General features: G+C 38.6%; 757 protein-coding genes, 2 tRNA genes, 1 other RNA gene, 3 pseudogenes and 3 riboswitches (2 of these 766 cut by a window edge). Of the genes and pseudogenes, 148 read left to right on the plus strand and 615 right to left on the minus strand.

All coding sequences use genetic code 11. From position 1 onward, the window contains the following. The 20 genes and pseudogenes from PQ460_RS12775 to PQ460_RS12860 all read right to left on the minus strand — a co-directional run. Window positions 1-434, minus strand: partial view of a serine hydrolase domain-containing protein gene (locus PQ460_RS12775; RefSeq protein ID WP_274170016.1) — the 5' end (the start) only. It extends 1,636 nt beyond the left edge of the window; only the first 434 of its 2,070 coding nucleotides appear in the window; it begins with the start codon at window positions 432-434; its stop codon lies off the left edge, out of view. Between the two features lie 142 nt (window positions 435-576). Continuing rightward, entirely contained in the window at window positions 577-1,863 is a 1,287-nt protein-coding gene (locus PQ460_RS12780; RefSeq protein WP_274170017.1) for an ATP-binding protein, read from the minus strand. After that, entirely contained in the window at window positions 1,864-2,610 is a 747-nt protein-coding gene (locus PQ460_RS12785; protein ID WP_274170018.1) for a LytR/AlgR family response regulator transcription factor, read from the minus strand. A gap of 3 nt (window positions 2,611-2,613) precedes the next feature. Beyond that, window positions 2,614-3,663: a BtrH N-terminal domain-containing protein gene (locus PQ460_RS12790; protein ID WP_274170019.1), complete on the minus strand. Its 1,050-nt coding sequence runs from the start codon at window positions 3,661-3,663 to the stop codon at window positions 2,614-2,616. Window positions 3,664-3,665: 2 nt separating this feature from the next. Then, window positions 3,666-4,223, minus strand: coding sequence for a hypothetical protein (locus tag PQ460_RS12795; RefSeq protein WP_274170020.1), 558 nt, complete (start codon window positions 4,221-4,223; stop codon window positions 3,666-3,668). A gap of 181 nt (window positions 4,224-4,404) precedes the next feature. Continuing rightward, the gene (locus PQ460_RS12800) at window positions 4,405-4,872 is read right to left on the minus strand and encodes a DinB family protein (RefSeq protein WP_274170021.1); all 468 of its coding nucleotides are present in this window, start codon (window positions 4,870-4,872) and stop codon (window positions 4,405-4,407) included. Window positions 4,873-5,713: 841 nt separating this feature from the next. Further along, entirely contained in the window at window positions 5,714-6,655 is a 942-nt protein-coding gene (locus PQ460_RS12805) for an alpha/beta hydrolase (RefSeq protein ID WP_274170022.1), read from the minus strand. A 175-nt stretch (window positions 6,656-6,830) separates the two neighbouring features. Continuing rightward, complete coding sequence (loaP, locus tag PQ460_RS12810) at window positions 6,831-7,358, minus strand: antiterminator LoaP (protein WP_274170023.1); 528 nt, start codon at window positions 7,356-7,358, stop codon at window positions 6,831-6,833. Between the two features lie 140 nt (window positions 7,359-7,498). Beyond that, window positions 7,499-8,704, minus strand: coding sequence for a cytochrome P450 (locus PQ460_RS12815; protein ID WP_274170024.1), 1,206 nt, complete (start codon window positions 8,702-8,704; stop codon window positions 7,499-7,501). A 47-nt stretch (window positions 8,705-8,751) separates the two neighbouring features. Next, window positions 8,752-9,267 (minus strand): isoprenylcysteine carboxylmethyltransferase family protein, encoded by a 516-nt coding sequence (locus tag PQ460_RS12820; protein WP_273616150.1) that lies wholly within the window; start codon window positions 9,265-9,267, stop codon window positions 8,752-8,754. A 139-nt stretch (window positions 9,268-9,406) separates the two neighbouring features. After that, a complete protein-coding gene (locus PQ460_RS23545; protein ID WP_443147215.1) occupies window positions 9,407-10,693 on the minus strand; it encodes a thioesterase domain-containing protein in 1,287 nt (428 codons plus the stop codon). 99 nt (window positions 10,694-10,792) lie between these two features. Beyond that, window positions 10,793-12,415, minus strand: a pseudogene (locus PQ460_RS23550) (type I polyketide synthase); the annotation flags it as partial. Between the two features lie 213 nt (window positions 12,416-12,628). After that, window positions 12,629-17,386: pseudogene (locus PQ460_RS23555) on the minus strand (SDR family NAD(P)-dependent oxidoreductase); the annotation flags it as partial. Between the two features lie 2 nt (window positions 17,387-17,388). Beyond that, complete coding sequence (locus tag PQ460_RS12830) at window positions 17,389-28,017, minus strand: SDR family NAD(P)-dependent oxidoreductase (RefSeq protein ID WP_274170026.1); 10,629 nt, start codon at window positions 28,015-28,017, stop codon at window positions 17,389-17,391. Between the two features lie 27 nt (window positions 28,018-28,044). Continuing rightward, entirely contained in the window at window positions 28,045-45,408 is a 17,364-nt protein-coding gene (locus PQ460_RS12835; RefSeq protein ID WP_274170027.1) for an SDR family NAD(P)-dependent oxidoreductase, read from the minus strand. Between the two features lie 39 nt (window positions 45,409-45,447). Beyond that, window positions 45,448-51,219: a type I polyketide synthase gene (locus tag PQ460_RS12840; protein WP_274170028.1), complete on the minus strand. Its 5,772-nt coding sequence runs from the start codon at window positions 51,217-51,219 to the stop codon at window positions 45,448-45,450. A 19-nt stretch (window positions 51,220-51,238) separates the two neighbouring features. Next, window positions 51,239-56,386, minus strand: coding sequence for an SDR family NAD(P)-dependent oxidoreductase (locus tag PQ460_RS12845; RefSeq protein WP_274170029.1), 5,148 nt, complete (start codon window positions 56,384-56,386; stop codon window positions 51,239-51,241). 20 nt (window positions 56,387-56,406) lie between these two features. Beyond that, entirely contained in the window at window positions 56,407-57,648 is a 1,242-nt protein-coding gene (locus tag PQ460_RS12850; RefSeq protein WP_274170030.1) for an FAD-dependent oxidoreductase, read from the minus strand. Window positions 57,649-57,682: 34 nt separating this feature from the next. Further along, a complete protein-coding gene (gene fabD, locus PQ460_RS12855; protein ID WP_274170031.1) occupies window positions 57,683-60,943 on the minus strand; it encodes an ACP S-malonyltransferase in 3,261 nt (1,086 codons plus the stop codon). Window positions 60,944-61,398: 455 nt separating this feature from the next. Further along, window positions 61,399-61,638, minus strand: a complete 240-nt coding sequence (locus tag PQ460_RS12860; protein WP_273616142.1) for a YkuS family protein — start codon at window positions 61,636-61,638, stop codon at window positions 61,399-61,401. Window positions 61,639-61,808: 170 nt separating this feature from the next. Here PQ460_RS12860 and PQ460_RS12865 point away from each other — a divergent pair, with 170 nt between their 5' ends. Next, window positions 61,809-62,540, plus strand: coding sequence for a spermidine synthase (locus PQ460_RS12865; protein WP_274170032.1), 732 nt, complete (start codon window positions 61,809-61,811; stop codon window positions 62,538-62,540). Window positions 62,541-62,683: 143 nt separating this feature from the next. On the opposite strand, the gene PQ460_RS12870 is transcribed toward PQ460_RS12865, so the two are convergent. From PQ460_RS12870 to PQ460_RS12885, 4 genes are all read right to left on the minus strand, one after another. Beyond that, window positions 62,684-63,811 carry a 5-methyltetrahydropteroyltriglutamate--homocysteine S-methyltransferase gene (locus PQ460_RS12870; protein WP_274170033.1) on the minus strand — a complete coding sequence of 376 codons (1,128 nt, stop codon included), beginning with the start codon at window positions 63,809-63,811 and terminating at the stop codon, window positions 62,684-62,686. A 23-nt stretch (window positions 63,812-63,834) separates the two neighbouring features. After that, on the minus strand, window positions 63,835-64,767 hold the full coding sequence (locus PQ460_RS12875; protein WP_274170034.1) for a LysR family transcriptional regulator: 933 nt from the start codon (window positions 64,765-64,767) through the stop codon (window positions 63,835-63,837). Between the two features lie 194 nt (window positions 64,768-64,961). Continuing rightward, on the minus strand, window positions 64,962-67,367 hold the full coding sequence (locus PQ460_RS12880; protein ID WP_274170035.1) for a putative bifunctional diguanylate cyclase/phosphodiesterase: 2,406 nt from the start codon (window positions 67,365-67,367) through the stop codon (window positions 64,962-64,964). A gap of 260 nt (window positions 67,368-67,627) precedes the next feature. Then, window positions 67,628-68,362 (minus strand): SDR family oxidoreductase, encoded by a 735-nt coding sequence (locus tag PQ460_RS12885; RefSeq protein ID WP_274170036.1) that lies wholly within the window; start codon window positions 68,360-68,362, stop codon window positions 67,628-67,630. Window positions 68,363-68,498: 136 nt separating this feature from the next. Here PQ460_RS12885 and PQ460_RS12890 point away from each other — a divergent pair, with 136 nt between their 5' ends. Next, complete coding sequence (locus PQ460_RS12890; RefSeq protein ID WP_274170037.1) at window positions 68,499-69,335, plus strand: helix-turn-helix transcriptional regulator; 837 nt, start codon at window positions 68,499-68,501, stop codon at window positions 69,333-69,335. 322 nt (window positions 69,336-69,657) lie between these two features. Here the strand turns inward: PQ460_RS12890 and PQ460_RS12895 are convergent, their stop codons facing one another. Beyond that, a complete protein-coding gene (locus PQ460_RS12895) occupies window positions 69,658-71,196 on the minus strand; it encodes an acetate--CoA ligase (RefSeq protein ID WP_274172935.1) in 1,539 nt (512 codons plus the stop codon). Between the two features lie 212 nt (window positions 71,197-71,408). Between PQ460_RS12895 and PQ460_RS12900 the strand changes: the two genes are divergently transcribed. From PQ460_RS12900 to PQ460_RS12910, 3 genes are all read left to right on the plus strand, one after another. Then, window positions 71,409-71,723 carry an ArsR/SmtB family transcription factor gene (locus PQ460_RS12900; RefSeq protein ID WP_273616134.1) on the plus strand — a complete coding sequence of 105 codons (315 nt, stop codon included), beginning with the start codon at window positions 71,409-71,411 and terminating at the stop codon, window positions 71,721-71,723. A 69-nt stretch (window positions 71,724-71,792) separates the two neighbouring features. Beyond that, window positions 71,793-72,224 carry a DMT family transporter gene (locus tag PQ460_RS12905; RefSeq protein WP_273616133.1) on the plus strand — a complete coding sequence of 144 codons (432 nt, stop codon included), beginning with the start codon at window positions 71,793-71,795 and terminating at the stop codon, window positions 72,222-72,224. 12 nt (window positions 72,225-72,236) lie between these two features. Further along, complete coding sequence (locus PQ460_RS12910; protein WP_273616132.1) at window positions 72,237-72,695, plus strand: DMT family transporter; 459 nt, start codon at window positions 72,237-72,239, stop codon at window positions 72,693-72,695. Window positions 72,696-72,795: 100 nt separating this feature from the next. Here PQ460_RS12910 and PQ460_RS12915 read toward each other — a convergent pair whose 3' ends face one another. The 17 genes from PQ460_RS12915 to PQ460_RS12995 all read right to left on the minus strand — a co-directional run bounded on the left by PQ460_RS12915 (window position 72,796) and on the right by PQ460_RS12995 (window position 97,820). Beyond that, window positions 72,796-75,198 carry a bifunctional diguanylate cyclase/phosphodiesterase gene (locus tag PQ460_RS12915; RefSeq protein ID WP_274170038.1) on the minus strand — a complete coding sequence of 801 codons (2,403 nt, stop codon included), beginning with the start codon at window positions 75,196-75,198 and terminating at the stop codon, window positions 72,796-72,798. A 323-nt stretch (window positions 75,199-75,521) separates the two neighbouring features. Next, window positions 75,522-76,364: a rhamnulose-1-phosphate aldolase gene (rhaD, locus tag PQ460_RS12920; protein ID WP_274170039.1), complete on the minus strand. Its 843-nt coding sequence runs from the start codon at window positions 76,362-76,364 to the stop codon at window positions 75,522-75,524. A 202-nt stretch (window positions 76,365-76,566) separates the two neighbouring features. Further along, a complete protein-coding gene (locus tag PQ460_RS12925; RefSeq protein WP_274170040.1) occupies window positions 76,567-77,202 on the minus strand; it encodes an RraA family protein in 636 nt (211 codons plus the stop codon). Between the two features lie 92 nt (window positions 77,203-77,294). After that, on the minus strand, window positions 77,295-78,110 hold the full coding sequence (locus PQ460_RS12930; RefSeq protein WP_274170041.1) for an IucA/IucC family C-terminal-domain containing protein: 816 nt from the start codon (window positions 78,108-78,110) through the stop codon (window positions 77,295-77,297). Further along, window positions 78,091-78,900, minus strand: a complete 810-nt coding sequence (locus PQ460_RS12935; protein WP_274170042.1) for an ABC transporter ATP-binding protein — start codon at window positions 78,898-78,900, stop codon at window positions 78,091-78,093. Before PQ460_RS12935 ends, PQ460_RS12930 begins: the two co-directional genes overlap by 20 nt. 55 nt (window positions 78,901-78,955) lie before the next feature. Then, window positions 78,956-80,011 carry a FecCD family ABC transporter permease gene (locus tag PQ460_RS12940; protein ID WP_274170043.1) on the minus strand — a complete coding sequence of 352 codons (1,056 nt, stop codon included), beginning with the start codon at window positions 80,009-80,011 and terminating at the stop codon, window positions 78,956-78,958. Beyond that, window positions 80,008-81,018 (minus strand): FecCD family ABC transporter permease, encoded by a 1,011-nt coding sequence (locus tag PQ460_RS12945; RefSeq protein ID WP_273616125.1) that lies wholly within the window; start codon window positions 81,016-81,018, stop codon window positions 80,008-80,010. Before PQ460_RS12945 ends, PQ460_RS12940 begins: the two co-directional genes overlap by 4 nt. Window positions 81,019-81,183: 165 nt before the next feature. Next, entirely contained in the window at window positions 81,184-82,188 is a 1,005-nt protein-coding gene (locus PQ460_RS12950) for an ABC transporter substrate-binding protein (protein ID WP_274170044.1), read from the minus strand. Between the two features lie 114 nt (window positions 82,189-82,302). Then, window positions 82,303-83,919, minus strand: coding sequence for an AraC family transcriptional regulator (locus PQ460_RS12955; RefSeq protein ID WP_274170045.1), 1,617 nt, complete (start codon window positions 83,917-83,919; stop codon window positions 82,303-82,305). Window positions 83,920-84,031: 112 nt separating this feature from the next. Then, entirely contained in the window at window positions 84,032-86,281 is a 2,250-nt protein-coding gene (locus PQ460_RS12960) for an IucA/IucC family protein (protein ID WP_274170046.1), read from the minus strand. Beyond that, the gene (locus PQ460_RS12965) at window positions 86,278-87,570 is read right to left on the minus strand and encodes a type III PLP-dependent enzyme (RefSeq protein WP_274170047.1); all 1,293 of its coding nucleotides are present in this window, start codon (window positions 87,568-87,570) and stop codon (window positions 86,278-86,280) included. Before PQ460_RS12965 ends, PQ460_RS12960 begins: the two co-directional genes overlap by 4 nt. Before the next feature lie 112 nt (window positions 87,571-87,682). Beyond that, on the minus strand, window positions 87,683-88,477 hold the full coding sequence (locus PQ460_RS12970) for an HpcH/HpaI aldolase family protein (RefSeq protein ID WP_274170048.1): 795 nt from the start codon (window positions 88,475-88,477) through the stop codon (window positions 87,683-87,685). Beyond that, window positions 88,471-90,360, minus strand: a complete 1,890-nt coding sequence (locus PQ460_RS12975; protein WP_274170049.1) for an IucA/IucC family protein — start codon at window positions 90,358-90,360, stop codon at window positions 88,471-88,473. Before PQ460_RS12975 ends, PQ460_RS12970 begins: the two co-directional genes overlap by 7 nt. A gap of 85 nt (window positions 90,361-90,445) precedes the next feature. Continuing rightward, window positions 90,446-92,422: an IucA/IucC family protein gene (locus PQ460_RS12980; RefSeq protein ID WP_274170050.1), complete on the minus strand. Its 1,977-nt coding sequence runs from the start codon at window positions 92,420-92,422 to the stop codon at window positions 90,446-90,448. 1 nt (window position 92,423) lies between these two features. After that, window positions 92,424-93,866 carry an MDR family MFS transporter gene (locus tag PQ460_RS12985; protein ID WP_274170051.1) on the minus strand — a complete coding sequence of 481 codons (1,443 nt, stop codon included), beginning with the start codon at window positions 93,864-93,866 and terminating at the stop codon, window positions 92,424-92,426. Beyond that, window positions 93,866-95,242, minus strand: coding sequence for an aspartate aminotransferase family protein (locus PQ460_RS12990; protein WP_443147156.1), 1,377 nt, complete (start codon window positions 95,240-95,242; stop codon window positions 93,866-93,868). Before PQ460_RS12990 ends, PQ460_RS12985 begins: the two co-directional genes overlap by 1 nt. A gap of 190 nt (window positions 95,243-95,432) precedes the next feature. Then, complete coding sequence (locus PQ460_RS12995; RefSeq protein WP_274170052.1) at window positions 95,433-97,820, minus strand: glycoside hydrolase family 31 protein; 2,388 nt, start codon at window positions 97,818-97,820, stop codon at window positions 95,433-95,435. A 188-nt stretch (window positions 97,821-98,008) separates the two neighbouring features. Here PQ460_RS12995 and PQ460_RS13000 point away from each other — a divergent pair, with 188 nt between their 5' ends. Beyond that, complete coding sequence (locus tag PQ460_RS13000; protein ID WP_274170053.1) at window positions 98,009-98,878, plus strand: helix-turn-helix domain-containing protein; 870 nt, start codon at window positions 98,009-98,011, stop codon at window positions 98,876-98,878. Between the two features lie 132 nt (window positions 98,879-99,010). Beyond that, the gene (locus PQ460_RS13005; RefSeq protein ID WP_274170054.1) at window positions 99,011-100,234 is read left to right on the plus strand and encodes a glycoside hydrolase family 16 protein; all 1,224 of its coding nucleotides are present in this window, start codon (window positions 99,011-99,013) and stop codon (window positions 100,232-100,234) included. Between the two features lie 161 nt (window positions 100,235-100,395). Here the strand turns inward: PQ460_RS13005 and PQ460_RS13010 are convergent, their stop codons facing one another. Continuing rightward, window positions 100,396-101,742: an MFS transporter gene (locus tag PQ460_RS13010; RefSeq protein WP_274170055.1), complete on the minus strand. Its 1,347-nt coding sequence runs from the start codon at window positions 101,740-101,742 to the stop codon at window positions 100,396-100,398. Window positions 101,743-101,816: 74 nt separating this feature from the next. Beyond that, window positions 101,817-102,854, minus strand: coding sequence for a quercetin 2,3-dioxygenase (locus PQ460_RS13015; RefSeq protein ID WP_274170056.1), 1,038 nt, complete (start codon window positions 102,852-102,854; stop codon window positions 101,817-101,819). Between the two features lie 164 nt (window positions 102,855-103,018). Between PQ460_RS13015 and PQ460_RS13020 the strand changes: the two genes are divergently transcribed. Further along, window positions 103,019-103,900, plus strand: a complete 882-nt coding sequence (locus PQ460_RS13020; RefSeq protein WP_274170057.1) for an AraC family transcriptional regulator — start codon at window positions 103,019-103,021, stop codon at window positions 103,898-103,900. Between the two features lie 57 nt (window positions 103,901-103,957). Here PQ460_RS13020 and PQ460_RS13025 read toward each other — a convergent pair whose 3' ends face one another. The 7 genes from PQ460_RS13025 to ectB all read right to left on the minus strand — a co-directional run bounded on the left by PQ460_RS13025 (window position 103,958) and on the right by ectB (window position 142,821). Further along, the gene (locus PQ460_RS13025) at window positions 103,958-105,241 is read right to left on the minus strand and encodes an MFS transporter (protein ID WP_274170058.1); all 1,284 of its coding nucleotides are present in this window, start codon (window positions 105,239-105,241) and stop codon (window positions 103,958-103,960) included. Then, window positions 105,225-113,063 carry a non-ribosomal peptide synthetase gene (locus PQ460_RS13030; RefSeq protein WP_274170059.1) on the minus strand — a complete coding sequence of 2,613 codons (7,839 nt, stop codon included), beginning with the start codon at window positions 113,061-113,063 and terminating at the stop codon, window positions 105,225-105,227. Before PQ460_RS13030 ends, PQ460_RS13025 begins: the two co-directional genes overlap by 17 nt. A 32-nt stretch (window positions 113,064-113,095) precedes the next feature. After that, entirely contained in the window at window positions 113,096-119,551 is a 6,456-nt protein-coding gene (locus PQ460_RS13035; RefSeq protein WP_274170060.1) for a non-ribosomal peptide synthetase, read from the minus strand. Between the two features lie 43 nt (window positions 119,552-119,594). Next, complete coding sequence (locus tag PQ460_RS13040) at window positions 119,595-127,367, minus strand: non-ribosomal peptide synthetase (protein WP_274170061.1); 7,773 nt, start codon at window positions 127,365-127,367, stop codon at window positions 119,595-119,597. A gap of 23 nt (window positions 127,368-127,390) precedes the next feature. After that, window positions 127,391-140,182 carry a non-ribosomal peptide synthetase gene (locus PQ460_RS13045; protein WP_274170062.1) on the minus strand — a complete coding sequence of 4,264 codons (12,792 nt, stop codon included), beginning with the start codon at window positions 140,180-140,182 and terminating at the stop codon, window positions 127,391-127,393. After that, window positions 140,179-141,387, minus strand: a complete 1,209-nt coding sequence (fabD, locus tag PQ460_RS13050) for an ACP S-malonyltransferase (RefSeq protein WP_274170063.1) — start codon at window positions 141,385-141,387, stop codon at window positions 140,179-140,181. Before fabD (PQ460_RS13050) ends, PQ460_RS13045 begins: the two co-directional genes overlap by 4 nt. 129 nt (window positions 141,388-141,516) lie before the next feature. Beyond that, window positions 141,517-142,821 carry a diaminobutyrate--2-oxoglutarate transaminase gene (gene ectB, locus PQ460_RS13055; RefSeq protein ID WP_274170064.1) on the minus strand — a complete coding sequence of 435 codons (1,305 nt, stop codon included), beginning with the start codon at window positions 142,819-142,821 and terminating at the stop codon, window positions 141,517-141,519. Between the two features lie 421 nt (window positions 142,822-143,242). Between ectB and PQ460_RS13060 the strand changes: the two genes are divergently transcribed. Then, window positions 143,243-143,482, plus strand: coding sequence for a hypothetical protein (locus tag PQ460_RS13060; protein WP_274170065.1), 240 nt, complete (start codon window positions 143,243-143,245; stop codon window positions 143,480-143,482). A 411-nt stretch (window positions 143,483-143,893) separates the two neighbouring features. Here the strand turns inward: PQ460_RS13060 and PQ460_RS13065 are convergent, their stop codons facing one another. Beyond that, window positions 143,894-144,556 (minus strand): DL-endopeptidase inhibitor IseA family protein, encoded by a 663-nt coding sequence (locus PQ460_RS13065; protein ID WP_274170066.1) that lies wholly within the window; start codon window positions 144,554-144,556, stop codon window positions 143,894-143,896. Between the two features lie 223 nt (window positions 144,557-144,779). Here PQ460_RS13065 and PQ460_RS13070 point away from each other — a divergent pair, with 223 nt between their 5' ends. Continuing rightward, complete coding sequence (locus PQ460_RS13070; RefSeq protein WP_274170067.1) at window positions 144,780-145,970, plus strand: stalk domain-containing protein; 1,191 nt, start codon at window positions 144,780-144,782, stop codon at window positions 145,968-145,970. A gap of 177 nt (window positions 145,971-146,147) precedes the next feature. Here PQ460_RS13070 and PQ460_RS13075 read toward each other — a convergent pair whose 3' ends face one another. The 12 genes from PQ460_RS13075 to PQ460_RS13130 form a co-directional block, all read right to left on the minus strand. Next, entirely contained in the window at window positions 146,148-146,930 is a 783-nt protein-coding gene (locus PQ460_RS13075; RefSeq protein ID WP_274170068.1) for a hypothetical protein, read from the minus strand. A gap of 150 nt (window positions 146,931-147,080) precedes the next feature. Continuing rightward, window positions 147,081-149,042, minus strand: a complete 1,962-nt coding sequence (locus PQ460_RS13080) for an ATP-dependent DNA helicase (RefSeq protein ID WP_274170069.1) — start codon at window positions 149,040-149,042, stop codon at window positions 147,081-147,083. A 271-nt stretch (window positions 149,043-149,313) separates the two neighbouring features. After that, entirely contained in the window at window positions 149,314-150,828 is a 1,515-nt protein-coding gene (locus PQ460_RS13085) for an ABC transporter permease/substrate-binding protein (protein ID WP_273616105.1), read from the minus strand. Beyond that, complete coding sequence (locus PQ460_RS13090) at window positions 150,828-151,625, minus strand: ABC transporter ATP-binding protein (RefSeq protein ID WP_274170070.1); 798 nt, start codon at window positions 151,623-151,625, stop codon at window positions 150,828-150,830. Before PQ460_RS13090 ends, PQ460_RS13085 begins: the two co-directional genes overlap by 1 nt. A 281-nt stretch (window positions 151,626-151,906) precedes the next feature. Further along, window positions 151,907-152,554 carry a general stress protein gene (locus PQ460_RS13095; protein ID WP_274170071.1) on the minus strand — a complete coding sequence of 216 codons (648 nt, stop codon included), beginning with the start codon at window positions 152,552-152,554 and terminating at the stop codon, window positions 151,907-151,909. Between the two features lie 172 nt (window positions 152,555-152,726). Beyond that, window positions 152,727-153,506 (minus strand): general stress protein, encoded by a 780-nt coding sequence (locus PQ460_RS13100; RefSeq protein ID WP_443147157.1) that lies wholly within the window; start codon window positions 153,504-153,506, stop codon window positions 152,727-152,729. 448 nt (window positions 153,507-153,954) lie between these two features. Next, window positions 153,955-155,091, minus strand: a complete 1,137-nt coding sequence (locus tag PQ460_RS13105) for a bifunctional cystathionine gamma-lyase/homocysteine desulfhydrase (RefSeq protein WP_274170073.1) — start codon at window positions 155,089-155,091, stop codon at window positions 153,955-153,957. Between the two features lie 2 nt (window positions 155,092-155,093). Then, complete coding sequence (locus tag PQ460_RS13110; RefSeq protein ID WP_273616102.1) at window positions 155,094-156,017, minus strand: PLP-dependent cysteine synthase family protein; 924 nt, start codon at window positions 156,015-156,017, stop codon at window positions 155,094-155,096. A 324-nt stretch (window positions 156,018-156,341) separates the two neighbouring features. Beyond that, on the minus strand, window positions 156,342-157,070 hold the full coding sequence (gene treR / locus PQ460_RS13115; RefSeq protein WP_274170074.1) for a trehalose operon repressor: 729 nt from the start codon (window positions 157,068-157,070) through the stop codon (window positions 156,342-156,344). 91 nt (window positions 157,071-157,161) lie between these two features. Then, window positions 157,162-159,183, minus strand: coding sequence for a PTS system trehalose-specific EIIBC component (gene treP, locus PQ460_RS13120; protein ID WP_273616100.1), 2,022 nt, complete (start codon window positions 159,181-159,183; stop codon window positions 157,162-157,164). 120 nt (window positions 159,184-159,303) lie between these two features. After that, window positions 159,304-161,070 carry an alpha,alpha-phosphotrehalase gene (gene treC, locus PQ460_RS13125; protein ID WP_274170075.1) on the minus strand — a complete coding sequence of 589 codons (1,767 nt, stop codon included), beginning with the start codon at window positions 161,068-161,070 and terminating at the stop codon, window positions 159,304-159,306. 280 nt (window positions 161,071-161,350) lie between these two features. Next, window positions 161,351-161,872: a general stress protein gene (locus PQ460_RS13130; protein WP_274170076.1), complete on the minus strand. Its 522-nt coding sequence runs from the start codon at window positions 161,870-161,872 to the stop codon at window positions 161,351-161,353. A gap of 471 nt (window positions 161,873-162,343) precedes the next feature. Between PQ460_RS13130 and PQ460_RS13135 the strand changes: the two genes are divergently transcribed. From PQ460_RS13135 to PQ460_RS13145, 3 genes are read left to right on the plus strand one after another with little or no spacing between them, the layout of a single operon-like run. After that, a complete protein-coding gene (locus PQ460_RS13135; protein ID WP_274170077.1) occupies window positions 162,344-163,315 on the plus strand; it encodes an ABC transporter permease in 972 nt (323 codons plus the stop codon). A 43-nt stretch (window positions 163,316-163,358) separates the two neighbouring features. Further along, window positions 163,359-164,270, plus strand: coding sequence for a carbohydrate ABC transporter permease (locus PQ460_RS13140; protein ID WP_273616096.1), 912 nt, complete (start codon window positions 163,359-163,361; stop codon window positions 164,268-164,270). A gap of 45 nt (window positions 164,271-164,315) precedes the next feature. Continuing rightward, a complete protein-coding gene (locus PQ460_RS13145; protein ID WP_274170078.1) occupies window positions 164,316-165,944 on the plus strand; it encodes an extracellular solute-binding protein in 1,629 nt (542 codons plus the stop codon). Between the two features lie 164 nt (window positions 165,945-166,108). Here PQ460_RS13145 and PQ460_RS13150 read toward each other — a convergent pair whose 3' ends face one another. Next, window positions 166,109-168,478 carry an AraC family transcriptional regulator gene (locus PQ460_RS13150; RefSeq protein WP_274170079.1) on the minus strand — a complete coding sequence of 790 codons (2,370 nt, stop codon included), beginning with the start codon at window positions 168,476-168,478 and terminating at the stop codon, window positions 166,109-166,111. Between the two features lie 422 nt (window positions 168,479-168,900). On the opposite strand from PQ460_RS13150, the gene rsgA reads away from it, so the two are divergent. Together rsgA and trhO are read left to right on the plus strand one after the other, a co-directional pair. After that, complete coding sequence (gene rsgA, locus PQ460_RS13155; protein WP_274170080.1) at window positions 168,901-169,968, plus strand: ribosome small subunit-dependent GTPase A; 1,068 nt, start codon at window positions 168,901-168,903, stop codon at window positions 169,966-169,968. 595 nt (window positions 169,969-170,563) lie between these two features. Beyond that, entirely contained in the window at window positions 170,564-171,457 is an 894-nt protein-coding gene (trhO, locus tag PQ460_RS13160; RefSeq protein ID WP_273616092.1) for an oxygen-dependent tRNA uridine(34) hydroxylase TrhO, read from the plus strand. Window positions 171,458-171,534: 77 nt separating this feature from the next. Here trhO and PQ460_RS13165 read toward each other — a convergent pair whose 3' ends face one another. The 15 genes from PQ460_RS13165 to PQ460_RS13235 all read right to left on the minus strand — a co-directional run bounded on the left by PQ460_RS13165 (window position 171,535) and on the right by PQ460_RS13235 (window position 187,394). After that, on the minus strand, window positions 171,535-172,500 hold the full coding sequence (locus PQ460_RS13165) for an ABC transporter ATP-binding protein (protein WP_273616091.1): 966 nt from the start codon (window positions 172,498-172,500) through the stop codon (window positions 171,535-171,537). Then, on the minus strand, window positions 172,493-173,485 hold the full coding sequence (locus PQ460_RS13170) for an ABC transporter ATP-binding protein (RefSeq protein ID WP_274170081.1): 993 nt from the start codon (window positions 173,483-173,485) through the stop codon (window positions 172,493-172,495). Before PQ460_RS13170 ends, PQ460_RS13165 begins: the two co-directional genes overlap by 8 nt. A 10-nt stretch (window positions 173,486-173,495) precedes the next feature. Further along, a complete protein-coding gene (gene opp4C, locus PQ460_RS13175) occupies window positions 173,496-174,422 on the minus strand; it encodes an oligopeptide ABC transporter permease (RefSeq protein ID WP_274170082.1) in 927 nt (308 codons plus the stop codon). An 18-nt stretch (window positions 174,423-174,440) separates the two neighbouring features. Continuing rightward, window positions 174,441-175,394, minus strand: a complete 954-nt coding sequence (locus PQ460_RS13180) for an ABC transporter permease (RefSeq protein ID WP_273616088.1) — start codon at window positions 175,392-175,394, stop codon at window positions 174,441-174,443. A 22-nt stretch (window positions 175,395-175,416) separates the two neighbouring features. Then, window positions 175,417-177,126: an ABC transporter substrate-binding protein gene (locus PQ460_RS13185; protein WP_273616087.1), complete on the minus strand. Its 1,710-nt coding sequence runs from the start codon at window positions 177,124-177,126 to the stop codon at window positions 175,417-175,419. 234 nt (window positions 177,127-177,360) lie between these two features. Then, window positions 177,361-178,314 (minus strand): ArsR/SmtB family transcription factor, encoded by a 954-nt coding sequence (locus tag PQ460_RS13190; protein WP_274170083.1) that lies wholly within the window; start codon window positions 178,312-178,314, stop codon window positions 177,361-177,363. A 199-nt stretch (window positions 178,315-178,513) separates the two neighbouring features. After that, on the minus strand, window positions 178,514-179,683 hold the full coding sequence (locus PQ460_RS13195; RefSeq protein ID WP_274170084.1) for an amidohydrolase: 1,170 nt from the start codon (window positions 179,681-179,683) through the stop codon (window positions 178,514-178,516). A gap of 7 nt (window positions 179,684-179,690) precedes the next feature. Then, window positions 179,691-180,725, minus strand: coding sequence for an LLM class flavin-dependent oxidoreductase (locus PQ460_RS13200; RefSeq protein WP_274170085.1), 1,035 nt, complete (start codon window positions 180,723-180,725; stop codon window positions 179,691-179,693). Between the two features lie 39 nt (window positions 180,726-180,764). After that, on the minus strand, window positions 180,765-181,517 hold the full coding sequence (locus tag PQ460_RS13205) for an amino acid ABC transporter ATP-binding protein (protein ID WP_274170086.1): 753 nt from the start codon (window positions 181,515-181,517) through the stop codon (window positions 180,765-180,767). A 1-nt stretch (window position 181,518) separates the two neighbouring features. After that, window positions 181,519-182,229 (minus strand): amino acid ABC transporter permease, encoded by a 711-nt coding sequence (locus PQ460_RS13210; protein WP_273616082.1) that lies wholly within the window; start codon window positions 182,227-182,229, stop codon window positions 181,519-181,521. Next, window positions 182,226-182,996, minus strand: a complete 771-nt coding sequence (locus PQ460_RS13215) for an amino acid ABC transporter permease (RefSeq protein WP_274170087.1) — start codon at window positions 182,994-182,996, stop codon at window positions 182,226-182,228. Before PQ460_RS13215 ends, PQ460_RS13210 begins: the two co-directional genes overlap by 4 nt. Window positions 182,997-183,031: 35 nt before the next feature. Further along, complete coding sequence (locus PQ460_RS13220; protein ID WP_373461958.1) at window positions 183,032-183,922, minus strand: transporter substrate-binding domain-containing protein; 891 nt, start codon at window positions 183,920-183,922, stop codon at window positions 183,032-183,034. Window positions 183,923-184,518: 596 nt separating this feature from the next. Continuing rightward, window positions 184,519-185,442, minus strand: a complete 924-nt coding sequence (locus PQ460_RS13225) for a LysR family transcriptional regulator (RefSeq protein WP_273616080.1) — start codon at window positions 185,440-185,442, stop codon at window positions 184,519-184,521. Window positions 185,443-185,663: 221 nt separating this feature from the next. Then, complete coding sequence (locus PQ460_RS13230; RefSeq protein WP_443147158.1) at window positions 185,664-186,995, minus strand: LLM class flavin-dependent oxidoreductase; 1,332 nt, start codon at window positions 186,993-186,995, stop codon at window positions 185,664-185,666. Between the two features lie 84 nt (window positions 186,996-187,079). Continuing rightward, window positions 187,080-187,394, minus strand: coding sequence for a glutaredoxin family protein (locus PQ460_RS13235; protein WP_273616078.1), 315 nt, complete (start codon window positions 187,392-187,394; stop codon window positions 187,080-187,082). Window positions 187,395-187,824: 430 nt separating this feature from the next. Between PQ460_RS13235 and PQ460_RS13240 the strand changes: the two genes are divergently transcribed. Continuing rightward, a complete protein-coding gene (locus PQ460_RS13240; RefSeq protein WP_274170089.1) occupies window positions 187,825-189,003 on the plus strand; it encodes a sensor histidine kinase in 1,179 nt (392 codons plus the stop codon). A gap of 22 nt (window positions 189,004-189,025) precedes the next feature. Next, window positions 189,026-189,706, plus strand: a complete 681-nt coding sequence (locus PQ460_RS13245; RefSeq protein WP_273616076.1) for a response regulator — start codon at window positions 189,026-189,028, stop codon at window positions 189,704-189,706. 111 nt (window positions 189,707-189,817) lie between these two features. On the opposite strand, the gene PQ460_RS13250 is transcribed toward PQ460_RS13245, so the two are convergent. From PQ460_RS13250 to PQ460_RS13260, 3 genes are all read right to left on the minus strand, one after another. Then, complete coding sequence (locus tag PQ460_RS13250) at window positions 189,818-190,627, minus strand: carbohydrate ABC transporter permease (RefSeq protein WP_273616075.1); 810 nt, start codon at window positions 190,625-190,627, stop codon at window positions 189,818-189,820. A 40-nt stretch (window positions 190,628-190,667) separates the two neighbouring features. Then, the gene (locus PQ460_RS13255) at window positions 190,668-191,540 is read right to left on the minus strand and encodes a carbohydrate ABC transporter permease (RefSeq protein WP_274170090.1); all 873 of its coding nucleotides are present in this window, start codon (window positions 191,538-191,540) and stop codon (window positions 190,668-190,670) included. 67 nt (window positions 191,541-191,607) lie between these two features. Next, window positions 191,608-192,861, minus strand: a complete 1,254-nt coding sequence (locus PQ460_RS13260; protein WP_274170091.1) for an ABC transporter substrate-binding protein — start codon at window positions 192,859-192,861, stop codon at window positions 191,608-191,610. 211 nt (window positions 192,862-193,072) lie between these two features. Between PQ460_RS13260 and PQ460_RS13265 the strand changes: the two genes are divergently transcribed. Further along, on the plus strand, window positions 193,073-193,945 hold the full coding sequence (locus PQ460_RS13265; RefSeq protein WP_273616072.1) for an AraC family transcriptional regulator: 873 nt from the start codon (window positions 193,073-193,075) through the stop codon (window positions 193,943-193,945). Window positions 193,946-194,094: 149 nt separating this feature from the next. Here the strand turns inward: PQ460_RS13265 and PQ460_RS13270 are convergent, their stop codons facing one another. From PQ460_RS13270 to PQ460_RS13290, 5 genes are all read right to left on the minus strand, one after another. After that, on the minus strand, window positions 194,095-194,373 hold the full coding sequence (locus tag PQ460_RS13270) for an HPr family phosphocarrier protein (protein ID WP_273616071.1): 279 nt from the start codon (window positions 194,371-194,373) through the stop codon (window positions 194,095-194,097). A gap of 202 nt (window positions 194,374-194,575) precedes the next feature. Continuing rightward, window positions 194,576-195,190: a hypothetical protein gene (locus tag PQ460_RS13275; protein ID WP_274170092.1), complete on the minus strand. Its 615-nt coding sequence runs from the start codon at window positions 195,188-195,190 to the stop codon at window positions 194,576-194,578. Between the two features lie 26 nt (window positions 195,191-195,216). After that, a complete protein-coding gene (gene thiD / locus PQ460_RS13280; RefSeq protein ID WP_273616069.1) occupies window positions 195,217-196,026 on the minus strand; it encodes a bifunctional hydroxymethylpyrimidine kinase/phosphomethylpyrimidine kinase in 810 nt (269 codons plus the stop codon). Window positions 196,027-196,146: 120 nt separating this feature from the next. Beyond that, window positions 196,147-196,971 carry a uroporphyrinogen-III synthase gene (locus PQ460_RS13285; protein WP_274170093.1) on the minus strand — a complete coding sequence of 275 codons (825 nt, stop codon included), beginning with the start codon at window positions 196,969-196,971 and terminating at the stop codon, window positions 196,147-196,149. A gap of 135 nt (window positions 196,972-197,106) precedes the next feature. Further along, window positions 197,107-198,411: an MDR family MFS transporter gene (locus tag PQ460_RS13290; protein WP_274170094.1), complete on the minus strand. Its 1,305-nt coding sequence runs from the start codon at window positions 198,409-198,411 to the stop codon at window positions 197,107-197,109. A gap of 124 nt (window positions 198,412-198,535) precedes the next feature. Here PQ460_RS13290 and PQ460_RS13295 point away from each other — a divergent pair, with 124 nt between their 5' ends. Further along, complete coding sequence (locus PQ460_RS13295) at window positions 198,536-200,314, plus strand: ABC transporter substrate-binding protein (protein WP_274170095.1); 1,779 nt, start codon at window positions 198,536-198,538, stop codon at window positions 200,312-200,314. 66 nt (window positions 200,315-200,380) lie between these two features. On the opposite strand, the gene PQ460_RS13300 is transcribed toward PQ460_RS13295, so the two are convergent. The 4 genes from PQ460_RS13300 to PQ460_RS13315 form a co-directional block, all read right to left on the minus strand. Beyond that, window positions 200,381-200,998, minus strand: a complete 618-nt coding sequence (locus PQ460_RS13300; RefSeq protein ID WP_273616065.1) for a flavin reductase family protein — start codon at window positions 200,996-200,998, stop codon at window positions 200,381-200,383. A gap of 150 nt (window positions 200,999-201,148) precedes the next feature. Further along, entirely contained in the window at window positions 201,149-202,600 is a 1,452-nt protein-coding gene (locus PQ460_RS13305; protein ID WP_273616294.1) for a DHA2 family efflux MFS transporter permease subunit, read from the minus strand. Between the two features lie 47 nt (window positions 202,601-202,647). After that, the gene (locus PQ460_RS13310; RefSeq protein WP_273616064.1) at window positions 202,648-203,235 is read right to left on the minus strand and encodes a TetR/AcrR family transcriptional regulator; all 588 of its coding nucleotides are present in this window, start codon (window positions 203,233-203,235) and stop codon (window positions 202,648-202,650) included. A gap of 120 nt (window positions 203,236-203,355) precedes the next feature. Then, window positions 203,356-203,856 carry a mismatch-specific DNA-glycosylase gene (locus tag PQ460_RS13315; RefSeq protein WP_274170096.1) on the minus strand — a complete coding sequence of 167 codons (501 nt, stop codon included), beginning with the start codon at window positions 203,854-203,856 and terminating at the stop codon, window positions 203,356-203,358. A 186-nt stretch (window positions 203,857-204,042) separates the two neighbouring features. On the opposite strand from PQ460_RS13315, the gene PQ460_RS13320 reads away from it, so the two are divergent. Both PQ460_RS13320 and PQ460_RS13325 read left to right on the plus strand, forming a co-directional pair. Further along, a complete protein-coding gene (locus PQ460_RS13320; RefSeq protein ID WP_273616062.1) occupies window positions 204,043-204,504 on the plus strand; it encodes a hypothetical protein in 462 nt (153 codons plus the stop codon). A 143-nt stretch (window positions 204,505-204,647) separates the two neighbouring features. Beyond that, window positions 204,648-205,073, plus strand: a complete 426-nt coding sequence (locus tag PQ460_RS13325; RefSeq protein WP_274170097.1) for a DUF4190 domain-containing protein — start codon at window positions 204,648-204,650, stop codon at window positions 205,071-205,073. Window positions 205,074-205,179: 106 nt separating this feature from the next. Here PQ460_RS13325 and PQ460_RS13330 read toward each other — a convergent pair whose 3' ends face one another. Beyond that, a complete protein-coding gene (locus tag PQ460_RS13330) occupies window positions 205,180-206,046 on the minus strand; it encodes a VOC family protein (RefSeq protein ID WP_274170098.1) in 867 nt (288 codons plus the stop codon). A 225-nt stretch (window positions 206,047-206,271) separates the two neighbouring features. Next, window positions 206,272-207,195 (minus strand): cellulose binding domain-containing protein, encoded by a 924-nt coding sequence (locus PQ460_RS13335; RefSeq protein ID WP_274170099.1) that lies wholly within the window; start codon window positions 207,193-207,195, stop codon window positions 206,272-206,274. 387 nt (window positions 207,196-207,582) lie between these two features. On the opposite strand from PQ460_RS13335, the gene PQ460_RS13340 reads away from it, so the two are divergent. Next, a complete protein-coding gene (locus PQ460_RS13340; protein WP_274170100.1) occupies window positions 207,583-209,229 on the plus strand; it encodes a multicopper oxidase family protein in 1,647 nt (548 codons plus the stop codon). Window positions 209,230-209,591: 362 nt separating this feature from the next. Next, entirely contained in the window at window positions 209,592-212,237 is a 2,646-nt protein-coding gene (gene mprF, locus PQ460_RS13345; protein ID WP_274170101.1) for a bifunctional lysylphosphatidylglycerol flippase/synthetase MprF, read from the plus strand. An 84-nt stretch (window positions 212,238-212,321) separates the two neighbouring features. Here mprF and PQ460_RS13350 read toward each other — a convergent pair whose 3' ends face one another. Then, window positions 212,322-212,873, minus strand: a complete 552-nt coding sequence (locus PQ460_RS13350) for a hypothetical protein (RefSeq protein ID WP_274170102.1) — start codon at window positions 212,871-212,873, stop codon at window positions 212,322-212,324. A 255-nt stretch (window positions 212,874-213,128) separates the two neighbouring features. Continuing rightward, the gene (locus tag PQ460_RS13355; protein WP_274170103.1) at window positions 213,129-213,707 is read right to left on the minus strand and encodes a hypothetical protein; all 579 of its coding nucleotides are present in this window, start codon (window positions 213,705-213,707) and stop codon (window positions 213,129-213,131) included. Between the two features lie 375 nt (window positions 213,708-214,082). Here PQ460_RS13355 and PQ460_RS13360 point away from each other — a divergent pair, with 375 nt between their 5' ends. Beyond that, window positions 214,083-214,427, plus strand: a complete 345-nt coding sequence (locus PQ460_RS13360; protein WP_204824274.1) for a DUF3243 domain-containing protein — start codon at window positions 214,083-214,085, stop codon at window positions 214,425-214,427. A 147-nt stretch (window positions 214,428-214,574) separates the two neighbouring features. On the opposite strand, the gene PQ460_RS13365 is transcribed toward PQ460_RS13360, so the two are convergent. The 6 genes from PQ460_RS13365 to PQ460_RS13390 form a co-directional block, all read right to left on the minus strand. After that, complete coding sequence (locus PQ460_RS13365; protein ID WP_274170104.1) at window positions 214,575-215,183, minus strand: undecaprenyl-diphosphatase; 609 nt, start codon at window positions 215,181-215,183, stop codon at window positions 214,575-214,577. 145 nt (window positions 215,184-215,328) lie between these two features. Beyond that, a complete protein-coding gene (locus PQ460_RS13370) occupies window positions 215,329-216,654 on the minus strand; it encodes an amidohydrolase (protein WP_274170105.1) in 1,326 nt (441 codons plus the stop codon). A 217-nt stretch (window positions 216,655-216,871) separates the two neighbouring features. Next, window positions 216,872-217,510, minus strand: a complete 639-nt coding sequence (locus PQ460_RS13375) for a DUF1906 domain-containing protein (protein WP_274170106.1) — start codon at window positions 217,508-217,510, stop codon at window positions 216,872-216,874. A gap of 212 nt (window positions 217,511-217,722) precedes the next feature. Then, entirely contained in the window at window positions 217,723-218,931 is a 1,209-nt protein-coding gene (locus PQ460_RS13380; RefSeq protein ID WP_274172939.1) for a threonine synthase, read from the minus strand. A 159-nt stretch (window positions 218,932-219,090) separates the two neighbouring features. Further along, a complete protein-coding gene (locus tag PQ460_RS13385; RefSeq protein ID WP_274170107.1) occupies window positions 219,091-220,431 on the minus strand; it encodes a response regulator transcription factor in 1,341 nt (446 codons plus the stop codon). A gap of 214 nt (window positions 220,432-220,645) precedes the next feature. Continuing rightward, entirely contained in the window at window positions 220,646-221,701 is a 1,056-nt protein-coding gene (locus PQ460_RS13390) for an NAD(P)/FAD-dependent oxidoreductase (protein ID WP_274170108.1), read from the minus strand. A 305-nt stretch (window positions 221,702-222,006) separates the two neighbouring features. Here PQ460_RS13390 and PQ460_RS13395 point away from each other — a divergent pair, with 305 nt between their 5' ends. The 3 genes from PQ460_RS13395 to PQ460_RS13405 all read left to right on the plus strand — a co-directional run bounded on the left by PQ460_RS13395 (window position 222,007) and on the right by PQ460_RS13405 (window position 226,808). Further along, complete coding sequence (locus PQ460_RS13395) at window positions 222,007-223,356, plus strand: MFS transporter (RefSeq protein WP_273616049.1); 1,350 nt, start codon at window positions 222,007-222,009, stop codon at window positions 223,354-223,356. A gap of 154 nt (window positions 223,357-223,510) precedes the next feature. Continuing rightward, window positions 223,511-224,959, plus strand: coding sequence for a cardiolipin synthase (gene cls / locus PQ460_RS13400; RefSeq protein ID WP_273616048.1), 1,449 nt, complete (start codon window positions 223,511-223,513; stop codon window positions 224,957-224,959). 454 nt (window positions 224,960-225,413) lie between these two features. Next, a complete protein-coding gene (locus tag PQ460_RS13405) occupies window positions 225,414-226,808 on the plus strand; it encodes a hypothetical protein (protein ID WP_274170109.1) in 1,395 nt (464 codons plus the stop codon). A 525-nt stretch (window positions 226,809-227,333) separates the two neighbouring features. On the opposite strand, the gene PQ460_RS13410 is transcribed toward PQ460_RS13405, so the two are convergent. From PQ460_RS13410 to PQ460_RS13445, 8 genes are all read right to left on the minus strand, one after another. Next, entirely contained in the window at window positions 227,334-228,305 is a 972-nt protein-coding gene (locus tag PQ460_RS13410; protein ID WP_274170110.1) for a D-2-hydroxyacid dehydrogenase family protein, read from the minus strand. A gap of 128 nt (window positions 228,306-228,433) precedes the next feature. Further along, on the minus strand, window positions 228,434-229,819 hold the full coding sequence (locus tag PQ460_RS13415) for an MATE family efflux transporter (RefSeq protein WP_274170111.1): 1,386 nt from the start codon (window positions 229,817-229,819) through the stop codon (window positions 228,434-228,436). Between the two features lie 58 nt (window positions 229,820-229,877). After that, window positions 229,878-230,969, minus strand: coding sequence for a hypothetical protein (locus PQ460_RS13420; RefSeq protein WP_274170112.1), 1,092 nt, complete (start codon window positions 230,967-230,969; stop codon window positions 229,878-229,880). Between the two features lie 14 nt (window positions 230,970-230,983). After that, the gene (locus tag PQ460_RS13425) at window positions 230,984-232,570 is read right to left on the minus strand and encodes a YcaO-like family protein (RefSeq protein ID WP_274170113.1); all 1,587 of its coding nucleotides are present in this window, start codon (window positions 232,568-232,570) and stop codon (window positions 230,984-230,986) included. After that, window positions 232,539-233,618: a hypothetical protein gene (locus tag PQ460_RS13430; protein WP_274170114.1), complete on the minus strand. Its 1,080-nt coding sequence runs from the start codon at window positions 233,616-233,618 to the stop codon at window positions 232,539-232,541. Before PQ460_RS13430 ends, PQ460_RS13425 begins: the two co-directional genes overlap by 32 nt. A 2-nt stretch (window positions 233,619-233,620) precedes the next feature. Further along, window positions 233,621-234,604 (minus strand): hypothetical protein, encoded by a 984-nt coding sequence (locus PQ460_RS13435; protein WP_274170115.1) that lies wholly within the window; start codon window positions 234,602-234,604, stop codon window positions 233,621-233,623. Beyond that, window positions 234,591-237,509 carry a thiopeptide-type bacteriocin biosynthesis protein gene (locus PQ460_RS13440; protein WP_274170116.1) on the minus strand — a complete coding sequence of 973 codons (2,919 nt, stop codon included), beginning with the start codon at window positions 237,507-237,509 and terminating at the stop codon, window positions 234,591-234,593. The genes PQ460_RS13435 and PQ460_RS13440 overlap by 14 nt, the downstream gene beginning before the upstream one ends. A gap of 134 nt (window positions 237,510-237,643) precedes the next feature. Further along, window positions 237,644-237,787: a thiopeptide-type bacteriocin gene (locus PQ460_RS13445; protein ID WP_274170117.1), complete on the minus strand. Its 144-nt coding sequence runs from the start codon at window positions 237,785-237,787 to the stop codon at window positions 237,644-237,646. A gap of 677 nt (window positions 237,788-238,464) precedes the next feature. Between PQ460_RS13445 and thrS the strand changes: the two genes are divergently transcribed. The 4 genes from thrS to PQ460_RS13465 all read left to right on the plus strand — a co-directional run bounded on the left by thrS (window position 238,465) and on the right by PQ460_RS13465 (window position 243,803). Next, complete coding sequence (thrS, locus tag PQ460_RS13450) at window positions 238,465-240,384, plus strand: threonine--tRNA ligase (protein ID WP_274170118.1); 1,920 nt, start codon at window positions 238,465-238,467, stop codon at window positions 240,382-240,384. 250 nt (window positions 240,385-240,634) lie between these two features. Continuing rightward, the gene (locus PQ460_RS13455) at window positions 240,635-240,958 is read left to right on the plus strand and encodes a DUF3219 family protein (protein ID WP_274170119.1); all 324 of its coding nucleotides are present in this window, start codon (window positions 240,635-240,637) and stop codon (window positions 240,956-240,958) included. A gap of 495 nt (window positions 240,959-241,453) precedes the next feature. Further along, window positions 241,454-242,629, plus strand: coding sequence for a family 10 glycosylhydrolase (locus PQ460_RS13460; RefSeq protein ID WP_274170120.1), 1,176 nt, complete (start codon window positions 241,454-241,456; stop codon window positions 242,627-242,629). A 259-nt stretch (window positions 242,630-242,888) separates the two neighbouring features. After that, a complete protein-coding gene (locus PQ460_RS13465) occupies window positions 242,889-243,803 on the plus strand; it encodes a DUF4097 family beta strand repeat-containing protein (protein ID WP_274170121.1) in 915 nt (304 codons plus the stop codon). 65 nt (window positions 243,804-243,868) lie between these two features. On the opposite strand, the gene PQ460_RS13470 is transcribed toward PQ460_RS13465, so the two are convergent. From PQ460_RS13470 to PQ460_RS13495, 7 genes are all read right to left on the minus strand, one after another. Further along, a complete protein-coding gene (locus tag PQ460_RS13470) occupies window positions 243,869-246,211 on the minus strand; it encodes a histidine kinase (protein WP_274170122.1) in 2,343 nt (780 codons plus the stop codon). Next, window positions 246,208-246,783 carry a potassium-transporting ATPase subunit KdpC gene (gene kdpC / locus PQ460_RS13475; protein WP_274170123.1) on the minus strand — a complete coding sequence of 192 codons (576 nt, stop codon included), beginning with the start codon at window positions 246,781-246,783 and terminating at the stop codon, window positions 246,208-246,210. Before kdpC ends, PQ460_RS13470 begins: the two co-directional genes overlap by 4 nt. A gap of 80 nt (window positions 246,784-246,863) precedes the next feature. Next, a complete protein-coding gene (gene kdpB / locus PQ460_RS13480; RefSeq protein WP_273616034.1) occupies window positions 246,864-248,891 on the minus strand; it encodes a potassium-transporting ATPase subunit KdpB in 2,028 nt (675 codons plus the stop codon). A 128-nt stretch (window positions 248,892-249,019) separates the two neighbouring features. Beyond that, entirely contained in the window at window positions 249,020-250,690 is a 1,671-nt protein-coding gene (kdpA, locus tag PQ460_RS13485; protein WP_273616033.1) for a potassium-transporting ATPase subunit KdpA, read from the minus strand. A gap of 19 nt (window positions 250,691-250,709) precedes the next feature. Next, window positions 250,710-250,790, minus strand: coding sequence for a K(+)-transporting ATPase subunit F (gene kdpF / locus PQ460_RS23560; protein WP_083243537.1), 81 nt, complete (start codon window positions 250,788-250,790; stop codon window positions 250,710-250,712). 248 nt (window positions 250,791-251,038) lie between these two features. Beyond that, a riboswitch (cyclic di-AMP (ydaO/yuaA leader) is annotated at window positions 251,039-251,220 on the minus strand. 62 nt (window positions 251,221-251,282) lie between these two features. After that, window positions 251,283-251,487, minus strand: a riboswitch (cyclic di-AMP (ydaO/yuaA leader). Window positions 251,488-252,038: 551 nt separating this feature from the next. After that, window positions 252,039-253,589 carry an SMI1/KNR4 family protein gene (locus tag PQ460_RS13490; protein ID WP_274170124.1) on the minus strand — a complete coding sequence of 517 codons (1,551 nt, stop codon included), beginning with the start codon at window positions 253,587-253,589 and terminating at the stop codon, window positions 252,039-252,041. 208 nt (window positions 253,590-253,797) lie between these two features. Next, entirely contained in the window at window positions 253,798-254,001 is a 204-nt protein-coding gene (locus PQ460_RS13495) for a DUF4177 domain-containing protein (RefSeq protein ID WP_274170125.1), read from the minus strand. A gap of 232 nt (window positions 254,002-254,233) precedes the next feature. Between PQ460_RS13495 and PQ460_RS13500 the strand changes: the two genes are divergently transcribed. Beyond that, complete coding sequence (locus PQ460_RS13500; RefSeq protein WP_274170126.1) at window positions 254,234-254,830, plus strand: histidine phosphatase family protein; 597 nt, start codon at window positions 254,234-254,236, stop codon at window positions 254,828-254,830. A gap of 180 nt (window positions 254,831-255,010) precedes the next feature. On the opposite strand, the gene PQ460_RS13505 is transcribed toward PQ460_RS13500, so the two are convergent. From PQ460_RS13505 to PQ460_RS13520, 4 genes are all read right to left on the minus strand, one after another. Beyond that, a complete protein-coding gene (locus PQ460_RS13505) occupies window positions 255,011-255,922 on the minus strand; it encodes a YwqG family protein (RefSeq protein ID WP_274170127.1) in 912 nt (303 codons plus the stop codon). Between the two features lie 38 nt (window positions 255,923-255,960). Next, window positions 255,961-256,218, minus strand: a complete 258-nt coding sequence (locus tag PQ460_RS13510) for a hypothetical protein (RefSeq protein WP_274170128.1) — start codon at window positions 256,216-256,218, stop codon at window positions 255,961-255,963. Window positions 256,219-256,289: 71 nt separating this feature from the next. Further along, window positions 256,290-256,553 carry a hypothetical protein gene (locus tag PQ460_RS13515; RefSeq protein ID WP_273616026.1) on the minus strand — a complete coding sequence of 88 codons (264 nt, stop codon included), beginning with the start codon at window positions 256,551-256,553 and terminating at the stop codon, window positions 256,290-256,292. A 92-nt stretch (window positions 256,554-256,645) separates the two neighbouring features. Next, a complete protein-coding gene (locus PQ460_RS13520) occupies window positions 256,646-257,506 on the minus strand; it encodes a helix-turn-helix transcriptional regulator (RefSeq protein ID WP_274170129.1) in 861 nt (286 codons plus the stop codon). A gap of 245 nt (window positions 257,507-257,751) precedes the next feature. Between PQ460_RS13520 and fabF (PQ460_RS13525) the strand changes: the two genes are divergently transcribed. Beyond that, a complete protein-coding gene (fabF, locus tag PQ460_RS13525; protein WP_274170130.1) occupies window positions 257,752-258,987 on the plus strand; it encodes a beta-ketoacyl-ACP synthase II in 1,236 nt (411 codons plus the stop codon). Window positions 258,988-259,038: 51 nt separating this feature from the next. Here fabF (PQ460_RS13525) and PQ460_RS13530 read toward each other — a convergent pair whose 3' ends face one another. Next, window positions 259,039-259,521: a P-loop NTPase family protein gene (locus PQ460_RS13530; RefSeq protein ID WP_137225016.1), complete on the minus strand. Its 483-nt coding sequence runs from the start codon at window positions 259,519-259,521 to the stop codon at window positions 259,039-259,041. A 257-nt stretch (window positions 259,522-259,778) separates the two neighbouring features. On the opposite strand from PQ460_RS13530, the gene PQ460_RS13535 reads away from it, so the two are divergent. Together PQ460_RS13535 and clpP are read left to right on the plus strand one after the other, a co-directional pair. Further along, entirely contained in the window at window positions 259,779-260,591 is an 813-nt protein-coding gene (locus PQ460_RS13535; RefSeq protein ID WP_274170131.1) for an RNA polymerase sigma factor, read from the plus strand. Window positions 260,592-260,606: 15 nt separating this feature from the next. Beyond that, complete coding sequence (clpP, locus tag PQ460_RS13540) at window positions 260,607-261,188, plus strand: ATP-dependent Clp endopeptidase proteolytic subunit ClpP (RefSeq protein ID WP_274170132.1); 582 nt, start codon at window positions 260,607-260,609, stop codon at window positions 261,186-261,188. A 78-nt stretch (window positions 261,189-261,266) separates the two neighbouring features. Here clpP and PQ460_RS13545 read toward each other — a convergent pair whose 3' ends face one another. The 3 genes from PQ460_RS13545 to PQ460_RS13555 form a co-directional block, all read right to left on the minus strand. After that, window positions 261,267-261,899 (minus strand): Fic/DOC family protein, encoded by a 633-nt coding sequence (locus tag PQ460_RS13545; RefSeq protein WP_274170133.1) that lies wholly within the window; start codon window positions 261,897-261,899, stop codon window positions 261,267-261,269. Then, on the minus strand, window positions 261,886-262,071 hold the full coding sequence (locus PQ460_RS13550) for a hypothetical protein (protein ID WP_273616019.1): 186 nt from the start codon (window positions 262,069-262,071) through the stop codon (window positions 261,886-261,888). Before PQ460_RS13550 ends, PQ460_RS13545 begins: the two co-directional genes overlap by 14 nt. A gap of 161 nt (window positions 262,072-262,232) precedes the next feature. Beyond that, window positions 262,233-262,574, minus strand: coding sequence for a winged helix-turn-helix transcriptional regulator (locus PQ460_RS13555; RefSeq protein ID WP_274170134.1), 342 nt, complete (start codon window positions 262,572-262,574; stop codon window positions 262,233-262,235). Between the two features lie 106 nt (window positions 262,575-262,680). Here PQ460_RS13555 and PQ460_RS13560 point away from each other — a divergent pair, with 106 nt between their 5' ends. Continuing rightward, complete coding sequence (locus tag PQ460_RS13560) at window positions 262,681-263,595, plus strand: arginase family protein (RefSeq protein ID WP_274170135.1); 915 nt, start codon at window positions 262,681-262,683, stop codon at window positions 263,593-263,595. Window positions 263,596-263,696: 101 nt separating this feature from the next. On the opposite strand, the gene PQ460_RS13565 is transcribed toward PQ460_RS13560, so the two are convergent. Further along, window positions 263,697-263,999: a hypothetical protein gene (locus tag PQ460_RS13565; protein WP_274170136.1), complete on the minus strand. Its 303-nt coding sequence runs from the start codon at window positions 263,997-263,999 to the stop codon at window positions 263,697-263,699. Between the two features lie 335 nt (window positions 264,000-264,334). On the opposite strand from PQ460_RS13565, the gene PQ460_RS13570 reads away from it, so the two are divergent. Continuing rightward, complete coding sequence (locus PQ460_RS13570) at window positions 264,335-264,565, plus strand: helix-turn-helix domain-containing protein (RefSeq protein ID WP_274170137.1); 231 nt, start codon at window positions 264,335-264,337, stop codon at window positions 264,563-264,565. 79 nt (window positions 264,566-264,644) lie between these two features. Here PQ460_RS13570 and PQ460_RS13575 read toward each other — a convergent pair whose 3' ends face one another. From PQ460_RS13575 to PQ460_RS13595, 5 genes are all read right to left on the minus strand, one after another. Beyond that, on the minus strand, window positions 264,645-265,196 hold the full coding sequence (locus PQ460_RS13575) for a hypothetical protein (protein WP_274170138.1): 552 nt from the start codon (window positions 265,194-265,196) through the stop codon (window positions 264,645-264,647). A 103-nt stretch (window positions 265,197-265,299) separates the two neighbouring features. Then, window positions 265,300-265,917 carry an excalibur calcium-binding domain-containing protein gene (locus tag PQ460_RS13580; protein WP_274170139.1) on the minus strand — a complete coding sequence of 206 codons (618 nt, stop codon included), beginning with the start codon at window positions 265,915-265,917 and terminating at the stop codon, window positions 265,300-265,302. Between the two features lie 220 nt (window positions 265,918-266,137). Beyond that, a complete protein-coding gene (locus PQ460_RS13585) occupies window positions 266,138-266,980 on the minus strand; it encodes a sugar ABC transporter permease (RefSeq protein WP_069328176.1) in 843 nt (280 codons plus the stop codon). Further along, window positions 266,977-268,326, minus strand: a complete 1,350-nt coding sequence (locus PQ460_RS13590; protein WP_274170140.1) for a sugar ABC transporter permease — start codon at window positions 268,324-268,326, stop codon at window positions 266,977-266,979. Before PQ460_RS13590 ends, PQ460_RS13585 begins: the two co-directional genes overlap by 4 nt. Window positions 268,327-268,328: 2 nt before the next feature. Further along, the gene (locus tag PQ460_RS13595; RefSeq protein ID WP_273616010.1) at window positions 268,329-269,618 is read right to left on the minus strand and encodes a sugar ABC transporter substrate-binding protein; all 1,290 of its coding nucleotides are present in this window, start codon (window positions 269,616-269,618) and stop codon (window positions 268,329-268,331) included. Window positions 269,619-270,072: 454 nt separating this feature from the next. Here PQ460_RS13595 and PQ460_RS13600 point away from each other — a divergent pair, with 454 nt between their 5' ends. Further along, complete coding sequence (locus tag PQ460_RS13600) at window positions 270,073-271,110, plus strand: LacI family DNA-binding transcriptional regulator (protein ID WP_273616009.1); 1,038 nt, start codon at window positions 270,073-270,075, stop codon at window positions 271,108-271,110. 363 nt (window positions 271,111-271,473) lie between these two features. Further along, window positions 271,474-271,653: a hypothetical protein gene (locus PQ460_RS13605; protein WP_273616008.1), complete on the plus strand. Its 180-nt coding sequence runs from the start codon at window positions 271,474-271,476 to the stop codon at window positions 271,651-271,653. Window positions 271,654-271,770: 117 nt separating this feature from the next. Here PQ460_RS13605 and PQ460_RS13610 read toward each other — a convergent pair whose 3' ends face one another. The 13 genes from PQ460_RS13610 to PQ460_RS13670 form a co-directional block, all read right to left on the minus strand. After that, entirely contained in the window at window positions 271,771-272,688 is a 918-nt protein-coding gene (locus PQ460_RS13610) for a DUF7638 domain-containing protein (protein WP_273616007.1), read from the minus strand. 318 nt (window positions 272,689-273,006) lie between these two features. Beyond that, window positions 273,007-273,603, minus strand: coding sequence for a PepSY domain-containing protein (locus PQ460_RS13615; protein ID WP_274170141.1), 597 nt, complete (start codon window positions 273,601-273,603; stop codon window positions 273,007-273,009). Window positions 273,604-273,741: 138 nt separating this feature from the next. Beyond that, the gene (locus PQ460_RS13620; RefSeq protein WP_274170142.1) at window positions 273,742-274,752 is read right to left on the minus strand and encodes a PepSY domain-containing protein; all 1,011 of its coding nucleotides are present in this window, start codon (window positions 274,750-274,752) and stop codon (window positions 273,742-273,744) included. A 55-nt stretch (window positions 274,753-274,807) separates the two neighbouring features. Then, window positions 274,808-276,268, minus strand: a complete 1,461-nt coding sequence (locus PQ460_RS13625) for a sensor histidine kinase (RefSeq protein ID WP_273616004.1) — start codon at window positions 276,266-276,268, stop codon at window positions 274,808-274,810. 15 nt (window positions 276,269-276,283) lie between these two features. Next, window positions 276,284-276,988: a response regulator transcription factor gene (locus PQ460_RS13630; RefSeq protein WP_273616003.1), complete on the minus strand. Its 705-nt coding sequence runs from the start codon at window positions 276,986-276,988 to the stop codon at window positions 276,284-276,286. A gap of 208 nt (window positions 276,989-277,196) precedes the next feature. Continuing rightward, window positions 277,197-278,183 carry an ABC transporter substrate-binding protein gene (locus PQ460_RS13635; RefSeq protein WP_274170143.1) on the minus strand — a complete coding sequence of 329 codons (987 nt, stop codon included), beginning with the start codon at window positions 278,181-278,183 and terminating at the stop codon, window positions 277,197-277,199. 100 nt (window positions 278,184-278,283) lie between these two features. Next, entirely contained in the window at window positions 278,284-280,098 is a 1,815-nt protein-coding gene (locus PQ460_RS13640) for an AraC family transcriptional regulator (protein ID WP_274170144.1), read from the minus strand. Between the two features lie 139 nt (window positions 280,099-280,237). Continuing rightward, window positions 280,238-280,774 carry a GNAT family N-acetyltransferase gene (locus PQ460_RS13645; RefSeq protein WP_274170145.1) on the minus strand — a complete coding sequence of 179 codons (537 nt, stop codon included), beginning with the start codon at window positions 280,772-280,774 and terminating at the stop codon, window positions 280,238-280,240. An 18-nt stretch (window positions 280,775-280,792) separates the two neighbouring features. Next, window positions 280,793-281,293 (minus strand): GNAT family N-acetyltransferase, encoded by a 501-nt coding sequence (locus PQ460_RS13650; protein WP_274170146.1) that lies wholly within the window; start codon window positions 281,291-281,293, stop codon window positions 280,793-280,795. Between the two features lie 30 nt (window positions 281,294-281,323). Beyond that, the gene (locus tag PQ460_RS13655; protein WP_273615998.1) at window positions 281,324-281,875 is read right to left on the minus strand and encodes a GNAT family N-acetyltransferase; all 552 of its coding nucleotides are present in this window, start codon (window positions 281,873-281,875) and stop codon (window positions 281,324-281,326) included. Between the two features lie 162 nt (window positions 281,876-282,037). Continuing rightward, a complete protein-coding gene (locus PQ460_RS13660) occupies window positions 282,038-282,538 on the minus strand; it encodes a CBS domain-containing protein (RefSeq protein ID WP_274170147.1) in 501 nt (166 codons plus the stop codon). Between the two features lie 112 nt (window positions 282,539-282,650). Then, complete coding sequence (locus PQ460_RS13665) at window positions 282,651-283,880, minus strand: glycoside hydrolase family 43 protein (protein ID WP_274170148.1); 1,230 nt, start codon at window positions 283,878-283,880, stop codon at window positions 282,651-282,653. 215 nt (window positions 283,881-284,095) lie between these two features. Then, on the minus strand, window positions 284,096-284,770 hold the full coding sequence (locus tag PQ460_RS13670) for a phospholipase D-like domain-containing protein (RefSeq protein WP_274170149.1): 675 nt from the start codon (window positions 284,768-284,770) through the stop codon (window positions 284,096-284,098). A gap of 266 nt (window positions 284,771-285,036) precedes the next feature. Between PQ460_RS13670 and PQ460_RS13675 the strand changes: the two genes are divergently transcribed. Continuing rightward, complete coding sequence (locus PQ460_RS13675) at window positions 285,037-285,873, plus strand: sugar phosphate isomerase/epimerase family protein (protein WP_274170150.1); 837 nt, start codon at window positions 285,037-285,039, stop codon at window positions 285,871-285,873. Window positions 285,874-286,046: 173 nt separating this feature from the next. On the opposite strand, the gene PQ460_RS13680 is transcribed toward PQ460_RS13675, so the two are convergent. From PQ460_RS13680 to PQ460_RS13690, 3 genes are all read right to left on the minus strand, one after another. After that, window positions 286,047-287,813 (minus strand): glycoside hydrolase family 43 protein, encoded by a 1,767-nt coding sequence (locus PQ460_RS13680; protein ID WP_274170151.1) that lies wholly within the window; start codon window positions 287,811-287,813, stop codon window positions 286,047-286,049. A 162-nt stretch (window positions 287,814-287,975) separates the two neighbouring features. Continuing rightward, entirely contained in the window at window positions 287,976-288,800 is an 825-nt protein-coding gene (locus tag PQ460_RS13685) for a hypothetical protein (RefSeq protein ID WP_337994011.1), read from the minus strand. 522 nt (window positions 288,801-289,322) lie between these two features. Next, on the minus strand, window positions 289,323-289,745 hold the full coding sequence (locus PQ460_RS13690) for a chemotaxis protein CheW (RefSeq protein ID WP_204824337.1): 423 nt from the start codon (window positions 289,743-289,745) through the stop codon (window positions 289,323-289,325). A gap of 342 nt (window positions 289,746-290,087) precedes the next feature. Between PQ460_RS13690 and PQ460_RS13695 the strand changes: the two genes are divergently transcribed. Both PQ460_RS13695 and PQ460_RS13700 read left to right on the plus strand, forming a co-directional pair. Continuing rightward, complete coding sequence (locus PQ460_RS13695; RefSeq protein WP_273615991.1) at window positions 290,088-291,062, plus strand: glycoside hydrolase family 43 protein; 975 nt, start codon at window positions 290,088-290,090, stop codon at window positions 291,060-291,062. A gap of 99 nt (window positions 291,063-291,161) precedes the next feature. Then, a complete protein-coding gene (locus PQ460_RS13700) occupies window positions 291,162-292,463 on the plus strand; it encodes an MFS transporter (RefSeq protein WP_273615990.1) in 1,302 nt (433 codons plus the stop codon). A 609-nt stretch (window positions 292,464-293,072) separates the two neighbouring features. On the opposite strand, the gene PQ460_RS13705 is transcribed toward PQ460_RS13700, so the two are convergent. The 3 genes from PQ460_RS13705 to PQ460_RS13715 all read right to left on the minus strand — a co-directional run bounded on the left by PQ460_RS13705 (window position 293,073) and on the right by PQ460_RS13715 (window position 298,839). After that, window positions 293,073-295,001 (minus strand): beta-glucoside-specific PTS transporter subunit IIABC, encoded by a 1,929-nt coding sequence (locus PQ460_RS13705; RefSeq protein ID WP_274170153.1) that lies wholly within the window; start codon window positions 294,999-295,001, stop codon window positions 293,073-293,075. Window positions 295,002-295,209: 208 nt separating this feature from the next. Next, complete coding sequence (licT, locus tag PQ460_RS13710; RefSeq protein ID WP_273615988.1) at window positions 295,210-296,064, minus strand: BglG family transcription antiterminator LicT; 855 nt, start codon at window positions 296,062-296,064, stop codon at window positions 295,210-295,212. A 204-nt stretch (window positions 296,065-296,268) separates the two neighbouring features. After that, window positions 296,269-298,839: a glycoside hydrolase family 3 N-terminal domain-containing protein gene (locus tag PQ460_RS13715; protein ID WP_274170154.1), complete on the minus strand. Its 2,571-nt coding sequence runs from the start codon at window positions 298,837-298,839 to the stop codon at window positions 296,269-296,271. Between the two features lie 215 nt (window positions 298,840-299,054). On the opposite strand from PQ460_RS13715, the gene PQ460_RS13720 reads away from it, so the two are divergent. Next, entirely contained in the window at window positions 299,055-300,428 is a 1,374-nt protein-coding gene (locus PQ460_RS13720; protein WP_274170155.1) for a helix-turn-helix domain-containing protein, read from the plus strand. 340 nt (window positions 300,429-300,768) lie between these two features. Here PQ460_RS13720 and PQ460_RS13725 read toward each other — a convergent pair whose 3' ends face one another. Continuing rightward, window positions 300,769-301,356, minus strand: a complete 588-nt coding sequence (locus PQ460_RS13725; protein WP_274170156.1) for a hypothetical protein — start codon at window positions 301,354-301,356, stop codon at window positions 300,769-300,771. 270 nt (window positions 301,357-301,626) lie between these two features. Continuing rightward, entirely contained in the window at window positions 301,627-301,833 is a 207-nt protein-coding gene (locus PQ460_RS13730) for a helix-turn-helix domain-containing protein (RefSeq protein WP_274170157.1), read from the minus strand. 162 nt (window positions 301,834-301,995) lie between these two features. Here PQ460_RS13730 and PQ460_RS13735 point away from each other — a divergent pair, with 162 nt between their 5' ends. After that, window positions 301,996-302,274, plus strand: a complete 279-nt coding sequence (locus tag PQ460_RS13735; protein WP_274170158.1) for a DUF6809 family protein — start codon at window positions 301,996-301,998, stop codon at window positions 302,272-302,274. A 338-nt stretch (window positions 302,275-302,612) separates the two neighbouring features. On the opposite strand, the gene PQ460_RS13740 is transcribed toward PQ460_RS13735, so the two are convergent. The 7 genes from PQ460_RS13740 to PQ460_RS13770 all read right to left on the minus strand — a co-directional run bounded on the left by PQ460_RS13740 (window position 302,613) and on the right by PQ460_RS13770 (window position 311,504). Further along, window positions 302,613-305,057, minus strand: a complete 2,445-nt coding sequence (locus PQ460_RS13740; RefSeq protein ID WP_273615982.1) for a glycogen/starch/alpha-glucan phosphorylase — start codon at window positions 305,055-305,057, stop codon at window positions 302,613-302,615. A 37-nt stretch (window positions 305,058-305,094) separates the two neighbouring features. Beyond that, window positions 305,095-306,198: a glucose-1-phosphate adenylyltransferase subunit GlgD gene (gene glgD, locus PQ460_RS13745; protein WP_274172940.1), complete on the minus strand. Its 1,104-nt coding sequence runs from the start codon at window positions 306,196-306,198 to the stop codon at window positions 305,095-305,097. Between the two features lie 20 nt (window positions 306,199-306,218). Beyond that, entirely contained in the window at window positions 306,219-307,352 is a 1,134-nt protein-coding gene (locus PQ460_RS13750; protein WP_273615981.1) for a glucose-1-phosphate adenylyltransferase, read from the minus strand. A gap of 147 nt (window positions 307,353-307,499) precedes the next feature. Then, window positions 307,500-308,057, minus strand: coding sequence for an imm11 family protein (locus PQ460_RS13755; protein ID WP_273615980.1), 558 nt, complete (start codon window positions 308,055-308,057; stop codon window positions 307,500-307,502). A 312-nt stretch (window positions 308,058-308,369) separates the two neighbouring features. Then, window positions 308,370-309,548 carry an acetoin utilization protein AcuC gene (locus tag PQ460_RS13760; RefSeq protein WP_273615979.1) on the minus strand — a complete coding sequence of 393 codons (1,179 nt, stop codon included), beginning with the start codon at window positions 309,546-309,548 and terminating at the stop codon, window positions 308,370-308,372. Between the two features lie 29 nt (window positions 309,549-309,577). Further along, window positions 309,578-310,210, minus strand: coding sequence for a GNAT family N-acetyltransferase (locus PQ460_RS13765; protein WP_274170159.1), 633 nt, complete (start codon window positions 310,208-310,210; stop codon window positions 309,578-309,580). 196 nt (window positions 310,211-310,406) lie between these two features. Next, window positions 310,407-311,504 carry an acyltransferase family protein gene (locus PQ460_RS13770; protein WP_274170160.1) on the minus strand — a complete coding sequence of 366 codons (1,098 nt, stop codon included), beginning with the start codon at window positions 311,502-311,504 and terminating at the stop codon, window positions 310,407-310,409. Window positions 311,505-311,937: 433 nt separating this feature from the next. Between PQ460_RS13770 and acsA the strand changes: the two genes are divergently transcribed. After that, window positions 311,938-313,662 (plus strand): acetate--CoA ligase, encoded by a 1,725-nt coding sequence (gene acsA, locus PQ460_RS13775; RefSeq protein ID WP_274170161.1) that lies wholly within the window; start codon window positions 311,938-311,940, stop codon window positions 313,660-313,662. Window positions 313,663-313,775: 113 nt separating this feature from the next. Here the strand turns inward: acsA and PQ460_RS13780 are convergent, their stop codons facing one another. The 4 genes from PQ460_RS13780 to PQ460_RS13795 form a co-directional block, all read right to left on the minus strand. Continuing rightward, on the minus strand, window positions 313,776-315,383 hold the full coding sequence (locus tag PQ460_RS13780; protein WP_274170162.1) for an ATP-binding protein: 1,608 nt from the start codon (window positions 315,381-315,383) through the stop codon (window positions 313,776-313,778). 182 nt (window positions 315,384-315,565) lie between these two features. After that, the gene (locus PQ460_RS13785) at window positions 315,566-317,293 is read right to left on the minus strand and encodes a carboxylesterase family protein (RefSeq protein ID WP_274170163.1); all 1,728 of its coding nucleotides are present in this window, start codon (window positions 317,291-317,293) and stop codon (window positions 315,566-315,568) included. 326 nt (window positions 317,294-317,619) lie between these two features. Further along, window positions 317,620-318,780 carry a C40 family peptidase gene (locus PQ460_RS13790; protein WP_274170164.1) on the minus strand — a complete coding sequence of 387 codons (1,161 nt, stop codon included), beginning with the start codon at window positions 318,778-318,780 and terminating at the stop codon, window positions 317,620-317,622. A gap of 157 nt (window positions 318,781-318,937) precedes the next feature. After that, on the minus strand, window positions 318,938-320,542 hold the full coding sequence (locus PQ460_RS13795) for an N-acetylmuramoyl-L-alanine amidase family protein (protein ID WP_274170165.1): 1,605 nt from the start codon (window positions 320,540-320,542) through the stop codon (window positions 318,938-318,940). 579 nt (window positions 320,543-321,121) lie between these two features. Here PQ460_RS13795 and PQ460_RS13800 point away from each other — a divergent pair. Continuing rightward, window positions 321,122-322,165 carry a glycoside hydrolase family 53 protein gene (locus tag PQ460_RS13800; RefSeq protein WP_274170166.1) on the plus strand — a complete coding sequence of 348 codons (1,044 nt, stop codon included), beginning with the start codon at window positions 321,122-321,124 and terminating at the stop codon, window positions 322,163-322,165. 541 nt (window positions 322,166-322,706) lie between these two features. Here PQ460_RS13800 and PQ460_RS13805 read toward each other — a convergent pair. From PQ460_RS13805 to PQ460_RS13850, 10 genes are all read right to left on the minus strand, one after another. Beyond that, window positions 322,707-324,188 (minus strand): glycoside hydrolase family 32 protein, encoded by a 1,482-nt coding sequence (locus tag PQ460_RS13805; RefSeq protein WP_274170167.1) that lies wholly within the window; start codon window positions 324,186-324,188, stop codon window positions 322,707-322,709. Window positions 324,189-324,426: 238 nt separating this feature from the next. Continuing rightward, entirely contained in the window at window positions 324,427-325,404 is a 978-nt protein-coding gene (locus PQ460_RS13810) for a LacI family DNA-binding transcriptional regulator (protein WP_274170168.1), read from the minus strand. 261 nt (window positions 325,405-325,665) lie between these two features. Beyond that, window positions 325,666-327,729: a beta-galactosidase gene (locus PQ460_RS13815; protein WP_274170169.1), complete on the minus strand. Its 2,064-nt coding sequence runs from the start codon at window positions 327,727-327,729 to the stop codon at window positions 325,666-325,668. 434 nt (window positions 327,730-328,163) lie between these two features. Beyond that, window positions 328,164-329,042, minus strand: a complete 879-nt coding sequence (locus PQ460_RS13820; protein WP_204824358.1) for a carbohydrate ABC transporter permease — start codon at window positions 329,040-329,042, stop codon at window positions 328,164-328,166. A 73-nt stretch (window positions 329,043-329,115) separates the two neighbouring features. Next, window positions 329,116-330,006: an ABC transporter permease gene (locus tag PQ460_RS13825; protein ID WP_274170170.1), complete on the minus strand. Its 891-nt coding sequence runs from the start codon at window positions 330,004-330,006 to the stop codon at window positions 329,116-329,118. A gap of 162 nt (window positions 330,007-330,168) precedes the next feature. Continuing rightward, window positions 330,169-331,836: a type 2 periplasmic-binding domain-containing protein gene (locus PQ460_RS13830; protein WP_273615966.1), complete on the minus strand. Its 1,668-nt coding sequence runs from the start codon at window positions 331,834-331,836 to the stop codon at window positions 330,169-330,171. Window positions 331,837-331,984: 148 nt separating this feature from the next. After that, the gene (locus PQ460_RS13835) at window positions 331,985-333,589 is read right to left on the minus strand and encodes a response regulator (RefSeq protein ID WP_273615965.1); all 1,605 of its coding nucleotides are present in this window, start codon (window positions 333,587-333,589) and stop codon (window positions 331,985-331,987) included. A 9-nt stretch (window positions 333,590-333,598) separates the two neighbouring features. Continuing rightward, window positions 333,599-335,347, minus strand: a complete 1,749-nt coding sequence (locus tag PQ460_RS13840) for a sensor histidine kinase (protein WP_274170171.1) — start codon at window positions 335,345-335,347, stop codon at window positions 333,599-333,601. A 9-nt stretch (window positions 335,348-335,356) separates the two neighbouring features. Further along, window positions 335,357-336,085 (minus strand): DUF1361 domain-containing protein, encoded by a 729-nt coding sequence (locus tag PQ460_RS13845; protein ID WP_274170172.1) that lies wholly within the window; start codon window positions 336,083-336,085, stop codon window positions 335,357-335,359. Window positions 336,086-336,087: 2 nt separating this feature from the next. Next, window positions 336,088-337,038, minus strand: a complete 951-nt coding sequence (locus tag PQ460_RS13850) for an ADP-ribosylglycohydrolase family protein (protein ID WP_274170173.1) — start codon at window positions 337,036-337,038, stop codon at window positions 336,088-336,090. A gap of 94 nt (window positions 337,039-337,132) precedes the next feature. Here PQ460_RS13850 and PQ460_RS13855 point away from each other — a divergent pair, with 94 nt between their 5' ends. The 3 genes from PQ460_RS13855 to PQ460_RS13865 all read left to right on the plus strand — a co-directional run bounded on the left by PQ460_RS13855 (window position 337,133) and on the right by PQ460_RS13865 (window position 340,104). After that, complete coding sequence (locus PQ460_RS13855) at window positions 337,133-337,909, plus strand: ABC transporter ATP-binding protein (protein ID WP_273615961.1); 777 nt, start codon at window positions 337,133-337,135, stop codon at window positions 337,907-337,909. A 95-nt stretch (window positions 337,910-338,004) separates the two neighbouring features. Then, window positions 338,005-338,979 carry an aldo/keto reductase gene (locus tag PQ460_RS13860; RefSeq protein WP_273615960.1) on the plus strand — a complete coding sequence of 325 codons (975 nt, stop codon included), beginning with the start codon at window positions 338,005-338,007 and terminating at the stop codon, window positions 338,977-338,979. A 66-nt stretch (window positions 338,980-339,045) separates the two neighbouring features. Further along, window positions 339,046-340,104: a S66 family peptidase gene (locus PQ460_RS13865; RefSeq protein ID WP_274170174.1), complete on the plus strand. Its 1,059-nt coding sequence runs from the start codon at window positions 339,046-339,048 to the stop codon at window positions 340,102-340,104. An 82-nt stretch (window positions 340,105-340,186) separates the two neighbouring features. Here PQ460_RS13865 and PQ460_RS13870 read toward each other — a convergent pair whose 3' ends face one another. Further along, window positions 340,187-341,062, minus strand: coding sequence for an aminoglycoside 6-adenylyltransferase (locus PQ460_RS13870; RefSeq protein ID WP_274170175.1), 876 nt, complete (start codon window positions 341,060-341,062; stop codon window positions 340,187-340,189). 284 nt (window positions 341,063-341,346) lie between these two features. Between PQ460_RS13870 and PQ460_RS13875 the strand changes: the two genes are divergently transcribed. Both PQ460_RS13875 and PQ460_RS13880 read left to right on the plus strand, forming a co-directional pair. Then, window positions 341,347-342,330 (plus strand): FecCD family ABC transporter permease, encoded by a 984-nt coding sequence (locus PQ460_RS13875; protein WP_274170176.1) that lies wholly within the window; start codon window positions 341,347-341,349, stop codon window positions 342,328-342,330. Window positions 342,331-342,449: 119 nt separating this feature from the next. After that, complete coding sequence (locus PQ460_RS13880; protein ID WP_274170177.1) at window positions 342,450-343,769, plus strand: MFS transporter; 1,320 nt, start codon at window positions 342,450-342,452, stop codon at window positions 343,767-343,769. 62 nt (window positions 343,770-343,831) lie between these two features. On the opposite strand, the gene PQ460_RS13885 is transcribed toward PQ460_RS13880, so the two are convergent. From PQ460_RS13885 to PQ460_RS13955, 15 genes are all read right to left on the minus strand, one after another. After that, window positions 343,832-344,254, minus strand: coding sequence for a VanZ family protein (locus PQ460_RS13885; RefSeq protein ID WP_274170178.1), 423 nt, complete (start codon window positions 344,252-344,254; stop codon window positions 343,832-343,834). A 42-nt stretch (window positions 344,255-344,296) separates the two neighbouring features. Beyond that, complete coding sequence (locus PQ460_RS13890; RefSeq protein ID WP_274170179.1) at window positions 344,297-344,809, minus strand: NUDIX domain-containing protein; 513 nt, start codon at window positions 344,807-344,809, stop codon at window positions 344,297-344,299. 48 nt (window positions 344,810-344,857) lie between these two features. Next, entirely contained in the window at window positions 344,858-346,018 is a 1,161-nt protein-coding gene (gene yqeK, locus PQ460_RS13895; protein WP_274170180.1) for a bis(5'-nucleosyl)-tetraphosphatase (symmetrical) YqeK, read from the minus strand. 8 nt (window positions 346,019-346,026) lie between these two features. Beyond that, the gene (locus PQ460_RS13900) at window positions 346,027-347,793 is read right to left on the minus strand and encodes a glycoside hydrolase family 2 protein (protein WP_274170181.1); all 1,767 of its coding nucleotides are present in this window, start codon (window positions 347,791-347,793) and stop codon (window positions 346,027-346,029) included. A 128-nt stretch (window positions 347,794-347,921) separates the two neighbouring features. Beyond that, entirely contained in the window at window positions 347,922-348,776 is an 855-nt protein-coding gene (locus PQ460_RS13905) for an HAD family hydrolase (protein ID WP_274170182.1), read from the minus strand. Between the two features lie 180 nt (window positions 348,777-348,956). After that, the gene (locus PQ460_RS13910) at window positions 348,957-350,651 is read right to left on the minus strand and encodes a M3 family oligoendopeptidase (protein WP_274170183.1); all 1,695 of its coding nucleotides are present in this window, start codon (window positions 350,649-350,651) and stop codon (window positions 348,957-348,959) included. Between the two features lie 121 nt (window positions 350,652-350,772). After that, window positions 350,773-351,774, minus strand: coding sequence for a TRM11 family SAM-dependent methyltransferase (locus PQ460_RS13915; RefSeq protein WP_274170184.1), 1,002 nt, complete (start codon window positions 351,772-351,774; stop codon window positions 350,773-350,775). 66 nt (window positions 351,775-351,840) lie between these two features. Continuing rightward, window positions 351,841-352,611: a LamB/YcsF family protein gene (locus tag PQ460_RS13920; protein WP_274170185.1), complete on the minus strand. Its 771-nt coding sequence runs from the start codon at window positions 352,609-352,611 to the stop codon at window positions 351,841-351,843. A gap of 78 nt (window positions 352,612-352,689) precedes the next feature. Next, a complete protein-coding gene (locus PQ460_RS13925; protein ID WP_274170186.1) occupies window positions 352,690-353,694 on the minus strand; it encodes a 5-oxoprolinase subunit C family protein in 1,005 nt (334 codons plus the stop codon). Continuing rightward, complete coding sequence (gene pxpB / locus PQ460_RS13930; RefSeq protein ID WP_274170187.1) at window positions 353,694-354,512, minus strand: 5-oxoprolinase subunit PxpB; 819 nt, start codon at window positions 354,510-354,512, stop codon at window positions 353,694-353,696. The genes PQ460_RS13925 and pxpB overlap by 1 nt, the downstream gene beginning before the upstream one ends. Before the next feature lie 627 nt (window positions 354,513-355,139). Further along, window positions 355,140-356,603, minus strand: coding sequence for an NAD(P)/FAD-dependent oxidoreductase (locus PQ460_RS13935; protein WP_274170188.1), 1,464 nt, complete (start codon window positions 356,601-356,603; stop codon window positions 355,140-355,142). 63 nt (window positions 356,604-356,666) lie between these two features. Continuing rightward, window positions 356,667-356,766, minus strand: a riboswitch (purine riboswitch). Window positions 356,767-357,123: 357 nt separating this feature from the next. Continuing rightward, on the minus strand, window positions 357,124-360,630 hold the full coding sequence (locus PQ460_RS13940) for a DUF5704 domain-containing protein (protein WP_274170189.1): 3,507 nt from the start codon (window positions 360,628-360,630) through the stop codon (window positions 357,124-357,126). A 17-nt stretch (window positions 360,631-360,647) separates the two neighbouring features. Further along, entirely contained in the window at window positions 360,648-361,850 is a 1,203-nt protein-coding gene (locus PQ460_RS13945; protein ID WP_274170190.1) for an S-layer homology domain-containing protein, read from the minus strand. A gap of 397 nt (window positions 361,851-362,247) precedes the next feature. Then, on the minus strand, window positions 362,248-362,862 hold the full coding sequence (locus PQ460_RS13950; protein WP_274170191.1) for an MSMEG_1061 family FMN-dependent PPOX-type flavoprotein: 615 nt from the start codon (window positions 362,860-362,862) through the stop codon (window positions 362,248-362,250). Window positions 362,863-362,962: 100 nt separating this feature from the next. Then, on the minus strand, window positions 362,963-363,319 hold the full coding sequence (locus PQ460_RS13955; RefSeq protein WP_274170192.1) for a hypothetical protein: 357 nt from the start codon (window positions 363,317-363,319) through the stop codon (window positions 362,963-362,965). 326 nt (window positions 363,320-363,645) lie between these two features. On the opposite strand from PQ460_RS13955, the gene PQ460_RS13960 reads away from it, so the two are divergent. Both PQ460_RS13960 and PQ460_RS13965 read left to right on the plus strand, forming a co-directional pair. Continuing rightward, complete coding sequence (locus PQ460_RS13960) at window positions 363,646-363,987, plus strand: protein YmzB (RefSeq protein WP_204824395.1); 342 nt, start codon at window positions 363,646-363,648, stop codon at window positions 363,985-363,987. Window positions 363,988-364,299: 312 nt separating this feature from the next. Next, window positions 364,300-365,793, plus strand: coding sequence for a glycoside hydrolase family 30 protein (locus PQ460_RS13965; RefSeq protein ID WP_274170193.1), 1,494 nt, complete (start codon window positions 364,300-364,302; stop codon window positions 365,791-365,793). A 153-nt stretch (window positions 365,794-365,946) separates the two neighbouring features. Here the strand turns inward: PQ460_RS13965 and PQ460_RS13970 are convergent, their stop codons facing one another. The 4 genes from PQ460_RS13970 to PQ460_RS13985 form a co-directional block, all read right to left on the minus strand. After that, window positions 365,947-366,426 carry an NUDIX domain-containing protein gene (locus tag PQ460_RS13970; protein WP_274170194.1) on the minus strand — a complete coding sequence of 160 codons (480 nt, stop codon included), beginning with the start codon at window positions 366,424-366,426 and terminating at the stop codon, window positions 365,947-365,949. 188 nt (window positions 366,427-366,614) lie between these two features. Continuing rightward, window positions 366,615-367,466, minus strand: coding sequence for a PPK2 family polyphosphate kinase (locus PQ460_RS13975; protein WP_274170195.1), 852 nt, complete (start codon window positions 367,464-367,466; stop codon window positions 366,615-366,617). Between the two features lie 165 nt (window positions 367,467-367,631). Beyond that, a complete protein-coding gene (locus tag PQ460_RS13980) occupies window positions 367,632-368,495 on the minus strand; it encodes a CHAD domain-containing protein (RefSeq protein ID WP_274170196.1) in 864 nt (287 codons plus the stop codon). Between the two features lie 123 nt (window positions 368,496-368,618). Beyond that, window positions 368,619-369,380, minus strand: a complete 762-nt coding sequence (locus PQ460_RS13985) for a class I SAM-dependent methyltransferase (protein ID WP_274170197.1) — start codon at window positions 369,378-369,380, stop codon at window positions 368,619-368,621. A gap of 69 nt (window positions 369,381-369,449) precedes the next feature. Here PQ460_RS13985 and PQ460_RS13990 point away from each other — a divergent pair, with 69 nt between their 5' ends. Next, window positions 369,450-370,055: a hypothetical protein gene (locus PQ460_RS13990; protein ID WP_274170198.1), complete on the plus strand. Its 606-nt coding sequence runs from the start codon at window positions 369,450-369,452 to the stop codon at window positions 370,053-370,055. Window positions 370,056-370,096: 41 nt separating this feature from the next. Here the strand turns inward: PQ460_RS13990 and PQ460_RS13995 are convergent, their stop codons facing one another. The 4 genes from PQ460_RS13995 to PQ460_RS14010 form a co-directional block, all read right to left on the minus strand. Then, window positions 370,097-370,438 (minus strand): Imm41 family immunity protein, encoded by a 342-nt coding sequence (locus PQ460_RS13995; RefSeq protein WP_274170199.1) that lies wholly within the window; start codon window positions 370,436-370,438, stop codon window positions 370,097-370,099. Window positions 370,439-370,486: 48 nt separating this feature from the next. Continuing rightward, window positions 370,487-370,993 carry a hypothetical protein gene (locus PQ460_RS14000; protein ID WP_274170200.1) on the minus strand — a complete coding sequence of 169 codons (507 nt, stop codon included), beginning with the start codon at window positions 370,991-370,993 and terminating at the stop codon, window positions 370,487-370,489. Window positions 370,994-371,098: 105 nt separating this feature from the next. Then, window positions 371,099-371,362, minus strand: coding sequence for a hypothetical protein (locus PQ460_RS14005; RefSeq protein ID WP_274170201.1), 264 nt, complete (start codon window positions 371,360-371,362; stop codon window positions 371,099-371,101). A 47-nt stretch (window positions 371,363-371,409) separates the two neighbouring features. Further along, window positions 371,410-371,637 carry a hypothetical protein gene (locus PQ460_RS14010; protein ID WP_273615932.1) on the minus strand — a complete coding sequence of 76 codons (228 nt, stop codon included), beginning with the start codon at window positions 371,635-371,637 and terminating at the stop codon, window positions 371,410-371,412. 403 nt (window positions 371,638-372,040) lie between these two features. On the opposite strand from PQ460_RS14010, the gene PQ460_RS14015 reads away from it, so the two are divergent. Next, a complete protein-coding gene (locus tag PQ460_RS14015; protein WP_274170202.1) occupies window positions 372,041-372,373 on the plus strand; it encodes a helix-turn-helix domain-containing protein in 333 nt (110 codons plus the stop codon). A gap of 39 nt (window positions 372,374-372,412) precedes the next feature. On the opposite strand, the gene PQ460_RS14020 is transcribed toward PQ460_RS14015, so the two are convergent. The 5 genes from PQ460_RS14020 to PQ460_RS14040 all read right to left on the minus strand — a co-directional run bounded on the left by PQ460_RS14020 (window position 372,413) and on the right by PQ460_RS14040 (window position 376,589). Next, the gene (locus PQ460_RS14020; RefSeq protein ID WP_274170203.1) at window positions 372,413-373,408 is read right to left on the minus strand and encodes a hypothetical protein; all 996 of its coding nucleotides are present in this window, start codon (window positions 373,406-373,408) and stop codon (window positions 372,413-372,415) included. After that, complete coding sequence (locus tag PQ460_RS14025) at window positions 373,392-374,417, minus strand: AAA family ATPase (RefSeq protein ID WP_274170204.1); 1,026 nt, start codon at window positions 374,415-374,417, stop codon at window positions 373,392-373,394. Before PQ460_RS14025 ends, PQ460_RS14020 begins: the two co-directional genes overlap by 17 nt. A gap of 101 nt (window positions 374,418-374,518) precedes the next feature. Beyond that, window positions 374,519-375,220: a hypothetical protein gene (locus PQ460_RS14030; RefSeq protein WP_274170205.1), complete on the minus strand. Its 702-nt coding sequence runs from the start codon at window positions 375,218-375,220 to the stop codon at window positions 374,519-374,521. 113 nt (window positions 375,221-375,333) lie between these two features. Then, complete coding sequence (locus tag PQ460_RS14035; RefSeq protein WP_274170206.1) at window positions 375,334-375,981, minus strand: EcsC family protein; 648 nt, start codon at window positions 375,979-375,981, stop codon at window positions 375,334-375,336. 305 nt (window positions 375,982-376,286) lie between these two features. Next, entirely contained in the window at window positions 376,287-376,589 is a 303-nt protein-coding gene (locus PQ460_RS14040) for a hypothetical protein (RefSeq protein ID WP_274170207.1), read from the minus strand. 487 nt (window positions 376,590-377,076) lie between these two features. On the opposite strand from PQ460_RS14040, the gene PQ460_RS14045 reads away from it, so the two are divergent. After that, on the plus strand, window positions 377,077-378,252 hold the full coding sequence (locus PQ460_RS14045) for a copper amine oxidase N-terminal domain-containing protein (RefSeq protein ID WP_274170208.1): 1,176 nt from the start codon (window positions 377,077-377,079) through the stop codon (window positions 378,250-378,252). A gap of 161 nt (window positions 378,253-378,413) precedes the next feature. Here the strand turns inward: PQ460_RS14045 and PQ460_RS14050 are convergent, their stop codons facing one another. Then, entirely contained in the window at window positions 378,414-379,079 is a 666-nt protein-coding gene (locus PQ460_RS14050; RefSeq protein WP_274170209.1) for a hypothetical protein, read from the minus strand. Window positions 379,080-379,323: 244 nt separating this feature from the next. On the opposite strand from PQ460_RS14050, the gene PQ460_RS14055 reads away from it, so the two are divergent. After that, window positions 379,324-380,499, plus strand: coding sequence for a stalk domain-containing protein (locus tag PQ460_RS14055; protein ID WP_274170210.1), 1,176 nt, complete (start codon window positions 379,324-379,326; stop codon window positions 380,497-380,499). Window positions 380,500-380,864: 365 nt separating this feature from the next. On the opposite strand, the gene rpsN is transcribed toward PQ460_RS14055, so the two are convergent. Together rpsN and PQ460_RS14065 are read right to left on the minus strand one after the other, a co-directional pair. Beyond that, window positions 380,865-381,134, minus strand: coding sequence for a 30S ribosomal protein S14 (gene rpsN, locus PQ460_RS14060; protein ID WP_273615930.1), 270 nt, complete (start codon window positions 381,132-381,134; stop codon window positions 380,865-380,867). A gap of 176 nt (window positions 381,135-381,310) precedes the next feature. Further along, a complete protein-coding gene (locus PQ460_RS14065) occupies window positions 381,311-382,516 on the minus strand; it encodes a GTP-binding protein (protein WP_443147216.1) in 1,206 nt (401 codons plus the stop codon). 279 nt (window positions 382,517-382,795) lie between these two features. On the opposite strand from PQ460_RS14065, the gene nikA reads away from it, so the two are divergent. The 6 genes from nikA to PQ460_RS14095 all read left to right on the plus strand — a co-directional run bounded on the left by nikA (window position 382,796) and on the right by PQ460_RS14095 (window position 389,053). After that, a complete protein-coding gene (gene nikA, locus PQ460_RS14070; RefSeq protein ID WP_274170212.1) occupies window positions 382,796-384,331 on the plus strand; it encodes a nickel ABC transporter substrate-binding protein in 1,536 nt (511 codons plus the stop codon). 2 nt (window positions 384,332-384,333) lie between these two features. Next, window positions 384,334-385,284, plus strand: coding sequence for a nickel ABC transporter permease (nikB, locus tag PQ460_RS14075; RefSeq protein WP_274170213.1), 951 nt, complete (start codon window positions 384,334-384,336; stop codon window positions 385,282-385,284). Continuing rightward, window positions 385,284-386,135 (plus strand): nickel transporter permease, encoded by an 852-nt coding sequence (gene nikC / locus PQ460_RS14080; RefSeq protein ID WP_274170214.1) that lies wholly within the window; start codon window positions 385,284-385,286, stop codon window positions 386,133-386,135. The genes nikB and nikC overlap by 1 nt, the downstream gene beginning before the upstream one ends. Before the next feature lie 3 nt (window positions 386,136-386,138). Beyond that, complete coding sequence (locus PQ460_RS14085) at window positions 386,139-386,942, plus strand: ABC transporter ATP-binding protein (RefSeq protein ID WP_274170215.1); 804 nt, start codon at window positions 386,139-386,141, stop codon at window positions 386,940-386,942. Beyond that, window positions 386,942-387,730 (plus strand): ABC transporter ATP-binding protein, encoded by a 789-nt coding sequence (locus tag PQ460_RS14090; RefSeq protein ID WP_274170216.1) that lies wholly within the window; start codon window positions 386,942-386,944, stop codon window positions 387,728-387,730. Before PQ460_RS14085 ends, PQ460_RS14090 begins: the two co-directional genes overlap by 1 nt. Before the next feature lie 357 nt (window positions 387,731-388,087). Then, complete coding sequence (locus PQ460_RS14095) at window positions 388,088-389,053, plus strand: LCP family protein (protein WP_274170217.1); 966 nt, start codon at window positions 388,088-388,090, stop codon at window positions 389,051-389,053. Between the two features lie 157 nt (window positions 389,054-389,210). Here PQ460_RS14095 and PQ460_RS14100 read toward each other — a convergent pair whose 3' ends face one another. Further along, complete coding sequence (locus tag PQ460_RS14100; protein WP_274170218.1) at window positions 389,211-389,795, minus strand: TetR/AcrR family transcriptional regulator; 585 nt, start codon at window positions 389,793-389,795, stop codon at window positions 389,211-389,213. A gap of 182 nt (window positions 389,796-389,977) precedes the next feature. Here PQ460_RS14100 and PQ460_RS14105 point away from each other — a divergent pair, with 182 nt between their 5' ends. Further along, a complete protein-coding gene (locus PQ460_RS14105; RefSeq protein ID WP_274170219.1) occupies window positions 389,978-391,180 on the plus strand; it encodes an MFS transporter in 1,203 nt (400 codons plus the stop codon). Between the two features lie 81 nt (window positions 391,181-391,261). Here PQ460_RS14105 and PQ460_RS14110 read toward each other — a convergent pair whose 3' ends face one another. The 11 genes from PQ460_RS14110 to PQ460_RS14160 all read right to left on the minus strand — a co-directional run bounded on the left by PQ460_RS14110 (window position 391,262) and on the right by PQ460_RS14160 (window position 405,132). Further along, a complete protein-coding gene (locus PQ460_RS14110; protein WP_273615920.1) occupies window positions 391,262-392,020 on the minus strand; it encodes an SDR family oxidoreductase in 759 nt (252 codons plus the stop codon). 391 nt (window positions 392,021-392,411) lie between these two features. Beyond that, the gene (locus tag PQ460_RS14115) at window positions 392,412-393,242 is read right to left on the minus strand and encodes a LutC/YkgG family protein (protein ID WP_274170220.1); all 831 of its coding nucleotides are present in this window, start codon (window positions 393,240-393,242) and stop codon (window positions 392,412-392,414) included. After that, entirely contained in the window at window positions 393,232-394,770 is a 1,539-nt protein-coding gene (locus PQ460_RS14120) for a LutB/LldF family L-lactate oxidation iron-sulfur protein (RefSeq protein WP_274170221.1), read from the minus strand. The genes PQ460_RS14115 and PQ460_RS14120 overlap by 11 nt, the downstream gene beginning before the upstream one ends. Beyond that, window positions 394,767-395,495 carry a (Fe-S)-binding protein gene (locus PQ460_RS14125; RefSeq protein WP_274170222.1) on the minus strand — a complete coding sequence of 243 codons (729 nt, stop codon included), beginning with the start codon at window positions 395,493-395,495 and terminating at the stop codon, window positions 394,767-394,769. Before PQ460_RS14125 ends, PQ460_RS14120 begins: the two co-directional genes overlap by 4 nt. A 236-nt stretch (window positions 395,496-395,731) precedes the next feature. Further along, window positions 395,732-396,490 carry a DeoR/GlpR family DNA-binding transcription regulator gene (locus PQ460_RS14130; RefSeq protein WP_273615916.1) on the minus strand — a complete coding sequence of 253 codons (759 nt, stop codon included), beginning with the start codon at window positions 396,488-396,490 and terminating at the stop codon, window positions 395,732-395,734. A 20-nt stretch (window positions 396,491-396,510) separates the two neighbouring features. Next, window positions 396,511-397,986 carry a rhamnulokinase gene (gene rhaB, locus PQ460_RS14135; RefSeq protein ID WP_274170223.1) on the minus strand — a complete coding sequence of 492 codons (1,476 nt, stop codon included), beginning with the start codon at window positions 397,984-397,986 and terminating at the stop codon, window positions 396,511-396,513. After that, complete coding sequence (rhaI, locus tag PQ460_RS14140) at window positions 397,983-399,197, minus strand: L-rhamnose isomerase (RefSeq protein WP_443147159.1); 1,215 nt, start codon at window positions 399,195-399,197, stop codon at window positions 397,983-397,985. The genes rhaB and rhaI overlap by 4 nt, the downstream gene beginning before the upstream one ends. 587 nt (window positions 399,198-399,784) lie before the next feature. Beyond that, window positions 399,785-401,854 carry a bifunctional aldolase/short-chain dehydrogenase gene (locus PQ460_RS14145; protein WP_274170225.1) on the minus strand — a complete coding sequence of 690 codons (2,070 nt, stop codon included), beginning with the start codon at window positions 401,852-401,854 and terminating at the stop codon, window positions 399,785-399,787. Window positions 401,855-402,213: 359 nt separating this feature from the next. Continuing rightward, window positions 402,214-402,936 carry a ThuA domain-containing protein gene (locus PQ460_RS14150; RefSeq protein WP_274170226.1) on the minus strand — a complete coding sequence of 241 codons (723 nt, stop codon included), beginning with the start codon at window positions 402,934-402,936 and terminating at the stop codon, window positions 402,214-402,216. Between the two features lie 39 nt (window positions 402,937-402,975). Then, entirely contained in the window at window positions 402,976-403,920 is a 945-nt protein-coding gene (locus PQ460_RS14155) for an oxidoreductase (RefSeq protein ID WP_274170227.1), read from the minus strand. A gap of 51 nt (window positions 403,921-403,971) precedes the next feature. Next, complete coding sequence (locus PQ460_RS14160; protein ID WP_274170228.1) at window positions 403,972-405,132, minus strand: Gfo/Idh/MocA family protein; 1,161 nt, start codon at window positions 405,130-405,132, stop codon at window positions 403,972-403,974. Window positions 405,133-405,314: 182 nt separating this feature from the next. Between PQ460_RS14160 and PQ460_RS14165 the strand changes: the two genes are divergently transcribed. Next, window positions 405,315-405,476: a hypothetical protein gene (locus PQ460_RS14165; protein WP_274170229.1), complete on the plus strand. Its 162-nt coding sequence runs from the start codon at window positions 405,315-405,317 to the stop codon at window positions 405,474-405,476. A gap of 193 nt (window positions 405,477-405,669) precedes the next feature. On the opposite strand, the gene PQ460_RS14170 is transcribed toward PQ460_RS14165, so the two are convergent. The 4 genes from PQ460_RS14170 to PQ460_RS14185 form a co-directional block, all read right to left on the minus strand. Continuing rightward, window positions 405,670-408,333, minus strand: coding sequence for a cation-translocating P-type ATPase (locus tag PQ460_RS14170; RefSeq protein ID WP_274170230.1), 2,664 nt, complete (start codon window positions 408,331-408,333; stop codon window positions 405,670-405,672). A gap of 254 nt (window positions 408,334-408,587) precedes the next feature. Continuing rightward, a complete protein-coding gene (locus PQ460_RS14175) occupies window positions 408,588-409,637 on the minus strand; it encodes a pectinesterase family protein (RefSeq protein WP_274170231.1) in 1,050 nt (349 codons plus the stop codon). 255 nt (window positions 409,638-409,892) lie between these two features. After that, window positions 409,893-410,048, minus strand: a complete 156-nt coding sequence (locus PQ460_RS14180) for a hypothetical protein (protein ID WP_273615907.1) — start codon at window positions 410,046-410,048, stop codon at window positions 409,893-409,895. A gap of 224 nt (window positions 410,049-410,272) precedes the next feature. Further along, window positions 410,273-411,871, minus strand: a complete 1,599-nt coding sequence (locus tag PQ460_RS14185) for a catalase (protein WP_274172941.1) — start codon at window positions 411,869-411,871, stop codon at window positions 410,273-410,275. 774 nt (window positions 411,872-412,645) lie between these two features. Between PQ460_RS14185 and PQ460_RS14190 the strand changes: the two genes are divergently transcribed. Continuing rightward, window positions 412,646-413,383 (plus strand): AAA family ATPase, encoded by a 738-nt coding sequence (locus tag PQ460_RS14190; protein ID WP_274170232.1) that lies wholly within the window; start codon window positions 412,646-412,648, stop codon window positions 413,381-413,383. A 231-nt stretch (window positions 413,384-413,614) separates the two neighbouring features. Here the strand turns inward: PQ460_RS14190 and PQ460_RS14195 are convergent, their stop codons facing one another. Together PQ460_RS14195 and PQ460_RS14200 are read right to left on the minus strand one after the other, a co-directional pair. Further along, window positions 413,615-414,061, minus strand: a complete 447-nt coding sequence (locus PQ460_RS14195) for a nuclear transport factor 2 family protein (protein WP_274170233.1) — start codon at window positions 414,059-414,061, stop codon at window positions 413,615-413,617. A gap of 18 nt (window positions 414,062-414,079) precedes the next feature. Continuing rightward, the gene (locus PQ460_RS14200) at window positions 414,080-415,294 is read right to left on the minus strand and encodes an MFS transporter (RefSeq protein ID WP_273615903.1); all 1,215 of its coding nucleotides are present in this window, start codon (window positions 415,292-415,294) and stop codon (window positions 414,080-414,082) included. A 445-nt stretch (window positions 415,295-415,739) separates the two neighbouring features. Here PQ460_RS14200 and PQ460_RS14205 point away from each other — a divergent pair, with 445 nt between their 5' ends. Beyond that, window positions 415,740-417,386 carry an esterase/lipase family protein gene (locus PQ460_RS14205; protein ID WP_274170234.1) on the plus strand — a complete coding sequence of 549 codons (1,647 nt, stop codon included), beginning with the start codon at window positions 415,740-415,742 and terminating at the stop codon, window positions 417,384-417,386. A 239-nt stretch (window positions 417,387-417,625) separates the two neighbouring features. On the opposite strand, the gene PQ460_RS14210 is transcribed toward PQ460_RS14205, so the two are convergent. The 20 genes and pseudogenes from PQ460_RS14210 to PQ460_RS14305 all read right to left on the minus strand — a co-directional run bounded on the left by PQ460_RS14210 (window position 417,626) and on the right by PQ460_RS14305 (window position 442,007). Continuing rightward, window positions 417,626-418,435: a histidinol-phosphatase HisJ family protein gene (locus tag PQ460_RS14210; protein WP_274170235.1), complete on the minus strand. Its 810-nt coding sequence runs from the start codon at window positions 418,433-418,435 to the stop codon at window positions 417,626-417,628. Window positions 418,436-418,585: 150 nt separating this feature from the next. Further along, window positions 418,586-419,746 carry an NADH-dependent flavin oxidoreductase gene (locus tag PQ460_RS14215; protein WP_273615900.1) on the minus strand — a complete coding sequence of 387 codons (1,161 nt, stop codon included), beginning with the start codon at window positions 419,744-419,746 and terminating at the stop codon, window positions 418,586-418,588. Window positions 419,747-419,928: 182 nt separating this feature from the next. Beyond that, the gene (locus tag PQ460_RS14220) at window positions 419,929-421,407 is read right to left on the minus strand and encodes an MDR family MFS transporter (RefSeq protein ID WP_274170236.1); all 1,479 of its coding nucleotides are present in this window, start codon (window positions 421,405-421,407) and stop codon (window positions 419,929-419,931) included. Then, complete coding sequence (locus PQ460_RS14225) at window positions 421,382-422,308, minus strand: TetR/AcrR family transcriptional regulator (RefSeq protein ID WP_274170237.1); 927 nt, start codon at window positions 422,306-422,308, stop codon at window positions 421,382-421,384. The genes PQ460_RS14220 and PQ460_RS14225 overlap by 26 nt, the downstream gene beginning before the upstream one ends. A 325-nt stretch (window positions 422,309-422,633) precedes the next feature. Continuing rightward, window positions 422,634-423,641, minus strand: coding sequence for a metal ABC transporter substrate-binding protein (locus PQ460_RS14230; protein ID WP_443147160.1), 1,008 nt, complete (start codon window positions 423,639-423,641; stop codon window positions 422,634-422,636). 66 nt (window positions 423,642-423,707) lie between these two features. Then, complete coding sequence (locus PQ460_RS14235) at window positions 423,708-424,628, minus strand: metal ABC transporter permease (RefSeq protein WP_273615896.1); 921 nt, start codon at window positions 424,626-424,628, stop codon at window positions 423,708-423,710. Beyond that, entirely contained in the window at window positions 424,574-425,278 is a 705-nt protein-coding gene (locus PQ460_RS14240; RefSeq protein WP_273615895.1) for a metal ABC transporter ATP-binding protein, read from the minus strand. Before PQ460_RS14240 ends, PQ460_RS14235 begins: the two co-directional genes overlap by 55 nt. Before the next feature lie 275 nt (window positions 425,279-425,553). Then, window positions 425,554-426,912 (minus strand): alkaline phosphatase, encoded by a 1,359-nt coding sequence (locus PQ460_RS14245; protein WP_273615894.1) that lies wholly within the window; start codon window positions 426,910-426,912, stop codon window positions 425,554-425,556. A gap of 213 nt (window positions 426,913-427,125) precedes the next feature. Further along, window positions 427,126-428,127, minus strand: a complete 1,002-nt coding sequence (locus PQ460_RS14250; RefSeq protein WP_274170239.1) for an aldose 1-epimerase — start codon at window positions 428,125-428,127, stop codon at window positions 427,126-427,128. 165 nt (window positions 428,128-428,292) lie between these two features. Then, a complete protein-coding gene (locus PQ460_RS14255; protein ID WP_204824443.1) occupies window positions 428,293-429,300 on the minus strand; it encodes a Gfo/Idh/MocA family protein in 1,008 nt (335 codons plus the stop codon). A 93-nt stretch (window positions 429,301-429,393) separates the two neighbouring features. Continuing rightward, window positions 429,394-429,756 carry a replication termination protein gene (locus PQ460_RS14260; protein WP_069325894.1) on the minus strand — a complete coding sequence of 121 codons (363 nt, stop codon included), beginning with the start codon at window positions 429,754-429,756 and terminating at the stop codon, window positions 429,394-429,396. Between the two features lie 667 nt (window positions 429,757-430,423). Next, window positions 430,424-433,600, minus strand: coding sequence for a bifunctional cytochrome P450/NADPH--P450 reductase (locus PQ460_RS14265; RefSeq protein ID WP_274170240.1), 3,177 nt, complete (start codon window positions 433,598-433,600; stop codon window positions 430,424-430,426). Window positions 433,601-433,612: 12 nt separating this feature from the next. Next, window positions 433,613-434,191 (minus strand): TetR/AcrR family transcriptional regulator, encoded by a 579-nt coding sequence (locus PQ460_RS14270; protein ID WP_274170241.1) that lies wholly within the window; start codon window positions 434,189-434,191, stop codon window positions 433,613-433,615. Window positions 434,192-434,462: 271 nt separating this feature from the next. Next, on the minus strand, window positions 434,463-435,623 hold the full coding sequence (locus PQ460_RS14275; protein WP_274170242.1) for an acyltransferase: 1,161 nt from the start codon (window positions 435,621-435,623) through the stop codon (window positions 434,463-434,465). 45 nt (window positions 435,624-435,668) lie between these two features. Further along, on the minus strand, window positions 435,669-435,878 hold the full coding sequence (locus PQ460_RS14280; RefSeq protein WP_204824447.1) for a hypothetical protein: 210 nt from the start codon (window positions 435,876-435,878) through the stop codon (window positions 435,669-435,671). Window positions 435,879-436,109: 231 nt separating this feature from the next. Continuing rightward, complete coding sequence (locus tag PQ460_RS14285) at window positions 436,110-436,772, minus strand: general stress protein (RefSeq protein WP_274170243.1); 663 nt, start codon at window positions 436,770-436,772, stop codon at window positions 436,110-436,112. Between the two features lie 146 nt (window positions 436,773-436,918). After that, window positions 436,919-439,464, minus strand: a pseudogene (hrpB, locus tag PQ460_RS23565) (ATP-dependent helicase HrpB). Window positions 439,465-439,653: 189 nt separating this feature from the next. Next, complete coding sequence (locus PQ460_RS14295) at window positions 439,654-440,019, minus strand: DnaJ family domain-containing protein (RefSeq protein WP_274170244.1); 366 nt, start codon at window positions 440,017-440,019, stop codon at window positions 439,654-439,656. A gap of 171 nt (window positions 440,020-440,190) precedes the next feature. Continuing rightward, a complete protein-coding gene (locus PQ460_RS14300) occupies window positions 440,191-440,997 on the minus strand; it encodes an SDR family oxidoreductase (protein ID WP_273616290.1) in 807 nt (268 codons plus the stop codon). A gap of 176 nt (window positions 440,998-441,173) precedes the next feature. Next, window positions 441,174-442,007 carry a hypothetical protein gene (locus tag PQ460_RS14305; protein WP_274170245.1) on the minus strand — a complete coding sequence of 278 codons (834 nt, stop codon included), beginning with the start codon at window positions 442,005-442,007 and terminating at the stop codon, window positions 441,174-441,176. 388 nt (window positions 442,008-442,395) lie between these two features. Between PQ460_RS14305 and PQ460_RS14310 the strand changes: the two genes are divergently transcribed. Continuing rightward, the gene (locus PQ460_RS14310) at window positions 442,396-442,635 is read left to right on the plus strand and encodes a hypothetical protein (RefSeq protein WP_204824451.1); all 240 of its coding nucleotides are present in this window, start codon (window positions 442,396-442,398) and stop codon (window positions 442,633-442,635) included. A 358-nt stretch (window positions 442,636-442,993) separates the two neighbouring features. Beyond that, window positions 442,994-443,347 carry a winged helix-turn-helix transcriptional regulator gene (locus PQ460_RS14315; RefSeq protein WP_204824452.1) on the plus strand — a complete coding sequence of 118 codons (354 nt, stop codon included), beginning with the start codon at window positions 442,994-442,996 and terminating at the stop codon, window positions 443,345-443,347. Window positions 443,348-443,516: 169 nt separating this feature from the next. On the opposite strand, the gene PQ460_RS14320 is transcribed toward PQ460_RS14315, so the two are convergent. The 3 genes from PQ460_RS14320 to PQ460_RS14330 form a co-directional block, all read right to left on the minus strand. Then, window positions 443,517-443,660: a hypothetical protein gene (locus PQ460_RS14320; protein ID WP_273615885.1), complete on the minus strand. Its 144-nt coding sequence runs from the start codon at window positions 443,658-443,660 to the stop codon at window positions 443,517-443,519. A 280-nt stretch (window positions 443,661-443,940) separates the two neighbouring features. Next, window positions 443,941-445,413 (minus strand): aldehyde dehydrogenase family protein, encoded by a 1,473-nt coding sequence (locus tag PQ460_RS14325; protein ID WP_274170246.1) that lies wholly within the window; start codon window positions 445,411-445,413, stop codon window positions 443,941-443,943. A 355-nt stretch (window positions 445,414-445,768) separates the two neighbouring features. Further along, window positions 445,769-446,581: a class I SAM-dependent methyltransferase gene (locus PQ460_RS14330; protein WP_274170247.1), complete on the minus strand. Its 813-nt coding sequence runs from the start codon at window positions 446,579-446,581 to the stop codon at window positions 445,769-445,771. Window positions 446,582-446,730: 149 nt separating this feature from the next. On the opposite strand from PQ460_RS14330, the gene PQ460_RS14335 reads away from it, so the two are divergent. Beyond that, window positions 446,731-447,954 (plus strand): MDR family MFS transporter, encoded by a 1,224-nt coding sequence (locus tag PQ460_RS14335; RefSeq protein WP_274170248.1) that lies wholly within the window; start codon window positions 446,731-446,733, stop codon window positions 447,952-447,954. A 2-nt stretch (window positions 447,955-447,956) separates the two neighbouring features. Here the strand turns inward: PQ460_RS14335 and PQ460_RS14340 are convergent, their stop codons facing one another. From PQ460_RS14340 to PQ460_RS14350, 3 genes are read right to left on the minus strand one after another with little or no spacing between them, the layout of a single operon-like run. Continuing rightward, window positions 447,957-448,325, minus strand: coding sequence for a hypothetical protein (locus tag PQ460_RS14340; protein WP_274170249.1), 369 nt, complete (start codon window positions 448,323-448,325; stop codon window positions 447,957-447,959). Between the two features lie 42 nt (window positions 448,326-448,367). Beyond that, the gene (locus PQ460_RS14345) at window positions 448,368-449,252 is read right to left on the minus strand and encodes an NAD-dependent epimerase/dehydratase family protein (RefSeq protein ID WP_274170250.1); all 885 of its coding nucleotides are present in this window, start codon (window positions 449,250-449,252) and stop codon (window positions 448,368-448,370) included. A gap of 12 nt (window positions 449,253-449,264) precedes the next feature. Then, window positions 449,265-449,861, minus strand: a complete 597-nt coding sequence (locus tag PQ460_RS14350) for a hypothetical protein (protein ID WP_274170251.1) — start codon at window positions 449,859-449,861, stop codon at window positions 449,265-449,267. A gap of 205 nt (window positions 449,862-450,066) precedes the next feature. On the opposite strand from PQ460_RS14350, the gene metE reads away from it, so the two are divergent. Beyond that, complete coding sequence (gene metE / locus PQ460_RS14355) at window positions 450,067-452,367, plus strand: 5-methyltetrahydropteroyltriglutamate--homocysteine S-methyltransferase (RefSeq protein WP_274170252.1); 2,301 nt, start codon at window positions 450,067-450,069, stop codon at window positions 452,365-452,367. An 85-nt stretch (window positions 452,368-452,452) separates the two neighbouring features. On the opposite strand, the gene PQ460_RS14360 is transcribed toward metE, so the two are convergent. The 4 genes from PQ460_RS14360 to PQ460_RS14375 all read right to left on the minus strand — a co-directional run bounded on the left by PQ460_RS14360 (window position 452,453) and on the right by PQ460_RS14375 (window position 454,984). Continuing rightward, entirely contained in the window at window positions 452,453-452,758 is a 306-nt protein-coding gene (locus tag PQ460_RS14360) for an NIPSNAP family protein (protein WP_273615877.1), read from the minus strand. A gap of 15 nt (window positions 452,759-452,773) precedes the next feature. After that, window positions 452,774-453,328 (minus strand): nitroreductase family protein, encoded by a 555-nt coding sequence (locus tag PQ460_RS14365; protein WP_273615876.1) that lies wholly within the window; start codon window positions 453,326-453,328, stop codon window positions 452,774-452,776. 132 nt (window positions 453,329-453,460) lie between these two features. Further along, entirely contained in the window at window positions 453,461-454,117 is a 657-nt protein-coding gene (locus PQ460_RS14370; protein ID WP_274170253.1) for a stalk domain-containing protein, read from the minus strand. A gap of 408 nt (window positions 454,118-454,525) precedes the next feature. Beyond that, the gene (locus PQ460_RS14375; RefSeq protein WP_274170254.1) at window positions 454,526-454,984 is read right to left on the minus strand and encodes a DIP1984 family protein; all 459 of its coding nucleotides are present in this window, start codon (window positions 454,982-454,984) and stop codon (window positions 454,526-454,528) included. Window positions 454,985-455,118: 134 nt separating this feature from the next. On the opposite strand from PQ460_RS14375, the gene PQ460_RS14380 reads away from it, so the two are divergent. Continuing rightward, on the plus strand, window positions 455,119-455,604 hold the full coding sequence (locus PQ460_RS14380; protein WP_274170255.1) for a CYTH domain-containing protein: 486 nt from the start codon (window positions 455,119-455,121) through the stop codon (window positions 455,602-455,604). 109 nt (window positions 455,605-455,713) lie between these two features. On the opposite strand, the gene PQ460_RS14385 is transcribed toward PQ460_RS14380, so the two are convergent. From PQ460_RS14385 to PQ460_RS14410, 6 genes are all read right to left on the minus strand, one after another. Next, window positions 455,714-456,118, minus strand: a complete 405-nt coding sequence (locus PQ460_RS14385) for a hypothetical protein (RefSeq protein ID WP_274170256.1) — start codon at window positions 456,116-456,118, stop codon at window positions 455,714-455,716. Window positions 456,119-456,438: 320 nt separating this feature from the next. Further along, complete coding sequence (locus tag PQ460_RS14390) at window positions 456,439-457,857, minus strand: sugar porter family MFS transporter (protein WP_274170257.1); 1,419 nt, start codon at window positions 457,855-457,857, stop codon at window positions 456,439-456,441. 278 nt (window positions 457,858-458,135) lie between these two features. Next, on the minus strand, window positions 458,136-458,465 hold the full coding sequence (locus PQ460_RS14395; protein WP_274170258.1) for a low molecular weight protein tyrosine phosphatase family protein: 330 nt from the start codon (window positions 458,463-458,465) through the stop codon (window positions 458,136-458,138). A gap of 140 nt (window positions 458,466-458,605) precedes the next feature. Beyond that, complete coding sequence (gene odhB, locus PQ460_RS14400) at window positions 458,606-459,901, minus strand: 2-oxoglutarate dehydrogenase complex dihydrolipoyllysine-residue succinyltransferase (RefSeq protein WP_274170259.1); 1,296 nt, start codon at window positions 459,899-459,901, stop codon at window positions 458,606-458,608. Next, window positions 459,898-462,795 carry a 2-oxoglutarate dehydrogenase E1 component gene (locus tag PQ460_RS14405; RefSeq protein WP_274170260.1) on the minus strand — a complete coding sequence of 966 codons (2,898 nt, stop codon included), beginning with the start codon at window positions 462,793-462,795 and terminating at the stop codon, window positions 459,898-459,900. Before PQ460_RS14405 ends, odhB begins: the two co-directional genes overlap by 4 nt. Window positions 462,796-463,290: 495 nt before the next feature. Continuing rightward, on the minus strand, window positions 463,291-463,740 hold the full coding sequence (locus PQ460_RS14410; RefSeq protein ID WP_274170261.1) for a GNAT family N-acetyltransferase: 450 nt from the start codon (window positions 463,738-463,740) through the stop codon (window positions 463,291-463,293). Window positions 463,741-463,916: 176 nt separating this feature from the next. On the opposite strand from PQ460_RS14410, the gene PQ460_RS14415 reads away from it, so the two are divergent. Further along, a complete protein-coding gene (locus PQ460_RS14415) occupies window positions 463,917-464,864 on the plus strand; it encodes a metallopeptidase domain-containing protein (RefSeq protein WP_274170262.1) in 948 nt (315 codons plus the stop codon). Between the two features lie 170 nt (window positions 464,865-465,034). Here the strand turns inward: PQ460_RS14415 and PQ460_RS14420 are convergent, their stop codons facing one another. The 9 genes from PQ460_RS14420 to PQ460_RS14460 all read right to left on the minus strand — a co-directional run bounded on the left by PQ460_RS14420 (window position 465,035) and on the right by PQ460_RS14460 (window position 475,570). Further along, window positions 465,035-467,443 (minus strand): glycoside hydrolase family 94 protein, encoded by a 2,409-nt coding sequence (locus tag PQ460_RS14420; protein WP_273615866.1) that lies wholly within the window; start codon window positions 467,441-467,443, stop codon window positions 465,035-465,037. A gap of 108 nt (window positions 467,444-467,551) precedes the next feature. Continuing rightward, complete coding sequence (locus tag PQ460_RS14425) at window positions 467,552-468,376, minus strand: carbohydrate ABC transporter permease (protein ID WP_273615865.1); 825 nt, start codon at window positions 468,374-468,376, stop codon at window positions 467,552-467,554. A 51-nt stretch (window positions 468,377-468,427) separates the two neighbouring features. Continuing rightward, window positions 468,428-469,333 carry a carbohydrate ABC transporter permease gene (locus PQ460_RS14430; protein ID WP_274170263.1) on the minus strand — a complete coding sequence of 302 codons (906 nt, stop codon included), beginning with the start codon at window positions 469,331-469,333 and terminating at the stop codon, window positions 468,428-468,430. A 145-nt stretch (window positions 469,334-469,478) separates the two neighbouring features. Next, a complete protein-coding gene (locus tag PQ460_RS14435) occupies window positions 469,479-470,732 on the minus strand; it encodes a sugar ABC transporter substrate-binding protein (RefSeq protein WP_274170264.1) in 1,254 nt (417 codons plus the stop codon). Between the two features lie 118 nt (window positions 470,733-470,850). After that, on the minus strand, window positions 470,851-472,110 hold the full coding sequence (locus PQ460_RS14440; RefSeq protein WP_273615862.1) for a sugar ABC transporter substrate-binding protein: 1,260 nt from the start codon (window positions 472,108-472,110) through the stop codon (window positions 470,851-470,853). Window positions 472,111-472,186: 76 nt separating this feature from the next. Continuing rightward, a complete protein-coding gene (locus PQ460_RS14445) occupies window positions 472,187-473,179 on the minus strand; it encodes a LacI family DNA-binding transcriptional regulator (protein ID WP_273615861.1) in 993 nt (330 codons plus the stop codon). A gap of 336 nt (window positions 473,180-473,515) precedes the next feature. Next, window positions 473,516-473,818, minus strand: coding sequence for a hypothetical protein (locus tag PQ460_RS14450; protein ID WP_274170265.1), 303 nt, complete (start codon window positions 473,816-473,818; stop codon window positions 473,516-473,518). A gap of 138 nt (window positions 473,819-473,956) precedes the next feature. Beyond that, window positions 473,957-474,223: a hypothetical protein gene (locus PQ460_RS14455; protein WP_273615859.1), complete on the minus strand. Its 267-nt coding sequence runs from the start codon at window positions 474,221-474,223 to the stop codon at window positions 473,957-473,959. 267 nt (window positions 474,224-474,490) lie between these two features. Next, complete coding sequence (locus PQ460_RS14460) at window positions 474,491-475,570, minus strand: lactonase family protein (RefSeq protein WP_273615858.1); 1,080 nt, start codon at window positions 475,568-475,570, stop codon at window positions 474,491-474,493. Window positions 475,571-475,775: 205 nt separating this feature from the next. Here PQ460_RS14460 and PQ460_RS14465 point away from each other — a divergent pair, with 205 nt between their 5' ends. After that, window positions 475,776-476,456, plus strand: coding sequence for an S-layer homology domain-containing protein (locus PQ460_RS14465; RefSeq protein ID WP_274170266.1), 681 nt, complete (start codon window positions 475,776-475,778; stop codon window positions 476,454-476,456). A 157-nt stretch (window positions 476,457-476,613) separates the two neighbouring features. On the opposite strand, the gene PQ460_RS14470 is transcribed toward PQ460_RS14465, so the two are convergent. The 10 genes from PQ460_RS14470 to PQ460_RS14515 all read right to left on the minus strand — a co-directional run bounded on the left by PQ460_RS14470 (window position 476,614) and on the right by PQ460_RS14515 (window position 486,927). Beyond that, window positions 476,614-477,165 (minus strand): GNAT family N-acetyltransferase, encoded by a 552-nt coding sequence (locus PQ460_RS14470; protein ID WP_337993925.1) that lies wholly within the window; start codon window positions 477,163-477,165, stop codon window positions 476,614-476,616. Window positions 477,166-477,355: 190 nt separating this feature from the next. After that, complete coding sequence (locus PQ460_RS14475; protein ID WP_273615853.1) at window positions 477,356-479,071, minus strand: ABC transporter ATP-binding protein; 1,716 nt, start codon at window positions 479,069-479,071, stop codon at window positions 477,356-477,358. A gap of 158 nt (window positions 479,072-479,229) precedes the next feature. After that, window positions 479,230-479,943 (minus strand): GntR family transcriptional regulator, encoded by a 714-nt coding sequence (locus PQ460_RS14480; RefSeq protein WP_273615852.1) that lies wholly within the window; start codon window positions 479,941-479,943, stop codon window positions 479,230-479,232. A gap of 61 nt (window positions 479,944-480,004) precedes the next feature. Beyond that, window positions 480,005-481,090: a CehA/McbA family metallohydrolase gene (locus tag PQ460_RS14485; protein ID WP_274170268.1), complete on the minus strand. Its 1,086-nt coding sequence runs from the start codon at window positions 481,088-481,090 to the stop codon at window positions 480,005-480,007. Window positions 481,091-481,094: 4 nt separating this feature from the next. After that, window positions 481,095-481,541, minus strand: a complete 447-nt coding sequence (locus tag PQ460_RS14490) for a hypothetical protein (RefSeq protein WP_274170269.1) — start codon at window positions 481,539-481,541, stop codon at window positions 481,095-481,097. A 41-nt stretch (window positions 481,542-481,582) separates the two neighbouring features. Beyond that, on the minus strand, window positions 481,583-482,935 hold the full coding sequence (locus PQ460_RS14495) for a hypothetical protein (RefSeq protein WP_274170270.1): 1,353 nt from the start codon (window positions 482,933-482,935) through the stop codon (window positions 481,583-481,585). A gap of 5 nt (window positions 482,936-482,940) precedes the next feature. After that, entirely contained in the window at window positions 482,941-483,774 is an 834-nt protein-coding gene (locus tag PQ460_RS14500) for an ABC transporter permease (RefSeq protein ID WP_274170271.1), read from the minus strand. A 2-nt stretch (window positions 483,775-483,776) separates the two neighbouring features. Continuing rightward, the gene (locus PQ460_RS14505; RefSeq protein WP_274170272.1) at window positions 483,777-484,931 is read right to left on the minus strand and encodes an extracellular solute-binding protein; all 1,155 of its coding nucleotides are present in this window, start codon (window positions 484,929-484,931) and stop codon (window positions 483,777-483,779) included. 57 nt (window positions 484,932-484,988) lie between these two features. Beyond that, window positions 484,989-486,041: an ABC transporter ATP-binding protein gene (locus tag PQ460_RS14510; protein WP_274172942.1), complete on the minus strand. Its 1,053-nt coding sequence runs from the start codon at window positions 486,039-486,041 to the stop codon at window positions 484,989-484,991. 61 nt (window positions 486,042-486,102) lie between these two features. Further along, entirely contained in the window at window positions 486,103-486,927 is an 825-nt protein-coding gene (locus PQ460_RS14515) for an ABC transporter permease (RefSeq protein WP_273615846.1), read from the minus strand. Window positions 486,928-487,457: 530 nt separating this feature from the next. Here PQ460_RS14515 and PQ460_RS14520 point away from each other — a divergent pair. After that, a complete protein-coding gene (locus PQ460_RS14520; RefSeq protein ID WP_274170273.1) occupies window positions 487,458-488,402 on the plus strand; it encodes a tyrosine-type recombinase/integrase in 945 nt (314 codons plus the stop codon). Between the two features lie 26 nt (window positions 488,403-488,428). Next, the gene (locus tag PQ460_RS14525) at window positions 488,429-489,502 is read left to right on the plus strand and encodes a D-alanine--D-alanine ligase family protein (RefSeq protein WP_274170274.1); all 1,074 of its coding nucleotides are present in this window, start codon (window positions 488,429-488,431) and stop codon (window positions 489,500-489,502) included. On the opposite strand, the gene PQ460_RS14530 is transcribed toward PQ460_RS14525, so the two are convergent. From PQ460_RS14530 to PQ460_RS14545, 4 genes are all read right to left on the minus strand, one after another. Further along, entirely contained in the window at window positions 489,497-491,170 is a 1,674-nt protein-coding gene (locus PQ460_RS14530) for a hypothetical protein (protein ID WP_274170275.1), read from the minus strand. The two genes, PQ460_RS14525 and PQ460_RS14530, sit on opposite strands and share 6 nt — an antisense overlap. Further along, window positions 491,163-492,788, minus strand: coding sequence for an ATP-binding protein (locus PQ460_RS14535; RefSeq protein WP_274170276.1), 1,626 nt, complete (start codon window positions 492,786-492,788; stop codon window positions 491,163-491,165). Before PQ460_RS14535 ends, PQ460_RS14530 begins: the two co-directional genes overlap by 8 nt. Window positions 492,789-493,011: 223 nt before the next feature. Next, complete coding sequence (locus PQ460_RS14540; protein WP_274170277.1) at window positions 493,012-493,695, minus strand: HAD family hydrolase; 684 nt, start codon at window positions 493,693-493,695, stop codon at window positions 493,012-493,014. A gap of 224 nt (window positions 493,696-493,919) precedes the next feature. Further along, entirely contained in the window at window positions 493,920-494,435 is a 516-nt protein-coding gene (locus PQ460_RS14545; RefSeq protein WP_273615841.1) for a DUF3939 domain-containing protein, read from the minus strand. A gap of 304 nt (window positions 494,436-494,739) precedes the next feature. On the opposite strand from PQ460_RS14545, the gene PQ460_RS14550 reads away from it, so the two are divergent. From PQ460_RS14550 to PQ460_RS14560, 3 genes are all read left to right on the plus strand, one after another. Further along, entirely contained in the window at window positions 494,740-495,723 is a 984-nt protein-coding gene (locus PQ460_RS14550; RefSeq protein WP_274172943.1) for a YpdA family putative bacillithiol disulfide reductase, read from the plus strand. Window positions 495,724-495,837: 114 nt separating this feature from the next. After that, window positions 495,838-496,290, plus strand: a complete 453-nt coding sequence (locus PQ460_RS14555; RefSeq protein ID WP_443147161.1) for a DUF441 domain-containing protein — start codon at window positions 495,838-495,840, stop codon at window positions 496,288-496,290. Window positions 496,291-496,429: 139 nt separating this feature from the next. After that, window positions 496,430-496,936, plus strand: coding sequence for an ADP-heptose synthase (locus PQ460_RS14560; protein WP_204824496.1), 507 nt, complete (start codon window positions 496,430-496,432; stop codon window positions 496,934-496,936). Window positions 496,937-497,051: 115 nt separating this feature from the next. Here the strand turns inward: PQ460_RS14560 and PQ460_RS14565 are convergent, their stop codons facing one another. Next, window positions 497,052-497,351, minus strand: coding sequence for a HesB/YadR/YfhF family protein (locus PQ460_RS14565; protein WP_274170278.1), 300 nt, complete (start codon window positions 497,349-497,351; stop codon window positions 497,052-497,054). 520 nt (window positions 497,352-497,871) lie between these two features. On the opposite strand from PQ460_RS14565, the gene PQ460_RS14570 reads away from it, so the two are divergent. Together PQ460_RS14570 and PQ460_RS14575 are read left to right on the plus strand one after the other, a co-directional pair. Next, a complete protein-coding gene (locus PQ460_RS14570; protein ID WP_273615838.1) occupies window positions 497,872-499,617 on the plus strand; it encodes an ABC transporter ATP-binding protein in 1,746 nt (581 codons plus the stop codon). Between the two features lie 9 nt (window positions 499,618-499,626). Further along, on the plus strand, window positions 499,627-501,762 hold the full coding sequence (locus PQ460_RS14575; RefSeq protein ID WP_274170279.1) for an ABC transporter ATP-binding protein: 2,136 nt from the start codon (window positions 499,627-499,629) through the stop codon (window positions 501,760-501,762). 75 nt (window positions 501,763-501,837) lie between these two features. On the opposite strand, the gene PQ460_RS14580 is transcribed toward PQ460_RS14575, so the two are convergent. Next, window positions 501,838-503,109 (minus strand): methyl-accepting chemotaxis protein, encoded by a 1,272-nt coding sequence (locus tag PQ460_RS14580; RefSeq protein ID WP_274170280.1) that lies wholly within the window; start codon window positions 503,107-503,109, stop codon window positions 501,838-501,840. A gap of 342 nt (window positions 503,110-503,451) precedes the next feature. Here PQ460_RS14580 and PQ460_RS14585 point away from each other — a divergent pair, with 342 nt between their 5' ends. Further along, a complete protein-coding gene (locus PQ460_RS14585) occupies window positions 503,452-504,618 on the plus strand; it encodes an AI-2E family transporter (RefSeq protein ID WP_273615835.1) in 1,167 nt (388 codons plus the stop codon). Between the two features lie 142 nt (window positions 504,619-504,760). Here the strand turns inward: PQ460_RS14585 and PQ460_RS14590 are convergent, their stop codons facing one another. The 4 genes from PQ460_RS14590 to PQ460_RS14605 all read right to left on the minus strand — a co-directional run bounded on the left by PQ460_RS14590 (window position 504,761) and on the right by PQ460_RS14605 (window position 509,541). Further along, the gene (locus PQ460_RS14590) at window positions 504,761-505,690 is read right to left on the minus strand and encodes an S-layer homology domain-containing protein (RefSeq protein WP_274170281.1); all 930 of its coding nucleotides are present in this window, start codon (window positions 505,688-505,690) and stop codon (window positions 504,761-504,763) included. 115 nt (window positions 505,691-505,805) lie between these two features. Further along, entirely contained in the window at window positions 505,806-507,515 is a 1,710-nt protein-coding gene (argS, locus tag PQ460_RS14595; protein ID WP_274170282.1) for an arginine--tRNA ligase, read from the minus strand. Between the two features lie 582 nt (window positions 507,516-508,097). Beyond that, the gene (locus tag PQ460_RS14600) at window positions 508,098-508,436 is read right to left on the minus strand and encodes a four-helix bundle copper-binding protein (protein WP_274172944.1); all 339 of its coding nucleotides are present in this window, start codon (window positions 508,434-508,436) and stop codon (window positions 508,098-508,100) included. A 79-nt stretch (window positions 508,437-508,515) separates the two neighbouring features. Further along, on the minus strand, window positions 508,516-509,541 hold the full coding sequence (locus PQ460_RS14605; RefSeq protein ID WP_274170283.1) for a CobW family GTP-binding protein: 1,026 nt from the start codon (window positions 509,539-509,541) through the stop codon (window positions 508,516-508,518). A gap of 149 nt (window positions 509,542-509,690) precedes the next feature. Between PQ460_RS14605 and PQ460_RS14610 the strand changes: the two genes are divergently transcribed. After that, window positions 509,691-510,203 (plus strand): MogA/MoaB family molybdenum cofactor biosynthesis protein, encoded by a 513-nt coding sequence (locus tag PQ460_RS14610; RefSeq protein ID WP_273615831.1) that lies wholly within the window; start codon window positions 509,691-509,693, stop codon window positions 510,201-510,203. Between the two features lie 199 nt (window positions 510,204-510,402). Here the strand turns inward: PQ460_RS14610 and PQ460_RS14615 are convergent, their stop codons facing one another. From PQ460_RS14615 to yfmF, 23 genes are all read right to left on the minus strand, one after another. Next, a complete protein-coding gene (locus PQ460_RS14615) occupies window positions 510,403-511,401 on the minus strand; it encodes an acrylyl-CoA reductase family protein (RefSeq protein WP_274170284.1) in 999 nt (332 codons plus the stop codon). A gap of 157 nt (window positions 511,402-511,558) precedes the next feature. Continuing rightward, window positions 511,559-513,013, minus strand: a complete 1,455-nt coding sequence (locus tag PQ460_RS14620) for a nicotinate phosphoribosyltransferase (protein WP_274170285.1) — start codon at window positions 513,011-513,013, stop codon at window positions 511,559-511,561. Window positions 513,014-513,104: 91 nt separating this feature from the next. After that, window positions 513,105-513,647: a cysteine hydrolase family protein gene (locus PQ460_RS14625; protein ID WP_274170286.1), complete on the minus strand. Its 543-nt coding sequence runs from the start codon at window positions 513,645-513,647 to the stop codon at window positions 513,105-513,107. A 48-nt stretch (window positions 513,648-513,695) separates the two neighbouring features. Continuing rightward, window positions 513,696-514,469: an NUDIX domain-containing protein gene (locus tag PQ460_RS14630; RefSeq protein WP_204824509.1), complete on the minus strand. Its 774-nt coding sequence runs from the start codon at window positions 514,467-514,469 to the stop codon at window positions 513,696-513,698. A gap of 71 nt (window positions 514,470-514,540) precedes the next feature. Next, complete coding sequence (locus PQ460_RS14635) at window positions 514,541-514,939, minus strand: PaaI family thioesterase (RefSeq protein ID WP_273615827.1); 399 nt, start codon at window positions 514,937-514,939, stop codon at window positions 514,541-514,543. A gap of 30 nt (window positions 514,940-514,969) precedes the next feature. Further along, on the minus strand, window positions 514,970-516,010 hold the full coding sequence (locus tag PQ460_RS14640) for a GNAT family N-acetyltransferase (RefSeq protein WP_274170287.1): 1,041 nt from the start codon (window positions 516,008-516,010) through the stop codon (window positions 514,970-514,972). Between the two features lie 132 nt (window positions 516,011-516,142). Further along, complete coding sequence (locus tag PQ460_RS14645; RefSeq protein WP_204824512.1) at window positions 516,143-516,604, minus strand: YlbF/YmcA family competence regulator; 462 nt, start codon at window positions 516,602-516,604, stop codon at window positions 516,143-516,145. 32 nt (window positions 516,605-516,636) lie between these two features. Then, window positions 516,637-518,187 (minus strand): tRNA (N6-isopentenyl adenosine(37)-C2)-methylthiotransferase MiaB, encoded by a 1,551-nt coding sequence (gene miaB / locus PQ460_RS14650; protein ID WP_274170288.1) that lies wholly within the window; start codon window positions 518,185-518,187, stop codon window positions 516,637-516,639. A 169-nt stretch (window positions 518,188-518,356) separates the two neighbouring features. Then, window positions 518,357-519,094 carry a L,D-transpeptidase family protein gene (locus PQ460_RS14655; RefSeq protein ID WP_274170289.1) on the minus strand — a complete coding sequence of 246 codons (738 nt, stop codon included), beginning with the start codon at window positions 519,092-519,094 and terminating at the stop codon, window positions 518,357-518,359. Window positions 519,095-519,206: 112 nt separating this feature from the next. Next, window positions 519,207-519,779 (minus strand): phosphate propanoyltransferase, encoded by a 573-nt coding sequence (pduL, locus tag PQ460_RS14660; RefSeq protein ID WP_273615823.1) that lies wholly within the window; start codon window positions 519,777-519,779, stop codon window positions 519,207-519,209. A gap of 278 nt (window positions 519,780-520,057) precedes the next feature. After that, window positions 520,058-520,318 (minus strand): stage V sporulation protein S, encoded by a 261-nt coding sequence (locus tag PQ460_RS14665; RefSeq protein ID WP_017813748.1) that lies wholly within the window; start codon window positions 520,316-520,318, stop codon window positions 520,058-520,060. A gap of 156 nt (window positions 520,319-520,474) precedes the next feature. Beyond that, on the minus strand, window positions 520,475-521,269 hold the full coding sequence (locus PQ460_RS14670) for a TIGR00282 family metallophosphoesterase (RefSeq protein ID WP_273616286.1): 795 nt from the start codon (window positions 521,267-521,269) through the stop codon (window positions 520,475-520,477). Between the two features lie 65 nt (window positions 521,270-521,334). Then, a complete protein-coding gene (gene rny, locus PQ460_RS14675; RefSeq protein WP_069327318.1) occupies window positions 521,335-522,876 on the minus strand; it encodes a ribonuclease Y in 1,542 nt (513 codons plus the stop codon). Between the two features lie 366 nt (window positions 522,877-523,242). Next, on the minus strand, window positions 523,243-524,004 hold the full coding sequence (locus PQ460_RS14680) for a regulatory protein RecX (protein ID WP_273615822.1): 762 nt from the start codon (window positions 524,002-524,004) through the stop codon (window positions 523,243-523,245). Window positions 524,005-524,147: 143 nt separating this feature from the next. Further along, window positions 524,148-525,215 carry a recombinase RecA gene (gene recA / locus PQ460_RS14685; protein ID WP_273616285.1) on the minus strand — a complete coding sequence of 356 codons (1,068 nt, stop codon included), beginning with the start codon at window positions 525,213-525,215 and terminating at the stop codon, window positions 524,148-524,150. Window positions 525,216-525,529: 314 nt separating this feature from the next. Further along, the gene (locus PQ460_RS14690) at window positions 525,530-526,804 is read right to left on the minus strand and encodes a competence/damage-inducible protein A (RefSeq protein WP_273615821.1); all 1,275 of its coding nucleotides are present in this window, start codon (window positions 526,802-526,804) and stop codon (window positions 525,530-525,532) included. A 165-nt stretch (window positions 526,805-526,969) separates the two neighbouring features. Further along, a complete protein-coding gene (gene pgsA / locus PQ460_RS14695; RefSeq protein WP_274170290.1) occupies window positions 526,970-527,557 on the minus strand; it encodes a CDP-diacylglycerol--glycerol-3-phosphate 3-phosphatidyltransferase in 588 nt (195 codons plus the stop codon). Between the two features lie 128 nt (window positions 527,558-527,685). Next, window positions 527,686-528,174, minus strand: coding sequence for a YajQ family cyclic di-GMP-binding protein (locus PQ460_RS14700; RefSeq protein WP_204824518.1), 489 nt, complete (start codon window positions 528,172-528,174; stop codon window positions 527,686-527,688). Between the two features lie 126 nt (window positions 528,175-528,300). Next, complete coding sequence (locus tag PQ460_RS14705; protein ID WP_273615819.1) at window positions 528,301-529,365, minus strand: helix-turn-helix domain-containing protein; 1,065 nt, start codon at window positions 529,363-529,365, stop codon at window positions 528,301-528,303. 37 nt (window positions 529,366-529,402) lie between these two features. Further along, window positions 529,403-530,170, minus strand: a complete 768-nt coding sequence (locus tag PQ460_RS14710) for a DUF3388 domain-containing protein (protein ID WP_069327324.1) — start codon at window positions 530,168-530,170, stop codon at window positions 529,403-529,405. Window positions 530,171-530,492: 322 nt separating this feature from the next. Next, window positions 530,493-531,221 carry an elongation factor P 5-aminopentanone reductase gene (gene ymfI / locus PQ460_RS14715; RefSeq protein ID WP_273616284.1) on the minus strand — a complete coding sequence of 243 codons (729 nt, stop codon included), beginning with the start codon at window positions 531,219-531,221 and terminating at the stop codon, window positions 530,493-530,495. A gap of 44 nt (window positions 531,222-531,265) precedes the next feature. Further along, entirely contained in the window at window positions 531,266-532,549 is a 1,284-nt protein-coding gene (gene yfmH, locus PQ460_RS14720; RefSeq protein ID WP_274170291.1) for an EF-P 5-aminopentanol modification-associated protein YfmH, read from the minus strand. Window positions 532,550-532,551: 2 nt separating this feature from the next. Then, on the minus strand, window positions 532,552-533,835 hold the full coding sequence (gene yfmF, locus PQ460_RS14725) for an EF-P 5-aminopentanol modification-associated protein YfmF (protein ID WP_273615817.1): 1,284 nt from the start codon (window positions 533,833-533,835) through the stop codon (window positions 532,552-532,554). A gap of 396 nt (window positions 533,836-534,231) precedes the next feature. Here yfmF and PQ460_RS14730 point away from each other — a divergent pair, with 396 nt between their 5' ends. Continuing rightward, window positions 534,232-535,308 carry a stalk domain-containing protein gene (locus PQ460_RS14730; RefSeq protein WP_204824522.1) on the plus strand — a complete coding sequence of 359 codons (1,077 nt, stop codon included), beginning with the start codon at window positions 534,232-534,234 and terminating at the stop codon, window positions 535,306-535,308. Window positions 535,309-535,461: 153 nt separating this feature from the next. On the opposite strand, the gene PQ460_RS14735 is transcribed toward PQ460_RS14730, so the two are convergent. The 73 genes from PQ460_RS14735 to PQ460_RS15095 form a co-directional block, all read right to left on the minus strand. After that, window positions 535,462-538,263: an FtsK/SpoIIIE family DNA translocase gene (locus PQ460_RS14735; RefSeq protein WP_274170292.1), complete on the minus strand. Its 2,802-nt coding sequence runs from the start codon at window positions 538,261-538,263 to the stop codon at window positions 535,462-535,464. 171 nt (window positions 538,264-538,434) lie between these two features. Further along, window positions 538,435-540,114, minus strand: a complete 1,680-nt coding sequence (locus PQ460_RS14740) for a ribonuclease J (RefSeq protein ID WP_273615815.1) — start codon at window positions 540,112-540,114, stop codon at window positions 538,435-538,437. Window positions 540,115-540,605: 491 nt separating this feature from the next. Continuing rightward, window positions 540,606-541,484, minus strand: a complete 879-nt coding sequence (gene dapA, locus PQ460_RS14745) for a 4-hydroxy-tetrahydrodipicolinate synthase (RefSeq protein WP_274170293.1) — start codon at window positions 541,482-541,484, stop codon at window positions 540,606-540,608. A 51-nt stretch (window positions 541,485-541,535) separates the two neighbouring features. After that, entirely contained in the window at window positions 541,536-542,774 is a 1,239-nt protein-coding gene (dapG, locus tag PQ460_RS14750; RefSeq protein WP_274170294.1) for an aspartate kinase, read from the minus strand. Between the two features lie 18 nt (window positions 542,775-542,792). Further along, on the minus strand, window positions 542,793-543,839 hold the full coding sequence (locus tag PQ460_RS14755) for an aspartate-semialdehyde dehydrogenase (protein WP_273615812.1): 1,047 nt from the start codon (window positions 543,837-543,839) through the stop codon (window positions 542,793-542,795). Between the two features lie 204 nt (window positions 543,840-544,043). Beyond that, window positions 544,044-544,499, minus strand: coding sequence for a dUTP diphosphatase (gene dut, locus PQ460_RS14760; protein ID WP_443147162.1), 456 nt, complete (start codon window positions 544,497-544,499; stop codon window positions 544,044-544,046). Further along, the gene (locus tag PQ460_RS14765) at window positions 544,483-545,736 is read right to left on the minus strand and encodes a M16 family metallopeptidase (RefSeq protein WP_274170296.1); all 1,254 of its coding nucleotides are present in this window, start codon (window positions 545,734-545,736) and stop codon (window positions 544,483-544,485) included. Before PQ460_RS14765 ends, dut begins: the two co-directional genes overlap by 17 nt. Window positions 545,737-545,962: 226 nt before the next feature. Then, window positions 545,963-548,071: a polyribonucleotide nucleotidyltransferase gene (pnp, locus tag PQ460_RS14770; protein ID WP_273615809.1), complete on the minus strand. Its 2,109-nt coding sequence runs from the start codon at window positions 548,069-548,071 to the stop codon at window positions 545,963-545,965. 225 nt (window positions 548,072-548,296) lie between these two features. Continuing rightward, window positions 548,297-548,566 carry a 30S ribosomal protein S15 gene (gene rpsO / locus PQ460_RS14775; protein ID WP_273615808.1) on the minus strand — a complete coding sequence of 90 codons (270 nt, stop codon included), beginning with the start codon at window positions 548,564-548,566 and terminating at the stop codon, window positions 548,297-548,299. 163 nt (window positions 548,567-548,729) lie between these two features. Then, window positions 548,730-549,680, minus strand: a complete 951-nt coding sequence (locus tag PQ460_RS14780; RefSeq protein ID WP_273615807.1) for a bifunctional riboflavin kinase/FAD synthetase — start codon at window positions 549,678-549,680, stop codon at window positions 548,730-548,732. 33 nt (window positions 549,681-549,713) lie between these two features. Further along, entirely contained in the window at window positions 549,714-550,655 is a 942-nt protein-coding gene (gene truB / locus PQ460_RS14785; RefSeq protein WP_274170297.1) for a tRNA pseudouridine(55) synthase TruB, read from the minus strand. Further along, the gene (locus tag PQ460_RS14790; RefSeq protein ID WP_274170298.1) at window positions 550,652-551,629 is read right to left on the minus strand and encodes a DHH family phosphoesterase; all 978 of its coding nucleotides are present in this window, start codon (window positions 551,627-551,629) and stop codon (window positions 550,652-550,654) included. Before PQ460_RS14790 ends, truB begins: the two co-directional genes overlap by 4 nt. Before the next feature lie 57 nt (window positions 551,630-551,686). Continuing rightward, entirely contained in the window at window positions 551,687-552,043 is a 357-nt protein-coding gene (gene rbfA, locus PQ460_RS14795; RefSeq protein ID WP_273615804.1) for a 30S ribosome-binding factor RbfA, read from the minus strand. Between the two features lie 17 nt (window positions 552,044-552,060). Further along, window positions 552,061-554,589 carry a translation initiation factor IF-2 gene (infB, locus tag PQ460_RS14800; protein ID WP_274170299.1) on the minus strand — a complete coding sequence of 843 codons (2,529 nt, stop codon included), beginning with the start codon at window positions 554,587-554,589 and terminating at the stop codon, window positions 552,061-552,063. Further along, complete coding sequence (locus tag PQ460_RS14805; RefSeq protein ID WP_204824537.1) at window positions 554,564-554,905, minus strand: L7Ae/L30e/S12e/Gadd45 family ribosomal protein; 342 nt, start codon at window positions 554,903-554,905, stop codon at window positions 554,564-554,566. Before PQ460_RS14805 ends, infB begins: the two co-directional genes overlap by 26 nt. Continuing rightward, complete coding sequence (gene rnpM / locus PQ460_RS14810; protein ID WP_273616283.1) at window positions 554,898-555,206, minus strand: RNase P modulator RnpM; 309 nt, start codon at window positions 555,204-555,206, stop codon at window positions 554,898-554,900. The genes PQ460_RS14805 and rnpM overlap by 8 nt, the downstream gene beginning before the upstream one ends. 119 nt (window positions 555,207-555,325) lie before the next feature. Beyond that, window positions 555,326-556,423, minus strand: coding sequence for a transcription termination factor NusA (gene nusA / locus PQ460_RS14815; RefSeq protein ID WP_273615802.1), 1,098 nt, complete (start codon window positions 556,421-556,423; stop codon window positions 555,326-555,328). A 34-nt stretch (window positions 556,424-556,457) separates the two neighbouring features. After that, window positions 556,458-556,919 carry a ribosome maturation factor RimP gene (gene rimP / locus PQ460_RS14820; RefSeq protein WP_204824539.1) on the minus strand — a complete coding sequence of 154 codons (462 nt, stop codon included), beginning with the start codon at window positions 556,917-556,919 and terminating at the stop codon, window positions 556,458-556,460. Between the two features lie 309 nt (window positions 556,920-557,228). Next, window positions 557,229-561,548, minus strand: a complete 4,320-nt coding sequence (locus tag PQ460_RS14825; protein WP_273615801.1) for a PolC-type DNA polymerase III — start codon at window positions 561,546-561,548, stop codon at window positions 557,229-557,231. Between the two features lie 204 nt (window positions 561,549-561,752). Then, on the minus strand, window positions 561,753-563,210 hold the full coding sequence (gene proS, locus PQ460_RS14830) for a proline--tRNA ligase (protein WP_273615800.1): 1,458 nt from the start codon (window positions 563,208-563,210) through the stop codon (window positions 561,753-561,755). 273 nt (window positions 563,211-563,483) lie between these two features. Beyond that, window positions 563,484-564,755, minus strand: coding sequence for an RIP metalloprotease RseP (rseP, locus tag PQ460_RS14835; protein ID WP_273615799.1), 1,272 nt, complete (start codon window positions 564,753-564,755; stop codon window positions 563,484-563,486). A gap of 231 nt (window positions 564,756-564,986) precedes the next feature. Further along, window positions 564,987-566,135, minus strand: a complete 1,149-nt coding sequence (locus tag PQ460_RS14840) for a 1-deoxy-D-xylulose-5-phosphate reductoisomerase (RefSeq protein WP_273615798.1) — start codon at window positions 566,133-566,135, stop codon at window positions 564,987-564,989. 48 nt (window positions 566,136-566,183) lie between these two features. After that, window positions 566,184-566,984 (minus strand): phosphatidate cytidylyltransferase, encoded by an 801-nt coding sequence (locus PQ460_RS14845; RefSeq protein WP_273615797.1) that lies wholly within the window; start codon window positions 566,982-566,984, stop codon window positions 566,184-566,186. Between the two features lie 55 nt (window positions 566,985-567,039). Then, window positions 567,040-567,807, minus strand: a complete 768-nt coding sequence (locus tag PQ460_RS14850; protein WP_274170300.1) for an undecaprenyl pyrophosphate synthase — start codon at window positions 567,805-567,807, stop codon at window positions 567,040-567,042. Window positions 567,808-567,873: 66 nt separating this feature from the next. Beyond that, window positions 567,874-568,428 (minus strand): ribosome recycling factor, encoded by a 555-nt coding sequence (frr, locus tag PQ460_RS14855; RefSeq protein WP_274170301.1) that lies wholly within the window; start codon window positions 568,426-568,428, stop codon window positions 567,874-567,876. Further along, on the minus strand, window positions 568,428-569,156 hold the full coding sequence (gene pyrH / locus PQ460_RS14860) for a UMP kinase (protein ID WP_069327350.1): 729 nt from the start codon (window positions 569,154-569,156) through the stop codon (window positions 568,428-568,430). Before pyrH ends, frr begins: the two co-directional genes overlap by 1 nt. A gap of 203 nt (window positions 569,157-569,359) precedes the next feature. Then, entirely contained in the window at window positions 569,360-570,010 is a 651-nt protein-coding gene (tsf, locus tag PQ460_RS14865; protein ID WP_069327351.1) for a translation elongation factor Ts, read from the minus strand. 135 nt (window positions 570,011-570,145) lie between these two features. Next, window positions 570,146-570,841 carry a 30S ribosomal protein S2 gene (rpsB, locus tag PQ460_RS14870; RefSeq protein WP_069327352.1) on the minus strand — a complete coding sequence of 232 codons (696 nt, stop codon included), beginning with the start codon at window positions 570,839-570,841 and terminating at the stop codon, window positions 570,146-570,148. 228 nt (window positions 570,842-571,069) lie between these two features. Then, complete coding sequence (locus PQ460_RS14875) at window positions 571,070-571,699, minus strand: MltG/YceG/YrrL family protein (RefSeq protein ID WP_274170302.1); 630 nt, start codon at window positions 571,697-571,699, stop codon at window positions 571,070-571,072. Further along, the gene (locus PQ460_RS14880; RefSeq protein WP_273615793.1) at window positions 571,696-572,295 is read right to left on the minus strand and encodes a DUF6115 domain-containing protein; all 600 of its coding nucleotides are present in this window, start codon (window positions 572,293-572,295) and stop codon (window positions 571,696-571,698) included. The genes PQ460_RS14875 and PQ460_RS14880 overlap by 4 nt, the downstream gene beginning before the upstream one ends. A 29-nt stretch (window positions 572,296-572,324) precedes the next feature. After that, entirely contained in the window at window positions 572,325-572,636 is a 312-nt protein-coding gene (locus tag PQ460_RS14885; RefSeq protein WP_274170303.1) for a hypothetical protein, read from the minus strand. A gap of 25 nt (window positions 572,637-572,661) precedes the next feature. Then, window positions 572,662-574,068, minus strand: coding sequence for a flagellar assembly protein A (locus PQ460_RS14890; protein WP_273615791.1), 1,407 nt, complete (start codon window positions 574,066-574,068; stop codon window positions 572,662-572,664). Between the two features lie 34 nt (window positions 574,069-574,102). Further along, window positions 574,103-574,891, minus strand: coding sequence for a FliA/WhiG family RNA polymerase sigma factor (locus PQ460_RS14895; protein ID WP_273615790.1), 789 nt, complete (start codon window positions 574,889-574,891; stop codon window positions 574,103-574,105). 15 nt (window positions 574,892-574,906) lie between these two features. Then, complete coding sequence (locus PQ460_RS14900) at window positions 574,907-575,356, minus strand: hypothetical protein (RefSeq protein ID WP_273615789.1); 450 nt, start codon at window positions 575,354-575,356, stop codon at window positions 574,907-574,909. 3 nt (window positions 575,357-575,359) lie between these two features. Then, window positions 575,360-575,857 carry a chemotaxis protein CheD gene (locus PQ460_RS14905; protein WP_273615788.1) on the minus strand — a complete coding sequence of 166 codons (498 nt, stop codon included), beginning with the start codon at window positions 575,855-575,857 and terminating at the stop codon, window positions 575,360-575,362. Next, the gene (locus PQ460_RS14910) at window positions 575,850-576,476 is read right to left on the minus strand and encodes a chemotaxis protein CheC (RefSeq protein WP_273615787.1); all 627 of its coding nucleotides are present in this window, start codon (window positions 576,474-576,476) and stop codon (window positions 575,850-575,852) included. Before PQ460_RS14910 ends, PQ460_RS14905 begins: the two co-directional genes overlap by 8 nt. 4 nt (window positions 576,477-576,480) lie before the next feature. Next, on the minus strand, window positions 576,481-576,942 hold the full coding sequence (locus PQ460_RS14915; RefSeq protein ID WP_204824557.1) for a chemotaxis protein CheW: 462 nt from the start codon (window positions 576,940-576,942) through the stop codon (window positions 576,481-576,483). 27 nt (window positions 576,943-576,969) lie between these two features. Then, the gene (locus PQ460_RS14920) at window positions 576,970-579,072 is read right to left on the minus strand and encodes a chemotaxis protein CheA (protein WP_274170304.1); all 2,103 of its coding nucleotides are present in this window, start codon (window positions 579,070-579,072) and stop codon (window positions 576,970-576,972) included. Between the two features lie 44 nt (window positions 579,073-579,116). Next, window positions 579,117-580,634 carry a protein-glutamate methylesterase/protein-glutamine glutaminase gene (locus PQ460_RS14925; protein ID WP_274170305.1) on the minus strand — a complete coding sequence of 506 codons (1,518 nt, stop codon included), beginning with the start codon at window positions 580,632-580,634 and terminating at the stop codon, window positions 579,117-579,119. Window positions 580,635-580,660: 26 nt separating this feature from the next. Then, window positions 580,661-581,545: a MinD/ParA family protein gene (locus PQ460_RS14930; protein ID WP_273615784.1), complete on the minus strand. Its 885-nt coding sequence runs from the start codon at window positions 581,543-581,545 to the stop codon at window positions 580,661-580,663. Further along, entirely contained in the window at window positions 581,542-582,891 is a 1,350-nt protein-coding gene (flhF, locus tag PQ460_RS14935) for a flagellar biosynthesis GTPase FlhF (RefSeq protein ID WP_274170306.1), read from the minus strand. The genes PQ460_RS14930 and flhF overlap by 4 nt, the downstream gene beginning before the upstream one ends. Beyond that, window positions 582,888-584,873: a flagellar biosynthesis protein FlhA gene (gene flhA / locus PQ460_RS14940; RefSeq protein WP_443147217.1), complete on the minus strand. Its 1,986-nt coding sequence runs from the start codon at window positions 584,871-584,873 to the stop codon at window positions 582,888-582,890. Before flhA ends, flhF begins: the two co-directional genes overlap by 4 nt. A gap of 75 nt (window positions 584,874-584,948) precedes the next feature. After that, window positions 584,949-586,037: a flagellar biosynthesis protein FlhB gene (flhB, locus tag PQ460_RS14945; RefSeq protein ID WP_274170307.1), complete on the minus strand. Its 1,089-nt coding sequence runs from the start codon at window positions 586,035-586,037 to the stop codon at window positions 584,949-584,951. 25 nt (window positions 586,038-586,062) lie between these two features. Beyond that, on the minus strand, window positions 586,063-586,854 hold the full coding sequence (gene fliR, locus PQ460_RS14950) for a flagellar biosynthetic protein FliR (protein ID WP_274170308.1): 792 nt from the start codon (window positions 586,852-586,854) through the stop codon (window positions 586,063-586,065). A gap of 11 nt (window positions 586,855-586,865) precedes the next feature. Continuing rightward, window positions 586,866-587,135, minus strand: coding sequence for a flagellar biosynthesis protein FliQ (gene fliQ, locus PQ460_RS14955; RefSeq protein WP_069327369.1), 270 nt, complete (start codon window positions 587,133-587,135; stop codon window positions 586,866-586,868). Between the two features lie 37 nt (window positions 587,136-587,172). Continuing rightward, on the minus strand, window positions 587,173-587,940 hold the full coding sequence (gene fliP, locus PQ460_RS14960; protein WP_274170309.1) for a flagellar type III secretion system pore protein FliP: 768 nt from the start codon (window positions 587,938-587,940) through the stop codon (window positions 587,173-587,175). Beyond that, window positions 587,937-588,467: a flagellar biosynthetic protein FliO gene (locus PQ460_RS14965; protein WP_273615779.1), complete on the minus strand. Its 531-nt coding sequence runs from the start codon at window positions 588,465-588,467 to the stop codon at window positions 587,937-587,939. Before PQ460_RS14965 ends, fliP begins: the two co-directional genes overlap by 4 nt. A 12-nt stretch (window positions 588,468-588,479) precedes the next feature. Beyond that, on the minus strand, window positions 588,480-588,845 hold the full coding sequence (locus tag PQ460_RS14970; RefSeq protein WP_069327372.1) for a response regulator: 366 nt from the start codon (window positions 588,843-588,845) through the stop codon (window positions 588,480-588,482). Window positions 588,846-588,872: 27 nt separating this feature from the next. Beyond that, window positions 588,873-590,153 (minus strand): flagellar motor switch phosphatase FliY, encoded by a 1,281-nt coding sequence (gene fliY, locus PQ460_RS14975; protein ID WP_274170310.1) that lies wholly within the window; start codon window positions 590,151-590,153, stop codon window positions 588,873-588,875. After that, the gene (fliM, locus tag PQ460_RS14980; protein WP_273615777.1) at window positions 590,143-591,141 is read right to left on the minus strand and encodes a flagellar motor switch protein FliM; all 999 of its coding nucleotides are present in this window, start codon (window positions 591,139-591,141) and stop codon (window positions 590,143-590,145) included. The genes fliY and fliM overlap by 11 nt, the downstream gene beginning before the upstream one ends. 53 nt (window positions 591,142-591,194) lie before the next feature. Continuing rightward, a complete protein-coding gene (locus PQ460_RS14985) occupies window positions 591,195-591,677 on the minus strand; it encodes a flagellar basal body-associated FliL family protein (protein ID WP_204824569.1) in 483 nt (160 codons plus the stop codon). Beyond that, window positions 591,674-591,898: a flagellar FlbD family protein gene (locus PQ460_RS14990; RefSeq protein ID WP_069327376.1), complete on the minus strand. Its 225-nt coding sequence runs from the start codon at window positions 591,896-591,898 to the stop codon at window positions 591,674-591,676. Before PQ460_RS14990 ends, PQ460_RS14985 begins: the two co-directional genes overlap by 4 nt. Window positions 591,899-591,977: 79 nt before the next feature. Continuing rightward, entirely contained in the window at window positions 591,978-592,793 is an 816-nt protein-coding gene (gene flgG / locus PQ460_RS14995; protein ID WP_274170311.1) for a flagellar basal body rod protein FlgG, read from the minus strand. A gap of 93 nt (window positions 592,794-592,886) precedes the next feature. After that, complete coding sequence (locus PQ460_RS15000; protein WP_069327378.1) at window positions 592,887-593,267, minus strand: TIGR02530 family flagellar biosynthesis protein; 381 nt, start codon at window positions 593,265-593,267, stop codon at window positions 592,887-592,889. Further along, a complete protein-coding gene (locus tag PQ460_RS15005) occupies window positions 593,264-593,995 on the minus strand; it encodes a flagellar hook capping FlgD N-terminal domain-containing protein (protein WP_069327379.1) in 732 nt (243 codons plus the stop codon). Before PQ460_RS15005 ends, PQ460_RS15000 begins: the two co-directional genes overlap by 4 nt. 20 nt (window positions 593,996-594,015) lie before the next feature. Then, window positions 594,016-595,473: a flagellar hook-length control protein FliK gene (locus tag PQ460_RS15010; RefSeq protein WP_274170312.1), complete on the minus strand. Its 1,458-nt coding sequence runs from the start codon at window positions 595,471-595,473 to the stop codon at window positions 594,016-594,018. Between the two features lie 100 nt (window positions 595,474-595,573). Continuing rightward, window positions 595,574-596,449 (minus strand): MotE family protein, encoded by an 876-nt coding sequence (locus tag PQ460_RS15015; protein ID WP_274170313.1) that lies wholly within the window; start codon window positions 596,447-596,449, stop codon window positions 595,574-595,576. A 69-nt stretch (window positions 596,450-596,518) separates the two neighbouring features. Further along, complete coding sequence (gene fliJ / locus PQ460_RS15020) at window positions 596,519-596,962, minus strand: flagellar export protein FliJ (RefSeq protein WP_274170314.1); 444 nt, start codon at window positions 596,960-596,962, stop codon at window positions 596,519-596,521. Window positions 596,963-596,968: 6 nt separating this feature from the next. Continuing rightward, window positions 596,969-598,288 carry a flagellar protein export ATPase FliI gene (gene fliI, locus PQ460_RS15025; RefSeq protein WP_273615771.1) on the minus strand — a complete coding sequence of 440 codons (1,320 nt, stop codon included), beginning with the start codon at window positions 598,286-598,288 and terminating at the stop codon, window positions 596,969-596,971. Further along, window positions 598,275-599,132, minus strand: coding sequence for a FliH/SctL family protein (locus PQ460_RS15030; protein WP_273615770.1), 858 nt, complete (start codon window positions 599,130-599,132; stop codon window positions 598,275-598,277). The genes fliI and PQ460_RS15030 overlap by 14 nt, the downstream gene beginning before the upstream one ends. After that, window positions 599,125-600,141 (minus strand): flagellar motor switch protein FliG, encoded by a 1,017-nt coding sequence (fliG, locus tag PQ460_RS15035; protein WP_137222700.1) that lies wholly within the window; start codon window positions 600,139-600,141, stop codon window positions 599,125-599,127. Before fliG ends, PQ460_RS15030 begins: the two co-directional genes overlap by 8 nt. Window positions 600,142-600,152: 11 nt before the next feature. Beyond that, the gene (gene fliF / locus PQ460_RS15040; RefSeq protein ID WP_274170315.1) at window positions 600,153-601,742 is read right to left on the minus strand and encodes a flagellar basal-body MS-ring/collar protein FliF; all 1,590 of its coding nucleotides are present in this window, start codon (window positions 601,740-601,742) and stop codon (window positions 600,153-600,155) included. 45 nt (window positions 601,743-601,787) lie between these two features. Next, a complete protein-coding gene (gene fliE / locus PQ460_RS15045) occupies window positions 601,788-602,096 on the minus strand; it encodes a flagellar hook-basal body complex protein FliE (RefSeq protein WP_069327387.1) in 309 nt (102 codons plus the stop codon). 30 nt (window positions 602,097-602,126) lie between these two features. Then, window positions 602,127-602,579 carry a flagellar basal body rod protein FlgC gene (gene flgC, locus PQ460_RS15050; protein ID WP_069327388.1) on the minus strand — a complete coding sequence of 151 codons (453 nt, stop codon included), beginning with the start codon at window positions 602,577-602,579 and terminating at the stop codon, window positions 602,127-602,129. 3 nt (window positions 602,580-602,582) lie between these two features. Further along, the gene (gene flgB, locus PQ460_RS15055) at window positions 602,583-602,996 is read right to left on the minus strand and encodes a flagellar basal body rod protein FlgB (RefSeq protein WP_274170316.1); all 414 of its coding nucleotides are present in this window, start codon (window positions 602,994-602,996) and stop codon (window positions 602,583-602,585) included. A gap of 838 nt (window positions 602,997-603,834) precedes the next feature. Then, on the minus strand, window positions 603,835-605,235 hold the full coding sequence (hslU, locus tag PQ460_RS15060; protein ID WP_273615767.1) for an ATP-dependent protease ATPase subunit HslU: 1,401 nt from the start codon (window positions 605,233-605,235) through the stop codon (window positions 603,835-603,837). Between the two features lie 128 nt (window positions 605,236-605,363). Further along, entirely contained in the window at window positions 605,364-605,906 is a 543-nt protein-coding gene (gene hslV / locus PQ460_RS15065) for an ATP-dependent protease subunit HslV (protein WP_204824583.1), read from the minus strand. A 35-nt stretch (window positions 605,907-605,941) separates the two neighbouring features. Beyond that, window positions 605,942-607,273 (minus strand): FADH(2)-oxidizing methylenetetrahydrofolate--tRNA-(uracil(54)-C(5))-methyltransferase TrmFO, encoded by a 1,332-nt coding sequence (gene trmFO, locus PQ460_RS15070; protein ID WP_204824584.1) that lies wholly within the window; start codon window positions 607,271-607,273, stop codon window positions 605,942-605,944. A 176-nt stretch (window positions 607,274-607,449) separates the two neighbouring features. Continuing rightward, entirely contained in the window at window positions 607,450-609,555 is a 2,106-nt protein-coding gene (gene topA, locus PQ460_RS15075; protein WP_273615766.1) for a type I DNA topoisomerase, read from the minus strand. 37 nt (window positions 609,556-609,592) lie between these two features. Then, entirely contained in the window at window positions 609,593-610,732 is a 1,140-nt protein-coding gene (gene dprA, locus PQ460_RS15080) for a DNA-processing protein DprA (protein WP_274170317.1), read from the minus strand. A gap of 275 nt (window positions 610,733-611,007) precedes the next feature. Then, complete coding sequence (sucD, locus tag PQ460_RS15085) at window positions 611,008-611,937, minus strand: succinate--CoA ligase subunit alpha (protein ID WP_273615764.1); 930 nt, start codon at window positions 611,935-611,937, stop codon at window positions 611,008-611,010. Between the two features lie 42 nt (window positions 611,938-611,979). Then, window positions 611,980-613,137: an ADP-forming succinate--CoA ligase subunit beta gene (sucC, locus tag PQ460_RS15090; RefSeq protein ID WP_273615763.1), complete on the minus strand. Its 1,158-nt coding sequence runs from the start codon at window positions 613,135-613,137 to the stop codon at window positions 611,980-611,982. A gap of 277 nt (window positions 613,138-613,414) precedes the next feature. Beyond that, the gene (locus PQ460_RS15095; protein WP_273615762.1) at window positions 613,415-613,897 is read right to left on the minus strand and encodes a MarR family winged helix-turn-helix transcriptional regulator; all 483 of its coding nucleotides are present in this window, start codon (window positions 613,895-613,897) and stop codon (window positions 613,415-613,417) included. A 231-nt stretch (window positions 613,898-614,128) separates the two neighbouring features. Here PQ460_RS15095 and PQ460_RS15100 point away from each other — a divergent pair, with 231 nt between their 5' ends. Both PQ460_RS15100 and PQ460_RS15105 read left to right on the plus strand, forming a co-directional pair. Then, on the plus strand, window positions 614,129-614,557 hold the full coding sequence (locus tag PQ460_RS15100) for an organic hydroperoxide resistance protein (protein ID WP_204824589.1): 429 nt from the start codon (window positions 614,129-614,131) through the stop codon (window positions 614,555-614,557). Between the two features lie 386 nt (window positions 614,558-614,943). Then, window positions 614,944-615,582, plus strand: coding sequence for a hypothetical protein (locus PQ460_RS15105; protein ID WP_274170318.1), 639 nt, complete (start codon window positions 614,944-614,946; stop codon window positions 615,580-615,582). A 174-nt stretch (window positions 615,583-615,756) separates the two neighbouring features. Here the strand turns inward: PQ460_RS15105 and PQ460_RS15110 are convergent, their stop codons facing one another. Together PQ460_RS15110 and PQ460_RS15115 are read right to left on the minus strand one after the other, a co-directional pair. Further along, window positions 615,757-615,912 (minus strand): hypothetical protein, encoded by a 156-nt coding sequence (locus tag PQ460_RS15110; RefSeq protein ID WP_274170319.1) that lies wholly within the window; start codon window positions 615,910-615,912, stop codon window positions 615,757-615,759. 19 nt (window positions 615,913-615,931) lie between these two features. Beyond that, complete coding sequence (locus PQ460_RS15115) at window positions 615,932-616,606, minus strand: sulfite oxidase-like oxidoreductase (protein WP_273615759.1); 675 nt, start codon at window positions 616,604-616,606, stop codon at window positions 615,932-615,934. A 736-nt stretch (window positions 616,607-617,342) separates the two neighbouring features. On the opposite strand from PQ460_RS15115, the gene PQ460_RS15120 reads away from it, so the two are divergent. Beyond that, on the plus strand, window positions 617,343-618,590 hold the full coding sequence (locus tag PQ460_RS15120; protein WP_274170320.1) for a replication initiation protein: 1,248 nt from the start codon (window positions 617,343-617,345) through the stop codon (window positions 618,588-618,590). Window positions 618,591-618,674: 84 nt separating this feature from the next. On the opposite strand, the gene PQ460_RS15125 is transcribed toward PQ460_RS15120, so the two are convergent. Then, entirely contained in the window at window positions 618,675-619,748 is a 1,074-nt protein-coding gene (locus PQ460_RS15125; protein ID WP_274170321.1) for a glycosyl hydrolase family 18 protein, read from the minus strand. A gap of 402 nt (window positions 619,749-620,150) precedes the next feature. Further along, window positions 620,151-620,780 carry a TetR/AcrR family transcriptional regulator gene (locus PQ460_RS15130; protein WP_274170322.1) on the minus strand — a complete coding sequence of 210 codons (630 nt, stop codon included), beginning with the start codon at window positions 620,778-620,780 and terminating at the stop codon, window positions 620,151-620,153. Between the two features lie 119 nt (window positions 620,781-620,899). Between PQ460_RS15130 and PQ460_RS15135 the strand changes: the two genes are divergently transcribed. Then, window positions 620,900-622,480, plus strand: coding sequence for an FAD-dependent monooxygenase (locus PQ460_RS15135; protein WP_274170323.1), 1,581 nt, complete (start codon window positions 620,900-620,902; stop codon window positions 622,478-622,480). 99 nt (window positions 622,481-622,579) lie between these two features. On the opposite strand, the gene PQ460_RS15140 is transcribed toward PQ460_RS15135, so the two are convergent. The 28 genes from PQ460_RS15140 to PQ460_RS15275 all read right to left on the minus strand — a co-directional run bounded on the left by PQ460_RS15140 (window position 622,580) and on the right by PQ460_RS15275 (window position 648,742). Further along, on the minus strand, window positions 622,580-624,343 hold the full coding sequence (locus tag PQ460_RS15140) for a YifB family Mg chelatase-like AAA ATPase (RefSeq protein WP_274170324.1): 1,764 nt from the start codon (window positions 624,341-624,343) through the stop codon (window positions 622,580-622,582). A gap of 125 nt (window positions 624,344-624,468) precedes the next feature. Next, window positions 624,469-624,837, minus strand: a complete 369-nt coding sequence (locus PQ460_RS15145) for a YraN family protein (protein WP_274170325.1) — start codon at window positions 624,835-624,837, stop codon at window positions 624,469-624,471. After that, a complete protein-coding gene (locus PQ460_RS15150; RefSeq protein WP_274170326.1) occupies window positions 624,834-625,139 on the minus strand; it encodes an EscU/YscU/HrcU family type III secretion system export apparatus switch protein in 306 nt (101 codons plus the stop codon). The genes PQ460_RS15145 and PQ460_RS15150 overlap by 4 nt, the downstream gene beginning before the upstream one ends. Continuing rightward, entirely contained in the window at window positions 625,136-627,280 is a 2,145-nt protein-coding gene (locus PQ460_RS15155; RefSeq protein WP_274170327.1) for a hypothetical protein, read from the minus strand. Before PQ460_RS15155 ends, PQ460_RS15150 begins: the two co-directional genes overlap by 4 nt. A 322-nt stretch (window positions 627,281-627,602) precedes the next feature. Further along, a complete protein-coding gene (locus PQ460_RS15160; protein WP_274170328.1) occupies window positions 627,603-628,223 on the minus strand; it encodes a ribonuclease HII in 621 nt (206 codons plus the stop codon). Between the two features lie 17 nt (window positions 628,224-628,240). After that, window positions 628,241-629,101 carry a ribosome biogenesis GTPase YlqF gene (ylqF, locus tag PQ460_RS15165; RefSeq protein WP_204824600.1) on the minus strand — a complete coding sequence of 287 codons (861 nt, stop codon included), beginning with the start codon at window positions 629,099-629,101 and terminating at the stop codon, window positions 628,241-628,243. A gap of 52 nt (window positions 629,102-629,153) precedes the next feature. Next, window positions 629,154-629,825, minus strand: coding sequence for a signal peptidase I (lepB, locus tag PQ460_RS15170; protein WP_204824601.1), 672 nt, complete (start codon window positions 629,823-629,825; stop codon window positions 629,154-629,156). Window positions 629,826-630,131: 306 nt separating this feature from the next. Beyond that, window positions 630,132-630,476, minus strand: coding sequence for a 50S ribosomal protein L19 (gene rplS / locus PQ460_RS15175; protein WP_069327410.1), 345 nt, complete (start codon window positions 630,474-630,476; stop codon window positions 630,132-630,134). 197 nt (window positions 630,477-630,673) lie between these two features. Beyond that, window positions 630,674-631,045, minus strand: coding sequence for a hypothetical protein (locus PQ460_RS15180; RefSeq protein ID WP_274170329.1), 372 nt, complete (start codon window positions 631,043-631,045; stop codon window positions 630,674-630,676). Between the two features lie 184 nt (window positions 631,046-631,229). After that, entirely contained in the window at window positions 631,230-631,961 is a 732-nt protein-coding gene (gene trmD / locus PQ460_RS15185) for a tRNA (guanosine(37)-N1)-methyltransferase TrmD (RefSeq protein WP_273616282.1), read from the minus strand. Further along, window positions 631,961-632,482, minus strand: a complete 522-nt coding sequence (gene rimM, locus PQ460_RS15190) for a ribosome maturation factor RimM (protein ID WP_204824604.1) — start codon at window positions 632,480-632,482, stop codon at window positions 631,961-631,963. Before rimM ends, trmD begins: the two co-directional genes overlap by 1 nt. A 110-nt stretch (window positions 632,483-632,592) precedes the next feature. After that, window positions 632,593-632,823 (minus strand): KH domain-containing protein, encoded by a 231-nt coding sequence (locus PQ460_RS15195; RefSeq protein ID WP_069327413.1) that lies wholly within the window; start codon window positions 632,821-632,823, stop codon window positions 632,593-632,595. A 22-nt stretch (window positions 632,824-632,845) separates the two neighbouring features. Then, window positions 632,846-633,118, minus strand: a complete 273-nt coding sequence (gene rpsP, locus PQ460_RS15200) for a 30S ribosomal protein S16 (protein WP_273615747.1) — start codon at window positions 633,116-633,118, stop codon at window positions 632,846-632,848. Between the two features lie 55 nt (window positions 633,119-633,173). Beyond that, entirely contained in the window at window positions 633,174-634,556 is a 1,383-nt protein-coding gene (ffh, locus tag PQ460_RS15205) for a signal recognition particle protein (protein ID WP_273615746.1), read from the minus strand. Between the two features lie 84 nt (window positions 634,557-634,640). After that, window positions 634,641-634,997: a putative DNA-binding protein gene (locus PQ460_RS15210; protein ID WP_273615745.1), complete on the minus strand. Its 357-nt coding sequence runs from the start codon at window positions 634,995-634,997 to the stop codon at window positions 634,641-634,643. Between the two features lie 178 nt (window positions 634,998-635,175). Continuing rightward, window positions 635,176-635,826 carry a PAQR family membrane homeostasis protein TrhA gene (trhA, locus tag PQ460_RS15215; protein ID WP_273615744.1) on the minus strand — a complete coding sequence of 217 codons (651 nt, stop codon included), beginning with the start codon at window positions 635,824-635,826 and terminating at the stop codon, window positions 635,176-635,178. Between the two features lie 225 nt (window positions 635,827-636,051). Continuing rightward, a complete protein-coding gene (gene ftsY / locus PQ460_RS15220) occupies window positions 636,052-637,059 on the minus strand; it encodes a signal recognition particle-docking protein FtsY (protein ID WP_274170330.1) in 1,008 nt (335 codons plus the stop codon). 150 nt (window positions 637,060-637,209) lie between these two features. Next, entirely contained in the window at window positions 637,210-640,779 is a 3,570-nt protein-coding gene (gene smc / locus PQ460_RS15225; protein ID WP_274170331.1) for a chromosome segregation protein SMC, read from the minus strand. A 158-nt stretch (window positions 640,780-640,937) separates the two neighbouring features. Further along, window positions 640,938-641,630: a ribonuclease III gene (rnc, locus tag PQ460_RS15230; protein WP_069327420.1), complete on the minus strand. Its 693-nt coding sequence runs from the start codon at window positions 641,628-641,630 to the stop codon at window positions 640,938-640,940. A gap of 12 nt (window positions 641,631-641,642) precedes the next feature. Continuing rightward, a complete protein-coding gene (gene fabF / locus PQ460_RS15235; RefSeq protein ID WP_274170332.1) occupies window positions 641,643-642,881 on the minus strand; it encodes a beta-ketoacyl-ACP synthase II in 1,239 nt (412 codons plus the stop codon). Window positions 642,882-643,004: 123 nt separating this feature from the next. Continuing rightward, complete coding sequence (gene acpP / locus PQ460_RS15240; RefSeq protein ID WP_069327422.1) at window positions 643,005-643,238, minus strand: acyl carrier protein; 234 nt, start codon at window positions 643,236-643,238, stop codon at window positions 643,005-643,007. Between the two features lie 83 nt (window positions 643,239-643,321). Next, a complete protein-coding gene (fabG, locus tag PQ460_RS15245; RefSeq protein ID WP_204824612.1) occupies window positions 643,322-644,071 on the minus strand; it encodes a 3-oxoacyl-[acyl-carrier-protein] reductase in 750 nt (249 codons plus the stop codon). 55 nt (window positions 644,072-644,126) lie between these two features. Further along, entirely contained in the window at window positions 644,127-645,059 is a 933-nt protein-coding gene (gene fabD, locus PQ460_RS15250; RefSeq protein ID WP_274170333.1) for an ACP S-malonyltransferase, read from the minus strand. Window positions 645,060-645,105: 46 nt separating this feature from the next. Then, window positions 645,106-646,095, minus strand: a complete 990-nt coding sequence (locus PQ460_RS15255; RefSeq protein ID WP_273615739.1) for a beta-ketoacyl-ACP synthase III — start codon at window positions 646,093-646,095, stop codon at window positions 645,106-645,108. An 86-nt stretch (window positions 646,096-646,181) separates the two neighbouring features. Continuing rightward, on the minus strand, window positions 646,182-647,165 hold the full coding sequence (gene plsX, locus PQ460_RS15260) for a phosphate acyltransferase PlsX (RefSeq protein WP_274170334.1): 984 nt from the start codon (window positions 647,163-647,165) through the stop codon (window positions 646,182-646,184). Next, window positions 647,149-647,745: a transcription factor FapR gene (gene fapR, locus PQ460_RS15265; RefSeq protein WP_204824616.1), complete on the minus strand. Its 597-nt coding sequence runs from the start codon at window positions 647,743-647,745 to the stop codon at window positions 647,149-647,151. Before fapR ends, plsX begins: the two co-directional genes overlap by 17 nt. Before the next feature lie 322 nt (window positions 647,746-648,067). After that, the gene (gene rpmF, locus PQ460_RS15270; RefSeq protein ID WP_069327428.1) at window positions 648,068-648,241 is read right to left on the minus strand and encodes a 50S ribosomal protein L32; all 174 of its coding nucleotides are present in this window, start codon (window positions 648,239-648,241) and stop codon (window positions 648,068-648,070) included. 60 nt (window positions 648,242-648,301) lie between these two features. After that, window positions 648,302-648,742, minus strand: coding sequence for a YceD family protein (locus PQ460_RS15275; RefSeq protein WP_273615737.1), 441 nt, complete (start codon window positions 648,740-648,742; stop codon window positions 648,302-648,304). Window positions 648,743-648,963: 221 nt separating this feature from the next. On the opposite strand from PQ460_RS15275, the gene PQ460_RS15280 reads away from it, so the two are divergent. Next, the gene (locus tag PQ460_RS15280; protein ID WP_274170335.1) at window positions 648,964-650,184 is read left to right on the plus strand and encodes a nucleotidyltransferase; all 1,221 of its coding nucleotides are present in this window, start codon (window positions 648,964-648,966) and stop codon (window positions 650,182-650,184) included. 22 nt (window positions 650,185-650,206) lie between these two features. On the opposite strand, the gene PQ460_RS15285 is transcribed toward PQ460_RS15280, so the two are convergent. The 4 genes from PQ460_RS15285 to PQ460_RS15300 all read right to left on the minus strand — a co-directional run bounded on the left by PQ460_RS15285 (window position 650,207) and on the right by PQ460_RS15300 (window position 653,047). Further along, complete coding sequence (locus PQ460_RS15285; RefSeq protein ID WP_274170336.1) at window positions 650,207-651,205, minus strand: YlbL family protein; 999 nt, start codon at window positions 651,203-651,205, stop codon at window positions 650,207-650,209. A 119-nt stretch (window positions 651,206-651,324) separates the two neighbouring features. Beyond that, complete coding sequence (coaD, locus tag PQ460_RS15290; RefSeq protein WP_274170337.1) at window positions 651,325-651,840, minus strand: pantetheine-phosphate adenylyltransferase; 516 nt, start codon at window positions 651,838-651,840, stop codon at window positions 651,325-651,327. Further along, window positions 651,833-652,417 (minus strand): 16S rRNA (guanine(966)-N(2))-methyltransferase RsmD, encoded by a 585-nt coding sequence (rsmD, locus tag PQ460_RS15295; protein ID WP_274170338.1) that lies wholly within the window; start codon window positions 652,415-652,417, stop codon window positions 651,833-651,835. Before rsmD ends, coaD begins: the two co-directional genes overlap by 8 nt. 246 nt (window positions 652,418-652,663) lie before the next feature. Further along, window positions 652,664-653,047, minus strand: a complete 384-nt coding sequence (locus PQ460_RS15300; protein ID WP_273616281.1) for a NucA/NucB deoxyribonuclease domain-containing protein — start codon at window positions 653,045-653,047, stop codon at window positions 652,664-652,666. Window positions 653,048-653,498: 451 nt separating this feature from the next. Here PQ460_RS15300 and PQ460_RS15305 point away from each other — a divergent pair, with 451 nt between their 5' ends. After that, window positions 653,499-653,675, plus strand: a complete 177-nt coding sequence (locus PQ460_RS15305) for a YjfB family protein (RefSeq protein ID WP_274170339.1) — start codon at window positions 653,499-653,501, stop codon at window positions 653,673-653,675. A 143-nt stretch (window positions 653,676-653,818) separates the two neighbouring features. Here the strand turns inward: PQ460_RS15305 and PQ460_RS15310 are convergent, their stop codons facing one another. The 4 genes from PQ460_RS15310 to PQ460_RS15325 form a co-directional block, all read right to left on the minus strand. Continuing rightward, complete coding sequence (locus PQ460_RS15310) at window positions 653,819-654,730, minus strand: SMP-30/gluconolactonase/LRE family protein (protein ID WP_274170340.1); 912 nt, start codon at window positions 654,728-654,730, stop codon at window positions 653,819-653,821. 14 nt (window positions 654,731-654,744) lie between these two features. Beyond that, window positions 654,745-655,407 carry an SGNH/GDSL hydrolase family protein gene (locus PQ460_RS15315; protein ID WP_273615731.1) on the minus strand — a complete coding sequence of 221 codons (663 nt, stop codon included), beginning with the start codon at window positions 655,405-655,407 and terminating at the stop codon, window positions 654,745-654,747. Window positions 655,408-655,461: 54 nt separating this feature from the next. Further along, complete coding sequence (locus tag PQ460_RS15320; protein WP_274170341.1) at window positions 655,462-656,241, minus strand: alpha/beta hydrolase; 780 nt, start codon at window positions 656,239-656,241, stop codon at window positions 655,462-655,464. 187 nt (window positions 656,242-656,428) lie between these two features. Further along, window positions 656,429-657,262: an AraC family transcriptional regulator gene (locus tag PQ460_RS15325; protein ID WP_204825023.1), complete on the minus strand. Its 834-nt coding sequence runs from the start codon at window positions 657,260-657,262 to the stop codon at window positions 656,429-656,431. 111 nt (window positions 657,263-657,373) lie between these two features. Here PQ460_RS15325 and PQ460_RS15330 point away from each other — a divergent pair, with 111 nt between their 5' ends. Continuing rightward, window positions 657,374-659,410, plus strand: coding sequence for a beta-galactosidase (locus tag PQ460_RS15330; protein ID WP_274170342.1), 2,037 nt, complete (start codon window positions 657,374-657,376; stop codon window positions 659,408-659,410). 204 nt (window positions 659,411-659,614) lie between these two features. Here the strand turns inward: PQ460_RS15330 and PQ460_RS15335 are convergent, their stop codons facing one another. The 31 genes from PQ460_RS15335 to rpiA form a co-directional block, all read right to left on the minus strand. Then, window positions 659,615-661,123 (minus strand): UxaA family hydrolase, encoded by a 1,509-nt coding sequence (locus PQ460_RS15335; protein ID WP_274170343.1) that lies wholly within the window; start codon window positions 661,121-661,123, stop codon window positions 659,615-659,617. Next, on the minus strand, window positions 661,120-662,619 hold the full coding sequence (locus PQ460_RS15340; protein ID WP_274170344.1) for a tagaturonate reductase: 1,500 nt from the start codon (window positions 662,617-662,619) through the stop codon (window positions 661,120-661,122). The genes PQ460_RS15335 and PQ460_RS15340 overlap by 4 nt, the downstream gene beginning before the upstream one ends. 351 nt (window positions 662,620-662,970) lie before the next feature. Then, on the minus strand, window positions 662,971-664,020 hold the full coding sequence (locus PQ460_RS15345) for a phosphotransferase (protein ID WP_274170345.1): 1,050 nt from the start codon (window positions 664,018-664,020) through the stop codon (window positions 662,971-662,973). Window positions 664,021-664,524: 504 nt separating this feature from the next. Further along, window positions 664,525-665,049, minus strand: a complete 525-nt coding sequence (locus tag PQ460_RS15350; protein WP_274170346.1) for a (2Fe-2S)-binding protein — start codon at window positions 665,047-665,049, stop codon at window positions 664,525-664,527. Then, entirely contained in the window at window positions 665,046-667,421 is a 2,376-nt protein-coding gene (gene pucD, locus PQ460_RS15355; RefSeq protein WP_274170347.1) for a xanthine dehydrogenase subunit D, read from the minus strand. The genes PQ460_RS15350 and pucD overlap by 4 nt, the downstream gene beginning before the upstream one ends. 6 nt (window positions 667,422-667,427) lie before the next feature. Then, entirely contained in the window at window positions 667,428-668,384 is a 957-nt protein-coding gene (locus PQ460_RS15360; protein WP_274170348.1) for an FAD binding domain-containing protein, read from the minus strand. Window positions 668,385-668,702: 318 nt separating this feature from the next. Further along, a complete protein-coding gene (locus PQ460_RS15365; RefSeq protein WP_274170349.1) occupies window positions 668,703-669,359 on the minus strand; it encodes a nucleotidyltransferase family protein in 657 nt (218 codons plus the stop codon). Next, window positions 669,325-670,356, minus strand: coding sequence for an XdhC family protein (locus tag PQ460_RS15370; RefSeq protein ID WP_273615721.1), 1,032 nt, complete (start codon window positions 670,354-670,356; stop codon window positions 669,325-669,327). Before PQ460_RS15370 ends, PQ460_RS15365 begins: the two co-directional genes overlap by 35 nt. 69 nt (window positions 670,357-670,425) lie before the next feature. Continuing rightward, window positions 670,426-671,748, minus strand: a complete 1,323-nt coding sequence (locus PQ460_RS15375; RefSeq protein ID WP_274170350.1) for a 5'-deoxyadenosine deaminase — start codon at window positions 671,746-671,748, stop codon at window positions 670,426-670,428. A gap of 29 nt (window positions 671,749-671,777) precedes the next feature. Further along, complete coding sequence (gene ggt / locus PQ460_RS15380) at window positions 671,778-673,367, minus strand: gamma-glutamyltransferase (RefSeq protein ID WP_443147163.1); 1,590 nt, start codon at window positions 673,365-673,367, stop codon at window positions 671,778-671,780. Next, complete coding sequence (locus tag PQ460_RS15385; protein ID WP_274170351.1) at window positions 673,364-674,620, minus strand: pyridoxal-phosphate-dependent aminotransferase family protein; 1,257 nt, start codon at window positions 674,618-674,620, stop codon at window positions 673,364-673,366. The genes ggt and PQ460_RS15385 overlap by 4 nt, the downstream gene beginning before the upstream one ends. Next, window positions 674,607-675,881: an allantoate deiminase gene (allC, locus tag PQ460_RS15390; protein WP_274170352.1), complete on the minus strand. Its 1,275-nt coding sequence runs from the start codon at window positions 675,879-675,881 to the stop codon at window positions 674,607-674,609. Before allC ends, PQ460_RS15385 begins: the two co-directional genes overlap by 14 nt. Further along, window positions 675,874-677,265, minus strand: coding sequence for an allantoinase (locus PQ460_RS15395; RefSeq protein ID WP_274170353.1), 1,392 nt, complete (start codon window positions 677,263-677,265; stop codon window positions 675,874-675,876). The genes allC and PQ460_RS15395 overlap by 8 nt, the downstream gene beginning before the upstream one ends. An 81-nt stretch (window positions 677,266-677,346) precedes the next feature. After that, window positions 677,347-677,697, minus strand: a complete 351-nt coding sequence (gene uraH, locus PQ460_RS15400) for a hydroxyisourate hydrolase (RefSeq protein ID WP_274170354.1) — start codon at window positions 677,695-677,697, stop codon at window positions 677,347-677,349. Between the two features lie 57 nt (window positions 677,698-677,754). After that, on the minus strand, window positions 677,755-678,276 hold the full coding sequence (uraD, locus tag PQ460_RS15405; RefSeq protein WP_274170355.1) for a 2-oxo-4-hydroxy-4-carboxy-5-ureidoimidazoline decarboxylase: 522 nt from the start codon (window positions 678,274-678,276) through the stop codon (window positions 677,755-677,757). A gap of 257 nt (window positions 678,277-678,533) precedes the next feature. Then, the gene (locus tag PQ460_RS15410; protein WP_274170356.1) at window positions 678,534-680,126 is read right to left on the minus strand and encodes a PucR family transcriptional regulator; all 1,593 of its coding nucleotides are present in this window, start codon (window positions 680,124-680,126) and stop codon (window positions 678,534-678,536) included. A 241-nt stretch (window positions 680,127-680,367) separates the two neighbouring features. Next, window positions 680,368-680,805: a GNAT family N-acetyltransferase gene (locus PQ460_RS15415; RefSeq protein ID WP_274170357.1), complete on the minus strand. Its 438-nt coding sequence runs from the start codon at window positions 680,803-680,805 to the stop codon at window positions 680,368-680,370. Window positions 680,806-680,901: 96 nt separating this feature from the next. After that, window positions 680,902-681,666 (minus strand): class I SAM-dependent methyltransferase, encoded by a 765-nt coding sequence (locus PQ460_RS15420; protein WP_274170358.1) that lies wholly within the window; start codon window positions 681,664-681,666, stop codon window positions 680,902-680,904. A gap of 134 nt (window positions 681,667-681,800) precedes the next feature. Continuing rightward, window positions 681,801-683,528 (minus strand): ATP-binding protein, encoded by a 1,728-nt coding sequence (locus PQ460_RS15425; protein ID WP_274170359.1) that lies wholly within the window; start codon window positions 683,526-683,528, stop codon window positions 681,801-681,803. A gap of 17 nt (window positions 683,529-683,545) precedes the next feature. Next, the gene (locus tag PQ460_RS15430; protein WP_337993932.1) at window positions 683,546-684,529 is read right to left on the minus strand and encodes a cobalamin B12-binding domain-containing protein; all 984 of its coding nucleotides are present in this window, start codon (window positions 684,527-684,529) and stop codon (window positions 683,546-683,548) included. Further along, on the minus strand, window positions 684,486-684,653 hold the full coding sequence (locus PQ460_RS23490; protein ID WP_337993933.1) for a hypothetical protein: 168 nt from the start codon (window positions 684,651-684,653) through the stop codon (window positions 684,486-684,488). Before PQ460_RS23490 ends, PQ460_RS15430 begins: the two co-directional genes overlap by 44 nt. Window positions 684,654-684,888: 235 nt before the next feature. Further along, window positions 684,889-685,356, minus strand: a complete 468-nt coding sequence (locus PQ460_RS15435) for a hypothetical protein (protein ID WP_274170360.1) — start codon at window positions 685,354-685,356, stop codon at window positions 684,889-684,891. Next, window positions 685,353-687,365: a S9 family peptidase gene (locus PQ460_RS15440; RefSeq protein ID WP_274170361.1), complete on the minus strand. Its 2,013-nt coding sequence runs from the start codon at window positions 687,363-687,365 to the stop codon at window positions 685,353-685,355. The genes PQ460_RS15435 and PQ460_RS15440 overlap by 4 nt, the downstream gene beginning before the upstream one ends. Window positions 687,366-687,432: 67 nt before the next feature. Further along, window positions 687,433-688,296 (minus strand): ABC transporter permease, encoded by an 864-nt coding sequence (locus PQ460_RS15445; protein ID WP_273615707.1) that lies wholly within the window; start codon window positions 688,294-688,296, stop codon window positions 687,433-687,435. A 32-nt stretch (window positions 688,297-688,328) separates the two neighbouring features. Next, complete coding sequence (locus PQ460_RS15450; RefSeq protein WP_273615706.1) at window positions 688,329-689,246, minus strand: ABC transporter permease; 918 nt, start codon at window positions 689,244-689,246, stop codon at window positions 688,329-688,331. 95 nt (window positions 689,247-689,341) lie between these two features. Beyond that, window positions 689,342-690,877, minus strand: a complete 1,536-nt coding sequence (locus tag PQ460_RS15455) for an ABC transporter substrate-binding protein (RefSeq protein ID WP_274170362.1) — start codon at window positions 690,875-690,877, stop codon at window positions 689,342-689,344. A 37-nt stretch (window positions 690,878-690,914) separates the two neighbouring features. Further along, complete coding sequence (locus PQ460_RS15460) at window positions 690,915-692,144, minus strand: M20 metallopeptidase family protein (RefSeq protein ID WP_274170363.1); 1,230 nt, start codon at window positions 692,142-692,144, stop codon at window positions 690,915-690,917. Next, complete coding sequence (locus tag PQ460_RS15465) at window positions 692,144-692,899, minus strand: FadR/GntR family transcriptional regulator (protein ID WP_273615703.1); 756 nt, start codon at window positions 692,897-692,899, stop codon at window positions 692,144-692,146. Before PQ460_RS15465 ends, PQ460_RS15460 begins: the two co-directional genes overlap by 1 nt. A 268-nt stretch (window positions 692,900-693,167) precedes the next feature. After that, entirely contained in the window at window positions 693,168-693,650 is a 483-nt protein-coding gene (locus PQ460_RS15470) for a MarR family winged helix-turn-helix transcriptional regulator (RefSeq protein ID WP_273615702.1), read from the minus strand. 130 nt (window positions 693,651-693,780) lie between these two features. Beyond that, complete coding sequence (locus PQ460_RS15475; protein ID WP_273615701.1) at window positions 693,781-694,407, minus strand: FMN-dependent NADH-azoreductase; 627 nt, start codon at window positions 694,405-694,407, stop codon at window positions 693,781-693,783. A gap of 194 nt (window positions 694,408-694,601) precedes the next feature. Beyond that, entirely contained in the window at window positions 694,602-695,285 is a 684-nt protein-coding gene (gene rpiA, locus PQ460_RS15480) for a ribose-5-phosphate isomerase RpiA (protein ID WP_274170364.1), read from the minus strand. Between the two features lie 177 nt (window positions 695,286-695,462). Here rpiA and PQ460_RS15485 point away from each other — a divergent pair, with 177 nt between their 5' ends. From PQ460_RS15485 to PQ460_RS15500, 4 genes are all read left to right on the plus strand, one after another. Further along, window positions 695,463-695,660: a hypothetical protein gene (locus tag PQ460_RS15485; protein ID WP_273615699.1), complete on the plus strand. Its 198-nt coding sequence runs from the start codon at window positions 695,463-695,465 to the stop codon at window positions 695,658-695,660. 487 nt (window positions 695,661-696,147) lie between these two features. Next, a complete protein-coding gene (locus tag PQ460_RS15490) occupies window positions 696,148-697,905 on the plus strand; it encodes a methyl-accepting chemotaxis protein (RefSeq protein WP_273615698.1) in 1,758 nt (585 codons plus the stop codon). 183 nt (window positions 697,906-698,088) lie between these two features. After that, the gene (locus PQ460_RS15495; RefSeq protein ID WP_274170365.1) at window positions 698,089-701,799 is read left to right on the plus strand and encodes a non-ribosomal peptide synthetase family protein; all 3,711 of its coding nucleotides are present in this window, start codon (window positions 698,089-698,091) and stop codon (window positions 701,797-701,799) included. A 275-nt stretch (window positions 701,800-702,074) separates the two neighbouring features. After that, window positions 702,075-703,283, plus strand: a complete 1,209-nt coding sequence (locus tag PQ460_RS15500) for a S8 family peptidase (RefSeq protein ID WP_274170366.1) — start codon at window positions 702,075-702,077, stop codon at window positions 703,281-703,283. Window positions 703,284-703,587: 304 nt separating this feature from the next. Here PQ460_RS15500 and PQ460_RS15505 read toward each other — a convergent pair whose 3' ends face one another. The 4 genes from PQ460_RS15505 to PQ460_RS15520 all read right to left on the minus strand — a co-directional run bounded on the left by PQ460_RS15505 (window position 703,588) and on the right by PQ460_RS15520 (window position 707,903). Then, window positions 703,588-704,373, minus strand: a complete 786-nt coding sequence (locus PQ460_RS15505) for a hypothetical protein (protein WP_273615695.1) — start codon at window positions 704,371-704,373, stop codon at window positions 703,588-703,590. Window positions 704,374-704,698: 325 nt separating this feature from the next. After that, window positions 704,699-706,087: a class II fumarate hydratase gene (gene fumC / locus PQ460_RS15510; RefSeq protein WP_273615694.1), complete on the minus strand. Its 1,389-nt coding sequence runs from the start codon at window positions 706,085-706,087 to the stop codon at window positions 704,699-704,701. Window positions 706,088-706,196: 109 nt separating this feature from the next. Continuing rightward, entirely contained in the window at window positions 706,197-706,871 is a 675-nt protein-coding gene (locus PQ460_RS15515) for a uracil-DNA glycosylase (RefSeq protein WP_273615693.1), read from the minus strand. A gap of 132 nt (window positions 706,872-707,003) precedes the next feature. Next, window positions 707,004-707,903 carry a methyl-accepting chemotaxis protein gene (locus tag PQ460_RS15520; RefSeq protein ID WP_273615692.1) on the minus strand — a complete coding sequence of 300 codons (900 nt, stop codon included), beginning with the start codon at window positions 707,901-707,903 and terminating at the stop codon, window positions 707,004-707,006. Window positions 707,904-708,392: 489 nt separating this feature from the next. On the opposite strand from PQ460_RS15520, the gene fsa reads away from it, so the two are divergent. The 3 genes from fsa to PQ460_RS15535 all read left to right on the plus strand — a co-directional run bounded on the left by fsa (window position 708,393) and on the right by PQ460_RS15535 (window position 711,092). Then, a complete protein-coding gene (fsa, locus tag PQ460_RS15525) occupies window positions 708,393-709,073 on the plus strand; it encodes a fructose-6-phosphate aldolase (RefSeq protein WP_273615691.1) in 681 nt (226 codons plus the stop codon). A gap of 144 nt (window positions 709,074-709,217) precedes the next feature. Further along, complete coding sequence (locus tag PQ460_RS15530) at window positions 709,218-709,676, plus strand: MarR family winged helix-turn-helix transcriptional regulator (RefSeq protein ID WP_273615685.1); 459 nt, start codon at window positions 709,218-709,220, stop codon at window positions 709,674-709,676. A 33-nt stretch (window positions 709,677-709,709) separates the two neighbouring features. Beyond that, a complete protein-coding gene (locus PQ460_RS15535) occupies window positions 709,710-711,092 on the plus strand; it encodes an MFS transporter (RefSeq protein ID WP_274170367.1) in 1,383 nt (460 codons plus the stop codon). A gap of 185 nt (window positions 711,093-711,277) precedes the next feature. On the opposite strand, the gene yicI is transcribed toward PQ460_RS15535, so the two are convergent. Beyond that, window positions 711,278-713,590, minus strand: coding sequence for an alpha-xylosidase (yicI, locus tag PQ460_RS15540; protein WP_274170368.1), 2,313 nt, complete (start codon window positions 713,588-713,590; stop codon window positions 711,278-711,280). 843 nt (window positions 713,591-714,433) lie between these two features. Between yicI and PQ460_RS15545 the strand changes: the two genes are divergently transcribed. Further along, a complete protein-coding gene (locus tag PQ460_RS15545) occupies window positions 714,434-715,366 on the plus strand; it encodes a helix-turn-helix transcriptional regulator (protein ID WP_274170369.1) in 933 nt (310 codons plus the stop codon). A 134-nt stretch (window positions 715,367-715,500) separates the two neighbouring features. On the opposite strand, the gene helD is transcribed toward PQ460_RS15545, so the two are convergent. The 12 genes from helD to PQ460_RS15605 all read right to left on the minus strand — a co-directional run bounded on the left by helD (window position 715,501) and on the right by PQ460_RS15605 (window position 727,140). Next, on the minus strand, window positions 715,501-717,858 hold the full coding sequence (gene helD / locus PQ460_RS15550; RefSeq protein ID WP_274170370.1) for an RNA polymerase recycling motor HelD: 2,358 nt from the start codon (window positions 717,856-717,858) through the stop codon (window positions 715,501-715,503). A gap of 231 nt (window positions 717,859-718,089) precedes the next feature. Beyond that, window positions 718,090-718,833, minus strand: coding sequence for a type I methionyl aminopeptidase (map, locus tag PQ460_RS15555; protein WP_274170371.1), 744 nt, complete (start codon window positions 718,831-718,833; stop codon window positions 718,090-718,092). 284 nt (window positions 718,834-719,117) lie between these two features. After that, window positions 719,118-719,450: a four-helix bundle copper-binding protein gene (locus PQ460_RS15560; protein WP_274170372.1), complete on the minus strand. Its 333-nt coding sequence runs from the start codon at window positions 719,448-719,450 to the stop codon at window positions 719,118-719,120. Between the two features lie 80 nt (window positions 719,451-719,530). Further along, entirely contained in the window at window positions 719,531-719,971 is a 441-nt protein-coding gene (locus PQ460_RS15565) for a MarR family winged helix-turn-helix transcriptional regulator (protein WP_069326325.1), read from the minus strand. 50 nt (window positions 719,972-720,021) lie between these two features. Then, on the minus strand, window positions 720,022-721,107 hold the full coding sequence (locus tag PQ460_RS15570) for an FUSC family protein (protein WP_273615678.1): 1,086 nt from the start codon (window positions 721,105-721,107) through the stop codon (window positions 720,022-720,024). 96 nt (window positions 721,108-721,203) lie between these two features. Continuing rightward, entirely contained in the window at window positions 721,204-721,740 is a 537-nt protein-coding gene (locus PQ460_RS15575; RefSeq protein WP_273615677.1) for a DUF2062 domain-containing protein, read from the minus strand. 168 nt (window positions 721,741-721,908) lie between these two features. Continuing rightward, complete coding sequence (locus PQ460_RS15580) at window positions 721,909-722,649, minus strand: glycerophosphodiester phosphodiesterase (RefSeq protein ID WP_274170373.1); 741 nt, start codon at window positions 722,647-722,649, stop codon at window positions 721,909-721,911. Window positions 722,650-722,808: 159 nt separating this feature from the next. Beyond that, window positions 722,809-724,245 (minus strand): serine hydrolase domain-containing protein, encoded by a 1,437-nt coding sequence (locus PQ460_RS15585; RefSeq protein ID WP_273615675.1) that lies wholly within the window; start codon window positions 724,243-724,245, stop codon window positions 722,809-722,811. Between the two features lie 207 nt (window positions 724,246-724,452). Continuing rightward, complete coding sequence (locus PQ460_RS15590) at window positions 724,453-725,481, minus strand: ABC transporter substrate-binding protein (protein ID WP_274170374.1); 1,029 nt, start codon at window positions 725,479-725,481, stop codon at window positions 724,453-724,455. Window positions 725,482-725,714: 233 nt separating this feature from the next. Beyond that, window positions 725,715-726,266, minus strand: a complete 552-nt coding sequence (locus tag PQ460_RS15595; RefSeq protein WP_274170375.1) for an alpha/beta hydrolase — start codon at window positions 726,264-726,266, stop codon at window positions 725,715-725,717. A 160-nt stretch (window positions 726,267-726,426) separates the two neighbouring features. After that, complete coding sequence (locus PQ460_RS15600) at window positions 726,427-726,900, minus strand: DinB family protein (protein ID WP_273615672.1); 474 nt, start codon at window positions 726,898-726,900, stop codon at window positions 726,427-726,429. A 33-nt stretch (window positions 726,901-726,933) separates the two neighbouring features. Continuing rightward, window positions 726,934-727,140 carry a hypothetical protein gene (locus tag PQ460_RS15605; protein WP_273615671.1) on the minus strand — a complete coding sequence of 69 codons (207 nt, stop codon included), beginning with the start codon at window positions 727,138-727,140 and terminating at the stop codon, window positions 726,934-726,936. A 279-nt stretch (window positions 727,141-727,419) separates the two neighbouring features. Between PQ460_RS15605 and PQ460_RS15610 the strand changes: the two genes are divergently transcribed. Together PQ460_RS15610 and PQ460_RS15615 are read left to right on the plus strand one after the other, a co-directional pair. Further along, window positions 727,420-727,773 carry a sigma factor-like helix-turn-helix DNA-binding protein gene (locus PQ460_RS15610; RefSeq protein ID WP_273615670.1) on the plus strand — a complete coding sequence of 118 codons (354 nt, stop codon included), beginning with the start codon at window positions 727,420-727,422 and terminating at the stop codon, window positions 727,771-727,773. Next, window positions 727,719-727,934 carry a helix-turn-helix domain-containing protein gene (locus PQ460_RS15615; protein WP_273615669.1) on the plus strand — a complete coding sequence of 72 codons (216 nt, stop codon included), beginning with the start codon at window positions 727,719-727,721 and terminating at the stop codon, window positions 727,932-727,934. The genes PQ460_RS15610 and PQ460_RS15615 overlap by 55 nt, the downstream gene beginning before the upstream one ends. A gap of 173 nt (window positions 727,935-728,107) precedes the next feature. Here the strand turns inward: PQ460_RS15615 and PQ460_RS15620 are convergent, their stop codons facing one another. Continuing rightward, window positions 728,108-728,710: a cupin domain-containing protein gene (locus PQ460_RS15620; protein ID WP_274170376.1), complete on the minus strand. Its 603-nt coding sequence runs from the start codon at window positions 728,708-728,710 to the stop codon at window positions 728,108-728,110. A gap of 163 nt (window positions 728,711-728,873) precedes the next feature. Then, a complete protein-coding gene (locus tag PQ460_RS15625; RefSeq protein WP_273615667.1) occupies window positions 728,874-729,443 on the minus strand; it encodes a DUF1572 family protein in 570 nt (189 codons plus the stop codon). A 386-nt stretch (window positions 729,444-729,829) separates the two neighbouring features. Between PQ460_RS15625 and PQ460_RS15630 the strand changes: the two genes are divergently transcribed. Then, window positions 729,830-730,549, plus strand: coding sequence for a TetR/AcrR family transcriptional regulator (locus PQ460_RS15630; protein ID WP_274170377.1), 720 nt, complete (start codon window positions 729,830-729,832; stop codon window positions 730,547-730,549). Here the strand turns inward: PQ460_RS15630 and PQ460_RS15635 are convergent. Next, window positions 730,544-732,496: a bifunctional 2',3'-cyclic-nucleotide 2'-phosphodiesterase/3'-nucleotidase gene (locus PQ460_RS15635; RefSeq protein WP_274170378.1), complete on the minus strand. Its 1,953-nt coding sequence runs from the start codon at window positions 732,494-732,496 to the stop codon at window positions 730,544-730,546. The two genes, PQ460_RS15630 and PQ460_RS15635, sit on opposite strands and share 6 nt — an antisense overlap. A gap of 352 nt (window positions 732,497-732,848) precedes the next feature. Here PQ460_RS15635 and PQ460_RS15640 point away from each other — a divergent pair, with 352 nt between their 5' ends. The 4 genes from PQ460_RS15640 (at window position 732,849) to phnE (PQ460_RS15655) (ending at window position 736,358) form a co-directional block, all read left to right on the plus strand. Further along, on the plus strand, window positions 732,849-733,796 hold the full coding sequence (locus tag PQ460_RS15640; RefSeq protein WP_443147164.1) for a phosphate/phosphite/phosphonate ABC transporter substrate-binding protein: 948 nt from the start codon (window positions 732,849-732,851) through the stop codon (window positions 733,794-733,796). Window positions 733,797-733,942: 146 nt separating this feature from the next. Beyond that, window positions 733,943-734,782 (plus strand): phosphonate ABC transporter ATP-binding protein, encoded by an 840-nt coding sequence (gene phnC, locus PQ460_RS15645; protein WP_274170379.1) that lies wholly within the window; start codon window positions 733,943-733,945, stop codon window positions 734,780-734,782. A gap of 2 nt (window positions 734,783-734,784) precedes the next feature. Then, window positions 734,785-735,564: a phosphonate ABC transporter, permease protein PhnE gene (gene phnE / locus PQ460_RS15650; RefSeq protein WP_273616278.1), complete on the plus strand. Its 780-nt coding sequence runs from the start codon at window positions 734,785-734,787 to the stop codon at window positions 735,562-735,564. After that, window positions 735,561-736,358: a phosphonate ABC transporter, permease protein PhnE gene (phnE, locus tag PQ460_RS15655; RefSeq protein WP_274170380.1), complete on the plus strand. Its 798-nt coding sequence runs from the start codon at window positions 735,561-735,563 to the stop codon at window positions 736,356-736,358. Before phnE (PQ460_RS15650) ends, phnE (PQ460_RS15655) begins: the two co-directional genes overlap by 4 nt. 91 nt (window positions 736,359-736,449) lie before the next feature. On the opposite strand, the gene PQ460_RS15660 is transcribed toward phnE (PQ460_RS15655), so the two are convergent. The 5 genes from PQ460_RS15660 to PQ460_RS15680 form a co-directional block, all read right to left on the minus strand. Next, window positions 736,450-737,067: a sugar O-acetyltransferase gene (locus PQ460_RS15660; RefSeq protein ID WP_273615661.1), complete on the minus strand. Its 618-nt coding sequence runs from the start codon at window positions 737,065-737,067 to the stop codon at window positions 736,450-736,452. A gap of 127 nt (window positions 737,068-737,194) precedes the next feature. After that, the gene (locus PQ460_RS15665) at window positions 737,195-738,607 is read right to left on the minus strand and encodes a DUF4179 domain-containing protein (RefSeq protein WP_274170381.1); all 1,413 of its coding nucleotides are present in this window, start codon (window positions 738,605-738,607) and stop codon (window positions 737,195-737,197) included. Beyond that, the gene (locus PQ460_RS15670) at window positions 738,594-739,127 is read right to left on the minus strand and encodes a sigma-70 family RNA polymerase sigma factor (protein ID WP_274170382.1); all 534 of its coding nucleotides are present in this window, start codon (window positions 739,125-739,127) and stop codon (window positions 738,594-738,596) included. The genes PQ460_RS15665 and PQ460_RS15670 overlap by 14 nt, the downstream gene beginning before the upstream one ends. A gap of 144 nt (window positions 739,128-739,271) precedes the next feature. Continuing rightward, complete coding sequence (locus PQ460_RS15675; protein WP_274170383.1) at window positions 739,272-740,000, minus strand: class I SAM-dependent methyltransferase; 729 nt, start codon at window positions 739,998-740,000, stop codon at window positions 739,272-739,274. A gap of 122 nt (window positions 740,001-740,122) precedes the next feature. Then, entirely contained in the window at window positions 740,123-740,632 is a 510-nt protein-coding gene (locus PQ460_RS15680) for a hypothetical protein (RefSeq protein ID WP_274170384.1), read from the minus strand. Window positions 740,633-741,096: 464 nt separating this feature from the next. Here PQ460_RS15680 and PQ460_RS15685 point away from each other — a divergent pair, with 464 nt between their 5' ends. Continuing rightward, a complete protein-coding gene (locus PQ460_RS15685) occupies window positions 741,097-741,828 on the plus strand; it encodes a superoxide dismutase family protein (protein ID WP_273615657.1) in 732 nt (243 codons plus the stop codon). 210 nt (window positions 741,829-742,038) lie between these two features. Continuing rightward, complete coding sequence (locus PQ460_RS15690) at window positions 742,039-742,350, plus strand: hypothetical protein (protein WP_274170385.1); 312 nt, start codon at window positions 742,039-742,041, stop codon at window positions 742,348-742,350. 10 nt (window positions 742,351-742,360) lie between these two features. Here PQ460_RS15690 and PQ460_RS15695 read toward each other — a convergent pair whose 3' ends face one another. From PQ460_RS15695 to PQ460_RS15705, 3 genes are all read right to left on the minus strand, one after another. Beyond that, window positions 742,361-742,747, minus strand: coding sequence for a hypothetical protein (locus PQ460_RS15695; RefSeq protein WP_274170386.1), 387 nt, complete (start codon window positions 742,745-742,747; stop codon window positions 742,361-742,363). Window positions 742,748-742,779: 32 nt separating this feature from the next. Then, window positions 742,780-743,334: a hypothetical protein gene (locus tag PQ460_RS15700; protein ID WP_274170387.1), complete on the minus strand. Its 555-nt coding sequence runs from the start codon at window positions 743,332-743,334 to the stop codon at window positions 742,780-742,782. 62 nt (window positions 743,335-743,396) lie between these two features. Next, the gene (locus PQ460_RS15705; RefSeq protein ID WP_274170388.1) at window positions 743,397-743,918 is read right to left on the minus strand and encodes an HPP family protein; all 522 of its coding nucleotides are present in this window, start codon (window positions 743,916-743,918) and stop codon (window positions 743,397-743,399) included. A gap of 115 nt (window positions 743,919-744,033) precedes the next feature. Between PQ460_RS15705 and PQ460_RS15710 the strand changes: the two genes are divergently transcribed. Then, window positions 744,034-744,933: a LysR family transcriptional regulator gene (locus PQ460_RS15710; protein ID WP_274170389.1), complete on the plus strand. Its 900-nt coding sequence runs from the start codon at window positions 744,034-744,036 to the stop codon at window positions 744,931-744,933. Here PQ460_RS15710 and PQ460_RS15715 read toward each other — a convergent pair. The 3 genes from PQ460_RS15715 to PQ460_RS15725 all read right to left on the minus strand — a co-directional run bounded on the left by PQ460_RS15715 (window position 744,928) and on the right by PQ460_RS15725 (window position 746,667). Continuing rightward, the gene (locus PQ460_RS15715; protein ID WP_274170390.1) at window positions 744,928-745,416 is read right to left on the minus strand and encodes a GNAT family N-acetyltransferase; all 489 of its coding nucleotides are present in this window, start codon (window positions 745,414-745,416) and stop codon (window positions 744,928-744,930) included. The genes PQ460_RS15710 and PQ460_RS15715 overlap by 6 nt on opposite strands. 46 nt (window positions 745,417-745,462) lie before the next feature. Next, the gene (locus tag PQ460_RS15720) at window positions 745,463-745,951 is read right to left on the minus strand and encodes a tetratricopeptide repeat protein (RefSeq protein WP_274170391.1); all 489 of its coding nucleotides are present in this window, start codon (window positions 745,949-745,951) and stop codon (window positions 745,463-745,465) included. A gap of 146 nt (window positions 745,952-746,097) precedes the next feature. Beyond that, a complete protein-coding gene (locus tag PQ460_RS15725; protein ID WP_274170392.1) occupies window positions 746,098-746,667 on the minus strand; it encodes a ribonuclease domain-containing protein in 570 nt (189 codons plus the stop codon). A 201-nt stretch (window positions 746,668-746,868) separates the two neighbouring features. On the opposite strand from PQ460_RS15725, the gene PQ460_RS15730 reads away from it, so the two are divergent. Continuing rightward, window positions 746,869-747,141, plus strand: coding sequence for a hypothetical protein (locus PQ460_RS15730; RefSeq protein ID WP_274170393.1), 273 nt, complete (start codon window positions 746,869-746,871; stop codon window positions 747,139-747,141). 42 nt (window positions 747,142-747,183) lie between these two features. Here the strand turns inward: PQ460_RS15730 and PQ460_RS15735 are convergent, their stop codons facing one another. Both PQ460_RS15735 and PQ460_RS15740 read right to left on the minus strand, forming a co-directional pair. Next, a complete protein-coding gene (locus PQ460_RS15735; protein WP_274170394.1) occupies window positions 747,184-747,714 on the minus strand; it encodes a hypothetical protein in 531 nt (176 codons plus the stop codon). A 136-nt stretch (window positions 747,715-747,850) separates the two neighbouring features. Further along, a complete protein-coding gene (locus PQ460_RS15740; protein ID WP_274170395.1) occupies window positions 747,851-748,303 on the minus strand; it encodes a WapI family immunity protein in 453 nt (150 codons plus the stop codon). Between the two features lie 145 nt (window positions 748,304-748,448). On the opposite strand from PQ460_RS15740, the gene PQ460_RS15745 reads away from it, so the two are divergent. Continuing rightward, a complete protein-coding gene (locus PQ460_RS15745; RefSeq protein ID WP_274170396.1) occupies window positions 748,449-748,724 on the plus strand; it encodes a hypothetical protein in 276 nt (91 codons plus the stop codon). 45 nt (window positions 748,725-748,769) lie between these two features. Here PQ460_RS15745 and PQ460_RS15750 read toward each other — a convergent pair whose 3' ends face one another. The 4 genes from PQ460_RS15750 to PQ460_RS15765 form a co-directional block, all read right to left on the minus strand. Then, window positions 748,770-749,633: a hypothetical protein gene (locus PQ460_RS15750; protein WP_274170397.1), complete on the minus strand. Its 864-nt coding sequence runs from the start codon at window positions 749,631-749,633 to the stop codon at window positions 748,770-748,772. A 245-nt stretch (window positions 749,634-749,878) separates the two neighbouring features. Continuing rightward, window positions 749,879-750,721: an imm11 family protein gene (locus PQ460_RS15755; RefSeq protein ID WP_274170398.1), complete on the minus strand. Its 843-nt coding sequence runs from the start codon at window positions 750,719-750,721 to the stop codon at window positions 749,879-749,881. Between the two features lie 68 nt (window positions 750,722-750,789). Next, a complete protein-coding gene (locus PQ460_RS15760) occupies window positions 750,790-752,142 on the minus strand; it encodes a stalk domain-containing protein (RefSeq protein ID WP_274170399.1) in 1,353 nt (450 codons plus the stop codon). A 140-nt stretch (window positions 752,143-752,282) separates the two neighbouring features. After that, a complete protein-coding gene (locus tag PQ460_RS15765) occupies window positions 752,283-752,744 on the minus strand; it encodes a hypothetical protein (protein ID WP_274170400.1) in 462 nt (153 codons plus the stop codon). Window positions 752,745-752,899: 155 nt separating this feature from the next. Between PQ460_RS15765 and PQ460_RS15770 the strand changes: the two genes are divergently transcribed. After that, window positions 752,900-753,850, plus strand: a complete 951-nt coding sequence (locus PQ460_RS15770; RefSeq protein ID WP_274170401.1) for a copper amine oxidase N-terminal domain-containing protein — start codon at window positions 752,900-752,902, stop codon at window positions 753,848-753,850. A gap of 156 nt (window positions 753,851-754,006) precedes the next feature. Here PQ460_RS15770 and PQ460_RS15775 read toward each other — a convergent pair whose 3' ends face one another. The 5 genes from PQ460_RS15775 to PQ460_RS15795 form a co-directional block, all read right to left on the minus strand. Then, on the minus strand, window positions 754,007-754,294 hold the full coding sequence (locus PQ460_RS15775) for a barstar family protein (RefSeq protein ID WP_274170402.1): 288 nt from the start codon (window positions 754,292-754,294) through the stop codon (window positions 754,007-754,009). A 96-nt stretch (window positions 754,295-754,390) separates the two neighbouring features. Beyond that, window positions 754,391-754,831 (minus strand): ribonuclease, encoded by a 441-nt coding sequence (locus PQ460_RS15780; RefSeq protein ID WP_204824707.1) that lies wholly within the window; start codon window positions 754,829-754,831, stop codon window positions 754,391-754,393. Between the two features lie 371 nt (window positions 754,832-755,202). After that, complete coding sequence (locus tag PQ460_RS15785; protein WP_274170403.1) at window positions 755,203-755,523, minus strand: cupin domain-containing protein; 321 nt, start codon at window positions 755,521-755,523, stop codon at window positions 755,203-755,205. Between the two features lie 49 nt (window positions 755,524-755,572). Further along, complete coding sequence (locus PQ460_RS15790) at window positions 755,573-756,775, minus strand: MFS transporter (RefSeq protein WP_274170404.1); 1,203 nt, start codon at window positions 756,773-756,775, stop codon at window positions 755,573-755,575. 291 nt (window positions 756,776-757,066) lie between these two features. Further along, on the minus strand, window positions 757,067-758,185 hold the full coding sequence (locus PQ460_RS15795) for a glycerol dehydrogenase (protein ID WP_274170405.1): 1,119 nt from the start codon (window positions 758,183-758,185) through the stop codon (window positions 757,067-757,069). A gap of 389 nt (window positions 758,186-758,574) precedes the next feature. Here PQ460_RS15795 and PQ460_RS15800 point away from each other — a divergent pair, with 389 nt between their 5' ends. Beyond that, window positions 758,575-759,072, plus strand: coding sequence for a YhjD family protein (locus PQ460_RS15800; RefSeq protein WP_274170406.1), 498 nt, complete (start codon window positions 758,575-758,577; stop codon window positions 759,070-759,072). A gap of 356 nt (window positions 759,073-759,428) precedes the next feature. On the opposite strand, the gene PQ460_RS15805 is transcribed toward PQ460_RS15800, so the two are convergent. The 24 genes from PQ460_RS15805 to PQ460_RS15920 form a co-directional block, all read right to left on the minus strand. After that, entirely contained in the window at window positions 759,429-759,680 is a 252-nt protein-coding gene (locus PQ460_RS15805; protein WP_273615638.1) for a hypothetical protein, read from the minus strand. 135 nt (window positions 759,681-759,815) lie between these two features. Next, window positions 759,816-760,145, minus strand: a complete 330-nt coding sequence (locus PQ460_RS15810) for a hypothetical protein (protein ID WP_069327821.1) — start codon at window positions 760,143-760,145, stop codon at window positions 759,816-759,818. 321 nt (window positions 760,146-760,466) lie between these two features. Further along, window positions 760,467-761,036, minus strand: a complete 570-nt coding sequence (locus PQ460_RS15815; RefSeq protein WP_273615637.1) for a xanthine phosphoribosyltransferase — start codon at window positions 761,034-761,036, stop codon at window positions 760,467-760,469. Between the two features lie 80 nt (window positions 761,037-761,116). Then, window positions 761,117-762,295: a glycosyltransferase family 4 protein gene (locus tag PQ460_RS15820; protein ID WP_273615636.1), complete on the minus strand. Its 1,179-nt coding sequence runs from the start codon at window positions 762,293-762,295 to the stop codon at window positions 761,117-761,119. Between the two features lie 102 nt (window positions 762,296-762,397). Beyond that, the gene (locus PQ460_RS15825) at window positions 762,398-763,210 is read right to left on the minus strand and encodes a Cof-type HAD-IIB family hydrolase (protein ID WP_274170407.1); all 813 of its coding nucleotides are present in this window, start codon (window positions 763,208-763,210) and stop codon (window positions 762,398-762,400) included. Window positions 763,211-763,232: 22 nt separating this feature from the next. Then, window positions 763,233-763,985, minus strand: a complete 753-nt coding sequence (locus PQ460_RS15830) for a pseudouridine synthase (RefSeq protein WP_274170408.1) — start codon at window positions 763,983-763,985, stop codon at window positions 763,233-763,235. Between the two features lie 5 nt (window positions 763,986-763,990). Further along, window positions 763,991-765,646, minus strand: a complete 1,656-nt coding sequence (locus PQ460_RS15835; protein ID WP_274170409.1) for an RsmF rRNA methyltransferase first C-terminal domain-containing protein — start codon at window positions 765,644-765,646, stop codon at window positions 763,991-763,993. Window positions 765,647-765,879: 233 nt separating this feature from the next. Next, complete coding sequence (locus PQ460_RS15840) at window positions 765,880-766,359, minus strand: DUF309 domain-containing protein (protein WP_274170410.1); 480 nt, start codon at window positions 766,357-766,359, stop codon at window positions 765,880-765,882. Next, entirely contained in the window at window positions 766,343-767,167 is an 825-nt protein-coding gene (locus PQ460_RS15845) for a GTP diphosphokinase (protein WP_273615632.1), read from the minus strand. The genes PQ460_RS15840 and PQ460_RS15845 overlap by 17 nt, the downstream gene beginning before the upstream one ends. Before the next feature lie 52 nt (window positions 767,168-767,219). Continuing rightward, window positions 767,220-768,314, minus strand: coding sequence for a quinone-dependent dihydroorotate dehydrogenase (locus PQ460_RS15850; protein ID WP_273615631.1), 1,095 nt, complete (start codon window positions 768,312-768,314; stop codon window positions 767,220-767,222). A gap of 214 nt (window positions 768,315-768,528) precedes the next feature. After that, window positions 768,529-769,950: a L,D-transpeptidase gene (locus PQ460_RS15855; RefSeq protein WP_274170411.1), complete on the minus strand. Its 1,422-nt coding sequence runs from the start codon at window positions 769,948-769,950 to the stop codon at window positions 768,529-768,531. Between the two features lie 237 nt (window positions 769,951-770,187). Then, a complete protein-coding gene (locus tag PQ460_RS15860) occupies window positions 770,188-770,430 on the minus strand; it encodes a ferredoxin (RefSeq protein ID WP_273615629.1) in 243 nt (80 codons plus the stop codon). Window positions 770,431-770,644: 214 nt separating this feature from the next. Continuing rightward, the gene (locus tag PQ460_RS15865) at window positions 770,645-771,877 is read right to left on the minus strand and encodes a DNA polymerase IV (RefSeq protein WP_443147218.1); all 1,233 of its coding nucleotides are present in this window, start codon (window positions 771,875-771,877) and stop codon (window positions 770,645-770,647) included. Between the two features lie 495 nt (window positions 771,878-772,372). Beyond that, window positions 772,373-772,582: an Imm26 family immunity protein gene (locus tag PQ460_RS15870; RefSeq protein WP_274170413.1), complete on the minus strand. Its 210-nt coding sequence runs from the start codon at window positions 772,580-772,582 to the stop codon at window positions 772,373-772,375. Further along, complete coding sequence (locus PQ460_RS15875; protein WP_274170414.1) at window positions 772,575-773,081, minus strand: DUF6756 family protein; 507 nt, start codon at window positions 773,079-773,081, stop codon at window positions 772,575-772,577. The genes PQ460_RS15870 and PQ460_RS15875 overlap by 8 nt, the downstream gene beginning before the upstream one ends. 14 nt (window positions 773,082-773,095) lie before the next feature. Then, complete coding sequence (locus PQ460_RS15880; RefSeq protein ID WP_274170415.1) at window positions 773,096-773,542, minus strand: DUF6386 family protein; 447 nt, start codon at window positions 773,540-773,542, stop codon at window positions 773,096-773,098. Window positions 773,543-773,632: 90 nt separating this feature from the next. After that, entirely contained in the window at window positions 773,633-773,980 is a 348-nt protein-coding gene (locus tag PQ460_RS15885; protein ID WP_274170416.1) for a hypothetical protein, read from the minus strand. Window positions 773,981-773,991: 11 nt separating this feature from the next. Next, the gene (locus PQ460_RS15890; protein ID WP_204824726.1) at window positions 773,992-774,369 is read right to left on the minus strand and encodes a hypothetical protein; all 378 of its coding nucleotides are present in this window, start codon (window positions 774,367-774,369) and stop codon (window positions 773,992-773,994) included. 42 nt (window positions 774,370-774,411) lie between these two features. Next, window positions 774,412-774,789, minus strand: a complete 378-nt coding sequence (locus tag PQ460_RS15895; RefSeq protein ID WP_274170417.1) for a hypothetical protein — start codon at window positions 774,787-774,789, stop codon at window positions 774,412-774,414. A gap of 38 nt (window positions 774,790-774,827) precedes the next feature. After that, entirely contained in the window at window positions 774,828-776,447 is a 1,620-nt protein-coding gene (locus PQ460_RS15900) for a HEAT repeat domain-containing protein (protein WP_274170418.1), read from the minus strand. 158 nt (window positions 776,448-776,605) lie between these two features. Further along, the gene (locus tag PQ460_RS15905; RefSeq protein WP_274170419.1) at window positions 776,606-777,082 is read right to left on the minus strand and encodes a hypothetical protein; all 477 of its coding nucleotides are present in this window, start codon (window positions 777,080-777,082) and stop codon (window positions 776,606-776,608) included. Between the two features lie 13 nt (window positions 777,083-777,095). Beyond that, window positions 777,096-777,638 carry a hypothetical protein gene (locus tag PQ460_RS15910; protein ID WP_274170420.1) on the minus strand — a complete coding sequence of 181 codons (543 nt, stop codon included), beginning with the start codon at window positions 777,636-777,638 and terminating at the stop codon, window positions 777,096-777,098. Continuing rightward, a complete protein-coding gene (locus PQ460_RS15915) occupies window positions 777,635-778,090 on the minus strand; it encodes a hypothetical protein (protein WP_274170421.1) in 456 nt (151 codons plus the stop codon). Before PQ460_RS15915 ends, PQ460_RS15910 begins: the two co-directional genes overlap by 4 nt. An 81-nt stretch (window positions 778,091-778,171) precedes the next feature. Then, window positions 778,172-778,732, minus strand: coding sequence for an Imm50 family immunity protein (locus tag PQ460_RS15920; protein WP_274170422.1), 561 nt, complete (start codon window positions 778,730-778,732; stop codon window positions 778,172-778,174). A 186-nt stretch (window positions 778,733-778,918) separates the two neighbouring features. On the opposite strand from PQ460_RS15920, the gene cimA reads away from it, so the two are divergent. Beyond that, window positions 778,919-780,538 carry a citramalate synthase gene (gene cimA, locus PQ460_RS15925; RefSeq protein WP_274170423.1) on the plus strand — a complete coding sequence of 540 codons (1,620 nt, stop codon included), beginning with the start codon at window positions 778,919-778,921 and terminating at the stop codon, window positions 780,536-780,538. A gap of 294 nt (window positions 780,539-780,832) precedes the next feature. After that, window positions 780,833-781,402 (plus strand): M67 family metallopeptidase, encoded by a 570-nt coding sequence (locus PQ460_RS15930; protein ID WP_274170424.1) that lies wholly within the window; start codon window positions 780,833-780,835, stop codon window positions 781,400-781,402. 26 nt (window positions 781,403-781,428) lie between these two features. Here the strand turns inward: PQ460_RS15930 and PQ460_RS15935 are convergent, their stop codons facing one another. Genes PQ460_RS15935 through PQ460_RS15945 form a run of 3 tightly spaced genes read right to left on the minus strand, consistent with a single transcriptional unit; the run spans window position 781,429 to window position 784,668 of the window. Next, a complete protein-coding gene (locus PQ460_RS15935) occupies window positions 781,429-782,166 on the minus strand; it encodes an exonuclease domain-containing protein (RefSeq protein WP_274170425.1) in 738 nt (245 codons plus the stop codon). Next, a complete protein-coding gene (locus tag PQ460_RS15940) occupies window positions 782,163-783,245 on the minus strand; it encodes a DUF294 nucleotidyltransferase-like domain-containing protein (protein WP_420540647.1) in 1,083 nt (360 codons plus the stop codon). The genes PQ460_RS15935 and PQ460_RS15940 overlap by 4 nt, the downstream gene beginning before the upstream one ends. Window positions 783,246-783,285: 40 nt before the next feature. Further along, window positions 783,286-784,668 carry an ammonium transporter gene (locus PQ460_RS15945; protein ID WP_274170426.1) on the minus strand — a complete coding sequence of 461 codons (1,383 nt, stop codon included), beginning with the start codon at window positions 784,666-784,668 and terminating at the stop codon, window positions 783,286-783,288. Window positions 784,669-785,146: 478 nt separating this feature from the next. Here PQ460_RS15945 and PQ460_RS15950 point away from each other — a divergent pair, with 478 nt between their 5' ends. Then, a complete protein-coding gene (locus PQ460_RS15950; RefSeq protein ID WP_204825033.1) occupies window positions 785,147-785,581 on the plus strand; it encodes a MerR family transcriptional regulator in 435 nt (144 codons plus the stop codon). Window positions 785,582-785,608: 27 nt separating this feature from the next. Continuing rightward, window positions 785,609-786,292, plus strand: a complete 684-nt coding sequence (locus PQ460_RS15955) for a zinc metallopeptidase (RefSeq protein ID WP_273615610.1) — start codon at window positions 785,609-785,611, stop codon at window positions 786,290-786,292. 261 nt (window positions 786,293-786,553) lie between these two features. Here PQ460_RS15955 and PQ460_RS15960 read toward each other — a convergent pair whose 3' ends face one another. Further along, window positions 786,554-787,237, minus strand: a complete 684-nt coding sequence (locus PQ460_RS15960) for a rhomboid family intramembrane serine protease (RefSeq protein WP_274170427.1) — start codon at window positions 787,235-787,237, stop codon at window positions 786,554-786,556. A 121-nt stretch (window positions 787,238-787,358) separates the two neighbouring features. Between PQ460_RS15960 and tpx the strand changes: the two genes are divergently transcribed. Then, window positions 787,359-787,877, plus strand: coding sequence for a thiol peroxidase (gene tpx / locus PQ460_RS15965; protein ID WP_274170428.1), 519 nt, complete (start codon window positions 787,359-787,361; stop codon window positions 787,875-787,877). A 164-nt stretch (window positions 787,878-788,041) separates the two neighbouring features. Here tpx and PQ460_RS15970 read toward each other — a convergent pair whose 3' ends face one another. The 4 genes from PQ460_RS15970 to PQ460_RS15985 form a co-directional block, all read right to left on the minus strand. Further along, entirely contained in the window at window positions 788,042-788,437 is a 396-nt protein-coding gene (locus tag PQ460_RS15970; protein WP_069327075.1) for a DUF1499 domain-containing protein, read from the minus strand. 204 nt (window positions 788,438-788,641) lie between these two features. Beyond that, a non-coding RNA gene (gene ssrS / locus PQ460_RS15975) (6S RNA) lies at window positions 788,642-788,831 on the minus strand. A 122-nt stretch (window positions 788,832-788,953) separates the two neighbouring features. After that, window positions 788,954-789,820: a YesL family protein gene (locus tag PQ460_RS15980; RefSeq protein WP_274170429.1), complete on the minus strand. Its 867-nt coding sequence runs from the start codon at window positions 789,818-789,820 to the stop codon at window positions 788,954-788,956. A gap of 208 nt (window positions 789,821-790,028) precedes the next feature. Next, window positions 790,029-791,612: a degradosome RNA helicase CshA gene (locus tag PQ460_RS15985; RefSeq protein ID WP_273615606.1), complete on the minus strand. Its 1,584-nt coding sequence runs from the start codon at window positions 791,610-791,612 to the stop codon at window positions 790,029-790,031. Between the two features lie 393 nt (window positions 791,613-792,005). Here PQ460_RS15985 and PQ460_RS15990 point away from each other — a divergent pair, with 393 nt between their 5' ends. The 4 genes from PQ460_RS15990 to PQ460_RS16005 all read left to right on the plus strand — a co-directional run bounded on the left by PQ460_RS15990 (window position 792,006) and on the right by PQ460_RS16005 (window position 796,252). Next, window positions 792,006-792,827 (plus strand): YitT family protein, encoded by an 822-nt coding sequence (locus tag PQ460_RS15990; RefSeq protein ID WP_373461949.1) that lies wholly within the window; start codon window positions 792,006-792,008, stop codon window positions 792,825-792,827. Window positions 792,828-793,078: 251 nt separating this feature from the next. Beyond that, a complete protein-coding gene (locus tag PQ460_RS15995) occupies window positions 793,079-793,273 on the plus strand; it encodes a hypothetical protein (protein ID WP_204824744.1) in 195 nt (64 codons plus the stop codon). A 256-nt stretch (window positions 793,274-793,529) separates the two neighbouring features. Next, a complete protein-coding gene (locus tag PQ460_RS16000; RefSeq protein ID WP_273615605.1) occupies window positions 793,530-794,702 on the plus strand; it encodes a putative glycoside hydrolase in 1,173 nt (390 codons plus the stop codon). A 182-nt stretch (window positions 794,703-794,884) separates the two neighbouring features. Continuing rightward, complete coding sequence (locus PQ460_RS16005) at window positions 794,885-796,252, plus strand: MATE family efflux transporter (RefSeq protein WP_274170430.1); 1,368 nt, start codon at window positions 794,885-794,887, stop codon at window positions 796,250-796,252. 90 nt (window positions 796,253-796,342) lie between these two features. On the opposite strand, the gene PQ460_RS16010 is transcribed toward PQ460_RS16005, so the two are convergent. The 4 genes from PQ460_RS16010 to PQ460_RS16025 form a co-directional block, all read right to left on the minus strand. Further along, window positions 796,343-797,224 carry a DUF72 domain-containing protein gene (locus tag PQ460_RS16010; RefSeq protein WP_274170431.1) on the minus strand — a complete coding sequence of 294 codons (882 nt, stop codon included), beginning with the start codon at window positions 797,222-797,224 and terminating at the stop codon, window positions 796,343-796,345. Between the two features lie 28 nt (window positions 797,225-797,252). Continuing rightward, window positions 797,253-797,849, minus strand: coding sequence for a TetR/AcrR family transcriptional regulator (locus tag PQ460_RS16015; RefSeq protein ID WP_273615602.1), 597 nt, complete (start codon window positions 797,847-797,849; stop codon window positions 797,253-797,255). A gap of 280 nt (window positions 797,850-798,129) precedes the next feature. Beyond that, on the minus strand, window positions 798,130-799,101 hold the full coding sequence (pfkA, locus tag PQ460_RS16020; protein WP_069327067.1) for a 6-phosphofructokinase: 972 nt from the start codon (window positions 799,099-799,101) through the stop codon (window positions 798,130-798,132). A 26-nt stretch (window positions 799,102-799,127) separates the two neighbouring features. After that, the gene (locus tag PQ460_RS16025) at window positions 799,128-800,207 is read right to left on the minus strand and encodes a tetraprenyl-beta-curcumene synthase family protein (RefSeq protein WP_273615601.1); all 1,080 of its coding nucleotides are present in this window, start codon (window positions 800,205-800,207) and stop codon (window positions 799,128-799,130) included. Window positions 800,208-800,603: 396 nt separating this feature from the next. On the opposite strand from PQ460_RS16025, the gene PQ460_RS16030 reads away from it, so the two are divergent. After that, window positions 800,604-801,917 (plus strand): multi antimicrobial extrusion protein MatE, encoded by a 1,314-nt coding sequence (locus PQ460_RS16030; RefSeq protein WP_274170432.1) that lies wholly within the window; start codon window positions 800,604-800,606, stop codon window positions 801,915-801,917. Window positions 801,918-802,229: 312 nt separating this feature from the next. Here PQ460_RS16030 and PQ460_RS16035 read toward each other — a convergent pair whose 3' ends face one another. Continuing rightward, complete coding sequence (locus tag PQ460_RS16035; protein WP_069327064.1) at window positions 802,230-802,427, minus strand: cold shock domain-containing protein; 198 nt, start codon at window positions 802,425-802,427, stop codon at window positions 802,230-802,232. A 153-nt stretch (window positions 802,428-802,580) separates the two neighbouring features. Between PQ460_RS16035 and PQ460_RS16040 the strand changes: the two genes are divergently transcribed. The 5 genes from PQ460_RS16040 to PQ460_RS16060 all read left to right on the plus strand — a co-directional run bounded on the left by PQ460_RS16040 (window position 802,581) and on the right by PQ460_RS16060 (window position 806,693). After that, window positions 802,581-802,811, plus strand: coding sequence for a hypothetical protein (locus PQ460_RS16040; protein WP_204824752.1), 231 nt, complete (start codon window positions 802,581-802,583; stop codon window positions 802,809-802,811). A 9-nt stretch (window positions 802,812-802,820) separates the two neighbouring features. Then, window positions 802,821-803,009, plus strand: a complete 189-nt coding sequence (locus PQ460_RS16045) for a hypothetical protein (RefSeq protein WP_069327062.1) — start codon at window positions 802,821-802,823, stop codon at window positions 803,007-803,009. 111 nt (window positions 803,010-803,120) lie between these two features. Then, complete coding sequence (pepF, locus tag PQ460_RS16050; RefSeq protein WP_274170433.1) at window positions 803,121-804,911, plus strand: oligoendopeptidase F; 1,791 nt, start codon at window positions 803,121-803,123, stop codon at window positions 804,909-804,911. A gap of 153 nt (window positions 804,912-805,064) precedes the next feature. Continuing rightward, the gene (locus PQ460_RS16055) at window positions 805,065-805,415 is read left to right on the plus strand and encodes a LapA family protein (protein WP_273615597.1); all 351 of its coding nucleotides are present in this window, start codon (window positions 805,065-805,067) and stop codon (window positions 805,413-805,415) included. Between the two features lie 237 nt (window positions 805,416-805,652). Continuing rightward, window positions 805,653-806,693, plus strand: a complete 1,041-nt coding sequence (locus PQ460_RS16060; RefSeq protein WP_274170434.1) for a M42 family metallopeptidase — start codon at window positions 805,653-805,655, stop codon at window positions 806,691-806,693. A gap of 143 nt (window positions 806,694-806,836) precedes the next feature. Here the strand turns inward: PQ460_RS16060 and PQ460_RS16065 are convergent, their stop codons facing one another. The 9 genes from PQ460_RS16065 to PQ460_RS16105 all read right to left on the minus strand — a co-directional run bounded on the left by PQ460_RS16065 (window position 806,837) and on the right by PQ460_RS16105 (window position 816,450). After that, window positions 806,837-808,777: an ABC-F family ATP-binding cassette domain-containing protein gene (locus PQ460_RS16065; RefSeq protein WP_274170435.1), complete on the minus strand. Its 1,941-nt coding sequence runs from the start codon at window positions 808,775-808,777 to the stop codon at window positions 806,837-806,839. Further along, window positions 808,774-809,397, minus strand: a complete 624-nt coding sequence (locus tag PQ460_RS16070; RefSeq protein WP_274170436.1) for a TetR/AcrR family transcriptional regulator — start codon at window positions 809,395-809,397, stop codon at window positions 808,774-808,776. The genes PQ460_RS16065 and PQ460_RS16070 overlap by 4 nt, the downstream gene beginning before the upstream one ends. A gap of 12 nt (window positions 809,398-809,409) precedes the next feature. After that, entirely contained in the window at window positions 809,410-810,246 is an 837-nt protein-coding gene (locus PQ460_RS16075; RefSeq protein ID WP_274170437.1) for a DUF92 domain-containing protein, read from the minus strand. After that, window positions 810,246-810,869, minus strand: a complete 624-nt coding sequence (locus PQ460_RS16080) for a fumarylacetoacetate hydrolase family protein (protein ID WP_274170438.1) — start codon at window positions 810,867-810,869, stop codon at window positions 810,246-810,248. Before PQ460_RS16080 ends, PQ460_RS16075 begins: the two co-directional genes overlap by 1 nt. A 46-nt stretch (window positions 810,870-810,915) precedes the next feature. After that, window positions 810,916-812,430, minus strand: coding sequence for a CapA family protein (locus PQ460_RS16085; protein WP_274170439.1), 1,515 nt, complete (start codon window positions 812,428-812,430; stop codon window positions 810,916-810,918). Window positions 812,431-812,698: 268 nt separating this feature from the next. Continuing rightward, entirely contained in the window at window positions 812,699-814,132 is a 1,434-nt protein-coding gene (gene hemY, locus PQ460_RS16090) for a protoporphyrinogen oxidase (RefSeq protein WP_274170440.1), read from the minus strand. Next, complete coding sequence (gene hemH / locus PQ460_RS16095; protein ID WP_274170441.1) at window positions 814,132-815,079, minus strand: ferrochelatase; 948 nt, start codon at window positions 815,077-815,079, stop codon at window positions 814,132-814,134. Before hemH ends, hemY begins: the two co-directional genes overlap by 1 nt. 53 nt (window positions 815,080-815,132) lie before the next feature. Next, window positions 815,133-816,191 (minus strand): uroporphyrinogen decarboxylase, encoded by a 1,059-nt coding sequence (gene hemE, locus PQ460_RS16100; RefSeq protein WP_274170442.1) that lies wholly within the window; start codon window positions 816,189-816,191, stop codon window positions 815,133-815,135. Window positions 816,192-816,321: 130 nt separating this feature from the next. Further along, entirely contained in the window at window positions 816,322-816,450 is a 129-nt protein-coding gene (locus PQ460_RS16105; RefSeq protein WP_274170443.1) for a hypothetical protein, read from the minus strand. Between the two features lie 541 nt (window positions 816,451-816,991). On the opposite strand from PQ460_RS16105, the gene PQ460_RS16110 reads away from it, so the two are divergent. Next, on the plus strand, window positions 816,992-818,248 hold the full coding sequence (locus PQ460_RS16110; RefSeq protein WP_274172947.1) for an MFS transporter: 1,257 nt from the start codon (window positions 816,992-816,994) through the stop codon (window positions 818,246-818,248). Between the two features lie 131 nt (window positions 818,249-818,379). On the opposite strand, the gene PQ460_RS16115 is transcribed toward PQ460_RS16110, so the two are convergent. Beyond that, entirely contained in the window at window positions 818,380-819,024 is a 645-nt protein-coding gene (locus PQ460_RS16115) for an O-methyltransferase (RefSeq protein WP_274170444.1), read from the minus strand. Between the two features lie 316 nt (window positions 819,025-819,340). Here PQ460_RS16115 and PQ460_RS16120 point away from each other — a divergent pair, with 316 nt between their 5' ends. Beyond that, a complete protein-coding gene (locus PQ460_RS16120; protein ID WP_204824767.1) occupies window positions 819,341-820,492 on the plus strand; it encodes a THUMP domain-containing class I SAM-dependent RNA methyltransferase in 1,152 nt (383 codons plus the stop codon). A gap of 61 nt (window positions 820,493-820,553) precedes the next feature. Continuing rightward, on the plus strand, window positions 820,554-822,572 hold the full coding sequence (locus tag PQ460_RS16125; RefSeq protein WP_443147165.1) for an LTA synthase family protein: 2,019 nt from the start codon (window positions 820,554-820,556) through the stop codon (window positions 822,570-822,572). Between the two features lie 129 nt (window positions 822,573-822,701). Here PQ460_RS16125 and PQ460_RS16130 read toward each other — a convergent pair whose 3' ends face one another. The 7 genes from PQ460_RS16130 to PQ460_RS16160 form a co-directional block, all read right to left on the minus strand. Continuing rightward, the gene (locus PQ460_RS16130; RefSeq protein WP_204824768.1) at window positions 822,702-822,941 is read right to left on the minus strand and encodes a YuzB family protein; all 240 of its coding nucleotides are present in this window, start codon (window positions 822,939-822,941) and stop codon (window positions 822,702-822,704) included. Window positions 822,942-822,965: 24 nt separating this feature from the next. Continuing rightward, window positions 822,966-823,268 carry a heme biosynthesis protein HemY gene (locus PQ460_RS16135; protein ID WP_069327047.1) on the minus strand — a complete coding sequence of 101 codons (303 nt, stop codon included), beginning with the start codon at window positions 823,266-823,268 and terminating at the stop codon, window positions 822,966-822,968. 306 nt (window positions 823,269-823,574) lie between these two features. Further along, complete coding sequence (locus PQ460_RS16140; protein WP_273615585.1) at window positions 823,575-823,835, minus strand: hypothetical protein; 261 nt, start codon at window positions 823,833-823,835, stop codon at window positions 823,575-823,577. 240 nt (window positions 823,836-824,075) lie between these two features. After that, window positions 824,076-824,714, minus strand: coding sequence for a class D sortase (locus PQ460_RS16145; protein ID WP_274170445.1), 639 nt, complete (start codon window positions 824,712-824,714; stop codon window positions 824,076-824,078). 6 nt (window positions 824,715-824,720) lie between these two features. Continuing rightward, window positions 824,721-826,622, minus strand: coding sequence for a hypothetical protein (locus PQ460_RS16150; protein ID WP_274170446.1), 1,902 nt, complete (start codon window positions 826,620-826,622; stop codon window positions 824,721-824,723). 31 nt (window positions 826,623-826,653) lie between these two features. Continuing rightward, on the minus strand, window positions 826,654-828,024 hold the full coding sequence (locus PQ460_RS16155) for a hypothetical protein (RefSeq protein ID WP_274170447.1): 1,371 nt from the start codon (window positions 828,022-828,024) through the stop codon (window positions 826,654-826,656). Window positions 828,025-828,335: 311 nt separating this feature from the next. After that, window positions 828,336-828,632 carry a hypothetical protein gene (locus PQ460_RS16160; RefSeq protein ID WP_274170448.1) on the minus strand — a complete coding sequence of 99 codons (297 nt, stop codon included), beginning with the start codon at window positions 828,630-828,632 and terminating at the stop codon, window positions 828,336-828,338. A 145-nt stretch (window positions 828,633-828,777) separates the two neighbouring features. On the opposite strand from PQ460_RS16160, the gene PQ460_RS16165 reads away from it, so the two are divergent. The 4 genes from PQ460_RS16165 (at window position 828,778) to mtnK (ending at window position 833,780) form a co-directional block, all read left to right on the plus strand. Further along, window positions 828,778-829,872, plus strand: coding sequence for a sugar ABC transporter substrate-binding protein (locus PQ460_RS16165; RefSeq protein ID WP_273615581.1), 1,095 nt, complete (start codon window positions 828,778-828,780; stop codon window positions 829,870-829,872). A 109-nt stretch (window positions 829,873-829,981) separates the two neighbouring features. Then, on the plus strand, window positions 829,982-831,511 hold the full coding sequence (locus tag PQ460_RS16170) for a sugar ABC transporter ATP-binding protein (protein ID WP_274170449.1): 1,530 nt from the start codon (window positions 829,982-829,984) through the stop codon (window positions 831,509-831,511). Continuing rightward, complete coding sequence (locus PQ460_RS16175; RefSeq protein WP_069327040.1) at window positions 831,508-832,494, plus strand: ABC transporter permease; 987 nt, start codon at window positions 831,508-831,510, stop codon at window positions 832,492-832,494. Before PQ460_RS16170 ends, PQ460_RS16175 begins: the two co-directional genes overlap by 4 nt. 71 nt (window positions 832,495-832,565) lie before the next feature. Beyond that, window positions 832,566-833,780 (plus strand): S-methyl-5-thioribose kinase, encoded by a 1,215-nt coding sequence (mtnK, locus tag PQ460_RS16180; protein WP_274170450.1) that lies wholly within the window; start codon window positions 832,566-832,568, stop codon window positions 833,778-833,780. 178 nt (window positions 833,781-833,958) lie between these two features. Here the strand turns inward: mtnK and racE are convergent, their stop codons facing one another. The 6 genes from racE to PQ460_RS16210 all read right to left on the minus strand — a co-directional run bounded on the left by racE (window position 833,959) and on the right by PQ460_RS16210 (window position 837,684). Continuing rightward, window positions 833,959-834,768, minus strand: coding sequence for a glutamate racemase (racE, locus tag PQ460_RS16185; protein WP_274170451.1), 810 nt, complete (start codon window positions 834,766-834,768; stop codon window positions 833,959-833,961). Window positions 834,769-834,849: 81 nt separating this feature from the next. Then, window positions 834,850-835,164 (minus strand): YtxH domain-containing protein, encoded by a 315-nt coding sequence (locus PQ460_RS16190; protein ID WP_273615577.1) that lies wholly within the window; start codon window positions 835,162-835,164, stop codon window positions 834,850-834,852. Window positions 835,165-835,290: 126 nt separating this feature from the next. Next, on the minus strand, window positions 835,291-835,932 hold the full coding sequence (locus tag PQ460_RS16195; RefSeq protein ID WP_274170452.1) for a helix-turn-helix transcriptional regulator: 642 nt from the start codon (window positions 835,930-835,932) through the stop codon (window positions 835,291-835,293). A gap of 168 nt (window positions 835,933-836,100) precedes the next feature. Further along, the gene (locus PQ460_RS16200) at window positions 836,101-836,574 is read right to left on the minus strand and encodes a DUF86 domain-containing protein (protein WP_274170453.1); all 474 of its coding nucleotides are present in this window, start codon (window positions 836,572-836,574) and stop codon (window positions 836,101-836,103) included. A gap of 15 nt (window positions 836,575-836,589) precedes the next feature. After that, the gene (locus PQ460_RS16205; protein WP_204824780.1) at window positions 836,590-836,877 is read right to left on the minus strand and encodes a Dabb family protein; all 288 of its coding nucleotides are present in this window, start codon (window positions 836,875-836,877) and stop codon (window positions 836,590-836,592) included. 153 nt (window positions 836,878-837,030) lie between these two features. After that, window positions 837,031-837,684 carry a 50S ribosomal protein L25 gene (locus PQ460_RS16210; protein ID WP_274170454.1) on the minus strand — a complete coding sequence of 218 codons (654 nt, stop codon included), beginning with the start codon at window positions 837,682-837,684 and terminating at the stop codon, window positions 837,031-837,033. A gap of 547 nt (window positions 837,685-838,231) precedes the next feature. Between PQ460_RS16210 and PQ460_RS16215 the strand changes: the two genes are divergently transcribed. Continuing rightward, on the plus strand, window positions 838,232-838,834 hold the full coding sequence (locus tag PQ460_RS16215) for a transcriptional regulator (protein WP_069327033.1): 603 nt from the start codon (window positions 838,232-838,234) through the stop codon (window positions 838,832-838,834). 140 nt (window positions 838,835-838,974) lie between these two features. Here the strand turns inward: PQ460_RS16215 and PQ460_RS16220 are convergent, their stop codons facing one another. From PQ460_RS16220 to PQ460_RS16285, 14 genes are all read right to left on the minus strand, one after another. Beyond that, entirely contained in the window at window positions 838,975-839,580 is a 606-nt protein-coding gene (locus PQ460_RS16220) for a hypothetical protein (RefSeq protein ID WP_274170455.1), read from the minus strand. Window positions 839,581-839,636: 56 nt separating this feature from the next. Beyond that, on the minus strand, window positions 839,637-840,731 hold the full coding sequence (locus tag PQ460_RS16225; protein WP_273615572.1) for a GntR family transcriptional regulator: 1,095 nt from the start codon (window positions 840,729-840,731) through the stop codon (window positions 839,637-839,639). 60 nt (window positions 840,732-840,791) lie between these two features. Further along, window positions 840,792-841,955 carry a sn-glycerol-1-phosphate dehydrogenase gene (locus tag PQ460_RS16230; RefSeq protein ID WP_274170456.1) on the minus strand — a complete coding sequence of 388 codons (1,164 nt, stop codon included), beginning with the start codon at window positions 841,953-841,955 and terminating at the stop codon, window positions 840,792-840,794. Window positions 841,956-842,178: 223 nt separating this feature from the next. Further along, entirely contained in the window at window positions 842,179-843,105 is a 927-nt protein-coding gene (locus PQ460_RS16235; protein WP_274170457.1) for a prenyltransferase, read from the minus strand. Window positions 843,106-843,319: 214 nt separating this feature from the next. Further along, window positions 843,320-843,778, minus strand: coding sequence for a PTS sugar transporter subunit IIA (locus tag PQ460_RS16240; RefSeq protein ID WP_274170458.1), 459 nt, complete (start codon window positions 843,776-843,778; stop codon window positions 843,320-843,322). A 129-nt stretch (window positions 843,779-843,907) separates the two neighbouring features. After that, window positions 843,908-845,290 (minus strand): PTS fructose transporter subunit IIC, encoded by a 1,383-nt coding sequence (locus tag PQ460_RS16245; RefSeq protein WP_273615568.1) that lies wholly within the window; start codon window positions 845,288-845,290, stop codon window positions 843,908-843,910. A 105-nt stretch (window positions 845,291-845,395) separates the two neighbouring features. Next, the gene (locus PQ460_RS16250; protein WP_273615567.1) at window positions 845,396-846,160 is read right to left on the minus strand and encodes a DeoR/GlpR family DNA-binding transcription regulator; all 765 of its coding nucleotides are present in this window, start codon (window positions 846,158-846,160) and stop codon (window positions 845,396-845,398) included. Between the two features lie 424 nt (window positions 846,161-846,584). Further along, complete coding sequence (locus tag PQ460_RS16255) at window positions 846,585-848,543, minus strand: PTS fructose transporter subunit IIABC (RefSeq protein ID WP_274170459.1); 1,959 nt, start codon at window positions 848,541-848,543, stop codon at window positions 846,585-846,587. 37 nt (window positions 848,544-848,580) lie between these two features. After that, window positions 848,581-849,492 (minus strand): 1-phosphofructokinase, encoded by a 912-nt coding sequence (gene pfkB / locus PQ460_RS16260; RefSeq protein ID WP_273615565.1) that lies wholly within the window; start codon window positions 849,490-849,492, stop codon window positions 848,581-848,583. Window positions 849,493-849,494: 2 nt separating this feature from the next. After that, complete coding sequence (locus tag PQ460_RS16265; protein ID WP_273615564.1) at window positions 849,495-850,241, minus strand: DeoR/GlpR family DNA-binding transcription regulator; 747 nt, start codon at window positions 850,239-850,241, stop codon at window positions 849,495-849,497. A gap of 367 nt (window positions 850,242-850,608) precedes the next feature. Further along, window positions 850,609-851,568 (minus strand): DUF1861 family protein, encoded by a 960-nt coding sequence (locus PQ460_RS16270; RefSeq protein ID WP_274170460.1) that lies wholly within the window; start codon window positions 851,566-851,568, stop codon window positions 850,609-850,611. 23 nt (window positions 851,569-851,591) lie between these two features. After that, complete coding sequence (locus tag PQ460_RS16275) at window positions 851,592-852,671, minus strand: mannose-1-phosphate guanylyltransferase (RefSeq protein WP_273615562.1); 1,080 nt, start codon at window positions 852,669-852,671, stop codon at window positions 851,592-851,594. Continuing rightward, window positions 852,664-853,773, minus strand: coding sequence for a prenyltransferase/squalene oxidase repeat-containing protein (locus tag PQ460_RS16280; RefSeq protein WP_274170461.1), 1,110 nt, complete (start codon window positions 853,771-853,773; stop codon window positions 852,664-852,666). The genes PQ460_RS16275 and PQ460_RS16280 overlap by 8 nt, the downstream gene beginning before the upstream one ends. A gap of 1 nt (window position 853,774) precedes the next feature. Next, window positions 853,775-854,956: a glycosyltransferase family 4 protein gene (locus tag PQ460_RS16285; RefSeq protein WP_204824797.1), complete on the minus strand. Its 1,182-nt coding sequence runs from the start codon at window positions 854,954-854,956 to the stop codon at window positions 853,775-853,777. A gap of 383 nt (window positions 854,957-855,339) precedes the next feature. Between PQ460_RS16285 and PQ460_RS16290 the strand changes: the two genes are divergently transcribed. Next, window positions 855,340-855,960, plus strand: a complete 621-nt coding sequence (locus tag PQ460_RS16290) for a 50S ribosomal protein L25 (protein WP_273615560.1) — start codon at window positions 855,340-855,342, stop codon at window positions 855,958-855,960. Window positions 855,961-856,098: 138 nt separating this feature from the next. On the opposite strand, the gene PQ460_RS16295 is transcribed toward PQ460_RS16290, so the two are convergent. Both PQ460_RS16295 and PQ460_RS16300 read right to left on the minus strand, forming a co-directional pair. Then, a complete protein-coding gene (locus PQ460_RS16295) occupies window positions 856,099-857,088 on the minus strand; it encodes a D-cysteine desulfhydrase family protein (protein WP_274170462.1) in 990 nt (329 codons plus the stop codon). Window positions 857,089-857,557: 469 nt separating this feature from the next. After that, window positions 857,558-858,211, minus strand: a complete 654-nt coding sequence (locus tag PQ460_RS16300) for a serine/threonine protein kinase (RefSeq protein WP_274170463.1) — start codon at window positions 858,209-858,211, stop codon at window positions 857,558-857,560. 239 nt (window positions 858,212-858,450) lie between these two features. On the opposite strand from PQ460_RS16300, the gene PQ460_RS16305 reads away from it, so the two are divergent. Beyond that, window positions 858,451-858,828: a ribosomal protein L7/L12 gene (locus tag PQ460_RS16305; RefSeq protein WP_274170464.1), complete on the plus strand. Its 378-nt coding sequence runs from the start codon at window positions 858,451-858,453 to the stop codon at window positions 858,826-858,828. Between the two features lie 129 nt (window positions 858,829-858,957). Here PQ460_RS16305 and PQ460_RS16310 read toward each other — a convergent pair whose 3' ends face one another. Further along, window positions 858,958-860,403 carry an FAD/NAD(P)-binding protein gene (locus PQ460_RS16310; RefSeq protein ID WP_274170465.1) on the minus strand — a complete coding sequence of 482 codons (1,446 nt, stop codon included), beginning with the start codon at window positions 860,401-860,403 and terminating at the stop codon, window positions 858,958-858,960. 468 nt (window positions 860,404-860,871) lie between these two features. Continuing rightward, window positions 860,872-862,710 (minus strand): UbiD family decarboxylase, encoded by a 1,839-nt coding sequence (locus tag PQ460_RS16315; protein WP_274170466.1) that lies wholly within the window; start codon window positions 862,708-862,710, stop codon window positions 860,872-860,874. A gap of 308 nt (window positions 862,711-863,018) precedes the next feature. On the opposite strand from PQ460_RS16315, the gene PQ460_RS16320 reads away from it, so the two are divergent. Together PQ460_RS16320 and PQ460_RS16325 are read left to right on the plus strand one after the other, a co-directional pair. Beyond that, window positions 863,019-864,095: a polysaccharide deacetylase family protein gene (locus tag PQ460_RS16320; RefSeq protein ID WP_274170467.1), complete on the plus strand. Its 1,077-nt coding sequence runs from the start codon at window positions 863,019-863,021 to the stop codon at window positions 864,093-864,095. Window positions 864,096-864,317: 222 nt separating this feature from the next. Beyond that, window positions 864,318-865,406: a low temperature requirement protein A gene (locus PQ460_RS16325; protein ID WP_274170468.1), complete on the plus strand. Its 1,089-nt coding sequence runs from the start codon at window positions 864,318-864,320 to the stop codon at window positions 865,404-865,406. A gap of 144 nt (window positions 865,407-865,550) precedes the next feature. Here PQ460_RS16325 and PQ460_RS16330 read toward each other — a convergent pair whose 3' ends face one another. The 8 genes from PQ460_RS16330 to PQ460_RS16365 form a co-directional block, all read right to left on the minus strand. Next, window positions 865,551-866,225, minus strand: coding sequence for a TetR/AcrR family transcriptional regulator (locus PQ460_RS16330; RefSeq protein WP_274170469.1), 675 nt, complete (start codon window positions 866,223-866,225; stop codon window positions 865,551-865,553). Between the two features lie 276 nt (window positions 866,226-866,501). Next, entirely contained in the window at window positions 866,502-867,956 is a 1,455-nt protein-coding gene (locus PQ460_RS16335) for a glycoside hydrolase family 1 protein (protein WP_274170470.1), read from the minus strand. Window positions 867,957-867,991: 35 nt separating this feature from the next. Further along, window positions 867,992-869,893 (minus strand): beta-glucoside-specific PTS transporter subunit IIABC, encoded by a 1,902-nt coding sequence (locus tag PQ460_RS16340; protein WP_274170471.1) that lies wholly within the window; start codon window positions 869,891-869,893, stop codon window positions 867,992-867,994. 421 nt (window positions 869,894-870,314) lie between these two features. After that, window positions 870,315-870,683, minus strand: a complete 369-nt coding sequence (locus tag PQ460_RS16345) for a hypothetical protein (protein ID WP_274170472.1) — start codon at window positions 870,681-870,683, stop codon at window positions 870,315-870,317. Between the two features lie 94 nt (window positions 870,684-870,777). After that, complete coding sequence (locus PQ460_RS16350; RefSeq protein WP_274170473.1) at window positions 870,778-873,594, minus strand: AAA family ATPase; 2,817 nt, start codon at window positions 873,592-873,594, stop codon at window positions 870,778-870,780. Between the two features lie 20 nt (window positions 873,595-873,614). Further along, window positions 873,615-874,136 (minus strand): ABC-three component system middle component 1, encoded by a 522-nt coding sequence (locus tag PQ460_RS16355; RefSeq protein WP_274170474.1) that lies wholly within the window; start codon window positions 874,134-874,136, stop codon window positions 873,615-873,617. A 2-nt stretch (window positions 874,137-874,138) separates the two neighbouring features. Continuing rightward, complete coding sequence (locus PQ460_RS16360) at window positions 874,139-875,662, minus strand: hypothetical protein (protein WP_274170475.1); 1,524 nt, start codon at window positions 875,660-875,662, stop codon at window positions 874,139-874,141. Between the two features lie 190 nt (window positions 875,663-875,852). Then, window positions 875,853-875,925, minus strand: a tRNA-Ala gene (locus PQ460_RS16365). 233 nt (window positions 875,926-876,158) lie between these two features. Here PQ460_RS16365 and PQ460_RS16370 point away from each other — a divergent pair. Both PQ460_RS16370 and PQ460_RS16375 read left to right on the plus strand, forming a co-directional pair. Continuing rightward, window positions 876,159-877,133, plus strand: coding sequence for an ABC transporter substrate-binding protein (locus PQ460_RS16370; protein WP_274170476.1), 975 nt, complete (start codon window positions 876,159-876,161; stop codon window positions 877,131-877,133). 268 nt (window positions 877,134-877,401) lie between these two features. After that, window positions 877,402-877,485, plus strand: a tRNA-Leu gene (locus tag PQ460_RS16375). A gap of 73 nt (window positions 877,486-877,558) precedes the next feature. Here PQ460_RS16375 and PQ460_RS16380 read toward each other — a convergent pair. After that, on the minus strand, window positions 877,559-878,521 hold the full coding sequence (locus PQ460_RS16380) for an aldo/keto reductase (protein WP_274170477.1): 963 nt from the start codon (window positions 878,519-878,521) through the stop codon (window positions 877,559-877,561). Further along, window positions 878,522-878,917, minus strand: coding sequence for a tautomerase family protein (locus PQ460_RS16385; RefSeq protein WP_274170478.1), 396 nt, complete (start codon window positions 878,915-878,917; stop codon window positions 878,522-878,524). 166 nt (window positions 878,918-879,083) lie between these two features. Between PQ460_RS16385 and PQ460_RS16390 the strand changes: the two genes are divergently transcribed. Continuing rightward, on the plus strand, window positions 879,084-879,965 hold the full coding sequence (locus PQ460_RS16390; protein ID WP_274170479.1) for a LysR family transcriptional regulator: 882 nt from the start codon (window positions 879,084-879,086) through the stop codon (window positions 879,963-879,965). Window positions 879,966-880,173: 208 nt separating this feature from the next. Here the strand turns inward: PQ460_RS16390 and nrdR are convergent, their stop codons facing one another. The 16 genes from nrdR to PQ460_RS16470 form a co-directional block, all read right to left on the minus strand. Next, window positions 880,174-880,653 (minus strand): transcriptional regulator NrdR, encoded by a 480-nt coding sequence (nrdR, locus tag PQ460_RS16395; protein WP_204824817.1) that lies wholly within the window; start codon window positions 880,651-880,653, stop codon window positions 880,174-880,176. A 123-nt stretch (window positions 880,654-880,776) separates the two neighbouring features. Then, window positions 880,777-881,340, minus strand: coding sequence for a lytic transglycosylase domain-containing protein (locus PQ460_RS16400; RefSeq protein WP_273615540.1), 564 nt, complete (start codon window positions 881,338-881,340; stop codon window positions 880,777-880,779). Next, window positions 881,337-881,933, minus strand: coding sequence for a dephospho-CoA kinase (gene coaE, locus PQ460_RS16405; RefSeq protein WP_274170480.1), 597 nt, complete (start codon window positions 881,931-881,933; stop codon window positions 881,337-881,339). Before coaE ends, PQ460_RS16400 begins: the two co-directional genes overlap by 4 nt. Before the next feature lie 9 nt (window positions 881,934-881,942). After that, the gene (gene mutM / locus PQ460_RS16410; protein ID WP_273615538.1) at window positions 881,943-882,788 is read right to left on the minus strand and encodes a DNA-formamidopyrimidine glycosylase; all 846 of its coding nucleotides are present in this window, start codon (window positions 882,786-882,788) and stop codon (window positions 881,943-881,945) included. Between the two features lie 545 nt (window positions 882,789-883,333). Then, on the minus strand, window positions 883,334-886,000 hold the full coding sequence (gene polA / locus PQ460_RS16415; protein ID WP_274170481.1) for a DNA polymerase I: 2,667 nt from the start codon (window positions 885,998-886,000) through the stop codon (window positions 883,334-883,336). A gap of 169 nt (window positions 886,001-886,169) precedes the next feature. Next, window positions 886,170-886,829, minus strand: a complete 660-nt coding sequence (gene phoU, locus PQ460_RS16420) for a phosphate signaling complex protein PhoU (RefSeq protein WP_273615536.1) — start codon at window positions 886,827-886,829, stop codon at window positions 886,170-886,172. A 25-nt stretch (window positions 886,830-886,854) separates the two neighbouring features. Next, window positions 886,855-887,610, minus strand: coding sequence for a phosphate ABC transporter ATP-binding protein PstB (gene pstB, locus PQ460_RS16425; protein ID WP_204824823.1), 756 nt, complete (start codon window positions 887,608-887,610; stop codon window positions 886,855-886,857). A 132-nt stretch (window positions 887,611-887,742) separates the two neighbouring features. After that, window positions 887,743-888,930 carry a methyl-accepting chemotaxis protein gene (locus PQ460_RS16430; protein WP_274170482.1) on the minus strand — a complete coding sequence of 396 codons (1,188 nt, stop codon included), beginning with the start codon at window positions 888,928-888,930 and terminating at the stop codon, window positions 887,743-887,745. A 125-nt stretch (window positions 888,931-889,055) separates the two neighbouring features. Next, window positions 889,056-889,787, minus strand: coding sequence for a response regulator transcription factor (locus PQ460_RS16435; RefSeq protein WP_204824825.1), 732 nt, complete (start codon window positions 889,785-889,787; stop codon window positions 889,056-889,058). A gap of 89 nt (window positions 889,788-889,876) precedes the next feature. After that, a complete protein-coding gene (gene pnpS, locus PQ460_RS16440) occupies window positions 889,877-891,694 on the minus strand; it encodes a two-component system histidine kinase PnpS (protein WP_274170483.1) in 1,818 nt (605 codons plus the stop codon). Continuing rightward, window positions 891,691-892,665 (minus strand): bile acid:sodium symporter family protein, encoded by a 975-nt coding sequence (locus PQ460_RS16445; RefSeq protein ID WP_273615533.1) that lies wholly within the window; start codon window positions 892,663-892,665, stop codon window positions 891,691-891,693. The genes pnpS and PQ460_RS16445 overlap by 4 nt, the downstream gene beginning before the upstream one ends. Window positions 892,666-892,904: 239 nt before the next feature. Next, the gene (locus PQ460_RS16450; protein WP_273615532.1) at window positions 892,905-893,765 is read right to left on the minus strand and encodes an SDR family oxidoreductase; all 861 of its coding nucleotides are present in this window, start codon (window positions 893,763-893,765) and stop codon (window positions 892,905-892,907) included. Between the two features lie 326 nt (window positions 893,766-894,091). After that, window positions 894,092-894,517: a hypothetical protein gene (locus PQ460_RS16455; RefSeq protein ID WP_274170484.1), complete on the minus strand. Its 426-nt coding sequence runs from the start codon at window positions 894,515-894,517 to the stop codon at window positions 894,092-894,094. A gap of 225 nt (window positions 894,518-894,742) precedes the next feature. Then, window positions 894,743-895,687 carry a malate dehydrogenase gene (mdh, locus tag PQ460_RS16460; protein ID WP_273615530.1) on the minus strand — a complete coding sequence of 315 codons (945 nt, stop codon included), beginning with the start codon at window positions 895,685-895,687 and terminating at the stop codon, window positions 894,743-894,745. Window positions 895,688-895,699: 12 nt separating this feature from the next. Then, window positions 895,700-896,995: an NADP-dependent isocitrate dehydrogenase gene (gene icd, locus PQ460_RS16465; RefSeq protein WP_273615529.1), complete on the minus strand. Its 1,296-nt coding sequence runs from the start codon at window positions 896,993-896,995 to the stop codon at window positions 895,700-895,702. Between the two features lie 249 nt (window positions 896,996-897,244). Further along, window positions 897,245-898,357 carry a citrate/2-methylcitrate synthase gene (locus PQ460_RS16470; RefSeq protein WP_273615528.1) on the minus strand — a complete coding sequence of 371 codons (1,113 nt, stop codon included), beginning with the start codon at window positions 898,355-898,357 and terminating at the stop codon, window positions 897,245-897,247. 383 nt (window positions 898,358-898,740) lie between these two features. Here PQ460_RS16470 and ytvI point away from each other — a divergent pair, with 383 nt between their 5' ends. Beyond that, window positions 898,741-899,856, plus strand: a complete 1,116-nt coding sequence (gene ytvI, locus PQ460_RS16475; RefSeq protein ID WP_273615527.1) for a sporulation integral membrane protein YtvI — start codon at window positions 898,741-898,743, stop codon at window positions 899,854-899,856. Window positions 899,857-900,076: 220 nt separating this feature from the next. On the opposite strand, the gene PQ460_RS16480 is transcribed toward ytvI, so the two are convergent. The 6 genes from PQ460_RS16480 to PQ460_RS16505 form a co-directional block, all read right to left on the minus strand. Then, window positions 900,077-900,487 (minus strand): FxsA family protein, encoded by a 411-nt coding sequence (locus PQ460_RS16480; RefSeq protein ID WP_373461944.1) that lies wholly within the window; start codon window positions 900,485-900,487, stop codon window positions 900,077-900,079. Between the two features lie 30 nt (window positions 900,488-900,517). Beyond that, a complete protein-coding gene (locus PQ460_RS16485) occupies window positions 900,518-901,036 on the minus strand; it encodes an acyl-CoA thioesterase (protein ID WP_273615526.1) in 519 nt (172 codons plus the stop codon). Between the two features lie 123 nt (window positions 901,037-901,159). Beyond that, entirely contained in the window at window positions 901,160-902,587 is a 1,428-nt protein-coding gene (gene pyk, locus PQ460_RS16490) for a pyruvate kinase (RefSeq protein WP_204824835.1), read from the minus strand. A gap of 159 nt (window positions 902,588-902,746) precedes the next feature. Beyond that, entirely contained in the window at window positions 902,747-903,847 is a 1,101-nt protein-coding gene (locus tag PQ460_RS16495) for an acetyl-CoA carboxylase carboxyltransferase subunit alpha (RefSeq protein ID WP_273615525.1), read from the minus strand. After that, entirely contained in the window at window positions 903,848-904,747 is a 900-nt protein-coding gene (accD, locus tag PQ460_RS16500) for an acetyl-CoA carboxylase, carboxyltransferase subunit beta (RefSeq protein ID WP_273615524.1), read from the minus strand. It abuts the gene before it with no gap. A 233-nt stretch (window positions 904,748-904,980) separates the two neighbouring features. Next, window positions 904,981-908,769, minus strand: a complete 3,789-nt coding sequence (locus tag PQ460_RS16505; RefSeq protein WP_274170485.1) for a DNA polymerase III subunit alpha — start codon at window positions 908,767-908,769, stop codon at window positions 904,981-904,983. A 232-nt stretch (window positions 908,770-909,001) separates the two neighbouring features. On the opposite strand from PQ460_RS16505, the gene PQ460_RS16510 reads away from it, so the two are divergent. Further along, window positions 909,002-910,954, plus strand: coding sequence for a methyl-accepting chemotaxis protein (locus PQ460_RS16510; protein ID WP_274170486.1), 1,953 nt, complete (start codon window positions 909,002-909,004; stop codon window positions 910,952-910,954). A gap of 360 nt (window positions 910,955-911,314) precedes the next feature. On the opposite strand, the gene PQ460_RS16515 is transcribed toward PQ460_RS16510, so the two are convergent. From PQ460_RS16515 to PQ460_RS16540, 6 genes are all read right to left on the minus strand, one after another. Continuing rightward, the gene (locus PQ460_RS16515) at window positions 911,315-912,652 is read right to left on the minus strand and encodes a DRTGG domain-containing protein (protein ID WP_273615521.1); all 1,338 of its coding nucleotides are present in this window, start codon (window positions 912,650-912,652) and stop codon (window positions 911,315-911,317) included. 227 nt (window positions 912,653-912,879) lie between these two features. Then, entirely contained in the window at window positions 912,880-913,227 is a 348-nt protein-coding gene (locus PQ460_RS16520; RefSeq protein ID WP_204824841.1) for a YlbF/YmcA family competence regulator, read from the minus strand. Between the two features lie 132 nt (window positions 913,228-913,359). Further along, window positions 913,360-914,046, minus strand: coding sequence for an HAD family hydrolase (locus PQ460_RS16525; protein WP_274170487.1), 687 nt, complete (start codon window positions 914,044-914,046; stop codon window positions 913,360-913,362). Between the two features lie 96 nt (window positions 914,047-914,142). Continuing rightward, entirely contained in the window at window positions 914,143-915,531 is a 1,389-nt protein-coding gene (locus PQ460_RS16530) for a hemolysin family protein (protein ID WP_274170488.1), read from the minus strand. 63 nt (window positions 915,532-915,594) lie between these two features. Then, entirely contained in the window at window positions 915,595-916,728 is a 1,134-nt protein-coding gene (gene yfkAB, locus PQ460_RS16535) for a radical SAM/CxCxxxxC motif protein YfkAB (protein ID WP_273615518.1), read from the minus strand. A 98-nt stretch (window positions 916,729-916,826) separates the two neighbouring features. After that, window positions 916,827-918,269, minus strand: coding sequence for a bifunctional metallophosphatase/5'-nucleotidase (locus tag PQ460_RS16540; protein ID WP_274170489.1), 1,443 nt, complete (start codon window positions 918,267-918,269; stop codon window positions 916,827-916,829). 92 nt (window positions 918,270-918,361) lie between these two features. Here PQ460_RS16540 and PQ460_RS16545 point away from each other — a divergent pair, with 92 nt between their 5' ends. From PQ460_RS16545 to PQ460_RS16555, 3 genes are all read left to right on the plus strand, one after another. Further along, entirely contained in the window at window positions 918,362-919,111 is a 750-nt protein-coding gene (locus tag PQ460_RS16545) for a molybdenum cofactor biosynthesis protein (protein ID WP_274170490.1), read from the plus strand. An 87-nt stretch (window positions 919,112-919,198) separates the two neighbouring features. After that, entirely contained in the window at window positions 919,199-920,245 is a 1,047-nt protein-coding gene (locus PQ460_RS16550) for an HD-GYP domain-containing protein (RefSeq protein WP_273615515.1), read from the plus strand. A gap of 162 nt (window positions 920,246-920,407) precedes the next feature. Next, window positions 920,408-921,037: a 3'-5' exonuclease gene (locus tag PQ460_RS16555; protein WP_274170491.1), complete on the plus strand. Its 630-nt coding sequence runs from the start codon at window positions 920,408-920,410 to the stop codon at window positions 921,035-921,037. A gap of 68 nt (window positions 921,038-921,105) precedes the next feature. Here the strand turns inward: PQ460_RS16555 and PQ460_RS16560 are convergent, their stop codons facing one another. Both PQ460_RS16560 and sufB read right to left on the minus strand, forming a co-directional pair. After that, window positions 921,106-921,432 carry an MmcQ/YjbR family DNA-binding protein gene (locus PQ460_RS16560; RefSeq protein ID WP_274170492.1) on the minus strand — a complete coding sequence of 109 codons (327 nt, stop codon included), beginning with the start codon at window positions 921,430-921,432 and terminating at the stop codon, window positions 921,106-921,108. A 101-nt stretch (window positions 921,433-921,533) separates the two neighbouring features. Continuing rightward, on the minus strand, window positions 921,534-922,746 hold the 3' portion of the coding sequence (gene sufB, locus PQ460_RS16565; RefSeq protein WP_204824849.1) for a Fe-S cluster assembly protein SufB. The gene runs 185 nt beyond the window's last position; 1,213 of the gene's 1,398 nt are visible here — the last part of the coding sequence; its start codon lies off the right edge, out of view; the stop codon is at window positions 921,534-921,536.

A 922,746-nucleotide genomic window follows, 5' to 3' on the forward strand; every position in this document is an offset into this window, starting at 1 on the left:
CCGTATAATCCTGAAGAATGATTTAGCAAAGTACGAGGTGTGATTTTAGTATAACGCTCGTCTGCCATTTTAAAATCAGGAATATACGTAGTTAACGGTTGATCAATATCTATTTTACCTGCATCCACCAGCATCATCACTGCTGAAGAAACATACATTTTACTGACAGAACCTATTCCAAACATCGTATCCGGTGTGATTTGTTCTTTGGTCGCTTGGTTCTTGATACCTGCATGACCGGATAAAATCACTTTGCCATGATCAACGATAGCATATTGGACAGCACTTGCTCCGTAATCTGTAACGACTGTCGTTGCCCATTGCTTCGCTTTTTCTTCTGGAGATAGATTGGAATGACTTTCCTGTGCAAAAGATGAAGTCATCGGTACAACGGTTAATACAGCAGCTAATAGTAAGCTTCCTATCTTTTTCATTATATAATTCCTCCCTTGAACGTGTTCAAATATAATCACTATCTGCATCTTACATGGAAATAGTCGAATCCTCTTCAAAAAGGGCTGAAACGAAAAAAACAATCCCTCAACGACATGAGAGATTGTTGGTTGTGTACTTTTTTTATTGAAAAGGAAGAATAACCATATTATTAAAAACTTGGTGTTTTCGTTCGATTGTCATATTCCCACCGTATTTGTTACAGATTCGATCAATATTCGTCAGCCCGATTCCATGAAACTCTGGATTGGATTTTTGGCTTTGCACCTGCCCTGCACCTTGTACCATATGATTCAAAATATGAATAGAAAGGTGAGAATCCGTCGATTGGATCTTGATCAATATATAACGATCTTCAGCGATATTGATCTTTTTGGAAGCTTCAAGAGCATTGTCTAACATATTGCCTAGCACTACACAGAGATCATACCGTTCAATCTGGATATGTTGAGAATACAGTTGCAGTTGTGTATCGATCTGAATGCCATTGGCTTGACCGATATTAAGCGCATTGGTCACTAACGCATCTACAACCAGATTGCCTGTATTCACTCGCTGATAAGCATCTTCAACCTTATTTAGCGTCGTATGGATATGTTTTTTAGCTTCATATAACTCATTTTTTTCGATACATTGTTCGATATACAAAAATTGTTGATGGGTATCATGAATAATTCGCTTAATCTGCTTAAAGCTATGAACAGTTTTCTCATAATTCGCATCTTGATAATCCATCTGATCTTGCAATTGTATATTTTCGTGCATCAATTGAAATTTCTCGATCATATTATCTAATATATAAATAATAAACACATTCAAAAAAAGAAAACTAAAAATCGAGATAAAGTAATATACATTCCTTTCACTATACATTGATAGAACATTGACCTGATAAATACTAATCGCCGGGATCGTAAGGAAAAGTAGATAATATCGATAATGCAAAGGAAAACTTCTACGCTTCACAATAAATCGAATAATCAGAATAATCACAAACATGATTAAGCAACTTAGCAGTATGCTTTTGGATAAAATAACATACTCTTCTATAGCCACAGGATTAGAAGTTCCTAGATCTGTAGCATTAAATGGATACAAAATGTACAGTGAAATAAAATTAACTAATGTGAGCAAAACTGCGTACAAAATCGAAAAAACAATCTTCTTCTTTAGTTCAGTCTGGTAAGGAATCGATAATACAAAAATAACGATCAAAGCTAACACTGAAGAAAATACAGAAGATGTATATGAATTTAAATAAAAGAAATCAAGCACACCAAATAAGATCAAATACACCCAATGATTAGAACCGCGGTGTCCTTTGCCAAAAACAGCATTGAAATAAAAATTAATTTGAAATCCCATCACCAGTACAATACAAGCATTCAGCAATAATAGTTGAGTTTCCATCTATTCATACATACCTGTAATCATAAATTTGGTATACACGTCTTTAACTTCTTTTACTTTGGAACGTCCAATCGGTAACTCTACTCCATTAGACATTAGAACCATGCCTCCTGCAAACTTTTTAACATGAAGCAAGTTGATAATAATCGATCGATGAATTTGTAAAAAATGATATTGTTTTAATGCAGTAGCATAGTTAGAAATAATGCCTTTAGTTGTGTGAGTCTGCTGAAGAGTGACAACATGCAGTTTGTTTTTCATCGTTAAACTTTTGACAGCTTCAATCGAAATAATATCGTCGTATTTCAATACAACTTCTTCATAATCCGATTTGATAATCAAAATTCGTTTATCTAACGACTGAAAATACTGACAAACTTTGAGGATCTTTTCTTCAAACGTAGACACAGCAATCGGCTTGAGTAAATACTGAAAAGTTACTACATCAAAGCTTTCGATCATATAATCTGGATAGCTGGTAAGAAACACAATTTGTTCATCCAGATGTTTGAGGTCTCTAATCTTCTGAGCTGTCTGGATTCCGTTAATACCGCCCATTTCTATATCCAAAATCAAAATATGAAAAGGTTGTTGGTTATTCTCATAATAAGAAACTAATGATTCACCAGATTCAAAATAGTCGATCTCAAAATCGATACTGGTTTTCATAGATAATGTTATCAACATATGTTGGACAAGTTTTCTTTGCTGCTGATCATCATCGCAGATCGCCACTCTATACGTCATTCATCAATACTCCATTTCTATCTTTTGATCCTTTTTTTCTATCATCAATTGATTGTATTCGACAAGTTCTTGCTCTAGCTGAAGAATACTTTGTAATTTGCTCCAGATTCGCTCTACCATTTGTTGCCGCTTTTCGCCTTCTACATACTGGCTTTTTAGTGCCATGTTAGAGACTAATTTCCAGCGTTGTGCTACATATTGATACTTTTCGATCAACCGTTTTAACGATAGATCATAAGATATACCTTGCTCTAGAAAATAAGTGAATAAATATCGATTATTGCTCATTCGAGATAGATCTTGATACATCTGCTCTACATATTCATCTGTCAGCACAGTGATATCTGATAAACAGTTATGAATATGATCAATATACCGATCCAGTGCTTGTAATCCAGTATAAGCATTGCTTACAGGTTGTCCGTGATCTGTTGTAATCATATGCAAATACTTACTTTGCATAACGTTCAGATTCATTTGGATTACATCGTGAATATCTTTTTCGGTTACTTCTATAGTTGCTTGAGTACTATCCACCACATTATAGACATAATGAGTTCCTTCTTCAATCATTTCTGTCTGTCTAAGATCAAGCGCATTGATTAATGTCTTTTCATCAATCGTATCTTTGAGATGATAAAATTCATCAATAAATTCAAATCGTTCATCTGCATACCCTACCAATAACAAACAATGAGCAAAGTGATGTAGTTGATACAACGAATTGTATTTCATATCAAAAACATCCAGCCAGACAATAACAGGCTCTCCTTGAATAAGTAGTTGCTTGATATGTTGTACGACTGCTGTTTTATCATTTTTACGATAAATCTGAAGCTTAATTCCATGGATCCATTGTAAATCATTTTCGGTAGCCATATAGATTGGAGATAATCGACCTTGCCCTCCTTCTTTGGGTTCCGTGTAAACGATCCCACATTGTTTCCAGACACTACAAAACTCGGGTACATTTTGATAGGCTAGAATACTGCTCACACATAAGGTAAAACAATCTTCACCGTCTTTAGGTTCAGGTCGTGGCTGCATATTCATGTTTATTCTCCTTTTTGTAATGTTATCGAGAATATATGCATACAAGGATTATCCGGCAATACGATCCTGTTCATATGAAGAGGATGTTCAAATGATAACGTTTGCAACCAGATCGTTGTCTGTTTGCTTGTTAAGAGTGCTCCCTTTTGGGTGTAAATGCCACTACAGCGATACACTACTTGTTCTTGATATTTAGGCATATGATCTGTCCAATTAGTCAAAGCGAGAGATGTCTGCTCTACCAACGTATCATTCAAATAGTATTCAATATCTTCTTCATAAGATCCATTATCCGCCGCACCTAAAATAAACATAGCTGTATAATAGTCGGCTGGAATATCCAATTGTTGATTTTCCAATTCGATATTATTAAAAGTTGATTGAGCATCAGGAAATAAAAATGGAATCTCTTCGATAATTACATCTGTTTGGTTAGGTATTTCATCTCCAGGATAGGACGAACCGAATGTCGTAAAATTGCCGATTCGTTGTTCTAATTCATAACTAAATCCGTTGTTATTGTAATAATTAGCTAAAGGTAATGGATAATACTTTGTCAATCAAATCACCTCTATAATATTTTATTTTATGTAATTATATTCCAATTAATTCGAATATTACGTTATTTTATAGCGATAGTCAATCTTATCGTTATCTCATCATCTAGTTCAATCTAGCACAGCAAAAAAAGGAGTACAGCAACATAGCTATACTCCTTTTTTACTTGGTATATAGGTTTAATTAAGATTGTTTAACAAGGCGAGACATCGCGTTGATCATACCAGAATGTGAACTTTCATGCATAGTGTTCAATTCCAATAGATTGCCAACTGTTTCTGCTTTGGCAAAGTTTTCTTTATTCGCAACAGGTTCATTTGTCTGACCTGCAAACGTTTCACGTAACGATTGTGTTTGTTTTGCAAATACATCAAGTAACTCTTCCCATGCGGGTGCTTCAGTTGTCCAGTCCGCAGGCTTGGTTCCTGGTCCAAAAAAGGTTCTGTACTCCGCAGGTATTTGAGACGCGTGACCAGCGAACCCAAGTACAATTGCATCTGCGATAACAATAACATGTCCCAGTTGCCAGTGAATATTATTATTAAATCCGGTTGGAACAAGGGAACGTTGTTCTGGAGTCAACTCCGCCGTATAGCCAAGAATACTTTTACGTGTTCTTTCAAATAATCCAAATATAAATAAGTCTGACATGTTGATCCTCCTAATAAAATCTAATGTAGTCTTAGTTCGATGCAATCTGAAATAAAATGAACCTTTACAAGTCTAACTTTATTTCATTTTAAATTCAACTTTTCTATATATAAAATCAACAAAAAAGCTACAAATAAACAGTAAATGTAAGCGAAATCAAGCATGTGTGACCTCAGTGATCCAGACTCCATTTTACAGTCCGAAAACAAACTTTACTCCCCTTTAACTTTTGAAAAGATAGGTTTATTATATAGACATCACCAAGAGGTGCTGAACCACATAAGCAACAAACAAGCATCAATCAGGTGATAGTCTCATTTCCGTATTAGTAGTTAAGATCTACAGGAAGGGAGCAGGATTCCGTTGGAAAATGTTAGCGAAGTATACTAGAATCGATAACACGCAAGAAAAGCGTCAGTGAAAACGTTTTTCGTGAGATCGTGGGTATACGGGAAATCATTAGCGACATGAGTATGGATGGAAGCCGGATCGATTTAATGAAGTTCTCCAAAACTTGAAGATTGGAGGAACGGATATCGCTATCTCCTTTACGTAAAGTTTGGAGGTAAGGCGAACAAAGTATTACAGTAATTATCAAATAAGTATAACAATTAGTACAAACGATTATTGAAATGGTGAAGACCTAATAATCGGCAACATGGAAAATATGAAAGTATGTGCCATGTCACGCAGGAGGATTGTTTCAGGAGGAAAAAGTTAATTGTATATTCAAAATAACACGTAAAACCCCACACTCTTGATATTCAAGGATGCGGGGTTTTATGTGTTGTATAGCTGTTTATTTCGGAATAGCTACTGTTGTATCTTTATTTGCTTCTACTCAGCTTAGATTAAAAATGCGTTTTAATGCTTCTGCACCTTGTAGTACGCCTGCTTTGGCTTTATCAATTTGAGGCATACTCATAAATCCATGAATCATACCTTCGTAACACATATATTCTACAGCTACGCCTTGTTCTTGCAACTTTTTGGCATAGGCTGCTCCACCGTCTCGCAACGGATCGTATTCAGCAGTAATAATCATCGCTGGTGGCAAATCGCTCAAGTCTTCATATAATATCGGTGCCGCATATACATGCTGACTTTCTTCTTCTGTATTAAAGTAATGTTTGCGGAACCACTCCATCATATCGGCTGTTAACAAATACCCTTTTTGATTATCACGATACGAATCTGTTTCTTTCTCATTCCCAACAGAAGGATAATATAACAGTTGATATTGAATAGCAGGTACTCCGCCTCTTTGCTTCGCAATAATACAAGCGATAGTAGCTAGATTACCTCCTGCACTATCTCCGCCTACTGCAATCTGCATCGGATCTATCTGAAATTCTGCTGCATGTTCTGTCAGATACACTAATGCATCATAAGCATCCCATACAGCGGTCGGAAATTTGTATTCAGGTGCTAAGCGGTAATCGACAGAAATCACAGTACAACTGGATTCGTGAGCAATCTGGCGACACATCTCATCATGAGAATCCAGACTTCCTACAACCCATCCACCACCATGATAAAAGACAAGCGCCGGACGCGGACCTTCCTCTGCGGTTGGTCGATAGATCCGAATAGCAATATCTCGATCTTTTAAAGGAATCGTTTGATCTTTTATTTCAAAAAGTTCTGTTTTATTTGTCGCAAACGGTAACGTCATCATCTTTTCCATATCACGATAGTCTGATGGAGAAATAGTCTCAAAGGGAGGCATCTGAAATTGATTAATCATATTCAATAATTGTTGAATTTGCGGATCGACAGGCATAATGAATTACATCCTTTCTTTCGCTCTTTATAGTTGACCTATGCTCAAAGATTGATTCCCCAACTACAGCGATAATGAAACCTTTATCCTCGATACTGCAATCTATGTAAAAAAAGCCAGACCACCTTGTAAAGTGATCTGGCTCACATCCAAAAACATTTTCGATATCTTACGATCATGGAGACAATATTTCGATTCCAACATCAATAAGTCGAATATCATTGAGTAATTGCACTTCAATTTTGGCTCTACCTTTACGTTTATCAATTTTACGTATAATCGCTTCTTTTCCCATAAGAGGGCCTGAGATCACCTGAACATTTTCATCCAATACCATAATATCAGAATAACCAATAATATGATTTTGTCCAAACAGTTGAAGTAACCAATTCATTTGATTTTCAGGAATTTTGGTAAAGTACTCTTTCGTATTCGCTGTAGTACAAGAAGAACTACCTACTAAATAGTACACATGAGGCGTTGTTTTGATCGAATGATACACATCTTGAATCATATTCGTTTTTACAAAAATATAACCAGGAAATAATACTTTCACTTCATCTTTGACAATACCTTGACGTTTCTCAGGTATTATCCTTTTGGGTATCATGCATTTGAGTTGCTTGTCGTCATAATGTCGGTCTATGTGCTTTTTAATATAGTCTTCTTTACCGGTTTGGACGAAAAATGTATACCAACTCATAATGCCTCCTCAATAAAATGAATTTTAAATCAGAACATTAATTACATATTAAACCATTTTTATTATACAAAAGTAAATAAAAATAAGAAAGGATTTCATTTCAATTGGTTAGTAGTAATTTTTTATGCAAAAAAAAGAACCTATGTACTTTGTCCAAGTTCCACAGGTAAGTTTTTTAGACTATAAATATTGCTATAGGCAACATCAACTTGATAATTAGGACTTACTTTCATGTTGGGATACTTTTGTATCAGAGCAGTCAACGCTGCTTTTAACTCAATGCGAGCTAATTGAGATCCCAAACAAACATGGATGCCTTTACCGAATGAAAGATGTTTATTATTGCGTCGATTAGCAATAAATAATTCTGCTTGTTCAAAATGATCTTCATCCCGGTTCGCTGATCCGATCCAATTTGCGATATAATCACCGGCTTTTAGTGATTTCCCACCGATCACTGTATCTTGTGATACTTTACGAATTGTACGTTGAACCGGCGCACGATATCGCAATACTTCTTCCACTGTGGTTGGAATAAGTTCTGGTTGTGTATGCAATGTCCCGAACAAATTGTTTTGATTGAGAGAATAAATCGAGTTAGTGATCAGACTGGTTGTAGTTTCATTACCTGCAATCAGCAAAAAGACACAACTACCCATCAATTCTTCAGGAGATAGCCTGTATCCATTTTCTTCTGCTTGAATAAGATCCGAAATAATATCTTGTTCTGGTTGAGCACGCTTGACCTCTATAATATGCTGGAAATAAACGATTAATTGCTTACTGGCTTCTGCTTGAATCTGTCCAATACGCATATATTCTTCAATCGTATTATCTTGCGGAGCTACAGTAAGTGTACTCACCCATGCTCTGAACTTCTCAAGATCTTCTGTAGGAATACCAAGCAATTCTGAAATAATAATCATCGGCAGAGGGAAAGCAAAATCTTGCACGATATCGATATGCTGTTTACCATCAATAGCATTCATCAATTCAGCGATAATTTGATCGATTTTGGGAATCCAGGACATTACAGCTTTTGGTGTAAACGCTCGATTAATTAATGCCCGGTTAAGTGTATGCTTGGGTTGATCGAGTCCCATTAATGAATCTTTGATAATATCTGGCAGTAAAACAGCATTTGAGAAATAATCTTTGTCTTCAGCGACCCTTTTTACATCGTCATACTTAAATACATTCCATACATCTTGTCCTTCATCATAATATACCGGTTCATTTTTTCGCATTTGTTGATACCATGCAAAAGGTTCGTATTTCTCTTCATTAGTTGTAAAACCAGACACTTGAGTTAAGTCAGGAAAATACTCTCTTGTTTTGTTCTCCATTGCAATTCCTCCTAAAATTCTTTTATTTTATACATACTCACTATGTCTTAATACTGTTGGAACGTCTGTTTCATCACTTTCTCTTCTAATGAAATTCGGTTAATCAATGTAATAAGATGCAAAATAAATAAAGGAATAAACACTACCCATGCTTGAGAAATCAGAGCAAAACCAATCAGTTCTGGAATAATATTCATATAGTAATTAGGATGACGTACATGTTTGAATAATGGACTTTCAACAAGTTTGTGATCTTTAGCAATGTACAACTTAAATGTCCAAAAAGGGCTAAGTGTACGAATAACATACATCAGTGTAACCAAAGAGAATAAATACACAAGCAGTCCAACAATCGTAAGCCAGCTAAACTGAACATCATATACAAAAGCATAGACGATACATCCTAAATAGATTAATCCTTGTACAGCAATCAGTAGTTTGCTGTTATTCATGCCGTACTCTACTCCGCCATTGGCTTTAATTTGTTTCTCATTACGTGCAGATATCATTGCAGACGGAACACGAATCATACATAGCAAAATTAAAATAATACCGATCATCATTACAAACATCTCCTCTTATTTTCGTATGGGGTTACTTTCCATGAAGCAAATACAATCAATACATTTAAAAGAAAAATCAACAAATACCCCGGTTCTCTGCATCACCTCCTTTACAGGGTACCGTAGGCTATAGAATCGTTTATAAGGTTGTAGAAGATACTGCATTAGGAATATCATTCGGTGTATAAATAGATTGAATAGCTGTTGTAATCTGTTGAAGCGATGTTGGTTCAGATAACATCACAAAATGATTAGTTGCATCAATATCTACCATCTGAAGATCTGGTAATATTGTTTTCCATGTCTGCCAGTAATCTGTAGGATTTATGCTATTATCGTCTACCAAAATACCGTTCTGATTACGGAAATAATAACTACGAATAGATTGCGGATTCAGTAAAGGTAATGGCTTATACTGATCTAATTCATAAGCTTGTTCTAAGCGATAACAAGTCTCTATAAATTTTTCTTTGGAAGCAGTCGATCCCTTCGAATAAAGCATTTGCCATAGATCCGGATGATCCGCTGTCCATTGAACATGTGAATTATCAGGATAGAAAGAATCAATCATAATGATTGAAGATACTTCTTGCTCCATCGTCTGCAATATCCGAGCAATCTCATACGTTAATACTCCTCCTAATGAATATCCTCCTATATCGTATGGCCCTTCAGGTTGAATATCCCGAATAATACGTGTGTAATAAGCAGCCATAGCATACATACTTTGCAGAGGTGGCTCATCATTAGAATAGCCTTTAGCCTGAATACCATAAAATGGTCGGGTCAGTTGATTGGCTAACTCTATATAAGCTTCAACACCACCTGTACCGCCATGAATCCAAAAAATAGGCTGTCCTACAGTCACTGCATTTAAATGAATTAACTCAGAATAGGCAATAGAATCCGAATGAGTGTTCATATGGCTATGATCAGTAGGCAGAGCAGCTATTAACTCTTCGATCGTATCGCACTCCATAATATCTTCTAACTGAATCGATGGATCAATCTGACTCTGTAATCGTTGTAACATTTGTAAAATAAGAATAGAGTTCATACCATAACGATCTAAAGGTACATCTGCTTGTATAGATGTATCTTTTATTCCTAGCAAGTCAGCCAAAATAGTAGTAATTTGCTTTTGCATAGAGAGAGCAGAATTCACTTCAGCTTTTGGTGGTGCTGACTCTATAGTCAGATGTTCTTCTGCTTCTTTTTGATTTTGTAATGTATCGGTGTGCGTGTCCTGTAACTCAACTTCTCTTACACGAGACGATGATACCTTCACCCAATATTTCTCTTTGGAAAATGGATACGTAGGTAAGCTTAGTCGTCGTGGTTGAGATTCTGCATACCAGGCGCTCCAATTTACATCAAGCCCCTTCGTCCACACGTCAAGCAGTTTATGATACTTGGAGCGTTCCATCCATTTATACACAGCTTCAGACAATTCTTCATCTGCTTTGAACAAAGAAATAAATGATTTGTGCGCTGAAGCATCGCCCTCGTATACATTTTCTACTGGATGTTCAGATGCTACATAAGACTGAAGCTTTTCTTTTAATTCATTGATTGAACTCACTACACATCCGAATCGTATCTCAAATGCTTCTCTTCCCACTTGAAGTGTATAAGCAATATCAGATAGCTGATCGTCTGTATAGTCATTGTGTTGAAGGACTTGTATCCACTGCTGAACCTGTGCTTGCAAGCGTTCTTTGGTCACAGCAGATAATAAGAACACTACAGGATGATGTGAAGGTTCATTTTGATTATGATGTGGAGACATCTCAGGAGTGTATTCTTCAAGTACTACATGAGCATTTGAACCTCCAAAACCAAAAGAACTTATGCCTGCTCGGCGTGGTATCTCCTGTCCATTCTCATCTCTAATCCGTTGCCAATCTTGAGTTGCATTCACAATATAAAAAGGACTGTTTTCCAAATGGATATACGGATTCACAGTTTCGGCATGAAGACTTTTGACTAGCTTTTGATGCTTCATTTGTAATAACACTTTGATGACTCCAGCGATCCCTGCTGCCATTTCCAAATGTCCAATATTGGTTTTGACCGAACCGATGCCACAATAACCGATAGAAGGATCAAGCCCTGTAGATTCTTCACCTGAAGTCTGAAAAGCTGACTTTAACGTGTTGATTTCTATCGGATCGCCTAGAGGTGTTCCTGTGCCATGCGTTTCAATAAAACTAATCGTGTCTGGTGAAATACCGGATCTCGCAAATGCTGTTTTTAACAAAGCGGTCTGTGCTTTGGGATTAGGTGCTGTCAGAGAACCGGCTTTGCCTCCATGATTCTCATAACTACCTCGAATAACGCCATAAATATGATCTCCATCTGCTTCGGCATCTGTTAACTTTTTCAAAAAGATCATGCCTACACCTTCTCCGCGTGCATACCCATCTGCTTGTGCAGAAAATGTTTTGCAACGTCCATCTGAACTAAGCATCCCTGCTTTATTCAGACTAATATGTGCATCGAGTGACAAGATGGTATTGACGCCCCCTGTTACAGCTGTATCGCAATCACCGCTACGGATAGCATTGACCGCTCGGTGAATAGCGACTAATGAACTGGAACACGCTGTCTCAATCGGTTGGCTCGGTCCATGTACATTTAAAAAATGACTCATCCGATTTGGCCCCACTGAAGGTACATTGGCTGTAATCGAGTACGCTTCTACATTTTCATTAGCTTGTGCCATCATCACGTTATAGCCACTGCTACCTGTTCCCACAAATATACCTAACTGTGTACCTGCTAAGCTTGAAGCGGCATATCCAGCATCTTCAATTGATTTCCAGACATACATCATCAATAGCCGTTGCTGTGGATCCATATGCACGGCTTCACGAGGAGAAATACCAAAAAATAAAGGATCAAATTCATCAATCCCTTCGATAAATCCTCCCCATTTGATATTGGTTTTGTAGTTATTTTGATTAGGATCACCAAAGTGCTTTTTCCAGTCCCAGCGATTAGAAGGAATCTCACTAATACAGTCTTTCCCAGATACAAGATTGTCCCAAAATTGATCTATATCTTCTGCTTGCGGGAACCTCGCACTCATGCCGATAATGGCAATAGGTTCTTGATGATCTACAGATGAAGAAGCTGGAACAGACCTGACTGGTTGTTGGTATGAATTTACTTTTGGTTTGGACGATACTTTTGGGTTGGGCGATGTTGATAAGTTAGAGCTATTGGACTTCACTGAACGATGACGCTGTTCTACCCTATCCTTAAAGAAATGCTTTATTTCTGTACTATACTGATCTATCAAAAATGCTGTAATTTGTTGAATCGTGGTTTGTTCGAAAAAGTGAGCTGGTGTTAGATCGGTCTGTAACTGATGATTGAATTGATCAGCTAATTGTGTAAATAAAATCGAATCAAATCCATACTCACTCAACTCCACATCATTCTCTATATCTATCAATTGAACTTTGAGTATTTTGGCAGCCGTAGTCTTTATCCATGTACTCACATGTTCTTCAACTATTGATACAGAATCTGTTGAACTATGCTCTTCAATAGGTTGGTCATGTAAAGAAGATATAGCCACTTCTTCCAAAGGTACTTGTGGTTCAGCAGATATTTGTTGCTCGGTCGCTAAGCTAGAAGGCTCAATGTCTGGAACCCAATATCGATTTGTTCTAAATGGATACGTAGGCGCATGAATAAATTGACCACGTTGATCTTGATATAATACCGTCCAATCGATTTTTGCTCCTTGTGTCCATGCAGTAGCTAGTGTATTCCATTCCTCTTGGGCTACGAGTTGTGATATAAATAGAACACGATCTGCTTGCTCAGCAGGTAGAATCAATGTCTGCTGAGGATGATCGATATTTGTTTGTTGTCTAAAAGCATGTAATTGTTGCTTGAGATCAGCTATATCTACAACGTTAAATGCAACACGTGCTTTCATTTCAGTACGTCCTAATTGAAATGTATATGCCAAGTTGCGCAAGTCTAACGATTCGTCCGCAGTGTGTACAAAATCTAGTAACTTTTGCGCATAGACTTGCAGTCGTTCTTCAGTCTGAGCAGATAAAGGAATAATAATGGCTGGTTGTTGATCATTTATACTGTTTGGCTGCTTCATGAGTGCAGGTACAGGAACATACTCTTCTACGATAAGATGAGCATTACTTCCGTTAGCTCCAAATGAACTGATCCCTGCACGTAATGGAATTTCATTTGCGACGCCACCGTTCGTGATTATAGGTCTCTCCCACACTTTTCCTTGATGTTGTACATAAAAAGACGTTGATCCAAAAGGAATAAGTGGATTCAACGGTTCGGCATGAAGAGAAGGAAAAATTTCTTTGTGTTTCAATTGCAATAATAATTTGGTCAATCCTGCGATCCCTGCGGCAGCTTCTAAATGCCCTATATTGGACTTGAGCGAACCAATAGCGCAAAATTGTTGCTCAGTACTACCTGCTTGACGAAAAGCACGTTCTAACGCTTGTAATTCTATCGGATCTCCTAAAGAAGTTCCTGTACCATGAGTCTCGATGTAGCTTAATGTAGACGGATCGATATGAGCGCTTGCCAGTGCATTTAATATCACTTCTGATTGTGCAACTGGATCAGGAACCGTAGCACCGGATGTTCTTCCTGAATGATTAAGAGCTGAACCTTTGATAACAGCATAAATAGGATAACCTTGCTTTTGAGCTTCAGCTACAGAAGTCATCAGCACTGCACCTACGCCTTCTCCGGGAACATATCCATCGCCATCTTTTCCAAAACTTCTACACTTTCCTTCTGAAGATAAAAATTGTGCTTCTTTCAAAAATACATACTTATGAGGATGAGTTACCAAATTCACTCCACCGGCTACAGCATAATGACATTCGCCACGTTTGATACTTTCACATGCAAGATGAACAGCAGTAAGCGATGATGAACACATACTGTCCAGAGCCATTGAAGGTCCATGAAAATTTAAATGATACGATACCATATTCGCTATAGAAGCTGCATTGGTTCCAAAAGCAGAAGGTTGTCCTTGCTGTGACATCTCTGCACTATACAACTCATAATGATTCCAGAATACCCCTGCAAATACGCCTACACTTCGACTACTGGAAGCTGAATAATCATGTTGATTCCGATGTACAGCAAATCCTGCATCTTCACATGCTTCCCATACCGTCTGTAAAAACAATCGTGCTTGTGGGTCCATTCGTTCGGCTTGATAAGGAGAAATATTAAAAAATAAAGGATCAAAATCATCAATTCGATCTACAAAACTACCGTAACGATAATAATCTTCTACAGCATATGCATTATGATTAGAAGCCCAGCGATGTTCTGGAATCGACGCAATTGAATCTTTTCCTGCTTTTAAATTTTCATATAATTGGTCGATCGTATTGGCATCTGGATAGCGCCCGGCTACACCAATAATAGCGATGTCTGTTAGGTTGTCTGTCTGACTCTCTTTTGTAGGTAGTTCTTGCTTTTGCGAGATTACAGGAGACTGAGCTAGATTTTCCCGCATATGATAACGAATTTGCTCAGATTCACCATATAATACAGTCCATTGAGGTGAATCCGACTTCATAATCAGATCAAGCGTATTCATCCCTACATCTGTTGGTAAAGGAACCATGCCTCCAGACTTATACATAAGTTGGCGATGAGTATCACTGACTTGCATACCACCTTGCTCCCATAATTGCCAGTTGATTGTATACGTGCTTCCAGAGCGTTGTCCTTGTTTTACTTTGATTGCACGTTCTAACACCAGTTGATCTATATATCCATTCGCTACTGCATAATCAGATTGCCCGATATTGCCTACTACAGCAGACAGAGAAGAGAAAACAACAAAAAAATCAAGAGCTTGTTGAGATAGCACTTGATCTAAATAAGTAAATCCTTGAATTTTAGGTTGTAGCGTCTGATGAAGTTCGGTAATTGATTTCTGAATCAATAACTTATCTTGAATCACACCTGCACAGTGGAATACGCCATTAATAGTAGCGTATTCCGCCAGAATCAGATGTACCATTTTTTCGACTTCGTCATGTTTGGTGATATCTGTCTGGATATATATCGCTTCAGATCCCTTAGCGCGCAGTGATTCTAACTGTACAGATACTGAATGGCTTAAAGGAGATCTGCCTGTTAGAACAAGCACTGTATCCGTATGATCTGCAATATGCTTGGCTAACTCATATCCCAGACCGCCCATCCCACCGATAATCAGGTAGACACCGCCATTTCGGAACGAATGCTGAGTAGTAACATTAGAGTCAGCATGTAACAACGTAACTTCTTTTAACGATTTGATATGTCGTTCTAATCTATGCCCTTGATAATGAATACTGGTTGATAGAGCTGTAGAAGCTTGCTGAAATTCCTGATCTAATCGCTGTACAATATGGTCTGCATCCGCTACATCTGCCACATCCAACAAAATAAGTTGACTTTGAATCAAAGGATATTCTTGAGCAATTGTTTTAAACAATCCTTCTAAACCCCAAATCGTTCCCGTAGTATCCTCATTATCCGCAATCACCTGAACGAAAGTCGGCGTGTGTCGATTAGTTTGTACATATTGTTGCATGAATGTAAATACCTGTTCGATCAGAGAAGGTAGATAGTCTATCGTATGCTGCTTATTGTGTTGAAGTGCAACGATATGCTCTATTTGGGAATGAGCTGATAATACTTTTTTCCACTCTGGAGATGGAGTATACAAAATAACGATTCGATCTATAGCATTGCTTACCGTTGGAAGCGATTCTGAGATCGAAGTTTCTTCCCATACAGGTTCATAGATAACTGCTGTACTTTCAACTGGATCTATCGTGTCTGTTAATACTGAACGGTCTGCTAACGATTGGGACTGAGAAAGAGTTTGCAGAAAAGTATCCTGCCAGTGATCATTCAAATACGCGGCTAATGTAGCCACAGTAGAATATTCAAATAACAACGTTGGATATAATTCGATTTGGAGATACTGTTCTAAAAAAGTAACCAATTCCAGTAACTTAATCGAATCTAATCCTAATTCATAAAAACCCGTTTCAAGATCAATATGATTAGGGTCAATCATCAAAATATCTGCTAATTGCAACTGTAAAAATTGTTCTATTTGTTTGAGTGGAGATTCTGATGTATGGCTATCTAGAGTAGTTGCCTTTTCCACTTTGGATGGAATAGTAGCAACAGAACCAGATGATTCGTTCACTAATCCTGTAATTAATTGAGATTCTCGAATTCGTTTGGCAGTAAGATTTTGAAATGATGCAAGAAGACCACCTTCATGATCATAAATGGAAATATCGCGCTTAATAATGTCTGCATCTGCAACAAGGTCTTCTTTGGTTCTTACCGTATGAGTATAAATTTGCTCGGGAAAAGAATCATAAATGGTAAATCGCTCAATCATAAATGGAATATACGGTTTGAATCCTTCCATTGACTTCTCGTTACCCTGTGCATCCCAACGGAACGATGTCCCAGCAAAGGTGGAACCATCTAACAAAGCGACATGGGCATAAAATTTATTCATATATGGAGTAGCTACAGGGCTAATATGCAAATGCATCCATTCATTATCATCTTGTTGATATACAGTGCCGGAATTTTTCATAAAATCATAATGATGAATCTCCGAATCGCGCGCTAACCCATATACTTTATCCATATCCCATTGACTGACTAGCTGTTTATCTAGAAAAGGCATAGATATCTGTGTTCTAGTGCTCTGATCCGTAGCTATAGGATAAAGAGAACACTCCATATTAACCACTTTATCGTTCTCTTTTATATTATCGTTAGCATGGTAAACTTTGCGACTGGATACGACTACATCTGTATAGTGACCATGATTTGTAAAAGATACCCAAATTTCAATATCGAACTGTTCTGACGTGACGATAGGTTGCTTGAATATTACATTATGCAATTCTATAGCTTGAGTTCCTAATGCATGAGAACTGAGACGATAGATCATATCAAGTAGCACCACGCCAGGAAGTGTACAGATTTGATGCACTCTATGATCTTGTACAAAATAATCAGTATGTTTTAGCTTCTGCAAAAAGGTTTCGGTACGAGATGCTATAGCCATCCCTATTCACTCCCTTCGCCAACTTTAATCACATCAAAAAAATCAGATGTTGCTTCTGAAGATATCACTCCGAATGTTGCATACTCTTGGGGTTCTGTAGGCCAGTATCGTTGACGATTAAATCCAACATTAGAATATGATAAAGGCAATTGGCGACGATAAGAAGTAGGAATCCCTTCATTACTTACAAGAATATGAGCATTATTACCGCCTAATCCAAATGCGCTAATACCAGCACGCAATATTCCTTGTGTATGACTCCACTTCTGATGCTGTTGCACAATATAAAATGGTGATTGCTCAAATCGAAATCTTGGATTAGGTACTTCACAGTGAATCGTAGGTGGTAACTCTTCATGCACAAGAGACAGCAATACTTTGATAAAGCTAGCTACTCCTGCTGCACTTAATAAGTGACCGATATTGCTTTTTACACTACCTACTCCGCAAAATTGCTGACGATCTGTTACACCTGAAAAAACGCTGGTTAATGCTTTTAATTCAATCGGATCGCCAATTAATGTACCTGTACCATGAGTCTCTATATAACTAATCGTTGAAGGATCGATATCTGCATTCTGAACTGCTTTGTATACCAATTCTTTCTGCGCTTCTGGATTAGGTGTTGTGATTCCCATCGTATTGCCATCATTATTCAAAGCACTTCCATCAATCACGCCGTAGATACGATCTTGATCTGCAATCGCTTGATCCAGCGGCTTGAGTATCACAACTCCGCATCCTTCTCCCAAGCCTATCCCATCTGCATCTGCACTAAATGTTTTACAGCGTGAATCTGTCGATAATACATTGGCTGATCCTAACGTTTCAAAAGGAACTTCATCTAGCAAAATATCAACACCACCTGCAAAAGCCAATTCACACTCTCCATTTTGAATACTTTGTACAGCAAGATGAATCGCTGTAAGTGAACTAGAACAAGCAGTATCTACAACTAGATTAGGACCTTTCAAATTATAAAAATGTGCTAAATGTGCAGCGATAAAATTTTGCCCTATACCGACAATCGTGTCTTTTGCTGTACGATCGACTTTAGAAGAATAGTTACTGGTACGTGATCCTACAAATACACCTGTTTGTGTATTTGATAATTGCTGTTTGGTATATCCTGCATCTGTAGCCGCTTCGACACTCACTTCTAAAAGTTGTCGTTGTAACGGATCAATCTGCACAGCCAACGATTCACTGATACCAAAATAAGCAGGATCAAATTGTTCGATATGTGGTAAAAAAGCTCCATACCGCACATGAGTTGTCGAATCATACGGAGCGATTCTATTAGATTGTTGATGCTGACGAGAAGATGGTGCTTTTTGAATACTATCTTTGCCTGATTTTAAATTATTCCAAAATTGCAACGGATCATTGGCATCAGGAAAATGGCATCCTATACCAATCACAGCAATCTTCTGCTTCGGCTCTTGTTGTTTCTCAGACATAGGCGTATACACATCCTGAGCCTTTTCAATAATAGATGGTGATGGACTTGCGATTGGCTCTGTAGTGGTATCATTTGTGAATAATGTAACTAATTCCAATGGATACGTGTACACCAATTGTTCTGCTAATTGGTGTATCGTAGGATACTCTAACATCATGGTTGGATCTACAGCAGTTCCTTGTAATGTTCGATCTAATGTTGTAATAATTTGTGCTAATAAAATAGAATCGATTCCGTATTCAGCAAATGGCGTATGATCATCTAATCGTGCAACGTCTACTTTCAATTCCTCTGCAATCAGCTTTCTTAACCAATCCAAAGTCATATGGTGTAATTCTTCTGACTCTGGCATAGTGATTGATGATGCTGGTGTGTAAGCAGATTGGACGTTTTGCTCTGCTATCAACTTGTTAGAGAATACAGATGGTTGATACTTCATCCATACCGATGGTTGCGCAATCTCTTCATGGATAACAGCAGGCAATATCACGTTATCTTTGGATGAGTTCATAATACAATCAAGCAACTGTAATCCTTCTGTGTTGGTCATACTGAGTAATCCTGTTTGCTCATAAGGCTTACTTTTCACTTCGCCAAATCCAGTTTCTTTCCAGCTAGGCCACTGAATACTGTATATCGGATATGCATCTGTAGATGCTTCAGCAAAATAATCCATATAAGCATTTGCCATAGCATAATCACTTTGTCCTACAGCCAGTGATGGGATCGTTGCAGCAACTGACGAGAACAATACCCAGAATTGTAAAGGTTCTTGTTGCAAGCACTGATGCAAAGTATGCAGTCCTTTTATTTTGGGATTCATTACAGATTCAACTGAATCTACCTGTTTGCGAATAAAAGCTGGATTGATCTGATCCGCTGTGCCTGCACAATGAATAATACCGCCTATCGAACCTAACTCCGAATGGACTTGATCGATCACTTTCTGCACTTCTTGCACAGAAGTTAGATCTACAGAAGTCGCATAGATCTGTATACCCTGTTTTTCTAGTTGAACAATCGATTTTATTTTTTCTGCGGTTACTGAAATTTGATGATCATATAAATGCCATTCTTCCCTTGGCGGTAATAATTCTTGACCGCTTAATACAAGCTTCTTCACTCCATATTGAGCTACAAAATGTTGAGCACATAACATCCCTAACCCTCTGGTTCCTCCAGTGATCCAAAGGACTTGTTCTGGATCAAATGAACGGCGTTGAGCAGGAGCAGTATTAAAATCAGGCATATTCTCTACAAGTCCGAGATAAGCTACCCAACGCTGATCGGATCGATAGCACACTTCCACATCTGGAGAATCAAATAACAGCTCTTGCATAATCGCAAAAGCTGTCCTTTCTTCTACTGCATGCAGATCAAAATCAATATGTTTTGAACGTACATGAGCATATTCATGTTGTAACATCCGATACAGTCCTACACGTTCTGCTCCTTGAAGATGTACTGATGTATTCTGAAAAGACTCTAACCCTTTTGTTACCTGCAATAACGTGAGTGGTGTTTTTTGGTTGATCTCAATCCAGCGTTGTAACCATTGCAACCAGCCTTTGTGTAAAGTGTAGCGTATGTTACTGTCACTCGTATCATCACTTGTCCATGCAGTCAGATCAATAAAGCTTGCAATCGATTTTATTTGCTCCTCTGTGCTCTCCAATTGATGTGCCAGATCGTCTTCATCCCAGATCAATAAATTTGGGATCATAGCAGATAGATGCTTTTCTAAACTTTCTGTTTTGTTATTTATTAAAATGACTACACGTCTATCAGCAGGTAAAGTAAGCTCGCTATTAAATGATTCCGTTATAGCACTCATTTGCCAATGTTTTTTGTATATGATTGATGTTCGGTCCGATTGTTGTTGTGCTTTGGGCAATGATGTCGATAGATTAGAGCTTGCAGACATCAGATGATCTGGAGCCCAATATCTTTCTTTGGCAAACGGATATACAGGTAAAGAAATACGCTGTGGCTGGCGATCGCTATAAAGTAATTTCCAATCGACTGTTAGACCTTTTACCCATAATTCTAATAATTGATTATACTGACGATGATTGAGCCATGAAGCAATCATATTTTCAAATCCACGATCTGAAGACAGCATAGACAACATTTCTTTATGCGCTTTCGTATGTCCTCGATAGAACTGGTATGAATGAGGTTGTGTAGTTGGTTGTAGATACGATTTCAACTTCTCTTTCATGTCCGATAACGAATGCGTCACAAAGGCTAACCGTTCTTCCATCGCTTCTCTACCGACCTGTAAAGTATAAGCAATCTGTTGTAAAGGATACACTGAACGATCCGTTGCTAGCGTCTCTACTAATTGTTGTGCTTGTATACGCAATTGTGCTTCTGTTTTGGCAGACAATACAATTAGTACCGGATCATTTTCAGATAAATCAGTGGATGCTGTGATTGCTGGTTCTACAGTATATTCTTCAATAATAAGATGAGCATTCGAACCACCGGCTCCAAAAGAAGACAACCCTGCTCTTCTAGGTATTTCTTTCTTTTTACCATGTTCTTCAAGTAAAGGGCGTTGCCATTGTGATAATTCTTTTTGTACAACAAACGGAATATGATCAAAATCGATATTCGGATTCGATGGATCTGCATGCAATGAAGGCACAAGTTGTTGATGCTTCATTTGTAATAGAATTTTAGTTAATCCTGCGATACCGGCGGCACTTTCGCAATGTCCAATATTAGACTTCACTGAACCTATAGCGCAGAAATGCTTATCTTCTGTATTTTGCTGGTAGACAGCATTTAATCCAGCTATCTCGATAGGATCACCTAAAGATGTTCCTGTGCCATGCGCTTCTACATAGCTAATCGTTCTCGGCTCTACGCCTGCCCGTTGAAATGCTTGCTGAATCACTTGAGACTGAGCAACAGGATTGGGAACCGTATAACCATTGGTTTTGCCACCATGATTGATTGCTGAACCTTTAATAACTCCATAAATATGATCACCGTCTGCCTGAGCAACAGATAAAGGTTTTAGTACAACAGCTCCTACACCTTCGCCAGGCACATAACCATCACCATTTGCACCAAAGCTTTCACATCTTCCTTGACTCGACAGAAATCCACCCTGATTTAGCATGTGATACTTGTTAGGATGAACAGAAATATTGACTCCACCTGCTATCGCGGTCGAACATTCTTGAGTAATCAGACTTTGACAAGCCAAATGAATCGCTGTTAGTGAAGAAGAACACATCGTATCTACAGCCATACTTGGCCCATTAAAGTTACAGAAATACGATACACGATTTGCAATCGATGCTGGATTTCCACTAAGTGCTACAGAACTCTGGCTTAATGCTTGCGCTTGTGCTCCATACAATTGGTACTCTTCATACATAACACCTACATAGACACCCACTTGATGATTTTCATTCGAGTCTGTAGAAGCACCAAGTGTCTGTCGGGTATAACCTGCATCTTCAATCGCTTGATAGACCGTTTGTAAAAACAATCGTTCTTGCGGGTCCATCATCTCTGCTTCTTTAGGCGAAATATTAAAAAATAGCGGATCAAATTGCTCCACTCCATCTATAAATCCGCCCTGAGTTCTATTCTGCGATGATGTAGTATCTAGCGAATCATTATTCCAACGACTTGAAGGAATATCTGTAATACAGTCTATTCCTTGTTTTAGATTTTCCCAGTATTGATCTACATGATCGGCTTGAGGATACCAACCAGATAATCCGATAATAGCAATATCTGTTTCATGCTTTTCTACAGGTTGATGAGTATGATAAGCCAATTTGAAGCGAGAATGAATACCAGGTAACTGTGCTTGGATTGCTTTCTTTGGTTGATCAGTAGATAAATGTTCTACTTTAGCAACAGAAGGTAAAGATTTTTGAGCTGTACTGATATTAAACTGCTTATCCAAAATATCAAAGTGTGCTTTGATGAAATAAGTTGTTAATGCTGATAATGTCTGATATTCGAATAATAGTGTTTTGGATAATCGCCCAAATGTCTGCTCTAATTGTTCTGTGAATTGTAATGTTGTAATTGAATCGATACCGTACTTCTCCATTGGAGCATTGGCTTCAATGTGGTCTACCGGCAACTTGAGAATAGTAGATAGTGTTTGTTTCAAATACATCATTGTTGATGATTGTAGACTATTCGATTGTTCATGAACGTCAACAGATTGAGGTTCAGGTAGATTCACACCCTTTTGATCTGCTATTTTATTGGTGTCTGCTTGTGATGAGATAGTGATTACCGATTCAATCCAATTTGTTAATTGCTGAATAGTGGTATATTCTACGAACGTCAATGCTGTTAATTGCAATTGAAAATGTTGATTCAATTGATGGGATAGATCTGCTAACATCGTCTGATCAAAACCATATTCTGACCATTCTGTTTCTGTATCCAATTCAGAAGCATCTACTTTGAGAATAGTAGCCATGATGTGTAATATTTCTTTTTCCACTTTATGATTTGTTATCGTTGGGACTGCATTCGTTCTTGATAATAATATGGATGATAACTGAGCTTGATCGCCATATAAAGTAATGATTTGAGGTTGATTAGACGCCATACCTGCATAAAAAAGTTGTAATCCAGTCAATGTAGGCAATGGTCTCATACCTGTCGTACGATACAGAAACTGTGCTGTATCTTTATCGATATGCATTCCACCTTCTACCCATAGACCCCAATTAAAACTCACTGTCTGACCGGAACGTTCTCCAGCTAATACTTTCTTATGGCGATCGATAGCGTATTGATCCATAAAAGCATTTGCTGTGGCATAATCTGCTTGACCTGCATTCCCAAACGCACTAGCAACCGACGAGAATAATACAAAAAAGTCTAATGGTATAGACTGAGTAGCTAAATCCAAATGGACTGTACCTGTTACTTTTGGAGCTAACACTTGATTGAATTCGTCGGTTGTTTTCTTAATGATAAAATTATCTTGAGTCATACCAGCACTATGAATAATGCCGTTTAATGATCCATATTGTTGAGTAATCCATGCTATTAATTGGGTTACATCTTCCTGCTGTGTCAGATCAAGTTGTTTGTATAACACAATCGCTTCTTTTGATCGTAATGAATAAAGAATAGATTCATCTATACTAGCTGCTCGACCTGTTAAAATAACAATCGGTTGCTCCACTTGCTGTATAATTTCTTTTGCAAAAATCATACCTAAGCCACCTGTACCGCCGGTAATCAAATAAACTCCACCATTTTTCCATGGGGAGTGAGTAGTCTTTGTTGGTATTATGATCTGTTCGTAATCAGACTGAATATAGCGTTGTTGAGATTCATAGCGAATCTGTTGATCTGCGCTATACTGATTTTCTTGTAATTGTGTAATGATTTGAGCCGTTGTTAGATAAGATTGCGTTTCTATCATTTGAATAGTTATGTTGGGATTTTCTAGTGTGACTGTTTTGAGTAATGCTATAAGAGCAGTAGGCGATTGTTGAGACACTTGATGAACAGTAACCATTTGAATAAACACGCGATCTTCTTTATACCTTTGCAAAATACGCTTTATTTCTTCAAATGCTTGCGTAGCCAATTGGGTAAAACGTTGATCGATCGAAAGGTTTGATTTATCAATATGTGTTAGATGAGCTGGTAATAACGAAATGCACTGTGCATTAGGAAAATGTTCTTTCACTTGTTGTTCTAGTGCCAGATTAGGTTCGCATAGCATGATGATATGCTGATCATATTTACGATGTTGAGCAACTAATGGATTGGTCACTGCTTTTTCTGCCCACTTGGGAGAAAGTAAGATTGCTTTTTCATTACCAATCGCTTTACTTGTTAAGCCTTGTAATCTTACACAAAGAAGACCTGTCTGATCTATTAGATCTATATTTAATTTCGATATAGAAGATTGAGCTACTTCATCTTGATAGACATGTGCCCACATTGTTGATGTTGTCGGATGATAGATATCAATTTGTTCCAAAGCAAACGGTAAAAAGGTTTCTTGCTCTTGAGATCGTTCTTCTCTACCTAACCATATTCCAATAGAAGCTTGCAAAGCACCATCTACTATCGCAGGATGAAGCACATAATCCTGGCTATTTATTTGCAATTCTTCTGATAACTGAAGTTGAGCTAACCATTCATTTGATCCTGCATATAGATGATGGATCGTTTGGTGACGATCTCCATAATTCATATTCAGTTGACGATAAGCTTCATAACATGTGTTTGCAGTAAATTCTTTTGTATTACATCTTGCTTTGATCTGGTGTATATCTAGTAAAGGTTGTTCTATCTTGACATCTTCAATAATAGCGATGCCTTCACAATGAATAATCGGTTCGGCTAGATCATCAGATTGCGTGTATATTTCATAATGAATCGCATTTTCTTGTTCTGGAAATAAAGCAATGTGTACAGCAGTAGATTCTTGTTCAATTACAAGTGGATGTTTCCAAACGGTTTGTTGCAAAGATATCGATTGTCCTTGTACTGGTGTCCCTGTAAGAGCTTGTTCCACAGCCGCTCTAGCCATTTCTAAATAGGTTACTGCTGGTAAAAGATGTTCATCTCCTATGCGATGATCTGCTATAAAAAATTCATCACCTTCAAAAACAGTTGTATATTTTTGTACATTTATATTTGAAGTATTCGTATAAACTAAAGGATGAAGAATAGATTGAGAATGAAACTTCGGTTCTATTTCTGATATGTGCGTCTCTTCCACTTCGGGAACCCAGTAACGATCACGAGCAAAAGGATACGTAGGTAAGCTGATTTTTTGAAATGTACCAGCCGAATATATGGTATCCCAATTCAATTCGATTCCATTCACCCATAATTCAAGCAATTTAGAATATTTTCTTTTCTCTACCCATTGCTGAATAGTAGCTGTCATATCTTCATCTGTAGACAAAAAAGGCAATGCAGGCAGATCATTTTGAACTTTGCCGTAGTATACAGATGAAGGTATATCATCAGATTCGATATACTCTTGAAGCTGACTAATAAGATTCGTTACCGAAGAAGCCACGATGCCTAAGCGAATATCCATCGCTTCTCTACCTGTACATAACGTATATGCTATATCAGCCAAATCCTGATCAGTATACGTGTGTTCTGCTAGGTGATGAATGAAGTGAAGAACGACTTGTTTTAATCGTTCTTCATTTTTGGCAGATAATATCATCATTACAGGTTGTACAGGTACAGCTAATTGTTTGGCTACGATTGGAGACCTATATTCTTGGATCACTATATGCGCATTAGATCCACCTGCACCAAATGAAGACACACCAGCAGTCAAAGGAACCTCTGTCATTACATGATCTATAGCGATCACAGGACGTTGCCATTCACTTAATTGATGCTGAACTGTAAAAGGCGTTTTTGCAAAATCGATATTAGGATTAGCTGGTTGCGAATGAATAGAAGGAGCTAGTTTCTGATGCTTCATTTGCAATAACACTTTGGTTATACCTGCAATCCCTGCTGCACTTTCACAATGTCCGATATTAGATTTGGCAGAACCGATCGCACAAAATGACCGATCAGATGTGTAGCGATCAAACATTTTGGTAAGACCTGCAATCTCAATCGGATCTCCTAACGATGTGCCTGTACCATGAGCTTCGATATAACTAATACTTCTAGGGTCGATAGCTGATTCTTGGATTGCTTTATCAATAACTTCTGCTTGTTGATTAGGATTAGGAACCGTATAGCCGTTAGTTTTGCCTCCATGATTGATCGCTGTTCCTTTAATCACTCCATAAATGTGATCACCATCGGCTATAGCTTGGGCTAACGGCTTGAGGATCGCTGCTCCTACACCTTCACCGGGAACATATCCATCTCCACCTTCGCCAAAACTTTCACATCTGCCTTTACTGGATAAAAAGTGCCCCTGTGTTAACATCACATATTTATTAGGATGAACAGAGACGTTAACTCCACCTGCTATCGCTACTTCACATTCTTGCTTTTGCAGACTCTGGCATGCGAGATGAATCGCTGTTAATGATGAAGAACACATCGTATCCACCACCATACTCGGCCCATGAAAATTAAAGTAATACGATACCCGATTCGCAATTGATGCAGGATTACCGTTCAAGGCAAAAGGTTCGTTATAACGTTTTTGAGATTCTACTCCATACAATTGATATTCTTGATACATTACTCCGACATATACGCCTACTTTGTTGACTTTTGACTGCGCTGTTGATCGGAATAAATTAGCACGAGTATATCCAGCATCTTCTATAGCAGTATATACACTTTCTAGAAATAGTCGTTCTTGCGGATCAATCCGTTCTGCTTCCCTAGGAGAAATATTAAAAAAGAGTGCATCAAAACGATCCACTCCTTCTATAAATCCGCCCCATTTTCCAGAAACTGTCGCATCATTAGTAGAACGTTTCATCTCTGTGTGCACTTTGTAATTCCATCGTTCTTGAGGAATCTCGGTAATGCAGTCTTTGCCATTTTTGAGATTTTCCCAATACTGCGAAATGTTTTCGGCTTCAGGATAACGACCTGCTAAACCAATAATAGCAATATCTAATGCTTGTGAAGATGAAGATTTTGTTGCAGTTGTAGAATCATTAGCAGGTTCAGCTATGGGATTAAGATTAGTAGAACCTTTTGAAGACCTTGTATTTCTTATGTTTCTTTGTGTTGTCGACGCATTAAGTGATTGTTTTGGCTGGGGTTGTATCTGTGTATGTTGTTCTTTGCCAGTACCCAAAAGTTCAACCAATTGCTTACGATGTGATTTCAAAAAGTATTCTGTTAATTCTTCTAGATTATGATATTCAAAAAATAGTGTTTTGGACAATGAACCAAAAACAGTTTCCAACTGATCTGTTAATTTCATAACCATGATAGAGTCTATTCCATATTTTTCGAGCGGTGCATCGGCTTCAATCTGTCGTTCAGGCATCATTAACACCGAAGATAATAACTTTTTGAGGTACTGAACAGCTTGATCTTGAAGCTCATTATCGTTTAGCACATTTTCATCGATAGAATGTTCGATAGGTGGTGTAAAAGATTCAGTCTTTGTAGAAAGTAATTGCTGTAATTGCTTAGCACCTTCTACCTTATCGATCTTTCCTTGTTCAATCTGGTTGTACAGATGTGATAATGACTCATTCAATAGTAACACCTCATTTCGTTATTCTTTTTAAAATGGCTTTGTCTGATTATGCTGTTCTACTAATTGTTCTAACGAATATTGCCCGCTTTGAATATGATCAAACAGCTCTAAAAAATATTTATCTTGTACATCTATCTCTATTCCTTTATCCACATCCATAAAACTGCGAATTTGTGCACCATTGCCGTACATCACTACGATTTGAGATTGTTCATGTTCTAACGCTTGCTGTAGTGCATGTATAGCTGTGGAATGATCGATAGGAAGCATGCCAGACATTTGCTTCATCGAAGAAGTACTTTGTGTATCCATCTGCATCCCTCCTTCTTCCCAAAGAGGCCAATTTATAGATAGTGTATGACCTGTTCGCTTGGCGGTATAGACCAATTTATTCCGATAATGAGCATATTGATCCATAAAAGCATTCGCTGTTGCATAATCGCTCTGTCCTATATTGCCGAGAACACCTGCCAGAGAGGAGAAAAGAACAAAGAAATCCAACTCAAATGATTGACTGTATTGATCTAAATATAACGTTCCATTCACTTTGGCTGCTAACACATGGTTCCATTCTTCAGGCGTTTTTCTAATCATAAAGCTATCTTTTAACACACCTGCACTGTGTATGATTCCATTTAATTGACCGAATTCCATGCGAATTGTGTTCATCAATGCAGATACTTCTTCTTTATTAGCAATATCAGATACATAATAAAAAGCTTGAGCGCCATACGCTTGCAATGTATCTAATTTGATCTGAATATCTTTATCTAATCTAGAGCGACCTGTCATAATCAAAATCGGCTCTGTAACTGTTTGTGCTATATCTTGCGCAATCAGATAACCGATTCCTCCCATTCCACCTGTAATTAAATAGACATTTCGATCTTTCCATGCCTGTTTTACAGAGGTGGCGTTAGGAACAAATTCTTGCCATGTTGAAATATATCTTTGATGATTATGATAAGAAATATGCGTATCGCCTGCACTATCTCTACATTCACATAATTTGTCTACTGGATGAAAAGCAGCAGCTAAAGCGTCTAATTCTATCATCTGTACAATCAACTGCGGCTTTTCTAACTCTGCTGTTTTTAACATAGCTGAAAGCGCAGTATACAGTTGATAGTCCTGATCATTCACCACCACTAATTGTACCAAAATAGAACCTTCCGGCTTGGACTGTAGCAGTTGTTGAACTTGAGTAAATGCTTCTAAAGCTGTTTTTCCAAATCGCTGTTCTAACGGTAGGCTTTCATGACAACCAAGCTGGATGCATAATGCTTCAGGAAGTTCTTGTCGAACCTGTTCAGCTATATGCGCAGAAGGACTACAGATCATAATCATATGTTGCTGAAATGAAATTTCAGGTACTGTGACGATATCTTGCTCCAACCATTCGGGTACTAACATTACAGTTTCTTTAGGATATGATGAAGCTTCCGAATATTCTAAACGTTTGCTAGTAAATCCTTTTAGACTGGCACAGATTTCTCCATTTTCATGACAAATATCAATATCTAATTTCTGTACTTTATCCATCGGATCACTTCCTTCGCTATAACGAATATAAGACCACATCGATGTAGAACATGCACTAAATATCCGAATCTGTTCCAATGCAAATGGCAATCGTGGACGATTTGGTATAGGTGCTGACGTATTATCACTGAAGATCAGACCGATTGAAGCTTGCAATGCTCCATCCATCATACTTGGATGCAGAAGATAGGAAGAAAAAGAATCTTCCAGCGTTGCAGGTAGATTCAATCTGGCTAGAACACCTTTTGTACCTAGTTGTAAAGAAGTAATACTTTGCAATCGATCTCCATAATGCAGACCCATCTGCTCAAACTGCTTATAACATGTAGATGGTAGAATCTCTTCTGTCATAGACTGTTGAATATGAGATAGATCGAGTTCAGGTGCATCTATTAAAGATGATTTGACCGCTCTACCCTGACTATGAATCGTTCTTGCAGTACCTTTTTCTGTATACACTTCATATTGAATATGATTTTCATCTTCTGCATATAACGCAACATGCACAGCTAGCTCTGTTTCTTCTATACGAATTGGTGTTGCCCAGATTATATTTTCTAACGACCACATATTGTGATCTAATGATGCACTTGTTGATTGTGCAATCGCTTCGCGAACCATTTCCAAATAAGCCACTCCTGGCAAAATGGAGGCTTCGTTCACTACATGATCTGCAAAGAAAAACTCTTGACCACTGAAAATAGATGTAAATCGTTGCTCTGATAATTGAGAAGTATTGCGATGTAACAAAGGATGCAAAGCCGTATGATGCATTACTTTTCCTTCATTTAAATGTACCTTTTGCTCTGGTAGCAATGTATTCATCTGTGCAGGCGCTAACCAATATTTTTCTTTTGCAAAAGGATATGCAGGTAAATGAATGATATGGCTTGTGACAGAACGATTGAGCTTGTTCCATCTAATCGGTGCACCTTGTATCCATAATTTTAAAAGAACATCATACTGACCATTTACATAATGCTCATTTACGATCTGTTGCATATGTTCTTCAGAGTCAAAAACAGACGTAATATCAAATAAACGTTTCACAGTCCCTTGATAATTATGAATACTAGAATCCTCAGGTTGTTGAATAAAAGATGATAATTTTTCTTTCAAATCCGCTATTGAGTGTACAATCCAAGCTATACGCTCTTCCATCGCTTCTCTACCTACTTGCAAAGTATAAGCAATATCTGCTAAGGAAACCTCAGACGATACAGTGCTTTCTACAAAAGCAAGTAATTGACGAGCACGTTCAATCAATTGCTCTGACTGACGAGCAGACAATATAATCATTGTTGGTTGAACATCAATAGGTTCGGACTGTGGTTGTTGCTCAATCTGCTGTGCGATATATTCTTCTAAAATGACATGCGCATTAGAACCACCTGCACCAAAAGAAGAAATTCCAGCAATACGCGGCACTTCTTTTGATTGACCGTTGATATGAATATGCGGTCTTTTCCAATCTGACAAATGTTGCTGAACAACAAAAGGCGTCTGCGCAAATGGGATCTCTGGATTAAGTGTACTGGCATGTAATGTAGGCACTATTTTTTGATGTTTCATTTGCAAAATAATTTTGGTGACTCCTGCAATACCTGCCGCTGATTCAAGATGTCCCATATTGCTTTTGACAGAACCGATTGCACAATATTGTTGCTGTTGAGTATCTATACGGAATGCTTTAGTTAAGCCGGATACTTCAATAGGATCACCTAGTGATGTACCTGTACCATGAGCTTCAATATAACTAATTTCCTCGGCATGAATGCCTGCTTGATCCATCGTATCTCGAATCAGATTAGCTTGAGCTGTCGGATTAGGAACCATATAGCCATTGGTTTTGCCACCATGATTAATACCTGTTCCGCGAATAATAGCATGAATGGCATCTCCATCTGCTATAGCTTTTGAAAGTGGCTTGAGTAGCAATACCCCTACACCTTCGCCCGGTACAAATCCATCTGCTTGCTCTGCAAAACTTTTGCATTTATGATCTGCTGCCAGCATCTGTTGAGCACATAGACCAATATAATTAGATGGATGTAAATATAGGTTCACCCCTCCAGCAATCGCTAATTCGCAAGCTCCACTACGTATACTTTCACAAGCTTCGTGAATTGCTGTTAACGAAGAAGAACACATCGTATCTACTGGCTTACTAGGCCCATACAGATCAAGCAAATATGATACCCGATTCGCTACGGAGCTAAATGAAGTCATTGGAAATAAATCACTTCCCTGCTTCCATAGCTCTGGCCCGTACAAGTTATAGCCTGTTTTGGTAATACCGGCGAATACACCGACTTTGCTGTGATAGTGTTCTGCCAGCTTTTGCCGAGTATGCCCGGCGTCTTCTAACGATTCCCATACAGATTGCAGAAAAATGCGTTCCTGTGGGTCCATATTGATTGCTTCTCGTGGCGATAGCTTGAAAAACAAAGGATCAAAATCTGCAAATCCATTGATAAATCCGCCCCATTTGCTATAACTTTGTCCTTGAGCTGCTGCACGCTTACGATCAGCATTATAAAATCCTTCAATAGACCAGCGTTCTTCAGGTATTTCGCTAATACAATCTATTCCATGTTCAAGGTTGTGCCAGTATTGCTCCAAATTATCTGCTTGTGGATAGCGTCCACTCATACCAATAATCGCTATCGGCTCTTGTTGCGATATCGGTGGAGTGGGTTGAACTGAAACCACTGATTGGCCTATAGGTGATACTTTTGATTGCGATACTGTTGGTTCTGGTGCTATTGATTCTGGTGCTTTTACTTCTTGTACAGGCATTTTTAATGGACGATAATTTTTATCTGCAATCACTTGAGAGCTATCGTTAGTGAACGATGCAGTTGCAGATACGGTTGTTGCAGGAGAATGCTTAATCTCCAATAATTCAATCAGTTGTTGCTGATGTTCTTTTATAAAATACTGGATAAGCGCTACCAAAGACTGATGTTCAAAAAACAAAGTGCTACTAATCGGATCAAAATGTTTACGAAGCTTATTGGTTAACTGCACTATCAATATAGAATCAATCCCGTATTTCTCTAGCGGTTCTGAGATATCAATCTGTTCATAAGGAAGCTTGACGAGTTCCCCGATTAATTGTTGAAAATAAGGCTTACTGTGTTGCAGTAGTATTTCTTCAGTAATCGGTTCTGGAGTAGCTGGCTTAGCACTCACATAAATCTTTTCTTGCTTTTGTTCTTGTTCTTGTGAATGATAGATCTCTTTGGCTGTAGATGTAGTATCTATGGTCTGGACTCGTTCCTCTGCCTTGTGATTTTTACTGTCATATATAGGATTACTTGATTGAGATCGTGGTAACCGAATCAATCCATGACTAGCTGCTACAACAATTTGTTGCCCTAACGGTTCAGCATATTGCGCAGGGAATGTCACTGTATGAAAACCTGTATATTCAAGAGTGTTACGCCAGTGATGTTGATCTAGTATAGGCGATCCTGGAATACGTATAGAAGCATCTTCATACATCCACCAACCTTCTAACAATCCAAAAGTAAGATGACTAAACAATGTGCTACGATTGAGTTCATTTAACAATAACAATCCATTCTGTTTTAAAAGAGAATGAATATGTTTGGATGTACGTTTAATATTTTGTGTAGCATGTAGCACATTTGCAGCAATAACGATATCATAGCTACCTATCGCTAGTGATTGTTCTTGCGCTGGTTTTTCAATATTAAATAGCTGATAGTTAAGATAAGGATAATCTTGACCAAACATCATTTCTGCTCGATTCAAAAAAGCCTTCGACAGATCTGTATATGCATATTCTGCAATAGAGTCTGTATAAGGCTTTAATTTTTTCAAGACGATAGCACTTGTTCCTCCGGTACCTGCTCCTGCTTCCAAGATACGAATAGACGCAGATGGATCATTTTGCAATCTTGCTTGAATATAAGACACAATAGTATCTGCTAGCTTTTCGTTAAAATAATCTGCAACCGCATTGTTTTTATACAAATTCTCAAGTAAAGACATCGAAGCATCCGGGAACATAATATCTGTAGCTAACACCTTACCCTGAATAATATCAGGAAGATGCTTCAACATCGTATCTACCAATACCACTTGTGCTTGTAGATCAGGATGCTGACTCCATACTTCTTTTCTCTGTTGCCATTGACTCCACATCTGTTCAATAGCTCCATAGGAATCATCTATATTTTTTTGTTTTAATATCCATCGACTGCTTTCTAGCCAGCGTTCATATACAGGCACAATATTATTATTATGCTCCAAGCACTGTGCCTGTTGTAACTGAACATACAATAGATGCGCTAACAATGTTTCTAATTCTCGATCAAATATTTGCATCGTTTGTATCAGAGAATTTACCTTAGAATCATCCGTATGACCACGTTGTAATGATTCTATAGCAACAGCTTCCACTTTCGGTGCAATCCATAATTTCTCATCTGAATGTGTATTGAGGACTGCATCCGGTTGAGTCGTATGAATAAAAGCCATATGATCGATAGGATTACCCACTAGATATTCAACAGCTTGCATAGCCTCAGACGGCTCTATAAATCCTATTCCTGATTGTATTAATCGTTGCTTGAAAGCAGAAGGCACTTTCTCCGCAATTCCAATATCGCCCCAGTATCCCCAACTCATGACTTTAATCGGAAATTCAAATGCTCTTCTCATCTCATGCGCAAATGTATCTGTAAAAGTACAACCTGCCGCATAACTACTCTGACCGATCGGCTTACTAAATGAACTCATCGAAGAAAAGAATAGAACAATGTCTAATGGTTCTTTTGCAAATACTTGCATCATAGCAAGACTGATATCTATTTTGGCAGACAGACTGTTTTGAAAATGATCTTCTTCCATATGACTCAGGCTAGCATCCATAATTCCTACTGCCGAATGGATAATCCCATTAATCGACGAATACGATTGTTTAATCATTCGGTAAGCTTCTGTTAGGCTTTGTAGATCAGATGCGTCGGCAGTGATATAGAGAGGTGCGATTCCCTGCTGACCTAAGCGATCGATCTTGTCTTGAATTTGTGAATTCAGTGGTCGTCTACCTATCCAGATCATTTGTGCGTTATACGTCTGAATCATATACTGACTCCATACTTCACCAATTCCACCTGCTCCACCAATAACAACATAGACTCCATTCTGTTGAAAATAAGTGGATGATTCTTCTTTGGCATCAACTACCATTAACTGTTGACGATACCACTGATGTTCACGATACATCCATGTATTGCCTTCCGGATCAACAGGTAAAGTCAATATATCATGAGCAACCACATTCATATTCTCTTCCAAATCCACATGATGGATATTCCAATTTGAATATTCTTTGGCCATAGAACCGACCAGACCTGCAATCCCTGCATGTTCTGCATAAGCCTTTTCTGCTATGGATAAGGATTGCGTCTGTGCAGTCACAATAGTCCATGATAGATCTTTTTCTCCATATCCTAACTGCAACAATGATTTCAATATGCGGAACACTTGTAATATTCCTTTAGCAGGTTGCTGTACAGGCACATGTAAAAGATCAAGTTGAACGGTATTAGGTACAGACCATATGATATGATCGATTGCAGGTTCTTTTTCTAACAGAGCAACGATCTGCTCGACATCGGCATCTATTGCTAATTGTGCATAGCGGATATGTGGATAATCCTGAATGAGATTCAACCACAATGCTGGACTCTCTCCTATGCATAGAATATGTGTTGAAGACTCCATATGAGAGGCTGTATATTCAGGAATAACACTATCCCATACAGGATATTGCATCAATGCACCGACAGATGGAGCGCTATCAGTATGCTGTAGCTGATCTTGATTAGGGCTTAAATGAATAATATTCAGACCTTTGATCTCAATACAGATCTGTCCGTGTTCGTTATAGAGATCGATATCTACTTTGTCCAAAGAACTCTGATGTTCTACCGTATCTTGATAACGTACCCAGACCCACATTTTAGATGTGCAAGGTTGATATATGTTCATTTGATCCAAAGCAAATGGAGTCACCGATTCATATCCTAGCGAAGGTAATCCGATACATGCTTGAATAGCGGCATCCATCATACTTGGATGTAATATATATTGTTCTGCTGTATGTGATACCGTTGATGGTAATAACAATTGAGCGATCGCTTGCTGATGTCCGATATAGATGTTTTGTATAGCTTGTTGAGCAGGGCCATATGAGAGCCCTACTTGTTGGAAAGAAGCATAACATTCTGCTGCTGTAATCTTGTGCTGGTCACAACTTTCAACAAGAGAAGCGATATTGATTTCTTTGTATTCTTTTTCAGTTGGAACAACTGTTACTGTTCCCTGACTATACAGAGTAGTTAGCATATCCTCTTGCTGACTATAGATTTCATAATTCAGTAGCTGATTCTCTTGCGGGATCAACTGAATATGAATCTGTACAGGTTGCTGATCTACAGCTATCGGACGTACCCAGGTGACATTTTGCAAAACGATCATCGATAGATCGTGCTTAGTAAGTTCCATCGCTTGTACGACAGAAGCCCGTACCATTTCCAAGTAAGCAACGCCCGGTAATATCTTCTGACCTTTAATCACATGATCCTTCAGGAAAAATTCTTCCCCTGTAAATGTAGATGTGAATCTCTGCTGAGTCAGTGTAGATGTATTATGATGAAGCAATGGATGGATCATATGCATATGGGATGAATTGGCTATCGCATATGAATTAGAATCTACTTTTGATCGGTTAGGAATCCAATACCGTGTACGTTCAAAAGCATAGGTCGGCAAACTAATTCGTTGTAATGAACGATGGATATACAAGGTTGACCAATCAATATCCATCCCTTTCACCCATAGTTTTAACAATTTATGATATTTGCCTTTTTCGAGCCAGCGTTGTACGGTTTCTTGCATATCTTCATCTGCTGTTAGAAATTCAAGCACTTCCTGATCTCGTTTAACTTGTCCAGTATAAATATCCTCGTTCCATGAAGAATCATCTTGCTCAATATATTTATTTAATAGAGTGACAAGTTCGTTGATCGAAGAGACACGCATAGCCAACCTTTCTTCCATCGCTTCTCTACCGACTTGCAATGTGTAAGCAATCCGCTCTAACTCATGATCAGTATATTGATCAGACTGCATAGCTGTTCGTAATTGCTTGGCTTGTTCTCGTAAACGTTGTTCAGTTCGTGCAGATAATACAATACATACTGGTTCTTCATATCTAGTTGCTATAACTTGATCTGTAGAAGAAAATATATACTCTTCCACCAATACATGAGTATTCACACCGCCAAATCCAAACGAACTAACTCCTGCTCGACGTGGCAATATATTTCCTTCTTGATCCTCTAAAGGTGTCCACGGTCGGTTTGTATCCACCACATAAAATGGACTCTGATCTAGTTGGATATAAGGATTTAGCTGTTCAAAATGTACTGTTTTTACCAGTGTTTTATATTTCATTTGTAATAACACTTTAATGATTCCTGCAATACCGGCTGCTAATTCCAAATGTCCAATATTGGTCTTGATAGATCCTAATCCACATGTGGCTGTATTCAGCGTAGCATCATAACCTAATTCATTGAATGCCATCTTCAGACCATTGATCTCAATCGGATCACCTAGTGGAGTACCTGTTCCATGAGCTTCAATATAGCTGATCGTTGCCGGATCAATATGAGCACGACTATAGACTGATTTGATCAAATCAGCTTGAGCTCTTGGATTAGGTGCAGTCAACGAGGTAGCTCTTCCGCCGTGATTTTCATTTGTACCACGAATCAATCCATAGATATGATCGCCTGCTTGCTCGGCATCTTTTAAGCGTTTGACAAAAATCATCCCTACGCCTTCTCCGCGCACATAACCGTTAACTTGATCCGAAAACGTTTTGCAACGACCATCCTGACTTAACATGCCTGCTTTGTTAAAGCTAATATGATAATCAGGATCAAGAATAGTGTTGACTCCACCTACTACTGCGGTATCACAATCTCCGTTATGAATCGCTTGTACCGCTCGATGAAGAGCTACAAGAGAACTTGAACATGCTGTTTCGATAGGTTCACTCGGGCCATTGACATTTAGAAAAAAGCTCATTCGATTCGGTCCTACAGATGATACACTACCTGTCGATGAATATCCTTCAATCTCTGTATCTGCTTGAGATAGAAGATGACTATACCCACTATTAGCAGTACCTACAAAAATCCCCATTTTGCTACCGGACAGAGTAGAAGGTGCATAACCTGCATCTTCTATCGCTTTCCAGATATACATCATCATTAGACGCTGTTGTGGGTCCATTAATTCTGCTTCACGAGGAGAAATACCAAAAAACATCGGATCAAAATCGGCTACTCCGTCTATAAAACTTCCCCATTTGATATTTGTTTTGTTCTTTTCTTGATACGGGTCACCATAATAAGCTTTCCAATCCCAACGATCCGCAGGAATTTCGGAAATGCAATCTTTACCTTCTATTAAATTTTCCCAGAGTTCATGAATATCGTCTGCCATCGGGAATCTACCGCTTATGCCTATAATCGCTACAGGGTCTAGACTTTGATCTGTTTCTGTAGAAGAGACAGGTTCATGTACTGGTTCTGCTGCCTTTTGAAAACGTGAGCGTGCTTGAGCAATTGCCTCACTCTTGGTCGATTTCACTTTTTGGTCAAGTTCGGTATTTACTACTTTCGCCGAATCCGAAGCAACAGACGTTTTTCTTTGAACATTTGGCATAAATATAGATGTTAACTGTTCTGAATACGAAGTTATCAAATGTCTGGCTAATGTATAAATAGTTGAATACTCGAAAAAGACAGTTGGCGTTAAGTCCAATTGATATTTATCATTTAACTGGTTCGAGAAGTCTGTAAATGAGATCGAATCAAATCCATATTCACTTAACTCGACATCAGGATAAATGTCTTTTGGACTTACTTTCAGCATATGAGAAACGATATGAATTAGAGCAGACTGCATTTTCTCGATCAGTATAGTCTGGTTGGTTTCAGCTTTAGTATTGATTGATTGCTCTTGTATCGATGTATCTTGATCATTATGCGGAACAGTAGATGTATCCTGCTTCGTTAATCGTTTTGATCTAGCAGGTTGTAATAACGATTGAAGCTTATCCGTATCCCCATACATCACGACAACCTGATCTTGTTGACTTTGCATTGCTTGATAAAATAACTGCATACCTGTAGCAGTATCCATAGGGATCATACCTAGTTTGTTTTGAATTCGTGTACGTTCTGCGGTATTTACCTGCATACCTCCATCTTCCCAAAGTGGAAAATTAAGCGATAATGTCTTACCTGAACGCTGTTGATAGATTACTTTGCGATTACGCTCGGAAGCAAATAGATCTATAAAAGCATTCGCCGCTGCATAATCAGCTTGACCGGGATTGCCTATCACTGAAGCTAAAGAAGAGAACAACACAAAAAAATCAAGTTGCATCTCTGCGCTGACTTGATCTAGTAATAATGTTCCTTGAACTTTAGGAGCCAATACTTCTTCGATTTCTTCGTTTACTTTGTGCTGAATATAATGATCTCGATGGACACCTGCACTATGAATAATGCCATGTAATTCACCACAGATCGAGCGAATTTGATACATCATAGTATTCACATCTTCTGCTATCGTAATGTCTGCTACGATATAGTGAATTTGAGCTTGATGATCTTGTAATTGGTCTAACTTTTCTTGCATCACATGATCCAGCGGTGAACGCCCTACAATAATAATCGTTGCTTGATGCGTCTGTTGAATAATCTCCTGCGCAAAAATAAAGCCAAGACCTCCAAGGCCTCCTGTAATTAAATAATGACCCTGATCTTTCCATAGAATCTGTGGAGAATTGGATAATGGAGATTCCCACTTCTTCCAATCACGTACATAACGAATCTCATCTTCATAACGTACAATTGCAACCGACTCATGACGATTTTGTTTGATTTTGCTTATTATCCCTGTAGCTGTTTCTTGAAGGTTCATTTGAATACAATGTGCTTGCAACTTGCTGTATTCTTGTTGAGCCGTCTGTAGTGTCGCAGCTAATCCAAGTAACATCTGATACTTTCCTTTATTAGGTACGATCAGTTGAAGCAATATCTTTTCCGAAGAAGTAGACAGCGATTGTTTGAGCAGGTCTATCAGTTGCACAGTACAACTTGTAAATAAATGAGCATTCTGTTCTTCTTCGGTGAGATAGGCAACCTCTTCTTCTTGTAAAATAACACAGTGTACATCTGGAAACTGTGTACGAATCTCTTCATATCTAGCAGCAAAAGGTGGAGATAATACTACGATATGATGAATATTTTTATCATTATGAACAGAATCTTGTAAGTCGGATATGACTGGATATTCTGTCCAAGTTGGTGTTAGTAATACAGAATCATGATGATGTGAAGAAGATGTTACTGTATGCTCTAATGTTCTAGCCGTAAATCCATGAAAACGAACACAGACATTTCTTTCATCATCGCACAGATCAATATCCAATTTATGAACTTTATCATTCGCTGTACTGCCAGCACTGTATCTTGCCCATACCCACATTTCTGGAAGACATGGCTGAAATATCTCTAACTTCTGCAACGTAAATGGAAGTGTAGATTTGCCTTGATATGCCGGATTGCTTACCGTTCCTATCGTATAGCCTATCGCTACTTGTAAAGCAGAATCCATCATACTAGGATGCAATTGATATGATTCCTGATCAGGTAACTGACTCACAGGCATTTTAAGGCGCGCCAATACGTCATGATCATTTGTGGTTTTTGTATAGACGACTTCTATTCCTTTTAAGCTGTTCCCTAATGCTATTCCATTTTTCTGTGATTGCTCATAAAATTGTTTAGCACTTATAGGATTGATTGAATACTGATGTTGCAGATCAGCAATGTCTATAGCTACTGGCTGTGTATTGTCTATAATAGATGCTGATCCTTGACTGTATACAAGACGCTCTCTATTGGCTGTTGCATCGCTATAAATCTCAAAAGACAGCTCGCCATTGGATTCGACATATAGATCAATATGAGCTATGAATGGCTCGACTTCCAGACGTAAAGGACTGGCCCACACGATATTTTTAAGTTGTATCATTTGATCTTCAGCAATTCCACCTACTGCTTCTGTAACAGCTATGCGTATCCATTCCAGATGCGCAACGCCTGGTAAGACCTTATCACCTTGTACAATATGATCCTGGAAAAAGAACTCATTGCCTGTAAAGGTAGAACTATATTTTTGTTGTTGCAAGTCTGACGTATTTCGGTGCATCAATGGATGAATAGATTCAACAACTACTGCTTGAGAAGAGGTGAAGCCTTTTTGTTGTGCAGGCGTAGTCGGAACCCAGTATTGATTTTTGGCAAACGGATACGTTGGAAGCGGTATTCGTTGTTGTTCTTTTTTCACAAAAATATCGCCCATATTACCGTCATATCCTTGTATAAATACTTCTTTTACAGCAGATAGATATTCAAGATAAGAAGGATCTTGTCTACTTTGTTGACACTTCTGAATACAGTCTTCTGCATACTTTTTGAATGAAAGTTGTTCACGGTTCTCACTTCGGTTCACTTGCCCAACAGTTACCTGAGAAGATTGTCCTTGCTCCAACCATTGCTGTAGACATGTAGTCAATTCTTGCTGGTTGTGTACAATACAAGCCAAACGGTGATTCAAATGCTGTCTACCACTTAATAGCGTGTAACTAATCGCAGCACAATCTGCTGTATGATTCATATTCCAATATAGTAATTGTTGTGCTTGTAGGCGTAATTGTTGCTCGGTACGCGCAGATAATACGATCAGATATCCAGCTTTGGATACATGAAAGGGTTGCAAATGCTGTGGTGCTTCTTCGATCACCATATGAGCATTCGTTCCGCTAAATCCAAATGAGCTAATCGCCGCACGTCGCACTTGACCGCTTGGAACTTCCCAATCTTTGGTCGCCGTATTTACATAAAAAGGGCTGTCTGCAAAAGAAATACCTGGATTACCGTGTTCCAAATGTAAAGAAGCTGGAATTTGTTTGTTTTTCAGTGATAGCACTATTTTGAGAACACCGGCAATACCTGCTGCTGTCGCCAAATGTCCGATATTGGTTTTGATAGAACCGATTGCGCAATATTGTTGTTCATTTGTATAGGCGCTAAAAGCTTTTGTTAATGCTTGATATTCAATAGGATCGCCTAACTTAGTTCCAGTACCATGAGCTTCTACCATTTGAATATGAGCTGGATTAATAGCGAAAGAATCATAGACTTGTTGTTCTAATCTAGTCTGAGATTTGGCACTTGGTGCTGTTATTCCATTAGTTGTACCATCTTGATTGATTCCACTTCCCTGTATTACACCATAAATATGATCTCCATCATTTATCGCTTCTTGCAGACGTTTTAATACAATCGTGCCTGCTCCTTCTCCGGGAACAAACCCGTCTGCTCTCTCATCAAATGTATGACATTTTCCTTGAAGAGATAACATACCTGCCCGATTAGAATCCAGATAAAATTGAGGTGTAGATTGGAGAAACACACCACCGGCTAACGCCATATTAATTTCATTTCCCCATAACGCCTGACAAGCCAAATGAATCGCAACTAATGAGCTAGAACAAGCTGTATCTACAGCAATAGCAGGCCCTTGCAAATCCAAGTAATAAGCAATACGGGCAGGGATAATAGACCCTGCTTTGCCCCAAAACGATTGAGGTGGTGGATTTTCACCCACTAATGTCTGATAATCACTGCTGGTGCAACCTACATAAACACCGCATTTTTGCTCTTTGATCGAATGACCTGCATAACCTGCATCTTCTAAAGCTTTCCATGATTCTTCTAAAAAAATACGTTGCTGCGGGTCCATATAGATTGCTTCTTGTCCTGAAATATTAAAAAATAGCGGATCAAATGTGCTGATATCATCTAAAAAGCTACCTTGATCACAATATTGTTTATCCTTATCGTAATAGCTGGATAAATCCCAACGAGATACACTTTGAATCAGATCTGTTCCTTGTTGCAAATGTTCCCACAATTCATCAGGAGTATTACAACCTGCAAAACGTCCACTGATCCCTATAATCGCTATAGGTTCGCGTGAGTTTCGATCCTGATTGGAAGACGGCACTGGATCATTCTGTGGTGAGCCTTGATATTGCCATTCTTCTGGAATCGTAACTACAATTTTGCCGATATTTTCGCGATTTTCAATATTCCGATAAGCTGCTTGTAATTGATCAAATCTAAATAGTTGACCGATATGAGGAACTATCACTCCTTTTTCGATCCAATCGACCATTTCCTGATAATAATCTACTAATCGTTCAGGTTGCTCCAAGCTTAATTTTCTCAAGTCTAAGCTATAAAAAGATTGATTCGATCCCATCTGAGAGAGATCAATCGCTTTGGCACTTTTCAAAGCAGTCATCGCGATTTCGATATAACTTCCATTGGAAGCCAGACTATTTAATCCTTTTTGCAAAGCATCGCCTGATAAAGTATTCAGGATCATATCAACACCTTGACCATTGGTAAGCTGTCTAATCTGTTGTTCAAAATCAACTTCTCTATAATTGATCACATGATCTACACCAATCGATAATAGATAATCCAACTTGTGCTGTGAACCTGCTGTGGCATAGATCTCAGCTCCATAGTGTTTAGCTAGCTGAATAGCGATCAATCCGACTCCGCCAGTAGCAGTCTGAATTAATATCCGTTGTTTTGGCTTGATCTGTACTTTACGAAAAGCCGCAATAACTGTCATCGCTACAACCGGTAAAGAACAAGCTTCAGCGAAAGAAAGAGCAGATGGTTTGACAAATACTTGAGATGCTTTGCATGTAATAGCTGTTGCATGTGCACCCATATGTTCACTCGCAAAAAAGACAACTTCTTCTCCAGCATGAATATGTGTAACACGATCACCAACATCAACCACAATTCCAGATGCTTCAAAGCCAGGAGTAAATGGATAAGGAGGCATCGTAGGATACATCCCTTTTACACTTAATAAATCACCAAAATTTAAAGAAAACGCGCGTACAGCGATACGAACTTCATCTTCTTTAAGTGCTGGTACTTCCTGCGCTTGAATAGATAATTCTTGGATATCGGACGGTCGATGAAGTACAACTTGATAAAAAGATGAAGCAGAAACATTCTGAGCTTTGGTATAATTCTCTGAAAATGTATGATGTTCAGACGAAAAATGATCGGTATTGGAATCTTTTAACGTTTCGATAGGCGTATCCAATTTTTGAGGTGTTGTATTCTTTTCAACCGTTGGTACCTGTTTATTATCTTCAGACGATTCTTTTATATTCTGGAGCATTTGTTTGAAATGAGCAGAATGTTCTTCTAGCAGATACTCTACTAACAAATCAACATTGTTATAGTCAAACAATACCGTAGTCTGTAGAGATAATTGTCCTCGCTTATTGATTACATTTACCAAGTGCACAGCAATAATAGAATCAACACCATATTCAGCAAAACTACGATTATTCTGGATGCGATCGGTACTTATTTTGAGATCTTCTGCTATACTTCCACGCACAATATCACTAACGAAATCGTATACAGACTGATCGGTTACAGCACTAATATCAGCATGTTCTCCAGGTTGTTGTGTTGGGATATGTTGTGGTGGTGGAGTTAGAGGTACATCCACCTCTGTTACTGTATGTTTAGCATGAATAACAATTCCATCGCTTTGAGAAGCAATCACCTGTTGCTTGAACATAAGAGCTTCTGAGGCAGGATATGTAATCGAATGAAAACCTTCACGTTTTAATATTTTTTTCCAAGAATCCACGGATAATGCAGGTGAACCACTAATACGCAAAGCTTCGTCTTCATAAGCCCACCAACCTTCCAGTAGTCCAAATGTGAGATGGTTGATTAACGATTTATCTGTGATTTCATTCACAAGCAACATGCCATTTTTCTTAAGCGCTGTTTTCACAGTTTGTAACGTATGACGGATATTTTTTGTCGTATGCAGAACATTGCTGGCAATAATAAGATCATAGGCGCCTAGATCTACATCCTGACTAGCAAATGACTTTTTCAAATCAATAATTTGATAGTTCAAATAAGGAACAGATGGGCCATATTTTTGTTCTGCATGCATTAGAAATGCTTTTGAAATATCACTGTAAACATATTCCTGGATATGACGTTCCCATACTTTTAAATGTTCAAATACCACTTCACTTGTTCCGCCTGTACCTGCCCCGATTTCTAAAATGCGTACTTTTTTGCCAGCTTGTGCACATTTCTCAACATAGGTAGACACAGACTCTGCCAGTACAGTATTAAAATAATCCGCAGTCGAATGATATTTGTATATCCCTTCTACCAGATGCATAGATGATTCAGGAAACATAATTTCTGTAGCTAATTTGTCTCCATGCAAAATCGAAGGCAAACTACGTAACATACGGTCTACTAGCTTTACTTGCGCTTGAAGATCAGGATTTTGTAACCAGCTTGTCAGTTGTTGATCCCATTTCTCCCAATAGGTATTGACCATCTGTTTATATAAGTTCGTATCGATTAAACGATCGGTATCTACAGGTAAAAATTGAACTTGCGCTTGAAGCATAGCGATACTTTCGACTAACCATTTAGGATAAAACGATAGTGTTCCTTTTTTCCAGACAAAATCTTTATCCAAGCAACCTACAGCATGCAATTGACACCATAATAATTGGATTAAAAGCTCATTGACAGCTTCCATTTGTTGATTCGCTGATTCCATCATCTTGAAGTTTTTCATGTCTGAGCACTCCTTTTTATTGCAACCCAAACAAAACGATTATTGATATACCATAATCGTTTTGTTGTTGTTCCATAGTGGCAACTCTGGTTGTCCTATCGTCTCAATCATTACAAGTTGATCTAACGTATTGGTCAAAAGCAACTCAAGCGCTTGATTGGCTTCTGGTGGCTCAATAGATCCAATGCCTTTACTTGCCATATTTTGCTGTACTTCTGGAGATACAACCGATCCAACATTTCCCCAATAACCCCAGTTCATCACTTTGACTGCACATGAACAAGACTGTGATAACTGGCGGGCAAACGCATCAATATACGTGCAACCAGCAACATAATTACTTTGTCCTGGTAATTTCATAAATGAATTCAAAGAAGAAAAGAATACAATAAAATCTAAAGATTCTTGAGTAAATACCTGTGCCATATTTATACTAATATTTAATTTAGGTGCAAGCCCTGTGCAAAATTGGTGTTCATCCATATTGGCTAGACTACGATCAGACAAGACTAGTGCAGAATGAATCACTCCATCAATATGATCATAATGTTGCTTGATCTGTTGATATGCACGTTGCAATTGGTTCAGATCGGTAGCGTCTGCTGAAATGTATAATGGAGGTCTCCCTAATCGAGCCAAGCGATCTAGCTGAGCTTGAATCTGTGGATTTTGTTCTTTTCGACCTATCCATACAATATTCGCCTTGTACGTACGAATCATATACTCGCTCCATACTTCGCCTATTCCGCCTGCTCCACCGATGATGACATATACTCCGCCTTGACGATAGAGCGTAGATGTCTGGTTTTGCTCATATTCAACAGCAAGTAATTGTTGATGATACCATTCTTGATCACGAAATAGATAAGCATTCCCTTGTGGATCAGGGGCGATCGATACTATATCTGCAACTGGAATATGTGCTTCGTTTTCTATATCCACAAGGCGAATCTGCCAGTGACTGTACTCTTTGGCAAGTGATCCAATATATCCATGTAATGCAGCTTGTGCTGGATGTATACTGTCAAATGGATCAAGCTGTTGTGCTTGATAAGTAATGACTGTTAGATGTAGCGATCGGCTTCCATAACCAAGTGCTAACAAACTTTTGACAAACCGAAAAAATAAAAGAACTTCTTTTTGTTGAGAAGCAATACTTTGTTGCTCCTGTGCATCTGATATCGATTCAGATGAAGCAGACCAGATCACTTGATCTATTTCGCTGAATATCGATAAACGATCGGTTATCTGATCGATCGATTGACCAGCATCTATATTGACTATATTCATATTGGGCATAAAGTCTGACCAGATTTCTGGCACATTAGATTGAGTATTAATGTACACGATTGTTTCTATCGATTCAGATACATTGGTTGTAGGAATACTATCAATTAGCTCCCATACCGGAGTAAACATCATTGTTTCTGTATTTCTTGTAGTCAAAGTATCTATAGCATCAGAAGGCTGAGTTGGAGCATGATGAGATTGCATACGACGTGTCACAAATTCTTTTAATCGTATACATACTGTCCCTTGTCGATTACAAATATCAATATCTAACCTAGGCATAGAATCATTGGGATGACTACCGGCACTATATTGAATATGTGCCCACATTTCTGTATCACAATCCCCTAATACTTCAAGCCTTTGTAAAGCAAAAGGAAGCGATGGTGAGGTGATAGATCCATCAAACCCAGTCGTTAATCCTATAGAAGCTTGTAATGCCCCATCAAGCAACGCAGGATGAAGAATATACGGTTGTATAGTAGATTCAAATACATCTGGCAACGATAATTTGGCGAGCAATTGATTGGTACCTACAGACACATATTGTATCGTCTGATGAGCTACACCATAAGATAATCCCATCGTTGCAAAAGCTTTATAACATTCAGCAGCAGACCATTTTTTCAACTGACAAGCTTGTTGAATAGATTGAATATCTAGCACTTGTTTGTGTAATCCGATATCGAATGTTGCTCTACCCTGACTACATAACAGCGGTTCTTGATGATCTTGTTCACTATAAATCTCATAACTCAAGTCTTGTGCATGTTCTAATTGCAGATGAATATGCACTGACTTAGAAGATTGTTCAATAGACACAGGATTTGCCCATACGATATGAGTTAATGCAAAAGGCACAGGTAGCTCTGTATCTAACCCTTTTGATAATGGCATAGAATGTCTGATCGCTTGCAAAGCCATTTCCAAATGAGCAGCTCCTGGTAATATCGGTACACCTTGTACTTGATGATGTTCTAGAAAAAATTCTGTTCCATTAAATATAGAAGTAAATGTTTGTTGTTGTAATCTTGAATGATTACGGTGTAATAAAGGATGAATATAGTCAGCTATCGAAGCAACTTGAGATTGTACTGATACCTCAATAGCAGATTGTATTGTTGCTGGCGTATACCAATATTTTTCTTTGGCAAATGGATAGACTGGTAAAGACATTCGCTGTGGTAATACATCATTCTCGTTATAAGCTAACGACCATTGAATATCTATACCTTGCACCCATAGTTCTAACAATTGAGGATATTTTCTTTTGCGAATCCATGTTGTGATCGTAGCTTGCATATCTTCGTCTGACCATTGCGCTTGGATTTGCTTGCTATTTGATGTATCGCCTTTATACGTGTTTGTAGATTTGTCGATAGAATGAAGACTTTGTTTCAATTCATCCTTCAATTCGTCTACAGATGACACGATAATGGCCAGACGATAATCCATCGCTTCCCGCCCAACCTGCAAAGTATATGCTATATCCGGTAATTGTTTTTCATTTATAGACGAACGTTCTAAGTATTGAAGTAACCGCTCCATAATTACCTGTAATCGTTCTTCTGTACGAGCAGACAATACAATAGCTACAGGAGGAGTATTGTATTCGTGCTGATCATGTAGTTGCTGGTGAACAGAGGCAGGCATATACTCTGCCACGATCAGATGAGCATTGGCTCCGCCTGCACCAAAAGAAGAAATACCCGCTATTCTCGGTATTTCTTCTTGATAACCATCCTGTTCAATTTGTGGTCTATTCCATGCTGTTAACTGTTGTTGAACATGAAAAGGAGTCTGTTCAAACTGAATATTAGGATTCAAACGATTAGAATGAAGCGATGGTACTAATTGCTGATGTTGAAATTGTAATAAGATTTTACTTAATCCGGCTATCCCTGCCGCACTTTCGCAATGACCGATATTAGACTTGATAGAACCGATCGAACAAAATTGCGTATCTGTAGTATGTTGAGCAAATGCTCTTCGTAACCCTTCGATTTCGATAGGATCACCTAGTGCTGTACCTGTACCATGAGCTTCAATATAACTAATCATACGTGCATCTATACCCGATGTTTGTATAGCATCGGCAACCACTTTCGACTGAAGCGCCGGGTTAGGAACGGTATAGCCTTTGGTTTTGCCCCCTGCATTGATCATACTGCCTTTGATCACTCCATAGATATGATCACCATCTTGTATCGCTTGCTGAAGAGGCTTTAATACGATAGCGCCTACCCCTTCTCCGTCTACAAATCCATCAGCAGATTCGCCAAAGGAACGACATTGTTCTCCAGGAGAAAGCATATTTTTTTCACATAATCGTGCATAGTGTACAGGATCTACAATCAGATTTACCCCGCCAGCAATTGCACAGTCACTGGTGCCACTGTACAAACTGTCTAATGCTAAATGAATAGCGGTTAGCGATGATGAACATGCTGTATCTACAGCCAGACTAGGCCCTACAAAATTAAAACTATATGAGACTCGATTGGCTATAGACCAGTACGATGATCCAGTAGGATAGTTTCCGTTCATCACACCTACAAATACACCTACTTTTTGCGAATCACTTAATTGTTGCGGAATATAGCCAGCATCTTCAATACAAGAATAAGCAATTTGTAAAAATTGTCGTTCTTGCGGGTCCATTTGTTCTGCTTCTTTGGGAGAAATATAAAAAAATAAAGGATCAAACGTATCAATACCTTTGATAAACCCTCCCCACTTACTATAAGAAAATCCAGTTTGCCCTTTTTCAGAACGGTAATGATTTTGCCATTGCCAGCGCTCGGTAGGTATTTCGGTAATAGCACTTTTACCTTGTTGTAGTTGATTCCAGAATTCATCCATATCATCGGCTTGTGCATATCGACCTGCTAATCCAATAATAGCGATATCCGGTTGACGTGAATCTGTTGATGCAGTTGATGTTATAGATTCAGTATCAGGTTCAACTAATGGTTCTGTGATCACTGTAGAAGTATAAGGAATAACCTCTTCTAGCACATTTACAGTTGCAATAGGATCAGTACTTTCTTCGGAATCTGACTCTACTTTTTCTCCCAACATCTTCATCAATGCTTGATAGCGATTGATAATAAAATACTCGACTAACGAGTCTATAGTAGAGTATTCAAAAAACAGCACACTACTTACATGCTCTTCCATGACTTTATTCAGTTCATCTGTTAATTGAATAATTAAAATAGAATCCATACCGTACATTTCGAGCTCTTCACTAACATCTATACTATCGGGTTCCACTTCCAAAATCTGTCCAATGACTACTTTGAAGTGCTCCATACTTTTCTGTTTTACTAACTCTTCGGATTGTTGTGTTGTTGATGTCAGAGTGACTTTGTTGGATACTTCTTTTGTTGTTACAGGTTGTTGGATCATTTTCGCTGCATCATGCTGTTTAGGAGTGGCAATCTCTTTTTTCTGACGAACAATTCCATCACTTATAGCAGTGATTACCTGTTGTCCTAGAAATTCAGTCTCTACCGTGGGATACGTAATCTGCTGATATCCTTCTTGTTCCAGTACATTGCTCCATTGCTTAGGAGTCAGCAACGGACAACCCGGAATACGCAATACCGGATCTTCATACAACCACCATCCTTGAAGTAGACCAAAAGTGACATGATTAAACAAAGAATATTCAATAATTTCATTAATAATGATTTGACCGTCTTTTTTCAATAATGCTTTGGCATTACGTAAAGTTAAACGAATATCGCGTGTAGCGTGTAGCACATTGGTCGCTAAGACTAGATCGTAACCACCTATATTAATCTGCTGATTCAGCATAGATTCTTCAATATTCAGAAGATGGTATGTTAAATAGTCGTAGTGAATCCCATAATGTTTACGAGCATGATTGAGAAAAGATTTGGAAATATCAGTATACGCATATTCTTCAATATATTCTGTATACGGTTCTAATCTGGAAAATAATAAGGCACTTGTTCCACCTGTGCCTGCTCCTATTTCCAAAATACGCAATGATTTGGAATTGCTTTGCTGATTTACTTTCTGAATCTGAGCAATGACCTGATCTGCAACCATATGATTAAAATGATCTGCTATCTTATTGTGCTTGTAGATTCCTTCTACCAAATCCATTGAAGCATGTGAAAACATCAAGTCGGTTGCTGGCTTATCACCATGTAAAATATCAGGTAAAGACAAGAGCATCGTTTCAGCTAGAATTACTTTGGCACGCATGTTATCATCTTTTAACCATTTTTCTTTGTGTTCTGTCCAGTTGTGCCATACTTCATCAGCATGTAGCAAAGGAAACGAATTCTGATCAAAAACTGTTACCGTTTGTTGTAGCCATTTCATATACATTTGATTTGTTTTAGGAAGTAAGTCTAATAGCTCCGCTATAGGCATATCTGCTGTATAACCTATCTTTTGCATCTGCACATACAATAATTGAACAAGCCATTGATTTAGTTCATCCAACTGTTGCTGTTGATCATATAGTTGTTCATTATCAGACATAAAGATCTCCCTTTTCTGATCATTGTACAATCATTAGTTCTTCTTCATTGATATGATACACATTGCGTTCATCTACTTGTTTGATTAGCCCTATCTGTTGACATGGAGAAACAAGCAACCATTCTAATGCTTGCATCGCTTCTTGAGGTTCAATCGAACCGATTCCCTGCTTGAGCATACGTTCACGATAGTTTCTTGATGCTACTGTACCTACACTTCCCCAATATCCCCAATTCATGACTTTGACAGCACATGTCCAACGAGTGGCTAGATATTGCGCAAATGTATCTTTAAACGTACATCCTGCTGCATAATTACTTTGACCTGCTGGCTTAGCAAATGCATTAATCGAAGAAAAAAACAACACAAAATCAAGATTAGCTTTTTGAAATACGTGTTCTATACTGGCACACACATTCACTTTGGCTGTCAACGCTCCGCGAAACCGCTCTTCATCCATCTGCATCAGTGTGTTGTCTAATAAAGAAATTGCTGCATGAATAACACCGTTAATCTGAGGATAACGCTTGATGATTTCTTGATAGACTCTTTCTAGATCATCTGGATCAGCTGCATCTGCACTGATATATTCAGGTGCTGTGCCATACTGTGCTAAATGATGTAAGCTTGCTTCAATCTGTTCATTGATATCACGTCTACCGATCCAAATAATCTTTGCTTGATAATGGCGTATCATGTACTCGCTCCATACTTCGCCGATCCCTCCTGCACCACCGATCACTATATACACACCATTTTTACGATAAGCAGTGTGTTGAATAGCTGTATACTGTACCGGAATAAGTTGCTGTTGATGCCACTGTGATCTACGATAACTTATCACATCACCATCAGGATGAGACGTTAATGAAAAAACACGTTGCCAGTCTATCGTCTCAGTCTGTTCAAGATCAACTACACGAAAATGCCAATTTTTTATTTCTTTAGCCAGTGAACCTATTAAGCCGTGAATGCTACTATGAATAGGTTTAACTTGTTCAGAAGGCGATACCCGTTGCGTATTCATAGTGACTATTGTCCATTCCAATACATGACGATTATCATGGTGTTGAAATAAACTTTTGATTAGACGAAAAAGCTGAATTATACCTTGTTCTTGTCCATATATAATCGCTTCACTATGAGTTACATCTGATGAAATACCAGAAGCTATCCATACTATATGATCGATCTGACCATAAAGAAGTAACGACTGATAGATAGACTCAATATTCTGATCTGTTTTCCATTCCCAGCGTATAGCATTTGGATAATTAGAAGAAAGAGCGATCCACTGCATATCAGAACTTCCTATCACCAGCATTTTTTGTTGATGTATTGCAGTATGTTCTAAGCCTACAACTTCATCTACCGACAAGGTATCCCACACCGGTACAAACATTGTTACCTGTTCAGGTAATTCAGTCAGTGCTGGTACTCGGGATGACTCTAATAATTGTCCTTCTAATGTTCTAGCTGTATATTTTGATATGCGTATACATAGTTGCCCTGAATCATTATAAAGATCTATATCTAACTTTGGCACTTTGTCTTGAGCACTACTGCCTTCGCTCCAACGAATACATACCCACATTGTCGTTGTACAAGCTTGAATATACTCTAACTCTTCCAAAGCAAAAGGTAACTGAGGTTTTCCTTTCAAATGTGTATCCTGTTGAGACATTGTAAATAAAATAGCAACTTGTAATGCCGAGTCAAGCATCGCCGGATGCAATATATAATCGGATAGCGTAGTTTCTATCTTCGCTGGCAGATTTATTTTGGCTACGGCTTGTTGCTTATCTATCCATACATGATCGATACCTTGATGACTATCACCATAATTCAGACCCCATTGATCCAGTTGGTGATAGCAAGTTGTAGCATCCCATTGTTGTTGTGTAGATAACTGCTGAAGTTCTTCAGGATCAATAGTTAATAGCTGAGATTCCGAATAGTTCTTCAGCATAACCATGCCATGACCACATACAGAAAGACTAGAATCATCATGCTCTATAGCAATCTCATAACGTAATTGTTCCTGTGTTGCTGAATACAGATAGATGTGTACATCAATTGCTTGGTCTGTAACATAGATAGGTTGTGTCCATGTTACATGGTTCAAGACAAAGCCAGTCTGAACTTTGGTTAACATCCCGCTCGCTTTTTGAAGAGCTACAACAGCCATTTCCAAGTAAGCTACACCAGGTAACACAGCAACCCCTTGTACCCGATGATCCCACAAAAAGAATTCTTCTCCTGTAAATGTAGATTGAAAAGCAATACGATCTGCTGTTGATTGATTTTGCTGTACCATCGGATGTGAAGTCATCTCATTTTGTATCGATTTTTGCTTTGTTTTGGTATTGGCTTGCAGTCGAAATGTAGTACGTTGAAAGGCATATAAAGGTAAGCTCACTTTGGTGTAAGATTGATTTTTATAAAATACATCCCAGCGAATATCAATACCATGTAGCCACAATTGTAATAACTGTTCTGTATAAGAACCGTTTAAATGGATAACACATTGTTTGTTAGTTATCATGTGATCTGCAAGTAGTTCTTCTACCAATGCAGATGACTCATACTCTGTATACACTAGCTGAGACAACCAGTCAGAAGGATGATCTATTTCAGTAAGCGTATGATTATGCGCATAAAGTATAGAATAATCATGTTGTTTATTGATTTGATTTGGTTGTTGCGACAATGAATGGGCTATACGCTCAGCATCCAGATTAGTATGCATAATAAGTTCCAATGCGTCTTGCTTGCTAAGCATCTCATCATCTAATAAATCTATACATTCTTGCCATGCTTTATGATCAAACGTATATCGCTCGGATAGATTCCATTTTTGTTTCAATTTGCGTAAGGAATACACAATACTTAACAGTATCATCATATTAATCTGAGCGATTGGATAATCACATGTCATTGGTTTATCTTGAATCATCCATTTTATAATATCGATTTTATATTTTTCTTGTATAATCTTATTCCATTCTTCTAGCAATGATCTAAACGTATACTGATGAACATATAACATTTTAGCTTTGTTGATATGTTCTTGTTGAATACGTGATATCTGCTCATATTGCGCAAGTTCTGATAATTGATTGGATAGATATTGAACATATGCAGCATCCCATACTAAAGGTGCGATATAGGTATGATTCCCTGTATATAAAGGAATAGAAGGACGCTTAAGCACCATCTCTTCTTGATTTGCTTGATGAAGTAACAGATTCATAATCGTTGTAATAGGTAAAACTTTACTAATAGCAAGACCGATCCATGTTCCTTTGCCAAATGCTGTCACGAGTTCTGGTGATGTAATTAATTCGATTAACGTATATGCATAACTATATCCACTTATAAATGTATATAATTCGATATCTTTATCAAGCCATACTTCTTGATAATAACCTTCAGTTTGATTAGGATCTTCGGTAATCTGTCGAAGAATATTTAACGTTTCTTCTTGTTTTTGCTTATGCAGAGAACTATACATAGAACTTGATTGAATATCAGCATAACCTCTCCATGATAAGCATGTTGTATCCAAGCTCCAATACGGTTGATCTGCTTTGATAATATGCGAAGCAGCCGTTTGTAGCCATTTTTTGATATCACTGATAGAAGATACGATACTGCCTACTCGATAAGCAAAAGATTCTCTCCCATGTAAAAGTGTTCTACATATATCATGAAATGAATACTCTTTTTCCTCGATATGCTCGATCCAGTTTTTCCAATGGTCAATCAATTGCTCAAGACTTTGAATCGTTTTGGCAGATAATAGAATGAATTGAGTGACAGGTGTAGAGAGTGATGATTCTACAACCTCATGAGCAGGAGCAGACGTATATTCTTCTAACAAAATATGAGAATTAACACCGCCAAATCCAAAAGAACTTACTCCTGCTCGCAAAGGTTGATCTGTATCAACTCGTTCCCATACACTACATTTTGTAGTGACTTGAAATGGAGTAGAGTCAAAATCGATCATCGGATTCAGTGTTTTGATATTTAGAGAAGCCGGTATCTTTTGGTGTTTCATCATCATTAACACTTTAATGATCCCAGCCATTCCAGCTGCACTTTCAAGATGTCCGATATTGGTTTTGACCGAACCAATCTGACAATATCCCTTATCTGAAGTATCTGTACGAAACGCTTGAGTTAAAGCTTCGATTTCTATCGGATCGCCTAGCGATGTACCAGTACCATGAGCCTCAATATAATTGATAGTCGATGCTTTTACACCAGCAGATTGATAAGCGGCTTGAATAACTTGTTGTTGAGATTCCATTTTGGGAGCAGTTAAAGAAACGCTTTTCCCGACATGATTCACAGCCGATCCCCGAATCACTCCATAGATATGATTCCCGTCCGCTACCGCTTGATCTAGTCGTTGTAACAAAAGGACTGCAACCCCATCGCCAGGCACATACCCATTCGCTTGTTGATCAAATGTTTTGCATTGACCATCTGAACTAAGCATTCGAGATTGAGCAAAAGAAACATATTTCATAGGATGAAGATTTAGATTCACAGCCGAAGCGATAGCATAATCACAATCACCATGAATTAATGCACATCTGGCTTCATGGACAGCCACCAGTGATGAAGCACAAGCTGCATTAATAGGCATACTTATCCCTTTTAAATTCAAAATATAAGATATTCGATTGGTTAACAGACTTTCATATGTACCTAGACAAGCGTAACTATCGATGTCTTGCTGATCCAGACTGCTGATCTCTTGTAAATAATCAGCCGACATAATACCTGCGTAGACCGAAGTGATTTGTTGTTGCAATAGTGATAATGGAATACCTGAATCTTCAATACAATGCCATGTTTCTTCTAGCAATAATCGCTGCTGAGGGTCCATATTGTTTGCCTCACGTGGCGAAATATTGAAAAATCGATGATCAAAATCGTACACATGATCGATCGCTCCACACCATTTACTATTGGTTTTGCCTGCTTCCAGTACATCGGCAGAGTAATAGTCTTGAATATTCCAACGATCGGTGGGGATTTCTTGAATAGAATTGACTCCTGCTTCGAGATTGTTCCAAAATTGTTCATACCCATTCGCACCGGGAAAACGACAAGATATCCCTACAATAGCGATATCGGTTCTTTTCGATTCCATTACTCTTCACCTCCGTCAAATTAAGGTTTCATAATACCTGCAAAACGAAGCAAATAGGAAAACGATGGTGACTTATCACTATATCCCGATGTTGTTAGCATTTGAGCTTCTAGAAGATTAGGACAACGACCCATACGACGAAAAGCCGCATTGCGTAATTTGATAAACGAACTATTTTTAACAAACCAGCAGAATGTGTGAGCTGTACTATTTTGCTGAATTAATTTTACATATTTACGTCTTTTCTTTTCATAAGAACGCAACATCGACTCCGAATAATTTTCAGTCGATAATGCTGTAGTCAACGTTTCACTAAGCTCCATAGCACCTTGAATCGCCAGATTCATTCCTTGCCCCAGTGCAGGACTTAATGCATGACAAGCATCCCCCAACAGAACAGCTCCATCTACCGCCCATTTATCTGTATCTAGATAAAATGCCGGAATCGACTGCACTTGTTTAAAATCTGTTATCTGTGTTAATTCCTGCTGAAGATGCGGACAAAGCGATAGCAGTAGTTGGCGTAACGAATCAATCCCATCATCTTTGATACTCTGCCACAGCTCTTTACGAAGGGCGAGATATACACGTGTACGCTTATTAGGCAATGGAAATACTCCACAGCTTACGCCACTTCCAAAAAAGAAACTGGCTTCTGCTGGTGGATCTTCGTCCATATGAAAAGTAAAAGCAAACATTTTAGCTTTTTTCTCTTCGTAAGGATATAAATGGTGTTTGAGCCCTAACTGTTCTCGAATCTTTGACTTGATGCCATCTGATCCTACTACAACTTTGCTATGAATAGTCATTGGTTCTCCATCGGTTGTTGCTTCGAGCCCGATGACTTTGCCATTATCGTATAATAGCTGTTGAGCATTGACTCCAGCATAGAAGTGAACATTAGGAAGCGCGATTGCTGCATTAAATATACTTTCATGAATTTTATGATGATCTCCATTTAGTGCATATTGAATAGGAATATCCATCGTACTGTAATCTCCTGAAAAGCAGCGTATTCCGCCTACTGTTCCATAATGAACTTTGGTGACTAGCGCGCAGTGTTTACGAATTTCCGGAAGAACATCCAATCCTTTTAACAACTCTATCGTCACCGGCTGTAGAAAGTCCCCTTTAGGGATAGGTTTAAATTGTTTTACCCGTTCTACTAGAGTCACATCATGACCTTTTTTGCCCATCGCCAGAGCTAATGAGACACCTGCTATTCCACCACCGACAATCAATACATCTGTATTTATCTGCATTCATTTGGCTCCTTCGCGCTAGAATAAGTTGTAGTTAAAAGCTATGAAGCAAGCGATGATTTAATAAATCGGCAGTCTCTTTCATTAACTTGTCTGCGATTTGGTCTACATGTCTTTGTTGCCAGTGCTCTAGCAGAGTACCTTGTACCCACTGATTAAAAGCACCTAATGCCGGTCCGCAATAGACTTGATAATCTACTTTGGAGTCCCGATCACCACGTAATGCCAATTCGGTAGAATACGTAAAATACCATTTGAATAATAACGCCATTTTGGCTTTGGGATTACGCTCTGCACGCTCAATCTCTTGTGCACTGTACGTTTGTTTAACGTCAGCATAAATATCGGTAAAACTCTTTTTGAAATATTGTTCTTGTAACCTTGTTTTCGTCTTCTCATCTATCTCTTCAATCGCATTATACTGGCGATACAATTCATACAATTTGTTTGCACGTGCCGGGAAATACAATCCCTTTTTTAGCACCTGCACTTTAGCTCCCAATTCGAACATTTCTCCAGCAGGTGCATATTCGGTATCCTGGACATTGATCTGCTGAAGCAATTCTTTGACCATCGCACTGGTTCCCGCTTCGACCGTGCATTGATTAATCGATCCTGTCAAAATAAAATCGGCTCCCATCACGAACACCGCCGCTGCTGCTTCAGGTGTACCGATCCCTCCAGCAGCACCTATTCTTATTTTTCTGCGATAGGAGTACTGCTTCATGATTGCTGTTCGAAGGCTTAACAACGATGGCAACAACGTCATCATGACTGCACTATCGGTATAACCCCCTGAATCTGCTTCTGCACAGATATCATCTGCCATCGGGATCTGTTTTGCCCATTGAGCTTGTTCTGCTGTAATATGTCGACTTTGTACCAATTGATCCAGTATATGTTGAGGTGGCGGGCTCATAAATAAAGTCGCTATCTCTGGACGTGAACATTTAGCAATAATGCGATGAGCTGTTTTTATTTCACTGTTCGAACCAAGTGATAATCCAGATACACGATAATACACAAGCGCTGGTGTTATCGTTAAAAATCCTTTGGCTTCTATAATATTCACTTGATGTTTTAACAAAAGTTCAACCAATTGTTGTTCCATATCTGGTTGAACTTGATTATGTAAAAAGTTAACCCCGTATGACTCTCTATGCTGAAGAGTTTGCTGGATAGCAATAATGTCTGCTTCAATCCGTTCTATCGTTAACCCACCGGTTCCTAGAAAAGCAAGGCAACCGTAGCTAGCCAATGTACTCACCATAGATACAGACGCTATGCCACCATACATTCCCCCTGCAATATAAGCCAATTTGAGATTGTATTCCTTTTTAAATTCATTGCAACCCAGTGTAGAAGCATCATAACGAGGTACGGTTGGTACATTCACTTCATGCGGTTGTTCTACCGTATCTTCTTCTACAATTAATGGGCTAGCATCTCGCTGAATCGCTGCCACCATATTAGTGACTACTTTTCCAGGGCCGACTTGGATAATTTCATTTACTTCTTTTCCCATCAGATAACGTATACTATCTGTCCACTGTACTGACGAAGTGATTTGTTGAACCATACATTCATGCAGATTATTCGATTGATAAGGTCTAGCATATACATTTGAAATAACAGGAATAGCAGGCATATTGAAATCAAATTGATCCAGATACGCTGCAAATTTTTGCTGTACAGTTGCCATATATCTAGAGTGAAACGCTGCACTGACTTTGAGCATTACATAGTTCGTAGCCCCCTGTTGTTCAAATATCGCTTGTGCTTGTACCAGATCATCTTTAGGACCAGAGATCACAATCTGTGAAGGGGTATTGAGATTCGCTATATCGATAGTATGGAATCTGTGCTCTTTGACAATTCGTTCGATATTGCTCTGATCTAATCCGACAATCGCTGCCATTGCGCCACCGCTAGCTTCTCCCATAAGTGCGCCCCGGTATTGTACGATTTTTAGACCAGTTGCAAAATCAAACACCTCTGCTGCTAGTAACGCATTAAATTCACCTAGACTATGTCCAGCCACGTAATCAGGAATTGTATTCTTTTTGATCATGCTGTAATACATCAGTGCATTTACAACATATAATGCAGGTTGAGTAAAAGCGGTATGTCCGATTTGTTTTTGAGGATCGTTCAGACAAAGTTCTTCGATCGAATAACCCAAGATTTGATCAGCTTGAGCAACTAAATCTGGAAATTCAGCAAAATATTCTTTGCCCATACCTTTAAATTGTGAACCCTGCCCTGGAAATACATATGCTCTCATAAGCTTTTCTCCTCCTTGTGGTTGAGACGGTACAGTTGAATAAGGTGTTGAATCATCATCACTATTTATTTGATTGCACAGACGCTCTATATTCACCATCTCATCTCCAGCAGGCGCTAGTATGCTCGATGTAGATGATAACGAATAAGTATCTAGATTGCGTTTGACCAGAGCTGATAATGTACCACCAGGGCTACTATCGATATACAGATGTGACCCTAAAGATTCAATCTGTCGAACAGTTTGTTGAAACAAAATAGGTTGCCTTGCTACTTGCCAGAAATGATCGGGTTGAATCGCTGTAATGAGACCTCCTTGCATACAGGACAAATAAGGCAATGTTGGCTTTTGAAATGATATCGTTTTTAAAAATGATAAATAAGATGACTCTGCTGAATCAATCGCAGATGAATGAAAAGCAAAAGATACAGGTAATAACTGACAAGCAATCGATTGTTGAGCAAGATATTTCTGAATAGATGCTAATTTCTCTACAGGTCCAGAAATAACAAAATGCCCATCATAGTTGACGGACACCAGTGTACAATATTGTATTTGTGGTAGTTGATCATAGATAGCAACAGAAGATAACACAGTTAACATAGACCCGGACGAGCTATATTGTTCAAAGCATTTTGCTTGCTGAATAACACATGTAAGAGCGGTAGGAGCATCGAATACACCTGCAATAGTAGCCGCTGCAAATTCACCCAGGCTACTGCCTAACACATAATCGACTTGGATACCGCGTGTAATTAATACTTGTGCCAGTGCATATTCAACCATAAAAATAGCAGGATGAGATAGCAACGTACGTGTGAATTGCGGACTATTCCGAAATTCATTATTGTAAATCGTATGTACAATAGAAATATCTATCATATCTATCGCTATTTTGTCCAAATCAAGCATAATCTGACGATACTGCTGATCTTGATCAAATAACTTTTTTCCCATTTGATAATATTGAGAACCTTGACCAGAAAACATAAGTACGTTTTTTTTATTCATCTGCTACCTCCCGTCTATGTTGGTTGATTGGCTTGATTTTGAGACAAAAACGCCCTCGAAGGCATAGCTCTCCCAGGTCGTCTACTGTTATGTACACTACGAAATTTTTTACATATTTTCTTTTGATTTTATGTAACGTGCCGAAACAACGATTAGATATCATCAAAAGATTCGCTATAATTAAAGATAAAATAACTTGCCTGTTAAGTAAATGTCTTTTTGTGTAAAATGGGTAACTTAAAGCGATTTAACATTTGATGTAAACTTAATAATACCTAAATAAAATTCGATATTTTCTATATCCATTTATTTGCATATTATGAAAAAATAATAGTTTTAGTATGTTAGTTAACAATATAAGACAAACGATTGTACGTGTCAATAAGCAGCAAAAGTGAACAAAAAAACTGACCCTTTGGATAAAGGATCAGTTGGTTATCAAATCTATTGATTGCTTATTTAGATAGTTCGAGATAGCGTTCTACTTGTGCAACTACTTCATCGATAGATGAACCTTCTACACTAACGATCGGGAAATCATACAATCCTGTATCCCCATCATTTTGGACACGAACTACACCAACGTCGTATCCTTTAAGTTCTTGATCACTATTTACAAGATCAACTTGATGACCTTTTCCTTCCAATACTTCTTTAATATCGTCAAATGGTTTTTCGACAGCAATTTTAGCCATGATGGTAACCTCCAAAAATGTATTTTTTAATGTTAGCTTGTTCTATTCTATGATTCACCAACTATATGTATAATGAACCATATTGCACAATTTGTTATGATTATAGAGTGTTTATTTATCCTTTTTCCGCCACATAATTGATCACTTAATTCAGTAAGGAGCATACTATTTTGCAACTATTATTTCAAAAAGAAAATCAACTTTCTGTATATGAAACTAATGAGTTTTATAATGAAAAAGGATGTTTTCGGATTCTTCAATTTGCTAATGAAGACATACAAGGTGCGATTGATCTTCAGCATCCTGATCGGATTCTATTTGAGTATCCGCGTGCCATGATTCATCTGATGGAGCTTAACAATTCAGAGTTTCAAGATGTCTTTGTTATCGGGCATGGCATAGGAACGATTGCGAGTCACTATCCGACCAAGTCATTTCGCATTGCTGAAATTGATCCGCTGGTGCTTGAGCTAAGTCAGACTTATTTTCATTACACACTGGATAATGTCCAGATCGGAGACGGAAGAGTATTATTATCGGCTGAAAATGATCACCAGTATGATTATATTATTTTAGACGCTTTTACGACAGCAGGCACTCCTCAACATTTAATCTCTAGATCATTTTTTCAAATGACGGCTACCAAGTTACATGATACAGGATATTTGATGATTAATCTGATTGGTAAAGCTAATCATGATCGGATCATTAATGCGATATACACTACATTGTGTGAAGTGTATACGTATATCGAATGTTTTGCTCTTCCGGCTGAAGGAACATCTGATACGCAAAATATGATTATTATAGCCGGTCATCAACCTATACGCTATCAAGGTCGTCATATGGCTGGTTTTGAGAGCAAGTCACTTGGGCAGGGTTATATTATTGAAGATGAATAAAGTGATAGGTACACCAAAAAAGGACCTGCTCAATGTATCATAGCAAGTCCTTTTATTTATTTCTGCCCTACTGATAGCCATGTTGATATGATCATAAAGCTTATCATGCTAAGATTCACTACAATCTTCCGTTACCCTTCAAATTAAGAACTAGGCTGTGTCCATACTTCATTAGCTGTTTCGATCACTAGACGAATCTTATCCCACTGTTCTTCTTCTGTTAACATATTACCTTCCTCTGTGGAAGCAAATCCACATTGGGTGCTTAGACAGAGTTGGTTAAGATTAACTACTTGCGCGGCTTCGGCTATTCTGGTTTTGAGCATTTCTTTACTTTCAAGTCCTCCATGCTTGGTGGTGACCAGGCCGAGTACTACAAATTGATCTTGAATAAAGCGCAAGGGCTCAAATCCTCCTGAACGTTCATTATCATATTCAAGAAAAAAAGCATCGACTTGTGCCTGAGCAAATAAAGTCTCGGCAATCGGTTCATAACCACCTGCGGCAAACCAAGTCGAGCGCAGATTGCCCCGACATACATGAAGTGCAATCACCATATCATCTGGACGATGAGCTATACTTTCATTGATTAAGCGTACATAGTCTTCGGCTAATTGATCTGGATCAAGTCCTCGACTACGCAAATGCACCCGATGTCTACCACTACACAGTGTTCCCCATGTAGTATCATCTAATTGTAAATAACGACAACCTGCATCATAAAACGCTTGAATCGCTTGTTGATAAACTTTGATAATATCAGCAAATAACTCTTCTTGATCAGAATACACATCATTGCCGTTATAATGCTCTACAAAATGAAATAACGCGGGTGAAGGAATCGTCATTTTAGCAATATGATCTCCTGCTAATTGTTGCAATTCACGAAAGTGAGCTAACATGGGATGATGAGCAAAAGAGATTTTATCTACAATTTGAAAACTTTCTGTGCGTGTCTTGCTATCCTGTCCACCTGTCCCCTGATTGAGATAGATCTTCTGAGTACCTTGAATACCGAGAAAGAAATCTAAATGCCACCAGGAACGATGAAATTCTCCATCTGTAATCACTTGCAATCCCAAAGCTTTTTGCTTGTCTACCAATTGAGCAATTTCTGCATATTCGATAACCGATAATTGCTCGGCATTCATTTCACCTTGTTCATACTGTAGACGAGCATCTTTCAGATCGTCCGGTCTTAAAAAGCTTCCAACAATATCATAGCGAAAAGGAGGCTTGTTTCGTTTGGTACCGATGACTGGATTGAGCATAGAATCCTCCTGTATAAGTGTAATCATAATAAGAACTGGTTCAGATCAAGTAAATTCTGAGAAATCATATCATTAAGTAATTCGATATATTGAGCTGTTATTTCACTAGGTTGTCGATCTTTATGAGCAATCCAGCCAATCGTTACTGTTTCATTGGTTTCAACAGGTATCGAGATTAACTGATGTCCATTGAGTTCAGACACAAGAATACCTGTCCCGATCGTATATCCATCTGTACCCATTAATAGATTAGACAATGTAGCGCGGTCGCTTACTTTAATACTTTTTTCATTGCTTCGAATACTGAGCATTTCTTCAGAAAAGTGTAATGAATTGTTAACTCCCTGTTCAAACGTAATATACGGAAAGCCCGACAAGTCCTCCATCTTCACTGTTTCTTGATTAGCTAATGGATGTCTGCTATGAATCAGAATATGGGGACTCGTGTTAAACAAAGGGGTGAATTTCAGATTACCATCACTAAAAAGCTTATTCATCACTTTGAAGTTACGTTCATTAATATACAAAATGCCGATATCACTACGCAGAGAACGCACATCTTCAATAATCGGATACGTCTGTGTTTCTCGTAAATGAAAACTGTATTCGTTCACATCACTTTGCTTCATCAATTTGACAAACGCATCTACCACAAATGCATAATGTTGTGTAGATACCGAAAAATGAATTTGTGTACGATTTTTACCATGATAACGGTTTTCGATCAGTTCTGTCTGCTCAATGATCTGACGCGCATAACCGAGAAACTCCATTCCATCGATAGAAATACTAATTCCTCGATTGGTACGATCAAAGATAGTAATGCCTAACTCATTTTCAAGTTCTTTAATCGCGTTGGAAAGGCTCGGTTGAGAAATAAAAAGACGTTTGGCTGCTTCATTCATCGAACCGCAATTCGCAATTTCGATCGCATACCGTAGCTGCTGCAATGTCAACCGTATTCCTCCTTATCCATCCTTTTTCAATATAATGATACGATACTTTGATTCAGATGTTATATTTCAATCTAATCGTAGCATATATGTTCAACTCCAAAAAATCAAAATTTTTGGTTATCCGATAATCTATGTATTTCAGAATATAACAAAAAGCAGTTCTTCCTCATGACAGGCGAACTGCTTTTCTATCGTTATAAAGCTTGATCAATACGTGTATTTTCTTCCAAATCACGATATAACTTTCGTTCGATATCTTTGGCTCTCATTGGTTTGCCATAATAGTATCCTTGAATTTGAAAACAGCCTAGTTGAGATAACATTTCTACTTGCTCTGCCATCTCTGCACCTTCGGCAATCACGTTCATATTCAATTGTTGAGCTAATTCGATAACTGAACGAACTACTGCTACATTTCGTGGATTGGTTCCGATATCATAGATCAATGAACGATCGATTTTTATAAATTGGAACGGAAAACGGGTGATTGTTCGTAACGATGAATATCCTGTACCAAAATCATCGACAGCCAACACAACGCCCATATCTACAATCGATTTGCACACTTTCAAGATTTGTTCTTCTTCTCGAATCGCTTCGCTTTCTGTAAACTCCAGACATAACAGATGAGCTGGTAATCCGGTTTCTTTAAGAATAGCTTCTACTTTGTTAGCAAAGTTAGGATCGCTTAATTGACTAGCGGAGACATTAACAGATATTTGTAAATCTGTATGCCCTGCTTGAATCCATGCGGCGGCTTGATAAGCAGCTTCTCTCATCACCCATTCTCCAATTTGACGAATCGTTCCATTTTGTTCTGCAATCGGAATAAAATCGACAGGTGAGACAATCCCTAGATCAGGTGAACTCCATCGTAACAACGCTTCTACTCCAAATACTTGTTGAGTACGACTATCGACTTGAGGTTGATATACAAGAGAGAACTCTCCAAGACTTAGTGCATTTTCTAATCCTTGTTGTAATAATAGGTGCTTTTCAGCTAATCTTTTGAGTTGTTTGGTAAATATATGATATTGGTTGCGACCGGAACGTTTGGCTACATACATCGCTGTATCTGCATGACGTAGTAACGTTTCCGAATCTTCCCCATCATCAGGAGAAATACTAATACCGATACTACAAGAAACTCTATAATATTTGCCTACGATAACGACCTGTTGTTCAAAAGCATGTATAATCTGATTCGCAATATCGATCGCCAACTGCTCACCTTCTCCTGGAGCGAGTTCAATCATAATAGAGAACTCATCCCCACCCATACGAGCTACAACCGCATGAGGAGGTACATAGTCTTGTAAAAGCTGAGCGACGTGTCGTAACAAAATATCTCCAGCAGAATGACCCATCGTATCGTTAATCCATTTGAAATGATCCAGATCAATCTGCATCACAACCACTTTAGTGCCATCTTCATTTGCTTTATCGACAGCCATCCATAATTTGCGATTAAATTGAAAGCGATTAGACAGTCCTGTTAGTGGATCATTGTAAGCTAATTCGATCAACTGGGCTTCATTCAATTGTTGCGCTGTAATATCACGCACTAGTAGATAACAATACAGTTCCCCATCAATCTCCAAAAAATCATTATTCACTTCAACAATATAGGTCATCCCTGTTAAATTACGTATTTGTACTTGAGAGTTCTGCAATATCGTACGATTCTCAAATGCTTTTTTTAACCGTTCCCGGTAATTATGTTTATCTTCATGCTGAAGCATAGCAAAAATATCAATCTCGCCTTCCGATTCATCGACAGCCGCCAGTAAGCGAAAAGCAGGATTAGCTTCCACTGCAATTCCATTTCGATTCATCAGCGCAATCCCGCTACTTGATAATGTAAATAGAAGCTTATAACGGCGTTCTGCTGCTGCCAAAAAGTTATATTTATGCATGGCAATATGCAATGTTACAGCTAAGATCACACCTGAATAAGCCGGTAGACTTGCAATCGGAAAATAGGGGGTTTCTTTATAAATCGAAGTAATTACGAAAGTGATCACTAACCATAATGCGGCTAGAATACTTCCTCGCATAATAGTACGCATCATGCGCTTCTCACGCTGATACATTAAAGAGCCATTCATTTTGCGATAAGTAAGTGCGACAAATGTAATAAGGGTAGTTAGACTATAAAGAGCAATAACAATAAACATCAAATCAAACGAGAGTGAACGATCTTCCACTCGCCAGTATTTACTTTGAGTAATCGTAATATTAAAAAGGTACGGATACACATTAAGTAAAGGAATACCTATTAACGGAATACAAGCCATAAGATGAACCATATATCTAGGAATACGCAAGTGACTCAAATTAGCAAAAAAATAAATCAGCAATGTCATCGCTAAAAAAGAAAGATTATATCCTAGAAAAGTAAAGGTGAGTTGCCCGTATTGAAATTCTAAGGTATGCATAAGAAAATCGCTTAAAAATATTAAACCTAATGTAAACATAACCATCATCGTTAATCGATGCAAAGAATGTTTGGGATTTCTCAAAATAACATTGATCGCTAAAGTAGTAAGAAATAAAAAGGGTACAAACAAACTGATTACACTAATCACAAAAATAAACATAATCGTATCCTCCAACCTAACGTCACTTATAACGTTATATCTTAAATATCGAACAATTTAGACAAAAAGATTAGCGTTAAAAGTGATCTTCGAATAACTTTTAGATTATTCTTAATGATTCATATCCTTATTTTCTAAATAAGTAAATTTATGTATAATATTTTTGTGATTTGTATGATCAATCTAAAAAAAGCTACCTCCTTATATAGAGGCAACTTTTTAGATCATGAATTTAAAATAGTGCATGAGTGTACTTTAGTTTATGAAGTAGCGGTTGGTCTTATAATGATTTCATTGATATCCACTTCTTGAGGTTGCTCGATCGCATACAAGATAGCATTAGCAATAGCGCTAGCCGGGATCGAAATACGACGATATTCTTTCATTTCAGCACGAGCTTGCTCATCCGATATATGATCAGCTAATTCAGATTCAGTGACACCTGGAGATACAAGAGTGACTTGAATATGTCCACCTGATTCTTGACGCAATCCTTCTGTGATGGCTCGTACTGCAAATTTGGTAGCGCAATAGACTGCTGCTGTTGGACTTACTTGATAAGCTCCTACAGAAGCGATATTAATAAAATGCCCTGTCTGTTGCTTCTCCATAACAGGTAATCCTGAAGCAATACCATGTAAAACACCGCGAATATTCACATCAATCATTTGATTCCATTCTTCCACTTTATAACTATGAAGTGGAGATAATGGCATAACTCCAGCATTATTGATAAACACATCTACTCGTCCGAATTTTTGCTGGGCAAAAGCTACAAACTCGTGCATCTGTTCAAGGTTGGTAACATCCAACGTACAATATTCTGCTTGTCCGCCTTCTTCCTTTAATTCTTGGACTACCTTTTGTAAACGTTCTGTTCGTCTTGCTCCGAGGACTACCGACGCTCCTGCTCTACATAATACACGTGCTGTCGCTTCTCCTATTCCACTACTTGCTCCCGTAATCAATACTACTTTATTCAAGATTGTATCCATTTTGTGATCCTCTCCTTTGCTTGATCCTAGTGTATAATGAAAGAATTCTATGACATAGATGGGCGTTTATCCTAGGATTCATTGTCCCTGTCTCATCTGGACAGATATTTATAAATAAGATTGGTAGGAGGTCGCTATGTTAGAAGTGGATCGTCAATCAGAATTAGGAGATTTTCTAAAAAATCGCCGTGCTCGAATATTACCTGCACATGTTGGACTACCGGAACATGGACGTAGACGGACTCCAGGGTTGCGTCGTGCGGAAGTGGCTATGCTTGCTGGAGTAAGTGTAGATTGGTATACGTATCTGGAACAGGGACGCGATATACAAGTCTCTATTCAAGTGCTAGAAAGTATAGCCCGCGTCTTACAACTAGACGAATTTGAACGTAAACATCTTTTTGTATTAGCCCATTGCCAATTACCACCTTATATACATCCACCTCAATTGCAAGTTAGCGATACAGTGCAACGTTTTTTAGATCAATTAGGTCATGCACCTGCTTGTGCTATTGATCCAAAGTTAAATGTCCTATCGTGGAATAAAGCTTTTTCAGTCGTGTATGGAGACTATAGCTATTTGAACGAACAGGATCGGAATCTACTATGGCGAACCTTTACTTCTACTGAATTTATTGCTCTCAAAGGATCACAGTGGAAAGAACACGCCCTTCGCCTTGTCGCTCAATTTCGTGCCAGATATGCTCGTTTTATCGAAGATCCTTGGTATACCGACTTTGTGATAAATTTGCAAAAAGTAAGTGAACCTTTTCGCGAATTATGGGAATTGCATGAAGTATTAGATGCACCAGAAGGTCGTAAAATTATCCTTCATCCTATTGTCAAAGAACTTGCATTTGAACATATTTCTTTTCAATCTTTAGATTCTCCTGATATACAAATTCTTGTTAATATAGCTTTACCTGAATTTGATACCGCTCGTAAACTGGCAATACTTATAGATCAGAAGTAGTATCAAACTGCTTCTGATCTATGGTATAGTCGGTTATTTTGTTGTTGTATAATTGTAGAGGATGTGTTTTTCTTTTTTCCGATTGAGCGTCGAAAGTATGGTTTTTTGAGTATGATGCGATAACATTTTTGGTTTTCTATTGTGAATTTTTCATATGTTGAAATATTTATTTAAGTAGTTTTATAAAGTTATTATTGTCCAAAAAGTTTTGAACTTTGCCAATCGTTCCTTCATTGTAGAAAAAAGAAAAAGCAACGAAAATAGCTTATATTCAGCCATTTTCGTTGCTTTTTGAGCAATAATATTCATTTTCCTTTAATTTTTAAAGACTATTGTTCTTTTTCTCTTGTTCTCTCAATTCTATTCTGCGGATTTTGCCAGAGTTGGTTTTCGGGAGATCCGTCACAAACTCGATTTTGCGTGGATATTTGTATGGTGCTGTCCACTCTTTAACATGAGTTTGTAATTCTTTTATTAATTCAGGTGTACCTTCTACTCCATCTTGCAACACGATAAATGCTTTAACCACATGTCCACGAACTTCATCAGGACTCGCTACAGCTGCACATTCTTTGACAGCTTGATGCTTCATTAATGCTTCTTCTACTTCAAAAGGTCCGATTGTATAACCAGAGCTGATAATAATATCGTCGCCCCGTCCTTCAAACCAGAAATAACCATCTTCATCTTTCCAAGCGCGATCTCCAGTCACAAAGTAATCACCATGTACATTAACCTGCTTGCGTTCTGGATTCAGATAATACGTCTGGAATAACGCAGGCATATCAATACGAACAGCGATATCTCCTACCTGACCAGCCGGTACAGGAACACCTTCTTCGTCTACCACTTCTACCAATCCAGGAGACATCGATTTCCCCATAGAGCCCAAGCGAATTTCAGTATCAATCAAATTACCGATCAATAGTGTACTCTCTGTCTGTCCATACCCATCACGAATCGTAATATCGAAGTGACGTTTGAACGTATGAATTACTTCTTGATTTAGTGGCTCGCCGGCAGACACAGCACTGCGTAAGTTAGGCAATTGATATTCATCTAACCCTTCGATTTTGGCCATAATCCGGTATTCTGTCGGTGTACAACACAGCACTTGAATATTGTAATCATCAAGCAAATGCAAATACCGTTTGGGATGGAATGATCCATTATATACGAATCCAGTTGCACCATTTCCTAGAACCGATAAGAATGGGCTCCAGATCCATTTCTGCCAGCCAGGTGCCGCAGTTGCCCACACTGTATCACTCTCACGGATATCAAGCCATGGTGAGGTAATACGAAGGTGAGCATATGCCCAACCATGAGTATGGACAACACCTTTTGGATTGCCGGTTGTTCCTGATGTATAGGCGAGAATCGCTGTATCATCTCGCTTCGTATCTACTGCTGTGAATTCTTCAGACTGTGCATCTAGCAATGAGTCTAACCCAACCCAGTTCTCTGATAAAGTAACTGCTTCATTAGAAACAGCGATCCGATGTTCCCATGATGGCAATTCATCTTGAATTTTATCCACTTCGCCCATTACATCAGACCAGGCAATAACAGCTTTGGCTTGAGAATGATCTAGACGATATGCTAAGTCTTTCGCACGCAACATTTCAGAAGAAGGGATAATAACCAGTCCACTTTTCAGACAAGCCAGATAAATAACATAAGCAATAATCTGTCTTGGTACCATGACCAATACCCGATCTCCTTTTTGAAGTCCTAACTTCACCAATCCATTTGCTAGACGATTAGCCTTTTTCAATAAATCACCATAAGTGATCTCAGCATAATCGTCATGCTCGCTTAGCCATTTTAAAGCAATCTTATCAGCATCATGACGTTCCATCTCTGACGTCAGATTATATTGTTCGGGTGCAATCCATTTTTGATAATCCAAATGAGTAATCTCCTTTATTCAACCATAATATAAGTGTTATCACTTCTGCATAGTATAGCACGTCTTAAGACCAGGTTCTAATATCAAAAGTCATAATTCTATCTATACTAACAGAAAAGATCTAATTTGACATATCGCTATTATTCGATATAATAGCCTGTATGACAGAAATCGATATTTTTAAAGCTCTTTCAAATGAGACGCGTTTAAATATTTTGAAATGGTTGAGAGAACCTGAGAAAAACTTTCCCCAGCAACAAGCGCATTTGCCTAAGGAGGTAAGTATCAAAGGTGGCGTATGCGTAGGCGATATCCACGATAAGGTGAATTTATCTCAGTCAACAGTTTCACATTATTTATCTATTATGCAAAAAGCGGGTCTTCTTGAAGCGGTACGTTATGGACAATGGACGTATTATCGTCGTAATGAAGATACAATTAAGAAAATAGCTAAGTTCTTAGATGAAGAAATTTGAACAAAGCTAGTTTCTTTTTTTGAAGATATATCGATTATTCGAGATATTTATATAAAAGGAGTGAATAATGTGAGTAAAATACTGATTTATCTAGCGGCTATTATCGCAGGTATGTCTCTAAGTATCGAAGCTGCTATCGGCGGTGCGCTAGGTGAACATGTAGGAGAATTAGAAAGTACGTATTACATTTTTATTATCGGAGCTATGGCGACCTTTTTGGTCACGTTGTTTTTCGGTAAAGGAAACTTGGGCGCCATATTTACAGTTCCCAAATGGAATCTTCTTGGCGGTCTGCTCGGTGTTGTCTACCTTGCTCTACTCGTAATCAGTGTAACGTTAATCGGTGTAGGTATATCGATCACAGCCGTTATTATCGGGCAAATTGTGATTAGTATTATTATTGAACACTTTGGACTTCTCGGTTCACCCAAAATCAAATTTAATGTCAATCGATTGGTAGCTGTTGTTTTGCTTACTGTGTCGTTTTTCTTAGTCTTGTAGGAGGTCAACATTATGAATATAGCTATGTTAATTATTCCTTTACTAGCAGGTATCGGCTTAGGTATTCAATCCGCAATCAATGGTACACTTGGTAATAAAATTGGAACGATTGAAAGTGCCTTTTTCACCTTTTTCACAGGTGCTATTTTTTTGACTATTATTGTAAACTTCTTTGGACAAGGCAATATTTTGAATATTCACGAAGTTCCTAAATGGCAATTGCTTTGTGCTATTTTCGGTGTCGTCTATCTTTCATTAATGGTATTAGCTGTTCCTAAGATTGGTGTAACGGCTGCGGTCATCTCTGTGATAGTCGGTCAATTGGTAGCCAGTATGGCAATCGATCACTTTGGTTGGTTTGAAAGTGCAACGATTCATTTTGGAATCAAGCGTCTTATTGGAGTGATTTTGATGCTTGTTGCTTTGTTCTTTGTATTCCGCGAGAAAACAGTTACGAAGACGGCTTCTTAACAAGATTAGTAATTGTTTATTATAAAAGACCCTGAGTGCTGGATCATACAGCGTACTCAGGGTCTTTATTTTGGTCTTTATTGATACTACTCGGCGGTCATTACGATACACGACTATGAATTGCATTTTCTGGGGCAAGTGGACGACTGTAGTAGAATCCTTGTACGTTATAACATTTCCACTCTTTGAGTAACGCTACTTGTTCTTCTGTCTCTACGCCTTCAGCAATAATTTTTAATCCTAATTGCTTCGCCATAGAGATAATCATTTCAGCAATCGCACGACTATCTTTATCTACTGTAATTTTGCGGATAAACGAGCGGTCGATTTTGAGACAACCGATTGGCAAATTATGCAAATAACTAAGTGAGCTATAACCTGTACCGAAATCATCCATCGACACCGAAATGCCGGATTGTTTTAATTTACTCAAAATGTCAATTACATGCTCTTCATTATGCATCATTGCACTTTCTGTAATCTCAATTTCCAACAAGGTAGGATCGAAATCTAATTCTTGTAGCGTTTTGATAATAGTCTCATAAATGTCTGGCTTCATTAAGTGAATTGGAGATACGTTGACAGCAATCGGTACTGCATCATAACCTTCACACTGCCATTTTTTACTTTGTAAACACGCCGTACGTAACACCCATTGTTCTAAAGCAATAATCATGCCTGACTTTTCTGCTAATGGGATAAATGAAAGTGGCGGAATTTCACCCAAAATAGGATGATACCAGCGAACAAGTGCTTCATAGCCGATAATAAGTCCGGTACGAATATCGAACTTGGGTTGATATACTAATTTTAATTGATTATTATCGATTGCTTGTTCCAGATCATTTTCTAGCATAATCTGTTCCAGACTGCTCTGATCAGATACTGCGTCATAGAACTGATACTGAGAACTGCCGTTTTCTTTGGCTGTATACATCGCTGTATCGGCACGCTGAGTCAGTACACCTGCGGATGCCCCATCTTCCGGGAAGCGGGCAATCCCAATCGAAGCTGATAATTTTACCGCATGCTTTTCAATATGAAACGGTTGTACAAATCGTTCCACCACTTTGCCGGCTATTTTTTTGATTTCTTCGATATCTGATAAGCCCGGGATAATCACTGTAAATTCGTCTCCACCCATTCGAGCAACAAAGCTGTCTTTGGGCAGGCAACTTTTCAGTACAAGACCAGAGTGACGAATAACAGCATCTCCAAAAGCATGACCGAATAAATCGTTAATACGTTTGAATCGATCCAGGTCGATAAAAAATAAAGTGAACGGTGAATGATGATTATCTACCATCGTATACATCGATAAGCGAGTTTCAAAAGAACGACGATTCGCTAACCCTGTCAATTCATCATGATAGGCAAGATGACGGATCGTTTCTTGATCTCGTTTACGTTTGGTAATATTTTTGACAATAGTATAAGCACCTTCGATTTTGCCATGTACAAAGATAGGAATAGACGTTAACGCTATCGATAACGTACGGTCTTTTTGATATTTTAATTCCAGGTCAATCGTACTTGAATGTCCGCTTAACACTAATTTCAAATGATCTTGAGCAAGAATTTTCTGTTCGCCTTCTAACAGGTCTGTAGCACGTACTCCAATCAATGTTTTGCCCAGTTCACTAGACATTTTCTGAGCGCGGCGATTAATCCCTGTAATAACACCATTGATATCAAATTCAATTACACTATCAGGATTCTGTTCATACAAAGAACTGTAATACTGTTCTCGCTGAATCATTGCACGATTTTCTTTTTGTTCACGGACAAAGATAAAACTATCCGGAATAGCATACAGACTAGCTGTAACAAAAATCATATAAATGTAAGGAACAAGATATGACTTTTCAGTCAATCCCATTTGATCAAACGGTAATACGGAATATGCACAAAGTAACGGAATGCCTGCTAGCCCCATTCCTGAAGTGATGATACCAAAAATCATTGTAGGCGAACGTAGACCATGTTCCCGATTACGACTAGATAGTGAAAATAAGCGCATAACTGCTAAACAAATAGAAATAGCGATAGGAATCGTCATTAAAATCAGTTCAGGTTGCCAGATCAAAAATCCTCGAAATAAATATAATGTATTCGCATAATCAAACACTAAAATCGTAACTGCTACCGTCATACTGGTTACAAAAAATTGCATAGATCCACGCCATGATGAGAAAGCATAACGGGAAGCGGCAAACACTGCTCCATAACAACCAATAATCGTAAAAACAAGATGAAATCCATAATATTTCATTGTGATCGGAACATTCATTGATATGGGGATCAAAATATGAGAAGTACTAAAAGCTAGTACGCCAATGAGAGCTATTATCCGCTGTCTTTTTTTCACATATTGATTACGCAACGAAGAGTTAGACCACGCAGAACCAATAACTATGACAGCACAACCTACCATAGAAGCTAAGGCGGCTATAAACACATATAGCCAGTGGACGGGTATCGTTGTTTCCAAAATCGTATTCATTTTTCTGCCTCTTTCGTTACGTTTCTATATATATCCTCTTATTAGTTCTTTAGACTACTTACTATGAGTCTTTTATCATATAAATTTAAACAAAAAGTAAAGACTTTAAACTCATTTTACATAAAAATTGTTAATAAAGTATGAATATTTTTTATTTTTCGCTAATTTTCGTAAAAAAATTCAATATTTTTTCCTTTTATTCTATTTTTAAGTTAAAAAGTAAATCAAAAGACCTATTTTTAGACGTAAAAAAAGTAGATCGTTAATTCAATGATCTACTTTTGTAAATGTAATAATCGCTATTTGTAAACTGGTTATGATGTTTAGATTTGTAAAATGCCGGCACGTGGAGTCACACCAAAAGCTGTAGCTAGATCAGCTAATTGTTGATCGGTTATTTTCTGACGAACCGAATGATGAGCTGTCAGCATATAAATCTGAGCTGCTTTTTCTATCGTTTCGATAAGTCCAAAAGCTTCATCTATCGAGTGCCCTGTCCCAAATATACCATGATGTGGCCATAATACCGCATGATGATCTCTCATCTTCTGCGCAGTGGCTTGACCGATGGCATTAGACCCTGGCACCATCCATGGGATAACGCCAATTCCATCTGGAAACACTACAATACATTCGGTACACATTTCCCATAATGTTTTGGTAAATGTATTTTCATTAAGATCATGGATAAAGCTCATCGCGATCACATTTGTTGCGTGATTGTGTATAACGACCCGGTGCTGAGGATCTACTTTTAACCTTTCAATATGACTCATAAAATGAGAAGGCAATTCACTTGTCGGTACAGCTCCATTTTTGAATCCCCATAATACTTCCAATTGTTCTCCATTTGCAGATACACGCAAAAGACCCAAGTTGGCTTCAGGATCATCAATTACATTTTTAAAATATTTCCCTGATCCTGTTACGATAAAGTATTTACCTGCTAATTCATGTACAGGAAAAGCAGGTTGGATATTATATTGTACTTGCTGAATATCAATATAAGGCGAGACTTCTTCTTCATCAAGTATACAGCTCACATTTCCACCATTACGCTCATCCCAACCAAACTTCCACATATTATAGGTCGTCTCTGCCATTTCGCGTACAAAAGGAATATGCATTCCTGCTTTGATAGGTTGAGCTACTGTTGAGGTGTTCATGTTACATCTCTCCTATTCAATATGGGTTAGGATGATACAGAATTGATCATTTGCATTTATACTTTGTGAAAATAATTACTTTATCTATAATGCTATATTAGTCCTAATTGAAAATGAAGTCAACAAAAAAAGACATAAATAAAACAAAATAAAGATTTAATCTATCTTTTATTGTTTGTTTATGTCTTTTTGTAAATCATTATTATATTTTAGGTGTTGGATACGGCTTTATAAGATCATACCCGTATTTTTGACGATTAAGTTCTTCTTGTTGTTGTTTGGCTAAAGCTTGCTCGCCTAGCATCTGTGCATAATCTGGATGGACTGCAAATACGCCATCATCATCGCCAATAATCAAGTCTCCTGGCTGTACGGTTACACCACATACACTAATCGGTGTATTTACTTCGCCTTCCATGTCTAAGCTTCGAGTAGTTAATGCACTGGTTCCTGTCGCAAATACCGGGAAATTCAATTCTCGAATCACTTTCACATCGGTTGCACAACCAGAGATCACTACACCTGCTACTTCTTTTTTCATCGCTACATATGTACGAAATTCTCCCCAACATGCTCGAAAATCATCTCCAGACATATCCACTACAATCACATCGCCAGGCATTACTTGTTGTAACGCATGTCGAATCGCTGTGGAATCAAGATGAGGAATACGTACAGTCACCGCATTGCCAAGCATTCGAATCGGACGAAACAAAGGCTGTATCCCTCGTAAAAATCCAAAGTCTGTCAGATGACCTAATGTAGAAGGCTGAAGTTGACTGTACAATGTTATTAATTCTGCTGTAACACCCTGAACGCGCGGTTCGATACGTAACATCTGCTGTACTCCTTCTCTATTGAATATACAAATGAGTTCAATCATGATTTTGATATAGAATTTGCTGTATAGATCGTGTCTGTACTGATACTTTAATTTTTGCAAATTTTAGGGCAGGTTGGACAATAATCCGATGGAGCCGGTAACTCGTAATGAGCACAACACGTTTTGCGTACACGTTGCGGTTGTTCTGAAAGAGGTACCACACGCTTTTTAGTATAAAATTGTGTCAACGGATTACGCTTTTCTCCAAAGCAATCATTCGGCGCTTCTTGAGTCAGATAATACAGATCGTGCTGTATCCGTTGACGTTGTTCTTCGTTTGCTTCTTTCAATAACCGATTTTCGTACAGTACATATACATAGATCGCTATATTTTCCCATAAAATAGTTCGTGAGATCGAAGACACTTCCGAGATATTTTGTAAAATAGGTTGAAGATGCTCTGCAAATACACGCCGTACAATATCTTCCCGCTGTTGAGCGTATAATTCATTATTGGCTACATCCGCAGATTGAAGATCATATACACTTGGATCACGCAGCAGTAGATTAGGCATCCATGTTTTGCGAGTCGGTAATTGGAAATACGCTGATTCTAACTGACAATTATCAATATTCAGCGAAAATGTTTTGCGATACATACTCATCGCATACAATATAGGACAGACCATCATAAAAGCGTAACGTTTGGAAAACATCGAAGCTGTAAGTGCACGTGAAGATGAACGATACAATGGTTGCAACCGATCCAAATAGGCTGCACATTGCTGAGGATCTAACAAGGCAGAAGAAGTGACACTATACTCATCATCTTCTGCAATCTGATCAGTTAATCTTAATTCTTGATTCAGATACTCCCATTCATATGATTCCCAAGATGTAAGATTAGACAGAGAGCGATTCATGTAAGACTCTCCCCTTTCCATAAGGTATAAGCATTGGTGTACCAAATAAAGGATCGCGTGCAATCTGACAACGCATTTCAAATACCGATTGTACATTTTCTACTGTCATGATATCTTCAGGTCTTCCTTGAGCGTAAATCCCTCGATTGTGTACAGCGATCATATGATGAGCATACCGACAAGCCAGATTGAGATCATGCAGTACCATAACAATCGTACGCCCTTCACGTTCATTCAAATCAAATAGCAAATCCAAAATTTCAACTTGATGCGTCATATCAAGATACGTTGTCGGTTCATCTAACAATAAAGTGTCTGTTCCTTGTGCTAGCGTCATCGCTATCCATGCACGTTGACGTTGTCCACCAGATAATGAATCTACTGCTCGATCAGCTAGTTCCACCATATGTGTTAATTCCAGTGCTCGCTGAACAGCTTGCTCGTCTTGAATAGACCATTGTTTGAGCCAGCTCTGATGCGGATATCTTCCTTGCTTAACTAATTGTTCTACGGTTAATCCTTCAGGAGCATTCGGGCCTTGCGGTAAAATAGACATCCGGCGAGCAATCTCTTTGGTGGAAATATGAGCGATTTCTTCTCCTGCTAACAATATCGATCCATTGTTCGGCTTGAGTAGGCGTGCCAATGTACGTAAAATCGTCGATTTACCACACCCGTTGCTTCCAATCAGAACCGTTATTTCACCTTTAGGAATATGCAGATTCAGATTTTCGATAATAGGATCTGCTCCATATGTGATCGTCATATTTTTTGCTTCGATTTGATCCATCATCTTCCCCCTCCTTGTATGCTCCATGTATTCATGTTAGTGAATATGCTTTTTTTCAAAACCGATTCCGATGTTGATATAACAAATAGATAAAAAAAGGAGCACCGATCGCCGCTGTAAATATACCTGCTGGAATATCAATCGGATAAAAAGCTGTTCGTGCGATAACATCAGCTACAAATACCAGTAAAGCTCCGAGCAACCCCGAGGCAAGTGCAACACTGCCAAATGTACGACCAACCCATCTACGGGCGATATGTGGTGCAATTAATCCGACAAATCCAACTGCTCCAACTACAGCTACCGCACTTCCTGCCAAAATCACGCTTAATAGTAACAACATCAAGCGATGCTTCTGCACTCGTACACCTAGACCTAGTGCTACATCATCACCCAATTCTTGTGAATTAAGACTACGGGCAAAGTACAAAAGTAATGGAATTGCTACTATACATACAGGCAAAATAGAATAAACTTCGCTCCACGTAGCCCCATATACACTACCTGTTAACCAGATATATACTTTGCTTGCTGTAAACGAAGAACTGATCACAAGCATAAAAGTAGTCAGTGCACTCATTCCTGCTGAGATTCCTATCCCAATCAATACCAGTCGCATCGGTGTCACACCATTTTGCCAGGACAATAGATAGATAAGCCCGGATACAACCAGTGCTCCTGTAATAGCTGCCACAGGTAACCAGTCGATACTTAGATGAAATACACTATTTCCATATGAAAGAAATAAAACAGCCGCCACTGACGCTCCACCTGTAATACCGATAATATCTGGTGAAGCTAACGGATTACGAATCATTCCTTGTAAAATAGCACCCGACATGCCCAGCGCTGCTCCTGCTAGCAAACCTACAACAGCACGCGGTAAGCGCAAGCGATACAATACAAAATCATAGTTGCCTGAACTGTGACCGAATATAGCTCTAATCACTTCCCATGGATGTATCCATGTCTCTCCGATTCCTACCCCTATAATGCCAATGATGATCACAAGCGCTATCAGTATCGCCAAAGTACGAACAGATCTTTTTTCTACTTGCATATGAAATCTCGCAGAACGACTGCGTAATGTCCAATATCTATGTTTGTTCATTTCCATGTCACTCCTTTACGAGCGATATAGATAAAGAACGGTACCCCGATAAATGCTGTCATTACACCTAATGGAATCTCTGCCGGTATAATCACTAATCGTGCCACTAGATCTGCTGTCATTAACAACAAACCTCCCAAAGCACCGGAAAATGGGATAATCCAGCGATAATCAGCTCCTACAAGTGCACGTGCAATATGAGGAATAAATAACCCTACAAATCCGACAGCGCCAACTATAGCTACCGAACCACCTGCAAGAATAACAATGATCAAACCAATAACCAGTTTGAGTAATAGCACACGTTGTCCCATGCCTTTGGCAATCTCTTCACCGGTGACAAATAAATTGATCGCTCGTCCCATACATAATGCAGTTATACCTGCAATCGTAAGCAACGGCAGAACCGGTTGTAACATCGCTAATGTTCGTCCACCAATCGCTCCAGCTAACCAGAATAATACATTTTGCATACCTGTTTCATTTAAAACAAGCATCGCCTGTGTAAATGAAGTAAATAACGCCAGAATCGCTGATCCTGCGAGTACAATCTTTATCGGTGTTAATCCGTCTCGTCCTATCGACCCCAATCCATAGACGATCACTGCCGCTACCAATGCCCCTGCAAAAGCAAACCACATCAGTTGCGTCATTTCGGTTATCGAAAATAGCAGACTAGCTATCACGACAAAAAAGATAGCTCCTGCATTAATCCCAAATGTACTAGGTGAAGCTAATGGATTGCGTGTCAGTGCTTGCATTAAAGCACCTGCAACTGCTAGACTGGCTCCTACTACTATTCCGATAATGGCACGTGGCAATCGCTCTGTATACACTACCACGTCTGCTATCGATTCAGGATTGTAATGAAGTATCGCCGCGATCACTTCTTTGAGCGGTACAAAAGTGCGTCCTAGCATCGGGCTAATCGCTAGAACAACGATACATAATAATAACGTAATAATTAATCCGCACCATTTGGCTGTATTGCTTTTGAATAAAACCAATAGACATTCACTCTTTCATGATTACGTTTTGTTAAATGATTGCAGTCACAGGACTACATCTATACTCCTATCCAGTAAATGTGATAAAAGGAGGAGCAGGTGATGTAAACTACCTGTTCTCCTCCTTTATCCTATTAAGAAATTCTAGGTTCTAGCCAATTGCACTTATTTGGTTTGAGGCTTTTCTAATTTGTAGATATCATACAGTTCATCTAACATTAGACCTGCTGAGATATAACCGCCTGCTAGATTCCAATTCACTTCGTTGACTTTATAGATTTGATTGTTTTTATATGCTTTTAAGTTTTTCCATAATGGATGACTCGTCCATTGTTGATAATTTTTTTCGATAGCGGCTTTGTCTGTACCTGAATCGAATACAAAGATCACATCAGCATCCATATCAGGAATACTTTCTTTGGAATTTACTTTGATTCCCCACTCTTCTTGTTCTTGCGATGCTGGGCGGGTAAATCCAAGCTCTTTCAATATCAACCCTGCATAACCCATATAATAAATACGAGCATGATCAGCACGGAAGTTTACGATAGAAGCTTGAATAGGCAAACGATCTCCCATTTTCTTTTTGAAATCAGCTACACGATCTTCCCACGCTTGCAGTAATTGTTTTCCTTTGTCCTGTTCATTTAAAACTTGACCGACCAGATCAAGCGTCTTTTTCCAATCATAGACTTGATCCACCATCACAGTAGGAGCAATCTCGGACAACTGAGCATACGTTGCTTCATTACGGAATTTGGAACCGATAATAAGATCCGGTTTTAAATTATAAATTTCTTCGAGATTTGGCTGTGTTTCAAGTCCAACTGTAGGCACACCTGCCAGATCAGTTTTCAAATAATCATAAGCAGGTTCTCCTGTATGCGCTTCTACTACACCTACAGGTTTTACACCATAAGCGACTAATACATCAGTTGCGCCTTGATATAATGTCACAATCCGTTTGGGTGTTCCTTTTATCTCTGTGCTACCCATTTCATGCTGAATTGTACGTGTTGCTGCTTCTGCGTTAGCATTTTCGCCTGCTGCTTGCGCTGTTGGATCAACTGCACTTTTATTGTTATTTGCACCACAACCCGCAAGGATAATCACAATGATCATCATGATGCACAACATATGTATACCTTTGAACGATTTGCCTTTCAACATGGTCTTTATTCTCCCTTTCTGTTCACTACAATTGATATTGATTCTCATTATTAATTATAGTGAACGTCTTTTCCTTTAACATGGACAATTCAGTCTAGTGCTTGGAATAATCCGTCATTTGTCGTTTTTATCCAAAAACAGTTGACGTACTTTTTCTAATAACATCAGATGTGAAAAAGAGTTATAACAGGTATGCATATGTTGAGTCGTATACATTTCATAGACTGAATCATGCTGTACAGCTTGGAGCTGTTGCCAGATCGGATGAGCACATAAACGGAAAATACCTTGCTCAATGCCAGCTTGCATCCCTACAGTACCATCATGCTGAAAAGGAGTAATCAATATACAATCTGCATCATAATGCAACAAGTCTTCTGGTTGAATTTCAAAATAATGAGCGATATTCTCTACTCCGGCAGGCATTGTAAATCCTAGATCGTTGTACAATACAGCTCCTAGATTGCGCTTGCCATAGATACAGATCTTGCTCTCTCCTACACCAAGAATTAGCAATGAACGTGAACCGAATGTATGTTTCAATTGTTGACGTAATAATTGGGCGATATCTGCATATTGTTCTAACCACACTTGCGCTTCTTGATCTTTACCTACAATTCGTGCAATCGTTTGAAAATGAACACGCCAATCTTCAAAAAAAGGCAATGTGATAGTAGGTGCAATCTGCTCATACATTTTTTCTTTTTGTGACTTTTCAAAATCTCGAAATTCACAAGTCACGATTAGATCGGGTTGAGCATTCATTAACTTCTCCAGATCAGGCTTACTATCTCCGATCGGAATCGTATGTTCAAATTGAGTCGTCACAGGATAAGCATTATTGATAACGGCTGCATAAGGCTCTATTCCAAGCGCTACCAGATGACCGGTTAATAAATGTTTGAGTGAAGCGATTTTGTTTGAATAACGAATATTGTGAATATACGATTTGGGTGAGCGCCCGGTTACGGCTTTGAATTTGCGACTAAAATAAAATTCGTCACTGAATCCTACTTGCTGTGCTACCGAACGAAAAGAATCATTAGACAGCAATAACACTTCTTTGGACTGAGTGATCCGAAGTTCAGTAAGATGCTCCATCGGACTTTTCCCGACTACTTTTTTGAAAGCACGCGAATAATAATCAGCACTCATGCCTGCAATCTCGGCTAATTGATTGCGAGTAATCGATGTAGCATAATGCTGTTCCATATGATCCAGTGTAGCCGCTATCGCTTGATTCATATCAGGTTTCTGTTCTTGAGCATCTTCTTTGAACAAATGGATCAACAGTTCTTGGAAAATAATATTCGCTTTCATCTGATCCCATAAATTCTCTTGATCGTGCTTTTCTTGAATCTCACGCACTCGATCAACAAACCAGCGAAAGTGAGCCACATGAAGCTCATATAACCCGAGCAATTCTATCGGTACAAAACTACCCTGTATATCAGGCTGTAATACATGAAAAGAAAGAATATAATATTCGGTACGAGTATCACTCTCAACCATGATTTTCAGCGAAGCATGTGGTGGAACTAGAAATACTTTTTGCTGATGAAGATCATAGCGATTACCGTTAATAATGATCTGCCCTTTGGCTTCTTTAAATAGTAAAAGACTATGCAATATAGCGTCGTAGCGTGGTAACACTTGATCCGCATATTGCACAGTCTGTAATTTATAAATATAGGAAGGAAATTGTCGATACTGATCTAATATCTTACTCATTACTCGTCGCCTTTCTACATAGATTGAGAATAATTATCATATTTCTGAGAACTATTCTCATTATATAGATTTAGACGCAAAAGTAAATTGTTGTAGCAAATGAGTCTTTGGATCACAGTTGTGCAAATGGATTTTGAATTGTACTTTGACCGGATGGCATACTGCCGGGTACACCTGCTTGTTCTAATAAAGGCTTCACTAACAATTTAAGCGGCCATTCTGCTTTGTCGAACAATACACCATCTATTTCTTGTCGTACTTCTGCTTCAAAAGGTATTTCATCTAACTGCTCAATCAATTGATCTCGTAATACTGTCCATAATATATTTTCTTGTATATCGTATACCGTACATAACGCATCAATAATCGCATACAAGTTCACTTGAATCCCTAACGTCTGCAAATAAAACAATAATTCTGTCGGTGTATCATTGTACAAGCTGTTCGAATAACCCGGGCGAATCATATACTGAGGATCAGCGATACCTTGCTTGCGAAGCCAGGGTAAATGCAATCGTACAGAATCATGATCTCGTAAAAGCATCTGCTTGATATGACCATTTTGCCAGACCAGTACGCTATTCTGTCCATGCAATTCTGGCATTAACCCTAGTCGGAATAATCGCAAATTGATCTGGAAAAAGGTCTGACAGACTTCGCCAAATAATGTACATACCGATTCCTCTGTCACTTGCAGATGACGTGCAATCATCCATTCATCGAAAAAGTGTCCTTCACGCGAAGCATTGATCGGTGCAGGTAAAATTACAGATAAAGCGGACATCGGTAATAATCGTTCTCCTTGCGCACCTGTAATCAATGACTCAGGATAAGTACGTACCATTGCGGCTAGATGTCTCGGTTCATCATCAAATAGACTTCCTGCTTCAGGCATATACGCCCACCAACGATTTTCATCACATAGAAATAACTGTTCATTCAATATCTGATCACGATCCAGCGCTTGTTCTAGCATAGATTGTCCACGCTGCCCGTTTATCAATTTGACAGCCGGCAAATAACGAGAAGCACCCAATGAAAATACACTAAGCGGTAATTTGAGATAATGCGGACTATGATCTATAGGCGATAACGAACGTACCGATGAAGTAGCTTCAAATAGACCGATTTGAAGCTGAAGATCTACCCAATCGCCTTGTTGCTGTGCTGTTGCTAAATATTGAGGCAAATTATACTGCAATTGCCATGGATGAACAGGAATCGCTATATATTCTGCTTGATCTAACCCTTGCTGTTGCATAGCTTGTATGACTTGCTGTTGTTGATCACTAGATAATAGATCAGACATCGGTTCAGACAGATCATTTGCTAATGAACTATTTTGACGATAATCATATAACTGATAATCCAGAACCGTCCTGCCAACCAGAGCTTCGCCTTCCATTACAACATGACGCTTAATAGCAACCCAGCACAATGTCATAGGTTGAGCGAACTCTGCACTATATTGACGATAATCTTGCTCATTTAATCCGACTTTGGCTTTGGATACTGGATGAAAAGGTCGATCTCTTAATGAAGCATACCGCTCCATATGTTGAAAAAATTCGCTGGCTGACAGATCAAATAAAGATATTGGAGCTAAATTATGTTCTAATGACCAAGTAGTCTGCTGAATTGTCTCTTCTAATAACTGCACAAAGCGCTCTACACCGGGTTGTTCTCGATAAGTAGCAGTAAAGCATTGATCATTTACAATCTTCATCAATTGTGTCGGTGTTAATGCGATGATCTGTAGGACAGACGACGGTTGATCTGCTGAAAGCGTATCAGAATAACGAACCGCATACACATGAGTATTGATCCGACTTGCCTCGACGCTATTAGAATATGAATCAGTAGAGTTAGCATGATAAGCATACATAGACGTGCTAGCAGGTACATAACGATAAGGTTGAACAATCGCTGATTTCACAGGGAAAATAATGGTATATGCAGGTGTATCTATAGCCTGTTCCAGAGCAGATGATACAGATAGATCATGTTGGGGCGACTCTATACTCCAGCAATACCACAAGCTATTTTCTAATGTCTTGGTATCCGTTAGCAAAGAAATCGCTGTTAATGATTCTGCTTGCTGGATAGTGGACAGAGCTGATGCCGATGAAATGATGCGATGCTTCAATTCCTCTGTAGACAGCAATTGTAATTGGTGATCTGACCAGACCTTTTCAGCTAGTAATGTATTGATCAAATCTTGCATAATCTGCTCTGATGCTATACTTCGCTTAACTTGCTGTTCTGTCTGCTCTGTATGGGTATGATTGGAAGATACAGATTGTAGATCAATAGATGGATTGTTCTTAGCAGTTAACGGTTCTAAAACTTCGTTCCAATTCATAGCGGTTCATAACCTCCTATTTGATTATCAATATAGATCATATCGGGATGAGGATGACTCAAAAAATCATGATGTGATATTGTCCAAGCGTAAGCACCTGCTATCGAAAATAAAACAATATCTCCTACAGCAATCTGTTCTACTTTTACATCTTGAGCAAGTACATCTTTGGGTGTACATAGTTCTCCTGCCAGTGTTATCGTAATCTGCTCTTGATGTGGACGCTCAAAAGGATAATCCCACTGCTGTATAGCGATGAGTTCAAAAGGTTGATTATGTCCCCATGAGACAGGTAAACGGAAATGATGTGTTCCTCCACGCAAAATAGCGTAATGTTTATGATGATTGCATTTCAGATCAATCACTTCTGACGCATAATATCCTGCATGAGCAACCAGATAACGACCCGGCTCGAAAATAAGTTCTACCCCTGGCAATACGTCTTCATTCCAGATATCATCAAGACCTTTTATAAAAGTATCCCATGCAAAATGAGTATCTGGCTCTGTATAACAAATGCCAAATCCCCCACCTGCATTAACATATTGAATCGATAGCTGGTATTGACTGATCCACTGACTTACCAGTTGAATATACATATTGACCAATTCGACATGTAGCTGTGCATCCAGATTATTGGATACTGAATGCATATGAAATCCAGCTAGTGTTAGTTGTGGCAAAGACTGTACACATTCGATCGCTTCTGCAATCTGCGCTTCATCAATCCCGAATTGAGTCGGCTTACCACCCATCGTGACGGTTCCTGTAGGAATAGTCTTTCTGACATTCACACGCAGTAAAATGCGCACTGTTTTGCTTTTCTGCTCGGCAATCCATGCGATTCTACGAATTTCATGCATACTTTCTGCATGAATCAACATCACATTATGATCAATCGCTTGCTCGATTTCGCTATCTTTTTTACCCGGGCCACCAAAAATAATAGGAACATCGAGATCGATCAGCCGAATAGTATGCACTTCGCCGATCGATGCCGTTTCAAAACCGTCTACAATTGGCGTTAATGTTGTAATAATACGTGGATCAGGATTTGCTTTGACCGCATAAAATAAGTTAGTTCTTGCCGGCATATCCTTTACTTTGCTACGTGTACGTTGACATAATGTATCCAGATCATAAATAAAAGCACATACAGGTTTTCGTGAGATCATATGCGGAGAACGATTTACTTTTTCATCTTCGATAATCTTATGAACTTGATCTATAATTGCAGTAGATACTTGCATTTTAGTTGGAGAAAGTGATGGTATCAACTTTGTATTCAATAGGAATCCTCCTTCATTTAACTGGACATACACATACACATACACATACACATACACATACACATACACATACACATACACATACACATACACATACACAGGAAAAGTTTACTTACAGTTCCGTTTGTGATCTATCTGTATTTATGACAGGGAATTGAGCAAGCTTGCTCTGTAACGCTCGAAAAGCAATTCCTCGTTCATCTCCTAATACAAAAGCATGTACACCTTTGTCAAGCCAGTGCTCATATTGATTGATTTGACGTGGAATAGCGCAATATGGAATCTGTCTGGAAGTCGCGACTTGCTGGATATGATCTAATGCTTGACGCACGAGAGTATGCTCGGTCTGCCACGGTACACCATAAGATTGAGAGAGATCCGCCGCGCCTTCAAGAATCATATCGATCCCTTCTACACTCAAAATCTCATCAATCTGTTCCACGCCTTGAACAGTCTCAATCATCGGTATAATCATAATTTCGTGATTCGCACGTTCCATATAATCCGCCAGATTGTCTCTACCAAAAATGCCCGGCCGTCCGCTATTCATACTGCGTTGCCCGATAGGAAAATATTTAGCCGCTTGAATAACAGCTTCAACCTGCTCTTTGTGTTCCACTTGCGGAATAACAATTCCCATTGCTCCACTATCCAGCACACGTAAGATTTCTTTGGCATTAATTTCTGAAATACGTACTAACGGGGTAATGCCTGACTGTTCTGCGGCTCGAATCATATGCTCAACCGTTTCAGGATTAATCATGACATGCTCCATATCAATAATTACAAAATCAAAACCAGCATAAGCAATCACTTCAATCATAATCGGTGCAGGTACAGAAGCGATCAATCCAAACACTGTCTGCTTTTGCGCTAATTGTTGACGTAGCCGATTGGTAGTTAACATGTTGCATGGCGGTAAGCATATAACGGATTAATGCCGTTTTTGAAGCGTAGCTCACCATCTCCAAATAGTCTTCGTTTGGTTAACTCTTCAATGAGTACGGTCTCAGCGAACAAATCAAAACAGTCAAATCGTTCTTGATGCTGTGGATGTTGCTGTTGATAATCGTGAATAATATCGGCTGTCATTTTCCAAAATGATTCTTCAGGGAATTGGTAATGTTGCTCCAAAAACATACATAGTTCTGTTGCCGCAATAAAAAAGAAAGCATCATATGAAAAATCGCGTACATCTTCAGGGCGATCTGTTTTGATAAATGAATTGCGATTGATCTTCGCATGACTCGCTGGCTCAGGTGTTAGATCAGGGCATAATTCAGGCTCAGCCAGATGAGCGACAGAGAAACGGACACCATCATGAAAATCTTTGAGTGCAATCCGTACAGGCCATCCTTGCTGATGAATCAAAATAATATTTTGTCCGTGTGATTCCATTCCTATTCCATGAGCATATAACATATGGATAATCGGAGTGACTGTTGCTTGTAACATCGCATATGTCCATTGCGCTACCCCATATTGTCGTATCCACGAATCAATCAAAGGAACACCATTGGATTGCACATGGCATAGTCCATTAAAAGGAACTCCATCTTCGCCTTCTTTCAAATAAGTATGCAGACTTTCACGCCAGATCGTTCCTAAAGAACCATAAGTCTGTGCTTGGCGATATTCTGGCAATTTCTCATAATCAAAAGTAATGCCTGCTCGCTCACGTAACACTATAAATCCAAGTTGTTGTGCTGTTTCATTTTGTTGAATCAATTGAGTTAGCCAATCTGTAATCAGCGATCCATTAAGCACGGTATGCCCTGCTAAAATACGTGCTGTCGATGTATTCGTAATACTGAGTGCCATTTTGAGATAAGGTGCTTCCGGTCTAGTCTGATTGCCAAGTGTACGAATAGATTGCTGTGCATAATAAGCATCATTTCCATAACCCAGCGGAACAATCTGTTGACTGGCAAGTTCGCGGTAAAAAGCAGCACTGATTTTGTTTTTCCACTGCCACGGGTGAGCCGGAATCATATAATAATCGTTACTGTTCAACTGTTGCTGTTGTAATCTCTCTTGGAATTGTTGCCATTGCGCTTGTCCTAATGCTTCTTGCATAAATGAGTCATGATCATCCACACCAGTTGAAAAAGCCGCCCGACTGTATTGTTTTGATACAGCTAACCAGATGGGATACAGCGATTGTTGAAATTCGGGGCCGTATTGAGCATTATCTTCTAACGTGAATCCGATTCTAGATTTGTAACATGGATGGTACGGATGACCGTCTTTGATCTGTCCTTCTAAAGAATCATATTGACGTTGCTCTGCGGTTAGTTCATTTTCTTGCGTATCTGCTTGAGATTGTAAGTCTTTCAAAAGTGTCTGCTCTAGCTCATTGCGAAATTGTTGTAACTTTTCACCTTGTTGTACTTGTTGCAATACTTCATTCAGAAATTCATGCAAACGTGCAGTCTCTTGTTGACCATCTGCGGATATACGTGTAACAGGCATCTGTTGTAATCTCACTCTGCCAAAACTAAGCATACGCTTACCTGCACATGTATATTGCACCACTTGCTGATCTGTATTCTGACCGGCTATTGTGAACTGATGCGGAGACTGTTGATTGATAGCCGTATCATAAGCGGATTCTGTCTGAGTATAAGGAAGAATATCTTCATAAATAATCGCTTGCATTAATTGACGAATAATTCGTTGCTCTACTGCTTGAAAATGTTCGGAGTGTAGCGCTTGAATCATATAAAAAGGATCAGCAGGTTGTGTTGAAGATACCGTTGAATACGTTGGACGTTGTTGTGTAAAAGACATTATTTCACCTCAAATAAGAGTAGTAGTATTTGTATCAAATTGCAGTCATACGATAAGCAATAGTAAGCATTGCAAAATCGGTTGATTATCTGTTGGCTATATATAAAGGATTAGGAATATCGAGAAAAGAAGGCTGATCTCCTTTGGCTTGAAAACAACTAATAAAATTGGCTTTAGCTGGTAACGTTTCTACGTGTAGTAAAGATTCAATCAGACGGGAAAGACGGACATGTTGTGTTGATTGTGCTTGTTCGTTCCATCTAATCAATTGCTGTTGTACGATATTCCAATAATGCTGTTCACTGCACTGTTCATAGTGAGCAATCGTATGAATAAGCGAGCCTAAATGATTGACTACAAAATAGTATTGTGTTCTAAGCCATGCTGTATCAGAATCGTATAACACATGACTGTCTGCCTCGATCAAAGGCTGTATCCACTCTTCTACCGCCGGGCAAGTGCGATCAATACTTACTCCTTCCAGATCACGTACATAATAACAAGCAGGCAATCCATCTTTTAAAGAAATTAACGAATTTTGTAGATGTGCTTCAAAGCTTATTCCGTAATCTGCAAAAACACGTAATAACGATAAAAATGTTATTTCTGTATAGTGTGATAACCATAAGGATAGATCAGGCATTGTATCTGCCGAACCCTGCCCAATAACCGATATTAATTTGGGTTCGTCAGAATGAGGTGCTTTTTCTAATAGTGAAGCCACTACATACGTATGCTCAGGATCAATACGTTGTGGACGATAAATCACTGTCATAGCAGAAGTCCATTGTTCTTGTTCTGCTAATGTCATCTGGATATCATCATTAGTCTGATTATGACTAGCTGACTTGTTATGATCTAATCCATCATTAAGAGATCGATCAGTATTCAATTGTGTAAGTAGCAACTGTACTTTCACCGAGCTATACCCTGTTTCTGTTAATACTTTGAAATGATTTGATTCAATATCTGTCCGTTGATGATCTATAATTCGAGCTGCATCGATTGTACGTTGGGCTTGTTCGGTTGTATTTTCACGAATAAGATTGGTAATTCGGATATGCAAAGGCAACTTGTATCCTCTGCCGTCTTGCTTATTCCATACTGTTCTGACAGAAGAAGTCGGATATACTTCATCACCTAACGATCCCAGTAAAATAATGTGTTGATTCTGTATCGCTTGTTGCACGATAGATAATGTCTGGATATAGTTCACTTGCCACGGATGCACCGGTAATAAATGATAGTGATCACACAGCGATCCTAATCGTTCTTGGGCTTGCTGACGTACTGCTGGCGAGATAGATTCTTGTCTTGCTTGCTCGTGTAACCAGTGTTCATCTATATATGCAGAATGTACAGCTAGATAATACAATTGAAAGCTAGCTCCCATTTCCGGGCTATACAGTGATAGTTCAGATAATGAGAACCCTTCGGAACTTTTGGGAAATGGATGAAACGGATGACCTGCAATCAGCGATTGTTCTGAATAGATATAATCTTGTTTATCTACAGGATGCTGAGATAGATGATGATTATAATAATGTTCCATTTTGGTGAGACTGTTCTGGATTCGTGCTCGCATCAATTGCCTTTGCGAATCACGTTGCTCGGTCTCTGTATAATGACTTAATTCTTCTATAACGTAATCAATCAATTGCACAGCCGTTATCACTTCTGCTACTTGTTGCTCGTTGATCAATACAAATGTATCGATATAATGATGCTGTCCGATAAGCGAATCATACGTAATCCCTGTCTGTATCCAGCGTTCTGTAAAAGGAAGCTGAATCAATATAGATGTATACGGCTGTTCACTTTCCAACTGTTGTTCAGATACAATGTGCTGTTGTAATAGCGGGAAATTCTGAAGTACAGTGGTGATCTTAGGATCAAATTGCTTCGTTTCTCGCAAATAACTGTTAAGCAATGCTTGTATTGTTGAAGTCAATGCCAGCAGATGATCGGTATGCAGATGATGTTGATATGAATTCATACAATTGTGATTATCCGTTGTTTGCTGTATTTTACTGTTATTATGACGGGTATCTACAGAAGACACATTATGCACTCCTTTTCGTATGATGAATAGACTTCGTCGGTTCTGCTGTCTGACGCATAAAAAAGGCAGCCGGAATTGTTACTAAAATGATGATACTCAATACCCAAAATCCTTCATTGATCGTATGCAATGTACTGATGGCATCGGAATTGCCATATCCGATAAGCTGAGTACGTCGAACTTCGTAATAGACCGAAATAATCACGATACCAAGCGAAGAAGTCATACGGCGAATTACATTATTCATTGCTGAACCTTGAGATACGAATTGTTCAGGAATCGCATTTAATCCTGCTGTTGTTACAGGCATATTGGATAATCCTAAGCCCACTCCGCGCAATATCATAAGTACAAAGATCACCCAGAGTGGTGAATCCAATTGGAGCATCCCAAGCATAGCTGTAGTGATACAAGTCACCGACAGACCTACAAGCACAATCATTTTTGGCCCTTTACGATCAAGATGTTTACCTGCAATACGGACAAATATTCCTGTAAAAATCGCAGACGGTAAAAACACCAACCCTGTAACCATAGCGCTATATCCGTATACATTTTGCACCAGTAAAGGAACCATAAAAATCGTAGCAAACATCGCAATAGCCTGTACACTCACTACGACGACACTAAGCGCATACATAGGAATATTGAAAATTCGTAAATACAGTAGCGGTTGCTCTTTGGTTAATTGCAGACGTACAAAGATAATTAACAACACGATGCCTACACCTATAAGAACCAGATTCGACCAGACAACCATATCGGCTAGATGCTTAATTTGACCCAGTGTTAGCAAAATAATGCCGACTCCGAGTGTCACTGTAATAAATCCACTCCTATCAAAAGTACGCTTACGATCAGCAACAGAGTGTGGCAAATATTTCAGCCCAATCATAAGCCCTAACAGACCGATCGGTACATTCATCCAAAATAACGACTGCCAGCTTCCCCATTCAATCATCAATCCGCCTACTGTCGGTCCAATAGCAGGTGCAACCATAATTGCAATTCCCCAGATACCAGTTACACGACCACGTTCATTTTTGGGAAAAGCATCAAATATGATTGCTAGCGAAAGTGGAATCATTAGCCCGCCTGCAATACCTTGCAAACCTCGAAAGCAAATAACAGACACTAGATTCCAGGATAGCGATCCAAGTACTGATCCCAGAATAAATAGAAGTAGACCGAGTAAATAGATTGTTTTTTTACCAAAACGATCTCCTAGATATCCTGTTAATGGCATCGTCATTCCCATACCTAGCAGAAAAGTAGTAATAATCCAGCTTGTTGAACTAGCGCTACTGTGAAAAACATTCATAAATTCAGGAACAGCCGGATTGAGCGAGCTGTTATTCAAAATCACTGTAAATGTCCCTAATAAAATACTACATAAAATCATCCATTCAGACGAAATAGTAAACCTAGAGCTGTGATGCTTCATTATAATGTAGAAGTCTGCAAAGTCTGATACGCTGTCGTTACAGCTTCACCAAAAATACGAGTTACTTCTAACACTTGTTCTTGTGTAATAATCAGCGGTGGTAAAAAGCGCATTACTGTAGAGTGTCTACCTCCGACTTCAAGAATCAATCCACGTTTCAGACATTCTTGTTGAATCAGACTTGCTAATTGTGGATGTGCAGGATAGTGCCCTAGATGATCCATTATTTTCTGATCATTAACAATCTCGACACCGATCATTAATCCACGACCACGAATATCACCGATACATCCTGTCTGTTGTTGAATATGTTGCAACTGTTCTACCAGTAATGCACCCATTTGAGTCACATGTTCAGGGATATGGTGTTCACGAATATAGCGTAGTGTTGCAAGTCCTGCTGCCATAGCCATCTGATTGCCTCTAAATGTACCGATATGAGCGCCCGGATTCCATTGATCTAACTCTTTGTTATAGATCACTACAGATAGCGGTAAGCTTCCTCCGATTGCTTTGGACAATACCAATACATCTGGAATAATTCCTGCATGTTCAAAAGCATATAACTTACCTGTCCGACCTAGTCCTGTCTGTACTTCATCAATAATAAGTGGAATATTGCGCTCTTGCGTAATACGGCGCATTTCGCGTATCCATTCGACAGGAGCAGGAATAGAACCACCTTCACCTTGTACTACTTCAAAAATCATTGCACATGGCGATACAATACCACTTTCAGGATCATCGAGAAGATTTTCGATATAACTGCTACTGATCTGATGGGTCTGTTCTCCTCCTACTCCGAACGGGCAACGATATTCATAAGGATACGGCATAAAGTGAACATCAGGGATTAGTCCATTCACTCGTTCTTTTTGCCCCAATGTACCGCTCAGACTCATTGCCGCATGGGTCGATCCATGATATCCCCCTTGAAATGATAAAATGCTACGCTTACCTGTTGCAGTCTTGACTAACTTTATCGCGGCTTCAATCGCATCACCACCGGTAGGTCCACAAAATTGTATTTTGGCATTTTGTGCAAACGATGGTGGCAGACTTGCAAATACTTCTTCTACAAATTTTTCTTTAAGCGGAGTCGTTAAGTCCAATGTATGCAACGGATGTTTGCTGGTCAGCAATTGTTGCATCGCTTCTATCACAACAGGATGATTGTGTCCAAGCGCCAAAGTTCCTGCTCCAGCCAGACAATCATAATAGACTTTGCCATCCATATCGGTAATATGAATACCTTCAGCTTCTTTGATCACAATCGGTAATCGGCGAGGGTATGAACGAGCATTAGACTCTCTTTCAGATTGGCTTTGCAAATAACGTGTATTTTGAGATACGGCTGAATCTACAGTTTCTATCATCATAATCTCTCCTTTGATATTGATAATCATTTTCAATTAGGCACTTCTCTAGTATATGGAATAAATTACTAGACTCCATAGACATTTACGTCCTGTATTTGTACAAATACTACATCTTCATTTTTAGGAATCGTTATCACAAAAAAGACGACTCTATATAGGAGCATATAGAAATCGTCTTTTCTTTAGATTATTTAGAATATTTTTGATAAGTCCACTGACTGGTAAGCTTCTGTATTTCCTCTGGATTGAAAAGCGTTGAATCAAGTGTATCTGATTGTAATGTAGTATCTACTACGATCTGTTGGTCTATAAATTGACCTCTAATCCAGACATAATGCTTGTGGATAGGCAGTGCTATCTGCCAATGCTCTGTTTGTGTTTGCGATTCGCTAGATAGATAATGACGCCACTCCACAGCAGTCCAATCTATAGCATCTGTTGATAAAGCGACCGGTACATGTGGAATAAAGCTACCTGCTCGTACCAGTATAATAATCGGGATCTCACCTTCTGTTATATGATGCCATGTCGAGCCTGTATATCTCTGACCTGTCTGATAATCGATCCATTCTCCAGATGGAGTATATACATCTCTGGATGTTGTTCCTTGTTCTAAGATTGGAGCAATTAATAGATCTGTACCTAGCAAATATTGATCTTCAATCTGCCAGGCACCCGGCTCATTGGAATATTCAAGTAATAATGGACGTAACAATGGAATCCCTTGCTCTGCACTTAGAACAGATTGCGTATAAATATAAGGCATTAGCCCGTATTTTAAAGATACTGCTTTTCTAAAATCTTCTACAAACTCTTCGTCATAATGCCACGGTTCTTTGGGTGGTGCTCCATGACAACGACTATGCGAAGTCAGCATACCAAAAGGCATCCAGCGGCGATACAATTCTCGCGGACTTTGATGGACAAATCCACCAATATCATGACTCCAAAATGTAAAACCACTTAATCCTAAAGACATCCCTGCTCGCAAAGACGCTGCCATACCGTTATCGGTATTCTCTACATCTCCACCCCAATGTAGCGGATAACGTTGACTACCCGCCCACGCGCTACGTGCCCAGATAATAGACTCGCCGGTGACTTTTTGCGTAATCTCAGAGACTGCTTGATTATAACGAAGAGGATATAGATTATGCTCTTTCCATCCTTGCTGACGAGAATAATACGATCCATGAATCGGTGCACTTTCTCCAAAATCTACTTTGATCGCACTGACTCCTAGATGTAACAGTCCAGCGATCTTTTGTTGATACCATTTCACTGCTTCAGGATTGGAAAAGTCTAAAATAGCATCTTCTCCGGCAATATAACCGTTCCCATCACTGATAGCATATCCTTTTTCAATGATTTCTTCGTATAAAGGATTAGATGGCATAAAGTAAGGATATTGCCATAAACTGATTCGGTACCCTTGCTTACGTAAATCAGTGATCATTTGCTCTGCATTATCAAATCGACTGCTTGAAAATTGATAATCACAACGCCAATCATGTTCAAACCAACCGGTATCCAGATGAATGACATCACAAGGAATCTGATGCTCTTGTAATTGATAAGCGACTTCTCTTACTTCTTTTTCAGATTGATACGTAATACGACTCATCCATAATCCGAACGACCACAATGGCGGAACGGTAGACTTGCCAGTTAATGAGGTGTAGCTGGATAATATGTCTTTGGGTGTACCGAAAAAGAAAAATAAATCTAACTCATCTTCACCAATATAGATTGTATTTGCTCCATCAAAATGATGCCCTACATCACAGGTCATCGGACAACTATGATGAAAAAACATACCATAGCCACGATTGCTCCATAATAACGGAATCGGCTTATACATATCTGCGGTCTGGGCGCTTAATGGATCATAAGTAAACCAGTTAAATTTTTGTCCTCGCTTATCCATTTTCAAAAAGGATTCTCCACCACCATATAAACGTTCTCCTGGAGATAGAGCAAAACTCGCCGCCAGACTACGATTCATATCTTTGGCAGATCGGATAAAACAAAACGGTGTTGGATCAGAACTGAGAATAGAAGCCTGATCTGCTAAATGATGTGTACGTGTTAACAGCTTACCTGTTGCATCTCGAAATTCTATTTTCCAGGGAGCATACTTTATCGTCACTGAACCATAATCACTGATATACGTAGTCTGTTCTGCATCATGTTGATGTAGTGCCCACTCTGTACTGACAGGCAATTGCTGTTCTACTAACATCAGGCTATGACGGGGTTCTAACTTCGATTGGCGAGTTGCTAACCGAATCCGAACTGTTCTGGCATCGACGAATTGTAAACAAAAAGGAAAAGAAGGTGATTCTTCATACGCTGGAAATTCCCACGATTCTGTGGTGGTAAATGGTAATGTATATTTTCCAAAATCCAATCGGGGCTTCCGTGAATATCGTTCCCACCGTATCTGACCTGTCGCTGTCTCAGGATCGAATTCCTCTACCCGCATTCCCATAAAATATGTATTTTCGATACGTCCAAATTCTTTGCTCATGTCTATCGGTTCGCCAAGTAACGGTGTATCATATAATCGAATCATACGTTATTATCCTCCTATACTATATAGTGTATGAAGTCATTGTGACAGCAAATAAACCAAAATTGATAACGGTTACATATGAGATTATTGTATACTTTTGAGTAACAGTAACCTATGCCTATTCTATGTATTATTCGCACAATATTACGATTTTATTGAAAATGGGTTGTAACGGAGGTTCATTGCAGATGGAGATATCACCACCTTATGAAATTACACAGATTCCTGATAAAACATTTCCTATTAATATTTTTCATGTTACAGAACCAAATTGGCGCTGGGTTCCATTACACTGGCATGAACATTTAGAATGGATGATTGTACAAAAAGGTTCTTTTCGTGTTCAAGTCGGTACTGAGCATCAAGATATTACAGTTGGAGATATTGTTTTTGTAAATACACGCCAGATTCATGCTGCTTTTCCTTTGGAAGAAGATACTGAACTGATATGTATCGTATTTAACGAAGCATTGATTCGCAATATACAATTGGATCACACTGAATCACGTTATATTCGTCCGCTTTTAGAGAATCGTCTGACGCTGCCCGCGATTTTCACCAGAAATCATCTATTATCTCAGCATATTACGTTTTATTTGCAACAGATGATTATTGAGTATGAGCAATCTACGCAAGGTTCAGAACTGCTGATTAAATCGTATTTACTGGCTTGTATTGGTTGGCTTTATCGAATGGCAGAACAGGATCTTACCCAGTTACCAAAGTCCAATCTGAACCCATCTTATATGCAGCCTTTATTTCAGCATCTCAGTCATCATTTCCGAGAACATATATCTGTGGAGACTGCTGCGAATCTATGTCAACTTACTCCTACTTATTTTTGTTATTTATTTAAAAAGACGACTGGCAAAACATTTATCGACTATACCAATATGTTACGTATTCATGAAGCAGAGCAGTTGTTACGCTCCGGGCAATGGAATATCAGTGAAGTCGCATATCATTGCGGATTTGCAAGCTTAAATTATTTTGGCAGAGTGTTTAAGCAATACAAGCAAATGTCTCCTAGTCGGTGGCTTCAACATATTAAAGAATAAATATACGGTCTGAAGGGGCATTTTTGTGTATAGTGTGTGTGTTTCTACGTATGTCGTAAAAAGCAGTTTATCTTTCTCCATCCTTAAAATACAATAAAATGGAAATTAAACCATATAAAAGGTGGGGTATTTATGTTGATACGCAAGCAGATTGCTATTCTTTTATCCACGCTATGCTTATTTACATTACTAGGGTCATGGACTTGGAACTCTGAAGCCGAAGCAGCAGGCACTTGGAAGCAGATCTGGTCAGATGAATTCAATGGATCAAATGGAACAGGTGTAGATGGTTCCAAATGGAATTCAGAAACAGGTGCTGGTGGTTGGGGGAATAACGAGTTACAGTACTATACCAATCGTACCAATAATGCTTATATGGACAATGGCAATCTGATTATTCAAGCGTTGAAAGAAAATTATAATGGTGCTCCTTATACATCTGCTCGCTTAACAACAGCTGGCAAATTTGATGTGAAATATGGAAAAATCGAAATGCGTGCCAAACTGCCTTACGGTAAAGGAATCTGGCCTGCATTCTGGACATTAGGTAGCGATATCGGTAGCAATCAGTGGCCGAATAGCGGTGAGATCGACATTATGGAATATGTAGGACCTAATGCTCCTAATACCGTATACGGAACGATTCATGGGCCTGGTTATTCCGGTGCTGGTGGTCTATCCGCAGGGTATACAATCGGTGAAAATATCAGCAACGCTTATCACACCTTCTCTATTGAATGGGAACCTAATGTGATTCGCTGGTATGTTGATAATAATTTATATCATACTCGTACATCAGCAGATATCGGCGGCAACAAATGGGTATTTGATAAACCGTTCTTCTTATTACTTAATCTAGCTGTAGGTGGCAACTGGCCTGGATATCCTGACGCAAGTACTACATTCCCACAAAAATACGCGATCGATTATGTACGTGTATTCCAACGTTCTGGAGACACAGGCAATATTGTAGCACTCAAAGCGACAGCGAATAACAAATATGTAGCAGCTGAAGATTATGGAAATGCTCCTCTTCTAGCTCGTTCTACTACAGTCAGTGATTGGGAAAAATTTGAGCTTATCGATCTTGGTAATAATAATGTTGCACTACGCTCTATGGCGAACAATAAATATGTATCCGCTGATAATACCGGTGCAAGCCCATTAATCGCTAATAAGACTGCGATCGGAACATGGGAAACATTCCAAATGGGAACCACAGCGGATGGGAAGCGAACATTCAAATCATTAGCGAATAACCTCTATGTCTGTGCAGACAATTACGGAGATAGTCCGCTTATTGCCAATCGCAGTACAGTCAGCGGTTGGGAAGCTTTTGAAGTCATTAAGCAATAATATCGATAACTTATTCTGTTGAAAATGAATAAGCTATTGTTGATGTCAGATCTATCTTATTGTGCTGACGATTAATATACAAAAAGGAAGCCTTGAATTACACCGAGGCTTCCTTTTTGTATTAATATTATTGTGATTATCTATACGTTGTTATCAGATGATTATTTAGAAATTGTAGAATTATGATTAGCAGCGCGTAAATATCGGAATAAAAAGAGGATTATGATCGCGATCCAGATCGCAAACACTAAGAAAATATTGCTGAATGTATTAGCTCCACCAGCATACCATACACTATTTAAAGACCATGGAGACTTCACACGATCCAATATTAATCCCAGTACCGTTGTACCTATAGCTCCTGAAATAAAGCTTAACATCATATATAATCCCATACCGACACCTACTTGTGCACCATCTAATGTACGAGAGACTGTATTGGCAAGCCCGACTTGAGCAAAAGTCAGCCCTGTATTGCCGATCACAAGTACCCCCATAATCAACCAATACGACCGATCTGTAAATACCCCTAATAGAGCATATGTTATCAGTTGCAGTACAAACGCAATTCGTAGCAAAAATGTATTTCCTTTGCTATCTGCAATCCGTCCACCTACAATTCCAAATATAGCAGCGATCAATGCACCGGGAAACATAATCAGACCAATTGTAAATGAAGATAATTGATGAATACTGCTTAACATTTGTGGGATCAGATATGGAACACATAGATTAAATATCAACGCCAGACAAGCGATAATCATCGTCGTTGTATAGGTCGAATTACGGAAAATAGCCGGATCTAAAAATGGCTGATCCACTTTACGAATATAGATCACAAAAACAATTAGCATGACAATCGTGATAATAGCCAGAATAAGACTGACATTAGTAATTGCTAATAAAAGCAATGTGACTGTTGTCGCTAATAGGATACCACCCCAGATGTCTATTTTCAGCGGACGTACTTGATCTTGATTGAGATATTTGTGAAAAAAAGGAATAGTCACTAACGATAACAAAGAAATCGCAAATAAATAGCGCCAATCTGCAAAACTGGTAATCATGCCGGCGATAATCGGCCCCATCGCCGTACCGAGCGCCATGCCGGAAGAAGTAATTCCAAGCGCTCTTCCCCGCTTTTCAGCAGCTATATAACGAATAGGAATAATCATCGATGATGCTGGAATAACAGAGGCACCTGCGGATTGTAGAATACGACCTGCAATCACCATCCAATAATCTGAAGCGACAAACCCAACAATAGAACCTATCGCAAATAAACATAGTCCAATCGTCATTAAATTTTTGAGCCGATATTTATCTGCTAGCTTGCCATACGTTACCGAACCTATCGCATAGATAATAATATAGGATGTGACTACCCAACTTACTTGAGAGCTACTAAGATCAAAATCGTGACGAATCGAAGGCAAAGCGACGTTAAACATCGTGGAATTCATAACCGAGATAATCATCGCTAACGCTAAAATATAGATAATTTTCATAATATACCTGAGTGCTAGTCTTATACACTCTCTACAGGTGGCATCAGACTAGCACTATTCTTTCCTTTATCTTATTATTCTGGACGGTGACCGCCCGGAGGAGTAACTACTTTGAGATCAAGTGATTGAATATTGGCAATCACACGATCCATACGAAGCGGGCCTGGTGTATCAGGGAAGATATAATGTTCATATTCATCACCTAACAAACGGAAAAACGGTTCAAACAATCCACTTACCAGTACACCTACAAATTTCGTATAGTGTGTATCCAGACGGTAAGAATGTACGGTTCCTGCTGGCACATGCAAGAAATCTCCTGGTAACAATTGAACTTCTTCACCATTCGCCCACATCGTCATCTGTCCTTGTACACAGAAAAATGTCTCGGTATGATGCTCATGATAATGGGATACGATAGCGTCTCCTTTAGGGCCTTCTGTAGATACCATAATATAATCCCCATTTGTAGAAGCTTGCGTTGCGAGTAGACGATGCAGTTGGTCACCTGTTAGCAATTTGGTTCCTTCGCCACTTTCTAATACATACGATTCGACAGCATCTGGAATCACACTGTTATTTACTAATTCATAATCAGGAAATACTGTCTCTGATGTAGCGAAAGTAATATCTGCTGTTTGCGCAGCCTGTTGTAGATGTTCTGTAGCATACGTATGATCGCTTACAGCCGGATACTCATAGGGTGCGTGTGCTTGACCTAATATTTCATAAATATCTGTGACATTCCCTGCAATCGAATAAGAGATAAAAGCATTACGATGGGCAAGCAATTGATACGCATGTTCTGTCATTGGTGGAATATGTGCATAATCACCCGGCAATAATAGATGACTTTGACCGTTGATAACAAATTGAACTTTACCTTCTAATACAAAGATAGATTCGTAAGTATGTTGATGAGTATGAAGCGGGAACGATTCTTCTTTGGGCCCTGAAATAATAGCTGCCGATAAAATATCGCCTGTACTTTGAAAATTCGCTATCACAGTTGCTAACTGTTTACCAAAAAGATAACGTTGTCCTTCTCCTCTACGAAGTAAGTAAGGGGCTAACGTATCTGGTAAATGTGTAATTAATGATGTTGTTGTCATAAGTTCCTCCTGAAATGGTGATGATTAATATAGTCTGTTAACATGTTTGTTGATCTCTTGTACTATTTTATTGTAGCTAAATCTCCAAATTTGAAATATAGTTGAATACGACAAAAAAATAGGAAAAAGCGACATCTGATTATGAAATATAAAGGAGATTCATAATGACATCATCGCCTCGATCATTTGAAATGTTTCAACATCCTTTTCCGATCGAAACCCCCATTTCTTTCCAAATGGTTACGGTAAAAGGTTCTTTTCAAGAACATGCTCATGAATTTTATGAAATTATCTATATAAGTGAAGGCAAAGGAACGTTATTTATTCATAAAGATTCATTACAGATTGAAGAAGGAGACTTATTTTTTATTCCGATCGGGATCCCTCATTTACTCAAATCCGAATCTGCTACACCTGCTGTTCCTTTGCAAATGATGACCTGTATGTTCCAAACAGAGTTGTTAGCTCCTCAAAATACACCAAAAAACGAATTAGAACGTGAATTTGACGCAATAGCCCAATTTTTTCGTCAAAGTGAAGAGTGGTTACGGTATAAAGATCAAGGTGGAGAATTTGCTAGAATGATGTATAGTATGAATTTTGCTGTTAATTCGCAGTCTCCTGGCTACCATTACAAATTATATATTTGCTTGCTTGATTTACTGAATACCATGTACCGACTCAAGCAATTCAGTCTGCTATCCAAACCGGATAAATTAGTGGATCCTGTAGCTTTTGCAATCGAATATATTCAAGTACATTATCGTAACCCACTTAAAATGGAAGAGTTCTGCCAATGGTTATCGATCAGCCCCCGTCATCTACAGCGTAAATTTAAAGAAACAACCGGTTATACGTATACCCGGATGTTGCAACAAGTTCGTGTACAAAAAAGTTGTGAATTGTTAATCAACACTGATTGGAGTATTCAGCAGATTGCAGACGAAGTAGGAATTCATGATATGAAGTACTTTTACCGACTATTTAAAACAAGCTGTGGTCTAACTCCTCTTCATTTCCGCCAACAAAATATTCGTACCAAATAAAAAGAACCTTTCTGCTACAGTGTGTACTGTAACGAAAGGTTCTTTTTTATTGATTATTCAAATCAATTTATCAGCAATAACAGGTTCTGGGATCGGAGAGGAATCGTTTTTTTGCTCTTTTTCAGATGGCATTTGGAATTGACGTACTGAGCGGATAAATAACAGAATAATACCGCATCCTACAATGATAATAGCACTAATGTACAGTACGCTTGCCAAAGGAAATTTCAAAGATAACATCCCACCTACCAAAGCGCCTAGTGGTAGTGCAGCATTAGAAAGAGTGTGCAAGAAAGCCATCACACGCCCCATCAATTCTGTTGGAGTAATAATTTGTATCATAGACGTTTGCAGTACATTAATAATACCTGTAAATATGCCTAGCATTAATACAGCACTTAACTTCATCCATAGAACTGGAGCGATAGCGAATAGATACAGAGATACTCCCATCAGAATCCAGGATAGCGCAATAACCAAGCCATTTTTTTTCATTAAATTGATAAGCCCTGATCCTGCAAATATACCTGCAAAAAAAGCGATATACAGCAAGCTATAATAGATTGGCGAACCATACGATACCGCTAATGCAGGAACCGTAATAATTAAAATAGACATTGCAAAATTAGTTAAAGCATAAAATGGCAACATTACTTTGAGAAATGCATTACGAATAACAAAAGTATACCCTTCTTTTAATTCTGCAAAATAAGAACTCACTTTTGCCGCAGGTGTATTTTCTTCTACTACTGTAATATTCCTTTTATCCAATTGTCTTTTTAACTGAATATAGATAAATCCTGAAAGTAACAGTAATCCACCTGCAAGAAAAAATGTATTCTCCATGCCTATTAGCAAAATAACAGAAGCACCTAATAAATAACCTCCAATATTAACAATCTGATCACTCGATGCAATCATTGAATTAGCCTGTACAATGCGATCGGGTGAACGAATCAACATAGGCAACATCTTATTATTAGCCGGATAAAATAACATAGAAAAACATGATGCAATAAACACTAAAATCAAAATCACAATTAAACTACTATATTGATCGCCAATTAAAAAGGGCACCAGCATAATCAAAACGGCTTGAGCAAAAAGCGATATACTTGCTAATAATGAAGGCGAATACCGATCTACTAGAGGTCCTAATAAAAAGCTAAATATAGAAGCTGCTGAAATGGCTGTAAAAGTAAAGCTAGTGAATGAAACAGATGACGTTGATTTTTGTACAAAATACAGTAAGACAATCGAATAGATACTGTCTGCAACATTAGCTGAAGTCCGAGAGATAAAGAAACGCGTGAATCGGCTGTCTTTAAATAATTGAATCATAATCTCGACTCCTTTGGTCTGTATCCAGAAATAGCGATAATAATTGAGATTGTTGTTGCATCATCATCTGGATCATTTGCATATCTTCTTTATACGGAAGTAAAAGTGATAAATACAATTGATCACCAGTATGCTGTGCAGTCACATAAATAACCGGTTCAATCGTTTTATCTCTGGCATAGGATAAAGGTGAAGATTTTTCGTTTTGAATCATTTGATTCCACTGCTGACCTTCTGCTTCTTGTTCACCTAAATAGTTGAAGACAATAGGCATTCCTGCAAAAGCAGATAATAAATACGCACAAGACTGCGGATAAAGCTCTCTCATTGATTCATTGTAAAGTAAATTAAAAAAGTTAATATGGTGATCTGTGACTGTACTCAATATAGCTTGCATATTAGGTAAAGCTTGATCTGTAGATATTACAATTGGAAGCTGATCAATACATTCGCCAATTTGTTCATAAAAATAATGCTCACTATATTGACGCCCATAATGTGTTAACCATAAAGGAACATCATTTGTTTTAAAATACGTACCTAACACTTTTGCTGTTAATTGCAGTAGCATATCCATAGGTACAAAAGAATCTGCTGTCTCTGGATGCTCATATTCAAAATATCCTTCCCATTTACTGTAATGATTGCGAAGAGAAGAAGTTGTTTTTTGCTGAATATGCTGGCTACTGAAAGAGAACTTTTCTAATTCAAAAGAAGTATTTAATTGTTCATCTGTCATACGCTGTGGCCCTTGAAGAATTAGCTGAGTATAATCGTCATAATTAATCTGGTTGTAAGCTACAGATTCGTTATTTTTAGCACACTCATATTCCCGTGTTAATTCTGCTTTGAGAATATCCCCGCTCATACCATCAAAAATAAGATGAGAACAAGCAAATAAAATTAAATGGCGTTCTGGTTGGAGTCGTACTAATAGAACTCGATATAATGGATTGGCTTCTAATACATATGAAGTCATATACAACTCTGGTAATAAAAACGATAATATCGTTTGCTGTTGTGCTTCTGGATAAGCTAACAAATCTAATGTTGGCAAATAATCTCCATATTGTTCTACATGTATATTCCAATCATGAACCTGCCATTTCCAAGATTGTTGATCTTTAATGAATGTACTTCGTAATAATGGATATCGATGTACTACATTTGCAAAAGCTTGGGCAAGACAGTCTACATTCACTTCATTGTTCAATGGAATAACAACACCTGAACATTCTGGATGAAGTATATGATGATGTTGTACAGGTGCAATCGGGTATACGTCTGTAGTAGATGATTGCATCGTGTATTGATGCCAGTACGTATTCTTACTACGGATTTCTTCATTCCACTGTTGTAGCTGTGCTTCTGTAATCTCTTGCTGTTCTGCAACGTTGAAATCAATAGTCTTATACGATTTAGTAGGTACTGATAGATGAAGAGTATCATTCTGGTGTAAATACAAATTGGATAAAGTCCGAATCGTCTGATGCTGAAATAGTTGGTGAATATTCAAAGAGATTCCCTGCTCTTTCGCTTTGGATATCAATTGAATTCCTTTAAGTGAATGTCCGCCACACTCAAAAAAACGATCGTCTATTCCGACTTTGTCCATGTCTAACACATCTGCCCAGATCTGAGCTAATATATGCTCTTGTTCATTACGAGGTGCTACATAATCCTGAACTGACTCCATATTCAACTCTGGCTGTGGCAATGCTTGACGATTCACTTTACCATTCGTATTTAATGGTAACTCTGATAAAAATACATAATAACTAGGAATCATATAATCTGGTAATCTTCCAGTAAGATAATTACGAATTTCTGCATTGGATAACGGTTCTCTAGTAGCAATATAGGCGCATAGATTCTTTTGTTCATCTTGACTAGTAAGGATCGTAATATACACTTGATTAACTAAATCATGATGAAGTAGTACTTTTTCTATTTCACTTGGTTCAATTCGGTACCCACGAATTTTTACTTGATGATCGATTCGACCTAAATATTCTATTCTACCATCTGTTAACCATCTACCTAGATCACCTGTACGATACATGCGTTCTGCTGAAATACTATCATTTCTTACAAATTGCTCGGCAGTAAGATCATCTCGATTCAAATATCCACGTGCTACTCCGTCTCCACCAACCCATATCTCTCCTGGTACTCCTGGTGGTAATACATGACCTGATTCACTGACAATATAAGCTGTCGAGTGCATAATCGGTCGGCCGATAGGAATAGACTGGTCAGTAACAATAGGGGGGATCGTATAACAACAAGAAAAAGTAGTATTTTCTGTCGGCCCATATCCGTTAATCATCGTTACTTGAGGGCATTGTTGTTGTACACGAGCTACTATTTTGGGTGAAAGAACATCTCCACCAATAATCAATTGTCGTAAAGATTGGAAAAGGTCAGACTTTTGTAGTGCTAACTGATTGAATAATGGTGATGTTAGCCACATCGTTGTAATCTTATTCTCCAGCAATACTGCGTGTAATTTTTCAGCATCCAGAATACTCTCATTAGGTACAAGACATAGACTTAATCCATTCAGCAATGATCCCCAAATTTCAAATGTACAAGCATCAAATACTAATGCGCCTGTCATTAAAATACGATCCGATGGAGTCAACTGAATATAATCAGTTTCTTTTACCAAACGAATCACATTTCGATGTTCGATCATGACCCCTTTCGGTTGACCTGTCGATCCAGAGGTATACATTACATAAGCCAAATCATTTGCTTGATTTATTAATGGTAAAGAGTCAGTACGTGCATCATAAGATGTAGATTCTTGCAGATTTAGAATCACACCTTCAAATTCTAGACGATACGAATCAGACGTATCATTCATAGTTAATACTATAGAGATTTGGCTATCGGCAAGCATATATTGGATGCGCTCTGCCGGGTAAGAAGCATCAATAGGTACATAAGCTCCACCTGCTTTGAGAATAGCCAGAATACCAATAATCATATTCGGTGAACGCTCCGGTATAATACCTATAAGCATGTCCGGTGTGACACCTAACGACTTCAGTTTCCAAGCTAATGCATTAGATTTATCTTCTAATGCTTGATAGCTCCAGATATCCTGACCGCATATCACTGCGGATGTATTAGCATGTTGGATGACTTGGTGTTTCCATAATTCCTGGATTGTAGCTTCTCGCGGATATGCTGTATAAGGTGGATTGAATTCTACTATAATACTCTTCTGTTGCTCTTCAGATATTAGCTTCATATCTTCAAGCAGCATATGCGGATGATTCACTAACTGCTGAAGCAATTCTACATATTGTGTAGCCATCTGCTGAATCGTAGTATCCTCATATAGATGCACTGCATATTCAAAATGTAATAATAATCCATCCTCTTCTTCTATGGTCAAAGACAGATCGAACTTCGATGTGTCTGCCTTGATAGAAATTGGTGTAAATGTTAGCTGATTCACTTCGATTGACGAAGAACCTGTATTTTGTAATGTAAATATCGTATCGAATAAGGGATTACGACTTAAATCACGCTTCACATTCAATTGCTCTATCAAAAGCTCTAATGGCATTTGTTCATGCTGAAATGCGGCTAACGTTCTTTCTTTCACTGTATTTAGAAATTGGGAAAAACTTTGTTCTTTTATTGGATAATTTCGCAATGCCAGCATATTTACAAACATTCCCATCATACCTTGTAGATCTGCGTGATTTCTTCCTGCTACTGGTGTACCAACAATAATATCTTCCTGTCCGGTATATTTGGAAAGTAAAATATAATATGCAGAAAGAAGAAGCATATACATTGTTGATTGATGTTGTCCTCCTACTTGTCGTAGTTGATCTGTCAGTGCAACATCCACTTGTACTGTGAAAGATCGTCCAGCAAAACGTTGTTGTACTGGACGAGGGAAATCGGTATGCATATTCAAAACAGGAAGTTCCCCTTCTAATTCTTTCAGCCAAAAAGATTGATGTTCTTCTAACAAACCTGCTTGCAGTTGTTGTTGGTGCCATACCGTATAATCTCTGTAATGCACAGGTAACTCGGTTAGTGTTGCCCCTGCATATAATTGATTAAATTCTAATGTAAGTCTTTCCATCGAACTTCCATCAGAGATCAAATGATGAATATCTATAATTAAGATATATTCATCGTTATGAAGATTGAGCAAGCCAGTACGTAATAATGGTGCACTTTCTCTATGAAATGGACGAACAAACATGGATAGTAGATCTGTCATATCAAGATGATTGGCATTTGAATATTCCAGGTGTTCTATATTCCAATCTATAAGTGAACTATCATGTACTTTCTGATAATACTCCTCACCTTCTCGATAAAAAGAAGTACGCAAAGCTTCATGACGTTCAATTAATTGTCTAAATACTTTATTCATCCGTACCATATCAGGCTTGCCCTGAATATGTAACAATAGTGGAATATGATAGGTCGTACCCACGTCTGCAATCTCTTCAATCATCAGTAACCTTTTTTGAGCAGAAGAGACTGGATATGAATATTGATCAGCGATCCGCGGAATCGAGGTATGTAGAGCAGGACGAGCACTCTCAATGTAATGAGCTTGATCCTGTAATACCGGATATTCAAAAATATGTCGTAATGAAATTTCGACCCCTAGTGTTTTCGCAATTTGCGAGATCAGCACAACTGCTTTTAAAGAATGACCTCCACGTTCAAAAAAATGATCATACCGTCCAATAGGTTCAACGCCTAGAATATCTGCCCACAGTGCAGCAAGCTGACATTCTGTATCTGTTATAGGCGCTTCATACTCCTCGCTAGACAAAATCTCTGTATCCGGCAATGGTAGTGCTTTGCGATCAATTTTCCCATTAGGGGTTAGTGGAAATTCCTCCAAAAGTACAATATGAGCTGGTACCATATAAGCTGGCAACTGTTCTTGCATATATTGACGCCACTGATTTGAAGATATATTCGACTGATCACGAATAGATTCTTTATCAGCCAGCGTAATATAAGCACACATTGTTTTTTCCCCTTGAAGTTCATGCACAATGACAGTCGCTTCTTGAATCTGCGGATGATTGACAAGCTTACTTTCAATCTCACCAAGTTCAATTCGATATCCACGAATCTTCACTTGATGGTCAATTCTCCCTAGATATTCTAACTGCCCATTAGGTAGCCAGCGTACTAGATCACCTGTACGATAAATCCGTTCTCCTTGTAAAAAAGGATGAACTATAAACTTCTCTGCGGTTAAGTCTGATCGTTGCCAGTATCCTCTTGCTAGTACATCTCCACCAATATATAGTTCACCTGCAATTCCGCGTGGAGTTAATTGCTGATCCGAATTCATTACATATAAATGAGTATTCCATACTGGTTCACCAATCGGAATCGTACCCGATAGATCTTGCTGTGCGCCACGTACACTTTTCCAAATAGATACACAGATCGTCGCTTCTGTTGGGCCATAAGCATTACAATAGTCTACGTAAGGATTCCAACGACGTACCAGTTCAATCGACGATTCAGAACCACCTGTAATCAATAAGCGTAATGAAGGTAACTGTTCAGGTTCCAAATAAACAGCAAAATTAGGCGGTAACATTGCTACTGTAATTTGATGCATGTTAATCCATTTTGTAAAATAATCAATATTGATCAATTTTTCTTTAGGAGCTAGATATAAGGTTCCACCCATAAATAACGCCATATACATTTCCCACACCGAAGCATCAAAAGACAGATTTGCAAATTGAACAATCCGATCATTCGATGTCAATTCAAATGTGTGCTCATAAGTTAATCTCATATTGGCCATACCATGATGCTCTACAAGAACACCTTTGGGCGTGCCGGTTGTGCCTGATGTATAAATAACATATGCTACATGATCGGAAGTAACTTTAGTAGGAATATAGGTATAGTTATGTTGATAAAGAGAAGCATCATCAAGATCTAGAATGCTACCATCAAATGAGATATTTTTATCTAAATGACGATGAGTCAGCAATAATGATGTTTGACTGTCTTTTAACATAAATTCAATCCGTGCTGTTGGATATTCAGGATCTATTGGTAAATATGCAGCTCCTGCTTTGAGAATTCCCAGTATTCCTACAACCATCTGAAGTGAACGTTCTGGCATTACGGCAATTATATGGTCAGGAACAACACCTTGCTGTTGCAGATAAGCGGCTAGTTGATTTGATTGTTCATTTAACTCTGTGTACGTCATAAATTGATCTTCATAAACGATTGCTTTTTGATGCGGATAAAGTAAAACTTGTTGTTCAAACAGACCATGAATCGTCTGTTCGCGATCATACGTTGCTGTCAAACGATTCAGATCTATAACTAATTCATGTTGCTCTGATGCTGTTAGCATCTGAATAGTACGTATTAACGCATCTGGTGCAGACACCATAGCTTGCAGAATATTTAGATAATGATCATGGAATGCTATAATCGTTTGTTTGTCATATAGATGACTAGCATAATCCCAATGGATCATTAGCTCATCCGCTGAACTAGATTCTTCAGCAATTAATGTAAGATCAAACTTCGCTGTACGGGTTACATTCTGATACGGCTGAAATTGTAGTCCTTGAACTTCTATACTTTCAGGTTGAGCATGTTGATACGAAAATACAGTATCAAATAATGGATTACGACTAATGTCTCTTGGAACACCAATCTTTTCAACAATATGTTCTAAAGGATAGTGTTCGTATTGAAAAGCTTCTAATACATGTTGTTTTACTTCTTGTAAAAAGGCGGCAACTGCTTTGTCACCTGACGGATATTGACGTAACGGAAGTGTATTAACAAACATTCCAATTAGCGGTTGCAATGTAGAGTAAGATCTTCCTGCTACAGGTGTACCCACAATCAAATCTTGTTGATCTGTGTATTTATGCAAAAGAATATAATATGCTGACAAAAGTACCATATACATCGTGCATCCTTGTTGTATCGCTAATTGCTTCATAGATCGAAGTAATGATCTATCCAGCGTAGCGGAAAAACGTTCACCATCAAATTGTTGTACAGATGGACGTAAGAAATCTGTTGCTAACTGAAGAACAGGTAGTTCTCCTTGAAGAGTATTTAGCCAAAACTTTTCTTGATCTTTCCAATGTCCTTCTGTTAGTTGATGCTGTTGCCATACTGCATAATCTTTGTACTGTATAGACAAAGGTGGTAAAGACTCACCGCTATATAATTGAATAAATTCAGTCGTTAATCGCTCCATAGATAATCCGTCTGAGATCAGATGATGTATATCTAACATGAGCAAATGTTCTTGTTCATTGAACTGAATAACTTGTACTCGCATTAAAGGAGCCTTTTCTATAATAAAAGGAACCATAAAAGCAGTAATTAGTTCATCAATAATTGCATCTGTTTTTTGCTGAGAGTTATGGTAAGTTACTTCAAAAGCAATCTCTTCGAGCGAATGAATCTGTTGTACCCTTTTCCCATCTTCTTGCGGAAAAGAAGTACGTAAAGATTCATGACGCTGAATCAATTGTTTGAATGCTTGAGTAAGCTTTTGCTGATCTAATACACCATACAATTGAACGATCATCGGCATATGATAGGCTAATGATGCACCGCCTATTTCCTGTACCAACAATAAGCGGTGTTGTGCGGTCGATACAGGATAATAAGCTTGAAGAGAAGCAGGTGTAATAGTGGTCGATTGCTGACTTGTGATTTGAACAGTTGTAGTATGCGCTAATCCTTCACGAGACATGCGTGCTTCCAGCAATTTACGTTGTTCTGGAGAAAGATTGGCAATACGTTGTGCTAAATCCATCCGTTTGATTCGCCCCTTTGCATGTTATCGTGTTATAACTGCTCCATACTTTCCACTTCTCGTAATAACTCTTCAAACCGGCGCAATTCTTCTTGTTCCAGCATAATCTGATCTGCTGTCATTTGAATCGTAGGATATTGGAAAAAATGACGAAGATCGAGTTGTATCCCCCACTTTTCTCGCAATCGTACAATAAATAATGATGCATTTAACGAATGTCCACCCAGTTCAAAAAAGGAATGTTGAATACCAATTTGTGCTTGAGGATGATGTAAAAGATCAGACCACAATTCAATTAAATCTTGATCTATTTCGTGACGTGGAGCGATATAATCGGTTAATACAATCGTTTCTGTCTCCACATGCAGCAGAGCTTTACGATCAATTTTGCCATTTGGTGTTAATGGCATCATATCTATTATTGCAAAAGATGAAGGAACCATATACTCTGGTAAATGAGCAAGTAAATGATTCTGGATATCAGCCACTAACGTATTCGATGTTGAATCTTTTAATACCAAATAAGCAGCTAATGTATATACCCCGCTATGATCTTGAACTGCTAACACAATGGCTTCATTTACATCAGGTAGGCTAGTAAGTATTTCTTCAATTTCTCCAAGTTCAATACGATATCCGCGAACTTTTACTTGATGATCAATGCGCCCCAAAAACTCAATCTCACCTGAAGGTAACCAGCGTGCCAGATCACCTGTTTTATACATTTTAGAAGATAGATGCTGAATTGAATGACTGGTATCTGAAGAAATAAAAGGATTCGAATGTACTTTATCAGCTATCGATAATGCATACGGATTAGGAACAAATTTTTCATCAGTAAGGTCATTTTGTTGCCAATACCCGCGAGCTAGGCCTGCCCCAGCAATACATAATTCACCAGCTATACCGATAGGTTGCAATTGATTGTGCTCATTCACAATATGAATCTGTGTATTCAAAATCGGATGTCCGATTCGAACTTCTGTAGCATGAGTTAATTCATAGATCGCTGACCATACCGTTGTCTCTGTAGGTCCATACATATTGTAAATTCGTAGATGTTTAAATGATTGTACCGCTTGTAATAAGCTTAGTGGTAAAGCTTCTCCACCAATCAAAAGCTCTTGTACATGGTTGAGACATTGAGCGTCTTCTACACTATTCATCAACATTTGTAGACGAGACGGTGTCATCTGGATCATATCGATATGATGATACTGAATACATGCAGCTAATTGATGTGGATCTCTCTGCTGAATTTCTTCAGCGATCACAACAGTCATACCACTACTTAACGGAACCAATGTTTCCAATACAAAAATATCAAATGACAATGTAGTTAAAGCAAGTACTTTACGCCCTTCCGAGAAGTTAAGCTCTTGTCGCATTGCACTGATAAAATTAACTACGGATTGATGCTGAAGCATAACTCCTTTGGGTTGCCCTGTAGAACCGGAAGTATAGATAACATAAGCTAAGTGCTCTGCTTGAACTTCTGTAATTCCTTTGACTGGCTGTGTCGATGCTGTAGTCCATTCACGATCATCAGCTAAGATCACAGTGCCCGAGTATTCCCAATCTTGAACCAAATGACGTTGTGTAATTAATATAGAAGCTTCACTATTCGCTAACATGTATTGCACACGAGCAGCAGGATAATCAGGATCAATCGGTACATATGCACTACCAGATTTTAAAATGGCTAACAGACTAATGATCATCAAATCTGAACGTTCAGTCATCAGTCCAATTAGGCGATCTGGACCTGAACCATGACTCATTAGTAAATGAGCTAATTGATTCGCTTGTTCATCTAACTGCTGATACGTTAATTGATGTTCAGCCCAGATCAAAGCTATAGCATCTGGTGTCTGGCGTACTTGCTGTTCAAACCATCCATGAATAGTAAGCTGATCTGAATAAGATGATGCAACTGGATTAAATTGAGATAGTAATATTTCTTTTTCTGATGGTGTTACCATATCTAATTCGGATAGCCGCGCTTCAGGAGACTGCATAATAGCGCGCAATAGACATAACCAATGTTCGGCTAATTGCTCAATCGTTTCCTTTTTAAATAAGTGTGTAGCATACTCCCATTGGAATTGAATATGTTGCTCTTGTTCTTCAACTTGCAAAGTTAAATCTACTTTGGATACTGCTGCATTATATTCGTAAGAATTCCATAACACATCATGGCTTGCTGTCGTATCAAATTCCATCGTTTGTACAATTAGCATGACATCAAATAATGGATTTCGACTCAGATCGCGTCGCAATGACAAACCATCTATCATTTGCTCAATCGGCAATTCCTGATGTTCAAAAGCTTCGATAGAGCATTGTTGAATCTCTTTGAGAAATTGTGTAAAGGTATGCTCTGGTTGTGGTCGGCTACGCATAGCTAATGTATTCACAAACATACCTACTATAGATTGAATATCAGCATGCGGTCTTCCAGCTATTGGTGAGCCTGTTATAATATCTTGTTGACTGGTGTATTTATGCAATAAGGTATGGTAAGCCGCTAACAACAGCATATATAATGTGACTCCATGATCTGCTGCTACTTTTTTGAGTTGCACTGTTTCAACTTCATTTAGTGTAGTTAAAAGATGAGCACCTTCAAATTGTTGAAGTGCAGGTCTTGGAAAATCAGTAGGTAGATTTAATACTGGTAATTCTCCTGATAGTTGTTCCAGCCAATATTCACGTTGCTTCTGAAAATGATCGGATTGTTTTTGTTGCCACACCGCATAATCTTTGTAATGCAATTTTGGAGCAGGCAGTGACTGACCTTCATATAAACGATTAAATTCATCTGTAATAATAGTCAGAGATACTCCATCAGCAATAATATGGTGCATATCAATCAGTAATGCACTTCCACTATTAGCAAACTGTATGATTTGTGCGCGTAGCAATGGTGCTTGACTCAGATCAAAAGGACGTATAAAAGAATCAATAATCTGATCCAGTGTATTATCTGTAGTATTAGAAATGGACTGGTAATCAAGGTCGGATTGTAGCACTTCAAGTTGAAAATAAGCTTGATGATGAATATGCTGTACAGGTTGTCCATCTATAAATGTAAATGAAGTGCGGAAAGATTCATGCCTTTGAATCAATTGCTCAAAAACCGATTGTAAACGTAAAATGTCTACTTCTTGTGCTGTAATAAGTACATGTGGAATATGGTAAGCATAACTATCTTGTTCCAATTGATCCAAAATCAATAACCGTCGCTGCGCAGAAGTAACTGGATAATACATTTGTTCAGGTGCAGATGGAATCGCTTGATTCATTTCATATTCACTTGTCGCAATACATGTAGCCATATCTCGCAAAATAGGATATTTGAAAATATAACGTAAAGGTATATCTATCTGATATTGTTGATGAATCAGAGCGACTAATTGAGATGCTTTTAAAGAATGTCCACCTAATTGGAAAAAGGAATCTGTCGCACTAACGACTTTAACATGAAGTAATTGCTGCCATATACCAGCTAATTTTTCTTCGATGTCGCCTGTTGGTTGTACATATTCTGTAGCTGTTCGATCCAGTTCAATGTGTTGTAAATATCGACGATCTATCTTGCCATTAGAGGTCACAGGCATATTGGCAATCATAATAAAATGAGTCGGAATCATATACTCGGGCAATTTAGAAGCTATACGTGTACGGATCTCATTTTCAACTAAAATGGTTTGTTCATCGCTTACTAGATAAGCACATAATACAGCTTGATGTTGTTCATCACGACGATCGAGCACAATACACTCTTTGATTGATGGGTCTTCAAGTAAAACAGATTCGATCTCTCCTAATTCGATACGATATCCACGAATTTTGACCTGATGATCTAAACGTCCCATGTATTCAATATTGCCATCAGGCAACCAGCGTGCCAGATCACCTGTACGATACATAAGCTGTTGAGGTTGATGTGGAATACGTACAAATTTTTCAGCAGTAAGTTGCTCACGATTGAGATATCCTCTAGCCAATCCTACACCTGCAATACATAATTCCCCCGGTACACCCACTGGCTGAGGAAGCTGAGAAGTATTCATAATATACAATTGAATATTATCGATCGGACGCCCGATCGGCACGAATTGCATACTTTCCTCTTGTTGTGAACAATCATAATAAGACACATCAATAGTAGCTTCAGTAGGGCCATATAAATTAATAAGACGTGTCTGATTCGTATCATACAAAAGATGATTAAAACGGTTGACCTGTTGCATCTGCAAAGCTTCTCCACTAGCAAATACATACCGAAGACTAGACAACCTTTCCACTTCTGATTTCATTTCAAGATGCTCTAAAAAAACAGACAACATTGATGGCACAAAGTGCATTGTAGTCACTTCATACTGGGCAATCGCTTCTATAATCATGGCTGGATCTTTTTCAGCCTCTGGTTCTAAAAAGACTACACTTGCTCCCTGTGTACTCCACCAGAATAATTCCCAGACGGAAACGTCAAAACTGTAAGGTGTTTTTTGTAAAATAACATCTTCTGAAGTAAGTGGATATTGTGTTTGCATCCAATGAATACGATTTACTAATGATCTGTGCTCAATCATCGCTCCTTTTGGATTGCCTGTTGTCCCAGACGTGTAAATCACATACGCCAGATGAGACGGCTGTGTAACGATAGCATTTTGTTCATACTCATAAGTTTCATTCTTTTCATCATTGAGCTTGTCTACAACAAGCAAATAAAGATGCTCTGGTAAGCGTGTTTCATGCTTCAATGTAGTTACTACTATCTGTGTACCACTATCTTGAAGGATGAATTCTAAACGTTCTTGCGGATGAGCAGGATCAAGTGGAAGATAAGCTGCTCCTGCTTTTAAAATAGCCAGCAGACTAACCATCATGTAATGTGAACGTTCCATCATAATACCTACAATATGATCAGCACCAACACCTTGAGCACGCAACATATGAGCCAATTGACTGGACTGTTGGTCCAATTCCTTGTAAGTAAGCGAAGTATGCGTATCTCTTACAGCCAATTGATTCGGTGTACGCTCTACTTGTTCTGCAAACCACTCATGAATTGTAAGGTGAGAAGGATACGCTGCATTGGTAGTATTAAATTCTTCTACAACTTGCGTCCATTCATCAGCAGTAAGCAATTGGATATCTGACAATAGGATATCCGGTGTATGTATAATTTGTTCGATCACACGAGTTAGATGATCTGCCATTCGAAGCATAGATGATGATTCATAACGATGCAAATTGTAGGAAAATGAAATTTCTAACTCTTCGCCCGGAATAACCATTACGGTCAAATCATAGTTAGTTTGTTCAAATCCGTCGACATCTACGATATGCAGATCCGTACTATCGTTGGAACCGTTATGAGTGATTTCTTCAGATAACGGATAATTTTCAAAAACAAGAATATGTGATAATAGATTGTGCTTCAATACCGACTGATTCTGAAGTTCAGCAAGAGATTGATAACTGTACTGATTTCCTTCATTCATTGCAGTTTGCATCTGGACTAATAGTGCGGAAAATGTCTGTTGCTCTGCGCTTTGCACCCGTACAGGTAAAGTATTAATAAATAAACCTACCATTTCTTCGATCCCTACAATATCTTCAGGTCTCCCGGAGACTACAGCACCAAATACAACATCACGGCGGTAATTATAACTTTGAAGCATCACTCCCCATGCTGCCTGAAATACAGTACTTACTGTTACTTGATGTTGTCTTGCTAACTGTTCTAACTGATTGGTTAGCTTTGAATCCCAGCGAAACGTATGCTGGGCTAATTCAAATTCATGCAGACCATTATCCACTGAACGAAGATAACCTGGAATAAGCGTTTCTTGATCTAATCCTTCTAAATACTGATTCCAATAATTTGATGCTTCTATCTTATCCTGACGTTCTATCCATTGAATAAATTGACTAAATGGATATACCGTTTCTAAATGAACAGTAGTTTGATCACGTAAAGACTTATAAATTGCAAAAAAGTCTTTGGCTACAATACCTAGACACCAACCGTCCATTATAATGTGAGGAAAACTCCATACTAGCTTCGATAATCCTTCTCCCCATTGAAAAAGAGCAATACGTAAAGGCACATCGGTCTCTAGATGAAATCCAGTTGCACGATCTTGTTGCTGAAACTCTGCTAGTAGCTGTTGTTTCTGAGCTTCAGAATTCTGACGTACATCTTGAACAATAATTTTAGGTGCTTCACGTTCTTTGACAACTACTTGCAAAGGACGTTCTGTTTCTTTATGCAAAAAAATAGTACGAAAAACGTCATAACGATTCACAATCTGTTGCAGACTTTGTTGAACCCAATAAGGGTTCAACGTCTCCTGCAATGTAATCACATTTTGTTGAAAATAAGTGTCTGAATCAGGATCTAATAATGCATGGTATAACATACCTTCTTGCATTGGAGATAACGGGTAAATATCTTGAATTTGTGGCTGACTCAAAGTGCTCATCCTTTCTGGATTAACATACCTTCTGCCTGATGTCTTATTTCAACTTTCCACTTAACATGTTACTGATCTGATCCAATTGACCAATTGAGAGCTGATTATATGTGAAATCTGTTGGGCTTTGTTCTGTGATCTGCTTGCCTGTACAATGATCGATTAAATGGAGCAAGTGCTTTTGATACATGCTTACTAATTGAGCTACAGTCGCTGTCGTGTATTGATGACGGTTATAATTAAACGTCATTTTTAATTGTCCATGACTTACTATCCCATTAATATCAAAAGCGAATTGGCGCTTCATTTCAGGATGAATTTCAGTTCCTACAGATAGTGTAGAAGATTGGAAAACCGACTGATCTAATAGATTTGTTGATTCGTCAAATTGTCCTAAATAATTAAAACTAATTTCCGGATCTTGAGCAGAATGCAGGATTTCTAGCGCTATTGGATCTTGCTCTATCGTCAAATACCGCAGAATACCATATCCGATCCCTTGATTAGGAACTCTTCTCAATCCATCTTTAATTTCTTTTAATTGATGTCCTAGATCGTCTGCATGCTCTATATTCATTACATGAGGATACATTACTGTAAACCATCCAACTGTTCGTGCAATATCCATATCATTAAATAAAGATTCTCGGCCATGGCCTTCTACACTGACATGAATATGTGATTGACCACTCCACTCATGGAACGTAAGTCCGAGTGCTGTCAGCAAAATATCGTTAATTTCTGTATTATAGGCATGATTTGTTTGTTGAAGCAGACGCTGTGTATTTTCTTTACTAAGCGTCATGACTTCTTCGCTGCTATCCTGTTCGTATCCATTTCCGATAGTAGGTATATCCTGTGGAAGTGGATCTTTTTTCTGTAGCGCTAATGTATTCCAGTATGCCAATTCATTGATTACTTTTTGTCCACCAGCATACTGCTTCAGATGCATAGCCCAATCGGCATAAGAATCACTTTTGGAAGGAAACTCAATAGCATGACCTTGTAACCGCTGCTGATATCCGGTTTCCAAATCTTCCAGTAGAATTCTCCATGATACGCCGTCTATAACTAAATGATGGATGACCAATAACAATTGATCTTCTTGTGAAGTTTGAAATAAACCGATACGGATTAATGGTCCTTGATCCAAAACAAAACCATGTTGAATCATATCTGCTGTTTGTTGAATATGTTCATATGCTTGCGTCTCAGCATATTGAGAGTAATCATAGACATCTAACTGATACAGCCCATGTTCTTGTATACTTCGATGCTGTGCAGATATATGATTTGCCTGTTGGATATAGATCGTTCTCAAGGCATCATGATGAACCACTAATTTGTGAAGCACTTGATTAAGAATATCTATATCAATTCGTTGGATACTTTGAAGCATAACTGCTTGATTATAATGCTGGTGATGAGCAAGATTGTATTGAAAAAAACGCTTTTGGATTGGTGTGAGTAGAGCTTCACCTTGCACTTCATCCTGAGAAATCTGGCGTTGTATTTCACTAATATATGGAGCAATCCCCATAATGTCTGGATAACGGAAAAGGTCACGTATCTCCATCTTCAATCCCTGACGATTAAGACGGGAGGCTATTTGTAATGCTTTGATAGAATCGCCACCGTATTCAAAAAAGTTGTCTGTAATTCCGACTTGCCGAATACCGAGCACTTCTTGCCATATTTCAGCTAATACATGCTGTACTTCATTTTGAGGAGCTTTATAGGTCTGAGTATGACGTTGATTCAAATCAGGTTCAGGTAACGCACGACGGTCAATTTTACCATTCGGTGTTACAGGCATATGATCTAAAAATACAAAGTGAGCAGGTATCATATAATCAGGAACATGTAAAGCTAGAAAAGCACGTAATTCTGCTATTTCCACTTCTCGATTCAAGTCAGGTACAATATATGCACATAACTCTGGCATATCACTTGATGATTGGCGAGTCATCACATGAACTTCGCTAACGACTTCATGACGGAATAAATGAGTTTCAATTTCACCTAATTCTATTCGATATCCGCGAATTTTCACTTGATGATCAATTCGTCCCAAATACTCTAGATTTCCATCGGGTAACCAGCGAGCCAGATCTCCAGTCCGATACATTTTTTGACCGGATATAAATGGATTATTGATAAATTTTTCTGCGGTTAACTCAGGTCGATTTAAGTATCCTCGCGCTAACCCAACTCCTGAAATACACAACTCTCCTGCAACTCCAACAGGCTGTAAATGATATTGTGCATCTACTATAAATAATTGAATGTTATCTATCGGCTTACCGATAGGCACTTTTGTGATTTCACTTGTTGAAGGACAGTCATAATAACTAACATCTACAGTTGCTTCCGTAGGTCCATATAAGTTAATTAACTCTGTCCCATAATGCGCAGTAATCAAACGATTAAATCGCTCTACTAATCTAACGGGTAATGCTTCTCCACTCGCAAACACACGACGAAGGCTCTGAAGTTGATAAATACGTGATGAATTTTCCAATACATCTAGAAAAGCAGACAGCATTGAAGGAACAAAATGCATTGTGGTCACATGATGTTTTTCAATTTCATTTAGAATAACTTCCGGTTCTTTTTCTCCTCCAGGTGGTAAAAGAACCACTTTTGCTCCTACTTCACCCCACCATAGTAATTCCCATACCGACACATCAAAACTAAATGGAGTTTTTTGCAAGATTACATCTTCTGCTTGAAGTGGGTAACGTTTTTGCATCCATTGCAGACGGTTGATCACCGAATGATGTTCAATCATTGCTCCTTTGGGACGACCGGTTGAACCCGAGGTATAGATTACATACGCCAGATTTTTGGAATGACTGCTAGGCAATAGATTAGCTATTGTCTGGTTGTACAGTTCAGTTTCTTCTAATAGAAGAATTGTTCCAGCAAAAGATACAGATTCTCCTAAATGAGATTGTCGTACTAACCATGAAGTACAACTATCTTCCAATACAAACTGAATGCGTTCTTCAGGATGAGATGGATCGATAGGCAAGTAAGCTCCACCTGCTTTGAGAATCCCTAGAATCCCAACTACCATCTCAAGTGAGCGCTCTACCATCAAACCTACAATATCATCAGGTTGTACACCTTGAGCTCTCAATTTCGATGCTAATGTGTTGGCTCTGGCATTTAATTCTGAATAACTTACCTGTCGTTCTCCGCAAATAAGAGCAATATGGTCAGGTGTTTTCTGCACTTGAGTTTCCCAAAGTTGATATAATGTATCATGCTCACCATAAGCTACTGCAGTATCATTAAAAGTAAATAATTGAGCTTGCTCTTCTTGTTGTAATAAAGGCAAATCTGCTATAGATATATCCGAGTTGGATACGATAGCTGATAAAATAGCTCTATAGTGTGTAAGCATTTGTTGCGCTGTTTCTGTACGAAATAATTTGGTTGCATATTCTAATGAAATTATTAATTTATCTGTAAACTCTTCGACGGCTAAGGTTAGATCGAACTTGGCAATACCCATTTCAAAATCAACCGGACGGAATGTCATTCCTTCTACTTCAATCTGTTTCATGCCTGTATTCTGAAGAACAAACATTACATCAAATAAGGGATTACGACTCACGTCCCTCCTTACATTCAATACTTCAACTACTTCTTCAAATGGAATATCTTGATGTTCATAAGCAGTTAATGTTTGTTGCTTGGTCTGCTCAAGCAATTGTGTAAATGTCTGTTCCGGCTTTAAATGAGTACGAATCGGTAAAGTATTAACAAACATACCTATCAATTGCTCTATATCTGGATGTGGTCTACCTGCGATAGGAGAACCAATAATTAGGTCGTGTTGACTGGTATAGCGATACAACAAACTAGAATATGCGGCTAACATTACCATATAAAGTGTAGTTCCTGACTTCGCACATAAATCATAAAGCCCTTGTGTCAGTTCAGAATCCAACTCCTGTATGAGCGTGCTACCTTCAAAGTTTTTCATGACTGGTCGGCTATAGTCAGTAGGTAGATTTAGTACAGGAACATCTTTACCATCATCAAACAACTTTTTCCAATAAGGCATTTGTTTTTCTCTAATCTGCTCCATCTGATTTTGTTGCCATACCGCATAATCTTTATACTGGATGCGTAATTCTGGTAGCTGTTGACCTGCATATAAACGACTAAATTCTTCTACAAATACTTCGATTGATATACCATCTGTAATAATATGATGCATATCTGCTAACAATATATGATGATCTTGTTTGACTTGAATCAATTCTACGCGTAATAAAGGCGCCTGATCTAACGAAAAGGGACGAACAAAAGATTCCATAAGTTGTACGGGATCAGTATGGATGTCTTCTCGATAATCTACTTGAAATTCAACATGAGGATGAATTTTCTGTACTGGCTTACCATCTATAAAGTGGAAAGAAGTCCGTAACGACTCATGACGTTCTACGATGATCTCAAATGCCTTTTCTAAGCGCATTCGATCTAATTTACCTTCAAGCTCTAACATAGCGCTCATATTATACGCTTGTTCGGCATCACCTAACTGATCAATAATAAATAGTCTTTTTTGCGCTGCTGAAACGTCATAATAGGCTTGATTAGGAGCGGACTCTATATCAGCATAACCTTTATCTTCAGCATTTCTGACTAATGGTGCCATCTGACGTATGGTTGGATAAGCAAATACATGACGTATTGGCAATTCGATCCCAAATTGCTTGGTCATTCGTCCGACTAACATGACTGCTTTGAGCGAATGTCCACCCAGTTCAAAAAAGGAATCATCAATTCCAATTCGACTGACATTCAGCACTTCTTGCCATATTTGAGACATTTCTATTTCTGTTGTATTTCGAGGTGGAGCATAAGAAGAAGTAGTCATAGGTGAGCCCGTTGGTGCAGGAAGTGCTTTACGATCTATTTTTCCATTAGGAGTAATCGGTAATACATCCAGATGAATAAAATGCGCAGGAACCATATATGCTGGAAGTTGCTCTACCAACCTTGCTCGTACTTCTTGAGTATGGATAGAACCTGTAGCATAGGCACAAAGGTATTTGTCTCCTTGCTCATCCGTACGATCCGTTACGATCGCTTGCTCTACATTCATCTGTCTCAACAGTACCGATTCTATTTCTCCCAATTCGATACGGTAGCCACGAATTTTCACCTGATAATCTATTCGTCCAATAAAATCAACTTGTCCATCAGGTAACCAACGTGCCAAATCACCTGTACGATATAATCGTTCTTGCTTACGGAAAGGATTGATTATAAACTTCTCTGCACTAAGTTCAGGACGATTCAAATATCCACGAGCAACCGATTGTCCACCTATACACAATTCACCAGCCACACCTACAGGAACTGGGTTAAGATGTTGATCAACGATATAAAAAGAATGATTGGCAAGTGGTCTACCAATAGGAACAGTACCTTTAAGTGGCAAATGATCTAACTTTTCTTCATAAAAGCTAGAGTCAATCGCTGCTTCTGTCACTCCATAACTGTTCATAATACGCATACGCGATCCAAAGCGTTCAAGTAAAAGACGATAATCTTGCACACTACAACTATCCGAACTGGTAATTAATAATTTCATAGCATCCAGTTGAATATGTTGCTCATATATTTCTTTCATCAAAGGTAAAATTAAAGCAGGTGTAGATTCAAACACTGTTATTTCGTGTTTTACTAGATACTGAGATAATGCTGAAGGATCAATGCGAACATCTTGAGGACAGATCACCATCGTTCCACCATTTAAGAAAGTACGTGCCATATCCCCTGCAAATACATCAAAAGAAAAGCTAGCAATCTGTAACAACTTCACATCGAAATCTTTTAGCCGATAGTTATCTCGATATCCATATGCTGTATTGACATATTGATGATGTTCAATCATAACTCCTTTAGCATTGCCTGTTGTTCCAGAAGTATAGATAATATAAGCCAGATCAGAAGTAGATACATCTTCATTGTCAGCGATTACTAGATCTTCTTGCTGTATTTGATATTCGAACTGATCGATACATACGATCTTACCTGTGTATTTATCTTGTTCAATTAGAGATGTAAGATGTGATTGTGTGAGTAACAATTCTGTTCCACTATCTTGTAACATATAAGCAATACGCTCAGCAGGATATGTAGGATCAACAGGAATATAAGCTCCGCCTGATTTCATAACAGCCAATGCGCCAATAATCATCTGTGCCGAACGTTCTACCAAAATAGCAACTGGATGTCCGCGATGTACCCCTTGCTGTCGCAAGACTTGTGCTAATTGATTCGCACGTCGATTCAACTCTTTGTAACTAAGCTCTTCCTGCTCATCTATAACAGCAATATGATCGGGTGTATGCAAAGCTTGCGTTTCAAATAACGCATGGAAAGTAGTCGATTCATAATGAGTATGCGGGCCACTCCACTCTTCTAAAATCTGAATAGATTCTTCTTTCGTTAATATATTTAGTTCACTTATTGCTATTTCAGGTGATTGTATTGCTTGGGTCAATACTTGTATCAGGTGCCCTTCAATACGATTCATAATGACTTGATCATATTTGTGGCGGTTATACGATAATAAAATATGAAATTGTTCTCCATCTTCTATTTCAATATTGAAATCATAAGGTGTCTGTTCTGCTAAATGTGCAGCTTCAATATAGAAGCCTAGTTGTTGTGTCCAGTCATTTTGCTGTACAAAATCCTGTAACGGGTAATTCTCAAATACCATAATATGATCAAGCAATTGTTGCTTCAGTTCGCTACGAGATTGAATCTCTGCTAATGAACAATAATCATAGGTCTGCGCATCAATCATAGATTGGCGAATTTGTTTGAGTAATTGTAGAAATGTCTGTTCTTTAGACATCTGAATACGTACTGGAATCGTATTGATAAAAGACCCTACCATACGTTCAATACCTGGAATCTGTGGTGGTCGACCTGATACAACAGTTCCAAATACCACATCTTCACGCTGATTATATCTTCCAAGAATAATACTCCACACTGTCAAAAACAGATTACTTGCTGTTACTCCATAAGTCTCACTTGTCTGACGAAGCAACTGACTTAATGAAGAAGTTAATTGAAAAGAATGCTCGCCTATTTCATAAGAAGAACTCGAATTATTTTGAAGTTCTTCTTTGTATGCTGACATAGCGCTAGAAGGAATCGTTGATTGTTGATCATACCCTTGTAATAGGGTATGCCAATACGATTGAGCTTCTTCTTCATTTTGTTGCTCTAACCATTTCACATATTGGCTGTATACAACAGGTTCTGCTAATTGAATACTTTGTCCCTGACGCAATGCAGCGTACGCTGTTAATAGTTCTTCCAAAACAATACCCAGACACCAACCATCCATAATAATATGATGAAATGTAAACAAAATGGTATATTGATCAGCACCAGTATGAAGTACAGAAATACGCACTAATAAATCTTTAATTAGATCAAATGGCTTCTGCCGATCTTGCTGGATCTGTGCTTCCCCACGATCTAACGTATGCTTGCAATCGATATATTGAATCGAAATCGAACGCTCTTTAAAAATAATTTGTCGTGGGCGTGCAATATTTTTATGATACAGATTAGAGCGTAATGTCTCATGTCGCTGAATTACGATTTGCATACTTTGCTCTAACAAGGCGTGATCTAATTCACCTGTGACAGATAATTGCACCTGCTCAATATAAGCCGATGAATGAGGTTCCATCATCGAATGAAATAACATGCCCTCCTGTAGAGGAGTAAGATAGATCATTTTTTCAATTTCAAGACGCTTACTCATGATGATCCTCCCTGGATACATAATTAGACATTCTCGTAAAATTGCTGGATATCTTCGAAATCTTCCAAATCTATATCTTGTGCTCCTACATCGGTTGGTGTTAATTCACGCTCTTCTTTGTGAATACAATGATCAATCATAGCGAACAAGATCTGTTCAAAATGTTGTAATACAAATTCGATATCTGTAGAACTATACTGTTGCGTATCATAATCCAGACAGATAGTTAACTGCTCATCTTCTATAGAAGCATTCATTACTAAATCATGAACACTTGCAACATCATTCAGATCATGTAGCCATTCCGCTTCAAAATTGATATACTTCTTGTTCCGTTCTTCTCGATAATGAAAGCTAATCGGCGTGTGGTGTTCTGGTAGTACATCTTCCATATATCGAAGCATGGCATAACTGATTCCATTATCAGGCACTTGTCTAACTAACTCTTTTGCCTGCTTCAATACAACTGAAAGATCATCTGACTCAATAGTGAACACAAGTGGATACATAGAATTGAAATGACCTACTGTTCGAGTTGCATCCCATATCTGCGTATTTTCTGCAAATAACATCTCACGTCCTGTTGTCTTCATATCGATACTAATAACTTGTTCGTTTTGATATAAAGTTGCCTTCAATGCTTGTCCAAAAGCAGCAAATAATACTTCCTGTGTATTGGTTCCATAAATATGATGCACATCTGTTATTAATTGGTTTGTTTTTTCTAACGAACATTTCAGTGTTATGCGATTCATCTGATGCCATATCGTTTCATTGGTTGGTAACATTGAGAATAGATCTTTGTGGAAGTGAGGCTTAATCTGCTTCCAGTATTGGATCTGAGGTTGCCAATTAGATACTGCTAATTGATGTTCTAATTGTTGATTCCATGTCTGATAAGCAATCGTTTTATCTGGCAATTGAACAGATTGCTCTGTGATATATTGACTGTAAGCTAGTGCCAAATCTTCTAATAAAATAGACCATGATACTTCGTCTAGTAACATTTCATGAGCCGCAATTAAAAGGTAATCTCCACTACTCGTATTGAAAATAACTAAACGAATTAATGGACCTTCGCCAGGAACAATTTGTTGACAAATCCGCTTACGTTCTTGCTGCATATAGGCATATTCTTTCTCTAATACTGAAAATGATTGGTATGCATTATCATCTAATGTACTATTGACTGTTGAGGATATTTCAAGACTAAATGTAGTCGCTTCAGGATTTTGATAGATCCATTTGCCTTGTGGATACTGATTTTGGCGGTTTGCCTTTTCATGATTTTCTGTCGTTTCACTATTTACTGGCACATATGCTAGACGTAACGCATCATGATGTTCTACCAGTTGTTGCATAACAACGCTAATTGCTTGCTCTTCCCATTTCTGATTCGCATGCAACAGTACAGAGTGATGATAAGGAATTGATAGATCGGGATGCTGTTTTAACCATGTATATTGTCCAGGCGATAATATGGCTTCACCTGTTGTTAAAGATTGGTCAATATGCGGAGCGGTAGATTTTACATGATAGATCAGCTCACGAATTGATGGATGCTCAAATAGCGATTTGATATCAAGCTCATAATGCTGCTCGCGTAAACGAGCAATCACTTGAATCGCTTTGATCGAATCTCCGCCAAGCATAAAGAAATTATCGTGAACACCAACCCATTCACGTTTCAATATGTCTTGCCAGATCTGAGCGATTAGCCATTCCAGTTCATTTTCTGGAGCCTGATATTCAGTATGTGTCACATGCCAATCTTGTGGTTCAGGCAATGCTTTGCGATCCGTTTTGCCATTAGGTGTTAAAGGCATCTGATCAATAAAAGTATAATGTGAAGGTACTGCATAATAAGGAAGTTGTTTGGCAGCATATTGACGTATTTCTGCTCCTGTATACTCTTTTTCTTGACTTTGAATCAAATAAGCACAGATCACAGGCTCTTGTTGATGATTGGTCTGAACGATGACAACAGCTTCTTGTATACCTTCAATAGCTGTTAAACAATGTTCGACTTCTCCTAACTCTATTCGAAAGCCTTTTACTTTAACTTGATAATCAATACGACCGATAAATTCGATTTCACCGTTAGCTTGCCAGCGTGCCAGATCGCCTGTACGATACATGCGCTCCCCTAATACAAATGGATTAGCTACAAATTTCTCGTCTGTTAGGTCTTGTCGCTTCCAATATCCGCGAGCCAAACCTTCGCCAGCAATACATAGTTCTCCAGCAACTCCTAGCGGTTGAATACGCATAGCAGAATCTACAATATATAGCTGAGTATTAGCAATTGGCTTACCAATTGAAATCGTAGACGATGTTGTTAGTTCTTTTACCGCAGACCAGACGGTTGTTTCTGTAGGACCGTACATATTGAATATGCGCAATCCTTGAATATCTTGAAGTTGTTGCAGTAGCTGGTGTGGTAGTGCTTCACCACCAACCATTATATCTTTGACATGATGCAATGCTTGTATACCTTGCTCTACATGAAGTAGCATTTGTAGACGAGATGGTGTCATTTGTAACATATCAATATGATGAGTACTAATTAATTCAGCCAGTGCTATAGGATCTGCTTGATGATGACGCTCTCCTATCACAACTTTCATGCCTTCCAACAGTGGTAAAATGGTTTCCAGTACAAAAATATCAAAAGACATCGTTGTTAAAGATAGCATCACTTTATCAGTAGTAAAGGGAATCACTTGCTTCATTCCTGTTACAAAATTCATGACAGAACGGTGCTGTAGCATTACACCTTTGGGTTGCCCTGTTGAGCCTGAAGTATAAATAACATACGCAAGATTCTCTGAGTGTATAAGAAGTTCTAGATTTGTTGTATGCGTATGATAAGATGCCTGATCTTCTACATACACTACTGCGCCTGTATAATTTAATTCTTTTAATAGATGACGACTGGTGACCAAAATAGAAGCTTCACTATGTTCCAACATGTATTCGATTCGTCCTGTCGGATATTCTGGATCAATAGGAACATAAGCACTGCCTGATTTGAGAATAGCAAGTAGACCTACAACCATTTCAATTGATCGATCTACCATAATTCCGATCAGGCGATCACATCCTGCTCCATGCTGTACTAACGTATAAGCTAATTGATTAGCACGTTCATTCAATTGCTTATAGGTAATAGATTGCGTATTACATACTAAAGCAATCGAATCAGGTGTTAACTTCACTTGGGATTCCCATTGGCTATGGATCGTCTGATTATCAGGGAAATTTAACTTTGTATGATTGAAATCTTGCAAAACCATTTGCTTCTCTGTATCTGTCATAACATCTAATTCTTCTAACGTAAGATCAACATGATCTACAGCTAATTGTAAAATTTGAACAAAGTGACGATGTATTTGCTCTATCGTATCCTGCTTAAACAATGAAGTAGCGTATTCCCATGTACAACTAAGTTGCTCTTTCTGTTCAGTCATATACAGCGATAAATCTAACTTGGCTATCCCTGCATTAAATTCTTCAGGAATAAAAGTAACTTCCCCTGCTGTTAACATATCTGTACCTGTATTTTGTAGACTAAACAGTGTATCGAATACTGGATTACGACTAAGATCGCGTACACCTTCAAGATGTTCTACCAATTCTTCAAATGGATATTCTTGATGCTCAAAAGCATTTAACGAAATTTGCTTCACTTCTTCTAATAATTGACGAAAGTTTTGAGAAGGTTGAGGTTGAACACGTAAAGCTAACGTATTAACGAACATTCCAATAACGGACTCTGTATCTGCATGTCTGCGTCCTGCTACAGGAGTACCGATAATAATATCGTTTTGACCAGAATATTTAGATAATAAGATTTCGTAAGCTGTCAATAACACCATATATAATGTAGTTTCTGTTTGCCCAACTAATACATATAACTTTTCAGTTAATAACTTGTCGATTGCAAACGATAACGTATGTCCGGCAAATTGTTGTGTTTGTGGGCGAATATAATCAGTAGGCAAATTCAGTACAGGTAGATCGCCACTGAGCGTATTTAGCCAGTAAGCTTGCTGGGTCTGCAATATGCCTTCTGCTATTTGCTGCTGTTGCCACATCACAACATCTTTGTAATGAATATTCGGTTCAGGCAACCATATGCCTTGATAACTATGCACTAGTTCCTCTAATAAAATGGCCATCGAAAATCCATCTGCAATAGCATGATGCATATCAACCAGAAGTGCATAATGACTATCTGACCACTGCAACAATTGAGCACGAAATAAAGGAGATTGATCCAATTGAAAAGGCTGTACAAAAGCTTGACGCATTTCTGATAACTGATGTTCTTGAATATAAGTTGTATTGATATCCATAAGTACATGCGGATGTACACGCTGAATGACCTGATCTTGATACCATTCTAGTGACGTCCTAAAAGATTCATGACGGGCAACGACTTGCTGTAATGCTTTAATTAGACGTTCTGTATTCAATGGACCTTGAATAGTCAGTTGTCCAGAAACATGATAAGCCAAGCCGCCATTGCCGATTTGTTCCATGATGTACATTCGCTTCTGTGCAGAAGATACCGGATAAAATTCCTGAGATTCTACAGATTCAATCGGCAGGTAAATGATATGTTCTCCGCCCTCAATATACTGGACGATTTCATTTATTGTCTGTAGATTGAAAATTTCACGAAGCGGAATATGTATAGCAAATTCTTTATTGATTCGTGATAAGATCACAGTAGCTTTTAGAGAATCCCCACCTAGTTGGAAGAAATTATCTGTGCGCTGTATGTCGTTAATCCCCAACACATCTTGCCAAATTTGAATAAGTTTATAACCTGTATCATTTTCACTTTCGATAGAATGATGTGTAGTTTGTAGAGAAGTTAATGTGATACCTTGTTGTACTGGATCAGGTAACATTGCCAAATCTGGTTGTCCATTTTCCAGCAAAGAAATATTTGACATTGGAATCAAGATACGCGGTTGCATATAATCAGGTATTTGTTCATTCATCATTTGACGAATCTGTTCAGGATTATAAAATTCATGTTGTGTCTGATCCATTTGCAAGTAAGCACAAAGTTGATACTGATCGGAGTCTCTATTAGAGGCTACGACAGGAAGCACTATACACTTTTGAAGTGAAAAAGTGTTCGTCATATACTTTTCAATTTGTTCCAAATAAACACGATGACCACGTATAGTCTGTACACGATCAATATCGCCTATATACTGAATACGTTTATCTATTCCCCAATAGACAAGTTGACCTGTACGTTGCAATGTAGTTAGATGCTGGTCAGCTTGTAGAGATTGAGAATCATAATTGGTTGAATACAATTGTCCTACATATAGCTCACCTATCACTCCTGCCACAACAGGCTGACCATACATATCTAGGACATAAGGAAAATGCCCTTGAGGATCTGCTAATGAAGTCCAAAACTCATCAAGTTGTTGATAATTCGATACAGATAATAAGGAATGCTCCCGCATAGGTGCTTGAATATTTGCAACCATATTCTCTAAAAAGGTTATAAATCCCACTGTCCATTCTTTAATTACAACTTGTGAGAATAGGTCAGCATTATAATCCATCTCTATATTAAGTTCTTTTCCTATTGGAGTTACATTCATAAATAATTCGTACTTACTGTAATGAATATCATGAGTCATGAGTTCCGTAATCAATCCATCGAATTGAAGTTCTGGCACTGCACGATCCATATTAAATACAGTATTTATCACTGGTAAATTCCCTATTCCACGTTCAGCCAAAGATGCAAAACTATACATTTGATACTTTTCGATTTCTTTCATCTTTTGTTTTACTTGATCTGCATACGTTGCAAACGATATATCTTTAGTAATTTCAGTAATAACCGGCAACAGATTCACACAATTTCCTATCAAAGCATAGGCTTCCATATGAGTTTGCCCTGCTGTAGGTACGCCTACAGTTACTATGGATTGTTCGGTCAGACGATGAAGTACACATTTAAAACCAGTTAATAAAGTAACAAATAACGTTGTGCCTAACTCCATACTCGTGGCACGTAATTTTTGTACCAATTCACTAGATAACATCGCTGTATAACGACCCCCTTGAACCGATGGCAAAAGAGTACCTCGATAGATAGATGGGAGTTCTACCACTGGAAGAATCCGTTGGAAATGATGATTCCAATACGCTACAGCTTCTTGACTGTTAGAATGATTCAACTGTTCTTGTTGCCATACCACATACTGTTGAAAAGGTACTGATTCAGGCAAGCGAACAGGTTTATTATGTACAAGAGCAGAATAAATCTGTTCCAGTTCCTGAATACATACACCAATCGACCAACCATCTGCTATAAGATGATGGAAAGTAAACACTGCAATATATTCATATTCAGTCAGCTGTAAACATTGAATGCGAAATAATGGCTCGGTTGAAGTCATACTAAATGACAGCTGTTGTTGTTCTTGCAACCATGATTTTATTTTTTGCTCTTTATCCGTAGGATCATACATCGTGAAATCGAAGACTGGAATTAATAATTCCATCTGCGAAGCAACGATTTGATTTTCCCCATCATGGCTCATGTATGTACGCAAGGCTTCATGACGTTGCATCACCATATGTACTGCTTCTTTCAAAAAGTTCATATTCAGTTCTCCTTGAAACCGCAAAATCGAAGTTTCATGAAGAGACTGAGCTTCCGTTTTCCCTGATGAAGATGCAAACCATAATTGTTTCTGATCAGCAGTTAATGGAATGATCTTGTCATGAGTCGAAGATTGGTGGATTGGTTGTGGTACAGGTAATTTATCTGGATCATGGTCTGGATCAGGTGGGCCATCAGGCAAAAATCCGCCTGCTCGCAACTCCTGCACACTATCCTTTACAGCTTGTACAATACGAGCAATATCTTCCTCTGTATGTACAGTGGATAAGAAGCAATTGCGTCCTTCCCAAATATAAATACCTTTATCTAACATATGATAATAAAAGAGCTCCAAATCGCCTTTTAATACAAAGCGGAATAATGATCCAAAGTGCACTATTTTCATAGGTAATTGTTCATTTTCAAAAAACGCGTTCAATTCTGAAGCAAATTGAGCTGTTCGTGCATTAAGATTCGCTTGTAATGCCGGACCTTCTTCCTCCATCCGATGCAATACAGCTAAAGATGCCGCCATAGCTAGTGGATGATGGCAGAATGTACCTGCAACAAAAGTGCGACGATGTTCATGAGCAGGATAAGATTCATCCCCAAAATCCCATGTTCCTCCATCAACTCCATCCATATATTTAGCAGTCCCAGCTACGATACCGATAGGCATACCACCACCAATGACTTTTCCATAAGTTACTAGATCAGCTTGAATATCAAATATAGCTTGCGCACCACCAGGATGGATACGGAAACCTGTAATGACTTCATCGAAAATAAAAGCAGTATCTGAACGACGAGTCAGCTCACGAATTTGTTGTAAAAAGGCTTTAGGCTGAAAATCAGGACGACGACTCTGAACAGGTTCAACCAGCACAGCAGCTAGCTCATGACCATTCGCTTCAATATAATCTAGCGCTTGTTGAGTACCATAATTGAGCACGACAATATCATCAACCATATGTTGTAACACTCCAGGGGCTAGAGGTGTAGAATGTTCTTTATCCGCACCTGCGCTACCCAGAGCAAGAATCCCATCAAAAGTACCATGATACGAACCTGCAAAAATAACAACTTTACTCCGTCCTGTGGCTGCTCTTGCCAAACGCAAAGCGACCATAATTGCTTCTGTACCAGAATTGTACAAAGAAATACGCTCGGTTCCAGTCATTCGTGTGATCGCTTCTGCTACTTGACCCGCCATATTAGACATAGGTCCTACGCACATACCTTGCTGTAATTCAGCTTCAATCTTTTCACGAATAAATTGAGGATTATGCCCGAAAAAGTTAACACCAAATCCCATCGTAATATCTACATATTCATTATGATCAAGATCCCATAATTTTGAACCTTCCGCACGTTGCGATACAATCTGATACACCATTTCTTTTAATAGTGGACGAAAGCCTGCAATATTACGATTATTCGCATAAACAGAACGATACTGTTGAGTATATTGTTTGGTGCTGGCTGTACGTTGAGTATATTTTTGGATCAATTGTTGGATATGGTTGGATTGCCGTTCAGGTAAAGAATAATCCGTCTGCAATTCTAACGGTTTGTATGCAACAAATGGTTTGGATTCTTGATTAATAGTCACTGGTGAACTTGTTGAAACAACCGATACTGCTGTCGGTTGTTCTACTATTGAATCGGGTATAGCTGTATACGTGGAATAATTAGATTGCACGTCTGCATTTGGAGTCGCTTTTCCATGTAATACTTCTAATTGATAAGACATTAATTGAAGTTGTTGTGCCATAATCCGTTCTACTGATGAATATGAAGCATTAGTTTCTGATGTTGTATTGTTCGATATCGAATTATTGTTAAAGGTATGATGTTGTACATCTGTTGTAACCGTTTGAAGCGATGAAGATGTTTCTATTTCTACATTGATTTCATGATTGGCAGAAGAAGTATTAATAACTACTTCATGCGTAGTGCCTGTCAATGAATCTATCGCTTCTTGCGGTAAAACATCTGCAATATATGCGGTAAGCACATTTAGATTAGTAAGCGATTCGAAAAATTCACTCATCGGAATATCTAGATGAAAGGTATCTTTGATACTATGTCTCACTTGAGATAAATTAATAGAATCTAGACCCATTTCTAAAAAATGAGTATCTGCTTCTAACTCTTCTGTAGTTAATTGAGATAAATTGCTGATCATCTGCGTAATGGTTTGTCTAACAACATCCTTCACAGTATTCTTCGACTCCTTTATCGTTAACATGGTAGATTCATGATTATCCGGCAACGATACAACTTCCTGAGATTGATGTTCATGATTTAGACGAGGTGATAATAAGACGGTCGGAGTTGGTGCTTCTATCCAACATCTTTTCCGTTCAAAAGGGTACGTAGGTAAAGGAACACGTCGATACTCTTTGGAAGAATACAAGTCATGCCATGCAATATCGGCTCCTTGCACATATTGTTCCGCTAATTGTTCTAAATCAATCAACGTATCGAGGCTACCTTGATACATTGAAGCAGACGTTTGAAGCAATTCTACTTTGCCTGCAAAAATGCCTGGTGCTGTTATTCCTTGCTGATGAAGTTGCATCAATCGGCTCATTAATTCAGCAGATGATTTCGCTACAATAGCTACTCGATAATGCCAATGACTGCGCCCGGTATTAGCGGTATAACACACTTCGTGTATACGATGAGCCATTTCAGGCAACTGCAAACATGCGATATATTGCTTAATCAATTGCTGTAGTGCTTTTTCTGTGCGAGCAGATAAAGTTAAAATTAAAGGATCGATTGTTATCTCTGTTGGAATTGTCTCGTGAAGTTGAGTATATTCTTCAAGAACCATATGGCAATTGGTACCGCTAAATCCAAACGAGCTTAATCCTGAACGTCTTGGAACTCCATCTGTTGTGACCCATGGTTGAAGCTGACGATTCACATATACAGGCGATTGTTCAAAAGATATCTGCTGATTAGGGGTACGGAAATGAACCAATGGTGCAAGTTGCTGATGTTGTAACGATAAGACTGATTTAATTAATCCGGCAATACCAGCTGCTTCATATAGATGACCGATATTGCTTTTTACTGTACTGATTGCACAAAATTGCTTGCGTGATGTATATGCCCGAAATGCACGGCTAATCCCTTCTATTTCAACAGGATCGCCCAAACGAGTTCCGGTACCATGAGCTTCAATATAACTAATCGTCTCTGGGTCTACGCCTGCATCTTCCCAGGCTTCAGTAATAACTTCTGCTTGAGCAATTGCATTGGGTGCAGATATCCCCACTGTACTACCATCTTGATTAATTGCGCTTCCTTTAATAACTGCAAGAATATGGTCGCCATCTCGCTCAGCTTGTTCCAGTGACTTTAGAAAGACTGCACCTACACCTTCTCCCCACCCTGTACCGTCCGAACTATCATCAAATGCACGAGCACGATCATCCGAAGACTCCATACCTAGACCTGCTTTTAAAGGAAGTAAAATCGTTTTGACTCCACCAGCCAAAGCCATTTCGCATTCTCCATGTTGAATAGCTTTACAAGCCATATGTACCGCAACAAGAGAAGAAGAACAAGCCGTATCAATCGTAACCGCTGGTCCTTTTAGATTTAATAAGTAAGAAATACGACTTGGAATAATAGAAGATAGATTACCTATCGCAAAATTCGGAATAGAAGCCGGTGTTACTTCGCTTAGTAAACGTTCATATTCAAAACTTGTTTTGGAAAATCCAACGTATACGCCAACTTTACGACCTGATAATATATTGCCACCATAACCTGCATTTTCAATTGTGCTCCATGCGGTCTGTAGAAATAAACGTTGATTAGGATCCATTAACGATGCTTCACGAGGGGTTAATTTGAAAAATGAATAATCGAACTTATCGACTTCATCCAAATAACCCCCATCTGCCAATTGATGACTACGACCTTCTGTATTGAGTTGCGAAATAAAGAACTGCGCATCGGCTTTTCGTTGTTCATTATAACTTCCTATACAATCTGTACCTTCTGCAATATTGCTCCAAAATTGTTCTAGTGTTTCGGCTTGCGGAAATGTACCATCCATTCCGATAATAGCAATGTCTTTACTTTGCACAGAAGAGGATTGATTTATTGCCGGTTTGTGAGTAGCAAAAGCTTTTTCTTCTCCATGAATAAGATAATGTGCTAACCTTGCTATCGTAGGATAGGAGAAGAAATCTGTTACTTCGACTTTGACATCAAATCGCTCTTCTAACTGATCAACAATTTGTACCATTTGTAATGAACTAACACCGATATCAAAGTAGCTATCATGCACACCGATTGTTGTTTTATTTAAAATTTGTTGACATATTTCTACCAACTGGCGTTCTATTTCTGCTTGTTTTGGCAGTTTAGAGATCGAATCTTTGAAAGACGTTAACGGTAAAGATGTTTCGATCTCTGCTATAGAATCTGTTGATACTGTTGCAGATTGAACCGATTGAGTCACCACATTAGCGAATACATCTTGTGCATAGTCTTCTGCTAATTTAAACCGTTGTACTTTACCACTGGTTGTTTTGGGAATACGACGAATCGGTAACACTTCATGCACCTGCCAACCAGCACGGTAATTGAGATGACTCTTTAGACGATGTGCAATAGGTGCAAAATCAATAGATTGCTTAACATGCATCACAAATACAACCATTCGATCCTGTTGAATGCTTTCATCATATACTCCACAAACAGCCACTTTACCCAGTTCAATACCTTCAACTTCTTCAGCGACTCGCTCTACATCATGAGGATAAACATTCTGCCCATTTACAAAAATAATATCTTTAGCTCTACCTGTAATAACAAGGCGACCTTTATACATAAAGCCTAGATCACCTGTAACTAACCAGCCATCTGGAGTAAGAACTTTGGCGGTAGCTGTAGGATTATTATAATAACCACGGGTTACATTTTTTCCACGGATATGAATATGACCAATATGACGATCTGGTATAGGTTGATGATCTTGATCGCTAATACGTATCTCACAGCTTTCTAGCGCATACCCTACATCTGCAAAGCTAATACGATTGGAATCGTTATAATCTACTTCAACGACAGCTTCTCCGATATTCAATTGATCCCGGTGCAAATGAATAGGTGTTAATTCTTCAGTAATGGGTGGATGACTAACGCCTACACTAGCTTCTGCCATCCCGTATACAGCAATCATCGAAGATTTTTTTAAGTGATGTTTGCTCATAGCTTCTAAAAATACATGACATAATTCAATAGAGATAGGTTCTGCGCCATTTTGAATCATTTCAATCGTCGATAAATCCCATTCTAGTGCATTTTCTGGTTTGTATTGAGCAAGGAAAAATTTGTAGCCAAAATTAGGAGAACAAATATGGGTAACTCGATGTTCAGAAGATTTTTTGAGCCATAGAGTAGGACGTCTTATAAACAAAGCAGTCGGCATAATATATTGAGTTGCATTGGAGACCAGACATGTAAGATGAAAAGCAATTAATCCCATATCATGAGTCAAAGGCATCCATCCCAGATACGCTTTGTTTTCATCCAATTGAGTACCATTAGCAATATCGCGTGTATTGTAGATCAAATTTTCGTGAGTCAGCATAACACCTTTAGGATCACCTGTAGACCCTGAAGAAAACTGAATAAATGCTAGATCTTCCGGTTGTACTTGAACAGGTAGACCTTGATCGAGATTGTTATAATCCAATGCATCAGTAAACAGTGTTCTATGAGCAATCTGTTGATACGTTGCATCTAACCCTTGCTGAACAGCATATTTTTCTAAATTAGAAAAAACTTTAGGATCAGTAATGAGATAAGGACGATTTAGCGTGTTCCAGATTTTGAATAATTTCATTCGATGCTCATCATTATTGCCGACTGTAACAGGAACAGGAATAATTCCGCCCAATAAGCAACCCCAAAATATATTCAAAAAAGATCGATTATCGTCAACTTGCATTAATAACTCATCACCAGCACACATTCCAGCTGCTTGGAGTTCTCTGAGTACAAGTAAAGACTCACTTTTCAACTGTGTATAGGATTGATATTCTTCTACCGTATCCCCCGAAATATAAGTAATCCCGCGTGATCCTAACCGGGCTTGATCTTCAAAAGCATCCAATAATGTTAGATAGTGCTTCATGCCAATCCCCCTACAAGCTGATGTGTCAAAACGTCTTTTTGATTTATTTTGTTACACTGTTTGGTATCCATTACTTGAGTAAGATAAGCTGTTGCTTGTTGACGAAGATCCGCTGCGTTCAGATCTTTACTACTCGATGTAGTAAGGTAACCTAGCATCTGTTTGAGTTGTTGAACCGGTTCGATAACACCCTGTGCATATTCATTTTCATTCCAATTGTGATTAGGTAAAGATATAGACTGAGCCAGACATTCTTTAATCCAGACATCTACAGGATAATCTTGAATTAAACGATGTCTATCCTGTTCTTTATCAAAAGCATATCCAGAAAGGTCAGGAGCAATATCCTCAGATAAGCGTGTTAATATATTGCGAGGTCCAATTTCGACCGTTGTATGTATTCCGTTTGCCACCATGTATAACAGAGACTGTTGCCATTTGACTGCACAAGTCATCTGATCAATTAATCCTTGAACAATATGTATATCACTTGCATACAGCTCTGCTGTAACGTTCGATATAACAGGCCAGCGAGTTTGTTGAAATGATTGCGTATGTAAAGCAGTAGCTAGGCGATCTGCTGCGTGTTGCATCAGTATCGTATGAAAAGGACCACTCACAGATAAGCGATTCATCTGTACTTTCTGCTGTTCAAGTGATCTCGTCAATCTTTCCAGAGCTTGAGAATGACCTGCAACAACATGTTGAAGTGGAGAATTATAACAAGCAATAACGACTGGTTGTTCAGATGTACGATGTTGCATGCATAACAGTTCTAATTCATCTACCGCTATTCCTCGTACAGCAATCATGCTTCCGATATGATCTTGTGAAGCATTCTCCATAAATTGTCCTCGTTGTTGGACAATCCGTAATCCATCTTGAAAAGATAGAGCTTCACTAGCAACCAATGCCGAATATTCTCCTAAGCTATGTCCGGCTGTAAAAGTTGGCTCTATACCAATCTGATGCATATACGTATGAAATGCAATCATACTCATAGTGAGCAATGCTGGCTGTGTATAGGAAGTACGTGATAACTGTTCTATTTCGCCTGTATTACATAATGCATACATATCATAGCCAAGTATATCGCTTGCTTCCTCCATTAATCGTTTGGTATGAGATTCATATTTGTATGTGTTAACGCCCATTCCTTTGTACTGTGACCCCTGACCAGGAAATAATAAAGCAATACCACTCATGACAAATCCCTTTCCTCTCTTTGTCTGATATCTTTTGAACCATTTGTTTTGGTCTGTAAGAACAACAAACATTACAGATAACGAGATTGAAGCGACTCGTTATCTGTATTCCATTTTGGAGTTTTACAATTATTCCAACACACCTACATATTTTTGTTGTTGGTAATCCGTTGTTTGACGATTTAAATACTCAGTTAAAGATTGTTTAATGATATTACATCCCTGTTGCAAATATTCTATTTCTATCGTCAAAGCAGGCATTAATTTGATAACAGTATCATTACGACCTGCCCTCTCAATGATTAAACCTAGTTCATAACAACGAGCAACGATAAATTTAGAAGCATTTTCTGCATCTTCTAGACCACCCAAATCGATTCCCCAGATTAATCCAATACCACGAATTTCTATTTTGGAATGCAAGCTAGCAATCTCTTGCTCTAAAAAAGTAGCAATCATAGCTTCTTTGCGTTTAACTATTTCTTCAAGTTGAGCAGATTCTCTATATTCTAAAGCCGCTGTTGCACCGATAAAGGCAAGTTGATTACCTCGAAAAGTTCCGTTATGTTCACCAGGCTTCCAAATGTCCAAATCTGGTTGGATCAATAGGAGTGACATAGGTAACCCATATCCGCTGATCGATTTGGATAACACAACAAGATCAGGCTGTATCCCTGCTCGTTCAAAAGAGAAAAATGAACCTGCTCGACCACAACCTACCTGTATTTCATCTACAATCATCAAAATATCATGACGCTTGCATAATTCACTTAAACGTTGTAACCACTCAATAGGTGCAACAATAACTCCACCTTCAGCTTGTACCGTTTCCAAAATAATAGCGGCTGGCTTTTCTATACCACTATTAGGATCAGTCAACACATTTTCTATGTATTCAATCGTATCAAAACTCCCCATAAATCCATGAGGATAAGGCATAAAAGTTACATTTGGCAATGGAGCTCCTGCACCGTTACGGTTGTAAAGATTTCCAGTAACTGCTAGGCTTCCATAAGACATCCCATGAAATCCGCCCATAAACGAAAATATTCCTGTCCGCCCGGTCGTTTTACGAGCTAACTTTAAAGCAGCTTCTACAGCGTTCGTTCCTGTAGGACCACAAAATTGCAATTTATAATTCATTTCTTTGGGGATAAGAATAAGTTCAGTGAAGGCATCAATAAATTTGCGTTTGGCTATCGTATACATATCCAACCCGTGAATAATAGCATCTGACTCTAAATAATCGATTAATTGCCGTTTGATAAAATCAGGATTATGACCATAATTTAGCGCTCCTGCTCCAGCAAAAAAATCAATAAATTGTTTGCCTTCTTCAGTAACCATGATTGAGTTTTTGGCATGTTGAAATACATCACCAAATGCTCTGCAATAAGACCGTACATTGGATTCCCAAAGCTCAAATGAATTCATTATTCATCCTCCATATTGTTGGTATATTCAAAAGATCTATTGACATATTGTCTAAAATCATAGTGCACAGTTGCTGTTTGACATAGGATGAATTGAGGAAGGTAGGATAATGATAAGAAGTGAAATTTGATGTGGAAATAATACTCTAAATTGATAATTAAAGAAATATTTAACAAATTAGCTTATCCACTAATCTAACTTGCATTCTTATGATAGATTAGTCATCAAGAGGATGTCAAACCATTAAATGGTAATTTTAAAGACTTGTTTCATGTATAAAGAGCTTTAAAACGTCATTATTTTACATATAGTTTACAATATTAATTTTAGAAAACATGAACAAAGTAATAGACTTCTAACAATTGATGATATATACTCAAGCAGATCATTCCAGTATTTGGATAATAGAAAGGTGGTTAATATGGCTCGTTATATTGGACATTATTTAAAAATCTTTGTTCCACTTGGTATTATTGCAGGCGTTTTAGTCTATGTATTGAATATGTTTGGCTTAGAAGTTCCCTTAGTAATTGGGAATAAAACATATTATGGTTCCGAAGCTGCTATTAGAGAACTGATAGCTGTTCCAGTAGGATTTATCATTTTGGGCCTAATTGTAGCGGTAATTGTATATGCCTTTAGAAGAAAACAAATATCGTAATTATTCTTTTAACAACTTATTAAAACTATTTACTTTGTTATACATTGATATACCTTTTACATAGTCCTTATTAAAAAAAGCAGACACATTAATATATATGGTCTGCTTTTTATTTTGTATTTGTTCATAATTTAGTGATAATTATGCTCATTATAAATACTTTTATAAGTAATAATCTTACATATTTATCCTGTAAAATTTATAAAATAATTATATATTTAACAATAAAAAGGATATTATTATTGTTAGTTTGTTAAGTATTTTACAATAATTACTTATTGTCTTGATGATTATAAATTGATTTTTATTCTTTAATAGTGATAAAAAAAGAAAATACTTCTCCTAAACGTAATAAATTACGTTAGAAAAAGTATTTCTTTATTGTACTTATCTTATTCATTTTGCTAAATATTAAAACAATGCACTTGGTGAAGTATTGATTTTCCACAAACCATCAACTAATTCAAACTTCACAAGCATACGCTCGACAGGTTGTGCATCTTTAACATAAGGAACCGTTAAGCGATATACACGAGTGGTATCTGTCATGCTGATCATTTTAGCTGTAGAACGATTGAATTCTAACTTGCTGTCTTCATTCGACACCACTTGTGCCAGCTTGCCGTTGTTCTCGATTACATATTTTTGAATATAAGCTTCGCTTGCTTGTTTGGTATATGTTTCTGTCAAATACGCTAATAATTTAGCATGTGTATTGATATCAGTAGATAAGTAACGATATGTTTTGTTATTTAAAGAAAAAGTACTATCAGTTGTAGATGTTTTGCCACCTGTAGAAGTGTATACGTATCTTTTTTCAGCTTCAACGATAAGTGGAGTTACACTATCATGGTTTAACTTTTTCACTCCAGTCCATACGCCATCTTTTGTATAATAGGAAACTGCTGGTGTCGTCGCAGCCGTTGTTGTAGATGTCATCGATTTGGATGTACTAGCCGCAGGTAATGCTGAAGTTGCAGATGCTGCTTGTACAGAATGTGCTGAATATAAAGATGCCGTTACCAATGCGGTAAGTGCCCATGTGCCGATTGCCAATTTATTTACTTTTTTCATCATTTCATTTCCTCTCAAATGTGCTTTCTTCAAATTTTATAAGTGTAATCGTTACTATGTAACCTCTTTATTATGACATATCCATAAGACATATACCACTTTCGCTCAAAATATAACCATTTTTAACCATTTAAAGTAAATGCAACCTTTTATTTTAGATCACATCTATACTATTGTTCATATATTATATTTTACATATTAATTTACTAAAGGAGGTCTTACAATGATATACTCTACGATTCGTTCTACTGCTAAAATAGTTACTATTGCTTTATTTGCTACTGCTCTCTCTGCAACTCCACTGTCTGCTTTGTATACCGAGCCATCGACAACTGCTTATGCAGCTACTTCATCTATAACTCAATCTACAATTCAAATCATGCTCAACGAGAACAACATTACACAAGATCTCCAAACACCCCCTGTTATGATCAAAGGTTCTGTATATCTACCTTTACGCGAAATCAGTCAAAAAGTAGGTATTCATACGTATTGGAATGCATCCCAACATACAATTACACTAACTTATCCAAAATATTTAACTGAATTGAATGTACAAAAAGGGACGGTTAAAGTTAATACAAAAGTAAAAAACCTCCCACAAGCTATAGTTACGATTAAAAATTTTACTTATGTACCCGCACGTATGATCGCCGAAGCTTCCGGTCAGCAGGTGAGTTGGAACAGCAAGAAAAAGTTAATTACTTTCAAATCTGATATCACTTTCGATAAAGCAAATAGCAAAACAGCTACAATCTGGTTCAGTAACCAAAATAATGAGTTATATTTCTCTTCTTCTGCTTTTGCTACACCCGTACTTGCTGGAAAGTTAAACAATAAGCTAGAAAATGTATCTCGTCTTCAAGTCTATGATGTGAATACAGGTGGACATGTTGTGGAATGGTTAGATAATTATGGCGAACCAATGATCAATTACGATTTTTATACAGCGTTTGTCAAAGATGATAAGATCGTTCGTCAAGCTAAGGTACACTATTGGCAACGTTTTGAACAAAATGTAATCCAATACAAAGGAAATGCTGTACTTGTAAATAAGGATGCACTGGAATTTCTAGATAGTGAAGGTAAAGTCATTTCTACTCGTAACCTATCTACATTGACAGGTATACTAGCAGATTACTCTGTTCTTGGAATCAGTGATCAGTATTTAATCGTACGTCCTAATAATAAAGGATTTCTTACTTTAATCAATCTACGAGATAAATCTACAACTCTTTTGTATACTCAGTTACTCAATAAAGAAGAACAAGATTATTATGCAACAAATGATACATTTTATCATGGAGATGACTTAGTCTTTACTGGAGAAAATAAAGGTGGATCTTTGACTTTTGAAAATAAAGGTTATTCTACAAGTGGCAAAAAAACATATGTATATACGATAAAAGATTGATCATTAGAATTGAAAAGACAGTAGACGATGAATACTGGGAGTAAGTTCAATCCAAACATTCATCTTCTTCCCAAAGCTTATTGAAATCGAATCTTTATTTAACTATGGATTCGATTTCAAGGGCGAATACTTTGCTCTTTTTTAATCATTGTTGTTATCTATATTAAATCAAACCATTTAGTTATTTCTTTGTAAAAAAATCATACATACAAAAATAAAGATTTGTATAGAGATGATAGTAAGTCCAGAGATAAATGAATTTATCAGTGTAAAAGGTACAGCTATCATAAGTAGAGAACCTGTTACGGGAATCCAGCGAAACTGTACATTTTTGAAATCATTGATCATTAAATCGACTAGAACTACGAACATAAATAATGCAATAAGTATAGAGAAATATCCAGCTACAATTTCTAACTGTTTGTAAATATCACCTGTTAACATTGAATTAATCACGATAAAAAAAGAAACCGCAATAAATATTAACGATATTAATACTGGAAATAGTGGTCTAACCATATTACTTGTAAATAAAAAGAATCGTTCGGTCGGTAACTTTTTTCTAAGAATCATATGACTGTTATTAAGTTCATATGTGATCTGTTTTTCTATTAATTGCAAAGTATGATCTGATCGATTTTCATAAAATAGTTCTACTTTTTTTCGTAATTTAAAATCTAAATATATCATAGTATCTGCTAATGTATAAATCAGTTCGTTCTGATCTGCTATTTGTTTACTGCTTTTTTGATAAATAGATAATTCAGCTTGCAGTTTAAAAAGAATCTCTACTTTCTGATTAGAAATAGTCTTTGCATTTTTATCATTTTCAGCATACATCGTTGCAAATGTTTTATACATAAATACAAAGAATGTAGCTACACCTGCAATCAAAAATTTGATACTTGCACTGAGTGCATTAAATTGTTCATAAACAGCTTGAATATCGATCATCTGCATAATTTACATTATCCCCTACTCTTATGTATGATTGATCACAACAAAAAGGAATTGAATATATCTTCAATCCCTTTTTGATATTATATGGTTTTAAATGGTCGTGCAACTATTTTATAACTCCAACCACTTCTTATTTATATTTCATCCAAATCAAGGTAACAACTGCTCAACCGCTTGACGAACATCTGGTTGATCCAATTCTCGACCGAAGATGGATACACTTCCACTATCTTCACGTGAACGGATTAAGCGGCCCATGCCTTGACGGAGACGAAGTAACATATAAGGCATATCGACTTCTTCAAAAGCATTTACTGCTTCCGCACGGCGTGAAGCAAATAATGGATCGTTAGAAGGGAATGGCAATGACCAGACAATCACATTGGACAACGAAGGTCCCGGAATATCTAATCCTTCCCATAACGTAACTGCACATAATACGCTAGTCTCATCTTGTTGGAAAGCAGAGATCAAATGACTGATTTCGGCAGATCCTTCATATAACATGCGATATTTAGCATATCCTGTAAAGTTTTGTGTACTTTGACGGAACGCAGCTAATTCCTCAATAGAAGAGAATAAGATAAGAGCACGCCCACCCGATTGATCCAATAATCCAAGTACTCTTTCAGACTGTACATTGACAGCATTGAGATCCAACAATCCCAAAGAAGCACCAGAAGTAGTCGTCACACCTGGCAGTACAGGCATGAGATTCGCTTGCATTTGTTCTTTGTAATCGTAAGGAGAAGCTACTGAGAAGGCAAGATATTTATCGATTCCCAGACTATGCGCAATATAATCAAATGAACCTTCTACTGATAACGTTGCTGAAGAGAAAATAACAGGCATTTTTTTAGCAAATACTTTCTCATTCAGAATTTCTTTTACTTTTTTCGGCATAATCACCAGTGTAAGATCGGCCTCTTCTCCTGTGACCCATGAGATCAACTGATCTTGTTTGCGACAAAGGTTCAATGCGATCTGAATCATTTCTAGATGTTCTTCTACAATTTTGAGCTGATAATCATCCAGTGTGAATAATGCACTTTCAAATACTAATTCTTCTTCAATCACAGCAATCTGTGCTTGAACACGTCCAACTTGGTTCATCAGATCTTCGTTCCAGTTGATTTCTTTGCGATCTGAAGCAGGTACAGGCTGACTGTACTTCGCTAACTTCTCGAACAAAATATCACTTTCCAAAATCACTTCTTCTACTGCAAGTGCTAACGTCTCACGAACTTCTCCTTCTAACAAGCGCACAACAATACTTTCAAAAAGAGAATGTTTTAACTTGTGTGTTAACGCATTTTGAGCTGCTGTTTCTAGCAAATGACCTTCATCAAATACAACTGAACTGTGATCAGGCAGTAAAGGAAGTTGTCCTTCCCGTTTGCGAGCATCATATGTCCAGACATGTTCCATATAAAAGTCATGTGAACAAATAATCAAATCAGACGATTTACGGTAATGTTCACGCGATAATGTCTGACCACAGCGATGACGTTGCGGGCATACCAGACAATCTTGAAATACATCCCAACCTATCCGATTCCATTCGCCATCGGTCAATTCAGGATACTCTTTGCGGTTACCATATGGATAAAAAGATTGCATTGTATCCGGGTAATGTACAAACTCCGGCAAACCGGCATAGATATCGCGATACACATCACTTTCTGTTGCATCATCACGTACTACATCCAATTTGTTCAAGCAAATATATTGATCCGGCGATTTCCCTAGACGGGCATCTACTACCAGATTAAGATGCTTGGCAAGCTTGCTAATATCCCCTTCTGGTTTGACCAGCTGTTCGATCAACGACTCATCGGCACAAGCGATAATAGCAGGCTTGCGTGTATAACGAGCATAAGCAATAGCATATAAAAGGTAGACTAGTGTTTTCCCTGTACCTACACCCGCTTCTGCAAAAATAGTTTTCTTTTCGGCATATGCTTTTTCCAATTGAAAAGCCATATAAATCTGTTCGTCTCTTACCTCAAAACCTGCTTCGGGTAAAATATCATAAAAAACATCCGCGATCCAATCACTCGCCTGCTTAATAAATGGTTGTCCGGGATCAAATGTAAATGGATAAGTGTTCAATCCGTGTATTCCTCCAAGTGATCTGATTTAGTGCATCCTTTCATTATACCTCAAATGTGAACAACAAGGTACAACTGTTTATGAACAAATTTTTCACATCTATGATTTTATTTTGAGTAACATCAAAAAAGCTGTACAATCTCAGTTCATTATCCACTGAAATCATACAACTTTTCTTAAACTTTCATTTTCTCAATTTTATTTATTTTTCTATAAATCTTTTTTTACAGAAAGAAGAGTAAAAAAATAGATCGCTTATTCTAATTATCTTTTATTTCAACAATCCTTTTTGCTGTAAAAACGTTTTGGCTACTTCGGATGCAGGTTTCCCTTCAACATCCACTTGATAATTCATTTTGCGCATCTCATCATCTGTAATCTGACCGGACAAATGATCTAAAGCTTCTGCTACTTCTGGATATTGCTTCAATGTCTCATCACGCATCAATGGCGCACCTTGATAAGGTGGAAATAATCCTTTATCGTCTTTGAGCACTTTCAACTTATATCGTTGCAATTCACTATCCGTAGAATAAGCATCCATCAATTGAATATCACCGGACGCGATTGCACTATAGCGTAATTTCGGTTCCATCGTTTGCAAATTAGGAAATGTAAATCCGTACAACTTGGTCATGCCTACATATCCATCATTACGATCAGCAAATTCGCGTGTAAAACCTACTTTGACTTGTGACGATACATTTTGTAGATCTGAAATATTTTCTAAATTATTCTGCTGTGCATAAGCCTCAGGAACCGCTAAAGTATAAGTATTGTTATACTCCATCGGAGATAACATATCCATATTGAACTTTTTGGCCATTCCTTCTTTCGCTTGATTGTATACTTGATTGCTATCTGTACTTACAGCATCTTCTTTCAAAAATTCAGCTAACGCTGTACCTGTAAACTCAGGATAAATATCGATATTTTTATTTTTTAGGGCGTTAAACAAAAATGGTGTTTTACCCATTCCTGGCTTGAGTTCAACGGTTAGATTGGTATCTTGTTCGATTAATTCTTTGTACATATTGATCAAAATTTCGGGTTCTGCTCCAAGCTTACCTGCAATCACCAGATCTTTTTGCGTATTATTCAGTAACGGAATCACACTTACCGCGATCACGATCAATGCTGTAGCTGATAACCAGATAATAGATTGACGGAATGATCTTTTTTCGATCACACGTAGCAGAACATCAAAGATAATCGCTAACAATGCCGCAGGTACAGCACCCAAGATAAGCAAAGCTGTATCGTTACGGTCGATACCGAGCAATATGATATCCCCTAATCCACCTGCACCGATCAAAGCTGCTAATGTAGTCGTTCCGATAATAAGTACCATCGCTGTCCGAATACCCGCCATAATAACAGGCATCGCTAAAGGCAATTCGACTTTAAATAATCTTTTTGTCGGGGTCATTCCCATCGCATCAGCCGCTTCTAATAACGAAGGATCGACTTTTCGGATACCTGTATATGTATTACGCAAAATCGGCAATAGCGCATAGATTACGATCGCTACAATCGCAGGTACAATCCCGATCCCTAATAACGGAATCAATAAACCGAGCAAAGCAAGCGAAGGAATCGTCTGTAATACAGCGGCAATACCTAATATCCCTTCAGATATTTTCAAATGACGTGCGATATAAATGCCTAAAGGAATAGCAATAATTAAAGCACATAACAAAGCTACAAAAGAAATAAGTATATGTTGAGTTAAAGCTTGTAATAACTGATCTTGTCGCTGAATCATTACTTCCCATATATTATTCATTATTCAGCGTCTCCTTTGCTAGATATAGATGTTTTTTTGAGCAGCGAAGGTGAATTGAATGTATACGATTCCCCTTGTACAGAGCTGAAAAATTCACTCACAAATGGATGTGCAGGATGATGTAACAACTGCTCTGGAGTATCGACTTGAATCATTTTCCCTTCACGCATTAGACCGATTCGATCTCCTAACTTGAGTGCTTCTTGAATATCATGGGTGACAAATACAATCGTTTTCTGAATCGTCACTTGAAGTTCTAACAGATCGTTTTGCAATCGTTCTCTGGCTAGCGGATCAAGTGCACTGAAAGGTTCATCCATTAAAATAACAGGTGGATCAGCAGCAAGCGCACGCAGTACACCGATACGTTGTTGTTGTCCGCCTGATAATTCATCCGGCTTACGAGTGCGGAACACTTTAGGATCAAGCCCTACCATATGAAGTAATTCATCGACACGTTTATCTATTTTTTTACGATCCCATCCACATAATTCAGGAGTAATAGCAATATTCTCTTCTACCGTCATATGTGGAAATAAAGCGATCTGTTGGAGCACATACCCTATACTTTGACGCAATTCGTGTACAGGAGCATCATTGACTTGTTGATCATTAATAGAAATAAATCCTGAGCTTGGTTCAATCAATCGATTGATCATTTTGAGAGTTGTGGTTTTACCGCATCCACTTGGCCCGACCAATACGAAAAACTCACCTTTTTGAATATGTAAATCCATCGGATGTACAGCAATCGTGCCATCTTCATACTGTTTGGATACTTGTGCAAATTTAATCATGAACCTACCTCCTATTTATAATCAATCTCATCTCTATGTAGTTATGTATAATAATATTTGTAAATAAATACGTACGATAGAGTGTGAACAAGAAAAGATTTCTTACAATAAAATAATGGAATATTAACTATATTTCACTTCTTTTACTATTACCCAAGTTATATCCAATGGAACACTTAAAATTAAATACAAAAAAAGGCTCTATAAGTGATTAGCTTATAGAGCCTTTTAGCACCTTAATTACACATAAGTTTATAATTTGTTATCTTTATATCGACAACTTATTTTCTAGGCAAGTTCAATGGATCGCGTTCGCTGTCCACTCTACGATCATTCAAGTCAGGATCAACATTTACACTATCAATACCTGTTCCTGTTGTATCTGTATCATAATATTTTGTATTGGAAGCCTGATTTTTGCGGAAGATATCATATACTGTTACTTGGCGACCTGTATGCTCGTCAACCAAAACTAGAATTTGACCTTCTTTTACATTGTTTTCATACTCTTTCGCTTGATCTTCAGGAATACCAAGACCGATAAGTCCGCCTACTAATCCACCACCAGCAGCTCCAGCTGCTGCGCCTGCTAATGTTACTGCAATCGGGCCTGCCGCCATAATTGGACCAAATACTGGAATAGCCATCATACCGATACCTGCTAGCAATCCTGCTACCCCACCGATTGTACCACCAGCCGCTGCTCCTGTTGCAATGCCTTCAGGTGCTTTGGTTCCTGTTTCTTCACTGATATGCTTCAGATCTTTTTTGTCTTTGGCAATAACGGAGATATTGTCTTTGTTAATACCAGACGCTTTCAAGTCTTCGATCGCTTGACTAGCTTGTTGTTCTGTTTGGAATACGCCTACCAATTTGTCATTGTTCAATTCGTTAGTGTTATTTAAATCATTAGTGTTATGAGTTTCCATAGTGTTTATCCTCCTTGGATTGTAAGCAAATTTGTATTGTTCTGTTTCTATCGTTCTGCTATATGATTAACCGTAAAAAAGTGTTTAAAACAGCTATTTTTGGTTATATTCTAATATTTTCATTATTTGTAAATTTATAAATCATAAATAATGATGTGATGAGTCCTATTGATTAATTGCGGTGTAATGGATTGGTTGGCGTAGAAGAAACATCTTTATCAACTACATTTTCACTACTACGTCCCAGACGTGCTTCTTCACGTAAAATAGCTGTCTGCTCATCTTCGTTTATATTAGAACGATCATTGTTCATCGAATCTGTCGATACTGTATGATCCACAGGCGTACTCAAATGATCTGTTGCTGGTGTTGCCGTTGTTGTTGGGATCGTTGGTGCAGCTGCATCATTACGATCATAGAATCGACTGTTAGAAGCATGATTAGTGCGGAAAATATCATAAATCATATTGCGATGACCCGCAGATTTGTCTACCAATACCAAAATCTGTCCTTCATTTACATTGTTCTCGTATTCTGCTGCTTCATCTTCAGGAATACCAAGTCCAATCAGACCGCCTACTAGACCACCAGCACCTGCGCCGACTGCTGCTCCTGTTAATGCGACAACGATTGGGCCTGCTGCCATAATCGGGCCAAATACAGGAATCGCCATCATGCCTAGACCTGCAAGAAGACCGGCAGTTCCACCTAACAATCCTCCTGCTGTTGCACCTGTAGCAATCCCTTCAGGAGCTTTTGTTCCTGTTTCTTCACTAATATGTTTTAAATCTTTTTTGTCTTTGGCAATAACAGAGATTTGATCTGTAGAAATACCCTCGGCTTTTAATTGTTCAATCGCACGAGTTGCTTGTTGTTCTTCTACAAACATTCCTACAACTTTGTCATTTGTTTGCTCGTTATTCATTTCATTTGTATTGTTATGGTCCATCATTTTTCTTCATCCTCCTCAGGATAAGTACACTTTTTTTGAAAAGTTGCATCATGTATAAATGATTGCATGTAAGTAATAATTGTGCAGACAATTGAACTGCACTTTTTTTATATGTGTTTGTTGCTTATAGTGTTATTAACCGTATAAAAAAGATTAAACCAACCAACATTTGGTTAATGGTAACGCTTTTTCTCTAATATACACTGCTATAATCACTACTTCTGATCACCATTTATCTTTATTGACTCTCTTTATCCAAACGATATTATTTCTATAATGTTATATGTAATACTCTATCTTATTCATTTTCTAAGGATCATGCGATGATTTCTAAAGAAATATAAAATAAAAAAACAAGCGATCGTCTATACACTGGTTTACAACAAAATAAATATTTCATTTTTGTCATTTTTAGTGATAGTTTATCGCTTGTTTGCATAATATGAAGTTATTGATCTAAACCTTTTTTGAGATCATCAATCAGATCTTCTCCATCTTCAATGCCTACCGAAATACGTACTAATCCTGGTGTAATGCCCAATTCTGCTCTTCGTTCTGCTGGAATCGAAGCATGGGTCATACGCGCAGGTACTGAAATAAGGCTTTCTACAGCTCCTAGACTTTCTGCTAATGTGAAATAAGTCAGCTTTTTGAGTAATTCTGCTGCTTTGGCATCACTACAGACATCAAATGAAATAATACCGCCAAAACCTGTTGTTTGCTTTTTGGATAATTCATGCTGTGGATGAGAAGTTAGACCTGGATAGTAGACTTTGCCTACTGCTGGATGTTCGGTTAAAAACGTTACGATTTCTTGTGCATTACGTTCTATCGCTTCCATACGTAGTCCCAATGTCTTGATCCCACGAATCAATAACCATGCATCTTGTGGCCCTAGAATTCCACCGACAGCATTTTGAATAAAATGGATCTCTTCAGCAAGCTTTTCACTATTTACTACAACTAACCCTGCTACCAGATCACTATGCCCTCCCAAATACTTGGTTGCAGAGTGAAGCACAATATCTGCTCCTAATGGAATAGGATTTTGCCAGTATGGGGTAGCAAATGTATTATCGACGACAAATAATAGATCATGTTCATGGGCTACATCGGCTACAGCGCGAATATCTGTAACTTTAAGCAAAGGATTGGTTGGCGTTTCCACATAGATAGCTTTAGTGTTCAGCTGTATTGCTTGGCGAATAGCATCCAGATCGGTTGTATCTACAAAAGTAGACTCGATCCCCAGACGTGCTAACACTTTGGTGAAGATACGATATGTACCTCCATAGACATCATCTGTAAGCAAAATATGGTCGCCTGTATTGAACATAGTAAATACGGCATGAATAGCCGCCATTCCTGAGCCAAAAGCAAATCCTTTATATCCTTCTTCTAAGTCTTTAATCAATTCTTCCAATGCAAATCGTGTCGGATTGCCTGTACGAGAATATTCATATCCTTTGTGTACACCAATCTCTTCTTGCTTGTACGTACTTACTTGATAAATAGGCACATTGACTGCGCCTGTATGAGGATCACCAGAGATACCGCCGTGAATCAATTTTGTTTTGCGTTTCATATTTAAATACCACCTTCATAAATTTGTTTGCTTAAATAACGTTCACTACTATCCGGGAAAATGGTGACGATATGAGCACCATCGGGCGCTGTTTCGACTTCTAGAAGAGCAGCATGAAGCGCTGATCCTGCTGAACTTCCGATCAATAATCCTTCTAGCCGAGCCAATTCAGCGACACGATGAAAAGCATCTTCATCACTAATAGTATGAATTGTATTGAAATACGATTTATCCATAAATTCAGGAATCATCTCCATCCCGATTCCTTCGGTTTTGTGCGATCCCGATTCGCCGCCATTGATAATAGAACCTTCGGGCTCTACAATGACAGTTTTGATATTTGGATTTTGCTCTTTCAAATAACGGCTTGTGCCCATAAATGTACCACCAGAGCCTGCCCCTGCGACAAATACATCCACTTTCCCTTCAAGATCGTTCCAGATCTCAGGTCCCATCGTTTGATAATACGCTTTGGGGTTATCTGGATTGGTAAATTGCCCCGGACAATACGCACCCGGTATTTCTTCTACCAGTTCACGTGCTTTATCTATAGCACCACGCATTCCTTTCGCTGTCGGAGTATGCACAATCCGAGCTCCTAACGCTTTCATTAAGGTCTGCTTTTCGATACTGAATTTCTCTGGCACAGCAAATACAACAGAAATATCTTCATGGATCGCCGCCATCGCTAGACCAATCCCTGCATTTCCTGCTGTCGCTTCCACAAGTGTGCCACCTGGTTTGATTTTGCCGGTAGCCAGTGCATCGTGAAGTAACGCTTTACCTACCCGATCTTTGACACTGCCTCCAGGATTCATAAATTCTAACTTGGCAAATAACCGAATACCTCTTGGTAAATCATACGCATTGATTTCCACCAGTGGTGTATTTCCGATCAAATCCATAGTACTGCGATATAAAGCCATTCGAGTTTGCTCCTTTGATGATCTAATCATTGTGTGTTGTTAGATGAATAATCATAATAAATATTGTATTTTAAACCATTGGTCAATAAATAAGAAAATAAAAAAAACCAATTAAACAAGTAGGAATTATCAATCTATACTCTGAGTGTAGTAAGATTACGATTAAAAGTCAAACAAGTCAGCACTTATTCTCATAATGGAAAAAACCATACTTCCGCCTCTTATAACATATCTGATCACAAAAAGGGCTGTCACTATTCACTGAATAACAGCGAACAGGACAGACCTTTTTGTACTAACTTCTTTTGTTGTTCATTGATAAATCTACTTTTCTTCTCCAGGAGAACGTCTAGCAAAATCGACAAATTGAAATTTGTCTAACCGATGCCTTGATTCGGTATACTGAAAAAGAGTCGTATCTTCTAAATGAACATAGTTGCGCACTACAACAACATGAGTGTACTCTTTTAAATCTAACAATTCATAATCTTCAGTGGTTGCATCTTCTACAGAAATTACTTTTTTAGCGTAACTGATCTGCAAATTCAATTCTTGTTCCAAATAAGTATAGATCGATCCGCTAGCAATTTCTGTTGTTAACAACGGGACAATATCAGAGCGGAAATAGTCTTTATCCAGAATGACCTTTTCGCCTTCTATATTGCGAGCACGAATCACTTGCCATACAGTTGTATGTTTATCTGTTTCCAAATGACGAGCTACTGCATGAGGTATAGGAATATGCTCTGTTTTGTAAACAATCGTTTGTGATTTGCGTCCTATTCGTTCAGACATTTCTTTGAAGCTAACCAGACCACTTAACGGAAAATTCATTCGTCCAATATCAAGTGCAAATGAGCCTTTACCTTTAATTTTATGAATAAATCCATTCTCTGAAAGCAATTGAAGTGCTTTGCGCACTGTTTCACGAGAAATGCCATATTCTCTGGTTAGATCATTTTCAGAAGGAAGTTTGGTACCCGCAGCGATCTCACCGGATTGAATACGTTCTGAATAATCATGATAAATTTGTAGAAAAATATTAGTATTCACTTGTCATCACCACATTTATTGTAGCACTTTTTGAATCATCTGAAATCAGCAAATTGTTTTACACAATATACCAACGTCACCGAGATCAGGCTTATTGTTTAAGATGAATTTTTAGAATCTGATACTTCAAGTCATTGACTGTACCCGGTAGTTCTTCAATCGATTCAATCATATCTTGACCGTCTGGCACAATAATAGGTGTAATGATCGGATACCCTGCTGCCTGAATCACATCACGATCAAATTCTAATAACAATTGACCTGCTTCTACCGTATCTCCTGTCTCCGCATGGACTGTAAATCCTTCGCCTTTGAGACCTACAGTATCAATACCTACATGAATCAGAATCTGTACGCCAGTCGCATGTTCCAAAATCATAGCATGCTTACTATTTGCCATAATATGCACGACCGTTCCGGCAAATGGAGCAACAATTTTGCCATCTGTCGGTTCGATAGCGATCCCTTGACCCATTTGTCTTTCAGCAAAAGCAGGATCAGGTACCTGTTCCAACATAACCGCTTCTCCTGTGACAGGAGCTAACACTTCCAACACATCCACTGCATCTGCATCACTGGTAGCATTCGATTGAGAACCAGATAGCGCTTGATGAGCAGAGCCTTTAACCGATTCGGTCGTTGTTGGAGTCGTTGCTTTGGATACATTTTTGGTATCATCAGCAGAACTGTTATTTTGCTGACGACGGATCATAATTTTGCCGTATAACAATGTAAGTGTAAATGGAACAATCAATACGATTGCCATACCGATAAAGAATACACCCCACTGATCCGGGAAAATAGAAAGGAATCCGGGAATACCGCCGACCCCTATTGAATACGCCAACACATGATTAATCGTGAGCAACACCCCTGCGATAGCTGAACCAATCATTCCGAATACAAAAGGATATTTGTAACGAATATTAACTCCGAAGATCGCCGGTTCAGTTACACCGAGAAAAGCGGATACAGACGATGTAATCGCTAGACCTTTACTTTTTTGATCTTTCAAAATAAGTACCATAGCTAATGCGCCTGCACCTTGAGCAATATTAGATAAAGCTAACATTGGCCATAAGAAGGTGCCGCCTTGTGTTCCGATCAATTGTACATCGACTGCAAGGAACGTATGATGCATTCCTGTAATAACTAGCAATGCATACAATCCACCATAGATTAGACCACCTAGAGCAGGAACGGTATCAAATACATAAACAAAGCTACTTGTAATCACATTACCGATTGCAAACGTAACCGGCCCGATAACCGTAAATGCAAGGAAACCTGTGACTAGCAACGTAATAGGAGCTAACAATAATAGCTTAAAAGAATCAGCTATTCGTTTATTTAAAAATATTTCGATGCGTGATAATACGTAAGCGGATACAAGTACAGGTAACACTTGTCCTTGATAACCGATTTTGTTGATTTCCCAGCCAAATAGATTCCATACAGGTACAGTGCCACTATTGACAGCATCTGCGTATTTGTAAGCACTCATAAGATCTGGATGAACTAGAATCAGACCGAGTACAATCCCGAGTAAAGGACTACCGCCAAACCTGGTGGTGGCTGACCAACCGATCAATACAGGAAGAAACGTAAAGGCTGTACTGGCTATCGTATTTATAATAGAAGCAAAATCTTTCCATTGTGGATATACATCAACTAAAGATTGTCCTTCAAAGAAAATACCTGCGCCTGTCAAAATATTATTAATCCCTAATAGCAAACCTGCTGTAACGATCGCTGGCAAAATCGGAATAAAAATATCAGCCAGTGTTTTGATTGCTCGTTGAATCGGATTTTGCTTTTTACTAGCTGCACTTTTTACATCATCTTTGGAAGCACGATTACCGCCCGTAATCGCTATCATTTCGTTGTACACTTTATCAACAAGTCCGGGACCGATAACTACTTGATACTGACCTTGCGATGAAAATTGTCCTTTGACCAGATCATTCTGATCCAACGCATCTTTGTCTACCAGACTATCATCATGCAAAGCAAATCGTAATCGTGTTACACAGTGTGTAGCTACTTCTATATTTTCTTTGCCACCGACTGCGGCTATAATCTGCTCTACACTTTTTTTATCGATATCTGCCACCTAACCCCACTCCTTCACTATGTCTGCATGTTCATGTACTTGCAAAGTAGAACAGATTGATTCTGCTCTACTCCGCTCATACTTTATTTGTATAGATTAATGATTGATTATTTGGATCAATTATTGAGAACGATTGGATACAGAACGATCTTCATGCAGAAGCCACATATAAGACGCATACGGTTCTAAAGTTATGGATTCACTTACATGTGGTGTAGTGACTGTATTACCGATCAATAAAGTAGCCGCATGTAATTGTGCTGAACTGTATTGTTGTGTGATCTGCTCTGGTAAATGAAATACTGCTTGTTCTGCACTAAAATTAGAAATAACGATGATGCGCTCATGTGCATTGCTACGTGTATAAGCAAATATCTGAGGATGGGACTGATCTAATCGTTCATATGTACCATCGGTGAGCACTTCTACTTGCTGGCGAAGTGTAATCAATTGACGATAATGATGATAAACGGAGAACGGATCATGAAGCTGAGACTGTACATTGATATCTGGATAACGTTCATCTACTTTGATCCATGGTGTTCCTGTTGTAAATCCTGCATTAGTGCTGCTATCCCATTGCATCGGTGTACGTGAATTATCACGCGAACGTTCACGAATAATATCTAATGCTTCTGTCGCTGATTTGCCTTGTTCTTGTAAAATGCGATACATATTCGTAGACTCTATATCTCGAAATTCATCAATACTTGACCACTGCGGATTAGGCATCCCTATTTCTTCACCCTGAAAAATATAAGGTGTTCCTTGTAAGCCATGCAAAGTGGTTGCTAATAATTTGGCACTTTCTACGCGGTATTGATCATCATTTAGAAAACGTGATAATGCGCGCGGCTGATCATGATTATTGAAAAATAAAGCGTTCCATCCTCCCCCTTGCTGCATTCCTACTTGCCAGTGGGACAATAATGATTTTAATGCTTCAAAATCATACGGCATCAATTCCCATTTCTGACCATTCGGATAATCTACTTTCAAATGATGAAAATTGAAGGTCATCGAAAATTCTTTTTCCTCTGGATTGGAATAACGTATACAATGCTCCAGTGTTGTTGATGACATTTCCCCTACCGTTACGGCTTGATAAGGTTCAAATACTTTTTCATACAACTCTTTCACATACTCATGTACACGCGGCCCATCGGTATAAAATTTACGACCGTCTCTAATAGCCAGACCGCCTTCATCGGTATCGGTTGGGAAATTCTGATCTTTGGAGATCAAATTAATAACATCCATCCGAAATCCGCTAACACCCTTATTTGCCCAAAAAGTCAACAAATCAATCACTTCTTGTCGAACTTTAGGATTTTCCCAATTCAGATCAGCTTGCGTTTTATCAAATAATGTCAAAAAATATTGTCCGCTATGATCATCATATTGCCATGCTGAGCCGCCAAATTTGGACTGCCAGTTGTTAGGAACACCGCCGTCTGGAGCAGGATCACGCCAGATATAATAATGCCGATACGGATTGTCTTTGGATTTGCGAGCTTCTTGGAACCAATAATGTTCTGTTGAAGAATGATTGACTACAATATCAGTCATCAAATACATATCACGTGCCTTAATCTCTGCAATCAATTCTTCCATATCTTCCATCGTTCCATATTGAGGATGAATACGGTAGTAATCGGCTACGTCGTAACCGTTATCATTTTGTGGGGATAAGTAGACAGGTTGTAACCAGACAATCTCAACACCTAGTCCTTTTAGATAATCTAACTTTTGAGTAACACCTTTGATATCGCCTGTTCCTTTGCCTGTCGTATCATTAAAACTTTGTGGATAGACTTGATACACGACCGATTTGCGCCACCAGTCTTGTCGGGTAATTTGGACTGATTGTGTGGATAAAGCATTCATATTCACATTTCTCCTTGAATCAGATTGCTATCAATGGTTAGAATATCGCTTACATTCAACTTGTATATACAGGATTATATTCTTGTATATACAAGTTGTCAACGACTATTTATTTTAGCAAAATGTAGCTATGTATAGACTTGCTGAATAGGCATAAAAAAAGACAATTGTACAGTATAATCACCTGTACAATTGCCTTATTGTTTTCTGATAGCTATTTACAAATTATCTATCATTTATTGGTGTTTTACTTGCAGATCGATTTTTAATGATCTATGAATTACATTTCATCATATTGTGCATTAGAAGCGTTATTTTTACGGAAAATATTGTAGATCTCAGTTCCACGTCCTGTTGATTCATCAACCAATACCAGTATAGCTCCCTCATTGACACGCTCATCATAATGACGTGCATCTTCTTCAGGTACACCATAGCCTACTAGACCACCAGCAAGACCGCCTGCACCAGCTCCTACAATCGCTCCTGTAAAAGTAGCCGCTATTGGCCCTGCTGCTAATATTGGCCCGATACCCGGAATCGTTAATGCTCCTAATCCAATTAGCAGACCAGCGACCCCGCCGAGCACTCCACCTGTAGCTGCACCGGAAGCCATGCCTTCTGCTGTATCCATATCAGTCTCTTGCTCTATTCGTTCGATCTCTTCATGGTCTTTAGCAATAACTGAAATATCTTGCTCTGTAAATCCTGCTGCTTTCAAATCTTCTAACGTACGACTAACTTGAGCTTCGTTATCAAATACACCAACAATTTTATCTAACACTTTATCGTTTTGATCCATTTTATAATCATCCTTTAATAAGTGAATTTGTAATATGTAGAATACGAACTTCTTTCTATTTAATGGAAAGAACGTATGGAAATATTTTAAACATAACCCTCTTGTACTAAACATTTCACTTCTACCCCTCACTAACCTTACATATGTAAACGCATACAACTAACATTGATATTTTATATTTATTTTGTAAGCGTTTTATAAATAGGAAAATCATTTATTTATCTGTTTTTTGTTAAAATGACTACTTATATGACAGCAAATTTTACATACTTCTTGATCTTTTTGAGTAGTAGATTGATACTCTCTATGTTCTATAAAGCCTGTAATACCAAGGAATATGCGCTTTTTTACTATTCACTTCATGATTCACATATTTACGGCTCAACCGTTATATTTCTACAATAAGACTATACACATAGCGGTACACCACTTCTTTATTATTCTATCGTTTCACTAGAAAGGAGGACTATGATGCAAAGAAATGTATCGAATACCGTTCATACTGATTCTATTTCTGAAGTTAGTGTATCTGATCGGCGTAAGTCACTTTGGAAAAGGATCACACGTAATTGGGAATTATACATCTTAATAGCACCTGCATTTTTGTACTTTCTTATCTTTCATTATGGACCTATGTATGGCATTCAGATTGCTTTCAAAAACTTTCTGCCCGCACGAGGGATCGCCGATAGTCCATGGGTAGGTTTTACGCATTTTAAGCGTTTTTTTGAATCTTATTATTTCTGGGATTTATTATGGAATACATTAAGTATCTCGTTATACGAATTAGCTGTTGGTTTTCCTTTACCTATTTTATTAGCACTCGCTTTTAATGAGATCAAAAATGGATTTTTCAAACGCACTGTACAAACCGTTACGTATGCTCCTCATTTTATTTCTGTTGTAGTTATGGCAGGGATTATTATTACATTTCTTTCTCCTTCCACAGGAATCATTATCAAATTTATAGAATGGTCAGGCTTTACTGCGCCTAATCTACTGACCGATCCGGCATGGTTCAAAACGATGTACGTCTTATCCGGTGTCTGGCAAAGTACAGGCTGGGGAACTATCATTTACCTTGCTGCCCTTTCCGCGGTCGATCCACAGCTACATGAAGCCGCTATTATGGATGGTGCAAGTCGTTTTCGGCGTATTATCAGTATCAATATTCCAACCATTATCCCGACGATTACAATTTTGCTGATTTTGAGTATAGGGAGTATCTTAGGCGTTGGTTTTGAGAAGATTTTATTATTGCAAAATGCTCTTAATATGAGTTCTTCTGATGTTATTGATACGTTTGTATATCGTACCGGTCTGATTAATGTACAGTACAGCTTCTCAACAGCAGTAGGTCTATTTAATTCAGCGGTTAATGCGATTCTATTGATTACTGTGAATCAGATTGCTCGTCGTACAACAGAACATAGTCTATGGTAATTCATATATAGCTTATCTATAACGTATTAAGGAGGGATGATCTATGGCTGCTGTGATCAAAGAAACCAAAACAGACCGTTTGTTTCTGATTTGCAACTACCTGTATGTGACGATCGCGTTTGTACTAGTACTCTACCCTGTTATCTACATTTTAAGTGCTTCGATCAGTACACCTTCTTACGTCAATTCAGGCGAAATGTGGCTGTTGCCCAAAGGAATTACATTTGAAGGATACATTAGAGTTTTTGAAAATAGTAAAATCTGGGTTGGTTATGGAAATACGATTTTGTATACGGTTGTCGGCACGTTAATCAATCTACTGGTCACTTTACCTGCGGCTTATGCACTCAGTCGTAAAGATTTTGTAGGACGAGGGTTTTTTATGGGAATGTTTCTGGTCACAATGTTTTTTAGTGGTGGTCTGATCCCTACGTATCTTATCGTCAAACAATTAGGTCTGGTGAACTCGATGTGGGCATTGATCTTGCCAGGAGCTGCTTCGGTCTGGAACATTATTGTAGCGCGGACATTTTTCCAATCCACGATTCCGATTGAACTTCAAGAAGCCGCTCATATGGATGGATGTACGAATTTGAGATTATTTCTAAAAATCGTTGTTCCGTTATCAACACCTATTATTGCAGTAATGGCACTATTCTATGGTGTAGGTCACTGGAACAGTTATTTTAACGCTTTGGTATATTTAAATGATCAATCCAAGTATCCGCTACAAATGGTATTGCGTCAGATTCTTGTTTTGCAAGAAATGTCTACTTCTGCTCAAGGTGCCGCTACAAGCGGTGAAGCTGCAATGGCGATGAATGCCAAAGCAGATATGGCGGCTCTGCTCAAATATGCTGTTATTATTGTTGCTACATTGCCGATTATTGCGGTCTATCCTTTTGTTCAGCGTTATTTTGTACAGGGCGTTATGATAGGATCAGTCAAAGGGTAAGCGCTTACGATCGAATGTCTACTATCATTTACAAGGAGGATTATTATGACAAATCAATCTCCATTTCGATTCCGTTCTACTTTTATGCGCAAAACAGGTACAGTCGCATTATCGTTGGTATTAGGAACGACGCTTCTTGCTGGCTGTTCTGGTGGCAAAGCTGAAGAAGCCGCCAAGTCGAATTCGGCTGAAAATGTAAGTAAAGAAGGATTCCCTATCGTCAAAGAAAAGATTACTTTATCAATGATGGGCCCTGATGTTGGTCTACAGAACTGGAAAGACATGCCTGCTTTTCAAGAAATGGAAAAGTTAACAAACGTGTCGTTCACTTTCGAAAATCCGCCATTGGATAGCTTTGAAACGAAAAAGAATCTGGTATTTGCCAGCGGTGAGTATCCAGATATCTTCTATGCTTCTTCTCTCACTCAAGCAGACGAAGTCAACTACGGAAATCAAGGTATTTTGCTTCCACTGGAAGGTCTAATCGATAATTATGCACCCAATCTTAAAAAGCTGATGGACGAAGATCCATCTATCCGCAAATCGATCACTACACCGGATGGTCATATTTATTCATTACCGGTAATCAATCAGCAAAGTATCTGGTATCGCAGTCCGATGTGGTATAACGGTGACTTTTTGGAAGCATTGAAAGTCAAAGATCTACCAACCACTACCGAAGGATTGTACGATCTATTGATTCGTTTCCGTGATGAAGATCCGAATGGTAATGGCAAAAAAGACGAAATTCCTTTAGCTTCTGTCAAATTAGATGATATTCGTTCATGGTTATTAGGTGCTTGGGGTATCTATGGAGAAGATATCTATAATGATGCAGATGGTAAAGTACATTTTGCTCGTACCGAAGAAGGATATCGTGAATTTTTAACGTATATGAATCGCTTGTGGAATGAAAATCTATTAGATCATGAAACGTTCTCACAAACTCCTGATCAGAAAAAAGCCAAAGGGGCTAACAATCAGCTAGGTCTTTTCCAAGATTGGCATGCTTATTTCACGCATGGTGGTAAGCCGACAACCAAAGACCCGATGTTTGTTCCTGTGAAAAGTGATGCTGTAGACAAGCCAGCTGTTGCTATTCACCCGGGGTTATCTACCGGATCATTTGCTATTACTGAAAGCAACCCTTCACCAGAAGCTTCTATGCGCTGGGTCGATTATATGTACAGCTATGAAGGTGCTATGCTGTTCGACAAAGGCCCTGAAGGTCTAATGTACGAGACGGTTAATGAAAAAGATCATACTAAGAAATGGAAAGAGCTCCCAAGCCAGTACAATAGTCGTGAAGATTACCGTGGAACATTAACACCGAACTATGGTACGCCAGCGCCTACATTATTAAGTCCTGATTTGCAAAAAGGATTAAAAGAAGAATTTGATACGTGGGTAGACAAGCAAAATGACGAGAAAATTCTTGCCTATGATCCACAACCACCTTTCCCTATTCTGTATCTAACGCAAGAAGAACAGGCTGAAATTTCAAGTCTACGTGCAGATATGGATACGTATATTGAGCAAATGGAAGCCAAATTTGTTACAGGACAAGAACCATTAACCAGTTGGGATACGTATTTAGCAACGATCAAGCAAATGGGTGGAGATCGGATTATAGAGATTTACCAGGTAGCGTATGATCGCTGGAAATCAAGCTAAAAAGGTAGACAAGTATACAGCATAACCACATTATTGATTCGATTTATGTGATTGATAGGTAAACGTAGAAATGTAATTATAAAAAAGACCTCTTTCCGCTAGAGATAGCGATTGAGGTCTTTTTTTTATCATCTTTTTTATCCTACAAACAGTGCTACTCCTGATTATCCTGTACTGTTGTTAATTGGTAGATTATGATCTTCATTTTGCAGACTTTGCTTACGATATTGCCCCGGTGTACAGCCTGTTTCTTTTTTAAATTTGCGAATAAAATTAGCGGTATCCAGATATCCTACACGCAGAATAATATCTTTCAGTGGATCGTTGGTATCGTTCATCTGCCGGATCACTTCATCCATACGCAATTGCCACACATATTGAGAAAACGTATACCCTGTTTTTTCTTTGAAAGTGCGGCTGAGATATGAACTAGAAATCGAGAACTGCTGAGCGACTCCTTCCAGACTTAACGCATAATCGCAATACTGTTCTCGTACATAAGCAAGCACTTGATCCATCATAGACAATTGCTTGGTTTCTTCTTTGTGTTCTGCACATGTACAGATGCGTGCAATCAATAGATGTAATTGTTCTTCTAACTCTTCTGTACGTTCAAAAGAAGCCAGTTTCGGCATATCGCGTATACTTCGTATTAATCCCACTTCTGAAGCCGCTTTGAGCACTGTATTTAATAGATCAAATAAAACACACCGCATCAGTGAAAGTGGTAAGGCTTGTGAGCGTACGTCGGCTACAATCGTCTGTACCATATGGGAAGCAACCATAATATTACCTTGCTTCAAGCTTTGAGATAATTTTAATAACGATTCATTTGTAATCCAATAATGTTCACCTGAAGGACGATCAGCTTCACTATTTAATTGATCAAAGTATGTGACACTATGCTGGGTATCCGTTAACCGATATTCCATCGCTGTTGCCGCTTCGATAAAAGATTGATTCAACTCATCCAGACGTGTATAACTTGTGCCTACCCCTACAGTTGGCAACGTATAATAATGTTCGAACACAATTTCTCTCACTGCTTCTACAATCTGCTTCATTTGTTGCTGACGCTCTATTTCTTCAAGCTGATGCCAGCATACCGCCAAAGCTAACCGATTGCCTGATGAGTACTCTATTCCATAAATATGTGCATTTAAATGAGGAAGATCGATTTCTGCTAAAATATCCGGTAAAAATAAATACGGGTCCAGTAATTTCTCCAAGCGCTGAGTCTCGGCTATGTCTGTATCTGTAGCTTGTAATGTATCTGTATATCTGGCTTCAGATAACATATCACTGGCTACAATCATGACAAAATATTGATGATGATCGGCTTCCAGCCCCAGACTGTCTATAACACGTATCGTCTCTGGATCTTCTGGCTTGCCATGCTTCATTAGCAATAGTAAGCACTGGTGGCGCACATACGGTTCCTGCATATCCATCTGATATCGATAATCGTGCAATGTGTTTTTAATCCATGTCCACTCATTAGAAGTGCCGCTGGAGACAGATGGGATGGTTGAATGATTGGTTTTTTCTTTTGCAAATTCAACCAGATCACGTAGTGGATGATACTGTCTACGCGCTAATAATACTGCGATTGGGATACCTGCTAAAGCAATCAATCCGAACACCAATATAATCAATGTCTGAATATGAAAAATCCGACTAAAAAATTGATCACTTGGCATAGTCGTTACATATGTCCAACCATTTTGCGCTGAAGTAACTGACACTACAGACTGCGGTTTTCCATTTAGCATCATACTATGAATCCCTTCTCCTAGCTGAGAAAGCGTATTCAATTCTTGATTTTGCACCGGTTGATCATGGTTGTTGACCGTCAGTACCTGACCTGTATTGTCAAAAATATAACTATTTCCTTTAAAATCATTCAAAATCGAATCCATCATTCCGGTCAGCTTGGATTCTTCAATCAAATACACTACAGACGCATATGGATACGCATCAGCAGGCTTGATCGGCACAATATGTAATAACATCGACCTTTGGCGTGAATGAGTCCCCAATTGCTCGGTTAAGCGAGTCATCGGATAATTAATCTCATTAAGGTCGTGTGTAATCTGTTCATTTGTCCAATTATTAAATTCATATGTTCGTCCAAAAACCACATTCAAATTACTTAATCCTTGAGAAGAATAGATCATCGAATCGTTATGAAAATAAAGAAATAACTCATCAATAATCGAACTATTCGCTCGATATTGAGCCAGTGTATTAATCGCTTCACGACTATAATACGGATGCTTCACCATGTAAGAAGTCAGATTGTTATCATAACTGATCCGAGCTGCAATATCGCTTAACTCTTTCATCCGTCCATCTATCGTCATTCGTACCTGACTTAACTGATTCACATTGGATTGCTCTATTTCAGTACGTAGACTTTTAACAGCGCTTTGATAGACCAGAACAGTAATCAAAATAAGAGGAATCAGAAAAATAAGTAAATAAGACAACATATAACTCCGCAACAACCTTGAACTTGTACGCTTCGGATTCATCTGCTTCCTCCTCACATCAAACGTAATTACGCTATGATTATTGGATCATTGATATTAAATTTACATGTATTCAACAAATATTCACAACTCAATTGTAACGTATTTTTACGGGCTGAAAAGGTATTTTTGCGATTTGCTTACAAATTTAGTTCTTTTTGATCATAAATGAATTGTTTATAACGTGTAAAAGATAACACTCTATTTACAATCCTGGTTATGTTTATACGTATCTTCTATTTTTGCTATTCCTTTTTATCCATTTTCTGTTATACTGTTGGTGAAATCCCGAACAGAAAGGATGATTCATAATGATGACTATTGAACGTACACCCCATCACACGCCGCATAGAACCTATTTCCAATCGGGAGAAATGAACGGATAACGTAAACAAGCTCCCGATACAACAAAGGAGCTAACTGAATTGAATATTAATGATTATGGATATAACGATTATTTTGCTGCACACTTTGCAGCCTATGAGACGTCGGAACGTCTTATTCCAGCACGGATTAGTGCGGTGTTCAAACATGTATACCGTGTTGTCTCTGAAGATGGAGAACAATTAGCCAAATTAAAAACATCTTCATTCCGCGATGCTCTTCGAGTCGATCGCCCTTCGATTGGTGATTTTGTCGCTCTGGAGAGCCATCCCGGTGATACTTCACTGATCCATCAAGTGTTACCACGCAAAACGATTATTTTGCGTGATGATCCTGATATTGGTGAACAGGTGGTTGCTGCCAACTTTGATTATTGTCTACTCGTTTGCTCGGCAAATGATGACTTTAATTTGAATCGTATTGAGCGTTATTTAACGATTGCGTGGAATAGCGGAGCACAACCGCTTATTATCGTAACCAAAAGCGATCTAACCGATCAATTGGATCACTATCTTCAACAATTAGAAATAGCTGGCTTTGGTGTTCCTGTCTATCCAGTCGATAGTATTCATGGCGACGGATTAGCAGAACTACAAGCGCATTTTGCTGTAGGAGACACCCTGGTATTGCTTGGTTCTTCGGGTGTCGGCAAATCTTCACTCGTTAACGCACTTGCAGGCGAATACAAAATGAAAACAAATGCAATTCGCGAAGACGATGCGAAAGGTAAACACACTACTACGCATCGTGAACTCCATTTGCTACACAATGGTATGATCGTGATCGACACTCCCGGCATGCGAAGTCTAGGTATAGGGCAAGCTTCGACAGGACTGGAAGAAACATTCCATGATATCGAATCTCTAGCCGAACAGTGCCGTTTCCACGATTGTGCGCATACACAGGATCAACCAGACTGTGCTGTCCAACAAGCATTAGCTGAAGGTACACTGCCAACTAAACATTACAACAACTGGCTCAAACTCAAAAAAGAACTAGCCTACAACGAACGCAAAAATAACGTCACTCAACTGCGCCAAGAAAAACAAAAATGGAAAACCTTATCCAAAACCCATAAACAAAATTCCAAAAACCGCGCAAACCGATAATCACTATATAAAATCAAATCACATTTAGGTATGTTGGATAAGCATCAGTGAATAGATACTTTTTCCATCCCAACTCTATATGCTATCCCACACTCCCGGCTGTCTATCCCCATTAGACAGCCCCTTTTTTTATTCCCCACTACATATCCCTTCACAAAATCTTCTTCCCATTCTCACAATAATCCCACTATATCTGACTCTCACTTACCATCTCAATACTATCTATTACTTTCCCACTACATTCTCACTCCCCTCCAAATCTCCCACCCAAACTCCACCTACCCTCCCCCACCCAAGACTTTAATTCCTCCCACTCCCACCGTAGAGCGGAGCGAATAGAATCGTTCTGAAAGAGCGAAGCGATCGCCTTTGCTATGAAATCCCGACCGCCAAGCGGTCATTCAAGGGATTCCATAGCACCAGCGACGACAAGAACGATTCTATTGGCGCAGCCCTCCCACCCCCCCCATGAGAATTAAATCCCCCTTTTTATACATTTTCATTGACTAACCCCCAAGAGAAGCGTAAAATTTATGATTGCGATTATATTGTACGTCGGTGCAAAATTAAAATTTTTATATATAGGGTGATGAATATGTCTACGAGTCCATACCGGATTTTATTATTTTATAAATTTGTCAAAATTGATGATCATGAAGCACTTGCTGCAGAGCATTTGAAATATTGCAAAAAGTTAGGTATCAAAGGAAGAATTCTAATCGCACCAGAAGGTATTAACGGTACATTGTCAGGTGATTTTGAACAGACTGAACAGTATATGCAAGACTTATTAGCAGATCCACGATTTGCAGATACAGTGTTCAAAATTGATGAAGCAGAAGAACATGCTTTCAAAAAAATGTTTGTGCGTCCAAAAGATGAATTGGTCACTTTCCGCTTTGAAGAAGAATGGGATGCTAGTGAATTTACAGGCAAGCACCTTTCACCGAAAGAGTTCTATGAACAACTTCAACAAGAAGATGTGATTGTTTTAGATGGTCGTAACGATTATGAATACGATATCGGTCATTTCCGTGGAGCGATTCGTCCGAATGTTGAATCTTCTCGCGAGTTCCCTGAATGGATCAGAGAAAATATGAGCGAGTTCAAAGACAAAAAGATTCTCACATACTGCACAGGTGGCGTACGTTGTGAAAAGCTAACCGGTTTCTTGATGAAAGAAGGCTTTAACGATGTTGCTCAACTTGAAGGCGGTATTGTGACTTATAGTAAAGACCCTGAAGTACAAGGTCGATTGTTTGACGGAAAATGTTATGTATTTGACGAACGTATTTCGATTCCAATCAATCATACCGATGAAGATATTATTGTAGGCAAATGCTATCATTGCGAAGCGCCAACAGACGATTATATCAACTGCCCGACTTGCAATCTGCAACATGTGGTATGCGAATCTTGCAAAGAAGAACACGAACACTTCTGCTCGGATGCTTGCCGCGAGCAAGTAGCTGTTACAGCTTCTAACTAAATAGATACTATCAAAAAAAGCCATTGATCTTTTAAAGATCAGTGGCTTTTTCCTAATTATACTATTATTTTATACGTCTAAACCAAATGACATGCAACCCAGTGATCACTACCCATATTGCGAAATACAGGAACTTCGTCTTTACAACGCTGTTCTGCAAACGGACAGCGAGTATGAAATTTGCAACCAGAAGGTGGATTGGCAGGGCTTGGAATATCCCCTTTTAACACGATTCGTTCACGCTTTAACTTGGGAATTGGAATCGGTACAGCAGATAACAAAGCTTTGGTATATGGATGTAGCGGATGACGGAACAATTCATCTCTGGAAGCGGTCTCTACCATTGAACCGAGATACATCACCCCAATACGTGAACATAGATGTTCGACTACACTCAAATCATGCGAAATAAAAAGATACGTTAATCCTTTACTTTCCTGTAAATGACTAAACAGGTTAATAATCTGAGCTTGAATCGATACATCAAGCGCTGATACCGGTTCATCAGCAATAATCAGCTCTGGATTCAATACCAAAGCTCGGGCGATTCCGATCCGTTGACGTTGACCTCCAGAAAATTCATGTGGAAAACGATCAATATGGTAGGACGATAATCCGCAAGAAGATAGTACTTCTTTGACCCGATCACGAATATCGGAAGCAGGTGCTAGACCATGATCTAACAAAGCTTCACCTATCGCTTCGCCTATCCGTACACGAGGATTCAGCGAACTGTATGGATCTTGAAAGATCAACTGCATTTTGGGACGTAATTGTCGCAATTGCTCCGGTGGTAAATGATAAATATCGGTTCCTTTAAATCGAACTTCTCCGGCAGTTTTGTCTGTTAACCGAATAGCTGTACGTCCTACTGTACTTTTGCCACTACCCGACTCCCCAACCAGACCAAATGTTTCTCCTGGCTGAATCGTAATACTAATATCATCGACAGCTTTAACCTGTCCGACTGTGCGACTAAGTAGCCCTGATTTGATAGGAAAGTATTTTTTGAGATGCTGAATATCTAGTAGTGCTTCAGACATGAACGGTTGCCTCCTTTTCATATAACCAGCAAGCCGTTTTTTGACCGTTTTCTAGATCACGTAGTGGCGGTTCTTCGGTACGACAAATATCCATACAATGCTCACATCGCTCATGAAAATAACAGGATTTTTGCAATTCAAGTGGGTTCGGTACATATCCCGGAATCGAATACAGTTCTTTTTGCCGTTGATTGATAATAGGCTTAGAACGCAGTAGCCCTTGAGTATACGGATGGCGAGGATTAGCAAATAATTCAACGACTTCGCCTTCTTCTACTATTTTGCCTGAATACATAACAATCACATAATCTGCCATTTCAGCGACAACGCCTAGATCATGTGTAATCAGCAGAATCGACATATCCGATTGACTACGAAACTCTCGTAACATATCTAGAATCTGTGCTTGAATCGTGACATCAAGCGCTGTTGTAGGCTCATCAGCAATTAACAGCTTGGGATCACAAGAGATGGCGATAGCGATCATAATGCGCTGTAACATTCCTCCACTTAATTCATGCGGATATGACTTGGCAATCTGTTCTGGCCGAGAAATACCTACTTGCGTAATCAATTCCAATACTCGCTGTTGTGCTTGCTTTTTATTCATTTTTTTGTGAATGATTAATGGCTCGCTCATTTGTTCACCGATCGTAAGTACAGGATTGAGTGAAGACATCGGTTCTTGAAAAATCATAGCAATATCATTCCCACGAATACTTCGTAGATGATTTTTACTCAAATTTAATAAATTTTGCCCATCAAAATCAATCACACCGTCTGCAATCCGTCCAGCAGGCGCTTCGATCAATCCCATTACAGAGAGTGCAGTGATACTTTTACCACAACCGGATTCACCGACAATACAGACAATTTCACCGGGACGAACATGCAAGCTGATATCATCGACTGCTTTGACTGTACCATCATCGGTATCAAAATAGGTGCTTAAATGCTGAATATGCAATAACGAGTCGGTACTCATGTTGATTCACCTACCTTTTTTGTTTCGGATCAAGCACATCTCGCAACCCATCACCAAAAATATTAATGGCTATCACTGTTGCAAAAATAGAAAAACCGGGTGGAACCCATAACCACGGACGTTCTTGAAAATCGATCATATTATTTGCCGCATCAATCATATTGCCCCATGTAGGTGTAGGCGGCATAACACCTAGTCCAAAGAAGCTTAATACCGATTCACTAAGAATAGCGCCACCAATATTTAGCGTAGCAATCACTATTAATAATGGGACTAGATTCGGTAATAAATGATTCAACAATTTACGACGATCACGTAATCCCAAAACGATCGTTGCTTGCATAAATTCCCGTTCACGCAAAGATAACAATTGCCCTCTCACCATACGTGCTAGTGAAGGCCAACCTACAAGGCTGAGAATAAGCATTACGATATACATTCGGTAATCTGTAGGTACTTTCCATTCTGATAATAAGGCTCCAAAAATAAACAATAACGGCAGACTGGGAATCGTGAGTAGCAGATCAGCGATACGCATAATCACTTGATCAACAATTCCTCGATAATATCCTGCTATCGCTCCTAACAATGTTCCGATAAATACAGACAAAAACATCGATGCAATCCCTACTGTTAACGAGATTCTTCCTGCTTGCATCACTCGTGTTAATACATCCCGTCCCAATTTATCGGTTCCCAGCCAGTGATGAATATTAGGCGCTTTATTCATCATTGCCATATTCACTTTATTGTCGGTATACGGCGAAAATAAAGGCCCTACAAAACAAAGCAAAAACATAAACACAACGACTGCAAATCCACCTACAGCTAATTTATTTTTGACTAATTTACGAATCGACTGTCGCCACAAAGACGATTTGACAGCTTGAGGTCTATGGGTAGATACATTCGTCACTTCAGCCTGTATAGATGGCATATGATCCTCCTTATTCTGCTAGATTTTTACACGCGGATCAGCGACATGATACAAAATATCCGATAATAACGTACCGATAACGGTTAGTACAGCTATAAACATCGTAAAGCCCATTAATAGCGGATAATCTCGGACTGTAAATGATTGCATATACAATTGACCTATTCCCGGCCAATTGAAAATTCGTTCAATAATCAGCGACCCACCAAATAGCGCAGGTAATTCAAATCCTACAAGTGTAATCGCAGGCAATAATGCATTGCGCAAAGCATGGGTAAATAACACTTTGCGCTCACTCAATCCTTTGGCACGAGCCGTACGGATATAATCTTGCTGAATAACATCAATCATATTACTGCGGAAATAACGGGTTAATGATCCTACACCCAGCAATGTCATAACAATGACTGGCAACGTCATATGATGAATCACTTCTTTTAGATAAGCGATTCCTGTAGCATTGCTACCTGTCGTTAACATGCCTCCCGGCGGTAACCATTTGAAGTCAACCGCCAATATTTTAATCAAAAATAGTCCAATAAAAAACGACGGAATCGACATAGCAGCAAAGATACCAACCATCACGAGCGTATCAAACCATGAATACTGCTTATACGCTGCGATTACACCGATAATCACAGCGATAAGCCACGTTAGAAATGTAGAGACAATCGCTAACAAAAATGAATTCCATACATACTGATTAAATAACGTGAGTACCGGTTGTTGCTTATCCAGCGAATACCCAAAATTCCCATGAAACGCATTATTCATCCAAATGATATACCGCTCTAATAACGGTTTGTTTAGCCCGTATAACTCACGCAATTCCGCTTTGCGTTCAGGACTTAACTTGATATTACCTGTTATAAAATCCCCCGGAGTTAATGCATACAGGCAAAAGATCAATAACGAAGCTGCTAATAAAATAAACAGAGTATACGCTAGACGCTTGATTAAATAGCTACTCATATGCTCAACTCCTTGTTACCGATTACTTCAAATTCCATTGCGGTACACTTGATGCAATACCGTTAAATGGACTGACTGTTAAGTCTTGAATACGTCCGTTGTAGGCATAGACCACTTTTTTGTAGTTGGTGAAAATAACAGGCAAATCATCATTTAATAATTTGAAAATGTCTGCATAGATTTTTTTGCGTTGTTCAATATCGTTGGTTGCTAATGCTTCGTTATATAATTTCACAAATTCAGGATTATCATACCCTTTGATCTCTCCATCCAAAAATTGCACCAATCCATCTGAAGGATCGGTTAACATTGGTGTCGAGAATGAAGCTAGATCATAATCTCCGCCTTCGACTTTGGAAGCAAGTGAGTTAAAGTCTGCAAATACTTCCGGTTGGAAATCAACGCCGATCGCTTTGAAGTTTTCTGTAGCGACAGCGATAAAGATATCCGTTTGTGGACTTTTGGAACCTAGATAATGAAGAGTCAGCTTTTGACCATCTTTTTCACGAATACCATCTGCTCCAGCGACCCAACCTGCTTCATCAAGCAATTGATTCGCTTTTTCTGCGCTATAAGCATAAGGATTAATACCATCTGTTGTATATGCCCATGAGATAGGAGCCGCAGGAATATTAGCTATTTCTCCTGCCCCTTGATTCGCGTCTACATAAATACTTTGACGATCCAATCCGTAAGCAATCGCTTGACGTACTTTTTTATCTTTCAAAGCTTCATGTTCCAGATTGGCTTGTAAAAAGCTGTAAGTGCTTGGTGTATACGGCAAAATATCTACAAATCCCAAACTTTTGAGTTTATCGATATTTTCTTGTGTCGCACTAAAGGAAGCAAAATCAATTTCCCCTGTCTCCACATACTGCCAGGTATCTCCTTCAGATGTTTTGTAGATAAAGTTTTTTGTTTTGGGAGCGCCTTTGAAATAATTCTCATTAGCTGTAAAACGCACTTCTTGTCCCGGAATAAATTTGGTTAATACATACGGGCCATTCCCAAGTGGAGTCTGATGTAACTTTTTGATATATTCCAGTTCGCCGAATTTATAGTCTTTGCCATAATAAGCTTTGGACAATACATCGCTACCTAACGTCAATAGTGCAGTTGCATTAGGCTTCGCAATCGTAACTGAAATAGTCTGTGGATCAATAACTTTAATACCAGAGATAGTAGACGCTTTGCCAGCTTTGTAATCTGCTCCGCCTACGATACCTAATGTGGGAATAAGCGAATCATTGTCATACGATTTGTCATGCAATATCGTCCATGTGAACGCTACATCGTCTGCTGTAAGCGGTGAGCCATCACTAAATTTCAAATTTTTACGCAAATGAAACGTATATGTAAGTTGATCTTTGGACAAATCCCAACTTTCCGCTAGATTCGGAGCCGGTAGCCCTTTATCATCTGTTGTCACAAGCGGTGCATACAATAATGAAGAGACATTGCCATCATATCCACTTTGATGAAAATAAGGAGTAAATGCTCCGGCTGGATCAGTTAACGCCATAATGATCGTATCTGTACGTTGCTGAGCGGTAGCAGGTAACTTGGTAAGATCAGGTGCTTTGAACAAACTGGTTAGAGCAGTCGTTGGTGATGCTTCGGTTGTACCATTGGCTACTGAAGAACTGCTATTATCAGCTCCTCCACTAGAGCATGCTGTAAACAACAAAGAAGCCATAAGCACGCCGGATAGTAAAGTTACACTTTTTTTCATTATACATTCCCCTAATATTTATTATTCCGACCTGTTAACTATGTTATTAGTCGGTAAAGCTATTATAGGAATCTAAAACGGTTCTGTAAAGAGAGAACTTAAAATCATTTCCGAAAAAAGTTAATATATAACAGTTGGTGAGATCAGTCGTGTGTTCCATTCCGCTTATATCTTAGCGCATAGCAAAAAGATCGTTCCTGTATAGAAACGATCTAATCGTATATAAATCTTTATTTATTGATTATCTTCAATAAAATGCATTAACATCTGCTGTAGATGATCAATAGCATGAGTTCGCAGACTATAGACAGTGAGCGTTTCTCCTTGAATATGGGCATGAAGTAATCCAGCACTGCGTAACTTGGTCACATGATCATGCGTAATTCCTTTCGATAATCCCAAATAACGTACAATTTCAATAAAGCTACGTGGACCATTATATAGATATTTTAATATTTTCAACCGGCTCTGTTCAGCCAATGCCCGAATGACTCGATATTCATAAGGCGGTAATTCAGAAGAATCGCCCAGATATAATTTGGCGGGATAATGACAGATAACAAATGAATGATACGCATAAATAATATTAAGCGGTTTGAAATGATAATGAGGTACAAGAATCAGACGCTTGAGTTCAGTATGCGGTTCAAATACAATACCGTTGGTCACTTCATCTACAAAAGTAGACAGATGATGGTTTTGCATTAATATCGCTTGCTTTTGCTCGTATTCTTGTTGCAACCCTGTGATGATCTGCTGATCGATCTGGGAAAAGTAATATTCATTCCATTGTTGGAACAACATCAGTATTCGGCTACGCAGACGAGTCACTCCGGTAACCGGCAGTGACGTATGTTCAGCGATCAGTACTTCTAGTTGCTTAACTGTCATATCTTCTATCCATTGTATAAATTGTTCCGGTGTCTGGTAGGGACAACAACAGACCAGCAAAACAATCAATCTCCACTCTGCATCGATTCCCGTCTGAGCAAGACGCTCTGCAAATGCAGGAGGTAACTGCTCCTCTACCGATTTGGCCCAAGAAGGATCTAAATCGATCTTTTTGTAAGAAGGACGGCAGATATACGTATGCAAGCTGTTAAGACATTCATATAAAGGGTTAAATTGAAGCTCAATTGTATAAGGTACTGACTTGGGAACCGTCACCGAATCACTCAATACAGACACAACCTTTCTTGGGCGTATTTTATCGTATCAAGGATAACTTTGGCAATCTCTGATCATAATTGCAGTCAGTTATTGGTTACAAACCACAACAAAAAAAGCTGTTTCTTTGATTATGATAGCCTTTGTTGATGACTACTTTTCTCCAAAGAAACAGCTTTCCATTATAACCAGATTGAAATAAAGATTATTAACATGAAAATCAATATGTGGATGTTGACGAAATAGGTTGTTGCTCTACTTGCTTCAAAGCAACACGCGCTGTATTTGCCAAAAAGGTAGCGGTACTGCTTAATGCACGTTCATCTACATCAAATGACGGATGATGCCATTCTTGCGGGCCTGACGTACCGACAAAGATAAATACACCTGGCACTTCTTTTTGATAAAATGAAAAGTCTTCGCTTGCTGGTGATACCACAGGCTCAACCACTTGAAGATCGCTTTGCTCTGCTGCAATCTGGGCTGCACCTGTCCACTGCTCATCATTGAGAACAGGAGGAGGGCCAGCTAACCATTTTACTTTGGCAGAAGTCCCAAAAGCAGTGGCTACCCCTTCAACAATCTGTTCAAATCGAGATAGCACTTGCTCCCGTACCTGTTCATCAAATGTACGGATCGTTCCTTGCAGGACAGCGAGATCAGGAATCACATTCCATACATGTCCGCTATTCAACTGGGTCACGCTAATAACAGCACCTTGTTGAGAACTGATATTACGACTAACGATAGATTGTATTGCTGTTACAATATGTGCAGACACCACGATAGGATCAATCCCTGCTTCTGGTATGGCAGCATGTGTACCGACTCCTGTCACTTCTACAATAAATCCATCTGCCGCTGCCATCAGTGCACCATTGCGAATCCCTACTGTGCCTACAGGCAGGTCAGGCTTGTTGTGAAGTCCGAAGATCGCTTGTACACCTTCAAGCGCTCCATTTGCAATCACTTGCTGTGCTCCTTTGGCTTTTTCTTCGGCAGGTTGAAAAATCAATCGCACTCTTCCTTGCAGTTGATGTTCTTGTTCTTTGAGCAAATACGCCGCTCCTAACAAAGAAGCAGTATGAAAATCATGACCACATGCATGCATTTTACCATTTACTTCTGAAGCAAAAGCAAGCCCTGTCTCTTCTTGTACAGGCAAAGCATCAATATCTGCACGTAACGCAATAACCGATTCACCGGTTCCTATTTCTGCGATCACACCTGTTTTCAAATTAGGAAAAGACAAAATCTGAATATCTGCCGCTTCTAACAATTGACGGATATAGGCTGTTGTCTGTATCTCTTCTCCTGATAATTCAGGATGACGATGAATATGTCTACGAATATCGCTAAGTTGCTGTTGAAGTCCTTCTGTTAACACCATGCGCTATTTACACCTCCAATGAAGCTTCTACCTCTGCCTGAACAAAAGCCTGTTGTAATAATTCAAATGAACGCACACGCTTATGAAAATTCTGAATCACTGTATGCACTACCAATTCTTCTATACCATATCGCTGACGAATATCAGACAATTGTTGATACACCGACGAAGGAGAACCTTTAACCACTTTGGCTTCTTTTACTTCAATTCGATATTTTTCAGCAGATTGTCTACCAAATTCTTCAGCTTGTTCGATGGTAGCTACTGTAAGTACTTTACCACTTTCCAGATGAATTTTAACAGATAGATTCTCGCCTGCTAATTGAGCAGCTTCTTCTTCGGTCTCAGCGACTATAACAGATAAAGCCAGAATAACATGTGGCTTCGGATATTCGATCGAAGGAACAAATTGTTCACGATAATTACGTACAGCTGTAAGAGCCACTTCTTCATCCCCGTTAATAAATTGGGAGAATACATAGGGTAATCCTAATTTGGCTGCTACTTCTGCACTATTGGAACTCGCTCCAAGTACGAATAGATCAGCAGGTTGCGCAGGATTTGGACTTACATGGATACCTGCTAGCGCATGATCGTCTGCTATTCGATTGTAAATATAATTGCGGGTTTCTATAATTTTGTCGGTTAAGCTTACAGGGCTTGTCTGATGATCTCCTTGTAAAGCGCGTGTTGATCGAGGTAATCCACCTGGAGCACGTCCTATGCCTAATTCTACTCTGCCCGGTGCAAGTGTAGATAATACATTAAAGTTCTCGGCAACTTTGTACGGACTGTAATGTTGCAACATTACTCCACCTGAACCAATCTTAATTTTTTTGGTTTTGGCGAGCAAATAAGAGATCAATACTTCCGGTGAAGAACCAGACACATTAGCAGAATCATGATGCTCGGATACCCAGAACCGACGATACCCCAATTCCTCGGCAATTTGAGCAAGCTCTATCGTATGTCGAAAAGCATCTTCTGCACTTTCTCCTGCAAATCGTGGACTTTGATCCAAAATACCTATCAGAATACTCATCTTCTGTTCCTCCCTCAATCGATCTATGTGTATTATTTTCTAAATAGAATACGTAGCCTGCGGTGTAATACGGCTCAAAAATTGACGGGTACGTTCTTCTTTGGGACGTTGAAAAATCTCTTCCGGTGTTCCTTCTTCTACAACTACGCCGCCATCCATAAAGACCACATGATTAGCGACATCTCTGGCAAAATCCATTTCATGTGTTACTACAATCATGGTGATACCTTCTTTAGCTATTTTGCGAATTACACTTAACACCTCACCTACTAGCTCTGGATCAAGTGCTGAAGTCGGTTCATCAAAAAGGATTACTTCTGGATTCAAAGCCAGTGCTCTAGCAATTCCAACACGTTGTTGCTGACCACCGGATAGCTGGCTTGGATAATGATCCAACTTGGTGCCAAGCCCTACTTTCTCAAGTACCTGTACACTGATCTCACGTGCTTTATCTTTGGCTATTTTGCGAACAATCGTTAATCCTTCCATTACATTTTCGAGTGCTGTTTTGTGTTTGAATAGATTATATTGTTGAAATACCATCGCTGTTTGTTGACGTAGCGCATGGATTTCTTTTTTGGTAGGATGCTTCGTATCGACACGTAGATTACCGATTGTAATCTGTCCTGCATCAGGCTTTTCCAAATAATTAATACAGCGAAGTAATGTCGTCTTGCCTGAACCGCTCGGGCCCAAAATGACCACCACTTCACCTTTTTTAACTTGTAGATCGATATGGTGAAGCACTTCCTGTTTGCCAAATGACTTGGATATTTGCTCCAGTTGAATCATATTACATCACACCTCCACGATGATAAGCGTTGAGACGTTTTTCTAACCATCCACTACCCCGTTCGATCAATAAGGTCAATCCCCAGAACAAGACAGCGGCGGCGATATACGCTTCAAAGTACTTCCAGTTGTTCGCAGCAACTACCAGTGCTTGAGCGTTAATTTCTACAACAGAGATCGTATAAGCAAGTGTAGATCCATGTAACATTCCAATCACTGAATTTGATAAATTCGGAAGGCTGACTGCTAACGCTTGTGGTAATACGATTCGGCGTAAAGCTTGTGGTGTCGTCATGCCAATCGAGTGAGCCGCTTCGATCTGTCCACGATCTACAGCAACAATACCTGCTCGTACCACTTCCGACATATATGCTCCTGCTGTAATCGAAAATGCGATAAATACAAATCCAATGAGCGGAATCGATGCTGAAGTAAATGACCATCCTAAGTGAGCAGATACACTATCGATCAGAATCGGTAAGCCAAAATAAATTAACAATAAATGCATCAACATCGGTGTACCGCGTATAAAAGTTACGTAAGCGGTAGAAAGTTGAGACAATCCAGGAATTCGATAAATTCGACATAAGGCTACCCCCGTTCCTATCAATAGACCGCAGATTACAGATACGAAAGTAATCATAAGCGTAGTCGGTAATGCTTTAAAAAGGCTTAGAAAGGCTGTCCACATAAACGATGGATCCAGTGTCATCCACTTCTACCTCCTTTGCTAAGTGCAGATACAGGACGGGTTAGCCATTTACGCCCTATCACTTTAGAGCTCTGCCTTACACTTGCTTCATGACGATGTAGACGACGTTCTAACCAGAGGAATCCTTGTTCCAAGATCATACTGATTACAAAGTAGATCAAAGATAAAGCAATATATGTTTCTACAAAATGTTGTGTAGCTGTTCCTAACGTCTGTGATCTGCCTGTCATTTCCATCACACCTAGAGTAAAAGCAAGTGAAGTGTCTTTCAGATTGCCGATCACCAGATTACCGAATAACGGAATACTGATCGCTAACGCTTGTGGCAAAATAATACGTGTAAACGTCTGGTATCCGCTCATGCCTATGGATTGCGCGGCTTCAATCTGTCCTTTATCTACTGCACTGACTGAAGCTCTTATCATTTCAGAGACAAAAGCTCCACTGTTCAGCGCATAAGCCAGAATCACAAAGTACAACACTGCTACTCTAGAAATATCAATATTGATCCATTGCAGAATCGTCGGCAGTCCATAATAGATCAGAAATAATTGAATCAGAATCGGTGTCCCGCGAAAAAAGGAGACATACACTTGCGAGATACGCTTGAGCACAGGCACATTGTATAGACGGGGTAACGCGACAAGCATTCCGATAACAAGACCTAGTAGAATCGAGCTGCCTACAATGAGCAGTGTTATATTGAGATAAGCCAACAATTTAGGAATAAAATCAAACACATAGGTGATATCGAATTTTCTGCTCATGTATGATGTGCTCCTTTCTACTAGCTATTCATTATTTATTTGGTTACTTTGGCTTCTTCTAGCGTTTTGGTAAAATCGTCACCTAACCATTGTTCGCTTAATTTTTTGAGTGTTCCATCTGCTTTGATTTCTGTGATCGCTTGATCGATCTCATCTGCCAGAGGTTGCTCATCTTTGCGGAACACGAAAAAAACATTGGATTGATTTAACGGTTCACCGACTGTTTTGAGTGCTACATTACCGTCTGCATCTGTATTGAAACGATTAGCAAAATCTGTCGTGATCGTGGCATCTACCCGTCCTGATACGATTTGTTGAACAGTATCATTGGCTGCTCCACTACTATAGACAACATCTATACCGTTGTTATGTGTCTTGTTATATTCATTAAGTAGGTAAGCCGCATTACTTGTAGCTCCTGTGAGCACTTTTTTCCCAACCAGATCATCTAATCCTTTAATCGCATTATTGTCTTTCGCAACAGCTACACGATTAAGGAAAATGCTGTATGGCACTTTATTAAATAGATATTTTTGTTCACGTTCAGGATTCGTCTCCATCTGGTGAGCGACAAAATCTATTTTGTTTGTTTCTAGGCTTAGTAGCAGATTTGAGAATTCCATCGTTTTAAATTCAAATTCTACATCTGGTAGACGTTTATCGATCTCACGTACCAATTCAACATCGTATCCAGTAAGCTTGCCATTTTCATCAATAAAGCAGACATTCGGAAAGGCTGTACCTGTACCGACGATAATTTTTTTAACACCACCTGTAGACGCTGTTGCATTATTGCTATCTGATGCAGAAGATGTTCCTCCTGCTGAACCTCCACTTGATTCGCTAACAGATGCGCAACCCGATAGTACCAGCATCCAAACAACTGCCCATAATGTAAGTACTGTTAACCCTGTTTTTTTCTTCATTTTCTTCTTCCCCCTAATTCATATCAACTTAATCGGATTTAGCATGTGATAAATCTATCATCGTCCTTTCTCAGCGTCAATGACCTGGATAATAGGAAAGTTCTATCGGTGTATTGAACAAATCAATAGGTGTGGGGGAAACAAATGATAGGTGTCGTGGTGCAATAGAGTACAGGCGCTATGAGGGTAGATTATTCTTGTCGTCGCTGGTAAAAGAATATCCCTTGAATTTACCGCTTTGCGGTGGGGATATTCTTTTAAAGGCGAGCGCTTCGCTCTTTCAGAATAAATCTTCCCTCTTCGCTTGTGCTTGGTGGGATGATGGTAACAGATGAAATGCTACTTGGGTGGTGCATTTGTTTCCCTTGTGGGAGGGTAGCAAGTAAAGATAAAGATGATGTTAGTTGGAAAGATTGGGCGTATTGGTGTCATCTTTATATTGATTTGTTCTATAGGTCATTCATTGGCTATGAAATATGCCTGTGAAATGGTGGTTGTTTTTGATTACTTTTTTGTGTTCTGTATCTATTATGATTTGTGTGTATCTATTATTGATTTTTAGAAAGATACGTTTGTCTTTTCTTCTACTCTTTTCGTTAGATTGTAGAGTGAAGTAGTGATTGGTCGGGTTGTTGGCTACGGAAGTAGTCGTTTTCGTGTAGTAATTCGGCTAGTGTGGTAGCGAATGTTGATGGTTGTTCTTTTAGTGTAATTAGACTGGTCTGTAAAGAGATTCCTGTGACTTCTGGAATATAGATCGGTACCAGGTCGCCACGCATCACTTCTTCATGCACACTAAGTCCGGGTAAAAAGGCGATGCCTGCTTTTTGTAACACTAGCTTTTTGGCAGTTTCAGAATGATCGACATGGAAAGCGATATCTGGCGGAAATTCAAGACTTTCGAATACACGATGAATCCGCAACCAATCTAATGATCCGCATTCAAAGAAAATTAAAGGTTGTTCCTGCAATGATGCGATCGTTGCACGTCCTTTTTGTACAAACGGATGGTCTTTGTATACGTATAGTGAAATAGGATCTTCGTAAAAAGAAACTGTTCGAATCGCCGGATGCATCACTTTACGGACGAATCCGATATCGATTTCTTTGTTCATTAATTTATGCAACAGTTGATCAGTCGTTGAAGTGATCAGCTTAAAATTGGTTTGCGGATATTTTTGTTTGAGTTTGGGAAGCAGTTCAGGAATAACATAATTAGAGACAGCTACGGTACAACCGATGGTCAGCTCCTGTGGTGTGACTTTTGCTGTTTGAATACGTTGTTTGCCTTTTTGGATCACTTGTAAGACTTGCTGTGCATACGGTAGAAATCTTCTTCCTTCTTCGGTCAATAAAATTTGTCGACCCAGACGTTCAAATAATTTGCAGCCAAGTTCTCTTTCTAATGTCTGGATACGCGCTGATACAGACGGTTGAGAAAGGAATAACACTTCTGCTGCTTTATTAAAACTGCCATAATGGTTGATATAGACAAATGCCTCTATATTTTCAATATTCATCATTCCATCCCCTTTCTTACTTTTCCCATTAACTAACTTGGTTTTATGTATCATATTCCCTGTTTTGACACTTGTCAACGGAAGAATATGCAATTTGAAATAACCCGTCACCCCTTATGACCACTGGGATCAGGAGCAACGGGCACTTCTTTGACTTATCACCATTTTGGGAAAATCGTTTATACTTAAATTAGATGATAGCACAGCGTATTAAACACGACTTACACTTTTAACGTTTTGGCTTGATACCGATTCTGTGGAATAGGCACTCCCAAATTTTCACGTAATGTATCGTACTCATAATCTTGACGATAAATCCCCTTCGCTTGCAAAATAGGCACAACCAAATCTACAAAATCGTGTAATCCGCTTGGAAGATCCGAGTGAATAATAAATCCATCCGATCCTTGTTGTAGAAACCATTCTTCGATTTGATTAGCAATTTGCTCCGGTGTACCGATAAAATTTCCACGCGGTGTAGCTGCTTGTAATGCAACTTCGCGTAAAGTTAGACCACGCTCACGCGCATCTTTTTTAATTTTATCTGTTCCACTACGGAAACTATTACTTCCGATATCATGTAAGTCTGGAAAAGGCTCATCCAATGGATATTGTGAAAAGTCATGATGATCAAAAAAGCGTCCTAAAAAATCAAGTGCTTTATCAATCGTCACCAGATCAGCAATCTCGCGATATTTCTGCTCCGCTTCAGCTTCGGTTCTGCCAATAATAGGCGATATCCCTGGCAAGACTAATAACTCTTCTTCTTGACGACCATATTGAACCGCACGCTTTTTCACATCGGTATAAAAGGCTTGTGCATCACTTAAAGTCTCTTGTCCGGTGAAGATCGCATCGGCTGATTGGGCGGCTAGATTTCTGCCATCTTCTGAAGAACCTGCTTGGAAAATGACAGGCTGTCCTTGACGCGATCGTCCGATATTCAAAGGGCCTTGAACAGAAAAGTGCTTCCCTTGATGATTAAGTGTATGCAATTTCTCAGGATCAAAAAAGACACCAGACTCTTTATCTCTAACAAAAGCATCTTCTTCCCATGAATCCCATAATCCTTTGGTCACTTCTAGATATTCAGCCGCAATCTGATACCGTTCAGGATGAGAAGGATGATCGCCTCGACTATAATTGCGTGCCGATCCTTCTAGCGGAGATGTGACCACATTCCATCCAGCACGTCCTCCACTGATATGATCGATCGAAGACAATTGACGTGCCACAGTGAATGGCTCGCTATAGCTGGTAGATATTGTTCCTACTAACCCGATTCGGGAAGTGACGGCTGCAAGTGCAGACAATATCGTAACCGGCTCAAATCGATTCAAAAAGTGTGGTAATGACTTTTCATTGATAAACAATCCATCGGCAATAAAGACGAGATCGAACTTGCCTTCTTCTGCTTTGAGTGTCTGCCGTTTGTAAAAGTCAAAGCTTACACTAGCATCACTTTGTACCTCGGGATGTCGCCATGTAGACATACTTCCTCCAATCCCATGGATGATTGCTCCAAATTTCAATTGTCGTTTGTGATTGGTCATCATTGATCACTCCTTCTTTTTATCGTTACGATCGGTAATAGTTTATAGAATATTTATAGTCAGTATTTCAGTATTATTGGAAGATTAGATTACGGTTGCTGAGGATTGAGCCGATTCTGCTTCTTGAGCTAACAACTGAGCCAACCCTTCCAAATCAGTTTCTAAAAATGCAGTATATGTGCCATTACGACCTACTTCGACGACAGGCACATGCCGGATACCGTATTTAGCTTCAAGTACATCGCGTAGACCATCGTTACCTGCAACTTCTAGATTGGTATAATGATGATTATTTAATTCTAGATAGTTCTTAATCTCCCCGCAGAAGTGGCATCCTGTTTTGCTCCACAAAATAATATGTTGACCTTGATTTGCAGTAGTTTCAATTGTTGATGACATGTCGTTGTCCTCCTCTGAATATAGGTGTGCATTACAATAAAAGTGATTCTTTTGGAAATAGGTTTGGCATTTGGTTCATATCTTATAATTCCGACCTATTAAGTTGGTTAAGATTACATAAAGTCTAGCACCCTGCTGTCCACAGCGTCAATTGATTACTATATCAATACATTCTATACATGTATCAAAATCTTCTATCATTGTAGTTAAAGTCTTTACCTATCTGATATTACCTCCACCTAGCGATTGATTTTCACCTTTTCAAAACCGATCATTATGATGACGAAAAGTGAGCGCTATTAAGATATAGTTAACTAGGCTTCTTCTGTATAATAAGAATATGTTGTACTTGATTATATTTAAATCTGAATCACTTCTTAGGAACATGCTAAAATAGAAATCAGTATTTGATGTGAAAGGAAGTCAAACTTTGCAAAAATCACAAGATTTTTTAAAGTATTTATTTTTATTCCGTTTATTATTAACGATGATTATTATTTATAATCTAACTATTTATTATATGGATCATTCTTTTCTCGTGTGGATGCTGTTTTTTGTCACAATGTGTTTTTACGTATTTATGCTATGGTCTAGTATTAAATTGTCGATTACTTATATTATCGTTTTTACTCTGTTTTTGTTCTCGATGATCTGGCTTTCTGCTTATATTTCCAAAGAACCTCAAGATTATAATTCTGTTCTATGGGCATGGTTTGTGATATTAAGCTTTATTTCAAGTCGAGAGCAAAAAGTAGCGACTGTAGTATTGATTATAGTAGGCGTAGTCATGTTAATTTCCGGGCTAGACAATGGTTATCCATATAGTCTGATTGTCGTGCTTGCCAGTATCTATTTTGGCATTCACAGTCTTAGCCGTTATATTGGTGTGCTGAAGATTAACAGTGAACAGCTTAAAGAACTGGAACAAGTTCATATGGAGCTACAACGAACTTATGCAGAATTGCAGGACAGTACCGTCCAATCGATACGATATGCTGCATTAACCGAACGTACGCGGATAGCAGGAGAGATTCACGATGGATTAGGTCATCATTTCACTTCGCTTATTGTACAGATGCAAGCTTTGAAATGGATGATCAAGCAAGATCCTGAACGCGCTGAATTGACTGTCGATCAGTTGCTAGATGTATCTAGACAAGGTCTTGCCGAAGTACGTAGTGTGGTGAAAGATTGGTCTGTGCACGAAGGTGGTGTCGAAGGTCTGCAAGAATTAGCGACTCAGATCACCCATCGTGCAGGGTTACAATTAAGCTTTAACGCTCAAGGGACTTTTAGTATATGGGGCGAATTAATTGATAGCGTGTTATATCGTGTATTACAAGAGTCATTAACTAATATTATTCGCCATGCTGAAGCCAGTACGGTTGAGATTACTATTACCGAAACTTCTCAGCATGTTCAACTTTCGATCGCTGATGATGGAAAGTACCGTAGAGATCAACCGTTACAATACGGATTCGGTATCCAAAATATGATTCGCCGTTGCGAAACGATACATGGTCAATGTACATTTGCTGCTCGTCCACAAGGCGGTCTCTGGATCAAAGTGATACTGCCACTAAACACTCACCCGATCACTAAAAATTAAATGAATCAAGGAGAATCTCTATATGAGTTCAACAGAGCCTATACGTATTATGTTAGCAGATGATCAAGCTCTTATCCGGCAAGGGATTCGTTATGTACTTGATCTACAAGCCGATATGCAAGTGGTTGCTGAAGCCGCAACAGGTCAAGAAGCGATCCAATTAGCATTACAATATCGTCCACACCTTATTTTAATGGATATCCAGATGCCTGAATTGTCAGGTATAGATGCTACCCGCCGTATTCTATCCGTACATCCTGAGATCAAAATTATTCTATTAACTACATTTGATGTTCAAGACTATGTGATTGATGGTATACGTGCAGGTGCTTCTGGTTATTTGCTCAAAGATATTGATATGAATGATATGATTGTCGGGATTCGGTCGATTCTGGCAGGAGGTGCAATCTATAATAGTACAACTGCTGGAGGAGCACTCATTCAATTATTAGGTGAAAATGAATCGGCATACCCACCCAACTCTTCCTATGTTCCTGCGCCTGTGTTAGAGCCATTAACAGATCGTGAACTAGAAGTATTGCAAGCGATGGCTTATGGCAGACGTAATTTTGAAATTGCAGAAGAATTATATGTATCTGAAAGTACAATCAAAACACATGTGCATAATATTATTCAAAAGTTAGGTGTAAAAGACCGTACACAAGCTGTCGTGACTGCAATCCGTCAGCAGTTGGTAAAATAGTTCATCTATCTATGGATTAGAATATATACAAAAAAGTCAGTTTACGTTGAGTGTTTTCTCTCTCGGTAAACTGACTTTTTTGATATACTGCTATTTATTATATTTGCTTTATTACCCTTTGACCGATCCTGCGGTCATTCCTGTAACAAAGAAACGTTGTAAGAAAATAAACAAAATAACCATCGGTACTGCGGTAATCACCACTCCTGTTAATAACAACGTATAGTCGGTGACATACTCGCCACGGAACTGCATCAAAGCTAGTGGTAATGTTAATTTGTCCGTACTGTTAATCAGCAACATTGGAATCAATAGATCATTCCACACCATTACAAATAGAAATGCGGCGGTTGCTGCAAGCGAAGGCCCGGATAACGGTAAGACTAGACGCCAGTAAATTTTCCACTCACTCGCACCATCAATACTACCCGCTTCCATCATCTCTTTGCTTAACATTTCCATAAATCCTGTTAGTGTAAACACAGTCAAAGGCAATAACCCTGCTGCCGTTACTAGAACCAATGCGCCAAGATTATCAGACCAACCAATTTGGCGTACTAATGAATACAGTGGCAGCATACTGACCTGTGACGGAATAATTAAGCCAGCCACAAAATAAACAAAAGTATATCTTCCCATACGTCCACCTAGACGAATAATCGCATACGCAATCAGACTGCCTAGAAATAGATCAAGAGCGACAGTACTTAGTGTCACACGAGCACTATTCCAGAAATACTGCCACATCGGTTGAGCATCAAAAATTGATATAAAATTTTGAATCGTCCAGGGATTCGGCCAGCTTAATGGATTAGCAAAAAACGCCTGACTTGTTTTGAACGAAGATGTGATTACAAAATACAATGGTGCTGCTACAAGCAGAGCATACAGCACCATAATGATACGTCCGATCCATTTCATCGCAGTTCACCATCCTGCTGCTTATCTATTCGGCGTTCGATCATCCGTTAGCACCGCCTCTACGAAGAGCTTTGAATTGCGCCATCGTTAACAGTCCTAGCAGTACAAGGAAAATCATCGAACCTGCGGATGCTAGACCAAATGAATAATTCGAGAACGCCAGATGATAAATGTACGTTGTCAGTATTTCAGTCGCATAGTTAGGCCCACCATCTGTCATAACAAAGATCAGATCAAACGCTTTGAATGATTGAATCGTTGTGTACGATACAACAATCGTTGCAGATGGTGCAAGTAATGGCCATGTGACTTTGCGGAAAATCTGGAAACGTGTCGCTCCATCAATACGTGCGGCTTCCATTAACTCTTCTGGAATCGCATGTAGACCGGCAATAAATACAATCATCATCTGTCCGGCATGCGCCCATATTTGCACAAATGCAATAGCATATAGTGCAATATTGGCATCTCCTGTCCAGCTCGCTGTAAATTGTTCCAATCCACCACTGGTTAAAGCGGTATTTAACAATCCTAGAGAAGGATCGTAAATAAACGACCAGATTAACCCTACTGATACAGACGATAAGATCGCTGGAAAAAAGTACAATGCACGTAGAACCACACGAGTACGTGTATTTTTAGCAAGAATTAATGCAAGAACCAACGACACAATCGTCTGAATAATAACAACCGTTAACATAAATTTCACATTATTAAAAAATGCTTTGCGAAACACAATACTATCGAAGCTATCTTTGTAATTAGATATCCCTACAAAATCATAAGAAGTCGATACGCCATCCCAATTGGTAAAAGAATAAAATAAACCAGATACGGCTGGATAAACAAATAGCCCTGTATATAATAACAGTCCGGGTAGCATAAAGAACCAAAGTGTTTTGCGATTCATCATAAGTTCCTATTACCTTGCCCTTCAGCGCTTCTATGATCTAAAGCGCGTTTTCTGCTTATCTTGAGATTTACTTAATTTGTTGATCTACAATCGCTTGTGCATCTTGCGCAGCTTGTTCAGGTGTTGCTCCACCTAGCACCGATTGAATAGAGTTGGTGACTGCTTTTTGATTTTCAGAATTCAAAATAGTAAAACGAGGTTGGAATATAGTCTTTTTGTCCGCCCAATCGCCAGCAATTTTCAATTCTGGACTATCATAAGTGATATCTTTCAATGTTACATTTTGTCCTGTTTCATTTGCATACTGACTAGCCACATCCGGTTGACTCAAAAACTCAAGGAATTTTTTAGCTTCTGCTTGATGTTTAGAGCGACTATTTACACCTAACATAAATGTACTGGTGTGTACCCCTTCATATTTGGCTTGATCTGCCGATACAGTAATAGGTGCTAATAATGCTTGTTTTAGTTCTGGATTCTGTTTTGCATTCTGCGCCAGTTGATAAGAACCGCTTGCTAACATCGCTGCTTTTCCTTGAATAAATAAAGCACCTGCTGCTGCGTCTTTCGTTCCTAGCGAGTTATCCTGGAAATAACCATTATCATTTAACTCTTTAAATTGAGTTAACGTTTTGACCCAGAATTCATCTGTTAATTTGGCTTGACCTGCTTCAACTTTGGTGAAAATATCTTCGCTTGGTTCGTTATTCATCACCATTGTATTCATTAACTGCCCTGGACCAATATCTGCTCCAGCAAAAGCAATCGGAATAATTCCGTTTTGTTTGAGTGTTGCACATAATTTAAGGAATCCATCCCAATCGGTTGGAGGGGTCAAATTATATTTTTTGAAAATTTCAGTATTATAAATTGGTTGGTTGTACACCAATTGATACGGTACCGCCCATTGCTTACCATCTTTGGCACCTACATCAATTAAGTCTGCATTGTAATTTTTCAAAAAAGACTCATTGGTTAAATCTGTATATAGACCTGCTTTGGATAAAGCTGCGTATTGTGCACCTGGGAAAGAAGCAAATACATCTCCTACAGAACCATCGGTTAATTTAGCTTGTGCTGTAGATTGATATTGATCTGAAGTCAATGTCTGCATATCTACTTTGATATTTGGATTTTTCGCTTCAAATTGATCAATGATTTTCTGGAAAGCCTGTGTATCTTCTCCACGCCAATGTAAAAAGCTGATCGTTACTTTTCCATCTGCCGAGCTGTCCGAACTATTTCCACAAGCAGATAGAACCACCGTCAGTAGTAAAGTCAGTGCCCAAACAAAAGAAGATTTCATTTTTATATTTTTCATTACGCGTCCTCCATCTGCTGTTAGAATCTATTGGTACATCAGTAAAAATGATTATTGTTGTCAAAACCCATCATTTTAGTGGGAATACCATGATTTAGATCATAGCAATTTGATTGTAAACGAACAATGTCATTTTGTCTTGTATTATTTTGTCATTATGTAGTATATAATAAAGAAGTTAGATTACATTTGGAAAGGATGAAAGTTCAATATGCTTCGTTCTATTGAAACAAATCGTGAAGTGGTTGAACGGTTTCTTATTTCTCCTTCCTTATTCTCACAATCCGGAGGATTAAGAATTGCTCAAGCGGGTCGTTATTTTCTCAAAGCCCATAGTAGACGTTTATTTACAGGCATTGATAATTGCTTTTGGATCGCTAATCGACATGGCGGAGTGATTATTCATAAAGGTCAAAGTTATATTCTTGGCTCTTACAACGTATGGTGTATTTCTCCTAATGAGCCTTTTGAATATATTAATAATATGGATGAAGATCTGGAAACGTATTATATTTGTTTTACCGGTCCTCAAGCCAGATTACTTATAGAGCAAAGTGGTATGCATCAAGGATATAGTGAAGTTAGTGCAGAATTATTTGATCAATTACAAGAAAAGTTCGAACAGATTTTAGCTACTAATGAAGATTCCAATGAATTTAGCAGTGAATTGCGACGATTGGAATTGTTATATAGCATTTTTGCAGAATTATCTTCTGACCATCCTTCTCATGTGAATCATTATGTATCCGATGTATTATCATCGACAACTTCATGGATGGAAGAAGCGATCGCTTATATTCATAGTCATTATGATCGTGGGATTACAGTCGCAGATGTCGCCAGTCATGTCGGTGTACATCGTACTCATTTTAGTAAACAATTTCATCAGGTGCATCAGACTCCCCCTGCTGAATATATTCGTAGTCTCAAAATGAGCAAAGCACGTCAATTACTTACCGAAACCAATTATTCATTAGCAGAAATTGCTTACTCGGTCGGTTATCCTGATCTGTTCTCATTCTCCAAAGCTTTCAAAAAACATACTGGAATTACCCCTAAAAAGTACAGAACAGAGCGCTTTTAAGCAAAATGGTAACTGAATGACTTATTTAGGTATTACCCGTTATCTACAACAAAAAAACCTTCAGTCTTTGATAGACTAAAGGTTTTTTGTGTATACATTTTTTATAATTTATAGCTTAAAATTCATTTTTTGAAAGTGATATATAAATATTAAACAGATGGTGCGAACATGACTTGTTCAAATAAGTTTTGTACACTTTCCAAAGCTTCCAATTCGTCTTTACCACGAGTAGTTAATTCGATTTCTGTTCCAGCAGGAATAATCATCAACATCATACCCAAAAGACTTTTCACATCAACTTCTCTACGGTTGTCAGGGTTACCAAAAGAAATACGAATATCAGAAGCAAAGCGTGAAGCTTCGTTAGCGATTGCTGTTAAGTGACCTCTGTCTAAGTTTTGTTCTGTTTTGAAAGTATTGATTCTCATTATAAAAGTTCCTCTCGTGCACTGATCGATGCAGTGCTTTGGTTTATTTTTTTGAATAATCATGTAATTTACATCATTTGCATACATAAAGCTTATCCGTACATCTTTTTGCAAAAATAGCCCCTCAAAATACCCCTACCGCATATATCGGCAGAGGCTTGAGTATTTAGTACAGCATGTTCAACATTTGATGACTGCGATATTATTGCAATGTTAAATCTTTATACCAGGTTAATTCGTCTCCCGCTTGATTGCGGAATGTTAAAGTAAACTTGCCTTCTTCACCAGCAATACGTCCATCATAAATAAAGCCGAAATTGCGATGATCGCTACTTGCATAAAATCCATTATTGCCTTCTTGACCGTTCTTCACAGCTTCATCAAATGTAGCTGATTCACTGTAACCTGGCCCAGTCCAGTCTAAATTGCTTACCAAGTATCCTTCAGGAAATTGATTTAAACGTACAAAAAATTGTCCCGGTCCTTGTTGCACAATTGTAATATCGACTTGACCTTCATTCGCAGGTGTTAGCTCTGGCTTAGCAGCAGGAACACTTTCACTTCCACTATCTGTTGTGCCTGTAGCACCTTCTGTACTGGACGATGTTCCGTCTGTACTGGTTGCTGAATCTGTACCTGTTGCAGGCTGGTCTGTACTTCCTTCTGTAGAAGGAGTTGCAGATTCGGTTGGTGATTGTTCTGTGGTTCCATTATCCGTGGATGACGGTTGCTGTGTACTATTGCCAGAACAAGCGCTGATGATTAAAAAAAGTAAAACGAGCGCTCCACCGAGTAACGATTTGGATAAGCGATTCATTGAGCAATCCTCCGCTCCAGATGCTGTTATTTCAATTGCAGACGGTGTGCCACATGCAGGGTTGGACCTACAAATTCGTTCAGACGGAATCCGTTAGCAATTGCTTGAGTAATGAAGTTTTTCGCGTCAGCATAAGCATCTTTGACCGACAATCCTTTAGCAAGTCCAGCTGTTACGGCTGCGGAAGTGGTACAACCTGCACCATGTGTAAATTCCGTTGCAATCGCATCAACTTCGAACCAGTCAAATGTTTTGCCATCATACAATAAATCCAATGCTTTGCCTTCTTTGATCTTGCCGCGTGTTTTGATCAATACGTGCTTCGCTCCACGCTCATAAATAATAGCAGCTGCTTGCTTCATTTGATCTTCTGTAGTGATAGGACCTGTTTTAGCCAATTGAGAAGCTTCAAACAAGTTCGGAGTCACTAGATCTGCACCAGGAATCAAGAATTCTAACATCGCTTCTGTATTTTCCGGTTGAAGAACTTCATCTGTGCCTTTGCATACCATTACAGGATCAATAACTACGCGATCCATAGGATAACGATTCAGATGATGCGCCACCAGTTCAATAATGTCTACTGAACCTAACATACCTGTTTTCAAAGCATCAAATCCGATGCCATCTAACACGGTACGCAATTGCGCTTCCACCACGTTCAGATCAATAGGGAATACTTGATGATCCCATGTTTTAGGCTCCATAGCAACAATCGTTGTAAGAACGGTCATTCCATATACGCCCAATTCCTGAAAAGTTTTTAAATCGGCTTGAATACCAGCTCCACCGCTTGTATCTGATCCGGCTATAGTTAACGTTTTAGGTATAGTCATCTTTGTATTTCTCCTTCACTACATAATAGTTTATTTTAGCATAAGCTTACATGAGAATGAACCTTTTTCAATGAAATAAAATGAAAAATTTCATTTTAGTACACAAAGTATTCATGAATACTACTTTTGTTCCTCATAATATTTCGCCATTTCTACAATCATTGCACCCATTCGTTCATTTTCGGGAGCCACGATGCGTGTGATGCCTGCTTGAGTGAGCGCTTCTGATGTTACTTTGCCTACAGATACAGCCAGTACTTGTTGATTCAGAGCAGATCGCAATTCATCCTCATATCCGTTCTTGGAAGCATCATTGAATAAATAACGAACTTGAACAGCCGTAGTGAAGCAGATTGCATCAACTTGGCTCTGCTGGATATCTTGACGCAATTGCTGTAATGTCTCTGCTTCTGGCTCAATATTGAGATAAGGCAACAACGTATGTACAGATAAAGCACCTTTCGCTTCCAAAAACTGAACCAAATCTGGAGCAGGCTCTCCATGCAATTGTATCCATATTTGTTCTTTGGTAAAAGTAACTGATTCTAACTGTTCTTCCAGACCTTTCATCGTACCATCTGAGTCTCGAATATCAGGTGCTAGTTCTTGGGTTTTGAGAAAGTTATATGTTTTGTAACCACGGATTGCGATTTTGGCTTGTTGAACAGTTTGAACAAATGCGTCTTTGATTCCCAGACGATCTGCGGCATCGAACAACGCTTTGGCACCTATCCCTGTTGTGAAAATAACCCATTCTGGTTGATTTTCGATAAATAGACGTAATTCTTGCTCCATTTCTTGCTCTTTAAATGTAGTTACCCCTTGTAACGATCGAACAATAGCGGTTCCGCCTTGTTTTTGGATCAATGACGACATTTCGTCTAATTTTCTAGAACCTGCGATCACAATCGTTTTGCCACTCAACGGCTTGGCTACTTTATTCATAGTAATCCCCCCTCAAACATTCTGTTTCTACTATTAAACACTTGGCTATATCAGTGCGACCAATAAAATTAAAGTTAATTTTCATTTTAGCAAAATAGCTTACTAGATATAATAATCATTTCAACTTTCTATATCTTACAATGTTACTTGGTTTTTGGTAACCCCTTGTGTTGAAGATGCTTTTGTAGAAGCTTGTACCCGACTGATCACATAAGAAATACACAGGAATCCGATTAATCCAACGATAGCGATTATGATCGACATTCCGTATGCAGGAACCCATACACCCAAAGTGATCCCTAGAGCGGCTATTGCTCTTGCGCCTTGTGTCCCTATTCCATTCACAGCCATATAAGAACTACGTGATTGATCATTGATAATTTGGGCTAGTAGAGACTGACGAATAGGCACATGGATTAATTCACCTACAGTAGCTAACAACATCGCTCCAACAAGTATCAATAATGTATTGCTAAATGCCATCACTGCAAAACCGGTAATATAGATCAGAACCGCTATATTCATCCAAGAAATTTGACGTTTGGAACGACGGATCACGCCAGCAAGAAATAAAGAAAGAAGTACAATCCCGATTGTATTTTCGATCTGGATCATGCTTAGAATTTTGATACCGTTTAGTTCTAAATGCCAATTGCCCCAGATCAACATCGATTGTGGAATAAATTCTTTTTGCAGACGAACTCCTATATATTGAGTCAGATGAAATTCAGTAGATAACAATAGCATATTTCCCAAAACAAATATAATAAAAAGTCGATCTTTCCACACTTGATGATAATTGCGAATAATCAATTTTCCGCTAGTGAGGATATTCCACCGCTTGGTCTGTTGTGCACTGGCTTGCGGTACATACGTTTCTGTAATCAAAAAGACTGTAATTAACCAGATCAGCAACCCTGTGACCGTTAATAGTCCAAACAACTCCATCCGATGTGAACTGAACAGCGCTCCACCAATAAATGCTCCAAATGTAATCGCAAGATTGATCGACCAATAATTGACGCTATACATTAATGTACGCGTTTGTGGTGTACTTACATCAATTAACATAGCATCTGAAGCCGGTATAATTAGACCATTACAGAGACTATGTACAATCATCATCGCAAATGTAATCCATGCAGATTGTAAGTATGGCGAGTTAGCTAGCATCATACCGAGAAAAGCTAGACATTGAATACCTTCTCCCCATACCATTAACGTTTTACGTCCCCACCGATCTGCTAAATACCCACCATACAATCCTGCAATAAGCTGAACTATTAAGCTAGAAAATAATAAAATACCTGCAATGCCTGCACCAAGATATCCAGCAAAATAAATCGCCATAAATGGAAAAATCATTGTTCCTGTTAACCGGGTTATAAATGTAGTCAAAATACGCAATTGAATAGTTCGATGTAGTTGCAAAAATTCCATTTCTAATTCCCCCTCTTCCAGTTCTTTTATTATCAACTGGAGAAAGAGGAAGAAAAAGAGTAAGATTAAATCAATCGTTTCCCCTTTTATAAATCGTAACTCAGCAACACTTAGGAGACTAAATATGAAACATCAAGAGCATTACATAACCATTCTATTGTCATTAGATGATCCAGCTATACATAGTACACATACGCTAACGATTGAACATTTAGCCTCTCTTCTGCACTGTACAACCCGCAATGTCAAATGGATTATACGTAAACTGCAAGAAGAAGGATATATTCACTGGCAAAGCGGTCGTGGTCGCGGACATCATTCTATGCTAACAATACTCCACTCACTTGAACATGTATTAAGTCTCTATTTTGAGCAACTGCTTACTCAAGGTAAATTGCAAGAAGCTGCGCAATGGTTACAACATCCACAGTTACCCCATACCTATGTTCAACGACTTCAATATCGGCTTGAACAGCAGTTTGGACTTCATATCGAACATCACGGTTCTCAGACACTCGACGTGTTACGGATTAACCAGAGTCGTATTTTAGAGTCATTAGACCCAGCATTTGTATTTACAGCTTTTGAATCTCATTTGATCGGTCAAATGTGTAACTTATTAATAGCATATCAAGTAGAATCGCAGACGTTTGTGCCTCAATTGGCTCATTATTGGGAAAGCGACGATACCGATCAATGTTGGACATTTTATTTACGTAAAGGTGTTCGATTTCATCATGGTCGAACTTTAACGGCGCAGGATGTGAAATATACATGGGAGCGTCTACGTGATCTCGATTCACCGGCTTTTTGGCAATTTACGCATGTTGAATCTGTAGTCATTCATAACGATTATACGATCAGCTTTGTTCTACAACGGTCTGATCCCTTTTTCTTGAACTATATTAGTTCATTGTGTATGTCGATTCTTCCGCATGATCATGATATGGCGGATAAAGGTCGACAATTGGTCGGAACAGGAGCTTTTCGCTTAACGACGGCTAGTGAAGATCATATTATATTAGATGCTTTTGATGGTTATTTTGAAGGAAGATCGTTATTGGATCGGGTTGATATTTATTTTGTAACAGCTGATTATCAAGCAGACCGACGTTATCAGCTATTTCGTCAAAATAAAGCTACCGATTATACCGATCCAGCTCAAGTGAATTACAAAGTGATTGGATGTAACTTTATTATGTTCAATTTTTGCAAAGAAGGGATTCAGCACGATTTCACTTTTAGGCAAGTGATTCATATGTTGTTGGATCGTCCGCTATTGACAGAGCAATGTTCTGATTATTGGCTCAAACCTGCTTACAGCTTATTTCCGTGGAAAAGTAAACAAACACAGGCTCCTACATATTCATTAGAACAAGTACGTGAATATCTGCAACAAACAGACTATCAAGGGCAACCTTTGAACCTGAATTATCTGAATCGAGCAGAGAACCATGCAGTCTGTCTATGGCTACAGGATCGTGCGCGTTCGATAGGTCTGATCATTAATCTATGCCCGCGCGATTCATTTGCTTCTCAAGCAGTGATGCAAGAAGCTGATTTATTTATGGGGCAAGAAATGTTAGAAGAAAATATCGTCTGGGGATTGCTTAACTTTTTTAGTAACCGCTCGACTTATATACGCCAATTATTAAATCCTGTTCAGTTAAAAGAGTTAGATCAATTACTGGTTCCTTTTGTAGCGGCACCGTTACCTGATTATAGTAAGCATGTTGAAAAGATTGAGCAGTTTTTACACACTTCGTTTTTATTTATACCTGTCTATCATTCCAATCAAAAGTTATTATTTGATCCTTCTTTTCAAGGGTTATATCCTGATGCATTTGGTTGGATCGATCTGTCCAAATTATGGATTAAGCCTACACTATCGCAAAAAGACTGAACCTTATTATCAAGGCTCAGTCTTTTTGGTTTTAACTATTCTATTCAATAGCACTTTATTATGGATTTAACTCGGGCGTTCTATCGTAAATTGTTGTGCAAGTCCTGCGTAATTATTGCCTGCAAGACGAGCGACAGGTTTCAACACATCTGCCCAGATATAGAAATGTTCTGCATCGACTACTTTTTCATCAAAATGGTAACAAATAATACGTACAAGCAGTAAATCTTGTACAACTTCACCGCTATCATTACTAATCGGTACATGTTGTTCTAACACACATTCAAAACGAATCAACGCTTCTTCAAGACCAGGAACTTTTATTTTGTCACTAGGAATTGTATGAAGAGTTGTTAATTCAAGTTCGCTTTGATCGCCTGGTAGTGAAGCAGCTGTATGGTTCATCTGCTCGGTTAAGTCTTCATGCACAATATGAACTACTAACTCTTTATTTTCGATGACATTACGTGCAGTATCTTTCATTTCTCCATTTTTGCGTGCCACCGAAATAGAAAGCATCGGTGGATCAGAAGCTACGATATTAAAATAACTAAATGGAGCTAGATTAAGCACCCCTGTATTAGATTGACTGGTAACAAAAGCGATCGGTCTGGGAATTACAGAACCGGTGATTAATTTATAATTATCTATATTAGTAATAGATGTGGGATCGATCGTAATCATAATCATTCTCCTTTTTTTCTTCTATAGAATACGTATCCTTTTATACTTTAAACTAAATTACGATTTTCTTACCAAATCTATTGGAATACGGATAGCAAAAAGCCAACCTAACTCCTCAGAATAGGAATTAAGTTGGCTTACTCCAATTAATTACATACCGTGTTTAACATTAACACGTTTGATAAACAGCGCACATACCAGACCGATCGCTGCAATCACCACAGCAAAGATAAAGGCATGTTGCACCCCTACTGTAAATGCTGCTAATACATTTGACGGATCTTTCGGATTAGCGACACCACTCAAGAAGTTAGCACGACCAGCACTCAGAATACTTACAGCGAGCGCTGTACCGATAGCTCCAGCAACTTGTTGTAGTGTATTCATAATCGCTGTACCATCTGGATAGTATTCACGTGGCAACTGATTCAGACCGTTGGTCTGTGCTGGCATCATAATCATCGATATACCCACCATTAATGAAGCGTGTAACCCAATAATCAGACCCACTGGAGTTGTAGAATGAATTCTAGTGAATAAGAATAATACAATCGTAGCAATAGATAAACCAATAATCACTAACCATTTCGGACCGAATTTATCAAATAAACGACCCATGACTGGTGATAAGAAACCATTCAATAGACTACCTGGCAACAATACAAGACCTGCACCCAATGCAGTCAACGCCATACCTTGTTGCAAGTACAATGGCAAGATCAACATAGACGATAAGATCATCATCATACAGATAAATACAAGAATCAGACCGATTGTAAACATCGGGAATTTGAATGCACGCAAGTTGATCATCGGTTGCTTCATTTTCATCTGGCGGAAGCCAAATAATAATAGAGATACTGCACCCAATAATAAAGTTCCGATTACAACAGGGCTTCCCCAACCGCCAGAACCTTCACCTGCACTACTGAATCCGAATACGATACCACCGAATCCAAGTGTAGATAATACAATCGAGAGAATATCGATTTTGGGCTTGGTGATCGTCGATACATTTTCTAAGAACATCACTCCAAAGATCAAAGCGATCACAAGAAACGGCAACGAAATCCAGAAAATCCAGTGCCATGTTAGATTAGCTAAAATCAGACCTGAAATTGCAGGCCCAATCGCTGGTGCAAACATAATAACTAGACCGATCAAGCCCATCGCTGCTCCACGCTTCTCAATCGGGAAAATAATAAGAATCGTATTAAATAGCAATGGTAATAACAATCCAGTACCTACTGCTTGCAACACACGAGCAATTAACAAGATTTCAAAGTTAGGTGACAATGCAGCTACAATCGTACCAACAATCGAAAATGTTAAAGAAGTAATAAACAATTGTCTTGTACTGAACCATTGTAGTAATAATCCAGATACAGGAACCAGAATACCTAACACCAATAAATATCCTGTTGTTAACCATTGAATTGTTGCTTCATCTACACTAAGTAATCCCATCAAAGAACTGATCGCTACATTCAATGCAGTTTCACTGAATAAGCCGATAAATCCACTTAATAACAATGAAATCATAATTGGTAATACTTTGTACTGTCTTCCTTCTGGCTGACCTTTGATAGCATCTGCGTTCATACTTACGTCCACGTTCCCATCCTCCTAAAACTGTCTCTATCTATTGTTTATTTTGTTAATACAGCTGTCTTCATGATAGCCGATAAGTAATCGGCGGCGATCAACATCGGTTGTTTACTTTGATTGGTTAGGGAAATAATCAAAGCACCTTCCATCATTGATATCATGAGCAATGCAGCTTCTTTGGCACGAACTTCTAAAGCACCTTCTTGTTGCAAACGTTCTGCAATCACTTCTTGCCAATCGATAAAAACATCCTGACAAGCGGATCGTAGTTTGTTACTTATACATGACGTTTCTACTGCTGCCCAAAAACTAAAAGGCAGAAAGCCAGTAAACCCGGATTTTTCAGTATCATCTGCCATATCGCGAATAAAAGCTTGAATTGCATCGCCTGTTGTTTGATGTTGTTCAAAAACAGATTTGAACTTTTCCAATACATGATGATTGGTTTTCTCAATACATACATAGGCTAATTCTTCTTTGCCATTCGGAAAATAATGATACAAAGAACCTTTAGGCGTATCACTTTCTTTGATAATCTGACTTAATCCTGTAGCATGATACCCTTGTGAAAAGAAAAGTCTCGCAGCTGTCTCTACAATCAGATCGCGTGAGTTAGACTTTTCAGCCATATGTTCACATCCTTCAAATTCATTATAACGATCGGTCTACATAATTAAAACGGTTTTCGGCAATATTGTCAAACTTTTATTTTATTCGTTTATTTGATTACGCTTTCCTTCGATTTCCCCTTATTGTTCTATAGAAAGATGTCGATAAATATCAATAATATCGTCTACAGGCATTCGCACAAGACTGCTAGAAGACGGAGCTACAAATTCTCGTATTCCTTCTACAATAGGCTCTTTTTGAAATCCCCATGATGCTTTAGCTTTTTGACTGTATTGAAGATACACTCCTTTACCGACAAAACAAGCGATTTGGGGTTGATAGGTTTTTAGCTTTTCTCGTAATTGTTGACGACCTGTTGCATATTCTTCAGGCAAAATATCTTCTGCTCCACGGGTAGGACGGGAAACGATATTTGTAAATCCATAACCTATTTCTAATAAATCATGATCTTCGTCCGGTCTATACAATCGATCCGTAAGACCAGATTCATAAAGAATTTTCCAAAACCGGTTACGTGGATTGGCATAATGGTGCCCTACTTCTCCTGAACGTAGACTTGGATTAAAGCCGATAAATAAGATCGCTAAGCCTTTTTTCAAATGATCTTGAACTTCTGACATATATAGTCCTCATTTCCTATAACATTTTTTCCTTTTTTTCGACAAAATATATACAAAATATGAGTCTATTGACCGATATATATTTTAACAGCTTCATAATTACTCATTTATCACCTTAAAAGTTGACCTGACCCTTACAATTCAAACGGTTTTCTAAAAATATATAAAAGCAAAGGAATGATTAGCATGATTAAATTAAACGAACAAGAAATTTATGCTGTCCTTCATAAACAATTAAGCAAAAATTTCCCTATACAAACATTTGACCTTCGTTACCATATTGAAGCAGACCAACGCTTAATTGATGAGAAAGGATCCGTTCACCTGACCAACAAACATTACTGGGTTAAAGTAATGGAGTGCACATACCCTACGCACTCTCGTCCTATTCTAATGAGCGAAATTATTTACTTTTTGAGACAAGAATATATGGACAGTACGATTCGTGTATATTTGCAACAAGATTCTCTTGGTATTGTCACTGCTTCAGCAGAGATTTCTTTTCAAGATGCAGTTACATTAGAGCCTGAACAATTGAAAAGCTTGATCGATATCGCTTTGATTAGCAAAGACAAAACATGGTTTGACGAATTAACAGCAATGTACTTGAACTTAACGCGTCCATTGCCAAGTCATACTTCGATCTAACAATCAAATAAGTAGTCTATGATTGGTTTACCCCACAGGAGCCTTTTCCCGCCAGAAAAGACTCCTGTTTTTTATATCCAGATTAAATGGTATGATAAGAATTAAAAACGGGTAAATGATACATATCTAAAGGAGGTACATTTATGGACCCAAATCAGCCTTACCATCTGCCCGGCAATCAGAATCCTCCCCCATTTGCTCCTTACCCACCACAATATCCGATGACTAATAACGGAAAAGCAATTGCAGCACTTGTTTTAGGTATTTCTTCTTTAGCTGCTTTGTTGATGTTACCTGGTATCGGAATTGTTATTGGTATATTAGGCATTATTTTCGGGATTCTTGCACTTAAAGAATTAAAAACACGTAGACAAGCAGGTCAAGGAATGGCAATAGCTGGATTAATCTGCGGTGCTTTAGGCACACTCATTCATTTGATTATGATCGCTTTTATCGTATTTGCTTTTATTGCGGCATTTGCGTATGGAACAAATGAAGGATCGTATAGTGAAGATTCATATTATGAAGATGGTGTGGAAACAGATATCAACACCGATTCTTTTTACTAATATGTAACATGAAGCCAAAAGCATGAAAAAACCGGTGCAGATACGCATCGGTTTTTTTGTTGATCCATTCTTTCTTTTGATCGTAGCGTTACATATAAGACAATATTTAAGAAGCATCACTATAAAATCGGACTTGAATATTTGAAGGATCTGTCAACCATAATTGCCCTTCTGTTTCTTCTACAGGGATACCGGCTGCTCTAGCACGATCAGCAACTTCTTGAATAGAAGCCTGATCTGGCATTTTTAATGTGTAATAACTGATACCTGCGGCATTTGCCGGAGCGATAGGAGCACCAACACCTGCCCATACATTGAGTCCTAAGTGATGATGATAACCGCCCGCAGAGATAAACAACACACTGCGATCATCAGTAAGCATAATTTCAAATCCTAATATATCGACGTAAAATTGACGAGCCGCTGCTAAAGTAGGCACATGGAAATGAACATGTCCGATTATTGTACCTGCGGGTAACCCTGTCCATTCTTTGCCTTCAGCCAGCGCTAATAACCCATCTACATCAACAGGATCCGTTCCCATAATATATTGCCCGCGTTCGTCTTTTTGCCATGTTGAACGAGGACGATCTGCATAGATTTCGATACCGTTATTATCAGGATCATTCAAATACAATGCTTCACTAACAAGATGATCACCTTGCCCGATTTGTTGGTTACGCATCGCTAAATTACGAAGCACCAATCCTAAGCTAGTCCGATCAGGTACAAGAATAGCAAAATGATATAAGCCAGCCGCAGATTGGCGTGGTAAAATCTGGGCATTTTCGATTTCTTCTAATTGAAGTAAAACAGTATGTCCATCCGCAGTTAAGTCTGCTGTAGTATCATCTTGACGTAATATTTTAAGTCCAATAACCTCGGTGTAATAAGTTAATGAACGTTCTAATTGGCTAATACGAAGTTTGACCAGCCCGATTTGAAGTGCTGGATTAATGATAGGAGTATTCATAGGAAAGTCCCTTTCTTTTCATTAGTTATTTTATATAAGTATATTACCATTTAGAAAGTAACTATGCAAGTATAAGTTAATATAAACAGCGTATATGTAAGTGTTAATTGTAGATCGTTAATTTGGAGTGATAATAAAAAAAGTGATCTTCGAAAAGATCACTTTGGGTCGTACTTATATCCTTACATACTGATTATTTATTAACTGCACATTATTGTTTAACGATTAGTTATTTAAATCAGGTTCTGTTCCCCATACAAGGTCGCCTTGATAGTAAACAGCTACTTTATTCCACTCTGTTAATTCAGAAGTATCTTTGTAGGAATAATCATTTGCTTGAGAAGATCCGCTTTGATTTTTCTGGATTGTAAATGTCATTGGACCTGTTTCTCCACCTGCTCTAATGATTCCTGCTTCTGCATTAAATAGCAATTCGATATAGCTATCTGCTTGTGCATATGTTTTCTCCAGACTAACAAAGTTAGGCTCGATATTTCGAGAACCGAAGCTTACGTTACTCGCAGAGAAATTTTTGGCAGTCAAATCTTTACCACCATTGAAATAGTAACGTACACGAATATCACTCAAGTTCACAGGTGTACCGCTAGTGTTCATAATATTAAATGTAGGTTGGATGCTGTTGCTACCTGCTGTTGTACCTGATTTGTATTGCAATACGATCGAATCTTTTACATTGCCGGACATTGCCATCGGTGTAGCTATAACAGGCATCGACAATTGGCTCATTTGTCCATCACCGTATACTGCATTCACCACATAACCATAAATTTGACCATTTGTTACAGAAGTATCTGTATAGACTGCATCGGTTACACCTGTTGTCAAAACAGTCGTTTCGTTAGCTTTAAAACTGTCATACGTATTGTTTACTACATTATAACGTCTTACGTTGTAACTTTTGGCATTATCGACAGGAGCCCAAGTTAAAACGACTTGTTCAGAACCTGCACGAGCATTCACTTGAGATGGTGCGGCTGGAGCAGAAGGAGTATCCCAGTTAATATCGTTTTTCACTACATTGCTTTCGATTGCAGCATTAACGCTAGGCACCACAAGAAAACTTCCTGCCGTTGTTCCCAGAATAGTAGCAGCAAGTATAAGTGAAGCTTTTTTAGATTTGTTTCCCATGAATCGTATACCTCCGTATTGTTGTTTTTAGATATAATTGCTCGGTAAAATGTTTTGCGTCTCATCATGCTGTTAAGTATTCGGCTCTATTCTTCTATGTTGATATTGTAATGATTTTCTGTCCCCCCTTTCTTCTTTATCATTCTGTACATTGTTAGAATATAGCGGTTACACAACCTCTAACAACAGAGCCTCGTGAATGATTATTAAACAGTAAGTATTGCGTTTAAACACATGATTCAACAAAAAGTAACATTTTTGTCATTGTACATAATTAGCGTTATCATTTCAATCGTCAAGAAAATGACAATTCCTATTGAGACTATAGAAGTTAAAAAAAGGCATAATAGAGTAGAACAATCTTACATTGGTAGAGGAGAATATACAGTGAAATCATTATTAACGTCTCTATTTATACTCAATATACGCACTTCTATTAGCTTCACTTCCTTGCTGATTGGCTTAGCGATAATAACCGGCTGTAGCGCATCACCATCAACAACAACTTCCCCTTCATCAGATCCACCAAGTACATCTGTACATACCGAACATTCTATGTCGATGGATCATATAGGCACAACAGCTACTGCGCCAGAAGGTAGCGTCACGAAGCGTCCTGCTCAGATAACAACACCACCGCAGACGATCACAAGCGAAATGATCAATTTAACTGCCCAAACGTCTTATTTAGAAATTGAAAAAGGTAAATATTTGCCTGTATGGACATTCAATCGTTCTGTACCCGGCCCACAGATCGAAGTGACGGAAGGCGATATAGTCACGATCCATTTAAAAAATAAACTTAACGTACCTCTTTCGCTACATGTTCATGGTGTGGTCTTACCAAATGATATGGACGGCGTGCCCGGAATGACTCAAGATGCGATTCAACCGGGAGAAAGCTTCACTTATACGTTCAAAGCGAATCATGCAGGTACGTACTGGTATCATTCTCATCAAGATAGCTTAAATCAGATTGGTAAAGGATTATACGGCTCTTTTATTGTGAAGAAAAAGCAGGATTCTGTCTCTGCTGATCATACACTGGTACTGGACGAATGGTCAGATCCCAATACAACTGCTCCTGAAAGTGAAAGTAATACACTAGCTATCAATAGCAATCTAGGTGCTTACAATATCTATACGGTTAATGGACGAAGCGGAAAGTCTATTGAACCGATCGTGGTTCATCAAGGGGATCATGTACGTTTGCGATTGATTCATGCAGGTAATATGACTCAGACATTATATATTCATTCTCCTGCTTATCGTGTCACAGCAACTGATGGACAAGATATCAATCAACCTCAGGTATTGAAAAATGGATTACTGGTTATCGCTCCTGGCGAACGGTATGATATCGAATTTACAGCAGATCAGGTGGGTTTATCGTGGATAGGTATGGTTGGAGAGTCGACATTTGCACAATCTATTCGTATTCCTATTCTAATCGAGAAGGCTAACACTCAACCTACTGCAACTGAAATAGAGCAACAGATTACAGCACAGCAAGCACAGATGGCATCTATTCCAGATGGTAACCAAGCAGCACTTGATCTTACAACCTATGGTCAACCAACTACAAGTGAGTTTACATTATCTTCTGCATTTGATCGTGAATATACGTTAGATTTGGATATGGGTGTGATTGATGGTAAAATGTCATATACGATTAATAAAGAAGCCTATCCTCAAGTTGGCCAGCTCAAAGTCAAAACAGGCGAAGCTGTCAAAATAACGTTAATTAATGAATCTAAAAATGAAGATCACCCTATGCATCTTCATGGTCATTCATTTGAATTATTATCCAAAAATGGTCAAGCATTAACAGGCTCACCGATCTGGAAAGATACTATCAATGTGCGCCCCGGTGACACTTATGTCATTGCTTTTCGCGCAAATAACCCGGGGATGTGGATGGTGCATTGTCATGAACTTCATCACGCATCTATGGGCATGATGACTGATGTCATCTATGAAGATTACAAATCGCAATATCAACCAGATCCAGAAGCAGGCAATATTTCAGAGTAAGAAGTTTTTGCTATTTTTGATATTCGTTACATTAGTGTAAATAAAACCATAAGATAATTGTTTATTATAGTTATATTCTCCCCTTGTAGTAGATAGTGAGAAAATGTTCATTCCTAAATGAACCCTACACTTCAACTAGAAGGGATTTTTTATTACGCTTCAAATACAATATACAGGCAATGTATAGAATCCTATCAAATTGTGTTTTACACATACCGATGTAGTATGATAGATAAGAATGTTACACCATCCAGATATACATCCATTTACCAAGAATATCATATGTGCAAATTAGGATAAGCTAATATGCTGTACTTACAAATCATAAGTTTAATCTGTCTAAAGGTGGAGTCGACGACACAATGAGAGAATCGCTTCGAAAGCTTAAAATCTTACAATTATTCACAGCTTTATATCGCGCTAAAATTATAAGGATACTGATTCCTGTAGCTATTCTAGCCATTATTTTTGTATATGGAAGACATGAGATTCAGAATATCAATTTAGCTAAAATTATTCATGAGTTACGTATGATGCCTGTTCATATCGTTATTCAACTAATCATTGCTTCTTTTATCGCTGTATCGGCAATGAGTACTTACGATTATTTAATACGAAAGCAGTTCAAGCTTGATGTGAATTGGAAAACAACTTATCGGTATGCTTGGATCGCAAATACATTCAACAATATGATTGGGTTTGCTGGTCTCACCGGTGTAGGCTTACGTACATTGCTGTATAAGAAAAGCGGCGTACCTATGAAAACGATGGGTGCTGCGGTACTTTTCTTATCTCCTATTGTATTAGTAGGATTGTCTTTGCTCGGCTGTTTGACATTGATCGGTGTGTTTCCAGTTGAACCTATTTTTCAGGAGCATCCATGGCTTCGATTAGGAGTATGGGGAGTCTCATTATATCTACCGTTCTTTTTATTAATGCAACGTTCTTCATTATTTGCGAAATGGTTCCATAAAGGAGACGGCAAGTTACCCTGGAAAGTTATTGCCGCTTCGATTGGCTCTTCTTTACTTGAATGGGCTTGTGCGGGTACATTGTTCTGGCTATTCGCTTTTTATGATCTGAATCATTTACCGTTTGCTCCGGTATTCGGTGTGTATGTTGTAGCTGCGATTGCAGGGATTATTAGTATGGCTCCTGGTGGTATTGGGGCATTTGATCTGATTGCTTTGCTTGGATTACACACATTAGGTGTTGATCCATCGCGTGCACTAACGATTTTGTTATTATTTCGTATTTTCTATTTTGTTGTTCCGTGGTTGATCGGTTTGGTATTGGCTGCTTTTGAAATGAGTCCAAGCACTAAGCAAATGCGTGACATGCTATCGAACAGTCTGGATGCTTCGCGTAACACATGGGTTAAATTTTGGGGATGGCCTTCTCAATTTGGCTTACTAAGTGATCTAGGTGCATGGGCACTCGGCAAATTGGTTTTTGCCAGCGGCGTTATTTTGCTGTTATCGGCGGCAACTCCCGGCTTGATCGATCGTTTACGTTTTATGGAGCATCTATTGTCTTTACCGATTATGCGCTTCTCTGAACAATTGTCTGTTATTATCGGGATTATGCTAATTATTGTATCACGGGGTATTTCGCTTCGTATTCGGCGTGCATATTTGCTGACAGGCGCTTTGCTGTTAACAGGGGCTATTTTCACCTTTGCCAAAGGGTTCGATTACGAAGAAGCGATTATTCTGCTGATCGTAGCATTGGTACTATGGGTGTCACGTGCTCGCTTTAATCGTGAAAGTACTAGCATTTCTATACGTAGTATTTGGATCTGGGCGTTACTTGCTTTTATTTCAGCATTATCGTATTACATGATTGGTACACATATTCATCCTGCTATTTTGCGACATTTGCCATTACGTGCACAGCACTGGTTTTTAGACCCGCACGAATATGCGGTTACAGCGGTGATTGGATTTATCGGGGCTTTGATTTTGATAGCCTCTATCTTCACTCTTCGTCCGCATCGTTATACAGGTGTTCGTCCAGATGAAGCACAGATCGAAAAGTTCACAGATTTTATTGATAAAGAAGACGGTAATCTGCTGACTCACCTTCTGTATCTAGGTGATAAAAACTTTTACTGGGCGCAAAATGATCAAATCTTAATTCCTTATTCTCGTGTACGTGATAAATTAATTGTACTCGGTGATCCAATTGGAAATAAAAATTTGGTCGGGGCAGCTATTCAAGAGTTCCAAAGTTATGCTGACCATTATGCTTTAACTGTAGTCTTTTATCAGGCAGCACCTGAATATCTATCCATCTATCATGAAAATGGTTATAACTTCTTCAAGCTTGGCGAAGAAGCGCTTGTGCCATTAGATACCTTTACACTAAGTGGTAAAAGTAACCAAAACTTGCGAACAGCTAAAAATAAATCTGATCGAGAAGGACAGACGTTTGAAGTACTGTCTCCGCCTTATCAAGCTGATCTATTAGCAGAGCTACGTCAGATTTCTAATGAGTGGTTAGGCGATCGTAAAGAAAAAGCTTATTCGTTAGGTTGGTTCAATGAACCGTATATCCAGCGTTCTCCACTGGCTCTACTTCGTAATGCAGAAGGTCAGATTTTAGCGTTTGCAACACTCGCTCCGGCTTATGACCAGAATCAAGTGATTTCCATCGATCTTATGCGTCACTTAAATGACACGCCAAATGGTACGATGGATGTATTGTTTGTCCGCTTGATCGAATGGGCAAAAGAACAAGGATATTCTTATTTCAATCTAGGCATGTCTCCACTGTCCAGTGTAGGCGAAAATCAAAATGCACATCGTGAAGAAAAATTAGCACGTCTGGTGTTCCAATATGGAGGGCACTGGTATGGATTTGAAGGATTACGCCGCTACAAAGAAAAGTTCTCTCCTGAATGGCAAGCTAGATATCTAGCATACCCTGCAGGGATGGCACTTCCTATTCTTACTCTTGATCTGGTACGTCTGGTCTCACGTCGTCCTGAACAAGCAGAATCAGTGTAATACATGTAGAGACACAAAAAAGCTCCGAACTCACTATACAGTGGATTCGGAGCTTTTTTATACAATCTTATAAATAACGATTGATTATTTTACAGCTTCTAGCTTGGTGATAGTCATCGATTTGATTTTATCATCACCAGGGATCGCTTTTTCAGTATACTGGAAGCTTACTTTTGATTCTTCTTTCAAGTTTCCTGCTACTGTTTGAGCTGCATCACTTAATTGGAATACCATTGGTTGACCATCTACCATGATTTCAGCAGAATGTTCGTCTGCTAATCCTGTAAATGTACCTGTTGCACTTTTCGTTTCAGCGGCAGAAGAATCTGTTGTCGTGTCAGTAGCTTCGTTGTTATCGTCTGCTTCTACACTCTCTTCTGTTGTTCCAGCTGTATTATCATCTGTAGATTGGTTGTCCTCTACACTTTCAGATGAAGAATCATCTGTCGTTCCTGTAGCAGGTGGTGTCACCTCTGTAGTTGGGTTGGTTTCTGTAGTACCGGTGCTACCATTTTCAACAGGAGCTGTTGCTGGTTGCTCCTTATTGCCACATGCCGCCAACATTAGAATGCCGACTAACAAGATTAATGCAAATGGAGTCCGTTTCAGTAGTAATTGAATATTTCGTTGCATCATAAATGCACCTCCTCAAGTAATGTAACGCATAACTGTGGCAAAAGTTGCAGACGATCACCTATTCAGCATCCAAGCGTATATAAAGATCATACCAGATTGACACGACTCCGCAAAATTTTTGTCATTTTGCAGAGATAGCTTTTGGATTCTGAACAGCTATTACTTTACCAATCTATACAAAAGGGACTACGATACTGGTCTATTATTGCGCCAGTACAGCAGTCCCTTGAAGTATTTATCTTGATGCACAGTATATTAAGGAATATACTGCTGTACGATTTGACTTACTTGTCCATCTTTTATTGTAATGTGGTATGGGAATACCGTAGGATCAAGTAGATCAGGTTTTTGGAAAATCGCATTTAGCTTTTGAATACTAACAGGCTCATTCCAATTGGTATCAATATCTTTCCATTGACCTGTATGATCATAAATTTGCATCAATACTTTTGGATTAGCTGCTACTGCATAATTATATGTTTGTGTATCATCATTAGTAATGTAGTAACCATCAGGTGCTCCATCAATGCCACTATTCGGATTTTCTTTATTAAATTCAACATTCGCTGCTTCTCCGAGGTACCAGTTGATAGGATCAACAGTTAGCTCATAGCTGCCATTGTTGGAATTACGGTCAATTTTGTTGATAAACACAGTATAAGTTCCGTCTGCCGGTACATTAGCAGCAGGTGTATACGTATCTGCATACACGCTTTGTGTAACTGTAGCAGCATCGGCTGTGACCGTTCCTGAAGTCTGAGTCAAGCTTCCAGAAGTCAAGAGGATCAATGAAGCAGCCCCTGCACCAAAAATACCCATCATCGTTTTAAACATCGCTTCATCTCTCCTTAAAATGGTCGGTCAGCTCAATAGACCGCCAACAATAATGTGTTGGTAACTGATTAACCTTGTGTAGCCTTTATTACCCGTATTACGTACTTACAGAACCATGTAACTTTTTTCCAATTGGTGATTCGTGTATGATTTTTGTCTTGTTCAGGTGTGAGTAAGTGGCTTACTTCTATATTCAGTATACTGCAAATATTTTATGCAAAAGTTGCAATAAAGTTAAAAGTGAATAACAAAATTAATACCTTGTCCTAATACCTGCTCTAAGCATTTGGAAGAAGTTTATTGTGAAAAGATTAGAATTGTATGATGCGGTTATATATAACGTAGTACACCACAAACAACGAGGAGGAATTCATAATGTCAGAAGAATCACATATCGTTAAAAAAGACGGAGAAATCGCAACAGGACAGGTGGAAACTACACTAAATCGTTTGAGTGATGATCAAAAAGAAGATATTTTAAGCAATTTTGAATCGTTTAAGTCTTATTTGGGCAAACGTATTCAACTTGGGGAATCTATCGGATTAGGTGAAGAAAAATTAGCTAAAATTGCACAAAAAGTTGCTGATTATCTAGCTACTCACGAAGAACCACGTAACCGCGAAGAGAAATTGTTATATGAATTGTGGAAAGTCGGCGATGAAGACCAACGTCACAAACTGGCTCACTTGTTAGTACGTATGGTTCAAGCAGACAAATAAAACAATTTGTCATTTATGTCTCTACCAAGATTGTATTGCTTATAAATAATAATATATATCAAAAAAATCTGCTTCTGAAGCATCAGTGTCTGATCGTAGACACGTTGACTTCAAAGCAGATTTTTTTGTTGCGATGGTTAGGCTATTTTAACGATTACGATAACTTGACTTGCTACGCCATACTTTTCTTTCGATTTGTTCATAATGATAAATGCCTAACTCCATCAAGCTTTTAGCGAGTGATATTCGTGTAAATACTCTATGTACTACAACAGCAATCAAAACTCCTAATAAAGCTCCGGCAAGCACATCTGTAGGATAATGGACACCTGTCCAGACTCTAGCAATAGCGATACCTGAAGCAAGAATCAACCATATCCAACCATCGCGACGACGGAATAACCAGATCGTCATAGCAATAACAAATGCACCTAACGCATGATTACTTGGAAAAGAAGCATTGGCTTCATGATGAACTAACTGGAATACTTCATGATCGACAAAGGGTCGATCCCGGTAAAATAATTTACCTAATATCCAGCTTGTTGTAAATCCGATTAGTGCCGACAATAAAGCTTGCGTAATCATACGACGATTAGCGTGTGCGCGAGTAAACCAATAAATCAATGCTCCAATCATAAAAAACACAACAGCATATTTTGATAAAAATAACATCAATGGATTTATAAATGAGAACATGGCTGCTCCATCATTTATCCAGCGAAAAGCCTCATAGTCCACCTGTGAAACATTCAATTGCAGTTCCTCCTTTACATCCTAACCCAATATTTTAAAGCAATCATTTACTTTTATCAACTAAGTGTAAATTTAATGTAAACATAATGTAAAAATCCACTGTATCTATATACTAGATGCAGTGGATTTTGGATATACATTTCTATTAGATACCGTTTACGATCCGTTGGGCTCGTATATTTCCCTGACGTATTACTTCTTGCTCATCTATAGTGATTAATTGGCGTTGTCTCATCAGTATTTGTCCATTTACGATAGTTGTATCTACATCCGCCCCATTTGCGCTATACGCAAGTAAAGAAACAATATGATGGACAGGCTGTAAATGAGGTTGACGCAAATTAATCAAAATCATATCTGCTTTTTTGCCTACTTCTAATGTACCGGTCTCATGATCAATCGCTAATAATTTGGCACTTTCTATGGTCGCCATTTGCAGTGACTGGTACGCAGGCAATACGGTTGGATCGCCATAGTCTAATTTTTGTAACCATGTGGCTGCTTTGATCTCCTGGAACATATCCAGTGTTGTAGCACTTCCTGCTCCATCTGTACCTAATCCTACCGTAATCCCCTGTTGCATCATTTCGGTAACTGGGGCAATACCACATCCCAATTTCAAATTACTCACCGGATTATGAATAACCCCTCCACGCATTCCTTTTAAATATTGAATATCTCGTTTGGTCAGATGAACACTATGTGGTAACATCACATGCAATTGCTCAAATAATCCTAGCTCATATAGATATTGTGTCGGTGTCTGCTCATAACGTTCACGCATCGTTATTACTTCTTCTTTGGTCTCAGCAAGATGAATATGAATCGGTAACTGATACTGCTTCGCGAGTTCTATCACTTCTAGCAATGAATCCGGTGGACAAGTATACGGTGCATGCGGGCCGAACATAGTGGTGATACGCCCATCTGCTTGTCCATGCCATTCTTCTACCAGTTCTATCGCTTCTTGAATACGTGCACCTTGATCATCGTCATGAAAGACCAATCCGCGTGTTAACGAGGCTCTCATACCGACTTCCTCTACAGCTTGAGCAATCTGATTCATATGCATATACATATCGGCAAAAGTTGTTGTGCCCGAACGAATCATTTCAGCCATCGACAATTTGCTGCCCCAATAGATATCTTCTGGAGTCATTTGCGCTTCAGCAGGGAACATTTTCTTTTCTAACCAATCCATTAATTTAAGATCATCAGAAAATCCTTTTAACAAATTCATCGGTGTATGTTGATGTGCATTGATTAAGCCTGGCATCGTCACCATATCAGTACCGTCAATAACCTGTACATCGTCATGATTTATCTGTTCTAGAATGATAGGATCGATAGTTTGCTGATCTTTGTGAATAATATGCTCTATTCGATCGTTATGGATCACAATATCACCGAGAAAAGGAGCTTCTTCTTTATTCATCGTCAAAATCGTAGTATTGCGAATATGGATACGCATTATTTTTGCCTCCTGTATAGTAAGATCATAAGCTCTGTTCTTACCATACACATTGACGTAACGTTAAGGTCAACAACAAAAAATCTTATCCCAATCTGAGTTAGATTAGAATAAGACTTTACTTTTTAATATCGCTGGATCTTTATTGCAAGTTGAAGATGGCTTTTTTACGATCTATAACATATCGTAACGGAAATAGCCGTAAAGCAAACAAAGATTATGATTCCAATCTAAATCCGCCGCCATCTCCTTGAGCTTCATTAAAGTCTACCGAGAAGCCAACTTCTGTTCCACTTCCCACTTGTTTGATATTCCATTGTTCAAAAGTTCTAGAATTGCTCCAACCTGATGATTCTGCTAACCATGTATACGATATCTCGGAAAAGTTTTTAAGTATATATTCACAAGTCAGCCCTGAACCATAGACTCCAATATGATATTCATTGCCTAATTCTTTGAAGGTATCAATAATCTTTTGAAAATAGTGATGAACAAACTCGCTTAGATCTGTTGGTGACGCATCAAAATCGACTGCAAAATAAATCGTAGAACCTTTCGGCTGTCCAATTGTATGTTTGGCATAATTGTAGGCAGATGTAGCATCACTTTCTCCGACTTCTTGTGAGAAATACGATACCGATGTTGGATATCCATTTTCCCAAACAGCTACAATATACAACCCTGCTTGAGTTAGCGCTTGAGCTTCGATCTTTGTTAGATTTTTGTGGGGATTATTCTGATTGTAATATCTAGCAATAAAATGATATCCGGCTTGCTTGAGCTCTAATGCTTTTTCTTCGCATAACGACTCTGTATCAATACCTTTGTCTGTTGGACGTTCTTCAGCTGGATTCATTGAGATGTATCCCCTTTTTGATCAGATAGTGTACCAAAAACAAAAAGTACTTGTTAATATGGAGATTGTAACATTTTTCCAGTTAGAGTTACACTATTATAAACGAAGGATTTTTTAATCATGACTTCTACCTCAAAATAGTTTATGTAATAAAAAAGCAGTTCTCACCTGATGTGAAAACTGCTACAGTCTATGACCCTATTCTATATTGCTTATATAATCGATTCACCAATTTCTAACAATGGAACTTCGATCTTCACTGTATCTGGATATTTAATACCTGCTCCTGTATTCAACACAACAACGGATTCATCACGACTAATCCAGCCTTGTTCAGCCAATCGTTTAGCCGCGGCAAATGTAGCCGCACCTTCAGGGCACACAAACGCACCTTCATATTCAGCGATATATTGTTGCTCTTCTAGCAGTTCTTGATCAGAAATAGCAATCGCCATACCGTCTGTCTCATACAATGCACGCAATACTAGAAAATCACCAAGTGCTTTGGGAACATTAATCCCAAAAGCAACAGTCGTTGATTGCTCCCAGAATTCAGAGCGTTCTTTCTTTTCTTCCCATGCTTTGACAATCGGGGCGCATCCTTCGGCTTGCACAGCAACCAATCGCGGTAACTTGCCTGCTAACCAGCCGATTTCTTTCAGTTCTTGTAACGCTTTGTAAATACCGATCAGACCGACACCGCCACCGGTTGGATACAGAATAACATCTGGCATTGCCCAGCCTAGTTGTTCTGCTATTTCTAAGCCCATCGTTTTTTTGCCTTCGATCCGATAAGGTTCTTTGAGTGTAGATGCATCGTAAATCTGATCGTGTTTTACTTTTTCTGCAACCATTTTACCGGCGTCACTAATCAATCCATTGACCAAAAATAACTCTGCACCAGACAAAGACACTTCAGTGCGAGTAATAGAAGGAGCATCTTGAGGCATCACAATCGTTGCTTTGATCCCTGCGCGAGCCGCATACAGCGCCCATGCCGCACCTGCATTACCATTCGTTGGCATCGCAAATTGCTGAACACCTAACTCTTTAGCTTTGGAAATACCTACTGCCGCTCCTCTTGCTTTGAAGCTTCCTGTTGGAATCAAACTTTCATCTTTCATATATAAATGAGTCAGTCCATAACGTTCACCTAACTTGGGCATAGGAAGTAAAGGAGTCATTCCTTCTCCTAACGTGATGACATGATCTTCATGCTGTACAGGTAATAATTCATGATAACGCCATAGATCAGGATTGCGTTCTCGAATAGCAGATCGTTTCACTTCATTACGGACACGTTCTAGATCATACCGTACTAATAGTGGTGAACCACAGGTACAAAGTTGTTGGATTTTATTTGCATCATACGTTGTATCACATACCGGACATTCCAAATGAGAAACATAACTGTACGTCATCATGGATTCCTGCTTCCTGTTATAATTTGCAAATCAATACTACAAATCATAACAGTTCTTCTCCGGCTTTGCCAATTAATCTGACATGTTAACTTGGTTATTACATATGAATAAGAACTATATATCTTTGTCTCGATTTTAATCTGCATCAAATTCCATTTAAGCTTGCAATTGCTTGAATTCACTAGGACTGATGCCATAATATCGTTTAAATATTTTGCTAAAATGTTCAGGAGATTCATATCCTACACGTTCTGCCACTTCATATCTACGTAGATCTGTTTCTAACAATAAATTGCGACTCTCTTCCATACGTAGCTTGATCACATATTCCCATAGATTAAAGCCTGTATTTTTTTTGAACAAATAGCTTAAATAATTAGGGCTGACATGATTTTTTTTGGCTACATCATGAATAGTTAACCCTTTTTGTCCATAACACTTTTCGATATAAGCTTTGACCTGAGATACGATCAGATTATACGGATTCTTTCCTTTGTTCTCTTCTATTACTGCTGTTGGCTCACTGACTTCATGCTTTTTCCAGTACATATCTCCATAATAAAAGACATGATGATCTGGATATTGAGTATGCCACATTAATGCCCGGTGAGCTTGTATATTTAATTGATTGATAAATTCGTTTCCTTTCAAAATCTGACTGATCCCTATCACATTGGGAATATGCAAATAGTTATTAATATGGTTATGCAACAACTGCCCCAATTGATTCAATTGACGAATCTTATGATGCCATCCTTGAAGATATGATGTCTCATCCCATTGCATAATCATATTAACTTCACATGCATCTGTCTCAAAAGTAACGCTATTCCACTGATTGTGCACCAATTCGACTGCCAGATTCATTACCGCATAATTGAGCAAATAGTGATCGGCTACCGTGAGAGCGACCTGATTTGAAGTAAGCGGTTGATACTGAATTTTGATCATAGCGTAATAAGGACCATGCAATCCTAACGATTGATATACCGATTCTTCTTGAGGTATATAAGCATGTGGAGCAAATAACTGATTTAGCTTGATATGATTTTGAATCGTATGTCGTTGCATCTGAAAATGATTGCCTTGAGCCCAATGAGTATGTTCAATCGCTGGTCTAGCGATATTAACATGCAACAATACTTCTCGCACCGAATCTAGAAACGGCTCAAGCTCAAGCGGCTTGATTAAGTAATTTTTGACACCCAGACGGATAGCTGCCTGTGCATATTCAAATGTATTATGTGTTGAAACAACTATTATTTCGATAGAAGGTTTGATCAATTTCACCTGTTGCATATCATCTATTCCATTCAAGCCTGCTACTTCAAGATCGGTAATCAGTAGATCAATATCGTATTCACGAATATAATCCAATCCCTGCGAAAATGTAGTTGCCGAAAAAATATGCTGGATATTCAGCCCGGAATGTAATAATAAAGGACTTATTGTTGCGATCATCTCTTGATCATCATCTAGCATCAGAATGTTATACAAGTATGTATCCTCCTCAGATGTAAGATCTATACACATATCCATAATATACCAGAAGTTTAAGCGCTTTAACATACTTAAAAATAAAATAATCAAAATAGGAATCATAATTCAGTATAAATCCTAATATCACATCACTTATACCAACAAAAATACCAACAAAAAAAGACTAAAGCTTCTGCCTTAGTCTTTTTGTCTCTCTGTTATATGATGCCACTTATACTGTTACATTCAATGAAGCTTTTGATTCAAGCATTTTATTTTTTTCTTCAAATTTTTTGTTGTGTGAAGATACATAAGCTTGACTGTAGGCTTCTGGTTCTAAGTATTTTTTAGCACTATTTACAGCGGCTGCTCCTTCGACGAATGTACCTGCAATTAAGTATAATTTATTTGTATATTCAATTAAGTCTCCAGCAGTAAAAATACCGGGTTGAGTCGTTTGACGCTTCTCATCAATAATCGGACGTCCATTTTCATTAACTTCTATTCCCCAGTGAAGTAGCGGGCTAAGATCACCGATCATTCCATGATTGACGATAACTGCATCTACAGGCAGATGACGTACTTCGCCTGTCTCTACATGGGTAATAGTGATCTCATCAATCTGAGTTCCATTATGACTTTGAACAGCTGTTAAGCCATAAGGTGTTAGTACTTCTTTACAGTTCTGCTTCATCGTTACTACACTTTTCTCGTGTCCGCCAAATTCATGACGACGATGCACTACTGTTAGACTAGCTGCAATTGGTTGTAGCGCATTCGCCCAATCTACCGCAGAATCTCCACCGCCAGAGATAACAACATGCTTGCCTGCAAAAATATTTAATTCTTGGACAGTATAATGAAGATTGGTTACTTCATAACGATCTGCACCTTCAATTTCCAATTTGCGCATCGTTGGAATACCATGTCCCATCGCCAAAATAATCGTTTTACTATAATGCTGTTCCCCTGTTGCAGCTGTAAGCAACCAATTGCCATCTTCTAGCCGCTCCACATCTGCTATTTTCTGATTGAGAACGACAGTTGGCTCAAATGTTATTGCTTGTTGAATCAAGTTTTCGATCAGTTGTGCTCCACTCAAAGGTGGGAGTCCGCCTACATCCCAAATCATTTTCTCAGGATAAATTAAGATTTTCCCCCCTAATTGCGGATTGTACTCAATAATCTTGGTCTTCATATCTCTCATTCCACTATAAAAAGCACTATATAATCCTGCGGGTCCGCCGCCTATAATCGTCACATCATATAACTCTAATGCAGTTGTCACAACAGTCACTCTCCCATTTGATAAGTTATTCTTTATAGACTTAATTGATAATGATTATCATTATAGATTAGAAAATGAATGGTTTCAATACTATCTAGAAAATAGATACAATTTCAGTTTTTTATTTTTAATATGATTTTATTTGAAAATAATAAATAATTAGAATTGTGGTAGTTAGAAGAATTGTAAGCGATTAAATGTAACAACAACGGTTATATCCATTTTGCCATATCAATTATATTCAGCTATAGTCTAGTAAGTATATAAGTATAAAGAAGTAGATTACAGATAGGATGGGTTTGTGAATGAGAGATAAAGTCGTTATCCCGTTGTGGGCAGCTGGTATTTTTCTAGTTGTTATGAACACAACGATGTTCAATGTTTCTTTACCGCGTATTCTTGCTGATTTACATATTAGCTCTTCGCTCGGTTCATGGCTAATTTCAGGATATTCGATCGTGTTTGCTTTATCGGTTGTTATTTTCAGTCGCTTATCTGACTGGTATCCTGTACGTAAATTGTTAATGGTAGGCATACTGCTATTAGTTGCTTCATGTGTAATCGGATTTACCGCAAATAATTTCCCGATGGCGATGTTAGCTCGTATTTTGCAAGCTGCTGGTGCAGGGCCGATGCAAGGATTAGGGCTTGTACTTGCTACACGTTATGTGCCTAATGATCGACGAGGCAAATCGATTTCTCTTATTGCAGCAGGTGGTTCACTTGCTTTTGGTATAGGCCCTGTATTGGGTGGATTTCTAACAGATAGTCTGGGATGGAATTCGTTGTTTTTGGTCACAGGATTAATTGTTTTGCTTGTACCTGCTTATTGGAAAATGCTTCCTTCTGAAAAGGAATTCTCTTTCAAAAAAGATCAAAAGTTCGATATTGTTGGAGCAGGATTATTGGTGATTGTTATCCCGTCTCTACTATTAAGTATTGGTCGCTTATCATGGGTGAACTTATTGATCGCTATTGTAGCTTTTATCGTATTGGTCTTTCATTTACGCCGATCTTCCAATCCGTTTATTTTACCCGAACTGTTCCGTAATACCGCTTATCGTAAAATGCTCTTTATGTCATTTTGCTGCTTTGCGATCAATCTAGGTATGGTTTTTCTAATCCCATTAGTGCTTAATCAGGTATTCGGTCAATCAGCTTCATTTAGCGGATTAATGATCTTCCCGGGTGCTATATTATCAGCGATTATGACGCCTATTATCGGTCGCTGGATCGATCAGTATGGTAACTATCGGTTATCTTTTATCGGTTATATCATTATGGTGGTTACATTTGCTGGATTAATCGGATTTCTCACCTTCTCACCTTATGTATTGATGGCTGCTTATATGTTACTAGCTTCTTCGTTCTCAGCCGTAGGCGCATCTCTGCAAAATGAAGTATCTCGTATGCTTCCACGCAAGCAATTATCATCAGGTGTAGGTGTTTTCCAATTGACTCAATTTTTCGGTGGTGCTACAGCAACAGCTGTTTTCGGATTATTAATCGCTCGCAACCCGTTCGAGTCGTCTTCAGGAATTTACCGTATGAATTATGTAGTGTTGTTAACGATGACGGTATTGTCGTTAATCATGTTAATCTGGTATATGCGTAGTAAACCTGTAGAACCTGCCGATCATCATATCAAAATTTAGTTTGGTGCCATTTACATTTTATACAATACGTACTGCCAGTATAGCTGGATACCCGGCTTTTATTGGCAGTTTTTCTTTTTATAGTGTGTAATATCTTATTTTTTGGTATGCTGAATGTTGAACTCTATTACATAGTTAAGGTGGGAAACGGTGAATGTCTATTTTATCGCATCTTTCCTGGATTTTTATTGCGATTAATATCTTTTTCGCTCTTTTTATTGTGTTTTTGGAAAGACGCAATATTGGAGCTACATGGGCATGGCTAATGATACTGGTCTTTTTACCGGTGGTTGGGTTTATTGTCTATTTATTTTTTGGTCAGAATTTGAGTCGGGTCAAAAAATTTAGATTGCGCAAAGAATTCAGGTCGATTATTGAATCCGTTGTAGAAGATCAGCGTCAAGAATTTCATTCCAGAAGTTTCTCGTTTAATGATCCTTCAATCGGTCGTTATCATGAATTAGTGCATATGAATTTGATTAGTAATTATGCACTGTATACACAGGATAATGCTGTTCGTATTTTTGCAGATGGTAATGAAAAGTTTGATGCTTTATTTGAAGATATTGCTAACGCCAAGCAGTATATTCATATCCAGTATTATATTATTCAGCGGGATGAATTGGGTCGCAAGTTAATTGATGCCCTTACAGCCAAAGCGCGCGAAGGTGTTACTGTACGATTAATTTATGATGCGTGGGGCAGTTCCAAAGTTAACAAAAAATTTATCCATGAATTACGTGAAGCTGGTGGTCAAGCTGCTGCCTTTTTCCCACCTAGTATTCCCAAAGTTAATTTTAAATTAAATTATCGAAATCATCGCAAATTAGTCATTATTGATGGAGATTGTGGTTATATCGGTGGCTTCAATGTGGGCGATGAATATCTAGGCAAAGTCAAACGATTCGGGTACTGGCGTGATACTCATTTACGTGTAGAAGGCTCGTCTATTTTGCAAATGCAGACTCACTTTTTGCGAGATTGGCATTTGGCACTGAATACTCCGATGTCTGAAGATTATTCACTATTTGCTGTAACCAAGCCATTTACTGGTAAAATCGGAATGCAGATTGTATCTAGTGGCCCGGATAGTAGCTTGGAGACGATTAAGTATTCGTATATCAAAATGATCTATGAAGCCAAAAAAAGTATTATGATTCAGACACCCTATTTTATACCGGATGAAAGTATGATTACTGCGCTCAAAGCGGCAATGCTTTCCGGTGTTCAAGTGCATCTAATGATCCCCAAAAAACCAGATCATCAAATGGTCTACTGGGCTTCTTACTCGTATTTACGTGAATTGTTAGAACTGAATGTTAGTTGTTATCTGTATGAAAAAGGATTTCTGCATGCCAAAACGATGGTGATTGATGGTACGATTGCTTCGGTCGGTACCGCAAATATGGATATTCGTAGTTATAAGCTGAACTTTGAAGTGAATGCGATTGTCTATGATAGCGAAACAGCGACCAAGCTAGAAGAACTCTTTTTACAAGATATCTTGGATAGCAAAGTTCTTACACTGGCTGATTATGAGAATCGTCCACTTTATCAACGAATGCTCGAATCGTTCGCTCGTCTGCTTTCTCCGATATTATAAACAACTAAAAACTCGCTACTGCCTGAATTCTTGTTGTGAAAGAATGTTTGGGTTAAATAGCGAGTTTTTTTAATTTAATAATTTGATTTAATTCGTAGACTGATAGTTTTTCCAGTCTCTAGCACGCTTCTGTAAACGATCAAGATTTTCATCAAAATCTGCATAATAATCTACAGCACGATCCCATAGTTTTGTAGCCTTTTCCAATTATAGAAGCACTCCATATAATCTTTGTATTCAGTGTGTTCCCTTTTAGAGTAAGTATTTTATTGTACAAATTAACTATTATGTTAGATAAATCTATGATTATTATTCTAATATTGGTCATTAATATCTTCTATTCAATAGATCACATTTATTTTGATTGACAGTTCGTATCCTCCATATTATGATTCAGAATAATATTTCTCATAAAACCTATAGGATTTATGTAATTAATTGGAGGGGATTAAGAATGTTACCATTTTCTACAGCATTTTTACAAAAGTCAGTTGTTCGTAAATCAGTTATTGCCTGGACACTTGCTGTCTCTGTTATCGCTTCACCTGTGTTATACAACAGTACCAGTTATGCAGCTACTGCGGTTGTCGCACAGCATGAGATTAGCGCTTCGGAATACTCACAATTTTTACAATCCAAATTTAATATTTCAGTAGCGAACGGGATTAGTCGTGGGCAGTATATTCAAGATCTTGCTACAGCACTTCAATTAACTCCAGAAAATTCGGATGCTACATTTACTGATGTCCCATCTAGCCATAAGCTATATAAGGCAGCCACTGCTTTGTATGAGAATGGTATCCTCTCCAGTACTACTGTTCATCCTAATCAAAAGTTAGACGCACGTACCGCTGTTTATTTCGCTGTCAAAGCAGCAGGTCTCAAGGAACTGGCGTATACATATCCTCCGGCTAAAGTAAAAATAGCGCTTGCCAAGCTGGCGATCAAACCAACTTCTGTATCGACCCAAACAGGTCAAGAACTGGCTGTAGCTGTAGACAGTGGTTTATTGCCGAAATCTCTGTATAAAGCTGTAACTGCATCACAATCTACTTCTCCGTCACCTGTATTTGTAGAGACATTGCTTGGACAGGTGTTGCAATTTAAAGGGCAATACAAACACTATCTCGGTTACACCAGTGATGATGATATCTATGCCAAATTGCAAGATGCTTATAACACGTCACGTTTAATTCAAGCACCAGAATTGCAAGAATTAGCGAACAAAGCGTTAGAAGAAAACTTGGTAACTGGTTACAATGTCAAAGATAGCCGTTATGAAGCTAATTTTATAGACTCACTATCTCTAAATTACGGTCATGATGATATCAAACATGCTGTTCAATTGATTGGTTTGTTACGTAGTGAAGGGATCTCTGCCAAAGTACAATTTGAACCGAAAACATCTGCATTTATTTATTTGAAAGAATGGGGCGAGCCTAAATCAACTGAGGATTATCATGTGTCTCAGATTGCTAATGGCAACTATATCGCTAATGCTAAAGAATACGATTTGGCTTTTGAATTTGCTAATAGTGCTGACAAAAATAAATTCCAAAAAGTCATTCTAGCTTATGCGAAAAAAGATAGTGAAGATCAAAAAGGTCTGATCTATAACTCTTGGTGGCAACCGCTCTACTATTCTCAGACAGCAATCAAAGACTATGACGTGATTAGCAATAACAAAATCACTCAGGGCAATTATTATGTACAATCATTCTCTTTGAAAGAAAAATCTGCTGATGTGGCTGCTGGCTTCAAAGCGCTTGATCCTTCGCTCAAAGTGGATAGTTATCAATTCTGGGTAGATGGGCCATTCTTCAATTATTTGAATGGAGATTCTAAGTAATTACCTTTTTGCGATTTGTAATATGGTGTAACGATCATCCTGTAAACATTGTGAGATTTAAGGTATCATTTATATCTATACGTTTTTAATAAAAAACTGCCACTTATGATTAATCAATAATGTGGCAGTTTTTTGTTTGCTTTTATCGTTAAGATTAGTTAGCTTTTGATACGTGCAGGAGCGTAACAGTGAGTTATTTATGCTGTGTATCACGGGTGATTTTATTTTGATTTTATTATTGTGAATTTTTCATATGTTGAAATAATTTTAATAGTGTTGTAAATATATATTTTGTATCAAAAATTATGATTTATTCATCTGATCAATTTGTTCATACTAAAAAAGCCTTAAACTATAAATACCACTTTTTCACGAGCAAAGTGATATCTACAATTCCAGACTTTTCATATATAATATTTCGATATTTACAAGTTCATTTCCAACATCAATTGGCAAAATAGATATTAAATAGTACTTTTCTTAACTATTATTTAAAATGATATCCATTGTAATGTTGAATATCGTTTAGGTTCGCACATAGATTAGTTCTCGCTGTATATCGTTATTAAGATATCCTACAATATTGTCCACAGCATCTTTATAAAAGCATTTGTAATTATCATCGGATACATATCCAATATGCGGTGTTGCTAATACATTGGGTAATTTGCGTAATATATGATCTGACGGTAAAGGCTCTGTATCAAATACATCTAATCCAGCTCCTGCAATCGTCCCATCTTGTAATGCTTCGATCATTGCAGTCTGATCGACAATGCCTGCACGTGAAGTATTGATCAAGTATGCGGAAGGCTTCATCAAAGCTAATTCGGCTTTTCCTATTATTCGGCGTGTGCGATCGCTAAGTACCAGATGGATCGATAAAAAGTCGCTTTCAGCTAATAGTTCTTCTTTAGAAGCTGCTAATTGCACATGAGCCGCCTCTGCTCGTTCAGCTGTTAGATTTTCACTCCATGCCAGAATGTTCATTCCCATCGCTTGCCCGATCGTAGCCATTTGTTGCCCGATTTTACCTAATCCCAATAGCCCTAATGTTTTCCCTTGTAATCCGATTCCAATCGTACTTTGCCATGCTCCATTGTTGCGAAACGATTCATTTTCTTGGATCAAATGACGGGACAATCCTAAAATAAGCGCCCATGTTAATTCAGTCGGTGCAGCTCCTTTTCCTCGTGTTCCGCAGACTGTAATTCCTAATTTCCCTGCTGCTTTGAGGTCAATCGAAGCGTTGCGCATGCCTGTAGTAATCAGCAGTTTAAGATTAGGCAATTTACGAAGTACGTCTTCTGGAAACTTCGTCCGTTCACGCATAATGACTAGAATTTCATAATCCTGAATCGCTTCAATCAATTCATTTCGATCTTCAAAATATTCGTGATAACTATCAATATTCACTTGCGATTCGATTACTGACCAATCTGCCATCTGCTCGGCAACATGCTGGTAATCATCAAGAATGGCACAGTTCAGCTTCATCGTCTAGTACTCCTTTGTTGATAAATTCAAATATTATTAATATTTACTATGAATCTATTATGCTTATTATAAACATAATAAGAGTAACTATCATAATATTTAAATATAAACGTTTAAAAATAGGTGTATCACGTACTTACAAGAGCTTCTTCTTGTTCTTTAGATTTGATAAGAGAAGCTTTGGTCCACCTTCCTGTTAAATAATAAAACATTGAAAATAAAAAGGTAAGAATTTGAATCATTCCTAGTGCAAAAAATACACCGGTAGACATAGTATAGAAAAAGTAAGGAATTGTTAGTAAGCCTGTAATAACGAGAACATACATATTAACTATTGTTAGAATCATACTCCCTTTAGAGTCTCCCGAACCAGCAGTCACAAAAATAAAAACAGTTGCCAAGATGTTAAATGCCCAAGGTATAGAGTAAAACAAAAAATAACTAGAAAATAATACTTGTAGATTTTCTTCTTTTGAAAGTATATGTCCAATAAAATTACGTGCAATCATAATAAAGATAGCTATAGTAAACCCGTATATAGCCAGTATCATAAGCATTCTACGAACAAGTTCTTTAGTCTCATCGAATTTTTTAGCACCAGCATTTTGAGATACCATAGGTATAAGGCTAGCAGAAAAGTTATTCGCAATTATTCCAAAAAAAGTAAAAGCGTATGAACCAAGCGCATATACATTAAAAATATTAGATGGATAATATGATAAGATCAAAATATATAAAAAACTAGATAAATTAAAGGTTATACCTGTTAATACTTGAGATCCAATATAGTTTTTATTTTCGATAAGTAGTTTATACTTGAATTTAATAGTTAAGTCTTTTTTGGATAATCCAATTCCAAGAAAATCTTTCAAAAATAGCTTCCAAATTAAATATAAAGAACATGCTAGATTAGCTAAAATAGTTCCAAGTGCAGCCCCTGAAATCACAGGATAATGCAATATAGAAAATAGAATCATCAATAAAGGAGAAGCAATAAAATTAACCGCAAAAGTTATGCCTAATGCTTTATAAATAATAGTAATCTTTTGAAAATAACGAGGTAGAAATAGTAAAAGGTTATTAAGTGCTACGATAACATAGCCTACTAAATACATCCCTAAATAGTCTTGTATGTAAATCCTTGACGCATCATTAATTCCAAACAATTTTATTAATAATGGTATGCACAAAAAACCTATAATGCTCATTAAAATGCCACCATAAATTGAGAAAGAAAATGCAGTATTGATTCCTTTTCTCGCCTGCTTCAAATTTCCTGCACCGGAATGTTGACTAATATATACCATCAAAGCAGAAATCACAGCTACTATTACAGATTCTAGTATAACAACAATTGATGAAGATACCCTGACAGAAGCCATTGCATTTGTATTACCAATAAGAACATAAATCCAAAAAAAATCAATCAAAATAAGTCCTAAATCTAAGATACCAATAAAGGTCATAGGTAATGAGAATTTAAAAATTTTTGTCCAACTTGTTTGTGTAACCATATTGACCTCCTATAGATACTGTTCTGCAAGACTGAACTTATAAAGTTAATTTTAGAAATTAGTCAACTTTTCCTGCAACAAGTAAATAATATGAAGTGTACTGAGCACCATCTATACCTAATATACTTTCAACAGTATTCATATCAAAACTTTTAATAGGTCTACAAAACTTATCTTCACCTAAAAATTGAAGACAAACAAATTGAGCTAAATAACCCAACATTAATAAATGCCCCGTTATATTTTCATCAGTTAATACAGTATGATCCAACAGAAAAAAAACAAAAAAAGATACACCATAAAAATTAATATGCGGATAAATTTTGTTTACTTTTTGGTAACTCAAATCAGAATATGATTGATTTTCACATACAAATTTTCCTGATCCATCATTATGATAAACAAGTGCTTGTATAGAATTTTCAGATTCAAGTTGGAAAAATTGATACATATTTGTACATATATTATTTAAATTTCGAGTTAACTTTTGAGGAGAACCATTATAGTTTATAGATGTATTTAAAATACGAAATCGATAAGGCCCACTGCTCCTAAGTTGACATGATTGATTAAATTTTTCTAATCTGCTGTAATTAATGTTATCAGTTGTAGCAATGCTTTGAGGATGAATAAGTAGTATACGATTCTCTGCTATATTTAACGAATAATTAATACCTAATAGATTGGCTATATACAATATGTTATATAATAAATGCCCCATCTCTAAAGTAGATAACGTTTTACGAATATGAGAGTAATATTCTGGATATTTATTTTCTACTTCTAATATGAGACTTCCAGGCTCAATAATTACATTTTCATTTTTAAAATAATTTTGAGTAGTATCAACTTCATTATTTTTTAGAAATATTCCTTCGCCTAATGAAAAAAATAATTGAAGAGGATACAAACTTCGTGGAGAAGGATATCCTTTATGAATTTTGAATGATGTTTCCTCAGTAGCACGAATATAGCTGTTAGATGCAAGTAAAGTTTGAATGATAGAAATAGGCATTTGCTGTATAACTGGCATTTCAAATTCTTTTATAAGAGTGTATTCATCACAATTAGAGCCGAAATTTTGATATACATCTTTTTCTCCGTAATATGATGAAATTTCTCGAATGTAATCCCTTATAGTGAATTGCATGTTAGCCCTCCATATTATGCAAGTGGATGTATATTTTTTTGTTTTATTTTTTCATCTGATACGTTGTGATACGGTCGAATAAAATGAGTAGTAAAATCTAACGGTATGCTTCCAATTAATATAGCTTTTGTACAATGCAAAGAGAATTTTTCCAGAAAGTCATTAGTTTGATCAACAATCAAAATATCTTCATAACAAGTAGATGCTTTATTCAACAAATTTTTCAGCTCTTCTTCGATATCGATGTGTTCATAGGAATTAGATAGTAATTTAGAGTAATAAATAGACTCTATTCCTTTAAGCTTTTTCTCAATAACCATTTTACTTTCGTAAGAAAGAAAGTAATATAAATGATCCATCACTTTATCAATTTCTTTAATCTTTTCTACTCTCTGAATTTCTGCTAATAGTTTCACTTGATCTTGATTTATTAAATCTTCAAATGCTTTGTAGGCTTCAAAAAACGCTGCTTTTATAGCATGTGCAATATGAAGATGGCAACCAAGCCCTGTAATTGAATACAAATTATTTTGCACATCATTACTGCGAATAAGACACCAGACCGCTGGTATGCTCATAGCATTTTCCATATAATAAAACTCTAAATCATAACCTAACTGTTGGAAATATAACTCTGCTCCTTGCAAAAACATTTCTTTAGCAGAATCAAACTCTATTCGTTTAAAATTATGAGTATAGAACCAGTTCTGCATAAATAAGTCTCTTTCAATTGCTTCTAATATAGAAAACAAGCTCGCTTCTTTATACGTATTACCTATGGCTGATCCATTAGAACTATCATATACATATTGATTTAATATATCTTTTTTCAAATATTGAGCCCACTGCTCTGGTATATAAATGGAATGATTATTTATCAATGACTTGGCTTCTATCCATTCAAGAATAAGATCAGGTTCATAAGAAGCTAACTTTCTGTTTTTTTTATTATATAGACCAAAGACTTCTGGATTGATCGCCTGACTTTTGAGATTATTGTAAGTGTCTACTATTTTACCTTTCAATTCATAAGACGCCATACACCTTTCAAGATATTCAAACAATGCTTTTTTTAAAGCCATATTTTTATCGAATTCATATCCGAATCCTTCAATTAAAGAATATTCTCTATTCATGATAGAAATATTATTACCATCCGTTTTAATAATATATCCTGCTTTATATTCCATTAAATAATATTTAAGTTCATCCATTCTAACTTGCGAATCTAATCGCTTATAGGATGAATGATTTTTCAGTTCATTTTCTCGAATAGGATATTTGATCTCCATCTGAATACAACAAGAATCAATAGAAATAAAAGAATATCTTTCTTGATGAACAAAATAATAATAAATATGCTTATAGATATCTTCTGTAGATTGATGATAATAATTATACATAGCATTTCTTTTTGATTTTTGATTCATTTTTTCATTTATATAATTTTGACTGTTGCTAATATAAATATGATCTTGCAATAGTATCATTTCTACATTGAGAGCTGATTTTAATTCTTCAACCATCAATAAATGATTTACTTTATTGATACATTGTTCTATTAATTCTTCAATGTGCTGCCCATAAATAATCAAGCTCATTATTTCCCTCCCCTATCTTATGATTTAACATATAAGAAATAAATAATGAGTTCATGCAACAAGTGTTTTCAGCATTCTTTCTATAGTTTCCGATCTGCTTTTCTGTTATTTCTTTTCCTTTTATATTAAGTACAGTACTGATATATTTATTGAGAAAAGAATCTTGCTCTAGTAAGTACTTTTCACAATAGGGATTTAGAATATGCATATTATTATCATTCGATTTTTCCATTAATAGAAATACCAGGTTACGTAAAGCATCTTGCTGATCAAAACCTATAGCATGAAATTTTTCTTGCTCATTTTTAATTGAATAGTACTGAAGATAAATTAATGGGAAATAATTTTCGTGATCTATTTCCAGCTGATAATTAGATAAGATTGGATCTGCTTTTATACTAGAAATAAAATTTTTCTCATTAATACTCGTATAAGTTAAGTATTCAATAGTTTGAGTATAAATAGACAAATCCATTTTAATAATAAACTCTTCTAATTTTTGCAAATTATTGTTTTGAATAAATTCTAAAAATGAATAAGCAGCATATTCTTCATAAATCGGTTTCCAGTTAACTTGTATTGCTTCTTCGATAGATATGGGAGAGATGTATAGTTGCTCATTTCCTTGATACAAATAAATAGAGGCTTGCCTATGTTTCAGTTCTTCAAAATGAATATAATATTCGTGATTTGATTCTTTTATTTGACTATTATGCTTAAAATGATTTTTTAAAATATGAAGCAAGGTTAAAGATCCATAAATTTTATTAAATGGTAGGCTTTCTTTTGCTTTTAAATCAGTTTCAATTTCTTTATTCCAAGCAATTCCTTTATTTAAAAATAAATCTAACATTTTATTTTCAAATATATTTAAGTCTAAAGTATCTATATTTTTTCCTTGATTCCTTTTTATTTTTTCGATAAATGTGTAGACATTTAATCTTTGCTGTTTATTCAGTACTAATTTTAAATTGATGCTTTGAGTTGTAATAAAAAAATCGATTTCATTTTCCATAATATACAAACTAGGTTCTAGAATGATTTTCATATTCACACCTCCAAAGAAGATTGATTAAAAATGAGCCTGCTAAGAAAATAATTCATATAAAATTTATCAATAGGTCGAATTTGAAGAATAACTAATTTTTCATAAAGAACATTTAATATCCATTTATTCGTGCATAAGACTGGATCATACAAAGTTTGATTTAATAATTCAGCTGATCCAAAAACTTCTGCATGCTTTTTACTATACCGAGGTAATTTAGATGTAATATCTTCTACTTTTTTGGGGGATAAAAAATTAATGGCTTTTGCTTCAACCAATTTTGTTATTTTTAAAAAAATAGCTTCTAAATCCTGATGAAACAATGATTTATGTTCAACCCTTTTTTCGAGAAATTGATGAATATATTCAGCTCTTCTTTGCTCAAATTGATTAGTAATAGTAGAACGTTGTTCTTGCTTTAAAGAATTCAAAAATCCAATAAAATGCGAATTATGAGATATATATCCGTTAGATATCAGATTTTTCTCTTTATTTAAAATAGTATGAGGAAGCTCATCTATAAACGAATATATATCTTCAATAATATTTTCAATTTGCATATCACCAAAATAATATTTGCCGTACTGTCTATCAAATACTTTATGAATATTCAAATAAAGCTCTAACTGTTTTTCATTTTCAAAATCATCTTCAGCATTTTTAAGTTTTAAAATTACTTGATTTTGTAAAATAGAATCTAAAGCTTCAGGTTGTGCTGTAATTATCGAAATTTTACTATATTTTTCTTTAAATTCTTTCTCATCGTATTTTAAAGGAGGATAATCTGATAGTAATGTATTAAAATCTTCTTCGATCTGTCTTGCCTTGTCATCATTCATAAATCCAAATACATGAATATGATATCCATTTTGCCAACTTTTTTTTATAGATATATTTTGTTCGTTAAATATCAAGTGGCGAATGTAGTTGATAAAAGGAGGCATTATGCTAGCATTGGTGTAACATTTAATCTCATACCATTGCATCTTCAACTCTCCTTTTATCCATTATTAGATTTTTTAAATTAAAAAAGATCGGTTCTGATAAGTCATAAACTTCTTTTTCTAGATCTAGTTGTACTCCGATGATTCGATTTAACGTCATATGCAATAAACTCTGTAAAGTATAATGTACTCGATCTGAACTATGATGTTCTTTAATCAATTGAACATAATTAGCTCTTTCTTTCCCCAATTCTTTTAAATCTTCACAATCATTAAATATAGCGATAGCTTCAATACCTAAATTTACATAATAATCTCTATTTTTTTTAAATACCTTTAGTGATAATTGTTGTTGAGTGTGAAGTGTCTTGAGGAAATGTAATCCTTCTTCAAAATGATTATGCATTGTTAAAATTGTGATAATACACATCATTATTCCGATTTCTTGATCTGTTTTATTTTTAAACATATCGTTTTTAATGGCTTTAAAAAACCATTTTGATTCTAATTCAAACAAATAGTAAGCTGTCGAATAAAGTTCTTTTCCTCCGTAACGATTATATTCTGGTAAAAATAAATGTTTACTAAATGATTTAATTTTGTTGTCTTGAATCAAACTTAGTAAAAAATTATCAAATGAAACCTCATTATCTTTCTCTGATGATTTATAACGAATTCTCAAATGTTTTTGTTCATCTATATAATCCAGATAAAAATACTGCTTAATTCCATCATTTTCTAAATAATCTATACATATTCTGATGGTTGATAATCTTTTATTTTCCTTGTAATAAATATAGTAACTCTTCCATTGGGTAGCCCATTGAGATGAGTATGGTGTACCCATGCTATAAGGTTTAATCATATTTTCTTTTTCATCGGTTAAAACCTGAATAATATAATCGCCTATAAATGGCTGCATGTTAGATTTTAATTCGGGAGATTCGATCAGTGTAAGGATTTTTGTTGAAGATAACTTTTTTAATTTAACTAGCAAAAAAGAAATACCTAATTCTGTTTTTACATAAATAGGTAGCCTTTTATCACCATCTAAAATATGAACTACATCATCTACGCTATACAAACTTATAAACCATTCTAAAAATTCCATCTCTGTGCAATTGTTATTTTGTATATATGAATTCATATCTTCCCACAAAATATTCCACCGTTTAGGAGAAATAATAATGTTTTTGTATTCTATTCTTGGAATATAATTTAGTGTATAGAGACTAGGAAATGTTAGGTTTCGAGGCATACTATATTTGTAATTACTGAATTCTGCTAAAAATAGAAGTACAGGATTTTCATTAAAATTAATATACTGTAGCAAATGAGTGGTCACAGGTATAATTTCTTTATTTAATTTGAGACTTTTAATATATAACCCTGAGGGAGTCGCTCCAACATATAAATCCTTCACATTTATATTTCGATCTTTTGGATCTATTTGGCTAGTTGAAGTGATATTGATTTGAAATGATGGAGCATTATACGTAATTCCAATGTCTGCGTAATTATCAGGAACTGCATTCAGCTCTGCCTGAATATAGGTTTGATTTGATTGATCTATACATGTGTATTCATAATCAGATTTGAATCTACCTGTAAATGAACCTTTTCTCAAACTGAAATTTTGCTCATCTAATATAAATTTTTGTTCTCCTTGTTCTTCTACTATCCCAAATTTAATATCATAATCTGCTTTCAGTTTAAAATTTATTGGATCTCTATTCATATTCCGAAAATTTTTTTTATCTATTTCTGTCAATTCAATAATATCTTTATTTTCTATATTGGCTTGTTGTATTTTAGAAAGCATATAGCGTTCTAATAACATTGTATTTTTGGTAGTATGTTTATTAAAATCGATTTTGCCTAAACCATAATCCGGGTCTAATAAATCCAATAATGGTAATTCATTATAGTATCCATATTTTTCAATAAATTTTTCGAAATATTGTTGCCAATTTTGCTGATATGAATAAAGATTAAAACTTAAAAACTCTGTATCTCTAAGAACTTTTTCACCTATATCTTTGCTCAAAACACTTAATTTATTATCAAGAAAAAGATCAACCACAATATATCTTTTATGTTTACAAATCAAACTCATTTTTTTAACTAAATCATTATAAAGAGAAATACCTTTTCCAATCTCTGTATTTTCGTATTTTTGAATAAGTTCTGCAATTTCCTTCAGCTCAAAATAAAGAACTTCCTTTTCATCACATTTTGAGATTAGCGATTCTAACACATCTTTTTTTATCGCAATTGATTCTGGTCTTATATTGCTCACCAAAATATCATGATTTAATAGCAATTTAAGAAGATTTAATATTTTGTTCTTTTGATGATCGCTACCATCACTTAAGTGAATCAAAATTTCATTAATAGATTTGGGCTTTTCAATAAATTTGATTAGTACAGAAATGAATTTATTTATTTTTATTTCAGTTCTTTTTAATTGTTTGTTAACTAACCGATCTATAATCAAATTTTGCTCAATTTCTCTTGTTAAACTGTTTATTTCTAATTCTATATTTGAACTTGTAGTAGTATTACTTTCTATCAAGCTAGTTACAATATTTAACCATTCAATAGATACTCTCACTTTTTTAAATGATGTTGGATTACTATCAGAATGTTCAAAAGTTAATGGACTTACTCCAGAAAATAGACCAAAGGGCATACTTCTAGAAGACATTCTAATTAAATATTTTAAACATTTCTCTATAATATTTTTATTGATATTTTTCTCTGCACTATTAATTTTTTTTAATTCTTTATATAATTCTGGACTAGCTATAAGAATACGTTCCATGTAAATATCATCTTTAATAATTTCCAACACATGTTTTTCTAAATGCTTAGAATCTAAACTATATAAATGTTTTAAGTTGAGAAAAGATAAAACAGGTCTTCTTATAAAATAAGAATCAGTCATATGTACCAATCTAATCACCTCATATGATTTTAATTAGATTTGAAATATATCCATTATTTAGATAAACGTAATGCCCAGTTAAATTAACTGAGCATTACGTTTATTTGTTCATGTATCTATTACGTTTAATTATTTTATGTGCTAACTACCACGGAACATGAATTTGTGCCATTAGATGCGCCCATATTCTCTAAAACTGTCGAAGAATCTACCTCATAAACTTCCAAATCCAATTCGATTTCTTGATCTTTCAAATTAACGATTTTTTCCATTTCCATAAGTAAACACTCCTCTTAAGTTTTATTTTAGATAAATTTCCATGGAAGAATTTATCTATTTATCATGTTAGATTAAATTTTAATTATTGTCAATAAAAATCTTATTTACCATAAAAAGTATTAATATACCTGTATTTAGAGCGATTTATATTAAATTAAGTAAATGAATAATTAATATATGTTATATTTACTTCCATTATACGACATTAAAATTCTTTATTTTTATACTATAATTAATATTTAATATAATTGTAACTTTGCTAAAAAAATATAGACTAATAATTTAATCTTGACCTTTTACGATTACACTCCTATAATCAGGAATCAATAACACATCCCAACTTATATCAGGCTTTGACCAAAGACATGATTCACTTTATGCGCTGCCCAGAGAGAAAAGCGATTGCTGAGAGCTTTTTCAGTCGACAAATGTGTAATTACCCCTTTGTAGCCGTATGATTGAACCGATAATACATTGTGATTATCTTATTAGATCGTACCGCCTAATCCCCGTTAATGGATTCCAATGAGGACTGTTCTCTGCATGATTATAGCGTCTTTAGCTATTTCTACAGAGAGGTCAAATTAGGGTGGAACCACGAGCCAAGCGCACTCGTCCCTTTCTGGGACAGTGTGCTTTTTTGCGCTTACATTCTAATACGTTGGAGGAATCTATCATGTCTATTCACATTTCTTTACCTGACGGCTCCATCCGTTCTGTAGATTCACCTGTATCGATTGCTCAGTTCGCATCTTCGATCAGTACAAGTCTTGGTAAGCAAGCCATCGCCGGCAAGATCAATAACAAGCTGGTTGATCTCAATACTATAATTGATCAAGACTGTGCTGCTCAGATCATCACTCTGGATGATCCAGAAGGTTTGGCTATGTATCGTCATAGTACTGCTCACCTGATGGCACAAGCTATTAAGCGTCTATACGGTGATCAACAAGTAAAGCTTGGTATTGGCCCTGTTATTGCAGATGGATTTTATTATGATATCGATATTGCTAACCCTTTATCTGTAGAACAATTGCATGATATTGAGAAAGAAATGCATAAGATTATCAACGAGAACCTCCCTATTGTCCGTAAAGTCGTTAGTCGTGCAGAAGCGATAGCTATTTTTACAGACATCCATGATCCTTATAAATTAGAATTAATTCACGATCTACCGCTAGACGCAGAAATTTCAATCTATGAACAAGGTGAATTTTTCGATCTTTGTCGTGGGCCTCATCTTCCTTCTACTGGCAAAATCAAAGTTTTCAAATTGTTACATGTTGCTGGTGCATACTGGCGTGGTGATTCTAATCGAAAAATGCTACAACGTATCTATGGCACAGCTTTTCCGAAAAAAGCTCAATTAGATGAACATCTTCATATGCTAGAAGAAGCCAAAAAACGTGATCACCGCAAATTAGGCAAAGAACTCGATTTGTTTATGTTTTCAGAAGAAGCACCGGGGATGCCATTTTACTTGCCTAAAGGAATGGCATTGCGTACAGAACTGGAGAACTTTTCACGTGAGATGCAATTGAAAAATGGTTATCAAGAAGTGCGTACACCGCTCATGATGAATCAACGACTTTGGGAACAATCCGGTCACTGGGATCATTACAAAGATAATATGTATTTTGCTCCTGTTGATGCTGAAGCTTTTGCACTCAAACCGATGAACTGTCCCGGACATATGTTGATCTATAAAAATGATCTTCATTCTTATCGTGAACTGCCTATTCGCATGATGGAGTTCGGTCAGGTGCATCGGCACGAGTTCTCCGGTGCGCTTAACGGTATGATGCGTGTACGCACTTTCTGTCAGGATGATGCTCATATCTATGCTATGCCTCATCAGATTGAAGATGAGATTAATCAAGCGATGACACTTCTCGATGATATGTATAAAGTATTTGGATTTGAATACAAAATCGAATTATCGACTCGTCCAGCAGATTATATGGGTGCAGATGAGTTGTGGGATCAGGCGGAACAAGCATTACGTAATGTTCTTGATCATCGCGGAATTGAGTATACACTTAATGAAGGTGATGGTGCTTTTTACGGTCCTAAAATTGACTTTCATATTCTAGATGCGCTCAAGCGTAGCTGGCAATGCGGTACAATCCAGCTTGATTTTCAAATGCCTGAAAAATTCGATCTTACTTATATTGGTGAAGACAATCTCAAGCATCGTCCGGTCGTGATTCACCGCGCGATCTACGGTTCGATCGATCGTTTTCTAGGTATTCTAACAGAGCACTATTCCGGTGCTTTCCCTGTCTGGTTAGCTCCTATACAGATCAAGTTGTTACCTGTATCTGAACATTACATTGATTATGCATTACAGGTGAAGCAACAATTAATGCAAGTCGGGATTCGTGTGCAGATCGATATCCGTAACGAAAAGTTAGGATACAAAATGCGTGAAGCTCAAATGGAAAAAGTACCTTACATCTTAGTTGTGGGTGAAAATGAGAAGAATGCTCATAGCGCTTCTGTTCGTCAACATGGTGGTGCAGATCTAGGTATTCTTTCTATAGAAGAAATTATTTCAAAAGTTGCTGAGCAAAACAGCGCTAAGTCTCATACTTAAAAAAATGAAACTTTTCTTCTTAATCTAATAACGAATAATTTTTATAAAAAATAAGATATTTACTCATTTTGTTAGCTGGTATCAATATTAATAATGTAATAGAAATTTAGCTCATATCGAATTTATACAGATATGAATCGAGCACACAATAATATACAACCTTATCTGGCTCTAAACTTTATTATTTGTTATGATAGAGAATATCCTATTAGACTTTAATTTTTAAAAATTAGAAAGGAATTGGTACACCATGACTATTCGTTCTACAGAAACGATTCCTGTCTATTTAGACACTTTGCAATTGAACGCTTCGCAGTTTCGTTATGAACAAGTGAGTCATTCTATTCAAGATAAGACCCACCATCTGATCGCTTTTGATTTTGTAATTACGGGTAATCAAGAGTATCATGATGTGACTTCACATTTATACGGACAGACGTTTGAGGTTAAAGTGCCTTCTCACGATCTTCATTTCAAAGGAAGTATTCATAACTATTCGACTTCTGTACCTAAGCTTGCAACAGAAGAAGATACGGTTAATGTGCATTTGGAACTGATCGAGATTCAAGAATAAGCGTTGTTCTATCGTCTCACTATCAAAAACCTTTATAAGGATTGAAGTGCTTATAGACTTCGATCAACTTATAAAGGTTTTTTTGCGCGTACTTTATGTTCTCTTTTATATGTATAAACTAACTTATTGTGATCTAATGTAACTATTTTTAAAATTATTTTGAAAATATCATTAAAATGTGAAACTTTTTACCTGTAGGTTACGTATTATATAGTATACCTAATCAAATTGTTTCAATTTTGGCTAAAATTCATTATTCTCATGGAAAACAAAGAATGTTTTTCACCTTTATGTCTGTTTTTCGTCTAAATGCGACAATTGACATAGACTTCTCATGGTGTCGTTCATCGGTTATTCATATTATAATGGTATAGTTACGAAAGATAAGAGCGTATAGGAAAATAATTGAATTGAGAAGCTATTCATTATTTATAACTGACAATAACTTACTTTCAGCAAAAATACACATGTATTTCAGAGAGGATCTAAATTATTATGAAAAAACTTACTTATTCTTTATCTGCTGCTTTATTAGCTCTTACAATTATCCCTTGGCAAGCAACTACAGCTAGTGCTGAAGAAGCTGTCGCTCCTGTGACTCCTTTTACAACTGAAATTACTGTACAAACTGAAGCTAACTTCACAAATGCAGCAACAGTTGATACTTTTATCAAACAAGCAGTACGTAACCATGTATCTGTAATCAATATGACTGTCAAACAAGATAGTGATGTTAATGGATCATCTGGTTATGCTTTCTATAACAGCGAATTAGTTAAAGAAGCTACTGGTTTTACTGAATTTGATGCACTGGCTGATGTGATTGAAGAAGCTCACCAATACGGCATCAAAGTCAATGCTGTTGTACCACAGTTCCAGGATAAAGCAGCTATTGATAAAAACTCATCTTGGCAAATGCGTACGATCAATGATAAAGGTAGATTTTCAGCTTACACTGGTAATAACGGAAGTACGTACTATGTAAATCCTTTTGAGCCAGATGTGCAAACCTATGAACGTTCGATTATTAAAGAAGTTGTGACTAATTACAATGTAGATGGTGTAGTATTAAGCGGTTTGGATTTTGATACGGATCGTGTTGATATGAATAATTCTACTCGTAATGCTTTTCAATCTGATAATGGATTTGATCCAGATACGATTGATTTTACTAAAAGCAACAGTAACAAATTAAATACTTGGAATACTTGGAAAGCAGAACAATTAGCAACTTATGTACAAAATGTTAATGAAGATATCGCAACGATCAAACCTGATCTAGCACTTGGTGTATTCACTGTTTCTCCTACATTAACAGGTACAAGCCAAGATATTTCATTATTTAAAGATAGTGTAGACTTTATTCTTCCTATCGCTGATTTTCAAACTTTAGGTTACTCTGCGGATTGGGTATACAGCAACAACGGTATCCTCAAAGCAACAGAAGCTAAATTAGCAACAACAACACCAAATGCTAAAACAACTACTGAAGAAAAAACAGCGATAACAGTAATTCCTTCATTAAATATTGAATTAAATACAGCTGATGTACAAAATATCTATAACGGTATGCGTACAAACACTCCAACTGTTACTTCTGTCAACTATGCAGTAAAAGGTCAATGGACTGATGCTATGTTCAGTAATGTTGGTGTTCGTAATACGTACTAAGTTACATTTTTAAATACTATAACTATAATCTTATACATGAAAATGAACTCCCTTCTACGGATAGGGAGTTTTTTCTGCTCTTTTGTTATATTTATCTTTTACAGGTATAATCTTTGACTGTTCTATAAAGAGTACTGTACTATTTGTATGATCGGATCAATATGGAAAGTAATTGTTTAACTATAAATAATTGTTATTCATTTCACTAACAATTATTATACGCACTAGAAAGAATACAAAGAATCTGGAGGAAACAAATATGAAAACAAGAACCAAAAAACGTGTCGTTATTGGTCTTATCTGTATTATCGCTGGTATTATTGGCTTAAGCGCTAATAATCTAGGTTTAGGTGGTAAACCAGATTCAATCGTACATAAACAGATGTGGGAATTACCTGTAGGTCAATTGAAAACATTACATATTAACTCGGCTTATGATGTTCAGGTGGATTTTGTAGCAAGTACAAATGGTAAAGATACTGTTCAATTTGAAGGTAAGCTGGATCGCCCGATTTTGAAACAATTACAACAGACTACTATTCAGAATGATACGTTACAACTTTCTTTAGAAGAAGCAACTTCTGGATTTAACTTTTTTCACTTTGATATTACACCTGCTATTCAACATATCACTGTGGCTTTAACCGATCCGGCTCAATTACAACAATTTACTATGGATGTATCTTCTGCTCATACAACGCTCAAAAATGTAGAAGCTACCAATATACAACTCCAGACCAGTTCAGGTGATGTGAAAGCTTATGATTTAAAAGGAACAACTCAATTAAGTACGTCCTCTGGCGATATTCGCTTAGAACACTGGCAAGGTTATACTTTGCAACTATCATCAGGTTCTGGTGAAATTTATGCACAGCGCTTAGATGGAGATGTCACGACTACAGCCAGCTCAGGCGATATTGAAATTCAACAATTAGGTGGCGAAGGGCATATCAATTCACAATCTGGTGATATATTGATCACTCTGCAAAAAGGAGCACGCAATGTAGAAGCTTCTGCTCAATCGGGTGATATTGAGATTCATACCAATCATCAATTTGAAGGTTCGTATGAAGCACATACCAATTCAGGTGATGTTGAAGTTCCACCGAATAGCACTAACAGCCCCTATACGATCAAAGCAAACACCTCTTCTGGGGATATTGAGATCGAGTAACCAGCAAGTACTATATAATAGATAAATTATTTACAAATTAGTTATGTCTGCCTCGATCGCTACGATTAACTTTCTCGATCGGCTACCACCAGAATATCCATATTGCGTGCATGTCGTAACACTTTTTTTAATAACGAATCTCTGCCCCATCTTTTCCAAGGTGGGGTACTTGTCTGTCCAAGAATCATCTGTGTTGCATGATGAGATTGTGCTTCTTCTACGATAGATTGTGCTAGACGTTGACGTAGCGGTTGATATTGAATCTCAAATTCTCCACCTAGACGTACTGTTAAATGGTGCAATTTATCTGCTTTATCTGCTATTGCACCTGCCAGCGAAAATTCGCTACCGATATGAATATACGACACAATCAATTTGGCTTTGAGCCGATAAGCAATACGGAATCCACGCCGAATAAGACGCTCTGCTTCATGATCTAATTTGACACCTACAAAAATAATTTCTTCTCTTTGCCAAGGTCCACGTAATGAATCTTTGCGTTCCCACGATTCTAATCGTTCATCAACATCATCGGCTACTTCTCGCAACGCCAATTCGCGCAATGCAATCAGATTTCCCATTTTAAAAAAGTTACTCAGTGCTTGTTCGACTTTGGATGACGCATAGATTTTGCCTTCTTGTAATCGCTGGCGTAATGTCTGTGGTGTTACATCGATTAACTCTACTTCATCTGCCAAATGTAAAATCGAATCCGGCACAGTCTCCCGTACACGAATCCCTGTGATTTGTTCAACAGCATCGTTCAAACTTTCCAGATGTTGAATATTCACAGTAGAAATGACGGAAATGCCTGCTGCTAGTAACTCTGTAATATCTTCATACCGTTTGCTATTACGACTACCAGGTACATTGGTATGAGCAAGTTCATCCACTAACACCACTTCTGGATTGCGTGCAATGATTTGCTCCACATCTAACTCTTCTAAATGATGATCGCCATATTTGATAATTTGTCTGGAAAGTAAAGGCAAAGATGCGGCTTGATCTGCGGTCTCTTGCCGTCCATGCGTTTCAAGTAATCCGATCACTACATCGATCCCTTGCCGACGTAATTCATTGCCTTCACGTAACATAGTGTATGTTTTGCCGACTCCTGGGGCAGCGCCTACATAGACTTTGAATGTTCCGCGCCGAATATGATCGATTTGACGGGCGATTTCTTCTGAAGGTAAACGGCGATACGAATCTTCTTTTTTGATAGCAGGTAATTTGGTTGTTTTGGCAGGTAAAATACGTTCGCCTTCTTGCTCGGCACGATCTGCCATCAAAAAAATATCAATATCACGTGTCATTAACAAGACTCCATTAATAACAGAGCGATTAATCCATTCTTGCCAGCGATTTTGACGTGAATGCCCTAACACAATGCGTGTAACCTGATGTTCTTTGGCATAACGAACTACCTGTCTTGGCAGTCTGCGCTTGGAGATCATCGCAACCTCTTCAAATACCCCTCCGACTTGCGTAGATAACTCACGAATCGAACGTTTGAATGTTTCTTCTTCACGATTGAGTTTGCGTGCTTTATTTTGAAAAGAAACCACTAACAAATCTCCACTCAAACGACGGGCAATCTGTTGGCCACGCCGAATATAAATCGATCCATTCCAGTGATATTGCACAGATACCATAATGCGCTCTGCTGTTCCTGTCGGGCCGGTCAATCCCTGTTCTGCACGATGCTTCTCCAGTGTTCCACCGACCCCTTCAGCAACAGTACGTAATGCCAGTTCACGCAGTACAGCTAAATTTCCACGTTCAAAAAAAGCACGATCACTGCTATTATCCAAAAGACCAGCAGAATACCGTTGCAAAATCACTTCTGGGGTAACATCGATTAAGCGAACTTCGTCTGCTTGATGTAGTGTATCTGACGGTACAGTACATTCGACTTCACGACCTATATACTGCTGTGCCAATTGAGCAGAACCTTCCAGCTCATACACATTGACTGTAACCATTACACTGATTCCATGTTCTAATAAATAACGAATATCTTCCCACCGTGTCCGATGTTGTGCTTCAGGTCGATTCATATGAGCCAGATGATCTACCAATACCACTTCTGGATTGCGCTCAATAATTTTTTCCAGATTCAAATCTTTTTGTTCCCATGTCTGTCCTTGCTTATCTTCTTTAATCCAATGGATACTTGGAATGCGTTCTAGATCGCCTAATTGTTGCATCGTTTCCGGACGCTGTAATGTAGATACTGCACATATCACAACATCTATTCCTTCATGGCGAAGCATCTGACCATCACGTAACATATGGTACGTTTTACCGGAGCCACTTACGGCTCCGATATATACCTTCAAACGTCCTTGCTTTAATTTGGTGATCATTTGCAACAATTCTTCAGGCGTTTTGCGGCGAAAAGTACTCATGATTTAGACAACTCTTGTTGAAGAGCCATATTCAGTTTTAGTACATTAACAGCAGGTTCGCCGAATATCCCCAACTGTCTGGACATCGTATTTTGTTGAACTAATGTTTGGAGCTGATCTGCGGACACCCCGGTCAAATGACTGATTCTTGGTATCTGAGCAGTCGCTGCTTCAGGGCTAATATCAGGATCTAGTCCTGACCCTGAATTGGTAATCAGATCAACAGGTAATGAGGCTACAGGTACATCTGGATTTTGCTTTTGCCATGTGCTGACAGATTCTTGGAGACGTTTCAGTAATTCTGGATTAGACGGTGCAAAGTTGGGCGATCCTGATCCATTTGCATTGTAATCTATACTTGATATCCGTCCTTGAAAATATTGAGGTTCAGTGAATGCTTGTCCGACCAATGCTGAACCAACCACTTGATTGTTACTATTATAAATAAGACTGCCATCCGCTTGCTTGGACATAAATGCTTGCGCAATTCCTGTTACTGCTAATTGATAGACAACACAACAGAGCAGAAATAAAATAACGCTTGTTCGTAAAGTGATCCATACCGTTTTCATACCTGTTCTTCCCCTTCGGTTCTAAGTAGTAACGTATTGGTATTGATAGAAGCCATCATTTCATCTGTATACAAGTATGCTTATAAAAAAGTCTGCATAATCAAATCAATACATTTAATACCGACAAACGGAACTGCCACACCGCCGAATCCATAGATAAACAAATTACGACGTAACAATTTGGTCGAGCTCATTGGTTTATAAGCGACACCTTTCATCGCTAATGGAATCAGAATCGGAATAATAATTGCATTAAAGATCAGCGCAGATAAAATAGCAGACATAGGTGAATGTAGATTCATAATATTCAATACTTGCATCTGCGGAATAGCTACCATAAACATCGCTGGAATGATTGCAAAATATTTAGCAATATCGTTAGCGATACTGAATGTTGTTAAGCTACCACGTGTCATCAATAGCTGTTTACCAATCGCAACCACTTCAATAATTTTGGAAGGGTCAGAATCCAGATCGATCATATTGGCTGCTTCTTTGGCAGCTACTGTACCACTATTCATCGCAATCCCTACATCCGCTTGTGCAAGTGCGGGCGCATCATTGGTACCATCTCCTGTCATCGCAACCAATTTACCTTCTGCTTGTTCGCGGCGAATAACAGCTATTTTATCTTCCGGTGTACTTTCAGCAATATAATCATCTACTCCAGCTTCTTTGGCAATTGTTGCTGCTGTTAATGGATTATCGCCTGTACACATAATCGTTTTGATACCCATACTACGCATTTGTTCAAACCGTTCTTTCATCCCGGCTTTGACCGTATCTTTGAGGTAAATCAATCCATAGATTTCCTGATCTACAGCAACAGCAAGCGGAGTTCCTCCGGCAGAAGCAATAGCATCGTTATTCGCTTGCAGATTACTAGGAATATTTCCACCTTGAGAACTGACCCATTTTTTTATCGCATCGACAGCACCTTTACGCACTTTACGACCATCTGCCAGATCCAATCCACTCATCCGTGTCTCGGCGCGAAACTCTATAATTTCAGCACCTTCACTTAATGATTGAGAATATTCCCAATTTTGCTTTTTCATCAATTCTAAAACAGAACGTCCTTCAGGCGTTTCGTCAAAAGCAGAACTAACTGCTGCCCATTCGCCGACTTCTTGTGGTGAATGACCTTCTGTAGGTACAAACTCGCTAGCCATCCGGTTACCATAAGTGATCGTACCTGTTTTATCTAAAATAATCGTATTGATATCACCTGAAGCTTCAACTGCTTTACCAGACATCGCCAACACATTAAAACGTGTTACCCGATCCATCCCGGCGATCCCGATAGCAGACAACAATCCACCAATTGTTGTTGGGATCAAGCAGACTAGCAAAGCAATCAATACCGGAACTGAAAGAACAATATTTAAATAGCTTGCCATAAAAGGAAGTGTTACTACAACCATCAAAAAGATAATTGTTAAGCTTATCAATACTGTGTTTAACGCAATTTCATTAGGTGTCTTCTGACGTTCTGCTCCTTCGACCAGACTAATCATTCGATCCATAAATGATTCACCTGGATCGCTTGTAATACGAACAATGATCTCATCACTAATTACCATCGTTCCACCCGTTACAGAACTAAAGTCTCCACCTGCTTCTTTAATGACTGGAGCAGATTCACCTGTAATCGCAGATTCATCGACGGAAGCAAGACCTTTAATTACTTCACCATCGCCGGGAATCATTTCACCCTGTACGACTTTGACAACATCACCTTTACGAAGCTGTGTAGACGATACAGCTACTACTTGCTCACCTTCGATTCGATTTGCAATAATTTCTTTTTGCGTATTTTTCATCGAGTCTGCTTGTGCTTTGCCTCGACCTTCTGCTAATGCTTCAGCAAAGTTCGCAAAAAGTATCGTGAATAACAAAATAATGGCTACTGCTATATTGAATCCTGTTGAAACCGATTCGCCAAAAGCATTCGGTACAAAAATGAGTAATAAACTGATAATTAAACCGACTTCAACTACAAACATTACTGGATTACGTGCCATCAGTTTAGGATTTAATTTGATCACAGATTGTTGTAACGCTTTGGAGATCAAGTCCCGGCTCATCATTGATGATTTACTTTTCATTACATTGTTCCTCCACTTAGCACTTATCTGTATAAATGCTATATATTCGAATTCTATCTATAACTCATTGTGTAACAATCATTTATTTTTCTCATTTTACATCATGAGATGAGTGTATCTTTTTCTTTTTACAACGTTAGCATTTCTGCAATCGGTCCAAGTACAACTGCCGGGAAAAACGTAAGCGCACCGACTAAAATAACAGAAATAATAAACATACCGCCGAACAATGCTTGATCTGTACGCAATGTTCCGCTTGTTTCTGGAACAGGTTTTTTCGCCATTAATGACCCTGCAACAGCTAACAACGTTACCATTGAGAAATAACGACTGATAAACATAACGACACCGGTCATAATATTCCAAAACGGTGTATTATCGCCTAATCCTTCAAATCCTGATCCGTTATTCGCAGCTGATGAAGTAAATTCATACAACGCTTGTGTTAATCCATGATAACCCGGATTAGAAATCGTATCGGATTGTGTCATCACAGCTATTGCTGTTGGCGCTAATACCAATAAAGGTTGAATAAGCAATGTGACTGCAATCAGCTTCATTTCTTTACCTTCAATTTTGCGACCGAGAAATTCAGGTGTTCGTCCAACCATTAGACCGGATAAGAACACAGCAATAATGGCATACATTAGAATATTTAATAACCCTACACCAGAACCGCCAAATACCGTATTAAGCATCATATTCCCAAGTGAAATCAATCCGCCAATAGGTGTCAACGTGTCATGCATGTTATTGACAGCACCTGTCTCTGAAGCGGTTGTGACGACAGAGTAGAATGAAGATTGTGCTTCACCTAACCGTACTTCTTTCCCTTCCATCGATCCAGACTGATGTTGAATACCTAATTGATTAATCAATGGATTCCCTTGAGATTCACTAACAAGAGATACACTAAGCATGACGACAAACATCATTACCATCGACACAAATAATACTCTACCTTGTTTGGAGTTGCCAACCATTTTACCATACGTAAATGGAAGTGACATCGGCACAAGTAACATCATTAACATCTGTAACATGTTACTGAATCCGCCCGGATTTTCAAAAGGATGAGCAGAGTTGGCTCCAAAATATCCGCCACCATTGTTACCTAATTCTTTGATCGCTAGAAATGATCCTATAGGGCCGGTACCAATCTGTTGCTCTGTTCCTTGTAACGTCTGCGCAGTGATTAAAGTATGCAATGTCTGCGGTACACCTAATCCTACAAATACAATTGCCATCACAAATGCTAATGGTAACAAGATTCGTGTGATTGCTCGTACGAGATCTGTAAAGAAATTACCGAGTGGCTTACCTGTGATTCCTCTAATAAATGCAATAGCGACTGCAATCCCTGTTGCCGGCGATACAAACATCATAAAGATGATCGCTGTCATCTGTGAAAATAAAGACAATCCGCTTTCTCCGCTATAATGCTGTAAATTGGTATTTGTAATAAAACTAATCGCTGTATTAAATGCCAGATCAGGACTCATATTGGTGATCCCTGCTGGATTCATTGGTAAAATATGTTGGAAACGAAAGATCATGTACGTAATCAGCAAGATCACTGAATTACTGATCAGAACTGCTCCTGCATACTGCTTCCATGTTTGATTTTCATTTTTGATACCGCCGAACCTGTAAATCCATTTTTCTATCGGATAAAACCAACGATCCAAGCGATTGGGTTTATTTTCAAAAGCATAAGCAATATAATGTCCGGTTGGCCGAGCAATAAGTATAGCGATGATAATAGTGACTGCAATTCCGATATATGAAAAGATACTCACGATGTTCTCCCCTGACCCATTAGAATTTTTCTGGATAAATCAATGCATAACATAGATAGATTGTTAATCCACCAATAATAATCCACAGCAGCCAAGTCATCGCTCATTCCTTCTTTCTCCGATAGCTACAGATGCCCATTGCAGCAACCCGCTCAACCCTAAAGTCATGATCACCATTAAACCAATCATCAGTATATCCATCATGTGTGTAAGACTCCCTGCATTCATTTTGTAAGTAATCATTTGCTAAAAAAGGCATAAAAAAAGAAGCCTGGAGAAAAGCAGAACTTTTCCCCAGGCCTCTACAAACACGCACACTTATCGTGTACCTGCCGAGTTGCTGGTTAGGAGTTCTCCCCTATACGCTTACGGAGTTAGCTGTCGGATTCGGGCTGGAAGATCGCCCGTTCCGGTAGATACCGGAATTCACCCCATGTTGTGTAGTAACTGACTCTTCGTATCAGTTATCTTCATCAACGGTTGGTTCCCCCGCTTTTCATATGCATATGAAAATTAAGCGTTGTGACATTGTTAACATATCAAAAAACACAGAGTCGTATTACACTGTGTCAGATCGGCACAAGCTTCACACTTCTCTCCTAATCCACGCTTACGAGGTTAGCTGTCGGATTCGGGCGGTGAGAGTCGCCCTACTGCATTGTCTGACTATACCATGGTTAAGTCAGTATGCAGATTCACCCCAACGATTCACATTCCGGCTCTCACACCGTTTTGTGAAATCGCAATTTGGTTCCCCCGTTTTTCGGTTAATACCGAAAACTCAGCGATCAACAAACATTGGAAACTTCATTTATATCAGTTGCTGAATCGTATTCATCAACTGCCTGCAATGAATAATACGCCTGTCCTTGTCAACTGTAAAGCTGAGAAAAGACGCAAAAAAAGCTGTGAATCATCACAGCTTTCATTTTCAGATAACTATTGAAAAGTTATCTATCTCAAGCTCCTATTTTCTCTCTTTTTCATCGTTTATCTACTTTTTTATTTTAGTTACATGATATTGATCATTGTTTTGCAGTAAATTCTGAAAACGATTATGTCATTTGTTACGCAATATCCTATCATTTTGTCTTGTTATGTCAACCTGTATAAATTTCATAAGCAAAATGGTACAACGTGCTGATATCTGAATCAATAGCATTATATTTTTCGTATAATCAAAATTGTCTTAACATATTCTATTGAATTTATACCTAATTAGAAAATTGATAGTCAACTACATTTTTATCATTTTAGGTAAAAAATAATAAAAAAACAAAAAAAGACTCTGTCGCTTTTGAGCTATACAGAGTCTTTGGGACTGATTAGATATGATTAAAGTATCGTATTAACGTATATGACTGTGCCAGATTTCTTCTTCTTCATCTGTCATTTCGCCTACAATTTTGTGGAATTTCACATATTGAGCGAACGAGTTTTTGAGTAATTGAAATTGAGCAAATGAACCGCTAAATTGCTCTAAAGACACCGATTTGGAGATCGTTTCAATATTGCTAATTTGACAGCCACTATTCAATTCCAATTGCTTCAGATTAGGTAGATCGGCAATCGCTGAAATATCGGAAATACGAGTATCATGAATCGTTAGCATTTCTAACTGTTCACATGCTTGTAGACAACTCATATCGGCAAAATAAGCATCTTCAATATGCAGTTTGCGCAAAGATAAAGACTGACTGATCTGTTGCCAGTCTTCCGCTGTCCATGCACCAGGCGAACACACTTTCAATTCCCGTAGTCCTGAAATAGAAGATAAAGCTTCTACAGCTTCTCGGGAAGGTGAAGAAAGAGCCAGAGTCGTTAACTGTTGCATCTTCGCCAAAGGCGTATAATCTTGAATACGTGTATCGGTACAATCCAGATTACATAGATGCGGTAACGTTGCTAAAGGATCTAAATCTTCAATCAACGTCCCTTCTAAATTAACAATTTGCAAATAAGGCAGTCCACGTAATGGAGTAAGATCACGAATCGGATTGCGAACAAGATATAATTTTTTGAGTTCTCGACAATTTGCAAGCGGTCGAATATCTTGAATCTCATTTACACTTAAAATTAATTCACGTACCTCATGACAACGTTCAAGTGGTGTAATATCTGTAAGCTGTTCACGAATCAAAAAGATTTGATGAGCATGGATAAACTCTTCGACCGTATTTGATTTGTTGATAATACGCTCTTGCCAGTCTTGATCTAATTGTTGGAACCATTCTTGTAACGGAATCTCAGGCTCATCAGAAGGTGTATTGGTTTTGGGTAGATCGGCTAACGCATATGCCTGTGCATCTTTGAGCATACGTGATTGTTCGTTGCGACCGTACATCCAATACTTGAATCCATCATCTTCTTCGACAGTGTAATTTCCATGACGCACCGTATCACGCATAAAATGAATAAATTCACCCAGACTACGGGCAATCACATACTTCATTTCTTCATCACGTCCAAAGTTAATCACCTGTCCGACTACTCCATGTTCTGCTGGAGCCAAATCGATCCCTAGATGATTCCCTCCGCCATCATGGCAAAACGGAATCCAATTGCGGTTGATATACTGCTCTTTGATCCAACCGGATGGAATCGAATAATGATCTCCCATCGTCTGATATTCAGGCTCTAGCTCAGACCATATTTTCCACTCGCTAATCATTTCTTCTAGACTCAAAAATTGCAAACCAAAAAAGAATCCCGGACCACTACGAGACTCCCCATTGTGTATATGATACAGTTCTTTAAGATCATCCGGGAAAGAGACACCTATAGTATGTTCAGCCTGCTCTATTTCTTCATCTCCAGCCGAAGCTTTTAATGATTCTTCAAGACTGTTCAATTCTGGTCGTAATATGGATTTGATTTCTTCTAACCATGTTCCGATCATTGTTGTTTCCTCCTGTTCCATGAGGCTTTCTTTGTGCTCATGATCATCGTTCTATGTTAAAGTATACCGTTCCTTATTCCGTATACCTAATTTTGCAAAGATAACATCACCTAAAATATAACATGTATGAACCGATATTAAAGGTAAAGATCATCATTTATCAAAAAGGGCTAGACCAGTATGTACTTTAGATATAGCTCTAACAACATTAATCGAGCAAAGCGCTTCGTTTAAAAATTAAAATAATTTCTCGTGAACCGCCCTGTGCAAGACTGGTATCAAATGTCGATACAAGCTCCCATCCATCAAATCCATAGGCGTTTAATTGCTCTTGTAGTTCTGCATCATCTACTTTGCCACCTAGAAAGCCTCCAGCGTGTAATTTGACTGTACGATATTCCCATTGACTCATTATATTCTTCCTTTCTTTTACCAAATTCATCTTAGATTATAAGCTTACGACTAAATATACACGATTACGTGTCAGGTTTCAAAACGTTGCCTTACAGTAGTATACTTTTATTTTAAAATAAATAGCGAATAGTGTCCCTTCATTGCACGACTATGTTAAACTTAAATTATCTACTTATTTTTTGTACAGGAACAGCACGACCATACTATTGTGGAGGAATTATACAAGACTCATGACGAAGATAATCGGACTTGTCCGCCATTTTAAAGTAAATAAAGAGTTTCCTCTTCGCCAATTTGTTACAGTGAGTGAACTGATCGCCTGGCTAGAAGAGTATGATATCGCTGATATTCACGATGGTACAACAGATCTACGTGGATTCAATTGGGAGAAATGTTTTGCAAGCGATCTACCGCGTGCGATTAAAACGGCACGTTCAATTTATGATGGCGAGATTACAGTGATGCCCGAGTTACGTGAACTTACACCTCCAAGTTTTAATACGAATATACGTATTCCTTTTATCGGCTGGGGCGTTCTTTTCAAAATCGCTCCATTGCTTAGTCGAAGATATCGCCGCATGATTCGGGAAGTAGAAGCACGCATTAATCGAGCATTAGATGTTATTTTGTCTTCGGAAGAAGAGCATATTCTGGTAGTGAGTCACTGGGCATTAATGTTGTACATGCGTAAGCAATTGGTCAAACGTGGATTCAAAGGCCCACGTATGCGACAGGTAGAAAATGGAAAACTACATGTCTTTCAAGCAATCACTGTACAGTCTCCTTATCCGATCAAAAATAAACAAACGCATAATCAATTAGATTAATAACTGGCATCACACAAATATAGACTATGCTGTTCCTGTAAGATGATAAGGAACCGCATGGTCTATTTGAGTCAGGTCTTGAGTTAGGTCTATTGGACATGTAATACATTTTCTATCATTCATTTATCGTTCAGCAATCTATATCTATGCTCAATTAGACTGTATAGCGAATGTTCTATTTTAACTTGAATAGAGGGAACAATACGTTCGGTCAAAGTTTAACTGTATCAGATCTTCTTTGCGGATAAAAAAATGAATAACTCCTGCATCCCACCACATATACCCGATATCATCATCACTTTCTATTTCCAACAGCATCAGCATATCTTCAATCTCATGATCTGCTTGTTGCTCATTGCCTGCACACTGCTCGACTAACCAGTTACGCCGTTTATCTGTATCATATGTATGCTTACCGGTAAGAATCGCTGTAGCGGCTTCAATATAATCGTCTCCATGCTGGGATACTGGATAACCGAACATTTTGCCAATCATTTCATCGGGGTCAGCGTTAAATTGTTCTTTCCATTCCAGGTATTGCTCATCCGTTATATCATGATTCGCTAACTGATCATAGTCCACATAACTGTAAGAAGGAAATTCAATATCACCCTGAGCATGCACTTCATAGGGTACAAATGGCTGTTCAGCATCCTCTTCCAAAATAGTAGTCTCTTCTGGTTCGCGGTAAGCTATAGATGTCATCTCTTGTTCAGGAATATAGAGGACTTGATGCTCAATTTGATAAGCAGGTTCATCTAAGCCAACAAAAAAGCAAAGTAATCCCTGACGTGGAAAAAAATCAGGCAATCGATCGGTGCCAACTTCGTTTGCTATTTGAGTTAGATTTAATTGAGCTACTGAAGTCATATATTCACCATTTTGCGTAAGCGGCCACTTGATATGTTCAGGTAGATCAGGGTAACCACCTATTCGCGAAACGCCCAATTGCTGACTACCCTGTTGTCCGCGTTCCAAGTGAATCACAGGATGATAATATGCTTGCAAATAAGGCTCTAATGCAGACATCTGCTTATCAGCTAGCAACGATTGAATATAATCACCTTGAAATGCTTTGGGCATAGAACTCATCAGTACTCTTCCTTTCTATATCGCAATCATATCCATCATTAAGGCAGTAACATAAGTAATGCAAATCCTGTCACCGGTACTACAATACCTACGCCAATGCCCACATAAGGATAAGGCGTTTTCCAAAAAGAACGAAATTCTTCTTTTTTTGACTTTTCCTGATTCCAAAAAGTAATCTGACGATCAAAACTACGCATCAATTGTAACGCATCTTGTTCACTACATTCAGACAGTCTTTTTTGTAAAGAAGCATATGCCACATCACGTTCATGTTCTGGCGATTGCGATGAATTCATAGTACTGACCCTCCCCATCCTATATTTAGAATGCATCCCAAATTATATAATCATGTTATGCAAAATTTCTTTTATTTACTCCATTTGCGTTGTACCACCCAATAATTCAAAAAGCGTACAAACAAGCATGCACTGATAATAATTAAAATATAAGCCGTATCTTTTTCCCACGGTGCAAGTCTATCGATTGTCAGAAAAGGGATCAGTACAATAATACTCATTAGCGATAAGCCTGTATTTTCACGATTGTACTTCTGAAAACGATGATAGACTGAACGAAAAATCAACAATATAACGATTAAGGACGAACAAATTAACGGTAAATATTCTAGCAATATAGCACCTCTTTCATCTCTTGCGATCTAGCCAACCGTTTATAGAATATATGGAAATTATAGTATAGCGATCAGAAAATTACAAAAGTTGTTTACAGTTCTGATAAAATTTCTTTACTGCGTTCCATCAATGTTCTTAGCTTCACTTCTGTCGCCGAATCTTCTAACGGAGTATAAATACTACAGCGCAAATCGGTGTTGCCTTGTACTTGCAATGAAGTAAGATCGAATAGCATTTTACCTGCTTTGGCATGTCTAAATTCAATTACTACTTCCGGTGCAGAACTGACTTTGCTCTGTTCCCACAAATGGTAAAAGTCAGGATATAACTCACTCATCTCCGCGATAAACTGCTCATACCACTCATCATCTACATATTGCCCATAATATGCACGAAAAATCGCTAAAAACCCACCTACAAAATCATCCCAATTGACCGCCAAACGACGAAACTCTTTCCGCGAAAATAATAAACCAATCATATTGCGCCCGGGTTCAGGAATACTTTCAAAATCAAGAAATACATGCTTAGCCGCATCATTCCAGCCAACAATATGGCAATGACGATCTGAAATAATAGTAGGACAGTATTGAAGTTGTTGTAAAATTTTGTACAAAGCCGGTGTAATCGCTGGCAGTTCTTCAGATAAAGGTAGTACTGTTGGACTTTTATCCAATGCTAAAGAAAATAAATATTTACGTTCATCGGCTGTTAACAATAAAGCTGACGCTATATTTTCCAGTACAGAAGCCGAGACTTGAATATCTCTACCCTGTTCTAACCATGTGTACCATGTTGTACTTACTCCTGCCAATTGAGCCACTTCTTCTCTTCGCAATCCTGGCGTACGTCGTCGAATCCCTACGATCAATCCTACTTGTTGAGGTAGAATCTTTGCACGTTGTGCTTTGAGAAAAGAAGATAATGCTTGTAAACGGTGTTGTTGATTCAATTGATAACCTCCTTAGAGCGAAGCTAATTTTAATACTCGTTTTTTTGTGCATATTGGTATTCTGTTATTTTCTATTTAAATGATTATTTTAAAAAATATACGATAACCTGTTACTTATTATACTAGGATAAACGGTAACTTGTAATAGGATATTTTGCATGACAGAATAAGGATGTAATAAGACGACATTTAGCGCATTAAATACTAATAGATGGATAGTGCCAAACGCTTAGGAGGATAAAATAATGGAACGAGTTGTGATTACAGGGATGGGGATTGTTTCTCCTTTGGGAAATGATGTAGATACATTTTGGGGAAATTTAGTTAACGGACAATCGGGAATTGGTACGATTGATGCTTTTGATACATCACGACACAAAGCCAAAATTGCCGGGGTTGTGCGTGATTTTGATGGTGATGCTTTATTTGGACGTAAAGAAGCTAGACGAATGGATCGTTTTGTTCAATTTGCTATCGCAGCGGCTGAACAAGCAGTCTCTCATTCAGGATTGAATCTGGAAGAAAGTGATCGTGAACGCATAGGCGTCTATGTTGGTTCGGGTACAGGAGGTATACAATCACTGCTTGATCAAGATCATATCTTAATAGAACGTGGACCTGAACGGGTAAGCCCTACACTCGTACCGATGATGATTGCCAATAGCGCAGCAGCGATGATCAGTATCCGTCTGGGCACATGGGGACCCACACTCTCCCCTGTCACTGCTTGTTCGATTGGCAATACAGCCATCGGTGAAGCGATGCGGATGATAGCTTATGGAGATGCAGATGTGATTATTGCAGGAGGAGCAGAAGCCGCCATCAATGAGGTAGCGTTAGCTAGCTTCGGGAATGCTACAGCATTGTCTACACGCAATGACGATCCAACCGCCGCAAGTCGTCCTTTCGATCAATCACGGGATGGATTTGTGATGGCAGAAGGAGCAGGGATTGTCATACTGGAATCGCTATCTCATGCTTTAGCGAGACAAGCGACTATTTATGCTGAGGTGATTGGTTACGGAGCAAGTTCAGACGCTTACCATATGGTAGCAACACATCCAGAAGGTCGTGGTGCTCATCAAGCGATGAAATCAGCTTTGCGAAATGCAGGCATTACTCCTGAACAAGTCGATGTTATCAGTGCACATGCCACGAGTACAGGCGTAGGAGATCGTTCAGAGACTTATGCGATTAAACAATTGTTCGGCGAACAGGCTTATCAGATTCCTGTTACTGCTAATAAATCGATGTTAGGGCATATGCTTGGCGCGGCTGGTGGTGCAGAAGCAATCGCACTGGTTCAAATGTTACGTGAAGGCATCATTCCGCCTACTATCAATTTGCAACAACCTGATGATGACTGTGATCTAGATTATGTACCAGATGTCGCACGAAAAGCCGATCTTCAGATTGGATTATCCAACTCGTTCGGCTTTGGCGGTCATAATGCGGTTATCGTTTTGAAAAAGTATGAATAATCATATGTCTATTAAAGAAGCACAAAAATGATGTACATTTATTAGCTACATTTATTGCACATATTTGGTAATAATCAATTTGTGCTTATAAGGCTCTAACGCTTCGATAATATTTTTTTTCGTATGTCGTTCAAAATGGTGATTCCATTCGATCATATTCATTAATGTGCCAAATGAAAAGCGATCCTGATCGACTTCGGTTCCTATTTTCTGACGCATAAAACGCAAAATCATTCGTCCATCTCGTACTAATGGAGACGGGGTCAAAAAAATAATCTGCTCTGCCATAGCAAAGCTAAACGTTAACCATTCATAATCCTGCCCCTCAACAATCCACGAGTCTTGCGAGACGATATCTAACAACAATTGCTCTCGCAGGGCAGGTATATTTCTACGTTTCTTTTCTCCCGTACCGTTCCACACTAGATTTTCCAGTGCATAATGAGGAATACCCAATCTGCGAGACAATCGACGTGCCAGATGGGTTTTTCCGCTTGCATGGGCGCCAATAATATGTATCTTCCTTGGTGTCATCTACTTTCACTCCTATTCGCTCGATAGCCGCCCATTTCGCACTTATGTATTACATACTATACTAGCATAGGTTTAGTATAAATCGTTAGAGGTAACCTTTAAAAAAATACCAAGTTCTTGTATGATCTTATTCAAATTCATTCGTATTCTTTATTATGGTTAGACGGTTTGCGTATCTTTTGAATCACCTTATTCGTTTACAAGATATACAACGTTGTAGCAAAATGATTTCCGATCATAAAGGGGGCGCCCCACTCATGACACTTTTACACATTCAACCACAGATAGACTGTTCGGCAAAGCCTATCAACCCAATCAATGAGTATAGTAAAGAACAAATGCTGTCTTTATATAAATACTGTCTGTCATTGACCGGACATGTTGCAGATGCCGAAGATCTTATGCAAGATACTTTTCTCAAAATACTATCTGCCCGGCAAAAAGGCTTACCTATTTCAGAGCAAGAAGCATATACGATTCGAACAGCTCGCAATACTTGGATTGATACGATGCGCAGAAGAACTTATTTCAACAATTATATTGAACAGTATCCATTACTCCTGAGCGATTCGCCAGCACAACCATGTCCACAAGATATTGAACTGGCTGTACAGCAATTAATGGATCTACTATCCCCCTGGCAACAAGCGGTATTTATGTTGCGCGATTTATTTGGCTATTCAGCGGCAGAGACAGCACAGCGGTTAGAGACGACCGAAGGAGCGGTAAAAGCGGCTCTCTATCGAGCAAGGACAATACTTGCCAAAAACAGTGATTGTAACGATGAATCTATTCAGTTAGCTGAAGATGCAGAGATATTAATGGTCTTGCATCATTATGTGCATGCTCTCTATACAGGTGATGCAGATCAAATCGTACAGTTAACTTTGATGCGGATGAACAAAGCCACGCAAGATGTTCATGCTGTTGCGACCAACTTTTTACCTTCACAGGTAGAGCGCTCGACTTCTAGTTTCATCCCTATCGGCTCTAGCGCTGTGCATTCCTCTACGCTATATCACAAGCAGTCTTATCATTTATACTCCTCACAGATAGGTAAGGCTGCTTAACAAGGAGTGCTTGATATGACAACAATCCCTTATGTCGTGGAACAGACGGATCGCGGAGAACGCAGTTACGATATTTATTCTAGATTATTGAAAGATCGGATTATTATGGTCTCCGGTGAAGTGGAAGATCAGATGGCAAATATCATTGTCGCCCAACTGCTTCACCTGGCTGCCGAAGATGAGCAAAAAGATATCCAAATGTATATTAATTGCCCCGGTGGTTCGGTGTCTGCTGGCTTCGCTATCTATGATACGATGCAATTTATTAAGCCTGATGTATCGACAATCTGTACAGGAATGGCGGCAAGCTTTGGAGCGATTTTGTTAGTCGGTGGCACGATCGGGAAGCGGATGGCTTTGCCCAATAGTGAAATCATGATCCATCAACCACTCGGTGGAGCCAAAGGTCAGGCTTCCGATGTGATTCTGTATGCCGATCGCTTGCTTCGCAGTCGAGCTAAATTGAATGAAATTATTGCTGATCGTACCGGTCAACCTCTGGAAAAGGTAGCGCAAGATTCTGATCGGGATTATTTTTTAACGGCTGAGGAAGCAGTTGCTTATGGGTTGGTGGATCAGGTTGTGACGCGGGTGTAAGGTAATGTAGTAGAATATAAAAACAAACATTCGACAAACTAGTGATTAGTCTGTCGAGTGTTTATTTAAAGTTTATTGCTACATATGAGATTTATATTCGTTAGCTATAGTAAAATCAGGTTCTTTATTTTCCAGACAATTATGTATGTGATTACTAAGCTCACTAATATCAATAACGGAACTAATAGATGCATGTAGTAACTGTTGTGGATCAGTACGATTCCAGTCCAATATATAACCATTGTAACGAGCCAAACAACGAATAAACTCTCGTTGCATCCGTCCATTTCCTTCTCTAAATGGATGAATAACATTGATTTCAGCCATATAATGAGCAGCTCGAATAACGAAAAAATCTACTGATTTATCTATTAAGTATTGTTCTTCTTTCAATTGTTGAAATAATTGTTCGATTTGTTCAGGAATATATTGTGAAAGTGCAAAAATGAATCCATCTTTAGAGATATCCTCTGTTCTAAATTTGCCAGCAAATGAATATATATCTCTAAACAAATAATGATGAATATTATGCATATGCTTGATATCAAAGTGACCAGCAACTGGATACTTATATAATTCAGCATTACGCAAACTACTCATCATTCGTTCATAACGCTCTAATGTATTGACATCACGAATATTTTCTTTGTTTTTTAGTATATCTGTACCTGGATAGCAATAAGATGATTGCTGATGATTATATCGAGACAACTTTTGCCAACTCCAATGCCATTTTCTTGAATTGTGACTCTGTAATCTGACCTGTCAGCTTCATTTTAATCAATTGTTGTTCATTCTCAGGGAGATACATACCCTCCACTGCCAAACTTGCTTTGGCATTTTCAAGCGCTCTATTTGCTTCTTCTTCATTAAATTTTCTCATTATGAATCCTCCTTTACTTTGAGTAGCTATATGCATAATTATAGCATTTATAATTAGTATAAACTTCATAATTCCTAAAATTTAAAAGAATATCTTTAGGATTAATACTGCTTTAATTGCATGCATATTATCCATATAGCCACTTACATTAAAACCTGATACTACATCGTTTGATTCTTGACTCCCCACTCGCATAATTCTTCCAAGCCTGGCAAAAGTGATGTGCCTTTAGCTGTAAGACTATACTCTACTTTCGGCGGGATTTGGGGATATTCTTCTCGCTTTACTACACCATCTGCTTCTAATTCTTTCAGTTGCGCACTTAGCGTTTTGTACGTAATTGCACCGATCTGTCTTTTTAACTCATTAAAGCGAACCGTTTGATTTTCAGCCAAAAGATAGATAATGACCATCTTCCATTTCCCACCGATGACTGACAAAGTGTAGCCAAAAGGGGTATCTTGAATATTTTTAATTTTGCCATGATATTCAGCCATACTCATGTATACCACTATCCTTTCGGGTAGTACCTATCCAAATAGTGCGTACTACTTTTATATTTGCGTCCAGTTTATACTAACCTTACTTTAAAAGTAAAGGAGATCAAACATGAATACCAAAACAATACGTCTCTTAATGCCACAATGGCAAGGTGGGGACAATCCTAATTACTCTTTCGGCGCTGAACTACTGGCATGGCTAGCTCCAGACAATGATCAACCTCTGATTCATGTTCCTGTTAAACCTTATGATGGTACACCACTTCAAAATGAGGATGGGATGAATGGGCGAACACAACTCATACAACAATTAGAAGCCGCTGAACATCTTATCCAAGCGCATCAACCTGATCGTATCATTATGTTTGGAGGAGACTGTCTGGTAGAACAAGCACCTTTTGCTTATTTGAACGAAAAATACGATGGTGAATTAGGCTTAATCTGGATCGATGCTCATAGTGACTTAGTTAGATATACCGGATACGATAACGGACATACCCTGCCACTTGGCAATCTTCTCGGCGAAGGAGATCAGGAATTTGCTAACCATGTCAAAGTTCCTTTAAAACCTGAGAATGTATTTATTGCAGGGCTTGCTGTTGCTACAGAAGAGGAAAACAAGTTGATTGCTGAAGCCTTTGAAGCACAAGGTATCAGTGTAGACGAATACGACACTGAAATGATCGAACGATTAGGTATTCGTACAGCAGGAACAGCAGAGTTAGCACAAAGTACAGAATTGATCAGAACATGGATTCAAGAAAGAGATATCAAACACTTAGCGATTCACCTTGATCTGGATGTGCTTGATCCGCAAGCATTTCGTTCTTTATTGTTCGCCAAGCCTTACGAGCCTTATCTTGTTTCTCCTGCGGGCACGATGCAATTCCCTCAATTGCTCCACCTGTTGAAAGAACTCTCTGAAGAAACAAACGTCGTTGGTTTAGGAATAACCGAACATACACCGTGGGATGCGATTAACTTGAAGAATTTACTTGCAGACATCCCTATTTTGAATACGTAATAGGACATAAAGTCTGCTGATAGACATTTAACTTTTTTATATTAAAGACACTCTAGCATTTATATGGGCTAGAGTGTCTTTTGCTACGATTCTACATTATTTTATATCTTTATATCTTCAAATATATAATGAAGTTGTACTCCATCTTTTAATCCTTGCTCATACATAGTGGACTCTGCTAATCCTTGAATTAAAGTCACTTTCTCTTCGTAGGTTGAGAACAGTTCTTGTATTTCAGCAGGAACTTGATTAGAAATGCGTTCGAGAAGTTGTGTACACTCTTTCATTAATGATTGATACTCTTCTATATTAGCTAAATAGCTTACTCCAATTTCATCCATCCGTATCGACATGAATTGGTGAAAAGCAAATTTAATCTGATTTTGACGAAGTATATTTTCCATGTTTGTATGTATCTCTCCTTAAAAGTTAAGCCTATATTTGAACATAACAAATAAAACTATTTCTTGAGCAAACTAATGATTTGAGATAAGCTAATCTGGATATATTTAATAAATCGAATTTTTAATTTGAGAAATCAAATATATATGAATGTACGCTATAAAGTAAAAGATGCGATTGAATATATTCCAGATAAAATAACCAATACCATTATACGTTTATTAGTATAAAAATTATTATATACGCCTTTTAGTATATAGTCAATCTTCGATTCAAGACTTTATATTTTTATTTTGCATTTGTAACAGTTTAATATGATGGAAAGAAGGACTACATAATGAGAACGATACGAATAAAATTAAATGAATTGATGGCAGAGCGTGGTCTTACACAAATGAAGCTTGCGGAAATGTCGGGAGTGCGTCAAGCTGCAATTTCTGAAATGTCACGTAACATCCGTGAACAAGTTAATTTGAGAACATTAATCAAAATTGCTGATGCTTTAGATATAGATGATCTATCCGAACTGATGGTAATAGAGAAAAAAGAATCGTCTGAATCAGATTAAATAAGAAAGAAGTATCTTTATTTAGCGATAAATAAGGATACTTCTTTCTTATTTACCAGTTTAAATTCTAAAAAATTTTCTAGCGTTTTGGCATCACTATAACTGTCAGTATACTAATAAATAAAATAAGTATGTAAATCATATATATTATCGCTATTATTAAAATAACCCATCCTAATATAGGAATATTATAAATCCAATTTATTAAATCTATTAATTTGTGATTCCATAAATTCATAACTAAATTTTGATTGAAAATAGAATAAATATAAAAAATAATCATTGCCAAAAGTCCATAGTACTGATTATGAATAATATTATATGTATTTGGGTCTTGCGCTTCACCTATTTTTTGAGCAATATCTGCAAAAGAATAAATAACAAATGTAAGTCCGCCAATTATTAATAATCCTAAAGAAGGTTGTCCAGATTTTATAGTAGAACCAATTAAAATAGTACATGAAGCCATAAAATAAAGAGGAATCATACTAATCACAAACAAATAAATTTTTGTGAATTGCTCAGAAAATATTAATGCTAAAATTGATAAAGGAATTGATACTAATTTCCAAATCACACCGATTATTAAAAAACAAACGACTATTGAATATAAACCCGTAAACAATTCCATTAAAGTTATCTCCTTTATTTTAAAGTATAAAATAATCATTTGACGGAAGTTAGCAATAACTTTCTATAGCTATTTCTAACTTCCATCAATAAATGATTAAATCCTATTCACAAGCAACTCCATCCCGATCTCTATCCAACTTAGTACTATATCCTGGGTCGTCTTCGTAAAGAGGAGTTACACCAGCATCACGTGCAACTGAACAATTTTGATAAAACACTTCTGTGACAGGACTTTCTTCTTCCTCAACTGCATCCGCCACTTCAGGCTCTGATGGTTCTTCTACCACTACCTCTTCTTTTTTAATGGTTGCCGCTTTTTTTGGCTTTTCTACTTTTTTATCAGTAACTTCTTTTTTAGATTCCTCAATATTTGTTTCAACAACTATAGGTTCTGAAACAGCTTCTACTTCTTCTATAGGCTCAGTGGTTTCTGTTATGACAGGAGTTGGTTTTACTTTTTCATTATCTGTGGCTACTTCTATGTCTGTATCTTTTTCTACTGTCTCTGTTTTCACCTCTGTTGATTTCAAGTTATTGATGGGAGTAGATACTGTTGGCTCTTTTGTATCTGTCTCATTGCCTGTAGAACCTATAATTAATGCTAGCACAGCCCAAGTTACAGCAAAATAACGTGTTGGTTTATTCAATCTTTTCCAGTAGAAAAATATCATAATATACGGAATAACAATCCAAGTAAAAATCTTTAAACCTTTTTTCATTAATAATCCCCCAGAGTTACAAATTTTGTACTAAAATTATTTTATTATCTATTTATGATAACCGCATTTTATTCTTTGATGTTAACATTTTTTAATTATTTTTCACTTTAATTTAAAAAAAACTTTATATGTAATATATTGGCATTTTTCCCTCTCGAAATATACACAAAAACAGACCTATCTCCACCATCCGAGATAAGCCTGTTCCTTTTATTCTTTCTTACCCCTTCGTTGCTCCTGCCGTTAAACCATGTACCAAGAAGCGTTGCAAGAACATATACAACAACGTAATCGGCAATGCCACCAACACCGAGCCTGCGGCGAATAGTGTAAATTCTGTGCTTGAATACGTATTGACCAACTCATACAATCCTACCGCTAATGTCCAATTCTCCCGTGATCGCAAGATCAGTCGGGCGAAGATAAAGTCAACCCATGCACCCGCGAATGTCGTTAACGCAATATACGTAATGATCGGCATCGACAACGGTAGAATAATACGACTGAAGATTTGGAAATGACTCGCTCCATCTAGCAAAGCCGATTCTTCCAACGCTCTAGGAATCGTATCGAAAAAGCCTTTGGCGACAAACATACCCAGTGCCGCACCAGACGTATACACCAGTACAAGTGCCCACGGAGAGTTAAGTAGATTCATTTGCAATAAAATAACATACACTGCAATCATACTCATAAATCCCGGGAACATGCCTAGAATCAATACCAGTGACATCATCGTTTGTCTGCCTTTAAAACGGAAGCGTGACATCGCATAGGCTGTTAGTACCTGGAATAGCGTTCCCAGAATCATACTGGTGATCGCAATTTTGAGTGTGTTCCAATACCATTTTAAGTAAGGCAAATCTTTATCCGATTGCGAACGGAACAAGTCCATATAATGTTCCAGTGTTAACTTTTGCGGAATCAATGTCTCACTATAGAGTGAATCGCCTTCTTTGAGTGAGGATAGAATAATCCAGAGCGCTGGATAAATACAGCCAATCGCGATCAGTACAAGCAAGATGTAGCTGAACACCAATTTAACACGTTGTTGTTTTCTCATTGGATCATATCCTCCTCTTTAAAGGAACGGCTACGTCGATAGTTATAGAGCGAGAATGCCGCAATAATAATAAAGATAATAATGCCGATCGCTGATGCAAAGTTATATCGTTGATTTTCCAGAGTTAGCTTGTACAACCATGTCACTAACAGATCGGTACTACCTGCGAACGCATAATCTCCATTGGCTGGTAATCCATTTGTTAGCAAGAAAATCACGTTAAAGTTATTGATATTCCCTGCAAATTGCATAATTAAGATCGGCGCTGTCTGGAACAATACGAATGGCATCGTAATATTACGGAACTTCTGGAAACCTGTCGCCCCATCCACTTCTGCCGCTTCATAGAGATCACGCGGAATCGCTGTCAGTACACCCAGTACAAGGATCATCGACACTGGAATACCGATCCACATATTCACGAGAATAACAGTTACTTTCGCCCAGAACGGATCATTAAGCCACGGAACTGAACCCAGACCCATCATACGCAAATATTGGTTGATCGGGCCAAATTGGAAGTTCAGTAGATTACGCATAATCAATAAAGAAATAAATTGCGGAATCGCATACGGCAAAATAAAGAGCGTACGCCACATGCCTTTGAATTTAATCCCTTTTTGTTCGATCAGTAATGCAACCAGAATACCGCCAAAATATGTAGTCACTGTTGCCACAACTGCCCAGATAATCGTCCATGTCAGTACACCGATAAAGGTATGACTCCACGATTTGAGTGTTAACAGATTGGTAAAGGTACGGAAGCCTACCCAATCGACTAGATTTTTCGCCGGGATATGATCCGGTGCAGAGTAATTGGTAAATGCCATCAATACCATAAAAATAATCGGCACGATCGTAAACACCAGTACACCAATCGCTGGCAATGTTAAAAGCAAATACGGAAAGCCCTGATTACCGATCATTTTCCATGTCTGACGGAACGTATTTCCAACTTCGCCACGTTCTCGCTTTTTGCCGATACGATAAGCGTCTTTGATATTCGCAATATAAAAACATAACAATAATGCGATATACAATAGTGCTACCAGTCCATAGATCATCATAAAAATCGAATGATCTCCCGGTACATTTTGATACAGTCGTCCGACTTTTTCCATACGGGAAGGCTGATCACCAAGTGTGATCAACCCCCAGATATTATTCGCCAGACTGGTAATAATCAGATATACACTAACCAGTTCAGCGATTAGAAAAATAATGCCTTTCGCCCACTGGCGATTATACATTTGCCCGAGTCCCATAATCAGCGCCGATAAGATCGCTGCTATAAGCCCACTACCTACGCCCGTTGTTCGCTCAGGATGGATTAATACTTTTCCCATTGTTATTGCCCTGTCTCAATATTACTCTTCATTTGACTAACTAGATTATCCAGTGCTGCTTTTGGATCTTTATTGTCATTCCAGATTGAAGACATCGCTGCTTCCATCGGAGACCAGAATTGCGCCATTGCTGGAATCGAAGGCATTGGAACTGAATTTTCAAATTGCTTCAAGAAGACAGTTGCAATCGGATCACTTTGTACTTGCTCACTTGCAGCGGCTTTGGTATTGGATGGAAGTGCTCCATTCATCTCAAAGTTCTTGGTCTGCCATTCTTCAGAAGTAATAAAGTCTGCAAACAATTTAGAAGCATTCGGATACTTCGTATAAGCGTTTACAAAATAAGCTTTTACGCCTGAGAAAGGTGTCATCGGTTTACCATTTGGTAGATTCGGATACATACCTACACCGATATTTTTAACCGATTCTTTCAGTGAACCTGTATCCCACGGCCCGCTAATATTCATCGCTAATTTGTTAGAAGTAAATAGTGATTTTTTGATATCTGCATTAATATCTGATGTTTTCAGTGGCAGAATTTTGTTCAATCCTTGAATAAATGTTGCTGCTTCTACTGCTGCTGGATTGTTTAAGCCGATATCTTTGGCATCTGTACCATCGCTACCGAATACATAAGAACCGTATCCACCGATAAATGGGAATACATAGTAACCGTTACCGACTTCCCACATGATCGCAAATTTATTAGCTTTGGTATCGTTGAATGTTTTGGCAAAATCAATAACACCGTTCCAGTCTTGCGGTACTTCTTTGATCAAATCTTTGTTGTAGAAAACTGCTGTAGTCTCCACAGACTTCGGATAACCATATAACATATTGTCATACGTTAACGCTTTGATCGCAATTTCACTGTTACGGGACTTGGTATCTTCTTCGAACCAGTCATTTGGCAATACGACCCCTGCCGATACCCCTTGACCGATCTGATCATGAACACCAGCGAATACATCGCCACCTACACCAGCAGGGCCATCTGTAACCATTTGCCCCATTGATTTGTCCGGTCCTACTTCTGCAAAGCTAACATCTACATTATATTTTTCTTTAAATGCTTTCGCTGCTGCTTCAATAAATGTTTTCTGATCGCCACTATCCCATACTGTTAGCTTAGCGCCTTCTTCAGGAACCATTTCTTGCTGATCTGCTGGTACTTGAGAATCGGTTGCTGCCCCCGGTGTTGTCGTGCCTGCTCCCCCACTATTACAAGCCGATACCAGTAACATCATGATTAACAAGCAACTCATGATTCCCCACTTTTTGCGATTCATCATTCTTTTTTTCCTCCGCTCTATAGTATGATGGCGAGCGCTATGATTATGTACTGTTATCCAGGGTTATGTTGCCTATGTACTTTCACTATATCATTTGCGCAAACGTTTGTTCATATTAGCATATGATACCCCTTACTCCAGTCATAAAATTCTAATAATCACCACTAAAGGTAAATGATGTTATAAGTAAGCGCTTTATCCAGCAAATCCATCATAACTGAAATATGGGAATTGTAAAAACGTTTGCACAAACAATTTAACGCCATATTCAGGCTTTTTCTAAATATAAATGCTTATATGCTATCTATTTCTCTGAAAATCATAAAATATCGCCTATTTTCTTTTATGTGATGTATATTTTGCAGTTTACATCTATATAGCATATGTTTTAACATAGATAACACAGATAGTGATGGTTATTTATATTCCAAAAACCATGACCAGGGAGGTACACATGTCGGTTACGATCAAAGATGTCGCTAAAAGAGCAGGCGTATCTCCTTCTACCGTTTCGCGTGTATTGTCTAATCATCCGCGAATCAGCCATGCTACCTCAGAAAAAGTGAGAGAGATTATGGAGGAGATGGGCTACCATCCGAATATGATGGCAAAAAGTTTGGTATCCAAAACAACCAAAAGTTTGGGTGTAATTTTGCCCAAGCCTGCGGAAGAGTTGTTTTTGAATACTTTTTTTATGGAATTAATACGTGGTATTGTGACACAAGCCAATCGAAGTGGATATGATGTAGTGTTAACTTCGGGTGCTAGTGAAAAAGAAGAAGTCGATGCGGTATCAAGATTGGTATTTGGCGGACGGATCGATGGTGCTATTTTGCTCTATTCTCGTCAAAATGATCCTGTTGTTGATTTTCTTAGTGAAAAAGAGTTCCCTACTGTATTGATTGGACGTAGTGAGCAACATGCTAATGTCCTTTCTGTGGATACTAACAACATCGAAGCCGCAGCAGATGCTACCCGACATCTTATCCAATTAGGGCATCAGCGGATTGGTTTTGTTAGTGGCCCTTCGGAATTGGTTGTATCGATTGATCGTATGAGCGGGTATCAACAAGCTTTGAAAGAAGCTGGACTTCCACTACGGGATGATTGGATCGTTGAAGGTGAATTTTTGCAGGAAAGTGGTTATCGGGCGATGTCTTTTTTTATGAATTTGCCTGAACGTCCAACTGCATTAGTCGTTGTCGATGATATTGTAAGCTTTGGAATTTTGCGCGGATTGCATGAATTGGGATATAAAGTTCCTGAAGATATCTCTATCGTTAGTTTTAACAATATTGCTTTGTCCGAGTTATCGACTCCACCATTAAGCAGTATTGATATCGGTATTTATCATCTAGGATATACAGCTTCTCAAGCATTGATTCAAGCGATTCGTGGTGATGATCATAGTCTACTTTCACAGCGTCATATTGTTCCTCATCGTCTCATTGTACGTGAATCGTCTATGTTTTCCCCTACTCGTGCTGAATAAGTACTACCCTATGAATATGGATAAAGCGACTATACCGGATGATGTTCATCGGGCTAGTCGCTTTTTTTGATAAAAAAGGCTGGTGGATAGATACATCCAAAATCTTAGATAATGCGAATAATAGAATAAGAAAGGCATACATGAGGATATAAAAGGTGATAAATGGTTTTATTATACAAATTTACTTTTAATTTATAAAATAATTTTAAGAATTTAATGTTATTTTAAGCTACGCATCACATTTTGTTAAACTAGGCACGATATAATAACTATACAGAAACGATATCGATTCTATCCAAACTTCGTTTTTGTTGTGATAGATAAACAGCTTGATCCAATTATTTCATCCGAGGAGGGTTTACGATGAATAACGATAATAACTTATCTCTATGGATGACCCAATTTCTGTGCAGTCCCGATCCAGTGAAAGAAGAACGTATTGAACAAGCAGAGATTGAGAATAATCCAGTTCTGCTGCAAAGCATCCGTTTTCACTTAGAGCTTCGCAATCGGTATGATCTGCTTGAACATCACACGTTATAATAAAGGATGGACTATGAATACATTCAATCTAACGATTGAACGATCTCACCACAGCGATGATTCGTTCATAAGATAAACCCCTTTTCCATATCCATAGGAAAAGGGGGTTTATTATATTTAGACCTGTCTTTTCTCTTCTGTATATAAAATACGGATATAATCCTCATCTCGATTATCCATATCACCTAGATACATGCGCTCATGTTCAGGAATCGCTTCATAAGCTATCCGAAGATCTTCTTTATGCTCTTCTGTCGGATGTTCTAAATATTTATAATAACGCTTACGACAAATATCTAATAATCCCGGATGTTTGTTCAATTTTTGATAAATATCTAGTACTTGCTTGTATTTATCGGTAATATCTATAATATAACTGCCATTCACCATCACTACATCACCTAGACGATCGAGCGTAATGACTGTAGGTTCTTTTAATTCTGTAAAAAAAGTGCCGTTGCTAAATAATTCTTCTAACTCTTCTATTTTCAACATTTTTTGAAAGCTGGCATTTTGACATTCTATAGTTCCATCTTTGTATACGCTTAAATACACTAGATAATTGGCACCTTCATATTTCATAAAAATAAAAAAGCCTTCTCCTGTGACGACTTTGTACCCTACTTCTGATTCTACATAAAAGTCTTGTGCATATGGAGATTGAACGATTTTGTATTTTTCGTTTTTCATTTTTTCGGCAAATGAAATCTCGTAGATGTTATCCATACCTGGATTCAGTTGCTGCACGATGTTAGTTATGTAGTCATAGTAGGTATGTGCATTATGGTTCCAAGAACCACTGATTGTTTTATAATCACCCAGACCAAAAATAGAAATTGATTCTCCATCAGGCACCTGCGGTGTTAACCATTCTAAATCGATTTTGTCACGTACTCCTTTAAGATCCGCCAGCTCCCAGCAATTCACCATTCCATCTTCATAAATATCTACATTGATATAAAAGTATTGTCCATTACGGATAAATCCCGGAATCGTCGTTCCTTCTATTGTTTTGTCTCTTCTAATTTTATGCATGAGTACTCTTTCTTCCTTCCCATATTCACTATCTTTTTTATTCATTTACAATAACAGATATCTATTTATTAACCTATTAAGTAATTGTTTAACGTATTATTAGTTATAAATTTTAGGTGATCCTATATTTTTTTTCAATAAAATCCTATAAAAGTATCTATTTATTTTTTATATAGTTAAGTAAATTATGTATTACAGTGTAGCAAAAAGCTCTTACTCTGTAAAATAATCCTAAGATCATTTGCAGAATAAGAGCTGATTGATAGTACATTTATATTGTTTATCGTCGCATATCGATGTTACCTATAACATATTATATTAATCGTTATCGTAGTCGTCATTGTCGTTGTCATAATCTTTATCAATAGATAGTACTTTACCTGTAGCGGCATCAATCTCAACTGTAGCTTCGCCACCTGTAATGTTCAAGTCTACTTCATAAGTTACTCTACCATCATCGCTATCACGATCTACTTTAGTTACAGTTCCTTTAACTGCTTTTAGAGCGATTGCTTTAGCTTGTGCAGCCGTTTTAACTTTATTGTTAGCATTATTGGTAGCTTGGCTGTTGTTATCATCGTCGTCATTATCATCATTGACTACTTTTAATACCGTTCCGTTTACAGCATCAATATGAACGTCTACATCTTTATTTGAATTTGCTTTGTCCACGTCTACTTCATAATACAATTTTCCATTATTAGTACGTTCCAAATCAACACCGTCAATAGTACCACCAGGCACTTTCGTTAATGCGATTTGCTTCGCTTTTGTTTCACCAATTAACTTGCTAGTTGTTGCTGTTGTACTGTTGGAGTCACTTGAATTATTCGTTGTAGCTGCTGTAACTGTTCCCATTGTTCCCAAAGCGATTGCTGCTGATAATACACCGATACCTAGTTTTTTGTTCATCATGTGATAGTTCCTCCTAGTAATATTGTTATTGAATTTCATTTGTTCTTGCCTCTGTTATTAATATAAAGCTTACAAATGAGATGTCGATTACAATAAGATTAGAATTTGATGAGAAAGGCGATATGCTTGTTACTATTGTTATTTTTCGTTATCTGAATCGTCTGCATCGTCCCACGTTACGGACATTACTGCTCCAGACACAGCGTTGATCTGTACTGTTGCTTCTCGCTCATCAGGTGTATCAATATCGACTAAATAATACGATTGACCTTTATCTTCATCATCTTCATAGTCGGTATCATCGACTTTACCTGGTACTTGAGTAAGAGCAATTCTTTCTGCATCTTTTTCTTTCAATATTAATACAGGTGCTGGTTTGGGTGCATTATTTTTGTCTTTATCTTTGCCTTTATCTTTGCCTTTATCTTTGCCTTTACGATCATCTTTGTGTTCGCGGTTGTCTACAGGCGGTACAGGAGCGCCTGCCGGTGGTACGGTAGCATCAGGAGTAACACCCGGTTGCTCATTAACCTGCGGTTGGTTGTTATCTGATCCGCTGTCATTGCGATGATCATCTTCATTTGTTGTAGCAGAGGATGAATCATCCGTAGAAGGCGCCGGATTACTATTAGTGTCTGTCGATCCTTCTGAAGATGATGAATTAGTACTATTACTGCTATCATTTGTAGATTCTGTTGGATTAGTAGCTGTTGTAGGCTCTGTTACAGCCGAGCTTGACGAATTCGAATCATTAGTTGAATTTGAGTTAGATGAATCGGTATTCGTAGTACTATTTGGTGTTGTCGTTGTCGCTACTGCCGATTGTCCGATCTGTTGAATCGATTGAATCGCTCCACTATTTCCGTTTACTTGAACCTGATACATACCTTGATCTGATTGTAATTGTACTGTATAGATTCCGTTATTTAATGCAGTTTCGGTGACTTTACCCGGATATTGCTTGAGCACTACATTTTTGGCTTGTGTGGATGTTAGCGCTGGACTTGCTTGTGCGATAGACTTCCACCATAATGTCATAACAAACATCAGAATTAATAAAATCACGACTGCTCCAGCTATCCACCATCGTTTATCTTTAATTACAGCAGATAAAGTATTCGTAGATGACGGTGCTACTGTTCTATGCATCTCTCTGCGTCGCATCTAAGGATCACTTCCCCCAATATAATTTCTAATTGCATTGTCATTGTACAGAATCTTTATTAGAATTTGCTGAGAATACTGTAGTTGCCGGTACAAAAATAGTCGGTAACGAAACGATCGCTGTTGTGCCTTTCTTTTCTACACTTTCTAGACGTATTGTCGCTCCAATTGCATCTGCTATCTCTAACGCTAATGTCAGACCTAACCCTGAACCACCTACATCGGTACGACTACGTGCTTCATCGACCCGGTAAAAGCGGTCAAACACTTTGGATAGCTCTGCTTCTGGAATCCCTATGCCTTGATCGATAATTCGAATACATCGACGCTGTATCGTCACAGTACCGGAATCATCTGAAGCAGGTGAATCTTCCCCAAGTTCAATCACAATATGATCTTCACTATATTTACGCGCATTGTCTAGCAAAATAAATAACAATTGTCGCAGTTTGCCCGCATCATTTTGAATGACCAATAAAGAAGGCTTAGATAGTAATTCAGGTGCAACCTTTACATCGATCTGACGTTGATACGCATTGTGGAATCGTTTGACTAATTCATCCACTTCTTCTGTTAGATTAATAGGTTCTATTGATAAGTTCCATTGTTCTTTATGCTTGGCTAATAATAGTAATTGCTCGGTCATTTCTTTCATCCGTACTGCTTCTGAATGAATAGCATCGACAGATTCATAGAATAGTTCCGGTCGATCCATTCCTCTGCGTTTTAGTAGGCTGGCATAACTTTCGATAATCGTGAGTGGTGTTTTGAGTTCATGAGAAGCATTGGAAACGAACTGTTTTTGCTTATCATAATTTGTCTCTAATAAATCGATCATCGCGTTAAATGTTTGACCCATTTCTAACAATTCGTCTTTCGACTTAGGATCTAATGCTAATCGCTTGAATCGTCCACTTCGCTTAATCTCACTCATGGTTGAAGTCATTGCTCCGATCGGACGCATAATAATTCGTCCCAAAATATGACCGGATAAAATGACCGGAATCATCGCAATACCTGTAACAGTAATCAATACAATCCGTAGCACTTGTAAGTAATTTTCCGTCTGATGCAGGCTTTCGGTTACCTGCACATTGACTACAGAACCATCTGTCCAGATAACAGGAATGGATACAAATACATATCCATTGGCTTGATACGTAATCTTTTCGGCTTGTAATTCTTTGCTATATGTGACCGTACGTTTACTTAGTTCTTGTTCTGAAGAAGAAGTCACCACTAATGAGTTATTTCCTTTTTCAGTGACGATCCGAATCATACCATCTACAGGCACATAGGCACGAAGCAATTCAGCCGTAGTCATTGATCCTGCAATTTGTCTAATATTATCTGCTGTTTTATTTGTTTGCGATTCGACTCTTACCAATTGTTCATTAATCGATAGACGGCTAAATACGATATAGACGAGCAGATTGGTCAAAATAAATAACAACGCAAATAAGACCGAAGAATACAAATGTATTTTACTTCTTAGCTTCATCCGGTATCCTTTCTTCTAACTGTTATCCTTGATCACATACCCTACTCCGCGAACAGTATGAATAAGTTCCCGCTCAGGATCTTGATCTACTTTTTTGCGGACATAACGAATATAGACATCAACTACATTGGTATCTCCATAATAATCATACCCCCACACAGCGGTCACAATCTGATCGCGGTTAAGCACTTGACGTTTATTTTTGAGCAGATAAGCCAGTAAATCAAATTCACGCGGAGTAAGTTCTATCTGTTGTTCGCCCCGGATCACTTCTCTTGTTCCTTCATTTAGCTTGAGGTCAGCTACTGTTAACCATGTACCGTCTTCATTGTGATCTGTTGTAGCCGAAGGCTGTGGACGCTGACGTAGAGCGGCTCGCACACGAGCTAACAATTCTTCAATCTGAAAAGGCTTGGTAATATAATCATTAGCTCCCAAGTCTAAGCCGGATACTTTATCTTCAACAGAACTTTTGGCAGTCAATAAAATAACCGGTGTCAATCCACCCATATCACGAATACGTCTGAGAATTTCGATTCCATTCATTTCAGGAAGCATCACATCTAATAAGATCAGATCATACGTACTTTCTTGATACAAATCCCATGCTTGCGCTCCATTATAGGCTTGTGAAATATCGTACCCTTCTGCTTCAAGCTCAATCTGTAGCAGTCGAGAAATTTTATGTTCATCTTCTACGATTAAAATATGTTCTTTCAATCTCTGTTCCTCCTTGTTGCTGTATCTACTCTATTTTCACTTATCCTTTATCATACCAGACCATGCTATGTTCACGAAATTCAGTTGTTGCGCTAATTAATAACCAAACAAAAAAAGATACTTCATACAGCAAGAGAAATCATTCTCTATAACTATATCAAGTATCTTGTAATCTTATTGTGAAAATAGAAATCATAAAATGAAGAGTTTAAGAGTTTTTGTTATCTATGAGCATATCTTTGATTAATCCAATCTGCCCGATAATAGATTCAGGATCATAATAAGAGAATACATCATACGGCAATGTATAGACATGACCTTTTTTCACTGCGGGTAAGTTTTTCCAGAGCGAGTTATCCAATACTGAACTGATATCAGCTTGTTCAGTTTCATTGTTAAAACAGATAAAAATATAATCAGAGTTCGCATATTCAGGTAATGCTTCTAATGAAATATCTTTAATTTGAGCATCACTATCAATCACTTCTTTTTTTACGATATCTAAAGGTTTTAATTGCAACGCGTCATAAATAGCATATCCACCGCGTCCATAATTTTCACCCAACACAGCCAATTTTTTGCCACGTACATTTAATAATGTCGCTGTTTGTCCCGGTTTTACAATATCTTTGATTTGTTCGCGGGCTTCCATCGCTGTCTGATGATAACGATCTAACCATGCTTGTGCTTGTTGTTGTCGATCTAATAATTTGCCTAATAATTGAATCTCTTCTTGAGGATTGTGATATGCCGTATAAGGAATATAGATTGTTGGTGCAATTTTGGAATATTCATCATACTTCTCCACATCAAAATCATTAATAATGATTAAGTCGGGATTTAGCTCAACTACTTTTTCTAAAGATGTAGGTGTACCGATATCTGCTATACCTTTTTCTTGCTCTTTCAAAAATGGACTGCCCATCCACCATTCTTTGTTAGCGCCTACTGGAGTAATGCCAAGTGCAATTAATGTACCATGATAATATGTGGATACGACTCGCTGTGGATGGGTTGGAATCGTAACAGGCCCTTTTGCAGTCTCCACTGTTCTTGTAGAAGCTGATGTTGCTGTGTTAGTAGCCTCTACAGATGACACCTTATTATTGTTACTACAAGCTGCAAGCAATACTACGGTTAGCAGTAATATCGTATACGACATCATACTTTTTCTTATCTTTATCCAATAATTCATAATTTCCCCCTGATATTTAATTGATAATCATTATCAGTTGGAATCATATCAAGTTTAATTTATCGCGTCTATGCACAAACATGATCATTTGTTATGACGATCATGATGGGAACTGTTGTAACCACAACTGTAATTGAGCTTCAAGTGAACAAGGATCAAATCCATAAAAAATATTACGATCCATCACATACACTTGCTTGTTCTGTACAGCTGGTAATTGAGACCATGCTGCTGATTGTATGACAGGTTCGATCAGCACAGCCGTTTCCCCTTCTATCGGATAATGAATCACAATCATATGATCGGCTGCATACTCATTCAGTTCCGAACTTTCAATATGCTGACAAATGATATGCTGATCGATAATACGTTCTTGTACGATTGAAGGTGGCTGATGACCTAACTCTCGATAAATAAGGGGCCCGCCCATACTTCGCTGATCCCCATATACATATATTTTTTCAGAGACAATTTTGTAAATACCTACAGTCTGATCAGATGGAATATGGCTTGCTAAATATGTTTTCGCTTGCTCTACTTGATCATTCCAATCATACAACCACTGCTCTGCTTGCTCTACTTTTCCTACTTGTTCAGCTAACCATAGCCATTGTTGCTTCCAATCATAATCGTCAATTCGAATCGTTTGTAAAGGTACATATTCCTCAAGCATTTCTTTACCTGCATTGTCTTGATAAGCAAATACAAGATCAGGCTGTAACATATTCATAAGCTGGATCGATTGATCTAGATCAGTATGCAGAATATTCATAGTACTGAGATCAAGCTTGCGATGATAAATGTCCCATTTCCATGATTCAAGGTAACCTGCTTGAGGAACGATATTCAGATGCAATAACATGGCTGTAAAAGGATAATTCCATGCAGCATACTGCTTTTTAGCAGATTGATACTGCTTGGGTGATAAAGCAAATAATCGTTTGAACCGCCGACTAAAATAATGCTCATCCGGGTATCCATTACGTTTGGCAATTTCACTGATACTTGCACTAGAATACTGCAAATCTTTTTTAGCTATATTCATACGTAAGCGGTATACATACTCGGTAAAAGAACAACCTTTATACTTACGAAATATTCTTGAAAAATGTTCAGGTGTAATTCCTAATTGAGCAGCGATAACATCACGACGAATCTCTTCACGATAATGCGTTTTTACATAATGAACAGCTTGTTCGATCAGTGTCAGATGACTGGCTTCGGTAGCGACTGACTGATCATTCCATATCAGATGTAGCAATTGGTAAAATAATAACTGACTATAGATCTGTTTTTCTACAGACATTTCTTTTGAATACTCGGTCAGCTCTAACCATTCTTTGCATAAACGCTGAATTTCCAAAGGCGAATGTGTCGCAATAATAGAAGGTAGATGCATAGTAGACCAGCTAGAAGAACTGGGATCATGAGATGTAAATATTAATTTGAACACTTGCAGCGGTTGAGAAGAAACATTATACAGAAATACACCACTTCCAGCAGGGCAAAATAAAACTTGATTGGCATGGATCGGTAAGCGGCTACCTTGAATCTGTGCTTCTGCTTGACCTTCTTTTACAATAATAAGAGTATCGTGTTCAGCTACCATCCATTCTTTAAGATGTGCTGGTAAATAAGTCATAATCGTCAATGATAAAGGAACCCATACTTGACTGGATAACATATGAGTCTGTTGCTTGTTCTCCTGATGGGATAGTCTATTTCCTTCTACAAATGGATATGCATTTTCTTTTAATTGACGGGTGATCGTAACCACTTCTTCATCTGACAATCTGCCTATGTATTTAACAGTACGATGTTTATTTTTGCCTTGTTCGTCTCGATAAGATTCTACAATACGATAGTAAGTATACTGTTGCCCCTGCTTGTGTACGGTTTGCTTTTTCAAAAACATGATCTACATTCCTTTCATTTTGGGACTACAAGTTAAGGACTACAGGGTGTAATAAAAGTACCTCAATCCAGCAGGTACTTTCATTATCACTATACTATTCAAATGTAATTAAGACTTTTATTGTCTTTTCCCATTATAATTAACCGATAATTTTCTGGTAACTTGCAATATCGAGACGACGACCGAATTTATAACCGACTTCACGAAAATGTGCACATTTCTCATAACCATAACGTTCAAATAAAGCGATACTGTTTACATTCTCTGTGCAAACTGTCGCAATCAGTACATGAAATCCACTGTTGATACCCGCTTGTTCGAGAAAAGAAAGAGATTTGCCACCTAATCCTCGTCCCGTCTGTCCGGGCTTGAGATATACAGTGACTTCTGCGGTCACATCATATGCTTGCTTATTTTTGTGTTGAGTCATCAGTATGTATCCAGCAATACCGGAGCTAGATAAAGAAGACGCCGATTCGGTATCTGAAGACGATTCATCTATAATCACATATGATTTGTAATGAGCAGGTACATTCATAATCTGTGCGCGCATCTGTTCTAGTGATAACGTCTCTGTGTGAAAAGAGACTGTTGTATGTTCTACATAATGATTATAAATCGACAGCACTTCAGGCAAATGCTGTTCTTCGATCGGTTCAAATCGAACGACACTCATATTAACGTACGCCTCCATTTACAAAAAATAATGCATTATTCGTTGAGGGCCTGCTAATTCTATAGGACGATGACCCAAATCTTTAAAACCTGCAACCGTATAAGTATGTTGCGCAGCTACATTACGTTCATTAACTGCTAATAATAACTCATGGATAAATGGAAAATGGTATCTAACCCATGCTGGTAATAACTCCATCGCTTGTCTGGCATACCCTTTACCTTGATATCGGGAATCGATCAATAATGCTCGAATCAGCATCACTTCTGCAAGTAGAGTATCTGTATAATCATCGTAATCCAAAATGCCCTGTCCTGTATGCAACACAAAAAAACCAACCACTTCACGTTCAGTCATAATCACTATCGGATAACGCTGCGGATCAGTCAGCGCTTCTTCTAATGAATCGACAGGTAAAGCTGTAAATTGAAGTTGTTCTTCTGGCAAATGAAATTGAGTCAGGTCTGCAAGATATTCAGGACGATATAATGTTAATTCTACTGTAGTAGAAATAGTCATAGAACAAACTCCTTTGATCAGGTAAGCGTATTAATCAGCAACAATAGCATAGATTTTCGCATCGTGAAATCTACCTTTTACATATAAGTTTTTGCGCATTAAGCCTTCATACTTCATACCAACCTTCTCCATTACACGAGCAGAATTGATATTATCAGGCATACAACGTGCTTCAATTCGTACCAACTTCATCTGATTCCAGCCAAAGTCAAGAATGGCTTCCATCGCTTCCGAAGTATATCCGCGATTCCAAAATTCTCTGGAAAGCGCATACCCTACTTCTGCTTTGAAATGCTTGGTGTTCCAATTAATAAATCCCATTGTTCCGATTAAGCGACCGGATTCTTTATGTTCAATACCCCATTGAGAAACAGCACCTTCTGCATATTTCCCTAGCAAAAATGAAATAAATTGTTTTGTTTCTTCTATCGATTGATGAGCGTGCCAGGTGACATAGCGAGTGACTTCTGGATCGGAAGCATAAGCATACATGTCTTCTACATCATCCATTGTAATCGGACGCAAAATCATTCTTTCCGTTTCCAATACAGGCAGTTCTCCAAAGATATCTTCAATTTTCATATGTATCTGCTCCTTTGATTGAAATAGGTTATATGTATTTTACCATATATGTGCTTCAAGCGTGATTACCAAATCTTGAATAATAATATACAAAAAAACCGCCCTTTAGGACAGCTTTCATTAACATTATGGTAAGAATGAAACAATAAGAACTGGTCTTTGTTAACTTCGATATCCGTGGCGTAGATCAGTCGCTGTAATAATACCTAATACACGTTCTTGCTCCGTAACAATAATACTATCATTGCGGAAATATTCAGCACGTTGTTCTGCTCGCTGTTGCACATCACTTACACTAGCTCTCACATCCACGATAAGAGGTTTTTGAGTCATTAATTTGACTACACGCTGCATATAGAATCCGTCCATTCCTGCACGTCCATTAACTCGAAAGAAAAAACGACCGCACATCACCAACCCTACCGGACGATGTAGCTTATCGCATACAACAATACTTTCAGCTTCTGGATAACTGAACATAACTTTCAATGTCTGTTCACATGTCTGCTTGGTTGTAACATGAGGAGCACTACGAAGAAGATCGGTCAGGGTCAATGTCTCTTCAGGTTCATGAGGCGGTTCAGGCATAGTAGCTGTCTGCATAGGAGTGACTTCATATTTCTTAACTTGTCTCAGTAAGGGCTTCAGCATCTGACTAATCATGATTGATCGCCTTCTTTCTGTAATAAGAGCTTATGTTTATCCTACTCTTCTAAGATTAAAGGCGATAACGAATCATGTGAAATAGATGTAAATCATAGCTAACTAGACAACGTTATTTATCGTTTAATGTCCACTGATCACGCCAGTTGAGTACGATAGATCCATCATCAGTAATCTCTATCGGTAACCAGATATAACGTGAGTCTTTAAGATTATCTTTTTTCCAGCGATCCCCCATATAAATAAATGTACCGGGTGCTCCTTCTACCGGAAGAATGTGTGTACTTTGAGAATCAAATGTAGTCTGACTCGCAGGTGCAAAGTTTTTCAAAGGTGCCCATGGGCCAAAAATATGATCTGCTACTGTATACTTAGCCACATTCGGGTCCCATCCTGTTGCTCCTGATGTCACCATATAATATTTGCCATTATGCTTGAACATCGCAGGTGCTTCACGTTGCGCTCCCGGGAATACACGTACATAGTCTTCACCATATACAGCTTGATACTCTTGATCCCGCTCTACGTTGCCTTCTTTATGCCAGCCAGTAATATCAGTATAAGAATCATTTAATTTGGAAATATATATCGTCAAATTCTCTTCACTGGAATAGACGAGATATGCTGTTCCATCATCATCTTTAAAAAGAGTCATATCTCTTGCCATACCGGGTTGATCCGGTTGTCCGTTATATTCTGCATCTTTGGGAGCTCGATCCATACGATGCCCTTCTCCATAGACAAAAGGCCCTGTAGGTGAATCAGATAATGCATACCCCGCTTGAGCTTTGGCATAGTTCGCTGTCGATGTAGCACTTGGCCCGTCAGTATGCATCCACATTACATATTTACCAGTTTTCTCATTATAAATTACTTTAGGGCGTTCTATAATTCGGTTTGTTCCAATATCGTTAAGTATGTTAGCAGTATCTTTACGTCCAGCATATAGCTTAGAAATCAATGGATCATTTGTAAAATCATCTTCCGATTCAATGGCTGTCAAAGCTAGCCCTTTATCCTCCCAATTGTAAAGGTCTTTGGAAGCATACACATGAACACCGCGAGCAGGTAAATATCCATTTGTTTTATCTTCTCCATACCAGTAGTAAGTCTGATCTTGCTGGTTATACAGTACGCCTCCACCATGTGCCTGAATAGGTACACCGCTGGTATCATTCCAGACTGCACCGGGCGTAAATGACGTATTGGCAGCTATATTCATTTCTGATGGAGTACTAGAAGTTGCCGCCGAGGACATCTGTACAGGCATGATGAGTGAAGACAATAATACTGACCCGCAGACAAGGGGTACCCATTTTTTCCTTGTAGACCATAGATTCATAACGTTACCTCCTTTTATTTTGTATACGCTTACAAAAATGAATAAAAATATACTCCCCACACAGGAAGTATATTTTCTTATTGTAGTAAAAACCATTTTTCAAGTCAAATATACAATAAAAGGAATATTTAAATTTTCAATATTATGGTGATACTCACTATCATACATAAGCTTTATTTGAAATAAATTAACAATCAGTTCCCGATTGATAAATCTTACTTATCCGCTGTCCATATCTGATATCGTTTATCATCATTCCACATATTATTGAAAATGGTAACCCATTGCTCTGCTAGATTAGTATCATGGATAGCTACTAATACTTCATCATTTTCTTCGCTCGATTCGTCTGTATAATTAAATGATCCTACTGTTGCTATTTTACGATCAGCAATTAGCATTTTTTCATGCATTTTGCCTTCAAATGTATTAATTTTGATCATGGCTCCTGCATCCACTAGGGCTTGTAACGCTTTGATCTGAGATTTTTTTTCTACTTTTGTTTTGTCTGTCAAAATATGCACTTGTACACCACGCTTTTGCGCTTCTACTAATGCTTGAATAATCGATTCGCGTGATAAATTATAAATCGCTACATCCAACGTAGCTTGTGATTGATTGATCAGATTTATAATCAACTGATCGGGCTTCTGCCCTTCCGAAGTAAATACATAATCAATCGTTGTGCCTGCTTTTGCTTTGGCATCTGTGGAAGCCGATGGAGAAGATTCTATATTTGCAGAAGAGACATAACCGGAGTTCTCATGTAGTGGAACAGAATAGACTTCAGGAGAGATCGTTTTTGACGTATTGGAACATGCGCTTACTATCCACATTGTACTCGTCAAAAGAATACCTATCAGACAGAATTTGCGACGTAATATAGTCATAATTTGCAAAATCCTTTCTTTGTAAAACAAATTCGTTCTATGCTCATCCCTATCATTGTATTTGTGAGCGTATTGTTATGATTGGCACCAAGAAGACTGCTTTTACTGCAATTTGCCAACAAATCAATACATTTTATTATAAACGAATGATCTTTGTAATCAAAATTGCACCAGAATATATCCTATAATCTGGATATCATACAGGAGTTCACTCTCTACAACACGAATAGTATAACCATCCTGTACAATTTGGAGATGATCATACAATGATTAAAGGAATAAGTCAGGCTGGATTAGGTTCTATTTCAACAGAGGAATTAGTACGTTCTGCTCGTAAGTATGGATTCGGTGCTGTAGATATCAATACAGATACACTAATTGCTGATCATGGTTTGGAAGGAACACGTCAATTGCTAGAAGATCACCATGTTATCGTAGGCTCTATCGGTCTACCTGTAGAGTGGCGTCAGACCGATGCTATTTTTCGTGAACAATTAACATCACTTGCTGTCACCGCTTATCATGCTTCTTTGCTTGGATGTAAATCTTGTTGTACATATATTTTACCTGCAACAGATGAATTGCCTGCTACCTACATGGCACAAAGTATTGTACGTCTGCGCCAGATTGCCTCGATCTTAGATGCTTACGGTATTAGACTGGGACTGGAATTTGTAGGCCCTCATCATTTGCGTACTGCGTGGAAGCATCCCTTTATTCATACGGTTGCAGATACACTGACAATGATTGATGGGATCGATCGTAGTAATGTTGGCTTGTTGGTCGATGCTTATCATTGCTATACCACTGAATTTACAGCAGATGATATTCGTCAATTACGCACAGATCAGATTGTTCATGTGCATATTAATGATGCCAAAGACGTACCACTTGATCAAGTTCTCGATAATGATCGATTATATCCTGCTGAAGGTGTGATTGATCTGCCTGCTTTTCTACAAGCTTTGCAAGATATCGGCTATACAGGCGTGGTCACGCAAGAAATTCTAACCCAAGAATCTCCAACAGATTCGACAAGTTTATTATGGGAGCGTTCCCAACGTGGATTTGATCATGTATTTCGCAATATCTCTACCCTTTGATTAGATATTGATTGTTAATGCTTCATACCAATAGAAGACGATAATATATACAAATAAGGTAGACCTCAAATAAGCCATACATCAGACTTCTTATGCTTATCCTAAGAAGTCTGACCTATGGCTATAATAAATGTGCAACAATCAAATTATAATACTTGCACTAATCTGTTATATTAACTCTGTTGCTCTATCACAAAAAGGCTATACTCCGCATATCCTATCGTACCTTGATCTTGATCTGTTGATTGGACTATTTCACTGACTTTGTTAAGATCAACTGCAAATATCCCTACTTTGGATCCGACCCAATGCCCTGGATGAACTGATGCTACATATGGAATATCTACAAAATTCGTACCGTCCAGACTATAGCTAAACTGAGATTGAGCAGCATGCAGAATCGAGACTGGAATCTGATCTTCCCTCGCATCACTGATCGGTGACAAATGATGGGCTGATTCATTGTCTAACCATACCGATACACGCATATAGATAGGATTAGGCATATACGGTTGTGAAGAAATGGCTTCCAGATCATCAAGTATAGTATGCCATACTTCCTCTTCTACAGGATGCTCTAGCTCTTGTCCATCTTCATCTTGATGGGTATAACCTCGGATCAACGATAATCGATATTGTTGCTCTGCATTCTTCTCTATCGCTAAATACGTATATGTTCGTCCAAATAACGTCATTCCGAATCGTTCGGTAACAGATTGAGGATAGACATGTAGACATGTAGTTGCTGTAAAATCTGTCGAAGGTAATTTTTGTAATAACAATTGAGGCGCTTCATACAATAACGCTTGATCAGTCACATTTGCTAACTGAGAAGGAAATGAACAAGCATATAATCGTATTGCTTGATGTTCATAATCAGTAGCATACCAGTCTGCTTGAATATTAGCTTGCCATTGCCACTGTAATCCAAATGCCATAGTCGCTCTACTGATAAGTTGAATCTGTTCATCATACAATGAATAACGGGAACTCAAGGAATCTTCAGATGCTGTCGACGGAGGAACAACAGGCATACGCCACATTTCCACCGGCTCGCCTGCTGTATCACCTGATTGATATTGCCCGATAATTGGCCACCCATCGCTCCACTCCATCGGTTGAAGATGAGTAATCCGCCCATAAGCGTATTTATCTTGAAAATGTAAAAACCACGATTCTCCCGCTGTCGTCTCTACCCAGCTTCCTTGATGAGGGCCATTGATATGACTATTGCCTTGCTGAAGTACGATTCGATCTTCATAAGGTCCAAAAATATGCTCCGAACGTAACACGACTTGCCAACCATGACTGACACCGCCCGCAGGAGCAAATATGTAATACATGCCTTCCCGTTTGTACCATTTAGGCCCTTCCATAACTGGATGCACTAATCCACCATCATAAATGATCTGCCCTTCCCCTTGAAGTTCACGACCATCTGCACTCATACGGAATGCTTGTAACTTACTCCGAATCCCTGTACGACTATGAGCAAAAGCATGAACAAGATACGCTTGTCCATCTTCATCCCAAAATGGACATGGATCGATCCATCCTTTTACTTTTTTCAATAAATGCGGTGCTGTCCATGGGCCGGTTGGTTCTTTGGCGGAACACATAAAGATCCCTTCATCTGGTGTGCTAAAAAACACCCAAAAGCGCCCATTGTGATAACGAAGACTAGGAGCCCATACACCTTCTCCATGTCTGGGTAAATCATAATCAGACGATCCTTCAAGAAATTGGAGCTCTGGCAAAATATAATGAATTAATTTCCAATGCACAAGATCTGTAGAATGAAGTAACGGTAATCCCGGAACATGTGCAAAACTAGAAGCAACCATGTAGAAATTATCCCCTACCGCTATAGCATCAGGATCGGAATAATCTTCATGAATAATAGGATTGTTGTAAAATGATTCATTGGGACGTAAGCTCATCTTTAACTTCCTCCTATAATCTATTTTGTTAACGTGTTCATTTCTCCTTTTATCATACCCTGATTCTGTATTGAATTAAAAGTATACGCTTACAATATAAGTTAAAAGATATATTTTTAATTACAAAAATAAAGAAGCAGTTCATTGAACTACTTCTTTTCTTTAACCTTTTAAAGCCTTTTGCAAAGAATCTTTCATCACTTCTACAAAGTTATTCCGCTTTTCTTCAGACAGCTCTAGCAAAGACAGATAAGGATTTAAGTCCTCTAATTCGACTAGCAAGAGTTCTCCTTGTTCATTTCGGCAAGCATCAATTCGTTGAATACCCCAATGGATATTATTCCATTCAATAAAACGTTTAGCAAAATGCAAGTCTTTATCAGTAGGTGTATATTCTTTTAATTCCCATCGCTTATCTTTATCGGGTGCATAAAGCGCATATTGAAATTGTTTATCAATAAAATAAAAAGAAACTTCATATTCAAAATTGATCAATGGCTGTATTAATGTATCTTTTGAATGAGCCTTCACTTCTTCAACCAGTTTATCTTTTTCAACAAACTTCAATCCAACCGAATCTGCTCCATCTTTAGGTTTTATAATATACATATGCCCCTGAGGAAGTTTGTCCAAATGATCAATAGTATCAATAGTCGGTATAACAGGCAGTTGAGCATTTGTTAATTCAATCAAATATTCTTTCCCGTTCATGTCCGCTTTTCCATCCAACGAATTATACGTATTTAAATGTTTAGCAATAACTCGTTTACGAAATGCTTCGTATTTGACTTTAAAATTAGCAACAGGACCTGCATTTCGAAAAACGATTAAATCTGCATGATCTTCAAATGCTGCAATATCTTCGGGATGACAAATAACCAGATGAAAAGTTTCTCTTAATTTTGAGGTTAAAAACAAATCTTCTTCATAATAGTTTCTTCCTTTGGCGGGATAATATAAATCAGTCACAAACAATATTGTATGTATGATCATCACACCTTCCTTGATATATTTTTGGGTATAGTGAACTTCTCACATATTTAGAATACAGCCATTTTAGTAGTTAATACCGGTTTCGTCAATTAAGGAACTTTGCGCTCGAAATAATGGCGTATAAATAAAAATATCTTTATTTTATCATCTTGATTGACTTCATTTACATGGTTATCATTCACCATACGGCAACTCATAGTACAGCTTAACAGACCGCTCAATAAATAGAATAAGCAGGTGGTACAGCTCTTGGAATCTGGCTGATATTGTCTATAAATAACATCCGAGCAAGTGGCTAATTTTGTATTTTTCTTACTTTCTGATCAGGTATCTCGCATTAGAGGTACAGAAATGTATGTGGAGAGTGCAGAATCATTACTTTCTTAATATAAAAAGATATCAAGCATATCCTTATGTACTATTTTAAGTACAAAAAAGCGCCCTGCAATAAGCATGTGGCGCTTTTTTTATTTGCTGTAGATGCAAAATATGATGTTCTTTTACTTAAGCATATGTTTAGACGTACGCGTTACGTGTATAAGACAACAAAGATTCTACATTAACGATCGGAATAATTTTGCCATTCACTTCAAAAGCATTTGGTAAAATATCGCGACTATTTGCTTCTGGATTTTCTTTTAATTCGGATTCTTCTACAGTTGCTGTGTTGTCTAACTCATCTACCAATAAAGCAACACGAGTACGGCGAAGCAAAATCATTTTGTCTGTTTCTTTAGGTTCTTCATAAGAAACAGCTAGTACTTTACGCAGATTAACCAACGGATATAATGCTCCACGAATTGTAATTAATCCTTCATGCCAATCTTCTGAAAATGGCAATGGTGTTCCTTTTTTAGCAGTTTGAATTTCATCAATTTCATTAAAGTTAATAGCGTAAGCTTGACCTGCTACATAAAATACGATCAATTCGATTTTCATTATGATTAGCTCCTCGAACAATATAATCTGACATTTGCCTATATATATACTTTATCGACCAAATGGTTCATATTCTTTACTACTTTCTTGATCTACCTACATGTACGTACATTTAGTACTGAAAAATAACGATTGCAGACAAGTATATGATCTAATTTGATCAATATTCTTGAAATATGTTTAAATAAGTGCTACTATTTAGAAAATTAGTGTATGTATCAGTTTATTATTAATGTTTATATAAACTATAAATGTACGTACATATTTTTAATATTAAATTTGTAAGCGTTACCTGAAAAGAAATCAGGATAATGCTATACCTCACTTCAAGGAGACGATATCATGACCAACTTACCTGAATTCAAAAATCCGATTGTGGAGCAACGTGCTGATCCATGGATCTACAAACATACAGATGGATATTACTATTTCACTGCTTCTGTACCTGAATATGATCGACTAGACGTAAGACGTGCTCAGACGATTCAAGGATTAGCAGATGCTCCTGCGGTAACCGTATGGCGCAAACCGGATCAAGGACCTCTAAGCAACTTAATCTGGGCTCCAGAACTTCATTATATTAATGAGAAATGGTATATCTACTTTGCTGCTGCCGATGTACCTGAACCGGTGAATGGTACGTTTAATCACCGTATGTATGTGATCGAGACAGATGCGGCTAATCCTTTAGAAGGTCAATGGGTTGAAAAAGGACAAGTTGTTACAGCGTGGGAATCTTTTGCACTAGATGCAACCACTTTCCAACATCAAGGCAAATTGTATTATGTATGGGCACAACGCGATTATGATATTCCGGGCAACTCTAATTTATACATTTCGGAAATGGAAAATCCTTGGACACTTAAAGGAACATATACGATGTTGACCAAGCCAGAACTGGATTGGGAAGTGATTGGTTTCCTTGTAAATGAAGGGCCTGCTGTACTTAAACGTAACGGTAAAATCTTTATTACGTATTCTGCAAGCGCTACCGATGAGAACTATTGCATGGGTCTACTGACTGCTGACGAGAATAGCGATTTGTTAGATGCGAGCTCATGGCACAAATCACCACAACCAGTATTTACAAGTGCTGCTGAAAATGGACAATATGGCCCTGGTCATAATAGCTTTACCCGTACAGAAGACGATCAACATGATGTACTTGTCTATCATGGACGTAATTACACTGAAATTACAGGCGATCCGCTATATGATCCTAACCGTCATACACGCGCACAAGTAATTACATGGAATGAAGATGGTACACCGAATTTTGGTAAACCTGTTCCTGATGCAGGATTTGTTCGTTCATAAATAAAGACTTGGTTTGATTTTAAATACAGATGTTCTTAAATACAGATTTTGTTCTTTTATAAATAGAGACAACGATATGGATACGGAGATGAATGAATCATGAAGTTAAACAATATCAAATTACCAAAATGGAATTTTTGGAATTTCGGCGGATTGTTCTTTTTCTACTTTTTAATCTGGGCGGTTGTACTTGCGTTCTTACCGATCTGGTTAAAAGAAGAAGCAGGACTTGATGCTAGCCATACTGGACTTGTCTTTTCAGCGATTTCGTTAATTGCTTTATGTTATCAACCGTTTTTCGGAGTGATCTCGGATAAACTAGGATTCCGTAAAAATCTATTCTGGTTTGTTGTTATTGTTGCTTTATTTATGGGACCTTTCTTCACCTTTTTATTTATTCCACTTCTTCAATATAATATTTGGGTAGGCGCGATTATTGGCGGTATTTACCTGAGTGCTGTGTTTCAGGGTGGCGTTGGGGTTGTCGAAGCGTATATTGAGCGTGCAAGTCGTGCAAGCTCAATTGAATATGGTCGTGTACGTCTGTTCGGTTCGATAGCTGGTGCTACGGCAACATTAATCGGTGGAATGATGTATCTGTATAATCCAATTAGTATTTTCTGGTTCGCTTCTTGTTCTGCGGCTGTACTAGGGATTCTATTGCATACAGCCAAAGTTGATCCTTCTGCGAGTGCAGCAGGTGTACCTGCGGATTCCAACGAAGCTTCCAGTGAAATTACAAAAGAACGTGTATTTTCGATTTTCAAACTTAAAAACTTCTGGTTCTTGTCTCTACTGATTGTCGGTACAGCCAGTGTATACGATGTGTTTGATCAGCAGTTCCCAAACTATTACAATCAATTTTTTGCATCTCCTTCACTAGGTACACAGCGCTTTAGTGAACTGGTATCGTTACAGACAGCAATAGAAGCGATATTGATGATCTTTATGCCATTTATTATTAACAAAATCGGCGCTAAAAATGGACTCCTGTTATTCGGATTACTTACATTTGTACGTATTTTTGGAACCGCTATCGCAACAGATACTGTCAGCTTATCATTGCTACGTCTGATCGCTGCTGTTGAAATGCCGTTATTGTTAGTATCTATCTTCAAATACATTACAAGTGTGTTCGATATTCGTTTGTCTGCTACAATCTATTTGTTAGCATTTAACTTTGCCAAACAAGCAGCAATCGTTGTCTTTTCAAGTATTGCAGGTAATATGTACACCAGTATTGGTTTTCAAAATACGTATTACTTCTTAAGTGCTATTGTATTATTAATTACGGTTATTTCGATCTTTGGACTATCTAATGATAAAAATAAACGTGAGCCTGTAGGAAGTGTTACACCGAAGCAAAACAAAGAACGAATGGTAGCTGTACCTAAAGTATAATGTAGCTTGATAAGCAGTATATGTAAGCGTTATTAGTAAGCGTCATCAGAACGATATAAGTTGTTGATTGTAGATATCATAATACAAAAAAGCCTTTCAGTCTTTTACGCTGAAAGGCTTTTGCTTTGTACATATATTTATTTGCCTATTCCTACAAAAAGGGTTGAATTAAAAATAGATTTTGGTACAATATGGATTGGTTATGTGAGCAATGCTAAATGATTTCGATAACGATTTAAAGGAGTCTACTCGTGAACAATGTAGTGAAAGAACGTTGGTATGCTGTATTGGGTATTGCTATTGTATTTGGTGGTATTTTTGTAATTAAAGCATTCAGCGGAGATCTGTAATTTGAACTCAACAATAACGGCGTAATGCCAGCAAGATGGTAAAGCAACAAAAAGAGCTTAAACGATGCCGGTGAGCAATCACCCACGACATTGTTCAAGCTCTTTTTGCTTCTATGCTAACTTCTATATAGCGTATTCTTTCACTTCTATATAGTATATTCGGTTTCTTTGCTAATGATAGCTCCAAATTCACTATAAGTGCAGAATCAGTCTAACACTCTTCACTACTTATATCTGTTATCTATTACCTGATATAAGATTAGCTTAATTTATACAATAATTCACCAGAACGTGTATTGGACTGTGTAGACGATTGAAGATCGTTGTAATCATTAATATTGGTTACGATAACAGGTGTAATCGTCTCATAGCCTTCTTCTCGCACTGCTTTGAGATCGAACTCCATCAATAGATCGCCGATCTTCACAGTCTCTCCTGCTTTGGCATGTGGTGTAAAATGTTTGCCTTTTAATTTGACGGTATCAATTCCGATATGAATCAACATTTCGGTGCCTGTATCACTGACAAGCCCGATAGCATGCCCGCTTTTGGATACAGAGAACACGGTTCCATTGACAGGTGATACGATTCGTCCTTCAGTTGGTTCGATCGCTACGCCTTTCCCCATAATCTCTTGTGAGAAAGCAGGATCATTTACAGCGCTTAGTGGCTTCACTTCGCCGGCAACCGGACTGAAAATATCAGCAGCGATAACTTGTTGTACAGCAGGTTGATGAATATCGATCACATTGGATGCTGCTACAGTATTTGATGCTACAGGAGTACTGTTTACTTCATTTGCTGTACCTTGAGCAGGTTCAGCTTCTTCTGTGCTTTCTTTTACACCGATAAAGTAAGTGATCGCTGTTGCAGATACTAATGCTATCAGACCACCTAATAATGCATAGATCAATGTACTGATGGATGGACTAATAAATGCCGCTACACTTGGTAGACCTACTAAGCCTGTAATAACATACGATTTGACATGGAAGATACCCATAAATGCTCCACCAATAGCTCCACCGATAAGAGCAGCTATAAATGGCTTTTTAAATTTCATATTGATACCATACATCGCAGGTTCAGTAATACCCATAATCGCAGTTAAACCTGTAGAGAACCCGAGTGATTTGGTTTGAGCATTTTTGGAACGAAGTCCTACACCTAGTGCTCCACCTGCTTGTGCCCAGTTCGCCGCAAACATCAATGGAATAATAAAGTCATATCCTAATGCTGTAATTGAACCGATAACGATTGGAGTTAATGCGTAATGCATGCCTGTAATAATAAGCAATGACATCGTGCCGCCGATCAGAATACTTGCGACAATCGACATATTTTCAAACAACCATGCAATACCTCCAGACAATCCACTACCAATAATAGAACCTAACGGCCCAATAGCAATCAATGTGAGTGGAACCATAACCAGCAATGTAACTGTAGGTACGACTAGCAATTTGAGAGAAACATGCGTATAACGATCTACTGCTTTCTCAACATACGAAGCGATCCAGATCGCAATAACGATCGGAATAACGGTAGAAGAATACGTTGCCGCAACTACAGGGATGCTGGCAAAAGTCACACTTTGACCTGAAGACAATAACGCTGTGATCGTCGGGTGCATAATAGCTGCTCCTAAGGCTGCCCCGATATACATATTACTGCCTAGCTTACGAGAAGCACTAATCGCTAAAATAATCGGTAAGAAGTAAAATGCCCCGTCTCCAATCGCCGATAAAATAATATACGTCGAACTGGTATTCGACATCCAACCTAATGCAACAAGGATCGCGACAATCCCTTTAATCATTCCTGCGCCTGTAATTGCTGGTAAGATCGGGGTAAACATTCCTGAAATAAAATCAAACAGTGTACTGATCGGATTTTGTTTCTTTTTCGGCTTGGTTGAAGCTGTCTCTTCTAGCTGACCTGCTCCTGGAATCTTTTTCACTAATTCTTTGTATACGTTTGCTACTTCATTTCCGATAATAACTTGAAATTGTCCTCCATTTTTCATAACACCCATAACGCCCGGCGTTTTTTCCAATTGAGCTTTGTTAGCCAGATTATCGTCATTTAAGTTAAAACGAAGTCTTGTCATACAATGTGTCACTTGATCAATATTGCTTGTACCGCCTACCAAATCCAGTATGTCTTGCGATAGTTTCTCTTTATCCATGTTGTCTTTCTCCTTTTTATATAGGGCGACTAGAACGATTAAGATACAAAAAAACCTAAATGTCTATAAATGAGTCAGTCTATACTGACAGTACATACAATACGTGTACCGCATATTGCATGGTCATCTATCCACATTCAGGTTTTGCCTAATTAAAGTCACAATCCCATTCGTTGGTGTATTTATTTGTATCGGTCGGTTCAATGATCTACCCTTCTGATCTTTCTGCATGTTCTGCTTTGGTAATACGTTCGATATGAATTGTCAGATATAATAATTCATCTTTAGAAAGAGTACGCTGATGAATTTTGCTTGTATACGATTGAATCTTTTGTGCACAAGCGTAAGCATTAGGATATTGGACTTTGACCATATCATGTAGAGGATTGTCGCCAGAATCGCTGACCGTATCATGAAGTACACGCTGTGCAAAAAACTTCAGGTGCGTCAAAAAGCGGAAATAACTTAGTGATTCTTCATCCATTTCAAATACATAATGTCTGGTCACTATGCGTAGCACGTCTTTGACAATATTGGTCATACTAATCGTCTCGCTCATCTCGCCGTTTAATTGCGAATTAACGAAATGCAGTGCAATAAATCCACCTTCATCTTCAGTCAGTTCCACACCTAATTTATCTTCAATCATTTGCAGAGCTTTCATTCCGATTATATATTCTTTGCGGTACAACTTTTTGATCTCCCAAAGAATCGCGTTTCGAATCTCTATCCCTTGCCGATAACGTTCAATCGCAAAATGAATATGATCGGTTAATGAAATATAAATACTATCATGCAATTTGCTACCCAGTATCGTCTGCGCATATCGAATAATTTCATCTGAACAATCTACGTATTCGATGGGAATGTCTGATAATAATGTCATCAACTTTTGTGAGACTTCCCTATTTTCGAGCTTGAATACTTTTTCTACTTTTGTCTCATCCACCAGATCGCCGGGGTGCTTTTTAAAACCGATACCTCGCCCCATAACAACCATTTCCTGTTCAGCAGGATTGATGACAGTCACAACATTATTATTCAGAACTTGTGCTATTTTCATTCCCATCACCTTTTACTATCAAAATAGTCAAAAAGGCAAAACCAAAAATGACTTGGAACGTCAATTTCGGTTTTGCCTGAGTAAACAGTAACAATCCGTGTGTTTTTGGTTTTCTGTGAATCCATAGTAACATAGCCTTAAAACGTTAGCAATAGTTTTTTGTAAGCACTTACTTTGTGGTGATGTAAAAAGGAATTTTCAAGCTTACTTTTCGATCAATTCAAACTCTGCCATTTGTACTGCTTTGGCACTTGATCCGATATACACTTTAAATTCACCAGCATCCGCTACCCATTGCAAGCGTGAATTACAATATTTAAGCATTTCTTCGGTGATTTCAAACTGTACTTGAGCAGTCTCTCCTCCAGCTAAAGTCACTTTTTGGAACCCTTTTAATTCTTTAACAGGTCGAACAGTACTTCCGTATAGATCTTGAATATACATCTGTACAATTTCTACTCCTAGTACTGAACTTGTATTGGTCACTTGAATAGTCGCTGTGATCGATTCAGTGCGTTGCATCGCTTGACGATCTAATTCTATTTCTGAATAGTCAAATTGGCTATAACTAAGCCCGTATCCGAAAGGATATAAAGGATCATTTGGGCCGTCCAAATATTTAGAAATGTATTTCTCATGTTCATTTTCAGCTGTTACAGGTCTACCGGTATTAAAGTGGTTATAATAAATCGGTACTTGACCCAATTGCTTCGGAAAGCTCATCGTTAACTTCGCAGATGGATTATAATCACCCACTAATACATCAGCAATCGCATGTCCAGCTTGTGAACCCAAGAACCATGTTTCTACAATACTATCCATATGCTCTTCATACCAATCCAGTACTAGCGGTCGTCCGTTGGTGAGAACAAGCACAACAGCTTTACCGGATTGCTTCGCTAATTCCACGATAGCTTCAGCTAGTTTTTGCTGTGGTTCAGGAATCGTAATATTCATACGAGACGCGGCTTCACCAGACATATCACTATTTTCACCCAATGCTAACAAAATAACGTCTGCATGTCCGGCTACTTCAAGTGCTTGCTCTACTCCACCTTCAATCGGTTCGTTCACTTTGGAACCTTCACTGTATAATAGACGATCTTCTTGGATGCCTTTGGCTTGTAATCCTTCTAATAAAGTAACGGTATCTGCTCCATATTTAGAAAACTGCCATGGCCCTAACAAATCTTTGCTATCACCAAAAGGTCCAATTACAGCAATACGTGCGCTAGATTCAGCAACATGTAACGGTAACGTCTGAGCTTCATTTTTGAGTAGTACAATTGATTTCTGTGCCAACTCACGACTCGCTTGAAGATGATTTTCGTTAAAGTGATATTCCACTTCTTTATCAGGACGTACATAACGGAAAGGATCATCCATAATACCGATCTGATATTTATATGTCAAAATGCGTCGTACAGCATCATCCAATTGTTGTTCTTGAATTTTACCGTCTGCTACAAGTTGGGGTAGAAATTGTTCATACGTCTGAGATACCATTTCGATATCCATCGTTGCATTTAAAGATAGACGCGCAGCTTCACTACGATCTTTGGCAACACCATGTGTATAAATTTCTTCGACTGCGCCATAATCAGAGATTAGAATACCATCAAATCCTAATTCATCACGTAGCAAATCTTTCAAAATAAATTCACTAGCTGCTATAGGAATCCCTTGATAGAAGTTAAAAGCATTCATCACAGATGCTGCTCCAGCTTCAAGTCCAGCCTGAAACGGAGGTAAATACAGATTACGCAACATCCATTCTGAAATATCAACCGTATTGTAATCACGACCGGATTCGGAAGCACCATAAGCAATAAAGTGTTTGAGACAAGCAATCAATGTTTCTTTATCAAATAAGCTTGCGCCTTGAAATCCTTCTACTTGTGCTCTAGCAATTAATGAACCTAGATAAGGATCTTCGCCTGAGCCTTCGACTACACGTCCCCAACGTGCATCACGTGCAATATCAACCATTGGTGCATGATTGTACGTAATTCCTGTAGCTGTAGCTTCTTTGGCTGCAATCGCACATGCTTCACGAATCGCTTCAATATCCCAACTGCAAGACCATGCGAGTGGCACAGGGAAAATCGTCTGGAAACCATGAATCACATCGGCGTTAAACATCAACGGAATACCCAAACGCGATTTCTCTACTGCTGTTTTTTGCAATTCAAACACACGACTACTATTAAAAGCACCCAAAATGGAGCCTGTACGACCTTGCTCTACAAGCACATCTGCCGATTCAGCTTCAATATCGCCACCAAAAGCAAAATCAGAAGCCATACACTGGCTCATTTGCCCGATTTTCTCAGCAACGGTCATCTGTCCAAGCAATTGTTCTACTTGAGCTTGAATATCTTCTGTTGTGCGTTCGACAACATTATTTTTATGATAAGGAGCAACCACGTTGATCAATTCTTCACTCAACGACTGTCCTCTACCTCTTGTACCATCTAACTTCATCACACCTGTAAAAGGCAAAGAGATAAAACCTGTAAAGCAATCTTCTTCAAAAACCATTTCAATCGTAGCTTCGCCTTCACCATGTGGCAAAACGACTACACTTCCTGTTGCTTTTAGCGTATTGCCTTCTACATGTATATGCTTGATATCCAAAGCAAGTGGTAATGGCTCCATCTGTACCGTTAAAGAATAATCCTGTGGTGTTGGCTTAGGAGACTCTTGCTGAACCTCAAATAAAAATTTCCATTTGGATGATTGTAATTGTGATGTACTGTTCCATATTCCTATCATTCGTATGCCCTCGTTTCCCAATGCTATTCTCTATTTGTGTTGTATCGCGATCTTATCTTTACTTTATAGGGATCGCTTTTGTCTACTGCTTTAATGTAAGCGTTATGACATTATATTTATGGTATTATTCCTATTTTTTTAGTAAAATAATAAATACGTTATCATCAGTATCTTATAGATAGCGTATTTTGAAATGATAGGAGTTGCACAATCATATGAATACAACCTGGCTGAATACGCTTAAATTTATAATGAAATGCTTACATATTGAATATCAGGTTCCACTCTATATTGTGGATCAACAAGGTGCGCTAATTGAAGAATATCCTGCACAGAATTTCAATCCTTTATATGCTAGTAAAAGCGAAGGGCTTGAGCTATTAACTCAACATATTCAAGGACACTATCCACTGATTCATGCAACCAATTTTGTAGAGCAGTATCTGATCGTACCTTTACCTGCTCAGCCTACGGTTCAAGCTAATAGTAATGAGCCTATAGATCCTGCTTCATCTCATCCGCTGCCTACGCCAGAGAGTACTTCTGTCGATATCGAAGGTGCTCTAATAGCGGGGCCTTTTTTCAATGCGATTGTACCGGAAGAGTTAATCAAAGGCATTATTGTAGATCACCAATTGTCTTTTCGTCAGCAAGATGAAGTATGGGCATTTTACAAAAATGTACCGCTGATCTCTAAAGAACGCATATATAATGCAGCCGTTATGATTTATTTTATGTTATATCAAAAAGAATTGGATATCGCCGAATTGATTCAACATAATTTGCATATTTCTGCCGCTTCTATCCATCGTGTTCATCTGGACTCGATTCCACATTTGTCTTCGTCTACTTTACTGTCTTATCACGAGGAAGCCGAATATACACCACCTGATCGTTATCATCATAATCCTGAGATGGAGCGTATCTTTCTGCAATATATAAGAGAAGGTCGCAAAGAAGATTTAATTCAATGGGAATTGGGATTTCCGACAGAGAAATTGGGAGTACTTTCGAAAAAAAGCTTATTACGCAACGAAAAGAATCTAGGCATTTGCTCAGTAACGCTGGTCACACGTGCAGCAATGGATGGCGGAGTGAACGCCGAAATCGCTTATACATTAAGTGATTTTTATATTCAAGCAGTCGAAGAATGTGAAAATCCAGCGCAAGTGCATATGACTACCCAGCGATGCAATGCTGACTTTGTCGATCGAGTACTGGAAGGTCAGAAGCAACGATATTCCCATGAAGTCAATCTAACACGTCATTACATTTTCAGCCATCTGTACGAACCGATTCATCTACAAGATCTAGCGAAAGAAACCAAGCTGAATGCGGATTACCTATCACAGTTATTTAAAAAAGAAATTGGGTGTTCGCCTGTTGTCTATATTCAGCAACAACGTATTGATGAAGCGAAAAAATTAATCAGTCTCTCGCATTATTCGTTAGCAGAAATTTCGACGTTGTTGCAGTTTCATGATCAGAGTTATTTTACGAAGATTTTTAAAAGATACACTGGGGTTACACCGAAGCAGTATCAGAAGAATCGTACGGGTGGGGAGCGGATGGGTGTGGGGGTGTTTTGAAATGTATTGGTGTGGGATGGTGTGAGTTACAGCGCTCCGGGTACGATATTGTTCTTGTCGTCGCTTGTTGTAAATAGATACCTTGATTAACCGCTTTGCGGTAGGTATCCATTTACAAAGGCGAGCGCTTCGCTCTTTCAGAACAATATCGCTCCCTACGCTCAGTGGAATTGTGTAAAATCTTATAATTTATTTAGATTAAAAATATACGATCCCGTTAGATTAACTAAACTTCTTTTTAATTCCCTCTTTGATAATATTCAAATTATTTAATAAGTTTTTTTTGATTGCATTCTATATTCGTGTTCTTTAAGTAATCGGTAGAAATTACATATGATATCTAATTGTTCTTTAATTGTTTTTTTATATTAAAGGTCTTACCATAATAATTAATCGTTTTAGATTGTAATACATCTGCCATTCCTGCTAAAAACATAATTATTGTAAAAACCGAAAATATCATAAAAAATATTAAATGTAATTCTAATAATATTAAAAGAAATATAATTGCTAACATATTAAAAATTCCAGAAAAGAATGTTCTACTAAAAAATTTATACGATTGATTATTTGTCGAAATTCCATCTACTATATGCTTTATTTCTGAGAAGCGATATGTACTACTTGCAAACCAAAATAAAGAAAGAATACAAAACATTAATATTAATATGCCTACTCTTAATGATGAATATGACCATTCAAACTTTACATTGACTATAATACATCCATATATAATTACAACAATTGAATTATATGCATTAAGATTTTTTAGAGAATTATATAACGTTACTACACCATGTTTACCAAATGTTATATCTTTTAAATCACTTTTACTATAAATTTTTAATTTTTTTCCGTATTGAAAATTGTAAATCAAATTTAAAATAGTAATACATCCGATTACTAGCAAAATTAATGAGCTTCTCATTATCCATACCTACTTTATATTTATGATTTTGATACTGATTCGTCAATTATTTCATGTTTTCATTTAATTATTTACTCTCTCATTTAAAATAGATAATTGTTCTGCATCTGTAGGTACAACCGATCTAATAATGTAGCTTAACCCGTTAACAACAAACTTTTTTAAATGAATAAATATATATGTTCCCCTTTATCATTTTCGCTGAATTAAATATTTTCTTAAAGGATATAAAAAATATAGTTCAATATGCAACTTATATCTTTCAATCGTTTATTCTTTTTTGGAAATATACTCTAACAAATCCCCTGGCTGACAATCTAAAGCTTCACAGACTTTGTCAATCACTTCTAAAGATACATATTCATTCGTATTTAACTTTGCCATCGTAGCAGATGAGATGCCTGTCATTTTAACCAGTTCTTGTTTTTTGATCTCTCGATCTATTAATAATTTTTGTAATTTTTTATAACTAATCATAATATTCCTTTCAATAAAGTGAAGTTTTATTTAATTATAAGCAGATATATTTTGTTTATCAAAATAAAATTTGACTTCTCACACACAAATAATTTATTATATTAAAATAAAGTTCAACTTGTTAAATATTTATACGTAAAATTAAATGTTGGAGGCATAAGTATGAATAACTTAATTTCTGATTTTGATCAATTTATATCTTTACGCATGGAAAATATAGCTTGTCAGGAATTAAACGATGATCACGAATATCAGCAATTACTCAAACAATGTCAGCGTCTTTTTGAACAATTGAGTTCTATTATTGAAGAAAATGATTTTTCTATATTAAATGAATATGAACAAGCTTCTACATTAGTTCAGGGTATGTCTGAACGTATCATGTACTATCAAGGTTTAAAAGACGGGTTCAAATTACATCAAGAATTATGGAACCCTTAATAATTATTTATGTTTTTAATATTTAATTCTACATATTCAAGACACCGATTTAGCGAAGGAAAAGGAATGATCCGTAAGAAGCGTAGCATTCGCCTTAAAAGTTTTCGCAAGAAAACTACTTCGTAAGCATACACTAAGAATGGATATTTACTGCGCAAACAGTTGTTCAAAATATCCATTCTTAACAGCGATCGAGAGGATCATCCTTTTGCGTAGCGATGTCCCTCCACCACATAAAAGAAAAAGGAAAACCTCCCCACTATCATAATCATCCGCAGACAATCACAATACCAAGAAGGATTTCCTCCATTCACACTCTATATTCAATTAAATCAAGCTTACCCACGATCCACAGGTTTGATTTTCCAAATCTCTGACGCATATTGTCCTATCGTCAGATCACTAGAGAATTTACCGGAATGCCCGATGTTATGAATCGATTTTTTGAGCCACTCTTTACGATTACGGTAAGCTAGATCAATCTGAACATGAGCTTCCGTATAGGCTGAGAAATCTTTGAGTACAAAATACTCATCATTCATATCAAGAATCGAACGGTACAAAATATCAAATTCATTATTATGATTAGTAAATGGGCCACGCTCAATCAGTTGATTCATGACTTCTTGAATCCGTGAATCACTGTTGTAAATATCGCGTGCATTGTAGCCACCATGTTGATAATAGTCCATTACTTGATCTGCATTCAGTCCAAAAATAAACATGTTATTATCGCCTAACATTTCATGCATCTCTACGTTAGCACCATCCATCGTACCTACAGTTAGAGCACCATTCATCATAAATTTCATATTCCCTGTACCAGATGCTTCTTTACTAGCGGTAGAGATTTGCTCGCTCACGTCCGCAGCAGGAATAATTTTTTCAGCTAAAGAGACGGAATAATTTTCTAAGAAAAAGACATTCAATTTGTCTTTGACATCAGGATCATTATTCACTACATTGGCTACACTGTTAATCAGTTTGATCGTACTTTTCGCTAAATAATAACTCGGTGCCGCTTTGGCTCCAAAAATAAAAGTACGTGGCACTATGTCCAGTGATGGCATTTCTTTAATCTGATGGTACAAATGGATAATATGAAGAATATTCAAAAATTGTCGTTTATACGCATGCAGACGTTTGACTTGTACATCAAAGATCGAATCCGTATTCACTTTGACATCATATTTTTGTTCAATATATGTCGCCAATTTTTGCTTATTATTGAGCTTGATCTTAGCAGCACGCTCTTGAAAGCTTGCATCTTCACTGTATTTCAAAATGCCGACCATTTCTTGCGGATGAGTAATCCAACGCGTACCTATCGATTCACTCACTAACTGTGATAACTCAGGATTCGCATGCATTAACCAGCGACGATGAGTGATACCATTTGTTTTGTTGTTGAACCGATCTGGATACAGTTCGTAGAAATTTTTCATCTCACGATGCTTCAAAATATCGGTATGCAATGCGGCTACACCGTTAATACTATGAGTTCCGGCTATCGCTAGATGTGCCATTTTAACCTGATCGTCAAAAATAATAGCCATATGCGCTACACGATCTGGATCGTCTGGATATTTATCCATAAGCAGACGGCAAAAACGAGCATTGATCTCTTCGATAATCATATACACACGCGGTAACAGTTCACGCACCATATGAGTTGGCCATTTTTCTAAGGCTTCGCTCAAAATCGTATGGTTGGTGTAAGATACAGTCTTAGTTACAATCTCCCAAGCTATATCCCATCCATATCCTTTTTCATCCAGCAAAATACGCATCAATTCAGGAATGACCAATGTAGGATGTGTATCATTGATATGAATTGCTATCTTTTTCGGAAGCTCTTCATAGCTAAGCCCTAATTTGTCATACGTACGTAAAATGCTTTGCAGACCAGCAGAACAAAGGAAATACTGTTGCTTCAATCGCAATAGTCGTCCAGCATATTGAGAATCATCCGGATACAAGAATTCGGAGATCGATTCAACCGAACGATTGTAATCCAGATAACTGTAATAGTTGCCGCCTGAAGAAGAACCACGACTTGCCATTTCACGCATTGGTTCTGCGCTCCATAGACGAAGTGTATTCATATGCGAATTCTCTCTGTTCCCTTTGTATCCAATAACAGGAACATCGTAAGGAATAGCCCATACCCCTTCATAATCATGAAGTGAAAAAGTAAGCTCTCCTGCTTCTTCATGAACTTCTACATTACCGCCAAAGCGAACTTCCACTTTGCGATCATCACGACGAACTTCCCATTCGTTTCCTTTTTGCAACCAGTTATCCGGTAATTCTACCTGATTACCATCGACTATTTTTTGTTCAAATAGGCCGTATTTGTAACGAATCCCGCAACCGTGTCCTGCATATCCAAGTGAAGCTAATGAATCCATAAAACAAGCAGCCAGACGACCAAGACCACCATTACCTAGTCCTGCGTCTGCTTCTTGCTCTTCTATTTCAGAAAGAGATACCCCTAAGTCTTCCAGACCTTCTTGCACAATTTCAAGAACACCCATATTGAGTAGATTGTTACCTAGTAGACGACCTATTAGAAATTCAAGAGATAGATAATAGACTTGTTTTTCCTCATTATCTCGAAATTCGCGGTTGGTTGCTGCCCATTCCTTACCGGCAAATTCTCGGATCATCCGACTCAAAATCGTATATACATCTTCACTTGATACTTCTTCCAACGGTTTTCCCAACTTGGAAACTACATTATTCTGAAATATGCTTTTGAATGACTCTTTGCTCGTAAACAACAGGGCGTTCCTCCTCTATTCTAATTCTGATCTACATTTAGACGGAAGTGCTCTTCGCTGTAACATATGGTTTTTTCACATCACCGATCAATGTACGATCTCCTGAAATATGAACATCTTTATCCAAGATCACATTTTCCAATACAGCGCCTGCTTCAATCGTACATTTCTGCAAAATAACTGAATTGACAACACGTGCGCCTTTTTCGACTTTGACACCGCGGAATAAAATACTGTTTTCCACTTCTCCTCCAATAATACATCCATTCGCTAGCAAAGAATTAGTCACTTTAGCACTTTCCAGATACTTGGTCGGTGCTTCGTATTTAATCTTCGTTTGCACAGGTTTCTCATGAAATAACTTCATGTAGTTATCAGGGTTAAGTAAAGCTAGACTATTTTTGTAGTAGCTTTCCACTGAATTAACCACTGCATTGTAGCCTGTATATTCATAAGCGGCAATTTTGAGACCGTTCGGGTTATGTTGAATGACATCACGGAAGAAATAGCTCTTACCATGAGCAATCGAGTAACGAACTTGATCCAAATACAGAGCTTTATCCATAATAAAGATTTCTAGATAAATATTGTTATGATCGCGCTCATGATGAATACCTGATACATAGCCATTCTCATCTACTTCTACACGACGACAAGGTCCATGTTCTGGCTCCAACTCTGCTACTTTTTTGTAGACAACCGTAACATCTGCACCTTTTTCTTTGTGATATTTGTAGACTTCATTAAAATCTACTTTGTTCACATGTTGGGTGCCGCTATTGACGACAATATCACCAGAACTGCGATGGAAATAATCCATATTATTATGAATATGTTGCAGATCTCCAAGTGAAGTATCGGTTGGATCATGCCAATCCGGTGGCAAGATGAAGAGTCCGCCCCGTTTACGATCCAAGTCCCACGGTCTACCTTCACCCAAATGATCCATTAACGAACGATATTTACGACGAACAAATAGAGCAATATCTTCCATACCTGCATACATCATATTTGACAAAGCAAAATCGATTAAACGATAGCGTCCACCAAATGGAACGGCTGCACCGCAACGGAAATATGTTAATTCATTTAGTTGGTCTAATTCATGATCCAGGTTGATAACTCCTACGAAGCCCTTCATTCCCATCACCGTCCTCTTTATTATAATGACTCATTCGTTATTAGTAAGATTTCGCTCTCATCTTCACGATCTACACCAATTTGCTTACCATCTGGCAATATCATACCATCGTCAATAATCGCGCGGTGGATACGAACATTTTTGCCGATTTTCACATTAGGCATAATAACGGAATCAGTAATCACACTACCTTCGCCTACTTCTACACCGAAGAATAGAACCGAATGATTAATTTCACCATGGACAATACAACCTTCGTTAATGATGCTATCACTCACTTTAGCTTCAGGCGCAATATACTGAGCAGGCTGATTCGGGCTACGTGTGAAGATACGCCAGTTCGGATCATTCAAGTCCAATTCTGGATGTTCAGATAACATATCCATATTGGATTCCCATAGACTTTGGATTGTACCAACGTCTCTCCAGTATCCTTCAAATGGATAAGCGTATAATGTTTTGGCATCATCTAACAATAACGGAATAATATCTTTACCAAAGTCATAAGAAGAGGTCGGGTTCGTCTCATCTTGAATCAGATAAGATTTTAGAACATCCCATTTGAACAAGTAAATCCCCATAGAAGCAAGTGTACTTTTTGGATGTTCTGGCTTTTCATCGAACTCGTAAATTTTAAGATCATCATCTGTATTCAGCATACCGAAACGGCTAGCTTCTTCCAGCGTGACATTAACAACAGAAATGGTGCAGTCTGCGTCTTTTTCTTTATGGTAATCCAGCATTTTGCCATAATCCATTTTGTAAATATGGTCACCGGATAAAATGAGAACATGTTCAGGATCGAATCTTTCCACGAAGTTTAGATTGCGATAAATCGCATCCGCTGTTCCTTGATACCAGCTACTGCCTTCTTCGCGTTCATGTGGTGGCAATACAAATACTCCACCATTTTTGCGATCCATATCCCAATCGTTACCAACACCTATGTATGCATGAAGGACCATGGGTTCATATTGCGTTAATACACCTACTGTATCAATACGTGAATTGGCGCAATTACTAAGAGGAAAATCGATAATGCGATAAGTACCGCCAAAATAAACGGCTGGCTTTGCCAGAAATCTTGTTAAACCTTTGAGTCTTTTGCCTTGACCTCCGGCAAGCAACATAGCTACTACTTCTTTCTTACTCATGGAAAAGCCCCCTTCATGTGATTGTCATATAATTTGTAGAGACATGTAGCGCCGAGAGACGATGCCATACAATGAATACTTTATCAATAATTGCTATCGATAAAAGGAAGGAGACCGTCCATCAGGATATGTTGCTCAAAATACCACTTAGAGATTTTCCTTAAAAACAATACCTGCTATGTTTTGTACCCGACAAGCTTCTACAAATTCAGAAGATGCTACAATCAGACTGATATCTTCATTCGAACGCACCAGTCCATGACCTTTGAGTCCATCCGGTTGAAAAGCAACCGAGATATAATGAACAGGGCTTCCATGAATTCCTGGAAGTAAAGGAACATGAACCGATTCTTCTACATCCAAGCAATTGATAACAGTCAAGATATTAAGTACTTGAAACCCGTTAAGCGGTTCACCGTTAACAGTGACTTCTGCATCGACCAATTGTACATCTTTGTCAGCATATTGTCGGATAACGCTAGCAAGTCTAGGTCCCACCAGATCGGGTCCATCGCTCATAAACCAATCAAAATGCATTAAATGATTAAGATCGATATCTCCTTGCAAATGGAACTTTGGCGTCTTCGCCCAATCTCGTTGAGGTGTGCCTTTTTTGAAGCTCAAATGATCCGGTGAATCATTGAAATTGTACTTAAACCAGTAACGATCCGGATACACATTTGCTGGTGACAGGATATAGCACATACATATCTCTTCCTTTCGGGATTGGCAGACCATTCCATACTATAGTAATGAATGATGAATATAACTCATTCCTTGAATATAGTATCTATTTCTACATACGTAGCTATTGTCCCTGCTTACCGCTTATATTAACTTACCCTTTTATGCTCTGTATGTGAAAATCGTTCATCTGCCAATCTCCCGGCAAAATATATATACCCGAAAATGTTCACTTCGCCCCTTTTGAGTCATTACGATTTTGTTACAGACTGGTATAATGTTTATTTTATACCAATTCTGATCCACTTGGATACTGGCAAATAAACCTTTGCTTTATTTCAAATAAGTTGCTGCTATTTCACTGATCGCTCGATTAGACTGGGTGATCTCTTCTCGCCTTGGGATAGGTTCCCAGCGCTTTACATCATCTAACCATGTTTGCGGCAAAGAGACCGGACTTTCTGCTTGCCAATGATCTAACCAGTCTTGAGGTAACGGTAACAACGGATCAGTATGAAGCTGTTGCAGTAGTGGATGATTGCTCATTTCAAGCCATAATAATGACCACGCTCTAGGTACTACTCTCCATATATCGTATCCGCCGCCTCCCAGTGCTACCCACCGTCCTTCACACCACTGATGAGCAGCTTGATGGATCATACGAGGCATCTCCTGATAGATACGCATAGAACAATGCACATGAGACAACGGATCAAGCGCATGGGCATCACATCCATGTTGACTAATAATAAGATCGGGCTTAGCGCGTTCTAACACTTGATTCAACGTCGTCTCAAAACACTCTAGCCATGAATCGTCTTCGGTATACGGTTCTAAAGGTAGATTTACAGTGTAACCAAATCCTTCACCTGCACCGCGCTCTTCTACCCGTCCTGTACCGGGAAATAAATATTTACCTGTCTCATGAATCGAATACGTAAAAACATTCGGATCAGTGTAAAAACACATTTCTACACCATCTCCATGATGCACATCTGTATCAATATAGAGCACTTTAGCTCCATACGTTTCCCGTACATGAGCGATTGCAAGTGCAGCATCATTATAGATACAGAATCCAGCGCCTTTCTGTGGCATAGCGTGATGCAGTCCACCCCCTAGATGAAGAGCATGGGTCGTCTGACCTTCCATCACCATCTGGGCAGCAGTCACCGAGCCAGCAGCAATCGATAATGCACTCTGGTGCATCCCTGCAAAATACGGTGTATCTCCTTGATGAAGACCATATTGAAATGCACGATCAATAGCCTGCTGAGAAGGATGCTCCAGACTTAATTGTTTGACCGCTTCCACATATTCAGGAATATGCACTTGTTGTAACAAATGAGAATCTGGCAATTCGCCAGGCACAAAGATTTGATCTACAGATAAAGCATTTACTTGTTGTAGTAGATCACGAGTAAGCGTTAATCTACGCTGGTCAAATGGATGATTCTGATGAAATACATACTTCAAGCTATCAGGATGATATACATATATTGCTTTATCCATACATCAATTCTCCTTTCTATGATTGAAATTCAATACATAAATCGTTGCCGAAATCGAAGGCGATCAAATGCCTCGACCGAAGATTGTGGTACATATTTCCCTACACGTACCATCAAGCAATTCGCAGGATGAGAACAGATTTCAGGATCATCGGTTGCGAACCAGACCATATCGACATTTTTCATTAACTGCTCCATCATTTTGCGATAATCCCAGACGTTTAGCCCTGTATTCTCAAGATCCCAATGCCAGTAATACTCTGTCGTAAATACGATCATTCGATCAAGTTGTTCTTCGCGAAAAGAAAGTTGTATCAACTTTTTGGCTAGACCGAGTCCACGGTAATCATTCGCTACTTCAACCGCTCCAAGTTCGATCAGATCCTCCATATTGCCTTCCGACCAGCGCTCATATTCATCTGCATAATGAAATGTTACATATCCGACAATGACCTCGCCATCACAAGCCATAATAATGCGCCCTTCATCCAATTCAGCAATTTCGATCAATGCTTCCCATTGTTCGGCTGGACGACGAAAGGCGTCTAATTGAGGATGCATTTTTTTGGTACGAATATGTGCCGGTGATACAGGCCCTTCTAGTTGTAACGTGCACCGAGGAGACACAAGTGTTTCCGATTGTGGAATTTTCAAATGCTCCATACTGGGATTCCTTTCTTTATGGAAGTATTCAATATTGTAAATGAGATCGTCTACTTTTATGATAACGCTTTCCTTATGTTCCTATTATACTGATTTTCAAGGTAAATGTATGTGTAGCTATGTAGATCAGCAAAAATCAGCAAAAAACCTTCTCATTATGCGAGAAGGTTTTGATTTCTATAGATCAAGCTATAATTTAATTTTCAGTAGCCAAGCTACGGCTGGAAGCTGGAGCAGAAGATTTGGGTACATTGACTCGACCTACAATATATTTACCAATCTTAATCCGGTTTAATAGATTAATAGTCACATAAGAGCAGAGCAATCCCCCTACAAACAACAATGGAATCTCAAAATAGCCAAGCGATACAGCAAACATCTCGATCGCTATATCCATCATTTGTAGATAGAACCAATGCAATAAATAGATCCCGAATGAATACTGACTGACAATTGATAATAAAGCCGGCATTTTGGTTACATTACGAAAAGCTAAAAACAATACGAAAATTAACAAAACTGTAAACAAAATCATATCCATACGCTTCGATCCAAATCCAAAGCTAGCATACATATTGTTATAAATAATGATGGCTAACGATACAGGCAAGGCTGCGTAAATCCAGACTTTGTATTTTTCGATATATTGCATAAATGTTTGATAATGTTTACCACAATAATAAGCGAGAGCAAAATAAAATACCCAACCTGTAAATGGCATCCAGTATCCTCGATCCCAAATATAAGCAATATACTGATTGCTACTAGGCGGTGCTACCAGATTAAAGAAAGCAAGATACGCTACATTAATAATAAGAGCTATAGCTAGAACCCACCGCGGATCAAAACGGGCGATATACTTATTAAACAATTGATGAAGAATGTAAAATTGGAAAATAACCAGTACAAACCAGCCATGATAAGCTCCGAGCATATTGTAGACTACTAACTTAGGAATCGACCATCCATTCAATACACCAGACATCACAGCATAAAATACAGCCATACAAGCAAAAGGAATCAAAAGAAACTTGATACGTTTGCTATAAAATTGCTTCGGTAACTGATTAGGATAAGAATAAGCAAGAACCAATGCTGAAATAAATACAAAAGTCGATGTTCCAAAAGAAAGAAGTCCAGCTAGCGTCCATAGTCCAAACTGAATAGCACCCTCTGTACTTTCCCCTGTTGTAAATTTAATCGAATGCAGTAGTACAACGCTCATACAAGCGATCGCGCGAATCAAGCCTACTTCGCTGATCGTTTTTTTAGTAGAGATCGCGTTTGAATTCATTCCGTTAATAACCTCCTTTTCAATTAACAATTCCTAAAATGCTCAATGATAGCGTGTGACATCTCTCCTTACTTTTTGTTCAACTGTAATATTAGACATAGAAATATAGATCAAAAAGAAGATGATTATAGTGTGTGATTATTCGTTTTGAATTACTATGTTTTTATAAAACAGTTTAATTATTCACTTTGAATCATTTTCATTCGTTATATATTACTACAAAGTTGTCATAATTTATAGTTAAAATGTAAATTCATGATTTTTTTCATGATTATGATGCAAAATCAATTGTAAAAAAAATAATATTTCGCTATGCTATACTACAGGAAAATATAAAATTGAACAATTTGTGAAATCGTAGTATTGTTTTTTGTAAGCGCTATATATGGTAATCGAAACACAAGATCGTATCTCAATAATCATGGAGGTCATTATGGGAAAAGATAACGTGGAAATCATTGCTGTAGAAGCTACACAAGCCAATATGATGGATTATGAGGAAGCTAGTCGTTCTTTTGACTGGGCAGATGTAGAAAAAAGATTCTCCTGGCATGAAACGGGCAATATCAATCTTGCTTACGAGGCAATCGATCGTCATGCTGCTTCAGAACGTCGTGATCATATTGCTTTGCATTATAGTGATCCTGTACGAAGCGAATCGTATACCTTTGAACAATTGCGTCAACAATCGAATCGAGCTGCTAACATGCTACGCAAACTAGGCATTGGCAAAGGAGATCGCGTGTTTATCTTTATGCCTCGTACTCCTGAACTGTATTTTACATTGCTTGGTATTATTAAAATTGGTGCTATTGCTGGGCCATTATTTGAAGCCTTTATGGAAACAGCTGTGAAAGATCGTCTGGCAGATAGTGGTGCTGTAGCTATCATCACTACACCCAAATTGGTTGAACGGGTACCTAGTCACGAATTACCTGAACTTCAACATGTCATTCTTGTTGGAGATGAGCAAGACATTACAGCTCCATATATTGATTTTGCCAAAGAAATGCAACAAGCTTCGACAGAAGCAGAGATAGAATGGGTAGATCTGGATGATGGTCTAATCCTTCACTATACCTCTGGGTCTACAGGCAAGCCTAAAGGTGTATATCATGTTCATAGAGCTATGATTCAACAAGAATATACCGGCAGAATTGTACTTGATCTTCAAGAGAATGATATTTATTGGTGTACTGCTGACCCTGGTTGGGTGACAGGGACGTCTTATGGTATTTTTGCTCCCTGGTTAAATGGAGTGACCAATGTTGTGCGTGGAGGGCGATTCAGCCCGCAAGATTGGTATGAGACGATCGGACGCTATCAAGTAACGGTATGGTATAGTGCTCCGACAGCTTTTCGGATGTTAATGGGAGCTGGCGATGAAGTGGTTGAGCAATATGACCTCTCTTCGCTTCGTCATGTGCTCAGTGTAGGCGAACCGCTAAACCCTGAAGTTATTCGCTGGGGATATCGTGTCTACGGACAACGGATTCATGATACATGGTGGATGACCGAGACAGGCGCGCAGCTTATCTGTAACTATCCGCGCATGGATATTCGCCCTGGCTCTATGGGACGTCCGATTCCGGGCGTAGAAGCTGCTATTATTGATGATGCGGGTAATGTGCTCCCTCCACTACGGATGGGTAATCTAGCGATCAAAACACCGTGGCCATCAATGATGTACAAAATTTGGAACAATCCTGCCAAATTTGAAGAATATACACGTATTCCAGGATGGTATATTTCTGGAGATTCTGCTTATATGGATGAAGATGGATACTTCTGGTTCCAGGGTCGAATTGATGATGTCATCAATACGTCTGGTGAGCGTGTAGGTCCATTTGAAGTAGAAAGTAAATTGGTAGAACATCCTGCGGTAGCTGAAGCAGGTGTTATCGGTAAGCCTGATCCTGTACGTGGTGAAGTGATCAAAGCGTTTATCTCTCTTCGGGAAGGATATACAGCTACAGAAGAATTGAAGCAAGAGATCACTCGCTTTGTCAAAGAAGGATTGTCTGCTCATGCTGCTCCGCGTGAGATTGAATTTAAAGACAAGCTTCCCAAAACACGCAGTGGTAAAATTATGCGTCGTGTGCTGAAAGCATGGGAATTGGAGCTTCCTACAGGTGATCTCTCTACGATCGAAGATTAACGTTCTATATCTATTTTATCTATTTCATTTGTGATAGACCAAAAGCCGCCCTTGTATATCAAAGGCGGCTTTTTATCATGCTATATTTTGCTGTATCTATAGACGGTATTCTTTTATTTCTGTTGCTCTTGCTTCACAGAATCAATGATTTCTGCAAGCTTTTGGATAGGCAATGGCTTAGATAATGCACCATTCATACCGGAAGCCATAATTTGCTTTTGGTCGTCTTTGAACGCATGAGCTGTCAAAGCAATAATCGGAATATCATTGCGATTGACTTTGCCAGAGTTACGTATTTCGTCTGTAGCTTGAAGTCCATCCATAACAGGCATTTGAATATCCATTAGTACAAGATCATAACCAGAATCTTTTTCTAACGTGCGCACAGCTTCCAGACCATTTTCGACACATTCTGCTCGATGACCTAACTTTTCTAACATACGCATCGTAATTAGACGACTGATTCGGTCATCATCTGCCAAAAGTACTTTCAGTCCGCTAGCATTAGATTCCTCTTCTGTTTCTACAGGTGGTTCTATAGACTTATGAGAAGGAGCATATTCTGTATCTACACCTTCACTTGTTGATGTATGAGCATAAGCCAGAGGAATTGTGAATTGGAAAATAGTACCTATCCCTTCATCGCTATCTACTGTAATATGTCCACCCATTAACTCAACGATCTGCTGACTGATGACAAGCCCTAGACCAGTGCCGCCAAATTCACGTGTCTGTGAATCATCGACCTGACTGAAACTTTTGAACAGCTTGGGCATATCTTTTTCTGCAATACCAATCCCTGTATCTTTTACTTTAAAATGAAGCATCAATTTATCTTCGATTAATTCCTGCCCTTCGACAGAAATCTTCACTGAACCCTGACTCGTAAATTTAATTGCATTACCGATCAAGTTATTCAGCACTTGTTTTAATCGATGTGGATCACCGACTACGATTTTAGGTACACGTTTGCCAATGTGCAATAATAGATCAATCTTTTTCTCCAATGCTAACGGACGATGCGCTTTGATCGTAATATCCATCAATTCATGAATATTGTATTCTATATTTTCAAGATTCATCTTTTCCGCTTCGATTTTGGAGAAATCAAGTACATCATTAATTAACGTCAACAACGTTTCCGCACTATTTTGGACAATCTTCATATTATCACGTTGTTCTTGATCGATCTCACTTAATAAGATCAATTCAGTCATTCCAATAATTCCGTTCAATGGTGTCCGAAACTCATGACTCATATTTGCAATAAAACGGCTTTTGGCGCGATTAGCTGCTTCTGCTAATTCTGCTGCACGCTTGGCTTGTTGTTCCGCTGTTTTGCGATCTGTGATGTCAAATTGAATCCCTACAAAATAATGACATTCACCATTCCGGTCAAAAATAGGATCTAAATTAATTTCATTCCAAAAAGGAGTTCCCTCTTTGGTATAATTCAAAATTTCGATCACAGCAGATTCCTGCTTAGCTAGAGCTTCACGAATCTTTTTAACTGCTGCTGGATCAGTATCTACACCCTGTAGAAAACGACAATTGTATCCGATCGCTTCATTTTTGGTATACCCAGTTAACTCGGTAAAATGACTATTTACAAAAACAAGCGGAAAATCACTTCTTCTTGCATCAGCAATCGTTACCGAAGATTTTAAATTTTGTACCACATATTCCCAATCGACTGCTGCTATTTTAGGATCTATATTCATGGTGCCTCCCAAATATTGTTATCAAGTTCAACCATCAGTTGTATCTATCATATAATTATAGCTAAATTTAAACAAGTATATGATTATTCAAACGAATTTCTATCATAAATTTAGAATAAAAAGTACTGAATACGTGAAAATCACTCACTTATCCAGTACTTTTACCAAAAAAATGTATTTTTTTAATATTGAGCATCCATAAAGAATCTACCTTTTAATACGTTATCCCATACCACAGACTTCGCAGTATTCGATAACGATGATTGAATAGTCGCCATCATTTTAGCTGAAGTCGGTGCTGGCTGGATAGTCTTTAATATCGCTTTGGTATTGGTAGCATCAAATTGCAATAATGTACGCGATTGTTGCCACGATGTCCAAGCCGGTGTATCGCTTACTTGCATCGATTGATCATGTAAAAACTGACGAATATATTGGCGATAACGATGCATCAATTGTATTCTTCCAGCTTCATTATCGTCTTTATAAAATTGATTTTTGAATAGTAGCCCGTAATTACTATCAGCAAAATGACCACTCAAAAAGTCCATGTCTACTCCATGTGTAGCGGCTAAATATTTAGCTGGTGCTTGCAGGCCTTTCACTTCTGTACCCCATGCAAAACGATACACATAGATCGGTAATGCTTGAGTATCTTTTGTAAATCTATCTGCTACTTGATCTGCATTAAAAGCAGAATATAATTGACTTCCATACTGGGTAGCTTGCCAGAACTGCTTTTCTTTTGCTGGTGTCCATGAATTTGAAGTGAATTGCTTACTAAATTCTGGATCATAGGCAGCAAATACATTGAATTCATTTTTCATACTACCAATTAACATTGGAACACGATTGTATTGTCCGGTCTGCACGACATCAAATCCATTTTTCGGTAATACATGACCATCTGCAAATAAATGCGGAAATTCAGACATTCGAATCATCACGCTACCGACTGCTTGCACCAACTGTTTGCTATCTAATGAACGTAATGTTTGCTGTAATGTTTGCGCATCCGTTTTTTGAAGATAGGTCATAGCTTCTGCTGTTGTACTGGCTTTGCCTGCTTGAACTAGTACTGCGGCTAATTTGCTATCCGAATACGCTTGTCCTTCCGCCGGCGTAGCTGTAGTCATACCACCACTTAAAGGCATTACCTTAGCGAACAGCCCTTTGGCAAGCGGTGAAATGACCAATGCCAACACATCACGAGCGCCCGCAGATTGACCGCCCAGTGTAACATTGTCTGGATCACCACCAAAACTACTTATCTGTTGCTGTACCCATTTGAGTGCTGCAATCTGATCTAACAGCGCAAAATTGCCTGAATCCTCTAGCGGATTACCACTTTTGATTGCAGTATTGTTAAGCCATCCTAATAATCCTAAGCGATAATTAACAGTAACCACAACCGATTGTGTACTGGTAGCCAATGATTCGGCTTCCAAAGCCGCAGAGCTACCTGTCACATTACCTCCTCCATGCAAAAATACAAGTACAGGCAGATCAGTAGCTGTCGTATGTGGACGATAGACATTAAGATATAGACAGTCTTCCTCGCCTACGGCTTTGCCATCTGCTAATTGAGTACAGATATTGCCTGCCTGACGTGCGCTATACTGTTCACTCGCAGATGATGATAGAGGTTGAGGTGCTTTCCAACGCAAATCTCCTACAGGAGCTTGTGCATAAGGAATACCTGACCATACTAATGTATTGTTGTTACCTGTCTGTAACCCTGTGAATATACCGGCGTTTGTTGGTTGTGTTACATCATTTTGATATTTATAGTTCATCGTATCACTCTTTGTTTGGTTAGATTGAACGGCTGCTTCAGCAGTACCGTTGCTAGATAATATACACATTAATACGAGCAACCACAACCATGTTCCTTTTTTGTTCATCTTCATTTGAATACCTCCTTCATTATGTACCGCAAGCCATTGCATCAAGTGAATATACAAAGAAAAGTGTACGAATAAGCACTGTCTAATAAAAATAGACATAAAAAAACCTAATTCGGCGCTAGAAATACACAGTAATGTGTCCTTCTATAGCTAAATTAGGTTTTGCCTGCTACACGCAGTAACAATCCTTTATATGATGTGTAGTATACACACTTCTGATAACGCTTACAATAGTTTTATAAAAAAAGCAAACCGTTCCTTTCTCTACACTTTGTAAAGAAAATAACGGTTTGCTTTTATAGTTACCAGAGCTTTAACATCAATGTTATTTATTGTAAAACACGACGGGCTGTTACATAATGCTTCACCCAATAATCTAGATCAAGATTAGAAATAGCAATTCCGTCCAAACTCACACTATTATGAACTAGCTTATTATCGCCAGCGTATATGCCTACATGAGAAATCACATTCGGGTCGCCACCTGAGAAAAAGAGCAAGTCCCCTTTTTGCCATTGTCCACGTTCAACTTCAATACCTACATTTTTCTGGTATTGTGTGCCCCAGGCAAGATCAATTCCTGCTTGTCCAAATACATATCGTGTAAATGAAGAACAATCGAATAACGTAGGTGCTTCATTTTTACCATATCCATAATGTGTAATACCTTGTAATGCTAATGCACTACCTAAAATAAGATCCGCTGTAGCTTCATCTAATGGTGAACCTGTTGCAAGTGTAGGTGGCGGTGTAACCGTCACAGGTGGTTGAAACGGAGTATCATCCACTTCTGGAATAGCATCTACAGGTAGACTTGTCAAAACAGGTGTAGCCGATGCAGGTAATGTATAGGAAACATAATCTGTAGATACATACCCTACTGTTCCAGTACTGTCTTTAATTTTGATCCAAGATACACTAGGTTGCTCTAACGCTTTGAATGTCTCACCAACAGGTAATACTCGTAACACATCACTTCCTGTTGTAGGCTCTGCTCGAAAGTTCACTCCGCGTTCTACAATACCTGTACCAGGATCATTTGTACGTGGTATAGGTGTTACCGGTGTGCTTGTAGGTGCCGGAGCAGGCGCACTTGCTTGAGTAATCGTTGGCGTTGACGGTGTATCTTTAGCAGTCTGCAATTTGGAAGACTGTTCTTGACTGGATACTGTATTCGATGCTGGTGATGTACTCACCGGATTAGATTCTTTTGGCTTTGGCGTGTAATTGATATAGCTTGCCGATACATAGCCTGTTTTGACTCCTACTTTTACCCGTAGCCAATAACTGTTAACTTCGCGCAGAATCTTAATATTAGTGCCCGGTTGAAGTGTGCCATATACTGTACTATCCGGTGTAGGACCTGAACGGAAGTTGACAGGTAGATTTACTTTACCCACAGGTACAGGCGTTGTTGCTGCTTCCATCATTTGAGGCGTAGAAGTCAGTAACACAGCTGCTGTTACCAGAGTGATGAGATTTCGTTTCATAGATGCCCTCCTTGAAAATGCTGTTGCCTTCTGTCTGATATGTAGAGTTATGTATGAACCACTAAAAATGACAAGTTCGTCATTAGTTTACCGTGGTTCATTACCACACACTCTTTAAAATGAAACATTAAAGTTTCAATGAAATCGTATAACCTGCTTACAAGACACCTAAATATTCTTTAATTCCAGCCACCACTGCTTCTGCCAATTGTTCTTGAAAAGCATCGGTATACATCAAAGCTTCATCTGTCGGATTGCTTAAATATCCAGCTTCGATCAATATAGCAGGCATTGTTGTTTCTCTTGTCACATGAAGGCTCTTCTGATGAATACCACGATCTGATAATCCAAGCGCAGCTACTACATGCTTATGCACAATCTGTGCAAGGGTTAAGCTACTTGAGCGGCTATAATACATTTCTGTACCGCTTGGAGAAACAGCAGAAGTTGTACTATTTCCATGAATAGATACAAATACATCTGCATTCAGATCATTAGCCACTTTTACTCGATCCGGCAATGTAGGATAGCTATCATCACTACGTGTTAATACAAAATCAATATCAGGCTCTTGTTCCAATAACGCTTGAATCTTGAGCACTACAGGTAAAGTAAAGTTTTTCTCATATTTGCCTGTAATGCTAATTGCTCCTGAATCTTTGCCACCATGACCGGCATCAATAACAACTAATTTTTTGCCATCTTTACCAGGGCCAGAACTTGGTGTCACCGGTACAGCTTTGGAAGGTGTATCGGTTGGTGTAGCCGTAGAATCACTATTCGGATCAGTAGATGTTGAACCATCTGGATTGGTTACTACTACTGGGTCTGTTGATGTATTTGGATTACTGGAGACTTGTGTATTTCCATTATTGGCTGTACCATTTCCATTCGTAATCGTAGAAGATGGCTTAACTGCTCCATCTAACTCTACAATAACTACACCTTTGTTATTGTTAATGACTTTATATTTCTGTGCATTGTTAAGATCCATTACTACACGCACTGTAGAAGGTTCGTTGCTAAATAGAGAATACCGAATACCTGCTACATCTGGATCACCTGTGACATCTACTTTGCCTACATTGCCCAGGTTCATCACTTTACCATTTAAAAAGGATTCAGAAAAAGCTGTTTTCGGCAAATCAAGAACGATCCGATTAGGATTAGTCAAAGCACTATATTTAGGCGATGCTGTTCCATTTAATGTAACTGTTAAGCGACTATCACTAAAGCTAATAGCTTGCAAAGCAGATTGATCAGCCGTATCTGCTGTCGTAGTTGTGTCTGTAGGGTTACCTTTTGCAGGAGTAACTACTTTTTTAGGAGTAGTCAAATACACCGTTTTGGCTGTATTGTCCCATTTCACAGTTGTGCCTGTATTTTCACTAATAAATCGAAGCGGTACAAGTGTGGTTCCATTTTGCAATAAAGGCGCTTCTGGCAAATCAATCGCCTTGTCATCGACGGTAGCGGTATGACTTCCTGCTGCTAATTGTAATGTTGTTTTGCCTTGCTTGATTGTTGCTGTTTGTGTACGGTTCGACCAGCCTACTTTGTAGCCCAATTGTTCAACGATCACACGTAACGGTACCATCACTGTGCCATTAACAGTCTCTACTTGTCCACTTGCTGGTAAAGCTAGCTCTTGTCCATCTAAATTAATATGCGTGCTTTCTGTAATTGCAGCATGTCCTGTAGCAGGCAATACTATCATGAAGATCATTATTAACGTTAGCATCCACAAACCTGTTTTTTTCATATTATCCCTACCATTCCCTGGTTCACATTATGTATGATGCGATGTCCCAGTCATTATTGTGATACAACTGCATGTCAAGAAGCCCGATTGTGTGGTCAAAAGGAAATACTGAATACCTTATTTATCGGTAAGTTCAGACATAACCTTTAAGCGATTGAAACATTTTTATAACATTCTTGTTATTTATTTCGCCAATTACGTATGCAACTCCTTTTAAAAAGAAAAATCGTTTATATAAACAGCAACTTTGTAAGCAAAATTAAGTTTGTTATACGTAATCTTTACTATGTAATAACAGTTATATCATAAAGGGTATTTTCTACATTGTAAATCACCAGTCTGTAGTTTTTAACATATTGTGTAAGAGCTATCTTGATATAGCAACAATCATTATTTTGTATACCTAAGTATGGAAAATGTTATTTACGAATCTTTATTGTCAAAAGTGCTAAAATATTGAGTTTTTATAGGTTACCTTAGCAGGATAGTCAAGCTACAATAAGTGATGTTCCTTGCTAAAAGGAATTATTTTTTAAGATTTAATGTAAACGCATACAATAAAATTCTAGGAGGTTATTTATGTTCAAGTGGTCTGGTAAAATCATGAAACGTATATCCGGGGTTGTACTTAGTCTCTCTATTCTTACAGGGTTAAGTTATAGTGTCGCTCCGCTTACACCTACAGTACATGCAGCGACTTTTGCCAAAGGTGCAGATGTAGGCTGGTTATCAGAGATGGAATCGTACAACTGGGCTTTTTATAATGACGCAGGTGTCAAACAAGATGCGCTACAAATTTTAAAAGATCATGGGATGAACTCGATTCGTCTACGTGTATGGGTAAATCCAGCTAAAAACTTTTCTAATAAAGCAGATGTCATCAAACAAGCCGTTCGTGCTAAAAAAATGGGATTCCGTATTATGATCGATTTCCATTATAGCGATGTATGGGCAGATCCTGCGAATCAGACCAAACCGAAAGACTGGGCAAATAAAGATTTTAATGGATTGATGAAAGCTGTCTATGACCATACGTATGATGTATTGACCGCTCTCAAAGCTCAAGGCGTTACACCTGAATGGGTGCAAGTGGGTAATGAAACGAACAATGGTATGTTATGGGAAGAAGGACGCGCTTCAGCAAATATGAAAAACTTCGCATGGTTGATTAATTCCGGTTATGATGCAACCAAAGCGGTAAATAGTAGCACCAAAGTTATCGTTCATTTATCTAATGGATATGATAATTCGTTATACCGTTGGATGTTTGACGGACTCAAAGCAAATGGTGCTAAATACGATGTAATCGGTATGTCATTGTATCCTGATAAAAACAACTGGCAGACGTTAACACAACAAACGCTAACCAATATGAATGATATGGTGGCTCGTTATGGCAAAGAAGTGATGGTCTGTGAAGTTGGGATGGATGCCAGTGATCCTACAACCTCCAAAGCATTTTTGACTGATATTTTGAACAAAACACGTTCGGTATCCGGTGGTAAAGGATTAGGCGTATTCTATTGGGAACCTCAGTCTTATGGTACATGGTATGCTTATACCAAAGGTGCTTTTGATTCTAAAGGGAAAGTGACTATTGCTTTAGATGCGTTTTTGAACTAAAAGCTTGAGTTGGTGCTGAAAAGGGAAATCGCTTCAGGGGCAGTATTGTCCTTGTCGTCGCTGTTGAAGAAGAATGCATGGAATGACTGCTAGGCAGTCGGCATTTTTCTTCAAAGGCGAGCGCTTCGCTCTTTCAGGACTATACTTTCCCTTTCGCTTGTGCGGTAAGGTAGATTTGGATTAGAGCACACCAAAGAGAAAAGATGAATGTGGTGGGAGTGGCTTTTTGGTGTGATTTTTGGGTTACGTAGTAGGTAGTTGGTTTATAGGATTATGGATTTCATTTTTATGGATAAGTTTTCAAGCGTTAAGATTGTTATTTTGGAAATGGCATGAAATATGGTTTTCATTATTTGTTTTATTATTTTATTAGGATGTTTGTAAATTGTTTTTAAGATGAGATTGAGTCTAATATGAATAGAATGATTTAAAAAGTAAAATCATTAATGGGTAGACAAAATGTGTGTAAAATTTATGTAAATATAAGGTAAAAGAGCTATTCTACTGCTGTTACACAGTTAGGAATAGCTCTTTTTTTACATCATTTATCTATTACCAGTTCAGGACGGGCTAGATTCCAGATGTGTAGAGATTCTACTTGAGTAATGCCATTGGAATATAACGCAATGCCTTGTGATTCTTGTTGTGGATAAATGCGTCCGGTCATAACTTTTTCGCCATCTTGTAAAAAGATTTCTATAGAAGATGTATCTACAAAAATGCGTACATGTAGTTTGCCTTCTGGTGTGGGTAGTGAAGTGATACGTTCACCGCCCGGGCCAATACCGGATTGATCGCGGTTGAAGCGGAACAATTGCTCGCGTGGTGAATAGCTAAGTACTATTGTTTCTGCTTCACCTGTACGTAAATGAATTGCAAATTGTTCGGTTTTGGTAACATCGACGGTCAGTTCCATCTCGTAACTTTCGCCTCTGTAATCTAATACTTGTTGTCCTTGCACTTCAAATGAGTCTGCATGTAATCCATCTAAGCGATATTGCTCTAATTCTGCTACAGGACGGAATAACAATCGTTCGCCATCACGAATCACTTCACGTGGTAATGTCATAGCCCCTGCCCAATGATGCCCGTTCTGTGTAGGCATAACAGCTTCCCAGCTATCCATCCAACCGATCATAATACGTCTACCCTGTTCGTCTAATGTAGTCTGACAAGCATAAAAGTCAAAACCGTAATCGATCGGAACATACTGATTATAATTAAAAATACCTGTATCTGTATTTAGCTTACCCACCATATAGACTGTGGAATGTAAATTATGATAATTATTGCCTTGAGGAGCCATCCGTTGCGGAGACATCATCAATACATCTACCCCATCCAAGTCGAATACGTCAGGGCATTCCCAGTTATCGCCCAATGTACCATCACTTTGCGCCATGACATTTACATATTCCCATGTGTGCAGATCAGCAGAACGATATAGCAAAATCAACCCTTTGCCTTGATCGTCATTAGAACCAAGTACCATATAAAATTGTCCATCCCGCACAAATACTTTAGGATCGCGGAAATCTTTTTGACTGGTATGTGCTGGAATCTGATCGGTATTGATCACCGGATTATGAGCATCTTTTTCAAAAAGAACCCCATCTTTGGATACAGCTATATTCTGAACTTGATAATAGTCTTTGGTGATATCAGGCCCTGTCATGATATGCCCTGTATATAATAGATACAGATCTTCGTTATGTTCTATCGCACTTCCTGAAAAACATCCGTCACGATCGTATTCTTGATCCGGTGCCAAAGCAACCGGTAGATGTCTCCACTCTACTAAATCTTTACTTACAGCATGTCCCCAGTGCATCGGTCCCCATACTGGTTGATACGGATGATATTGATAAAATAAATGATATTCACCTTTGTATTGAATAAAGCCGTTGGGATCATTAATCCAACCAAACTCGCCCATAAAATGATAATGTAAACGATATTGATCTACTAATAAATGCTTGGATTCAGCAATAAATACATTAGCCCGCTCAATACTGTAGCTCATCTGTAATCTTCCCCTTCTTCGCTCGAATAAGAAAAGTGTTTTATGATTGCTCATACTTTCAAAATGTACCACATATTGAAACGCTAAATCATTATATTTGTTGAAGTCAATCATACACATTACAGCCTGTGTATTCTATATAAAATACTGGCAAAGTGACAAGGTGTCATATGCAGGTAGCAATTACCCAATAATGCCTATCAATCGGTTAACATACCTTTTATAAAAAACCTCCACACTACATCGTGGAAGCTCTTTCAATCAAAGTAACATCTAGCTGATTTTTGATGATATAGTCTTCATTATTAATTTGTTGGCTCAATAATGCGATCGACAACTTTCCTATCTCTTCAATCGGCTGACGAATCGTTGTAAGTGAAGGCGTAATCCAGGGAGCAACACTGACATCATCATAACCAACGACTTTAATTTGGTCAGGTACATGGATGCCCATTTCCATACATTCTTTGATCACATACGCTGCGATAATATCACTTGTTGCAAACACGCCATCCAGATCTGGATTATCCAATAACAGTTCGCGGATTAATTGCTGATATTCTCGTGTATGGAAAACATTCATATCTGTTTCAATGACAACATGATCAACATTATGTACATTGACTACATCCAAAAAAGCTTTACTTCGCTCATTCGCAAGTAGATTCAACTGTAAATTTCCACAAATATGAGCAATCTTACGGCAGCCTTTACTAATCAGCAATTCGGTTGCCAGCTTGCCTCCCATATAGTTATCCGAAGAAATAAAAGGAATATCGCCTATTTGACGATCAAATGTAACAATAGGGCTTTGCACATTTTGATACTGTTCTATTTCCAGTGTATGGCTACTCATAATAATGCCATCGACTCGATTACCACGCATCATATCGATATATTCTTTTTCTTTGACCGGATCAAGATGCGAGTTACATAACAATACCTTCATTCCTTTTTCATACGCAAAATACTCAATATGACTAGCAAATGAAGCAAAAAAAGGATGTGATACATCCGGCACAATCAACCCAATAATATTTGATTGCTTATTTTTGAGTGAACGTGCAATTTCATTCGGTTGGTAGTTCAACTCTTCCATCGAAGAGTACACTTTTTTACGAGTCTTATCACTGATATAGCCCCTGTTATTTAATACCCGGGATACTGTTGTTGGAGTGACGCCAGCATGTTTGGCGACATCATGTATGGTCGGCATGTCTCTCCCCCTCTTGATAATTTGAATAATAAGTAATAAATGTAAACGGTTTAACTTTCTCTCTATCGTTATATACGTTTCTTTCAGATTTCAATATATATGAAAGTACAACAATATTCAATGTTATTTTAATTGTTTCGACATATAATTTATCTGAAGGTGATTTTTACAGCAGATATATATCAAAATAAAGATTAAAATTGAAAAGTATATAAAAATAAGGAAGGAACGAGTACTCCATTCCTTCCTTACTTTTAGGATTTAAATGCTTCTTTTGAGAACACGAATTCCATAAGCTGGAACCTCTAATTTACTGGATATTCCAGTATTGTATGCCTCTGCTAACATGTCATAATAGGTTTGTTGATCCAAAGAAATCTGTTGCGAAGTTGATGTGTAATTCTGAATAAACAGAAATTCATCTTTGTCGTTTGTACGTGAGTGAGCAGTCACTCCTTCAGGTAAATCGACTGCTAATGTACGCTTGATTTCTTGACGTTCGGTTAATTTTCCGATCAACTCATTTAAGAAAGAATACTCTGTGCGAGCTGCAATATAATAAGCTTCGCCTTGACCAAATTCATTCACTGTCAGTGCTGGACGATCTGCATAAAAGTCGTCTCCGTACACAGCTAATACTTTTGCATTTTCCAAATGGATCAAATCGCAAAGTTCTTTCACTTCATACGTCCCTTGGAATTGTAATGTATTATTATCTGACATTTTCAATTGATTGCGCTCATGGTCATGTAATCCGTCGATTTCTTCTGACCAGATGCCCAGTACTTTGCGTAGAGGCCCCGGGAATCCACCTAAAAAGCATAAATCTGTCTCATTTACGATACCAGACCAATACGTACTTACGAGTGTTCCGCCTGCTTCTACAAATTTCTCTATGCGCTCGCCTACGCCATCGCGTACAAGATACAACATAGGAGCTACTACGATTTTGTATTTAGATAAATCTTGATCCATATCAATCACATCGACAGGAATCCCTCGCTCCCAGAAAGGACGGTAGCAGTCAAGTACAGTCTGATCGTATTTCATGCCGATATTACGAGGCCCTTGACTGTCTTTGATCGCCCAGCTATTTTCCCAATCATAGATAACAGCAACTTCTGCATTCACATGACTGCCTACGATATCTTGCATACTGGATAACGCTTGCCCTACATCCTGTACATCTTGAAATACGCGTGTATGCTCATGCCCTACATGGTCAACAACAGCGCCGTGGAACTTTTCGCTTGAACCACGACTTTTGCGCCATTGGAAATACTGTACAGAATCTGATCCATGTGCAACTGCTTGTAATGAAGATAGCATATGCATATTCGGACGTTTATTTTTACTGACATCTTGCCAGTTCGTTAAGCTTGGAGTACTTTCCATCAATAGGAAAGGTTTTTGTTTAATAGAGCGAACAATATCATGCATAAAGGCAATACTTGCTCCTTGTACAGTGTCTCCTGCTTGATCATGCCATGTTGGATAGCTATCCCATGACAATACATCTAATAGATCAGCAAATTTCCAGTAGTTCAATCCATCGAAATTACCGGTAAACATAAAGTTAGTCGTTACAGGCAACAAACGATTGATTTTACGCAAAGGCTCTATTTCATGACGGCAAAAGTCTACGGTCTGATCAGTCACAAAACGACGCCAATCCAGATTCATACCATGTACTTGTGTCTCCCCGTGTGGTGCAGGTGATTCCACTTGAGACCAATCGGTGTAGGTATGGCTCCAGAAGTTCGTCCACCATGCTTCATTGAGATTATCCAGTGTATTGTATTTGTTCTGTACCCAAGTGCGGAATGCATCCTGACAGTAATTACAATGACATTCCCCGCCGTATTCATTGGAAATATGCCAGCCGATTACTGCTGGATGCTCCCCATAACGTTCTGCTAATTTGCTGTTCATCGTTTCTACCTTTTCGCGATAGACCGGAGAAGTAAAACAATGATTATGACGGAAACCATGCAGATTACGCACACGATTTGCTTCTACACGTAACACTTCAGGGTATTTCGCAGACATCCACGCCGGGCGTGCTCCACTTGGGGTAGCTAATAATGCTGAGATACCGTTCGCTGCAAAGTTATCTAATATACGATCTAGCCATTCAAAGTTATAGACACCTTCTTCAGGCTCTAATGCCACCCAAGAGAAAATACCTACAGACATCACGTTACATTTGGCTAATTTCATTAAGCGAATATCTTCTTCTAAAATATCAGGACGGTGTTGCCATTGCTCAGGATTATAATCGGCTCCATGAAGCATATGGTTCCAGGTTGGTTCAATAGTGGTCATGATTGGCTCCTTTAATGGTTACATATTTGCTTGATGTTAGACCGCTCCGGGAACAAAATCATTCTGTCGGTCGCTGGTAAGATTGGATATCTTGATTGGACTGCTAAGCAGTCGATATCCAACCTTAAAGGCTTCCTTTAGAATTGATTTTGTTCCCTGCGCTCTGCTAGGGGTGCAACTTTTTACAAGATAAAGTACGCCCTTGTAGACTGGGTAGCAGGGGTAGGGATTTTGAGATTGGTGCTACTTTCATACTCTTACACTTTTTATAGGCTTTTTTAGTTACAACATAGATGTTAAATATCGTTATACAAGATGTGTACTCTTAATACACATAAGTGCTTGATTTGTTTTGAAATATTTTAAAATATGATAATTGTTGATAAATACATTATTAATACTATGTCATTATTTAGCAGTAATAATTAATGATACTATTCTTTGACAGAACCTAGAGTCATACCTTTAACAAAGAATTTTTGTAGGAAAGGATAGACGATTAGGATGGGTGCTGCGCCGATAAAGATTTGGGCGGCTTTGACAGTTGTTTGAGAGATCAATTCCATTTCTTTCGGGCTGGAACTCATTGAACTCATATCTTGTTGAATAATAACCGTTTGTAAGAATGTTGCTAACGGGAATTGGCTAGCATTGTTTAAGTATAGCAATCCATCAAACCATGAGTTCCAATGGAATACCATGCTGAATAAAGTGATCGTTGCGATTGATGGTAATGAGATCGGCAAGTAAATCGTAAACAGGGTACGGAATGGCCCTGCTCCATCGATAAATGCGGCTTCTTCCAGTTCTTTAGGAATTCCGCGGAAAAAGTTAAGCATTAGAATAACAAGGAATGTATTTACAGCGCCAGGCAATACCAATACCCAGAATGAATCGATTAAGCCTAATTTCTGAATAACGATATAAAATGGCACTAATCCACCTGTAAATACCATGCTGAATACAAAAATCCAAGAGTAAATATTGCGTCCTTTAAAGACCGAATTGTCTTTGGACAATGGATATGCGGCTAAAAAAGTTAGACATAATGTGATCGCTGTACCGATCACAGTACGCAATACTGATATCCAGATCGAATGTAAAAATACCGGGTTAAACATGGTCTTTTTGTATGCTTCTAATGAAAATTGAATCGGCCATAGTGCTACTAGATTAGCATCGGCTGCTGCTTTGGAACTGAGTGAAATCGCCAATACATGTACTAAAGGTATGATACACATAATTGATAATAGGATAAGCAAAATAGTATTAAATACATTAAACACGCGATATCCTTTAGTTTTGAAATACATATTCTCCCTCTTTCCTTTACGTTTCGCTTTTTAAATGATCCGTTGATGTTGTACGAAGGTTACCAAATCACCTTTAGAATATACGGTAGTTCGCCCATTTGTACGCCAAACGGTAAGACAGGAGAATGAGAATCATACTAATGACTGATTTGAATAATCCGATCGCTGTACCAAAGCCCATTTCACCATTCAAAATCGCTGTACGATAGACGAAGGTGTCGATAATATCGCCTTTCGCATATACAAGCGGGTTGTATAAGTTAAATATCTGATCGAATCCAGCGTTCAATACATTACCAAGTGCCAGCGTACCTACTACGGCTACCATTGGAATCATTGAAGGGATCGTTACGTACAATGTTTGTTTCAAGCGAGTCGCTCCATCCATCTCTGCTGCTTCATAAAGAGAAGGATTGATACCTGCTAAAGTTGCCAAGAAGATGATCGTATTGTATCCAAATTCCTTCCATACATCAGATGCAATGACTGTGAACCGGAACCAGTCATTATCCCCGAGAAAGAAGATCGGTTGTACGCCGAATGTGCTTAAAATACGGTTAGCAAATCCATCGGTTGCCAGCAAATCGATTAAAATACCACCCAAAATAACCCATGAAAGAAAATGCGGTAAGTATACTAATGTCTGGATCGTACGTTGCAATTTCACACGACGAATTTCATTTAACAAAATAGCAAAAATAAAGGGTACAAATAAATTAAAAATTAATTTCAACACTGCAATAACCAATGTATTCCAGATTACCTGTATACTATCTTGTCGTTCAAATAAATAACGGAAATTAGCAAGCCCTACCCATTCTGAACCTGTAAATCCTAACCATGGTTTGTAATCTTGAAAAGCCATCACGATTCCAGCCATCGGTACATAACTGAAAATAAGTAAGAAAATCATAGATGGTAGTAGCATGACATGAAACGGCCAATTTTTGCGTAGTGTTTTCATTTCTCTCCTCCTAATGCCTTGTATATCGTATTTCCTCTATATTTCTATATCTCTATATATTTCTGTTCAGTAGATAGGAAGAAAATAACGACTCTGGATAGAGTCGTTATTTTCTCATATCCTTTTGTTACTGTTCGATCAATAGGACTTGATATCTGTTACTTATTTATGAACGCTCTTATACCAATCGTTCACTTCTTTGGTAACTTCATCGCCACCTGATGTTTTCCATGTTTGTACAAAAGTATCGAATGAATCGATAGGAGATTTACCATAAATGATTTCGTTAAAGGTTTGACTTTCGATTTTGTTCAAGTAATCCATTTTCGTTTTCATACTTTGTGTCGTTGGACCCGTAAACATGTTTGGATATGAACTGTCTTTCTGAGACATCAATACTTTAGCCGCTTCCGGTGTCAAAGGACCATAGTTATTTTGAATATCACGTTCTAGACGAGTCTCTGCTTTGCCGCCATCTGCTAATTTAATCAAAGCATCCATTTGAGCATTAGGAATACGTGCGCCATCACGAACCAGTAGGTAACGTACACTGTTTACATAGCCGCCTGGAATATTTTCGCCTGTTAGCAATTTACCAGAAGAATCTACATCATAGTCATATCCTTTAAATAGACCTTTATCAAATTCGCTATTTGCAGACGGATTCGCTAATTGATCGAACATGTAGTTTTGGTACGTAAAGAATGCTTCAGGGTGTTTCATGTTTTTATTGATTAATGTTACGCCGTTCGTTGTTGTTGTACCATGACGCATTGCTTTGCCATTTGGGCCAACTGGAATGGTGATCGGTTTCCAGACTGCACTTGGTACGTTTTTCACTGTATCTTGTAAAGGCCATCCGCTCATCCAGTAAGGTCCTGGTAAAATACCTGCTGTACCTGCCACTGCTGGTTCAGATGTTTTGTTTTCATCCCATAGTGCTGCTTCTTTCGGAATATATCCTTTGTCGAACCATTCTTTGATCTTCACCAGACCTTCTTTCATTCCTGGTTGGATCGAACCGTATTGCAATGTACCATCAGAAGCTAAGTTCCATTGTTGAGGAATCGTTCCATAAGCTCCAAAGATCCAAGAAGGATCGCCCATCCATGTATTCATAGAAGATTTGAATCCGATACTCAGTGGAATGACTTTATCTGGTGCCAATCCATCTGGATTGTTGTTTTTGAAAGCTTCCATCACTTTTTCTAATTCATCCATAGTGGTAGGCGCTTTCATATTCAGCTTGGTTAACCAATCTTGACGAATCCATAATACATAATCATGGTTATATGCATAATCTAGAACAGGAATACCCATTTTTTTACCATCGCGGATATAAGGATTCCAGACATTAGCATCTTCAGACATTGCTTTTTTCCATGTATCTGAAGCGTACTTGTCGAACAATGGGCCAACTTCGCTATACATACCTGAATCGATCAAGTCTTGCGCTAGTTGGGAATCGGTATCTCCGATTGTCACGACATCTGGCATTTCTTGTCCGGAAGACATTGCCAATCTCACTTTGGTAGCAAATGCACCATTCGTATCTGTTACAGACCAGAGAGATTTGATATCTATCCCAAATTTATCTTTTGCCCATTTAGTGGCTACGTTATTTTCAGCAGATTCTCCATTTTTAAATTGTAATGTTGGATCTACTCCCCATACTGTGCTGATCGTTACCGGTGGATCGTATTTCTCTTTGTATACGTTTTCAGTATTGACCGCCGCAGGTGCGCTTTCTTTACCGCCTCCACATCCTGCTAGGCTTGCCGCTACAAGTAGTGTACTCATGACGATTGTCGCTGTTTTCTTGATTCCCATGTTGCTCCCCCTTATTTTACATTCAAGCTTATTTCTACTCACGTTCGTTAACCTTGTATGTTGCTTCTTGCTTACTTCTTAAGTATAGGTGCAAGAACATCAATCGCCTATGTCACGAATATAACATTCCTGCACCTTTTGCAATCATTTATGTTTCTCGGAACTCATTTGGTGTCATTCCGTAATGTTTTTTAAATAATTTACTAAAATATTGGGGGTTTTGATAACCTAACGCTGCGGTAATCTCATAAATTTTGCTATTGGTATGTTTGAGCATGTACAATGCTTTTTCCATACGAATCCGAATAATATAATCGCCCAGTCCTTCACCTGTTTCGGTTTTGTAGATTTTAGATAGATATACAGGATGCAAAAATACACGATCAGCAATCGTTTTGACCGATACATCTTGACCTAGACTTTCAGCGACCATTTCTTGTACTTGCTTCACAATACGACTACGACTTGGCTCTAAAGCAGAAGGTGTACCTTGTAGTTCAATACGAGTCAGCACACTATTACACCACAGACGAAGTTTACTTAGTGAACCGGTAATCTGTTGCGCAGAAAAAGGGTCAAGACCGCCCGAGTCGGATGCTGCTAACTTGTATCCATGATGATGAGCCATATACACCAGTGCATTACTGACAGCTAGATAGACTTCATATAAATGTTCATGTGTAAGAGGTAACGATTCCATCGTATCTAATACTTGATCTACTTTTTGCTTGGCTGCATTCCATTGAGCTGACTCTAACAAATGAATCAATGCCGGTGGTTTGTAGAGCGACTCCATAAATTTCATTGCCGATGGGCGTTCTAATGGTTGGTGCTGTTCTTGAATAAAATGAATTCCTTGTTCAGCTGCGGCATACGCCAAATGAGCAAAACGCATCATCTGACGATACGTTGAGGAAATTTCAGTCGGAAATACAAAAGGATCGCTCACCCAGAATGACAAGTTCGTTTTTAAATAACGATGTACACTATCCCGTAATTCACGAATGTGTAGCTTATAACCTGCATACATCTGAGCATCATACTGCCATAAAATCACCAGACCGCCTTGAGGAGCACGTCCTAACCAGACAGCACCATGTTCGCCCAAAATCTCATTCGTTATATTACCAATAGCATATTCTAGCAAACGAATCGCTTCTTCGGTCTGATCCTGTGTATACGAACCTGGAGGAACAAATAACATTTGAGCAGTATGATCAGGCTTAATATGAATACCGTACGTATCCAGACGCGACAACATACTACGATCAGATGCTTCACGACCTAATAATAGATCATTTAATAAACCATCACGCAACAACTCAAGTTCAGATTGACGCTGATAAGCAAGCTGATTGTATTTATCTGTCTGTCCCCATTCGGCTTCAATCTCTGTGACTACACGACGAATACTTTCCATAAAAGGATCATCATCGACAGGTTTTAAAATATAATCGCCTGCTTTGAGACGAATCGCTTTCTGTGCATACTCAAAATCCGAATAACCGGTCAATACAAGTGTGCGAATATGTGGCCATGTATTCCCTATCTCTGCCAGTAACTCTAATCCATCACGGTCAGGCATCCGAATATCAGTGACTACAATATCAATATCATATGTGTTCAAAGCCAGTAGCGCCTGATCTACAGAATCCGCGCGGTAGACTTCTTCAATGCCTAATTCTGTCCATGGAATCGTGAGTTCCAAACTTTCTGTAACATAAGATTCATCATCGACAAGTAAAATATTCATAGTAACGGTTCACTCCTGAATGTTAGTTCCTTGATTTGGCGTCCAACTTAATGTGACTTTGAGTCCACCTAACTCAGATGCAGTCAGATGTACACCGGATTGTTCGCCAAAGCGTAATGTCAAACGTTGATGCACATTCCATAATCCACAACCCATTTCTTCCCCCAGCGGTTCAGAAAGACTTTGTTGCAGACGTGTTAATGCTTCTGGTTCCATGCCTTTACCATCATCTTCTACACTCAAAAACCACTGATCGTTCTCATACCAGCCTGTAATCGTGATCAAGCCTGCGGAAGAATAACGCTCAATCCCATGAATAACTGCATTTTCAACCAATGGCTGCACAATAAGCGGCGGAATCAGTATCGATTTGATAGTTTCTGGCAAATGAATATTATAATTCAATCTAGACATCCGCATCTGCTGAATCTCCAAATAATTCTGCACAAAATCAATCTCTTCGATCATCGGCACAAGATCACGTTCTTGACGGGTAGTATAGCGATAATACTGAGACAAATTTTTGGACATCGCGATAACTGCTTGCTGGTTATTTAGCTTCGCCATACTGGTAATAAAGGAAAAGCAATTGTAAAAAAAGTGCGGATTAATCTGCGACTGTAACTGCTTCAGTCTTGCTTCACGCACATGAATTTTCTCCATATACACATTTTCAAATAGCGATTGAATCTGCGCCACCATAGAATTAAAGCGAATCGATAGATAAGCAAATTCACTTCTACCTTTTGGACGTATCCGCACTGAATAATCCTCTTGTTTTAACCGATCGAATCCAGCAATCAACTGACGAATAGGAACCTGTACCTGTGCGTACAGCAGATACGAAGCAAGACAACTCATCAATAACAAAGCAATCATGGATAAATAAAATAATCGATTCGAGTTATGGATCGGCTGTAACACATCATCCAGAGGAATATAATCAACCATATACCATCCTGTCACTTCCGAACGAACCGCATTGACCATATACTGCTGATCTGATATTTCAATCGTACGACTTTCTAATTCTTGTAATGGCTTTTCTCGAAGATGACTGATCAATTCGTCTGTTAATGTATGGTCAGCAGAGCGATTATAGACAACACCTAATTCTGGATTGTAATAAAAAGGATCACGTCGTCCATCGCTTTTGAATTTATCCAGCATATCTTGAATATTACTACTATCAAATTCGACCCGAATCACTGTACTTGCATCACGCAAATCGGGCGTACTGGCAGTATAAGGAGAAATAGTCGTCCATGAGAAATTAAATGTTGTTCGATTGTTATCGTGTAAAGAAGTCACTTGCCAGCCCGGCTTCGCCCAGCGTTGCGCCTGACTGATACGATATTCACTCATATCATTGTCTGTTACTAAGCGCATAAGGCTTGGCGAGTAGATCGACAAATGACTGCGCCAGTTGGATGAACTTTCTTGAATCGCGAGTTTACTTTGGATACGTTTGACCAGCGTGATCGCATCCAGATTCAGATATCCATTTTGTAAATAAATATCATTAAAGCTCACAATATCAGGATCATGAATCAATAAATTAGGCCATGAAGATAACAATTCTATATTGGTATTCACCTGTGTCTGAAAAAAATTCAATTGATTGATATTCGATTGATTCAGCTCACGACGTAGCACTTCTGTTGTGGTGCGATTAGAGTAGATATACAGCATCATAATAGGAATTAACATAATCACAATTAACAGTACGATTTTGGTAAATAGATTATATCGATACATAGTCGTTGATCATCCTCGTCTTGTCATAAACATTCCGCCACGCATCATAAAATAACCTACAAGACTGATAAACCAGATCATTCCTGTAAAAACGAACATAAAATGCAATTGTACAGGATCGGTAACGATATCAATAACATCTTTCCAGATCAATTGGAGATGAGTAATCGCATTCCAACTGTTCCAACGAATAAAACGTCCAATATAAATACCGATACTGCTAAGAATGAGCACGATATGAGCAAATATCCATGAACGCACTACACCATAATGCTCACGAACCAATTGTTGGATAGAAGATAGCGAATACGTTCCTAATCCCAGACCTAAGATCGCCGCTACAAAAAACAAAAAGAGATGATACCAAAACTCTAACTGAAATAAAAATCGTTGCCCGGGAGGTGCTTCATAATGCACAAATGGATGCAATGTATCTGTTACCAGGTAGACAGAGTTAGGATAAAATAATAACCAGACAATACCGGCTCCGAGTACTAATACATTTCTTATCCATGATCGGCGTAACTTCATCACTCCATCAATCAACAAAGCCAGTCCGATAGGAACCCATCCTAGAAAAATGTCCCAGTTGAGATAACGGTAAATATCTCGCCCTGTAGCATTTCGCAAATGAATGCCCAGTGCTACACAAAAGCCTGTAGCGAGTAACAATACGATCAATACTATAATTTTACCTGTCCAGACTTTAGTTCCCCAGATATCGTATTTATTATTCATTATTATTCCCCTTGCTGATCAAATTGCTCGCAATATTCTACCATTTCTTCCAGTCGGGCTAATGGATGAAGCCATTCTTTAGGTATTTGCTCATATCCGTAATAGATACCCGCAAGTCCTCCTGCTACAGCCGCAGTCGTATCGGTATCTTCTCCTAGATTCACCGCTTGTAAGATCGCTTCCCGATAATTAGAGCTATGAAGCAATACCCAGATACTTGCTTCTAAAGTATGCACTACATAACCGCTTGAAGAGATTTCTTCGATTGGAAACTGATCTATCTCGCCACTTAGTAAACGTTGATACCGTTCTATTTCAGGATAATCTGCATATTGAACATTGATATGCTGACAAGCTTGTTGATAGCATTGTTTCAACGTCGTCGATGGAGGAGATTGTAATAACTGTATCCCGATTTCAACATAAATAAGACCGCCAAGTATAGATACAGGATGACGATGTGTTAAAGAAGAGACACGTGTAATCCAGTCCAGACGTGTAGCCGCATCTTTATTCACCAGTTTATAAATTAAAGGCAGGATTCGCATTAAAGATCCATTTCCATTGCTATACTCATCATTGCCCCCTGCTTGTTCTGGACGAGTCGGATCTTGTTCGATATGAGCAATCGCTTTGCGAGTAGCAATTCCAATATCAAATACCTCACGACGAGCTGCCCAAATGCCCTGACGATACCATTGAATAAAACGTCTGCCTAGATCAATGGTGTCCAATTCAGGGTGATGAATAAGACTTACTAATAGAGCTACAGTCAATGCTCCATCGTCAGACCATGTGCCTGCTGGCTGTTGATGAGTTCCATAACCAATCATATCTACAGCAGGATGACGAGCAATCGTTTCTCGATCCAAAAATTCATAAGGTACACCTACGGCATCTCCAACTAACAATCCGATGATTCCATCTTTACTAGAATGGTTTATAAATGTCATATTATGTAGTCTCCTTCTTCAATTCATTTTACATTTCAAAGTGTAAATCATTTAATGCTATAATAATTTCCAAACTTACGAGGAGTGAGCCTATATGATTATTGATGTACAACACGCTAGCTGGCGCAGAGATCAGACTATGATTATCAATGATATTTCCTGGCAAGTGCAATCAGGAGAACATTGGTGCTTACTCGGTCTCAACGGTTCTGGCAAAACCACATTATTAAATATGATCAACGGCTATATTTGGCCTACAACAGGGAGCATCAATGTTCTGGGCGAACAATTTGGTTCAGTCGATCTACGAGAACATCGCAAAAAGATCGGTTGGGTCAGTACATCGATGCAACAACGATTACATGGTCATGAAAAAGCAGAAAAAATTGTTCTCAGTGGTAAATTTGCTTCGATTGGTATTTACGATCAGATTGAAGAACAAGACCACGCGCAAGCTTTATCTATTATGAAGCAATTGGATGCCGAAAGGCTAGTAGGACGCACCTATGATACCTTATCTCAAGGCGAGCGGCAACGTATTCTGATTGCTAGAGCTTTGATGGCTTCGCCGGAATTGCTTATTTTAGATGAACCTTGTACAGGGCTTGATATTTTTTCACGTGATCAATTACTGCATCGTGTACAGTCGATAGCAACACAAGAACATGCGCCTACACTTCTCTATGTGACTCATCATATCGAAGAGATTATGCCTTGCTTTAACAAAACGCTATTGATTCGTGATGGTGCAGTATTCGGTGCAGGAGATACAGAGGCGATGGTAGAATCCAAGCAACTCAGCTCTTTTTTCGATACTGCTGTAGAAGTACGATCCGAACCCGGACAGCGTTACTCTATTCGCTTAGTATAATCATCTATTCAATCGGTACCAAGTTCTATATGTCATTGTAAATAACTCACAAAAGAGATACAACACAGAATAAATATCATAAAAGGGGTATAACTATGAACTATCGTTATCTTGGAAAAAGTGGATTAAAAGTATCTGAATTAGGTTTGGGAACCAACTCTTTTGGCAAACGTGCAGATCGGGCAACGTCTATTCGTATTTTACATACGGCTATCGATCGTGGAATTAATTTTATCGATACCGCTAATATCTATGCAGGAACAGCTTCAGAACAAATTATCGGGGAAGGCTTGCAAGGTGGTAAACGTCAGCAAGTGGTATTAACAACCAAAGCAGGGCTTCCGACAGGAGAAGGCCCTAATGATCGCGGTTCTTCTCGTTATCATCTAGAACGTGAACTGGATCAAAGTCTCAAACGGTTGCAGACTGATTATGTAGACTTGTATCAAATTCATACATTCGATCCTTATACTCCACTGGAAGAAACATTACGCACATTAGACGATATGGTACGCTCAGGCAAAGTACGGTATATCGGAGCTTCTAACTATGCTGCATGGGAATTAATGAAAGCCTTAAGTATCAGCGATCAGTTGAATCTCAATCGGTATGTATCGCTTCAGACATCGTATTCTTTAGCTGATCGTACGCCAGAGCAGGAGATGGTTCCTCTTTGTCTGGATCAAGGACTTGGTATTATTCCATACTTTCCGCTGGCAGGTGGAATTCTAACAGGTAAATACTCGGACAACCACTCTTCTCCTGCTGGTTCGCGTGCGGAGACAGACCCTTCATTCCAGCGCTTTTTTAATACACAACGGATCAATCTAGGGGAAGTTTTAAAACTATATGCTCAAAATCGTTCTACTGAACCTGCTACCCTTGCGCTAGCATGGTTATTAAAACGTCCTGCGGTTGCTACAGTCATTGTAGGCGCTACCCGTACTGAACAATTGGAAAATAATCTGGACAGCCTGGACTATATCATTAATGAAGAAGTAGAAGCACGATTAGATGAAATGAGTCGCTCGAATAAGAATGGTGAACCTTTTGCTAGTTATCGCATATAATCAAAGTAGCTATCTATAAGTATTTCAAATTAATATTGTATCCGATTCGTAGGAGGCTTATGTATTATGGCAAATCATTCATCTAATTATCATTCACACATTATATACCCTGCTCCTTTGCAAGCAGGTGACCTTATCGGTATTATCGCTCCATCGAGCGGACTAGAAGCAGAGATTCATCATTTGATTCATCGTTCTACTGCTTATCTTCATCAATTAGGATATCAGACACGTGTAGGTAGTAGTGTATGGACGAATGATAAATGTGTAAGTCTACCCAAAGAACAACGTGCAGCAGAACTGGAGCAATTTCTACTTGATGATAAAGTCAAAGCGATTATTCCTCCATGGGGTGGAGAATTTCTAATGGATATTTTACCATTATTGAATTGGGAGAAGATTCGTCAAGCTACACCTACATGGATTTTAGGATTTTCAGATATTAGCACATTAACATTCACATATACTTTGATGACAGGTTACGCTTCTGCTCATGGGCCGGGAGTTATTGATATTTCTGGAGCGGATGATGATCTCACTATTCGCTGGCAAGATCTATTGTCTGCTGTCTCTGGAGATCAAATAGAACAACATTCTTCAGCTTATCATCAGACTCATAGCGATTATTCTAAGCCTAATTTTAATCTGGATACACCTACAGAATGGAAGATTCTCGGGCATGAAGATCAACCAGAAGCTTCACTTGAATTCACAGGTCGCTTGATTGGCGGATGTATGGATGTGATTGCTGCACTAATCGGTACACCGTGGTCTACTGTGCCTGATTTTATTGAGCATTATCATCAAGACGAAGGATTTATATGGTATCTGGAAAGCTGTGAAATGAATGCTGGTGATATCTACCGCCACCTCTGGCAAATGAATCAAGCAGGTTGGTTCCAGCACACACGCGGAGTTCTTATTGGTAGACCTGCTGGATATACACCTGTCAAAAATTTTGAAATTCAAGATGCGTTACAATCTGTATTTGGAGAGCAACAGATTCCTGTTGTTTATAATGTAGATATTGGACATATTCCTCCACAACTGACACTAATCAATGGAGCTATAGCTCGTGTTCAGACGGCTAACGGATCAGGGACTGTTCAACAAATATTACGTTAAATTCAAACAAAAGACTGAATCTTGGGAGAACCCGGGATTCAGTCTTTTTGAATATCCATAGTGCAAAGAGCATGATCTATATTTATTCAGGTTTGAGTTGTTGTACATATTGAATCATCCGTTGATCTTGTTCATGATCATACACATAATCTGTCGCTTCTGCTACATGGATAGATAAATGTCGGAACAAATGGATCATATGCAGTAAGCTGTTCCAATTTTCTTCTATATTATCGCCAGCATACGTCTGTGTTAATGATCGGGCTAATTCCGGTTCTAGCTGTTGTCGGTATCCTGCACGATCATGATGGTACAGAATATCCCATTGATGTTGACTACCTGCATACCAATCAAGCATCTTTTCTAAATAACGAATACGAAGAATATGATCTAGTTGATATTTGGCAAGCAACACTTGTTGTTGTAACAGGCTTTTGGCTGTTTGCATACAATACCACCAAAATTCGTGCTGAACCTGCTCATATTCGTGCCGAACTGGTTTATTTAAGCGTACCGATTGCTGATCCAGTACAACAATCGAATCTTGAATCCGATGATCTTTATCCAGTAATATTTGATATACAGGTGTAGTAGAAGCAGACAATTCGTTATCGATCTGATTTTCCCATTCACTGATCGGATATATTTGAAATTCAACCTCTACCCCATCGGTATATAACACATTTTGGGTGCAAGCAACAGCGCCTGTCACAGAATGATGACGAATATGTTGTAGTGTAGTTAATGGCTCTCCACATATGTGTAACCAATCTTCTTGCCAGATCATCGTATTCAATTCGTTGACAATAAGTTGAAAATGATACGTTTCTAAAGGATCAGTATTGCTTGGATTATTTGCATGAACTCCTGCTAATACGACAGCACGAATATTGGCTGTCTGTGCTGCCCATGTCATAATCATATGGATAATCTGCTCTTGTGATTTGATTGTATTCACTGCTTTACCCCACCTGTCTGTAAATTGATTCGTTGATGAAATCTTTTGTTTATTTTAACAAAGTTTACCATATTAAAAGTCGGCTAGCTTTGAATTTTTGTTGTATTTTTATTAATTATGTAAATTTTTGCTCCAACAGTGAAAAATAACAAGGTTCTTTCCGATAATAATAAAGTACTCTACAAAGCAATATCTATAGGCTGACCTCTTATAAGATAGTCGTGTAGCACTTACATATGTAGATTTGGATAAATACTCAATATCATAAAGGAGTGAATTGTTTTATGTCTCGCTCTACAGCGATTCCAGATGCTTCTGCAACTCCTCAACGTGTACCTCATTATATTGTGATGGTACTGATTATTGGTGTTGTTTTAGCAATCGTCGAATGTTATTTTTCAGTAACTATTAATAACGAAAATTTTTATTCACGCTATTCATCTATTTTTCGCACATTAGGTTGTATTCTGGTTGGTGCTTGTCTGGCGGTATCGGGTACAGTGATGCAGTATATTTCACGTAATACGATGACTTCTCCTTCTACGATGGGACTGACTCAAGGAACTGCGCTAGCGTTATGTATTATTATTATTTTTTCACCTTCATTGAATCAGTGGATGATTATGGTATGGGCTATTGCAGGAGCAGCTCTAGGGGGATTATTCGCTTACAGTATTGCGAAGTTATTACCCTGGAAAGTAAAATCGTTACGGCAAATTAGCGGCGGTATTGTGGCGGTATGCATTATTACCTGTATTTCGATTATGATGTATTCTTCTTATTCTACGATTGATTATATCGATCATCTAGTCAATCCGATTATGCTAGGGAATCCACGTTTTACGATCTGGGTATTGTTGCCTGTTACTGTAGTAGCTATCTTAATCTGCTGGTCACTCTCATTACGAGTACAGCATCGCTCGGATGCTGTTCGTTCTGTTTCTTTAAGCTGGGCAACTCTTATTTGTATGTTTATGGTGATCTTGATGACGAGTATCTCTACTATGTTAGCAGGTCCACTTGGATTGGTAGGTATTATTATTCCAAGTATATTACGATTTTTTCTCAAAAATCCGCCGATTCGCTGGCTTATTCTAGGTTCAGCTATTTATGGTAGTGTTCTGATTCTAGGGTTGGATATTATATCACGTACGATTGATCCGATTTTTGATATCTCGGTCATGCCGATCACTGTTATTATTGGAGCTCCTTTTCTTATTTATCAAATCGGTAAAGAAATAGAGAAAACGATCATTCGTTATTCTTAATACACAGCTCTTTTGCTGTACGCATCTGCTTCTCCTTCACGCTGGCTTTATAAATAAACCACAAACTGTTATACTACGAAGGTTGATTGCGGATACATACACCAAGGGAGGCATATCACATGCGTGTACTACTATCGATCTGGAATGAAATACGCAGTTGGCCGCACAATGTGCGGTTATTTTTCTGGGCGAATTTATTTTACCAAATAGGTACAGGAATGTTCAGTGTGCTTTACAATTTGTATATTCAAGGGCTTGGTTACCCTGATGTAATGAATGGACGTATTATTAGTATTCAATCGTTAGCTACAGCTATTTTATTTATCCCTGTCGGATTGATGGGCGATCGATTTAGCCGTAAAAAATTACTGGTACTTGGTGCTTTAGCTAGTGGTTTGTTTTTTGTGGGTAGGTCATTTGCGATAGGTGAACAAAGTCTACTATTATTAGCAATCTGTTCCGGTATCTTTGCTTCTATTTTTCAAGTGATGGCTATTCCTTTTCTAGCTGAAAATGTAGCAAAATCAAAACGTCTACGAATGTTTAGTTACCTTGCCTGTCTTACACTGGCTGCGCAAGTACTCGGTAATACAGGCGGTGGTGTACTTGCAGATCTTTTGCAATTTACAGGACTTACATATGTATTAAGCTTACAGTTAGTACTATTACTTGGTAGTATTGCGACTCTAGCTTCATTTATCCCGATGGCGATGATTCGTGAACATCCTGTTTCAGCGGTTTCTTCAGCACCTTCTGTCAACACAATAGAAAATAAGCAGACAGAACAATCAACACCTGCTACGGTAATAACATCATCTCCATCTGCTCCTTCTACTACTCATTCAGATACTGTATTTATTAGCCGTTTTCTACTGGCACAGTTATTGACAGGGCTAGGTTCTGGGTTGGTTGTTCCTTACTTAAATCTTTACTTTACCAATCGGTTTGCCGTTTCGTTAACATCGATGAGTATATTGATCTCGTTAGGACAATTGATGACGATTGTCTCGATGTTACTAGGGCCTTCTTTGGCGGCACGAATCGGTGCTGTGCGAGCGGTAGTGGTATTTCAGTTATTGTCATTACCATTCTTATTACTTACAGGATTCACCAATGTATTGATTATCGCTTCGGTGAGCTTTTTGTTCCGACAAGCGTTGATGAATGCTGCCAATCCTCTTCAATCTTCGATTATGGTTGATCGGGTATCTGACAAAAGGCGCAGTATCGCTAACTCATTGATGCAGACGGTATTTATGTTAGGCTGGGCAAGTATGGGGCCGGTACAATCGTATCTGGTTACTAGCTATGGCACCTATTGGGGATATGCGATTGCATTTAGTATTACGGGTGTACTCTATACGATCTCTTCGTTGTTATATTACTTTATGTTCCGTAAACCTACAAATAACCAAGTTCAAGCTATTCCTTCGTCATAATTATCATTGATCCACATACCAATATATAAAAAAGCATCCTGTGATATTGCAGGATGCTTTTCTTATAATGATCTTTTATTAATATTAAAAATATAACGCCATAGACACCAACCTATCGTTACACCAATAGAATTAAGAATCACATCGTCGATATCAAATGTCCCTCGTTTACTGAGCATTTGCACTATTTCGACGATAAGAATACATAATCCGAAACGCAGTAGCAAAGAATACAATCTATATTTTTTTATAAACGGAATCCCTAATCCAAATGGGATAAATACAGCTATATTGCCAAATAAATTAATCCACTGATCGATCCGTCCCCCGACTCGCATCAAAGCAAAATCAGTGATCGTATGAAAAGGAACGAGATTATACCGATATGCCGCTTGAGCATCATATTCTCTTCCGAATCCGAAAAACATCCAATACAATAACAGCGGAGTATAGATACTTAATAAGAGTACAGACACTTTTTTCATAACGTACATCCTGCGCTTTCGTGATGATCACTTTGGATTCTATTATGTAGTTGAAGCAATCTGATGATACAAAGAAGAACTGCCTTCTTTGATTTTCGTTTGAAGTAATAATTCTAACAATCCTTCAGGTACTACCAACGCATCAGGATCTTCTTTTAGTTCATGTAATGTTTTCCATTCTGCTTCATAAGACACTTCATTACTTTCGATTCCGTATACGATATCTTGCTTGTAAAATAAAGGATCATCAACATGCGCACTATAAATAAATGTAATCTCGTGCCCTAATCCTTGCACTGAGACTCCTGTAGATTGATCTTGCTCTGTATATTCAAAATGATTTTCTATCACATACTGCAATACTGGATGGATAATATCTACATGAATTTCTTCTTTCACTTCTCGCTTGACGGTGACTAGACTGCTTTCTCCATATTCCATCGTTCCACCTATAGGACGATACATTGTTTTACTTTCATGCATATTCTCTATTCGTTGAAAAAGAAAGCGTTGATCTTGCTGAAGCAAACAAAGACATACTGTACGAATAGCCATATATTCACACCTTTCTAGATCAATTCCTGTTATATACCTGAGTAGACATCACGAACGCAGACTGATATCATATCCGATCTCATAAAAGTCAGCAAGATCTTGTCGACCTGTTTGCGTTAAGCGCTTGATAGCTTCCTCAATACTTACTACATCCACTAGCACTACTTGCTCTCCATCGGGAGGGTTAAGCGGTTGATGATCCAATTGCACCTGTCCATACACCGTTAGTCGAATAAATGAAGGATGTGGAATATAAGGTCGATACGGAGTCTCTGCTTCTGAAGTACATTGAAAATAACCAAAGACATGGTAGTCGATCAATGTGGCTCCCATTTCTTCCATCACTTCGCGTTCTAATGCGGCGATATAATGTTCTCCTTCTTCCAGCGTGCCTCCTGGCAATTCCCAGCGTCCATCTTCCAATTGCATGATCACCACTTGATCCCCTACCATCGGTACAATAGATACATTACTGATCAACGATGTATCTATTTTCTCTAACGAAGTTATCGGTTGAAATTTAGCTGTAACCGGGCCCCATTGAATATCTTGGGAAAGTGCTGGTAATGTACGTAGTAACTGCTTGGTCTGCTTCATATCAAATATAGCTTTGGTCGCTTCAAGCCATGGATGGATCACCATCTGATCACGCTGTTGCCACACATAATCCAAATAGACAATGATAGCTTCATCCAATGAATACTCGGATGCACTTTTCATCTGATGAATAAAGGGAGCAGAATGTTCTGATGCCCATGAGCATTTATCAGCGACAAAAAGAATTTTATCCATCAATCCCAGCTCTGGATAAAGGGTAGTATGGCATTTAATCGCACTTAGCAGATCTGGATGATCCAAGCCAAACCATGCTGACGCTAACCAGCTAGATAACTTCTGATGCAACACATAAGGAACTTGTTGTTCTTCCTTAAGTATTTGTATGCCCAATTGCTGAGCTAGTTCATACTTCTCCTGATCTGTAAATAATGTACTTAGATCATGTAGATAACCTGCATATTGAGCAATATGCAGATCAGCTCCATACCGTTTTGCCAATATAACAGCTTGTTCTGCTACTTTTAAGCTATGTTGCCATGTATCTTGATGGTGATGATTATGAAATGTATTTTCTATATAAGCGGGAATAGATTGTGCTGGATTGTAAGGTTGTAAATACTGTTGCAACAGTTGCTTGGCTATATCATTCATTGTGGTGTTCACTCTCCATTCAAAGCTTCATCGCTTCCTTTAAAATATCGTGTTACCACTTCATATGCAAGTTTGGGGCGACGATAAGCATCTACGATTCCTTTATTATTTTGTGTTCGTGCCCGTATCATCGGCCAGATGCCTTCTTCTGTCACACGACAATCACAGAATTGCCAAATAAACATCCCAGATATATATTCTCGCTGAGTATACGCTGTTAAATTACTTTCAATGATATCTGCTTGCCGTTCTTCTGTACCTTTGACACGTGTAGACGACCGATATCCATAAAATCCATCTGCTCCAAATTCACTCATTATCATCGGTTTACCTTTTCCGCCTGCTTGATCTGCCCATCCACGTGCTAGATCGCATAATTCCGCCGGATCTTCATCACCATACCAACCTGGATAGAGATTAAATGATACAATATCTGCTAGATCAAAACAGATTTCATTTTCTCGATGATGGGAAGCAAAGCTAAGAGGTCGACTATTATCCAAATTGCGAATCTGCTCCAATTGGCGTTGATAATGAATTCGACCTTCTTCTAGATCGCTTGCACATTCATTTAGAATAGCCCATATAATAATCGATGGATGATTATAATGTTGATAAACCATTTCCCGATTAACCTGTTCACACTGCTCTATAAATTGCGGATGACGCATATTTTCTATACTTAATCCACGAGCATGATTTTCTTCCCATACTAATATCCCATATTCATCACATAAATCTAGAAAACGTTCATCATTTGGATAATGACTGGTACGTACAGCATTTGCACCTGTATGGATCATCAAGTCCAGATCTTGTACCATCAATGCTATAGGAAAAGAAGCACCAACCATAGGATGATCTTCATGTCGATTGAATCCTTTTAAAACGATCGGTTCATTATTTAATAACAACTTTTCTTCGTGGGTCTGAATAGTACGAAACCCTACACGCTCGATCCAATCGTCTACAAGTTCTACAGAAGATGACTCATGCTGATACCAGAAAGTCTGCCATTCATACAGATAAGGATGATCAGGATACCATGATTGTATATCCGAAAATGTAAACGTGTGCAAAAATTCTAAGTATTGTCCAGCTTCTATCGTAATCTCTGGCAATTCTTGCTCCCAGATCGTCGCTTGCTGAAGAGGTGATAATCCAAATTGGATATGCCCTTTGATCGTATGGTCTGCATGAGATTGTAAAGCTATCCGCACTTTCACTTGCCAATGTCCGTGCTCGTCTTTCGTCCAGTCTTCTTTAACTGGCGTAAATTGAACCGATTGAATCGAACAACTCTGTAGCGGAATCATTTCCATTATCAATGGCCGAATAATACCACCATACGTATAATAATCATTAGGAATATGCAAAGCAGAATGTTGACCAAATGAATTATCCACTTCTACACACAATTCATGATACCCTTGCTGAACATTTGTAATCATAGTATCAAATGCAGTATAGGCATTATAATGCTCGGCTACCTGTTGACCATCCCAAAAGACTTTGGCGGTATGACTTACTCCTTTAAATAGCAATCTAACATGTGATGGACGGTGAATATAGATAGAACGGCGATAAATGCCTTGTCCACGATAAGTCAGTAATTGAGGATGCATCTCCCAACAACCGGGTACAGCAACTTTATAGGAATAATCTATATTTTCAGATATCTCATCGAATGATAACGTTCTCAATTTACCAAAATCCCATACTCCTTCTAATGATTCTCTAGTCCGAATACGATGATTTTGAAACAGTCGATCCATCATATCTTCTCCTTTTATGTAATAGAATGTAGATTAGCTTAGCATAACAAAAATACAGAAACAACTACAAAAAAAGAAGCAAACCTGTATCCTTTCACATGTGGTCAAAGGTAGGTTTGCTTACTATTTTATCTAATCACTGGATTATATTGTGTGATCCAACTCTGTTCTACATAATCTATCACTTCAATCAATGCATCTTCGTTATTCGTTTTGGCAGTGATCCAATTGGCTACGTGTTTAAGCTCTGGATGAGCATTTTGCATCGCTACACCATGACGTGTTAACTGAATCATTTCAATATCATTAAGATGATCGCCTACCGTTAAAAACTCATCATGGTGACCTCCTGTCATGGTGATCAATTGTTGCAATGCTGTTCCTTTACTTGTTCCAAAAGGCAATATTTCTAAAATATCATGTTCGGATTTCACTGTATTTAATAATTCGATCTGTTGCTGAAAAAGGGTTAACGATTCTGGTTCGCCAAGCAACATCATTTTGGTGATCTGGGATGCTACTTGTTCCAAAGAAGCTAACGTAACGACTTGTACTTCAACTTGTTCTTTATCGATCCACCGTTGTATTTTGGGAGTAATACGTGTGCAATAAATCTGTTCTTGATAAAAAAGAAGCAAATCGAGATCAAACGGTTGACGTATATTGTAATAATGATTAAATATCCATTGTACATGAGCTAACGAGACAAACTTTTCTTCTAGAAAGCAAGCTTGCAAAGGATCATATATTTTGGCTCCATTGTACAGAATAATAGGATCAGTTAGATGTAATAACTCTATAAAAGGTTGAACACTGATTAACGATCTGCCTGTAGCTAGTGTAAAGTGTCCACCATTCGTTATAAAAGTGTGAATACGCTGTTGCATATAAGGAGAAATATGTTGGTGTGTATCCAGTAAAGTGCCGTCCAGATCAGAAACGATCCAACGAATAGGCATACGCATAGACTCATCCATAGACATCGTTAGCCTCCTTCATTTGTAAAGTACGTTATTAATATTACAAGCAAAGTGTTAGCCATGATATCGTTTTGTACCTTCAGTTTGTTAAATGACCAAAAAGGCTGACCATGATCTAAGATCACAGTCAGCCTTTTCCACACTCACGTATATATGAATCTTATTGCTTGGTTAAAATATTTTTTACAGTTTCTTATCGTCTACACTGTTCAACCAATCTTCAATATTACCGATCACAGAAGCAACACAGCCGTCTTCAAATGGAGAGTTTAATCCGCCCACTTTGACAAGCTCTGTAAATGGCTTGCTTCCGCCAGCACGGCATAGTTGCAGATAGTCTGCCCATGCAGGCTTCTGATCTTCATTCATTCGTTTCCAGAATTGGAAAGCACAGATTTGTGCAAGTGTATAATCAATATAGTAGAACGGAGACTCATAGATATGAGCTTGTTTTTGCCAGTATGCTCCACTTTGTAGATATAGATTATCGCTTTGATCCCAGAATGGTAAATACTTCTCTTCTACCGATTTCCAAGCTGCTTTACGCTCAGCCGGAGTAAATTCTGGATTTTCATAGATGATATGTTGGAATTCATCAACAGCCACTCCATAAGGAATAAAGATAAGTCCACTCGATAAATGATCGAATTTATATTTTTCTGTATCTTCTTTGAAGAACAATTCCATCCAGGGCCATGTAAAGAACTCCATGCTCATAGAATGAATTTCAGCTGCTTCTGATGTAGGCCATGTGTATTCAGGCACTTCAAAATGACGACTTTCATATACTTGGAAAGCATGCCCTACTTCGTGAGTTAACACATCAATATCACCGGACGTTCCATTAAAGTTGGCAAAAATAAATGGACTTTGGTGATCATTGATAAATGTACAATAACCGCCACCCATTTTACCTTTTTTACTTAATAGATCCATCAATTCATGTTCCATCATAAATTCATAGAACTCATTGATCTCTGGTGACAATTCTTTATACATTTGTGCACCATTTTGGATAATAAAGTCAGGGTCGCCTTTAGGTGTAGGATTACCTGTTGGGAATGAATAATCTTGATCGAAATAAGTCAAACGATCTAATCCAAGACGTTGACGTTGGCGTTCTTTGAGACGCGCTGCCGCAGGAACAATATATTCCTGAACCTGTTTGCGGAAATTAGCAACTTGTTCAGGGCCATAATCTGTACGTCCCATACGAGCATATCCTAATTCGGTAAATGTTTTGTAGCCTAATTTATGAGCAATAGTCGTACGAATCTTCACCAGTTCATCATAGATGCGATCCAATTCTTCGCCTTGTTCAGCAAGGAATCCATAACGAGCTTCTCCAGCACGTTGTCTCATATCGCGATCTTTAGAAAGGCTAAAAGGTGCTAACTGAGAAAGAGTACGTTCTTCGCCTTCAAATGGAATTTTGGCAGAAGCAATCAATTGAGCATAAGCAGTCGTTAATTTATTTTCCTGTTGCAGATCAGCAATAATGTCAGGATGGAATGTTTTGAGTTTCATTTCAGCTAATGCAAATAAATGACTACCCCATTTTTGCTCTAACTCAGTGCGGAATGCAGAAGTAACCAGCGCTTTATAATACGTATCTATGTATTCTTGGAACAGAGGATCGATCTCATCCATATAATCTTGCTCTGTTTTGTAGAATTCATCATTTGTATTAATGGAGTGGCGAATATAGACAAGTTGAGCTTGAGTAGAATACGTATTGAACAACTTGTTAATTTCAGACATTGCTACATCTTGTTCTGCAAACGTTGCCGCATTCACAAATTGACTCAATAACTCATCAAAAGTAACTTTGACAGCGTCCAAATTCGGGCGTTCATAAGGAAATTCACTAAATTTCATCGGTAGACATCCTCTCTATATGTAAGTTCCCGGAACACACCGGTTGTTTACATGTTACTAAATTTCACACACAATTTACAGTTTTTTTATCCAATGGTCGAATAAATAGTAAAAATTGCATCTATAGTCTCATATCCGCTTGATAAGATTGACAAATAAATAGATAGCGTACAAATTTTCCTTTACGAATATGACAGATTTCTAGTATTTGCAGACCTACTTCTGCGATTGATTCTTGAATAGGTTCTGTCGCTAGAATAAGAATACGTTCGCCAAGTCGTTTGGCGCTAGCAAGCATCTCTAATCGTGTCTGCTGACTTAGAACAGAGCACAGATTATAAGGCAAATCCAAAACTAATGCATCGTATCGTCCTTCCAATGCTCGCATATCAGCAATCTTGACAATATCGGGCATCTCATAATGTATTAGATTTTCTCTTGCTCCTTGCACTGCCAAAGGATTAAGATCATACCCTACAATCTGTATCCCCATCGACAATGCTTCGATCAGAACAGTTCCGATACCACAACAAGGATCAATCATTGTCATCCCTTGTGGTTGTGGCACAGCAATATTGGCTACTGCTCTAGCTACTCTTGTACTAAGTGCAGTTGAATAATGTCTGGGCTTATCATTATGGTGAAGCCAGATCGGTTCAGAAGCTACACATTCTCCAACAATCCATCGTTGATCGGCAAATGTTAATCCCAATAGAATTTGCGGCTGTTTCATATGAGCTGTTCCTTTAATATTCATACCGATACGACGTTCTAACAGACGCTTTTCTTCATAAGTGAATAGCTGTTCAGCATCAATACATATTAATTTAAAAGTCTGATCTTCTAATGCAATCGATTGAACGATACGCTCCAATTGTTCTAGTGTAGATGCTTCATACTGCGTTGCAATACGGTAATGTATAAAAGGACTTCGATTCGGTGCTATCGCTATATCGCTTTTGATATAACGGGTCTGTGGTGAATGACCTAATAATGAGCGCAATTCTAGATCACATAATTCGACTTCATCTTCATGACAAGCATACGTATAAATATAATGAAGAGGTGACTCTATCGTAGAATCGTCCTCACTTAGATACAAAGATATAGATTGTTTACACAACGTCTTGACCCCTTTTCTATCAAACCTTACTTCAATATATAGCATTTCTATATCACTTTTATCTAATCATGATTTGATCTGCATAACAGGTTGAATACGAATATGTTCGGCTTCTAATCTTGATTTCAACTCTTTCACAAAATCTACAGCGTGTTGACCATCTCCATGGATACAGACACTATCTGCTATAAGTGGAATAGAATTTCCATTGGTCGATATAACGCTATGCTGTTGGATCATATGGATGACTTGACGTACCGCTTGCTCTGTATCTGTAATCAAGGCAAGTGGATCACTTCTGGATGTAAGCTGACCATCATCCCTATACGTACGATCTGCAAATACTTCATTCACTACTGTTAATCCTATGTGCTTGCCTGCATCAATCAATGCGCTCCCTGCTAGTCCATATAAAATCAACTTGGGATTGAAACGATATATAGCCTGTGCTATCGCTTCTGCTAGACTTTGTGATTGTGCAGCCATATTGTACAAAGCACCATGCGGTTTGACATGATGTAATACTCCGCCTTCTTGCTGTACAAAAGCCGCTAATGCTCCAATCTGATAAGTAATCAGATCACACGCTTCTGTTGCTGAAATATCCATCTTTCGTCGTCCGAATCCCTGTATGTCTGGTAATCCAGGATGTGCTCCAATTTTCACTCCATATTTCAAAGCAGATTGCACAGATTGACGCATTACGCCCGGATCACCTGCATGTAACCCGCAAGCGATATTTGCAGATGTAATGTATGGAAATAGTTGTTCATCTGCTCCTATCGTATACGCACCATAGCTTTCTCCCATATCACAATTGATATCTATCGTATCCATACGGTCTCCTTTTTATCACGAATGACTTTGTACTTGTTTATACTTTTCCTGATTGAAGCATATGCTATCACTTACTACTTATCCAATCGTCAACGGACGTAGCGCTTCATCTATCGTTCGATACAGTCGTTGTAGTTGATGACGCTTATGTATAGATAAAGATTGGGCTTGCGCCAACGTAATCCGATCAAAGCGGATCGATGCACCCGGTGCCAATTGAGCCAGCACAGGTAGATCTACTGTAATAACATGTGCGATTTTGGGATAACCCCCTAATGTCTGGCGATCTGCCATCAATACAATAGGTTGTCCATCGACGGGTACTTGAATTGTCCCATCCGCCACTGCTTCAGATATATATTCATGCGGTTGATGTAATTGTAATGTAGCGCCTTGCAAACGATAACCCATTCGATCGGATTGTGGTGTGATCTGATATTCACTTTCACAAAGCAATCGTTGACTTTGTTGAGTAAAATCATCCCATTGTCTACCTGAAATAATGCGTATTACAGGGGATTGAGAATAATGAGGCAGTACCGAATAGGCCACAGACCAGTGAAAAGAATAAAAAGGATCTGTAGATAGATCAGCAGAAGATAAGGGTCGAAGATTACTTTTTTGAATATGAATACTATCGTTCTTTTTTAGTCCTCTTCCTTCTAACCCTCCTATACCCGCACGCAAATACGTGCTTCTGCTTTCCATCACTTTATCTAGAGCCAGACCACCACTTACTGCCAGATAAGCACGACACCCGCTAACAACACGTTTGAATGCAAGTATACTTCCCTGACGCACCCATACCGGACGCCACATAGGAACTTCTTTTCCATCAATCTGTGCACCAAGATCACCGCCTGTAATCGCTATCCATTGATCACTTTGAAATTCGCCTACCCATCCTGATAACGTAATCTCTAATGTTGCCTGATCTTCGTTATTGCCTACTAAGCGATTCGCAACTTGATGTGCAAATGTATCTATTGCTCCACTGATACTTATTCCATATTTTCCATACTTTTTCCGACCACGATCTTGAATCGTACAGAGCAGTCCTGGTTTGTGAATCAAAATAGTCATCATATCCCCTCTTCTGCTAAAGGATGGAGTTGCTGTAAATAGTGATATTCTTCCTCATCAATCGCGCGAAAACGAATAGACATCCCACTTGCTAACAAAACAGGTGGATGTTGATTCGGTCGAAAAAGAGTTAATGGTGTTCTACCAATCAATTGCCATCCACCCGGTGTTGCTAATGGATAAATACCGGTCTGTGTACCCGCGATACCGACCGAACCTGCCGGAATTACTAATCTAGGCGTTGCTTTGCGAGGAGTGGCAATCTTTGTCGACATCCCACCCATATAAGGAAATCCCGGCGCAAATCCTATCGCATAAATCAAGTATTCACAACTACAATGAATAGCGATCACTTCTTCGACTGAAAGATGATGATAAGTAGCTACATATTCCAAATCAGGTCCATATTCATTGCCATAACATACAGGAATATCTATTACTTTATGCACAGGTTGAATAACGTGATTGCGATATTGTGATTCAGCGCTAGAAGTTGATTGTATATTATCCTCTGACGGTAATGTTATCGATACCAACGATTGCCGAATTAGAAAACATATATAATCAAAAACAGAAACTTCCTTATCAGTATTCTGCTGTTCTGTCCATGAGTATAGATCATGCAAATTAATCTGATCCAGATCGTAAAACACCGTTACCGTAGTAAAAGAAGGAATACACTCTATATAACCGTCAAATGGATGTTGCTCTATGACAGCAACAGCTACTGTTACTTTTTCTAAAATAGATTTATCAATAATGCTTCCAAATTCGATCACTACTGCTGAATCTCCTAGCGGTTCCATTACCCATGTCATAAGGTTGTATACTCCTTTCTATGTAGAGATTGATCTGTACAAATCTAACTATAATTATACTTTGCATAGATTAATTCTATTGAACCATGTTCCTTGTAGATAGAGCAAATAAGGAAGGACATAATCATAGACGCTCAAGGAAAAAGCAGACATTTATATAACTAGTGAGTTTCAATATTACAGGTATACATCATAGATATAATCGGTGAGTTCTAACAATACACGTATACATCATGGATATAATCGGTGAGTTCTAACAATACACGTATACATCATGGATATAATCGGTGAGTTCCAACAATACACGTATACATCATGGATATAATCGGTGAGTTCCAACAATATACGTATACATCATGGATATAACCGATGAGTTCTAACAATACATGTATACATCATGGATATAACCGATGAGTTCTAACAATAAATGTACACATCATAGATATAACTGGTGAATTCCAACAATAAATGTATACATCATAGATATAACAGACATAGAGGCGATATACTATCAAAATCGATATCATGCAAAAAGATCAGATCCACTTCATATCAAAGGGATCTGATCTTTACTTATTTCTACATATTTTATTTCATTGTTTTATCATTATCGATTTGCTTGGGATGTTATACAACAGTGGCTGGCACTTTCGTAGTTGTTCCTGCTTTGGTGACCATATTACGAGCAATCCATACTCCTGCTGCACCTGCTTGTGCTAGTCCACGCGTCACGCCTGCTCCGTCTCCACCGCAATACAATCCATCAATTTCGGTTTCTAGATTTTCATCTAACTTGGGACGTGCAGAATAGAACTTCGCTTCTACACCATAGAACAATGTATGTTCAGAAGCGATCCCTGGTGTTACGCCTTCCAGCGCTTCGACCATTTCGATCAAGCTTTTCATTGTGTTGTAAGGCAATACCAATCCTAGATCACCTGGAACAGCTTCTTTAAGTGTAGGTTCTAAGAATCCTTCATTAATTCGTTCTCTTGTCGAACGACGACCACGAAGAATATCACCGTATTTCTGTACAATCACTCCACCGCTAGAAAGATCATTAGCACGACGACAGATTTCACGAGCATATTCATTAGGCTTATCAAACGGCTCTGTAAATTTATGTGATACTAGCAAAGCAAAATTCGTATTGCTAGATCCTAGCACCGGATCTTTGAAAGAATGACCATTGGCTGCCATAACACCACTATGGTTCTCGACTACAACATGACCAGATGGATTACTACAGAATGTTCTTACTCTTGTCCCTACCGATGTATTAAAAATAAATTTACCTTCATATAAATGTTCATTAATTTGGCGCATCACCACATCAGATGTCTCTACACGTACACCTACATCCACCTGATTGTTGTACATTTTCAGACGACGCTTTTTCAAAATTTCAGTTAACCACGCTGAACCATCACGTCCTGGCGCAATCATCACCATAGGAGCCTCATACGTTTCACCTTTTTTGGTCATGATTCCTGTAATCTGGTGCTTGCCTTCTATCTTGGTCGTGATAATATCTTCGACTTCTGCTTTGAACACCATATCGATTCGTGAAGTCAGATAGCTATAGATGGATTTCAAAATCTCTAAGTTCTGTTCTGTGCCCAAATGACGAACTTCAGCACGTAGCAATTTCAAACCGGATGCATATCCACGTTGCTCGATATCACGAATCGTATCTGTTGTAGGATCAGTAATATTAGGAGTTGCTCCATGTTCTAGATTGATATCATCCACATAACGAATCAATTCCATCACTTTCGAAGGAGAAAGGTAATCGGTTAACCAACCTCCAAATTCAGTAGTGATATTGAATTTGCCATCGCTATAAGCACCTGCACCACCAAAACCTGCGGTTACTGAGCAAGCGGGTAGACAACCAGCATAATCTTTTTTACCAGCCGGTGGCGGGCACAATTGAATCTTCTCTTCCATGATTGGACAACTACGGCGATGAATATCATGCCCTTTGTCGATCAGCAATACTTTCCAATCCGGTGCTTGACGAGTCAATTCATAACATGCAAAAATTCCTGCTGGTCCTGCGCCTACAACAATACAATCATAATGGTTCATAATGTCCTCCTAAGATGCATAATATGGGGTCAAAGCACAAAAAATCCTGACTGTTGAATAGATATGCCAAAGCACACTATTCGTAGTCAGGAATTTATGGTCCCTTGTAGAAACCCCCAAACCTTATTTTCGGGGATATACGAATATATAAGATATAACTAATGATTAAAATCATAATGAACAAGTCATCGAACAAAGTAAGATATTTTACTTTGCCATAATATTCATAATGTAAAATTATTACTAAACATAGCAAGAAATTTATAACATTTATACATTAAAAAACCACTATAGCGCATATCACTTTCAATAGGCTACAGTGGTATCTTACAAAAAAATAAGCGAACGGTCAAGCACTTATTTTAATAATAGTTCGTATAAATAAGATTTTTTATTCTTTAATTCTCTTTCCCGAGCATAATAAATATAAATTAGCGAACATTGTCGTTTATTATTTCTATAATCTTTCGTTCTATTTTTTAGTTATTCCTAGTCATACTTTCTAAATGATTAATACCTGCTAATGTGTGACTGAAGATTGGAAGTCATCTCGACTGCCTTTATTAGCATGATAGAAAATTACATCTCCATCTTGCAATTGGAATTGAAATCCCCACGGATCATTGAACTGTTGTTGGAATCCTTCAAGTTGCCATTGATTCATTAAAGATGCATGAATGTATTGAAGATGAGGATGATCGGTATCTCCTTTTTGTATCGTTTCGATATCAAAATTCACAATAATATAACCATCTTTTAAAAAGACCGATGAATGTTCATCTAATCCTTTAGCACTGTTGCTAGCTGGATGAGTCTGCACATTAGAATTCTCGTTTTTTTCAGCCAATGGTTGACGATTGGTATTCGTAGAACCTACCATTTCTTGCAAAGCAGTTCCTTGTTTAACTACATATACATCTGAAGGCAAACTATATTCTCCATACCATTTCTGTACAGCTGCTAAAGAACGCATAGTATTGTTCCCTTCAGGTAAATGTTGTTGTGGCCCGATCAATGTTCGTAATGGCTGAGTCAATAATAAATGTGTAAAATTGCCGATATTCACTTTGCGCTTACTGCTATTTTCTGCAAACATCGTTATCGCTTCTTCTGCACTTGTCGGAATAGTGATCGTAGTAGAAGACGATAGATCACGCTTCGATGCTACAATCTCCCAAGATAATCCGGTCAGGTTTTGCCAGATTGAAGAAGCGGCACGTTCCCAGATGATGGTCCAAAATGAAGGAGACACTGTACTCGATTGAGCTTTGTTACCTTTGCTGGATGAAGACGATATGGCTTGCTCTTGTAAGAGAAGATCATACATATATAATGCTGTATTTTTTAATTCTTCCTCAGCCACATGGCGAGTTGTATCATTCAAAATAGTATAGCGTTGTACCGTATCTTGTGGTGATCCAATTCGGATCAAATTGTCTGTATCTGTTGAATAATATATATCTACAGGAAAAGGAGTCCCTCCTTGACGCGGAACATAGCGAAATGTTGGTGTAATTCGAATACCATCTGCTTCACCGAACATATTACCTTTCGTTTTGAGATCAAATTTGAAATGATATCCTGTTTTAACAGCTAAATTTCGATAAAAAGGATGACTTCCCTGACGTACAGGCAATACATAAGGCGCTGTATTGCCGCGCGGTTCTCCATCGATCCCTTTATCTCCTACCCAATACGAAGTTCCTTGCGGTACAGCTAGATTTTGCCATGGACGAAATACGATCTGCCAGTCATAATCTGCAATATCTGTAATATGAAAATCGTACACCCGCCCTATCACTTCTACAGCTACACTTTCAACAGCTACATGGTTATCTAGAGTGATGTTAGCATGGTGTTGGACAGTAAAAGATGAAGGGGCATTTTCTGCAATCGTTCGGAATAAAACATCATATTTTCCCTCATCCACCCAGACAGGTAAAAAGAATGTCGTGTCTAATTGATTAACAGGTACATCGATCCACGTATGTTTGGGAATAAATGTAGTCTGCTCTTTGTTATAGACATCAAAAGGAAATTGAACCTGCTTAGTACGTACATATTTCGCATAATCTCGATAACCGTAACCTGGATAATTTGTATGTTGTCCAGTGGTTGGAATACGCACAGAAAAAGGGCGATCCAAAATAAGAGCTGAACTATAAATATCAGGTACTGTTTTCTGATTATGCTTCTGATCATCAGATACCAATGAATAATTGACGACAGGTGTATGCACTGTGACCGGATTGATACCATTGATCGGGAACGTCTGATTATCCCCTCCCTTAATATGCCCGGGTAGCACATCATATTCGATTGTTCCGGTACTTGGTGCGTTTTTTAGATTGGTTTTGGTTTTGGGTATCATATGGTTGGAGCTATATAATATATCTTTCCCAATCATAGTAGGTGCAGGCATTGCTTTAGGTGTTGGCCCTTTTTCGATCGTTCGTGTATTATCTATAATCACTTCATTATTAAATTTCAAAAAGTCATTTTCGACCTCTACATCATCTACAGCATTTTCTGCCTTTTTCTTCATATCACTGCTTTCATCTGGAATTGTAGGACGACCACTGCCGCTTTTCGTTATATTTTTGGTACCGCCATTCTGGTTACCAGGGTTCTCAGGAGCATAGTAATTGCCAGTCGTTAACGCTGAATAAGAAGGCGTTATATAGTTGTTAGGAGAAATAATAATCTTATTATCTGCAAAACCATAGTTATTCAGCGTAGCTTGCTTAATTCCGTATACTCCCAATTGATCTATTTTCCAAAATGAATACGGTCGCTGAATATTAAATGAGTAATTGACGTTTTTGGTATCTTTCTTATCTCCATGATCCCATTTTAATTTGTACGTTCGCTTAACCGATATTCGATATGTACATTCGCCTGTATATTCTGTAAAGGTGTGTTGAGAGAGATAATTCAGTGCAAATACATTACCATATAGACTTTCCGAAGTAGGAATCCCTTGAGCAACATCGAACATTTCGCTTCCTCGTCGATCAGCTTTGATCATCGCGGATACCATCGGATCCATGTATTTGCCAGTTAATTGCTGACCTGCTTGAGGAACCGTACATATTGCTGAAGGACCTGTTGTCGGTGGCTCTTCGGCTGTACCCACAGTGATAGTAGCACTATCTTTAAGAGTCCACGGATCTTTTGTCCAATATGCCGTAATCTGCGCTGTTCCTGTAGCATGGGCGGTGACTTCTCCGGTAGCAGGATCCACACTTGCAATCGCAGGATCAGACGACTCCCATTTCGTCTGATCTCGATACGTTACATCAATCCAGTTATCTGTAAATTCTTGTTCATTGTAAGCTTTGGTACGCACTTCAGCAGTTAATTGTTCGGTATCATCAATCTGCAAAGTCGCATCCGATTTGACTTGAATTTCTTTCTTTTCGATGACATGTCCGGTGTAATTGATTTTAAGCGGAGTGTAATACTCTACCCATAATTTTGGATCACCATCTTGTCGCTTTGAATACTCTTTAACTAAGTCTGGAGTGTATGAATTCCCTGTTTTTGTATGAATAATAGCAAAGATATCTCCTTTCTCATAATCTACTTTTCCTACGGATTCATAACTCATGGCATTAATGAATTCAATATTTTCAAATCCTAAATCAGAAATATATTTTTGATCATATGGATTCCCCTCAGAATCTTGCATACTTATAGGAGGGTATTTTTCTACTGTAATTTTATCTTTAACTATAAAATCTTTTGGTCTTGCATCAATTCCTTTTCCAGATGTTCCTGTTTCATAATTATCTTGTCCATCGTTTCTTGATGCTTTCCATAGCTCTGTATCAGTTTGAATCCAAATAACCTTCGGTGTAGGTGATGAATCCCCAACCAGCAAAGTTTTTAAGGTTTGAATTTTTGCTGGTTCTTTTGGTGTTAAAATTACTTCATTTAAGTTTTCTTTAGAATAGGCAAAAGGATAACCAAGTATCATATTACATATTATTGCAAGTAAACATACTATACTAATCTTATATTTCATAATTCATTCACCTTAACCTATTTAATTAAAAATCTTGATCCATCATCTGTAATATAAGTATTATTTGGATAATCTGTACTAATAGTATTTTGCATCCATAAATTCATTCCATCTTTATCGTTTATATACTTTTTAAATATAGTTTGCGGTTCAAAAATCGGTAAAGTTTGATATCCGTATTTTTCTGGCAACTTGCTTGCTATACTAGATCCCACTGCAAGTCTACTTAAAGAGGAATTTTTGTAATGTTCTATACTAAATCCATTTAACGTAGGATATAAAGACTGATTTGCATATACTCTATAAAATGTACCTTCTTTTTTCAGTTTATCTTCTTTCCCTAAAAATACAGGTGAATAGATACCTTTTTTGTTGTTCCAATCCCGGCTATCCACAAATATCAAATAATTCAAATTTGAGTAACCTGCTCCATTACGGAATTTCATTTTTTTCCCTTGAACATTTTTAAAAGAAGTCACTCCACTACTAAATGGCGTAATTACTTCCATATTAGTTCCTGTCGTCCCTACCGCTCTTAACTCTTTCAAGCCTACAAATGAATCTGCCGATTGCTTTTGTACATTTGCTAATCGTACTAAAATCACTGCTGCTTCTGCACGTGTGGTGGTTTTGCCAGCTCCGAAAGTTCCATCTGCATATCCAGACATTAGACCTGTGCCCATCATTAGAGAGACATATGGATATTCGCTTGGATTCATAGTTTTTTTGAAATATTCTGCTACAGGTACAACAGTATTTGCTGTATCGCTTAGGGCTTGCCTGTAATCTGCGCTAGATGTTGCGAGACCGGATGACATCCATTTTGCCATTTCTTTACGTGTAAGTGGTGTGGCTGGCTTGAAGCCGTTTGGATAATCCGAAGGAGTCAAAAATCCTTTCGCTATCGCTTCATTCACTTCTTTTTCACTCCAGTTACCTGTAAGGTCTGTAAAAGTACCTTTGCCTTCAACTTTCTCATTGGAAGATACACGATCTAGCAAAACAGCAAATTCAGCGCGTGTTACTTGAGCACCGGGCTTGAATGTTCCATCTGCATATCCTTTAAAATATCCTTTTGATACAGCTTCATCGATAGCTGCTTTTGCCCAGTGAGATGATGATACATCTTTGAATGTAGTTGCATTGGTAGTCTGCATCAACGGACTTAACATGACTGAAAGGGTAGCTACTGCAAATAACGAAATGATTATTTTTTTCATTTTAAAATACTCCTCTATTATGTAAGATAATGGTCTATACGTATTCAACAGCAGTTACACATCTAAGCTTTTTCACAACATTATACATCTAGGTATTTACGCCTACTTCATGTACCACTTGCATCATTATATGGGATAAATAGGATTCTTCCAAGTACTTATTTAGTTAGCATCTCTTTTTAAAATAAGATAAGAATACAAAAAAAAGCGGACTACTCCCGATAAAAGGAATAATCCGCGTGCTTCGCGAGAATATAGGTATTAAGACATAGTTTTCATTTCCGCAAGAATACCATAGAATAAGTAAGCTGTAAACCTATTTATCCTCTTCTTATCGAAAAAAGAGTAAACTCTGATCGTTTTCTTCTTCTATTTCGGATAGCCTACTCAACATTGTCTATAACACAATGCCATTCATTTTCAAATGAGCGATAAACATATCTTTGGTCGAAGGATGTTGTTCCTGATCGACCCATGCTTCTGGTTGCCACGCATTACCTGTTTTGAGTGCACGCGGACAATGGATAAAACACTCTTCTACCTCTACGATAATACCAAGTCCCATCGTTTTGCCTGTCCAATTCATCTGTTCCAGTAATTCACTGTCTTTGGTAATCCGAGCATGACCATTCACCCGTAATACTTCATTCATACCCGGAATTAGAAAGATCATACCGACTTTGGGATTCTCCAATATATTTAACAATGAATCTGCACGCCGATTACCATGACGTTCTGGAAAAATAAGTCGTTGATCGTCTAACACTTTGACAAATCCTTGTTCATCTCCGCGTGGAGACACATCACATCTGCCCTGGTGATCTGAGGTAGATAAGAAAAATAACGAAGATAATGATAAGTAGTATGCAATATGCGGATCAATAGACGCAACGGTCTTTTTGACAATATGTTCATGAGGAACACCAGTAAATGCTCTCAATTCTTCAATAGATGTAATGTATTGTTCAGATTGTTCTATGTTCGTTGCTGTTGTATCTGTAGTCTGCTTCATATTCGCCCTCCTATACTTCTCAGTTGGGTTTATCATAACAAGCTACAGTATACGTGTCTATCTCCTCCGCCGATCTCTTATTTTCTACTTCGATCTATATTCAATCTCTACGCATCCCTCGAAAAGAGTTAAAGTATAAATTAAAAGAGACAAAAGACGTGTTTAAGCTATTTATATGTTCTAAATTTTTGTAGATTCGATCTGCGATTTGATAACATTCTTCAGAAGAACGTTTGAAATAAATTCCGAAATATTTTTGCATAATACAATACACTTGATTCCCTAATTCATCCGCAGACTTCATATATGGAAGGATTTTGACAATATGATCGACTTCAATCGAGTATTCATCGGGTAAGCACCATTCAATCAAATTCATAGGATTCCAATACATGATATGTTTCTCAACCATTGTGTATATATCTTCATCAAATACCTGATTAGACTTATTGTTCATGATTAACCTCCTACCCGGATAGCTACCTATCCAGAGCGTAATCTCTTTCTCTAATTTACTCTGTTATCAGGTTGTTGAATCATAATGTGAATACTATATTTATACGTTGTACATTAATGTATTCTTTTACAAAAAGACTGACTAAAAAAAGTATCTCTTATTCTGCTTCATGTGTAAATATGGTAAAAGACCCACTTGATTGCCTATTCGTGCATTTACAGAAATAAATATCACCAGATTCCATCCCCTTGAGAACGGGTAAATAAAGCATTACAACACTTCATTTGCTTCATAATACTATTTCTAATACAAAAGGATGATGAATAATGGAACACGAAAAAGATGTACAAACACTATCAGATTGGTTGAACAATCATCTTACACGCACTATCATTATTGAAAAGCATGAACTTGACGATACAGATGAAGTTCATTTCACAGTGACTGAAGTCGATATTCGTAGCGAGGACAATGCTATTGATGATTATGTAGAAAGCTCTCTGATCTTACATGGAGAAGGCTCTACATCTAATGCAGATGGCGACAATGTGCCTTTGCCACAAAATACGTATGAAATTGCACTACACGATCTACGGATCGATCATATAGACGATACGCATGTTAAATTAAATACAGAACGCGCACAATATGCATTAACTGCTAAATAAGTGCCTGCATTTCTATTAAAATAATATATATAAAGATATTTTAAAGAATATCACTACAATATATGTGCTTAGCAAAAAAACCTCTTTTGTATCAATCGATATAAGAACTTTCTTATTCTTTTGATCATCAAGAGGTTTTTTGTCGTCTTTTTTATTTTCAATTGTATAGGTAATTCTATTCATCCTCTGTGCGTTTCTACGATTTGTGACATAACTGACCTAAAACATTTGTAAAAAAAGGTTTATTTTGCTAATATCAATCCGAATATTAGTAAACGCTTACAAAAAAATACGAAGAGGGTGTATATGTTCATGTCTATGTTCAAAAAAAGCCTTAATCTTGTTTTGTTAAGCTCGTTGATGATTACACCATTGATCTCGTTACCTGCGCAGACGTATGCAGCTAATGAATCGGTAGAAGTCTGGTTAACAACTGCTGATCCCAACTCGGAACCTGCTGTAGGACTCAGTCCAAACGCTCGTCTTACCAAAAAAGCTAATATCAACTTCAGTAGCAGTACAGGTAATGCCGATTATACGATCAATGTAAATGAAGGAAAAACGTATCAGAAGATGGATGGCTTTGGTGTTTCTTTGACAGATTCATCGACATGGTTAATGAATTATAAGTTAAGCAGTGGCAAACGTGCTGAAGTGATGGAACGACTGTTTGGAAATACAGGTATAGGGATGAGTATGCTGCGTCAGACGATGGGTGCTAGCGACTTTGCATGGAGTACGTATACTTACGATGATACGGCAGGAGATACTTCGCTCAGCCAATTCTCGATTGCACGTGATCTTCCTTATATCATACCTATGACCAAACAAGCACTTTCCAAAAATCCTAATCTTAAAATCATCGCTTCTCCATGGAGTGCTCCAGCGTGGATGAAATATACAACCAATGATAAAAACGGTACAGGTAAATTACAAGCGCAATACTATCCAACCTATGCTAATTATTTTGTAAAATTTATTCAAAGTTATCAGGCACAAGGTATTCCTATCTATGCGGTGACTCCGCAAAATGAACCACTATTTGAGCCAGGACGTTATCCGGGTATGAATATGAATGAGCAAGATCAGATTGGCATGATCGGTGATTACCTCAGCCCTGCAATTAAAAATGCGGGTCTAAATACAAAAGTGATCACTTACGACCACAACTATGACAACTGGTCTTATCCGAATACAGTCATTACAGGGCTTAAAAATAGTGGCAAATCTAGCGCTGTAGCTGGTAGTGCTTTCCATCATTATGGTGGCGATTATACAGCTATGACTTCAATGCATAATGCACATCCTGACAAAGACATTTGGTTCACAGAAGGTGGATTTGGCGATTGGAATGATAAAGTCGATGGAACAACTCAAGGATTCGATAATATGATCAATGAATTTATCGGAATTACTCGTAATTGGTCCAAATCGATTATTTTGTGGAATGCTGCGCTAGATCAAAAAGATGGTCCTAGTGTGATCGGAGATAACAATACCAATAAAGGTATGGTTACGATCCAGAACTCGGATAACAGCAATAGTAATCCAGAAGATAAAGTGACGTATAACAAACAATATTACCTGTTAGGACATTTCAGTAAATTTGTAGTAACCGGTGCTACACGTATTGATACCAATTCATCCAATGATATTCAAAATGTAGCTTTTAAAAATCCAGATGGTACTAAAGTAGTTGTATTGTATAATTCTCAAACTGCTACTAAAACAGTAAAAGTTCAGTGGAATGGTCAATCTACTAACTACACTGTTCCGGGCAAATCGGTTGTTACATTAAAATGGTAATAAATATGCTCCCTATATCTAGAATGTAAACAAATAAAAGCTCTGTCCCTTTCTTCATTCCTATGTTGGTATAGGTATGGTAGAAATGGCAGAGCTTTTTCTTTTATGCTATAGAATTTACATAGCTTCTCGATTTCGTTATGGTATTAAAAATTAGTTTCTAAGTATCCCCTGCTGCTGATCTGCATCCATTAAATCTTCAATTAATGGACGTTGTGCTGGATTGATCTGCTCTATATTCATTGCTTCTACCTTATAGAATACAAGCTTAACAGATTCATCATCTTCAAATCGTAACGTTTTTCCATCCGTAGCTAATTTTCCTTCCAGATCAGCAACCACATCGAAAATAAACATCACAAATACAACATCGTCTCCACCGGGATACGTATACTTCAATCGTTCTCCACTATACACAGCATACAATGTAGAAGAAATCACTTCTAACCCGGTCTCTTCTTTTACCTCGCGTAGCATCGTTTCTTCAATAGTCTCGCCTGCATTCATTCCACCACCAGGCAAACCCCAATCGTTAGAATCTGAACGCTTTTGCCATAATATACGATTTTGCTCGTCTCGAATAATCGCTCCACCGGTTACGATAATCTGTCGCTCTTGATCTGAATGTTCCATAGGATTCCCCTCTTTTCTGGATAAGATAGATTGCTTATAAATAAACGGAGTATGATTAAAAAATGCTGGTCATATCACTGTTAGTAAAATCCAACAGTATATAACACAGCATTAAGTTTGTATCCGTCATTTTATTGTAGATCAATATCATAGTGGCTTATTCCACTGTAAATAATGTATAAATAGGCTTACTTTTTATCTTTTAACAATTTTTCACGCTCTGCATACATATCCGGCAAGTGATCTTGTAATTTCGGATTCGGATCAGGATACGATAGATCCAAATCTTCCAATGTACGCACTACTATTTGTAATACTGCTAGATCACGATACCAGCGATTATCAGAAGACACGATATGCCACGGATGATCTTTAGTTGCTGCATGTGCAAATACGTCTTCATAATACGCTTGATACGTATCCCACGATTTGCGTTCTAACAGATCACTTTCATCAAATTTCCAATTCTTTTTCGGATTTTCGATACGTGCAATTAATTTTTCCAATTGAAACTCTTTAGAAATATGCAAAAAGATTTTGACCACTTTAACGCCATTATCTTCTAACATTTCTTCAAAGTGTCGTATTTGTTTAAAGCGCTGTTGTGCTTTTTTATCTGAAATCATCTTATGCACACGCGTAATCAACACATCTTCATAATAAGAACGGTTAAACGCTGTAATATAGCCAACGCCTGATACTAATTTGTGAGCACGCCAGAGGAAATCATGATCCATTTCTTCGCGAGTCGGTGTTTTGAAGCTATGCGTCTGCACACCTTGTGGATGAGAAATAGAAAAGACTTTATTAATCACGCCATCTTTCCCACTGCAATCCATGCCTTGAAAAATAAACAGAAGCGATTTCTTTTTACTTGAGAATAGCTTGTCTTGTAGCTTCTCAAATCGTTTCATCAGTTCTTTGGTTTCTTTTTCGGTATCTTCTTTGGAATTGTACTCGCCTGTGTTTTTAGGATCAATCTTTTTCAGATCAATCTTATCTCCTGTAGCAAGTACCCAGTTCGATGATCGCTTGGACATATCTATCGCTCCTTTAATAAAAAACGTTTCTTCTATATATACCCGAATTTATTCAGCAAAAAGCAATGCTATTCAAAATGACGTTTCAACTAATATTATACAAAGTACAGGTATCTTAAAGATTCAACACAGGTATATCGTCACTCATTTATACAAATACATCTATTATGATGATTGTTGTTCATGGACAGCTTCATTCAGTTCCTGCTGTAATTTCTCTATAAATGCATTCCAGACTTCTTCGTTAACTTTAAGCTTTTTGGGATTATAATCTTCTAATGTCTCTACCCATACTCGCTTATCGTTGATATGACCTAATTGGGTTTGAATCTTTTTGTATACTTCTTCCGAATCACGGAACTTGGAACTTAGCGCAAATTCAGCAGCAGAAGCAGTATACCGAATCTCTTTGGCAGCGATCCGTAATTGGTGTAATTCATGTAACGCTTCTACTGAATCGATGCCTTCTGTTTTGGCGGTCTGGCGGTAAGTACGCTTCTGTTGTTCATAAGCAATCTCAAGTTCACGCATAATACGATTCACATCGGCTTGAGCTGCCAGCGATTCCAGATGTTCTTCTATGAGTGTTTTCCATTTCTTTTTAAGTATTTTGCCTTGTAGTTTGGGTAACTTTTTGGCAAGCTTGGTGCGATATTCTTTACGTTCTTGTTTGTGAGCTTTGATCACAGCTTTGAGCAGATCAGCTTCTTCTTTATGGTTATCTGCTTTGGCATCTTCTTTTCTTTCTTTAAAAGCATCAATCATCACATCAGCGTCTCTTACTTTACCGAGTGCTTTTTGCGATTTTTTCAATAACGGAATCAATCCAGCTTGATCCGAAGCATCCAAAATACGCAACAAGGTCATCAGCTTACGACAATTGACCCGGGCTTGATGCACATCTTCATCATCAAAATCTTTAACTGCTTTCTGACCATAACTTAAAAATTTCTCATAATGATCTTCTAACACAGTCTGCCACTGCGTTGTTTTACTTTTCGCCAAGCCTATCGTTTGAATATTGGTCATTGATATTCCTCCAGTGGGATGAAGCGTTATAATTACGGGTTGTATCTTATTTAACACATTCTAACCGTACTGAGTCATATAAAGACGATACTCTTTCATTATAGAGGATTGGCGTTCACTAAGCTATTTAGCCTGTGCATGGATCACAAAGCGATGTTGTTTTACTTCAAAGTAGCCTTGCTTTTGAATTAATAAATGAATAGCATATAGATCATCCATATGTTCTTCGAGTTGAAAGTTTGGAATTTGCCATGGAATCGCTTTAAGATAGTACAACAATGCTCCAATATCGTAAAATCGTTCACTTGGAAATTCTTCTTTTTGGTAGACTATTTCAAAATGATTCTGTTCGAGTTGTGAGACTGCTGTTGCTAGATTCCAATCTATAAATTCTTGATTCAAGGGCTTATGTAAATGTTGATTAATCTGCTGATCATTCAATCCACCTACTTGCTGAGTCATCAACCATCCATCTTTTTGTAGCAAACGTCTTACTTCACTTGGACTATACGCTTCATGCTGATTCGTAATAAGATCGAACTGTTGATCAGCAAATGGTAGATCATCATCGTTATCAATCTGTACAACCTTTACGCCCAAAGGTTCTAACCGTTTCCTAGCAATCGGTACATTAGGAGCATAAGCTTCTGTGGCATAGATTGACGGTGGAAACGGTTGCAAACTTGATAAAAATTCTCCACCCCCAGTACCCATATCTAACATCGATTGAGACTTCTTAATGTGCGGTACGATCATCTGTTCAAAATTCCAAGACAACGGCTGTACTTTCATTCTTCCATTCTCAGTAACCCATGAGAAATCCCATCCGCTGAATTCTTGCTCAGCATCTTTGACATAGTTCCAAAATATTGCATCTTGTATCATTTTGTATTACTCCTTTTTATTGGTAATATATACAGTATAGTTGATAAATAGCTAAGAAAGGAAGATTGAATGAGTCGGTTCTATTATATTGCATCAAGTTGCCAGCTTCCCTTAGGAGAGCGAGGAGGTATATTTCACACCCTTCCGTATAACGAATGGATCACTTCACCAGAGTATCTTGCCAATCAAGAAAAGCAACGAGCCGATGGTATAGTTCCGTTAACAGATATTGTGGACTTTTCTACATTTGCTGATCGAGATGTCATGATTTATAAGACGCAAGAAGATGCCGCGGGTATTTTTATTCAAGAAATTCCACGCTGGGCTGGCGTACTGCAAAAACATTTTCACCATCCATTTATATACATGATCTCTCCCGAATCAGGCGACTTTAATATTGAAGCTGATCCAGATCAGTATGAGGATTTAGATGCTTATCGTGCTTCGCTGAAATGTTGTCGTGAATTATTTAAACTAATGGAAGAATATCGGGGCGATGCAGAAGATTTTGAACTGTATACATGTTGGTCAGGCGAAGAAGAAGAGCCACGCAATATCAAGTTGGATCGCATCATAGATTTAAATACATATGATGTGGCACAACAAGGGTTTGAAATGTTAGAAAAGCAGTATGTCTTGGTAAAGTTGCCTACGCTTCATCATGAAATTGAATAATACGTGTTACCATAGAAATAAGAGCCAACTGTGATTGGCTCTTATTTTTCATTTCCTTGGATGAATTTTCTAACTACCGTTTCCAAACGTTCGATCATTTCAGTCAGTTGTTCATCGCTCACATTCTCTATCGACGAATGATCGTTCATATCCAGATGCCAGATCACACTTTTTAGTATATAACTGTATGTAAAAAACACCTGATCCATAAGAGCACGTTCGATCATTTGGTCATCTTGCGCCTGCTGGGTCAATTGAGTTATCGCATCAACGTAAGCTTTAAACGCAGACATATTAAACATATTCCGTTCATGAAGATCATGAATAAAACTTCCTTCGATTCCTTTCACATTTTGCTCAATAATTATTCTTGCTTCATCCATTATTCTATTCCTCCAACGTCCGTACTTCTTTTACATTTGGGTAGTATTTCAATGGTTATATTTTTCTATTGCTGCCAGTTCTCTTTGCACAGATGTTCCATAATTTTTATCATTCACTAAACTTTTGAGCGCTTCTATCGCTTTAGGATAATTTTTGTGTTGAGCTAATAAAGCAAACGCTGCGCTTTTGAATAAAATATAGTTATCACTTTGGATCATAGTTAAAGCCCAATCGATCTCTTGGTCATCTACTGTTAGTAGTGACAAGGTGTTGATACAATTCACAATCAGACTATCATCTTCTGTATCATCAGCATTTATAATAGTCATGAGCTTTTCTTTGATATCTGTATCATCGTAATCGCCTTTGTACAACCCTAAAATGGTAACTGCTTCTATTCGGATATCATCATCGTTATTCGTATCTGTAGCAATAAAAAGAAAGAAATGTGCTAATGCTTGATCTAATGTCTGGTCAAAACCTTTTAAAAAATCCAACTGTTCTTGTTCATTCAAAGAATGATACTTTTTAATAAACTGATCTTCAGTATGCATACGCCCTCCTGTAACAAAAGATAAACAGAATTTACTCTATTGCGGATTAATATGTTATGTATAATCCAGCTTCTCTAACTGTAACAGATCACTTACATCATCACTTTACTCAAAGATTCTAACTTGCTTCTCTTCTTGATAATCCCATCCCTGATCAATAGCATACTGAATCAGACGCGCACAGACCACAGGACGATTTGGATTAACATCATACATTCTTTTCCAACTAAAAAGAAATTCAACATGAGACGTTTTGGAAGAATAGATTTTGACACTAACCATAGGTATAGAAGGTGTCTGGTCGATCACGCAGTGGAATGTATAGTCATTCACAGTTACTTTCTTTTGTAGTTTCTCAAATAATTTCATCATATCCTCCTTCTAGTGGTTGATCACAATACCTCAGCCAATCTATATTATACCTGAAAAGCACCTGTCATTCCTGTCTGTAAATGAACTGCAAAACGTTGCAGTACATCCTGTGCTTGATGTTCTTGATCATATTCACCCACTGTAAACGCAGATTCAACAGACCCGTTACCAGCATAAGCAGAGATTACAAATTTATGATCAGCAGTTTCTAATTCTAACGTTAGGACAGTTGCATCAATAAATGTTGTACGGTCTTGGCTTCTGATCCACATGTTTAGGTGCTCCTTTGGTTGAGTTAATATGTATTTTGGAAAAGAGATCTGAAGGTTAGAGTATAAATATACTCCACTTCGTCAACGGATTATCCTTGTCGTCGCTGTTGTTATTGGATATCTTGATTAAATGCTTATTATGGAAGATATCCAATAACAAAGGCGATCGCTTCGCTCTTTCAGGACAATTCCGTTGCCTTCGCTCTGAGAATTTGAAGAAAATTCTTCTATCGTACCTAGTAAGTACAGATCATCGAATTTGCTGTAATAGCAAATAATAACTAAAAATCATTGTTTTTATTTGCTATTTTAAATCTATTTTTCTAATTTAGCAATAAATAATTTTCTGTTTTAGAAAAGTGATATTATTTATTTGCTATATTAGAAAGGAAGTGGAGCTACAGTGAAGACCGGAGAACGAATTAAATTACTAAGAGAAGAAGCTGGTCTTAGTCAATTGGACTTATCTAAATTAATTCATATCAACAATAGCGTATTATCCAGAATTGAATCTGGAAAAAGACCTGTAGAGGATCATGAGTTAAAAACTATTGCAGATTACTTTAATGTAGATGCTGACTTTTTACTAGGTCGAAAAGATATACAACGAATTAACGATGAAAAGAAAGATTACATAGATCATGTGCTTGGATGGACAGACGAGGAAAAAGAAATTGCTGAGGCTGTTATTCAAACCTTAAGGCAATTGAAAAGCCAATCTAACAAACCAAAATAAGAAAGAACCAACACTTTATAATGTTGGTTCTTTTTGTAATTAGATCAGGTCTGAAGGATAGTTATCAATTCTTTTTATAATATCTCTAGTTAATTTCGATAAGGATTTACGATGAAAATTATCTATATCCTTATATTCTCCAAATAATACATTTTTAATTTCCTGCTCATTTTCATATAATCCAGGAAAAGAAACTATTAATTCTTTTCTCTTAATATGATTATAATGACGATATTTTTGTAAAATTTCAAAAACAATATCATTATGATTTTTGTATAATTCTTCAATTCCGATTATATCTAAATGATCTTTGATAACCTTTTTATTAGAAGAATCAACTTTAATGGAAACTTTCACATGGTTTTTATCACTGATTGCTTTTACATCATCAATATTAAAATCAAAGGTAATTAAATGGTCTACTTTAGCTATAGAATAAGGTGAAATTGAAAGTGACTTATCACTTTTAGCATGATTACAACTAGAACATACAGGTATCAAATTATAAAAAGACATAGCAAGTAAAGGATATTCGGATTGACTATAATAATGATCCAATTGACAAGTTCTTTTTATAGTATATTCAACTCCATTTTTCCCAGTTTTATAAATCCTTTTAGTATTATTTATATAATTTCGATTACATAAAGGACAAACTTTGAATCCTAAAGATTCTACCATGGTATTTGCATTATAAGTCAATCTAGGTTCTCCTCTAGGTTTACGAAGTCCAATATGAGCATCTTTTCCATTAGAAAACTTATTATACATCTTTTGAAAAGTTGTATCCTTTTTATATTTTATATTCCGTTTTGCAATTTTAGTAAGTTGATCAAACTTTGAAGTAATAATCTCACGTAAAGTATTATTAATTCCATTCTTTTTTAATTTTTCATTAAATTTTATCTCGATTTCATCTGTACTTATTTTTTTAGTTCCTTTAATCTGTTTAAAATCTTTGTACAATTGATCCTTTATAGCTTTATAATGTATCTCAGCAAGTTTATCTAATTCTTTATTATAGATTCGAATCATTATCATCCAACTTTCTGAGACGATCTTCTAGTTTTTTTATATGTTCTGTAAGTTTTATATTTTTTTCAATTAAATTATTATTTAACTCTTCATCATGTTCAACTGCTCCCATGTACATCTCGTTTAACTTCATCGCAATTAATGGCTCTCCTATACGTTCTATAACATATTTAAAAGCTTGCTTCTCTTTATCTAATAATTTTTTATCTTCACTTAAAAGGGCTTCATTAAGGCGTGTGATTATAAAATTAATTTTCTGTTTAGCAAATTCCCCCACAGTACTCTCCATAAAAAAATTATCTGAAAATAGAGTATGAATATTACTTGCAAAAGTTTTTTCAAGATTTAATTTAATCTCAACTTTTTTCTCTTTATTTGTATTAAGAGCAATAACTTGTTCTGTATATAAATCAGATAATAAAAAAGGAGAATGAGTAGTACAAATAATTGTATATTTCTGTTTAGATTCTTTGCTAATATCTTTCAAAAATTCTAAAAGCATGAATATTAGTTTTCTATTCCACTCTGGGTGCATAAAATTGTTTGGTTCGTCTAATAAAATTACAATATTCTCTTTATCTACTATATCTTTTAAATTAATTGCATAATATATTACTGAAAATAAATTAATTATATCCTCTTCTCCAGTACTCATGTTAATAAATTCAGTAATTAAGTATTTTGCATCTTTCGATACATATTTATCGTATAAATCACTAAACTGATCAATTAAAATTTCATGTTTATTAAATTTTAATCTAATTGTATTATTTATAATTAGAGAATTATCTATAACAGAAAAAAAATCTAGAAATTTTTTATAACCTTCTTTGTATAGTGTTAAATACTGCCCGTTCGCTTCTTCCGATAAATCAAATATTAGAGATAATGTTGAAGCTTCATCACTTAGATATTCGCAAACTTCTTGAAGATAAATTAAATCATTTGCATTTTCTATTTTTTCAATTCCATATAAAATATTATTCTCAAGTGATTTTTTATGAATCACAATTTCTTTAAAGACTATATTTATATAAGTTTTTAAAAACCCAATAATAAATTTTTCTTTCTTGTCTTTTTTTCTTAAGCTAACTAAATTTAGAGTTTTTTTTAATTTAGAATCAATGGCAATTGGAGATACAGAAATAGAAAAAAAATATCTTTTTTCATATTAAATATATCCTTCAAATATTCTTTTGACGTTTCTTCTTTTGAATTTATATCTGCTATAAAGCGACATTTTTGGCTTAAAATATTTTCATTTCTCCTAAAAGAAAATCTTTTTATACTTAATCCATAATTATATGGAGTATCAAATAAACTAAGACGATTATTGTAACTAATAAACGCACTTTTCTTATTTTGTTTAAATTCTTTTATATATCTGAATTTTTTTCTAAATTTATCATATTCAACCTCTATACAATATGCTAAATTTAGAAAAAGATTTTCTTGATTTATTAGAATGCTTATAATTTCTCTTCCATTTCCTTCAATTACATATCTATGTGAAGATAAATAATAAATATTAAAAAATTTATCATTATAATTAGGATCATCAGGACTATAATTATTTATTCCATTTCCTAGTAAATGCAGTATATTAGTTTTGCCTGTACCATTTTTTCCTACAATCACTTTAAAGTTTTCTATACAAGTGTACTCAGAAAAAAGGTTAAAGTAATCATCATTTTTTTTTATATTTATTGTTTGCTTATCTTCTGCAAGCTCCACTTTAAATTCATTATTCCAATTTAAACCAATATTCTCTAAGTTTCGATATATTTCAATCCATGTATATAACAGTTTCATTTATTTCACCTCTTTAATTTTTTAAGTTGAATTTACAAATCTACTATTAGATTTAGTTAGTAAGCAAAGAAAATTTCGTTATAAATTTCTTTGCTTACTAATACATTTCCAAATTAAATAAGGGTTCCTGATTTAGAATTATTAAATACTTTTTTAGCTGTTTTACCAATTGTATTTGTTCCTATTCCATCTACTGCTCCCCCTATAATACCTCCAAGTAAAGGAACAGCTTTTCCTAAATTCACTAGCCCCTTGGTTCCAAATTTCGTCACTAATCTTACTCCTACAGCTTTATTTATTGCCTTAATAATTTCATAAGGAACTTTTTTAATAGCTTCTCTTGCTAAACTAGTTCCTATTTTTATTCCTGCTTGTTTTAAAATATCTGAAGCCGCTTGTCCTGTAAGGCACACAAAAACAAATGTCTTTACTTGATCATCTTTAAGATCATAGCCGCGCATGTGAGCAATTGTAGCTATTAATCTAATCTGAATATACATTACAGATGCTATATTAGCAGGAATTGCCACTGGAAGAGTCACTATTCCTCCTAATCCTGTCAAAAATCCGCTTGTAATCCCTTTGGCATTCTGCCACCGAATTAAACTATCAATAGCTTCTTCAACTGAACTATGTTTATTCAAGTAGTTTCTTGATAATTCTTCTACTGTTTCAGCACCAGGGATGCCATTCATAGCTTTTTCATAGCTCCAATTTAATAATTTAGTCATTTTGCTTTCATCTAAAATTTCGTTAGCCACATGATTATCCTCCTCAAATTACTCAAGTAAAATATATGTAATAATTAGATTTTTATTACATATATAGAATAATATAATTATGGTTATAAAGTCTATATAAATAAACCATAAGACCTAATTTAAAATGATAAATTAGTCTTATTTAAATTTTTGAATTAGAGCAAGTATGAATTTAAAAAGGCATCTATTATAATTCTCTCTTTTACAAAAGAAAGTAGATTATAGTAGTGCCTTTTTCAAAATTTATTTTAGCTCTTTTTAATACTTAGCATATTCTAAAAATACATATATTAATTTAAAATCTATTAATAATTACGATCCTTACTAGAAACCTTAGAATCCAACACTCTATATTTAAAAATGCGCCACACGATATAAACCACAGCAAAAAATAAACTCCATTTTAAACATGTAGATAATAAGAGATATGAATAGTCTGACCAAGGCAAAGCTAACGTTATAGACATTCCTTCTCCCGTTGACTCCGTAACTTTACGTTGATCAGTAAGTACCGAATAATATATTCCAAATACAAATCCATATAGCAAACATTTAATAATGCGTTTCTCATAGCTTTTGATCACTTGGATTGCGGATTGGATGTTCATCGCTAGTTCTCCTTTTTGTTATTATTCTGTCCGATCATATGAATATTCTTTGTACCCACCATATGTAAGTATACAAGCTGCAATAAACAAAATAATCGGTATAACTGTCCACAATATATGAATATTTAAAACACTATACATAAAATTCATATTTACCATGCGATCCGATGAACCTATTGCCGAAATGATAAATCCTGAACATAGAATCCCAATCGAAGCAAGAAATAAACTGCATCCTATTATGACTTTAACCATAGTACTCTCCTCTCTGTTGCTTTATTACTGTGTATCATTCACCTTTGTACCTTGGTAACTATACCTCATAAATAAACCTATCATGGCTACAGCTCATGACTTTATATCGTGCTAATTTTCTTGAAATTACACCTATCGATGTAATCTATATCTGACCTTCTGCAACTTCTTCCTGGCATATGCGTCCATATACATAACCACCTTATCACAACCAGGAAAGGAAATCCTTACCATGAATAAAAAAATGGTTTTCTCTGCTTTACTATCGTCCACTTTGCTGTTGCAATCATCTTTATATAATCCTGCATCAGCATCTAGTTCTTCCTTTCCAACTACATATACTTTTTATTTGGCTAACGATCCTAAAGGATTTATTGTAAATTCTACACTTGTCCAGAATGGTACTATCTTTTTAGATATTCGTGAGTTAGCGGAAGATTCAGGGTTAACATTGGCTTGGGATTCAACAGGTCAACGTGCTTCGCTTAACGGATTTATGAAAAAAGCAGCGATTCGCTTAGGAAGTCGTACCGCTATGCTAGATGGGAAAACCGTTACACTGAGCGCAGCCCCTTTTAAAAAGAAAGAAAAAAAGACTAATAATGAAATTGTATATGTCCCTGTTCGATTTGGTGTACAACTACTGGGTGGTGATCATATCCAAGTAGATCGACAACAAGTTCATGTTACAGCCCGCAACATCAAGTATTATGATGTCATTACTGATGTCTACAATGGCTCTACCTATACTTTGAAAAAGGATGGTGGAGACTTATATGTAGCTTATGGGAAGCAGGCTCCGGTGAAGTTAGTCTCACTCGGCATCGATTTTGATTCGGTAGGTATGGAGTTTGAGTCAACTGCGGGTGGATTGTTGATCCTTACGATTAATAATGCTTACGGAGAACCACATATTCATAATCAGCAAGTAAAGCTTATTTTCCAAAAAGGAAAGTTGATCCGAAAAGCATATGCAGACTTTACCAAAATCAATGACTCCGACATTTCTACCTATCAAGATAAGATTGTGCTAAGCGATGGGAAAATATTACGGATGATTGAAGATAGTACAGGCAATATTGTCGATGAACTTGATCTGGTGAAGCTTGGTGGTGGGAGTAACGAAAAATACGCGGTAGAAGGTCTGTACGATGATGTTATCCTTATGCGGACTGCCTCCAAAGGAAGACTTCTGCTGATCGATCGCCATACCAACCAATCTGTCACATTATACAAAGAACTACTAGATGCTTCGTGGCAAAAACAGATTAGCGAAGATGTAGATATCGATTCTTTTGGCTCAGGGGATTATCTGCAATTTGATAAAAGAGTTAATAACACCTTCTATTTTACTTTTCGTGCTGGCTCTAATCAGGAAAAGCATTTCACCTATACTTTGAAATCGTAGATCGGCTTTTCGCATGTGTGTGGCAAGTTACTCGTACTCTATCTTTATTACATTTTCAAATAAAAATACACCTCGGATAGATACCAGACAACGTTGAACGCTATTCATATCTATCTGAAGTGTATTAGATTGTTATGAGCAATGAGCTACAACAGTTACAATTACGAATTCAATTCTGCTAATCGTGCACCTACTCTAGCTACAGCAACACCTTTGATCGGTGATCCATTAGAAGTAAAATTAACATAATACGTACCTGATTCCCAAGGCTTGGTTGTATATATCGACCAGTTGGTTCCACCTGCGATAGTAACTACACGTTCAGTCACAAGGTCACCTGTTGGTGAATCTTTGGATATGGATATAGCAATTCGTTGCTTCCCTTTGTTATTGACCCAGATTTTCGCATAACGATACCCTTTTTCTACTGTAAAAGGCTTGGACATCTGTGTCCCTGTTAAGCGTTCAACCAATACCGTTTGAGTCGATTGCGGTGGGTTTTTAGGATCATCTTTTTTTAACATAGTAGGAATGCCAGACTCTCTTTTGAAGAAAGAACTTCCTACTCTTTCTATTCTTCCTACTTTAGAACTTAATACGAAAGGTAATGGATCAACCGGCGCTAATATCGTATTATTTACAATATTGCTATCTGGACTGCTAATCACTTGAGTCTCATCTGATTGTATATTGTAATACGTAATGATCGGTACGACTACGAGCAATACAATGAAGGCTAGCGCGGTAAGTGTAATAACACGTACTTTTTTCGGCTTATCCCATTTTGCCCAAAAGTTCGAACTTGATGTTGATTTATTTTTTTCCATTACTAATACCCTGCTCTCTATGACTTAAATAGTAAAACTAATCTTGCTTCATACATCCTATGTATCTTTAAATGAACTCCTTTCTATGCAGTAGTGTTATCTTTGCTTTTAAAAAAAGTAACACTATCGCTTCCTAACACAAAAGCAATAAGTGTTACTATTTATATATAATTTATCTTTTTTATTGTTTAATTGTCAATTATAGTATGAAAATCTGCTATTAACATCCAAAGGAGAAATTCAAATGATGTACAAAAAATATGCTTTAGCGACCCTGCTTACTTCCACCTTACTAGCATCCACATTCACACCTATATACGCTAAGTCTGCTACACCTGTTACTCCTTATAGTTACGAATTGAATTACGCTCAAAAAGAAGGTTATTATAGTCCGTCACATGGAAGCACAGTTACCCGTCAAGGTACAACGTTTGTCGCTATGAATGATTGGCTTACTGATCAATCTGGATTACAGATTACATGGGATCAAAGTGGTACACGCGCTTCTTTAGATGGCTTTATCAAAAAAATCGCTGTTCGTGTAGGTAGCCGTACTGCTCTGTTAGATCACCAAAAAGTGACTTTAAGTGCAGCTCCATTCAAAGCAATAGATCCTTTAAGTGAAAAGTCAGAATTATACCTTCCTATTCGCTTCGTTGTACAAGCTCTCGGTGGAACTGAGCTTCGTATAGACGCCGCGAATCATAAGCTAGTTGCAGATCATCTACAATCCCTTAATGTTCTCAAAGATAGTTATCAAGGCACAACATATGCAGTCAAGAAGGCAAACGGAGATATCTATATAGCGCAAGGCAAAAATCTGGCTAAACGAATCGCCTCTATTAATGAGACACTGGATTTGGCAGATATCGAAGTTACGGCTACACCTAAAGGATTACGAATTATGCGTATTGGCGATTCGTATGGAGAACCTCATATTAACTATCAGGATTTTACTTTAATTTTCAAAAATGGTGCTTTGATCAGGCAATCACATATGAATTATCATTGGGGTGTAGGCACAAACATCGAAATGTATAACGGGAATATTGTATTAAATGATGGTCAGACCTTACGAATCATTGAAGATGGTACAGGCAAAGTAATAGACACGATTGACCTCTTCAAACTTGGAGGTGGCAAAGACACCTATACAGTCGAGGGTTTACAGCCTGATTTCATAGTAGTACGTTCTATTAAAAATACACACTTAACTTTAATAGATCGCCAAACAGGGAAATCAATTATTTTATACAAAGAACTATTGAATGCGAATCAACAAGAACAAGTCGAAAACGACGCACCACCTATGGGTAGGGATGATCGACTGACTTATGTGAAGCGTAATGGGAATACCCTCTATTTCACATATGATAAAGGTTCTAAAAATGAGAAAAAACTGACTTATACATTAAAGTGAATAGTCATTTACTCTACCAATTCCCGAACTTTGATCTATGGTTGATCGATATCGAAGATCTTCTCGAATGAAATGGCTACTCTCCTGCTATTTTATATTGATACCGATCGGATTTTGAGTCGGTACAGATTTGATCGGTGCGGATTTGAGTAGTATGTTGATTATGTATACTAACAACAAAAAGGTGCAATCATCTACGTCTAATATCGTAGGAGTTTGCACCTTTTTAGTGTTGGATTTACAAAATTAAAGTTAATCTAACCAGTAGATTTATTTTAATAGATCCTATTTAACTCTATTGAATGTATTCAGGCTAATAGATGTAATAGTGCAAAAATCATATTTTAGAATATGCCATTTTACTGTTACCAGCTTGCTTTCTGTACCCCGGGAATCTGACCTTTGTGTGCTAACTCGCGAAATACGATACGGGATACTTTGTACTTTTGTAAATATCCTCTTGGTCTTCCTGTGATCTGGCAACGACTTTTGAGTCGGGTTGGTGAAGAATTGCGTGGTAATTTTTGCAATGCTTCATAGTCTCCTTTTGCTTTCAGTTCGCGACGCAAATCTGCATATTTAGCAACCATTTGTTCACGTTGTTGTTGACGAACGACTTTTGATTTTTTAGCCATAGTGTAATAACTCCTTTGTTATTCGTAATATTTATTTTTTATTTACAAAACAACTTATTCATTTTGTAGCACACGATTATTCTCTTGTTGATATCGTGCTATATATTTAGTTAATGGTTCTAAAATCAATCAATGACACTTAAAAAAATAACGATATTACTACTCTATCGACCTGCTTATTGACCTAATTGTGGAAAAGGATCTTTGAATTTTTTCCAATTAGAGTTCATTTCTTCTTCAGTCAGTAAAGCCTGATCCAAAGACTGTTCAATCTGCGCACGATCCAGATGTATTCCAATCAGTACAAGCTTGGTTACCCGATCGCCCCACACCTCATCCCAATCTGTAGGTAATGGATAATTTTCTCCCAGATGATATTGTCGTTCTTCCTCCGTCAGAGCAGCAATCCATAAGCCCGCCGGCGATAATTGCTTGGAACTGCCTGCTTGACTGAACGAGATCGCTGTCCGATTACGTGTAGCTAACCAGAGAATCCCTTTCGCACGTACTACTTCTTGTGGCCATTGTGTAATCCATTGCAACAAGCGCTCTGGATGAAAAGGAACTTTGCGTTTATACACAAAAGAACTGATTCCATACTCTTCAGTCTCCGGTGTATGCTCTTCTTTCATCATTTCCTGTATCCAGCCTGCCGATTGACTCGCTTGTTCGAAATCAAATCGCCCTGTATTCAATATCTCCTGTGGATCTACTTTGCCATAAGTGGAACGGATGATTTTGGCATTCGGTTGCAGTCCTCGTAGTGCTGTTTCTAATCGTTCTAATTCATCAGGTTCAATCAGATCGCATTTATTCAAAATCAATACATCGCAAAATTCAACCTGTTCGATCAATAAATGTACAATACGGCGTGTATCATCCTCCCCTGCGGCTTGTCCACGATCTGCAAGAGATTCACGCGAATAATAATCGTGCCAGAAGCCTTGAGCATCCACCACAGTGACCATCGTATCCAGACGGGTAAACTGCGTCAGATCGATTCCCTGTTCTTCATCAATATAGCTAAATGTCTGAGCGACAGGAACTGGTTCGCCAATGCCTGTCGATTCGATTAATAAATAATCATAACGTCCATCACGAGCAAGCCGTTCTACTTCGACCAGCAAGTCTTCGCGTAATGTACAACAGATACAACCATTAGACATTTCGACTAATTTCTCATCAGTTCGCGATAATCCTCCGCCATCACGAATAAGGTCTGCATCAATATTCACATCACTCAAATCGTTTACAATAACCGCTACTTTCAAGCCTTCACGATTGTTTAACACATGATTAAGCAATGTCGTCTTCCCTGCGCCTAGATAACCGCTCAATACGGTTACCGGAATCTTAGAAGATTGTTCGATCAGCGTCATGATTGATTCCTCCATTTCTTTAATAGTAATTATTACTATTAATTCTATGAATACACTGTACTCCTCTTATTTCTGATTTGTCAAATGATTTTCAAAATATCAATGATATGAAAATACGGTCATACGATGATGATTCATATCAATTTTTAGTTTACAATCGTAATCGTAACGATTATTATTTAAGAGGTTGACCTGTTGATAATGTATTTCATTTACGTTGTAAGAAATCAACAGGAGTAAGCATAGTATGTACAGACTGACTATATATAAGGGGGATTTTTCTTGTTATTATCTTTTGCTCGCACATTACGTTATCCGATCTCATTATTAATAATTGTTCTAGTATTAAGCGGTTGTACTTCGCCATCGTCATCTTCTACAACTAGTGAAGCAACTCCAAAAAGGCTAACACTTCTATTTAATGTTCAAAGCAATACGATTGATCCACATACTGATGTGAACTATACCGCTTCGCGCGCAGGAATCAGTGAGACACTGGTTAAAGTCGATGATCAGCAACAATTACAACCCTGGCTAGCCACTTCTTGGGAAAGTAAAGATGGACAACACTGGACATTCCAGATTCGTTCTGATGTCACTTTCCATAGTGGTACACCCGTCGATGCTCAAGCAGTTAAAGATTCTCTCGAACGTGTGATTCAAAACAATCCCGCGATTCGTAATGCTCTACATATCGATAAGATAACGGCTAAAGGGCAAACGTTACAGATTGTGACCGATACCCCTCTTCCACAATTCCCGTCAGAACTGGTACATCCGAATACCGGTATTATAGATACGGCTGTAGATGCAGGTACACCCAGTGGTACAGGTCCCTTTGTACTGGCTCAATTTAAGCCGGGGATAGAAGTCGATGTGAAGCGTAATCCTACGTACTGGGATGGACAGGTGAAGTTAGATGAAGCGACATTCTCATTTAATGAAGATGCTAATGCTCGTCTGCTGGCTCTACAATCAGGGAACGCCGATGTGGTCTATCGTTTTCCTGTAGAAAGTCTATCTCAATTACAAACCGATCCTAATCTAGTGATCGAATCGGTTCCCGGCTTACGTGCTCATCAATTAATTTACAATATGGATCATACACATCTGGCAAAATTACCTGTACGTCAAGCCATCGATTCCCTTTTGAATCGTCAAGAGATTGTAGATGCTGTCATGTCAGGTCAAGCTTCTGTAGCCAAAGGGCCTTTTTTGACAGATTCACCATTCTCTCCCCCATACACAGACAAGCCATTTGATATACAACGTGCACGTACCTTATTCGCTCAAGCTGGATATACAGTAAGCAATGGTGTAGTGACGGATAATGGAACACCGCTAACATTCAAACTGATCACTTATCAATCACGTGCTGAGTTGCCTTTGATTGCACAGTTATTGCAAGCTAATGCTGCTCAATTAGGGATTAAGCTAGAGATTCAACAAGTGGATAATGCAGATGAGTATTTAGCAGAAAATAAAGATTGGGATATGGCGATCTATAGCTTTATTACAGCACCACGCGGTGATGCAAGTTACCTGCTCAATTCGGTCTATACCCCAACAGGCGGACTGAATTACGGACAAGTGAAAGATGCTCAATTAAATACATTAATCCAACAATTGAATCAAACAGTAGATAACGAAAAGCGTAATATTATTGCTCAACAAGCTGTGGAAATGATTGACCGCAACTTGCTACATTCGTACATTATTCATCCGAATAATTTTGTTGCTCATCAAAAAAATGTGAGTGGCTGGGTTACAAGCAAAAGCGAATACTACATGTTAACGAAAGATCTGGATGTGAATTAATTATGCGTATGTTGATACAAAAAATAACAGGATTATTGCTATTTCTGTTCATTTTATCGTTTATCAGCTTTTGCCTGCTCAAGCTTGTACCCGGTGATCCGGTACGTAGTATGTTACGGGTAGATGATGTAGCTGTAACCAATGAGCAGATTCAGCAGATGCGAGCACAATTAGGATTAGATCAATCTGTGTTTGTTCAATATGGGTACTGGCTTCAAAATCTATTTTCATTAGATCTAGGTCATTCGTATATGACCGGACGACCGGTATTTAGTGAATTTATCGAAAAAATTCCGTATACGCTTATGCTGACAGGTACTTCGCTATTAGTCATGATGATCATTTCGCTACCACTCGGGATTCTATCTGCTTTATACCGGGGTCGATGGACTGATCATATTAGTCGCATTTTTGCGCTAATCGGTTCTTCGATTCCAAGCTTTTGGTTAGGTCTATTATTAATCGATCTATTTGCAGTAAAGCTTAGAATACTGCCTTCTATGGGAGAAGGTTCATGGCAACATCTTATTCTGCCATCTATTACACTTGGTATCGCTATGTCTGCGGTATATGTGCGATTGGTGCGAGCCAGCATTTTGGAAAGTAGTCATCAAGAATTTATTCGTTCTGCTCGGGCTAGAGGAATTGGCAAAAAGCGTATTTTCACTTTTCATCTCATGCGTCATAGTCTAATACCGCTATTAACTGTTTTTAGTGAAAGTATCGGTAGTCTACTTGGAGGAACGGTTGTGATCGAAGTTCTGTTTGCTTATCCTGGTCTGGGTAAATGGATTGTCGATGCGATTACAGCGCGGGATTATCCGATTATTCAAGGCTATATGCTATTTATGAGTATTTTTATCGTATTACTGAATATGGCTGTCGAATGGTCGTATCGTTATATCAATCCAGCGATTGCTATCGGTCAGCGAAAAAAAGGAGCGACTTCATGATGAACTTGAGAATAGGACTGCGTTATCTCCTCTTGAGTCTATTCTTTTTATTCCTGATTCTCGCTCTAGTCTGGACACCGTATAACCCCTATCATATTCAAATGAGTGATAGGCTTCAGACTCCTAATGCACTGCACTGGTTAGGAACCGATCATCTTGGAAGAGATCTGTTATCTCGTATTATGGAAGGTGCTCGGACAACGGTAGGGATCAGTCTTACGATTATGTTCGTATCGCTTCTTATCGGTGTTCCGTTTGGATTGTTATCCGGTTATATCGGCGGCTGGTTAGATAAAGGATTCAAAAAAATAATAGATGCATTTATGACATTGCCTGATTATATTTTTGCTCTGATTTTAAGTGGATTACTCGGGCCTGGATTAGTGAACTTGATCTTTGCGATTACAGCAGTCAAATGGGTTAGTTATGCAAGGTTAGTACGAAGTATTGTACTGGAACAACGACAAAAAGATTATGTCCGTCTTGCAGAAATCAGCGGGATGAAGCCATGGACATTAGTGATAAAGCATATTTTGCCTCATACGATTGGTAATCTTCTCGTATTGGCTACGCTTGATATCGGTAAAATTATTTTGATGATCGCTTCGCTATCGTATATCGGTCTTGGGCCACAGCCACCTAGCCCTGAATGGGGAGCGATGTTAAGCGAAGGAAGAACGTATTTTCAGACTGCTCCGCATCTTATGATTTTCCCGGGATTATGTATTGTGATCACTGTTCTACTGACCAATAGCTGGGGTGATATTCTACGTGATCGGTACGATGTTCATGTTCAACCCGTATTATCCAAACGTTCTATTTCTTCGATTCTATCGCGCAAAGGAGTGTAACCTATGTTAGCTATACAAGGATTGACTGTTCATCATCAATCACATACCCTTGTCCATCCGCTTAATCTTCAGCTAGAACGTGGAGAATGGTTAGCTCTTGCCGGTGAAAGTGGAAGCGGAAAAACATTAACCAGTCTAGCGATAGGCGGATTGCTATCAGCGGATCTTCATGCTCATGGCAGTATTGAGTTAGAAGGTCAACAATTATTGCATTTGCCAGAATCTGAACTTCGGTTGATTCGAGGACGTGATATTGCATATGTATTTCAAGATTATCAGGGAGCATTCACTCCATTTATTACAGTTGGCAAGCAAATGGATGAAATGATACGTGCTCATACTTCCTTGTCCCGTCAACAGCGTCAGTCTATTTGTATAGAACGATTAGAACAAGTAGAATTACCTGCCAAGCAAGTCTATCATAGCTACCCGTTTGAATTGAGTGGCGGACAGTTACAACGTGCTGCGATTGCTACAGCATTACTTTTATCGCCTAAAGTATTGATTGCTGATGAACCCACTACAGCGCTAGATAGTCTAACTTCTCGCTCTATCATTACGTTGATTCAGCGTATACAGCAAGAAACAGGTATCGCTATTTTGTGGATTACGCATGATCTACGTCAGGTACAGCGTACAGCCGATACATTGCTGATTATGAAGTCAGGTCAAGTTGTAGAATCTGGAAAAAGTCATAGTATCTTTTTCCATCCTACACATCCGTATACGATTCAACTGTTATCGTCGGTTCCCAAGTTACCTTCTCGCTATCGTCTAGAGTTGCAAAATAAGCAGGTGAACATATAATGACTACTCTATTGCCTACTATTTTAACAGCAGAGCATCTAACCAAAACGTACAACGATCACAATCATCCTGCACTGTCTGATGTATCATTGACGATCCGTAAAGGAGAATGTGTAGGAATTGTTGGTGAAAGCGGCAGTGGTAAAAGTACACTGGCACGCTGTCTATTGCGCTTGGAATCGCTAGATCAAGGGACGATTGCATTTCGAGAACAACCGTATCATTCGCTAAAAGGGTCTGCTTTGCGTCAAGCCCGTCAACGTATTGGAGCTGTATTTCAACATCCGACAGCCGCACTCAATCCGAAGCTTACTATTATCGACTCCTTAATGGAGCCACTTGATCTACAGCCAGCATTACGTCCTTCGTTTATCTCGTCTGATCACTACAATCGACAACAGATCGCGACTCAATTGTTAGCACAGGTTCATTTGCCGGCAACATTATTATCTGCTTATCCACACGAATTAAGCGGTGGACAAAAACAGCGTGTAACGATAGCACGAGCGATCAGTACTGAACCTGATCTGATTGTATTGGATGAGCCTACAGCAAGTCTGGATGTCACTAGTCAGGCGGCTGTATTGAAATTGCTACAAGAACTGCAACAATCTCTACATCTATCCTACTTATTTATTTCGCATGATCTAGCGGCAGTGTACCAGATGAGCGACCGTATTGTAGTCATGCGTCATGGACAGATTGTGGATCAATTTGCTGCAAATGATCTGTATCATGAAGAGCGACATGAATACACAGCTTCTTTACTGGATGTATTTTTAGCGTAAAATTATCTATTGCTTCGTTTAAATTCAGCAAGTACTTGTCACTATTTTTTGAGAAGATGAAGTTGAAGATATACTTTGAATAGATACTTTTTTGCAAGTTTGAAATTTGCTATTCTTATGACTTTGTAGCCCTATCTTATAAAAGCCTTTTTGACAGTAGATATCTTTCTCTACTTTTGAAAAGGTTTTTTATTTATCATATTGTAATCATTATGTATATAAATTAATCTTTTCGATAGTTTTATAGTTATATGTTATCTATTTATAATGTTAAAACTCTCAAACGTTGACAAATTGTTCATACATCCATATGATTTATAAAGATATTAGAACTATAAAATAAGTGAGGTTGGTCATTTGCTAAAAAAGATACTACAGAAATGGAAATGGATTGTAAGCATTTGTCTTATTGTAGGTGTAAGTACAGTTGGATATTATACATATTCGATTTACCAGTTTGCTCATACGATTTCGATTGCAGATGATACTTATCATTCGCCTGCTACTGATAACGAGCAAGCTACTCCTGTATCGATTCCCAAATGGGATGGTAAAGAACCTGTACATGTTTTATTGATGGGTACAGATACCCGGGATGCAGATAGCAATGGACGCTCGGATTCGATGATGGTTGCCACGATTGATCCTGTGACCAAAAAAGCCTATATCATGTCTATTTTACGAGATACGTATGTAGATATTCCGGGTCATGGAAGCAGTCGATTGAATGCGGCATATTCGTATGGTGGTGTAAAACTTGCCAAAGAAACGGTAAGTAATCTACTGGGGATTCCGATCGATTATTATGTAACGATCGACTTTGAAGGATTTAAAACATTGGTCGATACAATCGGTGGTGTTGAGATCGATGTAGAGAAAGATATGAATTATACGGATGGCGGTGATCAGCACCGATATGATATTCATTTAACCAAAGGATTACAACATTTGGATGGAACGCATGCGCTTCAATATGTACGCTTTCGTCATGATGCTACATCAGACTTTACCCGTACAGAGCGTCAACGTAAGTTTTTAACTGCTCTAGCAGCAGAATTGCAAAGCTCGACTTCGATTGTCAAATTACCTAGTATTTTGAGTTCGATTGCACCTTATCTGCATACTAATCTTTCGCTGACTGATATGATCAAATTATCTTCACTCGGCTTAGATATCAATCTCGATAAAACCGAAAAATTACAGATTCCTCCGAATCATTTACTGCAAGAAATCAAAGTTAAAGGTGCTTCAGTAATCGGCGTAGATAATCGCAAGTTGCACGAATATGTGCAGGAACAATTATCTGAGAGCAACGATAATTGATGTTCAGATATAACAGATATAACAGATATAACAGATACAAAGTAGACATACAATTAACATCTATACTAGTGAATTAATATAGACACTTTGGATAGTTGTTCTGCTCGTATACGCATAAGTCATAATATTTGTAGTTCATATCTCATGTATATAGAGATTAATCTTTTAATAAAGACAAAATGCCTGTGATCGAATGTTGGATAAAAGAACGTTCTGGTCGTGATTTTAACATTACCGTAAGCCCTATTAACGATACGATTAGCGTCTGTGCCAGTGACTTGGTATGGACGCTTTTTGCTAGTTGTCCTGCTTGTACTCCCTCTTCTAAGCGTTCCTGAAAAATAACGGTCAAATACATCTGATGTTCGCGCGTTAAAATTTCGATCTTCTCATCATGGGTTGCTAGTTCGACCATCGTATTAATACAAAAACATCCTCTGCTTGGATTCTCTCCATAACCTTCCTCAGCAATCTGTTCAAAAAAAGCACGAAATGCTTCTTTTACCGATACATGACTCTGCAACTGATGACGAACAGATACCGCATGCCATTGATTATATTTGCGCAAAGAAGATTCAAATAGTTCTCGCTTATCGCCAAAAGTAGCATATAAACTAGGACGCTGTATGCCCATTCCTGTTGTTAGGTCTGTCAGAGAGGTCGCTTCAAATCCATTTGCCCAAAATAATTTCATTGCCGCATCCAACGCTTGTTCCTCGTTAAATTCGCGTTTACGTACCATTAGAATTTCACACACCTTTCTGTACTTATCAGTACAATATTATTTTAAAGATTATTATTCTTATTGTCAAAGACAATGATTTTCTATTGACAAACGCTTTGCGATAAAGGTATATTTCTTGCGAATCATTTTGTACCAATCGGTATTCAATGAAATAATGACTATAAAGGAATGATTGATTCATGCAACCACAGACTGTACATAGACCATTTACTCGTTCTATCGCTTTTTTATTTGCTATTACTTGTGGATTAGCTGTTGCCAATATTTATTATGCGCAACCTTTATTGGACTCGTTAGCTGTAGCATTTGGTATTACTCATTCATTGATCGGTATCGTGATCACAGTCACTCAACTCTGTTATGCAGTAGGTCTATTTCTACTTGTGCCTCTAGGAGATCTGATACCACGAAGACCGTTAATTATTGGACATATGGCATTGTCTGTGATTGCCCTTGTCGTTGTAGGGTTGTCTCCAACGGTATACATCTTGTTCGGAGGATTAGCTGTGGTAGGATTGTTGGCAGTGGTCACTCAGACACTCGTTGCTTATGCTTCTTCTCTTGCTAAGCCTATAGAGCGTGGACAGATCGTAGGTATCGTCACCAGTGGAATTGTGATCGGAATTTTATTTGCCCGTTCGCTGGCAGGATGGTTGACTGATCTAGCAGGTTGGAGGTCTGTCTATCTGGTATCTGCTTTTCTTATGAGTGGTATGACTATCATCTTGTTCAACATATTGCCGACCGACCGTCAAGTGAAATCCTCGTTATCTTATCCTCAGTTACTTTTTTCTGTGCTGCAATTGTATAAACAACAGCGCCTTTTACAAATACGGGGTGTACTCGCGATGTTAATCTTTATCGTGTTTAGTATGTTATGGACTTCAATGGTATTGCCTTTAAGTGAGCCTCCATTTTCACTTACACATACAGCGATTGGTGCATTGGGATTAGCAGGGATTGCTGGCACACTTGGAGCAGTACGAGCAGGCAAATTAGCAGATCAGGGAAAAGCACAATGGACAACAGGTATAGCGCTTGTATTGTTACTGCTGTCATGGATTCCTTTGTCTTGGATAGGGCACTCGTTGTATTGGTTGATCTTAGGGATTGTATTATTGGATCTAGCGGTACAAGCTGTTCATGTAACCAATCAGAGTATGCTATTCACTATTATGCCAGAAGCACGTGGTCGCTTAACCGCCAGTTATATGATTTTTTACTCTATCGGTAGTGCGATCGGTTCGATGGCTTCGACGATGATGTATAGTTATGCAGGTTGGAGCGGAGTATGTTATCTTGGTGGTGGAGTCAGTATCATTGCTCTACTATTCTGGTTAGTAACGCTAAAAAACCCGGCTAACCATAAGTCTTTGACTTGACCTGTGATTAACCGGGAATCTATTGGTGATGTATCTATGGATAGACTATATTTAGATATACAATAGGCGATAAAGTGTCACTTATAATATCTGCGGAGAAGCTTTTTGACCATTCATATTTTGAAATATTTCATCCAATTCAGCTCGTGAAGCCAGACGGGATTTCTCTGAGCTACCGTAACCTACTTCTACTTCACCTGCTTCAATTCGCTCCATAATACTATCTGCAAATTCGTCTACAGGCACGCCCCAATCATGTAATCCTACTCCACCGAGATCGGTATTTACGCCGGGTGGTATAATCTCGACTACATCGATCGGTGAACCTAATAATTGTTGACGCAACGATAAGGTAAACGAATGTAGCGCTGCTTTGGTTGCGCAATAGATTGGTGCAGATGCTTTGGGCGAGAAAGAAAGCCCTGAAGTCACATTGATAATAGCCGCATTTGTCTGCTGACGAAGATGAGGTAAAAATAATGTCGTCAAATGAATTGGTGCATCCAAATTGATCGCTAGTTCTTGGCGATGAGCTGACCAACTAATTTGCGTATCTTGCATTGAAAAATTACGCTGTATGCCTGCATTGTTCATAATCATATTTAATTTGGGGAACTCGGTTAGCACACGATCTGCCAGTCCAACACGATGAGCTTCTTCAGCAATATCGGTTACGATCGTATGTAATGCCGGGTATTGTTTTTGCACATCTTCCAACCACTCTTTACGTCTTCCGCAAATAATAACAGTATTGCCCAGTGCCATAAATCGTTTGGCAAAAGCCAAGCCAATTCCTGAAGCTCCACCTGTAATCAATATTGTATTTCCTGACATTTTCATCGTATACCCCTCCATCTATTTATAAAAATAGGACTTCTATTCATATACCCATTTTTACACAAACGATAGCTTAAATAGGATAAAACCGTTCAAAAATAAGCTATTATTGGGATGAAATGATACCGTCAACGCTCTATACTTAGTGATTTAATATCTTCGTATTTCACGCCAAATCATTCATTTAAAATGATTAAAAGAGATGATAATAATGAAACAGCACAATCGATCTCACCGTCAAAAATGGAAGATGTTTTGGATAGTTCTATCATGTATTTTGATGTTATTTGTACTGATGGGAGTTTATCAATTTGCCTTTGCTATATAAAAAATACTGACTACAAATAACTGTAATCAGTACTTTTTATATACATATCTAGTTATCAGCCGTTCGTTAATCGATAGATTCAATCAACAACGTGTACACAATACCAGGGCCATGTACACCGATCGTTAGTTCATTTTCAATATCCGAAGAACGGCTTGGACCTGAGATAAAATGAATACCCGCGGGTAGATGTTCTCTGCCTTTTGTATCCCATGGTAGTAGTAGTTCACCTAACCGTGTATGCAGACGATCTATAGGGAGTAGGATTATACAGACTGTCGGTAATAAACTCACTGATCGACCTTGTAATTCAGAAGATGTAACCATAACTGTGCCTGTATAAGCGGCGGCTCCATCTGCGAATACAACCCCAATATCTGCTTCGGCGGCTCGTGCTTTCCATGCTTCTTCTGGATGGCTATTCCATGCTGAAATCTGTACATCCGGTAAGCGTTTTTCCAGTGTTAATGCTTGCATTTCCGGTAATTGCTGGCGAACAATATAACGAGCTTTGAGCAGACGACTCTGGTCTGCAATAAAAGTACCTGCTTCTTCCAACGACTTCATCCGTAATACATTGCCACCTACTTCGGTAAAATGCTTGGTGAATTTTTCGATCTTTTCAGCTTCATCCCAGTTGAAATCATGCCAGAAATCCGGTGCACCACGAAAAGGATGTGAGGGTGCTTCTTGAATGCGTGGACGCTGTAAACGATCAGCAATATGATTCATAAATGTCTGCTGTTTGGCTTTGGACTTTTGTTCTAATTCATTAAGCCAATCTGCTTGTGGTGATATAGGTTGTGCAGGATCAGATGTAAGATGAGAACTCACAGGATTGGGTATAACTGGTGGCTTGCTAGAAGAAGGAGTATGTGATGTATCTTTATTGGTCATGCGACACCCCTCCTGTTCGGCTTGTATGCTTGCCATTTTGACGATCTGCAAGTACCTGCTCCATCCGCTTCTGTACAACAGGGTCTATTATTTTCGGTTGACGTGCAGTGTCTGTCGATATTTCTTTCCATTGATCACGGAAAGAATGATCGGCTAATGTGGGTGCTACCCTGTACGTATTCCATCCTTTTAAAGGGCCTAATTTGAGTGTAATGCCTTTGTTATGCACTAACGGTTTTTGAGCGATTTTACCGAGTCTCATTGCCAGAGCAAACCGTTTGGAATTCGCCATAAGAGTTGCGAACCCTTTCATGCCCAGTGCTTCAAGCTTATCGCCATGACCACGTTCCACTTTGCGTCGTCGTAATGAGACAAGCATATCATGGAGCGGAATTTTGACAGGGCAAGCTTCATAACAAGCACCACATAGACTGGATGCACTGGCGATATCGTCCCACTCTGCGACATTTTTGTTAAGTGCAGGTGTTAAGACTGCTCCGATCGGCCCACTATATGTTCCACCATAAGAGTGACCACCGATCTGACGATATACCGGACAGACATTCAGACAAGCCCCACAACGGATACAATTTAGCAATTCTTGAAATTCAGGATCACCCAATTGCTGAGAGCGACCATTATCTACAATAATAATATGCATTTCTTCCGGTCCATCGGCATCTGCTGTCCGCTTCGGGCCACTGATTCCAGACATATACATCGTTAAGCGTTGTCCTGTAGCTGAACGGGGCAGAAGTGTAGCCATTACTTCAAGATCTGCCCATGAAGGTACGATCCGCTCCATACCCATCAAAGTAATTTGTGTCTTGGGAACCGTCGTCACCATTCGAGCATTGCCTTCATTTTCAAATAACACCATAGAACCGGTCTCTGCAATCGCAAAGTTACATCCGGTCATCCCAATATCGGCTTCTAAAAATTTCTGCCGTAGTTTGCGCCGTACATATCCTGCTAGAATCGTAGTATCCGGTTCTAATGTTTCCCCGGCATCTTCAGATAATAATTCCGCAATCTGATAACGATTTTTGTGAATAGCTGGAATAACGATATGCGAAGGCCCTTCACCGGCTAATTGAATGATGTACTCTCCTAGATCACTTTCAATCGCTTCGATCCCGGACAATTCAAGCGCGCGGTTAATATGCACTTCTTCGGATACCATCGATTTGGATTTGATCACAGACTGTGCTTCTTTATGCTTGGCAATGGTCATAACAATGTCGGTAGCTTCTACTGCATTATCTGCGAAATGGACATGGACTCCATGACTACGAGCATTTTCTACAAATAGATTCAGATAATAATCCAGATGGGCAATCGTATGCAGACGAATCTGTCTACCGCGCTCCCGCCATTCTTCCCAGTTACCATGTTCGGTAGATGCTACTTTTTTGCCACTACGTAGACGATCGGTTGTAAAACGAACAGCATTGCGTAGAAAATCATCATTCAGCGCGATATCTGCCCGTTCTTTCACTGTTCCGCGTGTAGAAGATGCTGGATTCATCGTATATTCACTCCTTCATATAGAAGTTCTGCAAGGTGCATCACTCGCACCTGTTCACCACGATGTCTAAGATTGCCTGCTATATTCATCAGACATGCCATATCAAGACCGACCAATACCTCAGCTTCTGTCTCCTTAATATGATCGACTTTCTCGGTCACCATAGCACCTGAGATATCTGCCATCTTCACAGCAAATGTCCCTCCAAATCCACAACAATCTTCCGCAAAAGGTAACGGCACTAACTCTAATCCTTGTACCTGATGCAACAATGCAATCGGTTCGTCTTTGATCCCGAGTAGGCGGCTACCATGACAGGACGGATGATACGTAACTTTGTGAGGAAAAGCTGCTCCGATATCGGTAATTCCTAATACTTTGACTAGAAATTGTGTAAATTCATATGTTTTGCTTTCTAGCTCATGGGCTAATGCTAGATATTCAGGTTCGTCTTTGAATAATTCAGGATAATGATGGATCATATACGTACAAGAACCGGATGGAGATACAACAAAGTCACTAGATTCAAACGCTTTCAAAATCGTGCGTGCTGCTGTTCTCGTCTCATCCCAGTACCCACTATTGTAAGAAGGCTGACCGCAACAAGTCTGCACCGGAGGAAAATCAAGCTGGATACCATGTGCAGCCAATAGACGTACCATCGCTTCACCGACTTTGGGATAGATTGCATCACTCAGACAAGTAATAAATAACGATACTTTCAATCTGCACACCTCTTTCATTTATAAATAAGATGACAGCCATATCGTCTACGACTGCCATCTGTTATTTACATATCTATGCGCTATTGCTACCTATACTCGTATCCTGTGGTTATCCATGTCTTTGTTTATCATGCTATATTTTCGATATCAATAACGTCATTTTATTAGACAACAGACAATCATGTATCTTGACTGCCTCATTACAGGCTAATTCCATTTGTATAATATCAGCTTCCTCAAACTACCGTAACATTGATCGATTGTTCTTTGAATTGGTCGATGACAGCAGTAGATAGACGACGGTCTGTGATCAATTCATGTACTTCACTAAGATCCATCACATGGGTGAATGCTTGTACACCGAATTTACTTGCATCCGCAAGCAAAATCACTTTATCCGCCATGCCGACCATTTTCTGCTTCACTCGTCCTTGCATTTCATTAGACTCGCTAATGCCACGTTCAACATGAATCCCTTTGCAGGATAGAAATACTTTATCTACATAATACGTATCCAGTGAACGCTCAGCTAACGGCCCGACAAAAGACAATGAACGTGACAATAACAATCCACCTGTCGAAATGACATCTATCTTTTCTTTATTGCTAAGTTGAGTCGCAACACGAATCGAATTGGTCAGTACCGTTAATGGAATATCTGGTAGGCTCTCTGCCATATACCATGCTGTTGTACTGGCATCCAGTATAATGCGATCTTGCGGTTGAATAAGCTTAATCGCTTCTCTAGCGATACGCCGTTTTTCTTCTGCATATGTGATCTCACGTTCCGAAAATGGGGTCTCCGGTTGTTCATCTTTGACACTGACTGCGCCACCATGGGAGCGACGTAGTAATCCTTGACGTTCCAGTCGATCCAGATCACGCCGAATCGTTTCTTCGGTCACCTGACACTGTTCACTGAGTTCTGTTACACGCATACTTCCTTTTTCATTGACCAGTCTTACAATCATATCGTATCGTTCTGCCACCAACATATCAGCCACACTCCGTATCGTTATTGGGTAGACACTGTAATCAATCGCAGAAATTGCCCGTACGCTTCTTCCCAAGCTTGTACCTGCTCCGGTTCATAGATTTCGATAGGAAAAGAATGACGGATCACTGTTCTTGCTTCCTGCATGTTTTTGAATGTCCCCTGTGCTATCCATTGTACCGCTAAATTGCCAATTGCGCTTCCCTCCGCAGGCCCCGCCCATACCGGACGACCGATTGCATTCGCTGACCACTGGCATAACAGTTTATTTTGGATACCGCCACCTACCATATGCAACCCTTCAAAAGTGTTGCCTGATAATTGCTCGGTAAGTTCTAGCACATAGCGATATTTCAAAGCTAGACTTTCAAAAATACAACGTGTAATCGCTCCATACGTATCTGGTGGTTGCTGACCGGTCTGGCGACAATACTGCCGAATCCGTGAACGCATATCACCTGCATGAAGAAACAATACATCATCTGGATCGATAAGAGCGGCAAAAGCTGGAGCTTGCTCTGCATCATGAATCCATTGTTCAAATGAATAGTGATGTCCTTCTCGCTCGGCTTCACGTTTCACTTCTTGGAAAATCCATAATCCCATAATATTTTTGAGCAAACGATAGGTGCCGTAAGCGCCGCCTTCATTAGTAAAATTCCATTGCATCGCTTGTTCTGTAATCACCGGTTCACTGACTTCTGTACCCATCAGCGACCATGTGCCACAACTCAAGTAAGCAAAATCTTTCGATACAGCAGGTACAGCTACTACAGCAGAAGCGGTATCATGTTCGGCTACAGCCGTCACGGGGATCGAAGGGATACCCAGATCAACCATCAATGATGAGCGTAAGCGTCCTGCCGATGCTCCAGGTTGAACTGGTGTGCTGAACCATGAAGCTGGAATACCGATACTGGATAACAATTTGCGATCCCAATCGCCTTGTCTAGCATTAAAAAGTTGGGTTGTTGTCGCATTCGTAAATTCATTGATCATTTCACCAGTTAAAAAATAACGTAATAAATCAGGAATCATCAAAAAGCGCTCGGCTTCACTCAGTAAAGGTGAATCACTCTGACGTAATGATGCTAACTGATAGATCGTATTAAACGAAAGAAATTGAATCCCTGTCGTCTGAAAAATAGCACTCTGAGATAGATGTTCCTGTACTTTCTCCATTACTCCATGCGTATGCCAATCTCGGTAATGATAGGGATTGCCTAATAATTCTCCATGTCGCCCGATCAATCCATAATCGACAGCCCATGAATCGATGCCAATACTATCTGGCAACATATGCTCTTGCTTGGCAATCATCAATCCTTGCTGAATTTCATGATATAGACGCAAAATATCCCAGTGTAGACGATCGCCTACTTTGACCGGATCATTAGCAAAACGATGAATCTCTTGTGTCACGATCCGGTTATCGGTCAGTCTGCCAATAATCGCTCGTCCACTGCCTGCTCCTAGATCATAAGCAAGGATACTCACCAGCTTGCACCACCTTTGCCTCTCGCTAGAATCGATTGACCGTAATGATCAGCCATATATGCTTTCATCGGATCAACAGGAACACCTATCTCTTCGCGAATCGAATGTAACAATGGAGTAACGTCAAATTCAAATGCTTTACGTACCGCATCTTCTGCTCCAAGCACATCGCCTTTACGCTGTGCTTCAGCAACTTCTTGATGATCGATCAACAGCGCTTTGGCATATTGAGTCTGTACATTCATCACCGAGCGAATCATCGCAGGAATTTTGGATTCAATATTATGCGATTGGTCGATCATATAGAGCATATTATTAACGGTATCGACTAATTTCTGTTCCTGACTGTCCAGTGCATCCAGAATCTGATAAAAGATTAAAAATAGCTCATATGGATTCATTGTACCGACAACCAGATCATCATCTGCATATTTATAACTGTTAAAATGAAATCCTCCCAAGCGACCTTCATCAATCAGATACGATACAATATGTTCGACATTGGCTCCGGGTAAATGATGACCGGTATCTACTAATACCTGTGCTTGCTCTCCTAATTTGAGCGATAAATTGTACGCCATACCCCAATCGGCTATATCCGTATGATAAAAAGCCGGTTCAAAACATTTGTATTCAATCAGCATCCGCATATGAGGATCTAGTACTTTGTACATTTCTTGTAATCCTTCTAGCATCCAGTGTTTCCGTTGACGAATACTTCCCTGACCGGGATAATTCGTTCCATCTGCAAACCAAAGGCTGAAATCTCTCGATTTGGTTTCTTTAGCAATATCGACACACTCTTTCAGATGAGCAATAGCTTTGTTACGGATAGCAGGATCTGCATGAGTCACGCTCCCCAGCATATAATCTTCGTCTTGAAACAGATTCGGATTGATCGCTCCGATCGTAATTCCCAGACTTTCTGCATGACTTCGTAACTTGCTGTAATCATCCACCTTATCCCATGGAATATGAATGGCAACGGATGAACAAGCACCTGTTACTTTGTGCACTTGAGCCGCATCTTCTAATTTTTCAAACGGCGTCCGAGGCACACCGACTTTTTGAAATACTTTGAAACGAGTTCCTGAATCTCCATATCCCCATGAAGGGGTTTCGATTTGTAGCGCTTTCAATCTTGAACGGACAGTGGTCAGGTCGATTCCGCGGGACTGTTGCTGTGCTTCAAATAAGGTGTAGGCATTCATCATATGTGCTCCTTTGGCAATTTTATGGATAGGTATCTTTGAGGGGGACCGCTATGGGAATACAATTGTTCTTGTCGTCGCTGTTGAAGTCATATCCCTTTGATTTCCGCTTTGCGGTAGGGATATGGCTTCAAAGGCGAGCGCAGTTTATGCTTTCGAAGTAGCTTTCTGCGAAAGCTTTTAGCTCTTTCAGAACTATTGTATTCCCTCCGTTCCAAGAGGTGAGATACCTATCAAGTAAAGATTTTAAAGGTTAGGTTTTCGGGTAGCTAATGTTACTTTATTGGGAGATCATTTAGAGTGTTTAGAGTACTTTTTTAGCATAGGATGTTCATTTAATCATTGGAATGATTATCTGATTAATTTTATATTTTTGTTTTTTGTTTTTTTGAGTTTGATTTTGGCTATTTTTTAATCATTATGATCGGGATGCAATGATGATAATAAGTTTGAATAAAGAATTCTTATGATATAGATGATTTATGATTTCCATATTATACCTGTTGTTGAATAATAGAAATGAGTTTATTGATAGTTGTGATTTGTATTGCTTTTGTTTAGTATCTTCTATTTTTTTCTAACAAAGATTATCGGGTAAATGCGGCTGGGACGCCGCCGTCGATGGTTAGCATACAGCCGGTTGTTTTTTCGGCTTTGGATGAAGCAAAGAATGCGATACCTTCGGCGATATCTTTTGGATAAATATTGACGAGCAATGTGGTGCGTTTGCGGTAATGTTCTTCTAATTGATCGGGTTCGATGCCGTATGCGGCGGCACGTTCGTTACGCCAATTGGAATTCCATATGGCTGATCCTTGTAAAATAGCATCTGGCAATATCGTATTGACACGAATACCGTATTCTCCACCTTCTGCGGCGATACAGCGGGCAAGATGGGCTTCCAATGCTTTCGCAGAGCTATAAGCGGTTACACTTTTGCCTGCATAGATCGAATTTTTGGAACCGATAAAGACCATGCTTCCGCCTAATGCTTGTTCTTTCATTATTTTGAATGCTTCGCGGGCAACTAAGAAGTAACCTGTACCCAGTACATTCATATTCAGATTCCATTCTTTAAGCGTTGTCTCTTCAAATTTACTAGAAGTGGCAAGCCCTGCGTTGTTCACAATAATATCGATTCCACCGTAATGGATTGCTGTCTGAGCATAGGCTTGTGATACTTGCTCTTCGCTTGTCACATCCATTTGTACTGCTAAAGCACGATGTGGTCCGTATTGTTGATTGATTTCATCGGCTACTTTTTGCGCACCTTCTAAGTTCAAGTCTGCCAATACTACATGTGCGCCTTCGCTTACAAGGCGACGAGCCGTTTCACTGCCGATTCCACCTGCTCCACCTGTAATCAAAGCAATCTGACGTGAGAATTCCGTTTCTGCAGGAGCAAGTGATAATTTGTACAATTCCAAAGGCCAGTACTCTACATTATATGATTCTGATTCACTTAGGGACACAAATTGTCCAAGTGAAGTTGCTCCACGCATTACTGCAATCGCACGATGATAGAGCGCTCCACTTACCAAAGACATCGCATGACTTTTGCCAGTATTAATCATGCCGATTCCCGGAATTAAGATGACACGCGGAGCGGCTTCAAACATCACATCGCCTTCATGTGCATTCTGTTCAAAATAAGCTTGGTATTTCTTTTTGTAATCGTCAATTCCTTGGATAACAGCTTGCTTCAGCCCTTCACTGTCCTCAGCGCTTGGTGTCCAATCAATAAATAGTGGTGTCATTTTGGTATGTACAAGATGATCGGGACAAGCTGCTCCTACTTGAGATAACGAGTGAGAATCATTGGCGTTTACAAAAGAAAGTACATCTTCTGCATCATCAAAAGTTAAAATCATGCGTTTACTGTCACTGACTGCTCCGCGTACTGCTGGCATAATATGAGCTACCAGTTCACGACGTGTATTGCTCTCAAGCGACTGTACTTTTTCGCCGCCAAATAAAGGTTGTTCTGATGCTTTTTGCTCGATATATAGAGCTGCTTTGTTAATCATTTCGATTGTTTTGGCATAACATTCTTCCTGTGTTTCTCCCCATGTGACCAGACCATGCTTTTCCATCAAGACCAGTTCAACATTTGGATGATCCAGTACACCTTGAGCGATCATTTTAGATAATGTGAAGCCCGGACGAATATAAGGAACCCATACAAACGTATCTCCAAAAATTTCTTTAGCAATTTCTTGACCATTATCTGCACAACACAGACTAATAATCGAATCAGGATGGGTATGATCCACATGTTTAAATGGTAAAAAGGCATGCAGTAATGTCTCAATCGATGGACGAGGTGCTTTGGCATCAATCATACAATTCGCAAGATAAGCAACCATTTCATCATCAGGCATCTCTTCTTTTTCAAATAATGGACGAATATCATCAAGTCGTAATCCTGTAAAATGCTTGGCTTCCATCGATGCCAGATCAGAACCGCTACCTTTTACATACATCACTTCAATCTCACGACCTCGAAAATCGGTAGTGATTTCTTTGCTAGAGGTATTTCCACCACCCCAGTTACATACACGACGATCTGAGCCAATCAGGTTAGAGCGATACACCAGTTGATCTACACCTTCTTTTATGTCTGCAACCTGCTGTGTGTTCCACTGATTTGGTATCATGATATTCCTCCATTGATTTCTAAAGTTTAGATAGTGATTTGAATATGTTTGTTTTGCTTTGATAGGAGTATATCATCTTTGAATACGTTTGAAAAGTTATAAAACAAAAATAAACGGATTTTAAAATCATTTTGTTAACGCTTACTCAAAATATTACAGAAAATAAACCAACCTAATAAAGATTCCCTTGTAATCAATTTGCAGATAAAAAGCCATTGTATGTGCGTCAGTTATTGCTCTTAACATAAATAGAGTAATACGCTGATCAAGCACCTTCTACAATGGCTTCATAATATTATATCAATTTGGTACATCTATTTTATTGATTAATAATGCTTCCTTACATATTACTACAGCGTTTACTGACTATCTGCCATACCTGAATATAGTTGACCTGTAGTATTGGTGTCTGCATTTGCTTTTGTTTTGCCATCTGCTGCCCATAGTAATCCACGACGCATCATTTCTTTGACAGGCGGCATATCTACAATATCGGCATGATGACCGAGCGAATTGTAATATACTCTTCCTACACCCCATCGTTTGGTCCAAGCCACAGGCATCTGTACCTGACCGTTAAGACGATGCGGCCCGTCTACGATTGGAAATGTAGTTGTCGCTAACACTTCTACTGCAGGATCAATATGCAGATAATATTGCTCTGATGTCACTTGAAAATCGGCGATCCCTTCGACAAGCGGACTGGAACTTGGCTTAATATTAACGGTATATTCTACTCCATCATTTCCCGGATGAGCAACCCATTGACCACCTGTCATGAACTGCCAATCGACATTTTTACGAAAAGCATCGCACATTCCTCCATGACAACCAGCAAGCCCTGTACCTTGTTGTACCGCAGCAGAGACATGATCCACCAATTCTTGTTCAATATCATCCATTGTCCATACCGGTACAATCAGATCAAGTCCAAGTAATTTATCTGCGTCTCTAAATGCTTCTAGATCATTAACAAGCTCTACCTCAAATGAAGCTTCCTGTAGCATATCTGCGAATATTCGAGAGACTTGTTCTGGCTCATGTCCATCCCAGCCACCCCATACAATCAATGCTTTTCTCATCTTTAACACTCCTTAGTCGTCTAATGGATCGTGCCAAAATTAAGACAGTGTTGCAAATTCAGGTTGCTTCCATTCATATTGAACGCCTGTTAACGATTCAGATAGTGTCCATAATCGCTGAGAAATATCGGCTTGATATAACTTATCAATATGATCATCTAATTTGGGATATCCTTTACGTCCACCTTTGCCATCCGGTCCTACATATTCTCCACCATGAATAGTTGGAGAGGTCGCCGCATACAATGTAGGCAACGCACCCATCAAAGCTTTTTGTCCAAATGAACGAGATAACAGTCCAAATATGCCACTGACTGGCTTGCCTGAACCGCGTGAAGCCAGATTAGTATGCGTGAAGCCCGGATGGCAAGCAACACTAATCGTATCGGCTTGATGCTGGGCTAGACGCAACTGTAATTCACGAGCAAATAACATATTTGCAAGCTTGCTTTGACTATAAAATTTGAAAGAACGATAGCCTTTGCTACCATCTAAATTATCAAAATCAATCTTACCTGCATACGCCGCTATACTACTTAACGTCACAATACGAGCATGAGGTGTAGCCAACAATTGAGGTAATAATAAGCCAGTCAATGCAAAATGCCCTAAATGATTGCTACCAAATTGCAATTCAAATCCATCCTGTGTACGGCTATAAGGAGGCATCATCACACCTGCATTATTGATCAGAATCGATAATTGATGATGATTTTGTCTGAACTCTTCTGCAAAATGACGAATACTTGCTAACTCGCTCAGATCTAGACGCATCAATTGTAATTTGGCGCTTGGATGAACATTCTGAATCGCTTGAAGTGCTTTTTGACCTTTTTCATAATTGCGTACAGCCATCACAATCTCTGCGCCCCGACCAGCTAGTATAGTAGCGGCTTCATAACCGATACCACTATTTGCGCCTGTAATCACGATCGTTTTGCCTTGCATGTCTGGCACTTGTGATTCATCCCAGTGTGTAGTCATTGAATGTCCCTCCTTTATATCGCTATCTTTTGTTACTTGACTGACATTGCGTTACATATCGGCGATATCGATCCAGCGACGTTCTTCTATCGAACGCTCAACCGCTTCTAATACCGCCTGACATTTCACCCCATCTTCAAAATTCGGTGAAGCTTGTCGTTCTTCTGTAATAGCATTCATCAGTTCTAACATTTCATGAATAAAAGTATGTTCAAATCCAATCGTATGTCCGGGTGGCCACCATGCATCCATATAATCATGTACAGCATCTGTTGCTACTACCCGGCGGAATCCCTGTGTATCTGCTTCATCAGAGGTGAAATAAACTTCCAATTCATTCATCCGTTCAAAATCAAACTTTACACTTCCCAGACTTCCGTTGATCTCAAATGAATTGGTCGAACGATGCCCTGCTGCAAATCGAGTCGCTTCAAAACTTCCTAAAGCTCCATTCACAAATCGACTCATAAATAACGTAGCATCATCAACAGTCACTTCACCTTGTGGGCCATCTTGATTTCCTTTTGCACTTAACCCTGTCATTTCAGTAGCTAGCGGACGCTGCTTGATAAAAGTCTCACTCATACCGATTACTTCTTTCATATCGCCTACTAAATAATGAGCAAGATCTATTAAATGAGCACCCAGATCGCCATGCGACCCAGAGCCAGCAATTTCTTTTTGCAGACGCCAGACTAAAGGAAAATGGGGATCAAGCAACCAGTCTTGCAAGAACCAGGCACGAAAATGATGAATCTTGCCCAGCCGTCCACTATCGACTAGCTTTTTCGCTAAACGTACTGCCGGGGAGAAGCGATAATTGAACCCGATCATATGCACAATGCCTGCTTGCTTCGCCGCTGCTAACATTTCGCGCGAATCGGCAAGAGATAATGCTAACGGCTTCTCACAAAAGATATGTTTACCCGCTTGTACTGCTGCTAACGCAATTTCTTTGTGCATATTACTAGGTGCATTAATATCAATCAGATCGATATCAGGACGAGCGACTAAGTCTTGCCAGTCTGTGACATGCTCTGCCCAACCAAGTTGCTCTGCTGCTTGCTCTACTTGCTTGGAATCCCGTCCACAGATTACAGACATGTGAGGCTTGGTTGCTTGTGGAAAAAACATCGGCAGACTGCGATAAGCATTACTATGCGCTTTCCCCATAAATTTATACCCAATCATACCAATATGTATATCTTTCATCTGATCTCCTCCTTAGAAATATAACGCTTTCATAAATAAGAATATCAATAATTCATCTAATTTTATTATGGCAGAATCCATAGTCGATCACAATCCAATCCAAAACAATGTTTGTCCGAAGCGATAACGGGTATATATAAAAAGGAACACTATACTGATTTTATTTCGAGGAGGAGTTAACCATGACAGAAGAAAACAAACAACCCGAAACTCATTCAGAAGATACACTAATGGAGAAAAAGAGAAAAGAGGATGGCTCCAATATCGAACCGCAAGCCGATGAATGGACAGCCAAACCTTCTCCAAAAGCATCTGGAGATGACGATAAAACTGAGAAAGAGTAATCTTTGTCAGAACTCTTTTTAATCTAAATCCAATATGGTAGAGTAAATCTTATTTTGATTCTATACAGTATCATTAGTCAATATAGATATACTCTACTATTACAACATACAGCCTGTGATCAAGCATTTATCTGCCTCGATCACAGGCTGTTTTTTATCTGTTATTTTACATTTGAAATGTAATTTCTAACGTTTAGGACGAAGTTACTTGTTGCTTCATCGTTACTCTAGTACGTATCCATTTAGCTACTTCCATCAACAATACTGCTCCTAGTGCAAGCCCTGTAGCTACAGCCCATTGCTGTACACCAAACTCTACAGGAATAGAGAATATATCGCGTACACCTGGAAGTAATGTGACTCCATATAGACACAGACATAGAGCTACTGCTCCCAATACATATTTGTTGCTAAATACTCCTACTCCAAATGCTGTCTGTACATTAGAACGTGCAGCAAAAGTCTGGAATGTTCTCGCTAAAATCAATGTTGTAAATGCCATAGCGACACTCATTTCCGGCGAATGTTGTAAGCCGATATACTGCGACAAAATCACTGCAATACCGATCAGCACACCGCGTGTAATAACAGCCTGCATCGTTCCGCCTGCAAAAATACCTTCATTGATATCTCGTGGCTTCCGACTCATCACGTCAGGTTCTGCCTTTTCCATTCCTAATGCAATAGCTGGTAAAGAATCATTCGCTAGATTGATAAAAAGCAATTGAATCGCTGTAAACGGATTGATCCAATCCATAAGTAATGCAAATAAAATAGCAATAATAGCGCCTAAATTACCTGCAAATAGATAGGCTATCGCTTTTTTAATATTATCAAATACGGTTCTACCTACACCGACCGCATTAACTATAGATACAAAGTTATCATCTGTCAGTATCATTGCTGCCGAGTCTTTGGCTACGTCTGTTCCACTACCCATCGCAACTCCGATATCTGCTTGCTTGAGTGCTGGAGCATCATTTACACCATCTCCAGTCATAGCTGTAATTTCACCTTTTTTCTGCCATGCACGAACGATTCTAATTTTATTTTCAGGAGAGACACGCGCATAGACAGCGATTTTTTCTAATTGATTGTCTAGCTCCTGTTCAGACATTTGATCCAGTTCTTGACCGGTAACAGCAATATCCTGATCGTCCATAAGACCAATATCTCTACCAATCGCTTGCGCTGTTGTTTTGTGATCACCGGTAATCATCACAGTACGAATACCTGCCTTTTTGGATTCGGCAATCGAACCGGCAACTTCTTCACGAGGTGGATCGATCATAGCGCTTAATCCTACCAGAATCAGTTCCTGTTCATCATCTATACCAACTTCAGTCTGCTCATTCGGTATAATCTTATATCCATAAGCCAGTACACGTAATGCACGATTGGAAAAGTCTTCATTCGCAGTCTGCATCCGCTTGCGAATTTCATCGGTCAGCGGAACAACTTCATCCCCTACAAATACTTGTGTACATCGACCGATTAATACGTCTGGCCCACCTTTGGTTAACATCGCTTTTTGATCATCAAAAGTATGAATTGTAGACATTAATTTACGGTCAGAATCAAAAGGAATTTCTCCTTCTCGTGGAAATTGTTCACGAATCTCATTGTAGTTTTTATTCTTTTTATTACTAAAAGCGATCAATGCTACTTCGGTGGGGTCACCTAATTCTTTGCCTTCATCATTGATATTAGAGTCATTACATAATACTGCAATATGCAGTAATCGGCGTTCTCCTTCTGACCATTGTTCTGGATCATCAGGGAAATCGTCAGTACTTCCATCTGGCAAAAAGTAATCGACAACTGTCATTTTATTTTGTGTTAACGTCCCTGTTTTGTCTGTACAGATTACACTGGTCGAACCTAACGATTCTACAGCAGGTAATTTGCGAATAATAGCATGCTGTTTTGCCATTTTATTTGTTCCTACAGATAATACAATCGTAACAATCGAAGATAATGCTTCTGGAATAGCGGCTACAGCTACAGCCACCGCGAACATTAATGCATTTAAGATTGCTGCCGTCATATCTACCACTTCATTAGCAAACCAGATCCGTCCTGCTTCTACGCCAAAGATCACAATACATAATAATAAAATAAAAATGCCTAACTTTTTGCTAAAACTTTCAAGCTTCCGTTGTAAAGGAGTCTGCTTGGCTTCTGCACTTTCGATCAGTCCAGCGATTTTACCTATTTCGGTATTCAATGCTGTTCCTGTAATCACTACTGTACCTCGCCCATAGACGACAAGTGAACCGCTAAAAACCATATTACGGCGATCACCAATAGGTGCATCGGCACCGATCACATCAATATGTTTGTCTACAGCTTCTGATTCTCCGGTTAGCATGCCTTCATCGACTTTGAGACTGCCTGATTCTAGTAATCGTCCATCTGCTGGTACATAATCTCCAGCTTCCAGTAACACAATATCTCCACGAACTAATTCTCTGGCTGCTACACTTTGCTTTTTACCATCTCGAATCACTTTGGCTTCAGGCGCAGACATTTGCCTCAGTGCATCTATAGAACTTTCTGCTTTGCGCGTCTGTACTACACTGATAATAGCGTTCAGTATTAACACAAAGAAAATAATAATCGATTCTACCCACTGCCCTAATACCAGTTGTACAGTAACAGCGACTAATAATACGATAACCATCGGATCTTTAAAATTTTCTAAAAATAATTTCCATGTCGGTGTTTTCTTTTTACCTTTTAGTTCATTATATCCTTCTGCTTCTATACGCTTGTCAGCCTCTTGCCCGGATAACCCTTGCGTAGAACTATCGACATCCTGTAGCACTTGATCGGCTTCTTGACGATAATATTCCATTCCATCACTCCTATTCATTGTAGTATCTTTGTTATGGCAATGTTGATATGTAGATGTTTTAATAACGTATAACAACGGTTTTATGTACTTTTTTTACCCAAAAAGTGCTACCGATTACCTGTATTTCATATGACGTTTTAGTGACAGATCAAAAAAGCACATCTACCACTTCTGCCGATGACAAAAGGAAGATCTGCTTTTTCAATAATGATGTGTATATAAAAGTATATTGAGAATATAAGCAAAATGATGTATTAATTCGCTTGTGTAGGATTCCACTGATCATTTCCAGCAAGTACACTTTGAATAGTAATGACTTTGGCTTGATCATTGTTTAAAAATTTTGCCCATTTCACGCGTGCATTGTTGTTGGCTCCTGCACCTTTGCTTGCATATTCATAATAACGAGCGGTCGCTTCATTCGCTGGATCACGCCAGTTATCCCAGCCTGTAGGTTGAATATGTGCTCCCATATCTGTATTGATATACGTCACTGCTGAATAAGGACGCCATGGTCTACCCAGATACACCGATTGATTAGCCGTTCCACTACTGGTCAGACGACTATTTAGAAATACATAGCCATATTTTGTGTCTGCTCCTGTAGAAGCGGCAGTTATATAACCTGCACCCAGACTATGAATCTGACATTGATCAAACACTGCTGTCGCTGATCCGAAAATAAAATCAACGGTTCCTTCAATATAACAATTTTTGAAATACTGTCTGCCTGTACCCGGTGTATATAAAGTATCTTGATACCCTAGAAAGCGTACATCGGTATAGATCGCTTTATCTGCATTATTGTAGAAAGCGACAGCTTGCCCTGCATTCATACCTGAATTGTTGCGGAACGTAATCGTTTTGGCTTGAAAATAATCGCCATTGACAGTCGTACTTGCACTATTGGTTGTACTTCCACTACTAGCATTGGTTGCATTGTAGCTAAGTATCGTGCCTGTTGCACTTTCACCTTGTAATGTAATATGGGGCTGAGTGATTGTTAATTTCTCTGTATACGTTCCATTTTTGATATAAATAATTTTCTGTTGAGTATTGTTAGCTGGAATCGAATTGATCGCCGCTTGTACACTTTTGTATTGACCTGAGCCTTTCAGATCGACCACTATGGCGCCTGACGGTATAGACGCTGTAGCTGTAGCCAATTCTGTAGCACTTGATGATGTGAGAGAATTAGCAGGTGCAGAAGAAATATGATTTGTATCCGCAGAAGCAGTTCCTACCATAGATAAAGATAACGCAGTAACAATCGCTGTTGTTCCTAGCAATGTCCATGTTTTCATCCAATCACTCCTTGTATGAAATAATCTTCCTCAAAAAAAGATAACGCTTACATAAATCACTAAAATGAATATATTTTTAAATATTATTGTTACGGGTTTATATTACCTTTTGTATCCTATTTTGGAAATATAAACATACAGAGATACTATCCAATAAAAAAGACCACTCTTAATCAAAAGAGTGATCTTTGTGTTGAAATGTTTATTGGTATAATGCTTCCCTTTGTCCTGTATTTACGATGGTGATATTTGTACTTATGCGATCAATTGCAATTCTTTCGCCTGTTCTTCAGTCAAAATAAACTGTTCATTTGCATACGTATCATCGTCTTGATCGACTCCAAACATCTGCATTACTTTGTCCCAGATTCCTTTTTGGACTGCTTCTTCACGTGTAATAATAATTTTCATTGTTTTCTCCGCCTTTGCTATATGTATATCGTCTTTCTTATCATTAAACCGTTTTCATCATAGACTAAACGATTAGCTGACAATCTGTGCATGTATCAGGCTCTATTTATGGCAAAATAAAACTCTCTATCGCATCGCTATGATCAGCGAATACGGTAGAGAGCTTCTATAAGACTTTGTACTAATCATTTAATTATAGAGCAAAGTCGGTAATAACGACCTTATTAATACGGCTTCGCGTCATTTCCTTTTTCTTCTGCTAAATTAGCGGCTTTATGAGCACGATGTCTTGGTTTTTTAGAAGGATCAGCTTTGAGTTTAGCTAATTCATCTGTAACACGCTGTGCATACTCTGTGTCTGCTTGTTGCAAATTAGCGATAAATTTATCACTGATCACATCAGAGCATTCAAACAGATTAGCGGCGATATTTGCTACTAATTCATCGCGTTCCCAATCTTCAAAGTCACGATAAGTCTGACCAGCTTGTGCAAAATCGTTAGGACGATCTAGCTTCTGACGCATTAGATTTACGTCATAATAATGCGGTTCATGATCAGCACCTGCTTTGGGAGATTCTTTAAGACCACCTAGAGAAGAAGGCTCATAATTGACATGAGGATTCTGCTTCGGTGCCGCATCCGGTGCATAACGCATTTGTCCACCCGATTGGTTAGTGGCTACATTAGACTTCGGCGCATTAATTGGCAATTGTTGATAGTTCGCTCCTACCCGATGACGCTGAGTATCTGAATACGAGAATGTGCGACCTTGCAACAACTTATCATCCGAGAAGTCCAATCCATCAACCAGTACACCTGTACCGAAAGCCACTTGTTCTACTTCTGTAAAGTAGTCTACTGGATTACGGTTGAGCGTCATTTTACCTACTGGAAGAAATGGGAATTGATCTTCCGGCCATAATTTGGTCGGATCCAATGGATCAAAATCCAATTCAGGATGATAATCATCACTCATAATCTGTACACATAATTCCCACTCTGGATATTCGCCACGATCAATCGCATCATACAGATCAACGGTTGCATGATTAAAGTCTAAGCCTTGCACTTGATTCGCTTGTTCTTGCTTCAAATTCTGAATACCTTGTTCCAACGGTTCCCAGTGATACTTAATCAACACTGCTTCTCCATCTTTGTTTACCCATTTATACGTATTCACACCGGAACCTTGCATTTGCCGGTAGTTGGCAGGAATCCCCCATGGTGAAAAGAGGAATGTTGCCATATGTGTAGACTCCGGACTATTTGCCAGAAAATCGAAAAAGCGTTCCATATCTTGCACATTTGTGATTGGATCAGGCTTAAACGCATGAACCATATCAGGGAATTTCAAAGGATCACGAATAAAAAATATTTTTAAGTTGTTACCAACCAAATCCCAGTTCCCGTCTTCGGTATAGAATTTAGTCGCAAATCCACGCGGATCACGTAAAGTTTCCGGTGAATGATTACCATGCACAACTGTAGAAAAACGTACAAAAACAGGCGTTTGCTTTCCTTTTTCTTGAAAAAGCTTAGCACGTGTATACTTGGAAATAGGCTCATCGCCAGCCGTTCCATATGCTTCGAACACACCGTGTGCTCCAGCACCACGAGCATGAACGACACGCTCTGGAATACGCTCCCGATCAAAGTGAGAGATTTTTTCTAAAAAGTTGTAGTTCTCCAGAGTAATCGGACCTCGATTACCTACTGTTCTTACATTCTGATTGTCAGTGACCGGATGTCCCTGACGATTCGTTAACGTCAATTCTTCATCGTGTTCACTTGCTTGCGGGTGCTTCTGATTATCGTCTGCCATGGATAGTCCGCCTTTCGAGAAAGTATGAACTTGCTGTATTCCAAATGAACAATAATACACAGGTGCAAATTGTACAATTGCTTCTACTCTAATCTCCTTCAATAGCATGTACATCAATACAACGTACAATCATGAATAAAGAGAATAAAAGTATTACCTTTTTTTACCTGCCTGAGCACATTATAAAACATTTTTTGTACAAATAGTGTACTATTTTTAAATTTATGTCTGAAATGTGAATGAAGATATGATGAAGTTGGTAACGTTTGCTTTTCATTTTACACTTCCTTATAATAGAAACAATCAGGCTATGGTGCCCCCTTCCTTTTACTTTCGCAAATGGATGTTTTATTAGGGACACCTGTTTCCTGATTTTTTTATGTTGTTTTTTTTATGTTGTAAAGTAAGATGATTTTGCAAATATTATTTTTGAATAAGAACAGTTAGCGCTTATCGTATTAAGCGTTTAAGGAATGAGCCTGATCTACGGATCAATTTTCGATTTATTTACAGCGTGAATTAAAAGTAATTATACATACTCAGCAACAGGAAACCCCATTGTCTCCACTAGATCAAGAGCAGATTTTAGCGGACTTTCTGTAATAATGGCTATATCAGATCGCTATTTTTCGTTTCAAAACTAACTTTTTGTACGTCTTAGAAGTGTAGTACCTGATGATGGCTTATAGATGCTCATGAGTTGCTGCATTTTTATTTATATCAACGATTCGTAGGTATCACAAAGATAGATATCTCAAAAAGGAGTTCTTTATCATGTCTCTTCGAAAGATTACGTTATTGAAAGACAAAATTGAAGATTTCGATAGCTATCCATTTTCGATTCCTTTTATTCAGCATATGGATCAGCTTGATCTGGAACATCCAGTTACATTCTTTGTTGGTGAAAATGGATCGGGTAAATCGACGTTGTTAGAAGGAATTGCTTATCAATGTGGATTTCATACAGCAAGTGGTTCGCGTAATAACAGTTATGAAGTCGATCAATCTCAGTCTGCTTTGGGTGACTATTTACGTCTGTCATGGCTTCCCAAATTAACAAATGGTTTTTTTATGCGTGCAGAATCTTTTTATAACTTTGCTAATCATATTGATGAAACAGAGAAAATATGTCCAACTGGATATAACAATTACGGTGGCAAGTCCCTCCACCATCAATCTCATGGAGAATCGTTTTTATCATTATTTACGCAAAAGTTCACCAGATCACGTGAACAATCGATCTATCTGCTAGATGAGCCCGAAGCCGCTCTATCTCCTGCCAGACAACTCTCTTTAATGCGGATCATCAAAGACCTCTCGCCACGATCGCAGTTCATTATCGCTACCCACTCCCCAATCTTACTCGGCTACCCTGATGCTGAGATTATTAGCTTTGATCAAGATCGTTTACAACCGGTAGACTATCAGGATACCGATCATTACCAGATCACCAGACGATTTCTGGAAAATCCAAAAAGAATTCTGGATGAGCTGTTTAATGATAACGACTAGAATTATAATTATTGGTAGTTTATTTTATAGAATGCAAACGAAGATATTCTATCTAACGAACATATTAACAATGATTTATGCAAATAGTCGGGTTACTTCTATCAGATCAACTACTCATTTCATAAAAACTGCAAACCAAAAAGCCTTTATAGCTACAACTCCACTATAAAGGCTTTTTTATTTTCGTGATGATAAGAGCAATACCATTATGGTGAGCTTACTTATTCAGCACTAGATCACATCAAATTTCAACCGTTCCAATCGTGTATGTTGAATATACCATTGACCATCTATCGCTACAAACGTCTCATAGTAATAACCATACCCGTGAAATGATAGATGTTCGCTTCCTTCTGGAAAAGTGACGTAATCCTCCATCGGCGAGATCACTTTTGCTTCGGTTGCAGAAATCAATTCAATTTCGGCACTATGTACCTGATGCACCGTTTCCGCAGGATGAACGAGGTCTTTGAATACTTTTACAATGATATCCCTGCCCTCTAACAAAGGAATCGGATTGCCTTCTGTGCTGAAATCAGCTACTGCATTAGGAGCAAATACACTGCCTAATTCATCCCACTGTTTCGTATCAATAAGACGGCAGTATCGGGATTTGGTATTACGAATACTTTCATAAGCGAGTAACACTTCGATATCAGTCATAAATGAATATTTCATGGCTTGGCCTCCACTTTATCAGTCCAGTTCTAACCCTTTGGTTTCTTTCCCGAGAAAAGCAACTGCGGCTACTCCGATAAGAATCGTAACGAAAAAGATAGTGAAAATCGTACTAATCGCTACCCCTTTACCTACCAGCATCCCTACCAGAAATGGAGCAATAACTCCACCTATACGTCCAAATGCAGCCGCCATACCTACACCGGTTGAGCGTACTTTAGTTGGATACAATTCAGGAGTATACGCATATAATCCGCCCCATGCTCCTAGATTAAAGAAGGACAAACAAATTCCTGCCATTAATAACGATGCTGTCGTGGTAGCAAATCCAAACCAAATTGCACTAACCGCTGTCAAAATAAGATATACAATCAATACAAATTTACGACCGAATTTCTCAATAAAATAAGCAGCTGTAAAGTAACCTGGCAACTGCGCTAACGTCATAATTAACACATACTCAAAACTTTTGATCAAAGTAAAACCTTTCAATCCCATCACAGAAGGTAACCATAAGAACATACCATAATAAGAAAAAACAACCGTAAACCACAATATCCACGCCATAATCGTTGTACGGCGATGTTCACTGCTCCAAATATCTGCTAATCCTTTCACAAACGAAGCACGTCTGCCTGCTCCATTTTTCACAAACTTCGGCGAATCTTCGATGGCTCGGCGTAAATATAATGCATATAGCGCAGGAACAGCTCCTATAATAAAGCCCCATTGCCATCCATATTGAGCAATAACAAAATACGCAACAACCGCTGAAATAATCCAACCGAATGCCCAGAAACTTTCAAGTAATACAACTGCACGTCCGCGATCTTGTACCGATACAGATTCAGAGACTAGTGTAGAAGCAACAGGAAGTTCTCCACCCAGACCAAAACCTGCGATAAACCGCAACACTAACAACATTCCAAATCCTGTTGCTAACGCAGACAATCCACTAGCAATAGAGAATATGAGTAGTGTCCATAGCAAAATCGATTTACGTCCATAACGATCTGCTAGATATCCAGCAGTTGCCGCACCTACTGCCATACCTACCGAGTTGATACTGGTAAGATAACCAATTTGTTGTGGTGCAAGATTCCAATCTTTTGCAAGTGCTGCTGCGATAAATGAGATCATTCCCACTTCCATCGCATCAAACATCCAGCTAAATCCAGCACTGACCAGCAACTTACGTTGCTTTGGATTTTGCAACATTTCTAACTTATTCATGCACTTTGCCCCTTCTTTCTCTGCGCTTGTACTTTTTGTTACATACTTTGCCAAACTCAATATCCGCTCATCGAAAATGAACGATATGGACGTGTAGAGCAACAATTCTATTGCTAATAGTACTGTTATAGTAGAGATCGCTAACAACAGATGATCTCTTTGCTATCGTCCAAAGTGAATATGGCATGTTCACGAATTCTATTATAACCAGATTTCTAAAAATATACCTCTCATCTTTTCATTTCAGCTATAAAAATTTTAAATTTTTATTAATAATAAGCATATCTGTATAATCAGATGATCGATTATGTATTAATTTTCCAATAAAAAAACTAGATTTGTAAAACCATTTTATACATAAATAAGTATCGCTTCTAATATTTCAAAATTAAAATCTTCCTGAGGATAATACTTATTATCCAGACCACATTACAGGAGGAATATAATGAACATCAAGCGCACGCTTTTAGGGGTATCTTTTACAATGATTCTTGGATTAACTGCTTTGCCACAACAAGCATGGATGGCTCCCATCAATCCTGTAGTAGCACCTTCACCGGGTGCATGGGCAACAGGACAGACTCCTGCCAATGTTTCTCCCAACAAACCTGCTATTTTATTTGTACATGGTCTGACCAGTAAAGCGAATGTCTGGTATGAAGATAACGATATGTATGAGTACGCATACAAAAATGGATATGAGACTGCTTTTATCAATATGTACGATATTACAGGCACACCGGAAGACATGTGGAAAGACGGAGAATTACTTGCGAGCAAAATTCAAGAAATCAGCAAATATTTTGGCAAAAAATTAGTTATTGTGGCTCACAGTAAAGGTGGAGTAGATACCCAATCTGCGTTAGTGCGTTATAATGCTTACCCTTATGTTTCTCGCGTCATTACACTCAGTACACCCCATCATGGCTCACAATTAGCCGATCTAGCTTATAGCAGTTGGGCAGGATGGTTAGCAGATCTTGTAGGATCGCAAAGTCCGGGAACTAGCTCCCTTCAGACATCGTATATGGATTATTTCCGCTCTGAAATGGCAAAAGATCCTGATGTTAATAAAGTTCCTTTTTACACAATGAGCGGTAATAAATGGTCTGGCTCTGGTAAAGCTTCTTATACATTCGGTGGGTCGTACTTATCATTGTTCGGTAGTAATGATGGTGTTGTGACTACAGAGAGCGCTCTATTGCCAGGTGCTACATTGATTCAGTCTGGTGCTTGGAATCATAAGACTGTTCGTACAGGGTCTTTTACTTTTGATCTATTTAAATCTTATCTAGGTACGGTGCCTGCTGCTGTTGCTAGTCTACATGCTCCTTCTGCGGTAACCAAAGACACGTATAACGCAGACTCAGATATACAGGACACCCCTGCATCTGTTAATTATATGACTCAATCTTCTCCTTCGACCAATACTAATAGTGCTACTTCGGAAGAAGGTCATGGACAATATTATATTCGCGGAGGTCAACATTCCGGCACAGCCAATGAAATCTTAACTGTCGAAAATAATGTAAATCAAATCTCGCTTGATTGGATCAGCGATCAACCATTAACACATTTAGAACTGATCTCCCCAAGTGGTAAACTGCAAAAATTCAAATTGCAATCTACTCCAGACGATGAATTTTTCCATGGGGCTTATCACCAGCTAGTTACTTTACCACAACCTGAAGCAGGAGAATGGAAAGTACAAGCAACCAGTGCAACGAAAGGCGCTTATCTAATGACAGCCGTCTATACACCGGGTGCAGAGCAAGCCGAATTGAAAACAAATCTTTCTAACAACCAACTACGTATGAATGTAAATACAGAAGGTCTGGATCAACAACGCACTCACCTGAACTATACAGTGAACTATTACCATCCAGACGGTAGCAAGCTTGCTCCTCCTACAGAACGTAGCAATCGCTCGATGGCTACTTCAGAATCGGTGACTACGCCTGTTACCAATACACCGTCTATTTATGTAGTGACAACCGATATTGATGGTTATACAGAAGCAGGTTATCCTTATCGTCGTACATTAGTGAAGTCTGTCTATGTAGATGAGCAAGGCAATACGTACAGCAATTAACATTATATCTGACAACAAATTGCGTACTTGATCAGTCATTTGACTATAGTAATAAATAAGATAGGTTACAGAGAATACGTATAAGCTCAAGATAGAGAAAAGTCAGTCTCTATCTTGAGCTTTTTTCTATCTTGAACTTTTTTTCTTATTTTATATATCTACTGACATGTACTGAATTATCAGTGAATGGCTTGATAGACACCTGCTAAGATGACCTTATCCACCCTGTTGCTTTGAATCTATTTCTTATCAAAATAGTATTTATCTAGTGCAACAGCTTGTGGTTGTCTTTGGTTATACGTATATATAGCCTTGAATCCACATTCTTTTGCCAGTTGTATAGCATCACTAATCTCTGCTCCTGTATGTTCTACAAAATGTGAATCAGAACCGATCGTTAGTAATTCTCCACCCATTTGACGATATAACTGCAATACTTCTTTGGAAGGAAAAGGCTCTCCTGCTCCACCACGCCAGCCAGACGTATTGATTTCGATACCGATATGACGTGTGATCGCAGTCTGCAATATCGCTTCGATAACGTCTTCATAATCACTCAGCTTATAATTTCCGATATTACCTACTGCGTACCTTTTCAACAAATCTAGATGAGCAATCATATCAATATCTGCATGCTGTACCATCTGTAATACTTCTCTAAAATACAATTCATAATGATCGATACCTTCTTGAGCAAGGAAAAGTCTTAGCTTGCGTTCGTTCATATTATGTACAGATCCGAGAATAAAATCGAGCGGTTGATGCGCCAGTGCTTCTTCGTATTGCGTCTGCATATAATGAGGTTCACACAATTCAATGCCTGCTTTGATGATTAACTTTCCTTCATATTGCTGTTTACACCTTTCGATCTCTGCCAAATACTGTGTAAAGTCTAAATGCCCGTACGTAGGCAATACAGGATTGACTGCATAATGTTCTGTAAAACAAATCTCTTGCAGTCCACGCTCTACTGCTTCTGCACATACGTCACTCATCACAGCGCGTGAATCAAACGAATGATTTGTATGAACATGGTAATCATAGATCATTGCTATTTTCCTTCTTTCTTTACAATTCTATATGTCTTCTGTCTAAGCCAATAACAGCTATCTATTCATAATATATATTCGTTTTACATCATAAAAAAGACTGCCCTTCTTCTACCGTAGCAGAAAAAGAACAGTCTGTATATTGCATGCTTATTTCGTTAATGTGCTTGATTCTTCTGCATCTTTCACCGGGAACCAACCAGTCATAGACATGATAGAGTTCCACAATGGATCTGGAACGACCAGACGATCTTGATCATGCTTAGTTAACGAATAATCGATTTCTGACTCACGACCGGATTCTACTTTTTCTACCCAGTCTGGATCTACGATCAATTCGCGTCCAAGTGCTACCAATGGTACACCCGTATTCAATACGTTTAATGCATCGTCAGGTGTATTAACAGCACCTACACCGATAACAGGAACTTTAGCGCCTACACGTTCTTGAATAATTTCAAGACGGGAGCGTTTGTCATCGACACCACGCCGTGGAGTAGAAGCATATTCCATAAGAGATACATGCAAGTAGCTCAAGTTTTTCTCAGCTAGCGCATCGATCAATGTCAATGTATCCGCCATTGTGATACCAGGTGTTTCTGGTTCTTCTGGAGAGAAACGGTAGCCTACGATAAAAGGTCCTTTAGCATGTTCTTTGACTGCGCGTTGTACTTCGTCTACCACAGCTAATGGGAAAGTCAGACGTTTTTCTAAGCTTCCGCCCCATTTGTCTTCACGACGGTTCGCATGTGGGGAAAAGAATTGTTGCACCAAGTATCCGTTAGCACCATGAATCTCTACACCGTCAAATCCAGCTTCAATTGCATTTGCAGTTGCTTTACCAAAATCAACAATGATATCATCGATTTCTTGAGCTGACAATTCACGAGGAGCTGGAGCTTCTGTACCATCATTCGTACGATCTGTGGGAATAGCACTTGGAGCCGCTACATCGCCATTCACTAGATCAGGAGGGCTTAGACGACCAGCATGGAAAATTTGCAAAACAGCTTTGGCACCGTTAGATTTCAACGTTGTCGCTAGTTTGCGTAGACCTTCTGTAAATTCAGCACCTGTTGCGCCGAATTGATTTTGGAAACCGATACCGCCTTTGGTTACATAAGCAACCGCTGTTACAGCCAAGCCTACACCTGCTGTACGGCGTGCATAATATTCAAGTTCTGCATCAGATACAGTAGCATCTGTATTAGAAGAAAAATGTGTCATAGGAGCAAGGACAATACGATTTTTTAATTCGATACCGTCATTCAGTTGGAAAGGTTCAAATAAAGATTTGTATTTTGTATTCAAAGGATATCTCTCCTATTCTCTTTATCGTTCATATTATTTAATGTGACTATATATATTATAGTAACCAATTCAATTTTATGCAAGTAATATACTAAAAATAATTAAGTATATTAAAATACCTATTGTCATCCTACAACGAATGTGAACAATAGGTATTTTGTCTATCTGTATTACAAGCTATTTTATGATTGAGAAACAGCTTTGCGTTTGTTGCTCATTTGAGACGATGAAGCTTTTTCTTCTTGTGAAGCTGTACGTTTATGTGGTGGTTCTTTTAAGAAGAAAATTAAAATTAATGCTAACACCGATAAGCCCGAAGCCACTAAAAATGCCATATTGGTACCATGAATCAAAGCATTTTCAGTAGAATTTCCTAATAGAGCAGATGAAGAACTAGCATTCGTCAAAATTGTAATCAATACGGCTGTTCCGATTGAGCCACCAACTTGACGTAATGTATTATTCATCGCTGATGCGTGAGATAACAGATGTGTAGGCAATTGGTTCAGACCTGCTGTTGTTACAGGCATCAATACCATCGACATCCCGAACATGCGCAATGTAAACATAATCGTAATATAAGTAATCGAAGTGGTAGACGTTAAGAACGCAAATGGAATCGTTCCACCCGCCATTAACACCAGACCGATCGTACTGATTACTTTCGCACCGTATTTATCAAAAATACGTCCTGTAATCGGCGACATAATTCCCATTAAGATCGCACCAGGTAACACAATCAATCCTGAATGTAATGCCGACATATGACGTGCATTTTGAATATACAAAGGCATCAATGTTGATGCACCGATCATCGCGGTAAATACGATTACTGTAATAATCATCGAAACGGTAAATACACGATCTTTAAATACGCGGAATTCTAACAATGGTTCTTTTAACTTGAATTGACGAGTTACAAATAGATACAAACTGATTGCACCTATTAAAATACTAATAATAACAGTTGGATCACTCCAGCCTTTGGAAGCACTACTGAATCCGTACAGTAAACCACCGAATCCAAGTGTCGATAACGTTACTGAAGTCATATCTAGCTTAGGATTACGAAGTTCACTTACATTTTTGAGAGCAAATACAGCAATCACAAGGTCGATCACTGCGATAGGTAAAATAATGTAGAACAGTGTACGCCATGAGTAAGAATCTACGATCCAACCTGACAATGTAGGTCCGATAGCCGGGGCAAATGAAATGACCAGACCGATCATACCCATTGCGGCACCACGTTTTTCTTTTGGAAAAATAACTAAAAATACAGTTTGCATCAGCGGCATAATAATACCTGCTCCTGCTGCCTGTACGACACGACCTACTAACAATGTTCCAAAGTTAGGTGAAATCGCTGCGATGAATGTTCCTAATGCAAATAATCCTACAGACGTAATAAAAAGCGCCCGTGTTGAAAATTTATCAATCAAATACGCTGTAATTGGAATCATAATTCCGTTGACTAACATAAAAATCGTTGTTAACCATTGGGCTGCTGTTGCATCAATATTCAGATCAGCCATAATATGCGGTAATGCAGTGACCAGTAGCGTCTGATTCAGTATGGCTACAAAAGCACCTGCTAGCATAATAGCAACAATAAGCGTAACGTTTAATTTCGGCTTATTCTGTGTTGAGATATTCTCCATCTTTCTTTTCCTCCCATGTTGCACGATATACATGTTGTAGTTGAGCTACTTCCTGTTGAAGCTCTTCTCTCTTCTGTAAATATGCGATTAATGCTTCCATCATAAATGTTTGTGGTATAACCTTTTTGCGTTCTGTGTTTAATCTTTCAGTTGCGGCAATCAGATCAGGACGATTAGATTCAGGCGAACGTTGATGAATCGCTAGATTTAGTTCTCGCATCACTTTACGCCATTCACTTTCGCCAAAATACTTCTGTCTAACATCTGGAACAGACAAATCGAATTGTTGCGCCATTTGCTCGGTAACTAAAGGCACACTGTGACTATGTTTTTGGATCATAGCTTCCAGACTTTCAACAACAAATTCAGATAAAGCAGACAACTCAAAAACAGTGTTGTTGTTCCAACGTAATAAAAACATAAATTCTTTCACAATTCCTTGCATACACAGGGCTAAATCCCACACAATCGGCTCTACTTTGTTCCCAAAAGCCTGAAGGATCGCTTCTTTTTGCCAGTTCAACATGGTGCGCTTGAACTGTAACATCGCTGTGCGAATTTGTGTGCTTAACTCTAGTGGCATAGTCTGATTCAATACTAAAAAAAACTCATGCTTTAACACAAATTCTTGAAATTGTACTACGAGTTTCTGCGTAAATTGTTCTTTGGGTGATACATGATCTTCAAAATGTAATCGATTCGCTGCTAATAAAATCTCTTCATGCATCTGCTTCACAATCTGCAACAAAATGTCTTCTTTCGATTCAAATAACTTATAGATCGAGGCTTTGGACATATTACATTGTTCTGCTATATCCTGCACAGTTGTTGAGAAATAACCTTTTTCTGCAAACAACTGCCCTCCTGCTACAAGAATCAAACGTTTACGTTCTTCTACCATAATTCATAACCTCTTCTGCACTATACTTTCACACATTTTCTCTCTATTGAAACGCCTAAAAACTTTATAGTACTCACGAAACTCTGTAGTTCTTATACTTACTATTTTATACCCCGTTACGAATGAAGTCAATCTTTGCAACTAATAAAATATGTAAAATTGTTCATAAAATTTTCTTTCACCATCTGATCGATATTTTTGATAACGCCTTACACATCTCTATGTATAACAAAAAAGACAGCCTCTATATACGATAGAGAAACTGTCTTTAAGATTAGATATATAATGATAAACGCAACGCAAACATTAACGTATACATACGTTATTATTCATTTAAAGCTTTTTCAAGCGCTGCTAAGTTAGTACGCATGACTGAGATGTAATTTTCACCAGCAGACGTTTCTTCACTTGTTAAGCCTTCTAATGGATTCAGTACAGCCGTTTTGGCACCGACTTCATCTGCAATTGTTTTGGCTACATTAGAAGAAACCAATGTTTCAAAGAAAATCGTTTTTACATTATTTTGTTTAGCAAAATCTACGATTTTAGCCATTGCTTCAGCGGATGGTTCTTGTTCAGGGGATAGACCTGCAATCGGTACTTGAGTCAGACCGTAATCATGGGCCAAATAAGCAAAAGCAGCATGTTGCGTAATAAAGTCTTTGCGTTTTACGTTAGATAGACCTGCTTTGTATTCAGCATCTAACTTTTGCAGTTCTGCAATATACGCATCTGCATTCTTTTTATAATCGGCTGCATGGTTAGGATCAAGCGCAGTCAAACCAGTTTCGATATTACGTACTTCAGTCTGTGCCTGGATAGGAGACAACCACACATGCGGATCAAATTCTCCATGATCATGAGCTTCTTCAGTAGCATGTTCTTCTTCATGACCTGCTTCTTCGCCTTCATGTTCTTCTTCTGTACTTGCCATCAGTTGAATCCCGTTACTTGCATCGACTAATTTGGGACCACTATCTCCTAATGTATCTTTCACTTGATCGATCCATGACTCTACGCCACCACCGTTATATACGAGCATATCAGCATCGGTCATTTTAGCGATATCTTGAGCAGTAGGTTCCCAATCATGAGGTTCTGTACCTGCAGGAACTAACACCTGTACATCGGCTAGATCACCGGCAACTTTGGAAGTGAATTCTTGCATTGGATAAAAGCTAGTCACGATATGTAACTTATCTCCACTTGCGGTAGAACTACTCGTACCTGCTGTTGATGATGCTGAATCGGAATTATTACCACAAGCTGCCAGCAACGTACTCATACTTAACAAAGCGATTAAAGGAAGTTTGATCCAACTCTTTTTTTTCATATTCATGTGTAATCACTCACCTCTCCTGATTCCTCTTTATTTATATATGATATGTGTTGATAGGATTTATCGTTTATTCAACACTTGTGTTTTCACTTTGCTATTTTGCTCGCTACGATTTTGTCGTTGCCAGAATCGGCGACTATCAATATCAGGTGTATATCCATCACTGTTGTTACGATTTAAGCGATAATAGATACGTTGAATCCCCATGCCTACTAATAAGAACGTAAGCAGTAATAGCGCTACTGTAGCACCGGGCGGGGTATTCACATAATACGAAGTCGTTAATCCTCCGAACATGCCGATCAGACCAATCGCTACAGCAATAATAAGTGCAGATGTAAATCCTTTGGCAAATCGAAGCGCTAGAGCAGCCGGTAAAGCCATCAAAGCAGATACTAACAACACGCCTACAATCGGCATCGCTGCTGCTACGGTCATTCCTGTTAATACAGCAAATGTCTGTGATAACCAGCGTACATGAGTACCACCGATCTGTGCAGTTTCTTCATCAAATGTTAGGTTATATAATGGACGTCTCATACTTACCCAGTAAATAATAACAAGTGCAAAGACAGTGCCTATAATCCATAGTTGCGTGGTGCTGACGGCTACAATCGAACCAAAGAGATAAGAACTAAAGCTACGGGTTAACGATGAGCTCATACTCATTAATACCAATGCCAGTGCTAGACCACCTGTCATAATCACAGCCACAGATACTTCTCCATATCCACGAAAATTACGTCTTAATCGTTCGATAATCAATGAGCCTAATAAAGCGATAATAAATCCACCAATTGATGGGTTGAAACCAAGTACAGCACCTATCGCTACGCCTGCCAAAGATACGTGGGAAAGCGTATCAGCCATTAATACCTGTCTGCGCAAAACAAGGTAAACGCCGAGCAGTGGAGCGATAACAGCAATCATTCCTCCGGCCCAAAACGCGCGCTGCATGAACTCGTAGTCAAACATGCCCATCCTCCACCCTCCTCTCTCTCCAAACGAATAATACGATCCAAATACGGCTCTGCTTCTTCTAGTCCGTGTGTTACCATCACTACAGTACGTCCATGTTTTTGCACATGATGACGCATCAATTCATAAAATCCTTTACGGCTTTCCAAATCCATCCCTGTTGTCGGTTCATCCAGAATCAAAACATCGGGTTCTTGAGCAAGTGCACGAGCGATACAGACACGTTGCTTTTGTCCGCCAGATAATTCTCCTATTTTACGATCGCGCAATTCCCACATGCCTACCGCTTCTAGTGAAGATTGAACCAATTGAGCTTGCTGAGGGCCAAAGCGTCGAAATAATCCAAGATTCATATGACAACCGGAACGAACCAGTTCATAGACTGTACTTGGAAATCCACTATTAAATGAAGATACCTGCTGAGGTACATAACCGATTACAGGTTTGGATCCTTTTTCATTGCGCTTAATCTGTACTTGTCCACTCCAAGGTTTTAATATGCCTAACAATAATTTGAGTGACGTGGTTTTGGCAGCACCATTGGGGCCGCTTAACGCCAAAAATTCATTACTATATATTTCCATCGATAATCGATTAACTACCGGTTCACGATCATATCCAAAGATAACGTCTTGCATCGAAGCTAATAACAAGATATAGCGCTCCTTTCATTGTTTCCGTTCTTATCGTAATTTTTACGAATACCACCTGAATAACTTTACTCCTATGCTATTCCTCTTGTCAACCTATTTAAACAAAATAATTACGATTTAGATTTTTTCGTTTCATTTACTTCATTTAGATGTCTAAATTACTTCAACATGATCTATCAAAAGCAAAAAAACAAGCCCCATCCCTACCTTCGACTATTACGTCTGCAAGGTAAGAAGAGAGCTTGTTCATTTGTTTATTTATTCATGTACAATGATTATTGTTTTAATAAAGAAAAGATAATTTTAGCGTTATCTGTATTATCGATTAAGCCAGCAAATCTTTCTTTTTGTGGGCCAAAAGCATATACAGGAACATCTTCACCTGTATGTCCGCCTGTTGTCCACCCTGTAAAGGAACGCGTATCAAAAATCTTCTCAATCGCATTATCAATAGTAGTTACATCTTTTTTCACAGCTGCTTTTTGTACAGATTGAATCTCTGCTGCGGTTAACGGGATAGAGATATATTTTCTTAGTGTGCTTTTTACATTGGCACCTTTCGCGATTTCATTCGCCATAAAGTCAGGTGTACGTTTAGCTGCTTTTAACGATTCTACTTTGAAATTATATTCACCACCAGCACCTAATGTCATTCCGCCTGTAGAGTGATCTGCTGTTGCTACGACTAATGTTTCACCATCTTTTTTAGCAAAGTCGATTGCTGCTTTGTACGCTTTTTCGAAATCGCCCATTTCGCTCATTGCGCCAACCACATCATTATCATGACCTGCCCAGTCGATCTGACTGCCTTCTACCATCAAGAAGAATCCTTTATCATTTTGATCCAGACGTTTGATCGCTGCATTGGTCATCTCTTCTAATGAAGGTGTTTTGTTCGTGCGATCAATCGCTTTGTCCAATCCACCTGGAGCGAACAATCCTAGCAATTGAGTAGTATTATTGTTCAACAAGCCATTGCGATCTGTTACATAAGAATAGCCCGCTTTTTTGAACTCTTCCGTTAGATTACGGTCTTTACGTACAAAATAGTCTTTTCCTCCACCTAGCAGTACATCAACTTTATGCTTACCATTGATCATTTCATCAAAATAATCATCAGCAATTCCAGCCATATTTTTACGACTCGGATCATGAGCACCAAAAGCCGCTGGAGTCGCATGTGTGATCTCCGAAGTTGCTACAAGCCCGGTAGACTTACCGTTTTCTTTCGCTTGTTCCAACACCGTTTTGACGTTGGATTTGTCGTTATCTACTGCGATTGCAGCATTGTATGTTTTGACTCCGCCTGACATTGCTGTTGCAGCTGAAGCCGAATCGGTAATATTTTCTGCATCGTCTTCAGGATATGTAGTCTGCGCCCCTACAAGATAAGCATCAAAAGCTGTTTTCTCAACTGTTTTTGTTGCAGGGTTATCTTTAAAGTAACGGTAAGCAGTCATATAAGAAGGCCCCATACCATCACCAATTAAGAAAATAACATTTTTTACTTTAGCCGGTTGATTCAAAGCGGTCATGCCATCATCCTGAGCAAGTGCAGTCTGCGATACTCCACCTGTCAATGTGATTCCAGCAAGCGCCGCAATCGTAATCATTTTTTTCATCGTTTGTTTCATTTTGTACAAATCCCCTTTTTTATCAATTAGAAAATATATGTATCAACAACCATATTCAATATACCGATCATTTGTGAATTCTAAACCTCACTAATATTAACGCAATGTAAATTTATAAACCGCTGTAAAAAAGCATAAAAAAACGCTATCAATCTATCGATAGCGTTTTTGATATTATGTTCAAGTTCACTTCCCAGAACACTGCTATATCTGTTACTTCTGAATGGTATACAAACGAGAACTTTCTTCCCAGATTTCACCTTGTTGTAGACGGTATAATCCTTTTTCATCATCAGGTAGATCTACATTAGGTGCATTCACCAGATTAGTCTGTGGCTCAGGGCAGATAAATTCACCACACGCAATATTGTTCCAGATCATCCAGTGCTTATATGCTGTTCCTACATCATAGACTAATGTTACACCCAGACGTGTATCTGTAATTTCGGTAAAGTTACGTCCACGCTGAGGTACAGCTGTATAGTGATTGTCTGCTTCTTCACCAGAAGGATTCGCTCCATCTGCTTGGAACTGTTCTTCCCATGCTGACAATGGTTGGAATTCGCCAGTTGGTAACATACGCTCTGTCATCTGATAACGCTTACCAATAGTCGCTTTAAATGACATATCTTCTGACGAACTATCTTTCGCAAAAGGAGCATTTAACGCGGTATGGAAAGCAAGCATCACTGGCATATCTTCTGCGCCGTCATTGCGGATTTGTATTTGTTGCAACAATCCATCGACAGACAATGTATATTTCAACTTCACTGTAAATTGATGTGGGAAATATTTATATACTTCATGGTGTTCATCTACACTTACACTAAGCAATACAGAACTGGATTGTTCATTAGCTTCGTACACATCCACATTCCAAGGAATGGTATGCAAAAATCCATGCAAATGATTATGTGTTTCTACTTCATTGATCGGGAAAGTATATGTTTTGCCATTCCATGTAAATGTTCCATCTTCATAGCGATTCGGTGGGAAAAGAACGGGAATCCCATTTACCCCTGGATTAGCACGAAAAGCATCCATCTCATTTTCTTTGGGTTCACGCAAAAAACGATATCCTTTTTCATGATCACGATAAGCAATAAGATTGGCTCCAATCGCTGGTAATACAATCGCTTCTTGCTTAGCATACGTCAATACAATAGCAGGTTCTCCTTGATACGATTGTTCAGAAGCGCTGGTAAGATTAGACATGAACAAATTCCCCTTTTCTTATTGTAAGATGTAAGATAGTCTGCTTGGCGAAAATCACTTTTTATTAGAGAAGTCGCGTTTATATTGCCAAACGCTTAATGTAAGATATTTTGCGTTGCAAAAATCACTTTTCATTAGAAGAATTAGCGTTTATATTGCCAAACGCTAAACCAAACGGATTTTTTCTCCGCGTTTAGCAGATTCTAGGCATGCCGCGATTACTTTTGTATTGCGAATAGCATCTTCAGGGCTGTAAGGCAATGGTGTGCCATCGATGACAGCCGCCGCGAACGCATCGACTTGAAGAGCGAAATGATTCGCTACTTGTACATTTTCTTCGCGTTTACCTTCATCGGTATAGATCATCACTTGAGGCTCGCCTTCGCTATCATTGCGTCCAAAAGCATACGGTAATTTGATCCGTCCTTTGGTACCTACAATTTCTAGAGCACAGCTAGGGTACGCCCACATTCCACATTCAAATGTTAACGCCGCTGATCCGGGAAATTCAATCAGACCGGAAGCCATCATATCAACATGATCATGCTTGGCAGAAAAGAAACCTTGAACCGTCACTGCGACAGGTTCTGATCCAAAGTACATACGCGCAGCAGATACAGGATAGACACCCAGATCGTATAACGAACCGCCACCCATTTCACGACGATAGCGCACATTATCAATATCTTCAGCATTGTTAGATGTGAATCGTCCATGCATCGAACGAATCGTTCCTATTTCACCTGATTCAATAATATCCCGCACACGTGCATGCTTGGGATGATAACGATACATAAATCCTTCAGCAAATAGTACGCCTGACTTGCGACAGACATCTACCATTTCAGCCGCTTCCTGTGCATCCAGTGCCGCAGGCTTTTCGCATAATACATGCTTGCCGGCTTCCGCAGACTTGATCGTCCATTCTTTGTGCAAATGGTTCGGCAATGGGATATAGACTGCATCAATATCAGGATCTGCTAATAATTCTTCATAACTACCATAAGCTCTTGGAATATTACATTGTTCTGCAACCACTTGTGCCAGTTCTAGAGAGCGACTTGCGATAGCCAGTGTCTCATTACGTAATGACTCATGAATAGAAGGGATGACGGCGCTTACAGCAATCCCGGCGGTGCTCATAATGCCCCACTTTAATTTACGTTCAGTCATGATTGTATTCCTTCCCTTCGTTTTAAATTAAATGATTTTAACTTTCCGGCAAGGAGGTTGCTTTGTTTCTTGCAGATTAATCCTTTTAGGACTTTATTTATAATTGTCTGTGGCGGCTTTGGTGAGCATACCAATACAACGATCGAGATCCACTTTGACTTGTTTTTTGTAGAGATTCGCTTTCTCATGTCCATCATCGGTAAAGTGATAGATAACAATCTCTTGAAAATCTACTTTGGGATCATTCCCTTTCAATTGCTTGGTTCGGTAAAGCACACCATCATGCACCAATTCGTGCAAAGCCCGATAAATTTCGCTCTGTGGAGGAGAATAACCAAACGACTCAAATCGTGCTTTCATCTCTTCTAGCATCTCATATCCATACCCATGATGTTCTTCAACCATAGAAATTAGATATAATTTGATAAAGGCTCGTTGTGCGATCATAAATGCCATTTCCTCGTCCCCCTTCTGCATACTGGTATGTGACCCGTTATCCAAAGGGTTAACCCATCAGAACATCTGTCCATGTTCTATTATATGAAATTTTCACTGGTTTGAAAAGTTAAGCAGTCTGTAATGACATAAGTAAAGTCAATAACAACTGTAATACAAGCGGAATGGATAGTCATATATTTGTGATTTGTGTCTTTAATGATTTTGGGATTTTAGATGTCACGGTTGATACGAGATTTTTGATTTTTTCTATTATGAATTTTTCATATATTGAAATAATTATAATAATAGTTATTGGAGTACTATTTCACGTTTTGCTATTCTATTCTTCCTGTTTATTTCCGTCTATTTTCAATCGTTCTTATCCTGTTTCTTCCTATTTTTCGTTATGTAATGATAAAACTATTATCAATGTCTTCTATTTGTTCAGATATATTATCAGTTAATTATTATGAATTTTTCATGTATTTAAATAATCTTATAGTATGGAATTATATTCGTAAAATCTATATGTTTAATCATGAGATATCGTTGATTGAACACACCACATAAAAAATGAAAAAACACCTTCAATTATTCACTCCAACCTGTCCAAGAACAAGCTGATATGAATATTGAAGGTGTGATTTACAAAGGATGATAATATTTTTTTAGATTTTTGCTTATTTTAGATTCCTGTCCATACATCTTTGGCATATTGACCTTTACTTAGTAATTGGTCTAGCCATTGAACAGATTGTTCTTGATTCACTTTATGCACTTCTTGATAAGCTTCACATAATGTCTGTTCTACATCAGGAGCCATTTTGGTTCCATCCCCACAGATATAGAAATGAGCACCTTGATCGATCAGTTCGATTAATAAATGACTATCTTTTTTCATTTGATGTTGAACATATACTTTCACTTCTTCTTTTTCACGAGAAAATGCAGTATGCAATGTGACAATGCCTTCACTTGCATATTTTTCTAACTCTTCTCGATACAAAAAGTCATGTTCGGGATGACGGCAACCAAAGTACAAGTGAGCTTGACCGAGTGTATTACCTTCTTGTTGTAACGCTTCTCTTGCTTGCAAAAATCCGCGGAAAGGAGCGATACCTGTTCCAGGTCCTACCATAATAATAGGTGTAGCTGGATCTTTCGGTAATTGGAATCCTGATTGTGGTCTACGAATAAACATCACAACAGATGATCCGATCGATTGCTCGGCAAGGTAATTAGAAGCGATACCACGGTATTCTCCCTGACCACTACGTGCTGCCCCGCGTACTACACTGACTGTAATACTAATTCGATCAGGATACGCTTTGGGCGAACTAGATATTGAATAGTAACGTGGTTTGAGTGGTGGTAACAATTCTAAGAAACGATCAAATGGAATTTCGCAAGCTTCATACTTTTCAATCAAATCTAACATCGTAATTCGCTTAGCAAGCACTTCTGTTTTATAGGTTTCTTCATCTAATAAAGCTTCTAATTCTTTGCGATGTGGAGGACATACCGTATAAGCAGCAACTTCTCGAATCTGTGCGCGTGTGGCTGCATCTTGTAATTCTACGCTGTGTCCTAGCAAGTCCGGTAAGCTTACAGGACGTTCTAACGGTAAGTGAGCTGCACTGCGTCCACTGCCTTTTAGCAATAAATGATCTGATAATTTCAAATGAAAACGTTCTGTTACTCGCTTGATCAGACTGGCTGGATTCTGCGGTAATATTCCTAGATGATCGCCTTCATGATACGTTGCTTCAGCAGGCAAAGACACTTCTATATGACGTGTACTGCGTCCACTATCATGATACTGTAGTTCACGATTTTCTAGAATTTCCGAATGAAAAGCATCATATGTCTCTGCAAGCGGTGTACCTACCATGCCACTTACAAAACTAACGGATAGATTACTATGCTCTTTCTTTTCTCCACCGTTATAATTCAAGTCAAAAGCACCCATCAATTGCGGCCATAGCTTCTCTTTCCAATCATCTAATTGCTTTTCAAAATCATCACTGGCATCGCCTTCACCTGCTTCATATATACGCCCTGCTCCTAGTTCAGCTAATCGTTGATCAATCAAATGCGGGATTTTCTGATACGTACTTGCCCAGTTATGATCTCCACAGCCAAACACTGCATATTTCACACCTTGTAATTCGCCTGCTTCTGCTCCTTGCAACCAATCTACAAAGTACTTCGCATTATCCGGTGGATTACCATTGTACGAAGCAGAGACGATCAGCACCGCGCCTTCAGTTGGAAGTTTGGCTGCGTAATTATCCAGTGTAGCCACTTCACTACGGAACCCTAGATAATGACCGGTTTCTGCTAATTCACGTGCTATGCCTTCTGCGGTACCTAGATTAGAACCGTATAAGACCAGTAGCGGTGTATGATGACCTGCTAATTGAGGATCGGCTTCGATTTTTTGAGCTTTTTCTTGTTCTTGATTGGCTTTTTCCATAACTGCCACAGCTGTCGGACTTTTACGTACTTTGACTTGCATGGTGAAATGTTCTGGCTTGAGTGTTAAAGATTCTTTGATTTTGAGCTGGTAATCAGTATGATCTATTAATTCAAAATGCTTCAATACCATACCCAGTACCATAGTAGCTTCATGCATAGCAAATTGTTGCCCGATACATGCACGTTGTCCATTTCCAAACGGTTTGTAAGCATGATGAGGTACTTGACTATCATCTTCAAAACGTTCAGGACGGAATTCTTCTACATCTTCGCCCCATGCTTCTGTATCACGGTGTAACTTAGGAATCAATACACTGACTGCATCGCCTTTATTCAAATGATATTGACCACCTAATACCGTATCTTCTTTAGCATATAGAGAAAATGCAGGTGCTGTTGGCCATAGACGCAAAGCTTCATTCAAAATCATACGCACATAATCCAATTGTCGCACTTGCTTATACGACGGCACTGGATCAACGAGTATGCGATCTACTTCTTCATATGCTTTTTGCAATTTATCTTTATTTTTGAGCAAATAGTAAATAGCAAACGATAACAGTCCACTTGTTGTCTCATGCCCGGCAATCAGGAACGTAATCATCTGATAACGAATATTTTCATCGTCTAAGGTTTCACCTGTCTCTGGATCTTTACCATTGAGCATATGAGATAGCAGATCGTCTTTACCTTCTGTTATTCCTGCACGACGCTCTGCAATCATTTGATCTACGGTAGCAAACATGTGTTCAATATCTTCCTTGTGCTGTTGCTTACGATCTATCGTTAAGTTATCTTGGCTGTCTACATTTTGCAATTGACCCATCGCTTCTTCAAGAGCACGACTCATACTTACAATGAAAGGATGAGGTTGATCGCGGTAAAAGCTGTTAAAACGATAATTGAATCCACATAATCCAATCGTATCCAGTGTCAATCGAGTCATATCTTCAGGAACGTTGACACTTTCATTAGGATTCAAACGCGCCCATTTCTGAACCAATTGACTGGCGATATCCACCATCATGTTCTGATATCCTTGCATAGCCCGTTGGCTGAAGCTAGGAAGTAAGATGTGATGAGCTTTTTTCCAATTAGGTTCATGTGTCCAGCTTGTGAATAATCCATCTCCTGTGAATGGGCGCACATTTTGAAGCGGAGTCCATATATTTTTATCAAATCGAGATTCGTCACAAGCTTCTTTTACTAACCGATGGCCGGAAAGATAAATCTGTTCTCTTCCTGGCAATTGCATACGAAAAATCGGTCCGTATTCATAAGATAATTTGATAATAGACTGTAACGGTGTCTCTGCATCAAGTAAGTGTAAATTGCCAAGTGAGCCTTCTTTTTTCGGTTGCGGAATATCAGTATAGGTGGTCATTATGATTCCTCCTTATTTCTTATATTCAATAGCGTTCCAACAACATTCTTCCACTTGCTCTATCAATTCTGCGGATAATACGACGCCTCCCAGACGAACGGCATTATACAATTCTTTGAAAGCTCCAAATACAATTGCTATTAATACAGGTGATGACATAGAACGAATCATTTTTTGTTCGATTCCATAATCACAAAAGGCATATAATCCTTTTTGTAACTGTTCAAATAATTGTTTATTTTCTAGAGTTAAATACCATCCCTGTGCATGAGTAACCAGAAAGTGCAGTCCGTTAATATCTTGCTTGGCAAAGGTAACCATTCCATAAAAAAAATGCCTGAACTGTGTTCGAACATCGTCGCCTTCTTGATACAATTGACCTACTGTAGCTTCTGTTAATGCCAATGTACCTTGCTTGAACAATGTATTCACCAGCGCTTCTTTATTTTCAAAATAACGATAAATCGTCCCTGCTCCAACTTTGGCAGCTTCTGCAATCATAGGCACTGTGGTGCCATCAAATCCACGATCAGCAAATAAAGAAAGAGCCGCTGATAAAATTAAATCTTGTTTGTTTAATGTAGCTTCCATTGACTTCACCCCTTCCGTATTCGTTATATGCATGTTCTATACTTTTTAAAATTCATCATCATATTTTTTACATAATCCCTGTCTTAATTATTACCTTAATAAGAGCGGAATGAATATTCATTCCATATTTATACTATAAACTGGATCAACTATCAGTTTCAACTTTAGTGATCTAAACCCTTGAAAAATCTACGTCTTGGCGTATATCCTTTAGTAGATATACAGAAAAAAGCAGACATCGATTGTAGACCGATGTCTGCTTTTTTTATGATCATATTTTAACTTCACGCTTTTTACGTAACGACATACCTGTTAACCAGTGTCCATAAGGAATATGCGAGATCACATAGGTTACCAGTACCGATAAAACAAGTGTAATAATCCATACCAATAACATTCTAATCGTAATATTCATTCCTGCTAATAATGATTCTTCAATAATATAACTGATTCTCAACATTAAAGCATGAGCTAAATAACCACCATATGAGTAACGACTCAATGTGATCCATAATTGTCGATGATACGTACCACCATTAGATTGAATACTCAAAGCTACAATATAGATCAACGCTAGAAAAGCAATCAAAAACAATCCCATAGCTGGTTGTAATAATGTTAATGCTATAAAACGTCGACCAAATGGAGCTTCTGGAGGAAAATGCCCTAAAACGAGCCCTGTATAATACACCGCAAACAACCCGCATATCACTATCACAGGAAATTTAACCCGTTTTAGGATATCCAGGAACACATTTATATGTAATCCAGCCAAGGCACCTAATAGAAAATAAAATAAATAGTAGATCACATTACGATCAGCATAGGTTGTAAAATAGGCACTAATTACCGGAATATGCAACGATGTTGCGGTATCCGTAATCAAAGGTCTTGCGAATAAAATAAGCTCATATCCAGCAATCAATCCGATGATCAGTAACCATGCACGTTTTCGTTGACCATTGACCCATTTCACTATTTTTCTGACAGCTATACGTAAAGGTGGAAACAATAAATACATCGGAATAATCATCACAATATACCATAAATGGTAACTTGATTTGCCAGTAAGCCAAAAGCGAATCATTGTAGTTATCGATTCCCAGAAGGGATGGTTATAAATGCCTACCATAAACGAATAGATAACAGACCATAACAGATAAGGCACAATAATATCTTTAAACCGTTTACGTACAAACGATACATAATTGATTTTGCCTTCATAGTTATAAAAAAGCACCAGCCCTGTGATGAAAATAAAGGCCGGTACTGCAAATTTGGCCGCTAATAGCAAAAGAGTAAGCCGAGCCCCATCCTCCATTTTCAATTCTGGGACTACAGAAAAATGAGCAATCGAATGCTGAAGCACGACAGCGGCAAAAGCCATACCACGCAGAATCTCGATTTCTCTTAATCTAGGTTTTTTTGTCATAATGTACTCCTGAAGGAATATTCAATACTTCTTCATAAGTCGGTCTTATGAAGTCAATCGTGACCCACAACCCCAGCTTGCTGTATTAGACATTGTTGGTGTTGGCATACGCTGTGATTCATTTTTGGGTGATGGTGACGGTGCACCTGGAAGACGAAGTTCGTTGCGTAATTTGTTGATCCATTTACGACGATTTCTCTTTTTGTCCTTTGCAGAACCAGATGTAGGCTGAGTCAGTTTATCTTGTACGTCCATGATTATAACCTCCTCATTGATATAGTAAAGGGAACATAATACATACCCTTTCACTGTCAGTATACCTCTTCTAACGATAATCTAACAGGGCATTTATAACCTAATGCACATTTTTTTGGGAAATTCATTAGCGAATCCAGTAGAATAATGACGAAAAGCTTACCTCCAGTCAATAATTTGACCAAAGATAAGCTTCTCTGCTGTCTATCTATTTAGATAATTTATTATCGATTATACGCCGTAACCGCCATTAGAATACGAAGTTAATTTGTTGTCTGATCCCTGGCTATCATCATTTAGGCTATCTTTATCGACACCTTTGTGCACTTTGGATGCATTAGGATCTTCGGTAGTACGTGTCTCAGGTTGCCCTTGAGTAGTTGTACTCGTTTCTTTTGCACGGTAACGTGTTTCATTCAATGTACGGTTATTACGGAATACACCGTATACATTATCATAACGATCGTCATCTTCTACTAACACAAGAATTTTACCGTTATTTACATAATCTTGGTACTCTGTAGCTTCATCTTCTGGAATACCCATACCGATCAAACCACCTAAAAGACCGCCTGCGCCTGCTCCAACAGCGGCACCAGTAATCGTTGCTGCAATTGGACCTGCTGCTAGAATTGGACCGATACCAGGAATCGCTAATGCTCCAAGACCTGCTAACAATCCTGCTGTTCCTCCAAGCACTCCACCAGTTGTTGCGCCTGTTGCTACGCCTTCAGGTGCTTTGGTATCTGTTTCTTCTGTAATATTGCGTAACTCTTCGCGATCTTTAGTAATAACAGAGATTTCTTCGGAAGAAAAGCCCTGACTTTTTAATTGTTCAATCGAATTGGAAGCTTCTTGTTCTGTATTAAATACACCTACAATTTTCTTATCCATTTGTAATTACCTCCCGAGTATGAACCTTCTTTAAGTTACTATTATAAGGTTGTCTGTGAAGTTATTACCCGTCCTTAGATACCTTCAATCGGAATCAGAAAAAATGTATTGACAAATCAATATTTCTGTAGTTAGACACTTAGCATTTAAGATTGGCGAGGTTTCACACGATGTGTAGGTTCCGCTGTTAACGGATTATCTGGCCAATAATGTTTGGGATATCTACCTTTTAAGTCTTTTTTAATCTCAAAATAAGCATGTTGCCAAAAGCTGATCAAATCATTAGTAACCTGTACCGGTCGTCCTGCTGGAGATAATAAATGTATCGTCAAAGGAATATGATGACCAATCATCGGTGTAGTCATACATCCAAATAGCTCCTGTAATCTAACAGCGATAAACGGGCGCTTTGGATCAGTATAGTTCACAGCAATACGTGATCCGCTAGGCACTTCGATATGTGTCGGCGCTAGTCTATCTATGGCTTGTCGTTGTTCCCAGGATAAGCGATGTAGCAATAATTCCGCTAGATTTAATTTTTTTAATTCGTTAAAGCGACGGATTCCTTCTATATAAGGAAGTAACCATTCATCCATTTCTGCTAATAAAGTGCCATCATCCATTGCAGGATAATCAGGATCGAGCTGGTGCATAAAAGAGATTCGTTCTCTCCATTGTATGGCAGCTTTGGTCCAGTTCAAGCTATCCAGACCTTTATAACGAATCGCATGTATTATAGCTAATTGAATCTGTTCTGCGGAAGGCTTAGGATCAGATACCGATTGCAATAAGATTGCGCCTAGATAAGTATCGATTCGTGCAGATATTGATTCACGTTCTTCATCATAATCAACTTGGTGTACAGATTGAATATGATTGGCATGTATTCGACGAAGTTGTGATTCACTCACTTCAGCCGCTAGTCGAATCACACTATCTGTTCCTGTATCATCTAATTGTGCTGCTACAATATAAGAAGCTGTTGTCAGATAGTCAGAACGATATGCAGAAGAAGCAAATGAAGCACCACGCCCTATACGTAATAGAAATGTACCATTACCACGATTTTTGGCGATACGATCAGGATAAGCTAACGATAACAACATCCCTGTATTGGATGCGGAAAGATCAGGATCAATTGAGCTAGGAGTATTATACCCTTGAATCAGACGTGACTGTTGTTCAAAACGCCGACTCCATTCTTTGATACGCTGAATAGCTCTAGGATCTACTTGATAAGAAGAATCACCCTGAAGAGCCTGTACCCGATGTTCCATATCTGTACCTGCTTCATGAAAAGATAACACATCACGTTCTTGCAACAATGCCGCAAGATCACAAGCTTGTTGAACCATGCCTAAAGGAATAGCATGTACAATCATATGAGCGAGACGGGGATGTACACGTAGCTTGGACAATTCACGTCCATGCGCTGTAATGCCTTTCTGCTCGTCTAATGCTTCCAAATCAATGAGCAACTGACAAGCTTGCTCATAAGCAGCTTGCGGTGGCTGATCCAACCAGCTTAATTCTTTTATATCAGTTCCCCAGACAGCAATATGCAAAGCCATAGATGTTAGATCACTTTGGACAATCTCTGGTGAACGAGTAGTTGCTAAATGAGATTGTTCTTCTTCACTCCACAGTCGATAAATATACCTGCTTCTGTGCGCCCTGCTCTACCTCTACGCTGATCTGCACTATCTTGTGATACACGTTCTGTAGCTAGATGCTCCATCCCTGTACGAGCGGAAAAGACAGGAATACGGGTCAGACCACTATCAATCACAATCCGAATCCCTGTAATCGTAATACTTGATTCAGCCAGTGAAGTAGCTAATACTACTTTACGCATCTTTTTTGCAGAAGGAATAATCACTTGATCTTGCTCCGATGCAGTCATACCACCATGTAGAATCAGCAATTCGATAGAATTATTGATCGAGTCGATAGAGGATCTACATTCTTGCTGTACAGCTCGTATCTCACGTATACCTGGCAAAAATACTAGGATATCACCTTCATGTTGTTGTAATGCTTCTTGGATGGTATTAGCTACTTTTTTCGCCCAATCGGAATAAGGACGTTGATACATTTTAAAAATCGATTCACCCTGTACATAATACGTATGCACAGGATAAGTTCGACCTGCACTAGACAGTATAGGAGCATCTCCCAATAAATGAGCTACAGGCTTAGGATCCATCGTAGCTGACATCACTATCACTCTTAAATCTTCACGCAAAATAGACCTGCTCTCTATCGTTAGAGCAAGCCCTAGATCAGCATGCAGATTCCGCTCATGAAATTCATCAAAAATAATCAAACCAATCTGTTCTAATGAAGGATCATGCTGCAACATCGCTGTCAAAATCCCTTCAGTAACGACTTCGATCACTGTATTCTGACTTACTTTGCTATCCAGTGCCACCCGATAACCTACCGTTTCGCCTACTTGCTCTCCTAAGGAAGCTGCCATAAAACGTGCCGCAGAAATAGCGGCTACCCGCCGCGGTTCTAGCATAATGATCCGCTTTCCTTGTAACCACGGTTCATGTAATAAAGCGATAGGAATACGAGTCGTTTTCCCTGCTCCGGGTTCTGCTGTGACTACGGCTACTCCTTGTTGCTCTAAATATATTTTCAAATCAGGAATCAACGCATCTACAGGCAAATTCAATAATTCAGTCAAAACATAATTCCTTTCTATAAGCGCCTGACGATATAAGCACTATTTGTTCTACTTTTATCAAAATGATGGTTAGCACAAAATGATTTAAACTCTTCTATTCAAGTCAGTTCTATCATGAAGATAGTAGCATTAAAATAGTAGATATATGATTGATCATTTTTATTTAGATATCTAGTATGCTGTATGATATTAAGTTAATCGCTTACGAATTTGATGCTCATAGCGGTGATAAGAAGCATTGTCTTGTAGCCCTCGCTGGCTAGTAATTAGTTGTAAACGTAACGTTTTTTCATCCAATTTGCGATGTAACGCTTGTCGTTCACCTGCATGTTTACAAACTGCAATCAGATCGGTTAACGTCAACATCTCTTGTCTCAATTGTAACTCCTCTGGAATAATACCTGCATTTTTCATAACTTTATAAGCCACTCTTAATTCTTCAGGCACATGAGATAAATCTTCCAGTGCTAACGGTTTTCCTTTACCTTCCAGATCATCAAATTCTCCTTGTTGTATGGCTTCATTGATTTTCTGTTCTGCTAACCACGATAACATAGGATAGTCACCTCTTTGTTATAATGTTTGTATATATCATCTTCATTATACCTATTTAACTGACAGCGATCGATAGAATGACATGATAATATAACAAAAGAAGCTCCTATAACAGAGCTTCTTGATATGATATCATCATTTGATCTTTGTAATTAGATAGTCAGCAATAGATTAACACAATAGAGATTCGGCTCCATCAATCGTAATCTGTGCTCCTGTAATATGAGCCGCTTCTGGAGAAGATAAGAATGTGACCAAATCTGCTACATTATCTGCTGAACCGGATTGTCCAGCTAACGGTTGACGACCATGTGGGAATTCGATAGGAATCGCTATATTTCGTACCAGCTCATTTACTTCTGTACTTTGATCGATATTTGTAGAGATCGCTCCCGGACAGATTACATTGACACGTACTTTAAATTTAGCCAGTTCCAGAGCTGCCATTTTGGCAAAAGCAACTTGCCCTGCTTTGGAAGTACTGTATGCTGACATACCGAAGCTTGCAAATGTCGTGTTACCATTAATCGAACTGGTGATCACAATACTTCCACCACCATGCTCTTTTAAGAAAGGAAGCGCATACTTGATGGTAAGGAAAGTACCACCCAAATTCGTATTGATTGTACGTTGCCAATCTTCAAATTTAATTTCATCTATTGGAGCAAGAACTCCGTTAATACCTGCATTAGCGAAAACGATATCCAGACCGGTAAAATGCTCGGCTCCTGTTTGAATAGCATGTTTTACCTGTTCTTCATTTGCAATATCCATCTCAAAAGCCAATGCTGCATCAGGACGAATCGCATTTGCTTCTGCTTCTGTTTCACGTATACGTTCAAGCGATAGATCACATAAGATCACATTCGCTCCTTCAGCTACGAATTTAAGAGCCGTCGCTTTACCAATGCCAGAACCTGCTCCGGTAACCAACGCTGTTTTTCCTGCAAAGCGATGTATATTGATTGTAGATTCCATCATTTGCTCCACCCCTTTTGAATAAAATATGTATACACAGGCATTCTACCGTGTGCTTCAACAATTTACCCAATATAGACAGGGATGGAATCACTTTTTTTTATTTATTTAGCAAAATCGACAATATAAAACCGAACAGCACAATTCTGCTCGGTTTTATATTGTCGATTTTTAATTTAAGAAGGATCAGGTTGTTGCACCCAATCAAGTAACATACGTCGTAATTGCTTTTTATCTACAGGAACAGCAATTACCCAATCTTCATCATCTTGATTACTCATTCGAACGATCCAATTCGTATTCTGATCGGCTAACAATACGGCTCCTTGACGTTGCCAATTATCTTCTTCCCATTGAGAAAATTGAATTTCAGCACGCAAACTATAGTTATGCAACACTTTGGCAAAAATACGCGAACCTTCTGAATCACCTGTCATTTGCGTCAATTCTGTTGTAATCTTCTCTAAATGAATATGTTCTCCATGATGAAAATACTGATCAAACCAATGTTTTGAAAAAGTTAAAGCAGGCATTTCTCCAATAGCATTATTACTTAGTTTCATTCGTCGTAACAATAAAGTACATGCTTTGTTCAGACTTCCGAGTTCTGTTAAAGTGTAACTTCCCGGCAAAGCAGAAGCTTGCTTAATATCGACTACTGTCTCATGAGTAAAATAGCTATTTCCTTCACGCACTTTATTAGTCGTATCTGTAGCATAAAAGTAACGGATACAACAGCCACGCTTGTAAGTGCCTACGAATTTCCCTTGTAAATAAGCATCTGGCGGGTGAAGCGATATTTCATCTTGATTATCTATCGTTAAACATCCTTTTTGTACAAGAGATGTACTTGCTTGCTTCCATATATCAGCCAATTCTTCGACTGTACTATCTTGTAACGGATTATCCATTCCCATGATCTGATCGAATCCAAGCACATTGCCTAAAAAGAACAGTTCTTTGTCTGTCAACGTTATCATAGGTTCTTTGGAAGAGTTCAAAGTTAACATGTAGGTCCATCTTCTCCCTTCAATACTGACATGTGAGCTTTTGTAACTATATAAAGGGCAATGATGTAGTAAATTATACAATAAAGGTTCTTAGTACCTATTCCAATGTAGCACTATAGGCTTAATTTTGTCAATTGTTTCACGAAATATATTCCATTTTTACCCATATATGATTATTATAAGTAATATGGTATGTAGATTTTAATGTAGCTTCATGAACATTATGTGTCTCACTTTAAAATTAATGCTCAGGTTTTAGGTGAAAATCATGTAATTTTAAGTTTTCTTTAAGGAAAGGTGATTACAATAAAGTCAAGTTAGTCGAAAGGCTAACACATATCAACTTTTGAAATCAAATTACTTATAACAATAAACGAGGTGATTAATAGTGAAAACGACAATTCTTTTAGAGAACAAGATGGTTCCGGTTTACTTTAACGCCGAGAATACACAACCAATGTCCAAGCTGTTAAGACTATTACGCAGAACGATTGAACACAAAATTGTAAATGGTAAAAAAATGATTAAAACGTGTCTAGATACTGTTATTAGTATTGAAGTTGTAGGTTCTGAAGCGATTTTGCATACTTATCGTGAAAGTGACACTCTAGCTTTATCTTTATACTAAAATGTAAGTGCTTTTCCTACTTCTTTATAGACATTACGATGGGCCTAACAACGGGAAGACTCCGTACGGCCCTTTCTGTCTGATGCTACTCTCTACTTACATAAATGACGTACTTGTCTATCATCAAATCGGTAATACTTATGAACAGATTATGTTCTATAGGCGTTATCGATTTTTTGCATACAATTTTATAGTTTTCAACAAAAATGCCTGATAATCAATTGTTCCCCAATTAACTTTAAGTAATCTAGTGTAATTTAAAAAGAAATATCTTTAAAGTTATTAAATTACTGAAGTGATAGTCTGTATCAAATGTATATTATGTGATATAATAGGTTTATTAAAAGAGGTGATATAGATGGATACATCAATGCTTTGTCCTCGATTCGAAAAGGGGATGCAGATTTTAAGTAAACGTTGGAATGGCTTAATTATTTATCAACTGATGGGTGGTCCTCAACGCTTTTGCTCTATTCAATCATCACTCCCGGTAAGCGGTCGTCTTTTGTCCGAACGCCTGAAGGATCTAGAGCATGAAGGAATGGTTGTCCGCCATGTATACCCTGAGACGCCGGTACGAATTGAATATGAATTAACTCAAAAAGGATTGGCATTAGAATCTGTGATACGCGGTATTCAGGATTGGTCTCAATCATGGGTAGAACCAGAAGCAATGGTTTTAGAAGCCGAGTATGCTCAAACAGCTAAATAAACAACCATGATAACTATAAAAAACATCCGCTCCCTTTAAGGAGAACGGATGTTTTTTTGTGAAATATCATTTTATACTATATGCATCATCAAATCTCAATGATTATCTATTTAACATAAAAGAACTCTTTACAATAAAAGATTAGTATTACACATCATATAAAATCATGTTAGCTGATATACTGTTTGTTTCTGCCTGCTTCTTGCTTTTCTGCACTCCGAATACGAATAACAAATAAGCGTAGTAAATTGGTACGAGTATGCTCATCGGCTTCACGGTTTAATTTACGGAGTATAAAACGATCTATTGACATGCCTGCTCAACTCCTTCTCAATTCACCAGAAGCATCGTTACCAATGACAGAAGCTATAATAAGATTATGGTAAATCTTCCGGTAAGAATTAATAACCGCATTTCCTATTTTTCAAACTACGATTATCATTTTTTTTGAATAAAATATATCTATTCTTTAACATATCTTTGTACAAAAAAACTGCTTTACGTATCCCTAAGGAATCATAAAGCAGCTTGGCTTACATCATACGATTTTTTTAATTTTACATTAAAAAACTAATACATGTCATAACTTTTTATTAAATATTAGGAAATTCGCGGTATTCGTGCTGAATACTGATCCAACGTGTACGCGTAAATTTCTCAATAGCCCATTCTCCGCCAAAGCGCCCTAGACCGGAAGATTTCTCGCCCCCAAACATAACATGTGCTTCATCGTTTACAGGTTGATCATTTACATGAATCATACCACTTTCTACTTCTTGAGCCACACGATAACCACGCTCCAAGTTCGATGTAAATACAGAACCACTTAATCCATATTCACTGCTATTTACTATGCGAATCGCATCTGCTTCGTCTTTCGCACGAATTAGCAAAGCAACCGGGCCGAATAACTCATGTTGTGCTGCTGAGTTTTCTGGAGATACTTCACTCAGAACAGTTGGTTCAAGTACACTCCCTTTACTTTTACCACCGTATAACAATGTTGCGCCTTCTTTTTGCACATTTTCGATAACTTCAAGTAGACGGTCTACTTCTTTTTCATGAATCAATGGGCCTACTAATGTTTTGGCATCAGCAGGATCGCCGAATTTTAGACCTTTGACTGTATTGGTGAATTTCTCTACAAATGTATCGTAAATAGAATTGTCAATAACGATACGATTCAGTGCCATACAGATTTGTCCTTGATGGAAAAACTTCCCGTAGACTGCTGCTTCTACAGCTTTATCGATATCAGCATCATCCAATACGATCATCGCATTGTCTCCACCAAGTTCTAAAGCGACATCTTTCAGATGTTCACCTGCTAATTTACCAATACCGCGTCCTACTTCGGTAGAACCTGTAAAGGAAATTAGTTTAGGGATTGGATGCTTAACAAAAGCATCTCCAATTTCGCTACCACTACCACTTACAACACTGAGTACTCCTTTAGGCAAGCCTGCTTTTTCAAAAATATCAGCAATGAGTAATCCTGCTGTAATCGGTGTATCAGAAGCTGGCTTAATTACAACACCGTTACCTACTGCTAATGCAGGTGCTACAGAACGCATACATAAATGTAACGGGAAATTCCAGGGCCCGATGACACCAATAACACCTTTTGCTTCACGAACAACACGATTCTCTTTACCTGGAATATCAGAACCAATCAATTCCCCTTTGATACGGTATGGGAATGAAGAAGATTCTTCCAAAATACGTACTGTTGTCATCCATTCACGTTCTGCTTTGACACGTGTACTGCCTGATTCAGCGATAAGTAAATCTACAATTTCTTCTTTACGCTCATTCATTTGCATCATTGCTTCACGCATCACTTTAGCACGAGCAGCAAGTGGCATTTTAGACCATTTTTTACCTTCTGTTTGTGCAGTTTTGTACGATTTATCCAGATCATTTTCATCCGAAGAACGCCACTCTACTAATATTTCTCCAGTATAAGGATTTTTATTTTGCATCATTTTATCTGAAGAACCTTCTACCCATTCTCCAGCAATAAATTGTTTATTCCAATGTGCGTATTTCGATTGTACTAATGTCATTGCAATATCCTCCTTGGTGTACGTTATATATGGTTATTAATCCATTGACATACATTTTTGAATAGTATTCTTTGTTTAATTCAGGTTGAGAAATTTGTAAAAGAATTTATTTGTATTTATAAAAACTGCTACATATCCAAATTCTAAATGATGCTAAAAATAAATGCTAAAAGCTAAATCATAACAATTAGTTAGTATATTACTATTGTTACAACAGCTTCTCGTATTCTTTACCCTTGTCTATAGATAAGCAAACATGTATTGATAATTCATATATCATTATTGGTATATAAAAAAGCTAGTATCCCTTGAGATAGCTAGCTTTACAGATATATTATTTTATTTTTAAATTAATCTATTTTGATTTGCGTCCTACAATAATTCCATGTGTGCTCAAGCCTAATATGCTACGTTCTCGACAAGTACGGAGATGATAATCTAACCATGTCTGATACATATTTTCTTCAAGATGATCTATAGAACCGTCTATCGTATGAGTGACTCCGTCTGCGCCAGCATGGTCAACAATCTGAGCATTGGCGGCTAGTATATCCTGTTCCATTTGTTCAGGCGACGTTACATACAAGTCTGTCCAAAAGCTGTCTTCTGCTCCATCGTAAAACACACCTTCTTGCAATACTTTGTCAATTACAGAAGAACGTAAATAACCTTGCTCTTTGACAGCTAACATAGGCACAATCGAATATTTATTTATATAAGCAACAATCAATATGCCTCCTGGGCGCAATACACGCATACTTTCAGATAGACAAGATGCTCGATCATCAGCAGAAGTAAGATGATAATAAGGCCCTAGACAAAGTACCATATCCAGCGATTCAGTAGCTATTGTAGATAATGTAGTAGCATTTCCAATTTCAGCTTGTAAAGAATAGTTAAGTTCTAGTTGTAACGATTTGGCTTGAATCTGTTGTATATGCTTAGGGGTAATATCGATCGCTTTTACTTGATGCCCTTGTTTTGCATAATGAATCGCATATGCTCCGCTTCCTGCTCCACTATCTAAAATAGACGATACTGGGGGTAACTGGGATAACCATGTATCTATAATATGTATAGTCGTAATATACTCTACCGCTCGAGATGGACGCTCAAATCGTGAATCTTCATCGTATAACTGATAAAACTTGGCTACTTGTTCCGACATTTTCAAGACCTCCTTTATCTATTCCATCCCATTATATGACAATAAATAGGAAATGATAAGTATAAGTTAGTAAGCGATCTTGACAGCTTTTTATAACGGTGAGAAAATATTTTTTTGTACGATGTAGAGTAAAGGAGTGATTTGGAACGATGAGAACGTCTTTTTTACAATTGCGTGGTATCCATCCTTTGGCATGGACGATCATTGTAGGCACACTTTTTGGACGAATGGCGACTTCGATGAGTATTCCTTTTTTATCGATTTATCTGACTCAATCGCTAGGAGCTTCACCTACACAGACAGGGATTACTGTAGCTGTGAGTTCTTTAGTAGGCGTATTTGCTAGCTTTTACGGAGGTTATATTTCAGACCGTATTGGTCGCAAAAAGGTTATGATTTTGTCGATAGCTGGTTGGAGTATTGTATTTTTTGCTTTTGCTGCTTCGAATCAAATCTGGATGTTTTTTGTAGTCAACACTTTAAATGGACTATGCCGCTCTTTATTTGAACCGACTTCGCGTGCGTTATTATCTGAAGTTACACCTCAAGAACAAAAATTATTAATTTTTAATATGCGTTATACAGCGATTAATGTTGGTGTTGTTTTTGGCCCATTGTTAGGTTTATGGTTTAGTACCAATGGATCAAGCAGTGCTTTTATAATGGCTGGCTGTATCTATGTACTTTATACTGTTGTTCTTATGTTTCAATTTGGTAAACATCCTATACATATTGAATCCACCTCTACGACAGAACAACGAATTACTTTGAAAAAAGCATTACGAGTTATTTCTCAAGATCGAATCTTTTTATACATATTGATTGGAACAACATTTTGTGTACTCGGTTATGGCCATCTCAATTCAACGTTACCACAATATTTAGCATTGGTTCCTGATCTGCACGATGGTGCTACATGGTTTGCGTATATGTTAACACTGAATGCGATCACAGTACTGATAGTACAATATCCTTTGGTCAAATGGGCTTCGCGTTTTGCTCCTGTAGTCTCATTGATTATTGGTAATATCTTTGTAGCTACGAGCTTGCTATTGTATGGGCTTGCCAGTACAGGTCTAGCATTTATGATCATTACTGTTATTTTCACAATAGGGGAAGTCTTGTTATTTACGATGATGGATATGTTAATTGATCGAATAGCGAAGCCGGAATGGAAAGGAACGTACTTTGGAACGATTGGCTTTAACAATTTAGGTAATGTGTGCGCCCCTATACTTGGAGGTTTTCTACTTGATGTTAGAGGCGCACAACATAGTATGCAAATATTTGTACCACTAGCATTGACCTGTGCACTTGGTTTGCCATTTCTTATTGGTGCTTATCGGCGTATGAATCTATCTCATAAGCATTGATCTCATTGGCGCTGAGTACGTATCTCACTAGCTACAATATCTAGAATAGAATGATCACCCCAGCTACTAACAAACGAATACATGGAAATACTACTTAACCATTCTTCGCTTAATTCACCTTGCTCTACTTGAGCTAATAGATAATCACGTACAGGAGCTTCTGTACGTGACCAGGGAACGGTTCGCATTCCGCCTATTTCTTGTCCGGCGGAGCGACGATCCCATACAGCCGCTACTTGTTCTAACGAAAATATAATCGAATCCCCTTGTTCTGTCTGAAAATATACTTTCACCTGTTCTGGTAAAAGTATTACTTGCTGTATAACTCCATCCACTAAAGGAATATCTCCTATAAAAATATCAGTTACCATCGCCGTACTCCATTCTTCCGTTACTTCTTTATATTGATGCTGTTATTTAGTTGCTGAAGCAATATGCTTAATCAATTCAGGCATCCATTTTGACAATACATAGAATGTAAATCCAGCTTGCTTCGCTTTGGATGTATCCATAATCCACGAATCAGGAACACCAAAAGGAGATTGTGCTTTTTCATCTGTCTCGCTCTGTACGATAGCCTGTTGACCGGTTCCCTGCTCTACCCATTTGATAAATTCACGCAGGCTGATTTCTCCATCAGAACGTGCATTTACAGGTCCTGTTAGATCAGATGAAATTCCTAACCAGAACAAAAATTCTGCGGCTTCTTGCTCATGAATAAAGTTCATCTGTGCTTCGATATTCGAAATGCCTATTACTTCATTATTCAACACACGTTCTACATGGAAATGGAGCCGCTTGGTATAATCATTCGGCCCTAACACAATAGGGAATCGTACCGCCGCTACTGGAAAATCGGCTTGTTGAAAAAATACAGCTTCCGCTTGACGTTTACCTTCTCCATAACTCAGCTTCGCTTCTGGATCTTCATCAATTGTATAATGATGGGTATCGACATCTGGTTCATGCAATACCGCTTGCCCAAACTCATAGACAGATAAGCTTGACGTTAGAATATAACGCTTTGCTTTATGTTGGAAAATTGCTACAGCTTCACGTGCTTGCTGTGGTGTAAAACAAATATTATCGTAGACCACATCATACTGCTGATCTCCGATCGCTTTTTCCAAAGCGACAGCATCTTCGCGATCAACAACTAACCGTTGAACCCGATCACCAAATTCATCTTCAGTCTGACCACGAGTTAGCAAGGTAACTTGGATATTTTCTTTCAATAATAATTCCACCAGATTTTTGCCGAAAAATCGTGTTCCACCTAATACCAATACGTTAGTCATTCTTCATTCCTCCTATTTTATATCTAGTAGTTGGTGCGCTTTCCAGATGAATGTAGCCATTAAAATATAAACAAGTAGACCAAAAACAACATAGATCACTCCTAGCAATCCAGCTAACGTCACCATACTTCCTGTACTTGTAGATGATACAAATGCACTGATCGCTAATACTGCTAACGCTAAAATTTGATTGCATACATAGATAATCCAGCGCTGATAAGATACTTTTTTGAAATCTGGCAAGTTCTGCGCTTCTGCCATCTGCCCTATCCCTTTACATACCGTATAAATAATAAACAAATCAGCAATAATGACTAACAACGATACAATAGTTAGCCACCACGGTAAAGGTAATACATTGGCTTGATCAGGTAAAAAGATTTGAATAACGGCAAGTACAGCCGCAGCTATCGCAAATGGTTTACCTTTGGCGAATTGCGGATTTACTTTTTCTAATTTCATAAATCCAATAAAATACAAAATGCTTACAATGACAGTCGGGAAATAATCTAACCAGATCGCGGCTAATCCTAATCTGTTCAATCCTGTAATCACTATTCCTAATATAGCTTGACCTACAAAAGCCCAAAACAAATACAAAATACTCATGTTGTCCCCCTTTTTATTCCTTGCCTTTAACTATGTATACTGTTTCTTTCCTTTCTATCTTACCATCAAATGACTATGTTACCAAAAAGGCAAATCTAGCTATAGCGTGGAATCATGATAGGATATAGGCAAAACGTATAACCATATCCTGCCAGAATACGCTATGATGATTGTACTAAACAATCAACTTTCAGGGGGAATAATAATGCCAAAAGTACTCAGTAGCAATATTGGTTATCCGCGTCTTGGTGAACAACGTGAATGGAAAAAAGCGCTAGAAGCATTCTGGAGTAACAAATCTTCGGAAGCTGAATTTTTACAAACGATGAAAGAATTGCGCCTTGCTCATCTAAGCAAACAAAGCAAAGCTGGTATCGATCTAATTCCTGTAGGCGACTTTTCATATTATGATCACGTCTTAGATACGGCTGTTACTTTCGGATTAGTACCTGAACGCTTTGGTTATACAGGTGGCGAAGTATCCTTACAACAATACTTTGCGATTGCTCGTGGTACAGATCAAGCAACCGCAGGTGAAATGACCAAATGGTTCAATACCAATTACCATTACATCGTACCTGAACTGGGTGGAATTACACCGCAATTAACAGAAAACCGTCCATTGCGATTATATTTAGAAGCCAAAACAGAATTAGGTATTGAGACCAAGCCGGTATTGATCGGCCCGTATACGTTCCTCAAACTTTCTAAAGGATATGAAGCTTCTGAATTTAAGCAATGGTTAGATCAGTTAGCTCCATTATATGTAGAGATATTGCAAGGATTGAACAAAGCAGGTGTACGATGGGTTCAAATAGATGAGCCTTCACTAGCACTGGAAGTATCTGCTGAAGAATGGCAATGGGTGCAAGAGGTTTACACTCAATTCAATCAGGCGGCTCCTGATGTGAATTTGCTGGTACAGACTTATTTTGAAGGTGTAGATGATTTTGGTAAATTAATCGATCTCCCTGTTCAAGGAATTGGCTTGGATTTTGTACATGGATTAGAGCAGAATCTGAATAATCTGGATGATTGGGGCTTCCCTGAAGACAAAATTCTAGGTGTAGGTCTGGTCGATGGACGTAATATCTGGCGCTCCAAATTAGAAGATAAAATTCAATTGATTCAAACGATCTCTCAAACCGTCCCTGCGGATCGCTTGCTTATTCAGCCGTCTTGCAGTCTACAACATGTACCTGTGACAACTAACAGTGAAACGTCTCTTGATCCAATTATTAAAGACGCTCTTGCTTTTGCCGATCAGAAATTAGAAGAACTTGCGCTATTAACCAAAGCAGCTAATATCGGTGCTCCTGCTGTACAAGAAGCATTAGATCGCAGTCGTGAAGCTGTTGAACGCATTGCCAATTCGTCATGGCGCGCTCCGCAAGAAGAACATCTACAGCAAAATGAAGGTTCGGCTACACGTAATGTTCCTTTTGCACAGCGTCAAGTTATTCATGCAGACAAATGGAAATTACCATTATTGCCGACGACTACAATTGGTAGCTTCCCGCAAACTGTAGAAGTACGTCGTGCTCGTCAACTATGGCGCAAAGGCGAATTATCTCCAGCAGATTATAACCGTTTTATCGAAGAACAGATTCAAGACTGGATTTCGATTCAAGAAGAATTGAATTTGGATGTATTGGTACATGGTGAATTTGAACGTACTGATATGGTTGAGTTTTTCGGAGAGCAGTTAGATGGATTTACATTTACACGCTTTGGTTGGGTTCAATCGTATGGTTCTCGTTGTGTCAAACCTCCTGTGATCTACGGTAATGTTCATTTTGTGAAGCCAATGACGGTGACAGAAACCAAATATGCTCAATCTCTCACCAGCAAACCTGTTAAAGGGATGCTAACAGGCCCGGTTACTATTCTGAACTGGTCTTTTGTACGGGATGATATTCCACGTAGTAAAGTATCTTATCAGATTGCACGCGCTATCTCGGATGAAATTCTGGCGCTTGAAGCGGCAGGTATTGAAATGATTCAAGTCGATGAACCTGCTCTACGTGAAGGATTGCCTCTTAAGCGTAACAAATGGCAAGAATACCTTGATTGGGCAGTAGGCTCATTCCGTCTATCTACAGCGGCTGTACAAGAAACGACCCAAATTCATACTCATATGTGCTATTCGGAATTCCACGATATTATTGATGCTATTAAAGATATGGATGCAGATGTTATCTCTATTGAGACTTCACGTAGTCATGGCGAATTGATTTCTTCTTTTGAAGTGCATGGCTATGATAAAGGTATTGGTCTGGGTGTTTATGATATCCATAGTCCACGTGTGCCTGCTAAAGAAGAAATGGTACAGTTGATCGAACGTGCTCTACGTGTACTTGATCCCAAATTGTTCTGGATCAATCCAGACTGCGGATTGAAAACACGTGCTCATCCTGAAACAGTAGCTGCGCTACAATTAATGGTAGAAGCGGCAGACGATATTCGTCACAAATTAGGACAAGAAGTGAGCGCAAGCAAGCTTTAATTGCACATAAAAGCCTTTCATGACTAGAGCATATTCCGACAGATGCTCTTGATCGTGAAAGGCTTTTGATTTATACATATCCTACTTATTCAAACACAGGACGCATAAAGCTACGTTCGTAACTAATAATACATTTGTTCTGATTGGCAAATTCAAACGCTTGCTGGCATTCTTCATCTACCATCATCTTCTGACGATATTCTTCGTAATCAGCAAGGCTTGGAAAAGAAAACAAAGCATAGGCGATGTTATTTGCACCTTCATGTGGAAGAAAATAACCATGATGGGTCCCACCTAATTTGTGAACTAGCGGTATCCACATCTTAGCATACTGTTCAAATTCGTTTACTTGATAAGGATCTATCACATATTTGAGATAGCATGTAATCATCGTGTTCCTCCTAGTTTACTCACTAATCCAAACTGTTTTTTCAGCAAAAGGAGTACGTTTGCTTTGTTGATCGTTATTTTCAGGTACACCGATATAAAGGAAGCCTAACATTTTACCTTTTTCGCTTAGATCAAATGCTTTGCCCATCAATTCATGGTAACAAGGTTCGCCACTTCTCCAGACTGCGCCCAGTCCCAACTCATGAATTTCCAGCAACATATTTTGAATCGCTGCAAATACTGCACCATACTCTTCAAGCTCAATAATTTTAGGATTATCAGCAGGTTCTACCGCTACAGCAATAATTAGAGGGGCGCGTTCTACCTTTTTACGTGCAGAAGAAAGACTTTCTTCGGTTACTTCACCATTACCTGCTACACTAGCTAACGCTTCCGCTAATTTATTACGTCCATTACCTTCTAACACGAAAAATTTCCAAGGTTCAGTCAAACGATGATTTGGTGCCCAAATTCCTGCTTCCAAAATACGCTCAATACTTTCACGCGGAATAGCATCCTGCTTCACTTTACCGATCGAACGACGATTACGAATACTTTCTGAAATACTCATCTATAACTTCCTCCTCTATGATAATCATTCTCAGTCTCTTGTTTATTGTACACGAAGTAGAAAGAAATCTCTAATTTTAGGACTATAAAATAAAAATAACTCCTTAAATAAGGAGTCATTTTTTTCTATTTATTACTTATAATACGAGCTTGGATAAATTACTACATTAGTTTTACTTTTTAATTCCACAGGAGACACTTTAACATACACACTCTGTTTACCAACTACACTAAACTCAACTTGACTTATTCCATCTTCTACTTTTACAAATTCTTTTCGCATTGGTTCAAAAGTTTTAGCATCTTCTATTTCTACTTCTAAATCATCCTCTATAGCTTGAATATTCAAAACTACAGTTTGGTATTTATTATTCGGATATAAGGCTATTCGATTTACAGCATCATTGAATAAAATAACTTCTTTATTTTCTTTTCCATCACCTGAAACAAACTTACTATCTTTTGTTAAAGCCACGCCAAAATCATAATCAATTTTCTCATTCATAATTGGTGTTTCTGCTAACTTTTCACCAAAATTGATTTTACCTGATTTAGTATCTACAGTAACATTTGTTTTTAAAGCTTCTTTAACAACACTTGCCGGTATGTATGTCTGTCCATTGATCGTGACCGGTTTAGTAGAATTAGAAGGTGCGAAGTTAAAACCGTTTACTGTGTACTTAAAGTTGGCTACTGTTGCTTGTACTGTTTTACTGGATGCTGCGTATGTAGTCGTTCCTCCGACTAACATCATTGCTGTTAACATTAAAACCAAATTTTTCTTTTTCATCTTTTCTTTGTATCCCCTTTCTGAATATGTATTCAGTATAAGTCTTAGGGATCAATTATTTAATAGTTCAAATTACCTAATTTTATTTTATGCATCATTTAATAGAGTCTTTATACTTATAAATTTAATTATATTAACAGATTTAACTTTATTTATGTAAAAATGAAGTTCATCTTACAAATCCCCGAACCCGCCCTCGCCTATATCTATGATCAGCATGTGGTAGTAACAATAATATGTGAATTGTACTCATGTAACAATACAAGGCTAATTTATTATTAAAGGACTCGAACCTTCAGAAATTGCCCCTAATTTCTACCCAGCGTCCAACTTAAACCAGTTGGCGGTTTGTATGCTCGCCTCAATAGATAATAGACTACCAACTTGTAAGTTTATATTTTTTAATGATTAATCGACTAATTCTGTTCTCCAGTTCAACTCTTGGATACGTGTATCCAGTTGGCGATAGGTTTTAGCAAGATTGTCCATCTCTTCTTGCAGTGTTCCAATATTGACTGTCGCTAGAAATCGAACTTCAGACTTTGTATAACGATCTTGCTTGATACTCGCAGTATGCATAAGATCATTCAATATATTTCGGCGTAAGCCTAATGTATCTCGATCGGCTAGAGCATCTGCTAATGTCATTTCATTTTCAAAAATCACTTGTGAATTAGTGCGATTAATACGTTTGATCAGTACATTCAATTCGGTCAATAAATGTCCCATTTCTTTCAACAATTCATTAGGACGCTCAGGAGGTTTTTCACCTTCTTGGACTTTGGCACTTCGGCTCAGACGTACTTTCATCTGTTCGATTCTTTTTTGCACATCAGAACGTAATATTAACGCTTCTGCTAATTTCATTCCTTTCACCTCCATTACCTATTTTTCATTATTCCGTAAATGTCCCTATCATTATAGGTATAACCAAACACTGTATCAATAAACCTTGTACAATATGCTAAAATAAAGAAAATAGTTATTCAGGAGGGCTTATCATGGGTAAAGAAATCGAAAAAAAATACGTATTACATACCTATCCAGCAGATTTAGATATTATACAGACCCAAGAAATTCATCAGACTTATCTGGCTACCAGTGAATCAGAGACACTACGTGTACGTAAATTAGTGATTGATGGTCAAGAACAATTCACGATGACACACAAAGCGGGTAAAGGTCTGGTTCGAGAAGAAACGGAATTTGATATCGGTGCTGGTATTTACGAGCAATTGATCAGCAAGTTGGATGTGATTCCATTGATAAAAACACGTAAAAAAGTAAAGTGGAATGATGATCAGTTTGATCTCGATATTTATCATAACACTGTCCAACCTGATCTGATCACAATTGAGATTGAATTTGCAGAAGAAGCGGATGTAGAACATTTTCAAAAGCCTGATTGGTTTGGTGAAGATGTTACCGGACAAAGCCAGTATGTGAACAGTGTATTATGGGAAGAGATTCAATCAGCGTCCAAGTAATATACAATGTATCATTGATATCGCCTACAAGTAGAGTCTAGTGATAATCAATCATTCAAAATAGCGCATCGTGTCAGTGAACGTGGACTGTAGATGATGCGCTATTTGCTTATGATTCCTCTGCTTGTAATAAAGTATCCAGGCGAGCTATCTCTTGCTCAAATGCTTCTTGTTCGACAAATGGACATTCCCCTGAAAAATACCAATCGGTTAATAAAAAGATCAATTCATAGACTGATTGATAATAAGTTTCAGGATAAGGATTTTTAGCACGAAACGATTCATGAGAAGACCAATCTTTTACAAAATTCGTAAAAAACCAAAATCCACGTGCGATATGACGCTCCAAAGAAATATTCGATTCCAAAGCAGTTATGTATGTAACCATCGTTCTTAATACTTGTGATATATGTGCATGATCCCATTCCAAGTCTACACGTAACCGCAAAATAAAACTACCTTTCTCTCCTTCTAACTCATGCAAAAGTTGCTCTGTTACCCTCTTGTGATCCATCCTTTTCTCCTCCTGAACTTCAAAATCATACTATCTGCAAATGATACTCCCCCACTACCTAACGTATACCCAACCAGATCAACCCACCATTGCTGTTAAAATAAATCTTTGACAATAGGTTATGTATAGAAGTTATACTCTATCTTAATTGTAACGATAAGCGATATACAAAGCAAAAGGCTACTTTTAAACCAATATTTACGTGCATATATGTAAATACAACTTCTGTATAAAAAGTGATTTCTATAATAAAAAGCGACTTCCCAGGATCATTCTATCCTCACGAAGTCGCTTCTCTATAACGTTAGATAATAATTATATTATTTAGCAGGAGCTGGTTTAACTTTAGCTTTTTTAGGTTTCTTTTTACCATAATTGCGGAATTTTTCTTCCAATTCTTCTAACGTGAAGCCTTTGGTTTCTGGTAAATATTTTTGCACAAATGTAATCGCCAGTAAGCCCAAAGCAGCGAATAAATAGAAAGTCGCCGATAGTCCAATACCTGCCATCAATACAGGGAATGTTAATCCGACTAAGAAGTTAACAATCCATAAGCAGAATACAGTAACACCCATTCCGAATCCACGTAATTGTAAAGGGAATATCTCAGATAACATCAACCAGGTTACCGGAGAGATCGCTCCTTGTTGGAAAGCAAGGAATGTAACAGTTAAGGATAAGATCACATAAGGCAAAGCAGGTGAACCTTCCAGTACTGTTGAGAAAATCGCGATCAACAATAAGACACATGTTGTACCGATCAAACCTGTTCTAAGCATAGGTCGACGACCAATTTTACCTAGCAACCACATTCCCAAAAATGTTGCTGCTACAGAGATGACACCATTAGCAATATTACTAATCAATGCTGCTCTTGTTTCAAAACCAGCATCTTTTAAAATTTCAGTTCCGTAGTAAATAATTGAATTGACACCGGTAATCTGTTGAACGACTGCGATACCCAATCCAATAAACATCAGGCGACGTATCCACGGTACAGCAAGATCTTTAAATCCTGCTTTTTCTGTACTTTCTTCTGCATCAAATGAAGCTTTAATTTCTTCTACTTCGATTTTTGCTTGTTCTTCTGTACGAATTTTGCGAAGTGCTTTTAATGCACGCTCATTTTTACCTTTTGCAACTAACCAGCGTGGACTTTCAGGAACACGTAGCATTCCAAAAAATAAGAAAATCGCTGGTATCGAAGCAATTGCTAACATGTAACGCCATACATGTGTATTATCGCCCATTGTTATGCCTAGAATCGCATTAAAGATAAATGCAAGCAATTGTCCGCTGACAATCATTAGTTCATTACGTGTAACGATACCACCACGTTTGTTAGCAGGAGACATTTCTGCTAGATAAGATGGTACTGTTACTGAAGCACCACCTACAGCAAGCCCTAATAAGAAGCGACAAATCACCATAACAGTTACGTTAGGAGCGAGTGTCGACCCCACTGTAGCAACGAAAAACAAAACAGCTAAATAAATAATATTTTGCTTACGTCCTAAATAATCTGAAAGTCGTCCTCCTGCAATAGCTCCGAATGCTGCACCAAATAAAAGAATACTAGCCACTAATCCTTCTGTAAACGAATTTAATCCTAGTGCAGCTGACATAAATGGTAAAGCTCCATTGATTACCCCTGTATCATAACCAAATAGCAATCCACCTAATGTAGATATTAAAATTATTTTGCGTAAAAAAGCTTTTTGACTTGCTCCCTTTTCCATCATCATCTCTCCCTATTGATTCCTAAAGCGTCATTGCAACTTGTTCTGTCTATGTACTTGCAAATATTGAGTCTATCGTTTGACACACTTTTCGATAAATCAAGATGTGTCCTCGATTGATTCTAGCAATGACTAAACGTACTTTAGTTTCAGAAAAAACGCATTTACTTTCAACCTGTAATCAATATACCCAAAAGCATACATATTGAATAACAAGATTGAATGAAAGCAATGACATATAGAGAGTGAATTTATTTTTATATGTACTGCGTTATAGATTATTTAATCTCAATATATTCGCTAACACTGGATTCTAGTAATCCGATCAATTCTTCATCCATAAATCTATAGTCGTCTGGAATATTCAAACAAATGATCGTTTTGCCTATTAGTTCTTCATTGAATTTAGATTGGATTTTACGTTTATGCTTTTTTTCCATCACAAAAATAATATCTGCCCAACCGATATGACCTGCGGTTACTTTGATGCGTGCATTTTCTTCTGTGCCTGCTGAGCGTACTTGATATCCTTCCAGATGTTCAAATATTTTTTCAGCCGTTAAGCTACGCCATTGATTACGACTACAGATAAATAACAATTTGTTCATTTCACTTTGCTCCCTTCTATCTAAAAAGTAAGATAGCCTGTTCTTTCTCACAGCTCACCTTATTATACTGAACAGATGATAAATAAAACATCAAAAAGGAGCTTCCAACCTTCTGGAAGCTCCTTTGATTTACTTATAAATTAGCCTTCGATCAACAATGTTTCTGGATCTTCAAGCAATTCTTTTACTTTTACAAGGAAGCTTACTGCTTCGCTACCATCAATAATACGGTGATCGTAAGACAATGCAATATACATCATCGGACGATTTTCCATACGTTCTGCATCAATCGCTACCGGACGAAGCTGGATTTTGTGCATACCCAGAATCGCTACTTGCGGTGCGTTCAAGATCGGCGTGGATAGCAAGGAACCAAATACACCACCATTAGTGATTGTAAATGTACCGCCTTGCAGCTCAGACAATCCTAAGGTGTTAGAACGTGCTTTGGAAGCTAGTGTGGCGATCTCTTTTTCGATTTGTGCAAAACCTAGACGGTCTGCATCACGAACAACAGGAACCACAAGACCTTCTTTAGCGGATACCGCAATACCGATATCATAGAATTTCTTCACAATTACATCATCGCCATCGATCTCAGCGTTGACCATAGGGAATTTTTTAAGCGCCCCTACAACTGCTTTGGTGAAGAAAGACATAAATCCTAAACCTACATCATATTTTTCTTTAAAAGCATCTTTACGACGTTTACGAACGTCTAAGATCGCTGTCATATCCACTTCATTAAATGTTGTTAACATTGCAGCATTGTGTTGAGCTTCTACCAAACGATTAGCAATCGTACGACGACGACGTGACATCGGTTGACGATCTGCTGGCTTAGCAGGGTTATTTTCAACAGGTTTTTTAGCAGGAGCACTTTCAGACTTCGCTGGTGCTGGTTTGTCACCATGTTTGCGTACATCGTCTGGATTCACTCTGCCGATCGGATCATTGCTTTGTACAGATCCTAGATCGATTCCACGCTCACGAGCTAACTTGCGAGCAGCCGGTGTACCGATAGCATCTCCATTATCTGGTTTGCTCGTTACAGCGTTAGTGGATTTATCTGTTGTTTTTTCAGCAACTGGTTCAGAACCTTTAGCCGGATAGTTGATTGTGACCACATCATCTGATTTGCTTTCAGGCTTGGATTCTGGAGCTGGTTTGGATTCAGAAGCAGCAGGTTTGCTACTTCCACTTCCAGCACCGATCACACCTACAGATTCACCGACTTGTACCGTTTCACCTTCTTGCTTGGTGATTGACTCTACAACTCCGTCTTCTTCAGCACTGATCTCCAAGTTGACTTTATCTGTCTCAAGTTCAAGTAATACATCACCTTGACTGACAGTGTCTCCTTCTTTCACAACCCATTTTGATACCGTTCCTTCGGTTATAGACTCGCCCATTTCGGGTACTTTAATTTCACTCACAGCCGACTACCTCCCAGGGATATGTTGTTCTGTAAAGAATTTTGTTTGAGTGCTAATCCTAGTATACGTTGTTGTTCGATGGCGTGAATATGTTGATAACCACTAGCAGGGCTAGAACGTTCTGGACGACCGATATAACTTACAGCTACACCTTCTTGTGCTAGATCGCGCAAGCGTGCATCGGTATATCTCCAGTATCCCATGTTTTGCGGTTCTTCTTGTAGCCAGATAATTTCTTGTAAGTTAGTGAATTCTGCAAGGACTGCATTGATCTCTTCTTTCGGGAATGGATACAGTTGTTCTACACGAATCACATGTAACCAAGAGTAGTCTTCTTCTTTGTTTTTATCCAAAGCTTCTTCTAGATCGATGGCTACTTTACCCGTACAAAGAATCACGCGTTCTACAGCATTCTTTTTATCGCCCAACCCTTTTTGTTGCAGTATCGGTTGGAATGTTCCTTCGTTGAATTCCTCAGGTGAGGAAGCCACACGTGGATTACGAATCAAACTTTTCGGTGCCATAACGACTAATGGACGCACAGTTTCTTCCTGAGTACTACGTGCCTGACGGCGAAGTAGATGGAAGTATTGTGATGCAGAAGTCAAATTAGCCACTGTAAAGTTATCTTCTGCTGCCAATTGTAAGAAGCGTTCTGGACGAGCACTGGAATGCTCAGGACCCATACCTTCATGACCATGTGGCAACAACATCACAAGACTGGATTTTTGTGTCCATTTACTACGCCCAGCCGAGATGAACTGGTCAATAATAACTTGCGCTGCATTGGTGAAATCGCCATATTGTGCTTCCCAGATCACTAATGTCTCCGGTGCATATACATTGTATCCATATTCAAATCCAAGTACTGAAGCTTCAGACAATGGACTATTATGAATAGCAAATGATGCTTTCGCTTCTGGTAAACGATGTAATGGGCAGAAAGGTTCACCTGTCTGAGCATCATGCAATACCAGATTACGATGAGCAAATGTAGCACGTTCTACATCTTGTCCGGTAATACGAATAGGCTTGCCATCTGCTAAGATCGAAGCAAATGCCAGTGTTTCAGCATGTCCCCAATCGACTTTACCTTCAGCGTTCAGTGCAGTCGCACGGCGTTCTAGAATACGCTGTAATTTAGGATACACATTAAAGTTCTCCGGCCATTTCAGCAATCCTTCGTTAATTGTCTGTAACAGACTTGCAGAGACTCCTGTAGAAGCTTCAGGTGCTTTGCTATCTGTATCGAGACGATTTACCGGTGCATTTGAATCTTCCGTATGATCTGTTTTCACTTCTTCGTAGATCGATTTGAGATGATCTTGGATTTCTGTTTTAAACTGTTCATAACGTTTGTCATCAACTACGCCTTGTTGTGCCAGTTTGTTACCGTAAAGTGAAGCCACACGAAGGTGATTTTTCACTTTGCTATACATGATAGGTTGAGTTGTCTCAGGATCGTCCGTTTCATTATGACCATAACGACGATATCCAATAAGATCAATCAAGAAATCTTTTTTAAATAGATTACGATATTCAGTCGCCATTGCTACAGCACGTAGACAAGCTTCTGGATCATCTGCGTTCACATGGATAATAGGAATTTCATATCCTTTAGCAAGGTCACTTGCATAATGAGTAGAACGTGAATCTCCGCTGTCTGTTGTGAAGCCTAGACGGTTATTAACAATAATATGAATTGTACCGCCATTTTGGTAACCTGTTAACTGATTAAAGTTAAGCGTCTCTGCAACAATACCTTCACCTGCAAATGCGGCATCACCATGCATGATGATTGCTGCTGCTTTGTCAGGATCCTGGCGTGGATAACCTTTGTCTGTACGATCATCCTGTGCAGCACGTGTAAATCCTTCAACCACCGGATTAACATATTCCAAGTGACTTGGATTATTTGCCAGTGTCAGACGGGTTTCAAAGCTTTGTCCTTCTGGAGTTACAGAACGGTGTGCACCTAAATGGTACTTCACATCACCTGTCCAACCAAAAGTAACACCCATCGAGCCTTCAGAAGGCATTGTATCTTTGTTCGGTGAATGATGGAACTCGGAGAAGATCTTACTGTATGGCTTACCAAGAACATGAGCCAGTACATTCAGACGACCACGATGCGCCATTCCCATAAGTACGTGTCTTGCTCCACTACGTGCAGCAATACGTACAATTGAATCTAACATCGGTACAAGGACATCGTTACCTTCAATAGAAAAGCGTTTTTGCCCAATAAATGTACGATGCAAAAATTCTTCAAATTGCTCTACTTCTACTAGACGTTTGAATAACTCAATACGTTCTTCATCATCTAATGAAAGTGTAGATGAACCTGTTTCTACCTGACGGTTAAGCCAGTTCCGTTCTTTTTCATCATGTACATGTGCAAATTCATAAGCCAGTGGACCTGTATATTTCTTACGCAAAATTTGGATAGCTTCCCATCCGTCTTTTGCTTCTGGAGGTGCATTTTCCCAGATCAAAGATGCTGGTAGTTGTGCGAGGTCACGTTGTCCCAGTCCGTATTGCTCTGGATCGAGTAAGCGAACATCAGTCGCTGTACTTAGTCCAAGCGGATCAATATCCGCTGCCAGATGCCCGTATGTACGGATATTCCATACTAAACGTTCGGCTGCAACCGCTTTCTTCAACAGATTAGTGTCTACTTTAGCTGGTGTTTCTGTACTACTTACCACTGATTGACCAGATGATACGGTAACAGGAGCAACAGGCTCTCCATAACGTTCAAAAAGTTCACGGTATCCTTCATCTACAGAATTCGGATCTTGTTTGTACAGTTCATATTGTTCTTGTACATACCCCAAATTGGGTCCGTAATACGATTCCCACAGCCATGGTTGGTTTGATTCGTCGATAGTCATCGAGGATTCCCTCCGTCTTGAATTTTTTGTGAATATATTTGTGACGGAATTGCAACATATTTAATTATACCTCTATATGATAGATCACAAAATAGCCTAAAATTAGACTATGAACGAGTAAAACGTCTTTTTTTCAAGAAAACGTTTTCTCTCGCTGCACATAAAGAGTTATTCAGGTTTTTTAGCCCTTTTACGGCCATTTTTAATCCAAATACAGGAAAACAGAGATTTTGAGAATAGATATATCGCATTTTGTATATATCATTCTGCATATTCTAGTTGAATACTGAGCAGTGCATGCCCCCTCATTCGTACTAAATTACTCTTTACTCTTCCCATTCTACAATACATAGGTATGAATTTCCAATTTAAATGCTTACTATTTTTACCCAAATCTTCCTAAGATTGATTTCAAGCCAAAAAGGATAGATGAAAAAGTGTCACCACTGCTTCACATATCCTTCTTTTTTTGTTCACTTTTTGAGTGATTGGTAGTTATGTTGTTGTGATACGCATCATATCAATATGAGGAATATCGTCTTCCAAATATACGTCTGAGATCGGTTCAAATCCATAACTGTTATAGAACTTCTCCAGATAATGTTGTGCTTGAATTTTGATTTTATCTTCTTCTAATTCGTGCTGAATAAATTCGATACTTTTGCGAAATAATTCTTGTGCTAATCCTTTACCACGATATTCACGCTTAACAATCACTCTGCCGATCGAAGCTTCTGTATAAGCAATACCTGCTGGAAGAAGTCTGGAGTAGGCTACAATCTCTCCATTTTCCTCTTTATATAAATGATAGCTAGCTAGATCTTTGCCATCGACTTCTTGATAAGGACAGTTCTGCTCTACAACGAAGATAGCCGTTCGTTCTTGTAAAATACGATACATTTCTAACGATGTTAATTCGTCAAATCTTTTGATATACCAGGTCATTATTGTTCTCCTTTTGTATCATCCTTTGAATTTTTGCGGAATACTCTTTAGTAATCGATATCAAGATTTTATATTTGATTAAAATTTAAAACAATAATTTCGATAATAATAAAGTAGAATGTTTTATTTGTACAATACACATTTTAAATTATATCTTTCTAGCAGGAGGCAATAAAATGAGTGTATGGAGTAAAGCTTTACTTTTATCTACTTCTATTACAGTTTGTGCTTCACTATTTGCATGTTCACCCCATTCTCTTTACGCTACCCCAGTCAAAAAGAAACCGACTGTTACTCATTCAGCCCCTATCGTTAAGACTACATTAAAAAATATGCCTGACCGTTACAAATCTTCGATTGAATGGGTCTGGAAAAATCGGATGGTTCAAGAAGGATCCACGCTTCGTAAAAATCTTATTTTTGATCAGATCTTTGCAGGTAAAGGAACTTTAAATTATGTAGTACGCTGGCAATCTGACAAAAGTGTAACGTTAAAACAACGCCAACAAATCGAAAGTATGTTAAGTCGACAGGTTAATCATTGGAACGATTTATTGGTAGGTTATGAAAATTGGCCTTATTCTTCGATCAAAGTCAAAGTGGTCGGCTGGGCTTGCACAAATCCTGCACTCATTTTAAATAAACAAGCTAATGAAATAGTTTATACCGATTATATTATAGACGAATTAAATAAAACAGTACCTACTATTCCATCTAAATTACCAATTGCTCCTACAAGCTTATCTCGTTTTGAACATTTTGAAGAACCGCAATATATGTATCCAGGTGGTTTAGATAAACGATTCGATATGTATCTATGGGCAACAACTAGCTTTGGTGGAGGTGCTGGTGGAGACTGGGGACAACGGATGGCTGATGATTATATTTTAAACATTTTAAAAGCAGATCAAGATGAGATTATGGAACATGAACTTGGTCATGGCTTTGGTTTTCCTGACTTTTATGAACCACAAGATCGTCCACCCGGTGGATTCCCAGATAAAACATTGATGTGGGTAGGCAGTTCGATAACAATCACTAACTGGGATGCATGGTTATTACGATATACATGGAGTCAGCTTCGCAAAGATACCACTCGCTTTCCAATCACTTCATTTCAATGATCTAGTGTGAACAAATAATATAAAATAGCTCTAATCTATCCAATACTGCCACTTGTTCTAAGTTAGCATGATGAATAGATAGAGCTATTTATAGTTTGCTCAGTATTTCGTTAGTAGGTTACATCGAATAATGTTACAGCGATCTATTCAGATCAGAAGTAATAAACAGATTAACCCATAATTACTTTCACTTCGTGCTCTTTGCCATCACGGAAGTCTGGTAAGATATTGCCTTCAATCACTTTACCATCAACTTTGATTTCTTTAATACCACGAGCCACACCTGCTGCATTATCTACATGTAGATTATACGTAGCTCCGCGGAATGCACGACGATAAGTGAACTCTTTCCAATCTTTCGGAATACTTGGATCTACTAACAATCCTTCATTTTCAGCACGCACACCTAGAATCCAGTTTGTTGCCATGCGTTGTAACCATTGAGAAGAACCTGTATACCAAGTCCAACCACCACGACCATAGTTAGGTGAGATTGGGCCATCAGAGTTACCTGGTGTTACATACGGCTCGCCTACATAACCATTTGGATCATCAGAACGGTTCGGAGGACAGATTTTGCTGTATGCTTCGTATGCTTTTTCTGGTTGACCGATCAATGTATATGCCCATACTGCCCATGTAGCAGCATGCGTGTAGACACCACCATTTTCACGTAGACCTGGAGCATAGCGTGTAATATAACCAATATCACGACGGACTTTGGTATAAGCAGGATATAGAAGCAATGCACCATGATCACGTAGTAGATGTTTACTTACGCTATCCATTGCTTGTTGTCCACGTTCTTGATCAGCTACTCCCGAAATAACAGCCCACATTTGTGGATTCAAGAAAATTTGACCTTCTTCGTTTTCTTTTGAACCGACTTTTAATCCATCATCGTTGGTTGCTTGTAGATACCATTCGCCATCCCAACCATATTTGTTCAGTGCTGCTTTTAAGCTACCTTGTACTTCAATCATTTTATCTGCAAAGACTTGATCGCCACGTTTGGCAGCTACTGGTGCAAAGTTACCTAGAATAAGGTACAAGAACTCGCCTACCCAGAAGCTTTCGCCTCTCCACTCGTAACCGATCGCACTTAGACCATCATTCCAGTCATGCTCACCCATCAATGGAACACCGCGCGGGCTAAAGCGTAAGAATGTTTTCTCGATCGCTAATTTACAATGTTCATACACTGTAGCTTCGCCACCATCTAAGAATGGAGTGACTTCATCCAAGATATCGTAATCTTGTGTTTCTTTCAGATAGGCGTCCATGATGAACGGAAGCCATAGCAAGTCATCAGAACAACGAGTACGAGGACCACCACCACGAATTGTGAACCACCAGTGAAGTACATCGCCTTCTTGGAATTGTTGGGAAGCATGCATAAGAATTTGTTTGCGCATCAATTCTGGTTTGCTTGTTAAGAAGATTTGAGAATCTTGCAATTGGTCACGATATCCATAACCTGCACTTGTTTGATAGTATGCTGTTTTACCCCATAGACGACAAGAGATCGATTGATATTTCAACCATACGTTCGTCATAATATTCATCGCTGGATCAGGTGTATGAATTTCTTCCACATCGATCAATTCACTCCAGAATGCATGTACATCTTGAAGAGTACGTTCTGCTGCTTCAACAGTAGTGTATTTCTGAATCAATGCATCTGCATCTTCTTTTTCTTGCTCTGCTGCACCAATAGTGAATACAACCGTATGTGAAGCTCCTGCTTCTAGATTAATAGCGACACGTAGAGAAGCAGTAGCATCTCCAAAGCGTCCACTATTTCCTGCTAATTCTTTGTCAATCATCGCTTGTGGACGAGATTCTTCACCATACATACCTACAAATGATTCTTTGTCTGCATCAAATGAAGATGGTGTTTCACTTGCCGCATGGAACGCTGTGTAAGGCCAGCTTACATTGTTACTGCGTCCTTTCTCATCCGGGAAGCTCCATAAGTATTTTTCAAGCTGAATCGCGTTCAGATCTTGTTTATATTCAGAATTCATAAAGATTTTGTGGAATTCACGATGTTCATCCGGTGCAAAACCTGGAGCCCATTCAAAATAAGTCGTTGCATCCAATTCGCGTGCTGTTGTGCTGTTATTGGTTACTTTCAATTGCATAATTTCAAGCGGTGCATCTGGAGCTACAAATACAGTCAATTCACTGCGAATTCCATCCACTTGTTGCGTAAATACGCTATAACCGATACCATGACGCACTTCATAAAATTCATATTCAGCCATAACCGGTTTCCAGCCTGCTGACCAGAATTTGCCTGAATTGCGATCACGTAGATAAATAAATTTACCCCATGAATCTTTGATTACATCTTGGAAAAGACGAGTGATCCGGTTCTGACCTGCATTTCCACGCCATGAACAACCGCCACCTGCTTGCGATACCATAAAGGAATAATCACCATTACTGATAATATTACTCCATGGACGTGGTGTACGTGGATTTGTAATTACATATTCACGACCATTTTCTGTAAAATAACCATATTCATTTTGGAAAAGTCCTGTTTGCTGTGTTTGATTTTGTATCGTTGACATTCAATATCCCTCCAAAAAGTAAACTTATATTCTATCCAAAATACGTTCTCGTAGAACGACTTGTCTCTAGTGCTACTGCATGACTGTGTTGTGCACTCAGGTATGAAATTACTTCATACCTGAAATAGTGTATCCTTCGATAATATGACGCTGCATAAAGATAAACAGAATAACGATTGGTACTACCATGAATGAAGCACCTGCCATCTGAATTGCAAAGTCACCACCGTATTGACCTTTCAACAATGATAATCCAACAGACAATGTGTATAGATTTTCATCATTAGCAATAATCAACGGCCATAGGAAACTGTTCCAACCGCCGATAAAAGTCAAAATCCCTTGTACCGCAAAGATTGGCTTCGCAATTGGAATAACCAATTGGAAAAAGGTACGTAACTCACTCGCTCCATCCAATCGTGCTGCTTCGATCAAGTCAGCAGGAATGGTCGTCATAAATTGACGGAATAAGAAAATACCAAACGCATTAACCATACCTGGTAAAACAATACCTGCCATTGTATTGGTCAGATTCATTTGATTCAGCAATAGATACACTGGAATCATTGTTACTTGAGAAGGAATCATCATTGTTCCTAGTACAAGATAGTACAGAACATTACGACCCGGGAATTCAAATTTGGCAAACGCATATCCTGCTGCCGCATTTAAAAATAGACCGATAAAAGAGAAAAATACGATAACTAATGTGTTCCACAAATAGGTCGCAAATCTCATTTCTGTAAATAGACGTACATAGTTCTCAATCGTAGCTTGTTGAGGCCAGAACTTCGGCGTTAATGCAACTACTTCACTTTCTGGTTTGAAGGATGCAAGAATCATCCATACAAAAGGGATACACATCGCTATACTACCAATAAGTAGAAGCGCAATAATGACTGTTTTATACATCGGTTTGACTTGAATATCCATTTTGGAACCTCCCTTCATACTTTGTTCTGTGCTTACATTGATCTACAGAACTTAGTATTCTACATCGCTGTCTTTTTTACGTACTTTAAACTGGATCATAGTTACAAGAATAATGATGGCAAATAGAACAATAGAGCCTGCTGCTGCATAACCAAAGTTATTGCGTTGGAACCCTGTATTGTAGATAAACAATGCCATAGACATCGTACTGTTGATTGGACCACCTTTGGTCATAACAAGCGGCTCTTCAAAAAATTGAATCCAGCCGATTAGTGTTGTAATCGATACGAAAAAAGTAGCAAAGCTTAGTAAAGGAACCGTAATCTTAGTCAACTGTGCCCAGCGGCTTGCTCCATCAATCTGAGCAGCTTCATAATACGTACGTGGAATCCCTTGCAAGGCTGCTAAGAAAATAATCATATTCAAACCGATTGCTTTCCAGACCGCCATAATGATCAATGAGAATTTAGCAATAACCGGATCTTGTAACCAGCTCACCGGATCAATCCCGATAAAGCCTAACATCTGGTTAATTAGACCGTATTGTGAGTTGTACAAATATCCCCAGATTACAGCTACTGCTACGATATTGGTGATCGAAGGCATATAGTAAATCACTCGGAAGGATTTGAAAATCCAACTGGTTCCTTGATTAATCAAAATCGCAATAGCCATAGAAATAATAACAACTGAAGGAACACCAACTACTACAAAAATAAGCGTATTAAACATCGACTTCTGGAATGTTGCATCCGAGAACAGTCGAACAAAGTTATCAAATCCATTAAATTTGATATTTGAGAAGTCCGCCAATCCCGATAAGTTCATGTTCGTAAAACTGATAAAAATAGCAATAAAGATAGGAATAAATGAAAACAAAAACAAAATAATTAGCGTAGGTGCTATAAACAAATATGGATATTTATATTTGTTTAATTTTTGCAAAGCGTTTTGCATATTGGATTCCCTCCTTCACAGAAGTTTTGACGTTCTGATATGCTATCGTTCTCTTCCAGATCCATATCAGTTGGTTATATCTGAGTATGAATCTGGCGAGAAGGATAGTTGATGTACATAAAATAGATGCTGTTATTGCGGAAGCTTATTCAGCTAATAAACTATCTGCTCCTGTATTCACTTCTTCCATCTGTTCTTTGATATCTGCTCCACCGATTGTGATTTGTTGTAGAGCGGCTTTGATCAAGTCACCGATAGATTCCCATGATTTCACAAATGGAGAAGGACGTGCTGTGTCTAATTGATCACGGAAAGTTTGAACAATAGGTTTATTGTTAAATACTTCGTTATCCCAAGCTTTCATGTTGGCAGGTAGATCCTGATCGTGTTTATATTTAGCAACTTGTGTTTCAGGATCACTCATGAAAGCAATAAATTTAGCGGCATCGTCTTTGTTTGTTGCACTGCTGAATACACTCCAGTTGGAACCACCAAGAATAGAAGCGCTTTTGCCACCTTCTTCTTTTGGAGGAATAATAGCTGTTGCCCATTGATCTGCTTTTAGATCCGGCAAATCGGTTTTGATCTGGTTCGCAGACCACGGACCACTGACGAACATTGGAATTAATCCTTGACCAAATGAAGGTAACAATTTGATATCACTTTGATTAGGTGTTAGACCTTCTTTGAAGAAGCTGGTCAAATACTCAATCGTTTCGATATAAGCAGGTTGATTAAATTGTGCTTTGTTATCACTGCTGATGACTTCACTCCCATTTTCCCAAGCGTACGGAAGAGTGAAAGCTGCATCCTGAGTATCTAACAAAATACCGTATCTGCCTTTGCTTTTATCTGTTAATTTGGTTGCAGCATCTTTCAATTCAGCCCAACTTTTCGGAGCTTCGTTATAACCTACTTGTTTCAACAAATCTGTGCGGTAGAACAATACACGAGTCTCCAAGTACCACGGAATACCGACTAATTGGTCGTTGACCGTCATCGTTTCTTGTGCACCTTTGAAAAAGTTTTCTGGTTTGAGATTAGGAAACTCTTCTGTATAAGGAGTCAGATCAAGCAATGCTCCAGCATCAGCAAATTCTGGAATCCATGTCGTACCCATTTGGATAACATCCGGGCCTTTTTTGGAAGCGACTGCTGTAAGCAATTTGTCATGAGCGTTATCCCATGGAATAAATTGCGTTTCTACTTTGATATCCGGATATTTTTTTTCAAAAGCCGGGATGAGTGTGCTAATAGCGTTATCTTCTCCACCCATACCCCATACTTTCAATACACGTTTACCATCTGATGTTGTAGGTACGCCTGCTTCTTCTTTATTTCCACAAGCCGCTAATACTAATGAACTGATCAGTAACAATACCAACATTGATTTCCACATTTTAAACATCCATTTCACCCCGTTAGTTTAGTAAAGGCATATGAATCTTTGGCAAAGGTACTACACGAACATGCAAAGCTTGAACGGGCAGAACCTCTGCCCTGTGGATATCATTAGATTAGTTGGCTAACAAGTCATCAGCCTGGCTGTTCACCTGATCCATTTGTTCTTGAACATCAGCACCACCGATTGTGATTTCTTGCATAGCTGCTTTGATTAGATCTGCAATACTTTCCCACGGTTTTACAAATGGTGCTGGACGTGCTGTATCCATTTGTGTACGGAACGTTTGGATATCTTTGTTAGATGCAAGTGATTTGTCTTCCCATGCTTTAGTAGTAGAAGGCAAATCTTTTGTCAATTCGTACCATTTCACTTGTACTTCTGGTTCGTTCATATACGAAATAAATTTAGCACCATCATCTTTGTTCGTAGCACTGCTAAATACCGATAGACTTGATCCACCTAAGATCGAAGCACTTTTACCGCTTTCATCTTTAGCCGGGATCGTAACTGTTCCCCATTGATCGTCTTTTAGATCAGGCAATTCATCTTTGATCTGTTGTACAGACCAAGGGCCACTAATAAACATAGGGATAATACCTTCACCAAATGATGGTAGAAGTTTCAAGTCTACTTGCGAAGGTGCTAATTTTTCTGTAAAGAAACTGCTCAAATATTTGACAGCATCCACATATGGTGGTTGGTTAAATTGAGCTTTGTTATCACTACTAATAACTTCGCTACCATTTTCCCAAGCGAATGGAAGTGTAAATACTTGATCCTGGCTGTCTAGTAAAATACCATAATTGCCATTTCCTCTAGCTGCCAGTTTGGTTGCTGCATCTTTCAATTCAGCCCAAGTTTTAGGTGGTTCGTTATAGCCTACTTCTTTAAGTAGATCTGCACGATAGAACAATACGCGAGTATCGATATACCATGGAATGCCTACAAGTTGATCGTTGTATGTCATTGTTTGTTGAGCGCCTTTGAAGAAGTTATCGACTTTCAGATTCGGATATTTGTCTGTATAAGAAGATAAATCTAGCAAAGCTCCAGCGTCTGCAAATTCAGGAATCCAACCCAATCCCATTTGCACAACATCAGGGCCTTTTTTGGAAGCGACTGCTGTTAGCAATTTATCATGGGCATTATCCCAAGGAATCGCTTGTACTTCGACTTTGATATCAGGATTTGCTTTTTCAAAATCAGGTACGATTTTGGAAAGAGCAGTACCTTCCGCACCCATTCCCCATACTTTTAGAACACGCTTACCATCCGCTGTTGTTGCAGCTGCTTCTTCTTTGTTGCCACATGCTGACAAGATCAGAGAAAAGATCAACATACAAGCTACAACCGATTTCCATGTTTTTGTCATTAAATTCACCTCGTTGTTATAATAGAAAATGCTTGCTGCTCGATATCGCTTTCAAAAAAACGATAAGGTACATCCATTATGGAGAACGTACAGTACCACGAGAAACTAATTCAGTATCCAGTTTATACTGTGGACTAACCGTTTCTCCTTTTAAAATCTGAAAAATCAGATGTACAGCTAATGCCCCTACTTCATAATCAGGCTGACGTACTGTCGTTAAAGACGGTGTCAAAAACCGCGCTTGTACAATATCATCAAAGCCTATGACGGATATATCATCAGGAACAACAATACCAGCTTCATTCAAAGCAGTTATTCCTCCTAATGCCATCTCATCATTTGCAAAAAATACAGCCTCTGGAATCTCGCCTTGTGCAATCATTAATTTGACTGCGCGATAACCGCCTTCTTCTGTAAAGTTGCCGATTAGATTCCAGCGTGGTTCAATCGTCAATCCATGTTTGTTCATCGCTTGTACAAAACCGTTATAACGATCTTTATTGTGCTTACTGCTTGCTGGCCCAGATACATAAGCAATTTTGCGATGACCGGCTTCGATTAGATGTTCAGTAGCTAAAATGCCACCTTTTTCATTATCTGCTTCAACATAACAGACACTTTCATGCTCTAATCTTCGATCTAACATTACGATAGGAAATCCTTCACGAGCCGATTCCAAAATCGTACGGTCTGGAATATTATGAGCAAGGATAATAGCTCCATCTACCCTTTTCTCTTTAATAAATTTGACCGCTGTTGATGATTCCCCACCAATAGAGCTACAAGCAATTAAGTCATATCCATTGTTGAGGCTGACTTCTTGCACGCCTTTGATCAATCTAGAATAGTACGGACCAGACAGATCACTTAACAACAAAGCAATCGTATTTGTTTTGGAGCGCTTAAGATCAGAAGCAATCCCATTCTTCTGATAATTTAACTGCTTAGCAGCAACAATCACTTTATCGCGTGTCTTAGGACTAACTCTTCCGATTCCATTTAGCGCATAGGACGCAGTCGATACTGCGACACCCGCTAAAGCGGCTACATCCTTGATCGTTGCTCCCATTGACTTCCCCCCTGGTGTTAATTAGCTAATCGAAACGTTTCGATAAAATCATAAAAAAATGATTTACCCTTTTCTATCCAGATGATAAACAAAGAGCTATAAAAATGGATTTTTATGGATTTTAAGCTAAAAAAGCTAATTTTATACGGCTTATTCACTAATTATTAATGGATTCTGTATAAAATTCATCATGTAGAGTTTTATATCATTTTGTCGAAACGTTTCTACACGCTTATTATATATCTGCTTGTAACCGATTTCAATACCTTTTAAAATTTTTTTGTTATTTTGTCGAATGTAGTGGTGTAAATCGCGGGTTAAACAAGGTGTATTTTTTCAATCAAGTCCAAATCGATCGATATGATCTTGTAGTCCTTCTTGTTTTAAAATACGCAATTGCTCTACTCCAAATAAATCGAAATGTGGATAACGATCACGAAAATGAATATAACGAGGGTTAAGTTGGTGTTCTCTACACCAGTTTTGCAACTTTTCGATATCTGCACAACCTACTTTGGTCACTGTACGCATATTGGGAAATCGATCATCGATCCAATAATGAGTTAAAAAAGCGATTTGTCCATCACTTACTTGTTGCTTCCAATAGTTTAATTGTGATCGATCTATACCAAATGCCATATTTTTCACCTTTCTTAGACAAACATATCTTCATTTAAAGTGTTATCGGAAATAACTGTAGCAAAAAAGATCAACTCTATTGTCAGCAGCTGATCTGTTGCCTTAAGGATCTTACTCTATTCGAACGCACTCAAGCGCTTAACTATTTTTTTCTTTTTCTTGCTCTTCTAGCTTTTTAGCCATACCTTCAGGATACGCATTTTCACTAGAGGACGAAGATTTAGTCGCATCTTTATCTTTTTCTTCTTTTTTCTCCATATTTAAATCTTCCATAGGCATAGGGTCTACATTTTGTTCGGATTCAAAACGATCGAACAGACTTTCATTTTCAGTTGGATAATGTTCAGGATGATCACGCTTGCCTTGTTGTTCTTCAATTTTATCGTTTTTTCTTGGCTCAGTCATCATTAATCTCTCCTTTGGCTATATCTACATCATAGAAAGTATAGAATTAATAGTAGTTACTGTACTTTACCTCTCTACGAAAAATTGAAACAATTTCTTCATCCTCCTTATCAGAATTATACCTATTCTCTGCAAAAGCATATGCGATACATAACAAAAAAATCGTGTCTGTCTAGAATGCTCTACAGCAACTAGAAGACACGATTTTTCTGATTTGCAGATAGGATAATTTGAATAGAACTTATATTCAATAAAGACTACATTCTATTACATGTATACAGACCATACACATACAGGTTTGGAGACTTCTACACTTTTACCTGTGTATGTTAATTTACCTGTTGTAGCATCTACAGTGAAAGTAACAATATTATTGCCATCACGATTCGCAGCAAGCAAATAATTACCATTCGGTGTCAATGAGAAGTGTCTTGGATGTCCACCTTCTGTAGATACATGTTGTACTAAAGTTAATTGACCTGTTGCTTGGTCAACTTCATATTGCACAATACTGTCATGACCACGGTTAGATCCATAGACAAAGCGACCATCTTTGGAGATGGCAATTTCTGCACAACCATTTTCACCATCATAATCAGCTGGCAATGTAGAAATGCTATGAATTTCGCTTAATGTACCGTTGCTACCATCATATTGGTAAGCTGTTACAGTTGAATTTAATTCATTAATCACAAACGCATATTTTCCATTAGGATGGAATACAAGATGACGAGGGCCTGCGCCTGGTGCAGTCACTTGTTCTGCTACTCGCTCTAATTTGCCTTCTTCTTGATCGAGTGCATACGTATAAATACGATCCAATCCTAAATCCTGAACCAATACATATTTTCCAGTAGGATCATAGAACGAAGAATGAGGATGTGGACGATCTTGATTCGGATGTACACTATGTCCCTCATGTTGTTGTACATCTAACGATTCACCAATTTGACCATCTTCACGGATAGCAAATAATCCTACCATACCTCCATGATAACTGGTTACGCTTAAGTACTTACTATCGTCAGAACGCTGAATATGACAAGTAGGAGCTCCTACTGTATTTAGACGATTCAATAAATGGATACTTCCTTTTGCCGGATCAATAGCAAAAGACGAAGCTTCACCAATCTTCGTGCCATCAGAATAAGCAGCTTCCCCGATCGCATACAATCGACCTGCTGGAGCATCGATATTTAGAAATGTAGGATTTTTGAGTCCCATAAAAGCATCGGTCTGAGTCAGTTCACCTGTTGCTTCATCAAAACTGTATACATACACACCGTTATCTGTTGATTCTGCATAAGAGCCTGCAAATACAAGCAAGCGTTCATTTGGGTTAGTCATATGTGATTCCTCCACTCTATTTATATGTTATTTATTAACTATGAACAAAAAGTTCCTCTATATAAGGTAACGCCTTCTGCACAAAAAATCAAAGTTCACGATCCAAATCCTCATATAGATTTATAAGAAACTGTAAGTTACACTGTAGATAATCCAACTTTTGTAAAGTTTATCTATTCTAATCTATCCAAGTGGGGTGAGTTCGATGATGGTTCGCAAATGTACATTAGGGCTTGCAAGTTTTCTATTACTAGCTTCAGGTAACCAAGCTTTTGCCGCTTTCGATGATCTGGATAACACAGTAGACAAAAAGAAGATTGAATATTTGGATGAATATCATATTTTGACAGGGATGACCGAAACTACTTATGCTCCAGAACGTTCATTAAATGTTGCACAAGGGGTAAGCTCACTTGTGAAAGGGCTTGATCTCAATATCGATAATATGCGATTTATCAAAAAGCCAGAAGCAAGCGATTACTATACACGTATCAGTAATGACGCATGGTATAGCCATGATATGATTGTCGCTCATCATAATGGACTGGATCTTCCAGCAGATGTAGATGTGACGACAGCAATGACACGCGGTCAATTTGCTACTTTACTCTGGCAAGCTGTCGAACAAGTCGATCCTGATATCAATGAATCCGGTGGTAATAATATAACGTCGACCCAAGCTGATCCACAAATAGCTGATCATCACTCACTATCTGCTATAGATCAACAAATGGTAGAACAGGTGATTCATAATGAGATCGCTACGCTAGATCAAAAAGGCAAATTTTATCCCGATGAACCGATTACCCGCGCAGAAGCCGCAGTCATGTTATACAATGCGATAGAGTTAACAGGCAAACTGGGTAGTTTAGGCACAATCGAATAACAGAACAGAATTAGCATTATTTTATAAATAAAATATATTTAAAATAAAAATCCCTTTGACACAGCGCTTTTATAAGCATGAAGTCAAAGGGGTTTTTAGATTGATTTTAAAGTCATGTATTCTACTAGCTCTATACATCGTACGAAAGATCTCGCTTTTAATTTATCGCAAAACGTTGCCAATCTTCTATCGTAATCGCATATAGAACATGATCTTCCCAATTACCATTAATATGTAAGTAACGTTCAGCTAGACCTTCACGGCGAAATCCAGACTTTTCTAACACACGTAATGATGGCGTATTCCATGGCATCACTCCTGCTTGTAACCGGTGAAGCTGTGCTTCAATAAAAGCAAATTGCAGACATTGCTGAACCGCTGCTGAAGCATATCCTTTTCCATGATGATCTTGATCTACAAAATAGCCAAGATTTCCATTTTGAAAAGGTCCACGAGCCACTCCACTAATTTCGATTCTTCCTACCAATTGTTCACTAACCGATTCAAATATCCCAAATACATACCCTTGACCTGCTTCAAAATTATGTTCCCCATTAATTAGCATTTCTTGCTGAGCTTCAAGTGTCCAATACGATTCCGGACGAATAGGCTCGTATTTTTTGAGATAATCTCGATTGCGATTCCGTAGTTGCAGAACTTGCTCGGCATTCGCTAGAGTGAGTGGTTTTAAACAGATATTCGAATTCATCATTTATCCTCCTTTGTTGCATGTATGATAAAACAATTATTGTTTTTGTTCTATGATAATTAGCTAGTCACAATCGTCCTATTATTCAAAAATCCAGTATCTCCTATAAGAACAATATGTTCTCTAGCAGAATACTGGATTTGAAGTAAATTGAAAAGATTAAATGATATTTTTATCAAGAATATAATGATTACGTACCGAATTGAGCGGCATGTAGACGGCTGTATGCACCACCAGCTTGAATGAGTTCATCATGAGCGCCTTGTTCAGCGATACCTTCTTTGGTAACAACGATAATACGATCTGCATTTTTGATCGTAGCCAGACGATGCGCAATAATCAATGTTGTTCTACCTTGCGACAATTCATTTAGAGATTGCTGAATTGCTGCTTCTGTCTCGGTATCGAGCGCAGATGTGGCTTCATCTAGAATCAAAATCGGTGGATTTTTGAGGAACATACGAGCAATCGATAACCGTTGCTTCTGTCCACCGGATAGCTTCACGCCACGTTCTCCGATAATTGTATCCATTCCTTCTTCATACGAAGTAATCACTTCTTCGAGCTGTGCTTGACGAGCGGCTGTCCATATTTCTTCTTCGGTTGCTCCCAGTTTGCCGTAAGCAATATTTTCACGAATCGTACCATCGAATAAAAAGACTTCTTGTTGTACAACACCGATCTGTGAGCGTAATGAAGATAATGTCATCTTGCGAATATCAATACCATCTATCGTCACTTCACCTTCAGCGATATCATAGAAACGTGGTAACAAGCTACATATTGTTGTTTTACCAGCACCAGAAGGGCCTACAAGAGCAACTGTTTCCCCTTCGCGAATATGAAGATTGATCCCTTTCAAAATATAATCTTTACCTTCATAACCAAACGATACATCGTTGTACACAATATTTCCTTTAAGCCCGCTTACCTCTTGAGCATCCGGTAGATCATGAATCTCTGTATCGGTATTGAGCAATTCTTCAAAACGGCGGAAGCCTGCTATTCCTTTAGGATACGTTTCAATAACCGAATTCAATTGCTTAATCGGCGCTAAAAATACATTAGATAGCAGTACAAAAGCGATAAAGTCACCATAACTCATCCCTTTTTCAATCACAAACCATGTACCACAGACAAGTACAAAAATAGAAACGAATTTCATCAAAATATAGCTAATTGACGAATTCCACGCCATAATGCGATACGCTACAAGCTTGGTACGACGAAAACGTCCATTGTTGATCGCAAATTGACTGATTTCATGATCTTCGTTAGCAAAAGCTTGTACAACACGCATTCCAGTAACGTTATTTTCGACACGTGCATTAAAATCAGCGATATCTCCAAACATACGCCGGAAAGCGACTGACATTTTGCGTCCAAAAAAGAGTGATAAGTAGATCATCAATGGCACAACTACAAAGGTCAAAATCGCTAGATCCATATTAATACTAGCCATCAAAGCAAATGCACCAACAAGTGTCATCACAGCGATAAATAAATCTTCGGGTCCATGATGAGCAATCTCACCAATATCCATCAGATCATTGGTCATACGAGATACAAGATGCCCTGTCTTCGCATTATCGAAAAAGCGAAATGGTAACCGCTGTACATGATCAAATAGCTTTTTGCGCATATCGGTCTCAATATTGATTCCTAGCTTATGTCCCCAATAAGTTACGACATAATTAAGAAATGAACTAACGACGAATATTCCTAGTAATCCCACACATGCCCATAAAATGACACGCCATTCTCCACCCGGAAGTAAATCATCAATAACGCGGTTTACTGCTAATGGAAAAGCTAATTCAAGAATAGCTGCAATAATCGCACAGCCAAAATCGATCACAAATAATCCTTTGTAAGGACGATAATAAGCAAAAAAACGTTTTAACATTGCTGTCTCCTTTTCTCCACATCATTGATGTGTAATTTAGAAATATATGTATTGTAGCTAAAAAAATAACCACCGGTGTAGTATAAAACTACATCCAGATGGCTATTATAGCATTAATTTTCTCCATTGATAATGATTATCATTTAATTTTAATTTATTTATCGTGTTCGTCTGATCCAAAATGTGAAAATATCGTTGCGAACATAGTCGTAAGAATATAATACTTTCCGATTCATTTCATCATAATGGGTCTGCTTGAGCAATAAAACAGCAGATTGTGGATGAACACATAACTTTTGACTATGTGGATCTGTAGAAAGTGGCACTGTCAATTCTGAATCTGCTCCTACAATCTGAATACCTACCTGTTGTTCTAAATGTTGAAATAAAGATCCTGTAAATACACTTTCATCAAATGTATTGCCCACAAGTTGCACCGGCATATAGTTGATCGAATGAGCGACAATTTCGCCATTTGCCATTCGTGAACGTTCCAAAACGATCATCGGTTCATCGACAGATAATTCCATTCGTTCAGCCACTTCACTTGGACACTTTTCTGAAATAATATAAGCTAATCGTTGGTCTTCTGTTAGACCTGCTGAACGAATCATATCTCCTATACTATACAGTCGATCCAGTGAACTTGGGATATGTTGCAATGTACGGGTCAAAAACGTACCACTGCCATGTTTGACAAACAATTTCCCTTCATCTCTTAGCTTACGAATGGCTCCACGAACAGTAGTACGACAGACTCTAAATTCAGTAGCTAATGTAGATTCAGAAGGTAATTGGTCTCCAGCATGAATATGATGTTCTGCGATCCATTGCTCGATACGAAGCTTGACAGTTTCCTGCTTGGCAGACATATGAATCTATACATCCTTTCTATAGGCAAAATATAAGAGTGTCGTAATTATAATCAGTTCATTATAGTGAATGAGTGATATAGATAGCATTGGTAAAAGCAATCATGCTATACGTTTCCGCAAAATATCCATACAACTCGACCCGTACCCAGCTTAATACTTGAGTCTGTTCTAATTCACAATCATATACTTCTGTTTGCACTGGAATTGGTTGTTCGAACAATATTCCTCGGTTGCTATTTACTACTAAGCGTAACGATTGATCGGCTAATGTGTAATATTGCTGACGACAAATCGTATCTAACGCTATTTCTAACTTTAATTTTTCATGGGGTGGGCAATAGAGTTCTTGTCCAATATGATAACGCTTAGATTGATCATCATGAATTGGATGAGCAATATGGGCGGTAAAAGTAAGCAAAGGCCCCATCGTAACAGTGACTGCTCCTTGACGAAGAGCGGTCAGAGCAGAATGATCTTTGGGTTCTAGCTCTACACGATCTGTATACGATACATCTGAAGTCTGTAACATATCTAATGAATGCCACAACTTTTCTTCATCTTCTGTACCTATGTATGTAATAGCCGCTGGTGCATCGTGGTCTTCTGTGCGATGCCAATCTCGACCACTGGTAGCTGTTATTTGATGCCCTTCATTTAGTAAAGACGTCCACCAGGCAAAAGCACGCTGGCTGTCTTTTTTGATAGACGGCATTAATGTAGACCAGATTTCGATATAATCTACTTTTTGCCAATTCGTTATTGGATATTCCCAATAACAACCTGTGCAGATAGGGCTACCTATCCGAAATGGATGAGCAATACCTACAAGACCACCTTGTGCATGTATCTGATCGATCCCTTTTTCAATATCATGTATACCCAGATTACGCCAATCCACATATTCATGAATTCCCATCGTAATCATATGCCCGTAGAATGTAGTCCATTCCATACCAGGAATAATATGAATACCTGTCTCGTGTTGAATACGCTGACGATCTTGTAGACCCGACTGTGTATTATGATCGGTGAGTGCAATACAATCAATACCTAGATGCAGAGCTGACTGTACCATTTCATCTAAAGTGTGTTGTCCATCACTATGAAGTGTATGAGTATGCAATTCAGAAGGTATCCATTTCATATTGTTAATCCCCCCATACTTCAAGTTGATAATGACATTCTGGTGTCACAATCGAATGAATACTTAATATTACTTTCCATTCTCCTACAGGATTAGAACCTTTCCAAAATCCTGGCGAAGCATGATCTATTGATAAAAAATGAGTCTGTTGTGAGTCTTGCCGATGCGCTTGTCCGCGATGGGTTTGTGGATCATCGACAGAAAGTGTAATTAGATTTTGTAGCGGAGCATACTTTTGCCATTCATGTTCTTGTGGCGCATCATAGCCGTATCGAACCATGGCAGATTCAATTATAGTTTGAGCTTGAGCGGTATCTGTTAACGTTTTGGGAGCATAATTGAACTCGATACGAATCATCGATGCTTGTTCTAATATCGGAAAAGTATACGTAATATGAGTCTGTGAAGCTAACGGATCAATACTACCAGATACGTGCAACCATTTTTCCATCGACAACTGTCTCCTTTTCCTTATCGGCTATATCCACTTCTTTAGATCAACGTCAAGCAATTCCACAATGTCTGTACAGGAGAGATCGAAGTCAATTCAACCTGTGTCTGTGATTGGATACCGATGGTTGGTCTATATTCCTGATCTAACATAAACGCATATATTCCTTTGACACCGATACGTTCTACCCCTTCTGGCAAAAGATTCACCCGAATCTCGGCAATATGATCAATCTGAGTGCCCGGTGGTAACTTAATCGTAGTCGAAAAATGTAAATCTGGTCCTTGATAAGCTGCGCGAAAATCAGCAACTCGCAAATCGTTAAAGCTCGATGACCACCATTCTTCTTGTCCTTGTAAGCGCACTTGATAATCAAGACAAGTCTGTTGGACATCTATACGAGCATTATAGACATCCAAAGCATATTTCGAACTCTGAATAAATACATATTGACGCTGATCTCCCAATTTCCATGAAGACGGATCGTTGTTACGATCTACGATATACTGACGATTCATTTCCCAATTGGTAATCTGATACGTGAACGGATACACACTCATAATCTGTTCCCGTGGTTCCTGTTCAGCATACCAACGATAAGATGGTGGCAGAATCAAGCGATAATTCGACCATACTTCATCTACAAAGTTACCGTTAGCTGTAGCGGCTTGTAATACAGGTAGACCACCACAGTCGGTTTTACCTTGAAATGAAGTCGTCACATGATGAGGACCTTGATATGTAGCAGATAATACATGACCTGCATGATCAATTTCGACACGATACATCCATTCAATATCTGTAGTTCTGCCCCATTTACTCATCAATAATCCAGAAGGTGTACCTTCATCTTCATGACTGAACACCATATGATATTCAATTACTGTGCGATTTTCTTTCTGTTGCATCCAATACATGACAAGAAGCGGCGTATCTGTAAATGTACTTTCATAATCATGAGTCAGATTGCGTCCATAGACAATCGGTGTATGCTGGTAGACCAGTGCTGACGAAGAAGTAGCATCGATCCAGTGTGCCTCATAACTTTCCAAGCGAATTCCTTCTACTTTGGAAGGAGATTCGGGATCACGAAATTCCAATTCAATCTCATAGGTTCCTGCTTCCAGTTGCCCGAGCAAGCGAGGATATACAAAAGAGTCTTTACCATAAAATAAAATCAAATCTTGATTGTACTGTTGATTGACATAGATACGAACCATAGCTGACTCATGATTTTTCTGTTGCCAGTGACTATTACTCATAGCCTTTAGATGCAACTCTACAAACCCTTTTGCTGGAACATCTATTTGAAAATAACAACGTTGAGCACGTGTCAATAAAACATCTAATGTTGCTGTACCAATAACGTTAGCGTCATGTTGAGTATTGTTCATCAATGTTATCCCTCTTTCCCCATCGTTCGAATATAGAAATAACCCATGACTGAACACAGTAAAAACATCAATACAGCCATCGCACTTGCAGTATGAGTCTCCTGATAATTAGAAAAGACTTGTTGCATAGCGACCCCTAATACTTGAGGAGCATTAGCACCAATTAGAAAGGGAGCGGTAAAACTACCGATTACGCCCATAAAAATAAATGTGATTGCTACCCACATCGTTTTGTAAGAGAGTGGCAAAACAAATCGAAAAAATAACTGCCAGATATTTGCCCCTGCATCACGTGCACTTTCGATAACTGAATTAGGCACTGCCGCTAGAGCAGAACTTAGTAACATCGTTGAGAACGGAATATTAAACCATAAGTTAGCAAGTAATAACCCTTTGTAATCGTAAATAATTTTGGGAAATACATCGATTCCGATCAATAACAACAGTCTTGATAACCACCCATGATTACCATACATTGTAATCAGACCATAAGTGGCAATCACACCGGGTACGAACATGGGGATAAAGTATAAGCGGTTGATCCATTGCACCACCCACCCATGACCAAACCGCAGATAGACGGCTAACGCATAACTGATTACTAACGATAACAAAGTAGAAACAACGGTTACATTTAATGTGTAGATAATATTTTTGCGCATCGTGGGCTCGGTAAATAAACGAATATAGTTGGCTAAGCCAAATCCACTACCATTTTCATCGATTAAGCTTTCTCGAATAGCATACAAAATAGGCAAGATCACGACAAAAAACAAAATAAGAAAGGAAGGGATCACTAGAGCAAGCCCTAGTATCCCTTTTTTTACAGTAGAATTCATCGTCATTGACCTGCAACATCAGTCTGCCAGCGTTTGTAGATCTCTTGTTGTAGATCACCACCATTAAATTGACGGTACGATGCAGACACACTTGCAAATTTATCTTGTAATTCTTTAGACATTAGATCCCATTTGATCCCAGGGTAACCGTACATTTTGTTCACTACAATCGTCTGAGCTTCCGGTGTAAGTATATAATCAAGCAATTTTTGTGCAGCTTCTTTTTTGGTCGACATTTCGGGAACCATCAGATACGCAGGGCCACCTGTAAAAGCAGGGCTGATCTGAGTTAGCTTAGTTGTATCTGGTAATAGCTGTTTGTTGATCTGTTCTAGTGCCATATCTGACCATGCTGGAACCATATCTACTTCACCATTAGCAAGTAAATCGAGTGTGCCTTGATTTTTTTTCGGATAGATTCCTTGCTGATACATAGACGGCCCTAATTGTTTTAACAAATTAAATCCTTGATCCCATTTCTGTGCGATAGCAGGATCACTACTGTTCATATCTTCAGGGGGTAAAAAATTGTAAATGGCTGTAGTTACAAATGAACTACCTGCTCCACCTGTAGAAGGGTCATTATAAGCAAATTTGCCGGGATGTTGACGAATCCAATCGTATAACTCGTCTGCTGTTTTCGGAGGGTTAGGTACATTTTGGCTATTGTATGCCAGTACTACTGAAGAAGCGCGGTAAGGAACAGCCATATCATTTACTTGTTTTAATATCGATGTGTCGATATTTTTGAGGTTAGGTACACTTGCTGTATCCAGTTTGGCCCAGATTCCATTTTTGTTGCCTTTTGTAATATCGTCCAAACTACCTTCATATAGATCTACATCTACATTGGTCTGTCCACTTTGCTTGGCAGCTAAAAGGCGATCCAGTGCAGATTGTCCACCTGTTCCTGATGGAAGATATACCAATTTAACTTTGATCGTTGGATTAGCTTTTTCAAATTCTGGAATTAACGTTTCCCACAACTCTTTTACATTTAACGATCCACTGGTATACAAAGAAACCTCTGTGGTATTTGCAGAAGAACTACTTGCATTGGCTTCGTTGGTCGCTGATTTGCCTCCACATCCGGCTAACGCCATAACCATACATAATCCAACCATCAGTAGAATACTCATTTTTGCTTTGTTTAACACAAGAACATCCTCCTTTAAAATAACTGCTTTTGAGATTAATTTAGCATGAGCTTCTTGTTATTTGTCTGCTTCCGATACACTGATTTCTGGAAAAACATTCATTTTACTAAACATCAGCGATATCGGTTGACCTGGATGTAAGGTAGCCGCTTGTTGACGAGGTACAAATACTTTAAGGACTTCTTCTTCATAATTGACTGATACTTCTGCATAATGACCGAGTACCATGACCTGACGAATATGACCTGTTAAGCCTTCTTCTTGTTCAGACAGGTACATGTCTTCTGGACGAACAGCAACGATACAATGTCCGATAGGCAATTCTAACTTTGGATTAGGCAGACGCAATCCACCCACTGTAATATGCTGTCCATCACTCACCCCCTTTAATACATTGATACGACCGATAAAATTAGCGACAAACAGCGATTGTGGCGTATCATAGATGTCCTGTGGTGTAGACAATTGCTCAATCTGACCACCATGCATAACTACAATTCGGTCTGAGATCGATAAAGCTTCTTCTTGATCATGTGTTACAAAAACCATCGTCATATCGGTAGCCATCTGAATATCACGTAATTCTTCACGCATCTCCATCCGTAGCTTGGCATCCAGAGCGGAAAAAGGTTCATCTAGCAGTAATACATCCGGCTTTAATAGTAGTGCTCTGGCTAGAGCCACCCGCTGTTGCTGTCCACCGGATAACTGGGTAGGATGCTTGCTTGCTGCACTACCGAGTTGCACCATTTCTAAAGCGGCTCTGACTTCACGCTCAATATCTGCCTTAGTATATTTGCGGATTTTCAGACCAAATGCCAAATTTTCATATACCGTCATATGTGGCCACAGATTATAACTTTGGAATACCATAGCAGTTGGTCTTTTTTCAGGAGGCAACTGTAATATGCTGTTCCCACGAATTAAAATATCTCCGCTATCAGGTTCCAAAAAGCCGCCAATCGATCGTAAAACAGTGGTTTTTCCGCAACCCGAAGGCCCCAGTAATGTCACCATTTCGCCTTTGGCAATCTCAAGCGAAATATTTTTCACACCATCGCCTGTTTTGAATATTTTGCTTATATTTCGAATAGATAATTGAGACTGCATGATTGTATTCATAACTCCTCCTGCTTCTTGGGTAACCATAGAATCTGCAATATAGTCCACTTTATTTCACTTGAAACCCACCAGATAATACATCTGCACTTACAAATTTGCGGGCAGCTACTAACAGAATCACTGTCGGTAATGTCAAAATTACAGAGAATACAGCACCTGTCGTATTCGGATAATCTGCGATAATAGAGTACATAATAATCGGCATTGTTTTAAAATCAGGAATCCCTACCAACAACGTGCCTTGCGCTTCATCCAATGAAGCTAAAAAGGTGAAAATCGAAGCGACCATAATACCGGGAAAAGCCATCGGGAATGTAATTTTCCAAAATACTCGAATCGGGCCTGCTCCTACATCGCGTGCCGATTCTTCTTGAGCTTGATGCACACTGCGAAAAGCAGAAGCTGGAATCCATGTCATATACATCAAAGTGTTGACCATATGAATCAGTACAATGCCTACAAAAGTATTCATTAAGCCGAATTTGTAAAATAGAACAGCAATAGAGACATACAAGCCCATTTTCGGAAATGCATGAGTAAGCAAAAACGAAAATAAAAACCATTTACTCAGCGGAAATGAGATGCGTGCAAAAGCATAAGCGGCTGGTACACACACAATAATCGAACATACCGTCACCACAGTCGCAATCAGAAAAGAGAGCGAAATAGACTGCAACACATCATCCTGACTCAACACAAATTGCCACCATTGTAGCGACCAGCTCTGTGGTAAAGCTGATGGGTACTGCCACTTACCAGATACAGCCAATATCAATAAATTTAGCAATGGTCCCAGAAAAAAAATCACAAAGACAATCAACAACAAAAACTCTACAATTTTGCGTTTACCTAACGCATGTAAATACCACTTCATAATTCATTCCTTTCTCTCACTGATCTGAACATATGTACTTTTACAAAGCGCTTATTTCTTAAACGTTAGTTATCCAAAGTTGTTTAGACGTCTATATCACTGACACTTCTGAGTATAGAAACAATTTATTTTCGCAAAATATGTCGAAATATAGGTTTGCGTAAATATTGAAAACTATTTTTGTTTAGATTTAATATGTAATTAATAAAATAGCACTACTTTGAGCTTGAATGGTTGGCAGTTTATATAGTACATACATTCAAAATCGATGCTTGAGTATGTAAATGTAGGTTGTAGGTGTAGACATGCTAAAAAGACTTTCAATAATTGCAATACATCTGCAAGCATTAAAAGTCTAGATCATAATTCTGTTGAATTACTTTTGCAAAGTGAAATAACAGATACTGTAGTACCGCATAAATTGATACATGTTAAAATGATTGATTTTGGTATAATGGAGAATCTGTATTTTAAAGATTATGTAATGTAGAGAAGAAATTGAAGTTGTTGGAGACACAGGAGGATAAAAATTGTTAGTATCTAGGATTGATTTAAACGATTATATCGCAAAGTATGTGAATTATTTATTGATCGAAAAAAATTTATCGCCAAAATCGATCAAAGCTTATCTATCCGATTTGAATATGTTCCATGATTGGCTAGTAGAGAATCAGATCGAAGTTGTGACCGAAGCGGAAATCTATTTATATTTCAATACATTGAGTCACTTGAATCTTTTAAAAGATTCTACCATCAAACGGAAATACATATCCTTTAAAGGATTTTTCTTATTTTTGGATCAAAAGAATTGGATCGATCAATCCCCATTAATCAATTTCGGTAAACGATTCAAAACAGCAAAACGAATTCCTAAAACGTTACCTACCAATGAAATCAAACGTTTATTATCTGCCCCAGAGCATGATCGTAACCGCTTAAAAACAGAATTCAGCACGCGCTTAAGTATACGAAATGATGCCATTATAGACTTACTCTTTTCTACAGGTATTCGTATTGGGGAATTGGTTCAGATTCGACTAAAAGACCTTGATTTACGCAATCGAGTCGTTGTTATCTTTGGCAAAGGACGCAAAGAACGATTGCTTTATCTATCTAGCAAAGAACTCCTCGATAAGATTCAAGACTGGCTTAAAGTAAGAGAAGCTTTTCATCCAAAAGACGACTGTTTATTTCTAAATAAATATGGAAACGGCTTATCGATCTATGGTATTGAGGATATTTTCTGTAAATATAAAGAGATGGCAAAAATTAATCAAAGTGCTACCCCACATTACTTACGTCATTCTTTTGCTACTCAATTGTTAGAAAATGGAGCCGATTTGAGAGCAGTTCAAGAAATATTAGGGCATTCCAGTGTAAGTACAACGGAGATTTATACAGAGGTATCTGTTAAAAGAAAGCGTGCTGTATTAACAAAATTCAACCCTAGAAACCGATTAGAGACCTCCAAATAACTATGAATTATTTGGAGGAAATGATGATGAATGAAGTTGAAAAGTATATTGAAAAATTGTTAGAACAATCAAAACTTGTACAAAAAGATTATGATATTATTCTTTTGACAAATACTCGTTCTAAAACAAGAGCAATAAATAATCAATCCATAAATTATTCAGAAAATAATGAATTTTTCTCAGATCAAGAGTATGCAGAAATATTAAAAGGAATACAATCTTCAGGTTATTATGTTGAATCTTTTTTTAATGAGTTTGAATTTATCACCAAAACATTAGCAGAATCCTATTATAAAAATAGTAAAATTATTTATAATTTAACTAGACATGGAAATCATATAGGAAAAAAATCATTGATTCCTTCTTTTTGTGATTTATTGTCTATACCGTATACAGGTTCTAACGCTTTAGTAACATCTTTCTGTCGATCTAAGTACATGTACACTAAATACTTGTCTAGTCATGAAATAAATACTCCTAGAAGTTGGATCTATAATAGTGATGGCAGTTGGTTAAATAATCAAGAACCTCCTCATGGAACACAAATTCTAATTAAACCTATGCACGAATCTGCAAGTATTGGACTCGATTCATCCTCTATTCAAATATACGATAAAAATTATAAGTTTAATTTTCAAAAAGATATAAAAAACTCTATTTTAATTCAAGAATTTATTGATGGATTTGAATGTGAAGTTCCACTGCTTATTAGTGATAAAGTGTATACTTTAGAACCAGTAGGAATTTCAATAGAAGGTAAAATGAATTTAGAATCTAGAATTTTAACATCTGATTATTCTAATAATAATAACTATGGATTTTATGCACTAGAAGATAAATTTGAATCTAATATAGTTGACAAAATAAGAACCATTTCAAATTTAGTTGCAAATCTTGTAGGTTTAGAAAATTACGGAAGAATTGATTTTAGGATTACAAATAGTGGAGTACCTTATTTGATTGATATTGCAAGTTCTCCATATACAACTGAACATAGTTCTTTCGATTTTGCATTTAAAAAAATAGGTTTTAAAAATAAAGATATTTATAGTTCTATCATTAACATAGTAGCTAATAATATTGAGAACAAGTTCTTATAAAGAAGAAAATTGGAGATCCGAAAATAAAAATAATCTTGAATAGAATTGCGAACCAATATCTTCTTTTTCAGAATTATTTAAACACCAATCATCAAGTTGAACTGGTTCTAAACATATTCTTTGTTTTATAAGTTGCTTTAGAACATTATTTCTATGATATATTTTTTTGGCATTCTTTTTGTGAAATTCAGGAAATATATTTATTAACTTTTCAATATATAACTCGGCTTCTGACCAATTTTCTTGAACAATGTTTAAAGCCACATATATATTATTAATATAATAATCATAAAAACTATCTTGATTATCTAAAAGTATATTCTTTTTAAGAACGTATAATAAATTATGACACGTTGAATATTCTTTCTTAATAATATATAAATTTATTAAATTTATATACATGATAGCGTCTTTCTCGCTAGGTATGTCAGAAATCTCATTTTTAAATTTTTTAATAGTAATATCTAGTTTTTCCGAATCAAGAAATTTACTTCCTCTAAAAGTCACCAAAAATTCTGCTAAAAATAAATTATTGTAGATTTTTTGATGTGCAGGGAAAGTAATATAATCATATGTCTTAATTAGATTCAAACAAGCTTGCAAATGCGATATACTCTTATCATACTCTCCTAAAACTAATAAAATGCCTGAATAATTACAAAGCGAAAAATAATATTGAGTATAATCTTCAATTCTTTGAAAATACTCTACACTATCTTCAACATGAGTTTTAGAAAGTAATATAGTTTCAAATATAAAAGATTTTCTATTTATAATTTGGTTCATATAATTGTATAATTCTATCTCAGAATTTTCATTAACAAATTGTCTTAATTCATGTGCGATTTTTTCACTATTATCATAATCACTTAACTTATTTGAATACGTAGAAAATAATACGAAAGCGCATTGAGACCACTGTTCTTTTTCATTATTTTTTAAATATTCTAAGGAAAAAGAAATTTGTTTAACAGAATTCTCAACATTTTTTGTATCCATATTTAACATTAATGATACTAATAATCTTATTCTTAATACTTCAGAGTTGAATAAAATAGAACCATTTAATATTGTATTTAATATATCATGCGATTTTTTATACTCTTCTTTGATATATAACTCATATGCTAATTTTAAATTTAGAAAGTTTTTAAATTGTTTTTGCGTCTCATATTTAGAATCTTTATCTACTATCTCTTTTAATTTTGAAAATATATATTCACAGTCAGCAATATTATTACTTCTTTCCAAATTTCGAAAATAAGCCAATGTAAGTAACCCAATTATTTCATTGGATTTTTGTTTTTTTGTATCTGCTAATGATAAATGAAATGCCCTATTGAGGTATTTATCAGGTCTATTTTTTTGTAAATATTCTGCGTATTTACTATGCAATGTTAATTTTTTATCTTCTAATTGTTGATAAAACAATTTTTTCATAAGTTCGTTTGAAAATGAAAATTCATTGCTTTTTTGTAAGAAAAATCTCTCACATGAAAGTTCAAGAAATTCATCAATATCAGCTATTTCTGAACATAAGTACTTTATTTCTTTACTTTCAAAATCTTCACTTAAAATAGACAATATTTGCAATATTTTTGAAAATTCTTTCTGTTTCTCCCCAAATGCTTCTAATCTAAGTTCCAGTAATTTAGTCATATCAAACATTAACAAATTGTCTTAATTCATGTGCGATTTTTTCACTATTATCATAATCACTTAACTTATTTGAATACGTAGAAAATAATACGAAAGCGCATTGAGACCACTGTTCTTTTTCATTATTTTTTAAATATTCTAAGGAAAAAGAAATTTGTTTAACAGAATTCTCAACATTTTTTGTATCCATATTTAACATTAATGATACTAATAATCTTATTCTTAATACTTCAGAGTTGAATAAAATAGAACCATTTAATATTGTATTTAATATATCATGCGATTTTTTATACTCTTCTTTGATATATAACTCATATGCTAATTTTAAATTTAGAAAGTTTTTAAATTGTTTTTGCGTCTCATATTTAGAATCTTTATCTACTATCTCTTTTAATTTTGAAAATATATATTCACAGTCAGCAATATTATTACTTCTTTCCAAATTTCGAAAATAAGCCAATGTAAGTAACCCAATTATTTCATTGGATTTTTGTTTTTTTGTATCTGCTAATGATAAATGAAATGCCCTATTGAGGTATTTATCAGGTCTATTTTTTTGTAAATATTCTGCGTATTTACTATGCAATGTTAATTTTTTATCTTCTAATTGTTGATAAAACAATTTTTTCATAAGTTCGTTTGAAAATGAAAATTCATTGCTTTTTTGTAAGAAAAATCTCTCACATGAAAGTTCAAGAAATTCATCAATATCAGCTATTTCTGAACATAAGTACTTTATTTCTTTACTTTCAAAATCTTCACTTAAAATAGACAATATTTGCAATATTTTTGAAAATTCTTTCTGTTTCTCCCCAAATGCTTCTAATCTAAGTTCCAGTAATTTAGTCATATCAAACATTGTAGTATCAGTGGCAAAATCAGTAGGCTTAGATAGATAATACCCTTCAATTAAAAACTTTAGAAAATGCATATTTCCACCAGTCGCAGACATAATACGTGATAACTCGTCTAATTCAAAATTAATATCTTTATAACCCATTAAATTTAAAATTTCCGGTATATCATCTGTATTAGGAAGCTTTAGATTTAGTTTCAATAAATCACTATATAATATTTTAGAAGTATAATTTTCTTTATTTGTATCAGTAATCAGTATAATTTTCAAATTTTTATTTCTGGCTAATTTAGCAAAACTGTTTCTCAAAGACATTAGAAATCCTTGAGAAGCAGAATCCCAGTAATGAAAGTTATCTGCAACGATAACAATATTAGAAGTAGTTAGTTTTTTTAATTTATTTACAAAAAAATTTATTTTAGGATCAAACTCTTGACGTATTTTAAAAGTACTACTTAATCCCGCACTAATTATTTTTGGAATAATACCAGTTATATTGAAACTTATTCCAGTATTTTCTAACATTGGTGCTATGACTTCTTTTGCAAAAGCAATAGTAGAAAAAGAATCTGTCAACTCCGATTTTCCTTCTATATAATACACAGTCCAATCTTCGTATTTTTTTATATTATTAATCGACTGTTTAATTAAATATGTTTTTCCGGATCCAACTTCTCCATATAAATGTAATACTTTATTTTGATCTGATAAAAGAGAATCTTCAATTTTAATTTGAATTTTTTTTTGATTTTTTGATAATGATTCTGTCATCATTTCCTCCAAATAATTCATAGTTATTAGGTGTTTATTTCAACTTTAATATTCTAATCCATTTAATTGTAAAATAAGGGGCAAACTAACAAACAAGTAAGCCTATAGTATCACATCTTTTTTTCAAAAAATAGCAGTTTCTTCATTGAACGACAAAAAAAGACCTTAATAATAAGGTCTTTGGTTTCATTTTCAAATCAAAATCATGTCTACTCTCCTAATACTACTTCTTAAACCCCTGCCAAATATCCTCCAACTCATTCAACTCCTCAATTATATACCAGGGTTCTACACCCAACTTCTTATCCCACTCAAAACTTCGACGTAGGAAAATGCCGCGCATGCCTGATTGGGAGGCTCCCCAGATATCGTTGGTAGGATGATCGCCGACAAATATTGTTTCTTCTCCGGTTGTGCCTAATTTCTCTAATATCATCTCGTAAATCTTCGGATCTGGCTTTTTGATGCCTGCTTCACCTGAAGTCAAAATGACATCAAAGTAAGATTCCAATCCCAAATGCTTTACTTTGCCATATTGTATTTCATGTGCTCCATTGGTTAACATGCCTAACTTATACCCTTGATCCCGACATGCTTGAATAGCTTCTAATGCATGATTCATTAGACGGGCTTCTTTCATATAATGCTCTGTATAATAAGCAAATAACTCATCTACAGTAGGCTTGTCTGTCCAGGGTAGGAGTTCAACTAATTCTTCAAAAAATCCACGTTTAGGACGATACCCATCGGCATCAGCAATACGCATATACCCTAGTATATCTCTCGCTTTCTCTTCATTGATATGACCTAAATAATGATTAATCAACTTTTGCGAAAAGGCTCGAAACGTATAATCTCGATCCATCAATGTATTATCCAAATCAAAAATAACTGCACTAATCTTCATATTCTATCCACTCCTACAAGTAAATTATGTATAGATTCTGCTAAAAGTATATCAAATCTTGTCTGGCTTCGCTTTTGCCTATCGTAGAATATCTATCAAAATAGCAAACAACACAGCAAAAAACCCGCACATTGCTAAGCGGGTTTTATTAAGTATACAGCTTGCAGAGAATAATCTCTCTTTGGTCTGTGAATGTTCAACTTTATGATAACTTATAAGCCATTTTACAATAATACGTAAGAATGATCTTCCTGTGCTTTGACATCAGGTAATGCCACAGGTTGACGATGGGTAACCATCATTTCTTGATCGGTCATATACAATTTAAATTCAGGAATCTCATGTAAATAATGCTGTTGATACAACATACGGCAATCCACTTCAAAATACACAGAATCTTCTACAATCGGTAATTTTCCAGTCTCATTCATATAATCATCGACAGCAAGCTGTACACGATCCAAATGATATGGAATAGACTGTTCTTCTTCTGCAAAAATTTCAAATGTCTCACGTGATAAATAGAACTTCTGATCGCTCACTCCGCCTAAATAACGAGCAATTCGTGGCAGATCGAGACTTCCATCTTCTTTCATCAACACCGTGCGATTAATACCGTTATCCATTTCGCGTTCAAATTGCAATACGGCACACCGCAACTCATCTAATGTGACATGAACAGATGGTAACTTATTGACGTCTTCTTTGTCTTTTCTTCTAAATAGTCCAAGTACAGACATATCGGTCTCTCCTCCCTCAAGCTGGGATTATTAAGCGATCGAGTGCGAAAACGTTTTCAGATACGTGTAAAGAAAGTTGCTAACTTTTTTGTGCTTACTATCATTGTACCTCATTTAACATAGATTGATTCATCTTTTTACAAATTTGTGCGTTTTGAGTGGTAAATTGTGTCTATGTGCCTAAGCAAGCTAGAATTTTATAACATATTAAGGTAGGATAAATATGGTTCTATTTTAATAACGATCTGAACGGATAAGATCGTCTATAGAGAAAAGAGATTATGGAAGGAGCTAGACCACTGTGATAGAAGATGTAATTATTATCGGTGCGGGACCTTGCGGATTATCTGCTGCAATCGAATGCACACGTCTAGGCATGAAGACATTATTAATCGAAAAGTATAATATGGTGCATTCTATTTATTTGTACCCCACAAATATGCAATTTTTTAGTACAGCTGAGTTATTAGAGATCGGGGATTTGCCATTTTCAACTCCTTATGACAAGCCTTTCCGCCATGAAGCTTTAGCTTATTATCGTCGTGCAGCAGGTCATTATGATCTGCGTGTTCAACCTTATACAGAAGCGCTTGAGGTACAGCCACTACAAGACGGTACATTCGCAATTCAGACCACCAATCGTCATGGTGAAGACAAAACTTATACGGCACGCAAAGTGATTCTGGCAACAGGTTATTTTGATCATCCTAACTACTTGGGTATCCCGGGCGAAGAATTGGATAAAGTCACTCACTATTTCCGCGAAGCTCATCCTTATGCAGGTATGAAAGTAACCGTAATCGGAGGCAGTAACTCTGCTGTCGATGCTGCACTTGAAATTGTACGTGTAGGGGCTCATGTCGATATGGTCTATCGTGGTAGTGATCTTTCGCAAAATATCAAATCCTGGGTACGCCCTGTATTTGAAGGTCAGGTACTCAAAGGCAATGTGACTCTTCATCTCAATTCTAAAGTAACCGAGATCACTCCATCTCAAGTTATTATTACGCAAAATGATGGGGAAACAGCGACGATCGAAAATGATTTTGTACTTGCGATGACAGGCTTCCATCCTGATCGTAAATTACTCACTTCTGCTGGTATTGAAATGAGTGATGACATGGATAAGCCGAAGTTCGATCTGGAAACGATGGAATCGAATATTCCAGGGCTCTATGTAGCAGGTGTTATTGCTTCTGGTCGTAATGCCAATGAAGTATTTATCGAAACCGGTCGTCGTCATGGTAACAAAATTGCTAACCATATTCATAAGCAAATGGCTCATTAATCATTGTAGAATCCATACAGATCAATTACATGTAGTTGATTACCTGTAAAAAGTGTCCGCTTAGGCGGGCATTTTGCTATGTAAAGATATCATGAAAGGAGTGATCTTATCAAAATGGCTACGATTGATACACCGGCAATAATTTTGTTAGTGCTTGTCGCTCTTGGGATTATCGGCAACAACTCTACCGTTACGATTGCAATGCTTGTGTTATTGCTTATTCGTGTATTAGGCTGGCATCAAGCATTTCCGTGGTTGCAGAAATATGGGTTAACAATCGGGATTATTATTTTGACAATTGGTGTGATGACTCCACTCGCAAGTGGCAAAATTTCACTAGATACGATCCTTTCTTCTTTTTTAAGTTGGAAATCACTTGCCGCGATAGGGATTGGTTTGTTTGTCGCTTACTTGGGCGGACGAGGAACCATATTAATGACTAATCAACCTACAGTGGTGGCTGGATTATTGATCGGAACACTGATCGGTGTCGCTTTTTTCAAAGGTGTTCCTGTTGGGCCATTGATTGCAGCAGGTCTACTCTCTTTATTAATAGGCAAATCCTAGCTACTATTCTATACGAGAACAAACTCTATTCAACGATTGTGCTTATCCGATAGGCTTAGGTGTGGTATACTTTCTAAATATGAATCGATGATAAAATGCTTATATTGAATGTGTTAGCATCATCCAGGAGGATACACCTATGTCTCAAACTTTTGTTATTGAAGCGGTTATGATCGCGATCTATGGTCAACTGCTTGATCCGGAAAAACCGGTAGAATATATTGTGCCATACACAAGTATTATGGAATTATACGAATTTGCTGAAAGTACTGAACCTCTGATGAATGAAGACAACGAGAATCAGTATGTCAAAACAAGAATTCAGCAATTGATTGCTTATTTCGAAGAACCACTCAACAAAAAGAAAATTCAACGTTCACTGAATGTTCCCTGGGCTCAAAGTTCAGCCATTTTACTCAGTGAAAAAGTACAATTGAAAATCATCAATGCCATGGATAATGCTCATTATGGTGAATCGTTTGATCCGATTGAGACAGAGATGATTCTTTCTGCTCTAAAAAAAGAAGTGCCTATGTTAACTGATCAATTTGAAATGATTCATCGGATTATTGAAGCCAAAATCCCTGTTCAAGTGTATGATATTGAAGATTTCTCTTTTGCTCTTGAAGGAACACCTACCGTATAATGCATTTCATTATGTATAAATAAAAAAGAAAAAAGCTTCTTCCCTATTCGAGGGAGAAGCTTTTTTGCTAATGTATTCACTAAATCATATACAATACATACTAAATTACATTTTATTACTGCGGTTCCGGCATATACGCATACCGAATATCGTCTTCATGTTCAATGTATTCTACATTCAATTGATATCCGTTGATATACCACAAATCTTGGTCTTCCATATAAAAATGGATATTTTCCACATCCTGCGTTAATGCCGGACTCACTGGCGGTTCAACAGAAATCCCTAATGAGAATCCTGGATGGATTTCACTATTACTGCTGTATCGTGCATAAAAGCGAACAGCATCGCCCTCAGCTAGACTCAATTCTTTTTTATACCAGCGTGCGGCTTCATCAGATACGGCTATACTCATGATTTATACCACCTCTCTTTTTTTACCTTTACCCTATTCTCTACCCTATTATAACATGATCTACCTATTGCTTTTTGGATCATTTCATCGCATTAAAATATCTACACCTTAAAAAAATATGAAGATTTTATGAATTTTACGTTGACAATGCAAAAATTGCAATGATACAATCAACAGCAGACAGGTACTAATTTAGAAGTTATTACCATCTGCATACTACATTTGAGAAGAAAGGGTGAATCTCCATGCATAAAATGATGAACGTACATATTGACGCTTATATTCCCGTAGTTTTATCACAATTAAATATCGGAGCACCCCAGCAGATGGAATTCTTCAAGTAGATTGTGTACTTTAAATCACACTTGATCTTTATCCACAATGATACCTATTTGTCATATGGCGGTTGCTCAGCAATCGCGCTATATGATGTCCATACAAGACACGTCGTTTGCGTTTGCAGACGACGTGTCTTTTTATGTGGATTTTGACCAGTGTTCGAAAGAAAGGTAGTGATGATATGTTTGCAGTTTTCAAAAATTTAGGCTGGTTTTTCAGTCGTGAACGAAAGCGGTACTTGATCGGTGTTATTTTATTGATCATTGCCGGCGTGCTTGAATTAGCGCCTCCTAAGCTGTTAGGAAGTGCGATTGATGAAATTTCAGGGGGAACGATTACTGTCTCTTCATTGGTGTATTATATTTCAGTCACGTTAGTTATTTTGGTTGTTATTTATGGAATTACGTATGTGTGGATGCACAGTCTATTCGGTGGATCAAATCTAGTAGAGCGTCTTCTACGGACTCGATTTATGGCTCATCTACTGCGTATGACTCCACCCTTTTTTGAACGGAACCGTACAGGTGATTTGATGGCTCGCGCTACCAATGATCTACGTTCTGTTTCTATGACGGTTGGATTCGGAATGCTTACTCTTACCGATTCCACATTCTTTTTATTAACGATATTGTTAGCGATGGGATTTGTGATCAGCTGGAAATTAACGATCGCTGCGATTCTCCCTCTTCCCTTTATTGCTCTTGCTATGGCGATTTACGGAAAAGTTGTACATGAACGCTATACCCTGGCACAAGATGCTTTCGGGGATATGAATGATCAGGTACTTGAATCAGTCGCAGGTGTACGTGTTATCCGTGCCTATGTACAAGAACGTTTTGATGAGAATCGTTTTGAAAAGATTACCGATGATGTCTATCGCAAAAACTTACGCGTCGTTATGGTCGATGCGCTGTTTGAACCGACGATCCGACTATTTGTTGGACTCAGTTATATTATTGCACTCGGTTATGGAATCTATCTGGTATTTCATAATGAGTTAACACTTGGCGATCTTGTATCGTTTAACTTGTATCTAGGAATGATGATCTGGCCGATGTTTGCAATTGGTGAATTGATCAATTTGATGCAACGTGGTAGCGCTTCGCTAGATCGTGTGAACGAAGTTCTCTATGTCAAACCAGATGTCGAAGATATCGCTCAACCGGTTCATGTGCCATCGCTTCATAAGATTGAATTTAAAGATGTCACTTTCCGTTATCCCACTTCTACAGTGGATAATCTAGAGCATCTGAATCTACAGATTCGAGCCGGGGAAACGCTAGGCGTAGTCGGTAGAACAGGTAGTGGTAAGTCTACTCTACTCAAACAACTACTCTATGAATATCCTACAGGAACAGGTGAACTTGAAATTGGTGGTGTATCTATCCACGATATCGCCAAAGACCAATTGCATGGATGGATCGGTTATGTTCCGCAAGAACAGATCTTATTCTCGCGCAGTGTGCGTGAAAATATTCGCTTCGGCAAATCGGATGCATCCGATGATGAAGTATTGAATGCGATCCATACAGCAGCATTTGACAAAGATTTGCATACACTTTCTGATGGTCTAGATACGATTGTCGGTGAACGCGGTGTGGCTTTGTCCGGTGGTCAGAAGCAGCGTGTATCTCTAGCACGTGCATTTATCGCTGAACCAGAAGTATTGATTTTAGATGATGCTTTATCTGCTGTTGATGCTCGTACCGAAACTAGAATTATCGAGAATATTCGTACCAAACGTGCGGGTAAAACAACTCTAATCGCAACTCATCGCCTATCAGCGGTAGAACATGCAGATCATATCGTAGTACTCGATCGCGGTAAAATTATTGAAGAAGGAACTCATGCTGAATTGCTACAGTCGGATGGCTGGTATCGTGAGCAATATGAACGTCAGCAACTGGCAGATTCCTTAGAGGGGTAGGTGTCTTTATTGGAGACTCAAGATTATAACGAGCAACCCACAACGAAGCTCGATAACAAAACAATTACCAAAAGGCTTTATCAATATGCATTACGTTCGAAAAAAACATTTATTATCGCGTTGATTATGTTAGCGATCGGTGTAGGGGCTGAGCTTGCCGGCCCTTTTATCGCTAAAAATATTATTGATAATCATTTATTTGCAATTGAACAACCTTTTTATCAGACTTCTTCTAGTAAGAATGCTGTCTTGTATAACGGTAACTATTATAAACGCGAAGGATTCTGGACAACAGGCGAAACCAAAGGCGCACAGGCTCATGTGATCCAAAGTGGGACGAGCTTTTATTTTATCGAAGGTGCTGTTGAATCGACCAAAGGAGAACGCACGTACAGTAATGGTGTCTTAACGATTCAAAATAACCAAAGTACAGCGCAGTATCCAGCGGTGCCGTTAACAGCCAACAAATTATTTTCATTTTACCAACCAGAGCTACCGGGTATTTATAAGCTGATTGGCTGGTACTTTGTATTCTTGCTTATTACAATCATTATGGAATTCGGGAAAACCTACTGGTTGCAATCGTCAGCTAACAAAGTTATTCAGCAATTACGCTTAGACTTATATGCTCATATTCAGCGATTGCCAATTCCTTTTTTTGATAATCTGCCAGCAGGTAAAGTCGTATCACGTATTACCAATGATACGGAAGCGGTCAAAGATTTATTTGTCGCAGTACTGGCTAACTTCAGCTCAGGAATTGTATATATGATCGGTGTCTATATTGCACTGTTTTTACTAGACTTCCGACTGGGTCTGATCTGTTTGTTTGTTGTTCCATTGCTTGTTTTGTGGATTGTGTTATACCGCAAAGTTGCAACCAAATACAACACTATTATCCGTTCTAGACTTAGTGAGATTAACGCTATTATCAATGAATCGATTCAAGGAATGTCGATTATTCGTGTATTCCGTAAGCAACGTCAGACTCAAGAAGAATTTGAAAATCTAAACAACGATTATCTGTTTTATCAGAATAAAATGTTAAATCTAAATGCTTTTACTTCGCATAATCTAGTCAATGTATTGCGTAGTCTTACATTTGCTATTGTATTATGGTACTTCGGTGCTTCTGCACTGGGCGGAGTTGAAGGTGTCATTTCACTAGGGGTACTATATGCGTTTGTCGATGTATTGGGAAGATTGTTCCAACCGGTTACAGGTATGGTCAATCAACTAGCAGCACTCGATCTTTCTATGGTATCCGCAGGACGGGTATTTGAATTAATGGACGAAAAAGGCGAGCCAGTAACCGATGGTGGAATGCCTCGTTACAAAGGTAATGTCGAATTTAAAGATGTGACTTTTGCTTATAAAAAAGATCCTGTTCTCAAGCATATCACCTTTGAAGCGAAGCAAGGACAGACAGTCGCTCTGGTGGGTCATACAGGTTCTGGTAAAAGTTCTATCATTAATCTACTGTTCCGCTTCTATGATCCACAACAAGGCACGATTACGATTGATGGACAAGATGTACAACAGTTGCCCAAACAATGGTTACGTCAGCATATGGGCATCGTATTGCAAGATCCTTACCTATTTACAGGAACGATTGCTTCTAACGTCAATTTGGAAAATGAACAGATTTCACGCGAACGCATCGAACAAGCTTTACGTGATGTCGGTGCCGAGCAGATTTTGTCTGATCTTCCTAAAGGCTATGATGAACCTGTTATGGAAAAAGGAAGCACATTGTCGGCCGGACAACGTCAATTGATTTCGTTTGCTAGAGCACTTGCTTTTGATCCAGCGATTCTTATTCTGGACGAAGCTACAGCCAATATTGATACTGAGACCGAAGCTTTGATTCAATCGGCTTTGGATGTCTTGAAAAAAGGTCGTACGACTTTTATTATTGCTCACCGCTTATCCACTATCCGTAGTGCAGATCAGATTCTAGTCCTACATCGCGGTGAAATTGTCGAACGTGGTAACCATGATGAATTGATGGAAATCGACGGACGCTATCGCCAGATGTACCGAATGCAAGTTGGTTCTGGTTCTAACGCTATTGCTGATGGTACAGAGTCTGCCAAAGACAAAGAAGTTCCTGTACCTGCTCATCTAATTGGACGCACCACATAATAAACAAAAGAAGGCTATCTTATCCAAATTGACGGATAAGACAGCCTTCTTTTTATTTACTTATTCTCTCAATTTTTACAACGAAAACGCTTTTGTTTTTTCTAATAAACGACTGGTCATCATGCTCAGTTCATCAGACGATGATGAGATTTCTTCCATGATTGCTGTTTCTTCATGAGTAGCCATTGAGATTTGTTTGGCTCCTTCATAAAATTTATCAGCCATTTGACGAATTGTATGCACATTCTGGTATGTTAATTCTACACGGTCAGTTTGTTCAGTGATCGAATGTTCCATTCCTTGAACAGCAGACATAAATTCATAAACTACATTTGCAAATTCAATCAGTGTAGATTCGACTTTATGCGTATTGGATGTTTCATTTTGTACCAGTTCATTTTGATTATGAATCAATTGCACTGTATCATGAATCTGAGATTGGACTGCCATAATCAGACTATGAATTTTTTGCGCAGAATCGTTACTTTGTTCAGCTAATTTACGAATTTCTGTCGCTACTACTGCAAATCCTGCTCCATGCTCCCCTGCATGGGCGGCTTCAATAGAAGCATTTAATGCTAACAAATGAGTCTGTTCGGCTAATTCTTTAACCGTTCCTGTAACAGCACCGATATCGGAAGCTTGATGATCCAGTAGACGTACCGTTTGTTCCGCTTGTGTCTGAGAGTCTGCAAGGGTACTCATACCTGATTTTAACGATGAAAAAATATGCTTGGTTGCTTCTACCGATTGCTCCATATTACTGGACAATGCGCGCATATGCGATGACTTCTCTTTCATTTCTTGAAAAGAACCTAACATCTGCTCTGCCGTCTGAAGTGAAGATTCAGAAGATTCACGTTGCTTACCGACACCATGATAAATATCATCGGCTACTGCTGCCATCGATTCAATCTGGCTAGTCGCTTCTGTGATAGATTGACTTAAATTCTCTGCATTATGCGATGTTGTAGTGGTATTGTTAGAAATATCATTAATAATATCTTTAATATTGGTAACCATTACGCGAAACGCATCGTTAAGCACTTTGATCTCATCTTCTTCACGACGTTCTGGAATATCTACCATCAGATCACCGTCTGATACCCGTTTGGCGGCTTTGGATAAATTAACGATTGGCTTAGTTAAAAATTTAGAAATAACAAATCCTAATATTCCGCTCCATGTAATACCCATAAGCAATATAATAGATACATATAACCAATCACTCATCGCTGTTGCTAAATACGCTTTCAAGTAAAAAATAAAAAAAGCACTTGTTCCATACGTAATAATAGATACGCCGATAAAACTCAACACTAATTTTGAACCTAAAGATAATTTCATGATACACCTCATATATCTAAGATTTGGAGTAGAAATAAATAAGGTCATATACTGGATAATGAGTCAAAAGATGAGCCATACTTTGCTCCTACTTGTATTTACTTTTCTACCACTTGAGTCACTTATTAATTTAAATTTTAGCAAAAAATAAGAGAAATCGGTGTGATAAAAGTCATAGCAAAGTAAATTTTATGAGTCTTTCGACGCAATAATCATTTTTGTGTGTTTTTTCATATCCTTGTATATGTAACTTGCTCTCTTGCTTGTAGCAAGCTATTCTTAACTTAAAGCTTTTTCACTAACCTAATTAGAGCATAACGTCGTCAAAGGGGATGAATCACTATGGAACGAACTCGGCTTTGGAGCGAGCGATTCAAATTATTTTTTCTAAACAATCGGTTTGTTATTTTTTTACTCGTCTTATTGTTAATCTCACTAAATATTTTTCTACTTTCCAAAATACCTTATGTGTTTACTCCTCTGTTTGTTTTGGTCAAAACGGTCATCTTACCGATCGTTTTAAGCGGTATATTATTTTACTTACTAAATCCATTAGTGAATTTTCTGGAAAAACGTAAAGTAAAAAGAATTTATTCCATCATTTTGCTATACCTTCTTATTATCGGTCTGATCGTATTAATTGTTAGTCTTGTGATTCCTGTCATTCAGACACAGATTCGAGAATTAATCCGTAATATTCCTGCCTTTTATGATGGAATTGTAAATCAGATTCAATACTGGTTGGGCGGTGATGTTTCCAAACAAATTCAACATACATTTAGTATCAATCCTAATGATCTGGTACAAAATTTATCGGAAAAAGGTTCTTCGATTATCAATCAGACGTTTACCGGTATCGGTGGGTTTTTGGGAGCATTAACAGAAACGATATTATCTATCGTTACAGTGCCATTTATTTTATTTTACCTATTAAAAGATGGTGCCAAATTACCGGGCTTTATTATGAAATTTGTACCGGTCACTTTACGTAGTCAGACAGGCAAAGTGATGTCTGAAATGAACCACCAAATTAGCTCATATATTCGTGGACAGATTATTGTAAGTCTATGTATAGGGATTCTACTATATATCGGGTATCAGATTATCGGACTTGATTACTCATTAGTGTTAGCCATTGTTGCTTCCTGTACAAGTATTGTTCCTTATTTAGGGCCTGCGATTGCAATCACACCAGCATTGATTGTCGCATTAGTGACTTCGCCATTTATGTTGCTCAAAATGGTGATCGTATGGACGATTGTTCAATTGGTGGAAGGTAAGCTTATCTCGCCACAAATTATGGGTAAATCACTTAAAGTGCATCCTATTACGATTATCTTTGTGATTTTAACAGCTGGTAAATTATTCGGAGTGGTTGGTATTTTGTTAGCTGTTCCTGGATATGCAGTACTCAAAGTAATCGTGACTCATCTATTCGATTGGTTTAAAGTTAGCTCCAATCTATATGAGACCAAAAAAGCAACTGAACCACCTGTTATCAAGCCTTAATGAAATAATGTGTATTGCGATTTTCTTATTACATTAATCCATCAAAAAGACCTGAACCGACTGTCTATGTCAGCACAGTGGGATTCAGGTCTTTTTTGGTATAAAGATTTATTAACGTTGCAGATATACAGGAATTAATATTTTATTTAGCTAGTTCTGGTGTATAACCTGCTGGTATTGTTGTTGTTACTTTGCCTTCTGTAATTACTTGAGGGTTCATTTCACCTGGAGCTGGTTTGGCTGTAGTATAGCTAATCACTGCACGCTTATCATCTGTCAATTTCACATCAGTAATTTTGACCGAGTATCCTGGGTTAGGAAGCTGTACTGTCAATGTTACTGTTTGTTGATCTGCTGTATCTGCAGGTGCAATGCTAAGTTCTGGATCATAACCCATTTGACCACCATCCGTTTCGCCCGGTGTAGGAGTTGTTGTATCATCATTAGCTTTATTGTAGCGATCTACCATTTGTACTGCATGATATACCCACTCTGCTGCTTCCATACGTGTAATATCTTTGGTAGGCATAAATGCTTTACCCATTGTACTACGATCGATCACATTCATATTGACCAAATCTTGAATCGCTGCTGAAGCTGTTTTGCTGATTTTGTCTTGATCGGTAAAGACGACAAACATTTTTGTACTCGGGTACGTTCCTGTAACATTAATCGCTTCATGTAACCATAAAGCAAATTGCTCACGTGTTACTTTTTCTTCAGCATTAAATGTTTCTGGCAATGATAAGTTATTTGCTTTGGCAATAAGCAAAGAATCGGTATACCATGCTTTACGTGCAAGATCATCACCTGGTTCTGTTACATCACCTTTAAGATCAAATGCTTTTACAAGAATTTGAATGGCTTGTGGTTGTGTTAATGTCATATCCGGCTTAAATTGAGTTGAGCTCACTCCGTTAATAACCCCTTTGTCATGTAACGCGTTGACAACTGTTTGATTATCTTTATCTTTTACATCTGTAAACGTAGAAGCTGCACTTGCACTTCCTGCCCCAGCAATTGCCAATGATAATGTTAATACTGCTACTGCTTTTTGTTTATGATTCCACATATATTATATTCCCTCCATTTGAATAGGTCTGTTGCTGAATAATGGTATGTTATTCAACCTTACAATGCCCTAGACGTACAGAAGTAATTATTTGTTGCACCTTTTTGATCTTATCTTACATCTGAGCTGGCGTCTCTATTCCTAATAACGTCATCACTCGTTTTAAATATAATCCGGTTTGTACCGTTAATGCTACACGCTGATTTTTCAATGCTGTAGGGGCATCTACAATACGATCTTTATTATAAAATTGGTTAAATAACTTCGCTATTTCGATAATATATCTAGCTAAAATGGATGGCTCATGTTGAGCAACCGCGCGCTCTAACTGTTGTGTATAGGTAGATAAATGAACCAACAAAGCCCAACTTTCATCACTCCAAGGATGGTTGGATATTTCTTGTTCAACAGCATTAGGGTCTGATGTGACTTTTCTCAAAATACTCTGGATTCTAGCATACGTATATTGAATATAAGGCCCTGTTTCTCCTTCAAACGTTACAGCTTGTTGTAATGAAAAATTGATTTCGTTTTGACGATTATTTTTGAGATCACCGAAAATAATTGCACCAATACCTACTTGTTCAGCTACACGCTCTTTATCCGGTAAATCAGGGCTTTTTTCAGAAATAATTCGACGTGCCTGTTCTACTGCTTCATCCAGTACCTCCTCTAAAAAGACAACTTTTCCTTTACGTGTAGACATTTTTTTGCCATCGACTTTCATTAATCCAAATGATACATGTGTACAATCTTTTGCCCATGTGTAGCCCATTTTGCGAAGTACTTCAAAGACTTGTTTGAAATGAAGAGTCTGCTCTCCGCCAACCACATAGACTAATTGATCCGCACCCATCACTTCTTTGCGGTAAATAGCAGTAGCCAGATCACGTGTAGGATAAATCGTTGTACCGTCTGATTTCAAAATCAAACATGGTGGTAATTGGTGCTCATCCAATCTAACTACCTGCGCTCCATCGCTTTCTACTAACAATCCTTTGCTCTGCAATTGTTCGATCACCGCAGGCATTTTATCATTATAAAAACTTTCTCCCAAAACATAATCAAATTCCACACCTAACCGTTGATACATGGGCTGAAGTGACTCTATACTCACATCTACAAAATACTTCCATAATTCTACCGCTTGAGCATCACCTTGTTCTAATCTGGCAAACCATTCTCTTGCTTCATCTTCTAACTCCGGTGCTTGTAGAACCTCTTCATGAAATTGAATATACACTCTTAACGATTCACGAATCGGATGATGCTTGAGCTGTTCTGGATCGCCCCAGCGTAAGTATGCTGTAATTAATTTACCAAATTGCGTTCCCCAGTCTCCTAAATGATTGACTCTAATAGCTTCATATCCTGCTGCCTCATAGATCCGATGCAAAGCTGCTCCGATTACGGTAGAACGTAAATGCCCTACGCCAAATGGCTTAGCAATATTAGGTGACGACATATCGATCACAATCCGCTGCCCTGCGCCGATCATAAGTTCAGTATTTTGCTTTTCTGCTAAGCTGGATAATAATTGAGCTCCATAATGCTCACGATTCCATTTCAAATTAACATAAGCACCTACAGCGGTAGCTTGCACCCAAGAATCTGGATGATTTTGAATCGCGGCTGTTAATTCAAGCGCAATCGCTTGAGGTGAACGTCTCCATGTTTTGGCAAGTAAGTAACAGGGAAATGCCAGATCACCCATTTCAATCTGTGGTGGAACTTCTAACATATGTATCAATTGTTCTTCAGTAAGCGATGTTAATGGTTGTAGAATCGAAGCGGCTTGGTGTTGGAAAAAAGATGCTAATTTCATCGTTCTAGTCTCCTTTGAATAATATGATGGTACGTTGGTAATACTCAAAAAAACAGCAAAAAAGCACTCATCTTTTAAGTGAATTATCACTTAAGAGACGAGTGCTTATGATTAGCATTCCCGCGGTACCACTCTTTGTACAGTGTATTGATGATCGATCAGGACATACAATCCTATCACATTCATCAACTTTACTGTCACTTGATTACGATAACGGTGTCAGCCGGACTTATCTATACAGGTTCGCAACAGTATCTATGCGGTCGCCCTTTCAATAAGTCATTTCCCGAGTGCGGTTCACCTACGAATGTTTTACCGGCTTTCACTCTCCCGGCTCGCTGCTCAAACAGTGATCGTTATGGCTACTCTCTCGTTCATTAACGATAAATATTAAAGTTAGAATGTATTATACATACCATGTTAGGTTGAAGCAACTTTATTTTTTAAAAAATATGTTCTCTTTTCGTAAAATGCATTCACCGCTAGGCTATCAATAACACTCAAACAAAAAGACCTTCGCAAATATGCAAAGGTCTTTAGCAATAGATATTTATCACAGTCATCTATGTATAAAGTAGTAGATTATGCAGCTACCATTAGGTCTTTACACATTTCTACACAATGACGGCAAGCTTCGATACATTCACGAGAATGTTGATTATCATGCTTAGCACATTCAGCGATACAAGCTTCACATACTTTTGCACATAATTCAGCAATTTCACCTGCAAATTGACTACCTTGACTTAGCGATTGCGCGGTAAAAGAGCAGATTTCTGCACATTCACGAGTAATACGTATACATTCACATAATTTTTCAAGATTATATTCTTTCAAATTAGCTACATACGAAAGGTTACAAGCATTCATAGCCTCGACACAAGCTTCAATATGAGCATGGTATAATTTTTGATTAGTCATCATTAGTATGACCTCCGTTGAGATTGTAATAGTTATATCGAACTATTACCCCGGCTATACTCATATTGAAACTGTGTACTTACGATAATTTAGCAGCTTGCTCTTCTAACGCTAACAACTGTTCCTTTATCTGCCGTTTGTCGAAATGTTCACCGATAAAAACAGCCACATCCGGTACTTCTTTTTGTGGAGTAATCTTCATAAAATCCATTTCGCGATAAGCATACTGGAACAAAAATCGACTTGCAGTGTCGTTAAATGTTAGAATTCCTTTCGCCCGATATACTTCGGTGGGTAAAGACCGAATCACATTCTCAAAATCTTCACTATTGATCTGATGTTCAAAATAATGTGTATACGCCATCACATGACTATGAGAACCATGCATATGCTCTGCATGAACATGATCATGAGTATGGTCATGTTCAGAATGATCGTGCTGATGTTCGTTAGCAGATGAATTAGACTTATTTCTATCCAGTGTTTCTTTGGCATCGACTACCGATGACAGGTCTGTATACAGTGTACTTGGTACTTCACAGCGTACGGTAGTATGGATAGGTGCATACGCATTCCAGCCCCGCAAAATGCTTTCTAATTTGGTAATCGTTTCGGCATCAACACGATCGCTTTTATTCAAAATTAATACAGAAGCACAGCGAATCTGTTCTTGCATAAGACGATACGTTTTACCTTTTTGCTCTTGATACAATTCCCATAGATGAGCAGCATCGACAACGGTAATCAAATTTTTCAATTCCATACGGTTGTATAATGAAGTCTCGGTGACAGCATCTAAAATCTCGATTGGATTCGCTACTCCAGAAGCTTCGATAATAATCACATCAGACTTTTCGGTCTCCATCAGATTGTACAATTCCATGCTTAGATCTGCACGAATCGAACAACAGATACATCCACTCAGTAATTCAGCCATTGCTACATCTTGATCAACCATCATCCCATCCAGATTGACATCGCCGATCTCATTCATAATGACAGCAGGTGTTTTGCCAAGCGCTTTCCATTCTTGAATCATATGTTGAAGCAATGTAGTCTTGCCACTGCCTAGAAATCCAGACAAAATATATACAGGTGTTGTCATTGATATCCTCCTTGTGCCTCTTTCTTTACTTTGTTCATTATTGGTCTACTCTTTTATTATACACTGACCTGGCAAGTGTTCATGCTCAATCATGACCTGTGTTACAATGGCAAAGATGCTTGAATGAGAACAAAGGAGTGAATAATCATATGAGATCAGTGGATGAACATCGCGCAGAAGCACCTAATACTGTACGCTGTATGGTAATTACAGTATCTGATACACGTACGATAGAAACGGATACAGGTGGACAATTATTGCAATCTCTGTTAACTGAACATGGTTATGAGGTTATCGATTATACGATTGTTAAAGATAGTTATGTAGGTATTCGTGAATTGCTTCATGATGCCGCAGAACGTCCGGAAGTCGAAGCTATTTTGTTAACAGGTGGAACAGGTATCGCACCACAAGATGTAACTTTTGAAGCGGTACAAAGTCTTTTAACTAAAGAATTGCCTGGCTTTGGAGAAATTTTCCGCTTTTTGAGTTTTACTGAAGATATTGGTTCGGCTGCGATTATGAGCCGTGCAATTGCAGGTACAATCGGAGGAACCGCTGTGTTCTCTATGCCTGGTTCACGAGGTGCTGTTAAGCTAGCGATGGAACGAATTATTATTCCCGAGTTAGGTCATGTTATGCGAGAAATTTATAAAAAATAATTTTAATAGTTAAAAATGAAAAGTAATTATTATAGAATAGTTATTTTCTTGATAAGAAATGATGCATATCGCTGGTTATACCAATTACAATATGTAGATGAAATTAGCGCAAAAAATATAGCAAAAAGCACACTGTGATTGATAAACAGTGTGCTTTTCTATGTTATTTGTTATCTGATACAGTCACATCAGATGAAAATTAAGATGTTACTTTAATCAACTGACGACCTATTGCTTTGCCTTCCAGAATCGTTTCTAACGCTTGTGGTATCTCTTCCAGCGTATATTCGGTCACTGCCTGATTAATCGCTGTTGTCGGTTTCCAGTCGCTTGCTAGATGATTCCAGACTCGTTGTCTAATCTCTAACGGACAGAACACTGAATCGATACCGATTAGATGCGCTCCACGTAAAATAAACGGAAATACTGAACTTTCAAAATCATTACCTGCGGTCATACCAGATACAGCTACTACGCCGCGATATGTTAATGATTTGAGACGCTCTCCTAGTCCTTTGCCACCTGTAGGATCAATAATACCTGCCCATGTAGATTTGCCTAATGGACCTTTTACAGTCTGCTCTGCTTCTTCTCTAGAAATAATAGAGGTAGCACCTAATGTGGTTAACCATTCTTTTTGCTCTGCTTTGCCACTTGCTGCATAGACTTCATAGCCTAATGCACTTAGTATCGATATTGCGATCGTGCCGACTCCACCGGTAGCTCCTGTGACAAGAATAGGGCCATCTTCAGGTTTCACTCCATGTTGAACCAATGCATCGACAGACATACCCGCTGTAAAACCAGCTGTGCCGATAATCATCGCTTCTTTGGCAGTTAGCCCTTGAGGTAGCTTGATCAACCATTCTGCTGGTACGCGAGCATATTCACTATATCCGCCATAATGACTAACTCCAAGCTTATAGCCTGTACAAAGTACTTGATCTCCTACTTGAAATTGTTCATCAGTAGAATGTACCACTTCTCCTGCCAGATCAATACCCGGTACAAATGGGTACTGCTTGACGATTTTGCCTTCTGCGATACTTGCCAGTCCATCTTTATAATTGACATCTGAATAAGATACTTTAATAGTTACAGATCCTTCTGGTAATTGATCCAACTGTAACGATTGAACCCCGCCTGTAACTTCTTGATCTGTCTTTTCTACAACAAAAGCACGAAATGTCTGTTCCATGTGATTCATCCTTTCTGTATTTCCTTGTTGATTATAATGATTAACGTATAATAAGGCAGCGATAAATTGTACAGTATACGAACAACACTCTCCTATGTATATAACCAAAAAACCTACCCTTAGCAAAAGGCAGGTCTGGCATAGGATTAAATATGAATTACAATTCTTCTTCTGGTAAATATTGCGCAAGTAATTTCTGCTTCATTTCCCAAGCTTTCACACTTACATTTACACGATAAATCTCAGGGTTTAATTTACGCAAATATTCAGGCCAGAATTCATCCAATTGGCTCACATGATAAGCGCGAATCTCTTCTAAATTAGGCATCGTATACACTTGCTTGCCTTCGATAAAAATAGGTTCTAACATCGGAACAGCTTTATAATCTGATACATATTTACGGATATATGGATGTGCCGGGTTAAATAATTTAAGACGCTTGCCTTCGAGCGGATCTTTCTCATCAGGGAAACAGATATAATCAGCGATCGCTTTACCGTTGGTTGGATTAATAATCCGGTATACTTCTTTGGTGCCCGGTGTAGATACTTTTTCAGGATTAGCTGAGATTTTGATCGTTGGTACCATTTCACCATCAATCTCACATTCGACTAATTTGTATACTCCACCTAAAGAAGGTTGATCGGATGCTGTTATCAACTGTGTACCTACGCCCCATGTATCGATACGTGCTCCTTGAGCTTTTAGATCGAGAATCGTATTTTCATCCAGATCATTAGAAGCAACGATTTTGACATACGATAATCCGGCATCGTCTAGCATTTTACGCGCTTGAATCGATAAGTAAGCAAGGTCACCACTATCCAGACGAATAGCGATCATCTTTTTACCACAAGCTTCCAAGTCTTTGGCTGTTTTGATCGCATGTGGAACACCGCTACCTAATGTATCAAAAGTATCGACTAGCAATGTTACTCCGTCTGGCATCGCATTGGCATAACGATCAAACGCTTCTTGTTCATTGCCAAAGCTCTGTACCCATGCATGAGCATGTGTGCCTTTGGTAGGAATCCCAAATCTTGCTCCTGCTAACATATTGGATGTTGCATGAAAGCCTGCGATATAGGCTGCTCTGGCTCCCCAGATCGCCGCATCTGCTTCTTGAGCACGTCTTGTACCAAACTCCAATAGAATATCGTTACCACCCACCTGCTTGATGCGTGAAGCTTTGGTAGCGATTAGGGTCTGATAGTTCATAAAGTTAAGCAAAGCCGTTTCTACCAACTGTGCTTCAATAATCGAACCTTCTACACGAATCAATGGCTCATCTGCAAAAACAACTGCTCCTTCTTTCATCGAAAACAGATTGCCATGAAAACGGAACTGGCGCAATTCTTCTAAAAACTTAGCGTCATAGTTTTCTTCCTGTTCTGCCAGATAAGCAATATCTTCTTCACGAAAACTCAAGTTGGTTATATAATTCACAATCCGTTCCAGACCTGCAAAAACGGCGTAGCCATTACCAAAAGGAAGTTTGCGGAAATAAGCTTCAAATACTGCTTTCTTATGATGTGTACCATTAATCCAATGAGCATACATCATATTGATCTGATACTTATCTGTATGTAAAGCCAGTCCCATTTCATTCATCACCATGTCACCTCTTCATTGTTGATCATGCAAAAGCAACTCTGCTTGCACGTCTTTCTGCTGCACAAGCAGAATTGTGAATCATTGCACATTAATAGCTATCAATAAGCTCTGCACCCATACTTTGTTCAAAATGACTGATTGCCCATACATGACCTTCTGGATTAAAACTTGCGATTGCATCCGTATGGATTACCAATTTGAACCCTTTATTATAAGCATCTACCGCTGTATGCAAAACACAAATATCTGTGCATACTCCAATTAAATGCACTTCTGTAATTCCACGTTCACGTAACTTCAACTCAAGATCAGTACCTGCAAAAGCGCTATATCTAGTCTTGTCCATCCATACGATCTGCTGTTGATGATTCGCATACACTTCACTCAGCCTACCATACAATTCTCGACCTGCTGTACCACGAATATTATGTGGTGGAAAAAGATTGGTTTCTGGATGGTAAGCATCATTAGGCTCATGCATATCAACAGCCATCACTACATAATCAGCGTTATTAACAAATTTCTCGGTCAACTCTACCATACGCTGTTCAATATCTATCGCAGGTTGTCCTACCGGTAAAGCACCATCTACAAAGTCACGAGTATAATCGATTACAATTAGAGCTTTCATAATATACGCCTCCAGATATCGAAATAAAAATAACGATTCAGAATATCTTTACGAATAAATTGAAAGACGTGGTACAAGACCTGTAAAACGATATAATTGTGCAGGTCGCTGAGAATACTGATTAGAACTTAACAAGTTCCCTTCTTCATCGTGAACCTCTTCAATAATACCTTTGCGACTACGAGTTGATGTAATTTTACGAATAAAATTCGGTTCTTCAAAATCAGGCACAACTGCTTTGATCACCTGATACAATTCACTTAATGTAAATTCTGGCGGTAAAAACTTTTTGGCGATGACTGTACTGAGCATCTGTTCTTGAATCCGCATATATGCATCACGAATAATATCATGATGATCAAATCCAAGTTCTAGCTTTTCCAGTGCTTCTTCAATTGTAAATAGACCTACTTCTTCTGCATCGTCAGCCGCCTGCCGTTTCTCTAACACCTGCTCTTCTACTAAAGCAAAAAACGCATGAGAGATAATCCAACCACGAGGATCACGCCCTGGTTCACTATAGACACCGAGATACTCCAGATGGCGACCATCTACTCCTGTTTCTTCTTTGAGCTCACGTTGCGCTGCTTCAAATAACGATTCATCGTCGTGTGAAAATCCACCAGGCAACGCCCATTTCCCGGCAAAAGGCCATGAGCGGCGACGAATCAACATTACTTTCAATTCACGTAAAGGTAATGTTTTGGTAAAAGTCTTCCGCTCTTTTTTAGTCAAAGTAAACATAACAATATCGGCTGGTGCGCCATCGGGCGTACGATACTTTTTGACATCATACGAATGCTGTTTGCTGTTATCCGTCATCGTTATCACCACTGTTCATTTTATCTATTTGATAATATCATTATGAATGATTCTCTCAGATAGGTCAATCTTTATTTGCGAGTTGCTATAAATGTTGCAGTTGAGATAGCTCCTATTGTTCCTTCTGCGTTAGATACTTCTGCTTGCAAAGTCACTGTTCTACCAGCGAGATGAAGTATACGAGCTGTCGCAAACAGTTCGCCTTCTTTCATCGATTCTACAAAATGAGTATTCATATTTGTGGTTACACAAGGTTGTCCATCTTGAATCGCCATCGACAACATCCCCATCACTTGATCCATCATCGACATCTGTACACCACCATGCACAATATGCATATGATTTAAATGTTGAGGTGTCGCTGTAAGCCCTATCGTAATATAATCCTGTTCACTTGCAATAAGACGGCAACCTAGTAGTCCCCAGTATAGTTGTTCGCTTTTTTTTAATATTTCATCCCAATGTGTCAAAAAAATGCTCCTCCTGTTCAAAACGGCTTGTTACAATAACAATCCCATTTGTATCAAATCTACATAGCGCTGTTCAACCACTAATGCGTTTTTTTGAATCCCTTCAATCCGAAAACCCAATGAACGATATAAATGTAAAGCGCGTTCATTATTACCTTGCACATTCAATTCAAGACGATGCAAATGACGATCTTGTGCCCAGTGAATCATCGTCTGAAATAACCGTCGTCCTATACCACGATTTGCATACTCTTGCAGTACACCTACAACAATATATACACTATGGCGATTACGTGCAACTTTGCCACCAATCGCTTCCAAATATCCAATAATCTGACCTTCGTGTTCCGCTAGAAAAATATTAGAATTAGCACTACGCAGTGCATAACGAATCATATCCCGTTGTTCTGCTTCATTCAAATTCCGCTCACCAGGCTCAAGCAACATAAAGGTAGTCTGCTCGTCTAATTTCTGCTTCATCCGAATCAAAGCACCAGAATCTCGAATCTGAGCAATTCGTACAGAGACAACCATCGCCAAATAAGGTTCTTTGCTATAAGGATACATATAAGATAGAGAGTTAGAATCGCCCCAACTCTTTTGCAAAATAATTTGATCCCGACATACAATACCATTTTCAATAATAGGATGTTCATAATGAGTAGTGAAATGATCATGTTCTATTCTTATGATGCGAAACCCATGTTTTTGATAAAAGGCAAGTGCGCCCAGACTGGAATTACCTGTAGCTACTGTAATAACGTTAGCTTTGAATTGCTTGAGTTGCTCTAATACTTCGTCCAATAACTTACTGCCTATACCTTGCCTTTCATAACCCTCTTCGACTGCGATATTCATAATTTCCCATTCTTGTGCTGTACGTTGAAGCACTCCACAGACTCCTACTATATGATTCGCTATCTCTGCTGTCCACCAACGACAATATGCTTTGTAACGCTGTATCGCTTCTAGATCAGGATCAGCAAGCATTAATAATGCAATAGGTATACATTCGTGATTGGATTGAGTACGGATTAACACAGAATCATAACCATAATTAGAAGATTCCATGACCATTCACTTCTTTCTGCATGTAGAGTCAACAATATGAAATCATATGGCAGGTACCTATAGAGATAGCCCATAGAGTTCTACAAAAATCAAAAAAGACGCGGCTATATGCTCCGCGTCTTTGGATTTGTTCTAGTCATTGCAGGACGATGGAGGTGAATCCTTACCGCTCTCTACATTGATTTTCTCAGAAACGGTATCATGAATAACTGAAATAACCATTTGTAACATGTCGTTAATTTCAACCTGACTTTCTTGATAATCCGATACTAATGGAATATCATCCAGTTCTTGTTGTAAGGCTGTTAATTCGCCTTCAATTCTAGCAATCATTTTTTCGTTTTTCATCGATTCAAAAGCAACCACTTCTTTTTGCTTTTTCTTGATCGTACGAATTAATTCTTCGATTCGTGGATGAGATTGAATCATTTTTTCTGCTCTTTTGAAATGATCCACTTCTTCACTTTCTGAGATCAGCGCAGCCAATTGCTTGGTTTTTGCCATAATATCTTCACGAATAAAAAGACCCTGTGTATTTAATTCAAGTGGTGCTCCGCCTGTCGTTGATTCAACATTGCGATCATGATGCTCCATCGACAATCCTCCGTTTACTTGCTCAAATTTAATTAATAGGCTACAGCAGGTTCAGCAACCAGTTCGCCTTTGATATAAAACGTTTTGTAATCGGTAATCTGTACATGTACGAATTGACCGATCAAGTCTGCTGATCCTTCAAAATGAACTAATTTGTTAGAACGCGTGCGTCCTGCCAGAACTGTTGAATTGTTTTTACTTTCACCTTCAACCAATACTTCAACTACTTGACCTAAGAATTTTTCACTACCGATTAAGCTGTAGTCTTTAATCGTTTGGTTCAAGCGTTGCAATCGTTCTTTTTTCACTTCCATCGGTACATTGTCTTCCATCACAGCCGCCGGTGTACCTTCACGTGGTGAATAGATAAATGTATATGCCGAATCAAATCCAACTTCACGTACAAGTGATAATGTTTCTTCAAATTGATCGTCTGTTTCGCCAGGGAAACCTACGATAATATCGGTAGTCAGTACAGCATTCGGAATAGATGCTTTGATTCTACCTACCAGATCCAAATACAACTCGCGTGTATATTTACGACTCATTTTTTTCAATACAGCACTGCTACCTGATTGTACAGGCAAGTGAATATGTTCTACCAGATTACCACCTTTAGCCAATACTTCGATCAGACGATCATCGAAATCTCTTGGGTGCGATGTGGTGAAGCGAACACGCGGGATATCAATTTTGGAGATATCATCCATCAAATCTCCAAATGTATAGTTCATACCTGTCAAGTCTTTGCCATAAGCATTAACATTTTGACCTAGTAGTGTAATTTCTTTAAATCCTTGACGTGCTAGTTCACGCACTTCAGCGATCACATCTTGCGGAAGACGACTGCGTTCTTTACCACGTGTAAAAGGCACGATGCAATACGTACAGAATTTATCGCATCCATACATAATATTTACCCAACCACGCATACCCTGCCGCTTTTTCGGTAAATTTTCGACGATATCTCCTTCTTTGGACCAGACCTCGACGACCATTTCTTTACTGAATAGCGATTCTTGAATCAAATAAGGCAGACGGTGAATATTATGTGTACCAAAGATCATATCGACAAAACCATGCTTTTGCATAATACGATTAACGACGCCTTCTTCTTGAGACATGCAACCGCATACGCCTAATAATAGTCCTGGCTTTTCAAGTTTTAATGTTTTGAGATGACCCAATTCACCAAATACTCGATCTTCTGCATTTTCGCGAATAGCGCACGTATTTAACAAAATAATATCTGCTTCTTCACGACTTTCTGTGGCTTGATAGCCCATCTGTTCTAACATACCTTTGATCGTCTCAGAATCGTGCTCATTCATCTGACAACCAAATGTATAGACAAGATAATGCTTGCCTATCCCAACAGTACGTAGTTCTTCTGGAATACTTCCCTCATAGACAACTTGCACATCTTGTTTACCACGTTTCTTTTCTTCACGTTGATTCGGTTCAGATATAATATGGATTTCCCGACCTCGGATACGAATTTTTTTGCCGTTTTCATCTTCTGAAATCACTTTAGCATCCGAAAAATCAAAGTACTTGGAATAATCCTTAATTTCTTTTGACATGCTGCCACTCCCCACTGTAAGCATCATTCTAAAGTTTCTGTATGCCTCTTCCAACATCTTAAAAAAGCATTACTGCTAATTATATCATGCTTACTCTATTATAAAAAGCTGTCAAATCGTACCTGTTCCACCAGTACAATGGTTCATGTTCTTAGTTACTTAACAAGATTTAACGAGCACTTACTGTACCGATACGAATCTTAGGCGATTTGGCAGGATCAATTGCTTTTAATACTTTTAACAAATTGGCTTCTGATAAAGCGATACACCCATCTGTCGGTTGGGTGGAACTTCTCCATTTGTGTACAAAAATCGCACTGCCTTTGCCTTTTACAATCGGATTGATATTGTAATTAACCACCATTCCATATTTATAAAGAGGATTATTCATTTTCTCATAAGATGCCCAGCGTTGGTTGGGGTCGCCCGATTCTGTCACTTTCTGATTATAATCACTAGAATTCACATCATCGACCCAGTAATCTTGAGCGGTGTATTGTTCATAATCTACTTGTAACCCTGTAGGTTTAGGTGCTGTGCCAAACGCTGTTCCTAATAAATATGTACCGATTGGTGTTTTACCATCCCCTTCTTTGGTTTTGCCCAGTCCATGCTTACCCAAGACCACAGGTAATGCCGATAATTGCAGTGTCCATTGTCCATTTTGTTTGGTATATACCTGAAGTGTGCCTTTAAATGTATTGTTGTGTACAGCAGTAACGAGAACCACCTGTTCTGTATGCAATTGATCAAATGTCCGAAAAAGATTTTGCTGATACGCATCTTGTTGAGCGCTAGGCAGATTGGATGCTGCTATACTTACCGATGTGGTTGTATTCGTGATAGCACTTAATGTATATAAAATGATCGCTAATGATATCCATTTGCCTATACTTTTACATGACATCTATATTCCTCCATTGTATATTTGATTTTAATAAGGAATGTACCATAAAAAAGATAAACAAAAAAGCCTATTTCTATAGAGCGAAATAGGCTTTTTGTCTATCTATTTATGATTAATCGATAATTTCAGCAGTGTCACCAGTCGCAGCACCGGAAGCATTTGCTTCATCTGTATCAATGTGCATATCCAAAGCGAAAGAATCGGATACACGTGCAATGACGTTTTCAAGAACAAGACCACGTTCACCAGACAAACGCACTTTTAACAATTCTTGATCTTTAATTCCCCATTTTTCTGCATCAGAAGTATGGAAATGAATATGACGTGCAGCTACAATCACGCCTTCTTCGATTTGCACTTCACCAGCTGGTCCTTTTAGAAGTACACCCGGTGTACCATCGATTTTACCAGACTCACGAACAGGAGCTTTCACACCAATAGCGAAAGAATCCGTACGAGAGATTTCCAATTGTGTTGCTGGACGAGCAGGTCCCAAAATACGAACTTTTTCAAACGTTCCTTTGCTTCCTACTACAGCAACCGTTTCATTAGCAGCAAATTGTCCTGGTTGGGACAACGGTTTGAATTCTGTTAATTGGTAACCTTCACCAAATAATACTTCGATATGTTCTTGGGTTAGATGAATATGACGTGCTGACACGCCTACAGGTACGATTTTACTCATGTAATCACTCACTCCTCTATTATTCTCTATTTCATTTGCACTTTGTAACAAAACGCACATACTCGTACATTTGCAAAATGCATGCTACTTTATTATACATCTTTTGTACCAAAAATGAAAAGCAACTCAGCAAAAAGACCTCCAAGCTTATAAAACAAGCTTACAGGTCCCAAGTATGCAAACAAATGACCACTTTCACCATCATCTCTGTTGCAAGAGGTATACGCTATGATCGTTAGGACTATAGGTATCTACTTACGTTCAGGATAGCAGCAGTATTATCTAGGTTCTACAATCAATTTCATGGCGGTTCTGTCTTCTCCATCAATCACAATGTCCGTAAAGGCTGGAATACAAATCAGGTCAACTCCACTTGGTGCTACGAATCCCCGGGCAATAGCTACTGCTTTAATCGCTTGATTAAGGGCGCCTGCTCCAATGGCTTGAAGTTCAGCGGCACCTCTTTCACGCAATACACCTGCCAATGCTCCTGCTACAGAATTCGGGTTGGATTTTGCTGAAACTTTTAATACTTCCATGATAAGTACCTCCCCTGGGAATGAATGATGGCTTGATTCCATGATTAGTAGATAATATTCGACAACATCTCTACTGTTCCTGCTGAATTAAATCAAAAATCGATTATTTTCAGAGAAAATTTATAAAGATTTTAAACATCCTGCTTCTACTTGAAACTATTCCATATGCCATTCATCTTCATACATGCGAATCTTTTCGATCTTTTTCGCTCTACCGGTCTGATCGTCTATATCCACATACACAGCATGAAAATGCCATTTGCCTTCACAAACTTGAAAACGTGCTGGCAACTGTGTCTGAAATTTATATAATACCGCATCACGCTGCATACCGAGTACGCCTTCATACGAGCCTACCATCCCTGTATCGGTCAGATAAGCTGTTCCGCCGGGTAGTAAGGTATCGTCATTACTTTGTACATGAGTGTGTGTACCAACGACCATAGAAGCTCTACCATCCAAATGCCATCCCATAGCAATCTTTTCAGAAGTGGCTTCTGCATGGAAATCAACTAATACGCAATTTACTTTCCCTTTAAGCTCATCCATAATCTCATCGACTTTGCGAAAAGGACAATCGATCGCTGGTAAAAAGGTACGACCCTGTAGGTTAACAATACCTAACTGCTTACCGCCAGCTTTGATAATCGTATATCCACGACCAGGCGTACCTGGAGGAAAGTTAGCGGGACGAATCATACGAGGTTCATCATCTATAAATTCAAAAATCTCTTTGTTGTCCCATGTATGGTTACCCATCGTTATACCATGTACACCCATTTCAAAAAGTTGACGTGCAATCCCTCGTGTAATTCCTCGACCTGAAGCAGAATTTTCGGCATTCGCTATGATGATGTCCGGGGTATACTTTGATTTTAACCGAGGTAGCGTCTCTTTAATCGCTTTACGACCTGTACTTCCTACAATATCTCCAATAAAAATAACTTTAATGATAATTCCTCCATCCACGAAGAGAAAAAGTGACCTGATTGCCAGGTCACTTTTCGCATCGTTCTTTATTTTGCGTAATCGACTGCTCTCGTTTCACGGATTACAGTGACTTTGATATGTCCTGGATAATCCAGTTCATTTTCGATCATTTTGGTAATATCGCGTGCCAAACGGAAACTATCTGCATCATCCACTTTATCCGGTTGAACCATAACACGAATTTCGCGTCCGGCTTGAATAGCATAAGATTTCTCTACGCCTTCAAAGGATTCAGAGATTTCTTCTAGTTTCTCCAGACGACGGATATACGTTTCTAATGTTTCACGACGTGCGCCTGGTCTTGCGGCAGACAATGCATCTGCTGCACCAACAAGCATCGCTATAATAGAAGTTGCTTCCGTGTCGCCATGGTGAGACGCAATACTGTTAATAACGACTGGATGTTCTTTGTATTTCTTAGCCAACTCTACGCCAATCTCTACATGAGAACCTTCCACTTCGTGATCTAGTGCTTTACCGATATCATGCAGTAAGCCTGCACGTTTCGCTAATGTGATATCTTGTCCCAATTCGGAAGCCATTAGGCCGGTAAGGTAAGCCACTTCCATGGAGTGCTTGAGTACGTTTTGACCGTAACTGGTACGGAATTTGAGACGACCCAAAATTTTGATAAGATCTGGATGAAGTCCATGTACGCCAACTTCAAATGTAGATTGCTCACCGTATTCACGGATACGCTCATCCACTTCGCGGCGTGCTTTATCCACCATTTCTTCAATTCTTGCAGGATGTATACGTCCATCTGCTACCAGTTTTTCAAGAGCTGTACGGGCAATTTCACGGCGAATCGGGTCAAATCCAGAAAGGATAACAGCTTCCGGTGTATCATCGATAATTAAATCGATACCTGTAAGTGTCTCCAATGCACGAATATTACGACCTTCACGACCGATAATTCTGCCTTTCATTTCTTCATTAGGCAAGGTGACAACAGAGACGGTAGTCTCGGCTACATGATCAGCAGCACAACGTTGAATAGCAAGAGTAATAATCTCACGAGAACGTTTGTCTGCTTCATTTTTCGCCTGTTGTTCAATATCCTTGATCATTTGTGATGTTTCGTGGCGAACTTCCTGCTCCACGTTGCTCAAAATGATACCACGAGCATCTTCCATCGACAGATTAGAAATTCGTTCGAGTTCCGCAACCTGACTGGTGTGAAGTTGTTCGATTTGTTGCTGAGTCTCTTCAATACGTTTCTCTTTGTTAGCCACTTGTTCTTCTTTGCGTTCTAATGATTCAATTTTTTTATCCAGCGACTCTTCCTTCTGCAACAATCGTCTTTCCAGGCGTTGATTTTCATTACGACGCTCACGAATGTCTTTTTCAGCTTCAGTTCTGAGTTTGTGCACTTCGTCTTTTGCTTCCAGAACTGTTTCTTTCTTTTGTGCTTCTGCTTCTTTCTTCGCACTTTCTACGATTTGGATAGCAGCTTGTTCAGCACTAGAAATTTTAGCTTCTGCAAGAGACTTGCGAATAAAATATCCGACCAAGAACCCAAAGAATAATGCGGCAACAACGAGAATTGTGGTCCAGAGAACTTCCATTCTGTTCACCTCCTCGCTGATTCCTCCAAGGTATTCCCTGGGAATTACATGTTCATTGGTTAATCGATGATTCGTCCCTTATGCATTTGTTTCATTGCTCATGCGGGTACATGTGCTAATTCCCTGTTCATAGGGAGATCAAACATTCTAAAATTCTTCAGAAATGCCTTGCTACAGAATCCATGATCACCTTCATCTTATCACCTGCCGGGAAAAGATGACGTAAAAATGACAATCTGCACAAGTACATTTTATTATTTGCCAAAAGACATTGTCAAGCAATTGCCGTAACCGTATTTATAGATGTCAAGTTTGTTACCCCAAATAAAGCGGTTATTCTGTTTTATTATATTTGGATTTTGGCGGTTATTCCCAATCATCTTCTGGTTTTTGTTGAACAGCTTCCAATGCTTTCCTTACAATATCCGAAGAATATCCTCTTCTCATTAAAAAAGCCATTGTTTTTCTTTTTTTATCAAAAACTTCTCCCGAAGTGGATTTCCATTTTTTTTCTGCCAATATAGTAGCACTGGCTATCTCATCATCTGGATCGATATCTTCCAAAGCTTGCTCAATATTTTCTTTATTTACACCTTTTTGGCGTAATTCTTGTCTAATCCATACTTTACCTTTTTTCTGACTTTTGACTCTTTGCTTCGCCCACTGTTGAGCATATAACTCATCATCGATCAGTTTCTCTTGTTGTAATCGCACCAGAGTCGTTTCGATAATTTCAGGATGGATTTCTTTTTCTTTGAGTTTGCGTGCAATCTCAGTACGAGTTCTTGCTTTACGGCTTAAATAATTTAAAGATTCTGCATATGCTGTTTGACGTTCATTCGCAATAACAATATTCTCTAGTTCTTCTTTAGAAAAAGACATCCCTTTTAACAGCCTATATTTGATCATAACATCTTCATGTACCATAAGAGCCAATTCCCCGAAAGATAATTTGTAATGATGCCTAGGCTTACGTAGAGGGGTTACAGCGGTAATCTCTACTTCACCTTCCTCGGGAAACCCATCTAAGCGTTCTCCTTCATCTGCATAGATATCCCATTCTTCATCGCCCTCAGGTTCAGATGTAGTATTTGATGTTTTTTTGGAATAACGACGATAATCAGCCATAATTGTTTCCTTTCGTCTATCTATATTTTAAATCAGTGTATAGTGCTCATATGAATCTCTTATTAAATATAAATAAAAAACGCCCTGAACGTATTTCACGTCCTGGGCGCTACAGGATTTAAGCTTGAAGCATCTTAAAGTTATTATTCAGTTGCTTTAGAGAATAATTCTTGCTCTTCAAGACTCTCTTTTTCTTTTTCTTCAGCAGATGGTTCTTCAACCACTGTTGTTAAATTGCTAGATACACGAATTTTTTGCTCGATGATATCTGCAATATGCGGATTTTCTTTCAAGAATTGTTTAGAGTTCTCACGACCTTGACCCATACGTTCACCTTCGTAAGAGTACCAAGCACCACTTTTATTTACAATATCGTGTTCTACACCGATATCGATCAAGCTACCTTCTTTAGAGATACCTTCTCCGTACATGATATCTACTTCAGCTTGTTTGAATGGAGGAGCAACTTTGTTTTTAACAACTTTGATACGTGTACGGTTACCAACAACATCGTTACCGTTTTTGATTGCTTCTATACGACGTACGTCTAAACGTACAGTGGAGTAGAATTTAAGTGCACGACCACCTGGAGTTGTCTCAGGGTTACCAAACATAACTCCAACTTTTTCACGAAGCTGATTGATAAAGATTGTGATTGTTTTGGATTTACTGATTGCACCAGACAATTTACGCAAAGCTTGAGACATCAAACGTGCTTGCAAACCAACGTGAGAATCTCCCATTTCGCCTTCGATCTCTGCTTTTGGTACCAATGCTGCTACAGAATCGACAACGATAATATCAACAGCACCACTACGTACAAGTGCTTCAGCGATTTCTAGACCTTGCTCACCTGTATCTGGTTGAGAAAGTAGTAATTCATCAATGTTAACGCCTAAGTTTTTAGCATATTGAGGATCTAGAGCATGCTCTGCATCGATAAATGCTGCTTGTCCTCCAGCTTTTTGAACTTCTGCAATTGCATGAAGCGCTACAGTTGTTTTACCAGAAGATTCTGGTCCGTATATTTCGATAATACGTCCTCTTGGCATACCGCCTGTACCCAAAGCAATATCTAATGCAATAGATCCACTAGGAATAACTTCAACTTGCATATGAGTGGATTCTCCAAGTTTCATAACTGAACCTTTACCGAATTGCTTCTCTATTTGACGAAGCGCCATATCTAACGCTGCACGACGATCTGACAATAAACTCACGTCCCTCTTCTTCTTATTTATACTCTAATTATACTACTTTTTTTCTCATTTGCCAAGCTTTTTTCGAACATATATTCGTGTTTTTGATATGAAATCCATATTATATTACATTTATTGGTAATAAATCAGGATTTCATTTTTTTACGTAACTTTTTTACTTTTTGGGGTGTAAACATAAAAAAACCGCAACAAATAAATTTGCTGCGGTTCTTCCGTCTGCGCTTATTTTACCATAGTAGAACTATACATTGCAACATATGCTTGGCGTGATATGACGTCTGTTACACACGTCTGTGCGCATTTTGTCACTGTGGTAAAGATTCCTTCTGAAGTTCACTTAAACGAAGCCACAAACGGTACAGAATACTTTTGGCAGCGCGAACACGAATCGACTCACGATTGCCACGTATATTTAATTCAAATACCTGTGTAGGTTGATTCCGTTCTGCGAGTCCAATATAGACTAATCCCACAGGTTTGCGTTCTGAAGATCCCGGGCCAGCTACACCGGTAATCGAAACAGCAAAATCAGTATCTAATATCTTTCTTGCTTCATCGGCTAATACTTCGGCTACTTCCGGGCTTACTGCTCCTGGAGCTTCTTCGCCTTCTAACAATTCACGAGGCACATTTAACATTTTTTCTTTCATTTCGTTGGAATAGCAGACGATTCCACCAAGAAATACATTTCCACTTCCCGGGATAGCAGTTAGATTCTGCATTAATAGACCACCTGTGCAACTTTCTGCTGCTGTGAGTGTCAATTTCATACCTGTCATCATCAGCAAAATCTGTTCTTCGATTCCGATATCTTGATCAGCATACATATGGTCAGGCAAACGTTCCCGAATTTGAGATTCCATCTGTTTGAGTTTGACCATGGCTTCTTTTTCTGTAGCCGCTTTGGTTGTCAGACGAATCGTGACTTCGGCTTCTTTGGCATATGGAGCAATTGTAGGATCACTTTGATCGTTAATCAGATCAATCAATGCTTCCTCCAATGCAGATTCACCAATACCGGCAAATTTAAGCATTTTCGAATAAATAGGATGCTCATCTGTTAATACATGTTCTAACAACCATGGTTTTGCTTCATTTTCAAACATAGGCTGTAACTCTTTTGGTGGGCCTGGTAGAACAATATAATATTTTTCTTTATCTTCAATTGCTATACCGACAGCAAGCCCTGTGGAATTTGCCAATACATGGCTATTCTCAATAACCAGTGCTTGACGACGATTATTTTCAGTCATCGTAATATTTCTACCTTCAAAAAAGCTTGCGACTTTTTCCATAGAAGAAGGATCTATATAAATAGATCTGCCTAGCACTTCAGCTAATGCATCTTTGGTTAAATCATCTTGTGTTGGTCCGATCCCGCCTGAAAATAAAATAACATCTGCACGACTACTAGCAAGCTCAATCGCTTGTTTGAGTCGATTTAAGTTATCCCCTACTACAGTCTGATAATATACATCTATTCCTATATAGGATAATTGTTGAGATAAATATCTGGCATTCGTATTCGTAATTTGACCTAGTAATAGTTCTGTACCTACTGCGATAATTTCTGCTTTCATTACAAGTGCCTCCTCGTTATTAGGGTTGCTCTGTGATGTAAGTGCTTAAAAAATAAACCAATCATACCTATGGCAAAAGGAAAAGGCAATAGAGAGAACCCTATTGCCACTTACGCTGCATTACTTGTTATATCACCTATTTGCTGTTAAACAGAAACAGGTAGTTTATTCGGAAAAATGAATAACCGATTTGTTTTTGACAAAATAATCAATCCCTGAATAGATGGTGATCAACGTAGCTATCCAGATCATAATTTCTGCAAATGGAATACCTAATAGAGCAAATGGAAAATTGTTAATCATCAAAGCAGAAATCGCAATAATTTGTGTAATCGTTTTGGCTTTGCCCCAATTGCTAGCAGCCATTACTTTACCATCTAATAAAGCGATCTGACGAAGTCCTGTGACTGCAAATTCGCGACTGATAATAACTACAACCATCCATGCTTCACATTTGCCCAGTGCAACCAAAGAGATCAAAGCAGCAGATACTAATAATTTATCAGCCAAAGGATCAAGTAATTTGCCTAGATTCGTTACCAAGTTACGACTACGGGCAATATGTCCGTCAATTCCATCTGTACTGGCTGCAATAATAAAAATTAATGCTGCAATCAGATCGTTATAACTGACCTCAAAAGATGCTCCAATTTTTAAAAGCCCTTCTCCAAACGAAAAATTAACGAGCAGGAACAACATCATCACTGGTACTAAGAAAATACGTGTAAGCGTTATGCGATTAGGTAAATTCATTGTGTATCCTCCTTGCTGTATCTATTGTCCACAGCGAACCAATGATATGTAATTGCTCCCGCCTGCATCTTTTGTTTCATACTTTTACTGCCTCCATCAATTCTATAGCAAATAGGATAATACCGTGTTTATTTCATATTGGTGAATTGAAGATCCACAGTAAGGTCAGCTTTGCGAAGCAATTGAATCACTGCTTGCAAATCATCTCTATTCTTTCCGGTAACCCGAATCTGATCGCCTTGAATCTGACTTTTTACTTTCAGCTTCGCATCGCGAATCAATGTATTGATTTTTTTGGAGTTTTCTTGATCGATGCCTTGTTTTAATTTGAGTCGTTGACGTACTGTTCCCATCGAAGCAGACTCTATTGTTCCATATTCTATATTTTTGATCGGCAATCCTCTTTTGATCATTTTAGATTGCAAAATATCGATCAAAGCACCCAACTTATAATCGTCATCCGAAACAACAACTAATGTTTCTTTTTCCAAAGTTAGACTACTTTTGCTTCCTTTAAAATCAAAACGGCTCGCTAATTCTTTCTCCGTTTGAGTAATAGCATTGGTCATTTCTTGCATATCCATTTTGGATACGATATCGAATGAACTATCTGCCATGTGATCTCCCCCTTTTAGATAAAATTATAGAATATATGTTGTTACAAGTCTAATGGCACAAAAAGGACATCCTTAATCTGCTGTCTTATGGCAGCTTGAAGGTATGTCCTTTTGTGTGACTGACCATTAATTTCCGCTTGTCTCTGTAGAAGTTGATTCGTCAGTAGTTCCATCTGTAGAAGAATCTGTAGATGTGCTTGTAGAATCAGTACTACTATCTGTAGCAGCTTCTTTGACTAATTTTAGAACAATACGTGAAGTTGCTTTACCATCTGTGATTGGTTGTCCATTAATTGTAATATCGGTCGCTGGAGAATTACCAGATTTGATATATAATCCTGTATCACCTAGATCATAAGAAAGGTCTTGTCCACTTTCCGTATTATTGAAAAATAAACGTTCTCCACTAGAATCTGCTGATTTGTATACTTCAAGCCAACTTTGACCTGTTGCTTTGATACTTACTTTAAGCGGTGTTGTACCTGTGTAATTCACATTAAAAATAGTATTTCTTCCTTCTTTACCTGCTTGTGTAACGACAGGTTGTGATGCTGTATCTGTAGGCGGTGTTGTAGAATCTGTTGCTTCTTCATCCGTCCCAGTTGCATCAGGTGTTGATTGTTCTTGCTCTGTACCTGCTCCAGTAGGTGGTGTTGTCGTTGTACTTTCTGGAGTCGTTGTTGTGCTTTCAGGTGTTGTAGTCGCTGGCGGTGTAGTGGTGGTCGTTGGCTTAGTTGTTGTTTCTTGTTGCTGTTGACCTTTGTTATTACTTGCCACTTCAGGAGCGCCATTATCGTTACGTACTACAAAAATATAGACCAATACGACAATTAACAATGGGAAGATCCACATTAATGTGGTTGATAACCATTTGCCGCTTCGTCCTCCTGATGAAGATGTTCTTCTTGCCGCTCGCCTTTGTTGCACTACCGGTTCCATCACTGCTTCTGTTTCGGTCTCTGGAACATCGTCTTGATGCTCTTGTAACAACTCGTCCGCACTAAGACCTACCGCTTCCGCATACGTTTTAATAAATGCACGTACATAAAAACTGCCTGGAAGCACCTTAAAATCTCCTGCTTCAATTGCTTCCAAATAGCGTTTACGTATTTTGGTCATTTCTTGCACATCATCAAGTGATAAACCTTTCGCAAGGCGGGCATCCCTTAACTGCCGACCTAGATCTGACATACTATTACCTCCTGCTTAGAATGTTTTTTGACTTTTTTTATATATCATCCGCATAACTTTCCGTGAATGTATCATAGACGATCTCTTCTCCCGGATTGTTGCGCAATTCAATAATAATGTTGAAATCACTGTATTCATAATCAGATTCCCGCACAAAAATATCGGGATGTTCGATCACTTTGGTACTTGGCATCGCCATAATATCTTGAAGCAATTGATGGTGACGTTCATTGGAACGAATCGTACTGACAATCCCATCGATAATAAAGATGTTGTTTGGATTGTTTTCCTCTTCCGATAATTGGCTTCGTACAGTTTGTCTTAGCAATGTCGAGGATACAAATGTCCAGCGTTTCATCGCACATACGCTACCTGCAATAATCGATTCTGTTTTACCAACACGAGGCATTCCGCGTAAACCGATAATTTGATTGCCTTCACGTTTGAAGATTTCACCTAAGAAATCAACCAGTAAGCCTAATTCATCTCTTGTAAAACGGAATGTTTTTTTGTCATCCGAATCACGCTCAATATAGCGTCCATGACGTACTGCTAAAATATCAACAAGCTTGGGTTGACGCAAAGCCGTCACTGTAATATTGCTAACTTTGGCAAGCATATCACCAAGTAGACGAATCTTCTCATCATCATCCGTCTCTAATAGCATACCACGTGTCTTACCCTCTACACCATTAATGGTCAAAATGTTAACATTCAGCATACCTAATAAAGACGCTACATCTCCCAATAGACCAGGACGATTTTTATGTATCCTGTATTCCAAATACCACTGTTTTAGTTCCACGTTCACCTCTAACCTTTCTATCGCATGAATACTTTCTAGCCCGAATCCTATGTCGATGGATCACACATTTATTTTTATAACGGCACTGCTATATAGTCATCAAAGCAGATAGTCTATACCAACTCCGACCCTTTTCTGCTATTCAATGCAAAGTCATTAACACGTTAATGATATATAAAATAAAATAGAAAGGCAAGAAGCAGACAGTAACAACTTCGTAATCACTCAAACTACAAGATTATAGCATGATATGAATAGAAGCTTCTATACCTAAATATAGAAGCTCCTTCATCGTATAATATCTTATGGATCGATAGCAATATCAGGTCAAAAATCCACCGTTAGGACTCACGACTTGACCTGTCATATAACCTGATTCCGGCAAAGCCAAAAAGTAAACCATTGAAGCAATCTCATCTGGTTCAGCAATCCGTCCTGCGGGAATCTCTTCTTCTAACGACTCAATCTCTGCTGGTTCCAGATGAGCAATCATTTCAGTGCGGACAACTCCGGGGGCGATAGCATTCACTGTCACACCTGAAGGGGCTAGTTCTTTGGCTAACGCTTTGGTAAAAGCATTGATACCACCTTTACTTGCCGAATACAATACTTCACAAGAAGCGCCTGTAATGCCCCAGATACTAGATACATTAATAATCCGCCCATAGCGTTGATTGATCATATGAGGCATAAAGACTTGAGTACAGAGAAATACACTTTTGAGATTTGTAGCTATAACATCGTCGAAATCTTGTTCTGTCATATCGGTAAGCATGCCATAATGAGCAATTCCTGCATTATTTACCAAAATATCAGGCAACATATCATGCTGTTCTAACTTATCACGCATTCGCTTAATCTGCTCCATACTGCGTAAGTCTGCGGCAATGGTCAACACTTTCACACCATATTCCAGACATATACGAGCAACATCATTCGCTTCTTCATGCGAACTGCGATAATGAACAGCTACATTGATGCCAGCCATAGCAAATCGCTTTGCTGTAGCAGCCCCTATTCCTTTACTTGCACCTGTAATCAGTACAGTCATTTGCGAAAAAGGCTTGCTACTTGCAGCTACAGATTGGGGCTGATTCACGGACTAACAACCACCGATACAGCCAGTTGATCCCAGTTCATATGTTCACGCAAGCGAGCATTCACATCTTCTACTGTAAGCGATTCATAGATTGGAAGAATATCGAAAAAGTCGCTATCACGGAAACGATTGCGTGTAAATTCATGAGCAATACTTTCAGGTGAATTCAGCATACGCAAATATCCGCCAATTTTTTTACGCAATGCACGATCAAATGCATCCTGGCTAAATCCTGTAGCAATCACTTTATCGATCTCTTCTTGCAGACGTTGTACAAGTAATTTCGGATCGCGGGTATCTCCACCCATCATTGAATAGCCATACTCTGTTGTACTGCTATAATCACTACCGAAATCATCGGAGATTAATTCTTCATCATACAATGTCTGATACAACTGAGTACTGTTACCAAGTAACAAATCAAGCATCAGCTTGGTCGTTAACGTACGACGTTGCAATGCTTCACCAGTCAGACCATTTTTGACTTCTTTTAGACCTAATAGACATTTAGGCTCTGATACAGGCAAACGAACTTCATGCCATGGTTCACCTACAGCTACCGGTTCTTCTTCAAAGAAACGACTGATTGAACCCTGTGGTTGATAATCTTTGGCTTGCTGATTAGCACGTACTTGCTCTATCACTGTCGCAGGATCTACTCCACCTACTACAAATAACATCATATTGGAAGGATGATAGAACGTGTTGTAACACTCATATAGTGTATCTTTTGTAATCGTACTGATCGATTCAATCGTACCTGCGATATCAATACGTAATGGATTTTTTTGATACATTGCTTCTAACAATCCATAATATACACGCCAGTCGGCATTATCTTGATACATTTGAATTTCTTGACCGATAATCCCTTTTTCTTTATCTACATTTTCTTTAGTAAAGTAAGGGTTTTGTACATAATTAAGCAATGTTTCTAAATTATCTTCAATCTGTTCAGTTGCAGAAAATAAATATACCGTCTGCTCAAAGCTAGTAAATGCATTAGCCGAAGCACCTTTAACCGAAAATTTAGAAAATACATCGACACCATCAGGTTCTTCAAACATTTTATGCTCCAAAAAGTGAGCAATCCCATCCGGTACTTTCACTTCTTCTTGTCCTTCTACTTGGAAATGATTATCTACAGAGCCATATTTGGTAGCAAATGTAGCATATGTTTTTTGAAATCCTTCTTTGGGAAGCACATATACTTGTAATCCATTATCCATAGTTTCGAAATATAAAGTTTCTTGTAAACGATCATAGCGGATACTTTCCATAATTATGCCTCCTTCTGTTCTGTCGTAAGGAAATAAATCGTATCAAGCGTTAATACACTTGCAGCAGACTGGATCTGCTCTGGTGTAACCGATTCTACTTCAGACAACAATTGTTCTACCGGACGATCTTTATCTGCAAAACGACCATTAAAGTCATAACCGATCATTTGATACGCAGAATCACGAGACTCTAATAAATCGTTACGGATCATCGCTTTGGTCTGACTAATCTCTGATTCACTGATGTCTCCAGCTTGTAGATTAGCCAATTGTTCTTTGATAATATTTAATGCTTTATCAAAGTTTTGTATTTCGATTCCTGATTGGATCGTTGTAATGCCTTTATATGGATCAAAGCGTGAGCCTACATAGTAAGCCAAACTTTCTTTTTCACGTACATTGGTAAACAATTTAGAATGCGGGAAACCACCCAAAATACCATTTGCTACCCAAGCGGAAGCATAACGATTATCTCCGTACGTAATCGGTGTACGTAATCCCATATTCAGTTTACCTTGACTGATTTCCATTTTTTCAACAATATGTTTGACTTCTGCACCAGCAGAGCGCGGAATCGATATTTTGTAAGCATGTAGTGTATTTGTTTTGCGAGCAAATTGACTGCCTACAAGTTCTAACACTTCTTCAAGGGTAGTATCACCCACAACATACAGATCCATCGTGCTATTTTCAAGCCATTGTTGGTAACGTTCATATACATTAGCACCATTAAGCCCGTCCAGATCACTTAATTGTCCCAAAGCATTTAAGCGATAAGGCTCATCTTTGCACATTTCTTGAATACAACGTTCAGCAGCATAACGAATTTTATCGTTTACTACAGACTCCAAGCGTTTACGAACATTTTCACGTTCTGCGGTTACATATTTTTCACGGAATGCATTATTTTCAAGTACAGGATTGGTTACGGCATCTCCCAAAAAAGAAATGCTTTGTTTTAACAGCGATTCATCGGCAGATACAAACGAATCATTGATCGTATCCATACGGAATTGCACCATCTGATAATCGCCTTTTTTGTATACATCAAATCCAAAGCCTGCACCATACATATTTTCTAAAGCTTCACGAAATTGTGTTGTTTCTGGATACTTGGCTGTTCCTCTACGCAAAATAAAAGGAATCAAAGCTGTAGGAGTAACTGTATCTTCTGCAAGGGGGGTTCCCATATAAAGTGAAACGGCAAATGTTTTGAATCGTGTAGTTGGCATTACATGTACACGTATCCCATTTACTTCACCGCGTTCGAATCCGGTATTATTCAACGTCAAAACTCCTTTATCAAGCCAATTTGGTAATGCTCTAACTTTACTTATTTTATACTAATCGAAATACAAGAAGCAAACGAGATGATAGGTATTTCGTTATACTGCAATATAAGACAAAGTATTCAAAAAAGGCGTTGGGTTTCTTTCCTACCTCTATTTGTGATAAAATTTAGTCTCTGATAGAGGAATATAGACGTTCTAATGTCGAATTTCTGGAAATCAGCATCTTTATAGCAACATATTTTATACACACTTCGTCATACTATACGAGGAATGGTCATGCTCAACCTACCGAGCAAAAACAAAAAGGATTACGAAGGGGTCATACTTTAGATTACGTATAGTAAAAAAGTATATCTCCAAATCTAGAAAAAAAGGAGCTCGACGAACAACATGAAACTAAGAAAAAAACCTGTGATTATTGCTACTGTGTCCGCTCTTGCTATTTCCGGCAGTATTTTTGTAAATAGCACTTATGCTTCGCAAGCGACCAAGCAACTCAAAGCGATGTACAACAATATTAAAGTCATTTACAACAACCAGGAAGTGACTGTAGATGCCAGCCAAGAACCATTCATGGTCAATGGTACTACATACATTCCACTTCGTATGATGGGTGATGTATTTGATAAAAAAGTAACTTGGGACAATACGAACAAAATTGTAAATGTAGCTGATAAAACAACTCAAGTACCGCAAACGACTGTAGACACATTGAATTCTCAAATTCAAAATCTACAATTGCAATTGAATACAGCAACAGCACAAAATACAACAAAAGATACAACGATTGCTCAATTGCAAGCGCAAATCACAAGCTTAAACACTCAAATTACAGATTTGAAAAACAATAACACTAGCTCAAATTCAAACAGCACTACTTTGAACAAATTACAAACAACGCTTAACAATTCTTATGCTGATTACAAAGGTACAAGTGCTAATATTGAATTAACAGGTAATTCAGACAAATTGAAAGTGAATATCAAAGTCACTGAAAGTGTATGGAATGATCTGTCTACTTCTAACCGTAGAACATTGTTACAAAATATCGTAGATGCTATTCATGATAACAGCACATATGATGATGCTACAGTAACAGGAACTGTAGTGAACAAAAACTCTGTTAAATTGCTAACATTCTCAACAAATAGCAGTAACAGTATCATCATCGGTTCAAATGTTGATTTGAGCACAGTTCAAACGACTTTGAATAACGACTTCGGTACGTACAAAGGTGTTAAATTATCGATTGAATTGTCTAACGATAATGATGAAGAAATCGTATTCCGTATCTATGCGAACAAAGGCGATTGGAATTCTTTAACTTCATACCAAACCAATACTTTGTTCAATAGTGTTGCTGAAGAAATTGACAGCGCCTATAGCAATATGAACAAAAAGATTTATGGATTTGTATATGATAGCTCTAACAAAACAAGTATTTTAGATCGTTATAACGGTTCATAAGATTCCGTTAGTTGAGCATTGAATACTCATAACAAAAAGAAGCGCTACTCGCTAATACATAGGAGTGGCGCTTCTTTTTTGTTATAGTCTAGTTCATACAGACAGCATCTACTTTAGATAGATTGGATCTTCTACGGTCTATTTTAAAGCATATTATGAATTACTGGCTAACTTCTGCTGATATTGTTCAACAGTAATTAACACTTCACGAGGCTTACTACCTTCATAAGGCCCTACAATACCATGAGCTTCCAGTGAATCAATCAGACGTGCAGCACGAGTATATCCAACTCTCATTCGGCGTTGTAATAGCGATACAGAAGCTTGCTTCCCTTCTACTACAATCTGCACAGCTTGATCATACAATTCATCCAACTGTTCATCTATATTGTTAACTGTATCATCAATCTCTGGCACAAGGTCTTCTACATATTGTGCATCACCTTGACCACGACAATAAGATACAATCGCTTCAACTTCTTCGTCAGACATAAATGCTCCCTGTACACGAGTAGGCTTAGAAGAACCTACAGGCATAAATAACATATCTCCGCGACCTAATAATTTTTCGGCTCCACCCATATCCAAAATGGTACGTGAATCGATTTGTGAAGATACACCGAAAGCAATACGTGAAGGAATATTGGCTTTGATCACTCCTGTAATAACATCAACCGAAGGACGCTGAGTAGCAATAATCAAATGAATACCTGCTGCGCGAGCCATCTGTGCTAGACGTGCAATCGCATCTTCTACATCGCCCGCAGCTACCATCATGAGATCGGCTAACTCATCGACAATAACAACAATGTACGGTAAAACCGCCGCTGGATTATCTTTCATCAAGTTGTTATAACCTTCCATATTACGTGTACCTGATTTGGAAAATAGCTCATACCGTTTTTCCATTTCGACAACGATCTTTTTGAGTGCTAATGATGCACGCTTAGGATCGGTTACTACAGGTGCTAACAAATGCGGAATACCGTTATAAATATTCAACTCTACCATTTTGGGATCGACCATTAAGAATTTTACTTCATCAGGCTTAGCTTTGTATAAAATACTCGTAATAATCCCGTTAATACATACCGATTTACCCGAACCTGTAGCTCCTGCTACAAGTAAATGGGGCATTTTGGCTAAGTTACCTACAATCGTCTGCCCTGCGATATCCCGTCCAAAAGCAATCGACAATTTAGCTTCGGATTCTTTGAAAATAGATGTCTCCATTACTTCACGCATCGTGACCATAGCAACTTCGTTGTTCGGTACTTCTATACCGACTGCCGCTTTACCCGGAATCGGAGCCTCCATCCGTATATCCTTGGCAGCTAGTGCCAGTGCAATATCATCGGTTAAGCCTACGATACGACTTACTTTTACACCTACATCCGGTTGTAGCTCATAACGAGTTACCGCTGGTCCGCGAACAACTTCAACTACTTTCGCCCGTACTCCAAAACTTTCAAGTGTAGTCTCTAGCTTACGTGCAATCACCATATAATCATTCTGGTCATTAGCAGTACTAATATTCTTCGGTTTGGCTAATAATGCAAACGAAGGCAATTTGTAAGGCTTAGGCTGTGGCACAGGAGGTGGTATAAGGGTTCCACCTTCTACTACAGAACCACTATTGGAATGTGGATGTCCTTCTACAGCTTGATTATTCTCAGACGACATAGATTCTTCATCTGTATGAGTGATATCTTCTTCAACTACCTGTAATGGTGTTCCATTGGTGTCATTTGAATCAGTCTGAAGAATAGCTGTTAAAGCTTCTGCTTCTATATCCGTTGTTGAAGCATCAGCGCCTATATTCTCACTAAGTGTGTCCTCTTCATTACGCTCTCCACGTTCATACTGCATCTGTGCAAAAAAATCACGAATAATAGGTGGTTTCTCATCTACCTGTCCTTCTACATCTGCATTATCCCAGAGATCACTTTCAGGCGTAGTAGCTATCGCAGGTGAAGATAAGATATCTGCTTGTTGAGTAAGTCCTACTTTTGGAGAAACACGACTTTTGGATCTTGTTGGCATAGCGGTAACAACAGATGCTGGTGTAAGTTCTTCTTCTTCAAATTGAGCATCTATCGCTGAATATGGATTTTCCTCATCTTGTTCTGCTTGACGATTCCGTTTACGACTCCACGGAAATAGACCTGATGCAGAACGTTTGGAATCTTGTTCCTCTTCTTCTAGTTCGTCTTCATATGCTTCCATCTCTACGGCTTCTGCTGCTTGCAGTTCACGTTCTTCTTGACGTTCAGCTTTGGCAATCTGCATCAATTCCAGCTTTTCTTGACCCCATGCCGATAATTGTTTTACATAACCACGTATACGCTGTACTAGATCAGCAACGGATAATTGAGTAATCAACATCAGACTGATAATCACCATAACTGTAGCGATTAATTTGGTTCCGATCACACCGAATAACATCATAAACAACCACATTTGCACAGCACCAATATAACCACCTGCCGCTTGTCTTGCTGGCAAAGAAGTTAATTGTTCGACTGGCACATATGTCAAAATACTGATTAATGTCGCCGCGCAAGTTAATAAAACCAAGCCTGATAATCTACCATTCCATCCTCGTGGCCATTTGCGCCGAAGCATAATAGCCAGCCCTATGTAAATACCAACCAAAGGCAACACAAAATAGACCTTGCCTAGTATAAAAGCAGTTATGTAATGCAAAAATTCGCCTACTGCCGCTTGTCTGGATAAAGCAATCACAGAAAATGTGATTAAAATAATACCATAGACTTCATATTTTAACGTTGCCCAAGCCGAAGCTTTTGCTTTGCTATTTCGCTTACGGGCAACCGGTTTGCGCTTTGTTGTCGTTGTTGTTTTCCGAGTCGCAGACGATGATTTGGACACCACTTTTTTTCGTGGTGAACTTTGTGCTGACTTGGACTTCTGGGTTGTTGTTGGCTTCGCCATTTGTCACCACCTCCGATGCACTATTATATCATATACCAAGCAAATGAAGTCTATTTGACTTCTAAAAAAAAACGCAAAACCCCCGTTCATCACATGGGACCGTCCAATATACCATGTGATGAACGGGGGCGACTGGTTGCCTCTTACCCGTTTATTCTATATTTCATGAACTCAGACTTCCATAATGATCGGAAGGATCATTGGTCTACGGCGCGTTTGCTCATATAAGAAACGACCAAGAGAGTCTTTAACACTTGTTTTCAATGATGCCCACTCGTTCACACGTTCGCTCATTAAGCGTTGCAATGTGCTTGTTACGATGCGGTTCGCTTCATCAAGTAATCCTTCAGATTCACGAACATATACGAATCCACGAGAGATAATGTCTGGTCCAGATACAATCTGTCCATCTTGTTTGCTCAGGGTAACGACAACAACAAGGATACCATCTTGTGACAATAGTTTACGATCACGAAGAACGATATTACCTACATCACCTACGCCTAATCCATCGATCAACACGTTACCAGAAGTGACTTTACCGGCTTTGCGTGCTACTCCACCTTGAATCTCAACTGTATCACCGATATCAATCATAAAGATATCTTCTGGAGCGATACCCACTGCTTCACCTAGTAAAGCATGTTTGCGTTGCATACGGTGTTCACCATGAATTGGGATAAAGAATTTCGGTTTCATCAAGTTAAGCATTAATTTAAGCTCTTCTTGTGATCCGTGTCCAGATACATGGACGCCTGAGTTAGAACCACTATAGATAACGTTTGCACCTAAGCGGAACAATTCATCAATCGTACGTCCAATATATTTTTCATTACCCGGTACAGGTGTAGCTGCAATAATAACAGTATCTCCCGGTAAAATATCGACTTTGCGGTGTGTCGAACGGGCCATACGTGTAAGTGCTGACATCGGTTCGCCTTGGCTTCCTGTAGACAGGATAACGACGCGATCTGCTGCCATTTTGTTTACTTCTTCCGGCTCAATAATCATGCCGTCTGGAATATCAAGATATCCAAGATCAGAAGCAATACCTACTACATTTACCATACTTCTACCGATTACAGTGATCTTACGACCTGTTGCAGCAGCAGCGTTAACTACTTGCTGAATACGGTGAACGTTAGATGCAAATGTAGCTACAACTACACGTTGTGTTGCTTTGCGGAAAATATCTTCCAACACAATACCTACATTGCGTTCTGAAGGCGTAAAGCCTGGTTTTTCTGCATTTGTACTATCAGATAGTAATGCAAGAACACCTTTACTACCAATTTCAGCCATACGTTGCAAGTTAGCGAACTCACCATTTACAGGCGTATGATCAAATTTAAAGTCACCTGTGTGTACAACGTTACCTTCTGGAGTAGCTACACATACACCTACAGAATCAGGAATACTGTGGTTCGTACGGAAGAATGTAGCAGTGAGGGTGTTACCTAATTTAAGTTCGGAATCTTCGTTGATAAGGATACGTTTCGTTTCGCCAAGCAAATTAGCTTCTTTCAGCTTGTTCTCCACTAATCCAATCGTTAATTTGGTACCGTATACAGGTACATTTAAATGTTTCAATACGTATGGTAGACCACCAATATGATCTTCATGACCATGCGTTAAAATGATAGCGCGCACTTTGTCACGATTTTCAGTAAGGTAAGAAATATCAGGGATAACGATATCGATCCCTAGCATATCCTCCTCTGGGAATTTAAGACCTGAATCAATCACGACAATGTCATTACCATATTGAATGACGTACATATTTTTACCAATTTCACCGACGCCGCCCAAAGCAAAGATCGTCAGTTTTTCGTTATTCGTTTTTTTCGACAATGTTATCTAGACCTCCTATAAGTATTGGACGTTATTACTAAATATTTTTAAACAAAATTTAATGTGTACATACAATTAATTACAAAACCTTCAATAAAGGTGGGTTCCCTTTTCAAAACGGATATCTATCAAACCGTTTCGATTCCGCAAGGAATCAGCACCCGAAAGCTTTATCGGTTCGTTGACCGTCTGCTGAGTTACACGAATACTTTGCCTGACAAAGAATTCATTCAGCAAACCTCTATTTCTTTATACCGCACCCAGTCACTTGAGATTATTATACATGATTAAAAAACAAAAACACAAGTCATGTTTACTTGAGTCTACTAAAGCCTTTATAATCTGCACGATTTCATGCAAATTTTATGTAACGATTCGCTATATTTTGCTGACTACTTGCTATGTATTTATAAGAAATAGTTCTATGTTCATAAAAAAAGCTGCTCCAAAGTGAGAGCAGCTTGTCTATTTATTCTATATTCATGATTTACTTATACAAACAATTGATCAATAAATTGTTGTTCTTGCTCTGTAGGCGGCAATAATGGCAATCTTACGTTACCATTACCAAAACCGCGTTTGGATAATTCATATTTGACCGCAGATGGATTAGGAAGCGGCTCAGGGCTCTCAAATAGCCCTTTGAAAATAGGGAACAGCTTTTGGTTAAGCTTCGCTGCTTCTACAGGACGACCGGCAAGATATGATTCGATCATATCGGTCATTTCTGTTCCTACCACATGACTAGCTACACTGATAATACCATAAGCACCTACTGCAAGTGCTGGCAATCCTGAAGAGTCATCACCTGAATAGACGAGAAATCCTTCTGGTGCATGAGCCACAATCTGTGTCACTTGTTCAAGTGATGCACATTCTTTGGTTCCTACAATATTAGGGATCTCTGCTAGTTTCAGCGTGGTGGCTACAGACATGCTAGTGATCGTACGTCCAGGCACATTATACATAATAACAGGCAAGTCTGTTGCTTCTGCAATCACTTTAAAATGTGCATATATTCCAGCCTGATTAGGTTTATTGTAATAAGGAACAACAATCAGTACACCATCTATGCCTAATTTGGATGCTTCACGTGTCAAATGAATCGAATGACGTGTCTCGTTGCTTCCTGTACCAGCAATAATTTTACATCGTCCTGCTGCATGTTTAACTGCAAATTCAAACATTTGTAATTTTTCTTCATCGCTTAGTGTAGGCGATTCACCAGTTGTACCGCATACGACCAACGATTCTGATTTTTGCTCATCAATTAAATAATCGATTAATCTTGCTGTAGCATCCCAATCAATCTCATCTTGTTCATTAAAAGGGGTAATCATCGCTGTCATTAATCTTCCAAAGTCTACCACTCTATTTCCTCCTTCAAATACGGAGCTATCCGATGACCTGTATTCAGCACATTATAGATGCAATTGGAATTGAGAATGCAGAGCACGCACCGCTTGCACCATATCTTCTTTTTTCACAAGAACCCATATTGTTGTATTCGAATCAGCAGATTGCAATATAGGAATGTTTTGCCCTGTCAGTGCAGCTACGATACGAGCCATAATTCCAGGCACTCCATTAATTCCGCCACCGATCACAGAAACTTTAGCGCAACCTGATAATCCTGTTGGTTGCAGACCCATTCCTTCTAATACTGCAAGCGCACGTTCTGCTTCGCTATCAAATACGGTATACACCGCTCCAAATGGCGTTACATTGATAAAATCGACACTGATACTATTTTCAGCCATCGCTTGGAACACTTTCAATTGAAGATGTTCTACACCTTCTTGTTGACCTACCGTAATCTGTGTAACGTTATTCACATAAGCGATACCTGTTACCAGACGATCGACGACACCTGTAGGTGTATCTGCAAAGCGCTCCGATTGAGTAACAAGTGTTCCTTCGGTATCTCCAAAGGTAGAACGAACACGTACAGGTACTTGAGCTTGCATCGCAATTTCTACTGCACGCGGATGAATCACTTTTGCACCTTGATGTGCCATATTACAGATCTCATTATAGCTTACATAGGCAAGTGGCTTAGCATCTTCTACAATACGCGGATCAGCTGTTAAGATACCATTTACATCCGTATAAATATCAACCATATCGGCATGTAGTGCTGCTCCAAGCGCTGTAGCTGAAGTATCACTTCCGCCGCGTCCAAGTGTTGTTAGATCACCTGCTTCGCTTTGCCCTTGAAAACCGGTAACGATCACTACTTTGCCACTCTCTAATTCGCGACTAACACGATCTGGACGGACAGCAAGAATACGGGCATTACCAAAATTATCATCTGTAATAAATCCAGCTTGTGCTCCTGTTAAAACGATCGAAGCGATTCCTTCGCTATTCAAAATACCACTTAGTGTCACTGCCGAAATCATTTCTCCGCAACCCATTAACAAATCACGTTCACGTGGAGAAGGAATACTGCCATTCAGTACAGTGCTCTCAAGTAATGTATCTGTAGCATAAGGATCTCCGCTACGTCCCATAGCTGAAACAACGATAACGAGCTTGACTTGCTCGGCAAGCTCGCGTTTGATATGACGAAGTACATGAACTCTCGCTTCAGGTGTAGATAGCGACGTTCCTCCAAATTTTTGCACTAAAATATTTTGCTTTTCTACCACAGTAGACATAATAACTATGCGCCTCCGTTAGCTAATTGCTGGTGTTTTTGCTGCAATAATCTCGGCAATTTGCACGGCGTTCCAAGCTGCACCTTTAAGCAAGTTGTCAGATACAATCCACATATTCAAGCCACGTTCATGACCTAGATCACGACGTAAACGTCCTACAAATACATCATTTTTGCCAGCTGCATCTGTAGCTAGCGGGTAAGCTTGATTAGCCGGATCGTCTACTAAAGTGATACCTGGCGCATTTTGCAATAAAGCTTTCACTTCATCTAGATCATAATCCTGTTTTAATTCGACATAGACAGATTCAGAGTGACCATAGACAACAGGAATACGTACACATGTTGTTGTAACATGGATCGACTCATCTTCCATAATTTTTTTGGTCTCATTGACCATTTTCATTTCTTCCAGTGTATATCCGTTGTCCTGAAATTTATCGATTTGCGGGATCGCATTGAAAGCGATTTGGTGTTTGACCGGTAATGAGCCTACTGGCAAAATATCCGGATTCACTTCTTCGCCTTCAAGCACCGATTTGCTTTGACGTTTTAACTCATCAATCGCCTGATTCCCTGCTCCAGATACCGCTTGATACGTAGAAGCAATAATACGATCGATACCATAACGATCATAAAGAGGTTTCAGAGCTGCAACCATCTGGATCGTAGAACAGTTCGGGTTCGCAATAATACCGTTATGATCTGCTATACGGTCGCTATTGACCTCAGGAACGACAAGAGGGGTATTAGGGTCCATACGGAATGCATTTGTATTATCGATGCATACAGCGCCATGTCTGACGGCGTGAGGAGCGAGTGCCTTACTGATATCTCCTCCTGCGCTAAATAAAGCGATATGTACACCTTCAAAACTATCCGGTGTCGCTTCCTCTACTGTAACTTCCTGCCCTTTAAAGATTACCTTTTTCCCAGCGGAACGTGCAGAAGATAATAACTTCAATGTGTTCACCGGAAAATCTCGTTCTTCAAGCAATCTTACGATTTGTTGACCCACTGCTCCTGTCGCTCCTACGACAGCCACATTAAACGATTGATTAGACATCTGGCATATCTCTCCCCTTCGATTTCAAAAAGTCCATTTACATCTGAATGTAAACGTAAACGGCAGTCGCAAAGACTACCGTCAACTTTTAGCCAGTTTGCACTGGATTATAATTTCAGTGTTCTGCAATAATTGTAGAAATAATATCATTCCTTGTTATATCTTTCAACTGTTTTCGCAAAAACATTTTAATCATGTAAAGCTTTACTTCGTTCCTGTATGTCCAAAACCACCAACACCACGTACCGTTTCTGATAATTGTTGTACTTCAATCAGATCTACCTCAGGTACAATTTGGAATACCATTTGCGCAATTCGTTCACCACGAGCAATAGCAAACGGTTCTTCTCCTAGATTGATCAATAACACTTTGATCTCTCCGCGATAATCCGCATCAATCGTACCCGGTGTATTTAGACAAGTGATTCCATGCTTATACGCAAGTCCACTACGCGGACGAATCTGTGCTTCTAGTCCAGCAGGCATTGCTAATGCCAATCCTGTAGGTACTAACGCTCTTTTGCCGGGTTCTAACACCATGGGCTCAGTCACCGCAGCATACAGATCGAATCCAGAAGCAAGTTCAGACATTTTACGAGGTAATTCTAATCCTTCACTTCCGGGTAAAGCCATAATTTCAACATTAATAGACAAGTTCATCTCTCCTAACATGAGCAAGACTTCGTTCAGAATGACCTACCATTGCAAGCGCATAAGGCTCTGCAAACATATCATCAATCACTGAGCGAATATCTTCCATCGTCACTTCTTCAATATATTGCAATGTCTGATCGACCGTATTGTGTTTTCCAAGCATGATTTCGTTTTTACCCAAACGATTCATAATACTGCTTGTACTTTCCAGACTTAGCACCAGACTGCCTTTCAATTGTTGCTTGCCTTGATATAATTCTTGTTCAGTAATGCCGTTGACTTTGACATCATGTAAAAGTGCATGTGTCAATTCAAAAACATCTTTGGTCTGCTTCGGTGCTGTTCCTGCGTAGATCGTAAACAGTCCGCTATCTGCATGAGCTGTATAATAAGAATAGACAGAATACGCCAATCCTCTTTTTTCACGAATCTCCTGAAAAAGACGTGAGCTCATCCCACCACCCAGTGTATTATTCAGAAGAACCATAGCATAATACCGTGGATCATCTATTTTACCACCCGGGAAGTTCATACAGATATGATTTTGTTCTGTTTTTTTCTTATGAAAAATCTGTCCACCTGCAAAAGAAGGTATACTTAACTCTTGCTTGGTTCCATGATTATCAAAATCACCAAAATGTTTTTCGAGCAAAGGAATAACACTGTCGTCTATATTCCCAGCCACACTGATGACTGTATTTTCTATCGTATAATGTTCTTTCATGTATGCTCTAAGCTCGTCACTACCCATAGGATGAAGTCGCTCTTCGGTTCCCAAAATAGGATAAGCTAGTGGATGATCGCCATACGAAGACATCGTGACTAGATCGTGTACTAGATCATCTGGATCATCTTCATACATCGAGATTTCTTCCAAAATGACATTCTTTTCTTTTTTCAATTCTTCTGGATCCAGCAAAGAGTGGAAAAACATATCTGATAAAATATCAACTGCTATCGACAAATGCTCATCTAACACTTTTGCATAAAAACATGTATATTCTTTGGCGGTAAAAGCATTCACATCGCCACCGATACCATCAAATACTTCAGCTATCTTTTGCGCATCAAAGCGCTTTGTTCCTTTAAATAACATATGCTCGATAAAATGTGAAATTCCATTGGTCACTAAATCTTCGTAACGTGAACCTGTTTTGATCCAGATTCCAATTGTGACAGAACGGAAGGTCGGCATTTTTTCCATAACTATTCGTAGACCATTGTGTAGTTGAACTCGTTCCATGCGAGGGCCTCCCATTCGATAAATGCATACCTATCCTACCAGACTTTTAAAAACGGCTCAAGGCTTCGCTTTCTTCACCTTGTCTAATCAGTCCATGTACTTCTCGCTATTTTTTCAAAATAACGAAAATAAAATGCTACAAAAAAAGAGTCAGAATAAAATCTTCTGGCTCTTTGAATTGTTTTACTTTATTTAATCATTGCTACGTAAATAGCCATAGATGATCTTACGATTGTGTTTTCGCTGTTCCTTCAGCAACAAGTACAGCTTTGCGAGAAAGATTTACACGACCTTGATTATCAATTTCTGTAACTTTAACAGTAATCGAATCACCGATAGCGATCACATCTTCTACGTTAGCTACACGCTCTGTAGATAGTTGAGAAATGTGTACCAGTCCATCTTTACCTGGAATAATTTCTACAAATGCGCCAAACTTCTCAATACGTTTTACTTTGCCTAGATACGTTTCGCCAACTTTCACTTCACGTACCAAGTTTTCGATCATCGTTTGAGCTTGTTTGATCATTGCTTCATCCGAAGAACCGATAAACACACGACCATCTTGCTCGATATCAATTTTTACGCCAGTCTCATCAATAATTTTGTTGATGATTTTACCACCCGGTCCGATAACATCGCGGATTTTGTCTGGATTGATATTGATAATCATGATTTTCGGAGCATAAGCAGAAAGGCTTGTTCTTGGCGTTTGAATGATTTCCATCATTTTGCTAAGAATAAATAAACGTCCTTCGCGTGCTTGGGATAATGCATCAGATAAAATTTGACGACTGATTCCGTCAATTTTGATATCCATTTGAATCGCAGTTACGCCTTCAGCAGTACCTGCCACTTTAAAGTCCATATCTCCCAAATGATCTTCCATACCTTGAATATCACTTAGAATCGATACATGCTCTTGATCTTTGATTAGACCCATTGCAATCCCTGCTACAGGTGCTTTGATTGGTACACCAGCATCCATCATCGCAAGTGTACTTGCACAAATACTTGCCTGTGATGTAGAACCGTTAGATTCCAATACTTCAGATACAAGACGAATTGTATAAGGGAATTCTTTTTCAGAAGGAATAACTTTCATTAGTGCGCGTTCGCCTAGAGCACCGTGACCGATTTCACGACGACCTGGTGGACGAAGTGGACGAGCTTCCCCTACGCTAAATGGAGGGAAATTATAATGATGCATAAAGCGTTTAGAAGATTCTGGTGCGATACCATCCAAAATTTGTCCGTCTCCAAGAGCACCCAATGTACAAATACTCAACGCTTGAGTTTGTCCACGAGTAAACAATCCTGAACCGTGTGTTCTTGGTAACAAGTCTACATCACATTCGATTGCACGAATTTCAGCCAGACTACGACCATCTGGACGTACTTTTTCGTGAGTGATTAGACGACGTACTTCTTCTTTCACGATATCATGTAAAATTTCTTTTACGTCTTTCATGAGGTCAGGAGTCTCTATGTACTTCTCCTCAAAAAAGGCAACAGCTTCATCGTTAATCTCATCAATAGCATCTTGACGAGCTTGTTTTTCAGCTACACGTACAGCATCAACCAAACGAGCTTGAGCATATTCACGAACCGCTGTATTTACATCGCTATCTACCGTATGAAGTTTAACTTCCATTTTCGGTTTGCCTGCTTTGCTTACTAGCTCTTCGATCGCTGCTACGATATGTTGAATTTCATCATGACCGAACATGATTGCTTCTAGCATAACGTCTTCTGGCATTTCGTTAGCTTCTGCTTCAACCATCATGATCGCTTCTCTTGTTCCTGCAACCACAAGATAAAGGTCACTCACTTCTTGTTGTGCAACTGTTGGGTTCACAATAAATTGTCCATCGATGCGTCCAACTGCTACGCTACCTACAGGACCGTTAAAAGGAACATCTGAAATACTTAATGCTGCTGAAGTACCGATCATTGCCGCAATTTGAGGCTCGCAATCTTGCTCTACACTCATTACAAGGTTAGCAATTTGAACATCATTACGGAAACCTTCAGGGAATAACGGACGAATAGGACGGTCTGTCAAACGGCTTGCCAAGATTGCTTTCTCACTTGGACGACCTTCACGTTTGATAAATCCGCCTGGAATTTTACCTACTGCATATAATTTTTCTTCGTAGTTTACGGTAAGTGGGAAAAAGTCTAAGTCTTTAGGACCTGATGATGCCGTTACTGTACATAGTACTGCTGTATCACCGTAACGTACCATAACTGCTGCATTCGCTTGTTTTGCTAAACGACCTGTTTCAAATGTCAGCGTTCTTCCTCCGAGCTGCATTTCAACTCGCTGTTCCATGAAATTCCTCCTTTTTTAAGTCCATTATTTGTATTCTATAAAAAGGTGATGATTCCCTGCTTCAAGGAAATCTCACCGCTAGACTCTAAATCACTATTATCATTTCAATATTTATAAGAATAGTCAAATTACCTCTACTTACAAAAAGCAACCCGGCCGTCACCGTCGGCTCCGAAAAGACCATACGGCTGAACAACCAGGCTGCTTTGGACATACTGTTTAATTTTAGCGACGAAGACCTAATTTTTCGATCAATGCACTATAACGTTTAACGTCAGTCTTTTTGATGTAAGCCAAAAGCTTACGACGTTGACCAACCATTTTCAACAATCCGCGACGGGAATGATGATCCTTCTTGTGAGCGCGAAAATGCGTTTGCAGGTTCACGATGTTCTCAGTAAGGATAGCGACTTGCACCTCAACAGATCCTGTATCGGATTCGTGAGTTCTGTGCTCTTCGATCAATTGGTGCTTGCGTTCTTGTGTTAATGCCATCCTATTCACCTCCTAATAGTGTAATTCATAATAACCGTTAGCCTCGTTATCGACGGTGAGATCGTATAACCAAGCCAAGGTTTTGAAGACTGTCATTTATTAGAATGACAACGTTGATTAGTATAGCATAAGTCGATATTAAATATCAACGGTATTCTTATGATTAATCTTCAAGGTTAGATAATAAGAAACGTGCACGATCTGCATCTTTGCGAATTTGAGTAACTAATTCTTCAATCCCGCTAAATTTTTGCTCAGGACGAATATAATCGATCAATTCTACCGCTAGTTGCTGACCATACAGATCACCTTGAAAATCAAGAATATGCGCTTCAAAGCTAGGTCTGGTCTCTCCTGTCTGGAAAGTAGGTTTGTACCCGATATTCATTACGCCTGCACGCCATGCTCCTTCAGCAAGAACACGCACAGCATATACACCGGAAGAAGGTACAACATAATTTCCATCCAGTTCTAGATTAGCTGTAGGGAAACCAATCGTCCGTCCACGTTTATCGCCATCAATGACTTTTCCGCGAATCTGATAAGGACGACCCAATAGCTTATACGCGTGAGCAACATTGCCTTCACGCAATGCACTACGAATAGCTGAACTGCTTACTTTGTCTCCCTCTAACAAAAAGGCAGGAACTGTTTCTACAGATAATACATTTTCGCCAAATGTACGGAGTAGATCTGGATTCCCTTCCCCTTTATAACCAAAGTGGAAATCAAAGCCTACTACTACCGTATGCACTTGTAGCGGACATAGCATTTGCTCATAAAATTGCAGCGGTGTTACCTGTGAAAAAGCATGATTGAATTCAGCAATATATAACGTATCGACACCCATTGCACGCAACAATTCTTCTTTCATTGCTAGCGGTGTAAGATAGCCTTCATAATCGCCTTTTCCCATAACTTCTTTAGGATGAGGATTGAAAGTCATCACTGAAGCAGGAACACCCAGTCGTCTAGCTAGACGAATCCCATGATCAATCACACTTGCATGTCCAAGATGCAATCCATCAAACTGTCCAATCACAAGTACTTGTGGTTTGGAAGCATGTTTCACTACATCTTCAGGCCATGGATAAGATAAATGTACTGTATTCATTACGATATCACCTGCAATTCCACAATGGATTCGTTACGGTAAAAATACTTTAACAGGTACAATTTCTTGTGCGGATTGTTCCAGACGAAAAATACCGATAAAAATTCCATCTGGTGCATACAATTTAAATACAGGCGAATCTGTTTTCTCATCAGTAGATAGAAGTTGAGATTCGTCATGTGGCTTAATAGCATCAATACTGATACGTTTGCCCTGTAATGTATGCTTATATACCGAAGCGTCTACTGTATAAGAAGGTAGATTAAACATAGCTTGATCTGGCTGGATCAAATGTTGTTCTAATACGCCTTGTTCTACAGCTTCTGCAATTTGTTCAAAAGTTACACACTGATCGAGTGAAATACCAGCCGATTGTGTACGGATCAATTCAACCATCACCGAAGGTACGTGTAAAGCACGTCCAATATCTACACAAAGCGTACGAATATAAGTTCCTTTGGAACATAATGCTCGAAAAGAAACTTCAGGATGATCTCCTGCTTTGAAATCGATAATTTCTAATTCATAGATCGTTACTTCTCTTGCTTTGCGTTCAATCGTTTTGCCTTCTCGTGCTAATTCGTATAGACGTTTACCATCTACTTTGATAGCAGAGTACATAGGTGGTACTTGAGAGATCGTTCCAATCATTTGTCCGAGTACATAACGTACTTGCTCTTCCGAAACGTCTACAGAGTCAATCTGTTCCGTAATCGTACCGGTCATATCTTCGGTATCTGTAGCTGTTCCTAATCGAAGTGTGGCTACATATTCTTTGGGCATTTCTTGCAAATATTCAACAATTCGCGTAGATCGTCCCAGACATAATGGTAATACACCTGTTACTGCTGGATCAAGTGTACCGGTATGTCCTATTCTTTTCATGCTTACAAGACGCCGAACTTTGGCAACTACATCGTGAGACGTAAAGCCCGCCGGTTTATGTACCGCAAGCACTCCATCAAATTCATTCATAATGACTCCTTCACCTGCTGGATCACCTGTGCTGTAACTTCTTCCAGAGTACCTTCCAAACGGCAACCTGCAGCTTTGATATGACCTCCACCGCCAAAATGTTGAGCAACGGCTGCCACATTCACTTTACCTGCAGAACGGAGACTTGCTTTGACAGCATGATCATTAATCACTTTGAAAAAGATGCCAACTTCGACGCCTTGAATATTGCGAGGATAGTTAACAATACCTTCTAAGTCTTCATTATCGGCTCCAGCTATAATCATATGTTCAGGTGTAACATGGACATGAGCAATTTTGCCATCTTCACTCAATTGTAATGTCGATAATGCCATCCCTAATACTTTTACTTGTGGTAAAGTTACTTCTTCTAACAACGTTTCTGCTAGATCAGGTCCATTTACACCAAGATCAAGTAATCGTGAAGCAATCTCCATCACTTTAGGAGAAGTACTAGAATAACGGAATCCACCTGTATCTGTTAACAGACCAGTATAAATAGCTTCTGCTACTTCTGTCGTCCATTTCACATCAAAACATTCAATCCAGTCATATAAAATTTCAGCAGTTGCGGCTGCATCTGCTTTGATCAGATTTACTTCGCCATAATTATCATTGGTTGGGTGATGATCTATATTTAAAATAGAGGCTGTATCGCTCATCCAATGGCTAACTAAACCGACACGTTTGAAATCTGCACAATCTACACAAATAACATGTTGATATTGACGTTCACTACCATCTGCTTGTTGATCAATAATCTGATCAGACAAAGTTAAATAGTGCATTCTTTTGGGAATCGGTCCTTCATTCACTAGTGTGAATTTTTTGCCTAGACAAGACAGAAGCCAGCCCACTACTACAGTGGAACTGACTGCGTCTCCGTCCGGCTGAACATGCGAAACCACTAGAAAATCATCGTGCTCCTCAATAAATGTTTTCGCATTCAGAAGCCCCTGTTCATAGGTCTGCATCGCCGTCTCCTTTAAAGATCAAGCTATATGGCTTGATCCTTGTAAAAGTGTTTATCCTTATTCGTTCGTTTCGTCTTTTTTGATCTCACCCAAAAGTTCTTCGATACGACTGCCATAAGCAATCGATTCATCGATTTTGAAAATCAACTCAGGAGTGTGACGCAAACGGATACGTTTGCCCAATTCAGAACGAAGGAATCCTGTTGCTTTTTCGATACCTTTTAAAGAATTTGCTTTTTGCTCTTCATCACCCATCACACTAAGGTATACCTCAGCTTGTGATAAATCATTAGTGACATCTACACCTGTTACCGTTACAAAACCGATACGCGGGTCTTTCATTTCACTTTGAATAAGCAAGCTTAATTCTTTTTTGATTTGTTCTCCGACTCTACCTGTTCGGATTTTAGCCATGTTTTTTCACCTCGCACTTAGCGCTCTACGGTTTCCATTATGAATGCTTCGATAATGTCGCCTTCTTTGAGGTCATTGTAGCCATCTAATGTAATACCACATTCATACCCTTGAGCCACTTCTTTAGCATCATCTTTGAAACGTTTAAGTGAATCAAGCTTACCTTCAAAGATAACAATACCATCGCGGATCAGACGGCTTTCAGCAGCGCGGACCATTTTACCGGAAGTAACCATACATCCTGCAATCGCTCCAACTTTACTGATTTTGAATACGCTACGTACTTCAGCGTGACCAACAACAACTTCTTTATATTCTGGATCCAGCATGCCTTTCATAGCTTGCTCGATTTCTTCAATAGCATTATAGATAACACGATGTAGACGGATATCTACTTTTTCTTGTTCTGCTGTTTGTGTTGCTTGGCTATCCGGACGAACGTTAAAACCAATAACGATCGCATTAGAAGCAGCAGCAAGGATAATATCAGAATCGTTAATCGCACCTACACCACGGTGGATAATTTTGACGCGAACGCCTTCGACTTCGATTTTTTCCAATGAACCTTTAAGAGCTTCAACCGAACCTTGAACGTCACCTTTGATAATAACGTTAAGATCTTTGATTTCGCCATCTTTGATATGTTGGAAAAGATCATCCAATGTTACGCGAGTGTTCGCACCCAATTCAGACTGGCGATGTGTAATCGCACGTTTGTCAGCGATTGAACGAGCTTTACGCTCATCTTCAAACACCATGAACGGATCTCCAGCTAAAGGAACTTCAGTCAGACCTGTAATTTCTACTGGTGTAGAAGGACCTGCTTCTTTGAGGCGACGACCTTTGTCACTTACCATTGCACGAATACGTCCGAAGCAGTTACCTGCTACAAAAGCATCTCCAACTTTAAGCGTACCGTTTTGAACAAGGACACGAACTACTGGACCGCGACCTTTATCTAGTTCAGCTTCAATAACTGCACCACGAGCACGTTTGTCAGGGTTTGCTTTGTAATCATTGACTTCAGCAACCAACAAGATCATTTCAAGCAAGTCTTCGATACCATTACGTTGTTTTGCAGATACATTCACGAAGATTGTATCTCCACCCCACTCTTCCGGTACCAATTCATACTCTGTTAATTCTTGTTTTACTTTATCAGGGTTAGCGCCTGGTTTATCGATTTTGTTTACAGCAACAATAATAGGAAGACCCGCTGCTTTCGCATGGTTAATCGCTTCTACTGTCTGTGGCATAACGCCATCATCTGCTGCAACTACGATAATTGTAATATCTGTTACTTGTGCACCACGAGCACGCATAGCTGTAAACGCTTCGTGACCCGGTGTATCCAAGAAAGTGATTTTCTTTTTGTTAATTTCAACTTGATATGCACCGATATGCTGAGTGATACCACCAGCTTCGCCACCTGTTACATTGGTAGAACGAATCGCATCAAGCAATGTTGTTTTACCATGATCGACGTGACCCATGATCGTTACAACTGGAGGACGTGTGCTCAAATCAGCTTCATCATCGACTTCTTCAACCGTTTCAAAACGATCATCTTCAACCGCGATTTTGATTTCGACTTCTACCCCATAGTCACTAGCAAGCAACTGGATCGTATCTAAATCAAGCTCTTGGTTAATCGTAGCCATTACACCACTTGTGATCAACTTTTTGATAACTTCTGAAGCATCTTTATGAAGCAATTTAGCTGTTTCACCAACAGTCATTTCACCGCGAACGATGATTTTCTTAGGTGTATTATCAATTTTCTCACGAGGAGGTTGGTTACTATATTGATTTTTGCCGCGACCTTTACCCCCACGACCGTTATTGTTACGGTTACCGTTGTTGCTACCATAACGGTTACCACCACCGCCACCGGAGCGATTGCCTCCGCCTTGACCGCCACCAGTACTGTTGTTGCGTTTAGGACCGGCATTACCATTTCCAGCACCGCCACTAGCATTACGGTTACCATTGCTGCTAGTACTGCTGTTACCGCCTGTAGAACCAGCACTTCTTACTTGACCAGAAGGTTGACGGTTTTGAGAGCTGGATTGAGATGGTGGACGAGAAGCGCTGCTTGGTTGACGGCTGCTTTGTCCTGATGTTGAAGATGTTCTAGCACTACTGTTACTACTTCCCGTACTTGGACGGTTACTTGATTGACTAGACGACGAGTTACTACGGTTACTGTTAGAGGAACCGTTTTGGGGTTTGTTATTCCCACTATTTGAGTTGTTCTGCGTTTTCGTATCCATACCTACCTGCTTTTCCTGTTGAATTTTTGGACGAGTACTATCCGCACTCGTGTTTTTGGTTGTTGCATTGACATGCTTATCCTCAGCATTGGATTTGATATCTTTGAAAAACTTTTCCACTTTGGATACAGCATCATTTTCCATAACACTCATATGATTATTGACCGGTACATCCAGTCTTTTTAAGATCGTAATGATTTCCTTACTACTCATATTGAGAGATTTCGCATATTCATAAACTCTCAGTTTATCCTTCTGCTCCTGTGTGCTCAATATATTCCACCTCCGAGGAATTCCCCATTCGTTTGCGGAATAACTCTGCGAAACCCTTGTCGGTTAGAGCCAACACGACTCGCCCATCTTTACCTATGCTTGAGCCGAGCTGATCACGATCATACCCAATAAGAAGCGGAATAGTGTAACTTCCGCATTTATCACGGAATTTTTTTTGTGTATTATCTGAAGCATCTCCAGCTAATACGACAAGGGTGGCTTCGCGAGAACGAATAGCTTTGAGAACCAATTCGTCTCCCGATAACACTTTGCCGGCTCGCATCGCAAGCCCGAGTAGGGATAGTTCGTTATTCATTAGCGCCTCTTTCCTGTACTGTACAAAAATCGTTTTCTACGTTGCTAAATTCGTTGGCAAGTTGCTCATATATTTCCGCACTAACAGGCGCTTTGAGTGCGCGATCAAACGCACGACTCTTTTGTGCCAAACGAAAACAGGCCATGTTGCCACAAATATACGCACCACGTCCCGATTTTTTACCGGTCAAATCCATTTCTACCTGATCGTCTGGCGTACGTACAATACGCACTAGACTTTTTTTCGGCATCATCTGCTGGCAAGCTACACATTTGCGCAGCGGCACTTTTTTGGTTTTTATCATTATCTCATGTCCCCCTTCGAACTCCCCATATTGTTATCATAACATCAACATCCAAAGCGGCACCTGTCCCCTGCCATTTTGAGGGAAAGTCCTATCAGGCATACAAATGAAAATGTTTAGTCAACCGATATTGAATCTTGATGCATTTCTTCGCCGGCTTCTTTAGGACGACCGTACTCTTCTTCTGCTTGCGTCTCGCTCTTAATATCAATCTTCCATCCTGTCAATTTGGCAGCAAGACGAGCATTTTGCCCTTTGATACCAATTGCTAGAGATAGTTGATAATCAGGAACGATTACACGTGCCATCTTCTCATCTTCAAATACTTGAACTTCAAGCACTTTGGATGGACTTAGAGCATTAGCAACATACTCTTCAACACTTTCAGAATAGCGAACGATATCGATTTTTTCACCGCGAAGTTCGCCAACGATCATCTGTACACGTATACCACGAGGACCTACACATGAACCAACTGGATCTACTTCTTCATTGCGTGAAAATACAGCAATTTTAGAACGGAAGCCTGCTTCACGTGCTACAGAACGAATTTCAACTACGCCATCAAAAATCTCAGGCACTTCAAGTTCGAACAAACGTTTAAGTAATCCTGGATGTGTACGTGATAAAATAATTTGAGGGCCTTTAGTTGTATTTTCAACTTTAGTGATATATGCCTTAATACGTTCATTCATAGTGAATTTCTCATTAGGCATCAATTCAGTTAAAGGAAGTACAGCTTCAATTTTGCCTAAATCTACATAGATGTTACGCGCATCTTGACGTTGAACGATACCTGTTACAATATCTTCTTCTTTGTCGATAAATGCATTGTAGATCAGACCGCGCTCAGCTTCACGAATACGTTGAGTTACGACTTGCTTCGCTGTTTGTGCAGCAATACGTCCAAAGTCACGTGGAGTCACTTCGATCTCAGCTACATCATCTAACTGAAAATTCGGGTTAATCTCACGTGCAGATACGACAGAAATTTCTGTGCGTACATCCATGACTTCTTCTACTACATTTTTACGAGCAAATACTTTGATAACTCCTGTATTACGGTTCATATCAACACGTACATTTTGTGCCGCATTAAAATTACGCTTATAACTGGAAATTAGGGCTGCCTCGATCGCTTCAAACAGGATGTCTTTGCTAATCCCTCTGTCTCTTTCCAATTCATTCATTGCTTCAATAAACTCCATACTCATGTGCTTCAAGTTCCCCCTTTCAAAAAACTACCATTTAAAAAATGATTGCCAGTCTTGCGCTGGCTACTTTTTCATATGGAATAGTGTGCGTTTTTTTGCCCGCTTCGATCAGCAATTCTTCATTCTCGAATGAAAGCAATCGTCCTTCAAATTCCTTCTGTCCGTCTAAAGGTGCATACGTCGTTACAAAAACATCTTTGCCAACTGCTTTTGCAACATCTTCACTCTTTTTAAGTGGACGCTCTGCACCTGGAGAAGATACTTCTAGAAAATAAGCTCCAGAGATCGGATCATTACCATCCAATTGTTCACTTAGATATTCGCTAACCCGACTGCAATCTTCGATATCAATACCGCCGTCCTTATCCACGAACACTCGCAAAAACCAGTTGTTACCCTCTTTTACATATTCCACATCGACCAACTCGAAGCCATGCTCACTCAAAAATGGCTGTACCATTTCTTCTACGGTCGTTTTAATCTTCGGTGTGCTCAAACAATTCAACCCTCCATCACCTTAAAATCCTATATGCAAAACATGTTGTTGAACAAATTCATTATTGCCGCTTTTTGTAGAAAATCGAACCAATTTAATTCTCTCGGTTCGATCGTCTGCGTCATTATTTCCTGTAAATGTATTCAACAACCTTATACCAAAGAGTAAAGAGTGGGTTTCCCCACTCTTCACAAAACGGTTTTATCTTCCTTATCACCTTAAAATTATATCATAATTCCAAAGGAGTGACAAGTAAATAACCTTGACTACACAGCGCTAGCGCTTGATGTAATCTTATCACAAGCTTTCTTAAAACAGCGACAACTGATTACTTTCTGGCAAGCCACGGAAGCAACCCATTTGAGTCATCAATTCTACAATCGTTTTACTTGCTTTGGACTTCTGTTGGAAATCTTCTATCGATAAATATTCTCCATGTTGGCGTGAAGCTGCAATATTACGTGCTGCATTATCACCAATACCCGGTACTGCGGAAAATGGAGGAATTAAGCTATCTTCATCCACTGTAAATGTTGTCGCTTCTGAGCGATACAGATCAACCGGTTGGAATTTGAATCCACGAGCTGTCATTTCCAGTGCCATTTCTAGCATCGGAATCATATTCTTTTCTTTGGTTGGCGCTTGGAATCCCATTTGCTCAATCTCTACAATTTTGCGATAGATCGCTTCGTATCCCTGACAACATAGATCAGGATCAAAGTCTTCAATCCGCACTGTAAAATAAGTCGCATAATATTGGATCGGATAATACAGTTTGAAGTAAGCCGTCCGCACTGCTGAAATAACGTATGCAGCCGCATGGGCTTTCGGGAACATGTATTGAATTTTAAGACAAGAATCAATATACCATTGTGGTACTTTGCATTTCTTCATCTCATCGATCCACTCTTGTGATAACCCTTTACCTTTACGTACACTCTCTGTAATTTTAAAGGCAAGACTGGCATCCATACCTGCTTTGTAAATTAAGAACAACATAATATCATCACGACAACCAATAACCGTTTTGATATTACATGTATTATTTTTGATCAAATCTTGCGCATTGCCTAGCCATACTCCTGTTCCATGAGATAGACCGGATATCTGTAACAAATCGGCAAATGAAGATGGTAAAGATTCAATCAACATCTGACGTACAAATTTGGTACCCATCTCAGGCACACCATAAGTCGCTACAGGGCTACGCAATTGTTCTGCTGTAATTCCTAATGCTTCTGTCGAGTTGAACATACTCATGACTTTAGGATCATTCATTGGAATTTGAGTTGGATCAACACCAGTCAAATCCTGCAACATCCGCATCATCGTCGGATCATCATGTCCCAGTATATCAAGTTTGAGCAAGTTCGCTTCAAATGCATGATAATCGAAATGAGTGGTTTTCCATTCTGCTGTCACATCATCCGCTGGAAATTGAACTGGTGTAATATCTTCGACATCCATATAATCCGGTACAACAACGATACCGCCGGGATGCTGTCCTGTACTCCGCTTAACGCCTGTACATCCAGACGCAAGACGACTGAGTTCAGCATTACGCCATTTTTTCTGATGTAACTCTTCATACTTTTTGGCAAATCCAAACGCTGTTTTCTCGGCTACAGTACCAATCGTACCTGCGCGGAATACATTTTTTTCGCCAAATAATTCTTTGGTATAATTATGAGCTTTCGGTTGATAATCTCCAGAGAAGTTCAAATCGATATCGGGAACTTTATCCCCTTTAAATCCTAAGAACGTTTCAAATGGAATATCTTGACCTTCCCCTTTAAGCTTACCATTGCAATCAGGGCAGTCTTTATCCGGTAAATCAAATCCACTAGGAATACTACCATCTAAAAACCATTCGCTATGTCTGCACTCTGGATTGGTACAGATATAATGAGCAGGCAATGGATTTACTTCAGAGATCCCCAGAAATGTTGCTACTACTGATGAACCTACTGAACCCCTTGAACCTACTAGATATCCATCTTGATTTGACTTTTTAACCAATTTTTCTGAAATCAAATAGTTGGCAGAAAATCCGAACTTGATAATAGGCTCTAATTCTTTTTCAAGACGTTTTACTACTACATCTGGCAGATCTTCACCATAAATAGATTTCGCCGTATCATAACAAGTATTCCGAATTTCTTCATCTGCTCCATCTAAAATCGGTGTGAATAATTTATCAGGGAACAGTTCAAATGCTTCAAAACGTTCTGCTAATGCTTGCGTATTAGTGATAACAACTTCTTTTGCTTTGCTTTCACCCATAAAGCTAAATTCTTCTAGCATTTCATTGGTAGTGCGTAAATGAGCATCCGGTTTACGTTGATCTTTAAGCGGGCTAAAACCTGTAATTCCGTTAATCGTAATATCGCGGAACAATTTCTGTCTTGGTTCTAAATAATGAACATTTCCTGTAGCCACTACAGGCTTTTCTAATTTAGCTCCAATATCATAAATCTTATTTACTGCAATCTCTAACTCACGAGGACTTGCAACCAATCCTTTGTCTACAAGATGCATATACATCGTTAACGGTTGAATTTCTAGTACATCATAAAATTGAGCGATTTCTTCTGCTTCTTCAACCGATTTGTTCAAAACAGCTTCGAAAAACTCTCCCTTTTCACAACCAGACAGTACGATTAATCCTTCTCTATATTCAGTCAACACTGACTTAGGAATACGAGCTACCCGTTTGAAATACTGTGTATGCGATAAAGTGACTAATTTGAATAGATTCTTTTTACCAATCTCATTTAATGCATAAATGCCACAATGGAAAGGGCGCACATTGGATAGATCCTGTCCTACAAATTCATTTAACCGATCCAAACGAGTTAAGCGACGCTCTTTATCCGCATCACTTAATAAGCCGAATAAGATTCCTCCAAGCGCTATCGTATCATCTATCGCCCGGTGATGACTTTCCAGCGAAACTTTATATTTGGCTGCTAATGTATTCAGACGATGATTTTTCAATGTTGGATAAAGTAAACGGGCAAGTTCAAGTGTATCGAGTACCGGATTTTCCATTTCAGGTAAATCATGATTTTTGAGTGTTGCTTGAATAAATCCTATATCAAAACGCGCATTATGCGCAACAAGAATACCATCGCCAGCAAATTCTACAAATTCACGAATGACTTGATCAATCTCTGGCGCTCCGCGAACCATATCGTCTGTAATATTCGTCAATTGTTGAATATTATAAGGAATACGTTCATGCGGATCGACAAAAGTAGCATAACGATCTAACTCTTTGCCATCTACCATTTTGATCGCCGCAATTTCTATAATTTTGTTCTGTGTTACAGATAAACCTGTGGTCTCTATATCAAAAACGATATACGTAGCTGTTTTCAGATCAATCGGTTGAGGATTGAGTACAATCGCTACAGCATCGTTCACTACATTCGCTTCAAGTCCATACATGATTTTGATACCATGCTTTTTAGCTGCTTTATAAGCTTCTGGATAACATTGAACTCCGCCATGATCGGTTACAGCAATCGCTGAGTGTCCCCATGCTGCCGCTGTTTTCACATATTGATCGATCGGTGTAATTCCATCCATCGAACTCATTGTCGTATGCAAATGGAATTCAACGCGTTTTTCATCTGCATCATCTTTGCGTCCAGCCGGTGCTTTGACTTCACTAAGATCAGACGGAATCATAACAAGTTCCGGTATCGTCATAAAGCGATCATATTCCACTCTACCGCGAGCTTTCACCCATTTACCATTAGCCAGTAGATTCATAATTTTGAGATCTTCTTTATTTTTGGCGAACATTTTCATTTGTAATGAGTCACTAAAATCAGTTAAGAAATACGTGAATAATGTACTACCGTTACGAAGCTCTTTGCTTTCGAGTCCGAAAATTGTTCCTTGAATCGTAATTTTCTTTTCTTCGTCTTGAATATCTTGTAGCGGTGTCGGTTGCTCTTTGATCTCATAACCGACTTGCAAACGAACAGGTTCTCCATCTGCATCGGTATCTTCTTCAAACTCAGATTCCATACTGGTCATCAATTTCTCGATTTCTTCCAGTTCTTCTTTGCGACGTTGTACATGGAATTCTTCTACCGCTTCTGTTGTATTCTCCCCGACTTGAAGCTTGATCCGCAAAGTCAGATTAAAATAATCTTGATAAAAACGAATAATCGCTTGATCGATTTGTTTCTTTTTAGCTAGTTCCAATGACATATTATCGCTCATCGTCACTGTGACGGTATGATCATCTACCATATATTTTGCACGTGTCATCCAACCGTTGACCGAAGGAATTTCGCGTTGTACCCATTCCAAAAACATATTCCAATATTCTTCTACAATCTGTACAACATCTACAGCTTCATCATATTGAAAAAGAAAACGAATTTTCGCGATATGTCCCATTTTCTCCTGAATATGCAAGCAAAATGCACGATAGGTAGGTGCTGCGACTAATGTTTCTTTAGCAATCACGATTTTCCATTCTTTGTTACTACGACTAATCTCTACACGATCAATCATCCCATCTGCAAAATGAGGCTCCATTAATCCAGCAGGTACTTGTGCCTGATTCATTAACAGCTCGAATCGTGTTCTTTTCTCTCCACTAACGCTCATAAGATCCCCCTTTCCAAAAAGCAACAAGCCTCCACAAAAGTTGGTATCAGACTGCCGTCTACTCCACTCTGTTGGAAGCTTGCCTGCTTCAATAGCTTTGAACCTTTAGCTATATGTTCATTTCAGCCCTATACCAACAGCAGCTAGAAATTGAATTGTACATATAATTGATCTACCTGAATAGATCTTGTATGACCAAATATCTTAATACGCACGAGCGAATACAACAGTGTGTTTCGCTGGCTCTCCAGTTACTAGACATTTTTCTTTTTGAACATCTAATTGGAAAGGAATATTACGGATCGTTGCTCCTGTTTCTTCTTTAACTTTGGCTTCGGATTCGATCGTACCATCCCAGCCTGCGATAAAGAAGCCACGTTTTTCTTCCATAATAGCTTTCATCTCATCTAGTGTATCTACTTCATGCATGTTTTCTTCACGGAAAGCCAGTGCACGATCATACATTTCTTGTTGTACTTGCTCTAACATATTTTGAACTTCTGTAACGATATTTTCAAGAGCGACTTGTTTTTTCTCGCCTGTAATACGAGAAACCAATACGCATACTCCATTTTCCATATCACGAGGTCCAATTTCCAGACGAACCGGAATACCGCGCATCTCGTACTCGTTGAATTTCCAACCTGGACGTACATCTGCACGATCATCAATGCCTACACGTACACCTGCTTTTTTCAACTCGGCAAATAATTCGTCAGCACGTCCTACCACCATATCACGTGTTTTAGGAGGGCCAATCGGAATAATCATGACTTGTTTTGGAGCTACTTTAGGAGGCAATGCTAATCCACGATCATCACCATGCACCATGATCAGCGCACCGATTAGACGTGTACTTACACCCCATGATGTTGTATGTGCATACTCTTGTGTATTTTCACGACTTAAGTACTGAATTTCAAATGCTTCCGCAAAGTTAGTACCCATAAAGTGAGATGTACCTGCTTGTACTGCACGTCCATCTTTCATCATAGCTTCGATCGAATACGTATCACGTGCGCCTGCAAATTTCTCAGAAGGGCTCTTCTGTCCTGTAATTACAGGGATGGCTAAGAAACTTTCTACAAAGTCACGATATACTTCAAGCATACGCATAGTTTCTTCACGTGCTTCTGTTTCTGTCTCATGAGCTGTATGACCTTCTTGCCACAAGAATTCACTTGTACGTAAGAACGGTAATGTACGTTTTTCCCAACGAACAACGTTTGCCCACTGGTTAATCAATACAGGTAGATCACGGTAAGATTGAATCCATTTAGAATACATATGTCCGAACATTGTCTCTGATGTAGGACGGATTGCCAAACGTTCTTCCAGCTTATCTCCACCTGCTTCAGTTACCCATGGCAACTCAGGGTTAAATCCTTCAATATGCTCTTTTTCTTTTTCAAAAAAGCTTTCTGGAATAAACAATGGGAAATATGCATTACGATGACCGGTTTCTTTGAAACGGCGATCTAGATCTTGCTGAATATGTTCCCAAATTTCGTATCCATCCGGGCGGAATACGATACAACCGCGTACAGGTGAATAGTCCATTAATTCAGCTTTTTTGATCACATCAATATACCAGCGTGAGAAGTCTTCACCTTGTGGTGTAATTTCAGTTACGAATTGTTTGTCCTGCTTATCATTCGACATAAAAATGGATATCCTCCTGTAAGTAACCAAATATTTAGCGAGTGTACATCAATAATGGTAGCATCGATATCTGCCACTATTGCTCACTCATTTTATCTTATTGTATCACGATTGGTAGTGCTTGTTGAATGATTTCAGACAAAGAAGCAAAAGAGTGAGTATTGCAACATCCTTCAACTTTACGCTGAGGCGTACATGTTGCATTTCCACCCTTCTGCTTCTGTGGTCTTTCCTTTAGTATATCATGTCTGTCTAGATGTTAAAGGAGAGAAATTATCCTTTAATTAAACGTACAATATCATTATAAGTTACAGCAATCATAAGCAAGAATAACATTCCGAATCCGATTAAATGAACCAGACCTTCTTTGCTTGGTTCAAGTGGCTTACGACGTATCCATTCCACAAGTAAGAAAATCAAACGACTTCCATCTAATGCTGGAATAGGTAGCAAATTGAATATACCCAAGTTGGTACTGATTAGCGCTGTCCACAGAATCATACTGTCGAGTCCTTGTCTAGCCACTTCAGTCGTTACTTGAATCGTACCTACAGGCCCTGCAAGATCATTCAGATGGAACTGTCCGAAAATTAGCATTTTCAAACTTGTCAAAATCGTTGTACTCATATCGATAAAACGTTCACCTGCATAGCTGAATGTTTCACCAAATGAAGCTGAACGAGTCTGTGGTTCTACTGCTACACCGACTTTACCTACATTTTTTTCATTGGCTTTCGGAGTAATAGTCACCGTTTGTTCTTTACCACCACGTTCAATCGTCCATTCCATTGGTTTCCCAGCAGAAGATTCAATCAAACTAATCATTTTCACAGAATCCCCAGCAATGTTAGTTCCGTTAACCTTTTCAACTAGATCGCCTTTCATCAGTCCACTAGATTGAGCAGGAGAATTAGAAGTAACTTGACCCAAAATAACGCCAGTCGGATTCTCAACAGGTACACCTGTCATACGTACTAAGATCAGACAAAGAATAAAAGCAAGAATAAAGTTCATCGCCGGCCCTGCAAAAATAGACAATGCACGTTGACCTACAGTTGCACTATTAAACTGACGATTACGCGGTGCAATCTGAATATCTTGACCTTTAATCGACATCATCGCTTTGGGATCTACATTAAAAGTTTGAATATCACCATCAACATCCAGTACAATTTTGAGATCGTCTATAATGTCTATCGATTGTACTTCACCACGAATTACATTTTTGCGATTATCTAATTGATCTACAAAAATCGTTTTTACCACTTCATTTGCTGTGCGAATAGCGATCGTCTGTCCAGGCTGAATCTCAACCAGTTCAGGATCTTCACCAGCCATACGTGCGTAACCACCGAAAGGTAATAGACGCAATGTAAATACAGTTTCATCTTTTTTATATGAAAACAGTTTTGGGCCGAAGCCAATAGCAAATTCGCGTACTAAAACTCCTGCACGCTTGGCAAAATAATAATGCCCCCACTCATGCACCGTTACAATAATAAAAAACATGAGTACCGTCATAACTACTACTTGAAGTGTCTCCAAATCGCCAAATCCTCCTTTTTCGCTTGCGACCGAAGGTCTGCACTTTTAGATTATCACTTTTGTACGGTCTGATACAAGCAGAGCATGGCGAACATCAAGAAATAAATTCCATTTCTGTTGATAATCCCGGTTATAGGCATAATCGTAATGATACAAAACCACTACCGCATAATCGATACGAAACGTCTATATTCTGATCACTTCATGATTTAAAACATATGATCTTCATACTTATAATACTGAAAATGCACTTGCTCTCGCTCTTGTCTGTGCATCAGTAGCATAAATAACTTCCAGTTCTGGATTGGCAATCACTTCATGCTGTTGTAGCGCATCTGCAATAATGTCTTCAATCAGCAAGAAAGGAATTTCTCCATTTAGAAACCGAGAAACTGCAATTTCATTAGCAGCATTAAATACTGTAGGAGCTGTACCGCCCAGACGACCCGCTTCAAAAGCCATACTCAAGCAAGGAAAACGAACATAATCCATTTCACGGAAATTCAATTGCCCGATCTGAGCTAATGACAGACGCGAAGAAGGAGCTTGCTGACGATCCGGATAAGTTAAAGCATATTGAATCGGTACACGCATATCAGGATTACCTAGTTGCGCAATAATACTCGTATCTACAAATTCAACAAACGAATGAATAATACTTTCAGGATGTAGCAGTACAGAAATCTGATCATACGGCATATCAAATAACCAGTGTGCTTCGATCACTTCTAGTCCTTTATTCGCCATCGTTGCAGAATCAATTGTGATTTTAGAACCCATAGACCAGTTAGGATGCTTGAGTGCATCTGCAACAGTCACATGCTTCAATTGCTCTCGTGTACGATCACGAAATGAACCACCTGAAGCAGTCAACGTTAATTGATGTATACGTTCACGAGGTTCTCCATTTAGACATTGAAATAATGCTGAATGTTCGCTATCAATCGGCAACAATTGAACACCTTTTTGTCTAGCACGAGCTGTCACTAAATGTCCTGCTGTTACCAATGTTTCTTTGTTAGCCAGACCTATCGTTTTGCCAGCATCAATCGCTGCTAGTGTAGAAGGAAGACCCATGCTACCCATCACTGCTGTTACTACTGTATCGGCATCTGTTCCGGCTGCAATTTCAATCAGCCCTTGCTCGCCATAAAATACTTGAATATGAGCAGGCAATTGCTGTTTGATCTGTTCTGCTGATTCTTTAGAACCTACAGAAATTTTAGATGGCTTAAATTCCAACACTTGCTGCATTAACAATTCTATATTGTTGCCTGCTGCAAGTCCTTCTACTTCAAAAGCTTCAGGATGAGCACGTACAACATCTAATGTTTGAGTACCGATTGAACCTGTAGAGCCAAGAATAGCTAATTTTTTCATTGTGCACCCCGTTAGATTACAATAGGTTATCGTTTAAATGATTATTTATTAAAAAGGTAAAAGGAACGCAATATGAACAAGCGGAAATACCATTAACCAGCTATCACAACGATCCAAAATGCCACCATGACCAGGTAATAATTTACCAGAGTCTTTGATTCCATAGATACGCTTGTATGCCGATTGAATCAAGTCACCCATTTGTCCTACTACAGCCGCAGCAATACCTATACATATCGCATTGGTCATTGGAAGTAGTTGTGGTGATATCAGTGAAAAAATAACAGCCACTACAATAGCAAATACAACTCCACCAATCGCACCTTCCACTGTTTTGTTAGGGCTGATTGAAGGCCACAGCTTATTTTTGCCCAACATTTTGCCTGTAAAATAAGCTCCAATATCACTAGCCCAAATCGAAGCAAGCAACATAAAGGTCCAGAATAATCCATGTCCATCTGGTGTCTGACGTGTATCTGCAATATATGCAAATCCTGTACCTATATAAACGGCTCCGATAAACAGTAGCGCCATTTGTTTAATATCCACTTTATTTTTGGAAATAACAGTAATGGATAACAACAATAGCATCACAATCCACATACTGTGATCATTAGACAACGGCGGTTCAAGATTCATTAATGTCCATGGGAAAAGCATATACAGTACACTAATATATCCGATTACTGCCGGTGCTCCAAACGGAGTCGACTTTGTCATGATTACAAACTCATAATATCCAATAAGAGCCATCACCACCAGCAGGCCATGATAAGCATAGCCACCGAGCAGGCAAAGCCCTAAGTAGAGTGTTCCGGCTACAATGCCAGTGATTATCCGCTCTTTCACAATCCATCCTCCATCCGAACAAATGGATATCCCCTGCCATTGCAGAGATTCCCATTCATTTCAAACCACCATATCTACGAGTTCTACGCTGGTATTCTACTACCGCTTCGATCATATGTTGCTTGCCAAACTCTGGCCAAAAAATAGGAGTAAACCACAATTCTGTATAGGCAAGTTGCCACAACATAAAATTACTCAGGCGAAGTTCTCCGCTTGTTCGTATAAGTAAATCAGGATCAGGCATCCCTGACGATTGCAAAACACGTTCAAAACTGTCAGAAGTGATATCTTCTATACGCATTGTACCGTTTTGTACCGCTTGTGCTACTTCTTTAACACCTTCAGTAATTTCATCACGACCTCCATAATTCAGAGCAAATGTAAGTACCAGCCCTGTATTATTAGCAGTATCGCGAATCGCTTTTTCCAAAGGCTCTATCGTATGAGGAGGCAATACCTCTTTGTGTCCCATCAAACGAATCTGTACATTTTTTTCAATCAATTCATCCAATTCAGATACTATAAATTCACCAGGAAGTTTCATCAAAAAGTCAACTTCCTCTTTGGGTCTTTTCCAATTTTCAGTAGAGAAAGCATACATGGTTAAATATTGAACTCCCAAGTCATCCGCAGCAATTGTGGCACGCTTTACAGCCTTCATACCATTTTGATGACCCATTACACGCGGTAATCCCAAACTTTTCGCCCATCGTCCATTGCCATCCATAATGATAGCGATATGCTTTGGAATATTATCTTGCGAAAGCTCGGCGGAAACCTGTAGCTCTTCCTTTTTCCACCACGAGCGAACACGCTTGAGCATCACTTTTCCTCCATGCCAGTAGTGAAAAGAGACAAACCCCACCTATTCGGAGGGGTCGTAAGTCTCTTACACTTCCATAATCTCTTTTTCTTTTGAAGCAAGTACATTGTCGACTTCCGCAATGAATTTGTCCGTAAGTTTTTGAACATCTTCTTGGTGACGACGTGATTCGTCCTCAGAGATATCTGTTTTTTCTAGCTTTTTGATATCGTCATTTGCATCACGACGAATATTACGAACCGCAACTTTAGATTCTTCGCCAAACTTTTTAGTTAATTTCACTAATTCAGAACGACGCTCTTCTGTCAAAGCAGGAATACTCAAGCGTACGATGTTACCATCGTTAGCAGGTGTAAGACCCAAATCTGACTTCATAATCGCACGTTCAATATCAGCTAAAGAAGATTTATCCCAAGGCTGAATAATCAATGTACGAGAATCTGGAGTACTGATATTAGCCAATTGATTAAGAGGTGTCAAAGCACCATAATATTCAACTTGTACACGATCTAAAATAGAAGATGAAGCACGTCCAGCACGAAGCGTGGATAGATCACGACTTAACGCTTGAATCGCTTTTTCCATGCGTTCTTCTGCACTTTTTTTGATTGATTGAGGCATTAATCTACACTCCCTTTGACGATCGTCCCGATCTTCTCGCCGAGCACGACCCGTTTGATGTTTCCTTCTTCGGTAATCGCAAACACGATGAGTGGAATATTGTTATCCATACATAACGATGAAGCTGTAGAGTCCATTACACCTAGATTTTGGTTCAAGATATCCAGGTATGTAAGCTGTTCGAATTTTTGAGCATTTTCGTCTTTAAATGGATCTGCTGAGTAAACGCCATCCACTTTGTTTTTCGCCATCAAAATAACTTCTGCTTCGATTTCAGCAGCACGTAAAGCAGCTGTTGTATCTGTAGAGAAGAAAGGATTACCCGTACCCGCTGCGAAAATAACGACACGACCTTTTTCTAAGTGACGAATAGCTCTTCTGCGAATATAGGGTTCTGCGATTTGTTGCATTGCAATAGAAGTCTGCACACGAGTAGGAACTTCAATTTGCTCTAATGCATCTTGCAAAGCTAAAGAATTCATTACAGTAGCAAGCATACCCATATAATCGGCTGTCGCGCGGTCAATACCATTTGCGCTACCCGCGATTCCCCGCCAGATGTTGCCTCCTCCACATACAATCGCAACTTCTACACCCAACGCGACGACTTCTTTGATCTGATTGGCAATTGAGACGATTGTATCGGCATCAATACCGTATCCGTTTTGACCCGATAATGATTCACCGCTGACTTTCAAGACAACTCTTTTAAATACAGGTTTATTCAATTGTATACCCTCCACTTTGTGAAAATTAGTCCTGATGGTAATAAAGCCGGATAGGGCGCTAATACTGCCTGTTCCGGCTCTGCCATGAGGTTCTCGGAATGATAAGATTTTACAAAAGAAGGAACACAGTCTGTGTCCCTTCCTTCTGTTCTATTCTTAAATCGTGTTCCGGTTATTGTAAATCGCTTTGTCGCTAGTCGCGATTATTGATTTACTTGTGCCATAACTTCTTCAACAAAGTTGTCTTGTTTTTTCTCAAGACCTTCACCTAGTTCATAACGAACGAAGCGACGGATTGAAATATTTTCACCGATTGTGCTGATTTTTTCATTCAACAATTGATCGATTGTTTTATCAGGGTTTTTAACGAAAGTTTGCTCCATCAAGCAATACTCTTCATAGTATTTACCGATGCGGCCTTCAACCATTTTTTCAACGATTTTTTCTGGTTTGCCTTCGTTCAATGCTTGAGCTTTCAAAATTTCTTTTTCTTTCTCAAGAGCTTCTGTAGGAACTTCTTCACGACGAACATACAATGGGCTAGCTGCTGCGATTTGCATAGCGATATCGCGTGCAAACTCTTTAAATTGGTCTGTTTTACCAACAAAGTCAGTTTCACAGTTGATTTCTACCAATACGCCGATACGACCGCCAGCGTGGATGTAAGATTCAACTACGCCTTCTGTTGCAGCGCGTCCAGCTTTACCAGCTGCTGCAGAAAGACCTTTTTCACGAAGTACGTCTACTGCTTTAGAGATATCACCATTTGTTTCTTCAAGCGCTTTTTTACAATCTAACATTCCTGCGCCTGTTTTTTCACGAAGTTCTTTTACTGCGCTAGCATTAACTGCCATTGTTGTAACCTCCATATAATTAAAAATTTAGTTTTTTTATACATCATCTTAAAAAAAGGGCAGTGAGAGGTTATCCACCTGCCAACCACCCTTTTTATTTTGTCATTCATTTAAAGATAATATGAATAGAAACAATTATGCAGTTTGCTCGCCTTGGTTAGCTTCAACCACAGCATCAGCCATTTTTCCAGTCAACAATTTAACAGCGCGAATCGCGTCATCATTACCAGGAATAACATAATCGATTTCGTCTGGATCACAGTTAGTATCAACGATACCTACGATTGGAATACCCAATTTACGTGCTTCTGCAACAGCGATACGCTCTTTACGAGGATCGATGATGAACAACGCGCTAGGCAAACCTTTCATGTTTTTGATACCGCCCAAGAATTTCTCAAGACGATCTTTTTCTTTGCGAAGCAAGATTACTTCTTTTTTAGGAAGAACTTCGAAAGTACCGTCTTCTTCCCATTTTTCCAACTCTTTCAAACGATTGATACGTTTTTTGATCGTTTCAAAGTTAGTTAGAGTTCCACCCAACCAACGTTGGTTGATGTAGAATTGACCAGAACGCTCAGCTTCTTCTTTAACAGAATCTTGAGCTTGTTTTTTCGTACCAACGAACAATACTGTACCGCCGTCAGCAGCGATGGATTTTACAAAGTTGTAAGCTTCGTCAACTTTTTTCACTGTTTTTTGCAAATCAATGATGTAAATTCCGTTTCTTTCTGTAAAAATGTAACGATCCATTTTCGGGTTCCAACGACGTGTTTGGTGACCGAAGTGTACGCCAGCTTCTAAAAGCTGTTTCATGGAAATAACTGCCATATCCATGTACCTCCTATTATTTTGGTTTTTTGTGTGCCTCCGCAAACGTCAACTTTCGGTAAAACTTTTCGTCTGAAAAGCACCTTTACCTGAAATCAGAATGCGTGTGTTTTAACACCATTAGTTAATATATCACATCAAATAGCTATTGCGCAACACCCAAATTGATCGTTATGTATATGGGATCATATTCAGACGTGAAGCCGCCTTAATAATGCAGTAATCACATTATTGAGACGGCTCATGTGTAATCTTATCAATAATCGAATCCAGATCTTCACCCGCATTTAGCGTAAAAGTACCAACCTGTAATTTAGTATTGGCTTTGAGTTCCGAAACACGATTCACAAATTCTTTTTGACTGTCGATCACACCTTCTGTTTTTAAATTATAAGCGATATCATTAAGCATTTCTCCGCTTGTAATCTTAAAAGTAGTTGGTGTATTCGGTTGTGCCGGAGAACTTGGATTACTTGCTTTAGGCGTTGTTGAATTAGTGGTCGTTTTGGTTTCTTTAGACTCTGGTGTTGTCGGATCTGCTGGCGTCGTCGGTTGCTCACTGGTCGGTTCTTTTGTAGTAGCCTGACCGTTCGCTTTTTCCTTCGCCTGTTTGGCTGCTTCTTCTTTTTGCTTTTCTTCTTGTTGCAACTGTTTCCACTCGTCGCTACTATAGACTTTCTCTGTTGAAGCATACACCTGCATATTTTGAGCTTGAGCCGCTTCTCGAATCTGCTCAGCTGTTAGCTGTGTACCATCAAGCATCGTTTGTCCTTTGCCAATATTGAAAAGTTGAAGCAATACAGCACCAATAATAATTCCTATTCCTATCCCAATCATCAAAGAACGGTTTTTAATCACGTATGATCCTCCTGTTTGGCCAACTGCAAAATCAATTGAACTTCGCCACGTTGTAAACCTACCGTTTTGGCTATTGTATCAATTGACTTCCCATTTTTGTAAAGGGCAAACAGTTCTTGATAGCGATCCTGAATACGTTCTGTCGTATCTGCTTGCTGTTCTACAATTGGCTCACTATGCTCTTGCGCCATTCGCGCAGCTGACTCTCGTAACGCATCTCCTTGCGTTCCTGTGCCCTGTGATGGCATATACGAAGGATTCTGCGTAGGAGGTATCGGCTGAGCAACAGGTTGCATTATAACAGGATCTGGCTTTTGTTCTAACTGTATCAAACGTTGTCTCATTTCGGTTAACTGCTCTTGCAGCGCTAATTGCTTCGCTGTAGACTCTTGTTTGATTTTGGAGACTAGATCAATAATCTCTTCGTTCTCTTTCTCGATCTCGGCCATATAATGTTCCAATGTATCCTCTACTTTATCGACAGTAGCCATAGACTGAGCGGTAGCTGCCACATTACGAGCTTTGGGTAACAAAAATCCATATACAATCGCGACTGCACCGATCAGAACAATATATATCCATCCTGGCAAATTCATTCAACTCACTTTTTATGTGGTTTACATTTTTAGAAAGACAAATCGATATTCTTGCCTTTGTAAGGATGTTCCGCTGGCGTAGCTTCAGGAGTAGGGTGTTCGTCTGATTGATGCTCGCTCGCCGTATAATGATGTTCTCCAGCTTCTCCATCATGAATAAAGTTGGATGACGACTCGCTTACTTCTCCACTACGGTTACGCATACGCTCTGTATGCTCATTTATTTGCTCGGCCAGTAAAGTCTGATCAATCGCTGGACGCAACAAGTGCGCTTGTTGAATTTTACTCACTTCACTGGTTCTAGGAATAGCAATTTGCAATTCAATATTTCGCATACTCATTTCAAACACCCCACCTTATGGTCAATTAATGGTTGGAAACCATCACAATATCACCATCATCATATGTGAAGCTAACACGTTCAGAGGTATCCTTAATATATTTGGTATATCGACCAATCACAACTTTGGAACCGCCAAAAATCGTATGAATCACTTCAACTTTGGCTTTTGCTGATTCTTCAAGTGTTCTTTCAATTTCCCAAATACTTTCTTTGATTTCATCATGTTCACGCAGTTGGCTTTTTTTAGTCGCCGATAATTTAATACGCAAAGCCAATTTGTCTGAACCTAGTTGTCCAGCAGAAGCAAGCTGATCGAGTAAATGAAGTGCTTTTTCTGTTTTTTCCAAATTTTCTACATGCGTTTTTAATTCTTTGCGTAACACACCTAATTGATTGCGTAGTTCAGGCAATACGCCTACTTCAATATCCGTTACTGTAAAGCTCGTATTACCAATGGTTCGCGCAACAACTGTTTCACCTGCTTGTAATTGTCCACCTACAATTAACCCTTTAGGTCCATTACAGAAAATACTTTTACCTGCACGCACGTTAGAATGCATAATACTTTGAGAAACAATTACCGCTTCACCAGCTTCTACATTTCCATCCTGGATAAATGAACTTTTGACATTGACAGCTGCTTTGACCAGACCTTTATGATAACCGATCACTCCGCCTGTGATTTCAATTGAACCACCAGCTTCTAGCTCTGCGCCTTCTACACCGCCAACAATTCTAATATCTCCAGATGCTTTAACGCGAAAATTAGATAACACATTACCACGAATAACGACTGTTCCTACAAAGTCGATATTGCCTGTATGGTAATCTATATCTCCATTCACTTCATACACAGGAAATACATTAATTTTACTTTTTTCGGTTAAAGATATCATACCATCCAAAGCAGCATATATAACGGTATGTTCAGGATTTAATACAATATTTTTACCTACTTTAAATCGAGCTTCTTTACCTGCTTTGTAAGGAATAGGTTCTCCTGTAACAGATATTCCATCTTGCCCTGGTAAAGGATCGATTTTTTTACCGATCATTTGTCCTTTACGAACATTGTTCAGCTGTACTAATTCTTTGTAGTCTACTTTACCATCTTGAGTTTCGAGTGGTCTTCTACCAACATCATCAAATGATACGGTATATTCAATTCTTCCATCTATTCCATTCACTGGCTTTTGTCCTTGAGCAACGATCACTTTGTCCAAAGTATAAGCTTCAGGATTACTAGAAATTTGTTGTAAGATGATTGAATCAATTCCATTACTCAAGCCTTGCGTACGCAAAAATCCCTCCAGTTGTTCGGCTGTGCATTCAAATTCTTGATCAAACTTAGTAAATTCAAGATAGGCGACAGATTTATCATCAGAAAAAATAACTTTTAAATACGGGTCTATTGCTAATTGAGAGGTCACGCCTAATTCACCCTTTCATACAAGTAGCGGCGTCTCACATGTCTTGCATTAATAGACCTTTTTGCTTATCCAGTGCTCCACGTAATCGTAGAATAGCTTTGGAATGAAGTTGAGAGATTCGTGATGGTGATAATGACATGACTTCAGCAATCTCACTGAGTGATAGGTCTTCATAATAAAGTAGTGATACAACCGTTCTCTCTTTATCGGTAAGCTTTTCAATACCTTTCATAAGCGATTCTTTAAGTACAAAATCGTTTACAGTACGATCTGGATTTTTGGCTTTCTCATCTACGATCAAAGACATTCTTGTTTCAGACTCTTCTTCACGAATAGGATCTTCCAATGAAGTAATCGTCATAACCGCTACGTCTTGAAGCATATTTTGAAAGTCTTTTTCTGTAATATCCAAATAGTTACTAATTTCTGCATCCGATACAGAACGTAGATATTTTTGTTCCAATTGCTGATAGGCGTCTTCAATTTTGCGCGCTTTCTCACGTACCGATCTTGGAACCCAATCTCCTTGACGAAGACCATCCAATATCGCACCACGTACTCTCCAAGAAGCATATGTTTCAAATTGAAGTCCACGTTTATAATCAAACTTTTCAATTGCATCAATTAAACCCATAACTCCATTACTCATCAGATCATCTTTAGAGACATTTTTGGGTAATCCAATTGCAAGGCGGCTGGAAACATATTCAACGGTGCCATAGTAGTTTTCAATTAGCTTCTTCTTGGCTTCGACGTTTCCATACTCCTTCCACTGTACCCACAACTCTGAATGATTTAGATGGGTTGCTTTTTGCTCGCTCAATTGCTTTCACCCTCCTTACTTTTGTGTCAGGTGACGAACAGCCTTCGCCATTTCCTCCGGATCTTGTTGCTTGGTTGAAACCAGTTTGGGTGGATTAAGAGGAGCAAAGCTATCCTTTTCCACTGTGTCTGTTGGTTTCGGTGTTAGTAAGTCACTTAATTCCTGATCTTGATCAGGTGTGACTACATCAAATTGGCTGCCTCTATTTGGATCATCTGCGGAAACAGAAGTTGATTCATTTCCCGAAGAAGTAGGGCTAGAAGGCTTATTCGATGTTGCGCTTGCAGGATTGGCTAGAATCCCTAAAACAAAGCGCAACACGAATGCCAAGAAAAACCATAATGCGAATCCTAAAACCCCTCTAAATAAACTAGTGGTCCATAAATTGTTTTCGATAGAAGCAAAAAAAGTAATCAAAAAACCGATAAAGCCTAACCAGAGATTAATTTTAATATTCCCTACCATAGGCTATAATTCCTTCTTACCCATTTGTACACTTCTTATGAACAAAATCCCAGAAATACAATCCATCTCTATGGTTCGTCCGTAATTAGCGCCAGTGTCCTCTGCTAACAATGGAATTTTGTACTCTTCTAAAAACAATTTACATGCTTCCACATTACGAGGACCAATTCGCATGTGATCACCACCACTAGAAAAATTAAACATTTGAGCACCACCAGCCATTTTGGCAACCAATCGTGAGCGTGAAGCGCCAAGCTCAGTCATTTTGCGAACTAATTCTGGAAGTGCAGTATCTGCGTATTTTGCTATATTCAATTGTCCGTCTCTAGCAATATCCGATGAAGGAAGCATCACATGAGCCATCCCTGCAAGTTGAATGTTTTTGTCATATAGCGTTAGGCCCACACAAGAACCAAGTCCCGTCGTTCGAATAATTCCGGATGTTTTCACGACGTTTAAATCCGCCATACCCACTTTAACAATGTTTTGCTCTTCAATCATCAGTCAATGGAACTCCTAATGATTTGAAAATTTTATCAAAAGATTCAGGGTCCGGAATCAAGAAAAACTGCCCTTCCACTTCTTCTTTTCCTTCTAAAAATGTAGTATCGATCAACAACGCATCGTCACCCATTTCTCCGAATTGGATCAGACCGTAGTTCAAAATTGCACCTGCCATATCCATTGCGAGTCCAGGCACTGTAGGTGTCATTGAAAGTTTGGTAAAGTCTGCTAATGAAGATAAATACGAACCTGCCAAAATATTTCCAATTTCTGAAAGTGCAGATTGTTCCATCTCATTAAAAAATTCTTCGTCGCTGGCTTCAATCCCTGCTAAACGATGAAGCAATCCTTTACCTGCTTCAGGAGTTAGAATAAAAAACAAATTGCCCGGTGCTTCACCTTCTACACGAAAGAAAACAGCAAGAACGATTTGTTCAGGTCCGCCAACTTTATCAGCGATTTTTTCAAAAGGTAGAATTTGAACTTTCGGTACTGCCATATCAATCGGTTTATCTAAAAGCTGGGAAAGGGCAGTGGCTGCATTGCCTGCCCCTATATTTCCCACTTCTTTTAGAACATCCATTTTGAACCCTTCAAGATTACCAAAAAGGTTCATAAGCTTAATCCTCGATATTTTCTAGTTGACTGACTTCGCTTCGGTTCAAGACTTCAGCAAGGTTAAGCATAATCAGCAGCCGTTCTTCGTCCAGCTTAGCAACTCCATCAAGATATCTTGCTTTCACTCCGCCTACAACTTCTGGCGGTTTCTCAATACGTCCGCGATCTAGATCTACTACATCGTTAGCTGAATCTACAATAAATCCAACTTGAGTTGTATCTACCTCTACGATGATAATACGTGTTTGATCGTTATATTCATTTTCTGGAAGGTTAAAACGACCACGAAGATCGATAACTGGAATAACCACACCACGTAAATTAATAACACCTTTTACAAAATCAAATGTTTTAGGTACACGCGTAATAGGTAACATACGCTCAATCGTTTGTACTTTATCTACTTCAATACCGTATTCTTCTTTTGCAAGTTTGAAAACAATAACTTTTATATCTTCTGCCATGGTAAATCCTCCTTGTTATAAACTACATCACTTGATAAATGCATTCGGATCAATAATCAAAGCCACTTGGCCGTCTCCAAGAATCGTTGCTCCTGAAACGCCTTGAATATCTGGAAGATATTTGCCCAAGCTTTTCAGAACGATTTCGTTTTGACCAATGAAGTTCTCAACAGCTAGTGCTGCTAGTTTGTCACCTTTACGGATTACAACAATCTCTGTTTCTTCCTCTTCACGCTCATCAAAGTCTGGAACTTCGAATACACGACTTAGTGAAAGTAACGGAATATGCGTTTCACGATAAGGAATTAATTGACTACCATGCAAATCACGTACCTGTTTGGATTTGATAATGCCTGTTTCCACAATCGAAGTTAATGGAATCGCATATTTCTCCGAACCTACGCGGATCAACATTGCTGAAATAATAGACAATGTGAGTGGTAGTTGTACAGAGAACTTGGTTCCTTTACCTGGTGTGGAGTATACCGTTACATGTCCACCAAGTGATGAAATTTTGGATTTAACCACGTCTAGACCTACACCGCGTCCAGAAATATCAGAGATAACTTCTGCTGTACTGAATCCTGGTGCAAAAAGAAGTTGGTATACTTCTTCGTCTTTCATTGTGACCGATTGCTCTTGAGTCACAACACCTTTTTTAATTGCGCTTTGAAGAATCTTATCGCGGTAAATCCCACGTCCATCATCTTCAATTTCGATAAATACATGATTACCACTATGGAATGCGCTTAGTTTGACTACACCGGTCTCGTCTTTACCTGCTGCAATACGATCTGCAATTGGCTCAACACCATGGTCAACTGAGTTACGCAATAAATGCACCAGTGGATCACCGATTTCGTCGATAACTGTGCGGTCTAGCTCGGTTTCAGCACCTGTGATAATCAAGTCTAGTTTTTTGTCTAATGATTTGGCCAAATCACGTACCATACGAGGGAAACGGTTAAACACTGTGTCTACCGGAACCATTCTCAATTTCAGTACGATATTTTGCAAATCACTACTTACACGTCCCATATGCTCGACAGCATCTGTTAATGCAGGTACTTTCACTTCACTAGCCAATTGCTCTAAACGTACACGGTCAATTAGCAATTCGCTGAATAAGTTCATAAGAACATCTAGGCGATCGATATCTACGCGAATCGTGCGAGATGGAGCAGCAACTGGAGATTTCGCAGCTGCTTTTGCTTGTGGTGGTGCTACTACTGCTTTATCTTCTACTACAGGAGCTGAAGTCGAAGGTGTAGCTTCTAAAGATACTGTTTCAGCAGCAATTGGAGATGATTGATTTGCTGGAGCAGACATTTCTTTCAAAGATTCTGCATCCAAACGTGTCATCGTTACATTCTCAATCTCAGATACGCCTAGAATCATCGTTTTAAGTTCATCTTGATCTTTTTGCGTAATGTAATACAGAGAGAAGCTACGATCGAATTTGTCTTGTTCGATATCTTGTGTAGACGGTTCGGATTTGATGACTTCACCGAAACGCTCTAACATATCGAATACCATGTATGCGCGAACCGCTTTTAATTGACAATCTTCACGAATAAAAACTTCAACGTAAAGTGCTTGATGACCTTCAGACATCGATTGTTCAATAACAGATTGCTGGAACTCATCCAATTGGATTCCTTTGCTCTCTTGCACAACTTCAGCATCAGCAGTTACAGCAGACGGTGTTGGTGTAGCAGCTACAGTTGCTGCCGGTGCAGCAGGTGTCATTTCTCCGCGTACAATCGCTTGCAGAGATTCCACGATCGCTGTTACATCCGCTTTACCTTCTCCACCCTGCGTAATGTCTTGAACCATGGATTCCAAAGCATCTAGACTTTTAAATAATGTATCGAAAATAAATTCTTGCATGGCTAATTTTTCATTACGTACCAAATCAAGTACATTTTCCATTTGGTGCGTCAATGCCGCTAAATCTTCAAATCCCATTGTTGCAGCCATACCTTTAAGCGTATGTGCTGAACGGAAAATAACTTGGACAATCCCAAGGTCAGCCGGGCTGCTTTCCAATTCCAGCATTTTTTCATTCAACGATTGTAGATGATCGTTCGACTCATCAATAAACATGTTTAAATATTGATTCATGTCCACCGTGAGACACCTCCTCCATAAGATAGCATATAGCTTGTTGTAAACTATTTAACGATTTGTATAAGTTTAGGCGCAATTTCTGGCAGTGGGAGCAGATGATTCACACATCCGAGCTCTACAGCCGACCGCGGCATTCCGTACACTACACAGGTATCTTCGTTTTCTGCGATGGTAGAGTTTATACCGCTATCATATAAATTTTTCATTTCTCTTGCGCCATCGCTTCCCATACCGGTCATTAGTACAGCATGACGCTGTAGATCGGTAAAAGGTTGGATAGAGGCAAAAAGCGTATCCACTGAAGGGCGATGTCCATTGCGTGGTGGTTCTTGAGAAAGCTGTATTCGGTAACTTCCTTGGCTACGAGTGACTGTCATATGATAGCCACCAGGAGCAATATAAGCTGTACCTGCTTGAAGAACCATTCCCTGTTCTGCTTCAACCACAGTAATACGACTTAAACTGTTCAAACGCTGTGCCAGAGATCGTGTAAAATTCGGCGGCATATGCTGAACAATCACAATCGGAGCCGGGAAGTTAGCCGGAATATTTTCTAGTAAGCTTTTAAGCGCCCTAGGACCGCCGGTAGAGCATCCAACTGCTACCAGTTGACGCCAAGGAGCTGTGTTACGTTCAGCGGCTGCTGGGCGATTTAAAGCAGGCGTAGCCGTTGGTGGTGAAGAAGGTGCTACTGGTTTTTCGATTTCTTTTTTGAAAACAGGTGCTACCGGCGGAGTAATAACCGGTTTTGTTCGTTTTGGTTCTTCTTCGCGCACAGGTTTAGTTGGAAGTTCCGGTTGCTTTTTAGCCGGAGTTCCAGTAACAAAAGATGGCTTGGACACAGGACGTGTATCAGCGGGCTTAGGAGCTACTGAACGTTTATCTTGCGCTGCTTTATCTGTTGATACTTCTGGACGTGAAGGACGTACATTTGTGTTTGGAGTCTGTGGTGCCGGTTTGACCTGAAAGCGTTCTGGACGACCTTGATCCAGACGTTTGTCAGCGTCGCGTTTTAATAGTTTTTTCTCAGAAGGTGCTGCCTGAGGCTCTGTGGAAGGTTGTTGACCTTCTTCGCGCAGCTCTTGACTGTCTTGCAGATATGGCGACGGAGCAACGTCAGCCGCCATGTTTTTTTGTTCAGCCCGTTTGCGGTTTCTTTCCAGTGCATGAACAGCGGTATGAAGTTGTCTGCGTAATTGTTGCCCAACTTCTTCGATATCTTGCGAATTACTGACCGAAGGCTTACGGATAAAGTCAAAAGCTCCGTTCTCCAACGCCATAATTGTTTCTCGCATACCCTGTTCATTAATGCCTGATAACATAATTATCGGCAGAGGACGCTGAGACATTATAATTTTTAGTGCTTCCAGACCATTCATTTCTGGCATTTCTACATCCATTGTAACAACATCGGGTTTAAGTTCGACTACTTTTTTAGCAGCTTCACGCCCGTTATTTGCAGTATCTATTACTTGAAACAGAGGATCTGTCTCAATTAAATCTGAAATGATTTTTCTCATAAAAGGAGAATCGTCAACAACTAATATTTTATAAGTTGCCATTATCAGCACCTCTGTTCCCTACAGAATCATTTAGTCCGTTTGAGCCATTTTTGCATAAATCCTTTGATTCCTGTTAAGGTTCCTTCTGAACTTGCATTTGGTGCAACCATGTAGCGTTGAGCCAACTGTTGAATGTCTTTAGAAGCAAGACATCCTGGAGAGTAAATTGAAAAAGGAACTTGTTTTTTTACGGATTGACTAACATGAGAATCGTCACTTACAAATCCCAAAAGAGGAATTTCCAAGTTCAGAAAGCGGCTAGTAACCAATCTAATTTTGTCTGATGTTTGTACGGCTTCTTTTTCATTTTCAGCCCGGTTTACTACTAGTTTGAAAGACACATCTTCTTCCATACCATGCACCACTTTAATCAAAGCATAAGCATCTGTAATCGAAGTTGGTTCTGGAGTAGTCACTACTATACATTCGTCAGCTGACATAATAAATTGTAGTGTTTCTTTTGACAAACCTGCGCCAGTGTCAAACAAAATGTAATCCATGTCTGTGGCGACTTTCTGAATCTGATCTGTGAAATAGATCAAATCTTTATCAGATAAAGAGAACAATGAAGACAGTCCGGACCCACCTGCAATATAAGGTAATGATCCTGCTCCCTTTTCAATAATCTCGTTGATCTGTTTCTCTCCGCTAAGCAGATGAGATAAATTGAATTTAGATCGCACACCCATCAGTACATCGATATTCGCCATTCCAATATCGGCATCAAACACCAGTACTTTCCGCCCTAGTCGCTGAAGTGCAAGCGCAAAATTAAGCGTGAAATTCGATTTTCCTACTCCACCTTTACCGCTAGTGATTGTAATAAACTTCGCACTGCGTGGTTCTGTTTGAGGAGGCTGCACCGTTTTAGACGACATCAAATTTCTTAATGATTGGGCTTGATCCATCATGGCAATATCTCTCCAAGTAATAGATTAGCGAGAAAATCTGGACTTGGCATCAACAGATCATCAGGTACATTTTGTCCATTGGTCATATACGATAGTCGTAATGGATATTCCTGAAGAAGATTGAATAATGCACCATAGCTTCCTGTTTCATCTGCTTTGGTGAAGATCACTTTGTCCAATGGGTATTTGCTGAAATGTTCTGTGATCGTTCTCATATCTTCCGTTTTGGAAGTAAACGATAACACTAGATACGTCTCACTATTTTCCAAAGGAGCCAACAAACTTTGTAATTCAGAAACAAGTAATTCGTTGCGGTAGTTACGTCCTGCCGTATCCATTAGAATCAGATCACATTCAGCTAAACGTTGTAGTGAGCGCTGCAAATCTCCGGGAGATTGAACCACTTCTAAAGGAACCCCCAAAATAGAAGCATAGGTTCTAAGCTGCTCTACTGCCGAGATACGATATGTATCCGAAGTAATAAAACCTACTTTACGTTTATATTTGAATAACTGTTCAGCAGCCAACTTTGCAATTGTAGTCGTCTTACCTACTCCCGTAGGACCTGCGACGTATACAATTTTGGTAGAAGTGTTGATGCCTCCACCGATGCGTGATTGCGTAAACTGTTCGATCTGAAATTTCATTGCTGCTTTGGCATCTACCGTAGTAATTAATTCAGGCGCTGGAAATTGCCCCATCGCTTCGCTTAACCATGTATCTAGCAGTTCTTGTTGAATGCCTTGTTTCTTTAAACGATCTGCGATTTCGATCAATGATTCAGGTAATGCTGCCATTTCTTTTTCGCGGCTCAATTCAGCCATCATTTTTTTCATTTCACGCAATTCTTCAAACAACTTCTCTTGTTGAAGTCCATCTGCTGACCCATTATATTCTGAGACGCGATGTACAGTTTCCTCAGGTACTAAAGGAATATGCTGTAAAGTTGGTTGCGGAATCTCCGGTACCGATGGATTAAATGATGGAGCTGGTGCTGAAGAAGCTACCGAGTTACCTTCTGCTGACTGGGTTGGTTCTCCAGCAAGTGCTTGGCGCATCGATTCAGCAAAAGCTTCGCTTGATTTGCGATAAGCATCCGGTACTACACGTTTAGGTACAGCAGAGGCAGCCGGAATAATCGTTTCTGGCTGCGCTTTGACTGGTTCAGAAGCTTGCTCCTTTTCTACTGCGGCAATCACTTCAATCTTTTTCTTCTGAAACATTCCTAAAAAGCCACCGGTTTTTAGCTCTTTTGTACTTAAAATTACAGCATCGCTACCAAGATCAGTTCGAATTTTTAACATCGCATCGGGCATTGTATCAACGATATATCGTTTTACCCTCATAAGTTCACCACCCCGACACTTTGAATTTCAACGTTAGGTTCAAGTTCACTGTAAGAAAGAACCGGAATATCCTGCATCGTGCGTTCAATCACTTGACGCAGATACATGCGTATAGCTGGCGAAGTCAAAACGATCGGTTGTTGTCCCATTTGTAACAGTCGATTTACTTGTTCGTTCATCTTCTGATACATCGATTGAGTCGATACCGGATCAAGTGCCAGATAACTTCCTTGTTCAGATTGCTGTACACTTTCGGCAATCTTTTTCTCCAGATTAGGTCCTACTGTAATCACACGTAGTGTTTCACCCTGGCTTGTAAATTGCTGCGTAATTTGTCGGGATAGAGCTTGACGTACATATTCAGTTAATACATCTGGATCTTTGGTATATGTTCCATAATCGGCAAGTGTCTCGAATATTGTAACCATATCCCGAATAGAAATTTTTTCTCTTAGCAATTTAACGAATACTTTTTGCACATCCCCTACTGCTAACACAGAAGGAATCAAGTCATCTACAAGTACAGGATAGTTCTCACGTAAGTTGTCAATAAGCGCTCTTGTTTCTTGACGACCCAGTAATTCGTGACAATGTTTTTTGATTAATTCTGTCAAATGCGTAGCTACTACAGAAGGTGGATCAACAACGGTATACCCTGATAACTCAGCGCGTTCTTTTGTTAATTCATCTATCCATAATGCAGGCAATCCAAAAGCTGGTTCTAAAGTCTCTATACCCGTAATCGAATCATCATCAAACCCAGGACTCATAGCGAGATAGTGATTTAGTAGTAATTCACCACCACCTACAACATTTCCTTTAATTTTGATGACATATTCGTTCGGTTTTAATTGAATATTATCCCGAATACGGATAACAGGTACCACAAGACCTAGTTCTAGCGCGCATTGACGACGAATCATAATAATACGGTCTAATAAATCTCCGCCTTGTTGCGTATCTGCAAGAGGAATCAAACCATATCCAAATTCAAATTCGATTGGATCAATCTGCAATAAATTGATAACACTTTCTGGACTACGTACTTCTTCAATCTGCTGTTCTTCTTGTTGCTGTTCTGCTTCGACCACTTTTTGATCCAGATTCGACTGCATCTTCCGAGCAGCAAATACTAACAGAATAGCTAGAGGGAATGTTGTAATAAAGTGAATCGGTGTAAAAATACCTAACAGTGTAATTACGCCTGCTACGATATATAACAATTTGGGATATGAGAATAGTTGCGAAGTGATATCATCTGCTAAGTTACCCTCAGAAGAAGCACGGGTTACAATCAGACCAGCAGCTGTGGAAATAAGCAATGCTGGAATCTGGCTCACGAGACCATCACCAATTGTTAAAACAGAATACGTTGAAAGTGCATCAGCGAATGCCATTCCGTGAACAGTCATCCCGATAATAAATCCACCAATTAGATTAATTAAGAGGATGATAATACTCGCAATAGCATCCCCTTTAACAAATTTACTCGCACCATCCATAGCTCCGTAGAAATCGGCTTCACGTTCGATTTTGCTACGACGTTCTCTCGCTTGATGTTCATTGATAAGCCCTGCGTTCAAATCAGCATCAATACTCATCTGCTTACCAGGCATAGCATCGAGTGTAAAACGGGCTCCAACTTCTGCTACCCGTTCCGAACCTTTGGTAATAACGATAAATTGTACAACCACAAGAATAAGGAAAACTACAAATCCAATAGCGATTTGTCCACCAGCGATCCAGCTACCAAATGTAGCAACAACTGAACCCGCATCCCCTTGTCCCAAAATCAATTTTGTTGTAGATATATTCAAAGCCAGCCGGAATAATGTAGTGATTAGCAACATAGCTGGGAAAATAGAAAATTCTAATGCTTCTTTCGTATTCATTGCAATTAAAAGAATAATCATTGCCAGGGAAATATTTATAATTAGCAATATATCGAGTAGCCATGTCGGGATCGGAAGAATCATCATCATAACAATTCCTATGACACCCGCAAGCACAACCAAATCTTTAGTTTTCAATGCTATCCAGCCCTCCGATCCCCTGGTTTACTTTGTTTTGCCTTTCATCTTGTACACATAAGCAAGAACTTCTGCTACCGCTTGAAACAGATCTCCAGGAATAGAATCTCCAATTTCTGATCGAGCAAACAACGCTCTTGCAAGCGGTTTGTTCTCCATCACGACAACTCCATGTTGTTTAGCTAGTTCTCTTATTCGCAGGGCGACGTAATCTTGTCCTTTTGCGATCACTTGCGGTGCAGCCATCTGACCATTGTCATATTTCAAAGCTACTGCAAAGTGAGTCGGGTTAGTGATAATAACGTCAGCATTGGGAACGTCCTGCATCATTCGCTGCATCGCCATTCGGCGTTGTCTTTCGCGAATTTTCCCTTTTATCAACGGATCCCCTTCCACTTTTTTATATTCATCTTTAATATCTTGTTTGGACATCCGTATACCTTTATTGTGCTCATATCTTTGATACATATAATCAAAAATAGCAAGTATCATTAAAGCAACCCCTACTTTGATTCCCAAGCTCATTGTTAATCCAGCTGTGTAATGAAGAATCGCTTCTACAGACATAAATGCTGTTTTGGATAATTCATGAGAAGCGCCGGATAACGTCTGATAGACTAAATATCCTATTACTGAAAGTTTTAATATTGATTTTAAAAACTCAACAACCGAGCGTATAGAAGCAATATTTTTAAATCCTTTAATAGGATCAAGCTTACTGAATTTAGGCTGTATAGGTTCTCCAACTAACAAAAATCCAACCTGTGCATAATTAGCTACCAATCCAAGTACAACAACGACTCCAAATACAGGTGATACCAACAACATAATTTGTATTGCATATTGACCTAGCATCTGCATAATATTAGCAACGGTAACATCCATCGATAAACGATGTAAAAAAGAATCTGTGAATAGCCATTCAATTCGTTTCATAAAAAAGCTGCTAAACATCATCAAAGAAAATAATCCACCTAGCAATACAGCAGAACCAGGTATATCCATACTTTTGGCAACTTGACCTTTTTTACGAGTTTCTTGCTTTTTCTGAGATGTTGCTTCTTCTGTTTTTTCTCCAGAAAATAATTGCAGATTGATCCGTAATCTGAATGCCAATTCACAACCTCCTTCCAAACGAAGTTTATTGTGGTCTATTACCTACTACTTTTAATAACGATTGCATAGCTTGGAAGAGCTGAGCAAAAACATGTTCAAACAGATATCCAAAGCTTGGGGTTAACAGCATTAACATAAAGAGCCCAAGAATAATTTTTACAGGTACACCGATAACAAAAATGTTAAATTGCGGTGCACTACGTGCAAGAAATCCAAGTCCTACGTCTGTTAAAAACATTGCTACTACAATCGGAGCAGCCATTTGAAAAGCAATCAAAAACGAATTGCTAAATGTTCGTATCAAAAACTCACTCATCGAGCCGTCCATCATCTTACTCATAATTTCAGAATCGATAGGAATCCAGTCATAACTGTAAAGTACAGACTGAATTAAATAATGATGACCATTCATACTCAAAAATAAAAGCATCGCAATCATATATTTCAGATTACCGAACAAAGGTGCAGAAGCACCTGTTAACGGATCAAGTACACTAGCAATACCAAAACCTGTTTGAATATCAATAAACGCACCAGCCATTTGTATAACAGCAAACATTAAATACGCAACATATCCAAGCATCAAGCCAATCATGACTTCTCTTATCACAAGCAGAATATAAATTTCTGGACTTTCTGATACAGTTACTGTTGTACTTTTAATCAAATAAATTAACAGTGATATAAAAAAGGCAATGCCTATTTTAAATGTATTGGGCACTCCTTTTGATGAAAAGACGGGTGAAACTACAAAAAAAGCAATCATTCGACAAAAAACAAGCAAAAAAACAGGAAAACTTTGCTGTAACATCTCCATAAGCAATCAGCCTAACCGACATATTTGTATAAATTGTCGAGAATATTATACGTGTAATCTACTAAAACACTCAGTATCCATGGACCGAATAGCAGAAGTGCAAGCATAACAGCCACGATTTTAGGTACAAAGGCAAGCGTTTGCTCCTGAATTTGCGTAGTCGCCTGAAAAATACTTACTAATAGACCGACTACAAGTCCAAGTACAAGCATCGGTGCGCTGACTTTGAGTACTGTATACACTGCCTGTCCCGCCATACCGATGATAAACTCCGAACTCATGATTAACCTCCCTTAATTAGGAACATCTCTAACTTCGCTAATTGAAGCTGAGTAAGAGGGACTTAACGACCAAATACCATCCGTCTACGAGAACGAACAGTAAAATTTTAAACGGTAATGAGATCATTACTGGCGGTAGCATCATCATACCCATAGCCATCAGTACACTGGCGACTACAATATCAATAACTAAAAACGGTATGAAAATCATAAAGCCCATTTGAAAAGCTGTTTTCAATTCACTGATTGCGTAAGAAGGCACCATAACCGTAAGCGGAATATCTTGAATATTGCTAGGTTTTTCTGCACCAGTGTAATTGAGGAAAAGAAGTAAATCTTTTTCACGTGTATGTTTGAACATAAATTCTTTAATCGGTATTTCAGCAGCTTTCAAAGCTTCCGTCTGTGTGATGCTACCTTTTAAATAAGGTTGAAGCGCTGTTTGATTCATTGTTGATAATACCGGCGACATTATAAAAATAGTTAAAAATAAAGCCAGCCCCACCAATACCTGGTTAGGAGGCATCTGGTTAGTCCCGAGCGACGTCCGGACAAAGCTGAGCACGATAACAATACGTGTAAAACTGGTCATTAAGACCAAAAATGCTGGCGCAACACTGATAATGGTAAGCAGCAACAGGATAGATAACGAGCTAGTTGCTGGTGCTGCATCTCCTGAGCCACTATCATTGCCGATCTGAATATCAATATTAGGTATCGGATCGGCAGTGGCAAATGCTGAACTTACAGATGTCAGACTAACGATAAAAAGCAGTACGAGCGTTATAATCAGCTTTTTTTTCATGAATCCCTCGACCGATCTGTAGAGTTTTCCTCCTTCATCAGCTCTTCCATCTTCTGTTTGCGATTTGGAATTTGGCGCAGCTTGCTTTCAAATACTTCTTGAAAAGCTTCTGTTTCGCCTAATTCCTCTTCTTGTACATCCGATTTTGGACGAAATCTTTCACTGATTTTGGAGATCAGTGGAGAAAGAATATTTTTCTGCTCCACCGCTTCTGTCTGAAATGAATTGATAATCAGCATAGCTTCTTCTGGATCAGAGATTTTATCTACTAACGTAATATCATCTCCAACACCAACTAAATATATACTGCTACCAATTTCAATAACTTGTAATGATTTATTTGGTCCCATTGCTACCCCGCCGATTGTGCGTATTGCACGACGTGATAACCAGGTTTGACTTTTGCGACCAAGAAATTTAAGCAATAAAATAATGAGCGCTATAATTACAGCCAAGACGATTATAACCCAGACTATGCTTAGGAAATAATCGCCTGTTCCTCCCATTGTGGCTGTTTCACCTGACATGGGAATAATCTCCTACACGCCAAGCGTTTTGCTAATAGCTTCGATAACGCGGTCAGCCTGGAAGGGTTTAACAATAAAATCTTTAGCTCCTGCTTGAATAGCATCAATAACCATTGCTTGTTGACCCATCGCAGAACACATAATTACTTTTGCAGCTGCATCTAGCTTTTTAATTTCTTTAAGAGCAGCGATACCATCCATTTCAGGCATTGTGATATCCATAGTAATTAAATCAGGACGCAATTCTTTAAATTTCTCGATAGCTTGTGAGCCATCTTGTGCTTCCCCCACTACTTCATATCCGTTTTTACTCAAAATGTCTCGAATCATCATTCTCATAAAAGCTGCATCGTCCACGATAAGAATTCGGTTTGCCATTGATTTAAAATCCTCCCTAAATGATCATTATTGTATTTTTTGAATGCGGTCCCATTGGCTGATGATATCCGTAACACGAACACCAAAGTTTTCATCAATAACAACAACTTCGCCTTTGGCGATCAGTTTGTTATTTACAAGGATGTCTACTGGTTCACCTGCCAATTTGTCTAGTTCAATAATTGCACCCTGAGACAATTCGAGGATATCTTTAATCTGCTTTTGGGTTCTACCTAATTCTACGGTTACTTTGAGCGGTATGTCCATCAATAAGTTCAAATTATTTTCATCCATGTTTGTTACTGATGGTAATTGGAAGTTTGCAAATTGAACTGGTTGAACATTAACCTCTCGTCCAGCCATACCACCGTAATGCTGTGGAGCCTGTGGTGGATAAGGCTGTGGCGGCATCGCATACCCTGGTGGATACTGCGGATACGGCGGGTATGGTGGATATGGTTGTTCAGGCGCTCCGTATGGAGGCTGTTGGCCATAATCCGGTTGCATACCAGGTTGTGGCATAGCAGGCGGTGCAACGGGTTGCTGTTGAGGTGGTACGGCAGCCGTAGGTGCTGGTGGTGCGACTGGAACTTCTGGTTCGGCTACAGTTTCTTCAACACCTCCATTAATTAATATATCTACCATATATTTAGCAAATTTGACTGTCAACAATTGCATGATTGTAGAATCAATCAAATCACCAATCAAAAGTCGGAATGAGATTTTGATTAATGTCTCATCATTAGGAAGCATGGTTACCCCTTGATCATTGCTTACATCAAGGATATCAATTCCCGGTGGTGAAATATTAACAAAGCGGTTAAAAATAGTAGACATTGAAGTTGCGGAAGAACCCATCATCTGATTCATCGCTTCTTGAACAGCACTAATATGAATCTCATTTAATTCTTCGTCTTTCGGATCTCCTTCGCCGCCTAACATCAGATCAGCGATTACCTGTGCATCTCTTGTTTGAATTACTAATGAATTGATACCTTGAAATCCATCTACATATTCAACATGAACAGCAACATGTGGTTTTGGAAATTCATTTTCAAACTCAGGACGTGTGATAATTCCTACTTGAGGAGTTGTAATATCTACTTTTTGTCCAAGTAGTGTAGATAAAGCTGTCGCTGCACTACCAAAAGTAATATTACCAATCTCACCAAGAGCATCCTGCTCCATAGGAGTCAAAAAGTCGTCTACCGTTTTGACAGACGATGACGAAGAAGTATCATCATCGCTTGCAGACTGTTTTAGCAAAGCGTCGATTTCTTCTTGTGACAAATAATCCTTACTCGTCAAAATCTTCCACTCCTTCACTCACAATTTCATCAATCTGTATAGCTACCCGGTCTTTTACAGTTCCCGGACTACCAATAAATTTAACTTTGTTACCAATTTTGATCGATAAAGCATCATGTACCGGTTTGTTTAAAGAAATCACATCGCCTATCGATAACCCGATAAACTCCTGAATAGATAAGTTTGATTCTCCCAATTCAGCAATAACAGGCAATGTAGCACGATTCACACGATGTTGTAGAGCTTCTACCTCTTCAGGAGCAGGCTCTTTTTTCTGAGAAACGAACCAGTGATGCGCAGATAGTTTGGTCATAATTGGTTCAATAACTACGTGAGGAATACATAAGTTGATCATTCCTGTAGTATCACCGATTTTGGTGCTTAGTGAGATCAAGGCTATCGTTTCATTGGGTGAGACAATCTGCATAAATTGAGGATTAGTCTCTAGCGCTTCCATTCTTGGTGAAAGATCAATAACAGTTTTCCACGCTTCTTGCAAACTATCAAATGTACGACTGAACACTCTTTCGATAATAGTCGTTTCAATTTCTGTCAACGCATTTATTTTTGAAGGAGCGTTTCCTACACCACCAAGTAAGCGATCTAACATCGCATAAGCAATATTAGGATGAACTTCCATAACCATTCTACCTTCAAGTGGTTCAGCTTCAAAAATATTAAGTATCGTCATTTTAGGAATAGAACGAATAAATTCATCGTAAGGAAGCTGTTCTACCTGTACAACGCTAATTTGAACAAAAGTACGAAGTTGAGCAGAAAAATAGGTGGTCAGATATCTGGCAAAGTTTTCGTGAATCCTTGTTAAACTTCGAATATGATCTTTCGAAAAACGGACAGCCCGTTTAAAATCATATGCTCTAACCTTTTTCTGTGTATCTTCTTTTTTTAGTTCTTCTGCATCCATCTCACCGGAAGAAAGTGCTGCTAGAAGAGCATCTATCTCATTTTGGGATAATACATCTACCATAATCTCACCCCCCTTGCTAGTTTATTTATAATGAGAACTATCTTATTCCAAGATTAAATCGCACTCACAATAAAATTAGTAATCTCAATATCTACCACTTTACCTCCGTCTTCTGGAAGAGAACTGTTGATCAATTTAAGCAACTTATCATTAAGAGCATCTTTTCCTTTTGCTCCGTTCAAAGCATCTGGGTTCGTATCAGCAAGTGTTTTGATAATTAATGGCTTCACTTTCAAGTCTTTAATTAATTCAAAAGCTTCTTTTGTTTTGGCATCTTGAAGTTGGAATGAGAAACTCATATTGACTACATATGAAGGATCACCCAAGTTCGTTTTAATATCGTCTATTGTCGAAGAAACATCAGCAATTTCAGAAGCAGTCATTTTAGACAATGCTTCTTTTTCAGCTGCGGCAGCAGCCGCTGCACTTACTGGCTCTTTTTCTCCAAACATATTCCCCATCAAGAAATATGCGACCACACCGATTAATCCTACTGCTAATACCCCGCTAACGATCCAAGGTAGTAACTTCTTCATGATAATTCCTCCATATGCTGCACTTTAATAGTTCCTGTCAGTGTACCTATACTTTTATTATATTCGTGGATGAGCTTGTTTAATTGATCTGCTTTTTCTAAAACGATAATTCGCTTACCTGTAGTTAATGTGACATACGTATCCGGTGTCTCTTCGATCATCTCGATCAATAGAGAGTTAAGCCACATCGGTGAGCCATTCAATCTTGTTACAGGGATCATTTTGCCCCTCCTCAAAAAATGTCCTTATACAGCAAAAGGATGAGAAGGATAGCACTATCCTTCTCGAACCTTTAATTAATTATCGTTTCAAGTTAACGATTTCTTCAAGAATAGAGTCAGACGTTGTAATAATACGAGAGTTCGCTTGGAAACCACGTTGAGCTACGATCATTTCTGTAAATTCACTTGTCAAATCAACGTTAGACATTTCAAGCTGACCTGCTACGATTGAACCGGTACCTGTTTCAGCATTATTAGCTGTAGTCAATTCGATTGCACCATCAGTGATCGCATTTGGTGTTACACGATACAAGCTACCTCCAATTTTTTCCAAACCTTCAGGGTTAGTCACTTTAGCAACTCCCAAAGTCTGCCCAGTAGCTGTTGTACCATCAGCCAATGTATACAATAATTGACCATTTTGCTGAATAGTGAATGAAGTTGCTTCTTCTCCAACAACTACAGGAGCGCCATCACTATCTACTACAAAAGCACCATCAGAAGTTACAAGGTTACGGTTAGCATCGACATGGAAGTCTCCTGCGCGCGTTAAATAAGGAGTTTCTTGATCTTCAGATAATTTAACAGCGAAGAATCCATCACCATCTAGACGTAAGTCTGTAGGGTTGTTTGTTGTCTGTGCACTACCTGCTAAATGAAGAGTATCGATAGAAGATACAGATGAACCCAACCCGATTTGTTGAGCATTTACACCACCCGCTGTATCTGTAGGAGCTGAAGTTCCTTTGACTGTTTGGCTCAAGATATCCTGGAACATAACGCGTGATTGTTTGAAACCTACTGTATTTACATTGGCAATATTGTTACCAATAACATCTAATTTTGTTTGAAAGCCTTTCATACCTGAAATTCCTGAATATAAAGATCTTAACATTGTGTTTCCTCCTATGGATGTTCAATTAGTGGGTTGAGACTGCTTCAGTCGGTCGGCAGTCTCCTGACTTTCCAGTGATGGTCCAGTCAGCAATCAAATAATTACGGCACTGTCGATTTGAGTAAAAACGTTGTCTTTCATTGATTTGCCATCCATGGCGGTAACAACGGTCCGATTGGGTACATTCACTATTAAAGCAACGCTATTCTGCATGAGTATCAGTGACTCTTTAGCACCTTTGGCAGCGGCTTTATCTATTGCTTGATTTACACTTTTTAACTGATCTGCACTAAGTTCTATTCCTCGCTGCTCTAATCGTTTAGAAGCATGATTGCTGAACTTTAGTAATTTGTTATCTAAAATATTTTGAAAGTCAGATGTTGAATTTTCGTTGTTTACATTTTTAGTACGTCCCAGTAGACCTGAATTGAGATTAGTCGGATATAACTGACCTACTTGGATAGGACCACTCATGATGAACCTTCTTCACTAGCCGGTGTTGTTGTATCCGTTACAGGTTCTGGTGTTGTCGGTGTTGCTTCTGTAGGCGTACTTGCTTGTTCTCCTGAAGATGGAGTAGCTGTTTCTTCAGTAGTTGTAGTAGGCGTTGTTGCTGCTGGTTCAGTTGTTGTAGCTGGTGTTGTTGTTTCTACGGGTGCTGTTGGTGTCTCAGTTACGCCTGATGGTGTTGTTGTCGCTGGTGTAGGCGTTGTTGTATCTGTTTTGGTTGGTGTTGTCGTTGCATTTGCTGCTTCTACCATAGCAATGATACTAAGCGGAACCGCATTTTCTCCTACCTGCGCATATTGCACGCCAGCTTTGAGAACGATTGATCCTACAACTCCGGATTGATACGTTGTTGTTTTTTCACCTGTTGCACTATCGGTTTTTTCTTCAGGCCACGTGATTTTTTTACCGATCAATTGTGAAGAAGCTCCGAGTGAATTATCTACAGATGAACCTACAGAATCAATTTTTTTACCGATATTAATCAATTGTTCTAGTGAGGAGAACTGAGCCATCTGTCCGATAAATTCTGTGTTTTCCATAGGAGACATTGGATCTTGGTTTTTCAATTGAGCGACTAAGATAGTTAGAAATTGATCTTTACCTAGTTCACTTTTACTTGTCGATGCTGCTTTTTGTACATTGCCTGTTGAATAATTAGGCCACATGTTGGATGTTGATATTGCATCTGCCAATTATATTCACCTCCGTTCGTTTATGCTTTCGCTACATACGTACTACCATAATTCATAGTGCTTGATGCTGTAGCTGCTTTTGTTTCTTCGCGCCATTCTTTCAATTCACCATTCAACTCAACAGCAAGGATTGCATCATCATTTTGTTCTTCTCTTCCGTTAGAACGTCTTCCGGATTGTTGTTGACCTGCACTAGAACCAAATCCTTGTCCGCCGTTATACATCTGTGATTGTAATGAAGAACTTTGCGTTACTTCTAGCTTTTCAACTTGAAGCCCTTGAGATTGAAGTGCTGAACGTAATTGAGACATTTGCTGATCTAACATATCTTTAGCCATATGCTTTTCAGTAATAAACTGAGCCAACACTTGACCATTTTGTATCGTAATTTTGACATCCACTTGACCCAAGTTTTCCGGGTTTAAAGAGATAGTCGCTTCAGACATTCCTTTAACTTGTTGAACGTCTAATTTGTTAACGATAAATTTACTCATTTCATCTGGAAAGTTCTGAATGTTCACTGTAGTAGTTGGCACTACAACTTTAGCGGTTGGAGCAGCTTCAGCACGCATTGCAAATTGTCCTACAGTCATTACTACTGGTTCAGGTTGCTCGTCTGATTGATCAGATGTTGCAGCTTGATCCCCGCTTGCATCTTTCGCAGCATTTTGAACAATGCTTTGTACTGCACCTTGTTCAGCAGCTTTTTTCGTTTCATCCACTACTGTGATCTGTGCCGCTGTATTAGCTTTGGCTTCATCTTTAGGTGCTGTGATAATAGCTCCTTGATTATTTACAGAAGTTGTTACTGCATCAGGTGTTTGAGTACTCGCTTTTTGCAACATTGTTTGTAATCCTGTTAGTAATTGTTCAAGTTCAGGATTAGAAGCTTGTGTACCATTTTTGACTGCTTGTAAAGTATCTACAATTTGTGTCACAGCATCTGCAACTGCAAAGCGAAGAGTTTCCGGGTTTTTCGCTAGATTGTTCATCGCTTCCTGACCTGTATTCAAAACGTTAGCACCTGTTACATTTTGTGCTTCTGTTCCTTCTGTAGAAGAAGTCTGTTCTGAAGAACCAGATAAAACTTGTTGAACTTGTGTTAACCAACCTTGTAATGATTGAACAAGAGCAGGATCCGTTGTAATCGCTTGGTCCATATCTTGCAGTTTGTCTAACAAGTCATCTAGAAGTTTACCTACTTTTTCAACTTGTTCTCCATCTGTGCCCTCACCTGTAGCATCAGTAGATTGCTGACCACCAGAAATCATCGCCTGTAGTGTTTCTAATAAAGAAGCAGCTGTACCCATAATTCCAGAAGCTGTTTGAGCTAGTGGATTAGCTGATGTACCGTTTGTCCCCATTACTTGCACAAGAGCTTGATTAAATCCTGGAGCCGAAGCTGCATTCGTACCTGATGCTTTGGTTGCCGTCGTTGCGCCTGCATTGCCTAATAAGTTTTGAAGTATCATACTCATTTATTATCACCTCCTTTAAGGAAAAGGTTAATAAGACAGACTTCCCAACTGTGCCCTATAGCCATACAATAGGAAATGCTTCCGACTGTTCTTATCATTATTAATTACCTAAAAGTTTATTTACTATTTGTGCTGTTCCCGTAGGATCAGTTGTAGACATGGCAGCTAAAATACCAGAACGAGTAGAATCATCCATAGCGTTCAAAATTTGAAGCACTTTCGTCTGACTTACTTTAGCGGTTTGCAATAACAACGTTGCTGCACTGCTTGCTGGCATACTAGTAAACGTCTGAGCCATAGCTTCGGTATCTAATTTAGTACTAGAAGTAGAAGCTGGTTTAGTAGCTACAGTAGAAGGATTAGCTGGTGTCGCTTTTGCAGTTCTTAAAGCCAAAGACGTTTCTGCCGCTATTTTAGGATCCATTTTTTGCAAGATACCAGCTTGATCAGTAGCATTCATCTCATTTAAAATTAATACTTGTTCATCTGTTGTCATCACTTGCATAATAGCTGCTGCTTTGGAAGAACTCATATCTGCATATACTTTAGCTAAATTTTTAATCTGTTTTTGATATTCAGAAGGTGGAGCTGTACCATCAGCTGCTGCAGTAGCATCAGCTAATTCTTTAGCTTTTTTCTCTTCTTCTAGGTTTTGGATTGTTTTTTCTTGTTTTGTATTTATCTCATTAGCTGCATCCAATTTTTCTTTTAATGCTTTTACAGTTGCATCATTACTTTCTGTTTGAGTGGCACTTGCTGTTGTACTACTTTCTTTATCGGCAGAAGGCACCCAATTTTTCACTATAGGAATTTGGTCTAGTGTATTAAACATACTTTTACGTAAATCTACGTTAAATAACATAACAATTACGCCAACTAATACAAGGGTAAACAGAATTGGAGTCGCAATAAAAAGGAATCTTCCCATTCCGCCTGATTCCTTTTCCACTTCCATTTCTGGACTTTTCTTCGCCACGGTAAACCTCCTTGATCACAACATGCTTACTTCTTATTAGCGTCATACACGTATAGTTTGGTGTATATATTACTTGGAGTTCATTACATACCGTACTGTAGCCATTTCATCAAGATCGTTTTGTTCACGAACCATATATTCATGATTGAATTTAGTCTTTGCTTTGTCTTTAGCTTGTAGCCATACTTTTTCATCTACCATTTTTTCAGTCAAATGAAGTTTTTTGTGTTCTACTTCTACTTGAGCTTCACGAATATCAACAATTTTGCGCGATATGCATTGGTCTAGATAAACGACGTAACGCTGTAAATCTTGCAATTCAGAAATAGGTGCTCTATTTTCAATTGCCTGATTAATCGTTTCCAACGTGCGACCCTGATCTTCCAGCAGTTGATCTAATGTTTGTTCCTGTGCTTGTAATTCTCCCAGTGCTGAAGATAAGAGCCATTCCGCCTGGTTTTTTGCACTTGATTTAATATCAACAACTTTTTGAAAAGTATACTGGAATTTCATAATTTATCAGCTCCTCGCAAATTCGGCAATCATCTGTTCTTGTGCTCCAGATAGTGTCGTTTTTTCATGTACTTTTTGTTTGGTAAATCTCCATATATCCTGTATACGTTCAATGGCTTCATCAATATCAGGACTTGATCCTTTTTGATAAGCACCAATATTAATCAAATCTTCGGATTCTTTAAAAACAGACATTAATCGTTTCATGTTATCTGCTGCATCTGTCTGTTCTTCTTCTACGATGTCTTTCATAACCCGGCTAATACTTGCCAAGACATCAATAGCTGGGAACTGTCCTTTATTCGCAATAGAACGGTTTAGTACAATATGGCCGTCTAAGATACCTCTGACTGCATCGGCGATCGGTTCGTTCATATCATCACCATCTACCAACACCGTATAGAAAGCTGTGATAGAGCCTGTAGGCCCTGTACCTGCTCGTTCTAGCAATTTAGGTAAGCCTGCAAATACAGATGGAGTATATCCTCTCATTGCTGGTGGTTCACCAACTGCTAACCCTACTTCACGTTGAGCCATAGCATAACGAGTGACAGAGTCCATCATGAACATCACATTCATTCCACGATCTCTGAAATATTCAGCTATCGTTGTAGCAATCAAAGCACCTTTGATACGAATGAGTGCAGGTTGATCAGATGTAGCTACGATAACTACAGAACGTTGTAGACCTTCTGGACCAAGATCGCGTTCGATAAAATCGCGTACTTCGCGTCCACGTTCTCCAATAAGTGCAATGACATTCACATCTGCTTCTGTATTACGAGCAATCATTCCCATTAACGTACTTTTACCAACACCAGAACCAGCGAAGATACCTACACGTTGACCTTTGCCTATTGTAAGCAGACCGTCTATTGCTCTTACTCCTATACTGATAGGATCTTGAACCCTTGGTCTTGAAAGTGGATTAGGCGGTGTATTGAATGTAGAATAATGAGTCATTCTAGCTGGAATCAATGAACCATCTAAAGGTTGACCTAATCCATCTAGCACTTTACCTAGTAGTTCTGAACCTACTTGAACCGTAAGTGGTTTACCTGTACCTACAACATCGCATCCAGGGCCAATCGATTGTAATTCACCGAGTGGCATCAATAGCACTTTGTTATCTCGAAAGCCAACAACTTCTGCTCTTAAAGGAGCAATACCTTTGGTTGGATAGATGTAACACACATCACCAATACTTGCGTCCGGCCCTTCAGACTCAACCATTAATCCAATCACTTGAGTGACCTTGCCATTAATACGAACCGGATCAAGTTGTTTGAGATATTCTAAATACCTTGAAGAATTAAGATCCTGCATTACTATTCCCCCGCTCTTCGTCATGAAGCGCTAAGCGAACCAATTCTTTTTTAATTTCGCTTAGTTGAGTATCAATACGAGCATCTACACTACCAAATGCTGACCGAATGACACATCCGCGATCGGTTACCGTCGAATCCGGTAAGATTTGAAGTTCTGCTTGAGAATCGATTGACAGTGTTAACTCTTCTCTAGCAGCATGTACAAAATCAAATTGACTAGGACTAATACATAATGTGATAACACCTTGTTCGCGTTTACGAGCCAGTGTTCTTTTGATTAGATCAATTACATAATCTTGTTGTTCTTCAAGTTTTTTATTGATTACTTTTTCAGCTATACCACAACTTAGATTAACTAAAAAAGGTTCTGCTTCTTGAATAATTTGTTCTTTTGCTTCATAAGCTTGACCCAGAACTGTTTGTGCTTCTTGCATAACTTCACTCATATGAATTTGCATTTCTGCTTCTACACGTTCTCGACCTTCTTCAAAGCCTTCTTGAAAAGCTTGTACTTTGATCGCTTCAATCAAATGTTCATCTTGCTGGCGACGTTCTTCCCACCAAGCTGCTATGGTTTCTTGAGCATTTTGGAGGATACGTTCTGCTTCCTCTGCCGCTTCACGTACTTGACGTTCTGCAAATTCTTTGGCATCTGTCAGCATTTCTTCTTTTAAACGAACGGTATGTTCATCCACATGAGGTTGATCATAAGCATGTGGATGAGAAACCGTATAAGTGTCTTGAGTAGCTCCATCAGATTGCTTGTAATAATCACGGCTGAAATCGAGCTTTTTAAGCACTTCTACCGGAATATATTGGGATGATTTGATCAAATTAGACAATGATATCATCTCCTCCACCGCGTGCTATGATAATTTCACCTGACTCTTCAAGTCTTCTAATAATTCCAACTATACGAGTCTGTGCTTCTTCTACATCTTTCAAGCGGACAGGTCCCATAAATTCCATTTCTTCTTTGAATGTTTCAGCCATACGTTTGGACATATTTTTGAATACCGATTCGCGTACATCTTCGCTTGCTACTTTGAGTGCCAATTGAAGATCGGCATTCTCGACATCCCGTACAATCCGTTGAATCGAGCGATCGTCGATATTGACAATATCTTCGAAAACAAACATCCGTTTTTTGATTTCTTCAGCAAGTTCAGGATCTTGAATTTCTAGTGAATCAAGGATCGTTCTTTCTGTCCCTCGGTCAACACCATTCAAGATTTGAACAATCGATTCGATACCACCTGCATTTGTATAATCCTGTGTAACCGTAGCTGATAATTTCTGCTCTAATACACGTTCAATTTGCGAGATGACTTCCGGTGATGTACTATCCATCATCGCCACTCTTCTTGCTACTTCAGCTTGTTTTTCCTGAGGTAGCGAAGAAAGAATAGCAGCCGCTTGTTCAAATTGTAGATAAGAAAGTACCAAAGCGATCGTTTGTGGATTTTCATTTTGAATAAAGTTCAAAATCTGACTAGGATCAGCTTTACGAGCAAAATCGAACGGTCTTACTTGTAATGTAGCTGTTAGTCTGTTAATCACTTCAAGAGCTTTGTTCTCACCTAATGCTTTTTCCAAAATTTCTTTAGCGTAATTAATACCGCCTTGAGAAATATATTCTTGAGCTAAGCAAATCTGATGAAATTCAGAAACGACTGAATCTTTCTCACTACTTTCTACTTTGCGTACATTAGCAATTTCAAGTGTTAATTGTTCTATTTCTTCATCACGTAGATGTTTAAATATTTGAGCCGATACTTCCGGTCCTAGTGAAATTAATAATATGGCTGCTTTTTGTCTTCCGTTAAGCGCCTGAGTACTTCCCTTTGCCATCGATTCACCTCTTATTCATCAGCAAGCCATGTACGTAATAAGTTAACAAATTCATCCGGTTTCTTTTTGGCAAGCGATTCAAGTTGCTTACGTACCTGACTATCATTCGTCAAGTTATCCAAACTAATCGAAGGAAGCTCAGTTACTACTGGTAACAGCATATCTTCTTCATAGTCTCCTGTTTGTTGCTGTTTGCGACGACGTAAGATTATAAACACAACAGCTGCGATAACAAGTGCTGCGATTGCTGCAATAATCCAAGTCATATTATTAGCAAAAAATCCTTGATCTGTTGTATCTGTAGCAAATGCTTGTGAGAACACATTTACTTTTGAAGTTAAAACTGCATCATTGGCTGCATATGTTACACCGTTTTCTGATAACGAAGTTCTAACAATACTTTCCAACATACTTTTTACATTATCCAAAGTTGCTTGATCTGCTGGTTGTCCAGGCAAAGGATCAATAGCAACATTGATTGTCAAATCTTTTACAAAATAAGGACTCGATACAATTTCATTATGAATTTTATTTACATCATAATTGATTGTACTTTGAGATTTTTCGGATTCGTTACTACCTGATGATGAGCCACCTGGATACGTTGGAGTATCTGTACCTCCTGTTCCAGCAACACCACTATCTGGAGTAGAAGTACCTGTACTGCTTTCTTGGATCTGTTGTGCACTGATCTCGATACCTTTCATATTTTCCGTATCGACAGGCTGTACAAGATCTTCTTTAGAATTTTTTTGATCAAAATTCAAGTTCGAAGCAACTAATACATTTACACGTTCAGGTCCTAGCAATCTTCCCAAAAACTGTCTTACATTATTTTCAATATCAGATTCATATTTTTTCTGTAAAGCCATATTTTCTTGTACGGCTCCAGCCAGCCCAGAAGGACCGCCACCTTTAACGGTAGATACTAATTCACTACCGTCTGTTCCATTCGTGATTGTAATATTCGCAATCGGTAAATGTGGCACAGCAGTACTTACTAAATTGTAGTAACCATCAATCGCTTCTTGTGTTACACGAAATCCTGGTTTGAACTGCATAACTACTGACGCTGTTCCTGTATCTTCGTCTTCTGTACTAGCAAAAAGACTTTCTTGTGGTAAATTCACCAATACTTTCGCATTGCTTACTCCGTTCATCTGTTTGAGCAATTGCGATACTTCGCCATTCAAAGCGTTATTATATTTCACATTAAATTCATTATCTGTCATACCAATAGCAGAAGAGCTTGCATTAAATTCGCTAAATCCGATCGTTCCGTTTTGCATTAATCCTTGTGATCCTACAGCGACTTTGGCTCTAGCAGCACTTTCACTTGCTACAGAAATGCTTGTACCATCGCTACTTAACTGGTAAGGAATACCTTGTCCATCTAAGTATTCCATAATCGCAGCGGAATCTGTAGCATCTAAGTTTTGGAATGCTACTTCATATTGGACTTTAGAAAATTGAATAGTTAGTACAACAATAGCAATAATAATAAATGCCAGCGTTGAGATCAGTAATATTTTTTGGTTTTTATTAAAATTCTTCCAGTATTGGACAAGTTTATCTCTATACTGGGCAACTCTTTCATTCACAATGTCACCCCACTCGAAACTATGCTATGGAACATATACAGCTACTTACAATTGAGTACGCATGATTTCCTGATAAGCTTCAAGCGCTTTGTTACGAACTTGAGAAACCATTTGTAGACTAAGTAGTGATTTCTCAGAGGCGACCATTACTTGATCCACATCTACTTGTCCTAGCAAGAACTTATCGTTCATCTGGTGAACTGTTTTCTCCTGTTGTCCAACTTGATTCATAGCATCTTCTAAGTAAGAACCAAATTGTTCCATTGCTTCACCAGGTGTTGCTTTGGCTTGTGTCGTCATTCCCGTCGTCATCTTCAAAGGGGATGCAGCATTGAACATTGTGTTCTCTATCATTATTTACCCCACCTTTCCATTTTTGATCGTTTATTTACCAATTTGTAAAGCTTTGGTAATCATTGCTTTGGAAGCATTAAGTGCAGTTACGTTAGCTTCATATGAACGCGAAGCCGATATCATGTCCACCATTTCTTTTAAATTATCGACGTTAGGCATTTTTACATAGCCATCTTTGTCTGCGTCTGGATGTGTCGGATTATATACAAGTTTGAAAGGTTCTGGATCTTCTTGAATGGCTGAAGCTTTAACACCGTTAATCCCGTTGCGGCTTCCATTCATTGCGGAATCAAGTGTATCTGCGAAAGATGGTTTGTTTGTCGATAACACAACTTCTTTACGACGGTAAGGAACAGCTTCACCATTAACGACTTGCGCTCTTGTTGTCTCTGCATTCGCAATATTGGAGGAGACAACATCCATTCGAAGTCGCTGTGCTGTTAACGCAGAAGCACTAATATCAAAACTGCTACTTATTCTCATGGATTAGTTTGAGCCTCCTTGAATAGCTGTTCGCATCATTTTAATCTGATGGTTAATTTGTTCGATGTAAGCATTGTAACGAAGTTGGTTTTCAGCAAGGTTACTCATTTCTACATCCATATCAACATTGTTCAAGTTGTTGTTCATGACTGTACTTTGATTGCTAGTTACCATTGCTTGCGGAACAGAGTTAGTATTACCAATTTGAAAATGTCTTTTATCTTCAACTTTACCACTAAATGGCATCTGAGAATCATCCATTTGGCTTTGAAGCATATTTTCAAAAGAAACATCTGATCTTTTAAAATAAGGGGTATCTGCATTTGCTATATTGTTTGAAATTACTTGTTGTCGAAGTGTAGCAGCACCCATTGCTCCTTCTAATCTTTTAAATCCAACATCATTTAAAAGGTTCATTGACATCACTCCTTTCAATATCCATGCTGTTCTGGAAAGTAAATTCCATATTTTTATCATAATTCTTTTTTTTTCGACAAAATCATCACAAAACTCATTCTCAGTTTATAGCTCTTTGTGCGTCATTCTTCCTAAAATCTTATAACATAAGTTTCCTAGAGAATTGGTCATAACACAATGAGAATAAAGCCCTATCTTTTGACAAAAACTGAGTCTTTTTGTCTTGTTTTAAAAATATTCTTCCAAATTACATGAAGAAAATACCATTTGAGAACAATAAAACCATGTAATAATTGTCGATTGTGCACGAATTTAACTAACTTAACTTTTAAAGCCTAATATTAATTTTAAATATTTTAGGTCTTTTATCATTCATCTTATCATGATAAAAATTAACCAAATAAGTTAATAGATGATCATAACTTATATTTTCACGACATATAGCCTAGTGCATATTACTTACTGCAAAATAATTTTTAAAGATTTTGTGAATTTTCTTGCGTATAATCATTTATTTTTAGACAAATTTGCTTTTTTATAGAATAGTACATGCTGAGGAGAAATAATTTGCATGTTTGCGAAAATGAATCAATCATAACTTATTCATTGTAAAATGGCTAGTATAATATATACGTGTTGTTTACTATATCGGATCATCTAACAATAACTTGTACAACGTTTTTCTTTCTGTACTTATCATACCTCTTTCACGACTACGAAAATATAGGAAAAAGGCGGGGAACTTTGAGAAACAGTACCCCACCTTTTTCCTAAAAAGATGATTTCCTATTCAATTTCGGTCTTTATCGACTAGTACAGGTGCTAGAGACGTAGCTCATTACAAAATATATTGACTTAAATCTCTGTTTTGAGCAATCTCACGTAATTTTTCTTGTACATATTGAGGTGTAATAATCATTTTCTCTAACGTCAATTCTGGCGCTTCAAAAGATAAATCTTCTAACAGTTTTTCTAAAATCGTATGCAAACGACGTGCACCGATATTCTCAGTGTTTTGATTAACTGCCGCTGCGATCGAAGCGATTTCTCGAATAGCTTCATTAGAAAATTCCAATTCTATATTTTCCGAACGTAAAAGATAGACATACTGTTTTGTTAATGCATTTTCAGGCTCTGTCAAAATATTTACAAAGTCCTCTAATGTCAAACTATCCAGTTCTACCCGAATTGGGAAGCGACCTTGCAATTCTGGAATCAGATCAGAAGGCTTAGACGTATGGAAAGCACCGGCTGCTATAAATAAAATATAATCTGTTTTGACCGGGCCATACTTCGTCATAATCGTAGAACCTTCTACAATCGGAAGAATATCACGTTGTACCCCTTCTCTAGAAACATCAGGGCCTGTACCACGTCCAGAACTGGTTACTTTATCTATCTCATCGATAAAAATAATACCCGTTTGTTCTGCACGACGTAGTGACTCTTGATTCACATCGTCCATATCCATCAATTTGTTCGCTTCTTGCTGTGTTAATATTTTGCGAGCATCTTTAATCGGAAGTTTACGTTTTTTTGTTTTTTTAGGTAAAAAGCTACCTAACATTTCTTGCATATTCATCCCCATTTGATCGTTGCCCTGACCTGCAAACATATCCATCAAAGAAGGCATAGAATCTTCTACTTCTACTTCAATCACATCATTTTCTAATTTGCCTGCTAATAGATCAAAACGCACTCTGCGTCTTTTATCTTGAATCGAACCATCTTGCTCAAAATTAGTCTGAGGTTCTTCCGTTTGATTTTGATTACCAAATAGCATTTCAAGCGGATTACGCTGTGATTTGTTTTTAAAGCCAGAAGGCACTAAAATTTCGACAATACGTTCATTTGCCATTTCTTCTGCTTGGTCTTTTACTTTTTCAGTACGTTCCAATTTGACCATACGAATAGCTGTTTCTACAAGATCACGCACCATAGATTCTACATCTCGTCCAACATAACCTACTTCAGTAAACTTCGTTGCTTCTACCTTGATAAACGGAGCATGAACGAGCTTAGCGAGTCTACGGGCAATCTCTGTTTTACCTACACCTGTTGGCCCGATCATCAAAATATTTTTTGGTACAATCTCATCCTGCATATTTTCAGGCAAAAGACTACGGCGATAACGATTACGAAGTGCAACTGCAACCGATTTTTTAGCATTTTTTTGTCCAACAATATACTTATCCAATTCGGTAACTATTTCTCTAGGGGTCAAAGCAGTGGTTGTCATGATCTTACCTCCATATCGATAAAAGTAGTGAACTGATAGTAACTATAGTGATTAAACAGTATAACGATTATATAAAAACCGGTGCTTATCGCACCTGTTACTAAAGTACGCAGTAGCACCGGTCCATCTTACAATTCTTCTACAATAATATTATCATTCGTATATACACAAATTTCCGCAGCGATATGCAGTGAAGCTTCGACAATGTCTTTTGCTTCTAAATCTTTACCATGACGTTTAAGTGCACGTGCAGCAGACAAAGCAAAATTACCTCCAGAACCAATCGCAATAACATCGTCATCCGGTTCGATAATTTCTCCACCACCAGAGATTAACAAAATTCCGCTTTGATCCATAACAATCAATAAAGCTTCTAATTTGCGAAGTACACGATCAGAACGCCATTCTTTAGCAAGCTCTACCGCAGCACGTTGCAAATTACCATGATGCTCTTCAAGCTTCGCTTCAAACTTTTCAAATAACGTAATCGCATCAGCTACCGAACCAGCAAATCCAGCTAATACTTGTCCACGATAGAGGCGACGTATTTTTTTAGCATGTTGCTTCATAATAACATTTTGTCCGAATGTGACTTGACCATCACCAGCTATAGCTGCTTTACCATTGTGACGAACAGCACATATCGTTGTAGCGTGAAATGAGAGATCCATTTATACTTCCCCTCCTCTACATAATCAAACGTGAATTATTGTGTAACTTCTGTTTGCTCTAGCTCAAAAAAAGTTTTAATACTTTCTAAAGCCTGATTTGCCAGCATTTCATTTTTTTCTTTTTTATTACGAATACGTTTTTCTGGTTTAGGTAATAGACCAAAATTAGCATTCATCGGTTGAAAATGATCTGGATCAGCATGTGTAATATAGTGAGCCATACTTCCTAGTGTACTCTCCAAAGGTAAATGAAGCAATTCTTGCCCTTTAGCTAGACGTGCAGCATTCATACCAGCAATCAAACCAGATGCGGCAGATTCTACATATCCTTCTACACCTGTCATCTGTCCGGCAAAGAAAATACGATGATCATTTTTAAGCTGATATGTATCTTCTAACAGCTTAGGAGAATTGATAAACGTATTACGATGCATCACACCAAAACGAACGTACTCTGCATTTTCAAGACCAGGAATCATAGAAAATACACGACGTTGCTCGCCCCATTTCAAATGCGTTTGGAATCCAACTAGATTATAAAGAGTACCTGCTGCATTATCTTGACGCAATTGAACAACCGCATAAGGCAATTCACCTGTATGGGGATTAACCAAACCTACTGGTTTCATCGGTCCAAACAAAGCTGTTTGTCTACCACGCTTCATCATCACTTCGATAGGCATACAACCTTCAAAATAGATTTCTTTTTCAAAATCTTTCAATTGAGCCGTTTCTGCTTCGATCAGTGCTTCATAAAACGCATTGAACTCTTCTTCGTTCATCGGGCAGTTCAGGTAAGCGGCTTCACCTTTATCATAACGCGAAGCTAAATAAACTTTATTCATATCAATTGAATCTTTTTCTACAATAGGAGCTGCTGCATCATAGAAATAGAAATATTCTTCACCCAAAAGTGATTGAATTTGTTGCGACAATGCAGGCGATGTTAAAGGTCCTGTCGCAATAACTACAATACCGTCTGTAGGAATTTGTTGTAATTCTTCATTAACTACGGTCACCAAAGGATGATTGTGTAGCGTAGAAGTAATCTCACCAGAGAATCCATCACGATCTACAGCAAGTGCTCCACCGGCTGGAACGGCATGACGATCTGCTGCGCCAAGAACTAACGAATTCAGCATACGCATTTCTTCTTTCATTACGCCTACTGCATTCGCTAAAGTATTGGAACGTAAAGAGTTACTACATACCAACTCTGCAAATTGATTTGTATGATGCGCTGGTGTTTTTACCACAGGACGCATTTCGTATAAGGTAACAGGTACACCTTGACTTGCGATTTGCCAGGCTGCTTCACTACCTGCAAGACCTGCTCCAATAACCGTTACTTTTTGAATATCTGACACAATAAAAAACCTCCTGCATAATGCACTTAATCTAAATAGTTATAACTTGCACCCTGTTTGAATAAACAAGATACAAGTTATGATAGGTAACGTGGATCCAAAAGATCCACACTGTATTTAATGATACGTATTATACGTGAAAAAGTCTCAAAATCCTATTTTGTAGAAAGGAAACGTTAATCCACCTCTAATGCCTCATCTTCTGGTTCTTCCACCATTTCGGTATGATCACAATGAGTACATTGCAACTTCACACCTTGTTTGTTACGTTTTTCGACCATCATTGATTCACAGACGGGACAAGGTTTAGGTGATGGACGATCCCATGATACAAAATCACAATCAGGATAACGATCGCAACCGTAGAATACCCGACCTTTTTTACTACGACGTTCAACGACATGCCCTTCTTTACATGTTGGACAAGTAACTCCGATATCTTTAATAATCGGTTTGGTGTTACGACAATCTGGGAAACCAGAACATGCCAGGAATTTACCAAAGCGTCCTAATTTATAAACCATTGGCAATCCACATTTGTCACACAGCTCGTCAGACACTTCGTCTTCAATCTCAATTTCTTTCATTTCTTCTTCAGCAAATTCTAAGCGCTTTTCAAAAGATTCGTAAAATTCACTTAATACGTGAACCCAGTCTTCTTCCCCATCTTCCACATGGTCCAAGTTCTGTTCCATATTCGCTGTAAACTCAGCATTTAATATTTCAGGGAAAAATTCTTCCATCTGCTGAATAACCAATTCGCCCAGTTCTGTCGGCATAAATTTCTTTTCTTCAATTGCGACATAACCACGTTTTTGAATCGTTTCGAGTGTAGGTGCATACGTACTTGGTCGTCCTATACCTAACTCTTCTAACGTTTTTACTAGACGTGCCTCTGTATAGCGTGGCGGCGGTTGAGTGAAATGCTGTTTGGGTTCAATCTCTTCTTTTTGAAGTTGATCCCCTTGAGCAAGTGGTGGTAAAAATTTGTCGCCTTCTTCTTTACCATCATCATTGCCTTCAACATATAATTTCATAAATCCTTGAAAACGTACTTTGGAACCTACCGCACGAAAAGTAGTAGGACCTGCTGCAATATCAACAGATAATGTATCCAATACTGCGGAAGACATTTGACTTGCGGCAAACCGTTCCCAAATCAATTTATAAAGACGGAATTGATCACGACTCATTAATGGTTTGAGAGAATCTGGATCACGTACAGCAGACGTAGGACGGATCGCTTCATGCGCATCTTGAGAATTAGCAGCTTTTTTAGAATATTGGCGTGGTTCATCAGGAACAAACTCTTTACCATATTTTTCTAAAATAAACTCTTTCACTTCTTCCTGTGCTGATGCAGCGATACGAGTAGAATCTGTACGCATGTAAGTAATAAGACCAACAGTACCTTCTTTGCCTAGATCAATACCTTCATACAACTGCTGAGCTACAGACATTGTTTTTGCTGCGCGGAAATTCAATTTACGAGCGGCTTCTTGTTGTAAAGAAGATGTAGTAAATGGAGCTGAAGGATGACGCAAACGCTCACGCTCTTTTACATTGGTGACTTCAAAAGAAGAATCTCCAATAGCCGCCAAAATTTCTTTAACTTCTTCTTCATTATGAAGGTCTTTTTTCTCACCGTTCAATTTGTTGAACTTGGCTTCGAACGTAGTATCATTAATCGTTAACTTCGCTGTAATACTCCAGTACTCTTCAGCTACGAAATCAGAGATTTCATTTTCACGATCAATAATAATTTTAACAGCTACAGATTGTACACGACCTGCGGACAAACCTTTTTTTACTTTTTTCCATAATAATGGACTGATTTTATAACCCACCAAGCGATCTAATATACGGCGTGCTTGTTGTGCGTTAACAAGATCCATATTAATTTGGCGTGGTGTTTTGAAAGCATCTTTGACTGCTTGTTTGGTGATTTCATTAAAAACAACTCTACACATTTCGGATTCGCCAACATCAAGCGCATGGGCTAAGTGCCAAGCAATTGCTTCACCTTCGCGATCCGGATCGGCTGCGAGATAGACTTTTTTTACTTTTTTACGGGCATCTTTTAATTCTTTGAGGATAGAGCCTTTGCCACGAATAGTGATATATCTAGGATCAAAATTATGCTCTACATCAACACCGATTTGGCTTTTCGGCAAATCTCGAACGTGTCCCATGGATGCTTTCACAATATACTTACTGCCCAGGTACTTACCGATTGTTTTCGCTTTCGCTGGTGATTCTACAATAACAAGTGTATCTGCCATTAGGTTCGTCCCCCTTTCATTTTATCTTTTATATGATTTATATTAAGGTATATAACGCGCCAGAGCGTTGACTGATCTGTTTTTTTATGATTAAAGATAACAGAACCGTATGCAAAAGTCCAAAATCAAAATTCGATTGAACATGAAGTTCATCGATTGTTGCATCACCCTGCTCCAATATAAGGTATATCGTTTTTTCGTCTGTTGTCAAATCGAATTTTTGAGAAAAGGGTGAAATTGAAGCATTTGAGTCGCTAATTTCACTGGAATTTTCTTTCATTTCGTACGGATTATCACACCGTTTAATTAAACTTGAATCATATTCCTTCATTATATCTTCTGTAGATGTAACCAGAATGGCTCCTTGTTTGAGTAAAGAAAGTGTACCCTGACTTTTGGGAGAAGTGATCGGACCCGGTACAGCAAATACATCACGATTCTGTTCCATTGCAAAATCGGCTGTAATTAACGATCCACTTCTAGCATCTGCTTCGACAACAACAGAGCCATAGGAAAGCCCCGATATAATTCGATTACGCTGTGGAAATAGACCTGGCGAAGATTTGGTTCCTATCGGATACTCGGACAAAATCAATCCTTGATCTGCTATTCGATGATACAGTGAACGATTTTCCGCTGGATAAATCATATCAATAGCTGTACCTAGTACTGCGATCGTTGATCCATTTACTCTAAGCGCCGCATCGTGACAGACACTATCTATTCCTCGAGCCATCCCGCTTACTATCGTAACACCACGTTCTGCCATTTCACCAGCAAGTAACTCACCAACTTTACGACCATAAGCTGTCGGAACCCTTGTTCCAACCATGCCTATACAGAAGCTCGATAATAATTCTAATCTTCCTTTAGCATATAAGATCCAGGGTGGTTGAAAAGTTTCCTTCATTAAAGTAGGATACTCTTCATCTAGCATAGTAATAATATGAATCCCTTGATCTTTATACTTCTTCATTTTGGACATCAGATATTCCGGTTGTAACTGCTGTGGTAAAGATTGAGCAACTTTTTCAGGCATGCCTAATCCACGCCAGCTTCCGGCATCCCATTCCGGCAGTTCGCGCAGATCTACATGGTTCTGTAATATATCGCTCATTCTTTTCCAACCTATTCCAGAAGCTTCACATAGTCCAAGCCATACTAATTTTTCATTCATAATATAATCTCCTTTTCAGGAGCAGGAACAAATCATCCTTCTCCATTTAATCGTAAACCTAACTATTTTGCAAGCGTTTACTTCATTTTTAGGTATTTTCTTCCATTATTTCGATCTCTTTTTTCAAAATAAACGAAAAAGAACGCAAAAAAAGCAACCTTTGTCTCCTCAAGAGAATACAAAGGTTGCTTACCTTATACGTCTGTCACTATCTAATTACACCCATTATAAAGAACAGGCCATTAAAAGTCTATACCGATAGATTAAAGTCCTTTTTAGTGCGTAGTGCACTCACTTAAAAGACCTTTTTCTTCTAAAACTTCAACAAGTGTTGAACCCATTTCAGAAGGAGTAGGTGCTACTTTAATACCGCAAGATTCTAATTTAGCAATTTTTTCAGCAGCAGTACCTTTACCACCGGAAATAATTGCGCCTGCATGTCCCATACGTTTGCCTGGAGGAGCTGTTGCGCCGCCGATAAAGCCTACAACAGGCTTCGTCATATTCGCTTCAATCCACTCTGCAGCTTCTTCTTCTGCTGTACCACCGATCTCACCGATCATAATAACAGCACGTGTATTAGGATCTTCGTTAAATAATTTCAGAATATCAATAAATTCTGAACCTTTTACTGGATCTCCACCGATACCTACTGCAGATGATTGACCAATTCCACGAGTAGACAATTGATGAACAGCTTCATACGTTAATGTACCACTACGTGATACAACACCTACATAGCCTGGCTTGTGAATGTAACCTGGCATAATACCAATTTTACACTCACCTGGTGTAATTACACCCGGGCAGTTAGGTCCGATAAGAACTGTTTTTTTGCCTTCTAGATAACGAGATACTTTGACCATATCCAATACTGGAATACCTTCTGTAATACAGATAACCAGATCTAGTTCAGCATCGATTGCTTCAAGAATAGAATCAGCTGCAAATGCAGGAGGTACATAGATAACACTTGCTGTAGCACCAGTTTTTTGTTTGGCTTCTACAACTGTATTAAAGACTGGCAATTTTACAGTTTTGCCATCTTCGAGTGTAATCTCAACATCAGTTCCACCTTTACCAGGTGTTACGCCGCCTACCATTTGAGTACCGTAATCTAGCGCACCCTTAGTATGAAAGAGTCCTGTTGCCCCGGTGATACCCTGAGTGATGACTTTTGTATGCTTATCTACCAAAATACTCATTGTTTAGACACAGCTCCTATCACTTAATTTAGGTCCTGGATTTTATACGAGAGCTACGATCTTCTGTGCTCCGTCCGCCATAGAATCCGCGGCAACGATGTTTAGCCCTGATTCAGCGAGAATTTGTTTACCTAAATCTACGTTCGTACCTTCAAGTCTTACAACTAAAGGACGATCCAGACCGATTTGTTTGGCAGCTTCAACTACGCCGTTAGCAATAACATCGCAACGCATAATACCACCAAATATATTAATGAAAATACCTTTTACACTACTATCGGACAAAATAATTTTGAAAGCTTCTGTTACTTTCTCCGTTGTTGCACCGCCCCCTACGTCAAGGAAGTTAGCCGGTTCGCCGCCATAATATTTGATAATATCCATTGTAGCCATCGCTAGACCTGCACCGTTGACCATACAACCGATATTACCATCAAGAGCGATATAACTTAGATCGTATTTAGAAGCTTCAATTTCTTTTGCATCTTCTTCATCCAGATCACGAAGTTCAAGAATATCAGGATGTCTAAAGATCGCATTAGAATCAAAGTTCAATTTCGCATCCAAAGCAATTACTTCACCATCGCCTGTTACAACCAGCGGATTGATTTCTGCAATTGAGCAATCTTTTTCGATAAAAGCAGTATACAAGGCAGTCATAAATTTAGCTGCTTTGTTCACTTGCTTAGTAGGAATATTGATTGCATATGCTAGTTTGCGAGCTTGGAACATTTGTAGACCAATAGCCGGATCTACGGTTTCACGGAAAATCTTTTCAGGTGTTTTTTCAGCGACTTCTTCAATCTCAGTGCCGCCTTCTTCAGAAGCCATCATGACGACTCTACCTGTAGCACGATCGATAACAACGCCTATGTAATATTCTTTTTGAATATCACAGCCTTCTTCGATTAGAAGTCGTTTTACTTCTTTTCCTTCAGGTCCTGTCTGATGCGTTACAAGCACTTTACCCAAAATTTCTTGAGCATACGTACGTACTTCATCTAGACTTTTAGCTACTTTAACTCCGCCAGCTTTACCTCGGCCACCAGCGTGAATTTGAGCTTTGACAACACACACTGGGCTGCCCAGTGACTGAGCTGCTTCTACAGCTTCTTCTACCGTGAAAGCAACTTTACCTTCCGGTACTACTACTCCGTACTGTTTAAGTACTTGTTTTCCCTGATATTCATGGATATTCATTCAATAAATCCTCCTATCAACATGAATGCATTCCGGCAACATCACCCGGCAAATCAATAACCTTCAATATTGTAACATGTTTTTAAAACGCTTTCCTTAAAAATTTCGCCAATTTACTCCATTTACTGGAAGTTATCTTGAGTAAGCTAGCTCTTACTTAATATATCATGTATACGCTATCAAAGTAAAAAAATAAACACCCTTTTACCAAATTTCGATAAAAGGGCTAATTTTGAAGCTTTATTCTATTGCACAAGATACACGTATTTTGTATCCATTAAGACTTGTTATTCGCCATTTCGACATTCGTTTGGTGAATGTTATGAAGTAGCTGTTTAAATTCACCTAATAATTCTTCTAGCTTCTTCGTATTCATACATGTTCCGGTTAAAACATCATTCGGAATGTTAACTGCTTCTTCTTGCAAATTTTGACCAGCTTCAGTCAATGTAATATGCACTTTACGCTCATCTTCTGTAGAACGCTTACGAATAATTAAGCCTGCTGCTTCCAGACGTTTAAGTAATGGAGTCAATGTACCTGAATCCAAATACAATGCATTTCCTAATTCTTTAACTGTACATTCTTGTTTCTCCCATAAAACAATCATCACTAAATATTGAGAATAAGTTACTCCCAAACGATCTAGCAATGGCTGATACATTTTAGTCATCTCACGAGAAGAAGCATAAATAGCAAAACAAAGTTGATTTTCAAGCTTTAACTGCGGGTGTGGATACTCATTTGATTCTGTAGTCATGCTATATCACCTACCTATAATTAATATGAAATATAAATATTCTTATCTAATATTTACCCAAAACAACAAAATTAGTGACGAACAAGAGTGTGCGAAATCTACTTTATACGTATGATTATATCATAAAATCTACTGATTTACATAAATATAGCGAAAAATATTTTACTTTTCATATTAATTGTGTTAAATTTAATTTTGTAAAATAAATCGTTCGAAAAGGTGGAGTTATTCATGTTAACAATTCAACAAAAAATGTATGAAACTACAGTAAAAGCAGTCGGCGGACGTGCAGGTTATATTGAATCTTCTAGTCCTGAACTTCGTTTAGATATTGCAACACCAAAAGAAATGGGTGGCGCTGGCGGTGCTGGTACTAACCCTGAACAATTATTTGCAGCAGGTTATTCTGCTTGTTTTGATAGTGCTCTAAATATGGTTGCTCGTATGCAAAAAATCAAACACGAAGGTACAGAAGTAAACGCTACTGTAATGTTTGGTAAAGCTGAAGATGGCGGATTTGCGCTAGCTGTAAAAATGGATGTTTTGGTTAAAGGTGTAGATCGTGAAGTAGCTACTAAACTTGTAGAAGAAGCTCACAATGTATGTCCTTACTCTCGTGCAACACGTGGAAACATCGCTGTTGAATTAAACGTTATCTAATTTTAGATTGTCCAACTTGTACACTATCCCTATAAACCCTTTCTAACTCTACCCCCTTCTATAGAGTTTAGAAGATCATTTTGATATCGATTTAACGAAAGAAGCAGTCCCCTAACTGCTTCTTTTTTGTCTGTACATAAAACAATTTTGTTTTTATTATGATTTATTTTCAGAAAGAACAATTTCGTTACAAATCCTTCAAACCCTTGATATGACAGGAATATCATCATTCTTATAATGGATTGACATTTGTTACAAAATGTAAGGTTCGTGTCAAAATCGACTGTTATGTGTATGTATGTTATAGTGAAAAACGTTATTTCGTTATTCATATTCAAAAGATTCATCAACGTAAAGATGAACTTAACAAACAGGAGGTCCATTTTATGAAACTCAAAATCAGTACTTTTCTACTTGCACTAACCGTTGTAGCTGCGACCGCCGGCTGTTCTAATAACAGCACTCAAACACCAGCTAGCACTACAACACCAACAACAACGAATGAATCTACAGCGACAGACTCCTCTACAACAACAGGAGAAAGTACAGCTGTAACTGACAACGACAACAGCACAAGCGAAGACGCAACTGCGACAGACGAAGCAACAGAAAGCACAGACAAAGCGACAACGGATACGACTACAGATAGCGCTAAATCTGATATTTCTGTTGATAAAGTAGCTAGTGCAATCAAAGCACAAAAAATTGATTTGATTTCTGCTCCAGATGAACAAAATAGTTGGGTATTGAATGATGTTAAAGCAACTCGTTTTGTTACTGATAAAGATTTAAATAAACAAGAAACGGTTTCAATTTATAGCTTCAAGTCTGCTGACGATGCTAAAAAAGGTCTAGAAGATTTGAAAACTCAAACAAGCAAAACTCCTTATGACTTATTGAACAAATCAACATATATTAAAGGTAATGCTGTAGTGGTATATTGGTTTGAACCTTCTTTAAACCAAGGTAGCAAAGAAAAAGGTATGTTAGATGCTAAACTGCAAAAAGCTGTAGATAGCTTGTAATTGTAGTTTATCCCCTTTGAAGTAGTATTTATATACATCAAGTATCTACTTTTCTAGGCTCACATTCGATCAATGAATAAAAAGAACCGTCCTTAGGGAACGGTTCTTTTTTGTACTTATTATTTTAAGTATTCTAGCTGTGCTCAGTATTGCTACGATCAACTAACAGAATATTTACTCTCGTCCACCTGTAAAAGGATTGATCTCATACGTAAGATCTCGCCCTGCTTTTTTTTCTTCATGTGCTATACGTTTACCAATCGCTACATGATACCAAATTCCTGGAACAGAAACTATTATCATAAACAATAAATACCATACTATGACCATATTTATCAGCTCCTAATGATTAGTCCGCTTCACAATACTTCCATTCATCTTCTGGCATTTCATATTCATCTGAAGAAAAACGTTGTTCTTGGAAAGGATCAGCCACATTGTGAAAGCCATGATTTTCCCAGAATCCCCGTCGATCTTCTTTCATAAATTCAATGCCACGTATCCATTTTGCACTTTTCCAAAAATAAAATTTCGGCACAATCATACGCAATGGTCCACCATGTTTGGCTGTGATAGGCTTATCATCGTAATTCCAAGCTAACAATACATCTTCATCCATCAAATCTTTCAATGCTACATTGGTCTCATAATCAGGATCAGCATGAATCATTACATATTTGGCTTCAGATTTCACTTTTAGTACGTTCATCAAATCTGAAAACTTAACACCTTCCCATACGGTATCAAACTTAGACCAGCGAGTTACACAATGAATATCGCTCACGGTACGCGTAACAGGTAGCTTTTGCAAATCTTCAAATGTAAAAAACTGCTCTTCTTCTACTTCTCCAAAAATACGTAGATTCCATAGATTCATATCATACTCAGGTACACTACCTTCATGCAAAATCGGAAAGCTTTCAGTAAGTGTCTGCCCTGGAGGTAAGCGATGTTGCATATCTTGCCCTAATTCAGGCGTTTGAGGAACTCTAGCGCCTTTTAGACGATCTGCTTTATTTTGCATCATCAACTCTCCCATCTATTTCATGTATATTCTATATTTTAACATTAATCATTACCCATTTATAGCAACAGTTACTGATATGTGTGCTGACAAATACTTTGTACAAATGCTTTATATACAGGATCGATTTTGATCATGAATTGAAATCGGACAAATATAGGGTCATTTACTTTAAAATCGCTTGTATTCGGTATATTTTAAGCAAAATAAGCTCATTTTAACTTTACTATGGACAAAAATAGGGTCAATATTTTGATTTTTGTATCATCACCCTATTTTTGTCCATAGAAAAGCATTATTTGCTTATTTAGCACCCTATTTTTGTCGCATTTCGTTTTATACTCAGCTTTTATTGGATCATATTGATCGTTGATTGAGACCCTATTTCTGTCCATAGTATACCCTACTATTGTCTATACTTTGTCCTATTTTTGTCGCATTCTACCCTACATTTGTCTATAGTGTCACCCTAAATCTGTCTCAGAATTGCCCTCTTTTAGTCTATAGTTGACCCTATAATTGTCCATCTTTCACCCTATTTTTGTCTTATTTTATGACTACAAAGCTATGAGTACCAACACATTTACTAGGTGCTAAACAAGTAAATATTTTAAAACAATAAAAACAAGGTATGTAAAATAAGATAAACAACTCAAAGGAAATCATTGTGCTGATTAAGCTACTTTTATAACAGATAATCTATTATAATGAAGGAACGTCTTGGAGGTTATAACATATGAAGAAAAATAATTTAGTTACAAAGTCTAATGATCTTATTGAAATGCCTTTAAAAATGAGTGTAGTAGAGTTACGTATTATTTATGTACTTATTAGTATTATTTCGCCTGATGATCAGGAGTTTCAACGATATCGTTTTAAGATTAGTGAATTCGCCAAATTAGCTGGTGTTAAAAACAAAAATATTTATGCACAAGTGAAAGAATATACGCTTAATCTAATGTCGCACCCTTTTTACATAAATGAAAACTTACAAGTAAACTGGTTAGCGTCTGCTGAATACTTTCCTAATGAAGGTATTATCGAAGTAGAATTTTCACCCAAGTTAAAACCTTATCTGCTTCAATTGAAAGAAAAATTCACTTCTTTTCGGTTAAACGATATTTTAAAATTGAAAAGTGCTTATTCGATGCGGATTTATGAACTGTTGAAACAATACGAAAAGTTAGGGCAACGAACTCTTAAAGTCCAACGTTTAAAAGAATTACTTGGTATTGAAGATCAGTATCCAGTGTACTCTGATTTTAAAAAGCGTGTAATCACCAAAGCACAGCAAGAAATCAATAAAAGTACCGATATCGAATTCAATTATGTAGAACGCAAAAGTGGTCGTAAAGTAGATGAAATCGTATTTACGATCAAAACCAAAGCCAAGCAAACAGTCACCATTCTTCCTCCTACCGAAGCATTAGCTGCTGTACAACCTCATACAGCCAATCGGTTAAGCGATCGTTTAAAAAAAGAATTTGGATTAACTACAGTCACGATTCAGACTATTCTAAAATCGTATGAAAAAGAATATATTACAGAGATTCTGGATGTAGTCAAAATAGATGTACTAAGTGGACGTGTACATGATATTCCAGCTTATACTGTTGCTGCTCTAAAAAATGACTATCGTAAAAAGAAAACAGAACTGGATATCGAACTGGATCGACAACAGGCTCTCAAATTAGAAAAAGAACAAAAGTCTCAGTTACAACAACAATATTATGCAACAGTAGCTGAAAAGTTAAATCAGTATATTGTAGATATGAGTCAAGAACAGTTAGAAATAGAAGTTCAAGCGATGTTACAAAGTGTAGCTGACAAAGATATCGAAATCATCACAGCAGATGTTCGTGATCCACAATTAATGTCAGGTGGTTACTTTAGGCAATATCTCAATAAAAAATACTTTTATCATTATACTTTTGATGTATTTATATCAGAAGTAACTGAACATGAAAAAAGAACCACTCTATAGAGTAGTTCTTTTTTTACATTTCACTGTGTTTATACTGGAAAATCCTACATTTCTTCTGCCAGCTACTGCTAATACAATAATTATTTATTTTGTTGCGCTGACTCCTTTTTGTACTGCCTGCCAGAACTGTTGATCTTCCATCCCTATCGCGTACATAGATACCCCGGCAAGATTATATTGCTGAGAAAGTTTAGCTTTTTGCTCAATACTTGTTGCATCTTCATACCACACCTCATGTTGATCGCCTTGACTATCTGTATAGCGTGCGATCATAGAACCAGAAACGTTATCTCGTTTACCCGTAAGATGATATTTTGCCAGTAAAGCTGGAGTGTCTTTCCAACTGAGCATCACATTTTGATCATCATGTTCTTGTGTAGTCTGTGTAACATTCCAATCGTTACCGTATGCTGGTAATCCCATTAATATTTTATTGGAAGGTACTTGCTTTACAGCAAAAGCGAGTGAAGATTGTATCCACTCTTTGCCGGCAGAAGAACCAGGCTCACTCCATACGCCATGTTCATCATAGGTCATCACTTGTAACCAATCTACTGCGCTTCCGATCGCTTTATAATCATAGGCTCCAGACCAGCCATCTTTGGGATCATCTTTCTGTTTGGCCGGTACAGATACCATCGTTTGAAATCCATTAGCTTTCATGACTTTGGCTGTATCGCGTACAAAGGTGCTAAGTGCTTGACGGTCTGCTGGCACAAGAGATTCAAAGTCTAGATTAACCCCTCGATATTGATTTTGTTTGACAGTTTGTAAAAGCCCTGAAATCAGCTTTTTCTTAGCTATGGGGTCTGTTATCACGTCATGTGCTGCTTCTGGATCCCAATCTGTTTCTCCATAGTTAGAAACAAGCGCAAATGTATCGATGTTCCACTTATTCGCTTGTTGAACAGCTTGCTTAGGAACACTCCCAATCAGATTACCAGATCCATCTGTGTTTAATGTATCTGTAGACATTTGATTCATATAACTGTGATATTTATTAAATGCTGCTGGCGATGCATCAGTATAATAACCAAGCACAAGTGGCTTTGTCTGTGTTATCGATTTGCCTTTACTAACAGATGCCCATCCAATCGCTGTACAAATCATAAATATACCAACTACCATCAATACAATAAACGTACTTTTTCTAGTCATAGGTGTTCCTCTCTACTAACAGTTATGTCTTACAGAGCATATCTCTTATGTTTATCATATAGTACCATTATATTCCATAAATACATATGTCATATATACAATTAAGCTATCACATGGAAAAAAGAACAAAATTTTATGCAACAGTTGCTGAAAAGTTAAATCGATATATTGTAGATATGAGTCAAAAACAATACATATAGAAGTTCAAGCAATATTACCACGTCTAGCTGATAAAGGCATCGAAATTATTTACCATAGCAGAGTGATCCACCGTTAATGTCAGGTGATTACGTTAGGCAATATTTGAGCAAAAATACTTTAGTGATTACACATTTGATGTATGTTAGAAATGACGCCATCTTAGAAAAGAGAAGTAGCTATTATAGCTACTTCTCTTTTTGATTATATAGTAGGCGCATAAGCACGAAGAAAAACGCGTACACCTTCAGTAATAATATGCTTCACTTGTTCTTGATCCAAAGCTTCAGGTTTCGGCTGATTAAATACAAGAAGAATAGTTAAAGCAACAAAGTGCTTTACAGCCATACGAGGATCAGGTATATCCAGTAATTTGTTTTTTCCAAACTCTATAAATCTTTTGATAATACTTTCCTCTGTTGCTTGATCCATATTTTCATAAAAAGATTCTGGCAAATTAGCAACCTCTACCATAGCTAGGCGAATCAAAGCTTTGTAATCAGATGAACCATTTGCAGAGGCAACAATTTGTTCACAAAATAAAATAAGAGCTTGCTCCAAATCATCAAATTCCAAAAGGTGATCTGAAATCCCTTGTTCAATCATGTTCAGAACAGTTACACTCGTTTCTTCCATAACAGCAAGTAATAAGTGTTGTTTATCTCCATAATAATCATACACTGTGCGCTTAGACACTCCTGCTCTATTAGCAACAGCATCAACACTCGATTGATTAAATCCTTCAGATAAAAAAAGTTCTCGTGCTGCCTCAATAATTTTAGCTCGTTTATCTAAAGAACCTTTACGAATCTTTTTATTTTCTATCGTATCCATTCTCATATTCCCCCTTATTAAGTATATTATCAAAATTTGATTCAGATTCCACTTTACTAATTACACTGCACGGTGTAGTATAATTTATAATCTGCTATATTCCAAGGAGGATTTTATACATGGACACTCTATTTTCTTCTGTTGATGTGCTTATTGTTGGAGCTGGGCCTACAGGACTTACACTTGCTTGTGATCTTGCGCGTCGACACATTAACCATCGTATCATTGATAAAAATCCCGTCTATAACGTAGCATCACGCTCCAAAGCTATTCAACCTCGTTCACTTGAAGTCGTTGATGATTTGGAAGCGATTGATTACATTTTGGACACAGGTGTTGTAGATTTGCCTGTTCGTTATCATACTCCAGATGGTAAAAGCATAGACAAACCTTCTATTACTGTGGCTGTCAGTAGTAAGTTTGAGACACCTTACCGTAATCCAGTCTGGATTGCTCAATTTGATGTAGAAAAAGCATTACGTGATCGCTATGCTGTTCTTGGTGGTCAAGTCGAGTTAGGAGTCGAAGCTCTAAACCTTGTTCAAGATTTGAATGGAGTAACAGTAACGGTCAAGACATCACAAGGAGAAGAGCAAATTCATGCTCGTTATGTAGTCGGTGCGGATGGTGGTAAAAGTAATATTCGTAAGTTTATTCAATTGCCACTGGTTGGGGAAACATATGATGATGAGCGGTGGTATCTTGGGGATATCCAATTAGAAGGTCTGGATCGTGATCATATTCATATTTGGACATCTTCAGAAGGAATGTTAGGACTAACTCCACTACCCAAATCAAATATTTGGCAACTACAAGCTACTATTTCAACAGAAATTCAAAACCCCGCAGAACCATCATTAGAAATGTATCAAGCTATGTTGGATCAGCGTGCTGGTGCAGGTCTTGTTAAAATCACTCATGCATCATGGTTGTCTATTTACCGAGTCAATGTGCGGATGGTGGAATGTTATCATAACAACAGAGTGTTCCTTGCTGGTGATGCAGCACATGTTCATTCTCCAGCAGGAGGTCAGGGTATGAATACAGGTATACAAGATATTTACAATCTTGGATGGAAGCTAGCCGCTGTCCTTCAAGGAGCAGATGCCACTTTACTGCATACTTATGATGAAGAACGTCGTCCTGTTGCTCAAGCTGTTCTTCAAGATAGTTCTAAGAAAATCAAAGCAATTACTGAAACGGTGACTGAAAGTAGATCATTGTCGCAATCTTTAAGTACTGTATCCGATGATCTGACAAGCGGGCTTCCTATTTCCTATCGCTCCAGTTCTCTTACTCCTTCATTTACTGGAAAAGATACTCTTCTTTTATTACCTGGAGATCGTGCTCCTAATGCTGATATTCTGCAAAACAAAGAATTTTCCGGAAATATTTTTGATCTGCTCCGTGGTACACATTGGACAGTTTTGGCTTTTGTAAATCATACTGATTCTTCTGTATTAGAAAATCTTACTCATGATCAGCTTCGACTATATTGTATACTTCCATCTGATACAAAGAGAACAGATCATATCATTGATCACGCAGGAAATGCTTATCGAATTTACAATATATTAAGTGAAGAACTCCTATTAATCCGTCCAGATGGCTATATTGCACTCCGTACTTCTATAGAAGAATCATCGTCTATTTTGCAATATTTAAATTCCATCTATTGCTCACATACTCCAGTAAAATAGAATATATGATGCAAATGAATAAAAAAGAAAAGAAGGAATCACATTAGTCATTCCTTCTTTTCACTCTTTGATCTATATTCTATTGATACATAGCACTACTTATCCATTCACTGGCTGACTCAAATCCAATTGCCGATATTGAATTGCTTCTGCAATATGAACCGCTTCTATCTGCTCCATATTTTCCAGATCAGCAATGGTTCTTGCCAATTTCAAAATACGATCTCTAGCTCGCATACTCATACCTAATTGTTCAAATGCTGTTTCTAGCAATTGATTACCTGCATCTGATAAGAATGTATACTCACGTAACCATTTACCCGACAATTCACTATTCCAATGAATATCCAAATGCTGATATCGTTTTAATTGAATCTGATGCGCTTGCTCTACGATTTTGCGCATACTAGCCGAATCGTAACCGATATCTTCTGTGCCAGCTTTTGCCCGTTGCCAGTCTTGCTCAGTAGGTCGAGGCACTTCTATTTGCAGATCTATCCGATCTAACAAAGGACCTGATATTTTGGAGCGATAACGAGCAATCTGACTATGGCTACAAGTACAAGGATGAGCCGCATGCGTACTTCCAAGATATCCACAAGGACATGGATTCATTGAACCTGCTAATAAGAAATTAGCTGGAAATGAAAACACCGCTCGCGCACGGCTGATTGTCACTTGATGATCTTCTAATGGTTGTCGCAATACTTCTAATACCGATCTCGGAAATTCTGGCAATTCATCTAAAAATAAAATGCCTTGATGCGCTAGGCTCACTTCTCCTGGCTTGGGTATACTTCCTCCTCCAATCAACCCTGTGACTGTTGTACTGTGATGAGGCGCACGAAAAGGACGTACAGAGATCAAGCCAGCGTTAGAGTCTTTGAATCGTCCTGATACACTAAAAATCTTAGTCACTTCCAATGCTTCCGAGTCAGTTAAAACCGGTAAAATCGTAGGTAGACGTTTAATGAGCATCGTCTTCCCTGTACCCGGAGGCCCCAGTAACAAAATATTATGCATTCCCGCAGCAGCAATCATCAATGCTCGCTTCACGTGTTGTTGTCCAAATACATCTCCATAATCTTCTTGCATCGTTGAAACAGAATGATTGATATATTGCTTTTTTGATCTTTGCACAAGTAATGGCGGAAGCACTACCACTTTACGTGGATCGGATTTCTTTTTAGTTATACCTGATATATCATTAACAGATTGAGATGTATTTACAGGATCATTTGAAGATGCGTTGGTCTGGATTTGTTTGACTACAATCTCCGGTTGACCTGGCAAAGACATTCGAAATGATTCGATATGATCCTGCTGGGCAGACTGATCTTTTGGGATAGTAGGCTGATGTGGTGTATCCGCAAATAAATCATTTAAATGATGAATTGCATATACATTGATTCCTTCAACCAATACTGCTTCTGCTGCATTTTCTTGAGGAACCAATACCGATTTCAAACCATGTTGACGAGCTGTATCCACCATTGATAATACACCTGGCACAGGTCGCAATGTACCATCTAATGCTAATTCTCCGATCAGTAACATTTGCTCTGCATCCGGTAATATAATCTGATCACTTGTGGTCAAAATCCCCATAGCAATCGCAAGATCAAAAGCCGAACCTTCTTTACGCAAATCGGCTGGTGCTAGATTGATTGTTACTCGTTGATTAGGAAAAGTAAACCCACAATTTTTGATAGCTGAACGTACTCTTTCGATTGATTCTCGAATAGCTGAATCTGGCAACCCGATAATAGCTACCATCGGTAGACCATTTGACAAATCGGTCTCTACTTCAACCATTACTCCATTGATTCCCTGTAAACAAGCGCTAAATAATTTACCATACATACCAAAAAAACACCCTTTCTTCAAAACCTTCTAAATCTCGCTCCTGATCACAGTGCGGATATACATGATGGTTTACTGAAAAAGGGTGCTTCCTCTATTTTCAATAGATTTTATTTTGACATCCATTAGACAAAAGCAGCTACAATATGCTCTAGTTCTACGACCTGATATGAATAATTCATCTGAATCGTTATCACATCATATCGGAAAGGAAAATGAGACTGCTGATTCTGATGAGCATAGACTTCAGCTGTTTCACGAATTTGTTTTTGCTTACGCCAATCTACCGATTCAGCAGGTGTACCAAATAGATCACTTGTACGACTTCGCACCTCAACAATCACAATCGTGCCTTCATGGTAAGCAATAATATCTAATTCACCACTACGACAGCTCCAATTGCGATAGCCGATCTGATAACCTTGCTGTTCTAAATAGTAAGCTGCTGTATCTTCAGCGATACGTCCTTTATATTTACGATCATCTGTTTTCACCGACCACGACCGCCTCGACTCAAATTCTTATCTGCACGATAAATAAAGCTAAGAATTTCGGCAACCAGTTCAAACAGTTCACTCGGGATCTGTTGATCGAGATCAAGCTTAGACAGTACTTCTACCAAAGCAGCATCTTGTTGCACAGCAATACCTGCTTCTTGAGCTTTCTCAAGAATACTTTCAGCGATACGCCCTTTTCCTTTGGCGACTACTACTGGAGCTGTATTCTGATTCGGATCGTATTTGAGCGCAACTGCTCTTTTGGCTCTCATGGCCATATCGTCTTTGGGTTTATTCATATTTTCATATCCACCCCTTTGTAATCAGGCGGTGCATACCGTTGTAAAAGATCGCTATCTGACATGCCAAGACTATTGTCGTTCACTGTATCTGATCGAACTGGCATCGTATCTACTTTGAGCGATAGCAATTGGTATCCGAGCGCTCCCATAGCGCTAGCCATCTCTTCGCGTTTACTTTCGACAAGCGGAGCAAGCTGTTCTAGATCATTATGCACTTTAAGAGTCACAATTTTGTCTACTACATGCACATCGACAAGTGTTGGTCCTAATGAATGCATATCGAGATCGAACCATAGACGGCAGTTAGAAGCGTCTAGTTCTCCTTTAGGGCCACGACGAGACTGAATCTGTACAGAAGCCGTTTCTTGTCCATCTGGTCCTCTAAACGGGACAAACATCGTCACTTGTGCAAATGGTGCTGTACGATCAGTATTTAATAATAATTGCTGACCGGTTAATTGCTGAACCAATTGTTGTGCAGCATCTTTCAGTGCAGGTGGCACATCATCTGCGGCAGTTAATTGAAGCAAAAGCCCTTTTAAAGTATCTTGAGCTTTACTAGCCGCATCATCTGTATGAGAAGCCATCTGTTGAGCGATATGAGCCGGATTGGTGGCTTCTAGACTATTAGCATTTTTCAACAGAGCAGCATTCGGTAAAAGATCATCTGTTGGTGTATTTTGCCCGTTCACTACTGTCTGTGCATTGGTAGTGGCTTGTTTGCTAGTTGCTGGATTGTTTAATTCTACTTCTGGATCTATTAGTAACTCATTAGCTGCTGTTTGTTGCAGTGCATTCGGATTCGCAGGATTCGCAACACGAGACGCAGGTGCAGGTAATTGCTCTTCTACTCCATTATTTAATGTACTATTCAGTACATTAGGCGCAAGAGCTGGATTTCCATTACGAGACGTTGCCGGATCTAAAGATGCCTGTGCTTGCGTTAGCCCATTAGCATTTAGAGATGCTGGTGTCTGCTCAGTGCGTGTAGCTACTGCTTCAGGTGAAGAGTTATTGACACTTGCACGTACCATCTGTTGTTCATGCTCTGCTCCTAGTAATTTCAGCACACGACCTAACCAGGGCTCTGTGGTTTGAACTTTGGGATTGACTGTTGATGCTGTATTTGTAGAGTTCGCTGTAACAGGTTCGGCATCATCTGTTGTTGCAGATAACGATGGGCTAACCGTTGTCGAAGCAGATGGAGTGATATCATCTGCTTGCTGTGCTTGAGTATTGACTGTTGCCATCGTAGCAGATGCTGTTGGTGCTTGAGGCACAGTAGGATTTGGTACAGCTGGTGAAGTTAATTTACCACCAGTCGCATCTGTAGCCTGATCTCCAGATTGAGCCACTATACTTCCTAATTGATCAAGCACAGTCTGTAATTTTCCCAGTAAAGCAGACGTTGTGTTATTGCTTTGTGCTGGATTGGTATTTCCGTTAACTGCCGGGTTATTTCCAGATGTGTTTGTAGATATAGTCTCTGGGTCTTGATTGGCATTTGTGCCTGTATTTACATTGGCTGCATTGTCTTGTACTTGTGTCACTGTAGCACGAACAAGATTATCCAGATTACTTAATAGATCATGAAGCGGAGGTCCGAATATCGCTTGTTGTAGCCCGCTCACGCTTTGTGCTGTAACAGGTAGACCTCGCTGAATAGCTACAGCCGCAGATTGTACCCATTCTCCTACAGGTACACCGGCTGGCTTTTGAGAAAGAGTAGCTTGTATATTTTTGACGTTATCTGCATTAAGTGTGATACCCGATGCTCTCATTTGAGTAATCATTTCACGATTTTCTTTGGTATCTGGTAAATTAAACGAATCTAATACTTCTCCCATAGATGCATTAGGTAAAGGATTCGCTGGATTTCCTGCTACAGGTTTGAGCACAGGCATTCCATCTTGATCAGGAGGCTGTACTTGTAGTAAAGTGGTTGCGCCTTGTTGTAAAGGAGTCTCTAATTTGGCTCTTACTTTGACTCCTTGAATTTGGACAACAGCTTCTTGTCCATCTTCAGATACGCTTGTCACCACTCCGCGGACAACTTGCCCTTCTTTCAATTCCATTTGTCGTGCTTCACCTGGTTTGCTATCTCCTATAAGTCCACGGAATAGTGATCCAATATTCATGGTAATCCCTCCTATCATTGTTTCTATTTGAGCGTTGCCTACATTGAGGTATAGATAACAAGTAGACTATAAATAAATTCATAGTAATACAGACAATTTATAGTCTATGCTTATGTATATTTTGATTTAACGTTCGTCTGCTTGATTATCTTATTTATCGGTTAAAAAGGCATTGATCATGAGCGCCTATCTGTACAAAAAAAGAACCCGCTCTTTATAGTAAGATGCGGGTTCTTCCCTTGGCATGTCTATTTCTATCTTCACATAAAGTAATATAGATGCATGATAAATCATTCTATACCATAATTCAATACTTTTATGCTTAAAATAAAGTCGGTTGTTCCAGTAACAAATTACCTAAAAAGCTTTTGCGATGTAATGGTGTGATTCCCTGCGCGATAATCTGAGCACGATGAACTTTGGTTGCATATCCTTTATGTCCGGCGATCCCGTAACCAGGATATTGTTCTTCCCATTCACCTACACACAGACGATCACGAGTGACTTTAGCGATAATAGAAGCTGCTGCAATACTATGACTATTCGCATCTCCTTTGATAATAGAACGTTGCGGAATATCCAGATCAACCTTTTCAGCATCGACTAAAATATAGTCAGGAGATACGCTTAATTGTTGCAAAGCGATCTTCATTGCTAATCGAGCGGCTTGCTTAATATTGATCTCATCAATCGTTGCTGCATCAACATAACCTACACCTACAGCAAGTGCTTGCTCCATAATCTGATCATAGAGTTGCTCACGCTTTTTCTCAGATAGCTTTTTGGAGTCGTTCACGCCTTCAATGATTACACCTTCTGGCATAATCACCGCAGCAGCGATCACATCACCAAACAGACATCCTCGACCCACTTCATCTACACCAGCAATATAATGGTAACCTTCCATTAGACATTCACGTTCATACTTTAACAATTCTGACATGATGATTCCTCCAATACTTAAGGAGTCTCCATGGAGATTCGTCCCATTTTACCTGCACGCAATTCACGTAATATGACTTTGGATGCTTTTTCTAAATCAATACGTCCACCACTCATTAAGCAACCACGTTTGCGTCCGATTTCTTCCATAATTTCTACGATTTCATTCGGATTTTCAAAATCTTGTGGTTGTTCAGATAATTCAAAACGTTCAGCGATATTGTCCCAATAATGCTGACAGATGTATTTCATACCGAAGTAAGCAACATCTTCTACATTTAGAATTTCTTCACGAATAGCGCCTGTTACAGCCAGCTTATAACCGATAATTTGATCTTCAAATTTAGGCCATAGAATACCAGGTGTATCTAGCAATTCCATTTCTGTTCCTACTTTGATCCACTGTTGTCCTTTGGTTACACCTGGACGATCACCTGTCAAAGCAATACTTTTTCCAGCAAGGCGATTGATTAGTGTCGATTTACCTACATTCGGAATACCTACAATTAATCCGCGCATAGGACGTTGATTCATTCCTTTAGCTGCACGTTTGTCGCGCTTGTCTTTGAGCAATACTTTAGAGCGTTCAGCAATTTCTTTGATACCTTGTCCGCTTGCTGAGTCTAAAGGAAGAACAGCATGTCCTTCTTGCTTAAAATATTCAACCCATTCGGCAGTTACTTTAGGATCAGCCAAATCGGATTTGTTCAAAATAATCATTCTCGGTTTGCCCTGCAAAATCTCATCAATCATCGGATTACGACTGGAGAGTGGCAGACGTGCATCCACGAGTTCAATAACCATATCGATCAATTTAAGCTTCGATTCGATCTGGCGACGTGCTCTTGTCATATGTCCGGGAAACCATTGAATAGCCATCGGTTTTCCCCCTTACTTCTTTAAATTAGCTATCCATATATGTTAGGCAGCTTTATTGTTCAACCCACTTCGCATCACTAAACGGCCAGAAAATAACATCTGCACGTCCAATAATATCTCCAAGCGGTATATAACCGATCATACGACTGTCTTGACTGTTGGAGCGATTATCTCCCATAACAAATACATGACCTGCCGGTACTGTTCCATCAGGGAAGTTCTCTGTTGGGAAATTATTGATATTATAATCGCTACCTTGTGCATGTGCCTTATCTAATGCAGCTTGGATATAAGGCTCACTGATTTCTTTACCATTAACGGTTACTTTATCGCCTTCTACTTTGACGGTATCTCCAGCAACAGCAATTACACGTTTGATAAAGTCACGATTTTGAGAAGGTACTTTCAGTACAACCACTTCTCCAGGTTGCGGGGTACGGATATCATACAGAATTTTGTTCACGATCACACGTTCACCTGTATGAAAATTCGGTTGCATGGATGGACCGTCTACAATAAACGGTTCAAACAAGAACCAGCGGATAACGACAACGAGCAACAAAGCAACCACGATCGCTTTGATCCACTCTTTCGTTTCACTTTTCTTTTTCTTTTCAGGTTGAATCGTTCCTGAATCTGGAGTTCCTGTGTTGACAGGTTCTTGTACTTCTGTCGTATTTGCTGCATGTACTTCATTGTTAGATGGTTTTGTGTCTTGCTCCATAGGCCATGCCTTCTTTCCTGGTTGAATTGGCGCTTTGTATATGTACTGACTACCATATCCGGCTAAGCCTTATGTAGTGTATACCAAGTACCTATACGATTTCACTCTATCTATTTTACACACAATTTTATAAAAACCAAATTTTGAAGGATTCTATTCGTCAAGAAATACAAAAAATCCCGTCTACAGCCGTGTATAAAGGCTGTCCGGCGGAATCGGATGTTAATCATTATCATAAATAACAGCTTAAAAATAACGAAAAGGGCTTGTTTCACCAAGCCCTTCTCAATCGCGTATCCGAAAGGATTAACGACGCAATTCTTTAATTCTAGCTGCTTTACCGCGAAGCTCACGAAGATAGTACAATTTCGCACGGCGAACTTTACCACGACGAGCTACTTCTAGTTTATCGATTTTAGGTGAATTTACTGGGAAAGTTCTTTCCACACCTACACCGTAAGAAATTTTACGTACTGTAAAAGTTTCACCGATGCCGCCACCTTGGCGTTTGATTACAACTCCCTCGAACAACTGAACACGTTCGCGAGTACCCTCAATTACCTTAACATGCACTTTTAAAGTGTCTCCTGCACGGAAATTAGGGATATCTTTACGAAGTTGATCTTGAGTAATTTCTTGAATGATATTCATTAATAACTTCCTCCTTCCACACAGATGTTCATACGTCTCAGGGAATAATTCCTCATCATTGATCGTAGAGGACCATCAGATTCACACAACAGTCTAATACTATCATAGAACATCATAGAATAACAATACTTTTTCAAAAAAATTATAAAATAGTTGATTATTTGAGATCAGCTATAAGTATGCCTCGTCATTGCTGCTTACTCAAAGTCGCTATGTTCTAATAAAGATTGCAGACTTTTCAAACGATTGATTTCTTGCTCAAATAGATAATGATCGGTTAAGCGACTATTTTCTAATGTGCGAAGTCTGGCTGTTTTTTGGTGATCGATACTACGATCAATTAATTTTACTACTGTATTGCGACCGCTATAATCAGCAATAAAATATTTTTTATATGATTCGACTTCAATATAGATCAGATGTGTAAATTCCGGTAATAAATGATTCAGTACGATCGTAGCATCACGCTCTACAAACTCTTTATTTAATACCGAAGCATATCCTTGACTGCGCAAGTCACTGCTTAACCGATCTAACCATTGTGAATACTCCTGCTGCAATTCATTCATGATGTCTGAACTCCTATCTTTGTTACCTTGTTATGAGCGCTCTTACTGTAGGCTCAATCTTATGCTCTAAATCATAACTTGAGCTTATTTATTATTGCACCTATGTATATAGGGTATACATAAAAAAGAATTTCCCTATAAGGGATCGATGAAGATCTTCCTACAGCGAAATTCTGATGTATATTTAGTTACGCTGATTTTTGAGCCACTCGCGCTCTTTGGTTGTCAAATCAGCCTGTTCTAGCAATTCTGGACGACGTTCTAATGTACGCAGTAACGATTGTTCACGCCGCCACTTCTCTACATTGGCATGATGACCGGATAATAAAATATCAGGTACTTTCATTCCTCTATATTCTACAGGACGCGTATAATGTGGATATTCTAACAGCCCTGTACTGAATGAATCGGTCACTGCACTGTTAGCATTTCCTAATACCCCTGGTAAAAGGCGCACAATACTGTCTACAGCCGCCATAGCGGGTATTTCCCCACCAGTAAGTACATAATCACCGATTGATATCTCATCGGTCACTAGATGCTCTCTAATGCGCTCATCGTAACCTTCATAATGACCACAGATAAAAATCAAATGTTCTTCTTGAGCAAGTTCTTCAGCTTTGTGCTGCGTAAATGGCTCTCCCTGTGGACACATCAAAATAATACGTGGAGATGTAGAAGTAGACGCAGGTGCTAAATCTTCTACAGCATCAAAAATAGGCTCTGGCTTGAGTACCATTCCCCCGCCTCCACCATAAGGTGTATCGTCTACAGTACCATGTTTGCTTTTAGAATACGTGCGGAAATTAATAGCATTCAATTCTACAATGCCTTTTGCTGCTGCTTTACCCAGAATGCTAGAACCAAAAACACCGGTAAACATTTCTGGAAATAACGTCAGCACATCGATCTTCATCATTCCAAAAGACCTTCCATCACATGGATCAGTACTTTTTTCTCTTCTACATTAATATCAAGCACGACATCATGGATATAAGGAATCAATACTTCTTCGCCTTTATCTGGACGGACGACCCATACATCATTAGCACCCGGTTTTAAAATATCTACGATTTTACCGATTTTGGTTCCTTCTTCAGTAAATACTTCACAATCTAGAATCTCGTGGAAATAAAATTCGTCTTCTTCTAGCTCGATCGTATCATCTTTAGATACTTTCAATGTCCAGCCTTTATATTTCTCTACTTCGTTAATATTGCTGAATCCTTTAAAACGAACCACATACATATTTTTTTGCAAACGAGAGCTTACAATTTGAACTTCTAATTTACTGCCATTTTCTTCATTGATCATCCATAGCTTTTTACCTTCTGCAAAGCGAATTTCAGCAAAATCGGTATTTGGATAGATTTTGAGTTCTCCACGGATACCATGTGTATTAGCTACTTTACCTACCGTTAAAAATTGTTCAGTCATGTTATTCTCCTCTAACAAATAATCTATCATTGATGCTATATTACCTTAAATTTGATTGAAAATGTACGAAAAAGGGCTAGGACATCATCCTAACCCTCTTTCGTATATTTTTAAGACATTATATCAACGGTCACCCGTTTATTAGTCTTGACTGCTGCTGATGTAACGACCGTGCGGAGAGCCTTGGCGATACGTCCTTGCTTGCCGATGACTTTACCGGCATCGTCCGGATGGACGCTAAGTTCGTATACGATCAAGTTCTCTTTTTCCACAACGTTCACTTTTACATCATCGGGATGATCCACGAGAGCTTTAGCAATAACCATTACTAATTGTTCCATAGATTCTCCTCCGAATCAGCAATTATTTTTGCTGTTTAAGCTCATGAAACTTTTTCATAACGCCCGCTTTGCTAAGCAAGTTGCGAACGGTATCAGAAGCTTGTGCTCCTTGTTGAAGCCATTGAAGAGCTTTTTCCTCATCAATCTTAGTTACAGAAGGTTCTGCAATTGGATTATAAGTACCGATTTCTTCGATGAAACGGCCATCACGAGGGGACCGAGAATCGGAAACCACGATACGATAGAAAGGCGCTTTATGAGCACCGATGCGTTTTAGACGAATACGTACTGCCACGAAAATTCACCTCCTTCAAATTAGTTCAATAGTATATACATTGCATTTCCTGGGCTTAACGGAAAGGAAATTTCATTCCTTTACCACCCATTTTTTGCATTTGTTTCATCATTTTATTGTTTTTGCCGCCGCCCTTAGGATCCATCATATCCGAGAACTGCTTCATCATACGGCGCATCTCATCGAACTGCTTGATCAGACGGTTTACTTCTGCAACAGACGTTCCGCTCCCTGTAGCAATCCGCTTACGACGACTATGATTAATCACTTCTGGATGTTGTTTCTCCTGAACAGTCATCGACTGAACAATCGCTTCGATACGTCCTACTTGCTTATCATCTACTTGTAGATTTTGATTTTTCATTTTTCCCATACCAGGAATCATGTCCATAATCTGATCAAGCGGTCCAAGCTTTTTCACTTGATCCATTTGCTCTAAGAAATCTTCGAATGTGAACTCGGCATTACGCATTTTGCGTTCCATTTCTTTTGCCTTGTCTTCATCGATATTCATTTGAGCTTTTTCGATCAGTGATAACATATCACCCATACCTAGAATACGTGAAGCCATACGTTCTGGATGGAAAGCTTCCATAGCGTCTAGCTTTTCACCAAGTGTTGTGAATTTGATCGGGCAACCTGTTACGGCTTTGACAGACAATGCTGCACCACCACGAGTATCTCCATCAAGCTTGGTCAATACTACACCTGTTAATTGCAATTGACTGTTAAAGTTCTCGGCTACATTAACTGCATCCTGACCTGTCATCGCATCTACAACTAACAGCACTTCGTCTGGATTCGTTAATTCATGAATCTGACGTAATTCATCCATTAATTCTTCATCAATATGCAAGCGACCTGCTGTATCAATAATCACGTAATCATTATTGTTCGTTTTGGCTTCTTGCAACGCTTGACGAGCAATTTCAACTGGACTTGTCTGATCTCCCATTGTAAATACAGGCGCATTGATTTGCTCTCCCAGTACTTGCAACTGCTTGATCGCTGCCGGACGATAAATATCGCCTGCAACCAGTAGTGGACGATGATTTTGTTTTTGAAGCATTTTAGCTAGTTTACCGGATGTGGTTGTTTTACCAGCACCTTGCAAACCAACCATCATAATCACTGTTGGTGGTTTGGCTGCTTTGGCAAGTTTGGACTGTGTTCCACCCATCAACTCGGTCAATTCTTTATTAACAATGTCGATAATAACCATGCCAGGTGTGAAGCTTTCCATCACATCTGTACCGACCGCTTTTTCTTTTACTTTGGAAATGAATTCTTTAACGACTTTGAAATTAACGTCTGCTTCAAGCAACGCTAACCGTACTTCGCGCATTGCTTCGTTTACATCTTCTTCAGATACTTTACCTTTACCGCGAAGTTTGCTAAATACGTTTTGCAGTCGTGTTGTTAAGCTTTCAAATGCCATGTGTCTTCACCTCCGTTTATTTCACCTAAATGTACTACGTGTGTATCTATATCGAATATCGTTACATGTATAAGTATATATGAATTAATCGTTACCTTCCAAGCGCTCTACGATATCCATCATATGCGATTGCTGATCATGAGCTATTCCGCTTGTAGATAATGTGTTTTTAAGTTCTTCTAGATCGCGTAAACGACGATAATGCTTTTCCATCAAACCAAGCTTTTCTTCATACATCTCTAATACTTGCTCGGCACGTTTGATGTGTTCATACACCGCTTGTCGACTAATACTGAACTCTGCGGCAATCTCTCCAAGAGAGTAATCATCGTGAAAATAGTATTTAAGGAACATCTGCTGTTTGTCTGTAAGCAGAAGCTCATAGAAATCAAATAATGAATTAACACGGGTCGTTTTATCGAGCCGATTCTCTTGACTCATCTGGGGCACTCCCTCCGTCAAGGAAAAACACTTTACACCTCATCAACGTTCTATATCATAGCAAAAAATAAAATAAGATGTCAAGCATAATTACTTAACATCTTATTACTTTTATAAATGGACCCAAAATATTGATATTTTAAGACCAAAATATGAACTTTTTACGTCGATTTCATTCTTATAGATGAATCGGCAACACATAAAATAAAATCATAAAGAAATGCAAAATGCTTCCTGCGAGTACGAATAGATGCCAGACCGCATGATGAAAAGGAAATCCGCGCCATACATAAAAGATCGTTCCAAGTGTATACATCAGTCCGCCAATAGCGAGTAAAATAATACCACCACTTGCCATATTGGTCGTTAACGGTTCCCAAGCGACAACGATTAACCAGCCCATTAAAATATAAAAAATCGTCGACATAAATAAAAACCGTTTAACGAAATACGCTTTGAACGCACAGCCCAAAATAGCTATACCCCATACGATTCCAAAAATACTCCAACCTAGAACTCCTTTAACAACAATAAGCATTAAAGGTGTATATGTGCCTGCAATAAATAGATAAATCGCTGAATGATCAAAAATTTCAAACAAATCTTTGGCTTTGCCATCTCTAAATCCATGAACCAATGTTGAGCTAATATATAACAACAACATACTAACTCCATAAATCGTAAAACTGACTACATGCCACGGGCTACCTTTTAATGTAGCAAATACAATCAAAATAACAAGGGCAGCAATACTAAGAGCAGCTCCTATACCATGAGTTACAGCATTAGCTACTTCTTCTTTACGGCTATAAGTATGTGTATCAGCCATAATTCACTTCCTTTCTCCTAACCAATATCCCAAATCTACTATATCTACTTGATGCGTAAAGGTTATGTATACCAAACAAATTGGTGTCTATTAGATATAAAAAAACAGTAGCCAGCGAACGTTATCTCTTATTATAATGTTCGACGGCTACTGTCTGAAATGATATATCTTATACTTCCAGTATAACGTAGTTGCTAATTCAGATGCTAGTTTTGCTATTCTTACTTACTCTTTAGAGTCGGCTTGTTCTGTCTCTTCCTCTTCTTGAATCAAACCAGCAAATAGAGCATGTACAAATTGCTCACTATCAAATGGTTGTAGATCATCGATCTTCTCACCCAGACCTACAAATTTCACAGGTAAATCTAATTCTTGACGAATCGCAACAACAATTCCGCCTTTAGCTGTTCCATCTAACTTGGTCAGTACCAGACCAGTCACGCCACTTTTCTCACCGAATAATTTAGCCTGACTTAATGCATTCTGCCCTGTTGTCGCATCCAATACCATCAGTACTTCATGCGGAGCGTCTGGAATTTCACGTTGAATAACACGGAAAATTTTATTCAACTCATCCATTAGATTACTTTTATTTTGTAAACGTCCTGCGGTATCACATAACAATACATCTGCTCCACGTTGCTTAGCTGCACGTACAGCATCGTACATTACGGCTGCCGGATCAGAACCTGATTGTTGCTTGATGACTTCTACCCCTGCACGTTGACCCCATACTTCTAATTGCTCGATAGCTCCGGCGCGGAATGTATCTCCTGCTGCCAGTAGTACTTTTTTGCCTTCTTGTTTGAAACGATGTGCCATTTTACCAATTGTTGTTGTTTTACCAACACCATTTACACCAACAAATAGAATGACTGTAATTCCACTTGGTTGCATATTTAAGCCTGTATTTTCGTTTCCACGAAGTAAACCTGTTAATTTCTCAGATAATACAGGTTGTAGTTCAGCAGCATTTTCGATTCTACGAATACGCACTTCATCACGAAGATCATCAATCAGTTCCATCACTGTGTTGACGCCCACATCTGCTCCAATTAGGATCTCTTCTAATTCTTCATAAAATTCTTCATCGATTTTTTTGCGACGAATCACAAGGTCAGATACTTTTTCGACAAACCCTTTACGTGTTTTTTCCAGACCATCACGGAACTGTTTGGTTACTGTTTCTGTTTTTGTAGAAATACTTTCTTTTAACTTTTTAAAAAAGCTCATGAGATTCCTCCAGATGATCTATAGTGTAAAGTGCTTAATATCAAGATATCTAACGATCCTGTACATCACGCTAGATATCTTAACGGTATTGAGGTTACTTCAATCGTTATCGCTGTATACGAATATGCTGTCGTTCAAAAAGAATGATTATTACGCAATATCTGCTTCTTCATCATCTAATTTGACAGAAACTAGCTTCGATACGCCGCCTTCTTCCATGGTGACTCCATAGAGCACGTCAGCTTCTTCCATCGTGCCTTTACGATGAGTGACTACGATAAACTGGGTAAGTCCTGAAAACTCTCTTAAATACTGTGCAAACCGCACGACATTCGCTTCATCAAGTGCTGCTTCTACTTCATCCAGTACGCAGAAAGGTACAGGTTTGACTTGTAAAATTGCAAATAATAATGCCATCGCAGTTAAAGCACGTTCTCCACCAGAAAGCAGTTGTAGATTTTGCAATTTTTTACCCGGTGGTTGTGCCACAATATCAATCCCTGTTTCTAGCATACGTTCAGGATCAATCAATACAAGATCAGCACGACCGCCCCCAAATAATTTACTGAAGACCGTTCCAAATTGACCACGAATCGCATCGAATGTAACTTTGAAACGTTTGGACATTTCTTCATCCATTTCGCGAATAACTTGATATAGCGTTGTTTTGGCTTCAACCAGATCATTTTGTTGAAGTGTTAAAAACTCATAGCGTTCATTGACGCGTTGATATTCTTCGATCGCTCCTAGATTGACTTCACCCAAGTTGGTAATTCTAGATTTGAGATGACGTACCTCTTTTTCAGCAAACTCGATATCTTCAGGTAATTCATAATCTCTTTTTGCCATTTCGTAAGTGAGTTCATAATCTTCGCGTAATTTAGCTAGAATATTTTCCAACTCTACATCCAGACGATTGACTTGAATCTCTATTTTGCGAAGTTCATCTTCAACGACTTTGAGTTCATTTCGTTGTTCGCGCGTTTCGTTTTCTTCCAGTTCTAACTTTTGTTGTAATCGCGCACGTTCTGCACGTTTTAACTCTAGTTGTTCGCTGGTCTCTGTACGTTTACGGCGTAGACGTTCCAATTCTTCACGCTGACGCTTTTGTTCTCGTTCATTTTTTTCCAAATCTTTGACAATCATAGCCAGTTGGTCACGATTGCTCTGTAACTCCTGACCATAATCTTGCGATTCTTCCTGTGAACGAGACAACTGCTCTTCCAGCGAAAATATTTCCTGACTGAGCTTACCTTCACGAATTTTGAGATCAGTCACTTTTTCTTGCAATTGCTCTTTAGCAGACTCATTTGATTTACGCATTTTTTCTGCATTTTGAATACCGTCTTGAATCGCCTGCTCTTGCTTTTGCAATTCAATCAGTTTCTGTTCTGCTTCTTTACGAGCTTTGGCAATAGTGGCTAACTCTTCGGTATAACTGCTTTTCTCTTGCCCGTATAATTCATATTGTTCATTCACATGACGTAACTCATGTTCGATTTGTTTGAGTTCACCTGCAACTTGCTGTTCTTCTGTACGTTTGCGATCACCATCTGCTCGCAATTGATCCAGACGATTTTCATGATCTTGTAATCGTTTTTGCACATCGATAATTTCTTTTTGCAGACGTTTGACTTGCGATTCACTTTCAACAATCTCATGTTCTAGTTGATCAAGTTGACGCTTACGTCCTAGTAGATTGTTGTTCTTTTTGTGTTGACTACCACCGGTCATCGATCCACCCGCGTTTACCACATCACCTTCAAGCGTGACGATCCGGTAACGGTAACCTAATTTCCCTGCTATACGGTTGGCTTGTTCTAACGTCTCTGCTATAACTACACTACCGATCAGACTGCCTACGATCGCAGCATAACGCTCATCATAACCTACAAGCTCAGCACCGATACCAACAAAGCCTTCTGAGCTCTCAGCCGTTCGTTTATCATTGTCTTGCATTTTACGTGGACGAATAACATCTAGTGGCAAAAATGTAGCTCTGCCTAATTGACGTTGCTTCAAAAAAGCGATCGCTTTACGCGATACTTCTTCATTTTCCATAACGACATGCTGTACGGACGCGCCTAGTGCTGTCTCCATAGCCAGTTCTAATTTTTCAGGAACTGTAATAAGTTCAGCAACAGCTCCGTGTACACCTTGAAGCTGAGAATTACGCGAAGCTTTGAGTACTTCTTTGACTCCTAGCATAAAGCCTTCGAAATCTTCTTGCATTTCCTGCATCGTATCACGGCGAGATATCAACGCTTCACGGCGCTGTTCCCATTTGCGAATCGCTGTCTGCATTTCTTCGCCAGACTTTTGCAATTTATGCAATTGCTCACTATGTTGAATATAATCAACACGTACTTTAGCGATTTCTTTGGCTAACTTATCGGTTTGTACTGCTGAAGCGGCTTTGCTATCTTCAAGCCGTTTTTTCTCCGTCTGCCATTTACCCGATTCACTTTCAGCTCGTACCATCCGCCGCTGAGTATTCTCTGTCTGTTGATCAGCATACCGAATTTCATTACGAGCTTGTGCCATTGTATTCATCAATTCCAAAAGTTCACCTTTTAAACTTTCTTCTTGATGCTGTCCAATACCACCATTAATCTGCAACAAACTATTTTCTTCTTGAGCAATCATTTGTTGTAGTTCATGTAACTGCTTGGTTAATGTGGCAAATTTGGTCTGTAGCTGTTGACTTTCATCTGTGCGCTGACTGGTACGTTCTTCACTACGCTCTAACGCTACACCTAATTGCTTTTGATTTTGCTCTAAATTAAGGCGGCGTTCTTTGAGTAATTCGCCCAGACCTTCAGACTTCTCTGTCTGCTCGCTATATTGCAACAACAGTCCTTGTAATGTTTCTACGGCTTCTTCCGCTTCACGTAGAGCACCACGTTCATTTTCAAGCTTCTCATCATGACCGGATACGACACTAGCTAGTCGTTGTTGTACTTTTTCCAGTTCAGCCATTTTGGCACTTGCTGTACTCCAAGCTGTATGAATCCGTTCAATCCCATGAACATAGAGAGAGATTTCTTTATGTTTAAGTTCTTCTTTCAGTTCTTTGAAATGAATCGCTTTGGTCGATTGTTCTTTGAGCGGTTCTATTTGATCTTCAAGCTCATGCACAAGATCATAAATACGCAATAAATTTTGCTCGGTATCATCTAATTTGCGAACAGCGTCTTTTTTACGAGATTTGTATTTTACAATACCTGATGCTTCTTCAAAAATACCCCGTCGATCTTCAGAACGAGTACTTAGTATTTCTTCAATCCGTCCTTGCCCGATAATCGAATATGCTTCTTTCCCGATTCCTGTATCCATAAATAACTCGGTGATGTCTTTGAGACGACACGATTGTTTGTTGATCAAATATTCGCTATCTCCACTACGATGTACACGACGTGTAATCGTGACTTCACCAAAATCAAGCGGTAATGTCTGATCTTCATTGTCGAGTGTCAGCGATACTTCTGAATAGCTGACTGCTTTTCGACTATCGCTACCTGCAAAAATGATATCTTCCATTTTGCCACCACGAAGAGACTTGGCACTTTGCTCACCAAGCACCCAGCGGATTCCGTCAGATATGTTACTTTTACCGCTACCGTTTGGTCCGACAACGGCGGTAATGCCTTTTACAAATTCCATTTCTGTCTTATCAGCAAAAGATTTAAATCCTGCTAATTCTATTCTTTTCAGGAACATAGTTCGTTGTTCACCTCTACTGCTATTGTAGCATAATTACCTGCTGCTTCATCAATGGAAAAAGAGCAAAAAGCGGTCGATGCCTCTTGATTCACGCAAGCTGGCTGTGACTGCTCTTTGCTCTTTGTTTGTCCTGTAATTGTCAGAAAAGAGAACGGTTATTTCAACTTCAACCGATTCAATGCCGCGGCAGCTGCCCGTTGCTCTGCTTCTTTTTTAGAACGCCCGGCTCCCTGACCTAAACTCTCTTCTCCCATACATACTTCCGAGACAAACTCCCGCTCATGTGCAGGGCCTTTCTCTTCAATAATACGATACTCCAGTACTCCCATATTGTGATGCTGAGTTAATTCCTGAAGCTCGGTCTTGAAGTCCATCATCTGGAACTGCCCACCTGGAGAAATGCCTGAGAATACATGTGCGTTTAGAAAAGACTTCACAGCTTCTAAGCCTTGATCCAGATATAATGCTCCAATAAAAGATTCAAAAACATCAGCGAGCAGTGCTGGACGCTGACGTCCGCCTGTCAATTCTTCTCCTTTGCCAAGCAAAACGTATCTGCCAAAGTCGAGCGCTTCTGCAAATTTCACTAACGAAGGTTCGCATACAATCGCTGCACGCAATTTCGTAAGTTCACCTTCAGGACGCTCAGGATATGCATTGTACAGGTACTCCGACACTGTCAATTCCAAAACCGCATCGCCCAAAAATTCGAGACGCTCATTATCTTGATGCTGACTAAACCGATGTTCATTCACATAAGAAGCATGAGTGAACGCCTGTTTGAGCAATTGACGGTTTTGAAATTGGATTTGAATTTGCTGTTGTAGCTGTTTCACATCTCCGTTCAAGAAACTGACTCCTTACACTTCAAATTTCTTCAGGATGATTGAGGCATTATGCCCCCCGAATCCAAAAGAGTTGGACATTACTACATTCAAATCTGCTTTACGCGCTTCATTCGGCACATAGTCTAAATCACATTCAGGATCTTGATCATGCAAATTGATCGTTGGAGCAATAATCTGATTTTCTAAAGATAGTGCACAGATTACAGCTTCGATACCACCAGCTGCTCCTAATAAATGACCTGTCATCGACTTGGTCGAACTTACAGCGATGTTATACGCATGATCGCCTAATGCCAATTTGATTGCTTTCGTTTCGGACTTATCGCCTACAGGAGTAGATGTACCATGAGCATTGATATAATCAATATCTTCCGGTGTAATTCCTGCACTGCGAATTGCCATTTTCATACAACGAGCTGGGCCATCAGGATCAGGCTCTGTCATATGATGAGCATCTGCGCTTAATCCATAACCGATTACTTCAGCATAGATATGAGCACCACGCTTTTGAGCATGTTCCAACGATTCAAGAATCATAATTCCTGAACCTTCACCCATTACAAATCCATCACGACCGGTATCAAACGGACGACTTGCTGTTGTTGCTTCATCGTTGCGTGTAGACATCGCACGCATCGCACAGAAACCACCCAATCCCGAAGGACGAATCGTTGCTTCAGCACCACCAGTGATCATAACGTCTGCTTCACCATCACGAATAAATTTAAATGAATCTCCAATCGCATGACTACCACTTGCACAAGCACTTACAGGAGCCAAGTTTGGTCCTTTTGCGCCGTGAAGAATAGATACATGACCAGAAGCCATATTAGCGATCATCATTGGAATAAAGAATGGACTAATCCGTTTAGGTCCTTTTTCCATCAGAATAGCATGTTGATCTTCAAATGTTCCTAGACCACCAATACCAGATCCGATAATAACCCCTACACGTTCAGGATCAGTATCTTCTGCAATATTAAGCTTACTGTCTTTTAATGCTTCTACAGTTGCTGCTTCTGCAAATTGAACAAACCGATCCATTTTACGTGCTTCTTTGCGTTCCATATAATCTTCTGCATTGAAGTCTTTGACTTCGGCAGCAATTTGCGTAGGATAGCCACTGACATCAAAACTTTCAATGGTACTTACACCGGATTGACCGGTAATAATATTATTCCAAAATGTATCTTTATCTTTACCAAGGGAAGTCATAACTCCCAAGCCTGTAATTACTACTCTATGCTTCAAACACATTCACCTCTATATCGACTGCATGTGTATATTTTTTGTTCCATCCAAAAGACAAAAGACGCCAAAATGAGGAGAAGTCCCGGCCCGCTAACAAGCAGGTAACGGGACTTTTGTTAAGCCTTAGGTATGAGATTGTATGTAAGTTACAACTTCACCTACGGTCGTAATTTTCTCCGCATCTTCGTCAGAAATTTCCAAGTCAAACTCATCTTCCAATTCCATAACCAGTTCCACTACATCAAGCGAATCTGCTCCAAGATCATCTTTAAAAGATGATTCTAATTTAATTTCAGCTTCGTCAGCTCCCAAACGGTCAATAACGATGCGTTTTACACGATCCAAAACATCAGACATCCGTTTCACCTCCTCTTCCAAAGTATTATACGAAAATCACACGCAAAAAGCCACATATCCCTAAAAGGGATATTGTACTTCTTTTACATGTACATACCGCCATCCACATGAAGCGTCTGTCCTGTCATGTAAGAAGCTGCTGGTGATACCAGGAAAGAAACAACCGATGCAATTTCCTCGGGTTGACCGAGACGTGCAAGCGGAATCCCTTCTAGCATTTTGTTACGCAGTTCTTCACTCAGTTCATCCGTCATATCTGTTGCAATAAATCCGGGCGCCACACAATTCACTGTGATGCCACGTGAAGCTAATTCTTTTGCCGACGCTTTGGTTAAACCAATCACACCTGCTTTGGCTGCGACATAGTTAGCTTGACCGGGGTTACCCAGTACACCAACTACAGAAGAAATATTAATAATGCGACCGTAACGTTGTTTCATCATGGGACGAGTCACCGCTTTGAGGCAATTGAATACGCCTTTGAGATTCGTCTCAATCACTTGATCAAATTCGTCTTCTTTCATTCGCATGATCAGGTTATCACGGGTAATACCTGCATTATTAATCAAAATGTCGATTTTACCAAATGTTTCATTAACTTGTTTGACCATTGCTTCTGCTTCCGCAGCAATACCTACATTGGCGCGAACTGCAAAAGCTTTGACACCTAATTCTTCGATCAGACGTACTGTTTCGTTAGCAGCATCTTCACTACCTGCATAGTTAACTGCGATATCTGCTCCAGCTTCTGCTAGTGCAAGCGCAATACTACGACCTATTCCTCGCGAAGCTCCTGTAACCAAAGCAGCTTGTCCTTGAAGTGGCTTACTCATAACATACGCATCTCCTTTTCAAATGAATCATCTGATCCGGCTTCTGGAGGGAAGATTATACTTCCACTTGAAGTGCTTCTATACTTTCCAGACTGCTTATATTAATCAAGCGCACATTTTTATCTATTTTTTTGATCAATCCTGTCAATACGTTCCCAGGACCAATTTCGATAAAAGTATCCACACCTTCATTGATCAGAAAGCGAACACTATCTTCCCATAATACAGGAGAGTATACCTGTTCTACCAGTAATGCTTGAATCTCGCTTGCTGTGGTAACGGTTGTTGCTGTGACGTTCGCTACTACAGGCACTGTAGCATCGCGGAAAGATACCGACTGCAAACGCTTAGACAATTGATCTGCCGCTGATTTCATCAATGAAGAATGGAAAGGCCCACTGACTTCAAGCATGATCGCGCGCTTGCCACCAATTTCTTTGACTCTTGCAGATGCAGCGTTAACGCCTTCTACCGAACCGGATACTACAATCTGTCCAGGACAGTTCACATTCGCAAGTTCAACAGCATGCCCTGTAGCCGAAATTTCAGCACATAATGCTGCTAAAGGTTCACGTTCTGCTCCAAGTACGGCTGCCATAGCTCCTTGACCGGATGGTACGGCTTGTTCCATAAATTGTCCGCGTGCACGAACAATCGCCACCGCTTCTTCAAAATCTAAAGCATTAGCTGCTACAAGAGCGCTATACTCACCAAGACTATGTCCTGCTACATAATCAGGTGTAATATTTTTAGATTTCAAAGCTTCCAGTAAAGCGATACTAGCTGTTAACAAAGCAGGTTGTGTATTCGCTGTTTGTTTTAATTGCTCTTCCGGTCCTTCAAAAGCAAGCTCACTGATACTAAAACCTAAAGTTTGATCAGCTGTTTTGAATAATTGTGCGGCTTGAGGTAATGCATCATGTACATCTTTTGCCATACCTACTTTTTGCGCACCTTGACCTGGAAATACAAATGCTATTTTACCCATAGGAATAATCTCCTCCCTATTACTTCTACTCTTCCAATATATATAATTACCAGACTAATACGGATGCGCCCCAAGTCAGACCGCCACCAAAGCCAACCATGACTACACGGTCGCCTTCTTTGATACGTCCTAATTCTACCGCTTCTACCAATGCAAGCGGAATCGAAGCCGCTGATGTATTCGCGTATTTGTCTACATTAATCATGACACGATCTTCTGATAATTCCAGACGATTCATTGCAGATTGAATAATACGAATATTCGCTTGATGCGGAATTAAGATATCGATATCGTCTTTGGTCATTCCAGCTTTGCGAAGAACTTCATCTGTTGCTGAACCCATAACACGAACAGCAAATTTGAATACTTCACGTCCACCCATACGAATATAATGTTGATTATTGCTTAACGTTTCTGTTGAAGCTGGCAAACGTGAACCACCGGCTGGCATCGTCAACAACTCGCCACCAGAACCTTCAGCGCCTAGATCGAATGATTTGAAACCACGACCTTCGCCTACTTCACCAATAATAACTGCTCCAGCACCATCACCGAACAATACACAAGTGTTACGATCTGTATAATCTGTAATACGAGATAGTGTATCTGCTCCAATAACAAGCGCATTTTTATATAAACCCATTTGCAACATACTCGTTGCAGATGCTAATGAATAGACAAATCCAGAACAAGCTGCTGATAAATCAAAAGCCGCCGCGTTTTTTGCACCTAATTTATCTTGCAAAATACAAGCGGTTGACGGGAAAAACGTGTCCGGTGTAATCGTAGCTACAACAATCAAATCCAATTCTGTTGCATCCATACCTGCTGATTCTAATGCTTTGAGGGCTGCTTCATACGCCAAATCAGAAGTTGCTTGCTCAGGAGCTGCAATATGACGTTCACGAATACCTGTCCGACTGACAATCCATTCGTCATTCGTTTCTACCATTTTTTCAAGATCAGCATTTGTTAATATTTTTTCAGGAACATATTTTCCTGTTCCGATAATTCCGATAGGTAAAACATTAATCATTGGTGTCACTCTCTTCCCACTAATTTCCTCATCGTTTTCATTCCATGTCATTACGGTGGGGATGGATAAAACATGACGCAAGATGCTTATTGTATAACTTCTTTAGATATATTTTCAACTAACTGATTGCTGATCGCTATTCTTGCTTGACGAACAGCATGCTTAATGGCTCCAGCATCAGATGAACCATGACTTTTGAGAACAAGCCCGTTCAATCCTAGCAGAGGAGCGCCTCCATGCTCTTTGTAATCCAGCTTGCTTTTTAGACCGCGAAGTTCAGGCATCAATAACGCTGCTCCAATCTTCGTTTTTAGCGATTTGCTAAATTGTTGCTTGAGCAGCGAGAACATAGCGGATGCTGTACCTTCAAGTGACTTTAACATAATATTTCCTGCAAAACCATCACAGACCAGTACATCGCATACACCATTAAGTACATCACGTGCTTCTACATTGCCTACAAAATTAATAGGCAATGCTTCTAGTAACGGATACGCTTCTTTGGTTAATTCATTTCCTTTGTTCGCTTCTGTTCCTACGTTTAATAATCCGACACGCGGATTAGAAATACCATGAACTTTATCTCTATAAATGCTTCCCATTAGTGCATACTGGGCTAGATGTTCTGGCTTCGCATCCATATTCGCTCCAAGATCAAGCGCCAGTGTACCGCCATCATCAATCGTTGGAATCATAGGCGCCAGCGCAGGACGTTCGATGCCTTTGATACGACCGACAACCAATAAACCTGTTGTCATCAGTGCACCTGTATTCCCTGCTGAGATCATTGCTTGAGCATTGCCTTCTTTGACCATACGACCTGCTACGACCATCGAAGCGTCTTTTTTGCGACGAACCGCTTTGACAGGCTCATCTTCAGCTTCAATGATTTCAGTCGTATGTACTATTTTTAAATTGGATGGAATCTCTGTAAGTAGTGCCCGGATACGAGATTCGTCTCCTACTAAAATGATCTCGGTATCTTGCCATTCTTTGGCGGCTTCTAGCCCACCTAATACATTGCTGTCTGGAGCGTGATCTCCGCCCATCGCATCAATGGCGATTATCATGATCTACTCCTCCTTCATGCTGTTCTTCACCGTCTGATCGATAAATCGTAAAGTTTCCTTGAAATACCATTTCTTCACCAACATAGGTCAGCACTTCTACTTTAGCTTTTCCTTTGCGTGAAGGGTTTGATTGTACGTATGCTTTGGCAATACATTTTTCACCTAGATGAACCGAACGAACAAAACGAATATCTGCCGATGCTGTCAAAGCAATCGCATCGTTAATAACCGCTACTGCTAATGAATTCGCCTGTGCAAAAATATGATGTCCACGTGCAATCTGTGTACGAGAAAATATATGTTCTTCACGAATTTCAAAAATTGAAATTCCGCTTTTGTCGAGTTGCAGATCAACAACATCTCCGATGACTTCATCTAGAGGAAGTGATTTTACCTGATCGTAGGAGCGCTCAGCCATCAACTTCATTCGCTCGCGCAACTCCGGTATTCCGAGTTCCATTCGATCCAGACGAATCGTCTGAATACTGACTTTTAGTTGTCTGGTTAATTCTTGATCAGTCACAAACGGATTCTCTTCGATAATCTTCACGAGCCGTTGTTGTCGCTGCCGTTTGGGCAAACGTTCGATGGCTACGCACCTCCTTGGTGTTACGCATATCGCACACAGATTTAGAATAGTTATAGAACATACCAACTATAATCTCTATATTGTTTATTACAATTCATAATATATGTAAACCTATGTGGTTTTAGTTGTTATTCATTTTTTAGAACCTGGTACTAAGAATGTAGTATAAAGCATATTGCACCAAAAAGAAAGTGCCTGGTCTAGGTTATACTCCAAACTTCTTTTTTCTGTGAACATTGTGTTGTATAGATAAAAGTCTACATACAAAAAAATAGTACTTCACCAAAAGATGAAGTACTACCTTTGTGAAAGACTATTGTTTGATAATCTCTCTTGATTTGTATGTTCCGCATACTTTGCAAACGCGGTGAGCCAATTTCATTTCTCCGCATTGCTCGCATTTCACCAAACCAGGTACTGCCAATTTAAAATGTGTACGACGTTTGTCACGACGTGTTTTGGAAGTTCTCCGTTGAGGTACTGCCATTGTTCCCACCTCCTTCATCTAATCAATCTTATCCAATGAACATATTACATGATCATTAAATCACTTAAAGAAATCTTTGAGTCCTGCCATTCTAGGATCGATAGGTGTGTTGTCACAACCGCAATCCTGCTCGTTCAGGTTGACTCCGCATGTCGGGCAAAGACCTTTGCAGTCTTCACTGCATAATACTCCAGGTGGAAGTTCAAGTACAGCAGCTTGTTCCATATATGGAGCTAGGTCAACAGTATCTGTATTCACATACAGCGTATCATCGTCTTCTGCTACATCTTCTGGTTCTTCACCATGCTTGAATTCTTCCTGAATCTTGAACTGTAAGTTCAAATCCACAGGCTTCAGACAACGTACACACGCCATCTGTAAGTCAAGTTTCAGTGTTCCTTGTACATCAACCACTTCATTGACTCTTTGCGCCGCTTTCACATCTACTTGGAGAGGTGTATAAGACAGAACATCGCTATGTTCCTTTAAAATGGAACTCATGTCAAGCGTGTCATGAAACTCTATCGGTTGATCGCTTTGCGCCAATTTTCTAAATTGAAATTGCATCATTATCACTCCAAACAAACAAAAATTATTATACCGATTATACGCAAGCTTTGTCAATGAATATTTGTTAAGGTATTTTGGTTAACACCTATTTTCGTTTATACTTATACCTATATTCGATCTGAAAGCTTGAAATTTGATAAAGGAGCCTACCTATGAAAGTCGCAGGAATTATTGTTGAATACAACCCGCTTCATTACGGACATTTACTTCATTTGCAAAAAACGCGCGAACACACACAAGCTGATGCTATTGTAGCTGTGATGAGCGGTGGCTTCACACAACGTGGTGAACCGGCTATTTTTGACAAATGGGCACGCACAGAAATGGCATTACAAGCTGGCTGCGATCTGGTGATCGAACTGCCTTCTGCTTATACGGTACAACCTGCTGAATGGTTCGCTTATGGAGCTGTATCACTTCTTGAACATACTGGAATCGTACATTCACTCGTATTCGGCAGTGAGTCTGGTTCGCTCTCCCAATTACAGGCTTTAGCTGACCTGCTAACGAATGAATCACCTGAACTGCGCCTGCTGATACAGAATAGTCTCAAAGAAGGCATAAGCTATCCTCGAGCGCTTGGTCAAGCAGTAGCCCGTCTCTATAGTATACCAGATCAAGCCGCATCTTTGTTAGCACAACCTAACAATACACTCGGACTTCAATATATTATTGCGCTTAATCGTCTACATAGTTCGATAGTTCCTGCTACGATCCAGCGCGAACAATCTCAGTATCATGATCTGCAACCGACTCATCATCAAATTGCAAGTGCTACAGCGGTACGTCAGTTACTTCTTAATAATGATCAGCAAGCCTCTTCGTATTTGCCAGAGACTACGATGAGTATTATTCAGCGTGAAGTTGCAGCAGGACGAGGTGCTGTAGAGCTTAATCAACTATGGCAATCTTTATTTCAAATGATTACAACTCATTCACCTGAACAATTGGCACAGTATTATGATATGAGTGAAGGCTTGGAATACCGCTTCAAAAAAATATTACCTACTTTGCAAAATTGCAGTATTACCGATCTGATTACAGCACTCAAAACCAAACGTTATACGTATACCCGATTACAACGGCTTATCGCTCACTTGCTATTAGGTCATACGACATCTGTATTAAATACTGCTAATTTGAAAAAAGGACCCGGCTATATTCGTGTACTAGGCTTTACCAATACAGGTAGAGAATTATTACGGCAAATGAAAAAGACCGCTTCTCTGCCGGTGATTACACGACCAACAGATACCGATCATCCTCATATGGAACTAGATATTCGTGCTTCCGCGATTCAAGCTTCTTGCTTTGCGGCGCAACAATCTTCTTATTTATATTCGGATTATCAACGTTCTCCGATAAGAGTATAGACATGTATAATCCAAATTAATATTACGAAGTAGATAATGTATTTAATGCTTTTAGTGCATCATCCAAAGTACTGACAGGAATCAATTGCATAGAGGATTTCATTTTGGATAACTGCGCTTTGGCATCTGCATAATTGCCTTGAGGCACTAGAAAAATAGTAGCTCCTGCTTGCTGAGCAGCGACTACTTTGTGCTGAACACCACCAATTTCTCCCACTTGACCTTGAGGATTAATCGTTCCTGTACCTGCAATACGATGTCCTCGGGTCAAATCCCCTGCTGTTAATTGATTATAGATTTCTAAAGTAAACATCAATCCAGCCGAAGGCCCACCGATATTCGTATTGGCAAAATTGACTTCATGTCTGGCATCCTCAGGCGCAATTTTTTGCACTTCTCCGATCGACACGCCAAATCCGACACGTGTTTGTCCCTGACTATCTTTAAATTGGGTTAGTCCAATTTGTTCGGTGACTTGTGAGCCTGCACGTTCTAGTACTACTTTCACTTGCTGACCGTCTTTTTTAGTTTTTAAGACTTGTTCCAACTGTTCAAAAGAAGTAATCGATTGACCATCAATAGAGATGAATTTATCTCCTGCATGAATCGTTGTATTGGTATCGGGTACACTGACGACAAATACATATTGCGGCTGTACACGATAAGGAATACCTGCTTTTTTGTAGGCAGCAGCGATCGCATAAGATTGTGAACTACTCATGTAATACAACTGCTCTGCTTCGTATTCAGCACGATTACTCTGGATCGTTTTGCGGACAATTTCTTCGTTAGAATCAAACAAAGAAGCAATCAGCATCGCTGTATTAGCATACGTTACAGAGATAGTCGTTAGCATAAATGTTCCTTTTTCATCGTTCTGTCCACCTGTCACACTGACAATCGGCTTCAGTTCATCTGCGCTACCAGGTCCATTGATCATATAAGGTGTTGGCATATACACAAGCACATACACAAGAATAACAACACAGATGATATACAATAAAGATTGTTTGCGACTCATCGGGGATTTTAATAATCGGCCAGGCATGGTTTTCGCTCCTTTGATTCTTTTACAGCCTATATTCATGGCTACTCTTATTATCCCATGCTTATGTTTTCAATTCCATATTGGCAATCTAGTTACTCACTATCCGGTCCTTGACTGAATTTTTGCTTTAAATGTTGCTCTATAATAGGAGGTACAAAGTCAGACACTTTTCCATTAAAGCGAGCAATCTCTTTGACCACGCTAGAACTTAAATAAGAATATTTCGGATTGGTCATCATAAAAATCGTTTCTGCATCAGGATTGAGTTCACGGTTGATCGAAGCCATTTGTAATTCATACTCAAAATCAGTCACTGAGCGAATACCGCGTACAATCACCTGTGCTTGACGTTCACGTATGTAATTCGCTAACAGATCGCGAAAACTTTCAATCGTCACATTAGGTAGATCGGCAGTAACTTCTTTTAACAATTCGACTCGTTCTTCTACACTAAATAAGGGCTTTTTGCTCATATTGTTTAGAACGGCTACAACCAGATGATCGAACTGTTTAGCAGCGCGATGAATAATATCCATATGTCCCATCGTAACAGGGTCAAAACTGCCTGGATATACGGCTAGATGGGACTTGGTGATATGTTCACTCATGAGATGGTTGTCCTCCCTGTTGTTGTGGCTCATATTCGTATACATTAATCGCTGTTTCTCCATATACTGCATGACGAATACCTACAAAATGTTCTACTTCTTGTGGATAATCATGACCTGACTCATATTCCAAAACAATCGTTGCGGCTGGCGCTAACAATCCACGTTCATGCATTTCGTTCATCAGTTCAATACCATTTTTCATTTTATAAGGAGGATCGAGAAAAACAAGATCAAATGTAGCTTCGCGTTTGGCTAATACTTTGAGCGCACGTCCTGCTTCATTACGGTACACTTCTGCTTGTTCCGTTAACCCTGTTGCTTGTAGATTGCCACGAATCACTTCGATACTTTTATGTTCCAAATCTATAAATACCCCTTGCTCTATACCACGGCTGAGTGCTTCGATCCCCAGACCACCTGTACCTGCAAAAAGGTCTAATACTTTGCCACCATCAAAATAAGGTCCAATAATACTAAAAATTGATTCTTTAACTTTATCTGTTGTCGGACGTGTTCCATTACCCGGTACAGCTTTTAATGGACGTCCTTTGGCACTACCTGATATGACTCTCATCTTACGCTCACCTGTCTTTATAATATTTCGTAGCACAGTCTATTTTTACCTCATATGTTAGTTCTACGATGTACAAAGCTATCGTATCATATCATGTCTATGGTTCAAAAGGAATGTATCCTAAGCTTAGATCAGCAGGATAAATATAGTAATAGATATAGCGATATATAAATTGAAAAGCCCCTACAATGACTGTAGGGACTTTTTGTATTTTAAAATAGGTATACATATGACATCTAAAGTTGATTATTGCACTATGAATTTCACTTTGGTTCCATCTGGATATTTGGTGAGTTGGTTGCCGACCCAAGAACCTGCTCCACGATTATCTGACGGGGTCACATAACGGATATCTGCTCCTGTTCCGCCTTCCAGACACATCGCCATTGGCCATTCATCACGATCATAACCGGACTTAGTAGGTACTCCTTTTAAAGAATCTTCACGTCGTTGGTCTGCTCCATCACGATCAATCGTACAAACATCAGAATGTCCATCTGCAATGGCATCTTTGATATGATCTGCTGTTTCAGGGTAACGACTCGTTGGAAAAGTAAGCGTGTAATCATAGGCTGCTGCTGCGTATACCGTATTATGTATTTTGCCCTCGCCTTGAAATAAAACCGACATCGTAACCAACATCATAAACGTCATAGCTGTAAACAAAATCTTTTTCATACATCAACTTCCTTCCATTTTTTATTTAAATAATATAAGAACTGAGATTATTTTAACTTACATTTGTGATTTTTAAAATAGGTTTATGTAAATTTAACAAACATAAATTGTGAGTAATATTTAATAATGCCCTTCATTTCAGATTACATTTTACATATAGTTAACATTTTCCTTACATGAATAAACAAAAAAAGAACCCTGCCGATAACCGACAGGGTCTATATTTATATTTATTTCAAAAGGGGTATGCATGTATCTTAACCACTCCAGATGAAATTAATCTGATGATTGCCTGAAAATAAGATTAAATTTCTATACTTTTCATTTATATTTTGAAAAAGTTGTCCGATATATATTAGGTATGCCTTCTCATCCAATAAAGGCAACGAAAGGAGGTCCTATCATGGATATCGCTGCATTATCCACAGCAATGAGCCAAAGCTCGCTTTCACAAGCTGTAGGTATCAAAGTACTTTCGTTATCTAAAGACATGGCTGAACAACAAGGTCAACAGATGGCAGAAATGCTCAAACAAGCACCTCACCCGAATTTGGGAGGATCACTAGATATTCGCGCTTAAAAGAAGTTAAGATCACTTTTCTTTTCTTCTATTTCTGCCGAATATGTAGCCTTGTCTGTGTTACACAGACTTGGGAACAGCGCAAAAAGCTTCAGTCTCGATCGATTGAAGCTTTTTGCGCTGTTTTTATAGAATATTTACTATTACGATATAGATTGCTCAAGACTAGATGCACGCTGCCCCTGATTAAAAGCAATAGTAGGCATACCTTTTACACCCGGCTTAACCATAAATAAACCGCCTGCTAAAGGTTGATCTTCGCTATCATCTTGCGCTGTAGTGATATACAGTTCATCCAGATGTTCACCGCCAAAAGCACAAGAAGTCACACAATTTACAGGTAACGATACTTCACCTATGACTTCTCCACTGGTCGGATCAATACGTGAGACACGTTGACCTCCCCACCGAGCGACCCATAACATACCTTCTGCATCGATCGTCATTCCGTCAGGGTATCCTTCACTTTCATCTACTGTAGCAATCACTTGTTTGTTCGAAATTGTACCTTCTTGCACATCATAATCAAAAGATACAATTTCAAGTGTTGGTGTATCAATATAATATAAAGTGCTATGGTCTGCACTCCATGCTAATCCATTAGACGTGGACACTTCATCTATCAGCAAAGAAACATTGCCCTCTGTACTCAAGCTGTAAAATGCGCCTTGCTCTGATTCTCCATTCAAACTCATTGTTCCTGCAAGAAAACGCCCTGCTGGATCGCATTTACCATCGTTAAATCGGTTACCCGGTCTACCTTCTTCAGGATCATGAATCAAGATTTTCTCACCTGTCTGAATATTCAAGCGATACAGACCACTAATCAGTGCGACAATCACTTCATTTTCCAAATAAGGTACTACGGCACTAATATGTTCCCCCACATCTACTGTACGATCTTGCTGAGTAGATGGATCATAAATATGCAATTGATAGCCTTCGATATCTACCCATAATAATCGCCCAAATGATTGATCCCAACTTGGTCCTTCACCTAATTTGGCTTTGGCATCGATTACGATATTTGCTGTATAGGTCTTAATAAGTATCACTCCTTACATTTCCATTATGTCGTAGAACGGTTCCAATCGTATTGAACAGCTTGCAAGAATGAACGAGCAAGCACTAAATGTCCATTTTGATTCGGATGAACATGATCCCATCCATTGGATAATGAAGCTGGATATACATAAGCGGATAATGCGTCAAAAGCAGCTTGAGTATCGACAAAGATCGCTCCTGTTTCTTGCGCAATTCGCTTCACTGCTTCCCCGTATACATCCATTGTGGCACGCATCGGATCTTCAGTCGTTGTCGATAAGTAATAAGGAGTCATTAAGACTAATCCTTTTACTTTCGGTAACGTCTGTTGTACCAGTTCACGCAAAGTCTGTTCATATTCTTCTAAATATACATGCCAATCAGTTTCTAGCGGATGACTGAATTGTCTCCATACATCATTGATCCCGATCATAATAGATACCCAATCTGGATCATGTTTGAACACATCTTCTTCCCAGCGTTCTTTGAGATGTTTGACTTGATCTCCACTCGTTCCTGTATTAAGAACACGAATATTATAATCAGGATAAACCGTTTGCAAAAGAGAATCGACTAAAGACACATACCCATTGCCAATCTCCCAGTATTGCCCTACAGGTCGACCGCGTCCACAATCTGTAACCGAGTCACCAATCATTAATAATGTGCTGTTTTTTTCAATTTTCATCTCTATCCATCTCCTCTACACTGACAAAAATAGGGTCATCGGCTAGTGTATAGATTACCAACCCTGACGTTGAAGCCAAATCATACATTGCTTGGTCCAGTTTCCCATAACTGGGTGTTCCAAAGCAAGCCCCTGCCCATGTCCACCACTCTCATAAATATGTAATTCAAATGGAACATGATGCCGTTCTAAAGCCAGTGCCATCTGCAAACTATTTTGTACAGGTACTACATCATCATCTGTATTGTGCCAGATAAATGTAGGCGGGGTCTGTGCGGTAACACGTTGCTCTGCGCTATAATCAGCTATCTGTTCCTCTGAAGCATCTGATCCCAAAAGAGCTAATCTAGATCCTTCATGCCCGTAGTGCTTCATCGTAATAACGGGATAGCACAACATCATCGCATCCGGTCTCGAACTGATCGATTGAGTGATTCCTGCTACAGTTATCGGTTGTTCTTCATATACCGTACCGGTAATAGCGGCTAAATGACCACCTGCTGAAAATCCCAATATCCCTATTTTGGACGGATCGATTCCATATTCAGCTGCATGTGCCCGAACATAACGAATAGCACGTTTACCATCTTCTAACGGAATACGTTGCTGTTTTGGTAATAAACGATAATGAAGTACAAAAGCAGAAATACCATGTTCATTTAACCACTGTGCGACAGGCGCGCCTTCATGATCTGCACGATGTTCATATCCTCCACCTGGCAATACAATAACCACACTATCTGAAGAATCCACTATAAATGGTACCAAATAAGCTTTTTCTTCTGTAGTATTCATATCGTCTTCTACATCAATCCATATCTTTTCTACACTCACCTGATCATCCCCTTTCTGATATCACACTGGTTATCAATATATTGTAAGCGCTTAATAAAATCAACTCAATAATTGAAGCAGATCGGACCTATCCGCTTCATGATTCATTGATTAGACAAATATTATGTCATTTATAGATTGCTTCGAACTCACATGCACTCCCACTTATATGCAATAGAAGTTATATTCAATACAAATTACGAAATTGTTCAGGCGTTACATCTTCTAATCTACGGAATGTAGCTACAAAATGACTGGAATCTCTAAATCCTACCTGACCTGCCACTTCTTTGATCGTCATTCGTGGATAAAGTGTCATCAGTTCTTTGGCTTTACGAATACGTAGTAAAATAAAATACGCATACGCGGTCATACCGAATGTCTGTCGGAATAATGTATTTAAATGCCTTGCACTTACGCCTACTTGATCTGCCATATCTTCAAGCCCGATATTAGGATCGTCATAATGAGATTCCATAAATGACATCAATGGCTTGAGTCGTTCGACTGTATGCGATAACGAAGGAAGATTGTTTACACGTCCATGCTTTTTGAGCAATGTTAAAAAGCGGTATAGATCTGAACTGGTATCCAGACCGGATAGATCACGATCACTACGAATCTGTCCCAATAGACCACTAGCAAAAGTCTCTAATTCACATCCACGATCCCATTCATAATAAGCTGAATGCGATAAGCCGAGTGTAGATACAATCGCAAGAGATTGCGGGCCACCAAATGTTAAATAAGCCGTCTCCCATACTCCGCTTATTGGACGATATCCATGAGCATCTCGGGGTGCCAGTAATACACCTGATCCTGCTTTGACCGTATAGCTGGTTCCGCCAAAATAAAGCTCGCCTTCTCCATTTACCGCTTGAATCCAATGATAACAAGGATACCCGTCTGGACGATCAATCGATTCTTGATCAGCATTGTACCCGATACTCTCCATATGAATAGGTAACTGTAAGTCTCTGAGCTCTGTAAAAAAACGGCGGTCAGGTATAGTTACGTACATATTTTTCACTTCCAATCTCCATATTTTTATATACTAAGCGCATTTTATTATATTTTATAAGGGAACGAGTTGAATTACTATAGAGTTATTCTTATACAAGGAGTGACAGTCATGATTAGCAGCAAACTTCCTAAAATTTTTTACGGTGGTGATTATAATCCTGAGCAATGGGATCAACAAACTCACCAAGAAGATTTACAACTATTTAAACAAGCAGGAATCGATATCGCCACAGTCAATGTATTCTCTTGGGCACGCAATCAACCCGATGAGGTTCATTATCAATTTGAATGGTTGGATGAGTTAATCGATAGCCTTTATGAAAGCGGTATCTATACCTGCCTTGCCACAAGTACAGCTGCTCATCCGGCATGGATGGCGAAAAAGTATCCTGATGTATTACGCACCGACAAAGACGGCAGAAAACGCAAATTCGGTGGTCGTCATAACTCTTGCCCTAACAGTCCAACTTATCGTAAATACTCGACAGAGATTGCTAGTCGACTTGCAGAACGCTACAAAGATCATCCAGCTATTGTGGTCTGGCATGTATCTAACGAATACGGTGGCGATTGTTATTGTGACAACTGCGAACGAGCTTTTCGTGTCTGGCTCAAAACACGTTACCAGACGCTAGATGCATTAAATACAGCATGGAACACTTCTTTCTGGGGTCATACGTTCTATGACTGGGATGAAATTGTATTGCCAAGTAATCTAAGCGAAGAATGGGGAGACGATAATACGAACTTTCAAGGTATGTCTCTTGATTATTCCCGCTTCAACTCGGACAGCATGCTCGAATGTTATCAACTAGAGTATGATGCGATTAAAAGTGTTGTTCCAGATGCACTGATTACGACAAACTTGATGGGCTTTTTCAAGCCTTTAGATTATTTTAAATGGGCAAAACAAATGGACATTATCTCATGGGATAACTATCCAGGGCTCGATACACCTGTAAGTTATACCGCTCTTGCACATGATCTGATGCGTGGTATCAAAAATGGTGATCCATTTATGCTTATGGAACAAACGCCTAGTCAACAAAACTGGCAAGCTTACAATTCGCTCAAACGTCCGGGTGTAATGCGCTTATGGAGCTATCAAGCCGTGGCTCATGGTGCAGATACGATTATGTTTTTCCAACTTCGCCGTTCAGCAGGTGCATGTGAAAAGTTCCATGGCGCTGTGATTGAACATGTAGGTCATTCCAATACTCGTGTTTTCCGCGAAACAGCAGCACTGGGTAGCGAACTTCAGACATTGGGTGATACTTTGCTTGATTCGCGTATTGAATCCAAAGTTGCTATACTGTTTGATTGGGACAACTGGTGGGCGATTGAGAAATCAAGTGGGCCAACAATTGCGCTCAAATATGTAGATCAGATACATAAATACTACAAAGCCTTTTATAACCGTAATATTCAGGTCGATGTAGTTGGCGTAGATTCTGATCTTAGCGCATATGAGCTGGTCATCGCTCCTGTTCTGTACATGGTCAAACCAGGTCTAGCCGATAAACTAGAACAATTTACGCAAAATGGAGGCACATTTGTCACCACATTCTTTAGCGGCATTGTAGGCGAGAGTGATCTGGTTGCACTTGGTGGTTATCCTGGCGAGCTACGCAAACTGCTTGGCATCTGGGTAGAAGAAACAGACGCTCTACTTCCTACGATGCGGAACCAGATTGTAATGAATCAATCATTAGGTGATCTAAACGGCGATTATGAATGCGGAATGCTCTGCGATTTGCTTCATACCGAAGGTGCCGAAGTTCTTGCCCACTATGGTGATGACTTTTATAAAGGAATGCCTGTGCTTACCCGTAATACGTACGGCAAAGGAGAAGCATGGTATATCGCTTCCGATGGAGAAGAAGCGTTTATTGCTGGTCTTATGAAATTTGTAGCTGATCAAAAAGGAATTCAACCTGTTCTAGATACTCCAGCCGGTGTAGAAGCTGGACGACGTGTCAAAAACGGTGAACAATTCATTTTCTTACTCAACCATAATGCTGAAGTAGCTACGGTAGAACTGAACGATCTACAAGTAACCAATCTGCTCGATCCTGATCATACGGGTCAATCGATTGAAGTGCCTGCACGCGGTTCAGTGATTCTAAGTGCACCGTATAGCAGTTAAAACCAATTTAGAGTAATATCAATCTCAATTGGTAATATATGACATAGCAATCGATTAACATCCTTATTTTACCACGAATGAAGCGATACGTAAAATGTATTTAATTACATTTACGTATCGCTTTTTTCAATCTTATTTCTAGTTTTTCTTGTATTCTGAAGAGTGAATTTGCTGGCTTATTTTGAGATACTAGACAGCACTTTTTTATAAAATCACACCGTCTTTAAAAATAGCAATTTCACGAAAACCATGCTTTTCACTATTAGTCTGCTTACGTCCTGAAGCGATATCTACAATTGATGTTAATAGATCAAGTGATACTTCTTCCATCGTTTTGCCTTCTAATAATTGACCTGCATTATAATCGATCCAATGCTTTTTGCGATTGGCTAGATCGGATTGAGTAGCAATTTTCATAGTCGGTACAGGCCCACCAAAAGGAGTCCCTCTACCGGTTGTAAATAAAACAATATGAGCGCCTGCCGCTGACAAAGCAGTAACAGACACAAGATCATTACCCGGTGCTTCGATAATATTCAATCCAGATTGATGCACCCTTTGACCGTATTTTAGTACATCGATGACTTGGGAGTGTCCACCTTTTTGCGTACAGCCTAGTGATTTTTCTTCCAGTGTTGTGATCCCTCCAGCTTTGTTACCGGGTGAAGGATTTTCGTAAATATTTTGACCATGATTAACAAAGTATTGCTTAAATCCATTAATCAAATCTACCAATTCGTTAAATACTTGCGGAGTCTGAGCACGATTCATTAAGATGGTCTCTGCACCGAACATCTCGGGTACTTCGGTCAAGATAGCCGTTCCGCCAGCAGAAACGATAAGGTCAGCTACAGAACCGACTAATGGATTAGCTGTAATTCCAGATAACCCATCCGAGCCACCACATTTCAATCCTATTTTTAATTTGGACAACGGTACAGGTTGACGCGATATTTGTTCTGCTTGAGTAACCAATTCTTCTAACAGTAACAATCCTGCTTCGATCTCATCATCTTCTTCTTGAGCTTTGAGATAACGAACTTTGTGAGCATATTCGTCTGGAATAACTTCAGCAAATTGTTCAATCTGATTGTTCTCACAACCTAATCCAATTACCAAAACACCGGCGGCATTCGGATGAAGTACAAGGGAAGCTAACAACTGCTTCGTATATTCCAGATCATCGCCTAATTGCGAACAGCCAAATGGATGTGGAAAATGATACACGCCTTCTACACGTCCTTGCATATCTGCATGAGCAGTACGCGCTAGTGCTTCGCAAACTTTATTAATACAACCCACTGTATTGATAATCCAGATTTCGTTACGAATACCAACTTCACCATTTTCACGTACATATCCTTCAAATGTCTGTAAATGTTCAGGTACATGATTAGGATTCCAGCTAGGCGTAGGTTCATACCGATAATCTAATGTGCCTTCTAAGCCTGTACGCAGGTTATGCGTATGAATCCATTGTCCGGGTTGAATACGCTCTTTGGCTTTGCCGATTGAAAATCCATATTTAATCACATCTTGATCTGGAGCAATATCATGTACTGCTATTTTGTGACCACGTGGAATATGATCGCTGACATTTAGGATAGTCCCATTTTCTAAAATAATCGATTCGCCCGGTGATACATCTCGAAGTGCAATCACAACATCATCTTGCTTCTGAATCGTTATGCAATCTTTTATCATCGTATTCATTGCCGTTGCTCCTCCAATATATGAATATTTGATACAATAGCTGCTTCTAATCCTTGAATCTGTGTTAAATCTTCATCCCATATCTGCTCATCAGACAAAATAGAAGTCACAATATCGGATAACTGTGGTTGTTGCCAGTGTTCTGCAAGACGCTGAATATACTCTTTATTATCTTTGATCGTCAGTGTTGCACCTGAGAATGTCTGAGCTTGATGAGGTTGTCCTTCTTCTGCTGGTTGTAATCGGTATAATAAGATCAAAGCCGCCAGTGAATATACGATCTCAGCAGGCAGTTGATTATATTTTTCTGTATACGCTTTCAATGTTGGTAAAATTCTTGTTTTGAATTTGCTAAGACTATTCAGTGCGATATCTTGTAATCGGTGTTCCAGATAAGGATTACGGAAGCGTTCAAATGTTTCTGTCGCATAAGACTGTAGCTCTTTCTCATCTAATGTGAGTGACGGAATCACTTCTTCTGTAATCGTTGAAATTATCCATTGGCTAAGATGTGGATCGTCCATCACATCACGCACAGTGGTTTTGCCGTACAATAAACCAACAGGTGTCATTAACGTATGAGCTCCATTTAGGATACGTACTTTACGTTCTTGAAAAGGCTGTAAATCTTTCACCCAGTGTACATTAAGTCCAATCTGTGCCAGTGGTAGCCTTTTATCTAATTCAGGCTCTCCTTGAATCGCCCACAGATGATAAGGCTCTGCTGTATTGATAAATGAATCTTCATATCCGTATTGCTCTACCAAACGTGCATATTCTTCTTGCGGTGGCAACCCCGGTACAATCCGATCAACAAGATTGTTCAAAAAGCGCTGTGATTGTTCTATCCATTGCACAAAATCAGTACCAAATCTAAAGTCATCTGCATAACGAAGCACATACTGTTTGAGTACATCACCATTATTTTCAATCAATTCACAAGGTAAAATTAACAACCCATGACTTGAATCTCCTGCAAAATGTTGAAATCTTCGATATAAAAATACAGTTAATCGTGCAGGATAATTACGCAATGGCTCTCCTGCAACATAATCGATCGGTTCATACGTTAATCCTGCTTCTGTCGTATTCGATATAATAATATCCAGCGACTCTAATTCAGCTAACTGTAAAAATTGCTCCCATTCGGTATACGGATCGATAAACGTTTTGAAAACAGGAATAATCGATCGGTGCTCGGTCACTTCTCCATGTTGTACTCCTCTTGTAATTAAGGTATACAATCCATCTTGCTCTGCTAACTGTTGTAATTTGACTGCTCCATTGGGTGTCGGTGGGGTTAACGCAATACTGCCATGATATTTTCCTTGGGTAATACTTTCATAGATCATCCAATCAAAAAAACCTCTCAAAAAGTTACCTGCTCCTATTTGTAAAATTTTGATCGGCAATTGACGAATATTTTCAATCTTACGACGTTCATCCTGACTATTTATTCCGATTCGTAATGGTTGCATATATTTTCCTAGCGACATCGTATTCCTCCATTCCTTTATACATTTTCTTTTTGCTCATTTATAAATGGGTGTTATGCCTTTATACAGATCACTTGTTAAAGGATACACAATGACGTTCTCAATCGTTAAAATTGATGTATCAATATTGTTCACGTTAACATTTTACAAAATATGACTCTTATTTGCTACCTATTGTAGCATCAAATGAAGAAAAATAGTCAAATAAAATATATTTAAATATTGTGAAATATCTTTTTAACAACAGATATCCTGCATATGGTTTGGTTATACATAAAAAAATAGCGAATATCGATAACTTTTTCGACATTCGCTATTTTTATTTTCATTTTCGCGTCAATACAAAGTTCATTATTTAAAGATACGACGGCACAGTAATTGTAAAAGAGGACCACTTTTCTCATACCATTGTAGTCCAGCATCCAGACGTTGTGCTTGCGCAATTACCACGTCAGCATCATCGATCCCTTCAAAATAACGACTTAAAAAATGCATAAATACATCGATACGACGCAACAAAATAAGTAGTGGAATCGCTTCAATCTCTTGATCTGACAAATGAATCCGGGTCGCATACCCTTGCAAAAAAGCAGTACACTGCTTCTCATCAGCTACATTCCATTCGACTGTCTGCAACATATCTGACAAACAGACTGCCGGTTCCATCGCCCGTAAATCACGTGTCACAAATTCAAAATCTAAAATCGCTGTAATCTGTCCATCTGTAGATTCCAGCATATTGGATGCGTTCAGATCACCATGAATCAATTGATGAGGTAATGATACCAGACGAGTGATCCGCATCAACTGCTCACCCAGACGTTCTCCAATACGATATAAAATATCTGCGATACTATTAAAGTCTTCAGGCGGATGAGCACAAAATGCTTCTAATCGACCTGGACTACATAAAGGATACGATTGTCCCAACCGATAATAAGGCGGATAGACCGGATGCAGATCAATATCAATCTGCGCCAATGCGGCAGATAACTGCCCGGTCACCTGACCAAAGTGAAAAATCTCTTCTGTTGTTCTTAATTGAGGTGTATGACCATCCATATAATGAAATAACGCGGCTATTCTGCCAGCGCTACGAGAATCCTCTTCATTGACTGGCCCTGTAACATGAATTGTCTGTCCTTGGGTATCTTTGACAGGCTTCGGTGTATTCAGTCCAACTAGAACCGCAGGAAGCGCAGATAACACTTCATGTTCATAGCGAACTTTGTCCGGTTCTTTATGGGTTTCGTATCGTCGTAGCACATAGCGGCTAGACGCGTGATCTATAAACATCGTGGTATTATTCATACCGCCTTTGCCTTCAACCATATGCCAATTTCCAGATGGAAAATAATGATCTGCCAGTTGTTCCATGGAATCTATATATTCGCTTTCCAAAGGTTCCCCTCCTTGCTGCCTTTTGTAATGCGGGTAATGGAGAAGCTGATTGAGTCCATATCCATAAGAACTCTAGGTGCAGACACTGACTTATCACAAGCCCAAGTATGTTAGCCATAAAATGAGCTATTCAATCATACTTCATCTATTACATTGTCTGTCTACTATTCAGCAATCCTATCAGCTTATTGCATCTTATTTTCCGATGAAAAGCCAACGCATAACCTTTTACCTGTTCGTTAATAATATAACAATTCAGGTGTCCTTACCAATCCAAATTTTAGCGAATACCAAAAGTTTTACATTACACTTTGGTTACAGCTCATTTATGAAGGGATAGAGTCTATACTGATGATGATAGTCCTTTGTTACAGGATGTAAGGTGTATATCTGGGACAACTATATGTACAAAACAAAATCCTTTCCCTCAATGCAATAATCTGCTGTAAGGAAAGGATTCACTCATATATAGCATAGATCTATACGATATTTGTTCCTATAGATTCAACGAACGATGTGGGATGTATCTGATAATTCTTGCTGTTGTTGCTGACATTTGGTAGCCGCACTCTGTACTGCGCGCATAATACCGCCGTATCCTGTACAGCGACATAGATTACCGCATAATCCTTCTTTGATCTCATCATCATTAGGATGGGGGGTCTGATCGAGCAATGCTTTGGTGGAAATAATCATACCCGGTGTACAATATCCACACTGAAATCCCCCTTCTTCCAAAAATGCTTCTTGAATCGGATGCAATTGCTCTTTGCTTTCTCCATGTAATCCTTCAATCGTTGTGATTTCTTTACCAGCACATTGATATGCCATAGTCAGACAAGAATTGACCGGTTCTCCATCGATCATGACCATGCAGGCACCACAGCGACCAATTTCGCAAGAAACTTTAGTTCCTGTTAGATTCAAGTCTCCACGAATCACATCGACCAGACGACGCGAAGGATCGATATCCAATTCACGATGTTCTCCATTCACAGTAGCTTGCCATGTTGTATCTGTTGTTTTCATCGTGGACTCACCCTTTCTGCTTGCCATGTCTCTATCGGTTGAATCAATAATTCCCTTGCCACTGGTAAATGAGGAACCCATACTCCGACAGCATCGCGAATCGCAGCCGTGATTGCTGGTGCAAGTGCAACCGAGCCAATCTCTCCTATGCCGCGCGGGCCAAAAGTATCGCCTTCTGGTAAATCTTCGATTGCTTCAACTTCAAGTGAAGTATGCATGTCTTTGATTGTAGGAATAAGATACGTATCCATATTTTTGGTCAGATAATGTCCTTCATCCATCACTGCATCTTCGGTTAATGTAAATCCTAGTGCCATCACACTACCGCCTTCAATCTGCCCTAAAAATCCCATCGGGTTAATAACAGGGCCTGCGGCAACGGTATGATAATTAGCCAACAATTTTACATGTCCTGTTAATGTATTCACTTCTACTTCTGCTGCAACAGCCGCATACGTATATAAATAATGCCCGCCTACTACCGCATCCGGTGTAGTGGGATAAGCAAATTCTGTATCAAAAATCAATTCATTTGACTTGCCTGCTACACTCATATGTGTTGCAATTTCAAGGTACGTAATAACAGGTTCAGATTCGTCTATAACGATAAGATCGTCGCTCAGTAACCAGATACCTGCTTTGCCTGTAGTTAACTGCTCGGAAGGCACACCGGTAATCTCAGACGCTATCGTTAAAATGCTTTGGAGAAAAGGAGTCTTTAAGCGCTGTAATGCCATCCATGCCATCGTTGTTGAGCGTGAAGCTGTACTTGATCCACTATGAGGAACACGATCTGTATCTCCGATAACGATACTCAGATCATCAGGTTCACATTGAAACAGATCGATTAACATGATCTCTAACGTCGCAATCAATCCTTGCCCGAATTCTTCATAGCTAAAGAAAACTTCAATCTTTCCCTGTTCATTTAGCGCAAGTCGTCCACCTGCTGGATCATCTATACCATAACCGAGACCTGCACCATGCATAGCCAGTGCTGCTCCTATCCCACGCTTGATCCATGGTGGTTGAAATGCAGACTCCTGCGTACTCATCCCACTCATAATCTCAACAGAACGATCTTGCTCATACTCTTGTGAAGGGTGTAGCTTGCGTTGCCATAGCTTAGACTGAGTCAGTGCTTGCATCACTTGTTCAAGACCATTGGTTTGTAAAATGCGTTGTTCTAGTGGCCCTGGATCATTTTGCTGGCGCCGATTCAACATCCGAAACTCCCACGGGTCCATCTGGATCAATTCAGCCAAGCGATCCATTTGCCCTTCCATCGCAAATATCGCTTGATTTCCACCAAATCCACGAAATTCGCCGGATAATCCATTATTGGTATACACAGATACCCCTTCTACATCGACATGCTCTATACGATAAGGTCCCATTGAATGCTCTGTGGCAAAATTAAGTACCGGCGCTCCCAGTGTTGCATAAGCTCCTGTATCAGCTACGATACGCACATAATGAGCAACTAAATGACCGTATTCATCAATCCCTGTTTTCATTTCAATCTTCATCGGATGACGCTTGAGTCCAGCACGAACCGATTCTTGTCTTGAATTATGCATTTTGATAGGACGACCACTTTTCAGTGCTAATAATGAACCATATGGTTGTACATTTAATTCATCTTTTCCACCAAATGAACCGCCGATTGGACTGGAGATGACACGAATCCGTTCTTCTTCCCATCCTAGAATACGAGCAATTTGCATCCGGTCTTTATATCCATGCTGTGTAGGGGCATAGACTGTTAGACGACCATCTTCTTCAGGAACAAATAATCCACCTTCTGTCTCCATATAAGCATGCATCTGTCTTGGTGTACGATACACTTGATGAACAACATGAGCACAGTTGGCAAGAGCTGTATCGGTGCTGCCACGCTTCACTTGAGTCCGATGTAATACATTACCTTGTGGATGAAGTCTTGGCGCCGACTCTTCCAGTGCTCTATCTGTATCTGTAATCGTCTCTAACACTTCATATTCCACACGTATGAGAGAAAGAGCATGCTCGGCAATCTCTAATGAAGTTGCTGCTACAGCAGCTATTGCATCTCCAATATAACGCACTGTATCTTCACATAATGCGGGTTGATCTGGTGTAGCTATACCAAAGCGATTCAGTCCTGGAACATCATGATGAGTAATTACAGCGATAACCCCTTCATATGCTTCTGCGGCAGATACATCTAATGATAGAATACGTGCATGAGGATGAATACTTCGTAGTACGCGTCCATATAACATTCCTTCAGCAGTCATATCGGTCAAATACTGCAATTCTCCTGTTACTTTTTCTTTGCCGTCTCTCCGCTTACGCCAGCGTTCTCCACTACTTTCTCGATTCAGCAACATAGGCTATCATCTCCTTTCGATCTGTGAATGTATCGTTTCCCATAATCCTGCTGCTAATAGATTTCCTGCTGTTTGTTGACGATACTGTTCACTGGCAAAAGGATCGCTGTATGTTATAAATTCATCGCTTGCAAGTCGTGCTAAAGAAGTAATCATATCAGCTTGATATCGATTGCCTTCTAATAACTGTTCACATGTAGATAAGCGCATTGCGATACCAGAACCACCACCTGCGGCTATTCTTACTTGTGAAAAGTATCCTAATGGATCTATTTTGGCGCGAAATGCTACTGTGACAAGCGATGGTGTGAATGCTTCTCTGCGACCAATTTTGCGAAAAAAAGTAATCTCTTGTTGATGATCGACAGACTGTTCTATCGATTCTGTACCTAACAAGCGATTCTGTTTCTCCAAATTTATTCCTAACAACACGGCATTCATACTTTTTCTACCACTTTTCACGATCTCTAACCAATCGCCAAGATCCTGTTCGATCGTTGTGACTTCACTTCCAATATCTGCCCAATGAAGCGAGGCATTGTGTACCAGTAGAGCAGGTATAGCATCCCCTACAGCAGAAGCTATATTTCCGCCAATCGTAGCTTGATTGCGAATAGAAGGTGCTGCAATATGACGACACGATTCATATAATGTAGCTCCATGATGAGCGATATAAGCATCTGCTCCACATTCACGAAGCCTTGTTAATGCACCAATATATATATGTTGATCACTTTCATGAATTCCGCATAGATCCGCAATCGTATCTAGTCGAATAAAGTGCTCAGGTCTATTTACAATACCGCCTTCCCACTGCGTACGTAGTAATGTTCCTCCTGCTACGAATGCTGCGTCGGCTCCATATTGACGTTTGATCATCATGGCTTCTTCTGCATCTGCTGGCTCCCAGACTTTACGTGAAAAAGGATCAGGAATCCTGCTCGTCTCTATATTCATTTCCATGATGTCACCTCCATTTGTTCTTTTCGCACGTTAGATGATCGAATATACCCTCCATCATCTATCAATTGAACAAATCTTAATGAAATTACGGTATTATGTCAATTATTCTTACTTTAATTTGTAGTAAATATAAATAAAGAGCTTTATTTTGTGCTTTATGCACTTTATAATTCTTCAAAATCGAAATTTATGTAATATATACTAACATAATAGGAGCAAATTCATCTAATCATTATTTATATAGAACTTATGTTACATAAGATGCTTCTAATAGCTAATGAAGCAGTAATCCACTTATTAATAGATTATGATAGTTAGTTATGTAGCAGAACGTATATAATGCTGGATTTGAGCTAGAGCTTCAGGCGTATCAGCATCCCAGAAAAAATGATCTGGATATTTAACGATATTGCTATAGAAATCTGGATTCATGAATACTTTACGAGCTCCTTGATCACCTTGCAGTTGCTCTAGATAAGTCCACATATGGGCGGGGAAAATCACAGGAGGTTTGATGCCTTCATGATCAGCAGAAGCGATATAGTCGACATCAGGCTGATACTGATAGATTGTTATTAGTTCTGTTAACATGGTTGAAGTGATTAATGGCTGATCGCCAAGCAAAATAAGTACGGCATCTGCTTGAGATAACCGTACTTGCTTCATACCACAACGAATAGAATATGACATTCCTAAATGAGCTTGTTCGCATATAACAGGTTGCATTTTGGAAGGATATTGGTCTGTCCAAGCTTGAATTTCTTGTTGCCATTCAAGTGAAGAATACGGAGCAGTCACTGTGACTACATGCTGAATCTGTGGATTGCTCAAAACGGTCGATAGTACTTTACCTCCGATCGTCGGTACAGGCTCAGATACAGGCGCGCTATCTGCTGAATATAAAGGCATACTCAATTTGTCTTTGCCCATACGACTACTTTTACCCGCTGTAAGCACTAAGGCGGTGATGTTCATGTGTAACATCCTTTCTCGGTACAAGTACACGTCCACGTTTGACAGCGATCAGTTCGGCGATAATACTGATTGCAATTTCATCCGGTCCATCTGCCCCAATCGATAAGCCTACAGGAGAATGTAACGAAGGGTATGCTGGTAATTGATCCATTAATCGGCGTGTTCGTTCTTTGGAACCCATAATGCCTAGATAAGCACAATGCTGATCTACCATCAATTCTACCCATTCTCGTTCACGCGGAAAATTATGACTCATTAAGATCATATAGTCTTGTTCACCCGGTTGTATTTGTTCATATAAAGACTGCGGAAATCCTACGATACAGGTAGCGCCTGCAAACCGCTCCTCTGTACACAATCCAGCACGCCAATCCCCTACAACTACATCAAACCCTGATAACTGTGCTAGCGAACTTACAAGTATACTGTCATCACCAGCACCGATTAGAATAAGACGTGGCTTAGGACGATAAGTACGAACAAATGTATACTGATCCTTTTGCCCATCAGACAGAGATTCAGTACCTGAATTGGCATCATGAGCAAGCATTAACGGTTGATCTGATAATTGATAATCAATCTGCTCACCATTTTTTTGAAAAGAACGAGTAAGCACTACATTTTCACCTTGATCCAAACGATCATTCAATTCACGAATCACATTCAAAAAGGAACCTCTGACTGGCTCCAACAAAATATTTAATAACCCACCACAGCCGATATTTTCGCCCCATGATAGATCATCTGCTGGACGCATATCGTATTCCACGATAGATACTTGGGAACTGTTCCAGACATCATCTACACGAGCTACAAGATCGCTTTCTAGGCAACCCGGGCTTATACTGCCGAATTGTTGTCCATCAGCAGTCAGAATCATGGAGACTCCTTCTTTGCGGTATGCATGTCCTTCTACATGGACAACAGTAGCAAGAACTGTACGCATTTGTTGTTGATGTTGAGATAAAGCGATTTTGCACAGGTCTTTCATATCCATGAGTCTCCAGCTCCTTTGTTTTTTGAATGTGAATATTGCAAATATTCTAAGGTAGCGAGTCAGCCTGTATTACATACGTGTCATCAAACGTTTGATCGAACGATCGGATTCGCGTAATACAATACTGCGATCGATTGTTTTGACACGGCGATTTTCCAATACAACACTTCCATCAATAATAACGGTATCTACATTGCTACGTGTTGCCGAGTACACGACTCTGGAATACACATCTACATCATACGAAGGGAATGTATGATAATCTTCCAGATCAAGCAAGACCACATCGGCTTTTTTGCCTACTTCTAGACTGCCGATTTCTTTTGCCATTCCTAGCACTTCTGCTCCGCCCATCGTCGCCATACGCAATACTGTTCTAGCATCCATAACCGTTGGACCATGAGGGACTTTCTGGATTAATGCAGCTAAGCGCATTTCTTGAAACATATCCAAGTTATTGTTACAAGGCGCTCCATCGGCTCCAAGACCAACATGGATATGACGATTCATCAAGTCTGGAATTTCAGCGATACCGGAAGAAAGTTTGAGATTTGAACCCGGGCAGTGAGTGACTTTCACTCCACGTTTGTACAAAATCTGCTTTTCTTCTTCACTGAGCCATACGCAGTGCGCCAGAATCAGACGTGGATTAGCGAGACCGATATGATCCAAATACACAATATTACGCATTCCTCGTTCTTGTTCCACTAGTGAGATTTCTCCACGATTTTCAGAAGCATGAGTATGCACTTTAACATGATATTGAGCAGAAAGATCACGTACTTCGGTAAGCAGACGCTCTGTACAAGAAACAACAAATCGTGGACAGAACGCGTATTGAATACGTCCACCACCGAAGCCATTCCATTTTTCTAATAAATCTACACTTTTTTGAAGAGATTCATCGGTGTCTTCCTGTAACGGTTCAGGAACATCGGTTCCATGATCCATCATTACTTTACCGGAGATGACCCGTAGCCCGCTTTGCGCCATCGCTTGAAAAGCAGAATCTGTATGATGTACGGTCTCCATATCACAGATCGTTGTCGTTCCACTGGAAATCAATTCTCCAATTCCTAACAATGCAGAATAAAAAATCGATTCTTCATCATGAGCAGCTTCCAATGGCCAGATACGCTTACGTAACCAATCCATCAGTTCCATATCGTCTGCTCGACCACGAAATAATGTCTGGCACAAATGAATATGCGTCTGAATAAATCCTGGCAATAACGTTTTGCCTCGTCCATCTATTTCTTGATCGGCATGATCATCCAAACGTGGAGCCATTTTGACAATTTTATTGTTTTCGATCAATAAATCCCCAATAAATACTTCTTCTCGATCGTTCATTGTAACCATCTGTGCTTGTCTAATCATGATGCTTCCCATGATGCTTCCCCCTCTGTCTCTATCCCGCTCTATATCCCGATAGCAATCCCATCACTACGAGGATCAGCTGCACCGCTAAATACACCCTGTTCATTAATCATAATTCCTTGCGCTTCACCCATTACTGCATCGTAATCACGAACTGGTTCTACGATATGCCCGTAAGCTTCTAAGCGCGAATAAATATCTTCATATGAACGGCTTTCGATTTTCAACGTATCGCTCATATCGCCCCATGTCCGTCCATACAACCATCGTGGCAATCCAATCGCCTGCTGGATCGTTAATTGATAATCAATCACACCGGTCAAAATAGATAATTGGGTCTGAGGTTGTCCTTCTCCACCTTGCGTTCCTAACAGCAGATAAGGTTTACCATTTTTCGTTACCATTCCTGGCATTAATGTATGGAAAGTACGTTTACGTGGTTCCAATACATTCGGCGCCCGATCATCGAGTGAAAAGAATGAACCTCGATTTTGCAAAATAACACCACTATCACCCGGCACATAAGCAGATCCAAAATCAAAATAAAGACTTTGAATAAACGAAACTGTATTGCCTTCATCATCAGTTACAGCCGCATAAGCCGTATCCTGACCCATTGCAGGTGAAAGATGCGGAGACGCTTGAGGATGATATTGCATGTCATACCATAATTTTTTGGCATAGTCTTTGGATAATAATTGTTCTATAGGAATATCTCGAAAAGCAGGATCGGTTAAATAACGATCTCGATCTTGAAAAGCTTTTTTCACGGTTTCTACTACCAGATGATAAAATTCAGGCGAAAAGCGAGCAATAGACGACAAATCAACATTTTCCAAAATATTAAGCATCATCAATAGCGAGAATCCCTGTGTATTCGGTGGCATTTGATATACCCGGTGTCCTCGATATGTGGTCGATACAGGTTCTATCCATTCTCCTTGATGCGCTGCCAGATCTTCCTTCGTTAACACACTACCATCTCGTTCTGTCGCTTCACCAATCATCTGCCCGATAGATCCATTGTAAAAACATGCACTTCCTTGTTCGCCAATCAAACGTAGCGTCTGAGCAAGCTTAGTCTGAATAACAATATCGCCTTCTACTAACGGAACACCATTAGGACAGAATACTGATTGAAGATGAGTATCTTGCTGAATCCATTCCAGATCACGCATAATCCAGCGTGCTAGACTTGGTGAAGCTGGAAAGCCTTCTTCTGCGTATCGAACCGCCGGAGCGATGATCTCAGCCCATGGCAACCGTCCATACTTTTTCCAGACTGCTTCCCAGGCATCTACCATACCCGGAACAGTTACAGCCGCTAAAGGGCCACGACTTGGAATAGTCGTATACCCTTGCTTGGTATACCATTCAGGTGTTGCTTTGGCAGCAGAACGCCCACTTCCATTATATCCTTCAATCTTGCCTGTATGACCATCATGAATTAGAAAAAAAGCATCTCCACCAGGCCCTGTCATATGAGGATAGACGACACCCAGTACAGCACTTACCGCAACCGCAGCATCGAATGCGTTACCACCGGACTGCAAAATAAAGGCACCTGTCTGACTTGCTAAATAATGCGGTGCTGCAACCATTCCTCTACGCGATTGGGGCATAATGTTCACTGGTACGTCACCTCTTTCTGACCAGCATACACACTAAGTGCCGCTTGCACACCTTGTCCTGCCGGTAATTTCACACCATGGTGGATTAATACTGCTTCCAGAGCACCTAAAACATGAAGTACATTTTTGCGACTACTGCTATATCCCATACTACCGATCCGCCAGATTTTACCTTGTAATGGACCAAAAGAACTGGCGATCTCGATCCCAAAATCATGAAGTAACATCGAACGTACACTTTCGCCATCTACACCTGTTGGAATTTGGATACAAGTGACAACAGGCAATCTTGCACTGTCATCGCCGAATAATTCTAATCCCATTCCGCGGATACCAGCTACAATCGCTGCTCCATTTTCTGCATGACGGGCAAACCGTGCTTCCAGACCTTCTTCTAACAAAATACGCAACCCTTCACGTAATCCATATAACATCGTGGTAGCTTCTGTATGATGATTAAGTCGCTTAGGACTCCAATAATCTTGCAATTGTGCCAGATCAAAATAATTACTGGCGATACGATTATGACCGGACATACCTGCTAACGGAAGATCATTTGCAGTCCGAAGTCCACGCTCGATACTTTTACGTCCTAGAATCTTACGTTCTACTCGATCATTATACGTAATCGGTGCCATTCCTGAAGGAACAGACAGACATTTCTGAGTACCACCCATTACTGCATCAACTTTCCATTCATCGGTATAAAAAGGAACCCCACCGATTGTAGCTACAGCATCTACAACAAATAGCACATCATGTTCCCGACAAAAATGCCCTATTTCAGATAAAGGTTGCATACATCCTGTAGATGTTTCACCATGTACCATCGCTACAATGGTCGGTTGATATTGGACAATCGCTTGCTTTACGACTTCAGGATCAAATACAGTTCCCCATTCCGTCTCAATAGTCTCAACCTCTGCACCGCAACGCTCAGCAATTTCAGTTAGTAAATGTCCAAATCGTCCGTAGATTGGAACCAGCACTTTATCGCCGGGTTCGATTAAGCTAACCATCACTGCTTCAAGCCCTGAACGTGAAGTACCATCGACAGGAAAAGCCCATTGATTAGTAGTCATATACAACTCGCGTAACATTTCCATCGTTTCATTCATAATATCGGTAAAAGCAGGATCAAATTGCCCCAAAATAGGCATCGACATCGCTCGCAATACACGTGGGTCCACTTCAACAGGACCGGGTGTCATAATCGTGCGCGGGGGTGGCGATAAGTCTTTATAACGCTTCATGGTCTTCACCTCGATAAGCATATTGATATAGCAATTCGGTTAGTACTTTGAAGCCCTGTATAATATCAGCTTCGGCTGTATATTCTAATGGGTTATGGCTAATGCCTTCACGACTCGGTACAAAGATCATTGCAGAAGGACATTCTACACCGAAAATCTGAGCGTCATGCCCTGCTCCACTTGGTAACGATAGCGACGATATACCTGCTTGATCGCATACATGTTGCAGATCATCAATCATCGCTTGATGCATAGGAACAGGTTCTGCCCGTAAATGCTCTTTCCAAGATAATGTTAATCCTTCTTGCTCTGCTATCGCTGAAATTTCTTCATATAAAGCATCTGTATAATCATTCAATATTTGATGATCCAGATGACGAATATCCAATGTAAATGTTGTCTCTCCTGCAATCACATTCGGTACATTCGGTGATACTTGCAGACTTCCCACCGTAGCGACCAATGGATCGCCCCATTCTAATGCAGAACGCTTGACGCTACTAATCATCAAGGATGCACCTGCTAATGTATCTCTACGCCATTGCATCGGTGTTGTACCTGCATGATTACTTTCACCGAGTACTTTCACTTCAATTCGGCGCTGACCTACAATCCCTGTAACTACACCAATCTGATGCCCTGTGCGCTCCAATACAAATCCTTGTTCAATATGAAGTTCGACATAAGCAGCAAATTCACGCTGACATGATGGGTATATGGATTCAGCTCCGAATCCTGCTTGCTTCATCGCCTGTTCCAAGCTAACCCCATCACGATCTTTCACTACCGGAACTGCGCTCACTTGATAGGATCCAGTAATATTGCCTGATCCCCAATACGTTAAAGGAAATCGGCTACCTTCTTCTTCGGCTAGTGATATCACTTCAATCGTTCGTAAAGGCTCTCCATAGGTTTCTTTCAAATAAGAAAGTGCCAGTACACCTGCAATAACACCTAACGCACCATCGTATTTACCTCCAAATACAACAGTATCAATATGCGAACCTGTTACAATCGGTAGTCGTTCAGATTGCTTGCCTACTAACCGACCTGTAAGATTCCCCACTTGATCGTAAAAAGGTTCTAATCCTTGCATTTCCATATAATCAAACAATGCTTGTTGTGCTTCTAACCATGCAGGAGTGTATAACAGCCGAGTGACTCCGCCTTGTTCATCAGCTCCAAATTGAGCCAGCCATTCCACCATACTGTGTAACTTTTCACTGTAATTTTCGATCATTGGCGCTGCTTGCTTAGCCATGAATCACTCCTCCTGTCTGATAAGCAATAAATTGTCCGATACATGTATCCGTCAATCCAGATGACTGGTCATATACAATATGTCCGCGTACTATCGTCTTGTGCACCGTCGAGGAAAATGAATATCCTACATAAGGGCTTTGACGATGTTTATCATATAGATCATCATGTTCTAACGTATACGATTGCTCCAGATTCACAAGTACAAGATCTGCATCTAAACCTACTTTAATCTGACCTTTAGATTGAGATACTCCTACACGTTCAGCCGGATGCTTTGATAACATATTTGCTATCGCTGGCAAAGAGATCTGACGCCGATGATAACCTTCTTCCAACATCAATAACAATGTGCTCTGCGCTCCAGATATACCGCCCCATGCTTCAAAAAAATTGTTCGATTGCTTCATTTCAGGTGGGCAAGGCGAATGATCTGAAGCAATAATATCAATAAGCCCGAGTGCGACTGCATCCCAGAGAGCAGACTGCTCTGTAGCACTACGTAAAGGCGGTGCACATTTAGCAAGCACACCTTGATCTTCTACATCTTGATCGGTTAGCACTAAATAATGAGGACATGTCTCTACAGTTACATCCAGTCCTTCTTGCTTAGCAGCGGTAATAATATCGACCGCTTCCCGGCTACTAATATGCACAAAGTGGAGCGCGCAATTCGTCTGACGACTATACTCCAGTGCACGCTTCACAGCTATCACTTCAGCTTCAATCGGTCGGGAATCCAGATAATCTCTTACTCCTGTTCTTCCTTCTACTACTGCTTGATTGGCTAGTGCAGATACGGTGGGTTCATCTTCAGCATGTAATGCAAGCACATGACCTAATCTAGCAATCTCTGTCATTCCAGATCGTAACGTAGTATCGTCTGCTCTGGTGAAGATATCTTCTCCTTCTCCACCCGGTTCTGACATAAATGCTTTGAATCCTACTACACCGCCTGCTGACATTTCTGCTAATTGATCAACATTTCCTTCTACCAGTCCACCCCAGAGTGCATAATCAACATAAGAATGTTGCTTGGCTACTTGCTTTTTGGCTTCCAAATGTTCAGCATTTGTAGTTGGTGGTACACCATTTAGGGGCATATCAACATAGGTGGTTATTCCTCCTGCGGCAAGAGCTGCCGAACCTGTCTGAAATCCTTCCCAACTGCCTAATCCGGGTTCATTAAAATGAACATGAATATCAACGGTTCCCGGTAATATATGCAATCCATCCGCTTGAATCACAGTCACTCCATGTGTATAAGGGATAGAAGGAGTTAGTGATTGTATTTTGCCATTTCGAATACCAATATCCATTTTGGCTACACGATCTGGTAATACAACAGTGCCTCCAGTAATAATCAGATCCAATTCTGGTTGCATCCTCTACACTCCTTCCTTATTTCCTTTGATTCTCATCCTATAATCATGAGTTGTATGTCTAACGCTGGTATATCTAATCTATTAGCTTCCACGATAAGTGCTATATCCACCGGGAGCGACCAATAAAGGAATATGATAATTTTGTTCAGTATCTACAATATGGAAACGTAAAGGAACCTTTTCCCATAATAAGGTGTCTGCTGTACTGGTACCGATCGCACGATGATAATCACCAACATAAAAGATCAATTCGTACAATCCAGCTTGTATATGTTCGCCTGCTAACAATGGTTGATCGACACGTCCATCTGCATTGGTAAAGGCTGTAGCAAGTAATAGATTTTTTTCACTATAATAAAGTTCGATTTTGACACCCTCGGCTGGTGTGCCTTGTGCCAAATTCAACACATGAGTTGTTATTTTACCGCTCACTTGCTTCACCTGCTTTCTTTGTGACCTGTTTCTTGTTTGGCGGTATAAGATCTAGAATCACTGGGAAAGAAGTAATCCTTGCTCATCTGCCCACATTTGCAGTCTCAACCCTGCAATCGTATGTACCTGTCCAAGTGCTGTCTGAAATTCTTCTTCAGCCGGCTTTCCTGTCCGATGACGCATAGATTCCAGAATCTGATCAGTCGTTTTTCCTTTGACTGCTAAAATAAAAGGAAATTGATATTGCTCGGTATACACTTCATTCAATTTCGCTAATTGTTCATATTGCTCTGCCGATAGTCCAGTCAATCCTGCTCCTGCTTGTTCTGATTGTGAATGGTCACTCATTTCGATTTTGGTTCCCAAATCTGGATGTTGTCTTAATAATGTTAATTGTGTCGATGTATCAGAATCAGATACAATCTTTTTCATCGTATTTAACATGTCTTGTAAAGTATTAAACGGTCTTTGCTCCCATGCTTGTTCAGTAATCCAAGCGGAATGTTCATATAATCCACCAAATTGCTGTAAAAATTGTTCTTTAGTCCACGTCTGCCATGATTTCTGTGTATTTTCCAAAAGTTTTCCTCTTTTCGTTCGTTCTTTTTTATCATTTTACGTAAGGTTATAGAACATATCAACTAATCAGCTATAATTTTGTTATATAACATAACATTGAAGTAGTGTTTTGTGAATAATACAAAAAACCCTCACCAAAAGGTAAGGGTCTTTAGCATAATGATATGCCACTTGTATAGAGTTAATTTTGATATGATCTTCAATCATTGATCCTTATATATCGATAACTTCTTCTAGCATCGTTACCAGAACTGAGCTTACGATTGTTGTTTATCTTTCAAAAATTTGCGGAATGTAAATACCATTTTAAGTTTGAGCAGATCGTTTGTCTTTTTAAAATCCATCTGAAGCAGACTACCGATCTTGTCCATCCGATAGGTTACAGTATTGCGATGTACATATAACTGCTTAGCGGCTTCATTAATAAGTCCGTCATTTTCAACAAAAGCTTCAAGTGTATTCATCAGCACTTGATTGGGATCGCTGTCTTTGATCAGTAACGGTTCCAGTATTTTGTGACAATACGTCTCCATAATATTCTCAGGAACATGCTGAAATACATAGGCAAATTCTAACGTCTGAAATTGTAAAGCAATATGTGTCATTCCAAAGCGCTTCGCTAACTTGCGAGTCTCCAATGTTTCTTGATGAGCTTCACGCAAAGAACTAGGTTCTGTCTTAATTTTGCTAATCCAGAAGCGTGGACTACCTCCATCATGACTAAGAGATTCCATATCTTCAAACCGATTGATCAAAAAAGCAGATAGTTCCTCACCATAATCTCGCTCAGATGGACAAGCATAGATCGATAAGATCCCTTCTTCGATCCGAAAATGTTGAGAAGGAAATAACTGCATCAGCGGATTATACTGCAACTCTTGATGAATCTGGGCTAGACGCTTTTCTGAAGAAAATGCTTGTGGCTCAAGTGTGGTTAATACACATTGATACGGCCCAGGAAATAAGTTCACTCCTAATCGCCCTGCACCTTCTGTAAGATCATCGAGAGACATTCGTTTGGATAGATATTGCGTAACCAGTGTACGCATTTTGTCTTGTACACCGGGATTCACATGCTCACGGTATGTCGTATCCATATGAAAAGCTAATACTTCAGCGGCTTGCTGGAATAATTCTTCTTCTTCTTTCAGTGGCATCGAGCTATCTGTAAATACCAGTAAAAATCCGTACTGTTCACTACGCTTCATAATCGGTACACGATAACAACTACCCGAGTTCCATTTCACACGTGTTGGTGACATTTTCCACGGCCATCCTTGAAGTACACTGTCTCCGCCTTCACCGCCATTGTACAGAATATGTCCGCGTGAACCGATAATCGCTATCGGATATTTCAAAATATCTTCCAGCACAGCAAATACATTTCCCTGTTGATCCTGATTAAGCGCAAACTGCATAAGACGCTTTTGCTTATGTAGAACTGATTGCAACAGTTTGGTACTCCGTTCGTGTTCTGCTTGAAAAAGAGCATTCATCTGATCGGAAAAAGTAAACTGAAAAGGAAGCTCAAGCAGTGGAAATTGTAAACGATTGGCTTCATCAATAATTGCCTGCGGAATCACTTCCCAAAATCGTCCTAATTTTACTCCAAGCCCTGCACAACCGCGTTCATTTAACTTGCGCATCAATTTGATCGCTTCTTCTTCACTGTCTTTCATAATAAAAGCAGTCGTAAATAACATTTCTCCGCTTTTGATCCAGTCGGCGATATCTGGCGCGTCCATAACATTCACAGACTTCATAAGTCGTGATGTTCCCCGGGCACCCGCAACAAGGCGCGCTTCAGACAGAGGATACACTGCGAGCGCTTCTTGAACCGTTAATTGCATACGAGTACCTCCTATTCCGCTAACATCTATACGAAATTCCAAATAATATTGTCATGTATTATAACATACAAATCATTTGCATTAGTATAACGATTATTTATACCTTTCCTCTTATCAGGCATCTTAATGCAAAAAAATACACCCTTTTCTCCTCTATAGTTAATGTCTGGTTTGATAATGATCCAGACTTATAGGGACAAAAGAGTGTATATAGATTAATAATGAGATTGCAATGTGTCTGTTATTCTTCTTCCTCTTCTACTTCATAACGGCACAGGTAACGTTCAGAAGCTGCATTTAGCTCTCCATTTCCGATAACAGTAAAGCCGATATTGCGATAAAATTCTGCTCCTTCATCATCTGCTTCAGCAAGCAAAACAGAAGGTTGAGCTGTTTCTATCAATTCTAACAAAATACCACGTCCATACCCTTTACCACGTTCATTCGGAGCAATTGCTAAATGACGGATACGTAAAACGTCTGGTGTATCTGCTTCTTCTACACAGCCGATTACACCAATCCATACGCCGTCTTCTTGATATCCATATAAATGCATATGATCCTGTGTATGATACTGTTGAATAACAGCCTCCAATACTTGTGGATCAGGAAATACGGCATATGATAATAATTCCTGTAATTGAGATTGCTCTAATTTTTGATCGATCCGTTCTAACACACTGTATTCCTCCTGTACGGTTTGCTTGACTACTTCTCTATTTTACATGATGTGTCAAACAGTAACACAGTACAATATGTTTATCATGCTTATAGCTTACTTGTCTGTAGATGACTGTACTTGTTGCAACACTTCAGGATGAGGCTGTGGATCTTCTTTACAAGCTGCAAATGTGATCCAATTGCCTTGTAGTTCGATCTCTTTGCCATCTTTGGTTTCTTCGATCGCTTGAGCAACTGCTTTGCGCTCGATAATATTCCAACCTTCATAATATTCATTTAAAAGTTCTAACAATTGTTCTGTGGTCAAATTCAGCTCGATATTGCCTTCTTCAGCTTCTTGCGTCTTTTGATCCACTTGTTGAACCGAAGAAGTCATAGAGATTAGATGAATACCACCTGTACGAGTCCCTGCTTGCATGCTGTTGATTACTTTTTGCAATGAATCTTGGGAAGATACATGCTCTAAGCATCCGGTAGCAATCATATAATCGTAAGCATCCGGTTCAATATTGTAACTTTCCACATCACTGGTAACCGCTTCGATCCGATCAGCCACGTTGTATTCTGCTGCATATTTCTGCAATTGCTCAATCGCAGAATCTAGCAAATCTACCCCTACCACAACACCGCCTTCAGTTAATTGTTGAGCAACTGGAATCGTATGTCTGCCTACTCCACAAGCCATATCCAATACTTTTGGTGCAGGTGTATATTTTTGCAGACGTTCTAACAACTCCATCACAATCGGTGTAGGCCCTGCCATCCAAGTTCCAGGTTCAAACAATTTATTTTCTTCATAAAACTTTTCGTGGTAATCGGATTCTGATTCTCTAGCTGTATCAAATGCTGCGCACATCATGTATCTCCCCTTATCATCAATTGGTATATCTACCATTACCCAAGTAATCACATATTATAAAGGGGAGCGCTCATTTATTTATGGATGTATACAAAAAAGGAACCTGCAAAGTGCAGATTCCCTGATCATTCTTTTTATTTGACTAAATATTCTAGTTCCCGACAAGCTTTTTCATAAGCAGGAGCTAGCAATTGCACAAGTTCTTGAACTCCTCGCAAATCATCTTCTTTAGCCAATGTCTCAATCTGATGCAACAATTGTGCCATATATTGAATTCCTATACTCAAGCTACCTGATTTGAGTTCGTGTGCTGCTTCCGACAATGCTGCTGCATCTTTACGGAGCACTAACTTTTTTAATCGTTCTAGCTTGGTAGGTGTCTCACTTTTATACATTTCGATAAGCGTCCGCAATACTTCTGGATCACCATCATCATTTAATTCCAGTATTTCTTGAATCACACTCATATCCAATGCTTTTTCATGAACGATATCTGGAAGCCATTTACGCATCATAACAGTTAGACTTTCAAGATTAACCGGCTTGGTCAAAATATCATTCATTCCTGCATCCAGACATTTCTGCCGATCTTCCTGACTGGTATTACCTGTCAAAGCAATAATCGGTACAGGTGAGCGCATCTCTGCTGTTTCTAATTCACGAATTTTGTGAGTAGCTTGCAGACCATCCATAATAGGCATACGGTTATCCATCAAAATTAGATGATAGGTTTGTCCAAGATATTTGGAGATGGCTTCTTGTCCGTTGCTGACTGTATGGACGTGTTCCATTCCCATCTTTTTCAGTTGTAGTTGAATCACCTGACGATTAATAGGATTATCTTCTACAATTAATATAGCTTTATCCGTCTGTTTATGATGCAAATGAGAAGGAAGTTGATGATGATCGATCTGCTGTTCATCGAGATTCGTATGGATTAACGCTTGAGTGTCCGAAGAAGCTTGAACTTTTTTGAGCGGAATATCGAACCAAAAAGTTGATCCTTTATTTTCTTCACTTTTCAAATCAATCGTTCCTTCCATCAGCTCTACAAATGACTTACAAATGGAGAGCCCCAGCCCCGTTCCTTCTACATCGTTTTTGCCAGGTTGATCAGCTTGTGCATAAGGCTGAAACATATTTTTTTGATTTTCTTCAGAGATGCCGATTCCTGTATCTGTAACTTCGATGTGAAGAACCTGTAAATTTGCACTGTTGTGTTTCAATTGTATACTGACTTCGATCTTTCCTTGTTTGGTAAATTTATTAGCATTACTGAGCAAATTAAGCAAAATTTGTCTGATTCTGCCGCCATCGCCCACCAATTCATTTTCTACCCGGTAATCAATAAAAGCCGAAATCACATTCTCATTTTTTTGCGCTTTGGGTTCACTTAACCGAATAATATGATCCAATAATAATCGCAAATCAATAGGTTCTTCTTGCAGTCTCATTTTGCCGGCTTCCATTTTGGAAAGGTCCAGCATATTGTTAATCATACTGAGCAATAGTTCAGCCGACTCTTGAATTAACATCACAGACTGTTGTTGCTCTTGCGATAATCCAGAACTCATTAAAATTTCGGACATACCGATCATTCCATTCATCGGTGTACGTATTTCATGAGTCATAATTGCCAAAAAGCGAGCACGTGCTTGATTGGCATGGATAGCTTCTTCTTTTGCCGCATTCAACTCAGCATTGGTTTTGGCTAACTGACGTTGTAGCGTAACCATTTCATTATTCATTGCTGAAAATTCAGCTAATATTTGCTCTTCTTGATATTTGCCTTTAATCATCTTATGGGAAAGATCTTCTATCGTTTTACGCAAAATAGTGATTTCTTGTTCAGCATTCGTCATTGCGTTCATCTTCCCTTCTAAAGGCTATTCAACCTTTTACCGAGGGCTGGGCTGCCTGACTCATTCAGGGCTACTAAGCTTGTCGCTATTTCAACAGCTTCATTTGCATCAGGTGCAAAACCATCTGCCCCAACTCGCTTCCACAGTTCCCTGTCAATATTAAACGGCAATCCGCCGACAATGATTTTGACATCTCTGGTTGATTCTTCAGCGCGAATTTTTTCAATTAAGTCTTGCACTAAATGAACGTGAAAGGTCATTGTTGCAGAAATAGCAATTACATCCGCCTGATGATGCACAATGGATTGTAAAAGACTGTGATCTGGAACATTAGCACCTAAATAATAGGTGTTCCAGCCTTCCATTTCAAAAAAATCAGCCAACATTCGAATCCCGATCTCATGTTGTTCTTCTCCGACACAGGCCGCAACTAAGCGATATCGTTCCTCACCTGCGCTTATCCAATATGGATACAGACGTGAAATGATACTTTGTGTTGCCGCTGTACAGAAATGTTCTTGAGCAATATTGATATCGCCAATTTGCCATAACCGACCGATCTCGTATTGTACAGTCTGGAATATATGAATGTATATATCTTTGATAGGAGTATCGTTTTCAAGAAGATGTACGATAAGCGCGTAGGCCTCTTTGCGTTCTGTACGTAGCAAACAATCTAGGTATTGTTTTGCTTCTTTTCCTAATAACGAGGTATCCAACATATACGATGTTTGCGATTCACTGGTTTGAACATGATGTATCCCCATATCCAGATAATCAATCACATTGGATTTGTGGGGATGATCAAAACTTTTTTGAAGCGCTTTTTTGATCGCATGTAAATTTACTAATAAATCTTGTTCGGATACTCGATATCCATTTAACAGTACTTTGAGCCATGAAATATAATTCATAAACAAACTTGGACTCTTCATCAGTACACTTTCAGCTAAATAGCTAATCGTATATAAAGAATCTTGCTTGGTTCTTAATTCTGCCATTAGATCCAAATCGTTGCATTAAATCTGGCTGCTGACGATACTGCATCTGTGTTACTTTTTCTGCAAATCGATCTGCTTGTGATATGAGTTGTTGTCCTGCTGTTTCTTCTCGTTGTAGTGCCATCGCGCCTGACCTCCTTGTCATAAAGACCTTACGAGGATCAATTCGCTTGCACAGATCGTAAGATGTGTTTATAACTGCTGATTATTCAGCTTATCATTTATATCCAGAATGTATACCTTGGTGAAATTTTCCCATAGATTGACGAATTAAGCAAGTTCTATAGGTTGCATTTCGCATATAAAACCCACTTTTCATATCTATATTAATGTAAAAAAACAGAAAAAGCTGTCATGAATCAACAGCTTTCGTTTTTTAAACGTATTTGCATATTCTGCGTATTTGATAGCGTTTGCGTATCTATCACAATTTCCCACTGAATACCGATTTTTTCGTTTATATTCGATATCATGTCTGAATGCAATGACAATCCTGATAATTGATTTCCGTTTTGTTGGTAATCCCGATGTTCTTGCATTTGATATCGGAAGTATAAAAGTCGTTTGACACCACCGATATGAATAAACTTGAACCTGTATCCTTCAAGTATCGCTTGTTCCCATGGATCATTCATATCTGTCGCAATCTGTAGACGATCTAACATATCCATTTGCGGATCAGCTACATTTGACAATAAAGGTGTCCAGTCTTTGTTATGGATATAAGCGATAATGGTTGCTGGATCTAATCCACTACTCATACAGTTCTCAATCCACAATCCTACAGGTAACGATAGCTTCACTTTTTCCAAAAATGGTTCTGTCATAAATGAACCTCTAGCGGACTACCTATATATTGCTTGATCCAATCATTCACATGCGTTAACAAGTCTACACGATAGCTAGGCTTACCGCTTTTGAGTACCATATGATTAGAATCAGGATAACGAACCATTTTGGTCACTTTGCCTTGACGTTTGAGTGCAGTATATAACTGTTCTCCTTGTTCGATAGGACAGCGCATATCTTGCTCTCCATGAATAATCAGTAGTGGTGTCTCTATCTGTTGCACATGAGCAAGTGGCGATTGCGACCATAACCGTTCTGTATCTTCCCAGGGATTACCACCGATTATCCCTTCTGTATAGGAAATACCAATATCGCTAATTCCATAAAAGGAAATCCAATTGGAAATACAACGCTGTGTAACAGCTACACGAAAACGATCATCATGAGCGATTATCCAATTGACCATAAGTCCGCCATAACTACCACCACATATGCCTAACTGGTGGTCATTACATTCAGGATGATGTTGCAGTATATAATCTACTGCTTCTAGTAGATCACGATAATCGCCACCCCCGAAATCTTGACGACAAGCTTGAGCAAAATGTTGTCCATAACCGAAGCTACCACGTGGATTAATCATCATTACCGCATAGCCCTGTGATACTAATGCCTGCATTTCGTGACTATAAGCATCAGAATACATCGCATGTGGCCCACCATGAATCTGTAAAATCAAAGGAATTTTAGAATCATGATCTACTATATCTGTTGGTTTCATCAACCACCCTTGAATCTGGATACCTTCTTTATTGGTATACCAAAATAATTGGGGTACCGATACATTGTAATCAGCTAGCCATAGATGAGTATTTGTTAACGGTTTTACTTCGTCCCATTGGATATTGGATACTGGAAGAAATGGAAATGTTACTAACTCATATGGATGAGTAGCATCAGAAACTAGCGCTACCATAATATCTTGTTGTGGAGCATAGACGATCTGATGAATATCTTTTCCACCTGTTGTTATGGGAGTACATACTCCTTCTTCGGTAATACGATATAGATCTACACTACCTTGATAAGTTCCTAATACATAGATAGATTGTCCATCTGTACTATAGATTGGCCCGGGTATCGCAGCCGCAGTCTTCATATCATTCAGTATAAAATTACCGAACTGAATCTGTGATTGTGGTGTTAACGAACGTATTTGCTTCGTTGATCGGTCTATTCGGTACACTTGATTCTGAGTACCACTGCCATATTCTCGATCATTAGCTATACATGTCCATGACTTTCTATCCGGTGCATATGCAAATTGGCTAATCATAAGATCATGATTGGTCTGTATTTCTGTATGTCCAGAAGCGATTTCTAGCGTGTATAAATCTTGATAAAAAACTAGATCCATATCACTATATATAATAGAAGCATTTTTTTGAGCAAGGTAACTTATTTCGGTTCCATCCGGTGACCAGACAGGCGATGAAGCATCAAAATCGCCCTCTGTTATCTGTGTCATTTGACGAGTCGATAATTCAAGTAAAAACAGATGTTGATACGTTCCATTCCACAATCCAGAACCTTCTGCTTTGGGTGTAGTTCGCTCTACAATTTGTCCACGATCAGGTGCATGAGCTTCTACTTCACGCTCTCCTATCACTCGACTTGTCAATATGATAGATCGTCCATCTGGAGACCAGCGAAACAATCCTATTCCACGTTCAAGCTTGCTGTATTGATTTATCGAGCTATCAATCATATCCAATATCCACAATTGTGGCTTATGATCTGTTTTACGAATAAATGCTAAATATCTGCCATTAGGCGACCAGTCAGGTGCATAATCATAATCCCCATCGGTTATTCTTTTCTTTTGCTTTCGATCGGCTGATTGATAATAGATATGCGTTTTGTATTGATTACGTTCAGCATCAATACTTTTGTACACATAAGCTATAGCTCCATCAGGATGAATCGAAGGATCACTTACCCAGTTATACTTATACAGATCTTCAGGTTGTATCGTTGTTTGACTCATCAGAATAGGCTCCTTTACAGATCGAATCTTTATTGATACCGCAACTATTTATCGCTTTTGTTATATGTTAGGACTGATCATTAGTGATGCGAGGATCTAATTTATCCCGTAACCAGTCTCCTAGAAAAATAACTCCTAATACTGTAAATGTAATCGCTAATCCCGGAAAAGTAGCTACCCACCAGCTAGTCGCAATATATTGTCTACCATCACTGAGCATTCCACCCCATGATACATCAGGTGGCTTAATCCCTAGCCCGAGAAAGCTTAACGATGCTTCCATTAGAATCGTTGTCGCTACATTCATACTGGAAATTACAATTAATGATGACATCACATTCGGTAAAATATGACGGAATAATAAGCGACCTTGCCCTGCTCCTGCGGATTGCGCCGCTTTGACAAAATCGCGTTCTTTGAGACCTAAGACTTCACTTCGGATCACTCTAGCATAAGATACCCAATTGGTTAACCCGATTACGATAATCAAAGTTATCAATCCAGGCTGAGTTACAGCAAGTACAACCAATGCTAACAATATCGAAGGGATCGCTAGAAAAGAATCTGCTACTCGCATAATAATTGCATTGATCCATTTGCCATAATAACCGGATAACAATCCTAAGACTGCTCCAATCATACCGGATACCAGTACTGCACCTACACCAACAATTAAAGATACACGAGCACCATATACAATACGGCTCCAAATATCACGTCCTAGATTATCTGTACCTAACCAGTAACTAGATTCTCCTCCATCTAACCATACCGGTGGTTTGAGTCGTTTTAGCGGTGCAACTGAACCAGGATCATGAGTTGCTAACCACGGTGCTAGCAGAGCGCATAACACTACCGCCAAAATAATCAGCAATCCTAATGTGCCGGTTTTACTTTTTAATAACTGACGGATCATTCCTTGATCAGGCATATCTTATCATCCTTTCTAACATTCATTCCTGATCAACGGTATGTAATACGAGGATCAAGCAGACGATACGTAATATCTGTTAATAGATTTCCTATAATGACAATTAACGCAATCACAAATACGGCTGCTTGTACAATCGCCATATCATGTGTATTCACAGCAGTTACTAGAAGTTGCCCCAACCCTGGCCAAGCAAATACAGTCTCTGTAATCAATGTACCGCCGATCAGACTGGTAAATTGTAGACCTACAATAGTCACGACAGGAATCAATCCATTGCGAAAAGCATGCTTCATAATAATAATAAATGGACGTAATCCTTTACTTTTGGCTGTAACTATATAATCCTGATTTAAAATTTCCAGCATACTGGAACGAACCAACCGCGTCATCTGTGCTCCAATACCGATACCAAGTGTAAAAGCAGGCAATAATAAATGTTCAATGCCACCTCTGCCTGATACAGGTAAAGCACCTAATATGACTGAAAATAACAAAATCAGCATAATTCCCATCCAAAAGTTGGGCATTGCTTTGCCGATCACCGAAATACCTGATATTAATAAGTCAGTAAATGTATTACGCTTTACTGCGGACAAAATACCAAGCGGAATCGCCATCACAATTGCAAAAATCATCGCTGCCACTGCTAATTCAAAGCTAGCTGGTAACCGCTCTAACACAAGCGGTAAAGCCGATTCTCCATAACGAAATGAAGTACCAAAATCACCTTGAATCGCACTTCCCAAAAATGTAATGTATTGCTTATATAATGGTTGATCTAAGCCTAATGCTTCTGTAAGTACAGCACGATCTTCTGCTGTTGCTGTCTCAGGTAACATCAACGCTACAGGATCACCAGTCACCCGTACCAGAATAAAAACGATTAACGATACAAGTAGCAATACCGGAATAATTTGAAGTAGTGATTTCACAATATAACTTTTCAAGCTAATCACCTCCGTACCTAGCTATAGTTCTTACATTTCAATGATTACGATAACAAAAAGCAGGGACGATACATTTCCATCCCTGCTGCATTTTTTTATCCATTCACAGGTGTAATATCATCTGCATAGAACATTTCATCACTTCTTGGTGTAAATTTCACACGACCATCTGCTCCATAGATACCTTCCATTTGGAACAAATACACAGCCGGACGTTCTTCTGCCAAAATCTGCTGTACTTCTTGATATTGTTTTTCACGAGATGCTGGGTCCATATTTACAAGTGCATCTTGTAACAACTTTTCAACTTTCGGATTGTTGAAGTCTGTCTCTCCTGCTGCTTCTGTTTTGAGATAACGATTGTAGTTATTAGAAGCATCGAACAATGAATTACCGATACCGATCATAAAGATTTCTTTGAATGACTTGGAGCTATAACGTTCACTAAAAGCACTAGGTTCCAGCACTTCCAGATTGGCTTTGAATCCTGCTTCATTGAGCATCGCTGCTACAACTTCTGCATATTCTTTGTACTGAGAAGATACGGTCATATTAAGTTCTGCTCCTGTATGACCTGACTCTTGTAACAATTGCTTGGCTTTGGCTGGATCGTATAGGGTCTGTTTGTACAGTGATGGATCAGCTCCAAAGTTACCCGGCGTTACAGAAGTACGTGTCACAATCCCTGCTCCACCTGCAATACTATCTACAATCCCTTGCTTATCAATTGCCAAATCAATCGCTTCACGTACTTTAGGATCAGCCGTGACTGTCCCTTCAGTTTCACGCAAAATCAATTGCAATACACGTTGGATCGGAGCTTTCACAATTTGTTTTCCTTCTTCGCTTTGAATACGTTCGACATCAGTTGAAGGAATACCTGAAGCAATATCAATCCCACCTGCTAACAATTCCGATACACGTGTCGAAGCTTCTGGAATCGAACGGAACACTACTGTATCCCATTTCGGTGCATCGCCAAAGTATTTATCATTTTTGACCAGTTCTACACGATCATCTTTGATCCATTTGCTGAATTTGTAAGGGCCTGTACCGACTGGATTTTTAAGAAACGCATCGATTCCTTTATCTTTGATATATTTTGACGGAAGAATTCCTGCACCCATTTTGGATAAACGATTTAACAATAACGGATCAGGGCCATCGGTAATCATATCGACAGTATAATCATCAATCACTTTGACTTGTTGGATAGATTTGAAATACGAATTTTGTTTGAGTGCACTATCTTTGGCAACACGATCAATCGTATATTTCACGTCTGCCGCTGTAAAAGGATCACCATTATGGAATGTGACGCCTTCACGTAGTTTGAATCTCCATGTTGTATCATTTACCTGTTCCCATGATGTAGCCAGTACAGGCACTTTCTTTTGTTCATTATCATTTTTAACTAAATAATCAAACATATTTACCAGTACCGCTTCACTAGACGTATTGTTGTTGTTATGCGGATCAAAGCTTTCGATATCTGTTGCATTCCCGATTGTTAATGTTTTGCTGTTGGTCGCTGAATCAGTAGATGTTCCTTTGCTACTCCCACAACCTGCTACCACTATCGCTACTAGAAGTAGTAATACTGTACTCGTTATCCAAGATTTTGTTTTCATACCTTCCACTCCTACCCTTTTGAGATCATATTTATTTTTATTTGTGATGATTTACTGGTTGATCCAAGTAATGTAATGCAAGTGCAGACAACGTAGCCACACCGTAAGGAAGTGCTGATTCATCCAGATCGAACATAGGATGATGTAATGGATAAGAAGTCTCTGGCTGTCCATTGCTTGTCCCTAAGCGGAAAAAGACAGCCGGTACTTTTTCTGCATAAAAAGCAAAATCTTCGCCACCTGTTGAAGGACGCGTATATTGCCATTTCGGCCCTGCTGCCATCAGATCACAAGTGGCTGTTAAGAAATCAACCATCTGGTTATCATTTTTGACAACAGGATAATTCATTTGATAATCCAGCTCATAATCAGCACCAAATGACGATACAATTCCTTCTATGATCTGCCTGATCTTGATCGGCATTTGCTGACGAACTTCCGCAGACAATGTGCGTACTGTTCCTAGCATTTCGACTTCTGAAGCAATAGCTGCCGCCATTGTCCCCCCTCGAATCTGACCGATACTCACAACCGCTGTCTCCAAAGGGTCTATCATACGACTTGTAATTTGTTGCAAAGCAGAGATGACTTGAGCAGATACCGCAATCGCATCAATTCCTTCATGTGGACGTGCTCCATGTCCTCCTTTACCAACAATACGAAGCGTAAAAAAGTCAGCAGAAGCAAAAGCCACTCCTTTACATACTGACACTTCTCCTACCTGCAAACTCGGAAAAACATGTAGACCAGCCATTGCATCCACATGAGGATGCTCTAATACACCATCTTGAATCATTGCATCTGCTCCTGCTAATCCTTCTTCTGCGGGCTGAAATACGAATTTGATATTGCCGGATGCAGGTCGACCGATAGACGTTAACAATTGAGCAGCACCCATAAGCATAGTGGTATGAGCATCATGACCACACAGATGAGCTTTGCCTTCCGATTGAGAAGCATAACTGGTTTGCTTGGCATCTTGAATCGGTAAAGCATCCATATCCGCTCGCAGTCCAATCGTTGGGCCGGGTTCTAACCCACGCCATAGCCCGACAACGCCTGTTTTCCCAATACCTGTCTGCACTTCAAGTCCCAGACTTTGTAAATGTTCAGCTACAATCGCTGAAGTTCGAACTTCTTCATACCCGATCTCAGGATGAATATGTAGATCACGACGCCATGCGGTTAAATTCTCCTGCATAGACTGCGCAGCTGGTAATAACTGCGCTAGTCTAATCTGGATATCTTGCTGATCAGGATGATTCATTATGATTCACTCTCCTTTTCCAGAATCGATACCGGTTGATCAAATACGCGGTGATAAATAGACGAAGCAGACTGCTCGATATGTTGGCGCATTAATAGTCGGGAACGTTCGCCATCATGAGCACGAAGCACATCTAACAATTCAAAATGACTATCTGAATTGCGTACACGTACTTCCTGACTATAAGGCATCAAATCAAGCGCAGGATTGATTTTGGTACGAATCTCTCGCACTGCTTTTTCAAAATAAGAATTACCGGATGCTTTGGCAATCATCAAATGAAATTTCACATCTAGAGCACGAAATAACTCGCGTGAACAATCTTGTTCAATACTCATCTCCAGATATAGTTGTAATTGATGTAACTCTTCTGCTTGAATACGCTTTGCTGCTAAAAAAGCAGCTTCAGGTTCAATAATAAGACGGTACTCAAATACTTTGCTCCAAGACTCCCAATTGGTCGCAATTTGTTCATGATGACGATGATGTGAATTGAGCGTTAAGGGCAACACAAATGTTCCACCTTTAGCACCTACACGCTTCTCAATCAATCCTTCTTCTTCTAAGCGAGAAAGAGCTTCACGTACAGCTAATCGACTAGCATTGAACATTACTGCCATATCACGCTCATTGGGAAGTTGTTCTTCTGGCAATAATTCTTTTAAAATAATAGATTCTTCTAATTGATCGAAAATAAAATCACTAACTTTTTTAGGAGAAACTTTCTCAAATTGTTGTGGAAAATAAGTTCGCATGTTTTCCTCCTGATTGAACAGATAATAGTGCAACGTAGAAGATTTATTGAGATAAAGTGGTATTTCTGATCATATGTCATATCAAATGGTCTTATTCATGACTATAATGGTATAAGGTACGAACTTTAGACCATTTAAGCAGACGACAAAAACTGACTTTTATTTAATATACCTTCTGTGTACGCAGAGGTCAACGATTATTCATACCAAATTGATAGGTTTTATAAATATTAAATAAAAAAAGCCTAATCAGTGGTATAATCCCTGATTAGACTTCTTTATTAGCAGCGGCATATCCTAACTTTTTGAGCAATGGAATAATATCTAACTTTTCATCATGATTCAGACCTTGAGTCGCTTTCATAATCGCTTGTTTGTGACCGGTAAAAATACTTTCAAAAAATTGATTACCTTCTGCTGTAAGCTCTGCAAAAATAACACGACGATCATTATCACAAGCTCGACGGCATAACATTTTTTTCTTTTCTAATTTATCAACAACATACGTAATATTCCCGCTTGAAATCAATACTTTTTGTCCTATTTTCTGCAATGGCTGTGGATTTTCACTGTGGTACAAAAAGTCCAGCACACCGAATTCAGTTGGATTAAGACCATAACTTTGAATATCATCGTTGACTTGATTCATGACAGCCTGATAAGCACGTGATAAGATAATAAGCAAATGAAGCGATTCTTTTTCTTCATCACTTTCTGTGTTGGGGTTAGGTTGTATGGATGAGTGTTTCATAGCTGAAACCTCCTTACACTAAGAATAGGTATATGCTAAACATATAGCGCCTGCGATTCTTTTTCATCGATTATTCCGAAAAATACACGCAGACGCTTTATTATTATATTACAATGGTCATAAATGTAACTTAGAAGTTTTGTGCAACTGTTGCTGCATTTTGAAGACCATCAGCAACGATTTGTTGTGAACGATCTGGGAATGCGTTGTGACCTTCGATAATGAATTTCTCAACATCTGTAATACCCCAGAATCCAAGCAATGTTTGTACATAACGTACAGCCAATTCGATATCAGCGCCAGGACCTTCAGAATATACGCCACCACTAGCGTGTAACAACATTACTTTTTTACCGCCAGCAAGTCCTACAGGACCTTCAGCAGTATATTTGAATGTTTTACCAGCTTGAGACAAGTAATCGAAGTAGCTATGCAATACAGCAGGAACTGCAAAGTTCCACAATGGGAATGCAATAACAACTTTATCAGCATCCAAAAATTGAGTTAAGTATTTGTTTACACGGTCAACAGCCGCTTGCTCTTCAGCAGATACTTCCATACCTTGAGAAGCTTTGAAGTTAGCACCCAATACAAAAGCATCATAGTAAGGGATATTTTCTGCGAATAAATCAAGTTCTACAACTTCATCTTGTGGATGAGCAGTTTTGTAGCTGTTAAGAAATGCTTCGTATAGTTGTACACTGACTGCTTGATCAGCAGGACGGTTGTTTGCTTTGACAAAAAGAACTTTAGACATGGATAAAATCTCTCCTTTTATTTGGATACTGTAATAGTATCAATTCATAAATCTTAATTTAAAGATAATATATAAACAAACTTTTGTCAACTATAAATTATATAGTGCCTTTTTCAATATTACATAGAGATAACCGCCTGATCACTTCCTCTATCAGACGGTTATTTTATGTTTTTCATACAACCTTTATCCCATCAGCGACGTGATGGTGCACGCAATACTTCGATTACGCCACTTTCATAAGCTACAACGACAGCACTAGCCATATGAATAAATAGTCCATTATCTACAATACCTGGCACATTATTCAGTTGATGATGTAAGCGAACCGCATCTTCAATCACGTCAAAATGACAATCGACTGTATAATTGCCATTGTCTGTTTTGAAAACATCGCCTTCTTTAGTTTGACGCAACACAGGCTTGCAACCAAAGCTAGCTAACTTTTCTATTGTCCATTCATGAGCAAATGTAACTACTTCTACAGGTAAAGGAAATGCGCCTAATTTCTGTACTACTTTATTCTCACCTGTAATAATCATCACCTGACGACTGCGAGCGGCTACAATTTTTTCACGTAATAGCGCTCCACCGCCACCTTTAATCAAGTTAAGATCAGGATCGACTTCATCTGCTCCATCAATAGTTAGATCAATTTCGCCTACTTCTGCAAAAGGAATAATAGGAATAGACCATTTGCGAGCTAAATTTTCAGACTGAACGGATGTCGCTACTGCACGTATATGTAATCCTTGCTTTACACGTTCACCGATTTTTTCGATAGCATACGCTGCTGTAGAACCTGTCCCCAGCCCAACCATCATGCCATCTTCTACCCAATCCACTGCTTTTTCTGCAGCCAACTTTTTAATGTTCATTACCTGTTCACTCCATTATTAGTCTAATAATTTATTGAATACCATGTTCATGATATGAAATAACAGAATGAATACCATCCATAGATTTCATGTAACATTTGAACTATACTGATATACGGGTGAATATTCTTAGCATCATACTATACACATTCACAAATTAAAAGGAGCCTAAAAACCATGCGAACCGAAAATCAGATCAAATCCAAACTCAACGAATTGACACTTCAAAAAAGAAATATCCAAACTCGTCTTGCCGATTTAACACCTGAAACTGCTTCTTATACCTCGCTCAATGAACAACTTGTTCGTATCGAAGATATGTCCAACATGCTTGAATGGGTACTGAATGAGCCTCTAGGAAAATATCATGCGTAATCATGCTATATTCTATTTTATCTGAATCAATTCAGAATTACAAAAGCAATTCCTCTCTATATTCCTGCCTTTTTTATTTCAAAAAGTGACATAATATACGCTTTTTTAAATTTTTTTAGGTCTTTTGATTCAATTCTATTGAACTATGTTTATAAAAATAAAGAAAATTGATTTTAACTATAAATTATTGGAATACAAATTCCGACATATAGAATTGAGTGTTACTGTGCCATATTTTACAGCGTTCTGGAAATAAAGCGACAAATTATTCGATAACGGCAAATTTTCTAATCATACTAAATACCTAATTTGCTTAATTTTTATTTGGTGTAATTTGTCACTTGTATTTCTTTTCGCTGTTTTCAACAGTCTCGTAACGGGTCCTCTATCAAATCTAAAAAATCTTAGATTGTTGGCTATCCTGACCGATAAGCTTTATAGGGGCACACAATCTTAGATCCACCAATCAAAAATAGGAGTGAGAGCATTGAAGAAAATCAGCAGACTATCTTTTTTCGCCAAAAACTTATTAATCTCAGCAATTAGCATCATACTTATTGGTGTTATTTTGCTAGTGAGCAGCTATTTTACGCAGAAAACGATCTTAATTAATCAACTACATGGTCAAGTTCAGGCGGTAACAGATACTTTTGCTCAAGGTATTACAAATGCTGATGTTGAAAAACTTGTGGCAGAAAAAAGCTATGACGGTGCTAAACAAACCGAAATCCGTAGCTACTTAGATAATATTAACAAATACAACCCTAATATTTCACAAGCTTATATTTTTGGTACAGAATTAGCAGATGGCAACAAAACGTCTCTAATCGCTGTTCCAACTAAAGTTATGGAAGCTTTGAAACAAGGAAATATAAACATTGGATATTTGTATGAACAACCTACTGAAATCGTAAATGGTATTCAAGAAATGCTCAAAACTAAACAACCAACATTTACAAGTTTTTATACAGATGATCTTGGACTATGGACAACTATTTTGTATCCAATCCAAAATGCTGACGGTAAAGTTGTTGCTTATTTTGGCGTTGATGCTGATGCAAGTGCTGTTCCTGAAGGTCTAAATCAATTGTTAGTACGTGGTATTACAATCATGGTGCTATTCCTGATCGTTATCTTCTTACTTCAATTCTTTGTTGTTCGTAGAACACTAGCTCCTCTTCGTGAATTGATTCGCGGAATTGAAGATGTAAGTAAAGGTAATTTGGATATCCATATCAAAACAGGTAAAGACGATCTCGGTATTATCAATCACAAATTTAACCAAATGGTTGAAAAAATGAACAGTGTTATCGTCAATGTACAATCTGCTTCTCAACAAGTTACTGAATCTGCCAAAATGCTGATGGATACTTCATCTGATAATAGCGAGCGTTCATTAACATTGATTACTAATATTCAAGATATTGCAAATGGTATGAAATATCAGGAAGAAGCTACAGAAGATACAGCTAAAGCGATGAGCGAGATTTCAACAGTTATCCACTCTATAGCAAATAACTCTTCTAACGTGGCTGACCAAGCGTATTCGATGGAACAAAAATCAGTTGAAGGTAACAAAGTAGTCAATCAAGTCACCGAACAAATGACATTGATCTCTCGTTCTGTACATGACACGTCCAAAGCTGTTGAATTGCTAGAAAGCCGTTCACAAGAAATCGGTAATATTTTGGGTATTATTACAGGGATCTCTGGTCAAACGAACTTGCTTGCATTGAACGCTTCTATTGAAGCCGCTCGTGTAGGTGAACATGGACGTGGATTCGCAGTTGTTGCTGGAGAAGTTCGTAATCTTGCAGAACAATCGGCTCAATCCGCTAACCAGATCAGTACGTTGATTACAGAAATTCAAACCGAGATTCAAAATGCTGTTACAGCAATGAAAAAAGGAACAGAAGAAGTAGAATACGGATTGTCTATTGCTGACCAAACTGGCAAATTGTTTGCCGAAATTCAATCTGTTACCAAACAAGTAACAGAGCAAATTCAAGATATTTCTAGTGCTACTCAAGAAATTTCCGCAGGTACAGAAGAAATGACAGCTACAACTGAGAACCTTAAAACAACAGCAAGTGTTGCAGCAGAAAATAGCGCTAAAGTATCTCAGCATGTAGAAGGTCAAAAATCTTCTATCATTTCAACAACAGATGCAGCTAATCAATTGTCTACAATGGCTGAGCAATTGCAAGAATTGATCTCTCATTTCCATGTACGCAAAATCGATTAATCATTAAATGGTATAAAGAATGCCTTCCACAGAACTTGTGGTTGGCATTCCATTTATATCCTAATATCTCTATGTTAAGAATTTTTTTGTTTATGTTATGCAGTCATATTTAATTCACATATATCGCGTATCCTTTTTTTATATCCACCATTACAGCGATCAACTTCAAAGGAGAGATGTTTTATGTCCCTGTCGGAAAATGCCTTTTTACCTAATGATTATATTCAACTGCCTGCTTTGCAAATTCCACTAGATAATACAAGACAACAACAAAAAGACACTTTTGCTGTTTATCGTTTTGATCTTGGTGCCAAAATCGCTTTATACATCGGGACATTAGTCAACCCTATTGAGCGTCAAGCTGTTCTATTTTCTGCTTATCTTGGCTGGCTTTATCGTATCTCCGGGGAACATGAGATACATGCTGTATCTGGATCACCAACAGGATTATTTCCATTCTCTCTTTCTATTGAAGATTATCCTCACTTTCAATCATTAGTAGATTATGTTCATGCTCAACTTGATACTACCCCTGCTACATCACCTGTTAAAAGTGAAACGATGTTTAATTTTGGTCAACAGATTCCTGCACAACCTGGACAAGTCATGAACTGGAATTTAGAAGCTCATGCCACTTCATTATCTATTGCTATCGAATATAACGATTCTCTATTAACGGCTGCAACGATTGAACGATTTGCAGATTATTATATCCGTTTGCTAGAAGGATTATTAGATAATACAACCCTTCCTATTGGTTCTATTGATATCTTAAATGCTCAAGATCAAGCGGTATATCAAGAGATGAACAATACCACTTTCCCTTATCAACAGCAACAAACGTACCATGGTGCTTTTGAAGCTGCTGCACAACAATATCCTCAACATATTGCAGTCTCATTTCAAGGAACAGAATATACGTACGAAGAGTTAAACCAACGCGCTAACCAAGTTGCACATTTGTTGTTAAGACAAGGGTTACAACCAGGCGAGTTCGTTACGATGTACATTGATCGTAGTCTATATAGTGTGATTAGTTTATTGGGTATTATGAAAGCTGGCGGTGTCTATGTTCCTGTAGATCCTACTCACCCTGATGAACGTAATCATTATATTGTTCAAGATACACAGTCTGCTTTTGTATTAATTCAACATAAATACAACAACAAAGTACTTCAATTAACAGAAGGCATTACTACATTACGTGGAATTATTGATATTGAATATCTTACAATCACATCTGATCCTCAATTTTTGTTAAATCCTAACGTTACCGTATTACCTGATGATCTGGCTTATGTCATCTATACTTCTGGATCTACCGGTAAGCCTAAAGGTACATTGGTGGCTCATCGTGGTGTTGTCAATCTAGGCGAAATTTTACAAAGAGAATTCAATGTAACTTCTCAAGATGTAATGACTCAGTTTGCTACTTATAGCTTTGACGGCTCTGTCTGGGAAACAATTGCAGCCCTTTTCCATGGTGCTACATTATTCTTATTAGATGCTGAAGAACGAGTATCTATCGAGGAATTTGCAATTGCGGTTGAGCGTACACAGACAACGATTGTAACAGCTTTACCTACTGTATTTTTCAATCAATTATCAGCTTATTTGTCGGACGAAGGTTATGCACGCTTAGCTAGTCTCAAATTGATTGCTGCCGCTGGTGAAGCTTTGTATGGCAAACGTGTACGTACGTTCCAACAGAAATTTGGCAAGCCGATCCATCTGGTTAATGCATATGGCCCTACAGAATGTACTGTATGTGCAACGATGCATAAAGTCGACCAAACGCTAACCGAAGATATCGTCAATGTGCCTATTGGACGCCCTATTTCTAATTATAAAGTCTATATTATGAATGAGTTCCAAATGCTTGCTCCTATCGGTGTTACTGGCGAAATCTACATTTCGACTGTCGGTATTGCGCATGGTTATTTGGATCAACCTGAAAAAACTGCTGCTGCTTTTCTTCCAGACCCGTCCGGTAACGGTGAAAAAATCTATCGTTCAGGTGATCTAGCGAAATTGTTAGCGGATGGCACGATTGAATATGTAGGTAGACGCGATTCTCAAATTAAAATCAGAGGTCATCGTATCGAAATCGGTGAAATTGAAGATAGCTTAAACAAATATCCTAATATGCAAGATGCGGTTGTTGTTCCTAAAGTGGATGAAACTGGTCAAAACATGCTAGTGGCTTATTTTACTACGATTGATGGTACAGCATTGTCTCCAGCTGCGATTAAGCAATTTTTGTCAGATCGACTGCCTTCTTATTTTGTGCCACGATTTGTATGTCAGTTAGATGAGATTCCAATCTCTCCAACAGGCAAAGCAGAACGTAAAAAATTGATTGCTTATGATCATATTGAAATGCAAGAAACAGCTATAGACTATGTAGAGCCTCAAAATGAAACACAACTATTGATAGCTAACGCATGGTCTGAAGTATTGAACAAGCAACAAATTGGTATTCATGATGACTTTTTTGAAATTGGCGGAGATTCACTGAAAGTACTTCATGTTCTTACATTGCTAAAACCACAATTTCCGAATCTCAAAATTGCGGATCTATTCACTTACAAAACTGTTATCCAATTAGAAGAGTATGTAAAAGAATTGGATAATGAAGTCGTCACCGAATCGACAGAAGTAACTATTCAACAAACGATAGATTTGGTTGAATACCCTGCTCGTATTCACGATAACTATTCAGGAGTATTGAATACGACTCATGTATTGCTAACAGGTGCTACTGGATACTTGGGATCACATTTACTGTATGAGCTGTTACAACAAAGTAATGCTCATGTATATGCACTGGTACGCAAAACAGGTAGTGCAGCCAGTATAGAGCGTCTTAAAGGCACAATGGAGTTGTATTTTGGACAAGAAATTTTACAGCACTTTGAAGATCGTGTTACTGCTGTAGAGGGCGATTTGGAAAGTGTACGTCTAGGACTTAGCGATAACGACTACCAAATGATTACAGATCGTATTGATGCGATTATCCATAGTGCGGCAGATGTAAGACACTTTGGAGATACAGAGCAATTTGCCAAATCAAATATCTATTCCACTGCTGAATTACTATCTATTGCAAGTACGCGTCCGGGTATTCGTTTCCATCATATTTCTACGATGGGGATTCCTGAAGACTTATCATTAGAAGGCAAATGGGATCAGGTCAAACAATCCGGTGCTCTTCTAGATGGTCTACACACAGAAAATATGTACACAAATAGTAAATTAGAAGCCGAAAAATTAATATTTGCAGCCGGTGAGCGTGGTATTCCGGTCAATATTTATCGTGCAGGTAATCTATCCAGTCAATCAGTAACAGGTCGCTTCCAGCGTAATATAGACAGTAATGCTATGTATCGTATGATCAAAGCGATGCTATTATTAGGCAAAGCGCCAGCGGCTAATCAATGGATGGATTTTACACCGATCGATTATGCAGGTCGTTCGATTATTCATCTTGCTTTACAACCAGATACTGCCGGTCAACTATTCCATATCTGCAATCCGCAACAAGTTCATTACGATCATTTGATAGACATGATTAAAGAATTTGGATATGAGATAGATGTTTTACCTGCTAAACAATATGCTGAATGGTTATTAGATTCTTCGATTGAGAAGCAAGCAGAAGCTCTTTTACTTGCGATGGGACAATTAGATGGAGACGGAGCGAAAGATTCTGCTTATCGTCTAGCGAATCCGAATACTGCTCAACAACTGGAACAACAAGGTGTATTATGCGCCAAACCAGATTATGAATTTATTTCTGCTATGTTGAGTTATGCATCCAGTATTGGTTACTTCCCTACTGCACCTGTCAAAGAAGATGTAACGTTAGATGAAATGATTTCTAGCGATTATTAATCTATATCATGCTCAAAAAACGATAAAAACATGCAAAAGACCCGGCAAAATTAACCGGGTCTTTTATTTTTCTAAAAAGATTTTACACAACTTAATTGAAAACTATAAACTTATTGAAAATAAATCCGATATAAATAATACATAATACGACATTTTAAGACAAAATAGAACAAAATAATTTTTGTCGTTTATTGTAATAATATGTTTCACAGTGTATAATCTGGTTAAATATATAATACTTAATACCTAATCATAAGCAGGGAGACCTAAGACTAATGAACTTTAAAAACACTAAATTAAAATTAACGGCGCTGATCGCCACTCTAGCTATTCCATTAACATTTTCATTATATACATCTTCTCTAAATCATACAGACTCAACAACTCATCGTTATCTTGTTGCTTACTCTAATACTCAGGGCAAACAAAATATCGAGAATGTTGCTGGTCAAGCTAATGATATTCATGCCTTTAACCATCTTAATATGGTAGCTGTCAATTTGACAAATGATCAAAAAGATCTTCTTGCTACTCAAACAGGTATCACAAGCATCGAACAAAATACAACTTATAAGTCAGCAGCTCAAGCTTTTGGCGCTAACATCAAAACGGTTAATGTCAAAGGCAATGAACAAGCTTCATGGGGATATGGCACAGTCGATGCTCAGATCGCTTCTAACGATAACTACACTGGTAAAGGTGTCAAAGTAGCTATTTTAGATACAGGTATCTCTGCACATCCTGAATTGAATATTGCTGGCGGCGTATCTGAAGTGGGCTACACTCAATCTTATGCTGATGATAACGGACACGGAACTTTTGTAGCAGGTGTTATTGGTGCTCAATCTAACGGTAAAGGTCTTGTAGGCGAAGCACCTGATGCTCAAATTTACGCTGTTAAAATTCTAGACAGTCAAGGTAATGGTTCTACCGAAGATCTAGCAAAAGGAATCGACTGGGCTATTCAAAATCATATGGATATTGTAAATATGTCTATCGCTTTTCCTGAAGATTCTCCTGTTGTAGAACAAGTACTTGCTTCTGCTGATCAAAATGGAATCTTGCTAATTGCAGCAGCTGGTAATAAAGGTACGGCTGATGCGGCTACAGATACTGTTCAATACCCTGCTAAATCCAGTCATGTTATCGCTGTGGCTGCTATAGATGATAATTTACAACGTGCTGATTTTTCTTCTAGCGGTTCTGAGATTGAACTGACAGCACCGGGTGTAGACATTGTAAGTACTTCTAGTAATGGTAAATACGAACTTCGTAGCGGTACATCTGTTGCAGCTCCATTTGTAACGGGTATGGCTGCTATTCTTAAAGAAGCTTACCCGGGTAGTACAAATACACAAATTCGTCAGGCACTGGATCAAGGCAGTATTGATTTGGGCGCAACTGGCAAAGACAATCTGTATGGTAACGGTATGATCAGCTTCCAGCATTTATTAGGTAAAACATCTATTCTTGCTTCTAATTAATGATCCCATGTCTGCTTTCCCTTGAAAGGCTGACATGTTCATATAGAGAATACTTTTCCCTGTTTTGCACTTGATGACGCAGCCTATATGTACTACAACCTATTCTATTCATATAGTATGATGATGATTTACATCAAATAACAATATGCATCCAAATAGCTAAGGTTATACCTGGGCTCATCCAAAAATAAAAGCGCCGTTCTCAGCCAGAGACACGACGCTTTTATTTTGTTATGTTGTTATGTTGTTATTCAATTCATCATTTTTGTTCTGTTACTGCTTAATTTATCATTTGGGTAACTGCTTATAATTCTGCAACCGATAAGCTTCCTTGCATCCAGTGTAACTCACTATCCCGAATGACATAATCAGCCCATTTCATATCTCCTATACCCCAGTTACGGAATTCGGTGATATGACGATAAAATTGCTCGATCATTGCTTCTTTCGGCTCAGCCATCAATGATTGAATCTGTTCACGTAACCGCTCAGGCTTCTCTCTAACGCCTTCTAAGACTCGCATCATCCACTTATGTCCCGGGTATAGCATTTCATTATGTGCAAGTACCATGCGTCCGCCAAATAACACCATATTCATGACCGCTTGATGCAACAAATACGCATCATCACGCTTCAACGCTTGTCTACATTCTCCATACCAAGCTTCAAATTGAGCATAAAATCGGTGAATATTATTTTGCTTGAGCGACATCGGATACTCGGTAATCGTATTTAATACATCTCGTAATTCTGGAATATCTGAAAATACAACGATTGCACCCAAAAAGGCAAACCGTGCAGGTTCACTACCAAAGCGAGCTACTTTTTCCAAATAAGCCATACTAATGTACTTGCCATCTATGTTGTGCAAAGAACGTCCTACTTTACATTCGGCTCCATCATAATGTAACGAACCCGATTGGAAACGTTCTTCGAATTCTTGATCGGATACGATAATCATAATATTCATATCTGAATGAGGTGAAGAATAGCCATAAGCGACCGAACCAGTAATCAACAGCCCTTTCACCGATGAATCACCACGAAGATGTTCTGTCAGTTGTGAGAGACAATCCGATAATATATTCACACTGGCCCTCCTTGATTTCAATTTTTTTAGTTATCCATTGATAATGATAATTATTATCAATTAACTTGTATCGATATTGTAGCTTATTCAATTTCACTTGGCAAGCATTTATGGCGAATCTGTGTCTATAAATTTTAAAGTTGATAGCTATGTATTCACAATTCAGTGTAAAAGCAGATCTAGCGTTGATATGCTGTGGAACTAATCTAGCTTTTCCCCTATCAAAAAAAGCCTTTTTCATGTATCTCTGAAGATTGCATTCAGAAGATTACTTGAAAAAGGCTTGCTGATTAAAAATTAGATTACAGTTAAGATTGCGATTCTATTATGCTTTTGGATGAATCATTTGTGAAGGATCGACATATTTATCGAACTCTTCTTCTGTTAATAATCCACTTTGCAATACAGATTCTTTCAAAGACAATCCTTCTTGGTGCGCATGCTTGGCAATCTTAGCTGCATTTTCATAACCGATATGCGGATTCAGAGCCGTCACCAACATCAACGAATTATCCAGATTGTGTTTAATTTGATCTACATTGGCTTCGATTCCGATAGCACAATGATCGTTGAAAGAGATCAACGCATCCCCAAGCAATTGAACCGATTGTAAGAAGTTATAAATAATAACAGGCTTAAATACATTCAATTCAAAGTTACCCTGACTGGCAGCAAATCCAATCGCTGCATCATTACCCATCACCTGCGTTACAACCATCGTCATCGCTTCGGATTGTGTCGGATTTACTTTACCCGGCATAATCGAGCTACCCGGTTCATTAGCAGGGATTGTAAGCTCTCCTAGTCCGCTACGAGGTCCACTAGCAAGCCAGCGCACATCATTAGCAATCTTCATCAGATCAGCCGCTAGCGCTTTAACAGCGCCGTGTACATAGACCACTTCGTCATGACTGGTTAAAGCATGGAATTTATTCGGAGCAGTCACAAAGGATTTGCCTGTTAATTCTGAAATTTTTTCAGATGTTAGTCGTCCAAAATCAGGATGTGCATTAATCCCTGTTCCTACCGCTGTACCACCGATCGCCAGTTCTTTCATTTCTTCTACACTCTGTGTGATCATACGTGTACTTTTCGCTAACATCGCTTCCCATCCACTGATCTCTTGCCCCAGTGTAAGTGGCGTTGCATCTTGTAAGTGAGTACGTCCGATTTTGATCAGATCTTTGAACTCTTCTGATTTCTGTGTAAATGTTTGTTGAAGCTTAGCAATCGCAGGAATCAAGTGATCTTCTACAGCTAATACTCCTGCTACATGTAATGCTGTAGGGAATGTATCGTTAGAACTTTGCGACATATTCACATCATCATTAGGATGTAGACGTTCGCTTTTGCCTTGTTCTTCAAGCAACTGATTACCACGATGGGCAATCACTTCATTGACGTTCATATTGGACTGTGTACCGCTTCCTGTCTGCCAGACTACCAACGGGAAATGCTCATCCCATTGACCTGTTAGAATCTCATCTGCGGCTTGAGCGATCGCATGTGCTTTATCAGTCGATAATTTACCTAATTGTTCATTAACAAGTGCTGCGCTTTTTTTTAGTAATGCAAAAGCATATACGACTTGCTTCGGCATTTTTTCTTGACCAATTTTGAAATTTTCTTTACTGCGCTGTGTTTGTGCACCCCATAATTTATCAGCAGGTACATTAATTTCGCCTATTGTATCTTTCTCTACACGGTATTCCACTCGACAAAATCCTCCTTTGGATCAAATCATCTGTAAAATAGTAGGACAGATTAGCATTATATTGCTAAAGATTAACCTCTATGATTGTAACGCTTACATGCTCTGCAAATCAATCCTTTATACACCAATCGATCGGTTCCATTCCCTGAGACTGCAAAAATTGATTGGTATTGCTAAAAGGTTTACTGCCCATAAATCCTTTGTGCGCTGAAAATGGGCTTGGATGCGGAGATGTGATCACATGATGTTTGGTGCGATCAATTGCTGCTCCTTTGCGCTGTGCATGACTTCCCCACAATATAAAAACAGCCGGTGTTTCTCGTTCGTTGACAGCCTGTACAATCCGATCTGTAAATGTCTCCCACCCTTGATTTTGATGAGAAGCGGCTTGTCCACGTCGTACGGTCAATACAGCATTTAATAACAGAACACCTTGCTCTGCCCAATGGATCAATGATCCATGCTTAGGAATAGCGCATCCGAGATCATCATGAAGCTCTTGATAGATATTATGTAATGAAGGCGGAATTGAGACCCCCGGTTTGACAGAAAAGCTCAATCCATGTGCTTGTCCTGGCCCATGATAAGGATCTTGCCCTAAAATAACGACTCTGGTCGATTCAAGTGACGTGTAATGCAAAGCATTAAAAATATCGTACATATCTGGATAGATCGTTGCTGTGCGATATTCTTGTGCCAAAAATTGGCGTAACTCCAGATAGTATGGCTTTTGCAGTTCCGATTCTAATACGTCTGCCCAATCGTTACGAAAAATAGCACTCATAAATAAAGTTCTTCCTTTCATTGACTAGATTCTTGTATTATTAACCCTTTTTAACCATAACAAAAAATAGCAGTCTCTTCATCTTTCAGAAGAAAACTGCTATTTCTCGACATACGATAAATACTAATAACATTACAGACGAGATTTTAAAAAGTCATTTGTAAAGTTTTTAAATTTGTGACTCATTTGATTCAAGCTATCTACCACTTCACTAAATTCATTAACTAAAATAGCTTGTTCTTGTGAAGATTTGGCTATTGCTGAGATCTCCTGCTCCATATATTGAATCGATTGTTGTACAGTTGATAGCGATTGTTCGATATTTTGTGTAGCTTGTTTGGTATCGACAGATAATTTGCGCACTTCAGAAGCGACAACGCCAAATCCTGCGCCTGCTTCACCTACACGAGCAGCTTCAATCGCTGCATTCAGACCTAATAAATTGGTTTGCTCTGAAATTTCGCGGATAAATCCAGCTACTTTATTAACATCTTTGGAATTTTCAACAGCTTCACGTGTATTGGACTGAATATCTGTTGTTGTTGCAGATAGTTGTTGAGATTGAGCAGCTACAGTCTGTACCATTTCGCTTAACTGTTCGCTAATCGTTTCTAGATTCGTTGTAAAATCAGCCAATAATTCATTATGTTGCAATGTATACGCTGTTGCTAACGCACCGACAACTTTGCCATTTGCATCTTTAATAGGAACTGCTGCTGCATCTAATTCAAATCCATACGCAGAAGCCGGCACACGAGTAACAGAAGATACTCCATCTACCAGAGCAGTCCGCAGATTGTTATCGTCAGGTGAAACAGGTGTACCCGGACGCAAACCAAGATCCAATTCTCTAGCAGGACGATAATATTTGAACTCTGTCATATCACAGACGCCTAACATAATATCGTTACCTACAATTTTTTCAAAATACTGCATACAAATTACCATCATATCTACAATACTTATCGATCCATGACCTGTAATCGCAAAATTACCAGAATCATTTGTTGAATTTACAGATGTATTAGCCAAGTTGTTCACTCCTCATATCATAAATTGCTCATAATTTAATTTCGTCATTTTCAAGTTATTTATGAATAGTAGACTTTATATTTATTGTATATTACATAATGAATCTATCATTTTAAAATTATTTTTATTTCTTTTGAAAGTCTCATTTTGACAATAATAAGTGTATTTTTCTACTATATATGGTTTATTACAATTCTTAAAATCAACATATCGATTTGGGTTTGTCTTTGGTTCCCTTTCATTTGACCTCAAAACCAAAAGGAAGAGTTGTGTGAATGCTTTAATTATGGTAAAAATGATACATAGACATTGTTTTTAAGCAATTTGTCTTGGATAATAAACAATCGCTTAAAAGTGTACATATCGATCATTTTGGGTAATAGAATGATAGGTGTTTATTTCTAAGCGTGTTGTAGATACATGTTACAAATTGCAGTTTGATGCCTAACGTTATACAAATTATAGAATTTTACGAGGAGGAAAAGAGAAATGAAATTTTTCTTAGACACAGGTAACCTTGAAGAAATCAAACGTATTGCGCGTTTGGGAATCGTAGATGGTGTAACAACTAACCCTTCATTGATCGCTAAAGAAGGTCGCGTATTTAAAGATGTTATCGACGAAATTTGTGAGATTATTGAAGGACCAGTAAGCGCAGAGGTTGTAAGCCTTGATGCTGAAGGTATGTTAAAAGAAGCTCACGAAATCGCAAAATGGGCACCAAACGTTGTTATTAAATTGCCTATGACTGAAGAAGGATTGTACGCTTGTAACCAACTTTCTAAAGAAGGTATCAAAACAAACGTAACTTTGATCTTCTCCGCAGCACAAGGTTTGATGGCAGCTAAAGCTGGCGCTACATTCATCAGCCCATTCGTAGGTCGTCTAGATGATATCGCTGTTGATGGTATGAAATTGATTCGCGATCTTCGTACAATCTTAGACACTTATGGTTTGAAATCAGAAATTATCGCTGCAAGTATCCGTAATGTAGGTCATGTAGAAGCAGCTGCTCTTGCTGGTGCTCACATCGCTACTATTCCAGGTACTTTGGTTCCTGTTTTGTGGAAACACCCATTGACAGATAGCGGTATCGAACGTTTCTTGAAAGACTGGGAATCTGTTCCTCAAGCTAAAGAACAAGTAAAAGAAGAAGCTGGAACTAAATAAGTTATCAAGTATAATTGATTTATACTTTCCAAGCAGGGATCTTCGGATTCCTGCTTTTTTATTGCAAATTTTAATTGTTTTAGATATAATTGTTATAACATCTATTTTGGATCGTATCTTGATATGCTGAAAGGAGTACCTATTATGCAAGAGTTAGAATCGATCGGTTTTGTATTAGGAACGACCTACCGCAAAGTCAGTCAATCGCTGGCTGTTCATTTAAAAGAACATGATATTACCCCTGAGCAATGGAGTGTTCTATATTATGTGTGTGCCCAAGAAGGCATGAATCAGAAAGTACTGGCTTCGCATGTATACAAAGATCAACCCACTACCGCTCGTATTTTGGATGTATTGCATCGCAAAAATTTAATTCGTAAAGAAACAGATCCGCACGATCGAAGAGCTTTTCTTGTCTATCCTCAACCTGCCGGGCGTGAACTTATGGAAACCATATATGCGATTGAGCAAAAACATAATCAAGATTTAACCGATCTGCTTACACCAGAGCAATTCAAAGAACTTCATCATTTACTGCATTTGTTACGCAACAAACTAGAGATAGATCCTGATACACATGAGACACTGAACAGTAAAGTATAGGATTGGCTACAGAAATGGAGAGAAATATATACTATGGAGCATACTAACAAAGAGAACCTTTTATCAAAAGAACATATTCCATCCCAACAATCAAACCCCTCAATAGAGACAACACCTATAGCAGATATCGAGGAAGACGCCCCTTCTCGTCTGTGGACGAAAGAATTTTTGATTTTAACAGCTTGTAATTTACTTGTTTTTTTGAATTTGCATATGATCTTATCGTCCCTGCCTTTGTATATGCGAGAGCATTTCAATGCAGGCGATTTCTATGTAAGTCTATGTACTAGCTTGATGGCATTAGCTGCTATTGTGTCACGGTTATTTTCGGCTAGAGCACTAGAACTTGGTAAGCGAAATGTGATTTTGTTTGGTGGATTATTGATCGCCTTACTCGGTACTGTCGGATATTATTTTAGTGCGACGATTATTTTATTATTGGTAATGCGTGTTATTTTTGGATTTGGATTCGGAATGTACAGTACCACTTTCCCAACTATGGTGTCCGATATTATTCCTCGCAAACGTATGGGTGAAGGTATGGGATACTTTGGTCTGTCGACTACTATCTCTATGTCGATGGGGCCATTGATCGGTATGAGTATTGAGAAGCAATATGGATTTACACCGCTGATTATTATTGGTTCGATATTTATTTTGATCCTATTTCCGCTTGCATATAGCCTTGTCAAAGGACAAGATAAAAAGATTGCTGAGCAAAAAATCGCAGCCGATCAACGTAAACTAGCTGCACAAGCCAAAGCACTTTCAGAAGGAATAGTTGTTGAAACAATAGATACTCCACCACTTCCTACGAAAGCTTCCAAATTTGAAAAAAGATTATTATTGCCGAGTCTGTTAAATTTTTTAATGTCATTAACATATGGTGGATTGGTAAGCTTTATCGCTTTATTTGGTAAAGAAGCTCATCTTGCGAATCCGGGTTACTTTTTCTTATTTAATGCTTTGGCTGTAATTATTGTTCGTCCTTTCTCCGGTAAAATCTATGATAGTAAAGGCCCGAAAGCTCTTATCGTACCCGGAGCAGTGATGTTAATTGCTGGTCTATTGCTGTTATCTTTCGCTCATTCTACATGGGGATTATTTGCTTCGGCAATCTGTTATGGTCTTGGCTGGGGAGCATTACAACCTACAATGCAGACATGGATGATTCAAGTAGTTAGCCCGCATCAACGCGGAATGGCTAACGGTATGTTCTTGAACTCGCTTGATATGGGTGTAGCGCTTGGTGCTATGATCTTAGGAACTGTTGCAGGAATCACCAGCTATACTTCTATGTACCGCTTCTCTGCATTATTTATCGTCCTTTATATTGTGGTCGGTATTGTATATATGATCAAAGCTAAAACAACGCCTGCTCAGACGCAACATAGTATTCATATCAAAATTAAATAATATCGATTTTAATTAAAATAAAACAATACTTCTGTTTCTATATAAAAAGACTGCTCCTACATTTAGTAGAGGCAGTCTTTTTTTCATATTTTATGGAGAATGATCTTCAAGTATTCATAAGATCATCTTAATCGTACAAACTTGTAGATTATTACCTACACTGTATTCAAAGGAATAGTTATCAATTACAGTGTTACAGTTACTTTTTGGTCTTGCGATTTCAAAATAATGCCATGTTCACCAGTCAATTGATTCGCTCCTACAACTCCGCTTACGTCTGTAATACCACGTAATACAATAGACCATGATTTAAGCGTACCTTCTGTGGAGATATCAATGGTATTATTTTGACGGGAAGCTGTTACAATTGCTTCTTGCCCACCTTGCATATTGACCAGACGGATCGAAGTAGATTGCCCTTCTTCCAATTCAAAAATATGAAGTTCTACGCCATCGGTATAATCATAATCTGGTTTGTTCTCTTCTGCACCTAGCGCAATAATGCTATTAGGCTTAACCAGTAATGGTAAATTCATAAAGTCGAACGTTTCATTGTACCAGCGTCCACCTTGTACTACATCTCCAGTTAAGAAATTAGTCCATTTGCCTTCTGGTACATAATATGTCGCTAACCCTTCGCTATTAAAGATAGGAGCAACTAATAATGAATCCCCGAACATATACTGACGATCTAATGTATGTGTTGTCGGATCTTCATGGAAGTCCAGCACCATAGGACGCATCATCGGTACCCCTTGTTCAGACGCATTAACAGCCGCATCGAACAGATAAGGCATCAGACGGCATTTCAGCTTTGTAAAGGTACGCAATACATCAACAGACTCTTCATCGAACAACCACGGCACACGATACGATTCATTACCATGCAGACGGCTATGAGAAGACAACATTCCGAATTGTACCCAACGCTTATACACTTCCGGTGCAGCCGTCATTTCAAAGCCTGAAATATCATGACTCCAGAAACCAAATCCAGATACTCCTAGAGACAATCCACCACGTAATGATTCTGCCATTGATTCAAATGTAGAAGAGCAATCGCCGCCCCAGTGTACAGGGAATTGTTGTCCACCGACTGTAGCAGAACGTGCAAATAATGCCGCTTCATTTTTGCCAAGTGTTTCTTCCAACAATTCAAATACTACTTTGTTATATAAGAATGTGTAATAATTGTGCATTTTCACAGGATCAGAGCCATCATAATAGACAACATCGGTCGGAATACGCTCACCAAAGTCTGTTTTGAAAGAGTCTACCCCTTGATCAACAAGCACTTTCAGCTTGCTCTTGTACCATGCGACTGCATCTGGATTGGTAAAGTCGACCAGACCCATCCCAGCTTGCCATAGATCCCATTGCCATACACTTCCATCTTTGCGTTTGACAAGATATCCATTTTCCATACCTTCATCAAATAAATACGATTTCTCTGCAATATATGGATTGATCCAAGCACAGATTTTGAGCCCTTTTTCTTTAAGACGGGTAAGCATTGCTTCTGGTTCCGGGAACATCCGCTCATCCCACACAAAATCACACCATTGGTATTCACGCATCCAGAAACAGTCAAAATGGAATACAGACAATGGAAGGTCGCGTTCTTTCATTCCATCGACAAAATGATTCACTGTTGCTTCATCATAATCGGTTGTAAACGAAGTCGTTAGCCACAGTCCAAATGTCCAAGCTGGTGGCAATGCAGGCTTACCTGTTAGAGTCGTATAGTTATCCAATACTTCTTTGGGATTGCGACCGCCGATGATGTAATATTCTAAGCTTTCGCCTTCTACGCTAAATTGTACTTTGGATACATTTTCAGAAGCGACTTCATAGGAGACTTTTTCTGGATGATTAACAAATACACCATATCCTTTGCTAGACAGGTAAAACGGAATATTTTTGTAAGCTTGCTCACTACTTGTACCGCCATCTTCGTTCCAGATATCAACGACCTGACCATTTTTAACAAACGGTGTAAAGCGTTCGCCTAATCCATAAATATATTCACCAATCCCTAATTCCAATTGTTCGCGGAAAAAGACAGTATCTTCAGGTCCATTGATATAACCAGGCCCACGATGAACACTCCCGGTTAAATGACGACCGGCAAAATCAAAGCTAATGCCCCAATTGGTATTTTTACGAATCGTTGCTGTTAAATCTCCAGATTGAAAAACAGTACGATCCTCATCTTCGATCACTTGAACATCGGTCTCTAATTGAGCCAGTTCAAATTCAGGCAGTTTTTGGATCCCACCTTTGTGATGATTAAATTGTACTTTGATTACGTTGGGCATTGGAGAACTCAAAGAAGCTTTGAGCAATGCTCCATTTAACGTATCGCCTTTATGTACAATTTTTTTGGTAGCTGCATATAACGTTAGTTCATTATTTTTGTTAACAATATCGCGAATATCTACAGGATGTTGCATACTATATCCTTTGCGTGTCATCCAATAGCCATCAGTAAATTTCATATCATTTCCCCCAATAGTCTTTATTTGGTTATTAAAATGTATTTGTGCAAATCGCTTACCTATAATTATAATAATATTGATAAAGAGAGCGCTTTTCTTCTTTTATTTTGATCATATGTGTAAGAATATTGATCTTTGGCTGGATTGGTGAGGGGTGGGGGATCTTTGATGGGGGTTGCTGCGTGAAGAAGGCGGTGCTTGTCGTCGCTGGTGAAGGAAAATGCCTTGAATAACTGCTCAAGCAGTTGGCATTTTTCTTCAAAGGCGAGCGCTTCGCTCTTTCAGCACCTCCTCCTTCCCTCCGCTCGTGGTAGTAGATCATCCGCTTCTCACAAGAATGCAGGAAATTTCAATAGGGTGGTGTGTAGGAAATGCCCAATAACAGAGAAATGCGTTTGATGAATATGATGGTGATGACTATTATGTATAGTGATGAGGAATTTAGCTTTTGGTGCTGGATATAGTATAAGAATATAATCACAAAGTTGTAGTTATTATATCTGCTTATAGACTAGATCCTGCCTAGTATCTGGTTATAGAAATGTTTTATATATCAATCCTCGTTTTGAAGAGTTAGTCGATATTATCAAAGCTGGGATTCCGATTGATGAGGTTTTAACCTTTAGAGATATCCCTTTATCTGATTAATATGTTCCACAGCGGAGCAGATGGAATGATTCTGGAGAAGTGAAGTGCTCGCCTTTGTCAGCTAGTCTCACCATAGAGCGGTAATGAAACAAATTCGATGACAACAGCGATCATAACAATAATCTATTTGTGGAACGTAAAGTAACTTCTAATATGAAATAGAAATTATTGCATACTATTTAAGGCGGTGATTGGATGATTCAGGAGCAGTTGCGTGAAGAGTTAAAAGAAGATCGGATTCACGGGAGTCTGATGTATCCGGTGAGTGTGTATCGGATGGATGATATTGAAGAAGAGACAGTGCTAGAATGTCACTGGCATGAAGAACCTGAATTGATTTTGGTGACGCAAGGAAGAGCGTTGTTTCAGATCGGTACGATTCCTTATGAAGTGCATGCAGGTGAAGCGGTATTTGTGAATAGCGGTGAGATTCATACAGCGTATCAGATGGAACATGAATCCTGTAGCTTTGTAGCTACCGTGTTCAGTATGTCTTTGTTAAATAGTGCAGGGTATGACATGGTACAAGCACGATTTATAGATCCGTTGTTACGCAAGCAAATGGTATTGCCTGTGCATATTCGTGGACAAGAAGTCTGGGAACAAGAAGTGTTGAAATTATTGACTGCGATTGTTGATATCAATGAACAACAGACAGCGACTTGTGAACTGACTACTAAAGCTTATCTTTATCTTCTTTTTGCTCAAATGATTGAACATATGGATACTCAAGTCACTCCTCTGCCCGCTCCAAGTGATAAAGTAGAACGGCTCAAAATAGTACTCGGTCATATTCATGATCACTACCAGCAACCGCTGCGTTTAAGAGAATTAGCAGAACAGATCAATATGAGCGAAGGGCATTTTTGTCGCTTTTTCAAAAGTTTAACTCAAAAAAGCCCGATCGATTATATCAATCGCTATCGGACGCAACAAGCTTGCCGATTACTAGAAAGCAGTGATCGCAAAATTGTTGATATCTCTCTTGAAGTCGGATTTGATAGCTTAAGTTACTTTATTTCTGTATTCAAGCAACACCGGGGCTCTACGCCTTCTCAATATCGCAAACAGACCAATGGTGTCTCTAATTCATTGATTACTGAATTGCAAAAAAGCAGTCTGGAATAAGATATGATAAAAGTAGGATTATTTATAAAAAAGGAGAACAACAGTAAAGTTCTACTGATGTCCTCCTTAGCGTATTTAATAATTATTTCAATGTATTGTTAGTGAACGACTTGGATATTGTGATCTATGTGTACTCAACCACGATGATCATTCAATACATATCGCTCTTCGTCCATACCGGTAATAAATGGAGTCACTTCATCAATAGCATATAAATGTAACAAATGCATCGCCCGCGTACATGCTGTATAAAATAATTTACGTTCTGCTTCACGATGATATTGTTGGCTGGAAGCATCATATAATACAACAGCGTCAAATTCTACACCTTTGGCAAGATAAGCAGGAATAATAACTGTTCCTTTTTCAAAAGCAGGTGTATTTTTAGTAATTTTGCGCAATGTGATCTGTTCTTTGAGCACTTGATAAGCTTCTTCACATTCACTTTCTGTTTTACAAATAATCGCTGTATACTGATAACCTTGCTGTTGCAGCCCATGAATATCTCGAATGATATCGTTATGCATCGATTCACGATCATCATATAGCGACACTTGTGGCTTATCTCCACGGCGATTAAACGGAATAATATGCTCTCCGCCTTTCATCATCCCTCGTGTAAAGTCTACAATTTCATATGTCGAACGATAACTACGGGTCAAACGAATAATCTCGCTATTTTCTTTACCGTACAATTCTAACAATGGATCTTCTTCATCAAACACCGAATTATGGCTGTAAATCGCTTGATTCAGATCACCTAAAGCAGTCATTCGCGCACGCGGGAATAATCGCTTCATAAATTCTAACTGGAACGGTGAATAATCTTGCACTTCATCGACAATCACATGCTTAATCGCATGATTGGAACGGAATCCTTGCAATTGTTCTTTGAGATACAGATATGGTGTTGCGTCTTCATATCCCAATTCTCCTTGATCAAGACGGCTAACTGTTTGCCTTGCAAAATCTTCCCAACCTTCAGGCAATACACCATTATTGATTTTGGCAAATAATACTTCATCGGTAAACATTTTACGATAGACCGCTTTGATATCTGCAAAACGAAGTCGTTTGACCCATTTGCGTAACGGTTTGAGCCAGTCATTCACAACCATACGTGCTGCTAATTCTGCTTCTAATTGGAAATCATCAAAAGAAGGCATTTTCCCTTTTTGCTTACGACGCATCATCGTATAAGCACGATGATAATCATCCGTACTCATCAACTGTACTTGCTCTTCTACCCATGCTTCTTTACGCTCTTTGCGTCCAAATAGACTGACTTCTTTAAGCAACCAATCACGCATTAATTCGATCCGATTTCCTAATTTGACAGCTGAATCAAATCCATAGAACTTATCTAGCATCTGTTGACGGGTTACGATATCTTTACCTTGAAAACGAATCGGACGGAACACCATGCCATCTGTTAATAATAGCTCGGTATAACGGCGAATGGCTTTGAGATAAGTTGCTGATGACTTGTACCGAATCCCTTGTACTCGTGCATCATGCTCCAGATCGTCTCTCCAGGCTAACAAGTATTCCATTTGTGAAAAGACATCTTCCAGATCAAATTCTCTGCCGATACGACGTTCTAGATACGCCTGAAATGTAGTCTGTAACATATTCTCTTCACCAAGCTCTGGCAATACAGTCGAGACATAACTATTAAACATCGAGTTCGGGGAAAAGAGTACCATCTGATCGGCACGTAAGCTATCCCGATAACGATACAGTAAATAAGCTACACGTTGTAACGCTGCTGACGTTTTGCCGCTTCCTGCTGCACCTTGTACGACCAATAGCCGACTACGATCGTTACGAATAACACTATTTTGTTCTTTTTGAATAGTGGCTACGATATTTTTCATTTGGTTATCTGCGGTGTGACTAAGAACTTGCTGTAACAATTCATCACCGATTGTAACCCCTGTATCAAACAACACATCGATCTTCGCATCACGAATGACAAACTGACGTTTTAACTCCATATTTCCTTCGATATTTCCGACAGGTGTCCGATAAGAAGCAGGGCCCGGTGCTCCATCGTAATAAAGACTCGATACCGGAGCACGCCAATCATAGATCAAAAATGTCTCTTCATCATCATCTAAAAAAGAACCAATTCCTAAATAAATATGATCTATTGCAGGTTCACCGACTTCTTTAAAATCAATCCGTCCAAAATAAGGAGAACCTGATAAACGACGTAATTTATCTAAAGTAAGACTCGAACGTTTGTGAGCCAATTCAATCTCGGTCAATACCTGTGATTGCTGACGTAGACTGGTTGAAGTTTCTCCTACATCATCCGGCTCACTGAAGTTAACTGTCACTTCATCCCAGAAGTCTTTACGCATACCGACAACATCGCCACGCGCCGCTCCAACTTCTTGTTCAAGCACAGCCATTTTTCGATTGATTTTGGTTGTTACATCATCTACTCGTGCTTGTTCATCTTTCCAATCCTGATCATCTATTGCCATACTGGATCATCTCCTTTGTCTATGTCTACACATTCTATGCAATTATAAATTTGACAATATATATTAATTATGTTATGTTAAATCTATATTGATAATTTTGGAATATTTATGCTCTTTTGCATACCAAATTTTATTGTACGCTCATCTATTACAAATTGCAAATACCAAAGCCGCATGTCTGGAATAATCCAGCAATGCGGCTTTTTTTGATGATTGCATGTATATCTTTTTTTATTTAGTCAAAATAATAGGCTCGCCTTTGGTAATAATCATCGTATGCTCATATTGAGCTACAAAGCTACCATCATCTGTTTTGAGTGTCCAGCCATCATTACCTTCCGCTACTTCTTCGGCTTTGGTAGATACGAACGGTTCGTAAGCAATAACCATTCCTTCTTTCCATAATCCGTTATCGGTAGGATCGTAATAACTCAAAATATATTCAGGATCATCGTGTAGCGACTTTCCGATACCATGTCCGGTTAGATTGGTGATGATGGTGAATCCTAATTTTTTGGCTGTATTATAAGTAGCTTTACCTGCATTGCTTCGCTTGGAACCTGCACGAATTTTCTGCGCTCCTGCTTCAAATGCCAAAATAGAAGCTTCACATAGCTGAGTTAATTTGGGATCACCGTTACCAACTACAAATGATACACCTGTGTCTGCAAAGTATCCATCTAATGAAGCAGATACATCTACATTGACTAGATCGCCTTCTTGAATAATGCGATCACCTGGAATACCATGAGCCACTTCTTCATTTACACTAATACAAGTAAATCCAGGGAAATCATAAGTCACTTTAGGACCTGATAATGCACCATATTGTTCAAATAACTTAGCCGCATGCAGATCTAGATCGATCGTACGCATTCCTGGTTTGGTCATTTCTTTCAATTCATCACGAATAATCGCGACCACTTTACCTATTTTTTTTAATCCTTCGATATCTTGTTCTGTTTTGGCAATCATATCTTTTTCTCCTTTGTCGTAAACGTCAGGAAACGCCGACAAATAAGCAGGTATGATGGAACCTGTTTTTGTCGGCGACTTCGTGTCGCACTTCGGTATAATTCCTGATTCATCTTCTAGCTCATATTCTATATTGTATAATTAATCTTCACTCGTTACAAATAAATCTACTATTTTTCATTATTTATCATGTCAGTTTTATAAGAATTATCGTTGACAGAGCAACGCAAAAAGGAGAGAATTGCTCTCTCCTTCTTGTACATATTTAGTATGACAATCGTTTGTCATGCAGCCATACTCCGACAAGCTTCAGCGCAGTGACGGCAGGCTTCGGCACAACGTTGACAATGGTCATGATCATGTTTGGCACATTCTTGAGCACAATCTTCACAGATTTGCGCACATAACGCACAAATTTGTTGCATATAAGGACTTTGCGAAGTCATAGCTTTGGCAGCATACGCACATATGTCTGCACATTCACGATCAAGTCGCAAACAGCCTCGCATCATATCCAAATGTTTTTCTTCCAGACAAGCGGCATAACATTGATTACAAGCTTCCATACATTCCAGACAAGCTTCTAAACACTTTTGTCTTTCCTCTACAGATATCATGTTAATTCCTCCTTGGTATTAAGTTTAGCTCTACTTGTCATTTAACCAAAATAGAGAACCTTAATACAAAACAAACGGAATTAATCCAAGTTATCGATAATACGATCAAGCATTTTAATCGTTATATTGCGCTCTTCTACAGTAAATCCATTAAATACATCTTCGATCGTTTGACTAGCTTTATCACCGAGATCATCTACAATACTACGGCAATAATCAGTCAAATAGATAAGATTGGTACGGCGATCATCAGGATGAGGAACACGTACCACCATCCCGCGTTTGATCATATTATCGATCAACCTCGATACACTGGGTTGATCTTTGCGAGACAGACGTGCTAGACGATTCTGTGTCTGCCCGTCCCGTCTCCACAAAAATGAAATCAAAATCCATTGTTCATGTGTAACCGGATAGCCACCATCACGAAAATATTGATTTAAGCGATTGTGTGCAAGACGTGTAGCAATAGAAAGTTTGTAACCAATTGAGTTCTCTAATGTGTAGGGGATATTCGTCATTCCCATAAGTCTCCTTTTAAACAGTCATCTTCGATGTATCGACTTGGGTATTATTGCTTCCAAGGCCAAGTCGGAAAATTTCTGCGTTCCTGTTTCTCTTCGTTTTCTTTTTCAACTGTATCATGTTTAGAACTGGTATGATCTACTAAGCGATTAAGGCGTTCTAATTGATAGCCATAATCATACATCACAGCGGCTACAATAGACAACCTTAGAACACCGCTAAAATTTTCTTGATAGCGATCAATCATTGTATCCAAAAATTGATCGTTTGCTTGTTCTACTTCTTCAGCCTCATGGCCATCATTTTTAATCTTATTATCCAGCTTCAGCAAAATATGCTCATGGAACTTAATTAATTGTTCCAAATGATTATCGAAATAATCATCTAACTGCGGAGTACGTTCTGCTTGAAAATAATGTTGCTCTATAGCAGTTAGCACATCTACTCCCTTCCTAAGCGCTGTTAGCATTTGTTTGTTCACTACAATGTGTCGATGACGACTGAATGAAGCTCGTTTTAATTTTTTGAGTTCTTCTTCCATCAGATTGTACTTATCGCTTAACGACTGAATCGAATTTTCCAGTGCTTTTTTTTCTTCGCGAAACACAGATTCTTTGATTTCATCTGAAACCGCTGTCCGTAAAAGCAAAGATAACTTAGCAAATGTATTCTCAATCTGCCCTTTAAATTGTTCTAATGGCTTAGGTGGTGCAACCAGTATATTAATTAAAAAGGCAGATACGATACCAATAATACTGAGTGAAAAACGATTAAGCGCAAATTGCCATTGACCTGAAGCTTCCATTACCGAAATAACAGTAACTAATGTCAGACCAATCGTATCTCCCATTTTGAGACGCAAACAAATCATAATCACCACAACACACATTAAGCCAATCGCGATCGGCTCGTTAGAGAAAAACATTCCTCCAAGTAGTGCTAGTATGGCTCCTAATGTATTGGTCTGAATCTGATCCAGAAAATAACGGAAAGAGCGGTAAATCGATGGCTGCATCGCAAAAATAGCAGCAACAGCAGCAATTACCGGTGGCGTCAGATTAAGCCAGGAGCTAATGTATAAAGCAAGCGTAACCGCAATTCCGGTTTTGAGCATGCGGGCTCCAAAATTCACATGTGTTCCTCCTTCTGAATAATACGGGTTCGAATAGATTAATCTTTGAGTATAATAGTGTTGTGAAAATAGTGGAATATATAGTATTACCCCAGATTAGTCCTTTTGTGAAGCAGAAGGATGAACTTTTTTACCTCGAAGTCTACGCAGTAACGGTATACGATACTTTAACATCACCCATTTGATCACAATATAAATAATAATTGCAAAAATAACACTGTTTACAGCAGCTCCTGTAATAAAATCAACCCCTGCATCACGCCAATGATGAGACTGGTGTATCGGTTGCATATAATCTTCCGGCCAGTCTGGAATATCAATCTTAGGCATACTAGCAGGAAGACTGGAAGAACGCCATAATGTCACTAAAAAATGCCCTGTATGATAATTAAGAAAAAATGTTAAGGGCCAGACAAAAGAATCCAATGAAGCAGCAAAAATCGCTGCTGGCATAGCTCCTTTGAACAAACGCGTTAATCCTAATGACAATATGGGACCGATCCCTATCAGCGGATACCAACTCGGGAATAATCCTACAGAAAAACCAATAGCTACTTGATGTGCTCCTTTTTTTAAGCGCAGCAGGCGAATCATATTTAATTTCAAAAATCGTCCCGGGTGAATTTTTTTCATCAGGACCTCCAATCAGAGCCTTATCCATGTCAGTATTCTTTATTGTAACTGGTTCTTTTACGTAAAGAAAGTCTGGCTTCATGGAATTTGTCGAAATATGACAAAAAGCGCCCTTCCGTATGATAACGGCATTAGGCGCTCTGAAATGTATAGCAATATACCTACTACTCAAACAATAATTTTATCGCGGAGTAATTGTGCCAAAATATCGGGATAATCGGTGATAATACCGCCAACTTCCATCTCTATCAGCTTACGCATCATAGCAGGATCATTCACCGTCCATACATTATAGATCACGCCTGCTTGCTGTGCTTGTTGAACAGCTTCTGCTGTCACTGTAGCATAATGAGAATGTAGAGCAGTAGCGCCTATACTGTTAGCATAATTCCACGGTCTTACCAGATTTTCCACATACAAAATCCCTGTCTGAATATCAGGTGCCAATTGTTTACACGTTTCCAGCGTATAATGATCAAAGCTTGAAATCACTACCCGATCAGCTAGACCATATTCATGGATAGCATCTACTAATTTCTGCTCAATTCCTATGTACGGCTCAATATTATTTTTGATCTCGATATTCAGGGTCATCTCTGTTGGTGCAATCCAGTTCAATAATTCACTTAATAATGGCACATGTTCATTAGCAAATTGTTCACCATACCATGAACCTGCATCTAACGTTTTGATTTCATCATAAGTGACATCTTTGATCTGACCATCATATCCGGTAGTACGCTTTAAGTTTTCATCATGAATAAGAACAAGTTGTCCATCTTTGGTCATTTGTACATCAGTTTCAATCCCGGTTGCTCCCAATTCCAAACTTTTCTCAAAAGCCGCCATTGTATTTTCTGGGCAATACCCGGAAGCTCCTCTGTGCGCGTAATTGATAATCGATTTCATGGAATAGCTCCTTTTCGATATAGCTGATTTGTAATGTAAGTATTTACTTTACCAATTATACACTTTAATGATTAGCAGAATATAAAAAAAACCACCTTTTATATATTCTAAAAGGTGGTTTTTTGCAAAAGCGATTCATCGCCTATTCATGTTAAACTATTATTTTACAAGGGCTTTATTTGCTAACACTTGTGTATCAGCTAACATTTTTTGCATATCCATACCATAATGATTTCCTAGTAAAATAACGAGAACATCATCATCTAAATTATGCGTAAATCCTGTTGCATAACCTGTTCCACTACCATTGTGATAGATAGTACGTTTGCCGTCTACATTTTTGATCAAAAAAGCATAGCCATACGGTTTCAGATCCGAATACGTTGTAAACATTTTGTTTACTGTATCTTCACTCAAAATCGTATGATTATCAAACGATTTGTACCATTTCATCATATCGTCCAGTGTCGAGTAAAATGTACCTGTACCGGATTGAGAAACATAATAGCCCGCTTCATCCCAAGCATCGCCATCTTTTACATATCCAGTGATCGTTTTGGTTGCAGGTGTAGTCTCGCCTGTATCTTTCATATTCAATGGATCAAGGAACGTGTGTTGAATATACTGACCGTACGATTCTCCAGATACCTGTTGAATAATATAAGCTAGCAATACATAACCTTGATTACTATAGTTAAATCGTTCACCGGGCTCAAAACGCAATGGTTTGGTTTTGATCTCATCAACAGTCTGCTCTAACGTCATTCCTTCGGTACGGGTAAAGTTAGAGTTAAAGCCTGCGGTGTGAGATAACAGCATATGCACTGTAATTTCGTTACCACGCGGGAAATCTGGAATATAATCAGATAGATGATCAGTTAATTTCACTTTACCATCTTCGATCAATTTCATCACTGCGGATGCAGTAAACGATTTGCTTAATGAAGCGATACGTGATTTGCCATCAGGTGGTGTTGCTTTTTCGCCACCAGCTAATCCGTATCCTTTACGCATAATCACTTTTCCTTTGTAAGCTATCAAAGCAAGACCTGAATAATTTTGAGACTGTAAATACGTATCTACTGTTTTGGCAGAGCTTGCATATACAGTAGATTGATCTGGCGTCAAATTAATTGTAGTCACTTCTGGGGTAGAACTTACCGTCAAATTAGCTTTTAGAGAATCTGACAAAAATCGTGCAGGAACCATCATCGTACCGTATACGTTACGAGACACTTCTGGCATTTCAATCTCATATCCATCTAATGTAATCTTATTGGTATTCGGTGTATGTACAACCTTGTCTCCATGACTATACATAACAACAGAACGAGTCGAGGCATCCCATTGCGCTGTTGCTCCTAATTCACGAGCAGCTTGGCGTAAAGGAACCAACGTTGTTCCTTTGGTTACAAATGGTGCAGTCTCCCAGGTAACTTCTTTACCAGCAATCGTAATGATAGCGGGCTTTTCTGTAGTTGCTGCTTGAGCTTTGGGAGCGATATGCGAAGCAGGCGCAATTGTAGCAGTTAGTGCAGTAACGATTAGCAATTTGGTCGTTAATGATACCCAATTGCTCTTTTTAACAAATGTCATAACGGTAAAATCCTCCTAAATCAGATGTAGCATCAAACGCATGCTCACGTGGCCGGTAATATGCAGCAATATCTATTATAGTATTTCAGCCTTCGTACAAGCAAGGCGAATCATTTATTCGCTACCTTATACTTTACCAAAACCTTGTTATAAGTGTGTACGCTATATCTCCTCTAAAAGTTGTGCTGATCTCTGATTTAGTCCATTTTATGACGATGAAGTGAGTTGTTGTACGGCATCTTTTATTTTGAATTGATCAGCAATAGGGCCTGTACTGATCCAATACTTGGCATTTACAGTATATAGATGCTTATGTTGAACAGCCGGCAAAGCTTGCCAGATAGGAGACTTCTGTAATTCGGCAAATTGAGACTGATCTTTCTGCAAATCTTCACTTGTGCCACCTGCGCTACCGGATGTGACAAATACATAATCAGCAGTGACTTCAGGAAGTACTTCTGTAGACAGATTTACATTTTGCTTATCAGGATTCTCGGTTTGTAATTGAGATACAAGAGGCATAGGCAGTAGCCCTAGATCGTTGTATAACATACCTGCATAACCTGGCAATTCTTTACCTTCTCGATCTTTATACCCTGGCAGATACAGGCGAATATCTTTGCTAGTCGTCCGCACAAAAGCAATCGTAGCTTTTGAACCTACGGCTGTCGTTATTGCTTTTTTGGCTTGTTGAACCTGAGTATTATGATCTGCTATGACTTGTTGCGCTTGATCTTTCAAATCTAATGCTTTACCTATTTTGACAATAGATGTTTTCCAATCTTCACGATCATACACAATCGTAGGAGCAATTAAGCTTAACTGATCATATGTAGTTCGATCAATCGTTGCACTGGCTACAATCAGATCGGGTTGTGCTTCTGCAAAAGCTTCTAAATTAGCTAATCCACTATCCATATTTAGAATAGATGCATTTTGAGCTTTCAAGCGATCTTCCAGATAATAGTTTTCACCTACAGATACACCTAATACTAATGGTGCTTGAAGTGAGAGTAAGATATCTTCCAAATTGTATGAAGCAATTCGCTTCGGATGTACCGGAATTGCTGTTGTACCAAATACATGTTCTACTGATACTGTCTGTACAGAGTCAGTCTGTTGATTGGATGTAGCTGATGATTGTGATGTACCTGTATTCGCTCCACACCCTGTGATGATTACACATAGCATGATCACAAAGAAAGGTAACATTTTAACCCAAGATAATTGTTTCATTTTTTCACTCCTTATGTTAATTGAGAATAATTATCATTTATAAATATAACATAAGTTAGTCTATTGTGACGCTATAATGAGCATATTTTTAGATTTCGCTGTATACATGTCCAAATGCATACAAAAAAACCTGCTAGTTCTCTGTAAGATGACTATGCATCTATGAGAATGTAGCAGGCTTATTTCTTTATCGCATGATAAAGAGTTGCAACCACAATAAAACACTAGAATATTTAGAAAAATTCATTATAGTGTATCACTACTTGCTTTAAAAATTGCAAAGATTGATCGATACTCGGCGCTTCTAGCAAATGATTCGCGTCAGGAAAAACAACGGTGTCTATATAAGGTAAATGGTTTATTTTGTCCTGACTAAGATGACTGAACATAGGATCATTAGTGCCATAGATTAATAATCCCTGAGATTGAATAATATACGGTACAGTCTGATCTAAAGGCGTTAAAAAAATATGACGTACAGGTAACGATTTGTATTGTTCAAATACGCCTCCTGCTATCAATGTACCGAGACTTTTGCTAATACTGATGTAGTTGGTATATCCAAACACACTTAACTGTCTAATCACATCTGTACATTCTTTAATCAAAATATCTCGTTGATCTGATTCCAGTTCGGTTCGAGCCGCTTGATACCCGTATTCTAATTGCAATACATCATGCCCTTTTTCTAAAGCACTTTGGGCTGCGTAATACAATAAAGAACGTTCACAAGAATAACTTTTCCCCGGAAATAAAATGATTAGTGTAGAGGAACCTTGTGTCATATGTATATGTCTGCATTTTGTCCCCCAATAAGAATCCGTTTCGATCATCTTCTTTTTAAGCAACATCATCGTCCCCCTCTACAAGCTAGCCTGATTCCCCATTGCACAAGCTATCTAATATTCACGTCATACAAAAGTAAAAGTTGTGTTCACATCATCCTTATCGTTGTAATCCTCTACGAATAAGATTGGCACTCACTGGCTCACGTCCCACTTCTCGCGCCCATACTGATAACTGCCCTACATGATGAATCTCGTGTGCAATCACATGACGCATCACTTCTCCATACGTTAATTGTTCTGTAGAGCCATCTTTACGTACATTATGCAGAATTTTGGTTTCTTGCTCAGGTGTCCATGCTTTTACATAAGCGCCTACTTCTACATGCAATTGAGACGATAATGCACGTAATCGTTCTACCGTCTGATAATCTGCAAAATCAGTAAGCAAGCTGTTCTGATCTCTCAGATCATTAATCCAGCTATACTCTACATCGATAATATGATAGAGCGTATACAAGATACTACCGACTCCGCCTGTACGTTGTTGTAATAACTCCTGTTGTGATAATGATTCACACCAATCGAACCATTCTTGACGTACTTGCCAGTTATAACGAAATAACATCTCCATAATAATCCCTCCTTTCTTGTTGGTATAGATATGCTATTGAAAACAATGATACAGATAAGTCTTCCCATTCATACTGCGCTGTTCGGGATCATAGATATGAGAAGTAAGTAATTGTTCTACGGTTAATGAAAGAATAAATTTCTGCAACTGAATCTGATCATCAAATTGCAAACGCAGTACCTGATCATGTTGGTCATCTTCTAATGTAATATCCCAAGTTCCTATATTCGCGTTTGTCATTTTCAAGCACTCCTTGTTGATGTGTGTTAACCCATAGTATACATGACATCCCTTTATTTTTCCTATCATTTCCTCTGCCTGATTGTACAAATAAAATTACTTTGCGACAGAACGACAGGCAAGCTATTTATCTATAGCAAAATAGAATGTATTAAGAATATCAACGCTATGATAGGGCACTTCTGTTTTATTATGTAATTTCTTCCTTATCCAAGTTGTATTTTTATCCAAATTTTTACTATAGATATGAAAGCTATTTTATCGCAAAGGAGGTACATCATGTCAGACCTAACCACCAATCAGACGTACGAACGCTATAAGCAACAACTTCAGCGGATCGCGTGGCGCTTACAATATCGTACTCATACACGCCTCCGTAAAGAATTACCTATCTTATATGATTTTAGTAGTTCACCTTCTTTTGCAGAAGAAGTTGATTCTCAATTACTGGTAGAGCAGTGGATTCACTCTCTGCCTACTGTCAAAGAACAAGAAGTTATACGTTCGCTTTTTATTCAAGAAAAAACCGAAAAACAAGTTGCCCAACAATTTAATATTTCACAACAGGCGGTGAGCAAATGGAAAAAGAAAGCACTCCAATCCATCTATCAGAAGATGAATTATGCCAATTGATTCGTCAAGCAGCTACATCCGACAAAAATGCTTTGCAAAAGGTGATTGATTTGTTTGAACAAGAAATGATTTCATTAAGTCGATTTATCAAAATGCCTCAAGAAGATGCTTTGCAGACTCTTAAGCTTGCACTGATCGAACTTATTTTAAGCGGCTTTTAAAACAACAAATAAGATCGTTTCTAGAAGATGTAGAAATGATCTTATTTGTTCGTTTTTAATAAAAATAAATGGACATCATAATACCCGATACCTCTGAAAGATAACTCCAGAGGATATCGGGTGTTTTAGTCCTTTGATTCAGAAAGAGAGTGATTACTGATATTAAACTTTAATTACTTTTTGCATTTTTTGCTGTCTTTATCATCGGTGTCTTCATCTGAGCGTGGATCATTATCCGTATCTGTACCTACTTTAAGTGTATCATCTGTTTCTGGATCGACAGGTCCAATCACTACCGTACTTGTGATAGGAGATACTAATTCTTCATAATCTTCTGCTGGAATACCATACGCCAGATCGAATACTTCTCCCGGTGTAAATCTTAAAATATCTGAACCCGCAACTGTTGTCGGTTCATTGTTATTGAATACGACCAGAATATGCGTTTTGTCTGTTAGTGGCGTAATCCAGTGCCAGTAACCTTGTGGAATAAACAGTACATCCCGAGCTTTAAGATGATATTTCTGCAACTGTTTGTATACAGGATCGAAAATAACAAATTCCAGCTCGCCTTCAATCACATAATCGTATTCTGCGGAGTTAGGATGCCAGTGTGGCTCACGAATATTACCTTTGGTCATATACAAATCAGTTGATGCGACCCCTTCAAGTGAAGGAATTTGCGAAACATTCGTCTCATATCCTACATTGTCTGCGTTGCGACGAAATAATACATTACCTTGTGTGTTGAATTTTAAATTCGGTGATCCTGCCATGTGAATATCCACCCTTCTCTTATCCATAATAGTGTTAGGTTCGAAAAGGAATCCGGTAAGGAGTCGCTATTCCCTCGCGTGCATCCTTCCGTTTCGTTCCTACACTGGTATGGTAATTGGAGCGTGATGTATACAACCTGATTACCGATTTATTTTCAACTGATTATTGTTTTAATTCACTATCAGTAAAATGACGTATACCTTTTTCTTGTTCAAATTTGTTCTGATTATACGTAGCAGAGCTTTTACGCGGGATCGATAGGCTGTCCCAAGGACTGGTTTTGAGCATTTTGGCAATATAGACGATCTGTCCAACATGATAAGGATAATGAGCCAACTGCCGATTGATCGCTTCAAGCAACGTATGCCCTTCATTACGAATATAGATAATATCTTCTAATTGGTGAGGTTCAACCTGATCTAATGTAGCAAATAAACATTGCCAGCCTTCTTCCCATTTGGCTATAACGTCTGTGGCGGTTGCTAGATCATTTTCAAATTCAGCATCTCGATTGCGCCATTCTTTCTCCCCATCGGTTGTCCATATATCAGTCCAACGTGATAACATATTTCCCCACAAATGCTTGACGATCATAGCAATACTATTACTTTCTTCATTAGGAATCATAAATAACTGTTCTTCTTCTAACTGAGCTATCGCTTTATCGCCTAATGTTTTGTAATACAGAAATTGCTTGCGCACGCTTGATAATATATTAGTATAGATATCCATCGTTACACGCTCCTCTGGTCATTTTGTAATATTTACCTTTTCCTGTTATATAACAGTGTAAAGTACTGCAAGCGCTATTCCCAATTCTTTTTTATCATGTAAGCGATTAAATATTTATATAAGTAACTATTTACACTTTAGAAATAGGGATAAAATGTCGAAATATATATTATCGTGTAGTATTATTCTTCAATCAAGTCATTCATTTCAATATACTGGCTATTGGCATGAATAGGATAGATTGCAGTATGATAGATATACCGTAGCTTTTTCTACACAAATATTACTTATTAATAACTTTTGAATTGGTTTAACCATGTTATACCGTATAATGGTACTGCTCATTTGGATTGTGCATTGTTATATGCAGAAAGGAACTAACTATCATGAAGCACCATGCTAGACGCCAACGAGATAATGAACAATTACGAAGCAAAATTATGGATGCGGCACGTACTCTTTTTGTTACAGAAGGATACGCTCATGTGTCGATGCGTAAAATTGCAGATCGTATTGAATATTCACCAACAACGATTTATCATTATTTTGCAAATAAAGAAGCGATTGTACAAGAATTATTGCGTGAAGTGTATTCTCAATTCTTCACCGTTTTAACCAAGCAAGCAAATGAATTAGAAGAAAATGGATACGATATTCCAGCACGTCTATTTCTGGTTTCCAAAACATATGTAGAATATGGTATTACGCATCCTGATCATTACGATATTATGTTTATCAGTAATCTTGAAGCGGTATCTAATGCAGAACTTGATGTTAACGATCGTCTCAATGGATATACGTTTCTTCATGAAGCGGTACAGATTGCGATTGATCAAAACTATATTATCCATGCAGAAGCAGATATGATTGTACGCTCACTATGGGCAATGTTACATGGATTGACTACAACATTATCTAGCTTTGCAGAGAATATTGGTCAAGAAGAAGAGCAATCAGCACAGACAACACAAAAGGATATACCGTCTAAAAAAGACAACAGTATATCCCCGTATAAACAGCAAATTGTCGACTTTACCCTTCGTCATTATATGAACAGTATTCTCAAGCCAGGTACAGTTTTACCCGATTCTGATCCTGTTCTATAATTTCAAATGATAAATAGCAAATCCTTCCCCGTTTATTCCACTGTAAGATAGCTGTGGATAAGCGGATAGGATTTTTTGTGCATCCGGTGAAGACAACATCGTAATCGTGGGCTGTAATGATAAAGATGCGCGTTCTTTATCTGATCCCCCTAGTGTAAGCGACCAATTATGATCAGCTTCTGGATGAATGATCTTCTGCTCTCGAATATACTGAATTAACACTTCACGATTTTCTACAGGTACATCCAAGATCACACGCTCTCCATCTGGATTAGCAAAAGGTGTAGAATAGGCCCGGTATTGATTGGTGACTACTATATATTCAGAATGATCTTCGATCTCTTTCCCGTGATAACATAAAGCTTCGATTCGATAGGCTTGCGGATTCAATATATATCCTGCTGGATGATAACGTGGTGGCTGACATACATTAATCTGATACGTTATTCCGTCGATTATATCAAAGTTAAACGATGGAAAATCAGGATTAATCAGCGCTTGCTCTGCTTTAGATTGTAGATCAATCTGCTGATAAAGACCCGCAGACCATTCGAGCCATTCTCGAATCTCTGCTCCAGTTAGACGAACGGCGCATAACGTATTAGCGTAATTATAAATATCTGAAGTATGCTGTAGCGTTAATTCGCCTGCTTCTATATAAGCGTAATAGTGAGGTCCATAACGTCCGCCTGTTTTGAAAGCAGAAGCAGCAGACAATATAGGCAGATGACCATACGCATGATCTGATAACGCTTGCTCTGCATACCATACTTGCGCATTATTAATCACTTGCACATAAGCGCTATCCATAATGAGTGAAAAATAACTGTACAATGGAATATCACTTTCACCTACAGGCGTCTGAATATGATCCAGTATAATCTGATGAGGAATAGAAGCTATTTGTTCTAATTCAGTATCTGCTTCTACACTGGCAAGCCCTTGTTCCCGGTGATAAATCGCTCGTAATTGAGAAGAACCAGCTTGTACTGTCCAGATATCATTGTCATATTGTAAATGCAGATCGATCATACCAAGATGGCTTCCCCATACTCCTGCTTCTACAGCAGGTATACCGTTAATTGTTCCTCGCTCCAGGTCTACCCCTTGTTTACCTGCAAATTCATTGCCCGGAAATAGCTTATGCGCATGACCAAAAAAAATTGCATCTATACCTTGTATCTGGCTAATCGGTAACACTGCATTTTCAGTAAGTACACCCGGATCTTCTGAATCTACATATCCTGTATGTGCAAGTATAACAATAAGATCAGCGCCTGCTTCACGCATCTGCGGAATCCAATACTCTACCGCTTCTACCATAGGTTGCACTGTAACTTTACCTTCCAGATGGGCTTTGTCCCATTGCATAATCTGAGGTGGTACTACACCAATCACACCGATACGAATAGGATATATATCCCCATCATCAGCTACAATCTGTCGCTCTAAGATTAGATAAGGTGGCAGTAATGTATCTGCTGTTCCTTCTCCTCCATCTGTTGCCGAATCAATAGTGTCTATCGAAGTTTGATAAATATTGGCATTCGTATATGGAAAGTTCGCTCCTGTTATACATTGCTGCAAATAATCCAATCCATAATTAAATTCATGATTGCCTACTGTCGCTGCATCATAAGACAATCTATTCATTAACTGATACATCGGATGAACTTTTTCCCCATCTTCTAGCTCTGAATCCTGTTGCCAGAACAGACTGGAAGCGGCGTAATCGCCTAACGGATTCCCCTGCAAAATATCTCCATTATCAAACAGCAAATGATTATTCACTTCTTTACGTGCTTGATGAATCAGAGTCGCTGTGCGCGATAATCCAATATCTACAGTCTCTACATTTCGATAGTAATCATATCCTGTAAGACTTACATGTAGATCCGTGGTTCCTAATAAACGCAACTGAGCTGTAACCGGTTGCCTGTTATTCATGATAGACTCCTTCTTTCGCGTTCATAATCATAACCATTTTACAAAACATTTGACCACTGTTTAATATTTTACAAATAATTGACAGAATTCATCATTTGCGCTGACCCTTTGTATCCCATAAAAAAGTAGAATAGCATTTGTGGGTTGTTGATTACCATTTACAAATGTATAACAACTTTAAAAGTGATATTAACTATCATAGTTATACCTTAGCTGTTCGTAAATAGTAAATATCTAACCTACAAATGATTACATAAGGGAGTTTTGCATACTTCAAACTTGGCTATGATCTACGTCATGTCTAGCTTTACCCACACAACCAGTAAGACTACTTTTCTAGGGGGAACTAAAAGTGTTTAAAAAAATATTAATGTTAAGTATGACTGTTGCTCTAGCAACAGGACTTGCCGCTTGTGGTAATCAAGCCGCATCTACAGGAACAAGCAATGCAGCCGAGTCTTCTAGCTATGTACCGACAGAATTGAAAGTACAATTTGTACCTTCACAAAATGCAGATACACTGGAAGCCAAAGCCAAACCACTTGAACAATTATTAGGAGATAAATTAGGGATTCCGGTCAAAGTTACTGTATCCCCTGATTACAATACAATCGTAGAAGCGATGGCTTCCAAACAAATTGATGTTGGTTTCTTGCCACCAAATGCTTATGTATTAGCTCACGACAATCGCAAAGCTGCGGATCTGTTGCTTCAAGCACTTCGCTTCGGTGTTAATGATGAGACCGGTCAACCAACAACCGATAAAGTAAACTTTTACAAATCTATGATTATCGTTAAAAAAGATTCCAATATCAAAACATTGGCTGATCTTAAAGGTAAAAAAATGGGCTGGCAAGATGTAACTTCTTCTGCGGGTTATGTATTCCCGGCGGCTGAAATGAAAGCAGCAGGTATTGATCCTGATACCGATGTACAAGGTGTAACGATCAAAGGACATGATGCAGCAGTAATGGCTTTGTTAAATGGACAAGTTGATGCTGTCGCTGTATTCCAAGATGCTCGTAACAATGTTAAAAAAGACGTTCCAAACGTATTTGAACAAACACGTGTCCTTCACTTTACGGCTCCAATCCCGAACGATACGATCAGCGTACGTTCAGATATGGATCAAGCATGGCGCGATAAAATCAGTCAAGCATTTATCGATATTGGTAATGATCCAGAAGGTAGCAAAATTATCCAAGAAATCTACAGTCATGTAGGTTATGAAAAAGGCGACGATAAAAACTTCGAACCTGTTCGTAAATATGCTGAAGCTGTAGGTCAAGCTACGAAGTAAACCAAGAATGTAGTGAGCATTGAGCAGCACCGTCCTTTTTTACGGGCGGTGTTTGCTATTTTACATAGCACACTGGATAGCAAGCTTACTTATTTCGCGGACAGCATCATGACATTATTATTCTGAATATAGAAAGTTGGCAAATCATGATTACATTCAATAACGTTTCCAAAGTCTATCCTAACGGCACCAAAGGACTTAAAAATATTAATCTTACGATCCATGAAGGTGAACTGGTTGTGATTGTAGGTTTGTCCGGTGCAGGTAAATCTACGTTGCTTCGTTCGATCAATCGGTTGATTGATATTAGCGAAGGGGATATTCAGATCAATAGCCAATCAATCACATCTGCTTCCGGTGCCAAATTGCGCCGTATCCGTCGTGGGATCGGGATGATTTTCCAAAGCTTTAATCTGGTCAAGCGCTCGACTGTGATGCGCAATGTATTATCCGGACGAGTCGGTCATCATTCTACATTACGTACTGTGTTCGGCATGTTTCCCAAAGAAGATCATGAATTGGCTTTAGATGCTCTAGCTCGTGTTAATTTGCAAGAAAAAGCATACAGTCGTGCAGATCAATTATCCGGTGGACAGCAACAACGGGTATCTATTGCGCGCGCACTGGCGCAACAACCACAGATTATTCTAGCTGATGAACCTGTTGCTTCTCTTGATCCTTTAACGACCCGTCAAGTGATGGACGATCTTCAACGTATTAATCAAGAACTCCAGATTACAACGATTATCAATCTACACTTTATCGATCTGGCTCGTGAATATGCAACTCGTATTATCGGGTTACGGGCAGGAGAAATTGTATTCGATGGTACGCCTGCTGAAGCAACAGACGATGTATTTTCTCATATTTACGGACGACCAATTCATCGTGATGAAGTATTAGGCTCTAATGCACCGGGTGAAGATATCGTTACTGTTATTCCAGATGCTTCGGATATCAAAGTAACTTCTGGAGAACCATTATGAATATGACGATCGAAGCACCGACAGCTCCCAAAAAGTATAAAAAAATCTTAACATGGTTGTTCTTTGTTGTTGTACTTGTGTTATGTAGTATCCAAACGGAAGTGACTCCTTATCAGCTTATACGTGGACTACCGCAAATGGGTATTTTACTGGGCGAAATGTTTCCTCCTGATTGGAGCTACTTGCCTACGATCTGGAAGCCTATGGTTGAAACAGTACAGATTGCGCTAGTAGGAACGATGTTGGGTGGATTGTTAGCGATCCCTGTATCGTTATTGTGTGCTTACAACATTGTACAGAGTCGATTAGTGTCTTTGCCTGTGCGATTAATTCTAAATCTGGTACGTACGATTCCTGATCTGTTATTTGCTGCTATCTTTGTAGCGATTTTTGGAATAGGGCCGTTTGCAGGGATGTTAGCGATTCTATTTTTCTCTTTTGGACTGATAGCCAAGCTTACATTTGAAGCGATTGAAGCGATCGATCCAGGTCCAATGGAAGCCATGACAGCTGTCGGAGCGAATAAGATTCAATTAATTGTGTTCGGAGTGATTCCGCAAGCATTGCCTTATTATATGTCTTATCTATTGTATGCTTTTGAAATTAACGTACGGGCTGCTTCTGTACTCGGTCTTGTCGGTGCTGGTGGGATTGGTCTTTTACTGGATCGTTCTCTCGGATTGTTCCGGTATGACCGGGCAGCGATGATTATTTTGCTCACGCTAGTGATTGTACTGGTTATCGATTATGGAAGTAATGTATTGCGGAGGAAATTACTATGAATCATACCTTACCTGCTAAGCCACTCTGGCACAAAATTCGTCCGTATTGTTGGGTTCTTTTTCTAGTTGTTGTGTATGTTTGGGCATTTAACGGTCTTCAATTTGAAGGTATTCAATCGACTGCCAAAAGTGTATCGTTATCGATTTTAGATGGATTTTTGCATCCAGATTGGTCATTTGTCTATGATCCAGCAGGCGAAGATTTATTGCGTGGATTGTTAGATACGTTAATTATTTCGATACTGGGTACATTCATTTCTGCATTTTTGTGTATTCCGTTTGCTTTCTGGGCGGCATCCAATATGAGCCGTCGTCGCCCTGTTTCTGGAACCGGCAAGTTCAGTCTTAGTGTGATTCGTGTATTCCCTGAAATGATCGTAGCTATCTTATTTATCAAAGCGGTAGGCCCGGGTTCATTTGCCGGCGTACTGGCATTAGGTATTCACTCGATCGGGATGCTTGCCAAATTATTTTCTGAAACAATAGAAAGTATAGATACCGGCCCTAGTGAAGCGTTAACTGCTGCTGGAGCCAGTCGATTACAAATTTTGTGGTTTGCTGTATTGCCACAAGTGATTCCACAATTTCTGTCATACTCATTGTATCGATTTGAAATCAATATTCGCTCTGCTACCACCCTCGGTCTTGTCGGTGCAGGCGGTATCGGAACACCACTTATTTTCGCGTTAAATATGCGTAATTGGAATCGAGTCGGTGTGATTCTATTAGGCATTATCATTCTTGTTATTTTAACTGATCTGATCTCCGGTTGGATTCGGAAGCGGATTGTATAAATGAAACAAAGCATGATTACTCAAGTGTTATACAAGAGTAGTCATGCTTTTTTTGTTTGCATTGGACACTATATGATTTTACATGTAAATACTAATGTTCAATCTCTGCTTCATATTCTGCTTTTTGCTGTTCCCAATACTGCTTATCTTCCTCTGTAATAGCACGTAGTACTTTGCAAGGATTTCCTACAGCGATTACGTTGTCAGGAATATCTTTAGTTACAATAGATCCTGAACCAATGACAACATTATTCCCAATCGTTACACCTGGATTAATCACCGTATTCCCACCTACCCACACATTATCTCCTATTGTAATTTCTTTGCCAAATTCTAAAAGGGTATTGCGCACATCAGGATCAATCGGATGCCCCGCAGTATACACGCCTACTCTGGGACCGAAAAACACATTGTTTCCTATCTTCACTTTGGCAACATCAATAATAATACAATCAAAATTCGCATAAAAATAATCGCCAACCGTAATATGACAACCATAATCACAACGGAACGGCGGTTCAATAAATACTTTTTCACCCACCGATTCAAATAATTGCTGAAGTAATTCCGTGCGATACTCCTGTTGCTCTTCGGTCGTGTTATTAAATAATCGGGTAAGCATCCGAGATTTTTTATTATCTAGCGCAAGCTCTCCAACCCCTGCCATATATAATTTCTGTGCTAGCATTCTTTCTTTATCTGTTGGCATATGTATGTTCCTCCTCTTTTTACCTCTTTACTGTTTATGCGTATGATATAAATGAATACAATCATAAACAGCTATTTTATCATACAAAAGAACCTTTCTCTAATAGGACGGGAAAGGTTCTTTATAATTATTTTCTTACTTGTTCTTCAATAGCTTGATTTAGATGAATCAGTGCTCCACCATAATCCAGAATTTCAAAAGTTAACGGTTGGACTACAGATTTAGTATCAAATCTCACTTCGTATTGTCCTTCTTGATTACCGTATAACATTCCTCCTTCTAAAGCATATTCCTTGCCCTTCGCATCTCTAAATGTTGACTTCATATCATAGATATATGCCGCGTCTGGATCAGCTACCGGATAAGATAATATCATCTGGGTCTGGTTATCTTGTTGTGCAATAGAAGAAATCTGAATATCTTGATCTTCAGTAGACTTAATTTTCATTTGTTCTGTATTAATAGTCACTTGTACAGGCTGAGCCAAAGCAGGTTTAATCTTGTCAATATCCACCCATAGTCGTTGATCCGAGCCATAATAATTACTTTCGCTATAATTTATAAAATGTCTAGTATTCCCATCTTCATACGTACTATATTTATTAATCACAAAAGAACTTCTAATTCTCCCATTCGGTTCATAAGCAATTAAATTAGAATAGATCCCTTGAAGTTTTCCTTTAGGTTGTTGCTCCCATACAAACTCGGTATCTGTTCGTAAAGGTGTCTGTGATACTTTAAGCAGTTTGAAAGTATACCCTTGAACAGTATACGATTTATTGACTATTGTTTCTTTTTTTAATCCTGCGAACTTGCTTGTATCGATCTGAAACGGAATATTTAGTGTTTCTACTTTGTTTTTATAAAACCCATTATGCACTGAGGCTGATAATACCATATGGTCAGGCACTTCACTCCAACTCGCAAAATCAAAAATCAATAGTCCATGACTTGATCTTTGTTTTTCTAATTGGTCTTGATCAGGTAACACAATATTGTCAAAGTAGTTGCCGATATTCATATTTTGCGATTGATTCATGAGAATAGGATGTTCTTCACTAGCAACCTCTGCTCGACCTTGATCATTAATTTTATTTTTCGCTGTATAAAAGATCATCACTCTGCTACTATCTGCAACGACACCTTCTATACTCAATGTATAATTTTCAGATTCTACTTTTTGATTAATAGGCTGATACAATCCATGATCAACAGCATTTTTTAATGATTTGGTTAACCCATTCTGTCTATATAATGTGTTCATATAATCAGGTAATCCTGAACGAACCAAAGGAATGGACGTATTAGATGTAGGAGTATATGAAATCCATATTCCTCCTGCTGTACATAGTAGAATAGCCATCATTGTAGCGATCCAAATAGGACGTTTCCATTGCCACGACTTTTGTTTTTTTTGACAATTAGCACGTTCTATACCTTTCATAATTGATTGTTCTAATTGCTGTTTTGTCACTTGTTGACTGAGCTCTTTTATCTCTTGAGCTTGTTTATGTAGCTGTAATTCATTAGAATTTTTCATTTCTAACTTCACCTCCTATATTGATCTTGGTTCTGATTTGTTTGAGTCCCTGATGGAGCCATGTTTTAACCGTTCCTTCTGATTTTTCTAATACTTTAGCTATTTCAGCAAGAGTCATATCATCATAGTATTTAAGAATTAATACATGTCGATAATTAGGCTTGAGACGATCCAAAGCCCGTTCCAAATCGAGTTTGTCATCATGCACCATTTCAGATACTTTTCCAATCATATGCCTTTCTAATAAAGGAACATTACGCTTGCGTCGTTTTAATTCATCCATACAGCAATTAATCAAAATCCGAATGAGCCACGGAATAAAAGCTTCGGGATGACGTAATTTATGACACTTAGACCATCCTCGATATGTGGTTTCTTGTAAAATATCTAGTGCGTCTGCTTCGTTGTGCATATAACTATAAGCAATTCCATATAACCTTCGCTGATGAGACGATACGAGATTATAAAATGCTTGCTCATCCCCTTTACAAGCAGCCACCGCCCATTCATGTTCCTCCATGATGACACTTCCTTTTCTCTATCTGAATATTGATATATATAAGACAACCAGAGTGTATAAACAGTTTTATTTTTTAACAGAACAAAAAAAAAGAGAGATTTCTCTCTCTTTTCATTATTTTAATCAGACACTATTAAGATACTTTTACAATTTGACCGCTTTAAACAAAATAAAAGAAGGCTTTCTTCGTTCTTGTTCAAGCTTCGGCATTTTCTCCAACCCTTCGGGAGTCGATTCGGGTTCGGTGATTTGTTGTATTATCAGTCCATGAGCAATCATGCCATTTACCAGTGTTGATACTTTCCGATGGTACTTAATCACATTGTCGACCACCCAATGTGTACTGCGCTGTCCTTCTTCTCCATAATTATCTATCGCATAATGAAGTTTATTCCCTTGCTCGTCTTCTATCCAACCGTCCATATCTAGCTTGGCTGTCGTAATCGGATGTTCGGTTGAAAAGACCAATGTTCCTCCCGGGCGTAACCACTTTGCAATCTGTGCCATCAGGCGATTATAGTCTGCTACATAATGAAAAGCTAAAGAACTTACAATCAAGTCAAACGATTCTGCTTCAAACTCTAATTCTTCCATCGGTGCATGAATATATGTAATTTGCGGAATCTTCGGCGCAATACTTAACATCTTACTTGAAATATCAGCTCCAGTGACATGGTCTGCTCCTTGCTCGACCATAACTAAAGCTAACTTACCAAATCCACAGCCCATATCAAGTACCTGCAATCCTTGTAGATCTGGTAATAATGCTTTCAAAGCAGGTTGCTCTACAAAATCATTAAATGTAATCCCTGAGCTCCGCAACTCTTTATAATATTCAAAAAAAGTAGGATTATCATAAATATTTTGACGCATAGCATATAACCTCCTAGACGCATTTAATTTTTACGATAAACTAAAATGTTCTGTCCGTTTAAACCCATTATACAATATAAAATAAAACAAAAGAGCCACTAAATATGGCTCTCGTGTATGTATTAATAACCGCCTGTATTTGAAGCCCAAACTGGACCTTTGCCAGTAGCATAAAGAACAACGTTTCCATCATCTTGTACAACCAGGCTATCTCCAATTAATCCAGCAGGTACATTACCTTTATAATGTGCATTGCTCCATCCTTTCACATCTGCTGTCCAAAATGCGATACCTTTAGAAGAATCAGTAACGCGCAGTGTATTAGGGAGAAGTGTTAATGCTTCTGGATATCTTTGAAATTCACGACCTAAAAATGTGTCATAGTATCTGAATACATCACCATCTGTATTGGTATCCCACATTGGAATGCCTGCATCGCGATACAATACCAAGTTGCCATCGTTTTGCATGACTAGATTAAATCTACCACTTGGGGAGGATAACATCTGACCTTTAGCCAATGTCTCGCCAACGTTCAGTGTACTTTTAGCAGATGCAGCTGAAGCATGGTTGAACTGAAGCATAAATACTGCAAGTAAAACTAGAACAAACTTTAACGAAATACTTTTCATCATCATTTCTCCCTTTAGATATAATTTTAATTCCTGCCATAATATATTACAAATTTCAGGTATTATCAACTAATATTTAACATTATATATAATTAAAGGATTTCAAGAGTGATCGGTTATTTTATATAGTTTTTAATACAAATCGGGTATATTTTAATAAAATTATTACATTGTAAGTAAGATTGCTAGCTTCTAAATATAGGAAAAACAAAGCTAAATAGCTTCGTTTACTTCAGTTGATATCTATTTTTAAATCAACGCTAAAAAATGATTTTAATAATTCTACTGATTATTTGATCATTTCTACTGATTTTATTTCTATATATTTATACAAAAAGATCACATATAGACATCTATTATTGTATGTATATGTTCCTGTAACTTTGAGTACTTCTGCTTACAATATATTTTTAAGGGTATAAATGTAAAAAGAACCTATTTATTCAAAGGAGGAATTTGGACTTATGAAGAAGCCTTTAGGTAAAAAGCATATGGTACTCTCTTTTCTTGGTGGAGCTTTATTTTTCTCAGGAATTTCGTTTGCGGCAGATGCGACGACAGTCACTCCGAATACAGAGGCTTTAAAATTTTACGTAGATGGTGAACAAAAAGTCACTTCAGCTCAATATAATAATCAAGGTAGTGTTGTCCCGCAGTCTTTTACGTATAGTGGAACAACCTATGTACCTATTCGTCATGTAAGTGATCTACTCGGGAACAAAATGTACTGGGAACCTCATTCTGCTACGATCTCTGTAAACAGTCCAGTCGTCGAGATCAAAAATGCTAAAGGCGAGTCCATAGGTACAGCGATGCTGACACAAGATCAGAATAATGTGAATATCAAAATTAATGTCAAAAATCTACCCGCAGGCAAGCATGGAATTCATGTTCACCAATCGGCTATTACCAATAACGATTTTGCGACAGCAGGATCACATCTTAATCCAGGCGGACATGAACATGGTCGACTTAATCCCAAAGGACAACATACAGGCGATCTACCTAACTTAGAAGTAGCCGCAGATGGTACAGCTAATGCCACCATGGTATTGCCAAATGCCAGTCTAGAAAAAGGAGATGAACATTCTCTTTTAGGTGCTTCTATTATTATTCATGCTGCTCCTGATGATGAAATGACGGATCCAACCGGAAATTCAGGAGATCGTATCGCTGGAGGAAATATTCCACAGTGATCTATAGTCTACACGTTGCTAAATAGAACGCTAAAAAAACTCTCTATATCGTTTAGAGAGTTTTTTAGCGTTACCCTATAATATATATCTTCTACCTTTAATTTGTTCTTTGCCGTAGGCGTAATGTCCAAAATAGTCTAAAATAGAAGTATCTTTCTCTATAGACTATACTGAGGATATCGCATTCCTTTGTGAAAGAGGTGTACATTCATGCCTATTCTTCGTAAGCCGATCAGACGCACAAGACAGATTATCACATTGATTGCTATTGTTGTCGTGGCTGTAACGTTTCTATATGTGAGCAGTATCAAGACTACAGAAGGTGTGTTCCGCGTAATTGGAGTGACCAATCAAGGAATTGTTGTTCAACAAGGTCAGCAAACGGCCAATCTCAAAACCACGCCGGACATTATGCAATTGGTACAGATCGACCAGCTTTACTTTATCCGTTACCATTCAGACTGGATACGTAATCCCAAGTTAGAAGATATTCAACTGGTTGCGCCAAAAAGTGCAGGGTAACAAACTCAAACTACTCTTTATATAATGGTCTAAGGACATCACTATCATACCCTATATGATTCAGTACAGTGATACCATCTTCATGTACTATAGTTTGTTCCCCTGTCCATTGATGGACAAGCCCGTATTCTATCAATTCTTTTACTCTGACAGGATGGTTCAAGTTGTATACTACTTCCTCTTTTTGTATACGGTGATATAAAGTAATTCCAGTTAATAAAGGACACCCTGCAATTACATTATCCTTAGTTGTAAAATGGAAAACGAGTGCATCATTTTTTTGATTTTGCAAAGTAATTTTTAGATGTACTTCCCATTGTTGATTTTGATAAGAATCTTTTAGAGTATAAATATACGTTTTTTCTTTAACAGTGATCGTTCTTGTTTTTTTCTTCATATTCCAAACCCCTATTTTAAAAAACATGTTTATTATTTAAGAAATCGTTCCACTAATCCTGTAGCACTGACGTACTTGGGATTATAATGCAGACGTAGAAGTACCTCATCTGTTGCTTCCCCTTTCAATCCTTTTACATAGAGAGTTCCTTTTCCTTTGTCTTTCAAATAACGACTGGTTTCTCTGTTAGAAGTGGTATCGCTAGCGTTGGTATGTTCATTGTCTTGTGAGTACATAAATGCAGTTTCAAATGTTCGATATCCTTTACCAAATACATACATATACTTATATCCATCGTTTGGATCATCATCTGTACCCAGACTCAAAAAGTAAATCTGCTGTTTCTTATGGTCTGCATGAGACTCTTGTAACCATTCATCTACAAACTTTTGGTGCTGCGGTTCAATCTGATTAAATTCGTATGTATAAATATCTTGCAGTAATGGTTTCTCTACCTCTTGTTGGTGCTGTACGATGGTTGGCTTAGTCACTATAGAAGGTTGTTCTGTACTTGTGCAACTGGTCAGCAAGATCATACTTGCTATAGAAGTATTAATGAAGATTTGTCGCATATCTTCTCCTGTCATAAGGCTTGGTAATAGAAAAAGGATCACATCAAAAGATATAACCTTGATAGGATCCTTTTTTATTATATCCAAAATGTAGGATATTTTCTATTTTTGATTAAATTATTGTAGAGCACAGCTACACATACGATAACAATTGAGCCGATTAACACCGGAGTCACTAGAAAAGACCACGTACTTGCTGCGGTTATAACTACAATAGGATTGGCTCCAGCAGGCGGATGAGTCGTTTTGGTCAGTAACATTAGTGCAATGCCTAATCCAACAGCAACCGACAAAGACCAAATACTATTTCCCCAAAGATGATACACTGCCAGACCGCACAAAGTTGTCACCATGTGTCCACCTATAATATTTCTCGGCTGTGATACAGGAGCCTCTGGCAGTACAAAAGCCAGCACACAACTTGCTCCAAAAGGAGCTATTACTAAAGACCATTGCAATCCTTCAGCCATACTTTCTAATAGAAGTATCGTCAAAAATCCTCCTACAAAAGCAACGACAGCCTGCCATATATTTATTTTCAAAGGCGACCTCGCATGTGTTACGAATTTAGCAAAATAGGCTTTTATTGCTTTCTCCACTATCATTACTCCTCTATCCATGATGTTCTCTATTCAGAGTATACACGAATACAAGGCATCTATATAATGAATAATATCGATAAGTATTATCTAATAAAGTGATGGAGTGTTTATGATGCTAAATCAATTGGATGGTAAATACATTTATACGTTTCTCAAAACATATGAGCAACGAAATATCAGTAAAGCTTCGATAATGTTAGGCTTTTCTCAATCAACGGTGACTAATCATATTCAGATTCTGGAAGAACTATTACATGTGCAGTTATTCTATCGAACGATTAACGGTGTCATTCCTACAGAAAAAGGAAATATATTTGCAACATATGCTTATACGTTATTACAACTGACCGAACAATTACACGATAATCTTCATGAAGTACAAGGAATTGTTCGAATTAAAGCGTTAGAATCATTTTGCGTGACTCACTTCTCTAAGCCTATCTTCGACTTTCTAGAAGATTATCCGACATCAGAAATCAAATTAACAACAGGTTTTCATCAAAGTATGATCGATGATGTGATTAACCAAAAAATCGATTTGGGTATTGCTCCTATCGATCCTAAGCTTAGTGCTATTCGTTATACGCCTATTTTAGAAGAAGAATTTGTCTTGATCGCTTCTACCCGGGTAAGTGAGGAAAAGCTACTGAGTCATGAAGTTCGGATGATAGGCTTCGGCAGTAATTGTATTTATCAATCTATAGCTAATAAAGTGCTCGTCGATCATGGCAAGTTGGATTACCAGAATATTGAGTATGCTAGCTTAGAAATGATCAAACAAACAGTGCTGAATGGTATAGGTATTGCACTCGTTCCCAAGTGCTCTGTCGAAAGCGAACTTCAAGCTAATACGTTAAAAATTGTATTTCTCGGTGAACCTATTATGATAAGACATGGCATTATCGAATTAAAGTCCAAGCCTCATAATGAAATTACCGAGTTATTCAAACAACGTATTATCGATCACTTCCAAGTGAATGATTCACTATCCACCTCATCTATACATTTATAAAACGAATAACATTGTAATCGATGTACCAACAGTACCTACTTCTTGAAATCCTAGCCGCTTATACAAGCGCACCACTGGATTGCTCGGGTCAACACTTAATGAGACTTGAGCAATCTGCTGTTGTCGCAATTCAATAAGTAATGCTTCCATTAGTGCTGTACCGATGCCCTGTCCACGATACTCATCCAATACAGCTAATCCTAACTCTGGCGTGACATCATCAATATAGCCATATCCCTGATTATCTTCAGGTAAGACTCTAGCGGTTACAGCTCCAATCGGTTGTTGCTGGTCGTTGATTGCTATATAACCCACATCTCCAGCTTGACCCCAATGTTCCACATACTTTGCTAAATGTGGTTCATGAATTACTTCCCGCTCAAAAGGCTTTTCCCCTTCACGTACATATAGCGACAAATACAACGTCTCCCACAAAAAATCCTGATCATCTGCTGTAACCGCTCGGATACTCCATGTATGCATATCAAACAGCTCCTTTTATTTATCTATGTAATCTGTGCATTCCTGCTTACTCCCACACCTGATCTAACTTATCGGCATAAAATAAAATCGCTCGCTTATACTGTTCAATCCCTTTATCACTAGTTGTCTCTGCAAGTTCGGTCATTAATAGCTTCATTCCTTCTGCATATTGTTCTAGATTGTATAACACCATCGCATAAAACACTTTAAATTCTCGTGCTTCAGGATACTCTTGAATCGCTTGCTTGAAAAGAGCCGCTGCCTTGTCATAATGAGCTAATGTGCGATAAGTACTACCGAGTCCCAGCATCGCTCCTTGACGATCTTCCCCCTGTAATCCATTGGCGAGAGCTTGTTCATAATAAGGCACAGCTTGCGCTTCTAATCCTAGATTATCATACGTCCATGCCACCTGATATAACAACACAGGATCATTGGGATCTGAAGACAATAGATTCAGTAAAATCGTCTTCGCTTGTTCGGCTTGTCCATCTTTGCGTAATTCAATCGCTTGTTGCATCTGATTATTTGTCATCTGGGTTTTTCCTTTCCACTTGTTGTTGCTGTACTGCATTCTTAATTCGATTGATCATCTGTACATATAAGATCGCTATTATTATAACAAAAGACCGACAATCATTGTCGATCTTCGCTATTTAATATAGAGTTGAGGATAATACTTTATTTGATCTGTTGAAACGAGTCGTAATGATCGGTTGTTTTATAGATCAAGCCATCGGTAGAATACAATATCCGATTAGCTCCCCGAAAACCTGACGTGTAGTTGATATCAGCTTCATGCCATTTGCGCCCTTTGGATGTAGGCAACAATTTTTCATAGTTACTAAAATAATCGCCACCAATACTTTTACCAGGGGCAACTTTATCCAGATTACCTTTCGACGATTCCCAGCCCAACGATTCTGCTTTGGACTTGGTGATATAGTTACAAGGTAATTTTTTGTATTCTTTCAGATAATTCGCAACACCGTCAAAGGTATTGATAACTTTACACGTATTCGATGTATTAGACTTGCTGGTGTTGCTACTCTGGTTATTTTGGGCTTGGCTAGTGTTGCTTGTCGATTTACTTGATGATTGATTCGGTGTCTGCGAATCATTTGAATCAACCTGTGCGGTCTGATTAGATGCTGTGTTACTTGTATTTGTAGAAGATCCATCTTGTAATTGGGTGATAAAGATGACACCCAATACCAGAATCAATACAATACCTGATAATATCTTTTTCAACAAAAATGCCCCCTGTTCGATCTCTCTGTGTTGTGATTGATTATACTCTCCATGATAACATACCCTTTTTAGAGAGTATTGATGTAGGTTGGCTATATGGTGTTGTTCCGGTATACTGATGAGATAATTTTATTGAATGTATACTCTATTACATAGTAAGAATTGAAAACATTGATCATAATTTAAAAGGAGTACTTCCTATTGAAATCCAAAATGGTATTACTAACTATAGTGCTTAGTCTGGCTTTATGTATCACTATGATCCAACCTCAACTTGTCTATGCTGAACCATCTAATCAAAGCGATCAAGCAATAAAAGATCGCCTTATAAAGCAATATAGTTTGACACCGCATGAAGAAATTGAGCCTTACCGTTCTCTTGGTGACTATGGTATTAGTATAAAAATAGACAAAACTGTTCTTACCTTTTTTTGCTTACTACATTTATTCGCCTTTATTGCCGTTTCTAATTGATTAGGTTGAACTGGCTTTTTTCAGATAACATATATGAATAGGCTAAGTTTCATTATATTCAGATAAATATAGTTTGTAATATATTTTTAAAAACTCTAATTGTGTACTTATTTCATTAATTTCTTTCTCAAAAATAGAAAAAATCTCTTGTCTTTGTTGTTCAAGCAATAATGTATGATGTTTATTATTTTCAAGTACATTTAATTGATTAAAAAAATAATCGTAATTCTTGTTAGCATATGGCATACCATCAGTGTACATTCCAGCGTTCAATAGAAAATTCGACCAAGATAGATCCTCTTCTACATATTTCACATACAAACAAGCAATGTAAAGATTACATTTATAGCGGATATCAAATTCTTCACATGCATCCAAACTAGCATATAATAAAGCAATCCCCCCTGCTATTTCTGGATCTTTAGTCATACTGAGTTCAATAATCCAATAAGGCGTCTTATCATTCTTTTCAATAATTGCGTCACAAAAAGGGTAATAATATTGATAATCTATTAATTGGCTTCGAATCATTACACTAAGTTTGATGGCAAATGTTCGATCTATACTTATCATCTTGAATGTTACCCTCCTTATGCTGCTACCTCAAACGAATAAATTCAGCGTTTAATTATTCGATCTCAGTTATTTTGCACATATCTAGTTGTATGTAATGCTTTAGATTCCCTTTTATTTCATTTTAATAATCAATTCATTGCTTGGTGGAACGTTGTGGAAATTCTACAATCATATTATGCAATTGCTTTATAATATCGTACAAAACGTCTTCAGGTAATTCCATCATCAGATATTTATCTACCGTTTGTCTACCATGCTCCATTAATGCTTTAGGATAAAAAGACTGAGATATTTCTATTTTTACCGTTTCATTTGGAATATATTCAAAACTCAATTCAGCTTCCATGAAATAGAACGTCTGCCACACCACATTCTGTACTAGTATCGAACTAAACCAATCTCGTAAGTCCTGCAATTCTTTGGCTAGCATACAAGAACTGCTCGCCTCCCACTGTAATCCATTCTCATCTTGAGCGATCAACTGCACCGTTAGCCAGTCGTCATATAAGCATTCAACTCTTTCTGAAGGATAATCATAATGCAAGATGTTGAGTTCAAATCGGATATTTCCACTGATCCATAGCATGTGATGTACCGCCTTTATTAAATTTAAATGCAAGTAGTCAGTATACCAAACTTCACGAGTGACATCACTTTGCTATCACAGTGACCGTATACAGCTAAAATAAGCGATGCTACGATAATGGCATCACTTTTTGGAGGTCTACATTATGGATGATTTTGAAAAAGATTTTAATCAATTCAAGTCAATTCGGATGGAAAGTATAGCGAATACGATTATTTATGGATCAGAAGATTATAAGAAGTTGATGTTGGAAAGTGATCGGCTGTTTACCGAGTTATGTACATATGTGGAACCAGAGGGAATGAATTTGTTGATGGATTATTGTAATGTAGTGACTCTGCTACAGGGAATAGCAGAGTCGGTGATGTATGAGCAGGGGTTGAGAGATGGAATAAAGTTCAATAAAGAATATAGCTCTTAACTTTATGATTTATTCTTTTCGTAAGAATCTCTTCATAATTTATAATTAAAACATCTTTTTCCATAATCCAAAAATAAAAATAGATTTCCATTTTTGCTTGGTTGTATGATCTTCGCAGTATCCAAAAATAGTATACTGAATTTTTCTTTTCACTTCTTTACATGCTTCACACCGATACTCTCCTGTAGCTGGAACTTTATCATCAAACTTATACGCTCTTTTTGTTTTACCAACTCTGTTCTCTAACCAACTTATACATTTTAGTACTACTGTTCCAATACCTAATCCTGTGGTAAAAAGAGTAATAGACATCATGAACACAATAATAGCATTTAAAATGGGGTTCTCAATCATTCGAGGCTTACTATTAAAATATTCATAAGCAAGTAGGGTTATAACTATTAAATAAATAACAAGTGAAATAGTGATACATAGCTTTAATATCATATTCTTTATTTTCAAGAAATTTGTAGCCGTATACTTTTGACGATAACTTTCAAAATGGCTATTATATAGTTCCTGTAACATTGCAAACTCTTTTTTAAATCTTTCGATTACATTACTTCGCAAAGCTATATATTCTTCTTGATCCAAATACTCTTCCTGATTTCGTTCAATATGGATCAAGTCTTTTAGTTCATCTAACAGTTCTGGACTTAATAGATAACCATACTTGTGCACTAGTTCTTGATTCGACTCTTTAATCAGTGGTTCTTTTACTTTTCTAAAAGCGATGTCTAGATTCAAAGGTAAATAAATATTCTCTAATTTTTCCTTTAAGCTCTTTTCAAAATAACTTCGTTCTTCATGAATATTTTTACGAAGTGTTATCGATGTTGAGATGATTAGCGTGATTATAGCGATTACAGCAGAAATAACTGCTGAAAGAATGACTGGTGAAACTTCCATTCACATAAATTCCTTTCTGTATTTAATTTTAGTTCTTTGCATATTAAAATTTAAAAACACGTTGAATCAACAATTAAACTATGTAATTCTCTTACTTATTTCTATATCGACAAATTAAAGGAAATTATACAGTTTTAGGTTCTTATCCATTTTCTATCTAAAAAAACCAAGCAGAAATCGTTTATAAAGCTACGATTTCTGCTTGGTTTACTACTGTGTATTAAAAAATGAATTATAATACTATTTTAAATATTACTTTTTTCTACTTCTTGCCATATAAGATCAAGCAATATAGGTGGTATATAAACAGGACTAAAAAACTCATATTCTAGATTTCTATTCAGTTGTCCGATTAAAATATCACCCTTAGAATTGTATTGAATTTTCCAATCTGCACTAATGGCTGCTTTACCTAGTTTTAATTTTTCGACGGCTTCGTTCCAACTTAATGGATCATGTGGCTGATTATTAATTTTAATAATGTAAGCATCATATTCTTCCTTTATACGTTGTTCGTGTTGTTGCTCCAATTCAAAATCAGCTTCAGAATCCCAAATTTCTATAAAATCAATCCCTTTGATATCATTAACTAAAAGCAGTTCTCTAAATTCATCAGATACAAAATACGTCAATCTAGTCAGTCCAGGTATTTTAAATATATGCCTTTTTTCATTATCTTTTAATACAGATTCTAAAAAACAGATTTTACTATAGCTTCTTATTTCTCCATCAAGGATGGTATCAGGAATAGATTTTTCAGCATCTACGCATTCAATTACATTAATAATGTTACATATATAAAAATTAAAATCAGAATGTTGTACAGGAAGAAATTGAATCAAATCTTTAACAAGTGGTGTCACAATTTTAAATACCTTCTCGCTAATAACAGGGATATAATTTAAATAAATAGCATAATCATTATATTTATATTTTTGGTTGTCTGTAATTAACCTATATTCTTCTGCCCATGGTACTGGTAAAACTTCTCCATCAAAATAAGGAAGTTCAAACTCTATAAACTTTTTTGGATCAAAAGAAACTAAACTGATACTGCTTGTATTAGGTTTTATTTTCCAAATTTTCATTTCCTTCTCCTGATCAAAAACAATATTTTTATAAACGATTAAGTTCTAATTTAATTTTTATACTATAATTAAAAAAATGAAATATAAGGCCTTACACTAGGATCGTTTAGGTAATAATCATCAAAAGCCATAAAAGCAATATATCTACCACCTTCATAGTTTCCTCTAAGGCTTGTCCAAGGTCGAGAATTACTTAAATTTGAATTATAATGATCTTTAAAAATCCATTGTCCGTTTTTATTTTTCTCCATTACAATAAAATCTTCATAAGTATTAACCTTGTACTTTTCAAAGTTTTCATTAGTTGGCTTAAATGACCAATTGTATTCTGCATATACGTATGCAATATGATCATCTCCATACAATACTTCCATATTTTTAGGAAATGTTTTATATTTCACTTTAGTTCCATCAATCTTTTGTTTTTTAGCATTAGCTGTGGCAAATGAATGATATACAGCTTGTGTTACTGATTTCACCATTTCAGGCGAATCTAACTTCATTTTTTCTACAATTTGATTAACATTTTTCAAATATAATAGTTGTGACCATGCTCTAGAACTATCTACTTTCCATTTTCCATCTACTTTTAAAATACTAAGCCATATTCCACCCGCTTTTCTTGAAGCTTTACCTTCAGCCCAATATGGAACTTTAACTATCGCTTCATTTTTAGACATAAAAAATAAATATCGTATATTCCAATCTTTTAATACAAGATTTGGTTCTGGCCATTCTCCATCTGAAAAAGTAGAATCTAGCCAATCTGCTTCATAATCTAAATAATCTGTTGTATATAAAGAATGATCAGGATTATAGCCATCTACTGAATCTTTCATATAATGATTCACAAAATCTTTAACCTGATTAGTTTCATCTAGATTTTGATCGCCCCAATAATCAAGCGTAATTAAATGTGTTAATTCATCATGCCGTACATCATAATTTAATATAGAGGCTATAAAATTTAGAGGCACATACAAACGTCCGTTTTTGAAGATAGCATATGTTGGCATATATAATAATTCATCTGTTTCATCTTGATTAAATCCTTCTTTTAATTTCACATGTATATCAGATGTATGATCGCTAAATTCTAAAGTGTTAAAAACAGTACTTGAAAGAAACTCGTTGCGCTCTACTTTATATTCGTTCATCCATTTACGCGTATGTGTTATTTTAAATCCAGTATGATTAAATAAATCTGCTGCTGGAATCATTAATAACCCATCTTGTATAAAACCTGTAGTTTTCACATTTTGTTGATTACCATTATTAATTTGTAATACATATGGTACTAATCGAGATGACTCCATTTTGTTTTCACTATCCGCATAAGCAATTATAGACACAGGCAAACACTGCACGAGTAGCCCTGCTACAAGTACTCCTTTGATAATCAATTCATATACTTTTTTCATGTACAAACCCCTTTTATGTATGTTTTATTACTCATAAGTACTCTTCTTATTAACGGCATCCGTTCATATTTAATTTACATTTTTATTATTACTATAATTAGAAAAAATTAATATTCTTTTCGGTATATACTACACTTCTTCTATTTTAAAGTTATTTCTTTCTGCTCGATCACATTATTATCCCTTGTAAATACTACCTTATACACTCCACTTTCCCACTGTGTATTATGTAATGGCATTTCCCAAGTGGCTAAATCTCCCGATTCTTTTTCTTCCTTGATCTGCATGACTTTACCATCTGACTTGCGGGTGACTGTTAGTTTAGCTTTTTGATTTAATTGTACATAAGGTTCATCTGGATAGATTGCTATAGCGAACAGTTGTTGATCGTTCGTAAAAGTTACATCATCATCTAACATGCCCGGTAGATCATCTCGGTGTTGATGTCCAATTTGTAGATCGAACGATTGGACTCGTGTAGGATGTAATAACTGATAGAGTAGTATAGATAAACATAAGCTACCTAAGATAACCATCACCACTATCCATAATCTAAATGATTTGATACGAATTTGCACATTATTTGCTCCTTTATTAGTCATAGTACTTTCACTTTCAAATGCGTAGAATCTGCCTTTCTATATACCTATGTAATAACAAACTAGAGATTAATCATAGGGACAAATTTTAATATATGTTATATTTTATATAATATAACAAGAAACATCCATTATTTCAGTAAAGGAGAATATCACTTATGCCATTTAGCAACCTACATATTAAGTTATTAACTACATGTATTCTCACTACTGCTCTACTTTCAACCGCTACTCCTTCTATTTCTGCTGCCACTAAGCCTATTGAAGTCGTAACTGCAACAGGAGTCGTTCCAACCGATGTCCCTCCTTATATGTTCAAAGGAACAGTAATGGTATCTTTACAAACGATTCAACAGATTCAACCTTCTGGTATCCGCTTAACTTGGGATCAGGCGAAGCAGACAGCTACACTTTACTATACCGATCACGCTCAATCTGCATTACAGTTCCAAGTCGGAAGTACTTATGTTAATGTCGATGGCAAACATGTAACCCTTGCTCAACCTGTGATCATCCAAAATAAGCGTGTTATGGTTCCTTTACGTACTATTAGCCAACTGATGGGATTGTCTGTACAGTGGGATCATAAGCAAAATCGTATCGTTATTGGCAATACGGATCATCTATCTTCATCTGTTACGTCTACAGATTCTCTCGCGCAACAATTAGCCGTAGCACGTAGACACACACTGAATCTCAAGCAAGTTATGGTTCCACCTGAATTGCCTAGCATGGGACTGATGACAGTCACTTCTTATTTTCCTGTAGGTGTATCCAATCGGTATTTTCAAGATAATGGTGGTCGAATTATTTATTATGAAGTTCGTAATAACCAGGCACAACAACTCTGGGCTGCGACATATGATGATAATAAGCCAGCGATTAATAAAGGTCTTTTATTCTTGCCTTACCAGATTACCAAAGAAGTCGGGACAAGACCTGTGGTATCGACACCTTTAGCTTATTACAAGGTCAATGCTTCTGTAGATAATCTATTCTACGGGTTGATCGATATCAATGGAAACCAACAAGAGATCGGACGAGTAGATGCTTCTTCGGCAAAACAAGCTTTACCTGTGATAGAGCAAGAATCGACTGATTTAAAATAATCAGCTTGTTCATGATATGCTAACTCTCAGTACTTCTATAGCAATCCAACTGTAACCAAACACAAAAAAAGCTGTGCTCTTAAGAGCAACAGCTTTTCTTTTTACTTTCTTAGTGATACATGAAATCTCTATATTGCCTATCTTAATCTTCTATATTCACTCTTCCACTTGATCCCTTACCCATATGCGGAATCCATTACCTTCCGCTTGAGCTTCTTCCAATACACTCAGCACCTGATCCGCTTTGTCACCTAGACGTTGACAGCTTACATCATAATTCAGCCACTCCATTTGTAGTGGTAATTCGATCATGCCTGTTAAGCAATCCCATAGCGCATCTAGATTTTTCCCATAAAATTCAGGCAATTCTAGCTTCTGTTGTAAAGTCTCATGTAATTCGGCGATTGTATGAAAGTCTTCGCCATTGATCGTTACCATTTTCATTGTTATCTCATCCTTTACATCTTAAAGTGCTATTCATAGCGATATGCCAGAAGCAATCATCTGCTCTGGCATACGCGTATGAACAACGTTTATGTTCTACATTTTGGTAAATGAAGCATAGTGATCTGTTGTTTTGTACACTAGACCGTCGTTAGAGTACAAGATACGATCGGAGTTGCGGAAGCCGGAAGTGTAGTTAATATCTGCCTCACGCCATGTGCGTCCACTTGCTGTTGGAAGTAATCCTTCGCGGTTACTGAATACATCTCCACCAATACTTTTACCCGGAGCTACATCTGCCAAGTTTCCTTTCGAAGAAACCCATCCAAGCGCTGATGCTTGAGATTTGGTAATAAAGTTACAAGGCAATGTTTTGTTCGCTTTGATGTAGTTCGATACACCTGTAAATGTGTTGATAATCGTACAAGTCGCTGCTGAAGCTTTTTCTGGCTGCGCAACAGGTGTTACTTGTGAACCGGTAAAGAAGACAACCGTTAACATCAATGCAAGTAGTGCTGTGGACAAAAATCTTTTCATTTTCCAGCCTCCTATGTAGCTTGTATTGGATGAACGTTGTTAACTTATAACGTCCTATGCACATTATAGGTAACAAGCATTCTCTTTACCATTTATATCACACAAGTTTGTTTAAAATTTTAAATTTAATCGCTTTATTTGTAAATTTTTCTAAATATAACGTAAAATGAGAGTAAAAAGAACATATTATGTACTATCTATTAGCTGTATACGTATCATTTATATTAATATACACACTCTTTTTAATTTTACCATATTAATCCATAGAAATCTGAGATTCTCTAATTGGTTCTAGGTATGCCTTCTATATGGGTATGGATATAAAAATAGCTACCTCTTCACTTTATGTAAAGAGATAGCTTGATCTGTGTTTACAATTTTAACAAATCTTCGCGAATCGGAGTAAATACATCTAGCAGAGCAGAATCTTCTTCCAGTGCTACAACTCCATGACTGGCATGAGGTGGAATATTGATAGACTGCCCTTGAGTAAGTGTTGTCTGCTGATTATCGATCGTGAATGTAAATGAACCCCGTAGACAATAACTCATCTGCTGATGAGGATGGTGATGCTGGTATCCTTCTGCTCCGTTGGCAAAGTGAACTTCCATCATCATTAAGCCTGCATTGGCATTCAAAATACAGCGTTTCACCCCTGGTTCTGCATCTTCCCATACACCTAGATTGCTCATATCGATTCTGCCTCCTTTTGGCGATTAAGCAGTATTCATTCTTTTATTATCATGCCTTTACTGCTTCGTGTGCATCTGTACGTTTCCATTTGCGATAATTGCCCATAATAATGAGTAACAGAATTAAAAAGGCTACCGCATAACTAGCGATTAACATCAAAGACACTTGAATCGGTGCACGATCCATCGTATAGCCGATCAATACAGGGAATACTGCATTACCGAAGCCTGCAAATCCTGTAATCAGACTGGTAACAGTACGCGCCATACCGGGTAGTGTATGATTGGCATAGACCATTGTGATCGAATAGACACCCGACATCGTAAATCCTAACAATGGTACTAACAGATATCCAGCCCATTCTTGACGGAATACTAGAAATGCTAGCAGAACCAATAGACTAAGCGACATACTAATCAATAGAAAACGACTGTAATTCACACGACGAATAATCCAACCGGTTGCAAGTCGTCCAACGACCATCGCTCCCCAGAATGCACCAATACTGATCGAAGCATAATATTCCGAACTACCGAAATACGTAATAAAGATAGATGATAAGAAATTATTGAGACTGCCTTCAATTCCACAATATACAAAAATCATCAGCAAAAATATGCTTAATAATACTATTTTATGTCTGCCTGTTACCGTAGCCGAAGGTGCAACTTCTACCGCATCGACAGCTTGATGAGCTGAAGACTCTTCTTCACCAGAATATTGAATCCGCATCCATACGATCCCCATCACAAGTGAGATTAATCCTGTTACTGCAAATACCCATTGCCAGTGCCCGAGTGCGATAAAACCGCTTGCAAAAACAGGCATCCCTAACGCTCCCAGACCGAACGAAACTTCCAAATAACTCATCGTTACCGCTCTACGACTTACAAATCGCTCCATAACTAGTGCAGCGACTACAACTTCAATTGCAGATACACTTAGACTGTTAAAAAAGTTCAAGACTGTAATCCACGAGTACTGCGGTAACGTCAGCATTATCCCCTGCGTTACAGCGATAACAAGGGCAGAACTTGCCAGTGTTACCTTTTCACCAAATCGGTGCATCATATAAGCAGACAACGGAACTCCGATCAGGAATCCAATTGAACCTATAAATACCAGTGTTCCACCTTCAGTATAACTTAGATTGTAATGCCCGAGTAACTGCGGCATGATCGCTCCAATTGTAGTGACGACTAATCCTGCTAGAAAATACATCAGATATGAAGCAAACGCAAACTTTCTCATATTCCCAACCTTCCTTGCACTTACGCAACCATCTTTATTTACTGGATAAAAAAATACTTGTTGATCTCTACATTCTTATATCCTATCTTTCCTACCCTATCAGAAAATGTCGAATAATGAAAGCAAAAAAGCCTACTTTCACCAAATCAATGGCAAAAGCAGGCTTTTGTTCTTCGTATAAAAAATCGTATGATTATATACTCACTTCTATATTATACCGTTACTACAGTACATCACTACAAAAATACTATAGTATGCATCACTAAAAGTGTCCTATATTCAGATACGGTTTTATTGATTTTTCAATTTAGCTTTGTATGCTTTGGAGTATTGATCGGCCGCGATAATAGCATCTTTAACATCATCGGCGGTCACAGGGAACGGAAGATTATGAGCAGTCTCATCTGCTTTGGTAGCTGCTTCTGCTACACGATAAAGATCTTCATCTGTTGCATCTTGTAAATGTAGATCTTCTAGTGTCACAGGCAATTCCAAGCTGATATAGAAAGCAATATAACGCTCGATTTCTTCAATAGAACGTTTTTCAAGTGCCAGTTGCGACAATGTACCAAAAGCGACTTTTTCACCATGTGTCATATGATGAATCTCTCCATCTAATACAGTGAATCCGTTATGGATTGCATGTGCCGCGGCTAGACCACCACTTTCGAATCCTAGTCCACTTAATAGCGTATTCGCTTCTACAACCGATTCAAGCGCAGGTGTAACCACTTTGCGTTTAACCGATTCATAAGCAAGTACACCATAGTCGAACAATACTTCTTCACATTTACGGGCAATCGCTTCAGCCGCAATCGTGGTTAGACCACCTGCCATTGTCGTTGCGCGCGCTTCGATAACTGCTCTTGCTTCTACCCATGTTGCCAGAGCATCTGCTATACCTGAAGATAGGAAGCGTGGCGGTGCCCCTGCAATCGTTTTGGTATCGACAAGAATCAAGTCAGGATTTTTATTGTAAAATTTATAACTTTCAAATACACCTTCATCTGAATAGATAACAGAAAGTGCACTGGTTGGTGCATCTGTAGAAGCAGTTGTTGGGATAATCACACTATATCCACCTAACTGATCGCTAACCGCTTTGGCTGTATCTAACGTTTTACCGCCACCTACACCCACAACGATAGTGGCTTGACCTTCTTTACCGAGTCCAGCTAGGCGATTAATCTCATTGGTTGAAGCTTCACCGTTAAATACGGCTTTGGTGTACTCTACACCTGCTTTGTCCAAGCTTTCTAATACCCGGTTACCTGCAATATCCCAGACAATATCATCGGCGATGACTAATGCTTTGCCATCGCTAATTCCTTTTACATATTCCCCTGCTTTATCAGTGACATCTCTACCCTGTACGTATTTTCCCGGGCTGATAAATATGCGTTCTGTCATGAAGATCTTCCCCTTCCAATATATCCATATTTGGTCGAATCGATCCTATTACTCCGCTATGTACCTGATGTGTGTACTTCCTTTTGTATTGCAAATCCTATTTATTCATTACAGTATTGATTAGGAAACGGCAATGCGGATCAATAGTCTCTTCTTATAATTTCACCAAAACTGACCTTTATGAACACTAAGCAGATTAGCTTTTTCCTTTTCATAGGGTAAATTATTAATTGATCATGATGTTAATAAGGTGTAATCAAATATCTATAATTCTGCTAACAGCGAATCATATTTTATTTCGTTCGCCTTTTTTACGAACAAAGTATTGCATCTTTACAAGTTATACCATATAATAAGAACATAAGTTCTTATACTAGGTGGTGATATGAATGGCTGTATTTTTATCCGAAGAAGAACGCTCTCTGGTAAAAAGCTATCTGTTGCTTGTTTATATTCAAAAGAAATTTGATCGTGATGCTAAGTCGTTAGAGGAAAGCAATCAACTACCGTCGGCTGGATTATATATGGAAGTGATTCGTAGCGGTATGGACCGCACTAATCTATTGTTGTCAGAAGTTCGTCGTGATCTACGTAGCCATAATTTGCGATTGTATGAGATTGATCAATCAGCTACTCATGTTGAAGCTCAGATTCTTTGCAGTGGTCATCATGGTACTTTTCAATTAGGCATCACCGAGTTTCATCAAGAAGCGAACGAACGGATGCGTGCTTATCTGGGATTGTCTCCTGTTCCGGCTGTTCATACACCTTCGTCTTATGAAGATCAAGGTTCGCCACATCCTGCAACCGTGTCTAACAATACCAAGTTACGCGAACCTTCTCGTTACTCTGGTTATCGTCCTTATCGTACAGGTACTCTTGGTTAATTACAGTTGTTCTAGGGGTTAACAGATAGATATGACCTAGATTCAATCCTAATCATTGTTAGTGAAACCACACATTTCGCTATACTATATTTTCATTCAACTCCTTGAATGGCTTTTATATAATAAAAGCATCTATGATCTGTCTGCTATTCAGACGATCAATAGATGCTTTTTTTTGTGCAATTGTGTATTACTTCTCTATAGAACTTTGGATTACTCTCTGTAGCGCTTTAGATCAATCTCTCAAGTTCTTATTTTAATTAGGATCATTTGGGTTATAGATAGATCCTAATCATGATATCGTTTGCGTGCTATTTAGTCTCACATACATGCTATATAGTTACAAGTATAAATCCTTATTCCTCAGATGCTGGATGTACTGTATCTTCCATTTCATCTAAAGGGCTTCGACGCTCTTCTTTGGAAGGTTGGTAGATATAGCTACGGCTTAATTTGACTACATTACGATTCGGGCGACGAATCAATACCTGTTCATCATCCCACGCTACTACAATACCACGAATATCATTTTCTCGAATATCGTCACGAACGACACGGACTTTCTCACCGGATACCCGATATGCATCTAATTCATCATCTGTAATCATCATGTCACCCTCTTTTCTATTGTATTTATGTGTACAAAAAAAGACCTAAATGAAATCCCATTTAGGTCTGATAATTTGTTGAAATGTCTGTAGATTCTAGTTGACTGTAACGACAAAGGATTTTCCTAAAGCGGATTAACGCTGTGCAGGTTCTTTGGTATCATTTTTCTCGAACCAGAAATCAAGCACTTTAGCTGACATCACACGTTGTTCTACATATTCTACTTGATGAGCTGAAAATTCTTGCTCCCAAGCAAAATCCAGGTCTTTACACAATCCTACAATGGTCAATAGTTCTGACCAGGCAACATAGCGTTTATACCAAAAGAACTGAGGATGTTCAATCATATAGGGATACAGGTCATCAAATTCAGTGTGCTTACAATCTAAAGCACGCTCGAAGTGAATTTTTGCATCGGCTAGTTTTTTGATGAAGAACTCTTCAGTAATCGGTTCTTTCCCCATTGGTCTGCCTCCCCTCGATAACATATCTTTATTATAAGACAAATATACCCCATTTGGAAAGAGATTGCTCATATTTTCAACAAAAGGTTAAAGATATTTGTAAATGTAGTGACAGATGTGTCGATCGTTCACTTCATAATCATCTGTTGATTACTATGAGTTGCGTCTATACAACCAAACAAGAATATGGGTTATATTGTAACATATCGGAATCTTCTTTACCGAATATAAGACTTTGTTGCAACAAATTTTATTCAACTAGAAACTAATTGGTGAAATTGTCTATCTACATCCTAACTACGTCTATTATAGCACTTTGGATCACCCGAATGTAATTTGTCCATCTTGAAGTGAAGTAATTTTGACCAGTGAATCTAGACGAATATTCTGATCACGAATCGCTTGTGCTCCACTTTGGAAACATTTCTCGATTACAATACCTACTCCTACCAATGTTGCACCGGAACGTTCAATAATTCGAATCATTCCACGCGCCGCATCTCCATTAGCGATAATATCATCGATAAATAAAATGCGATCATTCTCGGTAACGAATTGACGAGATAGCATAATATCAGTCACTATCCCTTTGGTAAAGGAAGGCACTCGCTCGATCAAGGAATCAGGATCAGCAAGTAAAGTCTTTTTACGTCGTGCAAAAACAAGCGGCACCCCTAATTCAAAAGCCGTTGTAAAAGCGACTGGAATCCCTGAGGACTCAACAGTGACTACTTTGGTCACACCTTCTGTACGATATAAATCTGCAAATTCTTTACCCATACGCATAATCAGTTGTGGATCGACTTGATGGTTCAATAGTGCATCTAATTTCAGCACATCGTTAGACATAACCGATCCTTCTGCCAAAATACGTTCTTTCAATTCTTCCATTTTCTCCGACCCCCATCACCGGTATTCTTGTGTTGCCTTACTGTAATCATATCATTTATTGTGTGCTAAGATTAGCTTTTCTATTCTGGTTCATTCGGTAATATAGATACATTCGATACCGACTCTACTGAATTTTCAGGTTGAAATTCAAGGTATAGCTTTTTGAGTTCATTTACAATATGGCTTAATGAATATTGAGTTTTGGCTTTTTCCCAGCCTGTACGCGCCAATTCATACCGATACGAAGGATCATTGATCACTTTCTCTAGCGCATCAGCAAGTAGCACTTCATTTTCAGGTGGAACTAATAATCCATTGACACCATCTTCAATCTGCTCGGCAATTCCACCAATATCTGTCCCTACCAGTGCTAACCAGCACAATGCGGCTTCTGCAAACACAGAACCGAATGCTTCTGCGCGCGAAGGCAGAACAAAGATATCAAAGAAAGGCATAAACTCTTCTGGATGTAATGTATATCCGTAAAAAATCGTTTCTTCATAAATGCCTAACTTTTTTGCTAAGTCTTCAAGATCGGTACGACTTGGGCCATCTCCGATGATATGCAGTACATACGCTTGTCCACGCTGTTTGAGAAGCGCGCAAGCTTCTAGTAAGGTATCTAGCCCTTTGGCAGGAACAAGGCGACATACGGTGATCAGCTGAGCCACTTCATTTTCATGAGCGATTGGCTTGAATCGTTTCTCATCAAATCCATTCGGTAATACTCTAACTTGTTCAGGACGATCTAAAAAAGGCGCTAAGTATTGACGGAACGAATGAGACACCGTCATCAAAATATCTGCTTTATGTTCTAGTTCACGGTACAACGATGTCAAAAATTGATCTTCCAATCCACCACGTTCGATTTTACCATTCAAAATCAGCTCACGTTCGTAACTGGAGTGAATCGTCTGTACCAGTGGTGTATCCGGGAATACTTCTTTCATCACCATACCGACCAGTGGATGATGAGAGTGAATCAGATCGTACGGTTTATTCAATCGCATTTTCGCCCACCAGCGATAATCTTTATACGTCTGAATATACTTTTGTACGATAGGGCTTGCGCTATAGATCGTCCAGTCAAACGTTTCAAAAACCACGTCTTCTTTTCCTTTATTACGAATCCGTTTGGGCAAAGAAAATAATTCCATCTCCCAGCGTGCAGAACTGAACCGTTCCTGCAAATAAGGGATCATGGACGATACGCCCCCTGGCTGTTCAGGAGGAAAAAACAAAGCTTGCAACAATCTCAAAATTGTTCCTCCTTCCTGTATGCTGATAATTATTGATTGTACCATGTATTGAAGTCAACCAACACAATAAAACCGCTCAAATTAGCGAGCGGTTTGGTAAATTTAAGCAGATATCAGTCCATGCTTGACCAGAACATGATGAATCCCATCTTCGTTGTTAGATAACGTGACCTCATCTGCCGCTGCTTTTACTTCTGTTGGAGAATTGTCCATAGCGACTCCGAGTCCAGCATACGTAATCATCGATAGATCATTGAAATAGTTACCAATAGCCATTACTTCGGAAGGAGCAATCCCTTTACTTTCAGCCAGTGCTTGCAGTGAAGCACCTTTGGAAGATTGAGGATGCATCAGATCGACAAAAAACTCTCCACTGCGTAGCATATTGAACTCTGGATTCCACGTACTCCATTCTGCATATGCTTGATCTAACTGCTCAATCGAACCAAAAGCGCTTAACTTGAGCACAGGTTCTGTAAATTCGCTCCATGGTGGCAACACTTGAGGTGTCATCAGAAAGTTATCATACATTTTGCCAGCATCTGCTTGTAATTGATCTATAGAATCCACGTATAAGCCAAACGCAGTATTGATATCAAAATGGATATGATGTTGCTGACAGTACTGGATATATGGATCAAGCCCTTGCGCAGCTAACGGAAATTGATGCACAATCTCTCGCGTACCTGCATGGACAGTTGCTGCCCCATTGTGGACAATCACATAACCATCCTCGTGTAATCCTAACTGTTCCATGTACGGAATGGAGTTAATCGGTGTTCGACCTGTGCAAAATACGATCTCTACCCCTTGCGCGGCGACTTGCTTGATCGATGCTGCGGTCTGTGGTGAAATCTCATGCTGATCATTTAAAAGAGTTCCATCCATATCGAGTGCAATTAAACGGTATGTCATTGTTCACCTGTCCTTACATTTATTATTCAGTTCCTCGTCCAATCTGAACCAGTTCTTCAGCAGTCAATTCGCGGTATTCTCCAGTTGGTAAAGTTGGATCTAGTTGCAAAGCGCCCATAGAGACACGCTTGAGGAAGGTGACTTTTTTGCCTACAGATTCAAACATTCGTTTTACTTGATGAAATTTGCCTTCCGATATGGTGAGGCGGATCTGGGACATGATTCCTTCTGGGCTTGGCGTATGAGCAAGAATCTGTAATTCAGCCGGTAATGTTACATATCCATCTTCAAGGGTAACGCCTTTGCTAAATTGAACGATATCGTCTTCGGTGACTTCTCCGAGTACATCGGCTTCGTATGTTTTGGGTACATGTTTGCGTGGTGATAACAGTTCATGTGCTAATCGACCATCGTTGGTGATGAGTAGCAATCCTTCGGTGTCTTTATCCAAACGACCTACAGGGAACGGTTCAAATACCTGATATTCGATATCCAATAAATCCACCACCGTAGAGTCATGACGATCTTCAGTAGCTGAGATTACCCCTTGCGGTTTGTTCATCAGCAAATAAATATATTCCCGGTAATTCACTTGTTCGCCGTCAAATTCTAACTTTTCTTGATAAGGGTCGATCTGTAGTCCGCTGTCTTTGATAACTTCATCATTGACTTTAATTCGTCCTTGCTTGGCTGCACGTTTGAGTTCGCTTCGTGTACCGTAACCTAAATTCCCTAATATTTTATCGACACGTTGCTTTTTAACTGTTTTCTTCATAACCTTTATGTCCATCTCCATCCTGCTGGATATTCATTTTTAAGCATACCATCTAGCCATTTGCCCCATCCGACGGAATAACCGTCTATACATACCAGTACATATCCTTTGGGCAAAGTATCTGCATTCCGTTCTACTCGCTCGGCATCTATCGTTAACGTTTCCCCTTTTAAATAAGAAATCGCTTCGGCTGAATGAGATTGCAGTTGAATACAGCGCTTCGCTTCTACAGGTTGCAATGCGGTAGCAAGCGCATGCGATGGGGTGAAACGTCCATTCTTTATCGTACCTACAAACCAACCCGGGCGTACTACTTTAAGACCTTTGAGTTGCTCTTCTGTGATCGGCGACTGATAGATACGTCCACCAAAATGAATCCAGTTCTGCGACCATTGCAATTGTAGTTCACGTGCTGTAAATTCTTCGATCACTTCAATCATAGATAAAGATTCCTGCTGATCGGCAGATGAAGCTTTGCTATCCGAACGACGTTCTTTGCCTTTTTTACCTGAACGGCGGTCGCTTTTCCAATCTTGTTGCTCTTTAGCAGATTGGCGTTTATCTGCACGTTTGGGTTTGTCAGTGTATGCTTTAGAAAATGTAGATGATTGTGTTACTTGTATCAAATGATTCTCTTCCAACTCTTCTGCTATTCCCTGATGATCCAGTACACAGATATAATGACCTTCTCCTTCAATACGGTGAGGCCAAAGTCTAGCGCTTTTGGCAGTCTGTTCTATCGAAGCTGTGGAGACCGATTGATACGGAGTATCGCTATCGACATCCAAAGCTGTTCCGCTCAATACTGAGGTTCCTGCTTGTAATTCCTGTTCTACTTGATGTGCCCAATCGCTATGACCGGTTGCAAAATATTCTGCTTGTCGCGGTGTAGTCACTTGAAAGTCAGCATGCTGATCTAGAAATACAGCGATACTGCGCTCATTTTCTTCTGGAGCAAATGTGCAGGTCGAGTACACGATACGTCCGCCCGGAGCTAGCATTTTAGCGACAATATTCAGGATATCTTGTTGCATAATCGCACAGCGCTCGACTGAATGATTCGCCCATTGGCGTGCCATATCTTCATCTTTGCGGAACATACCTTCACCTGAACAAGGAGCATCGACTAATATTTTATTGAAAAATCCTGCAAACTGCTCTGCGATATGCTCTGGCGTTTCATTTAACACAACTGCGTTACGTACACCGTATAATTCCATATTTTTAGCAAGTGCTTTGGTACGATCTGCGCTGATATCATTGGTGACCAATATTCCTTGACCACGTAGAGCCGCTGCAATCTGTGTAGACTTGCCTCCAGGAGCCGCACATAGATCAAGTACCCGATCACCCGGCTGTACGTCTAACGCTTCTACAGGAGCCATCGCACTAGGTTCTTGAATATAATAAAGTCCTGCATGGTAATAAGGATGTTTGCCCGGGCGTGTGCCTTCTTCTACATAATATCCGGTAGGACACCATGGGATCGAACGCAACGCAAATGGCGTTATATGTTTAAAATCCTGATCGGTGATTTTGAGTGTATTGATGCGTATACCTGCATGGGGAGATTCTTGATAGCTGTCTATAAAAGACTGGAATTCATCACCGAGCAAATCTTGCATCCGCTGCACAAATAGCGGCGGGAGTTGCAAAGCCATAATGGGTCGTTCTCCTTTAATTGGGGTGGTTAATAGATACACTTGTCTGAATCGATCCAGACAAACGTCATTTTATTTTACCATAGTTTAAAGCTATCCATAGCAAAAAGCTTGCCATTACGGCAAGCTTGATGTGTATTTAATGTGATTATTTTGCCAAGCGCTAAGGTAAAATATTTTGCTTTGCAAAAATCACTATTTTATTGAATGAGTCGCGCTTATTTTGCCAAGCGCTAGAGTTCTTTTGATTTGGGGCCTCGTTCGTAGCCCATGCGCATTGGTAGATTCGGTTGAATAGTCTGATACGCTTGAGCTACTTCTTTTTGTAATAACGGATCAGTGATCTCAATATTGAGGTCATAGAAATCAAAAGGTTGTTCTTGATAATGTTCTAGTCGCTCAATATACAATCTCACATCTGCCATTAGCTTTTCCATATTTATCCCTAGTGCATGATGTTGATATGGCAGTAACTTACGATAACTGCTTTTCATCATCTTGATCGCACCAGCGATTTTGTTATACGTATGATTCACTGTTCCATTACGGAAGTGAAATAGGGCTACTGCAATTTGTAGCAATCCTTGATATACCGGTTCTCGCTCTTTTTCCAGCCATAATTCTTCCAGCACTTCATGACATTCAAAGTAATCGCGATCCCGATTAAAGTAGACCAGATACGCTACATACAGTGGCTCAAAATTGGCTTTCATCTTCTTCTCCACTTACTTTGACAGACTCTGCTCGAAGCATGGCTTTGATATCGCTGGATAATTCTTTGAGCCCTTCAAAATCATGTTCTTGCCATAATTCATCAAATCTCCTGCGGAAGTCGATCGCTTCTACAATCAGATGGAAGAAATATAGCTTATGGATATCGGTCAGAATCCGATGGACGATACTGGAATCGTCTTCGAAGCTCTTCTGTGCTGACAAAATGTCTTCACGAATACTGGACATTTCATTATCAAGCACCATCGCTGCTTCCGCAGCCGTTTTGAGTCGGCTCCGAATATCATCAGGTAGACTATTGTGGTATTTATAATTTAAAGAATGTTCAATCGTTGCCCAGAAATTCATAGCCAGTGTACGAATCTGAATTTCAGCAAGCACCATTTTTTGTCCAAAAGCGGTCTGTACCGGATATTCAGCAATCATATGGAAGCTACGGTATCCGCTATCTTTGAAATTAGTAATATAATCTTTCTCGTATAACACTGTTAAATCTTTGCGAGAACGTACATACTGGGCAACCCAACGAATATCTTCTACAAATTGGCACATGATACGGATGCCAGCGATATCCTCGATTCCAGTTTCAAGCTGATCCATCGGTACGTCTAGACGTTTGGCTTTATCCAGAATACTCGATATCTTTTTGACACGACCGGTTACAAATTCAATCGGTGCATACTCCTGACGTTTTTTCAGTTCTGCACGCATTGTTTTGAACTTGACCTTTAATTCTTCAACCGCTTGCTCATAGGGAAGCAAGAATAATCCCCAGTCTCTTCCGTCCATCTTCATGCCTCCTCAGTCTATGACCTCTTCCTTGAGTCGAGGGTATATTGGATTAATGATGATCTGCTCCCACTGCCTGGGAAATGTGTGTGAATCCGTCACGTAGCATACGCTCCCGGATATCCATATGTATCTTCCGGGTCACTTCCGGTCCTTCATAGATAAATGAAGTATAGATTTCGACCAGACTTGAACCTGCTCTGATTTTCTCATAAGCATCCTGTCCCGAAAAAATTCCTCCACAACCGATAATAGGCAGTTTACCTTCTGTTTGACGATAGACTTGAGAAATAATCTCTGTCGATCGCTTGGTGAGCGGTCTACCACTTAATCCACCAGCTTCACTTGCATGCTGATGAGTTAATCCATCGCGGGATAATGTGGTATTGGTAGCAATCAGACCCGCTACTCCACTTGCAGCGATCGTATCGACCATATGTTCAAGTTCATTATCATTGACATCCGGTGCAATTTTGACTAGTACAGATTTGGAAATGCCATTTTGCTTCGCCTGGCGTTTCATTTCACCCATTACCAGTCTAAGCAAATCTTTCAATTCATCACCATGTTGCAAGTTACGCAGATCAGGTGTGTTAGGTGAACTGATATTCACTACAAAAAAATCAGCGTATCGATACAATGTGCGAATACAAGTCTCATAATCGCTAGCTGCATCCGCATTTGCAGTGACTTTATTTTTACCGATATTGACTGCTATAGGAATAGGTCTAGAAGATAACGAACGTAATCTTCCTGCCATAGCAGCTGCCCCTTCATTATTGAAGCCCATTCGATTCACAAGCGCTCCATCTGAAGGTAAACGAAACAAACGTGGCAATTCATTACCGGATTGTGCTTTGGGCGTTACTGTTCCGACTTCCATAAATCCAAAGCCTGACGCAGACAATCCTGGAACTGCCTGAGCATTTTTGTCGAGTCCTGCTGCAAGACCAACAGGACTCGGAAATGAAAGTCCAAACAATTCAGTCGTCATATCGGGTGTACTTTTCACTCCATACATCGACTTCATCGCAGCTAATGTGCCTGGTATACGCACCCCCGCGCCCAGACCTCCAATAACCATGTGATGTGCTTTTTCCGGATCCATCCGAAATAACATAGGTTTGAAAACATTGCGGTAAAGCAAGTTACATTCACTCCGTTCCTGGCATTTGCAAAAAGCCTTTATGCATGATTTTGCAGGAATTATTATCTATTAACCTGTAAAATCATTCTCTATACCAGTTTATCCTTTTCGGGGACAAAAGAAAAGCGCTCTTCTCATTTGAAAAGAGCGTCCACTGTGTACATAAACTCAAACGGTATATAATGAATCAATCCAGTCGCTACAAGGAACGATCCTAATTTAACCAGTGATAATGACGTGAAGGATCTGTCTGATCTTGTGTACGTTTTGTCTGGAATCGCACAGAGGGAACAGAAGTGTCTCCTGGCAATACATTACTGGCAATGGTTACTTTTGTTCCTAACGGAATCATATCAAATAATTCCTCCACATCGGCTTGATCCATCCGCACGCATCCTAATGATTCATCTTGACCTACACTATCAGGATCATTGGTACCATGAATAGCATAATTCGTATCCGATAACTGCATACCCCGACTACCAAATTCTCCATTAGCTTTGCCATTTGGATTCATCACTTTAATCGATACTTGAAAAGTACCCTCGGGCGTTTTACTTCCACCAAGCCCTACTTCATAATTACGTAAAATAATCGATCCACTAACTATAGCTAAACGATGCTTTTGTTTATCGACAATCACTTCAAGTGGTTTTGTAAAATAAGGATGATTCCCGAGTGTAGATGAGAATGCTTCGTCTCCAATTGTATTGCCGCTATCGTCAGTACTTTGACTGCCACTGCTCTGTAGCTTCTTTAAAGCGGTAAACGTCTGGTTCATCGTATCCGAATTACCTGCTAACCAATTGCCTGGAAAAGGCGCTTCCAATTGATTCATTTGCTCTGGAAGATTTCCTTTGGCAGTTATATAATTGATCATCGCTGTTCTCATTACAACCAACTGCTCTTGTTGCTGTACCCAAGCCGCCGATTCATTTGGATAATGATCCAATTCTCCGGGTTTACACTGGCATGCTTTGGGATCATACGATTGAAGATCGATCTGTCCGGGCTGATCGGTGGCTGCCATCGTATACAAGACAGGCATATTCGGTGTCCATAATAGCCAATCGTCTTGCTTTTCCATACCTAGTACTGCTGCAACTTGTGGGGCTGTTTTTAACATTTGTTGTCGCATATATTTAGAAACAGCAGACAATGAAGCATTGGTATTGTTTAGCGAAGCTTCTGCTGTAAAGCTAAGTGGAGCCGAGTATCCTTTGAACGTATCTGCTGGTTTCTTTTTTGAAGTAGCTGATGCTACTTTGGTCGGTGGCTTGGCAATATGTTGAGAAGAACGATCTGCAAGCGTCTGATCTGTGGCATGAGGAGCTTCTACAGAACGCAACGTGATTAAAAACAGTAATAATATAGCAAACACACTATATCGCCAACGACGAATTTTGCGATCTCTTTTTTCAGCCATCTCCATAAGCTTAGCTTCATAATCTTTCAAAATATCCGCAGGCACTTTACTATGTTCAAAAGCTTCATATACATCTCCAGCTTTGTTGTAACAGTAATTAGCTTTACCCATTTGTCCATCGGATTCATATTCTTTGCCAAGCAAATACCAGCCCATTCTGTTGTTGGGGTGCATTTTGACATAACGCTTTAGATAGAGTAGATTTTTCATTTATTACCTCCAGCATGGACACTACGCTCCAATAGTCTATATTGTCTCTATAGTATGTACAGTTTAGGGATAGCTATTTTATATTTAAAATATAATGCAATACTATGTATATCGGCTAATCTGTGTATTTCTTCAAGTTACTTCAAAATGAGATTATAAAAGGCGTTGAGAGACACATTTCGTCTCTGCAACGCCTTTTATCGGACCATGTACTTCTATTTAGTACACTAGTAAAACTTATTCAGCTTGAGCGAAAGGCTCATCAGCAATTTTGATTGAATCTGTAGGACAACCGTCACAAGCATCTTGCAAATCATCAAACATATCGTCTGGAATTGCCATAATACCGCGGTTAGCATCACCTTCATAAATCACTTCAGCCAAACCTTCATCATCATAATCGTAAATGTCTGGAGCTGTTGCTCCACAAGCACCACAAGCGATACATGTATCTTTGTCAACCCAACTATATTTCCCCATCTTTATATATGCCTCCTATCGTTACTTACCAGTTGTCTTTTTTTAAGAACTGACACCAGTGTACATATACTCACAATATAATATAAAAGATATATTATTTCAAATGAATAACCAACAATTACCAGTACACAAATTGTAACACACCTGTACTACGAATCCAATTATTGATTAAAATTTAAACAATATAGATCAATATTGAATCATTACTTACTGATTATTCTTCCATGCCTGGCAAAATCATACCATCTTTTTGCAATGAAGTGCCTCTAATTTTGTGATTACGAATCAGGACTGAAGGATCATTGCCTAACATACCTGCTGTTAGTATCGCACTTTCACCAAATTTATCGCGTAACTTATCCATTACTTCATTTAACTGCTCTTTGACTGGCTGACGATTATAATCAAACAAGTCCATTTGCAAAGCAGCTTCTTCTTTGGGCTGTAAATTCTGAAGAGCCACTCCTAATAATCGAACAGGCGCACGATCTCCCCAATGACGATCATATAGTGCACAAGCTTCACGATACACTTCATCCGCCGTTTCTGTAGGAACAGCTAGTGACTTGGAGCGAGTGATTGTTTTCATATCAGGTGTGCGAATCGTAATCTGAATCGTCTGAGCGATTAATTTCTGACGACGCAATCGGCGACATACTTGATCGCTTAGATTAAGCATCACTCTTCTGATATCGTCACGATCTTGAATATCAGCAGGCAATGTTGTAGTATGCCCTATCGACTTACTGACTTCCCGATCAATCTCTACAGGCGAATGATCTATCCCATTTGCCGCTTGCTTGAGCCAGCTTCCCATTACACCAAATCTAGCTGTTAATCTGGCTTCATCTGCTGCTGCAAGTTGCCCTATCGTGCGAATGCCCATATCTACTAATTTGGCAGATGTTTTCCCGCCGATGCCAAACAATTGTCCGCATGGCTTATCCCATAATAACTTGGGCATATCCCGTATACGCAATATCGAAATACCTTTAGGTTTTTTCATATCTGAAGCCATTTTTGCTAGTAATTTATTAGGCGCAATTCCTATCGAACAAGGTAAATGTAACTCTTCCCAGATCCGTTGTTGCAACTGTTCCGCAATCTGAGGTGGCGTGCCAAATTGACTTGAACCTGTGATATCCAAGTAGCATTCATCAATTGACGTTGCTTGCAACATCGGTGTGTAACTATACGCAATATTCATGAATGCCATTGAGTATTGTTTGTATAAATAAAAGTCAGGCGAAATTAAGATCAGATTCGGACATTTCTGCAATGCTTCTCTAACCAGCATGCCTGTTTTCACGCCACGCTTTCTCGCTTCGTAAGAAGAAGTAACCACAATTCCTTTGCGCAGTTCAACACTACCTGCGACAGCTGTGGGCTTGCCTTGATATTTTTCCGGTTCTTCTGCTGTATGAACAGAACAATAAAAAGCATTCATATCTACATGCAAAATGACTCTTCCTTTGGCAGGGTAGTAATTGGCATGGTGCCTCAAGCTGATCATCCTCCTTGCCTGTGCAGTCTTTACCCTATGGATTATGCTCTATCAGCCGAATCGCCTACAATAGATATCTTATTATTCTATTATATCGTATCTGTTTCATTTAGCCTATGATATGATGCAAAAATAAGTACAAATGTTCGGAGTTATTGAAATAGACATTGGGATATGGAGAGTTATGTGGATCATTTCAAATCTTTATTCCACTTGGAGATGATACTAATTCGTGGTTAACGCAATATTACAATTGGTGGAATTGATTCGATGAGATATTAGATGCTGAAGTTGTATTACAAAAAGCCGCAATGGCGTCTGACGGATCAAAATCGTTATTTGAATATGCAGCTCCTTTTGCGATAAGTCGAGAAAAGGACTTACTATTCTGGGATACACGTCCATCAAATTGTGCAGAAGAATACACGATCTATACTGTTAATACAGATCACTGGAATCATCAGGCGACCTGTCGTTATGTTGCTCACTGCGATAGAATTGATCCTCTTGGATACAGAGTACACCAAATGAAAACACCTTTTTAAATCGGTCATACAGAGCACTAATAACCTGACAGATCGCCAAGCGATTGTCTTTTATTGGAATGACCAAAATATCGCCTGCTTTATATTTTGCTTTTTCAAACATCGTCTAGCTCCTTTTTGCGCTTCTGAATACGTCCACTTATTGGTTCACCTGTGCCGATGATGACTTCATGATGAGTCTCACATAATAACCATTGTAGCTTTTTGGAGACGATATAATATTCAGTCATTCCTGTTTGTTCAATTATCCATTGAATCACATCTACATAAGCTTCATACACCCAATATTGTTTACCACTATAAAAGCGTTCAGGAGCGAGAAACCAGACTTGTTCGGTGCGATCAATCAGTTTAGCAATCTCTCGGTACCCTTCTGTTCCTACCTGATAACTTACATGCGGTTCTTGCAAATGATTGTATCCTCGCATTAATGCAGATTCGCTTCCTGCATGTGAAGACATGATAAACGTTTGTGTGATTGTTGAAAGTATAGATGGCCACTGCATTTTACCTACTTCGTGAAAGCGAGGGGCTGGAATACGATAGTGTTGTACGAGGTGTTCTATTTCATCCCTTGTACTAGCATAATGTTGACCAGACATATATACTGACCTCCTTATCCAATACGAATCAAATCTTCAAACTGATTTTTAGCGGTTGCCTGTTCAGTTCGTAACAAAGCAAATTCAATATTTTGCTGTGTTCGTCCTAATTTCAAATGATATACGCCTGGCTCAACCGTTATATATTGTCCACTGTCCCCATCTTCTGGTTCTAGCTCGCCCCCTGTCACATTTTCCGCTGCTCCTGCGTACAATTGACCGGAAGGAACATTGATCCATAATTGAACTACGGGTTGTTCGATCTCATCTACCTGTTGCATAGTATATAATCCATCTGCGCCTACATTAAGAAAAGCAATATTCCCTAGATTCACTTCTAACAATTCATCTTCAGGAATAGACCACCAATCTGATGTATCTTCCAATCGATGCTTGAGTGCTTGCAGGTCATAAATACAAAGTGTTGCTGTATCTGTCATCACTTGAATTTGGTTAGACATTGGGTCGTTCCTCCTTAATTATACTCATTTCATCATGTACACATCTGATCCTGATTACAATCTCATCTCTTCCAGCACTTTTATGATCATTTACAATTCAATCCACTGATCTTCTATAGAAATAATTGTTTGGATGGTATCAATCATTCGTCGTACAGGTGCATCATGTCGATGAAATAAACAATAAATATACACTTCACCTTCGGCTATAGATTCGATTGCTAGATCAGCCTGCTCCACTTGAATCTGTGCCACATCTGGCCAATCTGTATAAGAAGGATCTGTGATAACCAATCCATCGTCTACCTGCTCAATCACCATATCACCCAGATCTAACGTAACCAAAGCTTGGCTCAACTGCTCGATTAACTGCCTGGCTTGCTGTTCTTTACTTATGCCATCTTCTTCTATACATTGAATACCGTATTCCCAACCCACGATGACTCACCTCATAAATTCCCGAAAATAATAATCTCATCTGCCCATTCTAATTGAATCTCTAACCAGGTAACCAGCGAGCGGATAAATGCTTTGAGCTCACGATCTTTGGTCTGATAAGCTTTCATTTCTGCTAATATATTGGTCCAGAGTGCTTTGGCTATCGGATTAAAACCAGAGGTATCAAAGTAACCATACCGATCATTAGTCACTGGATCAACAATAGGATAATGCTTTTTCAAATAAGGAATCAAATAATCAAAATCACCGGCATAAATAAACACAGAATCGGCTTGAATCTGATCCCACTTCTCACCATAACGTGCAGGCAATAATTCATATCCTAGTAGTCCATCAGCTTTACTATGCTTATACGTAATCGTTCTCATTTGTTCATCCTCATTTCTTATTGAATGACATCTGTTCACAATTTAGGTTTGATTCGAAGATAGAAATGGATACATATACGACTTCATGATTTCGTTGGCTTGTTCTTGAGACGGTGGCTGTACATAAGGTTGTTCTTGTTCCAGCCGTTTTACTTTTTGTTCAACAAATGCTTCATTCACCGATGACGTTTTATTGTAAAAAGAAGCTTCAAGCTCAGCCATATCGCTTGCTTTCATCATTTTATAAAGTAGACTATTGAGCGAATCGCTCCCAGCATACAATAATGAATCTGTTTCCTCACAAGAAAATTTCAAGTACAACATCGCTTTTTGAAAAGCAATAATCTCGGCTTGATTCACTTCTATCGCTCGTAAGCGTCCATCCCGATGATCATTTTGCTCTCTAAGAAATTCATTCATTTTGTACTCCTCCACTCTTATTGCCTTCTTGCCATCAATTACTTGCTATCCAGTTGAATAATCCATTCCAGAGTACGATGCTTACCTTGACCCAATACATTCTTACTTTGCTCTAAATAGCATAAAAGCTGTTTTTTCATTTCAATAGGAAGTTCTGCTCGAAATTGAGAATTTGCTTTGGTGATCCAACTGTCTAGTAAATGATTCACTGTATGCTCTACTATTCTATGCTCGGTTTGGACTAATATTCGCAATAAACTATCTAAACTTTGCCAGGAGTCAAAAGCAAACAGAATACGAAGAGCATTGCGCGAAATATGGGACAATGGACAATTTAGCACCAGTTGGATCAATCGTTCTCGATCTAACATATACGTGTATTGGATAAGCGTCTGTTTCGCTATTTTGGATACGCCGGGTTGCGGATCTACTAAAGCTTGAGAGAAAACATCTATATAAGCGGTAGGCTTTAATTTACCCAAAGCTGTCAACACAGCTTTACGTACTTTAATCTGTGTATGATCTTTGTATTCAGCTATAACTTCAGCATCTTCTGCTGTCCCCGTCTCTCCTAATCCAACGATTGCGACAGCCAGAGAGGACTCATTTCCATTCCATATCTGATCCAAATAATATTCGACATAGGGTATTGGTTTGATTTTGGGCAAATGACGACGTGCTGTCTCGCGAATCGTCAGATTATGACTCATCAGACCATCAATTAACGCAGTCTCGGCTTGCATTGGAAAATGATAACTTAATATATCCAGTGCCAGACGACGCAAAGCCGGGAAATGATCGGCTAACATCATATACACGATATCTAGCCATTGATTCGATATCTTCTCAGACGAATCTTTATCGACTTCGATCGCTTGATCAATTTGACGAGCAGCCCATAGACGAATGACTAAAGCATGATCTTGTAAAGCAGAAGTGAATAAAGCATATCGATCTGCCGCTTCTGTTTTCAACATCATGTTGTAGCAAAACTGACGAATATAGACATCTGTCGAATGCATATAATGTTCCAAAGCAGACCGAGCTTCAGGTTGCGCAATAAGCTGTTGAATCTGTGTATTCAACAATTCATGATGCTCTTTGCCACGCCCTACTAATCGCTGTACTAACCAGATCGACTGAATAAAGTATTCAGTATTACGAATATGTATTTTTTGTTTCAATGCACGATAAGCTTTGAATCGAATAGGAGATACCCAATCATTTAATCGAATCAGCAACCATGGGATTTCTGATCCATTTTGAAATTGGCTTAATCGTTGTACTGCCACTTCACGCACATATCCATCCCAATGAAAGCTAGCCATAATGATCTGAATAGGATGAATATCGTTAGACCAATGCAATACTGTCTCTGGGCGAAGCTCAATCCATGCTTTGCCACGTTGTTGATAATGAAAAGGAAGTGTTTCGCGACAGCGTTCACTTAACCAGATCAATTCACTCACAGGGCATTGTAGTAACAGATCACTAATTGCATTTTCAGCAGCTCTCACGATGTCAGCTCGTTCTGAAAACAAAAAAGATTTGAGATACGGAATCGCAGCTAACTGTCCACTTTCTTTAATTTGAACAAGAAGGTCGACCGATTCTTGCTCATACAATTGATCTAATAAATACTCTACATGAATAGACATACGCCTACTCTTTTTGATGCCACTCATACATTCACCTTCCTATTTTTCTGCGTTCTATGTTTGAGTCTGATGTTCAGAAATCATAAAAAGATCGTGATACAACAATCTCTGACCCATAGATCATCGTAGCAAGCTCCTTTCATTACATGATTATCAGCTTATATATGGTCAACAGTACACTGATCCAATTGTACCCATAAGTTCTGTTCATCGTACCCGCTCACTTTACCTGCTATTACAATCCCTATTCCAAGAGGAAGTCCATCAATTTCTTCAGGTAACATCGCTCGATCTGCAATAGCATACGTATGCTCATCTAACTGAATAATACATCCTTGCGGATAGAACATGCGTAATACTCCTGTTACTGAATCACCGGGTAGATACCGTTGTTTGTAATAATCCCACTGTTTGCGATATTTGGAGATCGCTGATTCCCAGGCAATTTCAAATTCAACCACACCGATCTTTTCATGAGATTCGTATTCAACTTCTGTTTCAGCGAGCATAAAATTAGGAGCAATAGACACTTTGGAATCTGTGTCTGTCACTACAATTTGGCGATAAGCAATCTGTTGATCATCCACTTCAAAATAATATATTTCGTCTTCAAAAAATGATTTGATATACTCCACAAATCTATCCTCCTTATTCCAAGTACTCCATGCAGTCCTGTAACGTATTTTGCATATCTGGATCAGTCGTGTGACGTGAGATATTTTCAAATACAGGTAGAGCTTGCTTTAGAAGGAGATAACTGTAGACATAATAATTGAAAAAGACTTCTGAATCATATCCACGTGGTTCTTCATTTTCCCACTCTAATTCATCGTCTTGATCATCTTGATCCCAAAGATACACTTCTTCTAATAAAAGAGGCATCGTCTCCAATGTCTGCTCCGTATCTTCCAACTGTTCATGTTCAGAAAGAGCTTCTATCACTCCTGCATACAAATCAATCTCTACTACACTAACTTCATCTGGCGATTGAAGAGATAATTCTTTTAACAAAAAGAATAGTATCCATGGGGTGACCTGCCATAATGTCAATTGATGTTCTACGATATTGGACAGACCACTATAATTTCTTTTAGCGATCATTTGAGGGACTTCTGTGGCTCTCCCATAAGGCGTAGTGATCCGATTCCATGGAATGTCTTGAATCGTTAATTGATCCAAAGAAACTGTCATTTGACCTCTCCTTTCTCCACTTGCTTCATCTGTGTATAGAATTGTAGATATTTGTGATCAAATCCTTGAAAAGCACGTGCTCCCCCGAATTGATGCGCTTGTTCAAACCATGTATATGCGTCGGACATAGCACCTGTTTCATAACAGGTTATACCGACATTAATTTTGGCTGAAGTATGTCTGGGATTATCTTTTACCGCTTCTACAGCAATCAGCGCCCATTCGTGAGCCTTTTGATAATCTTGGCGATCCATATAGATGCTCATTTTACAAGAAGCAATCCATTCAGTAAGATCCCAATGCGCTATAGGCTCTGGAAGCAACTCCCAAGCCTCTGTATATTTGTCTAACGCTTGCTCCCATTTGTGATCTTGATGCAACCGATTTCCTTGTTCTACAATAAACACAATTTGATCAGATAGCGGTTGATTATAATCTTCTAAATTAGGCACATTTCAGCCTCCTTTATATCTTACCTATCAATATTCATTCGAAGTTCTTCATCTTAAGTCTGCTGTCACTTTCAACTCAACTTATGATTTGAATTCGGCTTTGATTCCGCCACAGAAGAAACTTCCTGACATCCCTTGTGCCGCTTCAATATCAACCACCATTAATGTCTCATCATAACGAAAATCCATTTCAGCGATTTCATTTTTTTCTACATCCGGTGCAGAAAATTCAATCTCTGTCGCTTCTAAAAACGTAAGCTTGATTGTATGATCTGCAAAAGGTTCTGCCAATTGAACATCTAACTCTACCTGATCTTTGCCAATATGATGATCGGTAATGATTCCATGTTCAAAATCAGGGAAATGACCCAATGTTGCAATAATATCTTTGCTACCTACAATCGATACCGTTGGCGAGAATGCCAATTGAATCACAATTTGGTCGCCCCATACAAGCGACTCATCTGTTGAAATGTATAATTGAATATGATCTGCTGTTAATTCACGGACACTTGCTACAACATAATCACCCGCAGATACCATCACTACATCGTGTGGATCAAAAGGTAATGGTTGTTCAGACGTATAATAAAGTGTGAATACCTTGTTATTTTGTTCAACTTTTTGAATATGTAATTGCATGTTGTAATGCCTCCTAGTAAACTAAATAAAATCAAAATTATCGTATCCCTTACATGAGTCAGGTGATATAATAATAAATTATACTAAAAAACAATGCTTTATTGACACCCCACTTCACAAATGATTAACGAAACACTAAAAAACAAGTATTCATTTTTTTGCACAAATGAAGGAGGACTCCCCATTATGTCAAAGTCCATATCGATTTTCGACACTACGCTTCGTGATGGTACTCAAGGTGAAGGGATCAGCTTGTCTGCAGATGACAAACTCAAAATTGCCAAAAAACTTGATGAGCTTGGTGTTCATTATATTGAAGGCGGTATTCCAGGCAGTAATGGTAAAGACATCGAGTTTTTCAAACGAGTCCAAACACTTGGACTGAACGCCAAAATCACAGCATTTGGTAGTACACGTCGCAAGGGGAGTGTTGCCCATCAGGACGATAATCTCAAACGGATGATTGAATCAGGTGCACAAGCAGCTACATTGGTCGGTAAATCATGGGATTTCCATGTGCATACTGCACTTCAGACGACACTCGAAGAAAATCTAGCGATGATAGCAGACTCGATCTCCTACATGAAGCAACAAGGCATGGAACTGATTTTTGATGCCGAGCATTTTTTTGATGGATACAAAAACAATCCTGAATATGCTGTATCCGTATTGCGCACTGCGCGTGAAGCTGGTGCTGATTGGTTGACTATGTGCGATACCAATGGTGGTACACTTCCTCATGAAATTTATGAAATCGTATCCAGATTAAATCTTGAACTAGGCGGCGCTCCTCTAGGAATTCATACACATAACGATTGCGAACTAGCTGTAGCTAATACATTAAGCGCTGTTCAAGCCGGAGCAAGACAAATTCAGGGTACGATGAATGGATATGGTGAGCGTTGTGGTAATGCTAATCTGTGTTCGATCTTACCAACATTACAGTTGAAAATGGATTACACCTGCATCAGCAATGATCAATTGTCTCAACTTACCAACACCGCACGATATGTCAGTGAAATTGCGAATGTGCATATGCCTGTGAATCAGCCTTATGTAGGTAATGCTGCATTTGCTCACAAAGGTGGCATTCATGTTTCCGCTATTTTGCGTGATTCTAGAACGTATGAGCATATCGAACCTGAGAAAATTGGTAACAAACAACGTATTCTCGTCTCTGAATTAGCAGGACAAAGCAATATCCTTTCCAAAGCAAAAGAAATGGATCTAATCCTTGACCCTGAAAATGAAAATACCAAACAGATCATCGGTAAAATCAAAGATCTGGAACATCAAGGATATCAATTTGAAGGTGCAGATGCTTCTCTTGAATTGCTGTTGCGTGAAGCTAATGGTGAGATCAAAGAGTTATTTGTTTTTGAATCTTTCAAAATGTTAGTTGAAAAAAATGCGGGGTCTGCTGTTGTGTCTGAAGCTTTTGTCAAACTCAGAATCGGCGGAGAAAGTATCTATACAGCCGCAGAAGGTAATGGACCTGTAAATGCACTGGATAATGCACTTCGTAAAGCTTTGGTTGAACATTATCCGAATTTGCGTGAAATGCATCTATCCGATTATAAAGTTCGTGTATTGGATGAAGCAGACGCAACCGCTTCTAAAGTTCGTGTATTGATCGAGTCGCAGAATTTGAGAAATACATGGAGTACCGTCGGTGTATCTGCTAACGTTATCGAAGCCAGTTGGGAAGCATTGGTAGATAGTATTCGTTATGCATTGATTGGTCAAGCTTTACCGGATCAGAATATCTCGAACGGCCCTTCTGTTCATGGTATCGTTAATCATTAATTATGAATATACGTATCTTCAAGATAACTTCGCACTGTAATGCTTCATAGCGTTACAAGATGTTATTAAAGACTCTCATTATGATGTATCACTGTAATCGATATCTGTATTTAGAATTTATAATTTGTATAGTTTATATCAAAATAAGGTTCTGGATCGTATATCTTTTTGAGATATGCTTCTAGAACCTTATTTTATGACTTCCTTCTAAATTATAATGACCATACACAACACAATAAAAAAAGTGACTCCCCATAGCGTATGGAGAGTCTAATAAAGAGAGGGGTAAATACAATGGCAGACCTGCTGTGCACTGATAGAGAAACTACCATTTTTATTCGTCCAACAGCCCTACAGCTACTGACCGACCATATGAATAGCTCTCTATCCTCAGAAGTCTGCGGGGTGTTGCTCGGTAGAAAAGCAGCGGGCGGTATGCGCATCGAATCCTATCGGAAGTTACGCAACGTTGCACCTGACCCGCTGCACCACTTCCTTTTTGACCCTATTGAATGGGTTCAATGTTGTTATCAAGAGTCTGATCTGATCGGCATTTTCCACTCTCACCCTTTGTCAGCTCCAATTCCTTCGTCAACCGATCTTCATCAATTACAGTCATTTGGTGCTTTGACTCCTATCTATCTGATAGGATCACCCTCTACTTCCTGGGTAGATCATAGACAAGGGCTGAATCAGCAATGGATATCGAATCTGCATCAACATCATTCAGACGACGTATATCCTGAGCATACGCAACCTTTTGCGATAGCAGGTTATTCTGTAATCCCTACTCCGCTAACAGATACCAATACATCCCAACTGCCTTGGTATACATTGCAATCTTCTACATTACAATTATTTTAAATCATACTGACTTTTTGAAATCAATCTTAAAAATTACTTAAATAAGCATATAAATCTTCAAGTGTATCCACCTGTTTGTGACGCATTAGACGAAGATACTCTCCCCATAACGATGCCGTCATTTTGGCATCTTCTAGTGCATGATGGCGAAGTGTAATTGGAATCCGTGCTTCTTCCAATAATTCATCTAATCCGTAACTACCAAGTGAAGGCTTGAGCCATTTACCAATCATCATGGTATCCAGTATTCGATGTGTTAATTGAATTTTGGATGTTTTCCACAATGCTGCATTTAGAAATGCTTTATCATGACCTGTACCATGAGCGATCAATACCGATCTCCCGACAAAAGCCATAAAATCATGCAAACCATCTATCAACGATGGTGCTCCTTCAATCATTTCCTGGGTAATACCAGTAAGTTCTGTAATATTCTCAGGTACATTTGTTTTGGCATTGACCAAAGTATAAAAGTGTTCGTCTGTCACTTGGTCACCGATCATTTTGACCGCTCCAAACGATAATATTTCATCTCCATGTTGCGCATGAAATCCCGTCGTCTCCAAATCGAAAACGACGGTTTCTAGCTTGTTGAGTGGCATATACAATACTTCAGGGCGACGCTGTTCACGAGAAAGAGATCTTATAAATGCCATTTGCTGTGCAGAAGGTGCACCGAATACGGAAGCAATAGCAGATGGAACCCCACCACTACGCAGACTTCTCCAAAAACCATTGTTCGCTGTTTTCACTGGCTCTTTCATAAGCGTCTCCTTTCTAAAAAGCGTAATTGCCGTTGAAGCACACGATGTGCTTTTTTAACCGTTCCCAGACTATCTCGAAGCTCATGAAAAAACGGTCGTTGTTTCCAATCTTTTTGGGGCATAAATCCAGTACTAATATACAATCCATCGACTATTTGTACAGGCGTTGAATTACGCATGCGAAGTGCTGTCAAGAAAGCTTCTTGCATCATTTCAAGCAATGATAACGTAGCCGCTTCTAATTGAATTAATCGCTCTAATCGCTTCAATGTAGACGATTCATAGATACCATGCTGTAACGCCAGATAACGTGATGCATTCACCAGTGGAATATAAATACCATATTTCACATCAAAATCACCTGCATGTTCTCCAAATCGTTCTGCGACCACCTGACCTAATACATTAAGTGTAGCTTTGTGGCGAACCGTATTGCGAAGTACCGCCGCAGGCAACTGTGGTGTTTCTTTCACACCGCTATATAATGTATCTAACCATGCCGCTGAAAGTTCTGCATCGCCTGCCATATGACGCATATCCGAAGCGATAATCCAATTGCGAACAGGTTCCCAGCTCAGATCATTACGCCAACTATTCAATTGCGTACGCCAATCGGTTAGTGTTTTGCGCCACATCGGTTCAGAACACATAACTTTACCCTGACATTTCTCATACCCTATAGCTTCTAATATATCGGCAAGTACAATTCCAAATTGCTTAAAATAAGTCTCTTTGCCCTCATGAGGTTCATCACTTATGATCAATCCGTTATCTTGATCACTCCACAATGTGGATTCCAATCTCCCTGCGCTACCGAAAACAATAAAAGAATATGCAACAGGAGGCGGACCGTAGCCCGCCTCACTCAATTGTTTTTCACAAATGATAACTGCCTGTTGCATCACATGATCGTGCATTTCATTGACCTGCTTCACCCATTGGCGTGTATCGCTATCAGGCAAAGCTTGATACAGTTCGGTCTGCATCGATATGCGCTTTTCTTTCAATAATTGCGGAGTATCAGCATCGGCAAGATCGCGCAAGGGAAGATCAAAAGAATGTTCATTCATCAGCTTCATCCCCTACTGCTCTTTCTTCATGATGTTGGAGAAAAGAGCGTTATTTACGCGCGTCTTCGCCTAATGCTCTCATTTGCTCAGGATAACCATAAGAACCATGCTCACTAATATCCAAGCCCATCATTTCTTCTTCTTCAGTAACACGGATACCGTTGATCGACTTCATCACCCATAAGATAAGAAGAGAGATCACTAGAACAAAGATAAATGTACCGATCATACCTAACAACTGAACACCCAACTGATGGAATCCACCACCGTAGAACAATCCTGGCGAACCTACGCCTGTTTTTTCTACTAATTCTGGTGTAGCGAAGAATCCAGTAGATATAGCTCCCCACATCCCTGCAATACCATGTACAGAGAATGCGTAGATTGGATCATCGATTCCTGCTTTTTCAAACCATTGTGATGTAAAGAAGGTAACAATACCAGCTACCAGACCAATAACGATCGCTGCCCATACTTCGACAAAAGCACAAGAACCAGTAATTGCTACAAGTGCAGCCAGTACACCATTTAACATACTTGGAATATCTGCTTTACCAAAAACAACCCATGAGATCAATAGAGCGGCTACACCACCCGCTGCTGCTGCAAGGTTAGTCGTTAGCGCAACATAAGTGAAGAATCCATCATTTAATGTAGATAACGCACTACCCGGGTTAAAGCCCATCCATCCGAACCAGAGAATAAATACTCCGACTACAGAATAAATTTGGTTATGACCTGGAATAATGTTAGGCTTACCATCTTTATTGTATTTACCAAGACGTGGTTTAAGCATTAATGTAGCGGCTAGACCTGCTGTTGCACCTGTCAAATGGACAACAGTAGAACCTGCATAATCCTGCATTTCCATAGCGCCTAACCATCCGCCGCCCCATACCCAGTGAGCAACGATCGGGTAAATAATAACGGTAAACAAAATACCGAAGATAATATACACACTCAACTTCGCACGTTCAGCAAATCCGCCAAAAGCAATTGACAAAGATACTGCTGCAAAGGCAAGATGGAAAAGGAACATCATCGAGATCGGAATACCGAGTCCAGATAGTGCATCAAAGGATCCCATCATTCCTTCACCACTTAAGAAAAATCCTTCATAACCGAAAAATCCATTACCATTACCAAATCCAAGACCGAATCCAAAAGCCCAGAAAGCAATTAGTGCAATACCCAGTGTAAGAATTGTTTTACCTGCAACGTGTCCAGCATTTTTCATACGGACTGAACCTGCTTCTAACAGTGCAAAACCAGCTTGCATGAATAACACCAGTGCGAACGCAAGGAACACGAAGAATGTGTTTAACCCTGTGGATACTTCAGCTGTTGTTACCTCAGCTGCTGCAAAAGCACTTAATGGAAAAGCAAGAAGGGTTGATGCCGCTAACCCCATAACGGCCCATTTTTTTCTCATATAACCCACTCTCCTTATGTAATATTACTTCACATGTCGTGAAATCCTTAATGTCATTATAATCAGAATAATGAAAGAATGACAAGAGTTAATTTTCAATTTTTGAAAATACTTTTTTTGTTACATCTATAGATTCTTTAATTCTTCACCGTTTAACATCGTCAAAGTCTATATTCATCAAGCTTTTGAGCTGTTTAGATGCTAGTTGTGATGATCTTTTTAATATTTATTTTCAATGCCTTTATTTATAGTACTTATATAGTATTCAGATCATTTTCATCTAAATTTAAGGGACAATGGTTATACTCATTGATAAGGTACCTAATCAATAATTACAGAATATGTAAAAGTAAGCATAACGTGAAACTGTATGGTTTGACTGTAACGTTTGTATTCCTGTAATATAAACAAACAGGATGCAAACTCAAGGGATCCTGTTTTGATCATGACTATAAATGGGGGTGGATACCTTGGGGATATGAAGCTTTACCGGATTGGCGAATTAGCCAAGACTGCCGGTATTAGTGAGCGAACAGTAGATTACTATACAAAGCTCGGATTAATACAACCAGAAAGTCGTTCCTTAAAAAACTATAGGCTCTATAGTTTTGAAACCTTAACACGCTTGGAACGTATAACAAAGTTAAAGCAGGATAAATACACTCTTGATGAAATTAGAGATAAATTGCACGCCTGGGATCGGGTTTCAGACGAAGAACAGGTTACGCAGCGACTTACCGAGTTGGAACAACACATGCTTCAATTACAGCGTGAAGTACGTGAACTCGAACCTTTACTTTCGCAAATGAAGCCTAATCAAGCCAAACGTGCATTTGTTAATCTGATTCCTCAAAGTGCCGCCTGTATCGAGGCGTTAAAATTCCTGCTAGGTCAAAGTTCAGGCATGATGTAATTTGTCTATACTATGGAGGAATGAGAAATGAGTATTAATGCTTTCTTTTGGATCTTAATTATTCTTGCATTTGGATTAACCATATGGGCACAATTTAGAGTTAAAGGTACATTTAAGAAATATTCTCAAGTACCCAATGCACGCGGTCTTACCGGTTATGAAGCAGCTCGTCATATGTTAGATAGTAACGGTCTACAAGATGTTCGTATCGAAGTTGTACGTGGCTCGCTAAGCGACCATTATGATCCTATTCATCGGGTGGTACGTCTTTCAGAAGATGTATATTACCAAAACAGTATTTCGGCTGTATCTGTAGCTTGTCACGAGATTGGTCATGCGATTCAACACAAAACGCATTATCCGATGCTTGCACTTCGTCACCGTATCTTCCCGGTTGTTAATTTCACATCCGGTATCGCACCATTCTTAATTATTGCAGGTGCTATTTTCAGTTCATTTAGTCTTTTGGGACTTGGTATTATCTTCTTCTCGGCTGCTGTTGTATTCCAATTGGTCACTTTGCCTGTTGAGTTTAACGCTAGTAATCGTGCAAGAGATATTATGGTTGCTGAAGGTTATGTGACTAACGAAGAAGAACGTAGTGTTGGTAAAGTATTGAATGCTGCTGCTCTTACGTACGTAGCTACTGCATTGCTATCTGTACTTGAATTGTTACGTCTTGTATTTATGTTCGCTGGTAACCGCGACTAATATAACAATAACGTGATCATACGAATCATAAAAAATCGCAAATCGATTCAAAAAAAACCACTTTTGTTTATACAAAAGTGGTTTTTCTTATTTCTTATTTTATTTTTTAATATTGTTAGTTAATTATATCTGTATAAATTGTATATTTTATTCAACCTTATTATAAACAACAGTACACTTTATTGATTTTCACATTTCTTACGCCTGTATCTACAACTTAGCGAATGTTATATCTATCCATTGTGCAGATATTATTAAACATTATTCAATCTTGTTCTGATTTTCTTGTTCAGACAGTGATTTGGCATACGCTTCTGCTAGACGTCTCCATCTTCCTCGCAAGCCAGTTAATCTCAACATCAATCCGTAAATAAAGAATCCTGCTATTAACCCACCTACATGCGCCCAGATGCCGATACCAGGAACAACAAAGGTGAAAATAAGCCCCAGTACCAAAATCGTGTACATCGTCTTACGAGAAGCCTCATCCATAATCTGACGCTGGAACAACGCTATATACAAAAATGCTCCATAGATGCCATAGATTGCTCCTGAAGCACCAACAGCTACCACACTATTACCGGATTGTTGATATAATTCCAAACTGATTACATTTCCGATAATACCACTCGCCATATATAGAACCACATAACGCCAGCTTCCAATTAAACGTTCTAATGGAGGCGCAAATACAATCAGTCCAAAGCTATTAGATAACAAATGACTGAATCCATTATGCAAAAATATAGCTGTAATGACTCTCCACCATTGATCATACATAGGTACATTTGTGACAGCACCATAATCGGCTAGCGTCTGTGGATTCGTAGAACCACCGTTAAAGCTTAAAAAGATAAACACTGCCAGATTGATCAATAAAATCAACGAAGTGACTGGATAATACCGTAAAAAACTTTTCCAATTCTCATAACGGACAAATAACATAAGATCTTCCTTTACTGAATATAGTAGTGAATCTCATTTTTGATTTATTACCTTTACTCTATTATAATGAATTCTGGTTACGATTGCGAAAAGATAGCAATGAATAAGGAGGCAATATGATATGGTACAAGAACGTACAGGTGTAGCTACTTTCAAAGGAAATCCTATTACACTTATTGGGCCTGAACTTAAAGTAGGCGATCAAGCGCCTGACTTCAATCTTAGTAAAAATCTACTTGAACAATCCACACTTAGCGATTATACAGGTAAAGTAAAACTAATCAGTGTTGTTCCTTCTTTGGATACAGGTGTATGTGATGCACAGACACGTCGTTTTAATGAAGCTGCTTCTGAACTTGGTGACGATGTAATTGTGCTGACCATCAGTGCTGATCTTCCATTTGCTCAAGCACGCTGGTGCGGTGCCGCTGGAGTAGATCGAGTGATCACATTATCCGATTATCGTGATAATTCATTTGGTAAAGACTATGGTGTATTGATTAAAGAATTTGTGATCGATATGCGTTCTATTTTTGTGATTGATCAAAATGATGTTATTCAATACGTTGAATATTTACCAGAAATGGCAGAACATCCAGACTATGATCAAGCTGTTGAAGCTGTAAAAAATCTACTATAGTATGATTATGATAGGTTGTACGCTAAAAGTGCTCATTCTTAGTATTACGATACAATCTTGGTAACGTTCCAAAAAAAAGAAGCTTCCTTTTCACATCATATGTGAGTAGGAAGCTTCTTTCTAAATAGTATACCAAATACGTATGTATGAAGCATCTGGCTTCATTAAGTACTGGTTGTTTTGTATTGTGCTAGTTTTTTATCCAAAGAACCAAAAAGATTCAGGATGTTGCGATAATTCGCTCCCAGATCACCTAATGATCCACGAGAAGCTGAATAAATATCGATCGCACTACGCACAGGGCTTACCGATACAATCGATACCGTAATATCCATTGTGCGTCCAAAACCTGTTTTTTTCTCCAGTATAATTTCGCCTACACTTGGAACCTCATGTAATACTTTATAACCCGGAATTTTTTTGAGTGTTGAAGAAACCTCTTCCCATGCTCTTTCGCGGGATAGATTGTAATATCTTGTTTTCATTTGAGGATCTTTGGCACGATCGCCAGTTCCTTCTTGGCTACGTATAATCCCCACTAATGTTCTTTTTAACGACAAGATTTTTCCTCCTTTACATGTAAAGCCTACCTTATTCTAAGTGTATCATTAGTATATGAATAATAAAACTAATATTATGTAAGCGCACACGAAAAACGCCCTATTCTATCAATTCTGATCCAGAACTGTAGCTAGAGCGCTCTCGTATTCAATGTTTCGATCATTCACACTACACCAACTTCTTGCTTACTGATGAATCTACTAAAAAGTCCCGCATATGCCGTCTGATTACATTGTCTTCGAACCTGCGTAGCAGGTGGGTGATCGCAAAACTGTTTTTGAAGTCCCCGCATCCAATGGATAGGGCTGGTCAGCTACAGTTCAATTTGAATCTCCCAAGACATTGTTATTGGTTCAAAACAACAGATAATCAAAACGTACATTGCAGGATGTAAATTCATTATAAACCTGGTAGCGAGAAATGTAAACCTTTACACCAATTTTTTCCTGATACCTATTTTTATACCATAATACAGAGGGAAATCGATAGATAATCCGTGTATTGTTTTCGCTATGTTAACGTTCTTTATTTTTGGTCAAACTTTTTTTGACGTTCTCGTTCATTGAAGTAGGCTGTTTTTCAACATTGATCTGTTGCGCTTGTTCGTTAGGAGACTGATCTCCAATCGCTAATTGTTCGTCTGCTTTTAATTCTTTTTCTTCATCTGCTAGTGCTTGCTTCTCAGACTGTTCTTGCATTTTGAGGAACATGCCATAGAAGTTAAAGAAAGCGAACCAGGCGATACCTGAAGCTAAAAAGAATACAAACAATACCGGATACTTTGTGCCGATAAACAACAACGCTACTGTCCCTAGTAATGTAGAGAATAAGCGAAATGGTCTAACGATAGATAGTAAAATTGCATTTTTGATAATATCTTTTAATTTCATATGATAATGAGCAATCATCGCAAAGAAATTAAACAATGATACAAATAATACTAACAAGAAAATTAACATCACAATTCCAAGCAGTTGAAGATTCGGGAATTGGTTCATATAGACGGTATAATCGACATACATAATAATAAACAATAAAGTATAGAAGAATCCGCCTAGCATACTTTGTTTATAATTTTCTTTATATCCTCTAAAGTACGTTTTAAAAACAGATACATCCCCTTCACCCATCACCCATTTACGAACAACGGTAAACAGAGCCGCTGTAGCTGGAAATAAAGTGAACGGTGCCATAATGCCCATTCCCCAATTGGCTTGCAGAATATCATTAGCCGTAAACCCTGGTTGCCCGAAAATAAATCGCATGACTAGAAAAAACAAAAATGGTGAAGAACAAATTACCCATAATAGGTTGCTACCTGCCAAGCGCATAATCCACTCGGATAGCCTGTATATTCCACCCATTACCCCTCTAAATTCCAAATCAATTTCCCCCTCACGTCTGCATCAGCATTTGGTTCTATGCCTATTTTCTCTGAACCTACATATATTAAATATACCTAACTCTTCATTATAATACCAGTGCCTATTAAGTATGTACGAGAATTGAAAGTTTGTCCTTCTTGTAAAACAAAAAAAGAAAGCCAGGCGATTAGACCTGACTCTCTTATCTATATTGTATTTATTTTAATTATGCGTTGAAAGAATCGTCACGTTTTGGAGCTGGACGACGGTTTTCGCTGCTAGTTGTACGTGGTTTGTTACGATCACGTCCAGCATCTTTGTTACCTTTGTATCCGCCACCGCTAGAACTTCCGCCGCTGCTGTATCCACCGCGTCCGCCACTGCTGCTGTTGCCTTTGTATCCGCCTGTGCTACTTCCACCACGGTTATAGCTACCGCCTGGTTTACGTCCACCAGAGCGAACATCAGGTTTACGACGTTTTGCACGAATTGGATCTTCAGGAGTCAAGTCAACCTGTGCGTCTTTTTTCTCACCAGTTAACAATTTGATTGCTGCTGAAAGCAAGTTCACAGAATCATATTGTTCTAACAATTGGATAGCAATACCTTTGTATTCGTTCAAAGGAGTTGTATCGTCTTGTACTAGCTCAAGCAAGCGCTCAGCTGTAATACGTTGTTTACCTTCAATCGCTTCTGCCAAAGATGGTAGAGGTTTACGCGCGATTTTTTGGTTCGTTACACGCTCGATAAAGTGCAAATGATCTAATTCGCGTGGTGTTACGAAAGAGTAAGCTGCGCCTTCTTTACCAGCACGTCCTGTACGACCGATACGGTGAACATAACTTTCTGGATCTTGTGGCAAGTCAAAGTTAACAACATGAGTTACGCCAGATACATCAAGTCCACGTGCTGCTACGTCTGTAGCAACTAGAACATCAATACTACCATCACGGAATTTACGCATAACGCTATCACGTTGGTTCTGAGACAAGTCACCATGCAAACCGTCTGCTGTATAGCCACGTTTTTGCAAAGCTTCTGCTAACTCATCAACACGACGTTTTGTACGTCCGAAAACGATTGCTAGCTCTGGAGATTCCATATCTAACAAGCGAGACAATGCATCAAATTTTTGACGCTCATTCACTTCGATATAAGATTGATCAATCAAAGGTGCGCTAACGTGTTTTGGAATTACAGAAACATGTTGAGGGTTTTTCAAGAATTGTTGCGCTAAACGCTTGATGTTAGCAGGCATAGTTGCTGAGAACAACATTGTTTGACGCTCTTCTGGAACTTGTTTCAAAATAGATTGGATATCTTCCATGAAACCCATATCAAGCATTTCATCTGCTTCATCCAATACTACAGTTTGTACATCGTCTAGTTTGATTGTTTTACGGTTGATATGGTCAAGCAAGCGACCAGGTGTACCGATAATAATTTGAGGTTTCTTTTTCAAAGCGCGGATCTGACGAACGATATCTTGTCCACCGTAGATTGGCAATGAACGGATACCTTTAAAGCGGGATAATTTCTCGATTTCTTCTGCTACTTGGATCGCCAACTCACGAGTTGGTGCCATAATCAATGCTACAATTTTATCTTCCGAACGTTCGATCTTGTTAATAAGGGGGATGCCGAATGCTGCTGTTTTACCTGTACCTGTTTGAGCTTGTCCGATCATGTCACTGCCGCTCATAGCAATTGGAATAGCTTGTGCTTGGATAGGTGTTGATTCTTCAAAACCTAGCTCCATTACCGCTTGTAGTACTTTTTCATCTAACCCGAAATCTGCAAATTTAGTCAAAATATTCGTGCTCCTTCTATATTGTGGACAATCCACCAACTTGTTTGTATTCTTAAGTAGCAAATGAGTAGTATATACCTGCATCGCAGGAGGCCTTGTGGACCGCCACTTATTCTTTTTTTTGTTATGAACTATTGAATAATTCAGGAGTTAGTATAAACTATACCTTTGTTCAATAGTTTCTATGATGAAATAAATCAGTCTTGCGTTTATAGAATAGTCAACATAATTCAGCAAAACATCCCTACTCAAGAATATCTAAATCATTATATCACAAAATACACAATGATTACTAGCTGAATCATAATATAATTACTTTTGTGAAAGATGCTTCTTATAAATTAACAGGTATACTTTCCATAACTTACTAACTTACAACCCGAGGTGATTTTTGTGTCAAAAAAAATCGGTGCCCTATTTGTTGTTTTTCTGGGCTCCTTATTCACAGCTGCTGCGTTTAACCTGTTCCTGATTCCCCATCAATTATTAAGTGGTGGTGTATCAGGACTTGCTATGTTAACCGGTTATTTTACACCGCTTAATATTAGTCTGCTTTACTTTGTATACAATATACCTCTTTTGATCGCGGGTTGGTTTTTGCTAGGCAAACGCTATATTTTACTTAGTATCGTTTCTGTTGCAGCTACCACATGGATGATGACTATTATTCCTGTTGAGGCCGCAGCACCCGATTTATTATTATCTGCTGTATTTGGTGGTGTATTGATCGGAATAGGAGTTGGTATTTCGTTCCGGGTAGGCGGTTCTTCCGGTGGATTCGATATTCTGGGTTCTATCATTACTCGTTATCGTGATTTCCCTGTTGGCAATGTTATTGTTGGATTAAATGGTCTCGTTGTACTTGCGATGGGTTACTGGTCTAATGACTGGAATATCGCTCTTGCTTCAATGGTATCGATCTACATTGCTGGTAAAGTGCTTGATCTTATTCATGTCAGTCATGTCAAAGTAACGCTATTTATCGTATCGAACCATACTGATTTGTTGCTTGAAAAATTAATGCCTCTTCAACGCGGTGTAACTATGATCAAAGCAGAAGGTGCATTTTCTCATACGCCCAAAGATATGCTGATGACAGTAACGACACGTTATGAATTAGCTGAATTGCGCAGAATTATTAAAGAAACCGATCCTGCTGCTTTTGTTAATATGGTCGAAACCGTTGGGGTTATGGGATCTTTCCGCAAAGGCTAATTGGGATTGATTAGATCTGTATAAAAGTTTTATTCGAAAAATGTAAACTATTTTGGTTTTGCTATACACTGAAAGTCGCTTTTTGTCGTAATATATAGTAGACTAAAAACACGCCACCTCTACTTTTTATTATTTGCAGTTTGTGTTCAGTCCCTAACATTTGTTACACAGCCATGCTTTTCCTAAAGTTCTCATCAGAATGATTTCGTTCATTAAGCGTAATGATTCCAGAATAGGAAAGGGTGATTATTGTGGAAATGGAAACGGTCAAATTGTCACAAATCGTCATGAAATGGTTTCCTGATATGATGCCTTCCCTAAAACAGCAAGAATTGAACGCTGTTATCGTTTTACGTGATGGGTTGCGTATTTTGGAACCAGAGGATGCTATGGAAATTATCCACCACAGTATTTGCGAAAATCAAAGCCAGCAATTCATGCAATAAGATTAATTGATAACGATATTAAAAATGTCACTGTTACATCTTTTATAGATGATTGCAGTGGCATTTTTATGTTGTATACTTATATTGGTCATTCACTTGTTTCGCTATGGTTTTACATGTTTAAATAGTGAAGATGGGTATTTTTAGGCACTAACGGTAACAATTATGTTGCTTTACAGTTGATGGACATCCGTTATACTTAAAAAGTAAATCCATTCTGACGTCATGATTATACATACAGAGAAGGAGCTAACACATGGAAATTTTATGGGCAATTATGCTGCTCGCATCGACAACGCTTAGTGGTGGACAAGATGGACAAGCTACAGCTAAGTCCACTACGCTTAAATCCGCTTTGAACCAGGCGGCAATTCACAGTCAATTAAGTAACACAGAGGTAGATGCAGATAATCCTCCTGCCAAAATTGATCCGCAAGTAGATGCGCCTAAAGTAAAAGGTGTCTATGTTACTGCTTATAGTGCTGGTGGTTCGCGTATGACTACCCTGCTTGATCTTTTGGATAAAACAGAGCTAAATGCTATGGTTATTGATCTAAAAGATGACGCTGGATACATAACGTATCAAACTAAAAATGCCAAGTTAAAAGAAATGGGCAGTCCGCAAAAATTTATCGCTGATCCAGACGCTATGATGAAACGCTTAAAAAAACATGATGTTTATCCTATTGCTCGTATCGTAGTATTCAAAGACTCTATCCTTGCCAAAAAACATCCTGAACTTTCTTTTGTTAAAAGCAATGGACAAGTATGGAGTAATGGTAAAGGTGACAACTTCGTAAATCCATATAACAAAGATGTATGGGATTACAATATTGAATTGGCTAAAGAAGCAGCAGCAATGGGCTTCAAAGAAATCCAATTTGATTATGTTCGTTTCCCGGAAGGATTCGAAAATCATGAATCCGAGTTGAAATTTACCAAAACCAAACAATCGCGTGTAGATGTGATTGCTGAATTTGTACAATATGCTCGTAAAGAGCTTGCTCCTTTGGGTGTACGTGTATCTGTAGATATTTTCGGTTATGCGGCTTCTGTACCTGCTGCTGAAGGTATCGGACAAGATTTTGCCAAAATTTCAGAAAATGTAGATGTTATTAGTCCAATGGTCTATCCAAGTCATTATTCTACAGGTTGGTTCGGTGTAAAAGATCCTGACAAAAACCCATATGCAACGATTAAAGGTTCTATGGAAGATACATTGAAAAAGCTGAAACCACTTGGTGATCAGACGCCTATTATCCGTCCATGGATTCAAGACTTTACAGCAAGCTGGTTAGGTAGCGGTCATTATACACAATACGGTGCAAAAGAAGTCAATGACCAGATTCGTGCAATGCATGAAAAAGGAATCGACGAGTATCTATTATGGAATGCCGGTAACCGTTATACCGCTAATGCTAATTATTAATCTTTAATCTGTGCTTTATATAATAGAGCATACGTTATGGATCAGTAAGAACCCGGATCATTGTCCGGGTTCTTTTTTTGTCTATCCAAAAGAAATGATATCTTGTACAATCATTTTTTAATGGACTTATCTGAAAGTTCGTTCAAATACACATAATTAATTATCGTAAATGAGGTTAGTCTATGATCCCTACTGTTACATTGTTGCAGAAGTTCAGTCAGTTTTTGAAAATATTATTTCCTATTCTGATTACCCAGATTGCTTTATCTTTAATGACTTTTTTCGATACGAATATGTCCGGTCATGCCAGTGCAGAAGATTTGGCTGGTGTCGCGATAGGATCGAGTCTGTGGGTTCCGATTCAAGCGGGGCTTAGTGGCATTCTAGTAGCAGTGACGCCGATTGTGTCACAATTGATCGGTTCGAATCAACGATCCAAAATCAGCTTTAATGTAGTGCAAGCTTTGTTATTATCAGTTGTTGTATCCATTGTCATTCTAATTATCGGTGGATTGTTATTAAATCCAATTCTGGATCTGATGAGTCTAGAACCTTATGTACGTGAAGTGGCTCATGGTTTTATTGTATGTTTATCCACAGGGATTATTCCTTTATTTGCTTACACGGTGCTGCGAAGTTATATCGATGCTCTAGGGCAAACACGATTTTCAATGATGATTACATTATGTGCGTTACCGATCAATGTCGCGATTAATTATTTATTAATTTTCGGTAAATTTGGATTCCCTAAGTTAGGCGGAATCGGAGCTGGTGTAGCATCTGCGATCACTTACTGGTGTGTATTTTTGATCGCCGTACTCGTTATACGTATCGCAAAACCTTTTCGCCAAGATCAGTTGTTTAGTAGGTGGCATTCCCCTTCTTTGCAAAAATGGGGCGAAATTTTAAAATTAGGTATTCCGATGGGCTTTGCCATCTTTTTTGAAGTCGCTATTTTTGCTGGAGTCACTTTATTTATGAGCAACTACGATACGATGACGATTGCAGCTCATCAGGCGGCTCAGAACTTTGCTGCAACCCTTTATATGATACCGTTAAGTATTTGTACAGCGTTAACGATTTTAGTCGGTTACGAGGTCGGTGCTAAGCGCCTGAAAGATGCGAGGCAATATACAAAGCTTGGTCTTGGCTTAGCGCTTGCTTTGTCATTATGTACTGCTGTGATTCTGCTTGCATTTCGTCAATCGGTATCAGCGCTTTACTCTTCTGATCCTGTATTGATTGATCTAATAGCTCATTTTATGATTTATGCTGCTTTTTATCAAATATCAGATGCTATTGCTACGCCTGTACAGGGAGCACTCCGAGGATACAAAGATGTAAATCCTGCTTTCGTTTTAACCTTTATCTCATACTGGATTATAGGATTACCTGTCGGTTATCTGATTGCTAATTATACCGATTATGCTGCTTTTGGGTATTGGATTGGTCTCAGTACAGGACTTGCAGTAGGCGCGATCACATTGCTGTCTCGTTTACTATGGGTACAACGACAAGCTATACATTTTGTACCTTCTGAATCTAAATAGCATTAAGTGATTCTTGATATTTATATCAAATAATCATCGCTCAAAAAAAACAAAAGCGACATTCTCCTCAATCGGGAAAATGTCGCTTTTCTATTCTTGTCCACTCCAGTCGAAAAGATCAATCTGTTCCATTTCTACTTTCTTTTCTTCTGGAATAGTAGGTATCTCTTGTCCTAACATGCCCATCAATTGTCTGGCGTTATCTGCTGCATCTCCACCAGAATTATTATTGAAAATCACACACACTTCATCCGATTGTTGTTCTAATCGCTGTAAGCGTTCTGCCCATTCTTGTAATTCTGCCTCATTATAGCGATACAGATAACGGACTTCCCGCCAATTCGGTTGACCCGATGAATTCCAGCCTGATTCATTACGGCCATGCATACGTACGACTGTTAATTGACGATCTGTGACTTCTTCTACAATCGGTACAGAACCAATTCCTGCTTGTGGTTCATCACAGATACTATGAATCCAGTTTTCTTTGCGCATGAATTGGATCGTTTTGTCTCGCATTTCAGGCGTGTACCAACTTTGATGACGAAATTCGAGCGCACATGGGTAATCTCCCATCAGTTCACGAATATGTCGAAGTGTTTTGACATTTTCTCGATTACAATCGAACCAGGGTGGAAATTGAAATAGTGCAGCCATCAATTTACCCGCTTGATCCATCGTACTAATCGATAAGCGAAATGCTTCAAACATTTCGGCTTCACTATCAAAAGGAATCTTTCCACGCGAATGCCCGGTCATACCCTGAAAAGCTTTTACAAGAAAACGAAAAGAACCAGGTGTTTCCTCGGTCCATTTTTCCATATTCCGCCGGGACTGGATCGCATAAAATGAACTATCTACCTCTACGGTGCGGAATAGTGAGCTATAAGTAGGTAATTTGTTCTTATTTGCTTCTTTGGTTAGATAAAGAGAATCATGATCTCCCCATCCGGTTAAACCGACAGTAATCATATGAAAATGAACCTCCTAGCTCTATCGATTACACTTTGCTTTGTTTCATTCCAATACCTGATACATATAAGTTAACAATATCTAATGCTAATTGTTCTGGTGCAACTTTGCCAGGAAGAAGCTGTGTAAATACAATACGTTCGATCGTGCCTACCAAACATTCTGCGACCATATTCATCCGAAAATCAGATTTGAATTGTCCAGAACGTTGTTCACCCGATAACATCTGCTCAACCCATTGAACCAGTTCTTGTTTCATATTTTGCGATTGTGGTGCCAAATGAAATCCTATCCGAGTTAAATAAGGGTTAGCATAAAAATAATCAAACATTAATGTCAACGTATGACATAATTGGTTCAATACCCCATCGGTTGAATTGATTTCAGGAAGACGACTTTCATTAATAACTGTCGTCAAGCGAACATGGAAAAGCTTCACTAACTCCTCAAAAACAGCATCTTTACTTTCAAAATACAAATAAAATGCGGGTTGTGAAAGCTTGGCTTCTGCAACAATAGAACTCACTTTCGTTTCGTGAAAACCATGAATAGCAAATTGTTTAGCAGCAGCGTGTAGCAAACGTAAACGGCTCTCCCTTCCTTTTGCTCCTTTTTCTCTCGCCAATGTATGGTAGCCCCCTTCTAGTTGGTCTCTCCAGTTCCTACGGAGTGAGGATATAAATGACTTACTCCCTTATAGTACAATAATTTAACCGTTACTTCTAATCTTTAATTCAAAATTTTTACCATTTCTTATCATATTTTTTACAAAAGTGATATCTAAAAACAATTTTTAACAAAATAAAAAGCGCGCAAATATTAGCAATCCGAAGATTACGTAAGATTTAGCACGCTTTTTAAAGTTAATGGTTGAAACATTTACTTTTTTCTAAACATAGCACTGATTATTGAGATAAACGAAGTGCCAGCTCATAAGTTTCATGATCGAACTCTTTTTTGCTATTTACTACTTTATCGATATCTGTCAATACGATTTCGCCTTTGATTACACCACAAGCTTTATCGGATTCACCTTCGATTAATTTACGAACTGCAAAGTCTCCTAGACGACTTGCTAAATTACGGTCACGAGGAGTTGGTGTTCCACCGCGTTGGATATGTCCAAGAACCGTTACACGAGGCTCCAAGTTAGGATAATGGATATGCAATTGTTCTGCGATATCTTCTCCACGACCTGCGCCTTCAGCTACGATCACGATACTATGACGTTTACCACAAGCAAAGTTGTGATGCATACGATCCGCTACTTCTTTTAGATCATATGATACTTCAGGTACAAGAATAGTTTCTGCACCAGAAGCTAGACCCGAATGAAGAGCGATATCGCCACAATGACGACCCATCACTTCTACGATAGAGACACGTTCATGAGAAGACATCGTATCACGCAATTTGTTTACTGCATCTACAACAATACCTACTGCTGTATCAAAACCAATCGTTGTATCTGTATACGAAATATCGTTATCGATTGTTCCTGGCAATGCCATTGTTTTGATACCTAATTTACTCAATTTGTTCGCACCTTGATAAGATCCGTCTCCGCCGATAACAACCAATCCGTCGATACCGTGTTTGCGCAGAATATCAGCGCCTTTTTGTTGACCTTCAAGTGTCATGAATTCTTTACAACGTGCAGATTGAAGTACTGTTCCCCCGCGTTGGATAATATCACCTACACTACGTAGATCCATAGGGAAAATATCTTCATTTAGTAACCCCTGATATCCACGTTGAACCCCGCATACTTCAAGACCGAAATAAAGTGCGCTACGTACAACTGCACGAACCGCAGCATTCATTCCTTGGGAGTCTCCTCCACTTGTTAGTACTGCAATTTTTTTGACTGCTGACATTTCAAATTGCCCCCTTGTTAATATGTTTACAAATACTTACGGATCACCTGGCTATTCAAGATAAAAAAGGCACGCATAGGAGGACCTTTTCGCAATAGCCGTTTAGAGATAGCACGCACTTCTTGTTGTGTTTTGACCTTGGGGTCTGTTAAGTATAGTGCGACTAAACCTTCAACAATCATAAGATGGAATGAAGCACCCGGCAGTTGATGTACATCTGCACGCGCCCAATCAACGATCTTCTCAATTCGATCAATGACTTTAATCGATGGGTCATAATAATCGCAAAAATTAAGATCGCCAGAATGCTGATCTTCTTCCTGATCAATAACATAATCCAGCATAATATGAAGGCAACATACATTTGGAAAATAAGCAGCATGTGCTTGCTTGGCAGCCGCATCATTCATGCCTGGAAGACCACTTGCTGCTAAAAACATCATAAATATACCTAACGTTGAACCTGTTGCAGCAGCAAACTCGTGCCAGTATAAATGAGGTGTACGATGCTTATGCTCAGACCACCACTCCATCAATGTCGCTTGACGTAATTCAGGAGCGATATGTTTGTATGTTTGTAAACCGCAATATAATTCAACCAGATCACGCAAATAAGGATATACAATATCGTAATCTGGAAGTTCACTAATATATCCCTGGCAAGCTTTTACCAGTGTAGACATATAACCAACTTCACTTTCGCTATTAAATACATAATAGTCTCTTGGTTCTACGCCTGGAACAATCGCATCAAGCAAAGCCTGGTGCAATAGACGAAAATCTTCAACATTTGTACATTGAGGACGATCCGATAAGTTATCGGCATAATCGCAAATCGTCTGGAATGCTACAATCAAAGGTAGCAAATTATGAAATTGAGCCATATTCGCTACGGCATATACTGACCCACCATCACAGTGGAATTGCTTATTGCTTAGACTATCAAGCGCTTGATATCGCAATTCTGCATCAGGTATCAAGTTTGCCTGCTCGCGCCAGCGAGCAAACTCTTTACGGACTTCCGGTATTCCGTGTTTGTATACGCGTCTCATCAAAGAAACAGCATTACGCGGAAACGGATAACGGACTTTCATCATATCATTCAATGGGCTTCCTCCACATAGTTGTCTGTTGAACCTATCAGTATTATCATACATTATATTCAGAGTGCTCACAACGTACAATTGAATTTATCACACCGCGCCCTATATGGGTTTTGCTCATTTTCTTCTTCATTTTAAGGACATATATTTCTTATTTTCACTATGGTCTTTGAATAGAATACAAAAAGGATATTCAATGTTGGAAATCGGATCAAAAACACTACTTTTTGTTTTGACTTTCCACATAGACGCTTATGATCGTTTCTCCTCGCCAAATATACATAAAAACAGATAGAATTTTAAATAAATGTAACTTTTTGTTGTATAAATCATACTCTCTTCAAAACGGTTATGATATACTAACCATAATTTTTATAGACCAAAGGGAGAAGATTACATATGTCCACACAAGAACCGCTCTCATGGAGGCGGTTGTTTTCATTTTTTGTACCACTTGGAATTTCAGCTTCACTGGTCACTATTTCACATGTCATTATTAATCGTACACTTGCTTTTGCTGTGGATGCTGAAGTGGTGATTGCTAGCTATGCATTGGCAATGAGTCTGGTGACGATTACAGAACGACCGTCTACTTTATTACGCCAGACGTGTTCTGCTCTGGTTCGAGACCGACTTTCATTTAAAGCTTTGCTTAAAGTGACTTGGATTTTTCTAGCTTTTGTTTTAGCGATTGGAATACTGATTGTGTACACGCCTATAGGAAAATGGATATTCAGTACATTGTTCGGCATCAAAGATTCTATGGTTCCTCTGGTGATTGATGTGTATGCTATTTTGATGTTTGTGAGCATCTTTTCAGTTATTCGCAATATTTATCAAGGTATTATTATTACCAACAATCGTACCAAATGGTTAACGATTGGCATGGTATTCCGTTTGGCAGGAATGTACTCCTTATCGCTTTATTTTATTTATTATCATCACATTACAAGTGGAACCGTCGGTGCAATTTTATTTTTGACAGGTATGATTATCGAAGCGATTGTTAGTTATAGTGAAGGACGGAATATCGCAAAAAAAATGCCTGAAAAGCGTCCTGACCATCCTGTAGAAACACGGGCAGATGTGTTTAAATTTTATAAACCGCTTCTTTTCTCATCTTTTGTTGCCATGTTAATCGGCCCGGCTATTAATGTAGTACTAGGTAAAACAGAAGGGATTGCTCTCGCTATTTCTTCGTTTGCGATAGCAAGTAGTCTATTGCAGTTAATGCTTAGCTTTTTTACTTATATTCATCAAATTGTATTGAATTTCTATCATATTGATCCAAAAAAAGTACGTCGATTCGGATTAGTGACTGGGTTTATACCTGTGACGTTGTTAGCTCTGATTGCTTATACACCTATGAGTTATTGGGTGCTCGGACATATTATGAATGTAAATGGAGAGTTATTAACTCAAAGTCTATATACACTGCGAGCTTTTGTATTATATGCACTGGTTATGCCATGGTTAGATTATTCTAATGGACTTATTCTTTTACGTGGACAAACCAAAGCAATGTTCCGCTCTCAGATGGCGAATGCTATATGTACTTTTATTGTTCTGATTATATTATTGTTTATATTTCCGGCATGGAATGGTGTTATCGGAGCTTTGGCACAGTCATTAGGGCTTGCTGCTGAATTGGCTATTATTACGCTGGTCATCCGGCGGACGGGCAGACGTTCCGGACTTCAAGTAAACAACTGATCGTATGTGTAGCATGTTATAGATGAGAAAATAAGCTTAATTCAAATACCTTTTGTTTGTTCTAGATTATGGTGGAGCAAATAAAGGGTATTTTTTGTTCATTTTGATAGATCATTTGAAATGATCTTCTTTAGAAGAGAATTTGTTTTATTTTAGAAAAGACCTATTTGTTTGTATCAAGAATTTGTTTGTAAACATGAAAAAGCGCAAGTCCCTTGAAATGAATCAAGGAAACTTGCGCTTTTACTAACATATGGATGAACATTCAAATGAATGCTCAATATATAAGTGATCCGTTACCGGATATCGGTCTTATAATTTAATTACGTTAGCTGCTTGAGGACCACGGTTACCTTCAGTGATGTCGAATTCTACCGCTTGACCTTCATCTAACGATTTAAAACCATCGCTTTGAATAGCTGAGAAATGTACGAATACGTCTTCTCCACCTTCAACTTCAATAAATCCGAAACCTTTTTCTGCATTAAACCATTTAACTGTACCTTTCATTCAAAAAACCTCCTAGAATATCGCCATATATGACGCATGAACCTAGTATAACGTACATGTTCTGAAATAGCAAATAAAACAGCTGTTATGATTTGCAATTAATGAAGGCAAAGGGTATGATTTTAGCAAACGAACAGGGAGTAGAATACTATAATGATAAAAAAACACCAGATTTATAAAAAAGACAATTGGAACATGATGACTGTTGAAGTTCAAGGACGCAAAATCGTACTGAGAGAAATCTCTGACGAATGGGGCGAAGAAACACATGATTTCTTGAGTCGTCCAGCTTTGATGCAATGGGCAAGTGATCGTTTTCCTAAAGAGCGCTTTGAGACAGAAGCCGAATGGGAAGAAATTATGAATGCTTTCCGGGAGGTATAACCTTTTCCAATGAATTATACAGCGATTGTCATATTTATTATTCTTGCTTTTTTGCAAGGGTTTGTACTGATTGCTTATAAGGAAACCATTCCAGCGCCTTTAAAGCGCTGGCTTGCTATTTTTGCTATTGTCATGTTACTGGTTGCGTTCTTCTTAATGATCTACGGATTTTTGGTTGCCGTTAACCCTAACACATAATATAGCTTGATGTAGATCAATGTACTCTGGCGCTGAATAGATTATACCCAAATCAGTGCTATTCATTTCAAATATCTATTCATAATTATTGCTCAAGAGGAGGATTTATTTATGCAGCAAATACTTAAACGGTCTGAAGTGTCACAGGAAAATTGCTGGAATTTATCCGATCTGTTCGCAGATCAACAAGCTTGGGATCAAGCGTATGACAAAGTAAAACAAGAATTGCCTGAAGCGGCTCAATTACAAGGTAAACTTCATACTGCTGAAGCAGTTAAGTCGGCATTTGAGCTAGAAGATCGTATCGGTCTACAGGTAGAACAATTATATGCGTATGCTCATATGCATCAGGATGAAGATACAACGAATCCTACATATCAGGCATTATCGCAAAAAGTTAAAAAATTAGGCGTAGAATTGGGACAAGCTCTTTCTTTTATCACACCTGAAATTCTAGGTCTGTCTGATGAGAATTTAGATGAATTGCTAGAGTCTTCTCTTCTCGCTCCTTACCGCTTTACGCTACAAGAAATGAAACGGGAAAAAGCACATGTGTTATCACAAGCGGAAGAAGCTTTGTTAGCACAAGTAGGTAACCTGTCTCAAGCCCCACAGACGATTTTTGGGATGTTGAATAATGCAGATATGAAATTCCCTAACATTATTGATGAAAATGGTAATGAAGTAGAACTGACTCATGGCCGTTATATTCAATTTTTGGAAAATCCAAATCGTGAATTACGTGAACGTGCATTCAAAGCGATTTACAGTGCATATGCTCGTCAAAAAAATACGATTGGTGCTACACTAACTGCCAATATCAACAAAAATATGTTCTATGCAAATGTACGCAAATATCCATCTGTTCTGGAAAAAGCACTTTATGGAGATAATATTCCTAAAGAAGTGTATACGAACCTGATTGATACGATTCATGAAGGTCTTCCTCTACTACATCGTTATATTGCGTTACGCAAAAAATTACTTGGTGTAGATGAACTGCATATGTACGATCTATTTGCTCCACTTGTCGATGAATTCAAAATGGATATCACTTATGAAGAAGCAAAAGCGACAGTAGCAGAAGGTCTCAAACCACTCGGTGAAGATTATCAACAAGCGCTTCAAGCCGGTTACAACGAAGGCTGGATCGATGTGTATGAAAATGAAGGAAAACGTACAGGTGCTTATAGCTGGGGCGCTTATGGTGTCCATCCTTACGTTCTACTAAATCACAAAGACAATCTAAATAGTATGTTTACACTTGCTCACGAAATGGGTCATGCACTGCATAGTTATTATTCAGACAATGCTCTTCCTTATCGTGATGCACAATACACTATTTTCCTTGCAGAAGTGGCTTCAACTACGAATGAAGCATTATTAATGGATTATCTTTTGAAAAAATCGACTGATCCAAAAGAAAAAATGTACTTGTTAACTTATTATGCAGATCAATTCCGTACGACAGTTTTCCGTCAGACGATGTTTGCAGAATTTGAAATGATTACACATGCTCGTGCAGAAGCTGGCGAGTCCCTAACTCCACAAGAACTATCCAAAATCTACTATGACCTGAATGTGAAATATCATGGTGAAGGTATGCATGTAGATCAAGATATTGAAATGGAATGGGCACGTATTCCGCATTTCTATAACAGCTTCTATGTATATAAATATGCGACAGGATTCTCTGCTGCAACTAGCTTCTCCAAACAAATTTTGGAAGAAGGACAATCTGCGGTAGATCGTTATACTGGTTTCCTGAAAAGCGGCGGTAGCGATTATTCTATCAATATTCTTGCCAAAGCAGGTGTTGATATGTCTACTCCAGCTCCTATTCGTGAAGCTATGAGTGTATTCGAAGCTCTAATTACTGAAATGGAACAGTTAGCAAAGTAAGTATTGAACATCGGTGAATCACACCCAGACCTTGCATTTCCTCCAATATTCGCCCAATACTTGTAAAGACATGTTTACAATAGGACTGATTGCGTTTTATAGATTAGATAAGGAAAGATTTGACCTTATGCTAATTTGAGGGGGTTATTTATTTTGAAAATGCAATGGATGCTTATTTTAGGTTTGATATTTGCACTGATTACCGCGGTGTTTGCCGTAATTAACGTGAATCCAGTACAGGTAAATCTTTATTTCAATGTAGTACAAGTACCTTTAATTCTTTTGATTATTGGATGCGCTTTGTTAGGTGGTCTAATTGTAGGATTTTATGGTATCTATCGTCAGTACCGTTTACAGCGTGAGATCAAACAACTGAAAGCAGAGTTAGCTCAGGTTCCAGCTGCTACGACTCCTTTGACTACATCATCTGTAGACAATGATCCGCTTAAACCGATGTATACTGATAATGATACGACTGCAACTTCTTTTTCTAACCGTAAGTAATTCATGCTGAAAAGCTACATGTAATTACTTGCTGATCAAGATGAAAAACCACTTATCTTTTGTTGTCTGATTTCAGTCAACAGATAAGTGGTTTTTTTGTTGGTTATTTTTTGAATCCATGATGGATATCCTATTTGTCAAAACAGAATATGAATCTATATCTGTTCATCAATAGCATATTATTGTAGTCACTGGATATTGTTAAAATTGGATTTATTATAAAGGAGACCTTTTATTATGACGATAACGATCAATCAAGATTATACGATCTCTTTGCTTACAGAATTATTATCTACTGCTAGTCCTACAGGATTCACTCACGATATTATCAAGCGGATTGCAGAAGAAGCAGGCAAATTTGGTGTAACTATAGAATACAACCAAAAAGGCGGTCTGATTTTGACATTAGACGGTCAGGATGATTCCAAAACGATTGCTTTAAGCGCACATGTTGATACACTAGGTGCAATGGTACGTGCCATTAAGCCACAAGGAACGATCCGATTTACGATTCTAGGTGGATTCAGTATGAACAGTATTGAAAATGAATACTGCACGATTCATACACGTAGTGGCAAAACGTATACAGGGACTATTTTGTCTATTCAACCTTCTGTGCACGTATATGATGAAGCTCGCGGACTCAAACGTGAAGAAGAAAATATGGAAGTTCGAATCGATGAATTGGTAGATTCCAAAGAAGATGTCCAACAACTGGGTATAGAAGTTGGAGATTACATTTCATTTGATACACGTCCTGTCGTCACATCAAGCGGATATATCAAGTCTCGTCATTTGGATGATAAAGCAAGTGTGGCTGCATTGTTTGCACTTTTAGAATCACAATATACCCAGAAATGGAAACCACAGTATCGCACTCAATTTCTTATTTCCAATTATGAAGAAGTAGGACATGGTACAGCTTATATTCCTGAAGGGATTCATGAAATGATCGCTGTAGATATGGGTTGTATTGGAGATGATCTCAGCTGTAAAGAAACAGATGTGTCTATCTGTGCAAAAGATTCTTCCGGTCCTTATGATTATGAAATGACAGGCAAATTAATTGAATTGGCTCAAGCAGGTAATATTGCTTATGCAATCGATGTATATCCTCACTATGGTTCAGATGCTTCTGCTGCTCTACGTGCCGGTAATAATATTCGTGCAGCCTTAATCGGGCCTGGTGTACATGCTTCCCACTCTATGGAACGTACTCATACCGATGCTGTTATCAATACAGCCAAGTTGCTAGGTGCTTATATTACTGCTAAATAAACATATGGTGCATCCCTTGTGAATCAACAAAAAAACCTTCTTTCTTATCATTTCTGACGAGAAAGAAGGTTTTTTGATATATAGACTGCTGATATCCTACTAAGATGCTTGTACAATAACAGTCGTTGCAAATCGAATCTAATTTAGTTCTGACTTTGTGCTATCTTTTCAGCCAGTTCAGTTAGATACGTCCAGCGTTCCATAAGATGCTCTAGATGCTTCTCGGTTGCTGTCTGCTCAGCCATCAGCTCTTGCAGTCTTACAGAGTCACTGAACGCTTTCTCCATATCACTTGCAAGATCGACTAGCTTCTGCTCTGTTGCTGCAATATCATCATCAATTTTTTCATATTCCAATTGCTCTTTGTATGAGAATTTTAATTTATTCCGCCAAGCGTTTTTGTCTGGTGCAGGTGCTTTTTCTTTTACAGGTTCTACTGCTTTGGGTGCTACGACTGGTGCACTAGCTGCTTTAGCACTTTTGGCAAGATCAGCGATTCGCTCTTCATAATCACTGTAATTCCCTGCATGAATACTAACTTGACCTTCACCTTCAAAAGCAAAGATGCGATCACACGTACGATCTAAGAAGTAGCGATCATGTGAGACCGAGAACACAACGCCAGGGAACTCATCAAGATACTGTTCCAGAACGGTTAATGTAGTGATATCCAGATCATTGGTAGGCTCATCCAGTAACAATACGTTAGGTGCACCCATCAATACACGTAGCAAATACAGTCTACGCTTTTCGCCACCCGATAATTTGGAGATCGGTGTCCATTGTGCTGCTGGTGTAAATAAGAATCGCTCTAACATTTGTGAAGCAGAAATTTTGCTACCATCTGCGGTTTCGACTACTTCTGCTACATCTTTGATATATTCGATCACACGCATCGATTCATCCATTTCTTGATGTTCCTGCGTGAAATAGCCAAATTTAACAGTCTGACCTGTAACCACATTACCTTCACTAGGAACCAGACGACCGGATACTAGATTCAGTAATGTCGATTTACCACGTCCATTAGGTCCTACAATTCCGATACGATCTCCTGGAACCGCATGATACGTCAGATCGTGAATGAGTTCTTTACCACCCAGTGTTAAAGATACATGATCCAACTCTACAATTTGCTTACCAAGACGAGATGAAATGGCTGACATATCCATCGCTTCATCACGACGACCGGGTCCATCATTTTTCAATTGTTCAAAACGGTTAATACGTGCTTGTTGTTTGGTTGTACGTGCTTTGGCTCCACGTCTGATCCATGCTAATTCACGACGTAATAGATTTTGACGTTTGTCTTCTGATGCTGCTTCTCGTTCTTCACGCTCTGCTTTGAGTTCAAGAAAACGCGAATAGTTGGCTTCATAACGATACAGACTACCATGATCCAGTTCAATCATGACATTTGCAACACGATCTAGGAAGTAGCGATCATGGGTGATCATTAGTAAAGCGCCACGACGCTTTTGCAAAAATTGTTCTAACCATGTAATCGAATCATGATCAATATGGTTGGTAGGCTCATCTAAAATTAATAGATCAGAGGGTTGAATAAGTGCAGACGCTAGCGCTACCCGTTTACGTTGACCACCGGATAGTGTACCCATTAGAGCATCATAATGATGAATACCTAATTTGGACAAAATATTTTTGGCTTCACTTTCAAGTGACCATGCATCCAAACGTTCCAATTCTTGATTCAAATGAATCAATTGCTCTAATACAGCTTCGTCTTCGGGATGAGTCTCTAATTGTTCCAGTACATTCATATATGCACCGACAATTTGAAGTTCTTCTCCGCCACCATCAAATACCTGACGTAACACGGTTGCTTCTGGATCATAAGGTGGATTCTGTGCTAGATAACGAATACGCAATCCATTATTTAATGTCACACGTCCACTTTCTGTACTTTCCATCCCTGCAATTACTTTAAGAAAAGTCGATTTCCCTGTTCCATTGACTCCGACGATTCCGATTTTATCTTGATCTTCCATCCCAAATGAAGCATTTTCAAACAATACTTTTTCGCCGTAACTTTTGGAGATTGACTCCACTGTCATAATATTCATTGTGACTCACCTTCTTGGGAATTGTCCCGGTCTATTTGATCCTGATGATCTACCGAATGATTACATCCTTCTAAAAACAAACGTGCTACAAAATCTGTCCGTTCATGAAGTTGTTCTATCGGAAATTCAGGGTTGAATAAAATATCCATACGTATGCGATCCAGCATTCCAATATAGGATTCTGCACACCATACAGGCTGAGATACGCCACCTTCTGTGAGTACTTTCTCTACAGCTTGCATATAACGCAACATGAACTGCTTCATATAAGCCATAAGTTCAGGATCATTGTTGGGCGTACGGAAAAATAACTTGGTACGATGTTTGCGTTCAAAATAATACATCGAATGATGCTTAGCAATCACAAGTAAGCGTTCTGCCATCGTACTACAATTTTGCAAATTAGTATCTAAACCGCCGAGAAAATGTTCGCAATCTCGACGAGTAACTGCCATAAATAGTTCTTCTTTGCTTTTAAAATATAAATATACAGTGCCTTTCGCTATTCCCGCCTGGTGTGCGATATCTGAAATTTTGGTCTCATAAAATCCATTGGAACCAAAAAGATCGTAAGCAGCATCCAAAATCAATTCTAACTTTTCACCTGTGGTGCTGCTCATTAGCCCACTCTCCTATACCCATAAAAATATCAATGCTACCACTCCACCGATAATAGAGCTAAGCCCATTTACAATATCATTAGTCATCCATGACCAGCCACGTAAGTAGGATGTTGGACGATTACAGTGTACTTTGGTTTCTACGACTTTGCCGCAGACCTCGCATTGATACATGACTTGTACGGTTGCTCCTAAAAACGAATCGGCAAAACAACCGGCTAATCCGCCAATCAATCCAACAAGTGGCAATAGACCAATAGTAAGTATACCATCTTTAGCTCCAACACTGCTTGATTCTATAGATGCACCTGACCATAACGAAAATGCCCATGCGGCTAGACCGATCATCAATGCTCCTATTGCGGCTGCGACTGTACCACGAACCGATACCCCGCCTGAAGCTCCTGCTTCTAATACACGACCATTCAATACAGAGCGCGGAGGCTTGCGACTAAGGCTTCCCCATTCAGTCGCCCATGTATCTGCTGTAACAGTCGCCATCACGCCTACAAAAGCGTATATCCATGCTGGATGAGGTATCACAGCATGACCGAGGCACAGAATCATACCCAATCCACCGTTAGCAAATACTTGCCCTGCATCACGACGCGACGTTTTGGCATAATCTTGTTCTAATTTACGTTTGCGTTCGCCTTTCATTTTGGACAGCAGACTACCACTGATAAAAAATAAAATAAGCAAGCCAAACCATAATAGATTCCCTGCTCCATAATAAATGGTACCCATAACAGCTGCCGCATAGGCACCTGAACCGGATAACCACTGCTTTTTATACGCAAGCGCAGCGATTAATCCGGCGCATACTGCACCAATCAACCAATCTAACATTATTCAGCGATCCGGCACTTACCTACAGAAGCGCCTGCATAGATTAATTCAAATGTATCGCCAGTTGCTACAGGGCCTACACCTTCAGGCGTACCTGTAAAAATAATATCGCCGGCTGCAAGTCCATAATTGTCTCCGATATGCGCAATAATCGTTTCAAGGGAAAAGATCATATTGCGTGTGTATCCTAGCTGAACTTGTTGATCGTTTTTGAGCAAAGCAAAAGGTTGTTCAGCCCATGTAGCGGCATCCGGGAAAGGAACAAAAGCAGTCAATGGTGCAGAGTTTTTGAATCCTTTCGCTGCTGTCCATGGATGTCCTTTTTTCTTGAGTACACTTTGTACATCACGCAATGTAAAATCGATTCCAAGTGCTAATCCATCTACCATTTGTTCTACTGAAAGACCAGGTTCATAATTGCGTCCAATTCGAATTACTAACTCGGCTTCATAATGAATTTCACCTTTGTCTTTGGGTAATACCAATTCAGCCTGTTCTAGAGGTACAGCTGCATGAGAAGGTTTCATAAAAATCATCGGTTCAGTCGGTACTTCATTCCCTAATTCTTCAGCATGAAGACGATAATTACGACCTACACAATATACGTTTTGAATAGCAGTCATTGTACATTCTCCTCTGTGATCCATAATATATGATGAATACATGAGATTAATTAGCGATAGCATTTCCTTTGGTATCAAATGCAATACTACTGGATAGTGTTTGTAATCGTTTGAGTAATGCTTGTGCTTTGTCTGATGTCATAGGTACAGGTTGACCTAACTCTGCGGTATATGGAATCACCTGCATACTGCAATCACCGTTTACTGTACATTTGGCTTGAAATACACCGGTATCCCATGTCTTTTCTACCAGTGAACGAGTAAAAATAAAATTGCCTGTACTGTAAGCAATCCATTTTCCTTTGTAATGCTCTAGCCCTTGTAACACATGCGGATGACCGCCAATAACAAGATCAGCTCCTGCATCGACAAATGTATGTGCTAGATCACTTTGATGATCTGCAAGAGTATCTGAACGTTCGATGCCCCAGTGAGCGACGACAACGACAAGATCGGCTTTGCTTTTGGCTTCGCGAATAGCTGCCTGCGCAGCTGTTGCATCATAAGCTGTCGCTACACCTGCTTGATTCTTACCAGCATTCCAACTGGTTTCTGGAATGACTCGACTAAATCCCAAAAGAGCAATTTTAATTCCTTTACGATCAAAATAAACCGGTTGGTACGCACGAGCACTGTCTTTGCCAGCTCCTACATAAGCAATCCCACTTTGATCCAGTTGAGTAATCGTATCGGTTAATCCTGTAATGCCTTGATCCAAAATATGATTGTTTGCTAAATTTACTGCGTCAATACCTGCTTGCGCCATATGTGGAAGCGCTTGAGGCGATGATTTAAAAGCATATGTTTTGTCAGCGGCCGTTGTATTTGAATCAGTCACAGGCGTTTCTAGATTCACCACTGTTAGATCATCCGAAGTAAACGAACCTTTAACATATTGATATGGATAATCATATCCTGCTTTTGCTAACTTTTCACCGACTTTTCCTGAAAACATCACATCTCCGCCAAAATTAAGCGTCACCGTCTGACCGGATGGTGTCGTGTTAGTAGCAGGCTGAAGTGCTTTGTTGGACGAATCCGAAGATGGTTCAGAAGGTGCTGACGTATTGGTAGATGAATCCGGTGTTGTTGTCTGTTCTGGCGCTTTATCGGTTGCTGTAGATTCATTAGATGGTGTATCCGATGATTGCGAGTCCGTTTCTTCAGCATTTTGCTCCAAATCAGAAGGTTGTGCTTCTTGATCATCAGTTGACGTCTGATCTAGATGCTCTACATCCCCTTCTGTCGTAGAAAGTGAAGGATCATTCTCATTGTCGTTGTCATTTTCATGATCTGACAGCTCTGAAGAATCATTGTTTTCTATAGCAGGATCAGGTACATCTTGATCTGATCTGTTTGCCGGATCTAATGTATTATCTGTCTGAACACTCGAAGCTTGCTGTACTTCCTGTGGCTTGATATGAAGCCAGTAATAACCGCCAAGCGCAACAATAGACAGAACCAGCACAGTGTTAAACATAATCCAATAACGGATCCGTTTTTGACGCTGTTTTTTTGCTTGCTGACGCTGACGAGATTGTTGAGACCTTGTTGTGTACATAACGAACTCCTTTAAAGCATAAAATAGTTTACTATACCAAATGTCTTTTTGACTATATCGAATCATATAGACCATTTGTAGCATTTTACACTTTGTCTATTATAACAGGTTATAGTTGTTCGGCAAAAGCTGACGTCTCTATACAAAAAAACCTTCTGTTGTGTTTGATCTCTATGACACATCTATCCAAGTGTATAAAAGATACGACGGATAGATGTGTTCAAAAGACTTTGCACAACAGAAGGTTGCTTATACAGCTATATGGTTATTACGAATGACTATTAGAAAATGAAGTCACTCGTTCTGCTTCTTTTATCGCCATTTCTTTGGCTGTACGAATACAGTCAGGTAGTCCTACACCATCGTATCCTGCTCCAAGTGCTAATACGCCTGGATATTGTGCTGCTAATTGAGCACGTAGCATCGCAATATTATCCATATGCCCTACTGGATATTGAGGCATCGAATGATGAAGTCGTGTAATCTCGGTAAATAATGGCTGTGCATCAATACCCATTAATTCACGCATATCATGTAGCACTTTCGCTGTAATCTGTTCATCGGTTTCATCAACAACTTGCTCATCACCAGAACGTCCTACATAGAAACGCATCAGTACACGATCATCTGGACTGGTATGAAGCCATTTAGTGGATGTCCATGTACATGCTGTAATCGTGCGACCTTCTTTACGCGGTACAAGGAAGCCAGAACCATCATATTCTGTCTCAATATCTTTGCGATCAAATGCCATAACGACATTAGCTACAGATACATAATTGATCATCTCTAACGCTTTGGTATCTACCAATGGCTTCAACAATTTGGAAGCGGCAAATGTCTGTACAGTGACAATCACATGATCGGCAACAACTTCTTGTCCATCACTTAATAACACAATATACGTACCATCTGCTTGAGGCTGAATCGATTGTACACCTGTATTCAGACGTAGATCTGCTGTAGATAATGATTCACCAAGACGATTAATCAGACTTTGTAATCCATTGCGGAACGTTAGAAATGCACTTTTCTTCGTACCTGTGTGCGTTTCTACAGGCTTACTCCCTGTATTCATTCCTTTGATCAGGCTACCATATTCACGTTCCACGACACCAAATTGCGGAAAAGTGGCTTGTAGACTTAACTTGCGTGTATCTCCAGCATAGATGCCTGCTAGCAATGGTTCGGTTACATTTTCCAATACTTCTTTTCCCAGACGACGTTCGATAAAGTCACCTAACGATTCGTCTTTACCATCCATTTTGGCAGGTAATAGAAAATCATCCAATGCACGAATTTTACCATCCATCGACAATAGATCACTTTCCATAAATGATCTTAATTCTGTAGGAATACCAAGTACCAGACCGGAAGGCATTGGATGCAATTGACCATCATGCAAAATATATGTTTTCTTCGCCTCAGGATTGGTGGTAACTAATTCATCTTCCATTCCAAGTTCTGTTGCCAGATCTACCATCGCTGTTTTGCGAGCAAGAAAAGAATCCGGCCCGCGTTCGATTACAAAACCATCACGTTGTAAAGTGTTAACTTTTCCACCAATATGATCATCTTGATCTACAATCGTGATCTGTGCAGTAATTTCTGCTTCTTGCAAAAATTTGCGCATGTAGTAAGCGGCACTGAGTCCAGTCATCCCTGCGCCAATAACAACTACGCGGCGAGTAGATTGACTCATTACGCATACACCTCTTTATATTTACGAATGACTTCGTCTGCTAATACTTCCATATATAACGGATCGGTATTTAATGAATCAATACGCATAAGACGCATATCAATTTCAGTTGCTAATTCTTGTGCTTCAATATCCAGATCATACAATACTTCTAGATGATCAGATACGAATCCAATAGGAGCTACCAATACATATTTAACTTGTTCTTTAGCTAACTCTTGCATCGTGTCTAGTACATCTGGCCCTAACCAAGGCTCAGCAGTACGTCCAGCACTTTGCCATGTAAACTGCCATGAAGGTACATTAGCACGTTCAGCAATCGCTTTGGAAGTCTCCATCAATTGATCACGGTAAGGATCACCCATAGTCAAAATACGTTCAGGTAGACTATGTGCACTAAACAATACACGTACTTGCTCACGCGTCGCACCTGTTTCTTCAAACAGCTCTAATTTAGCGTTAACACGATTCGATAAAGTTTCGATTAATTTAGGATGCAAATGATAACTTTCGATAAATGAGATCGGCAAGTTATGTTTTTCTGCTGTTTCTTTCGCACGTTTGATATAGCTTGCTACACTCATTGTAGAGTAATGAGGAGCGAGTACTATACCGACTGCTTCTGTAATCCCATCGGCTGCCATTTGTTCCACACCATCTTCAATAAATGGAAAAGCATGTTTTAACCCCTGGTAACATACAAATTCCAATTGGCTGTCTTTGGTATGTTCATTGAGCATATTTTGCATACCTTGAACTTGATTATCTGTATTTTCACGTAACGGAAAAACACCGCCGACAATCGCTTCATAACGATCTTTTAACTCTTTTAATTGTTCAGGAGCAGGTGGATTCCCGCGACGGATATGTGTGTAATAAGCTTCTACATCATCCAAGCTTGCTGGCGTACCATAAGACATAACCAAAACACCAATTTTTTTACTCATGATTCATTCTCTCCTTCAAATCGTATCGTTATTCTAGATTACCTATACATCCATTATTTCGAAGTGATGCGCTGACGAAGCACTTCTGCTGAATACTCATGGACATAATCTGTTAATTCTTTTAACTTATCAATCGAAGCTTCCGGGAATAGACCATGACCCAAGTTGAAAATGTAACCTGGATCTTGTAAGCCTTCATCAATAATCAATTTGGCTTGTTCATGGATCAGTGAAGAAGGCCCGGTGAGCAAATAAGGATCAAGATTACCTTGTACCGCGTATTTGTAATCTAACCGTTTGCGTGCTTCAGCAAGTGATACACGCCAATCAATACCGATCACATCTACAGGCAATTGACGAAGTTCCGGCAACAATTCTCCTGAACTCACTCCCGGGAAATAAATCTTCGGCACATCCAAATCTTGAAGCTGATCAAAAATATATTGAATCGTTGGCAATACATACGTTTTGAAATCTCGTGGTGACAATGCTCCTACCCAGCTATCAAATAACTGGAATGCTTTGCCGCCATATTGTACATGGGCACGCAAATAGGTTGCTACCATATCTCCTAGCTTACGCATCAAGGCATGCCATAATTCCGGTTCACTATACATCATCGTTTTGGTACGAATATAGTTTTTGGAAGGTCTACCTTCGATCAAGTAGCTGGCAATGGTAAATGGTGCTCCTGCAAATGTAACCAACGGAACTTCTAATTCTTTATCCAAAATCTGAATCGTTTCTAAAATATGAGACAAATCTTGCTCTACTTGAATAGGACGTAACCGCTCGATATCAGCAGCACTACGAATCGGATTCGCTATAACCGGGCCAATATTTTTGACAATATCAAAATCGATACCGATCGATGCTACAGGGTTCATAATATCTGAATATAAAATGGCTGCATCTACACCTAACTTGCGTACAGGCATCATCGTCACTTCTGCTGCAAGTTCTGGTTGCAAGCAAATTTCAAGTAAACTGTAATTTTCTTTAATTTTGCGATAATCGGGATCATAACGTCCTGCTTGTCTCATATACCAGACAGGCAAACGATCTACGTCTTGTTTTCGACATGCGCGTATAAAGGAATCATTATATGTCATCTTTTTTCCTCCGCTGCTTAATAAAAATCTTTCTCCTATAGTGCATCGCACGATAAGATCTATATCTGCCGTTTCAATCTATAATGATTTTGGCATAATAAACTATGGTTCCTGTCTACAATCTCACTTATTAATTATGCCCTTTTTTAAGTGGTGGAACAACTCCCCAACCATGAACATCCCATGACAATCCGATGAATAGAGCACTTGGCACCATAAGCGCGACATCTTCTACTCCAATAAAAAATGATTTTTGCATAGCAAAATATCTTACATAAAGCGCTTGGCACCATAAGCGCTACATCCCCTACTCCAATAAAAAGTGATTTTTGCATAGCAAAATATCTTACATTCAGCACTTGGCATCATAAGTGCTACATCCCCTACTCCAATAAAAAATGATTTTTGCTCAGCAAAATATCTTACATACAGCGCTTGGCACCATAAGCGCTACATCCCCTACTCCAATAAAAAGTGATTTTTGCATAGCAAAATATCTTACATTCAGCACTTGGCATCATAAGTGCTACATCCCCTACTCCAATAAAAAATGATTTTTGCTCAGCAAAATATCTTACATACAGCGCTTGGCACCATAAGCGCTACATCTCCTACTCCAATAAAAAGTGATTTTTGCATAGCAAAATATCTTACATTCAGCACTTGGCATTATAAACACTACATCTTCTACCTCATCAAAAATGATTTTACATAGCAAAATTTCTTCCTTTTCACCCCTAAAAAGTGTCTTCAATTATGGTATACTATATGAATGGACTTTTTTAAGGAAGTGAAACATGATGCAAGCATGGAAAGTAAATCTGATCGTGTTATGGTTTGGTCAATTTCTGGTTAATGCAGGAACCACAATGATCATTCCTTTTATAGCGCTCTATTTATCACAAGATATCGGCGTGCAAGGTGAACACCGGGTAGCAATCTGGTCCGGGGTTATTTTTGCTGCCAACTTTGTGACTTCATTTTTGTTCCAACCGTTGTGGGGCAAATTATCAGATCAGTATGGACGCAAAGTAATGCTACTTCGCTCTGGATTCGGGATGGCGATTGTATTTACAGCGATGGGCTTTGCAACTCAGCCGTGGCATCTACTTGTACTGCGATTATTGAACGGAACGATATCTGGCTTTAATCCAGCTTCGATATCTTTGATCTCCAGCAGTACACCCAAAGAAAAAATGGGCTTTGCAATGGGAATCAGCCAATCGGGAACAGTTGCCGGTAGTATACTAGGCCCGTTAATCGGTGGAATTATGGCAGATACAGTTGGATTCCGCTCGATTTTCTATATTACAGGAACATGTATTTTTATGGCGACATTGTTAGCTCTATTCCTTGTACGGGAGAAATTCGATCGTCTAGCTGCATCTAAAATGCCTAAAGTATCGGTGCTATCAGGATTCCGCGAACTTAGCTTAACCCCGCAATTGCCTGCATTATTTACAGTGACTTTACTGCTACAATTTGCGATGATCAGTCCGATGACACTAATGCCTTTGTATGTACAGAAATTGCATGGGACAGCCGAAAATGTAGCTTTCTGGGCAGGGCTGGTAAGTGCAGTCACAGGATTATCCAATATGTTAATGGCTCCGATTCTAGGCAAAGTTAGTGATAAGTACGGAGCTCATCGGGTACTCACATTTTCATTAATAGGAGCAGGATTAATGCTAATCCCGCAAGCTTTTGTTCAAAGTGTAGAGCAATTGATTATTGTGCGCTTTATGATGGGGATCTGTATGGGTGGTCTACTGCCTAGCGTCAACTCATTAATTCGTTATTACACACCGGATGGTATGGAAAGTCGAGCTTTTGGATTTAACAGTAGTACAACAGCGCTTGGTAATATGACAGGAGCAGTTATGGGCGGTGTGTTGGCAGGCTTTATCGGTATTGAAGGGCTCTTTATTATGGCAGGGGTCTTATTATTGCTTAATATGGTATGGGTACGCACCAAATTGTACGTTAAACCTGGTGCACTAAAACACAATCCATCTAGCGCTATAGAGTCTAAGCAAAGTCAGTATACTAAAAAGTGATGTTGTGTTCATGATCTGAACGATTTAATTATGATTCGATATGACACACAAAGAACCATCCGATCTCTTCTATAAGATAACCAGAAGAAATCAGATGGTTCTTTTATCAAAGTAGTTCTATATCCGTTGATCTATTTGACCATTGCTAATGCTAATCCATCGTAAGCAGGTAACAGCGTTCCAGTAAGTCTAGGATCAGTCACCATACGACGGTTGAACTCACGTACTGCTTGTACAGCAGGTCCATTTTTGTCTGGGTTCAGTGTACGTCCACGCAATAACAGATTATCACCGGCAATAATCGCTCCCGGGCGAGCCAATGTAATCGCATATTCCAAATAGTTCAAATAATTCCCTTTGTCTGCGTCGATAAAAAAGAAGTCAAACTGTCTTCCTTCTTGCTTCAATTGCTCCAGACTATGGATCGCTTCGCCAATTCGATATTCAACTTGATCTCCCAAACCGGCAAGTGTCATATGTTGTCTGGCAAGTTCTGCATAATCTGCTTGTAATTCTAATGAAGTAATGTGACCTGTAGATGTTAATCCTCTACCAAGACAGACACCGCTGTAGCCACCAAGCGCTCCGATCTCAAGCACTTGTTCTGCACGTGCTAACTGTACGAGCATCGTTAATAGTCGACCATATCCAGGTGCTACGGACACTTCTGGCATTCCTTTTTCACGAATCGTTTGTTTGATTTGAATTAATAATGGATCTTCTTGAAGCAATTCATCCATATATTGTTCAGCATCTGGCAATGATTGTTCTGTCATTATCTTGATTTCTCCTTTGGATATTATGATCACTGGTTATCATTTTATAGTCTGTTGATCATTTTTGTTTGGTTTTACATGGCGTTAACCTGTTACAATAGAAATTAAAATCAATATGTGCGGAGTACCTTATCCTATACAATCACGTATATAAGCGCAATATGCTTTTTAAAATAGCGATATGCCCTCAAATGATGCCTATTTATTTTATTTATATTGGCATAGAAACGTTTGTAAGTATAGCCTCATTCACCTATACTAGATTGTATGGTTTTCGGAACTACCCTACAAGTTTAAATGGAGTTGACATTGTAAAATGAAAGAATTGAAATTAATAGCGACTTGTCCGATGGGACTTGAAGCTGTAGTCGCAAGAGAATTAAAATTACTCGGTTATCATGATACTCAAACTGAAAATGGACGTGTTACTTTCAGTGGTGACTTTGCTGATATTTGCCGTTGTAATTACTGGTTGCGTACTGCTGATCGTGTATTGATCAAAATGGGCGAGTTCAAAGCTACCACTTTTGATGAATTATTTGAAGGCACCAAAGCTTTACCATGGGATCAATTTATCCCTGCTGATGGTGAATTCCCTGTATCCGGTCGTTCGCAAAAATCTCAACTAAGCAGTGTTCCTGCAAGTCAGGGTATTGTGAAAAAAGCGGTTGTTGAAAAGCTCAAATTAACGTATAACACCGAATGGTTCCCTGAAGATGGTGCATTATACAAATTAGATGTCTCTTTATATGATGATATCGCTTTGCTGACTTTGGATACAACAGGTCCTTCTCTTCACAAACGGGGCTATCGCAAACATGCAACAGAAGCACCGCTTAAAGAAACATTAGCCGCTGCGTTAGTGTTACTTAGTCGCTGGGGTCCTCACCGTCCGTTATATGATCCATTCTGTGGTTCAGGTACATTATTGATTGAAGCTGCGATGATCGGTTGGAATATTGCTCCTGGACTTCGTCGTTCATTCCCTTCTGAAGGTTGGTCGATTATTCCTGATGAGCTGTGGGAACAAGCACGTGACGAAGCTTATGATGCTGTCAAAGACGATGTACCTTTACAATTAGTCGGTAGTGATATTGATCCAGAAGCGATCGAAATTGCTCAAGCTTGTGCAAAAAGTGCAGGGCTTGGTAACGAGATCGAATTTAAAGTTATGCCTGTATCTCGCGTTCAACCACAAGGTAAATTCGGTTGTATTATCACCAACCCTCCTTATGGTGAGCGTCTAAGTGAAGTAAAAGAAGTCGAAAAAATGATTCGTGATCTAGGACGTGCCACGATTTATTTACCTGATTGGTCTGTATTTGCAATCAGTCCGACCCGTCAATTCGAACAATATTTCGGTCGTAAAGCAGACAAACGTCGCAAACTATACAATGGACGGATTGAATGTCAATTCCTTCAATATCTTGGACCTTTGCCTCCTCGTCAACCCAAAGTAGAAGCATAACCAACGTGTTATACAAATCAGATTCGTTTGATTTATTTTTCAACCGTAAGGAGGTCTGGCTTTGCCATACTTAACTTCTCGTTCAGAGCGTGGCAGTTGGCTTGATCGCCTGAAGTGGCTGGTGTCGTTTAGTCGAATAGATTATATAATTTTTATTATCCTAATGCTGACCAAATTAGTCATTTTGCATAGTCATTTGCATCTGCAAAATATTGATATGAATCCACTTGATGTGGTTACGGCTGTGGGTTCTATTATGCTTGCCTCTTTTTGGACGATCTTTTTGCCGTATCGTGGACGGATTATTGCTTTGATTGTATTAGATGTATTGTTAACTTTTTTAATTTTTTCAGATCTGGTTTATTTCCGTTATTTTCAAGATTTCATCACGATTCCTGTATTGTTGCAAGCAGGTCAAGTCGACTCGCTTGGAGATAGTATCTGGGAATTGATCTATGTAGAAGATATATGGATGTTTGCAGATTGGATTGCGTTGTTACTTGTTGGGTTATTTTTGCTGGTACGTCGTATACGTAGACGCACTCCGCGATATTATTCATCAAATCGCCAGCATTCCTCTATGTATAATGATCGTTTGTCCAAGCGCTTTTCCAAACGGTTTGTCCAAGGAATGATTGTATTTGTGCTTGGTCTGGTATTGACAGTAGGGCCGATCAAATTTGCTACATCTACATGGGCAACAGGACTATTTGTAGGGAACTGGTGGAATATGTCTCTTTACAATGTAACCGGTCTACTTGCTTTTCATGGATATGATGCTTATCGATATGCTGATGATCATTTTGGACCTCAAGATCAATTGTCGACAGACAAAACAGATGAAGTTAAACAATGGTTCGATGCCAAACAAGCCACTAGATCCAAAGCAGGTGATGATGATCTATTTGGTGCTTATAAAGGTAAAAATGTGATTGTAGTTCAAGGTGAAGCCTTTATGAATTTTGTGATTGGCAAAAGCTACAATGGACAAGAAATCACACCGAATATTAATCGCTTGATGAAAAAAAGTATGTATTTTAACCAGTATTATCATCAGACCGGTCAAGGTCGTACATCCGATGCTGATATGGCTTCTAATGCTTCTCTTCATCCGCTACCGACAGGTTCGGTATTTATCCGTTATCCTGATCATGAATTTGATACGTTACCCAAAATACTCAAAAGCAAAGATTACAGTACGAATGTATTCCATGCTTATGAAAGTAGCTTCTGGAATCGGTCAATCATGTATCAAAATATGGGCTACGATACTTTTTACAGCAAGCCTGATTTTACGATCGATGAACCACTTGGCTGGTCTCTTGGCGACAAATCCTTTTTCCGTCAATCGCTTGATAAAATGACAGAGTTGAAACAACCGTTTTACTCTTTTTTGATCACTTTATCCAGCCATCATCCATTTAGCTTGCCTGCTTCTGTCCAAGAGTTAGATATGGGCGATCTAAGCGGAACGACATTCGGTGATTATATTCAATCACTTCATTATGTTGATGCCGCATTAGGTGAAATGGAACAAGAAATGAAAGACAATGGATTATGGGATAAAACGATTCTTATGTTCTATGGAGATCATGACAATTCATTAAAAGAAAAAGAACCGATGGAAGAATTTCTAGGTCGTTCTTTATCGGATCTGGATATGGAACAATTGATGAATCAAGTGCCAATGCTTGTTCATTTGCCGGATGATCGTCATGCAGGTACTTATAATGAACCTGCCGGGCAGTTAGATATGACGCCTTCGATCTTGCATTTACTCGGTATTCAAGCGAGCTCTTATTATCTGATGGGTAACGATATGTTCAATCAGAAAGAAGATAAACTTGTCGTCTTACGTACCGGTGCATTTACCGATGGCAAAGTATTTTATATTCCTTCAGCAGATGGCATATTTGAAAATGGTACTGCTTATGATATGAAAACACGTGAAGTGACCGATGTGGAGCAAGCTCGTTCAAGTTATGATGAAGCACAGAAACGACTCAATATATCGGATGAACTCATCACGTACGATCTGATTCGTCAATTTCATGAAGCTAAATCTTCAACATCTAAATAATTTGTTGTGAGTGTATAGTCTATTCGCTCGTAGATTCACAACAGATAGATAGTTCAACAAAAAAAGCCTTTGTCGATCTACACATTATCGTGTGATTGACAAAGGCTTTTCTATTTTTATTCCTAATGATTATGCTTGCACAGATGGTTTTTTAATGAATTTAGATGCTTTTTCTAGAACTTCATCTTCTGTAGGTGCACTGACATAGCGACCGTTAATATAGACAAAAGCACGCTTGCCACAAGGCCCACAGTACGATTTACATCCTATTTTAATTTCAGCATCAGGAGCCATTTTTTCCAACTTTGGAATCATCGTTTTCAAGCGAACATGATTGCATTTATCACATACGCGAATATCGTTAGCCATTATACTTTCCCTTCTATAGCGGTCTTAGTGATCGCCATGATTGCCTTTGGAAGGGTTAGTAATAACGAAGCCTTCTTCTGGCAAATATAAATAATCAATCTTGATTCCATCTAACCAGGATTCATTTGGATCTACAGCTACATCAATTTCTTTATCTGTGCTTACTAATTCTTCTGCACCTTCTGGTTGACCTAAATCCATACCATAATGAACATGATCACCATGAGAATTCGTAATAAATACGCGCAATTTTAGACCTTCATTTTCGGGTTTATCCAATTCAGCTTGAATCACTTTCGCTGCATTACGTGTAATTTTGACTTTCATAAGATCAGCTCCTCTTCATCGACTAGCCTGCTATATGCAGGAACCATATTTGGAATATCCGACCATTATATTCTTTTTTGAAAAAGAAATGAACCCAATACTACTTTTTGGGTTTCCTTTACTTCAACATTCATGATCGGTTCAGATACTTATTCCGTAACTTTAACCTATACTATTGTATAGCTCTACTGCGCAATACGCAAGACTAAGAGCGCTTAGAACTGCAAGCGCTCTTTATTTTATTCTACTATAAAAATAGACTTGGAACAGTGAACTATGATGCTATTCACAATTTGAATACTTTACTTAGCGAAGTTTCTTGTGTTCATAGACCATTGCTGTTTTTCGTTCTGCCCGGGTTACGAACCAGTTCATCATTAATAAAGTTACTCCAATATCATCTATAGGCATAAACGGCATTACATCAGGCAACACCCAATACGTTAACACAGGTATAAGAAACAATAATTTTTCTCCTAGAGGTAATTCCCGGGAGGTTAACAAGCTTGGCAGTCTTTTAAATACATGCGCCCATTGTTGTAACGAAAAAAATCGATTCCATTTCACAATCCATCTCTCCCTTTTCTATAACAAACCAATATCTACCGACACTTTTAGCGTCTTGCTCTAGTATTACGGTAAACTAATCAAAAAGTTTCAATTTTCTATAAGAACCTGTTCTAAAATTGCCAATATCTATAGCCCTCCTCACAAAAAAGGCTTTCTTCGTTATAGTACTCGAAGAAAGCCTTAGTCTATTTTATGATCTTGCATCTACAAACCTATTCTCTCTATCTGTGCTACTTATTACGTTGATTGTGAGACGAGTTTTCCTTTGACAATAAGACGGTATTGACTGGAGTGATCAGGGTAGCAAGTAATCAGCGTCACAATCGATTGGCCAGATTCAGGTTGTAGTACTTCGACTTGATCCGGTTCTACAATCTGAATATCGTAGACCTGATAAGCATACTTACCTGTGGATGTCTGTAACTGAAAAGCATCATGCTTATTCAATTCATGCAGACGATTAAAAAACTTGCCATATCGACTGGAACGGTGACCTGCAATAGAATAATTGCTATTAATCTGCCCTGCTTCGCCACCACCACGAATATGCCCTAGAGCAGATTGTAATTGTTCTGGATCAGCGCCTTCTACAATAGCTGCTTCCAGATTCAACTTAGGAACAGTAAGGATTCCCTGTACACGAAGACCATTTACATTTTGACTGATCGTAGATGTTTGCTTATTGTTATTACTTTTGCTTGCCACAGATTGTATCTTAGCTTCTACTTCTCTACCTTGATCCAATCCTGTAGCAAACGTCTGCTTGAGTGAAGCTTGTACTTGATTCGTATGCCAGTTGGAATACAGTGTATAGCCAATCGTCGCTATACCTAGCAATAATAATAACGTTCCACATCTAGCTACAAATTGGGACATTCCTGCTCACCGTCCTTGACGACCAAAGCGTAAAGAACGACGACGAACGATCCATCCGAGTATCACCATCAAGCTACCTAGGGTGTAAAGTACTGTCGAGTCTGCCCATTCTCCTGTTTTTGGCAAAACAGACAAAGACGGTGTAGACATATTGGTTGTAGCATCTGCGTTGTTAGAATTTACAGTAGCCGCAGTGACGACTCCACGCTCTGGCTGTGAAGAGCGATCTGTAGATAAAGATACCAATTGTGGTACATCGGCAGAAGCTGTAATTACACGATTCGGTTGATTTGTATTGATATTATCGGATGGTAAAGCTATTGCTTCCATATCGTCGATCATTACTGGACTAGGATCAGTAGTAGACGTTGTTGTTACAGTAGATGATCCAGTGTTAGTAGGAACAGGGTTAGATGGTGCACTATCACTAGATACATCTACAGGTACACGACTACCATTACTTGCAGATGAAATGCCATTATTTGTACTAGCTGTGCCGCTATTATTGCCAGTGTTTCCATTAGAGTTGTCACTGGTACTGCCTGTATTGTTGTTAGGATTGGAGCCATTATTACTATTTCCACTTGTTGTATCATTATCGTTGCTATTATTATTGCTGTTATTATTACCATTTCCGTTATTCCCATTATTTCCTGTATTACCTTCTGTTCCATTACCGTTATTGTTATCTGGTTGTTGTGGAACCGTCGGTGTATTGTTGTCTGGAGTTGTCGTATCTGGATCGTCTGTATTTAGTGTTGGTGTAAATGTTACATTTTCCAATACAGCTACATCGATACCAGGCAATACATTATCCAGTAACCCTACTGAAATAAGAGAAGAACGGTCTGTTTGACCTTCTGCATTTTGATGACTGTTATTTTCCAAAATAGAAAGGTCTATCGCATCTACAATCAGATCAGTTGTCGCTACTTGCACAACAGCTTGTTGGTTAGTATCTGTGTTGTCGGTAGATGAATTATTGTTATCTAATACGCCTACATGTAAGTCATCGCCGACTACAGTGTCCGTTCCACTTACTTCGACCACAGCTTCATGGTTGGTATCTGTAGTGTCAGTAGATGAATTAGTGTTGTCTAACACTCCGACATGTAGGTCGTCTCCTACCACAGTGTCAGTTCCACTTACTTCGACCACAGCTTCATGGTTGCTATCTGTAGTGTCAGTAGATGAATTAGTGTTGTCTAACACTCCGACATGTAAGTCGTCGCCCACTACGGTGTCCGTTCCACTCACTTCCACTAAAGCTTCGTGATTGCTATCCGTAGTGTCTGTAGACGAATCGTTGTTATCTAATACGCCTACGTGTAAGTCGTCTCCGACTACAGTGTCAGTTCCACTCACTTCCACTAAAGCTTCGTGATTGCTATCCGTAGTGTCTGTAGACGAATCGTTGTTATCTAATACGCCTACGTGTAAGTCATCGCCGACAATAGTATCCGTTCCGCTTACTTCGACTACTGCGTCATGGTCATTGGTACTGTTGTTAATGGATTGGTTGTGTTGATCCAATACACCAACATGCAAGTCGTCTGCTACGATACTATCTGTTCCTGTCACATCCAGTACAGCTTGATGATCTTGTTGATCAGTTGCTGTAGTTGTATGATCTTCTGGCAAAATATCAACGTCTAGTTCATCACCCAATATAGTATCTTCTGTCTGGATACTAATCACTGCATTCGATTCAGCAGTGTCTGTTGAAGATGACGTATTTTTATTTTGCAAAATACCAACCTGAACAGTACTTGAAGAAGATTCATCGTGCTGAAGATCAACATGTACTAATGCATCACTTGTTGAATCTGCTGATACTGTTCCTTGTGACCATCCCAATACCGCCGCTAGACAACCTGTCGCTACCATTGTTTTCATTGACCATTTCATTGTTAATCGCTCCCTTTAATTTTTTATTTTTTCAAATAAAATAGGGAGCTTGCTGTGGTGGCTGTCCTGGTGGTGCATGTGTCCATTGATTACTGCCATGCTCAGATTGAGCACGATACGTTAAAAGATGGATACGATAATGCTTCCAATTAGCCAAACGATTATTGACAAATACATTTTGCGAATTGGAAGTATTACTATTAGACGGTTCTGATACATTCGAAGAACCTGCAACGATTAATCCTTGAATACCTTTAACGTCAAGCCAGATGGCTGCTGCTGGAGAAACGGGTTGTGTACCTTGTTCACTTGAAATAACAGGAATATTCTCTGATTGAGATTGAACTATTGCTTGAGCTGTAGCAACATCTGTATCCGATACATTCGATACGGTCTCATCCAATGGTACAGCAGTTGTTTTGGATGCAGGATACTGAGGTTTTCCTTTTGGTTGTACTGGCTGTGGGACTACAGGTACATATTGTGTTGTACCTTTCTGAATTGATGCAATCATAGCTTGTGGATCTTTATCGTTAGACTCATGAATCGGTGAAGATTGTACTGCCTCTGCTGATGGGGACTGGGTTGCTTTATGAACCGATGGGACAGCAGGTAGAGCCGGTTGTAAAGATGGTGTGATTTCCGGATTACCTTGAGTACTATTTTTCTGAGTATGGTGGGTTGTATTGGTGTTCTTAGATGGAGTTGGTGCTATCACATCATCCGGTACCGGAGTAGGTGTAACTTCTACTGGAAGCTGCGGTACAATCGGCGGAAGATGGATCACCGGTACATCTGGAACAACAGGTACTACTTCTGGGATAACGGTTGTCGTTGTATCTACAACAGAAGTCACAGCATCACTAGCAGTTTGAACAGTAGATTCAATAACACCTGTTACTGTATTGGTTGTATTTCCAACTGTATGTTGTACTGTTCCTGTAACATTGTTTACAGTTTGGTCTACAGAAGAAGTTACACTACCCAGTACGTCAGAAGATTGTCCTTTTGCTGCTTTATCTACCTCTGTAATAACATCAGCAGGGATATCTACAGCATCTTTGACAACTTTATCTACGTCTGTCGTAACTTGATCTACAGTTGTAGATACTTGAGTTGTAGTATCTGTTACTGTGTTGGCTACATTATCTACTGTTTTGTCGACAGTCTCGGTTGTACCTTTGACGGTGTCTTGTACTACATCTGTAACTGTACTTGTTGTTTTATTTACTATATTGCCGACTAGACTTGGTGTTGACTTCGAGGAGTCATTACCAGTGGATGATGTCTGAGTTGAAGACGATTCTGGATCAGGCACTTCTCCATGTGCACGTGCGATATCATGATGAGTAAAATAATATAAAAACAAAGCAATCAATAAAGCTAAGACTCGATATTTCATAGGAGCTTTCACCTCCTTTCTATATAAGAATGTTGAGACAACTATGTTTAGACAATTATTACAACAGTTAAAGTTTTAATTACTTATATATTACCCTTTAGGTTACTCATTGATATCCATTTTTATACTTTTTTAGGATTAATATTTATTCTTATCGCATACTTTAAGCATATTGTTATTCGTATTGCGTCTATAGCCGATATCTATATAAAATGCTGGTTAATACGTCAAAACCTCTCCAACGTCTTGAAGGGGTTTTTGGTGATTTAGATAATACAACATATGAGTTATGATATCTTATTTGATTTCTTTTATTTCGTATACGTGTCTGTTGTCACTTCGCTATTACTCAAAAGATCGAAGTCTATATCGTCTCCGAATACTGTATCAGTTCCTGATGCTTGAAGTGCAGAACTTGATTCGCTATCCATATTTTCAGACTCTGATTCTTTGTTGTTCAAAATGTTCAGATTCAGATCATCTCCTAGAATACTATCTGTTGCTGAAACATCATCGTCTACTTTTTTCTTTTTTAAAATAGAACAATAAAAATAGCTATGAAGTAAGGAATGAACTGCACCTCGAAAACCCAAAATACTGTCTTTCACGTCATATTCAAACTGCATTTTTTCGACAAAAATCATCAAATAAAATAAAACCCATTGACATACTTGGTTTTAGCTTCTATATTAAATTTTAACATTATAAATTACTTGAAAGCTTTAAAGCGATTATGTACAGGGGGAAAAGAAAATGAAAAAAAGTTCAAAGTTTGCTAGCTTGCTTACATTAATGGTAGTTCTGGTGCTCGCTTTAAGTGCTTGCGGCAACGGTGCAGCTAGTAACGATACGGCTGCTACAGGTTCATCTACAGATCAGCCACTTAAAGGTAAAAATATCGCTTTGATTATGCGTTTGAACAATGGTACATTTTCCGCTCAATATGTCGATGGTGTAAAAGATCAAGTAGCGAAATACGGCGGTACAGTCACAGTCATTACAGCAGATAATGATCTTAGTAAAATGGCATCTGCTCTTGATGCGGCTGTCAATCAAGGTGAATTTGATGGAATTTTACTAGATCATGGTGATGCAGGGGCACTAACAATGGGTGTGCAAAAAGCAGTCCAAGCCAATATTCCTATCGTTGCATTTGACTCTGCATTAGATGGTGTACAAGGTGTCACTAATCTAGCTCAAAATGATCAAAAAATGGCAGAGTTAACGTTAGACCAACTTGCTAAAGATGCAAATGGTAAAGGCAATATTGTAAAAATCTGGGTAGCTGGCTTCCCTCCTATGGAATCTCGTCAAATTTCCTATAAAGCGTTTCAAGCTAAATATCCTGACATTAAAGAAATCGCTGCTTTCGGTACAGCAGACAATGCCCAACTAGATGCACAGACTCAGATGGAAGCTATTTTAAAACAATATCCGAACAAAGGTGATATTACAGCTGTCTGGGCAGCATGGGACGAATTTGCTAAAGGAGCAAGTAATGCGATTAAGCAAGCTGGACGCGATGAGATCAAAGTATATGGTATTGATCTTAGTGATGAAGACTTAGCATTGATTCAAGATAAAAATAGTCCATGGATCGCTTCTGCTGCTGTAGATCCAACAACGATCGGACGTGTACAAGTTCGTTATTTGTACCAAAAATTCGATGGAAATACAAAAGATGAAAAAGTAGAATTGGAACCTGTCTATGTACAGCGTGATGATCTACCAAAAGATAAAAAAGTAACAACAGCCGACCTGAATGAATATGTAAAAGGCTGGGGTGAAAGTGATCAAGGCAATACAGATAACCTAAAAGCACTTGAAAAATCTGTCGCTGGCAAATAATTAAATATACTTTTTTCTACTTCACAGTAGACTCCAATTCCGGCGGTTTCTTAGGAGACCGATCCGGATTTTGTCTATATGGAATAACGATTAAGAAAGGAAGAATCCGATGACTACTTCGATCGAACCATCATCTAGCAGTCTGGTGATGAGCGGAATCTACAAATCATTTGCTAATGTGCCTGCATTAACTGATGTTGAATTTACAGTGGGTAGCGGCGAGATTCATGCTCTACTCGGTGCTAATGGTGCTGGCAAAAGCACACTAATGAAAATTTTGTCCGGCGCTTATACAGCAGATCAGGGTCAGATTGTGATTAATGGTCAGCAAGTTCATATTGATTCCCCAGCCGCCGCCAAGCAAGCCGGTATTCAGTGTGTGTATCAAGAAGTGGATACTTCGCTTATTCCGCAGTTGTCGGTAGCCGAAAATATTTTATTAAGTCGTCTGACTTCTTCTCAAGGTAGTCCGATTCTGCATTGGAAATCGATATACCGACAAGCTGAAGATATTTTACAAAAACTTGGATTTGCTATTTCAGCCCGTCAGCCTGTGAGCGAATTATCGTTAGCCGAAAAGCAGTTAGTATTAATTGCACGTATTATGGCAGAACAAGCCAAATTCGTTATTTTCGATGAACCGACAGCTCCACTTAGTATGGAAGAAGCAGAGCGCTTATTTACTATTATGGAAGACCTCAAAGCACAGGGGATTGGCGTTATTTTTATCTCTCATCGATTACCTGAAATTTTCAGAGTGTGCGATAAGATTACAGTGATGCGTGATGGCAAAAAAGTAAGTACTGTTCTTACAGCAGAGACAAATGCTAATGAAGTGGTACACTCTATGCTCGGTAGAGCTTTTGCAGAAGAATATCCCAAAACATTTGTACCGATTGGTGAACCTTTACTAATCGTATCTGATCTTGCGGCAGGTCGCTATGTGCAAGGGGTTGATCTTGATGTTCGGCGTGGTGAAGTGGTTGCTGTAGTGGGGTTAGTCGGAGCAGGCAAAACAGAATTGTCTAAACTCTTATTCGGAGCAGATCAACCGGAACGAGGATCGATTCAATTAAATGGTCGTGCTATTCATTCCAAAACTCCTTATCATGCAGTCAGCTCTGGCATCGTGCTTGTTCCTGAAGAACGTCGCAAAGAAGGTATTCTGGTCAAAGAATCAGTATTGCATAATTTAAGCTTGCCTGTATTAAAAAAAATTACGAATCTTGGTATAGTCTCCAAATCAGCCGAAAAACAGCATGGGGATCAATTGATTCAATCGCTAGGTATCAAAACATCGTCTGACCAGCAATTAACAGGCTATCTTAGTGGAGGAAATCAGCAAAAAGTAGCGATCGGAAAATGGATGCAGACCGATGCTGAACTTTTTATATTAGATGAACCGACCAAAGGGGTCGACATTGGTGCCAAACGTGATATTTTCAAAGTGATCGGAGAATTAGCGGCTCAAGGAAAAGGAATACTCTATCTCACATGTGAATTTGAAGAAGCGATCGGGCTGGCTGATCGTATTCTCGTGATGTGTGACGGTAAAATCATGAAATCTTTTGCTTATGGAGAAGCTTCACAACAAGAATTGTTATACTATGCCAGCGCTGGCCGGGAGGAACTTGTATGAACCACAAAATCGCTCAGTTTTCGTATCGTTATGGAGCTTTAATCTTTATCGGATTGGTATTACTGTTTTTCTCTATTTATAATCAACACTTTTTCACATACAACAATATAAGCGATATTTTACGTTCGATTTCGATTGTTACATTTGTAGCGATAGGCATTACGATCTCACTTACGGTTGATGGATTCGATCTTTCTGCTGGATCGACAGTATCGCTGACTACTGTTGTAGTGGCGGCAATGATGGTCTGGCACCAGATGCCATTGATTTTAGTATTGATTGTTCCGTTGATTATTGGTGCTCTAGTAGGCTTATTGAATTCCTTTTTAATTGTCAAAATTCGGATTCCTGATCTACTGGCAACGTTAGCTGTAATGTATATCGTCAGCGGAATTCATCGAACGTATACCAAAGGCTACTCGATCTACAATAATATGCAATTTCAAGATGGAACCAAAGCGCCCGGGGTAATGTTGGATTCGTTTCTCTGGATTGGTCAGGGTAAATTGTTGGGCGTTCCTTTTCCAGTTATTCTGATGCTGGTTGCCGTAATTGGTATGCACTTATTTTTCAAATATACACGTGGTGGACGGCAAATGATTATGACAGGTAGCAATGAAGAAGCGGCTCGCTTATCTGGATTGCGGGTGAATCGTGTACGTACTCTTGCTTATGTGGCTTCCGGTGTGTTTGCAGCGGTAGGCGGAATTCTATTTGCAGCTCGTGTAGGTTCCGGCCAGATTGATGCAGGATCATCGATGCAAATGGATGCGCTAGCGGCTGTTTTTGTCGGCTATTCGGTATTCGGTGCAGGTCGTCCGAATGTAATCGGTACTTTTTTCGGTGCTGTATTAATGGGTGTACTGGTTAACGGTATGACTATGCTTCATGTGCAGTATTACACAACAGATATTATCAAAGGAGCAGTACTTGTTCTCGCTTTGGCAGTAACTTTTGTTCATCGTAAACGGCAAAAAGTATAAGATTTCTTTTTTATAAATGATCAATTAGCATTGTACTAAGTCAAATCTTTTCTATGAGGAGGATATACAGGATGACTCGTTCTGAACCATCATATGAAGCACTAACAGAAACAACCGCAATCGCCCTTGCCAAAACATTAGAACTTTTCAGCGCAGATGCTGATCTTATCTGTCACGAGATTGGGGATGGTAATCTGAATATGGTTTTTCGAATCACCGAACCTGCGGCTAAGCGTGGCATTATTATTAAGCAAGCTCTTCCTTATGTACGTGTGATTGGTGAAGGATGGCCTTTGACACTGAATCGGGCTGTGATTGAAAGTGAAGCGTTACGACATTTTGCCAAACATGTTCCTCAATATGTACCTGAAATTTATTATACTGATCCTACTTATGCTATTACAGTGATGGAAGACTTGTCTCATCTCACGATTGTACGTACTGGATTAGCTAGTGGCTCTACCTATCCACTGCTGTCTACACATATTGGTGAATTTTTGGCAAAGACTCTGTTTGCAACTTCAGATTTTGCTATGGGTCCGCAAGAGAAGCGCGAACTTGCATTACAATTTCATAATCCTGAATTGTGTAAAATTACAGAAAACTTTGTGTTTACGTATCCTCTATTCGACCATGAGACAAATGATGTAGAACCTATACTGCGTCCCATTGCTGAACAGATATGGGGAGATCAATCCCTTTTACTTGAAGCGGCAAAGTTAAAGCAGACATTTATCACTCATGCGGAAGCATTGTTACATGGTGATCTGCATACAGGAAGTATTTTCGCTAGTGACGAAGAAACGAAAGTGATCGATCCCGAATTTGCTTTTTACGGGCCGATTGGATTCGATATTGGGCTCTTTATAGCAAACACATTATTGTCTGCGCTCGCTCGTGAAGAAGATGGACGGGATGCTCTCTTATTCCATATCACCAATGTATGGGATGTATTTGTAGACACCTTTTCTACTCTATGGCAACAGAACAATGTAGAAGATTTTGCATCTATCGAGGGTTATCTGGAATATCAGTTACAGCATATTTTTGAAGATGCTGTTGGATTTGCTGGAAGTGAAATAATCCGCCGCATTTTCGGGTTGGCTCATGCACGGGATATCGAAGCGATTATAGAAGATGCTTATAGACTCACTGTTAAGCGCAATGCAGCGGCACTAGGACGTGACTTTATCGTCAACCGCTCTTTATACCAAAGCCCTGCACAACTCGTACAGGCGCTACAACAGGTCGTTACAGGAGCATCTATCGTCCACCCCTCACTGTAATAAACCACAGAACTTCTATATTCAGATAAATGATAACTGCTCATCATAAGGATGAACGTTTAATCTATTCTTTAATTGTATGTACTCCAATATAAAAATATAACCAAAAAAGCTACCTTCAACTTATACAGCATGAAGGTAGCTTTTTTATGTACTTGTCGCAAATAGAATCATCCATTTACATCATTCGCGAGACTTGCCATAGTACTGGAGTAAGCTTGATCTGCTCTCCTAACCATTGACGGGCAATCTGTTGAAAAATCTCCGCAGTTCCACTACAGAAAAATTCATGTATAGGTAGATCTTCTGTAAGAGCAAGTTTTCCTTTATTGTACAAAATCGTACTGATCTCGCGCGCAGTCTCTTCGGCTGAATTGATCAATTTCACATCAGGCCCGACTGCTGCTTGGATCGCTTCGGTCAGAAATGGATAATGCGTACAGCCTAGAATCAGACAATCAATAGGATAACTGCGCACAGGTGCTAACACTTGCTGAGCTACCTCATAAGCTTCCTGATCCAAAAACACTCCACGTTCCACCAACGGTACGAAATCAGGACAAGCCTGACTATACACTTGTACAAACGGTGATAATTGCTTCAATGCGGCTGAATATGCCCCACTGTTAATCGTGCCTAATGTCCCGATTACACCGATAAAGCCTGTTTTGGTCGCGCTAATCGCAGCTCGTGAGCCTGGATGTATAACACCAATCACCGGTATAGATACCTGTGAACTGATATGTTCCAATGCTGCTGCCGTTGCGGTGTTACAAGCAATCACAATCATCTTCGGCTGAAAGGTCATCAAATAATTCACAATTTGCTCGGTGAATTCTTTCACTTCTTCTAGAGAACGAGGCCCATAAGGTGCACGTGCTGTATCTCCAAAATAAATAATTTTTTCGCGTGGTAGTTGTCGCATCACTTCTTTAGCAACAGTTAATCCTCCCACACCTGAGTCGAATATAGCTATCGGTTGTTGCACGTACATATCGCTTCCTTTTCGTAAACTGTACCTATTATACCGTATACACAATTAGTAGCAAGTGAAAGATGTAACGTTTGTTTAGACGCTATAATTTCCTTTAGTTTGTGGACCTGGTTGATCCGCTTGTTCTGCTTTGAGAGCAGCTAGTTCTACTTTCACTTCTGCTGTTGCGATATTGATCTGTTCTTTCCAATCTTTGACTACGCCTACCACTTCTCTGCTCAGTTCTGCTAATTCACGACCTTTTGCTCCTGCAATACGAGCATTGGTGGAAATATCTGAACGCAGTTCACGACCGCCTTTAGGAGCTAGCAAAAGTGCTGTCGATCCTCCTACTAATAGTCCTGTCAAAATACCACATGTTAAACTTTTCGATTTGTTATGATTTGGCATCGTTATCTCTCCTTCGTTTCACTTATCTTTTCTATATGTGTATTACCCACACACCGCTTAAAAATCCCACCTGTCGATAGATCATCATCAGATAAATCAAAAAGCAGACCGATAATCGATCTGCTTTTACTCTGAACCTGCTACTGAATTGGATGGAAATTGAATCTGATATACGCAACAATGTCCACCTTTGGCGATACATTCAGTTCGCTTTACATCTGCTTGTAGCAATTGTTCAAATAACTGTTGTTCACACTGACAAGCAATATCATAGCGATTCGCAATCTGATTGATCGGACAGTTATATTCATAAATCGTATACTGATCCTCACTTTGTTGCTCATAACGTGCCATATATCCACCATGATGCTGAATATCAGTCAAAGCAGCTACTCGTTCTTTGTGATCTTGAGTATCTGCAATACTTTGATAACGAGATAATAATTTCTGCTTACGTCCTTCAAATAATACAGCCACTGCGTCTTCATCCAACTCACTTAGCAGATCTAACGCTAGTTGATGATAATTATGAGGAAAATGTTCTTCTGCACGTTCACTTAACCGAAAGCGCAAAAACGGTCTACCTGTTGGAATACGCACCGTTTCGGTAATCAATAATCCTTCTTGATCTAACGTATGAATATGACGTCTGACCGCCATCTCTGTAATATTCAATTCCCGTGCTAGCTCAGATACACTGAAAGGTCCTTGTGTTTTGAGCATAATCATAATACTGCGCCGGGTCGATGGTTCCTGATGGGACTTCATCGTATGACCCCCTTGCTCTAAATTGAAATAAAAATGACCCGATCCGCTTTGTCAGCGAAAAGGGTCACATTATCCCTTTGTGGATTAACGCTATTGTAGCGTATCCACTCAGCGATGTAAATTCTAAAGCATTCATTTCAAACAAGATATTTACTATAATAGGGTAGCTTATGTAGACGTCGAGGTACCTGATGCTCTGTCTACATTTACCACTGTTAACGAATCTAATTCTTGATCTAGATACGTATAAATGCGTTGACCGAATTCTTTTAATACCTCTACTAGAGGAGTAGTCAGCGGATGAAGTTCAGTGCGATTCCAATCATAATACTCTTGTACTAACGGACGACGCAGACGCACCAGTGCTGTCAACATTTCGCCCATCGGTTGATCGATTACTTTTTCATCACGCATAATATCTACGATATCGTCGTAACTACTAGCATCTCGCATAATAAAACCATCAATTAAATAACTGCCGATATCAGTTACACATTCAATCGCTAAATGAAGTGCCCGCTCTTGAACAAAACCAGAAATAAGACTGTTATCCCAATCCGTAGACACTTGTTGTAATGCTTCACATACATCTTCTAAGGCTACAATTCTTCGTTCAATCTGTTCACGGTTTATATAGTACAAAAGAGTCACACCGCCTTAGTATTCGTAGTCTGCTGCTATTGAACTTTCTCTCACACTATTCATGTATTCAATGATTTTCACATGTTCTGGATGAACTTGATACGCTTGTAAGCCTTCTAATGTCTCAAATGTAGCTGTTAACGCCACATCATAAGAACGTTCTGTACGCAAAATGTCTGCCCCGATTTCCAAAGCAATCAGTGAATCCACTTTTCCTTCCAAACTTCTTAATTTGGCTACGGTTTCATTCACGACTTCAGTTGTAGGATTTTTCAACTTAAATAAGACAATATGTTTGATCATAACAGAATAGCTCCTTTATATAGACAATAAGTTTCTTTCTTATCGTATCATAAATAATCAATAGATGCGCTGATAAAAAAAGCTGACACTCTTAAAGAGTATCAGCTTTTTCGTTATGCTATATAGTACGCATTGTACAGATAGATGCAACTATTATTCTTTACCTACTTCTGGAACTTCTTCGCCTTGATCATTTGTAGAAGCATCAGTAGTTTCAGCTTCTTCAGCGGTTGTAGGCTCAAGATCTTCTTCAGCTACACGAGGTACGATAACAGAAGCGATGATCTCTTCTTCACTTGATACCAATGTAACGCCAGAAGGCAATTTAACATCGCCAGCAGTTACTCTGTCGCCGATTTCCAAAGCGGAAATATCAACTTCAAGGCTACTTGGCAAGTTTTTAGCCAAACCGCTTACTTCTAATTCTGTTGCTTGATGTTGTAATACACCACCAGATTTAGTACCGATTGCTTCACCGTGGAAGTCAATTGGCATGGTTACATGAATTGGTTTAGTATCGGAAACTTGCATAAAGTCAGCATGCAAGATGCGACCGTCTACACGTTGCACATCTTTAATAAGAACTTGTACTTCTTTTCCACCTTCTACAGCAAGTGAGAACATTTCTGCTCCACCACGTTTAACGTGAGCTAGAAGTTGTTTGGAATCTACATGTACAGGAACACTGCCCAAATCTGGGCCATATACTACACCTGGAACGCGTCCTTTTAGACGAAGTTCACGCATTTCAGAACGTTTTGAACTTTCTCTTTTTGTTGCTGTAAGTTTTTCATGACTTGTACTCATAAGTATTGGCCTCCTAATAATATAAAACGATTGTATGTTAGTTTTTTAATGTTGCAACCAATTTAGTAAGCAAATTGGCTATCGTCTTATTTAATACCCCATTACACAACAAATGTATCAGAAATGGATTTATTTTTTTCAAATAACAACCTGTATGTTCATCGATATCCTTCCAAAAGTGAGTGATATCAAGGAAAAAGCAGACTTCTGTCTATACGCAAAAATATCTGGTTTTTTTCTCCAGTCTTCTGTGTATTTTATAAATGATAGCGATATATCTTCCAAAAAAAGGATATAAAAATCACTTTTCCATCTTATTTGATACGCTTCAAATATCAATGACTTCTATTAAAATAAAGCAGATGGTTGTGATCCATCTTACTGATTTGGATAAGTAAATATGCTTATAATCATTCTTATTTGATAAATATTCTTAAATGGTCAAAAATAGTGACCATGTCAGCTTGAAACGAGCGTCTGGGTGTTGTAGGATGTTGAAAGGACACTAAACCTAATATCAAGAAAAAATAGATTAATCGGAGGAAATATGCCTAATCAACCAGAACGACACTTTATAGAGGCGTGGTCTCTGATCAACCGTAAGTACCTCGGCAAAGGAGTGCGAGTGAAGCGATTCCGCAGACCAACACGTTGTCAAATCCGCAATCGAGTATTGCTCGCTGTGCTCATGGTCAATGATATCAAACTATCTGAGCTTGCAGAACGGTTATCGGTTTCATCACGAAGCGTAAGCGCTTGGGTCTATGAAGGCCGCCTCCCTGGCAAAGCCAATCTTGAAAAAGTATGCCGGGAATTGGGATACCCGCACCACATTTTGTTTAACCAGCAGGTGATCAATAATAGCCCTGTGATTTGCCAACAAGAACCATCTCGCTTTATGAAAAGAACGATTACTCGTTCGCCAGTACGCAATCACATTTTGACAGGCTTATGTATGGTACATGATCTATCAGTCACCGATGTTAGCCATTGGATTGGTGTTCATCCAGGTACTTTCCGTAAATGGTTACATCAAGCTACACTGCCTTCACCAGCATTTCAAGAAAAAACAGAACAATTTTTCCGTATTCCCAAATCCGTCTTATTCGCTGACTGTGTATTGGGCGAAGATGAAAAATCTCAAGCGTAATTTAGCATATTCACATTGAATGTATAGGTACAACCAAATAAGCAGCACAAAAACTCCGCTTTCCCACGATATCTAGTGAGAAGCGGAGTTTTTATTGTGTCTGTTCTATAGATATGTCGCTATCGAACCATAAATAACGATTATCCGTAAAAGTAATCATAGAAATTCGCAAATAATTCCGCTCCCAGAATCGGTTCAATTGCAGTCTTGAGCTGTTCTTCAAACGCTGGTAGCACTACACTATCATCATCTGTTATTTCAAAAATCTCAAATGATCCGTATACAACCTCAACAAGTAAGCTCATCGCTACAAAAAAATCTGCCAGTGTAGGTGCAATCAAAAAAGGCTCGCCTGCATCATACCCTGCATATACAGGCGTCCCTTCTTCACTGGTTGCGACGATAATAGGATTACCTTTGCCCAGATCATCTGCAATAATCACAAAGTCTGCACGCCATGTATCGCTTTCTGTAAAAGGCTCTGACATGCCTACCCAGCGATAACCAATTAATGCTTGTTGCAACTGATCGATAGACCAGAATATAATCGGAGCAAATCCAGTCTCAACGAGTACATCAGACGGTTCATAATGACTTAGATAATAATCCAATTCAGGTGAACTTGGAATTGTATCCGGCCATTGGTGCTGCAATGTATCCGGCGATACAGGTATATATTGCCCGCTAACTTTATATTGATGATGAGTCTGTACCCATTGTGATAATGCTTGTTCTAATGATTTCATACATACACTCCTAATTACAATCTAGCTTATCCAGAGATCTTCACTGATCCATACAGTTATGTGGGTATTACAGCAGGAGATGATGTGGATTCACGAATAATCAGCTCAGGGGTATGTATCTTTTCGCCTAAGCCCCGTTGTTCTCCATCTAACATTTGCAAAATCATTTCTGCTGCCGCTGTTCCCAATGCATGCTTGGGGTGACTAAGTGTTGTTAGCTTCACTTCTGTAGCTGTAGCTAGAAAAGAATCGTCAAATCCGACTAACGATAGATCATTCGGTACCGAAAGACCGGCTTCACGCACAACTTGAAGCAGATTAATAGCTAATTCGTCATTATATAGTACCCATCCAGTTGCACGCTCTTGAGCAGATTGCTTAATAAGCTGTTGTGCTTGTTGAATCGGTGCAGTGCTTTTGTCATCTGTAGTATACGTAAAAATCAATGATGGTTGTAAAGCAATCCCATGCTTACGATGCGCCGCAACGAATCCTTTCATACGGCGTACGCCTTGCATATCATCTGTTTTGAAAAAGCCAGCAATCCGTTGATGTCCCAGTTCTATCAGATGTTGAGCCGCCAAAAACCCTCCACGTTCATCATCCATTCGTAGACATGCGGAATCCATTTCTTCATAACTCGCATTAATCATCAGATAAGGTATTGAACGATTTTCAATAGTAAGAAAATAATTGAGATTGGCACTGCGTTCTCCACTTCGAGTAGGTTCTACAATCAAAGCCGCAGGAGACTGATTGAGCATCATTTCAAGACACTCGCGCTCTTTGGTTGGATCATTCTCTGTACTCGCTAGCAGTAGACGATATCCTTCGCTACGTAGTCTCGTTTCGATACCTTGCACAATTTGGGGGAAAATATAATCCGAAATATACGTAGTAATCACACCTACCGTTTTGTTGTCATCGACTGATTTGACAGCAGGATCAGCAACAAATGTCCCTTTGCCTTGCATCCGGTTCAACCAGCCTTCTCGCACCAATTCTCCTAAAGCCTGACGTACCGTTTGTCGACTGACACTGAATTGATCAGCAATCTCATGTTCCGAAGGCAATCGGCTACCTGGTAATAATTTGGATGAATGAATCCACGATAATATTTCATCTCGAACTTGTCTGTATTTTGCGGCCATAATTCCTCCGAACGATTGATAAAGATATAAGATATTTTATTTTACCATAAACACAACTGATTAGATCAATTGATGTTCATTCATATATTTTAGCCCTGTATAGCGGTTACGTAACGTGTGAGCGGAATGTAGAGCCAGTTCTAACCATTCAGATGGCATATCTAATTGTTCGTATTCACTTGGCCCACCTACTGCGGATAACCACTGCTTCATCTGTGCGCTAGTTGGGATATCTTTGTAAGCGGCAAAAGCTTGAACTTCTGGATGATCGATTGCTAATTGACGATAATGATCGGCTAGAAGTGCTGATGCTACTCCTACTTTGGCTCCATGTAAAATTTGTCTGTGTCCACCTTTGATCAGTTCCATTTCCCAGCGGTGAGAAATATGATGTTCTCCCCCTGACGCTGAGCGCGAATGATCGGCGATCAACATAGCTATTCCTGAAGCAAGTAATGAATACATAACCGTATAGATACCTTCTGCACTACCTGAAGCAATCAAGTCTACTTTTTCAATACATTGATGAAGCGCTTCTTCTGTAATATCGTATACCAACTGATTATAAGGTTCTTTTCCAAGATCACGGGATACTTTCCAATCTGCTAATGAGGTGCATTTGCCTAACATATCACCAAATCCTGCGGCGGTTAATGTTTGCGGAGCATTGATCAAAATATTAATGTCTGCAAAAATAGCTTCTGGTGCTTTGGCTTGAAATGTTTCTTTGGTTCCATTCACAATAAGTGGTGCGCCAGCAGACGTAAATCCATCTACCGAAGCCGCAGTAGGAACAGACAAAAATGGCTTATTCATTTTGTGACTGACAATTCGCACAACATCATGAATCGTTCCTGAACCAATCGCTACAATTGCATCGGTCTGAGGAGTAACAGCTAACAACAATTGTACAATTGTCGCTTCATCCGCAATTACATCGCCTACTTTATTTTCACGTAACTCTAATTCTGTGATACCTACCTCAATACTTTGCAATAAATCTATCGTTTGCCGACCAGCTGCTTCATATGTGAATTTATCATAGACAACCATAATATGCTGATAACGCTCGGTATGGATATATGCGGGTAACTTTCGAATAGCTCCTGCTTCTAATTCAATATGAATCCCTATCGTCTCAAAAGATTGATTACCTGCAATTAAAGCTGACTTTTGATTCCAGATCGTAATTTGCTCGTTAATAGATAATGATGGCTGCTTCATGTTGTCATCCCCTTTTGTATAATCAAGATACCGCTTACAATATTTTTCAACTTGTACATATCATTTATTAAATTATGCGCTTTTACATCTAACTTGTACATACATTTTAGAAAAATTTTGTAGTTATGTCTATCTTTTAAAATCATTTTGGCTTTGCTAAACAAAAAAAGACATCTTATTATAGATATCTTTTTTGTTTAACCTGTTTAAGTAGGATCTATTTTTACATAAACCATATCCAGCGCCCGACTAACAATACTAAAATCATCACTGTTCCGCATTGTAGCGAAGTTCGTAATGACAACCATAATAATTGCTGATGTGTCTGTAAGTTGCGCTTATTTTTCATATGCTGGTACATACGACATAACGGAATAGCTGTTAACAGCGCAAGAATACCGTAGATCGGCAAACCGCCGACAAGTACACAGAGCAAAATACTGAACAAAGCCAGACATAATAAGAAAATCGAAAAGCGAAACGATTTTCGTTCTCCCCATACCACGACCAATGTACGTTTACCAACCTGTTTGTCTGTTTTCCAGTGTAAGAAGTGATGATTAAAAAAGGTCAATGTCGTTAGCAATCCCATAGGCAATGATAAAAAGAATAACCGTATATCAAAATGACCTGTCTGCACATAATAAGCGCCCATCACCGGGAACACGCCAAAACATAATACATGCGCCAGTTCACTACTGCCTTTACCGATATATCCATATTTGATCGGGGGAACGACATAAAATAAAGCAAGCAATCCGCCAATTCCTCCGAGTAATAACACGCCCCATCCACTTAAAAAGTATAATGTTACTGCACAGACGATCGTGATAGCGAGCATACTCCATGTTACTTTTGCAAATGTTTGTTCACTCCATTTACCAGTCGTCAGATATCCTGAATCTGTCGAAATCGATTCTTCGGATTGATAAGCCGCAACATCAACACCACTGCGATAATCCCATAGATCATTAATCATCATCGAAAAAATATGTATTGCACTTGAACCAATCAATGTTAAAAGGAAAATCAGTACGCTAAATTGATCATTCCATATCCATGCTGCTAAAGCTCCCTGCACTACACAAATCGCCATCAAAGGCACAAAATGCAACCGCGAAGCCTGGCTAAATTCTACCCATTTACTCATTATGTTCCACCTTTGTATTAGATTCATCTTCTTGTTGATTTGCTTGGAATCAGATAATCTTCATTAACCGTATGTATGACTTTCAAACGCGTATCTATTTTAGATGTAGAGATCAGAATCAATAGATGATGATGCCAACGTATACTAAAAAAAGCGTATCACCTATAAACAGGCAATACGCTTTTATTTACATATCTATTCTATCCGATTAGGATTAACCAATCGTACGAGTTAAAATATCTATAATTTCTTGCTTGCTCTGAGCGTTAATCAATTCAGCCCGAAATTCTTCATGAATTAATTTGCGAGAAAGAGCTACCAGAATCTGCAAATGTTCATTTCCTGCATTGGCTTCAGGTACACCGATCATAAATGCAATCTGAGCAGGCTGATCATCTAAAGATTCCCAATCAAGCGGTTCTGCAAAGCGTGAGAAAGCTAATGCTGCTTTGGCAACCCCTGATGACTTGCCGTGAGGAATAGCGACGCCAAAACCAATACCTGTTGAACTTTGTTGTTCACGTGCCATAACCGCATCAACATAAGCTGCTTCGTCCGTAACTGCTCCAGAAGCTTTCATACCTGCTGCCATTTGTTGAATCGCTTCTTCACGTGTTGTTGCTGTAGAAGGTAAAAATATACTTTCTGTGCTTAATAGTTCGCTGATATTCATGGGTAGTGTCACTCCTTCTAATAGTCATCATCTTATAGTTAACTGGTAGAACCTAAGCGAAAATAATAAAAATATGGACAGCGACCGGACAAATCATCGTTCCGGTCGCTTGTAGTGAATTATAATTACTTATAATTTAGCAGGTGCTTTGCGTTTAAGCAACAAGACCATCAACGCTGTAACGACAGTACCAATAACAATAGACAATACATACTGTGGCAAATGATCGATTGCATTCGGGATAAAGAGAACGAATACACCACCATGAGGAGCATGTAGACCTGCACCGAAGTACATTGATAATGCACCAGCTACAGCCGAACCTACCATAAAGGAAGGAATAACACGAATCGGATCAGCCGCACCGAACGGAATAGCACCTTCGGTAATAAACGATAGCCCCAGGATCGAAGCCACTTTACCAGCTTCACGCTCTTCTTTGGTAAAGCGATTTTTAGCAATAACAGTTGCTAACCAAATACCAAGTGGTGGAGTCATACCTGCTGCCATAACAGCCGCCATTGGCGTATAAAGAGAAGCACCTAGCAATCCTACTGCAAAAGTATAAGCGGTTTTGTTGAAAGGACCACCCATATCGAGTGCCATCATTGCACCAAGAATAGCTCCTAGAATAATAGCATTTCCTGCACCCATATTCGTCAACCAAGCTGTCAAACCTGTCAACAACCATTCAATCGGTTGACCGATAACATAGACCATCAATAGACCAATAGCAAGTACAGACAATACAGGAACGATTAGAATAGGTTTGAGACCTTCGAAATTTTTAGGCATTTTGATTGTTTTGATCAAGTAATGTGCAATATAACCAGCTACAAAACCTGCGATAATACCGCCGATAAATCCAGCGCCCATATCTTTAGCAAGTACACCGCCTACCAAACCAGGTGCAAGTCCGGGTTTACCAGCGATAGAGAATGAAATGAATCCAGATAATACGATAACCATAAGTCCCATTGAAGCGCCACCAATTGTGGATAACGCAGCTCCGAACGAACCCTCTACTTGATCGACTCCGCCTTTAGTGAAAGCGAATAAGAATGAGAATGCGATAATCAGACCACCTGCAATAACAAGCGGTAACATATTGGATACACCATTCATTAAATGTTTGTAGAACATATTAGGCTTACGACCTGCATTTTCTTCAGGTGTAGCTGTTGGTGAAGCAGCAAGACCACTGGAAGCTTCTTTAGCTAATGCACGATCGATTAATTCTCCTGGAACTTTGATCCCTTGTGCAACTGCTACACGAATAACAGGTTTGCCTGCAAAGCGATCTTCATCTACATCTGTATCAGCAGCGATAATAATAGCATGTGCTTCAGCGATTTCTTGAGCGGTTAGACCATTCTCGACTCCAACTGCACCACGAGTTTCTACTTTGATCGGTACACCTTTTTGATCTGCAGCTTTTTGCAATGACTCAGCAGCCATGTACGTGTGAGCAATACCGGTTGGACAAGCGGTAACAGCCAATAATTTTTTCATGGTAATATCCCCTTATAATGAGTAATGGTCTAACCTTTATCGCCTTTGTTAAAACGCTTTCAAATTCATCATGATGTATCATGTATTTCTGATCCCAACGTGTAGTTAAGCGATCGTTACACCTATACCTAGCTTTTTCAGTTGATGAATAATATGAAGCGGTACTCCATCATCCATAATACAATGGTCAATCTCTGATACGTCTGCAAATTTGGCATAAGCGATATTACCAATCTTGCTATGATCTGCTAATAAAATAACTTGCTTAGCAATATCAATCATTTTGCGCTTAATAGCAGCTTCTGTCAGATTAGGGGTGGTTACACCTTCTTTGAGATCCAGACCGTTTGTTGCAATAAAAGCTTTGTCTACACGTACCATATCAAGTGAACGTTCTGCTATCGGCCCAACAAATGCTAGTGTGTCTGGCCTTAACAATCCGCCAATAATAGACAATTCAATATTCCGACAATCTCGAAGTTCGCTAAGAACAATGACCGAGTTCGTGATTACTCGAATACCGGACATATGCTTTAATTCTTTTGCTAATGGAAGAGTTGTCGTTCCCGAGTCAAGCAAGATCGTATCACCTTGATGGATCATCTCTACCGCTCGTTTCGCAATGCGCTCTTTCTCTTCTCGAAAAGAATCTTCTTTGTCTACCATATTGGGTTCAAAATTAACACTTTGCAGTGATACGGCTCCCCCGTGTGTCCTTTTCAATCGCCTTGCATCTTCTAACTCTTTGAGATCCCGACGAACTGTTGAATCTGATACTCCAAAAGCTTCCCCTAGTTCTTGAACAGATGCCCGGTGATTCTCTTGTAAATATTGAACCATTTTATGCTTTCGTTCTTCTTCAAAAAGCATGGGACATTCCACCTGTCTACATATGTTAGCTAATAATGACGTTGAACATGTTCACATGATCGATGATGATCGTTTACTGATTTTTTTCGACAATTTTCGTGATCGTTTGTGATTACTATTGATTGATTTTGATTATAACAGCGTTTTCATAGACTGTAAATAGATTTTTATAATTCTTTTGAACTATTTAATATACTAGGAGTTATAGATTATATATCGTCATTATCTTGCCTAATATTTACATTTATTTGCATGAATTCGCTCATTTTCTTTATTTATTTTATGAAATGGTCATACAATACAAAATTCGACATTTAAATGTGTTACTTTTGCACAACGATACCAAAAAAACCTCTGTGAGAAGAACATTAGCTATATCCAATCAGCTTGATCTTCACACAGAGGTTTTGAGTATTATCTTTTATTATTTAGCTACAAGTACTTTTTTCCATATTCCTAAAATCAAACCAGAAATAACAGCGCCAATGGCAACAGCTAATAAGAATAGTAAAGCATGATTAGCAAGAGCTGCTACGAAAATCCCACCATGAGGTGCAGGAATATTAATTCCCCAGAATTGCGTCAAGCCCCCTGCAACTGCAGAACCGATAATACAAGACGTTAGAATACGTAATGGATCCGCTGCAGCAAAAGGAATCGCACCTTCTGTTATGAAGGACAATCCAAGTACATAGTTAGTTAGACCAGACTTACGTTCTTGCTCTGTAAATTTGTTTTTGAAGAATGTAGTAGCCAAAGCAATCGCAAGTGGAGGAACCATACCGCCTGCCATAACAGCCGCCATCATTGTACCATTTACATTACCACTTGATGTAAACACACCGATCGCAAACGCATAAGCGGCTTTGTTAAATGGCCCACCCATATCGATTGACATCATTCCGCCTAAGATCAGACCTAGAATAACAGCATTTCCTGTTCCCAGGTTATTCAAGACGTTAACCAACCACGTATTAATACCACCAAAGATTGGATCAAAGATATAGTACGCAATCGTACCGGTAATTAACAGACCAAGTACAGGATATAACAAAATCGGTTTGAGACCATCTAATGTTTTTGGTAATCCAGCAAGTAACTTACGTAGAGCAAGGATCACATAACCTGCCAAGAAACCAGCCGCTAGACCGCCGAGGAAACCAGCGTTAGAGTTCGCTGCCATTAGACCGCCGACCATACCAGGCATTAATGCAGGTCGATCCCCAATACTCATTGCGATAAAACCAGCTAGGATTGGAATCAAGAAGAAGAATGCGCCTTCTCCGCCACCAATCGTTTGCAATAACTTGAAGATTTGGCTATTCTCGCCTGCAGTCTGCTCTATTAAGAACGAGATCGCAAGTAAAATACCACCACCGACAACGAACGGCAACATATGAGAGATACCATTCATTAAGTCTTTATAAATTTTGCTACCTATTTTTGTTTTTTCATTTGAAGATGAAGCTTCAGAAGACGATTTGCCTCCAGCACTATGATAGATCGGAGCGTCTCCATTCATCGCTTTGCGAATCAACTCTTCGGATTTGCGAATACCATCACTAACCGGTCTTTGTAAAACAGGCTTACCATCAAAACGCGCCATTTCTACATTTTTGTCAGCGGCTACAATAACACCACTTGCACGACGAATTTCATCGTCAGTTAGTACAGTCTGAGCACCTTCGGAACCGTTTGTTTCGACTCTGATCTCTACGCCCATTTCTTGCGCTTTTTTGATCAATGCGTCTTCAGCCATAAAGGTATGAGCAATCCCTGTAGGACAAGCGGTAACAGCAACCACGAATGGTTTGTTGTCTTTGCCTTCCAGCGTAGCTTCTGCTTGTTGCACTGTTGCATTTTCTTGTTGTTTGGCTTGTTCTCTTGCTGCTTTAGCTTCAGCTTTTGCTTTTTCCGCTGCTTCTTTTTCAGCTTGTTGTGTATCGAAAAGTGCGGATACTTCTTCAGGGCTGGTTGTATTCATCAATTTTTCGATGAAATCGCTATCAATCAGTAGCTTAGAGAGCGCAGCTAATGTACGTAAATGTGTATTTGCTGCTCCTTCTGGTGCTGCAATCATAAAGAACAAATGAGCAGGTTCACCATCAAGAGACTCGTAATCTACCCCTCTTGTACTTTTGGCAAAAACAACTGTAGGCTCGTTTACCGCTGTTGTTTTGGCATGAGGCATCGCAATACCGCCACCGATACCCGTACTTGATTCGCTTTCACGTTTCAAAATCTTTTCTTTAAATAGTACTTTGTCATTGATTCTTCCACTGGTTGCAAGACTAGCGATCAATTCATCAATCGCAGCTTCTTTGGTTGTTGCCTGTAAGTCCATGATCATCGTTTCTTTGATCATTAGATCGGTAATTCTCATTAGGTTACACTCCTTTATTGGATTCAATCAATAGCTTCTATAATGTAACAATAGTAACTTGTGGACGTAATTCTTCAATTTTTTCACGTGTCGCTAGATCATCTGAAAAAGCAGTTGCACTACCAGAAGCAACACCTGTACGGAAAGCTTCAAGAGGATCATGAGTCGATACCAGTGTACCAGTAAATCCAGCGATCATAGAATCGCCTGCTCCGACAGAGTTTTTGACGGTTCCTTTAGGTACATTAGCATGATAGACTTCTTCCGGCGTAATCAACAATGCGCCGTCACCAGCCATCGAGATCAATACATGTTGAGCGCCAAGTTCTAGCAATTTGCGACCGTACGTAATAATATCTTCACGACTTGCAATCACAACGCTGAACAGTTCTGCTAATTCATGATGATTAGGCTTCACTAATAATGGACGATCTGCAAGTGCTTTGAGCAATGCTGGCCCTGTCGTATCAATTACAAATTCTGCTCCTGTCTGCTTACATACTTCGATCAGACGATCATAGAAATTCGCTCCCAAAGACGGGGGTACACTTCCTGAAAGAACAACCACGTCTTCTTTGTGCAATTGAGATAATTTGGCTACCAGCGCATCAGCTTCTTCCGTACTGATATTCGGCCCTTGACCATTAATCTCTGTTTCTTCTCCATGCTTGAGCTTTACATTGATACGTGTATCGTCTGCCACATGAACAAAATCAGTCGAAATATGTTCAGCATGAAGTTTATCTTCTATATATTGACCGGAAAATCCACCGACAAATCCAAGTGCTGTATTCGGTGCATCCAAACGATTCAAAATACGAGATACGTTAATGCCTTTACCACCCGGAAGCTTTAAGTCACGCTTCATGCGGTTCAAGTCACCCAACTTCAATTCGTCCACTTCCACGATATAGTCTATGGAAGGATTAAGCGTTATTGTATATATCATGGTTATCCCTCGATTATTTTAGTTTTTTGAGCAATCGAACGTTGCCATTGTTCTGGCATCGCTTCTGTGATCAATACGGCTTCATTAAGACTAAACAATTTGGCAAACGTAATCTCACCGATCTTACTAGAGTCAGCTAATATATACGTCTGACTGGACAATTCATGTGCACGTCTTTTAATTAGAGCTTCTTCAGGGTCTGGAGTCGTATATCCCATCTCTGCATCAATACCGTTTGCTCCGAGAAAACATTTATCAAAGCGGAAGTTGTCCATATTTTGGAGCGCTATACTTCCAATAACGGCTTTAGTATGCATTTTCATCATCCCTCCCAACAAATAACTGCGGATCTGTTGATGAACGAGCGCTTCTACATGAGACAATCCATTGGTCACGACTGTAATGTCTTTGGCTTCAATATAAGGAATCATGGCAAGCGTAGTGGTACCTGCATCTAGATAGATACATTCTCCATCCAAAAGCTCTTGTGCTGCTAATTTGGCGATTACATCTTTTTGTTGAACGTTTGTGAATGTTTTTTCGTCCATACCAGGTTCCTGGCTTTTTTGATGAACTAGGGCTGCTCCCCCATGTATACGCTTTAGCAGTTGGCGACTTTCAAGATCGATAAGATCACGTCGAATCGTTGATTCAGAAGCACCTAAAATATCAACTAATTCTTGTAATTTAACTATGCTTCGTTCCTGTAAGCGCTGTAGAATTAAATGGTAGCGTTCTTCTGTCAGCATGTTCATTCCTCCAACTCCAACTATCGTATCACAAACCTAACAAAAAACAATCATTTTCGTTCAAAATAATCCATAAAAATTCAATCAATGACTGTTTTCGTTCACATTTTGATAAATATTTGGAGGAAATTGGATTGTTTGATAAGATTCACTATTATTCTTTTCGGTAAACTAATACATTTTATAAAGCCATCTCCATCATATGTACGTTATTGATCTCTATTCTAATTGGGAGCGTTTCTATACCAATGATCGGAAAGCTTAATCTGATCATAAATAAAAGGCTATCCCTTATCAGATTACTGACAGGAGATAGCCTTCTTTATTTGTATCGTACTTCTATCTAAAATAAGTTCTTGATAGACTCTTATGACATCGCTTCTGCCAGAACAATCTGCTCGTACTCTGTAAATGGATCAGGAATATCCAGACAATACGATTCTACATCGCTAGCACCTACGTACAAGATCGCACGATCATTCGCTTCACGAGTCATTCCGCCACTGAAAATAACATCTACCAGATCAGGACGCTTAGCAGGTCCTTCAGGAAAATCACTTCGAACTGCTATAATTTTCATTGCAGATTTCTCACGTGTCCATGGATTCACGACAAAAGACATCGCATGATAATGAAGCATTTTCTGTTCGTCTCGATACGCTATATGCCCCAATACACCCAATAAGCCATTTTTCAATAAATGAATTTCGTTAGCGCCGCCCCATTCATTTTTATCAAATTGATCTTTAAATACAGGAGCACTGATAATATTAGACTCTGATAAATTTTGGAACGATTCAAAAATACCAAATCCAATCAAAGCTACTGCCCCTTCTACACCAAAAGGTCTAGAAAAAACAGCTATATTACCATCAGCCATTTCATTGAGACGAAGATCTTTCATACTCCAGGGCCCACTGACTGCATATTCAAAATCACGAATTGTTTTGCCTCGATACAATAAAGTACGCCATCCGATGATTTTGTGATCTGGTTCTTGGTTACGATAAATTTCAACGCCACCAAAAATCAATTCATTATCCAGCCTTGTAATAAATGGATCTTGTAATTGAAACGGAGTTAAATCTTCTTTTGGTTCCCAGACATCTCCATTACGAGTAAAAAAGATTACTTCAGAATCTTCGGAATTTCTTGCTTCGACACGTCCAGCAATATACAATTCGCCTTCATTCCAAAACGGAGCTGTAATATTATACACATCCAGATTATCTACTCCTGTAAAGTGAATCTTGGTTCCTTTTTCCTTAGCAGGTGTATATTCTAGCAGTAGTTCCCGGCACGTTTTGATATCCCATTCTAATTTCATCATGAGGTAAGAGGCAACCTTTCTCAGGTATATTCCTGAAGTCCTTTTTCTTTTAGCATGATTACCATATCTTTGATATCTTGCGCACGATCTTTGGCACAGATCAACAACGCATCTTCCGTATCAGCAATAATTAAATGGTCAATTCCTATCGTAGTAATCAATCGCTTTTCTCCATAAATAATCGAATTACGCGTATCAATACCTACATAATTGGCTTTGACAATATTGCCTTCTTCATCCGGTGGGAAAATAGCTCCCAATGCATCCCAGCTTCCGATATCATTCCAACCAAAATCGCCTTCAAGCACAACCACTTCATCACAACGTTCTAGAATACCGTAATCGATCGAAATGTTTTGCAATAGCGGATAAATCTGATTGATCATTTCTTCTTCTTGATCTGTTCCTAGATAAGCAATCAAAGGAACCATCGTTTTGTACAATCTCGGCAGAAAACGCTTAAAATTATCAATAATCGTAGACGTTTTCCAGATAAACATACCACTATTCCATAGATAATGACCCGTTTCCAGATAAGACTTCGCTTTGACAAACGTAGGCTTTTCTACAAATTCAGCCACTTCATATACAGGACAAGGTACACTCATCATAGGTTCACTTTTACATGAAATATAACCATAGCCTGTTGCTGCAAAAGTAGGCTTAATTCCTATAGTCACAATTTTATCAGTTTCCATAGCAATTTGGCATGCTTCTTCTAATTTAGCACGAAATTTTTCTTCCTGAGTAATATGATGATCGGAAGGAAAAACAATCATTAACGAATCCCCATGATTTTTTTCGATATAGAGAGCCGCTAGCAAAATACTGGCGGCTGTATTTTTGGATACAGGTTCGACAAGAATATTAGAAGCTTGCACACTGGTATGCATAATACTTTCCAGTAAAACAGCTTGAGAACGATGAGTCACAATAATCGTATTCTCCATAGGGATAACTCCATCAAAGCGCTGAATTGTATCATTTAACATAATATCGTTACCACTGATATTTAATAATTGTTTGGGAAGATCTTGACGGGATAGAGGCCAGAATCTTGTACCTCCACCACCTGCCAGAATCGTTGCAAATCTATTCATTACCCATCACCGCATGAGCCATGCAGTAAGAGACGATATTCTCTGACCCTTGATTGAGATTTAAACCTACCGCATGAATTCCATCATAACATCCACCTGTTTGACGATCGATCAACGATTCATTGCGTGAATTGCGACCGTGGAACCACTGATAACATAGCAAAGCTTGATCATGATACTTTTGCACGCCAAGCACTTTGTACGCTTCATAACAAGCCATTAACATTTCCGAAGCTTCAATCGGTTGCTCGTCATACGGTGCAGCAGGCTTCCCACGCTGTAACCAACCATGACTACCAATCGGCTTGAAATAACCTTCATCTGTAAATGTTAATTCTGCTAGAAAATCTAAGCTTTCTCGCGCTGTCTGCTGAAAAGCGGCTGTATTCGAAACTTGAGATGCTTTGAACAAAGCCCATGGTAACATAGCGTTACCATAAGTCACTTTATCTTCAAACCAATGCCAATCTGCACTAGCATGACCTTGATATAGATTATGCAGACGAATACCCATATTCTGAATCAATGCTTCAATTCGTGCACGTGGTAAGAAAGAAGCTCCTGATCTTTCCCCTGTAGCAAATGGGAATGTATAGGTTAGTGCATCCGGTGTTTCTAACATCGTCGTCAGACCAATTAATGCATAACCGATCGCTCTTGGCGCGCGGATATTTTCTAAAAAGGGAAGCGCACGATTAATCATAAATTTACACGTATTCTGCAAATTATCTGGAATCGAAGGTTCAGCAATCGTTACACCCAGTGCCCATAGGCATCTGCCCTGACAATCTTCTGAACCTGTTTTTTCTATAAATGTACGATTATAATCCATAAAGTTACGGAAACTACCATTTTCATTTTGAGCATGATAGATAAACGCAAGATACGTATGAACAAGATCCAGAGACGCTTGATCTTGTTTGGTTTTGTATAGTAATACCGCTGCTATTAATGCTCTTGCATTATCATCAGAAGTATATCCTTTTGAACGGTCAGGAATACCAAATTTGGTATGTTGAAAAATACCTGTATCATCGGTTAAGCGTCGTAAATAGTGTGCTGATAGAGTAGATGTTGGCGTTGAATCGATGATATTTTCCATTTTAAACTGCACTCCCTTTTAATCCGTAACTGCTTGACATGACTTCACGAAACAACTGAGCATAAGACTTCGCGACTTCGCTCCACATCATTGTTTTTCCTAAAGCCATCGTTTTTTCTTCCATTTCTGCTTTAAGTGCTGGATGATCTAATATATTCAAAATATGCGTTTCCAAAGAAGCCGAGTCGTTAAATTCTGCTAGCAATCCTCTTCCGTCTGCTAACATTTCTATTGCATAACGGTAAGGAGTCGAAATAATAACTCTTCCATACCCTATGCCATAAGCTAACGTGCCACTAACTGCTTGATCTTTGCCTAAATAAGGAGTCAAATATACATCAGACAATACTAGCGACTGAACCACTTCTTCTTGTGTTAACAGTCGATCGACGAACGCAACATTATTTTCAAGTCCAAGTTCAGATACCAAATCAGTTAGCTTCTGACGATACACTTCACCTACTTGTTGCTTAACCACAGGATGCGTTTTGCCCCAGATAATATAAAGTGCTTCTGGATGGGTTTTGACTACACCGCTCATCGCTTGAATAGCATATTCGATACCTTTACCTGGACTCAAAAATCCAAATGTAGATAAAACTTGGCGATCGCTATATCCATAACGCTCTTTCAATTCTGTGCGACTACCTGTGTCAACAAAAGGAACACCATGATGATACATTTTTATTTTTTCAGCAGGAATATTATATACTTCGATTAAGTCCTGTACTTTATTCTCTACCATTGTTACTACTTTATAACTAAGATCAGCAAGTTGTTTCATAATTTGACGCTGTTTATCACTAGGTTCAGATAGAACAGTATGGAAGATAACTATAAAAGGTATCGTTAACTGCGCTGCAAGTTCGACAACATATTCTCCACTTTCACCGCCATAAATACCGAACTCATGTTGAATAACCAGTACATCTGTATTGGATTGATTCAAATCATTAGCCGCTCGCAAGTAATCTGCCCGTTCAAATTGATTAATTTCACCCATTACCTGACTGCCGTATTCATAAGATTTATCATTATTAACCGCCATAATATGCGGTGGATTAAAGTCATTTATTTTTTTGATTTCATCAAGCATATCTTGCGAGAACGTAGCCAACCCGCATTCTCTTGGCAGACTTGTTCCCAAAAATACAATATTGCGTTTTGTTGTCTCTTCATTCATAGTTATTATCTCCCTTTTATTATATTTTTTTCCAAAATCAAATAACAAAAAAGAAATAAAGATATCTTTATTTCTTAAGATCGAGTTGATTTTATATTGGAGTGTGTATTTATAGTGTGCGTTATTAAATGTAGTCATGATGTATGTTCTTAGCTGATATGTGTATCTTTCCGTTCCTATCTGCTTCCCTAACTTTACCATTGTATAGATAAGTTGTCAAATAATTGACTTTCTAAGGTAACATATTTGACAAGCACTAAACTTGTAGTAACATATTAGATAACAACAAGAAAATGTGTTCGCATAGCGAGCTGATTAGACATTCATTGCTAATCGGCTTTTTTTGCGTAAAATTTTCTTGAATGTCCAAGGAGGCAATACAAATGAGTAATGCTATCGTATTAAATGAACGTAGTAGCCAACAAACAGGTTCGCAAATTCGTGGTCTAAGAAACAGTGGTCATATTCCTGCTACTGTGTACGGCAAAGACATTGGTAGTGTTTCTGTGATGGTGGAAGAGAAATTATTTTTAGCTACTATTAAAGAAAATCCTCGTGCTATTCTTATGGCTGATATCCCGCAAAAAGGTAAAAAGCCGGTTACGATTCAACATATTCAAAAAGATCCGATTAGTCGCAAAATCTTGCATATCGATTTTCACCAATTGAATATGAATGTAGCGATGGACACTAAAGTAACGATTCATTTCTCTGGCGAACCTATTGGTGTATACGAAGGTGGCGTTATGCAAGTTGAATTGTATGAAGTTGAAGTTCGCTGTATGCCTGATGATTTGCTAAGTGCATTTGAAGTCGATATTACCAAAGTCGGTATCGGTGATCATTTATTAGTATCTGATCTTGAATTCCATAAAGGAATTGAAGTATTAACAGATCCTACAGCTGTTGTAATCAAAGTATCTGCTGCGATTGAAGCTGAGCTAGAAGACGAATCAGCAGAAGCTACTCCAGTCGTTCCAGAAGTAGACAAACCATCAGCATAATCACTTTTTGTAGATTTTATGCGATATAAACTTATATTAAAATAAATCAATATCGTATATTGTACTTATTTTTTCTGAACTTATAAGTCTGCTAACACTTTATTATTGTGTGTTTAGTAGACTTTTTTGTGTTCACTTTCAAAATTGAAACGATGAAGCATGTGGAAACAATCCATACAGACCACCCGTATGAATAAATAAAATGTTTTGCATACCCTCGAATGTGCCTTTGCGAATTTCTTCTAATAACCCGTAAAAAGCTTTGCCCGTATATACAGGATCAAGAATCACACCCTCTAATGAAGCTAAGTCTTGGATACATTTTAATTCTTGCGGTTGACTCTGAGCATAGCCTTTCCCTACATAACCGTCTATGATTTCTATCGCTTTTAACGGTATATGTACAGGTTGATCGATATATTGCGAACTTTCTTGGATAACTGTAGAGATCGCTTTTTGAAAATATTGTTCATCATCACATACATTGATTCCTATGATCCGGTGCGAAGTTTCGAGTAGTTGTTGAGCTAGCAGTAATCCAGCATGTGTCCCACCCGACCCTAATGCTACAACAATCGCATCAAATGAAATTCCTAACTCTTTTTCTTGCTGTACGATTTCTTGTAGCGCTGTATAATATCCAAATGCACCGATACCACTGGAAGCTCCTTCTGGAATAACATAAGCTTGTTGTCCATGTGCAGAGACTTCACTAGCAATATTATTCATAATATCCATCCGGTGATCACGATACGCTTCACTACTAATCCAACGTACTTCGGCACCTAACAAATGATCCAATAGAACGTTTCCTTCATACGTATCAGGTTGCTCACCACGCAATACAACGATAGCTTTTAAGCCTAACTTTGCTGCTGCCGCGGCGGTAGCCCGACAATGATTAGATTGAATCCCTCCACAAGTGATCAATGTATCGCACCCTTGATCCAGTGCTTCACGAATACAATATTCCAGCTTACGAATCTTGTTACCTGCAAATTCAGTTCCTGTCTGATCATCTCGTTTGATATACAAAGAAGGCCCTTGCAACTGTGCAGATAAACGATCTAATTTTTCTATCTTGGTCGGTAGATTAGCCAGTACCACCCGTTCTGGAAGATGAATCATAAGTTAGACCTCCTTATTAAACACTAGCATTAGAGCAACCAGTTCAATATTGATTGCATCAATCATAATCCTATCTATTACCTTCTTTTTGATAAAAACAAACAATCGGTAGTATGTTGTATTTATTTTCTATGACTATCTTTATAAATATACGCATTAGCTGATTTAATGTATTGTTACTGGCTCTTCCAAAAGTATCATCTTTATAAGTTTAAGAAGTTAAATAAACAAAGTATAAAATAGCTAAAATGAGTATTACAAATGCTATACTTATCGAACTTTTATCCGAAAAATCAATATCTGGCTTAATGATTCGTGTAAGTTTAAACATAAATGTATAACCAGCTACAGCAATAATCGCAAATAGTATAAGGGTAATGTCCATTATATTCTCCTTTATCAATATATGATTTCATTCTGTTCTATTATATAAGGTATGAGTATAACTAAAAAAAGACACTACATAAAGTCAGTGTCTGGCAAGTTGGGCTTTTTTACGTTTGCGGTATACTTGATAGCCTTTGCGTACGCCTTCTAACATGACGCCAGGAACAGGAAATAAAATGCGGGAAGCTACTGGTAAATACAAACGGTAATAGGCTTTTTTGAAGTCGCTCCACATTTTACATTCTTCTTGTTTGTAAAAGTCAGAGATATCGACGATTAATCCTCGTCCATTTTCGACCATAACATTTTTGCCATGAATATCGTGAGGGCGTAATCCTTTGGAGCGAGCATAATCTATTGCTGCATCAATATCTTTGATCGCTTGCTCGGATACGAGAATCCCTTTTTTCATACATTCATAGACGGTTACACCACGTAGACGTTTCAATATCAAAAAGTTCGCCCCTACATAATAACAAGCAGAATAGGCAGGATGTACGCCTAGCTTTTCATATACTTTAGCTTCTTCTTGTAAGCCGGGCTTACCGACTGCATATACTTTGACAGCATAATCTTCATAATCAGGATGATAAAATACAGCAGCATAATTCCCTGCACCGAGTAAAATCCATGGCTGAGGTGCATTTTTTACTTTTACAGGCTCCATAAAATGAAAACTTTCTACTATCACATTAGCGATTAATTCATCCGTTACCTGCTGTAATAATTTTTCCATCTAATACGCTCCCTATAGCTTCATTCGTAAAGTCATTATTCGTAAAGTCATTATTGTGTGGCTACATATGTAAATGCTGTAGATAATCTACTATATTATTTTACGTTATAATGTGGCAAAAGGCATCATTATTTAATCTATTTATAGTATAAATGATATTCAATCTGTTGATCATATGACCCTATAATTGATCTATGCTATACTCTTGTAGATGAGTACATATAGAAAGGAGTTATCAAATGAATACATATGAAATTGTAGCTATAATTGCGCTTGTGTTGTCCGTACTGTTGTTATTGCGCGTCATAAGCTTGCAAAGTCAGCTGAATGAAATGAAATCAGATCTAGAATGGCTCAAAAATCGACCGGGTAATGGAGGGCTGACTTCTACCCATCGTCCCAAACCTCTCTCATCGTCTACAAGTGCTCCAGAACATACAAGCGTACCCTCAACGATAGATCAAGCTTCATTTGAAGAACGGATATTGTTTTTGACTCATGAAAACAAAAAAATTCAAGCGATCAAAGAAGTACGGGAAGTTCGTGGTTGGGGACTGAAAGAAGCTAAAGATTATGTAGATCAACTAGAAAATGAATACAAACAAAAAAACCTGTAAGCACGCTTTATGTGTTTACAGGTTTTTTTTATGTGCTAAACTTCTTTGCATATAAGCACTTTTTGGATACATAAGCTCGTTTAGTTGTATATCCAAAATCTTTATAGGAAATCTGCGTTACTGTACAAATTATACATCGACAGTGTTGGCTACTTTAGGCCACTGTCCGATAAATTCGTCTTCTGCATAAGCAAAGAATTGATGTAAAATATCTGCTCGATCATCTAAAAATAATTCGTCAGCTATCGCCCCGACTAACTTCGGTATCGCAAAGCGCATCCCTGAAATCGCAGAAGCCGACAACCCACAACTGACCAATGCAGAATAGTTAAACACATACAGCCCATGTAATTTGTCTTTCCCTACTTCATCCCTGCTCTGTAATGCAAACCCCAGACTAAGATAAGGATGAGCATCCAATAGTGGATTCGCAACTTCTGCTGGTGGTGTATATTTGTCACTCCAACGTGCAATATAAGGTTCTACCTCTTTCAATTCTGGACGCAACGCTGGATCACTTAACAATCCTGTACTGATAATTAAAAAGTCGAACGAAAATGTACCTTGAGGTGTAGTGACAACAGCTTGGTCGCCCACTTGCTCTACTTTTAGCCACGGTGCGCCTAAATGAAGTTGAAATCCATCCCAAGCCGATGCACGTTCAAATGTATCATTGGTAGGTGGTTGATTATATTTGAAAAAGTGCCCGATAGCTGCATATTTATCTTCATCTTGTAAAGCGGCAAACCGTTCGATCATCCCCGAGACTTCCATTTGGCGAATAGGATTAATACGCGGTAGATGTTCACGTCTTACAAATACATGAGCTTCACCGACACCTTGAGAAAGTGCAAAATTCGTATTATCAAAAGCAGAAGCTCCACCGCCTAATACAGCGACTTTTTTACCTCGTAATGGTTCGAAATCAATATTTGCCGAAGTATGAGCATAGAGATGTGCAGGTAAATGATCACGAATCATCGGTGGCACATGCCATTCTCCGCCTCCTTGTATGCCTGTTGCCAACACTACTTTGCGTGCTAACAATATATCTGTAGATGATTCAGTTGATGATTGTGTACTTTCAATATGCAGACGATGAACCCCCTCTTCAGTCGGTTCAATCCGCTTCAAGCGTGTATGATTACGCACTGGAAGATTCAGAATCTGACGATACCAGCGTAGATAATTCATCCAATCTCCACGTGGAATTTTATTGACTGCTTCCCATCCTTCTGCACCTGTCTGCGCTTCCCACCACGAACGGAATGTTAATGAAGGAATACCTAGATCAATCGAAGTTAAATGCTTGGGTGTACGCAACGTTACCATCCGCGCATACGTTTCCCAGGGGCCTTCGACGCCTTCTTTATTTTCATCAATAATCAAAATATTCGATATCCGCTCACGCAACAATCCAAAACCTGCACCCAATCCACTCTGACCGCCACCTACAATAACCACATCATAGACATGTCCTTCAGGGTGTTGCAATGGACGTACCCAATCGGCTCCTCCATATGCTAGATAAGAAAGGTCTGTTTTCACACGTTGATTCAGTTCTGCCAAGCTCATACTCTCTCATCCTTCCTGTGCTCTGTATCTATTTGAAGATAGAACAAATCTATATGATTCAGAATTGTTCTATATCAACTCTACTTTTATTTATTAAAGATTATTTTCAACTTTCGAATTTTGATGTAAGAATTGCTAAGGAATAGACTTATTATATATGTATTATTCTTATTTTTAAAAGTTAATGATAGATTTATTGTCATCATTTCTAAATAAGAAGGTGCAAATTGGTAGAAATAACGAATGTAATTTCAAATTTTATAAATTATATGTCAGTTAATATTCCATTGTAGTTTTTAGAAATAGTATATTCATCTATGTATCGCTTCAATATTTAACTTTTCTCACTCTTCATTTCTTACCATTTGAACTACAAAACGTTTGAAAATGCTTGTTACAGCAAAAAGAACCTTTCTCTATAGGTAAGAGTAAAGGTTCTTTTTAGTATTATTTCTATGATTGTGTTGATTATGATTTGGCTAATGAACTCAAACTAGCTCCCTGTACAAATAGTCGCTCAATATGTTGCGCTACCGTAGGATCAGGGATTAATGGTGGAGCTTGATGAGGCTTAGTGCGTGCATCAATAATGACATTGTCGCAACCCCAATGCTTGTGCTTAGTAAAGCTATTTACTCCATATATATCATGAGATGGATTGCTACGTGTAAAGGTAACCCATAAGAAATTATCAATCGTCGCACTTAAAAATGGACTATCATCACACAAAATAATCAATGGACAATCTGGTAATTCGCCACGATCGGCAATCACCTGACATAGATCATTTAATTGCTGTTCGTTATGCTCATAATCTACAAAGCTAGCTCCTTGCAAAGCAACCACACCCGGCATGACCAGATGAGCTGTTCCACATTGTGGTAGATCATGTAAAATCGCCGGAACTTCTGTACATAACTCTCGCTTTGGCTCTCCTACAGCAGCGAAAATCACTTTACTACCTGTATTCAATCCTGTTCCTGAATAATCCAGTGTATCAATCGTTGTATTCGTATAGAAATGAATATCACGATGCAAATTAATTCGTTTCAAAATATAAGTAAGAAAATGTTCAACATCGTGAGAATCCAATATTTCTTCTTCTTCCGCTGTCATAAATAAGTACTTGGCAAGACTCAACTGTCCTGTACCTAGAATCCGATTGGCAATCGTTAAAATCTCAGCCGGTTGCTTTACTTTCTGGTAAGGGGTGTATCGTTCACTACCAACTGCAAATAGTAATGGATGTACACCTGCCGCATCAACAGCATGCACTTCTTTGACCCCGGGAATCTCTTGCTTGATCGCTCCACCTGTTAATTCATGAATCAAAGCACCAAAAGCTGTATCTTCTTGCGGTGGTCTGCCGACTACAGTAAATGGGAAAATAGCATTTTTGCGTGCGTATACTTTATGCACTCGTAACATCGGGAACTCATGTGTCAAACTGTAATATCCAAGATGATCGCCAAACGGCCCTTCAGGCTTTGTCTCATCCGGGTAAATCTCTCCTGTAATCACAAAATCAGCATCATTACTGATACAAAATTCATCTACATAACTGTAACTAAAGTGTCGCCCTGCTAACAATCCTGCAAATGTTAATTCACTCATTCCTTCAGGCAAAGGCATCACCGCAGATAATGTATGAGCTGGAGGCCCACCGATAAAACAGCTTACTTTCAGCGGTTTACCTTGACGATTAGCTTTCTCCTGATGAATCCCAATCCCCCGATGAATCTGATAATGGATACCGATCTCCCGATTCAATTCATACTCATTACCATTCAACTGCACCCGATACATACCTAGATTCGAGTTCATAATGCCGGGCTTTTCTGGATCTTCACTGTAAACCTGTGGCAAAGTCACAAAAGCTCCACCATCATCTTGCCAGTTCTGAATAAGCGGTAGATCAGCAATCTGAATTTCTTCAAAGTCGGCAGGTAATCCACTCGATTTTTTCAAAGGTAATGCTTTGCGAGCAGACAACCCTGTACCTACATATTGAAAAGGATGCTTCAGTGCTTGCATCGGATTATTGCGTAAAGCAATTACATTTTGCGTTGATTCCCATGTATCTCTAAAAATAAATTTGCTTCGTTCGACAGTGCCAAATAAATTAGAAACAGCACGGAATTTAGAACCTTTTACATTTTCAAAAAGCAGTGCAGGCCCACCTGCTTCAAATACACGCATATGAATCGCAGCCATCTCTAGATAAGGATCAACTTCTTCACGAATCCGAATCAGATGCCCGTTTTTTTCCAGATCATTCACACATTCTTCCATATTCCGGTAGTTCATATTCCAGCTCCATTCTGCGTTCATTACTTGATCTATAATATCAGTTTACATTGGTTAAAATTTGATTTAAAAATAAGTATATATGTTATATCCCCATTATGGCATGGCGTAACGATATAGAGATGGTACTATTATGTGAACATGAGATCACTTCTTTTTAGTGTACGATATAATGCTGCAAAACGCATCTTATACGCTACATACGAGTCAGAATGATTTTTTACAGTATATATGTTATATCCCACTCTCTATTTTCCGATATTATGTCTATGGATGTCTCTCACTTTCTAATAAAGGATGATCTATGTATGAAATTATTCAAAACATCTGTGTATGTGGTTACGGGCCTTGTAACGACAGTAGCGATTGCGCTTATCTTGATGGCAGTGTATTCGGATCGAAATTTCTTCTCATCTTTTACCACTGCACAAGCAGATCGCTTGGGAGATTCTATTCAAGGAACTTCCAACGTAACAGTAAATCCACCATTATCCGCAGATCAACTTCCACCTGTAGAACAATTTGCTTCGATTGCCAAAAAAGATCATTATCAAAATAAAGTGGCTGTACTGATGTATCATGATATTGATCCGATCAAACAAGGTGGAGATATTATTACACCTGCTCTTTTTGCTTCTCAATTGGATTATTTGCGTTCTAAAGATATGAATTTTATTTCACTGGAACAATTCCGTCTTTTTATGAAAGGTGGCAAAGTACCGGATAATGCGGTCTTAGTTACATTTGACGATGGATATGAGAACTTCTATACTACAGCGTATCCGATTATGAAAGAGCGCCATATTCCGGGGGTAAGCTTTGTGATTACAGGAGATTTCAGTAAAGGCGCTCTTGTAGCCACTCCTCATATGACCAAAGCCGAAATTAAAAATATGACTAGCTCTGATCCGAATATGGAAGTTCAAGCGCATACCGACAAATTACATTATAAAACAAGCGATACTACTGATGCCCTTACAGCTCCACTGGTAAAAGATGGCGTAACCGAGACCCATGAACATTATCTAGCACGGATTGAGAACGATCTTAGACGCTGTGTAGAAGCACTTCGTCCGCTTACTCCTCATGTGATTAATACATTTGCGTATCCTTACGGATTGCATACACCAGAAGTAAAGAAAGTCGCTCAAAACGTAGGTATTCGTTATGCTTTTACAACTGAGCTTGGTCTGGTGACACGTGATACCGATCTTATGACGATTCCACGTATCAATGGTGGCTCTCCACTGATCGATCCAGAGCGTTTATATAATTCAATCATGTGGGAAAACAAACTACCTGGACGCAATCTATTTATTCCTGATTCGATCCAGCATAGTGGTCGTGAAGCGGGGGAATCGGAAAAGTCTGACACTTCTAAATAAAGAATATGATCCGCAATTAAATACAATCTAGTACCTGTATGAAAATGAATCCGTATAGGTATACCGTCCGCTATCAGTTACTCTAGATAGCGGACTTTTAGGTTGTACTTTTACATATAACAACTACTCAATTACGATAATGCTAAAATAATAAGCTGACACTTTTCTTCCAATTCTATACAATAGATATGGAAATAAGTTTGGTGAAAGAGGGGGCAATTGATGTTAGAAAAAAAGGTGACCTGGCTAGAGTTGTTTTATGATCTGTTATTTGTAGCTGCGGTATCCAAAGCGACCCATGTCTTACTTCATGTAGAACATGGTGGCATTTCACTCGAACAGTTAGGTAAGTTTTTACTTATTTTTATTCCGATCTGGTGGGCTTGGGTCGGGCAAAGTGTATACAACAATCGCTTTGGCAAAGACAGCACCAAAGATCGGATATTTATGATTGTGCAGTTATTTTTTGTACTGATTATGACCGCCAGTCTCAATATCGATTTTGATTCAAATTACATACCTTTTCTGATCGGATATATTGGGCTCAGGGCATTGATGGTTATTCAATACATGATCACCACTACGCAGGAGAAGCATCATCGCCAAGAAACGGCTCGTTTTTTCGGAACGTATTTCTGGGTCGGGATTGTTATTTCATGTTGTTCTTTATTTTTCGATTCATGGATTCGTTATCTTATTTTGTACGCAGGTATAGCTGTCGATATTATTGTGCCTTTGATCGGTCGCAAAAATCTGGTCAAAACGCCGATTCATACTGCACATTTGCTAGAGCGATTTGCTTTATTCACATTAATCTTATTAGGAGAGTCCGTAATCAGTATGTTGTCTGTACTGCAATCTGATCAATTCACTCCTTCGTCGATCTTGTTTGCAGCAATGGCATTTGTGTTGATTATTGCGATCTGGTGGCAATATTTCGAAAATGTCGAGAAGCATGTGGATAAAGAAAAACAAACTGCCGGGCAAACGATTATGTATGGGCATCTATTTATTTACTTTTCACTAAGTATGATTGCTGCTGCGATTCAATTGCTTTTTTTAGAGCAACTTTCGTATCTATTTATTTTGAGCTTTACCTTTGCGTCTGTATTGATTTACTTTTTAGCAGTGATGATCGTATTCCACCGCTATCGCTACCATAATTTCAAGCCACGATTTCAAGTGATGATCGGACTTGCACTGACACTCGGTGTATTATTTGCTTTCGATTGGTTGGTGATGGTATCACCGCATGTGGTATTAGCGGAATTGATGGTGTTCTTTATTGTATTTGCTAAAGTCACTACGTAATATGTGTATCGTTAGACTTATAATTTATTGGTAGTGGATCATTTACCAAACACTTGCAAAATCCCTGTACTCCTTCCTTGATCAAGGTTAGAATGCAGGGATTTTTTTAGATATCATAACTATTGCTAGTGATGCTTAGACTGATCATAAATTGGCTGCAATTCGTTGTTCGATTCCACTTAGAAAAATATCCAGCCCCGCTTCAAACATCTCATCTGTACCTACTTCTCCAAATAAGCCATTGGTATACATTCTGCGAATAATACTGACTTTTTCAGGAGGGACTTGTTCAAATGCACGAAGTGCCCATTCTTCTAGCGACTGTTGATTTTCATCTTCCAACTCATTCTCTACTTGTTGACGTTCATACTCGTCTAATTCATGACACAATACATAGTTAATAATACAGATAATATAGTTAAACTTTTCTTTATCTGTAAGAGAGAGTGGTTCTAGAGCTTGTAGAAATTGATCAATCATCTGTAAATAATCACTTTCTAAAGGCAATGTTTGCATTAATAATTGTGCAGAGCAAGGATACTTTTTTAATTGATTACGCATCGTAACAGCATAATGATGTAATTGTTCTTTCCAATCTCCCTGTGGTTCCATAGCCAGAAGAACATCTTTGGCTACATGATTGGCTAGTGCCTGAAAAAGCAATTGTTTGCTTTTAAAATACCAATAAATCGACGGTGCTTGAATTCCGATCAGCTTGGCTAATTTACGCATACTGAACTTTTCAATTCCGTCTTGAGTTAACAATTCCCACGATGCTTCTAACACTCTGGCTTCTGTAACCGCTAATTTTTTATTCATGTCATCCCTCTTATCTAACCCTGCAAGATGGGTATTTACTTCTTATTGGTTCATGATACCATCTAACAGTGTTAGATTCAACTTGTAGGGTTAGAATGATAGTCTACATATTTTAATTTGATGATTCTGATTTCAAATTATGACTTATTAGCTTAGATAATTACAATATATTAAATTGCTAAATATTGAATTAACATAAAAAAAGTCTGCTTACCCCTTTTTAAGGAGCACAGCAGACTTTTTATTGTATCGTAGCAATAATTTATTCAAATATCTCTATTCCAAAACTGCTCCATTACTCTCAATCACTTTCTGATACCAGAAAAAGCTATCTTTACGTGAGCGATCCAGTGTGCCTTTACCTTCGTTGTCTTTATCCACATAGATAAATCCATATCGCTTCTTCATCTCGCCTGTACCGGCACTCACAAGGTCGATACAACCCCATGGCGTATAGCCGATCAGTTCGACTCCATCAGCGATCGCTTCTTGCATTGCGACCACATGTTGCTTCAAATACTCAATCCGGTAATCGTCATGAATACTGCCATCTGTTTGTACTTCATCGATAGCACCCAGACCATTTTCTACAAGCATTAATGGAATCTGATAACGGTTATAAATATTATTTAGTGACCAGCGTAATCCTTGTGGATCGATCTGCCATCCCCAATCACTTGCTTTAAGGTACGGGTTTTTGAGTCCCATCGAGAGATTACCGCCTACTTGTTCTTGATCAGGATCAGCGCTCACACAAGTGGAAGAATAATAGCTAAATGTATAATAATCGACACAGCCTTCTTTCAAAGTCTGCTCATCTTCCGGTTCGATCACAAGCTCAATCCCATGATCTGCAAAATAACGCTTAGCAAAGCCCGGATAAGCTCCTCTCACTTGTACGTCTGAACACAAGAAGTTCGTTAAATTATCTTTCTGCTGCGCTAAAATCACATCTTCTGGATTCGAAGTCAGCGGATACGAACACATATAAGCAATCATACAACCAATTTTGAAATCAGGATTGATCTGATGCCCTAACTTCACAGCTTGAGCACTAGCGACAAATTGATGATGAAGTGCTTGATAACGTGCTTGCGGATCATCTTGTGATGTATCGACTAATTCTCCATTGCCTTCGGGAATCATCGCTCCAGCTAGAAATGTTCCAAACGGTAGCGTCAAAATATTGATTTCATTAAAGGTCAACCAGTATTTCACTGTGTCTTTGTACCTTGTAAATAAAGTCTCGCAATAACGTGTATAGAACTCTATCAGACGACGATCTGACCAACCGTTGTACTTTTTCGCCAAATCAAAAGGTGCTTCATAGTGAGATATCGTTACTAATGGCTCAATATTATGCTTTTTCAATTCAGCAAATACTTGATCATAGAACTGTAATCCTTCTTCATTAGGTTCCAGATCATCGCCATTCGGGAAAATACGTGACCACGCGATCGACATGCGGAACACTTTAAATCCCATTTCACCAAAAAGAGCAATATCTTCTTTATACCTATGGAAATAATCAATCGCTTCATGGCTCGGATAGTTTAATGCAGGATCGAGTTCCGTTGTGATTCGGCGAGAAGTGGTATGTGTACCTGCAGTTAACATATCCGAAGTGCTTAGACCTTTCCCACCTTGATCATATCCGCCTTCTAGCTGATTCGCTGCTGTCGCTCCTCCCCATAGAAATCCTTTTGGAAATGTAGGCTGTAATGCGCTCATTGTGCAATTCCTCCTGTTAGATAGTCGTCAGTATATTAGATCAAAACAGTGATCAGATCTTCTTTGAAATGAATCGCTTGTTTATCTGTCTGTACTACATCTTGGAAATTAGCTGTATTGGAAATAATGACCGGTGTAGTCACGATATATCCAGCGGCTTTGATCGCTTCGATATCGAATTCCATCAATAATTGTCCTTTGGTAACGATATCGCCTTGTTTTACTTTTGGTGTGAAATGTTTGCCTTTTAACTTCACGGTATCTTGTCCTACATGGATCAAAATATCGACTCCATGATCACTGGTGATCCCGAGTGCATGCCCTGAGGACAACATCGAAGTTAATACGCCATCAACAGGCGAATACACTTTACCTTCAGACGGTTCAATCGCTATCCCTTTACCAAGCGCACCAGAAGAAAATGCTTCATCTTCTACCGCACTAAGTGGAAGAATCGTTCCTTGTAATGGACTTGCAATCGTTTCTTGAGCGATTTGGATCGTTGTTTTGGGTGCTTGTGGTTCTGTGACTTTTGCTGTTTCTTTATCGTCTTGGAACATAGCATACATAATGGCAAATCCAAGCACAAAGCTAACTCCAATACCGATCAACATTCCATAAAATCCAGCATCGATACCATTTGGACCGATATAACTTGGAATCCCGAAAATACCTAATCCACCCATAATATAAGCTTTAGTACCTGCAAAACCAATAATACCTCCACCTACCGCAGCCGCTATACAACTGATAATAAATGGTTTTTTACGAGGAAGCGTGATTCCATAGATCGCAGGCTCTGTTACACCGAAAATACCCGAGATAAATGCCGGAATCGAAAGCGATTTGAGTTTGACATTTTTCGTTTTAAGTAAGATCGCTAGTACAACACCTGTCTGTGCAAATGAAGCGCCGAACATCCCTGCTAAAACAGGATCGAATTTCATCACTGTTAAGTTATTGATCACAATCGGAACCAGACCCCAGTGTAAGCCGAAAATAACAAATACTTGCCAGAACGCACCGATCAACATTCCTTCAATAATCGGGCTTAAATTATAGACAAATAGTGTGCCTGCCCCTAACAATTGACCTGCCCATGTAGCGATAGGTCCAATAATAAGTAGCGTTAACGGAACAATAACAAGCAATGTACAGAACGGAACCAAGAATGTACGAACAACACTTGGAATAATTTTTTTGAAAAATACTTCTAATTTCGAACCTACATACGTTGCTAAAATAATCGGAATAACACTAGACGAATACGTCATCAAAATGACAGGAATTCCTAAAAACGTAATATGGATCGGCGATTCAAACAATGTACCTGCAAATAAAGTATACAATGGAGCGCCAGCGGTTAAGCCACTAAGCGAAGGGTAAACCAATGTTGCTCCAATCGCCATCCCGATAAATATGTTGGCATTGAACTTTTTCGCAGCTGTATAACCAAGAAAGATAGGAAAGAAATAAAATAGACAGTCACCTAATGCATTAAGAATCTGGTACGTTCCTGATTCTGTGGTTAACACATGTAGTGCAAGCAATAATGCGGTAAATCCTTTAATCATCCCTGTTGCACATAACACGCCCAGAATCGGAGTAAATACGCCAGAAATCATATCAATAAAACGGTTAAATAAACTTACCTTTTCATCACTAGATGTATCTTGTGCTGTATCAGCTTGAAAGCCTCCGACTGCATTTACTTCGGCATACACATCAGGTACATGGTTACCAATAACGACCTGATATTGTCCACCACTCTGAATAACAGTTACAACACCATCCATATTTTTAAGTACATCCGTATTTGCTTTGCTCTCGTCTTTTAATTTAAAACGTAATCGTGTGATACAGTGTGTCAAACTATTTACATTGTCCCGACCACCGATATTGTGGATAATGTCTTTTGCCAATTGTTCATATTTCATGGGATATCGCTCCTTTGACAGTGAAGTACGAAAAAAGGCAAAACCTAACTAGACCGCGTATAGTCATATACGATACGATCTGATTAGGTTTTGCCTGCATGACCAGTAACAATCCTATAGATATTCTGTTGAGTGTAGCTACATACTTAGCAGTGGTTCTCACTCTATAGTAAGCGCTTACTATAAAGCTATACTTATTGCTCCAGATCGAGATATAATACGCAAAAAGGCAAAACCCAACACATGTCAGACCTAGCTACATGTACTGGGTTTTGCCTTTTCAGTAACAATCCCTAAAACAAGAATATCATCGTTTGATTCATTTGGCAAGAGAAAAAGTATACGCTTACATTATTTATTTTTTAAGAGAGATGTGAGTGCTTTTTCTTTTTTCGAATAAGTCTTTTAATATCATAAATTTTCAAAATTCGTTCGTGATATTATGCCAGTTCGCCAGATTCGGTAACTTCTGCACTCCCCAGTAATTTAATAAAATTTGAATAATTTCCTGATGACTGGATGTGTGGTAAGCATAATGTTGAAAAGCCGATTTGTCGCCTTCAGGTACCAACCGAATCTCAATCACCATCCCTTCCCCTTCATGTTGCTCCGAAGCGGCTTGTATGTAGATACTGTGTTCGATGGGCTGACTTGGTGTGATAATGATATAGTCGTAGATACCTGTTTGGAAATCAAGAACGATATCTGAAATGACGGATGCTTCGATCGAGTCGTTGTCGTAGATCGTGCCGTTGCTGTCGATGGTGTAAGTAATATGTTGGTAGGACATAAGTTGGAACCTCCTGTAAGTGATATGTATTTGGATTAGTCTTATTATACGCAAAAAGTCCGCTAAACACGAAAGTGTCTAACGGATTTGATTATTATAAATTTGTATTAATTATAGGACCTTCTGAACCATAACCTTCAATAAAATAATTTTTAATATTTTTATTTCTCATTTTTATAGATAATAATTCTGCAAAATTACTATCATGAGTAGATATAATAAGTCTTTTTTTATTAGATTCAGAATCTAATATCGCTCTAAGCACATCAATAAATGCTAAAGTATTCAAATCATCCATACTTTGTATAGGATCATCTAGAAGTAGTTGATTAAATATACTATATTTTTGAGTTAAACCAATTCCTAAAAATGTACTCAAGGCAAGTATATTTAACTGAGCTTGACTAAAAATTTGATCCAGATATAAATTTTCTTTTAAGTCTTTACTTGCATAATGTGTGCCTTTATTATCTACAACAACTTTCAAATCTTTATATTGCGTATGAGGATTTATAGATTCATAAATCCAAGTAATTATTGGATGTCCTTGTAATTGTTCTCCTAAAATATTAGTTTGCTTTTGTTTAAGTTCGTTATATTTACCTCTGATTAAAATTTCTTTATTCGAGATTACTTCTAATTTACTCTCGATACTTAATAAATTAGCATCTAATTGTTCATATTGAGATAAAATATCATCGTATTCACTAGGTAATTTTATATTAACTAAATTTTCTAAATTTCTAATCATACATTTAATTAATAAAGAGTTTCTCTTGATATATAAAAAATCTTTATTAAATTTTTCTAAATTATCAGGATAATATTCTGCTATTAAATCTATATTTTTAATTATTTTGATTTTATTTATTACTTCATCCAAACTAGGTTCTTCTTCAAATTCTAATTGTTTAATATTAGCATCAAACCACTTTTGTTTGGTAAGCAATATTTCATCTAATTCATTTAAGTTTACATCCTTTAATTCAATCTCTTCTCCAAATAAAATCTTACAACCTTTTCTTAAAGTATCCCATTTACGAGAAATAAATTCAGATTCCTGTCTTAATTCATTCTTCTGAAGATTATCAACTTGTTGTAATTGATCTAAACTAACTTTTATCTTTCCAAAATTTAATAAGAAATCTTTAGTTAATAATTCTAAAAATGTCTCTAAATTTTCAATAACCTCTATATTTATTAAATGAACTATTTCTGTAAGTTCATCATCTAAAAGTGATCTTTGTTTCAATAAACGCTCTATATCATTATTTCCTTTAGCCATTGTATCATTTATAATAGATATGAGAATGAGAGCAGTATTATTACTTTCAGAATCATTAAAAGAAGAATAAGAAAAATCAGTATTAAGACATATTGGACATGATGTGATAGATTGTTCCTCTTGTTGAATATACGATTTTACTTGATTTAAGATTTCTTGATAATTTTTATTTAGAGTTGAAAATTCATTTATAAAAGAAGTATTTTCTTTCTGTCTCAAAAGTATATTTAAACGTTTTTCATCTAACTCATTATATCGTTTTTTCAAAGTTTCTATTTTTATTATATCCTTGATTGGAAAAATCAACTGCTCTTGTTCAATAATTTCTTTAAAGGAATCGATAAATTTATCTAATTTCATAAAATCATTGTCCATATTATTCCATATTTCTTGCGAAACTTCTTTTTTTTCTTTATTAATACTATGGATTAATAAACTAAATATAAATTGATTATCTGACAATATATTTAGTTTTTCTGAGTTATCTTTTATTCTCAATAAATTATTATTCGATTTTTCTTGATTCTTATTTTGTCTATCTTGCAATCCTATAATACCATTATTTTTTAATTCCCATACATAAGTACTTTTTTTCAACCAATTTTCTGCATCTTTTAAAAGATTTATTAATTTTATATTAGAACTACCTATATTAAAATTTCTTATTTTTTCTTCTAAATTATCTTTTTCTCTTATAGCTATTTCATAGATCTTGCTAGCCCCCCTAAAGACAGTTGTATAATCTTTATTTTCCGATTCTAGAGACAGATTGATTAATTTTAAGGGGATATTTGGAAATCGTTCTTGTCTTTTAACAAATGGAATTAATTTTGAATATAATTTTTTAAATTCATCTATATAACTTTCAAAATCATTATACCCTACGTCCTGTAAATATTTATTAACATTTCCTTTTTTTCTTCCAATCTCTACTATATTAGTGTTATAGTCATTTTTTTTCTTATTAAAAATGCTTCCACTTCTTAAATATACACCTAACTCATTTATATGATTTGATATCTCTTCTTGTTGCAAATATCTCATAAAAAATGATTTTCTATCTTCTGGTGAAGTTTTTCTAATAAAGTCAGTAATTCCTTCTTGTGAAAGAATATGTGCTCTCGTGAAATTTTTAATGTCATTTGACTCTGGAACTAAATACTGTAAAATTTCATTGTTTAAGACTATTTTAGCTTGCTCTCCTTTTTTAATAAGTTGTAAAGTAGAATTATAATTAGTACTATCTGTTACTGCTAAAGTATTACTAAAGCTGTTTCTGGTGATTTTATCTCCATTATTAAATAATATTTCCACTACAATTTCACGATTAGCTTGTACTTGTTCACTTGATTTGCTAGAGGAAAACTTTAAATAATGACTTTTATTTAAATCATGTACTGAGTATGCTCCACCATGCTCAGATTTATAAAATTTTTCTAGTCGTATTACATTATCTGTTAAGCACCATTCTATTGCTTCAAAAAATGATGTTTTTCCATGTCCGTTAAAACCATGAAATATAATCAACGGACTATCTAGTTCATCAAAAACAAAAAAGCGATCTGTCCGATTTAAATTCTCTCCATACCCTCTAAAGTTTTTGATTTTCACTTCTGATAAATACATTTAATTCTCCCTCTCTTATATTAATCAGTTTCTAATATATCTTTGATTTGTATTAACAAATTATTCACTTCATCTTTATTATATATTTCGTTATCACTAGAGTAATTGTGCAATAGTGTATTTAACACTCTTTCTGGAACAACTAAGTTATCAAATTGCGTTTTTAATTCTTCTTCTTCTTTATACTCGATAATTATTTTTCTTGCTATAAAACGATTTTGGTGAATCTTGGCTATTTCAACTTCATTAAATTTATCTTCATCTGATTTAATATAATGAAGACCAACTACATAAATATCCCATAAAAATTTGGAAAGATGTATATCATCTGCCTGCATTTTATTGTCCATATTTTTCATTTCTTTTTCTATTTTTGTTCTTAATTGCGGAATAAGATAGACAGTTTCCATCAATTCTTCTAATGTCTTAATATCTACAATAATAATTATTTTATCTTGATTTAAATTACAAACAATCGCATCTTTTAGTTCTTCAAATTTATAAACATCTTTTAATGCCAATATTGCTTCTAGATTTTCCAATTTTATTCCTCCATCAGTTCTTTAATAAAAGGACACTGCCCTCTATATGATAATTCTAAACATTCAGTACATTTATAACGAAATGATTTATAAAGTTCTTGATACTTCACATTTTCTGGTATTTTACATATATCAATAACAGTATTATTAATAATATCAGAACTTAATTGACAAATTTTACTATCAGTATTAAAAATTATTATTTCTCCACCTATTGCTTTTGTTAGTTCTAAATTTTCTCGTGTATGATCAATAAAGCTAGTTAGCATTAATTTAGAACTTTTTCTTTTAGAACTTGCTGATGGAACAGCACGTAAAGAAAAATTTAAATTTTCACCAATTTTTATGTTATTAAGATTTGGATAACTTATTATGCTTATCGGATGAATATTTTTTTTAGTTTTAGTCATCATTTCCGCCATAGATTGAAATAATTTTATTACTTCAAGTGGATAATTATTTTTATTATTCATAATAAATTTTTTCATAGTTGAATTCATACTAAATTGATCAATATGTGTATACAATTGTTCTTTCAGCTCAATTAATAAGCTCATTACATTATCAATAAGCTCTTCATGTCCATTTTCCTTTAAAACAATTTCATAACATCTGAGTTCTTCCTCAATCTCATCAATCATTTCTTTATATTCTAATTTTTCTAAATATTTAGTAGCAATTGTAGTATGATTTTCTATAATTTTTTTATAATCAGATACTTTTATAGTTCTTAATTTTGAATTTACAGTTGAATCAAAAAAAGCTTCTAATAACAAAAGTGTAATTTTATTCTTATCCAATTCTGTAAAGCTAGCATTATACTTTGATAGTTCATCACTAATAATTTTTTTCAAACTTTGAATTGATTCGTACTTTTCTATTTTTACAGTTGGAAATTCGAAATCAATTTGAGCAATAAAAGACTTTAATTTAGATTCAGTAAATTTTATATCTGGAATAATATAAAATAGATATTCTTCAGGATTAGAATGGCTAGACAAATATTTTAAAAGCTCTTTTTTGTATTTAAATTTTTTTAAGTTAGAATCAAATTTTTCTTTAAATTCCTTATATTTTCCTTCTTTCACAGGTTTTCTATCGACTGATTCGTAGATAAAACATTCTTTTATATAAGCTATATTTTCGTCGATACCTGTATTTGAGTTCCAATTTGTAAAAAAATCAAAATCCTTCTCGCTTATAGGAACATTACATAGAAATTTATACCTTTTTGAAGAATCAAATACTTGAGAATTTGAAAATAAATCATAAAAATTGTATATACTATGTGTAATTGCTTCTTTATATCTTGTAAAAGTAGAATCTTTATAAAATTTTGCTTCTATTACAATATCTTTCTCATTAATATTTGCTTCATTAAAAACTCTAATGTCAGCACCGTACTCAATAGCAACATAACTATCTTCTTTAGCGGGATTATTTAATAAAAGGCTAATCTCTTTGCATGCAATCAATACTTGATAATAAAATCCTGCTATAGAATGTTTAACATCTGTTGAAGTCATACCTATATCTCCATTTCAGATTAGTATATTTGAATCACAACTTTAGAACTATTATTTTGAAATTATACCATACATTTTTAGAATTATATAGAAAAAAAGGGATATAATTATTGCTACATTATGGATTACATACAAAATATAAACAAAAAATCCGCTAAACACGAAATGTGTCTAGCGGACTTTTATTTTATGGAGCCTAGGGGGATCGAACCCCTGACCTCATCGCTGCCAGCGATGCGCTCTCCCAGCTGAGCTAAGGCCCCATGAATATGAAATTGTAACTATGTAATGCAACAACTTTATTAATTTATCACATCCACCTATACCACGTCAAGAAACATCCTTTTGCACCTCTATCGCCCCTCTCTGCAACCTCAATTCATACTCGTAACACCGCAGTCTGTGACAAGCGGGTGACAGTTGGGCGGAAGCGTTGACTTTGGTTCTGTGTGTATTGGTATAATGAAGTATAGTACTCAGAAAAGAGGCGAAAGCATTGAAATTTAATACCACTTATGCCAAAGCAGGATTAGGATTACTCCTAATGTTGGTTTTTTTGACGGCTTGCGGACAGCCTAAAGAAACGCGTGCCGATATTTTCAATCCAAACGGGATCAAAACGATGCCGATCAATGATTCTTTTGGAACCGTTAGTATTCCTGTATCTCCAAAGCGTATTGCAGTCACTAGCCAGTATGCACTGGATTATCTGAATGCGATTGATGTGAATGTGGCACTGGCTCCTAAGCCGACTGAAAGCAATCCTTTTCCTATCTATATGACAGATGAAGAAAAGAACAATATTTCACTGATCGAAGGCGAAGGTACAGACATCAATCTGTCTGCACTCAAAGGGCAAAAGCCTGATCTGATCTTTACCAACAATAGCGATCGTGCCGTATACGATGAATTGTCCAAAATCGCACCTACGATCTATATTGCGCAAATGAATGATTGGCGTAGTGAGCTGTATAACTATGGCACAATCGTTGATAAAGAAACCGCAGTGAAGCAGTTTTTGAATGCATTTCAGCAAGCAACCAATGCAAGCAAATCGAAGCTAACGCCGATTATCGGTACATCCACTGTAGCAGCGGCTTCGATGACCAAAGACGGTATGACATTATACAACAATGCCAAAAATGGTGTCGGTGAAGTGATGTATCAGGATATGGCACTGAAAGCTCCGGCTAATTTGCCAACAGATACAGTATCTGCTCCAGCCACAGTTGCACAATTGCAAAGTGTCAATCCTGATTATCTGTTTATTTCGACAGGGGTTAAAAACGATACACCAGAAGCATTGACCAAACGCATGACAGCTACAGCAGATGGTGCTACATGGAATCAATTAACAGCCGTACAAAATGGGCATGTCTATATTGTAGATCCTTCCTTTTTCAATAATACCCCTCCTGCTAAAACGTATGTATTAGAAACGATTTTGAAAAAAGTAGAAGGTAACTCTTAATCTAGTCAGTCTTCTGAATGATGATTTTATAACAAAATTGCTTATATAAAAAACAACGGTGAATCAGCGTCCCTTTTGATAGATATTGGGAACAGCTTATATGATTCATCGTTGTTTTTTGTTACATGCTAATTACGTTGATACAACAAGCAAAAAAACTTGTATTCACTTTTCAAATCCGATATAATCGTACTTACGGTGATTTATTCACCACTCCCACATTGACTTCTTAGACATACTTCATGATTAATGTGGAAGTTACATATTCGCGGTCATGGCGGAATTGGCAGACGCGCACGGTTCAGGTCCGTGTGGGCTTACCCCCGTGGAGGTTCGAGTCCTCTTGACCGCATCCCTATTGTTTACTAAGCTTGTCTCGTATATTGCGGGATGGGCTTTTTTATATTTCTATTGCTTTAAGATATTCAATGAATAGATGCTATATGGTCTCTTAATGATGCAGGCATAGCTCCAAATTGTAGAACTTGTTCTATTTCATTGATATGCGCTGTACGACTTGCTCCGATCAGCATTGAATCAACTTGCGGATGTTCGATTGTCCACCAGAGCACTAACTGTACCAGCGTACATCCTACTTCTTCTGCTATTTGACGGTACGTATCGACTTTGGCGAAGTTCTCGTTGGTAAAATAGTGCTTAATCCGTTCTTCTCCTTTAGCCAGGCGACTTTCTACAGGAATGTCTTGCAGTGATCTATACCGTCCTGCTAATATTCCTCTGGCTAATGGGCTGTAAATAATCTTGCCGATACCCACTTGCTCACAGTAAAGAAATACTTCTTGTTCTACTGCACGAGCAAGCAAATTGAACTCAGATTGAATCGAAGCACATGCTGTCCATTGATGTGTATGACTGATCTCATAAGCAGAACGTAGCTGATCTACAGCAAAATTGGAATAACCAATCGCTCTAACTTTACCTTGTTGTACTAGCTCATGTAATACAAATAACGTTTCTTCCAGTGGAGTATGAGGATCGAACTCATGTACTTGATACAGATCGATATAATCGGTTTGCAGACGTTGGAGCGAATGGTCGATCTGTTGTGTAATATGCTGGCGTGACAATCCTTCGTCCATCTTGCCCTCACCCATACGCATGCCTACTTTGGTCGCAAGTATAACCTGATCTCGTTTTCCTTTAAGAATATTCCCAATCATCTGCTCGCCTAATCCATCTCCGATATGATCGATATCTTGTCTTTTCCCATAAAAGTTAGCAGTGTCGATCAGAGTCATACCGATATCTAGACTATGATCTATAATACGTTGTGAAGCAGATGCATCGATCCATCTTCCAAATGCCATCGTTCCCAGACCTACTTTGGATACTGGAATATTCGATTTACCTAATATCTGCTTATCCATTCAATTGTTCTCCTTAACCATCTGCGCGAGTCCACTTCCAAATGACCAGTCTTCGAATTCAGTCTCGACCAATATGATAAATACATCTTCGATCCGAATACCGACTTTTTGTGCTAACGCTGTTGCTAACTGTTTATACAGATTTGTCTTCTTGACCACGCCTCGACCAGACTTCAAGGTAATCTGGATATATAATAATCCATCTGAACGATCTCCTTGTAAATAGTGTCGATCATATACAAACTGTTCTGGTTGATGACTATGAAAGACTTGAAAACAATCATTCTCCGGTACATCACAACAATCGATTAAAGCCGATAAAATAACCTGACTCATCTGTTGTAACTGTTCTGCATTATACTGATTATGCATATAACTTACTCTTGTAAATGGCATATCGCTGATCCTCCATACGATTGAATTGGTTGATACTGATACAAGCTTTTATGAATACTATGATTGTATCTATATTCTCTTTATTTATATAATAGATAATAATCATAAAGATCATTCATTTTACCGATGAAGATAGCAAAAGAAAAATGTACTAAGGAGATGTACTATGGATTTAACAGAATTGATTGCTTTTCAGACCGTGATGCAAGAAGGTACTTTTGCTAGAGCAGCCGAAAAGCTGAATTATGCTCAATCAACAATTACTAACCAGATCAAACGATTAGAAAAAGAATTAGGATTGACTTTGTTTTATCGTAATTGGGAAGCGACCTTAACACCTGCCGGGCAACGATTTGCTGAACAAGTCGATCAATTAATCCATCACTGGCGGTATGTCGGTGATATAGCCAAGCAATTGAATGAAGAAGAAATAGGTACTTTACAGATTGGTGTCACAGAGACATGGGCAGATCGTTATTTGCCTGCTATTTTATATCAATTTCGACAATATCGACCCAAAATCACTTGTGAGATTATAGTAGGTAATTCGGCTTTTTTGCAAGAGTGTCTACAACAGGAGAAAATATCGTTAGCTTTATGTGCAGATTCGGAGTCGTCTCACGATTATGTATTTGAACCTTTACAACAAGAATCAATCTCGCTAATTATACCGGCTAATCATGTATTGGCGAATACCCAAGCAGTGACTATACATGAATTATTATCACATTTGTTGATTATCGGACAATCGTCGTGCAAGTATCGCTTTCAGGTGGAAAAAGCTTTTAGAACGTATGAGCAAGAACCGTTATTTTACACAATTAATCAACTTTCTTTAATTCCGCTTTATGCTGAACAATTAAATGGGATCGGGATTGTACCGTCTTCTTTGAGTGTAGATGATACGTATACTGTTTTACCTTTTCCTTCTGTAAATCACCATTTGCAGATTGGCATTTTACAACCCCGGCGTATAAAATATAACAGCGGTATGCAGCAACTGTTTGTAGAAGAAGTTCGGAAGTATTTTAAAAATCTCCGTGAATAGTAATCTTCAATTTGATGTGGATTCAATCATAAATCGTAGTCGCTTCCATGCTTTTATAAAGAAATCGCCATGTATAAATATAAGAGCACAAGAATAAGCAATATACCAAAAAGAGCACTCTACTTGTTACTGTAGAAGTGCTCTTTTTTTGAAATATACAATAGACGTTCATACCTTTATTAGCAATCTTAATGCGATCTAACAGCAATTAGCTATTTGAGCTATCGCTCTCGTCTTCTTTTGACAGCAGACCTTTGAGTTCTTTCATAAACATATTAATATCTTTAAATTGACGATATACCGAAGCAAAACGTACATAAGCTACTTCATCGACAGGGTACAACTGTTCCATGACTAATTCGCCTACAGCACGACTTTCCACTTCTGCCATCGCTGTAGTATGTAGACTTTTTTCCACTTCAGAGACGATCATATCCAGTTGATCTACCGATACCGGACGTTTCTCACAAGCACGAATCAGACCGCGCAGGATTTTGTCACGACTAAATTCTTCACGACTTCCATCTTTTTTGATCACAATTAGCGGTGTTTCTTCCACCATCTCGAACGTCGTAAATCGGCGATTGCAACTTTCACATTCGCGTCTACGACGAATCGATTTATTATCATTGGCTGGACGGGAATCCAGCACCTTGGTTCCATTGTGACTGCAATATGGACATTTCATTGCTCACGTCACTTCCTTTCTCGCCAACCGTTCATTCGGACATCATTTCAGTTAAGTTCATGCATATATATTCAGGATGTGAGTAAATATGAGTTACAGAATCCAACATAGTGCTTGTTCGATCTAAAAGGCATCGTATAATTCAGTATACTGCTTATAATAATATAATACACGTTGGACATAATGTCTCGTTTCCCCGAAAGGAATATCTTTGACATCTTCTAATGTACCGTCCCATTTGCCGGAACTTAGCCATGATTTTACATTACCAGGACCTGCATTGTAGGCAGCAATTACAGCGATTTTGTTACCGCCGAACTGACGATTAAGCTGTCTAAGATACCATGTACCAATCTGAATATTCGGATCGATCTCATGCTTGACCGTTTCCAGTGACATGTTGTCCAAGTGTGCTTGCTCCATAATCCATTGCGCCGTATTCGGCATCAGTTGCATAATACCGAGTGCGCCTTTTTTGGATTCCATACTGGGCTTAAAGTTAGTCTCGACTCGAATAATAGAAGCAACTAGAAAAGGATCGACTTCATAAGCAGAAGCATGAGCACGAATCTCTTCTTTATACTCTATCGGATAAATCCATCCTAGCCAGCGACTATTGAAAAAAACCACAATCACAACAAGCACGAATAGCGGTAAAAGAAATCGTTTACGAACCAATTTCTTCATGAAAGACCTTTACTCTGCCAGAACTGTTCCAATTGAGCATACGTGTCCTCAAGGGTACCGCTATTATCAATTACAATGTCAGCTACTTTTTTCTTTTGCTCAATATCCATCTGAGCGTTAATCCTTTTCCAAGCTTGTTCTTCAGTAAGTCCATCACGTGAGATCAGACGCTGTAATTGAACAGGCTGAGGCACATATACGACCATAATCTGATCAAACGTATAGACCCCTTTGGCTTCCAACAACAGCGGAATATCTGCTACAACCAATGTATCCGGATACTGCTGTTCTAATTCTACCGTACGTGTCTGAATCAATTCACGAATCGCAGGATGGGTAATATCTTCAAGCGACTTCCGTTCTTCGGGATGGGTGAAGATATGTTCCCCTAACTTTTTGCGATTCAGTGTTCCGTCTGCTTGCAACATGTCTGTGCCGAAGCGTTGTACCACTTGAGCCAGCACAGGATGATTCGGCATCATCACTTCCCGCGCAATCAGATCCGCATCAATCAGCTTGGCTCCTTTGGATGATAACCATGCCGAGACAGAACTTTTACCTGTGGCGATTCCTCCGGTTAACCCGATATTCATGATATCACCTCAATGTTTCTGACGAGTAGGTAGCGGCTGACACACCGGACAAAAGTGTGTTCCTCTTCCGCCGACAACCGTCTTCTCGACAAGTGTTCCGCATTCATAACAAGGTTCTGCTTTACGACCGTAAATACGTAGACTGTGCTGGAACATGCCCATTTCGCCTTGACCATTTACATACGACTTGATCGACGAACCACCTGCTTCTACAGCATCCGCAAGTGTGGATACTATCGCTTCATGCAGACGAGTTAATTGTTCTGCTGACAATGTATTAGCAATCTGCTCTGGATGAATCCCCGAACGGAACAACGCTTCATCGACATAAATATTTCCGATCCCTACCACATACTTCTGATTAAGCAATACAGGCTTAATCATCGTACGGCGCTTGCTCATCATATGGATAAATTGCTCTGCTGTAAATTCCGGTGCAAGAGGTTCAAGCCCCAGATGCATCAGTGGCTTCGACTGCAAATCTTCATCTTTTTTGAACAAATGCATTGTACCGAATTGACGAACATCTTTGTACCGAAGTTCAGTACCGTCTGTAAAATGAAAAATCACATGAGTATGCTTCTCAACAGGTTCATCCTGAGTATAAACTCCATAGCGTCCTTCCATACGTAAATGAGAAACCAATACCAAATGATCCATCACAATACGCAAAAACTTCCCGCGACGCTCTACTTTCTCAATCGTATGCCCTTGAAGCTCTATCTCAAACTGCTTATGATCATCTGGCAATTGAACAATACGTGGTAAAGATACCGTAACATGATCAATCGTTTTGCCGGCAACCAAGGTGTTTAACGTGCGTCTAACTGTTTCTACTTCCGGCAATTCCGGCATAACCTTTCACCTTACCTTTAATATAATAAATTTATGAGTTTTAAAATCATCACACTGCATCGTTATACGAATAATTAAAAGATAATGAAAGCAAAACAAATCACTCTCAAATAAGTAATCATAAAACACTTTAATAAGTGAAATTATAACTAGTAGAACTAATATGAATTTGAGAAAATGATACCCATACATCACTAAATAATAACTTAAAGTCACATGTCAAAATTACTTATCTCAAAAACACAAACCTCAAATTTTTCCCCAAACAAAAATATTCAGCGAGCTGAATATCACTGCTCTCAAACTGCTGCACCCTCCACCAGCGCAGCGACGTGGATGCTCTTCTCCATGCTCGGAGTGGAGGTCAAAGAAATGATCCGATAGAAGCGAAGCGTTCGCCTTTAAAGATTGGATATGACTGCTACAGCAGTGATTCAAGTATCCAATCTTTAACAGCGATCGTAAGGATCATGTCTTTGACGGAACGAATCACCATTCCACCTCCAAGCATCCCTCGCTTCTCTACCCTTTTAATTATAGACTATTTACTTCGCTTCATACCAGTTCGCGCCATAGCTTACTTCAGCTTTGAGTGGAACCGATAAAGACAATGCTTTTTCCATTACTTCTGGTACCAATGTCTTCATTTGTTCTAGTTCATCAGCAGGAACTTCAAATACCAATTCATCATGTACTTGAAGAAGCATACGGCTGTTTAACTTATGGTCTTTGAGCGCTTGATCCATATGCACCATCGCTAATTTGATAATATCTGCGGCTGTACCTTGAATCGGTGTATTCATCGCTGTACGATTTGCAAAAGAGCGCAGATTAAAGTTAGACGAGTTGATATCCGGGAGATAACGACGACGTTCTAACATCGTTTTAACGAATCCATCTTTTTTCGCTTCGACTACGATATCATCCATATAACGGCTAACGCCTTTGAATACTTCTAGATATTGATTGATAAAGTCGCCTGCTTCTTTACGAGTAATGCCTAGATTTTGAGATAATCCATAATCACTGATTCCGTAGACAATACCAAAGTTAACCGCTTTGGCAGAACGACGCATATCGCCATCAACTTGCTCTTTGGTCACACCGAATACATCCATCGCTGTTTTGGTATGAATATCCATATCATGCAAAAAGGCATCTTTCAAACCTGGATCATCTGCCATATGAGCAAGTACGCGCAGTTCGATCTGAGAATAATCGGATGATAAAATACTCCAACCACTTTCAGACGGCACAAATACTTTACGTAATTTACGTCCTTCTTCCAAACGAATCGGAATATTTTGCAGATTCGGGAACTGACTGGATAAGCGACCTGTTGCTGTAATCGTCTGACGGAAGAACGTATGCACTTTGCCAGATTTGGGATGAACTTCTTTTAGCAATCCTTCTACATAAGTGGATTGCAATTTGGCAAGCTGACGATACACAAGAATCAACTGCACGATATCATGATAAGGTGCTAATTTTTCCAGTACATCGGCACTGGTTGAATAGCCTGTTTTGGTTTTTTTCTCTACAGGTAGCCCTAGACGATCGAATAGAATCTCACCTAATTGCTTCGGTGAATTTAGATTAAATTCTACACCCGCCATGCCATGAATTTCTGTCACTAATAGATTAATCTTTTGTTCAAACTCTTTGCCTAGTTCACGCAATTCGTCTGTATTTACAGCAACGCCTTGTTTCTCCATATCCGCTAAAATACGGGACAACGGCATTTCCAGATCATTAAATAAGCTGGTCATTTCATTTTGTTCCAATTGTTCACGTTGCAATGGAACCAGTTCACGAATCGCTGCTGTTTTGCGTGCAAGATGATGACTCAATACGTCTTCTTCAGGCACTTTATATTTAGCCCCTTTACCAAACACCGTCTCGTCTTCTGGCATATGAGGTAGACCATATTTGGCTCCAAGAGCATTTAAGCTTTGTCCTGATTCTGTAGGATCAAGCAAGTAGGCTGCAATCTGCACATCAAAAGAAGCACCTGCAAAAGGAATATCGCTCCAGTACAATACAAGATCTGCGCGATGTAGATCATGTCCATGCTTCGGAATCGATTCATCGGCTAACCATGCGCGTACACCTGCTGCACGCTCACTAAGCAACGTCTCGGGCGTCATAAAGTAATACTGGTCTGGCGCTGACAATACAATACCGACCAGTTCAGCATGATGCGGATTATCTCCATGACTTTCGATATGCAATACTTCGACAGTATTCAGTACTTTTTCCAATGCGGGAAGCTGTTCTTCGCCTACAATAGTTACTTCTAGTTCAGAAGCTTCCACTTGAGCAGGATCATGCAGATCTTCTCCATCAATATCAGACAGATTGAGGCGCTGAATAATCGAATTAAATTCTAATTTACGCAAAGCTACAATTGATGTCACCGGATTGAATCCATCATATTTCATACTTTCCCATGTCGCATCAAAAGGAACATCACGGAAAATAGTCGCTAACTCTTTACTCATCCGAGCATCATCGGCATGTGCTTCTACTTTTTCTTTCATTTTGCCTTTAAGTTGATCGGTGTTCGCTAAGACTTCTTCTACACTGCCAAATTGATGTAACAATTTGAGTGCTGTTTTTTCACCGACACCTGGAATACCCGGGATATTATCAGATGTATCACCCATCAATCCTTTTAGATCGATAATTTGAGCAGGTGTTAAGCCGTAACGTTCTTCGATTTCTGCTGGGCCGTAAGGTTCAATATCACTTACACCTTTGCGAGTGAGTGCAATTTTGACGTGATCCGAAGCCAGTTGTAGCATATCTTTATCACCACTGACGATCAGCACATTACGTCCTTTTTCTTCAGCCGTACGGGATAATGTACCAATAATATCATCAGCTTCATACGTATCTAATTCAAAGTACGTAATACCAAGACCGGTCAATAATTCTTTAAGCAATGGAAATTGCTCGGATAGTTCTGGTGGTGTTTTTTGACGTCCACCTTTGTAATCTCCATAAGTCGTATGACGGAACGTGATTTTACCTGCATCAAAAGCAACCATCACATGTGTTGGCTTTTCTTCTTCCAGCAAGCGAATTAACATATTGGTAAATCCATAAACCGCATTAGTATGCTGTCCACTTTTGGTTGTCATCGGTTGTTGCATCGCAAAAAAAGCACGATAAATAATACTATTTCCATCTATTAAAAGAAACTTTTCCATAGAACCTCCTGTAATTAGAACATCTCTATATTTAACCATGTACTGGTTGATGATTAGGATTAAGATTTGCTCTTTCTATGATACCACAAGCCCTTCTAATCAAAAAATAAAAGCATCGGATTTGTGTCCGATGCTTTGGGATTGCTTTATAATATAACTTATTTGTACATTAACGATTAAGATCAGGACGTACGCCTGTCACAAGGTAGACGACACTTTCGCCAATATTGGTGGCATGATCTCCGATACGTTCGATATAACGTCCTGTCAGATTCAGCAACATCACTTGCGGGCCGTCTACAGCATGATCGATCATATAGTTATGCAGTTCACGAATCATTCCACTATACATATGATCCACTTGGTCATCGTCTACACCGACTTTATAAGCCAGATCTGTATTTTCATCCAGATACGATTGGATCGATTCTTTGGTCATTTGTCCTACGATATCTGCCATACGCGGAATATCTACTAATGGCTGAATCAATGTAGAATCTTGTAGACGCAATGTTACTTTAGCGATATCAAGAGCCAGATCACCCATACGCTCGAGATCACTAGAGATTTTGAAAGCTACAATGATACGACGTAAATCTTTGGCTACCGGTTGTTGTGTTACGATCAGACGTGAACCGATTTCCATCACTTTCTCTTCTAATTCATTTAACTTATAATCATTTCCAATAATTATTTTTGCCTGTTCGATATCAAGGCGTTGTAGTGATAGCACAGCTTCTTCCAAAGCATGTACTACATGATCTCCCATAGCAGTGAGCAACTGACGTAGCTCTCCTAGACTTTGGTCGAATTCTTTCCGGTTGGGCATGAACAAGTCCTCCTTGGTGTAGGTATTAGCCGAATCTTCCCGAAATATAATCTTCTGTTCGAGAGTCCGTAGGGTTGGAGAACATCTCCGGTGTATCGGATGATTCCACAATTTCTCCATTTAAGAAAAATGCAGTCTGATCTGAAATACGCGCTGCCTGATGCATATTGTGTGTTACCATCACAATCGTATAATCTTTTTTGAGCTCACGCGTTAATTCTTCAATCTTCAATGTAGAGATTGGATCAAGTGCTGAAGTGGCTTCATCCATAAGTAGAATATCCGGTTGACCTGCTAGCGCACGCGCAATACATAGGCGTTGCTGTTGTCCACCGGATAAGCTAAGTGCAGAACGTTTGAGATAGTCTTTCACTTCTTCCCACAACGCAGACTGACGCAAGCTTGTTTCTACGATCTCATCTAGATCTTTTTTGGAAGTAACCCCATGTAGACGTGGACCATAAGCTACATTTTCGTAGATAGACTTGGGAAAAGGATTCGGTTGTTGAAATACCATACCTACTTGTTGACGCAAATTTTCGACTTCTACATTTTCTCCGTAAATATTAGAACCACTGATTTCCACTACGCCTTCGATGCGTGTGCCTGGAATCATATCGTTCATGCGATTCAATGTACGAAGCAATGTTGATTTACCACAACCGGAAGGGCCGATAAAAGCAGTAATCGCTTTTTCTTTAATATCCAAATTAATATGTTTAAGAGCCTGATGTTTCTCATAATACAGGTTCAATTGTTCAATACGTATAATCGCTGACACAAGGTACACTCCCCTGATTTTCAATTCATTTTCGGTGACAAATGTTTTTTACATCTATTCATCATAAATCATATTTGTAAATCCCATCAGTTCGAATTGTAAACGGAATGTAAAAAATGTAAGCCTGATAAATTAACGCTGTAAAGCTTGTGCAACGATACTGGTCAAATGATCCGCTTGATCAGCCGATTGCATCAATTGTTCTGCATTTTGAGAAGCTTGTTCTGCTTCGACTGTCATTTTGCCAAATAATTGATTTGCTTGCTGAATATACATCATACTTTGATCCATCACTGTCTCGGTCGTATGAGTGGACGAAGCAGATTGCCCAATCATTTCACCAAGTCCGGTAAGTAATCGATTTACATCTGTAGAAAGAGTCGTAATATGCGAAGATAATTTGCGCATTTCTTCTGCGACAACAGCGAATCCTTGTCCTGCCGCTTTAGCCCGTGCTGCTTCTATCGAAGCATTAAGCGCAAGCATATTACTCTGACCTGCAAGATCAGTTACCGTATGGACGACTTTACTTGCTTGCCCTGTGTAATCAAGCATCTGTTCTGCGAGTGTACGCTGGCGCACTACTAACTGTTGTACTTGCTGAAATTGTTGATGGGCTTGATTGAGATCGTGTTGCCCGGATATCGTCTGTTGCTTCATCAGATGAAGCTCCTGATGACTGGCTTGAGCGGCTTGTTGTACCACTTTGACCGCATCTCCAATCTGCTCAACAAACTGACGTGTTTCGTGCAAAGAAGAAATCCGTCTTTGTTCTGTAGCTAGTTGCAGATGATTAGACAGCTCCATAATATCGCGTATCGTCACTATGCCTGCTAATCGTTCTTGATCTATTAATACAACACATTCATAAAAAGAATCGCCCTCACGAGCCAGAGCAGCATCGACCACGATCGAAGCTTCTGTATCGATGTCCATTACTAACATATTGGATTGACTAAACATCACTGTAGAACGAGTGTCATACAATTCACTGGCGAATCGGCTTGCCATATGTCGATAAAATTGTTCACGCATAATCAGACCTTCTGGTCGCTCGTGTTCATCACACAACACAATACAAGGAAGATGAGTCTGGCGCTTGAACCGAACAAAAGTGTCCCGGCATGTTTCTTGAGCACGAATAGCAGGCACTGTTATTACATAATGACGTAGACGAAGTTCTTTTGCGTCTATATGCATATGGGATTCTACCTCTGTTGCTATTATCTGATCTACAGGTTCTATAATCGCTTGCTTATTTTCTTTCTCTATATCAACCGGCTGCATGATTTCAGGTTCACGTATCAGCATGTCTAACATGATTGATGACCTCTCCTAACGAATTAATATAGTCTTTAAGACTCATAGACTAAGACTAAAGGATCAATGTAAAAATTAATCCTTTAAAATACGCTAAGTATGTAAAAAACGCTCGACACTCCATATTAAATGGAATGTTGAGCGCTTGTTTTTTTGCGTACTACTAATTTATAACCAACCCCACGAATCGAATCGATATGTACCGATTCAGGATCAAGTTCTAATTTTTTACGTAAAGAGCTGACATGTACATCGACAGTACGTTGACCACCAATATAATCGAATCCCCATACTGCGTTCATCAGATCGTCCCTTGTCATCACTACTCCTGGTTTACGTGCCAGATAGAGCAAGACTTCAAATTCTTTCGGACGCAGTGTAATCTGTTGTGTACCGAGGGTCACTTCGTATTTATCAGGATAGATCGTCAAATCACCCAGTTCAATACGACTTTCATGCGATAACTCTTCTTCAGGTTGATCTTCTCTACCTGTTGCACGGCGTAATACAGCAGCTACACGTGCTAATAGTTCAGATACACCGAATGGCTTCGTAATGTAGTCATCGGCTCCTGCTTTGAGTCCTTCTACCACTTCTTCTTCTGCATTTTTGGCTGTCAAAATGACTACAGGTGTACGAACCCCTGAACTGCGCAATTTACGCAAAATATCTAATCCCGCCATGCCCGGCAACATCAGATCAAGCAAAATCAATTCAAACGGCTCACTTTGCGCACGATCCAATCCTGCACTTCCATGATCTTCTACAGTGACTTCATATCCTTCTTGTGTCAAATTGTAAGACAACAATCGAGATAACGTTGATTCATCTTCTATGACCAGTAATCGTTTAGCCATGATAACCTCCCACAAGGGTTCGCATTTCATACATCAATGTCAGCATATCACTCTTATGTTAACCCTGTGTAAAATGATGTAATAAAATATCAAATATCTGGTTCATCCTCTTGTAACAACGGCAAATTGACCGTAAATGTTGTTCCAATATTAACTTCACTTTCCACGGTTACCGTCCCGCGATGTAAATCAACAAGATGCTTAACAATTGATAATCCTAGACCCGTACCCCCTGAACTGCGTGAACGGGCTTTGTCTACTCGATAAAAACGTTCAAATATACGTGGTAAATCTTTTTTGGGAATACCCATACCTGTATCTCTCACATGGAAAAGAATACGCTCTTCTCCGTTCTCGGAACCTTTTTCCTCGACTGTTAATCTAACTTTACCACCATCTTGAGTATAGTTTACCGCATTAGAGATCAAATTGACAAAAATCTGCCGTAATCGATCTTCATCGGCTTCCATAAACATTTCTTCCGGCACATTCATATCTACCGTAATATTCTTTTTGGCAGCCGAAGAATTTAACATTTCCCGTATCGTATCGAAAAAAGGCTGTAAATGAATCGGTGAGAAGTTTAGTGGCGAACGCTTGGATTCAATTTTGGATAATTCCAGAATATCTCCGATCAGACGGTTCAACCGTTCACTTTCATCATAAATAATTTGTAAAAAGGCACGCGAAGTCTGTTCATCCTGTACACCGCCACCTAATAACGTCTCGGCAAATCCTTTTACAGCAGCAATAGGGGTTTTCAATTCATGGGATACATTCGCTACAAATTCGCTACGCATTTTTTCCAAGCGACGAATATTGGAAATATCCTGAATTAAGAACAACATCCCTCTGTACGTATCATCATCTTCAAACATCGGTACACCATCGATCTGAATCAAGCGTGGCTCTGGATCATACAATGTCTGTTCATCATGAATGCGCTCTTTGCGTCGCAATCCTTCACCTAGCAACTTGGTTAATTCATAATGACGTTTTAACTCGTGATAAGATTTACCGGTTAGACGCTTAGAACTGACTCCTAACACTTCTTCAGCGAACCGATTCACCAGTGCTACATTTCCTAATGAATTGACCATCAACATACCGCCAGTCATATTAGCCAGTACACTTTGTAGCAGGTCTTCGTTATCACGAATAATTTTGAGTTGTTTTTCCAGACTATCTGCCATATTATCAATCGCTTTACCTAATTCACCAATCTCATCACGCCGTTCTAAGCGTACACGTGCGCCGTAATCCAGACGAGAAATACGATTGGCAACTACAGTGATATGTTCTAGTGGTTTGGTCAACCCAGATGCTACCCGATAACTCACTACAGCAGCGACTAGAAATAAGATCAGTAAGCTGATACCCATAACTGTCCAGGCGTTGCGTACCCCTACTTCTACCGCTTCCAGACTCATTGATAATCGAATATATCCATCAAACAGATTGCCTGCTTGTACAGGAGCTGCAATGTATAACATATTTTTGTCCAGTGTCGCACTATAACGAATCGCACTACCGACCCCACCCGCAGCAGCCGCGCGAATTTCTTCACGATCCATATGATTGTTCATCGTATGCGGATCACTTTCAGAATCGCCAATAACGGTTCCATCTTTTTCGATAAAAGTCACTCGTGAATCGGTTAAATTCCCTATCTGATGGGCTTCTTGCGAATAATATTGAAATACATCTTCAGAAGGCTGACCGTCTGTTCCTGTTGCTTTAAAATCAAATGTGGTTTCTAACAAACGGATCTCACGCACCATATTGTCTTCAAGTGTGGCAATATGTGAGCTCTTGAATATTTGTCCCATTGTGAGTGCTGCTGCTAGACCGAGTACGCCAAGCAGTATCATCAGAATCAATGTCAGACGAATGCGAAAAGGCTTCATGCATCTCTTCCTTTACGATAATTTGAAATACGCATAAAAATAGAATATTGGAGCGTTGCCATTGGTTGTTGTAACATAATCCCGAGTACGACTGGAACCGCAGTCTGAGGGCTGAAATAAGCCATCGCAATCACCATTCCGACCGAGATATTACGCATCCCTGAAGCATAGGCTAGTGTAACAGGCAATGTCTGCCCTTCTCCTTTGCGACGAAGTATAGCAGAAGCCACATAACCGAGTCCATAGCATAACGCAACCAGAAGCAATACAGACGGTACGACTAACAACAGATCCCGACGCAATGTTTGCAATTGAGGGGCAATAGCGGCGGCATTTAACAACACAACACCTGCAAAACATAACTTCGCTAACGGTTGAGTGATTGGAGCAGACCAATCTCTGAACTTGCCACCGGATATCTCGTACACGACCATACCTGCAAATGTAGGCAATACGATCAGTAACAATAAATCTTTGAACATATGTAAAGTATCGAACTGTATATCTGCACCGAAAAAGACCTCGATTAACAGGGGCACGACAAAAGGGCTAATTGCTGAATCTACGATTACTAGCGTCAATGCTAACGCCACATTACCGAAAGACATTCCTACCCATAATACAGAGGATACGCCTAATGGAATCGCTGCAAATAGCACCAGCCCTACTGTATATGGTGAATCGCTACCAAATAGTAGTAATCCCAGTCCATATGCGATAAGTGGTGCAGCCACATGGGCTAGCAAAAGAGTAACAATAATCGGTGCAGGTCTGGTCAATACGCCTTTTAAATGATGTCTTCCACAACCAAGTCCCATCACAAATGTAACATAAGCAAATAAGCCTGGAATCCAACCGACAAAAGGTAATAATGGCTTGGATATAAAGAATCCCAGAACCAGTGTACATGGAATAATCAAAAACATATACTTTTCAAACAAACGAGTAAATGTAGCTGCGTGTTCTCTCATTATGTAGTCATCATCTCCAAAAGGTAACATATTTCAGTGGTATATATCACTTATCATAACAAGTATTATCATACCAGAGGTTGTAGAATAAGTCGCTTTCATTGATCGGATGATATTTGGGCTGTATTCAAAAAAAGACGATAGAACAGGTCAATTATGCCTGCTCTACCGCCATGATATCTTTATTGTTATATGAATATCTTTTCTACTGTATTCTGTATCTTTATATAATATGCAAATTAACCGTTAATGATCTCGCCACCATTAACATGAATAATTTGACCACTAACATAAGAAGAATCTGTACTTGCTAGGTATACATAAGCTGGAGCGACTTCTTCCGGTTGACCCGGACGCTTCATCGGTTGACTTGCTCCGAATTTGCTTACTTTTTCTTCGTCAAATGATGCAGGAATCAATGGTGTCCAGATTGGCCCTGGAGCAACTGCATTGACACGAATTCCTTTTTCTACAATATTCATCGACAATGCACGTGTAAAGGCTGTAATTGCACCTTTGGTAGAAGAGTAATCTAGCAATACCGGTTCACCGCGATACGCTGTGACTGATGTAGTATTGATAATCGTCGAACCTTCTTTAAGATGTGGAACAGCTGCTTTGGTGATAAAGAACATACCGAAAATGTTAGTACGGAAAGTACGTTCCAATTGCTCTGCTGTAATATCTACAATACTTTGTTGTACATGTTGTTCTGCTGCGTTGTTAACGACAATATCAAGCTTACCTAATTCGGATACCGTTTGTTCTACCGCTTGTTTGGCAAAAGATTCATCTCCTATATCGCCTGGAAGTAGAATACATTTGCGCCCTTCTTGCTCTACAGCCTTTTTGGTTTCTTCTGCATCGCTGTGTTCATCTTTATACACAATCGCTACATCTGCACCTTCTTTGGCATACAAGACGGCTACAGCACGACCAATACCGCTATCTCCACCTGTAATGATTGCTACTTTATCTTTAAGCTTACCTGCTGCTTGATACGCAGGGGCTTTATATTCTGGACGTGGAGTCATTTCCGATTCGATACCTGGTTGTTTTTCCTGATGTTGTGGAGGTAATGTTTGTTCTTCGCTAGACATAATGAATTCTCCTTTCGAATATGAAAATGGATAATTTACAATTACAATAACGTAGATCCCGTTGTTGCTTCCGTCCATTATTACCACTGTCTATACATGTTTAAACATCTATTTTTTACATTTTTTTATGTATTGAAATTCAATATTTAGGGTAAATATCCTTACCTTTTATCACTGAAACAGATCTCATATGTAAAAACCTTAATACATAAAAAAACCGTCACTGATAATAGCAACGGTTTTTGACGTAAAACATTATGTGTATGGATTGATCCATCTTGGTCGATGGTCTACTATGTGTGAATTACCCATTGAATAGAATTCGTTTAAATAATATCGCGGAATACCATAAAGAAACTAATAACAACCAGACATACTGCCAGCATCATACTCAATGAACGAATTTTACCGATATGAGCTGTAATACTTTTGTTCTCGTTAATATCTGCTAATGCTAAGCGCAAAGGCTTGCCCATAATGCCACCGATTGCTGCAATCGCCAAAAATAGCACGAATACTACAACCATCCAAGCAACAGAATAATTGCCTTTGGTCATTAAATATCCACCTGTTAACAATTGTACAATCAATCCAAATTGAGCGATTCGATTTAATGTACCAATCAGCGCAATACTACCTGATTGTGCTTCTGCTGAGCCATTTGCTAATTTACTTGTTACAACAGGTAAAAATAAGTAAAAACCCATCGATAACGCTCCCAAAATGTGTATAAACACCAATACTTCAGCCATGATAGAACCTCCTTTCATTTCATCAATCACAGACCATCACTACTGCTCTGCTATACTTCATTATTTTAACGGATGATGATATGAAAATACATATTTTCGCCTTAATTTTATCGACTGTTGTGTCTATTTTTTGTCATATCGACAAAAGTATGTCTATATTCAATCTGAACAAAACCATAACAAAAAAGGCCTCCACATAAGGTGGAAGCCTTTTTGTACTCACTTTTAAACGTTCACGATTTGGATCACACTACGGACAGAATCAGCGGATTTCTCAAGAGCTGCTTTTTCATCGGAGGTCAATTCCAATTCAAAGATTTTCTCAATACCACCGCCGCCTAGAATAGCAGGTACGCCCATAAAGAGATCATTATAACCGTATTCGCCTTCTAAATAAGCAATGATCGGTAGAATACGCTTTTTGTCTTTAAGAACAGCTTCTGTCATTTGTACCAGTGACGCTGCCGGCGCATAGTAAGCACTACCATTACCGAGCAGATTCACAATTTCGCCTCCACCTACACGGGTGCGTTGTACAATTTCTTGAATCCGTTCTTTGGAGATCAATGTATCGATCGGGATACCGCCGACGCTAGAATATCGTACAAGCGGCACCATATCGTCTCCATGACCACCTAATACAAATCCGCGTACATCTTCTACAGATACATTTAATTCTTCTGCAATAAAAGTACAATAGCGCGCTGTATCCAGTACACCGGATTGTCCAATCACACGATTTTTGGGGAATCCCAAAGCTTGATAAGCTACATAAGTCATCGCATCTACCGGATTACTCAAAATAATCACAATCGCATCTGGAGAATACCCTTTGACTTGTTCGCATACCGACTTCACGATTCCTGCATTTGTGTTGACTAGATCATCGCGGCTCATACCCGGCTTACGAGCGATACCTGCTGTGATAATAACTACATCCGAAGATGCTGTATCTTCATAATCAGATGTCCCTTTAATCTGGCTATCAAACCCTTGTACAGGGCTAGCTTCCATCATATCGAGCGCTTTACCTTTTGTTGGGTTCTCCAACTGTGGAATATCAACCAGTACTACGTCACCAAGTTCCTTTTGAGCAAGCATCAAAGCTGTAGTAGCACCGGTAAAGCCAGCACCAACCACTGTGATTTTTTTGCGCTTAATGACGGTCATAGGTTTATCCTCCTACATGTTTTCGATGATTTTGTCAGCGAACTCAGAGCATTTCACTTCTGTTGCGCCATCCATCAGACGAGCAAAGTCATAAGTGACTGTTTTGTTGTTGATTGATTTTTCTAGACCTTTGTAGATCAATGCAGAAGCATCGTTCCATCCCAAGTGATCCAACAACATTACGCCAGACAAGATAACAGAACCAGGGTTCACGACATCTTTGTCTGCATATTTAGGAGCTGTACCATGAGTCGCTTCGAAAATAGCATGTCCAGTTACATAGTTGATGTTTGCGCCCGGTGCAATACCGATTCCGCCTACTTGTGCAGCAAGAGCATCAGACAAATAGTCACCGTTCAAGTTCAATGTAGCAATCACATCAAATTCATTTGGACGAGTAAGTACTTGTTGCAAAGCGATATCAGCAATCGCATCTTTTACGATGATTTTGCCAGCATCTTCAGCTGCTTTTTGCGCTGCATTTGCTTCGTCTGTACCTTTTTCTTCTTTGATCTTATCGTATTGTGCCCAAGTGAACACTTTATCTCCGAATTCAGCTTCAGCCACTTCATAACCCCAGTTTTTGAAAGCTCCTTCAGTAAATTTCATGATGTTTCCTTTGTGTACCAAAGTTACTGTTTTGCGGTTGTGGTCAATTGCGTATTGAACAGCAGCGCGAACCAGACGTTTGGAACCTTCTTCAGATACAGGCTTAATACCGATACCGGATGTTTCAGGGAAACGGATTTTGTTAACGCCCATTTCGTCTTTTAAGAATTTCAATACTTTTTTCACTTCTTCTGTACCTTCTTGGTACTCGATACCTGCATAGATATCTTCTGTATTCTCACGGAAAATAACCATATCTACCAATTCAGGACGTTTTACAGGAGAAGGTACACCGTCAAAATAACGAACAGGACGAAGACATACATATAGATCTAGTTCTTGACGAAGTGCTACGTTCAATGAACGAATACCACCACCGATAGGTGTAGTCAAAGGTCCTTTGATCGCTACAATATATTCGCGAATCGCTGTCAGCGTATCAGCTGGCAACCACTCATCGTATGTATTGAATGCTTTTTCGCCGGCAAATACTTCATACCAAGCAATTTTTTTGGAACCGCCGTAAGCTTTTTCTACTGCTGCATCCAATACACGTACAGATGCTTTCCAGATATCGCGTCCTGTACCATCACCTTCAATAAAAGGGACGATCGGGTTATTAGGTACGTTAAGAACTCCATTATCAATTGTGATTTTCTCACCAGTAGTAGGTAATTCGTATTTTTCAAACTTAGGCATAATCATGTTCCTCCTTAAGGGATATGGCTGTGACATCGTCAGAGAAGGCGTTTACACATGATGAAAAGAAACTTGGAATAGCTGATACGTTTGAGTATCATGTACTCGCTCGTTTCTTCTCATCTCTAGGCATGATACAACCATTTTGTATATGCTCACCTTCACAGACATGCACAGTTCTGTATTTTATTTTACCAGACGTTGGGTCATATGAGAAATATCTACTTGTTTATAATTAAAAATTTACGATTAACGTTGTTCAATCGGAATATATTTTTGATCAACCGGCCCTACATATTCTGCACGTGGACGGATAATACGGTTGTTTTCGTATTGTTCCAAAATATGTGCAGACCATCCAGATACACGACTAATTGCAAAAATAGGTGTGAACAAGTTACGCGGAATTCCTAGCATTGTGTATACAGAAGCAGAATAGAAATCAACATTTGGTTTCAATCCTTTGCTACCTGTTACAATTTCTTCGATCCGAATACACATTTCGTATAGGCTCAAATCGTTATTCATTTCACCTAACTCTTTAGACATTTTTTGTAAATGCTTGGCACGAGGATCACCATTTTTGTATACACGGTGACCGAAGCCCATGATTTTCACTTTATTATCGAGTTGTTCTTGGATATAACTTTCTAAGCGATCCATCGAACCGATCTCTTCTAGCATTTTCATAACGGCTTCATTTGCTCCGCCATGTAGTGGCCCTTTAAGCGCACCAATCGCTGAAGTGATACCGGAATGAATATCAGACAATGTAGCTACTGTTACACGAGCAGCAAAAGTAGACGCATTCAATTCATGATCTGCGTGCAATACTAGCGCTTGATCCAAAGCTTTCACTGCTGTGTCTTCAGGCTCTTCGCCATTTAACATATACAAGAAATTATGAGCAATCGATACGCCTTTTTTAGGAGCAACCGGCTCTTTACCAGCAGCGATACGTCCAAGTGCAGCTACAATAGCAGGCAATTGTGCTTGTAATTTCACGACTTTTTTATGGTTCGCTTCTTGGCTCATATCTTCTGCTAGATCATCATATAGAGCAAGAGCAGAGATCGCACTACGAAGAGCTGCCATCTGATTCATATCTTTAGGATAAAGTTTCATTTGCGCAATCAATGGTTCCGGTAAGGTAGCATATTCATCTAGATCTTTTTGCAATTGATCTAGTTCTGCTTGATTTGGAAGTTTACCAAACCACAGCAAATAAGCCACTTCCTCAAAACTTGCGTTAATGGCTAGGTCATCGATATCGATTCCACGGTATGTAAGTACGCCGTCGACGATCGAACTAATAGATGAGCTTGCTGCAACAACGCCTTCCAATCCTTTAGTAGCTGTCATATTACTCTCTCCTTTTCAGAACGGAATGATTGAGATTTTGCCCATTTTCGGGAATGAAAACATTTACATTTTTAAATATGGAAAATTTTAAAAACTAGATATTGAGGTCCCTCACAATTGTTGAAAAGAGTTCTAATGATCCAAACACCTACCATTAACCTTCCAAGGACCTTCACTCATCATACTTTATTTTGACGGAGTTGTGAACAAAATGAAGACTGTTTGTGACATTAAATTGTTTTATCATCGCAATAAGAATTTTTTTGTAACCCCTTACAGTATCAATTATAAGCCCTTTCGTTTCAAAAGTCTTGTCTGCCGTTTAACATCATATATGATGCTGATTACATAATTACTATATTGAACATAAGGAGATCAATTCATTGAACATTATGATCCGTAATCGGATTTTACGTGGAATATGGGTGCTTGTAGCAATTATTATCACTGCAATTGCTGTGCGTTACCTGTTTCCACTTCTGTACCCGTTATTGCTTGCATGGTTGTTCGCTTATGCGATGAATCCGTTAGTTAGACTTTTACAGAATCGTGCTCACTTTCCACGCTGGTTAGCAGTCTCGCTCTCATTGCTTGTTTATTTTGGTGGTCTGCTCGCTTTACTTTCGTTTTTGGTAACAAGATTGGTTCAACAAACTATCACTCTTATGCAAACATTCAACGATCATATGGATAGCTGGCGTCAAATGTTTGTAGGCTGGACGAAAAACGATAGCCTGCAAAATATCACTAATCAAATCAATGGTTTTCTGAAAGAAACCCCTTATGGAGATACGATCAACAACAATCTAGACCAGACTACACAAAGTCTTTCTAGTACGATTAGTGGTATTGTTACAGGGATTCTGAATTATTTACTTGATTTTCTAACCGCATTACCTAACTTTGCCTGGATTATTGTCGTTATTGTATTATCTGCCTTTTTTATCAGTAATAGCTGGGAAAAACATACCCGTATCGTAGCTGGATGGTTTCCTTCGAATATTAGACTGACGATGGTTACGATTTGGCGGGATTTGCAAAAAGCACTGTTCGGATATGTACGTGCTCAATTTATTTTGATCTCGATTACAGGTATTATTGTGATTATTGGACTATTTATTTTGCGAGTTGAGTCTGCTCTACTGATTGGTCTACTGATCGGTGCTGTAGATCTACTGCCCTATCTAGGAGTAGGGATTGTAATGATCCCGTGGGCGATCTATACCTTTATGAGCGGCGATATTAGCTTGGGGATTGGTCTAAGTGTACTTTATGTCATTGTATTGATTGTACGGCAGATTATGGAGCCTAAAGTGCTAGCCAGTAGCGTAGGTCTTGATCCTTTAGCCACTTTAATCAGTATGTTTGTCGGCTTAAAGCTATTTGGCGCATTAGGTCTATTGATCGGGCCAGTCACACTGGTGATTGTCTCTGCGCTTAATCGTGCGAATGTTTTCCGTGATCTGCGTAACTATATTGTCAACGGTAAAGCGAGATAATTCATTGCATTACAGAAATAGTCTAACTATACCATTCATACTAATCAAAATAGATATCTTATAACGGTATACCAAAACAGGCAGTACTTTTAGAATCTAACTTCTAAAGTACTGCCTGTTTGTTATGATGGATCGCTATCATCAGCATGATTATATATCTAAATGATGATTGATAGTGGTCATACTATTTACAGAGTCAACATCATGACTACTTATACTATTATTGACCACCGCGATGAATAGTAATACTGCCCTTTTTCATACGCTTCTCTATCCAGCGTAATAGTAGATTTCGATAGATAGGACGTGTTAATGGAAAAACAAGGGTGAACCCGATAATATCCAAAATAAAACCAGGCAAAACAAGCATTACTCCACCTACAAAAACACATAGGCCATCTAACATTCGCCGTCCCGGTGGTTCGCCAGCATCCATTTGCTTTTTGGTATCTTCGATCACTTTACGTCCTTCAAATCTCATCATTAATATACCTACCAGTGAAGTGGTCAGCAAAAGAATAAGTGTATTCCAACCGCCTATCCATTCAATCATCTGTAAAAAAACATACCATTCTAGGAGCGGTACGATAATAATAAATGCAATAATCCATTTGCCGATTCCTTTACCCAAACGTACCTCTCCTTTCTCAATCCAAACCCACTACATCTGTAAAGATTCTACAAGTGCATAATACAACGCTGGCACTTGTTTATCAAGTCGCACAGGCTTGAAGTCTTTATTAACCCAGACATGTCTTGTAGAACCGCTGGTTAAAGGCTCGCCGGGTAACACTTCGTCTGCTTTGAAGATAGGGCGCTCTCCAGAAGATGAGGAATCTCCAACAGAAGTATCATGCTCATCTAACAGATGAATTTTGTACTCATAATCAATCCGTAGCTTAGAAAACTCTGTTATACGGGTATAGATTGCTACACGATCATCATATCTTGCTGGATGTCCATATGACAATGACGCATCGATTAATGGTAACAATAATCCTGCGGCTTCCATATCCCTATAACGGAATCCCAGATCCCGAATCATTTCTGTACGTCCCAATTCAAACCAGTTCAAATAATTTGTATGATACACCACACCCATAGGATCATTTTCTTGATAACGTACGCGAAAAGCAATACCATGCCAATCGCTAGGTAAATGTAATTGTTCTTTTGCCATCATGCTGTACCTCTACTTTCATTTCAAAATGTGAATATCTCTATAAAAATCATCAAAAAAAGCAATGGAATGATCCACTGCTTTCTCTGATGTCATGCTATCTTGCTATTAATTAATGTGAAATTATGATTTAGCAGGCATTTGAGCTACTTTGATCAAGTTCGTAGAACCGGATTGACCCAAAGGAATACCTGCAGTAATAACAACCAAATCGCCTTCTTTTAGAAGACCTGAATCATGTCCACCTTGCAAAGCAATTTCAAACAACTCATCTGTAGAATGAGCTTGTGTACCTTTAACAGGCAATACACCCCATGCTAGAGAAAGACGACGCATTGTTTGATCCAATGTAGTTACTGCGATAATTGGAGATTGAGGACGGTATTTAGAAACCGTACGTGCAGTATGACCGGATTCTGTAGAAGAAATGATCGCTGCTGCATTCAAGTCCATAGCAGAGTTTGTTACAGATTGGCTGATTGCTTCAGTTACTGTTGTTTGTTGAGCATGCGTTTGTTTTAAGAACAATTCGTGATAGTTCAAAGCAGACTCTGCTTTTTCAGCAATACGAGACATTGTCAATACAGATTCAACTGGGTATTTACCAGCAGCTGTTTCACCAGAAAGCATGATAGCATCTGTACCGTCAAAGATAGCGTTCGCTACGTCACTTGCTTCAGCGCGAGTAGGACGCGGGTTACGTTGCATCGAATCCAACATTTGTGTAGCTGTAATAACTGGTTTCCCTACGCGATTACATTTTTCGATCATGCGTTTTTGTACCAATGGTACTTCTTCCGCAGGAATTTCTACGCCCAAGTCACCACGAGCAACCATCAAACCGTCAGATACAGCAAGGATTTCATCCAAGTTGTCGACACCTTGTTGGTTTTCAATTTTAGAGATGATGTGGATATGGCTACCACCTTTGCTCTCTAACAATTGACGGATTTCAAGAACATCGCTTGCTTTACGTACAAATGAAGCTGCGATAAAGTCTACACCCTGCTCGATACCGAAGATAATATCGTTAGCATCTTTTTCTGTAATACCTGGAAGTGAAATGTTTACTCCTGGTACGTTAACGCCTCTACGACTTTTGATTTGTCCACCGTTAACGATACGGCATTTAATTTCAGTACCTTGAATTTCAACAACTGTCAAACCGATCAAACCATCATCGATCAAAATTGTTGAACCGACTTCAACGTCACTTGGAAGGTCTTTGTAAGTAACGTGCATACGGTGTTGGTCACCCAAAATGTCTTCTGTAGTCAAAGTTACATATTCATCTTGAACCAATTCAACTGGCTCTTCTTTAAATTTACCGGTACGGATTTCAGGACCTTTGGTATCCAGCAGGATGGCTACTGTTTTACCTAGTTCTTTGCTAGCTTGTTTAATGTTTTTAACGCGGTTACCATGCTCTTCAAAATCACCATGAGAAAAGTTTAGGCGAGCTACGTTCATACCTGCCATAATTAATTTCTTTGTGTTTTCTAAAGATTCACTTGCCGGTCCGATCGTACATACAATTTTAGTTTTACGCATAATTGATTTTCCTCCGTTTTTAAAGGTCTCTCTTTATTTTGTTTTCCCAACATGACTTGCCGAAACCATTCAACAAGCCCCAACAATTAAATCTACTACAGTTTGCCTGCTTTGTATAGAAGATTGTCAAAATTCCTCAGAAATTGTGGAAATGCTATCTTACGAATGACGTTTGGAACGCGAAGATTTAGTAGCTACTTTCTCTTCTTCATTCCCAAGAATAGGCTCCACATCGGATTGCAATTCTTCTTGAGGCTGATCTTCTATATTGACTTCCGATCTACTCGCTGGCAATGTTCCCATCGCTTGCTCTGTAAATTCGCCGATTTTGCGGAATTTCTGATAGCGATCTTCAATCAACGCTTCTGCACTCATTTGAGAAAGTTCACGCAAATGAACAAGCAGATGTTTTTTGATCGCTTCACCTGTTTCTTCGTAATCTTTGTGCGCTCCGCCGCGAGGTTCAGGAACGATATCTTCGATCACTTCCATCCGTAGCAAATCTTCCGCTGTAATCTTCATCGCTTCCGCTGCTTGATCGGCTTTGGATGCGTCTTTCCAGAGGATAGAAGCTGCACCGTTTGGCGAAATCGCTGAGTAAATCGCATTTTCTAACATAAGTACACGGTTACCTACACCAAGTGCCAAAGCACCGCCACTACCGCCTTCTCCGATCACTACACAGACTACAGGAACACGCAATTTTGCCATTTCCCATAGGTTACGAGCAATCGCTTCAGACTGTCCGCGTTCCTCTGCTGTATTACCCGGATAAGCACCCTTGGTATCAATAAATGTAATAATCGGACGTCCAAATTTCTCCGCTTGCTTCATCAGACGCATCGATTTACGGAATCCTTCAGGATGTGGGCTCCCAAAAAAGCGAGCGATATTGTCTTTGGTATCTTTTCCACGTTGATGACCAATAATCGTTACCGGATGACCATCCAATTTGGCAATACCACCAACAATCGCTAGATCATCGCCATACATACGATCACCATGCAACTCCATAAAATCACTAAAAACAATCGAAATTAAATCGAGTGATGTAGGACGCTGTTGATGTCTTGCCAGATGCATTTTCTGTGCCGGTGAAATCTGAGTGTATATTTCACTTTCCATCTGACGATAACGTTCTTCCAGACGTGTAATCTCATCGTTGAAATCTATTCCTTTTTCTTGTCCGAATTGCTTTAACTCGTCAATTTTTTTGCGCATTTCAACGAGAGGCATTTCAAAAGGCATTTCTCCTGCCACTTAAAATCCCCCTTTTCCACTGTGAAAATCTAATAATTGAGATAAAGTAGACTTCATCTCTTTGCGATGAATGACCATATCTAGCTGACCATGTTCCATATTAAATTCTGCTGTTTGGAAATTATCTGGTAATTTTTGACGAATCGTCTGTTCAATAACGATACGTCCAGCGAATCCGAACAATGCTCCAGGTTCAGCAATATTAACATCTCCAAGCATTGCAAAACTGGCAGATACGCCGCCCATCGTAGGATCAGTAATTACAGAGACATACAATCCTCCATTTTCTTGAAAACGAGCTAACGCTGCACTTGTTTTGGCCATTTGCATCAGACTTAAAATACTTTCCTGCATCCGTGCTCCACCAGAAGTCGAGAAAATAATCATCGGAATCTTACGTGCATCTGCATGTTCAATCGCACGAGTGATCTTTTCACCAACAACCGAACCCATACTGCCACTAAAAAAGTCAAAGCTCATTACAGCAAGTACTGCCGGTTGACCATCGATTAGACCTTCTCCTGTAATCACCGCATCACGCAGACCAGAGTTCATTTTCTGTTGCTCTAGCTTGCTTGCATATCCAGGAAATTTCAAAGGATCTTTGGACTCCATACGAGCATCCATTTCTGTAAACTGTCCATCATCCACAGTCATCATAATACGGTCAATCGCATTAAGACGCATATGGTAACCACAGTTAGGGCAGACTTTCAAGTTTTTCTCCAGCTCTTTACTATAATGAATCGTGCCGCATTTGCTACACTTGTTCATCAAGCCTTCTGGAATTTCACGCTTAGGACGTTCCTGCTGTTCTTCAGTAGACTCTGTGTCATTCCCCCAACGTTGGGATGGAATGGTTGCATATTTTTTTTTCTTTTGAAATAAATCTCTAAACACAACTACACCTCTCCAGCCGTATACGCATTCCGCTATTCATGGAATTCATATCATATATTATTCACTTATACCGAGCTAATTGGACTTAAAATGTTCACAAAATAATTGCAGTGCTTTAAGCCCACATAATGGGATAATGATAACATACCACACTTTTTTACCGCAACAAAGATAAGTGAAGATAAATTGGCACATTGACGGGTTGACAATCAATGTGCGCTAGCTTTTTAGACTTATTTGACTTTAACGGTTCCTTCGCCTAACATCTGCTCCATTTCCTGGAAAAGCTCTGGTGAAGGCTTAATACTATAGGTTTCACTGAGATCGAATAATTTTTGTGTTTCCTCGTAAAATAGTAATGTACCTACAGGCCCAGCATGACTTGCCAGCAGTTGTTTTAGTGCGGCTAATTTATCTGCTTGTTGAGATTCTTTAGTAATTTTGATAAATACACGTTGTTTCGATACCGGTTCAGGATTCCGGTCGGTATGAGGAGCATCGTTTACCACACTTGCTACACCACCACCGGATGAAGCAGGCGCTGTCTCCTGATGATCAGCGGCTACCTTTTGGGCAGACGTTGTACTTTTGGTATAAGGCTTAGAAGCCGAACTGGATGTTGATTTGTTAGCTTGCTTGGTCTGACTGGTAGCTTTATTTTTGGCGATATGCATCCGTTGACGAGCTCTAGTCGCTAACTCACGGGCAGATCCTTCGTTAAGAGTAGCTACTTCTTCCGCTAACAATTTGAATCCGTCCTCTTCTTTTTGCAATTTACCACGTACGCTGAGCAGTAATCCTTTATCTACAAGTGTACTACTTTTGCGCCATACTTCCGGGAAAAGAACTACTTCACACCGTTCAATCTGATCTTCTAGTTCCATAAAAGCCATCGATTTGCCTTGCTTGGTCGTAATCATTTTGAGCGATACGACCATACCAGCTACCGCTACTATGCTCTCATCTTCACCTTCATGTAAATTCATTAATCGAGATAATCCTGTATCTTCAATTACCTGTTCATAATCATCTAATGGATGACCGGATAGATATAGTCCTAACAATTCACGTTCAAATTCAAGCTGCTCGCCCGTTGTATAAGGCGCTACATCAGGATAAGAGACTTCCCAGTTATGAGTCTCTACAAATCCCAGATCGGCAAACATTTCGATCTGCAATTCTTCACGTTCTTTGCGCCATTTGGCTGCTTCTTTGATCGTATCATCGAGCATTGTAAGCAACTGTGCACGATGTCCGGGAAGACTATCAAAAGCTCCTGCTTGAATCAGCGACTCGATGACCCGTTTATTACAAGCTTTGGGATCGACACGACGGCAAAAGTCGATCAGGCTGTCGTAAGGACGATCTTGACGTTCTTTGATAATACTATTGATCGCTTGTGTACCGACATTTTTGACAGCACCGAGACCGAAGCGAATATTACCTGTAATAGAAGGCGTAGAAGATTTGGACGGTTCAGATGGTTCAGTCACTTTTGGCTGTTCGCTATCTGACTCCGATGCTTTGGCTAACAACTGCTGTTCTAACTCCTGTTGCATTGCTGCGGTTACCGGTGTAAATGTAACTCCACTCGTATTCACGTCAGGTGGTAATACATCAATCCCGATACGACGACATTCCAGTACATACTCGGCAACTTTGCGATGCGTTCCCATGACTGCTGTTAACATCGAAGCGATAAATTGCACAGGGTAATGTGCTTTGAGATAAGCGGTCTGGAACGCAAGCACACCATATGCCGCCGCATGTGCTCTTGGGAATCCATAATCTGCAAATCGTACGATCATATCGTATACTACATTGGCTTCTTCTTCGGTATAAGACTGTTCTATACTTCCTTTAACAAAATGTACCCGTTCTTCATCTAGAATCTCACGCTTTTTCTTAGAGACTGCGCGACGTAACAAATCGGCTTCAGCCAGTGTAAAACCAGCCATCTGAGAAGCAATCTGCATAATCTGTTCCTGATATACGATAATGCCATACGTATCGCTTAGAATAGGCTCCAAATCAGGATGCGGATATTCTGGAATCGTGCGACCATGCTTGGATTCGATATATTTAGGAATAAAGTCCATTGGACCCGGACGATACAAGGCAACGACCGAGACAATATCTTCAAAAGCAGTCGGTTTGAGATCGCGTAACACCCGTCTTACTCCCGGTGATTCCATCTGGAATACGCCCATTGCATCACCTTGACTGAGCATCTCATACGTCTGTGGATCATTATCTTCAATCTGCGCAAAATCAACCGGATGCCCTTCTTGTTCTTCGATCCATGTCATACAGCGTTCCATAATCGATAACGTACGCAGACCCAAAAAGTCCATTTTGAGCATACCTATTGATTCCAAGCTTTCCATCGGATATTGAGTCAACACAGCAATCTCGCTACCTTCTTGAATCGGAACAATATCGGTTAACACTCCACTTGAAATCACAACCCCTGCGGCATGAGTAGAAGCATGACGTGGCATACCTTCTACTTTGAGCGCGGTATCGATCATTTCACGAACAGGTGCAGACTTTTCATATCGATCACGTAATTCAGGTACTTGCTCTAACGCTTTGCTGATCGTCATGCCTACTTGCGCCGGAATTAACTTGGCAGCTTTGTCTGTATCGGCATAAGGAACATTCAGTGCTCGTCCTACATCTCGTACGGCTGCACGCGCAGCTAATGTACCAAATGTGATGATCTGAGCAACATGATCTCTTCCATATTTGGAAACAACATATTCGATGACTTCATCACGACGTAGATCACTAAAATCGATATCAATATCAGGCATAGTGATACGTTCTGGATTGAGAAAACGCTCAAATAACAGTTTATATTTGATCGGATCGACATTGGTAATTTCCAGTACATACGCAACCAGACTACCTGCTGAAGATCCCCGTCCCGGGCCTGTGACAATACCTTGAGAATGGGCATATTTCATAAAGTCCCATACAATCAGGAAATAATCTGCAAATCCCATACTGCCTATCACTTTCAATTCATAACTTAATCGTTCTTCTATCGTCTGACGTTCTTGAGGATCATTCCAGTACATCGTATCTTGATAACGTTGCTCCAAGCCTGTACGACATAATTGTTCCAGATAACGTTCCGGTGATAGCTCATCAGGAATCGGATAATACGAAGGCAATAACGACTCGCCAAAAGTCAGCTCCAATTCACAACGATCGGCGATCACTGTTGTATTGGTAATCGCTTCAGGAACATGACGGAATAAGGATTCCATCTGCTGACTGTCTTTTAGATACAACTGATTGGTTGGAATTCGGAAACGACCTTCATCATCCATCGTTTTACCTGTACCAATACAGATTAAGACATCCTGCGTTTTGGCATCTTCTTCCGTTAAGTAATGCACGTCATTCGTAGCTACCAGTGGAATATGAAGTTCTCTGGCAAGATCGATTAATAACGGCATGACTTTTTTCTGTTCTGGAATATGATGGTCTTGCAATTCTATATAGAAATCTTCACCGAAAATCGCTTGATAACGAAGAGCGGCTTCTCGGGCTTCTTCCGGTTGTTCATGTAATAAATGTTGCGGGATCTCTCCTCCAAGACAAGCACTCAGACAAATAATACCTTCGTGATACTGTTGTAACACTTCAGCATCTACACGAGGCTTGTAATGGAAACCCTCTAAATGTCCTATCGAACTCAGCTTCATCAGATTGCGATAACCGATTTCATTTTTGGCTAACAATAATAAATGGTGAATCGGTTGATCTTTGCGTGCTGCCTTTTCTTTGCGTGATCCAGCCGTATAATACACTTCGCAACCGATAATCGGTTTAATGCCATGTTGCTTACATGCTTTATAAAATGGAATAGCTCCATACATTACACCATGATCGGTGAGAGCTAGTGCTGTCATGCCTGATTCTGCGGCTTGGCTGACAAGATCCTTTATGCGCGCAGCCCCGTCCAGTAGACTGTATTCGCTATGCACATGCAGGTGAACAAATGGGGTCATACGCTTCCCTACTTTCGTCAAAATTATTCATTTTTGAAGCTTGTTTTGATATCTATTCATTACTTCTTATTTTATCATACTCGTCAATAAATCTTGCATTTCTTCTTTATCTCATAGGAATATTACACCTATTTCGACATATGGTGACAAAATTTCTAAACTTATCTGAAAAACTGCCGATAAACGTATCAATGTCAACTTTAATTGATTTCATTCATCGGGGGAAATAATAATGAAAAAACAACTGATTATGATTATGTCATTAATCGCACTTATTCCGTTACTGGTCTACGGGACATTCAGTTTGATCACAACAAGCAATAAAATAGAAAAAGATGCTTACAGTATGAACGAACAGAATGTTAATCTGGTGCTTCAAAAAACAACAGCTTTAATCAATTCTGAATTTGAGATGTTGCAACAATTATCGGAAAATCCAGAGATCAAAGAGTATACACCTACTCAATTAGCAAAAGTTAAAAATTTATTAGTATCTGTCGGTAAATTACACCCTGAAATTCAATCGATTATTTTTACCGCTACCGATGGTGAACAAATTGCTAAAAGTTCTGATGGCGATTTGAGCAATACCAGTGATCGTGATTATTTTAAGCAATTGATAGCTACCCAAAAACAAGTTGTTTCTGATATTTTGGTTAGCAAATCTACAGGTAAAAAGATCGTTACTGTTGTTTACCCTGTATTTGATACAAACAACACACTCAGTGGTATGGTTCAAGTCACATTGCCTTTAGATAGCATGAGCACCTATGCCAAAGAATTTTCTACAAACGGTCAGACAGCTTATATCGCAGACCGCACAGGAACGATTCTTGCTCACCCTGATCCGAATTCATTAGATAAAGATATCAAAGACACCCCTTCTTTCCAAAATGCTTCTCAAGGCACTCCAGGCACACTAACTTATGGTGAAAAATCAGACCGCGTATTAGTCTCTTATGCCAAAGATCCTTTAACCGGATGGAGCATATTTAGCGAAAAACCGTATAATTTGATTATGGCAGATTCAAATGTACTATTCCGCAACAGTATTATTATTCTGGTGATTTCTCTTATTCTTGCAATTATCGCTGGTTACATCTTCTCTACTCGCCTCACCAAGCCTATTATGCAACTGGTTAAAGTCACCGAAGCGGTAGCGAAGGGCGATCTAACGTCTACATGGGATATCAAGTCTAAACATGAAATTGGCGCTTTATCTACAGCACTAGCTACTATGACGAACAGCTTGCGTGAAATGGTATCGCATTTGAAAGATACGTCGCTTCATCTTGCTTCTTCTTCTGAACAATTAACAGCAAGTGCGGGTGAGACTTCTAACGCTTCTCAACATATCGCATTATCTATTCAAGAGATGGCAGAAGGTTCAGATCGTCAATCGGAATATGTAAATCATACATCGTCGACTGTCAATCAAATGGCTACAGGGATTCAAGGAATTGCTAGTAGTGCTCATGAAGTAGCTTCCAAAGCGGTTATGGCTTCTGAAAAAGTAAATGAAGGCGATACAGCGCTCAAAGCAGCAGATAGTGAAATCAGTAAATTGAAATTCATTTTCGGAGAACTGTCCGGTTCGGTTCATAGTCTAAATAATCATTCAGAGACGATTGGACAGATTGTGAATGTAATTGCCCAGATCGCTAAACAAACCAATCTATTGTCACTTAATGCAGGTATTGAAGCGGCTCGTGCCGGCGAACATGGTAAAGGATTTAGTGTAGTAGCTAAAGAAATTCGTAATTTAGCTGATGAAGCTTCTTCTTCTGCTAATCAGATCAGCGCTTTGATCGATAGTATTCAATCTGAGATTCATACTGTTGTAGATCGCACAGAAGCCGGTTCTCAAGAAGTCTTGCAAAGTATTTCGGCTGTACACACAGCGGAACAATCATTCGGTCTGATTCGCCAGTATGTACAAGAAGTGACTTTCAATATTCAAAGTGTATCTGATGCTTCATCTACTCTTTCTAAAGGTACGGAGCAAGTAATCCGTTCGGTTCATCAAATGTCTGAGATTACTAATACTTCAGTAGGTGAGATTGAATCGGTATCTGCTGCTACTGAACAGCAATTAGCAACAATGGAAGAAATCGCAGCTTCGTCTGCTGTATTGTCTGATGTTGCTCAAGAGTTAAAAGGCATGGTTGAGAAATTCCAAGTCTGATGATTGGTTGATGTAGTAGAAGTAGGATTGATGAATAAACTGGACATTGTATAAAAAAAGAAGCGCTACAGGTGAGTTGATCTGTAGTGCTTCTTTTTATTGAATAGGGATGGGGATTGTGGTGCCAGGCGTTTATGGTGCCAAGCGCTTGATGTAAGATATTTTGCTTTGCAAAAATCACTTTTTATTGAAGTTGGGCGCGCTTATATTGCCAAGCGCTTAATGTAAGATATTTTGCTTTGCAAAAATCACTTTTTATTGAAGTTGGGCGCGCTTATATTGCCAAGCGCTTAATGTAAGATATTTTGCTTTGCAAAAATCACTTTTTTATTTTATATGTCGCGCTTATGATGCCAAGCGCTAGTGGTCAATGGATTGTAGGGTTAGGATGCATTTGGCTACAGGGAGTTCGTCGTAGGACATTTGAATTTCTAGCTTGCATGTACGGCGACTGGATTCTAAGATGATCGGGCGAATGACTACTGCATCTTCAATCTGGATCGGACGTAGAAAATAAGTGCTCATATTGTCCAGTACATAATCGCATCCGCTTAATAATTTGGCTGTACGTGTAGCGGCTTGAATCATGACTGTAGTCAACACACCTTCTGAAATGGTACCCAAATCGGTCGCCATCTGCGGGGTGATAAATCCATGAAATACGATTCCACCGTCTTCATCTTTTTCTTCAGCAAATCCATTCCAAATCAAATGATCAAATGTCTCCCCTGTACCTGCATTGGGCTGTTGCTGTGCATCTCTCATCGCTTGCAATACTTCGTGACGGGTTACGGTGCTGATCAATTTCCGATTACGATCTACAATCGGTAAAAAGTCGACCCCTTCCCACATCATCGTCTGTGCTGCTGAAGCAAGCGAAGTCTGTAACGTAGCTGTAATCGGGCGGCGAATCAATACTTTTTCGATCGGTTGTTCGGGTGTTAATTCTTCGATCTCTTTTCGTCCTACAATACCGATCACCCGGTTCCATTCGTCTACCACAGCTAATCGAACATATCCTGTTTTCTCTGTCATTTCACGAAAATCTTGAGCTGTGCTAGACGCTTTAAGTACTTCTGGCTTTGGCTTGCCTGCAATAATATCTTCGACCAGCATAATTTTCTTTTTGATCATCCGATCAAAGATAGCGCGGTTGATCATGGAAGCCACTGTAAATGTATCGTGACGGGATAAAATAATAGGCAAATCACATTCATCTGCTAATGCTTTCACTTCTGCACTTGTGCCAAACCCTCCGGTAATCAAAACGGCTGCGCCATGTTCCAGTGCAAGCGAATGAGCATCTTCACGGTTACCGACAATCAATAAGCTTCCTGCTTCCACATAACGCATCATCGCTTCTACTTTCATCGCACCGATCGCATATTTAACAAGTGTTTTATTAAGACCGCCACTTCCGCCAAATACTTGACCTCCGACAATCTCAGCCACATCCGCAAAAGTAAGCTGTTCAGAGATACCACGCGGTTTCTTTTCTACACGAATCGTACCTATACGTTCACGCGTCACTACAATACCCATATTTTCAGCTTCTTTAACTGCTCGATAAGCCGTTCCTTCGCTCACTCCCATATGTTTGGCTAGTTTGCGAACTGAAATTTTGCTACCGACTTGTAGCTTTTCAATATGTTGTAATAACTGCTCATGCTTTGTAATCGTCTCATCCTGTTCTTCCAACTGTAACACCACCGTTCTTGATCTGTATCACTCTTATTTGATTATAGCACAAAAACAAGCGCCTCCAACCATAGATATCTGGCTAGAGGCGCTTGTGATGGCACTATTTTGATATATTTTTTTGAAAGTAAGCTATCTCTCTCAAATCATATATACTTTAAATTTGTAATAATTATCTACCTGTTATAATTTGATAAACGTCATGTATTAAAACAGATATTAACGAATTACGCGTTCTCGCCACCGTATAGATCGCTCAAACTTTCTGTAATAATTTTGTTGATATCTTCAATAATTACACTTAGACGTTGCTCTGCATCGAACAAGCGACGGATATTCAAGTTCAAGTTTAACACTTCAAATACTTTTTCCATTTGTTCCATTTCTTCTGGATTCGGCATATCTCCAGACATCATACGTTGTTGAACTTCCATTTGACGCGTACGGAAATCATCTAACATACGTTTGCTTTCTGGATCATTTTCAATCAGCTTCATAGCTGCTGTGATGTCTTCTACTTCTTTACTTTCGCGGATCGATTTCGATAGTTCGTTAGCTTTGTCATAAATATTCATTATTGTATCCCTGCTTTCTTTGATATCATTTTTATATTGTACCCAATCATTTGCGATTTGAACTTTTACTAGAGTAACTGATTTGTTAGCAGAAGTAAAATTAGACGAATCAAGCTTAGTGAATCCTAGTTATTATTGTGCTTGATCATACAATGTAATCAATTGATCAAAAGAAGTAATAATCACGTCTGAACCTTCCAACTCGGACGTATCTCCAAAGTCTGCATAATTACAGCCAATCACGACCTGACCATTCTTTTTCCCTGCTTCTACGTCTGAAGATCGATCTCCCACCATCCATGCTTCGGTTATATGATGATTGGTTAGCAGTAATTTGACCAGATCGACTTTGGAAGCGGTATTGTACTCTCCTGCACTATACACACCCTCCATTAAAGCAGACAATTGATGAACTTCAGCCGCTCCTTTGACGTACCCTTCCAGACCATTACTTGCTACAAATAGACGTACACCTTGATCATGCAGATATTGCAACGTTTCGTTGACCTGTGGATACATCGCAGAGATTCCTGCTGCCATTTCATCTAGTTGTAGTTGCAATAACAGTTCATTTGCTCTTGCGACCGTAGGAGCACCTGCACCTGGAATCACACGTGCCCAGATATCTTCAAGCAACATGCCAAGACAGCTCAAAATGATCTCTTCCGGTGGTGTTTCCCCGTCATACAGACCTTCTTGCTTTAACATTTCAAACGTTTTGTGATAGGCAGGAATCAGTACGGTCTCTGTCTGAAAAAGAGTACCATCCATATCAAACATCATCGCTTGAGGCTTGCGTAACTTCGGTTGTTCATTCATTTCTGCGTAACTCCTATCTATGTATGATGGGCAGCATCACACTGCCCTTAAATCATGACGTATTGTATAGGTTATTCTGCATTAATATACAACTTTTTAATCGGAATCGTTTTCATCTTCTTCATCATCTGTAATCTCAGGAACAGGATAGATACGCACACGCATAATACGTAAACGCTCGGCTTCTGCCACTTCAAAAGTTACCCCATCAATTTCTACTTTACCGCCTGTTTCGGGAACACCTTCAAGCTCTTTAAACATCCATCCACCGATTGAATCGACTTCATCATCATCGATCTCCACACCGCTTAGTTCATTTACATCTTCAATCAACATTCGTCCATCGACCGAGATTGTATCTCCATCTCGCTCCATATCAGGGCGTTCATCTTCAAATTCGTCATACAATTCACCGACGATTTCTTCCAGAATTTCTTCTGCTGTTAATATTCCGGCTGTTCCACCATATTCATCGACAACCAGTGTTAACTGAGAATGGTTTTTTTGCATCATTTGTAATACATGACTAATTTCCATAGACTCAGGTACATTCAAAATAGGTCGTGCCAACGCAACCAGATCATACGGTTGGTTCACAGGCGATAATAATACATCTGTAATATGCACAAAACCGATAATACGGTCTTTATCTTCTACGGCTACAGGGTAACGTGAATGTTTGGTTTCATTGATAATCGCCAAATTTTCTTCTTTGGAAAAGTTCGTATACAAACAAGTCATATCTGTACGTGGCAACATGACTTCGCGTGCAAGTAAATCAGAGAACTCGAAAATATTGTTCATCAGTTCCATTTCGCCTTCATCAATCACACCGCTTTTGGCACTTTGATTCATCAAAATTCGAATTTCTTCTTCCGAGTGAGCTGCTTCTGCTTCATTGGCAGGCTCTATACCTACAGCACGTAACACAGCGTTCGCAGCTGCATTTAACACCCAGATAAACGGGAAGAATACACGATAAAAGAATAATAATGGTGCTGACAGCCATAAAGATACTCCTTCTGTACGCTGAATAGCGAGCGACTTCGGAGCCAATTCACCGATAACAATATGTAGAAATGTAATTACAGCAAAACCGATAATGACAGAAATTGTGGTCACTAATGGAGATTCACCGAACCCTAATTTATACATAATTGGTTCGACAAGTAATTCCGAGATCGCAGGCTCACCAATCCAACCGAGTCCAAGAGATGCCAGCGTAATCCCGAATTGGGTAGCTGATAAGTAAGCATCCAGCTTCTTGTTGACCTTAAGCGCGTATCCTGCAAGCTTGTTGCCTTCACTCTCTAATTGTGTCAAGCGAGAATGACGTACTTTCACAAGTGAAAATTCAGCAGCCACAAAAAAGCCGTTTAAAAATACGAGCAGTAAAACCAAAGCCAAATTCAATACTAAAGTTCCTATCTCAAACTCCGAATGGCCCAACCAGAACGCCCCATTTCTTCCATAGTTAATCAGCATTCTGCGTTATGCTGTTGTCATCTTTTTATGTCTGTAATCTGATAACGCAAAATGCTTATTGATTTACAAAATAGCTTTACGTGATTTGAAATCTGTATTTTTGTAATACATGTCTGCTACGAGCAAATTCGGTCCACAGCAAGCCGCCGCATCACAATGGCAATTCACTGTCTGATTCAGTGGATGATTGTTGGTCCATTCGCTAAATACATCATCAAGCTGGCTATGAGACACATTGCCAAACGCTGGAATAGCCGCAAAATCTGTAACAAATACATCCCCTGTAAACATATTAACGTTGACCCGATTACGTCCATCTGGATCATTACGAACAGTTACATTACGCTCACGATGCAGACGGTTAATCAACTTGCGATCTTCAGCATCAGAGTTACAAGCGAAGAATGGTAATGTTCCAAATAACATCCACATGTCTTGATCTCGATGATCTAACAAATCATGAATCGCTGTACGGAACTCAGCTAGTGAGACTACAGGCAAATTCGCTGCAAAATCGGCTGCATACATCGGATGTACTTCATGACGTCTACAACCCATTTCTTTGATCAATCGATGAATCTCAGGTAATTTGTGATGGGTACGATAATTAATCATCGTTTCCGCCGAAATAAACATCCCTGCTTTGCTCAAAAGTTGAGAGTTTTCAATCATTTTATCGTACATTTTGACAGCGACTTCACGAGGAACAGGATGTCCGCTGTTCGCAAAACCCACTTCATGGAAATCATCTACAGATGTATAGTTAAATGAAATATGCATCACATCTAAGTACGGTAATAATTTCTCATAACGCCCGATATCTAATGTTAAATTAGAATTAATCTGTGAACGAATACCACGCTCACGCGCATATTTAAGCAAAGGAACGATGACTTCATCCACCGTTTTTTTGCGGAAAGTCGGTTCACCACCGGTAATACTGATTGTCTGAAGATGTTCCACTTCATCTAATCGCTTCAACATCAAAGGCAAAGGAATCATATCCGGTTCACGCATCACCAGTGAATCTCCAACTGCACAATGCTCACAGCGCATATTGCATAGATTGGTAACTGTCATCTCCACGCTGGTTAGCGTATTGCGTCCAAATTTGCGAAGTGATAGCAAAGGGTCCCACGGATCATAACTTGGGGATAACTCTTTAAGAGGCCATTCACTTCTTTGTATTACTGTCATTTGCTTTCACCTTATTTCATGTATTAACCTTAAATCATGTATTGCATAACGTTCTTTGACTCATTAAATATGCAAAATATGACGCAAGATCTCATTTATCATACCATAAACCATCGTTTTTCGGCAGACGCTAACGCTGCTCCCGGTGTCTGCAACTGCATTCGTAACAGATCGCGGATAAATTCAGGCAGAATATATTTCACTTCATGACTTTCACTAAGAGACATATAGCCGATGCCAAATGTAAACATATCCAGACAACCTACACTGTATTCTTGTTCATCTTTCAGCTCTTGATCCCCTAAGCGAATAGCTGTAATACGATCATAAGCAGGTCGGGATAGATCATACGAGATATCTATTCCATCTACACACAGACAACCAAGCACTTTCCCTCGGAATCCAAATCCCATAATCGTTTTGTGTGTAAATTCAGGCAAAAGCGATTGTTCTAACGCTAACTTGATATTTTTTCCTTGAAGCAACGTAATACATGGATTTACCGGAGATGGGCATAGACGATGAAGCAGACCTTCTGTGACTTCGCCTGCGGGCAGATCGGCTAACAGTTGACCTGCATTCACAATCGACAATTCTGCTCCTGTAAATTGACGTACAGCCTGTGCAAGCAAATTACCAAATGGAGACTCTTGTTCATAATGAATTTCAAGTGGCGCTTCTAACATTGCTACCGTACGATTCATTCGTTCTTCTGCACGTTGGCGATGAATCACAATCGCATTTTCTATTGATGCATCCCGTTCCATATGTTCTGTGATTGGAATGAGTCCTCCATCCAGTAGATGAGCACGTGCTCCCTGTGTATCTTTTTTCCAGACCATTTCTCCAATATATTGACCGAACTTGCCTGCGGCTCCAAGTACTGTAGAACCAATCCAGAGCGGACGATCTAACACATGGTGGCTATGTCCTCCCAGAATCACATCAATCTCAGGCAACTGTTCAGCAAGCTTCTGATCAGTAGGTAAGCCCAGATGGGATAAAACAACCAGTAAATCCACTTCATCACGTAACTTTGCTACCCATGGTGCTAGACTGGCTATTGGATCACTGACATTCCATCCTAGCAATTCGTAATAATCGCTATATTGCGCTGTAGCCCCGATTAGACCTATTTTCCATGTTCCTTTTTGAATAATCCGATGAGTTTCCATCCATACCGGTGGAACACCGCTCTCCATCTCTTCTACATTACTACAAATAATCGGACAGCTAATTCCTGCATATGCTTGATTAAGCAGTTCAGGCGTATAGGTCAGACCTTCATTGTTCCCGATCGTAATCGCATCATAACCGGTCATATTAATAATATCGATATTGGCTCCACCGGCAGACCCTTCTGTCTCAATCGACATACGATCCATGTGATCACCGATATCCAATACCAATAGCTGCTCCTCACCCAAACGTTGCTTGCGTTCTGCGATAATAGCTGCAATCGCACCCATATTTTCAAAATGACTATGAATATCATTGGTGTGTAATAGTGTTAATGTATCTTCCACTTCATTTATGTTCATAAATAGTATGTCCTCCTGCATCCGTTCCCTTTGATTGGGGTTATATAATATACATATGAACTTATGATATATTAAAGAGATCGAAAAAGCACATGGAGGCGTTAAATATCATGCAACAATATACTGTTCGACTATTTGCAGGTCTTGCTGAGCGCGTTGGCCAATCGCAAGTTATTATAGAAACTCCATCCTCTGAAGAACTTACAGTCGCGCGATTGAAAGAACTTTTGTCTAAACAATATCCAGAAGCAAAAATAATGATCGAAGCTGCCTTCGCTGCTGTTAACCAAGAGTACGCTTTAGCCGATAATAGGATTAAGCCTGTGGATGAAATTGCTTTGATTCCTCCTGTATCCGGTGGATCAGGAATAGACACTACTACTTCACAGACAACGGACGGTTTATATCTCATTACCAGTGAACGATTACAAGCTGAAGATGTGATCGCTAAAGTGATTGATCCTAATCATGGAGCAACGTTAACATTTATCGGAACCACTCGTGAAATGACAGGTGCGATGCAGACCGTTCATTTAGAATATGAAGCTTATATACCGATGGCACTTCATCAATTGCAAAAAATTGGAGACCATATTGCAACAACATGGACAGGAACACGTTGTGCGATCAGCCATCGTATAGGAACAGTAGGTATAGCGGAGACCAGTGTGATTATCGCTGTTTCTTCGGCTCATCGTAATGATGCTTACGAAGCTAGCCGATTTGCGATTGAACGTCTTAAAGAAACTGTACCTATTTGGAAAAAAGAGATCTGGGCAGATGGTTCAGAGTGGAAAGGTGTTCAAACAGGTCCTTGGAACCCCACCGAGCCAAAATCTTGAGCTAAATGAACTGATTTCAACATTGATCCTGCTTTTTTTTCCTGATATGATACATTTACAATTTGTTTAATAAACGGGGTGCCCACATTGAGAGTGCATGTTACCGATTTGAAGCCGGGAGATACGCTTCTTAGAGATACATTCAATACATTCGGCATTCATATTATGCAAAAGGGCCATACTCTTCAGCGGGAAGATATTGCTAAGCTGCTACAGCATGGTGTGGATGATGTCGACATTGAAGAAGTTTTCTCAGAACCTGCCGATATTAGCCAATCTTTATCTAGCCATCCTCTTCAAGATGCAAAAGTTCAATTTAATAGCGCTCTACAAGGGTTTGAAGATTTATTTCTAAACGCAGCCGCTCGCGGAGAGTTCGATGGTAGTCAGGTAGATGCCAAATTACAACCTTTACTTACAGAATTACAAGAACAAAAAGATGTCGTATCTGTACTACTTTTTCTAAACGATGATAACAACTATACGTATACTCATTCACTACAAGTAGGGATGCTCTCTTATTACCTTGCAACATGGATGGGATATACCGAACAAGAAGCGTATCAAGCAGGTAGAGCAGGTTATTTACATGATGTTGGCAAATCCAAAATACCCAGTCATATTTTGAATAAGCCGGGACGTTTGACTACAGAAGAATTTGAAGAAATGAAGCGTCATACGATTTATGGTCACGATATTATTATGCAGTCTACAGGTGACAAGATCAGTGCAATGGTAGCTTTACAACATCACGAGCGCACAGATGGCAAAGGATACCCTAACGGACTGAGTCTAGATGAGATACATCCGTTATCACGTATTACGGCTGTAGCGGATGTATACAGCGCTATGACGACAGCCAGAGTCTATCAAACCAAGCAAGAGCTATTGCGTGTTCTAAAAGAATTGCATAGAATGAGCTTTGGTCAACTGCATGCGGAGACGACTCAGACGTTTATCCGTAATATGCTACCTAACTTTATCGGCAAACAAGTATTGCTTAGTTCTGGAGAAGTCGGTCAGATTATTATGACCAACCCTTCTAACTTCTTCCGTCCACTTATCAAAACGGACAAAGGATTTACAGACCTGGCGATGCAATCGAATTTGGATATTGAAGAGATCTTTATGTAAGTGGTTACTAGGTAGTTAATAGATTTCAATGTACATGAAATAGACCAAACAGACATAGCTGGCGACGATCTTTCGTTGTCAGCTATTTTTGTGGTTTGTGGACATTACCTTATACTTAACAATATAAGAACTGCCACCCAGAATAGAAAGGAGTATTATCATATGGATTTTGTAACTGTTGATTTTGAGACTGCCAATTCTAGTCGATCCAGTGCATGTTCGATCGGGATTGTAGAAGTATCGCAAGGAAAAATCGTGTTTGAACAAGAATGGCTCATTAATCCTAATCAGCATTTTGACCCGATGAATATCAGTATTCATAAGATTACGCCAGCGATGGTCAAAGGTCAGCCGACTTTTCAAGAATTGTGGCCGACACTGTTACCTTTTTTTGAAAATAAATCAATCGTGGCGCACAATGCTTCATTCGATATGAGTGTATTACGATATTGTCTGGATCATGCGCTACTGGATTATCCTGCTTTTGATTATTACTGTACGTATCTATTTAGCAAAAAAATACTAGCACATCTGCCTTCTCATAAATTGAATGTGATCTCCAATCATTATGATATTATCTTTAACCACCATGATGCGTTAGAAGATGCACGCGCAACAGCCAATGTGTTGTTAAAGTTGTTAGAACAAGAACAGCATATCAGCCCTGCCGAACTTGCCAAAGCCCATGGCTATCAGATTGGTCAGATGTATGCTGGTGGGTATAGATCCTTCTCTGCTTCCTCTGCAAAAAGTAAAAAGAAATTCGGATTCCGTTCTAACTCAAGAAAATAAGGATAGTTCTTTTCTCAGATACGAACTATGTACTTTACGTGTATAGATAAAGACTGCACAACAGTCTATTATTTTGTCATTTCATAACTGGTATTGATTAAATGCTTCATATCTGTTGGTGAAATAGAACCGTCCAATATCACCGAGTTCCAATGGTCTTTGTTGAGATGATAAGCAGGCACGATAGACTCATATTCTGCTCGCCATTGTTCGATCATACCAGGTTCACATTTCACATTGATCCAGATATGATCTTCTCTCTCAAAAATCCATGCGAATGTTTTTTTGTTATGTCGGTGTCGGATTAACGTCCAATTGGCATCTTTGAATGGATGATCTTCATATACATTGTCGTATGCCATACAATAATCTATTGCTTCTTGTTTGCTTTTCATAAGTCATCATTCCTTTAAATTTATAAAAAAGCGGGGCAGAATTGGGGCAATCCCCCTTTTCTGTCCCGCTTTTAATGTGAAATTCCTTGCTATAAAAGGAATTAACCGATAGAACCTTCCATCTCAAACTTGATAAGACGGTTCATTTCTACTGCATATTCCATAGGTAATTCTCTTGTAAATGGCTCGATAAAGCCCATAACGATCATTTGGGTTGCTTCATCTTCGCTTAGACCACGACTCATCAAGTAGAAGAGTTGATCTTCAGATACTTTAGATACGGTCGCTTCATGCTCAAGAGTGATGTTATCGTTCTTGATTTCATTGTACGGAATTGTATCTGAAGTGGATTGGTTATCTAGAATCAGCGTATCACATTTGATATTGGATTTAGAACCTTCGGAGTTACGTCCGAATGATGCTAGACCACGATACGTTACTTTACCACCATGTTTACTGATCGATTTAGACACAATTGTAGATGTTGTATCTGGTGCAAGGTGAATCATTTTTGCGCCAGCATCTTGATGTTGTGCTTTACCTGCAACAGCGATAGACAATACCATACCTTTAGCGCCGCGTCCTTTAAGAACAACCGCAGGATATTTCATTGTCAATTTGGAACCGATGTTACCATCTACCCATTCCATTGTTGCATTTTCTTCAGCAACTGCACGTTTGGTTACCAAGTTGTAGATGTTTGGAGCCCAGTTCTGAATCGTTGTATAACGTACACGAGCATCTTTTTTACATACGATCTCAACGACAGCACTATGCAATGAGTTCGTACTGTAGATTGGCGCTGTACAGCCTTCTACATAGTGAACCATACTGCCTTCGTCTGCGATGATTAGCGTACGCTCAAATTGACCCATGTTCTCGGAGTTAATACGGAAGTATGCTTGTAAAGGCACTTCGCATTGTACACCCTTCGGTACATAGATAAAGCTTCCGCCTGACCATACTGCACTGTTCAATGCTGCAAATTTGTTATCTGTTGTAGGGATAACGGTAGCAAAGTATTCGCGCAAAATTTCTGGATGTTCTTTCAAAGCTGTATCTGTATCCATAAAGATAACGCCTTGATCTTCCAATTCTTTTTGCATGCTGTGATATACAACCTCAGATTCGTACTGAGCGGATACACCAGCTAAGAATTTTTGCTCTGCTTCAGGAATACCTAATTTGTCAAAAGTTTCTTTGATTTCTGTAGGTACTTCTTCCCAAGTCTTACCTTGTCCTTCAGATGCTTTAACATAGTACTGGATATCGTTGAAATCCAAGTCACTGATGTCGCCGCCCCAATCAGGCATA

The sequence above is a fragment of the Paenibacillus sp. KACC 21273 genome (assembly GCF_028736095.1).
Lineage (GTDB): Bacteria > Bacillota > Bacilli > Paenibacillales > Paenibacillaceae > Saccharibacillus > Saccharibacillus kyungheensis.

Coding starts and splice junctions, on each gene's coding strand:
- PQ460_RS14690 (WP_273615821.1), bottom strand. CDS start 526,804: ATGAAAGCAGAAATTATCGCAGTAGGTACAGAACTATTACTAGGTCAA.
- PQ460_RS15595 (WP_274170375.1), bottom strand. CDS start 726,266: ATGACACAAGGTTCCTCTACACTAATCATTTTATTTCCGGGGAAAAGT.
- PQ460_RS15760 (WP_274170399.1), bottom strand. CDS start 752,142: ATGAAAAAAGTATATGAATTGATTATCAAAGGAGTACTTGTAGCAGGG.
- PQ460_RS13315 (WP_274170096.1), bottom strand. CDS start 203,856: ATGTCAGAAGTTCAAGATCATTTGAAAAAAGGCTTAGCGATCTTATTT.
- PQ460_RS13705 (WP_274170153.1), bottom strand. CDS start 295,001: ATGGATAAAGAGAAACTATCGCAAGACATACTGGATTTGGTAGGCGGT.
- PQ460_RS15275 (WP_273615737.1), bottom strand. CDS start 648,742: ATGAGTTCCATTTTAAAGGAACATAGCGATGTTCTGTCTTATACACCT.
- PQ460_RS15890 (WP_204824726.1), bottom strand. CDS start 774,369: ATGAGAACGATTACGTATAAGCATAGTAAAGCTGATGGACTACTAGGA.
- kdpC (WP_274170123.1), bottom strand. CDS start 246,783: ATGAAAACGGTATGGATCACTTTACGAACAAGCGTTATTTTATTTCTG.
- PQ460_RS14460 (WP_273615858.1), bottom strand. CDS start 475,570: ATGACTAACCCAAATGAACGCTTGCTTGTATTTGCAGGCTCTTATGCA.
- PQ460_RS15735 (WP_274170394.1), bottom strand. CDS start 747,714: ATGATAAGTATAGATCGAACATTTGCCATCAAACTTAGTGTAATGATT.
- rpsO (WP_273615808.1), bottom strand. CDS start 548,566: ATGGCATTAACACAAGAACGCAAGCACCAATTGATCGAAGAGCACAGA.
- PQ460_RS15000 (WP_069327378.1), bottom strand. CDS start 593,267: ATGAGTGGTCCTATCCAAGTAGGTCAGTTATATCCGACTAATCTCAAT.
- PQ460_RS16290 (WP_273615560.1), top strand. CDS start 855,340: ATGAGTAATGCTATCGTATTAAATGAACGTAGTAGCCAACAAACAGGT.
- PQ460_RS13010 (WP_274170055.1), bottom strand. CDS start 101,742: ATGAAAATTATCTATATTTTAGCGTTAGCGATGATTATCTCGGTTATG.
- PQ460_RS16105 (WP_274170443.1), bottom strand. CDS start 816,450: ATGCAAAAATCATTTTTTATTGGAGTAGAAGATGTCGCGCTTATGGTG.
- PQ460_RS16045 (WP_069327062.1), top strand. CDS start 802,821: ATGAATTATACAGCGATTGTCATATTTATTATTCTTGCTTTTTTGCAA.
- PQ460_RS15680 (WP_274170384.1), bottom strand. CDS start 740,632: ATGAAAAGTATTTCGTTAAAGTTTGTTCTAGTTTTACTTGCAGTATTT.
- smc (WP_274170331.1), bottom strand. CDS start 640,779: ATGTTCCTGAAAAGAATAGAATTAGCAGGATTTAAATCTTTTGCTGAT.
- PQ460_RS15800 (WP_274170406.1), top strand. CDS start 758,575: ATGGCTGTATTTTTATCCGAAGAAGAACGCTCTCTGGTAAAAAGCTAT.
- PQ460_RS13425 (WP_274170113.1), bottom strand. CDS start 232,570: ATGAGCTTGATTATTTATGGGCAGCACATTGAAGAATTAATAGAACAA.
- PQ460_RS14510 (WP_274172942.1), bottom strand. CDS start 486,041: ATGCAGTCTCAATTATCTATTCGAAATATAAGCAAAATATTCAAAACA.
- PQ460_RS13615 (WP_274170141.1), bottom strand. CDS start 273,603: ATGATGAACAAAAAACTAGGTATCGGTGTATTATCAGCAGCAATCGCT.
- fliI (WP_273615771.1), bottom strand. CDS start 598,288: ATGCAGGATCTTAATTCTTCAAGGTATTTAGAATATCTCAAACAACTT.
- pgsA (WP_274170290.1), bottom strand. CDS start 527,557: ATGAATTTACCTAATCGCATAACGCTTACACGTATTTTCTTAGTACCA.
- PQ460_RS13555 (WP_274170134.1), bottom strand. CDS start 262,574: ATGAGTATGGCTGAATATCATGGCAAAATTAAAAATATTCAAGATACC.
- PQ460_RS13765 (WP_274170159.1), bottom strand. CDS start 310,210: ATGGAGCATTTGAAAATTCCACAATCGGAAACACTTGTGTCTCCTCGG.
- PQ460_RS13565 (WP_274170136.1), bottom strand. CDS start 263,999: ATGGAAAATATACTTCGTCAAAATCAGATTAAATTTGCTTTTCACCAA.
- acpP (WP_069327422.1), bottom strand. CDS start 643,238: ATGTCTGATGTTTTGGATCGTGTAAAACGCATCGTTATTGACCGTTTG.
- PQ460_RS13220 (WP_373461958.1), bottom strand. CDS start 183,922: ATGAAGAAAAAAACAGGGTTAACAGTACTTACATTATGGGCAGTTGTT.
- PQ460_RS14645 (WP_204824512.1), bottom strand. CDS start 516,604: ATGGAGCATCATGATCGCAATGTTGAATCAACGACAGGCGGAGCACCA.
- PQ460_RS15740 (WP_274170395.1), bottom strand. CDS start 748,303: ATGCTATGGATCAGTGGAAATATCCGATTTGAACTCAACATCTTGCAT.
- PQ460_RS13255 (WP_274170090.1), bottom strand. CDS start 191,540: ATGATGAATCGCAAAACACTTTGGTTCTTTATGCTACCCGGACTGTTA.
- PQ460_RS14145 (WP_274170225.1), bottom strand. CDS start 401,854: ATGATACCAAATCAGTGGAACACACAGCAGGTTGCAGACATAAAAGAA.
- PQ460_RS13370 (WP_274170105.1), bottom strand. CDS start 216,654: ATGCGTATCCATATTCGCAATACTACGATTTTGACGATGAATAAAGAA.
- PQ460_RS13875 (WP_274170176.1), top strand. CDS start 341,347: ATGTCTCGCTCTACAGCGATTCCAGATGCTTCTGCAACTCCTCAACGT.
- PQ460_RS14300 (WP_273616290.1), bottom strand. CDS start 440,997: ATGGAATCTACAATCAATATACATCGCTTTGCAGGAAAAACAGCGTTG.
- PQ460_RS13300 (WP_273616065.1), bottom strand. CDS start 200,998: ATGATTACGATCGATCCCACATCTATTACTAATATAGATAATTATAAA.
- PQ460_RS15580 (WP_274170373.1), bottom strand. CDS start 722,649: ATGAAATCGATTATCAATTACGCGCACAGAGGAGCTTCCGGGTATTGC.
- PQ460_RS16540 (WP_274170489.1), bottom strand. CDS start 918,269: ATGAACATAAATGAAGTGGAAGATACATTAACACTATTACACACCAAT.
- PQ460_RS16330 (WP_274170469.1), bottom strand. CDS start 866,225: ATGAATAAAAAATTAGCGGTTACAGAAGCCAGAGTGTTAGAAGCATCG.
- PQ460_RS13375 (WP_274170106.1), bottom strand. CDS start 217,510: ATGAATCCAGCTGAAGAACGTCCAACAGACAAAGGTATTGATACAGAG.
- PQ460_RS14045 (WP_274170208.1), top strand. CDS start 377,077: ATGAATAAAAAAATGGTTTTCTCTGCTTTACTATCGTCCACTTTGCTG.
- PQ460_RS15940 (WP_420540647.1), bottom strand. CDS start 783,245: ATGAAGCTGATGAATGAACATTCTTTTGATCTTCCCTTGCGCGATCTT.
- PQ460_RS14250 (WP_274170239.1), bottom strand. CDS start 428,127: ATGTCTAATCTTACCAGCGCTTCTGAACAATCGTATCAAGGAGAACCT.
- PQ460_RS15920 (WP_274170422.1), bottom strand. CDS start 778,732: ATGCAATTACATATTCAAAAAGTTGAACAAAATAACAAGGTATTCACA.
- PQ460_RS14410 (WP_274170261.1), bottom strand. CDS start 463,740: ATGACCTGGTATATCAAAAGATTTGACGAATTAACATCGTTAGAAATG.
- PQ460_RS15875 (WP_274170414.1), bottom strand. CDS start 773,081: ATGTCTGGTCAACATTATGCTAGTACAAGGGATGAAATAGAACACCTC.
- PQ460_RS14210 (WP_274170235.1), bottom strand. CDS start 418,435: ATGATCTATGATTACCATGTTCATACAAATCATTCGTTTGATTCACGC.
- PQ460_RS13285 (WP_274170093.1), bottom strand. CDS start 196,971: ATGAATAAAGTAGCCAAGCCGTTGAGTGGCAAAACGATTGTGATCGCA.
- PQ460_RS15790 (WP_274170404.1), bottom strand. CDS start 756,775: ATGAGAAAGTTTGCGTTTGCTTCATATCTGATGTATTTTCTAGCAGGA.
- PQ460_RS13320 (WP_273616062.1), top strand. CDS start 204,043: ATGATTAAATTAAACGAACAAGAAATTTATGCTGTCCTTCATAAACAA.
- PQ460_RS14165 (WP_274170229.1), top strand. CDS start 405,315: ATGACAGAAGAAAACAAACAACCCGAAACTCATTCAGAAGATACACTA.
- PQ460_RS14805 (WP_204824537.1), bottom strand. CDS start 554,905: ATGAATAACGAACTATCCCTACTCGGGCTTGCGATGCGAGCCGGCAAA.
- PQ460_RS13700 (WP_273615990.1), top strand. CDS start 291,162: ATGAAGTTAAACAATATCAAATTACCAAAATGGAATTTTTGGAATTTC.
- PQ460_RS13660 (WP_274170147.1), bottom strand. CDS start 282,538: ATGATTAGTCAGATGCTGAAGCCCTTACTGAGACAAGTTAAGAAATAT.
- PQ460_RS13015 (WP_274170056.1), bottom strand. CDS start 102,854: ATGACAACAACATCATTAATTACACATTTACCAGATACGTTAGCCCCT.
- PQ460_RS14050 (WP_274170209.1), bottom strand. CDS start 379,079: ATGGAAAAAAATAAATCAACATCAAGTTCGAACTTTTGGGCAAAATGG.
- PQ460_RS15420 (WP_274170358.1), bottom strand. CDS start 681,666: ATGATGTGCGCAGCATTTGATACAGCTAGAGAATCAGAATCCGATTAC.
- PQ460_RS14340 (WP_274170249.1), bottom strand. CDS start 448,325: ATGGTAACTGATATTTTTATAGGAGATATTCCTTTAGTGGATGGAGTT.
- PQ460_RS15330 (WP_274170342.1), top strand. CDS start 657,374: ATGATTAGCAGCAAACTTCCTAAAATTTTTTACGGTGGTGATTATAAT.
- PQ460_RS13355 (WP_274170103.1), bottom strand. CDS start 213,707: ATGTTTAAAACGATGATGGGTATTTTTGGTGCAGGGGCTGCTTCATTG.
- PQ460_RS14825 (WP_273615801.1), bottom strand. CDS start 561,548: ATGAGCGTTAGTGGAGAGAAAAGAACACGATTCGAGCTGTTAATGAAT.
- PQ460_RS15325 (WP_204825023.1), bottom strand. CDS start 657,262: ATGTACGTAACTATACCTGACCGCCGTTTTTTTACAGAGCTCAGAGAC.
- PQ460_RS15685 (WP_273615657.1), top strand. CDS start 741,097: ATGAAGAAGCCTTTAGGTAAAAAGCATATGGTACTCTCTTTTCTTGGT.
- PQ460_RS16070 (WP_274170436.1), bottom strand. CDS start 809,397: ATGAGCAGCACCACAGGTGAAAAGTTAGAATTGATTTTGGATGCTGCT.
- PQ460_RS13110 (WP_273616102.1), bottom strand. CDS start 156,017: ATGGCTTTATATCGCAGTACTATGGATTTGATCGGAAATACACCACTG.
- PQ460_RS15530 (WP_273615685.1), top strand. CDS start 709,218: ATGCAAGAGTTAGAATCGATCGGTTTTGTATTAGGAACGACCTACCGC.
- PQ460_RS15660 (WP_273615661.1), bottom strand. CDS start 737,067: ATGCCAACAGATAAAGAAAGAATGCTAGCACAGAAATTATATATGGCA.
- PQ460_RS13045 (WP_274170062.1), bottom strand. CDS start 140,182: ATGAAGCACTATCTAACATTATTGGATGCTTTTGAAGATCAAGCCCGG.
- clpP (WP_274170132.1), top strand. CDS start 260,607: ATGACAACAATCCCTTATGTCGTGGAACAGACGGATCGCGGAGAACGC.
- PQ460_RS12910 (WP_273616132.1), top strand. CDS start 72,237: ATGAATATAGCTATGTTAATTATTCCTTTACTAGCAGGTATCGGCTTA.
- PQ460_RS15945 (WP_274170426.1), bottom strand. CDS start 784,668: ATGAGAAAAAAATGGGCCGTTATGGGGTTAGCGGCATCAACCCTTCTT.
- PQ460_RS13335 (WP_274170099.1), bottom strand. CDS start 207,195: ATGGGAAACAAATCTAAAAAAGCTTCACTTATACTTGCTGCTACTATT.
- PQ460_RS15155 (WP_274170327.1), bottom strand. CDS start 627,280: ATGAATATTGGATCACTATTCCGTGGACTTATAGGAGATAGCAAACCA.
- PQ460_RS14405 (WP_274170260.1), bottom strand. CDS start 462,795: ATGACTATCGACGAATCAAACCAACCATGGCTGTGGGAATCGTATTAC.
- rpsN (WP_273615930.1), bottom strand. CDS start 381,134: ATGGCTAAAAAATCAAAAGTCGTTCGTCAACAACAACGTGAACAAATG.
- kdpF (WP_083243537.1), bottom strand. CDS start 250,790: ATGACTTGGCTGCTGTGGATTATTATTGGTGGATTAACAATCTATCTA.
- PQ460_RS13415 (WP_274170111.1), bottom strand. CDS start 229,819: ATGGTTACACAAACAAGTTGGACAAAAATTTTTAAATTCTCATTACCT.
- PQ460_RS14615 (WP_274170284.1), bottom strand. CDS start 511,401: ATGGAACAGACATTTCGTGCTTTTGTTGTAGAAAAGACAGATCAAGAA.
- dut (WP_443147162.1), bottom strand. CDS start 544,499: ATGAACTTGTCTATTAATGTTGAAATTATGGCTTTACCCGGAAGTGAA.
- PQ460_RS13580 (WP_274170139.1), bottom strand. CDS start 265,917: ATGAAAAAAGGTTTAAAGATTTTTACTTGGATTGTTATTCCGTATATT.
- PQ460_RS13295 (WP_274170095.1), top strand. CDS start 198,536: ATGAAACATCAAGAGCATTACATAACCATTCTATTGTCATTAGATGAT.
- PQ460_RS13000 (WP_274170053.1), top strand. CDS start 98,009: ATGGAGATATCACCACCTTATGAAATTACACAGATTCCTGATAAAACA.
- PQ460_RS12900 (WP_273616134.1), top strand. CDS start 71,409: ATGACAGAAATCGATATTTTTAAAGCTCTTTCAAATGAGACGCGTTTA.
- truB (WP_274170297.1), bottom strand. CDS start 550,655: ATGAATGAATTTGATGGAGTGCTTGCGGTACATAAACCGGCGGGCTTT.
- PQ460_RS14470 (WP_337993925.1), bottom strand. CDS start 477,165: ATGAATTCGAATATCTGTTTAAAACCACTCACTCTAGCGAATGCCGAG.
- ffh (WP_273615746.1), bottom strand. CDS start 634,556: ATGGCATTTGAAAGCTTAACAACACGACTGCAAAACGTATTTAGCAAA.
- PQ460_RS14565 (WP_274170278.1), bottom strand. CDS start 497,351: ATGAGTATAGCCGTATCTGATGAAGCCGCACGCTGGTATAAAAAAGAA.
- PQ460_RS12880 (WP_274170035.1), bottom strand. CDS start 67,367: ATGTTTATTTTTGTGATTAGTGTAATCAGTTTGTTTGTACCCTTTTTA.
- hslU (WP_273615767.1), bottom strand. CDS start 605,235: ATGACAACCACTGCTTTGACCCCTAGAGAAATAGTTACCGAATTGGAT.
- PQ460_RS14465 (WP_274170266.1), top strand. CDS start 475,776: ATGATGGTTCGCAAATGTACATTAGGGCTTGCAAGTTTTCTATTACTA.
- PQ460_RS16335 (WP_274170470.1), bottom strand. CDS start 867,956: ATGAGCGCATTACAGCCTACATTTCCAAAAGGATTTCTATGGGGAGGA.
- PQ460_RS14120 (WP_274170221.1), bottom strand. CDS start 394,770: ATGAATCCAGCATCTTCTACACGCGGAACAGTGAAAGAACGGGCAGAT.
- PQ460_RS13995 (WP_274170199.1), bottom strand. CDS start 370,438: ATGGATGAAGCAAGAATAATTATTGAGCAAAATGTGAAAGGAATCGAA.
- licT (WP_273615988.1), bottom strand. CDS start 296,064: ATGAAAATAGCACAAGTTCTGAATAATAATGTTGTGACTGTCATCAAT.
- PQ460_RS16520 (WP_204824841.1), bottom strand. CDS start 913,227: ATGAATATTTATGACAAAGCTAACGAACTATCGAAATCGATCCGCGAA.
- nikB (WP_274170213.1), top strand. CDS start 384,334: ATGCGTATGTTGATACAAAAAATAACAGGATTATTGCTATTTCTGTTC.
- PQ460_RS14990 (WP_069327376.1), bottom strand. CDS start 591,898: ATGATCCCTGTAACAAGATTGAATGGCTCACCGATGTGGCTTAACTCT.
- PQ460_RS13590 (WP_274170140.1), bottom strand. CDS start 268,326: ATGGGAAAAGTATTAATCCATCCTGAGCGAACAACGGGCGTAGGTAGT.
- phnE (WP_274170380.1), top strand. CDS start 735,561: ATGAATCATACCTTACCTGCTAAGCCACTCTGGCACAAAATTCGTCCG.
- PQ460_RS14020 (WP_274170203.1), bottom strand. CDS start 373,408: ATGATTCGAATCTATAATAAAGAATTAGATAAACTTGCTGAGATACAT.
- PQ460_RS14040 (WP_274170207.1), bottom strand. CDS start 376,589: ATGAACATCCAATCCGCAATCCAAGTGATCAAAAGCTATGAGAAACGC.
- PQ460_RS14450 (WP_274170265.1), bottom strand. CDS start 473,818: ATGGCATTTGGTATAGATCGATCACAATTAAACTATTGGAAGCAACAA.
- PQ460_RS12990 (WP_443147156.1), bottom strand. CDS start 95,242: ATGATAGAAACTGTAGATTCAGCCGTATCTCAAAATACACGTTATTTG.
- PQ460_RS15900 (WP_274170418.1), bottom strand. CDS start 776,447: ATGTCTATTCATGTAGAGTATTTATTAGATCAATTGTATGAGCAAGAA.
- PQ460_RS14455 (WP_273615859.1), bottom strand. CDS start 474,223: ATGACTGAGCCAAGAAAAAACGATAAAATTGAAGAACAACAAGGCAAG.
- rplS (WP_069327410.1), bottom strand. CDS start 630,476: ATGAATATCATTCAAGAAATTACTCAAGATCAACTTCGTAAAGATATC.
- PQ460_RS13655 (WP_273615998.1), bottom strand. CDS start 281,875: ATGAAAATTGAAGATATCTTTGGAGAACTGCCTGTATTGGAAACGGAA.
- PQ460_RS15600 (WP_273615672.1), bottom strand. CDS start 726,900: ATGGAGATGTTATTTCGTTATAACTGGCAAGTACGTCAAGAATGGTTC.
- PQ460_RS14175 (WP_274170231.1), bottom strand. CDS start 409,637: ATGAAAACATGGACATTGCTAGGAACAACAGCGATTGTTACTGCGTTA.
- PQ460_RS15585 (WP_273615675.1), bottom strand. CDS start 724,245: ATGACATTTGTTAAAAAGAGCAATTGGGTATCATTAACGACCAAATTG.
- PQ460_RS14885 (WP_274170303.1), bottom strand. CDS start 572,636: ATGAGTATGCGAAATATTGAATTGCAAATTGCTATTCCTAGAACCAGT.
- PQ460_RS14385 (WP_274170256.1), bottom strand. CDS start 456,118: ATGGATCACAAGAGGGTAACAGAGCAACTTTTGCATGAGTTAGAAGGA.
- yicI (WP_274170368.1), bottom strand. CDS start 713,590: ATGAAATTTACTGATGGCTATTGGATGACACGCAAAGGATATAGTATG.
- PQ460_RS13720 (WP_274170155.1), top strand. CDS start 299,055: ATGAATACAACCTGGCTGAATACGCTTAAATTTATAATGAAATGCTTA.
- PQ460_RS15460 (WP_274170363.1), bottom strand. CDS start 692,144: ATGAATCATCCTGATCAGCAAGATATCCAGATTAGACTAGCGCAGTTA.
- PQ460_RS13405 (WP_274170109.1), top strand. CDS start 225,414: ATGTTACCATTTTCTACAGCATTTTTACAAAAGTCAGTTGTTCGTAAA.
- proS (WP_273615800.1), bottom strand. CDS start 563,210: ATGTCGAATGATAAGCAGGACAAACAATTCGTAACTGAAATTACACCA.
- mprF (WP_274170101.1), top strand. CDS start 209,592: ATGAGAGAATCGCTTCGAAAGCTTAAAATCTTACAATTATTCACAGCT.
- argS (WP_274170282.1), bottom strand. CDS start 507,515: ATGAAATTAGCATCTTTTTTCCAACACCAAGCCGCTTCGATTCTACAA.
- PQ460_RS15910 (WP_274170420.1), bottom strand. CDS start 777,638: ATGACAGTTTCTTTGGATCAATTAACGATTCAAGACATTCCATGGAAT.
- flgG (WP_274170311.1), bottom strand. CDS start 592,793: ATGTTAAGATCTTTATATTCAGGAATTTCAGGTATGAAAGGCTTTCAA.
- PQ460_RS13625 (WP_273616004.1), bottom strand. CDS start 276,268: ATGAAGCTAAGAAGTAAAATACATTTGTATTCTTCGGTCTTATTTGCG.
- PQ460_RS15285 (WP_274170336.1), bottom strand. CDS start 651,205: ATGAGTCGCAAACAATCTTTATTGTATATCATCTGTGTTGTTATTCTT.
- PQ460_RS14730 (WP_204824522.1), top strand. CDS start 534,232: ATGAAACTAAGAAAAAAACCTGTGATTATTGCTACTGTGTCCGCTCTT.
- tpx (WP_274170428.1), top strand. CDS start 787,359: ATGGTACAAGAACGTACAGGTGTAGCTACTTTCAAAGGAAATCCTATT.
- PQ460_RS14765 (WP_274170296.1), bottom strand. CDS start 545,736: ATGGAACGAGTTCAACTACACAATGGTCTACGAATAGTTATGGAAAAA.
- PQ460_RS14225 (WP_274170237.1), bottom strand. CDS start 422,308: ATGGTAGAAGAACGTAAACGTTTGATTCTTGTAGCAGGAGGGCAGTTG.
- PQ460_RS15615 (WP_273615669.1), top strand. CDS start 727,719: ATGGAAAAAGAAAGCACTCCAATCCATCTATCAGAAGATGAATTATGC.
- PQ460_RS16310 (WP_274170465.1), bottom strand. CDS start 860,403: ATGAGCTTGGCAGAACTGAATCAACGTGTGAAAACAGACCTTTCTTAT.
- trhA (WP_273615744.1), bottom strand. CDS start 635,826: ATGGCTGATACACATACTTATAGCCGTAAAGAAGAAGTAGCTAATGCT.
- fabD (WP_274170063.1), bottom strand. CDS start 141,387: ATGAGTGGTATTGCTTTATTATTTCCTGGTCAGGGGTCACAGTACAAA.
- PQ460_RS16510 (WP_274170486.1), top strand. CDS start 909,002: ATGAAAAAACAACTGATTATGATTATGTCATTAATCGCACTTATTCCG.
- PQ460_RS12870 (WP_274170033.1), bottom strand. CDS start 63,811: ATGCTCAATCCAGTCATCGGTACCAAACGAAACAAGCCTCCTTTTCGC.
- hslV (WP_204824583.1), bottom strand. CDS start 605,906: ATGGATCTCTCATTTCACGCTACAACGATATGTGCTGTTCGTCACAAT.
- PQ460_RS13210 (WP_273616082.1), bottom strand. CDS start 182,229: ATGACACTGGATCCATCGTTTATGTGGACAGCCTTTCTAAGCCTTTTT.
- PQ460_RS15880 (WP_274170415.1), bottom strand. CDS start 773,542: ATGTCTAACCAAATTCAAGTGATGACAGATACAGCAACACTTTGTATT.
- PQ460_RS15960 (WP_274170427.1), bottom strand. CDS start 787,237: ATGTTATTTGTCCGTTATGAGAATTGGAAAAGTTTTTTACGGTATTAT.
- PQ460_RS13815 (WP_274170169.1), bottom strand. CDS start 327,729: ATGACCACTATTGAACCAACCTGGAACCATATGCTTCATGGAGCCGAT.
- loaP (WP_274170023.1), bottom strand. CDS start 7,358: ATGAGTTGGTATACATTTTTCGTCCAAACCGGTAAAGAAGACTATATT.
- PQ460_RS13430 (WP_274170114.1), bottom strand. CDS start 233,618: ATGAAAATCATTCTAGAACCTAGTTTGTATATTATGGAAAATGAAATC.
- PQ460_RS16190 (WP_273615577.1), bottom strand. CDS start 835,164: ATGCCAAATCATAACAAATCGAAAAGTTTAACATGTGGTATTTTGACA.
- PQ460_RS16450 (WP_273615532.1), bottom strand. CDS start 893,765: ATGTCTAGCGAAGAACAAACATTACCTCCACAACATCAGGAAAAACAA.
- PQ460_RS13605 (WP_273616008.1), top strand. CDS start 271,474: ATGAATAACGATAATAACTTATCTCTATGGATGACCCAATTTCTGTGC.
- rsmD (WP_274170338.1), bottom strand. CDS start 652,417: ATGAGAGTCATATCAGGTAGTGCCAAAGGACGTCCATTAAAAGCTGTA.
- PQ460_RS13310 (WP_273616064.1), bottom strand. CDS start 203,235: ATGGCTGAAAAGTCTAACTCACGCGATCTGATTGTAGAGACAGCTGCG.
- PQ460_RS13945 (WP_274170190.1), bottom strand. CDS start 361,850: ATGAAAAAAATAATCATTTCGTTATTTGCAGTAGCTACCCTTTCAGTC.
- PQ460_RS16215 (WP_069327033.1), top strand. CDS start 838,232: ATGCCTAATCAACCAGAACGACACTTTATAGAGGCGTGGTCTCTGATC.
- PQ460_RS12935 (WP_274170042.1), bottom strand. CDS start 78,900: ATGGATCAAATCGAAGCAAAAAATATGACGATCACATATGGAGCAGAT.
- PQ460_RS15340 (WP_274170344.1), bottom strand. CDS start 662,619: ATGTCGCTAGGAAAATATATGCAACCATTACGAATCGGAATAAATAGT.
- PQ460_RS16110 (WP_274172947.1), top strand. CDS start 816,992: ATGCAAGCATGGAAAGTAAATCTGATCGTGTTATGGTTTGGTCAATTT.
- PQ460_RS13635 (WP_274170143.1), bottom strand. CDS start 278,183: ATGAATTATTGGATAAAGATAAGAAAAAGTATGATGTCGTATACGATA.
- PQ460_RS14285 (WP_274170243.1), bottom strand. CDS start 436,772: ATGGATAAGAAAATTGTAGGTGTATTTAATACAGAACAAGAAGCTTCC.
- PQ460_RS16065 (WP_274170435.1), bottom strand. CDS start 808,777: ATGAATATTATGACAGTGGAGTCAATCTCCAAAAGTTACGGCGAAAAA.
- PQ460_RS13180 (WP_273616088.1), bottom strand. CDS start 175,394: ATGAGTAGCTATTTAATCAAGCGTCTAGCGTATACTCTGTTTATTTTA.
- PQ460_RS13465 (WP_274170121.1), top strand. CDS start 242,889: ATGAAAACAAGAACCAAAAAACGTGTCGTTATTGGTCTTATCTGTATT.
- PQ460_RS15430 (WP_337993932.1), bottom strand. CDS start 684,529: ATGGCAGAATTAAGAACCAAGCAAGATTCTTTATATACGATTAGCTAT.
- PQ460_RS16225 (WP_273615572.1), bottom strand. CDS start 840,731: ATGGCCGCAAAATACAGACAAGTTCGAGATGAAATATTATCGTGGATT.
- PQ460_RS14030 (WP_274170205.1), bottom strand. CDS start 375,220: ATGAAACTGTTATATACATGGATTGAAATATATCGAAACTTAGAGAAT.
- PQ460_RS13265 (WP_273616072.1), top strand. CDS start 193,073: ATGCTTCGTTCTATTGAAACAAATCGTGAAGTGGTTGAACGGTTTCTT.
- PQ460_RS14115 (WP_274170220.1), bottom strand. CDS start 393,242: ATGACCAATAAAGATACATCACATACTCCTTCTTCTAGCAAGCCACCA.
- PQ460_RS16380 (WP_274170477.1), bottom strand. CDS start 878,521: ATGGATAAGCAGATATTAGGTAAATCGAATATTCCAGTATCCAAAGTA.
- PQ460_RS14610 (WP_273615831.1), top strand. CDS start 509,691: ATGAGATCAGTGGATGAACATCGCGCAGAAGCACCTAATACTGTACGC.
- PQ460_RS13860 (WP_273615960.1), top strand. CDS start 338,005: ATGAACTATCGTTATCTTGGAAAAAGTGGATTAAAAGTATCTGAATTA.
- PQ460_RS14270 (WP_274170241.1), bottom strand. CDS start 434,191: ATGGAAGCTACATTAAACAAACAAGATTTAATTTTATCAGCGGCTCTT.
- PQ460_RS15115 (WP_273615759.1), bottom strand. CDS start 616,606: ATGCAAAATAAAGCAGATCGTCTAAAAGGCGCTAGAGTTCCTCAAACG.
- PQ460_RS13920 (WP_274170185.1), bottom strand. CDS start 352,611: ATGGATACGATAGATATCAATTGTGATATGGGAGAAAGCTATGGTGCG.
- PQ460_RS13500 (WP_274170126.1), top strand. CDS start 254,234: ATGACGAAGATAATCGGACTTGTCCGCCATTTTAAAGTAAATAAAGAG.
- PQ460_RS14305 (WP_274170245.1), bottom strand. CDS start 442,007: ATGTTAACTTTGAACTCTTCCAAAGAACCTATGATAACGTTGACAGAC.
- PQ460_RS14255 (WP_204824443.1), bottom strand. CDS start 429,300: ATGACTGAACGTAAATTAAAGTGGGGCATTATGAGCACCGCCGGGATT.
- PQ460_RS13795 (WP_274170165.1), bottom strand. CDS start 320,542: ATGAAAAAAACAGGTTTGTGGATGCTAACGTTAATAATGATCTTCATG.
- miaB (WP_274170288.1), bottom strand. CDS start 518,187: ATGTCAAAAGAAATTAAGGATTATTCCAAGTACTTTGATTTTTCGGAT.
- PQ460_RS14655 (WP_274170289.1), bottom strand. CDS start 519,094: ATGTCATGTAAAAGTATAGGCAAATGGATATCATTAGCGATCATTTTA.
- PQ460_RS14850 (WP_274170300.1), bottom strand. CDS start 567,807: ATGCTCAAGCGTGTTCGCTCGTGGTGGAAAAAGGAAGAGCTACAGGTT.
- ftsY (WP_274170330.1), bottom strand. CDS start 637,059: ATGAGCTTTTTTAAAAAGTTAAAAGAAAGTATTTCTACAAAAACAGAA.
- PQ460_RS14160 (WP_274170228.1), bottom strand. CDS start 405,132: ATGAAAGATATACATATTGGTATGATTGGGTATAAATTTATGGGGAAA.
- fabG (WP_204824612.1), bottom strand. CDS start 644,071: ATGAGTAAGCCACTTCAAGGACAAGCTGCTTTGGTTACAGGAGCTTCG.
- PQ460_RS14640 (WP_274170287.1), bottom strand. CDS start 516,010: ATGGAATCTTCTAATTATGGTTATGATTCTGTGTTAATCCGTACTCAA.
- fliQ (WP_069327369.1), bottom strand. CDS start 587,135: ATGAGTTCGGAGTTTATCATCGGTATGGCGGGACAGGCAGTGTATACA.
- PQ460_RS12850 (WP_274170030.1), bottom strand. CDS start 57,648: ATGCAGATAAATACAGATGTATTGATTGTCGGTGGTGGAATAGCAGGT.
- PQ460_RS15140 (WP_274170324.1), bottom strand. CDS start 624,343: ATGTATGGTAAATTATTTAGCGCTTGTTTACAGGGAATCAATGGAGTA.
- PQ460_RS13970 (WP_274170194.1), bottom strand. CDS start 366,426: ATGGAACATTCAGATCAAGAGCGACAGATTATCGTAACCGGTGGAGCG.
- PQ460_RS13905 (WP_274170182.1), bottom strand. CDS start 348,776: ATGTCTATGGATGAGTCTATGCGTATGCCTATTCGTTGGATCGTTTCT.
- dapG (WP_274170294.1), bottom strand. CDS start 542,774: ATGTCTACTGTGGTAGAAAAGCAAAATATTTTAGTGCAAAAATTTGGA.
- PQ460_RS14910 (WP_273615787.1), bottom strand. CDS start 576,476: ATGAACCTTTTTGGTAATCTTGAAGGGTTCAAAATGGATGTTCTAAAA.
- PQ460_RS12805 (WP_274170022.1), bottom strand. CDS start 6,655: ATGCCTGTCGATCCGCAAATTCAACAATTATTGAATATGATTAATCAA.
- PQ460_RS13865 (WP_274170174.1), top strand. CDS start 339,046: ATGGCAAATCATTCATCTAATTATCATTCACACATTATATACCCTGCT.
- PQ460_RS15895 (WP_274170417.1), bottom strand. CDS start 774,789: ATGAATGAATTTCTTAGAGAGCAAAATGATCATCGGGATGGACGCTTA.
- PQ460_RS16005 (WP_274170430.1), top strand. CDS start 794,885: ATGATCCCTACTGTTACATTGTTGCAGAAGTTCAGTCAGTTTTTGAAA.
- PQ460_RS14375 (WP_274170254.1), bottom strand. CDS start 454,984: ATGAAATTAGCAGAAGCGTTAATATTACGTTCTGATGTGCAAAAAAGA.
- PQ460_RS16075 (WP_274170437.1), bottom strand. CDS start 810,246: ATGTTAGATTGGTTGATTGGTGCAGTATGCGCCGGATTAATCGCTGCG.
- PQ460_RS13585 (WP_069328176.1), bottom strand. CDS start 266,980: ATGAGAAAACAACAACGTGTTAAATTGGTGTTCAGCTACATCTTGCTT.
- PQ460_RS16560 (WP_274170492.1), bottom strand. CDS start 921,432: ATGAAAAGCAAACAAGAAGCAATAGATTATTGTATGGCATACGACAAT.
- PQ460_RS14475 (WP_273615853.1), bottom strand. CDS start 479,071: ATGTTAAAACGTTTTTTTGCTTATTATCGTCCTTACAAAGGATTATTT.
- PQ460_RS15120 (WP_274170320.1), top strand. CDS start 617,343: ATGAAGAAAAATAATTTAGTTACAAAGTCTAATGATCTTATTGAAATG.
- PQ460_RS15435 (WP_274170360.1), bottom strand. CDS start 685,356: ATGACAGAACCATTTTTGGAAAAAGTGAAGCTATCGTTACCTGTAGGA.
- PQ460_RS12895 (WP_274172935.1), bottom strand. CDS start 71,196: ATGGAACGTCATGATGCTGATAAGATTGCTTTAAAATGGCTAAGCGAG.
- PQ460_RS14525 (WP_274170274.1), top strand. CDS start 488,429: ATGAATGAAGTTGAAAAGTATATTGAAAAATTGTTAGAACAATCAAAA.
- PQ460_RS14880 (WP_273615793.1), bottom strand. CDS start 572,295: ATGAATTTGCCAGGATGGATATATATTGTTCTGATCGGTGCAGTCGCG.
- PQ460_RS13230 (WP_443147158.1), bottom strand. CDS start 186,995: ATGACCAATCACAAACGACAATTGAAATTTGGAGCAATCATCCATGGG.
- PQ460_RS14220 (WP_274170236.1), bottom strand. CDS start 421,407: ATGGAGAATATCTCAACACAGAATAAGCCGAAATTAAACGTTACGCTT.
- PQ460_RS14535 (WP_274170276.1), bottom strand. CDS start 492,788: ATGACAGAATCATTATCAAAAAATCAAAAAAAAATTCAAATTAAAATT.
- PQ460_RS14110 (WP_273615920.1), bottom strand. CDS start 392,020: ATGAAAATGTCAGGAAATACAATATTGATTACAGGTGGAGCTTCAGGA.
- PQ460_RS16350 (WP_274170473.1), bottom strand. CDS start 873,594: ATGTATTTATCAGAAGTGAAAATCAAAAACTTTAGAGGGTATGGAGAG.
- PQ460_RS16325 (WP_274170468.1), top strand. CDS start 864,318: ATGTTAGAAAAAAAGGTGACCTGGCTAGAGTTGTTTTATGATCTGTTA.
- PQ460_RS13535 (WP_274170131.1), top strand. CDS start 259,779: ATGACACTTTTACACATTCAACCACAGATAGACTGTTCGGCAAAGCCT.
- PQ460_RS15110 (WP_274170319.1), bottom strand. CDS start 615,912: ATGGTCATAGTATGGTATTTATTGTTTATGATAATAGTTTCTGTTCCA.
- PQ460_RS15620 (WP_274170376.1), bottom strand. CDS start 728,710: ATGGCAGGATCACCGAATTTAAAATTCAACACACAAGGTAATGTATTA.
- PQ460_RS13960 (WP_204824395.1), top strand. CDS start 363,646: ATGGAACACGAAAAAGATGTACAAACACTATCAGATTGGTTGAACAAT.
- fabD (WP_274170031.1), bottom strand. CDS start 60,943: ATGAATAAAAAAAACGTACTTATGTTTTCTGGTCAAGGTTCTCAATAT.
- PQ460_RS14480 (WP_273615852.1), bottom strand. CDS start 479,943: ATGTCTGCCAAGCAGGAAACTGTCAAGCTTCGTATCGAGCAATGGATC.
- PQ460_RS14180 (WP_273615907.1), bottom strand. CDS start 410,048: ATGAAAATTATTATTACACGTGAAGAAGCAGTCCAAAAAGGAATCTGG.
- PQ460_RS15495 (WP_274170365.1), top strand. CDS start 698,089: ATGTCCCTGTCGGAAAATGCCTTTTTACCTAATGATTATATTCAACTG.
- PQ460_RS14420 (WP_273615866.1), bottom strand. CDS start 467,443: ATGTCAACGATACAAAATCAAACACAGCAAACAGGACTTTTCCAAAAT.
- PQ460_RS15840 (WP_274170410.1), bottom strand. CDS start 766,359: ATGAAAGCCAATTTTGAGCCACTGTATGTAGCGTATCTGGTCTACTTT.
- PQ460_RS16130 (WP_204824768.1), bottom strand. CDS start 822,941: ATGGCTAACGATATTCGCGTATGTGATAAATGCAATCATGTTCGCTTG.
- PQ460_RS15195 (WP_069327413.1), bottom strand. CDS start 632,823: ATGGAACAATTAGTAATGGTTATTGCTAAAGCTCTCGTGGATCATCCC.
- PQ460_RS13490 (WP_274170124.1), bottom strand. CDS start 253,589: ATGATCGGAACATGGTTAGAAGAAATCAAATCCATATTACGACCAGAA.
- PQ460_RS14705 (WP_273615819.1), bottom strand. CDS start 529,365: ATGTCAGATCTAGGTCGGCAGTTAAGGGATGCCCGCCTTGCGAAAGGT.
- PQ460_RS15305 (WP_274170339.1), top strand. CDS start 653,499: ATGGATATCGCTGCATTATCCACAGCAATGAGCCAAAGCTCGCTTTCA.
- PQ460_RS14380 (WP_274170255.1), top strand. CDS start 455,119: ATGGGTAAAGAAATCGAAAAAAAATACGTATTACATACCTATCCAGCA.
- PQ460_RS23545 (WP_443147215.1), bottom strand. CDS start 10,693: ATGGAACGCTCCAAGTATCATAAACTGCTTGACGTGTGGACGAAGGGG.
- PQ460_RS16385 (WP_274170478.1), bottom strand. CDS start 878,917: ATGCCATTTACAAGAGTAAGTTATATGCATAATCAGTATAATGCAGAA.
- PQ460_RS16340 (WP_274170471.1), bottom strand. CDS start 869,893: ATGAAATATGAACAATTGGCAAAAGACATTATCCACAATATCGGTGGT.
- PQ460_RS16525 (WP_274170487.1), bottom strand. CDS start 914,046: ATGAATGAACAACCGAAGTTACGCAAGCCTCAAGCGATGATGTTTGAT.
- PQ460_RS15300 (WP_273616281.1), bottom strand. CDS start 653,047: ATGTCGGTTTTATTTCAAGGCGAGGGCAAAATACATAATACGGTATAC.
- PQ460_RS13600 (WP_273616009.1), top strand. CDS start 270,073: ATGTCGGTTACGATCAAAGATGTCGCTAAAAGAGCAGGCGTATCTCCT.
- PQ460_RS13510 (WP_274170128.1), bottom strand. CDS start 256,218: ATGAATTCATCGCAATCGCCAGAACATGAACGTGATGTGGCATATGCT.
- thiD (WP_273616069.1), bottom strand. CDS start 196,026: ATGACTATACCTAAAACGTTAACTATAGCCGGATCAGATACAAGCGGT.
- PQ460_RS14335 (WP_274170248.1), top strand. CDS start 446,731: ATGAGAACGTCTTTTTTACAATTGCGTGGTATCCATCCTTTGGCATGG.
- PQ460_RS13410 (WP_274170110.1), bottom strand. CDS start 228,305: ATGAAGCTGAACTGTGCCATTCTTGATGATTACCAGCATGTTGCCGAG.
- PQ460_RS12890 (WP_274170037.1), top strand. CDS start 68,499: ATGTTAGAAGTGGATCGTCAATCAGAATTAGGAGATTTTCTAAAAAAT.
- PQ460_RS14010 (WP_273615932.1), bottom strand. CDS start 371,637: ATGTGGATCAGAAGCCAAGACCGTACAACATTTATTGATGCAACTGTC.
- PQ460_RS15665 (WP_274170381.1), bottom strand. CDS start 738,607: ATGAAAAATTCTAATGAATTACAGCTACATAAACAAGCTCAAGAGATA.
- PQ460_RS13665 (WP_274170148.1), bottom strand. CDS start 283,880: ATGAATCTATGGTCTACAAGGAAAAAATGGGTACCCCTTGTCTGCGGG.
- PQ460_RS15695 (WP_274170386.1), bottom strand. CDS start 742,747: ATGAAGAAAAAAACAAGAACGATCACTGTTAAAGAAAAAACGTATATT.
- PQ460_RS15095 (WP_273615762.1), bottom strand. CDS start 613,897: ATGACTACAGAATCAAATGAGTATCCACACCCGCAGTTAAAGCTTGAA.
- rpsB (WP_069327352.1), bottom strand. CDS start 570,841: ATGGCAGTTATTTCCATGAAACAGCTTTTAGAAGCTGGCGTACACTTC.
- PQ460_RS14365 (WP_273615876.1), bottom strand. CDS start 453,328: ATGAGTATTTCAGAAAGTATTCGTAATCGTCGTTCGATCGGTAAAGTG.
- PQ460_RS12940 (WP_274170043.1), bottom strand. CDS start 80,011: ATGAACAAACATAGATATTGGACATTACGCAGTCGTTCTGCGAGATTT.
- PQ460_RS14970 (WP_069327372.1), bottom strand. CDS start 588,845: ATGGCAAACCGAATTCTTATCGTGGACGATGCAGCTTTTATGAGAATG.
- PQ460_RS13290 (WP_274170094.1), bottom strand. CDS start 198,411: ATGGAATTTTTGCAACTACATCGAACTATTCAATTGCGTATTTTGACT.
- pfkB (WP_273615565.1), bottom strand. CDS start 849,492: ATGATATATACAATAACGCTTAATCCTTCCATAGACTATATCGTGGAA.
- PQ460_RS16220 (WP_274170455.1), bottom strand. CDS start 839,580: ATGAAATCATTAGAACAAGCATTATCACAATGGGTACAGACTCATCAT.
- coaE (WP_274170480.1), bottom strand. CDS start 881,933: ATGAATATCGGGTTAACCGGAGGAATCGCCACAGGTAAAAGTTCTGTC.
- PQ460_RS13850 (WP_274170173.1), bottom strand. CDS start 337,038: ATGACATTTATAAACCATTCTAGTAAAGATGGAATCATCGGATTGTTA.
- PQ460_RS13100 (WP_443147157.1), bottom strand. CDS start 153,506: ATGATGGACCATAACAATACAAATGAAATGAATAACGAGCAAACAAAT.
- PQ460_RS15350 (WP_274170346.1), bottom strand. CDS start 665,049: ATGAAAACAACAGATACAACATGGCAAGCTACTGTGAATGGAGAACAT.
- topA (WP_273615766.1), bottom strand. CDS start 609,555: ATGGCAGATACACTTGTTATTGTAGAATCACCAGCGAAAGCGAAAACA.
- PQ460_RS13770 (WP_274170160.1), bottom strand. CDS start 311,504: ATGAATTCAAACGCGATCTCTACTAAAAAAACGATCAGCGAAGTAGGC.
- PQ460_RS16235 (WP_274170457.1), bottom strand. CDS start 843,105: ATGAGTAAATGGGTAGAATTTAGCCAGGCTTCGCGGTTGCATTTTGTG.
- PQ460_RS14100 (WP_274170218.1), bottom strand. CDS start 389,795: ATGGTACGTAAACGCGAATTTAACGAGGAACAAGCGTTGGATGCGGCA.
- PQ460_RS23490 (WP_337993933.1), bottom strand. CDS start 684,653: ATGGCACTACAACGAGAAGAAACAGCAGGACAACAACTCATATCACAA.
- PQ460_RS13030 (WP_274170059.1), bottom strand. CDS start 113,063: ATGGATTTAGCACAACGTATTGCCAATCTTTCTCCAGAACAACGTAAA.
- PQ460_RS14190 (WP_274170232.1), top strand. CDS start 412,646: ATGTCTCTTCGAAAGATTACGTTATTGAAAGACAAAATTGAAGATTTC.
- PQ460_RS12815 (WP_274170024.1), bottom strand. CDS start 8,704: ATGGAGAACAAAACAAGAGAGTATTTTCCTGACTTAACTCAAGTGTCT.
- mutM (WP_273615538.1), bottom strand. CDS start 882,788: ATGCCGGAATTGCCGGAAGTAGAAACAGTTAGACGCACGTTAAACACC.
- PQ460_RS16435 (WP_204824825.1), bottom strand. CDS start 889,787: ATGGCTAAACGATTACTGGTCATAGAAGATGAATCAACGTTATCTCGA.
- PQ460_RS13200 (WP_274170085.1), bottom strand. CDS start 180,725: ATGAGTATTCTGATAGGTATTTTGGATCAAAGTCCACGATTTGCAGGA.
- PQ460_RS15440 (WP_274170361.1), bottom strand. CDS start 687,365: ATGAGTCAAACAACGATACAACCTGAAGATCTGTATAAGTATAACTGG.
- PQ460_RS14275 (WP_274170242.1), bottom strand. CDS start 435,623: ATGACAAAAAAACCTAGATTAAGAGAAATCGAGATTCTGCGTGGTATG.
- PQ460_RS13990 (WP_274170198.1), top strand. CDS start 369,450: ATGAGTCGGTTCTATTATATTGCATCAAGTTGCCAGCTTCCCTTAGGA.
- PQ460_RS14500 (WP_274170271.1), bottom strand. CDS start 483,774: ATGAATTCTACTGTAAAAAAAGGGATACTAGGGCTTGCTCTAGTGATC.
- hemY (WP_274170440.1), bottom strand. CDS start 814,132: ATGAGTCAATCTACTCGCCGCGTAGTTGTTATTGGCGCAGGGATGACT.
- PQ460_RS16250 (WP_273615567.1), bottom strand. CDS start 846,160: ATGCTTTTTGAAGAAGAACGAAAGCATAAAATGGTTCAATATTTACAA.
- PQ460_RS16150 (WP_274170446.1), bottom strand. CDS start 826,622: ATGAAATGGTCAATGAAAACAATGGTAGCGACAGGTTGTCTAGCGGCG.
- PQ460_RS13380 (WP_274172939.1), bottom strand. CDS start 218,931: ATGACGTACAGTTATGTTTCTCATTTGGAATGTCCGGTATGTGATACA.
- PQ460_RS16455 (WP_274170484.1), bottom strand. CDS start 894,517: ATGGCTGAAGTATTGGTGTTTATACACATTTTGGGAGCGTTATCGATG.
- PQ460_RS15720 (WP_274170391.1), bottom strand. CDS start 745,951: ATGACAAATAATCAGATGCAACAAGCGATTGAATTACGCAAAGATGGA.
- PQ460_RS16530 (WP_274170488.1), bottom strand. CDS start 915,531: ATGCTGATTAACTATGGAAGAAATGGGGCGTTCTGGTTGGGCCATTCG.
- cls (WP_273616048.1), top strand. CDS start 223,511: ATGTCTATTTTATCGCATCTTTCCTGGATTTTTATTGCGATTAATATC.
- PQ460_RS13835 (WP_273615965.1), bottom strand. CDS start 333,589: ATGAATATTTTACTTGTCGATGATGAATCTTATGTTACAGAAAGTTTG.
- PQ460_RS15755 (WP_274170398.1), bottom strand. CDS start 750,721: ATGAAAATTTGGAAAATAAAACCTAATACAAGCAGTATCAGTTTAGTT.
- pxpB (WP_274170187.1), bottom strand. CDS start 354,512: ATGACATGGGTAATGGAACCGCTAGGAGATTCAGCAGTAGTGATCGAA.
- PQ460_RS16040 (WP_204824752.1), top strand. CDS start 802,581: ATGATAAAAAAACACCAGATTTATAAAAAAGACAATTGGAACATGATG.
- PQ460_RS12985 (WP_274170051.1), bottom strand. CDS start 93,866: ATGAAGCATCACAGCTCTAGGTTTACTATTTCGTCTGAATGGATGATT.
- PQ460_RS16545 (WP_274170490.1), top strand. CDS start 918,362: ATGGAGGCGTTAAATATCATGCAACAATATACTGTTCGACTATTTGCA.
- PQ460_RS14005 (WP_274170201.1), bottom strand. CDS start 371,362: ATGAAATTATTTGAGAAACTACAAAAGAAAGTAACTGTGAATGACTAT.
- flhF (WP_274170306.1), bottom strand. CDS start 582,891: ATGAGGGTAAAACGATATATCGTTGATACAATGCCCGATGCGATGTTA.
- PQ460_RS14150 (WP_274170226.1), bottom strand. CDS start 402,936: ATGAGAAAAGCATTGATTGTATGGGGTGGCTGGGATGGACATGAGCCA.
- fliM (WP_273615777.1), bottom strand. CDS start 591,141: ATGGTAGATGTATTATCCCAAAATGAGATAGATGCTCTTCTAGCAGCA.
- PQ460_RS13695 (WP_273615991.1), top strand. CDS start 290,088: ATGACCAACTTACCTGAATTCAAAAATCCGATTGTGGAGCAACGTGCT.
- PQ460_RS14560 (WP_204824496.1), top strand. CDS start 496,430: ATGTCTCAAACTTTTGTTATTGAAGCGGTTATGATCGCGATCTATGGT.
- PQ460_RS13165 (WP_273616091.1), bottom strand. CDS start 172,500: ATGTCTGAAGCACTACTAGATATTCAGCATCTCAAAAAATACTTTCCT.
- PQ460_RS16360 (WP_274170475.1), bottom strand. CDS start 875,662: ATGACTTCAACAGATGTTAAACATTCTATAGCAGGATTTTATTATCAA.
- PQ460_RS13955 (WP_274170192.1), bottom strand. CDS start 363,319: ATGAACAATAAGTCTAATCAGGTATTTGATGAAGATATATACACAATG.
- PQ460_RS12915 (WP_274170038.1), bottom strand. CDS start 75,198: ATGAATACGATTTTGGAAACAACGATACCCGTCCACTGGCTATATGTG.
- PQ460_RS14530 (WP_274170275.1), bottom strand. CDS start 491,170: ATGTTTGATATGACTAAATTACTGGAACTTAGATTAGAAGCATTTGGG.
- treC (WP_274170075.1), bottom strand. CDS start 161,070: ATGAATGCTTTATCCACACAATCAGTCCAAATTACCCGACAAGACTGG.
- rbfA (WP_273615804.1), bottom strand. CDS start 552,043: ATGGCTAAAATCCGAACAGGTAGAGTCGGAGAACAAATCAAAAAAGAA.
- PQ460_RS15425 (WP_274170359.1), bottom strand. CDS start 683,528: ATGACGAATGCTGAACAAGAAATCACTATTTTGCGTAAAACGATAGAA.
- PQ460_RS13985 (WP_274170197.1), bottom strand. CDS start 369,380: ATGATACAAGATGCAATATTTTGGAACTATGTCAAAGATGCTGAGCAA.
- PQ460_RS15830 (WP_274170408.1), bottom strand. CDS start 763,985: ATGAAGAAAACAGTTAAAAAGCAACGTGTCGATAAAATATTAGGGAAT.
- PQ460_RS15210 (WP_273615745.1), bottom strand. CDS start 634,997: ATGAGTCAAGAGAATCGGCTCGATAAAACGACCCGTGTTAATTCATTA.
- PQ460_RS14555 (WP_443147161.1), top strand. CDS start 495,838: ATGGCTACGATTGATACACCGGCAATAATTTTGTTAGTGCTTGTCGCT.
- PQ460_RS14320 (WP_273615885.1), bottom strand. CDS start 443,660: ATGTCAATAGATCGTTTTATACTCCGTAAATTAAACCGTGAAGCCGAT.
- fliR (WP_274170308.1), bottom strand. CDS start 586,854: ATGGAGATGTTACAGCAAAGTTTTCCTGTTTTTTTGCTTGTTTTTTGT.
- PQ460_RS13470 (WP_274170122.1), bottom strand. CDS start 246,211: ATGAGTACTTTTCGCCGCAAAACGCCTGAAGAATTGTTGCAAATGATC.
- PQ460_RS16485 (WP_273615526.1), bottom strand. CDS start 901,036: ATGGCAAAAGAACAATTACATTTACCTAGCGATTGGCATGGTATTGCT.
- PQ460_RS13715 (WP_274170154.1), bottom strand. CDS start 298,839: ATGATAGGAATATGGAACAGTACATCACAATTACAATCATCCAAATGG.
- PQ460_RS13195 (WP_274170084.1), bottom strand. CDS start 179,683: ATGGTGTTAACAGAAGGACTTCAACAGCAACTTAGCGATATTCGTAGA.
- PQ460_RS14620 (WP_274170285.1), bottom strand. CDS start 513,013: ATGAATGAAATGGGACTGGCTTTACATACAGATAAGTATCAGATCAAT.
- PQ460_RS13570 (WP_274170137.1), top strand. CDS start 264,335: ATGAGAACGATACGAATAAAATTAAATGAATTGATGGCAGAGCGTGGT.
- PQ460_RS15860 (WP_273615629.1), bottom strand. CDS start 770,430: ATGGGGAAATATAGTTGGGTTGACAAAGATACATGTATCGCTTGTGGT.
- PQ460_RS12785 (WP_274170018.1), bottom strand. CDS start 2,610: ATGACGTATAGAGTGGCGATCTGCGATGATGATCAGCAGCAAAGAAAA.
- flhA (WP_443147217.1), bottom strand. CDS start 584,873: ATGATGATGATTCTTCCGATCCCGACATGGCTACTCGATATATTGCTA.
- PQ460_RS14155 (WP_274170227.1), bottom strand. CDS start 403,920: ATGACTACACACTGGGATGAATCACAAGTGCCAGACATGCAAGGCAAA.
- PQ460_RS15385 (WP_274170351.1), bottom strand. CDS start 674,620: ATGAAGCGTTATAAAGACTTATCGCCACCCCCGCGCACGATTATGACA.
- PQ460_RS12885 (WP_274170036.1), bottom strand. CDS start 68,362: ATGGATACAATCTTGAATAAAGTAGTATTGATTACGGGAGCAAGTAGT.
- PQ460_RS13150 (WP_274170079.1), bottom strand. CDS start 168,478: ATGAATCCGAAGCGTACAAGTTCAAGGTTGTTGCGGAGTTATATGTTG.
- PQ460_RS14260 (WP_069325894.1), bottom strand. CDS start 429,756: ATGGCATTTATGATCGCACAACGAGCCTTTATCAAATTATATCTAATT.
- PQ460_RS15795 (WP_274170405.1), bottom strand. CDS start 758,185: ATGACAGAACGCATATTTATCAGCCCGGGAAAATACGTACAGGGTAGA.
- opp4C (WP_274170082.1), bottom strand. CDS start 174,422: ATGCCATCTATACAGGCTGAAGTGACGAATGTATCTACCCATAGACCT.
- PQ460_RS15475 (WP_273615701.1), bottom strand. CDS start 694,407: ATGTCTAAAGTTCTTTTTGTCAAAGCAAACAACCGTCCTGCTGATCAA.
- PQ460_RS16230 (WP_274170456.1), bottom strand. CDS start 841,955: ATGAAGCAGCCATCATTATCTATTAACGAGCAAATTACGATCTGGAAT.
- nrdR (WP_204824817.1), bottom strand. CDS start 880,653: ATGAAATGTCCATATTGCAGTCACAATGGAACCAAGGTGCTGGATTCC.
- PQ460_RS16245 (WP_273615568.1), bottom strand. CDS start 845,290: ATGAAAAAATTATTGGCTGTTACCGCTTGTCCAACCGGTATTGCTCAC.
- PQ460_RS13040 (WP_274170061.1), bottom strand. CDS start 127,367: ATGAGTAAGCGTCTTGAAATTGAAAAAATGATCTATCTTACTCCTCTA.
- PQ460_RS13845 (WP_274170172.1), bottom strand. CDS start 336,085: ATGAATAATAAATACGATATCTGGGGAACTAAAGTCTGGACAGGTAAA.
- PQ460_RS13820 (WP_204824358.1), bottom strand. CDS start 329,042: ATGTATTTCAAAACTAAAGGATATCGCGTGTTTAATGTATTTAATACT.
- nikC (WP_274170214.1), top strand. CDS start 385,284: ATGAACTTGAGAATAGGACTGCGTTATCTCCTCTTGAGTCTATTCTTT.
- PQ460_RS15545 (WP_274170369.1), top strand. CDS start 714,434: ATGATTCAGGAGCAGTTGCGTGAAGAGTTAAAAGAAGATCGGATTCAC.
- PQ460_RS15955 (WP_273615610.1), top strand. CDS start 785,609: ATGAGTATTAATGCTTTCTTTTGGATCTTAATTATTCTTGCATTTGGA.
- PQ460_RS14665 (WP_017813748.1), bottom strand. CDS start 520,318: ATGGAAGTATTAAAAGTTTCAGCAAAATCCAACCCGAATTCTGTAGCA.
- PQ460_RS15565 (WP_069326325.1), bottom strand. CDS start 719,971: ATGACGAATATCCCCTACACATTAGAGAACTCAATTGGTTACAAACTT.
- PQ460_RS13640 (WP_274170144.1), bottom strand. CDS start 280,098: ATGTTTTTGAAAAAGCAAACCGTACACAAGCAGGGGCAACAGTATACT.
- yqeK (WP_274170180.1), bottom strand. CDS start 346,018: ATGAATGATATAGCCAAGCAACTGTTGCAACAGTATTTACAACCTTAC.
- PQ460_RS15745 (WP_274170396.1), top strand. CDS start 748,449: ATGGATGATTTTGAAAAAGATTTTAATCAATTCAAGTCAATTCGGATG.
- PQ460_RS13855 (WP_273615961.1), top strand. CDS start 337,133: ATGATTATTGATGTACAACACGCTAGCTGGCGCAGAGATCAGACTATG.
- PQ460_RS16345 (WP_274170472.1), bottom strand. CDS start 870,683: ATGTCCTACCAACATATTACTTACACCATCGACAGCAACGGCACGATC.
- yfmH (WP_274170291.1), bottom strand. CDS start 532,549: ATGGAAAGTATCCGCTATGATCGTTTACAAGAAACTTTATATTTCGAA.
- PQ460_RS16000 (WP_273615605.1), top strand. CDS start 793,530: ATGGAAATTTTATGGGCAATTATGCTGCTCGCATCGACAACGCTTAGT.
- PQ460_RS15675 (WP_274170383.1), bottom strand. CDS start 740,000: ATGCGTCAAAATATTTATGATAATCCTACTTTTTTTGAATATTATAAA.
- PQ460_RS14915 (WP_204824557.1), bottom strand. CDS start 576,942: ATGGCAGAAGATATAAAAGTTATTGTTTTCAAACTTGCAAAAGAAGAA.
- PQ460_RS15575 (WP_273615677.1), bottom strand. CDS start 721,740: ATGAAAAAAATTCACCCGGGACGATTTTTGAAATTAAATATGATTCGC.
- PQ460_RS13730 (WP_274170157.1), bottom strand. CDS start 301,833: ATGATTAGTTATAAAAAATTACAAAAATTATTAATAGATCGAGAGATC.
- PQ460_RS14735 (WP_274170292.1), bottom strand. CDS start 538,263: ATGGCGAAGCCAACAACAACCCAGAAGTCCAAGTCAGCACAAAGTTCA.
- fliP (WP_274170309.1), bottom strand. CDS start 587,940: ATGAAAAAAAAGCTGATTATAACGCTCGTACTGCTTTTTATCGTTAGT.
- phnC (WP_274170379.1), top strand. CDS start 733,943: ATGATTACATTCAATAACGTTTCCAAAGTCTATCCTAACGGCACCAAA.
- coaD (WP_274170337.1), bottom strand. CDS start 651,840: ATGAGTGAACATATCACCAAGTCCCATCTAGCCGTATATCCAGGCAGT.
- pepF (WP_274170433.1), top strand. CDS start 803,121: ATGCAGCAAATACTTAAACGGTCTGAAGTGTCACAGGAAAATTGCTGG.
- PQ460_RS13940 (WP_274170189.1), bottom strand. CDS start 360,630: ATGAAATATAAGATTAGTATAGTATGTTTACTTGCAATAATATGTAAT.
- PQ460_RS14000 (WP_274170200.1), bottom strand. CDS start 370,993: ATGCATACTGAAGATCAGTTTATTAAAAAGTATCATTCTTTGAATGAA.
- PQ460_RS13755 (WP_273615980.1), bottom strand. CDS start 308,057: ATGTGCTATATCCTGTCACCAGCAAATGTGTATCCGGATCGTTACTGG.
- PQ460_RS13105 (WP_274170073.1), bottom strand. CDS start 155,091: ATGAAACGCAAAACAAAATTGATTCACGGCGGTATCTCTGGTGATCCT.
- PQ460_RS14585 (WP_273615835.1), top strand. CDS start 503,452: ATGGAACGAACTCGGCTTTGGAGCGAGCGATTCAAATTATTTTTTCTA.
- PQ460_RS13395 (WP_273616049.1), top strand. CDS start 222,007: ATGAGAGATAAAGTCGTTATCCCGTTGTGGGCAGCTGGTATTTTTCTA.
- PQ460_RS13130 (WP_274170076.1), bottom strand. CDS start 161,872: ATGGATCAAAACGATAAAGTGTTAGATAAAATTGTTGGTGTATTTGAT.
- PQ460_RS14350 (WP_274170251.1), bottom strand. CDS start 449,861: ATGAGTATTTTGTATTTGTTTTGGGCTTTTGTAGGTCAAGCTATATTA.
- PQ460_RS12970 (WP_274170048.1), bottom strand. CDS start 88,477: ATGTTAACTACCAATCGGCTACGTCAACAATTAGCGCAAAAGCAGACA.
- PQ460_RS13435 (WP_274170115.1), bottom strand. CDS start 234,604: ATGCAATGGTATGAGATTAAATGTTACACCAATGCTAGCATAATGCCT.
- PQ460_RS12780 (WP_274170017.1), bottom strand. CDS start 1,863: ATGGAAACTCAACTATTATTGCTGAATGCTTGTATTGTACTGGTGATG.
- PQ460_RS13595 (WP_273616010.1), bottom strand. CDS start 269,618: ATGATGAATCGCAAAAAGTGGGGAATCATGAGTTGCTTGTTAATCATG.
- PQ460_RS16210 (WP_274170454.1), bottom strand. CDS start 837,684: ATGAGTACAAGTCATGAAAAACTTACAGCAACAAAAAGAGAAAGTTCA.
- PQ460_RS15150 (WP_274170326.1), bottom strand. CDS start 625,139: ATGAATAAACCCAAAGACGATATGGCCATGAGAGCCAAAAGAGCAGTT.
- PQ460_RS13305 (WP_273616294.1), bottom strand. CDS start 202,600: ATGAACGCAGATGCTATCAAAGGTCAGCCAGAAGGAAGACAGTACAAA.
- PQ460_RS14235 (WP_273615896.1), bottom strand. CDS start 424,628: ATGGGCATGTTTGACTACGAGTTCATGCAGCGCGCGTTTTGGGCCGGA.
- PQ460_RS16060 (WP_274170434.1), top strand. CDS start 805,653: ATGACGATAACGATCAATCAAGATTATACGATCTCTTTGCTTACAGAA.
- PQ460_RS15605 (WP_273615671.1), bottom strand. CDS start 727,140: ATGACAAACGCGAATATAGGAACTTGGGATATTACATTAGAAGATGAC.
- PQ460_RS13910 (WP_274170183.1), bottom strand. CDS start 350,651: ATGAAATTTAGTGAATTTCCTTATGAACGCCCGAATTTGGACGCTGTC.
- PQ460_RS15500 (WP_274170366.1), top strand. CDS start 702,075: ATGAACTTTAAAAACACTAAATTAAAATTAACGGCGCTGATCGCCACT.
- PQ460_RS14370 (WP_274170253.1), bottom strand. CDS start 454,117: ATGAAAAAGAAAAATTTGGTTTTAATGTTAACAGCAATGATGTTAGTC.
- PQ460_RS14905 (WP_273615788.1), bottom strand. CDS start 575,857: ATGATTGAAGAGCAAAACATTGTTAAAGTGGGTATGGCGGATTTAAAC.
- trmD (WP_273616282.1), bottom strand. CDS start 631,961: ATGAAGATCGATGTGCTGACGTTATTTCCAGAAATGTTTACCGGTGTT.
- PQ460_RS15635 (WP_274170378.1), bottom strand. CDS start 732,496: ATGAATAACAGGCAACCGGTTACAGCTCAGTTGCGTTTATTAGGAACC.
- PQ460_RS14925 (WP_274170305.1), bottom strand. CDS start 580,634: ATGGCAACTTATAAAATATTAGTTGTTGACGATTCTCCTTTTATGAGA.
- sucC (WP_273615763.1), bottom strand. CDS start 613,137: ATGAATATCCATGAATATCAGGGAAAACAAGTACTTAAACAGTACGGA.
- PQ460_RS15335 (WP_274170343.1), bottom strand. CDS start 661,123: ATGAATACGATGATAAAAGATTGCATAACGATTCAGAAGCAAGATGAT.
- pnpS (WP_274170483.1), bottom strand. CDS start 891,694: ATGAAGCCTTTTCGCATTCGTCTGACATTGATTCTGATGATACTGCTT.
- PQ460_RS13575 (WP_274170138.1), bottom strand. CDS start 265,196: ATGGAATTGTTTACGGGTTTATATTCAATAGTCGTTTGTTTTTTAATA.
- PQ460_RS16085 (WP_274170439.1), bottom strand. CDS start 812,430: ATGTACACAACAAGGTCTCAACAATCTCGTCAGCGTCAGCAAGCAAAA.
- PQ460_RS13750 (WP_273615981.1), bottom strand. CDS start 307,352: ATGAGTAAGAAAGAAGTAGTAGCTATGTTGCTTGCCGGAGGTCAAGGC.
- PQ460_RS15455 (WP_274170362.1), bottom strand. CDS start 690,877: ATGAAAACAAAATCTTGGATAACGAGTACAGTATTACTACTTCTAGTA.
- PQ460_RS16555 (WP_274170491.1), top strand. CDS start 920,408: ATGGATTTTGTAACTGTTGATTTTGAGACTGCCAATTCTAGTCGATCC.
- PQ460_RS14625 (WP_274170286.1), bottom strand. CDS start 513,647: ATGAAAGCTCTAATTGTAATCGATTATACTCGTGACTTTGTAGATGGT.
- PQ460_RS14245 (WP_273615894.1), bottom strand. CDS start 426,912: ATGAAACAAACGATGAAAAAAATGATTACGATTGCGGCGCTTGCTGGA.
- PQ460_RS15135 (WP_274170323.1), top strand. CDS start 620,900: ATGGACACTCTATTTTCTTCTGTTGATGTGCTTATTGTTGGAGCTGGG.
- PQ460_RS15865 (WP_443147218.1), bottom strand. CDS start 771,877: ATGAATGCTTTTTATTGTTCTGTTCATACAGCAGAAGAACCGGAAAAA.
- PQ460_RS14185 (WP_274172941.1), bottom strand. CDS start 411,871: ATGGCAGACGATAATCAGAAGCACCCGCAAGCAAGTGAACACGATGAA.
- PQ460_RS15710 (WP_274170389.1), top strand. CDS start 744,034: ATGCTAAATCAATTGGATGGTAAATACATTTATACGTTTCTCAAAACA.
- PQ460_RS12995 (WP_274170052.1), bottom strand. CDS start 97,820: ATGATTCGATTATATGATACACCGTTACTTGGCGAACCGATAGACATG.
- PQ460_RS12925 (WP_274170040.1), bottom strand. CDS start 77,202: ATGTTACGTATCGAACCGCGCGTTCAGGGTGTTACAGCAGAATTAATA.
- PQ460_RS13830 (WP_273615966.1), bottom strand. CDS start 331,836: ATGGGAATCAAGAAAACAGCGACAATCGTCATGAGTACACTACTTGTA.
- PQ460_RS16300 (WP_274170463.1), bottom strand. CDS start 858,211: ATGGAAAAATTATTACAGCAGGTAACGGATGAATTAATCGCTAATGTG.
- allC (WP_274170352.1), bottom strand. CDS start 675,881: ATGGCTAAGCAAGCAGCGCCAATGATCGAAAATTACAGTGAAAAGTTA.
- PQ460_RS14965 (WP_273615779.1), bottom strand. CDS start 588,467: ATGTCAGGTGAAACAGCCACAATGGGAGGAACAGGCGATTATTTCCTA.
- PQ460_RS14930 (WP_273615784.1), bottom strand. CDS start 581,545: ATGATGGATCAAGCCCAATCATTAAGAAATTTGATGTCGTCTAAAACG.
- rpmF (WP_069327428.1), bottom strand. CDS start 648,241: ATGGCAGTACCTCAACGGAGAACTTCCAAAACACGTCGTGACAAACGT.
- PQ460_RS13900 (WP_274170181.1), bottom strand. CDS start 347,793: ATGGATCGACTGTTTCAAAATCATCGTATTCGGACTAGAGAATCATTA.
- PQ460_RS16285 (WP_204824797.1), bottom strand. CDS start 854,956: ATGAATGAAGAGACAACAAAACGCAATATTGTATTTTTGGGAACAAGT.
- PQ460_RS13925 (WP_274170186.1), bottom strand. CDS start 353,694: ATGACTATTTTGATTCACAAACCAGGACTGCTCTGTACGATTCAAGAT.
- PQ460_RS15765 (WP_274170400.1), bottom strand. CDS start 752,744: ATGACTAATAAAGGAGCAAATAATGTGCAAATTCGTATCAAATCATTT.
- rny (WP_069327318.1), bottom strand. CDS start 522,876: ATGGAAGTTCTCTGGACCACAATTCTCGTTGTTGCCGCATTATTCTTT.
- hemE (WP_274170442.1), bottom strand. CDS start 816,191: ATGACATATAATGATTCCTTTATACGCGCATGTCGAAAACAAGACGTA.
- PQ460_RS13330 (WP_274170098.1), bottom strand. CDS start 206,046: ATGAATACTCCTATCATTAATCCAGCACTTCAAATCGGGCTGGTCAAA.
- PQ460_RS15825 (WP_274170407.1), bottom strand. CDS start 763,210: ATGACATACCGTTTAATTGCACTCGATATGGATGGAACTCTTTTAAAT.
- PQ460_RS16175 (WP_069327040.1), top strand. CDS start 831,508: ATGAACCACAAAATCGCTCAGTTTTCGTATCGTTATGGAGCTTTAATC.
- PQ460_RS14090 (WP_274170216.1), top strand. CDS start 386,942: ATGACTACTCTATTGCCTACTATTTTAACAGCAGAGCATCTAACCAAA.
- PQ460_RS13245 (WP_273616076.1), top strand. CDS start 189,026: ATGAGTTCAACAGAGCCTATACGTATTATGTTAGCAGATGATCAAGCT.
- PQ460_RS14295 (WP_274170244.1), bottom strand. CDS start 440,019: ATGTTATCGTGGTTAGCAGAACAGAAAATCAATGAAGCCATACAACAA.
- fsa (WP_273615691.1), top strand. CDS start 708,393: ATGAAATTTTTCTTAGACACAGGTAACCTTGAAGAAATCAAACGTATT.
- PQ460_RS13235 (WP_273616078.1), bottom strand. CDS start 187,394: ATGTCATCAACAATTGAAACTACTGCAAATCAAGGTCAACATATTATT.
- frr (WP_274170301.1), bottom strand. CDS start 568,428: ATGCCTCAATCAATCAAAAAAAGTGCAGAAGAACGCATGGAAAAAGCG.
- PQ460_RS15810 (WP_069327821.1), bottom strand. CDS start 760,145: ATGGGGAAAGAACCGATTACTGAAGAGTTCTTCATCAAAAAACTAGCC.
- helD (WP_274170370.1), bottom strand. CDS start 717,858: ATGGCAATAGATGATCAGGATTGGAAAGATGAACAAGCACGAGTAGAT.
- PQ460_RS13420 (WP_274170112.1), bottom strand. CDS start 230,969: ATGCAATTCACTATAAGGGATTACATTCGAGAAATTTCATCATATTAC.
- PQ460_RS15010 (WP_274170312.1), bottom strand. CDS start 595,473: ATGAGTATGATACTTCAAAACTTATTAGGCAATGCAGGCGCAACGACG.
- PQ460_RS15935 (WP_274170425.1), bottom strand. CDS start 782,166: ATGAAAGAGCCAGTGAAAACAGCGAACAATGGTTTTTGGAGAAGTCTG.
- PQ460_RS14130 (WP_273615916.1), bottom strand. CDS start 396,490: ATGTTGGTGGCAGAACGATACGATATGATTGTAAGACTGGTCAATGAA.
- PQ460_RS13060 (WP_274170065.1), top strand. CDS start 143,243: ATGGCTCGTTATATTGGACATTATTTAAAAATCTTTGTTCCACTTGGT.
- PQ460_RS15560 (WP_274170372.1), bottom strand. CDS start 719,450: ATGATATCTGTAGAGGAAAGACAAAAGTGTTTAGAAGCTTGTCTGGAA.
- PQ460_RS16400 (WP_273615540.1), bottom strand. CDS start 881,340: ATGAAGAAATTGGTTCGTAAACGATTTCTTTTACCGCTATTCGTGCTT.
- PQ460_RS16445 (WP_273615533.1), bottom strand. CDS start 892,665: ATGAGAGAACACGCAGCTACATTTACTCGTTTGTTTGAAAAGTATATG.
- PQ460_RS14315 (WP_204824452.1), top strand. CDS start 442,994: ATGGATACATCAATGCTTTGTCCTCGATTCGAAAAGGGGATGCAGATT.
- PQ460_RS15845 (WP_273615632.1), bottom strand. CDS start 767,167: ATGGACGGAAGAGACTGGGGATTATTCTTGCTTCCCTATGAGCAAGCG.
- PQ460_RS16010 (WP_274170431.1), bottom strand. CDS start 797,224: ATGATTACTGTCGGTTTAACCGGATGGGGAGATCATGATTCTCTTTAT.
- PQ460_RS13805 (WP_274170167.1), bottom strand. CDS start 324,188: ATGAGCTACAGTATTGAGCGGGCTAATGTATTTATTGCTGAATCCAAG.
- PQ460_RS13935 (WP_274170188.1), bottom strand. CDS start 356,603: ATGAACCATTATGATTGTATTGTTGTAGGCGCAGGACCAGCAGGAATT.
- PQ460_RS14055 (WP_274170210.1), top strand. CDS start 379,324: ATGATGTACAAAAAATATGCTTTAGCGACCCTGCTTACTTCCACCTTA.
- PQ460_RS16135 (WP_069327047.1), bottom strand. CDS start 823,268: ATGAAAGTCAAAATTACACGTAATGCAGCGAAAGTGATTCAAGCTGAA.
- PQ460_RS14085 (WP_274170215.1), top strand. CDS start 386,139: ATGTTAGCTATACAAGGATTGACTGTTCATCATCAATCACATACCCTT.
- fliJ (WP_274170314.1), bottom strand. CDS start 596,962: ATGAAATTCCAGTATACTTTTCAAAAAGTTGTTGATATTAAATCAAGT.
- mtnK (WP_274170450.1), top strand. CDS start 832,566: ATGACTCGTTCTGAACCATCATATGAAGCACTAACAGAAACAACCGCA.
- phnE (WP_273616278.1), top strand. CDS start 734,785: ATGACGATCGAAGCACCGACAGCTCCCAAAAAGTATAAAAAAATCTTA.
- PQ460_RS13840 (WP_274170171.1), bottom strand. CDS start 335,347: ATGTATCGATATAATCTATTTACCAAAATCGTACTGTTAATTGTGATT.
- PQ460_RS13360 (WP_204824274.1), top strand. CDS start 214,083: ATGTCAGAAGAATCACATATCGTTAAAAAAGACGGAGAAATCGCAACA.
- PQ460_RS16270 (WP_274170460.1), bottom strand. CDS start 851,568: ATGAAATTAGAATGGGATATCAAAACGTGCCGGGAACTACTGCTAGAA.
- PQ460_RS15835 (WP_274170409.1), bottom strand. CDS start 765,646: ATGGCTTTGCAACTCCCGCCGCTATTTGTGCAGCGGATGCAAGATTTG.
- PQ460_RS16120 (WP_204824767.1), top strand. CDS start 819,341: ATGAAAGAATTGAAATTAATAGCGACTTGTCCGATGGGACTTGAAGCT.
- rimM (WP_204824604.1), bottom strand. CDS start 632,482: ATGACTGAACAATTTTTAACGGTAGGTAAAGTAGCTAATACACATGGT.
- PQ460_RS13270 (WP_273616071.1), bottom strand. CDS start 194,373: ATGAGAATCAATACTTTCAAAACAGAACAAAACTTAGACAGAGGTCAC.
- PQ460_RS13065 (WP_274170066.1), bottom strand. CDS start 144,556: ATGAAAAAAGTAAATAAATTGGCAATCGGCACATGGGCACTTACCGCA.
- PQ460_RS14600 (WP_274172944.1), bottom strand. CDS start 508,436: ATGACTAATCAAAAATTATACCATGCTCATATTGAAGCTTGTGTCGAG.
- PQ460_RS13980 (WP_274170196.1), bottom strand. CDS start 368,495: ATGACCAATATTCAAACGATAGGCTTGGCGAAAAGTAAAACAACGCAG.
- PQ460_RS16305 (WP_274170464.1), top strand. CDS start 858,451: ATGAATACATATGAAATTGTAGCTATAATTGCGCTTGTGTTGTCCGTA.
- sucD (WP_273615764.1), bottom strand. CDS start 611,937: ATGAGTATTTTGGTAGATAAGCATACAAAAGTCATCACTCAGGGTATC.
- PQ460_RS15485 (WP_273615699.1), top strand. CDS start 695,463: ATGCGAACCGAAAATCAGATCAAATCCAAACTCAACGAATTGACACTT.
- fabF (WP_274170130.1), top strand. CDS start 257,752: ATGGAACGAGTTGTGATTACAGGGATGGGGATTGTTTCTCCTTTGGGA.
- mdh (WP_273615530.1), bottom strand. CDS start 895,687: ATGACCGTCATTAAGCGCAAAAAAATCACAGTGGTTGGTGCTGGCTTT.
- PQ460_RS14280 (WP_204824447.1), bottom strand. CDS start 435,878: ATGGACGTACAAGATAAACTGACTCAGCCTACATCTGGTTCTGCAAAG.
- PQ460_RS14780 (WP_273615807.1), bottom strand. CDS start 549,680: ATGAATACAGTACATTTATCTTATCCATGGCCTGAAGATGTAGTGAAA.
- PQ460_RS13075 (WP_274170068.1), bottom strand. CDS start 146,930: ATGCAGATGATCGATATTCAAGCTGTTTATGAACAATTTAATGCACTC.
- PQ460_RS15715 (WP_274170390.1), bottom strand. CDS start 745,416: ATGCATACATGGAGTATCCGAGCGGTTACAGCAGATGATCAGGATTTT.
- yfkAB (WP_273615518.1), bottom strand. CDS start 916,728: ATGACAGTAATACAAAGAAGTGAATGGCCTCTTAAAGAGTTATCCCCA.
- PQ460_RS12790 (WP_274170019.1), bottom strand. CDS start 3,663: ATGAATATGCAGCCACGACCTGAACCTAAAGACGGTGAAGATTGTTTT.
- PQ460_RS14345 (WP_274170250.1), bottom strand. CDS start 449,252: ATGACTAACGTATTGGTATTAGGTGGAACACGATTTTTCGGCAAAAAT.
- PQ460_RS16390 (WP_274170479.1), top strand. CDS start 879,084: ATGGATTTAACAGAATTGATTGCTTTTCAGACCGTGATGCAAGAAGGT.
- PQ460_RS14900 (WP_273615789.1), bottom strand. CDS start 575,356: ATGGTAGGGAATATTAAAATTAATCTCTGGTTAGGCTTTATCGGTTTT.
- PQ460_RS13950 (WP_274170191.1), bottom strand. CDS start 362,862: ATGAAGCAGACTACAGATACAACAGCAACGAACATAGAACAATCTGAA.
- PQ460_RS13530 (WP_137225016.1), bottom strand. CDS start 259,521: ATGACACCAAGGAAGATACATATTATTGGCGCCCATGCAAGCGGAAAA.
- PQ460_RS16165 (WP_273615581.1), top strand. CDS start 828,778: ATGAAAAAAAGTTCAAAGTTTGCTAGCTTGCTTACATTAATGGTAGTT.
- PQ460_RS14200 (WP_273615903.1), bottom strand. CDS start 415,294: ATGAATAAGTTAGAAATGTTGCAAAATCCAAAGCAACGTAAGTTGCTG.
- PQ460_RS13205 (WP_274170086.1), bottom strand. CDS start 181,517: ATGATTCAACTGGAGCAAATATCCAAGTCATTTGGCAAACAGGAAGTG.
- tsf (WP_069327351.1), bottom strand. CDS start 570,010: ATGGCAGTTAATGCTAGCGCAGTAAAAGAACTTCGTGAAAAAACAGGC.
- PQ460_RS14390 (WP_274170257.1), bottom strand. CDS start 457,857: ATGGAAAAGGGAGCAAGTCAAAAAGCTTTTTTACGCAAAATAATTTTA.
- PQ460_RS13495 (WP_274170125.1), bottom strand. CDS start 254,001: ATGAGTCAATGGGAATATCGTACAGTCAAATTACACGCTGGAGGCTTT.
- PQ460_RS13215 (WP_274170087.1), bottom strand. CDS start 182,996: ATGAGCAGAAAATTCGATATCACCTATGTGTTTGATTTTATTCCTAAA.
- PQ460_RS16505 (WP_274170485.1), bottom strand. CDS start 908,769: ATGACCCCATTTGTTCACCTGCATGTGCATAGCGAATACAGTCTACTG.
- PQ460_RS15815 (WP_273615637.1), bottom strand. CDS start 761,036: ATGGAAGAATTGAAAGAACGTATTTTGGCAGAAGGATCGGTTATGTCT.
- PQ460_RS14105 (WP_274170219.1), top strand. CDS start 389,978: ATGCAACCACAGACTGTACATAGACCATTTACTCGTTCTATCGCTTTT.
- PQ460_RS15930 (WP_274170424.1), top strand. CDS start 780,833: ATGGCAGACCTGCTGTGCACTGATAGAGAAACTACCATTTTTATTCGT.
- PQ460_RS15375 (WP_274170350.1), bottom strand. CDS start 671,748: ATGGGAAGCATCATGATTAGACAAGCACAGATGGTTACAATGAACGAT.
- PQ460_RS14515 (WP_273615846.1), bottom strand. CDS start 486,927: ATGAAGTGGTATTTACATGCGTTAGGTAAACGCAAAATTGTAGAGTTT.
- PQ460_RS15855 (WP_274170411.1), bottom strand. CDS start 769,950: ATGAAAAATCTACTCTATCTAAAGCGTTATGTCAAAATGCACCCCAAC.
- PQ460_RS13785 (WP_274170163.1), bottom strand. CDS start 317,293: ATGAAGATGAACAAAAAAGGAACATGGTTGTGGTTGCTCGTATTAATG.
- PQ460_RS12960 (WP_274170046.1), bottom strand. CDS start 86,281: ATGAATTGGAACGAAGTTTTAGAACCGTTAACTGCTAAGAACAATCCA.
- pucD (WP_274170347.1), bottom strand. CDS start 667,421: ATGTTGCTGAATCGAGAAAGTAGTGGAGAACGCTGGCGTAAGCGGAGA.
- PQ460_RS14590 (WP_274170281.1), bottom strand. CDS start 505,690: ATGTGGAATCATAAACAAAAAGCAGTAGCAGTATTAACATTATCATTG.
- PQ460_RS13185 (WP_273616087.1), bottom strand. CDS start 177,126: ATGAAAAAAAGTGTAACTTTACTATCCGGCGTGCTTATGGCTTCTTTG.
- PQ460_RS13505 (WP_274170127.1), bottom strand. CDS start 255,922: ATGAGTTCTATGCCCAAAGCATTTCAAGGTGATTATATTCAATCGTTG.
- PQ460_RS13645 (WP_274170145.1), bottom strand. CDS start 280,774: ATGAGTGTCGTTCGATTTGAACCGATCGAAGAACAGCATTTGCCTGAA.
- ymfI (WP_273616284.1), bottom strand. CDS start 531,221: ATGACTGTACTGATTACAGGTGCAAGTAAAGGAATAGGGGCTGCTACA.
- PQ460_RS13350 (WP_274170102.1), bottom strand. CDS start 212,873: ATGATGCAACGAAATATTCAATTACTACTGAAACGGACTCCATTTGCA.
- PQ460_RS16115 (WP_274170444.1), bottom strand. CDS start 819,024: ATGACAGAACAATCATTGCCAGATGCTGAACAATATATGGATGAATTG.
- PQ460_RS12930 (WP_274170041.1), bottom strand. CDS start 78,110: ATGAATCGCTCTCTGTCTAATCTTACATCTTGGGAATCATATGAATGG.
- PQ460_RS13880 (WP_274170177.1), top strand. CDS start 342,450: ATGCGTGTACTACTATCGATCTGGAATGAAATACGCAGTTGGCCGCAC.
- PQ460_RS13020 (WP_274170057.1), top strand. CDS start 103,019: ATGACATCATCGCCTCGATCATTTGAAATGTTTCAACATCCTTTTCCG.
- PQ460_RS13550 (WP_273616019.1), bottom strand. CDS start 262,071: ATGAGAAAATTTAATGAAGAAGAAGCAAATAGAGCGCTTGAAAATGCC.
- PQ460_RS15630 (WP_274170377.1), top strand. CDS start 729,830: ATGAAGCACCATGCTAGACGCCAACGAGATAATGAACAATTACGAAGC.
- PQ460_RS14485 (WP_274170268.1), bottom strand. CDS start 481,090: ATGAAATGGATACCTTCTGAATTGCATACTCATACACTTCATAGTGAT.
- PQ460_RS14325 (WP_274170246.1), bottom strand. CDS start 445,413: ATGACATTAGTACAATCGAAATACGCACATTGGAATAAACAATTTATT.
- PQ460_RS13810 (WP_274170168.1), bottom strand. CDS start 325,404: ATGCCGACCATACATGATGTCGCCAAACATGCTGGCGTCACTCCAACA.
- PQ460_RS15365 (WP_274170349.1), bottom strand. CDS start 669,359: ATGAACATCACCGCCTTAGTGCTTACAGCGGGTAAAAGTAGTCGTATG.
- PQ460_RS16320 (WP_274170467.1), top strand. CDS start 863,019: ATGAAATTATTCAAAACATCTGTGTATGTGGTTACGGGCCTTGTAACG.
- PQ460_RS14540 (WP_274170277.1), bottom strand. CDS start 493,695: ATGAAGATTAGTGCAGTTATTTTTGATTTGGATAATACATTGATGGAT.
- acsA (WP_274170161.1), top strand. CDS start 311,938: ATGGGAAAAGATAACGTGGAAATCATTGCTGTAGAAGCTACACAAGCC.
- PQ460_RS14430 (WP_274170263.1), bottom strand. CDS start 469,333: ATGCAAAACGCTTTGCAAAAATTAAACAAATATAAATATCCATATTTG.
- PQ460_RS13070 (WP_274170067.1), top strand. CDS start 144,780: ATGATATACTCTACGATTCGTTCTACTGCTAAAATAGTTACTATTGCT.
- PQ460_RS13760 (WP_273615979.1), bottom strand. CDS start 309,548: ATGGATAAAGCAATATATGTATATCATCCTGATAGCTTGAAGTATGTA.
- PQ460_RS15445 (WP_273615707.1), bottom strand. CDS start 688,296: ATGCCTGATCAAGGAATGATCCGTCAGTTATTAAAAAGTAAAACCGGC.
- PQ460_RS15410 (WP_274170356.1), bottom strand. CDS start 680,126: ATGCAATTAACGGTTCAAGAAGCGCTCGCAGTGTATCCTCTGTCTGAA.
- pnp (WP_273615809.1), bottom strand. CDS start 548,071: ATGGAACAGCGAGTTGAAATGCAGCTCGGAGGAAGAACGCTGACATTT.
- PQ460_RS14700 (WP_204824518.1), bottom strand. CDS start 528,174: ATGGCAGATAGTTCATTCGATATCGTATCCAAAATGGATATGCAAGAA.
- PQ460_RS12860 (WP_273616142.1), bottom strand. CDS start 61,638: ATGGCTAAAATTGCTGTCGAAAAACCATTTGACGATATTAAAGAAGTA.
- PQ460_RS14755 (WP_273615812.1), bottom strand. CDS start 543,839: ATGTCTAATCAATCGTTTAATGTGGCTGTCGTAGGAGCGACAGGAGCA.
- hemH (WP_274170441.1), bottom strand. CDS start 815,079: ATGAGTAAAAAAATTGGTGTTTTGGTTATGTCTTATGGTACGCCAGCA.
- PQ460_RS16170 (WP_274170449.1), top strand. CDS start 829,982: ATGACTACTTCGATCGAACCATCATCTAGCAGTCTGGTGATGAGCGGA.
- PQ460_RS16240 (WP_274170458.1), bottom strand. CDS start 843,778: ATGAATATCAGCGAACTATTAAGCACAGAAAGTATATTTTTACCTTCT.
- pyk (WP_204824835.1), bottom strand. CDS start 902,587: ATGCGTAAAACTAAAATTGTATGTACGATCGGACCGGCAAGTGAATCT.
- lepB (WP_204824601.1), bottom strand. CDS start 629,825: ATGGAGCAAGACACAAAACCATCTAACAATGAAGTACATGCAGCAAAT.
- PQ460_RS13735 (WP_274170158.1), top strand. CDS start 301,996: ATGAATAACTTAATTTCTGATTTTGATCAATTTATATCTTTACGCATG.
- PQ460_RS13460 (WP_274170120.1), top strand. CDS start 241,454: ATGAAAAAACTTACTTATTCTTTATCTGCTGCTTTATTAGCTCTTACA.
- PQ460_RS16205 (WP_204824780.1), bottom strand. CDS start 836,877: ATGATCAAACATATTGTCTTATTTAAGTTGAAAAATCCTACAACTGAA.
- PQ460_RS13680 (WP_274170151.1), bottom strand. CDS start 287,813: ATGAGCTTACGTCCCAATGAATCATTTTACAACAATCCTATTATTCAT.
- metE (WP_274170252.1), top strand. CDS start 450,067: ATGCCAAAAGTACTCAGTAGCAATATTGGTTATCCGCGTCTTGGTGAA.
- PQ460_RS13650 (WP_274170146.1), bottom strand. CDS start 281,293: ATGACTATTTCTACTACAGTAGAATTAACATTATATCGTCCTGAATAT.
- PQ460_RS12835 (WP_274170027.1), bottom strand. CDS start 45,408: ATGAAAAACTTCAAGATGATGGAATCAGCGAATCAACAAATGGAAGCT.
- PQ460_RS16145 (WP_274170445.1), bottom strand. CDS start 824,714: ATGTCCCAATTTGTAGCTAGATGTGGAACGTTATTATTATTGCTAGGT.
- thrS (WP_274170118.1), top strand. CDS start 238,465: ATGTCTATTCACATTTCTTTACCTGACGGCTCCATCCGTTCTGTAGAT.
- PQ460_RS13790 (WP_274170164.1), bottom strand. CDS start 318,780: ATGAAACGAAATCTCATCACTCTGGTAACAGCAGCTGTGTTACTGACT.
- map (WP_274170371.1), bottom strand. CDS start 718,833: ATGATTGCCAAAACAGAACAAGATATCGAAGGATTAAAAAAAATAGGT.
- PQ460_RS14170 (WP_274170230.1), bottom strand. CDS start 408,333: ATGGAATATTATCGTCAAGAAGCCGATCAAGTGCTACAGGATGTCGAT.
- PQ460_RS15700 (WP_274170387.1), bottom strand. CDS start 743,334: ATGACAGGAGAAGATATGCGACAAATCTTCATTAATACTTCTATAGCA.
- PQ460_RS14330 (WP_274170247.1), bottom strand. CDS start 446,581: ATGTCGGAACAAGTAGCCAAGTTTTATCAGTTATACGATGAAGATTCA.
- PQ460_RS15100 (WP_204824589.1), top strand. CDS start 614,129: ATGTTAACAATTCAACAAAAAATGTATGAAACTACAGTAAAAGCAGTC.
- PQ460_RS13145 (WP_274170078.1), top strand. CDS start 164,316: ATGACAAATCAATCTCCATTTCGATTCCGTTCTACTTTTATGCGCAAA.
- PQ460_RS15625 (WP_273615667.1), bottom strand. CDS start 729,443: ATGGATATCTATACTAATATATTATCAAGCGTGCGCAAGCAATTTCTG.
- PQ460_RS15465 (WP_273615703.1), bottom strand. CDS start 692,899: ATGCGAACTTATTTTCCACAACAATTTGAGAAAGTTTCTCCTAAAAAA.
- fliG (WP_137222700.1), bottom strand. CDS start 600,141: ATGGCAAAGGGAAGTACTCAGGCGCTTAACGGAAGACAAAAAGCAGCC.
- rhaI (WP_443147159.1), bottom strand. CDS start 399,197: ATGAATGCCTACACCTTATTTGAAGCACAGCAACAGTCCCGCGGAATC.
- PQ460_RS13455 (WP_274170119.1), top strand. CDS start 240,635: ATGACTATTCGTTCTACAGAAACGATTCCTGTCTATTTAGACACTTTG.
- flgC (WP_069327388.1), bottom strand. CDS start 602,579: ATGAGAATAAGTAGCAGTTTTGATATTAGTGCTTCTGCGTTAACAGCA.
- PQ460_RS14580 (WP_274170280.1), bottom strand. CDS start 503,109: ATGAAATTATCTTTAGGTTCAAAATTAGTGTTGAGTTTTATCGGCGTA.
- PQ460_RS15870 (WP_274170413.1), bottom strand. CDS start 772,582: ATGTTTGAAAAAGCAAAATATAAAGCAGGCGATATTTTGGTCATTCCA.
- fabD (WP_274170333.1), bottom strand. CDS start 645,059: ATGGGTAAAATAGCATTTGTATTTCCAGGTCAAGGTGCGCAAAAAGTA.
- polA (WP_274170481.1), bottom strand. CDS start 886,000: ATGGAAAAGTTTCTTTTAATAGATGGAAATAGTATTATTTATCGTGCT.
- PQ460_RS13620 (WP_274170142.1), bottom strand. CDS start 274,752: ATGCATAGAACAGTAGCACCGTCATCTACGAATACTTTATCTGCTGTA.
- PQ460_RS13135 (WP_274170077.1), top strand. CDS start 162,344: ATGCAAAGAAATGTATCGAATACCGTTCATACTGATTCTATTTCTGAA.
- PQ460_RS16035 (WP_069327064.1), bottom strand. CDS start 802,427: ATGAAAGGTACAGTTAAATGGTTTAATGCAGAAAAAGGTTTCGGATTT.
- PQ460_RS12955 (WP_274170045.1), bottom strand. CDS start 83,919: ATGAGTAAGATATTAGATCAGTATCGACAATTTCCTTCCTATATTTAT.
- PQ460_RS13560 (WP_274170135.1), top strand. CDS start 262,681: ATGAATACCAAAACAATACGTCTCTTAATGCCACAATGGCAAGGTGGG.
- PQ460_RS16265 (WP_273615564.1), bottom strand. CDS start 850,241: ATGCTGACAGAAGAACGCTACCATTTAATTCTACAGCGCTTACAGGAA.
- PQ460_RS16470 (WP_273615528.1), bottom strand. CDS start 898,357: ATGACAGCTACTAAAGGATTGGAAGGCGTTGTTGCAGCAAGCTCATCT.
- PQ460_RS13325 (WP_274170097.1), top strand. CDS start 204,648: ATGGACCCAAATCAGCCTTACCATCTGCCCGGCAATCAGAATCCTCCC.
- rpiA (WP_274170364.1), bottom strand. CDS start 695,285: ATGAACATTAAAAAGTTGGCTGCAGAAAAAGCAGTGGATTGGGTAGAA.
- PQ460_RS13005 (WP_274170054.1), top strand. CDS start 99,011: ATGTTGATACGCAAGCAGATTGCTATTCTTTTATCCACGCTATGCTTA.
- PQ460_RS15370 (WP_273615721.1), bottom strand. CDS start 670,356: ATGGATATGAAAGACCTGTGCAAAATCGCTTTATCTCAACATCAACAA.
- PQ460_RS15750 (WP_274170397.1), bottom strand. CDS start 749,633: ATGGAAGTTTCACCAGTCATTCTTTCAGCAGTTATTTCTGCTGTAATC.
- PQ460_RS14195 (WP_274170233.1), bottom strand. CDS start 414,061: ATGAAATATTCATTTATGACTGATATCGAAGTGTTACTCGCTTATGAA.
- plsX (WP_274170334.1), bottom strand. CDS start 647,165: ATGATAATCGCCATTGATGCGATGGGCGGAGATCACGCTCCAGACAGC.
- PQ460_RS16155 (WP_274170447.1), bottom strand. CDS start 828,024: ATGAAATATCGAGTCTTAGCTTTATTGATTGCTTTGTTTTTATATTAT.
- PQ460_RS13670 (WP_274170149.1), bottom strand. CDS start 284,770: ATGACTATATTACGTCGCAAATTCTGTCTGATAGGTATTCTTTTGACG.
- trhO (WP_273616092.1), top strand. CDS start 170,564: ATGTCTACGAGTCCATACCGGATTTTATTATTTTATAAATTTGTCAAA.
- PQ460_RS16080 (WP_274170438.1), bottom strand. CDS start 810,869: ATGACTGCTATTCAAAACGTATATTGTGTAGGTCGTAATTATCGTCTT.
- PQ460_RS13610 (WP_273616007.1), bottom strand. CDS start 272,688: ATGCATAAAATTAGAAGAGACAAAACAATAGAAGGAACGACGATTCCG.
- PQ460_RS15160 (WP_274170328.1), bottom strand. CDS start 628,223: ATGTCAGAATTGTTAAAGTATGAACGTGAATGTCTAATGGAAGGTTAC.
- PQ460_RS12840 (WP_274170028.1), bottom strand. CDS start 51,219: ATGTCTGATAATGAACAACTATATGATCAACAGCAACAGTTGGATGAA.
- PQ460_RS14205 (WP_274170234.1), top strand. CDS start 415,740: ATGAACATCAAGCGCACGCTTTTAGGGGTATCTTTTACAATGATTCTT.
- PQ460_RS15775 (WP_274170402.1), bottom strand. CDS start 754,294: ATGAAAATGGTAACGATCAATGGCGAAGACTTTCATACAATCGCCGAA.
- PQ460_RS14425 (WP_273615865.1), bottom strand. CDS start 468,376: ATGGATATTCAAGTCAAACCGATGTATAAAACAGTCATTATTGCGCTT.
- PQ460_RS14790 (WP_274170298.1), bottom strand. CDS start 551,629: ATGCAGACCTATGAACAGGGGCTTCTGAATGCGAAAACATTTATTGAG.
- PQ460_RS13690 (WP_204824337.1), bottom strand. CDS start 289,745: ATGAAAATCGAATTGATCGTATTTTATGTAGCAGGTCAAGCTTACGCT.
- PQ460_RS13440 (WP_274170116.1), bottom strand. CDS start 237,509: ATGACTGATTCTTATTTTATAAGAAGACCTGTTTTATCTTTTCTCAAC.
- ectB (WP_274170064.1), bottom strand. CDS start 142,821: ATGAATTCATTTGAGCTTTGGGAATCCAATGTACGGTCTTATTGCAGA.
- PQ460_RS14415 (WP_274170262.1), top strand. CDS start 463,917: ATGAGTGTATGGAGTAAAGCTTTACTTTTATCTACTTCTATTACAGTT.
- PQ460_RS16295 (WP_274170462.1), bottom strand. CDS start 857,088: ATGATTCATCTTCCAGAACGGGTGGTACTGGCTAATCTACCGACCAAG.
- PQ460_RS13675 (WP_274170150.1), top strand. CDS start 285,037: ATGATTAAAGGAATAAGTCAGGCTGGATTAGGTTCTATTTCAACAGAG.
- rhaD (WP_274170039.1), bottom strand. CDS start 76,364: ATGAACACCTCAACAGTAGCTCAACCTATCAAAGCAGGAATGCATATT.
- flgB (WP_274170316.1), bottom strand. CDS start 602,996: ATGAACCTTTTAAATGATGTTGGATTTAAAAGATTAGAAGGAGCAATG.
- PQ460_RS13965 (WP_274170193.1), top strand. CDS start 364,300: ATGTCTATGTTCAAAAAAAGCCTTAATCTTGTTTTGTTAAGCTCGTTG.
- PQ460_RS15610 (WP_273615670.1), top strand. CDS start 727,420: ATGTCAGACCTAACCACCAATCAGACGTACGAACGCTATAAGCAACAA.
- PQ460_RS16280 (WP_274170461.1), bottom strand. CDS start 853,773: ATGGAAAATATCATCGATTCAACGCCAACATCTACTCTATCAGCACAC.
- PQ460_RS13725 (WP_274170156.1), bottom strand. CDS start 301,356: ATGAGAAGCTCATTAATTTTGCTAGTAATCGGATGTATTACTATTTTA.
- PQ460_RS13275 (WP_274170092.1), bottom strand. CDS start 195,190: ATGAATCGCTTATCCAAATCGTTACTCGGTGGAGCGCTCGTTTTACTT.
- ylqF (WP_204824600.1), bottom strand. CDS start 629,101: ATGGCTATTCAATGGTTTCCCGGACATATGACAAGAGCACGTCGCCAG.
- PQ460_RS15315 (WP_273615731.1), bottom strand. CDS start 655,407: ATGAAAATTGAAAAAAACAGCACATTATTAATGATTGGTGACTCGGTT.
- kdpB (WP_273616034.1), bottom strand. CDS start 248,891: ATGAAAAGTAAATCATCAATGATGAGCCGGGACTTGATCTCCAAAGCG.
- PQ460_RS13975 (WP_274170195.1), bottom strand. CDS start 367,466: ATGTCCAAGCGATCATCGAACTGGGTACTTGCTACAGGAGATAAGATT.
- PQ460_RS15255 (WP_273615739.1), bottom strand. CDS start 646,095: ATGATTAATGTTTTACCTATCGGAATTATCGGAACAGGAAAATATGTT.
- PQ460_RS14395 (WP_274170258.1), bottom strand. CDS start 458,465: ATGAACAAATTGTTATTTATCTGTAGTCGTAATCAATGGCGTAGCTTA.
- PQ460_RS15770 (WP_274170401.1), top strand. CDS start 752,900: ATGCCATTTAGCAACCTACATATTAAGTTATTAACTACATGTATTCTC.
- PQ460_RS13445 (WP_274170117.1), bottom strand. CDS start 237,787: ATGGAAATGGAAAAAATCGTTAATTTGAAAGATCAAGAAATCGAATTG.
- PQ460_RS14230 (WP_443147160.1), bottom strand. CDS start 423,641: ATGAAAAAAAAGAGTTGGATCAAACTTCCTTTAATCGCTTTGTTAAGT.
- PQ460_RS16255 (WP_274170459.1), bottom strand. CDS start 848,543: ATGAGAATTACCGATCTAATGATCAAAGAAACGATGATCATGGACTTA.
- PQ460_RS15280 (WP_274170335.1), top strand. CDS start 648,964: ATGAAAGTCGCAGGAATTATTGTTGAATACAACCCGCTTCATTACGGA.
- PQ460_RS13140 (WP_273616096.1), top strand. CDS start 163,359: ATGGCTGCTGTGATCAAAGAAACCAAAACAGACCGTTTGTTTCTGATT.
- PQ460_RS15535 (WP_274170367.1), top strand. CDS start 709,710: ATGGAGCATACTAACAAAGAGAACCTTTTATCAAAAGAACATATTCCA.
- PQ460_RS15395 (WP_274170353.1), bottom strand. CDS start 677,265: ATGCAACCAGAATTGGATCTGATTATTACTGGAGGCACTGTTGTATTA.
- PQ460_RS15180 (WP_274170329.1), bottom strand. CDS start 631,045: ATGAATGAATTGCAGCAGGAGTATTCACAATGGTTAGATCGGTTAAGC.
- PQ460_RS12975 (WP_274170049.1), bottom strand. CDS start 90,360: ATGTCTTTTACACAACAACGTCCAACGTATTCAACGGTATCTTCAACA.
- PQ460_RS15950 (WP_204825033.1), top strand. CDS start 785,147: ATGAAGCTTTACCGGATTGGCGAATTAGCCAAGACTGCCGGTATTAGT.
- PQ460_RS14605 (WP_274170283.1), bottom strand. CDS start 509,541: ATGACAACACCTGTATATATTTTGTCTGGATTTCTAGGCAGTGGCAAG.
- PQ460_RS12800 (WP_274170021.1), bottom strand. CDS start 4,872: ATGTCAGACTTATTTATATTTGGATTATTTGAAAGAACACGTAAAAGT.
- PQ460_RS14680 (WP_273615822.1), bottom strand. CDS start 524,004: ATGGCTGATTATCGTCGTTATTCCAAAAAAACATCAAATACTACATCT.
- PQ460_RS13780 (WP_274170162.1), bottom strand. CDS start 315,383: ATGAATATAGATCCTAAAATAGCAGCAGTCGATTGGGAATATGTGGTA.
- dprA (WP_274170317.1), bottom strand. CDS start 610,732: ATGAATGAAAAATTAGTATGGCTTGGACTATGTGAAGCTTCTGGAATA.
- PQ460_RS14630 (WP_204824509.1), bottom strand. CDS start 514,469: ATGACGGATAACAGCAAACAGCATTCGTATGATGTCAAAAAGTATCGT.
- PQ460_RS12845 (WP_274170029.1), bottom strand. CDS start 56,386: ATGGAATCGAAAAGAACCGATATCGCTATTGTAGGGATATCTTGTCGT.
- PQ460_RS13250 (WP_273616075.1), bottom strand. CDS start 190,627: ATGAAATGGATCGGACGTATCATTATGGTGCTGTATGCTCTGCTTGTA.
- fliE (WP_069327387.1), bottom strand. CDS start 602,096: ATGATAGAGAACACAATGTTCAATGCTGCATCCCCTTTGAAGATGACG.
- PQ460_RS14440 (WP_273615862.1), bottom strand. CDS start 472,110: ATGACAAAAACATGGAAATCGGTTGTAGCTTGTATGTTGATCTTTTCT.
- PQ460_RS14985 (WP_204824569.1), bottom strand. CDS start 591,677: ATGAAGAAGTTACTACCTTGGATCGTTAGCGGGGTATTAGCAGTAGGA.
- PQ460_RS13090 (WP_274170070.1), bottom strand. CDS start 151,625: ATGATTAAATTTGCACAAGTATCCAAACAGTATGAAGATGGCACGATT.
- glgD (WP_274172940.1), bottom strand. CDS start 306,198: ATGAAGGGCTTCGTAGGAGTTATCAACCTGGATCATGAATTAGACCAA.
- cimA (WP_274170423.1), top strand. CDS start 778,919: ATGTCAAAGTCCATATCGATTTTCGACACTACGCTTCGTGATGGTACT.
- PQ460_RS13825 (WP_274170170.1), bottom strand. CDS start 330,006: ATGAAAACACTACGCAAAAATTGGCCGTTTCATGTCATGCTACTACCA.
- PQ460_RS12820 (WP_273616150.1), bottom strand. CDS start 9,267: ATGATGATCGGTATTATTTTAATTTTGCTATGTATGATTCGTGTTCCG.
- PQ460_RS15130 (WP_274170322.1), bottom strand. CDS start 620,780: ATGGATACGATAGAAAATAAAAAGATTCGTAAAGGTTCTTTAGATAAA.
- PQ460_RS16030 (WP_274170432.1), top strand. CDS start 800,604: ATGTCCACACAAGAACCGCTCTCATGGAGGCGGTTGTTTTCATTTTTT.
- PQ460_RS13170 (WP_274170081.1), bottom strand. CDS start 173,485: ATGAGTACCGACTCGTTATTGCATATTCAGCATTTAAGCACCTATTTT.
- PQ460_RS16315 (WP_274170466.1), bottom strand. CDS start 862,710: ATGAACTACCGGAATATGGAAGAATGTGTGAATGATCTGGAAAAAAAC.
- PQ460_RS13095 (WP_274170071.1), bottom strand. CDS start 152,554: ATGGAAACTCATAACACTAATGATTTAAATAACACTAACGAATTGAAC.
- PQ460_RS13800 (WP_274170166.1), top strand. CDS start 321,122: ATGTTCAAGTGGTCTGGTAAAATCATGAAACGTATATCCGGGGTTGTA.
- PQ460_RS16275 (WP_273615562.1), bottom strand. CDS start 852,671: ATGAATAGATTTGCAACGATTCTGGCAGGTGGTGGAGGTACAAGATTC.
- nusA (WP_273615802.1), bottom strand. CDS start 556,423: ATGAGTATGGAGTTTATTGAAGCAATGAATGAATTGGAAAGAGACAGA.
- phoU (WP_273615536.1), bottom strand. CDS start 886,829: ATGCCCAACCGGAAAGAATTCGACCAAAGTCTAGGAGAGCTACGTCAG.
- PQ460_RS15690 (WP_274170385.1), top strand. CDS start 742,039: ATGCCTATTCTTCGTAAGCCGATCAGACGCACAAGACAGATTATCACA.
- PQ460_RS13260 (WP_274170091.1), bottom strand. CDS start 192,861: ATGAAAAATATAAAAATGAAATCTTCTTTTGTTTGGGCACTGACTTTA.
- PQ460_RS13890 (WP_274170179.1), bottom strand. CDS start 344,809: ATGGCTATTCGTACAGTATGTCTTTGTTTGCTTCAGCAAGATCAACGC.
- PQ460_RS15780 (WP_204824707.1), bottom strand. CDS start 754,831: ATGAAAAGATTTTTGTCCACAGCACTACTTGCATTGATGTTAACGGTT.
- PQ460_RS14445 (WP_273615861.1), bottom strand. CDS start 473,179: ATGGGAGCAACGATCAAGGATGTAGCCGCTTTAGCGGGTGTCGCAGTA.
- PQ460_RS16430 (WP_274170482.1), bottom strand. CDS start 888,930: ATGTTAGACATGCTGATACGTGAACCTGAAATCATGCAGCCGGTTGAT.
- pfkA (WP_069327067.1), bottom strand. CDS start 799,101: ATGTCAGCAGTCAAAAAAATTGCAGTACTAACAAGTGGAGGAGACTCC.
- PQ460_RS15360 (WP_274170348.1), bottom strand. CDS start 668,384: ATGGAAATGAATATAGAGACGAGCAGGATTCCTGATCCTTTTTCACGT.
- PQ460_RS12950 (WP_274170044.1), bottom strand. CDS start 82,188: ATGTTGAAAGGCAAATCGTTCAAAGGTATACATATGTTGTGCATCATG.
- PQ460_RS13885 (WP_274170178.1), bottom strand. CDS start 344,254: ATGAAAAAAGTGTCTGTACTCTTATTAAGTATCTATACTCCGCTGTTA.
- PQ460_RS16195 (WP_274170452.1), bottom strand. CDS start 835,932: ATGAAGTCCCATCAGGAACCATCGACCCGGCGCAGTATTATGATTATG.
- PQ460_RS15785 (WP_274170403.1), bottom strand. CDS start 755,523: ATGAGCAATCTAGGTGTATGGGAAGATGCAGAACCAGGGGTGAAACGC.
- pduL (WP_273615823.1), bottom strand. CDS start 519,779: ATGAGTAAAATCGTACCTGTAGGCGTGTCAGCACGTCATATTCATCTA.
- PQ460_RS15105 (WP_274170318.1), top strand. CDS start 614,944: ATGAAACTCAAAATCAGTACTTTTCTACTTGCACTAACCGTTGTAGCT.
- PQ460_RS15515 (WP_273615693.1), bottom strand. CDS start 706,871: ATGAGTGCTATTTTTCGTAACGATTGGGCAGACGTATTAGAATCGGAA.
- PQ460_RS15670 (WP_274170382.1), bottom strand. CDS start 739,127: ATGGAGGAACATGAATGGGCGGTGGCTGCTTGTAAAGGGGATGAGCAA.
- PQ460_RS14265 (WP_274170240.1), bottom strand. CDS start 433,600: ATGACCACCTATACTGATATTCCGCAACCGAAAAAAGAAGGCTCACTT.
- PQ460_RS13085 (WP_273616105.1), bottom strand. CDS start 150,828: ATGAATAATATATGGGAAGTAATGATTCAGCGACAAGATCAGTTATTA.
- PQ460_RS14490 (WP_274170269.1), bottom strand. CDS start 481,541: ATGGAAAAATGGTTGCACGTATCTGGTAGTATTGATCCGTTAGCTTCA.
- PQ460_RS14840 (WP_273615798.1), bottom strand. CDS start 566,135: ATGAAAAAATTAGCTATTCTTGGCTCTACAGGTTCAATCGGTACTCAA.
- PQ460_RS15805 (WP_273615638.1), bottom strand. CDS start 759,680: ATGATTACAGATGATGAATTAGATGCATATCGGGTATCCGGTGAGAAA.
- PQ460_RS14545 (WP_273615841.1), bottom strand. CDS start 494,435: ATGTCTGTACTTGGACTATTTAGAAGAAAAGACAAAGAAGACGTCAAT.
- PQ460_RS13025 (WP_274170058.1), bottom strand. CDS start 105,241: ATGATTCAATTATTTAAAGACAGCCGATTCACGCGTTTCTTTATCTCT.
- icd (WP_273615529.1), bottom strand. CDS start 896,995: ATGCCTAAGTTTGAAAAATACGAATTACCTACTACTGGTGAGAAAATC.
- PQ460_RS15590 (WP_274170374.1), bottom strand. CDS start 725,481: ATGAAACAATTATCTTGGGTTAAAATGTTACCTTTCTTTGTGATCATG.
- PQ460_RS14570 (WP_273615838.1), top strand. CDS start 497,872: ATGTTTGCAGTTTTCAAAAATTTAGGCTGGTTTTTCAGTCGTGAACGA.
- PQ460_RS15125 (WP_274170321.1), bottom strand. CDS start 619,748: ATGACTAGAAAAAGTACGTTTATTGTATTGATGGTAGTTGGTATATTT.
- PQ460_RS14495 (WP_274170270.1), bottom strand. CDS start 482,935: ATGAACAATACTCAACATGACGCTAACGTTATTGGTACAGCAACATTA.
- PQ460_RS14435 (WP_274170264.1), bottom strand. CDS start 470,732: ATGTGGAAATCAATGTTGGTATTGTTACTGATCAGTTCATTAGTATTA.
- PQ460_RS15470 (WP_273615702.1), bottom strand. CDS start 693,650: ATGAAACACTCATCCATACAACCTAACCCCAACACAGAAAGTGATGAA.
- PQ460_RS14360 (WP_273615877.1), bottom strand. CDS start 452,758: ATGATTACATGCTATCTCAAATATGTGATAGATCCTTATCAAGTAAAC.
- PQ460_RS13225 (WP_273616080.1), bottom strand. CDS start 185,442: ATGAATATTGAAAATATAGAGGCATTTGTCTATATCAACCATTATGGC.